This is a genomic window from Pseudomonas sp. Seg1 (assembly GCF_018326005.1).
Taxonomy (GTDB): domain Bacteria; phylum Pseudomonadota; class Gammaproteobacteria; order Pseudomonadales; family Pseudomonadaceae; genus Aquipseudomonas.
In genome coordinates this window covers 2,947,501-3,870,246 of record NZ_AP021903.1, presented here as the reverse complement: position 1 = coordinate 3,870,246, position 922,746 = coordinate 2,947,501, and the positions used below count along the sequence as shown (strand labels likewise).

Genomic DNA, 922,746 nt, shown 5'->3' with positions numbered 1-922,746 from the left:
GTCGTTTCTGCTACTGCCTGGCCTACGTGCCGCGCGACATCTATTCCACCGAAGTTCGCCAGAAGATCCAGCAAGTGCTGATGGAGCGCCTGAAGGCTTCCGATTGCGAATTCTGGACGTTCTTCTCCGAATCGGTTCTGGCGCGCGTGCAGTTGATTCTGCGTGTCGACCCGAAAAACCGTCTCGACATCGATCCGGTGCTGCTGGAAAAAGAAGTCGTGCAAGCCTGCCGCAGCTGGCAGGACGACTATGCTGCACTGACCGTCGAAAGCTTCGGCGAAGCCCACGGCACCAACGTGCTGGCCGACTTCCCGAAAGGCTTCCCGGCCGGTTACCGCGAGCGCTTTGCAGCGCATTCGGCCGTGGTCGACATGCAGCACCTGCTGAGCCTGAACGAAAAAAATCCGCTGGTGATGAGCTTCTATCAGCCGCTCGGTCAGGTCTCCGGCCAACGCGAGCTGCATTGCAAGCTGTACCACGCCGACACCCCGCTGGCGCTGTCCGACGTCTTGCCGATTCTGGAAAACCTCGGCCTGCGCGTGCTGGGCGAGTTCCCGTACCGTCTGCGTCACACCAATGGCCGCGAGTTCTGGATTCACGACTTCGCGTTCACCGCCGCTGAAGGCCTGGACCTCGACATCCAGCAACTCAACGACACCCTGCAGGACGCGTTCGTCCACATCGTTCGTGGCGACGCCGAAAACGATGCGTTCAACCGTCTGGTGCTGACCGCCGGTCTGCCATGGCGCGACGTGGCGCTGCTGCGTGCCTACGCCCGCTACCTGAAGCAGATTCGTCTGGGCTTCGATCTGGGCTACATCGCCAGCACCCTGAACAACCACACCGACATCGCTCGCGAACTGACCCGGTTGTTCAAGACACGCTTCTATCTGGCGCGCAAACTCAGCGACGACGATCTGGAAGACAAGCAACTGCGTCTGGAACAAGCGATTCTGACCGCACTGGACGACGTCCAGGTGCTCAACGAAGACCGCATCCTGCGTCGTTACCTCGACCTGATCAAAGCCACCCTGCGGACCAACTTCTACCAGACTGACGCCAACGGCCAGAACAAGTCGTACTTCAGCTTCAAGTTCAACCCGCACGCGATTCCTGAGCTGCCGAAGCCAGTGCCGAAGTTCGAAATCTTCGTCTACTCGCCACGCGTTGAAGGTGTGCACCTGCGCTTCGGTAACGTCGCTCGTGGTGGTCTGCGCTGGTCCGACCGTGAAGAAGATTTCCGTACCGAAGTCCTCGGCCTGGTTAAAGCCCAGCAAGTGAAGAACTCGGTCATCGTGCCGGTGGGTGCGAAGGGCGGCTTCCTGCCGCGTCGCCTGCCACTGGGCGGCAGCCGTGACGAGATCGCGGCCGAGGGCATCGCCTGCTACCGCATCTTCATTTCGGGTCTGTTGGACATTACCGACAACCTGAAAGACGGCGCACTGGTGCCGCCATTGAACGTGGTTCGCCACGACGATGACGACCCGTACCTGGTAGTAGCGGCGGACAAGGGCACTGCAACCTTCTCCGATATCGCCAACGGCATCGCCATCGACTATGGCTTCTGGCTGGGTGACGCGTTTGCGTCCGGTGGTTCCGCCGGTTACGACCACAAGAAAATGGGCATTACCGCCAAAGGCGCGTGGGTTGGCGTACAGCGTCACTTCCGCGAGCGCGGCATCAATGTTCAGGAAGACAGCATCACTGTCGTGGGCGTCGGCGACATGGCCGGTGACGTGTTTGGTAACGGCCTGTTGATGTCCGACAAGCTGCAACTGGTCGCTGCCTTCAACCACCTGCACATCTTCATCGACCCGAACCCGAACCCGGCCACCAGTTTCGTCGAGCGTCAACGCATGTTTGACCTGCCGCGTTCGGCCTGGACCGACTACGACACCAGCATCATGTCCGAAGGTGGCGGTATCTTCTCGCGTAGCGCGAAGAGCATCGCGATCTCCCCGCAGATGCAGGAACGCTTCGACATCAAGGCTGACAAGCTAACCCCGACCGAACTGCTGAATGCCTTGCTCAAGGCACCGGTGGATCTGCTGTGGAACGGCGGTATCGGTACTTACGTCAAGGCCAGCACTGAAAGCCACGCCGACGTCGGCGACAAGGCCAACGATGCACTGCGCGTGAACGGCAACGAGTTGCGCTGCAAAGTCGTGGGCGAGGGCGGTAACCTCGGCATGACCCAACTGGGTCGTGTGGAATTCGGTCTGAATGGCGGCGGCTCCAACACCGACTTCATCGACAACGCCGGTGGCGTGGACTGCTCCGACCACGAAGTGAACATCAAGATCCTGCTGAACGAAGTGGTTCAGGCCGGTGACATGACCGACAAGCAACGCAACCAGTTGCTGGCGAGCATGACCGACGAAGTCGGCAATCTGGTGCTGGGCAACAACTACAAGCAGACTCAGGCCCTGTCCCTGGCAGCGCGTCGTGCCTACGAGCGCATTGCTGAGTACAAGCGTCTGATGGGTGATCTGGAAGGCCGTGGCAAGCTGGACCGCGCCATCGAGTTCCTGCCGACCGAAGAGCAGATCAACGAGCGTATCGCTGAAGGCCACGGCCTGACCCGTCCTGAGCTGTCGGTACTGATCTCCTACAGCAAGATCGACCTCAAAGAGCAGCTGTTGGGCTCTTTGGTGCCGGACGACGACTACCTGACCCGCGACATGGAAACGGCGTTCCCGCCGACCCTGGTCAGCAAGTTCTCCGAAGCCATGCGTCGTCACCGTCTGAAGCGCGAGATCGTCAGCACCCAGATCGCCAACGACCTGGTCAACCACATGGGCATCACCTTCGTTCAACGACTCAAAGAGTCGACCGGCATGAGCCCGGCGAACGTGGCTGGCGCCTATGTGATCGTGCGCGACATCTTCCACCTCCCGCACTGGTTCCGTCAGATCGAAGCGCTGGACTACCAAGTCAGCGCTGACGTACAGCTGGAACTGATGGATGAGCTGATGCGTCTAGGCCGCCGTGCCACGCGCTGGTTCCTGCGTGCTCGCCGCAACGAGCAGAACGCTGCCCGTGACGTCGCGCATTTCGGTCCGCACCTGAAAGAGCTGGGTCTGAAACTCGACGAGCTGCTGAGCGGCGAAATCCGTGAAAACTGGCAGGCGCGTTATCAGGCGTATGTCGAAGCCGGCGTACCGGAACTGCTGGCGCGTATGGTTGCGGGCACCTCGCACCTGTACACGCTGCTGCCGATCATCGAAGCCTCCGACGTCACTGGCCAGAACCCGGCCGAAGTGGCCAAGGCCTACTTCGCTGTGGGCAGTGCGCTGGACATCACCTGGTACCTGCAACAGATCAGCGCGCTGCCGGTTGAAAACAACTGGCAAGCCCTGGCCCGTGAAGCGTTCCGCGATGACGTCGACTGGCAGCAACGTGCGATCACCATCTCCGTCCTGCAACAGGGCGACGGCACTCAGGACGTGGAAGCACGCCTGGCGCTGTGGATGGAACAGCACGAAAGCATGATCTCGCGCTGGCGCGCCATGCTGGTGGAAATCCGTGCGGCGAGCGGCACGGACTACGCCATGTATGCGGTGGCCAACCGTGAACTGCTGGATCTGGCGTTGAGTGGGCAAGCGGTAGTGCCTGCGGTTGCTGCGAATGCCGAGCTTGAACTGGCGTAAGTAGTGGCTGAATGAAAAAACCCCGGTGTCGTGAGATGCCGGGGCTTTTTTATGTCTGAGGGTTTTGTGGTGGCTGTTCTGGCCTCATCGCTGGCAAGCCAGCTCCCACAATGATTTTGTGAACGACACAAGTGCCCTGTGGGAGCTGGCTTGCCAGCGATGAGGCCCTTACATTCAATACAACTTATGTGATTGTTTGTTATCAAGCATCGACACTTTATCTGTCGCCTTGGTCAATAAATTACTGAGCGACTGGTCAAACTTCTGCAACGCCCTTACTTGCACATCTTGCTGCTGATTAATATCCGCCACTATCTCTTCCGAGCGCTTGAAGTCCGCCCACACCGGCGTCAATTCCCGTGCATCCGAACCCTTCGCCGTACCGATATAGTTCAACCGCGCATCATAAAAATCGGCACTGACATCCGCCTTGATGTCGGAACTGCGCGAAGTAATCAACTGGCTATGAGTGTCGATAATCGCCACCACATCCGGTCTGGCCGCACGCAGACTCTGCATGTCCGGATACACCGTCACCGAGCCGAACTGACGCTGCAGTGAGGCGTTGACCCAATCCACCGCCATGTCCGGTTTCGAGCTGGCGACGTAGGCGTCGTGAATCGGTTGCACCAGCAGGCTCTGGCCGAAACCGGTGCCGGCGTTGGCCTGATAGTCGCGCAGGTATTCGCGGTTGGTCTGGGTGCTCGGGCTGTAGACCACGCCAAGCGATACGCCGGGACCGCTTTTCACCTGGGCGGCGCTGCTGCGGCCAACCGGTTGCGTGAACAGCGTGTCGAGGGATGAGACTGCTTTCGGTGCGGTAGGCACCGAGCAGGCGGAAAGTGCTAGAACCGATATCGCCAAGGTGCTGGCAAACGCAAGTTTCATGGTGTTTCTCCCGTGAAACAACATCAGTCGGAAAGTTTGAGTTGTCGTCGTTGACGACCGTTAATTGAGACTAAACCCGCTACGCTGTAAGCAACCTGACAATTTGCTGTCTGGTTTGCTGTTGAATAGTTTTATTTGCTGTAACGCGGGGCGGTTAATTGCGCCGGGAAATAAAAAGGCGCAAATCGATGATTTGCGCCTTTTTATTTATGGCTGATTAAACATCCATCAGTTTTTCAGCGGGATCAGCACTTGCTCATCCGGCGACAGCACCATGAACACCAACAACTTGGCCGGTTTGGTTTTGCTGGCATTTTTCGACACCAGATGTTCGGAGCCGGCAGGCTCGTACCAGAATTGGCCCTTCTTGTAGGTGATCGCCTGTTCGCCTTTCACTTGGGAAATGACTTCGCCTTCGAGTACGTAGGCCATGGCGGTGCCGTCGTGTTTGTGGGCGATGGAGGACTGGCCGGGTTTGTAGTCCACTTCGATCATCATGGCTTTTTTGTTGGGGGCGTTTTTCAGCATCTGGTCTTGCAGCACGGTGACTTTTTCGGACGGGTCGTGGGCGAAAGCGGCCGAGGCGCAAAGGCTCAGGGCAAGGGCAGAGGCGAAGAGGTGCAGGGCTTTCATGGCGGGTTACCTGTGAGGTTGGGGGTGCAATCACAGTAGTCCGCAGGGCGGGGCATTCAAACGGCCAATATTCGGGAAGATCAGGTGACCAATCTGTGGATCTTCAGTGCTTTCAAATAAGCCATCGCTGGCAAGCCAGGCTCCCACAGGTTTTGTGTTGTTCGTATGATTAATGAACGACACAAAACCCTGTGGGAGCCTGGCTTGCCAGCGATGGCGTCCGTAAGTCAAACGATGGGAAAGCTGTTGAAGTCGACGCTATTGGCCAGCCGGCTATCGATCAGGTCAATAAACCCCTGCGCTTCGGGCCGGTTGAAATGCGCCTGCATCGCCGCCTCCGACTGCCAGCGCGCACTGACCGTCCAGCGGTGACTGTCCTCGGGGCAACGGTCGACCAGGTAGGAATCGCAGCCCGGGGTTTCGCGCAGGGTTTCGACGATCTTCTGCAGTTGCCTGCCCAGTTCCTCCGAGCGGCCGGCGGCAGCCTGCACCTGGACCGTATTGATCACTTCGTTGGACATTGCTCACACTCCTGAATCAGGCCGGACGAATCCTGCTCATTGAGGGATAACGCCTGTGCAGAATAGGCCTGCACCTGTCGATCACCAATAACCAATCGGCGGTTAATCGCCCAGACCAATCATTCAGGCAACTTGTTGCAGAATGTCGCGCAGGCGATCCAGAGCGATATCAATGTCGAGGGTTTCGATGGCGCCGAAGCCGAAGTACAGACCGTTTTTCGCGGGTTGCTGATGATAGAAACCGTTGATTGAGTACAAACCGACTTCGACCTTTTTCGCCAGTTCGATCACCAACGACAAGTCGATCGGCTTCTTGCAGAACACCGCCATGTGAAAGCCCGCGCTGGCCGGCACCGCGTCCAGCCATGGCGCCAGATCGGTGGCCATGCGCGCCAGAATCCGCTCGCGACGCTGGGCATAAATGGTGTGGCAGCGGCGGATATGCTTGAGCAGGCAACCCTCAGCGATGAACTTCGCCAACGCCCATTGCGGGAGGGTCGAGGCGTGCAGGTCGGTGAGCTGTTTGGCACGGATCACCGCTTCGAGAATGGCCGGCGGCAGAATTGCGTAACCCAGACGCAGCTCCGGCAACAGGGTTTTCGAGAAGGTGCCGACGTAAGCGATGATGCCACGCTGGTCGAGATTGAATAGCGAATCGGTGGGCCGGCCTTCATAGCGGAACTCACTGTCATAGTCGTCCTCGATGATGATTGCGCCCAGTTCATGGGCGCGAGCCAGCAAGGCTTCGCGGCGTGCCTGACTCATCGGCATGCCCAGCGGGAACTGGTGCGACGGCGTTACATAAATCAGCCGCGTACCGTCGGGAATCTGCTCGACGACAATCCCTTCAGCATCCACCGGCACACCGACCACCTCGGCGCCATGGGTACCAAACAACAGGCGTGCCGGCGGATAGCCGGGGTCTTCCATCGCCACCAGACTGCCGGGGCGGATCAACACGCGAGTGATCAAGTCCAGCGCCTGTTGCGCGCCGTTGCACACGACGATGTCTTCATCCTGACAGTTGATCCCACGGGAAAACGCGATGTGCCGGGCAATCGCATTGCGCAGCGCCGGCAGGCCCTCGGCGACACTGTAGAAACCCTTGGACTGGCCCATCTGGCGCATCGCATGGGCGACGCAGCGGCGCCAGTCATCCTGCGGAAACTGGCCTTTGCTGGTGGCGCCGCCGATGAAGTCATAACGCAGCGAGCCTTCCAGCGTCGGGTGGCGCAGAAACACCGGCAGATTGCGCCAGCTCTCGATCACTTCGGCACTGGCCAGCTCGGTGTGGCTTTGCTTGCGCTGGATCTGCGCCGGGCGTGCGTTGACGTAGGTGCCTTTGCCGATCACCCCGGTGAGGAAGTTTTCGTAGGTCAGTTGTGCGTAGGTGTCGGAAATGGTCTTGCGCGAGATGCCCAGTTGCTCGGCGAGCAGGCGGCTGGGCGGCAATTGCGTGCCAGCGGCCAAGCGCCCGGACTCGATGGCCCCGCGCAGTTGCTGATACAACTGACCGGCGAGATCCTTGCGGCCGTTGATCACGACGTGAAGTTCCATACCGACGAGGCTCCCGAGGCTATTTGGCGTGCTCGCCAGATTACTCCCGTTTGTTTGCGGGGCAGTAGTTGCGTGGAGTAAAAAACTCGAATTGGTCACGTACCTTGTGGGAGCTGGCTTGCCAGCGATGAGGCCTTCGGATCCAGCATTAGTGTCAGCAGATATACCGCCATCGCTGGCAAGCCAGCTCCCACAGGGTCAGTGTGTGTCCGGGTTCAGTGGTGTAGCGGTTTTCCGTGCAATTGGGGCTGTAATGCATCGCTGTCGGCGGTTACGGTGAAGTCATTATTCCGTCTACCGAGACCTGCCCATGTCCCTGCGCCTGGATTACTACAACGCTTCGCCCAAGGCGATGAAAGCGATGATTGCCATGGAGGCGCTGACTGCCAACCTCAGTATCGAACAGCCACTGCTGCAACTGATCCGGGTCCGCGCCTCACAACTCAACGGCTGTGCGTTCTGCACCGACATGCACTCGGTGGATGCGCGGCGGGCGGGGGAGAGTGATCGGCGTTTGTATGCGATCGCGGTGTGGCGCGACAGCAACTTCTTCAACCCGCGCGAGCGTGCGGCGTTGGCCTGGGCCGAGGCGGTGACGTTGTTGGCGGAAAGTCATGTGCCTGACGATATTTATCAGCAGGCCCGCGAGCAATTCAGCGAAGGGGAACTGGTCGACCTGACCATGGCCGTGACTACCATCAACAGCTGGAATCGTCTGGCCGTCAGCTTCCGCCAAACCCCAAGCGATTGAACACCACATGATCGTTCCCACGCTCTGCGTGGGAATGCCGCAACGGACGCTCTGCGTTCGGCTCTGAATGGGACGCGGAGCGTCCCGGGCTGCGTGCCCACGCGGAGCGTGGGAACGATCGGTAAACCCCAAGCGATTGAACACCACATGATCGTTCCCACGCTCTGCGTGGGAATGCCTCAACGGACGCTCTGCGTTCGGCTCTGGATGGGACGCAGAGCGTCCCGGGCTGCGTGCCCACGCGGAGCGTGGGAACGATCAAGATCAAAATCATTGCGGTGGGCGTTGTGGTTTTACTGAGGTGCCGAAGGTGTTGCCCATTCTTGTACTGGTCGCCGCCGGCGTCGCGAGACCAACCTGATTCGGCGGCCGTTTATTCACCGGCACATTCAGTGCTTCCTGATTCTTCTCCGCCGCCGCAGCGCCTTCCGGGTTGTTGCCCATCTGCTGGCTCAAGCAGTCGTAATTCGGCGCCTTGTAACCGCCGACCGTCACTTCCACACAACCCAACGGCTGCTCGGCATAAGCGCTCGACAGCGCCATCAACAGCAGCCCGCCAAGGCTCAATCGCCACAGTGTATTCATGCTCGCCTCCTGGCCGGCCCGGAGGGGCCGCGCTATGGCTTGAGTCTAGTGCAAGCCATGCGCAATTCCCGTGATGGTTTTTTTGCACCGCCCGTCACACCAGATTCATAAACAGCCCTCAGGATGACGATTTTCAAGGATTCGTCAGCCGTGCAGCGAGGCAGTTCCGGAGACGGTTTTCAGCGTTCAACGAGGCTTGTGCGCCGGATGTGTCTGGGGTGGCTGCTTGGCTGTGCGGCGGGCCACGCGATGGCCGACGCGGTGCCGGCGGACTTGCGCATGACGCTGCATATTCCGGCACAGGATCTGGCCCGAGCGCTGGATCAGTACAGCCACGCCACTGGCGTTGCGGTGCTGGTCGACAGTCAGTTGAGTCGCGGTCGTCGCTCGCTGGCGGTGGACGGTGAATACACCGCCGCCGATGCCCTGCGTCGATTGCTCGGCGGCAGTGGTTTGATGGCGCGGTATGCCCGGGACGATGCATTTACGTTGCAAGTGGCGCAGGTCGAAGACGTGCCGGCGCCGCCACAAAAACAGACGCCCGAGAGCGTCGCGGTCAACCGCAGTTACGCCACGGCGGTGCAGGCTGCCATCGAGCGCAACCTGTGCCGTTCGCCGCTGACCCGTCCGGGCAGTTATCGCGCGGTGTTGCAGGTGTGGGTCGGCCGCGACGGCGTGGTGCAGCACAACCGGTTGGTCACTTCGACCGGTGATGTACGGCGCGACAACGCGCTGGTGGAGAGTTTTCGCAATCTCAGGATCGACCGGCCGACGCCCAGCGCTTTGCGTCAGCCGGTCACATTGCTGTTGTTACCGGAGTCGTCAGGGAAACGCATGGAATGCACCAAATGGGAAGGAGTTTCCGGGGGATGAAAGACACCGGACAAGGTTCGATGGTCCAACTGTTCCTGACGTCCTACGAGGACTTTCGGGTGCGCCTGCGCAGGCGTCTCGGTTCGGAAGATCTGGCCAACGACGTGCTGCACGAAACCTACCTGCGGGTCGACCGCATGGAGACGCCGCCGAACGTCCTGCGACCCAATGCCTACCTCTATCGCATGGCCCTGAACATCGCCGCCGACCGCCGTCAGGCCGATGCGCGGCTACTCACTGGCGAGGAAGTCGAGGAGCTGCTGCAAATGGGTGACGAAGCGCTGGACCCGGCGCGGGTAGTGGGCGGGCAAAAGGAAATCCAGTCGTTGCTCAGCGCCCTCTACGAACTGCCCGCACGCCGTCGCAAGATCTTCATTGCGGCGCGTCTGGAAGAGGCGCCGCACCTGGAAATTTCCCAGCGTTTCGGCATTTCTACGCGCATGGTTGAAAAGGAAATCAAAGCCGCATTGGGCTTCTGCGCCGCGAAACTGGAAAGAAAAGTGTTTCAGCGGTTCGGTCGCGGGGCCGGAAAACCGTCTTCTGAATAGTGCCCGATCAATTCGTTGAGAATCTGCGCGTTTGAACATCTTTCGACTGACACCTGCCGAGCCATCGGCGGCCGACAATCTGCACAGCGAAGCCCGCGACTGGCTGGTCCTGCTGACCTCCGGCCGCGCCACCGTGGCCGACGCCCGCGCCCTGCGCGAATGGTGCGCACAGAGCGCCGAGCATGCGCAGGCTTTCGAGCAGGCCAAGGTGTTGTGGCACAACCTGCAGCCCGCCGCCGAAGGATTGCAGGCACCGCGTGGGTTTGGTCGTCGTGCCTTTCTCGGTGGGGCGATTGCCGCGTCGGCGGCGTTTTTGCTGGTGCGCGGGACGATTCCTGGTGGCTTCGAAGGGCTGGGTGCGGACTTCATTACTGAAGTCGGCCAGCAGCGGCGTTTCGAACCGGCGCAGGGGGTGAGTCTGGAGTTGAACACGCAGACGCGGATCAATCAGCGTGCAGTGTCTGACGGTGTGCAGGGTTTTGAGTTGGTCAGTGGTGAAGTTGAAGTGCAGACGGCGCGGTTGCCGCTGGCGATGCAGGCTGGGGGAGGGTGGTTGCGTGCCAGTCAGGGGCGTTTCAACCTGCGTAATACCGATCAGCAAGTCTGCGTGACCTGCCTCGATGGCGCGGTTGAAGTGGATGTTGAAGGTCGTAGTCTGCGTCTTGAGCCGGGTCAGCAGGTGACTTATGACGCGGGGCAGGTTGGCAGTGTGCAGAGTGTCGATACGGCGGCGGTGATGAACTGGCGGCAGCAAGTGTTGGTGTTTAACGGCGCTACGCTGAGTCAGATGATTGATGAGATCAACCGGTATCGACCGGGGATGTTGTTGCTGCTCAACCGTGAGCTTGGGCAGCGGCGGGTGCAGGCGCGGTTCAGCCTTGACCAACTTGCTGGCGTTGCATTGCTGATTCGGGATGCCTACGGGGTCAAATGCACCGAGTTGCCGGGTGGCGTTGTGGTTTTGAGCTAGTGGGTTTGACTGGGTACATATCCGTTGCTGCGGTAACGGCTGCTTAGGGTTCCGCCCTTACGGCGGGTCACCTTTTCCAAACGCCGAAAAGGTAACCCAAAAGGCTTGCTCCTACGTGCGGCCCGCTCGCTGAGGCTCGGGGTTCCTTCGCTCCGGGATCCATCCGGGGGCATCGCCTCCGGTTTGCTTCGCTGCACCTCCTCTCGATGCATTTGGCTGCGCCAAACGGTCGCTGCGCTCCCACCCCCGGATGAATCCCTCCACTCAGCCTTCCGACGTCGCCCGTGGATCAAGATCAAAAGCTGCAGCCGAGCTAACGCTCATCCTTTGAGTGGTGCGGCATTCGCCGCGTGCGGGTGGTACATATCACCCCTGTAGGAGCTGCCGAAGGCTGCGATCTTTTGATCTTGCTGTTGCTTTTGTGTGGGAGCGAGCCTGCTCGCGAAGGCGGCCATCCAGCCAACCAATCTCTTGCTGATGTACCCGATCCAACTGTAGGAGCGAGCCTGCTCGCGATGACGACCTCACAGCCAACCAATCCCCCAACTGACTTCACCCAATCCCTGTGGGAGCTGGCTTGCCAGCGATGACGGCCTGCCAGCCAACCAATCTCTTGCTGATGCACCCGATCCAACTGTAGGAGCGAGCCTGCTCGCGATGACGACCTCACAGCCAACCATTCCCCAACTGACCTCACCCAATCCCTGTGGGATCTGGCTTGCCAGCGATGACGGCCAGCCAGCCAGCCAATCTCTTGCTGATGCACCCGATCCAACTGTAGGAGTGAGCCTGCTCGCGATGACGACCTCACAGCCAACCAATCCCCACTGAACTCACCCAATCCCTGTGGAGCTGGCTTGCCAGCGATGACGGCCTGCCAGCCAACCAATCTCTTGCTGATGTACCCGATCCAACTGTAGGAGTGAGCCTGCTCGCGATGACGACCTCACAGCCAACCAATCCCACTGACCTCACCCAATCCCTGTGGGAGCTGGCTTGCCAGCGATGACGGCCTACCAGCCAACCAATCCACAACTGACTCCACCCATTCCCACATTTTATTCATGGCCCGCAAATCACTCCAACGGCCCAATCACCTGCCGATACTTCTCCACCCCCTGCGCCGTCCCCCGACTCAACCGAATCTCCAACCCCAACGGATCCTCCCGCCGATTCCCACTCAACTGCCGCCACCCCTTATCCACCTCCCAAAGCCGCACCTGCACATCACTGACCTCCTGCAACACCGCCACCCCATTCCCAGGCGCCGGCAACGGATACCGACTCCGCGCCTCAGCCACCGCCCGATACAACGTGTCGCCCTTGACCCACCACCGCACCCGCTGCAAAGCCCCCGGCTGATCCGCCGCCGTGCGAATAATGTCCATCCGAAAACCCTTACTGTCGCTACTGCGCACAGTCAGAGCGGCCGGCGCGCTCGGCGGCTCATCATCCACCCCAACCTTCTTCGGCTCAGTCAACTCAACCCCCGCCCGCATCTCCACATCCCGCTGCAACTGATTCAGCGCCCGCAACAAACCGTCACTCTGCTCACTGCTGGCCTGCAAATGACTGTCCGCCCGCGTCACACTGTCCAGCCCCCGCCAGGCAATCAAACTCACCACCGCCATCAACAAAATCGCGACCATCACCTCAATCAACGTAAACCCTTGCTGGCGCTTCATTGCAGGCTGATCCTTCCACTGCCATCACGCAACACACTCAAGCGATTCATCCCATCCGACAACGTCAATTGCAGCGGCGGATTGATCCACTCAGCGTTCAGCACAACCCGCTGTTTCGGCTCCACCCGCACCTCCACCTTCGGACTCTGCCAGGCACGCGGCCGCAACTGCGGATCCTGCGCGAAATGATCAAACCCCTTGCCACTGTCACTGTGCCGACTAAACCGAAACCCCTTGGCATCACTCACCCACACGATCGGCCGACCATCCGCGCGCGCCTCCGCCTGCGCCACCTGCAGCAACTGCGCCACACGCTCGGCATCCTTGCGCAGCAACTGCAACGGATCAGGCTTGATACTCAAGCTGATCGCCGCACTGGCGATGCCGATGATCACCAGCACCACCATCAACTCGATCAGCGTAAAACCCTCTTGCCTGTTCATCGCGCGCGCGCTCCTTTGCGTCCTGCGCCATCGTGCACGGCCAACATGTAAGGCGTGTGAAATAAAACGGAGAGAATTGCCGCGTAGGCTGACAGCAGGGACAAAAAGGAGATTCAACCCATGACCTTCACCGCACGCTTTTCCCCACCCCAAATGGTCCAGGCACTCGCGCTGCTCGCAGCGCTGGTCGGCGTGGCGACATGGTCGTCGCTGCTGCTGACCACCGCCGAATCCCACACCCCGCCGGCAGCCCCGCAATTGCTCGCGGCGCGCAGTGATAGCCCGGCGTTGCAATGGTTTTCCAATCAAACGGCGCCGGTGGATATCAAGGTGAGCGGGGTGATGGCGGGGAGTCGGGGCGCGGTGGCGATACTGAGCCTGAACGATGGGCCGCCGAGGAGTTTTTTGCAGGGGGAGAAGGTTGGGCCTGGGGTGAAGCTGGTGGCGGTGGAGGGGGATGGGGTGGTGATTGAGCAGGGGGGGAGAGGGTGCGGTTGGGGGTTGAGAGGTTGGGGGAGGGGGTGGTGTTGCCGAAACTGACTCGGCCATGATTTTTTAGTTGAAATTAATTGCGGTTGGACAGGTAATAATTCGGGTCGATTCAGCCTGCTTGCCGATTTTCTATTTCTTTGTTCATATGGCTACGTATTTCGACCAACAACGTTGCCGCTGAAATCACAAGGAAGAGCATGGCCCTCTATCAACTCGCAGTGCTTGGCTCACCCACGTCCACCCAGATTTCTGAGCTTGAAGAAATCGTCGCATCTGCTGTCGGCATGTTCAATCTACGACTAGGGCAGGAAGTTGGATGGGAGATATGCCCGGATGCGTTCAATACTGACCAACAGTGTTCATCTGCAGCGGTCTTTTTCGGTGGCTCGAATCCTCCCCTCGGCAATATTGCGAAGCTGCTGGAACGAGGCATCCCGATTCTCCCAATAGCGTCCAACGTTGAGCGAGTGAGCGCTGAGATTCCTGAGTTACTGCGTCCCATCAACTGTTTAGCCTATAACCCAAACGGGTTACAACGGATCGCCACCGCATTACTTGAGTGTGCGGGGTTACTACCTCGTCAGCGCCGAGTATTTGTAAGCTACCGCCGTAACGAGGCCCGTGAGGCAGCATTACAACTTTTCGATGCACTGTCCGCTCGATTATTCGATGTATTTCTCGATACGCATGGTATTGCACCAGCTGAGGACTTTCAGACGATGCTATGGCATCGACTTTGCGATTCCGACGTTCTGGTGATGCTTGACACACCTGGCTATTTTGAAAGCCGATGGACTAGCGCAGAGTTTGGACGCGCTCTGGCTAAAGGTATTAGCGTTTTAAGGGTAGGTTGGCCCGATTGCACGCCATCTTTGCGAACATCCACTGCCAGTCGCACAGAGTTGTTAGCTGAAGAAGTTGATGATGCTACAGGACGCCTCGCAGAAAGTGCTGTGGAGCGAATCTGCTTACAGATTGAAGAGGTTCGCAGTCAGAGCCATGCCGTGCGCTCCGTAAATCTAGTGAGCAATTTGCGTAACGCTATTCAAACGATTGGCGGACAGTTCATCGGAGTTGGCCCTAATAAGGCGGTCTATATCAAACTTCCAGACGGACGAAATGTTGTCGTTTACCCTACAGTAGGTGTTCCAACGTCGACTACGTTGCACGACGCGTCCAGTAATTCCCCAGATCAATCAGTTGCCGTTGTATACGATCATGTTGGTTTACACCCCCGATGGCAGGGGCATTTAGACTGGCTTGGACAGCACATTCGCTCTGCGCGATGGGTCAAAGCTAGCGAATCCGGGTGGCAATTTGCGGACTGGGAGGTCTAAACCGTGGGCGCAATTTTTCTTTCAGCCAGCGTTCCACTTGTGGACCGCGGCTCGTATCACGAAACCGCCAATCCATTCTTAATCCAATGTGCTGTAAGAGAACTCGTTATTTCAGTAATACGTCAACATAAGATTGTTTGGGGAGGGCATCCCGCTATTACTCCCATGATTTGGAGCATATGCGAAGATTTGGGCGTTGATTATTCTGATACGGTGATCCTGTATCAGAGTAGATTCTTTGAAGATCGCTATCCGGAAGAAAATGATCACTTTCAAAATGTTGTTTTTACCGACGCAAAACCCGAGGGGATAGATGCGAGTCTTCTGCTAATGCGAGAAAAAATGCTGTCGCGCGATGACCTAGTTGCGGCTGTCTTTATTGGCGGCATGGAAGGAGTGGAAAGTGAGTTTGAACTCTTCAGAAAATTCCATCCTACAGCTAAAGTTTTACCCATACCATCCCCTGGCGGGGCTGCTTTGGATTTAGCAAAGAATCACGGTTATTTTTCAGGTGCTGATCTTAATAATGTGGACTTTGCGCAAATTTTTCACACGCATTTGGATAAAGTTCAAAGCGATGCGGATTGAAGTTTTAAAAAAGATTGGGAGGATGGTGGAAAACCGTCCTCCAATTTGCGCATCAAAAATTCGGCAGAGATCTTTGAATATAGAGATTCACGACCAAAAATTTTGGGCAAAGTAAATAGCTGTTTTAAATAATCAAACTTCATCAAAACAATGAGCCGTTACTCCTCATGGATGGCCCGTAAAGTTCTGAAATTTGTTTCTGGAATTGCGTTTGCCCTCCATAGCTGGGATGCCTCACGCAGATCACCGGTACCGAATCAGTAATGCGATTTGCCGCAGCTGCAGCATCGTTGCCTATCGCCACAATCCGAGAAGGCCGAAGCAATTTGATGAGCTGCTGGAGAAGCTCTTCGCCTGCTCGCCTTTCACGAGCGTTGTGCTGTCTGTTTGTGAACGGATCTCCTGCTTTATGCGGATGAAGAGGAAAGACATTCCATAGAAAGATGCGAGCGTCAATCTGTTCAAGCATGCCCCATATGACTGCAGCTGTCCGTTCGGCCACAGCATTGCCTATAGTCGGTCGCTCAGGAAGCAGTTCAAGATTCCAGCGTCGGGCGTGTTCACTAATGTGAACATCGTCAGTTAGGGCTAATCCGGTACGGCGCCCTCCGCGATATCCGAGGTCTCTTCCGATCCATATGGCGTCAACGGGTTCCTCAACTGCACGACTCAATACCGCGGACAGCGTGATAGCACGGCGACGTGGTGCATCACGTCTATCATGAATTTCACAACGATCCGAATACGGATTGAAGCAATCTTCAAACTGCAGAGACGCAACTGCACCTACAAATGGGTGGATCTTCATTTTTCAGACTCAAGCGGCATGTATGTGATGGTGCGTTCATTTCGGTTTCCAATGATCCAACCACCTTGGTTCGCCTTAAGCTGGCGAAACACAGTATAACCATCCAGAATTGCCCTTTCCCAGAGCTTCAGCGGGCATTTCTCCACTTCATAACCAGTCACGAATTCGCCAATTGTCTTGAGAAGACCAAGTGATACCTTGTCTTGTTCGGCAAAAAAATTCAGTTCCTTCGCTCTAGAGAATATCCATGCTGAAACACCTTCTTCCACCACGATGGCTCGACCATTGTCCTGCTCTTCATCATACTTCGGATTACTCTTTCGTTTGTGCTTGATCAGTGCTCGGGTTACAGGTGACCAGTGCAGGATTGCAGCATAAGCAAAGTGAAAGACATCATGGAAGCGGTAACCGTCACGATCAGCAATGTTGTCACTTAGAGGATCTCCAATGAATACCTCCTTCCATTGGAGGTAACTTTTTCCACTTCCTCGCTGATTCACTCGTATTTTGAAGTTTCTAGGAAGTTGTTCTTCGATTCCAAAATCGCAGTCGAAATCAAGGTCAACTAAATCTAGTGCGTCGGGTTCTAAAAATGCACCGCGAGCCTTCCTGAGATTGCCGCGAGCGACCTCCGAAAATGCAAGTTTGGCCGCGTGCATAGAGTCTAGAAAGGCCCGCGCGAAAGTAGTCAAGTCGTGACGGGTAGGAGTACCTCCCAGTAACGCCGCAGCCGATTGCCCAAGGCAAATCAATGTGTCATCGAGAGAAATAGCAGAATCAACAGGCACAGCTATATAGGCCAACGCACCTTCAGCTACATCACTTGCGGCCCCTACATTCCGGAAATGTCCATGATTCGCTGCTTCCGAAAATATATCTTCAAGAGGAATCTGCAGGCGCCTGCAGAGCGCAGCTAAATACCAAAGCGTATCGCCAAACTCTTCTTCTGCTGCCTTTTTGAAACCAGGGTAAGCCGTCCCCTCTCGAACACTTTTTTTGGCCGTAGCCATTATTCCACCGACTTCCCCGTATAGACCCTGAAGAATAGGATTAAAGTCGCTTGGGTCAAGCACGTCTGTATCTGCAATTTCTGCAGCGTAATCCGAGAGCAATAGAGATCCTTCTTTTTTCATCGGTTACCTGCGAATAGTCAGCCATTCGAATGGAGCGCCCTGATAACCATGGACGCCAAAACTACGAACCCATTTTTCAAGATTTGCAATTAGTTGTACATCATCAAAAGTGGTAAGCCCGATGCCTTGTTTACACAACTCGCGACCTTGTTGGTCTTTCAGGTTGTTGGGAAACTCAGGGCCACTTCCTCCAAAGTATACAAAGTCCTCACTAATTAGCACTCTGTTGACACCCGAGTCACGGGCCACGTGATCCGGGTTGACCGAACCATCTGGCAGGGAGTGAAATGAATCTCGCTGCTGCCAATCGGTCCCAACCGCTGCCCGGAAATATATGTTGTCTCCGCAGCTTTGTTTTCGACTGCCATTGCGGAAGGGCTTTTTTGATTCAAATCGAGGGTCTAAACAATATTCATCAAATGTCATTGCCTCAGTTACACGCATTGCGTAAACGAGATGCCCACCAAGTCGGACATTTCGATCATTACTGCCGCTACCGATTACCCAATCACCAATTTGAGCTCCTTGACGGATTTTTGGCTTGCAGGTTGCGAGTGTGCAGTAGTTGTAGAATGGATTGGGAGCGAATCCACTGTCATATCGCACAACATAAGAATAAATACGAGGCATCAGCATGGATGCCTCTTCAATGGCACTGGCTCGCACGCATTCCCATCAGGTTTTTCCCAAGAATCCTTCCCGTTGATAGCATCAATGATGGCATCTCCATTCCATCCAACTAGTGCGTCGGCATACTCTGTAAGAGCGCTAGGGAGGTCGCACTCTTTTTCGCCATGCTCCCAAATACCTACAATACGCTTGCCTTGTTTGGCAGCATATTCGATTTCCCAGTTAACCCAATCACTGTTCTTTGTCTGGGGGGAAACGTAGCAAATAAATATACCCGCCCAGTTGATAGCGGGAGCAAGGATCTGCGTCTTTATATAGTGCTCGTCCGTAGCATTATTGAATTTCCCTGTATGGATGGAGGAGTCTCTTACCTCCATTCCTTTTGGAGCTAGCAAATCCTTGAGTTTCTGTAGTCCATGATCGTCCTTGTGAACATGGCTGATAAAAACGTTCCTTTTCTCCACCACCGGTCACCTCTATTCGCTTCGCATAGTTTGTGCGCCTATTGGTTCCAATCCTCGTCCGTGGCGCCACGAAAGAAATGTAGCGCTAATAATGCCATTTGGCCATAGCGCAGATGCATAGAGCTTTGGAAACGTGACAGACCGATATTTTTACCGTGTAGGTCAATCGATATGTGGTTCTCCCGCCACGCAGCAATAGCGTTGTTTCGAGGTTTAGCTGGGGGTTAAGGGGATGAATCTATTAAGGAGGCGTGATGCAATGAGGCCTCGATAAACACCAATGTTTAAAAAGACATCTCCAAACACTCTTCCAGGCTACACATCCTTGCGCCATTGCCTACAGCTACGCCAGAATCCGCCGGCTTGTGCGCTCTTGGGTCGGATTCTATTGTGGTCCGCTCGCTGACGAATCAGCGATCGGGTTTGGTAGCCCGGTTTTGACTTGGCGCAGAGCGTCACCCGATACAGGCCTTTTTGGGGCTGTGTATTTATGGTGGCCATGCGCAGGGCGTCTTCGGGCGCGCCGGTTCTCCAAGTCACCGGTCTACCAACCTTCGTATGGCCACCACCCCTTCGTTTGGTAGCGAAAGATGATGGCTCCTTTTCTATGATTTGGAGATTCACTCATGATCAAACCAACACCCAACCCGCCCGAAACCGACTCGGTTTCTCCCTACGAATCCCTCGACTCAAAAAAACTCCACGAAGCCGCCGACCGCGCTCTCGACCATTACCTCTGTCCACCCGGTTCCACGCCGCCCCCACGTAGAATCCGCGGGATGTATGCCGTGACTGCGGACAACAAAAACGAAGAGCTGCTGATCGATGCCAGTGAAACACTTGCTTCGGCCAAAACCATCGCGCAGGACTGCGCCAGTCTGTTGCCAGCGGCGCAGCGTCGGGCGTTGTTGGGGATTGCGCAGTTGATCATGCTCGGGGAGCTGGCGGTGAATCGGGCGCTGGATAATCTGCAATTGGCGGATTGATGCGGGTGTCAGGATCACCTGGTGATTGATCAGGTGTCCATTCTTGCGCTTTCGCGAGCAGGCTCACTCCTACAGGGTTTTATGTCGATCACAGATATTGTGTAGGGTGCTGATACCTGTGGGAGTTGGGCTAGCAGTGAAAAATGGCGACTGATTCATTTTCTGAAAAAACAATTAGCCTTCTTTCCTGCCAAGACCCAACTACTTCTACCTCCGGCGCCGCAAGAATGAAAAAGCTTTTAATCGCAGTAATCCTCGCCGTGATAACGATGCTCTACGTCGGTTACTACGAAGCCCTTGAGGATGGTGACATCGAGACGATTGTCTTCATCAAGAGGCACCCCGCGTTTCAGATGAAGTTCTACAACATCCACGCAAACGACGGTGAGATCAGGAAGGTAGAGCGCCTGACGGCAGAGGAGCGGGGGAGGATTATCGACTACTGCCGGTACCGCTTGGGAATTGATACAGACCTGAAAACCCAGGATGACGTTGAGATGTGCCGGAAAAAATAGAGCTGTTCATTTGGCCGAGGTTGTCAGTTACGACTGGCAATCTCGGCCATTTTCTTTTGTCTGTTGGGACAACGGAACGAATCTGTTGAGGGATCCGAGACGGAATGAGGGGCCCCCATAAACACCAATGTTTAAAAGACATCTTCAAACACTCTCTCAGGCTACAAATCCTTGCGCCTTTGCCTACAGCTACGCCAGAATCCGCCGGCTTGTGCGCCTTGGAGGCGGGTTCTATTGTGGTGCGGTCGCTGGTGAATCAGCGATCGGGTTTAGCGACTCGACTTATAAATAGGTGCATCAGCGTTCCATGCTTTGTCGCAGATTCAATGTCTGCAACTCCGCTATGGTGGCTGTATGCGGGAGACCCTTGGGTCTGCCGGGTGCCTATAACCGGTTCGCTAACCTGCGTACAGCCGCCACCTTTCTGTTTAGCGACAGTTATGGCGGCTCCACTCTAATAGGAGCTTCACCATGATCAAACCAACACCCAACCCGCCCGAAACCGACTCGGTTTCGCCGTACGAATCCCTCGATTCCAGAAAACTCCACGAAGCCGCCGACCGCGCGCTCGACCATTACCTCTGCCCACCCGGCTCCACGCCGCCGCCTCGGAAAACCCGTGGGATGTATGCCGTGACTGCGGACAACAAAAACGAAGAGCTGCTGATCGATGCCAGTGAAACACTCGCTTCGGCCAAAACCATTGCGCAGGACTGCGCCAGTCTGTTGCCGGCGGCGCAGCGTCGGGCGTTGTTGGGGATTGCGCAGTTGATCATGCTTGGCGAGCTGGCGGTGAATCGGGCGCTGGATAATCTGCAATTGGCGGATTGATGCAGGTGTCGGGTACATCTGGTGATTGATTGGGTGTCCGTTCTGGCGCCTTCGCGAGCAGGCTCACTCCTACAGGGTTTTGGGTTGGTCACGGATAGTGTGTCTGGGTGCTGAAACCTGTGGGAGTTGGCTTGAGCGCGATGGCGGCCCGACAGCCTGGATATTTGCCTTTAAGCAGAGGGACGCTCGCCCATGCTAAATTTCGCGAAATCAAATAGTTGAAAATAGAGTTCGAACGCTATGTTGACCCTTCTCAAGGGAGAGAATCAGGGCTTGAAGGTCAAACCTCGCTGGCCATCCTCTGAAGTACTGATTGAACAAAATGTCTTCCTTAAATTGATTGAAGCTCAGTCGAAGCTTCCCCCGTCAGTTCAACTACTGCTCGTTCGGGGTTATGAAAATAAAAGCAGTCAGCTGGGGTTGTTCAGGTTCCTGTCGAGGTGGCTGGGCATCCGGTTGTTTTGCGCTTGCTACCCAGGCCGAAAAGACGAAGTGAGCGATATATTCGGCTCCAATGGGCATGACGTGGATGGCTCTCATGTGGATGTTTCGATCATTCTGAATGGAAAGAGACTGCGATTTTTGCCGTTGGGAGTATTTACATCGCCGAGCCTTCAACACAGCAGGGCGGCTGAACATCTCGGCGTTCTCAACGAGGTCAAGGCTGCGCTGATGCAGTGCGGCTTCAAGATTCACCGCAACCCGACAGAGAGCATGCAGATACATTGCGACTTTGCAGGATAGTTGCTGGTTCTGTTGCTGATCTTTTCCGAGAAGAGGTAGCTCAGATGGGCTGGCATCCTGCAATTAAAACGTCCCGCCTGGTCAACTCAAGGTCTTCAAACATGACTAGATTGCAATGCGCCGCGCTGGCGATCTTGCTCAGTATTGCGGCCATATCCCATGCCGAACCAAGCGTGCAGGTCGGTTTTTCCCCGGAAGGTTCGGCGCGAAAGCTGGTTTTGGAAACCATCGGGTCTGCGCAGCACAGCATTCAAATGCTCGCCTATGCGTTCCAGGCTCCCGATATCGTGCAGGCTTTGATTGATGCGAAGAAGCGTGGGGTGGAGGTGCGCATAGTGGTCGATAAAAAGCGAAATCTGGGCAAGTCCAGTAAGACGGCGATGGACCTTGTGGTTTTGAACGGCGTGCAGCTGCGTACCAATGAACATTTCCATCTTCATCACGACAAAACCATCATCGTCGACGGTAATACGGTCGAAACAGGTTCGTTCAATTTCGCTCCGTCCGCCGAAAAGGCTAACTCGGAAAATGTGGTTGTGATTCGAGATATGGCGGAGGTTTCGCGTCAATACATCGCGCATTGGCAATCACGCTGGGAGCTTGGTGTACCTTATCCGCAACGCTGACGGGCATATGAATGTCTGGCAGGGATGGCAGGTTAGTCAGTCATCGGGCGGAAGCCGATATTCGACCGATTGCCGTGTTCGGTTATAGGGAGTGCTGGCGGTGAATCGGGTGTTAGATAATTTGTAATTGACGGGGTGATGCGCGTGTCGGGGTCACCTGGTGATTGATGGGTGTCTGTTCTGGCGCCTTCGAGGGCAAGCCCGCTCCCACAGCGTTCTTTGGTGAGTGCAAAATCTGCAAACACCACAAAACCTGCGGCAGCTCCTACAGGGGGCGGTTTAGTAGGGTTTCGAGTTTTGCCAGGGGCGGCGCATCCTGGCTGCGGTCGAATACTTGAATGCCGATCTTCAGCAACCGCCCATTCTCTGCCGCTGCGATTACCTGTTCGCAGCGCAACAACAACCGCCCCTGATCGCAATCCAGCGCTTTCATACCCATCGGCAACTTGCCTTCCAGTCGCAACTCCGCCATCCGACTCTGCGCCGCAATCATCGCCACCGACCGATCCCGCAGAATCCCGCTGCTCTGCGTCATCAACCCCGCCACGCGCACAGCCGCCGACATCGCCACAGCAATAATCGCCAGCGCCACCAGCACCTCAATCAACGTGAAACCTTCTTCCCGCGAACGCGCACGCATAACTGGCCCAAAACCCAAACCCAGCACTCGACGCTAACCCGCGTCCTTGACGGCTTGACGACGAAAACACCCGAGGATTTTCAACATCCCTGACATATCTTCTTGCAACACTGCGCGTCGAATCGAATCAAGCCAGGGAATGTCGAGATGGATATCGCACCTTTCAAATCGCTTCAGCAACCGATGCGCACGCCGCGTGGGCAGCAGGGTTTTACCCTGATCGAGATCATGGTGGTCGTGGTGATTCTGGGGATTCTCGCGGCGATGGTGGTGCCCAAGGTGCTCGACCGGCCGGATCAGGCGCGGGCGACGGCGGCGAAGCAGGACATTGGTGGGTTGATGCAGGCGTTGAAGTTGTATCGCCTCGACCACGGCACTTATCCGAGCATGAACCAGGGCCTGAAGGTGTTGGTGGAGCGGCCGGCGGATGCGAAGAACAGCAATTGGCGCTCGTACCTGGAGCGCTTGCCGAACGATCCTTGGGGGCGTCCTTATCAGTACCTCAACCCCGGCGCCAATGGCGAGATCGACATCTTTTCCCTCGGTGCCGACGGTCAGCCTGACGGCGACGGCGTGAATGCCGATATCGGTTCCTGGCAGTTGTAAGGCCGGCCATGAACAGCCGCTCGCCTGAGGGGGCGAAGCAACAGGGCATGGCGATTATCAGCGCGTTGTTGATTGCCGCCGTGGTGGCGGTGATTGCGGCGGGCATGTTGACGCGCCAGAGCGTGTCGACCCGTGCGCTGGAGGCGGATCAGCAGCGTGTGCAGGGGCGTTGGGTGGTGCAGGGCGGGTTGGAGATCAGCCGGCAATTGCTCTGGGATGAACGTCAGCGCGACCCGTTGACCCGGCTCGATCAGCCGTGGGCGCAGCGTCTCTCCGCGCAAGGTTTTGAGGGGCGACTGGAGGATGAGCAGGGCAAGTTCAACTTGCGCAATCTGGTGGCCAACGAGCGGGTCGATGAAGCGCAGGTCGCGGCGTTTCAGCGCTTGTGCGAGTTGATCGGGGTCAGTGCCGGGTTGAGTCAGCGCATCAGTCAGCGGGTGATTGCTTCGTACCCGCGACTGTTGAATCCGCAGATTGCCGAGGCGCCGAAAAGTGGTTTCGACAGTGGTCGCGCGACCTCTCCAAACGCTTCACGCAAACCGCAGAATCCGACGTTGCCAATGCTGCGCAGCATCGATGATTTGCGCAGTGTCGACGGCGTTAATGAGGCGCTGATCGGCAAACTGGCGCCGTACCTGACGGTGATTCCCGCGACGACTTGGCTCAATGGCAACACTGCCACTGCGCCGGTTTTAGCTGCTTATGTGCCGGGGCTGTCGTTGGAGCGTGCGCAGGCATTGATCAATGAGCGTGATGCCGGACGCTGGTTTATCAACCGGGGCGATTTCGTTAACCGTTTGCGCATGCCGCAACTGGAGCTGACCAGCGTCAAGGTTGGCATCACCAGTGACTGGTTTCGCCTGCGTGGCGAGGCGCGGCGCGATCAGCGGCGGGTCAGTCTTGAGGCGTTGCTGCATCGCAGCCAGGACCGCTTGCCGCAAGTGATCTGGTCGCGGGTGGGCGTATGAGCCAGTTGAAGGTGGCGTTGCCGCCCTTGGCGGAACTGGATCTGCACAGTCAATTGCACTGCGCCTGGCTGGATCGTCAGGGCCAGGTCACGCGGGAGGAACGCCACAGTTTGAGCCAGTTGAGTCAGCAGTCGAAAGTGCCGCCGCTGGTGTGTTTTCTGCACCCGGCCGACAGCCTGTTGGCGAGTCTCGATTTGCCGCCGCTGCCTGCGAACAAGATCGTCGCGGCGGTACAGTGTGCGGCGCAGGCCTTGATGCTGGGCGACAGCAGCGAGATGCACATTGCGCACAGCGCGCGGGACGAGGCCGGGCAGGTGCAGATCGCCTGGGCGCCTCGGCAGCACTTGTTGCGTTTTGGCCAGTTGCTCAAAAGCGCTGGGCTGAACCTGCGCGGTCTCTACCCGGCGCCTTACAGTTTGCCGGTGCTGCCCGGCACGGTGGCGTGCGTGCAGGATGGGCATTTGTTGCTGCGCGACAGCGTGCAAGTGGCGCGGGTGCAGCCGTTGTTCGATGACGGCCTCGACGGTGTCGTATGGGAACCGGGCGTCACTTTGCATTGGATCGGCGATCAACCGCCGCCGGGCGCCGAATTGCCGATGGCCGATGCGCAGCGCTGGACCGGGCCGCTACCCGGTTGGGGATTGCATGGCGCAGTCCAGCAGCAACAAACCGAGCATCGTGGCTGGGGCAGGGCGATCGCTCTGTCAGCGTTGGCCGTGGCGGTGTGGGTGATCGGTTTGAACCTGTATGCCGCCCGCGAAGCCGGGCAGGGTCAGCAATTGAAAAGCCAGATGAACCTGCGGGTAAAGCAGGCGTTCCCTGAGTTGCCGGTGATCCTCAACCCGTTGCAACAGGCCCGTCAGCAACTGGCGGCGCGGCAGAAGAGCACGGCGGATGATCCGGCGCAGACTTTCAATCGTCTGGTGTTGCAGGCCGGCAGCGGCATGCCGTCGATGGCGGGCAGTGTCGAGCGGCTGACATTTGTCGACGGCACCTTGCAACTGAGTCTGCTCAGTGAAGCCCGTCGTGGCGGCAATGATCAGGACTGGCAAAGCACCTTGGCCCAGGCCGGTATCAGCGTGACGGCAGATGAGGAGGGTTGGACCTTGCGTCCGGCCACTGAAGCCACCCCAAGCGACAGCGATGACAGCGGCGGAGCAGAAGAAGATGAATAGGGCCTCGCTCGCGCTGTACCGCGCCAAGTGGCAGCGCGTTAACACTCAGTTGCAGGCCCGTTGGCAGCCGTTGGCGTTGCGCGAAAAAAGCATGGTTGCCGGCATGGCCATAGCGCTGCTCGGCCTGCTGCTATGGGTCGCGCTGATCCAGCCGCCGCTGAAGAAAATCACTTATTGGGAAACCGAAACGCCAAAGCTGCGCGCCCAGACCGAAGCGCTGGAAGTGCTGCTGCGCGAAGTCAGCGTGCGCCCGGACGGGCAAACCGTGGCGCAGTCGCTGGAGCAGACCCTGCAGGCCAGCGGCCTCGCCGGGCACTATCAATTGCAGGCCGGGGAGGCCGGTGCCTGGCTGCTGACCTTCGACGCGGCACCGGCCGACGCCGTGCTCGACTGGCTGTTGAGCAACCCGGCACAACTTTCTCTGCAAGTGGTCGAGGCCCGTTTGCAACGCGCAGACAACCCCTCGACCGAAGTCACTGCCGGCACTTTGTCAGGCACCGTTCGCATGGATCAGGCGCTGGGCGCTAAGGAAGCTTCATGAAGGGGTCAGGATCCAAACCGGCACGTCTGGCGTTGCCGATGTTGCTGATGGCGTTGAGCGCGTGCAGCAACACCACCACACCACAGAATCAGCCGCCGTTGCTGGTCGACAGTGAGCTGGGCCGGCCGCTGGCCAACACCCAGCGCAGCGGCGACGCGGTGCTCGACCGCGAGCGCGCACAGGCGCAGGCGCGACCTGTGCCGAAGCAATTGCACAACATCAGCAAGCGTGCGCGCAGCGGCGCGGCGGCGTCGGGTATTGCGTTGCCGAGCAATCCTTTGGGCGATCAACCGGTGACGCTGAATTTTGTCGACGCCGATATTCAAGCGGTGGTGCGGGCGCTGTCGCGTTCGACCGGGCAGCAGTTTCTGGTCGACCCTCGGGTCAAGGGCACGTTGACGCTGGTCTCGGAAGGTCAGGTGCCGGCGCGGCAGGCTTACGACATGCTGCTAGCGGCGTTGCGTATGCAGGGTTTCAGCGTCGTTGATGTCGGCGGCGTGGCGCAGGTGGTGCCGGAGGCGGATGCGAAGTTGTTGGGTGGGCCAATTTACAGCGCTGACAAACCGGCGGGTAACGGCATGCTCACCCGTACGTTTCGTTTGCAATACGAGAACGCGGTGAACCTTATTCCGGTGCTGCGCCCGATTGTTTCGCCGAACAATCCGATCAACGCCTATCCGGGCAATAACACCATCGTCATCACCGATTACGCGGACAACCTGACCCGCGTGGCGCAGTTGATTGCGAGCATTGATTCGCCGAGTGCGATTGACACGGATGTGGTGCAGATCCAGAACGGTATCGCTGCCGACATTGCGCCGATGGTGGCGGATTTGCTCGATGCGCCGGGCAATGATCCGACGCAGAAAATCGCGGTGATTGGTGATCCACGTTCCAACACCATCATCATTCGCGCCGGCAGTCCGGAGCGTACCGAGTTGGCGCGTAACCTGATCTACAAACTCGACAATGCGCAGAGCAATCCAAGCAATTTGCATGTGGTTTATTTGCGCAACGCGCAAGCGGCGAAACTGGCGCAGGCATTGCGCGGTTTGCTCACGGGCGAGAGCGACAGCGGCACCAGCGACAGTGCGCGTTCGGTGCTCAGTGCCATGGGTGCGAGCACTGGCGGCAATGCTGGGCAGAACGGCCAGAGTGGTGCGCAAAGCAGCGGCACGACATCGACCAGCAATAGCAGCGGAAGTACCGGTGGCAGTTACGCCCAAGGCAGTGGCGGCACCAGCAGCGGCGCTAATCAGGCCAGCGAGCAGAACGTCGCCTTCAGTGCCGGTGGCGTGACCATTCAGGCCGACGCCACCACCAACACTTTGTTGATTTCCGCGCCGGAACCGCTGTATCGCAACCTGCGCGAAGTCATCGATCTGCTTGACCAACGGCGTGCGCAAGTGGTGATCGAAAGCCTGATCGTCGAAGTCGGCGAGGACGATGCCAGTGAGTTCGGCGTGCAATGGCAGACCGGCAACCTCGGCGGTAATGGCGTGATCGGTGGCGCGAATCTGGGGGGTTCGGGGATCAATCTCAGTGGCAAAACCAGCCTCGACGTGCTGCCGCAAGGCTTGAACCTCGGTTACGTCAACGGCACGGTGGATATCCCCGGCATCGGCAAGATTCTTGACCTGAAAGTGCTGGCCCGGGCTTTGAAGAGCAAGGGCGGCACCAACGTGCTGTCGACGCCGAACCTGCTGACGCTGGACAACGAAGCGGCGAGTATTTTTGTTGGCCAGACCATTCCGTTTGTCAGCGGCAGTTATGTTACGGGCGGCGGGGGCACCAGCAATAACCCGTTCCAGACGGTGACCCGTGAAGAGGTTGGCTTGAAGCTCAATGTGCGCCCGCAGATCTCCGAGGGCGGCACGGTGAAGCTCGATATCTACCAGGAAGTCAGCAGCATTGATGAGCGTGCCTCCAGCAGCGCAAAAGCTGCGGGCATCGTCACCAACAAACGCGCAATCGATACCAGCATCCTGCTCGATGACGGCCAGATCATGGTGCTCGGCGGCTTGCTCCAGGACGGTTACAGCCAGAGCAATGACGCGGTGCCATGGTTATCGACGATCCCCGGCTTCGGCGCATTGTTTCGCAATGAACGCCGGGCGATCACCAAGACCAACCTGATGGTGTTCCTGCGCCCGTACATCATTCGCGACAGCGAGGCGGGGCGCAGCATCACCCTAAATCGCTACGACTTCATGCGCCGGGCGCAGGGTGGTTTGCAGCCGGAACGCAGCTGGGCGATGCCGGACATGCAGGCGCCGCAGTTGCCGGCGGCGGCGCAGGGTGTGCCGGCGGTGGGGCCGAGTTCGGGGCCGCGAGCAACCATCAAAGCCGTGCCTATTGAAGGGAGCACACGCTTTTGAAACCTGCCCTCAATGTGAGTGATGCCTTTGTGGTGAGGGGATTTATCCCCGATGGGTTGCGCAGCAGCCCCAAAACCAGTCACCCGGATTTTACTGATGAACCGCGTGTGCAGGATTTACGACTGCTGCGCAGCCGATCGGGGATAAATCCCCTCGCCACAGGGGATCCCAGTGCTCCAAGGGATTGCATTGCCACCGGGGAGATCATTCGGGTTGCGGAGGGGCGGCGATGAGTGTGTTGCCTTACGCCTGGGCCAAGGCACAGCGGATTCTTTTGTGCGATGGCGTACTGACGGTGTGCCCGTCGACGCCGGGTTGGTCGATCAGCGAGGCGCGGCGGCAGTTTGGTGCGACCACGATTCAGCGCGTGCGCGATGACGAACTGGATGGCTTGCTTGCCAGTGCGTATGCCGACACGGGTAGTGCGGCAGCAGTGGTTGGGGCCGCGGAAAACGAAGTCGACCTCGACCGCTTGATGCAAGACATGCCGGAAATCACCGACCTGCTCGACACCCAGGACGGCGCGCCGGTGATTCGCATGATCAACGCTTTGCTCACCCAAGCCGCGCGCGATGAGGCCAGTGACATTCACATTGAGCCGTTTGAAACCCATTCGGTGGTGCGCTATCGCGTCGACGGCACCCTGCGCGACGTGGTCTCGCCGCGCAAGGCATTGCACGGTGCGTTGGTATCGCGGATCAAGATCATGGCGCAGCTCGATATCGCCGAAAAACGCCTGCCGCAGGATGGACGCATCGCTTTGCGCGTGGCCGGGCGACCAATCGATATCCGCGTTTCAACGGTGCCGACTGGACATGGCGAAAGGGTGGTGATGCGCTTGCTCGACAAGCAGGCCGGGCGTCTGCACCTGGAAACCCTCGGCATGGACGCGCAAGTGCTGGCCAAACTCGATCACCTGATCCGCCAGCCCCACGGCATCGTGCTGGTTACCGGGCCGACCGGCAGCGGCAAGACCACCAGCCTGTACGCCGCCCTGGCGCGACTCGATGCGAGTACCAGCAATATCCTCACCGTTGAAGACCCGGTGGAATACGACCTGCCGGGCATCAGCCAGATTCAGGTCAACGCCAAGATCGACATGACCTTCGCGCTGGCGCTGCGAGCGATCCTGCGCCAGGACCCGGACATCATCATGATCGGCGAGATCCGCGATCTGGAAACCGCACAAATCGCCGTGCAGGCGTCGCTGACCGGGCATTTGGTGCTGGCAACGTTGCACACCAACGACGCGGTGTCGGCGGTCAACCGCTTGATCGACATGGGCGTCGAGCCGTTTCTGCTGGCCTCGTCGATGCTCGGCGTACTCGCGCAACGCTTGGTGCGACGCCTGTGCAATCAGTGCAAGCAGGAAGACCCGGCGACACCGGGGACATGGCGCCCGGTCGGTTGTGCGGCGTGCAATCACACCGGTTACAGCGGCCGCACCGGCATTCACGAATTGTTCTGCATCGACGACGACATCCGCACCCTGATTCACCAAGGGGCAGGGGAGCAGGCTCTGCGTGCATCGGCAGCCAAGGCCGGGATGTTCAGCCTGCGCGAGGACGGTGAGCGCTGGATCCGCAGTGGCGCCACCGCCCCTGAAGAAATCTTGCGTGTGACACGGGACGCCTGATGAATCGCTATCGTTTTGAAGCCGCCGATGCGACCGGCAAGATCGAATCCGGGCACCTTGAGGCGGACAGTCAGGGCGCCGCTTTCAGTGTGTTACGCGGGCGCGGGTTGACCGCGTTGTCGGTACACAAGGAAAGCAATGTCGCCAGCCATGGCGGTGGCGGATTGTTCAGCGCCAAGCTCTCGGACAACGATCTGGCCTGGGCCACGCGGCAATTGGCGAGTCTGTTGGGCGCCAGTCTGCCGCTGGAGGCCGCGCTGAGTGCCACGGTCGAGCAGGCCGAGAAAAAACACATCGCCCACACCCTCAGCGCCGTGCGCGCCGATGTGCGCAGCGGCATGCGTCTGGCGGAATCGCTGGCGGCGCGGCCACGGGATTTTCCGGAGATCTATCGTGCGCTGATTGCCGCGGGCGAGGAATCCGGCGACCTCGCGCAGGTGATGGAACGGCTGGCGGATTACATCGAGGAGCGCAACAACCTGCGCGGCAAGATTCTCACCGCGTTTATCTATCCGGGCGTGGTCGGGCTGGTGTCGATCGGCATTGTGATTTTCCTGCTCAGCTACGTGGTGCCGCAGGTGGTCAGTGCATTTTCCCAGGCACGGCAGGATCTGCCGGGATTGACCCTGGCGATGCTCAACGCGAGTGATTTCATCCGCAGTTGGGGCTGGCTGTGTGCAGGGATCATGGCCGCAAGTTTTTGGAGCTGGCGTTTGTATCTGCGCAATCCAGCGGCGCGTTTGAGTTGGCATCATCGGGTGCTGAAGTTGCCGCTGTTCGGGCGGTTCATTCTGGGGCTGAACACCGCACGTTTCGCTTCGACCCTGGCGATTCTCGGCGGCGCCGGGGTGCCGTTGTTGCGCGCATTGGAAGCAGCGCGGCAGACACTGTCCAACGATCGCTTGAGCCTAAGTGTCACTGAGGCGACGGCCAAGGTGCGCGAAGGCGTCAACCTCGCCGCAGCATTGCGAGTGGAAAATGTCTTCCCGCCGGTGCTGATTCACCTGATCGCCAGTGGTGAGAAAACCGGTTCGCTGCCGCCTATGCTGGAGCGGGCGGCGCAGACGTTGTCCCGCGATATCGAGCGGCGGGCGATGGGCATGACGGCGTTGCTCGAACCGCTGATGATTGTGGTGATGGGCGGGGTGGTGCTGGTGATTGTGATGGCGGTGTTGTTGCCGATCATCGAGATCAACCAACTGGTCCAGTAGTGGTGTGTCTGAAATATTGATGGTGACCGGGTCGGCCTCATCGCTGGCAAGCCAGCTCCCACAGGTTTTTGTGTTGTGTCGCAGATCGCATTGACGACATGGCTCCTTGTGGGAGCTGGCTTGCCAGCGATGAGGCCAGTCAGGTCAATAGAAAATTCAAAGTTTTTGCAAAAGATTCTCCATCACCCGAGCCATGTTTCCCCCATCCTCGGGTTCTCCTTTCTGTCATCTGCAACCACCCGCCAACGGCTCCAGCCCGATTCAGCCAAACCCGCGATCCAGACGCTGCGCAGCATCCGACAAACACCCGAGAAAATCCCTTCAGAAACACCCCGCAGCTCCCGAGGTTTTTTCCTTTATCTGTCACCGGAAACTGCGAATTTCTCAGTGCGACTCAACCAAGGCCAGCGCTAGCGAGGGCCCGGTGAGTCCTCCCAGTGTCATGCAAGCCATCCGAAACCCTGTGTTCACAACCCAGTTGAAAAGGAGATTCTTCATGTTCAAGCGCACTCTGATCGCAGCCTCACTGACTGTCGCCGCATTGGCCTCTGCCCAGGCCATGGCCGTAACCGGTGGTGGCGCTTCACTGCCTGCCGCTCTGTACAAAGGCTCTGCCAACAGCATCCTGCCTGCCAACTTCAGCTACGCCGTGACCGGTAGCGGCGTTGGCAAAAGTGCTTTCCTGACCAACAACTCTGCACAGTTCAGCACCACCGGCACTGTGCACTTCGCCGGTAGCGATTCGATTCTCAGCGCTTCGGAACTCAGCACCTACACCACCAACTTCGGTACTTCATACGGCCCGCTGATCCAGTTGCCATCGGTGGCCACTTCGGTTGCCATTCCGTACAAAAAAGCCGGCCAGACCGCGCTTAACCTGACCAGCACTCAGCTGTGCAACGCGCTTTCGGGCAGCGTGACCGATTGGGGTACCCTGTTGGGCACTTCCGACACCACCCCGATCCGTGTGGTTTACCGCAACGTTTCCAGTGGCACCACTGAAATCCTCAGCCGCCACTTGAATGCTGTTTGCCCAGGCAAATTCGCCGTCAACTCCACCTTCAGCAACGCTCGTCTGCCAGCCGGTTCTGCTCTGCCTTCGACTTGGGTCGGCGTAGCCAACACCGCTGACGTGGCGACTGCCGTGAACGCCGTAGACGGTTCCATCGGTTACGTCGGTCCGGACGGCGTGAACGCAACCAGCAACGCCGTGGTTGCCCGCGTCAATGGCGTACAGCCAACCAACGCCAACGTGACCCTGGCACTCAGCACTGCTGCCTTGCCAACCGCGCCGGCCAACCCGGCACAGTGGGCGCCAGTCGTGCCTAACCCGGCCACCGGTTATCCGATCGTGGCTTACACCAACTTCATCTTCGGCCAGTGCTACAAGGACGCAGCCGTGGCCGCTGATGTCAAAGCCTTCCTGACTACTCACTACAGCAACCCGGGCAACAACGTTGCCACCGTTGCCCACAGCTTCACGCCGGTTCCAAACAACTGGAAAACCGCCGTGACCGCCAACTTCATCACCAACAGCTCGGGCAACAACCTGGACATCAACAACGCCAACGCCTGCAACGGTGTCGGTCGTCCTTAAGCAAGCCTCGTTTCACGCGCAATGAAATGGCAGCTGCCTTCGGGCTGCTGCCATTTTTTTTGCCGATTTACACCTCGAACATGAAATTTGTGTGACATCCGTTCGGTCGTGATGCTCGCCAACTGCCTATGTCGTAACAGCAGGGCTGAACCGGCCTGCAATCAAAAAGGATCTGTAGTGATGCTTGCTCGCACCTCCCGTCGCAGTACCCGTGTCCAGCCTGCAAACCGTGGCGCTGGCGATCCGGCCCAGTGGTTGCTCAAGCCGCTGGCCCAGGCGATGGCGTTGTGTCTGGTGGCGGGCAGTGCCGAGGCCGCAACCGCGTTCAGCTCGAGCTGGTTTGCCGCTAAAGGTGTTGCGCAGCAAGCAGCGGCGGCGAGACCTGGCGTGGGTGGTTTGCCGGGGATGACGCCACCGCTGGCCCAGCAGCAGCGGGCCGATCAGCAGTTACAGCGTTCGTTGCAGACACTCAACAACACCGTGGCGGCGATCGCCGCCCAGCAGGCGGCACAAGCGGCCGGACGCGCCGCCGCACTGGGCAGCGTGCAAGTGGTGCCCGATGGACTGGGCGAGGGCGGTCTGAAAGTCGACAACAGCCTGGCCCAGGGCTGGATGAATGCCAAAGGCCCGCAACAAACCCAGGCCGACGGCAAGACCTCGGTGAAGATCGAGCAGACTGCCGACAAGGCGATTCTCAATTGGGAAACCTTCAACGTCGGGCGCAATACCACGATGGAATTTGCCCAGCAGTCCAACTGGGCGGTGCTCAACCGGGTCAATGATCCGAGCGCGCGGCCCAGCCAGATTCAAGGACAGATCAAGGCGGACGGTACCGTCATGCTGATTAACCGCAACGGCATCGTGTTCAGCGGCAGCAGTCAGGTCAATGTGCGTAACCTGGTGGCGGCAGCGGCGGATATCAGCGATGTGCAGTTCCGCGACCGTGGTCTGTATTTCGACAGCAAGGGCAGCCAGCCAACCTTCACCGACGCTGCCGGCAAAGTCCTTGTGGAACGTGGTGCCGCGATTGAAACACGCAAACCTGCGCTTTCCACCGATTCCGGCGGCTACACCCTGTTGCTCGGCAAGGAAGTGCAGAACGACGGCTCTATCAGCACGGCCAAAGGTCAGACTGTCCTCGGCGCGGGTGACCGCTTCTACATTCGTAAAGGTTCGGGCACCGAGGGTAATGGTTATTCCACGACCTTTGGCAGCGAGGTCATTCCCGGTTTCAAGGCTGACAGCACCGGCAAGGTCAGCAACACCGGCCTGATTCAGGCCGCGACGGGCGACATCACTCTGACTGGCCGCGACGTCGTGCAAAACGGCGTGCTGCTGGCGAGCACTTCGGTCGCGACGCGTGGCACCGTGCATTTGCTCAATCCGGCCACTGACACTCGGGGCCGTGTGACATTGGGCGAAGGCAGCGTCAGTGCAATCCTGCTCGACAGCAGCGACCTGACCGCCCTCGACAGTCAGCGCGAGTCGGCGCTGATCGGTGTGAATGCCGACAACCGGATTCGCAGTGACCAGTCACGCATCGATATCGGCAGCGGGGGTACCGTCGAGTTTCAACGAGGCTCGATCACCCTCGCTACTGGCGGTCAGGTCGCCGTGGCTGCCGGCCAGCGCAGTCTGGTGCGCGACGGGGCGGTGATTGATGTCTCCGGCGCCCTGGGCGTGAAAGTGGCCATGGAAGCCAACAACATCAAGATCAACGTGCAGGGTAACGAGCAGCGCGATGCCTCGGTCAATCGCCAGAGCGGTGCGCTGAACAGTAACGATGTCTGGGTCGATGTTCGCGAATTGGTCTTCGTGCCGGTGGGCACCAACGGTTACGCCACTGACCGCTGGTACACCGCCGGCGGGCTGCTGGAAGTGGGCGGTTACCTTGGCACCCAGGGCCACGGTATCGGTGAATGGATGGCTCAGGGCGGTGAAGTGAGATTTTCCGGCAATGATGTGATCAGCGAAAAAGGTTCGCTGATCAATTTGTCCGGCGGCACGCTCGATGTGCAAAGCGGCGAGATTCGCCAGAGCTGGCTGCGCGGTGCCGACGGGCGCTTATACGAAGTCTCCCGTGCGCCGGGCGACATTCTCTACAGCGGTCTTTACAAAGGTTACGAAAGTAGCAGTGAGCGCTGGGGGCAGACTGAATATTTCTATAGCCCATTGATCGCGCCGACGCGTCGTCTGGAAGCCGGGTATACCGTGGGTCGTGACGCCGGGCAATTGGTGATTGCCACGGGCAACGCCGTGCTGGACGGTCAACTGTTGGGCGAGGTGTTTCAGGGCGAACGGCAAACCCGGCCCCCCGGGCCGGTCTCGACGGATATGAGCAGGCGCAGACCTCCCGGGCACGGCGTGGGCAGTTGATCGTGGGTGGCTACGATGCCGCCTATGTCGCTGCCAGTTCGGGCTTGCTTTATCAGCTCAGCCCGCTGCTGGATCAAGTGCAGGTCGGGGGCGTGCGTGACACCGGTACTGATTCAGGATTGGCTGGCGCGGTCGCTGAAGAGCGTCGGGGCAAACTGTTTCTCGATGCCGGGCTGCTTAATGGATTCAAGCTGGGGGCGCTGAAGATTTCCGCCAAAAACAGCATTGAGGTCAATGACCGCGTGGCGCTGGACAATGGCGGTGACATCACGCTGTTCAGCCCTGAGGTACAGGTCAACGCTGACCTGGTAGCGCAAGGTGGCAGCCTGCGTCTTGGCAACGTGTTGAACCAGCTCGCCACGAATCGACGCGACGACGTCAGCCTCCCGGTGCCAGCGGCTAAACAGGCGCGGGTGGCCGTTGCACAGGGTGTGCATTTGCAGACTCAAGGTCTCTGGAGCAACCTGTCGAGCAACCCGGACGACGCTGGCGGACTGGCGTACATCGACGGCGGGACGGTGTCGATCCGCAGCAGCGGCGACATCCTTCTGGCCAGTGGCAGTCAAGTCGATGTCTCGTCGGGCGGCGCGATACTGGCCAACGGCAAGACCCGTGGCGGCAAGGGGGGCGACGTGACCCTTGAATCCAGCACCAACAGCGCGCCCGGCCAGTCACACATGGTGCTTGATGGTGACATTCAAGGTTACGGCGTGAGCGGCGGCGGTACGCTGACCCTGCAGGCCAATAAGGTGCTGATCGGCTCTGCCAGCGAGGGCCTCGATGGACAGACGTTGCGTCTGGCGCCGGGACTGTTCCGCTCGGGCTTCAGCGCCTACAACATCATCGGTTTGAAGGGCCTGGAACTGGCTGATGACACCGCCCTCGATGTGCTGATGCCGGTCTATCGTTTCGCCGAATCAGCCTCGAACGTGCCGTCCGGTACGACACCAGGCAATGCCCTTGAGCTTTGGACGCCGACGCTGTTCCAGGAAAATCCGCTCAAGGGCGTACTGACGCAAAGAGCTGGTGCCTCCGTTGCATTGCAGGCCGGCGCAACGTTCCCCGGTTTGATTGACCCCGCCGACAGCCCGTTGTCCATCGGCCAGGGCTCACGGATCAACGTCGATCCCGGTCAGCGCATCAGCTTGCGCGGGGCAGGTCAGATCACGGTGGACGGTGAGCTCAACGCGTGGGGCGGCAGCATTGATATCCGTCAGCAGCAATTCGGCTCGATTGATGTGGCAACGTCGTTGCAAGAGGCGGATCCGACGGCGCACAACCGTTCGATCTGGCTCGGTGAGCATGCCGTGCTCGATGTCGCCGGTCGGGCCGCGACAGCAGTGGATGCGTTGGGCAGAGTCTACGGTCAGGTCGGCAAGGGCGGCTCGATCATCCTCGGTGGCGAAATTGATGCGAAGAAGGCCACCGCGACCGCCGCCGACGCTTACGTCATCGTCCGTCAAGGTGCGCGTCTGGAGGCTTCCGGCACGCAAGCGGTGCTGGACAATACCGGGCAAGGACCGGTTCGCGTGGCCACCGATGGCGGACGCATTGCCTTGAGCTCCTACAATGGCCTGTTTATCGAAGGCAGTCTGCAGGCCGGCGCCGGTGGTGCAGGCGCGGCGGGCGGACGTCTGGAAATCGCGCTGGACACGCCAGCCTACGGTGCCGCGGTCATGACCAATGCGGTGCGGGTGCCACGGGAATTGATCATCGGCCAAGGGCCGACGGAGGCACTGCCGCAGACGCTGCAAGCGGGCGAAGCCGCGGCACTTTTACGTTATGGACGGACGCGTCTGAGTGCTGATCAATTAACCAGTGGCGGTTTCGATAACGTCAGTCTGCTGAGCAACGGCCTGATGTCGTTCGAGGGCGATGTCGACCTGAACATGGGGCAGAGTCTGAGTCTGTTCGCCGGTTCCATTTCCCTGGCCGAGTCGGCGAAGGACAGCACTCGGGTCAACCTCAGTGCGCCTTATCTGCGCCTGTCCGGGGTGGGCACTTACCTGAGTTCGGACAGCAAGATTCGTCCACGGGTCATGAGCAACCCGACCGCGCTGTTGTCCACTGCGCAGTTCAACGCCTCTGCGAACCTGCTGGACCTTGGGAGTTCGCTGTCTTTTGGCACCGAAGGGACTGTTTTGCAAGCAGGAGCACCGGAGCTCAAGGTCAGTCGGCGTGGCTTTGCTGAGGTGACGCTCGACAGCGCAGGCGACATGAGATTTCTCGCGCCGAGCGATGAGCAACAGCGAAGCCGTCTGTGGACACCCGGTGACATGCACTTGCGTGCAGCGCAAATCTATCCGGCCAGTGGTGTCCAGGCTGAAGTGCGCGTGGGTTATCAGAGCCAGGCCGGATCGGTGCCGGAGCATACGTTGCGTATCAGCAGTCACGGGGCGGCGCCGACGACACTGCCTTACTCGGTGTTCGGCAGCCTCACATTGAGCGCTGGCCACATTGAGCAGGGGGGCGTGATTCGTGCGCCGTTGGGTCTCATTGCGCTGGGTGAGGACGTTTTTGTCAAAACCCGTGAATTGCACCTGCTGCCCGGGAGCGTGACGTCTGTCAGTGCCGCCGGACTGGTCATGCCTTATGGCGGAACCACCGACGGGATCGACTATCGATACAACGGCAAGTCGGTGATCCTCAATGGCATTGCCGGTGCGACATCCGGGGTGATACTCGACGCGCAATACACCGATGTACAGGCCGGCGCGCTGATCGATCTTGCGGGGGGCGGCGATTTGCGCGGGGCCGGTTTTGTTTCCGGGCGAGGCGGCTCTACCGACGCACGTTTCAATCCGCTGGTACGCAATGCCACCGATGGCACCTTCAGCCTGCCGGGACTGGCCAGCAACCCCGTTTATGCCATTGTCGCGGGTGACCAGAGCCGTTATGCGCCGATGCTCGCCGAGGCCGGCGCCGTCGATCCGCGTATCGGCCAGCAGATCACGCTCCAGGCCGGTATTCCCGGGCTGGCGCCGGGCACCTACACTTTGCTGCCGTCAACCTTCGCCTTGTTACCGGGTGCCTTCCGGGTCGAAATCAATGGTCAGGCGATGGCCGGCCCGATGGGCAGCGCGTTGCCGTTGCGCAACGGTTCCTGGACCAGTTCCGGGCAGATGTCGATTGCCAATACCGGCATTCGTGACAGCCTGCCCAGCCAGGTGATTGTGACGTCTGCCGATGTCCTGCGGCGTTATTCGCAGTACAACGAAACCGGCTACACCCAATTTGTTCTCAACGATGCCGCACGGCGCGGCCTGCCACGTGCTCGCACGCCGCTGGACGGCAACACGCTGCACCTGCGCATGGTCAGCGGCGGCGAACATGACAACGCTCTCGACTTCAATGGGCGGGTGCTGTTCAAGCCCGCCGATGGCGGGGTGATGGGCACCACTGTCGTCCAGGGCGGTTATACCGGCGGTGAGTTCGAGATTCTCGGCGCCGGGCGGACGCGCACGGCGGGGTTTACCGGTGTATCGCTGTATGCCGACACCCTCAATGCGCTGAATGCCGGACGACTGACCATCGGTGGCACCCCGACCGTGTATTACGGCGCGGAAGGCAGCTCCATAAAAATGATCGGCAGCACCTCCGCCATCACGCTGAGAGAGGGAGCCATCCTCTCGGCGCCGGAGGTCGTGCTAAGCACCACCAGCGCCAATGGCGGCATCACGATTGATGCGGGAGCGGGCATCAATACCTTGGGGCGCGGCGCCGTTGCGTACGATGCGGCGGCCGGTTTCATCTATGTACCGGAGCGCAACAGCCTGCTGGTGGTCTCCAATGGCTGGACGCCAGTGCTTGCGCCTTCTCCGGGCGGAGGCGGGAGCATCCGTATTGGCGCCTGTCCGACCGCCGAGTGCACGGCGCCGGCGTTGCTGTACTCCAATGGCAGCATCATCGCCGCCACCGACAAAGACTTCGAAATGGGCGAGAGCGTTCGTTTCGGCACCCGCCAGTTGGGACTGTCGGTCGGCGTGGTGAATGCCGGCAGTGCGCAAGCACTGGCAGCGGCCACCGGTCGTCTGCCCGCAGGCCTGACGCTGAACCAGAACGTGCTTGATCGTTTGTTGCAGGGCGACACGCAATTCGGCGCGCCAGCCCTGGAAACCCTGAGTCTGGTGGCCCGCGATGCATTCAACTTTTTCGGCGATGTCACCCTCGACACGCTCGACCCACAGACCGGCGAGAGCCGATTGCAGAATCTGGTGCTGGGCACCCCGGCCATCTATGGCTCGGGAGGTGTCCGCGACGTGGCGACGATTCGCACCCGGAATCTGATCTGGAACGGTGCCACGCAAGCGCCGGGCACGGTGGTCAAGGATGGCGCTGGCAACGGCCACGGCACGCTGGATATTCAGGCGCAACGGATCGAACTGGGTTATGGCCCGAATCCACAACCCAATGGTCTGGATCTCAACAACCGACTCACTCTGGGTTTTGCCAACGTCAACCTCAATGCCAGCGAACGCATCACCGCCAACCACAAGGGCAGCCTGGCGGTGTACGAATCGCAAGGGGCTTACGACGCGGTCACGGGGTTCAGCTACAGCGGTGGCAATCTCAACCTGCGCACGCCATTGTTGACCGGCGAAGCCGCCTCGGTCAGCGAGCTCAAGGCCGGCAACAACCTGAGCCTGAGCGGCACCGCCACCACGGCGGTGGCGGATGCCCTCGGCGCGCAACTGAGTCTGTCGGCACGCAGCGTTGTGCTCGACAGTCGCATCGTGCTTGCCAGCGGCAAACTGCTGGTCAATGCCGAGGACGATCTGACGCTTGGCAGCGGCGCGCAGGTGGACATGGCAGGTCGCGTCCTGCCGTTCAACGATGTGAAGAAATACAGCTGGGGCGGCGATGTGTCGTTGCACAGCAGCGCAGGCAATATTCATCAGGCGGCGGGTTCGCGGATCGATCTGTCGGCAGTCAACAATCAGGCCGGCCAACTCAGTGTCGTGGCCCTGGCCGTCGACGCCGGACAGGTTGACCTGCAAGGGCAGATCGTCGGCAGCAGCAGCGGCTACTACGATGCGGGCGGCACCTGGGTGCCGTACAAGGCCGCCGGTGTGGACATTCGCGCTCAGCGTCTGCAGGGTGATTTGAGCCAGGCCTTCGCCAGCCTCAACCAGCGCCTGAATGAGGGCGCAGTGACTGGAAGCCGCAGCTTCCAGTTCAAGCAAGGTGATCTGGTCATCGGTGACGGGCTCAAGGCCGGCGAGGTCAATGTCTCGGTGGACAGCGGCAGCCTCACCGTGGCCGGGCTGATCGATGCCAGTGGCGAACGGGTCGGCAGCATTCGTCTGGCCGGCAAAAACGGCTTGAGCCTGACCGGTGACGCGGTGCTGGATGCTCATGGCCGCGTGCTGCGAGTCGACAGCTACGGCCAGATCATCGACGCGCCGAACCGCGCCATGGTCGAGCTCAATTCCGCTGACGGTGTACTGACGTTGGCCGCCGGTGCACGGATCGATCTGAGTCACGGCACGGATGCAGTGGCTGGAAACCTGGCGGGACAACGCGATGGTCTGGCGCGTGGGACGCTGGAGCTGAATGCACCGCGCCTGGGCGGCAATGACATTGCGATTGATGCCAGCGGCGCGGTGAATATTCAAGGTGCCCGCTCCATTGGGCTGAACGCCGTGCGCCGCTACAGCGATGCCGTCGACGGCACCGATCCGGCGGCCAGCGGTCGCCCGTATCAGGTGATCGATCAGGGCTACCTGGACCGCATTCACACTGAGAGCGACGGCTTTATCAACGCGGCACTGAACAACAGTGATCTGCTGCAACGTAAACTGGCCGGCCTCAACAATGCGACCTACGCGGATGTATTTCACCTGCGCCCGGGTGTCGAAATCGTCAGTAAATCTGCCGACGGTGATCTGGTTGTACAGGGCGATCTCGATCTGTCCGGCTACCGTTATGCAAGCCTCAACCCGAACGCTCGCCGAACCTCGGTGTATGGCAGCGGTGAGGCGGGCAGCCTGTTGATCCGGGCGGGTGGCAATCTCGATATCTACGGCAGCATCAACGACGGTTTTGCGCCGCCGCCGGAAACTGCCGACGATGCTGGCTGGAAACTGGTACCGGGCATTCAGCCGTACGGTGGCGACCTGATTGTGCCGGGCGCCGGGGTGAGCCTTGCCGAAGGTACGCTTTTCCCGGTCGGTGCAACATTGAACTACGACTTGCCGATTCAGGCCGCCACGCTGGCCGCGGGTACTGTGTTGCCGGTTCAGGGCACGCTGGCCGCACCCTATACGCTTGAGGCCGGAACCGTGCTGGCTGGCGATGTGCATGACTCGGTGGGCAATCTGCTGTATGCCGCCGGCACATTGCTCGAAAACGCTGTGACCCTGCCGGCAGGCAGTCGTTTGGGCGCAGGCATTCGTTTGAACAACGCCACTGCGTTACAGACCCTGCTCTGGCCCAAAGGTGTGCCGCTGCCGGGTGCTGTCGATGGCGACAATAAAACGGTCGGCGTCTTGCTGAGCACTACGCTGGAGCTGTTACGTGGTTCGCTGATTCCATCCATGACCAATGTGAAGCTGGCGGACGGCACCGTGTTCCTCGATCTGCGTCCGTCCAATGGCACACAACAAGGTCGCAACTGGGCGATTGCCAGCATGCTGCCGGCAGGCAGTGCGTCGTGGTCGATGCGCATGGTGGCAGGCGCCGATCTGGCCGCAGCCGACAGCCGTGCAGTGAAACCTCAGGCCAGCGCCGGCAACTTGCAGCTGGCGGACACCCACTATGGTGTGACCATGATCGAGGTGGCCGGCAAACTGGTCTGGGCCGTAGGTAACGAGTATGGCTTTACTCCGTACGAACCGGTTCCAGAGGAATACCTGCTGCTTTGCGAGATCGCGCCCGACGCCTGTGCGCCGATGGCGCGCACGGTGTGGGCGCCGGGTAACTGGATGGGCATGCCGGATTACACGCCGATGAACGATGACGAATTGTTCTGGTGCAGCATCGATCCGGCGCTGTGCATCGAAAACAATCCCCGCAAGAGCGCCGAAGCCCATTCGCAAATGTTCAGCGTGTTGCGCACCGGCACCGGTGACCTGGACCTGATGGCTGCCGGTAACGTGAGCATGGCTTCACCGTTTGGCGTGTACACCGCCGGCACTCAATCGAGCAACGTCGATGCGCGTTACAACCAGGCACGAGGGCGTCTGTCGGCCGATGGTTCGGTGTTGGGCAGCGCGGGCAGCGATGCCGAAAAATGGGTCGATGGCGGCAGTGCCAGTCTTTATCAGGCCTGGTATCCGCAGATGGGCGGTAACCTGACGATCAATGCCGGCGGGTCGGTGTCGGGTGACGTGCTCGGCCGTCGTACCACTGCCGTTGCCGACGGCACGCGTGACCAGCTTCCAAGTGTCGCGGTGGGCAATTGGCTGTGGCGCCAGGGGACGGGAAACGACGATGTGCCGACGGCCTGGTGGATCAACTTTGGCAGCTACGCTGCGCAGCCTCTACCAATGCAGGGTGTGGAAAGCAAACCCTATCTGGTGGGCTTCACCGGTTTCGGTACGTTGGGCGGCGGCAACATCAGTTTGAGCGCCACCGGGGATGCCGGCATGCTCAAGGCCATGGGCGATGAAAAGTATGCGGCTTACCCACGCAGTCAGGGCCTGATCGTGGCGGTCGGCAGCACCGGCCGCGTCGGTAGCGACGGCAACCTGCAACTGACCGGGGGCGGAGACCTGGATATTCGTCTCGGTGGCACCCTCAATCCGTCTCTGCAAGCACGCGCGGGCCTGTCGGGTACAGGCACGCCGACGCACGATTTGCAGGGCGCGATCATCAACCTGCGTGGTGCTGCGCAACTGACGGGCGCCGCGTTGGGCGGGGTCAATCTGCAGTACGGCGCGTCTTCGCTGTTTCACGACCCAAGGGAAACGCGCGCCTTCGATCCGTTCAATTCGACGGCCAGCAATGCCAGCGGCGGGGTGGTGCTGATTCCCGGCGACTCGGGTATGCGCCTCAATACCCGAGGCGATCTGGTACTCGGTGGCGCTGCGGACCCAGGCCGCGTGCGTCTGCAGAACTCGACACCGTTTACCACGGCCGATGGCGTTTACCACGCCGGTGGCGGTTTGACGGGGTTTTCGCTGTGGACCGATCACACGGCCATCGATTTATTCTCGGCAGGCGGCAATCTGACGCCGAACACCCAACTGATGGAAACCACCGTCCAAGGGAAAATCGACGGGCTCAATACGTCGCCCACCGATGATCGCTACGTGATCCCGTCGATACTGCGCGCCGTCGCGGGCCAGGGTTCGATTTATGTCGGGCCGTCAGCGGCTTACGGTGTAGGCAACGCTGCACCGGCCCTGAACTATTCGCTGCTGCTGGCGCCTTCGAACGCGGGGCAGCTTGAGCTGATCGCAGGCGATTCGATCTATGCCGGTGGCTACGCCATCAACCAGTCAGGTGCCAGCCCATCGGCCATCGCGACACCCTTTGCACCTGCATTCAATGGCTACGGCAACAACGTCTACAGCCGACCGATCATGAGCAACGCCGGCAGCGACGGTGTGCTGGCGGAGACCAATACGCGCTACCCACTCTTTGCTTTTGGTCCTGATAGTTACTCGGGGTTGAGCCGTGTCCAGGGGCCGGCGCGTTTCTATGCATTGACCGGTGATCTGGTGGGGATTCGTACGGGCGAGACATTGTTCTTCGAGACCACGAAACGCACCTGGTATGAAGCCGCGGGTCCGGTGTGGATGGTGGCGGGGCGCGACATCGTCGCTTCCGGTACGAACCTGGGACAACAGACGTATTCGGCCAGCGAGGGCAGGGGCCGCAGTAACGAGCAGATCGCCTCTAGCGGCAATCTGTTCGTGCACAGCCAGCCGGGCGATGTCTCTCGGGTCTCGGCCGGGCGCGACATCCTCTATAGCAGTTTCGACATCGCCGGACCGGGTGTTCTGGACGTGAATGCCGGGCGCAACATCCTCATGGAGGATCGCGCCAGCATCAACAGCATAGGGCCGTTGGTGGCCGGGGATAACCGGTCTGGCGCGAGCGTGGTGTTGCAGGCTGGCGCAGGGGCACAGGGGCCGGATTATTTGCGGTTCATCGCGCGGTATCTGAACACGCTGAATGTTGCCAATCCGGATACCTCGCTCAGCGCGCAACCGGGCAAGGTGGTCAAAACCTATCTCGACGAACTACAGAGCTGGTTGACCCTCGGTTACGGCTTCAGCGGCAGCGCCGAACAGGCGCAAGCGTTCTACGCCGCGTTGCCGAGTGCCGAGCAGGCGATCTTCGCCCGTCAGGTGTACTTCGCCGAACTGCGTGCCGGTGGCCTGGAATACAACGATGTCGACGGCCCGCGCAAAGGCAGTTACCTGCGCGGTCGCAATGCCATTGCCGCGCTGTTCCCGACCACCGATGTGGCCGGCAATCCGATCCGCTACGACGGCGACATCACGCTGTACGGCGGCGCCGGGGTCAAGACCCTGTTCGGCGGCGACATCCAGATGCTTACGCCGGGCGGTGGTCAGGTATTCGGCATCGAAGGCGCAGCGCCACCGTCGACGGCGGGGATCATCACCCAGGGCTCGGGCAACATTCAGCTCTATTCGCAGGGCAGCATCCTGCTCGGTCAGAGCCGGATCATGACCACCTTCGGCGGCTCGATTCTCGGCTGGTCGGCCGAGGGTGATATCAACGCCGGTCGTGGCTCGAAAACCACTGTGGTCTACACCCCGCCGAAACGCGTCTACGACAACTGGGGCAACGTGACCCTGTCGCCATCGGTACCGAGCACCGGCGCCGGTATCGCCACGCTCAATCCGATTGCCGAAGTGAAGCCCGGCGACATCGACCTGATCGCACCGTTGGGCACGATTGATGCGGGCGAGGCGGGGATTCGTGTGTCGGGCAACGTCAACATCGCCGCGCTGACGGTGGTCAACGCCGCCAACATCTCGGTGCAGGGCAAGTCGACTGGCGTCCCGGTGGTGTCGGCGGTGAATACCGGGGCAATTACTTCGGCCAGTTCCGCCGCATCGTCCGCCACCCAGGCGGCGGAAGACGTCGCCCGTCAGCAGCAGGCGGCAGCGCGACAGAATCAGGCATCGGTGTTTACCGTGCAGGTGCTGAGTTTCGGCAACGAACAACTCGCGCCGTCCCGCGATGGCGCCAGCCGCGCGCCGGCTCCGGGTTACAACCCGAACAGCCCGGTGCAGGTGCTGGGCGCGGGGGCGCTGGATGAACAGGCGAAACAGCAGTTGACCGAGGAGGAGCGTGGACAACTGACGTTGTAAAAGACTCTCGTGTAGTACGTTTGGGCGGCCATTTGGCCGCCCTTTTTTTCTGCTAAAAACTTCGGAACTGGCCACAACCCTTGTAGGAGTGAGCCTGCTCGCGATAGCGGTGTGTCAGACAGCACATCAGTAACTGATACACCGCTATCGCGAGCAGGCTCACTCCCACAGGGGATTGCGGTGGGGTCAGAAAGCGTAAGGAATGCTGACTTTCGCCCACAACATTTCCCCTTCCGGCCGGTTCTCCACATCAAATTCCTTGGCCCAGCGAATCTCCGCACTGGCGTACTTGAGGAAGGTGAAGTGCAGCGCCGGACCAATCGCGAAGACCTTGCCACGCACGCCGTCATCGACGTCCTGCCCGGCAAACTGCACGGTGTGGCCGAACTGTTTGTCGTCGGTGGTCTGCTTGAGGTAGTAGCCGTTGATGCCGAGCATCAGATCGTCGGTGATCTTGTAGCTGGCGGAATAATCGAAGTGGAAGATCTGCCCCGATTTGTAATCGGTGTCCTTGTTCTTCTCGTTGAAGCTGTAAGTGGTCTTCATCGAGACTTCGGTCTTGTCCGTCGGCAGCCAAGTGAAGGAGAACAGCGGTTTGTAGGTGTAAAAATTGTTGCTGGTGTTGGCCAGCCGATCGACGCTGTATTCGCCGGTCGGCACGGTGATTTCCACGGCGGCACCGAGGGTCAGGTTCTTGCCCATGTCCCACAGAATGATCGGCGCGATGGTGGTGTCGCCCATGCCTTCGCGGGTGTCGCTGAGGCCGAACACCGAGACTTCCTGCTTCAACCACGGCTGGGCAATGTAGCCGGCCAGACGTCCGCCGAATATCCGCACGGGGCTCAGATAATCGAGGCGTGGAATGACGGCGGTGGATTCGATCTCGACATTCGGCACTTTGCCGCCAAACGAGCTGATATTGAGTTTTCGCGCCTTGTAATGGTTGTAGTAGAGGTTGAACGCGACCATGTTCTCCGGAAGGCTGTCGACTTCCAGCGGCAGCATGAAGAAGCCGTCGGTGCCGGTGCCGATGTTGTCGACGCCGGCTTCGGTGGCCAGGGCCGGCAGGGTCGCGGTGCCGGCCAGTAATGTCAGGGCCAGGCGGCAACGGTAAGTCGCGCGGTTCGGGTTCATATCCGTCCTCATTATTATTGTGATTGGGCGCAACGCCGGCACGCAGAACGCCCGGCACTATAGAAATAAGCGCTTGGCGCCCGACAGGGCAGGGTATTGGCGGACAGTTAGGGGGACTTCTGCGGACAGTGCGCCAACCCTGTGCTAACTTCTTTCGACATAACCGGTTACAAAAATAACAATCAAGCGTGCTCCGGAATGTCTCGCCCTCATGAACGTAAAAGTCCAAGACCCGACCTTTGAACTGGCGTTGGTATCGCCATTTCTCCTGCAAACCCTCGCCGAAGTCGCGCAGAACAAAGGCGTCGACCCTGAAAGCCTGTGCCGTGGGCTGGGTTTTACCCTCGAAGATTTGCAGGATCCAGCGCAGCGGATTTCCTATCGTCAGGCCGTGGCGATGATTCAGCGCGCGCTCAAGGTGCTGCCCAATCAGGGCCTGGGCCTGTGGGTCGGCGCGCAGAATGTACTGGGCACGCTGGGGCTGCTCGGTCATGTGCTCTCGCTGTGCAAGACCTTGCGCGATGCCTTTGCCCTGGGGATTCGCCATCAGCACACGTCGGGCGGGATTGTGGTGTCCAGCGTCGATGTGGTCGGTGAGCAGGTCCATCTCGATGCCGAATGCCGCTTGCCGTTCGCCGATGTGCAGGTGTTCGCGGTCGAGGAGTTTTTCGCCAGTCTGCTGGTGTATGGCCGGGCGCTGGCGGGGGCCGATTTCCAGGCAATTGCCGTGGAGTTCATGCATGCTGCCCCGGATTACCTGAGCGAATATCACCGCCTGCTCGGGCCGCAGGTGCGTTTCGGTTGCCTGCACAATCGCATGTTGATCGACGTGCAATGGCTTGATGTGAATCTACCGAATCACCACTCGCTGGCGTTGCGTCAGGCAGTGGCGTTGCTGGAGCTGGAGGCGGCGCAGGTGCATCAGAAACTTGATCTGATTCAGGCGGTGGAGCGGGCGATTGCCCGGGACCTGAGCCGGGGCAGCCATATCGAAAAGATTGCCGGTGACCTGAACATGAGCAGCCGCACTTTGCGTCGGCGCCTGACCGAACATTCGCTGACTTTTGAAGCACTGCTGGAGCAAGTACGGCAGGCGCGGACGATGAGTTTGCTGGCCAATCCGGACATGCCGATCGAGCGGATTACCGAGGAGGTCGGATACAGCGATGTGCGCAGTTTTCGCCGGGCGTTCAAGCGCTGGACGGGGATGAGCCCGAGTGCGTGGCGGGTTGAGAGCATCGCAACGGTTTAGATGAACCCTGTGGCGAGGGGATTTATCCCCGATGGGCTGCGAAGCGGCCCCAAAACCTCAATACGCGGTGAATCAGGCTGACCAGTGGTGGCTGAATTGGGGCCGCTGCGCAGCCCATCGGGGATAAATCCCCTCGCCACAAGGGAACTTCGTGCTTAGTACATCAGCGTTTCAACCCCACAAACCCTCCGGCCACAGGTAAACTCCCGCGCACTTTCCAAGGAGTTCACATGAGTTACTACCAGCCGGGCATTCTCGCCACCCCTGTTCCGCCACAAGCACGTCATCTGTTTTTCGCCCTCGAATCGGTTGAAGCACTGCCGCAGGCGATCGACAACCTGATGAACCTGGTGGACGGCAAATCGGCAGTGGTCGGTTTCGGCGAGTCCCTGGCCAAGGCCCTCAACGTGGAAATCGACGGCCTGCGCAGCTTCCCGGCCATGACCGGCGTCGGCGTGGAAAACCCGTCGACCCAGCATGCGTTGTGGGTCTGGCTGCACGGCGTTGACCGTGGCGAGTTGCTCAACCGCTGCAATGCCTTCGAAGCCGCACTGGCGCCGGCACTGCGTCTGGCAGATGTGCAGGAAGCCTTCCGCCACAAGGACGGCCACGACCTGACTGGCTACGAGGACGGCACGGAAAACCCGCACGATGACGCGGCCGTCGCCGCTGCATTGCTGGGTGACGGCGCCGAAGGCCTGGTCGGCGGCAGCTTCGCCGCGATCCAGCAATGGCAGCACGATCTCAAGGGATTCCATAAGCTGTCCGCCGAAGACAAGGACAACATCATGGGCCGGCGCCTGAGCGACAACGAAGAGATCGACGACGCGCCGGTCTCCGCCCACGTCAAACGCACCGCGCAGGAAAGTTTTGCGCCGGAAGCGTTCGTCGTGCGCCGCTCAATGCCGTGGATCGAGGGTGATCGCGCCGGCCTGATGTTCCTCGCGTTCGGTTTTTCGCTGGATGCGTTCGAAGCGCAACTGCGCCGCATGAGCGGTCTGGAAGACGGCATCACCGACGGTCTGTATCGCATCAGCCGTCCGATCACCGGCGGCTATTACTGGTGCCCGCCACTCAAGGACGGGCATCTGGATCTGCGCGCTTTGCGCATCGGCTAAGGCCTTCAAATACAGGGAGTAGACATGAACGTGGTGCGTTGGGGCATGATCGGTTGCGGCAGCGTCGCTGAACGCAAAAGCGGACCGGCCTTCTACAAGGCCCCAGGTTCGGCGTTGGTGGCGGTGATGGGGCGACGCCTTGAAGCGGTGAGCGATTACGCCACGCGCCACGGCATCGCCCGGGTCTATACCGATGTCGATGCGCTGATCAACGACCCCGAGGTGGATGCGGTGTACATCGCCACGCCCCCCGACAGTCACCACGCCTACAGCCTCAAAGTCGCTGCCGCCGGCAAACATTGCTGTGTGGAAAAGCCCATGGCGCTCAACGCCGGGCAAAGCCGCGAGATGCAGCAGACGTTTGCCGACGCAGGCCTGCACCTGTTCGTTTCCTACTATCGCCGTTCGTTGCCGCGTTTTGCGCAGGTGCGTCAGTGGCTGGAGCTGGGGCGTATTGGTGACGTGCGGCATTTGAGCTGGACGCTGACCAAGGCGCCATCAGCAACGGATCTGGAAGGTCGCGATAACTGGCGCACCGATCCGGCGGTGGCCGGCGGCGGTTACTTCGCCGATCTGGCCAGCCATGGTTTTGATCTGTTCCAGTATCTGCTTGGCGACATTGTTGAAGTCGCCGGATTCACCGCACGGCAAGCCGGGTTGTATGCGGCTGAGGACGCCGTCAGCGCCAGTTGGCGGTTTGCTTCAGGGGCGCTGGGCATGGGCTGCTGGAGCTTTGTCGCGGATCGGCGCGAGGATCGCGTCGAGATCATTGGCAGCCTCGGGCGGATCAGTTTTTCCGTATTCGATGAGCACCCGGTCCAGCTATTTGCCGACGAACAGATCAGTCTGGAAATCCCCCATCACGATCACATTCAGTGGCATCACGTCCTCGGCATGAACGCGCACATCCGTGGCGACTCGCAACACCCGGCCATGGCAGAACAAGCCCTCAAAACCGACTGGGTCATGGACCAGATCCTCAAGCGCCACTGACCACCAGTCTTACACCATCCCCCTGTGGGAGCTGGCTTGCCAGCGATAGCGGTGCTTCAGATAGCCAATCCGTTGGCTGACAGGACGCCATCGCTGGCAAGCCAGCTCCCACAGGTGACAGCGTGTGCCATGCATCTAAGGTTATGCCCATTCGGTATTTCTCAAGCATGTCATAACAACTCTAAGATCACGTCATAACTCGTTATAACAAGTGATCCCGTGATGACCGATAACGTTCTATCTCTTTCCAGCGTGCCGCTGCACACCCAACTGCGCGATGTCCTCCGTGCGCGCATTCTCGACGGCGAATACCCGCAAGACAGCCAGATGCCTTCCGAAAGCGAACTCGGTGCGCTGTTCAAAGTCAGCCGCATCACCGTGCGCCAGGCCTTGGGCGATCTGCAGAAGGAAGGGCTGATCTTCAAGATTCACGGCAAAGGCACTTTCGTTGCCAAACCGAAAACCTTTCAGAACGTCAGCAGCCTGCAAGGCCTCGCCGAGTCCATGACCGGTCGTGGTTACGAGGTGATCAACCGCCTGCGCAGTTTCAAATTCATCCCGGCCGACAAGCGCGTCGCCGAGCGTTTGCAGGTCGCCGAAGGCGAAACCGTGGCGCAGATCAAGCGCGTGCGGCTGATCAACCGCGAGCCCATCTCGCTGGAAATCACCTACCTGCCCAAAGGCGTCGGCGAACGTCTGGAGAAGGCTGATCTGGTCACCCGCGACATCTTCCTGATTCTCGAAAACGACTGCGGCATCGCCCTCGGCCACGCCGATCTGGCCATTGACGCGGTGCTCGCTGACAGCGATCTGACCCAGGCCCTCAACGTCGAGGCCGGCTCGCCGATCATGCGCATCGAACGCCTGACCCACGACGCCAACGGCCAGCCGCTGGACTTCGAACACCTTTACTACCGTGGCGATGCGTTCCAGTACCGCCTGCGGATCGACCGGCAAAAAGGGGAGCAGGCATGACCCGCAACGTTCTCGAACAGGAATACGACATCGTCGTCATCGGCGGCGGCACCGCAGGTCCGATGGCGGCCATCAAGGCCAAGGAAAAGAACCGTGACTTGCGTGTGCTGCTGGTCGACAAGGCCAACGTCAAACGCAGCGGCGCGATCAGCATGGGCATGGACGGCCTGAACAACGCGATCATCCCCGGTCACTCGACGCCCGAGCAGTACACCAAGGAAATCACCATCGCCAACGACGGCATCGTCAATCAGGCAGCGGTGTACGCCTACGCGACGCACAGTTTCGAAACCATCGAGCAGCTCGACCGCTGGGGTGTGAAGTTCGAAAAGGACGAAACCGGCGATTACGCGGTGAAAAAAGTCCATCACATGGGCGCCTATGTGCTGCCGATGCCGGAAGGGCACGACATCAAGAAAGTCCTTTATCGCCAGTTGAAACGCGCACGGGTGAGCATCACCAATCGCCTGGTGTGCACGCGTTTGCTGACCGACGAGGAGGGCGCCGTCAATGGCGTGATGGGCTTCGATTGCCGCACCGCCGACTTCCATGTGATCAAGGCCAAAGCAGTGATCCTCGCGTGCGGCGCGGCGGGGCGCCTCGGCTTGCCATCATCGGGTTACCTGATGGGCACCTACGAAAACCCGACCAACGCCGGCGACGGTTACGCGATGGCCTATCACGCCGGGGCCGAACTGGCCAACCTCGAGTGCTTCCAGATCAACCCGTTGATCAAGGATTACAACGGCCCGGCCTGCGCTTACGTCACCGGTCCCTTGGGCGGCTACACCGCCAACAACAAGGGTGAACGTTTCATCGAGTGCGACTACTGGAGCGGGCAGATGATGTGGGAGTTTCACCAGGAACTGGAAAGCGGCAACGGCCCGGTGTTTCTCAAGCTCGATCACCTGGCCGAGGAAACCATCCAGAACATCGAGGAAATCCTGCACAGCAACGAGCGTCCGAGTCGCGGCCAGTTCCACGCCAATCGCGGCACTGACTACCGTACGCAGATGGTCGAGATGCACATCTCGGAAATCGGCTTTTGCAGCGGCCATTCGGCGTCGGGCGTGTGGGTCAACGAGCGCGCCGAGACGTCGGTGAAAGGCTTGTACTCGGCCGGTGACATGGCCGCCGTGCCGCACAACTACATGCTCGGCGCGTTTACCTACGGCTGGTTTGCCGGGCACAACGCGGCGGATTTCGTCGCCGGGCGTGAGTTTTCCGCGCTGGATGCCGGGCAAATCGAGAAAGAGAAAGCGCGGGTCTACGCACCGCTGGATCGCGAACACGGTCTGCCGCCGGCACAGGTCGAGTACAAGCTGCGGCGCTTCGTCAACGATTACCTGCAACCGCCGAAAGTGACCAAGAAGATGCAGATTGGTCTGCAACGTTTCAGCGATATCGAGCGCGATCTCGAGCAGATGAAGGCCAACAACGCCCATGAACTGATGCGCGCGATGGAAACCAGCGTGATCCGCGACTGCGCCGAAATGGCCGCGCGCGCCTCGTTGTTCCGCGCCGAAAGCCGTTGGGGCCTGTACCACTATCGCGTCGATCACCCGCAGCGCAACGACAGTGAATGGTTCTGCCATTGCCATCTGAAGAAGGGCGAGGACGGGCAGATGACCAGCTTCAAGAAAGCCGTCGAGCCCTACATCATCCCCCTCGATGCTGAAGAAATGCAGGCTTACGACCGCTTGCGGGTGGGCGCTTTTGCCGCTTGATACATCAATACATCAAAGAGTCCGAACCATGGCCTATCAAGCTCAGGAAATCTTCTTCCGCTCCAACGCCCCCGTCACCGTGGACGAGGACAAATGCATCGCCGAAAAGGGCTGCACCGTGTGCGTGGATGTCTGCCCGATGGACTTGCTGGCGATCAACCCGGCCACGCAAAAGGCCTATATGGCGTTCGATGAATGCTGGTACTGCATGCCGTGCGAAAAGGATTGCCCGACCGGGGCCGTGAAAGTCGACATTCCTTATTTATTGCGTTGACTGATAGGGCCTCATCGCTGGCAAGCCAGCTCCCACAGGGATTTTTGTTCGGACATAGATCTTGCAAACACCCGAAAACCCTGTGGGAGCTGGCTTGCCAGCGATGAGGCCAGCAAGGACAACACAAAAAGCCATCCGGTCACCCCCGGACGCCTGATTCAAAAACACCCCTCGTTTCCCACCGCGCCCTGATCGCGGCGGAGACGAACATCCAATAAATGATTCGAGGGGAAACAACCATGTTGCGTGCAGCAATCGCCGGTCTGGTACTGGCTTCGTTCACCTTGTCGGCCTCGGCCGAAACCATCCGCATTGCCATCGGCACCCAGGACACCACCATCAACTGCGCCGCCGGCGGCTTGTTGATTCGTGAGCTCGGTCTGCTCGACAAATACCTGCCCCACGACGGCGCCTACAAAGACGCCAAGTACGAGGTGCAGTGGAAAAACTTCACCAGCGGCGCACCGCTGACCAACGAGATGGTCGCCGGCAAACTCGACTTCGGCGCCATGGCCGATTTCCCCGGTGCGTTCAACGGTGTCGCGTTCGAAACCGCCGGCAAACACAGCCTGTTCATCAGCGTGCTGTCGGGCAGTATCAAGGGCAGCGGCAACGGCATCGTCGTGCCGAGCGCGTCCGGCGTGCAGTCGCTGAGCGAACTCAAGGGCAAGACCATTTCCGTGCCATTCGCCTCGACCGCCCACGGCATGTTGTTGCGCGCGGTGGCGGAGCAGGGCTGGGATCCGCTCAAGGATGTGAACATCATCGCTCAGCCGCCGGAAGTTGCCGGCTCCGCGTTGCAAGCCGGCAAGATCGACGCCCACGCTGATTTTGTGCCGTTCGCCGAGCTGTTTCCCAGCCGTGGTTTCGCTCGCAAGATTTACGACGGCGCCCAGGCCAATGCGCCGACTTTCCACGGCGCATTGGTGGATCAGGCCTACGCGAAACAGTACCCGGAGATCGTCGTCGCTTACCTGCGTGCGAGCATTGAGGCCAATCAACTGCTCGCGGCTGAACCTGAAAAGTACAGCGAGCTGATCGCCAAAGTCACCGGCGTCGATGCCGAGGTCAATTACCTGTTCCACGGCCCGCTCGGCGTGCAGACCCGCGACCTGAGCTGGAAGCCGGAATATCGCCAGGCTGTCGGAACCGCCATTGAAACGTTGAAGTTGCTGAAGAAGGCCGATCGTGGCCTCGATCTCAACACCTTCATCGATGATCAATACATCCGTGCGGCGTTCAAGGCATCGAATCTCGATTACACCGCGCAGTTGGCCAACTACGCGCAGACGCCGCTGAAGGCCACGGATGCGGCGACCGGTAAAGCGATCACCGACTTCAGCCACGTCGCCGAAATCTGGGTGCGCGGTGAGGACAAGGTGCGCCAATACGCCTCCGCCGAATCAGCGTTCACCGCGCTCGCTGCACTGAAGCAGGAAGGCAAAAACATCCGTGCGGTGTATGCGCAGGCCAGCGACAGCGGGATCAAGTTGCTCGCCGATCAGGCGTGGTTCGCCAGTGATGCCAAGGGTCGCTTGAGTGCGTTTCTGCTCAAGGGCCAGGCGCAGCAATATGCGGCGGCGCAGGGTGGCAAGGTTTTCGACTTTACCGATGCCACGACCCAAGCCGTTGCCATCCGCTGATTTCATGCACACCACATTCACCTGTGGGAGCGGGCTTGCCCGCGATGAGGCCGGTACAGCCAACATATTTGCTGAATGTAAGTCCGCCATCGCGGGCAAGCCCGCTCCCACAGGGTGCGTTGTACTGAGGAAGAGCTATGTTCATATCCATCACACGCTGGGTTCCGAGGGCCGCATCTCTGCTGCTCTGCCTTCTATTCTGGCAACTCGCCGCCAGCCACCACTGGAACCTCGGCCTGGTCACCTTCGCCAACGTGCCAACTCCCTTGGCCGTGATCGAAGCCGCACTCGGCCTCGGCGATTCCGGCAAGCTCCTGCAACACCTGACCGCCAGCCTTAGCCGCGTCTTCGCCGGTTACCTCGCCGCATTGCTCATCGGCATCGCCCTGGGCCTGGCCATCGGCCGCTCGAAATGGGCCGAAGATTTGTTACTGCCGCCACTCGAAGTCCTGCGCCCGATCCCCGCCGTGGCATGGATTCCACTGGCCATCCTGATGTTCCCATCCTCCGAGCTATCGATGGTCTTCATCACCTTCACCGGCGCCCTGTTCCCGATTCTGCTCAACACCGTGCACGGCGTCGAAGGCGTCGATCCGCGCCTGATCGCTTCAGCGAAAAGTCTTGGGGCCGGGCGCCGGGCGATCCTGCTGGAAGTGATCCTGCCCGGCGCTGCGCCAAGCATCATCACCGGCCTCGCCATCGGCATGGGCACGTCGTGGTTCTGCCTGGTGACAGCGGAAATGATCTCCGGCCAGTTCGGTATCGGTTACTACACCTGGGAGTCCTACACCATTCAGAACTACGCCGATATCGTCGTCGGCATGCTCTTGATTGGCGTATTGGGCATGGGCAGCAGTCTGCTGATCAAACGCCTCGGTGGGTTGTTCACGCCCTGGCATCGACCGCGAGGAAAAGCCTGATGAGTGTGATGCAAACCCCGGAAGGGCGGATCGATATTCGCCAATTGTCGATTGTCCTTGGCGAAGGCCGTGAAGCGTTCGAAGCGGTGCAGGGCCTCGATTGCCAGATCGAACCGGGCCAGTTCGTGTGCATTCTCGGCCCGTCCGGTTGCGGCAAATCGACCTTGCTCGGCGCGCTGGCCGGGCATCTGAGCGCTCATGCCGGCAGCCTGAAAGTCGATGGCGGCGAAGTGTCCGGGCCGTCGCCGCAGCGCGGCATGGTGTTCCAGCATCACACGCTGTTCCCGTGGCGCACGGTGCGCGACAACGTCGCCTTCGGTTTGAAAATGCGTGGCATCGGCAAGGCTGAGCGCCATCGCGCGGCGGACGAAATTCTCAACCTGGTCGGCCTCGACGGCTTTGCCGAACGCTGGCCCGATCAACTCTCCGGCGGCATGCAGCAGCGCGTCGAGATTGCCCGAGTGCTGGTCAACCGCCCGCGCCTGTTGCTGATGGACGAACCGTTCGGCGCACTGGATGCACTGACGCGGTTGAACATGCAGGAACTGCTGCTGGACATCTGGACGCGCATCCGCACCACCGTGGTCTTCGTCACCCATGACATCGACGAGGCGCTGTTTCTCGCCGACCGCTTGCTGGTAATGAGCGCACGGCCGGGGCGCATCATCGAAGACTTGCGTCTCGACTTCGCCCGGCCACGCACCAGCGAACTGGTCACCAGCCCCGAGTTCTCCCGACTCAAGCGCCACTGCCTCGACCTGCTGCGTCACGACGACAACCGACCGCTGCCACGCCTTAATCCGCTCGGCCTGCCTCCCGAAAACCCTTTGCCGCGATTTGCCTTATGACCTCTATTTTTGCTGTGACCGTTAACGAAGACATCCTCGCCCTGCAACCGCGCCTGACCGCCGACGACGCCGCTGTGCGGCGCATTGCCCTGATCGATCTGGCCGATCTGGAGGAGCCGGATGGCTTGCTCTGGCTGGTCGATCGCCTCGCTCAGGATCCCGCCGAAGAAGTCCGCGCTGAAGCCGCGCGGTTGCTGGAGGCCTGGGAAGATCAGCCTGTTGTGCAAGCCTTGTGCGAAGCGTTGACCGACCCGTCGCCTGCCGTGCAAGCCGCCGCAGCCCAAAGTTTGAGCCTGCTCAAGACCGAGGCGGCGAGGCGGGTGATTCTGCCGTGGACCGATCATGCCGACGTCAGCGTACGCATCGCCGCGTTCCGTGCCCTGCGTGAATTGCGTTGCGCCGATGCCGCGCCGGCCGCTCTCGCGGCACTTAATGATGCCGACGCCAATGTGCGCCGCGAAGCCGTGGGCGTACTCGGCTGGCTCAAGCAACTCGATGCATTACCGGCATTGGCACGACTGGCCAGCGACGATCCGGACACCGAAGTCCGCCGCGCTGCCACCGGTGCCCTTGGTCTGGCCTCTGGTGCTGAAGTCCTTCCGGCCCTGCGTCAGGCCTTGCAGGACGACGCCTGGCAGGTGCGCGAAGAAGCTGCGACGACTTTGGGCAAGGTCGGCCACAGCGACGCCGGCCCGGCACTGGTCGACGCCTTGGGTGACGATTATTGGCAAGTGCGTTTACGCGCCACTCGCAGCCTCGGCCGCTTGCGTTTCGCTCCGGCGCTGGACGCGCTGATCGAAACCCTCGGCCATCGCATCAGCAACCTGCGCAAGGAAGCCGCACTGGCCTTGGGTGAACTGAATGATCGCGGCGCCGTGGCCGCATTGCAGGCGGCGCAGGATGATGGCGACCCGGAAGTGCGCAAAGCCGTGCGCATTGCCTTGAGTCAGTTGCAATGAACCCGCTGTCAGTGGGGAACTCGCAGAGCCAGCAGATGCTGCGGTTGAGCTGGCCGGACGGCCGCGAACAGCATCTCAACCACGCCGAATTGCGCCGCCAGTGCCCGTGCTCGCAATGCCGCGCATTTCGCCTCAAAGGCATGGTGCCGCTGGTCGATGACCGTGTGCGCCTGATCGAACTCAATCCCCAGGGCTACGGCGTGCAACTGGTGTTCAGCGACGGCCACCAACGCGGGATCTATCCGTGGGCCTACCTCGCAAACCTCACCCCCTGAGAACACTGAAGATCCCTGTGGGAGCTGGCTTGCCAGCGATGAGGTCGGCACATCCGGCATCTGTAGTGACTGACAAACCGCCATCGCTGGCAAGCCAGCTCCCACAGGGATCTTCAGTGCCTGAACTATTGCGCAGCCGTCATGGAAGGCCGGCATCCGTGGAATATGTCCAGCCCCGGTTGATACAGCGAAGTCTTGACTTCAAACAGACCCAACACCGAATGAAACAGGTTGTCATGGCTCAAATCAGCCTGCCCGGTCTTGCCTTGCAGGCAACCGCGGTCAATGCCTTCGTGGGCCAGGGTGTTGTCGCCAAACCACATCACCATCGGCACATGGGTCTGTGCCTCCGGTGCGAGCGCATACGGCGCCGCGTGCAGGTACAAGCCGTTCTCGCCCAGCGACTCGCCATGATCGGAGACATAGATCATCGATGTATCCAGGGTCTGCTGATTGCGCTTGAGCAGCTCAATCACCTTGGCGAGGAAATGGTCGGTGTACAAAATCGTGTTGTCGTACACGTTGACCAGTTCATCGCGGCTGCAACTGCCCAACTGGTTGGTGTGGCAGATCGGTTTGAAACGCTCCATCTCTTTCGGATAGCGCTCGTAATACTCGGGGCCGTGGCTGCCATCGGCGTGCAGGACGATGATCGCGTGGCCCTTGAGGCTGTCGATGTAGCTTTGCAGATCCGCCAGCAAGGCCTCATCCAGGCAGTTGTTGCCGTCGCAGAACGGCCCTGGCTGGTTCTTGGAAATATCGCGATTGGGCACGCGCAGGCAGGTGCCTTTGCAATCGCTGTTGTTGTCCAGCCACAGCACTTGCACGCCGACCCGTTGCAGGATATCCAGCAGGCCCTCGTAGGTTTTGCCTTTCTTGTCGCTGTAATCCTCACGCGGGAACATCGAAAACATGCACGGCACCGACACCGCGGTGGACGTGCCGCAGGAATGCACTTGGGTGAAGTTGAGGATGTCCAGCTTGCTCAGCTCGGGGTTGGTCTCGCGCTCGTAACCGTTCAGGGAAAAATGATCGGCGCGGGCGGTTTCGCCGACCACGAAGACCATCAGCGATTTCCTCTCGCGGCTGGCAGCCTTGGCGCTCATCACCGCGTCTTCGCCGATGGTCTGCACCACGAAGTGCTTTTTGATCCCCAGACGCTGCTTGGTGTATTTGCTGATCGCGTAGATGTAGTTGGTCGGGTTGATGAAGTGAGTGAGCTTGTCTTCTTCACGAAAGATCGGCGCATAGGTCGAATAGAACGCACCCACCGAGACGGCGATGACCAGTACGCAGGCGACGATCACCAGGATCTTGTTGAGCAAACCGCGAAAGAACGGCCGGTAACTCACCGGCCAACGCCAGATCAACGCCGCCGGCAGCACGCCGAGCAGCAGCACATAGGTCAGCAGTTTGCCGTTGAACAGTGCAGTGGCTTCGGCGGGATTGGTTTCGAAGACGTTCTGGATCATCACCGTGTCGATGGTGATTCCGTATTCGTTCATGAAATACGCGGCGCAGGCCGAGAGCAGGGCGACCACCGTGAGCACCGGTTTCAGCGTCCAGCGAAACGACACCAGGGTCAGCAGCAGGGTGATGGCCGCCCACAGAAACACCCCGAAAGAGGCGAAGAACGCCAGTTTGTGCGCGCCCTGCAGGGTAATCAGCGTGCCCAGCGCCTTCCAGGTCGCCAGGTTGTACAACGCCACCAGCGCCAGGGAAAACAGCAGCACCAGTCGGGTAGGAGTGATGGACGGTAAACGCAGTCCGTTGCCCAAAGCCATGTCAAACATTCCTCTACATGAATAGAAAACCCACGCGGTTGCGCGGGTAACTGTAGAAGAACATTAGTAAAAAATTCGTAAACATCCCGTAACAAACGCCGAACGCACAGCGAAACCCTGTAGGAGTGAGCCTGCTCGCGATAGCGATGTGTCAGGTGTCGATGTGTTATCTGACACAGCGCTATCGCGAGCAGGCTCACTCCTACAGGTGATTTCGCTGGTCAGAAGGATTTGCTGACGCTGGCGACGACGGTGGCCGTGCACACATCCTTGAAGCCCCAATTACTCAGGCATTGCGCCTGCGACAGATCGGTGTCGATATAGCTCAAGCCCAGTACCACACCGGCCAGATTGTGAGTGACTTTGACTTCCCATTCCCGGTACGACTCTTCGCCATGCCCCGACGTGGAGTACAGGTGCGGGTCCTTGAAATCCATATTGCCGTAACGCAATTTCAGGCCTGAATCGAATGGCAACCCGGTTTCATAACTGACATAGCTGTAAAGCGAACTCTGCTTGCTGTCGATCCCCGGCGCATCGCTGGAGTAATACGCCGCCACTTTCACCCCGTAAGCGCCGAAAATCCCGTAGACCTCACTCTGATTGAACTGACTTTCCTTGGGATAGGCGTACTTGAGATAGCCCAGATCCAGGCTGACCTCATCAGTGGCCTGCCACAGCCAACCGGCGTAGTAATCGACTTCCTGACGGGTTTTCAGACCGCCGCCGAAATCGACGTTTGAACTCCAGGCGCCGAGGTACAAGCCACTGCTGTGAGCGAGGGTCAGACCGGCCTGAAGCGCCGGGTCATTCTGGGTCTGCGAGATACCGCGGGTGCGGTAATCGCTGGCCAGGGTCAGATCCACCAGCACGGCGAAGTCGTCGTTCAAGGGGATCGCAAAGCTGCTCAAGGGCAGCACGCTCAAGAAACTCAGGGCGAACAGAGGCAAGGCTTTCATGTGAAGTCCCGATGTTGTGATTTTTATTGGGCAGTACGAAAACTGTGGGGGATGCAATCTCAGCCACCCTCACAGACCTTGTGGGAGCGAGCCTGCTCGCGAAAGCGGTGGTTCATTCAGCGCGGATGGTGACTGACACACCGCTATCGCGAGCAGGCTCACTCCTACAGGGGGATTTTTGGTGTTATTGGGCGGCGGTGTAGACCTGACGGCCGCCGAACCAGGTTTGCAAAACCTGGGTGTCATGCAGGGCTTTGGCGTCGACGCTGAACACATCGCGGTCGAGCACGATGAAGTCGGCCTGTTTGCCCGGTGTCAGCGAACCGATCTGCTGGTCCAGGCCGATGGTGCGTGCCGCGTTGGCGGTGTAGGCGTAGAACATGGTTTCGCGGTCCAGACGCTCGTCGGCGTTGAGCACGCCCAGCGGGCCGACGCGGGTGATCGCCTGGGCCATGGCGTTGAACGGGTTCGGCGACGACACCGGCCAGTCACTGGCGCCGGCAATCGTCGCGCCCTGTTTCAGCAGCGAATGCGCCGGGTATTGATAGCGAAAGGCGAGGGCGCTGACGTAGGGCTTGATCATGTCGGTGGTGTAATCGTCGGCGCTGGCCCAGAGCAATTGCATCGAGGCGATCACGTTCAGCGGCTTGAAGCGGGCGAACTCTTTTGGATTGACCATTTGCAGGTGGGTGATCGAGTGCGTCACGCCACTCTGGCGATCCTTGCGCGCCTGGGCGATGCCGTTCAGCGATTCGCGCACCGCGCGGTCGCCGATGGCATGAATGTGCACCAGCCAGCCGCGCTGGTCGATGGCGCTGACCAGTTCGCCGAAATGCTGCGGGTCGATCAGTAGTTCGCCCTGTTTGTGCGAGTTGCTGTAGGGATCGATCATCGCTGCGCTTTGCGCCGGGTATTCGATCACGCCGTCGGCGAAGATCTTGATGCCGGGCAGGGTCAGGTTGGGGATGCCCTGGAATTGCTGGCGCACCTTTTCCAGCGTATCGAGGTCGGCCGGCACGCTTTTTGGATTGGCCACTAACAATGCGGCGACGTGGACGCTCATGTCGCCGCTTTCCGACAAGGCCTTATAGGCCGGCAGCACGCCGACGGTTTTCTCGGTGGGCTTGAGGGCGAAAACCGCTTCGCCCGGTGCGGCGTTGGCGGCGGGGTCCATCCACGCCGTGATGCCGAGGCTGTTATTGAAACGTACGGCGGACTGTGCGGCTTTGAGCATGTCGGCGGCACTCGGCACCGGCATTTTCGAGGCGACCCGATCCCAACCGGCATCGACCACAAAGCCGTTGGGTTCGCCGCTGACCAGTTTGCCGATGGTGTCTTTTTCCGCGTCGGGCAGGGTTTTCAGCATTGCGGCGTCGATGCCGGCGCGCTTGAGCATGACGTTGTTGGCCCACGCGGTGTGGTGGTCACTGCCAATGAACACCACCGGCACGTTGGCCCATTCGCCACTGTTGAAGGTTTTGCCCAAGGCTTCGGCTTGTGCCCAGTACTTCGAACTCATGCCCGCGATGCTCAAGACATCGCCGTGTCTGGCCGTACCGTCGTCACGCCAGGTGCGCAGGTTGTTTTCCAGCTCATCGAGGGCGACGACTTCGTCTTCCATGTTCGCCGAGACCATTTCCAGTCCACCGAAAATCGCGTGGGAATGGCTGTCGATCAGGCCGGGCATCAGTGCTTTGCCTTTGAGGTCGATCACTTGGGTACCGGGTTCGATCAGCGCTTTGATCTGCGCATCGCTGCCGACTTTCAGCACCTTGCCATTCTCTACGGCCAGTGCCTGAACCTTGGGTTGAGTGCGGTCAGCAGTGAAAATCTTGCCGTTGAGCAGCACCAGATCGGTAGCGGCCATGGCTTCCATCGAGGCAAAACTTACGGCGGCAGCCAACAGGCTCGGGATGAATCTTTTCATTGAAGATTTCCTTGTTATTGCGTCTGATGGCCAGATTAGTGGCTGGCAACGGCCAACAGAACGCCTCCCTCACGAAAAACGTTTTTGCCTGAATGGAAAAAGCATGGACAAGTTGGGTGCATTGAAAATGTTTGTGGTCACGGCCCAGCTCGGCAGTTTCAGTCGCGCTGCCGAGCAACTCGGCAAGACCCCGTCAGCCCTGACCAAAGCGGTCAATCACCTCGAAACGGAACTCGGCGCGCGGCTGTTCGAACGCAGCACGCGGCGGATTTTGCTGACCGAGATCGGCCGGGTGTATCTGGAAACCGCACGGTTGGTGTTGCAGCGGCTGGAGGAGGCCAGCGAGGAAATCGAACAGCTGCAACATGGTTTGCGCGGCAGCTTGAAAATCACTGCGCCGCTGGCGTATGGACGGGCGTTTCTCGATCAGGTGTGCGACGGTTTCTTGCAGCAATATCCGCAGATCAGCCTGCAAGTGGACCTGTGCGACGCGTTCGTCAATCTGCTCGAAAGCGGTTATGACCTGGCCTTGCGCGAAGGCCATGATGACCTGCCGGGGCTGATTGCGCGGGTGGTCGGCAGCAATCGCCTGGCCCTTTGCGGCAGCCCGGAATATCTGGCGCGCAAGGGTTTGCCGGTGAACCCGCAAACCCTCGATCAGCATGAATGGCTGCTGTACCGGCATCCGTTGCTCAGCCGTGAATTCTGGTGGGCCGAGCGCGATGGCCAGCGCTTGAGCCTGGCACAACCTGCAACACCGTTATTACGCAGTGACAATTACGACCTGTTGCTGGCCAGCGCCCTGGCCGGGCGCGGTTTGCTGCACACGCCGCTGTGGAGCGCCGCGCCGTACATTGCCGACGGGCGTCTGGTGCGGGTCATGGCCGACTACGACATCGACCCGGATACCTTCGGCCCGCACATTCTGGCGGTGTACCCGAGCCATCGGCGGGCCACGGCGAAAGTCGTGGCGTTCATCGATTACATCGGCGCATTCCTCGCTGAACGCGGCCTCAACTGACACCCAGTCCTTGATCGTTTCCACGCTCTGCGTGGGAATGCCTCTGGGGACGCTCTGCGTCCAGTGACGCGGAGCGTCACGGGCTGCATTCCCACGCGGAGCGTGGGAACGATCAAGGTGTAGGCCGACCTGTGGCGCTTGTCAGGAAAATCCTACAGGAGTACAAATGTACTCCATGACGAATCTGACTCCCCGCCGTACCGCCATCCTGACCTTTATCCGCGAACGCATCGCCGAACACGGTCAGCCCCCAAGCCTCGCTGAAATCAGCGAGGCTTTTGGTTTTGCCTCCCGTAGCGTGGCGCGCAAGCATGTGCTGGCGCTCACCGAAGCCGGGTTTATCGAGGTCAATCCGCATCAGGCCCGGGGCATTCGTTTGCTCGGGCAACCGCCACGTCCGGAATTGCTCGACATCCCGGTGCTCGGTCGGGTGGCCGCCGGTGCACCGATTGGCGCCGATGCCGATATCCATAGCCGCTTGATGCTCGACCCGGCGCTGTTCTCCCGCACACCCGATTACATGCTGCGGGTGCAGGGCGACTCGATGATCGAGGACGGCATTCTCGACGGCGATCTGGTCGGCGTGCGGCGTAATCCCGAGGCGTTGAATGGCCAGATCGTCGTGGCGCGGCTCGACGGAGAAGTCACCATCAAACGTTTTGAACGTGTCGGCGACACGGTGCGGCTGTTGCCGCGCAACCCGGCGTATCAGCCGATTGTCGTGGGCGATGATCAGGATCTGGCCATCGAAGGGGTGTTCTGCGGTCTGGTGAGGCAAGGCTGATGGGCGCCGTCGTTGCGTTGGATACGCTGTTCAATGGCGGCCAGGTCTGGAAGGGCCGGCCTGCGCCTCCGGCGGCCAGTCCACAACCCACCGGCCATGCCGCGCTGGACGCGGCATTGCCCGGCGGTGGCTGGCCGGAGGCGGCACTGAGCGAAATTCTGCTGGCCGGCCCCGGTGTCGGCGAACTGCAACTGGTCTGGCCGACGCTGGCGCGACTCTCGGCGGCAGGCGAGCGCATCGTGCTGGTGGCGCCACCGTTTGTGCCGTATCCGCAGGCATGGGAAAACGCCGGGGTCGATCTGCGCCAGTTGTCGGTGATCCAGGCCAGTGAACGCGATGCCTTGTGGGCCGCGGAACAATGCCTGCGCTCGGGCAGTTGCGGCGCGGTGCTGTGCTGGCCGCACAAGGCTGACGACCGCGCATTGCGGCGCTTGCAGGTGGCGGCGGAAACCGGCCAGACCCTGGCATTCGCCTGGCGACCGTTGAGCGAAGCGGTCAACCCGTCGCCGGCAGCGCTGCGCATTGCCATCGATGCCAAACCTGCGCAACTGCGCGTGCTCAAGTGCCGTGGCGGACTGGCGCGTACAGCGCCGATTGCCTTTGCCGTGGGGCATTGAGGTCGTCATGCGCTGGGTGTGTATTGTTTTTCCGCAATTGGCCCTCGACGCCGTGCTGCGTCAGCGGCCCGATCCTGCTGAGCCGTTGGTGCTGCTGAGCGGTCCGGCCCAGCGTCGGGTGTTGCAAGCGGTCAACCCGGCGGCACGCCAGCTCGGCTTGCGCCCCGGCCAGTCGATGACGGCCGCGCAGGCCATGAGCAAAGGTTTCGCCACCGCCGATTACGAGGTGGCCGAGGTTGAACACTGGCAGCGGTTTCTCGCCGCGTGGGCCTACGGTTTCAGTGCGCAAGTCAGCGTGCATTACCCACGCACCGTGGTGTTCGAGATCGAATCCAGCCTGGGTCTGTTCGGTTCCTGGGCGCAGTTCGAAGCACGACTGCGCAAGGAACTGACCGATCTGGGTTTCCGTCATCGCATTGTCGCGGCGCCCAACCCCGCGGCCGCGCGCATTCTGGCCAACGCTTATGACGGGCTGGTGGTGCCGGACGGCGAGGCCTTGCAGCATCACCTCGGCCAGTTGCCGATCGACCGCGTCGGTCTGGAGCCGGGCGTGGCCACGGCGTTGTCGCGCATGGGCCTGCGCAATCTGAGTCAGGTGCAGAGCCTGCCCCGCCAGGCGCTGGCCCGGCGTTTCGAGGCGCCGATGCTCAAACACCTCGACACCTTGTTCGGTGCGCGGCCATTGGCGCTGGAGTTTTACTTGCCGCCGGATCGTTTCGATGTGCGCATCGAACTGAATTTCGACGTGCAATCCCATCAGGCCTTGTTATTCCCGTTACGGCGTCTGACCGGTGATCTGTCGGCGTTCCTGTGCGGGCGTGACAGCGGCGTGCAGCGCTTTGGTCTGCATCTGGAACACGCCGGGCTGCCGGACACCGTGATCAAGGTCGGTCTGCTCAGCGCCGAACGCGATCCGGCGATGCTCTTCGAACTGGCCCGTGGTCGGCTGGAGCAGGTGCAGGTCGAGGCACCGGTGCGTGGCTTCCGTTTGCGCGCCGAAGATCTGCCGAGTTTTGTGCCGCAGTTTCAGGAGCTGTTCGACGACCGTCCGCAGCAGACCTTGCCCTGGGAGCAATTGCGCGAACGCCTGCGCGCTCGGCTGGGGGATGACGCGGTACAAGGGCTGCGCTTTCAGGCGGATCACCGGCCAGAGTGCGCCTGGCAAAACGGCGTCGATAAACAACCGTGCTCAGGCTTGCCCAGTGTCCACCGCCCGGGCTGGTTGCTCGGCGAGCCGCAGAGCGTGCCGCAAGGTTCGGCGCGGATCCTCATGGGCCCCGAGCGCATCGAATCCGGCTGGTGGGATGGTGACGATGTGCGTCGCGATTACTACCTGATCCAGAACCGCGCCGGTCAGCAAGGCTGGGCCTATCGGGCGGTGGGCGAGGACGGTCCGTTGTGGCTGCAGGGCTGGTTTGCATGAACGCTGGCTACGCCGAACTGCACTGCCTGTCGAACTTCAGTTTTCAGCGCGGTGCGTCCAGTGCGCTGGAACTGTTTCAGCGGGCGAAAAAGCACGGCTATCAGGCGCTGGCGATCACCGACGAATGCACCCTGGCCGGGATCGTTCGCGCCTGGCAAGCGGCGAAATCCGTTGAGCTGCCGCTGATCATCGGCAGCGAGATCCGTATCGACAACGGCCCGAAACTGGTGCTGCTGGTGGAGAACCTTGAGGGTTATCAGGCGCTGTGCGGTTTGATCACCCGTGCCCGGCGTCGTACGCAGAAAGGCCAGTATCAAGTGCTGCGCGAGGACTTCAGCGAAGCGCTGCCCGGGTTGTTGGTGTTGTGGGTGCCGGACACTGTGGAGGATGTGGAGGAGGGCCGTTGGCTGAAACAGACCTTCGGTGAACGGCTGTGGCTGGCGGTACAACTGCATCGCGGGCAGGACGATCAGCGACGGTTGGCGATGCTGCTGAGTCTGGCCGCCGAGTTGCAGATTCCCGCCGTGGCCAGTGGCGATGTGCATATGCACGCCCGGGGCCGGCGTGCCTTGCAGGACACCATGACCGCGATCCGCCATCACATGCCGGTGGCCGAGGCCGGATTGCGTTTACATCCCAATGGCGAGCGGCATTTGCGTAGCGTTGAGATAGTGCGCGAGCTGTATCCGTCGGCATTGCTGGAGGCATCAGTGAAGCTGGCCCGACGCTGCACCTTCGATCTCGGCCAGTTGCGTTATCAATACCCCAAGGAGTTGGTGCCGGAGGGGCATACCGGCAGTTCCTGGTTGCGGCATTTGACCGAAGAAGGCATCGCCTGGCGCTGGCCGCAAGGACCGCAGGCCAAAGTGCTCAAGCAGATCGACGCTGAGCTGGAACTGATCGCCGAACTCGGCTACGAAAGCTACTTTCTCACCGTACACGACGTGGTGAGCTTCGCTCGCAAGCAGCACATCCTCTGTCAGGGGCGGGGTTCGGCGGCCAACTCGGCGGTGTGTTTTGCCTTGGGTATTACCGAGATCGATCCGGATCGCACGACGTTGCTGTTCGAGCGATTCATGTCGAAAGAGCGCAACGAGCCACCGGACATCGATGTCGACTTCGAACACGAACGCCGCGAAGAAGTCCTGCAATACGTGTTCCGTCGTTATGGCCGTCATCGCGCGGCGCTGACGGCGGTGGTCAGCACCTATCACGCCGCCGGGGCCGTGCGCGATGTGGCCAAGGCGCTGGGGTTGCCGCCGGATCAGATCAACGCATTGGCCGATTGCTGCGGCCACTGGAGCGATGAAACGCCGCCAGTGGCGCGCTTGCTCGAAGGCGGGTTTGACCCCGACAGCCCGGTGCTGCGCCGGGTTTTGAGCCTGACCGGGCAACTGATCGGCTTCCCCCGGCACCTGTCGCAACACCCCGGCGGTTTCGTGATTTCCGAGCAGCCGCTGGACACACTGGTGCCGGTGGAGAACGCGGCAATGGCCGACCGCACGATCATTCAGTGGGACAAGGATGACCTCGACGCGGTGGGGCTGCTCAAGGTCGATATCCTCGCGCTGGGCATGCTCAGCGCGATCCGCCGCTGTTTCGACTTGCTGCGCCGCCATCGCAATATGGATCTGAGCCTGGCGAACATCCCGGCCGAAGACAAACCGACCTACGAGATGATCAGCCGCGCCGACACCATCGGCGTGTTCCAGATCGAATCGCGAGCGCAGATGTCGATGCTGCCGCGCCTGAAACCGGCGAAGTTCTATGATCTGGTGATCGAAGTGGCCATCGTCCGGCCGGGGCCGATTCAGGGCGGGATGGTGCATCCGTATCTGCGCCGGCGGAACAAGGAAGAAGAGGAAACCTATCCGTCGCCAGAACTCAAGGTGGTGCTGGAAAGAACCCTCGGCGTACCGCTGTTTCAGGAACAGGTGATGCAGATCGCCATTGTCGCCGCCGACTACAGCCCCGGTGAGGCCGATCAGTTGCGCCGCTCCATGGCCGCGTGGAAACGTCACGGCGGTCTGGAGCCGCACAAGGCACGTCTGGCCGCCGGCATGAAGAAAAACGGCTACACGGAAGAATTCGCCGCGCAGATCTTCGAGCAGATCAAGGGTTTCGGCAGCTACGGTTTCCCCGAATCCCACGCCGCCAGTTTCGCCTTGTTGACCTACGCCAGTTGCTGGCTCAAGTGCCACGAACCGGCGGCCTTCGCCTGTGCGCTGATCAACAGTTGGCCGATGGGTTTCTACAGCCCCGATCAGATTCTCCAGGACGCCCGGCGGCATCAGTTGCAGATTCGTCCAGTGGACGTGCGCGCCAGTGACTGGGATTGCAGCCTGGAACCGATCAGCGGCGCGCAACCGGCGATTCGCATGGGCCTGCGCATGATCAAGGGTTTTCGCGAAGACGATGCCCAGCGCATTGAAGCGGCGCGTGCGCGTGGGGCGTTTGCCGACGTTGCCGATCTGGGCGAGCGGGCTGCGCTCGACAGTCGGGCGCAGGCGTTGCTGGCGGATTCCGGAGCATTACGCGGCCTGGCCGGGCATCGTCACCGGGCGCGCTGGGAAGTCGCCGGGGTGCAGAAACAACTTGGGTTGTTTGCCGGATTGCCGAGCCAGGAAGAGCCTGATGTGGTGCTGCCAAAACCCAGCGTCGGCGAGGATCTGCACGCCGATTACACGACGGTGGGCACCACGCTGGGGCCGCATCCGCTGGCGCTGTTGCGGGGCGAATTGAAGGCGCTGCGCTGCCGCAGTTCGCAAGAGTTGCTCGATGTTGAACACGGGCGGCCGGTGAGCATTGCCGGTCTGGTCACGGGCCGGCAACGACCGGGCACCGCCAGCGGCGTGACCTTTGTCACCCTGGAAGACGAGTTCGGCAACGTCAATGTGGTGGTCTGGCGCGATCTGGCCGAGCGTCAGCGCCAGGTGCTGGTCGGCTCGCAACTGCTCAGGGTCGATGGCCGCTGGGAACGTCAAGGCGAAGTGCGCCACCTGATCGCCGGGCGTCTGAGCGACCTGAGCCCGCTGCTCAACGGCATCCGCGTGCAGAGCCGCGACTTCCACTGATTCTTCCACCTCAGGCCAAACACAAAACCCCCTGTCTGATCGTTCCCACGCTCTGCGTGGTAACGCCTCCCGTGACGTTCCGCGTCACAGCGGACGCGGAGCGTCCGTGGCTGCATTCCCACGCAGAGCGTGGGAACGATCAATACACCGCTTTCGCGAGCAGGCTCGCTCCCACAGTGGATTTGTGTAGGACCAAGTCAAGCCAATTAACTGACGTCAAAAAAATCTGTCTTCAGTGATGGCACTTTGTCATAATGCCGGCCCTTTTCCGCTGCCCAGCGCTTTATCACGCCGGGACATACCGTTTTTCAAGAAGGAAATACCCAGTGAGAATGATCTCCCGGATGTTGGTCTCGGGCGTTGCCATCGCCGTGCTTGGCACGCTGGCCACCACGCTCTCCGGCTGCGCCACCGAAAGCTCCCGCGCGTTGCCAGTGGCTAAAGTTGAAAGCGCCACGCAAGTCTGGACCGGTGTTCGCGTGCCAATGGCGGTGGGCAAGTTCGATAACCGCTCCAGCTACATGCGCGGGATCTTCTCCGATGGCGTCGATCGTCTAGGCGGTCAGGCCAAGACCATCCTGATCACCCACTTGCAGCAGACCAATCGCTTCAGCGTGCTGGATCGCGACAACATGGGCGAAATCCAACAGGAAGCGGCGATCAAGGGCCAGGCCCAGCGTCTCAAAGGCGCCGATTACGTGGTCACCGGTGACGTCACCGAGTTCGGCCGCAAAGAGACGGGCGATCACCAGTTGTTCGGCATTCTCGGTCGCGGCAAGACCCAGGTTGCCTACGCCAAGGTCAACCTGAATATCGTCAATATCAGCACGTCCGAAGTGGTGTATTCGACCCAGGGCGCCGGCGAGTACGCCTTGTCCAACCGCGAAATCGTCGGCTTCGGCGGCACCGCTGCCTACGACTCGACCCTCAACGGCAAAGTTCTCGATCTGGCCATGCGCGAGGCGATCAATCGTCTGGTCGATGGCATGAACGCCGGTGCCTGGAAACCGGGCAACTGAAAGCCCCCATTTGCAAGGAGCAACACCCCATGAATTCGATTCTGTCGCGGCCGCTGATGGCCCTGACGCTGGCCGCCAGCGCCTTGCTGGCCGGTTGCAGCAGTCCGCAAACCCTGTACCAGTGGGAAGGCTACCAGCCGCAGGTCTACGAATACTTCAAAAGCGAAACGCCGAAAGAAGCCCAGGCCGAAGCGCTGGAAACCGATCTGCAAAAGATCCGCGCCAGTGGCAAAGCCGTTCCGCCGGGTTACCACGCACATCTCGGTCTGCTGTACCTGAGCATGGGCAAGGACGATCAGATGGTGCAGCAGTTGCGCACCGAGAAGACCCTGTTTCCCGAGTCCGGGACTTACATGGACTTTCTGCTAAAAAACGCCAAGACCGGTGAAGCCCAATGATCTCGCGCGTAGTAAAACTGTTGGGCGCAGCGCTGGCGCTGACCGTGCTCGGTGGCTGCGTCGCTCCCAAGTCCGTGGACTATTCGGCGTACAAGCAAGCCCGGCCGAAAAGCATTCTGGTGCTGCCGCCGCTGAACACCTCGCCGGACGTCAAGGCGTCGTACAGCCTGCTGTCGCAGGTGACGTTCCCGCTGGCCGAGGCCGGTTACTACGTGTTGCCCATCACGTTGGTCGACGAGACGTTCCGCCAGAACGGCCTGACCACCCCGGATGACATCCATCAGGCACCACCGGCCAAGCTGAAGGAAATCTTCGGCGCCGACGCGGCGCTGTACATCACCGTGACCGAGTACGGTACGCGTTACATGGTGATCAGCAGCGAAACGGCGGTGACGGCGACAGCGAAACTGGTTGATCTGAAAACCGGCACGACGCTGTGGACCGGCTCGGCGCGGGCGTCGAGCGAAGAGGGCGGCAACAACAGTGGCGGCGGTCTGATCGGCATGCTGATCACGGCGGCGGTGAAGCAGATCATCAACAGCTCCACCGATGCCGGTTATCCGATTGCCGGTGTGGCGAGCAATCGCCTGCTGTCGGCCGGGCATCCGGCGGGCCTGCTGTACGGGCCGCGTTCGCCGAAATACGGCACCGACTAAGCCTTGAAACACTGATGCCTTTGTGGCGAGGGAGCAATCTTCCTCGCCACATCTGTTGACCCCTCGCACTGGACTCCTCTGTCCAGGTCGCCCCCCGCACTCGCACGACCGCGCTCTCATTCAACTCTTGATCAAGAACCTGCATCTTCACGCTGAAGGCGATATTCTGCGCGGCAGTTAATGCGCCCGGCTGCGCTGCCAGCATTGAAGGAGCTTTCGAATGACCGAAAAGAAACCGGAAACCACGGTCGACCGCGTCTACCAAGGGGTTTACGAGGCGATCAGCAAGCGCTCGTTGCGCCCTGGCATGAAGCTGGGCGAGGCCTCGTTGGCGGAGTTATTCAATGTCAGCCGCACGTCGGTGCGTGCCGCGCTCAAGCAATTGGAGGCCGATGGACTGGTCACCACCGAGCCCAATAAGGGTGCATTGGTGTCGTTACCGAGCAACGAAGAGATCCGTTCGCTGTTCGAAACCCGGCGCCTGATCGAGATCGGCATCGTCACCGAACTGTGCCGGCGCAAGGACACGGCAGCGATGCAGGATCTGCGCGAGCACCTGCTCCTGGAAGACCAAGCGCACGCGGCGGGGGATCACCAACGGCTGATTCACCTGCTCGGCGAGTTCCACATCAAACTGGCGCGCAGCCTCAATAATCCGGTGTTGCTCGACTGGTTCCAGAAGCTGATTTCCCGCGCATCACTGTACGCCGCCGCGCTGGATGACGACAGCCACGAAGCCTGCCGCGACGATGAACACTTGCGCCTGATCGAGTACATCGAGGCCGGTAATCAGAGCGCCGCCATCGAGTTGACCTGCGTGCATCTCAATGGCATCGAGAAGGCGATTCTGGACGTCGCCGCGAAGATGAAAACTGGCTACCATCCGCTCAAGCACTTGATCGGGGTCTGAGTTCCGGGTAGAGCGAAATCGGCTATACCTCTAATGAAACCAATGCGTTCGGCGACGCTCGAAACACACGGGCGTTGCGTTGTATTGGGCGTCGCGGTTTATCGGGCAACCACCACAGGACACTGAGTCAGTCGATGCAGTTTTTATCGGATAGCCACGGCTGTGGCGGCTGGAAAGGCGAAATGGCCGGACGCATTTGTGCGTTTGACTGGAGCGCCACTGAACTAGGTCCGTTGCAGGACTGGCCGGCCAGCCTGTGCAGCACGGTGCAGATGATGCTCGCTTCGCCGCTGCCGATGGTGATGCTCTGGGGGCATGCCGGTTACATGATCTACAACGATGCCTACTCCGAATTCGCCGGTGGCCGCCATCCGTACCTGCTGGGCTCTCCGGTGGAGCTGGGCTGGCCGGAGGTCGCCGAGTTCAACCGGCATGTGGTGGACACCTGTCTGGCCGGCGGCACCTTGTCGTATCGCAACAAGGAACTGGTGCTGCTGCGCAACGGCGTGCCCGAAGATGTCTGGATGGATCTCTATTACAGCCCCGTGGCTGACGACGAAGGACGCCCGTCCGGGGTGATGGCGATGGTGGTGGAAACCACCGAATTCATTCGTTCCGAGCGTTTGCGCCAGGCCGCCGAGGAAGCCTATCGCGCTGACAACGAGCGGGTGCGGTTGGCGCTGAATGCCGGGGCCTTGCTCGGTTCTTTCGTCTGGGACGTGAAGAACAATGTGCTGTCGGCCGATGAGCGTTTTGCCCGCACGTTTTCCTATCCGCCGAAGCATGACCTGAGCAATCTGGCGCAGCACATTGCCGAATCACGTATTCACCCCGATGACCGTGCCTGGGTACAGGAACGCGTCGCCCATTGCGTGCAGACCGGCGAGCCATATAACGCCGAATACCGGGTGTTGCGCAGCGATGGCAGTTACCTGTGGGTTCTGGCCAGCGGCGGCTGCGAGTTCAACGAGCGCGGCCAGGCCTTGCGTTTCCCCGGCGTCCTGATCGATATCCATGAACGCAAGACCGCCGAAGAATCGCTGCTGAAATTCACCCGTAACCTTGAGCAGCGTGTGGCCGATGAAGTCGAGGCGCGCCTGACCGCCGAAGAACAATTGCGTCAGTCGCAGAAGCTCGAAGCGATTGGCGGACTCACCGGTGGCGTCGCCCATGACTTCAATAACCTGTTGCAAGTGATCGCCGGCAACCTGCATTTGCTGGCGCGCCATGAGCCGGACAACGCCAACGTACAACGGCGGGTCAGCGCCTCGCTGGCAGCGGTCGAGCGTGGCGCCAAGCTGTCGTCGCAATTGCTCGCGTTCGCCCGCCGTCAACCGCTGTCACCCGCAGTGTGCAATCCGCGGAAAATTTTCGAAGGGGTGGGTGAGTTACTGCAACGGGCATTGGGCGAAACCATCCAGATCGACGTGCAGTTGCCGCACGAGCCGTGGCACATCAACGTCGACCGCAATCAACTGGAAAACGCCATTCTCAACCTGGCCATCAATGCCCGCGATGCGATGAAGGGCGAGGGCACCATTGAACTCAGCGCTTCCAACGTAAAGCTCAACCGCGAGTTCTGCATCGGTAAAGGCATTCTCCCGGGGGAGTTTGTCCGCGTAGCGGTCAGCGATACCGGCGTGGGCATCCCGCCGCAGATGCTCGAGCAGGTCTTCGAGCCGTTCTTCACCACCAAGGCCGACGGCCAGGGCACCGGGCTCGGCCTGAGCATGGTGTTCGGCTTCGTCAAGCAGAGCGGCGGGCATGTCGAGATCGACAGCACCGTGGGCGAGGGAACGCGGGTGCAGTTGTACTTTCCGCGCAGCCTGCGCACGATCGTTGATGAGTCGCCGAGCATAGACCCGCAGCAGCACGGGGGGCACGAGACGATTCTGGTGGTCGAGGACAACGACGCGGTGCGCGCCTCGGCGATGGAATTGCTGCGCGAGGAAGGCTATCGCGTGCTGACTGCCGCCAATGGCGATGTTGCGATGCAAATGCTGCTGGAGGGCGCCGACATCGACCTGATTTTCACCGACGTGGTCATGCCGGGGCTGATCAAGAGCTCCGACCTGGCGGCGTGGGCCAAGGTGCAGTCGCCACCGGTGGCGGTGCTGTTCACCTCCGGGCACACCCGCGACATCATTTCGCGCAATCACCAACTCAGCCCCGACACACATTTGTTAGGCAAACCTTATGGCCCCGAAGCGCTGTTGCAGATGATTCGTTCGGTGTTGGGTGCCTGACCTGCGACAGAAGTGTTTTCAGGGGCAGGTGATTATTTGTGGTGAGGGGATTTATCCCCGATGGAGTGCGCAGCGCTCCCAAGCAGTTTTCCAGGTGAACTTATTATCAGTATCTGTGACTGCTGCGCAGCCAATCGGGGATAAATCCCCTCACCACAAAGGTTTCACTTGCCACAAAGATCTCGGCAATTACGGAGATTGCAACTTTTCAGAAAAGGCCCGCCAATGACTTCCAAACGTTCTTCCAAAGCACCCGACGGCATGGTTCGGGTGCGCGGCGCCCGTGAGCACAACCTGAAGAATGTCGACGTCGACATCCCCCGCGATGCCCTGGTGGTGTTCACCGGGGTGTCCGGGTCGGGCAAGTCGTCGCTGGCGTTCTCGACCTTGTATGCCGAAGCGCAACGGCGCTATTTCGAATCGGTGGCGCCGTATGCGCGACGGCTGATCGATCAGGTCGGTGTGCCGGATGTCGATTCCATCGAAGGCCTGCCGCCAGCCGTGGCGCTGCAACAGCAACGCGGGACACCGAGCACGCGCTCGTCGGTGGGTAGCGTCACCACGCTGTCGAGCCTGATCCGCATGCTTTATTCCCGCGCCGGCAGTTACCCGCCGGGGCAGGCGATGTTGTACGCCGAGGATTTTTCGCCGAACACGCCACAGGGCGCCTGCCCCCAATGTCATGGTCTGGGCCGGGTGTATGAAGTCACCGAAGCGCTGATGGTGCCCGATCCGAACCTGACCATTCGCCAACGCGCCGTCGCCTCCTGGCCGCTGGCATGGCAGGGGCAGAACCTGCGCGACATCCTCGTGACCATGGGCATCGACGTCGACATCCCGTGGCGCAAGTTGCCGAAGAAACAGCGCGACTGGATTCTCTTCACCGAAGAAACCCCGACCGTGCCGGTGTACGCCGGGCTGACCCCGGAAGAAACCCGCGTGGCCCTCAAGCGCAAGATGGAGCCGAGTTATCAGGGCACTTTCACTGGCGCGCGCCGCTACATCCTGCACACGTTCACGCATTCGCAAAGTGCGCTGATGAAGAAGCGCGTTGCGCAGTTCATGCTTGGCAGCCCTTGCCCGTTGTGCGGGGGCAAACGTCTGAAGCGTGAGGCGTTGTCGGTGACGTTTGCCGGGTACGACATTGGCGAGCTGTCGCAAATGCCGCTGCTGCAAGTCGCCGAAGTGTTGCGGCCGGTGGCGGCGACGAGTTACCTGGATCATGCCGAGGAAACCGGCGAGACCTTGAGCCATGCGCAGACCCGTGCAGCGCGTCAGCAACGTGTCGCCCAGGGTGCCAGTGGCCACGCCAGCGCGCCGGATGTGCGCCACACGCCGAACCTGTCACTGGAAAAGCGTCTGGCCGCGCAACGGATTGCCGAGGATCTGCTGGAGCGGGTCAGTACCCTGACCGATCTGGGTCTGGGCTATCTGGCACTGGAGCGCAGCACGCCGACATTATCGTCCGGTGAGTTGCAGCGGTTGCGTCTGGCCACGCAATTGGGCTCGCAGTTGTTCGGGGTGATCTACGTGCTCGACGAGCCTTCTGCCGGTCTGCATCCCGCCGATGGCGAGGCGCTGTTCGAGGCTTTGCAGCGCTTGAAGGCCGAGGGCAATACGCTGTTTGTGGTCGAGCATGATCTGGAAACCATGCGCCGCGCCGACTGGCTGATCGATGTCGGGCCAGCGGCGGGCGAGAAGGGCGGGCGGGTGTTGTACAGCGGCCCGCCTGCCGGGCTGGCCGAGGTTGAAGAGTCGCAGACCCGCGCCTATCTGTTCGCCGACCAGCAGCGCCCGACACGGGCGGCGCGCAAGCCCTCGGGCTGGCTGAAACTGGCGGGCATCAGCCGCAATAACCTGAGCAACCTCAGCGCCGAATTTCCCTTGGGCTGTTTCACTTCGGTGACGGGTGTGTCCGGTTCCGGCAAGTCGAGTCTGGTCAGTCAGGCGTTGCTGGAACTGGTCGGTGCGCAACTGGGACGTCCGCCTGTCGAGACTGAAACTGAAGAACCCAGTCTTGAAGACGATGCGCCGCAAGTCAGCAGCGGTCAGGTCATTGCCGGTCTGGAGTCGATCAAACGGCTGGTGCAGGTCGATCAGAAACCTATCGGCCGCACCCCACGTTCCAATCTGGCGACGTACACCGGGCTGTTCGACAACGTGCGCAAGCTGTTCGCCGCGACGCCCGAAGCGCGGGCGGCGGGGTATGACGCCGGACAGTTTTCCTTCAACGTCGCCAAGGGCCGTTGCGCGACGTGCGAAGGTGAAGGGTTTGTCAGTGTCGAGTTGCTGTTCATGCCCAGCGTGTATGCACCTTGCACGACCTGCCATGGCGCACGGTACAACCCGCAGACTTTGGCAGTTTTATGGGAAGGCTTGAGCATCGCGCAGGTGTTGCAACTGACCGTCGATGAAGCGCTGGCGGTGTTTGCCGGGCAGCCGGGTATTCGCCGTTCGCTGGAGGTGTTGCACGATATCGGCCTGGGTTATCTGCGGCTCGGCCAACCGGCTACGGAATTGTCCGGGGGCGAGGCGCAACGGATCAAACTGGCCACCGAGTTGCAGCGCAATCAGCGTGGCGCAACCTTGTATGTACTGGATGAACCGACCACCGGCCTGCATCCGCGCGATGTCGATCGGCTGTTGGAGCAACTGGATACGCTGGTGACAGCGGGGCACACGGTGATTGTGGTCGAGCATGAAATGCGTGTGGTGGCGCAGAGTGACTGGGTGATCGACATCGGCCCGGGGGCAGGGGATCAGGGTGGCAAGATCGTTGTCGCCGGCACTCCACAGAAAGTCGCCGCCAGCAAGAAGAGCCGGACTGCGCCGTTCCTCACCCGCGCCTTGAGCCGATAACAGCGCCGACCGTTCTGCCCTCATCGCTGGCAAGCCAGCTCCCACAGTGACCGGTGTGTACTGGTATTCCAGGTACACCCAAACTGTGGGATCTGGTGTGTAGTGATATTTCAGGTACACCCCAAACTGTGGGTCTGGTGTGTACTGATATTCCAGGTACACCGCAAAACCTGTGGGATCTGGTGTGTATTGATATTCCAGGTACACCGCAAAACCTGTGGGATCTGGTGTGTACTGGTATTCCAGGTACACCACAAAACCTGTGGGAGCTGGCTTGCCAGCGATAGCGGTGGGTCAGGCGCCGTCGATCGTGCGGCGAACCTTGTCGAGCAGTTCGCTGATCTGGAACGGTTTGATCAGCAGCTCCATGCCCTCGCCGAGGAATACCTGGCGATTGATCGCCGTTTCGGTGTAGCCGGTCATGAACAGGATCGGCAATCCCTCGCGCCAGCCCCGGGCAATGTCTGCCAGTTCGCGGCCGCTCATGCGCGGCAAGCCGACGTCGCTCAGCAGCAGGTTGATCGACGGGTCATTTTGCAGACGCTCCAGCGCGGTTTCGATGTCAGCCGCCTGGGTGCAGCGATAGCCGGCATCCTCCAGCACTTCAGTGACGAACATGCGCACCGACGGCATGTCTTCGACAATCAACACGTGCTCGCCGGTGCCTTGCGGATTGACCGTCACCGCTGGAATATCGACTCCGGTCGGATCGCTGGTGGCCGGCAGCATGATCGTCACTTCGGTGCCGCGTCGGGCCACGCTGCGGATGTGCGCGTCGCCGCCGGACTGCCGGGCAAAACCATAAATCGTCGACAACCCCAATCCGGTGCCCTGACCCAGGGGTTTGGTGGTGAAGAACGGATCGAACACCTTGTCGATCACGTTGTGGTCAATGCCGGTGCCGTCATCGCGCACCGACAACGCCACATAGGCGCCATCGGCCAGATTCGGATCGCCGTGGGAATACGCCGCGTAAGTGCTGACCCAGATGTTGCCGCCCTGAGGCAGCGCGTCGCGGGCATTGATCACCAGGTTCAGCATTGCGCTTTCCAACTGACTCGGATCGACCAGGGCAATTGCCGGTTTGTTGGTCAGCTCAAGCTTGAGGGCAATCCGTTCACCGATGGTGCGCACCAACAGTTCTTCAAGTGAACGCACGTGTTCGTTGATATCCACTGGCCGCGTGTCCAGCGGTTGCTGGCGAGCGAACGCCAGCAGACGATGGGTGAGGGCGGCCGCGCTCATCGCTGAATTCAGCGCCGCCTCAGCGTACAGCTTGACCTTGTCCGGTCGGTCATCGGCGATGCGTTTCTGGATCAACTCAAGGCTGGTGATGATGCCGGTCAGCAGGTTGTTGAAGTCGTGGGCGATGCCGCCGGTGAGCTTGCCCAGCGCATCCATTTTCTGCACTTGCAGCAGCTGCGATTCGGCACGCGCCAGTTGCGTGGTGGTGTCGTCCAGCCGGGCCAGATGCGAACGTTCGCGATGGCGGTGTTCGGTGACGTCCTCGACGAACACCAGGCTCAGTTGTGGCGTGCGATATGGCGAAATCTGCCACTCGGTTTCGCGAATTTCACCCTGCACGCGCATGTTCAGCGTGCCTTTCCAGCGCTCGCCATCAACCAGGCGCAAACGCAGTTCATTGAGAATGGCGCCTTGTTCGTCGGCAAAACATTCGCTCAGGGTTTGTGAACCCTGGTTATCCAGAATCAGTTGGTTGAATGCGTGGTTGCACTCATGCACCTTGAGATTGGCGTCGAGCACCGCAATCGGCGCGGAAACATTGGCGAAAATCTCGCGAAACCGCGCCTCGCTTTCGCGCAGGGCATTTTCCGTGTCGCGCACCCGCAGCAGCGTGCGCAAGGTCGCCAGCAGCACGTCCGGGTCGACCGGATGAATCAGGTAGGCATCGGCCCCGGCGTTGAGGCCGGTGATGATGTCGCCGGTCTGGATCGACGCGGCCGAGACATGGATTACCGGCAGCAACGCGGTGCGCGTGTCGGCCCGCAGGATACGGACAATGTCGAAGCCGCTCATGTCCGGCAGGTTGACGTCGAGAATCAGCGCATCGAGCGGTTCGCGCTCGATCAACGCCAGGCCGTCGGTACCGGTGCCAGCCTCCAGCACCTCATAGCCGTGGCGTTCCAGACGCTTGCGCAAGGCGTAGCGGGTGGCGACGTTGTCATCGACGATCAACAGGCGCATGTCACGTTTCATCGACGTTCTCCTGAGCGATCGCCAACGGAATGATCACGAAAAAGGTCGAACCGACCCCCGGTGCGCTGTCCATGCCGACCTCGCCACCCAACAGGGCGGCGAAGCGTTTGCACAACGACAGGCCCAGACCGGTGCCGCGCAGGCGTTTCTGCAACGGCGAGTCGACCTGGGAAAAGTCCTCGAACAATGCGCCATGCAACTCGGCGGCGATACCTATTCCAGTGTCGCTGACGGCAAAGCGCACCTTATCTGCACCTTCAAGCCGCGCCGAGACCCGCACTTCGCCACGGGTGGTGAACTTCAGCGAGTTGGAAATGAAATTGCGCAGGATCTGCGCGAGTTTCTTGTCGTCGGTGTACAGGCGCGGCAGGCCGACCGGTTCTTCAAAGATCAGGTCCACTGCCGTCGCATCGACAATCGGCCGGAACATTCCCCGCAGGGCGGAGAACAGGTCAAACATGTCGAACCACGCAGGGGAGATGCTGATGCGCCCGGCTTCGATTTTCGCCAGATCGAGCAAGTCATCGACCATGTCGCTGAGTTCACGGGCAGCGCTGCTGACGAACGCCACCTGTTTGTGCTGTTCGGGGCTCAGCGGCCCGTCCAGCTCGTCGGCCAGCAAGCTGTTGACGCTGAGGATCGAACCCAGCGGGGTGCGAAATTCGTGGCTCATGTACGACAGAAAGCGGCTTTTCAGATCCGAGGCCTGACGCAGTTCTTCGGCCTGAGTGTCGAGTTCGGCGTACAGCGCCAGCACGCCCTGGTTGGTTTCGTCGAGTTCTTCACGCAGGGCCGCCGTTTCGCTTTGCAGTTGCGCGATCAGCGCGGCCTGTTCGGCATTGCTCAAGTTGAGCGACTCAGCCATGGGCGGCCTCCAGGGCAACGACCAGTACCGTTACATCGTCGCGCCCGCGACAGAAATCGCGGTGCAGGACGCTGGCTATCACGGCGGGATGGCGGTGCACCAGACCGGGGTAGTCTTGAAGATTCCAACGGGACTGCAAGCCGTCGCTGTACATGATCAATAAATGTCCGTTCACGTGAGCATAGTCAAAGGGCTGGGCTTTTCGGTATTGGCCGCCAACGATGCCGGGATGTGAGGCCAGGCCGCGCGATTTGTCAGCGGCAATCAGACTGGCGCCGATGTTGCCGACCCCGGCAAACGTCAGGCTGGCGCGGTCGGCGCGAAACTGTGCAAACGCCACGGCGCCGCCACGGGTGCCGATCATCTCGCGGTGCATATCTTCCATCAGCACCACAGGGGAGCTGAACGGCGCGTCAACGAAGGCTTGCTCTCCGGCCCGACCGGCACGCTCGGCGTCCTCGCCGTGACCGAGACCGTCAACGATCAGTGCACTGATGTCGTCACCGTGATACGCCAGATGCCAGACATCGCCGCAGGCTGGATCATTATGCAGTGAGTGCTGGCTGACGCCGTACAGCAGATCCGCCTGGCGGTCGCTGCGCGGATACAACCGGGCGAGAAGCACGGCGCCGCGATGGTCGGCATACACGTCAAACACGTCGGCCTGGCGTGACACCGCACCCAGGCCAATGCCCTGAGTGCCGCCAGTGGAAAAACCGTCGGCCAGACACGCCTGCAGATCGAAACCCTTGGCTCGGTCTACCGCGATCAACTCGATACCGGCGTCGCCCTGTCGCGGCAACAACCGCAGGTGCAGTTCGCCGTGACCGGCATGCTTGAGCAGGTTGCTCGCAAGCTCGGTGGCTATGAGTGCCACGCGCCCCGCATCGCTTTCACCAAAACCATGTTGTTCGGCGAGGTGTTGTGCGCTACGGCGGGCATGGCCGATCTGGCTGTTGTCTTCGATCAGTAATACCTGGGTCAGTGACCCGCTGATGTTCATGTCCATCGGGTAATCGTTATGCGAGTGCCTTTACCAGGCTCGGTGTCCAGTTCGAACTCTTCGACCAGGCGTTTGGCGCCGGTCAGGCCCAGGCCCATGCCGCTGCCGGAGGTCCAGCCATCGGTCATGGCCAGTTTGATGTCGGCAATGCCCGGACCCTCGTCGCGAAAGGTCAGGCGCAAACCGACCTTGTGATCGTCATCGAGGATCTGCCAGTCCATGTCGCCGCCGCCACCGTAAACCATGGTGTTGCGCGCCAGTTCACTGACCGCCGTGACCATTTTGGTCAGGTCGATCAGGCGCATGCCGCACTCGGTCGCCAGTTTGCGTGCAGTCTGGCGCGCCAGCACCACGTCCTGCTCGATATGGATGGGTTGAGTTCCGCTGCTGCGCACGATCATTGCGCAAGTACTCGTTCTCGCAGCAGTTTCATCCCCCGCTCGACGTTCAGCGCCGTGCTGACGCCGGGCAGGGTCAGGCCGAGTTCGACCAGGGTGATCGCTACCGCCGGTTGCATGCCGACCAGCATGGTTTCGGCGTCCATGATTTTCGACAGCCCGGAGATCGTACTGATCATCCGGCCAATGAACGAATCGACCATGTCCAGCGCCGAGATGTCGATCAACACCCCGCGCGCCGAGGTTTTGCTGATGCGTTCGGACAGATCGTCCTGCAGGGTCAGGGCGAGTTGGTCATGCATGTCGACCTGGATGGTCACCAGCAGGAAGTCGCCCATTTGAAGAATCGGAATACGTTCCATGCTTAACCCGTCTTGACGAGGCTGACACCCAGGCGGGTCAGGGCCAGTTTCAGCGCGTCGGCCAGATTGGCCTTGGTGACCACACCTTGCAGGTCGAGGCCGAGGTGAACGATGGTTTGCGCGATCTGCGGGCGCACGCCACTTATGATGCAATCGGCCCCCATCAGGCGGATCGCCGTCACGGTTTTCAGCAGATGCTGGGCGACCAGGGTGTCGACGGTCGGCACGCCGGTGATGTCGATGATGGCGATTTCCGAACCGGTGTCGACGATGCGTTGCAGCAGCGATTCCATCACCACCTGAGTGCGTTGCGAATCAAGGGTGCCGATCATCGGCAGGGCCAGCACGCCGTCCCACAGCTTGACCACGGGGGTGGACAGCTCCAGCAGTTCTTCCTGCTGACGCTTGATCACCGCTTCACGGGATTTCTGGAAGGTGCGGATGGTGTGCAGGCCGAACGCGTCGAGCAGCTCGGAGACTTCCCACAGCTGTTCGGCGAGCAGGGCCGGTTGTTCTTTGTAGTGATTCTGCAGCAGGGCAAACAGCGGTCCCTTGAGCGAGAAAATGAAACTGGCGGTCTGTTGCGAATCCTGACCGAGCAGGGCGCGGCTATGCGAAAGCTTTTCGAGGAACTGCCGAGTGGCGTCCCAGCCCGGCGCATTGATGTTGGTGCCGTTGTCGCTCTCAAGACCGCTGACCACCAATTGCAGGAATTCGCTGGTCTGTTGCTGCAGGTCCTGACCTTTCAGATTGCGCGTGCCGCCGCTGGATTCCAGGCTATTGATCCATTCGCCCAGCAGCTGTGCCTGTTTGTTTTTCATCGCATCGAGTGTGCTGTTCTGCAGTGCTGCCATGTGCCTGTTGCTCCGTAGCGAATGAGGGGCCGATTTCGCAAAATTGATCGGCGCGAAGTCAATGACCGTTGCCGTTCGAAATAGTTGTTCGGTCTTGCGAGGATATTTTTGCCCGGGCGCAAGAAACGTCCCGGTAACTCTAGTCGGCATGCCAGCAAGGCGCGATGTTTTGAACGATGGCGCGGTGCCGGATTCGAATCTTCAAGGCCCGGCTGGTTTCAGTCGTGCTGGCCAAGACCTACGAGGTGCTTATGAACGAGCAACAGCAAAATCAGGCCGGGGAGCCGATCAATCGCAATGATCCGGCGATCGACCCGCAGGTGCCGGGTCAACCGGCGCCGACACAACCTGCGCAAAAGCAGGGCGAAACCGACCAGGCGCAAAGTGCTGATCCGGCAGTGGATCAGAAGAATCAGCATACCGATAACGACAATGAGTTCAGTCCGGGTTTCAAGCCAAAGCCGGATCGCCCGCACCCGGGGGAGGAGACGGATGCGGATATTGATACTGATGGGGGTTAGTCGGGGTTGAAATGCCAAATGCCGCATTTTTGGATGCGGCATTTTTTTGTTCGGGTTTTGTAGTGCCTATCAGAACCAGCCCCTCACCCCAGCCCTCTCCCAATGGGAGAGGGGGAAAGGGAGCCGATCGGGGGCTTTTCAAAAATGGATTCACCTCGGTGGTTCACTTTAGTGCGCCCGCAGGAACAACGCGGTCAGTTCCCTCTCCCATTGGGAGAGGGGGAAAGGGAGCCGATTGGGGGCTTTTCAAACCGGATTCACCTCGGTGGTTCACGTCGGTGTATTTCGAAAATACAACCCGGTCAGTCCCCTCTACCTCTGGGAGAGGGTTAGGGTGAGGGCAGGCTTTTTACTTGCTCGGATGCTTGGCCTGCAGCTCTTTCGCCGCGGCCAGGTGTTTTTCCAGCGCCGGCAACATTTTCTGCGCGAACGCCTTCAATTCAGGGGCACCCTTGACCTTGTCGTCAGTCACGGTATTGGCTTCTTTCTTGAACAGCTCGATGGTTTCTTCGTGGGCCTTGACCTGGTTGTTGGCGTAGGCCGCATCGAAGGATTCATCACGCACTTCGAGAATTTTCTCTTTGGCCTGTTTGACCAATGTGGTGGTGTCCGGTACTTCGATGTCGTGAGCCTTGGCAATCGTCGCCAGTTCGTCATTCGCCTTGCTGTGATCGGTGATCATCATTTCGGCAAACTTCTTGATGTCGGCCGACTGGCTTTTTTCCAGGGCGAGGCGGCTGGTTTCGATTTCGGCGATGCCACCGGCAGCGGCGTTATCGACGAAGTCATTGTCGGTGGCCGCGAAGGCGCTGCCCATGCCGGTGCTTAAAGCGACAGCCAGTGCCAGGTGACGCAGGTTGAATCCGTCCATTGTGTTTCTCCACGCAGTTTGTTGTGAGCGTTATGCAATGGAGGCGAGGCGACGGACAAAGGTTTTATCGCATTTGCGACAGGGCGACGAACGGACACCGCTGGTCTGACAGGTGGTCGACAGAACGGCCCGACCGAGGCCATTCTGATAACTGGTCAGCGCAATCGGTCGCGCTGGCCACCCGATCAACTGACGGAGGTGTTCCATGCCGGTTCCCCATGACCTGTTTCAGGACTTGAGCTGCACGAAGGAAGAGATCCAGCAAAAACGCACCCAGGATCCGCGACTGGATTCACTGATCAACAAGTATTCCCAGGCTGATGCCGATGTGGTCAAGGCCGAAACCGCCACCTCGGATGCTCCCAGCGACGACACCCTGAAGAAACTCAAAGAGAAACGTCTGAAGGTCAAGGACGAAATCGTCAGCCATTTGCAGACCCCGACCTGACCCCATTCTGATCCGCCGACCTACGGTTGCGGATTGACTGGAACGACAGGCCCGACCGGCACCTCGAATGTTCAGAGTCCTCAATCATCGACTCTTTGCGAGGTGCCTTATGAACGATCCCAAATTTCCCAGTGAAGAGCAGGGCGCATTTGACCCCGTGCCCACCCATCCTGAACCCAACAGCCCGGCGCATACCACCGCCAATCCTGAAGAACCGGACAAGGATCTTCCCGAAGACGAAGACCCCGAAAAGTTCGACAAGTCCAGCAACTGACAGACCGCTATCGCTGGCAAGCCAGCTCCCACAAGGATCGCTGTCGTTAACATATATTGCGAACGATCCGGTACCTGTGGGAGCTGGCTTGCCAGCGATAGCGTCAGCCAGACCAGCACATATCCGGCGGACTCACTTCAGTGCTTCAACCAACGGCAACCGCGCCATATGCGTCGCCTTCAACGAGCCGAAATACAACCAGTCCCCGTACTCGCGAACCGTGGTAATCGGCGAATAATTGCCGCTGCTGGCGTCCTGCAAATTGGCAATCACCTTGCCCTGCAGATCCAGCCCCAGTACAAACCCGCGCTTCTCCACCGGTTTCGGCAGTACGGTCAGCGCGCGCACAATCATCTTGCGGACGAACGGATGCCCGGCTGTGCCATCTAGCAAGGCGTTGCGCGGCGCATACAGCGCTACCCAGAAGCGGTCGCGACCGTTGAATGCGAGGTTGTCCGGCAGTCCCGGCAGGTTGTCGATGAACAGTTCGTGGGTGCCTGCCTTGGGCCCGGTCAGCCAGAAGCGGCTGATGCGATAGGCACCGGTTTCGTTGACCAGCACATAGGCGTCATCGGGGCCGAGGGTCACGCCGTTGGCGAACTCCAGTTTGTCCAGCAATACGCTGGTCTTGCCGGTCTGGAAGTCGTAGCGCAACAAGCGTCCGTCACCGCCATGTTCGATGATCGCCTCGCCATCATGGCCATAGCCCCAACGGCTGGAGGCATCGCTGAAGTAGGCGTAGTGCCCGGATTTGTCGATTGCCACGTCATCGGTAAAGCCGAACGTCAGACCATTGGCAGCGGTGGTCAGGGCAATCAACTGGCCCTGAGCATCGAGTGACAGCAAGCCCTTGACCCCGTCAGCAATCACCAGCAATCCGTTGGGATGCCGCGCCAGGCCCAGCGGCCGCCCACCGGTATCGGCCAGCACTTTGCGTTGCTGGCCATCGAGGCTGCTGCGGATCAGTCGGCCGTCATGCAGTCCGGTGATCAAAAAGTCATTTTCCAACAGCAACGCTTCCGGTCCCTCGATGTCGCTCGGTCCGACCTGCGCTGTGTTCTTCAGACGTTGGTTTTCTGCATAAACGCCTTCCTTGAGCGAGGGCGCCGGTGACGGTTGCCAGGCGACCGGCTCAATCCGGGTGGGCATCAGCAGTAAAAACGCGATGACCACGGCAATCAGCAGCAACAGCACCCGCTGCCACCTCATGCGCTGGCCCTCACTGACGCCAGATACTGCGCAGCCCTGTCCCGTAACGCGAGCATGGATGCGCAGGATTCGCGCTCGATGCGCCGTTTCAGCAACAGTCGATTGGCGATGCGCATGCCCAGACCGTCGAAGCGATAGTCCAGGGTGCGCACGAATCTTGTGCCGCCACCTTCGGCCGCGCATTCATACGTCAGCTCAAGCGACAAGCCGTGATCACCCCGAGCCCGTGCGCACCAGCGCCGGCCCGGCAGGTACTCGGTCACTTGCCAACGGAGATGACCTGCCCGGCCGCCGGCATGAATGTCTTCTTCAAAACCCGAGCCCGCATGCAGCGGCCCCTGCGGGCCGTCGATTTTCAGCGACGACGGGTGCCACTCGGGCCAACGGCTGACCGTGGCGGCATAGGCGAGTACGGCAATCGGTTCGCCGGCGATATCGATCGTGTGCTGTTGACGGGTCATGGGCATTCTCGAATAACTCAAAGGGGCGACTTCCGGCTCCCAGTACAGGGTGCCGAACAGGTAGTCCATCAGCGGCAGAACGATGTTGAAATTGCGCTCCTGCATGCGCTCGCGGCGGTGATGCAGTTCGTGCAGACGGCGCATCTGCCGGATCCACGGCAGGCGCGTGAGGGGATTGGCCGGTGGCAGGTGTTCGGCGGCGTGAAACACTTCGTAGGTCAGATAGCCGAGGACCATACAGCCACCGAACAGTCCGGCGACGTTGGCGTTGACCTGTGCGATCAGCCACCACAAGGGCAGGGTGATCAGTAGCGTATGGATTACGATCAACCACGCCGGAAACAGAATCACCCGCCAGTCGCGGGCGCTGTCGTAGGTCATGTGGCCGGGGGTGAAGAAGCTGTGATGGTCGCCGGCGTGGCGGGCGTAGAACAGTTTCGCAAAGGCTTTTTTATGGTGGCCGAGATGGCGATGGACCATGTACACGCCAAAGTTGAAGAACAACAGCGTCAGTGGCACGGTCAGCCATTCCAGCCAATGGGCCTGGTCGACGCTGCTCCAGAATGCGCCGATGGCCAGCACACCGAACAGCAGCACGAAGGCGCCGTGCAGCCACGGGTTGTAGAACGGATGGATCGCCGCACGATAGCGGCTGCGAAATGCCTCGGTGGTCTGCCTCACTGCGTTCACCCGTAGGTATTGTTGTTATACCCGGCAGATTAGCCGATCCGGCCATTTGTGCAGGCCGGACCTTGAGGTCACATGCGCCATGATCCGGTGTAAAACGGCGGATTCAGCTCAATGGATTCCAGCGTTGCGACCAGTCGTCATCGGCCTCGATCACTTTGCGCAGCAGGTCGAAGGCCTGTTGCAGCGTCGCCGAGTCGCGGTCGCGGGAGTACACCAGATAGGTCGGATAGCTGAATTCAGGGGCTTTGGTCACCGGTTCCAGGGCACCGCTTTCCAGATACGTGCGCACCACGCGGGTGCGGAAATAACCGCTGCCGCCGTGTTCGAGGATGTATTGCAGAGCCAGCGGGCCGAGGTTGAAGCTCAGCGCGGCTTTGGCTTTTTCCGGCAGGGCGGCATCGTGCTGGCGACGGAAGTCCGGGCCCCAGTCAATGTAGACGTAAGGGTCGGCGCGCTCCGGTGTGCGCACCAGAATCAGCTTTTCCTCCAGCACTTGCTCGACTTGCAGGCCGGGCCAGTATTCCGGCTGATAGACCAGCGCCGCGTCGAGCACACCGAGTTCGAGTTGGCGCAGCAGGTTTTCGCCGTCGCGGATTTCCATGCGCAGGGCATGCCCGGGAATTTTCTCGCGCAGTTCCGCAGCCCAACTGAGCATCAACGGATTGCACAGGCTGACTTCGCCACCGATGTGCAGCACATTGTGATAGCCCTCGGGCAACGGCAAGTCGCGACGCGCGGCCTCCCACGTCTGCACCAGTTGATTGGCGTAGACCACGAACGCTTCGCCGTTCGGCGTCAATTTCGCCCCGGCGCGGTTGCGCACGAACAGGGTGCTGCCTAGTTGGCTTTCGAGTTTCTGGACGCGGGCGGTGATCGCTGTTTGCGTGACGAAGAGCTTTTGCGCGGCGGCGGCGAGACTGCCGTGGCGGACAATTTCGAGGAAGGTGCGGGCGAGATCGATGTCCATGGGCGGGCCGGTGTTTGAGGTACACGCATTGTAAGTGCTGCCCTGACACCGCGTCATCGTTCATCGCTGGCAAGCCAGGCTCCCACAGGTTTTGCGGTGTACATAGAGTCTGGGTACGCCACGGACACTGTGGGAGCTGGCTTGCCAGCGATGGGGCCCTCGTAGACGCTGAAGATCAGTCGGTCAGTTCAATCTCTTGCACCCGCGCCCAATCCTCGACCAACCGCGCCGGCGTGCCACACGCCTTGCGCTTGTACACAAAGTGCCGGCACTTCTCGGCGAAGCCGTTGCGGTTGTAAAGCATGTCTTCCTGCATTTCCTGCAACTCGTTTTCGCGGCATTGCTGGATCAGCACCTGATCAACCCGCAACTTGCGTTCACGCACCGCCGCATAGGTCGGGTCACTCAAAACGCTGTTGGCCCGTTGCAACAACCACAGGGAAAACTCATCCGGGCAGCGCGGGCCGATTTCCTGAACCATACCCAGTTGCCACGCCTGCACCGCGCTCACCGGCAGACACGCCTGAGTCAATTGCTCGGCCATCGCCGGGCCGACGGCGCGGGGCAGGCTGTAGGTCCAGTATTCCGAGCCATACAGGCCCATGCTCTTGTAATGCGGGTTGAGCACGATATCGGCCCGGGCAAACACGATATCGGCTGCCAGGGCGAGCATCACACCACCAGCGCCGGCATTGCCGGTGACGCCGCTGACCACCAGTTGCCGCGCCGTCAGCAGCTCTTCACAGACATCGTCGATCGCCTGAATATTCGCCCAGGCTTCAGCGCCCGGATCCTGCGCTGCCTGAATCACATTCAAATGCACGCCGTTGGAAAAACTGCCGCGCCCGCCCTTGATCAACAGCACCTGAGTGTCGCGGGACTTGGCCCAGCGCAGTGCATCGACCATGCGCTGACATTGCTCGGTGCTCATCGCGCCGTTGTAGAACTCGAAGGTCAGCTCGCCGACATGCCCGGATTCGCGGTAACGAATCGGCTGATACGCCTCGTCACTGAACGGCTGGCTGGCCACCGACCAGTCCAGCCTCGGCACATCGGCCAATTGATCGGCCAGGACATGCCGCGCCGGTTGCTTGAAGGTTTCTTCGCCGGGCTGCGGTTTGCGCCGCAACGAACCGATCCACACGCTGTGGTCTCCCGCCGCGACCAGTACCGCATCGTCATGCACCGCGAGAATCTCGCCGGGCAGGCCGCTGCGCGAATCCAGATGGGCGTCGTACACGTAATACTGACCGCCGGCGAGACTCGCCAGGACCCCGGGCTGGCCGTCCGCCGCATCGATGCAGCGTTTGATGAAGCGGGCGCAATCGTGCCAGCTGAAACTGCGGTCGACCTGTTTCATGTTCGGCTGCAAACGTCCGCGCACAGCGGAATTGGTGTAATCCAGCGGCACCGGTTGGAAGCCTTCGATGAATTTTTCCACCACTTCGCGAATGCAAACAATGGCCGCGTCGCTGACCCGACCGTTATACAGCTCGGACTTGCGCAGGCCCGTCGGCAGATTGAACTCGCAAGTCGCCCAGACCGGACCGGCGTCCATTTCCTCGACCGCTTGCAGCGCGGTCACGCCCCAGCTCGACAGCTCATTGGTGATCGCCCAATCCAGAGCACTGGCACCACGATCGCCGACGATGCCCGGATGAATGATCACCACCGGGCGCTCGGAGTTACTCCAGAGTGCTTGCGGTACGCGGTCCTTGAGGAACGGGCAGATCACCAGATCGGCGCCGCTGTGCTCGATCTGTTCGCACACCGAGGCCTCGTCGGTAAACACCACGACGCTGGGCGAATGCCCGGCCTCACGCAGTTCCAGCCAGGCACGCTGGGTCAGGCCGTTGAACGCTGACGACAGCAGAATGATCTTGAGTGGTCGCATGAAAGTTCTTCCTTGAGTGGGATCAGCCGCAGGCTCCCGGTGAGCCTTCCCTGGCCTTCGATGGAGCCGGAAGAGTAATGAGTGGCCACCCGCACACCAGTGATCGAGGTCAACGTTGTGTCAGCCAATGTTTCTGGGGCGATGAAGCGTCATATGTCAAATAGTTCGCTTATGTATATTTTTTATTACTTCAAATGTATGAAGCGCTATTGCACAGTCGCGCCTGATCAGAGCCGGACGATCCCGGCAGAACGATGGTTTTTCGCAGCGGGTGGAGCCCGTTTCAGGGAGCAAGACATGGGTGGGCATAACCCGCATTACCAGATCATCGGGCAGATGTTCCAAAAGGACTATCGCTGGCTGTGCGCTGCCGTCGGCCGCACGCTGGGCTGCCCGCACAGTGCGCAGGACATCGCTTCGGAAACCTTTTTGCGGGTTTTGGCATTGCCGGACCCGACGGCGATCCGCGAGCCGCGTGCGTTGTTGACCACCATCGCCCGGCGTCTGGTGTACGAGGGCTGGCGCCGTCAGGACCTGGAGCGCGCCTATCTGGAAAGCCTGGCGCTGGCACCGGAACCGGTGCATCCCTCGCCGGAAGAACGCGCGCTGGTGATCGAGGCATTGCTGGCGGTCGATCGTTTGCTCAACGGCCTATCGGCGAAAGCCAAAGCGGCGTTTCTCTACCACCAGCTCGACGGTCTGACCTACAGCGAAATCGGCGAACGCCTTGGGGTTTCCACCAGTCGCGTGCAGCAGTACATGGTCGAGGCGTTCAAACGTTGCTATCAGGCGATGCAGGCATGAGGGCCGACGAAGCGGTGATCGATGAAGCGGCGCAATGGATGGCGTTGTTGCAATCGGGCGAAGTCAGCCTGGGCGAGCGCGCCGCGTTCGACGCCTGGCGCACGGCCGATCCACGACACCAACAGATCATCGAGCAAATGGGCGGCGGTCTGAACCTGCTGCGTAATCCGAGCCTGCGCGGGCTGCCGCGCAACAGTCTGCTGCACAGCCTTAACGCACCATCGAGCCGCCGCCGCTTTATCAGCGGCAGCTTGAGCGTGCTCGGTGTTGCGCTGCTGGCCGGGTTGCTCGGACGGCGCTATGGCTGGTTGCCGGAGGTGGGCGAATTGGCAACTGGCACCGGTGAGCGGCGTGATTTCACCCTGGAAGACGGCAGTGCATTGACGCTCAATGCGCGCAGTCGTGTGCTGCCTGTGTTCGATGCTCATCAACGCTTGCTCGCGTTGCGCAGCGGGGAGTTGCTGGTGGACGTGGCCAAGGACCCGGCGCGGCCGTTTGTGGTCGAGACCGAGCACGGTCGGATGCGCGCAATGGGGACGAAATTTCTCGTCGAGCAGGGCGAGGATGCCACGCGTTTGGTGATGCTCCATTCACAGGTCGAAGTGGTCACCTCGGGCGGTGCGCGACAAGTGGTGGAGGCGGGGGAGAACCTGCTGTTCAACAGCCAGAACATCCTTAGTCTGCAACGCAACAAAGGCCATGAAAGTGCGTGGGTGCAAGGACGGCTGGAAGTTCGTGACCGTCCCTTGAGCGAAGTCATCGACAGCTTGCGCCGTTACCGTCGTGGCATCTTGCATGTGAGCCCAGAGGTTGCCGACTTGCGCTTGAGCGGCCTCTATCCGCTGGACGACAGTGACCAGACGCTGCAGTTGCTGGAGCATTCACTGCCGATCCGCGTCACCTGGCACAACCCTTACTGGGTCAGCATCGAACCGCGCTCGTAAATACACCGCCCGGCTGTGTAGTAGCTGCCGAGGGGGAGGTGAGTCCAGATAAAGGGATGCATCAAATTCGGTTATAGGGATATGACTTCTTGGCCTAATTGCCGACCTATAAAAAGTGCCGGCCCGCTGCTCATTCCCTGCAGACGCCTTCAACAGGGAAGCCCCTCGATGTTCTCATTCAAACAACAATTACCTCGACTGACCCTCGCCGCTGCGTTGGCGATGGGCATCAGTCCATTGAATGTTTTCGCCCAGCAACCGACTGCGGCCGTGTTCACCTTCGACATTGCCAGCGGCCCGCTCGACGAGGTGCTGCTGGATATCTCGCGGCAGACCGGTGTGCCGATTTCCTTCAGCCAGAATCTGGTGCAGGGCAAACGCAGCAGCGCCGTACGCGGGGCATTGGGTGGTCGCCAAGCGGTGGAGAAGGCATTGCTCGGCAGCGGTCTGCAAGTCGAGCAAAGCGCTCAGGGGCTGAGCATCCGCGAAGGCGAAGCCGTGACTTCCGTACCGGCAAAAGTCACCACTGTGGCACCCACCACCAGCGCCGATTACCGCATGGAGAAAGTCACCGTCACCGGCTCGCGCATTGCCCGCGCACAGAGCGACGGTGCGACACCCGTGAACGTCATCACCCACGAGGAAATGGAAGCGCGCGGCTATAAAAACGTCTACGACGCCTTGGCGACCCAGACGCAAAACACCGGCATGACCCAGGGCGAGGATTACGGCAACACCTGGCAGCCGGCGGCGAGTGCGCTGAACCTGCGCGGCCTCGGCCCCAATCACACGCTGGTGCTGATCAACGGGCGGCGCGTCGCCGATTACCCGACGCCGTACGACGGCAAGGTCAATTTCACCAACCTTGCGAACATTCCGTCGGCGGTCATCGAACGCATCGAAATCCTCAGCAGCGGCGCCTCGGCGATCTACGGCTCGGATGCGATTGCCGGGGTTGTCAACATCATCCTCAAGAAGCAAATCAACGGTGTCGACGTCAACCTCAAGGGCGGCACGACAGAGCGTGGCGGTGGCGATAATCAGCGCTTGCAGATCAGTGGCGGTGGCAGCTGGGGCGATTTCGACGGTCTGTTCGGCCTGGAGCTGACCCACCGCGACCCGATCTGGGCTGACGACCGTGGCTTCATGCAAAGCGGCCCGCTGGCGGACGTCGGTTATCGCCGCGACCTGACTAATAGCCGTTATCTGGGGCCGGGGTGCGGTGCCTATCAGGGCACCTTCGACAACAAACTGGTCAACAGTGGTGGCCGCTGCCGCACCGATCAGATGTACAACGATTACTGGACTATCCAGACGCAAAAGGAAAACTACGACGGCTACAGCCGCGGCACCTGGCACTTCAGCGACAGCGGAGAGGTGTTTGCCGACTTGATGTACGGCCTCGACCACATCCAGAACAACACCCGCGGCCCGACCTTCACTTCGCCGGATTTCATCAACCAGAACAGCGGCAATCTGGAGCGCTGGTATCGACGCTACGGCGAAGAGGAAATCGGTGGGCGCACCAGCAATAACAGCAAGTGGCGCGACACTTCGTGGACCGGCACCCTCGGTCTTTCCGACAAGATTGCCGACACTGGCTGGCGCTACGATCTGGCGGCCAACCGCTCGGAATATCGCAGCGTACGGACAACCCGCTACACGCCGCTGTCATCGATTCAGGATTTCTACCTCGGCCCGCAACTGGGTACCAGCGGCGGTTACCCGGTATTCGCCCCGGACGCATCGCGCCTTGACCGGCCGCTGACGCCGCAGGAGTGGCAGCAGTTTCGCAGCAACCTGACCCAGAGCAGCAAATCGGTGTCGACCAGTTACAACGCCTCGGTCAATGGCGATCTGTTTGATCTGCCGGCAGGCCCGGTGGGATTTGCCGGCGTGCTGGAGGCGGGCAAGCAGGAGTACCGCGTCGACCCGGATGACGGCCTTAACGATGGCACGTTCTATGGCGTGTCTCCCGCGCAAAGCTCCGGCGGTTCGCGCAAGCGTTATGCGGCGGGCGGCGAGTTCAGCATTCCACTCACCGACACGATTCTGGCGACCGCAGCGGGGCGCTGGGACCAATACAAATTCAGCGGCCGCACCGAGCAACAGAAGACCTACAACCTCGGGCTGGAATGGCGGCCCGTCACCAGCCTGTTGTTGCGCGGCAGTTATGGCACCAGTTTCCGCGCGCCGGACCTTAACTACATCTATCAATCGGACAGCAACGGTTACTACCCGGCACAGGTCGACTACTACGGTTGCAGCCAAGGCTTGGAGGGCGCCTGTGATCGCGGGCGGGTCGACTACACGCAAAGTGGCACCGCCGACCTTGAATCCGAACGCGGAAAATCGTGGACCTATGGTTTTGTCTGGTCGCCGTCGCGCAATTTCGATTTCTCCACGGATTTCTGGCGTGTGGAGATCGATGACCTGCTGACCACGGTCGACGAGAACCGCTTGTTGCAGCAGGAGAACGAATGCCGCAACGGCACCCAGGACATCAACTCGGCCAACTGCCAGTCGACGCTGGCGCGTATCGACCGCAATGCTGGCAACGCCGCCGTCGATCCGAACCAATTGCAGCGCGTGCGGGTGAATGCGATCAACGCTGCCAGCGAGCGGGTCAGCGGTCTGGACTTCAAGAGCAACATTCGCTGGGGCGCCGGCCAGTACGGTGCGTTCAGCTCGACGCTGGGCTACACCCTGGTGCTGTCGCATTACTACAAGGAATCCGATGAGGCCCCAACCCAGGATTGGCGCACCTCGCGCACCAACTACGACTGGCGCAGCAAGGTCAACGCCAGCCTGACCTGGGACTATCAGCAAGCCACGGCAACGCTGATGGGCATTCGCTACGGCTCCGTCACCAATGGCGCGGGGGATGGGCGTCTGTCGCCGTGGACAGTGTTCAACGCCAGTGCGCGCTACAAGCTCAATGACCGGGCGAGTGTCGGTCTGACCGTGAACAACGTGCTCAATCAGATCAAACACGACGATTCCGCAGGCTGGCCTTATTACCCGACCGGCAACTACGACCCGTACGGGCGTCAGTGGTGGCTGGATGTGAGTTATCACTTCGGCAGCTGATGGCAGGATGCCTCGCGTTTACGTCCTACGGAAAAGGCAGGGTTTTGCGACGGGTAGGGGATATTTCCGACGACTTTTTCAGGTTGGTCGTCGGAAGCGCGATCTATAGCATCAGTCATGACATTGAAGTCGCTGAGCGGCTCGAACGCTCAGACCCCAGACAAAGGATGAATGATGCGAACCCCACACATCGAGATCGAAACCCCAACGTATTCCCCTCGCCATTACTGGCGCGACGATCGCGCCCGATGCCCCATGGAGGATGTCGCGATGCCCGCAGTGAAAACGCCTCGACTCACGGGGCTGAAAAAAGTCGAAGGCAAACCTGTCGACATACTCGTGCATGGTCAGAACGTCGGTGACGATGCCACTTTGATCGTCGAGCTGACAGAACAGGGCTTTGAGCTCAGCGACGTCGTCAACATGCTGTCCACTTCCGAGCTGTACCAGCAAGGCGAGATGGTCAAACGCATCACCGGCAAATCTGTCCGAACCGTGCGCCGGCTCATGAAGGAAGGCTTGTCGGTACGGCTTGACCCGCATCAGAGTGTCGTCGCCTACCAGTATGCCTTGGTGTTGCAGATGGCTATTCGGGCATTTGGGCGTCAATCAAAGGCAGAAGAGTGGCTGCAGCAGCCCACCCCCTATTTGAACGGTTACGTGCCGTCGGAACTGACCCGGCATTCACTGGGTTTCCAGATGGTGGAGCAGTACCTTGGGCAGATCATCTACGGAGTCCACCAATGAATCCATTGCCGTGGGACGGGCAGTGGTATGCCTGGCGGCTGGACCCGGAAGTCTACGGATGCACCTGGGACAGCGGGATTGGTTCAAAGCTGAACGGGGGACGATGGAATGCCCCCGGTCGGCGAGTGGTTTATGCATCGGTCGACCCGTCGTCGGCCATTCTGGAAGTGGCAGCCAATCACAGTTTTGATGTGCTGGACAGTGAGCCTTATGTACTGACCTGTTTCGAGGTCATCAGCGACGCCAAGGTCAGAGTGGTGCAGCCAGAGGAAGTGCCGAATCCTTACTGGTTGAGCCCTGCGCGGCCTTCACCCAATCAACGGGATTTTGCCGACGCTTTACTGGCTGAACATCCGTTTGTGCTGATCCCCTCCGCGGCAACCCGGCACTCGTGGAATCTACTGGTGAGCTGCGAACTGGCGGAGGGGCAGTTCAAAATGGTCTCTCAAGAGCGGTTTGGACTGGATACCCGGTTACTCAGGGAGATGGCATCGGCATGATCTGTGCGGATTTCGTTTTTTGCATAACCTCATCACCCAACGGTCTAACACCAACCCTATAAAACCTTATTCGTCATCGCACATCCCTGCATAAACCAAAACGCAGGGATGGCTGTTCATGATCCATTTTTCACCCGTTAAATCCCCTTTGAGCCTGGCCTTGCTGCTGGCAATCAACACGCTGCCGGCGATTGCCGCCGAGAGCACTGTGACCGAGCCGACCACACAGCTGCAGCGTGTCGAAGTCACCGGCACGGCGATTCGTCGGGTCGATGCAGAAACTGCAGTGCCAGTGACGATTCTGCGCGTCGAAGAGTTGCGCGAGCAGGGCGTCACCACCACGGAAGAGCTGGTCAGTCGCATTTCCGCCAACCAGTCTTCGGTCGGCTCCGGGCGCTCGGTGGGGTCGAGCAGTGGCGGGGCGTCTTACGCGGATCTGCGCGGGATCGGCCCGAACAAGACGCTGGTGCTGCTCAACGGTCGGCGCCTGAGTAACAACGCCACCAACGCGATCAACGGATCTGGCGTTGATCTCAATACCATTCCGTTCGCCGCGATCGACCGGGTGGAAGTGCTGCGCGACGGCGCGTCGGCTTTGTACGGCACCGATGCGATTGGCGGGGTGATCAACTTCATCACCAAGACCAGTCTCACCGAAGGCCAGATCAGCACCAATTACGACACACCGACACATTCCGGTGGTGGAGAAAGCCGTAACTTCAGCGGCAGCTGGGGTTTTGGTGATTTGCAGGATGATCGCTTCAACGTGTTCGGCGTGGTCAGTTACGACAAACAGCAGCGGCTGGCCGCCGAGGACCGTGGTTACACCTACAACTACCAGCCCAACCGCGGCCTCGATTACACCTCCGGCACCGCCTCGCCGGCCAACTGGAGTCAGGGCAGCAACGCCACCAACCCGTTGGCCGGTTCCGGTTGCAACGCGCCTGGTTTGCTCTCGCGCAACGGTATTTGCCGCCAGAGCCTGTGGAACTATCTCGATCTGGTGCCGGAAACCGAAAAGACCTCGGCCTTCGCCAAAGCCACCGGCAAGCTGTCGGACGATCACAACGTCAGCCTCGAATACTTCTGGGCGCGCAATGAAAATCGCACGCAGATTGGTCCGGGTACGTTGATGGGCAATCAGGTCAATCCCGGTACCACGTTCTATCCAGGTAACGGCATCACTCCGGGGCCGAACGGTTTTGCCCTCGACCCGACACAACCGGTCGATGTGAATTGGCGAGAAACCGCAGTGGGGGCGCGTCAGCATGAGGACGACAACACCGGTCAGCGTTTGCTGCTGAGTTTTGACGGCACGCTGGTGGGCTGGGACTACAACGTCGGTGCCTCGTACAACCAGAACAAAGTGGTCAACACCATTCAAAGCGGCTACGTGAATGACCGCGCTGTCAGCGCCGGTATTGCCAATGGCGTGATCAACCCGTTCGGTCCACAGACCGCCGCCGGTTCCGCGCTGTTGGCGGCCAATGCGGTGGACGGCGATTACGCCACGGCGGTCGGGCGTGTAAAGGCAATCGACGGGCGGATCAGCCGCGAAATTGGCGACTGGTTTGGTGCCGGTCCCTCAGCTCTGGCCTTGGGAGGTGAGTACCGCAAGGAAGACTTCCATCAGGATTTCGCCCAATTCGCCGGTGATGTGCAAAGCCTCGGTGTCGACCCGAACGGCAGCGTGGCCGGGGATCGCAGCGTCTCGGCCGAGTACGCCGAGGTCAACGTGCCGGTGCTCGACAGCCTGGAGCTGTCTGCCGCCGTGCGCCACGACAAGTACAGCGATTTCGGCAGCACCACCAACCCGAAATATTCGTTCCGCTTCCAGCCGTTCAAGGAACTGGTGGTGCGCGGTGCCTACAGCGAAGGTTTCCGTGCGCCGTCGCTGTATGAACTGTACAACCCCAACTTCACGACGTTCACCAACGCCAACTACAACGACCCGCGCCTGTGCGCTGGCGGCAACCCGAGCAACGGCGGCATCGCCAACCGCGACTGCGCGCAGCAGTTCAACCGTACCAGCGGTGGCAACACCGACCTGAGCCCGGAGACTGCGCGTAACGTCACCCTCGGTTTTGTCTATCAGCCGTTCGAACGCCTGACGGCCGGGCTGGATTTCTGGTGGATCGACATCGCCAATCAGATCGCCGAGTTTCCCGAGTCGGCGGTGTTTGAAAATCCCGAGCTGTACCCGGATCGCCTGATCCGCAAGCCTGACGGTTCCATAGACCACGTCGTCACCGGTCTGGCCAACCTTGGCAAGATCAAGACCAACGGCGTCGACGTCAGTTTCGACTATCGCCTGCCGACTACCCCGTACGGCAATTTCGGCATCGGTCTGCAAGGCACTTACGTCACCCGCTATGACTATCAGCAACAGCTCAAGGGCGATTACATCGACAAGCTGGGTGATTTCCGTGGCGGTGACTTCGCCTCGGCCGGCGCCGTGGCCCGCTGGCGGCACAGCCTGACCGGCAGCTGGAATTACGGCCCGTACGGGGTGGCGCTGACCAACCGTTACACCAGCGGTTATCACGATTCGGATCGCGAGTCCCACGACTACGTTGGCTCATACAACGTCTGGGACCTCGCCGGCACCTACACCTGGCGCAAGACCCTGAGCGTAACCCTCGGCGCGAAAAACCTGTTCGACCGCGAGCCGCCGTTCAGTAACCAGACCTACACCTTCCAGAGCGGCTACGACCCGAAATATGGCGACCCGTTCGGGCGGACGCTGTACACGCGGGTCAGTTACAAGTTTTAAAAATGGTCAGTGTTAGCGGGTTTTAGTCACTGATTGATCTAAAGCCTGCCCTATAAAAATCGCCGGCCTGTTGCACATCACAGGTAGGCAGGTTGTGTAGTGATTGCCAGGGCCTCATCGCTGGCAAGCCAGCTTGCACAGGAATTCGCGAGCAGCAGAAAACCTGTGGGAGCTGGCTTGCCAGCGATGAGGCCATTAGCAGCACCGTAAAAAGGGATCTGCCAATGTTCTCCAGACTCATTTTATTCAGCGCCTGTGTGCTTTTAACGCCGTTCGGTTGGGCGACCCCACAACCGGCGCTCACCGTCTACGGCGAAGCCCCCAAGTACGCCGCCGACTTCCAGCACCTGGCCTACGCCAATCCCGACGCACCCAAGGGCGGCACACTGCGTCGGTCTTCGCTGGAAAGCGGACCGTTCGATCATCTGATTCCCTACATCGACAAAGGCACCGGCGTGGCGGATGTCGACGGCTGGCTTTACGCGCCGCTGGCCTATCGCAGCAAGGATGAGCCCTACAGCGTTTATGGTCTGGTGGCGCAGCAGATGGAGCTGGACGCCGATCGGCGCTGGCTGCGTTTCTATCTGAACCCTCACGCACGTTTTGAAGACGGCTCGCCGATCACCGCCGAAGACGTGCGCTACACCTTCGAGTTGCTGACCACCCAGGGCAGCCTCAAATACCGCCAGCAGTTTCGTGACGTCGCTGAAGTGCAGGTGGAGTCGCCGACTCAGGTGCGTTTCATTTTCAAGAACAATGACAGCCGCACCTTGCCGCTGGATCTGGCGACGCTGCCGGTGCTACCCGAGCATTGGTGGCGCACCCGTAACTTCGCCGACGGTGGCGGTTTCGAGATTCCGCCGGGCAGTGGCCCCTATCGAATCAGTGCGGTGGATGCCGGACGCAGCGTGAAATTTCAACGGATCACGGACTGGTGGGCCAAGGATCTGCCGATCACTCGCGGTCTGTATAACTTCGATCATTTGAGCGTGGAATTCTTCGCCGACACCGACGTCGCGCGTCAGGTGCTGAAGGCCGGCGGCTTCGACTACAACCGTGAGTTCTCGGCGACCAGTTTCACCATCGGCTATGCCGGCGCGGCGCTGGAACAGGGCAGATTGCGCCGTGAGCACCTCGCACCCGGCGCGGCCCAAGGCACGCAGGGTTTTGTGTTCAATCTGCAAAAGCCGCAGTTTCAGGACCGCCGGGTACGGCAGGCAATCGCCATGCTCTGGGATTTCGAATGGACCAACCGGCAGATGATGCGCAGCATGTACTTGCGTCAGCGCAGCTACTTTTCACACAGCGCCTTGTCGGCCACCGAACTGCCTGATGCCGAGGAACTGAAAATCCTTGAGCCGTTGCGCGGCAAGATTCCCGACGAGGTTTTCACCCAGGTCTTCGAGGCGCCGAAAACCGATGGCAGCGGCAACATCCGCGCCGAACAACTGCAAGCGTTGAAACTGCTGGAGGCGGCTGGCTGGAAACCCCAGGGTGATCAGTTGGTCAACGCCAAAGGCGAACCCCTGCAGTTCACTTTTCTCAATGGCCAGAAGGGCTTCGAACGCTTGTTGCTGCCGTTCAAGCGCAATCTGGCGCAGATCGGCATCGGCTTCGATATCCGTCAGGTCGACACTGCGCAGTACACCAACCGCGTGCGCAATCGCGACTACGACATGATCGTCGTCGGTTACCCGGTGAGTCAGGCGCCGGGGCGCGAGATGTTCAATTTCTTTGGCGCCGACGGGGCCGACGATCCGGGTTCGAACAACTACATGACGCTGCGCGATCCGGCAGTCGACGCGCTGCTTGAAGGGCTGGTACAGGCCGATAACCGCGAAAGCCTGCTGCGTCACGCCCGTGCCCTGGATCGGGTGTTGCAGTGGGGGTATTACTGGGTGCCCAACTATTACCCGCCGGGCCTTTCCACCGTTTGGTGGAACCGTTTCGGTCGCCCGGCGATTGCGCCGCTGTACGACGCCGGCCTCGACACCTGGTGGGAAATCAGTCCCACGGCGCTGACCTCGACCCAGATGCAAAACCAGCAAAAGGAGTACGCCCATGTGGGGTTATAGCCTGCGACGCCTGCTGCTGATCGTGCCGACGTTACTGGCGATTCTGCTGGTCAATTTCGTCATCGTTCAAGCCGCACCGGGTGGCCCGGTGGAGCAAGCCATTGCGCGGTTACAGGGGATTGGCGTCGGGGCTGCAGTCGGCTCCAGCCATGTCGAGAGCGTCGGCGGCGAATCCCGCGCGACTCGCGGCCTTGATCCGCAACTGGTGGCCGACATCGAGCGCCAGTATGGCTTTGACAAGCCTGCCAGCGAGCGTTTGTGGCTGCTGCTCAAGAACTACGCGCAACTGGATTTCGGACAAAGTTTTTTTCACGGCGCCAGCGTCACCGAGTTGATCTGGCAGAAGCTGCCGGTGACCCTGTCGCTGGGCTTGTGGGCGACCTTGATCACTTATCTTGTGTCGATTCCGCTCGGCATTCGCAAGGCCGTGCACAACGGCTCGGCGTTCGATGTCTGGAGCAGTGCGGCGATCATTATCGGTTACGCGATGCCGGGGTTTCTGTTTGCGCTGCTGCTGATCGTGGTGTTTGCCGGCGGCACGGCGCTGGACTGGTTTCCGGTGCGCGGGCTGGTCTCGGACAACTTCGCCGAGCTGTCGCTGTGGGGCAAGATTGCCGATTACTTCTGGCATCTGGTGCTTCCGGTGACAGCACTGGTGATCGGCGGTTTTGCCACGCTGACAATCCTCACCAAGAACAGCTTTCTCAATGAAATCTCACGGCTGTATGTGGTCACCGCGCGGGCCAAGGGTTTGAGTGAGCGGCAGGTGTTGTACGGCCATGTGTTTCGCAATGCGATGCTGCTGGTGGTTGCCGGATTGCCTCAGGCCTTGGTCACTGTGTTCTTTGGCGGTTCGCTGCTGATCGAAGTGATCTTCTCCCTCGATGGCCTTGGCCGTCTCAGCTACGAAGCGGCGGTGTCGCGCGACTATCCGGTGGTGTTCGGTTCGCTGTTCATCTTCACCCTGTTCGGCCTGCTGATAAAGCTGCTCGGCGACCTGTGCTACACGCTGGTCGACCCGCGCATAGACTTCACTGCGAGGGCTGCCTGATGCTGACGTTATCTCCTATCGGCCAGCGTCGCTGGGCGCGGTTCAGGGCGCATCGGCGCGGCTGGTGGTCGTTGTGGCTGTTTCTCGCGCTGTTCGGCCTGAGCCTGGGCGGCGAACTGGTCGCCAATGACAAGCCGCTGTTGGTGAGCTATCAGGGCGACTGGTACTTCCCGGCGTTCAAGCGCTACACCGAGCAGGACTTTGCCGGCGAACTGCCGTTTCAGCCGGACTATCGCAGCGCGCAGGTGCGTCAGTTGATCGAGGGGCAGGGCGGGCGGATGTGGTTCGCGCCGATCCCGTTCGGTTTCGACACGGTCAATTACGACCTCACGGAACCGGCGCCGAGCCCGCCAAGTGGCGAGAACTGGCTGGGCACCGACGATCAGGCGCGGGATGTGCTGGCACGGGTGATCTTCGGTGCGCGGGTGTCGCTGTTGTTTGCCTTGGCTCTGACCGTCGCCAGCGCGCTGATCGGCATCGCGGCCGGTGCGTTGCAGGGCTACTACGGTGGTTGGGTCGACCTCATCGGGCAACGCTTGCTGGAGGTGTGGTCGGGGCTGCCGGTGTTGTATCTGCTGATCATTCTGTCTGGGTTCGTCGAGCCGAATTTCTGGTGGTTGCTGGGGATCATGGCGCTGTTTTCCTGGCTCAGTCTGGTTGATGTGGTGCGCGCCGAATTCCTTCGCAGCCGCGGGCTTGAGTACGTGAAAGCCGCACGGGCACTGGGGGTGGGTGATGCGCAGGTGATCGTCCGGCACATCTTGCCCAATGCCATGAGCGCGACGTTGACCTACCTGCCGTTCATTCTTACCGGCGCGATTGCGACGTTGTCAGCACTGGATTTTCTCGGTTTTGGCATGCCGGCCGGCAGCGCCTCACTGGGGGAACTGATTGGCCAGGGCAAAAACAATCTGCAAGCGCCATGGCTTGGCTTGACCGCGTTTTTCGCGCTGGCGCTGATCCTTTCCCTGCTTGTTTTTATCGGCGAAGCCTGTCGCGACGCGTTTGATCCAAGGACCTGAAAATGAGCGATAACCTGATCGAAATACGCGACCTGCGAGTGGCCTTCAATGGCCAGAAAGTGGTGCACGGCATCGACCTCGACATCCGTCCCGGTGAATGCCTGGCACTGGTGGGCGAGTCCGGTTCCGGCAAATCGGTGACGGCACACAGCATCCTGCAACTGCTCGACCCGGCCATCACGCGGATCGACGGCAGCATTCGTTATGCCGGTGAAGAGTTGTTGGGCGTGCATGAGCGGTATCTGCGGCAACTGCGCGGCAATCGCATCGCGATGATTTTTCAGGAGCCGATGAGCTCGTTGAACCCGCTGCACACCATCGAACGGCAACTCGGTGAAAGCCTTGCCCTGCACAAGGGCCTGGCCGGCGCGGCTGCCCGCGCACGTATTCTTGAACTGCTGGAACTGGTCGGCATTCAGCGCCCACGCGAACGGCTGAAGGCGTATCCGCATCAACTTTCCGGTGGCCAGCGGCAACGGGTGATGATCGCGATGGCGCTGGCGTGCGAACCGCAGTTGCTGATCGCCGACGAGCCGACCACAGCGCTGGACGTGACTGTGCAGCGCAAGATTCTGCTGCTGTTGAAGCAGTTGCAGACGCGTCTGGGCATGGCGCTGTTGATCATCAGCCATGACCTTAATCTGGTGCGCACTATCGCTCAGCGCGTGGCAGTGATGCGCGGTGGTCTGATTGTCGAGCAGGCGCCTTGCGAACAATTGTTCAGTGCACCGCAGCATCCTTACAGCATTGAATTGCTCAATGCCGAACCGGGGGGTACGGCGCTTTGTCGCGATGCGGCAGAAGATCTGTTGCAGGTGAGTGATCTCAATGTGCGCTTTCGGCTGGGCGGCGGCTGGCTGCGGCCCAGGACTTATCTGGAGGCGGTGAAGGGGATTGGCCTGACGCTGCAGCGGGGCAAGACCCTGGGGATTGTCGGCGAGTCAGGTTCCGGCAAATCCACTCTGGGGCAGGCGATCCTGCGTCTGATCGATGCCGAGGGCCAGATTCGCTTTCAGGGCGAGGCGCTGGAGCAACTGAGCGGCAAGCAACTGCGGCCCCTGCGCAAACGTCTGCAAGTGGTGTTTCAGGATCCGTTCGGCAGTCTCAGCCCGCGTCTTTGCGTGGAGCAGATCATCGCCGAAGGATTGCGCGTGCACAGTGATTTGAACGCTGGCGAGCGCGAGCAGGCGGTGATCGATGTGCTCCGCGAAGTCGGCCTCGACCCTGCAACGCGTCATCGCTATCCCCATGAGTTTTCCGGCGGTCAGCGACAACGCATCGCCATCGCCCGCGCACTGGTGCTCAAACCGGACCTGATCCTGCTGGATGAACCGACCTCGGCGCTCGATCGTACGGTGCAAAAGCAGATCGTTGGGTTGTTGCGGCGATTGCAGGAGGAACACGGCTTGACCTACCTGTTTATCAGCCACGATCTGGCGGTGGTGCGGGCGCTGGCGCATGACTTGATTGTGATGAAGGACGGCGGGGTGGTGGAGCGTGGCGCGACGGATGAACTGTTTCGCGAGGCGCGCCATCCTTATACGCGAGAGTTGCTGGCAGCCTCGTTCGCTGCGCCGGATTTGCCCCTTGCAGCCAAGGACAGACTTTTATCCCTGGTCTAGATCCGGTACATTCCGCGGCTTGGCTCTCACAAGGATGTAGATGATGGCAAAACCTGCCGCCCGACTCAGTGATCTCAACGCCTGCCCGGTAACCGGCCACGGCACCAATGCAAGCACCGCCGGTTCACCCAATGTGAACATCAACGGCATGCCGGTGCTGCGCGTCGGCGACGCCACGGCCTGCGGCGATGCGGTCAGCGAAGGCATCGGCAATATCCTGATCAATGGCCAACCCATTGCATTTCTCGGCAGTGCCACCGCCCACGGCGGCATGATCATCACCGGCTCTGGCGACGTCTTCGTCGGCACTCAGGCCGGCGCCGCGCCGTTCACTCCGATAGTGACGGTCCCCAAACACAGCGAACGCTTCCAACTGGTGGACGAAACCACCGGCGAAGCCATTCCCGACATGCTCTTTTGCATCGAAACCGGTGATGGCCAACGCCTTGTCGGCCATACCGACAACCACGGCAACGCCGCACGAGTGTTCACCGCCGACCCGACGTCCATTGTCGTGCAATGGGGCAAGGAAGCCGCCGCTCACCTGGATGCACTGGGCATCGCTTACTAAGGAAGGTTCAACGTGGCGACACCGGACAAGAAACAGGGCGAGACAAGCGATCAACACGCGACGACGCAGGTCAAGGGCACACTGGCGCAGGACTATGTGACTGTAGTGGGGGCATCCTACATGTCGCTATACGAGAAGGTTCGCGGCCAGAAAGGCAACAAGATGCGCTTTATCAATCAGGGCATCCGTCAACTCACCAAGTACCCGGCAGGTACTCCTAACTTCTCTGTCCAGCGTGTATTTCTGGTGTTCAAGAATGATTACCCGGATAACTTGCTGGCGGCTTTGAAAGACGTCGTGGAGAACCAACACGGTGCGCAGTATCGGGAGATGGATTCCATCTCTGGTGTTGTCGACTTCATTGCCACCCGGCAACGTCGGGGCCGGGAAATCAAACAACTGGATTTTTTCTCCCACGGTGTAGTGGGCAGTATTGAACTGGGCTACGAACTGGATAAAAACGACAGTTATCGGCTGCGTGATGCGCAGGCCCAGATGTTCAAGCCCGAGGCATTTGCTTACGGTGCCAAGATTTACTCGTATGCCTGCCGTACCGGTTTGGGTATCGACGCCGATTTCAAAGTGAATGAGGGCGAAGATCCTCATTACGAACGCAGTCTGGCCCAGATTCTGGCCAACTCGACTCAGACCACTGTTTGGGCGTTTCCACGACGCAGCAATTACGACACCACCTACGGCACGTCGGCCGAACGCGAGTCCGTGCCGGGGATTCGTAAGCAGGCGAGTAGTGATGCCCAGGCAATGGAGGCATACAGAGGTCAGAAGACTGCCTATCAGCGAAAATTGGCAGCGCATCGCAAGCAGGCGAATGATCCCACTGCGCAAATTCCTGGAGAACAGGCACCGCAGGCACCAAAACCCACGATCACTGATGAACAGCGTGATTTGATGGCGCACGACGACAGTCGGGCGTTTTATGAAAAAAAGGTTGGCTTCCCCCTTGATGCTTTAGGTGCACATCGTGATGTTCGCTCAGGTAACACGCCTGATGGTGTTCCCAAGCAACTCTGTGCCTATAAACCCATATGAAAACAAGGCTGTTATCGGGTAAACAGCGCCTTTTATGCATACTGTTGGCCGTCGTCAGCGCTGCAACACTATTTATTTACGCCAAGGAAGATCATATGTCCGCCAAAGTGATGATGTATTACGGCGCCTGGAGTCCCGAAGAAGTCCGCTTTGACGCCACTCGGTGGTTCAGCTCTGGCATGTACCGCCCGCGTTTGATGGAGACGCCGCCGCAGGCGAGTCCGTTGACAATGCTGCGTAACAAGCCGGAAAGCTTGCAGTCGATTGAAAACGACGTTCTTTTGACCAAGGTTCTGGTGGCGATCGAACAGAAATATCCGAAGGTCGACACAGAAGATCTTGTCCTGAATACCCCGGATTTGCGCCGTCAAATACGCTATGCCTACAGCGCATTCGCTGAACCGGACAAGCCAGTGGATTCCTATTGGCTGTTTGTAACGCTTCAGCACAATACCTACGTCGTCACTCTGGATTGGGACGTCAACGACAAGCAGCTGCTGACCGGAGCCATGGCTTCGCACTTGGTGAAAGGGAGTGATGAAGAAGTCGCATACCTGCAAGTACAGCGCGAGCTTGAAAAAGCGGCTGACGCAAAGCGTTGAACTGCAGAGTTTGAAAAACTCCGCAGGCGAAATTCAAATATTGAACGTAAGTCGTCGACGCAGACGTTCGCAGGTCATCGAGTGAAAAGTCATTTTTTCAGGACCAGGGTCGTTCAAGCGCTCGTGCTGCTTGCTGTCATTCTTCCGTTGAGTGTTTATCTCTACCCTTCAAGGGTTGATATGTATTACGGCGACTGGAGCCCTGAAGAGAACCGCTTTGATGCTTCCAGGTGGTTTAGCAACGGTATGTACCGTCGGGATGTTGTGAATGGCAAGGTCAGTCTCATCACCATGCAACGCACACAGCCACTAATTCTGACCTCGGCAAATAACGATGAATTGGTCGCGACGGCGATTGTTGCTCTGGAGTCTGCGGATCCCGAAGTGAGTGGCGAGTTGCTACAAAAGCACTGGCCAATGCTGGTGCCACGGACCCGCTATCGCTACAGCGCTTTTGCAGCGCCGGATCAGCCGCAGGATTATTACAACATTTACCTGAAGTATCAGGGTGAGCGGTATGTCATCACCTTCGCCCGTGATGCGCAAACCGGTGAAATCATCCCCGGTGGCAGCGTCCAGTTGATGTACCCCGACAGTCAGACCCAGATCGCCGATCGGCAGGTCTTCAAGGAGCTGGACGCCGACGGCATCCAGTGACCCTGAAACGACAAATCCCGCCAAACAGGCGGGATTTGTTTGTAAGCGAACGGCAGTCTTACGAAGGGAACAGCTCGGACAGTTTCATCGCCAGCATCATGTCGCCTTCAGCGCGCAGTTTGCCGCCCATGAACGCCTGCATGCCGTCGGTCGAACCGTCGACGATGCCTTCCAGGGTTTCGCCGTCCATCACCAGAGTGACCTGGGCGTCCGGGTTCTCGCCTTCTTGCAGCTCGCAGGTGCTGTCCTTGACGATCAGCGAGAAGTTCTTGGTGTCGTCGATGCGGAAACCGAAGACCAGATCCAGACCGGCAGCAGCGGCTGGGTTGAACTTGGCTTTCATTGCTTGTACGGCGTCAGCTACGGAGGTCATGGTTCAATCCTTATTTGGTTGATACAGCAAGGTTCACGGTAATCCGGACTCAACGAAAAGTGATGAGTTCCGGGGCCTTCAACAGTTGCAGATGTGCATGACTGTTGAAGGAGGCCAAAGCCACCTCGCGACCGCGGAACTTCAGCTGGTTGAGCGAGGTGTTGACGATTTGCCAGTTCAATTCAAAGGCCTGTCTGGCAGGCATTTGCGTAATGAGGTGGAGCAGGGCGGTGATGGTGCCGCCCGAGGTAAACACGGCGATTTTCTGGTTTTTTTCCGCCTGCTCAAGGATGCGATGCAACCCGCCCCGGACTCGCTCGACGAAGCCCAGCCAGCTCTCCAGCCCCGGAGTATCGTAGGTTCCCGTCAGCCAGCGCTCGATGATCAAGGCGAAGATGCGCTGGAACTCACCACGGTTTTGCGCGGCGTTGCGCAGGATCTCGAGGGCCTCCGGTTCTTCCGGCAGCATCGCCGGCAGCAGAGCGCGAATCACCGCGTCGGCATCGAATTCGTTGAAGGCAGAATCGGTTTCCAGCGTTGGTACCGACAGGCCTTGGGCAGTGAACTGTTCCAGCGCGCTGGTGGCCGTGTGTTGCTGGCGCCGCAGGTCACCCGACAGGCAGCGATCGAAGCGAATCCCCAGTTCGGCCAGGTGTTGGCCGAGGATTTCTGCCTGGCGCACACCGGTCGGCGACAGGACGTCATAGTCGTCTGCACCAAAGGAGGCCTGGCCATGTCGAATCAGATAGATGCTGCCCACGTCCGCGTCATCCCGGTACGTTGAAGGTTTGGCGAGGTTATGAGGATGATGCTGAGCTGTCAATGAAAAAACATACGCTTGTTTGAAATGCCCGTTACAGGCGTGTTGCCAGAGTTTTCACGGCTGGCCGACGAGCCGGCGCATGGGTATGCTGGAACCATTCCGCGTGTGCCGTACATCCACGCATCGTTTTAAGGAGTCTCTGTGGAGTTTTTCACCGAATACGCCAGTTTCCTGGCCAAGACCGTCACCCTGGTGATCGCCATCCTGGTGGTGCTTGCCAGTTTTGCCGCGCTGCGCAGCAAGGGGCGGCGCAAGTCGGCGGGGCAGCTGCAGGTCAGCAAGCTCAATGATTTCTATAAGGGCCTGCGTGAGCGTCTGGAGCAGACGCTGCTCGACAAGGACCAGCTCAAGGCGTTGCGCAAGGGCGAGGCCAAGTCCGAGAAAAGCGCGAAGAAGCAAAAGAACAAGCCCGAGGCCAAATCTCGCGTGTTCGTGCTCGATTTCGATGGCGACATCAAGGCCTCGGCCACCGAGAGCCTGCGCCACGAAATCACCGCATTGCTGACCCTCGCCACACCCAAGGATGAAGTCGTCCTGCGTCTGGAAAGTGGCGGCGGCATGGTGCACAGCTACGGTCTGGCGTCGTCGCAACTGGCGCGTATCCGCGAAGCCGGTGTGCCGCTGACGGTTTGCATCGACAAGGTCGCGGCGAGCGGCGGCTACATGATGGCGTGCATCGGCGAGAAGATCATCAGTGCGCCGTTTGCGATTCTGGGCTCGATCGGTGTGGTTGCGCAGTTGCCTAACGTCAATCGCTTGCTGAAGAAGCACGATATCGATTTTGAAGTGCTGACCGCCGGTGAGTACAAACGCACTTTGACCGTGTTCGGCGAAAACACCGAAAAGGGCCGCGAGAAGTTCCAGGAAGACCTGGACATCACCCACCAACTGTTCAAGAACTTCGTTGCCCGCTACCGCCCGCAACTGGCCATCGACGAAGTGGCGACCGGCGAAGTCTGGCTCGGCGTCGCGGCGCTGGACATGCAACTGGTCGATGAACTCAAGACCAGTGATGAATACCTCGCCCAGAAAGCCAAACAGGCCGAGGTCTATCACTTGCATTACGCCGAACGCAAAAGTCTGCAAGAGCGCATCGGCATGGCGGCCAGCGGTTCGGTGGATCGCGTGCTGTTGAGCTGGTGGAGTCGTTTGACGCAGCAACGTTTCTGGTAAAACAGGCAGGCATAAAAAACGCCGGTCATTGACCGGCGTTTTTTTGTCCGCAGCTTTTTGTCAGCAGGGAAGGCCGAAAGCCTAGCGACGCCGGAACAGCGGCAGCGGTTCGTCAGTGGCGGCCTGATAGGTCACCGAGAAGTCCTTGAGACCTTCCAGGGCTTCGTAGGGATCTTTGTCCGCACGCACGGCAAAGGCGTCGAAGCCACAGCGGTGCATGTAGAACAACTGGTCGCGCAACACGTCGCCGATTGCCCGCAGCTCGCCTTTGAAACCGTAACGGTCACGCAAAAGGCGTGCATTGGAGTAGTTGCGGCCGTCGGTGAACGCCGGGAAGTTCAACGCAATGACCTGAAACTCGGCGACGTCGTCACCGATTTCCTCGGCTTCTTCGTCGGCGTCCAGCCATACGCCCAAGCCACCGTCGCGGGCCTTGAGCATGCGACTGTGCTCGCGCCACAGTTGCAGTGGAACGATCAGATCGTCGCAATTGCTGATTTCGTCGATGTTGAAATCCTTGGGCAGCAAGTGCCAGGTTTCGTCGACGACTTCGTTGTTCTTAATGATTCGCTGCATAGACGCGTTCCTTGAAGAGGTCGATGCCAATACGCTGATAGGTGTCGATGAAGCGCTCGTCTTCGGTACGTTGTTCCACGTACACGTCGATCAGCTTCGAAATGACGTCAGGCATGGCTTCCTGAGCGAAGGACGGGCCGAGGATCTTGCCCAGGCTCGCGTCACGGCTGGCGCTGCCGCCGAGGGAGACCTGATAGAACTCTTCGCCTTTCTTGTCCACGCCGAGAATGCCGATGTGGCCCACATGGTGGTGACCACAGGCGTTCATGCATCCGGAGATGTTCAGGTCCAGCTCACCGATGTCGAACAGGTAATCGAGGTCATCGAAACGGCGCTGGATCGATTCGGCAATCGGGATCGACTTGGCGTTGGCCAGCGAGCAGAAATCACCGCCCGGGCAGCAGATGATGTCGGTCAGCAGGCCGATGTTCGGCGTCGCGAAACCGCCTTCACGCAGCTCGCCCCACAGGGTGAACAACTGGCTCTGCTCGACGTCGGCAAGAATGATGTTCTGCTCGTGGGAGGTGCGCAGTTGGCCGAAGCTGTAGCGGTCGGCCAGATCGGCAACGGCGTCGAGCTGCTTGTCGGTGATGTCGCCCGGCGCGACGCCGGTCGGTTTCAGCGACAGGGTCACGGCCACATAACCCGGCTTTTTGTGCGCCAGGGTGTTACGGGTGCGCCAGCGGGCGAAGCCTGGATGTTCCTTGTCGAGTGCGGCCAGCTCGGCGGTCTGGTTGTCCAGCGCCTTGTAGTCCGGATCAACGAAGTGCTTGGCGACGCGATGCAGCTCCGCTTCGGTCAATGTAGTCTGGCCACCGCGCAGGTGTTCCATTTCCGCATCGACTTTCTGTGCGAACACTTCAGGCGTGAGGGCTTTGACGAGGATCTTGATCCGCGCCTTGTATTTGTTGTCGCGACGGCCGTAGCGGTTGTAGACCCGCAGGATGGCGTCGAGATAGCTCAACAGATCCTGCCATGGCAGGAACTCGTTGATGAACGCACCGACGACCGGAGTACGACCCAGGCCACCGCCCACCAGCACGCGGAAACCCAGTTCGCCGGCTTCGTTATGCACGGGTTCAAGACCGATGTCGTGAACTTCGATGGCGGCGCGGTCAGCGGTCGAACCGTTGACGGCGATCTTGAATTTACGCGGCAGGTAGGCGAATTCCGGGTGGAAGGTGGTCCACTGACGGACGATTTCGCACCATGGGCGCGGGTCGATCAATTCGTCGGCGGCGACACCGGCGAACTGGTCGGTGGTGACGTTGCGCAGGCAGTTGCCGCTGGTCTGGATCGCGTGCATCTGCACGGTGGCCAGTTCGGCGAGGATGTCCGGGATGTCTTCCACCGCCGGCCAGTTGAACTGCACGTTCTGCCGGGTACTGATGTGGGCGTAGCCCTTGTCGTAGTCGCGGGCAATCTTGGCCATCATGCGCGTCTGACGCGAAGTCAGTTGGCCGTAAGGCACCGCAACACGCAACATCGGCGCAAAACGCTGGATGTACAGGCCATTTTGCAGGCGCAGGGGGCGGAATTCTTCTTCGCTCAGCTCACCTGCCAGATAGCGTCGGGTCTGATCACGGAACTGCTTGACGCGGTCCTCGATGATCCGCTGATCGTACTCGTCGTATACGTACATATAAGTCCTGTTCTCAGGCTTTGGGCTACTCGGAAAACGCTGCGTTTTCGCTTGCTGGAGTCCGATGGTGCCTCTGCAATTCTGCGCGCACGGCCGCGCACTCCCTAACGGAGCCGGGGCAATATACCCGTTTGCAGTTATGCGCAAAAGTGATGTTTGAGTATATGTAAAGAACCAAATCGCCTAACGAGAACAGTTATTAGCTATTCCACATTTGTCGTGCGGACAATCATCGTCTTAACTGTGGACGAGTCTTTCTGCAATCACCGATAAAACCGATAAGAGGCGATGCAATGAGCAATCCGACCAAGGCAAGGAAAAGCGATAGCAGCGTTGATGCATGGGCCATTTTGTTCCTGATCATTCTGGTCGTGGGGACAGCGGTATTCTGGGTCAGTCATCAGTAAACGACCCATCCGGGTCCGCGCCCGACGATTGTCGGACAAAAAACGGGATCAGGCGTCAATAGCCGGTGTCTGGATGGCTATAATGCGCGGCCATTTTTCCTTGGGCCCGGATGATTAATGTTCAAGTTTCTCCACGTCAGCTTTCTGCTCTTCGGTGCGGTGTTTTCCACCTGCGCACGGGCGGAGTCGGTGCTGTTTCTTAACCCGGGCTCGACGCAGGAAGCCTTTTGGCTCAACTATTCACAATTCATGCAGGCGGCCGCCCGGGACTTGGGGATCGATCTGCAAATCCTCTATTCCCAACGCCAGCCTGAACTCACCTTGGCACAGGCGCGTCTGGCGTTGCAGGGCTCGAATCGGCCCGATTATCTGATATTCGCCAACGAACAATACGTTGCCCCGCAGATCCTGCGACTTGCGCAAAACAGCGGGGTAAAGCTGTTTATCGTGAATGCCGCACTGACCCCCAATCAGCAGGCCTTGGTCGGCGAGCGCACCGACCGCATCGGCAGTCTGGTGCCGAACGACGAGGAGGGCGGTTATCTGATGATGAAGGAACTGATTCGTCTGCACCCGCCCGTTGCCGCGAATGAGCCGATTGAAGTGCTGGCGTTCTCCGGTCTGAAGATCACCCCGTCGGCGCAGTTGCGCGAACACGGCATGCAGCGCGCTTTGGCCGAGCATCCGCAGGTACGCCTGCGTCAACTGGTCTACAGCGGCTGGACGCAGCAACGTGCCTACGAACAGGCGAAACAACTGTTCGCCCGCTATCCGAAGGTGTCGCTGGTGTGGTCGGCCAATGATGAGATGGCGTTCGGCGCAATGCGCGCGTTTTCCGAGGCCGGCAAGGTCCCGGGCAAAGACGCCCTGTTCAGCGCGGTCAATACTTCACCGGCGGCTTTGCAGGCGATGGTCGACGGGCGTCTGAGTGCATTGTTGGGCGGGCACTTCACCCTGGGCGGCTGGGCCCTGGTGGAAGTGCATGACTATCAGCAAGGCGTCGATCTGAATCAGTTCGGCGGGCGTGACCGGCAGTTGCCCTTGTTGCAACTGATCGACAAAAGGCAGGCCCGGCAAATGCTGGCCATGGGTGAGTCGCCAGACTACGGCGTGAGTTTTCGCAAACTCTCGGCCAAGGGCCGCCCGGCTTCCTACCGTTATCCGTTCACCTTGCAGACCCTGATGCGCTGAAACTCGTCAAACCCCGGCGAAATGCAGCACCAGTTTGACGATGGCAAACAGCGTCAGGGCGAACACCGCCGTGAACAGAATGCCCAGCAGCACGAAATGGCTGGGCTTGCCGTGGGTGAAGTCCCTTGCCCGGTTTTTGCCGCTCTGCACCCCGAACGCTGCCGCCATCACGCTGTGCAACATTTGCCAGAAGCTCGGCGGTTTGTTGTCGACTGGATCGTCCATAAATCCCTCGTAGCGTCAGTTGTCCAGAAGAGCATAGCCAACTTGCCACTCGATGGCCTGCCCGCGCGCGCCCATACAGTCGATTGGTTTCCACTCACCGTGCGATATCTATCTACCGCAGATGCGAATGTTCGAGATGGTCTGCTCTTGGCTCCACCAAAAAGGAGCGACCATGACCGTCATCCCATCCATTGCGCCAACAGTCCGGCCAGCGGCAACCCAAAGCCTGCACGGCGACTTCCTCGAACAATCCATCCCCCAATGGCTGACCGACGCTTCGACGCAAAGACGCCAGGCATTCAAGGACATTCATACAACGCTGCCACCGTGGTACCGCAACGCCGCACCTGACCAGCGCGAGGCCTTGAATGTGAGCTTCGTCGCCAGTCTTGAGGCGCAGAACCGTCTGGACCAAAGCATGGCGACGTTTCAGGACGTTGAAGCATTCGCCCGGCCCCTGTTGATCAAGGCCCTGAAGGACCGATTCCAGCTGCAAGTGGATGTCGACAAGATCCTGCTGTGCCTGCGACGCCCACTGGAAATCAGCATTTTCGAGATCGAACTGTCATCGTTCGAAGTGCTCAAGCTGTCGATGCTCGACGCCGCACTGCACAATTTCGAAGATTACGAATGCAAACCGGGGGCCTATCACAAGACTTCCGGGTTCGTTAAGCAAACCGCTACAACGGACACTTACGAAGCGGTGCCGGTCAACCTCAGCGTCAGCCAGTTTCTGACGTTGTGCCGCAGCCTGGACATCGGCAAGCAATACCAGGCGTATCTGAAGGGCTTCTTTTATCCGGCCGCCACGACTGCACCCACCGCACTTCGCGAGCCGTTCATCGCCAGTCAGAAGGCAGCTCTGCGCGCCGCCGCTGAACTGGCGCTGTTGAAAAAGGACATTGAACCGGCGGACTACACGATGATCGTTTCGGTGATCAACGGCGAGAGGCATCCGTGGATGGGCCGCAAGCAGGTCTGGTTCGAAGACCTGGGCCTGATGAGAAAGCGCATGACTGGCTGCGTGGCGTTCTCGATCTGCGAAAAATATCGCTACAGCGACGAAGTGATTCTCTACGTTCCCAACGATCCCGAACATCCGCTCAAGCGCTACAGCGGCGCGCAGATGAAGCAAGAGTTCAAGAGCCTGTTCACTGCAGGAAGCGCCGCGGTCACCGGCGCAGAGCCGACCCCGTACCAACGCTTTTTCAGCCAGTTCGTCCCCTACGACCAGCGACCGTACTATTTCAGCCAGTTCACGCAAAAGGCCGCCGACTCCCCCAGCGATCCGTGGCGCTCGCCCTGGCGCACGATTGTCAACGCGTTTACTCACACCGCAGCATTTACCCATATCAGGGAGCTGCCGCCCGAACGTCCGGCGAAACTTGCGCCGGCAGCGGATCCGTATCTCGCACCCTCTACCCTCACGCGCAAGGGGCGAGGCATCTGGGCGGAAAACGAGGATCTCTGGGAATACCTCTACCAGCAACATTGCGCCAAAGTGCTGGCCGATGCGCGCAGTCATGCGGTGCCGACCCAAGAGGTCGACGCCAAGGCCCGAGAGGCGAAGCTGGCCCACCTGATGGAGGTCGGTCTGCTGGGCCTGAACCTGGTGTCGATGTTCGTGCCAGTCCTGGGCGAAGTAATGATGGTAGTGATGGCCGGCCAGTTGTTGTACGAAACCCTTGAAGGTGCGGTCGAGTGGGGGGAGGGCGATCGCCGGGCAGCCAAGGATCATCTGGTGGATGTGGCAGAAAACCTCGTGCAGATTGCGTTGATGGCCGGGGTGGGCGCCGGGGTACGCAAGTTTCAGGCGGCCGAAGCACCCGCAGTGCTCGAAGATCTGCGCCCGGTGACATTGCCCAATGGCAAAACCCGGCTGTGGAAACCGGATCTGCGTGCTTATGCTTCCCCGGTGGCACTGGAGGCCAGCGGCGGTCCGAATCTGTCAGGGCAGCATCGGGTCGATGGAACAACCTACATGCGCCAGGGCGGTCAGGCTTACCAACAGTTCTTTGATGAATCACTGGGCAAATGGCGCATCAGGCATCCCTCCGATCCTGACGCTTACCAGCCATTGCTTGAACACAATGGCCGCGGTGCCTGGCGGCATACCCTGGAACGTCCTCTGCAGTGGGACCGGTTGACCCTGTTGCGGCGTATGGGCCATGCCGCCGAAGAATTTTCCGATGCGCAGTTGCTCAAGGTGGCCGATATCAGCGGCGTCAGCGATAACGCGCTGCGCAAGATGCATCTGGATAACGCGCCGCCCCCACCCGAGTTACAGGACGCCATGCGTCTGTTCCGGGCCGATGCGGATTCGGCACGGGTCATCGCGCAACTGCGCGGCAGCCAAGCGGTTGATTCGCTGTATCTGTACGCATTGCCGCTGGTGACGGAAATGCCGCGCTGGCCGGCCAGCCGCGTGCTGCAGGTGTTCGATGGGGATCGATTGACCGGCGAGTCGCTCACCTATGGCGCCAGCCCCAAGATTCGCGGCGCGGTCGTCAGGGCGCCGATCAGGGTGAGCCGCGCCGACATCCTGCGCGGCGACCTGACGGCACGCATTCTCGCCCAGCTCGATGAGCCTGAAATCATTCGACTGCTCGGTGAGGGCGGGGCGCGCTTGCGCTATGCCCGTGCCGAAGAATTCAGTCAGCAGATTGCCGATTACGCCCGGACTCGCCAGCCGGCGATTTTCGACAGCATTTATCGCGGCACTTCGCCGGCAGACGCGCGCGTCCGATTGCTACGGAGGACCTGTCCGGGACTCGGCGATGCCGCGGCCGAGGAAATCCTCGCGCATGCCCGGCCTGAAGAAATCGAGCGGCTCAACGCCAACCGAGGAGTGCCCCTGCGTCTGCTGGAGGAGGCGCGCTGGTTTCAGCAACAGGGACGCCAGACTCGCGCTTACGCGGGGCTGCGCAGTGAAAATATCGCCACCGCCGATAGCCGGCGTCTGGCTTTGCACACCTTGCAAAACCTGCCGGGCTGGCCGGACACCGTGCGCCTCGAAGTCCGCGAGGGCAGCCAGCGCGGCGCGCTGCTCGACAGCGTCGGCAGCGAGAGCGCCCACGACAAAAAATACCTGGTCAAAAAAGGCCAACGCTTTCAGGCCTTCGATGAGCGTGGCGAAGCGCTCAACAGCCAGCCAGACGCCGGCGACAATTTCTATGTCTCGATCATGCACGCCTTGCCCGATGACGCCCGTCGCAGCCTTGCGGTGCCTGAGGTCAGCCAGAGTGCCGAGTTACGCCGCAGGATCATCGAGCATGCCGTTCAGCATCGCACTGAGGCCGTGACTCTGCTGGAACCGCAGGCCGCCTGGTTCAAACCGCCAACACGGATCAACGAACGACTGTTGGGCTACTACGCCAGTGGTCGCGGCCCTGGCTTGAACCCGCACCTGACCGTGCGCGTGCGCGATGTGTATCCGCAGTTGACCGATCAGCAGGCCAACGGCTTCGTCCTCCGGCAGTTGCAGGCGGGGAAAACCGACAAGGATATTTTCAACCTGTTGCAGCACCGGCAGCGCGATTGGGACGGGCTGAATGCCGCGCTTGACCGATGGCTGGGGCCCGCGCCGGAGCAGCCGTTGCGCGATGCGCCGGCACGCTCCGACGCACAGGCAACGTATGAGCGCAAAACCCTGACCGCACAAGCGCTCAAGGCCTGTTGGCGCCAGGCGCCGTTGGCCGCAGAGCTACCCGGTGCGGATCGCTTGGTGATCAGCAGTCTCGAGCCGTTGCCGGGGTTGACCACCGATTTCAGCCACATCCGCGAGTTGTCCGTGGGCGGGCGCGGGCTGACGGATGCCAATGCCGATGATTTTCTGGCGCGCTTTCCCGACGTGGAAAAACTCTCGCTGGGCGAACGCGGCAACTTTCTCGACACCTACACGGCCGGTGCGCAGCCGCTGACGACCGTACCGCATTCGCTCAGTGCGATGCGCTCGCTGAAGAACCTGCGATTCAGATCCCATGCGTTCAAGCTGGCCGCCGATTTTCCCACACGATTACAGGGACTGACGTCACTTGAAACGCTGCACATTGAGTGCGAGGGAGTCGATCCTGCCGCCATGCACAACCTCGATCTGGCGCCGCTCACGCAGTTGAAGAGCCTCACGATCGATGCGCCGGCCATGACGCAATGGCCTGCCTTTGCGCAGCACCTCCCGCAACTGGAGCGCCTGGATCTGGCCAACACCTCGATCAATGTCATTCCGCAGGCGCTGTACAGCGGACATGAAAAACTCTGGGCGGGGCTGTCGCTGGATTGGTCGAAGTTCACCCATGAAGCTTTCAAACCCGCGTACGAATACGTCAGGAATTACGCCGGGCCGTTGGGGCATCTGGTTGACCTGCCTCTGATGGTTCGCGGTTTCTGCTACGGGGAACTGGCGTTTCTGACCGGTGAGCCCGGTGTCATCAACCCCTTGCCTGAGCGGATCCTCACCCTCTGGGATACGCCCGCGACGAGGCTCGCCGCCGTAGAAGCGTTACGCGCCGAACACGCCGGGATCTTTCGCCAGTTCTATGAGCCCGGCACGTCGGCAGAACTACGCACCGCCCGGCGAGCGTTGCGCTGGACCGAGGAACCCAATGCCAGCGTTCTGCGCGCACTGGAGATCAACTGGCGCGCCGTGGTGCGAGCCCGCTATGGCTTGAATGAAAAAGTGACCCTGTTCGAATTGCCCGCATCGGGCGCGCAAATGTCGCAATTGCTGGGCTATGAAAAGATCAGCGAACTGCCGCCATTGCCGGCCGGGATTTTCGCCGATGTGACCACCTTGCGGCTGGGCTGGCTGGATGCGCCGGTCGAGCAGGTGCGCGGTTTCATTCGGGCTTTCGGCGGCACGCAAACCCTGGAAATCAGCGGCAATGGCTTGAGTGAACTGCCCATCGGACCGGGCGATCTGCCGCAACTTAGCCGTCTCGATATCTCCTACAACAGCGTAGTCGTCACGCCGCACGTGCAGAGCCAGTTCAGCCGCATGTCCAGCCTTGAATACCTGAATGCCAGCCAGAATCCGCTGACTGCCCTGGACGTCAGCGCGCTGACGAAGCTCAAGGCGCTGAACCTGCGCGCCACTGAACTCGAGGCATGGCCCGCAGGTGCCGAGCATTTGCCGCAGCTTGATTGGGCCGACCTGCGCGACAATGCCATCGAGTCGTTGCCGCCAGCGGTTCTGGCCGACGATGAGGCGCTGCTCAAAACCAGCCTGACCGGGAATGCCTTCAGTCCCGAAGGCCAAGCCGCGTTGAACGCAGCGCAGCAACGCGTGGAGAACGTCAGGGGGTTGCCGGTAGGGGCGCTGCAGCGATTTGCGCTGGAACCCGTACCGGCAGATTTTCCTCCCGGCGAGACGGCCAGGTCCATCGTCGAGTACCTGTTGCCGCTGCCCCGCAGGGCAAATACCGGCACGCAGGCCTCAGGATTCGCTGAACGTCTGCAGAATCTGAATCCAGTGATCTCGCCCGCGGAAGCCGAGCAATGCATTTCGCGACTGCGCAGCGCGGGGATGAGCGACGACCAGATCAGCAACCGTCTCGGCGAATGGCAGCAGACCAACGAGTCACTGACGCGCCAGCTCAATGGCTGGATCTTTACCCGCGAGACCCGTTCGCCCCATGCGGTGGTCAGCGCCGATGGGCGCGGATTCGCCGCCCTGAGCATTCGCGAATGCTGGCAGGACGGGGTGACAGCCCTGACCCCCGACGCCGGCCAGGAGCTCAGCCTGATGGGGCCGCGCACCGGCGACCTGCCTTCGCTGACAGCCGAATTCGACCACGTGCGGACGCTGAATCTGACGGGGTCGCGAATCACCGCGCAGGGGTCCAATGGCTTTTTGCAGGCTTTCCCGCAGTTGAGCACTTTGGTGCTCAACGGCAACGAACTGAGTGCGCTGCCGCAAGCGGTGCTCAGCATGAGCCGGCTGCAACGCCTGGAGCTCAACGGCAACCAGTTCGCTGATGCGCAATCGTTGTACCGGCTGCCCGGTCGTGATCAATTGCGCTGGCTGGACGTGGGTCATAACCACCTCAATCAATTCGATGCCCGCACCTTCAATCGTCTGGAGACGCTGAATCTGGCCTACAACGGTCTGGTGCGGTGGCCGGAAGGGACGCTGGAGGCGCCGAACCTGCGGACCCTGAACCTGAGCGGCAACGATTTCAGGGTCATTCCGGATCGACTGTTGGACGGCACCCATGAGCCACTGGTTGGCGGCACGCAGCTCGCCGACACTTATCAGTTGTCGCTGATGAGCCTTGAGCAAATGCGCAATTACAGCGCTGCACACGGCGACGTTGCGGTGATGGGTATTTCGCGTCAGGAACTCGATTTGCGCATCAGCGCGATTATCAGCGACTCGGACAGCGATTTCGATTCCGACATCGATTCTCCGGGCGACAGCGACAGTGATGGCGACGATACCCATGCCAATGTGCAACCCATCGAAACCCTGCTCAATCCGTCATTCGAGGTGTCTGACTCAGCCTTGCAGCCGTGGCTCGTCGATACCCGCGCTGAAGTGCGATCCGGCCGAACCAGCCTGTGGGTGCAGCTCGCCCAGGAAGATGACCGCCAGGCGTTTTTTCACTTGCTGTCGACGCTGCGCGATACCAGTGATTTCCGCCTGTCGCGCGCCGACCTGACGCATCGCGTATGGCGTGTCATACAAGCCGCCACGGAAAACACCGAACTGCGGCAACTGTTGTTCATCAATGCCGAGACCCACGGCGCCTGTTCCGACGGGCGCATCCTGTCCTTCAGCGAACTGGAAAGCCGGGTCTATGAGTACAACGCATTGCGCGATATTCCGCGCCAGCGCCCGGAGCAGCGCGGACGCGCCTTGCTGGATCTGTCGCGCCGGCTCTTTCGTCTGGGCCGCGTCGACCGTCTGGCAGAGCGCGCCGGGCGCGGACAGGACAGGGCAGAAGTGCGTCTGGAATATCGAATCGGCATGACCTCGGGCTGGCCCGATGGGCTGGAGCTGCCGGGGCAACCCGAGCACATGATGTTCGGCAGACCGATTCGTGGGCAGCAACTGGCCCGCGCACGTGCCTCGGTGCTCGCCGACGAGGCCTCCGATGTGTTTATCGAGGATCTGATTTCGCGTGATTACTGGGAGCGGTATCTGCGCGAGCGCCATCCGGACGCATTCGATGCGGTTGAGCGTAACGCCTCTAAACGCCAGGATGAGGTCGAGGATGCGCATCCCGACAGAACCGAGGGGCCCGCTCTGGAGCAATACACGAAGGCGCTGCATGAGCTGGAGGTTGAGTTGGCCAGTGCCCGCACCGCTAATCTGATGGAGCTGTCGCGTGCAGAAATGCAGGCGCTGGCCTCGATAGGGGACGCGGTGCCACCCACGCCGCCGTCACCCCAGCCAGGCCCGTCACATCGCCAATGATTGCGCGGTTGCCCGGGCATGAGCGCGATTTGCGCTCATGCCCGGGCCGGGTCTCAGTTGTCGTAACCCAGATTCGGTGCCAGCCAGCGCTCGGTCACACTCAGTTCCTGACCCTTGCGCGAGGTATAGCTCTGCACCTGATCCTTGTCGATCTTGCCCACCGCGAAGTACTGCGCTTGCGGGTGGGCGAAGTACCAGCCGCTGACCGCTGCCGCCGGGAACATAGCGTAGTGTTCGGTGAGGAACACGCCGCTACGGCCAGCACGCATTTCTTCGGCTTCGGGGTCGAGCAAGGCAAACAGCGCCGCTTTCTCGGTGTGATCCGGGCAGGCCGGATAACCCGGGGCAGGGCGGATACCGCTGTATTGCTCTTTGATCAGCGCGTCGTTGTCGAGCACTTCGTCCTTGGCATAACCCCAGTGTTCTTTGCGCACCTGCTGGTGCAGCCACTCGGCGCAAGCTTCGGCCAGGCGGTCGGCGAGGGCCTTGACCATGATCGAGTTGTAATCGTCACCAGCGTCCTGATAAGCCTTGGCCACTTCTTCGGCGCCGATGCCGGCGGTGGTGATAAAACCACCGACGTAGTCGGTCACTTCGCTGTCCTTAGGTGCCACGAAGTCGGCGAGGGAGAAGTTCGGTTTGCCGTCGGTCTTGATGATTTGCTGGCGCAGATGATGCAGCTTGGCCATTGGCTTGCCGTCATCGCCGTACAGCTCGATGTCATCGTCATGCACCTGATTGGCCGGCCAGAACCCGAACACCGCACGGGCACTGATCAGCTTCTCGTCGATCAGTTTGGCGAGCATTTCCTGCGCGTCCTTGTACAGCGCGGTGGCGGCTTCACCGACCACTTCGTCTTCGAGGATGCGCGGGAACTTGCCGGCCAGATCCCAAGAGATGAAGAAAGGCGTCCAGTCGATGTATTCGGCCAATACCTTCAAATCGATGTTGTCCAGCACCTTGCTGCCGGTGAACGTCGGTTTGACCGGCTCGTAGGTGGCCCAGTCGAACTGCGGCTTCTTGGCGACAGCAGCGGCGTAGCTCAGGCGTTCGGTGCGAGCGCTGCGATTGGAAGTGCGTTCGCGCACATCGATGTATTCCAGACGGGTCTTCTCGACGAAACCGGCCTTCAATTCTTTCGACAGCAGCTGTGTGGCCACGCCCACCGCGCGCGAGGCGTCGGTGACATAGACCACGGCGTCGTTGCTGTACTTCGGCTCGATCTTCACCGCGGTGTGCGCTTTGGACGTGGTCGCGCCACCGATCATCAGCGGCAGGTGGAAGTCCTGACGCTGCATCTCGCGGGCCACATGGACCATCTCATCCAGCGACGGTGTGATCAGGCCGGAGAGGCCGATGATGTCGCACTTCTGCTCCTTGGCCACTTGCAGAATCTTCTCTGCCGGGACCATCACGCCGAGGTCGACGATGTCATAGCCGTTGCAACCGAGCACCACGCCAACGATGTTCTTGCCGATGTCGTGCACGTCACCCTTCACCGTGGCCATGAGAATCTTGCCCTTGGCTTCCGGCTTGTCGCCTTTTTCCAGTTCGATGAACGGGATCAAGTGCGCTACGGCCTGCTTCATTACGCGGGCGGATTTCACCACCTGCGGCAGGAACATTTTGCCGGCGCCGAACAGGTCGCCGACGATGTTCATGCCGGACATCAGCGGGCCTTCGATCACTTCGATCGGACGGGCGAACGACTGGCGCGATTCTTCGGTGTCTTCAACGATGTGCGTGGTGATGCCTTTGACCAGCGCATGCTCCAGACGCTTGTTGACCTCCCAACTGCGCCACTCTTCGGTCTCGGCTTCCTTGACACTGCCGTCGCCCTTGAACTTGTCAGCGATGGCGAGGAGGGCGTCGGTGCCTTCTGGCGTGCGGTTGAGGATCACGTCTTCAACGGCGTCGCGCAGCTCGACCGGGATCTGATCGTAAATCTCCAGTTGACCGGCGTTGACGATGCCCATGGTCAGGCCGGCGCGGATCGCATACAGCAGGAACACCGAGTGAATCGCCTCGCGCACCGGGTTGTTGCCACGGAACGAGAACGACACGTTGGACACGCCGCCCGAGGTCAGCGCATACGGCAGTTCGTCGCGGATGTAGGCACAGGCATTGATGAAGTCCACAGCGTAGTTGTTGTGTTCTTCGATACCGGTGGCGACGGCGAAGATGTTCGGGTCGAAGATGATGTCTTCCGGCGGGAAGCCGACTTCGTTGACCAGAATGTCGTAGGAACGTTTGCAGATTTCTTTCTTGCGCGCTTCGGTGTCGGCTTGGCCGGCTTCGTCAAACGCCATCACCACCACGGCAGCACCGTAGCGTTTGCACAGTTTGGCGTGATGGATGAACTGCTCGACGCCTTCTTTCATGCTGATCGAGTTGACGATGCCTTTGCCCTGAATGCACTTGAGGCCTGCTTCGATCACTTCCCATTTCGACGAGTCGATCATGATCGGTACGCGCGAGATGTCCGGTTCACCGGCGATCAGATTGAGGAAGGTCACCATGGCCTTCTTCGAATCGAGCATCCCTTCGTCCATGTTGATGTCGATCACCTGCGCACCGGCCTCGACCTGTTGCAGGGCGACTTCCAGCGCTTCGGTGTAGTTGTCTTCACGGATCAGCCGGGCGAATTTCGCCGAGCCGGTGATGTTGGTGCGCTCGCCGACGTTGACGAACAACGAGCTGCGATCAATGGTGAACGGCTCCAGACCCGAGAGACGGCAGGCCTTGGGAATGTCCGGAATCTGACGCGGCGCGTAACCGGCGACGGCTTTGGCGATGGCTTCGATATGCCCCGGCGTGGTGCCGCAGCAACCGCCGACGATGTTGAGGAAACCGCTTTGGGCGAACTCCTCGATGACTTTTGCGGTTTCCGACGGCAGTTCGTCGTACTCGCCGAATTCGTTCGGCAGGCCGGCGTTCGGGTGTGCAGAAACGTGGGTGCTGGCCTTGTTCGACAGCTCTTCCAGGTACGGGCGCAGCTCACTGGCGCCGAGTGCGCAGTTGAGGCCGACCGAGATTGGCTTGGCGTGCGCCACTGAGTTCCAGAACGCTTCGGTGGTCTGGCCCGACAGGGTACGACCGGAGGCATCGGTGATGGTCCCGGAAATCATGATCGGCAGTTCGATATGCAGCTCTTCGAACACACCTTGCACGGCGAAGATCGCTGCTTTGGCGTTGAGGGTGTCGAAAATGGTTTCGATCAGGATCAGGTCGGCGCCGCCCTCGATCAGACCTTTGGTGGCTTCGGTGTAGTTCTCCACCAGCTCATCAAAGGTGACGTTGCGGTAGCCCGGGTTGTTGACGTCAGGCGACAGCGAACAGGTACGGCTGGTCGGGCCGAGCACGCCGGCGACGAAGCGCGGCTTGGCCGGGTTCTCGGCGGTCTTGGCATCGGCGACCTTGCGGGCCAGGCGGGCGCCTTCTACGTTTAGTTCGTAGGCCAGCTCTTCCATGCCGTAATCGGCCATGGAAATGCGCGTGGCGTTGAAGGTGTTGGTTTCGAGAATGTCGGCGCCGGCATCCAGATAGGCTTTCTCGATGCCACCGATCACGTCCGGACGAGTGATCACCAGCAAGTCGTTGTTGCCTTTGACGTCACTCGGCCAGTCAGCGAAGCGCTTGCCGCGATAATCCTGCTCTTCGAGCTTGTAGCTCTGGATCATCGTGCCCATACCGCCGTCGAGTATCAGGATGCGCTCTTTGAGGGCTTGCTTGAGAGCTTGAAGGCGGACGCTGCGATCGGACATTTGGACTACTCGGAAAGACCATTACGAAGGAGCGGGATCATAACAAACCTGTGCGGTTTTGGAGCATGTGAGGCTTTTGCATGAATATCGCTCATGTTGGTACGAGCGTCATACTGTAGAATCGTGGCGTTTTTTTCAGGATCGGGATCAAGGGCATGTCGTACCGCGTCATCAGCACTGTGTTGCTGTTCTTAAGCTTTGGTGCGGCGGCGCAAGAGCCTTCGATCTCGCCTTCCATTTCCTACACCCGCGACATCCAGCCAATCTTCACCGAGAAGTGCGTGGCCTGCCATGCGTGCTATGACTCTGCCTGCCAGCTCAATCTGGGCAGTGGCGAAGGCGCGGGCCGGGGCGCGAGCAAGATGCCGGTCTATGACGGCGAACGCACACAAGCGGCACCGACCACGCGCTTGTTCTACGACGCCTTCGGCAAACGCGCCTGGCAGCAGAAGGGCTTCTATTCGGTGCTTGATGCCCAGGGAAGTCAGGCCGCGTTGATGGCGCGCATGCTTGAGCTGGGGCACAAAACCCCGTTGACGCCGAACGCCAAACTCCCGGAAGACATCGTGCTCGGTCTCAATCGCGAGAACATGTGTGCGATGCCCGCCGAATTCGAGGGCTATGCCGGGGCGCATCCGAAGGAAGGCATGCCGTTGGCGGTGACCGGCCTCACCGATCAGCAGTATCAGACGTTGCAGCGTTGGCTGGCCTCAGGTGCGCCGATTGACGAGCAAGGGCTGGCGCCGAGTGCCAAAGAGGCGATGCAGATCGTTCAGTGGGAAAACCTGCTCAATGCGCCGGGCGCTCGCCAGAGTCTGGTCGGGCGCTGGTTGTTCGAGCACTTGTTTCTGGCGCACATCTATTTCAAGGATGGCGAGCCGGGGCACTACTTTCAGTGGGTGCGCTCGCGCACCCCGACAGGTCAGCCGATCGACCTGATTGCCACCCGTCGCCCCAACGATGATCCGGGCACCCAGGTGTATTACCGCTTGTGGCCGGTGCAAGGGGTGATCGTGCATAAAACCCACATCACCTATCCGCTCAGCGCGGCGAAGATGGCTCGGGTCAAAAGCCTGTTCTACAACGGCAACTGGCAAGTCAGCGCGTTGCCCGGCTACGGCCCGCAAAGTCGCGCCAACCCGTTTGCCACGTTTGAAGCGATTCCGGCGCAGGCGCGTTATCAGTTCATGCTCGATAACGCCGAATACTTCGTCCGCACCTTTATTCGCGGTCCGGTGTGCCGTGGGCAGATCGCGACTGACGTGATCCGCGACAACTTCTGGGCGCTGTTCCAGGCGCCGGAACATGACCTGTACATCACCGACCCCAACTATCGCGGCCAGGCCACGCCGCTGTTGGCCATGCCGGGGCAGAACGACGATGTCGGCAGCGTTTTGAGCCTGTGGCATAACTACCGCAACAAACGAAACGAGTACGAGGCTTTGCGCCGCGACAGCTACGCCGATATTCCCGCGCCGAGCTGGTCGACGTTGTGGGCCGGCAACGACAACGCGCTGTTGAGCATCTTCCGCCACTTCGACAGCGCTTCGGTGACCAAAGGCCTGATCGGTGAAGTGCCGCAGACCCTGTGGCTGTTCGACTATCCGTTGCTGGAACGCACGTATTACCAGTTGGCGGTCAACTTCGATGTATTCGGTAACGTCTCCCATCAGGCGCAAACCCGTTTGTATTTCGACTTGATCCGCAACGGCGCCGAACAGAATTTCCTGCGCCTGATGCCGGCCGATTCCCGCGAGGACTACCTCAACGATTGGTACCAGAGCAGCGGCCAGTTCAAGATGTGGCTCGACTATGAAGCCATCGACGACGACAAGCCGACCGCGCTCAAGCTCGACGAGAAAGACCCGAAATACGACTTCGCCATGCAATTGCTCGCACGTTATGGCGACCTCAATGCGCGGCCCGATCCGATCAACCGCTGTGATGGCGCGTATTGCTCGCGGCCGAACATTGATCCGGCGCTGCAAAATGCCGAACAGGCCCTCAGTCGCCTGGCTTCGCGTCCGGCCGCTGGCCTGAAAGTCATCGATCAATTGCCGGAAGCAACCATGTTGCGCATCGCAACGGCCAGCGGCAAACGCGAGGTCTACAGCCTGTTGCGCAACCGTGCCCACAGCAACGTGGCGTTTTTGCTCGGTGAGTCGCTGCGTTATCAACCGGGGCTGGATACGCTGACCATTTATCCGGGCGTGCTCAGCAGTTATCCGAACTTCATCTTCAACATCCCGGCCGATCAGGTTCCGGCGTTTGTCGATGCGATGGAAAACGCCAAGGATGCCAATCGTTTCGAGAAAATCGTCGAACGCTGGGGCATTCGCCGCAGTCATCCGCAATTCTGGTTCTATTTCCACGATCTGAGCCAGTACCTCCACGAAACCGATCCGGTGGAAGAGGGCGTGCTGGACATGAACCGCTACGAGAATCTTTGATCGTTTGAGAGTGATCTGCTGTCCCAATTTCTAACTAGATCCAAATTCCCTGTGGGAGCTGGCTTGCCAGCGATGAGGGCGGCGCATTCAACATTTATGTGGCCTGGCACTCCGCCATCGCGGGCAAGCCCGCTCCCACAGGGTTTAGTGGCACTTCAGCAATTGCGGACGGGAGCGGTCGATGTTGATTTCAGTGCAGGCCCTGCGTGCGCTCGCCGCGTGGACGGTGGTCTGCCATCACTTCATGCAGATTTTCTTCGACTTTGAAGCGCGAGGTCCGGTGGGCCAGTGGTTCATCGACAAGGGAGCAGTGGGCGTCGACATTTTCTTCGTCATCAGCGGTCTGGTGATTTTCCTCTCGACCGAAGACAAAACCCTGCGGCCGGGGCAATTCCTGCTGTATCGATTGTTTCGCATCGTCCCGGCGTATTGGCTGTACACGTTGCTGATGGCGTTGCTGGTGGTGTTTGCCCAGCCGTTGCTGCCGGATCAAACGCTGGACTGGAGCCATCTGCTGCTGTCGCTGCTGTTCATTCCAACCGAGAATCCCGGCGGTTACGGCATCTATCCGACACTGAATGTCGGCTGGACCCTCAATTACGAAATGCTGTTTTACGTGCTGTTCGCCTGTGCCCTGGTATTTCGCTGGCAGGTTCGCTTGCTGGTGGTGGCGGCGCTGCTGTTTAGTGCCTGCCAGGCATTCGGCTGGGTCAACGAGTTCTACCGGGCGGACATCGTCTACGAATTTTTGCTGGGGATCGGCATTGGCGTGCTCTACCGTCGTGGGTGGATCGGCGCGGGATTGTGGCTACCGTTGCTGGGCATCGTCGGCGCCTTGTTGGCGATTTATCATCTGGCTCCGGCACCGCGGCTGCTGAACTGGGGCGTGCCGAGTGCGGTGCTGGTGATGGCCTGTATCGCACTGGAGCGCTATGTCGAGCGCAATCGAGTGCTGAAATTGCTCGGTGATTGTTCCTATTCGGTTTATCTGATGCATGTATTGGTGCTGTCGGCGGGGGGATTTATCGCTCGACGCTACGGGATCAATCCCTATCTGATGTTCGCCGTGTGTGCGCTGGCGATCGGCGTCGGTTCGTGGTTGAGCTACGAATGGGTGGAAAAACGCAGTTACCGTTGGCTCAAGGCACGGATTGACGACGCGCCTGTCGAGAATCTTTCCCGACAAAAATACTAGGACTTTGTCCGGCGCAACGATTGGCGTAAACTCCGCCACAAGCCTGCGAGGAGTTTCCATGACCGCTATTACCATCACCGACGCCGCCCACGATTACTTGGCCGATCTGCTGTCCAAGCAGAACACCCCGGGCATCGGTATCCGCGTCTTTATCACCCAGCCTGGCACCCAGTACGCCGAAACCTGCATTGCCTACTGCAAGCCGGGCGAAGAAAAACCCGAAGATACAGCGCTGGGGCTGAAAAGCTTCACCGCGTATATCGATTCGTTCAGCGAAGCGTTTCTCGATGACGCCGTCGTCGACTACGCCACCGATCGCATGGGTGGCCAACTGACCATCAAGGCGCCAAACGCCAAAGTGCCGATGGTCAACGCCGACAGCCCGGTCAACGAGCGCATCAACTATTACCTGCAAACCGAAATAAACCCGGGGCTGGCCAGCCACGGCGGTCAGGTCAGCCTGATCGATGTGGTTGAAGACGGCATCGCCGTGTTGCAGTTCGGTGGCGGTTGCCAGGGCTGCGGCCAGGCCGACGTGACCTTGAAGGAAGGTATCGAGCGCACGCTGCTTGAGCGCATTCCGGAACTTAAAGGCGTTCGCGACGTGACCGACCACACGCAGAAAGAAAACGCCTACTACTAAGGTGTTCGCTGCGGACATGAAAAACGGCGCCCCGTGAGCGCCGTTTTTTTATGCCTGTTTCTGCATGCACCAGAGTGATCATTGTCTGGCTACTTTGTGGCGAGGGGATTTATCCCCGATGAACTGCGCAGCAGTTCCTCTTTTTGGGGCTGCTTCGCAACCCGTCGGGGATAAATCCCCTCACCACAGGTTTTGTACCCAGCCACAAAAGTCATTCAATTCACGGTCTGTAAAGGTGAGCATGCCCAGCGCGATACAACGATGACTCGCTAAACACCTCACTCCCCAGCACCCGTCCAACCAGAATCAACGCCGTGCGCCGAAACCCTTTGGCCGCAACCTTCCCGGCAATATCCGCCAGCGTCCCCACCACCCAATCCTGATCCGGCCATGTCGCCCGGTGAATCACCGCGATCGGACAATCTGCGCCGTAATGCGGCAACAGTTCGGCGATGATCTTCTCCAGGTGATTGACCCCCAGATGAATCGCCATGGTCGCGCCATGTTGCGCCAGATTTCCGAGTTCTTCGCCGGCCGGCATCGCGGTCTTATCGGCATAACGGGTCAGAATCACGCTTTGCGACACGTCCGGCAGCGTCAGTTCGGCGCCGAGCAACGCCGCGCAGGCGGCGGTGGCGGTGACGCCGGGGATGATTTCGAATGGAATATTCAACTCGCGCAGATAGCGAATCTGCTCGCCAATCGCGCCATAAAGGCTCGGATCACCCGAGTGAACCCGCGCCACATCCTGACCTTTGGCATGGGCGGTTTTGATCAATTCGATGATCTGCTCCAGGTGCAACTCCGCGCTGTTGACCACGGTTTCAGCCTGATGACCGTCAAGCACTGCCGCCGGCACCAGCGAACCTGCGTAGATGATCACCGGGCAACTGCGGATCAGCCGCTGGCCTTTGACGGTGATCAATTCCGGGTCGCCGGGGCCGGCGCCGATGAAGTAAACAGTCATCGTTGAATCCTTTGAAAAAGAGGCACGGCAACGCTTCAGATGAAGATTGCTCATGATCGATGGCGGGGATTATCGGGATTTTACGCAGCGCCGGCCAATGCCAACGTTGCCTGTGCGTATTTTTGTCGGGAAATCAGCAGTTTTGCCGGGGCCTGAATCAGTTGCTCGGCGAGGGCCAGTGCCGCGCTTTCCGCCACGCCGTAGCAACCCGTGCGTTCGTAGGCGATTTGCGAATGGTGGCTCAGTCGCTGTTGGTAGCTGGCCAGTTCTTCACTGCTGAAGTACAGCAGGGGCAGGGCCAGTTGCGCGGCGAGTTCCTGTAAACCGGGCTCATCGCGCTTCAAGTCGATGCTGGCCAGTGCCTTGACCGCGACGAGGTCGATGCGATGGGCCTGCAAGGCTTGATCGAATAACGCGCGCAACGTGCTGGCGGGGCAGCCGCGCTGGCAGCCCAGGCCGACCACAAAGGTCGGCGCTGCGCTGTCATTGCTCATGCGTGGTATTGACCATCGCTATTGCGGCGGAACAGCCAGGCGCTGATCAGGCCGAGAGCCAGCCAGAACGCGACGTTGGTCAGCTGCGAAGCGATTTTGAACTGGGCTTCGAGGGCTTCCGGAGCCAGCATCGAATGCACTTCCGGTTGTGGTGCGCCGATCACATGTGGCACGGCGAGAATTGCCACGCCGAGGACTTTCATCAGCCAGTGCCGTCTGAACGCAATCAGCGCCAGACCGGCAGCGGTGGAGGCGGCGGTGCTGATCCACCAGATCTGCCGCGAAGCCAGATCCGCTGCGGCAGTGCCTGGCAGTTCAGGCGGCAAGCCCAGCGTCGGCGCCAGTACGAAAGTGGCGTAACCAGCGAGGCCCCAAAGCAGACCTTGCGAGGTCTTGGTCGGCGCGCGCAGGGTGTAGAGACCGGCGAGCATCAAAGCGAAACCAACGGCCACTACCAGATTGCCGCCAGTGGTCGAGACGACGCGCTGCCAGCCGTTTTCCGGCTCCCAGGCTTCGGCATCGTGGGTGTGTGCGGCGGTGCCGGCGGCGTGTTCGTGAACTTCCGCCACAGGTTCGGCTTTCTCGAAGGTTTCGGCCTGCAGAATCAGCGGCGACACCCAGAAACTTTGCAGCAGCGTGAGGAGCAGGGCGGCCAGAAGGCCAGTGAAACCTGCGGTTTGTGCAATTCGCTTGATCATGTCGGCGGGTCTCAGTGGCACGGGAACGCGGCGCTGTGGCGGGTATCGTGGGCAGCGTTATGGACCGCTTCGATGTGCGAGAAACCGGCGAAATAGACGAGGCTGGCGCCGAGAATCGACGCGAAGATGGCGGCGGTCAGACGTTGGCTCAGTGTGCTGCTGCTGGCGATTTTGTCTGTGTTGCTGCCGGTGCTGCTGATGATCGACATGGCGCTTCCCTCTGGAGTGTCAGCGGGTGAATAGAGCGCATGAAAACCCCTGCGAGTCGGGCACGCAGAGGTTCGAACAGCGCCCGCCCACCGCGGGTTTGTTATGTTCAGCAACGCACAAATGCGCGGCTGTGTGTTATGGGCCGGTCTCCGGGCTCACGAGGGGTTGGCGTCAGGCCGACCTGCAAGCGTCACCTTCCCATGCCTTGCGGGCACAGTGGTTTTGACGCTTCGCTCGCTTACCGTTGCGGGGGCAGCACCGGACTGACATGGCTTAAGAGTAAAGCACATGATTCACCGGTTTCCCGTTTCACCCTGTGAAGGGCACCCGTAACAAGTTGTGTAGGAGAGCATGGGGGTGGGTTTTTAGTCAATTTTTTGCGGGGGTGGATCCGTTGCTGCGGTAACGGCTGCCTATGGTTCCGCCCTTACGGCGGGTCACTTTTTCCAGACGCCGAAAAAGTAACCAAAAAGGCTTTACCCTGACGTACGGCCCTCGCTGTGGCTCGGGTTCCTTCGCTGCGGGATTGATCCGGGGGGCATCGCCTCCGGTTTGCTTCGCTGCACCTCCTCTCGATGTGTTTGGCTGCGCCAAACGGTCGCTGCGCTCCCACCCCGGATCAACCCCTCCGCTCAGCCTTCCGACGGGCGCTTGAGATCAAGAGCGGTACTCGAGCTAACGCTCATTGTGTTGAGTGGTGAAGATCAAGGGCGGTACTTGAGCTAACGCTCATTGTGTTGAGTGGTGGAGATCAAAAGCAGTACTCGAGCTAACGCTCATTGTGTTGATTGGTGAAGGTCAAGAGCGGTACTTGAGCTGACGCTCATTGTGTTGAGTGTTGAGTGTTGAGTGTTGAGAAGCGTGCGGTCGGCTTTGGTTTTGTGTTGGATTTGCCCCTCACCCCAGCCCTCTCCCCAAGGAGAGGGAGCTGATTTTTGAGCCTTTCAGAATCTGAGTTCGACTCGGTATTTCGAGTCGGTGTACCTCTCCCAAACACCTCGGTCAGTCCCCTCTCCCTCCGGGAGAGGGCTAGGGTGAGGGGCTCTTGATCTGGCTCTTGATCTGGCTCTTGATCTGGCTCTTGATCTGGCTCTTGATCTGGCTGTTGATCCTGCTCTTGATCTTCAGGCCCATCGGCAGGCCGAGCGGAGGTGTTCATCCGGGGTAGGCGCGCAGCGCCGTTTGGCGAAGCCAAACACATCGAGAGGAGGTGCAGCGCAGCAAACCGGAGGCGATGCCCCCGGATGGACGCCGTAGCGAGGGAACACTGAGCCTAAGCGAAGTGCCGTACGTCAGGGAGCAGCCCTTTTGGTTACTTTTGGGGCGTTTGCCAAAAGTGACCCGCCGTAAGGGCGGAACCCTAATCAGCAACACCCGCAGCAACGGATATGCCCCCAAACCTAAAACCCAACCCCATTGACCCGCCACCACACCATGCGTAGCCTTGCGCTTTCGAGGTTCTCCGGCACAAACCGGAGCTAAGAAGGGAACGCGGTCCAAGCCGCGGCTGCCCCCGCAACTGTGAACGGTGAAATTCACTGCCACGCCACTGCCAGCTCAACCCATGAGCCAGCGGGAAGGCGCAGCGAATACCAGGCCCAAGGCCTGAACACCGTCAGCCAGGAGACCTGCCTCGTCAAAGATTCTCACTACAACCGGGCGGGGTGATCCGGTGGCGAATTCTTCCGCGCGCGTCTGCGCCGCGGATTTCGTCCCGTTTGCCCGCCACCTTGCCAAAGGGCATCCGATGAAAACACTGGCCAAACTCCCCGTCACCATCGTCACCGGCTTCCTCGGCTCGGGCAAAACCACACTGCTGCGGCACATGCTCGACAACGCCCAAGGCCGCCGTATCGCGGTGATCGTCAACGAGTTCGGCGAGTTGGGCATCGACGGTGAAATCCTCAAGCAATGCACCATCGGCTGCACCGAAGAAGAAGCCACCGGTCGCGTCTACGAACTGGCAAACGGCTGCCTGTGCTGCACCGTTCAGGAAGAATTCTTCCCGGTGATGCGCGAACTGGTTGCCCGTCGTGGCGACCTCGATCACATCCTCATCGAAACTTCCGGCCTGGCCCTGCCGAAGCCATTGGTTCAAGCCTTCCAGTGGCCGGAAATCCGCAGCGCCTGCACCGTGGATGCGGTGATCACCGTGGTCGACAGTCCGGCCGTGGCCGCTGGCACTTTCGCTGCGTTCCCTGATCAGGTCGATGCCCAGCGCAAACTCGACCCGAACCTCGACCACGAGTCGCCGCTGCACGAACTGTTTGCCGACCAACTGGCCAGCGCCGACCTCGTAATCCTCAACAAGGCCGACCAGACCAGCCCGGAAGATCTCGCTCGCGTCCGCGCTGAAGTCGCCGAAGAGTTGCCGCCAGCGGTGAAAATCATCGAAGCCAGCAACGGTCGCCTGCCGCTGGACGTGCTGATCGGCCTCGGTGCCGGTTCTGAAGAACACATCGACAGCCGCCACAGCCATCACGATCACCACCACGGTGAAGGCGATGACGAACACGATGACCACGATCACGACGCCTTCGATTCGATCTCCATCGAACTGCCGCAAGCCGACGAGAGCCTGCTGCTCGACGCGCTGACGCAACTGGTGGTCAAGCATGGCATCCTGCGCGTGAAGGGCTTCGCGGCCATTCCGAACAAGCCAATGCGCCTGCTGATTCAGGGTGTGGGTACGCGTTTCGACAAGCACTTCGACCGTCAGTGGGGCGCCGATGAATCGCGCGTTACGCGCCTGGTGTTGATCGGTCAGGAGCTCGACGCGGCGCAACTCGAAGCGCAACTGCGCGCCGCGCTCAGCGTTTAAACCATGCACCTGCTCAGGACCCAGCCCGGCGGTTTCGTGTCGGATGACAACATTGCCGACCTTGGACAAACCCCCGCCGAGCTGGTGATCCTGTGCAGCGGCGACTCCAGTCTGGCGCTGCTCGCCGAAGCCGTGCAGCAGTTGCCCGAGGATTATCCGAGCCTGCGTCTGGCCAACCCGATGCAGGTGCAAAATCATGCTTCGGTCGATTTGTACGTCGATGAAGTGCTGCGTCACGCCAAGGTCATTCTGATTTCGCTGCACGGCGGCATTGCCTATTGGCGCTACGGCGTCGAGCGTTTGATCGAACTGTCCGAGCGTGGTGTACAGGTGATTCTGGTGCCGGGTGATGATCGCCCCGATCCGGAACTCAGCGACTTGAGCACCGTCGGCGCCGAGGATCGCGACCGGCTCTGGCAATTCTTGCGTCAGGGCGGCATGGGCAACGCGCTGGATTTCTTCCGCTGCCTGGGCAACCGTTGGCTCGGCCGCGATTACGCCTGGGGTGAGCCGCAGACCCTGCCGCGCACGGCGATTTACCACCCGAACAAAAACACCGCTGCGCTGAGTGACTGGCAAGCCGATTGGCTGCCTGATCAACCGGTCGCGGCGCTGCTGTTTTACCGTTCGCACCTGCAAGCGGCGAACACCGCCTTCATCGATGTTTTCTGTAAGCGCTTGCAAGCGGCGGGGCTTAATCCGTTGCCGATTGCCGTGGCCAGTCTGAAAGAGCCCGGCTGTCTGTCGGTCGTCGAAGATTGGCTGGATGAGGTCGAGGCAGGGGTGATTCTTAATACCACCGGTTTCGCCCAGTCCAGCCCTGAAGCGCCGCATTTACGGCCGTTTCGTCGCAATATTCCGGTGATCCAGGCCATCTGTGCCCAGGACAACGAGCCCGGCTGGCGTGACAGCGAGCAGGGCCTCGGTCCACGGGATCTGGCGATGCACATTGCCTTGCCGGAACTCGACGGGCGCATCATCAGCCGCCCGATCAGCTTCAAGGATCTGGCCTGGCGCAGTGAGCGCAGCCAGTCCGACGTGGTCTGTTATCGCGCGCAACCCGAGCGGATGGATTTCGTCGCCGAACTGGCGCGACGCTGGATCGATCTGGCGCGGGTGCCGAATGCCGGGAAACGCATTGCGCTGATTCTCGCCAACTACCCGACTCGTGACGGACGCATCGGCAACGGTGTCGGTCTGGATACGCCGGCGGCGGCGCTGAATATCCTGCGCGCCTTGCAGGCCGAAGGTTATCCGCTCACGGCGCAGTTGCCGGAGAGCGGCACCGAGTTGATCCAGCAGTTGCTCGGTGGCGTCAGCAATGACCTCGATACGCTTGACCTGCGCCCATGCCAGCAAAGCCTGGCGATGGATGATTACCTGACCATGTTCAACGCGCTGCCTGAGGCCAATCGCGCTGCCGTGATCGAGCGGTGGGGGCCGCCGCAAAACGATCCGATGTGTCGCGACGGGCGCATGATGATCGCTGGCCTGCGCTTTGGCCTGACCTTCGTCGGCATTCAACCTGCGCGGGGGTATCAGGTCGATCCGAGCGCGGTGTATCACGATCCGGATCTGGTGCCGCCCCACGGATATCTCGCCTTCTACTTCTGGCTGCGCAGTAACTACGGTGCCCACGGCGTGATCCACGTCGGCAAACACGGCAACCTCGAATGGCTGCCGGGCAAAGGCGTCGGGCTTTCCGAGAACTGCTGGCCGGATGCATTGCTCGGGCCGCTGCCGAATATCTATCCATTTATCGTCAACGACCCGGGCGAGGGCGCCCAGGCCAAACGGCGTACGCAAGCGGTGATCATCGATCACCTGATGCCGCCGCTGACGCGCGCCGAAACCTACGGCCCGCTGCGTAATCTGGAACTGCTGGCCGACGAATATTACGAGGCGCAACTGCTCGATCCGCGCCGCGCCCGTGAACTGCAGCGGGACATTCTGCAACTGGTGCGTGACACGCAAATCGACCGCGAGCTGCAACTCGATGCGGCGCTGGACAGCGATGCCGATGCGGCGATCTGGCTGCCGCGTCTCGATACCTATTTGTGCGACTTGAAGGAATCGCAGATCCGCGATGGGTTGCATATTTTCGGTGAGTCACCGACCGGGCGTTTGCGTATCGATACGCTACTGGCGCTGCTGCGCATTCCGCGCGGCGATGGCAAGGGTGCGCAGTCGAGTTTGCTGCGGGCGTTGGCGAAGGCGTTTGAATTGGGTTTCGATCCACTCGATTGTGCACTGGCCGATTCGTGGCTTGGCCCGCGGCCGGAGGAACTGGTATCGGTCAGCGACGAGGTTTGGCGCACCGCCGGCGATACCCGAGAACGCCTCGAATTGTTCGCCGCCGAACTGATCTCCCAGACATTGCACAACCCCTGTAGGAGTGAGCCTGCTCGCGATAGCGGTGTGTCATTCAAAACTGAATTGTCCGACCTGACACCATCGCGAGCAGGCTCGCTCCTACAGGGTCCGCGTGGGGCTGAAGTCGACGCGATCCTCGAAAACCTGCGCGAAGTCGTCGCCCCACGCCTCGACGCCTGCGGCCCCGCCGAAATGCGCGGCCTGCTCGACGCCTTGAGCGGGCGTTTCGTCCCCGCTGGCCCGAGCGGCGCTCCTAGCCGTGGCCGTCTCGATGTGCTGCCAACCGGACGCAACTTCTACTCGGTGGACGTGCGCAACCTGCCGACCACCACTGCCTGGCGCATCGGTTTTCAGTCGGCCACGCTGATTCTTGAACGGCACTTGCAGGATCACGGCGATCACCTGCGCCAGCTCGGCCTGTCGGTCTGGGGCACCGCGACCATGCGCACGGGCGGCGATGACATTGCCCAGGCCATGGCGCTGATGGGTGTGCGTCCGGTGTGGGCCACCGGCAGCCAACGGGTCGATGACTTCGAGATTCTGCCGCTGAGCCTGCTCGACCGTCCGCGTGTCGATGTGACCTTGCGGGTTTCGGGTTTCTTCCGCGACGCGTTCGCCAACCTGATTCGCCTGTTCGATGCTGCAGTGCAAGCAGTCGCTGCACTGGACGAGCCGGACGATCTCAATCCGCTGGCCGCCAAAGTCCGCGCCGAACGCGAGGCACTGCTGCAATCGGGCCTCGATGAAGACGCTGCACGGCGTCAGGCCGGATGGCGGATCTTCGGCGCCAAACCGGGTGCCTATGGCGCAGGCGTGCAGGGCGCCATCGACGGTCGGCTGTGGCAGAGCCGCGAGGATCTGGCCGAGGTTTACCTGAACTGGGGCGCCTACGCTTATGGCGGTGCGGACGAAGGCACCGCCGCTCGCGAACAGTTCGTCCAGCGTTTGAGTCAAGTGCAAGCGGTGCTGCAGAATCAGGACAACCGCGAGCACGACTTGCTCGACTCCAACGACTATTACCAGTTCCAGGGCGGCATGCTCGCCGCCGTGGAAACCCTGCGCGGCGAAGCGGCGGCCAGTTATCACGGCGATCACAGCCAGCCGGATCTGCCGAAGATCCGCACCTTGAAAGAAGAGCTGAACCGGGTGATCCGTTCGCGGGCGGCGAACCCGAAATGGATCGACGGGGTCAAGCGGCACGGCTATAAAGGCGCGTTCGAACTGGCGGCGACGGTCGATAATCTGTTTGCGTTCGATGCGACGACGCAGTTGATCGACGATCACCAGTACGCATTGTTGGCCGATGCGTATCTGCTGGATCCGGCGACCCGGGAATTTGTCCGCGAGCATAATCCGCATGCATTGCGCGACATGACCGAACGCATGCTGGAAGCGCAGCAGCGGGGGATGTGGCAGGAACCTGGTGCTTATAAAGAGGCGCTGGAGAATCTGTTGCTCGATATAGAAGAAGAGATGTAACGCACTCAAGAACGCCACCCCCTCACCCCAGCCCTCTCCCCCAAGGGGGAGAGGGGGAAAGGGAGCCGATCTGTGTGCTGTTCAAAACTGGAGTTCGACTGGATAGTTCAGTCGTTGGACCTCAAAAGAGCACCACGGGAAAGGGAGCCGATCTGTGTGCTGTTCAAAATTTGAGTTCGACTGGATAGCTCAAGTCGGTGGACCTCAAAAGAGCACCACGGTCAGTTCCCTCTCCCTCTGGGAGAGGGCTAGGGTGAGGGCATTTCTACCTGACACCCGGCAACCCTCAAGCACACCAAAGACCACGAAAGAGAAAAGCCCAAATGACTGACACCCCACATTTCCCGCTCTCCGCCGTGGTCGGCGCCGATGACCTGAAACTCGCCCTGTGCCTCACCGCCATCGACCCGAAAATCGGCGGTGTGCTGATCGAAGGCCCGCGTGGCATGGCCAAATCCACCCTGGCCCGAGGCCTCGCAGATCTGCTCGCCAGCGGCCAGTTCGTCACTTTGCCGCTGGGCGCGACCGAGGAGCGCCTGGTCGGCACGCTCGATCTCGATGCCGCCCTCAGCGACGGCCGCGCGCAGTTTTCCCCCGGCGTGTTGGCCAAGGCTGACGGTGGCGTGCTCTATGTCGATGAAGTCAATCTGCTGCCCGATCATCTGGTCGATCTGTTGCTCGACGTCGCTGCCAGCGGCACCAACCTGATCGAGCGCGACGGTATTTCCCACCGGCATTCGGCGAAGTTTGTACTGATCGGCACCATGAACCCGGAAGAGGGCGAGTTGCGCCCGCAGTTGCTTGATCGCTTCGGCATCAACGTCGCGCTCAGTGGCCATACCGCACCGACCGAGCGCGGGCAGATCATTCGCCGGCGGCTGGATTTCGACAGCGATCCACAAGGATTCTGTGCCCAGTGGGAAAGCGCACAACAGGCCCTGCGCGAGCGTTGCGAAAACGCCCGCAGCGCGTTGGCCGGCATTCCTCTGGACGATGTCGCGCTGGCGCACATCACCGAGCGTTGTTTCGCGGCCAGCGTCGATGGCTTGCGCGCTGATCTGGTGTGGTTGCGCGCGGCTCGCGCTCACGCGGCATGGCGTGGCGCCACGGCCATCGCCGAAGAGGATATCGACGCTGTCGCCGAATTTGCCCTGCGCCATCGTCGTCGCGAACAAATGCCTTCCACTCCTCAACAACCCGCGCAATCCCCGGCAAACGCGGCGGCCAGTCCGAACCCGAGCGAAGGGCAGGGCCAGTGGGGCGACATGCCGGCCCCGGCACTTGCCACCGGTGCCCGCCGCGAAGTGCCGAGCTGGCCGCTGGAAAAAAAGCCCTAGGCATTCGCCCCCGGTCTGACGCGGGGGCGAATGCCAGACCCCGCGCCGGACGGTTGGATAACGGACGCCAGGGCAAACGTCATGCGGCTCGCAGTGGCGCGGTGAACTGGCCGGGAACGCTGCTTAACGGCCGCCCGCAAAGCCGGGAAGATCTGTTGTTTCAACTGCGCACTCGTTCGCCCCATGAGTTGTGGCTGGTGATCGTCGATGCTTCTGCCTCGACGCGCCGCCATCAGGCGCTGCGCGATGCCAAAGGCCTGCTCGCGCAACTGTTTGATGACGCCTATCGCCAGCGTGCGCGGCTGGCGTTACTGACCGCCAGTGGCGCGGCGCCGAAGTGGCAGGTGCAGGGCTTGAAGGCGTCCAGCGGTTTGCGTGTCTGGCTCGATGCTTTGGGCGCGGGGGGCGGAACGCCGTTGCTCGCGGCACTGGCGCAGGCGCAGCAATGGCTGACGGTGCGGCGCAAGCGTTTTCCGGCCGAGCAGCAACGCTTGCTGGTGGTCACGGACGGGCGTTTGAAAGCCTGGTCAGGCTTGCCGACGCTGGATTGTCCGGGTCTGTTGATCGATATCGAACGCGGGCCGATTCGCTTGGGCCGAGCGCGGGATCTGGCGGGGGCGTTAGCAGCGGATTATCGGCACATCGACGACCTCTGATTCAGGTGTCGTCTGACCGGGACTCAGCGCGGGCAAGCCCGCTCCCACAGGTTTTTCTGTTGACCCCAGGCATTGTGTCCGCCTCGGGAACTGTGGGAGCCGGGCTTGCCCGCGATGGCCTCCACTCGGATTCGGATCTGTTGACCACAATTCGCAGCACTGCTCTATGCTGCACCCCAGCCGCAATCACAAGGAGTGAGCGATGCGCATTCTGGTCAAGAACCCTCAGGACGACTTCCGCGTCAAAGCCTACGCCGGTACCAACGGCGTGCTGCTGGCGATGGATCTGGCCGAACCCCGGCGCAAAGGCCTGCTCGGATTCGCCATCGAAAAACAGCAAGGCGACAAGCCTTGGCTGTTTCTCTTCAACAGCCTGACCTTCCCCGGTAAACCCCACACGTTCCCGCAGTTTCACGCCACCCCCAGCGATAAGGCCCCGCTACAGAAATTCCGCTGGGCCGATTACGCGGTGAATCCGGGGATGACCATTCACTATCGCGTCCACCTCGCTTATGGCACGCCGGAGGCTCCCCAACTGGGTGAGTTTCTGGAACTGACCGTCATCAGCGACGACGGTCATCCAGCCGATCAAAGCGTGATTTTCAATCGTGCCGTGGCCGCCAGTCAGGCGTTCCAGCGCAAGTTTCCCGACCTCGATGCGCAGATCAGCGCCAACAAAAACATACCCATCGAAGCCTGGCCTGATGCGGCGCGACAATGGCTGGAGAACGGCTTGCTCGCACGTTTGCTGGGGTTTATCGAGCGCGCGGTCGATGGGCAGTGGGCACTGGACATCGCCATTTACGAATATCAATTGCAAGCCATCCTCGACGCCGTGAATGCAGCCTTCGAGCGTGGTGTACGGATTCGCGTTCTGTATCACGCCCGACCCGATGACGAAGACACCACAATCAACGAAGCGAGCCTGGCCAAACTGCCCGCGTCGAGCAAACGCGGGCGCGTCACGCACAACATCTTCCACAACAAATACATCGTTCTCAGCCAACTCGATGCGGCCGGTCAACGCCAGCCCCAAGCCGTGTTGTGCGGCAGTACCAACTTCACTGCGAACGGCGTTTACCGCCAGGCCAACGTCGTGCATGTACTGGACGAGAAGGCGATGGGGGCCAGTTACCTGCAAGTCTTCGAGCAGATCTGGGCGCTGCCAGACGACGTCGGCAAGACCCGCGACTGGATCACCGAGCACAACCCGATGGACCGTGCGCAGCCACTGTTTGCCGGGTTCTCGCCGCGTACCGGCGGTGGCGATCTGCGCGAGTTCGTCAGAATCATTGAAGCGGCCCGCAAGGACGTCTTGTTTGTCACTGCGTTTACGTTGCCCGATGCGATCCTCAACGCCTTGCTCGGCCGGCCGCATGACGACATTTTGCGTTATGGCCTGCAAAACACGGTCAGCCGCATCACCGGATTCCACGCCGACCGCACGGCCGAGTTCGCCGCAACGGCGTTGCTCAACACCGGTCTGGAAGGTTGGCTGCGTGAAAACATGAAAGGCCAGAAAGGTAATTTGCTGGTGCACACCAAAGCGGTGGTCACCGACTTCACCACGGACGCTCCGACCATCATCAGTGGCAGTCACAACCTCAGTGCTTCGGCCAGCAATGGCAACGACGAGAACTACCTGATCATTCGCGGTGATACCGATCTGGCCGATCGTTATGGCCTGGAGCTGTTGCGGTTTTATGAGCATTACCGCTTTCGATATTTCGCGAAAAAACTGGCGTTGAAGCAGGTCAGTCCGTTGGCGGTGGATGACCGTTGGACCAATGACTATTACGTCGAAGGCGATTTGCGCGAGCTGTCCCGATTGCGCTTTGCCGGACGTTAGTCGTTTTCTCTCTGGCCCCTTCGCGAGCAGGCTCGCTCCCACGGGTGACCGCGTTCCCATGTGGGATCGGGCTTGCTCGCGAAGAGGTCATCAGTAACCCCCCACCTTTACGGCGTACAGATTTTGAAATGATTTCGCACTGTAGGAAAAGTCACTCCTGCCTGTACGCTTCAAGGCCTTTTTTCATTCAGGATCTACATGAACACCCTCTTGGAGCCTCCCAGTCGTACCTTCCCTTCGCGCCACGGCGCGGTCTTGACGCACTCGCAGCATCCAGTTTTCCGACACCTGACTATCGTTGATAACGCGGCTTCACAGCCTTCGCGTTGCGCTTTGCCGTGTCCGGCAGCCTGAATTCACTGAAGAGAGATAGAGACATTTTATGGAATGGTTAGCGGATCCCACGGCCTGGTTAGGCTTGTTGACCTTGATCGTGCTGGAACTGGTGCTGGGTATCGACAACCTGGTGTTCATTGCAATTCTTGCCGACAAACTGCCACCGCATCAGCGCGACCGAGCCCGAATCATCGGCCTGTCGCTGGCGCTGATCATGCGCTTGGGCCTGTTGGCGAGTATTTCCTGGCTGGTCACCCTTACGCAGCCGTTGTTCGAGGTGTTCGACAAGAGCTTCTCCGGGCGTGACTTGATCATGCTGTTCGGTGGCGTGTTCCTGCTGTTCAAAGCCACCATGGAATTGCACGAACGGCTGGAAGGCCATGTCGGCGAGCGCTCGACCAACACCGCTTATGCGCTGTTCTGGCCGATTGTCGCGCAGATCGTGGTGCTCGACGCGGTGTTCTCGCTGGACGCGGTGATTACCGCCGTGGGCATGGTCGATGAACTGGCGGTGATGATGATCGCCGTGATCATCTCCATTGGCCTGATGATTGTCGCGAGCAAGCCGCTGACCCGCTTCGTCAACGCACACCCGACGGTGATCATGCTGTGTCTGGGCTTCTTGATGATGATCGGTTTCGCCCTGACCGCCGAAGGTCTGGGTTTCCACATCCCGAAAGGCTATCTGTACGCGGCCATCGGTTTCTCGATCCTGATCGAGGTGTTCAACCAGATCGCCCGGGCCCGACGCAAACGTTCGATGCAGGGCTTGCGGCCGATACGTGAACGTACGGCCCATGCGGTGATGCGTTTGCTGGGCGGTCGCAAGCTGGCGGTGGAGGAGGTCGGCGAAGAGATTTCCGACCTGCTGGACGATGGTGACGCGCCGAGCGCCGAGCTGTTCGACCGCCGTGAGCGCGTGATGATCAGCGGCGTGCTGCAACTGGCCGAGCGGCCGATCCGCAGCCTGATGACCGTGCGCGCCGACGTCGACACCATCGATCTGGCGGACGATGCCGAGGCGATTCGCACGAAGTTGATGCACTCGTCCTACTCGCGTCTGCCGCTGATCCGCGACGGTGTGGTGGATGAACCATTGGGCTTCGTGCACAAGAAAGAGTTGCTCAAGGAATACCTGGCTGGCGCCGAGCCCAACCTGGAGCATCTGGCACGTAAGACCATCAACCTGCTCGACAGCTTTTCGATCCTCAACGCACTGGAGCAGATGCGCGCGGCGTCGACCCACATTGCTTTCGTGGTCAACGAATTCGGTGACTTCGTCGGCGTGCTGACCATGACCGACATTCTGGAGTCGATTGCCGGTGAGCTGCCTGATGCCAGCGAAGTAGAAGGCCCGGATGTGCTCGAGGCGCAGGGCGGGTTTCTCGTCAGTGGTGCGTTGAATCTGTCGCGAGTGCGTCAACGCACCGGATTTGGTGCCGAGGCGACCGAGGACTATCAGACGGTCGCGGGGTTGGTGATGAGCCTCCTGGATCGATTGCCGATTAAAGGTGACCGTCTGGAGCATGCGGGCTGGTACATGACTGTGGTGGCGGTTGAAGAGCGTCGTGTGACGCAGGTGTTGTTGGTGCGAGAGGCCGCGTAATGCCGAAGCTTTTTACCGACTTTTATGGACTTTTATGAGCTCTTCGCGAGCAGGCTCGCTGCCACAGGGAAATGCATTCCAATGCGGGAGCGAGCCTGAACGCGAATGCGCTTGTTTGGAGACGCTGGCAACACAGTCCATGTGCTCGACCACCAAAAAGAGATCGCCACCACGCGGACAATTCAGGCCGGTACGTTTTTCGGCTTTTTCTTGTTTAGACTCAGAAGCACCAGACTGCCAAATTGCGAGGCGGCTACTCCGGTTGCTCCGTCTGCCTGAAGCGTGACCGTGGCTCTGGTCGTTCCTGGTGGCGCGATGATCCAGTCAGTCAACACTTGCCAGTTCGAAGCGTCTTTTAGCGTCAGCTCAAGCTCGTCGCCAGCAGGATGTAGGGTCAATAAAACGCGAGTCGTGAAGCCGGGCGCAGTCTTCATTCTGGCGGACAGCGCATACTCTTCGACTTCAGAATGAAAAGCGACCTCCTGGCTGATGGAGCCGGGGGAAGCGATCGTGCACTCACCGTCGCTGATACGCACATGCTCTGGATGGGTAACTGACCAATTATCTTCGCCTTCGGTGAACTCGCCATTCTTGATTAAATTCGTCATATCCAATCCCTTGTTGATGTCTGGTTGTTACCGCTGCTTCAAGTCTGTTCATTCAGGCGGCACGTTCATTACAGAACCCGCAGGCGCGCACGTGGAACAGTGCGCAGAGTGCTAAGTATCTGGCGTAACCAGGGCAGGTCATGCAGTCGTTTAAGGGGCGCAGCGGGGGCTTTGGTTTTGCCGATATGCTCGGCGAAATCCCGTGCGAGGGTTTCTTCAGTGCCGATGCCTTTGAGGTTTTTAACCAGCCTGCCGTCCTTGTAGAACAGTACCGTTGGCGTGCCCGTCACCTGCGGATGGCGCGGCGATTCGCTGGTGTTGAGCATGTAGATATTGGCGCGATGCCGATAAGGCTCGGCGATCTGCCGGAACACCGGCCCGGCCCATTCGCACGCGGGGCAGTGTTCGTTGGCGAAGTAGAGGATCACCGGGCGCCAGGTTTTCAGGGCTTTGCGGTAGGTCGGCGGCAGCATTGAGTGAAGGCCTGTCGAACTCATTGGAAACTCCTTTTCTCACTACGTCGGCAATGCATACCCAGGATGAAGAAACGAGTCACCGCAGGCCGATGACCCCTTTTGTCAGACTTCAGTGTCAGAGCAGTTTCGAGAGCGTCACATCGCCAAAATAAGAGCCTGGGACACCAAACTCGCCATCACTGGCTTCCAGTGTGACCCTGAAAGCGATTGTCGAGATCTGTACCTCGAATTTCGCCGACAGCACGTCCCACTCCGCACCGCCATGAAGGTCAAGGTGAACTGGCTCGCCTGTGGGAAGCGGCTGCACAGTGATACGAGCACCATGGCCAGAAAGTGTTTTCACTCTGGCGAAAAGCATGAATTGTCCTCCGCCGCCAGCGCCAGTGGGAACGTCCTGACTGATTGAGTCTGGTGCAGCAATAATGCAATGACCGGTTACAAATCTCACATTCTCTGGATCGGTCGCCGTCCAATGCGCGCCTTGCTGAGAAAAATCGCCGTTCTTAACGAGATTAGCCATTACGAATATCCTTATCGGGAGTGGTTTCAAGCCATGTTTGGCCTGCGAAGTAGGCTCGTAAAACCGGCACTCGACAACTGTCAACTCTGACAGGTGCAGCCGTAAATCCGATGAACGGCTGTCGCTGCTCGGACGTCTTTTAATTCCCGAGTTGGGTTTGGTCGTGGACTCAATCGAGCAATCAGATGCACACAAATGTGACGTTACTTCCCATCGGGTTGCCTTCGGTAGCGCGAACCCGGGAAATGTGTCGGCTGCTTTTTCATTCCCGGATTTTTCTAACCGTTTGAACTGATTGGTTTTTCGATTCGCCGAGGATTTTGAATCAATCCTGTGGCACACTTTCTGCTGTCTATTCCGTAGTAACAAACCGTGTTCCGGTATAGCGGAATAAACACCATCCTGGAGTGCTTGCCATGCATCGCCGTCCTTCGTTGTTCAAAGCGTGTGTTTTTGTTCTTGCGGCTTCGTCCGCTGCCATGGGTATGGCCCAGGCAGCCGACAGCAAGCTCGATGCGGTTCTGGCCCGTGGGAAATTGATTGTGGGCACCGGCAGCACCAATGCGCCGTGGCACTTTCAGGGCGCGGACGGCAAGTTGCAGGGTTTTGATATCGACATCGCCAGGATGGTGGCCAAAGGTCTGTTCAACGATCCGAGCAAAGTCGAGTTTGTCGTGCAGTCGTCCGATGCGCGGATTCCCAATCTGCTCACCGACAAAGTCGACATGAGCTGCCAGTTCATCACTGTTACTGCCAGCCGTGCGCAGCAAGTTGCGTTCACCCTGCCGTACTACCGCGAAGGCGTTGGCCTACTGCTGCCGAACAACAGCAAGTACAAGGAAATCGAAGATTTGCAGGCCGGCGGCGACAGCGTCACCGTAGCGGTGCTGCAAAACGTCTATGCCGAAGAACTGGTGCATCAGGCACTGCCCAAGGCCAAGGTCGATCAGTACGACAGCGTCGACCTGATGTATCAGGCGGTTAACTCCGGCCGTGCCGATGCCGCCGCCACCGACCAGTCTTCGGTCAAATACCTGATGGTGCAGAACCCTGGCCGCTATCGCAGCCCGACTTACGCCTGGAGCCCGCAGACCTACGCTTGCGCGGTCAAACGCGGCGATCAGGACTGGCTGAACTTCGTCAACACCGCGCTGCATGAAGCCATGACCGGCGTTGAATTCCCGACCTATGCGGCATCGTTCAAACAGTGGTTCGGCGTTGATCTGCCGTCGCCCGCAATCGGTTTCCCTGTCGAATTCAAATGATCCCGTGAGAGTGGGGCGAGCCCATCGCCCCGCTCAAGGTACTGCTGACCATGAACTATCAGTTGAACTTTGCCGCCGTGTGGCGCGATTTCGACAGCTTGCTGGCGGGGCTCGGTCTGGGTCTTGAACTGGCGCTGGTGTCGATCGCCATCGGCTGCGTGATTGGCCTGCTGATGGCGTTTGCCTTGCTGTCAAAGCATCGCGCCCTGCGGGTGCTGGCCTCGGTGTACGTCACGGTGATCCGTAACACGCCGATTCTGGTGTTGATTCTTTTGATCTACTTTGCGTTGCCGAGCCTGGGGATCCGGCTGGACAAGATTCCGTCGTTCATCATCACCCTGTCGCTGTATGCCGGGGCGTACCTGACGGAGGTGTTTCGTGGCGGTTTGCTCAGCATTCCCAAGGGCCAGCGTGAAGCCGGGTTGGCTATCGGTCTCGGCGAATGGCAGGTCAAGGCTTATGTCACGGTGCCGGTGATGCTGCGCAACGTGTTGCCGGCGTTGTCGAACAACTTCATTTCGCTGTTCAAGGACACCTCGCTGGCCGCCGCGATTGCGGTGCCGGAGCTGACCTATTACGCGCGCAAGATCAATGTCGAGAGCTACCGGGTGATCGAAACCTGGCTGGTGACCACGGCGCTCTATGTCGCGGCCTGTTACCTCATTGCCATGCTGCTGCGTTACCTCGAGCAGCGACTGGCGATCCGCCGATAGGAGGCTGCGATGTACCAATCGCCTAGTTGGTTGCATGAGTTGTGGGTGGCGCGGGAAACCCTGCTGCAAGGTTTTCTGACCAGTGTGCAGGTGTCGGCGCTGGCGATTCTGTTTGGCACGCTGCTCGGTGTCGTCACCGGTCTGGTGCTGACTTACGGCAGGTTCTGGATGCGCGCGCCGTTTCGCTTTTACGTTGACCTGATTCGCGGCACCCCGGTGTTTGTACTGGTGCTCGCGTGCTTCTATATGGCGCCGGCGCTGGGCTGGCAGATCAGCGCGTTTCAGGCCGGCGCTTTGGGTCTGACGCTGTTCTGCGGCTCGCACGTTGCCGAGATTGTGCGCGGGGCTTTGCAAGCCTTGCCTCGTGGGCAAATGGAAGCCAGCAAGGCCATCGGCCTGACGTTTTATCAATCCCTTGGCTACGTGCTGTTGCCTCAGGCACTGCGGCAGATCCTGCCAACGTGGGTCAACTCGTCCACCGAGATCGTCAAGGCCTCGACCTTGCTTTCGGTGATCGGCGTCGCCGAATTGCTCCTCAGCACCCAACAGATCATCGCTCGAACCTTCATGACCCTGGAGTTCTATCTGTTCGCCGGTTTTCTGTTTTTCGTCATCAACTACGGCATCGAGTTACTCGGCCGGCACATTGAAAAGCGGGTGGCCTTGCCATGACTGAAGCTCAAGTTTCCAACGTTCCAAACGGCCAGCCACTGCTGGACATTCGTGGCCTGCACAAACAGTACGGCGCGGTCGAAGTGCTCAAGGGTGTCGACCTCAGCATGCAACGCGGCAATGTGGTGACGCTGATCGGTTCCAGTGGCTCCGGCAAGACCACGCTGTTGCGCTGCGTGAACATGCTTGAAGAGTTCCAGGGCGGGCAGATCCTGCTCGACGGCGAGTCCATCGGCTACGACGAGGTCAACGGCAAACGCGTACGCCATGGCGAAAAAGTCATCGCCCGCCATCGTGCGATGACCGGCATGGCGTTTCAGCAATTCAACCTGTTCCCGCATTTGACGGCGTTGCAGAACGTCACGTTGGGCCTGCTCAAGGTGAAGAAAATGCACAAGGACGAAGCCGTGGTACTGGCCGAGAAATGGCTGGAGCGGGTTGGTCTGCTGGAACGCCGTAATCATTTTCCCGGCCAGCTGTCCGGTGGTCAGCAACAGCGCGTGGCGATTGCCCGGGCGATTGCGATGAACCCGAGCCTGATGCTGTTCGACGAAGTGACCTCAGCCCTCGACCCGGAACTGGTGGGCGAAGTGCTCAACGTGATCAAGGGCCTCGCCGAAGACGGCATGACCATGCTGCTGGTGACCCACGAAATGCGTTTCGCCTTCGAGGTTTCGGACAAGATCGTATTCATGAATCAGGGGCGCATCGAAGAGCAGGGGCCTCCCAAGGAACTGTTCGAGCGCCCGCAATCGCCGCGTCTGGCTGAGTTTCTGAAAAGCACGCGGTTTTAATTTTTCGTTTTGTAATCAGGAGAAGTACCCATGAGCATTACGCGTTACGGCACCGGCAGCACCGCCGCTGGTGGTCAGCCACGTCCTTTCGCCCGCGCTGTTGAAGCGGATGGCTGGCTGCATGTGTCCGGGCAGGTGCCGGCGGTGGATGGCGAGATCATTATTGGCGGCATCGTCGAGCAGACCCACCAGACCATGAAGAACCTCATCGCGATTCTCGAAGAGGCCGGTTATGGCCTGGAAGACGTGGTGCGTGCCGGAGTGTGGCTGGATGATCCGCGGGATTTCAGCAGCTTCAACAAGGTGTTTGGCGAATACTTCAAACCGGAACATGCCCCGGCGCGGGCCTGTGTGCAGGCGAGCATGATGGTCGACTGCAAGGTCGAGATTGATTGCATTGCGTACAAGAAGAAGGCTTGAGTCAAAGGCTCTCCCTCACCCTAACCCTCTCCCGGAGGGAGAGGGGACTGATCTCTATCGATGCAGACTCCAGCGTTTGTCAGCTAGTCATGCATTGATACGGTCAGGCTCCCTCTCCCCCTGGGAGAGGGCGGGGGGTGAGGGTGACGATCCAACTGACACAACTTCACGAGCCCGTTACCATCCCGGCAACTTTTATGGGAACCACTGACATGACCGAAGACACCATCAAGCGCCGGGCCCGTGGTCTGGACCGGGCGTTCGATATCCTCGATTTCCTCAAGGAAATCGGCCAGCCGCTGCGTCCCAACGACATCGCCAACGGTATCGGCAGCCCGAAATCCACGGTCTACGAACTGGTCGCGTCCTTGCTGGAACGGCGGATTCTGGAACCGGTGGGCAAGGACGGTCACGTCTATCTCGGCCGTCAGTTGTATTTCCTCGGGCAGGCGCATTTGCGTCATTTCGACCTCAGTCGCGAGGCCGATCACGCTTTGCAGGAGATCGTCAGCCAGACCCGCGAGACCGCGCAGATGTGCCTGCTCAACGGGCGCAAATACACGGTGGCATTGATGAAGGAGGGCGAGCGGCATTTCCGCATTTCTTCCGACATCGGCGAAAACGCGCCGATCCCGTGGACCGCCTCCGGGCGCCTGTTGCTGGCGCATTTGAGCGACCAGCAGATCATCGACCTGATCGACGAAGACGACTACATCCTGCCCGACGGCGAACGCTTGCCGCTGGAACGCTTTCTGGCGGAAATCCGTCAGGCCGGCATCGACGGATTCTTTTCTTTCGACAGCGTCGCCGACACCTTCACTCATTGCTTCGCCGCCCCGGTCAAAGACCTTTACGGCGTGGCCATCTGCACCCTGTGCATCGTCGCTCCACGGGCCGATGCGAAGAACAATTACAACGACTATCGCCGGGTACTGATCGAGAGCGCCAACAGCCTCGCCCGGCGGATCAACGAATAATCGCGACTGCCTGCGGCCGCGAATGAACGCGAGGAGTTTGACCATGACGACTGCCATCAATACTGCTGTGGAAAAGGGCGACGCCGCCATCGGCGCGCACCTGGTGCGTGACGTCAGCCTGCCGGCGCTGGTGCTGCACCGCGAAGCACTGGAGCACAACATTCGCTGGATGCAGAAGTTCGTCAGCGACAGCGGCGCCGAACTCGCGCCTCACGGCAAGACCAGCATGACCCCGGCGCTGTTCAAGCGTCAGCTCGACGCCGGCGCGTGGGGCATCACCCTCGCCAGCGCCACCCAGACCCGCGCTGCTTACGCCCACGGTGTACGGCGGGTGCTGATGGCCAACCAACTGGTTGGCACACCGAATATGGCGCTGATTGCCGATCTGCTCGCCGACCCGACGTTTGATTTCTATTGCATGGTCGATCACCCGGACAACGTCGCCGATCTTGGCGCTTACTTCGCCTCGCGCGGCGTGAAGCTCAACGTGATGATCGAGTACGGCGTAGTCGGCGGCCGTTGCGGTTGCCGCAGCGAGCAGGAAGTCATCGAGCTGGCCAAGGCGATCAACGCGCAACCGGCGCTGGCCCTGACCGGTATCGAAGGTTATGAAGGCGTGATTCATGGTGATCACGCGGTCAGCGGCATTCGCGAATTCGCCGCGTCACTGGTGCGTCTGGCCGTGCAGTTGCAGGACAGCGGCGCGTTTGCCATCGCCAAACCGATCATCACTGCTTCCGGTTCGGCGTGGTACGACCTGATTGCCGAATCGTTCGAAGCGCAGAATGCCGGCGGCCGCTTCCTCAGCGTGTTGCGTCCGGGCAGCTACGTGGCGCACGACCATGGTATCTACAAAGAAGCGCAATGCTGCGTGCTCGACCGTCGCAGCGATCTGCACGAAGGCCTGCGTCCGGCGCTGGAAGTCTGGGCGCACGTGCAATCGCTTCCGGAGCCTGGGTTTGCGGTGATTGCCTTGGGCAAACGTGATGTCGCATTCGATGCCGGTCTGCCGGTGCCGTTGTTGCGTTACAAGGCCGGATTGGTGCCGGCGGTGGGTGAGGACGTTGGCGCGTGCAAGGTCACGGCGGTGATGGATCAGCATGCATTCATGACTGTAGCGCCGGGGGTTGAACTGCGCGTGGGCGACATCATTTCCTTCGGCACTTCGCACCCGTGCCTGACCTTCGACAAGTGGCGTGTGGGATTGCTGGTGGACGAGCAGTTGTCGGTGATCGAGAGCATGCAAACCTGTTTCTAAGTCTCGAAACCGTGTAACGGCCATCGCTGGCAAGCCAGCTCCCACAGTTTTTTGGTGTACACAACATTTGTGAACGACCGAAAACCCTGTGGGAGCTGGCTTGCCAGCGATGAGGCCAGACCAGACACCATCGATCAACCAGAGACACCACAAGATGACCAGCCTGAGCCCATTGGGCCCCAACACCCCGCGCATCGCCCTGATCGGCGAATGCATGATCGAACTCCAGCAGCGTGCCGACGGCAGCCTGCAGCAAAGCTTTGGCGGCGATACCCTCAACACCGCCGTCTACCTGTCCCGCGCCTTGGGCGACAAGGCCCAGGTCGACTACGTCACGGCGCTGGGCGATGACAGTTTCAGCGACGCCATGTGCGCCAGTTGGGCCGACGAAGGCATCGGCCTGCAAAGGGTGCAACGCCTGCCCGGACGGCTGCCCGGCCTGTATTGCATCCAGACCGATGCCAATGGCGAACGGCGTTTTCTCTACTGGCGCAACGAAGCCGCCGTGCGCGATTGCTTCACCACGCCGGCCGCCGAACCGATTCTGGCCGCGCTGGCGGATTACGATGTGCTGTATTTCAGCGGCATCACCCTGGCCGTTCTTGGTGCCCAGGGCCGCGACCGTTTGATCCAGACCCTGATCGAAGCCCGCCAACGCGATGCGCGGATCGTCTTCGACAACAACTACCGGCCCCGTTTGTGGGCGTCACCGGAAGAGGCACGGGCGGCTTACCGCAGCGTTCTTCCGCACATAGACCTGGCGTTATTGACGGTGGATGACGAGCAGGCACTGTTCGGTTTTGCCGATTGCGCTGCGGTATTCGAGGCTTACGCGCAGATCGGCACGCCGGAAGTGGTGCTCAAGCGCGGCGCCGAAGCATGCCTGATCCGCTGTGATGGCGAAGCGTTTGAAGTGCCGGCGCAGAAGGTTGAAAAGGTGGTGGACACCACGGCGGCGGGGGACTCGTTCAGTGCGGCGTATCTGGCCAGCCGTCTGATGGGTGGCAGTCCGGCCGAGGCGGCAGAGGCAGGGCATCAGTTGGCCAGTCGGGTGATTCAAGTGCCGGGGGCATTGATTCCGAAATAGGCGGTGAATGGCCGCTTGCTGCGCAATCGGTTCGCGAGCAGGCTCGCTCCCACATTGGACTACGTTCTCCTGTGGGAGCGGGCTTGCCCGCGATGGGGTCCTAAAGACAACCCTAATCCCGGTAAAACACCTGCACCAGGTGATAACCAAACTTGCTCTTGATCGGCCCATGCACCGTGCGTAAGGGCTTCTTGAAGATCACCGCATCAATCGCACCGACCATCTGCCCCGGCCGCACTTCACCCAGATCACCGCCGCGCTTGCCGGACGGGCAGGTCGAGTATTTCTTCGCCAGCACATCAAACGCTTCGCCCTTGGCAATGCGTTGTTTGAGCTGTTCGGCCTCTTCGGCGGTTTTCACCAGAATGTGGCGGGCTTGGGCTTTCATCTTGCGGTACCTGATAACGGGGTGACGGCGGGGCGCGGATTATGCCTCAACTCAAGGCGTTTGGCTGATCATCGTGCGGATCTTGCTGGCCAGCAGTTCAATCGAAAACGGTTTGGCCACCATGTCCATGCCATCCTCCAGGAAGCCCTGACGCTCGGCGGCATTCTGCGCATACCCGGTCATGAACAGCACTTTGAGCGTCGGGCGACGCTGGCGGGCGATCTCTGCCAGTTGCCGACCATTCATGCCCGGCAGGCCAACGTCGGTGACCAGCAGATCCACGCGCAAATCCGACTCCAGCAGCGGCAGGGCGGTCTTGGCGTCTTCCGCTTCATGAGCCTGGTAACCCAGGCTCTTCAACAGATCGGTGACCAGCATGCGCACCGCCGGGTCATCTTCGACCACCACCACGGTTTCACCTGTTGCAGTGGGCGACGTCTGCTCGATCGGCTCGACAGACGGGAATTCAGGCTCGATGCCATGCAAGCGCGGCAAGTACAGGCGCACGCAAGTGCCCTGGCCCGGCAAACTGTCGAGGCTGACATGGCCGCCGGATTGCTGGGCAAAACCATAAATCATCGACAACCCGAGGCCGGTGCCCTGGCCGATGGGTTTGGTGGTGAAAAACGGATCGAAGGCCTTGGAGCGCACCGAAGGCGTCATGCCGGTGCCGTTGTCGCTGACCGCCAACATCAAGTAGTCGCCAGCCTTGACCGGTTCCAGCGTCGTAAGGTCACTGCCATCGAGATAGACGTTGGCCGTCTCGATCAGCAGCTCACCGCCCTCGGGCATGGCGTCGCGGGCGTTGATCACCAGATTGAGCAGGGCATTTTCCAGTTGGCTGACATCCGTGCTGACCGGCCACACGTCTTCGGCCAGACGCAAGGTGAGTTCGATCGGATCGCCCTTGGTGCGACGGATCAGATCCTCCAGCGAATGGATCAGCTCGTTGACGTTCAGGGTCTTGCGATCCAGCGACTGGCGCCGCGAAAACGCCAGTAAACGGTGGGTGAGGGCGGCTGCACGGTTGGCCGAGGACACCGCTGCTTCGGTGAAACGGCCGATCTCGTCGGCCCGACCATTGGCGATATAGCGTTGCATCAGGTCGAGGCTGCCGATGATCCCGGTGAGCATGTTGTTGAAGTCATGGGCGATGCCGCCAGTGAGCTGGCCGACCGCTTCCATCTTCTGCGCATGGCGCAACGCATCTTCGGCGCGCTCACGCTCGAACATCTCGTTCTGCAAACGTTGATTGGCCTGCGCCAGTTGATCCGTGCGGGCACTGACTCGCTCCTCAAGGGTCTCGTTGAGATTGCGCAGTGCTTCTTCGGTCTTTTTACGTTCGGTTTCGTCGATCACGAAAATGTAGAAACCGTTGACCGCGCCATCGGGGCCGTGACGCGGCAAGTAATTCATCAGCGCATGCCGGGCGCTGCCGTCACGGTGATGGGTATAGAGGCTGAACGAGCAGGGGCGGCCAGCCAGCGCTTCGGCGATATACGCTGCGCGCAGAAAATAGGCCTCTTCGCCGATCACTTCGCGAATCGTGCGGCCGTACAACTCCTGCGGAGTCAGCCCGTACCAGTCGAGATACGCCGCGTTGTTCAGACGAAAACGTTCTTCGTGGTCGACGTAACTAATCAGGATCGGCATGGCGTTGATGATCAACTGCAGCTCGGTCTGGCTTTGGCGCAACGCCTGTTCGGTATGTTTGCGTTCGGTCAGATCCAGGGCAGCACCGAGGAAGCGCATCGGGCGGCCATGGTGATCCTTGTAGCAGCGCCCGCGGGCAAACACCCAACGCTGTTCGCCACCAGGCAGCAACAAGCGGTATTCCTCCGCATATTCAGTGCCGTGAGTGATGCAATGCTTGATGCTGCGGGCGACCAGCGCGCGGTCTTCGGGATGCACGCCGTGCAGGTAATCGCTGATGGGCAACTGCGCGGCGCGCGCCGGATCGATGCCGTGCAACTGGGCGAAATGGGCGTCGGCAATGAAGCGATCTTCGCCGATGTCCCAGTCCCAGGTGCCCACTGCATCAGTTGCGGCAAGCGCCAGTTGCAGGCGCTCTTCGGTTTCGCGCTGGGCCTTGAGGCTGTCATCGGAGCGCTGTTGCAGTTCCAGCGCGATGCGCCGGCGCTCGTTGGTTTCGATGGCGGTCACCAGAATCCCGGCCACTTGCGCGCTCTCATCGCGGATTGGACTGTAAGTCAGATCAAGCCAGAAATCCGATTCCTTGCCCTCACGCTGCAAGGTGAAACGCCGCTCACTGTAGGTGCGCACCTGGCCTTGTAGGACGGCGCTGTAAATCGGGTCAGTAAAGTCTCGAAGTTCTGGCCATATCTGGTGCGCAGGTTGTCCGAAAGCGTGCGGATGCTTGCTTCCGGCGAGCAGGGCAAAGCCGTTGTTGTAGATCTGCGTCAGCTCCGCACCCCACAGCAGCAACATCGGCATCGGCGAATGAATCACGATGTCCACCGCGGTTCGCAAGCTCTGCGGCCAGGTGCCAGACGCGCCCAACGGAGTACGACTCCAATCCGTTCGGGCGATCAATACTTGGGCATCGTCAGTGGTCGGTACAGCGTTCATTACATCAGTCCTGAGCATCAGTCGGTGAGACGGCGTCTACTATCCTAGTTCGGTAGACGCGGTTTGGCCCCTTGCGTCACGGCGCGGGCCCTCTCTGTTCATTGCAAGCTTCACGGGTGCTTTTTGTCATGGAAATCGACGCACTGCTTAAACAACTGGCAAGCCGGCACGGTTCGGATCTGTTTCTGTCCACGGGCGCGCCACCCAGTGCAAGGTTCGACGGCGTGCTCACGCCGCTAAGCGAGCAACCCTTCAAACCCGGCGAGTTGGCGACTGTCGCCACCTCACTGATGGACGCCGAGCAGCGCCGGGAGTTCGACCGGGATCTGGAAATGAACCTGGCGATCTCGCGTACCGGGATTGGCCGCTTCCGGGTCAACATTTTCAAACAGCGCAATGATGTGTCGATCGTGATCCGTAACGTCAAACTCGACATCCCGCGTTTCGAAGATTTGAAGCTGCCGGCCATACTGCTTGAAACCGTGATGCTCAAACAGGGCCTGATCCTGTTTGTCGGCGCCACCGATTCCGGTAAGTCGACGTCATTGGCAGCGCTTATCGACCACCGCAATCGCCATAGTAGCGGGCACATCGTCACCATCGAAGACCCGATCGAGTACATCCACCGGCATCAACGCTCAATCATCAACCAGCGAGAAGTCGGCGTCGACACCCGCAGTTTTCACGCTGCGCTGAAAAACACTCTGCGCCAGGCGCCGGACGTGGTGCTGATCGGCGAAATTCGTGACCGCGAAACCATGGAGCATGCGCTGGCGTTTGCCGAGACCGGGCATCTGGTGCTTTCAACCCTGCATGCAAATAACGCCAATCAGGCGCTGGACCGGATCACCAACATGTTCACCGAAGAGCGTCGCCCGCAGTTGTTGCATGCGCTGGGCAACAACCTGAGGGCCTTTGTCTCACAGCGGTTGGTGCGCACGCTGGACGGACAGCGCAGGGCCGCGGTCGAGGTCATGCTGGGTACACCGACAGTGACGGATCTGATTCGTCGAAACGAATTCACCGAGTTGAAGGGCATCATGGAGAAGTCTGCCGAGCTTGGCATGCAGACGTTTGATGCCGCACTGTTTGCGCTGGTGGTGGAGAAAGTGATCAGTGAGGAGGAGGCGCTCAAACATGCGGACTCGGTAAACAACCTGCGGTTGCGTTTGAAATTGCATGACGATGCCGGCCCCGGGTTGCCGCCATCCTCCTCGGGTGAGTGGGGATTGATGGACTAGAGGATCAACAGCTCAATTCACTTCTGTCGCGAAATTGTTCTAATGCTTGCGGGTTGGCCAGTGCATCGGTGTTTTTCACCGGCTCCCCGTGCACCACGTTTCTCACGGCAAGTTCCACGACTTTGCCGCTGATGGTGCGCGGAATATCCGTGACCTGAACAATCTTCGCCGGTACATGACGGGGTGTGGTGTTCGCGCGGATCACCTGACGGATCTGCTCCTGCAGGGGTTCATCCAGTGCAACGCCATCCTGCAACCGCACAAACAGCACCACGCGCACGTCATCCTGCCACTGCTGCCCGATTGCCACGCTGTCGAGCACTTGCGGGACTTTTTCCACCTGCCGATAGATCTCCGCTGTACCAATGCGCACGCCGCCGGGATTGAGCACGGCGTCGGATCGACCGTGAATCATCATCGCGCCGTGGGGCAGTTGTTCGGCGTAATCGCCTTGCGCCCAGACGCCGGGGAACAGGCTGAAATAGGATTTGCGCAGTTTTTCTCCGTCGGCATCGTTCCACAAGCCGATCGGTATCGCCGGGAAATGCCGGGTGCAAACCGGTTCGCCTTTCTCGCCGATCAGCGGTTGGCCGGCGTCATTCCACACCTCAACCGCCATGCCCAGACTTTTGCCCATGATTTCGCCGCGACGTACCGCCGACAGCGGATTGCCGTTGACGAAGCAGGAAACGATATCGGTGCCGCCGGACATCGAGGCCAGGCAGACGTCGGATTTGAAATCGCGGTAGACGAAGTCGTAGCTCTGTGGTGACAGCGCCGAACCCGTGCAAAGCAAGGTTTTCAGGTGGCTCAGATCGTGGCTTTCGCGAGGCTTGAGGCCGCTGCTCTCCAGCGTCGCGAGAAATTTCGGGCTGGTGCCGAAGACGCTGACACGTTCGTCCTGAAGCAGATCCGGCAAGCGCTGTTCGTCCGGATGAAACGGCGAGCCGTCGTACAACACCACAGCACTGCCGACCGCAAGCGCCGAGACCAGCCAGTTCCACATCATCCAGCCGCAAGTGGTGTAGTAGAACAGGCGATCGCCGGGGCCGAGGTCGACATGCAGACCGTGTTCCTTGACGTGTTGCAGCAGGACACCGCCGGTGCTGTGCACGATGCATTTCGGCACGCCGGTGGTGCCGCTGGAATACAGCACGTACAGCGGATGCGCGAACGGCACCGGCACGAAACGCGGCTCACCGCCGGGGTGGTAAAACTCTTCCCACAGCGTGACATCCGCCTGCGTCCGGTAATCCTGCACGCGAGCCTGCGGGCGCGCGTAGGGCACGATGATCAACTGTTGCAGCGTCGGCAGTTGCGCCAGAATTTCATTGAGCTTGGTTGTCTGGTCGATCTCTTTGCCAGCGTAACGATAACCGGCGCAGGTGATCAGCACCTTCGGCTCGATCTGGCCGAAGCGGTCGATCACCCCGTGGGTGCCGAAGTCCGGAGAGGAACACGACCAGATCGCTCCGAGGCTGGTGGTCGCCAGCATCCCCACCAGCGTCTGCCAGGTATTGGGCATGCATGCCGCCACCCGGTCGCCGAGGCCAACGCCCGCTGCTTGCAGACTGGCTTGGAATCCTGCGACCTGACTGGCCAGTTCGGCCCAGGTCAATTGCTCGCGCTGACCGTTCTCCGCCACGCTGATGACCGCAACGGCATCGTCGCGCCGCCGCAACAGGTGTTCGGCGAAGTTCAGGGTGGCGCCGGGAAACCATTCGGCACTGGGCATTTTCGTGCCCTCACGCAGGACCGCGTCGGGTTGGGTATGGAAGCTGATGCCGAAAAAATCGACGATGGCCTGCCAGAACGCTTCACGCTGATCGATGCTCCACTGGTGCAGGGCAGGGTAGTCGTCAAGGTCCAGCGAATGGCGCTGATTGACCAAGCGCCGGAACGTGTCCATGCGCGAATGGGCGATACGGTTGGCGTCGGGTTGCCAGAGGATGTCGGACATTGTTTGCCTCTTGTTATCTGATTCACGCACAAGGTCAGGATCACACCGGGTCAGTTGAAGATTTACTGCGCCAGCCATCCCCCATCAATATTCCACGCCGCCCCGCGCACCTGGCTACCAGCCTCGCTGCACAGGAACAACACCAGTTCACCCAGATGCTGCGGCGTGACGAACGCCAGTGACGGCTGCTTCTCGGCCAGCAAATCGTGTTGCGCCTGCTGCGGATCGACACCCGTGGCAGCACGGTCGTCGATCTGCTTCTGCACCAGCGGCGTCAGAACCCAGCCCGGGCAGATCGCGTTGCAGGTGACGTTGCTGGTCGCGGTTTCCAGACCGACCACTTTGGTCAGGCCGATCACCCCGTGTTTCGCCGCAACGTAGGCAGCCTTGCCGGTTGAGCCGACCTGACCGTGCACGGAGGCGATATTGATGATTCGGCCCCAACCCTTGGCGCGCATGCCCGGCAAACTCAGGCGCGTGCTGTGAAACACCGACGAGAGGTTGATGGCGATGATCGAGTCCCAGCGCTCGATCGGGAACTCTTCAACGGCGGCGACATGCTGGATGCCGGCGTTGTTGACCAGAATGTCGACGCCGCCAAATTCGCGCTCGGCGTAGTCGACCATGTCGGCGATCTGCGCCGGATCGCTGACGTCGGCCGGGTGATGGCCGACCTTGCCGCCGAACTGCGCGACCTCGGCAATCACCGGGGCAGCATCGCCGAAACCATTGAGAATCACGTTGGCCCCGGCCTTTGCCAGCACGAGGGCAATGCCCAGACCGATGCCGCTGGTGGAGCCGGTGACCAATGCAGTCTTGCCAGAAAGAGTCGTCATGAATGCCTCACACAATGCCAGTGGCGTAGAAAGTGCCGATCACTACAAAAACCGCCAGGGTCTTGATCAGCGTAATACAGAAAATGTCTTTATAAGCTTCGCGATGGGTCAGTCCGGTGACCGCCAGCAGCGTGATTACCGCGCCGTTGTGCGGCAGGGTGTCCATGCCGCCGCTGGCCATCGCGGCCACGCGGTGCAGCACTTCCAGGGGAATGTTCGCTGCGTGTGCCGCGCTGATGAACTGCTCGGACATCGCCGCCAGCGCAATGCTCATACCGCCCGAGGCAGAGCCGGTGATACCGGCCAGCAACGTCACGGTAATGGCCTCGTTGACCAGCGGATTGGGGATTTGCTTGAGCCAGTCGGCCAGCACCAGAAAGCCCGGCAGTGACGCAATCACCGCGCCGAAGCCGTATTCCGAAGCGGTGTTCATCGCCGCCAGCAGCGCACCGCTGACCGCACTTTTGCTGCCCTCGGCGAGTTTGCTGCGAATCGCCTGAAAGCCGAACGCCAGTACCATCAGAATCCCGACCAGCAATGCCGCCTGCACCGCCCAGATCGCCGTCAGTTTGGCGATTTCGGTGGTGACCGGTGTGGCCATGCCCGGCAGTGCGAGGCTGTGGGTCTTGCCGTACCACTGTGGAATCCACTGGGTGAACAACAGGTTCATGATGCCCACCGCCAGCAGGGGCGACAGCGCAATCCATGGGTTCGGCAGCTTCAGGTCTTCGGCGGTTTCCGGTTCGTTGCGCAGCTCGGTGCCATAGCCTTCACCGGCGCGCTGGGCCTTGTTGCGTTGGCGCTGGAGAAACAGCATACCGGCGCAGAACACGAAGATCGTGCCGATCACCCCCAGCCACGGCGCCGCCCATGCAGTGGTGTTGAAGAAGGTGCTGGGGATGATGTTCTGGATTTGCGGCGTGCCGGGCAGGGCGTCCATGGTGAACGAAAACGCGCCGAGGGCGATGGTGGCCGGGATCAGGCGTTTGGGGATATTGCTCTGGCGAAACATCTCTGCCGCAAACGGGTAGACCGCGAACACCACCACAAACAGCGAAACGCCGCCGTAGGTGAGCAGGGCGCAGACCAGCACGATCACCAGCATCGCCTGCTTGGTGCCCAAGAGGCGAATCGCTGCCGCAACGATCGAACGCGAGAACCCCGAGAGCTCGATCAACTTGCCGAACACGGCGCCGAGCAGGAACACGGGAAAGTACAGCTTGATGAAACCGACCATTTTTTCCATGAACACCCCGGTGAAGGCAGGGGCGACGGCGGAAGGGTCGGTGAGCAGGACCGCGCCGAGGGCGGCGATCGGGGCGAAAAGGATGACGCTATAGCCACGGTAGGCCGCCAGCATCAGCAGCGCGAGGGCTGCCAGGGCAATGATCACACTCATGGTGTGTCTCTCCGGAATTGTTATTTTTGTGGTTGAAACGGGTGTAGGAGAGCGCTTAGCGAGTTTTGTGCCAGATAGGTAAGCTATTGAAATATATGGATTTAATGAGGTTTCTGGAAGGCGGGAAAATTAAATTGTCTCTGTCTAGAGATTTTTGTTGGACTTGCTGACGTCATCGCTGGCAAGCCAGCTCCCACAGGAACTGTGATTAACCTGTGGGAGCTGGCTTGCCAGCGATGCTTTTGATGGTGTCTTTTTTTTGAGAGAAAAGTCTCTTTATTGAGACTCGGCGATTCCCAGCGCCACCATTTTTTTGTACAGGGTCGAGCGTCCAAGCCCCAGTCGAGCCGCTGTCTCCGGCACCTTGCCTGCGCATTGCGCGAGAGCAGATTGAATCAACTGCCGGTCAAATCGTTCCCGCGCCTGAGCGAAGGTTTCTTCGGTCAGCGCTTCAACCATCGGTGCCGAAGTTCGCTCCACCGGGGAAAACGTGCCAATGGCCGCGCGTATGTCATTTTCCGTCAGCATCAGGTCGTCACTGAGCAGCGCCGCCCGTTCCAGCACATTGCGCAACTCGCGAATATTGCCCGGCCAGGCATGCTGGCCAAGCAGGGCCAGCGCTTCGCGGTTCAGTTCATGCTGGCTGCGCAGCTCTTCAAGAATGGCTTCGCTGAGCGCTGGCAGGTCATCCAGTCTGTCCCGTAACGGCGGCACGTTGATCGGCAGCACGTTGAGTCGGTAATACAAGTCGGCGCGGAACTCGCCGCGTTTGATCGCCGCTTGCAGATCCGTTGACGTGGCGGCGATTACCCGCACATCGCTCTGAATCACTTCGTTGGAGCCCACAGGCTCGAACTCCTTTTCCTGCAACACACGCAGCAGTTTGCTTTGCAGCGGCAGCGGCATGTCGCCAATTTCGTCGAGGAACAACGTGCCGCCCTGAGCGATTTGCAGTTTGCCGGTGCGGCCCTTGCGATCGGCCCCGGTGAAAGCGCCTGGCGCTGTGCCAAAAAACTCGGCTTCCAGCAGGGCTTCGGGAATCGCCGCGCTGTTGATGCTGACAAAGGCTTTGTGCGCCCGGGGCGAGGCGCTGTGGATGGCCTGGGCCAGCAGCTCTTTGCCGGTGCCGGTTTCGCCGAGCAGCAACACCGGGGACTCGGCGCTGGCACTGCGCCGAGCACGGCGTTTGACTTCGAGGCTGGCGGCGCTGGTGCCGATGAAATGCGCAAAGTTGTACTTGGTCTGTCGCGCCCGCAGCAATGAACGAGTCGACGCCAGTTCTTCCTGCATGCTCAGATAACGCTTGAGCATCGGCGAGAGGGTGCGCAACTCATCGAACAAGGCAAAACCGATGGCGCCGATCACGCTGCCGGCGTCGTCGTGAATCGGCAGACGCATGACCACCAACGGCTCTTTTGGCGTGTCCTGCATGTCGAGCAAGATCGGCCGGCCGGTGCGCACCACTTCGCGCAAGAGACTGCCGGGGATCACACTTTCACACGGCTTGCCGATGGCGCCTGCGGCGGATTCCAGACCAAACCGGCGGGCATAGCGCTCGTTCATCCAGACGATGTTGGCATCGCGATCGACAATCACCGTGCCTTCGCTCGATTGCTCGATGATCTCGAACAACGAGCGGATCGCCAGGGTGCGAACCCGTTGGTAGTCCTTGAGGCTTTCGGTGGTGTTCATGAAGGCTGATCCGCAGTTTTGGTTGACAGTGCCGACGCCATCGCTGGCAAGCCAGCTCCCACAGTTTTTCTGGTGAGCACAGTATCTGTGAACGACCGAAAATCCTGTGGGAGCTGGCTTGCCAGCGATGGCCGCGACTCGGTTTCAAATCGAGTGCCGATTATGCCTACCCCGGATGCGCCGCCGCCAACAGCTCTTTGGTGTACGGATGCTGCGGCGAATCAAACACCTCGTGACTGGCCCCGCGCTCGACCACTTTGCCGTCCTTGATCACGATCATGTCGTGGGCGAGGGCGCGGACCACCGCCAGGTCGTGGCTGATGAACAAGTAGGTCAGACCGTGTTTTTCCTGGAGCTGGCGGAGCAGGGCGACCACTTGTTTTTGTACCGTGCGGTCGAGTGCCGAAGTCGGTTCGTCCAGCAGGATCAGCGCCGGTTTCAATACCAGTGCGCGGGCGATGGCGATGCGTTGGCGCTGACCGCCGGAAAACTCGTGGGGGTAGCGATGACGGCTCTGCGGATCCAGGCCCACTTCCTTAAGTACGCGGATCACTTGCTCATCGCATTCATCGGCGGTCGATTCGCAATGCACTTCCAGGCCTTCGCTGATGATTTGCGCCACCGACATTCGCGGGCTGAGGCTGCCGAACGGATCCTGAAACACCACCTGCATCTGCCGCCGCCACGGGCGTAGCTGTTTCTGGTTGAGGCCATCGAGCGCTTCGCCCTGGAAGCGGATGCTGCCTTTGGAATCGAGCAGCCGCAGGATCGCCTGGCCCAGCGTCGACTTGCCTGAACCGGATTCACCGACAATGCCCAGGGTCTTGCCGCGCTGGATGTTCAGGCTGATGCCATCCACCGCGCGCAGGTATTGTTTGCGCTGAAACAGCCCGCCGCCGACGACGAAATCAACCCGCAGATCATCGACTTCCAATACGTTTTCACGCTCATCCCGGGGCAGGGCTTCACCCTCGGGCTCGGCGTTGAGCAGAACGCAGCTGTAAGGATGTTTCGGTTCGGTGAACAGGGTTTCGCAGGGCGCTTGCTCGACGATCTCACCGGCCTTCATCACACAGACGCGCTGAGCAATGCTGCGCACCAGATTGAGGTCGTGGCTGATCAACAGCAGCGACATGCCCAAGCGTTGTTGCAAGGATTTGAGCAGCAGCAGGATCTTGCGTTGCACGGTGACGTCGAGGGCGGTGGTCGGCTCGTCGGCGATCAATAGCTCCGGTTCGCAGGCCAGTGCCATGGCGATCATCACCCGTTGCCGTTGTCCGCCAGACAGTTGATGCGGATACGCCTTGAGCCGTTCCTCGGGTTTCTGGATGCCGACGAGGCCGAGCAGTTCAACAATCCGTTGTTGCGCCGCTTTGCCACCGAGGCCCCGGTGCAGCAACAGGGTTTCACCGATCTGCTTTTCGATGGTGTGCAGCGGATTGAGCGAGGTCATCGGCTCCTGAAAGATCATGGCGATGCGATTACCGCGCAGCTCGCGCAAGACCTTGGGGTCAGCCCCGACCAGTTCCTGCCCGCGATAGCGAATACTGCCGGTGGTTTGCGCTTCCGATTCGGGGAGCAATTGCAGAATCGAATGGGCCGTTACCGATTTGCCCGAACCGGATTCGCCGACCAGGGCCAGGCACTCGCCGGCGCGAATATCCAGGCACAGGTCGCGCACCACGGTCTGGCCATGGAAGGCGACATTGAGATTTCGGATTTCAATCAGGTTGTCAGTCATGGCCACGCTTCAGGATCGAGGGTCGAAGGCGTCACGCAACGCTTCGCCGATGAACACCAGTAAAGAAAGAATCAGCGCCAGAGTGAAAAACGCTGTCAGCCCCAGCCAGGGTGCCTGCAGGTTCTGTTTGCCCTGGCCGATCAGTTCGCCCAGTGAAGCACTGCCGGCTGGCATGCCGAAGCCGAGGAAGTCCAGCGCCGTGAGCGTGGAAATGGCTCCGGTCAAAATGAACGGCAAATAACTCAACGTCGCGTTCATGGCGTTTGGCAGGATGTGCCGGACAATCACTTTGCGGTCAGTCAGGCCCAAGGCGCGCGCGGCTTTGACGTATTCCAGATTGCGCCCGCGCAGGAACTCGGCGCGCACCACGTCGACCAGTGCCAGCCAGGAAAACAACGCCATGATCCCCAGCAGCCACCAGAAATTCGGCTCGACGAAACCGGAGAGGATGATCAGCAGATAGAGCACCGGCAATCCCGACCAGACTTCCAGCAGGCGTTGCCCGAGCAGGTCGACCCAGCCCCCGTAATAACCCTGCAAGGCACCGGCCGCGATACCGATCAAGGCGCTGACAAACGTCAGCATCAACGCAAACAGAATCGATACCCGCGCACCGAAAATCACCCGGGCCAGCACGTCCCGCGACTGATCGTCGGTGCCCAGCCAGTTGACTGCAGTCGGCGGGCTCGGTGCCGGTTTGTTGAGGTCATAGTTCGGCGTGTCGTCGCTGAACGGAATCGGCGGAAACAGCAGCCAGCCACCGTCCTTGCGGATCAGGTTCTGCACATAGTCGCTGCGGTAATCGGCCTGGAACGGCAGTTGCCCGCCGAACTCCTGCTCGGTGTGGCGTTTGAAGACCGGGAAATACCATTGGCCCTGATAGCTGACCACCAACGGCTTGTCGTTGGCGATCAACTCGCCCCCCAGCGTGACGACAAACAGTCCGATGAACAGCCACAACGACCACCAGCCACGGCGGTTTTTCTTGAAATTCTCGAAGCGGCGACGACCCAACGGCGAGAGCTTGAACATCAGGCATTCCTCGCGGCGAAGTCGATGCGCGGATCGACGAGGGTGTAACACAGGTCGCCGATCAGTTTTATCAGCAGGCCGAACAGGGTAAAGATGAACAGCGAGCCGAACACCACCGGATAATCGCGCGACACTGCCGCTTCGTAGCTCATGCGGCCGAGGCCGTCGAGGGAGAAAATCACTTCGATGAGCAAGGAGCCGGCGAAGAACACGCTGATGAACGCCTGGGGAATACCCGACACCACCAGCAGCATGGCGTTACGGAATACGTGGCCGTAAAGCACGCGACGCTCGCTCAAGCCTTTCGCCCGGGCAGTGACGACGTATTGGCGGGTGATTTCATTGAGAAACGAGTTCTTGGTGAGGATGGTCAACGTCGCAAAACCACCGATGACCAGTGCCGTCACCGGCAAGACCAGATGCCAGAAGTAGTCGGCGATCTTGCCCAGGGTCGACAGCGATTCAAAGTTGTCCGAGACCAGGCCGCGCACCGGGAACCAGTTCAGCGAAGTGCCACCGGCAAACACCACGATCAGAAACATCGCGAACAGGAACGCCGGCATTGCGTAGCCGATGATGATCGCCGTGCTGCTCCAGATATCGAAATGACTGCCGTGATGTACAGCCTTGCGGATGCCCAGCGGGATTGAAACCAGATAGGTAATCAGCGTCGCCCAGAGACCGAGGGAAATGGTAACCGGCATTTTTTCCAGGATCAGGTCGGTGACCGTTGCGCCACGGAAGAAGCTCTTGCCGAAGTCCAGTTGCGCATAGTTCTTGAGCATCAGCCACAGGCGTTCATGGGCCGGTTTGTCGAAGCCGTACTGTTTTTCGATGTCCTTGATCAGTTGCGGATCAAGGCCACGGCTGGCGCGCGATGTGCCGCTCATGGTTTCGCTCGAACCGCCGCCGACATTGCTTGCGCCAATGCCTTGCAGGTGCGCGATCGCCTGCTCGACCGGGCCACCGGGCGCCGCTTGAATGATGACGAAATTGACCAGCAGAATAATCACCAGCGTCGGAATGATCAGCAGCAGGCGCCGCAGTATGTAACCCCACATCAGCGTGGTCCTCCGGGTCTGCCACGGGCGATTTTTTCAGCCGTCATCTGTTGATTGGTCAGCGGCGTGCTGCTGATTTCCCACCAGCTCTCGATGGCTTCGTCGTTGCTGGCCTGCACCGACGGAATGCCGAAACGGTTCCACCAGACTGTCGAGGTGCCCGGCGGGTAGTAATTGGGGATCCAGTAGTAGTTCCATTGCAGCACCCGGTCCAGCGCGTGGGCGTAGTGCAGCATGTCGGATTGGGTCGAGGCGCGGATCAGGCCATTGATCAATGTGTCGACCGCAGGGTTTTTCAGCACCATGTAATTGTTGGCGCCCGGATCGTTGGCTGACGCCGATCCGAAGTAATTGAGCAATTCGCCGCCCGGAGAGGTGGTGACGGGGTAGCCGGTGACGATCATGTCGTAGTCGCGGCTCATCAAGCGGTTGACGTACTGCGAGGAGTCGATGCGGCGGATATTGAGGTCGATGCCGATCTGTTTCAGTGTGCGTTTGTATGGCAGCAACAGGCGGTCCATGCCGTTCTGACTGACCAGGAAGGTGAAGCTCAGCGGTTCGCCCTCGGCATTCACCAGTTGATCGCCATCCGGTGTCCACCCGGCCTGCTCAAGCAGTTCAAGAGCCTGCAATTGTTTGTCACGGATCAGGCCGCTGCCATCGGTTTTCGGCGCCTCGAAGACTTTTGTGAAAACTTCGTCGGGAACCTGTCCGCGCAGCGGCTCAAGGATTTTCAGTTCTTGCGCATCGGGCAGTTCTCGCGCCGCAAGGTCGGTATTGGAAAAGTAGCTTTGCTGGCGGATGTACAGGTTGCGCATCATCTGCCGGTTGCTCCACTCGAAATCCCAGAGCATCGCCAGTGCCTGACGCACGCGACGATCCTGGAACATCGGTTTTTGCAGGTTGAACACAAAGCCTTGCGCCGATTGCGGTGCTTCGGTGGCCAGATGCGCCTTTTGCAGGCGGCCGTCGCTCAGGGCGGGGCTGTCATAGCCGATCGAATAACCGGTGGCGGAGAACTCGCGGTTGTAGTCATAGGCACCGCCGCGCAGCACTTGTCGCGCAACATCGGTGTCGCCGAAATACTCGATGCTGAAGTGGTCGAAATTGTACAGGCCGCGGCTTACGGGCAAATCCTTGCCCCACCAATCTGGATTGCGTTCGAAGGTGATGCTGCGCCCCGAGTCGACTTTGCCGACGCGATAGGGGCCACTGCCCAGTGGCGGTTCGTATCCGCCACCGCCAGCGAAATCGCGACTCTTCCACCAGTGTTCGGGGAATACCGGCAGGGTCGCGATATCAAGTGGCAGGGTGCGGTTTTCGTTGCTTTTGAAATCGAAGCGCACGGTCAGCGGCGCTTCCACTTCGACACCTTTGACGTCGGCAAACTGAGTGCGATAACGCAGGCTGCCCTGGGTCATCAACAGGTCGTAGCTGTAGCGCACATCTTCGGCGGTGATCGGTTTGCCGTCAGCGAAGCGGGCCTTGGGATTGATGAAGAAGCGCAACGACAGACCGTCGTCCGAGCGCTCCATCTTCTGTGCGACCAGACCGTAAACGGTGTAAGGCTCGTCCATCGAGCGCTGGGCCAGCGGCGAATACAGCAGGCCGTCGATCTGGGTGACACCGATGCCCTTGTCTATATAAGGAAGCACATGATCGAAGTGACCGATTTCGATCGCCGAGCGGCGCATCGTCCCGCCTTTGGGGGCTTGCGGATTGGTGTAGTCGAAGTGACTGAAGCCTGCGGGGTACTTGGCAGGTTCGCCATACACGGTCAACGCATGTTGCGGTGCAGCGTTCACACCGGCGGCGCCCGACAGCAGGGCGAGGGCGGTGAGCATCAATGTGGGGAAAACCAGTCGCATTGTCAGCCTTGGAACGGGTAGTCGATATGCGCAAGTTGTACGCGAGAGGCGCGCCAGTCGCCAGTCGTATGTGTTGCTGAAATACAACGGCCCACCAAAAGGCGGGCCGTTGGCACAGCAATCAGGCGATGGATCAGTCCTGACGGCTAGTGACTTCCAGCAGGTGATAACCGAACTGGGTCTTCACCGGGCCTTGCACGACGTTGATTGGCGCGCTGAACACGACGGTGTCGAATTCCTTGACCATCTGGCCAGGACCGAACGAGCCCAGATCACCGCCCTGACGGCTGGACGGGCAGGTGGAGTTGGCCTTGGCAACTTCGGCGAAATCAGCGCCGCCTTCGATCTGGGCCTTGAGTTCGTTGCACTTGTCTTCGCTGGAAACCAGGATGTGGCGGGCAGTGGCTTTAGCCATGGGAAAACTCTCCAATCTATTTCAGTAAAGTGCGGAGCCTACCGGATTCAGTGGGCGAATTCTCGGCAAAGTTCCGTTCGTTTGTCAGCAGCCTGTTCAGAGATTCACTGCTCGCAGGCGCGCGGCATGTTCGACGTAAAGCGCAATGGGGTCGAGCAGGCTGGCGACGGTGCCGGCACTGCGGCGCAGAGTGCTCAAGTGGTCCAGCGGATAGTCGGAACGGATAACCTGGCCCAAATGCGAGCTGAAGCGCCCGACGAAGCCGTCATTCTGATCCCCTTCGGTCATGAAATATTGCGAGAGCGCCTGACAGGCGCCTTGAATCGGGTCGAATGATGGCAGGCCTGTTGCAGGCAGGACGCCGCTCCAGGAGTAATAGCGCACACCATTGACCTGTGCGGCACCTTGCCCGCCCCACGTGTGGGGCAGGCCTTGCGGAAACCTGTCGTTGAAGGCACCCACGCCCTCGGTTGTCAGTGCATTGAGTGCCGCCAAGGCGTTCTGCGGCAGGGTGGGGCTACCACTGACCAGCGAAATGAAATCAGCGAACAGTGTCGCCACGTTTTGCGCCACAACTTCCGGCAGTCGGCCCGGCACCAGCGCCTTGCGCAGGAAGTCAGCCAGTTCCGAGCCGTGGTTCGGGCCACTGACCGATGTCACCGAGGCCACGCTGTGTGGCGCAAGCGCCGCAGCATAGCGAGCGGCCAATGCTCCCTGACTGTGTCCGATGAGGTTGACTTTGGCGGCTCCTGTGCCTCTCAGGACGCTTTCGATTTGCTTCAGTAGTTGCTCACCTCTTACTTCGTTGTCGTGAGTGGCGGAGAGGTGGGGAACAAACACTCGGCTGCCTGCTGTTTTCAGAGCGTCCTTGACCTCATGAAACAGCTCGAAATGGCCGATACGCTCGAATCCGAACAGGCCGTGTACCAAAAGCACGGGATAACGAGTTGTAGCATTCCGTTGCATGTTCTTACCTTTTTCGCAGAAGTTCATTGGGGAAATCTGTGGGTCACTCTAAAACACCCGTCCCGCTGAGGAAGTACGAAGAGGCTTCACTTGGCCGTTGAATATGGACTAGGGGCTGTACGACGTTTCGGATACATGTGAAGTCCGAATCGGAAGTTCTGGCCGTCTTACGCCTGCAGTGAGTCGATTTTGCGTAGGTTGCCTACTGCGCTCGTAGCCTTTGCGTCATGTATGCGGCGTATTGGGCTGATATCGGTTGCATCAGCAATCTCGTTCAATGTGGGCTGTCGACGCCGTCATGAAGGCAGCGTTTTGTCCAAGGAGTCGAGCCACGAATGAACACCCATGAAATCGAGTTTTGCTACCGGATGCGCCACCCCGTCAGCCCCTGCACAACAAATCAGCTATTGCCTGCCGCAACACTCGACTCACTGGAGGGCGATGTGCTCGACCCTTCGCTGAGTCAGGTCGTCGTTCGTATTGCTCCTTATACAAATATGGCGTGTGGAGATCGGTTGCTGCTGAGCTGGGAGGGTCTGGATATCGAGGGCTTTGTTTACCAGCATGAAAAGGTTCGCTATGTCAGCGCGGCGCAAGTTGGCAAAGACGTCATTTTCGTGATCAAAGGCATGCACGTTGCCGCTTTGGATGGCGGCGCTCTGGATATCTACTGGACGCTTGCCAGCGCGGGTCTGCCCGAGCCCGCATTGTCTGCGCCCCTGCAATTGACTGTGGGAGATACGCGTGCGCAGTTGCTTGCTCCGCAGATCGAGGGAGCAATAAGCGGGACACTGGATCCGGCACGGGTGGTGGAAGGTGTACTCGTCACTCTCCAGCCGTACGGCAAAATGGCGGTAGGTGACCAGGTGTCGTTGATGTGGTCTGGGGACGCCTCGCCGTTGGCGTTCAGCGATCGATTGAAGGTCGAGGCCTTTGCTGTCGCAGAAACCCTTTCCTTCTGGGTACCTGCCGAGTACATCGCAGCGCACCTCGGTGGCGAGGTGACGGTTCGTTACCGAGTCGAGCAGGCGAATGGTGCGGTTCGCGAGTCCGATACTGCGAGAGTTCTCGTCACCCCGTTCTTGCAAAGCGAGCTGGACGCGCCCGATGTGCTTGAGGCAGAAGATGGCGTGCTGTTGGCAGAGGATTCAACTGATGGCGTCACCGTGGTGATCGGCAATGCCCGGACCCAGGAGGGTGAACTGGTCTATCTCAAGTGTGACGGTGATTTTTTCAGTCACAGGGATGATCGCGACATCACTCGGGAAACCGCAGGGAAACCGCTGATTTTTATCGTTCCACAGCGCTTCTGGCGCGAACACCAGGGATCGACTGTACGTGTTTCCTACACGGTAGAGCGATTGGACGATGTCAGTCAGCCTTCCGCGGCGACACAGGTGCGGGTAGAGGCGTAGGTTGAACCTGGCCCACCCTCCGATTCTCTGCTGAACCGGAAGGTGGGCCGTGCGATCAGCCTCTGGTGCACGCGCCAAGACGTCGAGCTGCCTGGAGCAGAAGTTGCTCCGTTGCGCTGAAACCCAGGCAACCATCGGTAATCGAAACGCCGTAACGCAGCGATGCACTCAGCGGCTGACAGCCCTCGAAAAGATGAGACTCCAGCATCATGCCGATCAGTGAGCGATCACCCTGCAAGCGTTGCTCCAGGACCTCGTTGAAGACTCCCGGCTGGCGCAATGGATCCTTGCCGCTGTTGGCGTGGCTGCAATCGACCATGATGCGGCTGGGGATTTTCAATCGGTTCAAGTCAGCGTGGATTCTGGCCACGCTCTCACGATCATGGTTGGGTCCGTGGTGCCCGCCGCGCAACACCAGGTGAGTATCCGGGTTGCCTGGCGTTTGAATAATCGCCGGGTGTCCCTGACTATCGACCCCGAAATGCCGATGTGGATGGGCTGCCGAGCGCATGGCGTCAACCGCAACGGTCGCTCCGCCGTCGGTGCCGTTCTTGAAGCCTACCGGCATGCTCAGGCCGCTGGCCATTTCACGATGTATTTGTGATTCGGTGGTACGTGCACCAATGGCCACCCAACTGAGCAGGTCATCGAAGTAACCCGCAGCCATGGGTTGCAACAGTTCGGTGGCCACTGGCAAACCGAGGCGGATCATTTCCAGCATCAGCTCGCGGGACAGTGTCAGGCCGCCGGCCATGTCGTCACTGCCATCCAGGTGCGGGTCGTAGGCCAGACCTTTCCAGCCGACGGTGGTGCGCGGTTTTTCGACATAGGCACGCATCACCAGCAGCATCTCGCCGCTGACGGCTTCAGCCAGTCGGGCGAGCTTGCCAGCGTATTCAAGGGCGGACTGAGGATCGTGGATGGAGCAAGGGCCGACGATTACCAGCAGGCGCTGGTCTTCACCATTGAGAATTGCGCGGACCGCTTGGCGGTGGGCGGCGACTTGTTGGCTCAAGGCGTTGCTCAATGGCAACTGCTGTTTGAGTTGCAACGAGCTGGGCAGACGCAGGGTCAGTGCTTCGTTGGCGGAATTGAGGGTGGACAGCGGCAGAGCAGAAACGGACGAGTTCATATTCGGTCTTCCTGGGCAGGCGGCGGGTTGTTCCCGCTCGCTCAGCCCTACTGGGGTGTTCGACAATTGGCCGTATTGGCTACATGGGTGTGTTTGCCACCTGTGGGTGACCGATCGGAGGCGGCAGGCTGTCCCGAGCGGAGGCTGGTAAATCGCCAGGCGCTAAAGCTGTCGTAACGGTAATAAGTGGCGTAGTTCATTTTGTGAATCCTCAAAAGTGTCTGGTGTGTTGCGGAAAAAGTCTGGGCCTGAAAAAACAAAACCCCCGATCGGGAAGCCGACCGGGGGTTGAGAAATCTCTGGTAGGCGACCCGTCTTCATGGGCGCCGTGTGGGTATCAGGCGCGCCAGTGGCTAAACCAATACCCAAAATAAAAGCTGACCGAAGCGCAAACGTCATTCACCCAGACAGCCGCAACCGAGCGCATGGCGCTGACGGCAAGAAGCTGTGAAAGGGCGTTGAACATGGTCTGTCTCCGATGAATGCGCCGAGCTTACTAGAGCCCGATATGCCTCAGCAATCAGAAATTGCTATCGCGTGAGCAACAAAACGCCTATTGCTTGAGCGCAGCGTCAGTTGTGCCACACTCGGCACTTTGCCTGATGACCATGGAAGAATCATGTCGACACTGACCATTGCCGCTGCCCAGGCAACCTCCATTGCCGGTGATCTTGCCGCCAACATTGCTCGCCATATGCGCTTCATCGAAGCTGCAGCGGGGCAGGGCGTGCAACTGCTGGTTTTTCCGGAGTTGTCCCTGACGGGCTATGAAGGCGAGGAGGCTGCAGCATTGGCCGTCGACCCGCAAGACGCAGTCCTTCAGCCGTTGCGCGAAGTTGCTCGTGAGCTTGGCATAACGACGGTCGTCGGTATGCCTGTCCGATTGGAAAATCATCCTGGAGTGTTGATTGGTGCTCTGATTCTGGGTGCTGATGGCTCGCTCGTGGTGTACAGCAAACAGCATTTGCACCCGGGCGAAGAGCTTGTTTTCGCCCCTGGGTTCGGAGGGCCTGCCCTGGACATCGGCAACCACAAGGTTGCGCTGGCGGTCTGCGCCGATTTTTCCCACGCCAGTCACGCGGCTGCGGCGGCTGAACAAGGGGCTGACCTGTACGCAGCAGGCGTATTGATCAGCGAAAAAGGTTACGCGGCAGACACCGCGCTGCTTCAGGGTTATGCACGGCAACACGCGATGGCCGTGTTGATGGCCAACCACGGTGGCCTTACTGGCGGATGGCAGTCGGCAGGGCGCAGCGCGATATGGTCCGAAAACGGTTCATTGGTCGCTTCCGCGCCGGGAGTGGGTGACCTTTTGCTGGTTGCCCAACGAGACGCCGGAACCTGGCAGGGGCGGGTCGTTCCTGTGATGGCGGGCTGAATGACATTCCAGTTGCGGAAAGCGGCGCCAGAGGATCTGGCATTTTCACGCAATCTCACTTGCCAGAACATGCTGCCTTACTACATTCATCATGATCTGTTGTGGCAGGACGAAGCATTCGACGTAGCCTGGTCGGGACGCGAGAACTGGCTGATATTGCGTGATGATGTGGCGATAGGTTTTTTCAGTCTCAGCCGGGACAGGCGGGCGTTATATATTCGTGAACTGCAGATTGCTCAAGCCTTTCACCGCCAGGGCGCGGGTTCCTGGGCGATTGATCAGGTTATCGGCATGGCCCAGGAAGAGCAGCGGCCGGCTTTGCGCCTGACAGTCTTCGAAAACAATCCGGCGAAACATTTGTATGAAAGAAAAGGACTACACGTACAAGGCGAGGACGAGTGTTTTCTGCGAATGCAGCTGGATATCAGTACACCTGTGCTCTGAAACCCACGGCCGGCAAGCCTTCGATGATGAATTGAAACTTTTTAAATGCTGCTTGCCGCTAGGTCTGTCGGGCACTTTTTGCTAAGGTGTCCGGCATCCCAATAAGACCATATCGCGAGGTGTCTGCTTGATTAGGGTGCTAGTGGTCGATGACCATGATCTCGTTCGTACAGGCATTACACGGATGCTGGCCGATATTGATGGCTTGCAGGTAGTGGGCCAGGCCGAGTCCGGGGAAGAATCCCTGATCAAGGCCCGAGAGTTGAAACCCGATGTGGTCCTGATGGACGTCAAGATGCCTGGCATCGGCGGCCTGGAAGCCACGCGTAAACTGCTGCGCAGTCACCCTGACATCAAGGTGGTCGCGGTTACTGTATGTGAGGAGGACCCTTTTCCTACTCGCTTGCTGCAAGCCGGCGCTGCGGGTTATCTCACCAAGGGTGCCGGGTTGCCGGAAATGGTGCAGGCCATTCGGCTGGTGTTTGCCGGGCAGCGCTACATCAGCCCGCAGATTGCTCAGCAGTTGGCGATCAAGTCCTTTCAACCGTCCAATGATTCTCCGTTCGATGCGTTGTCCGAGCGAGAAATCCAGATCGCGTTGATGATTGTCGGCTGCCAGAAGGTACAGATCATTTCCGACAAGTTGTGTTTGTCGCCGAAAACCGTGAACACCTATCGCTACCGTATTTTCGAGAAGCTTTCGATCAGCAGCGACGTCGAGTTGACGCTGTTGGCGGTTCGTCACGGCATGGTTGATGCCAGCCTCTGACCATGACTGAAGCATTCGATTCCAGCGCCTTCCTGTCGACCGTCAGCGGGCGCCCCGGCGTGTATCGCATGTTCGACAGCGATGCGCGTCTCTTGTATGTCGGCAAGGCCAAGAACCTCAAGAAACGCTTGGCGAGTTACTTTCGCAAGACCGGTCTGGCGCCGAAAACCGCTGCGTTGGTCGGTCGCATTGCGCAGGTCGAAACGACCATTACCGCCAACGAAACCGAAGCGCTGTTGCTTGAGCAGACGCTGATCAAGGAATGGCGGCCGCCGTACAACATCCTGTTGCGCGACGACAAATCCTATCCTTACGTGTTTCTCTCGGACGGACAGTTTCCGCGCCTCAGCATCCATCGCGGGGCGAAAAAAGCCAAAGGCAAATATTTCGGGCCTTATCCGAGCGCGGGTGCCATTCGCGAAAGTCTGAGCCTGCTGCAAAAGACGTTTTTCGTCCGACAGTGTGAAGACAGCTATTACAAGAATCGAACCCGCCCGTGCCTGCAATATCAGATCAAGCGTTGCAAGGCGCCTTGCGTCGGTCTGGTCGAGCCTGAGGTTTATGCCGAAGACGTGCGTCACTCGGTGATGTTTCTCGAAGGGCGCAGTCACGCACTGACCAATGAGCTGTCCACGGCGATGGAAGAGGCAGCGATCAACCTGGAGTTCGAACGCGCCGCTGAGTTGCGCGATCAGATTGCATTGTTGCGCCGCGTTCAGGATCAACAGAGCATGGAGGGCGGCACTGGCGATATCGATGTCATCGCTGCATTCGTCAACCCGGGTGGTGCCTGCGTCCATTTGATCAGTGTCCGTGGCGGACGCGTATTAGGTAGCAAAAACTTCTTTCCGCAGGTCGGTATCGAAGAGGACGTATCGGAAGTCATGGCCGCGTTCCTTGGCCAATACTTCATCAGCAGTCCGGAACGCGACTTGCCGAGTGAACTGATTGTCAACGTCGTACACGAGGATTTCCCGACGCTGATCGAAGCGATTCATGAATTGCGTGGCCGGGAACTGGCCATCAGTCATCGGGTGCGGGGCACGCGAGCGCGTTGGCAGCAACTGGCTGTCACCAATGCGGAGCAGGCGTTGGGCGCGCGGCTGGCCAATCGTCAGCACACCGCGGCACGCTTTGAGGCCTTGGCTGAAGTGTTGAAGCTGGATGAGCCTCCGCAGCGCTTGGAATGCTATGACATCAGTCACTCCAGTGGTGAGGCGACGGTCGCGTCCTGCGTGGTGTTTGGTCCGGAAGGTGCAATCAAGTCGGACTACCGTCGCTATAACATCGAGGGTGTCACGGCGGGGGATGACTATGCCGCCATGCATCAGGCCTTGACGCGGCGTTTCAGCAAACTCAAGGACGGCGAGGGCAAGTTGCCGGATATCTTGCTGGTCGACGGCGGCAAGGGGCAGCTATCGATGGCCCGTGATGTTCTCAACGAACTGGCCGTGCCGGACCTGATCTTGCTGGGTGTCGCCAAGGGCGCGACCCGCAAAGCTGGTTTTGAAACTTTGTATCTGAATGATGCGGCGCACGAGTTCACGTTGCGCGGTGACTCCCCGGCGCTGCATCTGATCCAGCAGATTCGCGATGAGGCCCACCGTTTTGCAATTACCGGACACCGAGCCCGTCGCGGCAAAACCCGCCGGACGTCAACGCTGGAGGGCGTTGCCGGCGTCGGCCCAACCCGTCGTCGCGACTTGTTGAAACATTTCGGTGGATTGCAGGAGCTGTCTCGTGCAAGCATCGAAGAGATCGCCAAAGCCCCGGGGATCAGTAAAAAGCTCGCAGAGTCGATTTATGCAAACCTGCATAGCGAGTAGAATGCCCCTTCACCTCGTAGCCAGTTGTGCCGATGAATATCCCTAATCTGATTACCGTTCTACGCGTTCTGCTCATCCCGATCTTCATTTTGCTGTTCTATCTGCCTTATCAGTGGAGCTACATGGCCTCCGCCTCGGTGTTTGCCTTTGCGGCAGCCACGGATTGGCTGGATGGTTATCTCGCCCGCCGTCTCGAACAAAGCACTCCTTTCGGAGCGTTCCTTGATCCGGTCGCCGACAAGCTCATGGTTGCGGTTGCGCTGGTACTGCTGGTGCAAGAGCACGGCAATCTCTGGCTTACGTTGCCAGCTGCCGTCATCATCGGTCGCGAGATTGTCGTATCGGCATTGCGCGAGTGGATGGCCGAGCTCGGCGCTCGTGCTCATGTGGCCGTTTCAAATCTCGGAAAGTGGAAAACCGCTGCGCAGATGCTCGCGCTGGTGATTCTCTTGGCCAATCCAAGGGATTTCAGCTTCTGGGTTGTGTTGGGTTATGCCTTGCTGATGGTGTCGGCCGGCCTGACTTTGTGGTCGATGGTTCAATACCTTCGTGCCGCCTGGCCACATCTGAAAACCGATGTTGAAAAGAAATAAAACTTTTTTGAATCAAAGGGTTGACGGGGCTTCTGAAATCTATAGAATGCGCCACACCAAGCGGGAATAGCTCAGTTGGTAGAGCACGACCTTGCCAAGGTCGGGGTCGCGAGTTCGAGTCTCGTTTCCCGCTCCAATTTGTACAGTGTTTGTTGTTGTGCTACTGACAGCAAATGCTTTGAGGCCGAGTAGCAAAATGGTTATGCAGTGGATTGCAAATCCACCTACGCCGGTTCGATTCCGACCTCGGCCTCCACTATAAACAAGCTCCGTAGATCCATGATTTACGGAGCTTTTTTATTTACAGTGTGCTGCAAGATTTAGTCTTGAAAATCGGCCATTGCGAACTTGCTTCACTGGGGAGTGATGTATATATTTCCCGCACTGCCGCTAGAGCCTGATCCTGTAGGATTGCGACTCGGCAGTTGAACAGAGCAACACCGCGCTACCGCCCGAATGGCGAAACTGGTAGACGCATGGGACTTAAAATCCCCCGCTCGTAAGGGCGTGCCGGTTCGATTCCGGCTTCGGGCACCATCTTAAATCAAGGGTTTGCGGGCGAAAGCTGATGCAAGCCCTTGTTTGTTTCCGGTTCCCAATTTTGGCCATGGTTCGCTATTCGCCTTGTAGGCATGACTTTTTTGCCATTACGATTGCGGATGTACTGCTCAAGCGTGTTCGCATCTCTTTGTTCGGTTAAATGCGCAACATCCATCGAGGCCTGCAGCCCTGAGTCCGGTTTGTCGTCTCACCGTGCCGCGCGTGCTGGCAGGAGGTGTGATGGCATTCGGTAATTTTCCCGATAGCGTCTTCAAGGCAGTCAATTTAAAAGTAATAAGGAAATTATGTGCTACGGAAGCTCATGCTGATTTTCGCCGCGTCTCAAATCGGTGGATGTGCCTTCCTCATTGCGGATTCTTACGGGGGCTATAGCTGCTTCGAGGGGACGAAAGTGGAGTTCACAAGCTTGATGCCTTTGGTGGGGCCTCTCATCATTCTTGATCTGCCCTTCACACTGATAGCAGACACTATCGCTTTTCCAACGTGCTTGTAACTTCCAGGGCTTTGGCATCCAGACGACCTGCGGCCAAGCCGTGACAAAAACCGGAGGATAGATGAAAGGAAGCTGCGCCTGTGGGGCCGTAGGTTATGAGATCGACAGCATTGATATGCCGATCAGCCATTGTCATTGCGTGACTTGCCGCAAGACCCATGCAGCGGCGTATGTCTCTACGGCTGGAGTTCGAAGGGAGCATTTCAGATGGACTCAGGGCCTGGCGGCACTGAGGGCTTTCGAATCGTCTCCGGGGAAGATCCGACACTTCTGCTGCCACTGCGGATCGCATCTCGCGGCTGAGCGAATCGGCTCAGCCGCTATGATCGTGCGAGTTGCCACGTTGGACGAAGACCCTGGCAGCCAAGCTGAGTATCACATCTGGACCGAGCATGACGCCGCCTGGCTGGAAGGAGAAGGTCTCCCCAGGTATTCACAATGGCAGCCTGATCGGTGAGGGCGATTTTTCCGGGGCCGGGCAACGTGGTCTCCGTCATTTCTTGCCAAAACCAAAGATCGAACGCCACTTGCTCACTTGTTTGCGTTCGTAGAAAGGCGTCGTTTGTTCAAGGAAATAGTCGCTAAGCCCTGACTCGCTTTCAGACACGCGATAGAGGTCTACGGGCTCACCGTCGGGAGCCGTATCTCCCGCGACATTGCCCGCTTCGCGCATGACCAGTTCAATATCGCCATCGGCCTCGATACCGACGATCAGATGCGGTTTCTCGTCCACCGAGGTGTCGTGCATCAGCGCAAGAAATGCACGCTTCACGTTGCGGTGGCTGGCCAGTAGTTGCGTCAGCGACTGCACCATCTTCGACGGGTACTGGGCCGGTTGCCCGAGCAGCACTTTGGTTTCTTTTTCTACCTTGCGGACTGTCGCCTTTTGGCCGACTTGGTCAGATAGCAGATTGCGTACCTCTTCCGGGAAGAACTCTTTTCCATAAGGCGATTTCGGATTCAGGAAGAGGTGGGTGCCTTGCGTCATCTCGAACAAGGATCTGGCCGGGAGCTCGAGGTAGGACTCCTCGCTGTCTATCGATTTCTGTAGCGTTTGCAGCGAGGAAAAAAACGGGATGACAGAAGTACCGTCCGGTTTTTCCCAATGCGCGATGCTGACTTTGCTGCCGGCCTCCAGATCCACTGTGCCGTCCTCAGCGTCCGTCGAACCGAGAACATAGACAGTGGAGTTCAGCAAAATCCGGAAGAACTCGGGCCGATGGGCAGGCTCGTCGGCGGCCAGTCTGAGCGATTGCTCCAGTGAGTTCTCTTGCGGGTGATTCGTGATGTCCATTCGACTACTCCCTGAAATCAGACATGAACGGGAAGGCAACAAGGGCGCTTCATTCTGCCTGTCATCGCTCACAAAAAAAACGTACCGTCATCGGCTGGACAAAGATATTACTAGTTGTTGCCGCAACGCATAGTTGTTTGTTAGATTGCGCGCCTCAAAAATTAACAGGGACGCGTTATGTTTCTTATCTGGCAAGGCTGGGGCATTCTTTCTATTCTGATTCCATTGGTGGGTCTGATTTCTTTCGCCGGACTTCCAAATGGGCTAGGTGTCGGTGTTGGCTTACTGGTTGCCGCTGCAGCTAATGCCTTTATTGGTCACAAGCTGAATAACGCACCGGGCAAAACCTACATTGACCCCGCCACTGGCGGCGAAGTCGTTTTCCGCAAAAAGCACACGTTGTTCTTCGTGCCGATGCAGTACATGTCGGTGCTGATGGTTATCGTTGGGCTGTTCGCCTTGCTCAACCTGCACTAAGTACAAAAGGTAAACAGGATGCGCGTGGTCTTTCATGACGGCCACGCGCTCTTTTGCGATCGTCCCTGTCAGGGTTTCCCTGATCGCTTAATGAACTCAGCGGTGGCAGAGTTTCTCCCCGTGACCCTGATCTATCGGGCGCCGCGACCTTGAAAGCGGGTCTGATCCATGAATTCCTCTCATTGCGTTAGTGTCTTCTTGATGCTGCTCTGCGCCGGGTGCGCCAAAACACCTGTCATACCTCCAGCCGAACTTGCGCTGTTGTCTTTCGAGAAAAGCGCCAATAATTCTTTTATTGTGAATTTCAGCTCGACCGTGAATTTGTTGATTGCTTTCAATCATTACGAAAGATCCAATCAACTCAATCCGACATTGATCTGTTCATTAGACGGAGATATGGAGTTCTCATCAGAACACGCTATCAACGTAAAAGCCGAAGGTCGTGTCGAGGAAAACAGCGAGAATCCATCCGGCTATGAATTCACCACTGAGCTTCTTTTCTATAATGTCAGACCCGACGGAACTCAACACGATCTGAATGACTACGAAGCCATCAGGCCTTTACTGATCAAGCAGTCTTTTATTCCGTGCAAAGTGCGTATTACGGCGTATGGCTACAAGGCTTATTACACCCAGACGCTGCTGATCCCGAGCACGCTGATGCAGGAACGAATGTTTCGCTGAGTTAAACGTTTCTGGGCGACTGCGATCTTCTCAAAAATCGCAGCGTCGGCATGGATACCGCGCCGAGCAGTGCCCTCAGAGCAAACTCCACGACACCCCGACATACACCCCCATTCCCTCACCCGGCGTAGACCGCGCGGCATCCAGCCCTTTGTCGTCATACCCCGGCGTCACCGTTGCTGCGTAGTGCTTGTTGGTCAGGTTGCGCAGGTCCAGCCAGGTCTGCCAGTCGCCCTTCGGTGCGTTGTAACCCAGCGTCGCGCCAAATAGCGCGTACGGATCGGCGTAGTAACTATTGGCGTAATCCACGGCAACTTTCGACACCAATTGGGTATTCATCGCCGCAAAGAATCCTTGCGGCCAGTCGTAGCGTAATTCCCCCTGGTAGTAGTGCATCGGCAATCCCGGCAGGCGGTTATCACTGAAGCGATCATCATCGCGGTAGTGGAAATCGCTGAAGGTATACGCCTGACGCAGGCTCAGTTGGCGGCCGTCATCGGCTGACCAGAGTTTGCTGTTCAAACTGGCTTCGACGCCTTGATGTACGGTGGGGCTGGCGTTGAGCTCATAAGGCGTGACCGCGTTGGCGTCGGGCAGCACGGAAAGCAATTCGTGACGCACTTGTGCGTAATACCAGGCCAGGCTCCATTCGCCGAAGGCGCTGTCGCCGCGACCGCCGAGTTCGAGGGTGGTGGCGGTCTGGTTTTGCAGTTTGATCGGGTCGCGCTGGGTGCCGGTCGCCGCACCGCTGTCTTTCGGGAAGCGAACGTTGGAGCTGTAGATCAGCGACCACGGGTGCGGAGCTTCGACCGAACGGCTGAGGTTGCCGAATACTTGCAGATCAGGCGTTACCTGATAACGCAGGCCCAGGCGGGGGGCGTAGTCCCAGTCGTTCATGCTGGTTTTGCCGCCGCTTTGCGGGTAGGTGACGGCACTTTCGCGACGGGTGTAGATGGCGGCGAGGCCGGTGGTCAGCCACAGGTCGTCAGCGATTTCCAGATCGTTGCCAAAATGCAGGACAGTGTCCGAGCCCTGATAAGTGAAGTTGCGCATATGCGTGCCCGGTGCATAGCCAGATGTGTTGGGCGCGGTAGGAATGCGCACCAGCTCGCTCGCGCCGTCATTGGGCAAGTGCTTGGTCACGCGCAGGCCCACATTGCTATGGCTTTCCATGCCCCACAAGGTGTCGCGGCGCTTGTAATCGAAGGTGCCGCTGACATCGGTGTAGGCCACCTTCAAGCGGTTCGGGCCTTCGCGCAGGTCCATCGGATAGTCGTGGTAGACGAGGCCGGTCTGGATGCTCGAGTCGTCGTCGATGTAGAACGTGGTTTTGTTGCCGATGAAGGTGCTGCCCGGTTGTTTGCGGCTGTCGTCGCGGGATACATAAGCCGGGTTGGCCGCGCGCGGGTCGTGTTCGATGGAATGCTTGGTCACGCGCCCGGCGAGGTCGTTGTCGGTCTGGCGATAACGAATGTAGAAGCGCGTTTCCAGGTTCGGGTTGAAGCGATAATCGAAGTTGGCGATCACACCCTGGCTCTCGCTGGCGGTGTGATCCTGATAGCCGTCGGCGTTCGAATCGGTCAGCGACACGTAGTAATCGAAGTCGCCCAGCACCTGCCCGGAACTCACCTGACGCTGCTGATAACCATGGCTGCCGGTGGCGTAACGCACTTGCAGCTTCGGCGCTTCGTAGCCCGTGTGGCTGACGTAATCGATAGCGCCGCCCAAGGCCAGCGAGCCACGATCAAAGCCGTTGGCACCGCGCAGCACTTCCACATGGTCGACCCACAGTGGTTCAAGCAATTCGTAAGGCGTGCCGCCGGGGCCGGTCAGCGGCAAGCCGTCGAGCATCGTGTACAGCCCCGAAGCATGCGCGCCCGGTGCACGGTTGATGCCCGAGCCGCGAATCGAAATCTTCACCCCTTCGTTGCCCGCCGATTGCGCATAGACCCCCGGCTGATAGGCCAAGACATCCTGATTGCTCGCCACGCGGCCCTGTAACGGCTGGCGCATATCGACCACGTTGGTGCCCCCGGGCACTTGCGCGAGCCGGGACTTGGCGTCCTCGACTGCCGCGTCCGAGCCGCTGCGATCCTCGGCCGAAATCAGCACTTGTCCCAGTTCCAGACCTTGAGTCTCAGCCATCGCCGGACAGGCGAGGGCCAGGCCCAGCAGGGCAGTGGGCAGGGATTTGGTCGCGGACATCGAGAAAACTCCAGGCAGACAGGGGCAGGCAATGAACATTGCGACGTAAGAAAGAACGAAGTAAACACATGGGAATTTGCTTTCTGCCGGTAAATCCGACACGCGCAGCCAGCTCACTGCGCGGTGGCAACAACGCTACTGCGGGCCAGCGACGCGCCGGGTCACACCACGCTGGCACGATCAAGACGGCTGATATGCCCGACACCGGCTTCCTTCAGGCGGGCAACCAGATCATCCCGCGCGCTTTGCCCACCCGTACGTATGTATTCGAGCTCGGCAGCGGTGATCAATGTCACGCAGACCAGTCTGACCGGCGACAAAGGCATGTCATCGATGCGGGTGGAGAAATCCGGCTCGGGAGCGCCAATCACCATGCCGGTCATGTCGTCGTCGGTGACGAAATGCGCGGGCAGTTGCTCGCTCATGTAATCCGATTTGCTGAAGCCCGGAATTTCATACGACATCGAACCGTATTTCTCCAGCCGATGGACCAGCCCGCCAGCGTGCGCCACTTCGGCCGCGAGGTGTTTCAACAGCTCGAATGCCCAACTGCGCTGGAAGGGGTCGACGTCACCCGGCGCGCCGAGCGCATGCTCGGGAATGTCCGATGTTTCGATGAACAACTCCATCTCGAAACCATTGCCCATGCCTTCGGCGCCATCGAACGGGTCTGACATGCCTTCGGTCGTGAGGATGATCGAGTCACCACGACGCACCACGCGGTAGGCTTGCCGGGTTGATGGCCAGTCGGGGCCGCCCATGAAACTCGGGCTGATCATGTAACCAAGGACGTCTTTTTCGCTGGTGCCGATAGCATTCCAATGCCGATCCAGGGCTTTCTGGCTGGCTTCACGCTCGGCGAAGTTGGCTTTTTCAGCCTCGCTCAGGTCGTCATAACCGAACGACTCGATGTGCTCTTCGGCGTGTTCCGGGGCCTGTATGGCAGGTTTTTTCGATGAGGTGAACAGCTTTTTGAAGAAGTTCATGCGCGTTCCTTGCGGGCTTGGCGTGCAGCGTCGGGGGAGGGGGCGAATGATACAGAGCGCCGGATATGTGAGGAAGATCACAGGTGCGGTAATCCGCCCGTCGACTGCGCTGAACCTCCGGGAGGAGGTTTCTTTCTACCGAGTGAGTCCTTCACGAGAAAAACCTATGTTCGATCAGCGCAAGAAAGAATTACTGGCGGCATGGCGCAAACTGGCGACGCAGTCGCAACTGCGGATGGACCCGGAGGAGCAGTACGACGAGTTGCTCAAGGCAGCCGATGAAATGGAGGAGCAGGGACTGATCACCAGCGCCGAATGGCGGCAACTGGTGCGGGATGCGGGCAGCGTGTTCCGGGGCGATGCGGATCAGACACCCGGCTGAAACGGCCCATGCGAATACCGGTTGATCGGCGCTATAAACCCTCCAGATTAAGGCCGCTGCGAGAGCGGTCTTTTTTTGCTTTCGGTTTAGCCGGCTGTGCGCTTCTCGACGTTTGCAACAGGCGTGCGAACGCCGCTTTGTCGATCGGGCGGCTCATGAAATACCCCTGCACTTCATTGCACTGATCCACGCCAAGAATATCCAGTTGCTCTTCGGTTTCGACGCCCTCAGCTGTGACCGTCAGGCCCATGGCTTTGCCCAGACCAATGATGGCTTGCACCACCGCCCGGTCATTGGCGCCGCTGCTGATCGAGGCGATAAAACGCTTGTCGATCTTGATCCCGTCGAACGGATATGCGCGCAGGTAACCCAGTGACGAGTAACCGGTGCCAAAGTCGTCCATGTTCAGGCGCACGCCCAGTTCTTTCAGCGCATTCATGGTGGTCAGCGCGCCGTCGGTATCGTTGAGCATGACGTTTTCGGTGATTTCCAGCTCCAGGCGACTCGCCGGAAAACGTGTGGCAACCAGCACTTCGCGGACATCCTCAACCACGTCGGTCACGGCAAACTGCGCCGGGGAAAGGTTGACCGACAGCAGAATGTCTTCCGGCCAGCTCAACGCCGTCTCGCAGGCTTCGCGCAACACCCAGCGACCGAGCGGGACGATCAGATCGGTCTGCTCCGCCAGCGGGATAAACAGGTCCGGCCCAAGCAGGCCCTTGGTTGGATGTTGCCAGCGCACCAGTGCCTCGACTGAGACAATCTGCTTGCCGTCGACCTTGTAGCGCGGTTGATAGTGCAGGACGAATTCGTTGTGCTTGAGCGCATGGCGCATATCGTCCTCCAGTTGCCGGCGCGTCTGGATCTGGTCGCTCATGTGCGCTTCGAAATAACACCAGGTGTTCTTGCCCTCGGATTTGGCCTGATACAGCGCGATGTCGGCGTAGCGGATCAGCTCGCCGGGGGCGAAACCGTGGCGGCGACTGAGGGCGATGCCGATGCTGGCGCCGATGTGCAGCGGATGATCTTCGAAGATCACCGGTTGATGCAGGCTGCCGATCAGGCGTGTGCAGAACTTGTCGATTTCGTGGCGGCTGTCCATACCGTTGAGCACCACGACGAATTCGTCGCCGCCGAGGCGGGCGACAATGTCGTCGTCGCGGGTGCATTCACGCAGGCGGGCGGCGACTTCTTGCAGCACTGCATCACCGGCAGGGTGGCCGAGTGAGTCGTTGATCGGTTTGAAGTTGTCCAGATCGATCATCAACAATGACAGCGCTGGCGCGTGCTCGCGAAGCATCAGTGCCTCATCCAGATAACGCGCCAGTTTGTTGCGGTTGGGCAGGCCGGTCAGGGCATCATGCATGGACAGGTGCTGGATCTGTGCATGGGCGGCGACTTCGTCGGTGATGTCGCTGGCGGTGCCGCGATAACCGATGACGGCATGCTTGTCGAAGATCGGGCGCGCGGAGAGGCGACAGTGACGTTGCTGGCCGGAATGGTCGCGGTAGGTGCAACGCAAGTCGCTGGCATGGCCTTCTTCAGTGAGTTTTTTCAGCCACAGTTCCAGCGGCGTGGTGTCGCAGAACAACAGTTGGCTGATGCCTTGACCTAGCCAGAAGGTTTGCGGATAACCGGTCACTTCACTGAACCGTGCCGATAAATAGGTCAGCGACAGATCCCGATCAACTTCCCAGATCCAGTCCGAAGCGGCTTCTGCCACCGCACGAAAACGTTCTTCACTGGCTTCAAGTCCACGGTTGGCACTTTCCAGCGCCAGATTCGAGCTCTGCATCACTGCAAAACTTTTGTCGACGTATTGCGATGAGCGCAAGGCGTGGCGAAAGAAGTACGCGGTCAGCAACATCAGCACCACCATTGTTGCGCCGAGGGTAGGCAGCAATGACCACAATAACTGGCGCCCCGGGCGTTCCAGATCTGCAATCAGGCTGTAACCCGTGTTGTCCAGCGATACCCGAGGTCGGGCCGGATCAAGGGTTTCATCCAGTGCCAGAGTCAGGTTGTTCAAGCCATAACCGCTGCCGATCTTGCGCAGCTTGGTCGGGGTGAGCTTCTCGACGAACACCAGCACCGAGGCTTTCTGCGCGGGGTCCAGTGGCCGTTCATCGTTGGGCAAGATCGCCGCCGCCGAGACCAGTGCCGGCCAGCCCTCGAACAGTGAATAGCTGCTGACGGCCTGGGTCAGGTCGCTTTGACTTTGCACCTGATCCAGCAGCGACGCGGCACTGGCCCCGAGAAACGCGGAGATGTCCGAGTCGAGCATTTGTCCGCGAACCACGGCGTATTTGGTCCGCTCGCGATCCAGCACAAACACGCCGTCATAGCCGTCCGTGGTGAACAGGGTTTTGCCGACATTTTGCTCGGTATAGGCCCAGTTCGTGTCGACCTGATCGCCGAGGTGCTCATACGCTGTGGTCCAGTTGGCGTAACTGGTGATGTAGTTTTTTGACGCAGTGATGCGGTTTTCCACGGCGCGAGCGGAATAGAACCGGGTTTTGTTGATTTCTTCGCTGTCGAGCCGGTTGGCGATGCCGAGCAGGGCAACGATCGCTGCGATCACACCGGTGATGAACAGCGCGCCAACGGCGACCGCCAGGCGACGGGTGACGGCACTTTGCCGGGGTGGAGCAGGCGCCGCATAACTGGAAATATCCATTCGCTCGTCCTTGATCCGCAGTCTTCTGAATCTGGAACAGTGGCGCGTGCACAATGTTCAGATTCTTTTTCGCGATTGCATTGATCCGAATCTGTAGAAGCGTAGTGAACCCGACGAGTCTTTGCCTTGGCGTGTTTGCAACAATTGACGACTGACCCGCAAAACTCGCTGCGGGCATGCATCTGCGGCCCGTAAACCGCGTTGCGCCGGTCAGCGGCGATTCCCGAAAGCACAAGACTTCCCGCTCAAAAACCGGATAATGGCCGCCATTCGTTTAGCCGTATTCTGGTAATCCCGCATGGAAATCAAGGTCAACTTTCTCGACAACCTTCGACTTGAAGCCAAGTTCGACGACTTCACGGTGATCGCCGATCAGCCCATTCGTTACAAGGGCGATGGCTCGGCACCGGGACCGTTCGATTACTTCCTGGCGTCGTCGGCCTTGTGCGCGGCTTACTTTGTGAAGTTGTACTGCGACACGCGCAACATTCCCACTGAAAACATTCGCCTGTCGCAGAACAACATCGTCGACCCGGAAAACCGCTACAACCAGATCTTCAAGATCCAGGTCGAGCTGCCGGCTGACATCTCGGAAAAGGATCGCCTGGGCATCCTGCGCTCCATCGACCGTTGCACCGTGAAGAAGGTCGTGCAGACCGGTCCCGAGTTCATCATTGAAGAGGTGGAAAATCTCGACGCCGATGCTCAGGCGCTGTTGATGCCGCATTCCACTTCAGAAGCGGGCACTTACATCGCCGGCAAGGATCTGCCGCTGGAGCAGACCATCGCCAACATGTCGGGGATTCTCGCCGACCTGGGCATGAAGATCGAAATCGCTTCGTGGCGCAACATCGTGCCGAACGTCTGGTCGCTGCATATCCGCGACGCGCACTCGCCAATGTGCTTCACCAACGGCAAGGGCGCGACCAAAGAGGGCGCGCTGGCCTCGGCGCTGGGCGAGTTCATCGAGCGGCTGAACTGCAACTTTTTCTACAACGATCAGTTCTGGGGCGAAGAGATCGCCAATGCCGAGTTCGTGCATTACCCGGACGAGCGCTGGTTCAAGCCCGGGCCGAAAGATGCGCTGCCAACCGAAATCCTCGACGAATACTGCCTCGGCATTTACAACCGCGATGGCGAGCTGCTCGGTTCGCACCTCTACGACACCAACTCCGGCAACACCCAGCGCGGCATCTGCTCGCTGCCGTTCGTGCGCCAGTCCGACAATGAAGTGGTGTACTTCCCGTCCAACCTGATCGAAAACCTGTTCCTCAGCAACGGCATGAGCGCTGGCAACACGCTGGCCGAAGCGCAGGTGCAGTGCCTATCGGAAATCTTTGAACGCGCGGTCAAACGCGAAATCCTCGAAGGTGAAATGGCCCTGCCGGATGTGCCGCAGGCAGTGCTCGAGAAGTACCCGAGCATTCTGGCCGGTATCAAGGGTCTGGAAGAACAGGGCTTTCCGGTGCTGGTCAAGGACGCGTCGCTGGGCGGTGAATTCCCGGTGATGTGCGTGACCCTGATGAACCCGCGCACCGGCGGTGTGTTTGCCTCGTTTGGCGCGCACCCAAGCCTGGAAGTGGCGCTGGAGCGCAGCCTGACCGAATTGTTGCAGGGTCGTAGCTTCGAGGGTCTGAACGACTTGCCGCAGCCGACTTTCTCGGGTCAGGCTGTAACCGAGCCGAACAACTTCGTCGAGCACTTCATCGACTCCAGCGGTGTGGTGTCGTGGCGCTTCTTCAGTGCCAAGCCAGACTTCGAATTCGTCGAGTGGGACTTCTCCGGTCAAGGCGAAGACTCCAACGCCGAAGAAGCCGCAACACTGTTCGGCATCCTCGAAGACATGGGCAAAGAAGTCTACATGGCGGTCTATGAGCACATCGGTGCCAAGGCCTGCCGGATTCTGGTGCCAGACTACTCGGAGATCTACCCGGTCGAAGACCTGATCTGGGACAACACCAACAAAGCCCTGCAATTCCGTGCCGACATCCTCAACCTGCACAGCCTGAGCAAAGTCGGCCTGCGTAACCTCGCCCAGGGCCTGGAAAACAGCGAGCTGGACGATTACACCGAAATCACTACGCTGATCGGCGTCGAGTTCGATGACAACACGCCGTGGGGCAAGTTGACCATCCTCGAACTGCGCCTGCTGATCTACCTCGCCTTGCAGAAGTACGATCAAGCGAAAGACCTGGTCGAAGCCTTCCTGCAATACAACGACAACACCGTCGAACGCGGCTTGTTCTATCAAGCGGTGAACGTGGTGCTGGAGATGGAACTGGACGAGGACCTGGTGCTGGCTGACTACGAAACCAACTTCCGCCGCATGTTCGGCGACGAGCGCATGGACGCGGCCATTGGTTCGGTAAACGGTAGCGTGCGCTTCTATGGTTTGACGCCGACGAGCATGAAGCTGGAAGGACTGGACCGGCATCTGCGCTTGATCGAGAGCTACAAGAAGCTGCATTCGGCGCGGGCCAACGTGGCGGTTTTGTCTAAGTAGTCGGTGGGCCCATGGTGAGGGATTCTCTCACCACGGGTTTCTCAAAAAATCTGCCTCTCAGGCATCTTTTTTAGAAGGGATTACTGCGGCAATGAAAGATTTTGTTGCCTTGCCAAGTGCGTACATTGACTTGTCAAATTCATACATCTGATCCGCTCGGGCATCGAAGGGGATAGCTTCGATCAGACCTCGAACCCACTCTGTATAAAGTTTAACTTCTCCCACCGTTACTGTTTCGAGCGTGTGTCGGCCATCGCACAGGTCTTGGCCGAGCAGATACCTGAACGCACGCAAACTATGTTGGTCGACGATTGGTTGAGAGGCTGGCTCAGACAGATGACGGCCAAATTGCTTGAATACCGGTGCTTTCTTGTCTATTGGGTCATTGGCGGAGTTTTTATTGCTCTCAACAATACCCGCTGCGATGTGGCCGATTTTTCCCAGATCGTCTTGTTTCCATATCGTTGCGATCATCAGACGCTCCAGCGGAGTTGTCGCACTGGCCAAAAGTGCTTCCTTGCTCATCGTTGCGTAGTCGGCCAACGTCTCGCAATCTTCAGGCGAGAACAACATCTCCAGTCGAGGATAGGTTTCCAAGTTGAAATGAAATTTCTTTGTCAACTCGTCGGGCTCAATGAAGCTGCCAAACGGTCTTTTGCCTTTGACGATTTCTTCGAGCCGTCCATAAAGTAGAACAAGTGTCTCGCGAAGTTTTTGTTGTTGGGGCGTGCAATCTACGGTTTTTAATGAAGGTCTCAGCCGTTTTTCCATGATGATCGTGCGCTCAATGCCATGAAATTCGTCTCGAACTTTTTCGAACCCCAGCGAAGTGTAGAAATCTTCGGCGGTGATAGAGGAGGGTACACGAAGGCTCTGGGCGCCCTCCTTGGTGGCGACTGTCTCGAGAGTCGCCATCAGCAGCTTCCCGATTCCGGCGCCTTGGTGAGATGGTGTAACAAATACGCTTCGAACCACGTCACCATCAAGGCTTGCCGTTGCAATGACTTGCTGATCGATTGTCGCCACAAACATCCGACGTTGATTCAACAACTGCAGGATCGCCGCAGGAGAGAAGCTTTTCTCCACCTGATCAATGATTTCTGGCGAGTAGTGTTGGGCGTTGGATTCACGCAAAGCAGCGACAATGACTTGGCTTATGGCTTGGGCATCGAAGTGGGATGCGAGGCGAATCTGTTGACTCATTGAGATGGCTCCATGGTTTACGCTACCTTCCGTGGCTCTATACGGGGCAATGCCCGAGTGAAAATAGCAAAAAGGGAACGATATGGCAGGTGAGGGGCTTGAGGACATTCTTGTGAATGATCTTTCGGTGATCTTTTGCGGCATCAATCCCGGCCTGCTGGCCGCCGCACAAGGGCATCACTTCGCCGGCCGTGGCAACCGGTTCTGGCGCACGCTGCATCTGGCCGGGTTCACGCCTGAAGAGATTCGCCCGGAAAATGACCGGACGATCCTGCAGTATCACTGCGGATTGACCGCTGTCGTGGATCGCCCGACGGCGCGAGCGGATCAGCTGTCCCTGGATGAATTCAATGCCGCTGCCGCCAACTTCGAGCTAAAGATCAGGCGTTACGCCCCCGGGTTTGTCGCGTTTCTGGGCAAAGCGGCGTTTGCCGCGTTGTCCGGTCAGCGTGAGGTGCAGTGGGGGCGTCAGGACAGCACCTTTGGTGGGGCAGCGGTGTGGATATTGCCCAATCCGAGCGGGCGCAATCTGGCGTTCACGCAGGAGCAATTGGTGACGGCGTATCGAGCACTTCGTCTGGCCGTCAGGCCTTAGCGTCCCTGCGCCGACGCTGCCAACTGCGCGGTGTCGACCCGCACAAACACCGAGTCGCCCACCGCTGTCAGCACGTCCCCTGCAAACACCTCGCAGATCACCCGGGTCTTGCGCCCGACTTCACCTTCGACTTTCGCCTTCAGGGTCAGCGCTACGCCCATCGGCGTCGGTTTGATGAACTTGATGCCAAGGTTGCCGGTGACGCAGTCGATGCGCGGCAGGGTCCCAGGATCGCGGTTTTCTGCGCGGTAGTGATAAGCCATTGCGGTCCAGTTGGAGTGGCAATCGACCAGCATCGCGATCAGCCCGCCGTAAACCAGTTCCGGCCAGCCACAGTATTGGGCGTCAGGCAAATGTTCAGCGACAACGTGGATGCCGTCTTCGTGCCAGTGGCTTTTGATGTGCAGGCCGTGCGGATTGCGGCCGCCGCAGCCATAGCAAACGCCCTCGGGGGCGGCGCTGTCTTGCAGTGAGGTGTCGAGGCTGGACATGGGGGTGGTCATCCTGGAGTGGTGCGCCCGGTCAGGCGGATGCGGTTACGCCCGCCGCGTTTGGATTCGTAGAGCGCGGCGTCGCCTTGTTCGATCAGTGCGGCGAGACTGGCGGGCGGTGTGTCGAAAATCGTGGCACCGATGCTCAACGTTACGGCGTCAGGCGTCGGGAATGTCTGTGAAGAGGTTGTCAGGAACTGCTCGCGCAAGGCGTCGCCGAGTTCAACTATGCGTTCATTGGAGGCGTGGGCCAACAGGATCACGAACTCGTCACCGCCCAGACGCGCCGTCAGCGCTTCGCGGGGCAGGAGCGCGCGGATCAACTCGCTCAAGGCGATCAGCAAGCGGTCGCCGGCGGTGTGGCCGTACTGGTCGTTGACCAGTTTGAAATTGTCGATATCGATCAGCAACAGAGCGCCGGGACGTTGCGGCGAGGTGTCCTGCAACAAGCGCGGTGCGCGCATTTCGAGGGCGCGGCGGTTGTACAGGGCCGTCAGCGGATCGCGGGCCGCGAGGCGGGCGATCTCTTTTTCGCGGCGGTAGCGTTCGGTGCCGGTCATCGACAGCGCAATCAGCATGATCGCCATGGTGCCTTCGACCAGCGAGATCTGAATGATCTCGCCACGAAACGCCGCCAGATCGATGAGCGTGCCGGGAATCATCACGGTCAGCGCTTTGAGAACATAGAAAATCCCGTGGGCCAGCAAGACGTAGCGCAGTTGCACCGCACCGACGCTTAGCGACTTGCCGTGGGGGCGCAGCAGAAAACTCGCCTTGAGCGTCGACAGCGCCACCAGCAGCGAGTTGGCCGCCAGCATCACCTTCGACCACAGCGGTCCTTCCGGCAACACCAGCATGACCAGCCAAATGACAAAGATCAGCGACCAGCCGCGAGACAGGCGTGTCTGGGTGAAGCGTGCAACACCCAGCAGAAACAGAAAGTGGGCGGTCACCAACAGGCCGTTGGCGAACCAGATGCCGATCAACACAAAGCCACTGCTGCGCAGCAGGGCAAGGGTTGAACCCACGGTAATCGTGGCGAAACCAGCGCTCCAGAACAGTAGCGAGGGCTCACGAATACTGCGCCACTCGATCGCCAGATACAGCGCCGCGGCGGCGGCGAGGGCGATCGAGATAGTCAACATCGTAGGAGGGTCGAGCGGCATTTCTGGCAGAGCCTGTCTGATTGGCAGTTAGACGGGCGATTGTAAGCGTTCGGGGCTGTTTTGGCAGGAGGGGCGGCGCGTCCGGCAATGGCCGACGCGCCGTTGTTTTATTGACTGGCGTCCAGCACCACGCGGTAGCGCGCCTTGCCGCTACGCAGATGCTCGACCGCCTCGTTGACTTTGCTCATGGGAAACATCTCAACTTGCGGCAGGATCTGGTGCCGCGCACAGAATTCCAGCATGGTCGCCATGGTGCCCGGCGAGCCTACCGGCGAGGCGGAGAGCGACTTTTGCTGCGGAATCAGATCGAACACATGCACCGGGATGGCGCTGGGCACAATGCCGACAAAGTGCAACCGGCCATTGCCGCGCAGGGTGGCCAGCATGGCCGGCCAGTCAAGGTCGGCGTTGGCGCTGATCAGCAGGAAGTCCAGAGTGCCGGCAATCGCCTTCAACGCTTTGCTGTCGGTTGAGGCGACGACGTTATGCGCGCCAAGACGTTTGGCTTCGTCCTGCTTGTTCAGCGATGAGGTGAATGCGCTGACTTCGCAGCCCCAGGCATTGAGAAAGCGCAGCGCCAGATGACCGAGGCCACCGATGCCGACCACGCCGACCCGGTCGGTGGGTTTGACGCCGAATTGCAGCAGCGGGTTGAACACCGTCGAGCCTGCACAGAACAGTGGCCCGACCAGCGCCGGATCAAGCTTTTCGGGTACCGGAATCGCCCACGCCCAGTGCGCGCGCAAACGGTCGGCGAACCCGCCGTTGCTGCCGATGATGGTCGGTTGCGCAGTGCCGCACAGTTGTTGTGAGCCAGAGATACAGGACGAGCAGTGCATGCAACTGCCCTTGTACCAACCGATCCCGACCCGCTGACCCAGTTCGAGACCGCGCACCTGTGACCCCATGCGCACGATCTTGCCCACCACTTCGTGGCCCGGGACGAACGGATAGCGGCTGATGCCCCAGTCATTGTCGATCAGTGACTGGTCGGAGTGGCAGACACCGCAATATTCCACAGCGACTTCGACATCGTCTTCGCCCAATGCACCGGGGTCATAGCTGTAACGCTCCAGTGGCGCGCCGGCAGCGGTCGCGGCCCAGCCGTTGAACGTTGTGGGTTCGGTGTTGCTCATGGGACACCTCCGGGTGAACAGACAGGGACATTGGCAGCCCGGAAAGTCTAGTCGGTCATTCGTCCGGCGCGAGCCACGTATCGACGACCCGTCGATCCAGCTCCTCCCAGTACGCCATACCCAATACCCGTGTGGTGTTGAGGCCGCGCAAGTAACCGCGCAACTCATGGGCGGTGTCCCGAATGAGTTGCGGGTCGGCGTCGTTTCTATTGAGCAATACACTTTCGTACTGGACCAGGTATTCAGCCACCCGCTCGCGAAAATCGGGCAGAACGGCGTCTCGGATCAGGTCAAACGTTCTCAAGGAGGGTTCCTCATTCATGTTTTTCTAGTTGTGTTTGAGTGTGTATCAGTCTGCACGTCGCGCAACTATCGCTAGAAGTAATAGTGACCATCACGAAACGCAAGTTCTGCTTTCGCGGCAATGGGCGGAAAATCGCCTCCATCGAAACGCAGCTCAAGGAATTTGCGCGATGAACATTCTGACTCGACTGGCGCTGGCCGCACTGCTGATGGGCGCTGCCGCTGCACCGACCTACGCAGACGATGCCCGGTCGTGTCATTTTCAAACCATCACGGGCAGCAGTGCCACGTTGCAGCACTCGCAGACCGTCGGTGTGCTGTACAGCGAAAACACCCTGGACAACCTGCAATACCTTGAGCGTTACCACGACATGGCGGTCAACGGCGCGAAAGATGCGCTCGACTCGCGGATTCGCGAAGCCTTCGTCGAAAGCTCCGATCCGGAATTGGCCATCGACTGGCTGGTGAGTTCGCTGCAGCAACAGTTCTTGTCCGTGACCGTTTACGACAGCCTTGATGCGTTGATTCAGGCCCATCCGGATGTGGTGGTGAAGCTCGACACTTTCAATCGCCTGTTGACCCAACGCAACAGCCTGGTTGAAGCGCGTTTCACTGCACGTTTCTACGATGCCGACCTGCAATACATCGGCAAGGCCGAAGGGGCGGTGGAAAAACAGCTGCCATCGGTCTGGGTCCACAATCAGGCCGCGCCGCAAATCGCTGCGCAGATCGAGAAACAACGGGACTTGCAACTCAACGCACTGAAGCAGTTCGACAGCTCACTCAAGGCGTTGGTGTCCGCAAGCTGAACACTTAAAACATAAAAGGCAGCGGCGGCGCCGTGAAGCTGGACCGTTGCCGGTAGAACCGAACCTTTATTTTCAGGATTACACCGATGCGTCCTTTATTCGTGCCTGCCATGACAGTTGCTTCTTTGTTGCTTGCCGGTTGCGCCTCCGCGCCGAACGACCCGACCCTGACCTTGCAGACCCGCAAGACGCCGGCTCAGTACGCCGATTGCGTGGTGCCGAAGTTGCAGGGCAGCGCACTGAACCCGACTGTGTCGCAGACCCAGCGCAGCTACCGGATCGTCGTTCCGAGCAAGGTGGCGGCGGACAACGTGCTGGAAGCCTACAAGGCCGGCAGTGGCGGCAAGGTGTTTCTCTATGAGCGTCACCTGTTGGCCTCGAACTTCCTGCCGTCGAGTTTTGAGCGGGCGGCTCAGGACTGCATCTGATTTCACCCGTTCACCGTATCTGACAGAGCTCCTTTGGTTGGCCGCAACCAACCAATTTTTTGCCCCGTGCCTTCATTCGGTCGCGGGGCTTTTTTTTGCCTGCAATCGTTGATGTTCAGACGATATCGATCACCACTTTGCCGACGCCCGTGCCTTGCTCCACCGCATCATGAGCCTGACGCGCCTCACTCAGGGTAAAACGCTGCGAATGCAGCAATGGCTTGACCTTGCCTTCCTCGATCAATCGCGTGGCATAACCGAGAATCTCGGCGTGGTGCTTGCGTCCGGTACCGGTAAGCATCGGCAGCAACACAAAAATCCCCGACAGCGTTGCACTGCGCAGCGAACCGGTAGCCAGGTTGTGGGTGCCGAACGCCGCGCAACTGGTGACGTGGCCATACAGGCGAATCGCAGCAAAAGCGTCATCGAGGCTCTTGCCGCCGACTGTGTCATAGATCACATCGAAACCTTTGCCGGCGGTGTACTGATTCACGTATTGCTCGACCGGCACGTCGCGGTAGTCGATGGCTGTGGCGCCGTAGCCTTCGACAATCGAACGCTTGCCCGGCGAGACCGTGGCGAACACCTCGGCGCCGAGTGCCTTGGCAATCTGCACCGCCATGTGACCGACACCGCCGGCACCGCCATGCACCAGCACTTTCTGCCCGGCCTGGACATGGGCGCGATCCACCAGACCTTCCCAGGCCGTCAGGAACACCAGCGGGATCGCTGCCGCTTCGCGAAAGTCCAGATTCTTGGGTTTGCGCGACACCAGATCGGCATCCACCGCGATGTATTCGGCAAGTGAGCCGGGCAAGCCGCGCACGCCTCCGACCATCCCGTAAACCTCATCACCCACGGCCAGATGCTGGATGTCGGCGCCTACGGCTTCGATGACACCCGCCATGTCCGTGCCGAGAATCGCCGGCAGTTCCGGCATGGCGTACGGCGCATTGCCGGAACGAATCTTGTAGTCGATCGGGTTCACACCGCTGGCGACGACACGCACCAGCACTTCATGGGCTTGCGGCTGCGGGCGGCTGATCTGCGCTTCACGAAAGGCGTTATTGGCGTAGTCATCCAGGATCAACGCACGAATAGTCGGTTGGCTCATTACACGCCTCGCTGTCATTTTTAAGGAGAGGGCAATGGTGGTAGCTGAGCGGAGGTTTGTCGACCCCCCGAAGGTGGACGCGGCCTGTAGGCAGATTCTGCGGGTTCGAAACGATTACGCGTGTCCATGCGGATAGCGCTCTCCTCGGCAGCCAATCGTGGCTCAGAGGAAGTTATAGCCGTTGAAAAGCAAGCAGCCGGGCCTGACAGCGCGCCCGGCTCCTGTAATATGCAGCCCACCACTTACCACGAGCATTGAAAATGGATTCTCACTCGATTCTGGCGTTTACCCTGGTTGCTGCGATCGCCATCGCCAGCCCCGGCCCCGCCACGCTGATGGCGATCAACAACAGTCTGGCCCACGGGCAACGCAGCACGATCTGGTCGTCACTGGGCAATGCCAGTGGTCTGTTTTGCCTGTCAGCCGCGGCCATGCTCGGCTTGGGCGCTGTATTGGCGAGTTCCGAGTGGCTGTTCAATGCAGTGAAGATCATCGGCGCCGGCTACCTGTTCTACCTCGGGGTCAAGCAGTTGTTCAAAAAGGGCCCGATGCTCCCGGACGCTCTCGAGGGCGACGCGAACAAGCCGCGCCCGACTCGCGGCAAGCTCTACAAATCAGCCTTTCTGACCGCCGTAACCAATCCCAAGGCAACGATGTTTTTCACCGCGCTGTTCCCGCAGTTCATCGATCAGGGCGCGGCGTTGCTGCCGCAATTTCTGATCCTTACCGCGATCTTCATGGCGTTATCGGTGTCGTCGTTGAGCGTCTATGCCGCGATCGCATCGCGGGCCAAAGGCGTATTGACCCGGCCCGCGCTGTCGCGCTGGGTCAGTCGAGTCGTGGGGACGACCTTTATCGGCTTTGGCGCGGCCATCCTGACGATGCGCCGGCAGACGGCGTAAGGGCGGGGCGGGGGATCAGACCCATTTGAACTGTGCCGGGAACCGCGCCACAAATCGCGTTCCCGATTCAACGTCCGAGGTCACGCTCAACGTGCCGTTGTGTGCCGCCGCAATCTGCGAGGCGATGTAAAGCCCCAGGCCCAGGCCTTCACAGCGCTGACCGGCTTCTGACCGGGAAAAAGGCTCGAACAGCAGTGGCATCAATTGCGCTGGGATCGGCGTGCCTTGGTTGGTTAGCGAAATGACAATCTCGTCGTTCTCGGCGTAGGCCTTGAGGACGATCGGCGCATCGGTTGAACCATGGGTGACCGCGTTGCCCAACAGGTTGGACAGCAACTGGCTGATGCGCAACGCGTCGCAGTAAACCCCCGCTGGTACATCCAGTGCATGGCTGATGATTGCCTGTGGATGGCTCACTTTGATTTCTTCAAGGGTCAGCAGCAGCGTGCGCTGCAAGTCGTCCACCAGTTTGCGCTGCACCGGAATCCCGCCACCGAGGCGACCCCGGGCAAAGTCGAGGATGTTTTCGATCAGCACCCCCATGCGCACCGAACTGTTGCGGATTGCCGCAATGAAATTCAGCGAGCGTTTGTCTTCGGTCTTGCTTTCCAGCAGGTCGGCGCTCATGCGAATGGCGCTCAGCGGTGTGCGCAGGTCATGCCCGAGCACTGCGATGAACTGCTCGCGCAGCCGGCCCAGCTCATTGGCGCTATCCAACTCTGTTTTGGTGGCCAGCAGACGACTTTGCGTGTCGAGGCTCATGGCAATCAGTTGGGCGAACAGCGTCAGCGTCTTGGCAATGGCCGGTTCGTCCAGATTGGCCGGTACGGAATCGATCGCACAGAGCGTGCCGAAAAAATCGCCGTTGGCTTTGACGATGGGAATGGATATGTAGCTCTCCAGCCCATAGGTTCTCGGCGTGTGATGTTGCGAAAACAGCGGATGCAGGCTGGCATGGCCGAAGATCACGGGTTGTTTGTGTTGGCGGATTTCGTGACAGATGGTCGATTCGAGTACCAGTTCGCCACCGGGTTTGAGCCCGAAATCAATGGAGTCGTCGACCGCGCAGGCCACCCAGTTCCTTTCGGTGACCCGAGCCACAGCGGCGAAGCGCATGCCGGTGAGGTGCTTGACCATGCTCAGGATCACGGGCACCGCATCAATGCTGCGGATGGCTTCAATGTCTGGTGTGAACTCTGGGTTGGTCATGGGGGCGCTTCGCGATGATGTCGGGCAGAGACTATCGCTTCTTGTCGCCTATTGCTAATGGGCCAGGTGCAGGAACGCCAAGGGCGCCGCGGATTTTCCGGGGCGCCCTTGGCCAGTGTCGTCGCCGGCGTGCGCGACTCAGAACTTGTATTTGGCGGTCAGCATGTAACTGCGCGGATTGCCGTAGTTGTCGTTGGAACCCCACGTGATGTTGCTGCCGATGGCGGAATAGTAGACGCGGTCAAAGATATTGTTCGCGTTGACTTGCAGGTCGAGGTGCTTGGTGAGTTCGTATCCGGCCATCAGGTCGGTGGTCGCGTAGCCGCCTTGTTCGAGTCGATAGTTGCCGCCATTGGCAAGCGCGACGTCGTTGTACATGCGGCTTTGCCAGTAGACGTTGCCACCGACGCGGAGTTTTTGTAGCGGGCCCTGGAAGCGGTACACCGTCGAGACCTTGAACAGGTGCTCGGGTGTGTCGGTTTTGAATTTCTGATTATTGTTGGCCGGGTTTTCATCCTTGATGTAATGCGCGCGGGTGTAGGTGTAGCCAGCGCCCAGCTGCCAGTTTTCGGTCAGCGCGCCTTGCAGTTCCATGTCGATGCCTTGGCTGCGCACTTTGCCTGAGCCGTTGTAGCAGGTCATGACCGGGCAACCGAACTGATTTTCCGCCAGGGTTGCGCGGTTGGTCTGGTCCATCTGGAACACGGCCAGACTGGCGTTGAGGGCGCCGTTGAAATATTCGCCCTTGATGCCGACTTCGTAGTTTTCACCGACGATCGGATCCAGCACTTTGCCGGAAAGATCCTTCGAGGTTTGCGGGGTGAAGATGTCGGTGTAGCTGGCGTAGACGGAATGATGCTCGTCCAGCTTGTAGATCAGGCCGGCATAACGCGTCAGGTTGCGGGTGACCTTGTAGTCGCCGTCGCCGGTGCGGTCATCGTAGTCATACCAGTCCAGGCGACTGCCGAGGATCAGCGTCAGCGGATCGGCCAGGCTCAAACGGGTGGTCAGGTAAACGGCGTCCTGAGTGGCAACGCTGCGCGTTTTACCGTCACGCACGAAGTCCGGCTTTGGCGCACCGATCGGCCAGGCCGTGGTGTACGGATCGTACTCCTTGGAGGTCGCATCGTAGACGCGATGGCTGGAGCCGACGACCAGTTCGTGGGTGCGGCCGAAGGCTTCGAACGGGCCGCTGGCAAAACCGTCGAAAGCGTTTTGCTTGTCGGTGTTGTGCGATTGGTAAGCCGTGGTTTCCAGCGGGCCGTTGTAGCGCGACAGGTAAGTGCCGGAGAACTCGCCGTTGAGCGTCGAGGAAGAACCGGCGACGTGGAGTTTCCAGTCGTTGTCGAAGCGATGCTCGACTTCGCCGAAGACCGTGTCGATCTGCAGTTTCTTGTTTTCCCAGTCGGTGCCGGGGTAAGTGGAGCGGGGCAGATCAAGGTGGTGGCCGTTGGTGCCGATCGGCAACCCGCCCCAGAAGTAGTTGGTCTGTTCATTTTGCCGGGAGAAACCCAGAGTCGCGGTGGTGCTTTCGCTCAGGTCGGCTTCACCGATGGCGTAGAACAGGCCGTGATCGTTTTGTTCCTTGTCGCGGAAACTGTCGGCGCCCTGATAGGAGCCCACTACACGGCCACGCAACGTACCGCTGTCGTTCAAAGGGCCGGAAGCGTCGATCTCGCCGCGATAATCATCCCAACTGCCAGCTGCACCGGTGAGTGTCACTTGAGGCGTGGCCGTCGGGCGTTTACGCACCATGTTGATGGCGGCTGACGGGTTGCCGGCACCCGTGACCAGACCGGTAGCACCGCGAACGATTTCAACCCGGTCGAACATCGCCAGGTTCGGTTGCACCGCCATCGAGTACGGCTGATAGGAGCTGGGCAGGCCGTCGTACATGATGTTGTCGATGTCGAACCCGCGCGCGCTGTAAGCCTGTCGGCCCGGACCGCTGGACTGGTTGAGGAACAAGCCCGGCGTGCCGCGCACCACGTCGTTGATGCTGGTCATGCCCTGATCGTCCATGCGTTGACGGGTGATGACGGTGACGGCTTGAGGCGTTTCGCGCATGGTCAGCGACAGCTTGGTCGCGGTTTGCATGGGGCCAGTCGTGTAAGACTGCGAACCCTCGGTGGTGCTGCTCATCTGGGTAGCACCGATCTCGGTCGCGCCGAGTTCCAGTGTGGCGGGAGGGGCAGCATTTTCCGGCGATGGCGGTGGAGCTTCATCAGCTGAAACGGATGAGAGGCTGACCATGCCAATGGCGAGTGCCAGCAGGTTGGGTGAGAGGTTCGAACGGCGGTGGCGGGTGTGAAACGACATCAATCTGCTTCCCCAAAAATTACCAAAACGAATCTGATGCACATGCATGTAAGAAGTATTCGCATTAGCATGTCAGATTGATTCGGTTGGAGAAAGGTACTGACTTCAATTGGTTAACAAATTTTTCACATTTGCGGCGTAGGGAAACGATCACCGCCACGGCGCAAATCAAAGCCACTGGTGGAAATCAGTAGATCCAGGAGAGGGTGCAGAACGGCCAAGTTGCGTGACCGCGCCCGATCAACATGAAGTTTGATCGGGCGCGGTCAGAGGGAGGGGAACGCTTTGATCAGCTCAGGTCTTCAGCGTCATGGCGCTCAGGCACCTGGCTCGCTTCATCACCCCACGTGCGGTTGACGCGCTGCCCACGGATGACCGCCGGACGCTGGGCGATTGCCTCTGCCCAGCGCTGCACATGGGTGTACTCATCGGCTGCGAGAAACTCCGCCGCCGAATAAACATTGTTGCGCACCAACTGCCCGTACCAGGGCCAGACCGCGATATCGGCGATGCTGTAGTGCTCGCCGGCCAGGTAGGGGCTTTCGGCCAGACGTCGATCCAGCACATCCAGTTGGCGCTTGGCTTCCATGGTGAAGCGATTGATCGGGTATTCCATTTTCTCCGGCGCATAGGCATAGAAATGCCCGAACCCGCCGCCCAGGTAAGGCGCAGCGCCCATCTGCCAGAACAACCAGTTGAGGGTTTCGGTGCGTCCTGCCGGATCCTTGGGCAGGAATGCGCCGAACTTCTCCGCGAGATACAGCAGGATCGAGCCTGACTCGAACACCCGAATCGGCGGCTCGACGCTGCGGTCCAGCAGTGCAGGGATTTTCGAGTTCGGATTGATCTCGACGAAACCGCTGGAGAATTGATCGCCCTCACCAATGCGGATCAGCCAAGCGTCGTACTCGGCGGCGCTGTGCCCCAGCGCCAGCAGCTCTTCGAGGAGGATGGTGACCTTCACCCCGTTGGGCGTGGCCAGCGAGTAGAGTTGCAACGGATGCTTGCCCACCGGCAGCGTTTTCTCATGGGTCGGCCCGGCAATCGGGCGGTTGATACTGGCGAACTGACCACCGGATGGCGCTTCATTTTTCCAGACCTTGGGCGGAACGTAGGGCGCTTTGCTCATGAAACGGACCTCATCGTGACTGGCTGAGAACAGATGAACACCGTAGGGAAAAATCCCGATGGATGCCAGCTCGATTTATCGTTACATCACGATATGCACAGGCATTGGGCCGCTTCTGTATGGCTATAAGGGAAATGCCCTGTGTGGCGTGTTCCCTTATTGGTGATAAATACCCGACCTATTTCAATCCGCAGCAAAGCGCGCCAGAAACTCGCTGATCAGCGAAATCGTCTGTTGCTGGATTTCCGTGCGCGCGCGTCCGCCGTCGCCATCGGTGCAGATGATGCCGTCGCCGGGTGCGTCTTCTTCCAGCATTGCCATCGCGCCAGGCTTGCATGGCGACATGAAACTGAAGTGGCTGGCGTCGCTGATCTCGACGTATTGGCTCAATGTTTTCGGCAATCGCTTGACCAGATCGGCGGACTCAAGTTGAGCGGGAAGGTCTTGCGACGGCACACCGGCTGCGATGACCAGTACCGGAACAGGCAGTGCCGCAAGGCTGGCATCGGTGAAACCACGTGAGAAACCGAGGTCCAGTGAAACCACGGCAGAGACGCGTTTGTCGCGCAAGTCGGCGGCCAGTCGTGTCTTCGAATCCGCTCTGCTGGCGGGATTCATCTGCTGATAAACAGAGCAACTGGCCAATTGCGAATGGACTTTGCAGTCTTCGCCGAAACGCTCGGTGTCGAAACGCGCGCCGGCGATTTCCAGGCTGGTCCAGCCGCCGAGAGAGTGGCCCACGACGGCAATGCGCGGTTTCGCGACCGTACCGAACTTTTTCGGCTGAGCCGTCACCGCATCGATGGCTCTACTGACATCCGCAGGACGCAGCCATAACTGCGCCGCCGCCTGAGGGCTGCGGTCATGCGTGGTGCTGCCGGGATGATTGACCGCCGCGACGATATAACCCTGGTGCGCGAGCGCGCTGGCCAGCCATGCCTGGTTGCTCCAATTGCCGCGGTAACCATGTGAGAGCACTACCAACGGGTGTTCACCGGCAGCAGGTGGCGCATTTTTCGCGACCATTACACCGACAAACGCCGGGTTGTCGGCGACCAGTTCCGGCGCGGCAGTGGTTGCACTGGCCGGGTACCAGACGACCATTTCCAACGGACGCTCATTGTTCGCGTCCGCCAGGGTCGAGAGCTGGAAACCGATAGGGTTGTCGTCAGCGAATACGTGGGTGGTCAGGCAGAAAAGAAGCAGAGCGCCGAAAGCACGTTTCATTGTTTTTATCTTCCGTGATGAGCCTCGATTGGCGAGGTGGACTTTGCCTTAATCGGCGCGCTTCAGCGAGTCCGGACTGAAAATCAGATTGGCGATTTCGCTGGCGTCCGGTTCTTGCTGCCATTCGCCAGAAGCGTTGGCAGTTTCGCGCACAATCCATTGCTGCGAGCCGGTCCAGGACAGCTCGATGCAGGGTCCCGTCAGCTCTGCGTTGTCGATCAGCAAACCGACTTCATCCGCTGGGCCGGGACACATGCCGCCAACCGAAAAAGGTACACGCGCACGTATCAGGTCTTTGAGCATGCCCAGCAGTTCGTCGTGAGAGCAGAAGGGTACGTGTCGGTCCCCGGAAACACCGCCAGCAAAAACCAGATGGCCTGCCGCCGAGCCCTCTGTATTTATCGAGGCCAGATGCACGGGAGGCCGGCCGGAGCCCTTGGCATAACGCGATGTGTTCACAGCAACTCCTTGTCAGTGGATGCTTGAAACGGTGCGGTCAAAGCATCTTCTTGCGGCCAACGCATCTTCAAGTGTTCGATCAGATAGTCCATGAATGCCTTGACCTTCGGCGTCATCGCCGCACGCTCCTGCACACAGGCATAAATGTCCATTCGCTCGACAAAGCCGTGACCTGCTCCGTCCTGGTTCTGAAACAGCGGCAGCAGTTGGCCGCTTGCGATGTACGGTGCCGCCACGAACTCGGCCAGTCGCGTGATGCCCGCACCGTTGACCGCCATCTGCGCCAGTGCATCGATGTCATCGCTGATGGTCGTGGCATTGATATTGGCCTCGTAACTCTGGCCGTCTCGCGAGAAAGTCCAACGAAGAAAGCGCCCGTCCAATGGGTAACGGAACGCCAGGCACGCATGGTTTTGCAGATCGTCCGGCGATTGCGGCGCGCCTGCGCGCTCCAGATAGGCTGGGGCGGCGCACATGATGAAGGGCAGCGAAACGATCTTGCGCGCAACAATGCCATCTTCCAGTTGCGGTTTGATCCGCAGGCTCAAGTCGATGCCGTCCTGGATGTGATTGATCTTGCGGTTGGTGGTCGACAGCTCCAGCAGAAGGCGCGGGTGCAGCGCCGCGAACCCGGCGATCAATGGTGCGAGCACATGCCGTCCGAATGCAGAAGTGGAGGCAATGCTCAGCCGTCCTTGCAGTTCGGTCTGTTCGTTGCTGATTGAGCTTTGCGCCGACTCCAGATCTGCCGCGATGCGCTTGACCTTGTCGTAGTACACCGCGCCGTTTTCAGTCAGCGCCATGCTCCGCGTGGTGCGCTGCAGAAGTCTCACGCCGAGATGCGTCTCCAGACGATTTATCGTCTGGCTCACCGCTGCCGCACTGACGCCCAGGGCTTTGGCGGCGCCGACAATGGAGCCCGATTCCACCACTTTGATAAAACTGGCAATTGCCGCTAATAGATTCATCCATGGCCTGCCGAGAACGGTTTGATTCGTAAGTTGTGCTTTATAAAGTACCTGCGATTAGCCGTCTAGTTGAGGGGAGTCGCGCTTGTTAAGGTGCCCGCTCCCTGTCAATGGATGGAAACGCCATATGAATCAAACAACCAGCACCGATGCTTTGATTGTCAGCCGTCGCAAGCTGTCACCGCGTGCCACACCCTATGTGTTTGCCTTGTACATGGCGACGATCATGGCGTTTCTGATGTCACTGGTGATCACCGCCGCCAACTCCGGCATTGATAACGACTACCTGAGTAATGCGCTGCACGCGTACAAGTTGGCGATGCCGGTGGCATTCCTGTGCATCCTTGTTGTTCGGCCCGTCGTGATCAAACTGGTGGCGTGGACGGTGCATCCGCATCGTTGAGTGCTGAACGCTTCCGGCGCCTCAGAAAAACTCGTCAAGCAACTGATAAAAGGCAATCCGTTGCAGATCAGGCTCTACGCCATAGGCCTCGAAAAACACTGGCACCCACTGCTCGCCGAGGTTGTAGGTAATGCTGTTGGCGGCCAACGCCAAGTCCTGATAACGGTCAGAGACGCCAAGTCGCCCGCAGTCGACAAACCCGCTGAACTTGCCATTGTCAGCGAGCAGGTTGGGCAGACACGCATCGCCGTGTGTCACCACCAGATCCTCGTGATCAGGACGCTCGGCGAGCATTTGCTGGAACACCGCTTCAGCACTGCGACCCAGACGTGAATCGTCGAAGTCTTCCTCGTCAATCAGGCCCGCCAGCAGATGCTCGCGGGCGAGGGCGATTTTTGCGTCGAGGCGGTGATCGAACGGGCAGCTGGCGATGGCGACCGCGTGCAGTGATCGCAAGGCTGTGGCCGCGAGCGTCACGATCTGCTCCGGCGCCAGGTGCGCGCTGCTGGCCAGATCGCGACCGGGCACAGCCGTCATCAGCAACCAGTTGCGCTCATTTTCAGTGGTGGTATCGAGCACCCGAGGCGCCGGGAGATCCTGCTCTGCCAGCCAGCGCAACCGCTGCACTTCACCGGGCAGTTCGCCCCAGGTCATCACCTGTTCAGACTTCACAAACAGCGGCGCTGAACCCGCCGGCGTAATCCGCAGTACATCGGCGCGGGACTCACCGATGGTTTGTTGTTCGATCTGTGCGTCAGCGAATCGCGGGTGCCATATCGCGGGTAAGTCCATGTCGATTCGTCCCTTGTAAATCTGTTGATGAGGCGCATTGTGCCGCGCCGGTGATTTTGCGCGCAAACACCGGGGCAGGGCGTTGCCCTGGCAAATCAATCGAAACTTCGTCGCCAGCCCGACTGTCCAGACCCTTACACCTCTCGGCGGATGCACTGCCGGGAATGCTCCATGCACCGGTGAAAGGCGAGGAACACGATGACGATGACAGTTGGAGATTTTCTGGTTGAGCGGCTCAGCCAATGGGGCGTCACGCGGATTTTTGGTTATCCGGGTGACGGCATCAATGGCGTGTTCGGCGCGCTCGACCGGGCCAAGGGAAAGATCGAATTCATTCAGGCGCGCCATGAAGAAATGGCCGCGTTCATGGCCTCGGCCCACGCCAAGTTCACCGGGGAGTTGGGTGTGTGCATCGCGACTTCAGGGCCGGGCGCATCGCACCTGATTACCGGGCTCTACGATGCGCGGATGGACCACATGCCGGTGCTGGCGATTGTCGGTCAGCAGGCGCGCACTGCACTGGGCAGCCACTACCAGCAGGAGCTGGATCTGGTCTCGATGTTCAAGGACGTCGCTGGCGCCTTTGTGCAGCAGGCTTCGGCACCGTCGCAAGTGCGCCACTTGCTCGACCGCGCGGTGCGCACGGCCGTCGGCGAACGCCGCGTCACGGCGATTATCCTGCCCAATGATTTGCAGGATCTTCCCTACGAAGCGCCGGCCCGCGCCCACGGCACCGCACATTCCGGTGTCGGGTACAGCAAGCCGAGAGTGCTGCCGTACGAGGCGGATTTGCAGCGTGCCGCCGAGGTTTTGAATGCCGGTGAAAAAGTCGCAATTCTGGTCGGTGCCGGTGCTCTGCAAGCCACGGATGAAGTGATCGCCGTCGCCGAAAAACTCGGCGCCGGAGTCGCCAAAGCCTTGCTCGGTAAAGCCGTGCTGCCCGACGATCTGCCGTGGGTCACCGGCAGCATCGGCTTGCTCGGCACTGAGCCCAGCTACAAACTGATGACCGAGTGCGACACGTTGCTGATGATCGGCTCGGGTTTCCCGTATTCGGAATTTTTGCCCAAGGAAGGTCAGGCGCGGGGCGTGCAGATCGACTTGCAGCCGGACATGCTCAGTCTGCGCTACCCGATGGAGGTCAATCTGCAGGGCGACGCGGCTGAAACACTCGCCGCGTTGCTGCCGCTGCTGGAACAGAAAACCTCGGGCAAATGGCGCAAGAAGGTCGAAGGCTGGCGCGGCACCTGGGAGAAGACCCTGGAAAAACGCGCCATGGCCAAGGCCAGACCGATCAATCCGCAACGGGTGGTGTACGAGTTGTCACCGCGCCTGCCGGACGAGGCGATCATCACCAGCGATTCGGGTTCGTGCGCCAACTGGTATGCCCGCGACCTGAAAATCCGCCGTGGCATGAAGTGCTCGCTGTCCGGCGGTCTGGCCTCGATGGGCGCCGCGGTGCCGTATGCGATTGCGGCGAAATTCGCCTACCCCGAGCGTTCGGTGATTGCCCTGGTGGGCGACGGCGCCATGCAAATGAACAACATGGCCGAGCTGATCACCGTCGCCAAATACTGGCGGCAGTGGCAAAGCCCGAAATGGATCTGTGCGGTGTTCAACAACGAAGATCTCAATCAGGTCACCTGGGAGCAGCGGGTGATGGAAGGCGATCCCAAGTTCGAAGCGTCGCAGAGTATTCCGGATGTGCCGTATCACCTGTTCGCCATTTCCATCGGCCTGAAGGGCATTTTTGTTGATCGCGAAGAGGACGTCGCCGCGGCCTGGGAGCAGGCATTGGCCTCGGACGTTCCGGTGTTGATCGAATTCAAGACCGATCCGAACGTGCCGCCGCTGCCACCGCACATCAAGCTTGAGCAGGCGAAGAAATTCGCCACGACCTTGCTCAAGGGCGATCCGGATGAGGCCGGAATCATCGTCCAAGCCGCCAAACAAGTGCTGAGCTCGGTACTGCCCGGCAAAAAATAACCCGAATTTCCTCGCGAAACCTGTAGGAGTTGCCGACGGCTGCGATCTTTTGATCTTCAAAAACAACATCAAAAGATCGCAGCCTGCGGCAGCTCCTACATTGGAATGGAGGCAGGCAATTGATTTTCATCGGCTGTGCAGGCTGGAGTCTTGCGCGTGAACATTGGCCGGCATTCCCGGCTGACGGCACGCATTTGCAGCGCTATGCCGCGCAATTCAACAGCGTCGAAATCAACAGCTCGTTCTATCGCCCGCATCGCCGACAGACCTACGAACGTTGGGCGGATTCGGTGCCGGAGGGTTTTGCTTTTTCAGTGAAGATCCCCAAACACATCACCCATGAACTGCGCCTGATCGGCTGTGAGGCTGCGCTGGAAGAATTCCTTGGGCAATGCAGCGGATCAGGCGATCGCCTGGGCTGCCTGCTGGTGCAGTTACCGCCGTCGCTGGCGTTTGATGCGGCCGTTGCCGAAGGGTTTTTCAGCGCACTGCGCCAGCGTTTCTCCGGGCCTGTGGTGCTGGAGCCGCGCCACGAATCATGGGTCGGCGGCGAAGCGCTTTTGATCAAGTACCAAATCAGCCAAGCGGCGGTAGACCCCTCGCGTATCAGCAATGACGCTTCACCGAGAGGCTGGCAGGGCACGAAGTATTGGCGCTTGCACGGTTCGCCGCGCATCTACCACAGCGCCTACGATTTGCCGTACCTGCAACAAATTGCGCGAGCGTTGCAGATCGCCTCAGAGGAGGGCGCCGCAACCTGGTGCATCTTCGACAACACCGCCAGCGGCGCCGCGATAGGCAACGCTTTGAGCCTGGTGAAAGCGCTGCTTATTCCGGCGCCAGATCGCCGTACCAGTACGCCGCTGTAACGCCGCCATCCATCAGGAAATCGCTGCCGGTGACCAACGCCTGAATGGATTCGCGAGAGCCCACGTCAACGATGCAAGTGGTCACTTTGAAACCGGCATCCAGCAGGACGCGGGCCGCAGCGTCAGCGTTGTCCTGTTTCAAATCCGCCAGCACGACGTGTTTGCCGACACTGACGCGACGGGCAACGGCCTGACCGATCGAACCGGCGCCAATGACGACAATAACGTTGGTCGGGGTGGGCATGGCGTCTCTCCTCAAAGTGATGCGCCAACCTATATAGCGGGTGTTCGCTCAACAATACGGTGATTGCTGCATAAGCTGATGAGCGAGGCTCATGAATGCGCGCTGTCGCGTGGTAACTCGACCACTGTCTGATCACCGTCTAGAGTTTTTGCACCCGAAGACGTTGAGGACACGTCATGAAGAACGAAGAAGCAATCGCAGCATCAGTGCAGATTGATCAGCGCATCAAGGACCTGAGTGACTGGCGCGGTGAAACCCTGGCACAGATCCGCGCGATCATGCACAAGGCTGATCCCGAGATAGTCGAAGAGTGGAAATGGCGCGTGCCGACGTGGTCGCATGGCGGGATTATCTGCACCGGGGAGACTTACAAGTCAGTGGTGAAAATGACTTTTGCAAAAGGTGCGTCCCTGGAGGATCCGACGGGATTGTTCAATTCAAGCCTTGAAGGCAATACGCGACGGGCGATTGATGTGCATGAGGGCGAGGAGATTGATGAAAAGGCCTTGGTGGCACTGATTCGAGAGGCGGTGAAACTGAATACGTCGAAGCCCTCACCCTAACCCTCTCCCTGTATGTACCGGAGACATGGTGGACAGGTGTTCGGAGACATGGTGGACACTTTTTAATAGACACATTGCTCATCACCAAGGAGATGACCTGTGTCCTGGGAAGAGGTGTCCACCGTGCAGCTTCGTTCAGAGTTCGTGCATTTGGCTCGGCAAGAAGGAGCCAATGTCCGGCAGCTTTGCCGCCGATTCAATATCAGCCCAAGCACTGCCTACAAATGGCTCAACAGGTTTGAAACTTCAGGTGCAGAGGGCTTGATCGATCAGTCTCGACGACCGAAGACGTCACCCAAACGCTGCGCTGACGAGGTTGAGCAGCAGATTCTGACCGTGAGTGAGGAATACGCGGCTTGGGGCGCTCGCAAGCTCAAACGTGTGCTGGAAGACAGCGGCGCAGTAATGCCTTCGGTCAGTACCGTGCATGCGGTTTTACAGCGTCATTCACGCGTTGATTCAAAGGCCGCTGAGATTAAACCGTTTATCCGCTTCGAGCATGAAGCGCCCAACGATCTTTGGCAGATGGACTTCAAGGGCCATATCAGCCTGGCTCAGGGACGTTGCCATCCGTTGACGATACTGGACGATCATTCGCGGTTTTCGCTGTGTATCGCGGCCTGCCTCGATGAGCGACGTGAAACCGTTCAGGAGCATCTAATCAGGGTCTTTCGGCGTCATGGTCTGCCTTTGCGCATGACGATGGACAACGGTTCACCCTGGGGTGACCAGACTGGCGTTTATACCGCGCTGGAGGTCTGGCTGATGAGTCAGGGCATCAAGGTCGGGCACTCTCGACCTTATCATCCGCAAACCCAAGGAAAGCTGGAACGCTTCCACCGCAGCCTGAAAAATGAAGTCCTGCGAGACCGACATTTTATTGATCTCAACGGTGCACAACGGGCGTTTGATATCTGGCGTGATATCTACAACCAGAAGCGTCCACATCAAGCGTTGGACATGCAGGTGCCTGCTACTCGCTACAGCAGCAGCCCACGGGAATATCAGGAGCAGCCCGCGGCGCCGGAGTACGACGATGGGGATGTGGTCAGGAAGGTTCAGGTGAAGGGCGAGATCTACTGGCGGAACCGTGAATACACAGTCGGAAAAGCTTTTTATGGGAGGTCAGTAGCTATCAGGGAAACGACGGAAGATGGCATCCGCGATGTCTACTGGAGTAGACATCGTATTGCCCGAATCGACTTGAACTTGCAGATCGTTACGGCAGGTAAGAAGATCTAAAACCGTCCACCATGTCTCCGAACATGTGTCCACCATGTCTCCGGTACATACACTCCCAGAGGGAGAGGGGACTGATCGCGTTGTTCTTTCGTGATACACCGACCTGAACTGTCGCGCCGAACTCAGGTTTGATCCCACTAGAGATCGGCTCACTTTCCCCTCTCCTAGATTGAGAGGGGACTGACCATGGTGTTCTGTTCTTTCGAGGTACCCGAACTGAGATTTAGAGTCGAACTCAGGTTCTGAACTGTACCCGGTCGGCTCCCTTTCCCCCTCGCCCCCTTGGGGGAGAGGGCTGGGGTGAGGGGGTGAATCCAACAATCACCATGAATCTCAATTCCCATCCGCGACCTTGCGCTCAATCTCATCGACCTTGCGCTGCAGCTCTTCAGCATCCTGCTCTTTGACGCGGGTGGAGGAAGGCGTGATGACCTCGTCCACAGCACGGGTGTCATCGTCCCGGTCCTGCAAATCGCGCTCGACCACGTTCACGGGTTTGCCCGATGTATCGGTAGGTGGGGCGTTCGGGGTTTTGTCGTCGTTGCTGTTCATATCGTTGACCTCCATGGGTGTAAACGTTGGAGGTAGCACTGCGACGAGCGTTCGATTTTTTTTCGACTGCGAACCGACGGTGAAAACGCCAGTTCCGCGTTAACACCAACCCCCTGTGGGAGCGAGCAAGCCCACTCCCACAGGTTGGCCGCATTCGAGCGGCCTGAGGTCAGTTCAATCCTTGAGGATGTCGCGATCCTTGGTTTCCGGCAGGAAGAACGTGCCGAGTATCGCCGTCATCACCGCAATCACGATCGGGTACCACAGCCCGTAGTAGATATCCCCGGTGGCCGCCACCATCGCGAATGCCACCGTCGGCAGGAAACCGCCAAACCAGCCGTTGCCGATGTGATAGGGCAGTGACATTGAGGTGTAGCGGATGCGGGTCGGGAACAGCTCGACCAGCCACGCCGCAATGGGCCCGTACACCATGGTCACGTAGATCACCAGGATGGTCAGCAGGAGCAACACCATCGGATAGTTGGTTTTTGCAGGGTCAGCCTTTTCCGGATAACCCGCTTCTTTCAGTGCAGTGCCGAGGGTCGCGGTGAAGGCGTCGTTGCGGGTCTTGAAGTCGGCGGCGGGCAGGGCGCTGCCCTCGAAGCTCTCGACGACTTTGTCACCGATGCGCACTTGCGCGACGGTGCCCGGTTCGGCGATCACGTTCTCATAAGGGATCGCCCGTTTCGCCAGCAGGGTCTTGGCCAGGTCGCAGGAACTGGTGAATTTGGCCTTGCCCACCGGGTCGAACTGGAACGAACACTGATCGGGATTGGCGATCACCTTGACCGGGTTTTTCTCCTGGGCGATGAACACGTCGGGGTTACCGTACTGGGTCAACGCATGGAAGATCGGAAAGTAGGTCAGCGCCGCCAGCATGCACCCGACCATGATGATCGGCTTGCGCCCGATGCGGTCGGAGAGGCTGCCGAAGATCACGAAGAACGGCGTACCGATCAGCAGCGAACCGGCGATCAGCAGGTTGGCGGTCTGCGGGTCGATTTTCAGCGTCTGCAACAGGAAAAACAGCGCATAAAATTGCCCGGTGTACCAGACCACTGCTTGCCCGGCCGTACCGCCAAGCAGCGACATGATCACCACTTTGAGGTTGTCCCAGCGGGCGAAGGATTCGGTCAGCGGCGCCTTCGACGCCTTGCCTTCGGCCTTCATTTTCTGGAACACCGGCGACTCGCTCAGTTGCAGGCGGATGTACACCGAGACGATCAGCAGCAGGATCGACAGTAGAAACGGAATCCGCCAGCCCCAGGCTTCGAACGCTTCGGTGCCCAGCGCGGTGCGGCAAGCGAGGATCACCAGCAGCGACAGAAACAGGCCAAGGGTCGCGGTGGTTTGAATCCATGAGGTGAAGAAACCGCGTTTATTGCGTGGCGCATGTTCAGCGACGTAAGTGGCCGCGCCGCCATATTCACCGCCCAGTGCCAGACCTTGCAGCAAGCGCAGGGTGATCAGAATGACTGGCGCGGCGACGCCGATGGTCGCGTAGCCGGGCAGCAAACCGACGATCGCCGTCGAGACCCCCATGATCACGATGGTGATCAGGAACGTGTGCTTGCGCCCGATCATGTCGCCGAGCCGGCCAAACACGATCGCGCCGAACGGCCGCACCGCGAACCCCGCTGCAAACGCCAACAGGGCAAAAATGAACGCGGTGGTTTCGTTGACGCCGGCGAAGAAGTGCTTGGCGATGATCGCCGCCAGTGAGCCGTAGAGGTAAAAGTCGTACCACTCGAACACCGTGCCGAGGGACGAAGCGAAGATGACCTTGCGCTCCTCCTTGGTGATGCCGCCGCTGCGGGGTGGACTGCCGGTGGATGCTGTGTCGATTGTAGCCATGGGTGCTCTCCGTCGTGCTTATTGTCGTAGGCCGGAGTCCCCCGTTACCGCTATCGCACTCTGGCCTTGTGGCGTATGCCGCATTGCTCTCGCGTGAAACCTGCACAGTCTGACGGCCGCGCATTGCTGCACGGTTTCCTGAAGCATAATCAGCTTCTGGCAGATATCCACTCGCCAAAGGCGTCGATTAAAGATCAACTGCCGGCGGCCGATAGCAGCCGGTCAGCCACCCATCAAAAAACCACTTTCAGGGAAGATGTCCATGAACGCTTCATTGCAGAGCGCTGCCGCGCAAATCCGTCAGGCCGTGCGGGTCGCCACCGAGGGGCTGGTGGGGCGCGAGCAATTGGCCGAGCTGATTGTGCTGGCCGCTGTAGCGCAGGAGCACATTCTGGTCATCGGCCCACCCGGTACGGCGAAAAGTGCGGTGGTGCGGCGCGTGGCGCAATCGATGGGCGGGCGCTATTTCGAATACCTGCTGGGGCGTTTCACCGAACCCTCGGAGCTGTTTGGCGCAGTCGACCTGAAAAAGCTGCGCGAAGGCACGGTGGAAACCGACGTCAGCGGCATGCTGCCGGAAGCCGATATCGTCTTTCTCGACGAGGTTTTCCTCGGTTCGACGGCGATCCTCAATACTTTGCTCGGCGTGCTCAACGAACGCCGCTTCCGCCGTGGCCACACGCAGATCCAGTGCCCGTTGCGGGTGTGTGTCGGCGCCTCCAATGGTCTGCCGGATGATGAAGCGTTGGCGGCATTCGGTGACCGCTTCCTGCTGCACCTGTTTGTCGAATCGGTGCCAGACAATCAGCTCGAAGCGATGCTCGCCGGTGGCTGGCAGTCCGAGCAGCGCCCGGTGCAGCAACTGCTGGGCCTGAGCCAACTCGACACCCTTGGCCAGGCTTTGAAAAACGTCGATCTGACTGCCGTGCGCCCGGCACTGGCTCAGGCCATTCGGCGTCTGCGCGAGGCTGGCATTCAGTTGTCGGATCGGCGCATCGTCAAATCCCAGCGCTTGATCGCCGCTGCGGCGTTGCTTGGCGGGCGACTTGAAGCCAGCGAGGCGGACCTGTGGCCGCTGCTGTATGTACTGCCGACCAAGGAAACCCAACAACATGGCCGCGAAGTGCTGCGCGAGATCTTCGCGCAGTCGAGCAACAGCCATTTGTTCAGCGCGGTGGAAGAGGCGACCTTGCAACCGCTGTCGCGGCTCAGTCGCTTGCTGGAAACCGGCGAGGAGTATCTGGCCCGCAGCGAACCACCGGCCAGTGCCTTGCTTGAAGGCCTGCTGCGTGAGATTGATGCCAACTTCAATGATCAGACCATTCCGTCGTCGTTGCAGGACGTGCGCGGTCAGGTGGCGCGTCTGCTGACGTCTGCGGCATGACGATCAAACCGCTGAGTTGGGCCTGGCAGTCACGGCAGACTCCGGTCGAGCCCCAGGCCGCCGTGGCGTGGGGCGACGTAGCACGGCGTTTGCACGCACGCTTGTTGCTGATCCCCGAGGAACAGGCCGGGCGCCTGCAGGCCACGGCCAATCGCGACGTGTTGGTGGTGACCGGTGCCGCGGCGGATCTGCCGTGGGTCGACGGCGTGGCGTATGCGGCGATGGACGATCGCGCACCGGGACTGTGGCTGCCGACCAGTTGGGAACCCGACCGCCCGACAGACCTGCTGGGGCAGGCGCTGTCCAGCCGATTCGCCCGGGCGCCGCTGCTGCTCTGGCGCGAGCCCGCCGCCGTGGTGCCGCTGGATCGTTTGTTGCCGGTGACGACGCAGCATTTGCAGCGCATTGGCGCTTACTGGGCGGGCTGCTGATGCAATTACCTGAATCGCTGCAACCCTGGCGCGACTGGCTGCAATGGTTTGCTCCGGCACAACTGCCGCTGTTTGCCGACCTGTTCGGGCGTCTGGATCCGCTGCTCGGTCCGCTGCGTGGCCAACAGCAGGGCGGCGTGCCCGAGCCCGATGGCTTGGCCGATCTGCAACGTCGCGGCCCTTATGAGCGTTTGTTGTCGAGTGAATGGCTGTTGGCCGATGAAGTGCCTGATGAGTTTTTGCGCAGGGCCGTGGTGGGCGAGCATCTGTTTCTCGCGCCGCAATATCGCTCGCATCAGGCCAGCCGCTTGATGGTGGTGTTGTTCGATGCCGGGCCGTTGCAACTGGGCGCTGCGCGTCTGGTGCACATGGCCTTGCTGATCCTCCTTGCGCGTCGCGCCAAAGACGCCGGCGCCGAGCTGCGCTGGGGCATTTTGCAGCAGGCGCCGCAGCTGCATGCGCTCGACAGCGCTGCACAGCTCAAACGCTTGCTCAGCGCCCGTACCTTTAAAACCGTTGACGCCGGGCACTGGCAGGCCTGGCGTGACGGCTTGAATGCGCAACCGGAGCCCGTCGGCGAATGCTGGCTGGTGGGGCAGCGCTTGCCCGCGACCGAGGGTTTGCCCTGCAGCCATCGCGTGCAGGTCTCGCGCAGCCTCGACGGACGCAGTCTGTCGGTGGCTCTGCACGCGGAGGGCGCTCGTCGAGTGTCGCTGCCGCTTCCCGACGAGCGCCTGGCCTTGCAGTTGCTCAAAGGCCATTTCGAAGGTGAAGTGGTCGCAGCCGCACCGACCGCGAAGGGCCGCGTCCCGCGAGTGTCGCTGACCTTGCAGCCGGTGATTTCCAGCGCGGGTACGCATGTCGCCCTGAAACTGCTCGGTGAGCCCGGCATGGTGGTGATCAAGCTACCGGTGCACAACCAGAAGAAACCCCTCGAAATCCGCAAAAGTCTATGGTCTGCGCAGCAAACGGCACTGGCGGCGACCTTCAACGGCAAGGCCTTGGGCGCCGTTTTGAGTGATCAGTGGCAATTGACGTTCTGGAGCATGCCCGGGCTGAAACCGGTCGACAAACCGGGCCTTGAAGAACTCAAGCTGCCGCCAGGCACCGCGTCGCTCCTGCCGGTAGCCGGGTTGCGCAATAAGTCGACGGGCCGATTGTTTCTGCTCGACGGCCAGGGGCATCTGGCGTTCTGGGTAGTGGAAACCGGCCGTACGCCGGCCAAACCCAAAACCCGGCGCACCCACCGCTTAGCGGCGGACGTGTTGAGCATGGCCAAGGTTGACAGTGACGTCGTGGTGTATGCACGTCGTGAGGGTGATCGATTGCACACGCACTCGGTCAACGCTGACGGCGATGTCACGGCGGCGCATGTGGTGGGTCTCGCCAATCAAGTCGATCAGGTGCTGTTCGCCGCCAGTCCTTTATGGCGCAGGGGCTTTGGCGGTTGCGCGGTGCTGAGGATAAGCGACGGGTGCGAGAGTTGGGGCGTGGTGTCAGCCAAGGGCGCGGCCTCGGAAATCGAACGCATCGTGCTGGCTCCCGGCTGGAAGGGCATCGGCCTGCTGCAAGAGGACAACGAGCGTTATTCACTGTTGTTGCTTGCCCCCAACCAGCACGCTATCGCTGTGTACTGCGAAGGCGGTCAGCGCGTGTTGTTTACCACCGCCGCCCCCATCGTCAAATACAGCTTTTGCCCGCTGAGCGGCGTGATCGCCGTGCTGACCAAGGCCCGCGAACTGCTGGTGTACGCGGTCCCGCAACGCCTTCTGCGTTTGCAGATCATTTGTAATGAACATCCGGAAAACAAGGACGGCAGCGATGCTTGAGCATAACGCAGCGTTGATCCGCCGCCCGGTGTTGACCGGTCATCAACACATTGAAGGCCTGTGGTTCGCCGCCGAGCGTTTCAGCGAGGCCGAACGCGTCCGGCAGCTCCTCGAACACTGGCAAACCGAGGCCCGGGCCTACCGTTTCGCCGACGGTGATCTGCTGCGTTTTCGCCAGCCCATCGCCGTGCAATGCGAGGCATTGACCGGTTGGCCGCTGATTCGCCAAGGCAACACACTGTGTTCGGCGCTGCTCGACCCACAGGAAATCCGCAGCCTGCCGGCCGCCGATATCTGGCTGGTGCGCGGCAGTCACGTCAGTGCCCAATATTTGCGCGATGCCGAGGCCCTGGCACCGGGTGACTGGCTTGATATCAATGGCCTCACTTTGCTCGACACCTATGACTGCCGAAACGTGCTACCGGAGCCAGTGCTTGAACCCGTGGCCGTGGTCACCGACGTTCGGGAAATTCTCGGCGACGCGTTGCGTCCGGTCAGTCCCGAGCAGGAACAGGTCATGCAGGCCTTGCTTGATCGCCAGCAAAAAGCTGCGAAAGGGCCGGTCTATCAAGCCGTCACGGCGAAAGAAACCGGCTGGACGCAATCGGCCGATACGCCTTTGCCGTGGCTGAAGCTCAGCGTGACCCTGGTGATTCTGATAGCGATTTTCTGGATGGGGTCGCAGGGGCAAAATCCTGGCCTGCAAGGCTTGCCGGCGAAGACAGCGACGCCGGTATCGGTGCAAATCAGCGGCATCGTGGTCGGCACATTGATCGGTGGTATTGCCCTGACCTTGATATTGGCCGGGTTGCGCCACGTGTTGCGCCGGCCGGTGCCGGTGCAGCCTGCGGCACCCCGCGCCGCCGAACCAGGTATTGAACCCCGCGCCACACCGGCCAAAGCCAAGCCCTCGCGCTGGCGGCGCTGGGTGACGCGCCTGACTGAAAATTTGCGCCTCTCGGCCCTGTATGGCAAGCGCCAGGCCGCTTACATGCGGCGCATGCTCGAGATGTTCGAGGACGGCGATTTCGCAGAGGCGCTGCGTCACGCGATTCCATTGGGCAGCGAGCAAAGCAGCGGCGAGCAATCGTTCGGTACGCCGCAGCGACGTCAGGATCTGATGATTGACCACGGCCGTGGGCCCACGCGCTCGATCAGGTTCGAACACGACATGGAAGCGCATCTGCGGCAGGTCTACCGGCAGACCTTTGAGCGCCTCGACCGCGCGGGCCGCATTGAAGAAGCCGTCTTCGTGCTCGCTGAACTGCTCAAGGTGCGTCAGGAGTCGCTCGACTATCTGGAGAAGCACGGCCGCTTGCAGCAAGCCGCCGACCTCGCGCTGGCCTGGGATATGCCGTCCGCGATGATCGTACGGTTGTTGTGTCTGGCCGATAACTGGCAGCGCGCCTTGCTGGTCGCCCGACGTGACAATGCGTTTGCCGCCGCCGTGACATTGCTGCAAGGCAAGTGGCCAGAGAGCGCCGACCGTTTGCGTCTGGAATGGGCCGAATCGCTGACCCGCAAGGGCCTGTGGCTGCAAGCCGTCGAAGTGATCTGGCCGCTGAGCGCGGAGCGTAAACGCGCCGCCCAGTGGCTGCTGGATGCCGAAGCGGCGGGAGGCGCGCTGGCGTTGGGCGCATTGGTCAAACGGGCGGCGCTGTTGCCCGATACCTTGCAGACGTATGCCGAATGGGTCGAGAAACTGCGCGATGATCCGGAGCGTCACGCCGAGCGCGCGGCATTGGCCGAGATTTTGTTGCAGCACAAGACGCACGTGAATGCACTGGCATGGCTGGCCGGTGCCATCGTGCACGCGGTGCTGGCCGACCAGATCGACGGCCATGGGCGCTTGTCGCATCAGCAATTGCAGGCACTGGTCAGCATGAGCAAGGACAAGTTGTTGCAGGCCGATCTGCCGGGGGCGTTGCCGACCCTCGCCGCAAGCGTCCCGCTGTCGAAGGTGAGTGAGCCACTTGAATGGACAGCCCCGTTCATGGGCAACCGCAAGATTCTCGACGCGGTGCCGCTGGAGGATGGGCGTTACTTACTCGCGTTGGGCGAGGCGGGGGCGGTGGTTATCGATGCGCACGGCCAGACCCTGTGTCATTTTTCGGTGCCGGCACACAACATCGTGCTGGCCCATGACCGTCAGGTCGTGCTGGTGCTGGCCCGCCGCGATGATGTCTGGCGCATCAGCAAGCTCGATCTGGTCACCCGCAGCGCGACGGACCTGGGCGTGCAAATGTTCGATGTGTTCGCCCGATCATTCGACGGTTTGACCTGGACCCTCGGCCGGGGGCGGCAGGTGCGGGTGGTGGATGTCGATCATGGCTTCGAAACGCTGTGGCATGTCAGCGATTTGCCGGGGCAGGTCTGCGGCATGAAAGATGATGCGCAAAACGAACTGCTGTGGCTGACTCACCCGGACCACGGCTTGTATCTGTGGCACTACCGCTTGCCCGAACGTCGATTGATCACTCGGGATTTGATGCCGGCCGTGCCTGTAGGCAGTTTCCAGCTGCTCGATACGGATGGTCGGGTACTCAGCGCACAACTCAAACTGGCCGACAATGAAGATCCTGTGCTGGTAGTGGAGTGGATCGGCGGGCGCAAGGGCTATCGGCTACCGGGGCTGCATGGCGAAGAAACCGATCTGCTTGAGGTGTATCTGCATGGCCAATGGATGCTGATCCGCTACTTGATCAACGATCAGGAGATGCGCTGGCATTTCATTCATCGTGGCAGCGACCAACTCTGCGCCACGCTGCAATGGCCTTTGCACGGTGCGCAGGTACGCTGTTTCGGCGCCGATTACTTGCTGTTCGATCTCCACGGGCGTTTGAGCCATATCAACGTCGATACGGCCACTCAACACAACATTTCACTGAACTGATCCGACCGGGCCGCCTACGCCTTGACCCAGCGCTGGCGGCTCCACGCGCTCAACCAGTCCACCGCAAACACCAGCACCAGCATCGCCAGGATCACCGTGCTCGCCTGTGCTTCCTGAAACAAGCTCAGGCTCACATACAACATCTGCCCAAGTCCGCCAGCACCGACGAATCCCAATACGCTGGCCATGCGGATGTTGTTTTCCCAGCGATACAGAACGTAGGCGAGCAGTTGCGGGGCAAGGTTGGGCAGGGTGCCGTAGCAGAACGCGAGCATCGGGTTGCCGCCCTGCAAGCGGATCGCCTCGGCCGGTTGCGGCGGTGTGTTTTCCAGCGCTTCGGCGAACAACCGGCCAAGCACGCCAGTGGTATGCAGGGCGAGGGCGAGGGTGCCGGCGTTGGGGCCGAGGCCAGCGGCGAGCACCATCAGCGCCGCCCAGACCAGTTCCGGAATCGCCCGCAGGCCGTTGAGCAACAGGCGCGCAGCACTGCGCAACGGCCAGCCGAAACGCCCGGCGGCGGGCAGGGCGAGGACGATGCCGAACAGCGCCGCGAGCAAAGTTCCCAAGGCTGACATGGCTAACGTTTCCAGCGAACCGTGGAAAATCGCTTTCAGGTAATCGGCGCTCAAGTCCGGGCTGAGAAAGCGCTGCACATACGCGCCCATCTGCTTCAGGCTGGTGGCACTGCCCAACTCGCCGAGATCGAGGCTCAGATAAGCGAACGAAGCAACAACCGCCAAAGCGATGCCGGCGATCAGCAACAGATTGATCAGACGATTCATGCCAGCCTCCAGCGCAACAAACGGCTGAGTTGATCGGCCGCCAATACCAACAGCAGGAAAGTCAGCAGAATGCTCGCGACTTCACCACCGGCAAACATGCGGATCGACAGGTCGATCTGCTGGCCCAGCCCACCGGCGCCGACAAAGCCCATCACCACCGAAGCGCGGATCGCACACTCCCAGCGATAGACCGTGTACGACAGCAGTTCTGCGGCGACGTTGGGCAGGATGCCGTAAGCAAAACTGGCCAGCCGACCACTGCCCGATTGCAGCAAGGCATGCGCCGGACGCTGGTCGGTGGATTCGAAAATTTCCGCGTAGACCTTGCCGAGCATGCCGCTGTAAGTGATGGCAATCGCCAGCACACCCGCCGCCGGCCCGAGGCCTACCGCGCGCACGAACAACAGCGCCCAGACGATCTCCGGCACGCTGCGCAGGAAGATCAACAAACCGCGCACCGGCCAGCGCAACAAGCGGCCGAGGCGGCTCGGCACCCCGCCGCGTGAAGCAGCGGACAGCGACAAGGCACGGCTCGCCAACAGGCCGGCGGGAACGGCCAACAGCAGCGCCAACGCCATGCCGGCGGTGGCGATTGCCAAAGTCTGCAAGGTGGCTTTGAACAGCAACTGCAGGAAAGCTTCATCGTGCGCAGGCGGCCAGAATTGCGCGACAAACCGGCCCATTTCATTCTGGCTGTCGGGCAGCAATACGCGCAGATCCAGTTCGCTGAGCTGGATTCCCGGCCACAGTAAAGCAATCGCCAACAGCGTCAGCAGCAAACGTGGCCAAGCGGCGGGATCGCGTGAATCGGCTCTCAGCATCGTGGGATCTGCACAGTCAAAGGCGCGAGCGCAACGGCTGGCGATTGCAATTGTTCGTTGGCGTACAGCGCGTCGAGCATCGCTCGGCTGACTTGATCGGCAGGGCTGTCGAAGAGGATCTGTCCGTCACGCAAGCCGATGATGCGCGGGAAGTGCGACAGCGCCAGATCTACCGCGTGCAGGCTCGCCACCAGCGTGACGTTGTGTTCGCGGGCATGGCGCGACAGGATCGACAGGGTGTGCCCGGCCATCACCGGGTCCATCGCTGATACCGGCTCATCCGCCAGCAGAATTTCCGGCGCCTGATACAGCACGCGGGCAATGCCGACTCGCTGCAACTGACCGCCGGACAATTGCTGGCAATGGGCGAACAGTTTGTCGCCGAGGTCCAGACGCGCCAACGCCGCACGGGCACCGGGCACGTCCAGCGGATGCAGCAGGTTCAGCAGACTTTTGCCCAGACTCCATTGCCCGAGTTTGCCGGCCAGCACCGCCGTTACCACGCGCTGACGCAACGGCAGGGGCGGCGCCTGGTGCACCAGGCCGATCCGCGCACGCAGGCGTTGCCGCTTTTGAGCCGACAAGTGCCAGGCGCGCTCGCCCAGCACTTCCACCTCACCGCTGCTCGGCCGCAGAGCGGTGGCCAGCAGATTGAGCAATGTCGATTTACCGGCCCCGGACGGGCCGATGATAGCGACCTGTTCGCCAACGCCAATCTGCAAGTCGATACCGCGAAGCGCATCGACCCCATTGGCGTGGCGCAGGCTGCATTGGTTAAGGCGAAGCGTCATTTCAGCAGGTCGGCAGCGCGGGCGGCTTCCTCGATGCCCTTGTAGTTGTCAGGCTTGGTGTCGATGAAGCGGGTCGCCGCTTGCAGATCGAGGATCTTCTTCTGCTCGAGGTTGGCCGGGTCGAGATCGAGGAAGGCTTTTTTAATCTTCGCCGCCAGTGCCGGATCGAGCGTGCCACGCACCGTCCAGTTGTAATCGAAGTAGGGCGGGGTGGTGGCGAAGACTTTGACCTTGTTGGTGTCGACCTTGCCGGCATCCACCAGTTTCTGCCAGACACTGGCGTTCAACACACCGGCATCGACCTTGCCGGCCTGCACCCAGGCCACGGTGGCGTCATGGGCGCCGGAGTAGGCGACGCGGCTGAAATACGCTTCAGGCTTGATGCCGTCATTTTTCAGCATGAAATAACGCGGCATCAGGCTGCCGGAAGTCGAGGAGACGGAACCAAAGGCGAAGGTCTTGCCTTTCAGGTCGGCAAGGCTTTTGACATTAGGGTCGGCGGTGATGAACTTGCTGGTGAACTGCGCATCCTGTTCACGCTGCACCAGCGGAATCACCGGGGTGGTGGCGTCAGTCTTCAAGCGTGCCTGAACAAAGGTGAAACCGCCCAGCCAGGCCATGTCGAGACGGTCGGTGGCCAGCGCTTCAACCACTGCCGGGTAATCGGCCACCGGCACGAATTGCACTTTCATGCCCAATTGCTGCTCCAGATAAGCACCCAACGGCTCGAACTTGCGCAGCAATTCGGTCGGGGCTTCATCGGGAATTGCGCTGACTTTCAACACGTCAGCGGCGTGCGTCACCAGTGCGGATAGAGACAGGGCCAGACCGGCCGTCAGTGCCAGGGTTCGCTTGAGCATGGAGATCTCCGTTTCATGAGCGTCAATGTCGGTGCGCCTGTGCTGAGCAATCGGCGCAGGCGCAAAGTCAGGGTAGACGAAACGGCGAGGTTATACGCAGCCGGTGGCTCAAAGACCAGCTACGACGGCCGGTGATGTTTTACGCCACGTTTCTCCTGCGGGAGAGGTCAGTGTGTTTCGGGGACCCTGGCTATCACCTTGATCTCGAAATCGAAGCCGTACAACCACGTCACGCCGACGGCGGTCACGATCGGATGTGGCGCATCGCCTCAGGCCTGCGAGAGCAGTGTTTATCGATTGGGTGGTGAAGTTAATGGCGTAGAGAGTGACTGGTGCAGTTTTTGCTAGCTCGCTCCGAAGCCGTCAAATAACCAACACTGCTGGCGTCCCGCAGACCTGAGGCGTTGACCAGAAAAGCTCTGGGTTCAAGGAATTTCACATGAATATGTACATCGATATCGTCGGCGCCTGCAATCTGAGCTGCCCCTCTTGTCCGATGGGTAACTCGGAAAACCTCAACTACAAAAAAGCCATGCAGCTCGACATGTTCCGGGCGATCGTCGAGAAAGCCAAGCGTGAAGGCGTCAGCTCTATCTTTCTCTACAACTGGACTGAGCCTCTGGTGCATCCAAAGATCGGCGAGTTCATCGAGATCATCAATGCGGCGGGCATCAACAGTGGCGTCAGCACTAACCTGAACCTGGCCAAAAACATGGAAAAAGCCTTGTTGGCCGAGCCGGGTTTCTTTCGTATCTCGCTGTCAGGGTTTTACCAGGAGACCTACTCGAAGGGGCATGTCGGGGGGGATATCGAAGTTGTAAAACAGAACATGATCACCCTCAGTGAACTCGTGCAGCAGCATGGTCTGAATACCCGGATCGACGTTTATTACCATCGTTATCTGGACAACCTCGAAGAAGAAATGCTTATGCGCGAGTTCAGTGAGCGTCTCGGCTTCACATTCGGCACGGGTTATTCCGTGATGATGCCGCTGGAAAAAGTGCTGGCCATTGTCGAACACGATCCTTCGGTGACTGAAACCGACCACGAGACCCTGAAAAGGCTGGCATTGCCGCCTTACGATGATCTGGTCAATGTTGTGCAGAACTTCCACAAACAAGCGTGCACGCTCAAGGACAATTGGCTGGTGATCGACTGCAACGGCAATACAGTGCTGTGTTGCACGATCTTCAATCAAAGCGAATACCAGGTCGGCAAGTATCTCGACATCGCTGTCGACGAGTTGATGCAGCGTAAAAACACCCAGAAAAACTGCGTCGACATGTGTGATCGGTGCGTCAACAAAGGGATGCACATCTACGCGATGTATCCCGGCAAGGGCGCGCTTGAAAGTCATGCAATCAATCGCATGATCGATTTCCAGCAGCGCAGCATTGCGGGTTTGCCGATTGATAGCGAACAACTTGGCCGGGCCGGTGAAGTCAGTGCCGAAAACTTCGATGAAGCCCGATACCTTCAATTGAATGACGACGTCCGACAGGCCGTCCACAACGGCTCCTTCTCCAGTGGCTATCAGCACTACGTGCTGTTTGGACGCCTAGAAGAAAGAGTCGGTGCCGGTGCCTTTTCAGTCGTTTGATCGCCAGTCAGGCTGACTGCAGATGATCCGATAGCCACGCGGTAAAACGCTGGGCCATCGGGTCATTTTCACTGTCACGGTGAGTCAGCAGTGCCCAGTTAGGCCCGCGAATGGTGTCCTCGACCAAGGGCTGCAACACGCCGTCAGCCCTTGCCTGCCGGCTGAGCAACTGACTCACCAGCGCGATACCGAGACCTGAACAAGCGGCATCGAGCAGCAAGCCCGGATCGGAAAAATTCAGGCCCTGATCCTGCTGGCCGACATCGATTCCGGCCTCTACTGCCCAATGGCTCCAGTCCATTTCCCGCTCACCATGCAATGTGGTGCGTTGCGCGGCAGGCAGCTCGAACACGCTTGGATGGCACGCCGGATAAAGACGATCGGCATACAGCACTTTGAAGCTGCACTCCGCCTGCGAACTGATGTCGTCGCGCACCGCCAGATCGATGGTCTGCGTGGTCATGTCCGGCACTTCATCGGTACTGAAGATCCACAGATCGACCTGCGGATGCTCCCGGCGAAACGCCCCCAGTCGCGGCAACAGCCAATGCCGGGCGAACGCCGGTGTGGTGTTGAGCACCAGTTGATTGGGCTTCTGATACTGCCCGAGACGACGAATCCCGACCGCCAATTGCTGCAGCATCGCCTGCGTGGTGCTGAGCAAATCATTACCGGCATCGGTGAGCGCCACGCTGCGACCGTTGCGGAAAAACAGCGGTTGTTCCAGATACGTCTCCAGGCTGCGGATCTGCTGGCTGATCGCCGACTGCGTGAGGTGCAACTCGTCGGCAGCCTTGTGAAAACTGCCCAGCCGGGCGGCGGCTTCAAAGCCGCGCAGCGAGCTGAGTGGGGGCCAGTGCTTGAGCATGATCGATAAGTTCCTCTAATCAGTTGTGCGCTAAATCCATCGTTTGTTCGCTGTTTTTATGGCCCGTAGCATAGGCGCCATTGAACACAACAGCTTAACTGACGAGGCTTATCATGCAGCACAACGATATTAAAAACAGCGGTTGGATGATGCCGGCCGAATGGGTGCCGCACGCGGCGACGTGGATGGTCTGGCCACATAACGAGGCCCTTTGGCAATCCGCTTGGGGTGTGACCTTGCCGCTGGTACAGCAGGATTTTGCCGGCGTGGCCAATGCCATCGCCCGCTTCGAACCGGTAAAAATGGTCGTCGATCCCTCGGCTATCGCCAGCGCCAAAGCCTTGTGCGGGCCGAACGTCGAGTTGATCCCGTTGGCGGTCAACGACAGCTGGTTCCGTGATTCCGGTCCAAGCTTTATCTGCCACCCGCAACTTGGGCTTGCCGGAGTCAGCTGGCGCTTCAATGCCTGGGGCGGCAAGTCGGCGCATGATCTGGATGAAAGCGTGGCGCGTCGTGCGCTCAATCACTTGGGCCTGGAGTGCTTCGGCACGCCGCTGAGCAACGAGGGCGGGGCGATTCATGTCGACGGCGAAGGCACGCTGATCACCACCGAATCGGTGCTGCTCAACCCCAATCGCAACCCGGGCATGAGCAAAGCCGAGATGGAAGAAATCTTCAGCCGCCTGCTCGGCGTGAAGAAAACCATCTGGCTGCCGGGCGATCCGGATTATGTCACTGGCGACGTCACGGATGGCCACGTCGATGGCGTGTGCGCCTTCGCTCGTCCGGGTGTGCTGCTGGTGGATGCGACCCATGACCAAAGCTCGGTGTATGCCGAAGTGGCCCGGGAAAACCGCCGCGCACTGGAACTGGCGACTGATGCCCAGGGCCGTAAATTCGAGCTGATCGAACTGTTCGAAGCCTCCGAGGCGGTCGACACCGAGGCCAAAGTCTTTTGCGCGTCGTACACCAATTTCTACATCGCCAACGGCGCGATCATCATGCCGGCCTACGGTATCGAGGCCGACCACGTTGCGGCGAAAATACTGAAGCAAGCCTTCCCCGGTCGTGAAGTGGTGCCGGTGCGGATCAATAATCTGGCCCATGGCGGCGGCGGTGTGCATTGCATCACCCAGCAGCAGCCAGCCTGGCCTCTGGAGGCGTGAACGATGACGCTACTGACCATCGCCACAACCCAGATGCCGTGCACCTGGGATTTACCCGGCAATCTTGATCAGGCGGAACGTCTGGTGCGGGAAGCTGCGGGGAAGGGCGCGCAAGTCATCCTGTTGCAGGAACTGTTCGCCACGCCGTACTTCTGCATCGAACAAAACCATAAACACATGGCGCTGGCCGAGGAGTATCGCGACAGCCGCGTGCTGGATCGCTTCGCCGCACTGGCCCGGGAGCTGGGCGTGGTGTTGCCGCTGAGCTGGTTCGAGAAGGCCGGTAATGCCTACTTCAATTCGCTAAGCGTGGCCGATGCTGACGGGCGCCTGTTGGGGGTGTATCGCAAGACCCACATCCCCAACGCCATCGGCTATCAGGAAAAGGAATATTTCAGCCCCGGCGACACCGGTTTCAGAGTCTGGGACACCGCGTTTGGCCGCCTCGGCGTCGGCATCTGTTGGGATCAGTGGTTCCCGGAAACGGCGCGGTGCCTGGCGTTGATGGGTGCGGAAGTCTTGCTCTACCCGACGGCTATCGGCTCTGAACCGGGCTGCGCGACGCTGGATTCCCGCGACCATTGGCAGATGACCATGCGCGGCCACGCCGCCGCCAATCTACTGCCGGTGGTGGCATCGAATCGAGTTGGCCGAGAAGTCGCGACTACCGATCCGAGCCTGCAAATGAGCTTCTACGGCTCATCGTTCATCAGCGATCACAAGGGCCAATTGCTCGCCGCAGCCGACCGCGACAGCACCGGCGTGCTGCTGCACAGCCTCGATCTGGCCGCCATGCGCGAAGAGCGTTTGAACTGGGGCATCTACCGCGATCGTCGCCCGGACATGTACGGGCCGCTGCTGAGTCAGGACGGTCGTCACCTCCATGCACGCTGGAACACTCAAGGGGTTTGATTATGGTTACCCACCACAAACGCTGGCTCGGCGCGATAGGCCTGGCACTGACCTGCTTCATGCCGTCACTGCATGCCGAAGACAAGACCCTGCGGCTGTACAACTGGGCCGATTATTTTGCCGAAGACACCCTGAGCCGTTTCACCGCCGAAACCGGGATCAAGGTGATCTACGACGTTCTCGATGGCAGCGAAACGCTAGAGGCGAAGATGCTGTCCGGCGGCAGCGGTTACGACCTGATCTTCCCCGGCGACACCGTGGCCGAGCGCCTCGTGCGCGCCGGCAGCCTGATGCCGCTGGATCAAGCGAAGCTGACGGCAATGGATGACATCGAGCCCGGTTTGCAGAAATTGCGCAGCCACTACGAGCACTCGCAAAAAGCCACGGTGCCGTACACCTGGGGCACCATCGGCCTGACCTACAACGAGGAGCAGATCAAACAGCGCATGGCCGATGCGCCGGTCAACAGCCTGGACATGCTGTTCAAACCAGAACTGGCGGCTAAATTCGCCAACTGCGGGATCTCGGTGATCGACTCGCCGGACGAAGTGCTCGCCGTCGTGCTCAATTACCTCGGCCGCGATCCGCGCAGCGCCAAACCGGCGGATCTGGCGGCAGCGAGTGATTTGCTGATGAAACTGCGGCCGTACATTCGCAAGTTCCAGTCGCAACCGGTGACCGATCTGGTCAATGGCAATCTGTGCCTGTCCCTCGGTTACAGCGGCGACATGACCCAGGCGCAACGCACCTCGGACAGCGCCGGCAAGCACACCAAATTTCAGTATCGAGTGCCGCGTGAGGGCACGACGATCTGGATGGACACCATGGCCATTCCCGTGGACGCCCGACACCCGGAATACGCCTATGCGTTCATCAACTTCGTCATGCGCCCGGAGAACATGGCGGCGATTAGCAATGCCACCGGTTACCCGACATCCAGCGCCAAGGCGCGGGCAAGTGTCGATGCGGTGATGCGCGACAACCCGGACATCTACCTCGACGAAGCGACCTATGCTCGGTTGATTACCGGCAAGGACATTTCCCAGGCCGACATGCGAGCGCGTATGCGCACCTGGACCAAATTCAAAACCGCCACCCGCCAATGATTCACGGCCGGCGAGCAAGCGCCGGCCTTCACCGATATTCAGGAAATGTACACATGACGACTCGTCGCGATTTCATCAAACAGGCCTCGGTGGTTGCCGGTGTCAGTGCAGCGGTGATGGGCCTCGGCCTGTCGCCGCGCACAGTGTTCGCCGCTGCGCAGGGCCGCTGGTTCATGCCCGACGAGGGCGATAAACACGAGCGCGCCTACATCGCCTTCGGCGCACAGGATGCAATCTGGGAGGACTTCACCGAGGATGCCCAGGAAGCGCTCGGCCGCATTGCCCGCGCCATCGCCCGGTTTGAACCGGTCACCGTGTTCTGCCGCCAGAACGAGCGCAGCATCGCCGAAGAATTCTGCGGCACACGCAACATCACTTATGTCACCGCTGCACTCGATGACATCTGGATGCGCGACATCAGCGCCAATTTCGTCATCGACGACAGGGGCGGCCTCGGTGCCGTGGACTTCAACTTCAGCGGCTGGGGCAACAAACAGCAGCACAGCAAAGACGCGAAAATCGCCCGACTTGTGGCCGCCGATGCGCAAGCGACCTATCAGCGCAGCGAACTGGTGGGCGAGGGCGGCGGCATCGAAGTCGATGGCCATGGCACCGGGATAATGACCGAGAGCAGCTGGATCAACAGCAACCGTAACCCGGACTGGAGCAAGGCTGATGTCGAGGCCGAATTGAAGGAACGTCTGGGCCTGCGCAAAATCATCTGGCTGCCGGGGATCAAGAACAAAGACATCACCGATGCCCACGTCGATTTCTATGCGCGCTTCATCAAGCCCGGCGTGGTGCTCGCCAACCTCGACACCGACCCTGAGTCCTACGATCACAAGGTCACGCTGGCGCACCTGGAAATTCTCAAGAACGCCACCGATGCCGACGGGCGTAAATTGCAGATCCACACGATTTCGCCGCCACTGAAGCCGCGCAAGAGCAAGTTCAACAAGGACAACGCTGACTTTGCCGCCGGGTACATCAATTACTTCGTGATCAATGGCGCGATCATCGCGCCGGAATTCGGCGACAAAGCGGCGGACAAAAAGGCGTTTGACCTGTTGTCCGAGCTGTACCCGGATCGTGAAATCGTCCAGCTCAACATTGATGCGATTGCGGCCGGAGGCGGCGGTATTCACTGCGTCACGAGCCATCAGCCACAGGCGTGATTGACTCTGAGGCGGATCAGGCCAACTATCGGCGGATAACAACATGACCGATGGACCTGACCTTGATCGAACGACGCCAATTCAGCGGAGGCATGAAGGGGAAAAACCTCCGCTATCTGAATGAGCAATCCGCTGACACCCGCATGACCCGCACCGGTTTCCTGCTGCTCGAACACTTTTCGCTGCCGGCCTTTACTCAGGCGCTGGACACGATCATCACCGCCAATCTGTTGCGGGCAGAGCTGTTTGCTTCGCGTACGTTCGGATTGGGTGAGGGTGAGGTGGTCAGTGATCTGGGCTTGGTCATTCGCCCGGACGCACGGATTGATCTGGCCGCGCTGGCTGATCTGGATCTGCTGGTGGTGTGCGGCGGGTATCGAACCGAGCTGAAGGCAACGGATGAACTGACCAGCCTGTTGCGAGCGGCGGCGGAGCGGGGCGTGTCCCTCGCCGGTTTGTGGAACGGCGCGTGGTTTCTCGGACGCGCCGGATTGCTTGACGGTTACCGCTGCGCGATTCACCCGGAACATCGCCCGGCCCTGACTGAAATTGCCAAGTCCACTCAGGTCAGCAGCGAGCCTTACGTGATCGATCGCGACCGGCTCACGGCCTCGAGTCCGTCCGGGGCGTTCCACATGGCGCTCGACTGGATCAAGAGCTTGCACGGCAAGGCGTTGGTCGAAGGTATCGAAGACATTCTGGCGTTTGAAGAGTCGCGGTATCGGCGGATCAAACCGGATGAAAACATCTGCGTCAGTGCGCCGTTGCGTGAAGTGGTGAAGTTGATGGATGCCAACCTTGAGGAGCCGCTGGAGCTGGAGCAACTGGCGGTTTACGCCGGCCGATCCCGCCGGCAGTTGGAGCGTCTGTTCAAGGAGCAACTCGGCACTACACCGCAGCGCTATTACCTGGAGCTGCGCATCACTGAAGCGCGGCGGTTGCTGCAACACACTGAGCTTTCACAAGTGGAAGTGCTAGTAGCGTGCGGCTTTGTTTCTCCAAGCCATTTCAGCAAATGCTACAGCTCATATTTCGGCTACCGACCCTCCAAAGAAAAACGACTAGTAAAATAACACCAGCGCGTCGTTGAAGGCGATTGCGTACGCGAAAACAAGACCCGAATATCAAAAGAGAAAGCCATTATGAAAGTCAAAGATCTGATCCTTCCCGAGGCTTACAGCGCCTTCGCTTCCAAGTATCAAGCGTTAGACGGCTTTTGTAATCTCAGACTGATAAACGAGCAAGACGCGTTCGACGAAACGCTGGAGACCGAGCTCGCGCAGGTATATGTGAGCGAGTCACAGTTGCGGGAAAAGTCCGAGGCGCTCAAGCAAGACTTTGTCTGTGATGGTTATTACGGTGAACCCGGCGATGTCAGTGATGAGCCGGGTGCCATTGCCGACATCACCGACTTCTCGAACATTATCTGTTTTGGCATGGCGGGTGACGGTAGCCCGTTTTGTTTCGACTACAGAGACGATCGCAAGCATCCGAGCGTCATCTGGTGGGAGGATGATCATTGGCGAAAAATCGCCGACAGTTTCGAAGATTTTATCGCCCTGTTTTCGTGATTCGAAGTTGAGCAACTGAAAAAGCGCAACGGCTGTCTCGCTGCCTGTCGGGGTCGAAGTCGAGAGCGGCGCCCCGTCGGACCGTCAAAGGAGTGACACCATGAAAGACGCAATTCGCCTCGGCGACTCCACCACCCACGGTGGCAAAGTCCTCGAAGCCTTCTCCCGGACCGACCTCAACGGCAAGCCGATTGCCGGGGTTGGTCACAAGGTCAGTTGCCCGTTGTGCAAAGGGATATTCCCGATTGCCGAGGGCAGCAGCACCTACACCGTCGATGGCACGCCCATCGCCCTCGACGGCATGAAAACCGCCTGCGGGGCCGCGTTGATTGCCAGTGGCCCGAAAGGGGCTGTCGTCAGCTAATCCGGATTTTTTCTTTGATGCGTGCCTCAGAGAGGCGGCTTTTTGTCGCCGTCTCGTTGAAGCCTTGACCTTGTTTCCTCCAGACCCGGGCCTTTTTGGCGGGTGAGATGCTGTGAATGACCACTGAAACTGCTGTCGCAAAACGTGAGCCCCAAGTTGCCATCGTTCCACTCAATGCCATCGATATTCAGGACGTCGCCAGCAGTGCGGCGACCTTCGATGCCTGGCTGCAATCGGCCACGGATGGCGTGGTCACGCTTGATCGGATCAGTATGAGTAACCTTATTGGTTGACGTTGTGCCGCCCACTTCATAGATGCCGACGAAAACAAACGACAAGCCATGAATGACCAAGTGTGCAAAATGTGGCGAGACAAACTGGTTTCATTGAATCGATACGAGAACCTGGAAGACGCTCGCCAGTTCTCGGCACTCGTGAGCAGTGTTCAAGATGAGCTCGATGAAAAAACGATTGATGTATTGCTACACAAGAACCAATAGAACGAAGAGACGCTAGATATGAGTCAGCATTACAACTTCTTTGTCGCCCATCTGAAAAAAGAGGCGTTGGTACAACTGTCAGCGGTCAGCCCGTTTCTCAAGGCATGGTTTGCGCAAGCGGGCATGGATATTGATCGCTTTGGCAGCAAATCCGGGAAGGTTGTCAAATTTTCCGAGAAGAACTATGAAAAAACTCTACAGGCGCCCGAGAGCGAAGCGATAGAGTTTTTTTCCGAGCGAATCTGGCCAAAGGATGAATGCGACGAACTGATGAACTGTAATGTCAGTGCAATTTTTTCGCGCAGAAACGGTTTGCTCTTGAGCGTCGCAGACGAGGTCATGAGCCTCGATCAACTGATCGAATCGTTCTGGCGACTGGAGGGCTTTGCCGAGCTCTTTGAATACCTGTATGCCTATCAGGAAACCCAGGGTTACGGAACCGGGTTTGGCCTGGGTTTTTACACCCCGGACGAGTCGCATCCTTTGATGTGGAAGGGACGCAGCCAGGTCGGCAAATGGGCAGCGGCCACTCGAAACGCAGTCGATGTTCACTACATCAGGGATGTTTTTGAATACAACGCGTTCAGTGAGGAAAAACTCAATGCCTTGCCGGCGCAAAAGCAAAGCGCACTGGAATCGGTGATGGATCGATTCGGTGAGCGCCAACTGCAAAACGGTTGGAATGTGTGGCGCGTGACTGGCGCCGATCAGCAAGACGCCAGAAATGAGCTGATTGCCAGCGATGTACTTGCCGCCTTCGTTTCTTGATGTTGATGTCGCAGTAGCGGCAACCAGCTTGCCCGTCAAAGGAGTGACACCATGAAAGACGCAATTCGCCTCGGCGACTCCACCACCCACGGTGGCAAAGTCCTCGAAGCCTTCTCCCGGACCGACCTCAACGGCAAGCCGATTGCCGGGGTCGGTCACAAGGTCAGTTGCCCGTTGTGCAAAGGGATATTCCCGATTGCCGAGGGCAGCAGCACCTACACCGTCGATGGCACGCCCATCGCCCTCGACGGCATGAAAACCGCCTGCGGGGCCGCGTTGATTGCCAGTGGCCCGAAAGGGGCTGTCGTCAGCTAATCCGGATTTTTTCTTTGATGCGTGCCTCAGAGAGGCGGCTTTGTGTCGCCTCTCGTTGAAGTCTTGACCTTGTTTCCTCCAGACCCGGGCCTTTTTGGCGGGTGAGATGCTGTGAATGACCACTGAAACTGCTGTCGCAAAACGTGAGCCCCAAGTTGCCATCGTTCCACTCAATGCCATCGATATTCAGGACGTCGCCAGCAGTGCGGCGACCTTCGATGCCTGGCTGCAATCGGCCACGGATGGTGTGGTCACGCTTGACCGAATCAAAAATTACGCGGGCTTCGTGCCGGTGGTGGGCAACATCATGGCGCTGGTCGATGCGCTGGGTGACATCGTCACCTTGTCGAACGCCAAGCAACGCGACTTGCTCGCGTGGGCCAGCCTTGGCATCAACCTGATCGGCGTTTTGCCGTTGCCGCCGGCGATGGCAGCGGCGCGCATGACCCTGCGCCCGACGCTGTTTCTGGTACGCCAGGAGATGAAGGCCGGCAGCAAATTGTTGCTCAGCACCTCCGTGATCGAAGTGTTGGTCGGGCACCTGAACGCTTCGATTGTCGGCACTCTGGATGATTTTGTTGAACAGGCCAAAGGTAAATTGCCCGGCATCCTCGCGGACGCTGGCAAGCTCGGCGAAGAGGTCATCAACGAGATAGCCAAAGGCATCGAAGCGGTGGCTTTCGGCAATCTGGATGCCAAAGGTGATTTGAATGCGGCGAGCGCTCAGGCGAGCGCTGCAGTCGACCAATTCAAGAATGATCCGCTGGCCTCATTCAGCAATGTATTCGGGGCTGCCGCGAGTGCTTATAAAGCGGCTGGCAAGGGCCTGGCCAACAGCGTGGCGCAGAACCTGGTGCCCGACGACTTCAAAAAAACCGTTTCCGACGAAACCAAAAAACTGCGTGCGATGGGGCCTGAGCTGCGCACCCAACTGAGCAAGCTCGACGATGAATCGGTGCAGAACTCCATCGGCTGGCTGCTGCTGATCCTCTCCAGTGCCGTGACCCTGTGGCGCAAGCGCAATGCTCATGGCCAGAGCACCGCGGTCCATCCAGATAAAACCGGTCAGGCAAAGCACACGGCGTCCGATGGTCAATTGGGATCCAGCGGCCAACAAGCTCCGGCGAAAGGCGCGCCCGAGCCGAAGAAAAACTGCGCCTGTTCCAGTACCGATCACAGCATTGATTTTGCCTTGGGTTCGGAAAGCCTCAGCCATACCGATTTCAGCCTGCCCGGCCCATTTCCGGTCGAGTGGACACGCACTTACAACTCACGCCTCGACGCCTACGATCACAGCGAACTCGGCGCTCGCTGGATCAACGAATTCACCACGCGTTTTGACTGCGCGGACGATGGCCTGACGTTCTACGGCGCCGATGGCCGCGACCACAGCTATCCGCTGCCAAAGGTCGGTCTGTTTCACTACGACGCCATCGAAAACATCACGCTGGTCCGCAACAATGAAGATCAGTTGTTGCTGTGCCGTGGCTTCGAACGCAAAGAAACCTACGTCCGCCATGGCCAGCGCTTCGTGCTGACCAATATTTCTCTGCGCAATGGCGCCGGGATCATGCTGCATTACGAGCATCGCCACGGCGAACAATCAGTCCTCTCCGACCTGATCACCTACCAGGAAAACGACTTCAGCAAAGTGCATCTGCACCTCGGCACGATGATCGACGATCACGGCCGGCTGATCGGCCTCTGGCAAATCGTTGACGGTGCTCCACTGCGGCAACTCTGCGCCTACCGCTACGACGCCTATGGCGACCTGATTCAGGCGCAGGACGAGAACGGTTCAGTCTGGTCGTATCAGTACCAACATCACCTGATCACCCGTTACACCGACCGCACCGGCCGAGGCATGAATCTGCAGTGGGACGGTTCGGGCGCCAAGGCCAAAGCCATCCGCGAATGGGCCGATGACGGCAGCTTCGACACGCGCCTGGAGTGGGACGAAAACATCCGTCTGACCTATGTCACCGATGCGCTCGGCAACGAGACCTGGCACTACTACGACATCCTTGGCTACACGTACCGCATTCGCTACGCCGATGAACGTTCGGAATGGTTCTTCCGCGACGATGCGAAAAACATCGTGCGCCGCGTCAATGCCGACGGCAGCACCGATCGCTACAGCTACGACGAGCGCAGCAACCTCCTCGAGCACATCCGCGCCGATCACACGGTGATGCACTACGCCTACGACGATCAGGATCTGCTGATCAAAATCCGCGATGCCGAGGGTGGCCAGTGGCAGCGCGCCTATGACGATCAGGGCAACCTGGTCGAAGCGCTCGACCCGCTCGGCAACAAAACCGAATACGCTTACAACAAGTCCGGCCAGCCCACCGCGATCAAGGACGCCAACGGCAACGAAAAAACGCTGGACTACAACGACGCTGGGCAATTGGTCGAGTACATCGATTGCTCGGGCAAAACCAGCGCCTGGGAATACAACGAACTGGGGCAGATGATCTGCTTCACCGACGCCGCCGGCAACGCCACCGAATACGAATACAAGGCCGGCCAATTGGTGCTGATCAAGCACCCGGACAAGACCGAAGAGCGCTTTGATCGTGACGCCGAAGGTCGCTTGTTGGCCCATGTCGATGGTCTTGATCGCTGCACCACGTGGAGCTATAGCGCGGCCGGTTTGATCGCCGAGCGCGTCGATGCCGCCGAGCAAACCCTGCGCTATCGCTGGGACCGTCTCGGACGGCTAACGGCGCTGGAAAACGAAAACGAACAACGCGCGCACTTTCACTACGACCCGGTCGGACGCCTGCTGGAAGAAAGCGGCTTCGATGGTCGCAGCACACGTTATCAGTACGACCCTTTAACGGGTCGCTTGGCCCAATCGATCAATGGCCAGCGCGTCATCTCGGTAAGTTTCGACCCGATGGGCCGCTTGACCGAACGTCGCGCCACCCTCGGCGACCAGTCGCAAAGCGAAACCTTCGCCTACGACGGCAACGGCAACATGGTGCTCGCTGACAACGCCGATAGCCGCCTGCAATGGTTCCACGACCCGGCCGGCAATCTGCTGCGCGAACACCAACATTACCTCGGACTGGAAAAACCCACCGTCGCGATCTGGCAGCACGAGTACGACGTGCTCAACCAGCGAGTGGCCACCGTGCGCCCGGACGGCCACCGCGTCAGCTGGCTGACGTACGGCAGCGGCCACCTGCTCGGTCTGCGCCTGGACGACCACGAACTGATCGGTTACGAACGCGACGACCTTCACCGCGAGGTCGCCCGCCATCAAGGCAACCACCTGCTGCAAATCCAGAGCTGGGATCCTGCCGGGCGCCTGCAAGAGCAACTGCTGGGCCGCAGCGACGACAAATCCACACTGCTCAAACGCGAATACACCTACGACGCCGCGGGCCAACTCACCGACATCAACGACAGCCGTCGCGGGCCGCTCGCCTATCGCTACGACCCCGTCGGCCGACTGCTCAGCGCTTCAACGCGCCAAGGCGTGGAAACCTTCGCCTTCGACCCGGCCGGTAACCTGCTCGACGACAAGGCAACGGAAATTCGCCGCCCACTGGACCTGACCCCACCGCGCAGCAAACTCGTTGATAACCTGCTGCGCGAATACGCCGGCACGCATTACGACTACGACGAACGCGGCAATCAGATCCAGCGCTGGCACAACGGCCAACGCAGCGATCTGCGTTGGGACCTGTTTGATCGACTGGTGCATTTCGAAGACCCGCGCCTGAGCGTGGATTTCGCCTACGACGCACTGGGACGCCGCCTGCACAAAAACTCCCGTGCGCACTACAAACAGCGGCCTGAAGCAGGTTCCCTCTGGAACAGAAACGAACACGCGCGCAAACAGCGGGAGCTGGGCTGCGGCTTCACCTTATACGGCTGGGATGGCGATAACCTCGCCTGGGAAAGCAGCCCGGCGCAGAGCGATGGCGAGCCGGGCCGCACGGTGCACTACGTCTTCGAACCGGGGACTTTTGTCCCAGTAGCGCAGGCTGTACGGCATGCGCCGATCGATCTGATTGGCCTGCCGGATTATAGCGGTGAGTACAGTCTGGATGAGGACCCGTTGTGGAATCACCAGGCAACGGCATTACCGTTTGACGCGTTGGCCTGGTATCAGTGCGATCACCTCGGCACCCCGCAGGAACTTACGGATTCACAAGGCAATATGGCCTGGACCGCACAGTACAAGGCGTGGGGGCGGGTGACTGAACAGCGTTCGGAATGGGCACGGCAGCACGGCGTGATGAACCCGATCAGGTTCCAGGGGCAGTATCACGATCATGAGACGGGGCTGCATTACAACCGGTATCGGTACTATGATCCGGGGGTTGGGCGGTTTATTAGTAAGGACCCTATCAGCTACGCGGGTGGCATCAACCTTTATACCTATGCGCCAAACCCGGTACTGTGGACAGATCCATGGGGCCTAAGTAACGAACCCCTAGGTGGCGAAAATAATCCCCTTGGTACATCTAGAGCAGCTCGGCGTGAAGCTATGAGGCAAGCCGGTATACCCACAAGCCAGCAACCCAGTGGCCAATCCAAAAATAAATCAGGATGGGAGTATCGTTACGACTCACCACAACCAGGTGGAGGTAAAGGACAATCATCCGTGCAGCAGCAAACAATGGACGTAAGTCATCCAGATAAACCACATTGGGAGGCAGGTAAAGTAAAGCTTGAGGATAACGGAAGCCCAAGGATGAGTAAGCATGGTCGCCCTCAGTTGCGCAACGGTAAAGGAAAGGCCTTCTATAAACAAGGGTGCTGCAAATGAACATAGATCCTTATAAAAGACAAATTCTTTATAGAAAGGCTCAAGGGAAAAAGGTGCTGAGTCAGTATCAAATGAAGATGGCTTCTCTTGTCGGGTTATCTTTTGATGAGTCGCTGCTTCTAAGTTTGCCGGAAACAGATAGTATAATTGCAGTATTGATGGCTGCGCGCGAAATTTCTTGCGTGCGCAAAGAGTATTCGTTATCCGTTGAAGCGCTTAGCTTTGCTTTTTCGGCAATCGAAAATCAAAAATACTATTTGCTTGTAGATGAGGATTGGAAATACTGCGGAGCATACGTGGTCGAGAGCGGAGTTTTGCTTTGTACGGGGTTTGACTTTGATAAAACCAGAAGCGACGAAATTAGATTAATTAGTGATGATTTTTCTACGCAGGTCTCTATTGATTATAGTGAAACTTGCGGCGAGAAAATTTTCGAGTGCTGTATAAAGAAATATGAGCAACCCTAGATTTTTAACCAGTCACCACTGAAAATGAAATTCCTTCTGGGATAAGCCACTTCTACTCGCTTCATCTTTAAAGGAATATATATGAAAAAGCTGCTTTGAAGATAGCGATGAAAATGGAGTCGCTAAGATCGCCGGCATTCCTGCATGGATTCAAGATGATGAGAGTCGAGATAGCTTGACTTATGTTCTTCAGATCAATAATTCTCGGCTTAATAAAGCGGCACTTAGCCATAAGAGTATTTTTGTCGGTGATATGGGGTATATTTTATTGAAAAGCAATATTGTCGGTGAAGATTTGTTGGCGGGAGAGTTTGTAATTCAAACCTCGTGAAAGGACTGTCTCTGTTAGCTTTTAAATGGCGTCGTATTTATTGTTGACGTTATTAGTGGATTAGGCTTTTCAGGTTCTGTCTTGAGTTCGGATGGTCCGCTGATGGTCATGGGCTTACCATTCCGAACTTTTAATATAATGGATTTCCCGGACGGCGCGAGTCGAAAAGAGGTTCTCGACAATTATTCGGCGGGCGTCATTCTAAAATGCGCATCCTGCAACCGCAGAGAAGGAAATCGAAAGTGAGCGTTATTGAACACATCGAGAAAAATTTTGGAAAAATTTCAAAAGGATGGAGTTTTTCTGAAGATGCGCATCCCTATCAAATCGTTGAGTGTCGGGATGGGAGTGTAGAGGGTGTCGTATCATTCTGCACATTAGGACTTTCGAATGTAGGACTTAAGTCCGCCGTTTCCCCACAAATAATATTTCATGAGCTATTGCTATCTGTTGATCAGCATGAGGTTCCAAAGAACGCGGTAGCAATAGTGAAACAGTTTGCAGACGATGCACTTGCTTCGAATTATGCATTATTGAATAATCAATTGGTCCAAAGGGAAGGAGTTGTTTTTGAGAATCACCTTTTTTCCGCCGTATGGGTCAAGCCCCCAGTTTTTTTTGGAGATGAATCTTTTTCTCATGAAGGTGTTGGCAGGGATGATGTCAGCTGTATTTTTGCGTGGCTTGTTCCGATATTTGATTCTGAGCTTAGTTATATAAAAGATAACGGAGCTGATGCCTTTGAGGCGCTACTTGAGAATTCGTCTGTCGATGTGTTTTCTCTAAGTCGAAAAAGTGTTGTGGATTAGCTCTGCGAGGGAGGTGTGAATGCTTTATCAGTTGTTATCAACACCAGGAACGCTCGGCTCCTATGTGTTCAGCAGGTCGCTAAATGAATTTTGATCACGTTATATTTATTGCAAGCACGGACTGTTTTTCTGGAAAACTGCTTGGTGAACGGTTTGCTGCAAATCTAGATGATATAAAATATGCCGCAAGAGCAGAAGCCCTTGAGATAATGAAGGGAGGGTCAAATTATTATTATGATGCAGACTTTTCTGAAGTTAGAGTCGCCAAGACGCAAAACGATTTTTTTCAGAGGCTTGCAGCTCTGAAAGATTCCGGTTTTATCATCAGTAAATTTTCCGAGCTTTACGAAGTTATCAGTAAACAAATATTAAACGAAAACGCCAATTCGATTAGGCTTATAACGAATGTATCTATTCGGCTGTATTGGTTGGACGTCGATGAATTTCAGATTGAAGTTTCTGACGCTCTGATCGAAGCAGTGATGCAGGTCCAAAATCTGGAGTTGCCTCTCGAGGCAGAAACAGATCTTGATTGGGACGATATTGATGAGTTGTGGAAGGAGGCTTCAACTGATTGGGATAAGTATATGAAGGGCATAATGTCGGATGTTCCTGATGCGCTTTGTGGGAGTTTCAATGAGCTTTATAACTCTCCGCTGTCTTTAAGTCATTTATATCTGTGGAGGGATAAATTGCCGTCAAATCAATTCTTGACCTTGATTCAGGCTATTGAAGATGAAGCTTTTCTGGAAATGGAGAAAATAAACAAGGATTACGCACTGCTGGTCAGGCCTGCCATGAAGCAATTTTACGAATGATGTATCTGGTGGAGTTTTTAAGGGGCAGATCACGTTTTTAATACTATTTAAATCCAGTCTGTCTTTGATAGATTCCAGTATTCCACATGTTCATGCAAAGAACAGAAAAAGTGAGTTGAGAATATTCATTTGTCCGGGGGGGAGTGTGAAGAACTACAAAATTATTTGTTATCGGGCAAAATTCGATACTTTCAAAAAGTTCACTAGCAGTCGTATTAGGAGTATCCCGGCAGGAATTGATGACGATTTCGCACTGCTAGCCTCTGGAGATCAAAATGGTTCCATTGGTTTCGATAGAACTACACAGGGCTTCGCGGCGATTAAGTCGTTAATTGCTAGGTGTTACTACATTGATATTAATGGAAAACTGCAATCGCCATCAAATAAAGAACTTCGTTATATGCCGCTCTTTATGTTTAGAGATAAAGAAGGGGAGTTCGAGCGCGCAGTGAATGCGCATAGACGATACGAAATAGATGTCAAAAAATATGAAATACTCTCAAGGCATCGAAGCGTGGAAAAAACTACGCCTCCCATACTGACTGTTTTTTTGCAGAGTGATGAGTTGTTCATATGCCAAGATGTATACAGTTTTTTCAAAAATACCTGCCAATATGTCGCGATCGCGAAAATTTCAGGCGAATATGGACATGGCGCGTTTGATGTTTTTTCTGGTGACTTAAGTTGTTTTTTTGACGAGTTTGGCGGTATTGCTGGAGAGTTCGCAGAGTGGATAATGGTTGATGATCCATCTAAACTTCCAATTTATTAACTTGAAAAAAATCTTTTTCTCGAAGTCGCCTTCTGAAATTCGGGCAAGTAGTCGCAGAATACGATTTTTGCTTCCTGTACTTTTTATTTTTGCATCATTTTTCATTATATAAATCTGTCACCTTTAACGAAGTGGAAGAGCTGGAGTGAAGGTAAAAACAGACGGCGCAGGACATATATGTCATGAGTAAGAATAAATATCAAATAGATGAAGATGTCTATCCGATCGCCTGGCGGTTCAATGCTCTGGACTGCCTATTATCTGATAGTGATAAGAAAAGAATAGTCTTATTTGGAACTCTGGAATCACAACGACTGTGGGATACGTTCATTCCAGTTAAAGACTTGATGGGGCTGGATAACAATGCTTTCAAACTGCAAGAGAAGGTTGCTTTGGACTTTGAATGTAAGTCTGAGCCTTTAAAATTCTTTGTGGAACGACTGAGCTTTCCTGATTTCATATGGTTTTTTTGGGGGCGGTCCTCGGCAGGAATTGTCCCACGTGAAGTTTTTTTAAAATCTTGGAATGATTTTTTTTACCCTTCTGATGAAAATTCATTACTGCTAATTCCCAAGAGTTCGAAAGTCATTTTCTCATTTGATGATATGTTTTTTTACGGTGACCTACTCAAAATCTGATCAGCTATGGTGCTGCCCCTCGGGTAGATCTAGCCGAGCCTACAGTTCCAAAGTCATGCAAGGGAAAAGGAGAAAAGGTTGATCCCGACTCTAAACTGAAAGAGTGGGCGAGTACCAGAGAGAATCCCCCACTGACCAATGGCGTACTGAAATCGATTATCCACAGGGTGACAAAATAATGAGTGAGCGACAGGAAATACTTGACGTTCTTGATAAGTTTTTAGGCGATATTCACGAAGAGGCTTCGAGACGTCTAGGCATAGTACTAAAAAGAAATTATGGTCACTACGAGTATTCGGGCGATAAATTCAGCGCCTATGTCACATTTCTTCCTGGTGAAGTAGAACTTGTATTCGATGGAGAGGAAATTGATGCCGGGAATTTTATTGTTTACTTGGATTTGTGTACTTCCGGTGGAGAAGTGCTTGGTAGGGGCATAGTGTCTGCTAGTGGAAGTTCTGCCGAGATTAGGGTGGTATTGGCCTCTTCTGGTGAATCCGTGATTACACAGTTACTAACATTCTTGGATAACTGACGTTAATGCTGCAACGGATAAACCCTCTAAACGGCAAATGGACGTTTGGCAACGAGCCGTCCGTCAGTCTCGAATGTCGGCTTCGCAGGCCAGGCGCCTGCGCAAACGCTCTGGCCAATATGTAAATTCGCTTAACTGCTGCTGTGACCAATAAATTACCGGAGAGATACAGATGTTTAATGAGTTGGTTTTTACCCAAGAAGTGCCTACGAAAGCCGACGCCTATGCTGGCGGAGGAGTCTATCTGCCGAGCGATGTAGTTTGGCCTCACTCGACAGATGGACAGCCACTTACACATCTAATCTCCTTTCCTGGTTCATGGTTTGCAGATGCGCTAATGAATGAAGATTATTGGATCTCGATTTTTATACCGTACCTGCCGGGAGAGGTAGTCCATTACAGGAAGCTAAGAGCTCTGAATGGAGTGTCTGAAGCTGTTGTTATAGGATATGTCCGATCCAGCGAAGAACGAATAGGAGCGTCCAATAATTTATTGGATTGTGGAAGAGTTCTACTTTCGTCGAATCCTGACTCTGATGATGATGAAAATTTGGCGTCTAAACTTGATGGCATAGACGCGTGGTTGCAGCCATCCATGTCATCAAATATAGGACGCAGACGGTTGTCTATTTATGGTGGGGATATAGACATCTCTCTGCCCAATAACAAAGGTATATTGTCCGATGGTATGGGATATCTTTTTCTGGATGATAATTTTTCAGATAAGAAAGGAACCGGGTGTGGTGCGTTTTTTCTCCAGTTAGGTTAGTTGAAAAGTTTTTAATACAACCATAACGGGTAGCCGTTGCTGCACAACGAGTAACCCGGACTCGGTGAAGCAGGCTGATGATAGCCTGAGCGAGTTGTCGCAGGTGGCAGTGTTGGTTGCATGCGGGTTCGTTTCGCCAAGCCATTTCAGCAAATGCCACAGCTCTTACTTCGGCTATCGCCCATCAAAAGAAAAACGCCTCGTCAAATAACCCTCGCCGTTGCCAGCCCGAGCTCACTTCGGTATTTCCAGGCGGTCGACTGATCTGATGCGAATTGGGTGGCTTGCCTGACATTCGGTAAAGAAATAGTCCAAACTTGACGCCTTCCAAGGGAAGATAATCCCGGGCTCAGATCCCCCCCAAAAATGGTTGTAAGAATTCATGCTGACCGCTTTTTTGCAGTACCCGGTTTCATTTGGTGACCCAGCCGCAAATTTCAATAAAATTCGCGATGCGGTTGGCTCGGCACAATTTGATCTCTTGGTAATGCCCGAGCTTTGCACCATCGGCTACTTTCACGACTCGCGTGAGGCATTGTCTCTTCATGCTGAATCGCCGCTCGATGGGCCGACGGCGCAATTCTTACTGCAACTTTCGGCGGAGAAGAATGCAACGCTGATTGCGGGTATCGCCGAGCGTGACGGCGATCAAATCTACAATACGGCGATTGTCGTATCGCGAGGACGCTGGCTGGGCAAGCAACGCAAGTGCCACCTGTCTCGTATAGAAAAGCTGATCTTCACCCCAGGCGATTCATTGGAGTGTTTCGATGACGGATTCTGCCGTTTCGGTGTTCTGACCTGTTTCGACCTTTGGATGCCAGAAGCCGCTCGCCTGTTGGTGCGCGAAGGTGCGCAGTTACTGTGTTGTCCAGCCAACTATGGTGGGCCTTGGACAACCCAGCTTGCGCGCATTCGCGCAATGGAAAACGCCACTCCGCTTATCTGTGCCAATCGTACGGGTGTGGAAATGTATGAAGGGGAAGAGGCGACATTCCGAGGTGAAAGCCAGATTGTCGGGCCTATGGGAGAAGTCTGGACTTGCGCCACAGAAGAGACGTCGCTGGGTTTGTCGATAATCGACCCGGCTGCACACGTCCTCAAGGCGAATCCTATGTGCGATGACTTGATGGCAGAGGCAAGCCGCTACGCTTTATCTGGCCCACACTTAAAATGAACCGATGGCAATAACGCGATCTGGCCCAACTCTGCCAAGGCATCCCAGCACCAGGGCATGCAGGCTGCTTAAACACCATTTCGCGCACACGTTTAACTTACACGCACTGTTACGCCATAACGGCTACAACACCTTGCGCCGTTGCCTACGCGTACGCCAGAATCCGCCGGCTTACGCGCCTTGAGGCGGGCTGTATCGTTTCCCTGTCACTGCAAAACAGTGATCGGGTTTGGTAGCCCGTTTTCTAAGCGTTATGCGCCGCTATATGCAGTCTCTTTTCGGGGCTCGGTGTTATATGGTGGCCATGCGTGGGGCTCCTTCGGGAGCGCCGGGGTTTACTCGCTTAGACCGGTCTACCAACCTGCGTAATGGTCACCACCCTCGTTTGGTAGCGTGAGTGATGGCTCCTTATTTTTGCTAAGCGAGTGTCATCTATGTTCAAAATTACGCCGAATCCGCCAGAAACCGACCCAATCCCCTACGACGCCGCGCTCGAACCTCAGAACATCAAAGAGGCCACTGAACGCGCCATCAACTTTTATCTCAATCCCTCAGCACTGAAGACCTCAATCCCCACCCGCAAAACCGGCAGGATCTACCTCATCGACCCGACGGTGGATAACGAAACACTGCTCGTCGAGGCGACTGAAACCTTGTCTTCCGCCAGTGACATGGCCCGTGAACTTGCCGACTTGATCGACAGTTCGCAACGCCGAAAGATGCTGATCCTGCAACAGGTGATCATGCTCAGCGAGTTGGTGATCGGTCGAGTCCTGGATAACCAGCGCTTGCCGAACTAGTCGCAACGCAGATGGGTGAGGGGGCTTGCCCCCTCATTGCACAGAAGCGTCCGCGATCGCGACGCTTCACGCCTTCTATCAAAGAACCTCAAACGGTTCTTGTCTGGAGTTTCAGCTGATGTCCCAGCCACCCGAACCAACGGCCACAGACCTGGTGTCCCCGTACGCATCGCCCAATTCAAGAAAGCTCCACGAAGCGGCCGAGCGGGCGCTTGATCATTACCTGTTGCCTGCCGCGATCATGGCCACACCTTACACACCCAACGCTCTGTTCATGACCAACCCGCAAGCAGACACTGAGTCGTTGCTGACCAACGCTTGCGGGTCCCTGGCGTCCGCCTCGGTCATGCTCGGCAATTTTGCCGGGGTGCTAGAGGGATCAAATCGCCATACGCTGCTGGGCATTGCGCAAGTGGTCATGTTGGGAGAGTTGGCGGTGAACAAGGCGTTGGATCTTGTTGTGCCAACCGATTGATCGCGCACGTTAGTCGGGGTTGATGGTGTCTGGTCGGGCGTCATCGCGAGCAGGCTCACTCCTACAGGGGGAACGCATTTCAAATGTAGGCCTTCGCCTGCTCGCGATAACGCCAGTACAGGCAAAGAATCTGCAAAACGTGACCATCCCTCAATCCTCAATCCCACCCTCAAATAATCAAGCAGTCAGCCTTTGCGACTGACTGCTTTTTTTCTACAGGTGATCGGCGTCGATCACCGCTTGCGCAAACGCCTGCGGGTCTTCCTGCGGCAAGTTGTGGCCAATCCCGCCGTTGATCAAGCGGAACTGATATTTGCCAGTAAAACGCTTGGCGTAATCCTCGGGCGCCGGGTGCGGTGCGCCGTTGGCGTCGCCTTCAAGGGTGATGGTCGGCACGCTGATCGACGGCGCGGTGGCCAGTTTTTGTTCCAGTGCTGCGTATTTCGCTTCGCCCTGCACCAGGCCCAGACGCCAGCGATAGTTGAACACGGTGATGTCGACGTGATCCGGGTTCTGCAGCGCTTTGGCGGAACTGTCGAAGGTGGCGTCGTCGAATTTCCACTGCGGTGACGCCAGTTGCCAGATCAGCTTGGCGAAGTCGTGGGTGTTTTTCTGGTAGCCGTCGCGACCACGGTCGGTGGCGAAGTAGAACTGATACCACCACTGCAATTCAGCCTTGGGCGGCAGCGGATCCTGCCCGGCGGCCTGGTTGCCGATCAGATAGCCGCTGACCGAGACCAGCGCCTTGACCCTTTCCGGCCACAGCGCCGAGACGATGTCCGCCGAACGTGCGCCCCAGTCATAGCCGCCGAGCACCGCTTGCTTGATCTTCAGTGCGTCCATGAAATCGATGACGTCACTGGCCAGCGCCGCCGGTTGGCCGTTGCGCAGGGTGTCCTTGGAGAGGAATTGCGTATCGCCATAACCCCGCGCATATGGCATCAGCACGCGGTAACCCTTGGCTGCCAGCAACGGCGCGACCTCGTCGTAGCTGTGAATGTCGTAGGGCCAGCCGTGCAGCAGAATCACCACCGGGCCATCGGCCGGGCCGGTTTCGGCGTAGGCCACATCCAGCACACCCGCCTGCACATGTTTCAGCGGGCCGAAGAGCGAGGGCGCCGAATAGCTGACCGCAGCAGGTTCAGTGGTTTGTGCCTGAGCCGTGCCAAAAGCGCCGAACAGCGACAGCGCCAGCATCGAAAGTCCGAAAGCGGTTTTGCGGGTGTGCAGTGCCATCTTCATGGTGACGTCTCCTGTGCGAGCCTTTGGCCAAGGGTTCTGAATGAATCCTTCAAACCTTGGGTGCATTTCAGCGTGGGGACGTATCTGGCCTGTGTCGAAGAGGGTCGTAGTTGAGTGGCGATGTATCGCGGCGGGGTTCGTACACAGTGTGATACACAGCGCCAAACGGGCAGATCAGTGGCCAGAATCCAGCCAAAATAATAAGTCGCTGTTTTAAAACAAAAAATATTTCATTTCGCGCTTCACAAAGCGGAAAAACCTTGGTAAATTGCGCCCCGTTCTCACAGCGAACCTCAACGAGGCGCTGGAAAGAGCAGTAGGGGCGTCGCCAAGCGGTAAGGCAGCAGGTTTTGATCCTGCCATGCGTTGGTTCGAATCCAGCCGCCCCTGCCATATTCGAAAAAACGCCAACTTCGCAAGAAGTTGGCGTTTTTTTATGCCTGCGATTTGTCCCGCCGCGAAGCAGGGCAGGCGAGTACGGCGCCTAAGCACCGTACCCGCCAAGCACTCAGTGCGGTGCGCGCGGGATGGTTTTCATCAGGTCTTCGGGGCTGATGTGGCCGACCACGCTGCCCGGTTGCGGCAGGTTGAGGATGTGGCCTTTCATCTTGCCGATGATGTGCATCTCGCACGGCTTGCAATCGAACTTCAGCGTCAGCACTTCATCGCCGTGGATCAACTGCATTGGCGCGACTTTGGTGCGCACACCGGTCACGCCTTTGGCCTGTTTCGGGCACAGGTTGAAGGAGAAACGCAGGCAGTGCTTGGTGATCATCACCGGCACTTCGCCTGGCTCTTCGTGCGCCTCGTACGCCGCATCGATCAGCTTCACGCCGTGACGGTGGTAGAAGTCGCGCGCCTTCTGGTTGTACACGTTGGCGAGGAACGTCAGGTGCGAATCCGGGTACACCGGCGGCGGGCTGGTTTCGGCTTTGCGGCTGCCACGCGGATGCGCGGCGACACGGGCGGCAGTCAGGGCTTCGATCACTTCACGGCGCAGGGATTTAAGCTGCGAGTTGGGGATGAAGAAGGCCTGTGGCGCATCGAGTTTGATGTCGGTGGCGTGGTACTGCGTGGTGCCGAGCTGGCCGAGCAGATCGCGCAATTGCTCCAGCGCTTGCTCAGGCTTGTTGGCCACACCGAACGGACCGGCGAGGGTGACGCTGACGCTGATGCCTTCTTCGCTGGTAGCGGTGATTTCCAGCTGTTCTTCACGCAGACGGGCGAACCAGCTCAGGGCCACACGACGCTCGGAAGAGGTCTTTTGCAGCGCCTGTTGCCAGTTGTGGTCGAGGTTGCGATTGAGCGGGTGGCTCGGGCGCAGCTTGAACAGGCCTTCGGGCATTTCGTTCGGCTCGACGCGGTAGCGATAGCGCTTCTCGCCGTCTTCCTCGAACTCGCCTTTTGGCTCGGCGATGTTGGCGCGGAAACCGACCACTTCACGCTTGACCAGCACGTTCAGGCCATCGCCGTTGGACAGCGGTTCGTGGGTCACGACCTGCATGTCACGCTTGCCGACTTTCTCGACGGTGCCCACCGGCAGACCGGTGAAGGTCGGTGAGTCGAAGGCGCCGATGTCGATCTTGCGATCAGTGACGAAGTAGTCGGTGCTGCCACGGTGGAACGTCTTTTCCGGGTCCGGCAGGAAGAAGTGTGCGGTGCGGCCGCTGGAGGCGCGGGCCAGGTCCGGACGATCTTCGAGCACGTCGTCGAGGCGCTGGCGGTAATAGGCCGTGATGTTCTTCACATAGCCCATGTCTTTGTAGCGACCTTCGATCTTGAACGAGCGCACACCGGCTTCGACCAGGGCACGGATGTTGGCGCTCTGGTTGTTGTCTTTCATCGACAGCAGGTGTTTTTCGTAGGCGATCACGCCACCCTTTTCGTCTTTGAGGGTGTACGGCAAACGGCAGGCCTGCGAGCAGTCGCCACGGTTGGCGCTGCGCCCGGTCTGCGCGTGGGAAATGTTGCACTGGCCGGAGAACGCCACGCACAACGCGCCATGAATGAAGAATTCGATGGCGGCGTCGGTTTCGTCGGCGATCGCGCGGATTTCTTGCAGGTTCAGCTCACGGGCCAGCACCAGTTGCGAGAAACCGGCCTGGTCGAGGAACTTCGCCCGCTCCAGCGTGCGGATGTCGGTCTGGGTCGAGGCGTGCAGCTCGATCGGCGGAATGTCCAGCTCCATCACGCCCAGATCCTGAACGATCAGCGCGTCGACCCCGGCGTCGTACAACTGATGGATCAGCTTGCGCGCCGGCTCCAGTTCGTTGTCGTGCAGGATGGTATTGATGGTGGTGAAGATGCGCGCGTGATACTTGCGGGCGAATTCCACCAGACCGGCTATCTCGCTCACTTCGTTGCAGGCGTTGTGGCGGGCGCCGAAGCTCGGGCCACCGATGTACACGGCGTCGGCGCCGTGCAGGATCGCCTCACGGGCGATGGCGACATCGCGGGCAGGGCTGAGCAATTCCAGATGATGCTTGGGCAAGGACATAGTTTTTTTAGTCAGGCTGTCACGGTTAGGCGCGCATTGTAGCCGCGAAACGCGCGCCCGGCACGCCTGCGCTGCCCGATGGCACAGATGCAATGGTCGACACCAAAACCTGTGGGAGCTGGCTTGCCAGCGATAGCGGAGTATCAGGCGACTTTAATGTGTGATGTGCCGACGCCATCGCTGGCAAGCCAGCTCCCACAATGTTTGTACCGCCACAAAACCTTGCGTACGACACCAAAACCTGTGGGAGCTGGCTTGCCAGCGAAAGCGGAGTATCAGGCGACATCAATGTGTGATGTGCCGACGCCATCGCTGGCAAGCCAGCTCCCACGATGATTTGTACCGCCACAAAACCTTGCGTACGACACCAAAACCTGTGGGAGCAAGCCCCCTCCCACAGTGGTTTACAACATCGAGTCGGATCAGGCCTTTGCAGCCATCGCAGTCACTTCCACACGCATGCCTTCAACGGCCAGCGAGGCAACGCCGACCGCCGCACGCACAGGCCACGGCTTGGCGAAGAAGCGCTTGTACACCTCGTTGAATGCTGCGCGGTCAGCCATGTCGGTCAGGTAGATGGTCAGATGCATCACCCGATCCATCGAACTGCCGGCGCGTTCCAGCGCAACCTTCAGTGCTTGCAGGGTGCATTCGCTTTGTTCGGTGATGCCGCCCAGTTCCAGGCTGCCATCGGCACGGGTCGGGATCTGGGTGGAGACCATGATCCCACCGAAGGTCGCGACGTCGGAGGAAATGGAGTCGGCGTCCGGATCCGGGGTAAAGGTGATGTCTTGGTTGGCCATGCTGATCTCTTGTTCGAGTGAGTAAGGATCGCGCCAGTTTACAGATTCACGGGCGACATGGCCCGTTAAGGCAAACGGCACAGATCAGATCGGCAGTGTGGCTTCTTCTGCTGCAATGGCCGCGCGCACGCTCGGGCGTTCGGCAATGCGCTTGATGTAGGCAGCGAGCGTCGGCCACTGCTCGATGTTGATCTTGAACACCGGCAGCCATTGCAGCACGGTAAACAGATAAGCATCGGCGACACCGAATGTGCCCATCAGGTAATCCTGCGTCGCAAGCATCTGGCTCAGGAAGTCCAGCCGCTTGAACAGGGTGTGTTTGAAGATCGCCTTGACCGCCTGCGGGATCTCGCTGTTAAACAGCGGCGCGCTGCCGCCATGGATTTCACTGCTGATGAAATTCAGGTGTTCCTGTAACCGCGTGCGCTCCCAAGTGCCCTGAGCCGGCGCCAATGCGTTCCCGGGAACCTGGTCAGCGAGAAACTGCACAATCGCCGGCCCCTCCGTCAGCACCTCACCGTTATCCAGCACCAGCGCAGCAACATAGCCCTTGGGATTGATCTCCCGAAAGTCACGGCCGTCGGCTGTGCGTTTGGTCTGGTTGTTCACGCGAACCAGTTCAAAGGGCAGGTCGAGTTCCCGCAGCACAATGTGCGGTGACAACGAGCAGGTCATCGGCGCGAAATACAGTTTCATGGCGGTTCCTTGCTGAAAGAAGGCGCTAGAATCCACCGTCGCCGAAGCTTTCGCAAAGGTCATTTCGAGTGATAGCGTATGACAAAATCTCATGGGCATGGAGTGTCACATGGTGGTCAGGTTGCCTTCTCTCAATGGCTTGAGAGCCTTCGAATGTGCCGCTCGCCACATGAGCTTTACCAAGGCTGCGCAAGAGCTGAACGTCACCCAGACCGCCATCAGTCACCAGATCCGCCGCCTCGAAGAAGAGCTGGGTGTGCCGCTGTTTCTGCGACTCAAGGACGGCCTGGCGCTGACGGAAAGCGGGCACGCCTACTTGCCGGGTGTACGCTCGGCATTCCATGAATTGCGCTATTCGACGGAGCAGTTGCTGGCGTCGCGCAACAACGATGTGCTGACCATCAGCACGTTGGTGTCAGTGGCGTCCAAGTGGCTATTGCCGCGCCTGCCGGCGTTTCAAAAAGCCTTTCCGGATATCGATGTGCGGGTCAGTGCATCCACCGATCTGGTGGATTTTCATCACGGCGGTATTGATGCGGCGATTCGCTATGGTCGAGGTGACTGGAAGGACTTGCGCGCTGATTTCCTGATGTCCGATGAGGTCTTTCCGGTGTGCAGTCCGGCATTGCTCAGCGGCACGAAGGCACTGAACACACCCGCCGACTTGATCAACAACACGATGCTGCAAGTCAGTGGCATGACCGCCGGCGACTGGAACCTCTGGTTGCGCGCGGCAGGGCAGCCACCTCGACTGGCCGAAGCACCACGGCTGACCTTCGATCTGGCAATGATGGCGGTGCAGGCCGCCGTCGACGGGCAGGGCTTATGCATCGGGCGCTCAACCTATGTGGATGATGATCTGCGGGCGGGCCGACTGGTGGCGCCGTTTGATCTGCGTCTGCAAGACGATCTGGGTTTCTATCTGGTGACGCCGCATGAAACAGCGGACTCGAAGAAAATCGTCGCCCTGAGAACATGGCTGATGCAGCAAAGCAGCGAAACGTTTGTATAAGCGTGTATCAATCTCGGCCGGGGACACACGCCAATAACAAACGGCAGGTTTACGACACATAACCCTTACATGCCTTGCGCAAAGTAGCGGTCACACCACCACTACGTTCGAGAGGTCAACATCATGCGCCGTCCATTGTTTCTGGCTACCGCTGCAATACTCGCGTCCCTGGCCGGCGCCGCACATGCCGCTGACGCAACACCCAAGAGTTGGCAGCAAGGTCTGAGCCGTACCGATCTGGTACGCCAGGACCTCGGCGCCGCCGATCGCGAAGTGATTCAGGCACGGGTCGATTTCGAACCGGGCGTGACCTCGCCACGGCATGCGCATCCCGGTGTCGAGGTGGCGTTCGTGATCAACGGCACCTTCGAATATCAACTGGAGGGCAGGGCGCCCGTGACGCTGAAGGCTGGGGATTCGCTGTTTATCCCGGAGGGTGTTGCGCATATCGCCAGCAACATCGGCACTGACAAGGGCTCAGAGTTGGCGACGTATATTGTGAAGAAAGGCGATCCGTTATTGATTCTCAAGCCGTAGCACTGCGCTTTTGCGGCGTTTCAATGGAGTGTCGCTGCTCGGCGGCTTTCGCCAATTCTGATCCGGTCCAGCGCCCGGTTTAACGCATCAAGCGCGTCGAGCAGCGCTTTGGCTTCCGCTTCTCGACCATCGCCCCACAGGCGTTCGGCCATTTTGTTCAAGGCCTGGATAGAACGCTCGATGTCAGCGGCGCTTGCGGCCTCTCGGGTGGCTGGCTGTTTCTTGGGCATTCAGAGACTTTCCTGTACGACTGGAGGCTGGCGTTTTAGCACGATGGCGGATTGCGGTGCAGTTGAAAGCATAGTTGCACCATCCGCTATTTAACTTTTTCAACGCTATTTTTAACAAAGGTTTACTTCAGTCTTACAGGGCGCCGCATATAGTTTGTTGTAACGAATGTCCTGTAGAGAATCGCCAATGCCGTCGACTTGTAATCGGGTAGACCCTCAACTGATAAAGATTCGTCGACTGTTCACAACGCCGCTGGCAAGTATTCAGTATCCGGATGCAGAAAAGCTCAACGACGAGCTGAAAACCCTGATTACCCGGCGAATGGCCAAAGATCGCAACGGTGCACAGCGCAGCAATGACGGCGGCTGGCAATCCTCGAGTGATTTCCCGGCGTGGGGAGGGGATGCTTGCAATGCTCTGGTCAGATTTGCCACAGAGTTCGCCGTTCAACTGACAGCGGTGCACAGCGATCAATACGGACTGACCGAGCCCGCTTTCGAATGGAAGCTCAATGCCTGGGCCAACGTCAACGAAGCGGGTCACAGCAATGCACTCCACGGTCACCCCGGTGCGTTCTGGTCAGGGGTGTACTGGGTCGATGATGGCGGCCGCGAGGATGACCCGGACGTTGGCGGTGATCTTGAGTTTATAGATCCACGCGGCATGGTTGCATCGACCTACAATCCGGCTCTGCGCATGAGAGTTGAAGATTGCCTGACGGCCGGATTCAGCTGTACGTGCGCCGCCAGAAGTGGAACTTTTCTCATGTTTCCGTCGTGGCTGATGCATTCAGTAAAACGTTATGAGGGGACGAGGCCGCGAATTTCCATCGCCTTCAACTTTGGCGCTTGATGAAGGTCTTTGCGCTGGTTGCCCCGGCTCCGGCCCGCGCCTTTGAGCCCATGATTCCCTGTCATGTAATGGATTCGCCCGGAGGTCGTGTGCATTGACGATATCGCTATAATCGTGTTTTTTCCAAGGATCGGCAGATGAAAAGCCCGCAAGAGCTGATAGATCACTACAACCCCGCGTTGCCCTTCATAGAAAAAATGCTCGAAGACGCTGCTCTGGACTTCCTGCTGTTGCCGCCGTCCTCCAGAAACGTCGAGGTGCTGTACGGCCTTCAAGTATCGACCCGATCAACCTTGGGTTCGATTGCCTACGACACGGGCGGGCTTGTCATCGACCACGGCTGGCTGCGTGTACTCGGTTCAGGCGACCCACAGTTGTCGCGAAATCTGATCGACTGGAATGAGGGCCGTGGGGTGGGTTATCTGCTGGTCGCCGACGATGCTGTGGGCGGATTCTTTGCCATCAATAGCGGCGCCTTGGGTGATGACATGGGGGCGATGTATTACTGGGCTCCCGATACATTGCGTTGGGAACCGTTGGAAATTGGTTACACCGATTTTCTGGGTTGGGCAGTAAGCGAACGCCTGGCAATGTTTTACGACGGTCTGCGCTGGAACGGATGGCAGCACGATCTGGAGACACTGAAAACCGATCAGTGCTTTTCGTTCTTTCCGTTTCTGTGGACCCGTGAAGGGTCAGTTGAAGGCAGTAAGCGGACGATGATTGGGATTGGTGAGCAATTCGAGATGAATGTCGAGTTAGCCGCGACGCTCGACAATCGGGCGTAGCTGCCAAGGGTAATGGGCGTTCGAGCGTGCAGGTCGTTCGTCTGATGGTTTGAACCTGAATCCAGATCGCTCGCTCAACCGGGAAATATCAGGGGTGAGTGAAATGAATGCCTTCAAGAATCAACTGACGCTAGCGCAGGCGTCGCGATTGCTCGCCCTCGATGCCTGGCATCGTGCATTGGAGAATAGACAGCTGCGCATGGATTGCCCTGACGCCTATCACGACGAACTGTTGCGTCAGTCGGATGAGATGGATCGGCTGGGCATGGTGAGTTGGGCTGAATGGCGCGATCTGCGCAGGGAGGCCGATGATGCCTACCAGCGCGCAGTCGCCGGAGAGGATTACCACTGATGCATGTTCATCTGGCCACCTCGATCCCTTGGATTTTCAGTGGTTTCTACTGCGGCTGACCCGAAAAGTACCGACTCGGCACCTCGCCCAGCACCTGTTTGAAAACCGTCGCAAAAGCACTTGAGCTGCTGTAACCCAAGACCATGGCGACCTCTGTGATCGACTGACCTTGTCCCAACAAAATGATCGCCGCGAGCAGGCACGCCTGTTGGCGCCATTCGACGTAACTGATACCGGTGTGCAGCCGAAAATGGCGGGTGAAGCTGCGGCGGCTCATTCCCGTGCGTCGCGCCATATCATCGATCCCCACTTCCAGCGAAGGCCGGGCGAGGAACTCGCGGCAGACCAACGCCAGACGTGGCTCGGCCGGGAGCGGGGCATTGAGTGACAGGGCCGGCATGGCGGCAATTTCATGCAGCAACAATCCCATCAGAAAGCCATCGCGGCCCTCGGCGGAGTATCCCGCAGGCACTTCGATTGCCTTCCACAGCAACTGTCGCAGCAATGGCGACACCTCCACGACCTGACATTGCTCGGACAACCCGAGTCGCTGCGCGGCAGCGGGGTCGATATAGGTATTGTGCAGGGTCACCGGGCCACGCATTTGCATCGCATGTGACAGTTGCGCCGGAACCCACACGCCGCGCTGGGGCGGTACCACCCAGTTGCCCTGCTCGGTGAACACGGTGATGACACCCTTAGCTGCGTACGCGAACTGCCCACGCGGATGATCGTGGGTCGGGAACAGCGTTCCGTCGGCATAATCCCGCGCTGTCACGACAGCGTCGTGCGATGTGTTTTCGTAAGGAGGCAGGGTTATTTCGTGCATGGCCCGATTCTAATGAAGTCTGGCCTGCAGTTGAAAGCGGGCCAGACTGATTGTCGGCATATTTCTTCCGGCACGAGCACTGACGCTCGACTCTGGAAATGCCTGACCATGCAGAAGAAACATCTTTTACTCGCCGTGCTGGTGACGGCCGTTTGGGGAATTAACTTCCCCGTGACCCGCCTCGGTCTTGCCGACATCGACCCACTGTTGCTGACGGCATTGCGTTTCGCACTGGCTGCCTTGCCTTGGGTTTTTATCGTCGAGCGACCCCGTGTAGCCTTTCGTTGGGTGGCCGCTTACGGACTGATTTTTGGCGTCGCCATGTGGGCCATGATCAACCAGGGGATTGCATGGGGCGTGCCGCCCGGTACGGCATCGCTGCTGATCCAGCTCAGTGCATTTTTCACTCTGGGCTGGGGTGTGCTGTTGTTCGGCGAGCGCGTGGGACGACTGCAATGGCTGGCGAGTGGGCTGGCTGCCGCAGGGTTGATGGGGATTGTGCTGTGCAGGCCCGGTGACGCATCGACGGCAGGTTTTGCGCTGGTCATTGGCAGCGCCGTGGCATGGAGCATCGGCAACATCATTATCAAAGTGTCGAAGGTGCGTGAGATCTTCGCCTTCGTGGTCTGGGCGAGTCTGTTTCCACCCATTCCCCTGTTGCTGATGACATGGCTGTTACATGGCTCGGCGCCGTTTACCGCGTTACCCGCGCAGCTCAATGCGATGACGCTGTTTTCACTGGCGTTCCAGGTCTATGCCGCGACGCACTTCAGTTACTGGGGCTGGAATCTGTTGTTGCGGGAATATCCGGTGTCACGGGTGGCACCGCTGTCATTGTTGATTCCGGTATTTGGCATCGCCAGTTCAATGGTCATTCTTGGTCAAAAACCGAGTCCGTCCAATTGGGCCTTGATCTGGCTGGTTCTGCTGGCACTTGCCTTGGGTTCCGGCAGCGCTCAGGCAGTGTGGGGACGTCTTCGCACACACGGGCGCACGTTGAACGATCAGATCAGGGGCGTTCACGAATAGGCAAAATCACCCGGAAGATCGTGCCTTGCTCCAATCGTGTCCATAGTCGAAGCGAAACCCAATGACTAGAGTGTTTAGAACCCTTATTCAGGAGCCGGGCGAACTTTTTGGTTATCACTCGATTTCAGAATCATTGGTTCGTGTCGACCTTTGAAGGTTGGTCTTCGTGATTGGATATGTGCGGCGTGATGTCAAATTGGTTACACTTCGGTTACAACGGAAATGTTTTAATTTTTTCGGTTAAAACGGACTCAATCGGAGCTGACGCAGTGGAATTCATGCAGGACCCTAGTTACTTTCTTCGTAACATCTCAACCGTTAACAGGGATTGGACTCGTGCTTCCGCTCATATCCTTGATCAGGTTGGGCATTGGCAAGATTTGTCGACTCATCATTTTATGGGCATGACTTCTGTCATTGCGAAAGAACGCAGCATCGAGGGTGAGGTGCTGGGCAAACAGTTTTCGATTGAGCTCAATCCGATTTCTTCCGAGAAAGCCGGGCTGGCGGAAGCTGTTTTGTTTTTGTGTCAAGGAGGAGAAAGATCGCAGCTTGGAAGATTCAGCATTCGTCATGACGGGGCAGTATTGAACGCTGACGGGGCGGTTCTCGTCAGTCCGGAGGAAGATCGTTACAGCTATAAGATTTTCGCAACGATCTTGCAGTCCGTCATTGATGCGCCTACTCCGAAGCGCGCAGTTTAAGCATCAGTTGTCATCACTGCATCCTCTTCACTCTTCGTGCGCTAAATGAAACTTTTGCGGTATCCCGTAATTGTGGTGCGCTGGAGTGAATGAGGGCAGGGGCGGACAGGGCGAGGCTCATGTAGTTTCCTGAGTTATGAGCGTTGCCGCTCCGCCCTGATTCTCGATTCCACCGAAAAATCCATTCCCCCCTGTTATCTTCCGTCGACGGAGGATTACGCGACCAAGTCGCTGCTCGGTCGCGACACTATCAATCTCAGTCTGCGCTTGTCAGAAACCGTACCAGTTCAGTTGCTGGAACAAAACCGAATCCAACTGTCAGTTCCTGACCTTAGTGAAAGAAAGCCCTTTCCGAGAGCTGGCGCAATGTCGGATCGCTGCGTCGAAAAGATCGACCGCTCGTTCATCCAGGAAATTGCCACCGACTGTCACGATGCAGCGATCGACCAAGGCATTATTGCCATGGCCCATCACCTCAGTCTGACGGTGGTCGCCGAAGGTGCCGAAGCCACGTCTCAAGCGGATTTCCTCAACGGTTGCTACATACCATCAAGCGTGCAGGGGAGTGTGGGTAAACTCAGTCTTGAAGATGGATTTGATCCGGTGTCACTGTGCAGCCAGAAGTCGCCTTACAGTGGCAAGGATCGAATCGATGTTGAATGGCTTTTCCAGGACAGCATCGAACAGATCAGACCTCTCCATGCCCAGGTGCGCTTGCGCGCCGCTAATCAGAATGATCGGCAAGAGGTTGGCCGACGGCAAGGCGCGAACGGCCTTGGCAAATTCGAGTCCGTCCATGACAGGCATCATGAAGTCGGTAATGATCAGGTCAGGCCGCTCTCGCTCAAGCACCTCGAGCCCTTTTTTGCCATTGCTGGCTTTCACTACCATGAAGCCGTCATCCTCCAGCGCAAAGCCGAGAATATCAGCAATCAAATATTCGTCGTCGACGACCAAGATGGTGGTCATGGGAATTCAGCCTGAATCAAAAACCTAGGAAGATGAACCTGGCAGCGCTGTAGGAATAGAAACTGGCGGTTCATTTCTTGAAGCCTTTTTCAGATCAACGTCTTGGTCACGGATGACCACTTCAAATCGCGAAGGGTCATAAGAGCTATCTCTTACTTTCAGAATGGAAATAGTCCTGCTTAGTTCAGAATGATTCTCGTAGAAGCGCATCAGCATCAGATTATCGACGATGCTGGAAAGATCAGAGTTCGGCGCGCTGACCTCGGACCCGAACAGATCACGCATTTCCCAGGAAGCAAAAACTGTCACGCCCCTGGAGCGCAGTTCGTTCATGAGTGCACTGTAGAAGTCAGTAATTCGGGCCGGATTCGTCGAGACCCGTGTCATACCGCTCAGGCTGTCGATGAATAACCGCTTGATGCCCTTTTCTTCAACGAGGCTCAACAGTCTTGCGCCCAGGCCGTCCAGGAGACCTTCGGTGGTTGGTTGCCAGGCGATGCTCAACGCACCGCTTTCTTCCATGCTTTTGATGTCGATCCCGAGTGATTGACCCTTCAGGCGTAACCGCTCCGGGCTTTCATAAAAACCAAAATGCAGGCCCGGTGCCTCCACCGTCGACTCACTCAGGAACTTGAGACCCAGCGTCGTCTTGCCGATTCCTGACGGGCCTATGACCAAGGTCACACTGGAACTGTGCAACCCGCCACCCAATATGGCATCGAGTGAACGAATGCCACTGGGGATACGCGTCATGTTGGCGCTATCGGGCGAAGTAGGGTGGCTGTAGAGGCTTTCCAGGCGCGGATAAACCACCAGACCGTTCTCGGTGATCTCGCACTCGTGCAGTCCGGTCAGTGCTGGACTACCACGAGTTTTACGCAGTTGAATACGACGCACCGAGCGTGTGCCATAAAGCTCTTCTCCCATTTCGATCACACCATCAACCATGGTGTGTTCGGGGCTGCCGTCATCCAGTCGGGAACTGGTGAGAAACAATACGGTGCACCCGGCAAATGCGGCGTGGCCTTGCAGTTCAGAGATGAACTTCTTGGTGTCGATTGGCGAGTCGGCTTTGGAACGCGCGTTGAGCAAGCCGTCCACGACCATGACCGTGGCCTTCTGTCGGCTGATCTCACGCCTCAGCAGTTTAACCACTTCATCCAGGCCTTCGTTTTCCAGGGTATCGAATGCGCTGACGAACTGGATTTCAGCGCCAACTTTAGACGAGTCGAAAAAACTCAAGGTGGACAGAAATTGAAAAAGTCGGTCATGGGATTCGGCAAGGAGTGTCGCTACCAGAACACGGCCGCCGTTGCGCGCATGATGGAATCCAAGTTGGTTGGCGAGGATGGTTTTGCCAGACCCTGGGCGCCCCTGAATAATGTAGGAAGCACCTGAGACCAGCCCCCCCTTGAGCAGAGCATCCAGGCCTTCGATTCCACTCTGAAGGCGATTCAACTTTTCCACAATGCGACCCTGATCTGAAAAACATGCTGTTAAACCGAATGCGTAGGATGCTAACGCCATTTCTGCGCTGGGGCTATCGACACTTCACTGACGTTTCACGCAGCAGTGCCGGTAAAGCTATTCATTCTCTTAAATCTGCAGCCCAAAAACCTCAATATGGTCGATAAATTACAGGAATTGAAAGTAAAGAAGGCTCTCTGGCCAATTGAGTCTCTGCGATGCGATATAGGGTGTACTATCGAGACCTGCCCATCAGAAATCAGCTAGCCATGTCCGCGCTAAACGAAGAGAGCCGCCAGATCGTAGCTGCTCTGGCGCACCGGGTTGGCCCCAATGCTGATACTGCGTGCATCGCGCTAGCGACTGTCTCGATTTTGGAGGCTATCCACACAGCACTTACCCCCATCATTGGTCAGCAGGGGGTTGCAGCTCTGTATCGACGCAGCCTTCATCTCTGCGCCTCACGTCAGCCGCGCTTGGCCAACATATCTGAACGTGTGCAAACAGCGTTGGATCTGAGCGCTCTTAATTCTGAACTCGTTACAGAAAGCGAAGCAGATGCCTTGTTGTTTGGTGAAGTGATTCTGACCACCTTCTACGAACTGCTCACTACCCTGATCGGGCCCTCGCTCACCGCACGCTTGCTTCGTGACGTGTGGAAACCTTCTTTGAGCGACACATCTGCGCAGGAAAACTCGCCATGAACACCAAAGTGACTATCAAGCGCTTGGCCACCGGAGTGCCAGGACTGGACGAGGTGCTGGGCGGGGGGTTGCCGGAGTTCTCGTTCAACCTGATCGCCGGCCCGCCTGGCTGTGGCAAAACAACCCTGGCGCATCAAATGATGTTCGCCCTGGCGACTCCCGAGCGCCCGGCATTGTTCTTCACCGTGCTTGGCGAACCGCCGTTGAAAATGCTGCGGTATCAACAGCAATTCGACTTTTTCGACGACGAAGCCATCAATCAGTCGATCCGTTACATCAACCTGGCCAGTGACACCCTGGCAGGGGATTTGGATGAGGTGTTACGCCGAATCGTCGCTGAGGTCGAGGCACACTCTCCGGCGCTGGTGTTCGTCGACTCGTTTCGTTCAGTTGTGCTTGCGAGCCAGACACAGGACAACCCGAACAACAATCTGCCGCAGTTCGTTCAGCAACTGGGCATGCTGATGACCACTTGGCAGGCAACAACCTTCCTGATTGGCGAGTACTTCAGCGAAACCGACACCAATCCGATTTTCACTGTCGCCGATGGCCTTATCTGGTTGCGTCAGAGCGTTCAGCGCAATTCCATGGTGCGCAAGATGGAAATCATGAAGATGCGCGGCCAGCCGACGCTGCCGGGGCTGCACACCTTCCGCATCGCAACGTCGGGCATCAAGGTTTTTGCGCCTGCCCAACTCAACCCGATCGAAGCCCCTCTGACCTTTCCGGTCCAGCGCCTGAAAATGGGTGTGCCCAAACTCGATGAGATGCTCGGCGGCGGCTTGCCCCGTGGTTATTCCTTACTGGTGGCCGGGCCATCGGGCTCGGGCAAAAGCATTCTTGCTGCGACCTTTCTCGCAGAGGGTGCGCGCAATGGCGAGACTGGCGTGATCGCGGTATTTGAGCAGCGCCCCAATCACTCTCAGAACGCCACCCTCGCCGGGTTGATTGAGAGCGGGAAGGTCGGTTTGGTCGATAGCCGCGCGCCGGACTTATCCATCGACGAAATCGTCCATTTGCTATTGAGTGAGATCAATCGGCTGAAGGCTACACGGGTAGTGATTGACTCCCTGTCAGGCTTCGAACTGGCGTTGGCCCCGACATTTCGAGAAGACTTTCGTGAGTCGCTGTCTCGCATGGTGACCGCTCTTACTAGTGCAGGTGTCAGTGTATTGATGACCTCCGAGTTGGAGGATCGCTACACCGATCTGCGTTTCAGTCCTTACGGCACGGCGTTTCTCACCGACGCCATCATCGTCCAGCGCTACATAGAAGTGCAGAGCCGCTTGTTGCGCATCATGGCCGTGGTCAAGGTTCGGGCCAGCGCTCATTCTGATGAGCTGAGGTTGTACCAGATAGATGATGATGGCTTGCAGATCGGCGAAATGTTGCCGGACAGGGAAGGCTTGTTAGGGGGGCGACCTACCCAGCAGCGTACGGTCACATTCGAAGGATGAGCGAAATATCATGAGCGAGGGTCACGGCAAGAATGAGCAAGCCATAGCGACTGCAGCACGCGAACTGTTCCTTCTCGGCCAGAAAACGGTCGCGGCGCGTGCGGTGCTGGCAGCGGTTCATAAGGAACTCAACCAGGCCAATGCCCAACTCGTCGATAGTCACCATGTTGAGCAATTGATTGAAGCCAATCAGCAGTTGGTGCTGTCAATTCTGTCGGCGCAGTCGGATGCGGAAAATCCGACAATGGCCCAGGCAGAGCAGCAAATGTACCTCGAGATGCGCGAGGCAAACGAGCAGTTGGTGATAGCCGCACTGAGTGCCCAGGAACTGCAGGCGGCCGCTGAACATGCGCTGGAACAGCAACGCAACTTCCTCAACCTGGTTGCACACGAACTTCGCAACCCTCTGACCCCCATCAGCATGATTGCTGGCCGGCTGGTACGTGTACCTAGTGAAGAATTGCCGCGCATGCAGTTGTTGATAGAGGGGCAGGTGAAGCAGATGTCCCGGTTGGTCGAAGACTTGCTCGACATCGCCCGCGCCAGCACCGGCAAGTTTCGCCTTGATTGCCAACGTGTCGATATGGCTCAAATCATTCATGAGGCGATAGATGCCTGTGCCCCGGTCATGGTTGCTCACGGTTTGACTTTCAGCTCGGAACTGCCGGAACGCGCATTGATGGTTAATGGCGATCCAGCGCGCCTCGCTCAAATTCTTGGCAATCTACTGGGTAACGCCGCCAAATATACGCCTGCTGATGGCACGGTCTCCCTTACTGCGACGATTGAAGTCGAACATCTGGAGATACGCATTCGTGATACCGGGATAGGTATAACTCCGAAAGCACTGCCGTTCATTTTCGAGCCATTTGTACAGGATGTTCACGCGGTTGGTTTCAATGGGGCAGGGCTGGGTATTGGTTTGACCGTAGTGCGTGAGTTGATCGAAGCCCACGGCGGAACGGTGATTGGTACTAGTGCGGGAGAGGGGCAGGGAAGTGAGTTCGTAATGAGACTCCCCCGAGTGAACCACTGACGGCGTCTAGGAGAAAGAGGGTTTCCAGAGGTCTTACACGGCTGGATGCATCTGCACCAACAGCTATCCGTCTGGCTGACTTCGCTTTCTCGACTTGTGGCAATTTCACCCCCCTTTTACGGCCCTTCACGGCACCGCAGGTGGCCAGATTGAACGCTGCGATTTTCAAGCCCGATTGTTTACCCATAGCTACGACGCGGGTGATGCCAAGCCGATCCTGTCTTTTTTGTTGGATCTGAGTCTGTTTTTAACGGGTCTGAAGAGCGGACGAATCGAGAGTCTTCAGGAATCACCATGAATACTCGTCCAGGCTTTCAAAGCAAGACCTTCCCCCAATCGCAACGAGCGTTCTTGGTGGGCGCTTCGGATCTTTTGCTGGGTCCAGAAGCGTTTGGGGAACTGAGCGCTTTAGACCCAAGCTCCGCTCAACACGCCTGGCCGTGGCCGCATTACCGATCCTGATGTGGGATGAGGGTCATTGCCATGGCCGCTGAAGGCAATGCAGGACAAGTGTTGAGTGTCGTCACTTCGCTTGCCGCCGCCGTGGTGGCAGTGCCTTTGCTCAAACGCATGGGTCTCGGCTCAGTGGTCGGCTACCTGGCGGCGGAGGGGGGACGCAGCGGTGGCAGAAGAGCAGGGTTGCGGAAATGACCGAAAAGATGCGGAAACGATCCATAAAGAGAGGAGCAAAATTCCTGAACGCCAGAAACGACAAAGCCCTGAAAAATCAGGGCTTTGTCGTACATAAGATGGCGGAGGCGATGGGATTCGAACTCATGGACCTGTTACAGTCGACGGTTTTCAAGACCGATATGCAAAGCCAATGAAACCGGGGCCTGTAGCCGCTTTTCGTTACGATACGTTTATTTTTTGACACCTCTACAGCCCGCATTCTACAAGGGGCGGATTTTGAGTTTTGTAACGGTTTTTGGGGCTATTTCGATGGCTTGGCAATGGCGCCAATTCGTCGATAGACGCGCTCGGTAATGTCTCCTTTGGTGTGCCCCAAGAGTAGGCTCGCATCGCCGACGTCGAGGATTTCCGACGCCGCTTTCGGCCTGATGTCTCTGAACTGGAAGCCTCCGATTTTCTCAGCCAGCTGAACATTGCCTTTTTCTTCAGCTTCTTTCTTGGCCCTTTCTCTGGCGTCGTCCCATCGATCGCGAAGCATCTTCGCTGTCATCCGCTTGCCGCGTGCGCTCACGATCAAATAGCTGCAAATGTGCTGAGCATTGCGCTCGGCCATTTTCCCGATCAACAGGCCCAGACTGTTTGGCTCATCACCGTCAGTCATCTGGATACGCAGCTTTTTATGTGTCTTGTTCTGCTGCACACCCAAGTAATTTCCATCGACATCGTCCTTCCGCATGACCAGGACATCTGCTGGTCTTTGCCCGGTCAGATATGCCAAGTCCATCGCGTCTTTCAGCTCTTGAGCTGCCTTTACGTAAACAGCATCCCAAACAACATCATTCGCGTAATAGTCCCTCGGTGTTTCCTTGTTTTTTCGCACGCCCTGGCAGGGATTTTCTTTGGTCGTAAGTCCCCATTCTCGAGCAATGTTGAAAACGTGGGAGAGGGTGGCAATCTCGCGATTCGCCCGAACCTTGGCGGTTCGAGCGTCGCGGTACCCCGCGATAGTTGCAGGGGTTATAGAGTCGATGGGAGCGCTATCGAACATTGGACGGAGCTGCTTGATTTCCGAAAGGTTGTCTTTCTGCGTACGCGGTGCTTTCTTCGATACTATGTCGCGTATATATCGGTCAAAGATGCCCTTCATGGTACGCAAATCGAGCGGCTTTTCCTTCGCCTCCAGGTCCGCCCATTTGATCCTGGCCAAATCCAGATCCTTGCCCAGCGGGATCGCCTTGCCTGTCATGTCCAGGTAGTAATAGGCGACCCACACCTTTCCGCTCTTTCTTATTCTTGTCCACTGATACATCCGGGGAGGCAAATTGCGGGTTTCGGTCTTGCGGGGGCGCATATTAATTCACCTGCGAGAAGTCGGGTGTCCATACCGGTGCAGCCGGCGGCGGGCTCGGATCGGCAATCGTAGGGCTGATCATGCCCAGCTTCATGCGAGCATACATGCGGCCCACCAGCGGGCGCTTGCCGCGGCTTTCGACGAACACCCACTGGCGATCAATCAGCCAGCGGCGCTGGTAGGCACGGGCCTTGTAGCCGGTGAGTTCGGCCAGTTCCTCGTCGGAGAGGATTTCGGTTTCCATGAGGTATTGCTCCATGCCGCGCGTGGCGGCAGAAGGTGGTGATGGGTTAGCTGGTCGGAGTTGCCGTGAAGTCCTGGCCAAGTTTCCAAGCGATATAGCAGCGGGTCAGCGCAGCAGAAGGCGTTCCCGTAAATCCGACGTGTCCGAATCCTTGACCCTCGAACTGCGCGCCATGCCCGAACAGGGTCAAGATTCCTGCCTGCGTCATCTCTTGAATCAAAATCGCTGAGTCCCCGAGGTTCGAGTCGGGTCGGAAAGGGAAGGGTTCACCGCCGGGGCCTGTATCGCGGTAAAGGCAAGGGCCGGAGGCGTACAGCTTGATTCCCTTCCTTTCTTCGACGCCCTGGGCTCGGGCAGCCCAAAGAGCCAGATCTGCGCCTTCCAGGTCTTGGATGGATACTTTTTCGCGCATACGAATTCCTCGCCCGCCGTACACCGGCAGGCTGTTGAGTAGGGGGGACGGGTTATGCGGTGCCGAATAGATCGAGCTGATCAGATTCGGCTTGCAGTTCTTGCTGTCGGGTTATTTCGTGATCGATACGCGCCCGGGCGATCGCCGCGTATTGCTCGTCGATCTCGCACCCGATGAACTGGAAACCTTCGCGCATAGCGGCCTTGCCGGTGCTTCCGCTGCCCATGAATGGATCGAGAGCAACGCCTCCGGACGGTGTCACCAGGCGCAGCAGGTAGGCCATCAGGTCAGTCGGCTTCACCGTGGGATGGCTGTTGCCGTTGCGAGTACTCCACTCGGCGGTTTCGCAGTCGCGCATGGTTGCTTCCTTGGCGACAGCTGGAGCGTCCGAGCTGAGCAGGCCTTCGTTTCGATCTTTTCGGCTGGTCTTGGCGCAGTAGAAGAACCGGGCAGCACTCCCACTGTCAGAGTGGAAAGCGCCGGGCACCCGCTCGCGCATCCCGCTGTACTTGACCGGGCCGCTGAAGCCGTTGGCCGTCGGTTCGTTGCCTGTCACCGGTGCCGCTGCGCCCGCCTGAGCGGGGAACAGCGCGACTACCTCGGCGCTGCCGTCGTGGATTAGATTGGCGGGCCAGCGTCCATCTGAATGTCCGCCGGCGATCGGGCCGGGCGCAGATCCACCCGCGGCGAAGTTTCCGCCCTTGATTGCTCCGTTACTGATCCGAGCCGTGTCGTCTCCGGTTGTTACCCGGCATCGATCAATATTCAGGGCGCCGGTTCCATGCGCTATGACGTTGGCAGCGACCGTGCTGGAAAATGGTTTCCGAGCGACAGTGATTGGCTCGAGTGCTGGTTTGAGAGCGGTGCCCCAGCCTTCCCATTTTCTGGCAGCCTGCGTAGCAGGGGTAGTGATATCGTATTCGTTGCATTCTGCTTCGCCGCCAATATCAGCAGTGTGGTATGTCGGGCGCGGTTTGAACCCCTTGCCCACTACGATTCTCTCAATGGCTTGGCGCTGCTCTTTAGAGAGACCGGGTAGCCAATTCTCGAACTCAGCCCACCATTGTTCGCCTGGGGCATGCTCACCAACAGTCCAGTCGTGTCGGGAGTTGCCCGGCAGCTTCAGACCAGCTTCTTGAACCGCTGCCACCCACGCGCGTCGATGAGAGGCTTGCAGCTTGTAGTCTTCGGCTTTATCGATCGCCTTGCTCACGTCCATCGATTTCGGAAAACCCGACCCATATACCCAAGCGATCATGTCGCGGATCTCGAAGCCGGCATCCTCGATGCGCACAGCCATACGGTGCTGCGTGCGAGTGCCGGCGAAAGCCAACAGGTGGCCGCCCGGCTTGAGTACTCGCAAGCATTCGATCCACACCTCCGTCGCCGGCACGTCGTAGTCCCATTTTTTGCCCATGAAGGACAGTCCGTACGGCGGGTCGGTGACGACGCTGTCGACGCTGCAATCGGGCATCCGCCGCAGCAGCTCCAAACAGTCGCCAATCAGGATCTGGTAACTATTCATCGCCACGGCCCCTTGTAGATGAGGTAGGCCATGTAGAGCGGGGCGAAGATCATAGTAGGTGCGCTCCTGCTTCAAGTAGGCCGTCACGGTCTGCGCGCAGGTTGTCTCGCTCATCCCTGAGCTCGTCGCGCTCCCTGACCAAAGCCTTGATGGCTGTTGAGATATTCCGGTGACCGAGCGTGATGGTGACGGCTTGAGCTTCATCGAAAAGCTTGACCTTCTGGTCTCGATCGTCCGCCGCCAACGCTGCCAGCTCTTTTTCGTGGATCTTGAGGCAACGCTTGCAGGTGACGCGCCGCCAGTCATTGGTGAGCTGTTCGTCGGTCATTACGCCATCGGTGCCGCAGTAAACGTGTTCTGGCGGATCTTGGTCGGCCTCGGTGCCTCCGTCCCACGGGTAAAGGTGAATCGCTCGTTTGCTCATCCGATCACCGCCTTTATGGTCAGTACCAATGGAAGCCAGAAGAAGAGGGTGCAGCCGAGTACGCACTTGGTGATCATGGCGTCACTCCCACGCGAATGAGTTTTGGATGTAATCGCTCGGGATAACGGCCTCGCTAGGCGGATCCGTCACTCTGACAGTCGAGTCGCCGAAGTACCCGATGGCGGACTTGGCGCGCTCCAGCGAGAGCGTGGCGTGCCGGATTTGCCATTCCTTTCGGCACTTGTACGAGTTAAGGGCCCGCTCCTTTTCCTGGTAGGCGAAGCACCGTGAGCTGAAGTACTGGTGCTTGAGCACGCGCTTTCGTGCTTTTTTCGCACCTGCTTCGCTCAGCCAGCCGCGCATTAAGCGGTCGTGGTCGTGCTCGCTCAGCAGATACCAGCACATTGGGGTTTCGGCGTATGCCACCCAGGTCTGCATCGTTACGGTAAGGCCATCCGGCCCAATCGAATCGACGTAGCGGTAGTGGTCAGGGCCAGCCTTTTTGATTTCCATGGGCGAGCTCGTCCTTGCCGCTATAGCGGCTATCAAATTCATAGAGGGGAGAGGTATCTTTCCCACCTCAGATAGGGAGGTGCGATGTGGTCGTACACGGAGTCGAATATCGGTTTTGCTGCGCTTCAAGCGTTGTTGAAGGACACGATGGCCTTGCGCTTGAGTGTTGGAGAGGTAACAACGGACTGTTATTTGAGATCTTTCGAAATGACGAGACACTCCGCTTTGAAGTGACCCTGTTCGTAGAGAATGTACCGCTGGAGCTGCTTGAATACGCCGTACCAATCGCCAGAGAACGCTTAGGGGATTTTGTTTCTTACCTCTGACACTCGTCCTTGCCGCTATAGCGGCTGACTTTGAAGGGGCGAGGTAGGGTTGTTCGTAGCGGTCGAAGCAGGTTACTGCAAAGTTCTTGATTTACGACTCACAGGTCAGTGGTGATAGTATTTATAAGGAAATTTTGGACTTATGATTGCCTATTGAAATTGATGGCTGATGAATTTTTAGGGGAAGTGTTTTGGGCGAAGAATGGAGTCATAAATTTTCTGTTGATAGCAAAAGCGGAAAAAAGTACAGGATTTACAAGTATAAGGGCCGTCCCTGTAAGAGAGTTATATTGGATTCAAAAATCTGCGATCAAATGGCAGGTTATGCACTTATTCAAAAGGATTTGAAGAGTGCGATTGTATGGATGAAAGAGATTGATAGGATTCGGTCTTCATTGCCAAAGGTTGATGGCGAATTCCACTTCGGGCAGGAAAGAGAATCCTACGATATTGTGAAAGGATTGTTTGTTGCCTCGCTCACTTTTTATGGGAAGTGTTTTTCTAAATGTGATGGCAGACCCGTTAAACTAGAAAGAAGGCAGCTCGATGAAAGGTATCATGAACTTCATGATATCGGCATTTCATATAGACACAATTTCGCGGCACATAGCGGGGCTGAAAAGCTCGAAACAGCTCGAGTGGTTTTGATCGCGCCAGAAGAAATAAGGGAAGGAGCTCGCACACCATACATGATGCTTTCAGAAATAGAACAGCCTGATTTGGTTTGGAATAACGGTGATGAAGGAGTTTCGTGGATTGAGTTGTTTGACTACGTACGAAATATTGTATTGAAAAAAGGTCAGTTGTTGAACGATAAAGTGGTTAAAGATGTGGTCGAAGCGAACGGAGTGGAGACCATGTTCAAGTAGTAATTCCTATGCCGGGCACACCCGGTCGGTGGAGGGTGGTGAGGAAGAGCGAAAATTTGCGCTGGCTTTCGATGCCCAGGCCTACCTTGTTAAGGCTCGTTTTCGTTCGAGCAAAATGCTTCGGGCTGCTGCCCGCCAGCTTCGTACTAAACCTACCGCTAAGGGCAAGTGCTTTTTAAGAATCGCCTGATGCCCAAGACCATTCAGCATGGCTAACGTACGCCACTCATTGACCGATACGTAGTGCCCTCTCCATGAAGCGTTTCAAATTCCATCGCCCTGTCCCGCTAACGAAAGCGATTCATACGCTATGTCTGACGCTGCTCTTCGCTTCAAACTACGCGGTCGCGGCAACTTGCTCCTTCTACCCCAATCATCATCAAACAACTATCACTATGCAAGTACCCGCTACACTTTCGATTCCTCGTGATACACCCAACGGCACCGTAGTATATGAAAGCCCTCCACTCACAATGGGACCAACGCCCAGCTCGTATAAATGTACTAACGAGTTTTCATATGGTGTTCAGAACAATGTCGGTGTGTCTAAATCGGGTGACCTTGTTTACGCAATCGGAAATACCGGGCTCGCATGGCAGTGGTCCTACAAAGACAATGTAACCATACCCATTTATCCGGGTATTCGTCGAGAGGCGGGCGGATACGGATGGGACACCACAAGACACGTGCTACGACTAATCAAAATAGCGGATGTATTCGATGCACAGAAAATCCCGGCAGGAACACTCGGGGTTTTCCATGCAGACGGTGTATCACCACTAGCAATGGCGACCAATGGCACAACGATTGTGCCTCAATCCTGTGAAACGCCTGACATCAGAGTCGACATGGGTTCGCATGACATAAGTATCTTTGCCAATAACGGATCGTATTCCGAGCCCGTCAAATTTGACATCAGTCTCAACAATTGCCCGGCAGGCATAAAAAAAGTGACTTACACCCTCAAGCCCACATCAGATTCCCCCTCTCAAAACTCCACGCGGGGTATCGTGAAGCTGAGTGCCGATTCGACTGCTCAGGGTGTGGCCTTGCAAATACTCAACAGTGACGGAAACCCGATCGTTTTACATCAAAGCTATGTATTCACGGACTATTCTTCGGCTGGAGGCAACTTAAAAATCCCTCTGAGCGCTCGGTACTTTCGCACTGCTACAACAGGTGGAAATGGTGGGTTTGACAAGGGAATGCGCGCCGGATCAGCTAACGCAAATATCGCGTTTGTCATGAGTTACCTTTGAATCCATTGATGCGCTGGCATAGCCAGCTGCCTGCGCACACTCTTTAATAGTTGTCTGATTTTCGCCACCCCCGGCCGCCTCTACCGTGCGGGCATTCGATTGAAGAATTACCTGCGTCAGATCGGCCCTTTCCTGTCCACACCCCATGCGGCGCGACACCTGTTGCGCATTTTTGCGTGGGTGCTGCTGGTGGGCATCCTCGGCGCTGTGTACAGCTTTCTGCTGTTCACCTTCAAGAATGAAATTTCTCAACGGCGCCAAGGGCGGCGCAACACACGACCTGTGCGATATCGCGCAGCGAGCGTGGCGTTATTGGATTGATTACCGCCATGAAAGGTAAAGCAAACTAAGGTGCCTCCCTCCGTGACCGGTGGTGGCATAATTTGATAACGATGGTGTCTGCGGTGTAAGATCGCGACCACTACAGTGATCGCTTAGCGGCGATTTCTCATGAGCACGGGCTAACAGCTCGCGTGAAAGAAAAACTCTTAAGCTATTTTTTTATTGCATCGAGCCTAGTGACGTTGTGCGGTTTTCCATTACCTGATGGAATTCCACTCATTTACCATATCGATCTAGGAGTAATTTTGATGGCTATAACAGCAGCATTTGGATGGGGCGGGGCGGCGCTGGGAGCGATCGATATTCAATTGTTAAGAGTCGGACGAGTAATGCAGCTGCCGGACAGTTCCGCAGAGGGTTAAAATCCTTCCGCTCCCTCCAAATTTAAATCCGGCGTGATGACTTCGTCGCCCGGATCAGGCTTCAGTCCCACCAAGCTTTGATTGCGAAAGTCACGCGCCACGTTTTCGCTAATTACGATTTCGTGGCGCGCTTTCAAAGCATCCCGCGCACCATCTGGCCCAAGCGAATGTACATAGCGTAGACAGCCTTCAATCACCGAAGCTTGTTCGGTATCCTCGTTCCAGGCCATGAGCTCTTCCAGCTTCTGCCGCGTGCCGAGCCTGCAACGGTGCCGCAAGTCCTTCTCGTCGAACTCGATCCGCTTCAGCACGGCCTTCGCCGATCGCTCTTGCCCAGTCTTGGCCATGGCCTACCTCTTCAATTTCGCTGGCCGGCAAGTCACCAGATGTTGTATCTATTCTCCCAGCTCACACTGGCAGGAGGCCGACATGAGGTTGAAGAGCGATGTAGATGCGCTGGCGGCGATTGAAGAGGACGCCAAGGCTATGCTGAAACGGATAGGGCTGCCGGACGACGCGGTGAAGCTGGAGGTGGTCGTGTTCCTTCGGGAGGTGATCGACCTGGCCAGCTACATGGATTCGGCGCATCGAGTCGTTGAGCCGCCGAATTTCGTCTGAACTGGCGCATTGCCCGCCGTTGCGGTATTTGTGTTTGGCCCGGCATGGAGCCGGATCAAGGAGCGCTGGATGAGCACAGAAGAAGTTTTTTCTTTCGCTAAGCAGATGACTGATTCGATAACCTGCTTGCGCGATGGGGGGCATCACCTGCAGGCGGTGATGCTGACCTATGTTGCGATTGAGCAAATGGCCTGGCTGTCCGTGGAGCCTTTGAGGTCTGGACCTGCTGACTTTCAGAAGTGGGTGGACTCGTACATGCAACCTTATGATCCATTGCCGTGCACTGCTCGCGAAATCTGGGAGGCAAGAAACGGCCTGCTTCACATGGGTACCGCAGAGTCTTCTGCGAACCGTGATAGCGATGAGATCAGGCTCGTCTGTTATGTCTACGGGTCCACGCCAAAGCTGTCTAACAAGTCAGAAGGGGTCGTCTTCGTAAGAGTTGAAGATCTTGTGACGAGCTACCTCACCGGAGTGCTGTGGTTCCTAACATATCTGCACGAAAACCCGAATGCACTGCGCGTTGCTCAGGGAAAAATTGCTCGGATGCTTACTCAGCGCCCGCTGCAGCTTTAGCCTTCGCGGCCGATTCGCATCGCTTCCCGCTGATAGGCAAGTTTCAATTTCCGCGACACGTTTTCGGGAATCACGTATTCGTGTCGCGGCGGGGTGAGCATGGGAAGTGCACCGCCGGGGCCAAGTCCATGCAGGTGGTGAATCATCAGCGTGATCGCCTCGCCCTGTTCCTCGATGCCGCTCCAGGCCATCAGCTCAGCAAGTGCTTGGCGCGTGCCGGGCAGGCAGTGCAGCCTGATTTCCTCTTCGCCGCGCTCCTTCCTCTTTGCCGCGGCTTTCGCTGAGCGATCTGCATTGCTCTTGGCCATGGCCTAACCTCTTCAATTCCGCTGGCCGGCAAGTGCAGCCAGGTCTGTCGGCGGCGCGTGGCCGCCCGGTTGGTGGTTCGTCTCACGCTGCGACCTTCACCTGATGCCAGGCGCCGACCGACGCCAGCAGCGCCGATAACCGTGCTTCGGGCACCGGCGTGTCACCGGGCACGGCCAGCCAGCCCATGCCGACGCGGTGATTTGAGTTGCAGTCGGCCTTCACCTCTTCGTAGAAATGCTCAAGGACATCCGAGAGCCTTTCCACCAGGTGTACGCCGTAGGGCTTGATGTCGATCGACTTGATGTATTGGGCGCCGTCCTGACGGACGCAGATGCCCGCGATGTAGATCGTCCAGCGGTGCGCGACATCGCAGAGCGCGTCGGAAACCGCTCTCGACAGGATCTGCTTGCCGTTCTTCCAGTTGATCATGACCTGAAGGCCGCTTGGATCGATGTTGATCACAGCTGCGTGGTGGGTGTTGACTAGGGCGCGCATGCTGCGCTCGATCTGCACCCGACGATTGCATGGTTTGCGCTTGCTCATATCGAGTCCGCCATTTTTCGCAGGGCCTTGCGGTCAGAGGCCGATATCGGCTTCGGGCGACGTTTGAGGACCGTTTCAGGGTCTACCCAGTCCCGCCGCGCAGGTCTGGGCTTTATCCGGGGCGCCGGCAACTCTTTGAAGCTGGCGCCGGGCCGTGTCCAGAAGTCTGCCATCGCAGCGGCAATTTCATCCGACTCAGTTTGCTTTGCTCGAACTGCGTTGAGGTTGAGGCTGATCATGATTCACCATCAGCGCGAAAGCGCTTTTCGAACAAATGGGTCGAGGTCCGGCTGATTCAACAGCCAGCGCCGATAGTCGCTCGGCAAGTCAGCAAAGGCGGTGCCTTTGTGTTTGCCGAAGCCGATGATCGTAGGGATGCGGGCGTCTTCGGAAATCTGCCACAGCTCTTCCCAGTCATTGACCGGCCGGCCGAGCTCAGCCGCAAGCTGATCGAGAATCTTCACCAGCAGCAGGCGGCAGTTCTTCACGTCGTCGAGCGCTGCGTGGGCGTTGCGGAGTAGGCCGGTCGCTTCGGCGCGGTAGTGCAGGTAGATCATTGCCGACTGTGTGTGACTGCCTGCGCTTGGCCACAGCTTTGAGCTCAGGGCCTGGGTGCAGATGCGTTTCACATCTGGCTCCCCTATCACGCGCCAGTCGTAGTCGACGTTATGTCCGATCAGATAAACGACGTCTCCCGGCAAAGCAAAATCGGTGTGTGGTGGGCAATCAGCCAATTCCTCGTCGAGGATGTGGCTGGTGGCGAGCGCGCTCAACTCAATCGGCTTGCCCGGCTTGTAGCGGTGCAGGAACGAGTCGGTTACAGCGAGACTGCTCAAGTTGTTGAGTTTCAGCCACGCAGCCTCTACCAGGTGCGGTTCGTTCAAGCCGGTTGTTTCGCTGTCGAAGATGTATGCGGTCATGCTGATTGCCTTTGTGGGGAGAGTTCGTTTTTGCGCTTGTCTTTGGCGGCCACGACCTGCTGAACGAGATCATCGAAGCCGACGGCAATCGCCTTGGCCGCGTTGAATGCCGATTGCAAAGAGGCCATGTCCTTGGCTGAGGCGATATCAGCCAGGGCATCCACCAACAGCTCCTTGGCGCGCTCTTCAGGGCTCACACCAGAGTTCAGCCAGGCCAGCAACCGCCGGCCGGTCTCAGCAGTGATCAGCTCAGGTTCTTCGAAAAGCTTCGTCCGATCCTTGCTTGCCATGGCGGTATGACCGTCGTGGGTCAGGTCCAGAACCACCGTGAACTCGTAATCGGTGCCGTCGCGCTGCTCGGACTTCATGCCCAGCTGAGGATCTTTTTCCCTTCACCCTGGACCGTTTCCGTCTTGCTCCGCATGGTGCAGATGATGTGCAGCGAACTGGTCAGGATCTTGTCGGTCAGCCGCCGGTGGCGCGGCGTCGTCTCGTTCCACGCCGCCCAGGTGTTGCCTTTGAATTTCTGGTGGGCAAGCTTCTCGTTCGCCTCGAGGCATCCGCCGGAGCCGGTCCACTCATGGGAGTAGCTGTCGATGATCAGGACGTTGTAACCGGCTTGCTCGGCGGCGATGATGGCTTCGACGTAGCGCTCGGGCGAGTAGGGCGCATGCAGTTCAACCGTGTCGAAGTCTGCGATGTCCGCGTACAGCGATGCGCTGCCATGTTCGGTGTCGATCACCGCGATTCGCCCGCCAATCCCCTGTGCGAGCAGAAGGGCGGAGTAGGTTTTGCCTGATCCAGATGGCCCGGCAAGTGCCAGCCGTAGCTTGGCCTGCTTGCGTTCGGCTTTCTTGAACATCGCGAGTTTCCTCAGTTCGGTTGGTTGTCCCACTGCTGTTCGATGCGGCGGGCTTCGTCTTCGTATTCTTTGCGCTGCTCGCCGTTGAACTGCTCGGGCGAGAAGGCGCCGACCGTCCTCCAGTCGAACTGGGCGGCCAAGCGAGGAGAGTTGTTCATGGTGACCTACTGTGTGATGCGGTCGGCCAGGGCGCTGAGCAGCATCAGGAAGGTAAAAACGCCGATGGCCGAGAACGAACCGCGCCGGATCAGAACGCGGCGTGCCCGCTGAAGGCTGGTCATCGAAACACCCGGTAGGTGGTCGAGTGCGGCACCTGGCACACGCCCGACGAATCTCGCGAAACGGTGTACGCAGCTAATGCGGCGAGAAGGACGGTGGTCAGAGCCCAGTAGGCAAGCTTCATGACTTGGACCTCACGGCGATTCGGCCCGACTTGATCGCCGCCACCAGCTTCGGTGGAAGCGCTGCAACAGGCAGGTCCCGTGGGATGCCCGCACCGATAACAGCTAGGCTGCGTTCGATGTCGGCCAACTGGTCATCAATCAACGATTTAACCGGTGCGGTAGTCATGCTGCAGCTCCTTGCGTGATCGAATCGTTATAGGAGGCGTAGATCTGGTCGATGCGCGCGCGATAGTGGCGATGCTCATTGGTATCGATGGCACGGAGCAGATAAGCGAGGGTGATTGCCGAAGTAGCTGCCGCGCTGGCGTTGGGCTTGCCGAGGTCGCGAATCATGTTTTCGATCTCGCCTTCGATCCAGGTACAAGCTGTTTGGTGGTCACGCTGTTGGACGTTCATTTCAACCCCCAAAACTCACCGTAAGCGACCACTGCTGCCGCGACTCGCTTGGCCCGCGCCTTACGGTCTACGAGTTCCTGAGCGGCCATCAGCGCTTGACGCTGTGTGCGTTGCTGCTCAGCGGCTTCGTAGTCGTGGAAGTCTTCAACCTTCGGCGCTTTCGGGCGCCCCCAGTCGTCGTAGCGCCTGTCCCACTCTCGGGCCTGCGCACTGTCTGCATAGCTGGTTGCCATGGTCGCCTCCGTGGTGGCGGGTGTTGATCCAACAAAACTCGGATGCACTCATCCGCTCCGCTGGTTGCCGTTGGGCGCGGAGGGGAGTGCATTCGGGTGGTGTCGGGTGAAAGTGGAAGCCGCTTACGGCGGCAAGTCGGCTTGCTTTGGCTCACTGCAAGCGGGTGATTGAGAGCCCTGTTACAGCAGGGATGCCTTTCCTTGCTGCCGATACCCGGCAAGGCAGGTGTGGAGATACCGGCCAGCGCTACCAAACTGGCTTCGCAGATCGGCTCTGCGCGTTGATGCAGGTGGGCGGTTATAGGCCGCAGTTTCGTCCGCATCGGGGTGTGATCTGGCCGGGGCTCAACCGGCATTGAGCAGATGGGGCAACCCTTAAGGCTACCTGTTGGCACATCCGCCGCCCGAGGCTTGGCCTCAGATCACACCCCGATGCGCTCTCATAGAGAGGATCGGGCAGTTAACGACAGGCTGTCGTGGTACCTGTTTTTATAGGGACAGGCTCCCTGTTTCCTCGCTTTCCACAGTCGAGGGAAAACCATATGCTTCGACCTCCACGGTCGATACAAGGAGTGGCAGTTATGGCGGAATATATGGCTCGAGTTGAGTTGTTCAGGGCCGATGGCGAGGACTACGCCGACCTTCACGAAAAGATGGAGGCGCTAGGCCTGAAGAGAACGGTTAGATTTGATGACGGGAAAACTTACAGCATGCCGATAGGCACGTACTTCGGAACAAGCGCCCTAAGCACGTCCTTATTGAGAGATAGGGTCAAATCCATTTCTGACCCACTGACCTCAAGACAGTCAGCATCTATCTTTCTCTGTCGCGTACAGGATCAGGAATGGTCTGCATTTCTTTACGAGGCCTGACTCGATCCGCCGCTGGATGATGCCTCTCTTCCTTTTGGCATCTCACTGACCCAGTAGGCCAAGTAGTTCGATGCGATCGCGAAAGCCTCATCAAAACTGACGCTCTCGTCGGTCGCAATCTCTTGAACAATTTGGCGAAAGCGTTCTATCTGTTCGTCGTTCATTTCCTTCCTCCGGTTGTTTTCCCAATGCACCCGTCACCAGGTGCATCAGTGAAAAATTCCGTGTTGCTCGCGCCTCCTACCAGGTCATTCGCCAGTTCGGTCAACACCTCGTCCGCCGTCGCAGTTCTGCGCGTTGGTAGCCTTTCGGGGCTATCGGATCGCCGGTCGCCAGTAGTGGCAGCGCGATTTTGTTCACCTGACTTCATCTCGCCCCACAGGTGTGGCCGGGGCTGACCTCCCAGCGTGAGCCGGGTAATCGTTTATGGCGCGGGTTGTTAAAGAGCGGCGGGTCTCTTGAGGCCCTTCGCAGTGGCTGTGTGTCGCTGCGATGGATGAATATTGCCTGGGGAATTAATTGCCGTCAATGCCTGAGGAAATAATAATTTCTTCGGTCGTAAAAAAGCCCGCTCATGGCGGGCTTCCGGGAGGGCGAGGAGCAGTCAGTCCTCAGTGATCATCTTGTACGTAACTATCTCGCGGTCTTCCGAAGCAACATAGCGCACGTATTTCATAACCTTGATGGAGATAGGCATTCCGAGGCTTAGCTTCTGTATCTCGGGAAATTGTTGTCGGTTGTAAGACACCTTCTGCTTTGTGTCACCGCTTCGGATATAAATGGTTCCGTTTTCCTTCAGGTCTGCTACCACTCCAAACAGCGTTGTGGGCTCCGGCTTAATGTCCTGATGTGCGGAGAGCCTCTCATGCGTTAGGCGTACCGCCTCAAGAGTTCCGCCCCAGTGATAAATCTTTGAGTTGGGGGCTGGCCAGGATAACTCTGCACCGATCTTGCTGGCCTCAAGTGCTCCGAGCATGTCACTTAGCGCCTTCGTCGCTGGAATCCCTATGACAGACACAAGCTCTTTTATTCGATCAGTTGTAGGGGCCTTGAGGACGTCAAATATCTGCTCAAGCGCGCCTTCCATTATTGACTCGCCAGTCATATCCGGGGATACATTTCCAGCAAATATTAGGCGGGTAGAGCCAAATGCGAGATCGGAAAGCCTCAAATCCATTTCCCTAGCCAAGCTCTCTGGTATGCCCCTCTTAGGATTAGAACCATGGCGAAGGTGATAGGCCGCATATGACAGCGCGCGATTGAAGCAGTCTGAGAGCTTACTAAGTAACTTCAGCGGAATGCTCCCATCCATGCGCATACCTATCAACCTAAGCTGGACTACCTCCAGCTGAAGGTCTGCCTTCGCTTGGCGCAACTCCTGGTGCAGCCCGTCCTGATGTGAGCGCCACGAGTTCAGAGCGATTTGGAGCGAATATTTTCCCGGCGTTGACTCGAGAGCTCGAGTGTCACGATCGATGAATTGGTTGACCTGAGCAAGCTGTCGCTCAAGCCAATCGATACGATTTGCCTGCTCAGTCATAGGTTAACTCCAAGTGAGGCTAAACCCTTAGGGGTCACCTCGTCGCGTTGAGTTCCAAATTGCCTTTTCCAATATTCAAGACCAGCCTCATCTTCGACCCGGACTTGGAATACGTGCAACTTGAATCGACTCAGAATGGTAAGCGTATCGAAAAGTCCATTCAGGACTGGGCGCGCAGATTCCGAAATGTTATCGATTACCTCGGAATCAAAAACGAGGACTAGATCGATATCATCAGGCTCTTCTTTTTCGCACATGAACGATCCGTCGATCCACGCAAAGCCTTTGAAACCGGTGCTTTCGAGTAGCTCTAAGTATATACCAAGAGCGCCGAACAGGCTCTGCCTTCGGACAGAGTTCGGGAAATTATCGACGGTTATAGACCGGAGAGATTCAAGCGTAAAGGCATGAATTCCACCAGGGAGGAGGGGAGGGTAATCAATTTTTTCTTGGGTCATTACTAGGCATCAATAGGTCCATTGCCTGCTTGAGCTTCAGAGCTTGCTCCTCTGTCATCCCCAGCATCCTGCTTGCCATTTCGTCTACAGCCATCCGGTGCTCAGGGCTGGCTTGGGCATACAGATCATTCTTTTGGTAGTCGTTATCTGTGTAGATCTTTGCCACATCAGCAATCTCTTCAGCCAGTCGCTTGCTGTACAGCTCTGCTGGAATGCCGAAGAGCTTGTAGATGCCTACCGCTATGTCCTTGTTCAGAGCTAATCGACCATTCAAGTAATTGCTGAACGAGCCCTGATTCATGCCGAGGGCTGCCCCAGCCATTTCTTGGGTAATCCGCTTTTCTTTTGGGCGCGAGAAATTCTCCTGGAGTACCAGGGCCTTTAGGGCTGCGCATTCTGCGAGCTCCCAATCTTCAAGCTTTCTCTTCTCTTTACTCATAGCGGGCGAGTGTATTTCCGCAGGTATTAGCTAACAAATTCCTCAGGCATTGATTTATTTCAATTCCCGAGGCAATAATTGGCGCATGAACCACGGAGGAATGGCCATGAGCCGAATCCCGCTATGCCAATTCGCGGAAAAAAACGGGCAAACCAAGACCGCAATCCTTCTCGGAATGACTCAGGGGGCTCTTAACAAAGCTCTTCGAGTCGGTCGGGATGTGTACGTCATTGCCCATGAAAACGGGACCTACACGGCTGAAGAGCTGCGTCCATTCCCGGTTCAATCCGCAAAGCGCTCTGCAGCCTAATCACTTCATAAGCCACAAAGGAGCAACCCATGTACGCCGATCAGTCACACAAGCGCGACACGCCAAGGAAGGTGCGCTTCAACAAGACACTCGACAGGATTCTGAGTCGAGCAGCAGAGCGCGCGGAGGAGCAGCACGCCACGTATCTGTATTTGATGATCGAGTGGGCCGTAGAAAACGGTGCAATCGAAGCTCTCAGCAAGGACGACAAGCAGTCTAGCGCCGCATAGAGGCCCTTTGGAGGTCACGTGCCTGAAATCGACTATGAGCACCTGAGCGATGGCGCAAAGCGGCAGGTTTCCGCATTTGCCCTGAGTAAGGGTATGAGCATCGCCGAAGCACTTGAGGCAATTGCCATCGAGTTTTTGGCAATGGGTGGGCCGTCTCGAATGAGGCGACCTACAGCCAGGCTGTACCAATTAGCCCCTAAAGAGGGACTCAAAAGTGACAGCTGACAAATCGCAGACACAAAAAAGCCGGGGCGCAATCCCGGCTCTTTCAACTGCATACAACGAAACGTTCTGGAGCTGATTATGCACAGTTCACCTCATGCCAGCAATACCCCTACGACACGTTTTCTCAATTCGGAAAATGTGTCGCGCACGGTAACCATGAGTAGTTCGGAGATCGCCGAGCTGACTGGAAAGCTGCACAAAAACGTCATCCGCGATATTCGCGAGATGCTCGACGAGTTGCAAAAAGATGGCTCAGATCTGAGCCACGTCCAAGAAACCAAGGACAGTCGTGGTTACACCACGCTTTTCGAGTTGGACAAGGAGCTGACAGAGACCTTGTTGACCGGCTACAGCATTCCTCTGCGCCACAAGGTGATTCGGCGCCTCAATGAACTGCAGGCACAGCTCGACGGGCCACGGGTTCTCGCCAGGCTCCCAGACTTCTCCAATCCTGCCGCAGCCGCCCGCGCGTGGGCTGAGCAGTTCGAGCTTCAGCAGGCTGCCAATCAGGCCCTGATTGAGGCCGCGCCGAAGATTGCCTTCGTTGAGCGCTACGTGGAGTCAACCGGGCTGAAGGGGTTCCGCCAAGTGGCGAAGCTCCTGAAGGCCAACGAATCGCGCCTTCGTGAGTTCCTGCTCGACAAAAAGATCATGTATCGCATGGGCGGCGAGTGGCAGGCCTATCAGCCTCACATCGACGCTGGTCGCTTTGAAGTCAAAGCCGGCACCAGCGACAGCGGCCACGCCTACAACCAATCCAAATTCACCCCCAAGGGCGTCAACTGGATTGCCGGCCTGTGGGCTCAGCACAATCTCAAGGGGGTCGAATGATGGCCGCGCTTCCGTACATGCAGTTCTACGTCGCCGACTACTTGGCCGACACCACGCACCTGACTGCGGAGGAGCATGGCGCGTACATGCTCCTGCTGTTCAGCTACTGGCAGACAGGCAAGCCTTTGCGCATCGATCGCCTCGCAACCGTCGCACGGATTCCCAACGAACGTTGGCCTTCCGTTGCCGATACGTTGAGTGAGTTCTTCCACGTCACGGAAACGCACTGGGTGCAGTTCCGCGTCGAAGCAGATCTCGAGGCCGTAAACAGCAAAGTCGTCACTGCCTCCAACGCGGGTAAGGCGTCCGCACGGGCAAAAGCCCTCAAAAAACAACTAGAACTCAACGAACGTTCAACGACCGTTGAAGATTCGTTGCAACGAAATGGCAACCATAAAGATACAGATACATATACAGATAAGAATACAAACAACACTCCACCGATGGTGGATGACCTCTTCCCGAAGTTCTGGAAGATGTACCCGAACAAGAAGGGTAAGGCCGCAGCTGAAAAAGCCTGGAAGAAGCTCAAGGTCACTGCTGACCTGTTCGGCCAGATTGCTGAAGGCTTGGCTGCGCAAGTCGTTTGCGAGGCATGGGTCAAGGATGGCGGGCAGTTCATTCCCCACCCAGCGACATGGCTGAATGGCAAGCGCTGGGAAGACGAAGTGAAAGTCGCCAGCAATGTGCACCCGTTCCCGCAGTCCCGCCACACCGGCTTCGCTGACCGCGATTACACCTCCGGCCTGAAAATGCGGGAGGACGGCAGCTATGCGCTCTGAGCCAGTTCAAACCACTCCAGAACTGCCGCCGGGCACTCGTATCCAGCCAGCTGAGTGCGAAACCCACGGCGCCTACGACCAGAAGGTCTACTCCGTGCTGGGCCGTGAGCTGAAGAGCAATTGCCCGGAGTGCACTCGGATCGCCCGCGAGAAGTCCGAAGCCGCCGAGCAGGCCAACAAGGCGATGGAACTGCGCATTTCCCTCGCTGGGAAGCTGGGCGATGCGTTGATCCCGAAACGTTTCACCACTCGCACCCTGGGCAACTACCAGGCCGAGAACGAGGGCCAGCGTAAAGCCCTCCGGTTCTGCCAGCACTACGTGCAGATCTTTGACGAGATCCTGAAGACCGGTCGCTGCATGGTGCTGATCGGCAAGCCGGGTACCGGGAAAACGCACCTCGGCGCCGGCATGGCCAACGAGCTGCTGCACAACACGTCACGCACGGCCGTGTACCGCACTGTCGGCGCAATCCTTCAGGCGATCCGATCCACGTACGACAAGCACAGCGAACGCAGCGAGGCCGAGATTCTGTCGAGCCTGATCGATCCTGATCTGCTGGTGCTGGACGAGGTAGGCGTGAGCAAGGAGCAGCCGAGCGACTTCGAGCTGACGACCCTGTTCGCAATCATCAACGGCCGCTACGAGCAGGAGCGCCCAACGGTGGTGATCTCCAACCTCGAAGCCAGCCAGTTGCCGGCCGCATTGGGCGACCGCTGCGTCGACCGTCTGCGCGAGGGCGGAATGATCGTGGTGCCGTTCGATTGGGAATCTCAGCGCGGCAAGGAGGGTTTCTGAAATGGCCAATCCACAAGCAAAAACAGCGGCAACTGAAGACTTGGTGCGCCTTCGCGATGAGATCGCCATGCAGGCATTGAACGCAATGATCATCGCTGGTGGCTGGGGTTATACCGACGCCGAAGGCAAACGACATAACTGGACATCGATGCCTGAGTACTCCGCTGCCGCTTACCACTTCGCAGACGAAATGCTGGCTGCACGGGAGCGCAAGTGATGACCATCGACAAACAAAAACTCCAGAAGCTGCTGTGGGCCGAGGCGGCGTCGTACCGTGCCGACTGCGCTGACTGGAAGCGCAACACCGAGGCGCTGCAGGAATTCCTCGGGGAGAAGACCGTGGAGGAGGTGGCGCTTGAGTTGCTGGTAGAGAACGAGGCGCTGCGCCTTCGTTGCGATCACTTGGACGAGGACAAGGCGGCCATGACCGAAACCCACGTTCTCTACACTTGGCTGCGCAAGAAATGCGATCAGCCGAGCAATGACTTTGTGGCGGTGCAAATGAACATCGGCCACGACTGGGTGCCCGTGCACGACCTCGATCGCGACCTGCGATCCATGATCGAGCGGGAGGAGCCATGAACGAATTCGCAATCCGCAGCCAGCGCGATATCAGCCGCCTCATGGGCGTCCTGCACGCAACCGACTTCACCAAACCCAAGATCGTGGTCATCAAGGATGAGAAACGCCCAGACGTCTGCAACCGCAAGATGTGGGCAATGCTCAAGGACGTGTCCAAGCAAGTGGTCTGGCACGGCAAGAAGCTGACCAGCGAAGACTGGAAGTGCCTTTTCAGTGCCTCGCTGGAGAAGCAGCGCGCGGAGCCAGGTCTCGACGGTGGCTTCGTCGTGATGGCCGTATCGACCCGCAAGCAGTCGCAGAAGTGGTTCAGTGATCTGTTCGAACTGATGCATGCCTTCGGCGCCGAGCATGGCGTGAAGTGGAGCGCAACTGACCACTGGGATGGCCGCTATGACCAATAACTTCAAGCCGGGCGATCTGGCGTTGACGCTTATCAGCTTACCCATTCTTCCTACTGGGAGCGTCGTTGAGCTCTACAAGGCGATAAACCCTGGCGACAACCTCAATTGCGCGCGCCACCCGATTCCCGCAATGCGCAAAGGCTGGTGGTGTGCTCACGGCGTAATTGGCGATCGCCTGCCATTTGCAGAAACGAGTCTGATGCCTCTCCGTGGCGACTTCGCCCCTGAGCAGCAGAAAGCCAAGGAGGCCGAACCATGCGCGTAGCCCTCAAGGAGATGAAGGCGCCCAAGCCGAAGAAGTGCAAGAACCCAGCTTGCGGGGACCCATTCGTTCCGCAGCGACTCGGGCAGGTGGTATGTGGATACAAGTGCGGTCTGGCCATCAAGGACGTCAATCAGGCGAAGGCCGGCAAGGCGTTGGCGCAAGTAGGGCGCCGCGAGATCAAGGTCCGCAAAGAGAAGTTAAAGACCCGGGCTGACCACCTGCGCGAAGCCCAGGCCGCCGTGAACGAGTACGTCCGCCTGCGTGACGCACACCTGCCTTGCATCAGCTGCGACTCGATGCCGAACGACAACGACCTGATGACCGGCAGCCGTTGGGACGCCGGGCACTACCGATCCGTCGGCGCCTGTCCGGAGCTGCGTTTCGAGCCGCTGAACATTCATCGCCAGTGCGTGAAGTGCAACCGCAACCTGTCCGGCAACGCGGTCGAGTACCGCATCCGGTTGGTGCTGCGCATCGGCGCCGACAAAGTGATTTGGTTGGAAGGGCCTCATGAGCCCCGCAAGTACACCGTCGACGAAATCAAAACCATCAAGGCCGAATACCGGGCCAAGACCCGAGAACTGAAAAAGGGGCAGGCAGCATGAAAATCAACTCAGCGCGCCAGGCTTGGCACGACTGCAAATACAACCCGGCCCCCGGCCAGACCTCCGACGTCGTCCAGCTCGGCGTGGTGGTGCAGAACACTGAACGCGGGCCAACGGCAAACCATGCTGTGCACGGCGCACTGGCTGGGCACATCCAATCAGCGATCGAGCGACTGCACCCGCAGATCCGCGTATTCGGTGACTTCATGTACGCGGCCGAGCAGAGCGACGATATCCGCGAGGCGGCGGAAGAGGTTGTTTTTCTGCTGGTGCAAAACCGATCGCCGCGAATGACTGCGGCGAAGCGGGAAAAGCTGGAGTTCGTGGTGAAGGGGATCATGCGCCGGTACCGGTACATGCACCAAGGTGGCCAATCGTCAAACGAGGACCCGCTGGCCAACGCCGAAAAGTTCCGGGCGTGGATGTGGCAGGTGTACGAGGTGCGACTGGAATCGTGCAACTGGGAGCGGGATTGGGGCGGTGTAATCCAGCTGATTTTCGAGTGCTGCGAGGATTTGGATCGCCGCGCTTTGAGCCCGGTTGCCGCCGTGATTTACGAAATGCGCGAGGCCGCTTGAGGGCCTATTGCGTTCCCGTGCGGCTCATGGCATGATTTCGCCACTGTTAGAGTTTTGCCTCCGGCAACTTACTCTCGAAAAACCGAAACCCGGCCACCGCGCCGGGTTTTTTATTGCCTAAAAATCATCGCAGCCAGAGCGGTCTTCGGGAGGTCTGGACACTGATAAGCCGGCAAGTGCAGTGCTACGGATAAACACCGGCAGCCCGCGCGCCCTGACCTCACAATGCTGCAGGGTGGCGCGAGACTGGATCAGCGAGATCGATGCAAAGGGGCGTCGACGTTGAGAAGGTCTTTGGCCGACAGCTCGGAAAGACGAGCGCACCTATTCAGGGCCTCTGCATTCGCAGGGGCTTTTTAGTTTGAGGAGCAGGGAAATGTCCGAGGCAGAGAAGCAGGCGGTTCAGTGTGTAGTTGATGCAGTGGTCGGTGGCGATCTCGGTCGACTGAAATCGGGTCTGGCTCGGCTTTCGGAGTTACCAGGCTACGAGTTCTCCATGGTTACTGGGCAGCTGATGAAAACCGACCAGCGTGAAAAGTTTTCGCTGCTCGAGATCGGCTACGAAAGCCCGTTCTACTACCGTGAAGGCCATGTGTTCGGAGCTGTGTACACGCCATCCGAGTTCATGTGCAAAAAAGCCAGTCCATCTGGCGAAGGCCTGCCGTTCGAGCAGGTTCATGAAGCAGTCCTGAAGGCGCGCGGCGAACACGACGAGAAGGTCCTGAAGAAAGCGCTTGGCTTGAGGGCCGCTCTCGAAGAAATGGAAGACTTGCTTAAGCGACACTCGTTCGCGGATTCGAAGCTGACCAGCCTCGCCCATGTTGAGTTGCACAAAGGTCAGGCGCTGCTCTTGGCTGCGCTAAACCCAGTAAACGCTCACTAATTTTGGCCCCGCGATTGGGGCCTTTTGTTTTCGGCTCCCCACACCCATTGCCCCGAGCTGGGAGTGCAGCGGACGCCGGATTTATCAATCTCCCCAAGGGGGAGGCAACCCGGATGCCAAACATGCCAGACAAACCAGACACATGGGCGATAGCGCTTGCGTGGTTGAGCCAGCATTCGCCAATCCTCTATGCGGCTGCGCTGTCGTGCGCCATGGCCGTCTTGAGGATCACCTACGGTGGCGGCACGCGTCGCCAGATGCTAGTCGAAGGCGCGATCTGCGGCGGCCTGACCTTGACTATCATCAGCGGCCTGGACTTCTTCGGCCTGCCCCAGAGCATGGCCACCTTCGCCGGCGGCTGGGTTGGATTTTTGGGGGTGGAGAAGATCCGGAACATTGCGGATCGGGTGACTGATTTCAAGCTACCAGCGCGCAAGGCTGAGTAGATCGCGGGTTCACGGGTGCAGGGCGATCCACGACTGGCAAGCAGCTTCGAGTTCGGATGACAGCTCGCTCAATTGATCCTGGTTGATCGCGCCTGAGAGTAGTAGTGACTGGTTATATCCGATCGCGCCGGTTTTCAGGCGATTGAGCTGACTCGAGTCTTTGGCTTCCGAAATGTGCCTTAAGTTGGCACGTGCGTGGGCCATCGCTGTAATCGCATCAATTGGCATGAGGTTCTCAATAGGTAAATTCAACTTAAGTCTTTCACCTCTGTACTTACTGACCAAGCTTTTTTTGCCAATCACTTTGTTCGCGACACCTTTCGCGTACAGCAAATTGTGTCGCGACACGCGACGAGGAGAGCAGCATGGATAACCAGCACAAGAAGATCACCGGCTACCGCGACCTGACCCAGTCCGAAATCGACGGCATGAACTCGATCAAGGCTCTGGAAGCCGACGCCGGCGAACTGTTCAAGCAGATCGGCCAGATTGAAGGTGTTGACCCTCGGCTGTTGGCGTTGGCCAAGACCAATCTTCAGCAGGGCTTCATGTGGTTCGTTCGCTCGATCGCCAAACCGGCGGATCCATTCAGCTGAGGCCCACATGACAACCATTGCCTACAAGGACGGTGTTATCGCCTATGACTCGCGGCAGACCAGATCGGGCGCGATCGTCTCAGATGATTGCTTGAAGTGCGCGACCGTTGATGGAGTCAGTTTCTTCCTGGCTGGAGCTGTATGCGACGAGAAGGCTTTGATTGCCGCCTACTTCGGAACCCCCTCGCTTGTTCCTGTGGAGTGTTCGGGCTATGTCGTCGATGGTGGCAAGCTGATGATGGTCGGCCACGACGACAAGACAGGTGTTTGGAAGCAGGAGCTCGACCCATCGAACCCTGACGCTATTGGCAGTGGCTCCGCTTATGCCTTAGCAGCGATGGATATGGGTGCAAGCGCAGTGGACGCGGTTCGCGCCGCAATGAAGCGAGACATCTACACCGGCGGCACCATCCGCACGATGACCATCAAGCAAGACTAAGGATTTCCAATGACAACCAAGCAACCCGACTGGGAGGCGATCGAACGAGCCTACCGGGCCGGTTCGCTTTCCATCAGAACCATCGCCGAGCGCCACGGCGTGAGCGACACCGCAATCAGGAAGAAGGCCAAGGCCCTTGGATGGGCAAGAGACCTGTCTGATCAGGTGCGGAAAGAGGTTCGCAGCAAGCTGGTTCGCGGCGAGGTTCGCAACGACCAAGGCGCGAACTGCGAACTTGACGCCGAGATCATCGAAGAGGCGGCAGAGGAAGGCGTCCGGGTGGTTCGCAGCCACCGGCGAGACATTCGCAAGGCGACGATCCTTGCGAACCTGCTGATGGATGATCTCATGACGACCATCCAGCGCCGCGAAGAGATCGAAGACGCGATCGAGGATGAAACTTCAGAAGACAACAACGGCATGCGCCGGGCCTCGATGCTGGCAGCCGTGGCGTTACCCAGTAATTCCAAAACACTGTTCCAGCTTTCCTCTGCAATGAAAAACTTGCAGGTGCTGGAGCGTCAGGCATACAGCCTGGACGAGAAGGAGAAGACGGACGAAACCGACGAGCTCTCGAGGATGATGGACGAACTATCGAAGGACGCCTGACATGAAGCCCGAGCACATGAAGCTGCTCCGGGACAAGCGTTGGAGGCTCAATAATCTCTACTTCATAACTGACAAAGGCGGGAAGAAAGTCCGCTTCAGGATGACGGACGAGCAGATTGAATACTTCGACGGGATGCACACCCGGAACATCATCCTGAAGGCTCGTCAGCTCGGCTTCACCACTGAGTGCTGCATCATCCAGCTCGACGCGGCTTTGTTCGAGTCGGCCAAGTGCGCACTGATCGCCCACACCCTGAACGACGCCAAGCGCCTGTTCAGGGAGAAGGTGAAGTACGCCTACGACAACCTGCCGAAAGAGATCCGCGCTGCAAACCCTGCGAGCAACGACGCTGCCGGTGAGCTGGTGTTCAGCAAGGGCGGTTCGCTCTACGTCAGTACCTCGTTTCGGGGCGGCACGCTGCGTTACCTGCACGTCTCCGAGTTCGGGAAGATCTGCGCCAAGTTTCCGCACAAGGCCCGCGAGATCGTCACCGGTGCCTTTGAGGCGGTGGCCACTGACTGTTTTGTCACGATCGAATCCACGGCGGAAGGCCGGGCGGGCTACTTCTTCGACTACTCACAGAGCGCCGAGAAGCAACTGCTGTCCGGCACGCCGCTGGGCAAGCTGGACTGGAAGTTCTTTTTCTTCAGCTGGTGGAAGAACCAGGCCTACTGGCTTGACCCGGCCGAGGCGGTCATCCCGCAGCGCCTGACCGACTACTTCAACGAGCTGTTCGCCAAGCACGGCATCGACACGAACCCGGGCCAGCGCGCCTGGTACGCCGCCAAGGAGAAGACCCTCGGCGACGACATGAAGCGGGAATACCCGTCGATCCCTGCCGAAGCCTTCCAGCAGTCGATCGAGGGCGCCTACTACGCCCAGCAGTTCACCAAGCTTTACGCCGCTCAGCGCATCGGCACGCTGCCAGACAACAGCCACCTGCCGGTGATGACCTTCTGGGACATCGGCGTCGGCGACTCCACGGCCATCTGGTTCGTGCGTCAGGTCGGCAACGAATACCACGTCATCGACTTCTACCAGAACAGCGGGGAAGGCTTGCGGCACTACATGAAGGTGCTCAAGGACAGGGGCTACACCTACTCCGAGCACTGGGGGCCGCACGACATCGACAACCGCGAGTTTGGCAGCGATGCCAAGACCCGCCGGGAAATGGCGCGCGAAGGCTACGAGATCGACGGCCAGCACTACCGCATGACGTTCCAGGTCGTGCCGAAGATCGGCGTCGACGACGGTATCGATCAGGCGCGAGAGATCCTCGCCCACTGCGCCTTTGACGAGGCGAAGTGCGAAGAGGGCATCACCGCGCTGGAGAACTACCGCAAAGAGTGGGACGACAAGAAGGGCTGCTGGAAAGACCGGCCGCTTCACGACTGGGCGTCTCACCCTGCTGACGCATGGCGCTACTTCGCTGTAGCCAAAACCAAGCGCGCCACCATGACCCACATACCTGTCACATTCAGCTTCTGAGGCCATCCATGGCGAATTTCAGCACTCCCCGGGCAGAGTACGCACAAGCCCTGCCTGGCTGGCAGTTGGTGAAACGCTGCGTAGCCGGTGCGCGAGAGGTGCGCAAGCACGACGAGTATTTGCCGATGCCAGACCCGGAAAACAAAACCCCGGAGAACCTGGCTCGCTACAAGCAGTACAAGAAGCGGGCGATGTTTCTCAACATCACCGGTCGCACTCGCACCGGTCTGATGGGGGCGGTGTTTCGCAAGACGGCGGAGCTGTCACTGCCAACCGCGGTGGAGTATCTGAAGGAGAACGCCAGCGGAGACGGCACCAGTCTTGAACAGTTGTCGAAGGAATCGGTCGGCGAGTGCCTGGACAGCGGGAGAGGTGGCTTTCTGGCCGATTTTCCGACAGTTGCTACAGAAAGCGGTGTTAGCTCTATGGCTGATCTGGCCACCAAGCGCGCCCTGATACATCACTACGATGCTCTATCGATTATCGACTGGGATGAGCAGGTGATCGACGGTGTAAAGCGTCTGGTGTACGTGAACCTGCGGGAATGCGTGTCTGAGTTCAACGCTACCGATCTGTCCCGCGAGACATACACACAGAACCGGGTCCTGCTGCTGGTCGATGGGACATATGTACAGCGCGTCTACAAGGAAGGCCAAGAAAGCGTCGAGGAGACGCAGCCTACCGACAAATCTGGGCAGCCATTCGATCACATCCCGTTCAGCTTCTACGGCGCCCAGAACAACGACGCCAGTATCGACAAGTCGCCGCTGGAAGACCTGGCCGACGTCAACATCCTCCACTACGGCAACAGCGCCACGGTGGAGGAGAGCGGCTTCATCAGCAGCCAACCGACACTGTTCATCACCACCAGCATTGACGCCGACGAGTTCGCGAAACTCAACCCGAACGGGATGCACATCGGCTCTCGGCGCGGCCACAACCTCGGGAAGTCGGGGTCGGCAGTCATGCTGCAGGCCACGGAGACCCAGCTGGCCCGCGAGCTGATGAAGGACAAGGAAGAGCAGATGCTGATGATCGGCGCCCGCGTCGTCCAAAAGGGCAGCGGCGCCGAAACGGCAGAGGCTGTTCGAATCCGGTACAGCTCGGACAACAGCGTGCTGGGCACCATCGCCGGCAACGTATCCGAGGCCCTGAAGCGAGCCATCCTCGACACCGAGCGCTTCATGATGGACGCGCCGGACGAGAAGGGCACGGTGTTCTGGCTCAATCAGTCGTTCTTCGACGAGACGATGACTGCGCAAGACATACTTGCCCAGGTACAGCTCTGGCAACAGGGCTTCATTGCCAAGTCCGATGTCCGAGTGAACCTGCGTCAGGGCGGCGTTCTTGAAGCTGATCGTACCGACGAGAAGATTGATGAAGAGCTGGCCAGCGCGCCACCGGTAGGCGGAAACGATGAGTAACGAAGGCTACCTGACGGACGCCACCACTCGGCATCAGGTCTATGTCCAGCGATATGCCGGCGGGAACATGAAGCGGCTGGCTGTATTCATCAGCAAGGCCATCAGGACAGCCAAGGCGCGCGTAGCGGAGGGGCTAAGTTCATACGGTACCCGCCGGTACATTTCGCAGATTAAAACGCTTCAGGGTGATCTGCGGAGCATCTACGACGACATGAAAGGCCGTACGCAGCTCGATCTTGGCGAGTTTGCCGTCTATGAGGCCGCCTTCAATGCCAAGCTGCTCGGCACTGCTATCAAAGCCGTTGTGCAGCTCAATGCACCTGCCGCGGAGATGGTCGCCGCATCAGCACTGGCCGATCCAATGCTGCTAGAGGCAAGGAAGGGCGTGCAGCGCATCAGCATCGCCGGCGCTCTGGACCAGTTCGGAACGAAGAAGGCGGCCGAGATCATCAGCGAGATTCAGATTGGTTCGTCAATTGGCGAAACCAGTCAGCAGATTGCGAAACGCCTCACCAGCATTCACCAACTGCACCGCGATCAGGCCGACTCGCTGGTCCGAACGATCACGAACCATGTGGCCAGCTCGGCGCGAATGGCAACGCTCAATGCTAACGCGGACATCATCGAGGGCAAGCGTCGAATTGCCACGCTCGATGGGCGCACATCACCGTTCTGCCGCTCGGTCGATAACCAGATCGTGCCTCTCGATGCGCCGTCGCCGCCCTTCCACTGGCGGTGTAGGACTTCGGAGATTCCGGTGATCAAAGCTGAGTACCGACGGGAGATATCAGACTCGACCAGGCCCTCTGTGGGAGCAGAAGGTGTTCAGCAGGTATCCAGCAATGTCACGTATCAAGAATGGTTGTCCCGTCAGCCCGGGTCTTTCCAGCGTGAAGTTCTCGGCCCGAGCCGGTACGCACTCTTTTCCAAAGGAGAGCTGAACCTTGACAAGTTCGTCGACGACAATGGCAAGACGCTGTCCCTACAGCAGTTGCGTAACCGTGAAACGGTGGCGTTCGGGTACGCAGGATTGTAGGATCTTTCCTAATTTAATAAATAGGAATAGATCGATGCCAATGACTGGTACCCATAACGACTTCAGGGAGCAACTTGATTTGTCGTTAGCTACATATTTGAAAAATAATAGAGATCCAGAGTTCACTCCTTCAATTCTCAAATTTCAGATCCGAAGCATTTATGATGCTGAATTTTCTCTTGTGGTTGCGAATGTAATTAGTTTTGGAGAGTTGATTCATGCAGTGACAGTCGTTGCTAGCAGTGATGGCGGATGTAAATATGCTGGCGGAAAGTTGGGGTCAGCGTTTTTTCTGGTTAATCTGATCATGCATTGGATTAAGCTCGGAAAGCCTATCGAAGAGTACATAAAGTGGTTTGATCATTTATCTTTGGCTAGTTCGATAATTGCAACTTTTGATGTTGTTTCAGCAGTTAAGGAGATGGACAATATGCAAATGTCTTTCCCTCCTCAACAAAGTCACATCGATCTATTGGAAATGATTCAGATCTGAGCTTGTTGATACCACTATTGCACCCGCTTCGGCGGGTTTTTTTATGCCCGCAGGCAGGGCCTGCACTACGTCTCTGGGAGACAGTAATGACCTTGAAATTCCAACTGGACAGCCTTGATGGCGTCGACGAATCCGTTCAATCCATGTACGTCGAAAAGGACGGCAAGTTCGTCTTGAACATCGAGGGGCTGCCTCAGCCTGAAGACGTATCCGGGCTGAAAAACCAGCTCAGCACACTCCTCAACGAGGCCAAAGAGGCGAAGCGCTTGAAGCGCGAAGCTGAAGAGCAAGCGCAGCGTGATCGTGAAGAAGCTGCGCGCAAATCCGGCAACGTGGAAGAACTCGAACAAAGCTGGTCCGAAAAATACAACCGCCGAGAAGCTGAGCTGACCGGTGCGTTGGAGTCGGAGCGCAACACTCTGCAAGGCCAAATCCGGGATCTGACTGTGGGCCGCACTGCTACCGAGATCGCGACCACTCTGGCCATCCCTGGCAGCGCCAAGGCATTGCTTCCCCACATCGAACGCCGACTCAGCGTTGAGCAGCGCGACGGAAAACCTACCGTCGTCGTGCTGGACGCGGCCGGCAAGCTCTCCGCGGCAACGCTGGACGAGCTGAAAGCAGAATTCACCAACGATCCGGCCTTTGGTCCGCTGATCGCTGGTAGCAAGGCATCGGGCGGCGGGGCCGGCGGTGCTGGGAAAGGCGGCGGGGCCGCAAAAGGAAACATCGGCGGCACCAAAGAGGAACGACAGGCCGCAATCGCGAGCCGGTTCCCAGACCTCCCTCAGAAATAAGGAAAATCACTCATGTCCCTGTCGCAAATGCAGGTCTTCAACGAATACGTAATGCCGGCGACCATCGAAACTCTGGATCAGATGCTGGTCGCGTTCAACGCTGCCAGCCGCGGTGCCATCCTGCTGTCGCCTGACGGCTTCACCGGCGACTTCCTCCAGGAGTCGTTCTTCCAGACCCTGGCTGCCGCCCAGCGCCGCGTTGATCGCTACGCCGCCAACGGTGCCGCGCCGATCACCGACCTGACGGAACTGAAGAACTCCTCGGTGAAAGTGGCTGGCGGTTTCGGCCCGATCCGCTACGAGCCATCGCAAATGACCTGGCTGGAGCGCCCAACCGCGCAGGGCATCGAAGTCGCATCGCGCGCGTTTGCCGAGATTCTGCTGAAGGATCAGTTGAACACTGCGATCGCTGCTCTGGTGGCGGCCATCACCGCTCAGGCAGCTGCCGTGAACGACGTGTCTGCAACCGCCGGTATCAGCCAGGCTGCACTGAACAACGCTCACGCGAAGTTCGGCGATGCGAGCCAGTCGCTGGTCACCCAGATCATGCAGGGCACCACCTACCACAAGCTGGTCGGTCAGGCGCTCACCAACAGCGAGCAGCTGTTCCAAGCGGGCAACGTCCGCGTAGTGGACATCCTCGGCAAGATCTCGGTGGTTACCGACGCTCCGGCGCTCATGCAGACCGGTACGCCGAACAAGGAAATCGTCCTGTCGCTGGTGCAAGGCGCGGCGATGGTGCACGACGGCCGCGACATCATCAGCAACGTTCAGACCACCAACGGCAAGGAACGCATCGAGACCACGCTGCAGACCGATTACACCTTCGGCCTGGGTCTGAAGGGTTACACCTGGGACACCACCGCCGGCGGCAAGTCTCCGACCGACGCCGAACTGGCGACCGGCACCAACTGGGACAAGACCGCCACCAGCATCAAGCACACCGCCGGTGTTGCTCTGATCGGTGATGCCTCCAAGTAACCCCTGACTGTTGAGCCGGGCTTTGTGCCCGGCTCCGCGAGGACATGATCATGAGCGACAAAATCTGGTATCTGCCCGGTCCGTTCCACCAGTACCGGGAAAACGTAAAGGCGCTGGCCAAGGAGCGCGGATTGCGCATCGTCGACGCAAACGTCACCGAAGACCGCGAGGGTGAAGCCTTCGATGTGCCTGAAGTGACACTGCGACAGGCTGCTCCCGCGACGGTTCTGGTGATCGATGGCCAAAGCGGCGGGGAAGGCGCAGCACTGCAGGAGCTGATCAGCAAGTTGAATGCAGAGCGCGACGGCATCGTGCTGCTGATCGAAGCGGCCGAGGGTCTCGCTCCACTGGAACATCCTGGCGCCGGCGAACTGCCGATTCGCCTGTTCGATGCATTGACCTCTATTCACGAAGGCATCGCCTCACTGAAGAGCAAGCGCGATGAACTGCTGGGTGAAGTTGATTCGCTCCGCGCAGAAGTCGCGCGGCTGACTCCTGGACCGCAGAACAACGGCTCAGCTCTCGATGATCTGACCGTCGTGCAGATCAAGGAACAGCTCGACGCCAAGGGTGTGACCTACAAGGTCAACGACTCGAAACCTGAGCTGCTCGCTCTGCTAAAGGCCAACCAGTAGCACCCGGGGTTTCGGCCCCACTCATTCAAGCGGAGGCCTGATGGCTACCTACATCACCGTGGCGGACGTGGACGCCGAGCTCGGGCCTTCATGGGCACCAGACGACAAGAAGGCCCGCGCCGTGCTGCAGGCGAACGCCTATCTGACTTCGCTCAACCTGGTCGGCATCGACATGGACGCGATTCCCGACGAGGTGAAACAGGCCGGCGCCGAGCTGGCGGTCGTCGCCTCTGAGGGCAAGCTGTACCAGCAGCACACCGAGGGATCACTGGAGGCCAAGACGGTAAAGGCCGGATCGGTGACTACCAGTAAGACGTTCGCCTCGATCGACACTACCAAATCCACCGCGCTGCCCGACGGCGTCCAGTTCGCGCTGGGGCTTCTCGCGCAGTGGCGTGCCAGCAGCTTCAGCTTCAACGTGTACAGGTGATCCATGGGCCTACGTGAAGAGATCCAAGCGGACTTGGCCGAGGCCTTCGACACTGACCTGGCCGATGCGGTGCAGTCTTTCACCGGCGAGTACCTCGGCCCCGGCGTATATGACCCGGTGACCGAAGAGACGACCGCCCAGTCCGTGACCTACACCGGGCGCGGCGTTCTGGACAATTACGACAGCCGGCGCATCGATAACGTGAATATCAAGGTCGGCGACGTGATGCTGATCTGCCTGGTCAACGAGACGACGGATATACCTGCTGTCGGGCACAAGATAACCGCAGAGGATTTGCTGACTGGTGATCAAACGGTCTATCAGGTCGTCAGTCCTGGCACTGACCCTGCGAAAGCACACTACGAAATCCAGTTGAGGAAATGACCATGGCGGGAGGATGGAGTACTTCGCCTGTGCTGTTCGCTGATGTCGTCGAGGAGAACATCACTCGACGCGTGCGCGTGATCGCCTTGGCCATGCTGAGCGAGGTGGTTCTGCGATCGCCAGTGGACACTGGTCGGTTTCGCGGTAGCCATGTGATCAGCATCGGTGCGCCGGTATACGTGCAGCCAGCCAAGTTTGACCGCAACGGCGGAGGCACGATTAACGCAGGGGCTTCGGCGCTGACTGGTCTTGAGCCGTTCACCCAAGTATTCCTACAAACCAATCTCCCTTACGCCGAGAAGCTGGAGCAGGGCCATTCAAAGCAGGCGCCCGCCGGTGTCTACAGCGTGGCGTTTCATGGCGTCTCGCAGGCTTACAGATCATGACCTTCGAACAGATCCGCAGCATCGTCATCGGTCGCATGACGCAGTGGGCGGGCATTCCCGCCGCCGATGTCGATTATCCGAACGCTCCAGTGCCCTTTGACCCAGCAGGGCGACCGATCTGGGCGCGACTTGCCGACGTGCCAGGCCTTTCAAGTACGCCAGAAATTGGGCTGGGCCCATCTGTAAGGCGCACAGGCATTCTTGTCATTCAGCTTTTTGTGCCGTCCTACAAAGGCACCCTGGCGATCACGAAGGCAGCGGACACACTGGTTCAGCACTTCGAGTACTACAGCGACCCGACCGGGCCATTTGACTGCTTTGCCGCATCCGCTCAGGTGATCGGCGACGATGGCCTAGGCTGGTATCAGGTCAACTTGCAGATTCCATACCGGGCCTACTGAGCCCACCACACCCACCGCCACATGGCGGTTTTTTTACGCCTTTTGATAGGAGAAACACCCCATGTCCAGTGGTGCCAAGGTCTCAACCGCGTGGAAGCGCGAGATCACCCCCGGAATCACCCCGCCCGGCGACTGGAATGTCCTGACCCGGGTCAGCTTCGGCCTGGTGCCGACTTACAACTCGGAAGAGAACAACGAGATTGGTGCCGACCGAATGGCGCAGGGCACCGCCCAGACCACCGTGGACGTCGGCGGCGACGTGGAAACCAAGCTGCGCTACGGCGCGCTTGATGACTTCATGGCGTCCTGCTTCGGTCGTGACTGGGTCGGCAACGTGCTAACCATGGGTAACGATCGCATTTCGTTCTCGATCGGCTCCTACGCAAGTGACGTTGGTATTGCTGCTGTCGCTCGCGGCGCTCAAGTGGCGACGATGAATTTCGATGTCCCGAACGACAACGAGATCAACGTAACCACCACTTTCGCCGCCATTGCCTGGGACGACAAGGCCGACAACACCTCGTTCATCGTCAATCCGCAATCCGAAGCGCACCAGCGCCGGTACGGCTTCAAGGACGTCAACGGTCTGAAGATCAACGGCATCCAGCTCGGCGAGGACAATGCCTGCATCGACAGTTTCAATCTGCAGTTCGACAACGCCGTGCAGACGCAGCGCTGCATCGGTAATGGCAATCCATTCCCGGGCAACATCATCCCCACCACATTTACGCCATCCGGCTCGATCACCATGAGCTGGTCGAAAGCGGCCTACAACTTCTGGAAGTCGCAGCAGACTGGGGATGCGCTCAGCTTTGAGTTCACCCTTAACAACGGCGACGGTGGCTATACCTTCCTGCTGCCGGAGATGGAAGTGAGCGGTGACTGGCCGGATGGCGGATCGACCGACATCATTCAGGTCGAGCTGAGCTATACCGGGCGCCGCGTACCGCCGACCATCACTCGCCTGCCTGCGCCGATTGTCATTGCTGCAGTGAGCGTCACTCCGGCCACGGCCAGCATTGCAGAAGACGAGACCGTTGACCTCGAAGCCGTAGTCACGCCAGTTGGCTCCAGTCAGCTTGTCACCTGGACATCTTCGGCACCGGCCGTTGCCAGCGTAAGCGCAACAGGGCTTGTAACTGGCCTTTCGGCGGGCAGCGCAACTATCACGGCGACCAGCAAAGCAGACGGCACCAAGACCGACACTGCTGCGATCACCGTCACTGTTTAACCCTTTGCCTGGTGCGCACTGCGGTGCGCGCCGGGCCTTCTACCGCAGAGGATTCTATGGCTCTCGTCATTACTCAGGCCCCAAAGCTGGATCTGGACGGCACGCGCTGGGTCGATATCGACAAAGGAGTGCGGCTCAAGATTGGATCGGCCGGCAATCCGAAATTTAAATCCCACCACGCACTGATTTTGCGTCATCAGGCAGCCGTGGATTCGCGCTATGGCGTCGGCACGGAAGGCTTCGATCCGTCGAACACCGAGATTGCAGAGATCGAAAGCATGGACGACATGCTGGTCGACCTGGTCTGCAAGCATCTGATCCTCGACTGGGAAGGGGTGGAAGAGGCGGGCGCACCTGGTGTCGATGCTGAATACACGCAAGAGCGGGGCAAGCTGCTCATCGCTGTGCGTCCTGATGTCTATTTCCTCGCCCTGAAAACCGGCAGCGATATCGCCATGCGAGCCGAGGAGAAAACCAAGGAAACGGTGGGAAAGCCATCGCGGCGTACCAATGGAGCAGGGACTGGGCAGGCGCGGAAAACGAGAAAAAGCGCTGGAAGCACGAACGCCTAGGGAAAGGCGTTCCGCCGGTGCCTTTGGTTGATGGCATAACCGCCGAAATACTTCAGGCCTACTCGATGATTGGCCGCTCGCGCCAGTATGTCGGAATGATGGGCGCGCCGGCGCCGATAACGCTTGGCATCATCACGGATTACTTGGCGATTTATCCCACCTCGCTGGGTAGGGCAGAATTTGACGCCGCGATCTTCGCCCTTGATGACGAGTTCCGCACCAATTGGGCCGAGCAGCAGGAAAATGTGTCTCCGAGAAAACATAGCTAGGCCGGGGTTGCTTTCTTTAATAGCTCGCGAGCTTTTTTTAATCTCGCAAGAATTGCTACTGAACGAGGGCCCTTATGAACGAGGGCGGCGCTCCGTCTTTTGACGATTGGTTGCGACTTGTAGTCATCTGTGATGGTTTGCCATTGTTCGCAAATAGCAATTTCCCCAACATAGTTTCTGGACTTTCTGTGCAAGATCGCTAAGCGCTCGAAATAAAATGGGGCGGCACATACTCGATTCCCCTCCGCTTGGGACCAATAGTTATTGGCTTCAGCATCACAGCAAGCTTGCATTATCTCTGGATCATCTTTGCCCGACTGAGCAAGATCATAAGTCGCGACCCCCGCAACCTTTGCCTGCAAACCAAGATCATCGATTGTTATCTTCATGGCGTGAAAATCTCCCTTTCCGGCCTTAAAGCTGCGGATTCTCCATCGTTTAGGCAGCGCGCGCAGCTTAATCTTGACCTGATGCAAGTCGGTCCATGCTAGGTGTGATTTTGGTTCATCCCGATGATGGTGGTAGATTGCTGCCATCAACAGGGAGGGTTTATGCAAATAATTATTGCTGTCCTACTTTTTTTGATCGCTATCTACATAGTCCCATGGCTGCTAAGTGTTGTACTGCTGGCTCTTGGGGCTTACGCGTTTGTAGTGGTGGTGATTGGTGGCGTGCTCCTCTTTCTTCTTGTGGCATTTGGTATATGGCACGGGGTATATCTTTTGAGGCAGAGAGCGGCAGGAAAGAGAGTCGCTCTGGCACTGCAAATGGACATTGAGCAGTCCGACGCTATTCATGCTCGCGCTGCCGAAGAGCGAGAAAGAAGAGCTCAGATCAAGGTTGCCGAACAAGCGGCAGAAGCCGAGAGACTGAATAGCGAGCGCACCAAACGGTCGGTCCCTTGTCCAAACTGCTCAAGCATGATTTTGCGAGGAAGTATGTTCTGCCCCGCATGTGGCAAACCGCCAATCCGCGCATAGCCAGCAACAGATAAAAATTTAACAACCCGCTCTGGCGGGTTTTTTTTCGCCTGGAGAAAGCTATGGCGCAAGAATCACGACTCGCGATAATCATTGACTCGCGGAATGCGCGCCAACAGGTTGATGACCTGAGGAATAGCCTGAATGGCCTCCAGAGTGCAGGAGGTCAGGCTACGGTAAGTGTAAATGGCCTGGGCAATGCTGCGCGGGCAGCGGCAGGGGTTTTGGCAGGGCTTGGGGTTGGGCGTCTCGCAAGTGGGCTGCTGGAAATGACGGATCGTTTCAAAACAATGGCCGGCCAGATCAACCTTGTGAGCAGCTCTACTGCAGAGGCATCCAGAACGTTTGAAACTCTCAAGGCTATGGCCAACTCCACCGGATCGAGTCTTGAGAGCACGGTTACCTTGTTCACACGCATGTCTAACGCCACTCGGGGGGCGGGCTTTTCGCAAGAGCAACTCCTGAAAGCCACCGATGCTGTAAACAAGGCTTTTTTGGTATCGAGCGCAACCCAGCAGGAGGCGACCTCCGCAAGCATACAGCTCTCGCAGGCAATGGCTTCAGGTGTGCTGCGCGGTGAGGAGCTCAACAGCGTCATGGAGCAAGCCCCACGCATCACGCGCGCGTTGTCCGAATACCTGGGAGTTACCAACGGCCAGATCCGAGCCATGGCCGCCGAGGGTAAAATCACTTCTGAAATTGTCATGAACGCCTTGCTGCGATCCCTTACTTCGCTGAACAAAGAAGTGGAAACCATGCCGCCTTTGTTTGAGCGTGCAGCTCAGGTGCTGAAAAACAACTTTTTAGCCGCGATCGGACAAGTCAACACACAACCAGCAATCGATTCAGTGAAAGCCCTCGGCGAGGCTTTTGCCTCTCCCGAGATCATCGGAAACATCAAAACGCTTTCGTCCTCGTTGTCGAGCATTGCTAGTGTCGGCGTGCAAGGCTTTCAAGGATTGGTGTCAAACATTGATGCTCTTATCGCTATTACTGGCGCATACGCAGCCAAGACCGGAACCGGCTTGGTCATATCGCTGGCTGCATCAGCCAAAGCACGATATGACTCGATCACCGCCACCCAAGCTCAAATAGTCGCAGAAAGACAGGCGGAGGTGGTCTCAACTGCTGCTGCGGCACAAACAACGCGGAAGGCGGTCACTGACGAAGCTGCGGCACTTGCTGCTTCTCAACGAGCGCTTGTGGAGGTAGCAGCTACGAGGTCAATGCAAGCGAACTCTGTGGCGCAACTGCAGAGCGTACAGCAGCAACTTGCGGCAGATAGAGCTCTCGAGACGCAGCGCCTTAAATCGCAAATTACAGACGTCGGAAGGCAGCAATCGCTTGCTCGGCTTGCCGAAATTCGTAGGGCAGAAGCAGCGGTAACCATTCAGCAAGCGCAGGCCCAAACAGCGCTGAATCAAACTCTGGGTAGAGAAGCAATTGCTCAAAGCCAAGTAACTGCCGGAAATGCGCGCCTGTCTGCATCAAGAGAGGCTGACACCATTGCAACCAATCAGCAGAACGCGGCGCAGTTACGTCTCAATGCCTCTCAAGGGGCGGGATCGAGGCTGTCTGCAGGCTTGCTAGGCCTTGCCGGCGGCCCAATTGGTGCAATTACTACTGCCTTGGCGCTTCTTGCTGGTACCGCTCTCTATTTCGCTACCAGCAGCAAGTCAGCAACCCAAGCGTTGATCGATCAGAACCTGACAATTGACGATTCGATCGCAAAGTTTAAGGCTCTCAACGATGAGCAGCGCCAATACCAGTCATCGAACTGGATGGCCAAACAAAAAGAAGAGACGGATTCTGCTGCAAAGGCTCTTGAACAATACCGAGACAAAGCCACTCAGGCCTTGATCTACTCAGGGCAGTTTGCCGGTTCTACTAGAGAAGAGTTCGAAAAGTTCTTTTCACAGGTGCAATCCGGGCAGCAAAGTCTTGGATCGCTAACCCGGTGGCTGTCTTCGAATACCCAGATCACCAATGAGTACAAAACGTCGCTCATTGGATTGGCCAATACATATTCGTCGAGTAGCGAGGACGCGGCCCGATATGGTGAGTTGCTCGCGCGAAGCCAGCAGGCATCAGATGGCGCATCTGCTTCTACGAAAAATCTCGCTGGTGCTCATGGCGCTTCCGTTACAGCAGTGTCCGGCGGCTCTCAGGCCTGGGAAAAATACATTTCCCAGCTCACGCAGACTCGCGACCTCATTGGTGCAAATGCGGCGCAGGAGGCGGCTTACAGCGCGGCAAAGGCCGGGTTCACTGCGCAGCAGATTCAATATGCACGCCTGACCGGTGAGCAAACCGACCTGTTGAAGAAGTACGAGCAGGCGGTGAAGGACCGTAACAAGGTGGAGATGGAAAGCCTCCGGTCCCAAATCACGGCATCTTATGCTGCGATACAGGCTGCTGAGGATGTTGTCGCAGCGAAAAAGAAGGCCGACCTTGAGGCTGCGAAGTCTGCAGAGGAAAGCGCCAAGAGACAGATCACAGCTCTCGAAAAAGTTGCTGCTGCCTCTTATGCTGCCCTTATCACAAAGCCTCAGGAACAGCAGAATCTTGCCGGTTATGGCCTGCTGACCAACGGGAAGACCGAGCCAGTCAAGCCTCGTAAAACACCGGAGCAGCAAGCACAGGAGGCAATGGACCGGATAACCTCAGGCGTAACTCCGAACAAGGCGCCGAAAGGCAAAAGCGATACATCGAAGATCAGCGCAGCAAAAACGGCTTTCGATGAGCTCTACAAGGCCGCCCAACCTGCGAAGTTCGCGCTTCAGGACTACGTTGAGAAACAAGGTCAGTTGTCCCTGCTGCTGTCTAAAGGGAAGATCACCCAGGACGAATACAACGAGGCGCTGGCGCAGGTTTCGATCAACTACGCCGCAGCGATCAAGGGTGCGCAAGGTCTGACCCAGGCCGAGCAGTACCGGGCGCAGCTGGAAAAGCAGCTTTCCACCCAGCGCACGCAGTACGACCTTGAGGCCGGCGCTGTCGGCATGGGAGATAAGGAGGCCGCTCGACTCGAACAACGTGTCCAGCTTGAGCAGCAAACAAACGATCGCATCCTTCAGTTGCGCACCGAACTGGCCAACGCAACAACAGAGAAGCAGCGCCAAGACCTGCAGGCTCAGATCGACCTGACCAACGAATACCTGCCGAAGCAGGTGGCCGCCATGGAAGATGGATTCAGGAAGATCGACGCCGCCCAGGGCGATTGGACAAACGGGGCGCGATCGGCCTTTCAAAACTACGCCGATCAGGCCGCCGATGTGGCTGGCCAGACCCGAACGCTGTTCACCAACGCCTTCAGCAACATGGAAGACGGCATCATCCAGTTCGTGAAAACCGGGAAGCTTTCCTTCAAGGATTTGGCCGACGGGATCATCGCGGACCTGATCCGGATTCAAATCCGCCAGGCTGCGGTGGGTATTTTCGGATCGCTGTTCAGTGATTTTGCGGGGGCGGGTGCGTCGGCGGCAGGTAACGGCTTCGCTGCCGGATCTTCTGCTGCAACCTCGTCGAGCCTCGGCGCGTCGGCGGCAGGGTACACCTCGAAGTTCGGCTTCTCCGATGGCGGCTACACCGGCGACGGTGGGAAGTACGAGCCGAAGGGCGTGGTGCACGGCGGCGAGTTCGTAGTCCGAAAGGACGTGGTCGCGCAACCTGGTGCCCGGGAATTCCTCGAGCGCATGAACGCATCCACTAAAGGATACGCAGACGGCGGTTTCGTCGGTTCAACCTCGGGCGCTAAAGCCTCCAACGCTGCGCCGGCTTCTTCAACCTCCGGTGCCGGTCCTGTCATCGAGCAACACTTCAGCTTTCAAGGAACGCCTGACGACGCAACCATCAGCATGGTCAAGGAGGCAGCGATGCAGGGTGCGAAAGGTGGCTATGAGCTGGTCGTCCGCGACTTGAAACAGAACGGAACCATCCGCCAGCTGATCGCGCGGCGCTAAGCCTTTAAGGAGTACTACATGGCTCTCACGTGGCCGGCTTCGCTGTGCCCGTCAGAAATGACGTGGGGCATCGTCAATAACAATAGGGCGTTCACCTCGACGCTCTCAAATGCCCAACAGATCGTGGGCTACCCGGGCGCCTACTGGCAATGCACGGTGACCTTTGGCGTGTTGAGCAGGGCCCAAGAGCGCGAGCTGTCGTCGTTTCTTGGGCGCCTTGATGGAATGTTTGGAACGTTCAACCTGCCGGCGTTTACTCGCCGTCGTACCAACAATGTCGGCGCTCTATCCGTGGTCACCGGCAACGCGCAGGCGCGATCGATGGTCATCGGCGGCGCCCCGGCGAATGCTGCTGTGTTCACAGCCGGCGACTACATCACCATCGCGGGCGAGATGTTTGAGGTTACCGATCCGGCATCGGCGAATGCGCAGGGGAGGGTGACGGTGTCGCTCAACAAGCGCATCCGCAAGACGCTCACGGCCGGCACCGCTGTCGAGTACCTCAATCCGTACTCGGAAATGCGCATGACTTCCGATACCTGGGCCATGTCGATCAAGCCGGTCGTTTCCAACGGCTCATACCAATTCAGGGAGGCTTTCTGATGCCCTCAGCATTTCCGTTCAGCCAAAGCGTGGTGAACATCATAGCCACCGGGCGGTTCATGCCGGTCTATGCCGTGCAGCTCGACTTCGTCGACGGCATGGTCTTCGCGCACACCGGTACCGGAGACTTGGTCGTCGACGGCATCACTTATCTGGGTGTGGGCAATTTCGGCCAAGTGAGCCAGTCGCAGGAAAGCGACAACTCTGGCTCGCCGATGTCGGTTGAGCTAACGCTCAGCGGCTTGGATGCCTACATCTTGTCCGAGACCAACGTGCGCGGCTGTCGCGGTCGAATGGCGAAAGTGTTGTTCATCGTGTTCGACGAGGCCGGCAACTACGCGGCGGACATTCTTTTCTCTGGTCGCATGGACGCGGCGAAGTTCTCGTTCGCTGGCAATGGCGAGGACGGCAACAGCATCACTGTCCCGGTCATCGATCGTATGGCCGAGTGGAGCCGTACCGGCACCGAACGATTCACCGATGAAAACCACCGCGCGCGCCATCAGGGCGACCGGTTCTTCTACGCCATCGCCCAGATGTCCGAGTGGCCCATTTACTGGGGCTCGAAGAAGGACGCACCAACATTCACCTATGGAAGCTAGCCATGCGCTACCGAGACTGGACAACCCGTCTGAACGAAACGATCAAGGCCGCCCAAGAGCGGCCTTTTTCATGGGGTGAATTTGACTGCTGCCTGTTCGCTGCCGACTGCACAGCCTCGGTTTGTGGTGTCGACCCGGCGGAGAACTACCGCGGTAAGTACACGACGGAAACCGGTGCGAAGCGGCAGCTGAAGAAACAGCACGGCAGCCTTGAGGCCGCTTGGGATGCCCACTTCGCCAGGGTGCCGCTGGGCTTCATACAGCGCGGCGACGTCGTGCTGTACGACGCGCCTGGCGGCCGAAGCATGGCTGTTTTCTGGGCTGGCGATTATTGGGCAACAACCGATGACGGCGTAGCCCGTGTCGTATGCGAGCCACTGGCCGCGTGGAGGGTTGAATGAGCGGCGGCGTCAGAAAACTTGCCTCGGTTGTTGTCGGTGCGGTTGTTGGTTTTGCCCAAGGCGGGCCGTGGGGCGCCGTTGCCGGTGCAGCACTGGCCTTCTATGCGTCTGAGCAGCAGGAAAAGCTCAACACCAAGTCGCCGTTGCGCGACAACGAGCCGTCGGCGCAGACCGTGCGCTCATCAAAGGCACCGGTGCGCTACATCCTTGGACGCGTTTCCACTGGTGGCGTGCTTGTGTGGGCGCAGGAGCAGGCTGGCGCTCAGGGGGAGGGCGAATGGCTGCACCTGGTGTACGTGCTTTGCGAAGGGGCGATCGATGCCCTCGAAAACATCTACCTCGGCGAGGAAGAAATCGGCTCGTTCGGCGCCTATGCCACCTACGAGCTGGTCGTCGATCCGACTCAGGTGAATGCATTCCTCAAGGCCAACTGTCCGGACTGGAAGGACTCACAGATCGGTCGTGGTTTGTCCTTTGTCCGCATCTCTCTTTTTTACAGCGCCGAAAAATTCCCGTCCGGCATCCCCGACACTCGTTTCGTCGTGCGCGGTCGCAACGATATTTACGACCCGCGTAGCAACACGGCGGGCTACAGCGCAAACACTGCGCTGCATCTGCTGTGGTATCTCCGCGCCCGCTGCGGTGTGCCTGACGACGAAATCGTTTTCGAAACTTTCGCGAGTGGTGCGAACGTCTGCGACGAGGCCGTCACCAATGCGGACGGCTCTACCAGCCAGCGCTACCGCAGCGGTTGCGTGATCGGTGCAGACGAGCAGCGCACTGGCGTCTTGCAGAAGCTCGAGGCCGCTGCTGGTGGCCACCTGATCCGAGTTGGTGGTCGCTGGATGTTCCAGGCCGGCGCCTACTACGGGCCGTACGACTTCGAAATCACTGAAGACATGGTGATCGGCACCGTCACCGGCAGCACCGAGCCGACCAACGACTCGGCAATCAACACCGTTCGAGGTACGTTCATTGACCCGTCCCAATCGTGGACAGAGACCGATTACCCCGAGGTCAGTGTTGCCGAATGGATTGTCGAAGACGGTGGCGAGGCAGCGGAAACGCTGACCTACTCCTATGTCACTGACCCCTATCAGGCCCAGCGGCTGGCGAACATGGAGCTGCGCCGGCGCCGTGCGGGTGGTGCGATCAGCATTCCGATGAACTTTGCCGGCTATAACTGCCGTCCGGGCCGCGTTGTGCGGGTCAACCTGCCGTCGCTGAACATCCTGGGCGAGTTCATCGTTTCGGACTGGTCTATGGGCGATAGCGAAGGCTGCACCGTCCAGGTCAAGCAATACGAGCCGGCAATCTTTGATGATGCGGTGGGGCAGCCATATAACCCTATCGGGTTTATCAACCTGCCTTCCGGCGGGCTTGGCAGCCCTACCAATCTCACGTGGACACAGGACACCACCGCCGAGGTAAATCAGGGTGTCCTGTCCTGGCTGCCGCCTAGCGGCATCGTGAAGGAATACATCGTAATCGTGCGCCAGGGCACGACAGCGATTCAGTCGCACAACGTGCCGGCCACCTCGACGGAGATCGCCATCAATGGCCTGCCGTCTGGCAATTACACGATGAACGTGGCGGCTGTCGGGCCAATGGCGCGATCGGGTGAGGTGACGATCACCGTCAGCATCAATGGCCCTCCGATCCCGGAAAGCTGCGTGGTGCAGTCGTCTATCGACAACATCGTGCTGATCCCGAGTAACTCGCAAAACGGCTTGAATGGCGGGACGTACGAGTACTTCTTTAGCACCTCGCCGACGGCAACGTCTGCTGATGCCGAATATCTTGGGCAGGGCTTGACGTTTACGCACACTGGGCTGGGGTTCTGGAAGAACTATTACTACTTCATCCGCTCATCAAACGCTTATGGCAAGAGCGCGTTCCTCTACGTTCCGGCACAGACCTCAAATGACGTTTCTGCATATCTTGCAGCGATGGCAGGACAAGTCGGCCGTACCGAACTGGGGCAAGATATTGTCAGTGAAATCGACAAGATCCCTGGACTTCAGGATCAGATCGACAATATTGCCGACGCACTCGAGTACGACCCTGCGTCAACCTATCTGAAAGGCGACACGGTGCGAGTGGGTCGGCGCCTGTATCAGGCTTCTCAGGCGGTACCGATCAACACGCCTCCGCCGAACCCTATGTATTGGGAAGACATCGGCCAGGTCTTGGAGGAGGCCAATGCGCTGGCGGCACAGGTCTCTAAAAACACACTGGATATCGAGCATCAGGGAGACCAGCTGACTGCGCAGGCGTCAAAGCTTGATGGCGTCTACGTGCAGGTGAATCCCGCGCTCGCCGGCGACACTGGCGGCTTCGCCGGCTCAGATCAGGTTTATGTAGGGGTTTGGTCGGAACAGTCAGCGCGGCTTGAGGACGGAATTGCCACTGCCAAGAGCATCGAAACCGTAAAGGCAGAGGTGAATAAGAACAGCGCCACAGTGCAGACGGTCAGCCAGGCTGTGGCCACGCTGGACGGCAAGGCCTCAACGATGTGGTCCGTGAAGATGCAGGTGACTGCTGGCGGGCAATACGTCGCCGCCGGTGTTGGCCTCGGTATCGAAAACACAGGCGCCGGTCTGCAGAGCCAGTTCCTGGTCAGTGCTGATCGCTTTGCCATCGTCAACACCATCGCCGGCGGCGCTATATCTGTGCCGTTTGCGGTGCAGGGCGGCCAGGTGTTCATGAACTCAGCATTTATCCAGGACGGCAGCATCACGATGCTGAAGATCGGCCAAGCGTTGCAGTCGGACAACTACATACCCGGCGTGCAAGGTTGGCGCCTTGATAAGGCCGGCAACCTTGAGTTCAACGGCCCGGCGCCGGGAGGCGGACGACTGACGATGACCAACCGGGCAATCAAGGTCTTTGATCAAAACGGTATTAAGCGAGTCCAGTTGGGAGACCTAACCGCATGAGTTTCGGGATAAATGTGTGGAATGAAAATGGATCGCTTACTTTGGATATGGGGGACTTCACATTACAAAAGCTTGCGGTCATGGTTCTGCCGGCCAACCCCTCCGGGGGAGGTGCCAGGCCCGCGCCGCGAAGCGATTACATATTGATGGATGTGATCGGCTACGACCCGTCTACATGTTTTGTGACGATAACACCTCGTAACTATAGTACGGGGGCGGCGTTCGGTAGGTCTGTTATTCCGACTTATAAGGATTTGGGCGGGACGCAGATTGCAATATATACATACGCGAATTACAGGGCGCCAAACGGCACTGGTAAATGGTTAGAGCGGTGGGTAGAAAGCACTGTGGAATGCGTTATTGAAGTGGTTAAGGTGATTTAATGACTGATTTCGGATTGTCTGTCGCCAATGATTATGGATCCGTCATAATTTCGAGTGACTATAAAATAATGGTATTCTCAGAAAGAGGCACCTTTAAAATCACGTCTAAATACACGGATGTGGAAGGCAACGGTTCTGTGATGTTCAATAAGCCCATCAGAACCCAGGAGCCACCTCAGATATTCGTGCGGCTTGTCTCGGGCGTGCACAACGATCTTTCCATCTACACGGGCCTTTTCGGTGGCCCGGGTAATTGGACCGGCTTTCTGGTGGTGTCAGCTGTAAGGGGTAATCCCAATCTACAAAACTATACACTTGAATATGTCTCATGCATGTATTCCAACCTGAAGAGCACATCGGATTATGGTTTGGAGCTTTTTGACTATCAAGGCAACACCATCTACACATCCAGCGATAACGTCGTCAAGTTTAGCAAGTTCAGTAAAAACTGGAAGCTGACGCAAGGTGACTGGGTTGATTACTATGATAGTGGCTTAACCATTGATGCGGATGATTTTGTATCCATTTCAAGCATTGATAGGGGAGTGAATTGGTTTACAGGTCATGCTCAGTATGCCGGCTTAACTTTACTATCGGATGGTGTAAGGATGCTGAGGATAAACAATAATGTCGCTAGGGGAGATTGGTACTATCAGGGAACAAATAATACGTGTCTGGCTATACCGGTTTGTAAGTTCCCGGCCTCGCGATATTTGAATACTTAAAGTTCTGTGGCGAACTGTCGCCCGGCCTTTCCTCACCCCGTAACGATTTGGTGGCACGACGACCCGGAGATCCGGGTTTTTTATTGACCAGAATTTGAGTAATCGCATGGCCAAACAAACGATCAATCTTGGCACCGCCCCAACTGGTGTCGGCGGCGATACGCCGCGTAGCGCGTTTACCAAAGCGCAAAGCAACTTCGACGAGCTTTATGCAGCCGATGCCGTCAATTACAAGCGAGCGAACATCATTGGCACCGTCTCTCAGGCGTCCGGTGTTCCTACCGGCGCGATACTCGAAAGGGGCGCGAACGCGCAAGGCAGCTACATCAAATACGCTGACGGAACTCTTCATTGCTGGACGCGTATGTCAACCACTGCCGTGAGTAACTTGAACGGCAGTGTTTTCAACAGTGCGGCGATTTACCCGGGAAACTTCCCGGCAGCCTTTGTCGGCCTGCCTGTAGTCATCGCAGCGGCGAGCGGCGTAGCTTTTTCGTGGGCTGGCAATTACGTGGAGCAGACGCAGAGCGCGTGGGGCGGATGGGTAGCATTCTCCCCGACGGCTACTGGCGGTTTTGCATGGCTTAATTTTTTTGCGTCCGGACGGTGGTACTAATGATCATTAACCTGTCTCCTTGCCGTATGGACGGTACGCTCGAGGTATCCAAGGCTGGCGATACGCTGACCATCAACGGCGAACAATTCAACTTTTCGCGAATGTCTGACGGGGACACGCTGCCCGTTGGGGCGTTCAGTTGCATTTGGATCGCCGGCGATGTCGACAAGCAGAACGGCGAGCTGACGCTAAACCTGCTTCTTCCTCTTCCACAGAACTACAGCCAAGCTCAGGCTTTTCCCCTGCCGCTCGTGAATGTTGCCGACGGGCCCGTGGTCTTGCCTGAGCCGCTCCCGAGCGATGAGCCGCCATCTGCGCAAGTACCCTGGCCTGCGCGGGAAGGCGTTATCGATTGGGGAAAATTGATAACCCTTGCCCAGAAGGACGCGCAAGCCGCTGCCGCGCGCTTGGCCGCTGCAAGGGCGGAGCTTGCCACCCGCAACTCTTCCGCCGTCGTGCAGATTGATCGGATCGCTGATCGAGTCGCCACTCTGGGGTACGGCATGGAGGCTGGAGAGGCCACTCCGGAAGACGAGGCAGAGCACGCCACACTGACGCTCAGCCTGAAAGCGTGGAAAGCCTACAAGTACGCACTGGGAAAGGTCACCACCAAAGAGGGCTGGTTTGAGTCCCCGGCCTGGCCAGTCGAGCCTGCTACGCCCGAAATCATTGCCGCCCCAATGCTGGCCGCCGAATAAACGGTCTGACGCCGACTGAACGAGAACATCCCGCCATCGAGCGGGTATTTTTTTGCCTGGAGAAAAGTGATGACTGCAACCGAAAAAGACCGCGACATCCTCGCCCGCACACTGTGGGGCGAGGCGCGCGGCGAAGGTACCGCCGGCCAGGTCGCCGTGGCCTGGGCGATCCGCAACCGTGTGAATGACGGCAAGACAAATTCGTGGTGGGGGGAGGGTTACGCAGGTGTGTGCCAGAAGCCATACCAGTTCAGTTGCTGGAACAAGGCCGACCCGAACTATCAGTTCTTGATCGGCGTGAAGCAGATCCCGTTCCGCGAACTGGCGCAATGTCGGATCGCTGCTGACCAGGTGATCGACGGCAAGGTGTCTGACCCTACCGGCGGAGCCACGCACTACTACGCCGCGAGCATCAAGGCGCCGGCCTGGGCGGCGAAGGCGAAACAGACACTGAAGCTGGGCGGGCACGTTTTCTTCAAGGATGTCCCGTGATGGTCGCGCCTGGGAAATTGGTCGGCGTGCTGGCGCTGGTGCTGATCGGCGCCGGCAGCGCCTGGCAGTTTCAGGACTGGCGCTACGGCAGGCAGTTGGCCGAGCAGGCGCGACTGCACGCCGACGCCATGAATCAACTGACCCAGGCCGCCGCCACCGCGCAGCAGGCCGAGCAGGACAAGCGACTTGCGCTCGAGCAGCGCCTGGCAGCCAGCGAGCAAACCCACTTCAGGAAAATGAGTGATGCCCAACGTGATCAGGATCGCCTGCGCGATCGCCTTGCCACTGCTGATGTGCGGTTGTCAGTTCTCCTCGACGCTACCGACGTTGCCAAAGGCTGTGGGGTGCCAGCTACCCCCGGCGCCGGCGGCGTGGATCATGCAGCCGTACGAGCCCGACTTGACCCGGCGCATGCTCAACGAATTATCGCCATCACCGATACCGGTGACCGAGGACTGATCGCTCTGCAGGCGTGCCAGGCGTATGTGCGGAACCTGGTGCAGTGATGGCGCCGAGCCATTCTTGCGATGCCACCGGTCGTAAACCATCATTCAGATTCGAACTGGAGGACTGGTGGAATGGACAAACAAATGGCTGGTTACTCAATCGTGATGACGATTATCTGGGTTTCAGTAGTTCTTGCAGTCATTTATTGGATGTCGTAGTGAAGGTAATGGGGGATGACGTGGAAGGCGTGGTGCTAAGCCAGAAGATGCAGCGAGAGGCGGATCGCCTACTGGCGCAGATTGTCCGGGCTGATTCGATGATCATCGCTGTGAAGGCGGGAGCACGGGCAGATGGCTTCGTGCTTGGCTTGGAAACCGGCGGTGCTTTGCGTGCCGGAGATGCTGAAAATCTCTACATCATTTTTGAAGCCGCACTGGTGGAGCGCCTGAAAACGCTGACGAAGGGCTGATTCAGTCGACTGGTTTTATCAGCTCCGGGCCCTGATTCCGAACATTCCCCACGGCCCGGTCAACCTTGAACCACTCGAAAACCTCTGTCGGCTCACCCTGGTGCAGAACCATTTGTTCGGCGCGCTCTTTCGGCGTTGCCGGGTCCAGCCATTCGCGGGCGAGTTCAGGCGATAACGCCACCGGTCGCCGATCGTGGATGTCGACCATGCCACCGGCGCTGTCGGCGGTGATAATCACGAAGCCATCATGCTCGCCGGGGCCATGCTCTTCATTTGGGTATTGGCCGATGGCGGCGCACAGTATCGGCGACTGATCCCGGTGTCTGATCAGGTAGGGCTGCTTCTTCGGACCGCCTTCGTCGACCCATTCAAACCAGTTGTTGATTGCGATGATCGCTCTGTGTGGCCAGATCGCGCGGAAGAATGGGCCGTGGGCAACTTTCTCTACCCTGGCATTGATCGGTGCAGAGCGATCCTTGGCCCAGTGCGGCCGCCACCCCCAACGAACCATGTCGGCGTGCAGGAACTGGCCTTCCTGGTGGAAGAGGGCGAGTTGAGCGGTCGGCGCGGCGTTGTACCGATCGAAAGATTGCTCGCCGGTCGAATTGACCAGCGCGTTCGGCATGCTGAGCGCCGCCACGAAATCGTGAATGCCGCTGTACTGGGAGAGTCGTCCGCACATTGCCCGTTCCTCGCATGGTTCCTTCAGCGTAGACCCGCTGGCGCCGGCTTCATCACAAAACCTTTTCCGGTGCATGTGGTGCAGTCGTCACGCGTACCAAAGCGATCGAGGCAGGCAGGGCAGATGCAGAAGGCGGCTGACTCGATGTGAGGTCGCACCTTTTCAATGACGCGCAGATCCCGGTCCTCTTGGGCAATCTGAGCCGCATCAACCAGCGCTCGGTAAGTATCCGGGTCGTCGATGGGGGTGTGGCAAATGCCGCGGATCATCCGCTGCGTCTCGATCAATTGGTACCGCCGCCCGTGCATCTCCAAAATCAGCCCCGTGATCGTGCCGACATTCCGGGAAAGTCCTAGATTCAGGTGTATCCCCTCGGGGCCCGAGTAAACCTTGCCGTCATAAGAAGATGAAGCGCCGCGCGGTTCGGTCGTTGCGAAGTCGAAGATTGAGCGGCTGATCGTGCCAAACAACTCTCCGTTGTCGATCCGCACGACGTCATAGGTCGACGCTCCGCGGTACTGGGGCGGCGAGTTCTGCAACTCCTCGACTGCGTGCCAGTAAGCGGCGTCTGCCATTTCGCCCATGTCGAACTGCTCAAGCTGATCAATCAGTCCTTCGCCATGCAGCGCCGCAGCCATCGCATGGAGTGTTTCCCGGTGGCCTTCAGGATTTTGCATGCGGAAGTCCTGGTCGTCGAGTGTGGCGCGCCATTGCTTGAGCCGGAGGGTTTTCGCTTGGTCGAAATTCATGCTGCGTGGTTCGCTGTACAAAAGCTGTATGCATGTACAGTAATCGAGGCGCAGCGAGGAGGCGAGGATGGGGCGACGAACTGTAGGGAGGAGGCAGCTTTCTGCTGAATCGTTCGGTTTCGCTAAACTTCGCCGGGGCATCGGGCCGCCTTGACGTCACCAACTGGTCAGCAGTTTTCGTCGCCCATATTTGCGATTCGAGAGTTCGAATCTCTCCTTCACCGCCATATTCAGTAAACGCAAACCCCTGATTTTCCTAGAGAAAGTCGGGGGTTTGTGGTTTTTGGCGTCTGAAAAAAGGCCATATGGGACTGAGATGGGACTGGCGCGCTATTTTGATGCGAAAAATGGAGTGTCGCGATTGATTGGCTGAGCACTGTCCGGCTGCAATGGACTAGTCTCTGCACATGCCTCGATCAAGGATGAATCCATGCCAAACAACTCAGACGCCAACATCGCCACGGCAGACGCTCTGACATTGCTTCTGCACAACCAGCATGCCCTGGGTGCTGCAATAGAAGAGGTCACTAAATGGCTTTCAGAGAAGGGCGCAGAGGCCGTCGCAGACAACGCAGTGACGGCGATGGAAACCTTAGACACAAATGCAAAAGCAATCAGTGATGCAATCACGCGATTACGCCACTTATAGCAAGTGGCTCAGAGATTCTGGCAACACTATCGACTGACAGCTATAAGTCCATAGCGGCTTTCACGGCTGATTGCTTCCACCCCTCATTCGAATGATTTCATGCCGCCAATACTGTCCACTTAAAATCCGAAAGAGGGCTGAGATGTTCATTGCCGTAATTCATATAGTTGGCGCTGTGCTAGCGACTGTTGCCTTTGGTGTAGTCGTACTGCTCCTCGCCTCATGGGAAATCAATAGAAGCGGTAAACAGGAACTTCAAGGTTTTGCTTTCAAATTGGGCGTAGCGGAGGAAGATTTAATGGTGGAGGGCTTTACTCCACGATTGCTGGAAATGACCGCCGATTATTACAGTTACGATCGCCTCAACAATCGATTGTCAGACCTTTGTGGCTTGATCCGCACTGCTTGGGGCTATCTCTCAACGGTGGTACAGATAGCATTCCTGGTGATGGTGATCTGGTTAACGGTTACCGAGTCGGCCGCCAATGGGGTTTATGCTTGGTGGCTCGTTGTGATCAGTTTTATGTTTTGGATCACTGGGGTTCTTTTTGCTTTGTTATGCCGTCTTTTAACTGGTCGCAGTCCAGGGCAAGCAAAGAGAGCGAGGAAAGCCATATCCGAATATCTAGCAGCGCAGCGGAACAAAGTTTCCTCGACTGAATTTGACACCTAAGGAAGGGGCGCCAACCGCGTCGATCGCTTTGCCTATACTGGGCCATCATCACAAGGAGCAACATCAATGCAGATGAGTGACGCGGTAGAAGTGGTGCAGGTGGCTGGCGCGAGCCAGGCCAACAAAAAACTGGCCGAGGGTTGGACGTTGCTAGCCGTAGTTCCAAGTGCGAATAATTCGGGCTTGGCCCATGTGGCCTATGTGCTCGGTAAAACGAAGCCTAGTGGTAGTGCACGGAGTGAGCCGTTGCGCATGTGATTTTTTCCAGATGCGCATAATTCCAACCTATGTTCAATCGGCCCCCACACCAGACCCCGGTGTGGGGGCCTTTTTTCGCACTGTGGAAACCAGTCCCCCCTCGACTGGTCTACCATCCCTTGACGTTCTGGCTGATATCTCCCGAACACCATGCATGTCTGATGTTTATGAGGGCTTGGCCACCGTGGTGGTGATCGCCCGTTATCTGGGGCAGGTGCCCATTGAGCGGACCACCTTCGAGTGTCCGGTGCGCTTGAGCGTTGCAGGGACCGGACGTGTGCGCATCGGACTGCAGCAATACCTGCACGGGCCCAAGGCTGCCAACCTGCTACGGCTCACGCTGCCCGACGGACGCATGCTGCAGGGCCAGATCATCGACGGCTGCAACCAACCAGGCGGCGGCTGGTTGCTGATCCACGACGGGCACTTCGAGCTGACGCTGGTGCCGTCGGCCAACCGCTGGCAATGGGAGTAGGGATGAACGATGCATTTTCCGCACTGAGCCTGCCGGCGGCGATTCGCGCCTAGGCGTCTCAATTACTGGCCGCCATCAAGGGCGCCAGCGGTCTGGGCGAACTGCTGCGCGACGCCGGCCGCGCCGAAGGGTTTGTCTTGGGCATCGAAACCGCCCACGCACTGAGCGCAATCGACATCGAAAACCTCTATGCGGTCATGGAGTCCGCCGCGCAAAAGCGCCATGCGGAGCTGGGTGGATGATCGGCGCCGGCATCCATGAAGAGGTGTTGCGCGCCCTGGTCGAACAACATGCGGTGCGCGAATGCCTGGTGGCCAGGATCGATGGCGGCCCCGACTGGGGGGTGTCGATTCGCCTGGGCGGCAGCGGCGCCCGCTGGGTGCCGGTACGCTCGCGGCGTGAGCAGCTGCGCACCTGGTCGAGCCTGACCGCGGTGTGGCGCTTTGCCGATAGCGTGGGCATGAAAGGGTTCAGTGTAGAGTTGTAAGCGGTGACAGCTTCGCTACGGGCTGTATGTATCAGTCGGGCGTCATCAAAACCGCAAGCGTCATCTTGATGAACTCCTCATTTTTGTCGATTGCCCAGAGGGCGCCGCGGACGTTCTCGGCGACGTCGGCCGATCCGCACTGCTCGACCCAGTTCGTCAGCTCCATGATGGCGGCTTCGAGAGCGAGTTGGTTCTCATTGATTTTGTAAAGCAGGGAAGGGAGCAGATCGGAATTTGGCATGGGCGTTCCTCCGTGAAAGAGCCCAGCGTAGCACCGTGTTACATGAAGAGTGTTTTACGTTTGGCAGGACGCCAGAGAAGGGAGAAAAGCCAGAAAGTTTTGTAACGCGTATCAAAAAGTTTTGTAACGCTTCCTTGAGCTCAGCGAAAATCTCAACAGCCAGAAACGACAAAGCCCTGAAAAGTCAGGGCTTTGTCGTACATAAGATGGCGGAGGCGATGGGATTCGAACTCATGGACCTGTTACAGTCGACGGTTTTCAAGACCGTTGCCTTAAACCACTCGGCCACACCTCCGTTGCGTTGCGGGCGCCATAATACCTGAATGAAACACACTGTCAAACTCTCTGCATGGCTTGTTACAGAGCGTCTGTTATGATCTTTGCGACTGAACGTTTCAAACCAACAGGAGTGTCGCCATGCGCGAACAGGATTACGCAGTTAATAACAGCGTGCAGGCTGAGCAGCTAGAGGTTAGCCGCGTCCTGCGCAACACTTACGGCCTACTGGCTCTGACCCTCGCATTCAGCGGCGTCATGGCTTTCGTCGCACAGCAGATGCGTGTTGGCTACCCGAATATTTTCGTGGTGCTGATCGGCTTCTACGGGCTGTTCTTCCTCACCAACAAACTCCGTGATTCCGCGTGGGGCCTGGTGTCCGCGTTTGCGTTGACCGGTTTCATGGGTTTCCTGCTCGGCCCGATTCTCAATCGTTATCTGGGCATGCAGGGCGGCGCTGAAGTGGTCAGCTCCACATTCGCCATGACTGCACTGGTGTTTGGTGGTCTGTCGGCTTACGTGCTGATCACCCGCAAGGACATGAGTTTCCTCGGTGGTTTCATCACCGCAGGTTTCTTCGTCCTGCTGGGTGCAACGCTGGCAAGCTTCTTCTTCCAGATCAGCGGTCTGCAACTGGCGATCAGCGCAGGTTTCGTGCTGTTCTCGTCGGTCTGCATTCTGTTCCAGACCAGCGCCATCATTCATGGCGGCGAGCGGAACTACATCATGGCGACCATCAGCCTGTATGTATCGATCTACAACCTGTTCATCAGCTTGTTGCAGATCTTCGGCATCATGAGCCGCGACGACTGATTCAGGTCTGCGTTTCAACAAAAAACCCGCTTCGGCGGGTTTTTTGTTGCCTGCAGAAAAGCCACATGCGGAGGCTTTTGATCAGTTGATCACGATGCTGCCATCGGCCTGTTGCTTGTAGATCGTGTAAGGCAACAGCAACGTGTCGAGTACCCCCGAGGCCACGGCATCAATCGCCCAGCCCGGAAGTGCCGCGTTGTAAGCGTTACCTTCGCCTATCGGCGCATGCAGCGTACAAAAATCGTACATCACACCGCTGTAGATCCGAGGGACCGCCCCGCAATAGGATTTGCTCCGCTTTAAATCGTCCACGGCCACCTGATCGCTACGCGCGACGGTCTGCACCGTCCCGCATCCGCCCAGCATCGCCGCCATCAGCATCATTGCCAGAACTTTCATACCGCCAATCCTTCGCCGGAAAACCCTCAATTTACGCCGAACGTCAGGAAAAAGCACTTAAGCCATCGGCGGCAAACGGCGCTTGACCGGAGTTTTCTTGACGATCGCCGTGTTGGTCTCGGCCAGCGTATTGAGACGATCTAGCAGGGTGTCCAGCTGCTCCATCGAGCGCACGTGCAGACGGGCGATAAAGCAGTCCTCGCCGGTGACCTTGTCGCACTCGGTGAATTCCGGGATCGACAGAATCTGCCGCTCAACCTCCTGCAACTGCCCCGGCAACGGCCGTACCCGCACGATCGCCTGCAATTGATAACCAAAGCATTTGGGGTCGATTTCGACGGTGTAGCCCTTGAGCACGCCGCGCTCCTCCAACCTACGCAACCGCTCGGCCACGCTGGGTGAAGACAGGCCGCTGATCTGCGCCAGTGCCTTGAGCGAACGTCGCGAATCGGCCATCAAGGCACTGATAAGAACTTGGTCGATGTCATCGGTCATGGCGAATTCCCGTATTAGGCGATTGATGAAAATCACCCTCGATAAAAAAGGCAGAAAGCCAGTTTAGCCTGCTTTTTACGCTGGAGCGCTCCTGCGTTGGCTTGGCATACTTTTGCCATGCTTTCGACAAATGCAGAGGAGATTGATGATGGACAAAACACTCCGTCGCGGCTCATTTGAAATGACCGCTGCGATGCTGATATCCGGGACGATCGGCTGGTTCGTGCTGGTTTCCGGGCAACCGGTGCTGGACGTGGTGTTCTGGCGCTGTGTGTTCGGCGCTGGCACCTTGCTGTTGATCTGCGCAGCATTCGGCTTTCTGCGGCCGGCCATTCTGACCCGCACGACATTCCTGCTCGCCGTGCTCAGCGGCGTGGCGATTGTCGGCAACTGGGTACTGTTGTTCGCCTCGTATTCCCGGGCTTCCATTGCCATTGGTACGGCGGTGTACAACGTGCAGCCTTTCATGCTGGTCGGTTTGGCGGCGCTGTTTCTCGGCGAAAAAATCACCCTGCAGAAAATGTTCTGGCTGGCGATTTCCTTCATGGGGATGCTGGCGATCGTCAGTGCCCATGGCCAGCAAGGCGAGGGCGGTAGCGACTATCTGGTGGGCATCGCACTGGCGCTGGGTGCGGCGTTTCTTTACGCGATTGCAGCATTGATCATCAAGCATCTGACCGGCACGCCACCGCACTTGATTGCACTGATTCAAGTGTGCACTGGGGTGCTGTTACTCGCACCGTTCGCACACTTTTCCGCAATGCCGCAAGCACCGAGCGCGTGGGCCAGTCTGATTACATTGGGCATCGTGCACACCGGCCTGATGTACGTGCTGTTGTACGGTGCGATTCAGAAATTGCCGACCGCTCTGACCGGCGCACTGTCATTCATCTACCCGATTGCCGCGATCTTCGTTGACTGGTTCGCGTTCGGCCATCGCCTGGAAACCCTGCAATGGGTGGGTGTGGCGGCGATACTGCTGGCCGCTGCCGGCATGCAACAAGGCTGGGGCTTCAAGGCTCGGCGACTGGCTGCGCAGTAACCGTCAGATGTTCCAGCGCGGTGCGGTTTTCGCCAGGCGCTGGCGCATCTCGGCGATGTTCGCCGCCAGTTGCCGGGTCAACAATCGATAGCCATCGAGGGCGCTGTAGACCGGCGCATCGGGACTGGCGTCCGGCAATTCCAGCGGCCGCTCCAGCCGTTGCGTCGCGCCGGACTTCAACGCGCGCGCCATGCCGATCAGTTGCACGCGAATGACTCTGTGCTCAGCCTTCAACGCTGATTGCAGATGGGTCATGGCCTGCGGGTCGTTGGCATCGGGGCGGGTGTTGCCGAGGATTTCCAGGGTGCTGATGCACATGCGCAGGTTGCGCTGGATCGCATCAAGTTCGGTCATGGAAATCTTCACCTCCTTGGACACCGACGGCATCAGCGAACGCAATTGCACCATCACCGCGCTCAGGCGGCTCATCAGTTTCAGGTGCTCGTCAGCACTGACCGGCTGACCGTTGATGATCCGTCCGTACACCGTGGCGCAGTCGCGCAAGGCATCTGCCAGGTTGTAGCGCCACGAGTACACCGCGTACAGCGGCAGGGCGAAAGAGAAAGCCAGGGCGAGGGCAATGCCGATCAGAATATCGACTCCACGCCACAAGCCATCAGTGATCGGGTTGTCGCCATGCCCGGCGACAATAAACACGGTGATCGCCGAGAGCAGGGCGGTATAACCACCCTTGCCAATGGCGTGATAGGAGAAAAAGCCGCAAACCACGGCCATGGCGAAGTAGGTGAGCCACGGCATGCCCAGCCACGCCTGCTGCGCCACCAGCAACAAACCGACGCCGGCACCGATCAGCGTGCCGGTGGCGCGTTCGGCGGCTTTCTTGCCGATGTTGCCGTGGTGCTGCAAACCGCCGATCACCACCAGCATGGTCACCGACGCCCATTCACCGTGGGGCAGGTTGATGCCGGTGGTCAGCAGAATCGTCGCCAGCAACCCCAATGCCACCCGCACCGCGTGGATCAATCGGGCGTGTCGGTAGCGCCGGTACGGGTCCAGCAGCGGACGCAGGATTCGGCGCAACAGCGGTGGCAGTCGGTGGGTGCTGAACGTACTCAGTGCAAGGCCCTCGTCAGAAAATGTAGTCGGTGGTCAGAAAGCTCGAATCACGTCCGCGAATGATCTCGCTGATCAGGTCCTTGTTGCTGTCCTGGAACTTGGTTGCCACCAGCGTGCGGATCGAGAAGACCCGTAGTGCATCGTGTACCGACAGCGTGCCCTCGGCGGAGTTCTTGCGGCCGTTGAACGGGTAAGTATCCGGGCCACGCTGGCACTGCGCGTTGAGATTAATCCGCCCGACCTGGTTGGCAAAGGTGTCGACCAGCCGGCCGACCGCCCCCGGGTTGGTGCCGAAGATGCTCAACTGCTGGCCGAAATCCGACTCCAGTACGTAGTCGATCACCGTATCGAGGTGACGGTACGGCACGATTGGTACCACCGGCCCGAACTGTTCTTCCTGGTACACGCGCATCTGCGGGTTCACCGGGTACAGCACCGCCGGGTAGAAGAACGACTCGCGGGATTCGCCGCCATTCGGGTTGACCACTTCAGCGCCCTTGCTGCGCGCATCCGCCACCAGGCCGTGCAGATAATCGACTTTGCCTGACTCCGGCAGCGGCGTCAGCGACACACCGCTGTCCCACGGCATGCCCGGTTTCAGGGTGGCCAGTTTCGCGTTGAATTTCTCGATGAAACTGTCGACCACATCTTCATGCACAAAGAGAATTTTCAGCGCGGTGCAGCGCTGGCCGTTGAACGACAGCGAGCCGGTAACCGCTTCGCTGACGGCGTTGTCGAGATCGACTTCCGGCAAGACGATGCCGGGGTTCTTCGCATCGAGACCTAGCGCGGCACGCAAGCGGTGCGGTTTCGGGTGCAGCTTTTTCAGGTCGCTGGCGGCTTTGTTGGTGCCGATGAAGGCGAAGATGTCGATCTTGCCACTGGCCATAAGCGCGCTGACGGTTTCGCGGCCGCTGCCGTAGATGACGTTGATCACCCCGGTCGGGAAGCTGTCGCGGAACGCTTCCAGCAGCGGACGAATCAGCAGCACGCCGAGCTTGGCCGGTTTGAACACCACGGTGTTGCCCATGATCAACGCCGGGATCAGCGTGGTGAAGGTTTCGTTCAGCGGATAGTTGTAAGGCCCCATGCACAGCGCGACGCCGAGCGGCACGCGGCGGATCTGCCCGAGCGTGTCCTGCTCCAGCTCGAAACGGCTGGAGCGGCGGTCGAGTTCTTTAAGCGCATTGATGGTGTCGACGATGTAGTCGCAGGTGCGATCGAACTCTTTTTCCGAGTCCTTGAGGTTCTTGCCGATTTCCCACATCAACAACTTCACCACAGCATCGCGTTGCTGGCGCATGCGGCCGAGGAAGGCTTCGACATGCTGGATACGTTCGGCCACGCGCATGGTCGGCCACAGGCCCTGACCACGGTCGTAGGCACGCACGGCGGCGTCGAGGGCGGTGAGGGCGGTCTCGGCATCGAGCAGCGGCGTGCTGCCGAGGATGACTTGTTCGTCGCCATTCTCACCTTTTAGATAGACCGGGCTGCGCACGGTGGCGAGCGGGCCGTCCCAGCGGCGCAACTGGCCGTCGACCAGATATTCGCGTTGCTCGACCTGAGCGTCGAGGCGGTATTTTTCCGGGATGTCGCTGACAGAAGGGAACAGGTTGCCAAGGATGTTTGCTGTGGTCATGTCGCTACCCCGTGTTGATGTCTGCGTGCAGATCAAAAGTCTCTACAGGTTATACGCCTGAATGCGCCGAAATTTAAACCCGCAAATGTCACCCGAATGTCACGCAAAGGCGCACAACAGAGCGGGCTGGCTTGAAGATCGTTCCCACGCGGAGCGTGGGAACGATCTTCATCATCGGGGGAGAGGGCTGGCCCCGTTTGCCCCCCTCGATGTCCCGCAATGCCCTCAACCGTTGTCTGCCGCTGTCTTAAGGTGTGATCACAACAATAAGCGAGGCCGTTATGCGGGCAATCCAACTCACTGTACTGCTGGCGTTGGCCATGGCGTTGCCTGGCTGCGGCGATGACGCCAGACCGACGACCACTTCCAGCATCGCCGGCAACGCCATTCCCAAAGACCCGGCACTGGCACAGATCTACGCCAACAGCTGCCAGCTCTGCCACGCCAACCCTGCCGCCAACGCGCCGCTCACCGGTGATCGCCAGGCCTGGGAGCCGCGTATCCAGCAGGGCGCCGACACGCTGCTCGACCATGCGATCAACGGCTACAACGGCATGCCGCCGATGGGCCAGTGCGTCGAGTGCTCGGAAGAGCAATTTCTGCAATTGATCGGCTTCATGGCCGACCAGCCTCTCCCACAATAAGGGTGCGCGCATGACCATGGATCTGACACGGCGTCAGTTGTTGCAACGGGCAAGTATCGTCGGCGCGTTCAGCGCGTTGGCCAGCACCCCGGCATTGGGCCAATTGCTGCGCGCGCCTCGCTTGATTCCGTGGCGCAACTGGTCGGGCGGGCAGAGTTGTCTGCCGGCAGCGCGACTGGCGCCAAAGAGCCTCGATGAGCTGACAACCGTCATCAGGCAGGCGCAAGGCAAGATCCGTCCGGTCGGTTCGGCGCATTCCTTCAGCGCACTGGTGCCTACCGACGGCACACTGTTGTCGCTGAGCTATTTCAACGGTCTGCTCGATCACGATGCGAAAACCCTGCAAGCCGAATTCGCCGCCGGCACGCCGATGTCACGTATGGGCGCGCCACTGAAAGACATCGGCCAGGCCCTGCAGAACATGGCCGACATCGATTACCAGACGCTTGCCGGGGCGATCTCGACCTCGACCCATGGCACCGGGAAAAACTTCCAGTCCTATTCCGCTCACGTCTGCGGCATGCAATTGGTGACCGCCAGCGGCGAGGTGCTCGACTGCGATAGCCAGCGCCATCCCGAAGTGTTCAACGCTGCGCGCGTGTCCCTTGGTGCCCTCGGCGTGGCGACAAAAATCCGCCTGCAAAACCGCCCGGCCTATCGCCTGCGCGAACGCCAGTGGATCGCCAAGACCGAAGAGCTGCTGGAAGACCTCGACAAGAACACCCGTGAAAACCAGCACTGGGAAATGCTCGTCGTCACCCATTCCGATTACGCCTTGTCCATCGCCCTCAACGAAACCGATGACCCGGCCACACCACCGATTCCGCCCGAAGAGGAGGGCGGCAACGAGTTCGTCACCCTGATCGAGAAGATCGACAAGTACGGCAGCGACTTCCCCGACCTGCGCCGTACGCTGCTTAACAGCTTGCGCCATCTGGCGAGTTTCGATGACCGCGTCGGCGATTCGTTCGACATCTACGCCAACGTGCGCACTGTGCGCTTCAACGAGATGGAATACTCCGTGCCCGCCGAACACGGCCCGGCGTGCCTGCGCGAAATTCTCAAGTTGATTCAGGACAAGGACCTGCGCACCTGGTTTCCCATCGAGTACCGCTACGTCAAGGCTGACGATATTCCGTTGAGCATGTTCGAGGGCCGCGACAGCTGTTCAATCTCGGTGCACCAGCATTATCAGATGGACCATCACAACTTTTTCGCCGCCGTCGAGCCAATCTTCTGGAAGTACAACGGCCGGCCGCATTGGGGCAAGTTGCACACGCTCAACGCGAAAAACCTGCAACCGCTGTACCCGCGCTGGCGCGAATTTATCGATGTGCGCCAGGCGCTGGACCCCAGTGGCCGGTTTCTCAACGCGCATCTGTCGTCAATTCTGGGGGTGAGCTGATGGCGGTCAATCGACGTGATTTTCTGCTCGGCACACTGGGTGTCGGCGCTTTGTTGATCGGTGTAGGCGCCTGGTTGCGTCCGGGCGACCGGGGCGCGCCGTACAGCGAATATTTCCGTGCGCTGAATCAAGAGTTGAAGGACAAAGGCCCGATGCGCCCGGTGTTGCTGATCGATCTGGATCGCCTCGATCACAACATCGATGTGGTCATGCAGTCGGTCAAGCGCGGCGGCAAGCAACTGCGGCTGGTGGAGAAATCCCTGCCGGCACCGGGGCTGTTGAACTACATCGGCCAGCGTGCCGGGACGCAGCGCCTGATGTCGTTTCATCAGCCGTTTCTCAATCACGATGCGATCGCGTTCCCGCGGTCGGACATTCTGCTCGGCAAGCCACTGCCGGTGCGCTCGGCCGAATTGTTCTATCAGAATCACAAAGGTTCATTCGAACCGAGCAAGCAACTGCAATGGCTGCTCGACGGCCCTGAACGTTTGCAGCAGTACCTTGCGCTGGCTCAGGGTTTGGGCACGCGACTGCGCATCAACATCGAGCTGGACGTCGGTCTGCATCGCGGCGGGGTCAGTGATGTGAATGTGCTGGGGCAGATGCTCACGCTGATCAGCGCCAACCCGCAGCATCTGGAATTCGCCGGGTTCATGGGCTACGACCCGTTCGTGGGCATGGGTGTGCCGGGGATTCTGGGTTCGCCAGAAGAGCTGTTCGCCAAGGTCATGGTGATTTATCAGCGCTGCGTGGATTTCACTCGCCAGCAATTTCCGGCGTTGTGGCACGACGGCTTGTGCCTGAACACCGCTGGCAGCCCGAGTTATCGCATCCATGAAAACGAAAAGCTCAGCAGCGAAGTGTCCGTCGGCACGGCGATGCTCAAACCGACGCACTACGACTTGCCGTCATTGGTCGAGCACGTGCCGGCAGCCTACATCGCCACGCCGGTGTTGAAGAGCACGGGCGCGGTGAATATTCCGGCGCTGGATGACAAGTCGAAACTGTTCTCGTGGTGGGATCAGAACCAGCGCCAGACCTTTTTCATTTACGGCGGTAACTGGATGGCCGAGTTCGAATCGCCGTCCGGATTGCAAAGCAACAGTGTCTACGGCCGCAGCTCGAATCAGGAGATGGTCAATGGCTCGAATGCCGTCGGCCTGACGGTCGAAGATCAAGTCTTCCTGCGCCCGACCCAGACTGAAGCGGTGCTCCTGCAATTCGGTGATCTGCTGGCGGTGCGTGGCGGCAGAATCGTCGATAGCTGGTCAGTTTATTCCTGAGTTAAGGGTTGTTGATTGTTGTCGGATAGCGATTTTAGTGTTTTGTCTACTGTCAGGTTTGACAGTAGACACTCTTTTTCTCGCGGTTTATTACTAAAGCCAGACGACGTTCTTCTCTGTGAACTGGAAGATCAGTCAGTCGAATTTTTAAACTTGATACAGTGAGAAATTAATCATGAGCACGACAGGGACATTTGAAGTAGTAACGGATTCTCCTTTTGGGGCGCTTAAACCCTCTGAAATTGAGTTGTCTCCTTCTGAGGAGGCCTACAAGGTGAGAGTGCGTGAGACAATTGGCAACGCCGGAAGGGCTTGGACAGACATGGAGCTGATGTTTCCAAAATTCGATAAGTTCGCAGTGTTTGATGTCGCCAAGTTGTCTTCAGTGAAGTTTTCAAGTTTGTCGGATTCTTACCTGGTGCATTATTTGCCGTTGTCGGGGAAGCTGACTGTTTGGTACGCAAAAAATGGGGAAATTAATGGCGTGTTTACTTTTGAAATGGGACAGAATGAACAAGGTTATCCCACTAAAATAACGGTTATTGGATTGTTTTCTCTCATTAACAAATGATTGTTTTATTCGCGAAAAAGTATAAGGGTGAGGCAGTTTGGCTCGCGAATTGAGCTGTTCACGCAAAAGATCAAAAGATCGCAGCCTTCGGCAACTCCTACAGAGATCAAGCATCCCTGTAGGAGTTGCCGAAGGCTGCGATCTTTTGCTTTTGGCTCCTCCCCTGAAATGAAGCTTTTATGACAAAAGTTCGGTAGCACATCGCCAGTCCGGTCATGCCTATGTAACGCGCTTGAGGGGCCCAACGGGGCGCTTTTCACAAGCCGAGGCGGGACGCCGGGAGTGAGGCAATGGGGACTATGGAACGCTACTCGAAAGTGGGCATGCAGGAACTCGATCAACGCTTGTCGAAGATCGTCGAAGCCGCGCGCAAGAAGCCGGTTTCGGTGTATCGCTACGGCGCGCCGTGGGTCTGGATTGTTTCGCAGGATGACTGGCAGGGCGCTTTGAAAGAAGTGTCCAGCTACATTCCGCCGGGCCATTCGCTGGTTCTGTTGCGCCCACAGATCGACGATTTGCTCGACACCCATCGCGAACTCTTGCACGACCTCAATGCCGAGCCCGGCATGTTGATCCCCGCGCAAACGGTCATGCACATCCTGCTGCTGCAACTGCTGTATTCGGTGCCCAGCGAGCAGCAGCTGTATGAACAGCTCAATTACAACCTGCTGTTCCGCTGGTTCGTCGGCCTCGGCCTGAACCAGAAAGTCTGGAGTTTCAACGTCCTCAGTCGCGACATCGCCACGTTGCTCAACAACCCGCAGGCGGTGCAACTCATTCAGAAAATCATTGGCGAAGTGTTCTGCGGTGCCTTGCTGCAAATGCCCGAGTTCTCGTTGAACTTCGCGCTGCTGCACACCTGGCTCGGCAAGCACGCCTGCGCCCCGCACGTCAGCAATTGACAGCGGCAACACACAAGGCGCTGAGGCGCCAACAGGTCATCGCGAATTCAGGGGGTAGTGTGGAACCGATTTTCAAGTCACGGCTGGCGCTGTGGGGCTGGCTGCTGGTGACGGCGGGCGTGCAGCCGGCATTGGCCGAGGAGGCTGTCGAAAACGCAGCGCCGCAGCGTCTGGTCGACGTCAACGAATATTTCGTGCGCGGTAATACTGTGCTCGATGCGCGGGCGATTGAAGAAGCGGTGTACCCGTTTCTCGGCCCGCAGAAAGGCATGAACGATATCGAAGGCGCGCGGGATGCCTTGCAGAAGGCTTATCAGGAGCGCGGCTATCAATCGGTGTTCGTCGAGCTGCCGGAGCAAGCTGTCGCCGACGGCATCGTCTATCTGCAAGTCAGCGAAACCAAGGTCGGCCGGGTCCGCGTGGTCGGCGCCAAACATTATTCGCCACTGGACATCCGCGACAATGTCCCTGCGCTGAAGGAGGGTGAGGTGCCGGACTTCGCCAAGGTCCAGGGCGAACTGGCGCAGCTCAACAAGACGCCGGGCCGGCAGGTCATGCCAATGGTTCGCGAAGGCCAGCGCCCGGGCACCATGGACGTCGATTTGCAGGTCGAAGACCAGAACCCGTGGACCGCCAGCGTCGGCCTCAATAACGATTACAGCGCCGACACTGAAAAGCTGCGCACCGTCACCAGCCTCGGCTACAACAACCTTTGGCAACTCGGCCATAGCGTCAACCTGACGTTCTTCACGGCGCCACAGGAAACCGACAACGCCAAGGTCTGGTCTGGGTCCTACACCGCGCCGCTGACCGAGCGCTGGAGCGTGCAGTTCTCCGGATATCAGTCCGACAGCAACGTCGCCACCATCGGCGGCAGCAACGTGCTCGGCAAGGGCCATTCCTATGGCGTCTCGGCGATTTACACGCTGCCCTCCAGTGGCAACTGGTCGAACTCGTTGTCGGCCGGCATCGACTTCAAGGACTTCGACGAACGCCTGACCCTGTCCGGCGAGAGCGACAAAGTCCCGCTGCAATACGCGCCGTTCACCTTCGCCTACAACGGCTATCGCTACAGCGAAAAGAGCCAGCTCGGCCTCGGCCTGAGCCTGGTCGCCGCCACCCGCAGCATTTTCGGTTACGGCAGTTCCGACGAAGACTTCGACTACAAACGCTATCGCGCCAAGCCGAGTTTCGCCGTGCTCAAGGGCGATACCAATTACACCTGGACCTTCGACAGCGACTGGCAGAGCGCGAGCAAAGCCGCGTTCCAGTTGGCGTCCGGGCCACTGGTTTCCAACGAACAATTTTCTGCCGGCGGCGCCACTTCGGTACGCGGCTATCTGGCGGCCGAACGCACCGGTGATGACGGCTTGCTGCTCAGTCAGGAAGTCCGCACGCCATCACTCGCCAAGTACGCCGGCACGTGGATGCAGGACTGGCGTTTCTACGCCTTTGCCGAAGGCGCACAACTTTACCTGCGCGATGAGCTACCGGATCAGGACGCCAATTACGCCCTGGCCAGCGTCGGCCTCGGCACCCGCGCCAGCCTGAGCAAATGGCTGTCCGGCAGCCTCGACTGGGGCTACCCGCTACTCGAAGGGCCGAACACCTCGAAACAGGAATCGCGCCTGCACTTCAACCTTCAAGCCACTTTTTAAAGGAGCACGTTCATGCAGCGCCTCATTCTTTCGTTGTTGATCTGCCTGGGCTTCGTGCTCCCGGCCACGGCTCAGGCCTGGTGGCAGGACGACTGGCATTACCGCAAACAGATCGCCGTCGACACCACGCCGCAGGGCGCGGCGATCAATCAGGCCCTCGGCCGCACCGCGCTGCTGGTGCGCCTGCACACCGGCAACTTCACCTTTGACGGGGTGAAAGAGGACGGTTCGGATCTGCGCTTCGTCGCGGCTGACGACAAGACTGTGCTCAATCACCAGATCGAAAGCTTCGATGCGCTGATGGGCATGGCGTTGATCTGGGTCGACGTGCCGAATGTCGAGGGCGGCCAGCGCCAGGACATCTGGATGTATTACGGCAATCAGAAGGCCCCGGCGACGGGCAACGGCCAACTGACCTTCGATCCGAATTACACCGCGCTTTATCACTTCGATGGCGCCACCGGTACTCCGGCCAAAGACACCACCGCCTACGGCAACACCGCGCAAAGCGCGACTGGCGCGGCGATTGACGGCGTAGTAGGGCGGGCCTTGCAGTTCAGCGGACAGCCGTTGTTGCTGCCGGCCAGTCCTTCGTTGCAGCACAACGCTGGCAGCGCGTTCACCTTTAGTGCCTGGCTGCGTCTGGATCAGGCCAGTGGCGAGCAACTGATTCTGGCCCGTCGTGAAGGCGCCAACAGTCTGCTGATCGGTGCCAACCAAGGCGTACCGTTTGTGGAGATCGACGGCCAACGTGCGGTCGCTACCCAAGCGCTGAATCCGGGCCAATGGCAGCACGTCGCGCTGACCACTGAAGGCTCGAAAGTCACCCTGTACATCAACGGCCGCGAAGGTGCGACCTTGGCGTTGGCGATGCCGGCATTCAACTCGGTCATGGCCATCGGCGCTGATCTTTCAGCGAGTGCCTTCCAGCCGTTCGTAGGCGCCATCGACGAACTACGCCTGTCGAAAGTCGCGCGTCCGGCACCATTGCTACTGGCCGACGCCAACTCGCAAGGCGCCGAATCGAAACTGGTCGCTTACGGCGTCGATGAAGAGCAATCCGGTTTTGGTTTCGGCAGCCTCGGCTTCCTGCTCAACGCGGTGCCAGTCGACGCCTGGGTGATCATCGCCGTGCTGGTGCTGATGATGTTCCAGTCGTGGATCATCATGCTGCGCAAGAACCGCACCCTGAGCCGCGTGACCGCTGCCAACGAAGACTTCCGCGTGCAATTCGCCAAGGTCGGCACGCGTCTGGAGATGTTTGCCGACGACGCGCAACTCGCTCAGCGTTTGCAGTATTCGCCGCTATGGCGCCTCTACCAAGTCGCGGTCAAAGAGATCCGCACCCGCCGCGAGCAGGGCGCCGATACCTCGTCGGTTTCCGCTGCGACCATCGAAGCGATCCGCTGCTCCATGGACGGCGTGCGTACTCGTGAAAACCAGCAACTCAGCTCGAAACTCTCGACCCTGTCCAACGCCATCGCCGGCGGCCCGTACATCGGCCTGCTCGGCACCGTGCTGGGGATTATGGTGGTGTTCCTCGGTACGGCAATGGCCGGCGACGTCAACATCAATGCGATCGCCCCGGGCATGGCGGCGGCATTGCTCGCCACAGCGATGGGTCTGTTCGTCGCGATCCCGGCGCTGTTTGGCTACAACCGCCTGATCACCCGCAACAAGGAAGTCAGCGCCGACATGCGCGTGTTCGTCGACGAGTTCATCACCCGTCTGGCCGAGATGCACGGCGAGAGCCAGTTCAGTGAGGCATCGCATCAGCGCGGCCATCACGCCAACCACTCCGTACCGGCCTGAGGAGCACTGACATGGCGTCTGTAAATGCCTCCCACGACGATGACGAAGATGCAGCGGTGGACAGCATCAACATCACTCCGCTGGTCGACGTGCTGATGGTGGTGCTGGTGATGTTCATCCTCACCGCCACGGCGCAGGTCTCGGGGATTCAGATCAACCTGCCCAAGGCCAGCGCTTCGGTGTCGTTGTCCGAGGCCAAGACCAAGGCGATTTCGGTCAACGACGGCGGTCAGGTGTTCCTCGATGCCTACCCGGTGACCCTGGCTGAGCTGGAAGAGCGCCTGCGCATCGAGAAGGCGCAGAGCCCGGACTTCCCGGTGATCGTGCGCGGCGACGCGACGGTGCAATACCAGAAAGTCATCGAAGTGCTGGATCTGCTGCGCCGGCTCGAACTGTCCCAGGTCGGTCTTGTGACCGGCAAACCGAGTCAGGGCTGAGTCATGACTGCACAAATGCCCTTCGAGCCGCTGCCCGTGAAACGGTCGCCGTTGCGTTTTGTGAAATGGGGCGCCGGGCTGCTGCTCGGCGCCATCGCCGCGTATCTGCTGTGGCAATGGGCCAACGACATGAGCGGCATCCGCCGCGAAGCGCCGAAGGTGCCGACGATCATTCCGTTGCCGCCACCGCCACCTCCGCCGCCGGAGAAACCACCAGAGCCGGAAACTCCGGTGGAAGAAAAAGTCGTCGAGCCTGAGCCAACGCCTGAACCGGAAGAGGTCAAGCCCGAGGAAGAAGCACCGCCATCGCCGGCGGACGATCTGGCCAATCCGATGCAAATGGACGGCGATGCGCAGTCCGGCAACGACGCGTTCAACATCGGCGCGGGCAAGGGCGGCGGCATGGCCGGTGCCGGTGGCGGACGACTGGGCAACGGCACTTACAGCCAGTTCCTCGCGTTCACCTTCCAGAAGCTACTGCGCGAGAACCCTGACCTGCGCAACCTCGCGTTCACGTTGCAGGCCGATGTGTGGTTGAGCAGCGTCGGTGAGATCACCCGGGTCGAGCTGATCAAGTCCAGCGGCAACCCCGAAATCGACACTCAGGTGTTGGCGGCACTGCGTAACGCGCCGCACCTGAGCGAACGGCCGCCGGCCTCCATCACCCTGCCTGTGCGCATGTCCCTGCAAGGGCGGCGTCCGGGTTAACCGAATTCATAAAGCTGTATGAAAAGGAGTTGTGTGCAGATGATTTCCAACGTGAATCGATTGTCCCTGGCGGTCGGCATGGTCATCGCGACCCTGGTCGGTCAGGCCGCAGCGGCGCCTGCGCCCTCGGAGAACGCCACGATCAATCTGATCCGCTTGCTGGTCGAGCAGGGCATTCTGAAACAGGACAAGGCCGATGCGCTGATCGCTCAGGCGCAGAACGAAGCGGCGCAGGCCAAACAGGCTGCCGCGTCCAGCGCCGTAGTGGCCGCCGGACCCGTCGCCGCGCCGGGCGATGTGCGGGTGCAATACGTACCAGCCGCCGTGCGCGACCAGATCCGCGATCAGGTCAAGGCCGAAGTCATGGCCACCGCCAAACAGGAAAACTGGGCGGCGCCCAACAGCTTCCCGGAATGGGCTGCGCGCATCAGCTTCGACGGCGACATTCGTCTGCGTGACGAATCGCGCTACTCCTCCGACAGCAACAGCAACGAGATCGTCGACTTCGCCAAGCTCAACAACAACGGCCCGTACGATGTGAACCCGAACAGCAGCACCAATCTGCCGCCGCTGCTCAACACCCGCGAAGACCGCACCAACCAGTTCCGCATTCGTGCACGTCTGGGCATGAAAGCGGAGATCTCGCCGCAATGGACTGCCGGCATCCGCATCGGCACCGGCTCTGACAACAACCCGGTGTCGACCACGCAAAGCCTCGGCGGCGGTTTCGCCAAGAAAGACATCTGGCTCGATCAGGGTTACCTGAACTGGAAGCCTACGGATGAATTGACCCTGACCGGCGGGCGCTTCGCCAACCCGTTCATGTCCACCGACATGCTCTATTCCAACGACTTGAACTTCGACGGTGTGGCGGCGATTTTCGATCACAAGCTCAGTCGCGACTGGGGCGTGTTCGGCACCGTCGGCGCGTTCCCGGTGGATTACACCAACGACACCGCCAGCAGCAACGGCTTCGACAAGGAAGAAAGCGACAACAAGTGGCTGTACGGCGCGCAGATCGGCGCCAAATGGGCGATCAACAGCAACAACCGCTTGAAAGGCGCACTGGCTTACTACCGTTTCGACGACATTCAGGGCCAGCGCTCCAGCCCTTGCGAACCGTGGGCCGGCGCCCCGGGTTGCGACAGCGACGGCAGCCGCGCGGCGTTCATGCAGAAGGGCAACAGCGTATTCCTGCTGCGTGACATCACGCCGAACCCGCTCAACCCGACCACCACGCCGCAGCCGCAATTCGTTGGCCTCGCGTCCGAATTCAACCTGCTCGATCTGAACCTGGTCTGGGATGCCGACCTGCCAGAAGATTTCAAACTGCGTAGCCAGGGCAACTACATCCACAACCTCGCTTACGACGAAGGCGACATGCGTAAGCGCTCGGCCGGACAGATCGTCAACAACCTCGACAGCAATGGCGACATCGAAAGCGGCGCCAATGCGTGGATGGTGCAGTTCACCCTCGGCAGTGCGCTGGACCTGAAGAAACAGGGCGACTGGAACATGTTCGCCGGCTACAAGTACATCCAGCCGGATGCCTTGCCGGACGGTTTCAACGACTCGTCGTTCCACCTCGGCGGCACCAACGCCAAGGGCTATTTCATCGGCGGTAACTACGGTCTGGCGAAGAACGTTTACGCGACAGGTCGCTGGATGAGCACCGAAGCGGTATACGGCGCGCCGTTCGACATCGACGTCTTGCAGCTTGAGATCAACACGCGCTTCTAAGGCGCCGGGAGAGGGTGATGAAAATCCGCTTTTTATGGCTGGGGCTCGGCATGTTGATTGCCACCGGGGCAACTGCTGAAGGCCTGGAAGAACGCCTGCGCACGCAATTGCGCAGCACCACGCAGCAGTTGCAGGCCCTGCAAAGTCAGCAGGCCCAGGCCAGCGCCGCGCAACTGGCGGCGCAGAACGAGGCCAAGGCTGCGCAGGCGCAAATCAGGCAATTGAGCGCTGAACTGGCCAAGGCCAAAGGCGTTGCCGAGCAACTGGCCGGGCAGCAGCAGAGCCTGCACAGCCAGGCGCAGGCACAAGTGGCGGCCAGCAATGAGCAGACCGGCAAGTTCAAAAAGGCCTATGACGAGTTGCTGGTCATGGCCCGTGCCAAAGAGGCAGAACGGTCTAAGCTTCAAGCGCAATTGGCTGAACGTGACACACAAGTGCAGCAATGTTCAGTCAAGAATCAGCAGATGTACGGCGTCGCCAAGCAGATCCTCAGCGCCTACGAAAACATCGATGTGGCCGAGGTGATGAAGATTCGCCAGCCCTTCGCGGGCAGTGCCCGGGTCAAGTTCGATGAATTGGCCCAGGGGTTCGGTGACGACCTTTACAAGACTCAATTCGACGCGCCGCAAGCCGCGCTCGCACACTGATTTAAAAGACTGATAAACAAGGAAGAAACAATGACTCAATTGATCAGCCACGTATCGCCAAAATCCCTGACCGAAGTTCTGCAAGCAGCCGGTTATCGCGTCAACGAAACCGAACAGAACGGCATCGTTCAGTTGCTCAGCGCCAGCCAAGGCATTGGTTACGCTGTGCGTTTCGGCAACCCGGCAGTGGAGCAGGGCAGCTTTGTCGATTTCACTTTCAGTTGCGCGCTGCGCGTGCAGGGTGAGTTGCCGCAGGGTGTGGCAGAGCAGTGGAACGCGACCCGTCGTTTTGCGCGGTTGTCGTTGCAGGGCGAGTTTCTGGTGATGGAAATGGACGTGGTGGTCGCGGCAGGCGTGAGCAACGATCACCTGCGCGGCAATCTGGAACTGTGGGATCGTCTGTTGCAGGAATTCATCGTCTATCTGCGTGATTTCACCCAGAACGGCGCCGCCGCGCAGACCGCCAAAGTGGCCGTGGCCGTGGCCGAGCAAGAGGAAGTCGCGCTGTGAAAAAGCCTGCCATGGTGATCAGCGCCGCTGCGGTGGCGCTGTTGGTGGTGGCCGTGGCGTTGGCCGTGCGACCGGGCAGTGACCCGGTCGCCGCTCAGCAATCGGCGCCGGTGGCGGCGGTTGCCGGGGGGCCGGCGGTGGCAAGGTTGGGCAATCAGCAGGTGTCGCCGGCCGAATTGCAGGCACTGCTGGCGACTGTCCCGGCCGAAACCCGCGAGCAACTGCGCGGCAATCGTGAGGCGCTGGAGCGCTGGATTCGTACGCGCCTGGCCGAGAAAGCGGTGCTGGAGCAGGCCGATGCCCAAGGTTGGGCGCAGCGGCCCGACGTCGCACGGCAGACGCGTGCGGCGACTGAACAGATTGTCTTCCGCGATTATTTGCGTTCGGTCAGCCAAGTGCCGGCCGATTATCCCAGTGCGGCCGAGTTGCAGCAGGCGTATGACGCCGGCAAAGCCAATTGGCAGACGCCGGCGCTGTATCGGGTCAGTCAGATTTTCCTGAGTGTGAATGAGCCGCAGAGCCTTGAGGCAGTGCGCAAACAGGCGGGGGAATTGAGCAAGAAAGCTCAGGCCGCACCGGGGGAATTTGCCGCACTGGCGACGCAATATTCGCAGGATCGCGTCACCGCCGAACACGGCGGCGACACCGGGCTGCAACCGTTGCAGCAACTGGTGCCGGAAGTGCGCGGCGCGGTGGCACGGCTCAAGGTCGGCGCAGTGTCTGACCCTGTGCAAAGCGCGGCCGGGTTTCATGTGATCAAACTCACCGAACAGCAACCGGCCCGTACGGCGACGCTGGATGAATTGCGCGATCAACTGACCCAGGCCTTGCGTGCACAACGGCAGGAGCAGATTGCCCAGGCGTACCTGGACGGCATGCTCAACACCGCGACCCTGAGTATCGACGGCGCTGAACTCAACAAGGTCCTTGAGGAAAAACTCTGATTTCACTTTCACCACAACCCCTGTGGGAGCTGGCTTGCCAGCGATAGCGGAATGTCAGTCTAGCGATGTTGAATGTGCCGACCTCATCGCTGGCAAGCCAGCTCCCACAGGTCCCTCATAGGGTTCAGATGTTTATCAAGTGCTGGAAGCCATCAAACAACAAAGATCGACAGGGAGTCATCGATGTCATTCACCGAACCCGCAGGACGACAGGGCAGCGCCGAATTTCGCTGGGCGCAGGACGCCAGCGAATCCTGGCTGGCGCAAGCCGCGACGATCGACGCCGAAGTCGCGCAATACTTTCTGGTCAGCGCCCGCTGCGGTTGCTTCATGCAAGCCGCGCGCAGTCTCAATGTGCGTTCGACCTTGTTGCGCAAGCAACTGGCGCAGCTTGAGCAAACCCTGCAACACACCTTGTTCAGCTTTCAGGGCAGCGCCCTGAGCCTGACCCGCGAAGGCCAGCAACTGCAGGCCAAACTGGTCGCCCTGGCCAACGAACGCAAACTGCCGGTGGTCGAGCAGCCGTTGATACGTCTGGCCGTCGCCGAATCGATCCTGCATGACATCCTCGGCCGTGACTTGATCGCCCTGCTACGGCGCAACGCCAGCGTACGTCTGGAGATCATCGCCCTCGACAGCGAATTGTCCCTGCGTGCGGTCAGCGCCGACATCGTGCTGTGGCTCGCCCACGGCGACACCGCGCATCCCGGCCCGACCTTTGCCACCAGCGAACCGCAGCGTCTTGCGAGCCTGGCCTATCTGCCGCACATCGCCAAACGCTACTCCCGCGTTACCGCGCGCCCGGACAGCGCTGACGACCTCGCCGATTTCATGCTGGTGCAATGGCAGCACGATCGTCAGATCGACAGCTTCCGCCCATGGAACAACCTCGTCGAGCAACGCCTGGCCGGGGTGGTGCAGATGCAGTCTTACGAGCTGATGCTGGAAATGATCCGGTGCAGCGCTTGCATCGGCCTGCTGCCCATTTACATGAGCCGCTACGACCGTGGGTTGGTGGCATTGCCGGGGTTGTTCGAGGAGTCGATGCAGTTGCAGGCGTGGCTGGCGGTGAATGCCGAGTCGCAACATATCGCCGAAGTGCAGACGCTGGTGGAACTGATCCACCACACCTTCAACGAACGCCAGGAATGGTTCCAGAGCTGACCTTATTCCCTCTACGCCGACATTCCCTTGTAGGAGTGAGCCTGCTCGCGATAGCGGTGTGTCAGATTAATCAATTTCGACTGATACACCGCTATCGCGAGCAGGCTCGCTCCTACAAATATGTACCTATGGCAGACAACGTGTTGATCGGTTTAGAGTGGGCGGCCACACATCGATCACGGACCGATCCGCCATGCCCGAGCACACCCCCGCCATTCATATCGAGCGCTTCAACGAATCCCACGTCGAGGGCATCACCGCGCTGTACAACGATCCGGCGGTGACCCGGCAGGTGTTGCAAATGCCGTTTCAAGCCACCGAAATCTGGCGCAAGCGACTGATGCCGGACAACGAGCGCGTGGTGCAACTGGTGGCGCTGCACCAGGGCGTGGTGATCGGCAATCTGGGGCTGGAAAACTATTCGCGGATTCGCCGCAGCCACGCCGGCAACGTCGGCATGGCCGTTGCGGTGGCGTGGCAAGGCAAGGGTGTGGGCTCGGCCTTGCTGGCAGCGGCGCTGGACGTCGCCGACAACTGGATGAATCTGCACCGCGTCGAGCTGTCGGTGTACGCCGATAACGAGGCGGCCATCGGTCTCTATCGCAAGTTCGGTTTCGAGACCGAAGGTCTGTTTCGCGACTACGCGGTGCGCGACGGGCATTGGGTCGACACCCTGAGCATGGCCCGTCTGCGCAACCGTCCCAAAGCCTGAGTCAGTCGCCCAGCGCGAACGCCACCGCCGACTGCGCGTGCAGCTCGGTGGTGTCGAGCAAGGGCAGGGCGCTGTGTTCGGGTTTGATCAGCAGGCCGATTTCCGTGCAGCCGAGAATGATCGCCTGGGCGCCACGCGCCGTCAGCGACTCGATCACCTGTTGGTAGATCTTGCGGGATGCCTCGCTGATCACCCCGACACACAGCTCGTCGTAGATGATCCGGTGCACCTGCTGGCGTTCAGCATCATCGGGCACCAATACCGTCAAACCCTGGGCAATCAGGCGCTGCTTGAGAAAGTCTTGTTCCATGGTAAATGCCGTACCGAGCAAGCCGACCGTTCGCGCGTCAATTGCAATCGCAGCGTGCGCGGCCGGTTCAGCAATGTGCAGGAACGGAATGCTGATCGCAGCCTGAATCTGCTCGGCGACCTTGTGCATGGTGTTGGTACACAGCACGACGCATTCGGCGCCGCCGGCCTCAAGCCTGCGCGCGGCATCCACCAGAATCGCCGCCGCGTCTTCCCAGCGCCCGGCATGCTGGGCTTGTTCGACCGGGCCGAAATCGACGCTGTACATCAGCACTTGTGCCGAGCGCAATGGGCCGAGACGATCACGGACCTGTTGATTGATGAGTCGATAGTATTCGGCGCTGGACTCCCAGCTCATGCCGCCGATCATGCCGATGGTGCGCATTGGACTTCCCTTGGTGATGAAGGTTGGGCTTGGGCAGAGTGTCCATTTGTTCGCAAGCGCATGCCAGTGCCAGGCAAACTGTACCGTTGATCCTTTTGCAAAGTGTCCCGGTGCCGGGTTCTGAGGTTTAACGTACGCCGGCGCTTCGATCTGTCACTATCGGAGAACGCAGGCTCACCGAGGAACGTACCGATGAACGACGTACAACAGCTGGGCGAAATGCTTCGTCACTATGCCGAGAGTGAAGCGCACAAGAAGCAATTGTTCGAAACGCAGTCACAGACCTGGGCAACCCGCATCAGCGAACTGTTCAGCCATATCCAGCAATGGCTGGAGCCGGTGCAGGCACCGAATCTGCTGGAAGTGAGCCGCGAGGCGTATGTCGCTTTCGGCCCGAGCACCCCGGTAGAGACTTCGACCTTCAAGACTGAAAAGCTGAGCATCGTGATCGCCGGCAAACCGGTGGAGTTCGTGCCCGACGTGATGGGCAGCGCGGGCCAGATTTCGCTGGCGGTGATGGGCCTGACGGCGGCGCGCTACGGCAGTATTTCGCTGGTGGGGTTGCCGAACGGCGAGTGGCAGTGGCGCAAGACCAATGGGCTGAAGGATCCGGATACCTTTGTGTTTGATGCGGATTTTCTGGCGCAGCAACTGCAGAGCCTGATTCCTCGCGACCGTAATTAAGATCAAGAACTTACCCCCTCACCCCAACCCTCTCCCCCAAGGGGGAGAGGGGGAAAGGGAGCTGATCTTCGTGGTTTTCAAAGCCTGAGTCTGGCTCGAAATTCAAGGGAGCAGACCTTCGTGATTTCCAGAACCTGAACCCGACTCGGTTTCTCGGGTCGGTGTACCTCGAAAGTACACCACGGTCAGTGCCCTCTCCCTCTGGGAGAGGGCTAGAGTGAGGGCCACTCAACTGACACCCCTCACATATCCAGGTTGACCCACCCCGGTTTCGCCACCTCCGGCGCCACAGCCTTCACGGTTTTACCCGTGGCCAGCTCAACCCGCCGCGCCACCTCCGGATCATCGGCAAACGGCACCATGCTCGCATCCTCCAGACTCTGCGCGGTCTCCCGCCGCAGGCAGTACTCCACCGCCAGCCACAGAAAAACCACCCCCAACACATTGAAGAAAATATCCATATTAACCGGCTCCCTGTCTCAGGCGATCTGCGCTTCACGGTGGGCGATGGCCACATCCGCGACGCGCACTGTGCGCCAGACGTTGTAAGCCATCAGCAACATGCCGCTGAGGAAGAACACCCCGCCGGCAAAACGCACGATGAACCCCGGATGACTGGCCTGCAGTGCCTCGACAAACGAGTAAGTCAGCGTGCCGTCTTCGTTGATCGCCCGCCACATCAGGCCTTGGGTGATGCCGTTGACCCACATCGAGGCGATGTAGAGCACCGTGCCAATGGTCGCCAGCCAGAAGTGCAGGTTGATCAGCGGCGTGCTGTACATCTGCTCGCGGCCAAAGACCTTGGGCACCATGTGATAGGTCGCGCCGAAGGTGATCATCGCCACCCAGCCGAGCGCGCCGGCGTGGACGTGGCCGATGGTCCAGTCGGTGTAGTGGGAGAGGGCGTTGACGGTCTTGATCGCCATCATCGGCCCCTCGAACGTAGACATGCCGTAGAACGCCAGCGACAGCACGAGGAAGCGCAGGATCGGGTCGGTGCGCAATTTATGCCAGGCGCCGGACAAGGTCATCATGCCGTTGATCATGCCGCCCCAGCTCGGCGCCAGCAGGATCAGCGACATCGCCATGCCCAGCGATTGCGCCCAGTCCGGCAGCGCGGTGTAGTGCAAATGGTGCGGGCCGGCCCAGATGTACAGGGTGATCAGCGCCCAGAAATGCACGATCGACAACCGGTACGAATACACCGGCCGGTTCACCTGTTTCGGCACGAAGTAATACATCATCCCGAGGAACCCGGTGGTCAGGAAGAAGCCCACCGCGTTATGTCCGTACCACCACTGCACCATGGCGTCGGTGGCGCCGGAATACACCGGATACGACTTGAACCAGTCCACCGGAATCGATAGGTGATTGACCACGTGCAACATGGCGATCACCAGAATGAACGCGCCGAAAAACCAGTTGCCGACGTAGATGTGTTTGGTCTTGCGCTGCACCACGGTGGTGAAAAACACGATGGCGTAAGCGACCCAGACCACAGCCATCCACACGGCGCCGGAGAATTCGATCTCGGCGTATTCCTTGGTGGTGGTGTAGCCCATCGGCAGGGTGATCAGCATGATCACGATCACCGATTGCCAGCCCCAGAAGGTGAACGCGGCAAGTTTGTCCGAGTACAGCCGCACCTGGCAGGTGCGCTGCACCGCGTAGTAACTGGCGGCGAATTGCGCGCTGCCGGCAAAGCCGAAAATCACCAGGCTGGTGTGCAAGGGCCGCAAGCGACCGAAGGTGGTCCACGGCAAGTCCAGATTCATCTCCGGCCATACCAGTTGCGAGGCGATCCATACCCCCATCGCCATGCCCACGACACCCCAGAAAACCGTCGCGATAACGAATTGGCGGACGACCTTGTAGTTATAAGCCTGTCCGATTGTTGCTGTGCTCATGGTCAGTTCATCCACGGTTGCAAAGTCTTGCCAGGCCACCCGGTCTGGCATGGGTTGCACTGTAGAAACCCCACCGGAAACAAAACAGGCTCAGGAATCTTTCATTTATGCGGATCAGATTGAGGTGCTGCCTGCGGCGTTCTGCCGCGTCCTGATACGGTTTTTATCGTTTCAGGTGAATCTGTTGCGTGCTGCGCCGTAGTGCCATAGTCCTCGCAAAATCTGTAGGAGTGAGCCTGCTCGCGATTGCGGTGTGTCAGACAACAGAGATGTCGACTGACACACCGCAATCGCGAGCAGGCTCACTCCTACAGGAATTGTGTGCGTCCTGATGAGGTGGCAGTTGCATGTACCAATACGATGATTACGACCGCGCACTGGTGTTTGAGCGCGTTGCGCAGTTTCGCGATCAGGTCGAGCGTTTCATGGCCGGGGAATTGAGCGAAGAAGAGTTTCTGCCGCTGCGTCTGCAAAACGGCCTGTACATGCAAAAGCATGCGTACATGCTGCGCGTAGCGATTCCCTACGGCACGCTAAGCGCCGAACAGATGCGCACCCTTGCGAGCATCGCCGCTGATTACGACCGTGGCTACGGCCACTTCACCACGCGGCAGAACATGCAGTTCAACTGGATCGAACTCGCGGAGGTGCCGGACATTCTCGAACGTCTGGCCCAGGTCAACATGCATGCGATCCAGACCTCCGGCAACTGCGTGCGCAATATCACCACCGAAGCGTTTGCCGGCGTCGCGGCGGACGAGATGATCGACCCGCGACCGCTGGCGGAGATCCTGCGGCAGTGGTCGACGATCAACCCGGAATTCCTCTTCCTGCCACGCAAATTCAAGATCGCCATCTGCTCGGCGAAGCAGGATCGCGCGGCGATCATGATGCACGACATTGGCCTGTACCTTTACCCCGGCCGCGACGGCCAGATGCTCCTGCGAGTGATCGTCGGTGGCGGATTGGGGCGCACGCCGATCCTCGGTTTGCAGATTCGCGAAGGGCTGCCGTGGCAGCATCTGTTGTCGTATGTCGAAGCGGTGCTGCGGGTCTACAACCGCCACGGCCGGCGCGACAACAAGTACAAGGCGCGGATCAAGATTCTGGTCAAGGCGTTGGGCATTGAGGCGTTTGCCAAAGAAGTGGAAGAAGAATGGCAGCACCTCAAGGACGGTCCGGCGCAGCTCACCGATGGCGAATATCAGCGGGTTGCCAGCGCCTTCGTTCCGCCGACCTATCGGACGTTGCCGGATACCGATCTGGACTTCGGCACGCGCCTCGCCGAGAGCCCGGCGTTCGCCCGTTGGGTGGCGCGCAACGTGCAGCCGCACAAGGTGCCGGGTTACACCAGCGTGGTCCTGTCGACCAAGCCGGGCGGGGTATCGCCGCCGGGCGACGTCACCGGGTTGCAGATGCTGGCAGTCGCCGACTGGTCGGAGCGTTTCGGCTTCGGCGAGATCCGCATTGCCCATGAACAGAACATCGTCCTGCCGGATGTGCCGAAAGCCGATCTGTATGCCTTGTGGCAACTGGCGTGCGAGCGAAATCTGGGCAGCGCCAACGTTGGCTTGCTGACCGACATCATTGCCTGCCCTGGCGGCGACTTCTGCGCGCTGGCCAATGCCAAATCGATCCCGATTGCCCAAGCGATTCAGGCGCGTTTCGACAACCTCGACTATCTGCACGATCTGGGCGACATCAGCCTGAACATCTCCGGCTGCATGAATGCCTGCGGCCATCACCACATCGGCAATATCGGCATCCTTGGCGTCGACAAGAACGGCAGCGAGTGGTACCAGATCACCCTCGGCGGCGCGCAGGGCAAGCACAGCGCACTGGGCAAAGTCATTGGTCCGTCGTTCAGCGCGGCCGAAGTACCGCAGGTCATCGAGCGGATCATCGGCACCTTTGTGCGCTACCGCGAGAGTGAGGAGTTGTTTGTCGATACCTTGGCGCGGATTGGCCTGGAACCGTTCAAGGAGCGGGTGTATCCGAAAGCACTGGAGGTCTCGGCATGAATAATCTGCTGCGGCTGGAGCAGGGCGTAGCGCGGATGGTGGCGGATGATCCGTGGACATTGATTCGTGAACCATCAACGCCGCGCCCCGCAGGACTTTTGATTCTGCCGCTGGCTCACTGGCTGGAAGCGCCGTCGACCCACGCTGTGTGGTTGGGGCCGGACGATGAAGTCGAAAGCCTTATTCCGTGGTTGGCCTCGCTGCCCCTGATTGCCCTCGACTTCCCGAGTTTTCGCGACGGCCGCGCTTACAGTCAGGCGTATTTGCTGCGCAGTCGTTTCGGCTGGACAGGGGAGTTGCGCGCGATTGGCGATGTGCTGCGCGATCAACTCAGCCACATGCGCCAGTGTGGCTTCGACAGTTTTGCCGTGCGCGAGGACAAATCGGCTGAGGATGCGCTGAAGGGGTTGGCGGGAATGAGCGTGCTGTACGGCCGCTCAGTCATCGAACCACGTCCGCTATTCCGCCGACGCTGAGTACGGGATTTACTCCCTCTGGTGTGTAACGTTGTGGTGAGGGGATTTAGCGAAACGTCGCACCGCCCCGATGGGCTGCGCAGCGGCCCCTGAACATGCCAATTGGCTCTCGCAGCTCAACCGCGTCCGCCGGGTTTGCGACTGCTGCGCAGCCGATCGGGGATAAATCCCCTCGCCACAGGGTGTTACGCATGCAGGGGAAACCCTTACAACCTTCGCCGATCAGGCATTTTCCCTTGGGTCGATGATGGCCTTTTGTTAGAGTCGCCGTCGCCAGCGGGTTTTCGGCTGGACGATGGAACCGAAGAAGGGAGTCTGATCAGTGAGTCCGGGCAAGAAAATCCTCGGCCTCACAGCGTTTCTTTTGCTGCTGACGCTGTGGGCCAGTTACTTTTATGTATTCAAGGAAAACCGCGACGGCCAACTCGGCGGTGCGGGCGAAAGCACAGCGTGGTGCGGCACTCCGCCGACCAACGAAGCGGCGTTGCTGGGCAAGGATCAGTTGACCTTGCGCGTCACCAACAACCTGCGCGGCGAGTTCATGCTCAGCGGTTCGCTGGTGGTTTCCGAACGCACGTTCAACCGTTATGACCTGAGCCGCAACGAACTGCGCCTGCGTCTGGAACCGTTGCAGTGGACCTACGGCGCCACGCCGATCTTCCTTGAACAGGTCAAGGTGCAGCCACTGAGCCGCAACCTCTCGGCCACCAACAAAAGTGCTTACGCGGAACTGGAGCCACGCCCGATCGGCGTTCAGGGCCAGGTCAGCGAATTCCCGTTCGATACCTACCGTTATGGCTATAAACCGGTGCTCTATTACCTCAAGGGCAGCGAACGCATCGACCTGCGCTTCAAGAACATCACCACGCTGATGGAGATGTCCAATACCTTCACACCGATCCAGAAGTACAACCGCGTCGACTACATCAACGAAAAAACCTCGATGATCCGCGACGAAGACTACAAGGCCTACGGCCCGCACGAATGCGCGTTCAGCGTCGAGCGCAAAGGTTCGTTCAAGGTGGTCGTGCTGATGCTTCTGCTGGTGCTGTGCCTGCCGTTGATGCTGGTGTTCTATCGTGACGCGCCTGGGATCGACTTCCTGGCCACGCTGGTCGGCGTTGCCGTGGTGCGAGGGTTGTTGATCGGGCCGGTGCAGGACTTCCAGCTATACAACATCGACTTCCTGTTTGGCGCGGCGATTCTGATGGTCGGGACGGTGTCGCTGATCAAGGCGATGCGCATCCACAGCCGACGCGAAATCGCCCTGCGCAGCGGCGAATCTTCCTGGTAAAACCTGAACCCTATAGGAGCTGCCGCAGGCTGCGGCAGCTCCTATAGGGGGTAGTGGATTACTTCAGGGCGGGATCGCCCATGTTCATTTTCTTCCAGCCCTGCAGCAGCACTTGCGCCTTCGGCTCCTTGCCGTTCTCAAGGTAATACTGCATCAACGACAGCCGCGCATTGCGATTCGCCGGTTGCACCTTGAGCAGTCCCTCCAGCACCTCACACGCCTCATCAACCTTGCCACTGTCGTGCAGCGCCACCGCCAGCACATACCCGTATTGCGCGTTCTGCGGCTCCAGTTGCGCAGCTTTGTGCAGGGCAGTCATGGCCTCGGCGGTTTTGCCGGCGCGGATCAGCGACAGGCCGCGGGTGTGCTGCAACAGGGCCGCGTCCGGATGCTGCTTGAGACTGTCGTTGAGCAGCTGTTGTGCTTCCTGACCACGCCCATTGGCCTCCAGCCATTGCACCAGCGTCACCAGCGCCGGGTAGAAATCCGGGTCGCGTTTCAGGGCGCTGCGCAGCAGACCTTCAACCTCCGAACTGCGACCACTGGCCTGATAGAGCATCGCCAGGTTCAGATTGGCCTCGGCGCGTTCCGCCAGACTCTTCTGCACCGTTTCGTACTCGGCGATCGCCGTGTCCCAGTTGGCTTGCGCTGCACCCAACGTATTGTTGTGCGCGACACTCAGCAGATCTCTGGCCGCGACAATGCGCACGGCTTTCACCGGGTCAGCCAACAGCGGCGACAACAACAGCGCCCGCTCCGGCGGTGGCAGAAACGCGCTGATCGCTCGCACAGCACTTTCTCGTACCTGCGGCGCCGGGTTCTTCAGGTCCTGGGTTGCCAGTTTCAGCGCTTGTTCACTGGGGTACAGCGGCAGTTCCGCGAGCAACGTGGCGCGCTGAATCGCTGGCAGATTGCTGCGCTGCAATTGCGCGTACAACGCGTCGGCAGCGCCGGGATGGCCGTTGCGGATCAGCCACAGGCTTTCGTCATAACGCGGGGCTTGCGGGGCAGTGGAGGCGTTCCACAACTTGAACTGCGCGGTGACCTTATCGCCAGCCTTGCCCTGATGACAGGTCAGACAGGCGTCCGGCGTGCCAAGCTTTTGCGCACGTTCCGGATCGGGAATGCTGAAACTGTGGTCATGCCGGAAGTCATTGCCCATGTAGAACTTGCCGGGCATGTGGCAATCGACACATTGCGAACCGGGTTGGCCCATGGTGTGACGGGTGTGTTCGATGGAGTCGTAGTTCTTCGCTTGCAAGCCTTTGCCGTCGACCCCTTCGACCGCGGTCTTGCCGGCGGTGTTATGACATTGCAGGCACACCGCGTTGCCCGGTGCTTTCAGTTCGGTGCTGTGCGGGTTGTGGCAATTGCTGCAACGCACACCCTTGTCGAACATCTTGCTTTGCAGGAATGAACCGTGTTCGAACACTTCATCCTTGATCTTGCCGTCCAGTGCATACAGCTCGCGGGTGAGGGTGCTCGGCAGGTAATCGTCCATCAGGCGTTTGCCGACGGTGTAGCCATCGCCCAGCGGCGCACGGCGCGCGTGGCAACGGGCGCAGGTTTCGATTTCTACGGTGGCGTTCTTGTCCTTGAGGTTGACATCGAAACCGGCGTGGATCAGGTCGGTTTTTTTCTGCGTCCATTCCAGATGATTTGATGCCGGGCCATGGCAGGCCTGACAGCCAACGCCGAGGCTGTTCCACTGACTGTTGAACGTGTTGCTGGCCGCATCGAAATTGCGCTTGTAACCGGTGGTGTGGCACTCGACGCACATGAAGTTGGCGTTCTGGCTTGGCTTGCTCCAGTGCAGCGGATTCTTGAAGTTGACGCCTTGGCCAGCATACAGATGAAACCAGCGGTTCTTCTCGGTATCCCAGGCAACGCCGAGCGCTTGCAGGCGTCCTTCGCCGACTTCGATCAGGTATTGCTGCAGCGGGGCGATGCCGAAGGTGTAGGCGACTTTGAAGTCGGCATTCTTGCCGTCGATGCCGGGCGTGTTGACCCAGAACTCATCGCCCTTGCGCGTAAACCGCGTGGTTTCCTTTTCAGCGTTGAACGTCACGTTACTGAAGTCGCCGAGCATCGTTTCGGCCGTCGCCGGTTGCATCGCCAACTGGTGGTGCGAGCCTTGCCAGTCCTTGACCTGTTCGGTGTGGCAGCCCTGGCACTGTTGCTCATCGACCATCGTTGCCGGTTGGCTCGCAATCACCGTCTGCGGTTTCGCGGGCGGGGCGACGGGCGTGCTGAGCGGGACTGGTTTTATCGGCGGCGGAGCTGGGCTGAACAGAAACCAGCCGATGCCCGCCACGGCGGCCAAGAGGACGCCGATGGTGATGGGGAACAAGTAGCGGGAAAGTGCGGATGGAGACGAATCAGGGTCAGGTTGTACGGTTTTATTTTTATGCTTGGGCATTGCGACTTCCGTAGTCCAGGTGCATTTGCCGTCTGGCGTGCGTTCAAGCTCGGTGCAGCTTTGCCGGATGCCCGGCGTCTGTCAAATGACACGTGTGAGGCGCCGCGCAGTCTTGCATGAATTTTGTGATTTCGAATCGCAATTGCCGAGGTTTTGGCTATACCTGTAGCACCCCCTCAAGCAATACATTCAGGCCTTCTGACAGGAGTTACAGCATGAAGCTAGCAGTAATGATGGGCACGCTCTGCATCGCCACCCTCGGCGTGGTCGGCTGCTCGAGCAAAACCGTTGCTCCCGATGAATACTCCGGGTTTCTCAAGGACTACAGCCAGCTCAAGGAGGCCAAGTCGCCGTCCGGCGCCGAAGTGATGCGCTGGATCGATCCGAAAGTCGATATCAACAAATTCACCAGCGTCTATATCGAACCGACCCAGCTCTATCCAAAACCGCAACCGACCACGAAGATTCCGCAGCAGACCCTCAACGGCATCACCAGCTATTACGATCAGGCACTCAAACGCGAAATCGGCAAGTCGCTGCCACTGGCCGCCGGTCCTGGCCCAGGGGTGATCGTGGTGCGTGCGGCAATCACTGCGGTGAGCAGCAAGACCGAAGGCCTCAAGCCTTACGAAGTCATTCCGATTGCGCTGGTGGCAGCAGCGGTCAGTACCGCTAGCGGCATCCGCGATCAGGAAACCACCCTGGCCACCGAAGCGGTATTCCTCGACGGCGGCAACAACAAAGTCGTCGCCCAGGTGGTGCGCAAAGGTACCGGTAAACCACTGGAAAACGATTCGCAAGTGATGAAAGCCAATGACGTCAAAGGCGTGATCGATGGCTGGGCTTCGGACTTGCATCAGTCCTACCTCAAACTCAAGGCGAAGTAAGATCCGGCAGCGGGATCGTTCAGGGTGAGCGATCCCGCGTGCGGCCTCAGAACTCGGCTCTGGCCCTGCGGTTGTAGTAGCTGAGCAGCCCATCGTAACTGCGGCCGACCGTGTAGAAGTCGTCGCGCAGGCGCTGCGGTGGGGCGTGTTCCTGCCAGTCCTTGTGCAGAGTGTTCAACGCCTGTAGATAGACGGTCGACGGCTTGCCGATGTACAACCACAGATCCCGTGCCGCGTCAGTCTTGGTCTGGAAACCGCCACTCGTTTGCGCGACAAGAAAGGGTTCCCGACGATCCCAGGCTTGTTGCAGTTTTGCCGTGGTGTCGGCCAGCAGTTGCGGAGTCAGCGTGCGGTTTTTCATGGCTGCATCGAGCAAATCGATGGTCTCTCGCGCCTGGATCATATAGGCCAGCAAATACCAGTGGATGTCCTTGCCCACGCGTTCTTCCAGGCGCTTCAACTGTTCGGGTCGCTGCGCGGCATCGAGGGGCAACAGGCTTTCTCTCAGTGCGATTGAAGCGCTGTTGTAACTGTCTGCCACGGGCGGAATAAAAACATTTTCGACAATGAGGGCCGCGGCATTCTGTGTCCCGGTGACAAAGCTCGCTTCCCGGTCAAACCGGCCGCTTGGTATCGTCATCGCCACCTGGTCCAGCGCGCGAGCGTAGGCATTTGCCGTTTGTGCCAGTTCCGGCTGATACGCCAACAGCTCGAGCTTTTCAGCGAGACGCCTGGAGCACAGGTCACGCTGGATGTCGCGCACATTGTGCGCATCGCTGTCTTCAAAATCGCTGAGGCTGCGCAACCATTGCTCGGTGATCTGCCGAGGTGGCTGTGGGGTCTTGTAGAGGTCATAAGCCACGCGCCATTGCACGTCGACCCGATTAATGCAGGCAATCAGCGGGCTCAAGGCATTGGCTTGGGCGGTGACCGGCGCATCGCGTTGATCGAGCCAGAGGTCGAGTTGGGAGAAGGGGCGACTGGCGCCGGTCAAACCCATGACGACGATACCGATCACCAGACCGATCGGGAACAGCAGTTTGGTATTCATGGGTGCGCCTCCTTGCCGTACCACTGTTCAACGGTTGCCGGTGCGCTGCATTCAGCGGTGGTCGCCGGCATGCGACTGCACAAGCGTTCGGTCCAGGGTTGCAGCCCCTGGTTGCGCTTGACCGTGCCTTGGCTGCCGATCACATTGATCACGCCGAGCACAACGATCAACAGCATGGTCGCGAGGGTCGTCAGACAGACTTTCAGCAGCGGGTTGGTCTGTTCCCAGGAAACGTGTGGCTTGACCTGCCGCCGACGTATCAGCCCGAAAGTCGCCAACGTCGTGGCGTACACTACGCCGGCGATCGGGCCGAAAAACCAGCTCAACCCGGCCACCATCAGTGCACAGGGAATCAGATCGCGCAGGACCCCGAACGGCGGTGACTCAGCGGCGAAACCCAGGCAAAGCCGCGCACTGAGCCGGTCATCCAGCACCCACCAGCGATGGGCAAAATTATGCACCAGCCAATTGAGCCCGGCGCCGATCACTGCAAACACCACCGTTGTGATCATGACGATATTGATCAGCCCGCTGAGACGCAGACCCTGCGGGATGAAGTGGGTAAATGCGCCGATCAGGCAGGCCAGCACGACGCCCACGTAGGTTGGCCAGTCGTTGAAACGGGTTTCCCAATCGCGCCAGAAGAACGCGGTGCCGCCGGGCATGTCCGCCCAGATCTCGGGCGTGTTGGCGTACAGCGCTGAACTCAACTGTCGGCACTGAGCCCAGTCCTCCTCGTGCAGGCGCCGGGCCAGGGCGCGGCGCTGACTGAACGGGCCGCTGCCGAGCAACAGGCGTGCGGCGCGGTGTTGCGGCGTGGCGAGCGGTTCCTGGGCGAGCTGGCGCTGTCGCGCCAGAAAAATCGGCGCCTCATGGCGCGCGACCAGTCGTTTCCATTCGCTTTCGGGGCAGCGGTTCGACGGGCCTGCGTGCCAGCCCTGGCCGGCGCAAACCTGCTCGAAAATGTGCGCAGACCAGTAACGGCTGTCCAGCAGCAACTGACTCAAAAAGCGGTTGAACCATTGTCGGTGCACTTCGCCTTCAAGCCAGAGGACGTTGACGCGATCCTGGTAAGCCTGCAAAAAAGCTTCACTGTCTTGCTGCTCAAGTGCATCGCACAGGGGCTGGGTGACGCGCTCACGCTGTTGAGCCAGCAGCAGTTCAACGGATTCTTCGTCCAGCTCAAGGCGTTGCCAGGCACTGAACCAGTGATACTGCTGCACCGCCCAATCCACCAGCGGCCCGGACGATTGCGGTTGTTCGATGCAATGCTGCAACAGGGTTTCTTCGAGGATGTGCGCACACCCTTGCTCGACGGCGAGTGCGTGACGCTGGCGCAGTTCTTCGAGGCTGATACCGTCCAGCGAGCGCGTGACCAGTTGCAGGGCATCGGCTTCGACCACGGTCAGGCCGGTCAAGTCCCATTGGCTGGCGTCAGGCTCGGGGGCTTCACGGTCTGCGTGGAACTGTGCCCATTCCTTGTCATTGAGGGCTTGTTCATACGCATCGCGCAGGCGCTGAAACCCCTCCGGATCTTCGTCCGGACGGGTTTTTTTGAGCAGGGCGGCGTATTGGCGTTTGATACTGCGCGTATCGGCGTCGGCCGAAAGGCCAAGGACGGTCCAGCAACTCATTGCGTGTACAACTCCATGAAAACCTGCGACGCGGTCCAGTGGTGGCAATTTGATTTTGCGCACCCTACCTGTTTCGCGTCGAAAAGTCCTCAGTCGCCGTTCAGTTACCGATAAACCAGCGGAAATACGGATTGCCGCCGTCACCGCGCATCACTTCGCGGATATCACGACCCCAGGCATCACGATCGCCGTCATAGGCATGCAGACTCGCCCGATAGAACTGCATCAGACGCTGCCGATGCGCTGCCATCCGCTCATTGAAACCGGCGTCGGCGTTCAACAGTGGCGGCGCCTGATACAGATCGAGCAGCGCTGGCAGTACACGGGTGATTTCCTTGGCTCGCACCCACGGCGCGTACTCGATGCGCGGTTGATCGTCGGTGACCGCCGCAGCGCTGGCGGCGAAACGTTCCAGACCTTTACGGTCAGTGACCCAGGTCGAAAGCAGGGCGGCGGCCGAGCCGATGCCGACATCCTGCAAAGTGCCGCGCACGCTGTCCTGCTGGAAGCGCGCGGTAATTTTCGCCACGTCCAGTTCAATCGGCTGCATCGAACCGACCAGCAACATTTCGTGGAATTCGCTGGTCCAGAGGTTCGCGTAGGGGAAGACGTCGAGGAAACTGCGCACCAGCGAGCGCGAGTCATCGATGTTCTGCGTCGGCAGCGGCAGCCATTGCGCGACCAGGCCTTGGGATTGCAAGCGACTGGCGGCCAACTGGTAGAAATCCCGCGAATACAGGTTGACCACACCGGCCGCCGACGGCGGTGGCGGTTCGAGGGTGATCAGATCGTAAGTCTGTTCGCTGCGCAGCAGTTCCTGGCGCCCGTCGCGCAGACGCACTTCGACGCCGGGATCACTGGCCGCATTGAAATTGCCGTTGAACAGCGGCGCAGCATTGACCACCGCCGGCAGCAACTCGGCGACCACGCGATGCTCCAGCCCCGGATAACGCAGCATGGCGCCGGCGGTAATACCGGTGCCGAAGCCGATCACCAGTGTCGAACGCGGTTCGCCGTTATGAATCAACAGCGGCAGCAGCGCTTGAATGCGCATGTAGCGCAGCGACGGCATGGCATCGCCGGTGTTGGAAACCCCCTGGATGTATAAACGGTGGAAGGTGTTCTCGCCTTTGCCTTGGGCGACCACTGCCACGGTTCCGCCGCGACCTTCTTGATAAAACGCCAGCGTACCGCTGCGTGCGCCGGGTAATAGATTGGCGATCTTGTTGACCGGTGTCAGCACAGCGAACAGCACCGAGACCAGACCCAGCGCCACTACCGCCTGCCGCCGGCCTTTCTTCACACCGTGGCCCTTGCGCACCGCGAAGTAACCGACCGCCGCCGCGATGATCGCCAACAGGCCCAGGGTGCGCACCAGCCCCAGCAGCGGGATCAGCACAAAGCCGCAGAGCATCACGCCGATAATTCCGCCCAGCGTGTTGAACGCCACCACGGCGCCGACGCCACGGCCGATCCGCTCGTGGCCGACACTCAGGCGCAAGGCCAGCGGAAATGCCGCGCCGAGCAGCAGCGTCGGCACAAACACGATGCTCAACGCCGCGACGGCAAAACGCGCACTCATGCCCGCCAGTTCGCTGGCGCCCAGACTTAGCAACCACGTCTCGGCCTGGGTCTGTGCCAGTACCAGCCAGCGGCCTAGCAGGGCGATTTCCACCAGCGCGATCAGTCCGGCACCGGCAATCAACAAACCGAACACGCCCCACGGATCACGAATGCGCTCGACGCGACGGGCGAGCAGGGCGCTGCCGATAAACAGCCCGGTCAGGTAAGTCGCCAGCACCACGGCGAAGGCATAGGTGCGGGTGCTCATGAACTGCACGATTGATTGCGACCAGACCACTTCATACCCGAGCGCCACGCCACCGGCGATGGAGTACAGCCACAACGCGGTGCGGTCGGCGGCTTTCTCGCTGTGATGTTTGACCGGCGCTTCAACCGCTGTCGGCTGGCGGCGCTGCCAGGCCAGTGCAGCGGCTGCAGCGAGCAGATTGAGCATCGCCGCAAACAACGCACTGCCGCGCACGCCAAGAGTGGCGATCAGCACGAACGCGGCGAGCAACGTGCCGACTATCGCTCCAAGGGTATTGGCCGCATACAACTGCCCACCGGCCTTGCCCGCATCAGTCGCCAGCGCGCGCACCAGCACCGGGAGGGTGCCGCCCATCAATACGGCGGGGATGTCGACCAGTGCAAACGGCAAAAGCCAGGCCAGCAAGCCGACGTGACCCTGTAGCCAGGCAAACGGACTGGCCGCCAGGCTCATGGCCACGGTCGCGCCGACACCCAATATCGCTACCAACACTTCCAGCCCGGCATACAGCAGCACCGGTTGTTGCAGGCGATCGGCCCAACGCCCGAATAACCAGCCACCGATGGCCAGCCCGGCGAAAAACGCGCTGATGCCAGTGGTGATCGCGTATACCTCGACACCGACCACCAGCGACAGCTGCTTGATCCACAGCACCTGATAGACCAGCGCGGCGGCGCCGGAAATGCACAGCAGCAGAGCAGGAATCAACAGCGCCGGCGAAGCGGTATGCGAAGCGGGTATGGCCGACGGCTTGCTGGCGATACGTGAGGACATTGCGGTTGCCTTGTTCCAGTTCAAAAATAACTGCGACTGTACCGGCCAATCGCTGGCAAGCCAGCTCCCACAGGGATCTTTGGTGAACACATCTTTTGTGAACAACCACAATACCTGTGGGAGCTGGCTTGCCAAAGGGACCTTTGGTGAACACATCTTTTGTGAACAGCCACAATACCTGTGGGAGCTGGCTTGCCAGCGATTGGGGCCAATACGGTCCCAGATCAAAAACAGGTCCGCCCGCCGGTGAGGGCGGGCGGCGGTCGAGCGTCTTACTGTGCAGTCGGTGCCGCTTTCATTTTTTCAGCGATTTTCGCGTCAACCGCAGCACGGATCTGGTCGATGCTGAAGCTGGCCGGTTTCTGGCTCGGTGGATATTCAATGAAGGTTTGCAGGAACGCTGCCGATTTCTGGACCGCTTGCGCAGCGAGGTAAACGTTCTTGGTCTGCCAATCGTAGTACTGATCGGAAACCACGTCGGCACGCTCGTACGGGTCCATTCTCAGGTTGAGGATTTTCGGTACGCGCAGGCACACGAACGGTTCACTCCAGACGCGGAAACCACCTGGTTCGCGTTGCTCGCAGAACACCACTTTCCAGTTGTCGAAGCGCATCGATACCAGCACGCCGTCGTCGTTGAAGTAGTAGAACTCCTTGCGCTCGCCTTTAGGCTGTTGGCCGGTCAGGTATGGCAATTGGTTGAACCCGTCCAGGTGCACCTTGAAGTTGGTCCCGCCAGCCGTTGGCGCCCAGCCCTTGAGCAGCTTGCCTTTGACGTCGGCATCACCCGCCGCCGCGAGCAGGGTCGGGAACCAGTCCATCCCCGAAAACAGCTCGTTGGACACTTCAGCCGGTTTGATCTTGCCCGGCCAGCGAATCATCGCCGGCACCCGATACGCACCTTCCCAGTTGGAGTTCTTCTCGTTGCGGAACGGCGTGGTCGCCGCGTCCGGCCAGGAGAACTGGTTCGGGCCGTTGTCGGTGGTGTAGACGACGATGGTGTTGTCGGCGATTTTCAGGTCATCGATGGTTTTCAGCAGTTTGCCGACGTCGGCGTCGTGCTCAAGCATGCCATCGGCGTATTCGTTGCCGGGCATGCCGCTCTGGCCCTTCATCGAATCACGTACGTGGGTGAACACGTGCATGCGCGTCGTGTTCATCCAGACGAAGAACGGCTTGTCCGCCTTGGCCTGTTTCTCGATGAACGCCTGAGCGGCGGCGGTGGTTTCGTCGTCGATGGTTTCCATGCGCTTGGTGGTCAGCGCACCGGTGTCTTCGATCTTGCCATCGGCGAAGCTGTGGATCACGCCACGCGGGGTGTTGGCCTTGACGAACTCGGCATCGTCTTTTGGCCAATACGGACGTTCAGGCTCTTCCTCGGCGTTGAGGTGATACAGGTTGCCGAAGAACTCGTCGAAACCGTGGTTGGTCGGCAGGTATTCATCCTTGTCGCCCAAGTGGTTCTTGCCGAATTGCCCGGTGGCGTAACCCAGGCCCTTGAGCGCCTGGGCGATGGTGATGTCACGTTTTTGCAGGCCCACCGGTGCGCCCGGAATGCCGACTTTCGACAGACCGGTACGCAATGGCGTTTGTCCGGTAATGAAAGAAGAACGGCCGGCGGTGCAGCTGTTCTCCGCATAGTAGTCGGTGAACATCATGCCTTCTTTGGCGATGCGGTCGATGTTCGGCGTCTTGTAGCCGACCACACCCATCGAATAGGCACTGATGTTGGTCTGGCCGATGTCGTCGCCGAAGATCACCAGAATGTTGGGTTTTTCAGCCGCTGTGGCGGTTGCCGACAGCGCCATCACCGAGGTTGCCACCAGGGCGAGTTTCGGTAGCCACTTGCGTATGCGAGTCATCTGACTTGCTCCTTTTGCGCGGGGGTGTCGCTTGCTGCGACTTACGTTTACTGCGGTCCTGCGTCACGTTTTTTCTTATTGCACTTGCTCGGTTGCCGGTGGATCGAACGGGTAGATGCGGCGCCATTCGCTCGCCATGTCCACCACGGTCCAGCCACGGGAATTCGCTTCATCGAGGGCCTTGTCGAGCCGGCCTATATCGGATTTACGGTCGTAGGCCCATTCGCGTTTCGCGTCAGTGTGATGCACCAGGCCCATGAAACGTTTGCCCGGCCCTGCCGCCGTCCACTGGAGCATTTGCAGGTCACCGTCGGAATTGCCGAAGGCCAGAATCGGGCGTTTGCCGATCACCGCGTCGATGCTTTCCGGTTTGCCGGGACCGTCGTCGTTGTGCGCCAGTTTTTGTGTGCGCACGATGGAGGCCTTGCCGTCCTTGAACTGGAACGCAGTGACGAACGTAGTGCCGATCACCTGTTCCGGCGGGATGCCGTAGACCTTCTCGGCGAAGGCGCGCATGAACGCGGTGTCGCCGCCGGAGACGATGTAGGTCTTGAAGTCCTGGCTGCGCAGGTAGTCGAGCATTTCCAGCATCGGCTGGAAGATCATTTCGGTGTACGGCTTACCGGTTTTCGGATGGCGCGCCTGGCTCAGCCAGGTCTTGGCGTAATCATCGAAGGCCTCCGTGGTCATGCCAGTGTGGGTGGCGCCGAAGATCTTCAGGATGCCGTCCATGCCCGCCGCAGCGAGCGCCTTGTGGTCGTTTTCGATCACGGCCTTGAACGGTTGGGTGGTTTTCCATTCCGGGTGTTGCGGTGCATTGCGCTTGACCTCGTCGAGGGCGAACAGCAGCTCGAAATACATCGGCTGCTCGCTCCACAGGGTGCCGTCGTTATCGAACACGGCAATTCGCTCGGCGGGTTTGACGAAGTCCTTGCTTGATTGGTCGGTCACGGTCTGAACGAACTCGATGATGCTCTTCTTCGCCGGGCCATCGTTCCACGACGGCAGCGGTTCGTTGGCCTGAGCCAGCAGCGGTAAAGCGAGGCCGAACAACAGGGCCAGGCCGAAACGTTGGCGGTGCAGCATCGGGTTGATCATGAGAAGTCCTTGTCGTGAACGGGGTTGAGCGGGCGCAGGGCCGAGGTGGATTTCTGTGGCTGTGGTTCGACCTGAGCGTGAAGCGTAGTCAACGATTGGCGCAGTTGAACCAGGGTTTTTTCAGTGGCCGGATCGCGACCGTAAAGTCCGCGCAGCAACCCTTGCAGGCGCGGCCCGGCATCGACCAGCTTCAGACCCAGGTGACTGCGCCGCAGCCACAGATACAACGCGCTTAACTGGGCAGGCCTGGCTTCGAGTTGCGGATTGATTTGTTGCCAGGCGTAGTCCGGCGATTGCAGCCACTCGGCGTGCCGTGCCTGTTTGCGCACTTGCATGGCGCGCCAGGCGTGAGTGAGCGGCTCACGGCTCAGATAACCGAGCGCTACGATTGCCATGAGAGCGAATAGCCACAGCAGCCAAGGCGTGGAGAAGTGCACGCGGTTCTGGCTCAGTTGTTTGAGATCTTCAGTGATCGAGAACACTGGTTTGTAGGCGCTGTTCGCCGCTGCGTCGAAAGTCACTGCGGGTACTTGTGCGGTACGCAATTGACGAGTGCCTGCATCCCACCATTTCACTTCGATGGCCGGCAGAGAGTAAGAACCCGCGCTGTCGATGCGATAGGTCGCACTGTCGATACGCTGACCGCCGAGGATGTCGCCGCGACCGTCATCAAGGCTGGTGACCTGCGGCGCTTTCGCATAACGATTGAGGCCGGCGACATCGCCCAGCGTGGGGATCGGCAGGGCCATCGCCAGTGTGCCGTCGGCTTGCAGGGTCAGTTGGCGGGTGATGCTGTCACCCATTTTCAGCGGCGTGGCCGATTTGATGGTGGTTTGGCTGAAGCGCACGGCGGTTGCCACCAACGGCACTTCACCGGGTTTGAAGCCGGGCGGCTGGGCGGCGCTGAATTGCAACGGTTGGGTCTGAGCGCTGATTTCGCTGGTCGCCTGAGCGGGTGTGGCGCGCACGGTCAGCGCTGGAATGTCGAAGCGGCGGGCGACGTTCGGGGTGAGCAGGTAGCTGTAGCGCATGCCGTTGAAGGCTTGGCCGTCGATGGTTTGATTGAGGTGCTGCGCCTGGCCATCGGGTGGCATCACCAGTACGCCGTCGAGTTTGAGGTCGGGCAGGGTGGCGGCACTGGTGAACCAGGTGTCGGTGAGGACGTCGACTTGCAGTTCGATCAGGCCACCGACCATGGCGCCTGCGGCGGGTTGCAGGTGGGCCTGGACTTTGAGTTGGGGTTCGGCGGCAAAAGCATTGAGGCTGAACAGGCTGATCAGCAACAGGATGCAGAGTTTTCTGGCGACTGACCTGGTCTCATCGCTGGCAAGCCAGCTCCCACAGGGTTTTGCAGTGTGAACAAGATATTTAAATCCACAGGAGATCCCTGTGGGAGCTGGCTTGCCAGCGATGGCCGCGACCGGGTTCATGGCCTGGCCCCCGCCTGATCCTGCAAGCTGAACTTCTGCTTGAGAAACTTCGCCGGGGAGGTCGTGAGATTCTGCAACCACAGCGCATCCGATGTCGCCTGCTCGGTCTCGACCGCTTTGCTCTGGCCCTTGCCCGGGGCCTTGTCGAATTTCACCTCATCCGGCTTGGTCTCTGGCGCATTCTTTTCGGCGCTGTCGGTGTCTTTCAGCAGCGCTCGCGCCAAGGCCAGGTTGGCCGTGGCTTCGTGGAGCTGCGGTTGCAGTTTCAACGCCTGCGTGTAGGCGGCAATCGCCTGATCGAACTTGAAGCGCCGCACGTAAATGTTGCCCAGATAGAAATACGCCTGCGGCGTGTCCAGCCGCGCGAACGTCGCCAGTGCGAGGTCATAATCCGCCGCGTGGTAAGCCGCAACGCCTTTCCAGTACGGGTCGACAAACAGTGCAGCGGCCTGCGGCAAATGCCCATGCTCGAACGCCCAGCGACCCTGCTGATCACGGGTGAAAAACGCATCGGTCAGCCCATTGGCTTGCGCCGGGGCTGCCGGCCAGCCGAGGCCCACGGCGAGCGCCACCGCCGGCATCCAGTTGACGCTCCAGCCCTTGCGCACGCTGAATAGCGCCAACAACAGCAGCGGCCAGCACAGCCAGTAACCGGCGTCTTTCCAGTGCAGTTCGCGCTGTTCGGCCCTGGCGCTCTGGAAGTGCTGTTGCGCGTGCAGTTCGATCCAGTCCAGATCATCGTTGTTGAGGGTCAGGCTGCCGAGCGGTGCATCCAGTGTCGACGCCAGTTTTTTCAGTGCTGCAGGGTCGAAACCGCCCAGCGCCGGACGTCCGTTGGCATCGGTGCGCGGCTGGCCATTGGTGTCGCGAATGATGCCGCCATCCTCGTTGCCCACCGCGAGTACCAGTACTTGCAAGTCGCTGCCGTCGAGGTGTTTGGCGAGGCCATCCAGTTGCGCGGTATCGGCGCCGTCAGTGATCAGCAGCAGACTGCCCGGAGTTTTTTCGGCATCGAGCAGGCGTTTGGCCTGATCGATCACCGCGCCGACGTCCTTGCCCGGTTTGTCGATCAATCCCGTGCTCAACGCCTCAATGAAGGTCTCGAGCAGTGCCGGATCATCGGTCGGCGGCAAGACCAGATGCGCACTGCCGGCGTAAGCGATCAGCGCGGTGCGCGCCCCGGCGCGGCGCTGGATCAGGTCGTGCAGCTTGTGCTTGGCCGCTTCCAGTCGAGTCGGCTGCACATCGCTGGCATCCATCGACGGCGACAGATCCACTCCAACAATCAGCGGCGCGCGGTTTTCCAGAAAATCCGGACGATCCTGCTCCCACGTCGGCCCGGCGGCGGCGATCGCGCCGAGTATCAACACCGCACACAACAGATGCACCGGGCGCAGGCGTTGATTGTCCTGCGGAGTGACCAACAAATGCGGCAACAAATGCTCGGCGATATTGCTGCGCAGGCGTCGTTGCAGGTCGCGGGTACGGCGCCAGATCAGCGGCAGCAACGCGCCGAACAAAGCGAGCAGCAGCCACAGCGGGCGCAGGAAGTGGAAGTCACTGAGATTGATCTCCATCTCAGGCCTCCTGCCGCTGACGTGCGAGTGAAAGCCGCGGCAACAGCATTGCGCCGAGGTGATAAAAGGCCAGCAACAGCATCGCCATGCCCAGCGGCCAATAGAACAACTCGCGCTGGGGCTGGTGGCTGAGGGTTTTCACCTGATGCGGGGTGAGGCGGTCGAGGGTGCTGTAGACCTGATCCAACGCGGTGCGATCCTCGGCGCGGAAGAACTGGCCACCGGTGGTTTTGGCAATCTGCTCAAGGCCCGGCAGATTGACTTTGGCCTCACCCGACGCACTCGGATCACCGATGCCGATGGTGTGGATGACCACGCCTTTGTTGGCGGCCATTTCTGCGGCGTGATCCGGGGTGATCGCGCTGCTGGTGTCGTTGCCGTCGGTGAGCAGGATCAGCACTTTTTCCTGTTCGTGGGCCTGATCCAACAGCTTCAGGCTGAGGCCGATGGCATCGCCGATGGCGGTGTTGGGGCCGGCCATGCCGATACCAGTGTCGGCCAGCAACAGCGACAGGCTGGCGTGATCAAGGGTCAGCGGCGCCTGCGGATAGGCGCCGCTGCCGAACACGATCAGGCCGAGGCGGTCGTCCTTGCGCTTGTCGATAAAGCCTTGCACGACGTCTTTTACTGCCGCCAGCCGATTGATTTTCTGGCCACTGGCGTTGGTGAAGTCTTCAGTCTCCATGGACTGCGAAATGTCGATGGCGAGCATCAGGTCGCGCACCGGTTGCTGGCGTTCGATGGGCTTTTCGACGAACACCGGGCGCGCCGCCGCCAAAAGAATCAGCGCCCACACCGCGAGGTTCAGCAGCAATTGCCACCCATTGCGCCGCGTACCGGCGTTGGCTGGCGCTTCACCGACCGCGCGGCTCATGGCGCCGAAAAACGGTACGCGCACGGCGCTGCGCGCTTCGTTGTAGGCCGGCAAATAGCGGTAAGCCAGCCAGGGCAGCGGCAGCAGAAGCAACAGCCACGGGTAATCAAGCTGCCACATGGTGATGCTCCACCCAGTATTGGCAGGTGTCGAACAGCGCCTGGCGTTGCGACTCGGGGAGGGCGCGCAGGGTGTCGTCGGGGGCGTAGGCCAACTGAGCGAGTTGCTCGCTGAAATCGGCGGGTAGCGGTTTCTTGCAGTGCCGCTGCAAAAAACTTTGCCAATCCTCGCGACCCAGCGCTGCAACCCCCTGTAGGAGTGAGCCTGCTCGCGATACTGATCGATCAGTTGATGAATGCGTTGAATGTGATGACCCTTTCGCGAGCAGGCTCACTCCTACAGGGATCGGGTTTCGATCAAGAGATTGTGTGGGCATCGAGAGGGCCACGCGTTTCAGCAGCTCAGGCAGTTCGCGCAGTGCATTGAGGTCAGTGCTGCGATCACGCAACTGCGCCAGCCGTTCCAAACCCTCGCGGCGATACTGATCGCGCTGCCATTGCCAATGGCGGCGCACGCCGATGATCAACGCCATCAGGATCAACACCGCGAGCAACACCCACCAACCCCACGTCTGCGGCGCATAGCTCACCGGCGCGGGCAAGCCCAGCTCCTTGAGCTGATCGATACTCGGGATATTCGGATTCATCGCCGCGAGCCGGCAGTCTTGCCAAGTTCGGCACGCAGTTGCGCGTGCGCCTCTTCGGCCGTGCTGAACATCATCAGCGGTACCTGACTGCGCCGCAGCAAGGTGGCGACGTCCTTGAGGCGCCCCCCCAGGTAATCGCCCAACGGTTGATGCACGCTGCGTTTCTCGACCGCCAGTTCTACCTGCAATTGTCCTTGCGTCACCAGCAGCCGGCCGTTGCTCGGCAGTTTCAACGCCAGCGGATCATAGACTTGCAAAGCGATCACATCGTTGTGCGTGCGCAGTTGCCGCATCAATTGCAAGGTGCGCTCCCCGGCGCCGGCAAAGTCGCTGACGATGCAGATCAAATGATCATGCCCGGCCAATGCCAGGCAGCGTTGTAAGGCCTTGTCGAGTTGATCTTCGTCTTCAGCATCGGGGTTGGCGGCGTTCAGTGCCTGATTCTGTTCGGCGACCCGGCTGAGCAAAGCTTCCACGCGTTTACGGCTGCGCAGCGGCGCCACGCTGTCGATGCTTTGATCGTTGAACACCAGCCCGCCGACCCGGTCGCCTGCGTTGAACACCATCCATGCCGCCAGCGCGGCCAACTCAGCGGCGAGGGCAGATTTGAAGCTGCGTTGCGAGCCAAAGAACATCGACATGCGCTGATCGACCACGACCAGCGCCGGGCGGTCGCGCTCTTCGGTAAACGTGCGCACCACCGGTTTGCCGGTGCGCAACGAGGCACGCCAGTCGAGGTGGCGCAAGTCGTCACCCGGCTGATAGCGGCGCAACTCATCGAAATTCAAGCCACGGCCACGCAAGCGCGAGGCATGGTTGCCGGCGAGGATGCTGCCCTGCGGCTGACGCGCCAGAAAACTCAGGTCACGGGCCTTGAACTCCAGCGCCATCAATTGCGCCAGAGAGACGTAGACCAGACCGTCAGCGTTCACGCCGGAATCGCCACTTTGTCGAGAATCCGGTCGAGCACCTGATCGGCCGTCACGCCATCGGCCACCGCGTCATAACTCAATTGCAAACGATGACGCAGCACCGGATGCACTACCGCACGCACGTTGTCCGGCGAAACAAAATCCTGACCCTGCAACCACGCATCGGCGCGTGCGCAACGATCCAGGCCAATGCCGCCACGTGGACTCGCACCAATGTTGATCCAACGGCCGAGGTCTTCGTCGTAATCGGCCGGATGGCGCGTGGCGTTGATCAGGTCGATCAGATAGGTGTCGATGGCCGGCGAAACATGCACCGCGCTGACTTCCTTGCGCGCAGCGAAAATCACTTCCTGCGACAGGCTGAAACCCTTGGCTGGCGCGGTGTTCGCGCCTTGGGCGAACTCCTCGGCGCGCAATAAACGCAAGACCTGGCTTTCGTTGTCGGCGCTCGGATAATCCAACAGGACTTTCATCAGAAACCGGTCCATCTGCGCTTCCGGCAGCGGATAGGTGCCTTCCTGTTCGATAGGGTTTTGCGTGGCCACCACGATGAACAGTTCCGGCAGCGGATGACTGTTGCCGGCCACGGTGATCTGGCGTTCTTCCATGGCTTCGAGCAGCGCCGCCTGGACTTTCGCCGGGGCGCGGTTGATCTCGTCGGCGAGGATCAGGTTGCCGAACAACGGCCCTTGCTGGAAACGGATTTCATTCTGCCCGGCGACCTGATGCAGCACCTCCGCGCCGGTGATGTCCGAGGGCAGCAAGTCCGGGGTGAACTGGATGCGGCTCATCTTGGCGTCGAGGTGCTTGGCCAATGCCTTTACCGTGCGCGTCTTGGCCAACCCCGGCAGGCTTTCCAGCAGCAAATGCCCGTTCGCCAACAGGCCAAGGAGGATCTGGCGGATCACCTGATCCTGGCCGAGCACGGATTCGGCAATGCTCGCTTGCAGGGCGTTGAGGTCGCTGAGTGCTGTCATGACTTGTGCTTCCTTCTCAAAACATGAACGTCGGAATGACCGGAATGAACGACAGCCGGAAATTCCAGCGGCTACTGATCAGGTCGTCAGGGTGGATTGCCGAGTATTGAATCTCGCCGGAGATACGCACCGGCAATTTGCCGAAGTTGAAAATCCGCCCGGCACCGATGCCGATGGGGAAGGTGACTTTGTTGCCATCCTCGGCCTTCCAGTTGACCGTGACGTTGGGGGTCATGCCGATGCGCCATTGCTCCGGCCCCGGAATCGCCCGTTGAATGAAGTACTGCACGTTGGTCAGGCTGACGTCCTTGCGTTTGCTGTCGCCGCCGACCGACCACCAGTGTTGCGGGAACACGCCAAGCGTCCAGTCCGGGCCGAGATAGGCAGCGACGAACGCCGGGCCCAGCGAGTATTTGCCAGTGCCGAGTACGTCTTCTTCGGCGGTGGGGAACATTGCCGTCGGGCCGAAGCCCCAGACCATTTTGCCGCCGCTACTGAAACGAATAGGCTCCTTGGGCGAGAACACGCCTACGTAGGCCAGATCGCCGAAGCCGCTGGTACGGTCGAACGGGTCTTGAATCACTGAGGCGAAGTCGCCGCGATCGTGCAGCAATTCGTTCGGCCCCATGCCGATCAGGTTGCCGGCCTTGTGATTGACCGGCGCGCTGACGTAGCTGATCGGCAGGCGGTTGATCAGGTTCCAGTCTTCGCCAAGGGAAATCGGAAAGGTCGGCATGAAACTGTATTTGCCGAGCATGCGCGTACCGTTGCTGTGCGGGCCTTTGAGCGCGGTGTAGTCGTATTGATTGAACAGCAGCACGAGGTTGCCGACCGGGTTATCCATCAGTTTGGCGATTTGTTCGGTGGAGGGATCGCAACCGGCGGCGACGACTTTTTTCAGGTCGATGTCGAAGTCTTGCTGCAGACGCTGGCAGGTTTCCGGATCGCCTTTGGCAGTGCTCGGCGTCGTTGCGTTGCCGAGGGACGGCAAGTCGCCCGCCGCGCAGGCGAGGCCGCTGAACATTACTGTGTAGAGGGCCAGACCCGGTCGCTTCCATGCTGTCGTCATCGTGATGCGGCTCCGCTACCAGGCGTACTGCAGGCGTAATGTCCAGGTGTTTACATCCGGTGAGCCGGTGCGTTCGGAGACCGTGTCGGAGTAGGCGATCAACCCACCAAACTGAGGTGACAGCATGAAGCCGACACTGGCGCCCAAAAGGCCGTTTTCCTGTTTGTTGTCTTGCCAGTCGCCGTTGATTTTTGTTTCGCCGCCACGACTGTAAGTCGCATCGAGCGAGGCCCACAACGCACGGTTGATGGTGTAGCTGTAGTGACCCTCAACGGCATAAAGCGCTTTCTGTTCGAGCTTGCCATCGCCGTGATAGTCGTCGTTGTCACCGTACAACGACACATAGGTATTGAATTCGAGCCAGGTAGGGCCAATCGGGGTACCAAAGGCGACCTCCGGTTTGAATGCCCAGCGGTTCGAGCCGATGTTGATGATCCGGTCTTTGTCGTAATCGCCTGTAGGAGCCGTCACCCAAAGCGCGCCAGTGAGGAACGTCTCGGGCGTCCAGTTGGCGAACTCTTCCTTGGTCAGCGCCGGGCCGCCAAAGATGTTATGCACCAGCACCACTTGGGTATCGGCCATACCGCCATTGTGTTTGGTACCGTCGAAAAACTGCGCATTGTCGAAGGACGCCGAAATATCGGCATAAGGCTGCAAGATCTGAATCGCGCTGTTACGGCCGTCAATTGCAAACGATCGGGCAAAACGGGCGATGTAAAGGTTGGCGTCCAGAGACAAGCCTTCGATGGGCAGCGCCGTATCGATCGGTGTGTTGGTATCGATGCGGTTGTAATAACCAAACACCATGTTCAGATCGGTGGGCAGGTTCTGCCAGTCGCGCGCGTTATCCGCCACGCTCAACAGTGGCGCCATGGTCAGGCCAAGCGCTGTCAATGCGACTTTTCTGGATGTCTTCGGGCCCATTACAGTGCTCCAGCGATTTGTCGAAAGGGGGCTCATGGTTTAACGATCACGGGCGTCAACAGCGGCATCTTCCACTCGCCGCTGGCCACTTCCGGTTTTGGCAGGTACAGACGCAGCACCCCGTAGAACGGCCCGTTCGGCGCCGGCAGCCAGTTGGCCTGTTTGTCCTTGCCTGGATTTTTGTGTTGCACGTAAAGCGTCAGACCGCCGTCAGCATCGAGCTTCAGATCCGGCAACATTCGCGAGTTGATCAGGTAGCGGTTGAGCGGATTGGCGACCAGCAATTTGCTTTTGCCGTCGTACATGGTCAGCGACCAGAAAGCATCCGCCGGGGGCAGGGCGCCCCTGTCGAAATGCAGGGTGTAGTCGTGTTTCGCGGCGTCCGCGGGTTGGCCATCCTTGTCAACGAAGTAGCCGATGTAATTCGCCTCTTCGGCAGAGTTGCCGAAGATCCCCATGTTGGCGCCGGCGTAGCGATACAGGTAATTGCCCTTGAGGTGATCGCGAGTGCCGAACAGATCTCCGCTGCTGACCTGATGGGCATCGACCTTGTCTTTCTTGAACGCGGCGAATTCGGCCTTGGCGTCACTGATGCCGTCTTCCAATGCCTTGCGTTGTTCGGCGCTGAGTTTGTTTACGTCGAACGGTTCGCCGGCACCAATGCCGATTTTCGCGAAGCGCGCGAGCAGGTCTTTCTCCACGTCTTGTGGTGGGGTGAACGCGAGCATGAAGTTCAGGTAACGAAACAGATCCGGGGTTTCGCTCATGGTCGCGGTTGGCTTGGGCCAACTGACCTTCGACGCCGGCGCCGGGGCTTTCTGTTTGAGGTAATGGCTGAGGGTTTCGACCTTGTAGCCCTTCTGGATCTGCTTGACCTTGCCCAGGTCCTTTTCATCAAACAACTGCGTGCGGTACAGCGCATAAGTGATGTTGCTTTCGCTGCGCAGCAGACGGTCGATATTCACCGGTTGCTGACCCTGCCAGTCCGGCCCGGCGATCATGAAGTGGCCGCCATTGTTGCCGGTGCTGCGGGTCCCCAGATACGCGAAGTTCTGCGTGTAGGCGTCGATCAATTGCACCGAGTAATAGCGGTGTTCCTCGATGGCCGGCAGGGTCAGGATCAGCGGTTCGGCACGCAGGTCCATCCAGACGAACGAGTAGGGCGTGTCGGCGTTCGGTGTGACGAACGCGGTGTCCTTGGCAGTGAAGGCCTTGGCGGTGTTGCCGATCTGGTTGAACGGTGCCTTGAAGTTCGGGCTTTTAGTGTCGACGGCCTGGGTGTAGAGGGTCTTGTACATCTCAACCACCGGGAACCCGTACAGATAGGCTTCCTTGGCGATACCGCGGGTCTCTTCAGGGCTTGCGCTGAAGTCGGCCCAGGCGTTGCAACTCAACGCGAGGGTCAGGCCGGTGAGCAACAGATGGCGTGTGTTCATGGATGTCCTTAATCACTGCACGACAGTGATGTCGTCGAGTTTCCAGCTCTTGTCGAAATAGGCTTCGGTCGGCGCATACAGGCGGAAATAGCTGAACCAGTGTTTGCCGGGCAGGGTTTGTACCCAGTTGTTCTCGAAACCCTTTGGCGCGGTCGGGCCGAAGTACAGGTCGACCGAACCGTCGGGGTTTTTCTTCAGGTCCTGACGCGACGACAAATCGGCCTTGCGCTGCGGATTGTCGATCAGGCAGCGGCTGTCGATGTCGTAAACGGTCATCGACCAGAACTGCTTGGCGGGTGGCGGGGTGCCGACGTGCAGGCGATAGTTCTTGCCGCCGTCCAGCCATTCGCCCTTGGCATCGGTGTAGGCGCCGAGGTAGGTCTGGCCCAGCCCCGGCGTCTTGGAAACCATGCCTTTGGTGTTGGTGACCGCTTCGTAGAACCATGCGCTGCGTTCCCACAACTGGTCGTAATAGGCCACGCGTTGCGACGGCTCGGCGATGTTCAGCACGGTGTCCCAATGCCGGTCCGGCCAATATTGGGCATCAGGGAAACGCTTGGCGAAGGTGTTGGCCTTGGCGATCAGTTCACCGACCTGCGCGCCTTGCTCCAGCGCTTGACGCTGATGAGTGTTGGGGTTGAAAGGTTTGTCTTTCTCGATGCCGAGGCTGGCGAGCATGGCCATGTAGAAACGGTCGCGTTCGTTGACCGGTTCTTTCTGGATGATCTGATGCAGGCTTTGCCAGTAAGCGATACCACGCGGCTGCGTGCCCGACCAGGCTTTGCCGCCGGGGGAGAGCAAACGGGTTTTGCTCGGCTCACTGCGTTTGGCGTACGGGTACATCTTGAACTGCTCGACCAGAGCCTTGCCCTTGGCGGGGTCCGGATCGAGCACGCGGAAACCCACCAGCACGTTCATGGTTTCCGATTTCGCCAAGTAGTACTGATCGGCATCCGCTGGCGGCTCTGCGCCCGGTGGCAGCACCAGGTATTTGCCACCCTGACCTTTGTCCGGCCCGGTCTGGCCCATGTCGATGATCGCCCGTTGCCAGAAATCACCGATGCCGCCAGCGGTCGGCCCCGGCGGCAGTTCGATCACCAGCGGCCCGGTTTCGCTTAGGTCGACGAAGCCGAGAATGTACGGCGTGGTGGCGTTGGCGGTGATCACGCCGAGTTTGTCTTCGTAGCTGTTAAGGACCATCAGGTCGCCGCTGTGGGCGCCGAGCTTGTCGCGAAACTCTTCCTGCCACTGCGCGTAGGAGACCAGCGGCAACGCCCACAGATAACTCTGGGTGGCCTGCTGGAAATCCAGTTCGGCATAGAGTTTGGCAATTGATTCATGGGCCGGCAGTTCGCCCTGCATGGCGATCTTGCCGATCGGCGTATCGAGATCCTGAGCGCCGACACCGCAACTGACAAACATGGTCATCAGGCTGAAGCCGGCGGCGCGAAGTGCACTGTGCATGGCGAAGTCCTTATTTGCCGAAGGTGACATTGATGCCAGCGAACAGAGTGAATTGCGGCAGCCCATCGCCTTTGCGTTCTACCGTCCATTGCGGCTCGACAAAGGCGTTGAGAATGTTGCTGCCGGACTTCCACACCTTGCCCGCGCCGAGGCCGATCGGGATGTAGTGGGTGTCGTTCTTCAGATCGAACGTCCAGGTGCCGGTGGAGCGCAGATACCAGCCTTTTTCCAGGTTATGGATGATGAACGGCTGCATCGTTGCCGTTTCGACGTGGGGGCGATCGTGATCGCCGGCGAACGAACTCTGGTACTGCACCAGTGCGCCAAGCAGCCCGCGTGGCGAAGAATCAATGGCTATCGCGGCAAGGCCGGCCTGCCACTTACCGGTGCCCAGCTCATCTTCGGCAGCGGTCGGCGCGGTGATCTGCGGGCCGATGCCCAATTGCACACCGTCAGTCTTGAGCAGGAAGATGTCGAACAGATTGAGGTCGCCGATGCCGGTGCTGTAACCACCGTGCGGGTCGGGGCGGGTGCTGATCGGCATGGTGGCCCGGAGCAATTGCGGCACCCCGATGAAATCGTTCGGGGCGATTGGCAAGGTGCCGCGCAAAAGGGCGTCATTGGTATGGACGTTGGTGTCGTACAGCTTGGGGGTGTAGTAGTCCTGAAGATTGGCGCCGGGGGCCAGGTTCAGCGGGTTGTTGCTCTTGTTGGCTTCCTCGGCGTTATTCGCCCAGACACAACCCATGGGCGTCAGCGAACTCGCCAACAGCAAGGCGTAGCATCCCCATTTATTCAACATCATTCCCCGATTCCCTGGTGGCTGACTGGATAACTCGGCACTTGGCGGCCGTTAATGGCGTAATCCCTTTCTTATCAAGCCTGTAGGACACGTCTGAATGACGCTAGCAGCTAAACCGAAGATAGCCAGTCGAATGGATTAATTCTTTGGTTTTGTGCGCAAGATCACAGAGGATTTGTGTACTGAATAGTTAGTGATCTGCAGAGGGCTGTGGATATTCACACCCTGTAAGGTTTGACAGTTGTCGGGATATGGGGAAGGGCGTTTGATGAGCAGGTGTCGCGCCGGATGGGGGCGGTGAAGATCTTTTTGCGCATTTCTCTGCGATTCAAAGCACAGGTCATAAAACCTTTACAGAGAATCAGAGCTTTCGTACGAAGTCGTAGTGGGACCCAAAGGAAACCAGGCATCAAATATTCAACCGATTTAAGTACTCCGCTTTCTTTAGGAACTACCGCAGGCTGCGATCTTTTGACCTTGATCTATCAAAGCAGAATCAAAAGATCGCAGCCTGCGACAGCTCATACACGGGCGATTCGGTTTAGCCGTTTTTCTTGGCTTGTTCGCGGATGCGCTCTTCTTGCTCGCGCGCTTCGGGGGTGAATTCGGCACCGAAGTCTTCGGCGGAGAAGATCTGGCGGATTTCAATATCGGACTCGCCGGGCATCGGGTTGGGGCAGCGCTTGACCCATTCGATGGCTTCCTCTTTTGATTTCACTTCCCAGATCCAGTAGCCCGCCACCAATTCTTTGGTCTCGATGAACGGCCCGTCGATGACCGTACGTTTGTCGCCGGAGAAGTGCACGCGGGCACCTTTGCTGCTGGGGTGCAGGCCATCGCAATCGACCAGAATGCCGGCCTTGACCAGCTCTTCATTGAAGTTGCCCATCGCGGTGATCAGTTCTTCGCTGGGCATGATGCCAGCTTCAGAGGCGGCGTTGGCTTTTACAAGGATCATGAATCGCATGGCGGTTACTCCGTGGATTGTGGGGGATTCACTGCTTGGTCGAACGGGCAGGGCATGAATCGACAGGTCCACTGAATAAAGATGCAGTCCGGCGTTTTAACAAGCAGCAAAAGCACTGCTGACCAGATCTCCTGTAGGAGTGAGCCTGCTCGCGATGGCGTCGTGTCAGTTAATAAATAGCTGCCTGATTCACCGCCATCGCGAGCAGGCTCACTCCTACAGAGGATCGGTTGCGCGGTTGTATACAATTTTTCGCGCACGCACCCAACAATTTCCAGACAGGGCATAGGTCGTCGGACAATTTCGTGGTTAACTTCGGCCTCTTGCATGCTTTCCAATCAAAACATCAGAAGGACTCAAGTCATGGCTCAAGTCACCCTTAAAGGCAATCCGGTTCAAGTCAACGGCCAGTTGCCACAAGCCGGTTCCAAGGCGCCAGCCTTTTCTCTGGTTGCCGGCAATCTGTCCGACGTCACCCTGAAAGACTTCGCCGGCAAGCGCAAAGTGCTGAACATCTTCCCAAGCGTTGACACCCCGACCTGCGCTACTTCCGTACGCAAGTTCAACGCTCAGGCCAACGAAGTGGCCAACACCGTGGTGCTGTGCATCTCGGCTGACCTGCCGTTCGCTCAGGCCCGTTTCTGCGGTGCCGAAGGTCTGGAAAACGTGCAGAACCTGTCGACCCTGCGCGGTGCCGAGTTCATCGAGAACTACGGTGTGGCCATCGCTGACGGCCCGCTGAAAGGCCTGACCGCTCGCGCCGTCGTGGTTCTGGACGAAAACGACAACGTCCTGCACAGCGAACTGGTCAAGGAAATCGCGGAAGAGCCTAATTACGAAGCGGCTTTGGCCGTTCTGAAATAAGTGTTCTGAAACAAGCGGTTTACAATTGTTAACGGCCTGGCCCTGTCCAGGCCGTTTTCATTTGTGTATCAGTGTTTTGCCTCACACCTTGAAACGTAAGTTGAAGGTAAATTGCCGGTAAAGCTGCTTTGCTTTACCCCCACCAGTGCTTATCGTTCAGCCTCCTGTAAAAGAAGCCCACGCGCCCAATGGTTAATCACTCCATGCAATCGTCCCCCCGTCACTCCCGTCGCTGGCTGATCAGCCTGCTGGTCTTGTTGGTTATCGCCGTCCTGTGCTGGAAATTCTGGCCAGCCGGTTCAGCCCACAAGGAGGGCGCAGACAAGGCTGCGGCCGGGCACACCGGGCGTTCGGGGATGATGCGCCCAGGCTTCGGCGGTGGCTCCGGACCGATTCCGGTGCGCGTCGCGCCGGCGGTCACGGGTGACTTCCCGCTGTATTACAAGGCGCTGGGCACAGTGACTGCGTTGAACACCATTAACGTGCGCAGCCGGGTCGGCGGTGAGCTGGTGAAGATCAACTTCGAAGAAGGCCAGATGGTCAAGGCCGGCGACCTGCTGGCTGAGATCGATCCGCGTTCTTACCAGAACGCCTTGCTCCAGGCCGAAGGCACCTTGCTGCAGAATCAGGCGCAGCTGAAAAACGCACAGGTCGATGTCGAGCGCTATCGCGGCCTGTTCAAAGAAGACAGCATCGCCAAACAGACCCTCGACACCGCCGAAGCGCTGGTCGGTCAGTATCTGGGCACGGTCAAGACCAATCAGGCAGCCGTCAACGACGCAAAGCTTAATCTCGAATTCACCAAAATCCGCGCGCCAATTGCCGGTCGCGTCGGCCTGCGTCAGGTCGACGTCGGCAACCTCGTTACGGCGAACGACACCACGTTCCTCGCGGTGATCACCCAGACCCAGCCAATCAGTGTTGCCTTCACACTCCCGGAAAACAGCCTGGACACCGTGCTCTCGCGCTATCGCAGCGGCGCCAAACTGCCGGCCGAAGCCTGGGATCGCGGCGACACCAAATTGCAAGCCACCGGCGTGCTGCAAAGCCTCGACAACCAGATCGACGTCGCCACCGGCACGCTGAAATTCAAGGCCCGTTACGAGAACCGCGATCAGTCGCTGTTCCCCAATCAGTTCGTCAACGTGCACCTGCTCGCCGATACGCTCAAAGGCGTGGTTCTGGCACCGTCCGCCGCCATCCAGTTCGGCACCAACGGCACCTTCGTCTATGCGCTGGACGGTGACAGGAAAGTCACCATCCGCCAGTTGAAAATCGGCGCCAGTGACGGTGAAAACACGGTCATCACCGAAGGCCTGGCAGCGGGTGATCGCGTGGTGCTGGAAGGTACCGACCGCCTGAAGGAGGGCAGCGAAGTGGAGGTGGTCAACGACAGCAACCAAGTGCCGACCACGCCGACTGAACACTTGCAAGGCAAGTCTGCCGCGACCCCGACTGACGCCGCCGTCACTGACAAGGCCAAGAAGGGCGCATGAACATTTCGCGGCTGTTCATCCTCCGTCCGGTAGCCACAACGCTGAGCATGCTGGCCATCGTGCTGGCCGGCCTGATCGCGTATCGCTTGTTGCCCGTGTCGGCGCTGCCTCAGGTCGATTACCCGACCATTCGCGTCATGACCCTGTACCCCGGCGCCAGCCCGGACGTGATGACCAGTGCTGTCACCGCGCCGCTTGAACGTCAGTTCGGGCAGATGCCGGGCCTGACGCAAATGGCCTCGACCAGTTCCGGCGGCGCCTCGGTGCTGACCCTGCGTTTCAGCCTCGACATCAACATGGACGTCGCCGAACAACAGGTGCAAGCCGCGATCAACGCCGCGACCAACCTGCTGCCGACCGACTTGCCGGCGCCGCCGGTGTACAACAAGGTCAACCCGGCGGACACCCCGGTGCTGACCCTGGCCATCACCTCGAAAACCATGCTTCTGCCCAAACTCAATGACCTGGTCGATACGCGCATGGCGCAGAAAATCGCCCAGATCAGCGGCGTCGGCATGGTCAGCATTGCCGGCGGTCAGCGTCAGGCGGTGCGGATCAAGGTCAACCCGGAGGCGCTGGCCGCCAATAGCCTGAACCTGTCGGACGTGCGCACACTGATCAGCGCCTCCAACGTCAACCAGCCGAAAGGTAACTTCGACGGCCCGACCCGGGTGTCGATGCTTGATGCCAACGATCAACTGACGTCGCCCAAGGATTACGCCAACCTGATCCTCGCCTACAAGAATGGCGCGCCGCTGCGGCTCAAGGACGTCGCTGAAATCGTCGACGGTGCCGAGAACGAGCGTCTTGCCGCGTGGGCCAACCTGAATCAGGCCGTATTGCTGAACATCCAGCGCCAGCCGGGCGCCAACGTGATTGAAGTGGTCGACCGGATCAAGGCCTTGCTGCCGAGCATCACCGACAACCTGCCGGCCGGTCTCGAAGTCACGGTGCTGACCGACCGCACTCAGACCATCCGCGCCTCCGTCACTGACGTGCAGCACGAACTGCTGATCGCTATCGCCTTGGTGGTGATGGTGACGTTCCTGTTTCTGCGCCGTTTCAGCGCGACGATCATTCCGTCTGTGGCCGTGCCGCTGTCGCTGATCGGCACCTTCGGCGTGATGTACCTGGCCGGGTTCTCGGTCAACAACCTGACCCTGATGGCCCTGACCATCGCCACCGGTTTTGTGGTCGACGATGCGATCGTGATGCTGGAAAACATCGCGCGCTTCATCGAAGAGGGCGACAGTCCGATGCAAGCTGCGCTCAAGGGCGCCAAGCAGATCGGCTTCACCCTGATTTCCCTGACGCTGTCGTTGATTGCGGTGTTGATTCCGTTGCTGTTCATGGCCGACGTGGTCGGACGGCTGTTCCGCGAATTCGCCATCACTCTGGCGGTGGCAATCCTGATTTCCCTCGTGGTCTCGCTGACTTTGACGCCGATGATGTGCGCGCGTCTGCTCAAGCGCGAGCCGCAAGAGCATGAGCAGGGCCGATTCTACCGGGCCAGTGGCGCCTGCATCGACTGGATGATCGCCGCTTACGGGCGCAAGTTGCAGTGGGTGCTCAAGCATCAACCGCTGACGTTGCTGGTGGCCATCGGCACACTGGCGCTGACCGTGTTCCTTTATATGGTCGTACCCAAAGGTTTCTTCCCGGTGCAGGACACCGGGGTGATTCAGGGTATTTCCGAAGCCCCGCAGTCAATTTCCTTCGCCGCGATGGGCGCGCGTCAGCAGGAACTGGCCAAGGTCATTCTTCAAGACCCGGCGGTGCAAAGCCTGTCGTCCTACATCGGCGTCGATGGCGACAACGCCACGCTCAACAGTGGTCGCTTGCTGATCAACCTCAAGCCGCACGGCGAGCGTGATCTGACCGCTACCGAAGTGATTGCACGCCTGCAACCGCAACTGGACAGACTGGTCGGTATCCGTCTGTTCATGCAGCCGGTGCAGGACCTGACCATCGAAGATCGCGTCAGTCGCACGCAGTACCAGTTCAGCATGTCTTCGCCTGACTCTGAGTTGCTCAGCCAATGGAGTGGGCGACTGGTCGAGGCATTGGCGCAGCGTCCGGAACTGACCGACGTTGCCAGCGATTTGCAGGACAAAGGGTTGCAGGTCTATCTGGTGATCGACCGCGATGCCGCTTCGCGCCTCGGCGTTTCGGTGGCGAACATTACCGATGCGCTGTACGACGCCTTCGGTCAGCGGCAGATTTCGACTATTTATACGCAGGCCAGTCAGTACCGCGTGGTCCTGCAAGCGCAGGCCGGAGAGAAGATCGGCCCGCAGGCTCTGGATCAGATTCACGTCAAAACCACCGACGGTGCGCAAGTACGCCTGTCGAGTCTGGCCCACGTCGAAGAGCGTCAGGCGCAACTGGCGATCACTCACATCGGCCAGTTCCCGGCGGTGATGATGTCGTTCAACCTCGCACCGGGTGTGGCGCTGGGGCATGCAGTGGACGTTATCGAACAGGTGCAGAAAGACATTGGCATGCCGATTGGCGTACAGACCCAGTTCCAGGGCGCGGCCGAAGCCTTCCAAGCGTCGCTGTCGAGCACCTTGCTGCTGATTCTGGCGGCAGTGGTGACCATGTACATCGTGCTCGGTGTGCTCTACGAGAGCTACATCCACCCGATCACCATTCTCTCGACCCTGCCGTCGGCGGCGGTCGGCGCCTTGCTGGCGTTGCTGCTCAGCGGCAACGACCTGGGCATGATCGCGATCATCGGCATCATTCTGCTGATTGGCATCGTCAAAAAGAACGCGATCATGATGATCGACTTCGCCCTCGATGCCGAACGCAACCAGGGCATGGCGCCCGAGGAGGCGATCTATCAGGCGGCGCTGTTGCGTTTCCGGCCGATTCTGATGACCACGCTGGCGGCGTTGTTTGGCGCCGTGCCGTTGATGCTGGCCACCGGCTCCGGGGCTGAATTGCGCCAACCGTTGGGTCTGGTAATGGTCGGTGGATTGCTGGTGAGCCAGGTGCTGACCTTGTTCACCACACCGGTGATCTACCTGTACTTCGACCGTCTCGGCCGTCGTTTTGGCAAAACCGATGCCGACACCGAAGAGGTGGCGGTATGACCCAGTACAAAACCTGTAGGAGTGAGCCTGCTCGCGATGAGGCCGCCGAATCCGACATCAGTGTCGGCAGACACACCGCTATCGCGAGCAGGCTCGCTCCTACAATGGAGCGGTGTGAAGTTGGGGATCGCGGTCAATGAATCTGTCCGGTCCTTTCATCAAGCGCCCGGTCGCGACAATGCTCCTGAGCCTGGCGATCATGTTGCTCGGCGGTGTGAGTTTCGGCTTGTTGCCGGTTTCGCCGTTGCCGCAGATGGATTTCCCGGTGATTGTCGTCCAGGCGAGCCTGCCCGGCGCCAGTCCGGAGGTCATGGCGTCCACCGTGGCCACGCCGCTGGAACGCTCGTTCGGCGCGATTGCCGGCGTCAATACCATGAGCAGTCGATCCAGTCAGGGCTCGACGCGGGTGATTCTGCAGTTTGACCTCGACCGCGACATCAACGGCGCGGCGCGGGAAGTGCAAGCGGCGATCAACGCTTCGCGTAATCTGCTGCCGAGCGGGATGCGCAGCATGCCGACCTACAAGAAGGTCAATCCGTCGCAGGCGCCGATCATGGTGCTGTCGCTGACCTCGGACGTGCTGGAAAAAGGCCAGCTCTACGATTTGGCCTCGACCATTCTTTCGCAGAGCCTGTCGCAGGTTCAGGGCGTCGGCGAAGTGCAGATCGGCGGCAGCTCCTTGCCCGCCGTGCGCATCGAACTCGAACCGCAGGCACTCAACCAATACGGCGTAGCGCTCGACGATGTGCGCAAGACCATCGCCGACGCCAACGTGCGTAGGCCCAAAGGTTCGGTCGAGGACGGTCAACGGTTGTGGCAGATTCAGGCCAACGACCAACTGGAGAAAGCCAAGGATTACGAATCGCTGATCATCCATTACGCCGACGGTGCTGCGTTGCGCCTCAAGGACGTGGCCAAGGTCAGCGACGGCGTCGAAGACCGCTACAACAGCGGTTTCTTCAACGACGACGCGGCGGTGTTGCTGGTGATCAACCGCCAGGCCGGGGCCAACATCATCGAGACGGTCAACGAGATCAAGGCGCAACTCCCTGCCCTGCAAGCGGTGCTGCCGGCCAGCGTGAAGCTGAATCTGGCGATGGACCGCTCGCCGGTGATCAAGGCGACATTGCACGAAGCCGAGATGACTTTGCTGATTGCCGTGGCACTGGTGATTCTGGTGGTGTTCCTGTTCCTCGGTAACTTCCGCGCCTCGTTGATTCCGACGTTGGCGGTGCCGGTGTCGCTGGTCGGTACCTTCGCGGTGATGTACCTGTACGGTTTTTCGCTGAACAACCTGTCGCTGATGGCGCTGATTCTTGCCACTGGCCTGGTGGTGGACGACGCCATTGTGGTGCTGGAGAACATTTCCCGGCACATCGACGAGGGCGTCAAACCGATGCAGGCCGCGTACCTCGGGGCCAAGGAAGTCGGCTTCACGCTCCTGTCGATGAACGTCTCGCTGGTGGCGGTGTTCCTGTCGATCCTGTTCATGGGCGGGATTGTCGAAAGCCTGTTTCGCGAGTTTTCCATCACCCTGGCAGCGGCCATTGTGGTCTCGCTGGTGGTGTCCCTGACACTCACGCCGATGCTCTGCGCCCGCTGGCTCAAGCCGCACACGCCGGGGCAGGAAAACCGCTTGCAGCGCTGGAGCCGCAAGACCAACGACTGGATGGTCGGCAAATACGCCACCAGCCTTGATTGGGTGCTGCGCCATCGGCGCCTGACGCTGCTCAGCCTGATCATCACTGTTGGCGTCAACGTGGCGCTCTACGTGGTGGTGCCGAAAACCTTCATGCCGCAGCAGGACACCGGGCAGTTGATCGGTTTTGTTCGCGGTGACGACGGTCTGTCGTTCAGTGTGATGCAGCCAAAGATGGAAACCTTCCGCCGTGCGGTGCTCAAGGATGACGCGGTAGAGAGTGTCGCCGGGTTCATCGGCGGCACCAACGGCACCAACAACGCGTTCATGCTGGTCCGCTTGAAGCCGATCAAGGAGCGCCAGTTGTCGGCGCAGAAAGTCATCGAGCGCCTGCGCAAGGAAATGCCCAAGGTGGCCGGTGCGCAATTGATGCTCATGGCGGATCAGGACCTGCAATTCGGCGGTGGCCGCGAACAGACCACTTCGCAGTACAGCTATATCCTGCAGAGCGGTGATCTGGGCGAGTTGCGCAAGTGGTATCCAAAGGTCGTCGCGGCATTGCGAGCGTTGCCGGAACTGACTGCGATTGATGCCCGTGAAGGCGCGGGCGCGCAGCAGGTGACGTTGATTGTCGACCGCGATCAGGCCAAACGCCTGGGCGTCGACATGAACATGGTCACGGCAGTGCTGAACAACGCTTACAGCCAGCGGCAGATTTCGACGATCTACGACAGCCTCAACCAGTATCAAGTGGTGATGGAGGTCAATCCGAAATACGCCCAGGACCCGGTGACGCTCAAACAGGTGCAGGTGATCACGGCTGACGGTGCGCGGATTCCGCTGTCGACCATCGCTCACTACGAGAGCAGCCTGGAAGACGACCGGGTCAGCCACGAAGGCCAGTTTGCCTCCGAGGACATTTCCTTCGACATGGCCGAAGGCGTGACGGTGGAGCAGGGCAGCGCTGCCATCGAGCGGGCGATTGCCAAACTCGGTTTGCCGGAAGATGTGATCGCGAAAATGGCCGGTACCGCCGACGCCTTTGCCGCGACCCAGAAGAGCCAGCCGTTCATGATCCTTGGCGCGCTGTTGGCGGTGTATCTGGTGCTGGGCGTGCTGTATGAAAGCTACATTCACCCACTGACGATTCTGTCGACGCTGCCTTCGGCCGGGGTCGGCGCATTGCTGTCGATCTATGCGCTGGGCGGCGAGTTCAGCCTGATCTCGCTGCTCGGGTTGTTCCTGCTGATCGGCGTGGTAAAGAAAAACGCGATCCTGATGATCGATCTCGCGCTGCAACTGGAGCGTCATCAGGGCATGACGCCGCTGGAATCGATTCGCAGCGCTTGTCTGCAACGTCTGCGGCCGATTCTGATGACGACGCTGGCGGCGATTCTGGGTGCCTTGCCGCTGCTGCTCAGCCGTGCCGAAGGTGCGGAAATGCGCCAGCCATTGGGCTTGACCATCATCGGCGGGCTTATTTTCAGCCAGGTGCTGACGCTTTACACCACCCCGGTGGTTTACCTCTATCTCGACAAGCTGCGCCATCGCTTCAACAAATGGCGTGGCGTGCGTACTGATGCCGCTCTGGAAACTCCGCTATGACTGACCGTTCGCTTATCCATCTGGCCACTGTTCGCGGCTCGCGTCTGTTGAGCCTGTCGCTGTGCGTGGCGATGCTCAGTGCGTGCGCTGTCGGCCCGGATTACCAGCGCCCGCAGACTGCCGAAATCGCTCAATACAAGGAAGCCGAAGGCTGGCGTCAGGCCAACCCGAGCGATTCGCTGGCCCGTGGCGCCTGGTGGGAACTGTATGGCGATCAGCAGCTCAACGGCCTGGTCGAAAAGCTCAACAGTTCCAACCAGACGGTCGCTCAATCGGAAGCGCAATACCGTCAGGCCCAGGCTCTGGTACGCAGCGCACGTGGGGCGTTTTATCCGAATGTCGATCTGAGCCTGGGCAAAACCCGCTCAAGCCAGGGTACTGGCAGTAGCAGTTCGAGTCTGAGCAGTTCTTCCAGCGGTATCCGCGACACCTACAACGCGCAGTTGGGTGTCAGTTGGGAAGCCGATATCTGGGGCAAGCTGCGTCGCGGGCTTGAAGCCGACAAGGCCAGTGCGCAGGCCAGCTTTGCCGATCTGGCGGCAATGCGTCTGAGCCAACAGTCGGAACTGGTGCAGAACTACCTGCAACTGCGGGTGATCGACCAGCAGAAACGCCTGCTTGAATCGACGGTGGCAGCTCACGAAAAATCGTTGAGAATGACCCAGAACCAGTACCGTGCGGGCGTTTCCGGGCGGGACGCGGTGGCTCAGGCGCAAACACAGTTGAAGAGCACCCAGGCCGATCTGGTCGATCTGATCTGGCAGCGGGCGCAATTCGAGAATGCCATCGCCGTGCTGACCGGGCAGGCCCCGGCGGATTTCAACATTGCGGAAACGCAGAGCATTCCGAACTTGCCGCAGGTGCCGTTGAGTCTGCCGTCGCAGTTGCTCGAGCGGCGCCCGGACATCGCCTCGGCCGAGCGCTCGGTGATTGCTGCCAACGCCAATATCGGCGTGGCGAAAGCAGCGTACTACCCGGACCTGTCCCTGAGCCTGAGTGGCGGTTATAGCAGCAGCACCTCAAAAGACCTGATCAGTCTGCCGAACCGGTTCTGGTCGGTCGGGCCGAAACTCGACCTGCCGCTGTTCGACGGTGGCATACGTTCGGCGGAAGTCGACCGCACTGAGGCGGTGTATGACCAGACAGTGGCCAAATACCGGCAGACCGTGCTCGATGGTTTCCGCGAAGTGGAAAACTATCTGGTGCAGTTGAAGGTTTATGAAGACGAAGCGGCGGTGCGCCAGGAAGCCCTCGATGCCGCGCGTGATTCTTTGCGTCTGACGGAAAACCAGTACAAGGCCGGGCTGATTGCCTATATCGATGTGGTGGTGGTGCAAGCCACGGCGCTGAGCAACGAGCGTACTGTGCTGAACATTCTGCAGAGCCGATTGATTGCCAGCGTGCAATTGATAGCCGCGCTGGGCGGTGGTTGGGATGGCCAGCTTGATGTGAGCGATAACACCCGCTGAAGGCTGGCTTTGATCGTTCCCACGCAGAGCGTGGGAACGATCGGGTAAAGCCGTGAACACCGGGCTAGAGCCTTTTAGGGCAATGGAACAAGCGTTTCATCGGGTTGATGGCAAATTGCTCACTTTGTCAGTGCGTTCTTCTGCGCAATCAGTACAATCGCCGCATTTGCCCGACCGAGAATGGACGCTATCGGGGTTGGGTGGCCACGAGAATTCGCATGCTCATCGGTACTTATTCCTCCACGCTGGTTTTCATTTCGCTGTGCGTAGCAATCCTCGCTTCGTACACCGCGCTCGACCTCACCGGGCGCATCGCTACGGCAAAAGGGCGGGCAGTGCATTTCTGGACGGCCGGTGGCGCGTTCGCTATGGGTGTCGGCGTCTGGTCGATGCACTTCATCGGCATGCTTGCCTTCAAACTGCCAATCAGCCTCGGTTATGACGTCACGATCACAGCACTGTCGCTGCTGATCGCGATGCTGTCCTGCGGGTTCGCCTTGTGGCTGGTCAGCCAGCCGAAACTGCCGGTCCTGCAATTGGCGTTTGGTGCATTGATCATGGGCACCGGCATCAGTGCCATGCATTACACCGGCATGGCGGCCATGCGCATGACCCCGGGATCGACTACGACCCGACGCTGTTTGGCGCATCATTGCTGATCGCCGTCGGCGCTTCCGCCGCCGCGTTGTGGATCGCTTTTCGTCTGCGCCAGCATTCACCCTATGTTCGGCTGATTCGCGCTGGTGCTGCTGTGATCATGGGCATCGCGATTGTGGGCATGCACTACACCGGCATGGCGGCCGCGCAGTTTCCCGACGGCAGTTTCTGCGGTGCGACGCTCAACGGTTTGAAGGGCAATGGCCTCGACAGCCTGGTGCTGATCACCACGTTGGCGGTGTTGTCGATTGCCTTGCTGACTTCGATTCTCGACGCACGCCTCGAAGCGCGCACGGCCGATCTGGCGCACTCGCTGACGGTGGCCAATCGCGAACTGACGCAACTGGCGCTGCACGACACCTTGACCGGTCTGCCCAATCGCATGCTGCTGGATGACCGGATCAATCAGGCGATGAAAAAGGTCAACGAGCAGGGCGGTTGCTTTGCGCTGATGTTCATCGATCTGGACGGTTTCAAACCGGTCAACGATGCCTTCGGCCATCACATGGGCGATCAACTGTTGCGCGAAGTCGGTGTGCGTCTGCGCGAAGACTTGCGCAGCCTGGACACGCTGGCGCGAATCGGTGGTGATGAGTTCGTTTTGCTGGTGCGCCTGAGCGAACCCAACGATGCATTGGGGCTGGCCGCGCGTCAGGTCGGCCTGATCGCCCAGTCGTTCCGCGTGGCTGAACATGATTTGCAGATCTCCGCCAGCGTTGGCATCGCCCTGTATCCGGGCAATGGCCAAACCGCCCAGGAACTGTTGATGAACGCCGACGCCGCGATGTATCACGCCAAGGGTGGCGGCAAGAATGGTTACAGCTTCTTCGACGCCTCGATGAACAACAACGCGCGCAAACAACTGCAATTGTTGCAGGACTTGCGCGCCGCGCTGGAACACAGCCAGTTCAGCCTGCATTACCAGCCCAAGTTCAACGCCGCCAACGGGCATCCGGTCGGCGCCGAAGCGTTGCTGCGCTGGCAGCACCCGAGCCACGGCATGTTGATGCCGGACAAATTCATTGATCTGGCGGAGAAATCCGGCCTGATCATCCCGATCGGCGAATGGGTGCTCAATGAAGCCTGCCGTCAGATGCGCGAGTGGTACGTGCTGGGCTACACCGACTGGCGCATCGCGGTGAACCTCTCGGCCTTGCAGTTCTGCCATGCCGGGCTGGTGCAAAGTGTTGCCAAGGCGCTGGCGACGCACCATTTGCCGGCCAACAGCCTGACCCTGGAAATCACCGAAACCACGGCCATGAGCGACGCCGATGCGAGCATGACGGTGTTGCAGGAGTTGTCGGACATGGGCGTCGACCTGTCCATCGATGACTTTGGCACCGGCTATTCGAGCCTGATGTACCTCAAGCGCCTGCCAGCCAATGAGCTGAAGATCGACCGCGGTTTTGTCCGCGATCTGGAGCACGACAGCGACGATGCCGCCATTGTTTCGGCGATTGTCGCGCTGGGCCAGGCGTTGGGGTTACGGATTGTCGCGGAAGGGGTAGAGACGGGCTCGCAGCAGGATTTTCTGACGCAATTGGGCTGTGACTCGTTGCAGGGTTATCTGCTCGGGCATCCGATGCCGGCAGATCAGTTCATGCAGGGTATTGCTCGGGGCGAGAAGCACACGACTGCTTGATCGCCACAATTCATATCCGATGAGGAAAACTCTGTGGTGAGGGGATTTAGCGAAACGTCGCACCGCCCCGATGAGTTGCAGAGCACCCCCAAAACATCCGGCACGGTTTGTCAGCAATGTTTGCTTCGCAGGGTTGGGGGCTGCTGCGCAACCCATCGGGGATGAATTCCCTCACCACAAGTGTTCAGCTCAGGTTTCGCTTCGCACACACCTCATGCAAAACCCGCCAATGGCGGTTATTCTTCCCCCCGACTGTTACGTGTGCATTGGGGGGAAAGGCCAGCATGGATAAAGTCATTGTGATCACCGGCGGCGGGCGCGGGATTGGCGCCGCGACGGCGTTGTTGGCGGCCGAGCAGGGCTATCGGATCTGCATCAATTACCAGTCAGACGAACAGGCCGCGCATAGCGTGCTGGAGCAAGTCCGGGCGCTGGGCGCACAGGCTATCGCGGTGCGTGCCGACGTCAGTATCGAAGACGAAGTGGTCGCGATGTTCCATCGGGTCGACACCGAGCTGGGCCGGGTCACCGCACTGGTGAACAACGCCGGCACTGTCGGGCACAAATCGCGAGTCGATGAAATGTCCGAATTCCGTATTCTGAAAATCATGAAAACCAATGTCCTGGCGCCGATCCTCTGCGCCAAGCACGCGATCCTGCGCATGTCGCCCAAGCATGGCGGGCAGGGTGGCAGTATCGTCAACGTCTCTTCAGTGGCTGCGCGTCTGGGGTCACCCAATGAATACGTCGATTACGCGGCGTCCAAAGGTGCGCTCGACACCTTTACCATCGGTCTGTCCAAAGAAGTGGCGGGCGAGGGGATTCGGGTCAACGCGGTGCGCCCGGGTTACATCTACACCGATTTCCATGCGTTGAGCGGTGATCCGGATCGGGTCAGCAAGCTGGAATCGGCAATCCCGATGGCCCGGGGCGGGCGACCGGATGAGGTGGCAGAGGCGATTGTCTGGTTGCTGTCGGACAAGGCTTCTTATGCGACGGGGACGTTTGTTGATCTGGGTGGTGGGCGTTGATCTTCAGGATTTTTATTGCTTGTTAGGGCCCCATCGCTGGCAAGCCAGCTCCCACAGTGTTTTGTATTGAACACAAATTTTGTGATCGACTTCGAAACCTTTGGGAGCTGGCTTGCCAGCTCCCAGAACAATCGATGCCAGTCGCAAATATTGTGTACGACACTCAAACCTGTGGGAGCTGGCTTGCCAGCGATAGGGCCAGTGCAAACAGCCTCAGCCTGTCAGAACGACCGCACAATCCGCCCCAGCGTCTCCATGGCTTTCTCCGAATCCTCGGTCCACGGGCTGCCATAGTTCAGTCGAATGCAATTGCGAAACCGCTGCGTCGGCGAAAAGATCGGCCCCGGCGCGATGCTGATGCCTTGCGCCAGCGCCATCTGAAACAACTTCAACGAATCCATCTGTGGCGGTAGTTCCAGCCAAAGAAAATAGCCGCCCGCCGGTTGACTGACCCGCGTCTGCGCCGGGAAATATCGGGCAATCGCCGCCAGCATCGCGCTTTGCTGCTCTTCCAGCGCATAACGCAGTTTGCGCAGATGCCGATCGTAACCGCCGTGTTGCAGGTAATCGGCAATTGCCGCTTGCGCCGGCATCGACGCGCACAACGACGTCATCAGTTTCAACCGTTCGATCTTCTGCGCGTAACGCCCGGCAGCGACCCAGCCGATGCGGTAGCCGGGGGCCAGGCTCTTGGCGAACGAGCCGCAATGCATCACCAGTCCTTCGGTGTCGAACGCCTTGGCCGGTTTCGGGGCCTGTTGGCCGTAATAGAGTTCGGCGTAGACGTCGTCTTCGATCAACGGCACCTGATGGCGACGCAACAGTTCGACCAGTTCCTGCTTCTTGGCCTCCGGCATGGTCGCGCCCATCGGGTTCTGGAAACTGGTCATGCACCAGCAAGCCTTGATCGGGTGGCGTTCCAGCGTCTGCGCGAGTACGCCGAGGTCGATGCCGTCGCGCGGGTGCACGGGGATTTCCACGGCTTTTAGCTTGAGGCGCTCCAGCACTTGCAGGCTGGCGTAGAACGCCGGGGCTTCGATAGCCACCAGATCGCCCGGTTCGGTGACGGCTTGCAGGCACAGGTTGAGTGCTTCGAGGGCGCCGTTGGTGATCAGCAGTTCTTCCATCGGCAGCATCAGCCCGCCAACCATGTAGCGCAGGGCGATTTGTCGACGCAGTTGCGGATTGCCCGGCGACATGTCGGTGACGACCATGCGCGGGTCCATTTCCCTGGCGGCGCTGGCCAGCGAACGCGACAGGCGTTGCAGCGGAAACAGCGTCGGGCTGGGGAACGCCGAGCCGAACGGCACGGTGCTCGGGTCCTTGATCGACTCCAGCACCGAGAACACCAGTTCGCTGACGTCGACTTCGGTGGAGTCGTTGACGTGGCTGCTGATCACCGGCTCCGAGAACGGACTCGGAGCGTGGGTGTTGACGAAATAACCGGAGCGCGGCCGGGCGCGGATCAGGCCACGGCGTTCGAGCAGGTAATAGGCCTGGAACACCGTGGACGGGCTGACGCCGTAGGTCTGGCTGGCGTAGCGCACCGACGGCACGCGCTGACCGGGGCCGAGGACTCCGGAGCGGATCAGTTCAGCGATGTCGTCGGCGAATTTTTCGTAGCGTTTCATCGGGGCCCTTGGTGTTTGTTGGTTGTGCGGGGTGTCAGGGAACTGCCCCTCACCCTAACCCTCTCCCAGAGGGAGAGGGGACTGATTGGGAGATGCTCGCGAAACACACCGACCTGAAATTGCTTTGCTGAATCCATAATCGACTCGGTCTGTCAGGTCTATGTACCGCGCCAGACACCTCGAACGGCCCCCTCTCCCTCGGGGAGAGGGCTGGGGTGAGGGGGAGGATTCTAGCGGCTCAGCGATTCATCGGCGCCACAAACCTGCTTTTCGCCACGCTGTAAATCTCAGGCTCATCACTGTCGGCGATCTTGAAACTCAAGGTCTGCGAGCTGCTGCTCGGGCGTTCCGTGGTCATCGCCACCGACACCGGCACATCGACAATCTCGCCCGGCGCCAGGCTCAGCTCGGTCTTGCCTTGCAGCTGGAAGCCGTCGCCGTCGACCAGGCTCAGGCTGTAGTCCTGGCGCTGCTGGGTCTTGTTGATGACTTTGAGGGTGTAGATGTTTTCGATCTGGCCCTGACCGTTTTCACGGAACAGCCCGCGATCCTTGGTCACGTCCAGCGAGACCATTGGTCGCTCGACCAGTGCCAGGGCCAGTGCGCCGATCATCACCAGCAGCACCGCGACATAACCGATCAGTCGTGGCCGCAACAGATGCGTCTTGCCACCCTGCAATTCGCGCTCGGAACTGTAGCGGATCAAACCGCGTGGGTAGTTCATTTTGTCCATGATCGAATCACAGGCGTCGATGCACGCCGCGCAACCGATGCATTCCATCTGCAAGCCATCGCGGATGTCGATGCCGGTCGGGCACACCTGCACACACAACTGGCAATCGATGCAATCGCCGAGCCCGGCCTCGACCGGTTTCACATCGCGTTTGCGCGGGCCACGGTTTTCACCACGGGCCACGTCGTAGGAAATCGCCAGGGTGTCCTTGTCGAACATCACGCTCTGGAATCGCGCATACGGGCACATGTGCATGCACACCGCTTCGCGCAGCCAACCGGCGTTGATGTAGGTGGCAGCGGTGAAGAACAACACCCAGAACAGACTGACGCCGCCGATCTGCAGGGTCAGCAGTTCTTCGGCCAGCGGGCGGATTGGCGTGAAGTAACCGACGAAGGTCAGGCCGGTCATTACGCTGATCGCCAGCCACAGCGTGTGCTTGGCCGCACGCCGGGCCAGTTTGTTCAGGCCCCACGGCGCCGCTTGCAGTTTGATCCGCTGGTTGCGTTCGCCCTCGGTGATCTTCTCGCACCACATGAAGATCCACGTCCACGAACTCTGCGGGCAGGTGTAGCCACACCAGACGCGTCCGGCGAACACGGTGATGGCGAACAGGCCGAACGCGGCAATGATCAGCAGCGCCGAGAGCAGGATGAAATCCTGCGGCCAGAAGGTCGCGCCGAAGATGTGGAATTTGCTTTCCGACAAATCCCACAACACAGCCTGACGACCGCCCCAGTTCAGCCACACCGTGCCGAAAAACAGCACAAACAGAAAACCCGCACCGCTCATGCGCAAGGTGCGGAACAGGCCGGTGAAGCTGCGGGTGTGGATCTGGTTGTCGCTGGATTTGGCCGTCGCCTTCATTGGGCGTGCGGGCACACTTTTAATAGTTGGAGATGCTTCTACGGTTCGGACGGGGATTTGTTCGCTCATGGTCGTTCGCTCATCAGCCTCCATCAGGCCGATGCACTATGAGCGCCGATCTGTTTGCATAACAGACTCAGCTATTTCAATAAAAAGCGGATCAGATGGCGTTCAACACTAGTCCTGCGACAACTTGAAGCAGCCCGCAGGCAAAGGTGCAAACGCCTGACCCAGACGTTTGCGCGGGGTGTTGACCCAGGTCAGTCAAATCACCGAATCACTCTCGTCGGCCTTCAGGTGTTTGCGACCATCCTTGGCGCCGGCAACGGTCAGAGCATCGGCTTCTGCTTCGGTGATGTAGACGCGCCGGGATTCGATTTCCACAAACGACATGGCTTTGTCGCTATCGGTTCTGACTTCCAACTCATCGCAAATACGAATTTCCTCGCCATTCTCAACGGTGAAAAAACAGACTTTTTTCTCGGGATTGGACTCATCGACTCGCAGGGTCATGGTGGCTGTCCTTTTTATGGGGATGTCTAAAGCGTTAGGGCACACGCTTTGCCGTTCGTTCTGCGCAACCGATTAATGGTCGCCGTTGTCCATCGTCTATCGAACCAATAACAAGGACTGCACGATGAACGCGTGGTGGCATGAAGTGTGGGGAACCCTGCAAGCGGAGTTCGCCGACGTTGGCGATGCTTCGCAACTGACGCGCATTACCGTGCGCCTGCTGATGGCGGCCATTCTGGGTGGCATTCTCGGCTTCGAGCGCGAGCACAAGGGCAAGGCTGCCGGAGTGCGTACACATATGCTGGTGGCGCTCGGCGCGGCGCTGTTTGTGCTGGTGCCGCAAACCTCAGGCGCCGAGTCCGATGCGATGAGTCGAGTGCTGCAAGGCGTGATCGCCGGGATTGGTTTCCTCGGCGCCGGGACCATTCTGAAAAAACCCGAAGGTGATGAGGGCCACGTCAAGGGCCTGACCACGGCTGCCGGGCTGTGGATGACTGCGGCGATTGGTGTGGCGACCGGGTTGGGCAAGGAAGCGACGGCGTTGCTCAGTACCTTGCTGGCGCTGGGGATTTTCAGCGTGATGCCGCGCATCGTAAAACTCTTCGAAAAAGAAGAGCAGAAGACGGATGACCACTGACTGATGTTGATCATTCCCACGCGCTGCGTGGGAATGCCTCAATGGACGCTCCGCGTCCCGGGCTGCATTCCCACGCAGAGCGTGGGAACGATCAATCACGATCAATCAATTCACTGACGGTTCAGAGGATCACCGGCGGCATGGTCGTTGGCGGCTCTTCTTTCGGCGGTGGCGTGGTGCCTGGCGGTTCCTGCTCGGGGACCGGTTGCGGTTCGGTTTCGGGAATAGTCGGGTTGTCGATGTTCGGATCGGGCGTTTCCGCCGGGAATGGGTTGTTCATCGGTAGACCTCCGTGTGGCACATGGCGTGAGAAGTGCTTAAGTGGATTGACCACCTCGTGGCGAATTCGATCCGCTTTTCGTGTCGGGCAATTTGCTCTGAACTTTTCCCGGTGCCGGTCGCTCGGAACCTAAGCGAGTTCATGACGGGGCCGGTGTCTTGTTGTGAACACTGATCCGGCACAAGAGCGTCCTTGGGGCGTTAAGGAGAGATGCTCAATGACTGCTGAAAGACCTTCGGAAGTGAGCTACAACCCGCACATGCCGCTGTCGCAGGCATTACTGCTGCCGCGCATCGTGATCGAAAACACCATGCCGACCCTCGATGGCGGGCAGTTCGCCGTGAAGTCGATTGCCGGCCGCGACGTGGTGGTCACCAGCAAAGTGTTTGCCGATGGCCACGACAAACTTGCGGTGCGCATTCGCTGGCGCGAGGAGGGCGAAGAGAACTGGCATAGCGAGGTCATGTCCGACCAGGGCAACAACGGCTGGCGAGGCCAGTTCCGCCCCGAGCATCAGGGCCGCTTTCTGTATTGCATCGAGGCGTGGATCGATCACTTCGCCAGTTTCCAGTACGAACTGGAGAAGAAGCACAACGCCGCCGTGCCGGTTTCCCTTGAGCTGCAAGAAGGCCGGACGATGGTGCAGCAGGCCGCCGAGCGCAGCGAAGGCCAGCTTAGCGAACAGCTCGCGGCGTTGCACCACGAACTGTCCGGACTGCTCGAAACCGAGCAGGTCGCGCTGTTTCTGCACTCGCACAGTGCGCAACTGATGACCGAGGCCGATCACCGTGCCTATCTGAGCGTCAGTGCCGAATTCCCCATGGACGTCGAGCGTGAACTCGCCGAGTTCGCCAGTTGGTATGAGCTGTTTCCGCGCTCGATCACCGACGATCCCAACCGCCATGGCACTTTTAATGATGTGCACTCGCGGTTGCCGATGATTCAGGACATGGGTTTCGACGTGCTGTACTTCACGCCGATCCACCCGATTGGTCGTGCGCATCGCAAGGGCCGCAACAATTCCCTGACCGCCGGCCCGGACGATCCCGGCAGCCCGTATGCGATCGGCAGCGAGGAGGGTGGTCACGAGGCGATCCATTCGCAACTTGGCACCCGTGAAGATTTCCGCCGGCTAGTGGCCGCTGCGGCTGAGCATGGCCTGGAAATAGCCCTCGATTTCGCCATCCAGTGTTCCCAGGATCACCCGTGGCTCAAGCAGCATCCGGGCTGGTTCAACTGGCGGCCGGACGGCACGATCAAATACGCGGAAAACCCGCCGAAGAAATATCAGGACATCGTCAACGTCGACTTCTATGCGCCGGACGCGATTCCGAGTCTGTGGGTCGAGTTGCGCGACATCGTCGTTGGCTGGGTCGAGGAGGGCGTGAAGATCTTTCGCGTCGACAATCCCCACACCAAACCGCTGCCGTTCTGGCAATGGCTGATTGCCGATGTGCGGGCGCTGCATCCGGAAGTGATCTTCCTCGCCGAGGCATTCACCACACCGGCGATGATGGCGCGTCTGGGCAAGGTTGGTTACACCCAGAGCTACACCTATTTCACCTGGCGCAACACCAAGGCCGAACTGGCGACCTATTTCACCGAACTGAATGAGTCGCCGTGGCGCGAATGCTACCGGCCGAATTTCTTCGTCAACACGCCGGACATCAACCCAGCGTTCCTGCATGAGTCCGGGCGCCCCGGTTTCCTCATCCGCGCGGCGCTCGCGACCATGGGCTCGGGCCTGTGGGGCATGTATTCGGGCTATGAACTCTGCGAAGCGGCACCCGTGCCAGGCAAGGAGGAATATCTCGACTCGGAGAAATACGAGATCCGCGTCCGCGACTTCAATGCGCCGGGCAACATCATTGCCGAGATTGCCCAGCTCAACCGCATCCGCCGGCAGAACCCGGCGCTGCACACGCACCTGGGCCTGAAAATCTACAACGCCTGGAACGACAACATTCTGTACTTCGGCAAGCGCAGTTTTGACGGCAGCAACTTCATTCTGGTGGCCGTCAACCTCGATCCAAATAACGTGCAGGAAGCGAATTTCGAATTGCCACTGTGGGAAATGGGCCTGCCCGACGATGCGACAACCCATGGTGAGGATTTGATGAACGGGCATCGCTGGGACTGGCATGGCAAGTATCAGTTCATGCGTTTAGACCCGGCCTATCAGCCGTTCGGCATTTGGCGGATTACTGCCTCTTAAGGCTCGCGACATTTGAATGTGGGAGCTGGCTTGCCAGCGATTGCGGTCTGTCAGCTTGCATCTTCGGTGCTGAACCACCGCTATCGCCGGCAAGCCAGCTCCCACATGGACCGTATTTCTTCAGTTAAGACATCTTCAGAATTTTTCAGGAGTTTCACATGGCGAAGAAACCCAAGGCAGCCACCTTTATCAAAGACCCGCTCTGGTACAAGGATGCGGTGATTTATCAAGTTCACGTCAAATCGTTTTTCGACTCCAACAACGACGGGATCGGCGACTTTCCAGGCCTGATCGCCAAACTCGATTACATCGCCGAACTGGGCGTCAACACCATCTGGCTGTTGCCGTTCTACCCCTCGCCACGTCGCGACGATGGCTACGACATCGCCGAATACCGTGGCGTGCACAGCGATTACGGCACCATGGCCGACGCCAAGCGCTTTATCGCCGAGGCGCACAAGCGCGGTTTGCGGGTGATTACCGAACTGGTCATCAACCACACCTCCGACCAGCACCCGTGGTTCCAGCGCGCACGCAAGGCCAAACCCGGTTCGGCGGCGCGGGATTTTTACGTGTGGTCGGATGACGATCAGAAATACGACGGCACGCGGATCATTTTTCTCGACACCGAAAAGTCCAACTGGACCTGGGACCCGGTCGCCGGCCAGTACTTCTGGCACCGTTTCTATTCGCACCAGCCCGACCTGAACTTCGACAACCCGCAAGTGATGAAAGCGGTGCTCTCGGTCATGCGCTACTGGCTGGACATGGGCATCGACGGTCTGCGTCTCGACGCGATTCCGTACCTGATCGAACGAGACGGCACCAACAACGAAAACCTCCCGGAAACCCACGACGTCCTCAAGCAGATCCGCGCCGAAATCGACGCCAATTATCCCGATCGCATGTTGCTCGCCGAGGCCAACCAATGGCCAGAAGACACTCAACTGTATTTCGGCGACACCGATGCGCACGGCCTCAATGGCGACGAATGCCACATGGCGTTTCACTTCCCGCTGATGCCGCGCATGTACATGGCGCTGGCGCAGGAAGATCGCTTCCCGATCACCGACATTTTGCGCCAGACGCCGGAAATTCCCGCCAATTGCCAGTGGGCGATTTTCCTGCGTAACCACGATGAGCTGACACTGGAGATGGTTACCGACAAAGAACGTGACTATCTGTGGAATTACTACGCTGCTGACCGTCGGGCGCGGATCAACCTCGGTATCCGACGTCGCTTGGCGCCGTTGATGGAACGCGATCGCCGCCGTGTCGAATTGCTCAACAGCTTGTTGCTGTCGATGCCGGGCACGCCGACGCTGTATTACGGCGACGAGATCGGCATGGGCGACAACATCTACCTCGGCGACCGTGACGGCGTGCGTACACCGATGCAATGGTCGATTGACCGCAACGGTGGCTTCTCCCGCGCCGACCCGGCCAGCCTGGTGCTGCCGCCGATCATGGACCCGCAATACGGCTATCTGTCGGTCAACGTCGAAACCCAGGCCGGCGATCCGCATTCGCTGCTCAACTGGACGCGGCGCATGCTCGCCGTGCGCAAGCAATCCAAGGCATTTGGCCGTGGCACGCTGAAAATGCTCTCGCCGAGCAACCGGCGAATTCTGGCCTACACCCGCGAATTCACCGACGCCGATGGCAAACACGAAATCATCCTCTGCGTGGCCAACGTCTCGCGCAGTGCGCAGGCGGCGGAACTGGACCTGTCGGCTTACGTCGGCATGGTCCCGGTGGAGATGCTTGGCGGTAATGCGTTCCCACCGATTGGCCAACTGCCTTTCCTACTGACCCTGGCGCCGTACGGCTTCTATTGGTTCGCCCTGGCCACCGAAAACCAGATGCCAAGCTGGCACGTGGAGCCGGCGCAGAGCCTGCCGGACTTCACCACGCTGGTGCTGAAAAAACGCATGGAAGAACTGCTCGAAGCGCCGTCTCGGGCGACGCTGGAGCAGGGCATTCTGCCGAGCTGGCTGCAGAACCGTCGCTGGTTTGCCGGCAAGGATGCGGCTATCGACAAGGTCAACCTGGCCTACGGTGTGCGTTTTGGCGATGCCGAACACCCGGTGCTGCTTAGCGAGATCGAAGTCACCAGCGGCGGCCAGACCAGCCGTTATCAACTGCCGTTCGGCTTCATTTCTGAGGATCAGGTCGGTCCGGCGCTGCCACAGCAATTGGCACTGGCCCGTGTGCGTCGAGTGCGTCAGGTTGGTTTGATCACTGACGCCTTCAGTCTTGAAGCGTTTATTCGCGCCGTCCTGCAAGGCATGCAGAACAACACCGTGCTGGAATCCAGCGATGGCGAAATCCGTTTTGCGCCAACCCCGCACCTGGAAAAACTCAACCTCGGTGGCGAATCCGAAGTGCGCTATCTGTCGGCCGAGCAATCGAACAGTTCGGTGGTAATCGGCAACAGCCTGGTGCTTAAGCTGATCCGTAAAGTCGCGTCCGGCGTACACCCGGAACTGGAGATGAGCGCTTACCTGACCGCTGCCGGATTTGCCAATATCTCTCCGCTGCTCGGCTCGGTGATTCGCCGCGACGCGCAGGGTGAAGACAATCTGTTGATGATTGCGCAGGGCTATCTGAGCAATCAGGGCGACGCCTGGGAATGGACGCAAAACAACCTCGAACGGGCGTTGCGCGATGAACTGGCCGATGCCATGTCCGAGCAGGAACAGCACTACAACGCCTTGGGCGAATTGAAGGACTTCGCCGCGATGCTCGGTCAGCGTCTGGGCGAAATGCACCAAGTGCTCGCCGCGCCGACCGAGAATGCCGATTTCGCGCCGCAAGTCAGTACGGCCAAGGATGCACAGGCCAGCGGCAAGGACGTTGCTGCGCAGGTCGAGCATGCGTTGAAACTGCTCAAGCAGCATCAGGGCGAACTCAACGCGGCGGATCAGAAACTGGTCAAGCGCCTGCTCGACGAGAAAAAGACCATCCTTGCTCATGTGCAGGATCTGGCGAAAAAGTCCGTCGGTGGTCTGCGTATTCGCGTGCATGGCGACTTGCACTTGGGCCAGGTGCTGGTGATCAAGGGCGACGCCTATCTGATCGACTTCGAGGGCGAACCGGCGCGGCCATTGAGTGAGCGTCGTGGCAAACACAGTCCGTACAAAGATGTCAGCGGCGTGCTGCGTTCGTTCGATTACGCGGCGGCGATGACCATCAACGTGCACAACGTCGATCACAGTGCGGAGTCAGAAGCGGCCCGTCGCCGCGTCGCCGAACGCTATCTGCGTGAAGCACGCGAGGCATTTGTTCAGGCATATCGCCGAGCGGCAGCTAGTCTTGATCATGCTTGGCAAGATCCTGAGGGTGCCGACGCCGCGCTGGCGTTGTTCGGTCTGGAGAAGGCGGCCTATGAAGTGGCCTATGAAGCCGAAAATCGCCCGACGTGGCTGCCCGTGCCGTTGCACGGTTTGTATGGGTTATTGACAGGGCTTAAACCCTTTTCCGATCTTGGTGGAGAGTAGTCATGAGTTTCTCGAACAAGGAACAGGGTCAGGTCAAAGAGGCATTGCTGCCGTCGGCGAAAGACATCGATGCGCTGGTACGTGCCGAGCATCACGATCCGTTTTCCATTCTCGGTCCGCACGGCGACGGTGCCGGCGGGCAATTCATTCGCGCCTATTTACCTGGTGCGCTGAGCGTTGTGGTGATCGATAAGGATTCTGGCGAAGAGCGCGGCCCCTTGGAGCCGAGCGAAACGCCGGGGCTGTTTGTCGGCCATTTCGATCAGGCGCGGCCTTATCGACTGCGTACCCGTTGGGCCGGTGGTGAACAGGAAGCGGAAGATCCCTACAGCTTCGGTCAGTTGCTCGGTGAAATGGATTTGTATCTGTTTGCCGAAGGTAATCACCGCGACCTCAGCGCCTGCCTCGGCGCGCAACTGATGACCGTCGATGGCGTTGATGGCGTGCGTTTCGCCGTGTGGGCGCCGAATGCGCGGCGGGTTTCCGTGGTCGGCGATTTCAACGTCTGGGACGGCCGTCGCCATCCGATGCGCCTGCGTCATCCGTCCGGGGTCTGGGAATTGTTCATCCCGCGCCTGCAAGCGGGGGAGTTGTACAAATACGAAATCCTCGGCAGCCACGGCATTCTGCCGCTCAAGGCTGACCCGATGGCGCTGGCCACCAGTCTGCCGCCGGACACTGCGTCGAAAGTCGCCGCGCCGCTGCGAGTCGACTGGCAGGATCAGGAATGGATGAGCGCTCGCCGCGAACACCAGAAGCATTCGGCGCCGCTGTCGATCTACGAGTTGCACGTCGGCTCCTGGCAATGCGAGCTGGATGATCTGGGTGAGGTTGCACGCCAATACACCTGGCCGGAACTGGCCGAACGCTTGATTCCGTACGTGAAAGAGTTGGGTTTCACCCACATTGAACTGATGCCGATCATGGAACACCCGTTCGGTGGTTCGTGGGGCTATCAGTTGCTCTCGCAATTCGCCCCGAGTGCGCGTTACGGCACACCGGAGCAGTTTGGTGAGTTCGTCAACGCCTGCCATAAAGCCGATATCGGCGTGATCCTCGACTGGGTGCCGGCGCATTTTCCTACCGATACCCACGGCCTCGCGCAGTTCGACGGCACCGCGCTGTACGAGTACGGCAATCCGCTGGAAGGCTTTCACCAGGATTGGGACACGCTGATCTACAACCTCGGCCGCACCGAAGTGCATGGCTACATGCTCGCTTCGGCGTTGCACTGGTTGAAGCATTTCCACATCGATGGCCTGCGCGTGGATGCGGTGGCTTCGATGCTTTATCGCGACTATTCGCGCAAGGCCGGCGAGTGGGTACCGAACCGTCATGGCGGTCGGGAAAACCTGGAGGCCATCGACTTCCTCCGCCACTTGAACGACGTGGTTGAACTGGAAGCACCGGGGGCGCTGGTGATCGCCGAAGAGTCCACCGCGTGGCCCGGCGTCAGCCAGAGTACGCAGCAGGGCGGCCTCGGTTTTGCCTATAAATGGAACATGGGCTGGATGCACGATTCGCTGCATTACATCCAGCAGGACCCGGTGTACCGCGCCCATCATCACAACGAGTTGAGCTTTGGCCTGGTCTACGCCTGGTCCGAACGTTTCATCCTGCCGATCTCCCACGACGAAGTGGTACACGGCAAGCACTCGCTGATCGACAAGATGCCCGGCGATCGCTGGCAGAAATTTGCCAACCTGCGCGCCTACCTGAGTTTCATGTGGACGCATCCGGGCAAGAAACTGCTGTTTATGGGCTGCGAGTTCGGCCAGTGGCGCGAGTGGAACCACGATCAGCAGCTCGACTGGTATCTGCTGCAATACTCCGAGCACAAAGGCGTACAGAAACTGGTCGGCGACCTTAACCGGCTGTACCGCGAGCTGCCGGCACTGCACGATCAGGACGATGCACCGCAAGGCTTTCAGTGGCTGATCGGCGACGATGCGATCAACAGCGTTTATGCCTGGCTGCGCTGGAGCAAGGACGGCGAACCGGTGCTGGTAGTGGCCAACTTCACGCCCGTGCCGCGTCAGTCGTATCGGGTCGGCGTGCCGTTCGCCGGGCGCTGGAGCGAGTTGCTCAACAGCGACGCCGATACTTACGCCGGCTCCAACTATGGCAACGGCGGCGGGGCGTTTACCGAGGAAGTGCCGAGCCATGGCCAGGCGCTGTCGCTGGAACTGAATCTGCCGCCGCTGGCGGTGTTGATCCTCAGACCGGGGGGCTGATCCGATACCGCGTCGCGCCCATCGCGGGCATGACATTCAACATTTCTGTTGGCTGATCCACCGCCATCGCGGGCAAGCCCGCTCCCACAGGGAATTGCATTCCAGGCTGTTCTCACTGGAGAAATGCGATCCATTGTGGGAGCGGGCTTGCCCGCGATGAGGGCCGGACATTCAATAGTTGTATTGGCTGATCCACCGCCATCGCGAGCAGGCTCGCTCCCACAGGGAATTGCATTTCAGGCTGTTCTCCCTGGAGAAATGCGATCCATTGTGGGAGCGGGCTTGCCCGCGATGAGGGTCGGACATTCAATAGTTGTATCGGCTGATCCACTGCCATCGCGAGCAGGCTCGCTCCCACAGGGAATTGCATTTCAGGCTGTTCTCACTGGAGAAATGCGATCCATTGTGGGAGCGGGCTTGCCCGCGATGAGGGCATGACATTCAACATTTCTGTTGGCTGATCCACCGCCTTCGCGGGCAAGCCCGCTCCCACAGGGATACTCATTCCAAATGTGGGAGCGAGCCTGCTCGCGAAGGCGCCAGCCCAGACACTCTGAAAATCCCGTTTCACCAGCGCATCCGCACACCCAGACTGCCGATCAACCCGTTCAGATCATTGTCATCGACATCACTGCTGTAATCGGCGCTGACATACAAACTCACCGCCGGCGTCACCCGCGCCACCAGACCCAAGCCCAGTTCGACGGTCGATGACTTGCGACTGCTGCTGATCTTGTCGACCTGATCCAGCGTCACCGTATTACCCGTATACACCGTGTGCCAGAGGTTGGTGCGCACGTACGGCTCGACCGGCAGGCCGCTCAAGTCATAACTGCCTTTCAAACGCGCACCGACGCGACCGCTCCATGCCGTCAGATCGGTTGACGAGGCATTGCCCGAGCCTGCATAGGGTGTATCGAGGGTGATGCGCTGATTGATCAATTGCGCCTGGGGTTCGACCACCCAGTTTTCGCTCAAGCCAATCGGAAAACCGCCCTCCACCGAGAAGGTCATCGCGCTGCCTTCAGTGGCCTGCCGCGCACCTTGTTCATTGCGGCTGAACCCGCTGACCCGGCCGCCGCTGGCCGACACATCGACGTGCCAACCCTGCGCACCGATCAGACTGTAATAGGCCCCCAGGCTCTGACCCTGCAGATTGAGGGTGTCGGTGTTCGGATCGGCGAGGGCGCGGCTGGTGATCAGCCCATTGCCATTGGCCTGAATCTGGTTTTCGCCGCCGATCAGGCCGATCTTCTGGGTGTGGCCGTTGCCGCTTTGCAAGGTCAGCACGGCGGGGCCTTTGAAGTCACCGCTGCCGGGCGTTGCGAAACCCGAGGACAACACGTCGGTTTGCGCCTGGCGGGCGCTACGTCCATACAATTGGTCCCAGGCACCCGGCGCCAGCTCTTCGGTGAGCAGGTTGGCGCCGCGCAGGTCAGGCCGGGGGCTGAAACGCTGCGGGTCGGGAGTGATGACCGTCGCGGGCAGGTTCATGACCGGTACGTTCTCTCGGTACCAGGGCGTGGTTTCATCCGCCGCAGGGCGGGCCTGCGCCTCCATGGATGAGCACAGCAAGATAGAACTCGACACTGTGCAAAAAGTGATTTTGATCTCGTGTGGTGTGAGTGAAATTTTCATGGAGGTCTACCTTGCAGGCGCATGCGGCATCTCGATGTGGCGTCTCTCCTACCCCGAACGAGGGGCGACCGAATGGAGCGAGGCGAACCGTGGGCGCTCGCTTTCGCGAGAGTCCGGAGGCTCGCCCCGGGTAGTGATTCCGGGGGTAGTAAGGTAGAGATAAGAAGAGTCAGGCCTGTGCGTCAAGAAATTGAACGATGAGCGGTAATGCCGAATCGCGTTACGCAAGCGTTTGTTTTTCTGCACATAACTAAGTGATTGTTTGTATGGAAAATCACTGCGCAGGCCCCGCGCCAGAGGTGTTTTATTGCCGACGGAAGGTCTGTTCGCGGATCGTGATATGCCAACGACCAGCCAAACTGCACAGCGTGTTGCTGTCAATACTACGGCTGGTCGCGATGCCGTCGATGGCGATCAAAGATGCACTTCCACCGCCAATGGCAGGTGATCCGACAGGTGCGTCCACGGCTTGTTGCCGAGGATCTGCGGGTCATGACTGCTGGCGTTGCGCAGGTAAATCCTGTCCAGGCGCAGCAACGGAAAGCGTGCCGGATAAGTCTTCGCCGGGCGGCCATGATGGCGCTCGAACGCTTCGTGCAGATAATCGCGCCGGGCGAGGGCGGTGTTGCCTTGCAACTGCCAGTCATTGAAGTCGCCGGCGATGATCACCGGAGCATCGTCCGGCAACGATTCGAGCAACTGGCAAAGCAGCTGCAACTGCAATTGGCGATGGCTTTCGAGCAGACTCAAATGCACGCAAATCGCGTGGACTTCGGCATGGCCCGGTACATCCAGCACACAGTGCAACAAGCCTCGTCGTTCGGGGCCGGTGATCGACACGTCGAGATTGCGGTATTCGCGGATCGGGTATTTCGACAACAGTGCATTGCCATGATGGCCGTCGGGATAGACCGCGTTGCGCCCATAGGCGAAATCACTCCACATGCTGTCGGCGAGAAATTCGTATTGCGAGGTTTGCGGCCATTCGTTGTAACGGCTCGAATGCCGCTCGTGCTCACCCACTACTTCTTGCAGAAACACCAGATCGGCCGAGGTACTGCGTACCGCCTCGCGCAACTCCGGGAGAATGAAACGCCGGTTGAGCGCGGTGAAACCCTTGTGGGTATTGACCGTCAACACACGCAGGCGATGAATGACGGGGGCGTCGACGGCATGACGCTTGGGATCGCTGGACACGGTTACTCCTCTGAATCCTGAGTGCCTGTTCATGCGACTGATGGGTGAGGGCGGCAGTTCCGTCTGAAAACACCACACCCACTTGGAGGAGCTGCCGAAGGCTGCGATCTTTTGACTTTGCATCTCAAGATCAAAAGATCGCAGCCACCGGCAGTTTTTACAAAATCATTGTGCTGAGGGGATTTAGCGAGACATCGCACCGCCCCAAAACCTGGAATTCAAACCTACAGGAATACCGCGTACTCAGGATTTACGACTGCTGCGCAGCCGATCGGGGCGGTGCGACGGTTCTCTGAATCCCCTCGCCACAGGGGGCAGGTGTCAGTCCGGAATCTGCAAATTATCCAACACCCGATTCACCGCCAGCTCCCCGAACATGATCAGCCGCGAACGGTGGCAGCTGTCAAACAAACAGGGTGGCAGCTGTACGCGGGTTGACCGACCGGACATCAAGGAATCCGGCACACCCGAAGGTGTCCCACGCACAGCCACCGCGACATGACTTCAGAAAATGCCTGAGCAAGTGCGAAACACTGATGCGCCTTGATGTTGGACGGACGGTCAAATCCGATCGCTGATTCGTCAGCGACCGAACCACAATTGAACCCGCCCCAAGGCGCACAAGCCGGCGGATTCTGGCGTAGCTGTAGGCAATTACGCAAGGTCGTGTAGCCTGATTACGTGTCTTGGAGTTTCATTTAAACGCGAGTGTTTAAAAGCAAAAATCGCAACGTTCGGCAGCGCCTACATCGATCCAACGTTGCCGCCCCAAAGCCTTACGCGAACTGCGAGCGCGGCGGCTTATTTCAGGATCACACTCAATGAATTCCTTTGGCGTGCTCGGTCAGCCCTCTACTGTGCGGCTTCTACTTATACCGTTTGGTTGTGGACTTGATGTGGCCAGATTTGTTCTGTTTGCGCTATATGGAGACGTGCTGGTATTAGCCCCGACACTGCATAAATGCGTCAAGCGGTGCGTGTGATCAATGACCTGTTTTTGATGAGCTCGATTTGAAAAAGCTTCCTGACAAAAATCATGTAGGACGTATCGAATGGGGCTTCACTTTCCTGGGAAAGCGTTACCCCGTCCAATAGCTGCTTATGTTAGTTACTGTTCAGCGAAAGAACGCCAGCTTTAGCAGCAAGTCCCCTCCACAGCCCTTTGTTGGACAGTGGAAGGGGAATTAACGTTTTTTCGTATTGTAGCGATCAGTGGCACTGATGCAGTGAGGGTTCATTTCATGCGTAGACCATGACAGAGGTTGGAAGTATTGAATCCCATGTGGATGAACTCATCCTGATCGTATGGTGGTCTGTGGCTCAAAAATATAGTAGCGACGGGGGTGTCTGCGTTACGAGAAACTGTAATCCAGAAATGCCTGCTGGTGTCCCTGTCGTGGCGGTATTTGGTGTTTAAAACAGCTATGTGCTTGGGGTGATCTTCACTGATGATGTCGGCTCCGCCGACTGAGTTAGCCCATAGTCTGTAATTTTCATGATTAAACTTCTGGTCACCGGAATAGATATATCGGACGACGTTGAATGTAGCGACGAGGAATTGCTTACTCTGGCCGACACTGTCTCGCACGGTGATGGTGGCTGTTCCATTTCCTTCACTTCTGACGATGCCGTTCAAATCTACAGAGGCGACGAGAGGGTCGGAGGACGTGTAGGTGTAGGGCGGGACTCCACCCCGGACATCACGTTTGCGTGCTGTATTAACGGGGTCTATTCCAGTAGATGGCCAAGGTAGCCCCGAACCTGCGATCGAGATATTGAAACCGGTGAGGGTGATCGGGGACGTGTCCACGATGAGTTCGGGATGCGTGGGAGGATTCAGGTTCACCACGGTGAGGGTGGTGTCTTGGGTGTCGGCGGGCAGCACGCCGTCGACCACCCCGACCACCACTGGTTCGTGCAGTTCCAGGCGCGGTTCGCCGATTTGCAGCGGGCCGGTGCGACCGGGGATGTCGAGTTCCTTGATAATCAGGGTGCTGTTTTCGGGCAGATCGTTGGTGGACATGGTGCGTACTCCGTTCGGGAAGGTGACGGAGTGATTGAATATGGGATCGGGGAATTGCGCACCTGTCAGATCTGACAGGTGCGCAGGGGTTTTCGACGAACGGTCATTAGGAGAGAGTGGAGAGCAATCGCTGCCTTCGGCAGCTCATAGCCATTGTGGCGAGGGAGCTTGTCGAATCGTCGCACCGTCCCGCTGGGCTGCGCAGCAGCCCCAAAACCTGAGAATTCAATTCCTCATAAAACCGCATGCTTCTGAGCTGCCGCACACTGCGATCTTTTGATTTATCCCTCAGACCCGCAACTGAATCTGCCGCCCCACCACACCCATCACATCGCGCAGCAACATCGCCGCCGCATGGGCCAGTTGCTGCACATCGGCGCCTTTGGCTGAGGTGATGTCGAGACTGGCCAGGCTCTCCATCATCTGCGTCACCGCCAGAAACCGACTCGCCGTACTGGCGTGCAACACATCCAGCGGTGCTTCGGTGGAGACCAGCAACACGGGGATGCTGTCTTCGTTATGCGTCATCGAAAGGTGTTGATTTGACGAGAACGATTTGAAATAGCTTCCTGACAAAAGTCATGTAGGTCGTATCGAATGGGGCTTCACTTTCCTGGGAAAGCGTTACCCCGTCCAATAGCTGCTTATGTTAGTTACTGTTCAGCGAAAGAACGCCAGCTTTAGGAGCAAGCCCCCTCCACTGCCCTTTGTTAGGCAGTGGAAGGGGAATTAACGTTTTTTCGTATTGTCGCGATCAGTGGCACTGATGCAGTGAAGGTTCATCTCATGCGTAGACCATGACAGAGTTTGGATGTATTCCATCCCAAGCTGATGAACTCATCCCGATCGTATAGTGGTGTGCGGCTCAAAAATATGCTGGAGACGGGGGTGTCTGGGTTAGTAGAAAATGTAATCCAGAAATTTCTGCTGGCGTCCCTGTCGTGGCGGTATTTGGTGTTTAAAACAGCTATGTGCTTGGGGCGATCTTCACTGATGATGTCGGCTCCGCCGACTGAGTTAGCCCATAGTTTGTAATTTTCATGATTGAACTGCTGGTTACCGGAATAAATATAGCGGACGACGTTGAATGTAGCGACGAGGAATTGCTTACTCTGGCCGACACTGTCTCGCACGGTGATGGTGGCTGTTCCATTTCCTTCACTTCTGACGGTGCCGTTCAAATCTACAGAGGCGACGAGAGGGTCGGAGGACGTGTAGGTGTAGGGCGGGACTCCACCCCGGACATCACGTTTGCGTGCTGTATTAACGGGGTCTATTCCGGTAGATGGCCAAGGTAGCCCCGAGCCTGCGATCGAGATATTGAAACCGTTGAGGGTAAGCGGTGACGGATCCACTACCAGTTCTGGATACGCTGGGGTCACGGTCAAGATTCTTGCATTTGAATAAACCGGACTCACAGCATAAAGCGCCTCGGCAAACAAACGTCGTGCACCAACAACAACGGTGATCACTTTCTCCCACTCGCCCGTGGTTACATGAGCAGTCGCTTTGCCTTTGGAAACCGCCCCCGATCCGCTGCCATCAAAAATTTCTACTTGCTGGCCGCGGGTTGCCTTGCCTTTGAGTGTCAGTGTTGTGCTTGAGGTGCTGGTGCCTTCTGGCACCTCCTTGTTGCCGGCATCAAGTACATTGACCAGTGTCGGCGCCACGTTGGCTATAACGGTCAGCGTTCTGGCGCCGGAGCTGGAGCCTGGCGCGTACATCGCCTTGGCGGTAAAACTGTGCGCCGCAACGCTCAGGCCGGTGACAGTCAAGGTCCAGATGCCTGATGTCGCATCGGCGGTGGCTTGGCCCTTGCTGGTCGCGCCGACGAAGATTTCGACTTTCTGGCCTTTGGCGGCGTTGCCGCTCAGGGTTACGGCCGTTTCGATGGTCAAGCCGGCGTTGGGAATTTCAATCCCGCTTGGGCTGCCTTTGACCGACGTCAGCGTGGGGGCAGTGGCCTCCGTCACTATCAGCGTCCTGACGGCGGATTCCTCACCCGAGCCATACAAGGCCTTGGCTTTGAAACTGTGCGTCGCGACGCTCAGGCCGGTAACGACCTGGGTCCATACGCCGGAGCCATTGGCGGTGGGTTCATGCAGTGCGGTGCTGCCATCGAGCAAGCGGACTTTCTGGTTGGGGCTGGCTGTGCCGGTGACGGTGACGGTACGGTCAAAGGTAATGCCACCGGGTGCGACCGTGCCTTTGGAGTCGGTGATGTTGGTGATGGTTGGCGTCACTGCTTGGGCGACGGTGAAAGTACGTGGCGGAGTCGACACCGGGCCATCGCCATACAAGGCGAGTGCGGTGAGGCTGTAAGCCTTGACGGTCAACGCACTGACGACCTGGGTCCATACGCCGGAGCCGTTGGCGGTGGGTTCATGCAGAGTGTTGTTGCCATCGCGCAAACGGACTTTCTGGTTGGGACTGGCCGTGCCGGTGACGGTGACAGAGCGGTCGAAGGTAGTGCCTCCTTGCACGACCGGGCCTTTGGAATCGGTGACGTTGTCGATGCTGGGCGCCCCCGCTTGGGCAACGTTGAACGTGCGCGGCGGAGCCGACACCGGGCCATCGCCATATAAGGCGAGTGCGGTGAGGCTGTAAGCCCTGACGGTCAACGCACTGACGACTTGGGTCCAAACGCCGGAGGCATTGGCAGTGGGTTCATGCACTGTATTGGTGCCATCGCGCAAGCGGACTTTCTGGTTGGGGCTGGCCTTGCCAGTGACGGTAACGGAGCGGTCGAAGGTAATGCCTCCTTGCCAGACCGGGCCTTTGGAATCGGTGACGTTGTCGATGCTGGGTGTGACTTGCGCCACCACCTGCAATTCTCTGATGGCTGATTCCACGCCTGAACCGTACAGGGCCTTGGCTTTGAAACCGTCCGGTGGGTCAGCCTCCTCGACTTTCGGCACCGGCAGTGTGGCGTGCAGGTGGGCCACGTTGACCAGCAGCCGCTCTGACTCGATGACGCCGTAGAGCGCGACCTTATCGTTGGACACCCGGTATGAAAGGTCGAGACGGCCCTGATCCAGCACCCGGATGTGCTCATTGGTTACATAAAGCGTCACCAGTCCCTGCCTGGCTTCGTTGTCGCTGACAGTATGTTGCGCTTCGTGCCGATAAGATTGGCCGCCGGCGCGTGTCCCTGCCCATATCAGATTGATCAGGTCGCCATTGGCGATGTCCGGGTAGCTAACATCCACGGTGGCCTGGGCCTCGTCCGGCTCAAGCGTGTCGCCAAACAGTTCGCGAATGGTCGGCTCGGGCAGCATCGAAACGTCACCGATCACCTCGGCAAAGGCGCGTTTTGATGACAGGGGAGGGGCGCCATTTTTTTTCGTCAGCACATACGAAGCATCGCCCAACCCCATGGCAATGGCTCTGATCTGCGCATAAGGCACCTTAAACTCCAGAATGCTTGGAATGCTGACAACCGATTTGGACTCGGTATGAATCAAAGGCTTGCCGTTCAGGGGCGTGCCAATCCAGGACATCGTCACGGTGTCACCAAGCTCGAAGTCCGCGGACTCGAGCTTGACCTGGACGGTGATGTCCAGTTTGTTCAGATCCTTGATGGTGATGACGCCGTTGATCGCCTCTTTGATGATGGGCATTCCCAGACGCCAGGCACCGGCTTCTACCCGCACGCGAGCGCTTTGTGAATGGCGGACGGTCCAGTTCCACACCTCGTCATGAATGTCGTAGCGCAACACCAGCGCGTCGTTGTCGCCACCGGCCAGAATCGCGGCCTGATCGGCAATGATCACGATTGGCGTCTTGTGATCCACCTCGTCCTGCGTCACGGTGTGGGGCGCAAGAGCGGTGCTGCCCCATTTCACCAGCACCGTGTCGCGCACTGCCATGTCCGGGTAGAAAGGCACGGTCACGGGCACGCCTTTTTTGGCCCACTCGGCATCAATGCCCTGTTGCACGACCTCAGGGGGCAGAGAGACCGGAAACAGTTTGCCATGGCCGTCAGGATCATTCGGGTGATCATCTCGCCCGCCGGGACGGGTGAGCTTGACCAGCAAACGCTGTGATACAGCAGGGTCATCCGGCGCGGTGCCACCGAAACGGGTCAACTGGTAATGACACTCCTCAGCCCAGCCCGGTCGGGCGATCGCTACAGGCAGGTAAAAGAACAGCGGAAAGTCGACTTCATCGGCCTCTACTTCTTTGGTGAAAACAGATTGTTTGTCCCAGTAGATAACGTGTTTATCTCCCACGTGCATGCCTATGTACGCAGGGATCACACACAGTATGCCGGCATCGCTGTCTTCGACCACTTTGAGATTGATACCGCCATCACCGTCCTGGATGGGATCCACCATCCCCGGAATAACAAGCGGGCGCAGCGCCAGTGTTGCGTTATCGAAATCAATATCGGGGAATAGAAAGGGGCTTTTGGAAGACATCTCGGAACTCCTGTTGTGCGCGATGCCAACAACTGCAGGCATGAAAGGGTTCGTTTGATTGGGCGCTAACAGAGGCGGATTGGCTACTGTCAGATCTGACAGGTGTGCGCGGTTTTCCGATGAACGGTATTTAGTCATCAATTGAAGCCAGTATCGGCGTGCGAGCGATGCAGGGGGTTGGCATTCCATGGCGGAGTTGCCGAAGGCCGTGATCTTTTGATGTAGAACTTCAAAATCAACAGATCGCGGCCTTGGGCAGTCCCTACATAGTCATAGTGGCGAGGGAGCCGTTATCAGTCCGGCACTTGCAAATTATCCAGCACCCGATTCACCGCCAGCTCCCCGAGCATGATCAGCTGCGCAATCCCCGACAACGTTCTGCGTTGCGACGCTGGCAAGAGGTGGGCGAAGTCACTGGCGATAGTTCTTGCCGAAGCAAGGGTCTCGAAGGCATCGGCCAGCATCTCCTCGTTTTTTTGAAGTCGGCGGTAACGGCGTACATCCTGCGGGTTCTGCGGGGCGGTGGCGTGGACCCGGGCGGACAGAGATAGTGATCGAGGGCGCGGTCGGCGGCGTCGTTGAGCTTCTTCGAATCGAGGGATTCGTAGGGGGAGGTGAGGTCGGTTTCGGGCGGGTTAGGTGTTGGTTTTCAGAGAATTCAGCGCGGGAAAGTACAACTGCTTGAGGGCTTGCGGATGTTGGGACGTGGTCATGGCGGCGGACTCCGGTCGGTAGTTGGGGCGACGGAGTGATTGAACGCGGGATCGGGGAATAGCGCACCTGTCAGATCTGACAGGTGCGCAGGGGTTCTCGACGAACGGTCATTAGGAAAAAGCGGAGTTTAAAGGGGCGCAGCCTCCGCATTTCCTACACAGGGCGGGCCTGAAGTCGTTCAGACGAAGACAATTTCATACGGCAAACGCATCCGCTCAAGGATCACCGGCGGCAGCATCGGCGCGATGCCGATGGCCGGTTCGCCTTTGAGCTGGCTGGCGTAGGCGTGGGTGGCGTGGCTTTTGCGCGCGACGGTCCAGGTATCGAGGCGCAGTTTGCGTGCGCGTTCCCAGGGGATCAGTTTTTGGTCGCGCTCCGGCCAGTGCCATGCCCAGACCGGCACGTCGTGGAAGGTCGCACCGGCCAGTTCGGCGGCTTCGGCGCTGGCGCGACCGACCGCTTCATGATCGTCATTGCGGTCTCCGCGCCAGGTGCTGAACACCACGTCGCCGGGGCGCAGGTAGCGGCCGATGAACTCGGTGAGCTGGCTGTGCTGATCGTTCAGGGCGTTGTCGGTGAAACCGCCGCGCACCCATTTCAGGCTGTGCATTGGCAGACCGAGACGGCGCAGGGCTTCGACACTTTCCTGCGGGCGAAACACGCTCAGGCGTTTTTCCGACCATTGCCGGGAACCGGGGTGACTGGCGCTGCCGTCGGTGATGGACAGCAACTGCAATGGATGGCCGAGGCTTGAAAGTAATTGCAGCAATCCGCCGCAGGTCACGACTTCATCGCCGGGGTGCGGGGCGATCACCACGGCGCGGGCGCCGGGTGGCACGAGGCTGCGGGTGTTGATGACAGGAATGTTGTCCAGTTGCGGGGCGCTGTTCCAGATTTGCGCCGACGGACTGTTTTCGGTGAGCGATAACGGTTTCATGGGTGCGACGTCCTTGTGTGGTCTCGCCCTCAGTCGTGCCCGTGGCCATGAATATCTGGCGCGGCCGACCCGTGAAGGCTGGTTGATTGCGGTGCGACGCTCCGAACCCTGGATTGCCGCGCAGCAGAGTATTGCTCATGAAGTGACGTTCGTCGCGTCACAGATCAATCTGATCCGTATTTTTTTGCTCTATCTGTGCCAGTTTTCGCAAATAGTCACCAAATCCGCCTCGCGCACGGCTGTCGAAACGAGCGCTGGTGTGAACTTGCGGGCGATAACTCCAGGCGATGTTTGCGCCAACCAGTTCCAGCTCGCGCACCAGTTGCACATCTTCATCGCACGCCAGTGGCTTAAAGCCGCCGGCCCAGCGATAGGCATCAGCGCTGACGCCCAGGTTAGCGCCGTGGATATGCCGATGGCCATCGCAGGCGCGGTAGTGGCGGTGGTAGCGGATTTGCGCCGCGGCATCGAATGACTCGTGCCAGCGCTCGACCGTGACGGTGCCGCACACCGCGTCGGCGCCCAGTCCGAGCTGGGCCACCAGCCAGTCATCGGCGACGCGGCTGTCGGCGTCCGAGCAGGAAATCCAGCGGGCGCCGCGCTCCAACAGCACCTGAGCGCCGGCAGCGCGGGCCTGGCCGACATTGCGCGCGTCGATGTGCAGGCTCAGCACCGGGTAGTTATCTACAATCTGTGCCGAGCGGTCGGTGCAGCTGTCGAGCACCACCAGCACTTCAACCGGTTCGCCCGCGAGCAAACCGTGGCGGCTCGCACGCATGGCGGCGCTCAGGCACTCATCGAGCAGGTCCTCTTCGTTGTGCGCCGGAATCAGAATGCCAATCATCGCAAACCCTCCAGCGCGGCCACCGAACGGGGCTCACGGCTCCAGACTTCAAGGATGAAATCCGCCTCTTGATGCAGCACCAGACGCGGCAACTTGAGTTGCTCGTGGATCAAGTCGTGAACCTGCCGTGCGTTCAGCGGGCAATCATCAATGGGCGGGCGCCAATGGCAGGCGAGCAATTGCCCGTCGGCCGTCAGGGAATCAGTGATCCGGCGGATCACGTCTGTCAGATCCTTACTGTCGAGGTAGTAGCCGATTTCGCTAAATACAATCAGGTCGAATTTTTCTTCCGGCCAATCACTTGGCAAGCGACTTTGCCGCACCTGAGCGTGGTCAAACAGGCTCAGTCGGGTGGTCGCCAGTTTGACCGCGGTGCTCGCCGTGTCACAGCACAGCAAGCGGTCGCAGCGCGTGGCCAGTTCAGCGCTCAACTCACCGTTGGCGCAGCCCGGTTCGAAAATCGAGCGGTAATGCGGGCGCGGCAATGCGGCGAGAGTGATTGCGCGTTTGCGTTGCTCGTACCAGCGCTCGCGAAAGGCCCACGGGTCGTCGTTGCCGGCGAACAGGCCATCGAAGTAGCGATCTTCGACGCTCATAGAAACACCACCTCGAATGGCTGCAGCAGGCGATCTAGCACATAGGGCGCCAGCACCGGACCAAGCCCTGCTTCGGGATCGCCTTCGAGCTGACTGGCGAAGGCATGTACAGCATGGCGTTTGCGCGCCACCTGCGCCGGCGACAACAGAATCTTGCGCGCCCGTTGCCACGGCACAGCGGCGTCTTCGGGCGTTGCCCAGTGCCAAGTCCACACGGGCAACTCGTGACAAGTCGCACCGACTCTTTGCGCCGCCTCGGCACTGGCGCGGCCGACAGCCTCGTGATCGCAATGGCCGTCCTCGCACCACGTGGTGAAGACCACATCATCGGGGCGCAGGTGGCGTTCGATAAACTCGCTCAGTGCCTGTTCTTGAGAGGCCACTTGCGTATCGCTGAAGCCGCCGCGCAACCATTTCAGGCGATGCATGGGCACACCTAGCCGGCGCAATGCTTCGGCGGACTCCTGTGGGCGAATCATGCTGAGGCGTTCGACGGGCCAGCGTTCGGAACCGGGATGACTGGCGCTGCCGTCAGTCACGGAGATCAACTGCAACGGACGGCCAGCGGCGGCGAGCAGTTGCAGCAAGCCGCCGCAGCCGAGCACTTCGTCATCGGGATGCGGGGCGATGACCACCGCACGCGAGCCCGGTGGCACCAGATCAAGAATGTCGATGCGTTGCAGTTGCGCCAGATGTCGGGAGCCCTGCCATTGCTGCAGGGTCGTGCCTTGGCCGACGATTGGATTATCTTTTTTGACGGCGTTCATAGCGTCCATGCCTCTTTCGGTTGCGCGGCGACGATATGGCCGAGGGCCGCGAGGTCGCGTTCGGCGTGGCTCTGGCGCAGGAAGACCGGCAGGTCGGCGAGCAGTCGGGCGAAATGCCGATCCTTGCAGTAAGGCCCGGCACCCAGTGCGCGACCGACATCACGGATGACTTGCTCGGCAGACTGTTCAACCACTGCGCGGGCGCGCCGAGCCAGCAGTTCGGCGTTGGCTTGGGGGTGCGCATCAATGTGCAAAGCGCTGAAGCGCAGGACATCGGCCGCCGCCTGCAACGCCGCGTCGACCGCGCCGAGATGGGCAAGGGCGTGCGGCTCTTCATGTTGCGCGCAGTGTTGGCGCAGCGCCTCGGCAATCTGCCGCGCGGCGCCGTACCAGCAGGAGGCAATGCCGATCCCGCCCTGCCAGAAACCCGGGCGTTGCAGGTAGTCGCCGGGGTTGCCGATGGCTTGGCCCTCGGCGCCCTCGAACACTACTTCGACGCTGCCGGTGGCGCCCATGCCCACCGCTTGCCAGCCTTGATCGGTAATGCTCACGCCCGGTTGATCGAGCGCCACCGCCACCAGTTGCTGCTGATCATCGGCATCCCACGCGGTGAGCAGCGCATGGCTGAGCACCGCCGCGCCGGAACACCAGGCCTTGCGCCCGTGCAGCGCGACCATGTGCCCGGCGGGGCGCACTTGTACCCGCGCCTGCGGTGGTTCCGCGGCCCACATGCCCCAGGTGCTACCCGGCGTTGGCGAACCACCCAGTTGCTCGATGATCGACAGCGCGTCGGTGTGACCTTCATAGAGTTTGCACAGCCCCAGATCATGTCCGCCGACATCGGCCAGATGCCGGAAGCGCTCCAGCGTGTGGCCACTGCCCGGCAGCGGTAAACGATCCAGCCCGGCCTCGACCATCGCCCGCAGGCAACCGCCGAGGGCTACGATGTTGGCGTAGTCCGGTGGCCGGCGCGCGAGATAGTTCTGCAGTTCCATATCAATCTTCTTCTTCGCGTTGCAGTTCAAACAGCAGCAACGAACGGCCGGTGACTGAATATTCGTGACCGAAGTCGAAGCGTTCCTGACCGCGAATCGACGGCTGATTGGTGTCGATCATGCAGGTCCAGAAACTGCCTTCAGGCACTTCCGGCAAGGTGAAGTTGACGATGTCGTGATGGGCGTTGACCACCAGCAGCAGGGTCGCGTCGGCGCCCTTGCGGCGAATGCCGGTTTCCTGTGCACGGCCATCGAGGAGCATGCCCAGGCACCGGTTGTGCGCGTCATGCCAATGTTCGGTGGTCATCTCGGTGGCATCGGGGGCGAGCCAGGTCACGTCCTTTACGCCGATGTCCTCGTTGTATTCGCCGACCAGAAAGCGGCCGCGACGCAGGATCGGGTAAGCCAGGCGCAACTTGATCAGGCGTTTGACGAATTTCAGCAGGGCTTTGCCGTCCTCGCTCAGGTCCCAGTTGACCCAACCGATTTCACTGTCCTGACAGTACGCGTTGTTGTTGCCGTCCTGAGTTCGGGCGAATTCGTCGCCGGCAACGATCATCGGTGTGCCTTGTGACAGCAGCAGGGTGGCGAAGAAATTGCGCATCTGCCGATGGCGCAGCGCATTGATTTCGGGATCGTCGGTTGGCCCTTCGACACCGTGGTTCCACGACAGGTTGTTGTTGCTGCCGTCCTGATTGTTCTCGTCGTTGGCTTCGTTGTGCTTGTCGTTGTACGACACCAGATCGTTGAGGGTGAAGCCGTCGTGGGCGGTGATGAAGTTCACCGACGAATACGGCCGCCGTCCGCGCTGGTTGAACATCTCGCCCGACGCGGTCATGCGGCTGGCGAAGTCGGCGACCTGGCCGTCATCGCCTTTCCAGAAGGCGCGCACGGTGTCGCGGAATTTGTCGTTCCACTCAACCCAGCCCGGCGGGAAGTTGCCGACCTGATAGCCGCCGGGGCCGCAGTCCCAAGGTTCGGCAATCATTTTCACCTGACGCAGCACCGGGTCCTGACGGCAGGCGACGAGGAAGCTGTGGCGCTCATCAAAACCGTCGTGATAACGACCGAGAATGGTCGCCAGATCGAAGCGGAAGCCGTCGACATGCATCTCGCTGGCCCAATAGCGCAGCGAGTCGGTGACCATTTGCAGCACGCACGGGTGGCTCAGGTCCAACGTGTTGCCGGTGCCGGAATCGTTGATGTAGAAGCGTTTGTCATCCGGCATCAGTCGGTAGTACGAGGCGTTGTCGATGCCGCGCATCGACAGGGTCGGGCCTTGTTCGTTGCCCTCGGCGGTGTGGTTGTAGACCACGTCGAGGATCACTTCCAGATTGGCCTCGTGCAGGTGCGCGACCATTTCCTTGAACTCGGCGATCTTGCCGCTGGCGAGATAGCGCGGGTCCGGGGCGAAGAACGCGATGCTGTTGTAACCCCAGTAGTTGGTCATGCCTTTGTGCAGCAAATGCTGATCGTTGACGAAGGCATGGATCGGTAGCAACTCGACCGTGGACACGCCAAGTTTGCGGATGTGTTCCAGCACGTCATCGACCATCAGCCCGGCGAAGGTGCCGCGCACGTTCTCCGGCACCGACGGGTGACGCATGCTGATGCCGCGCACGTGGGTCTCATAAATGATCGTTTTGTCCCAAGGAATGCTGACGCGGTGGTCGTTGCCCCAGGTGTGCGCCGGGTCGATGACCTTGCACTTGGGCACGAACGGCGCGCTGTCGCGTTCGTCGAAACTGAGGTCGGCGTCGGGATGGCCGATGGTGTAGCCGAACAGCGCTTCCGACCATTTCAGCTCGCCGACCAGTTGTTTGGCGTACGGGTCGATAAGCAATTTGTTGTGGTTGAAGCGATGACCGTTGGCCGGGTCATACGGGCCGTAAACGCGATAGCCGTAGATCAGCCCGGGATGCGCGTCGGGCAAATAACCGTGGAAAATCTCGTCGGTGTATTCTGGCAGTTCGATGCGTTCGAGTTCGACCTCGCCTGCGTCGTCGAAGATGCACAGTTCGACCTTGGTGGCGTTGGCGGAGAACAGGGCAAAGTTCACCCCCAGGCCATCCCAGGTCGCACCGAGCGGGAAGGGCAGGCCTTCGCGGATTCTCGAGGGTTCGGCGTGCGTGACGGGCTCGGCTTTGTTTGGTCGGGTCATGATTGCTCCTGCAAAAATCGGGGGTCGTTCGGTTAAACCTGAACCTGTGGCAGAGTGATTTTGTGGTGAGGGGATTTATCCCCGATCGGCTGCGTAGCAGTCGCAAAACCATTGGATGCGGTGTGGCAGATGCTCCGCATTTGTTGTTTTTGGGGTCGCTTCGCAACCCATCGGGGATAAATCTCCTCACCACAGAGGTCTTCACCCACATGGCGGTTAGTATTTTTTGAGGACGAGTTGGCCCTCTGTGGCGAGCAAGCCCGCCACACGGTTGTTCAGTTCAATAAAACGGGTAGCGTCAGTTCGCCGGGGGCTTGCGCGCAGCTCGCGGCTTTTTCTCGACGGCTTTCTCGCCCGGGGGAATCACTTTCGCAGCACTTGCTGGCTTGGCTTTGGCCGGGGTTTTGGGTTTGGCGGCGGGTGCTTTCACCTCGGCGGTTTTGCCGGCAGCCTTGCTGCCCGCCGCCTTCGGCGATTTTTTCGGCGCCAGGGCTTCGGCTTCGGCCAGCTTGCGCGCCATTTCCCAGTGGCGATCTTCCTGGCCTTCGGGTTTACCCTCCGACTCCCAGATCTGATAGGCGAATTCGCGGATGCGTTTATCGTCGGTGCTCATCGCAATGCTCCTGAACTGAACTCATGCTTTACGTTAAGTGTTGGATAAAGAGATTGACCGGGACATCCCCAGCGCGTCGCTGATATTCAGCTCCCTGTTTTTTGTGACTGCGCCGCTCGAAAAAAGTCCCTTCAGGTTTGTGTCGGAGGCGGCGAACGGTAAAACCACCCACGTATCGCCCCAGCGCAGCGCATCGACCTGAGGTACAGCACTGTTTTCCAGCAGGGTTGCGCAACGGACCGGCACGATCACGATGGCTTGCATTCCCTCATGTTCACGGGCAAACGCGAGCACGTTGTGCGCCCGGCTGCCCAGTACCTCAAGGGCCTGATACGAACCCCGCCGGAACAACTCGGCGTGCTCGACACGCAGGTTCAGCACCTGGGCAATCAAGGCTTGCTTGATGCGCCCGTCACGCCAGTTCGACAGCATTTCCCCGACCGGCACGGGTGCCTGCAAGGCTTGCTCGCGAGCGGCGTAATCCACCGGCCGGCGGTTGTCCGGATCAACCAGGCTGAAGTCCCAGAACTCGTTGCCCTGATACAGATCCGGTACCCCCGGCACGGTCATGCGCAGCAAGGTTTGCGCCAAGCCATTCAGCGCACCCGCCGCCGCGATGCTGTTGACGGTTTTACTCAGCGCCGCGCGTAGCAGTTCACCTTCATCACCGGTCAGGAGTTTTTCGGTGAACGATTGCGCGGCGTTTTCATAGGCCTCGTTCGGTGCGCTCCAACTGCTTTGCAACTTGGCTTCGCGCAACGCTTTCTGCTGCCATTGCCAGATCCGTTTGGCGTAGTCGGCAAATCCGGCCTGATCATCGTCGCGCAGCTCCAGCGGCCAACTGCCGATCAGGGCCTGATACAAAATCAGCTCGTCGCCGGTAGACGGCATCTGCTCGTCACTGCGCACCGGCCGGGCGAGGGCACGCCACAATTCGATTTGCTCGGCATACCAATGGCTGCGCTCGCTGAGCACGGCCAGACGCGCCCGGGTGTCTTCGCCGCGTTTGTGATCGTGGGTGGCGGTGGCTAACAGGTTGTCGGGGAACGCCTCAAGGCGTTGCTGATTGAGGGCGTGGAAGTCGCTGAGCGGTGCGCTGAATTGCTCGGTGTTGTAGCCGACGTCATTGCGCGACAGCAGCACGGCGGAGCGATACAGCGCGGTGTCTTCCACGGCTTTGGCGGCCGCCGGCGACGTCAGTTGCTGGAAACGCACGCATGCATGTTTGAGGATTTTTCGTGAACGGCCTCGGGGCTTGTGTCGCCACGGCGTGCCACCGAGCCAGGCTGCCAGACAATCGAGCACCGGCCAGTCGCCTTCGCCCAGCGTCTGCCGCGCACCGTCCATGGCCTGCTGAAAGAATTCTTCATCCTGGGCCGAGCGACCCATCGCGCTGATGTAAGTGCGGTACACCGGGAAATGCACGATCAGCGCCTGCAACGCCCGACGGATCGCGCCGAGGGTCAGGTCACGGGTCATCAGGTCATCGCGGGCGACCTGCAGCAAGGCTTGAGCAACGCTTTCGAAATCGCTGGCCAGCGAGCCATTGAGGATCTGCTGACGCGCCAATTGCGCTTCTTCGATAAACGCCGCAGGGCGCTCGGTGCGGCGTTGCCACAAGTCACCGAGGATGTGTTCGCCGTCCGGATCGTGTTGCAGCAACGACAGCTGATTCATGAATTCGTAACCGGTGGTGCCGTCCACCGCCCAGTCGCGGCGCGGCGTTTCACCGTCGCCGAGGATCTTCTCGATGTAGATCGGCAGATGCCGCCCCGGTGCGAGCAGATCGACACGGCGACGCAATTTGCGACAGTAGCCGCGTGGATCGGCGAGGCCGTCGATGTGGTCGATGCGCAAACCATCGACCAGGCCTTCGGCGATCAACTGGAAGATCTTGCCGTGAGTCGCTTCGAACACCGCCGGGCGTTCGACGCGCAGACCGCCGAGCTCATTGATATCGAAGAAGCGCCGCCAGTTGATGTCGTCGGCAGCAGTGCGCCAACTGGCGAGGCGGTAACTCTGCCGTTCCAGCAATTGATGCAGCTTGTGGAAGCCTTCATCGGTAGTGGAATCGTAGGCCGTGAGGTTGCGCTGGATGGCGTCGAGCGCCGACCGATCGCTCGCCAATTGCCGCAGTTCTTCCTTTAAAGGAACGGCCAGTGAATGCGCGTCGTTCTGGTCGCTGAGCGCGCTGAAGCGCTCAGCCAGTGACCTCAGCGCATCGTCACCGTTAAGCAAATCAGCGTAATCGTTCGGGCAGATCGGGAAGTGATGGTCGTAGTGCTCGACATAAAAGCTGCCGCGCTGCGCATCAAACTGCAGTTTCAGCGTGCCTTCCTGCAACGCCACGCCGTAGTCACTGCCGAGAAACGGCAGCAACAACTGGCCTTCCATCAACGGGTCCGGCGAGTGCCATTGAATGTCGAAGAACTCGCCGTAGGGGCTCAAGCGCCCCCATTCGAGGAGGTCGAGCCACCACGGATTGTCATTGCCGCCGACCGCCATGTGGTTGGAGACGATGTCTAGAATCAGGCCCATGTCGTGGTCGCGCAGGGTGTTGACCAGCCGCCGCAGCGCCGGTTCGCCGCCCAGTTCCGGGTTGACTTGCGTCGGGTCGACCACGTCGTAGCCGTGCATCGAACCGGCGCGTGCGGCGAGCAACGGCGAGGCATAAATGTGGCTGATGCCGAGCCGGGCGAAATACGGCACCAGCGGCACCGCGTGTTCGAGGGTGAAGCCTTTATGAAATTGCAGGCGCAAGGTGGCGCGCAATGGTTGGATAAGCGATTGATTCATTGGTCACGCTCGGCAGCCTGCAGGCGCGCGCACGCCAGAAGTTCCAGACGTCGCGCGGCATCCGCGCCGTCGAGCAACGCCTCACTGGTGCCCGGCAAACGCCGCGACCAGTTCGGGTGCGTGTCGATGGTCCCCGGCAGATTGGCCTGCTCGTCAATGCCTAGCGCATCTTCAAGCGGCAGCAGCACTAGCGGCGCTCGGGTATGGCCAAGGAAACGCACGCTGGCGTCGACCACTTGATCGGCCTCGTGGGACTCTTCGCGGAAGTTCTGCGGGTCCTGACTCAGCGCACCGCGCAGACCTTCGCGCTCACGCTGGCGGTGGCGTCGCCATTCGATTTCACCGTTGGCATCGACAAAACCCAGGCGTGCATTCCAGTCGATGTCGCGGCCATGCCACCAGCCGTTGAGCGTCGGCAGATCGTGGGTGCTGGTAGTGGCTAGCGCATTGTCGGGCCAGTCGAGAATCGGTTTGAAATGGGTGTTGTCCTGTTCGAACAACAGTACGCGCATGCCGAGCATTGAACGGGCGATGAGCTTTTCCTGGAGACCGTCGGGCACGGTGCCGAGGTCTTCACCGAGCACGATGGCTTGATGACGATGGGATTCGAGGGTCAACAAACGCAGCAGATCATCCACCGGGTAATACAGATACGCACCGTCGGCGGGCGCCGCGCCGTTGGGAATCACCCACAACCGTTGCAGGCCCATCACATGGTCGATGCGCAGGCCACCGGCGTGGGCGAAGTTGGCGCGGAGCATTTCGATGAATGCGCGAAAGCCATTGCGGATCAGGCCTTCCGGGGAAAACGCGGAAATACCCCAGCCCTGACCCGAGCGATTGAGGATGTCCGGCGGTGCGCCAACGGTCAGCGAGGCGAGCAGTTCGTCCTGAAAGCTCCAGGCCTGACTGCCGGCGCCATCGGCACCGACCGCGAGGTCGGCGATCAGGCCGATGCCCATGCCGGCGCTGCGTGCGGTGGTTTGCGCGCGTTCCAGGCACCGGTGGATCAGCCACTGGCAAAAGGCGAAGTAACCGATGCGCTCGGCGTACTCCTCGGCAAACGCTCCAAGGGCTGCGCCGCGTGGGTCATGCCAATGCTCGGGCCATTCGCGCCAGTCGAGGCTTTCGCCGCGGGCGGCGCGCATCTCTTGAATGGCCTCGAAGCGGCAATGGTTCTCCAGTGCTTCACCACCGGCGTGACGGAAACTGGCGAAGTCGGGGTGGAGCGGGTGATCGCCGGCGACAAAACCCTCGTACAAGGCTTGCAGAAGTTTCTGCTTGGCTTCGGCGGCGGCGGGCCAGTCGATGAGTTTCAGGCTTTCCAGTTGGGCAAGTTGCTCCTCCAGACCGGTGGCCTCGATGGCATCGCGCAAGGCGCGCTCGCCAAGAATCGCGCCCGGCGCGGCATACAGCGGGTTGAGGAACAGACGGCTGGACGGCGAATACGGGCTGTAACGTCCGGTGTCGGCGCTGAACATTGCATGCAACGGGCTGATCGCGAGGGCGTCGGCGCCGCGCTCACCGGCCACGCGAGCCAGTTCTTCCAAGGCCTGGGTGTCGCCAAAACCGCCATCGCCGGGGCGACGCAGGCCATACAACTGCACGCTCAGGCCCCAGGCGCGGGGGATCGGATTGTCAACCGCGTCGCCGACGCTGAAGCAGCGCTCCGGCGCTACGGCGAGCGTGAAGTATTGATCGTCAATGTGAACCTGCTGATAGCCGACCGGGATCAGGCCGGGCAGTATCGCCTCGGCGTCGAGTTTCAGGTTCATTCGCGAACCGTCCTCAAGGTGGATCTCACACGGCGTCTCAGGTTTGAAATAGCGCGCCAGATCGACGCCGATACCGACGTCACTGGTCAGCAGCGGCGGCAAATGGCGATCTTGTTGGACTTGTTGCAGTTCAAGCAGGCTGGCGTCGATTTCCTGGGCAGTGCTGGCGGGGTGGCCCAAGCCGATCAGGACATTGCGCAATACCGCCGGGGCGACTTTTTGCGGGCGGCCGTTGGCGTCGATCCAGTCGACCGCGAGGCCGGCCCGGCTGGCCAGAATTTCCAGTTGCGCATCGCTCATAGGCGCTCTCCATTCAGAGGTTGCAGAGGGGTTGCGGCCGTGAGGCTGACGAGCGCGCAATACGGGGGCAACAGGCCCTCATCCGACATTTCGATCGCAGGTGGCTTTTGAAACAGCCACACCGCGCCGGTCCGTGGAGGGTTGACCACTGCCGTATCGCTGAGGTTCAGGTCGATTCGCAGCTCACTGCCATCGCCCAGTCGCCAGCGTGCGCTGACGGCGGCGTGGCCGAGCATGTGCGCGCCCAGCGCCTGCGTGCCGGAAAGATTGGGGATGATGTAGCGATGGCGCAATTGCAGCAGTTCCCGGTACAGCGCAAGGGTTTCCTGTTGCTGCGGCGTGCCGTTGCCGAGCAGTTCGGGGCGCGACGTCTGGAAGGTTCGTTCGTCGTTGGGATCGGGGATTTGCTCGCGTTTGTGTGGATCGGTGAAGGCGCTGAACCCGGCGAATTCGTTGCGCCGGCCTTCGCGCACCAACTCGGCCAGTTCGCCGTGATGGCTGGTAAAAAACAGGAACGGCTGTTCGGCGGCAAACTCGTCGCCCATGAACATCAGCGGAATCATCGGCGACAGTAGCAACAACACCGTCGCCGCTTGCAAGGCGCGCGGATCGGCCAGTTGATGCAGACGTTCACCGAAAGCGCGGTTGCCGATCTGGTCGTGGTTCTGCAGAAACAGGACGAACGCGGTCGACGGCAGATGTTCGCTCGGCTCGCCCCGTGGTTCGCCGTGACGGGTGATATGGCCTTGAAACACGAAGCCCTGGCTCAGGCAACGGACCAACTGTTCGGTGGGTTGCAGCGCATAGTCGGCGTAATAGGCGTCGGTTTCCCCGGTCAGCAACACGTGCAGGGCGTTATGGCCGTCGTCGTTCCACTGCGCGTCGTAGTCTTCTTCCAGCAAGCTCGACTGGTTGAGCTCATTCTCGACGGTCAGCCAGACATGGCGGCCGGGATCAACCTGTTGGCGAATGCGCTGCGCCAGTTTTCGTAGAAAACGCGGGTCCTCAATGGCGTGTACGGCGTCCAGACGCAAGCCGTCGAAGCGATACTCCAGCAACCACATCAGTGCGTTTTCGATGAAAAACTCGCGAACTTCACGACGCCGAAAATCGATCCCGGCGCCCCATGGCGTGTGCTTGTCCTCGCGGAAAAAGCCTTTGGCGTAGCGGCTCAGGTAGTTGCCGTCGGGGCCGAAGTGGTTGTAGACCACGTCAAGAATCACCGCCAGACCGTGGCCGTGGGCGGTGTCGATCAAGTGTTTGAGCTGTTCCGGCGTGCCGTAGGACGCTTGCGGTGCGTAGTGCAGGACGCCGTCGTAGCCCCAGTTGCGGTCACCGGGGAATTGTGCGATCGGCATCAGTTCGATGGCGGTGATACCCAACTCTGCGAGCCGCGCCAGATGCTGTTCAACTGCCGCAAAGCCGCCCAGCGCGCCGACATGCAACTCATAGATGACCGCTTCGTTCCACGGCCGCCCGTGCCAGGTAGTGTGTTGCCATTGATAAGCGTCAGGGTCGACCACCACGCTGTAGCGGTCGATGTCGCCATCCTGGGCGCGGGAGGCGGGGTCAGGCACCTCCATTTCACCATCGATGTTGTAGCGGTAACGCGTGCCCGCCGGACAGCGGGCCTTGATCATGAACCAGCCGTTTGCCTGGGGCAGCATCGGCAGCGACTGGCCATCTTGCAGTTCGACGCTTACGGAAAACGCGTCAGGTGCCCACAGTGCAAATTGTGTGTGTTCGGCGTCCAGCTTGATCGCGCCGTGGGGCCAGTTCTCTTGGGTCCGTAACGGCATCGTGGAAAACTCCCTGATTATTTGTGGTGTGCTTTACCCAGCGCCTTGGCGACCAGTTGTTCGTAAAGTTCAGCGTACGGTTCGACGGCTTTGCACCAATTGAACGGTGCGGCCATTGCGCGGCAACGCATGGCGTTGAGCAGTTCGGGAAAGGCGAACACCTTGAACGCGCGGCTCAGGGCTTCGCGGTAACTCTCGACGGTGGATTCGTCGAAGAGGAAACCGGTCACGCCGTTTTCGATGGTGTCGGCCAGGCCGCCGGTATTGCGCGCCACCGGCAACGAGCCGAAACGCTGGGCGTACATCTGACTCAAGCCACACGGTTCGTAACGCGAAGGCATCAACAGGAAATCGCTGCCGGCAAACATGCGGCGGGCGTCGGTTTCGTTGAAGCCGATGCGCACGCCGACCTGACCGGGGAAGCGCAATGCCAGTTCGCGCATGGCTTGCTCTTCTTCCGGTTCGCCACGGCCGATGATCGCGATCTGGCCGCCGTTCTGCACGATGTACTCGGAGACCGCTTCGGTCAGATCCAGACCTTTCTGGTAGACGAGCCGCGAAACCACGGCAAACAATGGGCCTTCGGAGTCTTTCAAGCCGAACAATTCGCGAACGTGAGCGGCGTTGACCGCTTTGCCTTCCCAGTCGCCGATGTGGAACGGCGCGAACAGGTGTGGATCGGTGGCCGCGTCCCAGCTTTCGTCAATGCCGTTGGGGATGCCGCTGAGCAAGCCTTGCTGGGTCTTGGCGGCAAGAAAGCCGTCGAGGCCGCAGCCGAAATCCGGGGTGGTGATTTCCTGTGCGTAGGTGGCGCTGACCGTGGTGATGTGGCTCGAATAGGCCATGCCGGCCTTGAGGAACGACATCTTGCCGTAGAACTCCATGCCTTCCTGTTGCAGCGCGTGGGTCGGAATGCCCAGCTCCGGGCAAGAGCCGAGGCTGGTCACGCCTTGGTAGGCGAGGTTGTGAATGGTGAACAGCGTCGGGGTGCGTTGACCGCGCCAGTGCATATAAGCAGGCGCCAGGCCAGCCGGCCAGTCATGGGCGTGCACCAGATCCGGGCACCAGTGGATTTGCGCGAGGTTGGCGGCGATATCGGCGGCGGCCAGGCCCAGACGGGCGAAACGAATGTGGTTGTCCGGCCAGTCGCGGCCGTTGTTGGCGCCGTAGGGCGAGCCTTCCCGCTCGTACAGTTCGGGGCAGATCAGCACGTAGATCACCAGCCCGTCCGGCATGTCCATGCGCCCGATCTTGCACGGCGGCAGCGCTGCATGGCCGCCCAGTTCGCCGATGATATGAATAGGGTTTTCGCTGTGCATCACTTGCGGATAACCGGGGATCAACACCCGTACGTCATGCAGATGCGCCATGGCACGGGGCAGGGCGGCGGAAACGTCACCGAGGCCGCCGGTCTTCACCAGATCGGCAATTTCCGAGGTGACGAACAACACTTTTTTCTTGTTGGGATTCTGACTCGCTACCGGAGTCAGCGTCTTGGTGCCGGGGATGTTGATCGATCGGCTGCCGGGAACGCTGACGGTGCTCGCTTCGCCTACTGACTGCTGAGCACGTTCTCCCTGAATATCCAATGCCGCACTGATCATATGAATCTCCCGTGTCGTTGATCTGATTCTTGTCTTGAACAAACCCTGTCCATGACCACGTCCTGTGGCCGGGCGCAAACGCGCCGCGCATCGGTAAGCAAACGCTACCCAACACGCGCAAGCAGAATGGGTGAAGAGGCCATTGCAAGGATTGCACCAGTCGCTTTGGCCCTGCCTTTCAGATGACCCGGCGCGATCAGCAAAAGTTTCGATAATTTTTCCAGTTTGCGACCGGCCGGTTTTGCCCCGCGAAAATCAGTCTAGGCCAGATCCTAGAGCGGGCCAGAGCAAATGGGTAAATTGTTCGACAATCGGTTGGGGGGCCACGGAAATCGCGGTGTGAGGGTGCAAACGCACCGACGAAGTGCAGGTTTTTTGGCAGGCGCGGATCAAAACGGTGACTGATTAGTCACAATTTCGTGCTAGCGGGGAGGGCGGTCGCACTGTTGTGGTGCGAACAGTTTGTTGATTTGTTGCTTCTGAAGACTCTGCGCGAGCAAGCCCGCTCCCACAGCGGATTTCTGTTGTTACACAAATCTTGTGGCCAGCACAGATCCCTGTGGGAGCGGCCTTGCGAGCGAAGGCGTCGGTGAATCCACCCACAGCCATCGGGCAGGCGTCAGTTCAGTTGGCGAAGCGGATTGCCGGCCGCCCAGGCTTGAATATCCTCGATCATCTGCGAAAAGAACTGCTCATAGTTCTGCCGACTGACATAGCCCACGTGGGGCGTCGCCAGCACATTGCCCAGTGTGCGAAACGGGTGCAGTGCCGGCAAAGGCTCCTGCTCGAATACATCTAGCGCTGCACCGGCAATGCGCTGTTTTTGTAATGCCTTGATCAGTGCCGCTTCATCGACAATCGGCCCACGGGCAGTGTTGACCAGCAGTGCCGTCGGCTTCATCCAGTCCAGTGCCTGCGCATCGACCAGCCCGCGACTGCGTTCGCTGAGCACCAGATGCACCGACAGCACATCGGCCTGTTCGAACAATTGCTGCTTGCTCACATAGGTCACGCCGACCTGCTGTGCGCGTTCAGCGGTAAGGTTTTCGCTCCAGGCAATCACGCGCATACCGAACACCTGTCCGAACTGCGCTACACGCTGGCCGATACTGCCCAGCCCGAGGATACCCAAAGTCTTGCCATGCAGATCGCCACCCAGGCCCTGCTGCCAGCGGCCTGCACGCAATGAGTTGGCTTCATTCAGCAGATTGCGCGTGGCGGCCATGATCAGCGCCCAAGTCAGTTCCGGCGCGGCATGTTTGTAGCTGTCGGTGCCGCAGACCTTGATGCCCAGTGCCGCCGCAGCCGCCATGTCGAGTGCGGCATTGCGCATGCCTCCGGTGACCAGCAGCTTGAGATTGGGCAAGCGCTTGAGCAGGTCTTCGTCGAACCGTGTGCGTTCGCGCATCACACAGATCACCTGGTATTGGCCGAGGCGCTCGGCCAGGGTCGCGTTGTCGGCCGGGTAATCGTGTTCGAACGTCACCTCACCGAGGCTATCGAGTACCGACCAGTCGACCACGTCGCGAGCCACGTCCTGCCAGTCATCGATCACTGCAATCTGCACCGCCATCAGCCTTACCTCATCAACGAACGGGATTGATTTTGTCCAGCCAGCCGAGCAGCGCCTGATGGAACTGCGTCGGTTCTTCCATTTGCGGCGCGTGGCCCATGCCGGGGAATTCCACCAGTGTCGACTGCGGGATCAGCTTCGCCACTTGTTTGCCGAGCACGTCATAGTGACCGATTTTCGCTTTCACCTCGGGTGGCGCGAGGTCTTTGCCGATGGCGGTGGTGTCCGACGTACCGATCAGCAGCAGTGTCGGCATTTTCAGGTCTTTGAACTCGTAATACACCGGCTGGGTGAAAATCATGTCGTAGATCAGCGCCGAGTTCCATGCCACCTGGGTTTTGCCCGGGCCCTTGCTCAGGCCGGCGAGCATGTCGACCCAGCGGTCGAATTCCGGTTTCCAGCGGCCATCGTAGTAGGTGGTGCGCTCGTATTCACGAATGCCTTGGGCGCTGACTTTCAGCTCGCGCTGGTACCACTGATCCACGGTGCGGTACGGCACGCCGAGGGCTTTCCAGTCTTCCAGACCGATCGGGTTGACTAGTGCCAGTTGATCGACCTGCTCTGGGAACAACAGCGCATAACGCGTAGCGAGCATGCCGCCGGTGGAGTGACCTAAAAGGGTGGCCTTCTGAATGCCCAACGCCTTGAGCAATTGCTGGGTGTTGGTCGCCAGTTGCTGGAAGCTGTACTGATAATTGTCCGGTTTGCTGGAGGTGCAAAAGCCGATCTGATCCGGTGCGATGACCCGGTATCCAGCCTCGCTCAGTGCCTTGATCGAACTGTCCCAGGTGGCGGCGCAAAAGTTTTTGCCGTGCATCAGCACCACTGTGCGGCCGTTGGCCTTGCCGTGGGCGGCGACGTCCATGTAACCCATTTGCAGGGATTTGCCCTGGGACTGGAAAGCGAAATGTTTAAGCGTGTAGGGATATTCGAAGCCTTGCAGCTCCGGGCCGTACGCCGGGCCTTCGGCTGATGCGGCGGCGTGGGCGAACAGGGGGAGGGCAGCGGTAAGGAGCAGGCCCGGCAACCAACGGGAAATCGTGACAGACATAAGGTCAAACTCCGTTTGAAATCGGCCGATGCTGGAATGACCGGATTAGGGCGACGTTAAACACAGGCAACGCCTGGCACTGATCGTTCACCCCAGCCAGCCCAGCGTCAGCATCGCCAACACGGCATAACGCGCGCCTTTGGCGAGGGTGACGATAAAGAGAAAGCGCCCAAGTGGCTCGCGCATGACGCCGGCAATCAGTGTCAGCGGATCACCGATGACGGGCAGCCAACTGAGCAACAGCGACCAATGCCCGTAACGTTCATAGTGTCGGCGTGCCGTGGCCATGTGTCTGGCGCTGACCGGAAACCAGCGCCGATCCTGAAAACGTTCCAGCCCACGGCCCAGCCACCAGTTGACCAGCGAGCCGAGTACATTGCCCACGGTCGCCACCGCCAGCAAACCCCAGAGCCAGTACCGGTCGCTGACAATCAGCCCGACCAGCAACGCCTCGGATTGCAGCGGTAACAGAGTCGCTGCGCCAAAAGCGGCAAAGAACAATCCGAGGTACGCGGCGCCCATCAATGGGCCGGGTAGTCCGCCACCACTACGTCAGATCCATCCTTTTTCAGGCCGATCACTTGATAGGCATCGCTCATGCCGTCCATTTCCATGCCCGGCGAGCCCATCGGCATGCCCGGCGCGGCAACACCGAGCAGATCGTCGCGCTTGCTCAGGGCCAGCACCTGTTCTGCCGGCACGTGGCCTTCGACGAATTTGCCATTGATGATTGCGGTGTGGCACGAAGCCAGGCGCGGTGGCACGCCATGTTGTTGCTTGAAGCTGCTCATGTCGCTTTCGACGTGATCTTCAACCTTGAAACCATTGGCTTCCAGGTGGCTGATCCATTTTTTGCAGCAGCCGCAGTTGGCGTCGCGATGCACTTCGATAGGGATCAAATCGGCGGCCTGGGCCAGGGAGGAGATGAACAGGGCGCTCAGGGCGAGCAGACGCAGATGGGTTCGCATAACGGATTCTCGGCTCGGGTGACGATCGGAAAGCACGCATTTTGAACGGTTTTTTCCGCCGGGCATCAACGCAATGTTTCCAGTTGTTGCAACGCGGACAGGCAGGATGATCGTAGATCACGGCTGACAGCTTGCTGAGCGCGAGATGACAATGTTGTCAGGTGGCCACGAATGACTATTGCGTGAACGAAGTAGAACCCTGTGGGAGCGGGCTTGCCCGCGATGGCGCAGAGTCAGTCAATGAATGTCTGACTGACCGGGCCCCATCGCTGGCAAGCCAGCTCCCACAGGGGTTATCTGATTGGCGAAAATCCCTGCACGAATCAGCGGACCTTGAAGCGCCCCATGATCGCACTCACCCGGCCATTGGCTTCCAGCAACTGACGGGTGTTGAGTTCGCTGGCCTGGCCGCTCTGCACCAGTTCATCAACCATGTGGCGGATCTGCACCATGCTGCGATTGATTTCTTCGGTCACTGCACTTTGCTGTTCGGCGGCGGTGGCAATCTGCGTGCTGAGGCTGTTGATGTGGCTGACCGAGCCGGCCATTTCATCCAGCCCGGAGTTGACCCGGGCGGTGGCGTCGGCGGCCGACTGACAGCTGGCCTGGGTGTTTTCCATGGCACTGACCGACGAACTCACGCCTTGCGTCAGACGCGTCAACATCTCGTTGATTTCCGAAGTGCTGGCCTGGGTGCGGGCGGCGAGGGCGCGGACTTCGTCGGCGACCACGGCAAACCCGCGGCCCTGTTCACCGGCACGGGCCGCTTCAATGGCGGCGTTGAGGGCCAGCAGATTGGTCTGGCCGGCAATCGCGCCGATCACGCCGAGAATCTCGGTGATGCGCTGGGCGTCCTGTTGCATGTTTTCAACTTTATGGGTGGCGCTGGCCACCTCGTCGATCAGTGCCACCACGCTGTTGGTTGCCTCGCCGACGACCACCCGCGAACGGTCGGCGTTTTCGTTGGCACGTTGGGTAAACGCTGCGGTTTCAGCGGCGTTCTGCGCCACGCTTTCGGCGGTCGAACTCATCTCGGTAATGGCGGTGACGGTCTGATCGGTTTCCGAGGCGTGACGCAGGAGAATCTGGCTGGTGTGCGTCGACGTGCGTTGCAGGTTGTCGAGGCTCGACGCCATGGCGCCGGTGGCCTGAGTGACTTCGCCGATCATGTTTTGCAGGTAGGCGATAAAGGTGTTGACCGAGTGACCGATGGCGCCGAGTTCGTCTTCGGCGCGGATGGTGATGCGTCGGGTCAGGTCGGCATCGCCGCTGGACAGTAAATCGATGTTGGCTTTCAGCGCTTTCATGCGCTGCACCAACTGGCGAATCGCATAGATCTGCAGCAATACCAACAGGATCACCAGCGGTATCTGCAACAGGCTCAGGGTGCTGAGCACGTCGTCACGCTGGGCGGTGAGCATTTGGGTCGGCAGGGCGGTGGCGAGGAACCACGGTGTGCCTTCGATCGGGCGCATGAAGAAAGTGCTGTCCTGGCCGTTGTTGTCGAACTCGACGCGCTGCGCCTGATCGCGATTTTGCAGGCCGGCCTTGACCTGGCTGGCGAAGGTTGAGTTGGTGGCCAGTTCGCTGATGTTCTTCAGCACGATCGGGCCGCTGATGCGCGAACTGTTGCTGATGATCTTGCCGTCGGCCTCGACGATGAGCATTTCGGCGTTGAGGTCTTTTTCCTTGCGGGCCACCAGGTCATTGAAAAAGCCCAGGGTCACGTCAATGGTCGAGACGCCCCAGGCGTTGCCGTTTTTCTGGATAGCCATGGCGCAGTTGGTGCGCGGCTCGGCACTGGCGTCATCTTTATAGGCCGCCGCCCAGGCGCACTGACCGCGAGGTGTGGCCATGCCGCCCTTGTACCAGCTCTGGTCGTAATAGTTGGGCGCCGCATCGCTGTTCCAGAACGTGTTTACGGCCAGTTTGCCCGAGGCATCGCGGTGCCAGAAGGTGCTGAACTTGTTGCGTCCGGCTTCACGCTGGCCCGGCAAAGGCCAGATCCCGCCGCCAAACACTTTCAATTCGCCGTACTGATCCACCAATCCCGGCAATACCGTGTCGATGGCTGCACTGTCGAGCAACGGAATAGTCTGGGTGATGCTGCGTTGCTGGGCCTGAACCTTGTTCAGTTCGCCCTGAATCTGCTCGGCGACTTCAGCGATGCGGTTGAGCACTACCTGTTCTTCGGTATGCCGCAGTTTGGGCGCAACCAGTTGGCTGATGCCCGCGACGGTCAGTACCGACAGCAGCAGAATGAACAGAACCAGAAACAGCGTGTAGCGAGCCTGAATAGTGCGGAATGCGGGCATGGAGACCGGTCCTTGAGCTGCAATTCTTATTAGGGGCGGGGGATAAAACAGTGCGGGTATCCCTAACGTATCGTCGCCGCTGCGAGAAGCTTTAGGTACAGCCGTCCTAAAAAGCCCTGTGGCGATGACCGGTTAGTATCGAGTCTGATACAGGCAACCTCAGGAACCTGTCCGTTAGAGCAAAAGATCTATTGAAAGCTTTTCAAGCGAGGGCGTGCAGGCCAGCATTTATGGGCGTTTGCTGGTTTGTATCGAGAATGTACAAGAATTGTAAAAAGGCGCACTAAAAGGGTTGGTGCTATCAGTTAGCCGGTAGATACTCCCCGGCATTCGAATGGTTCAACAAGGACATTTCATGTTTATTGCACAGGGAGTTTTCTCATGACGATCGGCATAGTCGGCGGTTGGGAGAGCAAGGCTGGCGTGATGGTGCGTAACACTGGCGCGAAGAAACAGGTGGCTCAAAGCGTCAAGGTGCAGCAAATGCTCACCATGGTGGGGAATGATCCCAACGCTATCAATACCGCCGAAATGGACAAGCAAGGCCTGCGCAAGAACATCAAGGGCTTCGATCCTGCGAACGTTTCGGTCAAACAGATGGGCAACCTTGCCGCCATGCTGCGTAGCCGCGGGCTGATTTCCGAGATCACATCTTTTACGCTGATGAACGCCGGCGACAAGTTTGACCGTTTCGGCGTGACCAAAGACATTGATGTCAAATTCAACGCACTGGAATATTTCGCGACTCAGCTTGATGCGATCCAGAACAATGGCCTCAATGGCAACGCTTACGGCAAAGCGCTGATCCCTGAGTACAAAAAAGCCATCTACGTCCTGCAGAATCTCAAGACGTATGGTGAAGGCAACGCGCCGAAGCCGATCGACCAAGGCGTTAAAGCCAAGGCTTGAGACGTTAATGTGGCCCGCCCGACATCGAGCGGGCCTTGGTCGAAAACCGGCACCGCGTTCAAACCTGCGGTGGCGGGCTCTCGCTCAAGTGAGCGGCGAGTTCCTGTTGGGCCTGATCATGCAGGTGCTGCATGTGCGGACAGGGCAATGTCAGCTGCCGTGACCGGAACCCCCGGTGAAACAGCGCCAGCCATCCCCCCCCTTTACCTTCCATGGGCGCCAGCCCGGTAAAGAAAAAGCCAATCGCGTTCAGCCGGGTCAGGTCCCAGGCAAAGTGCCGCGACAGTCGCAGTTGAAGCGAAATCAGCCATTGCCGAGGCAGTTCGCGTAATTGTTTGAGCAGCCCGGGCCGCAGTTTTTTCAGGCGCATGTCATAACGATTAGCGTGCTTTTCCAGCTGAACGGCCGCGCCGTGCCATCGAAATGTTTGCTTCTTCGTACCGAACACCCGACCTAACTGCTGCATGAAATCCCGGTAACCGGCAGGCCAGGTTTGCCGGGGCAAGGGGCGTCGGTAGCCGTCGATGGCATAACATCCCAGGACAATTGATTCCGGCACCGGGCTATCGAACGGTGAAGGGACGTAGTCCGGCAATAATCCGGTGTTATGAAAGCCGAGGTTGATTGCCATCCGCTGCGTGTACGGATGGTGGGTGACCTGTTTGATCACGACGTTCTGACAGCCCAATGCCTGTGCGTGGGTCAATAAATGCTGGCCCAGACGTGTGGCGATATTTTGTCCCCGGGTATCCGGGTGAACCACACACAGGGCCAGTTCGGCCGTGCTGGCGTTTGGCTCGCGGAACAGCGTGGCGTGCCCGCAAATTTCCTCACCGACCACTGCAACCAGCGAGTGCCAGCGCTTGTCGGCGTGGTTCTGACTGATCATGTGCGGCAGATACACATGGGGCTGCACATAAAGGTCGCCGTACACCTTGCGAAACAATTGGCTGACGGCCGTTGCATCGGTGTCACGGTAGTTACGCAGAATCAGCGGTGGCATAGGGCACCTCCTTGTGCCTGTGTTCATAGCAGCGCAGATCTACCACGCGCATGCATTTGCCCGAGCGGGCGTGGCGTGACAGATCCCCATGGGGGCAGCACTCGATTCGCAGATTCAGCAGATGGTCTGCCCGCAGTTGCGCAATCAGCGGGTACTGTTCAACCAATCCCGCCTCCAGATCCCGGTTGACGTCGGCCACGGCGGGGGATTGCGCGGTCGCCACCCATTTCAGGCTCAGCACATCCGTGTGCCCGACCTGTTCGATCAGCAGTTGCCAGTCGTCACTGTTGGCGGTGTGCTGGATCAGCGCACCGATTTCCTGCGGCATCAGCGACAAAATCCCCAGCCGAACCCGTTGGCTGTCAGCGCTGCGGCCCTTGAGCGCGAACTTGCGCCGGGCGCTGCCTGCGGGCTCTCGCCAGCAGGCGCGGTCGCCGACCGGGTAGCGAATCAGCGGCATCAACCGACGGTGCAGACTGGTGATCACCAGCAAACCGGTGTGATCACAGGCATCGATCACGGCACCGGAATGTTCGTCGATGATTTCCACCAAGGTGTGCTCGGCATGCATTCGATGCTCGCCTTCGGCGCAGTCGCGCTGACTGCTACCGATGAAACCGGCATCGACACTGGCATAGCCGACAGAGGCAATGCGCGCGTTGGGAAATGCCAGTTCGAGTTGTTGGCGTTGCGACGCGAACAGACTTTCCCCGCCGTAAAGCAGGGTGTCGACCTCAGGCAGGGTCTGTTCCTGACGATTGAGCCACGCCGCGAAGGTCAGCAGATGTGCCGGCACGCCCGCCAGTACATTGATCTCATGCTGCACGATGGATTGCGCCAGAACGGCGGAGTCGACATTGCCGGTAAAGGGGAACTCGGTAATCTCTACGTCAACATGGGCCAGTGCGTCGTGGACGAACAGGAAGCTGGCATACAGGTCACCGGCAAAGAATAGATTGGCGACGCGATCACCGGGCTGGAATTGTGAACTCAGACTTTTGCCGAATTCACTGACCAATAAACGCCATTCATTTTGCGTATAAACAGAGAGCTTCCCGGCGCTGGTTGAACCGCCGGTTTTAAATATCAGAGCCTGTGCCACAGCGCCGGTGAGTACCGGCCATTTATTTAGCGTCTGACTGTTTTGCCAATATTCAGCAGGTTCAATCAGCGGCAGTTCGGTCAATGTTGATGTTTGTTTCGAGACGCCAGAAAAGTGTGCGCGGTAATAGCGCGAATGTTGACGAGCGTAGTTGATCAACTCGTTCAGTTGTTCGGAAGTTTTCATAATGTTCACCATTCTTGTTGTGGTCTGATCGAACTCACGGCATCAACTACGTGAATCAATCAGGATCGGCGTCTTGCCGCTGTGTCTGTTGCGGGTGAAGTGCTCGACGGCACAGACGTCAACGTCCAGATGCAATAGTCCGGTTTCGATCAGCGTCGCCAGAGTCGGGTACCGGGACAACCGCAATCGTGCGTCTGCCGCGTCAATCCCGATTCGCAGGCACATGCGTTCCAGTCCATCGGGGGCATGGCCGAGCAGCAACTGGAACGGCACCTGCAGGTGTTCCTCCAGTTCGCTCAACGAGATGAAGTCAGAGCCGATGCGAATCAGCTTGCCGTGCCGTTGCAACAGTTCGAAGCGCGGCGACGTGAGTCCGCAGGCGCAGGGGCCGGAAATCCAGCGTCCCGTGTCGCCCACCTCGTAACGCCGAACGTTTTGCGCCTCGCGTGCGATCGACGTGAACAGCAAGCGGCCGACTTGATTGCCCGTGACGGGTTCATCGACGTCGAGGCCGACAATTTCCAGGTGCTGGGTGTCACTCAGCAAATGGAAGACGCCATCGTCGGTGGCTTGGCAAGCATGGCCAAGCGGGCCTGCGTCGACACTGCCGTAAATCGCCGAGCGGATGCTTGGCACGCCACAGCTGTGCAGCAGCTCGCGACTTTGTGTACTGAGGTGTTCGCCGCCGAGAAAAACCTTGTCGATCCCGCCATAGGCCTGCAACCGTTGTCGTTCGTTGAGGAACAGGCGATGCACGGTGCTCGGCATGCCAATCAACACGGTCACGCGCTGACTGACGATCATTTCGGCGATTTCGCGGTAATCGTCATCGGCCGGAGCGCCCATCGGCAGGTGCGGGATGTCCAGCAACTCAAGCACTTTGGCAAAACTGAGGAAGCCGCCGTACAAGCCGCCGCAGAAGAACAGGTTCATCACTCGATCCCGAGCCGGGTCGAGGCCGGCGGCGAACAGTCCGTCGGCGGTAGCACGCATTTGTCGATGGAAATCGGCATAGCTGTAAGCCGATAACGCCGGAGTACCGCTGCTGCCTCCGGAACGGAAATATAGCCGCGCAGCGGCGTTGAATGGTTGGGTGACGAAAGCAGCCTTGTCCATGAGCGGCTGCCCGGATTGCGTCGCGGGCAATGACGTGCGATCAAGCGTGGCATGGTTCGGCAGGACATCGGCGGGCAGGCTGACGGACACACGTCGGCTCAGCCGTTGCAAGGCGTAGACGCCGTCATGTGGCTCACCGTCATAGCCGTCATGAATGCTGCTGACCGGGGCGATTCGCGTGACGCCCGCACCGATCAGCGTGCGTGCCAGCTCGCCGGTCTGCGCTGCGCCACACAGCAGCGCGCAACTTTGCAGGACATTGCGCCACGGCAACAGCGTCTCGGTGATCAGGGCGCGGGGCACGGGATGCAGCAGTACGCTGCGAAACAGCGGCGAAGGCGTCAGTTGACGGTTGTGCGCCCAGATGATTCGCCAGCCCGGTGCACTCCAGATATGTCCGGTTTGTTCAGCGAAACTCTGCGCCAGCCGCGCCATTTGTGTGTGCGTAGTGATTTGCGCGGCTTCTTGCGACGTAGGCAACAACGCCGGCCATTGTCCGGCGCGGCGTTCGAAGGCGGCCGTCAGCCGTTCGCCGATGTCCCGCAGAACCTGCGGATCGTCGCTGTCGACCAGTAACCATTGCGGACTGGAGCAGGCTTGCTGATCCAGCCGGCAGACTTCATCCGCCACGGCATCCAGCCCTTGTGGGGTGGCGGCGTCAGGCGTCAGATAAACGAAACTGATGCGGTGGCCCCAATCGATCCAGCGGCAGCCGGTCGGGATCTGTTGGCGAATGGCTTGCAGGGCCGCTTCACCGCCCCAGGCTGCGACCCCGTTGGCCCGTTTGCACAGGCGCGCGATCTGCGCAGTGCTGACCGGCAGTACGGCAACGTAACGGGCGAGTTGACCGCTCGGGTCGCATTGCAGCAAAGCGCCAAGCAGGCTCGCGGTCAGACCCTGATCGCTGCTGCTGGGCCGCAACCAGTTGACGTTGCCGGCCAGCAGACTTTCCAGCACCGCGCAAAATGCCAGCAAGGGCGCGTTGCCCGGCGTGATATGCACCACCAGGCCAAGCGGGCTCCAGCATTCGAATCGGGCCTGACGATAATCGAATCGCCGCAATGAGCCGGGTTGCGTGCCGAGTTCGCGCTGCATCTTGCGGCGCAACGCCTGCGGTTCGCAGAAGTCGATCAACGCCTGCCGTTGCTCGATAGTGAGTGGCAGCGTTATGTCAGCGCTGCGCAGGTTTAGCGAAAAATGCGCGGCGGCTTCAATGACCGTGTGGCTGTCCAGCGGCGTACTCAACTGTTGCGCCAGCTGCGCCTCAAGGTTTTCGAGTGCATTGTCGAAGTTGCAGACGTCGTGTTGCTGTCCGTTGATCAAGTACATGTCATCGACCTCCGAGCAGTTCGGAAGCTGCCATCGCACAGCTTCTGCCCGGCGTGGTGCCCGCGCGGCCATGCAGTTCAAACCAGTCGCTGGCCAATCCACAACCGCAGCTTGCGCCAGGGTGCAGCGTCGCCAGATCACTCATCACCACCGCATGCCCGGGACTCGACGAGATATATGGCGAGACAAAACCGAGCAGGCCTTGCTGGCCATAAGGCTGCAGGGAAAAGTCCGCCGGATTGCGCACCAGTACCTTTGAATAAACCGGGACATGGAAGTGATGGTGGTCACATTCGATATAAGGCACCGCGTGCTCGACAGCGCCGTAGCCATCGCGACAACGGACCTTTTCAATGCCCAGTTGCCGGTGGATGCGTGCGTATAACTGCTGTCGGGGAATTTCTTGTGCGGCCTGGGTTTTCCAGCCACCACCAAAAAAAGCCAGCGAGCCGGCGGGCAACTGAAGATCCGCAGCGCCGGTGGCCTGCATTAGTTGCAGGGTCTGCCAGAGAAATGCCGGGAAGCCGAGGATGCGCACGGGCAGCCCTTCTTCGGCGAATGCCTGCAAGGCCTGGATCACGCCGAACACATCGAATTGGTGACCGCCACCGGTATTGCGCAGGGCATACACCACGCGGTTGGCGGGGGCAAAACCACAGAGAAACTGGTCAGTGAATGAGGTGCCCAGGGTGATCCGGCCTTGCGGCTCGTAACTCAGCAGCAAGTAGTTGCAGGGCGTGTCCGGGGTGTCCCAGCCGTAGTGCCGGAATATCTGCGCGACCATGAACTGCGCCGCTGCCAGACTGCGCGCGTCATAGCGCATGCGGCTTTGCTGACCGCTGGTGCCGGAAGAGGTCAGTTCCAGCGCGTCTTCGCCGGTGGTGCTGAGCAGCAGTCGCTGCTTGAAAAAATTGGCGAAGATTGGCGGCAGGCGTGACCAGTCATCGAGGCTGTCCAGATCGTCTACCGTGAGGCCGTTGGCGTTCAGCCAGCCTTCATAACCGGGTGTGTGCCGGCAGTGAAACCGGCTGATTTCGGCCATGGCCTGGTCAAACAGACCACAGGGCACGGAATCCGGGCAATAAGGCCTTGGCAACGCGCAGAGCGCGTCGCTCGCGGGTAAGTGAGTCATCAATATTCCTTTATTGAAGTGAGGTGGAATTGTTGTTCCCGTCCTGCAGGATTCCGTGCAGAAAGGGCAGGCACATCAGGCCGCCGAAGGCGGACAAGAGCGCGAAAAGTTCAAGGTGTGTGCCGCCGCTGAGGGTGGCAATGAGTGTTCCACCGACGCCCATCACGGCAATCGAAATCATGCCGATCATGGCCGAGACCAGGCCTTTACTGTCATCGGTGCAAAACAGGGCCACTCGATACAGTGCGGCATTGCTCATGCCCAGCCCGACGGCGTAAAGCGCCAGGCTGGCGACCACGGGTTCCAGGCCTGTCCTCAGTAGCGCGCAGCCAATCAGCCCCATCAGGCCCAGGCAAAATGGCCACTGCCCCAGTTGAATCAACTGGGGCAACGAATGCGTGACCAGCAAGCGGTCGAAGATCAGATTGCCGGCGATGACGGCCGAGAAAATCGGGATCTGCCACAGCCCGTACTCCAGCGGCGTCAGGCCCAGCAACTGGATCAGCAATAGCGGTGCCAGGCCGATCCAGGCAATCAGCGGCAGGCTCATCAGCCCCAATGCGAGGCACGCCCAAAGGAACCGCCGATTGCCAAACAATGCCAGGTAGCGCTGCCACGTCTGCCGCAGGGAAAAACGCACTTGCGCCTGTTGCCGGCCATCATGGCGCACAACGCCCACGGTCTCTGGCATGCAAGCGTAGAGCCCCAGCCACACCGCCGCTGCAGCGAGACCGAGAGCCAGAAACAACTCGCGCCAGGTCAGCCATTCCAGCAGCAGGCTGCCGAGCAATGGACCGAGCAATGGCGATAACAGAGCGACGTTGCCCAGCAGGGCCATCAGTCGCACGGCATCGGCCTCGCGGAACACTTCCTGCAGGGCCGGATAACTGACGGCAACGACGAACCCCAGGCCTGCGCCTTGAATCAGTCGCAGCAGATTGAACAGTTCAATGCTGTGAGTGACGAATGTGGCAGCACAAGCCACACCGAACACTGCGCAACCGATCAATAACATCGGTCGTCGGCCCCAATGATCGGACAGCGGCCCCATCAACCATTGCAGGCAGACGCCCCCCAGCAAATAAAGATTGAACGCATTGGGGACATGGCGGATATCGGCTTGTAAATCAGTAGTGACATTCAACATCGCCGGCATGATCAAGTCGCTGGCCATATAAGTCAGCAGCTCGAAAGCGGTCAGGGCCAAACAGAATCCGATCAGTTTACGAGGGCCGATAGTTATAAGTGTTCTCTGCATAAAACATCCTTGTCAGTTAGTTTTCAGGAAGCTTGCAGAGACTAGGGGGTGTGGTGTGGGTGACCTAGTTGTTTGCTACGACATTAAATTTCAAATGCTTGCATCGTGTTTATTGGATCCAGGATGCGTCGTGGGCAAGTTGCGCAAAAAACAATGCCCGCTGTAAGCGGGCATTGTTGGAAGTGGGGTGGGCTGTGAATGTCCCTGCGCATTTATCGGTCAGTGAGCAGGGCGAACAATCCTGTTCTAACGATGTTGATAATAACCAGGACCGCCCTGGTAATAGCGATGGTGATCGTCATGCCAGCCGCCGTGGGGGAAGATGATGCAACCGCTCAGGGTCAGCAGGGCGAGAAGGGGAATCAGCCAGGTGATTCGACGCAGCATTTCAAAAGTCCTCATGGTGATGCCGTCATGAAGCCAAAACTCTTCATCGGCTGTAACATGAGACCCCGTTTGCGTCGGTGCATCCCCGAAACACGGTAAGTGCATGGCATGCGAACGGATACAAACCGGATACATTTCAAAGATTCAGGAAGCCGCAATGACCCAGAAGCAACGCTTGATTTATTCGATTCTGATCGCCGTGTCCGTACTGGCGATCATGCTCGGCCTGTCCTGGCTGCAAAACGCCGGAAAAATCGATGAAAAGACGTTCCAGTACATCGCCATCGGTGTGGCGGTGGTTGTGGTGGTGATCAACGGCGTGATGCGCCGCAAGGTCAAGCCCTGACGGCGATCGCTCTACGCTTCAGTCGTTGTTGAGCACGGCAGCAGCCTGTGGATGCAGGCTGTAGCTCTTGTCCGCATTGAAGGTGATCACGCCTTCGGCGCACAGACGCTTGAGGACTTCGCGCACACTGAGGAAGGACAGCGGAATATCCAGGTCGAGCAATTGGCTGTGGACGCCACGCACGCCCAGACGGCGCTCGCTTTGTGCTGCGACCAGCAGCGCGTCGATGACTTTCAGGCGAATCAGGCTGGTGCGCAGACCGAAACTTTTCAGCAACAGCCGGATGCGTTCGTTACCGTGACGCTCGACGCGTTGCCCGAAATCGCTCGCGTGGGGGCTCATGGAAACTCCTTGTGGGGCCTGGCTACCGTCCGTTGGTAGTTGCGAGTTGTACATGCGATTACTCCTTTTCAGAGCCTGATCGGGAAAGGTTTTTTTGCGTTCTCTAAACAAGACGTATCAGCTCGACAAATCATGAAAGAAAAAATGTAGAAAATTTGTCGGAAATTCGTCCTCACCTTGTAATGCCGGGCAAAAAACGCCCTGCGCCGCACTAAATATTTTTTCTTCGGGTTCGTTTTCAGGACAGGCTCATTGCGCGTGGACGCGTGGGTGTTTCCAGAGCGGATCCATTGCCCGTCATATCGTCTTCGTGTGGCAGCGCCAGATCCGCTCTTCGGCATTTCGATCAGGAGCGAGCGTGATTATTTCCAGGCAATTAACCGGGCTGACCCTTGCCGGTCTGTTTTTCGGGCTGAGCCCGTCGGCTCATGCATTGACCTCGGCCGTTGATGCCAGCGCCGAGATTCGTCGTACCGGTTTTGGTGTGCCGCATATCCGCGCCGAAGATGAGCGCGGCCTGGGTTTCGGCATCGGTTATGCGTACGCACAGGACAACCTGTGCCTGTTGGCCAACGAGATTGTTACAGTCAATGGCCAGCGCTCACGTTACTTCGGTCCGGATCAATTGACCGTGGAAGAACGCGAAAACCGCGTCAGCGACGTCTTCTTCAACTGGCTCAATACGCCTGAAGCGGTCAATGCGTTCTGGCAAGCCCAGCCGGCACAGGTGCGGGATCTGGTCGAAGGTTACGCCGCTGGCTACAACCGTTATCTCGCCGAGCGTCGTCCGCAGGGGTTGCCGCAGCAATGTCAGGGCGAGTGGGTACGCGACATTGCGCCGGAAGATCTGGTCAAACTGACCCGCCGTCTGCTGGTCGAGGGCGGTGTCGGCCAATTCGCCGAAGCACTGGCGGGTGCGACACCTCCGCAGGCTACGGCTCGCGTCGAACACGATAAGCACGCCTACCAGATGGCCGACGCCCGTCAGCAGCGTTTTGCCCTGGATCGTGGCAGCAATGCGGTGGCGGTGGGCAGCGAACGCTCGTTCAACGGTCGCGGCATGCTCTTGGCCAACCCGCACTTTCCGTGGGTCGGCGGCATGCGCTTCTATCAAATGCACCTGACCATCCCGGGCAAACTCGACGTGATGGGCGCGGCCTTGCCGGGCCTGCCGATGATCAACATCGGCTTCAACCAGCATCTGGCCTGGACGCACACGGTCGACTCATCGAAGCACTTCACCCTGTATCGCCTGCAACTCGATCCGAAAGACCCGACGCATTATCTGCTCGACGGTCAATCCGTGCCCATGAACAAGCAGACCGTTACCGTGCAGGTCAAACAGGCTGACGGGCAAGTGGTGCCGGTGGCCCGCGACGTTTACAGCTCTAAGTTCGGCCCGATCGTGCAATGGCCGGGCAAGCTCGACTGGGACAATCAGTTCGCCTACAGCCTGCGCGATGCCAACCTCGACAACGATCGCGTCCTCACGCAGTGGTATGCGATGAATCAGGCCCCGACGCTTCAGGCGCTGCAGGATTCGGTGCACAAGATCCAGGGCATTCCATGGGTCAACACGCTCGCCGTCGATGACAAGGGGCAGACGCTGTACATGAACCTGTCGGTGGTGCCGAACGTCAGCCGCGAAAAACTTGCCCGGTGCAGCGACCCGCGCATCGGCACACAGATGATCGTGCTGGACGGCTCCAACAGCGCCTGCGCCTGGGACATTGATCCGCAAGCGGCGCAGAAGGGCATCTATGCGTCCAGCCAATTGCCGCAACTGTTGCGCAAGGACTTCGTCCAGCACTCCAACGATTCCGCATGGCTGGCCAACCCGGCGCAACCGCTGACCGGTTTCTCGCCAGTGATCAGTCAGGACGGTCAACCGTTGGGCCTGCGTTCGCGCTTTGCCCTCGATCGTCTGGCGGGCCTGAGCAAAAAAGGTCCGCTGGCGGTGAAAGATTTGCAGCAGATGGTGATGGATGATCAGGTGTATCTGGCGACTCAGGTCGTACCGGATCTGTTGAAGTTCTGCGCCGCCGATCTGGGGGCTGATGCGCAAGCACTGAAACCGGTATGCGCGAGCCTCAAGGCGTGGGACGGTCGGGCCAATCTGGATTCGGGCGCAGGCCTGGTGCACTTCCAGAACATCATGCAGGCCATGCAGGGCTCCGCCGATGTCTGGCGCGTTGCCTTCGATGCAAAAGATCCGCAACACACGCCGCGTGGTCTGGCGATCGAGCAGCCAGAGGTGGCCAAGGCATTGCGCGCGGCGATGCTGGCATCGGCTGAACTGGCCGGCAAGATGGGGCTTACGCCGAAAACCCGTTGGGGCGATATCCAGGTGGTCAGCAGCGGCGGGCAGCAGACGCCGATTCATGGCGGGCCGGGCACGCTGGGGATCTACAACGCCATCCAGAGCGTGCCACGCGAAGACGGCAAACTTGAAGTGGTCAGCGGCACCAGCTACCTGCAAGTGGTGACGTTCGATGAAAAGGGCCCGCACGCGCAGGGGCTGTTGGCATTCTCGCTGTCCAGCGATCCAGCATCGAAGTATGCGCGGGATCAGACCGAGGCCTTCTCGAAGAAGCAGTGGAGTGTGATGCCATTCACCGAGCAGCAGATCCAGGCGGATCCGCACTATCAGGTGCAGACCATTCGCGGGGCGTTGGACAAGGCGGGGAAAGTCGCCGCGCAGTAAAACCGAACGTCAGTTGAGCAAACGTTGAAGGCCGCATCCCGCAAGGGGCGCGGCCTTCAGTTTTTTGGCGGCTGTTGCGGCATCGGGTTGATTACCGGGTTGCCTTCCTTGTTGCGCGTCAGGTAGACGGGCAACACCTTGGGCAGGGAGTTGGCCAGATTGTGCAGTTCTTTGACGTTGTAAATGCCGCCCACGCGAATCGAGCCAGTGCTGCTGTCGGCGAGCATCAACGGCTTGTCCAGGTAACGATTGATCAGTGGCAGGGCGTCATTGAGTGCCAGGTTGTCCAGCACCAGTTTGCCGCTGCGCCAGGTCAGCGAAGTGTCGCCGGGATAGGTCTGGCTGATCTGCGGCATGTAATCGCCGTGTTTATAGCGTGCCTGCATGGCCGGCCCCAGGCGCAACCCGTCGCCCGGTAATGCACTGTTGCTGGTCACCAGCACTGAACCTTCGATCAGGTTCACTCGCACTTGATCTTCATACATCCAGACGTTGAAGCGCGTGCCGGTCACGCGGATTTTGCCTTCACCGGCGCGCACGACAAACGGGTGCGAGGTGTCATGACTGACGGTGAAGAACGCCTCGCCTTTTTTCAGCGTGACCCGCCGCTCGTCCTTGTAGTTGCTGAAGGTCAGATCAGTATTGAGGTTCAACTCAAGCTGACTGCCATCACTCAGGGTGACCTGACGGACGTTGTCGGTGGCGCTGAAATGCTGATAGCTGTCGGGCAGCCAGCCGAGGTTCCAGCCGGTGAAAGCCGCCAGCGGCAACGCCAGTGCGCAGACACTGGCGGCTACAGTGTATTGACGCCAGGAGCGAGGGGCTTGCCGGATCGGCGTGGCCAGCGCTGGTTCGGGGCGCGGCAAATGCTCGGCCACGTCCCAGATTTCCAGCATGGCTTCGTACTCGAACGCATGCAGAGGATGGGCTTCGTGCCAATGTTCGAATGCGCGACGCTCGTCGTCCGTGCAGTCGGCGGCGTGCAGACGCATGCACCAGTGCGCGGCGGCATCGGTGATCGCGTCGTATTCGGCTTCCGAGAGGGTGTCTTGGGTCATTGACTCGTCCTGATTTCGCACATTCTAACCTTGACGGGAAGTTACCGAGAACAACCGTCATGGCATTTACCCATCAAAGTGGAACTTATTTTTCCCACAGGCGCCCAAAAAGCAGGACGCCAATGACCACTATCCATAAATGGAGTGAAAAAATGATCAAAAAGACTTTCGCCGCCCTGATTGCCACTGCCACTTTGCTCAGCGCGGGTGCCGCGTTGGCTGACAAGCCAGGCGCAGGCTGGATCACTATCGAAAAAGCCATCGAAACCGCTAAAACCAAGGCCGGTTATGTAGAAATCTACAAAATCGAGGCCGACAACGACGGTTACTGGGAAGGCGAAGGACGCAAGGCCGATGGCATCGTCTACGAATTCCGCATCGACGGCGCATCGGGCAATGTGCTGCGTGATCAGAAAGACTGATCCGGCTTGACCCGAAAAAGGCGCAGGTTACGACCTGCGCCTTTTTCATGTCCGGTTTTCAGCGCACGGGCACCGGATCAAGCCGTCGGCCCATCTCGCAAATCAGCCGTGCGATCGAGTCGGCGTTGCGCAGGATGACATCGGCACGTACATCCGATGACGTTCGATCATAAAATTTGTTGCGTGCCTCATCGATGGTCGAACTCTGGGTCAACTTGAGAATATTCTGGGTCAATACTTCCCCTCCGCGAATCTTGTCCAGACTGACAAACGCGCCCTTTTTGGCGCTCCAATGTGCAAACAGCTCGTCGCGGGGGGTAAGCAGTGACAGCGCCTTGCTCTGGAAAGACTCCAGGTCATCGCGCATCTCCTGTCCGTAGTGGGTCAGAGGATCAATCAAATCGAAAAACGGTCGGCGCGCTTCCAGTGAGGCGATGTCCTCGGCCTTGGAAAATTGATGGGCGAATTCGTGGATCAGGGTCGCAGCTTGCGCGTGTCCGTTGACATCGAAGGACTCGGACAAGAAACCTTCGTACAAGTCCAACTGTTGATTGAAGAAGTGCTCGGTGAAATGCACATTTTTTTGCTTGTCGTTGATCAACACGAACGCAATGAGCGATGACTTGAAAACATTTGAGCCGACAATGAAGCGATCGGTGTTCATCAGGTCTTCGTCAGGATCGACCAGGGCATTGCAGATAGGCACGATGGCGTTGTTGATTTTGCCCAACAGCACCTTATCAATCTGTGAGACCCCGAAAAAACTCTTCAGAAAGCCATTCAGACGACTACCAGATACGTTGTTTTTCAGTTGAACCAGATTGTGCAGGCTGTTGAACGCATAGAACCGCGCCATATCGACTGCATGCTGAATGGCGTGGGCTTTATCGGGATGATGGCGACGGATATTCTCCATGCCCTTGGCTTCGATGTTCAGCACAGTCCGCCGACTTTGCTCGACGACGAAGCGATTGTGCAGTCTGGAAATGGCTTTGCCGTAATGGACCGTGTGTGGATCCGGCGCCAGTAACAGCCGCTTATCCTGTTCTTTTAGCGACGGCCCCTGGATTTGATCAGTGACGATGCGCCAGACAATTCCAGGTTTTTCGACGCGATAAACCTTGCCGGCAATAACGTTGTAAATCCGCTTGCTGAGCGACTGCTCGTAGGTGCCATTCTTCGCATTGCGCTTGAGACCCTCAAGTGCCACGTTTACCGCTTCAAATACTTGCAGCACCGTGCGCAATGGCGACGTGAGCCTGATGGTTGACCAGCGTGGAACAGGCAGCGTGAGTGGTTTTGTCAGGTCGACCGCTTTGGTTGTCACTTCAGTGATGGTCGCCAAAGTGGTTGGCGTCTGACGGCTGACCCTTGCCGTCGCAACCGCCACCTCGGGTGCCTGCGCCGAGGCTTCCGATCCCTCAAGTGCTATCCGGCCAAGACTGATCATCTGCATCCCTCCGTCGATAAAAGCTTTCAAGGCTATTGCCCAGTGGTGATCCTGCAGCGCTTCGGCCGAGACCTTGAAGTCCTTGTAGGCCTGCCAGAGAAACGTCAGATAGGACAATTTACCCGGCAGCAGACCGGAGAGCAGTTTGATCCCGTGGCTGAACAGGTTTTTCGCGTTTTCCCAATCACCCTGCGCCGTGCTTTGCCCCTGGCAGCCCAAAAATTGCGTCAACAGTTGTAGGTTGTCCTTGAACAACCGGTGCAACAGATTGCCGGTAATGGCGGCGCCTGACAGGGTCATTTCACTGGTTTCGCCGACACTCGACTTCAGCAATGCGCGAAAGACCGCCTGATGCTCGGCCGGCAACCGGCGAATCAGCAAATCCTGCAGAGGCCCCGGCGAATTCAGTGCCGCGATCAGTTGCGTCTGGCCTTCGAATTCGTGAAACACCTGGTCGGCATAGGGTGTGTAAAGCACCGACGGGCCTTTGTGCCCCGTGCCCGGGCCGATCACATACAACCCCAACGCTTCCACCGCGTCGGCGCCAGCTGTTTTGATCAGCGACAACGGCGAGACCAGAGCATGAGCGCCCTCGACCGTCGCGCGGGCGATGCCGTCAGGCATGTCCAGCACCTGGCAGATCTGGTCGAACGCCGTGCCGGACAATCGCTGTTGCAGTTTCATGGCGTGGGCATGCTGCAACAGTTGCCAGGGGATCTGCCGATAAAAACGTTGTTTGCGTTTCTGCACCTCGGTCGAATCCCCCGTCAGGGCCTCGGTCACCTGCGCGGCAAAAGTCGAGGGTATTTCCAGCGACAGCAACAGTTGATTGACCGCCGCCTGGTCAAACCCTTTCGGTAATTTCTGCGTGGTTTTTGACGCGACCTTGAAGCCAGTGCCTTGAGCGATATTTACATGGTTCAGGGCAAATTCGCCCAGGGTGAGGGCAGGGCCGGCGAGGGTCAGGTTCGGGGTGATCTCGATGTCTTTCGGCGCGAGCTTGCTATCGGCAAACCGGCTGTCGAGCAGTGACTGCAATGTCTTGTCCACGTAATCCTGCAGAGTCGGGACACCGCTGAGGTAATCCTTGTTGTCGACGACGCTGCTGTGCCACTGCTCCAGCAATTCCAGGTGCAGTTGTTGCTCAGCGACCGGTGCCATGCCCAGCCATGCCGGTAGCGTCTGTTGCTGATTGATGGCTTTCGCAAGGTGAATGGCGCGAGGCAGGTTGGTGTCGATCAGCGTCCTCTTCAGCTTGTCGAGGGCGGCGGGCAGGCCGGTTTTATCTTTCATGTGCTCACGTACTTGATCACAGCGGGCAAGAAAGTGCTCGATGCCCGATTGCGCGCGGTTGGGCAGCACATCGTCCTCGATCAAGCGCAAGGCGCCCAGGGTGTAGCGCTGATGGGGCTGGCGCTTTTGCGGGGCAAGGTTTTCCAGCAGGGTCAGGCTGTCAACCGGGTCCTTGAGCCGTCGCGCCAGCGCTTGGCGTGCAATGCCGATGCCTGCGAACACTTCCAGCCCGAGGGCGGGCGTCCACAGCACCGCGCGCCCGGAGTGCGCATCGTCGAGCCCGCCGCGTTCGGTCAGCAACACACAGTGGGCCAAGGGCAATAGTGCCTGGATGCCCTCACGTTCAACGCTCAGTGACCAGGCATCCGGCCGAAAGCCGTTGAGCGAACGTCGCTCGCGGCGGCTCGGTTGATCGGAATGGAACACGGTATCGACAATGGCCCGTTCGGCAGCCTTCAGCGACCCGCTGAGTTCGCGCAATTGGGCTTCACCGCGTACCCCGACATACAGTGAATGCCCCAATCGTGACTGCATGCCCTCAAGGTAGCTGCGCTGTGCCGCCGCTGTAGCAATGGGCTGGCCGCGAAACGACCCGGTGAGCAACGCTTCGATGCCCGTGCAGGAGCGCGCCAGGTTATCGGCCTTCTCTGCGAGGACCGCGGACGGTTGTTGCACTCCCACCAGTACCGGTCGCGTGGTCCAGCGCTCGCCGGCATCAAGTTCCAGCAAGCGTTCCTGGATCATGGCGCGTATGTCGAGGGCCTTGTCGAACAGCGCATGGATATCCACGGCACCATCACTGAGGCGGAACACCTGCAAGGCGTATTCGATGTTCTGCCGCTGTTTGGTGATGATGGCTTCGAACAGCACCTCGAAAATCTCGCCGCCGATCGACACACCCGTCACGTGGGGCTTGTCGAAGCCTACAAAGCGTTTTCGTTCTTCGAGGCTCAGCAGGCCATACAACTCGTCTTCATGGCCGGCCGCGAGGAATTTGCTCTGCACGGTGTCTTTCAGGTCCTGGTAATCCTTGAGCACTTGCAGACCCAGGGTTGGCGTGTCGAGACAGGCCTCGCTGAAACTGATCATCAACGAGCCGGCCAGTTCGACGTAGTTGGGCTCGTATTCCCACAGCCGTACGTTTTCGATGGTCGCGCGGCGGGTCGGCAAAGCGGCGGGGCGAATCATCTGGTGCAGGGTGGCGAATTGGGCGGCATCGATGATGCCGGTTTCGCGTTTGATCATCAGCTCGGTACGCGCCTGTTCGAGCAGGGCCTTGGCGAAAAATACGCGGCGAGTCGAGCCCTCTGCGCTGGCGCCATCCCAATAGCTTTCCATCGCGTGAAACAGCAGTACCAACAACTTGCCCGACGCGGCTTTGAGGGCGTTGTCCCACAGCGCCTGATCACCGGGGATCGGGGTGTGGCGCGGGTTGGAAAACTCATGCAGTTGCCCGGCAGGCCAGTTCTGCTGGCGGTAACGCATCAGCACCGCTTCACTCAGGCTGGTCGAGTCGTGCCAGTGCCGGGCGGATGTCTCCTTGACGCTCGGGTCTGCCAGCGTATAGAAACTGGTGCGGGTCTGCCCTTGCTGCAGGTTCGGAAAATGTTCCTTCAGCAACTCGTCGAGGCTGGTCTCCAGCAGGGCCGTGAGCGATGGCAGTTGTTTCAACTCGCTCAGCATGGCCTCGGCATTCAACTGTCGAGACGCCAGAATGGCCGCCTTCTGATCATCAAACACATCGCCCTCGATGGTCTCGTAGGTCAACGCAATGCTGGGTTGCTCGACAAGTTGTTGGCGTTGAAGCGAACCGAGAAACGCCAGCAACTCATCTTCCTCGGCAGCTTTTTTCACCCGCTCTTCAAGTGCCGTTTGCAGCGACGCCAGGCTGTCGTATTTCTTGATGCCGTCGTATGGCGTGTAGAGGATCGCGCCGTTGTCATCGGGAGTGGCACTGAGGATGAAACTTCCCGCCAGGGTGACGGGTGATTGCGTGCCCGCCGTGATACGAATGCGCTGGGCGAGCATGGGCGGCTTCTGCTCATTGCGCAGTGTGTGCGAGGCCAGCTTCACATGGGCCAGCCAGTCAAAATCGTTTTGATTCAGCAGATGAGTCTTGGCCAGCGCTTTCCACAAACCGGGCGAGTTCAAGGTTTCGGGAAACAGGAGGGGAGAAACGGAGGTGGTCATCATCGAGGCTCTTTTCGGGGCGCATGGATCAGCGCCAGCAGACGGAGCCGCCAGACTAGGACCGCACGCTGCTGCGCAGGCGGTAGATAGTTAGGTCACGGTGCACAGGTAAAAGTGTCAGGCTGACGGGTTATCCATGACACGCTCGGTATTGAAGGTTGACACGCGGCCGCCCGGGCATGGTTAATCGGTCGGCAAGTTGTTCGTACGCTGTTGTTCCCTCCAATAATTATTCTGGAGCTTCAGATGTCTGCGCCACACGATCACGTCTCAAACGCCGAATCCTCCGTGTTATCGCTTGAAGCGCTGACACAACTGCTCGAAACGATTTTTCTGCGTCACGGCACTTCTGCCGAGGTCGCCCGAGTCCTGGCCGCCAACTGCGCCAACGCCGAGCGCGACGGTGCCCACAGCCATGGCGTGTTCCGCATTCCCGGTTACGTCTCGACCCTGAGCAGCGGCTGGGTCAATGGACATGCCGTGCCTCAGGTCGAAGATATCGCCCCCGGATTTGTCCGCGTCGATGCCGGTAACGGTTTCGCCCAACCGGCATTGGCCGCCGCCAGACCATTGCTGGTAGAGAAGGCGCGGCATGCCGGCATCGCGGTGTTGGCGATTCGCAATTCCCATCACTTTGCGGCGCTGTGGCCGGATGTCGAACCCTTCGCCGACGAAGGTCTGGTGGCGCTCAGCGTGGTCAACAGCATGACCTGCGTGGTACCGCACGGCGCCGATCGGCCGTTGTTCGGCACCAATCCGATAGCCTTTGCCGCACCACGTGCCGGCGCTGCACCGATCGTCTTCGATCTGGCCACCAGCGCAATCGCCCATGGCGACGTACAAATCGCTGCACGCAAAGGTGAGAAGTTACCGGCAGGCATGGGCGTCGACAGCCTCGGTCAGCCCACCCAGGACCCCAAGGCGATTCTCGAAGGTGGAGCGTTGTTGCCGTTTGGCGGGCACAAGGGCTCGGCGCTGTCGATGATGGTGGAATTGTTGGCGGCGGCGCTGACTGGCGGCAACTTCTCCTTCGAGTTCGACTGGTCGAATCATCCCGGGGCGAAAACCCCATGGACCGGGCAGTTGCTGATCGTTATCGACCCGAGCAAGGCTGCCGGGCAGAGTTTTGCCGAGCGCAGTGAAGAGCTGGTGCGGCAGATGCACGGGGTCGGGCTCAAGCGTTTGCCGGGCGATCGTCGGCATTTGCAGCGGGCGAAGTCGTTGGCTGAGGGAATCGTGCTGGATCAGCAGGCGCTGGCGCAGTTGCGGGAACTGGCTGCTGATTGAGTTGACTGGTAATACATATGTAGCGAGGGGATTTATCCCCGATGGCCTGCACAGCAGGCCCGGCTTTTAATTTAAAAGCGGGGGCCACTTCGTGCCCCATCGGGGATAAATCCCCTCACCACAATGAGTTCAAACTCAGGTGCGAGTTTCTGCTCAAAATTATTTTGCTTAACGACGGCCGAGCAACAAGCCAACCACCAGACCGAAACCGGCGGAAATCGCCACGGTCTGCCATGGATGGCCGCCAATGTAGCTTTCGGTCGCATCGACGGCAGGTTTGGTGCGGTCGCGTACGCTGGAAACCGAATCCAGCGCCTGTTGCAGTTTCAGGGCGATTTGCCCGCGCAGGGTCTCCGCTTCTTCACCGACCAGTGAGGCGCTGCTCTTGAGCAGTTTGTCGGACTCTTCGATCAGAGCCTGAAGTTCGCTGAAGGCTTGATCCTTGATTTGGTCTTCGGCGGCTTGCACGGCGGATTTCCGGGCCATTGGGTGACTCCTTGCAGTTGAATGGACAGTGATCAATGGAGTGTGGCGCTTTGTAAAAAGTTGCACTGAATTTAGCCCGTGAACAAAAACCTGCACGGGAGATTTCCGTCGAGCGTGTAAGATGTCGCCATTTTACGCAGCAGGATAATTCCCCATGAGTTTCAATCTGGCCGACAAATCCCTCGCAGAGCGCGCCGCGCTGGAAGATGAGAAATCCCGTCTGTTCGAACTCTGGCAGAACAATCTGGGCAAAGCCAAAGGCGAAGCCGCGCGTTTGTTCGGCGAGCGCGCCAAGCGCAAGGGCAAGTGGGCCGAGTGGGTCCGCGCGGAACTGGACGGCATGTCGCCACCCGAGTTCGCCAACATGGTGCGCAGTGAAGTCAATCGCCTGATGGCGGCGAACAAGTAACGCCGCCTCAGTCGGGGGCGAAACACGCGACAATCGCCTCGCGGACCTTCACCACCACCGGGTCGATCTGCGTGCTGGTGCGCCAGCCCAGTTCGATCGGGTAACGCGGCAAGGCCAGCGGGCAGGGCAACAACGCCAGACCGGTAAGCGCGGCGATACTTTCGGCGGCATGTGCCGGGATCGTCGCCACGGCCTGACTGCCCTTGAGCAGATGAGGCAGTGCAGCAAAATGCGTGGTCGACGCGCATACCCGGCGACTCATCCCCACCGCTGCCAGCCCCTCATCGGTAATCCCGATAAAACCGCCGGACGACACCAGAATGTGCTCGCGGTCGACGAACTCGTGCAGAGTGATCTGCTGCTGGCCGGGCGCAAGGCTCGCCGAATCCACCAGACAGGCGTAACCCCCTTCACCCAAGACCTGACGGCTGAGCAGGCGTTCGGCAAAGCCACCGGCGGTTATCGCCAGATCGATACTGCGTTCCATCAGGGCGCGGGCGACGATCTGGCTATGCGTCTGGCGGAAAATCAGCCGCAGTTTCGGCGCGCTTCGGGCGATTTCCTCGATCAAGCGACGGCCATAGGCGATTTCAAAGTCGTCCGACAAGCCAACGGTCACCGAACGCCCGTCGTATTGATTGGCCGCCGGGTCGACCATCGCCAGGCTTTGTCGGCATTTGTTCAGGGCCTCGCTGACCACCGGTTTGAGCTGATTGGCCCTGAGCGTCGGCGCGAGTCCCCGGCCGGTGCGCACAAACAGTTGATCGCCATACACCTCACGCAAGCGCCGCAACGCCGCGCTGACGGCCGATTGCGTCACGCCCAGGCGCAACGCTGCACGGCTGGCACTGGATTCCTCATGCAGCGCTTCGAAGACTTTCAGCAGGTTGAGGTCGACATTGGCGATATTCATCTGGCTCATATCATTCAGCAGTGATCGGGGCTTTATTCATGATCCCGTGGCGCCGGAGAATCAGCAACACTTGAATCGGATGGAGTGACCGCGATGCCAAAGTCAATTGTTGCTGCCCTGCAAATCGGCTCTCTGCCCGGTGGCAAGGGCGAAACCCTGGAGCAGATTCTGGGCTGGGAGGCGGCGATCATCGAGTCCGGCGCGGCGTTGGTGGTGATGCCGGAAGCGTTGCTCGGTGGTTATCCGAAAGGCGAAGGCTTCGGCACGCAGCTGGGTTATCGGTTGCCGGAAGGTCGCGAGGCGTATGCGCGTTATTTCGCCAATGCGATTGATGTACCCGGGGCAGAAACCGAAGCCTTGGCCGGTCTGTCGGCGCGTACCGGCGCCAATCTGGTGATCGGCGTGATCGAGCGCGCCGGCAGCACCTTGTATTGCACGGTGCTGTATTTCGATCCGCAGACCGGACTGGTAGCCAGGCACCGCAAACTGATGCCCACGGGCACCGAACGGCTGATCTGGGGCAAGGGCGATGGCTCGACATTGCCTGTGCTCGACACGCAGGTCGGCAAACTCGGCGCGGTGGTGTGCTGGGAAAACATGATGCCGCTGCTGCGCACAGCGATGTACGCCAAGGGCATTGAAGTCTGGTGCGCGCCGACCGTGGATGAGCGTGAAATGTGGCAGGTGAGCATGCGCCACATCGCCCATGAGGGCCGTTGCTTTGTGGTCAGTGCCTGTCAGGTGCAGGCGTCGCCGAATCAACTGGGCGTGGAGATTGCCAACTGGCCGGCGGATCGTCCGTTGATTGCCGGTGGCAGTGTGATCGTCGGGCCGATGGGCGACGTACTCGCAGGGCCGTTGCGTGGGGAGGCGGGGTTGCTGACGGCCGAAATCGATACGGCAGACCTGGTTCGCGCCCGGTATGACTACGACGTGGTCGGCCATTACGCCCGGCCCGATATCTTCGAGCTGAGCGTCGACGAACGCGCCAAACCGGGGGTGCGCTTCAACACATGACGTTCGGGCTTGACACATAACATGTGGGAGCTGGCTTGCCAGCGATGGCGGCAGGTCAAACAACAGTGATGTTGGCAGATAAGCCCCCATCGCTGGCAAGCCAGCTCCCACAGGGTTCAGAGATCCAGGGTTCAGGGATCACTTCTGTTGCAGCCATTCCTCGCGGGTGATTTCCCAGAGATCCCGAGCAAAGCGCCCTCCGACAAAATTGTCTTCGTCGCTGCGAATCAGGCGCATGCCGGCGCGTTCGGAGAGGCGGCGCGAGCCGATATTCGGCGCCGCTTTCGGCACTCGCATCACCGGGCGAGCAAGGGTTCCAAACCAGTGGTCAGTCACGGCCACACAGGCCTCGGTCATCAGCCCCTGACCTTGCCAGGCCGGTGCCAGCCAAAGTCCACGGTTGTTGTCTGCTTGATCCATCAGGCTGATATTGCCGATCAACTGTTGCGGCGCGGTCTTCGGGCGAATCGACCAATGCCATTCCTTGCCGGCGGCCATCGCCGGTAGCGCGATGTCACGCAGGTAGGTGAGGGCGCCATCCTCCGGGTACGGCCACGGCACGGCGGCGTTCAGGTAGCGCACCACTTCCCAGTGGGCAAACTGCTGTTGTACAGCGTGGGCATCCGCCAGCTCCAGCGGACGCAGGACCAGCCGTTCGGTGTACAACGTCGGTGTGTCTTCCATAAACCTGCGGCCTCCATGTGTGTCTGTGTTGAACGACGCAGACTACCGCATCTTTACCAGGTCGCGGCGCTGGCTTTGGGCAGGCTCAGTTTGCCGCTGTCGGTAAAGCGCATGGTGCCGAACAGCCCGCCGGCGAGCTTGCCGCGCAGCACGTAAGGCAGGTTGTCGAGGGTTTGTGTCTGGCTCAGACCGAGGGTCTGGCGTAGCACCGAGAATGCGGAAACGCTGACCGGCACACTGACCACGGTTTCAGAGAAGCGCGCGATCGTACCGCTCTGGTCACTGACGCCTGAGGCCAGCGGGTGGCCGTTGACTTCAAGATCCAGGGCAATGCCGTTGTAATCGATGGCGGTTTCGTTGGGGTTTTGCACGCGCAGTTTGATGGCGAAGCGCACTTCCAGATCCTGGCTGGTCAGTGGCTCGATGCCGACCACGTTGATATTGACCGGATCACGATTGGGAAACAGCGCGCAGGCACTGAGCGACAACAGCAGTAGCAACAGGATGACGGCGTGCAAACGGCGCATAAAAATCTCTCAATAAAAAAGGGCTGAACCGTTGCCGGCTCAGCCCTTTTTATTGGCGAAGCTTTTAGCGGTTCAACTGTGCGACAGCCGCAGCCGAGGCAGGTTCACCCTTGGCCGGGACGTCCGGGTTTTCCATGACCTGAAGAATAGAGGCTTCCGGATCGAAGTCGTCTTCTTCCAGCTCGATGAATTCCTCCGGCAGGAAAATGTTCAGCACGATAGCGCACAAGGCACCGACGGTGATCGGCGATTCAAAGATGTTGCGCAAAGCCTGCGGCAGTTCGCGCAGCACTTCCGGAACAGCGGCGATGCCCAGGCCCATCCCCAGGGAAATCGCCACGATGAGCATGTTGCGTCGATGCAGGCCGGCCTCGGCGAGAATCTTGATCCCGGCCACGGCGACGGTGCCGAACATCACCAGTTCCGCACCGCCGAGCACCGGTTTCGGCATCAGTTGCAGAACAGCGCCAATCATCGGGAACAGCCCCAACACCACCAGCAGGCCGGCGATAAAGAACGCCACGTAACGGCTGGCCACGCCGGTGAGCTGAATCACCCCGTTGTTCTGTGCGAAGGTCACCATCGGCATGCTGTTGAACACAGCGGCCATGGCCGAGTTGAGGCCGTCGGCGAGCAGGCCGGACTTGATCCGGCGGATGTACAGCGGGCCTTTCACCGGTTGCCGGGAGATCATCGAGTTGGCGGTCAGGTCGCCGGCGGCTTCCAGCGGCGACACGAGGAAAATTACCGCCACGGGCACGAACGCCACCCAGTCGAAGTTGAAACCGTACTTGAACGGTACGGGCACGCTGACCAGCGGCACCTCGGGCATCGTCGCGAAATCCACGGTACCCATCAGCCACGCCACCACGTAGCCGAGGGTCAGGCCGATGACGATGGCACCCAGACGCAGAAACGGTACGTCGACGCGGTTCAGCACAACGATGGTGCCGATCACCAGCGCCGCGAGGAAGATGTGGCTGGCGGCGCCCAGGTCAGGCGCGCCGAAACCGCCGGCAATGTCGGTCATTGCCACTTTGATCAGCGACAAGCCCATCAGGGTGATGATCGTGCCCGTCACCACCGGGGTGATCAGCATGCGCAGTTTGCCGATGAACTGGCTCAGGACCACCTCGATGAACGCGGCGAAGAAGCACACGCCAAAGATCGTCGAGAGGATTTCATCGGTGCCGCCGCCGCGCGCCTTGACCATGAAACCGGCGCTGAGAATCACGCTGATAAAGGAAAAACTCGTCCCTTGCAGGCACAGCAGCCCCGAACCGACCGGGCCGAAGCGCTTGGCTTGCACGAAGGTGCCGAGGCCGGAGACGAACAGCGCCATGCTGATCAAATACGGAATTTCGCTTTGCAGGCCGAGGGCACCGCCCATGATCAGGGTCGGGGTGATGATGCCGACGAAACTGGCGAGCACATGCTGCAGTGCGGCAAATACGGTCGCGGTGAGGTGCGGGCGGTCGTTGAGGCCGTAGATCAGATCGTTGTTGCGCGGGACTTTTTCAGAGACGGTCATGGTGTTTTGCGCGCCGTGAGGCGAGGCCGGGTCAAAAAATGGAGGCGCAGAATGCCGGAAGAGGGCGGCGAGGGCAACGCATTAAAACTGCCTGAAAGGTCAGGTTTTATTGGGGCAAGCGGGTTTGAACATAGCCATCAGACCAACAGAGAACTTTGTGGCGAGGGGATTTATCTGTGGTGAGGGGATTTATCCCCGATGGACTGCGCAGCAGGCCCATTCTTTCAGGGCACAGAGCTGGGGGCGCTGCGCACCCCATCGGGGATAAATCCCCTCGCCACAGGGGGGTATTCTCAAAGGTTGTTCAAGCAAACGCCGCGAGCAAATCCTCTTCAAAGGCCTTCTGCGCGTCCCCCGGCACCTGCGCGCGATGGCGGGCCAGATGAAATGCCACCTCGAAACTCAATTCGCCCTCACGCACCGGCCGCAACAAGCCTTTGGCCTGCCAGTCACGCGCATAGTGATCCGGCAGATAACCGACATGCTTGCCCGACAAGATAAACGCCAGCGTCCCCTCGACCTGCTCCGAGCGCGCCGAACAGTGCTTGCCCTGAAACGGCTCATCCGAACGCAAAAACCGATACGGGTGATCGACCCGGTCACAAGCCTCTATTGCCGCATCGCTGGGCGCCTCATCCGTGAACAACGGATGCCCGGGCGCGCAATACAAATGCTGGGTTTCACTGAACAACTGGCGGTAGTCGAAGGCACTCTGTACCTGCGAGAAGTAGCCGATCGCCAGATCCAGCCGCTGTTGCAGCAGCAAGCGCTCCATCTCGCCTGGCATTGCGCTGATCAACTCGATACGCACCGATTGATCGCGCTCACGAAAACGGCGTATCGCCTCGGCGACGCGTTGCAGCACCGATTGATCGACGGCCTCGGAAATACCCAACCGCACTTCACCGATCAATCGCCCGGCGACGCCGTTGGATTGATGGCGGAAGGTTTCAATCGACTCAAACAGGCTGCGCACAGCGATCAGTAACTGCTCACCTTTGGGGGTGACACTGAAACCGCCCTTGCCACGGCTGCACAGCCGATAGCCGAGACGGGTTTCCAGTTTGGCCATCTGCTGGCTGATGCTCGATTGGCTCAGGCCCAGTTCGCCTTGCGCGGCACTGAAGCCCCCGCACTCGACCACCCGCACGAACAGGCGCAACAGCTGCAGATCGACGTCGTGAAGCTGTCCGAGCATCACATTACTCCGCGATAAAGTCAGGTTAACAAACTTGGAATTTTGCCAATGTATCCGAGCGCGCATCCTGTCACCACTTCCTCCGGTCAGGTGTTCGTCATGGCTCCCATGTTCAAGCTGTGTTTCCCCGCGCTGTTGTTGTCCGTGGCCATCAGTGCCCAGGCCGAGGACCAAACCCTCAATCTCTACAGCTGGGCCGATTACGTGCCGCCGCAGACTCTGCAGCGTTTCGAACAGCAAACCGGGATCCACGTGCGCTACGACACGTTCGATACCTCGGAAGTGCTGGAAACCAAATTGCTTACCGGCGGCAGTGGGTACGACGTTGTGGTGCCGTCCTCCAGCGTGCTGGCCCGTGGGCTGGCAGCCGGGGCGCTGAAAGAGATTCCCCACGACGGGCTCAAGGGCTACGCCAATCTTGATGCCGATCTGCTGGAGAAACTTGCCGCCGTCGACCCGGGTAATCGCTACGGCGTTCCGTACACCTGGGGCACGCTCGGCTTGGGCATGAACGTCGAAGCGGTCAAGCAACGTCTTCCGAACGTGCCGCTGAACAGTCTCGACTTGCTGTTCAAACCCGAATACGCCAGCAAGCTCAAGGACTGCGGCATCGCGATTCTCGATTCGCCGCAGGAAGTGATCGGTCTGGCGCTGCACTACCTCGGCAAAGATCCCTACAGCACCGACAAGCAGGATCTGGCCGCCGCCGAAGCGTTGTTGCAAAAGCTTCAGCCGTCGGTGCTGTACGTCGCCACCGGCCGGCAGATCAACGATCTGGCCAGCGGTAACGTGTGCCTGGCCCTGACCTACAACGGTGACGCGAGCATGGCCGCCGATCAGGCGCGCAAGGCCAACAAGCCGTATGAAGTCGCTTATCGCATTCCCAAGGAAGGCACGTTGATCTGGCAGGACAACCTGGCGATCCCCAAGGACGCGCCGCACCCCGAAGCGGCGCGGGCGTTTATCGAGTTCATGTTGCGTCCCGACTCGGTGGCGGAACTGACCAACACGCTGTTTTTCGCCACCGCCAACCAGGCCGCGACGCCGCTGGTGGATGAAGCGGTGCGCAACGACCCTGACATCTACCCGCCGAACGCAGTGCGCGAACGCCTGTACGCCGACCGCAGCATGAGTCTCAAGGACATGCGTCAGCGCACGCGTCTGTGGACCACGTTCCGTAGCCATCAATAACTCAACAATGACAACCAGGAGCACACCGATGGATCAGCCCATGCTCAACGACCAGGCTTTGACCCGTGACAGCCTGTACGGCACTGCCGCCGAAAGCACCTACGCCGGCATCACCAGTTTCATGCGCCGCCGCTACAGCCGCGACCTACGCGGTGTCGACGTAGCGGTCAGCGGCGTGCCGTTCGACACCGCCACCAGCAACCGGCCGGGCGCCCGTTTCGGGCCACGGGGGATACGCGCTGCGTCCACCGGGATTGCCTGGGAGCGCCATTGGCCATGGGCGTTTGACCCGTTCGATCAGCTGGCGGTGATCGATTACGGCGACTGTGATTTCGATTACGGCTCGCCCCACAGCATCCCGGAAAGCATCGAGGCCCACGCCGAACATATTCTCAATGCCGGCAGCGCCATGCTGACCTTCGGTGGCGACCACTTCATCAGTTATCCACTGCTCAAGGCGCATGCCCGCAAGCACGGCACGCTGTCGCTGATCCACTTCGATGCGCACAGCGACACATGGCCGGACGAGGAGGGCAAGCGTGTCGATCACGGCACCATGTTCTGGCATGCGGCGCGCGAAGGTCTGGTCGATCCGGCGCGTTCGGTGCAGATCGGCTTGCGTACCACCAATGACGATCATCAGGGTTTTCAGGTGCTCGACGCCCGGCAAGTGCATCGGCGTGGCTGCGAGGCAATCGTCGAAGCGATTCGCGCACGCGTCGGCGATAACCCGGTGTATCTGACGTTCGACATCGATTGCCTCGATCCGGCGTTCGCTCCCGGCACCGGCACCCCGGTGTGCGGCGGTTTGAGCACGGTGCAGGCGCTGGAGATACTGGGTGGTTTGCGCGGGATCAATCTGGTGGGCATGGACGTGGTGGAAGTGGCGCCGGCTTACGATCATGCAGAAGTCACTTCGTTAGCCGCCGCTACATTGGCTATGGAAATGCTCTGTCTCTATGCCGCCCGGCACAAAGTCGACCTCTAAAACGCCCAGCTCCTACAGGGGCGACGCGAGGCGGGGGATGTGTTGCCCGGGGAGCATCGTGCATACTGCCGCGCATGACTTTCGACTCTCCGCTAAGCGCCTGGCAGCACGCCATCGAACACACGGGTTTCATCCAGGATGAAGCTCAGGAACATGCTGTCTGGGCGTTGCAAAAATGCCACGAAGCCTTGCACGCCGGTGCCCGTTCGGTCACCGGCGTTTATCTGTGGGGCCCGGTGGGGCGCGGCAAGACCTGGCTAATGGATCAGTTTTATCAGAGCCTGCGAGTGCCGGCGCGGCGTCAGCATTTCCATCATTTCATGGGCTGGGTGCATCAGCGTTCGTTCCAGTTGACCGGGATCGCCGATCCACTGCGCGCACTGGCCAAAGAGCTGGCAGCCGAAGTGCGGGTGTTGTGCTTCGATGAACTGTTCGTCAACGACATTGGCGATGCGATCATTCTCGGCCGGCTGTTTCAGGTGATGTTTGACGAAGGTGTGGTGGTGGTCTGTACCTCGAACCTGCCACCGGATGACCTGTATGCCGATGGCTTCAATCGCGACCGTTTTGTTCCGGCGATCGCTGCGATCAAGGCGCATATGCAGGTGGTCGCGGTAAATGGCGCCGAGGATCATCGGCTGCATCCGGGCACTATCGAACAGCGCTACTTTATTGCTGCGCCGGGAGCCGCCAGTGCATTGGCAGAGGTTTTTCGAGTGCTGACCTCAGGGCAGTCGAGCAGCGCGGAACCGGTGCCGGTCGGGCATCGTGTGCTCAATGTGGTGCAGGCCAGTGAAAGCGTTATCTGGTGTCGCTACGCTGACCTCTGCGAGCAGCCATTCGCCGCCATGGATTTCATCGCGCTGTGCGACCGCTACCGGGCTATCCTGTTGAGCGAAGTGCCGAACCTCAGCGCACAGAAACGCGAAGGGCGCATCGCGCGCGGCACCGAAGACGGTGCGCAGCGGGTGGTGGCGGGTGACCGCGAGTTGCCGCAATTGTCGGTTCACGACGATGGCGTGCGGCGTTTCATCGCGTTGGTCGACGAGTGCTACGACCGCAAGGTGCCGTTGTACATCGAGGCTCAAGTGTCAATGGATGCGCTGTACACCGAGGGTTATCTGGAATTCCCGTTCCGCCGCACCCTCAGCCGTTTGCAGGAGATGCAGCTACAGCGCTTTGCCGAAGCTTGAGTGAAGAGGGCGCCGACATGAGCCAACCGTTATCACATCATCTGTTGACCATGGCTTACCAGAATGCGTGGGCCAATCACCGCTTGGCCAAGGCCTGGACGCAACTCGATGAGCATGATCTGGTAGCGCCGCGAGTGAGTTTTTTCCCGAGCATCCGCCTGACCCTCAATCACATTCTTGCCTGTGACTGGTTCTACGTGGACGCGCTTGAACGCGAGCTGCGCGGGGCCGAGCCGCACCCCGACTGCTATGTGTTTTTCAGCGTGGACGAGCCGTTTACCGACGGCCCGCAACTGCGCGAAGAGCAGGCCCATGTCGATAGACGGCTAATCGCCTATTGCGAGCAACTGCGCGATGCCGATCTGGCCCGGATCGTGACCATTGCCCGCGATACACCGCAGCATGACAGCCGCCTGCGCATGCTTTCGCACCTGTTCGAACACCAGATCCATCATCGTGGGCAAGTGCATGCGATGCTCAGCGACACCTCGGTAAAACCGCCGCAACTGGACGAATTTTTCTGCGTCGGTGAAGCGGCATTACGCGCAGAAGACTTCGCCGAACTGGGCTGGACCGAAGAACTGATCTGGGGTCACTGAGAAACCCCTGCCTGAAATCTGCCTGTGGTGAGGGGATTTATCCCCGATGGCGTGCGCAGCAGGCCCACTTTTGATTTAAAAAAGGGCTGCTTCGCACCCCCATCGGGGCGGTGCGACGTTTCGCTAAATCCCCTCACTACAGGGTTGTTTGCTGTACCACGCTCGCGCTAAGGTCGGGACAGCCTTTCAGCAAGCACTTTGCGCGCCGGGGCTTTTGTGTGTTTGAGGATGGAAATGGATTCCACAGAAATTCTTGTGCTTCAAGCCAGCTACAGCAATCCAACGCACGCCGAAGCCATCGGTATCGTGCTCAATCATTACGCCGAAGACCCTATGGGCGGTGGCCATTCTCTCGACCCTGATCTGCTGCGTCGTCTGCCCGAAGAACTGGCTTGCCGGCCGCATGCGTTCAGTGTGCTGGCCTTTGTCGGTGGTGAACCGGCGGGGCTGGTTAACTGCTTTGAAGGGTTTTCCACATTTGCCTGCAAACCGTTGGTCAACGTCCATGACGTGATGGTGGTGAACGAGTTTCGCGGTCTCGGTCTGAGCCAGACAATGCTGCAGAAAGTCGAGGAAATCGCCCGCCAGCGCGGCTGCTGCAAGATCACCCTCGAAGTGTTGGAAGGCAATACTGTGGCCCAGAATTCCTATAGCAAATTCGGCTTCGCGCCCGGTATGTTCAATCCGGATCACGGACGCATGCTGTTCTGGATCAAAAACCTTTAGCCATAAAAAAAGGCGCCCGAAAAGGGCGCCCAACTGTCTTCTCCCAGGCCAGAGCGGAGCCATGAGAGGTCCATCGGTTGCTCGGTCAATCTCAGTCGCGATAGGACTCGGTCACTTGCGCCGTCTGATCGGCGGGAACGCGAATTTCTTTCGCGTTGTCGTCGCTCTTCTGCTCGCTCTGGGCCTGGTGGACAGGGAAGTTGTCGTAGTAATAACGCATGCGCTCAGCGCCACCTTCGGCGAAGACGCTGGCAGAACCGAGGGCAAACACCCCGGCAAGGATTACGGTAGTGATTTTCATGGTGCCTCCTACTGAACAAGTGGGAGCCGTTCGTCCATGAAGCAGATCTCGGAAGCGAGTCTGGGTGGCCTGAATTAACACCGGGTTAACGCCCCCTCAGTGTGGTTTTTGCAGCATGTTGCCGGGCGCTGTCTGACAGACGCGGCGCACATCAGGCCAAGGTGCACCGCGCCAGAGGTGAAGGGGTCAAAGCTTCCAGTCGAGACTCAGCGTCACTGTGCGCGGATCGCCCCAGTACACGCCGTTATAGAAGCCGACGTTGTCGTAATACTTCTTGTCGAACAGGTTGTTGACGTTCAGCGACGCCGACAGGTGCCGATCAAGTTCGTACCGCGACATCAGATTGACCACTGTGTAGGCGCTCTGGTTGATTCGTGCCTCTTCAGTGTCGAGGCCGACCGGCCGGCTTGAGGTGCCATATACATCGCTTTGCCAGTTCACCGCACCGCCCACGGTCAGGGCCTGCCATTCGCCCGGCAAACGGTACGCCGTGGAGACGCGTAACAGGTTCATCGGCTGATTGGTGTTGGTGCGCTCGCTCTCGCCGTTCACCGAGTGGGTATAGGTGTAACCGGCGGTCATGTTCCAGCCCTGGAGGACTTCCCCGGACACTTCGGCCTCAAAACCGTTGACCTTGTTGCCCTTGCCGCCGGATTTATAGAACTGTTCGCGGGTAACCGGATCCGCCGGTACCGAGTTATCGAGTTCGGCGACGTTGTCCTGTTTGCTCCAGAACACCGCCGTTGAAAGGTTCAGGCGCTCCTCCAGCAAACTGCCCTTGATGCCCACTTCATAGTTTTTGCCAACCACCGGGTCGATGTACTTGCGATTCTTGTCGCGGTTGCCCTGGGGTTTGAAGATGTCGGTGTAGCTCACGTACGCGGTGTATTCCGGGGTCAGGTCATACAACAGGCCAGCGTAAGGCGTCCATACGTCGTTCTGTTTCTGACGGGTGTAATCGACTTTGCTCAGTTGCCGATTGGCGTCGTAACGGTTGCTGGTGCTGGAGGCTTCCCAACTGCCGTATCGGCTGCCCAGCACCGCGTGCAACTCATCAGTCAGGCTCAGGCGCGTGGCGATGTATCCGGCCTTTTGTCGGGTATTGTCCTTCGAGCTGGTGAGGTCGGTGACGGTGTCGCTGAATTTTGCGATGTCACCCATGTATTTCCAGTCGCGGATGGTTGCGTAATCCTTGGGGCGCGCACCGGCAATGGTGTAAGGGGAGTTTGAGCGGCGCTCCGCCTCACCGTAGCCGAACATCATTTCGTGCTCACGCCCCAGCAGCGAGTAAGGACCGGAGACGTTGAAGTCATACGCCTGCATTTTCTGCGTGCCGATCATGTGCGAGGTGTAGGCGTTCATGCCGCTGCGGTCGGCCTCGGGGAAACCGCCTCCGCCGTAATAGACCTTGCCGTCACTGTTGCTGTCGCGATGGGTGTACGCCGCTTTCAGGTGCCAGCCGCCGGCCAGTTGCTGATCGAGGGTGGCGAATGCGGTTTTGTCTTGCAGCGGCCAGGAGCTCCAGGACGTCGCCATGTTGGTCGAACGCCCCAGACCGGCCTTGCCGCCATCGGCATTCCAGTAGGGTACGGTGCCCCATGATGAGCCTTGCACGTGCTTGTTCTGATAGTCGTAACCGACCGCCAGCACCGTGGAGTCGGTCAAGTCGGCCTCCAGCACGCCGTAACCGACTTCGCGTTGCAGCGCGTATTTGTCTTTGATCGACTGGTTGTCGCGATAGGCCAACACCGTCCGCCCGCGCAAGCGCCCGTCGAAAGCCAACGGCCCGCCGACGTCGACGTAGCTGTAGTAATTGTCGTAGCTGCCGCCACTGACTCCGGCCAGCGCCTGCCATTGCGCGGTCGGACGCTTGCGCACCATGTTGATGGTCGCCGAAGGATCGCCCGCACCCGTCGTCAGCCCGGTGGCGCCGCGTACCACCTCGATGCGGTCGTAAATGATGGTGTCGGCATCGGTCTTCATGCGATCGAAGGTGTTGAGCATTCCGTCGATCTGGAAGTTTTCGATCGAATAACCGCGCGCCGAATAGTCGACCCGGTCGGAGTCCATGTGCTGCACAACCACGCCCGTGGTCTGGCGCATGGCCTCGGACAATGTACCGAGCTTGAAATCATCCATTTGCTGACGCGTCACCACGGACACCGATTGCGGGGTTTCCTTGATCGACAGGTTCATCCGCGTCGCGGTGCTCATGGCGCCGGTGGTATAGGCGCTGGTATTTTCAGTGGTGGTGCCCAAACCTTGTGCGGTGACGCTGGTCGATGCCAGCTCCAGCGCCGTGGCGGCGGGTTCCGGCGGCTTTTCCGTTTCGGATTCAGCCAGCAGATCGGGGCTCAGGGCGGCTCCACAGAGGCCGAGCGTGAGGGTCATGGAACGGGTGATGGGCGCGAACATCGCAGCCGACTCCTTGTCTTCGAGGGAAAAAATCCGTTTGCTCAAAGACGAAGCGCCAGCCTGAGATTTAGTATCAAACGCGAAACATTATTGTTTGGAGGTGTGGCGGGCAAGAAAAAGGGGCCGGTTTCGGCCCCTTCACAGTGTTACTTTTGCGCGACGTCTGCGGGTGCGGTGTCGGGCTTTTTCGGCTTCATCAGACTGAAGTCGATCAGTGCACGCTGCTCGGTCTGGTACGGATCACCGATCAGCAACGGACGTTGCTTGAAGCTGTCGCTGACCACGCTCTTGCTGCGGTCCAGCTCATCGAAACTCAAACCGGCCATGTCCGCCCAGGTGTGTATCAGGTGCGAGCTGCTGTACGGACGGTCAAGGTCGCCGGCGAAGTTCCAGTCATGGTTAGCCTTCCATTTCGGCGACGCCCAAGCCATGAACGGGATGGTGTACATCGGCGCCGTCGGCTTGTTTTCGTTACGCCCCAGGGTGCTGTGACCGGCAGAGTCGAACACGTCTTCACCGTGGTCCGAGAGATACAGCAGGAACCCGTTCGGATCGGACTTGGCGTAATCCTTGATCAGGCTCGACACCACGAAGTCGTTGTACAGCACCGCGTTGTCGTAGCTGTTGTAGGTTGGCACCTGATCGTCACGTACGCCGGCCGGGACGCCATTGCGATCCTGGAACTTGTCGAAGGTCGGCGGATAGCGGTACTGGTAGCTCATGTGCGTGCCGAGCAGATGAACAACGATCAATTTGCGCGGTGCAGCATCGGCCAGGGCTTTGTTGAATGGTTCGATCACGTCACCGTCGTATTGGGCGGCGTTCTGGTTGCGGTTGTTGTTCAGGTAGACCTGCTCGTCAGCCTGCTCGGAGAACGTCGTGAGCATGGTGTTGCGCTTGGTCATGGTCTGCTGGTTGGTGATCCAGAAGGTCTTGTAGCCTGCCTGTTTCATCATGCTGACCAGCGACGGCGTCGACAGGTACAGGTCGGGATTTTCTTCGTCAGCGAAGGTCAGCACCTGCTGCAACGCCTCGATGGTGTACGGGCGAGGGGTGACGACGTTGTCGAAGACAGCCAGTTGATCCTTGAGTTTGTCCAGCTCAGGCGTGGTGTTGCGTTGATAACCGTAGAGGCTCATGCGCTGGCGGTTGGTCGATTCGCCGATCACCAGCACCAGCGTGGACGGCTGATCGGCGCCCGCTGTCTTGAGGTTATGCAGCGGCGGGATCTTGCTCGCGCTGTGCAGCATGCCTTGCATGTCGGCCAGCGTATCGAGATAACGGTGGTAGGCCACGGCCATTTGCCACGGCACGGCCGGCTCGATGCGGGTCTCGAATTTCTCGAAGCCTTGAGCGAAGGTGCCCATGCGCAGGGTCTGTTTGACCAGCGGATAACCGACCACGGCAATCACGATGGCGGCGGCGGCGACCATGGCACGGCCGCGCGGCATGTACACCGGGCGCAGGCGCGTCCACAGGAAGTAGGCGAATGCGGTATGCGCGAGGAACGCCGGCACCATCCACCAGGCAAAGTACTGGGTCATGTACTCGCCGGCTTCGGACACGTTCGACTCGAACATGATGAAGATGACGCTCTGGGAGAATTCCTGCTGATAAATGAAGAAGTAACCCAGACTGGCCATCGAGCAAGCCCACAGCACGATGCCGATCACGGCGGCCAGCAGTTTGGTGCGCTTGGGGAACAGCAGCATCGGCGCCAGCCAGAGTGCGCTCATGAAGAACGCCTGGCGGAACCCGCTGAAACCGGAGGTGCCGGTGATCTGAATCAGCAGTTGGGTAATGCCGGAAAAGTACCAGAAGAACACAAAAAGCCAGAGTAGACCGGCCCAGTCGAAACCTGCCGCAGTCGTTGTGCTGCGTTTGAACAATGCCATTCGGCGCTCCAGCTGTCTCGTTACAACCACCGCCGGAACATCCATGAAGCCGACGAACAAAGGCCGCACGCGCAGGTACGGCCAGAATGGAGGCGGAGTATTACGAAGCGAATGTGAAAGTTTTGTTAATTACCGCGCCAGTAGACGTGGCAACGGTCAGAAGTACAGCGTGTCGGGAACCGCGAGTGCCGTTCCCGAATCAGGCGGGGGAGATCAGGCGTGCGGGTGGCGCTGAACAACCGGCAGCGGCTTGGGCTGAGCACCCAGTGTCATCGCGCGCAGTTGCGCCAACTCCTGTTTCAGTTGGTCGCGCTCGTCTTTCAACTGGCGCAATTCATCGCGACGGATTGTCACGTACAGGGTTTGTGGCGGCATTGCTGTGTGTACTGTGCCCATTGCTCACCTCGCAAATGGTGTGTCTCAACTGTAAATCGCCCCCGATTTCGGGTGACTGACTTACTATCGGCGCCAATTTTGATTTCTTTTGCCAGTGAATGGAACTTTTTTATTTTTCATGGTCGGTGTGTCTTCGGCACGATTCAGGGCGTTATCTGTCTGAATCGGGCACAATGCCCGGAAACTTCATCCCGACGCTCTGGACTAACCTCCATTAGTCGCGTTGGGCTATAACCTTTGACACACATTTATTTGTAGTAAGGAGCATCAGCACATGCAACTCGGGATTATTGGACTGGGCCGCATGGGCGGTAATATTGCGCGGCGCCTGATGCTCAGCGGTCACACCACCGTTGTTTACGACCGCAATACCGCTTTCATCGACAACCTGGTCGCCGAGGGATCCACCGGCGTTGCCGACTTGCCGGCACTGGTTGCAGGCCTGGCCAAGCCGCGTGCCGTTTGGGTCATGCTGCCGGCCGGCGCGCCGACCGAAGACACCATCAACACCCTGAGCACTCTGCTGGAAGCCGGTGACACCATCATCGACGGCGGCAACACCAACTATAAGGATGACATCCGCCGCGCCAAAACCCTGGCCGAGAAAGGCCTGCACTACATCGACGTCGGCACCTCTGGCGGCGTCTGGGGCCTGGAACGCGGCTACTGCATGATGATCGGCGGCGATACCGAGACCGTTAAGCGTCTTGATCCGCTGTTCGCCGCACTGGCGCCAGGCATGGGCGACATCCCGCGCACCAAGGATCGCAAGTCCGATGACCCGCGCGCCGAGCACGGCTACATTCACGCCGGTCCTGCCGGCGCCGGTCACTTCGTCAAGATGATCCACAACGGCATCGAGTACGGCATGATGGCCGCGTTCGCCGAAGGCTTCGACATCCTCAAGACCAAGTCCAGCGAGCGCCTGCCGGAAGATCAGCGTTTCGATCTGAACGTGGCCGACATTGCTGAAGTGTGGCGTCGTGGCAGCGTGGTGTCATCGTGGTTGCTCGACCTGACGGCTGACGCGCTGGCCAGCGACCCGAAACTTGACGGTTTCTCCGGTTCGGTTGCCGACAGCGGTGAAGGTCAATGGACCATCGAAGCCGCCATGGAGCAAGCGGTGCCGGTACCGGTGCTGTCCAACTCGCTGTTCTCGCGCTACCGCTCACGTGGCCAAGGCACCTTTGGCGACAAGATTCTTTCGGCCCAGCGCTTCGGCTTCGGCGGCCATGTGGAGACACCGAAGAAATGACCCATACGATCCGCAGAAAATCCAAGGCAGAACCGGCACCACCGACCACGCTGTTTCTGTTCGGTGCCCACGGCGACCTGGTCAAGCGCTTGCTGATGCCGGCGCTGTACAACCTCAGTCGCGACGGCCTGCTTGATGAGAACCTGCGGATCGTTGGCGTTGACCACAACGCCATTACCGATGAAGCCTTCGCGCAAAAGCTCGAGGACTTCATTCGTACCGAAGTGGCGGCGAAGGTCGGCAAGGGCGATCAGATGCTTGATCCGGCCTTGTGGGCCAAGCTCGCCAAAGGTATCAGCTACGTCCAGGGCGACTTCCTCGACGACAGCACTTATTCAGCGCTGGCGGCGAAAATCGCCGACAGCGGCACCGGCAATGCGGTGTTCTACCTAGCCACCGCGCCGCGTTTCTTCAGTGAAGTGGTGCGTCGACTCGGCAGCGCCGGTTTGCTAGAAGAAACCCCCGAAGCGTTCAGAAGGGTGGTGATCGAGAAGCCGTTCGGCTCCGATCTGCAGACCGCCGAAGCACTGAACGCCTGCCTGCTCAAGGTGATGTCCGAGAAACAGATCTATCGGATCGACCATTACCTGGGCAAGGAGACCGTGCAGAACATTCTGGTCAGCCGGTTCTCCAACAGCCTGTTCGAGGCGTTCTGGAACAACCATTACATCGACCACGTACAGATCACCGCCGCCGAAACCGTCGGCGTCGAAACCCGTGGCAGTTTTTACGAGCACACCGGTGCGTTGCGCGACATGGTGCCCAATCACCTGTTCCAGTTGCTGGCCATGGTTGCCATGGAACCGCCGGCGGCGTTCGGCGCCGATGCGGTACGTGGCGAGAAAGCCAAAGTGGTCGGCGCGATCCGTCCATGGACGGTTGAAGAAGCTCGGGCCAACTCGGTGCGTGGCCAGTACAGCGCCGGTGAAGTCGGCGGCAAGGCACTGGCCGGTTATCGCCAGGAGGCCAACGTCTCGCCCGACAGCACCACGGAAACCTATGTGGCGCTGAAGGTGATGATCGACAACTGGCGTTGGGTCGGCGTGCCGTTCTACCTGCGTACCGGCAAGCGCATGAGTGTGCGCGACACCGAGATCGTCATCTGCTTCAAACCGGCGCCTTATGCGCAATTTCGCGACACCGAAGTCGACGAGCTACAACCGACCTATCTGCGTATCCAGATCCAGCCCAATGAAGGCATGTGGTTCGACCTGCTGGCCAAGCGCCCGGGGCCGGCGCTGAACATGGCCAACATCGAATTGGGGTTTGCCTACAAAGACTTCTTCGAAATGCAGCCATCGACCGGTTACGAAACCCTGATTTACGACTGCCTGACCGGCGATCAGACGCTGTTCCAGCGTGCCGACAACATCGAGAACGGCTGGCGTGCGGTGCAACCGTTCCTCGACGCCTGGCAGCAGGACGCGAGTGTGCAAACCTATGCCGCCGGTGAAGATGGCCCGCAAGCCGCCGAAGACCTGCTGACTCGCGATGGCCGCGTCTGGCATGGCCTCGGATGAGCAAGCCGATCCGTTTTCTGCTGAGCGACATGGACGGCACGCTGTTGCTGCCCGATCACAGGCTGAGCCAGCGTACTATCGACGCCGTGCGGTCGTTACGCGAGGCGGGCGTCCTGTTCAGTCTCGCCACCGGGCGTCCGCCGAAAGCCATGTTGCAGCAGATCGAAGCCTTGGGCGTCGATCTGCCGACGGCGGCGTTCAACGGCGGCACAATCGTCAATCCGGACGGTAGTATGCTCGTCGCGCATTACCTGCCGGCGACAACGGCGCTGATTGCTCTCGCGACGTTTGCCGATCAACCGGATGTCGAAATCTGGGTGTTCAGCGGCGGCGACTGGCTGCTCAAGGATCCGCACGGGCCGATGGTGCCGCGCGAGCAGCATGGCCTCGGCTATCCGCCGGTGGTGGTCGAGAGTTTCGAACCGTATCTTGAGCGCATCGACAAGATCGTCGCGACCAGCAACAACACTGAGCTGTTGATCGAACTGGAGGCGCGTTTACTGTCCAAGGTCAACGGCATGGCGCAAGTCTCGCGCTCGCAATCGGTGTACCTCGACGTCACGGCGCTGGAGGCCAACAAAGGCACCGCACTGGCGACCATTGCCGCGCACTTGGGCATCCCGCTGGAGCAGACGGCCGCGATTGGCGATGGCGGCAACGACCCGGCGATGTTTCATTGCGCGGGACTGTCGATTGCCATGGGACAGGCGGAGGAGGCGGTGAAGCGTCAGGCCGACGTGATCACCGCGCCGAACACCGAAGACGGCGTGGCTCAGGCGATCGAAAAGTACATCCTTCCTCACTGAATTCACCCCAAAACAAATGTAGGAGTGAGCCTGCTCGCGATAGCAATGTTTCAGTCACCATTTTCTGGGCTGACACACCGCTATCGCGAGCAGGCTCACTCCTACACTTTATTCGGTGTAACTACAGCCAGTAGCTGACCGCGTACCAGCCCAGCAGGCCCATGACGAAGGTGTACGGTAATGCCATCCACACCATGCGCCCGTACGACAGGCGTACCAGCGGCGCAATTGCCGACGTCAGCAGAAACAGAAACGCTGCCTGGCCATTTGGCGTCGCCACGCTTGGCAGGTTAGTACCAGTGTTGATCGCAATTGCCAGCGTCTCGAAGTGCTCGCGGCTCATGTGCCCGGCCAGGAACGCCTGTTTCACTTCGGTGATGTAAATCGTCGCAACGAAGACGTTGTCGCTGATCGCCGAGAGCAGACCGTTGGCAATAAACAGCATGCCCGGTTGTTGATCGATCGGCAGAGCCAGCACCCACTCGATCAGCGGCACAAACAGCTGTTGATCGTGAATCACCGCGACCACGGCAAAGAACACCACCAGCAGCGCGGTAAACGGCATGGCATCCTTGAATGCGCTGCCCAGACGATGCTCGTCGGTGATGCCGGTAAACGCGGTGATCAGCACAATCACCATCAAGCCGATCAGGCCGACCTCGGCGACGTGAAACGCCAGGCAGCCGATCAGGATCAGTGCCGCAGTGCCTTGCACCAGCAGCGCCGCACGTTGGCGCGGGGTGCGTTCGGCGTTGTCTTCGGCGGCGTAATTGGCCAACACGGCGCGGACGTTGTCCGGCAGCAGCGTGCCGTAGCCGAACCAGCGCAGCTTCTCCAGCAGAACGCAGGTGATCAGGCCCGCAGCCAGGACCGGCAAGGACACGGGGGCGACTTTCTGAAAGAACTCCGCGAAGTGCCAGCCCATTTCATGGCCGATCAGCAGATTCTGCGGTTCGCCCACCAGCGTACACACGCCACCGAGCGCCGTGCCGACCGCGCCGTGCATCAACAGGCTGCGCAGGAATGCGCGAAACTGATTCAGATCATCGTGATGAAGTGTCGGCAGGTGTTGGTCGTCGCTGAACCCGCTGTCCTGACGCGGATCGTTACCCGACGCCACCCGATGGTAGACCGAGTAAAAGCCGACCGCCGCGCTGATGATCACCGCAGTAACCGTCAACGCATCGAGAAATGCCGACAGAAACGCCGATAGAAAGCAGAACATCAGGGCCAGTGCCGTTTTCGAGCGCACGCCCAATAACAACCGCGAGAACAGAAACAGCAGCAGATCCTTCATAAAGTAAATCCCGGCCACCATAAACATCAGCAGCAGGATCACCGGGAAGTTGTGTACCAGTTCATCGTAGAGCGCCTGCGGCGTGGTCATCTTCAACAGCAGAGCTTCGATCAATAGCAAACCGCCGGGCATCAACGGATAGCACTTGAGCGCCATGGCCAAGGTGAAGATGAACTCGATCACCAGCAACCAGCCAGCCGCGACCGGCCCCACCGTGAACAGCACGACAGCGTTAAGGATCAGAAATCCGACGATGGTCGCCTTGTACCAGCGTGGCGAGTGCCCGAGAAAATTTTGCGCGAACGCCTGGGCCATTGAACCGGACATCGGTTGCTCCTTGTTTTTAAGAAGCGCGCAAGTTGCCGGATGTGTCAGACAAGTTCAAGTTGTTCCTGACTTGAACACGATTCCATGTAGGTGCTGCCGAAGGCTGTTATTGATTGAGATACCGCGCGACCATCGCCCGGTAGTTGCCATCCAGCGAATAGCCACCGACCAGAATGGCGTCATCCGATTGCACGGCAAGTGAATTCGCCGTGTCGAGGCTGCGTCCCAGGCGCGTACGCAACCAGCCGCGGCCCTGACCGAAACTCTGGTCAAGGCGCCCGTCTGCGCAGTAACGCGCGACGATGAAGTCGGCCTCGACCCCGCCAAGGGTGGCGCCCACCGCGATGATGCGGCCGTCTGCCATGCACTGGGCGGCGCTCCACTGACAGCCGCTGGGGCCGATTTCCAGCAAATGGGGCTGGCCGTTATTGCTGCGCAGGTTCGGCCGGCCATTGAGGTGCAGGCTGAATGCCATGCATCGGATCGGGTCGCGGCTGCTGCCGAAGCAGTGCAGGGTGTCCGCCGATTCAAGGATCTGACTGACCAGAGCGCTTTTGCCGTGGGCCTTGAATGCCATGAAACCATCTACCGCAAAACGTTCGTCCAGCCGGCCATCGGGCAGGTAACGCGCCAACAGGCCTTCCTGAGGAAAATCGATCGAGCCGCCCACCAAAATTCGCCCATCCTTCTGCAGCATCAGCCGGCTGAGCCAGGTGTTGAGCAGCAGATGGCGGATCATCACGAAACCGCGCCCGTTGAACGTGTCATCCAGGCTGCCGTCAGGCTTGAGGCGGATGAGCATGCCGGCGTGGTCGGCCAGTTCGAAGTGATGGTTGGCGATCAGTAGAATATGTCCGTCATCCTGCACCGCAAAATCGCAGGCCTCTGCGCCCGGCACTCCGGGCGGTAGCCAGCTGTCGCGGGTGCCCATGGACAAGTCGCCCGGTAGGCGCACCACTTGGTAACCGTTGTCACCGAAAGATTGATCCGGTTGGCCCTGCGCGTCGAACAGGGCAAGCGCGGGCAGGGTGCGGTGACTGTTTTCATAATGCAGGCCCGCCAGCAGGATCCGTCCATCGGGCAGCGCCTGCACTTTGCCGGCCATGGCTTCGAAGCCTGGGGCAAATGTATCGATCACGCTGCCTTGCTCACCAAAGGACAGATCGGCCGAGCCATCCGCCAGCAGGCGTGCCAAACCGAAACGGCTGCCCTCGGTGATGCCGACTTTGGCGGCAACCAGAATCCGCCCCTGCGCGTCGAGTGCGACATCCTGGGTCAGGCTGGACAGGCTGCCGGCGAAATACACCTGAGCCACGCCGGTGCTGGCAAACGATTTGTCGAGTTGACCGGCATTATTCAATAACGTCGGGAGCGCAACGGCGTTCAGGGTGGACATGCACGCATCTCCTTGCAAGTTGACCATGACCGGGGAACCGGTGGCTAACTGCATGAGCGGAACATTCAAAACCTGAACTAGAAGAAGTACAACTGTAAGAACTAACAGGTGGAGGGTCACACTGTGCCAGAACAGTGTCTTTTTGAACCAATAGCAAGCCTGCCAAGCAGTTACGCGAGAACGCGCTGCCAGAAGTTGTACAAAAGTATCAGGGGATAATCAGAAAGAGTAACTAGCAAGAGGAGGGCGGATGACGTCGACGTCATCCGCAGCGCCCGGCTGGTCAGTGTGACATCGACCAGGATTGCAGCGCATAACCTTCTTTGCTCAGTTCAGCGCGGGCCTGTTGCAACAGTTGCTCCAGCTGCGCAGGATCGGAGTAGGTGCTGCATGGAATCTGTTTGCGGCCGATGTGCGAATTAGTGCGATCGATGACGGTCAGGTTCAGTTCGCCATTGCCGTCTTGTGGGGCCCAGGCCACGCATTGGAAAGGTTGGAACGCGCGGTTGGCAATCAAAAGAGCTTCGTTGATACGGAGCGGGGCGGTCATGGGGTCTTCTCTCTTTAGTGCCCAATCAAGTGATGTGCCGTCGGTTGGGCTTACCGTTCGGCTGGTTACTTGTACTGATGCACGCAACCCGGGAGCGGGTCACACTCGAAACAAAGAAATTTCAACTTTCTTTCATTCACTCGGTTTTTCGAGCGCTTTTGGAAGGTTCTTGAAAGGTATTCGGCAGGGATTAAGTCGATAGCCAACTAATCAAGCGGATACTTATAACGAATTTGCTTGTACACCTATAAGCAATTGATACAAGGCGCTGTCAAAATCTTGCTAACGTTACAGTCGGGTCTGCCAAATGACTGTTTTTACAATCATTTCTAATATTTGGCGCCAAGGAACAGTCATGAGCGAAGCGCCAGCGTTAAGACGTTTATTGGTAGTCGACCCCTGCGACGACTGTCACCGCTTATTGCCCGGTTTGCGAGCGGTAGGGTGGGATGTCGACAGTTGTACTCTGGAAAACGCCGCCGACCGCAGCTGTGATGTCGGCTTGCTGCGTTTGCAGCCTTTTCACCTCGAACGGCCTGAGGCCGTCAAAGAGCTGATCAGCCGCAGCGGCACCGAATGGATCGCTGTGCTCAATCAGGAAGTCCTGCGTTTACAGAACGTCGGTGACTTCGTCTGCGAGTGGTTTTTCGATTTCCATACCTTGCCGTTCGATGTGTCGCGAGTGCAGGTCACCCTCGGCCGGGCGTTCGGCATGGCGCGACTGCGCGGGCAGGGCACGATTCACGTCGATCAGCCCGAGCATGAACTGCTGGGTGACAGCAAGCCGATCCGCGAACTGCGCAAGCTGCTGAGTAAACTGGCGCCCACCGAATCGCCGGTGCTGATCCGTGGCGAAAGCGGCACCGGCAAAGAACTGGTTGCGCGCACGCTGCACCGTCAGTCCCAGCGCCACAGCAAACCTTTTGTCGCGATCAACTGCGGGGCAATTCCCGAACACTTGATCCAGTCCGAGCTGTTTGGTCATGAAAAAGGCGCGTTCACCGGCGCTCATCAGCGCAAGGTCGGGCGTATTGAAGCGGCCAACGGTGGCACGTTGTTTCTCGATGAAATCGGTGATCTACCGCTGGAATTGCAAGCCAACCTGCTGCGCTTCCTGCAGGAAAAACACATCGAGCGCGTGGGCGGCAGTCAGCCTATCCCGGTTGATGTTCGGGTATTGGCGGCGACTCACGTCGATCTTGAGGCCGCCATCGAGAAAAAACGTTTTCGTGAAGACCTGTATTACCGGCTCAACGTGCTGCAAGTCGTGACGGCACCGTTGCGAGAACGTCACGGCGATCTGTCGATGCTGGCCAACCACTTCTCGCATTTCTACAGTCATGAAACCGGGCGTCGTCCGCGCAGTTTCAGTGAGGATGCGCTGATTGCGATGGGCAAACACGATTGGCCAGGGAACGTGCGCGAACTGGCCAACCGGGTGCGTCGCGGCCTGGTCCTGGCTGAAGGTCGGCAGATTGAGGCGCGTGATCTTGGCCTGATCAGTCAGCAGTCGATCGCCACGCCCATGGGGACGCTGGAGGACTACAAGACCCGCGCTGAACGTCAGGCGTTGTGCGATGTGTTGAACCGGCACAGCGATAATCTCAGCGTGGCCGCCAAGGTACTCGGGGTTTCAAGGCCGACGTTTTATCGGCTGTTGCACAAGCATCAGATTCGGTAGAAACCATAGATCAAAAGATCGCAGCCTGTGCCAGCGCCTACATTTAAATCCTGTAGGCGCTGGCGCAGGCTGCGATCTTTTGCTTGTGCGTGGTTTAGAAGTAGTACGGGAATTTCAGGCTGAAGGAAAAGTCCGGGGCATCATCCGTAAGGCCGATGGACAGGTTAGGCACAATGGTCAGGTTGTCGGTGGCCGCAATGGTCATGCCGACGTTGAAGTAACCGGCGTTGGCGTCGCTGGACACCACCGATTGCCAATCTCCGCCATCCTGTTTCAGCTTGCTCTTGCGTTGCACCAGGTCAGACATCGAGAACGACATACTCATCTTCTCGTTCAGTGCAAAGGCGATACCGGCACCGATCTGGAAGCTGTCGCCGATCTTCACCTTGCCCGGGTTTTTCTGGTTGACGGTGGAGCTGATGTCGTCGAACGACTCTTCCAGGTTGTGGGTGTAGGACAGGCTACCGAACAGCACCGCCGGGTCGAACGTCTTGACCAGCGAGATGCCGGGCGTGACCGACCAGACGCCGTTGCCGGTCGGCAGGGTGTCAGGCACGAACAGGTTGGAGTTGGCATCGGTCTGACGCAACTTGATGCCGAAGGGGTCTTTGCCGGTAGGCGCCTTGACGCGCAAGGTGACCACTGCGTCCGGGGTGTTGACCGACTCGTCGAGGAACTTGTAGGCGATGCCGAAGTTGACGTCACCGATGGTCGGGTCGCGGTCGACATCCTGCTCGGTGGTGACGTTGGACGCACCGCCGTTGCCGCCGCCGGACTGATAGGTCGAATCGCGGTAGACCACTGGCACGTTCAGGTCGAACTGCCAACGATTGTCGAAGTTGTAGCGACCGGTGAGATCGAGAGTCCAGGTATCCGCCTTGATCCGGTCAAGGTTGATATTGCCGAGGAAGATCGAGTCCAGCGCCAGGAAGCCGTTGAGAATCAACTGGCGAGTGTCATAACGCGAATAGGTGATGCCGGTTTCAAAGCTGAATTTGCCCCCGCCGAAGAAGCCGCTGGCCTCGTCGTACAGATTGGACACACTCTGCGCCGGTTGCGAATCGTCGGCCAGCGATTGCCCGTAGGAAGCGCCACTGCCCCCGGCGGCGCCCCCCGACGCTGCTGCGGCCCCGGTGCCGGTGGCCACTTTCGGATTGCCTTTCATGTCGGATGGCGATTTGGCCAGGCGTTTGGGTTGCGGAGCGGCGGGTTGATCTTCGACCTGGCGGACCCGTTGTTCGAGTACCGCCAGGGCCTTTTGTTGTACTTCGTATCGTTGCTTCAGCTCCAGAAGTTCCTGTTTCAGCGTTTCCACGTCAGCGTCGGGTGCTGCTTGCAGCATCGCGGCCGGTAGAAGCGTACTCAGACATACAGCGGCACGCAGTGATACTGATCGATACATGAATAAGCCGTCCCTTTAAGCCCAATGATCGAGACTCAGCGTAGTTCAATATCCGATATTGCGTAGTGCCCTGAGTTGAGTCAGGTTGCAGTCCAGTGCACCGGCACTCATGCCGTTATTGTTCAACACAACGTTGAGTTGGGTCATGTTATTGACCACGTTGGCACTGCCGAGCAGACGGGTGTTCTGCAGCAAACCGCCCTGGGCAACTTGTTGCAGGGCCGTGCCCTGATTACCTGAAGCCTGAATGGCCATTTGTACGCCACCACCGTTGGCCGAAACGGCCACGCTGCCCGCGGCATTACTGCCGCCGATGGTTTGTCCGGCCATCAGGGCCTGTCCTTGCGCGGGCACCAGTGCCGGTGCCTGACTGGCTTCCGAAACGTTAATGGCAACGTTGTTATAGGCCGTATTGCTGTCGCCAGCGGCACGCACGCTTTGCGTCACGCCCTGGCTGCTGTCGAGGCCGGCGCCACCGGTGATTGTCCCGGTGCCCGTTGGCAGCGTGCTGCCGTTGCCGTGCTCCTTGATGGTTTGCACATAGAATTCGGGTTTGACCGTTGCTGCCTGAAGTTGCATCGAGGTCGCAGCCCCGATCAGATCACCACTGGCGTTGCGCCAGGTACTGCTCATGACAATGCCGAAGCTGATAATCCGCCCCGGCATGACATAACGACCACGTAGCTCGGACAATTCCTTATCCTGTATTTCTATAGGTTTGAATCCTGCATTGGCATAGCCTGACGCGCTCGCTGCCAGGCAGGCGGCGGCCAGCCAGTATGAGGTTTTCATCTGCTGCTCCCGGGACATCCAGCCCCATTCTTTATAATCGGCGATTAAAAGAAGTCGCTCTGTATGAACCCGAAGTCCATCAATTCAGCATCTTTGACAGGGTTGAAGTTATCCAGCTTGTTCTTGGCCGTCAGCGGTGTCGGCGGGCTGCGCAAGGCGTTGGCCTTGTCATATCCGGGGCCGACGATGGCGAAGACGATGCCGTTCCAACCTTTGACAAAGTCATCATGGGAGTAACGTTTGTGGCCCAGAACCGGGTCTCCGATGTAAACCCAATCCTTGTCCGCACGTTGCAACACCACGAAATGCTTGTAGCCGCGAATTTCCATCAGTACCACCACCGGGATTGTTACAGCGTCGAGTTTTTCCGGCGGAATCTTGTAGCCTCTGGCGCGCATGCCGATGCTTTCTATGTAGCGCTTCATGTCGAGCATGGAAAAACCCTGAGTACGAACAAGGTCCTGGTCAGCGTTGACCAGCATGCCTTTGATGATGTGCTCCTCATCGACGTCGAGCCAATAGCCTTGGCGTAACACCGTGGCCAGTGCAGCAGCGCCGCAGCTGAAATCGGTTTTCTGTTCGACAATGTCGGCAAACTTGCGCTCACGAATGCTTTGCACGTTCTTGTAGATGAGTGTGCCGCCGGGAAGGGCAGCCACGGGCATCTGCGCCGCCTGGGTCAGGCCAGACAGACAAAGCAGAGCGATGAGGGCAGTCTTACGCATGATCGATACGCCTTTGCGGACTGAGGAAAAGCCCCGTTTCCGGGGCTTTCGTTTCGATCGCGATTACATGCAGGCTTTGCAACCTGCAGCGATGGACAGCGAGTTGCTTTGTTGGTTGCCAACACCTGCGGCGTTGTTGAAGCCAGCGTTGCCGGAGAAGTTGTTGCCAACGTTGCTGACTGCAGCATTGTTGGTTACAGGGTTTTTCCAGCCGTCTGGAGTCATCACTTGTTGAGTGGTTACGCCAGCCAGACCGAAGACACCCACAGCTTCGAAGGTAGCTTTCTGATCTTTGCTACCGCCATGCCCACCGTTACCGCCACGGTCGTTGTTGCCGTAGCCGCCACCGCCGTGACCATGATCGTCATCTTTGATGGTAGCTTCGCCAACGGCGCCGAACACGCCGACGGCGGCAACAGTGCCAGTGAGGGTATCTTTTTTGTAGGTTTGAGTGCCGTAGTTGCCTACGTTCAGACCTGTGGAGCTTTGGTTCGCAGCGGCAGCAGCCTGGGCCACACGGCCACCGGATACGGCGATTGCGAGGTTGTTTTTCTGTTGGTTGAAGTTGCCGGCACTGTTGTTCACGCCAATGTTGCCGGAACCGCCGTTACCCACATTGTTCAAGCCTGCGGTGTTGGTGGTGGAGTAGTTGGCAACGGAGTTGCTGGCGTTGACCTGAGTAGCGCTGGATGCAGCGACTGCGGTGCCGAAAATGAAGCTTTCGTCAGCAGTGGCCAGTGCGGCGGCGTTGTCTTGTTGGTTGCCGTCGCCAGCGGTGTTGTTCATGCCCAGGTTGCCGTTGGAACCGTTGGCCGAGTTTTCGATACCGGCACTATTTTTTGTGCCTTGGTTGCCGACTACGTTGCCTTGGCTGTTCTGCACATCGAGCACTGCGGCACCGGCGCCAGCGCCGATTTGCAGCAGTTCTTCGAGGGTAGGGCCTTTCGGATCATGGTTGTTGCCATGACCGTTGCCGTGCCCGTTACCATTACCATGATCGTCATCACGACCGCCTGCCTGTGCTGCGATTGCCATCACTGCTGCAAGTGCGAAAACCAGTGGTTTGAGAGCCATTGTAGGTTTCATGGTGTTTCTCCATCGTGCTTATTAGTTGGTTAAGTGTTGGTACTTTCTAATTGCACTGCTTTTGTTATTTGGGTCAGTCAGCGACCCGGATGCTCAGGGTGTTAGCCATTCGGTTCCCCACCCCGGCACTCTGGTTCACCTGAATCACCCCTCGGCTGCCGGTGAAGGCCTGATCACTTGTCGTGATCTGGCGACTGCCGGATGAGGTGCCAGTTGCTCCTGAGCTCGGTAAAAGCGCCACGTTCTGTTGCGACAGGGCGCTGTCGTCAACGCTCTGCGGCGCAGCACTGATGCTGACGCGCGTCACGTTGGCCATCTGGTTGTTGGCACCGGCGCCCTGGTTCACACCGAGGATCCCGTTGCCGTTACTGAAAGAGTTGCCGCCAATGGTTGCGCTGGCATTCATCGACGGATCGGCCGGTGTATCGAGCTTCTGCCTGACGATGGTGGTGGCGCTGGCCGAGGTGCCAATGGCGATGGCTTTGGTGTTGGTCTGTTGCATCTGGTCGCCGGCGGCCTGGTTGATGTTGTAGTTGCCGCGGTACTGGATGCCGGTGTCTTGAATGTTCGCGTCGTTCACTGAGCTGGGGTCCGCCATCGCGCTGGCGCAGCCGAAGAGGGCAAGCAGGAGCAGGTAGCGATTCATCTTATTGGCCTCCAGCCATGCGGGTCAGCGGGGCCAGGCCGGCGCCCATTGCGCGGTTGACGGTGTTGGAGATCGAGCCGCCACCGCCGCCGCCATGACCGGAGCTCATCCCTGGCAGGCCGTTGGGATTGCTCAGCACGTTCATGCCAGGCATGTTCGAAGTTGGGGTGGTGATGTTGCCGCGAATCGAAGAGCCGCTGGCGATACTGGCAAAGTCACCGTCATTGAGTTCGGTGCTGGTCATCGCTTGATTGATGCGCGCCGAAGGGTTGGCGTTGACGGTGGTCGGGTAGGGGTCTTTGCCCCCGCTGCGACCGATAGGGATCGGCTGGACATCGCGGTTGAGGACGATCACGCCATTGCCTTCGGCCTGAACGTTGAAACTGATGAACGCACTGGCTGCTGATCCGATCAGCAGGAGGCAGGTAAAGGTTTTATTGAAGTTCCCCACGGCTGCAATTCCTTCTTCAGTGGGCTGCCCTTGTCAGCGTTGTGAAGGAGAGAGCGAAAGCTGTGCCGCTTTTTAATTGCTTAGGATTTTCAATGAGTTACGCAGAAAGAGCGCGCACTTGATACGCAAGCTGTTTCAGCGGTGAAACAGGCACTGCCGCGTTGAGCTGTCTATTGGCTGAACAATGCTCTGGGACAAGGGTTTGCGGCGCAGTGTTTCAGCAAAGTAACAACGGCAGTGTCAAACTGATCAATCCGCTGAAACGGGCCGTTTGCACGCGAGGAAGTGTTTCAGGAACGGACACTTTGCCCCCGAAACCGGGTAAACGGACCCACAAAGACGGGTTATTGCGCGAGCAGTTCCTCGACCGCTGCGAAGGCTCGAGTCTGGCGTTCAGCCCAATTGCCCTCTATGACCTTGAATGGCTGGTCATGGCGTTCCAGCCACTCGCGGGTGGCCTGGTAGAACGCCAGGCGCTGATCCAGACCCGGCTGGCAGCGCTGACCGTCATCGGTCCAGTCGATCTGCTCGGGAGACAGGAGAAGGTGCAGGTCGTAATGCCGCGCCAGCAATTGCGGCTCAAGCCAGGCCGGACAGTCGCCGAACAGCGTCTGGCTCCAGAGCATGTTGCTCAGCAGATGAGTGTCGAGAATCAGCAGCGGCGGCCGTTGCGCCCGAGCCTGATCTTCCCATTGCAGTTGCCCGCGAGCGATCTCGGGAATGTCGGCCAGACGGGTGTCGCGAGGGTTCTGCTCGATAAACCAGCGCACGTACTCGTCTACCCGCAGCCCGCCGAAACGTTGTTGCAGGCCGGCCGCCAGCCAGCTCTTGCCGGTGGACTCGGGGCCGGTCAGCACCACGACCTTCATGTGCGCAACGCCGGATCGGCGCGCCATTCGCGCCAGCCCTGAATCGCAATAAGCGTGAACAAGGCATACAGGGCGGCGGTGAGGTACAGGCCCTTATAAAGAAACAATCCGACGAAAATCACATCCAGCACGAACCAAAGCGCCCAGCATTGCAGGCGTTTCTGCGCCATCCACAACTGCGCCACCAGGCTGAAACCGGTCAGCGCCGCGTCCAGCCAGGGTTGCGCGGCGTCAGTCCAGTGCGCCATGGCGGCGCCCAGCAACACGCTGCCGATGGCGCCCACGCTCAGCCCCAGCATTATCGAGCGAGCATCCAGGTGCGTGACCTGACGTCCGTCGTGCATCGTCCCGGCGCGAGTCCATTGCCACCAGCCATAGACTTGCAGCGCGGCATAGATCACTTGCAGCAACATGTCCGAATAGAGCTTCACTTCAAAGAAGACCCAGCTATAGAGCAGCACCATGACCAGCCCGATCGGCCAGCACCACGGATTCTGTTTAACCGTCAGCCACACGGCAATCACACCGAGAGCGGCGGCAAACAGTTCAAGCCCGGACATGTGGGTTCCTTGGAGGGAGTTGAGGAGGGGGCGGATTGTACCCAGAAAAGCTGTAGGAGTGAGCCTGCTCGCGATGGCTTCGGCGGCGTCAACAATGATGTTGAATGTTCCGCCTTCATCGCTGGCAAGCCAGCTCCCACAGGGTTTTGAGTAATGCCCAAGATGGGTGGGCATGGCATAAATCCTTGTGGGAGCTGGCTTGCCAGCGATGGCGGTATGTCAGCACGGTAGATATTGGCTGACATAAACCTGTCTCCAGCAGGCTCACTCCTATAGTGGGGCGGTGCTAGACGCGGAACTGACGCAGCAGGCTGTTCAACTGTTCGCTCAACTGGCCGAGCCGCACGCTGGCGGCACTCGACTGCTCGGCTGCGATGGCCGTGCTGTGCGACAGCCCGGCAGCCTGGGTCACGTTCTGATTGATGTCCTCGACCACATGCGCCTGTTGCAACGTGGCGCTGGCAATCGATGCATTCAGGCCATTGAGATTACGCAGCGCCTGGCCGATAGCGTTCAGGCTGGCGCCGGCCAGTCCGGCTTGTTCAATGGTCAGTTGCGAAGCTTTGCTGCTGTCACCAATCACCTTGACCGCTGCCTCGGAGTGATTTTGCAGGCGCTCGATCATCGACTGGATTTCCGCTGTCGACTTCTGTGTACGCTGCGCGAGCAAGCGCACTTCATCTGCCACCACGGCAAAACCACGCCCCTGTTCACCGGCCCGGGCCGCTTCGATGGCCGCATTCAGTGCGAGCAGATTGGTCTGCTCGGCAATCGAGCGAATCACTTCCAGGACGCTGCCGATCTGCGTGCTTTCGGCGGCAAGGGTGCGAATCACCTCTACCGCTTGATCGATAGTGCCGGACAGCTTGTCGATCTGTTGCAGGCTACCGTCAATGTTGATCTGGCCTTGCTGCGCCTGGGCCTCGGCATCACGCATTTCGGCGGCAGCATGCTCGGCGTTTTTCGCCACATCCTGCACACCGTAGGTCACCTCGTTGATCGCGGTGGCCACCAGTTCCATCTGCTGCGATTGCTGCTGGCTGCGCTGCTGGGCCTGCGACGCATCGTTGCCCAGTTCGCTGGACGACTGGCCCAGCGCGCTGGCCGAGACCTGCAAGTCGCCGATCACCCGGCGCAGTTTGGCCGTAAACGCGTTGAAATGATGAGCCAGCTCAGTCACTTCATCCTTGCCATGGGTATCGAGGCTGCGGGTCAGGTCGCTTTCACCGCTGGCGATGTTGGCCATGGCGTTCACGGTTTCCTGCAGCGGACGGACGATGCTGCGCGCAATCAGGATCACCAGCAATGCCATGATCACGGCGATGGCCAGGCCAATCACCGTGGCCTTGATCACCTGTCCCTGGAACTCGGCCTGCACATCGTCCACATACACGCCAGAACCGAGCACCCAGCCCCACGGCTCGAACAGTTTTACGTACGAAGTTTTTGCCACGGGCTCACTGGCGCCGGGCTTCGGCCACCGGTAATCGACCATGCCGGCGCCCTTGGACCTGGCAATGGCAACCATCTCGTTGAACACCGCGAAACCATCCGGATCGCGAATTGCCGAGAGATTCTGGCCCTCGAGTTTGGGGTTGGTCGGGTGCATGACCATCACGGGGGTGAGGTCGTTGATCCAGAAATAGTCGCTCTGGTCATAACGCAGACCACGGATGGCGGTGAGCGCCTGCTTTTGCGCAGCCTCTTTGCTCAGAGTGCCGGCGGTTTCCAGATCGTGGTAGTAGGTCAGCAAACCGCTGGCGGTCTGCACCACATGCTGGGTTTTCTGGGCTTTGGCGCGATACAGGTCATCGTGGATCTGCTTGAGCATCAACACGCCCAAGGTCAGCAACATGACCACTGCCACCACCAAAATGAGCCACAAGCGTCGGCTGATCGACACACTGCGCAAGCTGTTCATAACGCTGTCACTCCGGATTCTTTTTCTTGTAATAAACGACCGCCAGCATCCAACCACGATTTCGCGGTCTGGCATACGCGACCCAAGTCGTATAACGCGGCAGCGCTATTAAGGCTTGTCTGTTAGGATTTCGGCCCCGCGCGTGAAAACCTGAATCCAAGTTGATATTTCACGGAATTTTGACCCTTTCGTGTGGATCCTGTGCGCGCGGAATCGGTACAGCAACAACCAGCTACGCTGATCGCAGTGAACGTAAAAAAATACTATCGGGGCATGCCTGCGTGCATCGCTCTTTGGGGGATTGATGGATCTTTGGACCGCCTTGCAGGCACTGATACTAGGAGTTGTAGAAGGGCTGACGGAGTTTTTGCCCATTTCCAGTACCGGACACCAGATCATTGTTGCCGACTTGCTCGACTTCGGCGGCGAGAGGGCCATGGCGTTCAACATCATTATTCAGCTCGGCGCGATCCTCGCGGTGGTCTGGGAGTTTCGCCGCAAGATTCTGGATGTGGTGGTCGGTTTGCCAACACAGCCAAGCGCACGGCGTTTCACCGCCAACCTGCTGATCGCGTTTTTGCCCGCCGTCGTGCTGGGCGTGATCTTTGCCGACCTGATCCACAAATACCTGTTCAACCCGATCACCGTTGCGGCGGCGTTGGTCGTCGGCGGGATCATCATGTTGTGGGCTGAACAACGTCAGCATGAAGTGCACGCAGAAACGGTTGATGAGATTCGCTGGACCGATGCGCTGAAAATCGGTTTCGCCCAATGCCTGGCCATGATCCCCGGCACATCGCGTTCTGGCTCGACCATCATTGGCGGCTTGCTGTTCGGTCTGTCGCGCAAGACGGCCACCGAGTTCTCGTTCTTCCTTGCCATGCCAACCATGGTCAGTGCTGCGGTGTACTCGGGCTTCAAATACCGCCATCTGTTTGTCCCGGCGGATTTCCCGGTGTTCGCCATCGGTTTCGTCACCGCGTTTATCTTCGCGATGATCGCAGTGCGTGGCCTGCTCAAGTTTATCGGCAGCCACAGCTATGCGGCATTCGCCTGGTATCGGATCGTCTTTGGCCTGTTCATTCTGGCGACGTGGCAGTTCGGCTGGGTGGACTGGGCGGCGGCCAAGCCATGAGCGATTCCCGCGCACGCCGTCCTGAAGGTCGCCCCTCTGGCGGCCATGTTCAGCATCTGAAATTGAAACTGGTGGTGCTGGTAATCGTCTGCGCGCTGCCGTTGTTCGGCTCGCTGTCGATGTGGCTGCGCGGGATTTCACTGGTGCCGTTGGCCGCGTATGGAATCGTCAGCGTGCTGGCGTTCTTCATGTACTGGGCCGACAAACGCAAGGCCCGGACGGATGCGTGGCGCACGCCGGAGAATATCCTGCACGCGGTGGAACTGGCCGGCGGCTGGCCAGGCGCGTTGATTGCTCAGCAGGTGTTTCGGCACAAGACGCGCAAGGTGTCGTTTCAGGTTCTGTTCTGGGTCATCGTCCTGTTGCACCAGGTGTTCTGGATCGACCAGTTGTTCCTCCGTTTGAACCTGCTCAATCTGTTCTAAAGACCTGCAAAAAACCAATGTAGGAGCGAGCCTGCTCGCGAAAAGGCCGTGTCAGACAACATCATTGTTGAATGAAAGTCCGCTTTCGCGAGCAGGCTCGCTCCCACAGGGGATTAGAGTTAAAGCAGTAATCCCACCTGAGTTTTCTTCGGCAACTTGCTCACCACCAACTGATGCGAACGCTGCAATAACCCCTGTAATTCCTCGGCGCCCAGCGGGTAGGGCGGGTGCATGATGATCCACTGGGCCCGGGCCAGATACGGCGCGGGGTGGATGCCCGGCCGGTCGCAATGGCCGAGAAACAGATCCTTGTCGACCTTGAATGCCAGCGAGTCGCCGCGCAGCCCCTGCAAGGCAAACATCTTGTTGCCGGCAATCGAAAACACTCGCACGCCACCCCACTTGTAGTCTTCCCGCGCACCGGGCAACGCCAGACAGAACGCCGCAACGTCCGCTTCGCTCATTTTTCCCTTCTTCATAACAACCGCTCCCCACAGGCATTGAACGATTCGACCAGGTGATCGATCCACGCGCGCACGGCTGGCATCACGCCGCGCCGATGCGGATACACCGCTTGCAGCCAGCCGCCGGGTAGCGACCATTCGGGCAGCAACTGCACCAGCGCGCCGCTTTGCAGCTCCGCTTCGCAATACATCATCGGCAACATCGTGAAGCCCTGGCCGGCCAGCACACAGGTCTTGCGCACGATAAAGTCGTCGATGCCCAACCGTGCTTCCATGTTCAGTTCGAAGCTTTCGCCTTGTTGATCGAGCAGGCGTACGTGGACCATGCGATCGGCCTCCAATGCACCCAGCACCGGCAGATTCTTCAGGTCTTGCGGATGATTGATCGACTGGCCTTGAATAAACTCCGGGCTGGCCACCACGACCATTTGCGCCTGACGCAAACGTCGCGTCACCAGCAGCGGATCTTCGTCGCCCAGTTCTCGCACGCGCAAGGCCACATCGAAACCTTCTGCAACCAGATCCACCCGACGGTTGAGCAGCACGACTTCCAGTTGCACCTGAGGGAATTTGCCGAGGAAATCGCTGATCACCCACGGCAGCATTTCCCGAGCCAGCCCCGTCGGGCATGACACGCGCAGGCGCCCACGTGGCTCGGTGGACATACTGGCGACGGCTTCGTCGGCCATTTCCGCTTCCAGCAACATGGCCTGGCAGTGGCGCAAATAACGCTCACCCACGGCGGTGAGATTGAGTTGGCGGGTGGTGCGTTGCAACAGGCGCGCGCCGAGACGCTCTTCCAGTTCGGCGATACGTCGCGACAGCCGCGATTTGGGAATACCCAGCAATCGGCCGGCAGCTGCAAAGCCGCCAGCTTCGACGACTTTGGCGAAGTAGTAGAGATCGTTGAGGTCTTGCATGGTTTAAATCCGACTGTTCTATCAGTGGGACAAACTATCGCATTGTCGCCGTCTAATCATCCATTGGTTTCTTGCGTAGGATTCTCTCCATTCCGTCGCCACCGGCGATTCATTCCAGGAGATTCCACATGAAACTGCTGCATATCGATTCGAGCATTCTGGGCGACAACTCGGCTTCCCGTCAGTTGAGCAGCCAAGTCGTCAAAGCCTGGCAAGCTGCTGAGCCAGGCGCCGTGGTGACTTACCGCGATCTGGCGGCTGACGCCATCAGTCACTTCTCTTCGACCACGCTGGTCGCCGCCGGCACCACCGCTGAGCTGCGTAACGCCGCGCAACAGCACGAAGCCGAGCTGAGCGCGTCGACCCTGGCCGAGTTCATCGCTGCTGACGCTGTGGTGATTGCTGCGCCGATGTACAACTTCACTGTACCGACCCAACTCAAGGCGTGGATCGACCGTGTGGCCGTTGCCGGTCAGACCTTCCGTTACACCGAAGCCGGCCCTGAAGGCCTGTGCGGTGGCAAGAAAGTGGTGATCGTTTCCACCTCCGGCGGTATCCACGCCGGTCAGGCCAGCGGCATCGCCCACGAAGAATACTTGAAGCTGGTATTGGGCTTCCTCGGCATCACCGACATCGAAATCGTCCGTGCCGAAGGTCTGGCGTATGGTGACGAAGTGCGCAACAACGCCATGACCGCAGCTCAAGCGAAGATCAGCGAGCAATTGTTCGCCGCCGCGTAAGGCTTGCGTAAAGAACAGCTGAGGTTCAGGTAATACCCAAAAAACTCTGTATTCTGGTTCTGCAAGGGCCGAATACGGAGTTTTTTGTTTCTGACTGTTACATAATCTGGCCCGGGTTATGCAGTCAAACGATCAACGTCTGAGTGCAGTGTCGTAACGGAGCGCTGAATCCTCGGCGTTCCGGCCTGACAACGCAACGGATCTTTCGATTGAGTAACAACAGGGTGGGGCATCCCATGATGCGTCTTTGTGCAACGTTACTGATTTGCCTGCTCGGCAGCCTGAATTCAGTGCAGGCTGCGCCGGGGCGACACCCTGTCTGGAGCGTCGGTTATCACGAGATGACCTTCCTCGATCCGCTCGACCTGCAACCGATGCGCGCCATCGCGTTCTACCCCTCCAGCGACCGCGAGCACATGAGCCTGCTCGAAGGCTATTCGGTCGAAGCCGGTGAAGACACCAAAGTCGCCATGGGCCGCTTTCCAATGCTGATGCTGTCCCATGGCAACACCGGCACACCGCTGGCGCTGCACGACCTCGCCACATCGCTGGCGCGCAAAGGTTTTGTCGTGGTGGCCGTGATTCACCCCGGCGATAACTCCAAAGACCACAGCCGTCTCGGCACCCTGAGCAATCTCTACGGCCGGCCCATCCAGATTTCCGAAGCGATCACCGCGACCCTCGGCGATCGCATGCTGGCGCCGTTCGTCAATGCTGATCAGGTTGGCGTGATCGGCTATTCGGCGGGTGGCGAGACGGCGCTGATTCTGTCCGGCGCGCAACCGGATCTGGATCGCCTGCGCCGCTATTGCCAGGAACGTCCGGACGACCGCGACGCCTGCAACACCCAGGGCGAACTGATCGTTGATCGCGATGACCTGCAGCCGGTGGCCGATCCGCGCGTGCACGCGTTGTTGCTGATGGCGCCGTTGAGCCTGAAATTTGGTCGTCACACCCTGGCCGATGTGCATGTGCCGGTGCTGCTCTACAGCGGCGATGGCGACAAACTCGTCGCGTTCGACAAAAATGCTGCCGCACTGGCGCGCAAACTGCCCACAGCACCAGACTTCAAGTTACTGGCCGGGGCAGGGCACTTCGTGTTCATGGCGCCGTGCACCGAAGAGCAGATTCTTGCGATGCCGGCACTGTGCACCGACGCCGATGGCGTCGATCGCGAAGACATCCATCGCAATCTGATTTCCGAAGCGGGGCGGTTCTTTGCACATGCACTGGGCAAACCGACGCGGGCGGGCATGCAGACGGCCGATCAATAACCTGATCCCACCGCAGAACCCTTGTGGGAGCGAGCCTGCTCGCGAAGGCGGTGAATCAGTCAGCACGTGTATCGACTGAAGCTACGCCTTCGCGAGCAGGCTCGCTCCCACAGGTTTTAGACCGAAGATTCAAGCCATCGCGCGGCGCTTGAGCAGCAAGGTCAGCCCCAGCCCGGTGACCGAAAGCATCGCCGCGCAAAAGAAAATCCACGAATAGCCCAGGTTCAACGCCACTGCGCCCATCAACGGGCCGGCCACCGCCAGCGCCAGATCGAAGAACACGGCATAAGCGCTCAACCCCGCGCCACGGCTGGAGCTGGGCACTTGCTTGATCGCTTCGACGCCCAGCGCCGGATACACCAGCGACAGGCCAAATCCGGCCAGACCCGCACCGATCAGCGCATACGCGGTGGAAGGCGCCAGCCACAACATTGTCAGCCCGACGGTTTCGACGGTCATGCAGGCAATTGCCGAGCTGAACCCGCCGAATCGCGCAATCGCAGAAATGAACATCAGGCGTGAAAGGATGAAGCACACGCCGAACACCGTCAGGCAGTACGCCGCGCCGGTCCAGCCGCGATTGAGGTAATACAGGGTGATGAACGTGGTCAGCGTGCCGTAACCGATCGACGCCAGGCTCAGACTGGCGCCAAACGGTGCGATCCGGCCGAACACCGCCCAAAACGGCAAGCGTTCACCGCGCACCACGGGTACTGACGGTTTATTGCGGATGAGCACCAACGCCATGGTCGCCAATGCTGTCAGCGCAACCCCCAGACTGGCAAAACCGTAGTCGGCGACCATCACCACGCCCAGCGGCGCACCAATCGCAATCGCGCCATACGAGGCGATGCCATTCCAGCCGATGGAGCGCGCCGTGTGTTCAGCGCCGACCTGGCCCATGCACCAACTGATGGTGCCGACACCGATCAGGCCCTGAGCGATGCCAAGCAGCAAACGCCCGGCGATCAGTATCAACAGGCTGGTCAGCGGGAAGCTTTGCAACAGCGTGGAAATCAGCGTCAGCACACCGCTAAGCACGATCCCCAGCAAGCCATAAACAATCGCCCGTTTGGTGCCGATGGTGTCCGACATGCGCCCGGCCATCGGTCGGCTGAGCAGGGTGGCCAGATACTGCGAGCCGATGACCAGCCCGGCAATGATCGCGCTGAAACCCAACTGTTCATGCACGTAACCGGGCAACACGGCAATCGGCAGGCCGATGCAGAGGAAGGCTATAAAGGTATAAAAAACGATGGAGACGATCTGCAGGGTGATCGCCATGGAGCTTTGCGGTGGCTGTTGCTGCGCAGACATGAGAACTCGTTCGCGGGCGGCGGTAGGAGAGCTCGCATCATGGCTTGGGTCTGAATCAAAAGAAAGCAGGCTAACTATTTTCCTGAAAAGTGACCGAACGTTCCCACGCTCTGCGTGGTAACGCCGCCACGGACGCTCCGCGTCCCGCTCGTGTGACGCAGAGCGTCACGGGATGCATTCCCACGCAGAGCGTGGGAACGATCAGCGCTTTAAAATGCAAAAGCCCCGTCACGTGGACAGGGCTTTCAGATTGCAGCAGCGTTTTAGAACACTACGCCTTGGCTACGCAGGTAGTCGTCGTAGGTGCCGCTGAAGTCGGTCACGCCGTTCGGGCTCAGCTCGATGATGCGCGTGGCCAGGGACGATACGAACTCACGGTCGTGGCTGACGAAGATCAGCGTGCCCGGGTAGTTTTCCAGCGCCAGGTTCAGCGCCTCGATCGATTCCATGTCCAAGTGGTTGGTCGGTTCGTCCATGATCAGGACGTTCGGCTTTTGCAGGATCAGCTTGCCGAACAGCATGCGACCTTGCTCACCACCGGAAATCACCTTGACCGACTTGAGGATCTCGTCGTTGGAGAACAGCATGCGCCCCAAAGTACCGCGAATCATCTGCTCGCCCTGAGTCCACTGACCCATCCAGTCAAACAGGGTGACGTCGTCTTCGAAGTCGTGCGCGTGGTCCTGAGCGTAGTAGCCCAGTTCCGCGGCGTCGGTCCACTTGACGGTGCCGGCGTCCGGGGTCAGTTCGTTGACCAGAGTGCGCAGCAGGGTAGTCTTGCCGATACCGTTCGGGCCGATGATCGCTACGCGCTCGCCCGCTTCAACCTGGAAGCTGAAGTCCTTGAACAGCGGCTTGCCGTCGAAACCTTTGGCCATTTTTTCGACCATGACAGCCTGGCGGTGCAGCTTCTTGTTCTGATCGAAACGGATGAACGGGCTGACACGGCTCGAAGGCTTGACCTCAGCCAACTGGATCTTGTCGATCGCCTTGGCGCGGGAAGTGGCCTGCTTGGCTTTCGAGGCGTTGGCCGAGAAGCGGCTGACGAACGATTGCAGCTCGGAAATCTGTGCTTTCTTCTTGGCGTTGTCCGACAGCAGTTGCTCGCGGGACTGGGTCGCCACGGTCATGTACTCGTCGTAGTTGCCCGGGAACAGACGCAGCTCGCCGTAATCCAGGTCAGCCATGTGCGTGCACACGCTGTTCAGGAAGTGACGGTCGTGAGAGATGATGATCATCAGGCTGTTACGCTGGGTCAGAACGTTTTCCAGCCAGCGAATGGTGTTGATGTCCAGGTGGTTGGTCGGTTCGTCGAGCAACAGCACTTCCGGATCGGAGAACAGTGCCTGTGCCAGCAACACACGGAGCTTCCAGCCTGGCGAGACTTCGCTCATCGGGCCGAAGTGTTGCTCGATACCGATACCCAGACCCAGCAGCAACTCACCGGCACGGGATTCGGCGGTGTAGCCGTCCATTTCGGCGAATTCGGTTTCCAGCTCGGCAACGGCCATGCCGTCTTCTTCGCTCATTTCCGGCAGCGAGTAGATGCGGTCGCGTTCAGCCTTGACCTTCCACAGCTCTTCGTGACCCATGATCACGGTGTCGATCACGGTGAATTCTTCGTAAGCGAACTGATCCTGGCGCAATTTACCCAGGCGCACGTTCGGCTCAAGCATGACCTGGCCAGCGGACGGGTCGAGGTCACCGCCGAGGATTTTCATGAAGGTCGACTTGCCGCAACCGTTGGCGCCGATCAGGCCATAACGGTTGCCCGCGCCGAATTTGACCGAAACGTTTTCGAAGAGCGGCTTGGCGCCGAACTGCATCGTGATGTTAGCTGTAGAAATCAAGAGTTTTTCCTGCGAAGCATTCTGAGTAGCGAGGGTGCGGCTGGAGCGCTTGGCCCGAGTCAAAGTGCGCTGAAGCGGGGAGGTTCCCGTCATCAACCAAGGGGTGCGCGTAAAGTTTGGCGGCGATTGTACTGGTCTGGCTCTTTAAACGATAGGGCGATGACGCTGTGAGCGCCGATTGGCGCAATCGCGGGACAGATTTTCACAGATGAAGGCTCACTATCAGTTACAAACTGTGGCTAAAATGCCATCCATTCACCCAACGCCCTACAGCGGCGCGGGCTCAAGGACGTGCCATTTTGTACTCAGACCACTGCATCAGACGCTGGGCTTCTAGCCATCAGGCGCGCAGTTTGTTCACTTTCTGACGTGTGACGATTTCCGTGAAACTCATCATTGCTGCTATTTATGTCATTTCAATTGCATACGTTCACTTGCGTGGCCGTGTGCGCCACAAACTGGGTCGTCAGTTAAGCGACCATTCGACGTTTCTGGCGCCGATCAACTGCTTTCTGTACCTGTTTTCGAAAAAGCCCAATACGCCGTATCTGAATCCCGCAGAATTTCCTGATCTCAGCCCATTGCAGGCACATTGGCAGGAGATTCGCGAAGAAGGCCAGAACTTGCTGCGTGCCGGTGAGATCAAACGCTCGAACCAGTATGACGATGTCGGCTTTAATTCATTCTTCAAAAGCGGCTGGAAGCGTTTTTACCTCAAGTGGTACGGCGAGAGTCATCCGTCGGCAATGAAGCTGTGCCCGCGTACCACTGAACTGGTGCAGAGCATCGGTTCGATCAAGGCCGCTATGTTTGCCGAACTGCCACCCGGCTCGAAACTGGTGCGTCACCGCGATCCGTATGCCGGTTCCTATCGCTATCACCTGGGCCTGGAAACGCCGAATGATGCCGGTTGCTACATCAATGTCGACGGCGAGAACTATCACTGGCGTGATGGTGAAGCGGTGATGTTCGATGAAACTTTCATTCATTACGCAGAAAACACCACGGACAAGAACCGCATCATCCTGTTCTGTGACATTGAGCGGCCGATGAAGTACCGCTGGGCCGCCGCGTTTAATGGCTGGTTCAGCCGCACCGTGATGTCCGCCGCCGGCGCGCCGAACGATGCCGGTGACCGTACTGGTGGGATCAACCGGTTGTTTACCAAAATCTACAAGATCCGTTTGCGCGGTAAAGAGCTGAAAAAGCGCAATCGCAAGCGCTATTACATAGAAAAGTGGGCGATCTTCGGTGGCTTGCTGGCGATCTTCATTCTGATCTGAATATTCCTGTGAGCCAGCTCCCACAGGGTTCGAAGTGTGCGCATCACACCGACCACTGTGGGAGCTGGCTTGCCAGCGATGACTGTCGCAAAAGCAACCTGTCAGTTGCCTGACAAACCTTCAGTTGTCATGCTCAGGACGCTTTCTTCGTCTTCTTCGCCGGCGCCGCTTTAGTCGCTGTTTTAGGCTTTGATTTGGCGGGCGCCTTGCCACCCAGGCTGCGTTTAAGCAGCTCGGTCAAATCGATAACATCGGCAGACTTGCGCTCTTCCTCGCCACCCACCGACTCGACATCCTCGATCTTGCCTTCATGGGCCTTTTTCTCCACCAGCGCCATGATCTTGTCTTCGAACTCGTCCTTGTAATCCTCAGGACTCCAGTCCCCGCTCATGTCCTCAACCAGTCGTTTGGCCATGTCCAGTTCGCCCTTGGCCAACTGTGGTTTGGTCACTTCGCTGCCCAGTTCCAGTTGATCGAGGCCGCGAACCTCCTGCGGCCAGCGCAGTTTTACCAGCACCAGCGCCGACTCCAGCGGCATCAATGCCGCCAGGTATTGCCGCGTATGCAAGACGACACGGGCGAGGGCGACTTTATTGGTCTTGCTCAGGGTTTCGCGCAGCAACGCGTAAACCTTGCCACCGCGCTTGTCCGGCGCCAGGTAGTAAGGCGTATCGATGTTCTGCAACGGGATTTGCTCGGCGTCGACGAATGAGAAAATGTCGATCGTCTGGGTTGATACCGGGTGCGCCGAGCGAATTTCCTCTTCGCTGAGCACCACGTAGCGGCCCTTTTCATACGCTACGCCTTTGACGATGTTTTCCTTGGTGACTTCCTTGCCGGTGACCTTGTTGACCCGTTTGTAGCCCACCGGGTCCATGCTGCGGCTGTCGAGCCAGTCGAAGTCCACGCCTTGGGACGATGTCGCCGAAACCAGTGCGACAGGGATGTGAACCAGTCCGAAACTGATCGCGCCTTTCCAGATTGCCCGAGCCATGGTGAGTTCTCCGAGTGATGTTCAGGTGACCTGTGCGCTTGCGCGAAAGTTTCCAGTGAATGCACGGGTTTCAGACGACTTGGTCAAGCCGTGTTACATGTTGTTTAAGCGGCGCGGGTTAACAAATCCGAACCCACGGCGTAGCGTGGACTCGAAGGCTCTACTCCCTGCACATCGAGAGGCAATCCCATGAACCGCTTAATGATTGGCATCGCCGTCCTCACGCTCAGTGGCGGTCTGGTTCATGCGGACGCAGTGCTGGCACAAAGTCCGACCGGCAACAGCAACAACCCATACAACAGCCCGATTCGCCGGGCCAACCCCAACAGCATGCAGGGCACCCAGCCCAGCGCTCCGCCACTTCGCGGGCCGAACACCGTGCCGACGCCGCGTCAGCCCACCGTCGAAAATCGCGGTATTGGCAATGGCCAGCCGATTCGTTCGGTGCCGAGTACACCGCCGACCTTCATTCCCAACCCACCTTCACGAAGCACTGACACCCGTTGAACGGCGGTACTGCGGTGCTGCCGGCTTTTGAAACCAACAAAAGGAATCGTGCATGTTGCGTAAAACCCTTCTAGCCAGCCTGTGCGCCGGCGCTCTGATCAGCGCGCCGGCATTCGCTGCCGCCCCCAAAGAGCTGCAAAGCGAGCAAGGCACCCTCGAAGTCACCACAATCGCCCAAGGCCTTGAACATCCATGGGCACTGGCTTTCCTGCCGGATCGCCAGGGCATGCTGGTGACCGAACGACCGGGTAATTTGCGCGTGGTCGGTACGGACGGCAAACTTTCGGCGCCGATCAGCGGGGTGCCGAAGGTCTGGGCCAAGGGGCAGGGCGGCCTACTCGATGTCGTGCTGTCGCCGGAGTTCAAACAGGACCGGCTGGTGTATCTGTCTTACGCCGAAGGTGGCGGTGCGGGCGACAAGGCCGGGACGGCGGTAGGGCGCGGGTATCTGTCGGATGACCTGAAAACGCTGAAGGATTTCAAAGTGATCTTCCGTCAGGAGCCGAAACTCTCGACCGGCAACCATTTCGGATCGCGGCTGGTGTTTGATCGAGACGGCTATCTGTTCATCACCCTGGGCGAAAACAACGACCGGCCAACCGCGCAGGATCTCGACAAACTGCAAGGCAAGATCGTGCGGATCTTTGCGGACGGTAAAGTACCGGACGACAATCCGTTCGTAGGTCAATCCGGCGTACGCCCGGAGATCTGGGCCTACGGCATTCGCAACCCGCAGGGCGCTGCGCTCAATCCGTGGAACGGCACCATTTGGGAAAACGAACACGGCCCGCGCGGCGGCGATGAGGTCAACATCATCGAACGCGGGAAGAACTATGGCTGGCCGCTGGCGACCCATGGCATCAACTACTCGCTGCAGCCAATCCCCGAAGCACAAGGCAAAAGCATTGAAGGTGGTGTAGATCCTCGCCACGTCTGGGAAAAATCGCCAGGCGTGACGGGTATGGCGTTTTACGATGCCGACCGCTTCAAGCCTTGGCAGCAAAACCTGTTTATCGGCGCGCTGGTGAGTCAGGAGTTGATTCGCTTGCAGTTCGATGGCGACAAGGTTGTGCATGAGGAGCGCTTGCTGGGCGAGCTGAAGCAGCGCATTCGCGATGTACGCCAGGGGCCGGATGGATATCTGTATGTGTTGACGGATGAGGACAATGGCGCGCTGTACAAGATCGGTCTGAAGTAAATTTGTAATTCACACACAACCTGTGGCGAGGGAGAGCTTGCTCGCGCTTGAGTGCGCAGCGCTCACACGTTTCCTGGGGCTGCTGCGCAACCCAGCGGGAGCAAGCTCCCTCGCCACAAAAGCACTAATGCCTGACTTACTCATTGCGCGAGTACAAAACCACCGCAGCCCTGAGCTTCCCGCGCCCAAACCGGCACATCTTCTCGAACTCGCCATGACTTACCGGCACATGCTGGCAGTCCATGGGCTGACGATGCTGGCTGTGATCAACATCCGGATCATGCAGATACACAAAATCCGCATCGCAATCCGTCACCACCACCCAGTGCGGTGACTTGGATCGGGTCAGGCGATAGCTGCTGATCAACACCAGTGGCTGTCCACCCGCGTCCAGCAAACGCGGCAAATCCAGTGGCGCACCGATCACACACTCAACGTCGCTCTGGTCCAGTTGCTCAGTGAACTCCTCATGCACCAGACGCATGACGTCTTTTTTATGCTCATCGCGTACACCATCGAGAAACAACGGCCCCGCCAGACTCAGTTGCAGACGTACCCGAAAACCCCGCCGCCATGCCGCGAGTGCCAATCCCTGCGGACTGCATCCGCCATGGCCGGAGGTCATGAACACCGTGGTCGCTTCGCGCCAGATTTGCAGTTCTTCGCGGCGCTCCAGTAAGCGCGAAGGCTGCAACGCACCCATGGCCATCAACAGACAGGCCGGGCCACAGGTGAAGTCGGTGGTCTGCGCATACCACGGCACCTTGATGCTGCGAGAGTCCCGATGCTGAAGAATGCGTTTCTCCAGACGCAGTGCATCGGCGTGGTCTTCGTAGTAATCATGAATCAGCGCAAAACGCCGGTAACCGTTGCGTTCGTACAGGGCGATAGCGGCAGGGTTGTCAGTACGCACCTCCAGGCGCAGATAGGCACAATCGTGTTCGAGTGCGCAGGTTTCCATGTGCTGCAGTAATTGCTTGCCCAACCCTGTGCCGCGCGCCTGGGCAGCAATGGCGATGGAATACAACCGCGCCAGGGACGTGCCGCGATGAAACAACACCAGCGCGTACCCCAGCAATTGACCATCCCGTTCGGCGACCAGTAACTGCGCATGCGCCCGAGTGATCATCCACTGGAAACTGCGAGGGGTGAGTCGATCTGTGGTGAAACATTGCATTTCCAATGCCAGCAATGCCGGCAAGTCTTCAACTACCGCCAAACGAAAAACAGCACTCATATGACCACCGTAAAAGTTGCGTAACGAAACGGGACTTTCGAAAAACTTCGTGCTTAATAGAAATGGTCTTGTTCTCCAACGGATCAATCTCTATGTCAGCGGTACAGGGTCATTGGCGCGAAGTATCCGAGCAAAGTTTGCCGGCGGCAACTTATTTAAATTCAGCGGTCAGAACTTCCAGTCAAGTGCTGATCATTGTCGAACGCAAGGAAGACTGGGCGTCGTATTTTCCCAGCGAGGACATCGTCACGGCGCAGGAATACCTTGAGCAAACCCGTGACAACGAGTCGGGCAAGCGCGTGCAGGTGATCAACCTGTGCCGCAGCTACAAGTACCTGGGCCACGGTTATTACTGCTCGCTGCTGGCCGAAGCCCGAGGGCACAAGGTGATTCCATCGGTGCGCACCATCAGCGAACTGACCAAGAAATCACTCTACGGACTGGCGCTGGACGATCTCGATAAAACATTGGAAAAAGCCCTCAGTCATCACCTCTACAGTGATACCGAAGGATTCACCCTGACACTTTATTTCGGCAGAACGCACATCGAGCCATTACAGGATTTGGCCCGTCAATTGTTTGAAGTGTTCCCTTGTCCGATTTTGTTAGTTGAGTTTCGCCGAACTAACGGTTGGCACATCGAAGGAATAAAATCCGGCGCGTTGCACAAGTTGCGCGACGATCAGGAGGACCAGTTCGCCAATGCACTGGACGGCTTCAGCCGTAAAGTCTGGCGCATGCCACGCTCCCGGCAAGTGGCGCGCTACGACCTGGCGATTCTGCACGATCCGCAAGAGGCGTTGCCGCCGTCAAACAGCAAGGCTCTGGAGAATTTCGTCAGGGTCGGCAAGACCATGGGCATCGATGTCGAACTGATCGAGCGCAAGGATTATGCGCGGCTGGCCGAGTACGACGGCCTGTTGATCCGCGAAACCACCAGCGTCGACAACCACACCTACCGCTTCGCCAAGAAGGCCGAAAGCGAAGGCTTGGTGGTGATGGACGACCCGGCCTCGATTCTGCGCTGCACCAACAAGGTCTACCTCACCGACCTGCTCAACAGCCATCAACTGGGCATGCCCGCCACCGAAATCCTCTACAAAGAGCGACCCGAAGACTTCGAGCGGGTCGGCGAACGCCTGGGGTTTCCTTTGGTGCTGAAGATTCCCGATGGCTGTTTTTCGCGCGGTGTGATCAAGGTGGAAAGCCAGCAGGCGCTGCTCGAAGCCACAGCGCAGTTGTTCGAACATTCGGTGCTGTTGCTGGCCCAGGAGTTTTTCTACACCGAGTACGACTGGCGCATCGGCGTGCTCAACCGCAAACCGATCTTCGCGTGCCAGTACTTCATGTCCAAGGGTCACTGGCAGATCTACAACCACAAAGCCAAGGGCCAGGACGTCAACGGCGAATGCCGGACACTGGCGATCCACGAGGCACCACGCGCGGTGGTGGAACTGGCCGTGAAGACCGCCAATCTGATCGGCGACGGTCTCTATGGCGTCGACCTGAAACAGGCCGGCGATAAAGTGGTGGTGATCGAGGTCAACGACAACCCCAACCTCGACGCCGGGATCGAAGACGCTTATTTGCAGGACGATCTGTATTCACTGGTGCTGGAAGAGTTTGTGCGGCGGCTGGAGCTGAAACGTCGCGGCCAGGCCTGGTGACACGCCGATGATCAGCAGTTTTGCCCTGAGCCACGGCGCCTTGCAGCGGGTCGAACGGCTGGACGCCGAGGTGATGCTGTTCAGCAACCCTGACGCCGCCGAGCGCGACTTGCTGCGCAGTCATTTCAAAGTCGATGAACACGCATTGGCCTCGGCGCTGGACCCGGACGAGGTGTCGCGGATCGAGTTTCATCCGGATCATTTGTTCCTGATCTGGAAACGCCCGGAAAACTATTCCGGTGGCGGCAGTCTGGCCTTCGAAGTGTCATCCTGCGGTTTGCTGTTCGCGCCGGGGCAATTGCTGGTGATCGCCACCGACGATACGCCGCTGCACGGCCTTGGCACGCGGCAGCCGCTAAACACGCCGCTGGATGTGTTGCTGGATTTGCTCTTCAACAATATCCATCACTACCTCGGGCACTTGAAGGTGATCAAACTGGTCGCCCGCGAGTTGCAGCAAAAATTCAACGCCTCGATGCAAAACCAGCATCTGGTGCAGATGTTCAACCTCAGTGAAAGCCTGATCTATTACATCAATGCCCTGCACAGCAACGGCGCCGTGTTGACGCGCTTGCGTAACCACGCCGAGAAACAGCACTTCGGCAGCGAAGCGATCGGATTGATCGACGACCTGATCATCGAAAACAACCAGTGCTACAAACAGGCGGAGATTTACTCGACGGTGTTTTCCGGGCTGATCGATGCGCGTGGCAACCTGATGAACAACAGCATGAACAACCTGCTGCGCAAGCTGACGTTGATCAACGTGGTGTTTCTACCGTTGAACCTGATCGCGAGCATTGGCGGCATGTCGGAGTTCAGCATGATGACGGCGGGGACGCCGTGGTGGGTTTCCTATCCGCTGTTTTTGGCGGTGATGCTGTTGGGGGCAGGGGGGATGTTGTTTGGGCTTCGGCGTCTGGCTCGATGATAGGTGGTGATTGAGCCGACGCCATCGCGGGCAAGCCCGCCCCCACAAAGGGAATGCATTTCAACGTGTGGGAGCGAGCCTGCTCGCGAAGAGGCCGGCATTGGCAAAGCAAAACTCAAGACAGTCCCGCATTTGGCCGAACCGCCGCCGTGATGCCTTGTTATAGTTCGGGCCTCATTTTCAGCCCGGTAAAGGATCACTGCCATGACTCAATACACCGCCTTCAGTGTCGAACTGGCCGACAACATCGCCCATGTTCAGATCAATCGTCCGGAAAAGATCAACTCGATGAACGCCGCGTTCTGGAGCGAGATCGTCGAGATTTTCCAATGGATCGATGACACTGACGAAGTCCGTGTGGTGGTCCTGAGCGGTAACGGCAAACATTTCTCCTCGGGTATCGACCTGATGATGCTCGCCGGCGTCGCCAATGAGCTGGGCAAGGACGTCGGTCGCAACGCGCGCCTGCTGCGCAAAAAGATTCTGACCCTGCAAGCTTCGTTCAATGCCGTCGATAACTGCCGCAAACCGGTGCTGGCGGCGATTCAAGGTTACTGCCTGGGCGGCGCAATCGATCTGATCGCCGCGTGCGACATGCGTTACGCCGCCGAAGACGCGCAATTCTCGATCAAGGAAATCGACATCGGCATGGCCGCCGATGTTGGCACATTGCAACGGTTGCCACGGATCATCGGTGACGGCATGCTGCGTGAACTGGCTTACACCGGTCGCACCTTTGGTGCGGAAGAGGCGCGCAGCATCGGCCTGGTCAATCGCGTGTACAGCGACAAGGACGTGCTGCTCGAAGGCGTCTTTGATATCGCTCGCGACATCGCCGGCAAATCGCCGATTGCGGTCACCGGCACCAAGGAAATGATCAGCTACATGCGCGACCATCGCATTGACGACGGCCTCGAATACGTTGCCACCTGGAACGCCGCCATGTTGCAATCCACCGACCTGCGCGTGGCCATGGCCGCCCATATGAGCAAACAGAAACCCGAATTTCTGGATTGAGAAACCATGACATCTCGCTGGACCACTGCAGTACTGGACACCGATCAACCGGGCGGCTGGGCCGTGGCGCGCAGCCCCGAAGGTTTTCTGTTCGATGACAACGGCGCGCTATTCCCACGGGAATGGCTCAAGCGTCAGGACTTGTCGATTCTTGCCGAACACGGCATCGGCCATCTCGATGGCGAGCCGGTGTATCTGCTGGAACTGCGCAGTGCCAGCGAGGTGCCGGGCTGCAATTGGAAAGGCCTGCGAGCGTTCATGCTCGATGGCGATCACACGATTTACAAAGTGCTCGGCTACGCCGCGCAAATTGGCACCTGGGCGCGTGAGCATCGCTTTTGCGGCAACTGCGGGCAGGCCATGACCCAGGTGCCGCGCGAGCGGGCGATGTATTGCCAGCCGTGTGATTTGCGCAGTTATCCGCGTATCTCGCCAAGCATGATTGTGTTGGTGACCCGTGGTGACGAGATTCTGTTGGCGCGTTCGCCGCGCTTCGTCACTGGTGTCTACAGCACGCTGGCCGGGTTCGCCGAGCCGGGCGAATCGGCGGAAGACTGCCTGATTCGTGAAGTGCGCGAAGAAGTGCAGATCGAGGTGAAGAACATTCAATACCTGGGCAGCCAGTGCTGGCCGTTCCCGCATTCGATGATGCTCGGTTTCCATGCCGAGTACGCTGGTGGCGAGATTGTCTGTCAGGAAGACGAGATCGAAGACGCCCAGTGGTTCAACGTGCACGACCTGCCGCCGTTGCCGGCGTCCAAGTCGATTGCCCGTTATCTGATCGACGTCTACGTGGCGCGGCGCTTAGGCCACGCTGAACCAGTGCTGCCAGGCTAGGCGCACGGTCAGGCCCAGCACCACGGTGATGAACACTGGACGAATGAACTTGGCGCCACCGCTGATCGCGGTGCGCGCGCCGAAGAACGCGCCGACCATCACCGACAGGCCCATGCTCAGGCCGATGATCCAGTCTACCTGCCCGGAAAACACGAACACCGACAGCGCCGCAATGTTGCTGACGAAGTTCATGCTGCGCGCCACACCGCTGGCCTTGACCAGGTCGATCGGGTAGAGCAACAGGCTGCTGACCGTCCAGAACGCGCCTGTGCCGGGGCCGGCCACGCCATCATAAAAACCAAGGCTGAAGCCTTGGGTCGATTGCCATTTCTTTTTGATCGGCGCGTCGCTGTCCAGCGGCGCTTTTGGCGTGCCGCCGAACAGCAGATACAGGCCACAGGCGAAGACGATCACCGGGAGCATTTTGTTCAGCCATTCTGCTGGCAGGTAATGCGCAACGATGGCGCCGGTCAGTGCGCCAACCAGTGTGCCGACAATCGCGTGGACCCATTGCCGTGGATGGAACAGCTTGCGTCGGTAGAACGTGAAACTGGCGGTGGCCGAGCCGAAGGTCGAGCTCAGTTTGTTGGTGCCCAGCACCAGGTGCGGCGGCAGGCCGGCCGTCAGCAGCGCCGGCGTGGTCAACAAACCACCACCGCCAGCGATGGCGTCAATGAAACCGGCAATGAAAGCGACAAGGGCCAGAATGGCCAGGGTGGTCAGGTCAACGCTGAGTTCGAAAGGCATGGAATCGACTGGCATGGCAGGACGGGAAGGGGCGCCATCATAGCCCGTAACACCTGTCCTAGCGACTCGGATCAGCACAACGCATGGCACCCGGGGAGAACTTACGCCGCCATCAAAAACTGCACATTATCAATGAAGTAAGGGCCTTTGTTGCCGAATGGATCATTGGGAATCCCGAAGTGAACATCCACCTGAGCAAAACCCGGCGGGATAACGCCTTCAAGATTGATCCGCTGTTTTTTTGGATCGACGTAGGCCTGTTCGAACCAGACCTCAGCGGTGCCGTCATTGCCGTGGGTGGCCCAAACCGTATAAGTCAGGAATGCATTAAGCAGGGGGTTATCGACTTTTTCGCGGCCCTCGATGTGGAACCGGCGATGCGCGCTGTTCTCCAGCGGGACGGCGTCGGGAGCCTGCACATCGAAACTGAAGATGAATCGTCCGGGCGAGACCGTAAATGTTTCGCTCGCCAGATTCTGCCCCGAGCTTCTGCCTCCGACCATCCGCGCGGCATGACTGGATTGCCATAGCTCTACCGACATTGGCGTGTCGTAGGCTTTGGCTATCCAGTGTGTGAAGTCTCCGCTACTGAAATCGCCATTGTGAATGTGATTGTGCATTGCCATGTTGAAACCTCGATGCCATGGGATGGAAGCTGTTCGTCGCGCGGACGGCGCGACGTACAAGCCCATGGTTCGACAAATCCGCGTGGGTGCCAACTGTCATAAATGACAGTTTTTAATCACCATTGGCGATAGCGGTGGCACGAAACCAAGAATTCGCGCATATGGCAAAGGACTTCAACCGATGCGGCTGGCCAACGCCCGTTCCATCCGCGCAATGCCTTCCTCCAGCAGTGAGCGCGGGCAACCAAAGTTCAGGCGCACGAATTGCTGACTCTGATCGCCGAAATCGCTACCGGCGCTCAAACCGACTTTGGCCTGCTCAAGGAAAAACTGCTGCGGATTACCCAGGTCCAGCGCCGAACAATCGAGCCAGGCCAAGTAAGTCCCCTGTGGCACCTGGATGCTCACGCCGGGCAAGCGACTGCGCACCGCTTCAACCAGATAGTCGCGGTTGGCTTGCAGATAGGTTTTCAGTTCGGCCAGCCACGGTCCTGCTTCGCTGTAAGCCACGCGGGTGGCTTCCATGCCCAACGGATTGACGCTGTCGACCATGCCGCAACGAGCATGGTTGACGCGCTCGCGCAGGGCGGCGTCCTGGATGATCATGAACGAAGTCTTGAGGCCCGCGATGTTGTACGCCTTGCTCGCCGACATCAGGGTGATGGTGCGCCGGGCGATTTCCGGGCTCAGGGACGCCGTGGGAATATGCACGCGACCGTCGAAGCACAGCTCGGCATGGATTTCGTCGGAGATGATCCACGCGTCTTGCGCCACGCAGATATCGGCCACGGCTTGCAACTCCTCACGGCCGAACACTTTGCCGATCGGGTTGTGCGGGTTGCTCAGCAGCAGCGCGCCACCGCCGTTCAGCGAGTCGCGCAACACGTCCAGCGGCGTGGCGTAGGTGCCGTCAGCCTGCGCGACGAATTCCAGTTCGACTTTGTTCAAGCCCCAGTGGCCCGGCGCGTGACGCAGCGGCGGATAGTTCGGCACCTGCACCACAACATTCTGCTGTGGCTGCACCAAGGCTTTGAGCGCCATGTTGAAGCCCGACTCGACACCCGGCAGGAAGATCAGCTCCTGCGGTTTGACCTTCCAGGCGAACTTGTTCCAGAGGTCGGCGACGATGGCCTCACGCAGATTTTCCTGAGGCACGCTGTAACCCACCAGCGGATGCAGCAGGCGCTGTTGCAAAGCCTCGATCACCACCGGTGGCGCAGCGAAATCCATATCAGCGACCCACATCGGCAACACATCGGCCGGGTAACGGCTCCACTTGGTGCTGCCGGTGTTGTGGCGGTCGAATACCTGATCAAAATCGAAAGTCATGCGCGGTCTCGTGAAGGCGGGATTGGTCCTGCCGGGCATTCTAAGCCCACGGCCCGGTGGGAGCACACAAAACCTGTGGGAGCTGGCTTGCCAGCGAAAGCTTCGGCACATCCAACAATGAAGGTGACTGGCCCACCGCTATCGCTGGCAAGCCAGCTCCCACAGGGGGGCGCGGTTGTCCGTGAGAGTGCCGACAAACGGCCGACGGTCGGTTTTCACACGGATTGTGGGGTCTTTGTCTACAGTGAAAAAGTCGGCACTCGTCTGCCGCAACCATGATTGTCCAGAAAAAGCCCGGCCCCAGTACCGGGTTCCACCTGATCAGGAGTGCACGATGGATCTCAGCCGTCGTCAGTTCTTCAAGGTCGCCGGTATCGGCCTTGCAGGCTCTAGCCTGGGCGCGTTGGGCATGGCCCCGACGCTGGCCTTCGCCGAGCAGGTGCGCCACTTCAAGCTTGCCCACACCCATGAAACCCGCAACACCTGCCCGTATTGCTCGGTCGGGTGCGGCTTGATCATGTACAGCCAGGGCGATACCGCGAAGAACGTAGCGCAAAGCATCATTCACATCGAGGGCGACGCCGACCACCCGGTCAACCGCGGGACCCTCTGCCCGAAAGGCGCAGGTCTGCTCGACTTCATTCACAGCCCGGGCCGTTTGCTCTACCCGCAAACGCGCAAGCCCGGCAGCAGCGAATGGACGCGGATCAGTTGGGACGAAGCGCTCGACCGCATCGTCGATCTGATGAAAACCGACCGCGACGCCAACTTCATCGAGAAAAATGCCAACGGGCAAACGGTGAATCGCTGGGTTTCCAGTGGATTCCTCGCGGCGTCGGCAGCGTCCAACGAAGCCGGATACATCACCCAGAAGGTGATTCGCAGTCTCGGCATGCTGGGGTTCGATAACCAGGCGCGTGTCTGACACGGCCCGACGGTGGCAAGTCTTGCCCCGACGTACGGCCGTGGTGCCATGACCAATACCTGGACCGATATCGCCAACGCGAATCTGATCCTGGTGATGGGTGGCAACGCAGCAGAAGCGCATCCGTGCGGCTTCAAATGGGTTACCGAGGCCAAGGCGCACAACGCCGCGCGGCTGATCGTGGTCGATCCGCGTTTTACCCGGACCGCGTCCGTGGCCGACTATTACGCGCCGATCCGCACCGGTACCGACATCGCCTTCATGGGCGGTTTGATCAATTACCTGCTGACCGAGGACAAGATCCAGCACGAGTACGTGCGCAATTACACCGACGTGTCGTTCATCGTCAAAGAAGGCTATGGCTTCGAAGACGGCATCTTCAGCGGCTACGACGCGGCCAAGCGCAGCTACACCGACAAATCCGGCTGGGGTTACGAGTTGGGCGAGGACGGCTTCGCCACTGTCGACCCGACGCTGCAACACCCGCGCTGCGTCTATCAACTGATGAAGCAGCATTACAGCCGCTACAACATCGAACTGGCGAGCCAGATATGCGGCATGCCGGTCGATGCCATGCAAAAAATCTGGGACGAAATCGCCACTTGCTCGACACCGGGCAAAACCATGACGATTCTCTACGCGCTGGGCTGGACGCAGCATTCGATCGGCGCGCAGATCATTCGCAGTGCGGCGATGGTGCAACTGTTGCTGGGCAACGTCGGCATGCCGGGCGGGGGCGTGAATGCCTTGCGCGGGCATTCGAACATTCAGGGCCTGACCGACCTTGGCCTGCTGTCCAACGCACTGCCGGGCTACCTGACACTGGCCAGCGACAATGAGCAGGATTACCACGCCTTTATTACCAAACGCACGCAAGTGCCGCTGCGTCCGGGACAACTCTCTTACTGGCAGAACTACAGCAAATTCCACGTCAGCCTGATGAAGTCGTGGTACGGCGCCAACGCCACCGTCGAGAACAATTGGTGCTACGACCATTTGCCGAAACTCGACATCCCCAACTACGACGTCCTGAAGATGTTCGACCTGATGAGCCAGGGCAAGGTCAACGGCTACTTCTGCCAAGGCTTCAACCCGATTGCTGCGTTACCGGACAAGAACCGCGTGATGGGCGCTCTGGCCAAACTCAAATGGCTGGTGGTGATGGATCCGCTGGCCACCGAAACCTCGGAGTTCTGGCACAACGTCGGGCCATACAACGATGTGAAAAGCGAGGAGATCCAGACCGAAGTCATTCGCCTGCCGACCACTTGCTTTGCCGAGGAAGACGGTTCGCTGGTCAACAGCAGCCGCTGGTTGCAATGGCACTGGAAAGGCGCAGATGGCCCGGGCGAAGCACAAACCGACATCCGCATCATGGCCGAACTGTTCCTGCGCCTGCGCAAGCGTTATCAGGCCGAGGGCGGCAAGTTCCCCGATCCGCTGCTGAAACTGTCATGGCCGTACAAAGTCCCGGACGAGCCTTCGCCCGAGGAGCTGGCCAAGGAACTCAATGGCAACGCCACCAGCGATTTCACCGACGCCAGCGGCGCGGTGATCAAGGGCGGTTCACAACTGGCCGGGTTCGCCCAGCTCAAGGACGACGGCAGCACCGCGTCAGGATGCTGGATATTTGCCGGCAGTTGGACCGAGGCCGGCAATCAGATGGCCCGACGCGATAATTCCGATCCGTACAACATGCACCAGCATCAAGGCTGGGCATGGGCCTGGCCGGCCAACCGGCGGATTCTCTACAACCGCGCTTCGGCGGACGCCGCGGGTAAACCATGGGATCCGAAAAAGCGCCTCGTATGGTGGAACGGCAAGGCCTGGGGCGGCACCGACGTGCCGGACTACAAGGCCGACGTGCCGCCGGAAGCCGGGATGAACCCGTTCATCATGAACCCCGAAGGCGTGGCGCGCTTCTTCGCCGTCGACAAGATGAACGAGGGGCCATTCCCCGAGCACTACGAGCCGTTCGAAACGCCGATCGGCATCAACCCGCTGCACCCGCAAAACAAGAAAGCCACCAGCAACCCGGCGGCGCGGATCTTCGATTCGGTCTGGGAAACCCTCGGCGAGGCCAAGGACTTCCCGTATGCGGGCACCAGTTACCGGCTGACCGAGCATTTCCACTTCTGGAGCAAGCACTGCAAGTTGAACGCGATTGCTCAGCCCGAGCAGTTTGTCGAGATCGGCGAAGTGCTGGCGAAAGAGAAGGGCATCGCCGCCGGTGATCGTGTGCGCGTCACTTGCAAGCGCGGCTTTATCGAAGCAGTGGCGGTGGTGACCAAACGGATTCGGCCACTGCAGGTCAACGGCCAGGTCGTGCATCAGATCGGCATCCCGCTGCACTGGGGCTTCACCGGCCTGACGCGTCACGGCTATCTGACCAACACCCTGGTGCCGTTCCTCGGCGATGGCAATACACAGACCCCGGAATCCAAGTCATTCCTGGTCAACGTGGAGAAACTATAAATGGCCAGCCAAGACATCATTGCCCGCTCGGCCACCACCACGGTGCCGCCATCGGTGAGGAATCAGGAGGCGGTGGCCAAGCTGATCGACACCACCAAATGCATTGGCTGCAAGGCCTGCCAGGTCGCCTGTTCGGAATGGAACGAGTTGCGCGACGAGGTCGGCCACAACCACGGCACCTACGACAATCCGCAGGATTTGAGCGCAGAAACCTGGACGCTGATGCGCTTTACCGAGCACGAAACCGACGCCGGCAACCTCGAATGGCTGATCCGCAAGGACGGCTGCATGCACTGCGCCGAGCCCGGCTGCCTGGCGGCGTGCCCGAGCCCTGGCGCGATCATCAAGCACGCCAACGGCATCGTCGATTTCGATCAGGATCACTGCATCGGCTGCGGCTATTGCATCACTGGGTGCCCGTTCAACATTCCGCGCATTTCGCAGAAAGACCACAAGGCCTACAAATGCACCTTGTGTTCAGATCGCGTCGCGGTGGGGCTGGAGCCGGCCTGCGTGAAAACCTGCCCGACCGGCGCCATCGTTTTCGGCACCAAGGAAGACATGAAGGAACACGCCGCCGAACGCATCGTCGACCTAAAAAGCCGTGGCTTTGAAAACGCCGGTTTGTACGATCCTGCAGGTGTCGGCGGCACGCATGTGATGTACGTGCTGCACCACGCCGACACGCCGAAAATCTACGCCAATCTGCCGCAGGACCCGGCCATCAGTCCGCTGGTGGGCTTGTGGAAAGGCATCAGCAAACCCTTGGGCCTGCTGGCCATGGGCGCGGCGGTGCTGGCCGGGTTCTTCCATTACGTGCGCATCGGGCCCAATCGCGTCGAGGAAGATGAGCACCCGACGCCGCCCGACACTTCGGTGCAGGTCGTCGATCCGGCGGTGCACACCTTCGATCCACGCGGGGAGGACCGGCCATGAGCAACAAGACAATCCTGCGTTACACCGCCAACCAGCGCACCAATCACTGGCTGGTGGCGATCCTGTTTTTCATGGCCGGGCTGTCGGGGCTGGCGTTGTTTCACCCGTCGATGTTCTGGCTGACCCACCTGTTCGGTGGCGGGCCGTGGACGCGGATTCTGCATCCGTTCATGGGCGTGGTGATGTTTGTGTTGTTCCTCGGCCTGGTGTTCAGGTTCTGGCGCTCGAACTTCTTTATCGGTAATGACTGGAAGTGGCTGCGGCGCATCGACCGGGTGCTGGTCAACGACGAGGAAACCGTGCCGCCGGTAGGCAAATACAACGCCGGGCAAAAGCTGCTGTTCTGGACTTTACTGCTGTGCACGCTCGGTTTGCTGTTCACCGGGCTGGTGATCTGGCGCGCCTATTTCAGTGCGTACTTCGGTATCACCGTGATCCGCTGGGCGATGCTGCTGCATGCACTGGCCGGGTTTGTGCTGATCCTCAGCATCATCATCCATATCTACGCCGGGCTGTGGATCAAGGGTTCGGTGGACGCGATGTTGCATGGCTGGGTCAGCCGCGCCTGGGCGAAAAAACACCACGAACTCTGGTACCGCGACATCACCCGCGACGAACGCAATCCGGACGTGCCGGAGCGACCGATCACCAAAAAGGGCTGACCTTTGGCGACTATTCTTGAACCCGGAGAAATCGAGGCGGCGGCCAGTTCGCCGCCGTTTCTGCATCTGCCACCGCATAATTTGTTCACCTTGCGCGCGCAACGCCTCGAGCAACTGGCCGACGGGCATCCGCTGGCCGAGTATCTGCGCTTGATTGCCGGGTTGTGTCGGGTTCAGCAGCAAGTGCTGGACGATCCGCCGTCAACAGAAGCTGTCGATCAACAACGGCTTGAGTTGTGCCAGCAACACGGTTTGCCGCCGTTCGCTGCCGATACTCTGATCCGCGAAGATGACTGGCAAGCCTGGCTGGAGGCTTTGCTGCAACGCTACTCACCGCCCGAGCAACCCGCCGTGGTGGATGCGATTACCACTTTGAGCACCGCCAGTGCCGGACAATTGCGCGCCTGGGCCGTGGCGCTGGTCAGTGGTCAATACTCGCTGGTGCCGGCGGCGCTGGTGCCGTTTCTTGGCGCGGCGCTGCAAACAGCCTGGAGTCATTGGTTACTGAGTACGCCGAACCTGCAACTGACGCCCGGCAACAGCCTCAGCCAATGCCCGGCCTGCGGTTCGCCGGCCATGGCCGGGGTCATTCGCCATCGCGGCAAACACAACGGCTTGCGTTATCTGGTGTGTTCGCTGTGCGCCTGCGAATGGCATGTAGTGCGGGTCAAATGCGTGTATTGCGAATCGAGCAAAGGTCTTGATTACCTGAGCCTTGAGGACGATCGCCACGCGGCTAATCAGGCGCCGTTGCGCGCCGAGGTCTGTCCGGGCTGTAACAGCTACCTGAAATTGGTCTATCTGGAAAACGATGCCGACGCCGAGGCATTGTCGGCGGATCTCGGCAGTTTGCTGCTCGACATGCGCCTTGCTCAGGACGGTTATCAGCGCCTGGCGCCGAACTTGTTGCTGGCGCCGGGAGACGAATGACCAGAGCGTCTACACTCCCACAGGTTTGACGGTGTGCTGGGTCTGGACACCGGACAGTCTTTTGATTTCGGGAGTGGCTGATGTCTGCGAGCGGTGCCCTGCGGTTACCTTCCATTGATGGTTTGTTGCGTCATCCGGCGTGTCTGCCCTTACTCGAACGCCACGGGCGAGAATCGCTGCTGGCCGGTTTGCGCCAGTTGCTGGATGAACTGCGTTCCAGCGTATTGAGCGGGCAATTATCCGCCGTCGAAATCAGCCCCGAAGTCCTCGCCGGCCGCGTCGGTGAACGCCTCGCGCAGCAACGGCGCAGTCACGTGCGGCGGGTGTTCAACCTGACCGGCACGGTGCTGCACACCAATCTGGGCCGTGCCTTGCTGCCGGACGAAGCCATTGAAGCGGTACACATGGCCGCCCGTTACCCGCTCAATCTGGAATTCGATCTGGCCAGCGGCAAACGCGGTGATCGCGATGATTTGATCGAAGGCCTGATCCGCGAACTGACCGGCGCCGAAGCCGTCACCGTGGTCAACAACAATGCCGCCGCCGTGCTGCTGACGCTCAACAGCCTCGGCGTCCGCAAGGAAGGCATCATTTCCCGTGGCGAACTGATCGAGATCGGCGGCGCCTTTCGCATCCCCGACATCATGGCCCGCGCCGGTGTACGTCTGCATGAGGTCGGCACCACCAACCGCACCCATGCCCGAGATTACGAAGCGGCGATCAGCCCGCGCAGCGGTTTGATCATGCGCGTGCATGCGAGCAATTACAGCATCGAAGGGTTTACCGCGCGCGTGCCGACAGCGGAACTGGCCGAGTTGGCCCACCGTCATGACTTGCCGCTGTTGGAGGATCTGGGCAGTGGCAGTTTGCTGGACTTGACCCGTTGGGGTTTGCCGGCGGAGCCGACGGTGCGGCAGGCGCTGCTCGATGGCGCGGACATCGTCACCTTCAGCGGCGACAAACTGCTCGGCGGGCCGCAAGCCGGGTTGATCGTTGGGCGCAAAGAGCTGATCGCGAAGATCAAGAAGAATCCGCTGAAACGGGCGTTGCGGGTGGACAAGCTGACCTTGGCAGCGTTGGAAGCGGTGCTCGGTCTGTACCGCGATCCGGATCGACTGGCCGAGCGTTTGCCGAGTTTGCGCCTGCTGACCCGACCGCAAGCCGACATCTTCGCCCAGGCTTCGCGGTTGCAACCGGCGCTGACTGAAGTGTTGGGCTCGGTTTGGCAGGTCAGCGCAGTCGAGGCCTTGGGCATGATCGGCAGCGGCAGCCAACCCGTGGCGCGCTTGCCGAGCGCAGCACTGTGTTGTCGCCCGCAAGTCTCGAAACGCTTGCGCGGGCGTTATTTGCTGAGTCTGGAAGCAGCGCTGCGTGCCTTGCCGATCCCGGTACTCGGACGCATTGATGACGATGCGCTGTGGCTGGATCTGCGCCAACTCGACGATGAACCGGCGTGGCTCGGGCAATTGCCCCACTTGCAGGTCAATCCGTGATCGTCGGTACCGCCGGGCACATCGACCACGGCAAGACCTCGCTGCTGCAAGCCCTGACCGGGCAAACCGGCGACCGCCGCCCACAGGAACGTGAGCGCGGGATGACCATCGATCTCGGTTATCTCTACGCCGAACTTGAACCGGGCGTGGGCCTCACCGGGTTTATCGACGTCCCCGGCCACGAGAAATTCACCCACAACATGCTCGCCGGTGCGCAAGGCATCGATCTGGTGTTGCTGGTGGTCGCGGCGGATGACGGCGTGATGCCGCAAACCCGTGAGCATCTGGCGATTGTCGAACTGCTGGGCATTCCTCGTGCATTGGTCGCGATCACCAAGTGTGATCGGGTCGAGGCGGGCAGGGTGATGGCGGTGCGCGAGCAGATCACCGATTTACTGGCGCCGGGGCCATTCGCCAAAGCACCGATAGTGGCGGTGTCGAGTGTCAGCGGGCAGGGCATCGATGAGCTGCGTGCGGCGTTGTCGCACACGCAAAACCAAGTGCATGAGCGCAGTCGCGCAGGGGGCTTTCGTCTGGCCATCGACCGCGCCTTCAGCGTGGCCGGTGCGGGGATTGTGGTCACCGGCACGGCACTGTCCGGCGTGGTCACGGTGGGCGACAAACTGGCACTCGGGCCGTCGGGGAAAACGGTGCGGGTGCGCGGCCTGCATGCGCAGAATCAAACTGCTGAACAAGCCTGCGCCGGGCAACGCGTGGCCCTCAATCTCAGTGGTGAACGTCTTGAGTTGGCACAGATCCATCGCGGCCAATGGCTGTTGTCGGAATGGCTGCATGCGCCGACGCAACGAATCGACATCGACTTTCAATTGTTGCCCGGCGAACGCGCCTTCGAACACTTTCACCCGGTGCACCTGCATCTCGGCACGCAGGACGTGATCGCCCGCGTCGCGTTGCTCGAAGGTTCACGCCTGCACCCTGGCGAGCGCATGTTCGCGCAACTGCTGATCAACGCCCCGGTGCACGCGGTGAAGGGGGATCGGCTAATCCTGCGCGACCAGAGCGCGCAACGCACGCTCGGCGGCGGACAGGTGCTCGACCCGTTCGCTCCGGCCAGGCATCGGCGCAGCCCTGAACGTCTGGCGCAACTGCAAGCGCTGGCGCTCAATCAGACGTTCGAGCACGCCTTGCCGCTGCTGCTCAACCACAGCGCGGCGGGGCTCGGTCCGTTGCGCCTGGAACGCCAGTTCAATCACCCGCGCGTCGATTGGTCATTGCCGCAAAACGTACGGCTAATCGACACCCGCCAAGGCCCGCTGCTGTTCAACGTGCAGCGTTGGGGCATGCTCAAATTCACTTTGCTGGAACAACTGGCGCGCCTGCATGAACTGGAGCCCGACCAAATGGGCCCGGACCGCGACCGCCTGCGGCGTTTCAGTGCGCTGCCGCTGGAGCGCTCGACGTTCATCAGCCTGCTCGATGAGTTGCTCGCCGCCGGCTCGATCAACGCCAGTGGGCCGTGGCTGCACCTTCCGGATCACCAGGTACGCTTGAGCGCTGCTGACGAAATCCTCTGGCAACAACTGCAACCGCTGTTCGAACAGGCCGGCTTCGACCCGCCATGGGTTCGCGATCTGGCTAAAGCTGTCGGGGAAGAAGACGCCAATGTGCGTCTGCTGCTGCGCAAACTGGCGCGTCTGGGCCTGACCCACCAAGTGGTGCGCGATCTGTTTGTCACCGACATCGTCCTGCGGCAAATGGCTGCGATGCTCCTGCAACTGGCGCAGGAAAATCCGCAGATCCAGGTGACAAGCGTGCGCGATGCGCTAGGCTTGGGACGCAAACGCTGTATTCAGTTCCTCGAATACTTCGACCGCCTCGGCCTGACCCGACGCCTCGGCGAACACCGACTGATTCGTCCCGACAGCGCGCTGGCCAACCCAGGCGCCCATTGAGTTAAAGGAAGGCAATCGCGCCCGGTGGCGCGGCCGGGCTTCAAACCCGGTTGGGGACGGCATCCGTTCCCGGGCAGGTTCGACTCCGGCTGCCTTCCGCCACATCAAAAGCGAAAGATGCCAGTTCCTTGCCGGGAGCCTGTGCGTAATAACGGGCGGTCAGAGGTTGCGCTGCGTGTCCATACGATCATGCAGTATGCGAATGATCGCAATTCCGTACGCCGTGATTCGGAAGTAAATCGTGTGTCGTTCAATACTGTAGCGTCGATAACCGGGACGTATAGCGTCACAGGCTGGCGCTGTTTTTGGGCGCTCGGTTAACTGCGCAAATGCGGTGGTAATGATATCAATGTAGCGACTGGCCTGATCTTGACCCCACTGACGTGCGGTATAACCCCAGATTGCTTCAAGGTCGCCTTCAGCCGCAGGCGTCAGTCGGTATTCAGCCATGCGCCGTCAACATTCGTTGCTTGAACGCAGCGGGATCGAATGGGCGAGGTTTTCCGCTGGATTCACCTTCCCGAAGAGCGGCCCGTACCGTCTCTAGCTCAGCATTGCGCTCTTGCTCACGACGAATCAAATCACGGATGTATTCACTGTCGTTGGTGTAGTGGCCCGCTTCTATCTGCGCTTTGATCCAGTTGTCTTGCTGGTCAGTCACGGTAATGGTTTTTCGCACGGTCCCCATGATCGGGCCTCCAGGAGAATGATCGACTGGCGTGGAAGCTATCATACTATTGGTGCTGTATCGAGCATTCAGCCTGCCTTCCGCCACATCAAAAGCAGAAGATTACTACCTTCTGCTGTGCCAGCCCGAAGGATGAACCGTCAGTCTTCCTTGCGTACGGTGGCCACTTCGTCGGCGCGTACTTTCACCTTGGCGCCGGAAATGTCTTCGAACTCATAGAAGCCATCCTTGGTTTTGGTCTCTGGCATGTCCTTGGTCAGGTACTGGGTGCCGTTCTGCAAGGTCACCACGGTCTGGGTCGAGCAACCACCCAATGCCAGCAGCGCGGCGACGGCCAAAGGAATACCCAATGTCTTGATTTTCATACCCACCTCAAATTCCTCTTTCCATGTGATACCGAGCATTGTCGGTGTTCTAACGCGATTGGTGCCATTGTGCCGGGAAAAGTTCGATGGCTCGGTGAAAAAATGCCATTGATCTTTTTCTGTTTGCGCCGGGTGGGGAAGAGCTGTTATCTGTACGCATAACCAGTACTCGCTCGCCATGGCCCTGAATTCCCGTGACTGCCAAACCCCTCGACGATCCGTTCTATTACCTTAACAACTTCCTGCAAGTCATTGATTGGCTTGAACTTCGTTATGCCGATGTGATGAACGAAACGGAGCAGGCGTTTATTGGCGACTTCAAAGCATTGCCTAAACCCTCGCAAGGTTTGCTGGTGCGGATGGTGATGCGCAAGGGCCTGCATTTTCGTGCGGGCAAGCTCATTTACCCGGAAATCGGCGATATCCCCCAGGCGGCACAGCCGTTGCTGGAACTCGGCTGGATCGACGAACACGCCCCCTTGGTGATCGCAGAGCTGTTCGACGTGTTGCTCAAGGCTGAAATCCTGCAAGCGTTCGGTGCCTTTATCGAGCAACCCAAGGGCCGCAAGGACGATTGGCTGCCAGTGCTGGCCGAAGCGTTTCCCCAGGCAAAAAGCCTGCGCGACTGGGCACCGCTGCTGCCCGATCGCCTGTTCAGCCTGACCATCATGGACCTGTGCGACCGTTTGCGTCTGATGTTCTTCGGTAATCTGTATCAGGACTGGTCGGAGTTCGTGCTCGCCGATCTCGGCATTTTCACCTACGAAAAAGTCGAGTTCTGTGCCGATTCCCGGGGCCTGCGCAGCCGTGAGGACGTCGACGCCTGCCTGTTCCTGCACCAATGCCAAATGCGCTTCGAGGCCGGCGAGCCGCTGGAAAGCATCGTTGAGCAAGTGAGCGCCTTGCATTTCGACAACCCGTGGCTGCAACGTCGACGCGGCAAGGTGTTGTTCCAGATCGGCCAATACTGCGAGCGTATCACCGAGTTTGCCCTGGCCCTGAGCATTTACCGGACCTGCGCCTATCCCGGCGCACGATTGCGGATGATCCGCGTGCTGGAGCGTTGCGGCGAATACAGCCTGGCACTGGAACTCGGCACGCTCGCCGAACAGGCACCGGAAAGCGCCACCGAACAGCAAGGCCTGCAACGCATCGTGCCCCGGCTGCGGCGCAAGCTCGGTGGCCCGCCGCTCAAGCGCGCGGTGGCAAAACCGGTCGAGCGACTGGATCTGCACCTGCCGCGCACCGATCCGGCGCTGTCGGTGGAGTTTCATGTGCAGGCACATCTGCACGCCGATGATGGCCCGGTGCATTACGTCGAAAACAGCCTGATCAATTCGTTGTTCGGTCTGTTGTGCTGGCCGGCTATTTTCGCGCCGTTGCCGGGGGCGTTCTTTCACCCGTTCCAGCGCGGTCCGGTGGATCTGCTCAACGAAGACTTCCAGCAACGCCGCGCCGAACGCTTCCAGGCTTGCCTCGGCGAGCTCGACGACGGCCGTTATGCCGACACCATCCGTGGCCGATTCGTCGAAAAATGGGGGGTGCAATCGCCGTTCGTGTTCTGGGGCGCGTTGAATGAAGACTTGTTGGAGCAAGCGCTGGCGTGCCTGCCCGCCGCACACCTCAAGCATTGGTTCAACCGCCTGCTGCTCGACATCAAGGCCAACCGCGCCGGGATGCCCGACCTGATCCAGTTCTGGCCGCAGCACAAAACCTACCGGATGATCGAAGTCAAAGGCCCGGGCGACCGCTTGCAGGACAACCAACTGCGCTGGCTGGAGTTCTGCCATCAGCATCAGATGCCAGTAGCCGTGTGCTATGTGCAATGGGCGGAGCAGAGCGCTTGAGCTACAGCATTGCAGTGCGAGCGTTGTGTGAGTTCACCGCCAAGACCGGTGACCTCGACTTGCGCTTCACGCCGTCCCCCACGGCAATTGAAGGCATTGCCGGCCATCGCACCGTGGCCTCGCGGCGCAATGACCAGTATCAGAGCGAAGTGGCGCTGGACGGCGAGTTCCGCCAATTGAAGGTCAAGGGCAGGGCGGATGGCTACGATCCGGCGCAGAACTGCCTTGAAGAAGTCAAAACCTACCGTGGCGATCTGAGCAAGCAGCCGGTCAATCACCGCCAGTTGCATTGGGCACAGGCGAAAGTCTACGGCTGGCTGATGTGCCGCAAACTCGATCTTCAGCAGATCAACGTGGCGCTGGTGTATTTCGATATCGTCAGCGAAAAGGAAACCTGTCTGGTCGAAGCGTTCAGCGTCGAGACCTTGCAGGTGTTTTTCGAGGCGCAATGCTCGTTGTTCCTGTATTGGGCCGAGCAGGAAATGGCCCATCGCGAGGCGCGCAATCGCGCCTCGCAGCAACTGACGTTCCCCCATGCAGACTTTCGTCCCGGCCAGCGCCATCTGGCCGAATCGGTGTTCAAGGCGGTGAGCACCGGGCGTTGCCTGATGGCGCAGGCGCCGACCGGCATCGGCAAGACCCTTGGCACGCTGTTCCCGATGCTCAAGGCCTTGGCGCCGCAGCAACTGGACAAGGTGTTCTTTCTCACCGCCAAGACCCCCGGGCGCAAACTGGCGCTGGATGCCAGTCAGGTGTTGTTCGATCAAGCGACCACGCTGCCCTTGCGGGTACTGGAGATGGTCGCCCGGGACAAGGCCTGCGAACACCCGGACAAGGCGTGCCACGGCGAGTCCTGTCCGTTGGCCCAAGGCTTCTATGATCGCCTGCCCGCCGCCCGTGAAGCGGCCAGCCGCGTCAACCTGCTCGATCAGGCGGCGATGCGTGACGTCGCCGCACAACACTCGGTGTGTCCGTATTACCTGAGTCAGGAAATGGCCCGCTGGGCAGACGTGGTGATCGCCGACTACAACTATTATTTCGACTTCAGCGCCTTGCTGTTCGGGCTCGCGCAGCTCAACCAGTGGAAGGTCGCGGTGTTGGCGGACGAAGCGCACAACCTGGTGGAACGCGGTCGGCAGATGTACAGCGCCAGCCTTGATCAGGCCACCCTCGGCGGCGTGCGCAAAACCGCGCCGCAAGCGCTGAAAAATTCGCTGCAACGGGTCAACCGGGAATGGAATGCACTACATGCACCGCAACTGGCGGCGTATCAGGCGTATGACAAGGCGCCGGAAAAACTGCTCCAGGCGATTTCCCTGTGTTGCGCCGCGATCGGCGATTACCTCAACGACCATCCGCAAGGCCTCGACAGTGGCCTGCAGAATTTCTATTTCGACCTGCTGCAATTCGGTCGGGTGGCGGAGCTGTACGACGAGCACTATCTGTTCGACATCAGCAAACGCGACCTCGACCGCAAGCGTCCGCTGTCGCAACTGTGCCTGCGCAATGTGGTACCGGCCGCGTTCATTGGCCCGCGTCTGAAAGCTGCGCGCAGCAGCGTGCTGTTTTCCGCGACACTCAGCCCGCGCCACTATTACGCTGACTTGCTGGGCACGCCGGCCGACACGGTGTGGATCGACGTTGAATCGCCGTTCAGTGCCGAGCAGTTACAAGTGCAGATCGTCAGCCGCATTTCGACGCGTTTCAACCATCGACAGGCGTCGCTCGAACCTATCGTCGAGTTGATCGCCCGTCAGTTCAGCGAACGGCCGGGCAACTATCTGGCGTTCTTCAGCAGTTTCGATTACTTGCAGCAAGTGGCGACTTTGCTGGCCGAGCGCCATCCGCACATCACCCTGTGGCAGCAATCACGGGGCATGCTCGAAGGGGCGCGGCAGGCGTTTCTCGATCAGTTCACCGCCGACAGCCAGGGCGTCGGCTTCGCAGTGTTGGGCGGAGCGTTCGGTGAAGGTATCGATTTGCCCGGCGCACGCTTGATCGGCGCCTTCATCGCCACGCTGGGGCTGGCGCAACTCAACCCGGTCAACGAACAGCTGAAGCGACGCATGGCGGCGATATTCGGCGCCGGTTACGACTACACCTATCTGTATCCCGGTGTGCAGAAAGTGGTGCAGGCCGCCGGGCGGGTGATCCGCACCCGCGAAGATCGCGGCGTGGTCATGCTGATCGATGACCGCTTTGCCGAGAGCCGGATAAAACAATTGCTGCCGCGCTGGTGGGCAATCAATAACGAAGCAGCTTCCCAATTGGCCGGATTGCCGCATACTTCTGCTCATGACAACGGCTGGTGAGAGTGATGAGCGAAAACAACAAGACCGCAGCGATCGAGAACATGCGTTTCAGGCTGTTGATCGATGCGGTTGTCGACTATGCGATCTACATGATCGACCCCGACGGCATCATCACCAGTTGGAACTCCGGCGCCAAGCGCTTCAAGGGGTATGAAGAGGCGGAAATTCTCGGCGAGCATTTTTCGCGCTTTTATACCGCTGACGATCGTGCGGCGGGGCTGCCGCAACGGGCGCTCGACACGGCGATCCGCGAGGGTCGATTCGAAGGCGAGGGCTGGCGGGTACGTAAGGACGGCACCAATTTCTGGTCGCATGTGGTGATCGATCCGATCATCGACCCCGACGGCAAGTTGCTGGGTTTCGCCAAGATCACCCGCGACCTCACCGATCGCAAGATGGCCGAAGAAACCCTCAAGCAAAGCGAGCAGCAGTTCCGCCTGCTGGTGCAGGGCGTTACCGACTACGCAATCTACATGCTCAGCCCCGAAGGCCGCGTCAGTAACTGGAATCAGGGCGCACAACGGATCAAGGGCTATCTGCCAGAAGAGATCATCGGCCAGCATTTTTCGGTGTTCTACACCCCCGAGGACCGTGAACTCGGCGAGCCGCAACGGGCCTTGGCGATCGCCACCAAAGAGGGCCGTTTCGAGAACAGGAGCTGGCGTGTACGCAAGGACGGCACACGGTTTCTCGCGCACGTGGTGGTTGATGCGATTCGCGGAGAGACCGGCACCTTGCTCGGTTTTGCCAAGATCACCCGCGACGTGACCGAAGCCCATCAAGCCCAACTGGCCCTGGAAAAGACCCGCGAGGCATTGGCCCAGGCGCAGAAGATGCAGGCCATCGGTCAGCTCAGCGGCGGGATCGCCCATGACTTCAACAATCTGCTGACGGTGATTCTCGGCAACTTGGAGATTGTGCAGAAGCGCGTTGGCGACGACCCGAAAATCACCCGTCTGCTGGAAAACGCCACCCAAGGCGCAATGCGCGGCGTTTCGCTGACCCAGCGTATGCTGGCGTTCGCCCGCCGCCAGGAGCTCAAGACCGAATCGGTCGATATCCCGCAACTGGTGCAAGGCATCACCGGGCTGTTGCGCAGTTCAATGGGTCCGGGGGTTCGTATCGACACGCACTTTCCTGCCGACCTTGAACCGGTACTGGCAGATACCAACCAACTGGAACTGGCGTTGCTCAACCTCGCCACCAACGCCCGCGATGCGATGCCCGAGGGTGGCACGGTGACGATCACCGCTCAGCCGGAGGTCGTGCTTGAGCTGGGTCATTCGGAACTGGCGGCGGGGCGTTACGTCTGCCTGAGCCTGACTGACAGCGGGGAGGGCATGGACGCGCAAACACTGGCCTCGGCCCGTGATCCGTTTTTTACCACCAAAGGTGTGGGCAAAGGCACCGGGCTAGGGTTGTCGATGGTCCATGGTTTCATCGAACAACTGGGTGGTCGCTTCATCCTCAAAAGCGAAAAAGGTCACGGCACCACGGCAGAACTGTGGATACCGGTGGCCGTCGAGGGCGCCGCCGTCAAACCTTTCTACCCACCTGCCGCACCGATTGCGGTGCCACGCCTCAGCGTGCTGGTGGTGGACGACGACTCGCTGGTGATGACCAGCACCAGTCTGCTGCTCGAAGACCTCGGCCATCGTGTAATCGGTGCGACGTCGGGCACCCAGGCGCTGGCATTGTTCGATCAGGGCGAGGTCATCGACCTGATGATTACCGACATGGCCATGCCGCACATGAGCGGCGCGCAACTGGCGCACGCGGTGCGCCTGCTTAAACCGGACCTGCCGATCATCCTCGCCACCGGTTACGCCGAACGTCTGGAAGGCTTTGGCGCGCAACTGCCGCGACTGCCCAAACCGTTCACGCAGTTGAACCTGGTGGAGATCATTGCCCACGCGATGAAATGACGGTGTGCACATCCGGCTGAACTAGTGCGCAGCAGGGGGCTTCTAAACGTTTTTCCTGCCCCGGAGCGTGCGTCTCGTGCCTCGCATATTGACCCAGCCAACCGCTGAAGAAATACAGACCGAACATGACGCGAAGATGTTCGGTTCGCCCAAGGAACGACTGGATTTCTATCGCCGGGAGATCCAGTACGAAACCAGCATCCTCGCCAATCGCACCGACGCCTATCTGGCGGCGCAGTCGTTTCTGGTGATCGCATTCGCGTCATGCATGTCCAACCTCAACCCCGAATGGGGCAAGCTGTTTACGCTGGTGGTGCCACCGTTTCTGGCGCTGCTCGGGCTGCTCAGCTCGCTCAATGCCTGGCCGGGCATTCGTGCGGCGTATGACATCATCGATCACTGGCACTTCAAGCAGAGTCATTTGCTCCTCAGCGAGCCATTGATGGGCCTGGCCTATGACGAGTCGCCGCTGTTCAGCGAGATGGAATCGAGCCACAAGGGTTATCGCAAGTCGCTGCTGTTTTCGGTGCGCACGCCTTGGATCTTTGCGACGTTCTGGGTGTTGCTGGGGAGTTATGCGGTGTTTATTCAGGTGACCAATCCGGGCGGATGAACACCCGACGAAAAAGCCAAAAATCAAAAGCCCCTCACCCCAGCCCTCTGGGAGAGGGCTAGGGTGAGGGGCTCTTCTGCTCTTAATCTGCAGTCTCAAGCTGCCGCCGCAAGCCCTGCGAGTTCTGCACCGACATCGGGATCGGCGGAAAATCCTCGTTCAGCACACACAAATGCTCGATCGCGTCGGCAAATTTCACATCGGCCTTACCACGTAATGCGCGGTAGTGCTCAAACTGTTCGTGATCCAGTTGCCCGGATTCGAGCAGCTCATGTGCCGCTCGATTCAGCGCCTGCGCTTCTTCGAACAATTGACGATTGCGTTCCAGGGCCAAAGCCCTGCAAGCCTTGATTTGCGCAGGAGTCGAGCATTCTTTCATGACCGTGACCTTACTGTTCAAGGATTCCTTTTCATGGGCGAAACGCCGCAGGGGAACCGAACCTGCCGGGCCCCGCCGGCTGTATCTGGCGAGGGTTATGCTTGTGACCGCTGGCCATCGCTGAGAGATCCATTTTTTTGCTGAAGATTTTCATTCCCCGGAAACCCGTTTGGGTGATTTGTTCTTGCGTTGTTCGTAGCGCGCCAGGATCGGCTGGGTGCTGATGCCGTGCAGCAAGATGCTCAAGGCCACGACCGACAGGGTCAGGTCGGTACACAGCGCGGCCACTGAATCGCTCAGACCGTGGTTCAAGGCATAAAACAGATAGAAAAGACTGCCGATACCACGAATGCCAAACCAGCCGATCAACAGCCGTTGCCGTCCTTCGAGCAGCGAGCCCCAGGGCATCAACGCCACGCACAGCGGGCGAATCACGCCGAACAACACCGCGCCGACCAGCAGCGCCCGCCAGTCCCAATGCGTCACCAGCACCACGCCTAGCAGCGTCACCAAAAACACTTCCATGGCCCGTTCAACGAGGCCGCCGAAGGACAGCATGTCGCCCATCATGATCCCGGCGGCGACCTGGCTGTCTTCCAGTTGTTCAGTATCGCCGTGCACCGCGTGCTGGGGCTCGACGTTCTGGTGACCCACCACGGGTTGCACCAGATGTTCAGCGGGCGGTTGACCGGCGCCGGTGGATTTCACTTCTTCCTGACGCAGACCGAGCCCAGCGGCAAACACCGAGAGAAACCCGTAGCCACCGATTGCTTCGGCCACCACGTAGGCCAGGGCGATCAGTGCCAGCGCCAGGTAATCGTTGGGGCTCAGCGTGCTGTCGTCGTTGTGAATACGCATGGACAAGGTCAAGCGTCCGATGCCCCGGCCCATCCAGTAGCCGGTCAACAGCCCGGCGGGCACGGCCCACAGCAGGCTGCGCAACACCCAGTCCGGCCATGCACTGGATTGCCCGGAGCCATCCAACAGCAAAAGGCCAAGCAGGACAAAGGGGAAAGCGACACCATCATTGAGTCCGGCCTCGCCAGACAGGCCAAAGCGCACGCTGTCGACGTCCCGCGCATCGTTGACCTGCACCAGCGCTGCCAGCACCGGATCGGTAGGGGCCAGAATCGCGCCGATCAGCAGCGACGGCCCCCACGGCAGTTGCAATCCCCAGTGCAGCAGCAGGCAGACGCCAGCGATGGTCAACACCATCACTGGGCCCGCCAGGCCAAATGCGATCCGCCAACGCTTGTCGCGCAGTGGAAGACGCAACTTTAGCCCGCAGACAAACAGCGAAAAGAGCACCGCGACTTCCGTCAGGTGCTCCATCCACAGCGAGGCGTTTTCCAGCGACAGTTTCAACAGGTCGAGACCACTGGGGCCGATGCCGATCCCAAGCAGCAAGCACACAGCGGAGGTGGTCACGGGCATCCAGCGCAGATACGAAGAGGTCAGCGCCAGGGTCAGCAACACCGCGCCGAGCACCGCGACCCACACGACAAAGCTCATGACGCGCCGCCCCCGCAGGTTTTTACTGACGGCACAGACACCCCGTCAGCCCACGGTCGCGCGCAGGTACTCAGGGGTGAGCACGTTGAACCACAGCAGAATCATCGACACCAGTATCGTCACCATGACCAGCAGACCCACGCCCCAGACACAGGCCGAGTTCAACAAACCCTGTTCCTTGCGCTCGTGCATGAAGGTCGGCAGGCCGACGAAGAGCAGAAAGGTCGAGTACACCGAGGCTGCACCGAGCACCAGAATTGCCAGCCAGCGACTCGGATACAGCCCGGCGATCCCGGCGACGAAGAACGGTGTCACGGTGTAAGCCGCAAAACCGATGCACTGGTTAAGCGTCGGCCGCGTGTCGAAGGAGCGCGACATCCAACGGATAAACCCGCCAATCACCGCAACGCCTGCCACGATGGCCACATACAACAGAATGCTCAACTGCAAGGCGCTGGCACTGCTCAGTCGTACCGTTTCACCGGCCGCCAGACTCCAGCCGACATAAGTGGTGCCGATGAACAGGCAAACGGGAGGAATCAGCGCCAACAACAGCAAATGCGCAAGGTAATGGCGAGGATGGGCCTCTTCTTCGCGGCGGATATCGGTCCACGCGAAGTTGGGTTGGGTGAAGAGCTTGATGATAGGCGCGGACATGACGACCTCTTGATCCTGTGGACCGGTTGGGGCTCTTAAAGGTATGGAGAGTCGTCGGATAGCCGGGTTCATTTTATTTAACGGACCCCGGTAAACCATGTAAGGACGGCTGACCCGTCAATCGCCGCAGTCCTTGCAGAATGACCACAAATGACTGTGGGAATGGGCTTGCTCACGAAAGCGTTGTATCAGGCACCCATGATGTTGAATGACCCAGCGCTTTCGCGAGCAAGCCCGCTCCCACAGGTTGATCGTATTGCCTGGCTGACGCTGCGACAGTGATCGGGCGATCAGCAGAGCCGGGGGTCAGAGCATCGGTTTGCCACCGGTCACGCCATAGCGCTGACCCGTGATGTAACTAGCCTCGTCCGACGCCAGCAGCACATAGATCGGCGCCACTTCCACCGGTTGGCCGGGACGGCCGAGCGGGGTTTGCGCGCCGAAGTTCTGCACCTCTTCATCGGGCATGGTCGAAACGATCAGCGGCGTCCAGATCGGTCCCGGCGCCACGCAGTTCACGCGAATTTCCTTGGGCCCGAGCATTTGCGCCAAACCGCCGGTGAAGTTGGCGATCGCGCCTTTGGTGGTGGCGTAGGCGAGCAGGGTGGGTTTGGGCATGTCCGAGTTGATCGAGCTGGTGTTGATGATCGAAGACCCCGGGCGCATATGTTTGAGGGCTGCCTGGCACAAGCGAAAGATCGCGGTGATGTTGACGTCGAAGGTCATCACCCATTCGTCATCGGGAATCTCTTCGAAGTTTTCGTGGGTCATCTGGAACGCGGCATTGTTGACCAGCACGTCGATGCGCCCGAAGCGTTCGACGGTCTTGTCGACCAAGGCCTGGCACTGCGCTTTTTGCGCGATATCACCCGGCAGCAACAGGCACTGGCGTCCGGCCTGTTCGACCCAGCGTGCGGTTTCCTCGGCGTCTTCGTGTTCGTTGAGGTAGGCCACGGCAACATCCGCGCCTTCGCGGGCGAACGCGATGGCGACCGCGCGGCCGATGCCGCTGTCTGCGCCGGTGATCAGGGCAATCTTGCCGGCGAGTCGGCCGGAGCCCACGTAACTTTGCTCGCCGCAATCGGGGTATGGCTCCATTTTGCGTTGCGAGCCGGGAACGGATTGCGCCTGGGCGGGGAAGGGTGGTTTTGGATAATCGGTCATCGTCGGTCTCCGGGAGCTCATGGCAGGTATGGGCGGTTGACCCGGGTCGTTTGCCGTGAGTTCGATCGGATTTGCGATGGCCAACAGGAGTAGAAAAATCGATGGGTGCGCGAACGGGAGGCTAAAGCGCAATGCCACAGTGGGCTGAACACCCCGAACACTGTGGGAGCGGGCTTGCCCGCGAAGGCGCCACGTCAGTTGCTATCTACTGCGCTGACACAGCACTTTCGCGAACAAGCCCGCTCCCGCCTTTTGCATCTGTAAGAGATTACAGACCCAAGTCGGACAGCCCCGGGTGATCATCCGGGCGTCGGCCCAGCGGCCAGTGGAACTTGCGTTCGCTTTCCTTGATCGGCATGTCGTTGATGCAGGCGTAGCGCTGGAACATCAGACCGTTGTCGTCGAAGTCCCAGTTTTCGTTGCCATAAGAGCGAAACCAGTTACCCGAATCGTCGTGCCATTCATACGCATAACGCACGGCGATACGGGTATCGGAGTAAGCCCAGAGTTCCTTGATCAAGCGGTAATCCAGCTCCTTGGCCCACTTGCGGGTCAGGAAGGCTTTGGCTTCTTCTCGGTTGTTGGCGAACTCGGCGCGGTTGCGCCATTTGGTGTCGAGGGTGTAGGCCAGCGATACCCTTTCCGGATCGCGGGAGTTCCAGCCGTCCTCGGCCAGCCGAACTTTCTCGATGGCGGATTCACGGTTGAAGGGGGGTAATGGCGGACGTACCTGGGCTGCAGTAGACATATTCAGTCTCCCGAAAGATTTAACGTTTAAACAACGGGTCAGGCTTACTTAGGCGTTACAGGTCCAATAACTTTCGCGCCATGCATTGCGCATTATCGGCGGCACTGTGATCACCCATCACAAGCGCTACGGTAATGGCACCGTCAATCAGGATCAGCAATTGCTTGGCCAGCAGTTGCGGATCCTCGGCACCATGTTCGGTACACAGCTCGCACACGTAGTCGAGCAGCTTCTGTTTATGGTCTTTGGCGACCTGGCGCACCGGGTCCTGGGGATCACCGGTTTCGCCGCTGGTGTTGATGAAGGCACAGCCACGGAAACCTTCCGAGGCAAACCAGCCCTTGAGTACAGTGAACAGGTTGAGCAGGCGATCGGCCGGGGTTTCGGCCTGACCGACAGCGCTTCGGTACCAGTGCATCCAGCGTACGTCGCGGCGTTGCAGGGCGGCGACGGTCAGCTCCTCCTTGTTGGCGAAGTAGCGGTAGATGCTTTTTCTGGAGACGCCGGCGGTTTTCACCAGAAGATCCATGCCGGTGGCCGCGATGCCACTTTTGTAGATCAACTTTTCGGTGACATCCAGAATGATGTCGCGGGTCGAGGTGTCAGTGATTTCGTTCATGTGGCGAACAGTAGAACGATCGTTCTCCTTGGTCAAGCGTTGATTTTGAAATGGCTTTCGCGAGCAGGCTCGCTCCCAAAGGGGAACGCATTTCAAATGTGCGAGCGAGCCTGCCCGCGAATAGCTCATTACAGACACTAACAAGACCCGAAGGAAGCGATGGTGTAAGCTCTCGGGTTCTCCGGATTCGACCCATTGCGAGCCCTATGCCGTTGCTTTTCAAACGTTCTCTGCTGCCTAAACTGCGCAGCTTTCCGCTGACCGCCGAGGCCGTGACCATTCTGTCCGGCGCCGCCGAGTTCCGTCGTTGCCTGCTGGAGAAAATCGCCACGGCGACCCAGCGCATCTACATCGTCGCGCTGTATCTGCAGCAAGACGAAGCCGGTCAGGAAATCCTCGATGCCTTGCACGCCGCCAAACTCAAGCGTCCCGAGCTGGAAATCGCTGTGGTGGTCGATTGGTTGCGCGCACAGCGCGGGCTGATCGGTGCCGGCAAGCAACCGGGCAATTCGGCGTGGTATCAGGAAATGACCCGCACTCACCAGAGTGAGGTGCCGGTCTACGGCGTGCCGGTGCAGACCCGCGAACTGTTCGGCGTGCTGCATTTGAAGGGCTTCGTGATCGACGATTGCGTGGTGTACAGCGGCGCGAGCCTGAACAACGTCTACCTGCACAAGTTCGACAAGTACCGTTTCGACCGCTATCACGTCCTGCAAAGCCGCGAACTGGCGGATTCGATGCATCACCTGGTCAAGCACGGCCTGATCGAATCGAAAGCCGTGCATCGCCTCGACCTGCCCAATCTGCCGACCACGCGCAGCCTGCGTAACGACATCGGCGATCTGCGCAGCCGCCTCAAATACGCGACTTACGACACCGCCAACGGCAGCACGGCCAGAGACGGCCTGTCGGTCAGCCCATTGCTCGGCGTGGGCAAGAACAACCCGTTGAACCGGGCGATTCTCGAACTGATCGCCAGCGCGCAAAAACAACTGACCATTTGCACACCGTACTTCAACCTGCCGCTGGGTGTGATCCGCGAGGTCAACCGCGCCCTGGCCCGTGGCGTGAAGATCGACATCGTGGTCGGCGACAAGACCGCCAACGATTTCTACATTCCGCCGAGCGAGCCGTTCAAGGTGATCGCGGCGTTGCCGTACCTGTACGAGATCAGCCTGCGCCGCTTCGCCAAACGGCATCAGCGCAACATCGACAGCGGCCAGTTGAATCTGCACCTGTGGCGTGATGGCGACAACACCTATCACCTCAAGGGCATGTGGATCGATCAGCGCTACACGCTGCTGACCGGCAATAACCTCAATCCACGGGCATTCCGCCTGGATCTGGAAAACGCGCTACTGATTGATGACCCGAAAGGGGAATGGCTGGAACCGCGGGCGAAGGAGCTGGAGGAGATTTTCCGCCATACCACGCGGATCGAGAGTTTTAATACTCTGGAGACGTTGCCTGAATACCCGGCGGGCGTGGCCAAGTTTCTCAAGCGCGTGAGTCGGGTGCGGATCGAGCGGCTGCTCTACCGGATTTTGTAAGAAGGCTGAAAATGCCATCGCTGGCAAGCCAGCTCCCACAGGGTTTTCGGTCGTTCACATATGTTGTGTACACCAAAAAACTGTGGGAGCTGGCTTGCCAGCGATGGGGCCTTAACAGACGCTAAAAAACCTTAATTCAGACCCAACTTGCCACGCAACGTGGACAAGTCTTCCGCCAGTGTATTGACCGGGCCAACCAGCGCCTTGCGGTCGTTATCCTTGACCTTGTCATACGTCTCGAAACCCCCGTCCTTGGTCTTGTACTTGGCCAGAATCTTGTCGACGGTGGCAAAGTTCTTGTCCACTTTCGCTACGAAAGCCTTGTCCTGCTTCTCGATCTGCGGACGGAACAGGTCGACGATTTTCTTCGCGCCGTCGATGTTGCCCTGGAAGTCGTACAGGTCGGTGTGGCTGTAACGGTCTTCTTCACCGGAAATCTTGGTCGCGGCGACTTCTTCCAGCAGCGCAGCCGCACCGCCGACGACTTTCTCGGGCGGGAAGGTCAGGCCGGCCACGCGGGTTTGCAGGTCCTTGACGTCTTTGTTCAAACCGTCCGCCAGTGTGTCCAGACCCTGGGTGCTTTTCTCCGAGAACAGCGAATATTCGATGCGGTGGAAGCCAGTGAAGTCGTCTGCTTTCACGCCTTTCTCGTGGTCGTCGACACGGGAGTCGATGGACGCATCGAGGTCACTGAACAGTTCGGCAATCGGCTCGATCGACTCGTAATACACGCGGGTCGGTGCGTAGAGTTTTTGTGCGGTGGCCAGATCACCTTTCTTCACCGCGTCGGTGAATTGCTGGGTGTGGCTGGCCAGTTCATCGAGCTGTTCGGTGACGTAAATCTTGTAGTCCGAAACCGGCCCGACCAGATCCAGCGGTGCTGTCGCGGCGAACGCTGACAGCGGGGTGTTGAGCAAACCAAAGGTCAGCAATAACGCGAGTGGCGTTTTTTTCATGGGGGCGGCTCCAGTGTCGGGATTGTTTTATGCAGCTGTTTTCGGTTGTGTGGCATTGAGCAGCGAGCGACCGATGAAGTCCTTGTCGCCCGTGACACCCGGCAGGGTGAAGAAGTACCCGCCGCCGACCGGCTTGAGGTATTCCTCAAGCGGCTCGCCGTTGAGGCGGGTCTGCACGGTGATGAAGCCTTTTTCCAGGTCAGCCTGGTAGCAGATGAACAGCAGCCCCATGTCGAGCTGGCCGTTCTTGTTGACGCCGTTGGAGTAGTTGAATGGCCGACGCAGGATCATATTGGCCTGAGTCTCGGCGGTGCGCGGGTTGGCCAGGCGAATATGCGCGTCGAGCTTGGTCAGCTTGCCGGCCGGGTCTTTGCTGTAGTCCGGGACTTCACTTTCATGGCTTCCGCCGATTGGCGCGCCAGTGGTCTTGACCCGGCCGAGGATGCTTTCCTGTTCCTGCAACGGCGTGCGGTCCCAGCGTTCGACGAAATTGCGGATGATCCGCACCGCTTGATAACTGCCGTGCGCCGCCCAGGCCGGTTCGTCGCTGCCGGGTTGTACCCAGACGAGGCGATCCATGGCTTTGGCGTCGTTGGAGTCGGGGTTGGCCGAGCCATCACGGAAACCGAGAAAGTTGCGTGCAGACTGCGCCGGCACACCGGGTTTGGCCGGGGCTTGCGGCGGCACACTGCCTTCCTGTTTCCAGCGCACCAGCAGCAGGTCCGGCAGGTTCTTGACGATGTCGCGCAGGGCGTGAATGTTGGTGTCGGCAGTGTTGGAGCAGAACTGCAAGCTCAAGTCACCGTGGCAGCAATCGGCTTCCAGCGCATCGTTGGGAAAACCGACCATGCGTTGCAGGCGTTTCGGTTTGGCCTCGGCCAGGCCGAAGCGCTCGTCGAACAGCGATTCGCCCACCGACACGGTGATCGTCAGGTTGTCCGGGGTGACCACCGGGCCGAGGATGCCGGAATCCGGCGGTGGCAGTTTCGGATCGATCTGCGCCACCGGGCCGCCCTTCATCAGGAAGGCGATGCGTTCGTTCAGCGTGCGGAACAGCCGCTCAAGGTCTTCGCGATCACTGGCCAGCACGTCGAAGGACACGAACATCCCGGAGGCCGGGCGCGGGGTGACGATGCCGGTCTGATGCAAACCGTGGTAATCGTGGCGGTCTTCGGTCTTGTCGCTGCTCGGCGCTTCAGTGACTTGCGCAGGTGCAGCCGCCATGGCCGGGCAGCTCAGAGCCGAACCGGCGAGGGCGACGCCGGCAGCGCCCATGCCCAGCAGGACGCGGCGACGTTGCAGGTTGAGTTGTTCGGAATCTTTCATCGGTACTCGTCTTCTGCTTACAGGCCGGAGAGGCCGAGGGCTGGATCGATGCCATCAAGTGCGTCGGCGAGGGCCTGAGCCTTGTCGGCGATCTGCTTGCGTTGTTCGCCACTGACAGTGTCGTAAGTGGCGTAGCCGTCCTTGACCTTGAAGCTGTTCAGTTGGGTGTCGAAGTCGGCCAATGCCTGATCGATTTTCGGCAACAGGTCGGCGGCGGATTTGCTCAGCATCGGCCGCAGCAAATCGACGACTTTGTGTGCGGTTTCCAGGTTGGCGGCGAAACCATTGAGGTCGCCGTGGCTGTAGCGTTCTTCTTCACCGCTGGCGGCGCGGACGTCGGCCAGGGTGTTGAGGTTGCGCACGATAATGTTGACCAGTTGCTCCGGTGGCAGCGTCTGCGCGAGCAGTTGCTGTTTGAGCGTGGTGACGTCGCTCAGCAAACGCTGGGAAACGGGGGCAAGTTCGTCGAGTTTGCGTTGCTGGAACAACGCGTACTCGAGGCGGTGGAAGCCGACAAAGGCTGGATCCTGCTCGCGCTTCTCGAAGTAATCGGCACGGGCGTTGATGCTGTTGTCCAGTTCCGCCAGACGTTGCGCGGCCGGGGCCAGACGTTGATAGGCAGCACGCGCCGGCAGGTACAACGCCTGCGCCTGACTGAGGTCGCCGCTGGCAATTGCCTGATCCAGTGCGGTCACGGCTTTGATCAGCGCGCTGCCCTGACTGGCCAGATACACGCGGAACTCCGACAACGGCCCGACAAAGGCAACCATCGACGGCTTGGCCTTGGCAGCCGCATCGGACGCGGCCGTCGGCGTCACATGCAAGGTGCCACGCGGGTTGCTCAGCAGGCCGCAGGTGATCGCGTAGTCGCCGGGTTGCAGGTTGGCGTTGATCACCTGGCTCAGGCCCGGCGCAATGTTTTCGCGTTCTTCGACCACCAGCACGCCGTCGAGGATTTCCCATTCCACGGCGCGGTCGGAGCGGTTGACGATGCGGAAACTGGCGCGGCCGGCCGGCACCGTCAGCGCGTTTGGCTCGCAACTGCCCGGATGAATGTTGACCACTACTTCGTCATGGTTGAGCTGACGCTTGGCCGCGGCCATTTTCGAGGCGTAGTAGAACAGGCCACCGGCGGCGATCATCACGACCACCGAACCGGCCACCGCCCAGCGCAAGGCGCGGGGAGGGGAGGCCTGAGGGGTATTAGGCTTTGACATGGGTGCCCTTATTGGCTGGAAACGGAAGACGATTGCGCGGCTGGTTTGGGCGCCGGGTAGAAAAACATCCCCAGCGCCACCAGCAGATAAATCAGATACGCCCCGAGGGTGCTGACGGTCGGCGCGTCCTGATAACCGAACATGCCGGCCAGCACCGAGCCGAGCGGGCCATCCATCGGCAGCGTCGCACTGAAGTCGAACAGCACGGTTTGCAGGTGATTCCACAGGCCGGCTTCATGCAGGGCCTGCACCGAGTTGGCGAGAATCCCGGCGGCCACCACCAGAATGAACAGCCCGGTCCACTTGAAGAACGCCGAAAGATTGAGGCGCATGCTGCCGGTGTAGATCAGGAAACCCACGATGATCGCCAGAATCAGGCCGAGCAGGGCACCGATCGGCGCGCCCGGGCCTTCGCTTTGCTGGAACACCGCGAGCAGGAAGAACACCGTTTCCAGTCCTTCGCGAGCGACGGCGAAGAAGACCATGGCGATCAAGGCAATCACTTGGTGTTTCGAAGAGGTCAGCGCCTGATCCAGCGAAGCTTGCAGCGAATGCTTGATCGAGCGCGCCACCTTGCGCATCCAGAACACCATCGAGCTGAGAATGCCCACGGCCACCAGCCCGACCACGCCTTCGAACAGCTCCTGCTGCTTTTGCGGGAATTCGGCGCTGACCAGTTCCAGGCCACCACCGACCAGCAGGGCCAGCGCAGCGGCGAGAAACACGCCGATCCACACGGCGGGCATCCATTGGCCACGGCCGGTCTGTTGCAGGTAGCTGGCGATGATGCCAACGATCAGCGCGGCTTCAATGCCTTCGCGCAGCATGATCAGAAAGGGGACGAGCATTCGGCATCCAATAAGTCATTCGAATAGGTTACAAGTTGTAACATAATGACACTCATTCTCACATGACAATCATTGACATAAACCTGAACGCAAGCTGAACAACCTCAATTTTTGCCTCACATAGATCCCTGTAGGAGTGAGCCTGCTCGCGATGGCGTCGTGTCAGTCAGCGCATATTTTTCTGACCCGCCGCCATCGCGAGCAGGCTCACTCCTACAGGGGGTTCGTGTTGAATTCATGTCCTGCGGTAAGATGCCGGTCATTCAAAAACAACAAGGTTCAGCGAGTTCCATGTCGGAAAAAGACACCATCGCCGTGCAACTGGTGCGTGAAGCGCTGCTGCAAAGTTGTGCCCCGGGCGTGGCCACGGAAGAAGCCTTGAACAAGGTCGGCATCGATCCGGCGCTGTTGCAACGTGAGGATGGCCGGGTGCCGGCCTCGCAGTACGCCAGACTCTGGCGTTTGCTGGCCCGGCGTGGCGATGACGAGTTCTTCGGCATGGACCCGCGCAGGCTCAAGTCGGGGAGTCTGGCGTTCCTCTGCCGTAGCGCGATGGCGCAATCGACGCTGGCCGACGGCCTGAACACGGGGCTGACGTTCCTCTCGCTGATGCTGGAAAAAATGCCCGCACAACTGGTGCACCAGCAGAGCCTGGCGGAAATCGTCCTGCTTGAAGACGATCCGCAGCCACGCCGCGCTTTCACCTATTTCACCTACTGGATGATCGTTCACGGCGTGGCCTGTTGGCTGGCGGGGCGGCGGATTCCGATTCTCGCCATCGAGCTGCGTTGCCCGGCGCCGGACTTCACCGATGACTATCGGGTGATGTTCTCGGAGAACCTGCGCTTTGATCGCCCGCGTACGCGGATGATTTTCTCCGCCGAGTGTCTCGATCTGCCGATCAAGCGCAGCGCCGAAGAGCTCAAGCGCTTTCTGGCCCACGCGCCGGCGAACATTCTGGTGAAGTACCGCGATCCGGAAAGCCTCGCCAGCCGGATCAAACAGGACTTGCGCCAGTTGCCCGCCGAGCGGTGGCCGGAAACCGAAACACTGGCGCAACAACTGTGCATGTCCGCCTCGACGTTGCGCCGACGTCTGGCGGAGGAAGGGCAGACGTATCAAGGACTCAAGGACAGCGTGCGCAAGGAACTGGCGATTGTCTGGCTGGCGGAGCCTTCGATCAGTTTTGTCGAGATTGCGGCGCGGCTGGGGTTTGCCGATGCCAGTTCGTTCTACAAGGCGTTTCGCAAATGGTCGGGATCGAATCCCGGGCATTACCGCACATTGATCCTGAATGAAGCGGTCTGATCGGGAAATGTATTGGCTGTTCCGGCCTCATCGCTGGCAAGCCAGCTCCCACAGGGTCAGCGCAAATCCTGTGGGAGCTGGCTTGCCAGCGATGGCGGCCTGACAGGCGCTACATAACCTGAACCCTGGCCAAACCAGTCAGCCACTTTGATGGCTTTGACCATTGCCCCAAGTCCGCCGCAGCGCGACTATCCCTCTGTTGTTTACGGTTCCCCAACCTAATAAAAAACACAGAGGGATTCTGGCAATGCGCGATTACTTGTCTGCCACCGCACAGTTCAACTATCAGCACACCGTGGATGCCGCACTCAGCGGTTCGCTTGAGGCGCTCAACGCCTGCGTCGAATGCTGCGACCGCCATGCCTTGCCGGGGCGTATCGCGCTGTTCTGGGAGGGTCGCGACGGCGCCAGTGCGACGTACACCTTCAGCGACTTGCAGGACAAAGCCGCGCGTTTTGCCAATTTCCTCCTCGCCCAAGGCGTGCAGAAGGGTGACAAGGTCGCCGGTCTGCTGCCGCGCAATATCGAATTGCTGATCACCGTGTTCGCCACCTGGCGCATTGGCGCGGTGTATCAACCGCTGTTCACCGCGTTCGGCCCCAAAGCCCTTGAACATCGCCTCAACAGTTCCGGCGCCAAAGTGGTGGTGACCGATGCGGTCAACCGGCCGAAACTCTCGGAAGTTGCCGACTGCCCGACCCTGGTCACCGTCGGCGGCGCCAAGGGCCAGGGCATTGTCCGTGGCGATTTCAGTTTCTGGGCCGAGCTGCCCAACCATTCCAATGTCTGCGAACCGGCGATGCTCACGGGCGAAGACCCGTTCCTGCTGATGTTCACCTCGGGCACCACCGGTCCGTCGAAAGCGCTTTCCGTCCCGCTCAAAGCCATCGTCGCGTTTCAGAGCTACACCCGCGACGCGGTTGATCTGCGTCCGGAAGATGCGTTCTGGAACGTCGCCGATCCGGGTTGGGCCTACGGCATTTATTTCGGCGTGACCGGGCCGTTGTCGATGGGCCATCCGATTACCTTTTACGATGGTCCGTTCACCCTCGAAAGCACCTGTCGGGTGATCAACAAGTACGGCATCACCAACCTCACCGGTTCGCCGACCGCATATCGCCTGTTGATTGCCGGCGGCGACGAGTTCGCCAAGTCGATCAAGGGCAAGCTGCGCATTGTCAGCAGCGCCGGCGAGCCGCTGAACCCGGAAGTGATCCGCTGGTTCGCCGACAACCTCGGCGTGGTCATTCACGACCATTACGGCCAGACCGAACTGGGCATGGTCCTGTGCAACCACCACGGCCTCGACCATCCGGTGCATGTCGGCGCCGCCGGTTTCGCCTCGCCGGGCCATCGCATCGTGGTGCTCGACGATCAGTACAACGAACTGGGCGTCGGCCAGCCCGGCATTCTCGCCATCGACCGTCCGCAGTCGCCGATGTGCTGGTTCGGCGGCTATCAGGGCGCGCCGACCAAGGCTTTCGTCGGTAACTACTACCTGAGTGGTGACACTGTGGAGTGGAACCCGGACGGCAGCATCAGCTTCGTCGGCCGCAGCGATGACGTGATCACCACCTCCGGCTACCGCGTCGGCCCGTTCGACGTCGAGAGCGCGCTGATCGAACATCCGGCTGTGGTCGAAGCGGCCGTGGTCGGCAAACCCGATCCGGAGCGCACCGAGCTGGTCAAAGCCTTTGTCGTGCTCAGCGCGCAATACCGTGCGGCGCCGGAGTTGGCCGAGGAATTGCGCCAACACGTGCGCAAGCGTCTGGCCGCGCATTCTTACCCGCGTGAAATCGAATTTGTCAGCGAATTGCCCAAGACCCCGAGTGGCAAATTGCAGCGCTTTATCTTGCGCAACCAGGAAATCGCCAAGGCTCAAGAGGCCGCGGCGAAGAACGTTTCAGCTTGAATCAGGAAGTACAGTCATGCAGATCGAGAACAAGGTTTTTATCGTCACCGGCGGCGCATCCGGCCTCGGTGCCGCCACCGCTGAACTGCTGGTCAGTGCCGGCGCCAAAGTGATGCTGGTGGACATGAATGCCGAAGCCGTGGCGGCTCAGGCCCAGCGTCTGGGCGCGCAAAGCGTGGTTGCCGACATCAGCAACGAAGCCGCGGCCGAAGCTGCGGTGCAGGCGACCGTCAATGCCTTTGGCAGCCTCAATGGCCTGGTCAACTGCGCCGGCATCGTGCGTGGCGAGAAAATCCTCGGCAAGAACGGCCCGCATGCGCTGAGCAGTTTTGCGCAAGTGATCAACGTCAATCTGATCGGCAGCTTCAATATGCTGCGTCTGGCCGCTGCCGCCATCGCCGAAAGCGAGGCCAATGCCGACGGCGAACGCGGTGTGATCATCAACACCGCTTCGGTGGCGGCGTTCGACGGCCAGATCGGTCAGGCGGCGTACTCGGCATCCAAAGGCGCCATCGCCAGCCTGACCCTGCCGGCCGCCCGTGAACTGGCGCGTTTCGGCATCCGCGTGATGACCATCGCCCCGGGCATTTTCGAAACACCGATGATGGCCGGCATGACCCCGGAAGTACGCGACTCGCTGGCCGCCGGCGTGCCGTTCCCGCCGCGTCTGGGCAAGCCTGCCGAGTACGCCGCACTGGTTCGGCATATCATCGAAAACAGCATGCTCAACGGCGAGGTGATCCGTCTCGACGGTGCCTTGCGCATGGCCGCCAAGTAAGGAGGATTTGTCATGACCCTTTCCAACGATCCGATTGTCATCGTCAGCGCCGTCCGCACCCCGATGGGCGGTTTTCAAGGCGAACTGAAAAGCCTCACCGCGCCACAACTCGGCGCCGCTGCGATCAAGGCTGCGGTTGAACGTGCCGGAGTCGCCAGCGATGCGGTCGACGAAGTGTTGTTCGGTTGCGTACTGCCCGCCGGCCTCGGCCAGGCACCTGCGCGGCAAGCGGCATTGGGCGCCGGGCTGGATAAATCGACCCGTTGCACCACCGTCAACAAGATGTGCGGCTCGGGCATGGAAACCACCATTCTGGCCCACGACATGCTGGTCGCCGGCAGTGCCGACGTGGTGATTGCCGGCGGCATGGAAAGCATGTCCAACTCGCCGTATCTGCTGGATCGTGCCCGCGCCGGTTATCGCATGGGCCATGGCCGCGTGCTCGACTCGATGTTCCTCGACGGCCTCGAAGACGCCTACGACAAGGGCCGTCTGATGGGCACCTTCGCTGAAGACTGCGCTGAAACCAATGACTTCAGCCGCGAAGCGCAGGACGCTTTTGCCATCGCCTCGACCACCCGTGCGCAGCAGGCGATCAAGGACGGCAGCTTCAAGGACGAAATCGTCCCGCTGACCGTGACCGTCGGCAAAGAACAGGTGCTGATCAGCAACGATGAGCAGCCACCGAAAGCCAAACTGGACAAGATCGCTTCGCTGAAACCGGCCTTCCGCGAAGGCGGCACGGTGACAGCGGCCAATTCCAGCTCAATTTCTGATGGCGCGGCGGCGTTGGTGTTGATGCGTCAATCCCAGGCGCAGAAACTCGGTCTGAAACCGCTGGCCGTCATCCATGGCCATGCCGCGTTTGCCGATACTCCGGGGCTGTTCCCGGTGGCGCCGATCGGCGCGATCAAGAAACTGATCAAGAAAACCGGTTGGTCGCTGGGCGACGTTGATCTGTTCGAGGTCAACGAAGCGTTTGCGGTGGTGGGGATGGCGGCGATGACTCACCTGGAAATTCCCCATGACAAGCTCAACGTGCATGGCGGCGCTTGTGCCTTGGGCCATCCGATCGGTGCGTCCGGCGCGCGCATTCTGGTGACCTTGCTCTCGGCGCTGCGCCAGCGAAACCTCAAGCGCGGGATCGCAGCCATCTGCATCGGCGGCGGTGAAGCGACGGCGATGGCCGTGGAATGCGTTTACTGAAGTTGATGGCTGACCTTGTGGGAGCGGGCTTGCCCGCGATAGCGGTGGGTCATGTAGCAGATATGTTTGCTGACACGACCCCATCGCGGGCAAGCCCGCTCCCACAGGGTTTTGTGTTGTCACCCGGATTTAAGGATTCACCATGATTCCCAACGAAGACCAAACCCAGATCCGCGACATGGCCCGGCAGTTTGCCGAGGAACGGCTCAAGCCGTTCGCCGCCGAGTGGGATCGCGAGCACCGTTTCCCCAAGGAGGCCATCGGCGAGATGGCCGAACTGGGCTTCTTCGGCATGCTCGTGCCGGAGCAGTGGGGCGGATGTGACACCGGTTATCTGGCCTACGCCATGGCCCTGGAAGAAATCGCTGCCGGTGATGGCGCCTGCTCGACCATCATGAGCGTGCACAACTCGGTGGGTTGCGTGCCGATTCTCAAGTTCGGCAACGACGACCAGCGCGAACGCTTCCTCAAGCCATTGGCCAGTGGCGCGATGCTCGGCGCGTTCGCCCTGACCGAACCGCAGGCCGGTTCCGACGCCAGCAGCCTGAAAACCCGTGCGCGTCTTGAAGGCGATCACTACGTGCTCAACGGCTGCAAACAGTTCATCACTTCCGGGCAGAACGCCGGGATCGTGATCGTGTTTGCGGTGACCGATCCGAGTGCCGGCAAGCGCGGCATCACTGCGTTTATCGTGCCGACCGATTCGCCGGGCTACAAAGTCGCCCGCGTCGAAGACAAGCTCGGCCAGCACGCCTCGGACACCTGCCAGATCCTCTTTGAAGACCTCAAAGTCCCGGTCGCCAACCGACTGGGTGAGGAGGGCGAAGGCTACAAAATCGCCTTGGCCAACCTTGAAGGCGGCCGCGTCGGCATCGCCTCGCAATCGGTGGGCATGGCCCGCGCCGCGTTTGAAGCAGCGCGTGATTACGCCCGTGAGCGCGACACCTTCGGCAAACCGATCATCGAGCATCAAGCCGTGGCGTTCCGCCTCGCCGACATGGCCACGCAAATCGCCGTCGCCCGGCAAATGGTGCATTACGCCGCCGCCCTGCGCGACAGCGGCCAACCGGCGCTGGTCGAAGCCTCCATGGCCAAACTGTTCGCTTCGGAAATGGCCGAAAAGGTTTGCTCGATGGCGTTGCAAACCCTCGGCGGTTACGGTTATCTCAACGACTTCCCGCTGGAGCGCATCTACCGCGACGTGCGCGTCTGCCAGATCTACGAAGGTACCAGTGACATTCAGCGCATGGTCATTTCGCGCAATCTTTGAGAAGGAATCTGCATTCATGACTTACGAAACCATTCTGCTGGAAACCCACGGCCGCGTTGGCCTGATCACCTTGAACCGGCCGCAGGCGCTGAATGCCCTGAACGCGCAACTGGTCAGCGAAGTGAATCATGCCCTCGATGGCCTGGAAGCCGATGCGAACATCGGTTGCATCGTCCTCACCGGATCGAAAAAAGCCTTCGCCGCCGGTGCCGACATCAAGGAAATGGCCGAGCTGACCTACCCGCAGATCTACATGGACGATCTGTTCAGTGACAGCGACCGCGTGGCCAACCGGCGCAAGCCGATCATCGCGGCGGTCAACGGTTTTGCCCTGGGGGGCGGCTGTGAGCTTGCGCTGATGTGCGACTTCATTCTGGCCGGCGACAACGCCAAATTCGGTCAGCCGGAAATCAACCTCGGCGTGCTGCCGGGCATGGGCGGCACCCAGCGCCTGACCCGCGCCGTGGGCAAGGCCAAGGCCATGGAAATGTGCCTGAGCGGGCGCATGATCGATGCGGTGGAAGCCGAACGCTGCGGCATCGTTGCGCGGATCGTGCCAAGCGATGAGTTGCTGGAAGAAGCGCTGAAGGTGGCGGCGGTGATCGCCAGCAAGTCGCTGCCGATTGCGATGATGGTCAAGGAAAGCGTCAACCGTGCTTTCGAGGTCAATCTGACTGAAGGCGTGCGTTTCGAGCGCCGGGTGTTCCATGCGGCGTTTGCAACGCAGGATCAAAAGGAAGGGATGGCGGCGTTTGTGGCCAAGCGGACGCCGGATTTTCAGGGCAAATAATGCTGCAGTCTTACTGACGTCATCGCTGGCAAGCCAGCTCCCACACAATCTTCGGTGTACACAACATCTGTGATCGACCGAGAACCCTGTGGGAGCTGGCTTGCCAGCGATGCTTTTGCTTTTAGATCTGGTAGTTCTTCAGCTCCCGAGCAATCACCATCCGCTGAATCTCGCTCGACCCTTCATAGATCTGGGTAATCCGCGCATCGCGGTAGTACTTCTCGACCGGATAGTCCTCCAGATACCCATACCCGCCATGAATCTGAATCGCCGACGAGCAGACCTTCTCGGCCATTTCCGACGCAAACAGTTTTGCCTGCGAAGCCTCTGACAAACATGGTTTGCCCGCCGTGCGCAGCCGCGCCGCGTGCAGAATCATCAGGCGTGCCGCGTTCAGTTGCATGTGCATGTCGGCCAGCAGATTGGCGATGCTTTGGTGCTCATTGATCGGCTTGCCGAACTGGATACGATCACGCGAATAAACCAGCGCCGCTTCAAACGCCGCACGGGCGATGCCCAGCGCTTGCGCGGCGATGCCGATGCGGCCGCCTTCAAGGTTGGACAGGGCAATCGCCAAACCCTTGCCACGCTCGCCGAGCAGATTGGCCTCGGGAATGCTGCAGTTGTTCAGCGTTACCGCACAGGTGTCGGAGGCGCGGATGCCCATTTTGTGTTCGGTACGGTCGACGATGAAACCCGCCGTGTCGGTCGGGACCAGAAACGCCGAAATGCCTTTTTTGCCCAGCTCCGGATCGGTCACCGCAAACACAATCGCCAGTTTCGCCCGTTTGCCGTTGCTGACAAATTGCTTGGCGCCGTTGATCACCCATTGGCCGTCACGCAATTCGGCACGGGTGCGCAGGTTGTGCGCTTCGGAACCGGCCTGCGGTTCGGTCAGGCAGAAGCAACCGATGGTTTGCCCACTGGCGAGATCCGCCAGCCAGGTCTGTTTCTGAGCTTCGCTGCCGTAGTTGAGCACCGGGCCGCAACCGACCGAGTTGTGAATGCTCATGAACGCGCCAGTCGCGCCGTCGCCGGCAGAAATCTCTTCGACCGCCAGTGCGTACGCCACGTAGTCGACGTAAGTGCCACCCCATTCTTCCGGCACGACCATGCCGAGCAGGCCCAGTTCGCCCATCTTCGCTACCAGCGCGTCGTCGATCCAGCCAGCCTTTTCCCAGGCTTGTGCATGGGGCGCGATTTCGCCACGGGCAAAGTCCCGGGCCATGTCGCGGATCATCACTTGTTCTTCAGTCAGTTCGAGATCGTGCATGGCTCAGCTCCCGCTCTCATCAAAACCGTGGAAGAAACTCGCAACATGCGCCGCGTCCAGCGCGGCGAGGGTCGGCGGGTTCCAGCGAGGTGTCTTGTCTTTGTCGATCAGCAGGGCGCGCACGCCTTCGATCAGATCGCCGCGTTCGAACCACTGACGATCCAGATGCAGTTCCAGGGCGAAGCAACGTTCCAGGCTCAGATGACGGCCGCGACGGAGCATTTCCAAAGTCACGGCCATGGCCAGCGGTGAACGGGTTTCCAGCAGGTTGGCGGTGGTAGTCGCCCATTCGTGGCTGTCGGCCACGGTCACTGCGCGCAGTTGCTCGACCATGCTCGGTACATCGGGCAGAGCAAAGAAATGGTCGATGGCCGGGCGCAAGGCTTCCAGTGGCGCATCGGGCAGGGTTTGCACGGCGTGTTTGGCCAGCAGGTTTTGCAGGGCCTTGAGCGGCTTGTCCTGCCATTCCATCTGATCAAGTTTCTCGTCAAGCAGCGCCAGTTGACTGCTGTCCAGATACCAGTCGGCGAGGCCGCAATACAGCGCGTCGGCAGCACGGATCTGCACGCCGCTGACCCCCAGATAAATGCCTAACTCACCGGGAATACGCGGCAGGAAGTAACTGCCGCCGACATCCGGGAAATAACCGATGGCCACTTCCGGCATCGCCAGTCGGCTCTTCTCGGTGACCACGCGCAGATCCGCGCCTTGCACCAGGCCCATACCACCGCCGAGGACAAATCCGTCCATCAACGCCAGCACCGGTTTGCGGTAATGATGAATCGTCAGGTCGAGGGCGTATTCCTCGACGAAGAAATCTTCGTGCAGCGTGTCGCCGCTTTTGAAACTGTCATACAGGGAACGAATATCGCCACCGGCGCAGAAGGCTTTTTCACCGGCACCGCGCAGCACGACTGCGTGAACATTGGCATCGCTCGCCCAGGCGTCGAGCTGCTGTTGCAGCAGGCGCACCATGTCGAGGGTAATGGCGTTGAGGCCGGCGGGGCGGTTGAGGGTAAGGTGACCGATGTGGTTGCGAACCTCGGCCAGCACTTCGTTTTGCGTGGCATCCATGGACACAGTCCGCGGGGATGAAGCCTGAGCAGTCATCACTAACTCCCTGCTTTTATTGTCTTTATTCGAGAAGCTCGCGCGCGAGCGTTAGCGGATCGTAACAGTGCAAATTTGCCCTGTACAACGGGGATATGTGCAGGGTCTGTCTGCGTTTTTACCTTAGACACAAGATCGCCTTTGTGGCGAGGGAGCATGCTCACGCGCAGGCGCGCAGCAGTCGTAAACCGGGTTATGCGATTTGTCTTGAAGAATGCAGGGGACCGCTTCGCGCTCCAGCGGGAGCAAGCTGCCTCGCCACAGGGATCTCAGCGGCTAACGTGTGAAGACTTCACCGATGCTGCGCCGTTTGGCGTGCTGTTCGCTGCTGTGGATCAGTTGTTCCAGGTCTTCGGGGGTGATGTCGATGAACGCTTCCATGTCCGCCAGTGCCAGTTTCAAGTCTTCAGCGGTGATCGCCTGACTGTCGACCGGTGCCACCGTTGGTGCGGGATCGGCAGCACGTTTCGGATAACGAATCCGCGTCAGGTTGTTGTAAGCGAGGGCGCTGAGCAGCATGCACGCAGCGCCGAGCATCACCGGCCCCATGGCTGTCCAGTCCATGGCGACGGTCGCCGGATCTGCCAGCACGAGCGTCAACGCCAAGGCACCGGCCGGTGGATGCAGGCAACGCAGCCAGCACATCAGAATCAACGCCATGCCCGCCGCCAGACACGCGCTGCCAAGGGTTCGCCCGAGCACGTGGGCCACCAACAATGCGACGACACCGGCACACAAGTAACCGCCGAGAATCGACCAAGGCTGGGCGAGCGCACCGGACGACACGGCGAACAGCAACACCGCCGAGGCGCCCAACGGGCCGATCAGGTGATAGGCCACGTCATGACCGAATACCTGCGCGCACAGCCACACACTGAACAGCGTGCCCAAGGCCATGCCGATGGCGGCGCGGCTCCATTCGGTGGGGCGGGTGTTGATGGCGGCGGGTAACCAGCGAGCGAGCATGTGAATCCGATCCTGTAAAAAAATGCGGGCAAAAAAAAGGACTGTCCGGCAATCCGGAAAGCCCTCGAAGTGTTCCAACATTGGGGGAGGAACGTGCACAGTGTGCCGATCATTCACGATGCTGACAAATTCATATTAATGCAGTTTCAGTGCACTATTTTTGAGCTGAAGCCACTCTTCGGCCGCTGACGAAACACAGATAACCACCCAACGCCGCCAACGCGCTCAGCGCGTAGAACATGCTCGGCGCCGGCGTGTGCATCAGCAGGAATCCACACATCACCGGACTCGCCGCACCGCCGAGTGCCGCCAGGTTCTGCGCGCCGTAGTAGCTGCCACGCAACTCCTCTGGGGCCAGCGTATCAACGAAGAGGAAATCCGCCGGGTAGATGATCATTTCGCCCAAGGTGAAGATGAACATCGCCACGCACCAGCCTACGAGGCTGTCGGCCAGGCTGAAACCGATCAGACCGACAATGAACAACGCCGTGCCACCGGCAATCCACTGGCGCAAGTACTCGCGTTTGAGCAAGCGGCCGATCTGGTATTGCAACAGGATCACCGTGATCGCGTTGCAGGCGAGCAGGGCGGCCATGGTGTCCAGCGTCTGTTGCTGGGTGTGGGTCACCAGCAGGTATTGCGACAGGTACAACGTGAAGCGCCCGTGCACCAACGTGCTGAGCAGGCAACCGAGGGTAAACAGGATCATCGTTCGGTCGTTCTTGAGGATGATCAGCGTATTCAAAAAGCTTTGTGGCTGGCCGACTGGCGAGATCGGGCTGGCCTCTTTCGCGGCGCCGAGCAGCAGGAAAATACTGCCAATGGCAATTGCGCCGGCAACGATGAAGGGCGCGGCGGGCTGGATGCCGGCAATCACCACGCCGATCATCGGCCCAACCGCATAGCCGATATTGGTCAGCGTGTAATTCAGCGAGAACGCCTTGACCCGCTGGCCGACCGGCAGGTTTTCACTGAGGATCGCCTTGGAGCAGATCAGGAACAGCGCCGACGCGGTCTCGCTGATGATCAGCACTAGGGTGACCAGATACAGGTTCTGCGCGAAGGTCAGCAGCATCAGGCCGATACCGCTGGAGAGCATTGTCACAATCAGCAACTGACGCTTGTCGAGTTTGTCGATGATGTAGCCGCCGTACAGCGACAACAGCGTCGCGCTGAACACTGCGACGCCCAGCAGCAGGCCGACGTCCTGCGGGTTGAGGCCGAGTTTGTTGCTGAGGAACAGGGTCAGCAGCGGACTGATCAGGGCACGGCTGACGACGACGGTCAGCGAGCTGATCATCAGTCGGCGAATGAGGCGCGAGTAGGTGGCCACGAAGAGGTCAACGTCCTTATTTCAAATGCGAGAGGCGCGCCGTCATCCTCCCCGGCTCTCGCCCGGCGGTCAACCTGACACACCGACATGCCCATGTAGGAGCTGGTTTTGAGTGTTGTCAGGGAAGTGGCAGGCGCATCGCGCAACGTCTTTCGCCGGGGAAACCGTGGTTGATTTCGGTTTGCAGGGCGGTCAGCAGATGCGGTGGCGTGTCTTCAGCGCCGAGCACGATAAACCCGAGGCGCTGATAGAACGGCGCATTCCACGGCAGGTCGCGAAAGGTGGTCAGGGTCACGGCCTGCAATTGCATCTGACGCGCGTGCTCAATGGCCGCTGATACCAACGCACGCCCCATGCCTTGCCCCTGAAAATCCTGACTCACCGACAGCTCTTCGATGTGCAATTGACTGTCGATTTCCAGTGCCCGAAGAAACCCCGCCAGTGACTGGTCAGCACTTTCAACCACCCAAACGCACAGCTGCTCGATGGCCTGCACATGCTGCGCACTATCTGGCACTTCGGCGTCGGCGAGCCAGGCGAGGGCAGGGTCGAGACGAAACAGCCCGGCAGCCGAGCGTTCGATGGCGGGGAGGGCGGCCGCGTCAGCAGGGCTGGCGCGGCGGACGATGAAAGTCATATCGGGACGAATCCTGTCGAGCAAAGCCCGACAGATTACGGTTTCAGCCACAGCAGAACATAGTCGTTTTTATCGAAACGCCCACTCAACACCGGTTCCAGCGTTTGCAGCGGCGTACCCGCGAGTGCCTTGAAGTCATTGCGATCCATCATCAGCCACGCCGGGCGTTTGAGTGCTTCCAGATCCTGCACGGTTTCGCTGAACTGCGGTTGCAGATCCTGTTCGAGGTTGACCATGAACTTGATCGCTTTGGCATCTTTGCCCATGCCGTGCAGCACCAGTGGCGCCGGGTATTGTTGAACCTGGGCAAATACTTCACGGCTGAAGGTGCGGGTGTCGTACATCTGCCGTTCAACCGGCTCGAACACCATGACATACACCGCCCACAACGCCAGCACCGCACTGAACGCCATGACCTCGGCACGCCAGCGCGGCTGCAACAGGCGCGACAATGCAAACACTTGCAGCACGCCAAGCACGATCAACACGCCTGCCAACCCAATTTGCAACTCCGGAACCCGCCGCCGCGCAACCAGCAACACCACCATCAACAACCCCGGCGTCAGCAGCCATAGCCCTTGAATCACGCCGCGCAACCAGACGAACACGCGACCGTGCGCCACCTGAAACGGATACGCCGCGATGATTGCCGCCATCGGCAACATTGGCAGCAGATACCGTGCCTTCTTCGCCTGCGGGATCGACAGCCCGACCATCACGATCAACCCCGCCCCCGCGCAATATTGCACCAGCCGCAAGGCCGGCCCGCGCTGTTGCGGTTTGCTCAGCCATGCGCAGGCCAACGCCAACAAAGCCAAGGGATACGCCAGCGCATAGTTGCCGAACGACGAAGTGAAGTAATACAACGAACCGCTGACACCCTCGCTACCGTCCATGCGCCCCATGAACTGCATGCGGATCACGTCTTGCACGAAACCCGGACCACCGCTGAGCTGCGCCAGCCACAACAACAGCCCGACGCACGCCACCAGCAACAGCGTCGCGAGACCACCAAACAGCAGCAATCGCGACCATTGCCGATTGAGCAGGTAGTAACTGCACAGCATCCCGGTCGGCACCACCAACCCGATCGGCCCGCGAATACCGAAACCGAGCAGCAGCAACACAAAGATCAGCGACCAGCGCCGTCCACCACCGAAATGATCATGGGCATAACCGAGATAGAACACGGCAAACGCCACAGCGGCAAGCATCAGGTCCTGCGACACCGCACGCACTTCAGTGACGAAGGTGCCGGTGAGCATCAGCAAGGCAATGCTGATCAGCGCCCAACGCCGCGAATACGGCGCGAGCAGGCGATACATCAACGTCACCATCACGGCCCCGGCGACAGCGCTCGGCGCCCAGGCGGTTAAGGCGTTGACCGTGCCGAACGGCAGCGACAGCAGCCAGACAAACCACGTCGACAGCGCCGAGTAGTCCGCGTACGGCTCACCGTAAGTGGTGGGAAACACTGTCGGCCCGTGGCGCAGCATTTCCTGCGCGAACAGCACAAAACGTGAATCAAAACCGATAGGGGCCTGCCCGTAGACCCCGGCGATGAACAATAAAAACGCCAGCAGCCCTGCGATCAGGGACTGCCGGCGAATGGCAGGCGTCAGCGTGATCAAGCGACGTCGGACGCGTGCGGCCACTGTTGCAGCGGGATCGGCAACTTGCGCGATTCGCCACGGCCCATCGGGAAATACTGGAAGCCGTTGCGCGCCAGGCGCTCGGCGTCATACAGGTTGCGACCGTCGAAGATTACCGGTGTGTTGAGACGCTGCTTGATCAGGTCGAAATCCGGAGCTTTGAACTGCTGCCATTCAGTGCAGATGATCAGCGCATCGGCGCCGGGCAATACCGATTCAGGCGTACCCATCAGCATCAGTTTCGACTCATCCGGGTAGAGACTCTGGGTTTCCTGCATGGCTTCCGGATCGAATGCGCGCACGCTGGCACCGGCCGCCCACAATTCTTCCAGCAACACCCGGCTCGGTGCATCGCGCATGTCATCGGTGTTGGGCTTGAACGCCAAGCCCCACAGGGCGAAGGTCTTGCCCCGCAGGTCACCCTTGTAGAACGCGTTGATGCGCTCGAACAGCTTGTGTTTCTGCCGTTGGTTGATCGCCTCGACCGCTTGCAGCAGATCGCTGGAGCAGTGCGCCTCTTCGGCGCTGTGGATCAGGGCGCGCATGTCTTTGGGGAAGCACGAACCGCCATAGCCGCAGCCCGGATAGATGAAGTGGTAGCCGATGCGTGTGTCGGCACCGATGCCCTGACGCACCGACTCAATGTCGGCTCCGAGATGTTCGGCCAGTTCGGCGATCTGGTTGATGAAGCTGATCTTGGTCGCCAGCATGCAGTTGGCCGCGTACTTGGTCAGCTCGGCGCTGCGCAGGTCCATGAACATGATGCGGTCATGGTTGCGGTTGAACGGCGAATACAAGTCGCGCATGACATCGCGCACTTCATCGCCTTCGCAGCCGATAACAATGCGATCCGGCCGGCGGCAATCCGCGACGGCGGAGCCTTCCTTGAGAAACTCCGGGTTGGAGACGATATCGAATTGCAGCAGGCGACCGACCTTGATCAGGGCCTTTTCGATGTGCGTGCGCAGGGTGTCGCCGGTGCCCACTGGCACCGTGGATTTCTCCACGATGATCAACGGCTGTTCACGATGCCGGGCAATTGCGTCGCCGACTGAAAGCACATAACGCAGATCCGCCGAACCGTCTTCACGGGACGGTGTGCCGACTGCGATAAATGCGACCCGACCGTGCTGCACGGCGAGTTTTTCATCGGTGGTGAACAGCAGGCGTTTCGAATCCAGGCCCTCACGTACCAGACTGGCCAGCCCCGGTTCGAAGATGCTGACGTGGCCCTGGCGCAACAGGTCGATTTTTTTTTGATCGACGTCCATGCACACGACGTCATGGCCGACCTCGGCCAGTACTGCGGCCTGCACCAGGCCGACATATCCGCTACCAAATACTGTGATTTTCATGGAGCACTCCTGAATTCGGGCGCACGAGCCGGACGAGTGTTGATAGTGATGACCCCGAGCATGACCAGCGCCACGCCCAGTGATTTAGTGAAACTGAAGGATTCGTTGAACAGCGGCAGGCTGGCCGCCAACAGGTACACCAGCGCATAGCTGATGCTCAGCAGCGAATAGGCGCGGCCCAGCGGCAGATCGCGCAGGGCGGCGAGCCAGCAGAGCATCGACAGTGCGTAGGCGACGATCGCCGCGACAACAACCGCCAGCGCACGCAGGTCGATACTGTCCAGCGCAAGCCAATGGTCCGGCGCCGGCAGGCGCGTCATGCTCCAGCGCATGCCCAGTTGTGCGGCGCTGACCAACAACACGCTGCCCATGGCGAAGGTGATTCCACGACGCTGGTTCATGATTGTTGCCCCAGCAAAACCACGCCGCCGATCACCAGCGCCACGCCAAGCCAATGCTGACGGTCGATGGGTTCACGGAAAACGAAGCGCGCGATCAGGGTGATAAAAACGAAGTTGAGGCTGAGCATCGGGTAGGCGATGCCGACTTCCAGACGCTGCAGCACCAGCAGCCAGACCAGCAGGCCCGAGCCCAGCGCGAGCAACGCCAGCCACAACCACGGCGAGCGCAGTTTGTCGGCCCAGGACGACTCGACACCGCGCCAACTTTCCACGGCGTACTTTTGCGCGACCTGCCCGAGGCAGGTCAGCAGGCAGGCGAGCAACACCAGCAACAGGCTCATGACGCCTCCTTGGGCAGAATCATGATCACCAGGTTGCCCTGCTCATAACGCACGCCGTCCTTTGGCAGTCTGTCGATTTCGTCCAGTTCGTCTTGCCCCTTGACGCGCATCACCACGCCGACCGAACCGCTGCGGCGCGCCTCGCGCATCCACTGTTGAACCTGTTCGGGATCGACCCGCTGTTGAATGCCGTCAGGATAGGCAAGGCCATATTTCAATTCGCCTATCGTGTTGTACAACGCCACTTGCGGGCGTTTCAGCCGCCAGGCCAGGGCCGACGCGGCGCCCAGATCGTTGCTCAACAGATGCTCGGCCTGCGCCAGTTCGCTGACGTGATGCTTGATGAACTGATCAGGTGTCTTGTTGGCGATCACCGATTTGGGCAATGCCGCCGGCAATAGCGCGATCAGCAACAGACTGCCGAAGGCCGGCGCCGCCCAGCACTGCAAGGGCAGGAAGGCTTGCAACAGGTTGGCGATGATCCAGCCGATCAGCGCGATGAACACCAGCACCAGGCTGTGCAGTTCATGGTCATAAATCGGCCGCGTCAGCTGCACATACACCAGCGCAATCAGCACGGCGATTCCGAGCAACAGATTCAGCAAACCATTAATGCCCAACGCCCGGCCTTGCTCCAGTCGCAAGCGATCGGCCAGCGCATGGCCCAGCAACAACGCCATCGGCAACAGGCACGGCAGGATGTACGTCGGCAGTTTGCCGTTGCTCAGGCTGAAGAACGCCAGCGGCATCAGCAACCACAGCAACAGAAACACCACTTTGGGCTGAGTACGGCTCTGCCATGCCTGCTTGAAAGCAGTCGGCAACAACCCCACCCACGGCAGACTGAACGCCACCAGCAGCGGCAGGTAGAACCACCACGGCGCATCGTGCTGGGCATCGTCCCCGGCGAACCGGCGAATGTGTTCATGCCAGAAGAAGAACCGCCAGTAGTCCGGTTCCTGCGCATGCACCGCCAGCGCCCACGGCAAGCTGACAATGATCGCCACAGCAATCGCCACCGGGCCGTACAGCAGCAATTCGCGCCAGCGTTTTTGCCAAAGCATCCACGGCAAGGCGATCAGCACCGGCAACACCCAGGCGAGAAAGCCCTTGGTCATGAAGCCCATGCCGCAGGCGAATCCCAGCACAGCCCACGCGGCCGTGCGTTTACCGCTGGTATGGCTGTCGACGGCAAACCACAGCGCCACCAGGCTCAGGTTGACCCAAAAGGTGAATTGCGGATCGAGGTTGGCGTAGCCCGATTGCCCGGCAACCACGGTGAAACTCATGTAGAGCAGGGCGCAGACGAAGCTTTTGCGCGGCTCGTTCCACAGGCGCCGGGCGATCAGGTAGCAGAGCAACACGCTCAAACCCGTGCTCAGCGCCGAAGCGAAGCGCACGCCAAACAGGTTCTGCCCGAACAATTCCTGCCCCAGCGCGATCATCCAGTAGCCGGCAATCGGCTTCTCGAAATAGCGCAGGCTCATGAAATGCGGCGACACCCAGTTGCCGCTCAGCAGCATGTCCTGACTGATCTGTGCGTAGCGGGTCTCGTCGGGAATCCACAAGCCATGGCTGCCCAGCGGCAGCAGGTAGGCCAGCAGACAGATCGCCAACAACAGCAGCGGCAGTGTCCAGCGTTTAGTCATGCGCCTTGCACTCCCAGCCAGCCTTCGCGGCCGTCGAGGGCGCCGCGCTGAACACGACCCACGGGCAAGGTGTTGAAGAACTCGGGCAACAAGTCGCCCAGCGGGGTGAAGTCGATGTTGCGCTGGCGCGCATCGGCCAGCAGTTGACGAAAGTCCTCAGCCATCAGAATCCCTTCCACTTCGGCATGAATGGTGTAGACGTTGAGTTGTCGCGGCAGAAAGTGATCGAGGATGAACCGGTTGAAATCCCGCGCCGCAACGATGGGGCCGACGACTTCGTCGAAGGTCGGCAGATCCACCGGAATCTGCGGCGTGCCCGGTGTGCCGTCAGCCAGCAGCGGACGGAATACTCGCGTGCCTCGGCAATCGCTGTTGTAGCGAAAGCCGAACGCCTGCTTGGCTTCAATCACGCGCTCGTCGGCACGCCAACCGGCAGCGGCCGAACAGGTGACCTTCTCGCCAAGAATGTCGCTCAAGGTGTCGACGCCCTGACGGATCTGCTCGATCAGTTGCTGATCGCTCCAGCGCCCGGCATTGGCTTGCCAGCCGTGGTGATCCCAGGCGTGCAGGCCGACCTCATGCCCGGCATCGCGGGCCTGACGCATCAGGTGCCCGAGTTCGCGGCCAATCGGTTTGCCCGGCCACGCGGTACCGGCCAGCAAAATGTCCCAGCCGTACAGGCCGGCCGCGTTGGAACGGAGCATCTTCCAGAGGAACTGCGGGCGGATCAGGCGCCACAGATGCCGGCCCATATTGTCCGGGCCGACACTGAAGAAGAACGTTGCCTTGATCTGCGCTTCGTCGAGCATTTCCAGCAGACGCGGCACACCCTCACGGGTGCCGCGAAAGGTATCGACGTCGATGCGTAGACCGGCCTGCATCAATGCTTGTCCGCGATTTCGAGCATGGCTTCACGCAAGAAGAAGTCCAGCGTATTGCCAATGGTCTCGCGCATTTCCACGGTCGGCGTCCAGTCCAGCAGGCGCTTGGCGTTGGCGATGCTCGGTTTGCGGTGTTCGACGTCCTGGTAACCGGCGCCGTAGAACGCCTTGCTCTCGACGTCGCGGAAACCGGCGAACGGCGGGAAGTTGTGGCGCAGCGGATGCGCTTCGAACTGCCGCAGCAACTCTTCGCCCAACTGGCGGATGCTCGCTTCATTGTCCGGGTTGCCAATGTTGATGATCTGGCCGTTGCAGACGTCGTTGTCGTTATCGATGATCCGCGCCAGTGCTTCGACGCCGTCGGCGATGTCGGTAAAGCAGCGTTTTTGCTCCCCGCCGTCGAACAGGCGAATCGGCGTGCCTTCCACCAGATTGAGGATCAGTTGGGTGATTGCCCGGGAGCTGCCGATACGCGCCGAATCCAGACGATCAAGACGCGGGCCCATCCAGTTGAAAGGTCGGAACAGGGTGAAATTCAGGCCTTTGGCGCCATAGGCCCAGATCACCCGGTCGAGCAGTTGCTTGGACACCGAGTAGATCCAGCGCTGCTTGTTGATCGGCCCGACGATCAGGTTGGAGGTGTCTTCGTCGAAGTTCTTGTCCTGGCACATGCCATAGACTTCCGAGGTCGACGGGAAGATCACGCGCTTGTTGTACTTGACGCAGTAGCGCACCAGCTTGAGGTTTTCTTCGAAGTCGAGTTCGAACACCCGCAGCGGATTGCGCGTGTATTCGATCGGCGTGGCGATGGCCACCAGCGGCAGGACCACGTCGCATTTCTTGATGTGGTACTCGATCCACTCGGAGTGAATGCTGATGTCGCCTTCGACGAAGTGGAAACGCGGATGGCTGCGCAGACGCTCGATGGCGTCGGAGCCGATATCCAGACCGTAGACTTCATAGCGATCATCACGCAGCAGACGCTCGGACAAGTGATTGCCAATGAAGCCGTTGACGCCGAGGATCAGCACGCGAGTGCGACGCGGGCCACGGCCGGACTCGGCGCCGCGCAGCAGCGAGCCGTCGACCAGACCGAGTTCGTTGGCCAGTTGCGGGCCGCTCAGGTACAGACCGTTGTCGTTGCGCTGCCCCGAGAGAATCACCAACGAATCTTCGCCACAAGCAATGCGCAGCGGATCGACGCTGATCACCCGGCCCGGCGCCTGGCCTTCGTTGCCTTTGGCAACTTCGGCGCTCCAGACAATCAGTTTGTGCTCGCCCACGGCGCAAAAGGCGCCCGGGTACGGTTGAGTCACGGCTCGGACCAGGTTGAACAGCTGCTCGGCGGGTTGCGCCCAGACCAGTTTGCCGTCCGCTGCGGTACGGCGACCAAACACCGTGGCTTGGCTTTCGTCCTGCACGGTTTCGCTGATCTTGCCTTGCAGCATCGCCGGCAGCGTGTCGCGCAGCAGATCGCTGGCGGCGACACGCAGTTTGCCGTGCAGGCTCAACGCCGTGTCGCTGCGCTCGATGGCCACGCGCTGCTGAGCGACGATAGCGCCGGCATCGGCACGTTTGACCATGCGGTGCAGGGTCACGCCGGTTTCGGTTTCACCGTTGACCAGCACCCAGTTGGCCGGCGCGCGGCCACGGTAGCGTGGCAGCAACGAGCCGTGCAGGTTGAACGCGCCTTTTTTTGCGGTGGCCAGCAGCGGCTCGCTCAGCAGGTTGCGGTAGTAGAAGGAGAAAATGTAATCCGGGTCGAGCTTGGCGATGCGCTCGATCCACAGTGGGTGATTGGCGTCCTCCGGCGCGTGCACCGGGATGCCTTTGTTGGCGCACAGTTGCGCGACCGAGGCGTAGAAAGCGTTCTCTTTCGGATCATCGGCGTGAGTGAACACCGCGGCGATATCGAAGCCGCTGTCGAGCAGAGCTTGAATGCCGGCGCAGCCAATATCGTGGTAAGCGAAGACAACAGTTTTTGCACTCATGAGAGAACCTGACCGGTAGTAGAAGTTGTAGAAGGAGTAGAAGAAAGACCATCAACGGTGACGGCCGGCGCCGGCGTAGCGGGGTGGCTGCGCAGCACCTTTTCAATGAAGAAACGCGGGCGGGCGCGCACGTCGCTGTACATGCGTCCCAGGTATTCGCCGAGCAGGCCCATGCCGATGAACTGGCCACCGGTAAACACGAACAGCACCGCGAACAGCACGAACATGCCGTCACCGGCCCAGCCGGAACCGAAGGCCAGACGCATGACGATCAACGCCACCGCAAACAGCACGCCGAGCCCGGCCATGGCGAAGCCAACAATGCTCAGCAAACGCAACGGCGTGGTGGTCATGCAGGTGATCAGGTCGAACATCAGGTTGATCAGACGCATCGGGCTGTACTTCGAATCGCCATGCTCACGCTCGGCGTGGGCGACGACGATTTCGGTGGTGTGGCGGGCGAAGCTGTTGGCCAGAATCGGAATGAAAGTGCTGCGCTCACGGCAGGCGAGCATCGCGTCGATGATCGTGCGGCGGTAAGCGCGGAGCATGCAGCCGTAGTCGCTCATCGCAACGCCGGTTGAGCGTTGCACGGCGAGGTTGATCAGTTTCGACGGGTAGCGGCGCAGCGCCGAATCCTGGCGATTGCCGCGTACGGTGCCGACCACGTCGTAGCCTTTTTCGGCTTCGGCAACCAGGCGCGGAATTTCTTCCGGCGGGTTCTGCAAGTCAGCGTCGAGGGTGATCACCACGTCGCCCTTGCATTGCTCGAATCCGGCCATGATCGCCGCGTGCTGGCCGTAGTTGCGGTTGAGGATCACCGCCACAAACGGGCTGTCTTCGCGGCTCGCGGCTTCCTCAAGCAAATTGGCGGACTCGTCACGGCTGCCGTCGTCGACGAGGACGATTTCGTAGTCGTGACGCAGCATCCGGCACGCCGCTTCAGTGCGGCGCAACAGTTCCGGCAGGCTGTCCTGTTCGTTGTAGACCGGGATGACGATCGACACACAACGGATTGGGTAAGGTTTCACGGGCGTTTGTCCATAAGAGTGGCGATGGCGCCGACCACGCGATCAAGGTCCTGATCGGTCATGTCGGGGAACAACGGAATCGAGCACAGCCGCGCCGAGTTCCATTCGGTGTTGGGCAGATACAGATCGGGGTCACGCTGGCGGTACCAGGTGTGCAGGTGGGTGGCGATGAAATGGATGCCGGTGCCGATGCCCTGATCCTGCAAACCCTTCATGAAGGCTTCGCGGTCCATGCCGCAGCGCTCGCTGTCGATGCGCAGGATGAACAGATGCCAGGCGTGGGTTTGCGCGTAGTCGGGCAGGGCCAGCGGTTGCACCGGCAAGCCTTCGAGCTTTTGCCGGTAAGCAGCGGCCAACTCGGTGCGGCGGGCGTTGATCGCGTCCAGACGCTCCAGTTGCACCAGCGCAATCGCCGCGTTGATGTCGGCCAGGTTGTATTTGAAACCCGGCTCCATGACCTGCGCCTGCGGCTTGCGGCCGCCGGTGAGGCGGTCGTAGGCATCAACGCCCAGGCCATGGAATTTGAGCATGCGCACGCGACGGGCCAGCGCTTCGTCGTCGGTGACGAACATCGCGCCTTCGGCACAGGTCATGTTCTTGATCGCGTGAAAAGAAAAGATCGCCGTGCCTTGGGCGCCGACGTGGCGGCCTTTGTAGCGAGTACCGGCGGCGTGGGCAGCGTCTTCGATCACCGCGATGCCGTGTTTGTCGGCCAGGGCGTACAGCGGATCGAGATCGAATGCCGCGCCGGCGTAATGCACCGGAATAATCGCTTTGGTACGCAGGGTGATGGCGGCTTCGATGCGGGCAGCGTCGGTCATCAGCGTGTCGCGGTCGACGTCGACGAACACCGGCGTGGCGCCGATCAGCGAGATCATGTTGGCGGTCGAGACCCAGGTCTGCGATGGCGTGATCACCTCGTCGCCCGGACCAATACCCAACGCCAGCAGGGTGATGTGCATGCCGCCGGTGGCCGAAGACAAGGCCACCGCATGCCGGCAGCCAACGTACTGCGCAAATTGTTCTTCGAGGGCCTGGTTTTTCGGTCCGGTGGTAATCCAGCCGGAACGCAATACTTGCTCTACGGCTGCAATTTCTTCATCACCGATACTGGGGCGAGAGAAGGGGAGAAACGCCTGACTCATGAACACCTCATCACAAACAATCAGAAGAAAACCAACTCGAAAAATCGGATCCAACTTCAGCGTAGACGCAAAAAATACCTTCGCATCAATAAGTTGCTGAAATGACTTACCGTCGGGGTCAGGTTGACTTTTCGGGCGTTGCGCGGCAGTTTGGGCACCGCCGCCGCGGGTTCTATTGGAATTAAGGTTATGCCCGTTTTTGTGAAAGGAACATGAAAAAGCGGTTGGCGAATCGTTTATATGAAACTCATACAGCCACTGTTCAGACTTCTACCGTTTATCGTCATTTTTAGTAGAAAAGTCCTACAGAAGTGTTCCCCTTATACTGGGAATGTTGCAGTTGTTAGTTGGTGTGTTGAATTGTTTTTACTCAAGGCCTTTACGTTTGACTGACTTGTCCGCTGTCCCGTTGGAAACCCGCCAAACCAATCCGATGACCGTGTATCTGGCGCGTCTGGCGCCCTCCAGCCAACTGACCATGCGTTATGTTTTGCAGGACGCTGCTGACCGCCTCGGTTTTGAAGACATGAATGTCGAGGACATTCCCTGGCACGCCTTGCAGCCTGAAGATGTTGTCGCCTTAGTCGCCGCGTTGCGCGAAGACAACTATGCGCCGAACACTTCTTCGCTCTATGTAAATGCCGTGCGCGGCGTGATGAATGAAGCGTGGCGGATGAGCCTGATCACGCAGGATCATTTATTGAAGATGCGTTCGGTCAAAGGCATTGCCGGCACGCGTTTGTCGCAGGGGCGCAACTTGAAGCGCACGCTGATTCACGAATTGATGGAGGTGTGCGCCGCCGATCCACGCCCGCAAGGCCTGCGCGACGCCGCCGTGATTGCCTTGCTGTACGGCACCGGCATGCGCAAGTCGGAATCGGTGGATCTGGACCTGAATCAGGTCGACTTCAGCGAACGCAGCCTGACCGTCACCGGCAAGGGCAACAAACAACTGATCAAGTACGCACCGGCCTGGGCGTTTGCCAAGCTCAATGCCTGGCTGGAATTTCGCCGCTCGCAACTCAAGGAGGGCGAAAGCGACGATGCCTTTCTGTTCAACCGCATCCGTCGCGGCAGCCACATCACCCGCGAGCGCATCACCAAACACGCGATCTACTACATCGCCCGCCAGCGCGGCACCCAGGTCGGCGTGAAAATCATGCCCCACGATTTCCGCCGCTCGTTCATCACCCGGGTGATTGAAGAGCACGATCTGTCGATTGCGCAGAAGCTCGCGCACCACAGCAACATCCAGACCACGGCCAACTACGACGTGCGCGACGACAACGAGCGGCGCCGTGCGGTGGATCGCTTCGACCTCTGATCAGGACGCGGCGAACACATGGGCGGCGCCGAGTATCGACAACTGCACCGCGCTGCCGGCCGGTGGCGCGTGCATGCCGGAGCTGCGCACCAACAGCGAACGGCCCGGGTCCTGAGTGGTTTGCGAACGCAGTTCGACGGTAAGCGTGCAGGTGTTGCCGGCGAAATCGCGCTCGGTGACCACGGCATTGCAGGCCAGCGCGTCGTTTACCCCGTCGGCCACCTGCAACTGCTCCGGGCGCAACATGATCTGTGCGGTGCCGATGATGCCGTTGCTGTTGACCGGCACCGGGCCGAGATCGCAGTGCGCCCAACCGGATTCGATCCGCGCCGGCATCACCACCGCTTCGCCGAGAAAATGCGCGGTCTGCTCATCGTTCGGGTAGCGGTAGAGGTCCATCGGGTGCCCCGATTGCACCAGCCGCCCGCCACGCATGACCGCCAACTGATCGGCGAATGACAGCGCCTCACCCTGATCGTGAGTCACCAGAATGGTGGTGACGCCGGTCTCTTCAAGCAGGCGCGCGACCATTTTGCGCATGGCGCTGCGCAGTCCAGTATCGAGGGCGGAAAACGGCTCATCGAGCAGCATCAAACGCGGTTGCTGGGCCAACGCCCGGGCGAGGGACACTCGTTGCTGCTGGCCGCCGGATAATTCGTGTGGCCAGCGGCTGGCCATGTGGGCGTCAAGCGCCACGCTGTCCATCAATTGCGCGATGCGCTCGGTTCTGGCCGCACCGGTCAGGGCCACGCCGAAGCCGATGTTGGCGGCCACGGTCATGTGCGGAAACAGCGCACCATCCTGCGGCACGTAGCCGATCTGGCGTTGGTAGGCCGGCACGGCGTGGCTGCTGTCGACCAGCGTCTGGCCGTTGAGGGTGAGGCTGCCGGCATCGGGAAATTCGAATCCGGCGATCATCCGCAACAGCGTGGTTTTGCCGGAACCGGAAGGGCCGACGATGACCGTGCGGCTGCCGGTCGCGACGGACAGACAGATGTCATCCAGCGCTTTCTGTGCGCTAAAGGCTTTGCTCAGGGAGATCAGTTCGAGTGCGTTCATCGGCCAGCGGTGCGCCTGGATTGGTGATAGAGAATGGCTGTCAGCGGCAGTGAAAGCAGGACCATCAGCAGCGCGTAAGGCGCAGCGGCGGCGTAGTCGATTTCACTGGTCATGGCCCAGAAACCGGTGGCCAGGGTCCGTGTGCCGTTAGGTGCGAGCAGTAGCGTGGCGGTCAGCTCGTTGGTGATCGCCAGAAAAACCAGCGCCGCACCAGCGGCTGCACCGGGCGCGGCGAGGCGCAGGGTGATCAGCCACAAGGCGCGCAGTGGCGAGCGGCCGAGGCTTTGCGCGATGTTTTCCAGCTCAACCGGTGCCTGAGCGAAACCGGCGCGCAGGCTGACCAGCGCACGCGGCAAAAACATCAGCAGGTAAGCGAGCAGCACGGTAATGGTGGTCTGGTAGATCGGCCGGGCGAAATGGATGGTCACGGTGACCAAGGCCAGCGCCACGACGATCCCCGGCAACGCACTGGTGATGTAGTTGCAGCCTTCGAGCAAGCGCTGCAATTTGCCCGGCGCGCGAATCGACAGCCAGGCAATCGGAATCGCCGCCAGACTGGTCAGCAAGGCCCCGGCCACACCGAACGACAGGGTTTGCAGGAGGGCGGGCAGCAGCTCGCCACTTTCCCAGACCTCGGCACCGCCAGCGATCAACCAGCGACCCAATGTCAGCAACGGCACGCCGAGCGCGAGCAGGCAGGTCAGGCTTTGCAGGGCAAGTCCTGCGACCACTGCGCTGCGTTTCAAACGAATGGTGCGCTGCTCGCGGGCACTACCAGCGCCGACTCGCGCATAGCGCGCCTGGCCACGGGCGGCGGATTCGACGGTGAGCATCGCCAGACAACACAGGGCCAGCACCCCGGCGAGCATGTTCGCCGCCGGGCCGTTAAAGGTCGATTTGAACTGATCGAAAATCGCCGTGGTGAAGGTATCGAAACGGATCATCGCGTAGAGACCGTATTCGGCCAGCAGATGCAGGCCGACCAGCAGCGCACCGCCACAGATCGCCAGCCGCAACTGAGGCAATACCACCCGGAAAAACACCGCCCAGGGCTTGAGGCCGAGGGATTCGGCAACGTCCTCAATGGCCGGATCGAGGCGGCGCAAGGTCGCTGCAATCGGCAAATACAGAAACGGGAAATAAGCGACCACCGACACCAGTACGCCGGCGGGCAAGCCATGAATCGATGGAATCAGGCTGACCCACGCGTAGCTGTGCACGAACGCCGGCACCGCCAGCGGTGCCACCGCGAGCAGCGACCACAGACGCCGACCCGGCAGGTTGGTGCGTTCGGTCAGCCAGGCCAGCGTGGTACCCAGCACGATGCACAGCGGCAGGGTGATCAACACCAGCAGCACGGTGTTGACCAGCAGCTCACCCACACGGGGGCGGAACACCAAGGCTTGAATGGTCGCCCAACCGGTGGTCCACGACACGCCGATCACAAAAGCGATTGGCAGCAGCGACAACAACGACACGCCGATCGCCAACGCCACCACCCACGATCCCCCGCGACCGGAAAGGGCGCGGGCTTTCAGTGGACGATGGGCGGAGGAGGCTGCCGCCACCTCTGCCGGTAAGGTTTCGGGCATCACTTACAGCAGTCCGGCCTGGGTCATCAGCTCGACGGCTTTCTGGCTGTCGAGTTTCGACGCATCGACTTTTGGCGCATCGAGATCCTTCAGCGGCGTCAGTTTCGGGTTGGACGGCGCGTCTTTGCCGACCGCGTATTCAAAGGAATTACCGCTGTGAAGAATCTCCTGGCCCTGTTTGCCAGTGATGTACTTGAGGAACTGCTGAGCTTCATCCTGGTGTTTGCTGGAGGCCAGCACACCAGCGCCGGAGATGCTCACGAAAGCACCCGGGTCCTGATGTTTGAAGTAGTGGAGTTGGGTGTTCTTGCTGTTTTCGCCGGTCTTGGACTGATCGACAAAACTGTAATAGTGGTAGATCACGCCGCTGTCGATCTGCCCGGCATTCACCGCTTTGAGCACAGCGCTGTTACCACGGTAGACAGTGGCGTTGGTTTTCATGCCTTTGAGCCAGTCGAGTGTGGCCGCTTCACCTTTCTGTTCCAGCACGGCGGCGACGATCGCCTGGAAGTCCGCGCCGGCCGGGGATGCAGCCCAGCGACCCTTCCAGTCAGGTTTGGCCAGATCGAGCAGGGATTTTGGCAGGTCTTTTTCCGCCAGTTTGCTCGGGTTGTAGACAAATACGGTGGAGCGCGCGGCGATGCCGATCCACTGACCGTGGGCTGGGCGATAGGCCGAATCCACTTGTTCCAGCGTCGCCGGCGCTACCGGGGCAAACAGTTTGGCGTGGTCCACCAGCACCATCGCCGGGGAGTTCTCGGTCAAAAACACATCCGCCGGAGAAGCCGAACCTTCCTGCACCAACTGATTGCCCATCTCGGTGTCATCGCCATTGCGAATCGTCACCGGAATCCCGGTTTCTTCGGTAAACCCGGCCACCCAGGCCTTGGTCAGGCTTTCGTGCTGTGCGTTGTAGACCACCAGGCCAATGCTGTCGGCAGCAAACGCCTGACCTGCGCCGAGCAGGGCGGTGGCCAGCAAAGCGCGTTTCAGAAAGGCAGGAAACTGTGGATTCATGACGAGAACGCTCCTGATTTTTTAGACGTTATGGGCAGGCATTCGCGGGCAGGTTTCAATGCGAATGATTTGCAGATATTGGGCCGCCGGCAATGTAGAGAAGCAAATGAGAAAAAAACGTCAAAGAAACCGTTAATACATGTCATTGCCATTCAGATTAGCAGCGACTGGCAGACGCACGATTGCCGTGCGTCATTCAGCGTCATTCAAGGCAGGAGGAAATAGAGGCTGCCAGGCGCCGGGCGCCTGGTCTTTGAGGTTATGGCCGGGTTTTGCTGAAGAGGTAGATATGCAGATTGCCGCGCTGGAAGTGCTGGCCATCGATTGGCAACCGCTCGATTTCCTGAACTTCCTGAACACTGTTGACGCGCATCACCACGCCTACCGTGCCTTTTTTACGCGCCTCGATCATCCATTGGCCGACATCATCCAGACCGACCTTGCGCGAAGCCATGGCCGGATCGTCGAGACCGTATTTCAACTCGCCGACGGTGTTGAAGAGGTCAACCTGCGGGCGTCTCAGGCGCCACGACAAGGCTGATGCGGCGCCGAGGTCGTTGCTCAGCAGTGAAGTTGTTTCGCTCAATGCCTGTTGATGCTCGGCAATAAACTGATCGGGCATCTTGCTATCGACGATCTGTGCAGGCATTGCCGCTGGTAACAGCGCAATCAGCAGACCGATGCCCAGCGCCGGCATCGCCCACAGCGTAAGCGGCCGCATGATTTGCAGGGCGTTGGCGATGATCCAGCCGATAAGCACGATAAACACCAGCGACAGGCTGAACATCTCGGTGTTTTCATAAATCTCTCTGGTGGCCTGCAAGTAGATCAGGGCAATCAGCGCGACACTGGCCAGCACGGTGTTGACCACGCCGTTCAGACGCAGCACTCGCGCGTTGCCGTGGTCCAGCCAGTTCACCACGGTGTGGCCCATCAACAAGGCCAGCGGCATCAGGCACGGCATGATGTAAGTCGGCAACTTGCCGCTGCTCAGACTGAAGAACGCGAGCGGCAGCAAGAACCATAGGGCGAGGAAGGCGATTTTCGGCTGGGACTTTTCGCGCCAGGTGCGGATCAGCGTCGATGGTAACAACAGCGCCCATGGCAACGTGGCAGCAAACAGCAGCGGCAGGTAGAACCACCATGGCCGCGCGTGCTGGGCGTCATCGCCCGCAGCGAAACGGCGGATGTGTTCATGCCAGAAGAAGAATCGCCAGAAGTCCGGTTCCCGGTAATGCACAGCCAACGCCCACGGCACGCTGACAACGACGGCCACCAGCACCGCCACCGGGCCGAAGCGCAGCAATTCGCCAAAACGGCGTTGCCAGATCATGTAGGGCAGGGCGATCAACACCGGCAGCAGCAACGCTAGAAAACCCTTGGTCATCAGGCCCATGCCACACGCTGCGCCCAACAGTGCCCAACTGCTGATCCGCGCCGTCGTGGTGCGACTGTCGATGGCAAACCAGACCGCCACCAGACTCAGGTTGACCCACAAGGTGAACTGCGGATCGAGGTTGGCATAACCGGCCTGACCGGCAATCAAACCAAAACTCATGAACAGCAACGCGCACGCCGCACTGATACGCGGATTGTCCCAGAGTCGCCGGGCCAGCAGGTAGGTGAGCCAGACACTGGCGCCGGTGCTCAACGCCGAGGCGATGCGCACACCGAACAGATTGTCACCAAAAATCGCCTGACCGATGGCAATCATCCAGTAACCGGCGATGGGTTTTTCGAAGTAGCGAATGCCCATGAAATGCGGCGCGACCCAGTTACCGCTCAGGAGCATTTCCTGGCTGATCTGGCCGTAACGGGTTTCGTCGGGGATCCATAAGCCGTGGGTCATCAGCGGCAACAGGTAAAACAACACAAAAGCGAGGATCAGACCGGGAATCGCCCAGCGCTCAAATGTTCGTGCTGTTGGCGTCTGCGGTAAATGCCGGACGGCGTGGCGCAACGGTTTGTTATCAGACGTCATCACTGGACCTTGGCGCGGATATAAGTATCGGGTGCGAAACGTTGAATTGAATGGGCGTTAGTTCTGTGCATCAGCAATGTTCAGGGTTTTCCAGAACGGCACATTAATAATGCCCAGTACGTTTAGTTGTTTATGACTGTCAATGCGAACCAGCAATACACTGCCGTATTCAGCGGCAATCGCGTGGGGGAAGCCGGTTTGCTTTTCAAAGTCGCTGATGCAACCGCTGTGGGTCACCAGCACCAGATTCTGCCCGGCTGTTTTGTGGGCGATCACTTCATCGCGCAGCACAGGGCCGCAGGTGGCCAGCCAGTCTTGCGTGCTGGCGTCCTGACCGAACATGTACTGCGCGGTTTGTGCGGTTCGGGTCAACGGACTGCTCAGCACTTGAGCCTGCTGCATGCCCAATTGCTGAAAGCCCTGACCAACGGCGGTCGCCGCCACGCTACCGACCTGAGTGATCCCGTCGGCCGGCCCCAGGCAAGTGTTGCCGGAGCGATCACAACGTTCGGTATGGCGCACCAGTGCGACCACTTCGCCGGCTTGCCAGGCCTGCATCCATTCGGCAGTGACGCGGCGGCTTGCATGATCCAGATCGTTCGGTGAGCGTGGCCAGAACACGAAACCGCTGACCAGAATGGCCACGAACACTACGCAAACCAGTGCCAGCAACAGGCGCAAACGCAGGGTTTGCGGCGACCTGAATAACGTTTTCAGTTGAAATAACGGCGCCACAATCCTGCCCCTTTGAATGTTCGGTATTTCATTCAGCGCAACGTAAGGCTCAGGCTGCGAGCGACTTTACGACGACTGAGTTGAATGCAGGCTGAACACTACGTTCGAGGGCGTGGCGGGGCAGTGAAGAACATGTGAAAAAATTGCCGGAAGTTACCGGGCACAACTAAAGCAGACATTTGATAAATAAACTCAAATGCAGTTTTGTTTGCGCCCGGGTTTAACCAACATCGAGTATCGAGGTAAAGCGGCGTGACTGATCAAGGACCTGGCGGACATCCTCGCGCGTTGCCAGCCGCCTGACTGATCAACGCAGCGAGACGTTTGACGTTGTTCTGCTGAGCCGTCACCAAGTCATCGATGCTCGGTCCGGACGGGGTCTGTAACGTCGAGCGGCATGTCACCAGACTGCTGTCAGTCTCACCGAGTGGACGCAGGCGCCATTTTGCATCGATCAAACCATACTGGCCGGGAATCGAGTCGAAACGCTGCACCTCGATACGCACCGAGACGTTGCGGCGCCCGCTGCTGTTGCTCAGTTGATCGCTCAACGCACCGCGCAACTCATCGGCAAGTGTTGCGCCCCACCAATCAGTTTCCAGAATCGCCAGGCCGCTGTTGCCTTGACGGATGACGATTTGTGCACGGTCGACCTGCGGCGGCACACTGAGGCTTTCGATCGGGATCTGTGTGCCGCTGCCCTTATTGCTCATTTGCACCGGCGTCAGCGTATGAAAGCTGATCGGGTCGCTGCGGCAGGCGCCCAGTAGCAGGAACGCAGCGAGCAGGGTGATCTTCAGCGGTACAGCCATCGGTTTGACTCCTGTGCTCAATTGCGTGGCGGTCCTTTCAGATCCAGTGGCGCCGCGTTGTCCGGGCGCCCGCGAATCAGCGATTCCGGATGACGACCGAGGTAATCCGACAACTCACGCAACGAGCGCGACATGCGCCCGAGTTCGTCGAGGGTCTCGGTGAGTTTTTCGCGTTGCGGCGAATCTTCGGCCAGGGTCGAGCTGGCGGACTGCAGGGTCTTGCTGACATCGGCGAGCGTGCTCTGCACCCCCGGCAAGGTCTTGGCGTTGAACTGGGTCAGGCCTTTGCGCAGTTCGACCAGATTGCTGTCGAGGTTGTTGGCGATGCGATCGACCGGCACTTTGTTGAGCTTGTCGACCACGGCTTCGAGTTTTTCCTGCAACTGTTCGAGGCTGCCCGGCACAGTCGGAATGACCACCGGGCGCAAGGTTGGATCGAAGGCGACTTTTTCGGCTTTCGGGAAGAAATCCAGCGCTATGTACAACTGGCCGGTCAGCAAATTACCGCTGCGGGCCTGGGCGCGCAGGCCGTTGTCGATAAAGGTGCCGATCAGGCGAATGCCGGCGGCTTCGTCATTGGGGTCGTGCTTGAACGCCGTGAGCATTTTGCCGTAGGCCATACCGAGGCGTTGCGGGTAGATAACGATGCCGACATTCAGCGGGAAGCTGCGTTTTTTCGCGTCGAAATCCAGGTTGATCGCCACCACCCGGCCGATCTCCATGCCGAGGAATTCCACCGGTGCATCGACCTTGAGTCCGCGCAGGGACTGGTCGAAACGCAGGCTCAGGTATTGCGCCTTGCCGTTGGGCGGGGCGAGGGCGGTTTGCTGATCGGCGAACAGTTCGAAGTCTTTGTCATCGGCCGCCACCACGTCGTTGGGGCTGTAGTCCGGGGCGCGGAAAGCGATGCCGCCGACCAGCATGGACGACAACGATTCGGTTTTGACCTGGAAGCCGTTGGCGCCGACGCTGACGTCAATACCGCTGGCGTTCCAGAAACGGGTGTTTTCGGTGACAAAGGCGTCGTTGGGCGAATGAATGAACACTTCGATGTTCACGCCTTTGCCGCCTTCATCGAGGGCATAGGTGACGACTTGACCGACCGGAATCTTGCGGTAGTAAACCGGCGAACCGATGTCCAGCGAGCCGAGGTCCTGGGTATGCAGCATGAAACGCTTGCCCGGTTCGCCGTAGGTGATCGGCGGCGGATTCTCCAGGCCCTTGAATTGTTTGGCGCGGTTGTTGGCCTGGCCAATGTCGGCGCCGATATAGTCGCCGGAGAGCAGGGTATCGATGCCCGATACGCCACCGGCGCCAATGCGTGGGCGCACGACCCAGTACTGGGAGTCTTCGCGGGTGAAGCTTTCGGCCTGTTTGGCCAGTTTGATGGTGGCGTTGACGCTCTTCTGGTCATCGCTCAATTCGACATCGGTGACGTGCCCGACCACCACGTTGCGGTATTTGACTTCGGTCTTGTTGGCCACCAGACCGCTGCCGGTCTTGAAGTTGACGATGATGGTCGGCCCTTCCTGCATCAGGTTGTGCACCACCAGCGAAATGCCCACCAGCACCGCCACGATCGGCACGATCCATACCAGCGATATGCCGAAGCGACGGGTCTTGATGGGGGCCTGGCCTGGTGCTCGCGGCTCGTCGGTGGCTGACGACTTCATCCGTGTCCTCCTTCAATGATTGGGCACTGAGCGTCAGGAACGCAAAAGCACTTCATCAATATAGAAGTGCTTGGCGATAGAGCAAATGTGTATAGCTCGCCAGGTAAGAAAACAGAATTGATCGTTGCCACGCAGAGCGGGGGAACGATCAGATCGCGACAGCGCTGTTTGTTCTGCTAGCCGAGCATTTCGCGCAGGCGATACCAGAACATGCCCAGTGCCAGCAGGGGCGAACGCAGCGCCGGGCCGCCGGGGAAGGTCATGTGCGGCACGCCGCTGAACACGTCCATGCCCTGACTGTGGCCGGCATGGATCGCCTCGCCGAGTAACTTCGCGCACCAGTGGGTGACGTTCAGGCCATGGCCGGAATAGCCTTGGGCGTAGAACACGTTCGGGTGCTGCTTGAGACGCCCGACTTGCGGGAAACGGTTGGCGGTAATGCCGATCTTGCCGCCCCACTGGTAATCGATGCGCACGTCTGCCAGTTGCGGGAAGACCTTGAGCATCTTCGGCCGCATGTAGGCAGCGATATCCGCCGGATCACGCCCGGAATAATGGCAGGCACCGCCGAACAGCAAGCGCCGGTCGGCCGAGAGCCGGTAATAATCGAGGCCGACTTTCTGATCGCAAACCGCGAGATTCTGCGGAATCAGCTGCGCGGCGCGTTCTTCGGACAACGGCTCGGTGGCGATGATGTAACTGCCGGCCGGCAGCACCTTGCCACTGAGTTGTTGTTCGAGTTCGTCCAGATGCGCGTTGCAACCGAGGACCAGGCTGCCGGCACGTACGGTGCCGGTGGCGCAGCGCACCTGTACGGTCGCGCCGTGAATGATTTCCAGCACCGGACTCTGCTCGAAGATGCGCACGCCCAGTGAGGCCGCCAGCCGTGCTTCGCCTTGCACCAGATCCAGCGGGTGCAGATGCCCCGAGCCCATGTCCAGCAGGCCGCCGGCATAAATCCCGGAGTCCACCACCTGCTGGCGGACTTGCTCGGGGCCGATCATGCGGGTTTCGTGGGCATAACCGAGTTCGGCGAGATCGACCAGTTCATCCTTGAAAGCGTCGAACTGCGCAGTGGTGTTGGCCAGGTCACAGAAGCCCCAGCGCAGGTCGCACTCGATGGCGTTGGCCTCGATGCGCTGGCGCACCAGTTCTACCGAGTCGATCCCGGCGCGCTGCAAATAGCGCACGCCTTCTTGCCCGACATACTTGGCGAAGCCTTCGACTTCATGGCCGATGCCGCGAATCAACTGACCGCCATTGCGACCGCTGGCGCCCCAGCCTATCCGGCGCGCCTCGATCAAAATCACTGACAACCCGCGCTGCGCCAGATCGATGGCCGTGTTGACCCCGGTGAACCCGCCGCCGATCACACACACATCGGCGTTCAGATCACCGTCGATGACCGGGTAAGGTGTGGACGCCCGAGCCGAGGCTGCGTAGTAGGAGCGGGCGTGTTCTGTTGTGTACTGATTCATTTGTTGGACTTCACTTTGCTCCAGGACCGGGTCATCAGACGCATGATCGCCTGGGGCGGGGTAGAGGAGATGTAGAGTTTGTCGAGCACGGCCTGGGAGGGATAAACCTCTGGGTTATTGACCAGGTCCTGATCCATGTACTGTTTCGCGGCCGGGTTCGGGTTGGCGTAACCGACCGATGCGCTGACCTTGGCGATCACTTGTGGATCGAGCAGATAATTGATGAAGGTGTGCGCTTCTTTTTCGTTGCTGGCGTCGGCGGGAATGGCCAGCAGGTCGAACCACAGGTTGGCGCCTTCTTTGGGAATGGCGTAAGCGATGTTCACGCCGTTCTTGGCTTCCTTGGCGCGGTTGGCGGCCTGGAACACGTCACCGGAATAGCCGAAGGCCACGCAAATATCGCCGTTGGCCAGGTCCGACACGTATTTCGAGGAGTGGAAATAGGTGATGTACGGACGAATGCTCAGCAGTTTGGCTTCGGCCTTTTTAAAGTCTTCCGGGTTCTCACTGCGCGGGTCCATGCCCATGTAGTTGAGGATGGCCGGGAACACTTCGTCCGCCGAGTCCATCATCGACACGCCGCACTGCGACAGTTTCTTGATGTTTTCCGGCTCGAACAGCACGGCCCAGGAATCGATGTGATCGATGCCCAGCACTTGCTTGACCTTGTCGACGTTATAGCCGATGCCGTTGGTGCCCCACAGGTACGGCACCGAATGCTGGTTGCCCGGATCGTTTTTCTCCAGCAGCTCAAGCAGTTTCGGGTCGAGGTTTTTCCAGTTCGGCAGCTGCGCACGATCCAGTTTGAGGAACGCGCCGGCCTTGACCTGACGGGCGAGGAAGTGGTTGGACGGCACGACCACGTCATAACCGGTACGCCCGGCGAGCAGCTTGCCTTCGAGGGTTTCGTTGGAGTCGAAAACGTCGTAGATCACCTTGATCCCGGTTTTGCTCTGGAAGTCGGCGAGGGTGGTTTCGCCGATGTAATCGGTCCAGTTGTAGACGCTGACCTGGGGCTGGGCGTGGGCTACGGCGCTGAACAGAACACTTAGCGCGACCGGAAGTACGGATTTCAACAGACGCATTTCGACACCTCTTTTTCGAATGATCGTTCCCACGCTCTGCGTGGGAATGCCTCAACGGACGCTCCGCGTTCGGCTTTGGATGGGACGCAGAGCGTCCCGGGCTGCATTCCCACGCAGAGCGTGGGAACGATCGACACAGGGGATCTTTTGGCTTTGATCAGACGCTCAGCATCAGGAACTCGCGCTCCCACGAGCTGATCACGCGTTTGAAGTTTTCGTGCTCGGCGCGCTTCACCGCGACGTAGCCGCGAACAAACTTGTCGCCGAGGTACTGCGCGACGGTCTCGCACTCTTCCATCTGCGTCAGCGCTTCTTCAATGGTGATCGGCAGGCGCAGGTTGCGGCGCTCGTAAGCGCGGCCTTGTACCGCAGCGCTCGGTTCGATGCCTTCGACCATGCCGATGTAACCGCAGAGCAGACTCGCGGCAATCGCCAGGTACGGGTTGGCATCGGCGCCCGGCAAACGGTTTTCCACGCGCATGGCTTCGGGGCTTGAGGTCGGCACACGCAAACCGACGGTGCGGTTTTCTTCGCCCCATTCGACGTTGACCGGCGCCGAAGTGTCCGGCAGGAAGCGGCGGAACGAGTTGACGTTCGGCGCGAACATCGGCAGCACTTTCGGGATGTACTTCTGCAAGCCGCCGATGTAGTGCAGGAACAACTCGCTCATTTGCCCGTCGGCGTTGGCGAAGATCGGCTTGCCCGTGGCGATGTCCACCACGCTCTGGTGGATGTGCATGGCGCTGCCCGGCTCGTCGCCAATCGGCTTGGCCATGAACGTCGCCGCGACGTTGTGCTTGAGCGCAGCCTCGCGCATGGTCCGTTTGAACACGGTGATCTGGTCGGCCAGATCCAGCGCGTCGCCGTGACGGAAGTTGATTTCCATCTGCGCCGGGCCGTCTTCGTGGATCAGCGTGTCGAGGTCCAGGCCTTGCAGCTCGCACCAGTCATAGACGTCTTCGAACAGCGGATCAAATTCGTTGGCGGCGTCGATGGAGAACGACTGCCGACCACTTTCGGCACGGCCCGAACGGCCCAGCGGAGCCTTGAGCGGCAAGTCAGGGTCTTCGCAGCGTTGGGTCAGGTAGAACTCCATTTCCGGCGCGACAATCGGCTTCCAGCCCTTGTCGGTATACAGCTGCAAGACTTTCTTCAGCACGTTGCGCGGCGACAGTTCGATCGGGTTGCCGAACTTGTCGAGGGTGTCGTGGATGACGATGGCGGTTGGCTCGATCGCCCATGGAATCACGTACACGGCGTCGGCCACTGGCTTGCAGACCATGTCGATGTCGGCAGGATCGAGCAGGTCGTAGTAGATGTCGTCGTCGACAAAATCCCCGGTTACCGTTTGCAGCAGCACACTTTCCGGCAGGCGCATGCCTCGCTCATGCAGGAACTTGTTGGTCGGTGCGATCTTGCCGCGGGCAATGCCGGTCAGGTCGCTGACCACACATTCGACTTCGGTAATCTTGTGATCTTTCAGCCAAGTGAGCAGCTGATCGAAAGGGGCATTCATAAAGACCTCGTTATTGGTTTTATAGACGCCGGGGAGGGCGGGTTTCATCTTCCGCCCCTTCCCCTGTGGCGCGTTGACGACTATCTTGGGCGCGCCTTGCAGTTCCATCTATCCACTTTAAGCAGCACCAAAGCGCACCAAAAGAGTGCGCAAGGTCACCCCATGACAACGTGCAATCCGTTACAGGTTCAAGCGTTCAACACCGCTGATGTCTCCGAGCAAATCCGCGCCACACCGGGTTGGGTCCAGCATTACCAGCAGATGTCGCCGGGGCATTTCGCCGGGCAAATCAGGTATCTGGACCTGCAAGGTGTCGAGGTTTATGAAGAGCAGATGAACACCCGGGTCGAGCAGAATTTCAGCGCGCCGTCGGGTGCCCTCGCGTTCTGTTTCGATCGCAGCGACAACGCGCTGTATCTGCTCAATGAAGACAGCCGCAACATCTGGATCACCCCGGAGAACTATCAGGAAATCGCCGTGGTATTCGGCCCCGAATTCGTCCGTCAGCACGGTCTGGATGTGGCGAAACTCGAAGGCTTGTTCATGGCGCCACTCAATGGCGGGCAGAACGCCTTGTTTAGTCGCTGGTTAAGCTCGACTCTCACGAAGTTGTCGCAAGCTGTTGATATGCCTAGCAAAGATGCATTGACGAAACAGCTGCTGGAGGACTGTCTGTTCATCCTCGATAACGCCAGGGTCAACCTTGACCGTAGCGGCTTGCAGCGCCGCACCGAAGAGCGAACGATCATGAAGCGCGTCGGCGAGTGGGCCGCCGACTCGCCCGAAGAAACCCTCAATCTGCTTGAGCTTTCAAACGTGGCGGGCGTTTCGTTGCGTCAACTGCAGCAAGCCTTCAAGGATTACACCGGGATGACGCCAAGCCACTGGTTGCGCTTGCGCCGGTTGAACAGTGCCCATCGCGAACTGCTCAGCCGCCGGCCAACGGAAACCACGGTGGCCGAAGTGGCAATGAATTGGTCGTTCTGGCACCTGGGGCGGTTTTCCAGCAGTTATCGGGCGCTGTTCAACGAGTTGCCCAGCGAGACGCTTAAACGCCTGCACAAATAATCCGCTCCGAGCATCAAGGGGAGGGCGCGGTCAATTGGATTGGGCGCGCCAGTCTCGTCTGCGCGTGAGAAAGACCTTTGTATCGCGAATGAACTTAATTAGAATCAGTCTCATTTGAATTCTTCTTCGCGCAGGGTCTCTTGACATGATTGAAGCCGCCGCACCCTCGGAGCAGAGCCTGCAGCAACTGTATCGCGACCATCGAGGCTGGCTGGAAACCTGGTTGCGTCGTCGCATGGGCAACGCCTGGGATGCGGCGGATCTGAGTCAGGACACCTTCTTGCGCGTGCTGTGCAGCGCTCAGCCGATTGCCGATATGCGCGAACCCCGGGCGTATTTGCTGACCGTGGGCAAGCGTCTGCTGAGCAATTTCTACACCCGCCGCAGCCTGGAAAAAGCCTACCTCGAAGCCCTCGCGCAGTTGCCGGAGGAGAGCGTGCCTTCGCCGGAGCACCGCTGGTTGCTGCTGGAAACCTTGCAGGCGCTGGATGAATTGCTCGATGGTTTGCCACGGCCGGTGCGTCGGGCGTTTTTGTGGAGTCAGCTCGAAGGCCTCGGGTATCGCGAGATCGCCGAGCGTTTGCAGGTCTCGGAACGCACGGTCAAACGCTATATGGCGCAAGCCTATGAGCATTGCTTGCTGGTGGATTTCTGATGCGTGTCGCACCCAGCGCCGACGCGCGGGAAGTCGCCCGTGCCGCCGCGCAATGGTTGGCGTTGCTGGAATCCGGCGAGGCCACGGAGGACGATCAGGCGCGCCTGCAACACTGGCGCAGCAGCGATGGCCGGCATGAACACGCCTGGCAGAAGATTCAACTGTTGCGCCAACGCTTTTCCGATTTGCCCTCGGCACTGGCCATGGCGACGCTGGACCGTCCGGATCCGGCACGTCGGGCGGCGCTGAAACGCGCGCTCGGCCTGGCGGCGCTGGTGCCCACAGCGTGGCTGATCAGTCGGCAGTTGCCGCTGGACGTCTGGCGCGCCGATTTGCACACCAGCACCGGCGAACATAAACGGCTGGCGTTGGCCGATGGCAGTTCGTTGCAGCTCAACACCGCGAGTGCGGTGAATGTGGATCTTGCTGCGCGTCAGTTGACGCTGGTACGCGGCGAAATGGCGCTCAACGTTTCCGGCAGCTCACCACTGATGATCAATGCGCCTTACGGCCGGATCAGCGTCAGTCGCAGTGAAGTCTGCGTGCGTCTCAATGAGCGCGACTGCAACGTCTCGGTGGTTCGCGGCGTGGTGCAACTGCAGCCGCTGCACGGGCCGGCGCTGACCTTGCAGCAAGGACAGCAAGTCACTCTGCAAGCCTCCGGGGCCGGGCCTGTTACGCCATTCGACGCGTTGATGCCGGGCTGGCGCGAAGGCGTGTTGATGGCGCAGAACCAGCCGCTGGGGGACTTCCTGCGCGAGTTGAGTCGCTACCGTTCCGGGTTGTTGCGCTGGGATCCGGCGCTGGAAAACCTGCGCATCACCGGCAGTTTCCGTCTCGACAACACCGATCAAGTGTTGTCTTTGCTGGCCGCCAGTCTGCCCATCGAGATTCATACGCGCACCCGCTTCTGGGTGTCGCTCGTTCCTCGAAACATTCCCCCCACAGAAAAAACTGGCTGAAGCCTGTCCCTTTTTTTCGTCTCGCTGGTCATTCCAGGCAAGTGAACAAAATCGAGAGCTTCTTCCAATGCCCGCCGTATTCCCCAGTCGTTTGCGTCCGTTGTTGCAGTTGAGTTTGCTGTTGAGCCTGAGTGCCAGTCCGCTGCTGATCCAGTCCAGTTGGGCCGACGAATCGGCCCGGCGCAGTTATCAGGTGCCGGCCGGCAGCCTGAGTTCCACGCTAACCCGATTTGCCGGTCTGGCCGGTGTCAATCTGTCGGTGGACCCGGCACTGGTCAGCGGGCGCAACAGCAATGGTTTGTCTGGTGAATTCGGTGTGGAGGAGGGCTTCACCCGGTTGTTGCTGGGCTCCGGCCTGCAACTGCAACCGGTGGGCGAGCAGGCTTACACGCTGATTCCGGCGGCGCAGGGCAGTAGCCTGCAGTTGGCGCCGACCTCGATCCTCGGCGCCACCGACTCGTCGGACGCGGACGTGTTTGCGGGCGGCCAGGTCGCACGCCGAGGCTCGCAAGGGTTGCTGGGGTCGAAAGACTTCATGGAAACCCCGTTCAGCATGACCACCTACACCAGCGAGACGGTCAAGAACCAGCAGGCCCGAACCCTGGGCGACCTGATCGCCAATGACCCGTCCGTGCGCGCGACCAACCCGGCGGGCGGGCGCTATGAACAATTCACCATCCGAGGCTTCAGCCTGTTCAACAGTGATGTGGCGTACAACGGCCTCTACGGCGTATTGCCGACGTACACGATCGACATGGAAATGGCCGATCGCGTCGACATCCTCAAAGGCCCGAGCCAGCTCATCAACGGTATTTCGCCGCGAGGCAGCGTCGGCGGCGGGATCAACGTCGTGCCGAAACGTGCGACGGACAAACCCATCACCTCGCTGACCGCCAATTACGCTTCCAACAATCAAATCGGCGGCGCGGTGGATGTCGGCCGGCGTTTTGGTGAGGACAACCAGTTCGGCCTGCGTTTCAACGGCGTAAAACAGTCCGGCGACACGGAGTGGGATCACCAGAGTGTCGACCGCGACATGGCCGTGTTGGGCCTGGATTTTCGCGGTGAGCGGCTGCGGATTTCCACCGATGTGGGTCACACCGAGCGCGATACCGACGCACCGCAAGAACGCGTGCAAGTCGCCGCCAATGCCAAGGTGCCCAACGCCAACGATGTGCGTGATAACTACGCGCAACCGTGGAGCCAGGCGCGGACCAAGGACACCTTCGGCACGCTCAACGCTGAGTTTGATGTCGGTGATTCGGTGATGGTCTACGGCGGTGTTGGTGCTCGCAAAAGCAATCACGACTTCCTTCGACATGCGGTTTCCGTGACCAACGATGCCGGCGACTTCAGCGTACAGCCACGGGATTTCACCCGTGACGAGAATGTTCGCACTGCCACGGCGGGCGTGCGCAACTGGTTCCACACAGGTCCAGTCAGTCATGAGGTCAACCTGGCTGCCAGCTATTTTTATATGGACTTTGAAAACGGCGGCGCCCGTTATGCGGCGGGCCGCAGCAACCTGTATGACCCGGTGGAAACCGCAAAACCCGCTCGGCCAACGCGCTATGACGCCAAGGTCTACACCGAGAACCGCTTCAGTGGCGTAGCGTTGTCCGACACTCTCGGCTTCTTTGATGATCGCCTGTTGCTGACCCTTGGCGCCCGTTGGCAACGGGTCAAGGTCGACGACTGGAGCGATGATGTAAAAGGCGATACCGCCTACGACGAGGAAAAGGTTTCGCCCTCGGGTGGCATTCTGTTCAAGGCAACGGACAAGTTGTCGCTGTACGCCAACTACATGGAAGGCTTGAGCCAGGGCAAGATCGCGCCTTCGACGTCGATAAACGAGGACGAGATCTTCCCGCCGTTCATCAGCCGCCAGGTCGAAGTCGGCGCCAAGTACGATGCCGGTTCATATGCCCTCACTGCCGCGGTGTTCCGCATCAAACAGCCGGCGTACGAAACCAACGCCACGACGCGGGTGTTCGGCCCGAACGGCAAACGGCAGAACGACGGGGTTGAGTTGAGCGTGTTCGGTGAGCCGCTGAAAGGCTTTCGCTTGCTCGGCGGCGTGATGTACATCGACAGTGAGTTGACCCGGACCACCAACGGCACATTCGATGGCAACCGCGCGCCGGCGACGCCGAAGTACAACGTCAATCTGGGGGCGGAATGGGATGTGCCGAACGTACAGGGCCTGACGTTGACCGGACGCGGCCTCTATTCCAGCTCGCAATATCTGGATCAGTCGAACGACAAGGAAATCGATTCCTGGGAGCGCTTTGACGTGGGTACGCGATACGCCTTCAAGGTCGATGAGAAAACCATCACCCTGCGCGCCAATGTCGAGAACGTGCTGGACAAGCGCTATTGGAGTTCTGCCGGCGCTTCGGACGACAGTGAGCCGGGGCTGACGTTGTCGACACCGAGAACCTATCTGCTTTCAGCGACGGTTGATTTCTGATTCCACTCGCCAAATCGAAAGCCATCGGGAGCGCTATCAGCGAACTGACTCACTCTCATAGTGATGTCCTGACCACCAGTGGACAGTCAACTCGCTGAGTTCCCGACAGCTCAAGGGTCTCGATCAGATGTCGTGCAGCGTTGCGACCAATCTCGTAGTACGGCAGTTGCACGGTGGTCAGCGGCGGGATGAACAACTCGGCAATGCCGATCATGTTGTCATAGCCGAGGACGGCGACATCGTCGGGAATTTTCAGGCCACGCCCCAACAGCAACTGATAGGCACAAAAGGCAATGCGGTCGTTGCCACAGATCAAAATATCGAATTGGGGACGACCATCGATGACATGCCGGTCGAGGATAGCGGCTGTTTCACTGTAGGCATCATGATCGGAAAGGTCGTACTGCAGGAGCGTTTCAGGCGCCAGGCCGAATGCCTGACAGGCACGCTGCAGACCTTTTTGTCGCAGCCCCCATGCCAGACTCTGTTTCGGCAGATTGATACACAGAGGACGCTTATAGCCGAGGCTCAACGCGTGGTGTACGGCGCGGTACTGGCCCATTTCGTCGTCCGGCACATAGCTGACGAGGCGGCTGTCATCTGCCAGACAATTGGCGAGCACCAGAGGCTTGCTCTTCAATCGCTCGGGAATACATACCTGGCGAAACCCCATGGCGCTGAAGATCAAGCCGTCCGGACGGTGCGACAGCATCAGGTCGATGTTCTGGTCGGTGGGCGGATTGCTCAGCAGGTTGAGGATAAAGACATTCCAGCCGGCTTGCTGCGCGGTCTGCTCAATGGACAGCAGCAACTCGACCGCGAAGGGTGTGGTCGCGGTGTCCAGCGCGAACACACCGATGGTTCGCGACTGGAGGTTGTCACCGCGCATCTTGCGCGCTGACAGGCTGGGTACGAATTGCAGTTCATCAATGGCGCGACGCACCCGTAGGAGGGTTTCGGGGCTCAGCTTTTCCGGAGTATTGAGCGCTCGAGAAACCGTCATCAGGGACACGCCGGCCAGCTGTGCAACGTCTTTCACTGAAGTCATGCGAAGTGCGGCCGGTCAGGTTGACGCAGGATCATGACACAGGGCCCGGGCTTCTCGCGACCCGAATGACGACCCTCATGACCATCCTGAACCGAGCGGCCATGCCCTGGGGATCGAAACACGCCCGCCACTTCCGCTTGCCACAAGTTTCACGCCGAGACTGTCGGAGCGCGGATAGAGGCGACTGCTGAGACTGAAGCGACCGTTTTCATCGAACACTTCGATGGATGACCGGTCGAGAAACACGCGCAGTTCCAGTCGCTCTTGTGTCGGGTCTATCGAGACGCTGCGCTGGCCTGTGACTTGCGTACCCGAGCGGTTGCGGTCAAGCACCAGGCGCTGCAGTGACGCATCATAGTAGAGCAGGGTTTCTTCACGGCCATCATCGCTGCACCGCAAGGCGACTCCCAAGTGGCCGTCAGTGCAGCCGAGCAGATCCAGATGCACATGGATTTCGAGCATATCGCCATTCACTTCCGGTACCCAGCGGGCTCCCGACTCTCCCCACCACGGCGTACCCGGCAATAGCGTCATTCGCAGTGCGCTGAGCTCCCGTGCCGGATACACGCAAAGGCGATCGGCGCACAGTTCAAGTTCGCGTGGCAATCCGAGCATGCCGCACCAGTGATGGGCCTGGCTCGGCATCAGGCTTTCCCACATGTCCAGCCATGCCCATACGAGGCGCCGACCATCGGCGGCCAACAGCGTCTGCGCGGCATAGAAATCATGGCCGTTATCCAGCTCGATAAAAGGCCCGCCAGTGAAATTCCATTGGTTGTCCAGTCGACCCACACGGTAACCCGTCTGGTACTTGTTGAGCCGTTCGTAACCTTGGGATGGCATGCCTTGAGGAGAGTACAGCAGCACATCGCGTCCGTTCAGTCGGAACAGATCCGGGCACTCCCACATATAGCCATCGCCCTCCCTGCCGCCAGACACATAGTTCAGGAACTCCCAGGCGTGCAGATCCGTGGAACGGTACAGCGGGAGCAGCGGCAGATCGCCCAGACGTGCGCCGGCAATCAGGTACCAATAGTCATCCGCCTGCCAGACCTTTGGGTCACGGAAGTGCATGATGGTGTCTTGCGGCGCGCTGTCGATCACCGCGCCGTGTTTGACGAAGCGGATGCCATCGGTACTGGTCGCCAGGCACTGCACTTGACGGATGAAACGCTCGTCACCCACTTCCCCCAGCCAAGTGTGCCCGGTGTAGATCAGGGCCAGGGTATCGCCACACACCACCGCGCTACCGGAAAAACAGCCGTCACGGTCGCAGTCATCGCCGGGTGCCAGCGCAATGGGCAGGTGCTGCCAATGAACCAGGTCGGCACTCTTGGCGTGGCCCCAATACATCGGCCCCCATTTCGCGTCGAAGGGGTGATGCTGATAGAACACGTGGTACTCGCCACGAAAGTACACGACCCCGTTCGGGTCGTTCATCCAGCCTGCCGGCGGAGAAATATGATAACCGGGTCGATAGTCCTCGATGACGCGAGCTTGGCTGGCAGCCAGTGCGCGCTGCGCAAGGTCAAGGGTCGAAGACATGGGATCGCTCGGGGTATTCAAAGACAAGGTCATAGGGCGTTTGCTCGGATTGAGCGTAGAGAAAGGTCATCGGGCACGGATTCAATGGCTTGCGGGTGGCGCTGCAATGCCGTGCCGTCGCTGTCGAACAGGTGGATCTTGTCGATGTCCAGTTGCAGTTCGACCCGATCGCCTGTCTGCCATCCGGCGTTGACTTCACAGCGACAGATCAGTGGCTCGTCCTGCCCGCTATCCAGGTGCACATAGGTTTCACTGCCCAGGTATTCGACCCCGGTCACGACGACGCCAGCCGTTCCCTGCGCCGCTTTGAGCGACAGGTGTTCCGGGCGAACGCCGAGACTCAGCAGAGCGTCCGCCGCCAGGTTCGAGCTGTCGAAGGGCAGGGTGGTCATCCGCAAAACGGGAGCATCAACCAGGCTGGTTTCGCCCGGCGCATGCAGGCGGGCCGGGAGGAAATTCATTCTCGGCGAACCGAGAAAACCGGCGACAAAACGGCTGGCCGGGCGCTCATAGAGTTCGCGCGGTGAGCCGACTTGCTCTACACAGCCGCCGTTGAGCACAACAATTTTGTCGGCCAGGGTCATCGCTTCCACCTGATCGTGGGTGACGTAGATCATGGTTGAGCGCAGCCGGGCATGCAGCCGGGCGATTTCGTTGCGCATCTGTACCCGCAAGGAGGCATCCAGATTGGAGAGCGGCTCATCGAACAACAGAATGTCCGGTTCCCGCGCCATGGCTCTGCCCATGGCCACGCGCTGACGTTGCCCCCCAGACAGTTCCTTTGGCTTGCGTTGCAGCAGTTTGTCCAATTGCAGGATTTGCGCAGTTTTCAGCACTCGCTCGCGCAGGCTGCTCTTTTCAGTCCTGGCCAGTTTGAGACCAAAACTGATGTTGTCGTAGACGCTCATGTGCGGGTACAGCGCATATGACTGAAACACCATGCCGACGCCGCGCTCGCGCGGTTCCAGGTCGTTGACCCGCTGCCCGTCGATTAGCAGATCGCCAGCACAGATCGAATCCAGTCCGGCGATCAGTCGCAGCAGGGTCGACTTTCCGCAGCCCGAAGGCCCCACGAACACGACGAATTCACCCGCCGCGATCTCCAGGTTGATGTCGCGAAGAATCCGCGCGCCGCCCAATTGTTTGTTCACATTGTCCAGTTTCAATTTGATCACGATGCTGTTCCTTGTCTTTATTGGGCATCAACCCTTTAACGCGCCGGCAGTGAGACCGGAAACGATTCGGCGCTGGAAGATCAGCACCAGAATCACCAGTGGGACGGTGACCAGCACCGAGGCAGCCATCAACAAGCCCCAAGGCAACTCATGGGGGCTGCCGCCGGAAATCAAGGCGATGGCAACCGGCACCGTGCGTTGGCTGTCGGTGAGGGTGAAAGTCAGGGCAAACAGGAACTCGTTCCACGCCGCGATGAAGGCCAACAAACCGGTGGTGACCAGTGCAGGCCAGAGCAGCGGCAACAGCACGCGGGTGAGCGTCACCCAGGGTGACGCACCATCCATGATTGCCGCTTCCTCCAGTTCGTGGGGCAGTTGCCCCATGAACGTGGTCAGCACCCAGACGGTGAAGGGCAGGGTGAAAATCGTGTAGCTGAGGATCAACGCCCAGGACGTGTTGTACAGACCCAAGGCACGGATCACTTCGAACAGCCCTGACAGCACCGCAACCTGGGGAAACATCGACACGCCAAGGACCATCATCAATACCGTGCCACGTCCACGGAATTTCACCCGGCCCAGGGCGTAGGCGGCGGTCAGGCTGAGGAACAGCGCCAGCGTCACCACGCACAGCGCAACCACCAGCGAATTGCCAATCGCCCGCAGGAATGAGGCCTGGTGGAGTACCGCCGAGTAATTGGAGAAGTCTGGATTTTCGATCCAGTAGCTCACCTCGAACAGGGCGCTGGAGGGCTTCAGTGAGGTCACGATGGCGTAGTAGAACGGGAAAACCGCATACAGCAGCAAAACCCCGATCAGGCACCAGAACCCGAGGCGCAACAGTGCTTTTTTCAGCAGGCGCGGGCTCATGCGCGGACCTCCAGTTGACGGCGTCCGAGGTAGAGATAAAGCATGGCGATCACCGCGACCAGCAGAAACAACAGCGTCGACGCCGCGCTGCCGTACCCGACGTCCTGGAACTCCACCAGGTGCTGGCGGGCATACACCGACATGCTCATGGTGCTCGACGAGTTCGAGGTCAGCACGTAGATCACGTCGAATACCCGCAGGGAATCGAGGATACGGAAGATCGCCGCCACCAGCAGTGCAGGCATCAACAGTGGCAGCGTGACGCGCCAGAACACCTTCAGCGGATGAATGCCATCGACCCTGGCCGCTTCGTAGCAATCGCTCGGCAACATCTGCAGGGCCGCCAGCATCAGCAGCGTGACGAAGGGGACGGTCTTCCAGACGTCAACGATGATCACCGCCCACATCGACAGGTCTGCATCTGCCGTCCAGGCCAGGGGGGTGTCAATCAGGCCGAGGCTGAGCATCAGGTGATTGATGATGCCGAACTGGTCGTTGAGCATCCATGACCAGATCTTCGCCGAGACAATCGTCGGAATCGCCCACGGAATCAGAATCAACGCACGCACCAGAGAACGGCCGGTGAACTTGATGTTCAGCAGCAACGCCACCAACAGCCCCAGAATGACTTCCAGTCCCACCGACAGCACCGTGAAATACAACGTGTTGCGCACCGCGTTCCACCATTGCGGGTCGACGAGGATGCCTGACCAGCCGGAACCGCTGAACAAGAGATAGTTGCTCAAGCCGATGAAGGTTGCGCCACCGGTGTCCGCCAGGCTGGCGTCGGTCAGGCTGAACCAGAACGTGCGCAGCAACGGCCAGGCGGCCACAAGGGCCAGACAGACCAGCATTGGCGTCAGAAACAGCCAGGCAGCGCACACCCGGCGACGTTGTACGGGTGTTTCCCTCGTGGGCAGGAGCTCGTCGAAGGGGGCATGGGCAGTAGAGACAGACATGGTGATTTCCTTCCTTGTGGCTTACCAGTTCTGGCGTTTGATACGCGTGAGTTCGCTTTCCAGTTCGGCCAGTGCCTGATCGACGGGCAACTCGCCCGCCAGCACGCCATGCACCCGATCGAAGAACGCATTGGAGACCCGTGGATAACGGTCGGCGGTGATTGCGGCGGGGCGCATGACCCCGTCGTTGAGAATGCTGTGTAGCTGAGCGTAATAAGGCATGGCCGCGAGCAACTCGGGATCTTGATACAGCGACTCGATCACCGGGTTATAGGCGCCTGTCAGGGCACGATGTTTTTGCTCTTGGGCACTGGTCAGGTAGCTCACCAGCTCGGCGGCAAGTTTGGGATGAGCGCTGTAGCGCGATACCGCCAGGCCCCAGCCACCGAGGGTGGAAGCATGCTCGCCGTTCTCGCCGCCGCGGGGCAGGGGAGCGACGCCGACCTTGTCTTTTACGGCACTGTCCTGGCTTTGCACCAGGCCCCAGACATAAGGCCAGTTACGCATGAACAGCGCATTACCCGACTGGAATACGCCGCGTCCTTCTTCCTCGGTGTAATTGAGCACGCCGCGCGGAGAGATGTCTCCTACCCAGCTTTTCGCCAGCGTCAACGCGGCTCTTGAGGCCGGACTGTTAACCACGATGTCTCCGCGTTGATTGATCAGTCCGCCTTGTGGTTGGCTGCTGATCCACTCCAGCGCATTACACGTCAGGCCCTCGTAGGCACGTCCCTGAAAGATGTAACCCCAGAGATTGGCGTTCCCGGCGTTGCGCTCCGCCTGTTGCACATCCCTGGCGGTAGCGGTCATTTCCTCCCACGTCTGAGGAACCTGCTTTGCGTATTTATCGAGCAAGTCTTTGCGGTAATACAGCAGCCCCGAGTCGGTGAACCACGGCATCGTCACCAGCCGTCCGTTGACCGTGGCGTTATCGACTTGTGCCTGGAAGTAGCCTTGGGTCGCGTTGGCGGGAAGTACCTCACGCAGATCCATCAGGTGTTTGGCCAGCATCCCCGGCCACACCATGTCGATTTGAATGATGTCGATGTCGGTGGACTGCGCACTGAGGATCTGCTGGTAGAACGACAACCTCTCGGTCGCCGAGTTAGGCGTGGAGACCACCTCGACGTTGTTGCCAGTCTGTTTCGACCATGTCTCGACGGCCTCTTTGCACAGTTGCAATTCCGCCCCCACCGCACCGCACGAGATCGTCAGATCGGTTGCGCTCGAGACGGATGGAAGTGCGGCAGACAGGGTGATCAATGCAACGGGCAGGAGCGATTTCAGGTGTTTCATCGAGCGTCCTTTATTTTTGTTTTTAGAAAAGTTAACGTTAACATCGCCAAATGTAGCAGCGTATTTGCGATGAGGCACCCTTTTTTTCGTTGATTGCGACAACTCGCAGCGCAAGAAAAAAACGGCCGTTTGCGTCAACCAACAATAAAAACAAAACAGGGATTTCATATGCACAAAGCATCAGGCTGGCTATTGGCAGGTGTGCTCGGCACATCCGCGGCAACCGCACAGGCCGCAACACTGGAAGAGCGCATGGCCGCACTTGAAGCTCGCGCCAGCGCAGCGGAAAAGCGCGCAGCCACGGCCGAACAGCAGACCCAAGTACTTGCCCGGGAATTGCAGCAAATCAAACTCGCGGCGCCGCCCTTGCAGCCCGTCGCGTCTAACGCAACAGCCATTTCCGCGCCTGCACTGGATACCCGACTGGCAAAACTCGAAGCCCGTCAGCAAAGTCTGGATAAAGACAGCACTACCGGACACCTCTCCGATGGGTTCAGCTTCAACGGCTATGCGCGCTCCGGATTGTTGGTCGACGAGGGGCTGGGTGGCGGCCGTGGCGGCCCTTACACAACGCCGGCCGGCTCGGTGGGCGGTGCAGTCGGGCGACTCGGTAACGAAGACGACACCTACATGCGCATCGACCTGTCGAAAGAGGTCCATGCGCAAAACGGCACCCGTTCCAAATTCACGGTTTCCATCGCCGACGGTGTGGAAAGCTCCAATGACTGGACGGCGGACGAAAGCAAACTCAACGTACGCCAGGTATTCGCCACGCTCGACCATGTCGCTGCGTTCAAAGGCAATTCAGTGTTCGAGAACGCGACGCTGTGGGCAGGCAAGCGGTTCGATAGAGATAACTTCGATATCCACTGGCTGGACTCCGACGTCGTTTACCTGGCCGGCACCGGCGGCGGAATTTACGATGTGCAGATGAACAAGCACTGGCGTTCGAATTACTCCTTGATTGGGCGTAGCTACGGGGATTTCAGTCAGGGCGGTATTGATGCCGATGTGGAAAGTTACATTCTGACCTCGAACCAGTTCTTCGAGGATGGCCAGTGGCAGTGGATGTACAACGCCATCGGCGCAAAGAAAAACGATTTCGGCACCCGCACCAATAAAGCCGGTTTGACGCCTGCGGATAGCGGTTTGCACAGCATGCTGGCCAATCACCAGAAAACCTTTTTCGGCAGGGAAGGGTTCTTCAAAACGGCGCTGCTCTATGGGCAAGGCCTGGGGGCAGAGGTCAAGAACGTTGGCTCGGATGGTGAACTGATCGACGAGGCCCGCGCGCTGCGTCTGGCACTTTACGGTGAAACCCCTCTGAGCTCTGACTGGCGCATCGGCCCCAGCCTGCTGGCCGAACAGAGCAAGGATAGGTACGTCAAAGGTGACGACTACCGCTGGCTGACCCTGAACGTGCGATTGGCCAACACAATCAACAGCAACTTCGAAATGGCCTACGAAATGAGCTGGCAAACCATGAACCTCGACCCTAAAGGCTATCTACAACGTAATGCGGTCGATGGTAACTTCTGGAAATTCACTGTCGCCCCGACGTTCAAACTTGACGTTGGCGATCTTCTCACGCGGCCGGAGTTGCGAGTGTTCGCAAGCTACATGAACTGGTCTTCGGATCTGGACAAATTCAGTACTGCGGACTCCTTTGGCATGTCCGACTTCCAGGCGGGAGGGGTATGGCAATACGGTATACAGATGGAAACCTGGTTTTAATGGTTGAACGCAATTGCGATAGTGCAGTGCTGGAGCGGCGAAGGATGCTCCAGGCTAATGATGTCGTTTCTTCCCAGGATGGATGATTACCCAATGCTCAAGTTCAATGCTCATCTCGGTTTCCAATTCAATGAATTGCCTTTTCTGCAGCGCATCGAAGCCGCCGCAGCCGCCGGTTTCCGGGCGGTGGAGTTTCCGTCGCCGTATGAATTCGACGCAAGTCTGCTTGCCGACCATCTAGCCCAATACAGTTTGCCGTTGATTCAGTTCGCCGCCCCGGCTGGCGTGACCAAAGGCATCGCCGCGTTACCGGGCATGGAAGTGGAGTTTCGCGATGGGTTGCGCCAGGCCGCCCGCTACGCAAAGACGTTGGCGTGTTCGGATGTCCACATCATGTCGGGCGTTACAACGCAGAATGACGCTGAGCGTATCTACGCGGGCAACCTGGAATATGCGGTCAAGTACTTCGAAGACCAGGGGCTGCGGCCGCTTATCGAAGTGATCAGCGCGGAGGCGATGCCGGGCTACTACATGTCTGACTTCAGCAAGGCGCAACAGATTCTGGAAACCTTCCCGAGTGTTGGGCTGATTCTTGATCTTTACCATGCCCAGCTTTTGACTGGAGACGCAGCCGCTTTGCTGGCGCGGTTTTATGACAGAACCGTCCATGTGCAGATTGCCGATTGCCCGGGGCGTCACGAGCCGGGAACGGGGAATATCGAATTTGCTGCGTTGTTCGCGGCGCTGGAGCAACGCGGCTACGCGGGATGGATCGGGTGTGAGTACCGTCCTTCTGGATCTACTGTTGCGAGTCTTGACTGGATCAAGCAGCTAAGTGCTTAGGCTCTGGATTCAACTTGGAGGCGCGCCTGCAAACCGCGATCGAGGCCGGTGAACTGGCGCCCGATAGGGATCTGTCAGCGTTGGCTGTGCTTGTGTCATCGCGGCTGCACAGCCTCTCGCTTCGCGCGCGTGCAGGGAAATCCCGAAAAGAACTGACGGGGCTGGTGCGCAAATAACGCTGTCAGCGTTATTTGCGCTTGAGCACATTCGGGTCGTTGCAGCGCTGCTGCAGTCGCGTCGCCCGCGGGGGCAGACCCGCTCCAAGCGTGCGTTTATCAAGCGGGCACAGATGCAACAACTCTTCTTCGACGATGCGATTGCTCAGGCCCAACTCCAGTTCCGGGCAATCGAGATCGAGCCAGTCACCGTGTTGCAGTGGGGGTTCGCTGTCAGGGTGGCCCAGGCCATGAAACACGTAGTGGACCATGCCTGGCTGCACGAACTGTTCGTGCTGTTCGAGGAATGCCTGGGTGTATTTGCGCAGTGAGTGCCATTCCTTCAGATCGATATCGTACTCGCGATAGGAGATTTGCCTGTCCTGACGCTCGATACGAGCGTTGATCGACAATCGACACTGCAACTCTCCAAGAATCATTGCCGGAGCCAGTGCGCATTCGCGAAGACACGCCTGGTTGGCGTCCGGCGAGTCGAGGTTGCCGAGCAGTGGATCGTGCACTTCATTACCGATGGTGAATCCGACAAAGTGCAGTTTGCCGAAGGAGTCGACCATATAAATGCAGACGATTCCCGGTTCACTGGCAATGCTCAGCGCCTGATAAGGGATGTTGAGCGCCTCGCCTTGCGTCTTGAGCAGACTGCCGTTGCCTTTGTAACTCCACGCCTGCTTTTTCGACAGCGTCAGGTTGACCGTACTGACCTGGGCGAGCAAATTATTGCCGGGTTTGAGTGGTGGCTGCAGGTCGATGTCCTGGGTGCTGTCACTGGCGGGCAGATGCTTGAGATGCTCGGCCCAGCCGCGATGCCAGCGACTGCAATACTGCAATGTTTCATACAGCCCGCCCTGTTCGGGAAACATGCGCAGGCTCTGGCCTGTCTGGAAGTCGAACACACCGATGCCTCGGTGTTCATGCTGGCAAAGGTCGAGCAGCATCAAATAATATCCCATGATCTCTAATCCTTGAGGGGTAGGCTGATCGGCAACGCGTTCGCGGCTGACAGGGCAGGGAGGGGTTGCAGATTGTCGCGCAGACCCAGCGACAACAGCAGGCCGCCGATGCTCCCGGCCAGTGCGACATACAAAATCGATGGCAGGCCGAAATGCATCGCGGCGTAACCGGCGACGGCGGGTGACACGCCACCGCCAAGGATCTCGCCGAACCCGACGACAATGCCGGTGGCAGTGGGAAGCAGTGCAGGTGGCACCGACTCGCTGGTCAACGGCCCGACAGTCATGCAGATCAGGCTGAAGTTGAAGAAAGACAAAAGGAACAGCAGGAGAAATAACAACCCGGTAATGGCCGGGCTGATGATTAACAGCCCCACCAACGTTGCGCTGGTCATGAAGGAAACAATGACCACCGGTTTGCGTCCCAGTCGGTCCGACATTGCCGGAATGATCAACTGACCGATAAAACCACCAACACCAAGGGCGGATATCACGACGGCCATCGACAGCGTTTCAAGGTGCATGTAGTCCGTGAGGTAGCTGGGCAACATGGCACACAGGACGAACTGGCAAGTAAGAATGCAAAACATGATCAGGATGTTCAGGCTGACATTGCCGCTTTTGAAGGCACTCAACCAGTTCGCCCAACCCCTGCCTGATGCGGGTTGCTGATGTGCCGGCAAGGGCGCGGGTCTATAGATTTTCCACAAATAGCCGGCCAGCAGGAGACCGGGCAACGAGATAATCGCGAAAACTATACGCCACGAGTCGAATAGCTCCAACAGACTGGCAGCCAGCAATGGCCCCAGGCACAGTCCGAGAATCGGGAATAATGCCTGTTGGAAACCCAGATTCTGTCCGCGGCGCTGCGGATGCGAAACCTCATCGGTGACGATGATACTGGTCGGTGTGAACGCGCCTTCGCAGAGCCCCATCAGCCCGCGGATAACGACCAGCCCGAAAAGTCCCCCGGCCAGAGCCGACATCCCCGAGAGCAGCGACAGCACTGCAATTGACAGGACCAGCGCGTTCTTGCGACCCAATCGATCGATCACGTAGCCCGCGCCCAGGGCTGAAAAGCCCCAGGCGAAGGCCAGTGCTGCCGACAGCATGCCGAGGTCCTGATAATCCAGCTGCAAGTCACGCATGATCACGGGAAACAGCGGCAGAATGATAAAGCGATCAAGCCCGACGAGGCCGAAACTCAGGGACAGCAGCAAAACCATCCGTTGTTCATATTGCCGCTTGGGCGGCGCAGCGAGATTGTCTCTGATCATCGTTCATCCTCCATGTGAAACCATTAATCAGGTGCAATGAAGGGTTTGCGAAAGAGGCCGAGAAACCTTGGCGTCCTACAGACCGCCAAGATTTCTTGCAGACTCAAACGTAGCCCCGGCAAAACGTGGGAATCAGGCTACCCATTCACCCACGGCCATTTCGGCGGTGAAGCCTGGGCCGAAAGCTGCCAGCATGCCGACATCGCCGGAGTTAAGACCCGACTCAAACTGTCGCTTGAGCACGTCGAAAACCACAACGCTGGCAATGTTGCCGGCTTCGGCGAGGCTGTTGCGCGACTGCGAAACCCGGTTCGAGGCAAGGTCCAGTTGCAGGACCAATTCGTCAAGAATCTTGCGGCCGCCAGTGTGGAAGATGAAGAAGTCGTTCTGCGCACAGTTCTGTTCAAGAGTGTCGTAGTTGAGTTTCTCCATAATCGGCGCGACATCTTTAATAGAGTTCATGACGGCTTTGTCCAGGGTAAAGTGGAAGCCGGTGTCCTTTACATCGTATTTGATGTAGTGCTCGCTCTTCGGCAGGAAGAAAGAGTTGGTGGAACGGATTTTGAACCCTGACGCCTGATCATCAGCGCGCAATACGCAGGCAGAAACAGCATCGCCAAAAAGTGCAGCGGAAATGAACGCATGCAACTTGGTATCGTCAGGCTGATAACACAGCGACGAGAACTCCAGCGAGACAATCAACACGTGATTACGCGAATCCAGTTTGGCGAAGTCATTGGCCCGGTTTATTGCTGCAGCGCCGGCGACGCAACCGAGCTGAGCGATCGGCAACTGCACGGTAGAAGTCGGCAGGTCCAGATCGTTGATCAGGTGTGCGGTGAGCGATGGCATCATGAAGCCGGTGCACGAGGTGACCACCACCATACGGATGTCATTGGTCGTTAAGCCAGCGTTTTCAATGGCTTGACGGGCAGCGGCGGAAGACATCTGGCGGGCTTCACGCTCATAGACGATGCTGCGGTGAGTGAAGCCGGTGTGCACCGCCAGCTCGTCGATCGGCAGGATCAAATGCCGCTCGTTGACTTCGGTATTCTGGATCATACGCTTGGCCAGGGCCATGCGCGGATGGTCGGCGTGCAGGCTCTCCAGATGTTCAATCATCTGTTGTTGAGTGATCTTGTTTTTCGGGAACATTACGTGCGGGAGACAAAGAGTCGACATGATGAGTCCTCGGCCATATAAAGCCAATAAATGGTTTTTGGGATAATTCCCGATTTAAAATAACGGCAGTTTGCTATCCCCGGAGGAACAAGGATTAAAAGCTTTTGGCGAGTAAGTTTTTTTTATAAGTAGCGCAATTCTTGTTTTGATATTCAAACGGTCGAGCGTCAGAAACTAACGCTCGACGGTTTTATTTATACGTCCAATACAAACTTGTAGGCGTATTGCCAGGCCAGATTGCTTTCGCGCACATGTTTGCGTACGACCATGCGTACCGGCGCGCCGGTTTTCAGTTGTTCCGGGTGAGTGACGTCAACGATTTCCGACGCGATCACCAAGCCATCGTCCAGACGAACCATCGCCATGCAGCGAGGCACTGTTTCGCCGTAGCCCATGGCGGCAAGGATCGGATTCTCGGCGTGAGCCATGACTTCGATCTTGCCGCTGCGTGCGCAGCGGTACGGTTTTACGTTGAGCGAATTGCAGGCGCCACAAACTGTACGACGTGGGAAAAAGATTTCCTTGCAGTCTTCGCATTGACTGCCTTCCAGACGATATTTGCCGCCGTGTTCTCGCCATTCGCGAAGCATGCTGGCAGTGGTCATCCGATGAATCTGTTCGGGGTACATAGACATGGTCCGGCTCCTTAGTCGTTGGAAAGAACGATCACTGAGTTGTGGGCGGCATAACCTCCCAGGTTTTGCGACACGCCGATGCGCGCTCCCTTGACCTGGTTGTCGGATTCACCGCGCAACTGACGGAACAGTTCGGTGATGTGCAGAATGCCGTCACAACCGGACGCGTGACCGCGCCCAATGTTGCCGCCGTCGGTGTTCAATGGCAGCGGACCGTCAATGCCGATGCCGCCTTCCAGAACAAAATCACCGGCCTGACCCTGCTTGCAGACCCCCATGGATTCCATCTGGATCAGACCCGCGCCGAGCAAGTCGTAGACCTGCGCGACATCGATATCCTTCGCGGTGATTCCGGCCTTTTTATAGGCGATTTCAGCGCAAGCGATGGAGTTGGCCGACACCGCCATGCCGACATTTTTTGGCAGGCCCGGGTGATGCAGGGTCGGGTTGTGAAAACGCGTGCCGAAGTAATGGGAAACGCCTGTATAGGCACATCCGCGAACGAATACTGGTTTGTCCGTGTATTTGTGAGCCAGATGTTCGGCGACCAGAATCGCGCAACCGCTTGCTTCACCCCAAGCCAGCATCGAGCCAAAGGCTTCGCTGTTTTTCAGGGTATCGATAGATGGAATCGGATGGCCGAAGCGCGTGGCATTCGGGGTGTTGTGCGCATAAATACGCATCTGCCGGCCAAAGGTCGCCAACACATCAGCTTCACGCCCGGCATAACCGAACTTTTCAAAGTATTCCGCCGTCGCCAGGGCAAAAGCATCGGTGTGGGAAATACCCAGGAAGTAGTCGTACTCACATTCGGTACTGGAACCGATGTATTCGGCATAGTTGAAGTGGTCGGTCATCTTCTCGAAGCCGCCGACCAGAACAATATCGTATTCCCCGGAGGCAATCATTTGATGGCCCATCTGGAACGACACGGAACTGCTGGTGCAGTTGGCGGTGCTCATGAACGTCGGCGCCGGGCTTATGCCCAAAGTGTCGGAGATGGTCGGGCCGAGACCGCCATATTCCGAAATGCCCTCGCCGTGATAACCGTAGGCCACACCCTGGATTTCCCGAGGATGCATCCTGGCGTCTTTGATAGCTTTATAAGCCGACTCGACGATCATTTCCTTGAACGTCTGCCGGACCCTGGAACTTCCCGGTTTCGGCGTATAGGCGGCCGAAACGATTGCAACACGACGTGCGCACATGTACATGCTCCTTGCGTAGACAGGCGAAATCAGAGGTAGGCGGTGAGGGCGTAGTCAGCTCGCAAATACTTGAACTCGTATTTGATGGACGTGCCGTAATCTACGTACAGCTTGTTTTCGAGCGATTCGCGCAGTGGACTGTTGCGCTTTTGGTAGGCCTCAATGGCCGGGGTGACCGTCAAGGCAATTGCGTCGCTGCCGGCACCGAAACCGTAAGACACCAGCAGGATTTTTTGACCGGGACGCGCCTGGTCGAGCACGTTAATCAAACCGAGGAGCGGGCTGGCAGCACCGGTGTCACCAACGCTGCTCGCGTAGATGCCGGGCTCAACCTGTTTCGGATTGAATCCCAGATGCTTGGCGAGGGAGTAGGGCGTGGACACCAGATTCTGCTGGAACACGACGTAATCGTAGTCCTGCGGGCAGGTGCGCAATTTGGCCATTAAGCCTTCCGCCGCCCGGCGAGTCTGGTCTTCCAGACCGATGCTGTTTTTGTCCGAGCCAAGCCCCATCCCGGAGCGAATATAACGATCGCCTTGCGGGCGAATGTTGTCGGCGACATCGGCTGCACAAGAGAAATTGCCATCGAATTCTGCGATGACATTCTCCGTGCCCACCAATAATGCTGCCGCACCGGCACCCGCATAGGATTCGGTCAGATCACCTGGGGCGGTGTTGCGATTGATAGTGTCGGCGCCGATTGCAAGGGCGCTGCCGGTCATGCCGGAAGCGACCAGTGCCTGGCAAATCTGCAGCGCAGAAGTGCCGGATTTGCCCGCGAACTGGACGTCGGCGCAATAGGCGTCATAGCCGGAACCGAGCATTTCGAGGATGACAGAGGCCGAGGCGCGGGAGTCATAGGGGTTGGTGCAAGTGCCCAGATACAAAGCCTCGACGCTACTGCCGGGGGCCATATCCAGTGCACGCTGGGCGGCCAATACACCGAGAGTGATCACATCTTCATCAGGTTGAAGAACGGCTCTTTCGACCACCCCCAACTGGTTTTGCACGAGATGCAGATCGGTGTTCTTCCAGACGTTAATCACTTCTTCGACTTTCAAGCGACAAACGGGAACGCCAGTGCCATAGCTCACTATTCCTGCTTTTTTCACGTTCATTTTCCTTTTGATTCCATTCGCTGTCAGAAAACAAGGGTGTCGCGTCGCCGTATATCGTGAAACATACGGAAAACTATCTTTAAAGCCCCCGATATCGGAGTTTTGTCGTTTAGCCAGCAAAATCAGCCGCTTGGAGTTTCCGGACGGTTACTCAAAAAAGGGCGCTGATACTGCCACTTTGCCTCTCTCACTGCTATGATACGGTACGTATCGTTTCAGAATTAAATCTGCAGACTCGATAGTGCAAGAGGACGCTTACTTGCTCACACACCATGCTCGAGGAGTCGGAAACCCCTAAAGTAACCAGAAAAACCCGAAGCGAACTGATTGGAGTCAATGTTCAGTGCGTTTACTCAACTCGAAACGAAACGGACCGTTTCGTTGCGATTTTCGGAAATCCTATACCTTGCATTGTATTTGTCAAGCACCCTGCCTGGAGAATTTACTGTGGCTCGTACACCCTCTCGCAGCTCCATCGGATCCCTACGGAATCCCCACACGCACAAGGCGATCATCAGTTCGACGATTGAGATCCTCAAGGAATGCGGTTATTCGGGACTCAGTATTGAGTCGGTTGCCCGACGGGCGGGAGCGAGTAAACCGACGATTTACCGTTGGTGGAGCAACAAGGCCGCATTGATCGCAGAAGTCTACGAGAACGAAAGTGAGCAGGTCAGAAAGCATCCTGATCTCGGCTCATTAAAAGCGGATCTCGACTTTTTGCTGCACAATCTCTGGAAAGTCTGGCGTGAAACGATTTGCGGAGAAGCATTTCGCTGCGTCATCGCCGAGGCTCAGTTGGACCCTGTGACACTGGTTCAGTTGAAGAACCAATTCATGGAGCGCAGAAGGGAAATGCCGAAAAAATTGGTGGAAAATGCCATCAGCCGTGGTGAGTTACCGAAGGACACCAATCGAGAACTTTTGCTGGATATGATCTTTGGATTTTGCTGGTACCGGTTGCTGACCGAGCAGTTGGAGATGGAGAAAGATATCGAGGAATTTACGACTCTTTTACTGAACGGTATCAGTTCGAAGGGATAATTCTGGTTTTCGAGATGTTCCCCTTAGCCTTGTCGCTGGGGGAACATTTTTTTTGCGGGGTCAGGCAGCGCCGAACTCTCGATACAGTTCTGGCAGGAAACTGGCCAGATGGTTGAATTCGCACAGGTCATGAACGGCGAATTCATAGGCGAGGGTTTCCAGTTCCGCTTCGCCGAAACCGTTAGCCTCCATCAGTGCGGCAGCCTTTTCGGCACCAGGAAAACGCGACATCGACGGATGACTGCCGACCCAGTAGCGGCTGGTGAGATAGAGGCCTTCCGGAGTTTCTTTGAATAGGTGCACCATCAGCGACACCGGCACCTCGGGTTGTTCCGCCAGGCTCATCAACGCGCTGACGCTTCCGTCGATTTTCGCTTCGCGGTACAGATCGGCACGCAAGCCCAGTTTTTCCGGGTCCTGGAAGTGGATATGCAGGTGCATCAGGCGATCACCGACATATTCCGAGGCGCAGAAGGTGTTGCCGTACAAGCGCTGTTCGAAACTCAGGGACGTCTGCTTGAGGCGTTCGTGATTGACGCAGGGATTGCTGACATGGGCATAAGGAAACCACAGGGTATAGCGTTCGGCTTCCAGCGGGTGCCACATGAACCACCATTTCAGCATCGCTGCGGTCGAGCGCGGGAAAAACTTGCGGCTCTGGACATACGCCATTGGCCCGGGCAGCAGGGCGTATCCCGATTCCTCGCTGACGAAGTCTGCCTCCAGCAACCGATTGATGTCCTCGATGCTCGGCGTCAGGGTCTGTTCCAGCGGCAGTGGTCCTTGCTGGATCTTGCACACGGCGGACAGGGGGACATTCATCTGCGCAGAGAAATACTTGGCGTAGGGTTTGTCCTTGATCGCCTCGCGATTGCGCAGGAATTGCTTCTGCATCGGCAGAGAGAAGTAGGTGAACGGGGTCATTACGCGCGCATCCATTGCGATGTTTTCCTTTGGCTAAATGGCCTTGGACCTGACAACATTCGTCGCCAATATCCATGCCTATCGAGGTATGTAGGTGATTTGAAGCTAAGCTTCATAAAAATAAAAGTCAAATTTGAATTTGAGTTAATAGGAGTTCATGCTCGTGTACGGTCCGAATCAGGCAGCCTCTCTACGTGCTCAGCGACAAGATGGCCGGGTGACCCGCCAGCATATTCTGGAGACAGCAGGGCAGTTGTTTGCCGATCTGGGGTATGCCAACACCACCAGCAAACAGGTCTGCGAGAACTCCAACTCGAACGTGGCGTCGGTCAATTATCACTTCGAGAACAAGGAGGGCCTGTACCGTGCCGTGCTGCTCGAAGCCCATGAACGCCTGCTCAGCATCGATATATTGTTCAGCTTGAGCCAGAGCCCTGCCTCTCCTGAGGACAAATTGCGTTTGATCATCACCGTCCTGATCGAGCGTGTGCGCAATCATCGAGATGCCTGGGCGCTCAAGGTGTTGAGCCGGGAATTGCTGTCGCCTTCGAGTCTGCTGCCCTCGGTGCTGGAGCAGCAGGCCTATCCGAAAGCGAAGGTCTTTCGCGGCATTCTGGGGCAAATCCTGGGCATGCCGGACGATCACCCGACCACGCTGCACTGTGCGCTGGGCGTATTTGCGCCTTGTCTTTTCCTGCTATTGGCCCACGAAGCGTTGAGCGAGAACGTGCTGCCGGGTCTGAAAATGGAACCCGCCGTGCTGATCGAGCACATGATGACTTACGCGCTCGCGGGCCTCAAAGCCGTGTCGGCGCAATAGCGAACGCGATCAGCTATACCCATCGATAACGCCCGCGTCACGGCGCGGGTCAGGTTTGATCAGCGCCGTGTCAAGCAAGCGGATGCGCGGTTCCGAGTGATACGCGCCCGCGTCGTTGAACCGCAGAAATGCGCGCGAGCACTGGGTGCAGCCCCAGACGCTGGCAATGTTGTAGGGGAAAAATTTGAAGCAGATGGGCGCGTCTTCCGACCAGAAGTGCGTTCCGTGCGGGTGGTATTCATCGAGCGTCTGCTCGTCTTCCTGATCGTCCGTCACATGGCCAATGAGCCGCAATAACGTGCCCGACGCCAGTGCGGCGGGCAAACTCTCCCAGCCCCGCGACAGCCCCCGGATACACGAACAGGTTTTGGTTTCCGTGGATGAGTGCACGGCGAGCTGCTGAAGGTTTTCCGGTGTGAGTGTCATTGTCATCAGGTTCCAGACGGTTAGCGCTCGGGTTCAGCTTGGGGTGACAGCGGGCTTTTTCAAAAAGCTTGCGATTCTTGGCAATGCAAATTGCAGTATTTTCGGCATGGTGTGAATAGGCAATTGGCAGCAGGCGAAATACAACGCCATGGTCGGGGACAGGCTGACGCCAAGCGCCGACCACAAGAGCCCGACATTTCTGTTGCCACCGTTCAATCCCATGGTGAATTTCGCGATCAGCGTTCCGGGGTACAAGCTGCCCAGGAGCAGTTGCATGGCGAAATTCACGCCGTAGGCCAGCGCGATCATCGAAAGGGCCAGTGACGGTTCATTCAAGATGATCTGCTGCATGCCGGCCATTGTTCCGATCGCAAACAGAAACAGCGCCATCACCACGACGCCGTCGATCGCCAGGCCATGGTGAGCGACGAAACCGTGGGAAAACCGTCGTATCAGGATCGCCACGCCCTCGGCCCCGCCGATCAATATGGCCAGCCTGATCGCCAGATCAGCAGGATCGATGGACAGGGACAGGCCGTCTGCGAACAGGTGGAGGATGAGCGGGGCGGTGATCGGAATAATGGCCATCGAGCACAGCGCAGTGACCAGCGACATCGACGGATCCAGCCCGAGCATTCTGGCGACGGCGGCATTGCCACTGGCCGGCGGTGCGGCAACGGCAATGGCAATGGCCAGCGACAGTTCCTGATTGCCACTGAGATACAGCGCCGCCATGCCGAACACGTACGGACACGCTACTACCATCAGCGCTGGAAATATCAGCGATATCTTCAGGTTTTTTGCTGCTTTGATCACTTCAGCGTTGTTGATGCGCAGCAGCGTACCCAACACAAAGATAAACACCATGACCGGCAGTAGCGGTCTCGCCAGATCTGCCAGATAAGGGATTGCCAATCCGATTGCGCACCCGGAAGCAAGGACCGTGGGGCCTCTGCGGGTAATTTCGGCGAGGATTCGATGCATGCAGGGGGTCTCAAGAATGCGTCCCGTGAGGGGACGCTTCTCTTTAGGCGTTATGGGTAATGACCGGTGACACGGACGGTGGTGGCGAGTTTTTCGACTGCTGCACGACCAGGCGCCCATCAATCAGAATCGCGGTGATGCTCGGCAGGTCGCCGCTGCTGAAACTGCCCAGTACGCTGGGTTCGGCGCCGCCGAGGGGGCCGCAGGCAACCAGAATGTCGGCCTCTCTGCCGACGCTGAGAACGCCGCGGTTGAGCTTCCTGACCTTGGCGGTATTACCGGTGGCAAAGCACACAGCCTTTTCCGGCGGCACGTCGCCAAAACTGCTGAGCAGGGCAATGGCGCGGAGCATGCCAAGCGCAGGGACACCGCAGCCGGCGGGCGAATCGGTGCCGATCACGATGCGATCGAGCTGGTTCAGTTCACGCGCATAGTTGAGGGTGGTCACCGCAGCGAATTCATTGCCGTTGTGGACGATTTCCAAAGCGCCGAGACAGCCCTCACACAGGCACCGGATCTGCCGGGGAGCGAGTGCGGTGTAACCGCCGTTGATGTGGCCAATGATGTCGGGGGCAATTTCAAGGATCTCCTCGGCGCCCATGCTCTGCGAGGCGGAAATCGACGGGCCGCCGGTATGGGTAATCGAGGTCATGCCGTGTTTGCGCGCCATCTTCACCAACTCGGCGGCGCGACTGACGGATTTGACCGGGCCAATGCCGACTTCACCCAGTTGGTTGATGCCTTGGGCGGCCATTTCAGCGAAGTCCTGATCGGAAAACTCATCATTGAGCAGGGGCGCGCCGGCCTCCATTTTTATTCCGGAAGGACGCGCGCTGGAGAACGAACGTTGTGCGGCAATCGCCATTGCCATCATGCCGACTCTGTCCGTCGGCAAGCCCGGAACATGCACCTCGCCGGCGGAAATCATCGTCGTGACGCCGCCCTGCAACGAATGCCAGATCCAGTTGTGGTTGCCGGAGCGCGGGCTGTATTCACCGAGCGTCGGGTGCGTGTGGTTGTCGATCAGCCCCGGCATGACCGTGGTCCGCTTCGCGTCGATCAGCAGGTCTGCTTCCGAGAAATCGACGTCTGCGGCGCGACCGATGAAAGTGATGACGCCGTCAACGCTGACAAGGGTGTCGGCATCTATAAGAGGGCGTTCGAGGTCGCCGGTCAGGAAAGTGCCAATGTTATGGATAATCGAGGTGTAACTGTTTGCGGCCAACATTTGATTTACCTTTTGAAGTCATCAGGCAACGGGCGAAAAGATGCGTGCGCCGTCTTTTTTGAATGAACGGAAGTTCCACAGGTTATTGGTCAGAAACAGCCGTTGAACCCAGCGCCAGGCATGTCCATTGGCATCGAAACCGGGAGTGAACTTGTCGCGGGAATGAAGTGTGAAACGATTGTTGACGTAAACGAGACGGCCCGGCTGTATGTCTGTGCCGTGGGCAACTTGTTTAAGAGCGTCATAAAACTTCGCATAGGCTTTTTTCGCTGCGTCATCCACAGGAATAACCATGTCCGGATAAAACGCTGCGGTGACACGAGGAAGCGTTATCGGCCCGGACAGTATGGGGAACAGCCGGGTTTCACTGGATTGTTCGTCGGTATTTCTCCAGCGGTAAGGCTGGCGAATGATGAAGTGCTTGCCATATAGCAGCTTTATTTCACTGTCAGTCAGCGCCTTCAGTGCTTCGCGGGCATCAGCGACCCAGGTTTTCGGACCTTCCGTGTGCGGATCGGACCGCACGCCCAGCAGCAACAGCGCCAAGGGCGAGGTGTCACCCCGCGAATCATAGGTCTGAAAGGCGTTTTCGGTGTGCAAGTCCAACTCGACTTCCGAGCCGTTACCGGTGTATTCCGTGGCCGCTTCAGGGTGGGGCACCAGGTCGTTGACCAGTTTTGGCCCTTCGTGACCAATGGAATAAGGCTCCGCAATCAAACTGCCGAACGCCACCAGAACGTTTTCCGACACATAACCGTTTTTGAACCCCAGGCAGTCCGCATCATGTTGCGGACTGCCGAATGTTTCATCGACCGGCAAGTTTTCAAATACACAAAAAGAGGCGTCATCGCTTTTCAATGACTCGAGTTTTTCCAGTAAACGCTCGGAGAACACTCGATACGCTGTTGTGCGGATCGTCTGTATGTAATTGCGTCCACCCGTAGGCTCATAACATATATCGACGAATGCATTACGTATTGCCTCGTGTTCGGCAGACGTCAGCCGAAAGACGTGGGCATCCCTACATGACGCTTCCATGAATTCACCACCGCGATTGAGTGTTGTGTTAGTTGTTGTGTTTTAGTTAGGCAGATAGAGACGACAGTGGCGGCGTGTTGAAATTATTCTTCGCGACCACGGCATCAGGTGCCGAGGGCTCGGCACCTGACTTCGCACACAAGTCATGCAAAAGGGTTATTGCGCAGAAACCCTTGGCGCACCGTTGACCGCGTGGGTTCTTCTGTTGCGCAGATGCACCAGTTGCAAAAGCGCGGCGACAACGGATACCGCACCTGCACTGATTGCCAAAGTCCAGCCCGGCATCTGCAACAGCAATATGAAGCCACCGGCGGCGGCGCCCATGGCGCTGCCCAGATACAGTGCCGACTCGTTGAGCGCCACGGCCAGATTGCCGTCGCCCTTGTGATCACGCGCGGCGATCAACTCGTTGTTTTGCGGCACTTGCAGCGCCCAGCCGACGGCGCCCCAGACGGCGATCGGAATCATCGCCAGCCACGGTGTCACGGCAGCAGCAGCCGGCAGCGCAAGCAACGAGACGCTGAGGATGACCAGAATCAGGAACGTGAGCATCGGTCCCTTGATGCGATCCACCAGCGGCCCGACGAGGAAACTGCCCGCCACACCACCCAGCCCCCAGACCCACAGATACGGCGTGATGTTGTTGACACCGCCATAGGCCGGGTCCGCCATCAACGGCACCATGAAGGTGTACATGCCGAGACTCGCGACCGCCGCCAGCAGCGAAACCAGGAGAATGGTCATCACGTTACGGTCGCCCAGCAGGGCCAGTTTGCGGCTGATCGGCATCGCCGGTCCGGCAGAGATCGCCGGCAGTTTGATCAGCAGGCCCAGCCATGAAATCAGGCCGAGGAAAGCCACCAGCCACAGGGCCATCTGCCAACCGAACTGCTCGGCGAGCAGCAGACTGACAGGCACCCCAAGTACCGTGCCGCTGGCCATACCGCCCATGATCACGGCAATCGCCTTGCCTCTCAGTTCCGGAGCTGAAACCGCCGCCGATGCGGCGATGCCGGTGGCCAGATAGACGCCGGCGCCGATGCCTGCAACGGCTCGACACACCAACAGGGCGACAAAATCGTCGACCAGGGCACTGGCGACGTTGGCCGCAACGAACAACGCCAATGCGACCAACAAACCAAATCGCTGGCGCTGTGCAGGCAACATCGCCACGAAGACTGGCGAACCAATGCCGTAAGCAAGGGTGAACGCCGTGACCAGTTGTGCTGCGACGGCGACCTGTACATCAAAGGCCTGTTCGATCATCGGGATCAGGCCAGCGGTGACGTAAGACGCCATCCCCAGCGCAAAAGCGCCGATCGCGATGAGGTAAACGGGGGCCGGTATTGTTTTGGACATAAGTTACTCCTTGTGCAAGGCAGGGGGCTGACTCCGCAGCCCCGGGTGTGATCAGATCACCAGGTTGACGTCGTACTCGGTGAGCCACGCGTTGAGTCCAACCGCCAACTCCATGCCCATGCGATCGTACATAGGCGAGTTGTCGCCCAGATGACGGGCAAGGGTGGCGCCGACTTGCTGGTTGTCGAGCAGGGCTCGAACCGGCGCATTCGGATCAGCCATGATGGCGGCGAGGTCTGCGCGCAACACGGCTTCATAGGCTGGATCCTGGGTCGACGGGTACGGACTTTTCACCCGATCAGAAATCGAGGCCGGGAGCAGGTCGCGGGTCGCTGCGCGCAAAATGCTTTTCTCGCGGCCGTCGAACGCCTTGATTTCCCAAGGAATGTTGAAGGCGTACTCGACCAGGCGGTGATCACAGAACGGCACGCGGACTTCGAGGCCGACGGCCATGCTCATGCGATCCTTGCGGTCCAGCAGGGTTTGCACGAAACGTGTCAGGTTCACGTACGTCATCTCGCGCATCCGCCGATCCGTCGCGCTTTCACCCGGCAGCACCGGTACGTCACGCAGCGCTTGCTGATAGGAGTCGGCGACGAACTCGTTCATCGACAGTTTTTCCATCAGCCCTTTGGCGAACAGCGGTTTGCCGTCGAAATACTTGCCGGTTACCGACGTCAGCCAAGGGAAGGTGTCTGCCTGGATCGCATCCGGATCATGGAACCAGCGATAGCCACCGAAGACTTCGTCGGCGGACTCGCCGGACAGCGCAACGGTCGAGTGCCGACGGACTTCTTCGAAGAGGCGATAGAGCGAAGGCCACATGTCGCCCCAGAACGCCGGCGGCAAGTCGAGTGCCTGAATGATCTTGGTACGAAGCTCCGGGTCGGCCATGTCGCGGCTGTCGAGGAGGATCTCACCGTGAGTGGAACGGATCTTCTGGACCAGGTCTTTGACGAAAGGCGCATCCGGTGTACCGCGCACCGCATCACTGGTGAAACCGCCGCCGTGATCGATGAAATCAAGCGAGAACGAGCGAATGTTTTCCTTGCCGGCCGCCAGCAGCTTTTTCGAGGCCAGTGCGGTGATGATGGAGGAGTCGAGGCCACCCGACAGCAGGCTGCACAAAGGCACGTCCGCGACGATCTGGCGGTCGACGATGTCTTCGAGCAAATCGCGGGTGTGCTTGATGGTTTGTTGGAGGCTGTCGGTGTGTTCTTTCGCCTCCAGTTTCCAGTAGCAATGACGTTTAAGGCCATTGCGATTGATGGAAACAAACTCACCGGGCAGCACTTCGCGCATGCCTTCAAAGATCGCCTGGCCGGGGGTTTTGACCATTTCGAAAATTTCGCGCAGGCCGTCTGCACCGACATTGCGCGGCACCAGCGGATTGGCGAGCAGCGCCTTGGGCTCGGAGCCGAAAATCACCCCGTCTGCGGTCTCGAAGTAATACAGCGGTTTGACACCCATCCGGTCACGGATCAGATGCAGGGTTTGCGTGTGCATATCCCAGATTGCAAAGGCATACATGCCGTTAAGGTGTTCGGTAAACGCCACGCCCCATTCAACGTACGCTCGCAACACGACTTCGGTGTCGCTCTGGGTTTCGAACTGATGCCCACGGCTGAGCAGTTCGTTACGCAATTCGCGGAAGTTGTACACCTCACCGCTGTAAGTGATGGCCGCTGCAACTGTGCCGGCGTTACGCGCAAGCATCGGTTGGCGACCGCCTTCCAGGTCGATGATAGACAGGCGACGATGGCCCAGGCCCACAGGGCCATCGATCCAGATGCCACCCGCGTCCGGCCCACGGTTGGCCATGGTCATAGTCATGCGTTCGAGCGTCGGTTGTTGGTGAATCAGGTCCTGGCCAAAAGAAAGCCATCCGGCAATACCACACATATTAAAACTCCTTGTTCAATTCTTTAGCCGAGACTTTCTAGGTCAGCGTCTTCTGGTATGAGGGTGCGCATGCCCGACTGGACATACTGGACCGCGCTGGCGGTCAATGACTGGGTGTCGATTTCATTGAGCAGCGTTTGCAGTTCTATCGTCGTCCCCAGGCCCGCGAAGGGTTGCAGGGGCTGCTCGCTGTCGGCGACAAAACGCAAGACATCCCGGCACAGACGGCTGAGTTTGAGGATCGTCGCGGTCGATGGGTCGGATGCGCTCTGATAGCTGCGTTGCTCGATCTCGACAATTGCCCCGCGCTCATCTCGCGTCCAGATGCGCAGGTGGTCGCTGTCCCAATCCGGTTCGTCGAACTCAAGCCTTGAGTGGATGATCTGCCCGGCTGGATCGGCGAATGTGAAATCCACCGTGCGTTGCCGGTGAATGTTCACAAAGCTCGCGTAGCCTGCCACTGCTGCACCGCCGAGGTCGGCGGTGAACATCACCGTGTCGAGTACATCGTTGCCGGAAATCGAGAAGTCCGACCTGACACCTATGGCATGTTGCAGTTTGAGCGGGGAGGGCGAAGGGCAGATCCAGCTGACGAGATCCAGCGCATGGATGACCTCACTGACCACACCGCAGGTCGGGCGGTAGTCGTTGATGCGGTCTTTGCCCCAATGAAAACTTGAGCGCAACAACTGCCAGTCATTACTTTCAGCCAGTTGCTTGAGGCGCGCAGTCGCTTCTGAATAGCGCTCAACCAGGTCCAGCGCAAAACCACTGACGTGACGCAGGCCTTTGCTGATGGTCAAGAGGTCGTCCCGGGAGGTCAGCATCGGCTTTTCACAGATGATGAAACCGGTGTAGCCGGCCAGATCGGTCAAGACTTCGGCATGGTTGATGTCGTTGGCACTGACCACGACGATCTCCGGCTGCAGTTCACGCAGTGCATCTTGAAGATTGGCGTAGTAGGGCAGACGGCTGTTCTTTTCTCGCCGCGAGCAATAGGAGAGCTTGACTTCGTAGTCTTGGCTCAATCGCTCAAATGCCCGCTGAAAGCGTTTGCCCGCATAGCCCAATCCGATAATCAGGATGTTCATGCGCATTGCTCCCGTGCCTGCCAGGCCCAGACGTATTCCGAGCTGCGGCGATAACCCATTCGCTGGTAAAGGGGTTCCGCTGCCGGGGTCGCCTGCAGCACGACCTTGCCGACTTGCATCGAGTCGAACCAGTTCATGAGTGACGCCATCAACATCCGCGAAAGTCCCTGAGAACGGAACGCCGGCAGCACGACCATCGATTGCACCCAGCCGCACAAACCATTGATGCAGTCAGGCCCGGGCGCTCGACGATCAACAAAACCGGTGACGCAGCCGACCACCTGGTCACCGTTGAGCGCGACCAGCAGACGGGTTGACGGCGAACTGCCGAGCACGTCGTGCAGCCAGGCTTTATAGGTCGCTCGCCAGAGTTTCTTTTCTTCGACGGAGGTGCAGGCATAGCTGGCCTCCGAGCCTTCAAGCAACAGCGCTCTGAGCTCAATGACCGCGTCGAAATGTTCGCTCGTTGCTTGGCGAACGACAATTGGCTCGCTACGGCTCACGCGACACCTCTGAGTTCGAAGCCGGGCGCCAGCGGAATATTGAAATGCAGGAATGTCTCTTGCAGCGCGGCAGCCAAATGTTCGATCTGCGCCTCAGAGTGATTCGGCGTCACGTTCACTCGAAAGCGCTCTGTACCAATCGGTACGGAAGGCGAATTGATCGGCTGCAAATACACGGAGTGCGAATACAGCAGACGTTCGGCAGCCGCCTTGCACAACGCGCCTTGACCGATCAGCACTGGCAGTACGTGCGTGGTCGAGCAGGGCATGACCGGGATACCGCGCATCTGCAATTGATCGCGCAGGTAGCGGGTTTTGGCGTGCAGTGCCTCTCGCTCGGTGTTGCTGGCCTTGAGGTGTTCGACGCTCGCAATGCAACCCGCGACCACGGCGGGTGGCAGGGCCGTGGTGAATATGAAACCGGTACAGAGCGAGCGAATGGCATCGATCATCGTCCGGCTTGACGCTACGTAGCCACCGATGATGCCGATGGCTTTGGCCATGGTGCCCTGAATGATGTCCAACTGGTCTTCGACACCCAGTTCAGCCGCCAATCCTGCGCCTCGAGGGCCATACATGCCGACCGCATGCACTTCATCCAGGTAGGTCAGTGCATTGTGCTTTTTCGCAACGGCTGCGATTTCGGCAATGGGCGCGCGGTCGCCGTCCATTGAGTAGATCGATTCGAACACGACGATTTTCGGACGATCGAGCGGATACCGCGAAAGCAGCTCTTCCAGATGAGCGACGTCGTTGTGACGAAACACCTGACGTTCTGCGGTGACTGCGCGAATTCCATTGACGATGGACGCGTGATTCAGTTCATCACTGAACACCACGCAGTCAGGGAGTTGCCGGAGCAGACATTGAAGCGTGGCATCGTTTGAGCCAAAACCGGTCGGGAAAACCAGCGCAGCCTCTTTGCCATGCCAGTCGGCAATGCTCGCTTCAAGACGGCTGAAAAGATTATGCGTACCACCGATATTTCGCGATCCACCGGCACCGGCACCGTAGCTGTCAACGGCATGATGCATCGCCGCTCTGACATCCTGATGCTGGGACATGCCGAGATAATCGTTGCTGCACCAAACTACAACTTCGCTGTCATTATTGTCAGTGAGATGAGCCAGAGGATAACGGCCGCAAATCCTGTTAAGCGTTGTAAATTGCCGGTATTGGCCAGAGGTATGCAAGGCCTCGAGCTTATCCTGCAGCAGTGCTTGATACATTCTTTCTACTCCTTGGCATCAAATCCCGCGATAATCCTTCGCGGATGCAATTGGCCGCTTGTTTCCGGGCCGAGCGGATTCTTTAGCAACCTAATAGTTAGTACAATGGCTACTGTTTATAGTGTTACTAGGAGTAACTGGATAATGGAAAGGAATCTTGAGCGCACTCGACAGGACCTGGCTGAGTTTTTACGCAGCCGCCGAGAGCGCATATCTCTTGCAGAAGCAGGGTTACCCCCGACTGGCAGACGCCGTACACCCGGGCTGCGTCGAGAAGAAGTAGCGGCACTGGCGGGTGTCGGATTGTCTTGGTACACATGGCTCGAACAGGGACGCGATATTGGTGTGTCACCTGCCTTCCTGGACAATCTGTGCCGGGTCCTCAAGCTCGATGCGGTCGAGCGTCGCCATCTCTATCTGCTTTCACACCAGCGACCGCCGGCCGAGGAGGGCAAAACCTGGTGCGTCGTTCCCCAGATCGTTCATCGCCTGATGGCGGATCTGCCGTTGCGACCCGCTTATGTGCTGAACCTTCGCTGGGATGTCCTGGCCTGGAACCCCGCAGCTGACAAGATTTTCAAGTTCTCCGAGAAAACACCTGAGCAACGCAACTTTTTATCGATGTTGTTTACCGACGAGCGCACGAAATCTCTTTTCCAGCCTTGGGACGACCAGGCAATCCAGATGCTCTCCAGTTTCCGCCGGGATTATGTTCACGCCTCAAATGAAAGTGATGTTGCTTCACTGGTGCGTGAACTTGAGAGTGTCAGTGCGGAATTCAAAGGCTGGTGGTCTCGGCAGGATATTCATGGTCCCTGTCAGGGTATTCGGCACCTGACGATCGATTCATTTGGCGACGTCACTCTGGAACACACCACGCTGACAATCGATGTCGAACGGCATCTGCGCCTTGTGTACTACGCGCCAATGGAGCAAGGGGTCGCCCTGTTCAAGTTTGAGAAATGGCTGGAGGAGGGTGTTGTAGAAGTTAAGCAAGATCAATTTGAGACCTCATAACTGTTAAGTTTTATTAGTGTAAGCGCTCCTGCAAAAGTGCAAGTTTTATGTCTTTACAATGCACTTTTGCGGGCACTTTGTTCTCAAGTTCAAGTTATAACTGCAGGAGGCAAATATTTAACTACACTAAATGCTCGTTTAATAGAGCTAACGAAAAACCAGAGTCAAACCAATGGAGCAGGCCATGGTCGAGCGCAAAACAACTGCAACAGATGTTATTGATACGCTGGGCCTGGAACCTCACGTTGAAGGCGGCTACTTTCGCCGAACCTATCAATCCGATCACCGCGACATGCTTACAACCGCCGGCGGTCCACGTTACCTGATGACGTCGATCTACTATCTGCTGACCGAGCAATCACCGGTCGGCCAGTTCCATTTCAACCAGTCCGACATCCTGCATTTTTTCCACTTAGGCGACGCCATCGAGTACAGCCTGATCCTGGCTGACGGCTCATTGCAGACCCTAGTCATGGGCAGCGATATTTTGTCAGGACAACATCTGCAATTACATGTACCGGGTGGCCTGTGGAAAGCTTCGAGGCTTTTGCATGGCTCAAACGGTTTCGGTTTGATCAGTGAAGCGGTTTCACCGGGTTTTGATTTCGCCGACATGAAAATGGGGAATCGCCAAAAACTCACAGCACAATTTCCTCAACATCGAATGCTGATAGAAAAGCTGACGCGGGATGATGATTGACCACGCTGAATTTGAAGCACCAAAGGACAGGGCTTTTGAAGCTGTGCTGGAGACTGAAATCTCGTAGGCAGTCCGCGTGAACCTGAAACATCTTGTTACGTGTAATGTATATTATGTTAAACGACAGGTCATGTCATAGATGTTCATGAGCTGCCTAAGCCACTGATTCGACAAATCCGTTTCTGACGTCCAATCTCTCAACGTGAGGCAATCGCGAAATAAAGAGACGTTGCTTCGAAAAGCGCTTAACAGATTGATTTTACTGGGCATTACGAAAAATGTAGTGCAGGCCTCACCAACTGTAGCAACGTAATTATGAGACTACCGTGTAGCCGGCAGTTGGCCTGTAAGCCTTTATTTTCGAGGGTTTCAGCCTATTCCATCATTTTGTTACTAGCTCAGAGTCTATCAATCAATCGTGAGACAACGTCGCGTATCCACGTTTGCGCAATTAAGATGAATTCCAATAAAAACAATCAGTTAGCTATATTTCGAAGAAATCGCGAGACATAACCCGCAGCGCTTTTGGTGAAGATTTGACGAGACACTTCTGGGCCCGAACGCTCTGGCGGCATAGGCAGAATTCCGCGCCAATCCACCGCTCGGATTGTTGAAGATCAAGCCTGACGCGAGTTTTCCTAAAATATTTTTTGGAAAAGCTGGGCTGAGAACTGCTCTGCACTAGACTCATCCTAGAGCTATGGTTTTGGCTTCCCAGCACGAAATCGTGAGATATCACCAGTGGACTTACACCCCTGGCTACCCGCCACCCAGAAATTCCGGGTATCGGCGTGAGTGTGAAGTTTCCACGATATTTACCCGTGCCAACGACGGGGAACGGAATTATGAGACTAAAACGAATTTTTTAACGCAATTACGAGGAATAACCAGGAGGTGCGCGCAGTAATGACGAGACAGCATGGCGGGCTCATACGTACATCAGTGCCTCCGGCTCGATACCTGAAGAATAATTGGGAGACAAGTACTGTCCATTTAACGAAATCTTGAGATAAGCCCAGAAGGTTTGGGAGGTAATGAGTCATAGTTGCACGATAGATGCGCGCGAGATACCATCGGGCTTTCTTAAGCCAAAGTTGTATGAGAGGAAGACTGATTATGGATAATAGGTCTCCAACTTCCGATTACTGTCATAACTGGAAGTCTCTTAATGGCACTAACTAACGTATCTGGTGGTCATGAATGTCCCGCTCGCCGAAGCCCTTATTCAATACATACGAGTCGTTCCTTGATCAGGATTTCAGTTGCAGTGGGCCTACTACACCATGCGTCAAAGCTTACCTTGCCTCATTTTCCCATGCGCTAGAGGCTCCGCGCGGCTACCTGGCCGTGCGCTCGTTCCTGCGGGCTTTTTCCGATAATGCTCAGACCTTCAGCTCGTATCGCATTCATATTGAGCGGCTGCTGCTGTGGTCATTGATGATTAGCCAGAAGCCGCTGAATCAACTTAAGCGTCAGGACGCCCAGGATTATTTGATTTTTTGCCGTAATCCACCTCGAGACTGGATCGGGCCTGTGACTCGTAGCCGTTTTTTGAATAATAATGATGCGCAGAGTGCGCTTGTAGACCCTGTTATTCCTAATCCTAACTGGCGTCCTTTCAATATTAAATCGTCGAAGCCGCTGATTGGTTCCGAGGATCAAGAACAAGGAATAACCGAGAATAAATACAGCGCAACCAACAGCACCATAAATCAAGTTTTCTCGATTTGCAGTCGCTTTTTCGAATTTATGGTTGAAGATGGTTATGCGGCGGCAAACCCCTTCCGAATGATCAAGAAGTCAGGTCGCTATACCGATGATGTTCAAGACGAGGGTGTTACGCGTGCATTGACGCCGCTGCAATGGAACTACGTGCTTGAAACGGCTGAAAAGCTGGCGGAGTCCGAACCTGCTCGGCATGAGCGTACACTGTTTATACTTTCAACATTGTTTTCCATGTATCTACGCGTGTCTGATGTTGTCGGGCGACAAAACTGGAAGCCCTCTATGGGGGACTTCCGCCAAGACCCTGAGGGCAACTGGTGGTATCACGCCGTAGGCAAAGGCAACAAGATCGGAAAGATTGCCGTCAGGGATGAATATATCAATCTCTATTTAAAGCGCTATTGTCGGTTCTTGGGTCTGCCCGAACTTCCTGAGATCGGCGAGACCACTCCTTTGATCAAGACCCTCAGAGGACGTTCTGGTCTGTCGGATCGACAGGTACGCGCCCTCCTCCAGGTAGTCTTCGACAAGGCTCTTGAAAGTATGCGTATCGAGGGTCGTGCGGTGCACGAGATGGAAAGCTTAAAGGTCGCTTCTCTGCACTGGCTACGCCATACCTCTGCGACCTTCGACGCGCCCTTGCGGAATGCCAAAGACCTGCAGGTCGATCTGCGTCATAGCAATCTCAGTACTACTCAGAACACGTACTACCACTCACATGATCAAGAGCGTGCGCACTCGGTCAAGCGCTTGGGCTTACGTGACCGAGGTTGAGCGCAGCCTCAGTAAGATCGTACGAGTGAGGGGCAGAACAATTTTCCGTTGGGATGAGAGCTGAAAATTTTTTAGAGCCAGTCCAATCACTCGCTCTTCAAGTGCAGAAATGTCTTCAGTCTTGGAGAAAGATGCTCCACCCAGGTCTTTGGAAACCGCTTCGGCTATCTGCCGATAGCTTACGCTTACATATCGAGCTCATTGATCACCCACCCCTGCGCCTCCAGCGCTGCCTTTCGCACAGCTCTCGCCTCCCTCTCGCCCAGCGCGCTGCTTCGAATAGCCAGGCACAGCAGATGCGTTGGCCTAGTCATACCTACGTACATGAGCATCCTGTTCTTCCGGTAAGTCACTTTGTGCTCTTTCTTCACCAGAGGCTTACCCTCCAGCCAGGGCAGCATCATTTCCAGGAAGCGCTGTCCACTGAATGTTTCCACAATCAGGGTCGCCGTATGAGTCTTGCCCTTTACAGAGTGCATGGACGCCAGCTGAACGTCGACGGGGTCGTCTCCGCCCTCCTCGGATCGGTAGGTGTTGATGGCTTTATGTGGTACCTCGGACTCGACATCGACCGTTTCCCCTGGTTCTGTCCACGCCAAGTAGGCTTCTACCTCGGAGCTGTTTGATATGGCCTCCCCAGGATGCAGTTCTGCGATCAGGCGTCGAAGCAGCACGACATGCGTATGAACCCACCGCTCCTCTCTTAGCGGATGCGAGTAGAACAAATAGAGGTAGATACATCGTTGGTAGGCTTTCAGAAGGTTCGTGTTAGACGCCAAGCTTCGCTCTATATAGCGGTGAAGCCTCGTCCTGATCTGGACAGGTTTTCTTAACCCACTACGTTCGGCGAGATGAAGCAGACACTTGGCAATCATCTCGACGCTTTCGTGAGCATGACCGGTATTGGCTAGGTGTGCCCTTGCCCTACGAACACCTTCAACGAACGTCTTAGGAGCGTATCTAGAGGTACTAGCATCAGAGCGGTAGGCGCTCCAATAATGCTCCAGGGCCTTTGGATATTGCTCGATCTTGTAGTCCTTCAGCCGATGCACTGCGCCGATTGCATGCACCCCATCCTTGCGCTCCGCAACGGGTAGACACCGGGACACCAAATTCGCAAATGCGCCGAGGACACCCCTTGCATTGTCGTCAGGGAAGACAAATATTGTGTTTGGACAGCCAACTCCCGTTCTGCCCCGACCTATCAACCCCCCGGTAATTGGAGCTACCGCAAAGCTGTTCGCCTGAGAGGCAATGGCCTGGTTGAATCGGAAGCTCGTGGAGATATCAATCGTCTCTCCATGAGGGAAGGCCCCATCGGACTCGCCGTCGCCCTCAAAGATCTGCTGATTGGGATCCCCCACCCTCACCACGACTGTATTTGCAGTATCGCGCGGAAAGACGTGGTTCAAGAGGCGACTCTGCTTCACATCGGTGTCTTGCATCTCGTCGACGAGCACGCAGGGGAACCGAGCTTGCAGCGACTGAGCAATATTCGGTTCTTGCTCGATCATGGCCTGGCCGAGCGTGAATACCTCGTCGTAGCAAAAGTAGCCTTCCGACGCAGCAGCGCCCATGGCTCTGCCTAGCTTTCCGTGTGACGGAGCTTTAGGTGAACAAATGTAGTGCGCGCCCCCAAGCGGATCAGAAAAGTCAGCGGTTTGAAGACGAAGATCAGCAAGCGTTTTGTCCTTGTTGCCAAGGAAGATCTCCATATTTCTTCGCTCACCACCCAACGCCCTTCCCCTGGCACGTCCAGTCGCCTCGTCATCAATCATAACCAACGGGTGGCCATTCGAGCGCAGCCAAGGCGACGCGAGAAACCGCATGACAAAACCATGGATGGTGTCGATGAAGTGCGGGTATCGCAGTAGTCTCTGGCCAACCTCTGTGGCGCCCAGCCGGCTCTCGATTTCCTCACGTGCCGCATTGGTGTGCGACAGCACGCAGATCCCCTGCGTTCGACTACGCCAGTGGCGCCCAAGTATGGCGAGCTTGGCAACTATCAAGGTGGTCTTGCCGCTACCCGGGCATGCCGCCACATCGAGCGTATCGAGGCGCTTGAGAAACTCCCTCCGTCGCTCATCCAGGTCGCGCAGCGACATAAGGGCGCTCACCCATTCGATGTCTGCATCCGTGACTGGCGGAACAAGATCTTGGAGCCGCATTACACAAATTCCCCCGCTTCAGTTGTCTGGGGAGGGGCCGTAGTGGCGGGCTCGGCAGGTGGTTCTGGTGTCTGAGAAAGAATTGGACTTCCAGTTGCAAACTCTATCGCTTCAACCAGGTATATCGGTAGCGCTGCACGCAAGCTCGCCTGGTCGAGTTCACCCTCATCAAATGCCATTTGCAGCAGGTCGACCAAGTGTTGAGCAGTGATCGACTTGGAGCCGGAATCCACAAGACGGTAAATCTCAGTGGCTCGCTCTTGATCGGTGGGATAGCGATCCTTGAGTACCGTCAGCGCCTTGCTCGCCTTCTCAAGGACTTTCTCGCGTGTCAGTTTGCGCTCATTCAGCTTCACGTCATGTACGGCCAACGTGGCAGCGCGATGCACCCATTCCATGAGTCCCTCGACAGCCAGATCGTATTCGAGCGTCCAATGAGTGGCCACGAAGGTTTTTACATTCTGACCATCACCACGTGAACGTTTTTCTCTATGAGCCGCTAGCCTCCGCGCTCGTTCCGCATCTGTAGCACCAAAGTCGCTCAACATCCGCCATCGACGAGGGGCCCGTTTGCCGCTAGCCGTGAGCTTGTTCGGGTTCAGTCCCATGATTGCCGGCGCGCAATCAGGCATTACATCCATATCGGTGATGCAGGCGGTTGGGATCTGGATTTCGCCTTCGGAGATATCAGCGCGCTGCATGATGTGCGCATAGCGACGCAAGCCAACTCCACCCACGTTGACGATCGACACGCCGTGCTTTGTCAGGTCGCGTTCTAGCAGCCGAGCCAACGCCGGCATAAGTATCGCCTCGGCATCCCCTTCTACGATGAGCAGCCCCTTCGCAAAGAACAGACTGGCTTTTGTGGCATCCAGAAAACGGCTTAGGAAGCGATAGTCATCAGCGGAGAGCTTGGTGCGCTCCTGCGCCATGGAGAACGCGCGCTGGCCTTGAATGAGTACCAGGTTTTCCAGAGCAATCTTAGAGCTCAGGTTGGGGCTGTGCGTGGTAAGAATCACCTGCACGGGGCGTGTCTGCGCTGGCTCTTGCTGTTGCCTCTGCGCCTGGGCTACAGGCTGGGATGCGCTCACCAGAAACTCCATCAGTCTGAGCTGGCGCTGCGGGTGAAGATGCGCTTCAGGCTCTTCGATCAACAGTAGCGGCAGCCCGTCCGGCTCCTTCCCAAGCAGGAGGAGCTCGCAGGCCATGAACAGCAGATTGTTTGAACCCAGGCCATAACTGCCCTTCGCAAGACCTGAACTCTTGTCCAGCAGCCCCAATTCGAGCCGCTCAAGGATTAGCTTGAGCTTTGCGGTCTCACTTTCGGAATTGCCGAAGCCAAGATGGCTATGAAGCGGGTGCCCAGCCAGTGAGAGAGGCTCCAGGTATCGGTCATTGATCGTCGCCTGGGCGACCTTGATGGCTTCATGTCCTCTAACGAGTTCACGCATGTAATCGCCCATGCCGGCAATACTCAGATCAGAGGCCTCAGCTGTTGACGCCGGCGGTGCGGTATCGACATAGGACTCACCGGTTTCAATCCCCGGAAAGCTGGACAGAACTTGAGACAATCGAGAGTTACGGCCCGGTGACATCTCCCGCTCAGCATCACGCAAAGGCTTCAAGTAAGCGGTCGCCAGCAACTGGCGCACACCGACGTCCAGTAAGGGCCCTTCTCCGCGCTCGCCACAACGAACTTGGATGTCTACCCAGCGACGAGATGCTGTCGGAATTGCGAGTCGACGTGCTGACCAGTGCACATGGAGCACCCCTTCCCCGCGAGAGAATGTTACGTACTCAGCAAAGGCACCGAGCTCTAACGAGGATAGCCCCGACAGTGTGCAAATCAAGGTGATGTCGGTCGCAGGCTCGCCGTTGCTCGTGACGTGGAAGTCTTCGAGCTCCAATCGCAGAAAGTCGCAGTCACGGGTCTGCAGGACATGCCGGATGGCGTCGATTACCGCTGTCTTGCCGGCATCATTCTCCCCTACAAGCGCAGTGACGCCCTCATTGAAGTGAATGAAAAAGCCTGGAGTCAGATCGCCAAACTGGCGGAAATTCCGGATCGAGAGCGCTGAAAGGTACATCCACTTCTCCCTAAGCTTGGCGTCTGTTGGCCTCTTGGCTTCCTGGCCGAGCGCAATGTTACTGGCTATATGCCACAGACTGAGGCGAGACGCTATCTCTAGCACCATCATCTGTAACGGGGGGCAATCAATTAATTTTCCGACTCAAATTCTTAGTGGCAACATTAGTCTCGAGATCGCGCACCGAATCCGGCATGCTTTCCCGCAAGAGTCAGAAGAAAATCGCGGCAGACCAGTCCCCTGAAGGAAACAGTGACCTCACTGTGAATTAATCGAGAAGAACAACTTGAAACTTAGCATTGATGGCTTAACACTAAGCACCTACGAGACGAAACTTGTTAGAATCTGCTCTGACTGCAGCAGAGCCTACAGCATATTAGATTATGCGGGGGGGGGGCGTGATCATTACTTCTATAGACCCACCAACTACAAAAATGGTTGCGAGCGGCACTGCTTAGAATGCTGGCTTGGTGTTTCTGAGCCTCTAGATACGCCTCCCGAAACGAACGAGTCTATAGGGGTGGAAACCCCTTGCCCTGAAATTCATCAACACTGGTATGACGAAAAAAACTATAGAAGCATTGACCAAGGTGATCTTTGTAAAGCATACAAAAAATATTTCCAAGAAGACTGCCATCTAGCAATACTCCCACTCTCTCGATTAGTTACTGATCGCTCAGTATTTCTCCCATATGGAGTTATGATCTATCCACAAGGAAGATTAAATCTAGCGAGCATACACGTTGACAACAAGCAGTTAACGAAGGTTGCATATTCTCAGATAAGCGCATCCAATGTGCGTTTAGGACAGCTGGATAAACATCCTTTGCTTGTGATACCTCTAAAGTTTTCTTGGGAGGAACTTAAGCGTGGCAGTCACAGCGCTCATCTGGAAATGATAGCCAGAATATCCGAAATAACTGACAGTCTGTGTTTTGACGTAATCAACTACCAAAACTGCAAGCTGGAACACCTTGCATGCGAAACCAAGCCAGCAAATGCTGGACAATTAATGTCCAATTCAATGATGTCGGCAGCGCTTTTGGTGAAATCGGATGCGATGAACTCCGTTTTGCTGGCCGGCGCAGCCTTCACACATGTAACTACGAAAGGTCTTGGCCTCGACTTACGTCAACCGGAGTGGGATCGGTTCCCACAGTACGGAGAGGTCGGCAAGATCGCTGCTCATGGGCTTTCGCTCTATTCTCAAATGCTTCAGACCCAATCAGCCACGTCAAAATTCGTACAAGCGTTAAGCTTGATTGAGTTCCTAGCATGTCCAGATGATTTTATGAAATTTCAGGATATAAAAAAGGTGGTCTCAAAATATGTGACCAACTGTCCCAAGGAGCACGAACGATTAATGGACAGATTTCGAGAGCTCACTGGAAAGAAAGACGAGACGACGAAGCAAGAGGTTGGGCTCAGAACCAATATTGTTCACATAGGGGCACGGCTCGAGCAACTGATCAAAAGCAGAAGTGAACGGGAGAATCTTTTTAGAGAGCTTGACGGCTATGTTCGCGCAATGCTAGATCACATGATTGAACACGACTACATGTCGAGCGAAGAGTATGAAACGCTGAAAAAAAGCATGTGATTCAGAACAGCCAAGTGCAAGGCACATCAGCTTCAACACTTCAACGGCTTAAAGGTTTTCTAAGGACAGAGTTTTTATGAGCACCCTGCTTCAACATGCCCCAACCAACCCAAAATTCTTGGCTGATATTACTCGCTCTATAATTGAGCTTGAAGACAGGATTAAGCAATTCCCATTCTTTCAATCTGCAAAAGCTGCGGGCACGCTGACCGCCCGTGAGAGCGGTGAGTTCTTCACTCAAGCGATCCAGGCCATGGAAGAGGCATATTCACGCGATCTGAACGCCTATTCAGCAATGCGCTGGATGTACTACTTTCGACGCACACCCAACACTGTTTTCGCCGGAAACTTGATTTCAACCTGCCCTAATGCACGTGCATTAGCTGAGGTCTACGCAAACCGTAGTGTCAAGCTGGAGTCAGCTGGGTACGGCAGCAAAGGTTTTGTCTTTCCTGTCAACGAAAGCACACTGAGGCATATTGCTCGCTTCATAGCCTTCATCAACATCATTTACGACTTGCAGGTTGGGTTCAAGTTAGCGAGTAAGGAATACCGCTTTACCTTCCCAACTGAAGGTAACCGCGCCCCCGGAAGGCTTACAAAAGGAGCGCTCGCCTTCAGACCGATGGCGAGCCCAGCACCAACGAGACTCCCGAGTCGCGTTTCAGATCCGGTATTGGAGAATGCGGTTCGGATATATGACCAGCGCCATGATTCCCATAGTCGTACATTTCATGGTGCCGCCTTGAACCAGGCAGGCTTGGCCCATGATGAGTCCGCTGACAAGATCATCAATACAGAGGTGAATTTTGCACAAGCGTATTGGGGCCTATTAAGCGACGAGATCGCGGTTGCGCCCCAAGAGTTCCTGAAAGGACACCCACGAGCCGCTGCTTACGGAAGCGCAGGAAAGGTTTTGATTCGGTTCCGCCCAAGCACTCTTGATCTCGCGAGAATCTTTGAACTGCATCGAGCGCCAGCACTGGAAAAACAAGCCATTGAGCCCAACGCCTCGCTTTGCCTCTTGGTACTTTTGATCGCTGGACGCTACTTACAGCGAAGCCGCTACTCGATCCTGCGGACTATGGAGCTCGGCTATTTCATCATGCCGTTCAACGAGTGGAACATGCTCGGGGAGAAAGTGTATGACGCCGTCTGCGATGACGTACGTCAGCACCTACCTCAGTTCCAGGCGCCGGAAAGCTTCGAAGCATTCAGCTCTAGCTGCTTGAGCTTTTTGGGAGAAGTTTGGCCTGCCGCTCATGGCGCTCCTGCCAGAAAAACGAATGACTACATGTGTGTCGACATGTGGGCGGCCTCTATGGGTTTTTTGGCGTGGTTCAACATCCCGAAGACACAAGGCAAAGTCGCCAACGAGCGGGCAACAAAATTCGAAGATGTCGTTCAACAAAGGATTGATCGAACCCGCTGGGCCGACGACAACATTCGCGAGCTTAGGCAACGGACGCTCAAAGTCGCTGGCCAAGCCGTGACCGATATAGATGCAATTGGCTCGTTTGAAGGCACCCTCCTCCTCGTGTCCTGCAAAAGCATCCCGTACACTCGGGAGTACGATCAAGGAGTCCATTCTGTTATCCGTAACGCTGCGTCGACCGTAAACAACGGTGTGAACACCTGGGTAAATATCGTGAATCGACTTTCAGAAAACCCAGTGGGTGACAACTTCGATTTCACCAAATACGAGAGAATCGTCGGTGTTGTTTGCACCCCCTTCGCGGTCTATACGAGCGATGAGCAGTCACTCTCAATTTCCGTGGGTACGCTGCGCTGGGCATGCTCACTTGATGAGGTGATTGCATTCCTTGAGGGTTAGCCTCTTAAGGTTGCAATTGCCACTCTCTAGGCCTGGGAGAACCTCAGTGCCGCGTCTACACGCGCGGCCAAAAATCACGAGTGCACAGCACCGCAAAACATGGATCGGCGAGACGGTTTGATTAGAAGTGGTACTTGTCAAAACGACGCCTGAACGCCTCCTCTGACCCCTCCATGATGTCCAGCACAGCTAAGGCGGTCTCTCGCCTGTCCAGACCCTCTTGTGCCAATACCCCTCCTCTTCCGTTGACAGATTCAAGTGCAAAAACGAATTCGGCGTCAGCATTCACAGGTAGGTTGGCGTTGTGCGTGGCCAAGATGATTTGGCGACAGGATTTTGCCTGCCGAAGCAACGGCACCAAGTCTTTGTAGATGAAGCTTGCATCTACTTCGTCCTCTGGCTGATCGATGATAATTGGGCCGTCGCCTTTCACCAGCAGCATGTGGAGTATCGCCGCATTACGCTGCCCTTCGGATAGCTGGCCGCCTTCCAGATTGCTCACCAATGACCGGTCGTTGCGATAGAGTTCGATGTCCACAACATCTGGGATGCGTGTCACACGAAAATTGCGCCAAGCGTCTGTCTGAGATGCGACGTAATCCTGTATTTCCTTCCCGAATTGCCACAGGATTTTTGGGCTCTTCGCGGGATCATTTAGCACTTCATAAGTGTGCTCCCAAGGAGATGCTGGCGGTATTTCCGCCGCGCTAAAGCTTTGGAAAAAAGTTTCGCCTAGTACCTGCCACTCGCGCCCTACCCGGGTACGCCTATCAGGCTCAATTTTCATCCGGAGCTTCTCGAAATGGGGTTGGTACGCCATGGGCTTTATCGATACGCGAATGGAGTTGCCAGTCTTTTTGGTGACTTCTGCTGCAACGCTTGTGCGGCACGCGGTTTGGCTGGCCCACATAGCAAAGAGCCGACTTAGCCTTCCCGAGGTGAGAAAATTGATCATGGCCACCGAAGTCTAGATACTCGTGGCCATCGGCAAGGAAATTAGGACTGGATTAATGGATGTGGTCGCTGGCAATTTCGATTTCAAAAGCTCGACCTACTCAGAGGTCGCTCAGTTGGTGGATGTGGCTGAACGCGTTATCCGCGAGAGGGGTATTAGATTCACCTCCCAAAGCGTACTGCACAAGCTGTTTGCCGATGCTCGGAAGCTAGAAAGGGAGTGGAGTGACTCAAGCAAATCACCAGGCCTAGTTACTGGCATAAATGCGGTTTACGCAGAGAAAATTGCCAGGGTTGTCATTGATCTGATCGATGCTCCTGGAGTCGAGGAGGCCATGCAGCGAATCGCAGGCAGCGACATAAACCTATCCAACCGCTTCAAATCCCAGGGCAAGGATGCCCTCTGGGAACTCAGCTTGCTGACGACTCTTCTGCGAAAGCAGATAAAGGCAGAGCTCGTGGATCCACCAGATATTGTTGTGGAGCTCCGCACAGGCTCTTACTCAATTGCCTGCAAGAAAATCTATGAGCTCAAAAGCCTGTCTTCTAGACTGCGGGATGGCGCTAAGCAGATCAGCAAATCGGGCAGCCCTGGAATCATTGCATTGAATATCGACGACCTGCTGCCTGGTGACCACATACTGACCTCCCAAAGCCCAAAGGTTGCTCTTGATATCCTGTCGACAGCAACCAAGCGTTTCTTCGAGAAAAACCACAACGCTTTCGACAAGCTCAGGACGAAAAGCTGCCTTGACGGGGTGCTTATCTCTGCCTCAACGATTTCTGACATAACCGCGACAAGTACGCGCTTGAATATGACAACTTCGTTTAATTTTTACCCGTTCCGGAGTGACGGGCTGGGGTACGATCGATCCTTTGAGCTTATCAGAAAACTTTCACCGAACGGACTAGCTGGAGTGTCCCCCTATCGAGTCTTCTCTTATCGTTGACGCAGGCTAAGATGAGCAGTGGCTACTCCCTTCTCGGATATCACCACTGCCCGTCTGTAACCATGCAAAAAAGACCATATGATTCAGCGCTTAAGAAATCCAAACTGGACGCACGTATCTCGCGTGGGGTGCGCTCTAGAGTTTCGATATCTCAAACTCTAGGCTTGCATTTGGAATGGTTGTCATCTCAAGCCTCGACGCCCATCCGGACTGGGCAATTGTACAGCTGCCACCGATAGATCCGATATTATTTAAGATAAGAGGCATCACATTCTTCTTGATAACGTGTATACGTTTTGTCAAGAAGTCTTGGGGGTTTTCTTTCCGTTCTTCACCGAACAGCATGCCTGTTTTCTTCCTTACGGAAACTGGAATAACAAACTCAGAATCCTCTTCGATGGCAGTCACGGTTTTAGGAATTACACTGGCATCTCCAATGCAGACAAGGCTCCAAGGGATAGCGGAAAAACGCTGTATTGCAGGCAGTTCCTCGACAATTTCCTTGCATTTGATTACTTGCGCACCTTTACTTCTTCGATACCCAACTAACTGTTCGCCAAACAAGATCAGCTCTACGTCTGGGTTTTGCATTGCATTCCGGCAAAAATCCTGAGCGCAGGACTTAACAACACGCTCCAAAATGTTCGCTAGAAAATTAATTGTGACAGGAACGAGCTCGCCGTCAGAAAAATTGTAGTCATCCCAGTAAGAACCGCCACGAAGCCCATCGCCTTCGTCGCTTCGTTGGTACACCGTCGGCTTTCCACTGGATTTGTCACGACCGAGTACCAGTTTTCGTGAGACTATCGAGGTGAACTCATTGAAGATATTTGATATTAAAGTGTAGTTTCCTGCATAAGCTAAATAAAAATCCCCGCCAAGGTACTCAGAAAACCCGTTGAGCCTGCCTAGCGCGACCTTGGGAATTTTGTAGCAAGCTTTAAATGGAAGGATTTTCTTAGTGTCTTCCGTAACACGCGCGGGGCCTCTACTGATCAACCCATCTGAGATCGCAAAGAAGCTGTCATTGGTGTAATGGAAAGCGACTATCGTCATGGTCAGCCCTTAATTCAATAAATACAAACAGCTCGCAAATTTCCGCACAATACCAGCACGTGATCAGAAATCATATTAATCCTGTCGACCAAGAATAACTGAGTGCCAGTCATCAGGAAAAGAGGAGCAGCACCTAACTTTCACTGCAGTCCGCTTGCAAGTTTCCATCACTCCTGCATAGTACCATCCGATGCTCTTATTAGAATTATGTTCTTTATACTTTACCGAGTCCGGGACTTGGCTTCCCCAGACAAAAAATCGGAGGCTAGGCCTTAGTCCGTCATCATCATTTTCGGAAGAAAATGAATGACGGATAGGTGTATGCGTCTGCGTGCTCATTGTCCCGACCTTCACACAGCCATTACCCCACAAACGGCTGTGGGCCCGCGACGATAAGGGCATTCTCAGGATTTTTCACAGCTTCGCCCACCGGACGCATTCCGCCCGGCATAAAGCCTACGAGGTTAGCCTCCGGCGTGTTCTCCACAAGCAGCTTCCCTTCTTCTGTCAGGCATCCCCGAAGAATGCCTAGTCCGGTGTTATGTACCACCAATGGCTCCCACTTCACGCCCATGCAAATCTCCTGATTTTTCGTGAGTTACTGCTTAAGAAAATACGCTGACCTTACGAAAGGAACACCAAGCATTCAGGTTGGTAAGCTCGGAGATCATCCGATACTCGTTAGGCGCAAGCATGACCTTGTAGACCGGGATGTCGATTTCACTGCAGATCTTCAAAATCGTGAGTGCATCAGGATCCGAGATCCTAGCCCCAAGATGGACAGCCTTCAGGGGCGCAGCGACACTGAAGCCTCGACCTCTCTATCGTCGTCTGGAAACACTAAACGCCACTCTCGTTCGTACTGCCAGTCGACAGCCTTAGACAGAGAGGCGGCAATCCCCTGATGGGAGTTCAGGGTAAGCATGGCTTGGCCTATCGCTTGGGAGTGGCGATCCCTTCGCCTCACGGTGCGAAAGGATCATGAGGCCCTAAAAAATGTCGATTACATTGGCCTGATCCCATGACTCTGAGCGAAGCATAAACCGGACACTACCGCTTATGAGGCTCGTAGGTACTTTACTGACTCAAAGCGTGACTTGATGGGTTTGGTATATTTCAAACCAATTTTCTTGAAGATTTCAGGATGCAACAGAAGCTCTATTACACGGTAGAACTCTTCCCGGTTTTCAGCCGTTTTGAATCTGATTGCAATCGACCAATTTCTAAAACGGGCATCCGTTAACCCTTTAGTAGCAGCGAACCCATGCTCGTTTATTACCCCCGTGCGGATTAGGCAAGTCAGTGACTTAAACTCCTTACTCCAAATCTTGGTGCTCCTGAGATCTACAGTGACGCTAAAACGGTGCTTTATCATCGGAGTGGCTCCACGGTTGTTTTTCAGATTGACCTAAGGGGCTTACGTTTCTTTCTTACTCTTCCCACTTCCACTCATTTTCGAGCTTGGTCAGGAGCCGGGCTGGAACATTTCTCCAGGCGACCATTTTTTTGGTCTCCATCACCGTATAGATCCCATGGTATTTGAGTCTGGTGATCATCAGCCCATCCTCGGCACAAGCTGCCTTAATGTCCTCAAATGTGTTGTCCAGAAGCCTTGAACGGCCTGAAATAGCCCTCATTAGCTCGTCGTCGAGCTTGAAGCGTCCACGTGTTTTGCCAGCGAAAGTAGCCTCGTGGAGATACCTAATTTTTGCTGCAATTTCTGCCGCTGAAGGGCAAGCGTTAGCCATTTTTATTAACCATGAAGAATCCTAGGTGAATCTATAGATAATACGGTTTTATCGCAAGTGCCGTTTCCAGGATGACCGTATCATCCTATCTATGACGAGCGAGGGTGACCACCTGACGCTGTGCGCGCCCTACGGGACGGCTGTCTTAAACCGAGTCGCACGCAAGGCGGCGTCTCCCCGTTGGGTTTCCACCCTCGCGCCTCGCCCTCTCGGCCTGCGCGCTCCGCTTGCTGTCAGAGTCAGAACCGGAGGCCCCAGACGGGGATGAGAAATACCCCAACAAACGCCTTCGCGGAAAGCGCGTTGCGGTGAAGTCCCTACCTGGCCGACCTTTGCTCCTTGGCTTGACTCCGCTTCACCTTCCTCTTGGCACCTGCCTAGATCTCGATCGCCATTGGGTGGCTACCCGTCCCGACAAAAACGCCCTCCGTGCGATGCTGGAGTCGCAAGTTCAAGAAAAGCTGCAGCACGACCCAGACGCGTTAACGACTTATGCAGCCAAGCCTGAACCAGAGCGCAAACCGTACACCAGCAAACCCACGGTTCAGGACAAGGCTTTTCACAAAGAGCTCGAGCAAATGCGTGCGGATGCTGAAGCTGAAGCTGGAGTGATACATACTCCTAAGCGTGAGCCGGAGGAAGAGGCTGCCCTGAGCTTAGGCTTGATGATTATCCGGGTCTGTAAAATGTGCTGCTGAGAATCTACCGGTAGGATCGGCTTCACAAAGTAGGTGCATGCACGAGCCGATTTATCTTGAACAGATTAAAGTTAGGACACTCACGTGATGAGCATCGAAGCAAAACTCCTTCACCTTCAATCCATCCAAAACTTGCTCGCACCATACCGCTATCTGTAATTGCGTAGACATTGAGGCAACCTGTGATGAGGTTGGAGTACACGAATCTCCAAGGTCGCTCCTGGTCAGATGAAAACGATTGAGATTGGCCTGGTGGTGATCGACCTTGAAACGCTTGAAACCGTCGATGAGTTCCAGCGTTTCGTACGCCCCCAGATCAACCCTAGACTTACTGATTTCTGCAAGCAGCTCACATCCATTCAGCAAGCGGACGTGGACAGCGCGGGAACCTATGTGGAGGTAGGTCTGGAGCTAGGAGCTTTCATAGAGCGTTATCCAGACGCGGCCTGGGCGTCTTGGGGTGACTACGATGCGAGGCAGCTTGAGCGTGACGCCGGATTCGCTGCGTGCCCTTCCCTGCTCGCCGGCCTGCAGCACTTCAACGTCAGAAAGTGGCATAAAGGCCTATACGACGATCAGCCGAAAAGTCTTAAGCAAACAGTAGAGTCGTTGGCCCTGGTTTGGCAGGGTACCTATCACCGGGGGATAGACGATGCCAGGAATATCGCGTCCATCATTAAGGAGATGCTCGTCTGATTAGGTAAGCCGGGGCTCGTGGCCCCGAAGGAACGACCTGAAAAGATGCGTCATAGGCATCAATAGCTTCGGCCTGCGTTTTGTTTAAAGAGATGTCTGAATTAGTAGTTGAAACGCATGCGCTCCAGCTTCCCCGTCACCAACAGGAAACCTAAATTAGGGGAGATCCTTCACCCTCGTGTAGGTCTTCCCACTAATAATGCTCCGGATCTGGTCGACTTTCGCCCCAGTTCTCTCTGCAATTTCATCCAAAGCATGACCGGTGGCTAAATCACGTATAGCCGTAATCTGAGATACCGAGAGGCGGTCTGAGCGGCTACATATTTGGGCCGCAGCCCACGCCTCATCTTGCCACCTCTCGGAGAGAGTGACTGGAGGAAGGCTTTCTCCTTGATGATCACTCAACCACGCATCTAGGAAACCGTCTCTTTCATCCGGCGCAGCGACCACTCCCTTACTAAGTATCGAGTGTTCCCTGAGGTATCGAAGGCCCGCCCTACCGCCAGGGATCATGTTGAGGCGTCGCTCATCGTCCCAATGGCCATCAATCAAAAATTTTTCGGTGTTGTAGAGTTTATCGAGGTCGTCAGTGATCGCCATCACCTTGTGATGGATGTAGGTAATTCTGCCCGCCTCCCTCTCTTCTCTGAATTTGCGATGAAAATGCAAATTACTGCCCTTCTCCACTGCTCGAAGATGTTCAGCCCACCTAGTCTGCCATCGCCGCTTTGTGATCCCAACGTAGAAGAAACCATCATCGGGATAAGAGTTACCCATTCCGAAGATATGCTGATAAAGCGCATACGCCTTATCAGGCCATCGCTCCGGCGACAGTAGGTAATGTGCGGGGATGGTAAACACGATGCTTGGAGTCTTGACCCCGAGGATATGTCCCCCGAACTGCAATCTCCTGGCAGCATTGATGAGCGCCTCATCGGTCACTACATCCAGCCGGATCAATGGCCCTATTGCAACTTCGGTCTCAGCGAGTGGACGCCCCGACGCAAACTCCCTTGTACCTACGAATCTATGTCCAACCCTTACCGGACTCTGGGGGACAATAAAAATCGGCTGATTACCAAGAGCAACGAGGTGCACAACCGGAATAATTTGGCCGGGAAGAAGCCTTATTGCTTGCCCAGGCTTTCGGGCGACGCTCAACCAGTGCTGCCCATAATCGGTCAAGCACCAGCGCGACAACTGCTGCTCCACTTCTCTTAATCGACGATGCATCGACTTGGGAGCAAGGTGCTCCCACCACAGGCGATTCAATCTTACCATCGAGCTATGACCCTCTGAGTTTTCACTGGCCGCTCATACGCAACGCGACGAGGCAACATGAAACATTCCAACAATTCGATCGTTTCCCGCACCGAGTTGAGTCGCATTGCTCCGCGAGTAAATGCATTCTAGTAAAGGAGCCCTATCACAAAGGAAAAACCATATGCTCAAAGCGGTAGCGCAATTCGTTTTAGGAGCGATCAAAGAAGAATTTGGACACCCCTCCTCCTTAATAAAACTGATCGCCAATGAACCGGGCCTCAACAAGCCATTGGTCGAATACGAAAAAGGTATTTCCAGCGAAGAAGTCGTGAAATGGCATGAGTTCGGCAACCTTTCTTATGAACGGAGCCGGCCATGTAAGGGCAGCCTCAACGGATTTGGCTATTGTCCTGGCGCTCGTCGTAATTATGGAGGCGTGTCAGTACGTCGTGATGACTTACTCAATCTCGGCACGACGCGAGAGGTGGACGGATGGCAATGCGACATTCAGGACGTTGATGGCTTTTCGGCGTCCAAGTCAGAGCTCCACTTGTTCAAAAGCATGGATGCAATGGTGGAGAGAAATTCGAAAGAGATGATTAATGAGATCACTCCAGAGAAGCTAGCTGAGAACTTGGCTTGGGATGAGATCCGAATCATCAGCCGTGTGGATCATGATTTTTTTCAGACGTGGTCTTGGGATGGACGAGTTTTCCTGATGAACAGCGGTGGCTCCCATCATTTTGCGGCATCCAAGTACATCGCAAAACGCCTCGACATCAAGGTGCCGTTGAGCGGTAGATATAGAGTTAACAGTATCAATCAGCTTGCTTTGGAGAGCCTCACGCAAGACTTCGATATCTTCGTGATGTCGTCTCATCACAGGCATCAAATGGGCTTTCACAGAGCGATGCAGAGCTTTAAGGCAACCTACTACTGGAAAGATCTGCCACGTCCATATGCTGATCAATGTGCGGTTTTCCTGCCAAAATCTGAGAAAAGGTCAGCCAACGTCGCCAAAATTTTACACGCGTCGGATTTCCAAGACCTTGGCCGCTATTTGAAAAACTTAAGCAAACGCTGATTCGGAAATAGTCTGGGACTCCCGGCCACCTGCGGAAGTCCTTTTCGCGAATTCACAGCCGTCTTGCGACCCTTTTCTTCAACGCATCCAGTCTTCGCTTTACCCCTATTTTTGGGTTCAAAATGATTGCATCCTCATAAGCCTTGATCGCCTCATACGGTTCGTCCAACGCCTCGTGCGCGAGACCTTGCACTTTCAAAGCGTTTGGCCTCCAAGCAGGATTGGCATCAGCTCCAAGTGAGCGAGCTCGAATCACTGCATCAAGAGCTTCTCGAGCACGCGCTGCGGAAAGTCCTGGCTCGTCCAGTACTTCTTCAGCTGCACGAATAACCCGACTGTAATCTGATGACCCAAGATTGGCCTTGTTCAGGTTGCCGGCATCGACAAAGTTACCGTCCCTGTCATACCTGAATTTACCAACCCCCTTCACGTCCGCAATCAGTAGCTTCTTATCCTCGTCGAATGCGTAACTTTCCATCCCTCCGGTTTGAGGGGTAACGCAAAACAGTTCCTCACCGGTTTCTAGGTCAAATAGGAAGATCTTGTAGCCGTGTTCTGTCTTGCTATTGGCTGTCGCACAATAGGCAAGCCTGCCATTCCTGGAAATGCCGCTTTCGAGGATGTTCGCCGTTAACTCTTTGCTTATGATGGGCGTGCCTTTGCTGTCGAAGACGCTGAAGGTTCCAGACAGAGTATTTCCAAAATGCCAGTCTTCAAGACTGAAGGAGCCGTTGTCTGCAACAGAGCCATTGTTAGGTCTTTGCATCTTTCCGTGCGTAGATACGACATCACTCGCCAAGTCAGCCAGGACAAATTCGCCAAGCCCGCTTTCACGATGACCTCCCCTACCAGCACTGGGGCCTGAGTCCCGCCATGAAATGGCCCATTTTTTTGATTTGGAAAGACTGTAGAGGCCGCCGTAATCCATGGTGCTGACATGCAGAAAAGGCTTCTCTAGCTCTACCATCTGAGATCTGGCTTTGACGAGCCCCATCTCTGGCTTGCCTGCATTTCTCTTTTTGAACAACCAGTCGAAAATCCCCATCCTTGCTGCCTCCAATATCTTTGTAATTCAAAGATTATAGAAACCTCTGTAGAGCTCCTAGCTGATCACGAACCATCTCGCACTCGGAAAAACGCGTTTGCATATCCAGCCACGAGTCAGAAGTAATCACTCGGAGCCTCCCCGGCGTAGGATGCAGCCATTACTCGTTAACGGCCAAGAAGGTATGGGTCGTCTTCAACGCTGTAATTTTCGAGTGTTAGCAATTCGAATTGAATGCCATCCGCCTTCAGGGCGGTCTCAGCCGACTGCATCTCCTCTTCGAACCGACCTCCTTTTTCCATGACCGCCAAAATAGCCCGATCCGGCCTAAGTCGCTTCGCAAGGTGAACGAAGTCCTCGATGTGAGCGGCCCGCAGACTGCGCCACGCCGACTTCACCTCGCAGAGAATGGATTCGCCATCAACGACAGCAAGCAGATCCGCTTCCACATCGGGATTTCTGGAATCGGGCGAATAGCCAAAACAAGTCGGCCCAAGATACATGAACGACGAATTCGCTCGATCACAAAGAGCTGACAGGAGCCAAACGAGTGACAAAACACTACGAGAGCGAAGGCTTTCAATGAGAAATTCGTTCGGTCGAAAATACCAAGGTATACCGACGGGCAGCTCTTTTTCAGTTCGACAAACGTCGCACACAAGGGCAGGCGATAACGCCTGATAATCAGTCCAATTGCGATGTTGACAGGTGTCGCAGATCCAAGGGTATCCTTGAAAGAGCATTCGACGCGTCCTCATTTCAGCAAGTCGATCATCGATCGCCTGCTGTTCCATACCTTCCCAATCTATATCGTCTTGTTCACTGTCTAATTTAGGCAATGGGTGCTGAGCCCAATACTTCGCTCTGTGTGCCTTCCAGCGGTCTCGTAAATTGTCGAGTGAGACGTGCATTCGAGGGGTTTTGATTGACTGCGCGGCTTTCACGATCAACGCGGCGAGAGCTTCAAGCTCACCGTCCAGCTGAAGATCGAACACCGGTCGTCCTTTGGCACGCTTAGCGAGTGCGTTTACAGTGGATTTGACGTCTACATCCGCAAGATTGGGTGCGCCGCCTAAGCTAGCAAAAAGATCTTGCAGGAACGGATGCAAAAGCAAGCTTTTAGAGCTGGCAAGACCTCCTGCCATTCCAAGAATGCCTGTTAGATGGGGGCTTTCGTTTGAGGCTTTCATCCATGTCGCTTTCTTTTGCGGCCAAGGTGGATCGCCAGGGCCGACATGCCTCGACGCAGATTCGAGGCACATCGCGCTCCTGAAAGCCTGATCAATATTAGGAACGGTTACTGACTCAAGCTCTCGGTTGAAGCCAGCAAATAGGGTCAGGTTACCGTTTCTGCTCGTACGACACCTAGGTGAAGGATTGTTCTGTGCGAAGCCTTTGGTTATGAATTTCGTGACAAAGGCACCCGCCATGCGCCACCTCTTCGGCAGCATCCACACGTTGTCTTGGGCGAGCCTCGGCTTATCCCGCTCATACTCAAAACTTAAATCGAGCGCCCAGAGGCCTAGCGTGAACACTTGGCCCGATGGCGCATCCCTAAGATGCTCCGGTTCCTTTGCCGGTGGGTAAGCAACCGGTGGGTTCCAGCGAAATGCATGCCGCTCTCCAGATCTAAATCCGTCTGAGAACTCAGCCACCTCACGAGCTTGTTTGAGCGAATCTTCGCTCGGAATGACATGCCCACCGACAATGACAGCAGCTGGCCCATGAGCACTCCATGCTTTTGCTGCTTGGAGCCGTTCAAGTACTTCGTTAAGCTCATCGATAGTATGGGACGCCGAGCGTATTCGAAGCTGCGACTGTCCACCTCCCCCGCCGTTTACGTGATTGCGCGTGTTAAGCAATTGAACGAGCTGGTTGAGCATATCCTCATCTTTCAGCTGATCGAGCGTTATCCGGAAACAACATAAGTCGCTGTCGAGCCATGTGGGGATTAGCAGCCTCGCATTCCAGAACATCAGCCTGTCCTCGAATGAGTCACCGATCACCAAGTTGAATGCATCACTCCATCGATAGTCACGTATTTCAAGGCGTGTAGCGTACAACGACGACAACATACTCAGGCTCGTGACACGCCTAGCTACAAACTCAAGAAAGGCCATTTCTTCGGATGCAACGCGGTCAAGGTCACGTGGTACTCCGTATCCATGCTTTTCATAATGATCATCCGAGACGATTGTTAGCAGTCCAGCTGTTGACCTAGCGTCGTTTGGATATACGCCCGTAGCCGCGCTCGTGTGGTAGGTACCAAAGTTGTCTGTCAAAAATCGACTCGGCTTTTCCGTATGCCAATTGTCGATGATCTTGATTTTTGGCATAGCTACCATTGGACTATGCCGAGCAAGACGAAAGACTGTGGAAAGGGAGGAAAGAGCTGCGGGATACTGTGGCCGAAATCCATTCAGATCTAGCCTCGGTTCATCGTCCAAGAGGTGAAGGATGTAGTCGCCTGGGACTAGGCGCTCATGAATTTCAAGAACTCGTTCTGCGGCTAAATTGACGTACGCGTAAACAATGTCGGGATCAAAAGCCTCCAACCATTGCCAGTACTCAGCGACAATTTGACCGTCCGCACAAGGTACGATGAGACTGAATCGCCCACCCCACCGCGAATAGCAGTCAGCAAATATTCCATCGAGCACTAAGCCTGCGTGCTCTGTTGACTCGACGAGAAAGGCTATTCTTAAAGGCCGGGATCTCACTCGTCCCGCTAGTTCTGAGCCAAGCTCATCTGACATTCCCCTCTCCTCATATGCTCATCAATATGACCCAGAGCGTAGTTCCACACGCCTGTCTATGCGACCGCGCTTCACCAACTATGGTGGTTATGAAACCGACACCACTTAGGCGATGAGTGCTCGTCAGCAAAAAGGTGCCTGGTGACCAAGCAACGTCACTCCCGTTCCGTTGAATTCAAACGCGAGGCTGCAGCTCTCGTGCTCCATCAAGGCTGTAGACATTATCGAGACCTGCTGCTCGCTCGGGCGTGGTCGAAGGTGTTCCCTACTAGCTATTACCCGCAATCTAGCCCATTACTACTCTGTCGTTTCCCAACATGGAGTTGAAAAATGCACGGTGAATATTCGTTATCAGATGTGCTGGAAAGGATGTACCAAAACCAACTCGCCCTCGAAGCAGCGCTCATGGAGCTTACCCTCTAGGTAGAGGCTCAAGGATTGTCAGAAGGGAGAAATAACATTCGTGGCGCGTTTTATACCATCGGTGACAACGCTGGCCACATCAAACGAGGCCTATCTCGCCTTAGAAAATAGCCATGACTCAATTACTATTTGATCTGGATCTGAAATGCGTATCGCGCGAGCACTACATCACCGGGAAAGCAGCGATCAACTTTCCCCATCCGGGTAGCACAACTGGTGGATGGCATTTTCTGTCCTACTTCGACAGAGAGTCGGGTGTGACGAAGGTATCTCTTGCAGGTATCCATTATCCGGATACCACTGCCTTTTTTAGCGATGCAGGAGTCTTGGACGTTACCGAGCGAATCGCTAAGCGCGGCTGGACATTAAGTGGTAAGCACATCTTCATGGCTGATCACTACAGGGCCGCTGCGGACATGATCGTCAGATGGGCCTTGAGTGAGTCCAGCCACTGTAACGTCGAGATCGCCGAATGGTTTCCTGATGAGATGGACAGACAACGACTGCCATCTCTTTTCGTACAGATCCTAGCCATATAGCCTTTTTACGTTGACTAAAAACACCTCTCCACGAACAGCTTGAGGACAGATCAATATCGGGTGCCCTTTCTCATCATCAACATGTGTGTCTTGGCCAAGGGCAATCGCTCCCGGCTGGCTAACTCCGTGATCAATCACGCCAGGCTTGGCGTACATGTACGAGCGGTTCAGGTTATGGTGAATGAGATTGAGCCTCGACGCCAGGTCGGGCCAGTGGTTTGCGGCGTCGATAGCGATGAATGACCCTTCTCCCTTTGAGCCAGATAACTGGATCTGGGTGTGGGACGTAAGCTCCCACCTCATCGCGCCTAGATAATCGGGATGGGCTACAAATGCGATGGGAGTGTCGAAGGGATGAGGGCCAAATACCACATTGCCCTGGCTGTCTGTGCGACCACTAAAGGTCGCTGCATTTCCGTTGACGAGACAGACATGAGCTCCAACAACGGCAACGCCATCAGAGTCGATGACATTGACAGCATAGCTATCCAGCGATGAGGCTGAGCCCGATGCCAGCGTCATGATGAAAGCCTGCTCGACTGCCTTCTGAAGCTGCTCAATAGCTTGACTCTGGAGCCGTTGAAGCGCGTGCCGTTCCTCACTGCCAGCGGACAAAAATTGCAGACTCTCTTTCCACACGAGCAGTTGGGCCTCAGGCTTGTCAGCCCACTCCAGCAAAATACGTCCTGTCACCTTGAGGTTAGGGGATTGAAGGTCGTCCACAACGATCTGGAGCACCAATGCACACGGTGACACACCGGGAATGCGGCCTCGTATCGTCAGAGTCCGATCCGCCTTGGCCCACCGGTGACCGACGTCATTGAGCCTCGCGTCTTTAAGTCCTGCAACAACCTCGTCTGCAAAAGAAGTGTGCGCCTGCCAGACCCTCTCCGCGGCTTCAGCAAGCTGTGATTGCCTGGCCGCCTCTCTGGCCGCCTCCATGTCCATAGCACGTTGGTGCTGGTCGATCTGCGCACCGAACTTGCTGATGTCAAACTTAATTGCCAAGTTAGATTCCTCGTGGGGCAGCAGCCATGCCTGCAAATCGGTTCGCACTTGAGCCATAGTCGGGCGGCGTTCAGGGGCAAACGCCGTCGCGCTTGCTATCAGATTGTCCAACTGAGCCGTTCGCTCTGCGGCAGGGAGGTACGTTCCGATTCGGAATGCTTCATGGTTCAAATCGTATGCTCCAGGTAAAGCAAAGCGCTGACCGGTCGCAAGTACCCATAAGGTTTTTGCGAGGGAAAACACGTCAGCCGGCCTACCGTCTGCTTCTATCGCATCATTGAGCATTTCCGGGGCGTTGTAGTAGATAGGGCCAATGCGTTCGTTTGGTTGCGTTTTCCCTTGCTTACCCTCAAAGCTCACCAAGCCAAAATCACCCACTGTCCAACGTTCTTCGTAGAAAAAGAGGTTGTCAGGCTTGATGTCACGGTGGGAAAACCCACGCCCATGCATCGTTTCAAGCACCTGTGCGATGTCGTGGATCGCCTGGACGACGTCAGGAAGGAAGGGCAACTTCCCAAGCTGTTTTGATAAAGGCTTAGCGAGCCCCATTACAAACCAAGGTCGTTGGTTCGGATCTGTGCCTATGTCAACGTCAAGCACAGGGATGACACCTGGGATATCCGCACATTGTTTAAGTGCGACCACTTCATCGCGAAAACGGGCTATCTGCTTTTTGACATGCGCCTTGTCACGTTTTCTGATGTCAATTCTGAGTTCTTTGAGGGCTCCGTCCCGCCCTTCCTTCTTTGCGAGAAAGACGTCACCGTTGCCACCATCGCCGAGTTTTTTGCTGGTGTTGTAAGACCATCCATTCACAACCTTCGGCTTGTTCTTCACCACTGTCGACCTGTTCTCCCCAGTCATACCACTCCCTCGATTTTCTAAAACGTTGGCAACAATCAGACCTCAGCCTGAGACTTACGACGAGCTTTGAGCGATTTCAAAAGCGCGGCGGAGCCCACGATGATCAACACCAAAACTGCCGCTCAGATCGCGATGTAGGTTGGCCAACGATCAGTTGCGTTGGTGGCACCCAAGATCAACGAGGCCACGACGATTAACACAGGCTGTAAGGACTTTGCTCATCGCGAAGATGCGGGTTTCGAAGCGGTGAATCAAGCTCGGCCAGCGGATGTCCTTGCCACTCTCGTAGGCTGAAAGTGCTCCAAGCGCAGCCGAATGCATCTCATCTCGCGATAGCAGAGCTAGCTATGTAGTGGTCAACTAATCCCGGACACGACGTTAAGTTTTTTCTCGGCCTGAGCTGGGGCCAGCCCACCGTTGAACTGATGTGGTCGAATCCAGTTGTACCGATGCATCAAATAATGGCTGATGTATCGGTGCGCTTCTTGAGCCGTCATGTAGCCCACGGTCGGTATCCACTCAGTTTTCAAGCTCCGGAACACGCGCTCCACGGCGCGTTGTCCCAACAGTTTCCACGACGACTCATGCTCTGGCGCATGCGGTAACGCCAGAGACATTGGCGAAACTGACGGCTGCCATATTGCGACCCCTGATCCGAGTGGAACAGCAGTCCTTGAGGTCTACCTCGCTTTTCATAAGCCATGTCCAACGCCTTGATCACCAATCCGCGTCCGGTTTGCTCGACAGCGCCCAGCCCGCATCTTCTGGACAGGACGATGTAGAGGTAGGTAACGAGCCCGAGGAAGCGATTCGACAGCAGGCCTCAGTTGATACGCTCGGCCAGACGGAGTCGCGTGTGACGACAACCGAGGTGGATAGGCAATAGTGAATGCTGGTGGCCACCGCACAGTTGTTCTGGAGATCGAGAGGCACTTTCAATGCCTGGTCTGGTCTACGCTTGCCGCATTCCGCAACTGTTAGCCGATGAATCAGCCAAAAGCTGAAATCCTGGGTAAGCCTCGCACTTTCACTCAGGATGGACAGAGAGATGTCACTTCGCTACCTTCAGCTCTCCGATAGCCACTCTTCAAGGATCGAAATGAACGTCACAACCGTGGAATGCGAAAGCTGGGCTGATTTCAAAAGCCGGATTATCAGTGACCTTTTTCCGACTGGCAGCTTTCAAAAAGGCCGATTTCTCTTTCGAGGTCAAGGCGGTGAGTCCTGGAAGCTGGCATCAACATTTGACCGCTGGTATGCGGACTACGAAGGCACGCCCGCTAATAAGATTGCGGTAGCTAACAGTCTCCTGAAAGGTTTCATACGTGAGTGTGAACAGGAAGACCTGCCTCCTAACGTCCGGGACGACCCGATGATGATGCTGAGCCTAGGGCAGCATAACGGGTTGCCCACTCGATTACTGGACTGGAGCGAAAGCCCCTACGTAGCTGCGTTTTTTGCGTTTAGCGGGCACATCCGACACGGTAATCGAACAGAGTCCAATGTGGCTATTTGGGTGCTGGACTCAACCCACTATATCTGGAATGACGATTCAGGTTGCTCGATTGTTAATGTCCCAAGTTTCGGTAACGAACGCATCCGAAACCAGCATGGGAAGTTTACATACCTGCAGAACCACGCTCGTTCAATCGAAGACTACGTCGCGCAGCGTGAGGGAAATGAGTGTGCCCTAAAAAAATACCTTGTTCCAGTTGATGAAACTGGCTCTGCAATGGCTGATCTTGATGCTATGGGCCTCAGTCATTCAAGGATCTACCCTGGGCTCGCTGGCAATGCCAAATCCTCGGAGGTGAGGGCAATTCTTGCCATGCGTGCAGAAAATCGCTAGGGCGGGCTTCGGTGTTGACTGGTATGTACTTGTTTAGCGCCGTGCAGTTACGAATTCGTTGAAGCTAACTTCACTCGGACGAAATTGTTCAACAGAATCGATGGTACGTTGAGACGCGTTAGCACCGCGTCGGTGGGGGGGGGGTAGGATGAGGTGCAATTGTCAGCCGTCTCCCCTGGGATCGAATTTGTCCCCATATCTGAGGTGTAAGGCGCGATTGCGTTCGATCCTACTGATCCAAGGATCGTAGTCCTCGGGCAACGCGGCGAGCTCAGCGCTGATGATCATTTGCACCTTCTCGTCACGGAGTAACCTGCTGGTCAGCTCGAGGTATTCGCCAAACGTAACCACGCCATAAATAGCGTGATTGTCTTTCACATAGAGATCAGTCATACCCACCCGCATATGGCCGTACTTTTCTACGTCATCGGGGTAGATGTCCTCTAGGCTGAGGTGCCCCATATCGAACTCCAGGTTTCAAAGGCTCCATCGAAAGCCTGCGCCATCATTGAAATCGTTCCTTCGCGCCAGCGCCTACTGAAGCCAGCCAACAGCAAGCCATTAAATATGCGCATGATAGCCTCCGCACAGACATCACTGCTCTGAGAGTCCGCTTTGAACACACCCCACGCACATGCCGATTACAACACCCTGGTCAACGCACCAAAATTTTCGGACGACCCAGTTGGGCAGCACCAAAAGAGACGTTGGAGACTGCTGGCTGAAGACATTTACCAAAGCACCACAATCGAGGCACTGCTGGAAGCAAGAGGCAAAGCTGAAGGCTACATCCATGGCCTTGTAGATGCCGGACACCTCTCGACCAAGGACTACGAGCGTGATTACCTAATTCTGTGTATCGCTCAAAGGCGGCGTGAATTCCTGCGCAAATTGCTGAACGAATGCGGTTACTGAGGCAGCAAACTCGTGCCTTAGCAGCAATTTCAAAGCGTTTCGGTGGGATGTTTTTATGTCTCCACCAAGGCTCTCAGCTTGAATCGTAGCTCCTCCTGGGTATGCACGGAGCTAAGGCCCAGATCAGAATCAGTGCGTATCAACCGTCGATCGTGATCTGGCCAACTTTCAAAAGGATCATCATCCAGGGCGATCCAATTCGTCAGGCCTGCCCTAGTTACTGCAGCACGGATCTGCTGATAGCGACTGTACATGTCATAGCCTTCAAGAGGTGCCTTGGGCATCCTTGAATGCCATGTACTGCTCACGGTGAGATCCTGCAACTCTGGCGGTAAGGCAGCGCGTGCACGGCGATAACCGAGGATGCGCACCCAACTTGTCGATAAGCTGATTTTGACGTGAGGAAATTCTCTCAGTATCGCTATCAGGATTCCGGCATGCATCATGAGTTGCCCGGGCGCACGCAATTCCAAACCACGCCGGGTACGGTATACGTCGTCCGGGTGCAGCACCCCGTCAAAATCGAGAAATAGCACTCGATCATTCGGCTTCAGCCGGCTGCTTGTCGGGCAGTTCGAATCAAGCATGGTAAAGATCTCTCAAAGCCGGCCTTCCTGGCAGTTAGCTGCTTACCCTGGGGGAGCACTGCCGTATGCACTCAATCAACTCCTTCAGTAGCTCGTCAAGACTGACCAGGCCATCCGCATATCGCTGCAGCTCAGCAAGGTGCGTAGAGGAAGGCCTCACACCATCGAGCAGCTGACAAGCAAGAACCTCCGCCACTGCTTTGCGACGTCGTTCGCGCTCGAGATCATCGGTCTGCACGTGCAACCTCTCCTTCGCTCAGAAAGCCTCCATCAAAGGGGAAGCCTGGTATGAAGCACTTATTTGAACGCCTTGCTGAAGCGCTGTGAAAGTGGCACAGGATCGATTACTGCCCAGCTTTCCGGTTGGCTACTTTTTCGAATAAAGTTGATCGCACATCCAACCATGAACACGCCAGCAGCGACTCCTTCCCAAGCCGCAGCCTTAAACGTCGCCGGAACGAGATAACTCGGGTTGACGCTACCCGTTATGAGGTGGATCGGATAAGGCGAAATGAAGCAACCAGCAACGGCCACCGCAATCATCAAGGGTACCGCTGCAACTAGCATCAGAACCGGTACTTTGATCTGGTACTGCTTCGCCGCGACAAGCTTGCCGCTCGAACCCTTTACTGCGTAGATGATGGCTTTGTTTTCAGTCTTGTCCTTTTTCTTCGTGAAGATGCCGTACAGGGTCACTCGCTCCCCCGCCTCAATCTCTTCAAAAATCTTTCCTGGCAGCAAAACATTTGGCAATACCTGCCCATCGATAACGATGCGCGCGGTCACAGTCCCCTGCTCAGTAGCAATCACTCTTGGCTTCTCGATCACTCCAGTGACCTGCCGGCAATCAAATCGAATCAAAATGTGCTCCTGCAATTTTTAAAAGGCGTAGCCAATCGCACTGCCTGAATGCCAGCGTGGGTGAAAGTGTTGAGTCGGTTACGCTCGAAACGAAAAAACGGTACTAAGTCCTGCTGGCTTCCTTAACCCATCACCAAGCAACAGGTAGACCGTGCTTTTGGTTTCAAACAAGCACGGGTGATCATGCGAAATTCCGAAATTGGTGCGCACCCAGTGGCCGGGAGAAAAACGTCGGCGGCTGTCCAGGACGACCTCATGGGAGTAGACAGCATTTGGTAGCAGCCCCATTGATGCGAGTCGATCCTGCTCCGCCTGAGTGAGCTGGAGATCAGCGATGATCCATTGCTTCACTAGGCAGAAAGGTTTCCCCGGAAAAGTCTTTTCGGCGAGCCCTATTATTTCTTCTTGCGCGCCATGCCACCCATGAACGACTTCCCCACTTCCGTAAAAAAACTGACCAATCTCATCAAGTGTTACTGACATGGCGCCTCCAGTGTTTGAACCATCATGTGCGTGCACTGGTGTAGATATGGCCCGTTCCGGTGATGAACTCGTAGACAGGGTTTTCCTCGGTGCCAGGCTGGATGCGAATTTCAGAAAGAAGCTCCATTGCGTATGACCCCTGCTCACGCTTAGTGGGTGGAAGTATGAGATGGATGTTCGTCACGATCAGGAATTCGCCCTGCTCCGCTGCACGCATCATCTGAACGGTTTCCACATCCGTAACTAGGTGAGCAACCGGACTAAAGCCACCATCCTCTAATCCCATTCCCTCAATCAGAAACGAGTACTGGCACCGACTGATATCGACCGACTTCCAGAACATTCGAGTGCTGTCCGGACTTCTAAATTGCCTCTGCAAATTGCTGCTATTGGTTACAAACACTGCGGATAAACCCTATTTCAAATCCTGCCAAGCTCTGAAGAAGCTCAGCGTAGGCAGCCTTCGATTGACCCTGCTCATGCTTCTGGCAACCGGTTAGGGATGCTGCCGAAAGGCACGCGATTCCTTGGCGCTATGCATCCTGTTGAATGGCCATCATAAGCAAATATCCCACCATTAACAATTAGAGATATTTGGTGGGTCAACGCGAGTATGGCTCTATCCTTTATTTTGAGAAATTGAACGTGAAGGAAGAGCTAGCCGTCACGCTGCGCGCCATCCGGCAAATGAAAGGATTGGGTTATGAGGCCCTGGCGGGAACCATCAGCCAGAGCAACCTTAGCTTGCTCGAACAAGGGAAAATCCAGGCGACGCTACCGACCCTCGTCAAGATCGCCGAAACGCTCGATATCAACCTTCTGACTCTGTTGGCGTTGTGCTTGGCGATCCGTGACAAAGAGGCTCCTGAACATTTGATAAAAAATGCGCAGAAAGAGCTTCAAGGCTTCATCGAATCTGGTGGCCTTAAAATCATGGAGGATCAGATTCAAGACGGCGCATTGAAAAAACGATCTCGAGGAACTCGAGCGGATGCTCAGAGGGTTAGTGCCGTTGTTGAACTGAAAAAGCAGGGTTTGACACAAGCCGAAGCTGCGCGCGCACTAGGTTTGCCCACATCGACTGTTCAACGGTACTGGCAAAAGGAGTAAGCCTTTTAAGGCAGAACCTCCACCACGACGCGCCTCATCACCACACTATTTATCCACTACACTCGCCCAGCCGGTTATCTAAGGCAAGACTGAGTGTATGAGGAAAACCTAATGCTGCGCTCATGCTAACGCGTGGATCACTTCGGACGTCTGGCGTTGCATTGGGAAGAAAATGGCGTTCTTGCTTAATGCAAGGCCAACGATACTGGACAGCCACAACCTATACTGTGCCCATTAGCCTGTGAAAGGGTAAGCAATCCAGGCTCTATAGCCGGCTGCTGTCCAGAGATCTAGTGACAGGATTCCTGTCGACCTTTGCGTAATCTATGAACGTCTATCGTGTATGGTTCATTCGCGTCACCGTTGCCGAAAGGATCCTGAAGAGTGCTTCCAAACTGATCCTATAGGGGTCGTTGATCAAAGCTAGCTCATCGCATCCCCAATCAAAAAGGCAACGTAGCAGGCGGTTTTTAAACACCTGTTCGTCGATCAAATTCAACTTTCGTTTGTACCTCCAGTTTAGGGAGGCACATAGCCGATCTGGATCTGGATACCGAGTCGAGAAGTCTGGTTCTACCGGCATTACGCCGGAGAACTGGCTGACCATCGGGTTTATAGTTGAAGGCCATGAACACTTCCCTGACTCCTGCGCTCTAAGGGCGAGCAATGCTCGTTGGTAGAGATCCACGCCCGGATAGCCGAATGAGGACGAGTAAGTGAGGATCTGCCCGGTTCGCGCGCTTCCTACAAAGCACAAGGTCACTTGGCGTGATTCGAAGCTCCTCGGTAAGCTGACACGAATGGATGTCGTCAGATAAACAGGAAACAGATAAGTCAGCATCATTTCCTTACACATAGCGCTTAAACGCCTATGTTCGATAGTGAAAGGAGACTGCTCTCGTACAACTCCAACTGATTATGCACCCATCTACCTAACTGCGAATTTATATCAATAGTCCGCCATATTTGCGCGCGATCAGTGGCCCTATAGTAGTCCCTACCCCTAGCTGCTTGAGCATCGCTGGGTTCGATCCAGCCGAGCAATAGCCCACTCAAATAAAGCGCCCTCGCTCTCGCACTGCACGACACTCTGTAAACCTCGAAAAAGAATGTCACATAGAAGCTTAGGCCATGCTTTGGAAAACAATCGGGGCCTCCGCATCCCGACATATCCACATTGCGGTATGAAGCGCTGAGGCAAGGTAGAAGCATCGTTCTCATTAGAGTAAGCATAAAATTGTCCATCTGCTGAGCCACATCGCTATGGGGCGCCCTTAGCCGGAGATCCATGTACCGCTGCTGCACATCCAAAGACAGCCTCAGCAACTCTGAATCAGCTTCACATGCAAGATCATATCGGTCGAAAACCCTGTCTCTATTGTGGTGCCACATGAAAAGCCGGAACCCATAATCTTCGTTGGTACTGTATTTTACGGGTGCGTCTCGCAAAAGAACCTGGTGCGCAGCGCAAAAGGGTTGAAGAAGATATCGCCACTCCAATTTGCATACAAATGAGCGGGTGGTCTTGAGACCTTCTTCCAAACATGCATAGCAATAAGAGCGCCGATATTTAATCGGAACTAACGGCTGCTTACACGGGCCGAACTTCTCGGCAAAACGCTCTCTCGCAACACCATGCTGCTTGATGAAAGATGGCAGCTTCACGTTAGTTTCCATAAAATCAGGATCACTTACCGATGAATGCGTTGCATGAGCCCACATCTCGCCAGCCTCAAACTCCCCAATGTGACTCGCGTCAAAATATCTATTACACATTCCCTGCAAAGCAATCCTGTACATCCAGGACGAAAGGCTTTCTCCCTCCGAAATCTCAGGAATAAACATTTGATTGCACCTCAAATTTGATTTCCTCCCTCGACATGCATCTATCCGTTATTTTTTGCGCCCCCTTCCCAAACAAAACCCTAAGCACATAAATATCTTGAAGGATATCGATTACTCGATCGATCTCAAAGTCAGCCTCTTTACAGAGGCTAAAAATACATTTACTCATAGGGATGTCTAATCGAAAGGCACTATTATTCCAACGCCAAAAAGACTCGATAATCTCAGTGCAACTAGAAATATTAAGCTGCCGCTTAAGCCCTATCCGAAAAAAATTTGAGCTACTAGTTTCTATATGCTGCTGCAACGATGTCGAGCGTGTTGAAATAATAAAGCAGAATCGCGCACGACTCTCCGTCATTTTTCTTATCTGTTCCGCGACATGTAGGGATTCCACCTTATTTCGCACAATCACATCCAAATCGTCGACCGCGATCATCGTCTGGGCAGTGAGAAATGAAAACTCCGCTAAGTAAGCGGGCACGTCTTGCAGGGAAACGGAAGGTTCTAGAAGTGAAAATGCAGCACAAACTCTATCTATAAAAGTGATGTCGTAATCATATAAATTATTCATCACGGTAATCCCAGAGAAGACAGGGTCAGCCACAATAGCTCTAAAAAAAGTCGTAATACCGCTTCCCGCAGGGCCGTCAACCAGAATCACTTGGCCGCCCTCTTCGTTCTGAATATACTTTAGCATTTGGGAAAAAGCGTTACGCCAAGACTCGCTAACATACTGGAAGCCGTGACGGCCTTCCAGTACAGTGCGAGCAACTTGCAGGGAGTGCTCTTGATTCAAGACATGTTCCTATTATGCTGTAGCATCGGCATCTTCGGCTCGCAGGGCGAAGCTGAAGTCTTCCATGATTGATTCGATGTTATCGATATGGGAATGCGTAATGTGCTCGCTGCCGTCAATGACTGCTGCCATCGCGGCACTCTGCAGGATTTTCACAATGTTGTCAGTTAAACCCAAGCTTTTGTCCAAAATCTTCAAATACAGGATCTGGTCTTTCAAATTGGTCGCTTTCTTCAAAGGCAACCGATGGATGTAGCTTGCGACAAAACTTCTAAACTCAGCGCCGTTCTCCCAACTGGCCAAATGTTTTACCGCGTAGCGACGCTCCAATTGCTGATCTCGGCGAAGAACATCTGCAGCATCTTCTACACCAAATGCGAAGACCGAAAGCCCATAAATATCACTAGAAAGATTCTTCAAAAGTGACAAATTCACGCTTTGCTGTGCAGCCGTCAACGTCAATGCGTCGTGCACCTCATCGATGACAATGCCTCTGATATTCTGCGATTTGATTCTACTTTGAAGTTGTGGGGTAAGATTTCCGCCTTGACGCGCAAGCTTACCGACTCCAAGGCCCATCGCAACAAGAATCAGGTCGCGCAAACTATAGTTATTTGGATTCTGATGCATGGTCACAAATATCAACTTGTCATCAGCGTACAGATTACGCTCCTTGAGTTGGTTCACCATTGCAGACTTGCCCGCGCCGCCTGCTGCTGCAACGATCATGCAAGGCGCTACAATCCTGTTTTTCATTTTCATAGAGAAATGAATCTGACTGATAACTCGTTCTGCTGCAGGATGCGGCACCCAGAAATCGTCAGAGCACGAGATCATTCTATTTTCATCGGAAAGCTCAAAATGGTGCTGAGCAGCCTGATGCACATGCGGATAAAGATTTTCGCTCACAGTAAATTTCCAATTTAAATATTTACATATAACTTATTCAAGGCCAAGGACTCAACTTGCATATCATTCACTATGACAGAGCCTGCGGAAGTGGCATCAAACCTATTGACACCTTTCCCGTTGATTAAGTTTTTTCAGGCAACGAACAAGGCGTGCGCAAAATTTTACTTCTGAGAATTTATAATATTGCGATACGCCTTATTCCAATTTTCAGACAATAAAATCCGTACTCGCGCTACTGAATCACGCAAGTGGATTACGTTTTATTTGATCCATTAACGGCGTCTTTATGCATTAGCTTTTGCTAAGATTTTAGCCTGCTGTCCAACTCGGGCTACTCAAACTGGGCTGTTGCTTCACCATCGAATAGGGGCGCTGTCGTAGATAACCGGAAACTCGTCGTCGCGAGCAACCTGCTCCTTACGCTGCAAGAATGCAATGACATCAAAAACATTCGATGTAACTTCCCTAGCGACCTTGCCCAGCTTAGGCTTCGTCTTGGGATTAATGGACGTATGGAGTTTTTTCGATTCAGTTGCGTTGTCTGAATTGGCTGCAACAGAGCCAGATTTAGCGTTCTGTGTTCTGTAGTCCTCCATACCTTTCTCGCGTTTCTTCCTCTGTTTCTCCTGGCGCGTAAGCTTTGATTCCTCTTCAGCAGCTTGGTGAAATTTCCCAGCCGACTGCGCCCCTGAAGTGCTCATGGTTCCGTCCCGGTCTCCTTTTTGTTGACGCTGCCAACGATAAATCTCTAGGTCGCTGCTTCTGTTAAATTTGTTCCTTACACACGGAATCTTTTCCCATTTACCGTCAAACTTAACCATTACATAGCTCATATCATAAGGGTCATATTTTACTAGAACCTTCTGTCGAACCTTACTCTTCAAGGCTGATGAGAAGTATTGCCTACGAAACATACCTATCCCGTCAGGGGTGATTTCCTTACCTGAGACTTCAGGATAAAAGGTGTACTTGAAGTGCTCATGCTGAACCACTGGCAGGAGCCGATAAGCTGGATGCTTTTCATAATGCTTGTTCCAAGCTTGGCTAGGACTTTTACCTAACGCTGAGTGCTTCGTCTCATGATAAGCATGTATGGCATATACCATCATCTGACGCAGCCTTGTTAGGGTAATGCTGGCGGTCTTCTCACTGCGAAGTGACTTGCGTTGAACTGTGTTCGAACCAGTACTACCAGGTAGTTGGTGGATCAAATGGATCATCTGTTTGCCAATCAGGCTTTCAATGTGCCCACCCTGATGCTTCTTTCCAATCATCCGATGCTCAACCGTGATACCGAAGCCTTTTGCATTAAGAACGAAAACGTCCGACGTGAATTCCTTCGCGTTGTCGGTATGGATCGTCTCCGGCAAACCGTGCATAGGCCACAAATACGTCGGTAATCCCCACCTTTCCAGCATCTCGTCCTTCGGCAGGGCGCAGTTCTCCAATAACATAGCGACTGTCACTGCGCTGGGAGGGAGGAAGGACAGGTAGAACCCGAGAATTACTCTAGTATGAATACAGATTGCCAAACTGATGTAGGGACGACCGATAATTTTTGTCCTATCGTCCTCATCGACTAACAGCATATCCACAACCGTGTGGTCAATCTGCACCCACTCCAAAGGGCGGTTCGTTACTTTGTAGCCTGGACGAAGTTCAAAACGCTGAACCGCTGCTTCCTTCCCGTGTTTCATCTTGTAGAGAAGTTCTGACGGTTGCTTTTTAATCCATCGTTTGACCGTGTGATAGCTCGGTCTCAGAATTTGACGGCTGTCACCCTCGGTCTGACAAGCTCTCCAGACCGCCCCATAGGTTCTCGCCTGAGGGTAGTGCTTAAGGAACATGTCCTCGATGAGCCGCTCCACGTCATTCTGAATCGCATTTGCGCCGAACTTTCTTCCGCTACGATCGCCTACGATGGCGCGGTAGCTCAGAGACCCTCTCGACCGTTTGAGCAACTTGTAGAATTGTGACCGGCTGATCGATAGGATTTCTAGAGCCTGCTGGAATTCTAATGCGCCCGAATTGAAATCTTGAATGACCGTGTAACGCTTGTTCGCCAGCTCATGTCGTGTTATCTCTGAGTCTAGGCTTTGTGAGTCCAGAACAGTTTTTTCATGCAGCATTACGCTTTGGGATATTTCTTCCATTGAACCTTCCGTTCACTATCTGCTCGATGTGCCACGCCATTAGATCCGAAGAGCCGCAAGCGAGCGCACACTGAGTTTGTGCTTAGTTTTTAAAGAGCGGGTGTTGCATACTTAAGGAAATACATTTTTCAGAGCAGCTCTGATGTTTTTGGTTTTGTGCATCGATCTATTCTCATGTGGTGAAAACCAATCTAGTAAAACTTTCAATGGTTGAACTTGTCAACTTTGACGCGCTCGACAAAATCTGACCGCCACCATTATTTTATATATGCCATATATTGACTGATTGGCAATTTATGATATTTGTTTTTTTGACCGAAAGCCCCGTAATACGGGGCCTCTAGAGCTGGCTGATTAATATTTGGCTCGAATAAATCTCATCTTTCGCGAGATCCGATTATGACTTCCATTTTGAAAATCTGCGCAATTAGACATCCTAATATGGCAAACCAATCGAAAATTTCTATGTAAGTTTCCTTTCGCGATTTTTTTCAAGCGCGCCAGGAACAATTGCATATATATTGACAATTTTTTAATGCAGGCGGCGGAAGTGACGCGCACATTTGGCACTAAATGACAGAGTTCAATTGTTATATATTGACAGCGAGACCATTGAAATCATGTACAACAATCGTGAGATTTTTTTGTAGTGCGAAGAAATAATAGCGATAATTCTCCGAAGAATTGGCTCTCTTCGTGAGATAAAACCAGAAAAAGTCTCAACATTAGCGCACTGGGGGGCTGCGCCCCCGGAAATCATGGCTTTGGCAATGTCTCATGATTTTGCGACTGCCTCACAACGGGCCATGTCCTTCGTGTTCATGGCGAGTCATTGAATGAGGTGGCTGCCGATGAAGCTGATTCAATGCCGTTTCTCTTCAGGTCAGCGTGTACCGCTGCTCGTGCAGACTGGAGATGCGGAGCCTTTGCCCATACTTGTCCCGTTCATCTACGTTCAACTCAAGCTAAGGTACCGCGCTTACAACACTACTGCGGCACATCTGCGCGCGATCCAAGCTTTCTACATCTATGCCAAAAGCCGTGACCTCAATATTGATGACGCCATCTTGGCCTGCCACTTCGAGTCGATTCTGGCTTTACTGGATGGTTACGCCATCTGGCTCCAAAGCGGCCGTCAAGCCGACAACCTGGTCGCCCGAATCGGCAAAGCTGCAACGGCACCTTTTCCGCAGATCGATCCGCGTACCCGTGACCAGTACCTGCGGTTGCTGAAGCAGTACCTGTCCTGGTGCGTGACTCGTTACATTCCGCGCGCCCGTCAGAACTCAACCACCCTGGCTAACATCGAAGTTGTATTTGCCGATGTCGCCGACGTCATTGAACGGCGCTTTGAGAGCCATATCATCAATCTTCGTCCCGACCGCACTCGTTACCGCAGCCTGACAGATATGCAACTTCAGATCGTTCGTACACTGATTCGCCCGGGTGCCGCGGAGAATCCGTTCCCGGAACGATTGCAGTTGCGCAATTGGCTAATGATTGAATTGCTACTGGAGACTGGTATCCGTCGCGGAGAGCTTCTGAAGCTCTACACCACGGATATTAACCAGGGTTCTCAGCATGCCTATGTCAGCATCAATGACCGCGAACATGATCCAGGCGACCCACGCGCTGAAGAGCCTGCACTGAAAACACATGGGCGGACCGTAGGCATCTCCACTCAGTTGTATGAGGTCTACGAGCGATATATCCAGAGCGAACGGCGCCCTCTGCGTCACGGCAAGCCGATGAAATTGATGTACCGCTATTTGTTCATCTCGGATCGAGGCCGTCCGCTGTCCATCCGCGCGTTGTCTAACGTTCTTGATCGGCTGTTTCTGACCATTGAACTGGCTCGTCCGGGATTGTTGCCTACACTTTCCGCGCATGACTTCCGCCACACCTTTGCCGACCGGTTTTTGTCTTTCTTGATCGAGACGCGTGGGTACCTGCAACGCTCGCAATGCGTAAAGCCGAGACTTCCCTAGCAGGGCCTCCGCCGAGATTGCTGATGGCACTTCCTTGCGCAGCTTTTTTACGTCACTTCCTGTGTTAGCCATGGTTGCCTTTCTCCATTACGGTGACCCTAAGGAGTTTCCGCTCAGTGCTTCCCTGTGCGGATCCGCGGCGATGTAGAAAACGCCAGTTATCAAGCAGCAAGAATTTCCCGGCCTGCCAAGTGATTGCCTGTTCGTCTGAGGGCTCAAAGAGATCGATCGCGCGCACGATTTCCTGAGCGCCGGCATCCACGGGCGTCATGCAGCCAGGGTCGAACCTGTAGTAACGGTCAGAACTTCCTCGAGCCGCAGCGTAAAAGCTGTTGCCGCCATTGGTAATCCTGAAAACCGATGACCGAGCGCCATCTACATTCAATGGATCGAATGTGCTCCCCTCGCAGAAGAGCGTTTGAGCAGTGCAAGGGGCGGTCTCCAAGCAACCCATAACGATGTACCGTGGCGGCGTACTCCAGTGGGCCCCGTCGGTATGCCATGGGAATGGGCTCAACCCATAGCGGACGCTGAGAGAGCGCCGGTTCGCAGATTGCCTATCAGTAGGAATCAGCACATCGACCAAAGGTCCCCGGCGTCGCGTTGCCTTGGGCTGCCCGAGGAGACAGGCAATATCGAGCGCAGCTTGCTGGATTACGGCAGCGCCATCATCCGGCAATTGAAAGATCGCCCATCCGTTTGAGCTCAAAGCTGATAGGGCATTCTTGATGAGATTCAGATCCTCGTTTTCTTCAACGCCAAGGTGCTGAACAAACCAGAGGTGATGATCAGTCAGCTCGCTAGCAAGGTGGATGTGGAGTCCAATACCATCACTGACCTCGCGACCATTGAGGTGATCGGCGCCCAGCTACGTGCGCTTGCTGGCATGGCTCGAGAATACTAAAGCCGGGCTACCCAACCGAATTTTCCCCGCGCAAATCACGGGCGCCTGACCGATCGAGCGATGCCTGAGCATCTGTTAGGATTGATCACGGCGACGCCAATCTCGACTTGGCGGCACTGGGCAAGAACGCAGTGCGGCGAGGCGGAATAGACTGAGTCCCTTGCTGCTTGAGAAAACGTCCCGCCCCGCCCCCATTCAGTAAAAGTGACCTCGAATTGAATACTAAGCCCTCCGCAGATTCCTACAGCCTCCAAAAGATCTTCAAAGAAGAAACGGAACAGTATGAATGGTCATCTCTGTTCGACTTCTCAAGGCTTACGGCTACCGATGCCGTCATCACCGAAAGGCCGGATGGGGACGACAGCTTTTCAACAACGCTTTGGAACTATTGTTTTCCACCCATAGCCTCGACCTCCCGGTGGCATTACACAAAACTCTCAACACTGAGAAGCATTGCCCAAACCAGATCAATTCGATTGCATGCCGTAGAGAAGCGCATGGGTGAAGGTGAACTCACCTCATTCGCAGGCCAGTTCGGACTCCTCGGCTACCTCACCCCTAAATCTGACGGTAGACGCGTGATTGATAACCTTGCGCGGGATCTGTTTTACCTGTCGCTGGCCTCAGGGGACGAGCCGGGCCCGCTCTGGTCGTTTGGAGAGGTGCGACTGCGACTGTTGATCGAGCCCGTCCTGCAGCGAGCGGAAATTCGACAAATCAGGTACAGCGAGATCGAATTGAGTCATCCATTTCGGGTGTTCAAAAAGATTGCGTCCGATCGATTTGATCGCTTTTTCACACCGAAGGGGGTATCGCGCATCGGAGCGTTCGCCTTACCTTTTTACTTGGATGAAGAAGCTGAAGTACGGTTATTGGTCAAGAAATTTGGCGATGAGGACACCACAGAAGTAAACATCAGTGGCCAAGATCGGTACATTTGCGTACCGCTCAACAAGGAGCATGATCGGGTGAAGATAAAATTGCTGGAGGTTCAGTGCAGCGATCCCACTGCCAATTCTGAGGTCGCTCAAATAGTGGCTTCGATGGCCGACCTGGGTGTGCAATTGACCGAATTCACTGAACATCAACGCTAGCGGTATCTAGGAGCCGCGTAGTTATAGCCGCCCTGCGTGAGTCAAATTCACAGGACTATCCGCCTGATGTGATCGCTCAGGTTGAGCAGAGCTTTTCTCCTGAACGCGGCCGCACAACTGAGTGATGGCAACTCTCCTCGAGCACCTCAGATCAGCTACCTACCTGGAAACAGGTGACTGCACTATAGAGAAAGCCCCCGAGAGTGGCTTTAGCTAACTGCCGGGGCGTCGTGGTACTCGGCGAGCCCGGATGCCATCTCTAGGGAGTCAATGATGTCAGCTCTCGTTTGGAGAATTTTGTATCCCTTGGACGTGCTCGTGATGATGGCATCAGCGTCTCTTCGCTATGCAACGCCACTCGACATCACTCGCTGCTTAGAGAGATCGCCCAAGCACCTCTCGCCCAAATGCGCAAAGATGTCGACAAACGGGATGTAATCCTTGGTCACGAGCTCACTCTGGATTCTGAGGTAATCCAGAGTGCTGAGCTGCAGACGCTCGTCCTTGTCCTGCTCTCGGACGACCTGATGTGCGTCCTAGAACGGCTTGTGCTCTCGACGCAACTGGATCGAAATCATCTTGGCGCAGCCCGTTTGAGCGAAAACCACAGCGACGCTCGCTACGTATGGAGCCCTCTGCTGCAGAGTAGGATGAAATTTGATGTGCCAGGATTTGAGATAATCGCGGGCTTTCCAAAACAAACTCAGTGATTGCATAGCGCGCTTCGCCATGCCATTCCTCAAGCCTATAATTGCAGTCGTAGCTCGCATGCCCCGCCGAGGGCCAGCGCATTAACGATCTGCAAGAGGTTCTGAAATTGGCATTCACCCGCCCCCACTCCAACGAAGCGCTAAGCACCGCTGACGCGATACGATGCCGCATAACTGGAGCCTACGACGAGAAATACGGCCCCGATGGCTATTATTTTGAAGACCTGCTAGGCGTAGACAGAGACCTCTTTGAAATTGCTTACAAGCCAGGTAAGTGGACACTGCTTCATCGGTTCACCCTGAGCCATCTGTGGGATCAGTGGAACTACCATCGGAAGAAGTCGGGCGAGGAATTTATAAAGGACGCCCACCGGCTGTTATTTCACCACAAGACTTCATTCAGCATTCGGGGTTATCCCGACCTCTCAGCTCACAAGGATTACCTCTTCGAGCAGCTCCTGCAGCCCTTGAAGCAGATTGCTCACGAGGTCTTCTGCATCCTCTTCAGCGACAAAGAGTTGATGCGAACTTTTTCGATCAAGGTGTCTGAGGCTATCGCTAATGCCTGCCCATCAGAATACCCAGATTACCTGGAGGACATTGGCATAATGAAGCGCTCTAGCTTCTGGCCAACCTGGCTAAGAGAGGCGCTTTTCTACAGAGAAAATGGTCGCTGCGCGAAGTGCTCATCGAGTCTGACAGGGGTGTTTGACCCAACCCTGAAGCCACAGGTTGACCACATTGTGCCCATCAGCAATGGTGGTACCACTGACCCGACCAACCTCCAGTACCTCTGTGAGCCTTGCAACAAGAAAAAAGGCAACCGCAGCAACGAAGCTGGCGGGTTCATCTATGTTCCCTGGGAATACAGCCACAGCAAGCTTTCAAGAATCAGAATAGATTAGGGGCAAATGCAGTACGAGGGATGCTAGGCTGGGGAGCTCTTGGTAGGGCAGCCTGGACGCCACTTCAAGCGCCAGGTCAACCAGCTTGTCTTACTAAAAACCGCCTGGCCCGAAAGGCATGACAGCTCCGATTCAACAGCGATCGCGCTTGGTCGAAACCACCGAGAGGTGAACCACGATATCCAGTGACAAAGCCGGCAGTGTTGAGCCCGGCAGCCAGGTCTTTCTGACGCTGCATCATGGGTAATCGAAGCAACGCCTGAGTTCCGGACATCAGCACTTTGCCGGTATCCAGGGTGTACTTGTCGTCCAGCAACGGAACAGGAGCGCCGTCGCGTCAGCATTCCAGCAGTTTCTGACTTCGGCGAACGAGCTCTAGCCTTGGGGCAGCGCTACTGAGCTGTCATCACACCAATGCCTGCAAAAAGTCCAGGAAGCTTTGGGTGGTAGCGCTGCGCATTTCCCGTGGGTGGGCTACTACGTGAAACTGCCGGCTTGCCCACGCATCCTTCAAAGGGATTCTGACGAGGGCTGGCCCTTCTGGCGACTCGCAGACAGCACGATTAGGAATGACAGCGATGCCTAGCCCGCCCTGAATGGGTCTATCTGGACTTCCCAAGGAGCGCAAGGATCCAGTCCTTGCTGTATTCCGTGGCATGAGCGATGCCATGTTCAGAGTGACGTCCATCGTGATGGCCTACTCGCCAATCGGCGTTTTCGGCATGATATCGGTGACGGTAGCCACTTTCTGTTTCTCCTCACTGCATGACTGAGGTGACGAGCGTCTCTGTCCCGGGTCACGTATACGCCACTCGCTTGAATATCGCTCCAACCCCATCACGGCTTTGGAGTATCACCTGGTCACTGGATGTCATTTTTCCGTCTCCGGAGCTCGTCGCATTGTCAGGCGATTGGTTCAGTATCGGCGGGGTCTCAGCAACTGCCGGGGCATTATCTGTGAGGAGGTTTTCAAAGGCCTCCTCCAGTACGTCGAGCCTACAGAACGGCTGCATTGTCCACGCACCTTGACCGCCCAAATCTACAATTCGGCGTCCGCCTGCGTACACGGCGCCAAAATCATCGATGTCTACTGCACTTAGACGAGCATCATCCATCTCAGCTCTCGCCAACCCCAGAGGCCCGCCAATGAAGTGGCTTGCCATTGAGTTCAACCCTAAGAGGTAGAAAGCATTGGTGAAATTGATTTTCTGAACAGCTTTTATCGCTTTGCTGGTGGTGCTCACTCGGGTCGAACCCCCAGTACCCGGCGGAAGAGTGGAGCCTGGAAATCGTCCGTGGGCGGTTACTAGGCCGACACCATTCGGATTTGCCAGCGAGGCCGCGATAATACGCCCCTCGGTAGCCATGCCCCCGCCAGCTAGCTTGACCAGTCTGTTTGAGTAGATTTGACGCTTCCACTCATTTTTGGCGATGAGTCGGACTTCCTTCATCGTTCGAGCAGACCCCTTAGCATCGACTAAACATATGTTGCTCGAGGAAGCAAACACAAAGTCAGGCGCAGGGGCTTTAGCTGGGGCTGAACCAGAAGCTTTAGGCGCCGACGCTGAGGTGCTTGTGGTCGAAACTCCGGGAGACGTGCAGTCTTCCCAATGACCGCACCACGCATAGCCAAGATCTTGCATTTCCAAGTAAGCTAAAGATGCACCGATTGTTCCTTTGATGCTTGAACCAATGAAGTCTTTCGCATGATAAAAGTTATGATGAAGGAAAATATTATTAATGGGCTTCACACTCGCGCTGTGAAAATTCGGTGTAAGGTAGCATAGAGCAGCGGCGCCCAACCCTTGCCCTGCTAACTGCCCTCTTAGCCCAATTTTTTGCCCGAGTATTGAAGAGCGGGTGGACGCATAAATAAAACGCAGTGGATCAACCACTAGTGGTGGCCCAGGTGGAACAACTGGTTTATCCCATGAGGCTTTCTTTCGAACTTGTTTCAATCTGTGAAGTTCGTAACGTGGAATATCCTTGATTCCGTGGAACCACATTGGGCCGTCTCCAGTCGTCTGTACATGGTGATGTAATGAATATTGATGATATCATGGCGCCACCTCGGAGTACTCCGAGACAGAAGCCGTGCCACCAATTCGTTAGAATACAGCCCCACGTTTGGACGGCCAGCCGAGGTTCAGCTGGGCAACCCTGCACACCTCTTCATTTCGGCGACCTCAAACGCGATTTCCTCTTTGACGCCCATTAAAGGGATCTGTATTGCAGGCAGCTCTTGGAAGCTTTTGAGCATGGCCCATGCCGCGAAGTCATGGAAAGGGTTAAGCCCCATCACATTGCCTAACGTTTCATCCGCCTGCAGCTTACTGGAGGCAATTTGCGCAAAGCCGCTGACCGCAGCGTCCAGGTGCCAGTCGGAAACGAACAATAGCAGCGCCGAAAACGCCAACAGCGGTTTGACATTTTTCAGCCCATTTAAGGGGTAGTGAGCTTTCGACAATCGTCTCAACGGGCTATGGTTTGAGCACATGAACGCTGCAAGCCGGTTAGTAAGCTGGAAGTGGTTTTGCAGAACGGTGGGGTCATAGACCGATTTTCCATGGTAGTCAGTGGCCAGCTTTTCGAGGCGCTCAACCATTGCACCTGGGTACAGGCGTTTCTCCCGGATGATGCCTAGCGTAGCGCGATGGCGCTGAGAAACCTCTCGCGTTGCTGCTGCCTCGAAATTAAAACCGGGAATGCCCAGCACCTCTGTCGTCAGCTCAATAGGCACAGCATCCAAATCTTGTGACCATGAGGCATGACGATGCAGTCCGTCCACCCATCCAGGCACTTTGGGATCCAGGGTAATGGTGAACTGCGACTGTAGCTTGGTCTGGAAGAACCACTCGCGCATCCGCCGAATATCCCACTGCGTGAATATCTCTAGCTGAATGCCTTTGCATACGAGCTCCCGCACAACCCTGGAGACGCCATCCTTCGCAGAAGAAAACTGGACAAGGTTTTCCGGGATGAACGCAGCTGAGACATTGCCCGAAAAGTCACAGAATGGATGGTGTCCTGCTGAACTATCGCTTTGAGGGAACCGGAAGTAGGCCTGCCGCACATCGTGACCATCGACCTTGGACTTGCTCGCCCTTACAACCTCCGCACCTGTGCAGAAGCACGAGGGGCACTCGAGATCCGTCGAACAATGCACCTTCCAGCTTTCCGGAATGGGCGTACTCTTCGACGGCATGACATAACCAGTCTCAGCCCCTAGCTGTGTTAATAGCTGCTGAACGTCCAATTCCATCCGGCGGGATGCGGAAAAAACGGTTGAGGGCATGGCGACTCCATTCACGCGAGGGTTGATCCATCATGCTCGAGCTTAACCACATTTTGCCTAGTGCGCTAAGGGCGGAGCTGGCTCACTCGCACTGCTGATGATCACAGGTCAATAAAACCTTTCGTAGTCACCTCGGAAATCACCGAGCTCCACCAAACCCTCCAGCACAGCTGCACTCGATGTGAGGAGAGACTGCGTACGCTGAGGGCTATCCCAGCCAGCGGCGCCATGCTTGCCACCATGGAATAGATTGTTGCGAACTGTTTTCACCGTTCGGACAACCTTTGCTAGGTCAGATCTACAGTCTTGAAATCCAACTGGTGCCCACTCCAAAACCAACCCGGCCCCAACCACTTGCCGATCAGGTGGAGCGGCAAGCAGCTCTGCCGCTTCAGCGGTCAGCACGTAGGTTTCGGCATGCTGCTCTACAAATTTGTCCCAACCTGGTTCAGCTTTCTGCCCAGGGATTTCGGATTTTAGGTAACCGTTTTCTTTGAGACAGAACTCAAATCGTGAAAACCAGTAGAAGAAGTCAAACGCGAGCAATGAGAGCTCGGTCGGTATCTCACCTTTACGCATAGCACCCTCTCGAACGGCCTGAGCACAAGGTTGAAGAATAACTCTACGAGCTTGGGCGCGCAGTCACTGGCTGAGCACACAGGAACAAGCCACGCGCCACTTCAGCCTTCGAACCCTTTGGAGGTCAAAGCAGCGAAGCCGCCCGAGGGACGAAACGCCGAACTGATTGGTGGAATACACCACCCGATGACGTATTGGCTTGCGACCACTCAACCAACTCGCGTGGCCGGCCTTGAACAAAGTGAGGCGTTACCAGGACGTACATCTATGGGTATCAAGATGAGCCAGGCACGAGACCAAAATGGCCATTTTTGGGATGCGGAGACCTATCAGAAGGGCTAGGTGCAGAACCGCTGGCTGTGGGCATCAACCTCTGCTGGTGTTGATACCTGTAACAAACTCAAGCAGGTCACAAAAGCGACCCGCCCCACTACGATCCAGATGGTAATCTTCGATGCTGGCTACTCGGGGGCCATCAGCATCACATCGCCGGGAGTCTCCGATCATCAAGACGTGAGGCGATCCTGGTAGTTGGCTGGGTGCAACATTGAGCTGGGTGCAGATGTGTTGGTACATGGCCACATCAGGCTTCATCAGCCCAACCTCGGCACTGAGCGCATAGCCATCGAGCCCCGGCAGCAAATTCCGGGCTACCGGGCAATACGGGCCACCCAAATTCGAGCAAACGCCAATTTTTATTTGGTGGTGTCGCAGCAGAGCGAGCGCCGGCAGCGCATCCTCAAAGAGTGTGATCGATTCAAGTTCGAGCTCTAGGCAGCTCTGGAGCTCAGTGAGTTGAGTGGAGGAAAGTTTGATTCCAAAAAAATCAGCAGCCTCCTGCAACCCACAGGCGTTGGTCATAATCCAGCGCAGATCTCCAGGGGAAGCGGCGCGTCCCTGCTGTGAGCCTAGGCGGAGGAGCCGTCGAAAGGGGTTCTGCCGGTTTCGAATCTCCAAAAGCGTACCGAAGAGATCAAAAATTACTGCTGTCATTTATTGCTCCTCATCGACACGCGGCCTTGGCTCTGCATCGCAGCAGTCCAGCTTGACAGCTACTGTACAATCACTCCATGCGCGGCGAGCTCGTTTACCAGCGTATCCCGGCGCAGCATCCGGGGGATTTTAAAGAGACTTCTGTATGCATAGAAGAGGCACACAGGCGTAAACAGCAGCCCGATACCAAAGTCGCTGTTGCGATGATCAAACCCGCAGGAATTGCCGCTACCGCGAAAACAATCCCTTTAAGAATGCTGGATTTAGCAACCTGTCTCAGGTGACCAAGGTCATACTCAACCTTTCCATCTGCCTTTTGGAGCGCCACTAGAACGATGGTTTTCTTGTTCAAATGCTTGTAGTACCACGTACGAGGCTTGTCAGTAACAATCGCCCCGTGCCTTTTCAAGTAGTCCAACATGCAAACCTCTTTGAAATAGAAAGTTTTTCCTTCACTGTCTTCGCACCGAACTTGGCTATAGAGCGTATCAATGTCAGCAGAGTTTTTAATATTGTAGTTCTTGACAGTGAGCTCAATTTTTTTCAGATCAGACATGCATTTTCCTTAGTGCACTTTGAAGTGCTACGTGAATATGAGCGCACACGAAGTCGTCCAGCGGATTGGTCAGCGGGATATATAAAGCTCTAAATCCAAGGTGCTCGCCGCGCCTTGCCAAGTACTGCAGCTTGAAAGCGGCCTTTAGGCTGAGTGAGTCAACCCAATTGGATGCTCACCGCGGCTCGCTGAGCTCGCTAGCGATAACGTAGTAGTCTTTGCCACTTAGGCTGCGCATTAGCTTGAACCCCGCCCTTGTCTCAACCAGCTGAAGTGGAGGGGTAGCAACCGTCATTCCATTCGAGCTCACGTTTGACTGATCGTTGTAAACGAGCGCCGCATAGCTCTGCCCTACCCTTGCTGCGTTGACAAGGTAAGCGTCGACCACCATACCCCAGGAAATGCCCCGCGCCTGAATGACCTCCGAGGGAAGATCCCGATCGAGCTCTATCGGCTCGACGGCGTGGTCAAAAAAGTGCTTCATCGCCGAAGTGGCCATTAGATTTGGATCTCGAAATAAGGGTCAAAACCAGTGCTCTCTCCAGGGTAGCCACCTGGGTTCGAGACCACCCTGCAGCCGGCTAGCTCAACGTCTGTAGCCTCATGCGTGTGACCGAACACCCACACATGGGCCTTCTCGATCAAACGCGGCCAGTCGTTGGTGTATGCTGCAGTAAGATGCCCGTCATGCTGCTCACCAATCACCACAGGGGATGGTGAGTGATGGGTCACTACTACCGTTTTGCCGTCAAACGGTCGAGCAAGCTCTTGGGTGAGCCAGTCCCGGGCGATGTGATTCCGGGTAACCAAGTCGTCCAGTCTCAATCGCCTGTAGTTCGAGTCTGCCCTGATGTACTTGAAGTCGTTCATGCCTTGCCTGGCAGCGTTGCTGGCCGCTAACAAATCCCCTGTGACGCTGTAGTCAGTCCACGCAGTAGTACCCAAGATCCTGACGTCACCCAGTATGAGTGCTTCATTCTCTAGCACGTGGACATGGCCGGCCGCAGCGCCCTTCATTTTTTGCAGGGTGCGATCGATGTGACCGTCGTAGTACTCATGGTTCCCTGCGATATACGCGACGTGGCAGGCGAAGGTATCGTTGGCCCACTGGACGCCCCTGGCCTTCTTGTTGATGTCGCCGGCGAGGATCACCAGGTCAACCCCCGCATCGAGGGATGGGGGGGCGAAACGGTGGAACTCGGCGTGGAGGTCTGAATAAATTCTGATTCGCAAACGCTGGCCTTGAGGATTTAGCGGTAAATTGACTGAGGCCGGATCTATAAGCGCGGCAAGCACTAGCGCACTCCAACGTAATGAGCGAGGGCGCCCCATCTTGCCCAGCATGAATGGTTAGGCGACTCCAGTTGCTTTGTACGCACTATATTGCATGGAGAACAACTGCGCAATATGGCTTTATCCTCGGCTTTGGGTGCTCCAAATGTCGCTGAGAGAACCGTTAGCCGCAGTCTTGAGGCTGTCACGCGCAGCTCGGAACCTGTCCCAAGAAGATTTCCATGGTCGAGTCGAGGCTCGGCAAATGAGTAACATTGAGCACGCCAAGAGCAATCCCACCCTGTCAACGATGGAAGAATTTTCCTCAGTACTCGACATTGATCTTGTCGCTCTACTGGCGGTTGCTTCGTCCTATACGCGTCACCAAACACCCAAGGAATTCCTGAAAGGAGTGGCAGTCGAGATCGCGAAGCTCGAAAAGCTGGGCGTGCTCGATAAGCTCCATCATGAGTTCGAGGACGGCAAGCTTCACTCCGTGCATCCCCGTATCCGATCTGGGGAGGCCAATCGACAGGCAGTGCTTAAGTACAAGGCTGAAGGAAAAAGTCAGAAAGAGACGGCGGAACTGTTGGGGCTCGACAAGTCGAGGGTTAGCAGATTGTGGAAAGAAGACCATTAAGCGTCCACACGCTTGGAGTAGGTACGCGTGATCATCTGGGCAGCACTAGCAACTACGCAGGATGCTACCTTTTATGGCCCCGTCGGCAGCGGCTCACCGGCTAAAACTTGCGCTACCTCAAGCAGCAACTCACGCACGCGATTCGGCGCTTTCTGACCCAGAACACGATCGATGGAACGAAATCCGTAATCGCCTCGGAGACTATGAGCGCGTTCGGTTAAGCGACCAGCCACTCGTTGAAGTATTTCTTGAGAAGGAGCTCCCTCGCTGGCGAGCATCGCGCAGAACTCGACCTTTAGTTTGATCAAACTGCCCTCGGCTTCATCGACGAGTGCCAAAGCTGTCAGCCCTTTCACAACAGACTCCAGAATCTCCCACCCGGTTTCGTGCCTACCACCTTTTTCCCCCACCCTAACAAGAGTCTGCTGGACTTGGTATGGAGGTCATCATCGCCACGCCTTAGGCTTTCCAACGCTGCCTCGAACAGGCATTCGGTTAGCGCGAAGTTCTCAACAAAGGTCACAGAATTCTTGTCTTCTGGAATCCATGAAAACGTATCGATGAGCCAACCCGCGTGACGTTTCAGTCTATCTTCAGAGACCTGCTTCTCATTGTAGTGGTCAACTATTCTCGGATCGGACACGACTCTAAATTTTTCCTCGGCCTGAGCTGGGGCTTGTCCGTGGTTGAATTGGTACGGTCTGCACCAGTAGATCTATCTAGAGCCGAAGCTCGATCCGTGCAGCTGACACCGACAAAGACAGAGTCCATAGCCGCAGTATCGTGGCGCGCCGAGTGGAAGGCTTGGCGCTGTCGAAAAAGTCGAGTGGGGATCTGGTTATCAAGGCATTGGGCATGGCTTACGAATAGCGTGGCAGGCTAAAGGGCTGCTGTTCCACTCGGATCAAGGGTCGCAATATGACAGCCATCAGTTTTGCCAACGTCTCTGGCGTTACCGTATACGCCAAAGCATGAGCCGTCGTGGCAACTGTTGGAACAATGCGCCGATGGAGCGTGTGTTTCACAGCTTGAAGCTCTAAGACCGTGCCACTCACGGAAGTAGGAAACGCAGTACGTACCACATAAAGCACTAGAACGCCGATCGGTTACAGAGTATATGACTATCGGCTATTGCATACACCCGCAAAGGATTACACGTGACATTTCTCTCCAGATTATTTTGGCAAAAAACCACCCAAGCAACTGGCTACGAGCAGGAATTTAATGCCAGCCTACTTCGCACAAAGAAATGGAAGCTAAACCCACCAGTCTTTACAGCTCTGCCGGGGCGGCTCCTGACCGAAGATGTGATGCCCCTGATTCAAGAGTGTTGGATTTCTGAGCTAGACGGCTGTGGCTATGAGGACTTCTCCCAGAAGTGCTTCCAGGTCACAAGTAGCCTGCAGGAGCCTCTCCAAGAACTGCTTGGTGTTCCTTTGTTCTACACACTGGGATATGTGCAAGAAGACGGAAAAGGGCCTATCTTTCACACGGAGGTGGCGGAACTAAAACGGTTGGCTAGGAACAAGCAGCCACTCGCACATATTAATCTACATGCCTGGCTTACGCTGCCCACTTATGAAGTATTGGATTTCACACTGCTAACAACGCTTGGCACCTTGCTAGACATGCCTGATCTCAAAGGTCGAGCGGTCGCAGGACACCCTGCCGACTTTCCGGGGCACCCGAGCTATCATCCGCAACTTGTAGGAGATGAGTATCTGATCCAGAGTGGGCTCTCGCAACGGGTCATATTTTTCACTTGAAGACGTTGGAACTGGGGGCTCCATCTCTCGTGTGTACTTCGCAGTCACCACGCAGGTGCTTGCCATTTCTCAACGTAGCCAAGAAACTCTTCATGTGGCCTACGCACGGTTTTCCAACTGCTTATGTCGGCAAGCTTGTCTCTTGTCTTAGCCGTTGTGACCACAAGACGCCTCTTGGCGCGGGAAATACCCACGAAGAAAGTGCATCGAACTTCATGGGTGTCATTGCCCCAATAGGCCTCTTTCTCCAGACCTAGCAATATGACCGAATCAAACTCAAGGCCCTTGCTCTTGTGAACGGTCAAGATGCGGATTGACTGGTCATCAGACAGCTGGGCAAGGGCCTTGAGCAGGTCAGGCTCCTGGTCTAGTGCAGCATCAATATGTTTCTTGAGATCACGGATGACCTCCTTCAAACGATCACGCGACTCGTAATCATGGGAAAGGCCCGTCAGCAGGCTCACACCCACCATGGACAGAAACTCTTTTAGTAGCGTCCACCTCTGGGCATAGTTTTTTGCGGCGAGATCTTCGGCAGCAGTCTTGCGTGCTTCCTTAATAAACCTGTGCCAATCGTTTCGCACTGAGCCCCCATGGTCGTCGTCATCGGCTGGAATGATCCGCCTCAACAACCGCGTCCAGGCTTTCGGCTCCCGCGAACCATAAAGGCACAGCAGGAAGTCCACGACGACCAAGGCAATGGGCTCGGTGGTGATATCCTGCATCTGATTTTCGTTGCGATAGGTGATACCAAGCACTTCAAGCGCAGAGGTCAACCGGACGGTGTAGGCCTCAGGATAACTCCTGACCAAGACCGCAATTTCGGAGGGCGCCACACCCTCGACGTTGATCCAAGTGTTGATCTGATCGGCAAGACTGAAGGCCTCATCGGTGCAGTCTTTGAAAGAATGAAGCAGGATCTCGCCGCCCTCACCGCCCAAGAGCCCTGCGGGCATTTCAGAACCAGGATCGAGCACTTTGATGAGGTCATTCTGCAGCCTGAGAAGCTGAGGTTGCGAGCGAAAATTGCGGTAGATGTTGAGATGATTGGCTGCAAAATCCGCTTCAAACTTTCCGAATACGCCGTCGAGCGCGCCGGCCCAGCCCATGATTTTCTGTTTCACATCCCCTACCGCAGTGATACGGCGCGCCGAACCACCAAAAATCTTGTTGACCAGCGCGTACTGCTCCTCCGTGCTGTCCTGAAACTCATCGAGAAACACATCACTGTAGGTTTGCCTGATGGCATTCACTGCCATGGGATAGACGTCGAGGATCTTCAGAGCCAACAGAATCAGCAGACCGAATTCAGTCTGGTCAGGGTGGGCCTTCCCCCTGGGTACCACTCGAAAGCCGGCATCCAACGCATCGTCGCCGGTGAGAACAGGCCGAAATCGCTCGATAATTCGCTTCGCGAAGCCATGGAACGTGTAGCTGTCGAACCGGCTGGCGTAGTCGGGCCCACATCGCCGCCACACCCGCTCTTTGAGGTTATTGCTCGCATCCACCTTGAAGGCAATGGCCAATATCCTCCTCGGATAACGGCATGCCCCCGTGGTCAGCAGGAAGTCAGCGCGCTGGGCAAGCAGTTCAGACTTACCGGCGCCCGGGCCAGCAGTCAGCGCCACGCACCGTCTGACCTCCCTTACGGCTGCCTCCGCATTTGGCTCTAAAACAATGCCTTCGGAGGGCTTCCAATCCTCCGGCGAAATCATTCCGATAGCCCTTCGATCTTGGCGATGACAAAGTCTGCTAGTCGATCTAAGGAAGCTGGCATAGCCGCGCGCAGTTGGTCATCTGTCAGTCTTGAAAGCGCTTCAATATGCGATTTGGGCTTGCTGTCGAGCTTGAAAAGCTTGTGGTAAGCGATGAAGTGCTTACGCTCCTTGAGGGAGTATTGAAGGCGATCATGGTGGCTATCTCCGAGCACTGATTTGACCTGAGGCAGTTTCGGGACAACTAGGGCTTCAGGGGGCAAACCATAGGCGTGCGGATAAGCCTTTAGCATCGAAAAATCCAGATCCATCGGCGCTGAGAAAAACACCCCTAGAGGCTCTAGCTCGGCGATGTAGGATACGTATCCGTGTTTCTTTTCGATTTCCAGAATCTTGATATCGGGATCGTTCCAATTTGGCAGGCCTTTGACTTCATCATCTGACAAGTACAGATCACTTGGGCGATGCTTATTCAGCTCCGTCGCGACGTATTTGATACGGCCCCATCCCCCGCCGAAGCGCGCCACATCCAGATCTAACAATGTGACGTAAGGGATCTTGAGGCCACTGAGCAGCCTCCAGAAGTGATTGATATGGCGACCACCCAGCGGCGCGATGGTAATGGCTGCTTCGTCGACTTGCAGATTCTTCGCTGCGAGCAGCCGGGGCAGGACTATCTCCTCACTGTCGCCCTCCCCCAAGATGACCAGGCGGGAAAAATAGACCTCTGGATAGGCCTGAACGGCCTCCCTCACAAACTTGTAGGCCTCCCCCTTCTTATTAGGTGGCATTCGAATCTTCTTCACCACCGTGCAGCGTGACTCGTCCAACCTGGAGATGGTGAACCTTGTCGACGCCGGCGAGATCGACATGGCCGTCATCATTCGCCCGCCCTTCTCCCTTCAAAGTGACCTGCGCTGGACGACGTTGGCGCGAGAGCCCTACCGACTGATCGTGCCACGTGACCTAGAGGGCGAAGACTGGTCGGAACTGCTGTCCAGCCAGCCATTCATTCGCTATGACCGATCATCCTTCGGCGGCAGGCAGGTCGATCGTTTCCTGCGGCAAATGCATTTCACCTTGCAGGAAGTTTGCGAACTGGATGAACTGGAGGCCATCATCAAGCTGGTGGGAAATGGTGTAGGCATAGCCCTGGTGCCACAGACGGAAGCCCATCAGGAATGGCCCGCGGGTGTACGAGCGCTCGATCTGGGACAGCATACCTTTCACCGTGATATCGGACTGATACATCGGTCTCGGCGGAGTTTTACGGAGCCCGTGCGAATTTTGGCTCAGCTTATAAGTGACCAGGTAACAACGGCTTCTGAATAACAGCTTCTAAGCATAATGGACCCAATAGGTCCTTTGATCACCCGCACTTCTTGAACTACTCAGTTCCCTTCCAGACGCCGTCAATCGCTCACCAGAGGTAGGTGGATGTGAGTACACGAACAGGGCGCCGTTGAGCCACAGGAATTACGCTGCGGGGGTGGTCACGGCCGTCGGGCTGAGAATTTCCATCAGGAAATCGATAAACACATTGATCCTGCTGGACCCTCGGTGATTGGGTAAATACAACGCGTTGATGCAGGTGCTGGCGCTGCCGGGATTGACCTCGTAATGCTCAAGCAACCGGGTCAGCCGGCCGGCTGCGACGTCGTCGCGTACCAGCCAGTCAGCCAGCAGCGTCACCCCGCCACCGCCGATGGCTGCTTCGCGCAGGATGTCGGCGTTATTGCTTTGCAGGCGCCCGTGGACGTTGAGCTGAATGGGCGCATCTTCATTCTGAAAGGTCCAGTGCTGGTGTGTGGCGCCGTAATCGAAACGCAGGCATTGATGCTCCAGCAAATCCCGTGGGTGACAAAGCGCTGCGCTACGCGCCAGATACTCCGGACTGGCCACCACCCAGCGTTCGAAATGCCCCACGCGTTTGCTGACGATGTCATCACTGACCACGGACGACCCCAGGCGCACCGAAACATCAATCTGCTCGCTGAGCAGGTCACTGACCTGATCGCTCAGCGACAGACTGATCTCCAGACCCGGATGCCGCTCGAGCAAGCGGCTCAGGTGCGGCGCGATCAGGCGTCGCCCAAACTCCACCGGCACGCTGATGCGCAGACGGCCCTGCGCTTCGCTGCCACGATCCGCAACCACGGCATCGGCTTCGTCGATCGCGTCGAGAATCGCCACGGCTTTTTCGAAATAGGTCTGGCCGGCAACAGTCACGCTGGTGTTGCGCGTGGTGCGATTGAGCAGGCTCGCGCCCAGCTCGTGTTCCAGCCCTGCCACTTGCCGTGTCACTGACGACGTTGATATCCCGAGTTTGCGCGCTGCCGAGGAATAGCCCCCGCAGCGCACGGTTTCCACAAACATCTTCAGTGCCAGCAACTTGTCCATAAGCGGGGTCCGGTCGATAGGGAACGCGGATGATTGTGCATCACTGTGCCCCCGTCGTCTTGTACCGCCGTGCTTGCCCGCACTCGCCGGCTGTTCAGACATCGGCCTTGCGGCTCAGGAATAATCCGAGCGCCAGCGCTGGCAGCAGCGCCACCGCGACGGCGGACAGGTTCCAGCCAAAATGCTCGTACAGCGGGCTCGCCACCAGAGACCCCACCGCACCGCCGACGAAAATGCTGGTCATGTACACGGCGTTCAGGCGCGCACGGCTGTGGGGATCGAGGGCGTACACCTCACGCTGGCCGAGCACCATGTTCAATTGCACGGCGAAATCCAGCAGCACCGCGCACACCACCAGCCAGACATAGCCGCTGCCCGGGAGCGCAGCGATCAACAGCGCCACCGGCGCCAGCAACAACGCGACCAGTGTGCCGCGACGACCATGCCCGGCATCGGCCAGACGCCCGGCAATCGGCGCTGCAATGGCACCCACCGCACCGACCAGCGCGAAGATCGCCACGTGTGCCTGGGTGAAGCCGTGATGACGTATCAATTCAATCGGTGCGAGGGTCCAGAACAGGCTGAAGCTGGCAAACAGCAGCCCTTGATACAGCGAACGCTGACGCAACACCGGATAACGCCGAGCCAAGGCAAACACCGAACCGATCAGCGCAGCATACGTGGCCTTATGCGTCGGCAGCCGACGCGGCAGTGCCACGGCGGTAATCAGAGCGATGACGGCCATCAGACCCGCTGCGCTGTAAAACACCCCACGCCAGCCGAACACGTCGACCAACAGGCTCGACAGTGGCCGCGACAACAGAATCCCCAGCAGCAGACCGCTCATGATATTGCCGACGACGCGGCCACGGCTGGCCTCCGGCGCCAGGTGCGCCGCCAGCGGCACTAGAATCTGCACGGCCACCGAGGTCAGGCCGATCAGCAAAGACAACACCAGGAACATCGACGGTGAATGGGTCAGCCCGGCGCACAACAGCGTGACACTCGCCGCGAGGGTGAAGCCGACCACCAGCCGACGGTTCTCCATCAGGTCGGCCAGCGGCACCAGCAGCAACAGGCCCAGCGCGTAACCAAACTGCGTCAGCGAAACGATCAGGCTGGCATTGGCGCTGGACAGACCGATCTGCGGTGCAATCAGTTCGACGATCGGCTGTGCGTAATAAAGATTGGCCACAACCGCTCCGCAGCAGAATGCCAGGAACGCGACCATCAGGCCGGAAAGCCCTGCCGGCTGTTCGGCGTTGGTCGCAACGACCGGGTTGCCCGTGAGCATGATGACACCTCATTGAGTTCAGGAAAGTGCGGCCAAGGCTACGGCCCTGTGGCGATGCGCAGAATCCACGCGGCGGGCAACGCAGTGATGCGTCCGGCGCAACGGCGCAGGCGTTGCTTCTCGCGCAACGCGCTGTTGCGTGCGCCGATGATTCTCCCGCGCCGGCGGTATCTCTACGCTTTGACCCATGGCGCCGCCGCCCTCAGCGGCGCCCTTCCCCGGCGGTCACAAGGAGCGTTGTCATGACCCGTATCCCATCCGTTCTGCCATTGCCCACCGCGTTTTTCTCTGTCCCATGAACCGCCACTTCCTGAAGTCCAGAACGCTTTGGATCAGCGTGGCAGTGGTCGCCGTGCTCGGCCTGATCGGTGCCGTTTGGCTGATGTGGCGCCCGGCAATTGCGCCGATCGAGCGCCCGACGATGTTCGATACTGCGCAGTTGCAACGCGGGGCGCGGGTGGTCGAGGCCGGCGATTGTGCGGTCTGCCATACCCGCCCCGGTGGTGAATATCTGGCCGGCGGGCTGCCGTTGGTAACGCCCTTCGGCACGCTGTACAGCACCAACATCACCCCGGACGCCGAGACCGGTATCGGCCAATGGTCACTGCCAGCCTTTGAGCGGGCGATGCGTCAGGGCATTGCTCGCGATGGTCACTTCCTCTATCCGGCGTTCCCCTACGTGCACTACCGGCGCATGAGCCCAGCAGACATCGCCGACGCCTATGCCTACTTGATGAGCGGCCCCGCCGTGCACGCGCCGGCTGAGCAGAACCGGATGAATTTTCCGATGAACATTCGGCCATTGGTGGCGTTCTGGAACCTGCTGTTTCTGCACGGTGAGCCACTGACGCCGCTGGCGCAGCGCAGCGAGGCGTGGAATCGCGGGCATTATCTGGTTGACGGTCCGGGCCATTGCGCCGGCTGCCATTCGCCGCTGAACCTGATCGGCGCGGAAAAATCCGCGGAATATCTGCAGGGCGGCAGCGTCGATGGCTGGCAGGCGCCCGCGCTGGTCGGTATGGGCCAACGCAGCAACCCGTGGAGTCGCGAGCAACTGGTGGGCTATCTGCGCGCCGAGATCGTCGATGGCCACGGCACACCCGCCGGCCCGATGCGTCCGGTCAGCTTGAGTCTGGCCCGCTTGCCCGCTAGTGAGGCCGAGGCGATTGCCGAGTATCTGCTCAGCCTGGAAAACCCGCGTTCGGTGACAGAGACGACACCGAAGACGCCTGCCAGTGAACCGGCAACCCCTTCGAACGGCGCCCTGCTCTTCAGCAGCGCCTGCGCCGGTTGCCATGGCCCGGTGGCGCCGATGCGCACCATCGATGGTCGCCCGGGCCTGCAAAACACCTCGGCGCTGCAAGCGGCCAGTTCGCGCAACTTCCTCAAAACCGTGCTTGAAGGTCTGCCCGCCACACCCGGATCGCCCGGCCCGATCATGCCTGCATTCGCCGCCAGCCTGGACAACGCACAACTCGCCGCACTGGCCGCGTATCTGCGTCAGCAAGCCAGCCCCGATCAGCCGTGGGCCGACCTCTCTTCCACTATTGAAGCGTTACGTCAGGAGACGAAATGAGCCAGATCACCCTCAACGTCAACGGAGCCGCGCAACCGCTTGAGCTGGAGCCAGACATGCCGCTGCTGTATGCGCTGCGCAATCACTTGAACCTCAACGGCGCCAAATACGGATGCGGTCTCGGCCAATGCGGCGCCTGCACGGTGATCGTCGATGATCAACCGGTGTTCGCCTGCCTGACGCCCTGCGCCGGCCTCGAAGGCAAAAAAATCCGCACCGTGGAAAGCCTCGGCAGCGCGGAACAACCCGGCCCCCTGCAAGCCGCATTCATCGAGAAACAGGCCGCGCAATGCGGCTACTGCATTGCCGGCATGCTGATGCGCGCGCAGGCGTTGCTTGAGCGTAATCGACACCCTGATGAGGCCACCATTCGTGAGCACATGGCCGGTAACCTGTGCCGCTGCGGAACGCACTTGCGGATTATCGAGGCGATCAAACAGGTGGCAGGGCACAACGGGAGCCTGACATGAGTGAGTCGAATGAATTGAACCCAAGTCGGCGCGCCTTCCTGCGTGGCGGTGCTCTGCTGATGGCGTTCACCCTGATGCCGGTGGCGCGACGTGTGTTGGCCGATACGGAAGTCGATACGCTCGGCACCGTGGTCCTCGCCCCCGACCTTCCCGGAAGCCTGCGCACCAACCCGTGGCTCGACGCCTGGATCCGCATCGGCGCCGACGGCATTACCGTCTACACCGGCAAGGTCGAATTGGGCACCGGCGTGAAAACCGCGCTGCTGCAAATCGCCGCCGAGCGTTTGCAGGTACCGGCAACCTCCATCAACCTGCTCACCGCCGACACCGCGCTGACGCCCAACGAAGGCTACACCGCCGGCAGCCACAGCATTTTCGACAGCGGTACCGCGTTGTATAACGCCGCCGCGCAGGTCCGCGAACTGCTCGTCGATGCCGCCGCGCGCAGTTGGCAGGTCGATGCAGCGCTGCTGAGCACCCGCGACGGGGTGATCGAAGGCCCGGCCGCTCAGCGGATGAGTTACGCCGACGCGGTCAGACATGTCAATGTGCATCAATATGCCAAGGCTCAGTCACCGGCGATGGCCGCCGCTGACTTCAAACTCATCGGCCATTCGTTGCCGCGCCTCGACATCCCGGCAAAGGTCAGCGGTGGCGCAGCATTCGTCCAGGACATGCGCCTGCCGGGCATGCTGCATGCGCGGGTGATCCGCCCGCCCCGTCCGGGCTGCGCGCTGCAAGCGTTCGATGCGGCGTCCATCGAAACGCTGTCTGGCGTGGCCAAGGTGATCCGCGACGGCAACTATCTGGCGGTGGTCGCCCGTGATGAGTGGCAAGCGATCAAAGCCATGCGCCGTGCCAACGAGGTGACGCAATGGAACGAGGGCGAGGCGATTCCCGAGGCGGCCGAGATTCATGGTCTGCTCAAACGCCTGCCCTCACGACGCTATCCGATCAGCAACAACGGCACGCCGAGCGGCGCGGCCGACACACGTTTTCAGGCGCGGGTCACCAAGCAGTATCTGATGCACGGCTCGATCGGCCCGTCTTGCGCAGTGGCCTGGTTCAAGGACGGCGCTCTCACCGTCTGGACCCACACCCAGGGCGTTTACCCGCTGCGCGCCGGCATTGCCGAAATGCTCGGTCTGCCACTTGAGCGGGTGCGCTGTATTCATGCCGAAGGCTCAGGGTGTTACGGGCACAACGGCGCCGATGATGCCGCCGCCGATGCAGCATTGATCGCCATGCGCATGCCCGGTACGCCGGTGCGCGTGCAATGGATGCGCGAGCAGGAAAATCTATGGGAGCCGTATAGCTCGGCGATGGTCACCGAAGTCGACGCCGGCCTCGCTCAGGGCCGCCTGCAGGACTGGGCCTACGAACTGTGGACCACGCCGCACAACGAACGCATCGTCAACGCCGGGCGTCTGTTGCCGGCACGCTTGCTCGCGCGGCCCTTCGCTTCGGCGCCCTCCGTGCCGATCGCCCAGCCCGAAGGCGATGGTGATCGCAACGCGGTGCCGCTGTACGACCTCAACTCGACGCGCATCAACATGACCTTCGTCACCCAGATGCCCTTTCGCACCTCGGCCATGCGTTCGCTGGGTGCGCACATCAACATCTTCGCCATCGAGGCGAGTATCGACGAACTGGCGATCCGGGCCGGGATCGACGCGGTCGCGTTGCGTCTGGCCCATCTCAGCGACCCGCGTGCTCGCGCGGTCGTAGAACGTGTGCGTGATGAGATCGGTTGGCCGCAGAAAAGCGGCGAGCCCGGCGCCGGTATCGGTTTCGCTTTTGCCCGCTACAAAAACATCATGGGTTACTGCGCCATCGCGGTGAAGCTGCGGGTGCATCCGCAGACCGGCGAGATCCGCGTCGATCACGTGGTGACGGCGGTGGACGTCGGCCAGATCGTCAGCCCCGATGGCCTGCGCAATCAGGTCGAGGGCGGCATCGTCCAGTCCGCGAGCTGGACCCTGTATGAAAAAGTCGCCTACGAAGCGGGCGGCATTCGCAGCTACGACTGGAGCGGTTATCCGATTCTGCGTTTCACGCAACTGCCGAAAAAAGTCGATGTACATTTGCTCGACCAGCCGGGAGAACCCTTCCTCGGTGCCGCTGAAATCGTCCAGGGGCCGATGGCTGCCGCCCTTGGCAACGCTGTCGCCAACGCCACCGGCCGGCGCTGGCTGAATCTGCCGCTGACCCGCTCCAACCCACCCGCCTGAGCCACGCCCGTGTTCATCGCCGATGAGCACGGGTGCCGTTGCGCCCTGCGCAAAACAGCGTAGCGCCGGCCACCGATTATCAGCCCCGCTACACCCGGTTAAGTTAGCTCCACTGGTTCGCGGCACCGCTGCCGCGCTTGAATTCCCTTTATTGATATCTGGAGCTACCCATGACCCGTCGCCTGTTCCAACCCCTCGCACTCGGTCCTTACACCCTCGCCCATCGCGTGGCGATGGCGCCGTTGACGCGCTCACGCGCCGGCCAACCGGGGGATGTGCCAACGTCCATGAACGCCGAGTATTACCGCCAACGGGCCAGCGCCGCACTGATCATCACCGAGGCCACGCAAATCTCCCGGCAGGCTCAGGGTTACGCCTGGACGCCGGGCATCTACAGCCCTGAGCAGGTCCAGGCGTGGCGTGACGTCAGCGCGGCGGTGCACGAGGCCGGCGGTCTGATCTTCATGCAACTGTGGCACGTCGGCCGGGTGTCCCACCCCAGCTTTCAACCCGACGCCGGCCTGCCGGTTGCGCCTAGCGCGCTGCCGGTGCCTGGCAAGACGTTTATCGTCGACGAAAACGGTAACGGTGTCTGGGGAGATGTGCCGGTGCCGCGCGCGTTGGAAACGGCGGAAATCGCCGGCATCGTCGAGGACTACCGCGTGGCCGCGCGCAACGCGCTGAAAGCGGGCATGGACGGTGTAGAGATTCATGCCGGCAACGGTTACCTGCTCGATCAGTTTCTTAACAGCAACAGCAACCAGCGTGACGATGCCTATGGCGGCAGTGTGGAAAACCGCGCGCGGTTTCTGTTGGAAGTGGTCGCGGCCGTGGCTGAAGAAGTCGGCGCCGAGCGAGTCGGCGTACGCCTGACGCCGATGGGCCGCTTCATGGGCATGGGCGATGACACTCCGGAGGCAACCTTCGGCCACCTCGTCGAAGCGCTCAATCAATGGAATCTGGCGTATCTGCACTTGGTCGAGCCGGCGATGGTCGGCACAGTCAAGGATGAAAATTTCGACCCGCGCTGGGACGCGATCATTGCCCAATTGCGCAAGACCTGGAACGGCGTGCTGATCCTGGCGGGCGGCTACGATGCGCAATCTGCCGAACAGGCGCTGATCGCCGATCGTGCCGACATCATTGCATTCGGCCGCCCGTTCCTGGCCAACCCGGACCTGCCGCGTCGGCTTCACGATGGCCTGCCACTCAACGCGCCGGACCCGAGTAGCTTTTTTGGCGGGGATCAGCGTGGGTACATTGATTATCCATTTCATGCTTGAGGCAGGAGAGCCTGTCCGGATTGAGCGACCCAGAGAATAAATTGCGGTTTGAACTACAGCATTGCGAATGGACGGCAGACGCTGCGAAGCGCTCTGCCTTTTTTTTTGCCAAATTGGGCAAGAGCCTTGAAGGCTTCGGGCTCGCTGCCGTGAGCGACATCAACCGACGTTAGAACTTTGCAGTGTCATTGATCAACTGCAGTGGGGGCCTCAAGGCTTTTCACCTGCGTCCAACCGCCGCAGCCAACAGCCATTGGCAAATTCCGTACAAGCCTTAGAATCCCGCGCGTTCTTGCAGTCACCGAAACCGGTGACTGACGTCCACCTGAATGCCTGGGCACACCTCGCTGATGGGTGTCCGGCCCTACAGCCCTGCCCGTTCGGCAGGCACTCGCCCCACACATTTTTTCGGCTTGGCAATCACCTGCGCAGAGGCGCACGTTGTGCTGTTCGATCTCCAGAGGTTTTTATGTCTCCGCGTTTGCTGGCCATGGCGCTGGCGCCCCTGCTCGGGCTGTTCATTGTTGCCCTGGGTAACGGTTTTCTGTCTTCGCTGACCACCCTTCGACTGGACGCCGCCGGTGCCTCGGCGACGATGATCGGTGTGGTTTCATCGGCCTACTTTATCGGTCTCACGCTAGGCGCCGTGTTCAATGACCGCTTGATTCTGCGCATCGGCCATATCCGCGCCTACGGCAGCTTTGCTTCGCTGATCGCCGTGACCATCCTGCTGCAGGGATTGTTCTATGACACTTGGGGCTGGTTCGCCCTGCGCCTGATCAACGGCTGGGCCACGGTCGGCGTATTTCTGGTGATCGAAAGCTGGCTGCTGCTGGCGGGCGACGCGAAGATCCGCGGCCGCTTGCTCGCGCTGTACATGATCGTCTTGTATGGCGCCGGTGTGCTTGGGCAGGCAACGTTGGGCAAAATTACTGGATTGAGCGACAGCGCACCGTTCATGGTCGCCGGCATGCTCGCCTCACTGTCGGTGTTGCCGATCGTGATCCTGCCGCGCGTGTCGCCCCTGCTCGATCAGGTGGAACCGCTCAAACCACGGCAACTGCTGGGCGTGACACCGACCGGGCTGGTCGGCTGTTTCGGCTCGGGTGTCAGCATCGCGGCGATTTACACCTTGCTGCCGTTGTATCTGCAGCGCAGCGGCCTGAATGTCGGTGAGGTCGGCAGCATGATGGCCTGGACAATCCTCGGCGCCATGCTTCTGCAATACCCGGTCGGACGCTGGTCCGACCGCAAGGATCGTTTGCAGGTGCTGACCCTGCTGACGGGGGCGTGCTCGGTGTTATCGCTGGTGATCGTCCTGCTTCCTTTGTCCCCAACCCTGCTCGCCGCGATGTTGTTTCTGCTCGGCGGCGGTGTATTCGCGCTTTATCCGGTTGCCGTCAGCCACGCCGCCGACCGCGCCCCTGCCGAAGCGTTGGTGCCGATGATTCAGGGTTTGCTGCTGATTAACTCACTGGGGTCGGCGATCAGTCCGATGATGATTTCGCCGGTGATGAACTCGTTCGGCGCCAATGGCCTGTTCTGGGTATTTGCGCTGGTCAATCTGTGCATGGTCACCTTCTTCTTGTGGCGACGCGGCAAACGCCCGGTTCCGGCCAATCCCGCACCTTTTGCGGCGGCAGCGACTTTTTCGCCGACAGGGGCGGAACTGCGTGTGACCGAAGATCTGCGTCAGGCCGTGCAAGAGCATCCGCCGATGGTGGATGCGTTGAGCGGCGAGCCTGCGCCGCAGTGTGATGCGCGATAAGCGTCACGGCAGTTACCGTCCATAGGCGATGCCCGCCGCTCGACGGAAGTCGCCATTCACTGCCAGGCGACCTTGAATAAGCGCCTCATCGGCTCGCAGCACGTAACCTGGGTTTGAGCGTCAGGAAGGCGAATAGAACCCCTCCTGGCAAGAAGGGTCTGCTCTCTATGCCCTTTCAGGAATACACCCATGTCCGCGCAACACAGCCTTGTCATACTCGCCCGGGGAGGATATGCCGCTCGGGGAGTGTTGTATTTGATCATCGGTATCTTCGCATTGCTGGCAGCCCAGGACTCGACCAGAGCCAAAGACAGCCACAAGAGCCTTGAAGCTTTGCTCGGCCAGCCATTCGGCTATTTTTTAGTCGGACTTGTGGTGGCGGGTCTGCTCGCATTTGCGGCCTGGCGTGTCCTGCAAGCCACGCGCGATGTTGATCATCACGGCAAACAACTCAAAGGTCTGGTGATTCGCGCGGGTCTGTTGGCGGGAGGTCTGGTCAACGGGGCGCTGGCGTTTTTTGCGTTGGGCCTGCTCGTCAGCGGCATCCAGAGCTCGGGCGATGGCGGGGGGCAAACCAAAGACTGGCTGGCGCATCTCTTGTCGTGGAAACACTCGAACTTGTTGGTGTACCTGATCGCTCTCATTCCGCTTGGGGTGGGCATTGCTCACATCATCAAGGGCTGGAAAGCGTCGTTCGAACAATATTTCGAGGCCGACGAAGATGTCATGCGCTATGTCCGTCCGTTATCCCGGTTCGGTCTGATAGCTCGCGGAGTGGTGTTCATCGAGATTGCCGTGCTGCTGGCAATCAGTGGTTCCGCTTATCAGGCCATGGATCCACCGGGGATGAAGGAAGCACTTGATGCGCTGCAGAATCTACCCGCAGGTTGGCTGATTTTGATGGTGATGGCGCTGGGGCTGATTGCCTTCTCGGTCTACAGTTTTTCTGAAGCGTTCTGGCGCAAGATCAATATGGATGTGCCAGGCGTGTCCGGTCATTAACGTGTGGCACCAGGCAATCAATTTCTCGGATCAGGATAATTACGTTTTTCCCCTGCGGTTGGCGATCATCAGCGTCGGCCCTTCATTCATTTGATTGAAGGGCCATCCCATGGATCGACCTGCGAATCACCAGGAGCAAGAACGCGGCGCGGGGATAACGACTTCCTGCACGTTGCGCATCATGACCAGAACCCTTTGTGCGGTTCAGCCGCCTCCCCCTCCAGCATCGGCCCCAATACACTGACCTTGCGTTGCCCCTTGGCGAACACCTCGCGGCAAGGTAAGGAGAACGTCGGATTCTCCGGATGATCCCCCGTCAACCCCAGCAAGGCATGTTCCGACAAGGCATACACCACCCGCCCGATCCCCGTCCAATACACGGCGCCGGCGCACATGCAGCAAGGTTCGGCGCTGGTGTACAGCGTGCACAGTTCCAGCTCCTGCGGCGACAGCAGTTTTGCCGCTGCCGCCGCTGCCACCAACTCCGCATGCTGAGTGGGATCGCCTTGCGGCGGCATCGAGTTATTCTCCGCCTCGACAATCACCTTGCCGTCGCGGTCGGCCACCAATGCCGCGAACGGATGACGACCGCGCTGTTTCGATGCCTCGGACAAGGCGATGGTTTGGCGCAGTAACGTCAGATCAAGCTCGCTGACGCCGGCCGGGATGAGTTGAGTGAATTGATTCATGGGTAACTCCTGGGCAGTGGAAAACAAACAATCATTCGGCCAGTTCAGCGCCGATGGTTTCGGTCGATTTTTTTTCGTTGTTGAGCAGGATGTTGAGGACGATGGCGGTGATCGCACCGAGGAAAATCCCGCTGTCGAGCACCAGTTTCAGGGTCGGGCCGACGTGTTCGAACAGCGCCGGACAGGACATCGGTAGCACCCCGACACTCACCGACACGGCGACGATAATGCCGTTGCGCGTCCCCTCGAATTGCACCCGCGACAGTTCCTGAATCCCCGCCACCGTGGTCATGCCGAACATCACGATCGCGCAGCCACCGAGCACCGGCGTCGGCACTGCGGCGATCAACGCGCCGAGTTTCGGGAACAGGCCCATCAGCACCATGATTGCCCCGGCAGCGGCCACGACGAAACGGCTTTTAACGTTGGAAAGCGCGATCAAACCGGTGTTCTGGGTGAAGGCGTTGTAGGGAAAACTGTTGAACAGGCCGCCAAGCATGGTCGACAAGCCGTCGGCGCGAAACGCGTTGCCAAGGGTCTGTTGCGTGGTCGGTTTGCCGGTCAATTTGCCAATCGCCAGACAGTTGCCGGTTGTCTCGGCCATGATCACCAGCATCGCCAAAGTCATGATCAGAATCGGCACAGGCGCGAACTCCGGTGCGCCAAATGCCATCGGCGCACTCAGTTCAAACCACGCCGCTTCGCTGACCCGGTTGAAGTGAGTCATGCCGCAAGCCGCTGCGATCAGACTGCCGACGAACAGGCCAATCAGCACGCTGAGGTTGCCGATGAAGCCCTTGAATTTGGCGTAAATCACCAACGTCACGCTGACCGTGGCCAAGCCCAGCAACAGGTTGGCGGGATTACCGAAATCCGCCGCATCGGGATTGCCACCGCCCAGCCAGATCGCCGCCGCCGGCATCAGCGAGATGCCGATAATGGTGATCAGACTGCCAATCACCACCGGCGGGAAAAACCGCAGCAAGCGGCTGAACACCGGTGCCAGCGCGATGGTGATAAAGCCCGCGGCGATCACCGCGCCGAAAATCTGACTGAGGCCGAACTCCTTGCCGATCATGATCATCGGCGCCAAGGCAATGAACGAGCAGCCTTGAATCAACGGCAGACGCGCGCCGAACTTCCAGAAACCGAGGGTTTGAATCAATGTCGCCACACCAGAGGTCAACAGGTTGGCGTTGATCAGTAACACCACCTGCGCCGAAGTCAGCCCCATCGCACTGCCAAGAATCAGCGGCACCGCCAGCGCTCCCGCGTACATCACCAGCACATGCTGCAAGCCAAACGTGAACAACTGTCGCAGTGGCAAAACCTCGTCCACCGGATGAATGCGTTGTGTGGTCATTTCACACGCTCCTGAAGGTGCGGCATCTGTTGAGATCGCGGGCATGCTCAGGGGCGTTTGAAAGTCAGATCCGCCCCGGAGATCGTTTGACGCGGGGCCATAGTTGAACGTTTATTACGATGAAACAAATTAGCAACCATCGCTTCTTTCGATGGCGCACACACGGCACAATCAACCATTCGCTCGCTGCCAAAAAAACATTGCCTTCGACCCGGGAGTCCTCCGCTTGCGCTTCTCACTCGATCAACTGTTGATGTTCGTCCAGGTGGTCAAAAGCGGATCGTTTTCCGCCGCCGGGCGCAAACTGGGCAAGACCCAATCGACCATCAGCGCGGCGATTGCCAACCTCGAAACCGACCTTGGCGTCGACCTGTTCGACCGCACCAACCGCAGCCCCGCCCTGACCGTCAGCGGCCACAAATTGCTGGTGCAGGCCGAAGCCGTGCTCGAACGCTGCATGGCCTTCGAAGCCCACGCCGACTGCCTTTCGGACAACGTCGAACCCAGCCTGACATTGGCGATTGAAACGCCTTACGGCCCGATCATGCCGGTGCTCAAAGCCTTCGAAGCCGCGTTCCCCTTTGTCGACCTGATCATCCGCCACCCGGTCTACGGCGACGTCAGCGAACTGGTCAGCAGCGGCGAAGCGGTACTCGGCGTGGCGTTCTCACAGCCCGGCTACCCCAAGGAGCTGGCGTTCCAGCAGCTGGGCAAACTGATCATGCTGCACGTCTGCCATCCCGATCACCCATTGGCGCAACTCGACAACGTCACGTTCGACGACCTGCACGTCCATCGTCGCCTGGCCTTCAGCGCCCACGCGAGCAAACTGCCGAGCAGCGAATACCTGCGCTCGACCCAGTTGTGGCAAGCGGAAAGCTATCTGGCGTTACTGGAAATGGTCCGTGCCGGACTCGGCTGGGCCACCCTGCCCCGCCAGCTCATTCAGCGCGAACTGGCCAAGGGTGAGCTGGTGGAACTGCAGCTCTCGGCGTATCCGCATACTGACTGGCAGATTGGTGTCGATTTGCTGTGGGCGCGGCAGCGGCCGCTGGGTAAAGCCGAACGTTGGTTGAAGGAGAAATTGCAGGGCAACAAGGTGTATGAACTGGATCGCAATGGGCAGATCACGACGCTTTGATTAGGCTGTTCACGGCGGCGAAAAAGAGGCCCGCCAAAGCGGGCCTCGATCAAGGGCTTTTGTCACTACGCCAGCTCGGCTGTTTCAGGCTGACCGGAGCTTGTCACACCACTGCTGCTTCAACCGTTCTGGAGCGCCACGCAAACGCCAAGACCATCAGCAGCCCCAGGCCCGCCATTGCCGCGCCGGCCAGGGAGATCGCCGGATAACCCAGCCCGCTGCTGATCACCGCACCGCCCAGCGCTGCGCCAATCGCGTTGCCGAAATTGAAGGCGCCGATGTTCACCGCCGAGGCCAGATTGGGCGCGTCCTTGGCCGCTTCCATGACGCGCATCTGTAGCGGCGGCACCAAAGCAAAGCTGGCGATACCCCAGATCAGGATGGCCACGGCGGCCGGCAGCGGCCAGCGCATCAGTACGGTGAACGCCAGCAAGACCAGAATCAGTACGCTCAGCGAGACGATCAGGGTGCGATCGATCGAGCGGTCAGCAGCCTTGCCGCCCCACATGTTGCCCAGCGTCAACCCGACACCGTAAAGCATCAGCATGGCAGTGATGTAAGCGGTGGACGCATGGGGCTCGCTGCTGAGGATTGGTGCGATGTAGGTGAAGACTGTGAACATGGCGCTCGAGCCGACCACGGTCAGGGCCAACGCGGCCAGCACCGGGCCGCGCCCCAGCACTCGAATTTCTGCCATGACACCGACACTTTGCGGCGCCCGCACGTTGGGCAAGGCGAACCACAACGAGGCCATCGTCACCACGCCCAGGCCGGTAATGCCCCAGAAAGCGGTGCGCCAACCAAACATTTCGCCAAACCAGGCGGCCAGCGGCACACCGCCGATGGTCGCCAGCGTCAGGCCCATGAACATCGCCGCGACCGCCCCGGCACGTTTCTCCGGAGCGACCAGGGTGGCGGCGACGACGGAGCCAACGCCAAAGAAGGCTCCGTGGTTCAGTGAGGTTACGACCCTGGCGATCATGAGGCTGTAGTAATCGGTGGCCAACGCTGACATCAGATTACCGAGGGTGAAAATCGCCATGAGCCCGATCAGCAGAGAGCGCCGGGGAATCTTGCCGGTGGTCAGGGTCATCAGCGGTGCGCCGAGCAATACGCCCAGCGCATAAGCGCTGACGAGCAAACCGGCAGCGGGAATGGAAACGCCCAGATCCGCGGCCATACCCGGCAACATGCCCATGGGGGCGAATTCTGTGACACCGATGCCGAAGGCACCGATGGCGAGTGCAACAAGTGGTGGATTGATACGCATGGAAAACTCCTTATCTATGCCGCCAATGCTACGATCCCGTCTTTTCAGGCGGTAGATAGCATTTTTGGCAATCACCTTTGCGTAGGAGGCACAAGTGGATTTCAACGGCAGGTCAGGTGAAATGAGCGTGTTCACCACCGTGGCGCAGGAAGGCAGCCTGTCGGCCGCCGCGCGTGCACTGGGCCTGACACCCTCGGCTGTCAGTCGGATCATCGCGCGCACCGAGCAACGGCTTGGCACCCGCCTGCTGTTGCGCACCACTCGAGCGATCACCTTCACCGCCGAGGGCGAAGCGTTCCTGCGCGGCGCCCGGCGGATCCTCGCCGACATGGATGAGGTCGAAGAAGCCATTGCCGACCAAGGTGTGCCCAAGGGGCGATTGCGGGTCAGTGCCGCCCTTGTCCATGGACGCCTGGCCATAGTTCCCTTGGTCGCAGCCTTCAGCGCGCGTTACCCGAACATCGTTGTCGACCTCACCCTCGGCGACGAAGTGGTCGATATTCTCGCCGGACAAGCCGACGTCGCAGTGCGCTTCGGCCACCTGCCCGACAGCCCGCTGAGCGCACGCAGGATCGGCACCACCGGCCAGGTTGTGGTGGCATCGCCGGAGTATCTGCAGCGCCACGGCATCCCGCAGGAACCGGAAGACCTGCTCCAGCACAACTGCCTGCGCTTCAATTTCAAGCGTGCCGAACCCAACTGGCCGTTCATCCGCGATGGCAAAGAGTTTTCCCTGAAGGTCAGCGGCAACATCGAATGCAGTAGCGGTGAAGCGCTGGCACAACTCGCGCGAGTGGGCGCTGGCATTGCCCGTATCGGAGAGTTCAGCGTGAGTGAGGATCTGCAGCGCGGCGACCTGATTGCGCTGTTGGAAGCGTGGAACCCGGGGGATCAGGAACCGATTCATGCGGTGTTCGTCGGTGGCGCGGCGATGCCGGCGCGGGTGCGGTTGTTCGTGGACTTCTTGCTGGAGCATCACCGGATGTCAGCGCAGGTATAAGCTGATATTTGCGCAGCCGCATTGCGGATAATTCGGCGCGTGCGAATGACATCCCAAACAACAAGGTGCGGGGCAAGGAAGTCACCCCTTTCGTACATTTCGAAAGTATCTTTGCCTGGACTTGTTACTTTGGATCTACCTCGGTTGCTGGAATATCACGCTACCGCTGATCATCGTGCAGCGAGGAAGCCTGCTGGAGTTGGCCGCCTACGAAACAGCGCTCGCACTCGCGGCGATCATTTCGATGTTGTGTCTGGCGCCGCGTGTTGAGTCGATGCGCCGCAGTACGGCGCTCAAGGTGGGCTGTTTTGCGATCTTGATGGCCAGCGTATTGCGATACTTTTTTGCCGCAAACTGGTATTCGCTTGATGCGCTGATACTGATCGATGTGATCGCTGAATCAGCATTTGGAATGATCCAGCCTCTTTTGGGCATCTATCCTGCGGAAACCGTTGATAAACATCGTGCGGAGGCTGCATTTCGCGTCCGACGCATCGTTGTTACTGTTGGCCGGGTTGCTGGGCCTTTGTCGGCGGGTATTGTGATTACGGTTTCCTCACTGGAGGTCTCACTGCTATCTGTGTCGATAGTCCATGCGTTCAAAAAAAGATATGGCACTTTAAAAAGTTCACACCTGTAAGCCTACAGGTTGTTCTGGCCGGCTTATGGTGAAAGTGGTCGTTTGGCAATGCTCTTTGGCAAAGGTGGCCGGTTAGTGCCTCTCGTGAGGATTAGAAATCCACTCAAGCCTGACCTTCGCCAAAGGCAGCAGTCGGCCAAGAGCCGACAGTCTCTGTCGTTGCGAGCAGCTCATCGGTCGACAATGCCCAGGTCGAAGTCACCCCTTGGTCAGATCAACCAACGGCGTCTCCCGCACCTCCGTCTCGCGCCCACCCTGAATCTCGCTCACCTGCTTCAAGGCCTTATCCACTGCCGCCTTATCCGCCAACAAGCTGTAGCTGATGCGGAACTGCTTGTGTTCCTTCGGCCCAATTGTCGGCACTAGGTTCAGTGGCCGCTGATAACGGCGGTTGTAGGAAAAACTTGTCCCCGGCTCCAGCCCCGTAACATAGCCCTGGCCTTGGGTATCGGTGTTTTTCCACAGGGAAAACACCGGCAGTGTCTGCGTATTGAAACCGACCGAAACGCCCAGGCTGCCGGCCTTGTTATGCAACACGGTCAACGTATCGCCCTTCGCATCGGCATACGGCACCACGTTGTAAACCGTTTCGTCGTAGTCCTTGGTCGGCGCGCGGTAGGTTTGCCATTCGGGCAGATCGCCCTTGGCCTTGTCGTTGAACGGCGACACTTGCTTCACCGGCGCGGCGAAACGAGCGCCCTGCTCCAGGAACGGGGTGCTGAAGTTACTGTGATACAGCGCCTGGTATTCCTTCGGATAGTCGCCGTTGTTGGTCAGGGTGTCGTTGAGGGCGAACACTACGCTGCCGGGTTCGGTGACCAGTTCCGTCGCGACGGAGAAGTCGACCTTCTTGAACGCCTGCTCTTTCAGTTCGCCGCGCAGGGTGATGGCGTACGGTGGTATTTCATCGATGTGCAGGGTGACTTTGTTTGCGGGAATGTTGGCGGCTCGACCGTGCAGGGTCAGCAGTTCGCCGTTGTCGACGCCGGGGTGGCCGACCCATTCGTATCCGCAGCGGGTGACCAGCTCATTGAAACCTTCCAACCAGCCCAAACCACCGCGGCCATTGAGTTCGATGAAGGACGGATTGACCACTTCCCTGACCGGCGAATCCCAGCCCATGCGCACATTGCCGACCGAGGCCTGCAAGACATTCATTCCCCGTGTCGGCACTACCGAGAGTTTCATCGTACCGTTATCGATGTCGACAATGCTGACGCCTTCCTGCCGACCGCCATGCAAGGTGCGCAGGCTAACGCTGAAGGGTTTATCGGTTTTTATGCCGAGTTGCTGGCTGGTGATCTGCCAGTTCTGGGCGGCTTTGTCGGTGTCGAGTAGAACGTAATCCCAGGCCATGGCGTGGGAGGCAGCGGACAGTGCGCTGAGGGCAACAACGAGTTTGAGCGGGGTCATGGCAGCAGCCTTTCTTGGAGTTGTGCGCTTTTTATAAACGTGATGAAACGTTTCAGCAAGCTTAAATGGCGATGCCACGCTGGTGTATGCCGAGAAAGATATCGATAACCCGGAAATCGAGTCGACACCCTGTCGCAAATCTGCCGCTAGCTTCTTCCGCTCTCTGGCAGCCACCGCCACGGGCCCATTCGCCTAATGTCAGCAGACAGTGGCCGCTAAGGAACGTCCGCTTTCGGCCAGAAGCTGACCGTCAGCATGCTCCCCTCGAAGGACTCCTGATCTATAGTCACTGAAGAATCCACAGGAAGCGGTGAAATTCAACTTGCAGGGAGCGTATGAATGACTCGATTGCAAACACTCAAGTTGATTCAGATAGCCATTGCCCTTCCAGCCTATACCGTACCTTCAAGCACTACATTCGTCTTCACTCTTTGGTTCACCATCACCTCGACGATTAACCTGTTCACCTCACAATCCTTTTCAGGTTGGGGGGTGATCATGTTGTGGCTTCTGCTGTCGCTGTTCTCGCAATGGGCATGCTGGAGCATTTTTTCCGACTCGCTGGAGGACAGCCCCTCTGTGCAACACCTGCCACTACTTTTACTTGGGGTTTTGTTAACACTGATTCTAGGTTTGAGTGCCTGGGTCCTTTTTCACATAGGCCTAATCTGGCTTATGTGCGGAACACAAGGCATTGCAGCCGGCGTGCTTTTGACGATCAATTGTGTAAGGAAAAGACGTCAAACTGGCGACATGCTCAGTGAATGAGTTCATCAGGGGGCGGCCCTTTGCTGAGAGTGGAGGCGTAAAGCAGGTGTTCTCTATCAGCCCATGCAACCGTTCTTCCACTGGATACAACAAAGCCCTGACTATTCAGGGCTTTGTCGTTTCTGGGGGACGCGCGACCTGCTCCACATGGGTGGATCGCTTGCGCAGCCCTCATGTAACCCGAAAACACGCCGATACCGTCCAGCAGCACGGAAGCACCGCAGCAGCACTGACTCCCTAGAAGGCAGGAACCCAAACAATGTTGGAACACCTCTGGCGCAAAATCCATTCCCCGGACTACTTGCCCAACGTACTGGAGTGGATGCTCCATATTCTCCTCAGCCCGTTCATGGTGATCATGTGCCTGATGGTCGGCGCGCTGGCCGGCAAATGGTGGAGAGCACTGCCCTACGGCAGTCTGACTTGTTATGTGGTCTTTCTGAGCCGGTCTTCTTTCTATCGGTGGGAAAGCATTTTCCCCATAGCCGGCCTGCCTGCGCTGGCGATAGATGGCGCACTGCTTGCGCTGCTCGGCTTTTATTTGAAAGGCGTACTCAGAACCCGCGCAGAAGCAAAACCTGAAGGCCATTGGCTGCGCAGGCTTTATCAAGGCCTTAAGGTCGTCATGCGGACAATCATGGTGATGTTCTGGGCAGTCGTCGTGCTGTTTGTTGTGATCTTCACTGTCTCGGTCGCTACCCAGCCGTCATTGGCGCATTGAGCAGCTTCCTGCTTGATCAGACAAATCGGGAACCAGCTTCGCCGGACACAGCGCTCGAATGAGCTGCCGACTCAACAAGATGAACTTCAGTGGCATTGCGACCCGCCAGCCAGGCCAGCACAGACGCGGCGACCAACACCGCAGCACTGAGCTCGAATGTGGCTTTGTAACCACTCAGATCAAAAGCCAGACCGCCAATGATTGCCCCTCCCGCGATCGCCAGTTGAACAATGGCCACGAGCAAGCCGCCTCCGGCTTCGGCATCATCCGGCAGCGTTTGCGCCAGCCATGTCCACCAGCCGACCGGCGCGGCGGTAGCAACCAGTCCCCAGAGCCCGAGCAACACGGCAGTCAGCACCGGTGAATGGCCGAAGCTGACCAACGCTAGCGCGATGGCCGCCATGATCAGCGGGATGACGGTCAACGTGCGGTAGAGGCCGCGCCCCATAAACCGTTCGATCAGAAAGGTGCCGATAAAACCGGCCAGTCCCAACCCCAGCAGCATCAAGGACAACGTTGAAACACTGACGCCCGTCACGCCTTCAAGAAAGGGCCGCAGGTAGGTGAACAGCATGAACTGGCCCATGAAAAACACGCTGACGGCGACCATGCCCAAGGCGACTGGCAATTGCTTCATCAGCCGCAGGACATTGCCGCTACCGGCCTGGCGCTCGACCTTGAACGACGGAAGACTGATCAGCAGCCAGACGGCGGCCAGCACGGCGACCGGAACGACGCAGAAGAATGCCCCGCGCCAGCCGATCAGCGAGCCGAGAAAGCTGCCCGCCGGAGCGGCGATGACCGTGGCCAGCGCGTTACCGCCATTGACGATGGCCAGCGCTCGGGAAACCTGTTCAGGCTTCACCAGGCGCATAGCGGTCGCCGCCGACAGCGACCAGAAACCACCAATCGCTATTCCGATCAACGCGCGTCCAAACATGAACGACGGATAACCCGGCGCGACCGCGACAACCGTACCGGAGACGATCATCAGCAAGGTCAGGCCCAGCAGCAATTTTTTGCGTTCGACGCGAGCAGCGACCGACGCAATCAGCAGGCTGGTGATCAAGGCAAAGGCACCGGACACGGAAATCCCCTGGCCTGCCTGGCCTTCGGTGATGTGCAGGTCTGCGGCGATGGGGGTCAGCAAGCTGACGGGCATGAACTCTGAAGCGACCAGGGCGAATGCGGCCAGCGACATGGCCAGCACGGCGCTCCAGCCGCCTGTTCTTTTAGAAGGATCTGTAGAAGGAAACGTCATGAGAACTACCTGTGGTGCGAAAAACCTGTGGATGTGATGCGCAGGGGCAAGCAGTCAATCGCCCTGGCGGGCACTGTCCCTGTAACAGATAGACACATTCTCCCGGTCAATCCGGCCCTTCCCTAGTGCATTCCTCTTGAATGCTTGCCTGATCCTCTGGCGATGCAGGGTGATGGATAGGAAACGTCTCGCGCGCGGATTAGAGTTCGGTCAACAGGAGTGACCCGACATGATCCCTACCCCTCTGCCCCAGGAATCGCCTCTGGCGTTGCACATCGATCCGCGCGTGAGCGTACCGGGTGACTTCGCCACGGCCATACCCGGGTTATCGCTGTTTCGTCGCGACCAACCGGCGCCGCCCGTGGTGTGCATGATCGAACCGAGCCTGATTCTCGTCGGTCGCGGCGAAAAGCGTTTGTGGGTCGGTGGTGAGGGTTACAGCTATGACCCTTCGCGGTTTCTGGTGACGTCGCTGGACCTGCCCGCCAACTCCGAAGTGATGCTTGCCAGTCCCGAGCAGCCCTGTGTCGGCCTGGTGCTGAAACTGGATGTCGGCATGCTCGCCGAAGTCATCACCAAGAGTGGCTTGCCGGCCAAGCGGCAGCCAGCAACGGGCACGGGCGCCGCGATTGGCAGCCTGTCCTCTGCGCTGGAGGGCGCGCTCGATCGCCTGCTGGCATTGCTCGATGAACCCGAAGCGATCCCGGTGCTGGCGCCGCTGATTCTGCGCGAAATCCACTATCGGTTGCTGCACACCGACCAAGGTGCGCGGCTGCGGCAGATCACTGCCGTCGATGGTCAGGGTTACCGCATCGCCAAGGCGATTGACTGGCTCAAGGTCAATTACACCGATGCCCTGCGCATCGACGATCTGGCCGCGCGGGTGCAGATGAGCGCGCCGACCTTTCACCATCATTTCCGCCAGCTCACCGGCATGAGCCCGCTGCAGTACCAGAAATGGCTGCGACTGAATGAGGCCCGCCGTCTGATGCTGGTCGAGCGCCTCGACGTTTCACGGGCGGCGTTTGCGGTCGGCTATGAAAGTCCTTCGCAGTTCAGCCGCGAATATGCCCGGCTGTTCGGCACCGCGCCGAGTCGTGACATCGCTCTCCTGCGCGGGCAGCCATTTGAGGCAGAAGCGCTCGGCACAGTAGCGAAATGAACGAAAACCGGTGATGCGCCTCGCCGCGTGTCGCCGCCAATAACAATGCACGTCAACCGATGATCAAGCGGGTGAACCATGGAACTACGAATCAACCAGAAGACCTATCAGGTCGATGCCGACGCCGATACACCCTTGCTGTGGGTGATCCGCGATGATCTGGGCATGACCGGAACCAAGTACGGCTGCGGACTGGCGCAATGCGGCGCCTGCTCGGTGCTGGTGGACGGCAATGTGGTGCGCTCGTGCGTTACGCCGGTGGCCGGTGTGGTAGGTCGCGAGGTCACGACGATTGAGGCCATCGAAAGCGATGAAGTGGGCAAACGGGTGGTCTCGACCTGGGTCGATCTGCAGGTCGCACAGTGCGGTTACTGCCAGTCCGGGCAGGTGATGGCCGCCACCGCGTTGCTCAAGCAGAACCCCACGCCGAGTGATGCGCAGATCGACGCGGCGATGGTCAATCTGTGCCGCTGCGGGACTTACAACGCCATTCATGCCGCCGTGCATGAGCTTGCCGGCAAAGGAGACGCCTGATGACCGTTCGCATCGACCCTTCAATGCAAGCCTCGGTACTGGATCTGCACGAACCGATCAATGTATCCCGCAGGCGTTTTCTGACCGGGACTGCCGTCGGCGCGCTGGTCCTCGGTTTCGGCCTGCCGCTCGGTACAACACGCGTGCAAGCGGCTGCGGCAACTACGACGGCCGAGCGCGGCACGCAGGTCCCGGCGTTTCTCGAAATCCGTCCGGACAACCGCGTGCGTCTGCTCTGCCCGTTCATGGAGGGCGGACAAGGTACGTTTACGGCGATGGCGCAGATTGTCGGCGAAGAGCTAGATGCTGATCCGTCGACCTTTCTGGTCGAGGCCGCCCCGCCCGGCGAAGCCTATGTGGTGTTGGAAAACGGCATGCGCATCACCGGCGGCAGCATGTCGGTGCGCCTGAGTTACCCGGTCATGCGCCGCCTCGGCGCCCTCGCCCGCGCCATGCTGCTGCAGGCGGGCGCGCAGCAACTCGGGGTGCCTGTGAGCGAGTTGAGCACCGAGCCTGGCAAAGTCGTGCATACCAAGTCCGGTCGCTCGCTGGCCTACGGTGAATTGGCCGAGCGCGCGATGGATCTGCCGGTTCCCGATCCGGCCTCCGTGCAACTGCGTGATCCGAGTCAGTTCCGCTGGATCGGCAAACCGGTGAAGCGTCTCGATGCTTACGACAAGTCCACCGGCAAAGCGCTGTACAGCATCGATCTGAAAGTCGACGACATGCTCCATGCCGCCGTGCAACATGCCCCGCGCCTGGGCATGACTGTCGGCAACCTGCGCAACGAAGACCAGGTCAAGGCAATGAAAGGCGTGCATTCCGTGCATCGTCTGCCGGGCGCCGTGGCGGTTGTCGCCGAGCGCTGGTGGCACGCCAAACGTGCGGTCGAGGCGATTCAGGTCGACTGGCAAGAACCAACGGCCGAGAGCAAAGTGCGGCCGATGCCCGCCGACTTTTCCAGCGATGCTTGGTTCAAGCGCCTCGCTGAAGATAAGGGCCCTGCCAAGGATGATGAACATGAAGGTGATGTGGCTGCGATTCTCAAAGAGACCAAGACCCGGATCGACGCCACTTACCACAACCAATACCTGAACCACGGCCAACTGGAGCCGCCTTCAGCCCTTGCCCGATTCAATCCGGACGGTTCGCTGGAAGTCTGGCTGCCGAATCAGGCGCCGGACATGTTCCGCGCCGACGTCGCCAAACGCACGGGCCTCGATCCGTCGCGCATCATCTTGCATTCACCGCTGCTGGGTGGATTCTTCGGTCGGCATTTCCTCTACGATTCGGCCAGTCCCTACCCTCAGGCGATCGCGCTGGCGAAAGCGGTTGGCCGCCCGGTCAAACTCATCTGGAGTCGCGAGGAAGAGTTCCTGCGTGATGTGCTCCGCCCGGTTGCAGCGGTGAATTTCCGTGCCGCGCTGGACAACGACGGCTGGCCGCTGGCAATCGAAGCGATCAGTGCCACCGAAGGTCCGACCGAGGCCCTCGCCGGCAAGCAAGGTGAAAAGCTCGACCCGACGGCGCTTGAAGGCTTGTCGGGCAAGTCTTATGCGATCCCCAACAAGCGCATCGCGCAGATCTACGTCAAAGGCCCGGCCATGCTCGGCTACTGGCGTTCGGTGGGCAATTCCCTTAACGACTTCTTCTATGAATCGTTTCTTGATGAACTGGCCGACAAGGGCGGCAAAGACCCGTTCGACCTGCGCCTGCATTTGCTGCGTGACAACAAACGGCTGACCACCTTGCTGCAAGCAGTGGGTGAACTGTCGGGCGGCTGGAAACGCGGTCCGTTTACCGCCGAGGATGGCAGCCGACGTGCGCGCGGCGTGGCCATGGCTTCGCCGTTCGGTACAGAGACTGCGGTAATCGCCGAGGTGTCCATCGAAAACGGCCAGGTCAAGGTGCATGACATCTGGCAAGCGATTGACCCGGGCAGCATCGTCAACCCGGCGATTGTCGAGGCTCAGGTCAATGGCGCCGTGGCGCTGGGACTGTCGCAAACCCTGGTGGAAGAAGCCGTGTGGGTGGATGGCAAACCGCGGGCGCGCAACTACGACTTGTATCCGATCCTGCCGCCTGCGCGGATGGCACGGGTACACGTGCGTGTGGTCGAGAGCGGGGAAAAAATGGGTGGCATCGGTGAACCGCCGTTGCCAGCGGTCGCCCCCGCCGTCGCCAACGCGGTGGCGACGCTAACCGGTCAGCGGGTGCGCAGCCTGCCCATGAGCCGACACACCTTCAGTTGATCAGCGCCGGAGCGTCCATGAATAACAGCCGATTCGCAAGAACCGTAAGCTGGCTGGCAGTGCCGTGCCTGGTCGCGGCAGGCCTGCTGGCCTGGTATGTCACCCGCGAGCCTGTCTCGCGCCTGGAAAACCATCAGATCGCCGTGGCCGACATCGACCCGGCGCTGGTAGCGCGTGGCGAATACGTCGCCCGGCTCAGCGATTGCGTGGCCTGTCACAGCGTGCCGGGCGGTGCGCCGTTCGCCGGAGGACTGGAAATGGCCACGCCGCTGGGCGCGATCCATGCGACCAATATCACCCCGGACACGGAAACCGGGATTGGCCACTACAGCCTCGCGGACTTCGACCGAGCGGTGCGCCACGGCGTGGCACCCGACGGTCGCCGGTTATACCCGGCGATGCCCTACCCGTCCTACGCCAAGCTCAGTGACGATGACGTGCGTGCGCTGTATGCGTTCTTCATGAAGGGCGTGGCGCCGGTCAAACAGGCGAATGTCCCGAGTTCGATTCCGTTTCCGCTGAACCTGCGCTGGCCGATTGCACTGTGGAACGGCGTGTTTGTCGACGCCGAGTCTTACGTGGCCAAACCGTCGCAGGATGAACGATGGAACCGTGGCGCTTACCTCGTTCAGGGCGCCGGACACTGTGGCAGTTGCCATACGCCGCGTGGTCTGGCGTTCAACGAGAAGGCACTGGATGAATCCGGTAAACCGTACCTCGCCGGGGCCTTGCTCGATGGCTGGTATGCGCCGAGCTTGCGTGACGATCACAACACCGGGCTGGGCCGCTGGAGCGAGCCGGAGGTCGTGCAGTTCCTCAAGACCGGTCGCAATAAACATGCAGTGGTCTACGGCTCGATGACCGAAGCGTTCAACAACTCCACGCAGTTCATGAGCGATGATGACTTGGCCGCGATTGCCCACTACCTGAAGTCGCTTCCCGGCGATCGCGAACGAGATGGCGCGCCTTGGCAGTATCAAGCGGTTTCGGCAGCGGAACGACTGGACTCGCCCGGTGCTCATACCTACGTAACGCGCTGCGCTTCGTGCCATGGTCTGGACGGCAAGGGCCAGTCCGAATGGATGCCGCCGCTGGCGGGCGCCACCTCGGCGCTGGCCAAGGAAAGTGCCTCGGCGATCAACATCACCCTGAATGGCTCTCAACGAGTGGTCGCGGCCGGCGTGCCCGACGCCTATCGCATGCCAGCCTTCCGTGAACAGTTGTCGGATCAGCAGATCGCCGAAGTACTGACCTTCATGCGCAGCACCTGGGGCAATCAGGGCAGTGCTGTCGATACGCAGACGGTTGGAGAGTTACGTGAACGCACCGATCCGGCCAGCAGTAGCCCGATCATTCTGCAGATGCGCTAAGAGGAGTTTCTGATGGAAAGCATCGACTTGCTGGTCCTGCGCACGGCGCGGGACTGGCTCGCTGCCGGCGAGCGTGTACTGCTAGCCACCGTGGCGCGCACTTGGGGTTCATCACCACGGCCGACAGGTTCGATGATGGCCTTGCGTGACGACGGTCGCGTGGTGGGCAGCGTGTCCGGCGGCTGCATTGAGGACGATCTGATCCATCGCTACACCACGGCTCATGGCGGCAGCGCTTTTAGTGACAGCGCGCCAGAAATGGTGCGCTATGGCGTCAGCGCCGATGAGGCGCATCGCTTCGGTTTGCCCTGTGGCGGCACGCTTGAACTGATCCTTGAGTTCAACCCGGCGTGGCAGTCTCTTGATGAGTTGCTGACGCAACTGGACGCCGGGCAACTGGTTCGTCGTTGCCTGACGCTGGAGTCCGGTCAGGTCATGCTCGAACCGACTGCGACGCCAGAACAGTTCAGCTTCGATGGCGCGCAAATGCTCAATACCTTGGGGCCGGGCTATCGGATGCTGATGATCGGTGGCGGCGCGCTGGCCGAGTATCTGGCGACCATGGCGTTATTCAACGGGTTCAAGGTGGCGGTGTGCGACCCGCGTCCCGAATACATCGAGACCTGGGCGGTAGACGGTGTGGAGTGCATCGTCGGCATGCCGGATGATGTGGTGCGCGACTTCGCGGTGGATCTGCGCACCTGCATCGTCGCCTTGAGTCATGACCCCAAACTCGATGATCTGGCCTTGCTTGAAGCGCTGCACAGCCCGGCGTTCTACATCGGTGCCATCGGCTCACGGCGCAACAGCCAACTGCGCCGCGAACGCCTGATCGAGCATTTTGGCGAGACCGAGGCCTCGCTTGAGCGCCTGCACGGGCCAATCGGCCTCTACATTGGCAGCAAGACGCCTGCGGAAATCGCCGTCAGCGTGATGGCCGAGATTCTTGCAGCGAAGAATGGCGCCCGCCTGCCGCAAGCGTTTTCAATTGCCAGGGCCAAAGCGCTGGCGGAGTGAGCCGCGCTTCTATTGCACATCGACGTTATCGGTCGGCAACGACGCCAACATCTCAGCGCGGCACACCTCAAGGATTTCGTCCGCCAGTGCAGAGTCATCCGGGCAGGCACGCGACAGGATAATCGCGCCGACGGCACGCGACAGCAGGTCGATCATCTTCTTGCGCCCCGCCCCCGCATCCGCGTCCGGCCCAGTCGGGTATCTCTCTCCCAAAGTTTGCACGATGTGTTCAATACCCTCGGCAAACGTCGCTTTCACATCGTCCGACTGACGCGCGGCGTCGCCGCCCAGCGCGGCCATGGTGCAACCCTCGCTACGTCCGTCGCGATGTTCTCTGTTCACGTAGACGTTGATGAAGCCGGGAACATCCAGCGCCTGTGCGCCTGTCAGCGATTTGCCCAGACTGCACGCCGAGGCTTCGGCCATAAGGTCGGCCTTCGACCCGAAGTGTTTATAGAAACCGCCATGGGTGAAACCGGCGGCCGCCATGAGATCCGCCACACCGACGCCATCAAAGCCGCGCTCTCGGAACAGCGTTGAAGCCGTTTCAACGATGTGTTCTCGGTTGGCCTGCGCCTGGGCCTTGGTCACTCTCACGTGCAATACCTCGTGTTTACCGGGAAATCCTGCGTCCAATCATACATAGATGCCGACCATAATCAAAACCGTTGACAGTTTAGATTTCGATCATCATCCTAATTGCACACACACCGTGCTTCATCTGAGAGAGATACCCATGACAACTCGCCCTACTGTTTTGATCACTGGTGCCTCCACCGGCATTGGCGCCATCTACGCCGAGCGCTTCGCGCAACGCGGCCACGATCTGGTGCTGGTCGCCCGTGATCAGGCGCGCCTGGACGCACTGGCGGCGCGCTTGCGTAGCGGATACGACGTCGCCGTCGATGTCATCCCGGCGGACTTGACCCAACTTGGCGATCTACGCACCGTGGAGAGCCGCCTGCGCGACGACGAGCGCATTGGCATCCTCGTCAATAATGCCGGCGCGGGATTGTCCGGCAATTTTGTCGAGCAAAGCACCGACAGCATTGCGCAACTGGTCGCCCTCAACACCACGGCGCTGGTGCGTCTGGCCAGCGCCATCGCTCCACGTCTGGCCAAGGCCGGTGACGGCGCGATCATCAACATCGGTTCGGTGGTCGGCCTGGCGCCAGAGTTAGGCATGACGGTCTACGGCGCGACCAAGGCATTCGTGCTGTTCCTGTCCCAAGGACTGAGCCTGGAACTCTCGCCTCGGGGCGTCTACGTACAGGCCGTGCTGCCCGCCGCCACCCGCACCGAGATCTGGGATCGCTCCGGCATCGACATCAACACGTTGAGCGAAATCATGGAAGTCGACGATCTGGTCGATGCCGCGCTGGTCGGTTTCGATCGCCGCGAACCGGTAACCATCCCGCCGCTGCACGAAGCGGAGCGCTGGGATGTCCTGCAGGGCGCACGTCAGGGGCTGATCGGGCAGATCCGCCAGTCTGCGGTTGCCGAGCGCTACCAGACGCCACAGTGATTTTTTGCTGGCAAGTATCGGCACCGGATTCGATGCAGGCGCAAGGCCGTGCATCGAATCCGTCCTGCTATTCAGCGCCGTCAGGCAACGGTGCCCCTCCTTACAACTGACAAGAGCTGCGTCACGATGAAAGCATTTTTGATCGATCGCTATGGCAAGCACACCGGGCGCATCGGCGAGGTTCCTGCCCCCGCAGTGGGGGCCCACGACGTGCTGATCGAGGTACAGGCCAGCAGCGTCAATGTGCTGGACTCCAAGATCAGAAAAGGCGAATTCAAACTGATCCTGCCCTATTCGTTTCCATTGGTACTGGGCAATGACCTCGCGGGCGTCGTGGTGGAGGTCGGTTCGCAGGTGAAACGCTTCAAACCGGGAGACGAGGTGTACGCACGCCCGCCAGAAGCGCGGATCGGCACGTTTGCCGAATTGATCGCGGTGCATGAAAACGCCATCGCCCTGAAACCCGGCAACGTCAACATGGCACAAGCCGCGTCCCTGCCCTTGGTCGCACTGACCGCCTGGCAAGTGCTTGTCGAGACCGCTCGCCTGAAGAAAGACCAGAAAGTGCTGATCCATGCGGGCTCCGGCGGTGTCGGCAGCATCGCCATCCAGCTCGCCAAACACCTCGGTGCCTATGTCGCCGCCACCACCAGCACCGCAAATGTCGAATGGGTGACGGCACTGGGTGCCGATCTGGTCATCGACTACACCAAGCAAGACTTCGCCAGCGTCTTGCACGGCTACGACGTGGTGTTAAACAGCCTCGGTGCCGATGTCCTGGAGACGTCACTCAAGGTGCTCAAGCCCGGTGGCCAGCTCATTTCCATCTCAGGGCCGCCCACGGCAGCGTTCGCGCAGGAGCAAGGGCTGTCCTGGCCTTTGCAGCAAGTCATGCGCCTGCTGAGCCTTGGCATTCGGCGCAAGGCACGCAAGCAGGACGTCAGCTACGCGTTCGTATTCATGCGGGCCAATGGCATCCAACTGCAACAAATCACCGCGCTGGTTGAGGCCGGCATCATCAAACCGGTGATTGACCGCGCCTTCAGCTTTGCATCAACGGCAGAGGCACTGAAGTACGTCGAGCAGGGACGCGCCAAAGGCAAGGTCGTTATCAGGATCAAATGAGCATGGCGCCCCTTGATGAGCCGACCGAAGAGCGGCAAGCGCTGAATGCGCCTGGAAGTCACCTAAGCACTTTATAAATCTCGTTCATCACCTGCATCGATGCCGCTTCGACTGTCCCTTCGTTACGGCATAAAACCCAGCCGTGATCGGCAACCGCTTGCTCGAACATCTCGGTACACGCTACATGCTCCGCGTGCTTGCGGATCACAGTGCCGCCCAGTCCCCGCGAGCGTGTCGTTGCTCTTGCCCATGAAATATCCGGTGCGGTGACAACCCCGACATGCAGATCCGGCACACGCACCTCCCGCTCAATGTTCAACTTGAGAATCTCGGCAAACGGCACGGTATGGCGGAACGCGGCGTCCGACGGATACCAGCGATCAATCAGGATAATGCTGCCCAACGGCTGTTCAGGCATCACATGCCGGGAGATCCAGCGACGGCTATCAGCGAAACGCTGACACACCGCCCACTCCAGATCCCGCGAAGGATTTCTGGCGAGTTCGTTAACCAGAGCCATGGTTTCGCCCCGGTAAGGATCGCTTTTCCTCTCGCAAAGTCGGATGACTTTGTGGTTGTCAGCCCGCAGTCCTGCCGTAACGGCCTCCAACAGCGTGGTTTTGCCGGTGCCCTTGGGCCCATCCAGAGAAACAAACAGCGGAGGATTCATTGTTCACGCAACGATTGAGACATTGATGAACACTCTAACCTCATTTCTGCCATTCAATGAGCTCACCCCTGCCATCGCCAACACTTCCTTCCCAGTTTCATCATGATCAGACACGTTTTCCAACGAAGCCTCTCAGCGCGTGGCCTGGATCCCGCTTATGCCGCTGGCTACGCAGATTGACCGTGTCAATCTCCCAACAGCTTCTTCAAATCCAGGCGAAACAGGCAACAAGTTGTTTCACTTATCTGGCAAAAGCCGCATGCATGCGCGTCGCGCGGGATACAGAGGAGCAGAACGTGAGCTGGGGGCCTTCAGCCAGTTGTTTCCCAAGCGGGCCGACATCAGCCACCGAACCTTTACCCAGAAACCACCGTCCGAGCTAAGGCATCAATGCTTACCGCTCGCCACGAGGTTTCCGTTTGAAAGCTGCCATCGTCAAAAAATACCGTCTGATCATCAAGACCATGGGCTACGTGGGCTGGTCGCTGTTCTGGCTGTTGCTCTGGGACATTGCCGTCACCGTGGACTTCATGCTGTTTCTCAACGCCAAGATCAACCTGCCGCTGATGCCGCTGACCTTGCTCGGTTCGGCGCTGGTGGTGCTGATCAGTTTTCGCAACAGCAGCGCCTACAACCGTTGGTGGGAGGCGCGGACGCTGTGGGGCATGATGATCAACAGTTCTCGCAGCTTCGCCCGTCAGGTCCTGACGCTGCTGGATGACCCCGGCAGCGAGGTGAATCCGGTCAAGTCGACATTGCTGCGCCGCCACGTGGCGTATGTCAATTGCCTTGCGGCACATCTGCGGGGCCAGCCTTGTCCGGAGGAAGTGCGGGCGTTTATTCCCGCCGATGAATTCGCCCGCAGTGGCACCACCAACAACTTTGCCAACGACATACTCACCGGTTCCGCGACCCTGCTCGCCCGGGAATACAAGGCCGGGCGCCTGGACAGCATTCGCCTGGCGCGGCTGGAGTCGACGCTGGTGGATTTGTCCAACAGTCAGGGCGGCATGGAGCGGATCGCCAACACTCCACTGCCCTACCCTTACGTGTATTTTCCGCGTCTGTTTATCTCGCTGTTTTGCCTGATCGTGCCCGTGGGGTTGGTGGAATCACTGGGCTGGTTCACCCCGCTGGCCTCGACCGTGGTGGGTTTCATGCTGCTGGCCATCGAACGCATCGGCACCGATCTGCAAAGCCCGTTTCGCCACAGCGAACACCAGATCCAGATGGAAGCCCTGTGCGAAACCATCGAGAAAAACCTGCAATCGATGCAGCGTGATTCTTTGGGTGATGTGCGCAGGCAAGTAGAGAACGCTTAACCGGTACGCTGCGCCTCGGCCCATTGCGCGCGGCTCAGTCCGTAGCACTTGCAGGGTTTGCACACATTGCCCATGGTCAGTTCGGCGTCGTACAGGTGCACGGCGCCCAGCTTCAACGTGGCTTTTTGTGATCGAACGTTGGTGGGCGCGATGTGCAGGTACACGGTGTCATGCGTCTTGAATGCGTGTTCCAGCATCAGCCGCTTCAGCTCGTGATTACTGGTGCCGCCCCATTTTTCCCGCACCAGAAAGGTGTATCCGATAGCAATACCCTCGGGCCGATCGGGTGGCGCGTAATAGCTCGACGTACCGACGATTTTTCCCGATTTTGTATCGATTACGGTGAGCGCCGTTTTCGTCGCCAATAGCGAGGAAAAATAGCTTTCGAATACCCCACGCTTATAGCGATCGGTGGCGGGATGGCCAGCCCAGACCAGCGGATCACTCGCTGCCTGATACAAGCCTTCAAGGTCATTTTCGGCCAACGGTTGAAGCCTCAGCGTGGGGCCACACAATGTGGGTTGGCAGTCGAAAACGCTTGCGGACATGGAGTCTATTCCAAGGGGGTCAATGAGCATGTCGCGAGTCTAAACAGGCCGGGTGCCAAGGAAAGATCCATTAACGAGGATATTGATGGGACCATCCGGCAATTCACTTCAATGTCCGGCAAACCCGACCTCGGAGCGGGACATAATTTTTATGCCTTAAAAGAATTGCGCGCCCAGCCTTCGTCCGCCGCACATATGCCACAAACGTATAAACAGCTTTTTTTTTAGTATTTTATTTCCTCATTTCTACATCGTTATAAGTGCGCCTTCGATCCAGTACCCCGCTGGAATTTGCAGGAGCATCCGTGTGAACCGAACGACTTCGCCAAGCAGAATCTCCCTTCCGAAAATTGCGCTGACCCTGGCCGCAGTGCTGGTGTCCAGTCTGACGCTGGCGGATACGGTCAAGGAAATCCGTATCGCCGTGCCGGACATCAGCGCCGGCCCGATCAGTTGAAAATCATGCCGGGGATTTCGCCAGTGATCGGCCGCACACAGAGCGAAGCGGAAGACAAATACCAGCAACTGCAAGACCTGGTCGAACCCCGGGTCGGGCTCGCGATGCTCGCGGGCATGGCCGGTGGCTTCGACCTTTCCGAATACGATCTCGACGGTCCCTTGCCGGAACTGCCACTGAGCAACTCGATGCAAAGCCGTCAGGCCCTGTTCATCGATCTGGCCCGTCGGGAGAACCTGAGCATTCGTCAGCTGTATTTGAAAGTCGCCGGGGCACGCGGACACCACACCGTGATCGGTACGCCGAAAACCGTGGCCGATACCCTGGAGCAATGGTTCGTCGAACAGGCCGCCGACGGTTTCAACATCATGCCGCCGTTCCTGCCTGAGGGGCTGGATGACTTCGTCGAGGGTGTGGTGCCGTTGCTGCAACAGCGCGGACTGTTCCGCCACGAATACAGCGGCTCGACCCTGCGCGAGCATTTGGGACTCGAGCGACCGACCAATCGTCACGCTCGCTGACTATTTACGCGGTGCGGTGTTGGAATTGCTCAGCATGCCCTCATAACCATGGCTATACCCAATGTTCCCCCCGAGAGGAAGGACACACCATGACCGCACCAACCGAAACTGCCATTCTTGCCGGCGGCTGCTTCTGGGGCATGCAGGATCTGCTGCGGCGCTACCCCGGCGTGCTACACACGCGCGTCGGTTACACCGGCGGCGATGTGCCTAACGCCACTTACCGCAACCATGGCAATCACGCCGAGGCCATCGAAATCGAGTTCGACCCTGCCGTGATCAGCTATCGGCAGATTCTCGAATTCTTCTTCCAGATTCACGACCCGAGCACGCCCAACCGCCAGGGCAACGACCTCGGCCCCAGCTACCGTTCGGCGATCTACTACCTGAGCGAACAGCAACGCGACATCGCCGAAGACACCGCCGCCGACGTTGACGCGTCAAAATTGTGGCCAGGTCGGGTGGTCACCGAAATCGAACCGGCGGGACCTTTCTGGGAAGCGGAACCAGAGCATCAGGATTATCTGGAGCGCATCCCCAATGGCTACACCTGCCATTTCATTCGCCCGAACTGGAAACTGCCAAAGCGTGCCTGAGCGGGTGGGCGCCTGATTCGCAAGAGATTACGTCAGAGCTTGCGCGGGAACAAAAGTGTTGGCTTTGAAAGTGCACTAGCGGACGATCAATCCCGACTGCCTAGCAACACGGTCAAGTCAGCCAGGGCGTAAAGCCCTGGCAGACAGCGGATATCACTTTTTCTTTTTCGCAGGCTTTTCAGCCTTTTTCGAGTCCTTGGCCTTGTCTGGCTTGCTGTCAGCTTTCTTTGCAGACTTCTTCGGTTCGGCGTCTTTTTTCTTGTCTTTCTTGTTGGAAGATTTTGAAAGCGCCGAGGCCGCTGCGGATTTCTTTTCAGGTGATGACTTTTTGTCCTTCAAATCCTTGCTGGCTTTCGAAGCTTCACCTTTGCCTTTCTTTTCGTCTTTAGCCACGCTGATCACCTCTCGGAGTATGCCGGTATTGGCACAACGCCTGTGCAATTGACCACAAGCTGATCATTAGGGTGAGCGCGCTGGGGGGCGGTTCAAATTATTTTGCTGCGGGATAGGCATTGTGGGTCGATCAAGGGAACCGCCAACCTCTGCGACGGTTCCCGACTGAATCAGAACGCCGGCACAACGTCGCCGTGATAGCGCTCAAGAATAAATTGCTTCACTTGTGGCGAATTGAGCAAGGCACCGAGCTTTTGCACCGCCGGGGCGTTGGCCTTGTCGCGGCGCACGTAGAGGTAATTGGCATACGGTGACTCCGAGCTTTCGATAAACAGAGCATCCTTGTGCGGCTCCAGTTTCGCCTCCAGCGCGTAATTGGCGTTGATCAGTGCCAGGTCAACCTGGTTCAGCACTCGCGGCAGCATCGCGGCTTCCAGTTCCTGAAACTTCAGGTGTTTGGGGTTGCTGACGATGTCCAGGCGGGTCGCCATGATGTTGTCCGGATCCTTGAGGGTGATCAGTCCTTGCCTGGCGATCAGCAGCAGCGCGCGGCCGGAGTTGGTCGGGTCGTTGGGGATGGCAATGGTCGCACCATCCTTGAGCTCGCTGATGAATTTGATCTTCTTCGAGTAGGCACCGAACGGTTCGATGTGCACCGCCACGATCGGCACCTGATCGCTGCTTGGCCGATCCTTTTTGTAAGCGTCGTAGTAAGGCTTGCTCTGGAAGTAGTTGGCGTCGAGCAGACCTTCGTCGGTCTGCCGGTCCGGCTGGATGTAGTCAGAGAACACTTTGACGTCCAGCGTCACGCCCTCTTTCGCCAGCTCAGGTTTGAGGAACTCGAGAATTTCGGCATGCGGCACCGGCACCACGGCGATTTTCAGGGTTTCGGCAGAGGCCGAGCCCATGGCGGCGAGCAGCAGTGCAACGGAAAAAGCGGCGCGTTTCACGATAGTTTTCCTTCGAAGCGTTTCAGGGAGAAAGAGGACAGATCCAGGTCGGTCGAGCCACGCATGCACCACTGCGCAAATGCCTCACCGAGTGCGGCGGAGTGCTTGAAACCGTGGCCGGAACAGGCTGACACGAACAAGGTGTGCTGCAGGGACGGATGTTCGTCGATGATGAAATGGCGGTCCGGCGTCACTGTGTAGGCGCAGACCGCAGACTTGAGCACCGTCGAAGTCACGCCAGCGATTCGGCCGCGCACCTGATGCTCGTACATCGCCTGCTCTTCGGCCGCCGAGACGGTGCGGTCGATGTCTTGCGGCAACGTCGCGGTGTGGTATTGCGCCGTGGCGATTTTCAGACTGCCTTCGCCGGGCAACGCGGGAAAGCCGTAATTGACTTTATCGTCGCCGCGACCGTGGGTGAGGATAAAGGTCGGAGAATGGCCGACCAGTTCGGCGTTTTCTTCCAGCTCGAACCAGAACAATTTCTGCCGGTAGACGCTGAGCAGGTTTTCGAACGGTTTGCCGAGTAGCTCGCCACTCCAGTTGCCCGCGCTGATCACCAGTTTGTTGGCAGACAGCGTGCGACGGTCTGTCGTGACGGTGACGCCCTGCTCGTCAGAGCTGATATCGGTGACCGTTTCACCTTTGTGCAGAATCGCCCCATGCTGCTCGGCGAGTCTGAGCTGTACGTCGATGCAGCGTTCCGGGCGGACGAAACCGCCGCCCGGCTCGAAGTAGCCGATGGCCGTGTCGTGCACGTTGGCGAATTGCGCAAAACGCTGGCGAATCTGCGCGGCGCTCAGGACTTCGTGCTCAATGCCATAGGTCTGCGCCAGACCGATGGTGCGCAAGGTGAAGTCGGTTTTGTCATCGGGATCGAACTCGGGGCTCGACGTCAGCACCAACAGCCCGGACTGTTCGAACAGCGACTCGCCCGTCAGCGCCTCCAGTTCGCGCCAGATGCGATGGGAGTTGCGCACGATCGGCACATATTGCGCGCCCTCACCCACCGACAATCGAGTGATACGCGTATCGCCATGGCTCGATCCAAGGTTGTGCGGAGGATGATGGCGGTCGATGCCGACAACATTCACGCCTGCTTTCGCCAACTGATACACCGTCGCGGCGCCCATGGCACCCAGCCCCAGAACGACTACCTCGCAGCGCTCGGACATCAATAGCTCCCTATCAAAAAGGCGCCAGTTGAGCGGGAAACCGGTCGGGAATCAAAGACTAAAAGGGCATATGCATATGTCTGATTGTGTGGAGGGAAAGCTCTGACTCCTGCCGTATGTCGGTTAATCGCCGAATTATTGGAGAAATTTTAGAGCTGTCATAAGTACCAGACCTTCTGACATAAACAGCGCTTTCCACGACCTTTGGATAATTGCGTCGAGCTATAGCCATTGCACCGCTTCCCCTGTTGGCACGGGTTTGAGCAGCGAACTACGCTTCCCTCAGAAATAGTGATTTAACTAGGTAGTTACCTATCTATATAATGCACGCCTCATTTCAACGGGACATTCAACGTGAAGCAGAGTCAACGCCTCTCGGGCATATCAAAATTCATTCTGGTCGGGCTGGGCGTGGTCATCGCCCTGCTCGGTCTGGCACTCGCTGCTGGTGGCGTGAAATTGGTCAGCCTGGGAGGCTCGTGGTACTTCCTGTTGGGTGGCCTGGTGATGGCTGTTTCCGGCCTGCTGATCGCCCGCTTCAAACCGGCCGGCGCGTGGTTGTTTGCGGCGTTCCTGGTCGGAACAGCGATCTGGGCGGTGAGCGATGCCGGGCTGGTGTTCTGGCCGGTGTTCTCGCGTCTGTTCATGTTCAGCGCCATCGGCGTGGTCGTGGCGCTGGTGTATCCACTGCTCAAACGTGCCAACGGCGGTGTTCCAGGGCGCGGCGCTTATGCGCTGGCCGCTGTACTCGCCATCGGTGTGGCTGTCGCGGCCGGCAACATGTTCGTTGCGCACCCGACTGTCGTTGCCACTGGCACTGGCCCGGGCCTGACCCCGGTCGAGCCGGACAAGGCGCAGAAAGACTGGGCGCACTACGGTAATACCGAGGGCGGCAGCCGCTTCGCTGCGCTGGATCAGATCAACCGTAACAACGTCGACAAATTGAAAGTGGCGTGGACTTACCACACTGGTGATGTCGCCCTGAGCGATGGCAACGGTGCCGAAGACCAACTCACCCCGCTGCAGGTCGGCAACAAGGTGTTCATCTGCACCCCGCATAACAACCTGATCGCGCTGGATGCCGACACCGGCAAGGAACTCTGGAAAAACGCCATCAACGCCCAGTCGAAAGTCTGGCAGCGTTGCCGTGGCATGGCGTATTTCGACGCCACTGCCGCCGTCGCCAAACCGAGCAGCTCGCCAGTCACTCCCGAGGCGGCACCCGCCCCCGCTGCCAACTGCCAGCGCCGCTTGCTGACCAACACCATCGACGCCCGTCTGATCGCGGTCGATGCTGACACCGGCGAGTTCTGCCAGGGTTTTGGCAACAACGGTCAGGTCGATCTGAAGGCCGGTCTGGGTGATGTCCCGGACAGCTACTACCAATTGTCCTCCGCCCCGCTGATGGCCGGCACCACCGTGGTGGTTGGCGGTCGCGTCGCCGACAACGTGCAGACCGACATGCCGGGCGGCGTGATCCGTGGTTTCGACGTGATGACCGGCGCCATGCGTTGGGCTTTCGACCCGGGCAATCCGCAGGATAAAAAGGCACCGGCCGACGGCAGCACCTATGTGCGCAGCACGCCAAACAGCTGGGCGCCGATGTCCTACGACGCGGCGACCAACACCGTGTTCCTGCCGATGGGCAGTTCCTCCACCGACATCTACGGTGTCGAGCGCAGCAAACTCGATCACACCTACGGCGCTTCGATCCTCGCGCTGGACGCCAATAGCGGCGAAGAAAAGTGGGTGTTCCAGACCGTGCACAACGATCTGTGGGACTTTGACCTGCCGATGCAGCCAAGCCTGATCGACTTCACCAAGGACGGTAAATCCGTACCGGCGCTGGTGATCGGTACCAAGGCCGGGCAGATCTACGTGCTCGACCGTGCCACCGGCAAACCGCTGACCGACGTCAAAGAAGTGCCGGTCAAAGCGGCGAACATTCCGAACGAGCCTTACTCGCCAACCCAGCCAAAATCGGTGGGCATGCCGCAGATCGGTGCTCAGCACCTGACCGAATCGGACATGTGGGGCGCGACCCCTTACGATCAATTGCTCTGCCGCATCGACTTCAAAGGCATGCGCTACGACGGCTTGTACACCGCGCCGGGCACCGACAAATCTCTGAGCTTTCCGGGCTCGTTGGGCGGCATGAACTGGGGCAGTATCTCCACTGACCCGGTGCACGGTTTCATCTTCGTCAACGACATGCGTCTGGGCTTGTGGATTCAGATGATCCCGTCGCAGAACAAGGCGCAGGCGGCTTCCGGTGGCGAAGCGCTGAACACCGGCATGGGCGCTGTGCCGCTGAAAGGCACGCCGTATGCGGTGAACAAGAACCGCTTCCTGTCGGTCGCCGGCATTCCTTGCCAGGCACCGCCGTTCGGCACTCTGACCGCCATCGACATGAAAACCCAGAAAGTCGCCTGGCAGGTTCCGGTTGGCACCGTCGAAGACACCGGTCCGCTGGGCATCCGCATGCACTTGCCAATCAAGATCGGCCTGCCGACCCTCGGCGGCACCCTGTCGACCCAAGGTGGCTTGATTTTCATCGCCGGTACTCAGGACTTCTACCTGCGCGCCTTCAACAGCGGCAACGGTGAAGAAGTCTGGAAAGCCCGCCTGCCAGTGGGCAGCCAGGGCGGCCCGATGACCTACGTTTCGCCGAAAACCGGCAAACAATACATCGTCATCACCGCCGGTGGCGCGCGTCAGTCGACCGATCGCGGCGACTACGTGATGGCTTACGCCTTGCCGTAAGCGGCTGCTCCCGTGTTGTCCACGGGCGCTTTCTTTTCAGTGCGGCACCTGCGGGTGCCGCACTGCTTTGCGCAATCGATAAAGATTTCAGCAGGAAGATTGTCATGTTTCGTTTTACTCATACCGGCTGGCTCAACGGCGTGCTGTTGGGCCTGACCTGCAGCGCCGCCCTGCCCGCCTTCGCCTCCGATGATTCGAACCTTTTGACCCGCAATACCCTGACCGGCGACTGGGGCGGTTTGCGCCACCAGATGGACGAGGACGGCGTCAAGTTCACCGGCGACTACAGTGGCGAGACGGCCTATAACGCCGACGGCGGTCTGCACCGTTCGGCCCGTTACTCGCAGAACATCAAGCTCGGCGTGCAATTCGACCTGAGCAAACTGTACGGCGTCGACAATGCCGGCAAGGTCCAACTGAGCATCAATGACCGCCGCGGCAACAGCGCTTCCGAAGATCTGGTCGGCAACCGTCTGCCGATCCAGGAAAACTACGGTGGGCTCTATACGCGCCTGACCGAACTGAGCTACGAGCGCAGCCTGTTTACTCCGGCACTGAACGTGAAGCTGGGTTACATGGCCATGGGCAATGACCTCGGTGGCCTCGACAGCGGCATCCTCTGCAACTTCATGAACGCTGGTTTCTGCGGGCATCCGCTGAACATGTCCGGCGGCAGCGGCTGGACCAACTACCCCAACGCCCGCCTCGGCGTGCGGGTGAAATACGATCTGTCGCCTGAATGGCAACTGCGTGTGGCCGCGTTCAATGTCGATCCCGATAGCAACGGCAATTCCAGCCGCGCCTGGCACCTTGGGCCGAAACACACCACAGGCACCGTGGTGCCGATCGAACTGGTGTACAAGCACGCGGGTCAATTGCCGGGTGAATACAAGGTCGGCTACTACTACGACAGCTCTGATGTGAAGCGCATTGGCAGCGATAAGGAAGTGTCCGGTCGTGGTGGTCATTATTTGCTGATCGATCAGGCGGTGTGGCGTTCCGAGACGTCCGAGGGCCGCAGTCTGCATGCCTTCGGTCAATACTCGGCGGCCAGTGAAGCCGCTTCGCCGTTCAGCAAGTGGTACGGCACCGGCGTCGTTCTGTACAAACCATTTGAAGGCCGCCCGCGTGACACCGTCGCTCTGGGCTACGGCCGTGCGGTGCCCAATCCGCGCAGTCGTGATGTGCAGCAAGATGCCGCGCTGAACAACGGCACGGCGTTCCCGAATCTGGACAGCGCCGAACAATTGATCGAACTCGGCTACGGGTATCAGGCAACGCCCTGGCTGACCCTGCGCCCGAATCTGCAGTACATCATCGAGCCGGGGGCGTTTTCCGGGCAGAACATCGACAATGCGTTGGTGGTGGGTTTACAGGTGAAAGCAGCCCTCTGAAGGGATGCTCTTCCAAGCCTGAAAAGTTGCCCTCAAGACCGCCACAAATTCAATGTGGGAGCGGGCTTGCTCGCGAAGGGGCCGTCTCAGTCCACATTGCTTCAGCTGATACACCGCCTTCGCGAGCAAGCCCGCTCCCACAAGGGCATTGCGGTTATGCCGGCATTGAAGGCAAAAAAAAACACCCCGCAGGAATACCTGGGGGTGTTTTTTTGCCAACTATCTCGGCTCGGGATGCTCACTCGACACCGAGTTATTGGCCTCCACGTCGCTCATGTCTTCTTCGACCGGCGCTTCGTCGTCCGCTGGCAGCGGCACCTCAGGTTCATCGCGCCGTGGGTCGTGCCCGGTTTCATTGTCCGTGGTGCGTGTCACTTCCTGCTGAGACGTGTTGCCTGGCGCTTTCTCATCAATGTCCATGCTGGCTCTCCTAACAAGGCGCGGGAAGTCCGTGCTTGAAGTTCAGAGGCGATCAACCCATGGGAGTGCCGAGTTCTGGACGGACGGGCTTGCGTGCCAGCCCGGTGAGCCAGCGCACCTTGTTACATCCCTCCCCTCACAAACTGATTACGTCCCAATGCCTTGGCGTTGTACAGAGCCTGATCTGCCACTTCGATCAACCCCTGTAAATTGTCCAGCCGGGTGCCGCTAGCGGTAGCAATCCCGATGCTCACACTCAGCCGACCGAGCGGGCTGGTGTTGTGCGCAATGTTCTCTTGCTGCAAACGGTCGAGGATGAGTTGCGCCACCACTGCGGCCCCGTCAGCGTCGGTGTCAGGCATGATGATGCCGATCTCCTCTCCGCCATAACGTGCCACCAGATCCGACGGTCGCCTTACGCAGCCCTCGAAGATTTTGCCCACCGTCTGCAAACACGCGTCTCCCGCCACATGCCCGAGGGAATCGTTAAAGCGCTTGAAGTAGTCGATATCAATCATCAGCAATGCCAGCGTCGTGCCGTTACGCTGTGCTCGCCGCGCCTCAATGGCAAGGCTTTCATCAAAGCAACGCCGATTGGCCAGACCGGTCAGGGCATCCCTCATTGCCAGCAACTCAAGTTGCCGGTTCGATGAAAGCAACTGCTGCTGAGCCCCGCGCAACTGATCTTCTGCCTCGGTACGCCGACGGATATCCAGAATCAGAAACCAGCCGATGAGCCCTGTCAGCCCCAGCAAACCCGTTACCACCACCGCCGAGAGCAATGCCTCCGTTCGCCACGCGGCGAGGGCTTCGCGTTTGCCCAGAGCAACAGTCGTTATCAGCGGCAGCCGGTCACTTTTGCGGAAGGCATAGAGGCGCTCCACGCCGTCCAGACTGGAGGTAAATGAGGCGGTGCCGACAGATCGATCGACGAGATACTTGGCATAGATGGGCGAATTGGAAAAATTGCGCCCCATGTCTTGCTCACGGAATGGATAGCGAACGAGCAACGTTCCGTCGGTATAGGACAGACCGATAGCCCCCTCCTGCCCCACGTCGATCTTCCCGAACAATCGCAGGAAGTTTTCGATCCCCAGGGTAACCGCCACCACGCCGGCGAACTCGCCGCCAGGACCATTGAAACGCCGGCTGACGGTGATCACCCATTCCTGGTTGGAACGGCTCTGGATGGGCGGACCGATAAAGGTCTCGCGGGAAGGATCGTCGCGGTGATGAATGAAATACACCCGATCACTGCTGTTCGCACCTGCTGGAATAGGCCGGTTGGAGGACATCAACCAACGCCCCTGATTATCGTAGATGGTGATACCACTGAGCTGTGGCATCAGCGGCTCCTGGCGGTCGACCAAAGCACGCAGCCGCTGAATCTGTGCAGGACCGCTGCCTTCAGTTTCCAGACGCTCGACGAGCCCGAGCAAAAGCAGCGAGCTCTGACGGACAATGCCTTCGGAGTAAGTCGCCAGGGCCTGGGTAAGGTTCAAACCATGGACGTCCACCTCCGCCAGTGCTCGCTCTCGAGAGGCCAATACCTTCCAGACCGTCAAAGACGCCAGGGAACAACCGATGACCAGCAGCAAAAGCACAACCAGGTGGGAATCACGCTTCACGTTACTACCTTTTGGAAAGTCCGGTTTTCCGCTCCAGCAACATGGGGTCAAGGCAATGGCGGCAGTCATTCATCCTATTCGGGAAGCAAGGATACAAGCAGTGCTGAATCGATGCAGTAACTGAAGAGTACATTTTGCTGAGAAACCAATTCTCCCCCTCCATTCTCGGTCGGGGCAAAAGACACTGGCCTGCGCGGTGATTGCCATCGGTACGCTCATCATTGGCTGACGGCGGGGGCGCAAAAACGCTGGTCAGCTATATTGGGTCGGTTGCTGCCCCTCTTGAACGCTTGGGGCAGGGTCGATACCACTGAAATCTCTGCCAAAGGAGTCATCTATGTCAAAGCTCTATCCCAGTATCGATCCCGAGGGGCTGATCGAGTACTCGGTGGTCTACACCGACCGCTCGCTCAACCACATGTCGCAGTCGTTTCAGGACGTGATGAAGAACATTTCCAGGACCCTGAAACAGGTCTATAACGCCGAGGCTGTAGCGGTGGTTCCGGGCAGTGGCACATTCGGCATGGAAGCGGTGGCGCGACAGTTTGCCACCGACCAGCAATGCCTGGTGATTCGCAACGGCTGGTTCAGTTATCGCTGGAGCCAGATCCTTGAAACGGGCAAGATCCCGGCGGCCACCACGGTGCTGAAAGCCCGACCGATTGAAGCAGGTCGTCAGGCTGCCTACGCCCCGCCTCCTCTGGACGAAGTGCTGGCAGCCATCGCGGCGCAGAAGCCGCAGATTGTCTTCGCTCCCCACGTTGAAACCTCCTCAGGGATTATCCTGCCCGACGATTACATGCGAGCCGTCGGCGATGCCGTGCATGCGGTCGGTGGTCTGTTCGTGCTGGACTGCATCGCCTCAGGCGCGCTGTGGGTGGATATGCACAAATGCGCGGTCGACCTGCTGATCAGCGCACCGCAAAAAGGCTGGAGCGCCTCACCTTGCTGCGCCTTGGTGATGTTCAGTGCCTTGGCCCTCGAACGCATCGAGCAAACGCAAAGCAGCAGCTTCGCCTGCGACCTGAAAAAGTGGCTGCAGATCATGCAGGCCTACGAACAGGGCGGACATGCCTACCATGCGACCATGCCCAGCGATTCCCTCGCACGTTTCAACGAAGTGATGAAAGAGACGCAAGCCTACGGCTTCGACAAGGTCCGCGACGAACAGCAGGCGCTGGGCGATCAGGTGCGCGCGATGTTGACCGGCAAAGGCATCAAAAGCGTGGCCGCCCCGGGCTTTCAGGCGCCTGGCGTGGTGGTGAGCTACACCGATGACGCCGACATCAAGAACGGCAAGAAATTTGCCAGCCACGGCCTGCAGATCGCCGCCGGAGTACCGTTGCAATGCGACGAACCGGCCGATTTCCAGACTTTTCGCATCGGTCTGTTCGGACTGGAAAAGCTGCACAATATCGAGCGCACGGTGAGTACGCTTGAGCAGGCGCTGGACGAGGTGATGGTTGGCTGAGCCCACGCCTTGCTCGCTGCACATAGCGAACCGGGCGCTGTCTGCCGATGGCGCTGATCTGCGAGGAATATGTCACTTGCCAAGAGCATCCATCGCCTGGTGCCAGTTTTGGGTCGATTGCGGCCTCAAGGGGCAGATAGATAGAACGGCATTTACGTTAAATTGCCGACACAAAAAAAGCCCACTTTGCGGGCTTTTTTGTACGCGAGGTATAAGTGCTAATTACTTGTTCCGCAACAGCACATAAGCTTCACCGCCGTTTCGGTCATGCTGAAGAATAAAGTTGTTGTCCTGGATACGCACCTTCGATGGCACACGATCTGCTACCGGCGTTTGCGAGTAAGCCTGCGCGGCACTCAGCAGTTGGCGGGTCAGGCTGTCGTCGGGTTGCTCCGGAGTGGTAACGACGCATTCCTTTTCGGAAAGTTGCACTGAGAGGTTTTTGTCCGCGGTGAAGCCGATGCGCGTGAAACCCATGTCCTGTAGGTCGTTGATGCCGAACCGCTTGGCCGCTTCAGCAGAGCCGGCGAATGAGGGGGCGGTCTTCAGACAGATGTCGACGAAGGCTTCGATGGCCTTGGAGGTAACAGGCGTCGATACGGTTGTCGTTGCAGTGGTGCAGCTGGCGAGGACTAACAGGCTGGGCAAGGCGAGTGCGCGGAACCAAGTAGTGGACATGAAGCGGGGATCCTTCCATTTGAAATTCGGAATGCAGGGGTGGGCTGAGCGGCGCCGGAACGGACCGCCTGCGAATGGTAAATTAAAATGGAAACGGGGTTCACGACTTTGTGAACGCCGGCGCCTTCTGGCAGTGCGCTCGCGACGTGAACCGGTGAGCACCTGGGCCTGCCTGCCGGCGGTCGAGCAGATTGCATAACAGCGATAGGCAATAGCCTCTCGATTTCCGTGAATGCTGACCGGCCGCTATGGGTTAATTAGCAGGCGAGTCGCACGGCTGCTATTGGCCGAAAGCGGTCACTCGTGAGCGGCAGCAATCGGCCAAAAGCCGCCCTTTACAAGAAGCTGCTTTCGTCCCAATGCTGCCGGTTAGATCCCCATGGGTTTCGGGCAAATAGCCCAAACGCCTACGGCCTTCCCAGGTCGGTATTTGAGAGGGTACCCTGAACACCTTTTAATCTGTGTGGCACCCATATGGGCATCAACTTACTGACCGAATCCATGCTTGGCCACTGGCGTGCTGCATCGGGTGTCTGGCAATGCGAATACCAATTCGGCAGCCGATTGATTTACGTCCAACATCGCGATGACGAGCCACCTCGCGCCAGGGTCGCCGCCGCGCAACGCGCGGTCAATGCTGCGTGGGATGATTTACCCCAAGTACTGAAGTTCGCCGAACAGCACTGTAAAGCACAGATGCCCGAACTGATGCGGTTGTACGAAACCTACATGCCGGGGGAATCTCCGTTTTTCGTTTACTCGATCCACTTCGATCTCGACAAACCTTACCCTAGTTACGCCATTTCCACGAACCCTGACTTCGACTGGGATCGTATCCTGATCGACGAAGATGAACTGCGCCAGGTTCACAGGGTATGCATGGAGCAGTATGAGCCAAGACATGACTTTTGGGTTTACGTCAGGCGTGTAGGGTTTCAGCAATTCGAGCTTGGGGATTAGCTTTGCCTCAACTCAACTCAACTCAACTCAACTCAACCCCAGCCCTGAATCTCCGCTGATAAAGTCAATACTCGGGAGCGTCCGCTTCTGGCCGATACCAGTCACTCAACTCTTGGGCGGCACTGACCTGTCCCCCCTCAGGCACTCACGGACAATGCCGAACGATCACCAATCCCTCCACCTCTTCCGGAATCTGAAAGTAGCCAGTGATCAAATCAAACTCCGCATCAGTTGCCGCAAAGTCATGCCCTCCCCGCTCATTGCGAGCATGCAATCTGGCTCGGCAAGTGTCGTCATCAACATCCAGATAATGCAGGCAATGCGGCGATCCAGCAGCGTCCGCCAGACCTCGTAGCCACTCGCGATCCGCCACAGTATTCGCCGGAAAGTCCAAAACCACATCAAGCCCTGCACCTGACAAATCGATAACCAAAGGCCCCAATACATGGCGAATGCGTTTTGCACAGCGCACGTAGTCCTGCACCGTTTTCACTTCGCCTGGGTAAAGCTGCGAGATCCACTGATCCTCACTCAAAAGAATCGCGCTATGCCGAGTAGCCAGCGATTTTGCTAGTGTTGATTTGCCAGAGGCGATCTTGCCGCACATCAGGTGCAAAGTTGGTTTGGGCATGCAGACCTTCCTTATCTTTGAACATGTCTACCGGCAGTCAGATGCCAGCACTTTCGGCGAATAGCGGGCGCATGCTCGAATTCCCTACGCGCCCTCCTCATTCAGGCTTGAACCACAGCCTCCATCACGCCCTTGTCCTCACCCAGAAACCCGCCGCTCTGATGCTGCCACAACCGCGCATAAACGCCGTTCTTCGCAAGCAATTCGCTGTGAGTGCCCTGTTCAATAATGCGGCCTTCGTCCATGACGATCAGTCGGTCCATGGCCGCGATCGTCGACAACCGATGGGCAATGGCGATCACGGTTTTGCCCTGCATCATGTCATCGAGGCTTTCCTGAATCGCCACTTCGACTTCCGAGTCCAGGGCGCTGGTGGCTTCGTCCAGCAGCAGGATCGGCGCGTTCTTGAGCATTACCCGAGCAATCGCCACGCGTTGACGCTGACCGCCCGACAACTTGATGCCGCGCTCACCCACCAGCGTGTCGTAACCGCTATGCCCCTGGCGGTCGCTGAGTTGGCTGATGAACTCATCGGCCTGCGCGCTGGCCGCGGCGCTGCGCACTTGCGCGTCGGTGGCATCGGGACGGCCGTAGGCGATGTTGTCGCGAATGGAACGGTGCAGCAACGAAGTGTCTTGCGTGACCATACCGATCGCACTTCGCAAGCTATCTTGCGTTACGTGGGCAATGTTTTGGCCGTCGATTCGAATCTCGCCGCTGTCGATGTCATAGAAGCGCAACAGCAAGTTGATCAGCGTGGATTTACCGGCGCCAGAGCGACCGACCAGACCGATTTTTTCGCCCGGACGAATACTCAGGCTCAGGCCATCGAGCACCTGACGCTCGCCGTTGTAGTTGAAACGCACCTTGTCGAAAGTCACCGCGCCGCCGGAGGTCACCAGCACGCCGGCATCCGGCGCGTCCTGGACCTTGGCGCCCTGGGTCAGTGTCGCCATGCCGTCCTGCACCGTGCCGATGCTTTCGAACAACGAAGTCATTTGCCACATGATCCAGTTCGACATGCCATTGATCCGCAACGCCATGGCGGTGATTGCCGCCACTGCACCGGCGCCAACGTCGCCCTGATGCCACAACCACAAGGCATAACCGCCCGCCGACATGATCAAACCCACCACTAGAGCCTGATTGACGATTTCGAACAGACTGACCAGACGCATCTGGCGAAAACCGGTGAGTTTGAAATCTTCCATCGCCGCACGGGCAAAGTGCGCTTCACGGTTGGAATGGGAGAACAGCTTTACCGTGGTGATGTTGGTGTAGGCGTCGGAGATACGCCCGGTCATCATCGACCGCGCATTCGCCTGCTCCTGACCGACTTTCCCCAGGCGCGGCACGAAGTACCACATGGCCAACGCGAACAACACGGCCCAGCCAATGAACGGCAACATCAGTTTCAAGGCGAAGCCGCCGGCCAACGCGATGATCGCGATGAAATACACGCCAATCCCGGGGAGGATCTCGATAAGAGTGAAGAGCACGTCGCGCACCGCGAGCGCCGTCTGCATCACCTTGGTTGTGACGCGGCCGGAAAACTCATCGGAAAAAAACGAAAGGCTTTGCCGCAACATCAGCCGATGGAAGTCCCAGCGCAGCCGCAGCGGCAGGTTGATCGCCAAGATCTGGTGCTGCACCATCGTACGCAAAGCCACCAGCCCGACACTGGTAACCATGACAATGCCCATGCCCCACAACACCCGACTCTCCTGCGCCGCCGCTTCACCGCCCGCCTGCCAAGTCGACAGTAGATCGACGACCTGCCCGAGGAAGGAAAACAGCCAGGCCTCGTAGATCGACACAGCGGCACTCAGCAGCGCCAGCACCAGAATGTAACCGCGAGCGCCCCGCGTACAGGCCCAGAGAAAACGTGCCAAACCGTTGGGTGGTGGTGGCACCTCGTCAGGAGGAAAAGGGTCGAGTCTTCGTTCAAACACACGAAGCATGGTGATCTCCAAAACTTTCAAGTTGAGGGGATTCTGCCATTGAATGGTTGCGAGGAGGTCTTTGTGAAAAAGTGTGTATTGATCAGGAGCGTTTTCGACCACTCGCCCCCACCCCGATGATCAACCGTTATCGGTAAACACGAAGTCCACTTCGTAAATACCCCGCGCCGCCCGGATGTTCACAGGGTGCGTGATCGGCCTGACATGACTCAATTCCCATGCGAGCCAACCCTCCTCAAAGTAATTCGCACAGGCCGCTTGCATGTCCGCGAGGACAAACGGGCGAACAGCCTTCACCCGCACGATAGCGACAGCAATGCCGTCGGCATCCTCGTCACCCTCGGTGTGCAGAAAGCGTCCGTTTTCAACAATCAGAAGATCTTCGCAAGGATCCAGGTCTGGATGCCACCGGCGAATTTCGAGGGTTTTCTCCCCTGAAGCGATACGACCGCCACTGGGCCGCACAATCGATAACGTCTTGATGGTTCTCTCCAAAGATCATTCGAGCTATTGCGCTGTCCGCTATAAAACATCAACGACATTCGCCGCTATTTTTCAGCACTGCAACTGACCGGTATTATGCAGCGATCATCGCTTACAGCGGCGCATCGGGAGGTGGTCTGGTACGCGGCACACTGGGCGCGGCGTTGATGATGTTGTTTTAGCTCAAGGTCAAGCCCAGTGAGCGAGAGCGGTATACCCCGGGTGTTATTCCTACCCACGATTTGAAGGCGCGGTGGAAAGTATTTCCGTCATTGAAACCCAGTAGATACCCTACCTCGGGGAAGCTGATATGTGAGTGACTCAGGTAGTGCTCGGCAAGGCTGCGTCGCGTCTCCACAAGCACCTCCTGATAGCTGCAACCCTCAACTTCCAGATGGCGTTGCAATGAACGCCTGCTGATCGCCAACCGCCCAGCCACAGCATCGATACTCACTTGGCCACTGGGCAAAAGCTCCAGTAAAAGGCCGCGCACGCGCTTGCGCATGCTCGCATTGACGTCCAGTTCGCTCAGGCGCTTGTCGAGGAGAGGTCGAAAGAACTCCCACATGGCCTGGTTCGCCGTCAGGAATGGCCTCCTCGAATCGCTATCGCTGAACCGAATGGCGATCTCCTGCCCCGAGACCACCGGGCAGCCGAAGAACTCCAGGTATGGATGAAGGTTATCGGGTGGATTCGGTAGTTGCACGCGCAGAGGGCAGATCCGCTTGCGGGTTGCCAGACGTGCCAGTTGGGTAAAAAATACGAGATCGGTCATCGCGCAACTGGAAGGCCATGACGGTACAGTCAGCGGGAATTCGACACGCACCTCAAGATAGCCAGGCTGCTGGTCAATGTGCAGCAGCAAAGGTCCAATCAGCGCTTTGTAGCCCGCAAGGCGTCGCAGTGCGACCTCCAGGTTCGGACTGCACAGGCTTGCAAAAATAGGCGGATCGAACGCTTCGGCGGTAATCGCTCTGCCGATGATCAAGGGCAGTTCTTCCCCTTGGGTCAGTTGCTCCAGTGCCAGCCAGAACCGACAGTACTCGACCGGCTCAAGGCTCGCATCCTGTCGGGCAAAAAGATCATCCGGCAGGCCGGCAAGCTTCAGAACGTCGGCAACATTCACGCCGAGATCATCGATGAGCAAGGCCCAGCCGGGATGTACTGAAAATCGCGTGGCCCGTCTCACTCTGTTATCTCCATTACCGCATCGTAGACATTATTATCTTGTCGTAAACGCGGTCACCCAGCCACTTGCGAATAGTCATCAGCACACGCGCATACTTGCCCCCCACATAGCGGGTTTTGGGATTAGAGCTACGCACAGCTTTCAACACAAGATCGACGATGACCTGAGGCGTGGAAAGCGTTCCTGGTTTTAAAGACTGCCCGGTGGCGGCGGCTACTTTCTTTGCCAGATCCTGATAAGCGCCGTTTTTCGAACGCCGGAGCATCGGCTCCAGCAATACGCCCCCAAATTCAGTCTCGATGGCCCCAGGCTCTATCACGACCACGTTGATCCCGAATGGGTGAAGCTCCAGACGCAGACAATCAGACCACCCCTCCAGCGCATGCTTGGTCGCGTGGTACCAACTGCCTAATGGTGTGTACACCTTGCCACCCATGGAGGAGATATTGATGATTGTGCCTTTGCGTTGTTCGCGCATATCGGGCAGCAGTGACTGCGTCAGTCTTGCCAGCCCGAATAAATTGACCTCGAACTGATAGCGGGCTTCGTTAATATCGGTGTCTTCCATCGCACCATACAATCCGAAACCTGCGTTGTTCAAAAGCACGTCCACGCCACCATGATCCTTTTTGATGTGAGCCACCACACGCTGGATATCCTGTTCGACGGTGATGTCCATTGCCAGGGTAATCGCTCCCTGGCGGCGTAGCTCAGACATCTGATCGACTCGTCTGGCAACCGCATAAACCACCATCCCCTCGTCCAACAGAGCCTGCGCGAAAGCCTTGCCCATCCCGGACGAAGCGCCGGTTACCAGCGCCACACGATTTGTTTGCCTCATGAAAACCCCTTCCGATTGATTCAAGCCAAGGGAAGGTTATCTCCAACTGTGGTGGGGAGCATTGGCAAGGCGCGCCAGTTGGTATGCGTTTGATGCCAGGAAAAAATGAGGCCGGATTTATTTCAGGGGATAAATTCGACGCCTTTGGGTGCAAAGTCTGCGATTGGTCGGAAGCGAAAGGTGCAATCGGCAGCAACCGGCCAAAAGCTACCGTTCGAGAAATGCAGCTTCTGACCCATTACAGACATGAAATCACGGGGCACTGGTATAGACGAGCACAGCTATGACTGCTGCAAACGGAGATAGCAGAATCAGTCCACCGACGACAACTGCCCAGCCCCAGGCAAAACCACTCTCACCCTTGAAACGGCCGCCACTCAGCAAACCCAGCACAAACACGCCGATGCGATGAGCTATCAAATCGATAATGAAGTCCATTGGCCCTTTCTCCTTGCCGGATTTACCTGAAACGCCAAAATATCCACTATCGGCCACGAGCTGCCGTCCACGCATGGCCTTTTCCAGCCCAAAACGATAATAATCGGAGCGGAGACGGCCTATTGAAAATTGGCTACATGGCTGAATCCGTCTCTTCTTCAGCATTCCATTATCGAAATCAGAGTAAGACTCATGGGCGCGCCCATCATTATCGGCAGCAGCTATGACCTCTGGGTCAGCAACAGCATGAAAGATACTTTTTGCGATGTACTAACCGCTGTCGCGACCTTGGAAGGCCATGATGTGAAGGCCATATATGAGGAGGCACCAGGTGTGGCCGGCACCTATGGTGTTCCAGGTGTGGGTATCCTTCTCGACGAGTTCTATCTCTATCTTGGCGGATTTTCCGGGGTTCGACGCCACCTCGATGTTTGCCGAGTACGGCTAGACGAAGTCAGAGAATCTTGCGGACTGTCGCCAGTTGCTGCCGAACGCATGGCACACCTACTGGCATGGGCCGCATACCATATGGATGGCAACCCGATCCCTGTAGGCGGCTCTTTCTATGAGAGCTGGCCTCCTGACGCAGCTGAAACAAGGTAATACCCGCCTGCTTTCAGCCAGAAGGGGACGTTCGGTTCCTGCGTTAACCCCCAAATGAAAGCGGGCCGCAATACATCAGGGTGTTGCACACAACCATCTGGGCGACCATGAATCCCAGGGCAGTTCCCAGAAAGCCAATGCCCGCGACGATCCACGGCAAACTTGCTTTCACGCAGTATCTCAACAGCCAGGCCGACGCTGATGCGCCAACCAACATGCCGGGCATTGAGAACACATGCCCGAGCCCAAACAACCCTTCGGGGTGGTCGAGGCTGGTGATGATGTTCATGTAGATCAACAGTGTGGCCACCGCCGCGGCTGTCGTACCAGTCAGAAACAGGGCAGGCGTTCGAAAAATCAAGCCCAGTACGAACACGGCCGCGGGGACTGCGACAAGGTAACCACTGCCTGTATACAGCGGGTTCGCACCTATGCTGGGGAAAGGAGAACCGGAGTGATTAACAGGACGGAGTAGGCTAGATCATCTCTGCGGCCAACTGTCATTCCAATCCTCGCTTTCAGTATCGTGCTTGGTGGAATAGCGTAGCTGACGCAAACATTCTTGCTTGGAGGCTCCGTTTTGGGCCGATTACGGCCCTCACGACAGGCAGAGATTGGCCAAGAGCGGCCTCTCATTTCTTCGTTGAGAGCCGTAGTCGCTGCCATTCATTCCAGCAGTCCTCAGCTACCAGATCCCGGAAACCACGTTCTTTCTCCATATCAAGGGCGACGTCGAATGGAACTGCAACACACGTCGCGTTATCACGGATTTTGAGTGTTTCGGACTCTGTAAGTGGGGAGCCTTTGTTCGTTTCGGCGCTTTGCAAAGCGTCCGAAAGCGCCGGAATGAATACAACGCAGAGCCGTCCAGACATGTGTTGCCTACCTCAATTGAACGAGAAGGCCAAAAGATTACGCTCGTTGCTTAATCAAAGCTATTTGGCCAAGAGCATCCATCGCTTGATGCCAGTTTTGGGTCGTAAGCAGCCGCCCGCGAGCGACTGCTATTAGCCGGATGCGGACGTTCAGGAACGACTGTTTCCGGCCAAAAGGAGTCACTCATAGCATCTACTAAACTGGGGCGATTGATGTATCAATCAAAGGACGCCAAGGTTAGATGTTGATTTATTTCAGTAGACTTTGACCCTCTGGGAGGGTTGGCAGCTGGAATGGAAGTCAAAATGTATATACCCATAGTTCATTAAATACATAATCAGGGTCAAGGATATCGCTGAGGCTTTCAAAGTCATCAAGCTCTTCGGGAAGAGATAACCCAATTCCGCGAAGCTGGTCTATTTGAACAAAACCCGACCACGCTATTTGTGCTTTTGAATTGGCCAGTACTTCTGAAGCGGTAATTCCAGGCCATAATTTATCCATGTACCTTCCTTGGAATTTTTCATTGCATGATACTGCCGAAATTATACCTTCGCTGTCATGGTATGCGGTTATTAATCCATTATTTATGACTAATGCATTCGTTGTTTTTTCAATAAGGTATTCGCTTTTTAATATTGCTCTGGCTATGTTCTCTATCTGCTCGCCAATAGATATTCCCCCAATAGATACTCCGGGGATGATAATGTTGTTTATTTTCATGGTTGCCCTCTATTTTGGCGAGTTAGCCAAGATTTCATTAATGAATACGGGGCTATCTACTATTTTCTCGTATCTTACAAAACCCTCAGGGGTTATGCGTCCTTGTACTTCATTGTTTCTATACACCTTCCAATAGCTTGATTCGTGCACGCCTCCTCCTGGATGATAGTCCAGTACGTCAGTATTTCCGCTTTTTGTTACTCTGGTGAATTGAGTGTGTTGGGTTTTGTTTGTATTTAAGTTTGTTGTGCTTCTGGTGTAACCTTTCTTTTTCAGTAGAATTTCAACTTGATCAGGGCTCTTTCCAGAAAGTTTTCCTACCCATTTTTTCGAGATGTTGTGCCGTTTGTTAAATATTTTGGTACACGTCAGGCCAAAGGGATCTACCCAGCTTGTTGGATTTGAAGCGTATGTATAAAGATTATCCCCCCCATCAGTCCAATCGGATCCTGAGTGGTAAACCTCCCCACCGCAGGATCGTAGTACCTGAACGTGTTGTAGTACAGTCCGCTTTCCCGGTCGTGGTACTGCCCCTGAAAGCGTAAATTTTGATCAACCAGATTCGGTGACAACGCCTCCAGTCCACCCCACGCCTTGTAATAGGCGCGCCACACCACGTGCCCCTCGGCGTTGGTCATTTCCTGCGGCGTACCGATCTGGTCGGTGTGGAAGTAGTAGTGTCGAGCTTCCTGTTCCGGCAGTTCGGGGTCGCTGTCGATACGGGCCAGCGGTGCATAGCTATCCGGTTCGTAGAGGTACAGGCTATGTAAGTGCGACTGTTGTTCCTGGAGCAGACGCAAGCCTTGCCAGAGGAACTTTGTTTCTTGAGTCTGGCCGTCTTGCGTGACCTGTTTACCTATGCGCCGGCCCAGGGCGTCGTAGTGGTAACGAGCCTCGCTGCTCAAGGTTGTACCCTGCCAGGTTTGCGCGCGGATCAGACGGTTTTCGCTGTCGTAGTGAAAGCGTTGCATGCCTCCGGCCGCACTGCTTTTCTCGCTGAGGTTGCCCCAGGTGTCGTAGCTGAAGCGCAAGTCCTTGAAGGCCACGAGGCGATTGTCCGGCAGACTTTCAAATTGCCAGCGACCGCTGCCACTGAGGTTTCCGGCGGGATCGTAGGAGAAGTCTTCCGTCTGCAACTGCGGATGATCGGGTTGACGACTGCGCAGTTGGCCGCTGGCGTCATAAGTGAAGTTTGTCACCCCACGCTGTTTGTCCGTCACGCGCTGCACTTCGCCCCCCGGACTGTAGTGGTAGCGACGGTGCAGGGCTGTGGCTGGATGCTGCGGATGGCCGAGCAGGTTGTCGGTTTTTTCCTGAAGTTGGCTGAGTTGCTCGTGAGGCAAATGGATAGCTGCCTGCCACAACTTGCGCCCCTTGGTGTCGTAACCGTAGCGACTGGTCAGCAAGCCTTGAGTACGCAGCGTCTCGCGGTGCAAGGCGTCACGCTCGAAGTCGCTGATCAACTGACCGTCAAGGTTGATCTGGTGCAGGTGGCCGCTGCCGTAGTAAAGGTGATTGACCTTACGCCCGTCAGGCAATTCCAAACGGGTGAGATTACCCAGTTCGTCGTAGCTGAAAACGAGATTGCCGGTGCTGCTGTCTTCGCTCAGCAGTTGGCCGGCGACGTCGTAGCTGAACGTCAGATGGTCACTGCTGATTCCCAGAGCCTTGCCTGCTGCACTGGGCTGACGGTCGACGGCAATCAGGCGATCGACATCGTCATACAGGTAGTCCAGACGCGCGTCGTCGGTGATGCGACTGACCAAGCGCCCTGCGGCGTCGTGCTCGAAGTATTGCTGGCGCGAAACCTCGCTGAAGCCCTGCCGGGCCAGCTCTTCCAACTGCGTGAGGGTACCGCTGAGGTTATAGCTAAAACGCCGGCGCAGACCATCGACTCGGACTTCTTCTTTCAGACGATCGCTGGCGTCATAGCTGAAGCGATAGGCTACCTTGTTCTCGTTGAGCAAACCGATCAGGCGTTGGCATTGATCGTATTCATAATGAACGTACTGACCGCGTGGGTCTTGGCGTTTGCTGAGCAAGCCACGGGGGGTACGGGTCACGTAGGTGGTGCGATCATCAGCATCCGTGTGGCTGAGCAATTGACCAAGAACGTTGTAGCTATAACTGTCTTGGCTACCATCAGGATGCTCGATACGAGTTACTTCACCGCTGGACTTGCGGGTCAATCGAGTCGTGCGTTCCAGGGCATCCGTAATGCTGACCAGATGCAGCCTTTCATCGTAGGCATAGTGACTGCGATGACCAGAACAATCCTGATACTGCTCAATTTGGCCTAGCCCGTTCCACCACAGGCGGGTGGTATTCCCCTTTGGGTCGGTACAGCTGTGGGGCAGGCCATCATTGTTGTTGAAGTACTGGGTGATCTGACCCAACGGGTCAATACTGTCAAGCAACGTACCGCTGCGGTCGTAGACCCAGCTTTGGCTGCTGCCGTCAGGGCGCTGGATGCTGGCTATCAGGCTGGTGTTGAGGTGGTAGCTGTAGCAGGTGCTGCGACCCAGCGGATCGATCTCCTCAACCAGGCGAGAATAGTCGTCGTAGGCCAATGCCAGTTTGTTGCCATCGGGCAACTCCAGGCCAGTCATATTGCCCGAGGCGTCCAACTCGAAGCCGTATTGCTCGCCACCGAAATCACGACTGGCAACCACCCGACGGCCTTCGTTGTAGTGGATCCGGGCGACTCGGTCGATTACGTCACGGATTTCAGTTTGCCGCTGGGCAAGGTCGTACTGGAAATGGTAACGCTCGCCGTCGCTGGTCCACTGCTCGACTACACGAGGCTGATGATCGTCGAAGCGTGTTGACCAACGGTAATTACAAACCAGTCCCAGCGAATTTTCGTGAGCAACCATTAACCCGTGTTCGTAGGCGAAATTACGCACCCGGTCGCCGTTGCGATTGATGACTTTCTGGAGTTGTCCCGCGGCGTCGTAGTGGTATTGAACCAGGGTTTCCACTGACCGGTTGTCCACCACCCGTTCAACTCGACTCAGGCGTCGTGCATGGTGGTCGTAACACAAGTGAAGGCGAATGCCGCCGGAAGCACAGACATCGCTCAGACGATCTTGTGTGTCGTAGTGGAACGTGAGGAAGTGACCCAGTGCATTCTCGATGCGGCGCAGCGGCGAGGATTGGCCGCTTTCGGATAACTCACCGAAATAGAAGAAGGTATTGTCGAGCGTCTGAATAAGGTAGTGCCCGCCTTCGGAGCGCACCAGAAACATCTGCTCGCTGGCCAGAAAAAACCGCTCCCCAGGCTCAAGGCCTGGCAGGTTCAGATCTCTCCCCTGGTTGTCGCGCAGGTAAAGCTGGTCATCTTCCAGGCGCAGGCTTTGCTCCCACGGCAGGGTCCAGCCACGCCCTAGCAGGCCTTCGTGACTGATGTCGCTCGCATAGAAACGCGACCAGACAATAGGCATGAGGCCTGGAAGAGCAAAGTCTGTTTCGCTCTCTTCCAGGAGCAATTTGCGCCCGCTGATTGCATCCACCGGGTTACCAAACAAGCCGCCGGCCACTCGGCTAATAGCCGGGCCGATGACAAACCGAGAAGCCAATTCACCCGCCACAAAACCAGCGGCGAATTGCAGTGCGCAGGGGGCCGCTTTTTTAAGACCCACCTGGCCAGCTTTGAGCGCTAACTGCCCAAGGCTGCCGGCAAGGCCGGCTACGATCATGAGGATATCAACCGTATTGCGCAGCCATTCGGGTACCTCATCGTCGATCGGTAGGTACTGTTCCTTTTCAGCACCGATGAAGACGTTCTCTGAACCGCTGTCGATCACACTGCCACAGGTCAGCTTGTCGCCCTTACGGGCAGCTGGCAGACCGTTGATAAATACCTTGCCAGAACCCTCCGCCACCATCGGTGGCGCCGGGTGTTTTTTGCAGATACCGAAACTGCCTTGCACGTAGGCTGCCTTGAGGCCATTGATACGGACGTTACTGGAACCACTCGTGATCCCTCCGGCGGGCGCCTTGCACATTCGCCCTATGGCTTCACCCGCCATCACCAGCCCGGAACCTCCCAGGCCCGCCAAAATCCCGACCAATAACCCGGCACCGAATCCACAGGTTGCAACAACAAAGATCGATGCAACCGCGACAAGTGCCAAGCCCAAGGCGGCGCCTACCAAAAAACCCAAGAGAGCGTTGGTATGAGCAACCTCATCATCAAACCGTGCTGCTTCAAACATCGGAAACTTCCATGTCTTGCCGACCTTTTATGTCGGGAGTCCTTAGGGTGTTGCGGTGACAGGAGATTGCTGCTCAAAGCTTGCCAGAACGTTCACCCATAGCTGATTCAACTGATCGTCGAATGGCACCTGACTGGTGGCGGTAAAAATCAGCGCCCGGTCAGGTCCGACAAAGAAAGCGGCCTGGCGCTGGTAAACCGGGCGACCATCGCTTTGGTAGTGCGCATCGACTTGCAGGCCGGGTATCGGCGATTGCGCAGAAAGTTCGACATGGACGGTGCTCTGGCGTTGGTATTTGCGCAGCTTCGCCGCAATCAGACTGACCTGACGTTCGACGTAGTCGGGCAAGGCTTCGCTCGGAAGTGTGTTATCACGTGACACGGTCAGGCTGAATGGCGCCGGCAGGGTGACACCCGGCACAAACATATTGACGCTGCGGTCCTGAAAGCCTGTTGGCAAAGTGAGTTTGCCTTCCTGAATAAAATAATCCATTTACTCGACTCTATTTTGTTGGGTTGCGGGTTCAAAAGGCTGGTTGTGGCGGATTGGAGAAAACACTTTCGACCCTGCCATCGATGGTACCTTTTGCGCCATCAGCACCAGGGTCCGTAGCGGCAGCCCCGCCAGGCATGTTGATATCGAGATTGCCCCCGGTATTGATCTGTGCGTCGCCCGTTACCGAGAAGTTGAACTTCGTGCCATACAGGTTGATCTCTCCACTGGCATTCATCTCGAAAACACTCTGGCCGCAGACCAGACGCAGTTGTATCCCCGCCTCCATCAGGTATTGAGTGCCGGCGCTGTCCTGTTTGGCGCCGCCAACTTGTAGCGTGTCATTGACCTTGACGAATCTGACGCGGTTTTGGCCGATGGTGATGGTTTCGTCCTGACCAACCGAATGAACTCGATTGACTCCGACCCAATGGCTTTCATTGTTTTCGACGGTGCAGTCCTGATCGCGCTGGGCATGGATGTAGATCTGTTCCTGTCCCTTGCGGTCCTCTACACGAACCTCGTTGGAGCCACCGCCCCCAAGACTGCTGTTGGTTTTGAAAACGCTCCGGGTTTTGTTTGCCGGTAGCGGATATGGCACAGGTGTGATTTTGTTCGGGACACAACCCGTAATTAACGGCTTGTCAGGATCGCCTTCCACGAAGGTGATGAATACTTCCATGCCGATGCGCGGAATCACCACCTGACCATATCCGGGCCCCGCCCAACTGGAAGCCACACGTACCCAGCAACTGCTGTTTTCGTCGAAGCGGCCTTCGCGGTCCCAATGAAACTGCACCTTGACCCTACCGTATTGATCGCAATGTATTTCCTCCCCCTCAGGCCCCGTTACTCTCGCCGTTTGGCTGGCCAGAACCGGTTTTCTGAGCGTCATGGAGGGGCGGAACAACGTGTCCCAGGGAGTGGCAGAGAACGTGTTGCGATAGCCCTGCACAAAACCATCCGCAGGCTGCGCATTACTGGTGATCGACTCCTCGAGCACTTGTGGTTGCAGACCTTCGTGGCAGACCTCGGTCAGCAGCCAGAGATCGTTCCACGCGGTACGTGGATGGTTAGCCAGTGTCAGGAAGTGACCGCTGACCAGAGCCGGCTCGTCGCTGTTACCTCTCACCAGACGGTAATCCGTGCGATGACGCTCCAGTGCACGCTGACTCAGTAACTTGCCACGTTCACGACTGATGAATTGACCTGGGTAGTCATAGTCTTCAAGGTCTGGCTGCTGCGCCTGACCTTCAGTCTGGTGCTTTGCCTCCAGCAGCATGCTCGGTTTTTCAAAGTCATAGTCACGCCGCGTAGTACGGCTGGTACGAGCCTCCACCCGCAAATCAAACCCCTTGACCACTGGCTTGTCCGCGACCATACCGGTGCCGGCCTGATACTCGGTTGGCTGACTTAACTTGGGAAACACAGTCTGATCATCACCAAACACCAACAGGTGGCCCGTTTGATTGTGCTGATGGTGATAGTGAATTCCTTCCTCACTGCACAGGCGCTGGACAAACTGCAGGTCTGACTCGTCGTACTGCACGCAGTAGTCGCGTTCGGGGTAAACCGTACTTAATTGGAACTGGTAGGCATTGCTCAGAATGCCGTGCTCCTCCAGTACCTGCGAGATGATCTTGTTGACCGGCAGGTGTTGAAAAATGCGCTGGTTGATTCGGTGACTCAAATAAGCAAGTTGCGGAACCAACGTCAGGCTGTAGCGGGCCAGACGTTTGCCGCTGGCCCCTTGTTCTACTCGATGGATGATCCCGTGAACTCCGTCCCCTCTATCACTGAAAGCGAGAAAAGCGGGCTTGTGGAGCAAGCTTTCAAGGTCCAGTTCGTGTCGCTCGCTGACCAGCTCCACATCGAAGGTATAGGGTGCGCTGATAGCCTCCTTGCCGGAAAAGGAGAGCACCTGGAGATCACTCTGAACCCCTTCGATAGTCAGGCTGAAGTGAGTCTGATTGGCTGAACTGAACATCCGTTGTTCCTCGTGCAGTGCTGCGGCGCGAGCCTCATCAGCAGATCAAATATTCTTGAAGGGCAAAGCAACATCGACCAGCAGAGCTGGCCGATGTGTGAAGCGATCAGCCGTAATTAAACGACTGGAGCACGCCAGTCATCGGAACCCGAAGTACCGGATACTTCGTGGGTCCAGGTGATTTTGCGGTAGGTGAACTGCACTTCTTCCAGGTGGGTGAAGTGCGAGTTACCCGGATCCTGGCAGTTGTGCATTTTGTTGTTGATGGCGACGATGATCGCGTCTTCCAGTTTGGTGGTGTAGTAGTGCTCTTGAGTACCTTGAGCCGAAGTACGGAACCACTGGATAACGATTTCGCTCATGCGCTCGCCCGAAGTCAGAGCGGCTTGCAGCAGAGGCGAAGCCTTGTCGTAGACCTTGGTGATCACCACTGGCTTGTGTACGCGCTGACCGGTTGGCTGACCGGATTGCGGGTCACGCGGGATGATCACGTCGTGGCTGAAAGCCTGAACCATGACCTGGTCTTCGTGGCCTTCCTGGTAGGTGTTGCCAACGGAGTCGGCGGTGAAAGCGCCTGCAGTGATCAGACCTTGTTTTTCGCCGGTAACCGACATGTACGCTGGTGTTGCCATGGGGTGCTCTCCTTGCGGATAAATTTAAGGTGCCCGGGAGGCGGAATCGCCCGGTGGGTGCCTGACTGTTATCAAGGAGCGTGCCAGGTTTTGTGAAGTGCCCGGCCGGCGGGAGCAGAGCGATAGTTGGGGATCATTCGGGGCGATTTTCAGCATTGAAATCAGAAGAAAGTGCGCAAGAAGTTGCGCAGTACTGCGCAACTTCTTGCGCACTTGACTGGAGAGCTTGTACTGATTGGGCTACAGAGGATTTACCCCTGAAATATTACGACATACTGCGCAACTTCTTGCGCAGTATGTTGATAGGCCACGCGAAGCATTTTATGGTTTATGGGCCGTGAAAATGTGAAGGCGAAATGACTGCTATCGGCTGTGGATTCAACCGGTGGACGCAACAGATTGGCTAAATCGTTCAGCGGGCGTTTCGTAGTTTAGTGTTTTTCGAGGGCGCTTATTTAGCTGCCTTGCTACTTCATTGAGTGTGGCTTGCGAGTGATCTGCAAGGTCAGTCCCTTTCGGGAAGTACTGCCTTAACAACCCGTTGGTGTTCTCATTCGATCCCCGTTGCCAAGGACGATGAGGATCGCAGAAGTAGACCTTTATGTCGGTAGCCACCGTAAAGCGCTTATGGTCAGCCATCTCTTTGCCACGATCCCACGTCAGCGATTTGTAGAGTTCTTGGGGTAAGTCGCGGGCGTTTTCGATCAGGGCGCTGATGACCGTCTCGCTATCCTTACCGACCAACTTCACCAGCATTACGTTTTATTCGTTCGTTGCCTTTCACGAAAGGCTGCTTCTGGCCGATAGCAGCCAGTCACGAATGGCAGGTTTCGGCCCAGCTTTTCAAGACAGACAGAAGCCAGTATTCAGCTTACCGTCTGTGAGGTGCAACCCGCAGCAGTCGGCCGCTGAGGCGCAGGCCGTCACGCATATTCAGCCCCATTAACGCGAGATTGGTGGCCCCTGCGATCAGTTCGATTACCTGTACGAAGTAAAAACGCGTATCGAAGCTTCCCGCCGACGCCCATTGGTTGAGCACAATGGCGCACGGCATCAGAACCAACAGTCCATTGGCGGCAATGAATGGCATGCGTTTCTTCTTCAAAGCGACCAGTCGTCCTTGTCGTTTTCGACTCATTAACACCCCACTTGCACCGGTCGCAATCATTGCCGGCACCAATATCCAAAGCCCGGGACTCACGATCAGGTGCTTGAGTGAGGCTATCGAGTGTCGGGATCCGATGAGCTCGACAAAAATGGTCGACAGAAAGAAGGTGGCGATGCACAGCAGTGCCAGCGTGCTGGAGACCAAATGTAATCGTCTTAGCATTTATCTAATACCGTCAGACAGTTGGTTAATACTCAGGCCGTGCAGATATTCGACACAGCTACTTTGGTGAACAGATGTGGCATGGCCAAGGCACTTGAGGGATACCGCGCCAACGCGTTGGCGAACTCTGGATGATTGAAAGCCTCGCGAAACCGCTCTACCGATTCCCATACGGCGTAATTCAAGAACATGTTGCTGCCACCGATGGCCTGATGGAGCTGCGTGGAGATGAAGCCGGCACGTTGTTTCATCCAGTTGGCATCCAGCTCCCATGCGCAAAGGAGATCAGGTACATCGTCTGCGTCGACAGTGAAAAGGTTGATCAATACCACTGGAGCTTCGCTGCACTGCAGCTGTTGAGTGATGGGGACGATCGGATCAAGGGGGCGAATAGAAAGCATGGCGACCTCTAACTTGTAATCATGATGACAGTTTGGGTTTCACGATCCAAACCTACTGCGATTGACATCATGGTGTCAACGTGGAAGGATTCGCGCCATGAAAAAGATAAACTACACCCCCGCAGGAAGTGCCACGAGCGATCTGGTTCTTGAGATCTTTCGTGCAAGTGCGCGTCTGCTTACTGCAGGCGATCGACTCGTCGCAGAGCTAGGTCTGACAAGCGCCCGCTGGCAACTACTGGGTACGATTGTGTACGCCGAACGAGCACAACCGGTTTCATGGATTGCTCGCGACATGGGGGCGAATCGGCAAAACGTTCAGCGGATCGTCAACGATCTGGTGAAGGATGGACTGCTGGAGTTTCAGCCGAACCCACACCACCGCAGGGCGCAGTTGGTTGTCCTGACTGAAGCTGGAAGAGAAGCATTCGATCTGGCGATGAAGCTTCAGATGCCCTGGGTTAATGAGCTGGCGGAAGGATTGGACATCGATGCTATCCAGACTACCCATCAGGTTCTGAACCACCTGCGCAATAGGCTTGAAGAAGACCAGGCCGAATGACCCGGCCAGCGTCAGCATCATCCAGCTCGTCAAAAGCTCAGGCAAAAAAAAGACCGGGTCAGCTTGTAAACGGTGGTTCATGGACGTCCGCTTCTGGCCGAAAACAGGCATTCACGAAAGGCCGTCCATGGCGTAACCCATGCCCACATCGGCCAGTGTTGCCAATACACCGCCATGCAACGTGCCGCGGCCATTGGCATGTCGCGAGTCGCGAGTCGCGAGTCGCGAGTCGGTCAATAATCCCAATTCCAGTTGCAGCCCGTTGCCCCTCGCGTAAATCGGGCCAAGCAAATCCAGCAACGGGCTGCTGCGGGTAAACGGGGTGAAACCCTCGGGAATCGCAGTGGCGTTCATAGTCCCTCCTTGTGCCGGCTACTGACCGGTGTCATTGACTTTAATAAGTCGACTCACTCGAGGGTTTATGAGTAATCGCGCCTTGGGACAAGCACTATACGTCTGCGGAATTGGCGGTGATAAACCGTGCTCCCTGAGGGGCTCCCATCACAAATACCAGCGATACTCCCGCGCACTGATCTCCTGCATGAACGCCAGATGATCCTGGCGTTTGTTCTCGCAATACACGTCGACAAACTCCGCACCCAGGCCTTCACGCAACTGCGCTTGATGCTGCATCGCCCTCACCGCTTCGAACATCTCCGTCGGGAATCCAATCCCGCTGTTGCGATCGTCATTGAGCGGCGCGATCGGCTCCTTGCCTGAAGCAAGTCCATGCTCCAACCCCACCAGAATCGCCGCCAACACCAGATACGGATTGGCATCCGCCCCGGCCAGTCGGTACTCGATGCGCAGGTTCTTTTCGTCCGACTCGGGAATGCGCAAACACGCATCGCGATCCTCAAACCCCCAACTCGCCTTGGTCGCCGTATTCACCGTGCCGCCCAAACGCCGCATCGCATTCTGGTTCGGGGCGAAGATCGGCATGCTGTGCGGCAACAATTCCAGGCACCCGGCGATGGCATGGCGCAGCGGCTGTTGCTGATTCGCCGCCAGTAAGTTATTGCCCTGCGCATCGTAAAGACTGACGTGCACGTGCATGCCACTGCCCGGATGCTGCAAGTACGGCTTGGCCATGAAACTGGCACGATAGCCGTGTTTGAGCGCAACGCCTCGGGTGCTGCGACAGAACAGCGCCGCCCAGTCGGCTGCGCGCAAACCGTCGTCGAGATGGCCGAAATTGATTTCGAATTGGCCGGGGCCCAACTCTGCGGTGATCACGGTGGCGTCGATGCCTTGAGCGCGGCTGGCCTCGACCATTTCATCCAGCACCGGCGCGAAGCGTGACAGGCGTTCGATGTGCAGGTTGGGCTGATCATCGGCATCGTCGGTCAGGTCGTCGCGGGGGAATTGCGGCAGGCCGTCGCGCAGTTTTTTGTCGAACAGGTAGAACTCCAGTTCAAAGGCCACGACCGGGTGAATGCCTTTGCGCGCCAGTCGGCTCAGCACTTGTGAGAGGACCTCGCGGGGTTCGAATTCGATGGGGTTTTCGGTGCCGTCGGAGGTGATCAGCATCTGCCCCAGCGGCTGGGCTTCCCAGGTCACCGGTTTCAGGGTGCCGGGCACCAGGCGGCGCACGGCGTCCGGATCGCCATCGTTGAAGCAGTAGTCGCCGATCTTGAACAAACCGCCCTGCACACCGAGCAATACGCAGTTTTGCGGCAGTTTGAGCACGCTGCCGGCGGCGACTTTTTCGAGCATGTCCACGGGGTAGCGCTTGCCGTAGAAGTGCCCCGGAATGTCCAGGCAAATCAGGTCGACATAACGCACCTCAGGGTAGCGTTGGCGAAACGCCCGTACTTCAGCGAGCAGGTCAGCGCAGACAGCGTCCATCGTGTTCATCCTTTGATTGTTATCAGGTGTAGACCCACAGCACGCGGGTGAGCTGGTCGGTGAGATTGCCGTAGCGGCAGCGGGTGTGGCTGTCGAACTGGAAGCTATCGCCAGCCTTGAGCGTCGCCGGTTCTTCGTCATCGCCCAGCCACAGGGTCAGTTCGCCTTCGAGCACGTAACCGCCCTGCTCCGAGCTGTCACTGATGTGCCGGTCACCGCTGCTCGCGCCTGCTTCCAGATGACTTTCGAGCATGGAAAACGAGGCGCGCATCTGCGGCGATACCAGGATGTCAGTGATGCCGTTGGCGTAATACAGCGTGCGACGCTCGTCCGGGCGCGTGACAAACGGCAATTCCTTGGCTTTGGGCAAACTGTAGAAATAGGTGGTCGGCACGCCGAAGGTTTCGCTGATCGCCGTCAGGTCGGCCACGGTGGGCCGCGACAAGCCGCGCTCGACTTGCGAGAGAAAACCCACCGAGCGACCGATCTTGTCGGCTAGCTCCTTGAGGGTCCACTTCTTATGCTTGCGCAGATCGTGGATCAGGATCGCCAGCGCAGCGATTTCTTCTTGCTTGTTCATGGCCGGGGTTCCGGAAAAGAATTCATCAGATGCTGTCTCGCAGGCGATACCAGGCTTTGCCGATGGCTTCGAGTGGTGCGGCGAGGTATTTGCCGCCGGGGAAGCTGCCATTACTCAGGCCCTGATACAACGCCAACTCATCGGCATTGCCGAGAATCGCATCGGACACGGCGCGAGCGGCGGCCAGTGTCGGCAGCACACCGTGGCCCGAGTAACCTTGCAGCCAGTAACGGTTGCCCGCGCCGCCGACATCCGGCGTGCGGTTCAGTGTCAGGTCGATGTGCCCGCCCCACGCAAACTGCACCTCGACGCCTTTGAGCTGCGGGAACACCCGTTCGAGAAACGGCCGGGTCGCCGCCACGATGTCCTTGGGCATGCCGCCCAGATAAGTGCAGCCACCGCCGAACAACAAACGGTTGTCCGGCGTGCGGCGGAAGTAATCGAGGACGAACTGGTTGTCGGTCACGCAGACATTGCTCGGCAACAGTGCGGTGGCTTGCTCTGAGGTGAGCGGCGCGGTGGCGACTTGATAGGTGCCCACCGGCAGAATGCAGCTGGACAGTTGCGGATCGAGTTCATCGAGATAGGCGTTGCAGGCGAGCACCAATACATCGGCCTTGATCGAACCGCGCTCGGTGTTGACCCGAAAACCTGCGCCCTCCTCCTGATAACTCAGTGCTTTGCTTTGCTCAAAGATGCAGCCACCGGCCCGTTCGATGGCAGCCGCCAGACCCAGTGCCAGTTTCAACGGATTGAGGTGCGCGCCTTCCGGGTCGTAAAGCCCTGCCTGATAGCGCTCGCTGGCGACCCATCGCGGCAGTTCTTCGCGCGGGATGAATTGCAACGCATCGTGGCCCCATTTGTGGCTCGCTTCGTGTTGCCATTCGGTCAGCAGACTGACTCGGCGCGGCATCACCGACGTCCATAGATGCCCCGGGCGATAGTCGCAGTCGAAAGCATGCCGCCCCGGCAGTTCACGCAGTTCGCGAGCCGCCCAGCGCATGCCGTCCCACAGCCGTTTAGCCCGCTCATGACCAAGCGCGGCTTCCAGCGGCGGCATATCACACGACCAGCCCAGAATCGCCTGCCCGCCATTGCGCCCCGAGGCCGCCCACGCCACCCGGCTGGCTTCCAGCAACGTTACCCGCTTGCCGGCCAACGCCAGGCGCAGCGCGGTGTGCAGCCCACTGAAACCGGCGCCAATGATCACCACGTCGGTATCGTGGTCACCGCTCAATGCAGGTCGATCGCGGAGGATGGCGGCGCAACTGTGGGCGTAATAGCTGTCGACATGGCGCTGGGATTGCTGAAACATTCGCGGCCTCATGAAATTTATTTCTTATAATTTCATGAAAATCTACAGAACAAATTTCATGCGGGCAACCCCCATGGGGGATTGTCATTCGTCATGCAGGAGTGGTCGGTGCTTCTGGGTTGCGGTGTGGCGTGGGACGGATTAGAGGTGAGATTACTTTCGTGAGAACCAGCGCCTTGGCTCTTCTCTACCTGGAAGAAAAAAGGCTTGAACAATGGCACTTACAAATGCGACCCACCGAATTATATAATCATTTTCGAAAATCTCTTTGGACGGCCTATATAAAAATAAATAACCATTGTGAGCCACGCTCATTTGGTTTATCACCCAAAGCATGAGCAATGCAAAAAACACCCAAAACCTTCCAACCGTAAGGTTGCGCCCTGAAATCCTTATCGAGATAGTGCGCAAACACCAGAAGCCTGCTATAGACACAAGTAAATACAGCACTAATATTAATCGATCAATTATCATTGTTTTTGACCTTGTGATGCAGGGTGTCCAATATTGCCGTAAATGTGAATCTACTTTCGGGGACGCCCGCCCCCGGGCTTTTCCTTGCTTGGAAGACAAAAGACCTGGAGGATAGAGCTTATAAATGCGACCCATCGAATTACGTAGTTATCCTCAATAATATTTTTGGAGGCTGGAACGAACAGAATATAACCATTCCGAGCCACATCTAACTGGATCATCCCCCAAAGCATGACCCATATAAGAAAAAACCAAAACCATCCAGCACTAAAATTTACTCCCGAAATATTTCTAGAGATTTTAAAAAAAATCACAAAGACAATCAGCGAAACCAGAAAATACAACACCGCTAGAAGTAGTGCGTTACTCATCGCGCTCCCGGACATCTAAATGCACGGATCTTATCGTTATGCCGTCCGAAATAACTTCAGTCGCCAATACCTTTTTGCTCACATTCTCATAACCGCGAACATAATCAGAATGCACATACCTAAACAACCGCCACGCATCCGGCTTCAATACCAGCCTGTCGAGGCCATATACCGAAAGCCCCAAGTCAACGGCCCCATAAGCCATATTCCCTTCAAATGCTCCGCCCCCAATCAATTTAGCGGTCTCTTGATAACCTTTTCTAACGGGCCCCTGTATATCCGACCGCCCCTCCCACAAGTTCCGCCCATTCTCATAAGTATTATTGGCCCCGTGAGCCATCAAAGGCGCGCCGACAAAAAGGCACAATGCACCGGCCGAGCCGTAGCAAATCCCCGCACCTGCTACGAATTGAAGTGCACCTGCAATTGCACCGACGCCTTTTCTAGCAATCTCCACCGACTGGCTTAACAGGCTGTTCTGCTCGTCTTTTATGGCTTTGAGGCCCTGCTCAGGACTTCTTTTTCCCTGCGCAACGTCATTGACAATGCCTCTGGCGTAATAAGAAACCTCGCGATTGAACTGGATGCGCAACGTGCCATCCTTAATGTGACGCGCACTTAACGTACAAGCTTGATTAGCCAGATTGGCAGCAGCATTACTGACCATCCAATAATCGCAACTCCCTGGCTTGCAGCTACTCTTCAGTGGGCTCATGGGTTATTCCCACCATGAACTGTAACCACTGGTTCCTGCCAGGTGATGAGTCCATATGATGTCTTGATATCGAATAGCAACGTGCTCTTGCGGTTCGACGTCATTCTGTAAAACCACATGGGGCATATCGAGTGTCAGGTCCGTGACCATGCCGCCCCTGATTTCTACCGTGTAAAACTTTTCCTGCAGGCCAAACGGCGATATTCGGTAGAAGTTGATAATGCAGTTTATTTCTTCTCTGCTTGAAAGCGCTTGAGCCAGTAAAGGCGATGACTTATCAACGTTTTTTGTGATGATGACGGGATTGTGCGTCGGCTTGTTAGCGTTTCCGATATTGGCCATGTTGTGGCTGTAAGACAGCACCATGATTTCGTCTTTATGTGCAGTCTGACACTTGTTGCCAATGGAGTCCTGGGTTGAACAACCCGATGAAATCAATCCTTGAGCCTTGCCTGTGATCTTCATATAACCGTGATTAGCCATACGTACCACTCCCTTTTATTTGCCGAACATCCTACACCAACGTTTTTTAGGCAAGTTGTAGGACGCTTCTGAAACAGCAAACAAAATATGTCACGACTAAGTTCTACGGAAAGTGAAAGATCCGACAGGCTATTGCTTAGTTACTGACGGAAGTTACGCACCTGCACTTCGACCCTGGCGGACTTTCTGCCCGGCAAGACCACCCGGGCACGTCATTCGATGCCCCGCCACAGCGCAGCATCGAATGACGTGCTCGGGTGTTTTCGCCGATCAGGGCGAACGACAATCAGAAGTCGTATCGCGCCGTCATGCCCAACGTTCGCGGCGTGCCGAGTACGCCGGTGTAGGCGCCGTTCGGTGAATTCCAGAGGGTGGTGTAGTAGGTTTTGTCGAAGGCGTTTTTCAGCCACAACGACACGTCCCACTGCCCCCGGCCCCAGTCGCCGCGCACACCGGTGGAAAGGTTCACCAGGCCGTAACCCGGTAACTGCGCCTCACGGGAATCATCCACGGTGCCGACCGCGTGCGAGCGCCACGCGTAGTTGCCGTTGACGTAGGGTTGCAGGCCATCGTCCAGATTCCACTGGTAACTGGCGCTGCTGTTGAAGATCCATTTCGACGCGCCCACCACCGCATGACCACTGAGGTCGCAAGATGCCGGCGCACCCGGACGCAACGCTACTTCGGCCGGGCAAGGTGCATCCTCGTAAGACAGATAACGCACGTCGTTCCACGAGCCGTTGAGGTTCAGAGTCAACCCTCGCAGCGGACGCCAACTGCTATCCACTTCCAGCCCGCGACTGCGCACCGAACCGGCGTTGGTCAGATAGCTGGTAAGGTTGACGTCATCGTAGGCGTTGGTCTGGTAACCATGTACTTCGGTCCAGAACAGGTTGGCATTGAGCACCAGGCGCTGGTCGAGCAGCGTGGTCTTGATCCCCAGTTCCATGTCGTTGGCCCGTTCGCTGCCAATCAACAAGGAATCGGCACCCGCGACCGGCGCACTGGCCACGCTGAGATTAACCCCGCCGGACTTTTCGCCGTGGGACAGCGAGGCATACGCCAGCACCTGATCGTTGACATGCCAGGCCAGGCTGGCCAGCGCCGAAGGGCTGAAGCTGTACAGGCTCAAATCACCGGAGTCGTAAGCACCGATCCGCCCCGCCCTCGCCGCCGCTGCGGCACCGCTGCCCGCCGCACCACCGACCGGTGCATTGCGCGTCACCTCGGCGAGTTTGCGTTCATAGGTGCCGCGCAGGCCCAGGCTGAAATCCAGTCGCGGGGTCAGGTGCCAGGTGCCTTGGGCGAATGTGGCGAAACTGTCGGTATCGACTTCACCGTGGCCGACGCTGGTGACGTTGTTCAGCGCACCTTGCGGCGTGCCATTCCAGGTATCGGCCAACGGGCCGTAGTCGGTGAACACGGTATTGCGCATTTCCTGACGGAAGTAATACCCGCCCAGGACGTAATCGAAACGCTCACCGATCGGCGAAGCCAGGCGAATCTCCTGAGAGTACTGCTTGTCCCGCGCCGACTGCCCGACGTTGTGCATGACATCGACGTTCAGCTCATCGTCGTTACGCGGGGTGAAATCCCACCAACGGTAGGCGCTGATCGAGGTCAGCGTGTAGTCACCGGGCAAATTCCAATTGGCTTCCAGCGACGTGCCGCCCTGAAACACTTTGACGCTCTGGTCGGCGTCCAGATTGACATGGCGCCCCTTCGCCAGCGTCGCGCCCACCGCCGCTGCGCGCTGCTCGTAACGGTTGACGCCATTGATCGTCGGCCCGGTGCTGAACAGTGAGCGAGTGCCGGCGCTCGAGTCTTCTTCGTGATAGTCGGCCAGCCAGCGCAGGTTGAAATCCTCGTTGGGCTGGAACAGCAGTTGCCCGCGTGCGCCCTGCCGCACGCCACCACCCAGCGTGTGGCCGTCGAAGTCGTTTTCCACGTAGCCATTTTCACGGGTTCGATAGGCGGCAATGCGTCCGGCCAGCGTGTCGTTGAGCGGGCCGGAAAAACTCGCCTGGGTTTGCGTGTAGCCATCCTCACCCACCGAAGTGGAGAGACTGCCCTGAGGGGTAAACGAAGGTCGCCGAGTGGTGATGTTCAACACGCCAGCAGTGGTGTTCTTGCCGAACAGCGTGCCTTGCGGGCCGCGCAGCAACTCGATCTGCTCGACATCCAGCAGATCGAACACAGCCATGCCGGGGCGACCGAGGTAGACGTTATCCAGATAGATCCCGGCGCTGCCCTCCAGTCCGTCACTGGCCGGGTTATTGCCCAGACCGCGAATCGACAGGCTCGATTGCCGTGCATGCATGAATGCGACGTTGACGCTGGGCATCGCCTGCTGCAAATCCTGCAGGCGATACAAGCGTTGTTCTTCAAGGGTTTGCGCGCCGAGCACGCTCATGGCCGTGGGTACTTGCTGGGCATCTTCGCTGCGACGGCGGGCCTCGACCGTCACCGGTTGCAGGACATCGGAATTGCTCGGCAGATTATTGGCCGCTGCGGGCAACATGGGCATCAGCGAACACAAGCCCAGTGCGCCCACTGAAAAATTGCGCGAATAAAGAAGAGTCATCGGTGGTTCCTGGAGCGGCTTCACGCCGCTCTTTGAAAGGAGTCGATACTTCGCTGCGCGTGGCTTGCGTGAGCGGAATCGTTGCGGTGGAAGTCGGCGCGTGATCAGTCACGCAGCCATGGCAGGTCTTCGCGCTGGTAGCGATGCGCGCGGAAGATCGCGTTGTTTTCGCCCGGCAAGTAATTGCGCGAAGGCGCATCGGGGTAGCTGGCGAAGAACGGATTGACGTATTCCCAGACCACTTCGCCTTGGTGTGTCACTTCGAATAAACGGCCGAAGTTGGCTTCAGTGATCAGCGTGTTGCCGTTTTGCAACCGCTGCGCGCCACCCATGAACGGGGTGTAAAAGGCATAACCCGGCGTGTCGGCGTACTGCCATTCGATGCGTTGCGTCGTCGGGTTGATTTCGACGATGCGCGAGTGCGGCATGCTGATGTGCGGGCGAAAGATGCCGTTGTCGAAAACCAGCACGTTGCCGTTGTCCAGCTCACTCGGGCAATGCTGCTGCGCGACCAGATCGTGGCCCAGACGCCACAGCACTTCACCGCTGCCACGTTGCACGGCGATCACCGAAGAAACGCTGCGCAGACTCAGGATCACCTTGCCGTCGCGGCCCGGCGTCACCGCATTGGTCATCGGCCAGTGGTGGCGCTCGAAGCACTCGTGCAGCGGATAGTCTTCAGGGCGCAGATGCTCCCAGCTGCGCCATTCCCAGACCACGTTGCCCTGGCGATCGACTTCCTTGACCACGTCGGCATAAATCACCCCGCCCGGCGCCTCGCTGCCGGGAATGCCGCCGACTACACGACGGGCCAATTCGGCACTCAACGGCTCAGCGGTGGTGTACAGCAGGTTGCCGTTGTCCAGCCATTGCGCGTCGTGGTGATGGAGCAGATCGGTGTGTTCCCAGACCACCTCGCCTTCAGGCGTAACTTCGCTGAACGCGCCGCCATGCCATACCGACCAGCCCGGGAACAGGTCCGGTGAATCAGGATGGTTGCCGTTGTAACCGAGGTTGCCGTTGCGCAGGATCACCGCGTCGCGGCCGGGGCGTTGCGGCAGTTTCCAGCGATGGACGATCTCGCCGTCAAGGTCGATCAAAAACACGTTGCCGTCCGCCGTTTGCGGGGCGAACAGCGTGTAGCCACCAGCGCTGCGGGCATGATCGACAGCGATCAGACCGGTTTTCTGGCGTTTGAGCGTGGTGCGTTCGAGGTTGGGCATGGTTTTTCTCCAGGCGTGTGAATCCCGGCCGACAGTCAAGCGGCAAGGTGAAGTCGTGGGGTTATTGCGGTGTTGGCAGCAAGGCGTTGAAACGGTCGTCGAAGATCTGCTCGACTTGCAGGGGTTTTGGAATCAGGCGCTCGGCAGCAAACATGTCCGCCAGTCGTTGTTGCGAGTTGATCACTGTCGGCTGAATCGGCACGTAGCGAAGGTCTTGATGCGCGAGCATCTCCTGCACCAGTTCGACAGGCAGGCGGGTGGTCTGGGCGAACACCTTGGCCCAGGCCTCAGGATGCGCGGTGGCCCAGGCTTGGGCGCGGGCCAGTCGAGCCAACAGATCGCCGACCTGCCCTGCTCGTTCAGGATCTGCCAGTGCGCGCTTGCTGGCGACGGTGAAATTCAGACCGGTTTCCGGCCAGCCACTGCCATCGACCAGAATCCGCGCACCACGCGAAGTGGCCTGGCCGACAAAGGGATACCACACCGCCCAAGCGTCGAGTTTGCCGCTGGCGAACGCATTTTGCGCATCCACCGGGCTGACGTAGGCGATGTTCACATCACGCGGGGTCAGGCCTGCCTGATGCAGCGCCGCCAGCAATAAATAATGGCCACTGCTGCCTTTGGCCACGGCGATGCGCAGGCCTTTGAGATCGGCCACGCTATGAACTTGAGAATCCTGCGGAACCAGCAGCGCGTTGTTGTTTTGCGCACCACTGGCCACGCCGATGATGCGCACATCGAAACCGCCCGCTTGGGCGAACACCGGCGGCGCATTGCCGACCACACCGGCGTCGATCGCTCCGGCACTCAGCGCTTCCAGCATCGTCGTTCCGGCCAGAAAGGGATGCCACGACAGCGGATACGCCAAATCCTTGTCCTCACCCGCCGCATGCAGCAACGCCTGAATCAGACCGCTCTGGTCGCCCATTTTCAATGGTTCGCTGGCAGCCGACACCGGATGCGCCAGTACCAACGCGGCGCAGCACAGCAACGCTTTGAACCGCGTCAGCAGTGGGTGCTTGGCAGCAGGAAGTTTTAGCGGCATTGTCGTGCCCTCATTTATGCATTGATTTCAGTATGTCGAGGCCCGCCGTGCCGCTCCATGCCAAACACCCCTCCTTTGCTGCCATCTCTGACACGCCGCCGTTGCCTGCGCGCACGGTGGTAGTGTTGGCGTTCGACGATCTGTTGCTGCTGAATGCGGCCGGGCCGCTTGAGGTGTTTGCCGCGTTACCGCGCGTGTTGGCCGGCGACTTTGCAACGAATCCGCCGTATCGGTTGCTGGTGGCCTCGCCGCAGGGTGGTCAGGTGATGTCGGTCTCGGGCATCACCGTCACCACCTGTTCGCTGGAGCAGGTCGATCAGATAGCGCCAGTGATCGATACGCTGATCGTCGCCGGTGGACCGGGCATGGCCGCCCTCGAGGCCGACCAACATGCCTGCGACTGGCTACGCAGCCGCGCCCCGCAAATCCGCCGTCTCTGCTCGATTGGCACCGGCACTTTTGCCCTCGCCGCTGCGGGCCTGCTCGATGGGCGCAAAGTGGTGACGCACTGGAAATTCGCCGATGAATTACAGGCGCGCTACCCGGCGCTGCACTGTCAGACCGAAGCGCTGTACCTGCACGACGGCAATCTCTGGACGTGCGGCGGTGCCACGGCGGGTATCGATCTGGCGCTCGGGCTGGTCGAACAGGATCTCGGCGCCCACGCCGCATTGGCGCTGGCTCGCTACTTCACCGTGTTCCTCTGGCGCAGCGCCGAACAGCCGCAGCTCAGCGCCTCGCTCAATGCGCAATCGAAGGCCTTGCGCACCGATCAGGATGTGCGTCTGGCCCGTCTGCACGGGTGGATTGCTGGAAATCTGAACGGTGATCTGCGGGTCGATCGGCTCGCCGAGCAGTTCGGCATGAGCCCGCGCCACTTTGCCCGCGCTTACGTCGCCGCCACCGGGGAAACGCCTGCTCAAGCGGTAGAGAACTTGCGCATGGAGGCGGCGAGCCGGCTGCTGAAAACCACCGATGAACCGATCAAGAGGATTGCCGAAACCGTGGGCTTTGGTCGCGAAGAGCGCATGCGCCGAGCGTTTCAAAAGCATTTCGGCATCAGTGCGCAGAGTTACCGCAACCAGGTCAAATCCACTGCGGTGCCTGCCCCGGGCATCACATTAGAGCGACTGGCCCAGTAATCAGTGCGCCAACGCATACCGGCGACAATGCTCCAGATACCCGCGCTCATGATTGCCGACCAACTGCACCACACTCGTCCAAAGCCACGACGGCGCGTCCAGGGTTTTCGAGCGGCAAGCTTGCAATTCGCCTATCCATGAGGCCCTCGTCGCCAAGTCCATCTGCCGTGCATGGGCCAGCCCCACGACCCGCGCCAGATAACCGGCCGCGAGCATCGCATCGCGTTGGCTCAACTGATCCAGTTCAAGCTTCATGTCCTGCGGCAGCAACTCGCGGACGAAAAATCCGTGATCGAGCATGCGTGTCGCGAGCATCCGATTGCCGAGCCCCGGTGATAACGAACGCGCACCTTCGACCACGCGTTTGCCGTTGTCCCTGGGCATGGTGACGCGGGCTGCACGTGGAGCGGCGGCACCGACGGCCTCTTTGACATCCAGCAGGCAATACTCCTGATCGTCACCCTCGCCCACACCGAGCAACACCGCATAACGCTGCAATCCCAGCGAGCTGCAACCTTTGACCCAATACGCCGAGTCGAGCATTTTTACCCGGTCGTCCTTCGACCGGCCCTTCAGTGAAGTCACCAGCGTGTGGATTTCCGGTGTGGCACACAGCGCCTTCAGCGCCGCACGCTCAGGCCGGGACAGTGTCCAGAATTGCTTGCCCAGCGGGATGGTCGGTTTGCTGTTCTCGATCCGTTCCGCAGCCAGATGCTTCCAGGTGCGCTGCACCGCACTGCGCATCCCGGCCTTGATCTGAGTCGGGCGCGGCGGCTCTTCATCCAGATCGCCTTCAAAGGCCTGCTCGTAGCCGCGCATCATCTCTTCAAGCATTCGTGCGGTCGCCACGCCGGGCAAATCCGAGCCGCGGGCGGCTGTGGCGAGCGACAGGGCCAAACGCACCAGATCATGCGCGGGATTGCCGATGACGGTCTGATCGAGGTCGCGGATATGAATGTCGATTTTCCCCTTCAGATCCCCTGTCGGCCCCAGATTGCCGGCATGGCAATCGCCACAGATCCACACCGCCGGACCTTTTGGCAGGCTGCGCCCCGGCTGGCTGTGCAGCCACTCGTAAAACTGCACGGTGCTGCCACGTACATAAGCGTGCGCCGAGCGGGCCATTTTCAGATTGCGCAGTTGCGACAGCGGTTCAAGGCGTGCGGAGGGCCGTGGGATTTTCATGGACGCTTCTTATCAGGAATGTGACCTGTTGACCGCCCGCCGCGCACAAATGTTTCAAAGTATTACAAGATCACTCACAGGCCGAATCTGCAGCAAGAAACTCTAGGAATCTTCTGACGGCCTCTGAATAACGCGCCTATCACTATCAGACGATTACTTATGAGTAAGGGAGCGATGACGCCAAAACGCCCTACTCATTGCCAGAAAACCCGAAGACTGGATTTCACCGTGAACAGAACCTACCGAATCATCACAACATTACTGCTCTTCCACTCTGCCGGGGCGGTCGCCAACTGCTATATCGATGACAATGGGCAGGCCGGCGACGGCAAGCCTCGCGTCATAAATTTCAGTGCGCCATCAACCCTGAATATTCCCGCCGATAGCAGCAGTCTGACCGTCCTTGATGTGACCACTTCGGGGTTGAACAAGCATATCCGACCGGTGTGTATCCCTGAGGAAAATTCCGGTTTCCAGTTGAATCCCGCATTGGGCTCTCAGCCCGCCACGGGCACAGTATTCACTTTGAGAAATACCGGACTGGACCTGAGGCTGAGAATAGAAGGCTTTAGCGCGTTCTTCTCCAAACTGGATCCGCAGCCGAGCTTCATCGCAAAGACCGGCATGCTGATAAAGGACGGGCCGTACCGCTTGTTTCTGATCAAAAACCGCACCATCGAACCGGGCACCACCATTCCCGCTGGCTTGCTCGGCACCTGGGTCACCAGCAGTGGCTATGTCATCGCCTCCTTCAATTTGCTCAATCCGATCAATGTCGTCGCCGCGTCCTGCACGGTGAACGACGTGAACGTCGCGATGGGCTATGACTACCAACTGCACCAACTGGAAAACGTCGGTGATACCACACCACCGGTCGCCTTCAAGATTCCTGTCGTCGGCTGCGACAAGAGCATCAATAAAATTCAGATTAGACTCAACGCCACCACCCCCATCGTCGACAAAGACACCGGCACCGTGGAGCTTGACCAATACTCCACCGCCAGAGGTATTGGCCTGAGAATCACCAACGGCTTGATGGGCAATATCCTGATGGATGAAACCTACCAGCTTGGCCGCTTCACCAGCGGCGCGGAAACCGCCGAGGCGAATTTCTTTGCGGCATACACCCGAATCCCGGGCGCGGAGTTTCGCGCCGGCAGCGCCAACACCAGTATCAATTTCGTCATGTCGTATTTATAGAACGGCACACTTTAGGAATCGTCTGATGTGGCCTCCGGCGACGCCCCGCTAGGGTGGCCGGATGAAACTGAAGAACTACCTTCACCAGATCAATCCCCTGCTCTCTACGCCCAACGCCGCCCGGCGGTTGCTGCGGATTTTTGGCCTGGTTTTGCTGATTGGCATCCTCAGCGGCGTGTACAGCTTTCTCTTGCTGACCTTCAATACCGAAGTGTCGCGCCGACGCAGCCACATGAGCAGCGCCATTGCCGAGGCGCACACCTTTTTCACCACCCGCGAGGCCTTGCTGGAAAGCCTCAGTCTTTCGGCCATCCGCAAGCCTCAAGGGGTCAAACCGCAGGTCTCACCCGAGGAAGTTCACCTGCTGCTGGGCAACACGCGAGGCAAACAGTGGAGCATCTGGCTGACGGAGCGCATCAAGCAGTATCTGGTGAGCAAACAGGTCAATCTGCTCTACGTCAGCAGTGGCAACGACGTGCGCGTCAAAAGGCTTTACACGGCGACGCCGATAGTCGCCGACTTCCCCCCGGCGATGCTTGATCGGTTGCAGGCGCTCAAACGCGACAACACAGCTGCGCTGGAAGAACTCTGGTTGACCAATCAGTCGGCCAGTCATTCCCGGCTGTATATGTTCATTCGCCTGGATGAGCGCGACGTCGACTCCGGTTGGCTCGGCCTGGAAATGGACGGCCGCGAAGTCTCCCATGTACTGGATGATCAAAGTGCCGGGCAGTTCATGATGTTCAACTCCGACGGCATGCTGGTGTTCAGCAACAGCCAGCCTGCACAACTCAGCCAGAACCTGCTGCAGATCCAGCGGCAGAACTTCTTCGGTTTCGTTGGCGAAGGCTGGTTGCCGGATCATCTGGTGATGCGCAAACAACTGAAGTCCTCGGACTGGCAACTGGTTTATTCGATCAACCTGCGGGATGTCGTCGTCGCCCTGTGGCCGCGCCTCGCCGGCGCGCTGCTGTTCTGCCTGTTCAGTATCAGCCTCGTGTGGATCCTGATCCGCCGCCTCGAATACCGCTTTATCGCGCCGACCATCAGCCGTATTCAGGCGCTGGTGGAGAGTGAACTGTTCAGCAGTGACGTGATTCAAACCGCACCCGTGGCCCTGTGCGTGTTGCGCCGCACCAATGGTCAGGTGGTACTGGAAAATACCCTGTCACAACAATGGCTGGGCCAGAGCGGCGAAAGGGAAAGGCTCAGCCATCGCTGGATCTATCAGGCGTTCGATGCGCTGGACCCGCAAGTCACTGACTACTTCGAAACCGCCGACGGCCGCCATCTCTATCTCAGCTGCGCACCGACTCGCTACAAGGGCGAGGACGTGTTGCTCTGTGCCTTCAGCGATATCAGCACGCGCACGCAAATTGAAGAGGCGCTGGAACAGGCGCGGCAATTGGCCGATGCCGCCAATGAAGCGAAAACCCTGTTTCTGGCAACCATGAGCCACGAGATCCGCACGCCGTTGTATGGCGTATTGGGCACCCTGGAGTTGTTGGCGCGAACAGAACTGGACGCGCAGCAAACCGACTATCTGCACACCATCGAAGGCTCGTCGGCGACGCTGCTGCAGTTGATCTGCGATGTACTCGACGTGTCCAAGATCGAAGCCGGGCAACTGGCACTTGAACTCAGCGAATTCTGCGTCCACGAGCTGATCCACGAAGTGATTCAAGGCTACGCGGCGGCGGCGCATGGCAAGGGCCTTGATCTGTACGCAGTGATTGATCCGAAGCTGCCGGAACGGGTGATTGGCGATGTGTCGAGAATTCGTCAGATCCTCTACAACCTGCTGAACAATGCCGTCAAATTCACCGATACCGGGCGCATCGTGCTGCGGGTGAAGCTGCTTGGGCGTGACGCTGAGCGGGTGAACCTGTTCTGGCAAGTGTCGGACACGGGCAAAGGCATCACCCAGGAAGATCAGGCGCGGATTTTCGAACCGTTCTATCAGTCCCGGGGCCACACCAACGTGATCGCCGGCACCGGGTTGGGGTTGCCGATCTGTCAACGCCTGACCCACTTGATGAACGGCCATATTCGCGTGGTCAGCGAGCCGGGCCTGGGCAGCAGCTTTTCTCTGACCCTGTCGCTCGAGCAGCCCTCAACGCCGAGGTTGCCGAGCAGCTTTACGCCGCTGTTGCCGGCGACGGTCTACGTGGTGTCGCCCATCCGCGAACTGGCCGAAGCGATGAATGGCTGGTTGCGCCGCTGGGGCGCACGGCCACAACTCGATCGGCCTTCGCGGGGCGCCTGCAACGCTGACCATGTGCTGCTGGAGCTGCATCCCGGCTCATTCGAACAGCGTCTGGACGCCGAGTGGACCGGCTCGCGAGTGATCGCCACGGGCGATGGCTACAACGAACCGCAATGGAGCGACGACGGCTGGGTGGTGAACATCAATCACCTGCACGCCATTCATCAAGCGGTCAGCCACGCTCAAGGATTGTCGGCGAGAAAACCCACAATCGATGCGCCACAGCGGCAACTGAAAACCCTGCATCTGCATGTACTGGTCGCCGAAGACAACGTCATCAACCAGTTGATCCTGCATGACCAGTTGCAGGAGCTGGGTTGTACCGCCGAGCTGGCGAGCAACGGTGAGGAAGCCCTGGCGCTGTGGCGCAAGGGGCATTTCGACGTGATCCTGAGCGACGTCAACATGCCGCAGAAGAACGGCTATGAACTGGCCCGCGAGCTGCGCCGCCTCGGTTGCACGGTACCGATTATCGGCGCGACCGCCAATGCCATGCGCGGCGAAGAAGCGCTGTGTCTGGCGGCCGGGATGAACGACTGCCTGATCAAACCTTTCACGCTACAGGCCCTGCATAACCAGTTGGCGTCCTACGAAAGAACATTCCATGAAACCGATTAGTATCCTGGTCGTTGAAGACCATCCGTTCCAGCAACTGTACCTGCAAAACCTGTTCAGCGAGATCGGCCAGTTTCATCTGCAATTTGCCGAAGAAGGCAGCGCCGCGCTGGACTGCCTGAAACGCCACGACTTCGATCTGGTGTTGACCGATTTGTTGATGCCCGGCATGGACGGCGTGCAGTTCATCCAGGGGCTTGCCGCCTCGGGTTCGCGCCCCGCGCTGGCGATCATGAGCGCCGCCTCGCGCCGCATGCTGACCAGTGCCAGCCTCGCCGCGCGCAATCTGGGCGTGAAAGTCATCGGCCTGATTTCCAAACCGGTCAAGACCGCAGCCCTGCGCAATCTCACCGACCAATTGGGCAACTTGCGTCAGGCCACCCTGCCCCTGCCCGGCCCGCAGATTGATCATCTGGCCATTCTCGATGCGCTGGATAACGGTGAATTGCAGGCCTGGTTCCAACCAAAGAAATCACTGGCCAACGGCCGCATCGTCGCCGCCGAAGCACTGGTGCGCTGGCTTCACCCTGAGCAAGGGCTTTTGCTGCCGGGGGTATTTCTACCGGCCTTCAAAGCCTTCAATCTGGAAGAGCGTTTGCTGTGGCTGATTCTGGGACAAGCAATCAAGGCGCAGGAACAATGGCAGGTGCAAGGTTACGCGATCCCGGTGTCGATCAACCTGCCGACGCATCTGCTCAACAGCCCCGATCTGGCTGACCGGATTCTTGCCTTTGTGCTTCAGCGCCAGGGGGTTCCAGCGATGATCTGTTTCGAATTGATGGAATGCTCGATGCCCGAGGACATCAGTAACTTCTACGCCGGTGCATGCCGATTGCGCATGAAGGGCTTTGGCCTGTCGCAGGATGATTTCGGTCAGGGTTACAGTTCTTATATGAACCTGGTCTCGACGCCGTTTACCGAGTTGAAAATCGACCGGGCCCTGGTCCAGGGCTGCAATGACAATGAAGAGTTGGCGCAGGCCCTGACAAGTATTGTCGCCCTCGGCCGACAACTGGGTTTGACGGTCGTGGCCGAAGGCGTCGAGACGGCGCAAGAACTGGCGGTGTTGCGTAAAATCAACTGCACTCAGGTTCAGGGTTTCATCATTTCCCACGCCGTGTCGTCACAGGATTTTCAGCAACTGCTGACGCAGGACGGTCCCGCGTTGATGGATTGACCCGATGTTTTCTACAGAGGTAGCGGTGACCTACGCTTATCCCGGCATTTTCAACAGGCTTGCGCAATGACCCACCCGACTGTCCATCTGGAAAAACTGACCAATAGCTCATTGCGAATGAACACTGGTCTGGTGGTGCTCTGCGGCCTCGCCTCGCTGTTGGTGGGCCTCAGTGGCTGGGGGCTTTATCGGATGGTCGAGGAACAGCGCGACACGGTGCGGTTTCATTTCGCCCGGCTGATGGAGAACATCGGCGAACAGGAAGTGTTCCTCAGCGCCATTGTTCAGCAAGCCGACAAAGGCCTGCCGTTGAATACACACGTGCAAATCTTCAAGCAGACGCCATTGCCCTATGAGGGAGTCGGGATCTATAAGGCGCAGGAGCTCTCCTCTTCCCTGCCGTACAGCGTGAAAATCAATCCGGCAGCGATTGAAACCAGTGAGCGCGCACGAGTCTTTGCCCTGGGTGCCCATCTGGCCAGTTACTACAGTGCTTTCTGGTCGGCCTCGCACTATCAATCACCGCAGGTATTCCTGTTCAACGTGCCCGATAATTTCGACATCGCCGTCCCCGCTGCCGGGCAGTTGCGCACTGCCGGGCAGCTTCAGGGCGGATCTTTCGTTGACGTCATGAAGCAAGTGGTGCAACAGCTGCATGATGCCAACCCCAAGCCGCTGGACAGTGAAGTTCACTGGGTCCGCTACGACGCCCGATCGGATAGCAAAGGCCCGCCTGCGCTGCTGGCCTACGTCAATGTCAACATGCCCGCCGCGCAACTGAATATCGAGGGCGCCAGTTCATGGGTGGTTGTGGCGTCGTTGTTGAATCTGGCGCAGATCAACAACATCGAACGAATCATGAAGTGGTCGATCTACGACAGCTTCAACCTCACCGCTCCCAACGGCACTTTGGTGATCGGTGCAGAGCATGCCAGTCAGGATTTAAAGGACGGGCTGAATGTTCGTCTGGACGGTCTGGTGTTCAAGATTTCCAGTGCCGGGCCACAACCGTGGACGGCCGTCTATGTGGTCGGTTTCAAGCGATTCATCGACTATGCCTGGTGGCCGCTGCTTGGCTTGTTGACGTTGATGCTGACCAGTATCGGCGGTGGCTGGGCGTTCAATCGCTGGTACAAAATCCGCGTGGTGATTCCTGCACATCAGGCCCATGAAAGCATCGCTGAAAGCGAAGCCTTCAGCCGCGCGATCATCGACACCGCCCCAACAGGCCTGTGTGTCGTACGCCGCAGTGACCACCGGATTCTCTTGGAAAACCGCTGCATTCAGGAATGGCAACAAAGTGATCAACTGATCGCGGCGCTAATCCGCGAACACGCGCTGAACGCTGCGGGCCAGACCGATCTGGAAGTGGCAGGACGGCATTATCACGTCGGGTTCGTGCCTGCGCGCTACCACGGAGAACATGTGTGGATCTGCGCATTTCACGACGTGACCCGGCACATCGATGACGCCGCCGCACTGGAAAATGCCCTGCGTGAAGCCGATTCGGCCAATGAAGCGAAAACCCGTTTTCTCGCGACCATGAGCCACGAAATCCGCACACCACTGTATGGCGTTCTCGGCACTCTGGAGTTGCTGGGGCTGACCGAACTTGGCCCTCGGCAGCAAGAATATCTGCGGACGATCCAGCGCTCATCCACGACGTTGTTCCAATTGATCAGCGACGTACTGGATGTGTCGAAAATCGAGTCCGGGCAAATGACCATCGAAGCGCAGGACTTCTGCCCGCTCGAACTGACCGAGGATTCGCTGCGGGCCTACAGTGCATTTGCTCAGGCCAAAGGTTTGCAGCTTTACGCCTGCATCGACCCGGCGATCCCCGACCGGGTGCGCGGCGATCCCCTGCGCATCCGGCAGATCCTCAATAACCTGCTGAGCAATGCGATCAAGTTCACTGATAACGGCCGGGTGGTATTGCGCGCCAGAGTTGTGCAGGAATCCGCCGAAAATGTCAGCCTGCTGTGGCAGGTCAGCGACTCGGGGATCGGCATTTCCCAGGCCCAGCAAGTTCAGCTGTTCGACCCGTTTTATCAGGTACGTGATGCGTCCAGCGAAGCCGGTGCAGGTTTGGGGCTGGCGATTTGCTGGTGGTTGTGTGAGTTGATGGAGGGGCAACTGAAAGTGGTCAGCGAGCCCGGTCTGGGCAGCAGCTTTTCGTTGCAACTGGAACTCGCTCGTGTGGAGGGTTCGCTGAATGACTGCCCGGTATTCACCGCGCATATGCCAACCTTGTTCGTTCAGGCTTACGCGCCGGAGTTGGCGCAACATTTCTGCGGCTGGCTTGAGCGACTGGGGCTGGACACTCAGATCATCGGCCCCGAGACCAAACACCTGGCCGCCTCATCATCACTGTTGCTCGACGTACTGCCGTGCGCCGAGCCATCCGGCTGGCCAGGTCTGCGCGTCATCGCCACGGCCGCCGGCGCCAATCCGCCGCAATACACGGGCGAAGGCTGGACGGTCGATGCCCACGATATTCGCGCGGTGGCCTGGGCTGTCCACTTCGCGCAACAAGGCGCCGACCCGCAAGCTCGCCCGGCGATCAAAGCGCCGGCGCGACGCCTTGATCTGAACATCCTGATTGCCGAAGACAACCCGATCAATCGAGCGATTATCAAAGAACAGCTGGAAGCCCTGGGCTGCTCGGTGGTCGCCGCCGCCGATGGTGAACAGGCGCTGCATCAATGGCTGCCGGGGGTGTTTGATCTGGTGCTGACCGACGTCAACATGCCGGTCATGAATGGCTATGAACTGGCCAAGGCGTTGCGCAGCAACGATGCGGATCTGCCGATCATTGGCGTGACGGCCAATGCCCTGCGCGATGAAGGTGAGCGCTGCGCCGCGGTGGGCATGAATGCCTGGCTGGTGAAACCGCTCAACCTGCACACGTTGCGAACGCAGTTGCTCAAGCATTGCCAACTCGTTGAGCCGGCGCTGGCCGATGACGCGGTTGTCACACAAGACACCCCACCACCGCTGGATCAGCCACAGCTTTCACCGAAAATGCGCGTGCTGTTTTTCAGTACCCTGCAACAAGACATCGAGAAAGTCAGCGCCCTGCTCCAGAGCAATGACGCCCCCGCGCTGGCCCAACACCTGCACAGCATGGCCGGGGCCCTTGGCGCGGTGCAGGCCACTGGTCTGGCGGAAGCGTGCGTGCGTCTGGAAAGCCAGCTGCAAGGTCGCGTCATCACGCCCGCTCTGGTCCGCGAGATCAGCGCTATGCTTGAGCGATTGACCGCGATGCTCGATGCTCTGGCGTAACCCGATTGAATTCAACAACACACTAGGGATAGCCGAACATGGCAATACTCAACGTCGTGATCGCCGATGATCACCCCATCGTTTTATTGGGCGTACGTGAGCTGATAGAGCGTGATGAGCGCTTTCGTGTGGTGGGCGAAGCGGTCTGTTCGAACGAGCTGATCGAGTTGCTGCACACCCAGTCGGTTGATCTGGTGATCACCGACTTCAACATGCCGGCGGATTCGCCCTACGGTGACGGCCTGAAACTGGTGGAGTACCTGGGCCGACATTTTGCCCAGGTGAAAGTGCTGGTGCTGACCATGATCTCCAGCCCGTTGATTCTGACCCGTCTGCATGAACTGGGGGTGGTGGGGGTGATTCAGAAAAACCAGTTGCACGACGATATTCAACTGGCACTCTCGTCAATCGCCAAAGGCCGCACCTTCAAAAGTGCCAAACCCGAGCCTGTCAGCGTCCTGGAGCCTAACGTGGCGCTGGACGAAAGACTGTCGCGGCTGTCGCCCAAGGAATTTGAAATTCTGCGCATGTTTGTCTCCGGGCAAAGCGTCACCACGATTGCACGCAGCCAGTCCAGAAGTGCGAAAACCATCAGCACGCAAAAGATTTCGGCGATGCGCAAACTTGAAGTGTCCAGCGATCAGGATCTGTTGACATATTGCCTGGAGAATAACGTCTTTCAATGAATGCACTTATCAGACGAAGTGCAAATAACATCCCCACCTTATAGGAATCGTCTGATGGTCTGAGCACTGCACTCAGACCTATATTCTGGATCGTGTTTTCCAACACAACTTAATCACGATCTAATGGATATCGACATGAAAAAGCTTTCGCTGACACTGCTGACACTTTCCATGCTTTCGGTGGCGGGCCAATCGTTTGCAGCAGACGAACCGGTAACACCCACTAAAGCGGGCAGCGGCACCATTAACTTCACCGGCATCATCAACAACGATGCTTGCTCTATCGAAGATGCAGGTCTGAATAAAACCATTTCCGTACCGATGGGCGAAGTGTCAATCAAAGACATGGGTACCGCTGCAGCGCCTAAGGGCAATGGCAAACTGAGTGCCGAGAACTTCGACATGAAGATCAACTGCAACGCCGGTACCAAAGTTTCGATGATCTTCGAACCGACCAAAGGCGCTGGTTCGGGTATCGTCACTGGCACCAAGGTCCTGAAGTTGACCGACGGTGTGGGCGCCGCGAAAAACATCGGTATCGCCCTGCTCGACGCCAATGGCGATCAGATCGACCTGAGTTCGCCTGCCGCCGCCAAAATTCAAAATACCCTGCAAGACGGCAGCACCACCCTGAAATTCTCCGCCGCCTATGTGACCACTGCCGACCCGAAAACTGCGGTCGCCGGTCGTGGTGACGCGACTCTGCCGTTCACTCTGCAATACGAGTAAACCGCACTCGGGGCTGACACTGTGCGGGACGCAATCGTCCCGCCTTTTTTCAATTTCAGGCAGTTTTCCATGTTTAATCGACACATTCTTTCCCTGTGCTTGGGTTTGCACTGCGCGCTGCTGGCGACGCAGGCACACGCGGGTATCTCGCTGAGCGCGACCCGTCTGGTGTTTGATGGCGAGCACAAAGAAGTCAGCATCAAGGTCCGCAACAATGGCGATGACCTGTTGATCCAGTCATGGATCGACAGCGATGAGCCCGGCATTGCTTCGGTGCCTTTCGCCGTCACGCCGCCGCTGGCGAGGATTCTCGGCAAGGAACAGCAATTGCTGCGGGTGATTTACGAAGGCACTGGCATGCCGTCTGACAAGGAATCCGTGGTCTGGCTGAACGTTCAGGAAATCCCCCAGACCGCCAAAACGGAAAACACCCTGCAACTGGCCGTGCGCCAGCGCATCAAGGTGTTTTTCCGCCCTGCCGGACTGGCCAGCCAGGCTTACCTCGCACCGACTCAGCTGTTATGGCAGATCGACCAGCAAGGTGGGCATGCCGCATTGAAAATCACCAATCCAAGTCTCTTTCATGTTTCGTTGTCAGAAGTCTCCGTGCAATCGGGTGCCACAACGGAAAAACCAGTCGATTCGATGATGATTGCTCCGGGCCAGAGCAAGACCATCGCACTAAAAGGAACAAACAACTCGACTTATTCCAACCTCAACTTTTCAAGCATTAACGATTACGGCGCACAGGATCGTTACAGCGCAACTTTCTCGGGTAATGCCGCCGTGAATGCAAAAGCAGTGCAATAGCACCTGCACCGAAAGTTCGGCCCCTCTCTTGATTCTAATAATGAATTAACTCTTCGTTCTCTGTAGCAATATAGGGCTGGGTATGTCTTTACTCCCGCGCAGCAACTTCAATTCGCCGACTGAACAATCCTGCCCGAAACTCTCGGGATTCAATGCGCTGTATCTGGCCATGTTAGTGAGTCTTCCTTACTTGGCGAATGCCAGTGATGCCGTCGCTGCACCGGAGCAAGAGCAACTCGCCCAGTTCAACACTTCGTTTCTGCAGGGAGTCGGGTCGTCGGTGGATTTGAATCTGTTGCTCTCGGCCAACAGCGTTTTGCCGGGCAATTACCGAGTCGACGTTTACAGCAACGAAGTGTTGGTCGGGCGGCGCGATATCGATTTTCGTCGCGCCGAGAAAACCGGCAAGGTCGAGGCGTGCCTGACCCTGGACATGCTGCAGCAGTTGGGCATCAACATGAGTACGCTGGAAGCGGCAGGCCTGCTCAAGCCTGAGGCGCCCGACACGTGCTACGACTTGCCAACCCTGATTGACCAGGCCACCGTCAGCTACGACGCTACCCGCCTGCGACTGTTGATCAGCGTGCCGCAAATCGCCATGCAGCGCGGCATGCGTGGCTATGTCGATCCTGCGCTGTGGGATGCCGGCGTCCCGGCGGCGTTCATTAATTACCAGTTGAGCAGCAACCGCAACAGCACCGACTCCGCCACGACGATCTCCAACAACCTCGGTTTGCGTAACGGCATCAACCTCGGCGCCTGGCGGCTGCGTAACGAATCGAACTTCAGCAGCCGTACCGGCGAGCGCAACACGTTCACCAGCAACCGCAGCTATGTGCAGCACGATGTCACAGCGCTGAAGGGACAATTCAGCGCCGGCGATATTTTCTCCGACTCGCAGCTCTTCGACAGCGTGCGTTACCGTGGGCTCAAGTTGAGTTCCGACGAAGGCATGCGCGCCGACAGCGAACGCGGCTACGCGCCGGTCATCCGCGGCGTGGCGCAAAGCAACGCCACCGTGGAAATCCGCCAGAACGACTACGTCCTCTACAGCACCAACGTGCCACCCGGCCCGTTCGAGATCAGCGACATTTATCCGAGTGGCTCGAACGGCGACTTGCGGGTGATCGTCATCGAGGCCGACGGCACGCGGCATGAAACCCAGCAGGCGTTTTCCAGCCTGCCGATCATGGTGCGCAAGGGCCAGGTCAACTACAGCCTCTCGGCGGGGCAATACAAAAGCAACACCGAGGGTCTGGCCGAGCCGAAGTTTGTCAGCGGCACGCTGGCTTATGGCATGACCAGCAACATGACCGGGATTCTTGGTGTGCAGGCGACAGACAGCTTCAAGGCGATGTCTCTGGGCATGGGCCGCAACACGGCGTTTGGCGCGGTGTCGTTCGACCTGACGCACTCGTCCAGTCAGGCGCACGGGCAGACCACCGAAGGGAATAGCCTGCGGATGCTCTATGCCAAAACCTTCACCGGCACCGACACCAATTTCACCCTCGCCGCCTATCGTTACTCCACCGAGGGCTATCGCACCCTGACCGATCACATCGAGGATCAAAGCACCGGGGAGCAGCGCCGTGGCAACTCCAAGACCCGCACCGACCTGACCGTCAGCCAGAGTCTGGGGCGCAACCAGCAATTCGGCAGCCTGTACCTCAACGCAACCGATCAGCGGTACTGGGGACGTGGCGGCTCGCAAAGCCTGTCTGCCGGCTACAGCAACAACTGGGGCGACGTCACTTACAACCTTGGCGTAACGCATACCCAGGACGTGGGCAATGCCGGCCCGGCGAACAACGACACGCAGATGAACCTTTCGCTGTCATTTCCGCTGGGTTCCAAACCGCGCGCGCCAAGGGCGTTTGTCTCGACCAATCGACAGAAATCCAGCGACAGCACGCAGTTGGGCGTGAACGGCTATCTGTCGGAAAACAGCGACACCTATTATTCGGTACAGGCCGGCAACAGCAGCACCGGCGGCAATTCAGGCTCGGCGAGCATCAGTTCGCGCACCTCGTTCGTCGACGTCAACGCCGGTTACAGCCAGGGGCGCGGCTACACGTCGCAGAACTTGAGCCTTGCCGGTTCGGTGGTAGCGCACGCGGGCGGTATCAATCTGGGGCAAACCTTGGGTGAAACCTTTGCCTTGGCCGAAGTGCCGGGGGTACCGGGCGGGGTCAAGATCAGCAGCTTCAGCGGCACTGAAACCGGTCGCAATGGCTTCGCCGTGATTCCCAACACCCAGCCCTATCGGGTGAACTGGATCAGTCTCGACACTCGAGATCTGGGTGCCGATGTAGAAATTGAAAACGCCACCCAGCAAGTCGTGCCACGACGCGGTGCCGCCGTATTGGTGCGCTACCCGTCGCAGACCGGTCGCCGAGTGCAGTTCGAGTTGTTTGATTCGCAGCACAACCGCTTGCCGTTTGGCGCGGTGCTCGAAGATGCGGCCGGCAAGCAGATTGCGATCGCCGATCCTTCCGGCAAGGCGTTGGCACTGGTTCAGGAACAGCGTGCCACGCTGACGATCAAGTGGGCGGGCAAGCAATGTCAGGCCAGCTATTCACTGCCTGAGCGCGACAAGGCCCTCAACTATGAGCGGGTGTCGCTGACTTGCGCGCCTTGAGCACGTGGTCAATGGACCGGCAACTCGACCCGCGCCAACAGCCCGCCGCCGCTGCGATTGCTCAAGGTCAGTTCGCCGCCCTGCTCGCGCACGATGGCCCGCGCTGCCGAGAGCCCGAGGCCAACGCCGCCGGTGTGGCGGTTGCGTGAGGCTTCGAGGCGAAAGAACGGATCGAATACACGCTGCAGCGACTCCTCAGGAATGCCCGGCCCCTCGTCGCTGACGTCGATACGGATCAAGCGCTCATTACCGCTCAATTCGATACGCGGGCGCTGCGCATACTTCGACGCGTTTTCCAGCAGGTTGACGATCACCCGTTTGAGCGCCAGCGGCCGGCCTTCATACACCCGATGCGCCGGGCCGTTGTAGTCGACGGCAATGTTCTGATCGCGATAGTCATCGACGATGGTATGCAACAGTTCCGAGAGGTCGAACGCCGTAGTTTGTTCGGGCTGAGTGTCTTCACGAAAGAACGCCAATGCGGCGTTGATCATCGATTGCATCTCTTCGATATCGCGAATCTGTTTGCTTTGGTATTCAAGATCCTCGATGAACTCGCTGCGCAGGCGCATGCGGGTCAGCGGTGCGCGCAAGTCGTGGGAAATCGACGCGAGCATGTGCGTGCGCTCGTCAATGAAATGCTGAATCTGTGCCTGCATGGTGTTGAAAGCCACAATCACCTGACGTATCTCGTCGGGGCCTTCCAGTTTGATCGGCGGTGCACGCAAGTCGGTGCCGAAACGCCGCGCTGCGCGGGCAAAACGCTGCAAGGGATTGGCCAGTTGGCGCGTGGCGATCCAGGCCACCAGCAACGTGGCAATCAACCCCAACGTGATGATGATCGCGATCCGCGTGCCCAGCTCCAAACCCCAGCTGCGTTCAGGCGGGATAAATGACAACCAGCTGCCATCGACCAATTGCACGAGTGCAGCGTAATGCGCCTGGGGATTGTCGTTCGGCCAGTCGCCGGGGTTGAACGCTTCGATTTTTCGATCAGCACCCAGCAACTGTTGCAGCACCGGCACCCTGCTCGCTTCAATGCGCAGGCCGTCATTGGGCAGATCGAATTCAGCGCGTTGCGCTTTCCACGACACTTGCAGCATGGCGCTGCTCGCTGCGGCAGCCAGTTGCGGGCGCAGGTTGGCCGGTGCAGCCTCGATCACGCGCGATGTCGCGGCAATCTGCTCCAGCAGGCCGGTGCGTTCGATCGGTGGCCTCGCCCAGATCCCCGCCGCCTGAAAAAACAGTGCATTGAGCGCCAGCGAGGCAAACATCGCCGCAATGATGGTCAGGGCGATGCGCCGGCTCAGTGTGTCGCCACGCAGCAATCGGCGCATCACGAGCGATTGACCTTGGCAGTGAACATATAACCGCCATTTCGCACGGTGCGGATCAGATCCGGGCGTTTGCAGTCCGGCTCGATCTTGCGCCGCAGGCGGCTGACCTGCACGTCGATGCTGCGGTCGAAAGCGTCGTGGCCCTGGCCGTGGGTCAGGTCGATCAACTGTTCACGGGTAAGGATGCGTTGCGGGTGATCAAGGAACACCACGAGCAAATCGAACTCGCCTCCGGACAGCGGAATCATCACGTTGTCCGGTGAGCGCAACTCGCGGCAAGTGATATCCAGATGCCAACCGGCGAAGCCGATCACCGGCCGCGACGGTTCAACCGGGCTCCGTTGTTCACCGGCGCGACGCTGCAAGGCGCGCACCCGTGCGAGCAACTCCTGTGGGGCGAACGGCTTGGTCAGGTAGTCATCCGCACCGAGTTCCAGCCCGACAATCCGGTCACTCAGCTCGGCCATGGCCGTGAGCATGATGATCGGAATGCCCAGCTGCGCGCGCACCTTCTGGCACAGACTCAAGCCGCTTTCGCCGGGCATCATCAGGTCAAGAATGATCGTGTCCGGGCGCTGCCGCGCGATCGCCGCCCACATCGCCTCGCCATCCACGGCGACGTCGACGTCATAGGCGTGCTGGACGAAGAACTTTTTCAGCAAGGAGAGGATTTCCACGTCGTCGTCGACGAACAGCAGTCTGCTCACGGTTACAGGATCCATGGACCAAAAGAGGCTATCTAAAGCCATTTCGCCGCCCGGGTCATTTATTTCAATCGAGTAACATTCCTGCATGACAGACATCAACCGGACATCGTCCGGCAAAACCCCTCGGGCACTCTGTTGCCATTCCAATCCAGGGGGTTCGCATGATGAAGGTATTGAACAACAGCCATTGCACCGAGGGACATCACAGCAATCGTCCCTTGATCCTCAGCCAGCGGACCGCCGCACTTGGCCCCGACACGCCGGTTGTGTTCCAGGAATCCTGCCTGGGCGTGTCCGGCGATCAGAGCCGGATCTTCCTGCGTCGTTACTTCGAGCAATTCAGCCCGACCAGTGCGCACTGGGTCGAGTACGTCCACAGCATCGCCGCCGCCGACCTCATCGAATGGATCATGCGCCACGGCCAGTTGCACATCGAGTGCGCGGACAGCATCACGACGCAACCTCACAAGGGAACCCGTTGATGAGAAGCCATTGCCTGATGACGCTGCTCTGTACGGCGTCAATGAGTCTGTCCGGTTGCAGCAGCAATAGCGTCGAAACGACGGGATTTCTGCATGATTACAGCGTTCTGAAAGAGCACAAATCGCCGTCGGGTCACGACGTAATGAGTTGGGTCAGCCCGGCATTGGCCAGGGGCCGCTATACCAAAGCCTATCTGGCGCCGAGCCAGTTTTATCCCGGCGTAGAACCGACCGGGCGTATTCCGTTGAGCACGATTTCCGGCGTCACCGAGTATTACGATGCCGCCCTCCGGCAGGAATTGGGCAAAGTCCTGCAACTGGTGTCCATGCCCGGCCCGGATACGCTGATCGTCAGGCCGGCCATTACCCGGGTCGCCGCGAGCACTCAAGGGTTGCGCTTTTATGAATGGTTGCCGGTCACTTTAGTGGCTGCCGGGGTCAGCACCGCTGCCGGCATCCGCGATCAGGACAGTGAAATCGCCACCGAAGTGTCGTTCGAGGACGGCTCGACCGGCGAAGTGGTTGCCGAGGTCGTGCGCAAGGGCACCGGCGTGGCGCTGGAAAACGACAAACAAGTGCTGACGGCGGATGACGTCAAAGGGGTGCTGGATGGCTGGGCCAGTGATCTGGGGCAATCCTATGTAGCGATTCGTCGGTAGTACGGCCGTTTTCTCGTCTAACGTGAAACGCAGGTATTGGCAGCACACGGGACACGGCCATTGATGAGTAATTTCTCCATCGTTGCGACAGTTCTTTCGATGATTCTGGGGCTGTCGGTCACTCGGCTGCTGCTCGGCGCGTTGACGGTATTCCGCATCCGCCGGGCGGCGGCGCCGGATTGGGTGGCGCTGGTCTGGGCCGTCACGCTGTTCGCCACGCAACTGGATTTCTGGTGGGCGGTCAACTCGCTGCCGCAGATCAAATCGACATTTTCCTTCCCGGAGTTTTTGTTGCTGGTGCTGCTGGCGCTGTCGCTGTTTGTCTCTTCGGCGTTGTTGCTGCCGAGTCGAAGCGAAGATGAACAGAACGGCTTGCGGGTCTATTTCGAACAGGACGGCCGCTACGCCTTGCTGTCGTTGTCGACTTATCTGCTTCTCGGGCTGATCGTCAATGTCTTCCTGTTTCAAGCCTCGCCGATCGCACTGTGGGGTGTGCTGGATGTGTTGATGATCATTCTTCCGCTGTGCGCCTTCGCGGCGAAATCACGCAAGGCTTACACGACTGTCACGCTGATTTACCTGCCGATCAATGCGCTGGATATCGTTGTTTCGCTGACGAATTAGGCGTTGTGTCGGAAAAAAGATCAAAAGATCGCAGCCTTCGGCAGCTCCTGAATGTTCACAAGTCTCCGCCACACCACCGAACCTGTGGGAGCGGGCTTGCCCGCGATGACTGACTCACTGGCAACACATCTCTTCGGGAGAAAAAACCCGCCACTCCCGTTCAATCGGGATGGCGGGTTTTGTCGTTTCGCAAGGCTGCGATCTTTGGCTTTAAACACCCTCCGTTTAAATGACACACCAAGACATGTAATCCGGCTACACGACCTTGCGTAATTGCCTACAGCTACGCCAGAATCCGCCGGCTTGTGCGCCTAGGGGGCGGGTTCTATTGTGGTGCGGTCGCTGAAATTTCAGTGATCGGGTTTAGCAGCTCGGCAATTCTCAAGGCACGCGAGTCCCGCCATTACGTTATGGCGGCTTTGCGTGGGGCACTTCGGTGCGCCGGGATCCTTGAGCCTGGTCTGCTAACCCGCGTACAGCCGCCACCCCTTCGTTTAGCAGCGATGGTTGACGGCTCCGTTTTTCTCAAGGAGTTTCACCATGATCAAACCAACGCCAAACCCGCCCGAAACCGACCCCACCTCTCCCTACGAATCCCTCGAGTCGAAAAAGCTCAACGAAGCCGCCGACCGCACCCTCGATCACTACCTCTGTCCACCCGGGTCCACGCCACCTCCCCGTAGAACCCGCAGAATGTACGCCGTCACCGCCGACTTCAAAAACGAAGAGCTGCTGGTCGATGCCTGCGAAACACTGGCATCGGCAAGAACCATCACCAATGATTTCGCCAACCTCATACCCGCGTCACAGCGCCGAACGCTGCAGGGCATTGCGCAACTGATCATGCTCGGGGAGCTGGCGGTGAATCGGGTGCTGAATAATCTGGAGTTGCCGTAGTCGCAGCCTCTTTGACCAGGCTTGATTGATGTGTCGTAACCACTGACGTCTTCGCGGGCAAGCCCGCTCCCACAGGTTTGGCGGTGTGGCGGAGGTTTTGTGGTCGACACAGATCCCTGTGGGAGCGGGCTTGCCCGCGAAGGCTGACTCACTGGCAACACATCTCTTCGGCAGAAAAAACCCGCCACTCCCGTTCAATCGGGATGGCGGGTTTTGTCGTTTTCGCAAGGCTGCGATCTTTGGCTTTAAACACCCCCCGTTTAAATGACACGCCAAGACATGTAATCCGGCTACACGACCTTGCGTAATTGCCTACAGCTACGCCAGAATTCGCCGGCTTGTGCGCCTAGGGGGCGGGTTCTATTGTGGTGCGGTCGCTGACGAATCAGCGATCGGGTCTCGCAGCCCGCTGATTTCTAGACGCACAACATCCGTCCTCATTTTATGGCGGCTGTACGTGGGAGACCTTCGGGTCTGCCGGTTCTAGAGTCCCGGTCTGCGACCCGCGTATAGCTGCCACCTCCCTTTCGTATCGCAGCGAAATGTGGCGGCTCCAATGACTCTAGGAGCTTCACTATGATCAAACCAACGCCAAACCCGCCCGAAACCGACCCCACCTCTCCCTACGAATCCCTCGAGTCGAAAAAGCTCAACGAAGCCGCCGACCGTGCGCTCGATCACTACCTCTGTCCGCCCGGATCCACGCCACCTCCCCGTAGGACCCGCAGAATGTACGCCGTCACCGCCGACTTCAAAAACGAAGAGCTGCTGGTCGATGCCTGCGAAACACTGGCATCGGCAAGAACCATCACCAATGATTTCGCCAACCTCATACCCGCGTCACAGCGCCGAACGCTGCAGGGGATTGCGCAACTGATCATGCTCGGGGAGCTGGCGGTGAATCGGGTGCTGAATAATCTGGAGTTGCCGTAGTCGCAGCCTCTTTGACCAGGCTTGATTGATGTGTCGTAACCACTGACGTCTTCTCGGGCAAGCCCGCTCCCACAGGTTTGGCGGTGTGGCGCAGGTTTGTGGTGGACACAGATCCCTGTGGGAGCGGGCTTGCCCGCGATGGCTGACTCACTGGCAACACATCTGTTTCGGGAGAAAAAACCCGCCACTCCCGTTCAATCGGGATGGCGGGTTTTGTCGTTTTCGCAAGGCAAGATCATCAGATCGCAGTCTTCAGCAGCGCCTACGGGGAAAAAAAGCGGTTAGCGGTGAATTATTTCGTGTCCTCATGTATCTGACCCAAAGAGCACGCGCCATCAAAAAGATGGCATCTACGCGGCAAGATGGATCAGTAAAGAGAATACGCGGATGAAATCACGTAAAAACAGCGTCAAACCGATCGGCCTGAAAGACATCACCATCGTCGACGACGCCAAGATGCGCAAAGCCATTACGGCCGCCGCGCTCGGCAATGCCATGGAATGGTTCGACTTCGGGGTCTATGGCTTTGTGGCCTATGTGCTCGGCAAGGTGTTTTTCCCGGGCGCCGATCCGGGCACGCAAATGATCGCCGCGCTGGCGACGTTCTCCGTGCCGTTCCTGATTAGGCCGTTGGGCGGGCTGTTCTTCGGCGCACTGGGCGACAAGTACGGGCGACAGAAAGTCCTCGCCGCGACCATCGTGATCATGTCGCTCAGCACGTTTGCCATCGGCCTGATTCCGTCCTATGCCTCGATCGGCATCTGGGCGCCGATCCTGCTGTTGCTGGCGAAAATGGCTCAAGGCTTCTCGGTCGGCGGTGAGTACACCGGCGCCTCGATCTTCGTTGCCGAATATGCGCCAGATCGCAAGCGTGGGTTCCTCGGCAGTTGGCTGGACTTTGGCTCGATTGCCGGTTTTGTGCTGGGTGCCGGTGTGGTGGTGCTGATTTCCACGACGCTGGGCGAAGCCAAATTCGAGGAATGGGGCTGGCGTCTGCCGTTCTTCCTCGCGTTGCCGCTGGGCATGATCGGCCTGTATCTGCGTCACGCCCTCGAAGAGACGCCAGCCTTTCAACAGCATGTCGAGAAGCTGGAACAAGGCGACCGCGAAGGCCTGGCCGGCGGGCCGAAAGTGTCGTTCAAGGAAGTTGCGACCAAGCACTGGCGCAGCCTGATGACTTGCATCGGCGTGGTGGCGGTGACCAACGTCACCTATTACATGCTGCTCACGTACATGCCGAGTTACCTGTCGCACAACCTGCATTACAGCGAAAACCGTGGCGTGCTGATCATCATCGCGATCATGGTCGGCATGCTGTTCGTGCAGCCGGCGATTGGCTTTATCAGCGACAAGATTGGCCGCAAGCCTTTCATCGTCGTCGGCAGCATCGGCCTGTTCATCCTTGCCATTCCGGCATTCATGCTGATCAACAGCGGCAAGATCGGCCTGATCTTCGGCGGCCTGCTGATGCTGGCGGTGCTGCTGAACTTCTTCATCGGCGTGATGGCTTCGACCCTGCCCGCGATGTTCCCCACGCACATTCGCTACAGCGCATTGGCGGCAGCGTTCAACGTTTCTGTGCTGATTGCAGGTCTGACCCCGACTGTCGTGGCCTGGCTGGTGGAAAGCACCAACAACCTGTACATGCCGGCGTATTACCTGATGGTGATTGCCGTGGTCGGCCTGGCCACCGGCGTGACCATGAAAGAAACCGCCAACAAACCACTGCGAGGCGCGGCGCCGGCGGCTTCCGATCTTGAAGAGGCCAAGGAGTTGTTGCAGGAGCATCACGACAACATCGAGCAGAAGATCGAAGACATCGACGCTGAAATTGCTGAGCTGGAGGCCAAACGCAAGAATCTGGTGCAGCAACATCCGCGGATCAACGAGTAAACAATCCACCACCTTGTGGCGAGGGAGCTTGCTCCCGCTGGAGTGCGCAGCAGTCCCAATCTTTTGGGGCCGCTGCGCGCCCAGCGGGACGGTGCGACGATTCGACAAGCTCCCTCGCCACAAAGTTACTCGGCGTTTTCTAGTCTGTACGTCCACTCATGATCTGGATGCAGTAGAGCAAGGTGTCGAGCCAACCAATGCCGATCTTCGCAGGATAGATTCGGCAATGACTGGTTGAAGTCGTTTTGATCCTTGGACCGGGTGTGTTTGGCCTTGAACAGCAGAATGGCCGCAGGTTTTAAATACGGAATCCCTGCGTCACTGAGAGCGACCATTTCGGCGCGTGGATAGACAAGCGAAGTGTCTCTTTTATAGACCCAAGTGTCCGCAGTGCCGAACTCCAGCATCACATCCACTCGCCAGACATTGGCAACCGCATCAAAACCCCAAACCTGAAATATCTCCTCGCCGGGCACCCGGTCTGCCGAAAGAAACGCAAACGTGCCGTCTTTGACGGTGTAGAACTGCAATGGCTCCAGCGCTTGCCTGAACAGCATGAAATCATCACGCAGGACGGTGAACTCCAGATCACCGTGATCGCGGGTCTGTCTGCCCAGCCACAGATCCAGCGCCCATCCGCCCACCACGCTCCAGGGGCGTGAAACCTGTCTCAGACGTTGCGATAACTCCTCCGGCGTCCACGCTTGCCATGCTTGCTGATCCGATACGTTCATGTGCCCTGCTCCTTGTTAAGCGCATCCGGCCGCCATGGTGCCATGAGTTTCATCGCGCGCCTGCCCCGGGATTTTTATCAGCTAGCCTTGATTTCTGATCGTCATCAAGGAGCTGTCATGTTCAAGTTCATCAAAACCACCGTGATCGGCGGACTGCTGTTTATTCTGCCGTTGGTGCTGATCTTCATCCTGATCGAAAAAGCCATTCATCTGCTGCGTGGGCCGATGCAAAAGCTGCTGCCGATGTTTGAAGGTCATGATGTGGCGGGCGTGACCGTGGTGACGTTGGCCACGTTGGTTGGCTTGATCGTGCTGTGTTTTCTTGCCGGCCTTCTGGCCAGGACCTCGGCGGCGGCCCGGGCGATTGAGGCGACCGAAGACAAAGTGCTGAGCAATCTGCCGGGTTATCAGTTGCTCAAGGACACCACGGCGCGGTTTGCCGGTATGGAGCACGCCGATGGGACCAAGGTCGGCATGATTGCCGAGGAGCAAGGCTGGCGCTTGTGTCTGGTGGTGGACAGTGTCGGCGATTGGCTGACGGTGTTCATGCCGGACGGAGGGACCTCTGGTGGCACGGCTGGCGAAGTTCGCTTGCTGCGCGCCTCTGAGGTGATCATGACTGACCTTTCATGGCTGGGACTGGCAGCAGGATTGCGTCGGGGCGGACGAGGCTTGCTGGAGCAGATGCAGCCGTGGTTGCCGAAAGCCTGATCTTCAGGACGGCGAAAAACCTTGTGGCGAGGGAGCTTGCTCCCGCTGGGTCGCGAAGCGGCCCCTGTTTTTAAAAGAAGGCCTGCTGCGCAGTCCAGCGGGAGCAAGCTCCCTCGCCACAGTTGATCACCCCAGGCTCAGAATTCCATGACAGATCAGCCCCAGCACACTGCGCATATGCCGCGCATGCGCTTCTCGATCTGGCGCCGCTTCGGTCGCCAGTCGAATAAACGCCATGTTCGCGTACTGGTTGAACAGCGTCGCCGCCACGTCGATATCGACGGACTCGCGGACTTTGCCCAGCGCCTGAAAATGCGTCAGCAACGCCTTGGTTTCCTCGATCACCGCCGCATTCCACGGGCTCAACGCCTGAGCCAGTTCGCCCGTGAGCAGAAACGGCGCCAACTCGCGCCATAGTGAAGCCGGCATGGCTTGCAGTTGGTAGTCGGTCATCAGCCCTTCGAACTCGCACAACGCCTCCAGCGGATCGCTGTCGTCATCGAGATTGGCTCGGGCCTCGCGCATGGCCTGCTCGTCCGGTTGCTTGAGCAATGCCAGCAAAATCTCCTGTTTGCCGCCGAAGTAGTTGGTCACTGTCGGCGCGGAAACCGCCGCTGCATTGGCGATTTGCTCCAGCGTGGTCGCGCCGAAGCCGTTGCTGATAAATAGCTCGAGGGCTGCCTGCGCGATGACTTCCCTGCGCTGTTCCTTTTGCCGTTCTCTGAGTCCGCTCATGTCGTGCCTGCTGTGCCTTGCCAATGCGCCTCAGCCTACGGACATCTTTTTCCACAGACAAATATTTTCTTTACAAAATTATTTTTAAGTGACAAATATTAGCTGTGCACCGCTGGAATGAACGCACTCACTTGCCCAATTCTTTTGGAGATCAGTCATGTCCGCCGAACTCGATCCGACTCGCAGCACCCGTGATTTTCAAGCCGCCGACGCCGCCCACCACATTCACGCGTTTGTCGATCAGAAGGCGCTCAACGAGGAAGGCCCACGGGTGATGGTCAGCGGCGATCGCCTGGCGTTGTGGGACAACGACGGCAATCGTTATGTGGATGGCATGTCCGGCCTGTGGTGCACCAACCTTGGTTACGGCCGCAAGGATCTGGCCGCCGCCGCGACCGCGCAACTGGAGCAGCTGCCCTACTACAACATGTTCTTCCACACCACTCACCCGGCCGTGATCGAACTGTCCGAGCTGTTGTTCAGCCTGCTGCCCAAGCACTACAGCCACGCGATCTACACCAACTCCGGTTCCGAAGCCAACGAAGTGCTGATCCGCACGGTGCGCAAGTTCTGGCAAGTGATGGGCAAACCCGAGAAGAAAATCATGATCGGCCGCTGGAACGGTTACCACGGCTCGACCCTCGCAGCGACGGCGCTGGGCGGCATGAAGTTCATGCACGAAATGGGCGGCACCATTCCCGACGTGGCGCACATTGATGAACCGTACTGGTTCGCCCACGAAGGCAACCTCAGCCCGGAAGAGTTCGGCCTGCGTGCGGCGCGGCAACTGGAAGACAAGATTCTTGAATTGGGCGCCGACAAGGTGGCAGCCTTCGTCGCCGAACCGTTCCAGGGTGCTGGCGGGATGATCATTCCGCCCGCCACTTACTGGCCGGAAATCCAGCGCATCTGCCGCCAATACGACGTGCTGCTGTGTGCTGACGAAGTGATCGGTGGGTTCGGTCGTACCGGCGAGTGGTTCGCTCACCAGACTTTCGGGTTCGAGCCCGACACGCTGTCGATCGCCAAGGGCCTGACCTCCGGTTACATCCCCATGGGCGGCTTGATCCTGTCGCGGCGCATGGCTGAGGCACTGGTGGAAAAGGGTGGCGTGTTTGCTCACGGTCTCACCTATTCCGGGCACCCGGTCGCGGCTGCCGTGGCGATTGCCAACCTCAAAGCCTTGCGTGATGAAGGTGTGGTCACGCAGGTGAAAACCGATACCGGGCCTTACCTGCAAAACTGTCTGCGCGAAGTGTTTGGCAATCACCCGTTGGTCGGTGAGATTCAGGGTGTTGGTCTGGTGGCGGCGTTGCAATTCGCTGAGGACAAGGCGACTCGCAAGCGGTTTTCCAACGAGAACGACATCGCCTGGCGCTGCCGTACGATCGGGTTTGAGGAAGGGTTGATCATTCGTTCGACGTTGGGTCGGATGATCATGGCGCCGGCGCTGATTGCCAGCCGCGCGGAGCTTGATGAGCTGATCGACAAGACGCGGATTGCGGTGGATCGTACGGCTCGGGAGTTTGGTGTCCTGTGATCAACTGAGCATCCCCCGTCCTTGTGGGAGCTGGCTTGCCAGCGAAGAGGCCAGCACAATCGATATTGAGTTGACTGACCCACCGCCATCGCTGGCAAGCCAGCTCCCACAGGGGATTGCATTTCACCCACAAAAAATTTGGCGGGGTATCAATCCCGCCGATTACTCGGCGCCCGGCATGGTGTTAAATAGGCGCCAGTCTTAACCTTGTCGCTTAAAGCCGTGCCACGAGAACCGCTATGAACACCCATTCCAAAAAGAACGTCGCCCCACTGCAAACGGCGGTGACAGCATGATCGAAGTCACTGAAGTTTCCATTGCGCAACTGCGCGCCGCGCTTGAATCCGGCCAGACCACCTCGGTTGAGCTGGTGCAGGCCTATCTCGCCCGCATCGATGCCTACGACGGCGCCGACACGCCGACCGCACTCAACGCGGTGGTCGTACGCAATCCCGAAGCGCTCAACGAAGCACGGGCCTCCGACGCTCGCCGCGCCAAAGGCGAAACCCTGAGCCCGCTCGACGGCATCCCCTACACCGCCAAGGACAGTTATCTGGTCAAGGGCCTGACCGCAGCGTCCGGCAGCCCGGCCTTCGCTGATCTGGTTGCCTATCGCGACGCGTTCACCATTGAGCGCCTGCGCGCCGCCGGGGCAATCTGCCTGGGCAAAACCAATATGCCGCCGATGGCCAATGGCGGAATGCAGCGCGGGGTGTATGGCCGCGCTGAAAGCCCGTACAACGCCGACTACCTCACCGCGCCGTTCGCCTCCGGCTCATCGAATGGCGCCGGCACCGCCACGGCGGCCAGTTTTGCCGCGTTCGGTCTGGCTGAAGAAACCTGGTCGAGCGGTCGCGGCCCGGCGTCGAACAACGGCTTGTGCGCCTACACCCCTTCGCGTGGGGTGATTTCGGTGCGCGGCAACTGGCCGCTGACGCCGACCATGGACGTGGTCGTGCCGTACGCTCGCACCATGGCCGACCTGCTCGAAGTCCTCGACATTGTTGTTGCCGAAGATCCGGATACCCGTGGCGACCTGTGGCGCCTGCAACCGTGGGTACCGATCCCGAGCGTCAGCTCCGTGCGCCCCGCCGCTTACGCTGAATTGGCTGCCGACCGCACTGCACTGGCCGGCAAGCGTTTTGCCGTCCCGCGCATGTTTATCAACGCCGATCCTGAGGCGGGCACCAGCGAAGCGCCGGGTATTGGTGGCCCGACCGGCCAACGCATCAACACCCGCGCTTCGGTAATCGATTTGTGGAAACAGGCGCGTCAGGCCCTCGAAGCCGCTGGCGCTGAAGTGATCGAGACGGACTTCCCGCTGGTGTCCAATTGCGAAGGCGATCGCCCCGGCGCGCCGACCGTGTTCACCCGTGGGCTGGTGTCGAAAGAGTTCCTCCACCATGAACTGTGGGATCTGACGGCTTGGGCGTTCGACGACTTCCTGCAAGCCAACGGCGATCCGAAGCTCAATCGTCTGGTCGACGTCGATGGGCCGAAGATTTTCCCACACGACCCGGGCACTCTGCCGAACCGGGAAGGCGACCTCGCCGCTGGCATGGATGAATACGTGCGCATGGCCGAGCGCGGCATCACGCCGTGGAATGAAATCTCCACCGTGCCCGATGGCCTGCGCGGCCTCGAACAGACGCGGCGTATCGATCTTGAAGACTGGATGGACAAGCTGGGCCTCGACGCCGTGTTGTTCCCGACCGTCGCCGACGTCGGCCCAGCGGACGCGGACGTGAACCCGGTGTCAGCCGATATCGCTTGGAGCAACGGCATCTGGGTCGCCAACGGCAACCTCGCGATCCGTCACCTCGGCGTACCGACCGTCACCGTGCCGATGGGCGTGATGGCCGACATCGGCATGCCGGTCGGTCTGACCTTCGCCGGTCGTGCCTATGACGACTCGAGCTTGCTGCGCCTGGCTGCAGCATTTGAATCGACAGGCAGCAAACGCCTGATCCCGCCCCGCACCCCGCCGCTGTCGTAACGCGATCAAACCTGGAGGGGCAGCCGACAGAAATGTTGCCTGACCCACCGTAATCGCTGGCAAGCCAGCTCCCACAGGGATCCAGGGTGTGTCCACCATTGATGGCAGCACACAAAAAACCTGTGGGAGCTGGCTTGCCAGTGTGTATCCATGATTGATGGCAACACACAAAACCTGTGGGAGCTGGCTTGCCAGTGTGTATCCATGGTTGATGGCAACACACAAAACCTGTGGGAGCTGGCTTGCCAGTGTGTATCCATGATTGATGGCAACACACAAACCTGTGGGAGCTGGCTTGCCAGCGATGGCGTCAGCGCATTCACATCCTGAATGTCTGACCCACCACTCCAGCCCCGCCAACTGAGCACATACGCTCAATCCACTCGCCCACAATCAATCGATCATCAGAGCCACTTTTTTCTTGTTGGCCACCGACCATGATCGAATCCGCGCCATCGCGTATCACCCTGTTATTACTACTGTGCGGACTGACCGAAACAGCTGTCGCCGACGGCTTTTTCGACGATGCCAAGTCCGAAGTGCTCAGCCGCAACTTCTTTCTAAGCAACGACTACCGCTCACCCTCTCCCACCGGTAAAAACTACAAACAGGAATGGGCACAAGGGTTTATCGGCACTTTCTCATCCGGTTTCACAGACGGCACGATTGGATTTGGCATCGACGCTCACGCCTTTGCCGGCCTGAAACTGGATGGCGGCAAAGGTCACTCCGGCACTGGCTTGCTGCCGGTAGAAAGCGACGGTCGCAGCGAAAACGATTATTCCAGTGCCGGTGGCGCATTGAAGTTGAAAGCCTCGCGCAGCACGTTGGCGTTTGGCGAAATGACCGTGGAAACCCCAGTATTCGACACCGCCGACAAACGCCTGCAACCGGAGTACGCCACGGGTTTTCTGCTCACCAGCCGGGAGATCGACAACATCAATCTGCAGGCCGGGCATTTCACGGCGTTCAAGAATCAGGACAGCGCTTCCGGCAAAGGCGATTTCTACGGCTACGGCGCCAACACCGAACACGGCTCAATCAGCTTTCTCGGTGCCGATCTGTTCGGCGACAGTCCTGTGGGCGGTGCTGTGTATGCGTCCGAGCTGACGGACACTTGGCATCAGTACTACGGCAACCTGCACTTCAAGCAGGCCGGCATATTCCTCGACGCCAACCTCTACCACACCCGCGATACGGGCCGGGCGCTGGCCGGTGCGATCGATAACACCGCGTTCAGCCTGTCGGGCAAGTACACCGTTGGCCCACACGCGGTAATGCTCGGCTGGCAGCGGATCGACGGCGACACGCCCTTCGATTTCGTCGGCGGCGACTCGATCTACCTCGCCAACTCGATCAAATACGCCGACTTCAACGGCGCCGGTGAACGTTCGTGGCAAGCGCGCTACGACCTCGACCTCGGTGCGTTCGGGATTCCCGGTCTCAATTTCATGACCCGCTACGTCAGCGGCAATCACATCGACGGCACCCACGCGCCCAAGGGCGGCGCCTACAACCCGTTCGCTGCCGACAGCGCCGAATTCCAGCCGCTGCAAGGGGATGGCGGCAAACACTGGGAGCGCGACATCGATTTGAAATACATCGTGCAGTCGGGGGCAGCGAAGGATTTGTCCGTGCAGCTGTCGCACGTTTCGCATCGGGCGAATAGCGCTCAGGCGGGGGATGACATTGACCGGATCTACGTGGTGGTTCAGTACCCGCTGGGGTTCTGATTGCAGTCAGCCTTTTACTTTGGCATCGACTGGATGATCTCGGTCAGATCGTCTTTGGTTATTTCGTTGGCCTTGATCGCCGCGGCGATATCGCTTCTGGACAAGGGAAACCGCTTGAAGACCTCTTTCAGCGTCTCGGCGTCGATGTTTTCCAGCCACAGCGGATCAATCAGAGAGCCGCCGTACTTGGGCTCCATCGTGACTGTCTGGTAATCGATCGGACCTTTGTGATTGAAGTACACCAGGTAACGGGTAAATCCCTCCGGGTAGCTTCGATCTTCATAGAGGGTGGTGCCCATTGGCAGCACATAGCTGTTTTCATCACCGCCAGGCCCGCCGATCAGCAGCGGCTCCGTGGTTCTGATCATGGGCATTCCACGCGTCACTGAGGCGTAAGTGACCACGTAGTACAGCCAAGCCAATGCGGCTGCATTCGCGCCTGTCAGCAAAGTGCAGCAGAGCACGACAAGTCGAGTGGTCTTTCTCAAGTGGGTCACCGCCAGTCCATTGTCAGGGTGAGCGGATATTACAGGGCTGAAGGCTGTTGCAGATCAAAAGATCACAGCCTTCAGCAATTCCTACCCTCGATTGGAGTGGGTTATTGGTCCAGGGTCATGCCCGGGATGGTGTTGTCGCAGCTCAGGTATTGCCCGCCACGCCGGGCTACTTCGCCCTGCAGGCGCTGGCAACGTTCATAGTCCTGTTGCGCCATGCGGTCGATGCTCAAGTTGCCGGTGGTTTGCGGTTGTTTGCCGTCACCCAGGCGAATCGTCACGAACGGTTGTTCGGGCTGGATCTGAAAGCGGCTTTTTTCTTCAACCGGTTCGATCACTTCGCTTTTGGTCGGGCTCGGCAATTGCTCAGGGGTGATTCCGTAGCGGCTCAGAATCGAGCTTTGAGGCAGATCGGCACTGGCATTGGCTGATAACAGCGCCAACCCTGCAAACCCGATAAACCTCTTGAAACCTTTCACGTTTGAATCTCCTGTACTCATTGGCGGCTAGCTATAGAACGTGCGCGCACGTGCTGGCTTTAGGCCGCATTTCCTGTTTGCACAGGCTTTGAGTCAGGGAATGGCTGCTGAGTCACTTTTGATACCGCGTTATCGTTCTTCGGGAGCAGGCCCCCTCCCACATTGGATCGGTGTCGATCACAAATCCAATGTGGGAGGGGGCTTGCTCCCGAAGAGGCCCTTACAGGCGCCACATAAACATCAGGCGATCACAATTCCATCGCCACTCAAACTCCCCAGCGACACACCAACCAACGTCACCGAATCGCCGCCGAACTTCAGCACGGTATCCTGCCCGACCGCCGTGGCATGGGCGCGGAAGTCATCGCCAGGCAACACACCCTGCACCCCCAGAAACACCAGTTTGTCGTTAGAGTTGAACCCCACCACCCGATCCTGCCCGAACGCGCCGTTGAACAGGAACGTATCCGCCCCGCCCCCCGACTCCATCAGGTCATTACCGGCGCCGCCGACAAACACATCGTTGCCCGCGCCACCTATCAAGTGGTCATTGCCATCGAGCCCGAACAACCAGTCACCACTGGCCTGCGCCTTCAGCGTATCGACGCCATTGCTGCCTTTGACGCTGGATTCGTAAGCGGTGAGATTGTTGCCAACCTTCAAGCCGCTGGCCGTGACGCTGTGGGTCACGTCGTCCTTGAACAGCCCCCAGAGGAAGCCCGGCTCCTTGGTGACGATGCTGCCGATGTCGCGAGTGATGCTGATCCCGCCGTTGGCATCGCGGATGTACAGGTTGCCCGCGCCGTCATTGGCGAAGTCGAAGGTGTTCACCGATTTCTGCAGGTCGAGGGTATTGCTGCCCTGCCCGCCAAGGATGATGTTGTAACCGCCGCCATCACGGAACGTGTCGTTGCCGGCGCGGCCTTCCAGGTAGTCGTTGCCGCTGCCGCCCTGAATCAGGTCATTGGCGTCGCTGCCGATGATGAAGGTGCTGCCCTTGTGGGTTTCGGCGTTGCGGTTGAGGTCCTGCACCCAGGTGTTGGCGCGCGCGGGGTCCGACAGGTTGGCGACGATGATCGTCGAGTCCTTGCTGGTCAGGTCGTAGAACTTCGACTCGATCACCCGGTTCATGCCGTCACCATAGGCAGTCGGTAAATGCGAGATCCAGGTCGGAATGTTGAGGATCGAGTACGGCAGCAGATTCCACGCGGTTGATGCGTAGTGGTCGTTGAAACTGACGATGTTGTCGGTGGCCGATTCCTTCGGCGCATCGTGTACGCCGATCGAGGCGCCGGTGAAAGTCGAGCCATCGAGGGCGCGGAACACCGGGTCGTTTTCGTAGCCGACGTTGAGCACCTTGTCGGTGCTGCTCTGGGTCGGTGAGGCGTAGGCGATGTAGTTGGAGTCTTTGAAGAAGCCGCCCCACTTACCGCCGCTCAAATCCGCCATGCTGTTGACCGCCAGCCCGCCGAGGCTGTGGCCGCTGACCAGCACGTCCTTGCCGGTGAGGCCGTTGGCCTTGGCGAACGCGACCACGTCATTGAGCAGATTGCCGAACGCTTCACCGACGTAGTTCTTGGCGTAGTCCTTGGGGCCGAACGCGGCGAGCAAGTCGTTGATCACGTCGCCGATGGAGTCGAGGATCAGGTTCTCACGCGGGCCGCTGGTGCCGCGAAAGGCAACGCCGATTTCCGTGAGATGACCCTGGGCGTCGTACTTGCCGAGAATCTCGACCTGAGCCGTGGTGTAACCGGCCTTCTCGCCAAAGAAGGTTCCCCGGGCGTCGGTCTTGCCTTCGTAACCCAGTTGCGAAGCAGTGATCGGCGTCCAGCCAGCCTTTTTCACGGCTTCGAGCGCGAGTTTTTCAGAATCGGGGTTCCACGGAACGCCGGGGATGACGCCTTGGGAATCAGTCCCTCCGAGCAACGCCGTGACCAGCGTAGCGGGCAGACCAATGCCGAAGCCGTTGTGCTGATAACCGGCGGCAAAGCCGTTATCGAGGTTGTGGTAGGAATACAGCGTGATCGCCATGGCATCGCTGAACAGCGCCTTGGAATCGGCTGTACTGAAGTTTTTGTAGTCATACACACCCATTGCCATTGCCTCTCTTTTGTTGGAATTGTCAGAGATAGCTCACAGCCAGGGCGCCCCACGGGGACGCCCCGGAGCATTTCAAAACTACTTGCTTTGCTTTTTAACTGTAGGAGTGAGCCTGCTCGCGATGAGGTTGTGTCAGGCAACATGGATGGAGACTGACTCACCGCTATCGCGAGCAGGCTCACTCCTACAGGGTTTGCATTAAGGAGTGACTAAGCGAAAACGAAACTCGAGTCCGACAGGTTAGCCACGCCAACCCCGACCAGCGTCACGGCATACTCGCCAATCTTCAGCACGGTGTCGCTGCCGGCCTGCGACGTGTGCTGCTTGTAGTCGTAGCCCTGCCCCGCGCCTTCGACGCCCATGAACACCAGTTTGTCGCTGCCCTGATAACCGTTGATGGCATCGAAACCGAAGGCGCCGCTGAACAGGAAGGTGTTGTTGCCACCCACCGCCGTCATCACGTCGTTGCCGGCGCCACCGACAAAGGTCACATGGCTCTTGTCACTGATCAGCTTGTCGTCGCCACCCAGACCGAACAGCCAGTCACCGTCGGCCGTGGCGTGCAGTGCGTTGCCGTAGCCATCGCCGCTCAGCGAATGGTTGTACTGGGTCAGTTCGCTGCCATTGGTCAAACCCTTGGCCGTGACGCCCCAGGTGATTTCCTTGCTGCCCCACCACGAACCCGACTCCTTGCTCACCAGCGCGCCGATGTCGCGGGTCATGCTGATGCCGCCGTAGGCGTCGCGCACATACAGCGTGCCGTCACCGTCGTTGGCGAAGCTGAAGTTCTGCAGTGGTTTCTGCAATTCGAAGGTGTTGTGGCCCTGACCGCCGAGGAGGATGTTGTAACCGCCGTCATCGCGGAAACGGTCATCGCCGCCCAGGCCTTCGAGGAAGTCGTTGCCCGCCCCGCCCTTGAGCCAGTCGCTGCTTTGCGTGCCGATGATGAAGGTGCTGCCGGTGTGCGGCTCGCCGCTGCGGCCCAGGTCCTCGACCCAGGTTTTACCCCGCGACGCTTCTTCAAGGTTGGAGACGATGATTGTCGAATCCTTGTGAGTCAGGCCGTAGAACTTCGAATCGATCACCCGATTCAAACCGTCGGCATAACCCAGCGAGCTGTGCGCCGACCAGTTCAGCGGGTTGACGATGCTGAACGGCACGAGGTTCTGCGCAGTCGACGCATAGTTGTCGTTGAAATTGACGATGTTGTCAGTGCTCGAATCGTGCGGCTTGTCGTGCTTGCCCATCGAAGCGGTGCTGAACGTGGTGCCGTCGAGCACTCGGAACACCGGATCGTTCTCGTAACCGATGTTCAGCACGTTGTTGCCGGTGCTGCTCTGGGTCGGCGAGGCAAAGGACACGTAGTTGGCATCCTTGAAGAAGCCGCCCCAGTTGCTCGCGCTCAACTCGGCCACGCTGTTGACCCCGAGCCCGCCGAGGCTGTGGCCGCTGATCAACACGTCTTTGGCCGCGATGCCGTGCGCGAGGGAAAACGCCGCGACTGCCTTGAGCAGATTGTCGAAGGCGTTTTTCGCGTATTGAGTCGCGTAATCCGACGGCCCGATGGCCGCCAGCAAATTGTTCTTCATGTCACCGAAAGTGTCGCTGTAACCCAGCCCACCCGTGCCACGAAAGGCTACGCCAATACCGATCAACTTACCGGCAGCGTCGTACTTGCCGAGCACTTCGGCCTCGGCGCTGGTGAAGCCGTCCTTTTCACCGAAGAACGTGCCCTGCGTACCGACCTTGCCCTGATAACCCAGCGCCGTCGCACTGACCGGTTTCCACGCGGTGCCCGGCAAGGCTTGCCCGGTCGGCGTGTAGGCATACAGCGTCAGGGCGATGGCATCGCTGTACAACGCTTTGCCATCGGCATTTTTGTAATCGAACAGTCCCATGTTGTGCTCTCTCTTCCTTCAAATCAGTGCTGGCAGTCCCTTCTGGAACTGCCAGCACCCTCCTTTAGAACTGCCAGTCGAGGGTCAGACCCACACCGTGGTCCTTCTCGTTGTTACCGATCAGTCCGTTGTAATCCAGGTTGACCCGGACATCGCGATTGAGCGCCAGCCCGGCGCGCACGCCGACCACCGCCGCATCACGATCCATCGACACACTCTGCACAGTGAACGCGCTGTTGCCATTGGCGAACGCCAGGTGGCTGTCAGCATCGACGCTGCTCAGGTTGTGCTGCCAGCCCAGGCTTGCGCCCAGTTCCAGCTGATGTTTTTCCGACAGTGCAAAGGTGCGCTTGGCGCGTACGCCAAGGGTCGACAGCACCACATCGCGGTTGTCTTCGCCGCCCTTGAGCGCCGCCGCATCACCCTTTTCGGTGAAGCTTTCGGTGTTCAAATGCACGTACGACAAGTTGGCGAACGGTTCCAGATTCATCGGTTGCAGGCGCAGATCGTAAGCCGCTTCGGTGAACACTTGGGTCGTCGCTGCATCGTGTTTGGTCTTTTGTTTACTGCCGATGTCCCCAATCTGCAGGTCACGTTTCACATCCACGCGATGCCAGCTGTACGCGGCACCGGCAGTCAGGCGCAGGGCATCGATTTCATGCCCCAGGTACGCACCCAAGTGGTAACTGTCGACGGACGCCGACGAATGCGTGCCACTGCCCATGCTCAACGAGCTGTCGCTATAACCGGTAACGAAACCCAGACGCGTATCTTCAGCAATCAAGCCGTCGACACCGGCCAGCAAGCCACCGATTGAGCTGTTGGAGTCGGCATTGTCATGCCCGCCATCGCTCTTGCCCCAGGCGCCCAGCACCTTGACCCAAGCGTTGCTGCGATCATCGGTCGGCGCACCGGCGTCGAACAGATCACGCTCACGCAGGCGCTCGCCCACCGCTTCACGCAGGTAACGGCTGTCGTTGATCAGCATTGTGCCGATGGCCGGATGAATCTCGCCGGACAGTTGCTGGAAGGCTTGTTGCGCCGACGCCGCGTTTGGCGACAGCAGCAGGGTTTCGAACAGCGCATTGCCGGCGCCGAGACGCTCGGCAGCGGCACCGACGGCACGCTGGTTCGGGGTCAGGCCGACGCTGGCGAACGAGGCGTCGTTACGACCCACCGCCAGTTGAATGCCGTTTGCCGAGTACGCCAGCGTACCGCCGAGGAACGCGTAATCCGGCAACACCTGCCCGAAGCGCCCTTCAATACCGCCCGCCGCTTGCAGAATGTTGTACTGGGTGCCGAGCAGGCTTTGCACTTCGTTGGTGGTCAGCAGCGTCGGGCTGTTTTCCAGCGACATGGTGACTGTCGCGCCTTCAATCACAGCCTTACCGGTAGCGATGATCTGGTCGCTGCTGGTCGGCGACAGCTCCACCGCGTAGGTCGAACCCGGCGCGAAGGTCACGTCACCGGCGACGTTCATCGTGCCGATCGAATTGCCCGGGGCCACGGTGCCGCCCTTGCTCACCGACAGCGCGCCGATGTGGCCGTTGCCGCCGAGGATACCGCCATCATTCACGGTGACGGCCGAGGCCAGCGAACCGTTGATGGCCAGGCGTCCCTGATTGACCAGGGTCGGGCCGCTATAGGTGTTGTTGCCGGTCAGCACCAGGGTGCCGATGCCTTGTTTGGTCAGGCCACCGTGACCGGAAATGTCGTTGCGCCAAGTGTCGAGGCCGCAAGTGATGTCGGTGCACACGCGCTCGGTCGGTTTGCCCTGATCGATGATCGCGCCGATGCCCGGCAGATCGGCGACAAATTGCCCGGAACCATAGGCACCCTGCACACGGAATTCCTCGGGAATATCCTGCTCGGTGACGAACATCGACGGGCCATCAATGCCCTTGCGCAGATTGATCATGCCCCAGCCGTACAAAGCGTCGATGCCCGGTGCGCCGAGGTCGGTCGCGGTGGTGCGCAACACGGTGGCGACCTGCTCGCCAGTCATGTACGGGAAGCGCTCCATCAGCACCGCCATCGAACCGGCCACATGCGGCGCGGCCATGGACGTGCCGTTGTAATTTTTGTAGCCGGTGGTCAGGTTGTCGGCGTTGGTGCCTTCGATGATCGAGCTGAAGATTTTCGTACCCGGTGCCGAGACGCAGAAGCTCGCGGTGTAGCCGCAGCGCGAGGAAAACGTACTCATGATGTAAGGGTTGGCACTGGCCAGATCCGGGTTCTTCTGCAACGCGGCGACGGTGATCCAGTTCGGCGCGATTTCCGGAACGAAATAGCCGAGGCCGGCGATGGCGTCCGGGTTGTTGAGGTTGTAGTCGTTGCCGGCGGCAAAGATCGTGACGATACCGCTGCGTGCGGCGGCGATCGCCCCGTCATAGGCTCCACCGGGTTTGGTGCCCAGCAGCGTGCGGATCTCGTTGAACTGTACCTGCGCGTCGTTGACGGTGAAGTGCGGGTACGCCGGGTCGCGACCGCCAAGGTCGAAACGGTCGGTGATGCCGATACCCCAGCTGTTGTTGATGATCCGCGCGCCACTGGCGATCAGTGCATCCCAACCGGCCTTGTACACCGCGCCGTCGTTACCGCGCACGATGCCGTCCTCCGGGCCCGGGTCGCCGTTGTCGGCGCTGATGATTTGCGCACCGAACGCGACGCCGTGCATCGGCCCGCCGTCACGACTGCCCGCCGCAATACCGCCGACGTGGGTGCCGTGGGCGCCGAGTTTGCCGTCGGAACCGACCGAGGGCGAACCGTCATAACGGAACGCGTCCCCGGCTTTGACCGGGATGTACGGGTCGGTGTATTCGCGGATCCCGCTGGTGACCAGGGTGATGACCTTGTTGCTGCCGGAGAACTCCGGGTGTGCGGCGTAAACCGGCTGGTCGAAAATCCCCAGCTTCACGCCTTTGCCGGTGTAACCAGCGGCGTAAGCGTGATCGGCACCAATGGCGCCCAGGCCCCAGTCAGCCTGGAACTCGGCGCTGCGCCAGCTTGACGGATCGCCCGTACGACCGTTTTCCACGTAAGGCGCGGCGTGTGCCGTGCCCCAGGTGGTGAGCGCGTACAACACGGCGCAAGTCAGTGTTTTGAGGGCAAAGCGGCCACCCGTTTGCGCGGGGGTTTTATTGTTATTCATCCAGCGACCTTCCTTAGTTATGTTGCGAAAAATCCTGATCGTTCCCACGCTCCGCGTGGGAATACCTCCAGGGACGCTCTGCGTTCAGTGACGCGGAGCGTCACGGGCTGCGTTCCCACGCAGAGCGTGGGAACGATCAATCAACTCGGTATTTTGAGAGACCGCAGGGGGCCGCTTCGCGCCCCATCGGGGATAAATCCCCTCGCCACAGCTATGTGAGCAGCCGTGAATCCGTGGTTCAGAACTGCCAGTTCAGGCTCAACCCAACGCCATGGCTCTTCTCGCGACTGGCCAGTTGTCCGTTGTAATCAAGGTTCACCCGCACGTCTTTGCTCAAGGCCAGGCTGGCCTGCACGCCGACCAGCGCGGCATCGCGCACCAGCGCCGAACTCTCCACGCTGTAAGGCGCGCCGCCGCTGGCGAAACGCAGATGCTGTTCAGATTCGATGTCGCTCAAGCTGTGCTGCCAGCCGAGGTGGCCGCTGACATCCAGCGACTGCTGATTCGCCAGGTTGAACGTCTTGATCGCCCGCACGCCGAGGGTGCTCAGCACCGCGTCACGTTGATCGCCGGAGCTTTTCAGCGCCGCCGCGTCGCCCTTCTCGGTCAAGCCTTCAGTGTCCACATGCACGTAAGCGAGATTGGCGAACGGCTCCAGCACCAATGGTTGCAGGTGCAGTCGATAGGCCGCTTCGCCGAACACTTGGGTCGTGGCGGCATCGACCTTGGCTTTCTGTTTGGCGCTGACGTTGGCGTATTGCAGATCACGCTTCACATCGGCGCGGTGCCAGCTGTAAGCCGCGCCGGTGCTCAAGCGCCAGGCACCGATTTCATGCCCGGCATAAGCGCCGAGGTGATAACTGTCGACCTTGGCCGACGAGTGCGTGCCCGAGCCCATGCTCAGTGAACTGTCGCTGTAACCGGTAACCAGACCGATGCGCGTCTGCTCGTCCAGAGCGCCGTCGACACCGGCCAGCAAGCCGCCAAGCGAGGTGCTGTAACCCGCCGTGTCGTGGCTTGAATCAGTCGTGCCCCAGGCGCCCAGTGCCTTGATCCAGCCGTTGTTTTGCGTTGCCGAGGCATCGTGCAGGCGTTCGCCCACGGCATCGCGCAATTGACGGCTGTCGTTGATCAGCATCGAACCCAGGGCCGGGTAAATCTCGCCACTCAGTTGCTGGAACGCTTGTTGCGCGGAGGCGGCGTCTGCCGACAGCAGCACGCTTTCGTAGACTGCGTTGCCGGCGCCCAGGCCCTCGACCGCAGCAGCGACCGAGCGCTGATTCGGGGTCTGGCCGACGCTGGCAAACGTACTCGCGTTACGTTCGATATCGAGTTGGATGCCGTTGGCGGTGTAGTCGAGGTTGCCGCCGATGAACAGATAGTTCGGCAGCACGGCAGCGAACTGGCCCTGAATGCCTCCGGCCGCTTGCAGGATGTTGTACTGACGACTGAGCAGGCTTTGCGTCTCGGCGGTGCTGAGCAAGGTCGGGCTGTTTTCCAGCGACAGACTGACGGTGGCGCCGCTGACGCTGGCGCTGCCGCCGGCAACGATGCGGTCACTGCTGGTAGGCGACAGCTCAACGGCGTAAGTCGAACCCGGCGCGAAGTGAACGTCGCCCGCCACGTTCAAGGTGCCGATGGAATTGCCCGGCGCCACGCGACCGCCAGTGTTGGCCGTCAGCGCAGCGATCCGCCCGGAACCACCCAGCGTGCCGCCGTCATTGACAGTGACCGCCGAAGCCAGCGCACCGTTGACGCTCAGCAAGCCGCCATTGACCGTGGTCGGACCACGGAAGGTGTTATCCCCGGTGAGGTACAGGCGTCCGGCGCCGGATTTGATCAGGCTGCCCTGATAAACCCGCGTCGCCGCTGCCGCATCACGCGCCGTGCCGATGGCGTAATCGGTCTGATCCTGCTGACTGGCGCCGGCCGCAACGCCGTTTTGCCAGCCCTTGTCTTGCAAGGTCTGCTGCCACGCTGAGTGTTCGGCGAGGTCTTCACTCTGGCGCTGAAGCAGTGCCTTGTCGGAGATGTCATTGCTCCAGACATCGCTCTGCCTGGCCGCCAGATTGGCGTCAAACGCGCCGAGCAATTGGCCCGGCCCGCGCATCGCCCGGTTCAGGTTGGCCACGCCCCAGCCGACCCGCTCGGTGGGCGCGTCAGTGACTGATCCGTCGAGTTGCGTGGCCGTGGTCAGCAGGGTTTCCAGCGCCTGCTGGTTGTTCATGTACGGGTAACGCTCCATCACCAGCGCCAGCGCGCCGGTGGCGTGCGGCGCCGACATCGAGGTGCCGGACTTGATCGCGTAGCCACCGTCGGGGATGGTGCTGTCGATCTTCGCCCCCGGCGTGGTGATGCACCAGTATTTGGCGAGGCCGCACTGGTTGTACTTCTGTTGATTGCTCTGATCGAGCCCGGACACGGCCAGCCAGTGACCTTCAAGATCCGGCTGAAAGTACGGCAGTGCCGAGCGCACGCTGGCATTCGGGTAGCCACTGTTGCCGGCGCTGAACACGTTGATCACGCCGCGTCGCGACACGTCGGCAGCGGCGTCGAGCCAGGTGCCTTTGTTCCAGTGCTGGGCGTAAGCGGCGTGCAGATCGGCCAGTGTGCGATAGCTGACATCCGGCGGTTGACTGCCCCAGCTGTTGTTGATGGCGCGGACGCCGGCATCAGCCAGTGCGTCGTAGGCCGCTTTGAAATAGCGCGGGTCGGGATTGGGGCCGAACAGGAAACTGTCGCTCTTATTGGTGTTGCCGACGTAGATCTGCGCGTTGTACGCCACGCCATGCATGCCCGTGCCATCGCGGGAGGCGCCCATGGTGCCGACGACGTGGGTGCCGTGGGAATCGTTGTTGGCGTTGAGGGTGCCGTCGACGTTGAACGGTGATCCATCGACGTAACTTCCGCTGGTCAACACCGGGTGATAGCGGTCAGTGGCGAACTCGGGATGGGCTGCGTAAAAGCCGGAATCGAGGGCGCCGATTTTCACGCCTTTGCCGGTGATGCCGGCAGCGTAGGCCTGGTCGGCCTGCATGCGCTCAAGACCCCAGTCACGCAGGAACTCGGCGCTGCGCCAACTGGCGGGATCGCCGGGTTTGCCGACTTCCAGGTACTGTGCCTGGGCCTGGGAAACGGAGACTGCGAGCAACAGGGTGCCGACCGAAATCGACTTGATGCGTACTTCCATGTTCACCACTCTCTTTTATTGTTTTATGCAGGTTTTTCTACGGTGTTGCCTGAAGCCCTCACCCCAGCCCTCTCCCAGAGGGAGAGGGAGCCGACCGCGCTGTCTTGAGCTATACATCGACCTGAAATACCGAATCGATTATGGATTCAGCACCACGTTCAGGACCGTGTAACTCTTCCTATTCATTCCTTCACCGACCGCGCTGTCATGCGTTTTTCGCCGACCTGAACATTCCGGTCGATTATGGATTCAGCACCGTACGTTCAGGTCGGTGCATCTCTCAAGCATCCCCCAATCAGTCCCCTCTCCCTCCGGGAGAGGGTTAGGGTGAGGGGCGGTCTCAAGGCCTGCCCATCAACGATGAGCAACGCCAAACGCCTCATCCACCCGCGCCAGATCCTGTTCATTCAAGGTCCCGGCGTAGTAATGCAATTTGGTCCACGCCATCAGATAGTCGTACCGCGCCTGCGCCAGATCGCGGCGGGTGGTGAACAGTTGTTGCTCGGCGTTCAACGCGTCGAGGTTAGTCCGTTCGCCGCCGAGAATGCTTTGCCTGGTCGACACCACCAGCGCTTCCGCCGAGGTCAGCGCCTTTTGGTAAGCGCGCAATTTGTTTACCCCGGACAAACAGGCGCTGAACTGACGACGCAGTTCAATCAGCGTCTCGCGGGTCTTGCCGTCCAGTTCATACTCCGCCTGTTCCATGGTGCGGCTGGCTTGCCGCGTCGAAGCCGACACCCCGCCACCGGCGTACAACGGCACGCTCACTTCGAGGCCGATGGTGTTGGTTTCGTAACGCTGGTTGTAGGTGTTACCGCTTTCCGATTCGTTCTGGCGCATCGAGGCGTAGGCGTTGATTTTCGGTAGATGCCCGGCACGGTTGCGCTCGACTTCGTAACGCGCCACTTCCACGGCCTGACGTTGCGAGGCCAGATTCGGGTTATTGCTGATCGCCATTTCGTGCCACGTGTCGTAGTTGGCCGGCATCAGCGCGAAGGTCTGGAAGTTTTGATCCAGCGGCGCCAGATCAGCGATATCCACCGCTGGCACACCCACCAGCGCGCCCAATTCCCGCAGCGCCGCGTCTTGTTCATTGCGCGCCTCGATTTCCTCGGCCGTCGCCAACTCATAGCGCGATTCGGCTTCGAGGATATCGGTGCGCGTGCCCTCGCCCTGCTTGAACATGTGCTCGTTCTGCTGGAACTGCTGCTCGTAGGCTTTCTTCTTCGCCTGGGCGATGTCGATCTGGTCCTGGGCAAACAAGGCTTTGGTGTAGTTGTCCAGCACCCGCACCAGCAGTTCCTGGCTCTTGCCGCGAAAGTTCTCGTCGGCGAACAACGACTGCGCCACACCCTTGCGATACGCCGCGTAGGCTTCGTAATCGAGCAAGGGTTGTTGCAGGGTCAACGCCGAGCCATAACTGCTGTAATTGCGGTCTTCAGTGCGATTGCGCGCGCGGTCATCAAGGGAAGTCGCTTTCGACGTGTTGCGGCCCTTGTTGTAGGTGTAACCGATGCGCGGCAACAGCCCGGCGCGGCCGATGGCACGGTTTTCCAGGCCAGCGTCGCGTTCCTTGATTGCGCCGAGGAACACCGGGTCATTGCGCAACGCCTGTTCGTAAATCTCGAACGGCCCCATGGCCGCCACTACCGAGTGACTCGCGAGCAGCATCAATGCCGCCCCGAGCATGGAAAGCTTATTCATACAGCCGAACATCCTTATTCTTCGGTCAGCGCAGAGCCGGCCCGGTCGAGCAGCGGTTTGAACAGATAGTTGAGGAGTGAACGTTCGCCCGTGCGCACGAACATTTCTGCGGGCATGCCGGGCTTGATCACCAGACCGTTGAGTTTTTCCATAGCCTGATCGCTAACGCTGCTGCGCAACACGTAATACGGCACGCCGGTTTTCTCATCGACCATCTGGTCGGCGGAGATCAGGCTGACTTCACCCGGTACACGCGGGGTTTTGCTCTGGTTGAACGCGGTAAACAGGATGTCCACCGGCAAGTGCGGACCGACCTTGTCGATCAGGTTGATCGGCAAATGCCCCTCGACTTCCAGGGTGGTGCCTTGCGGAACGATCTCCAACAAGGTTTCGCCCTGACGCACCACGGCGCCTTCGGTGTGCACGCCGAGGTTGACCGCGACACCGTCAGCAGTGGCGACGATCTCACTGTGTTGCAGGTCGAAACCGGCGGAGGTCAGTTGCTCGGACAGGGTGACGCTCTTCAGCTGCGCGTCGGCCAGTTGCGTGCGCACTTCCTTCTGATATTCCTCGCCGTGCTGTTGCAGCTTCAGGCGCGACTCAAGAATGCCTTGCTCCACTCGACCGCTTTCACCGGTGTTTTCCGCCAACTGCTGCTGCACTTGCGAGAGTTGGCGCTGGTATTCCATCAAGCGGTTGCGCGGGATGTAGCCGTTGTCAGCCAGCGGTTGCAGGTTGCTCAACTGTTGTTGCAGCGAGTCTGCCTGGGCATTGAGGTCGGTGCGTGCGCGGCGCATGCCGGCCAGTTGCGCGGTGGCGCCTTCGATGCTGGCACGCAATCCGGCCTGCTCGCGGTAATACGCTTCGCGGCGGCTGCTGAACAACTGCCGTTGACCTTCCAGGACCAGCGCCAGACGCGGGTCCGGGTCATTGCTCAACTCGGCGGGAAAGGTCACTTGCTTGAGGTTGTCGCGCTCGGCCTGCCAGCGCGCCAGGCTCGCCCACGCCATGCGGTACTGCGCCTGCAGCGATTGCACATCGGCGGCGACTTGGGTCTGATCGAGCCGGAACAGTGGCTGCCCCTGCTTCACGATCTCGCCATCGCGCACCAGAATCCGGCTGACCACACCGCTGCTCATCGACTGCACGGCTTTGCGTTTGCCCGTGACCACCACGGTGCCCTGCACCGGAATACCCTGATCCAGCGGCGCCAACGCGGCCCAAGTAAAGAAACTGCCGGCGCCGACAATCGCCAGAATCCAGCCCATGCGGGCGAAGAATTTCGCATCACGCTCGGGGCGTTCGGCGACGTAGGCGTGTTCCATGCTCGCTTCGTTTTCAGTGTTCATGCTTGCGCTGCTCATACACCCGAATTCCTTGTCGTGGGCTGGTACTGCCGGCTCATGCTGAGCCCGCCCGGTGCTTGCGCAGGTTTCTCGCGTTGTTGCTCGTTGGCGGCGCCGGACAGCGCCTTGAGCACGTCCTGACTGGCACCGAAGGCTTGCAAACGGCCGTCGTTGAGCACCAGCAATTTATCGGCCTGGGCCAGCACCGAAGAGCGGTGCGTCACTAACACCACCGTGGTGCCTTGGGCCTTGAGCTGCGCGATGGCGCTGGCCAGTGCCGCTTCGCCGACGGTGTCGAGGTTGGAGTTGGGTTCATCCAGCACCACCAGGCTTGGCGTGCCGTACATGGCCCGCGCCAGTGCCACGCGCTGCTTCTGGCCGCCGGACAGACCGCTGCCGTCCTCGCCCAATTGCGTGTCGTAACCTTGCGGCAGGCGCAGGATCATTTCGTGGACGCCGGCCTGTTGCGCGGCGGCCACGACTTTCTGCGGATCGGCTTCACTGAAACGCGCAATGTTCTCGGCGATGCTGCCGCTGAACAGCTCGATGTCTTGGGGCAGGTAGCCGATGTACGGCCCGAGCTGATCACGGTTCCAGCGGTGAATATCTGCACCGTCCAGTCGCACCGTGCCACCGAGGGTCGGCCACACGCCGACCAACACACGGGCGAGGGTCGATTTACCCGAACCGGAAGCACCGAGTACGCCCAGCACTTCACCTGCGCCCAGATTGAAATTGACCATGTGCAAGGTCGCCGCGCGTTGCCCCGGCGGGCCGGCGCTGACCTGTTCAAAGGTGATCTGGCCTTTCGGCGCCGGCAGCGCCATGGCGTCATCGCTTGGCGGGAAGGCTTGCAGCAGCGCATCGAGACGACGGTAAGCGAGTTTCGCCCCGCTCCACTGTTTCCACACGGCAATCAACTGATCGATCGGGCTCAACACGCGGCCCATCAGAATCGAACCGGCGATCATCATCCCGGCGGTCATGTCGCCCTTGATCACCAGCAACGCACCGAGCCCCAGCACCAGTGATTGCAGGCACAGGCGCAAGGTTTTGCTCAGCGAACTGATCACCGCCCCCGTATCACTGGCCTGATTCTGCAGACCCAGAAAGCGTGAATGCACCTGGAACCAGCGCTTGCGCAACGAACCCAGCATGCCCATCGCCTGAATGGTTTCGGCGTTATGCAGATGGCTGGTGGCCAACTGGCTGGATTTCTGCGAGAAACCGGCGGCTTCGCCCAGCGGCTGCTTGGTCATGTATTCGTTGAGGCAGGCCAAGGCGATCAACAACGCCGCGCCGGCCGTGGCGAGGACGCCAAGCCAGACGTTGAACAGGTAAATCACGAACAGATAAACCGGGAACCATGGCGCATCGAAAAAGGCGAACAACGCAGGCCCGGTGACGAATTGGCGAATGTGGGTCAAGTCGCCCAGCGATTGCCCGGCGTTGCCCTCGCCCTTGAACAGGTTGCGTTCGAATGCAGCCTGATAGACCCGCAGGTTGAAACGGCGCTCCAGTTGGCTGCCGATACGGATCACGATAAAGCTGCGCACCACTTCCAGCAGGCCGATGAAGGCAAAGAAACCGACGACCATCAGCGACAGCATCGCCAGGGTGGTTTCGTTCTGCGAGGACAGTACCCGGTCGTAGACTTGCAGCATATAAATCGACGGCACCAGCATCAGCACGTTTATCAGTGCAGTAAAGCAGCCGACGCTGATCAGAATGCTTTTATAGTCGCCCAATGCCTTGAATAAGGGAGCGGTGGCTGGGGCCTTCGCCATCTTCATCGATTCGTCCTGAAAGATATCTCCCGTCGATCATTGACGAGACTTCAAATTAGTTATCCGGACAATCCCGGAATTTGCTTTTTTTGTGGGTACTTACAATTTCATAACAACTTCCGCGATTTAATGCGGCGCAGTTGTTTTGAAGACAGCTGCTTATAACCACACAGCAGCGCCTTATATAAAAACCTGTCGCCTACTTGGTAATTACAACTATGGCGTCTTGCGCTCCAGGGTAATGACCAGGCCCGACTTCAGAGTAGCCAGATAATGCCCGTCACGTTGTCGGCTGAAAAACTGGATTCTTGAACCTTCCTTGCCGGTGATGGAAATGCCGTCCGGGTCGGGAAACCAACCGATGGGCGTTTCTTCCAGCCAGGCCGCGAGGCATTCGGCGCCCTCCCCGACAGTCTGGTTCAGTGCCAGTTCTACAGCGCAGGTATTGGAGGGTTTGTCTTGCAGCTTTTGCGCTTCAGCGGTGTCTTCGCGAGTGCTCAGCGTCGCCTGCCACTGACCGGCAAATACCGAGGGTTCTTCGAGTCTGAGGCTGCTTGCCATGCTTGCTTCTCCGGTAATCATCATCAGCGTCGCCATCAGCCACGTCTGTGTCATGTAGGTAAAAACGTTTCGACTCATAGGAAATTTCACTCCGGCGCTTAGCCTTGCCCACCGGGCTGAACGATGCAAGCGAAGAAAGCGGCGCATCACGCGCCGCTTCCCTGTTTCACATCAAGCCACGATGTCGCTGGTCGCTGCCTGGCCAACGGTGCTGACCTGGAAGTCGGCCACGCCGTGCCCGGAGAAGTCCACCGAGAGCAGGCTGTTGCCGCCCGACGAAGTCAGAATCGCATCGCCGGCTGCACCGGTGAAGCTGCTGACAAAGTGCAGGCCGGCGCCGTTGGTGATGCCGGTCAGATCGATTTTGTCCAGACCGCTGACGAAATCGAGGATCTGATCGATCGCACCCGGCTTGGAGTCGGAGCTGGCTGCGAACACGAACGTGTCCGAACCCGCGCCGCCCCACAGCTTGTCGGCACCGCCAGCCCCGTAGAGGATGTCGTTGCCGGCACCGCCCTTCAGTTCGTTGGCCACGCTGTTGCCGATCAGCAGATCGTTGCCCGAACCGCCGATGGCGTTCTCGATAATGGCGCCCTTAGCGATGGACACGTTGCCCACCAGGCCGCCAACGTCGGAGAACGAGGCGTCATTGAGGTTGATCTTCTGGTTCTGGGTGAAGCCCGAGAAGTCCAGAGTATCCTTGCCGCCCGCATCCCACACCGAGAACACCAGCTTGTCTGCCGACGACGAGGCGCTGAGGTGATCACGACCGGTGTTGGAGTTGAAACCGTAGGTAGTGTCACCGGTACGGGTGGTGGTGTTGGCACCGTAAAGCTTCTGGATGGCAGCGATATCGTCCATCAGCGGGCCGGAGGCATAAGCTTCTACGCCGCCCTTGCTGAAGTTCTGATTGGTGTTGCTCTCGCTCCAGTAACTCATAAGGCTGTAACCGCGGGTGTCTTGCCCGTAGGAAGCATCCTTGTAAGTCGGATTGCCTTCGCCGGCGTTGTAGTCGCCAGGGTGAGACAGGCCCAGGGTGTGGCCGATTTCGTGGGTCAAGGTCTGACGCCCGTAGTTGCTCAGGCCTGGGGTCTTGTTGACGTCGTAGCCACTGCCGGTCAGGTACCAGGACTGGCCGTCATAACCTGGCTCGGTGCCCGGCAGGAATGCAAACGCTGCCGCGCCTTCCTGGCCACCGCTGTAGTTACCGAAGGTCATGTGACCATCGCCGCCTCGGGCAGCTTCGGTGAACGTCACATTGGCAACATCGGCCCAGGATTGCATGGCGAGCACGGCCTGGGCTTTCTGCAGGGCGCTGAACTGACTGAAACCGGTGACCCCGAGGCCGCTGAAGTTAGCGGTTTTGGCGGTCAGAAAGGTGTAGGTCAGTTCGATCTTGCCGCTGTGATCCAGGTCGTTCCAGTGGGCACCATCACGCAGCAACTGAGTCGCAGCCTGATCCACGGAGAACGACGGTTTGCCATTGACCGTGAGGTTGCCGCCACGATCGTATTGGTGGCTGAAGCTATTGATCTGGTTCCAGGCAGAGCTGGTTGCAGCCAGAGGTTGCGGCGCTACCGACAGCAGAAGAGCCTGTTCGGCAGTATCAATAGCGTTAGCTTTAACTTTCGACATAAACACACTTCCTTGTTTAGCAATGGAACAGTTTTTGTCCGATAGCGACAACCCCTGGCGAGATTGTCCTATCACTCGCCCAATGAAGGCGTAAGAAACCTGACACAATTTGAAATCTGTCGTAAAGGATTTTTTTGAGATCAAATTGAACTGTTCCGGGAAACTCCCGTAAACAAAGCGTGCGCTGTGGGAAGAATGTTTTAGACGGTGATTTTTTGCCTAATTGTCTGACGATTTTCTATTTAATTATTAAATATGGGTAAGTTGTTTTTTGTTAGGCGCGTCTCACTTCGCTGCACTTTATTAGTGCGTGCCAGCGCATTGATATCAACTATTTCAATACTCGAAAACCAATGTGGGAGCGGGCTTGCTCGCGAAGGCGTCAGGTCAGTCAACATTGAAGTCGAATGACCCTCCGCTTTCGCGAGCAAGCCCGCTCCCACAGGGATTTATCAGCGATACGGTTATCAACTACCGGTGCGAATCTTGTTCCATACCCGCGTACGAATCCGGTCGATATTCAGCGGCATCGCTTCCAGCGCGAACAGCTTGCCCATCATCTCCGGGCTCGGGTACACCTTGGTGTCGTTCTTGATCGCCGGGTCGATCAGGCTGTCGGCTTGTTCGTTGCCGTTGGCGTAGTGCACGTAGTTACTGATGCCCGCCATCACGTCCGGGCGCAGCAGGTAGTTCATGAACGCATAGCCGGCCTTTTCGTCCGGTGCATCAGCGGGCATGGCAACCATGTCGAACCAGATAGCCGCGCCTTCCCTGGGAATCGCGTAGCCGATGTCGACGCCGTTTTTTGCTTCCTTGGCGCGGTTCTCGGCTTGCAGGATGTCGCCGGAGAAGCCGACCGCCACGCAGATGTCGCCATTGGCCAGGTCACTGGTGTATTTCGAGGAATGGAAGTAGCTGACGTACGGCCGGACTTTCATCAGCAGTGCTTCAGCCTTTTTATAATCCTCGGGATTCTTGCTGTGATGCGGCAGGCCCAGGTAATTGAGCGCTGCGGGGAGCAATTCCGGACCATTGTCGAGGATCGCCACGCCGCACTTCTGCAGCTTTTCCATGTATTCGGGTTTGAAGATCAGGTCCCAGGAGTCGACCGGCGCGTCATCGCCCAGCACCGCTTTGACCTTGGCGATGTTGTAGCCGATGCCGGTGCTGCCCCACAGATACGGGAAGCCGTGTTCGTTGCCCGGATCGTTGGTTTGCAAGGCTTTGAGCAGCACCGGGTTGAGGTTCTTCCAGTTCGGCAACTGGCTCTTGTCGAGCTTTTTCAGCGCCCCGCCCTGAATCTGCCGGGCCATGAAGTGGTTGGACGGGAACACCACGTCGTAACCGGATTTACCGGTCATCAACTTGCCGTCGAGAGTTTCGTTGCTGTCGTACACGTCATAGGTGACACCGACGCCGGTTTCTTTCTCGAAGTTCTTGGTGGTGTCCGGCGCGATGTAGTCGGACCAGTTGTAAACCTTGACCGTTTCCGCGGCCTGAGCAAGGGAAACGGCGAGCATCAGCGGTGCCAGAGCGAGGGTCTTGCGGATCATGGATCGATTCCTGTGTGGGTTTTCTTTTTTGTTGGCAGGCAATCAAAGGATCAAACAATCAGAAAATCAGCACGTAGCTCTTGCGCACGGTTTCCTGGATATCCCAGATACCGAGCGTGTTGGCCGGCAACATCAGTGCGTCGCCACCTTGTATGTGCAGGGTTTCGCCACCACCGTCGGGGGTGAACGTGCAGCGTCCGGAGATGAAATGGCAGAACTCCTGCGCGGTAATCTGCCGACGCCAGCGGCCGGGGGTGCATTCCCAGACGCCGGTTTCTACGCCGTCGTCGCGCTCGACGCTGGTGGTCGAGGCAATGGCGACAGGTTCGCCGAGGGGCACGGCGACCGGATTGGACTCGTCGAGCTGGAGCGTGGCGGTGTTTTTGAACTGGGTGATGCTCATGGCGTTACCTGTCTTGGGGCTTTGTTGATGGCTTTTTTGGGAGTGCATCGACGTTCAATGCATGAAACCTTCCATGAAACCGGCCACTTGGCTGGCGAGTTTGCGCCGCCATGGCGCGGTCGCCGGGTTGGCCAGGGTCTGGTCTTCATGGACGAAGCTTTTGATGATCGCGTTGTAACCGAGCCAGCGACACGGCTCCGGCTCCCAGGCGCGCAGAGCGTGAATGCCGCCGTCGGGCAGCACCCAGGGCTGGTTAACCAATTCGCTGTCGCGTTCAAGAATCAGATCCGCCAGGGTGCGGCCGCCGAGGTTGCTGGCACCGACACCCTCCCCGCCATAACCGCCGGACAACGCGATGCCATTGGCACGGTCGCAGAGCATGTGCGGCTTGAAGTGTCGGGACATGCCGAGGTTGCCGCCCCAGGCGTGAGTGATCTGCACATTTTTCAGTTGCGGAAACAGTTCGCCGAACAGATAGCGGCGTAGCTCGACCTCATCACGGGTCAGGTCGAAGTTGTGGCGCAACTGGCCGGCAAACTGATAACCGCCACGTGCGCCGAAGATCAAACGGTTGTCGGCGCTGCGCTGGCCGTAAGTGACCTGGCGGCTGAATTCACTGAAGGCCTGGCCGCGATTGAGGCCGATCTCATCCCAAGTGGCGGCAGACAGTGGCTCGGTGGCGACGATCAGGCTTTGCACCGGCAACTGATAGCGACCCAAGGGCGGCAATGTCACCGAATACCCTTCAACTGCCGGAACGATCCAGCGACTGCGCACACTGGCCTTGGCCGTACGCAAGCTACCCGACTGCCAATGGGTGACCGGGCTGTTTTCGTAGATTTTCACGCCCATGCCTTGCACGGTGCGCGCCAGAGCACGTACCAGTTTGGCCGGGTGAATGGTCGCCACATGCGGCGCATAGATGCCGCCGTAGGGTTTGGCGACGCGGATCTGCTGCGCCAGCTGCTCGGGGCTGAGCCAGCGGTAATCGTCGTCGGTCAGGCCTTGGGCATGCAGCTTGGCCAGGTATTCACGCAGGCTGGCTTCTTGCTCCGGGTAACGTGCCGCGCAGTACAGGACGCCGCCCTTGCGGTAGTCGCAGTCAATGCCTTCGCGCTCGAGGACGACTTCCACTTCATCGGGGATGCTGTGCAGCAGGTCAAACGAAGCGCGGCGCTGTTCCGGAGACAACCCGGCAAGCAAACGATCCTCGCCGAGCAGGTTGCCCATCAGCCAACCGCCGTTACGACCTGAGGCGCCGAACCCGGCGGTTTGCGCCTCGATGATGGCGATATCCAGGCCTGGGGCATGTTTCTTCAGGTAGTACGCCGTCCACAGCCCGGTGTAACCGGCGCCGATGATCGCCACATCGACGTCCAGATCCCGCTCAAGCGCGGGCCGCGCGATCAGCGGCTCGTCGAGTTGGTCCATCCATAAACTGATAGTGCGCCATGCTGGCATGCAAGACTCCGCCACTGAAAACCTTCGATGGCGTCGATCCTAGTGCGCGGGCTCAGGGAATGTCTTGCGCGCGTGTCCGCAAAGAAATTTGTTTGACGTAGGCCTTCGGCGACTGCCCGGTGTGCTGACGGAAACAGCTGTAAAACGCCGACAGCGAATTGAACCCGGCCGCGAAGGCCAGCTCATCGATACGCACGGGCGGCGTCGCCGCGTCGAGGGATTTGAGCAAATGCTGCAGGCGCGCCTGATTGACGTAGCGATAGAAGCTCTGCCCCAGCACCTGATTGAGCAGGTAGGAAATCTGATTGCGGCTGTACCCACACTCCTTCGCCACCCGTTGCAGGTCGAGCTCGGGATCGAGATACGGTTGCTGTCGTTCGAAATATTGCTGCAAGTCCTCGGCCATAAAGCTCAATTGGCGCGGCGACAGGCCCAGACGACTGACCGCCGGGCGCTGGCTGGCTTTCTCGTTGTCGCCACTTTGCGCGCGAACCAGCGAGGCGTATTCGTTAACTCGCCAGATCAGCCCGTCCTTGACGGTGATTGCCTCACTGGAGCGGAACGACACCAGCCCGTCACCACCGCGTAGCGTCACTTCGTATTGAATGAACGCGGTGTTGCCGTCCACGCGGATCCGGTCGCAATGCTCGAGCGCTTCGTCGGATTCCCTCGGCATGCTGACCCGCACGTACTCGCGCAACTCGTCGAGACCGAGCACGCGGTTCTGGAAGAAATCGTTGTACTGGATATCCGGGTGGTACAGCGCCATGACGCTGTCGAGGTCGCGGTGTTTCCAGCTCAAGTGATAGCGCATGACCGTGGCAGCCGTGGCCTGGGTCTGGTCTGGGCCGTCATCGTCGGCGTGCATAAAGGGCTCGGCGAAAAAGAATCGAGCTTGCCCAAGTTCGCCACGGGCAGCAATGATTAATCCGTAGTGGCCTTTTGGCGACGATTACGTAGTCCGTGACTTACATCAAAAAATGCGAAGCAATCGCAAAACGAACTGAAAAATCGCACAGAAATTTCACATCCAGATGCTATTTTTAATGGCAGTCACCGGTTGAGCCAATGAAGGCTCTTCCCACCTAACGTGAGCAAAAGGAAGCGCTCGATGAAGAAGGCGGGCAACACATGAACAAAGGGTCAAGCAAAGTCACGTTCCCCAATGCATGCCAGCTGATGCGTTGGCATTTTCATCCCATGGGTTTCGAAGCAACGATGGACGCACCGGGCAGCATGATCGCCCGCCTGTTTGATCGCGCCAGTGGCGAAACCATGATCGCCATCGCCGGCATCCCGTGCGCCACGGTGATGAATGCAGCGGACGTCGAGCGAATTATCGAGGCTGTGGAGGATGAGCTGGAAGCATTCATTCCTCCAATCTCTCTTAGAAGTTACGCATAAACATTTGATTTACAACAAAAAAACCCGCAGATATGCGGGCTTTTTTTGGCTCATGCCATCTTCTTTTCGGGTCGGTGATCGGCGAAGAACGGCTTGCCCCTTGGCACCCGATCGGACGCCCGAGGCATGTTCACCGCCTGCACATCCTGCGGCTCGACGTACCAGTAACAATGACTGACTGCGCGGGTAATGCCGACGTAGGCCAGGCGCAGAATTTCATCCTTCTGGGCGCTATCGTAGGGCTCGCTGTCGCCGCTTTTACCCAACCCGGCCATGCGATAGACCTGATTCTTGTACGGCGAACTGGTCAGGTGCTGGCAGTCACCGAGGAGAAACACCGCGTCAGCCTGCAAGCCCTTGGCGCTGTGATAGGTCAACTGTTTGATGCGTCGGGCTTCGTACGGCAAGCTCGAATCAACATTAACTACAGACTGAATATGCTCTTCAATCAATGACTTATCGCTGCTTTTTCGATAAAGCATCAAGATTGAGTGGCCCCGTCGGTAGTGATCGGCGAGACGCTGCCCCAAGGCTTGGTCGTCACGCTCCAGCACGTTGACGGGCTGTAACGTTTTCGGTTCGCCGCTGGCTTTGGCCTTCTTCCCGGGAATCGCCGGTGCTGCCCGCACTATATGTTCGGCCGCGTCGATAATGTGTTGATGACTGCGATAGTTGTCGCTGAGCATGACCCGCGTAGTGCTCGGCGACGGGAATTCCTTGGTGAACTCCATGAAATAACTCGGCGAACTGCCGCGCCAGCCATAAATCGACTGCCAGTCATCGCCCACGCACAGCAGCGACGAACGCTGCGCACCCCGGCCGACATGCATGGCCGGCCCACGACTACGAATTTCGATGAGACTGGCGCGAATCCACGAGACGATCTGTGGCGAAACGTCCTGGAATTCATCGATCATCAGGTGCGACATCGGTCGCAGCAGCTCATCGCTGAGCAACTTGAGGTTTTCCGGTGAATGCTCGCTGAACAGCGCAAACATGCGGTTATAGGTCATTACCGGTGGTTTCTGGTCGAGCAGATGATCTTCCAGTGCGCGCCAGAACAGACTTAAGGCCTCGAAGAAAAACCGGTCTGGGTCATCCTTGGCGAAGCTCATACGGCCGACGGCGTCGGGTACATCCAGACCCAGGTTCTCGATGAAGCCAGCGGCGGCAACAAAACAGTCGAGCAAAGGCGCTGACGCCAGTTCGCCTTTGACCTTGTAATCGAAGCCCGGGCCTGCACTGGCATCACCCGCCAGAGTGGCCAGTACGCGTTTTGAAGAATCGTAACTATCCAGCCATATCAAAGGCTTACGACAGAAAGCTTGAAACAGGGTGCGCTTTACGGCCCACTCCGCGCGTACGGAAAGCTTGGCATTGGGCCGATTGAGCTGCGGGTTTTCTCGTGGATCGAAACCGAGCACCACCCAAGCGTCGAGGCTGGGAATGTAACCATGACCGTGGAATTTCGCGCCATTGATCTCGAAAGTCTGCCGGTTCGGCTCAATGCCCTTGATCGGCCAGGCACCGGCGCGAAACCACAGATCTTCGATGACGTCGCAGAGTTCTTCGTCGCGCTTGGCAGCGAGTTCGGTGACTGCCATGCGCTTTTGCACATCCGGGTGATCACGCTCCAGCTCCTTGAGCTGCAAGGCTGCCTTGGACAGCGGCTGAATCAACTGGCGGAAGCGCTCGTCCTGAGTGAATAAACGGTGATAGCAGGCGTTGAGCTGTTGGCGTTGAGCGTCATTGATGCGCAGATCGAACGGATTGCTATCGACCTCCTCGTCAGCACCCGGCGCGCGATGGCTGAGGTTTTCAAACGCCTGCAAACGTTCGAAACCCGGCAGGCTGCGGACCATCGGCAGGATGCGCGAGTGAAAGGTCCGCACCAGCTCGCGCGCCTGTTTCAAGCTCAACGCATGGCCCCAGAGCGCGAACAGCTCGATCAGTTTATTGATGAAATCCTTGCGCGACTCGCGGGTAAATGTCACCACGGTCATCGAATCAAGCTCAAAACCCAGATAATGGGTCAGCAACAGAATCCGCAACACCAGCGTGGTCGACTTGCCCGCTCCGGCACCGGCCACTACAGAGGTCGAAGGTGTCTCGCTGAAAATCATCTTCCACTGCGCGGTGCTCGGCTGAGCCTGTGCGGGCAGTAAACGGGCGACATCGGCTTTTATGCGTTTCTTCAATTCAGGCGTCAGCGGCAGACGCCAGTCATCGAACAAGTGATTATCGATGCTCGGCGGACGATGCTCGGTGCTGCGGCTGTCGCGAATCAACAATACCTGCCGGCCTTCTTCCAGACCTTCGAGCTTGCCCTCTTTGTAGCCGTACTCGACACCTGCCGTGTGCCCGCTGCGAAAGCCGTCAGCCTGACCATGCAGCCAGGACGCGCGATGCTGAGCACGCAAACGAGTCAAACCGTGGCCGAAGAAGCGTGCGGCCAGGCGCTTGAACCATGGCATTTCGGCCAGAGGGCGAAGTTCGGGAGGAAGTTCGGGGTGTGTTGCGCCACGCTGACGGGCTCCAGTGTGTAAGGCTGTTGAGGGCTATGGTGTCTGTATTTGCCGTCGAGTTCTAGCGAAATGCTTACAGGTCATTGGTTTAGGCGATGAATTGAAGGTGGGACAAGAGTGTTTCGACGCCACTTTCTATCAAGTTATTCGATGCTGATACCGCAGTTTTTACGCTTTTTATCGATACTTGCCTGATAGATGATCGACGCCATACACCACCGGACTTGCGCCAGATGCGGCCATCGCATCCTCGCGACGAGCCTTTTGAGGAGACGAACATGCTTGAACTCAGACCTTTCAGCTCGCTGGGCGGCGCCCATCATGGCTGGTTGGATGCCCATCACCATTTTTCGTTCGCCGAGTATTACGACCCGCAACGCATGAACTGGGGCAACCTGCGGGTCTGGAATGACGATGTGATTGCCCCCGGCACCGGTTTCCCGCAGCACCCGCATCGCGACATGGAGATCATCACATATGTGCGTGAAGGCGCGATTACCCATCAGGACAATCTCGGCAACAAGGGCCGTACCGAAGCGGGCGACGTACAAGTGATGAGCGCCGGCACCGGCATTGCTCACAGCGAATACAACCTGGAGGCGCAGGACACGAGGATTTTCCAGATATGGATTCTACCGACCGAAACCGGCGCCCCGCCGTCATGGGGTGCGAAACCCTTTCCGAAAGGTCAGCGCGAAGGCTTTGTGACCCTCGCCAGCGGCAAGGACGGCGACGATCAAAGCCTGCGGATCCGCGCCGATGCACGCTTGGTCGCGGCGAACATCAAGGCTGGAGAAACAGCCGAATACCAACTGGAGCCGGGCCGTCGTGCGTATCTGGTGCCGGCGACAGGTGTCATTGAAGTCAACGGCTTGCAGGCACAAGCTCGAGACGGCGTGGCGATTGCGCATGAACAGGTATTGACGGTCACGGCGCTTGAAGACAGTGAGATTGTCCTGGTGGATCTCGCCTGATTTCATCAGTGTTTGAATAAAAAGGGGCAACCGTAATGGTTGCCCCTTTTTATTCAAACACTGATGTCGTTGCGGCTTATTTAGTGCTGATAGCACCATCCACCAGGGTTTGCGCTTCGGCCACCAGTTGCTTGAGGTGGTCGTCGCTGATGAAGCTTTCGGCGTAAATCTTGTAAATGTCTTCGGTGCCCGAAGGACGTGCTGCAAACCAGCCGTTTTCGGTCATCACTTTCAAACCGCCAATCGCTTGGTCATTGCCCGGTGCATGGCTGAGAATGGTCTGAATCTTCTCGCCTGCCAGTTCGGTCGAGGTGACCTGCGCCGGCGACAGCTTGCTCAGCAGCGCTTTCTGTTCCGGGTTGGCCTTGGCATCAACACGCACCGAGAACGGCTCGCCCAGTTCGTCCGTCAGGGCGCGATAGGCCTGGCTTGGGTCGCGACCGGTGCGCGCGGTCATTTCAGCAGCGAGCAATGCCGGGATCAGTCCGTCCTTGTCGGTGCTCCATACGCCGCCATCCTTGCGCAGGAACGATGCGCCAGCGCTCTCCTCGCCACCAAAACCCAACGAGCCGTCGAACAGACCGTCAGCAAACCATTTGAAGCCGACCGGCACTTCATACAGGCGACGCCCCAGACGCTTGGCAACGCGATCGATCAAGCCACTGCTGACCACGGTTTTACCCACGGCCGCATCGGCACGCCATTGCGGACGGTTCTGGAACAGGTAGTCGATGGACACCGCCAGATAGTTGTTCGGCGCGAGCAAGCCACCGGATGGCGTGACGATGCCATGGCGATCGTGATCCGGGTCGCAGGCAAACGCGACATCGAAACGCTCTTTCAGGCCGATCAAGCCTTGCATTGCATGGCTGGACGATGGGTCCATGCGAATCTGACCATCCCAATCAACGGTCATGAAGCGGAAAGTCGAATCGACTTCCTTGTTCACCACGTCCAGGTCCAGACGATAGTGCTCAGCGATAGCCGACCAGTAACGCACCCCTGCTCCACCCAACGGGTCAACGCCCAGATGCAGTTTGGCATCACGAATGGCATCGAAATCGATCACGTTGATCAGATCGGCAACGTAAGAATTCACGTAGTCGTGGCGATGAGTCGTGCTGGCCTTGAGCGCTTGCTCGTAGCTGATGCGTTTAACACCCGCCAGTTTGTTGGCCAGCAGCTCGTTGGCCTTGGCTTCGATCCACTTGGTGATGTGGGTGTCGGCGGGGCCGCCATTGGTCGGGTTGTATTTGTAGCCGCCACTTTGCGGCGGGTTGTGCGACGGCGTGATGACGATGCCATCGGCCAGGCCCGAGGTACGGCCGCGGTTGTAGCAGAGAATGGCATGGGAAATAGCAGGTGTCGGCGTGTATTCATCACCTTCAGCGATCATCACGGTCACGCCGTTGGCCGCCAGGACTTCCAGAGCGCTGGCTCCGGCCGGCGTCGACAGCGCGTGGGTGTCGATGCCGACGAACAGTGGGCCGGTAATTCCCTGGGCTTCACGGTACAGGCAAATTGCCTGGCTGATGGCCAGAACGTGCCATTCATTGAAACTCAAGTCGAAGGAACTGCCGCGGTGACCGGAAGTGCCGAACGCCACGCGCTGCGTGGAAATGGAAGCGTCGGGCTGGCCGGTGTAATAAGCCGTTACCAGTCGCGGGATATCGACCAACAATTCTGCCGGTGCCGGTTTGCCCGCAAAAGGACTGAGAGTCATGCAAAACCTCTGAAATAGAGTGGTTCAGGAATAGAGCGCAGTTTACTGGCAGTTTGACCGCAGCGCGATGGGATCTATCCGAGACTCTCCCGATGTTTTTTAACGTTAATCATCGGGCGCCAGACGCAACGCGTCACCCAATAGCCCGACGACATCGGCCAGATCGTGCTCACCATGGGTCAGCGAACTCAATCGCAGATGGTGCCCATGCAGGCCCTGCAGACTGAACAGCTCCCCAGGTGCAATGACGATCTGCTGCTGGAGCAAACGGTGAAACACGTTGCCCATATTCACCGGTCGCAACGAGCGCACCCATATGGTCGCCCCACCCTGCGATTCGTCGATCGCCAACGCTTCACCCAGTCGCTCGCGCAATAACTCGATTAATTGCGTGCGACGCTCCTTGAGCATTCGGCGCAGCACGGACAAGTGCTGATCCAGCCTGCCGCCGCCCAGCAACCTGGCAATCGCCTTCTGGCGGATCGGCGACAAACGGAACGCACGCAACAGGAAATGGCGTTGCAACTCACTCCGCCAATGGTGAGACAGCACAAAACCGAAAGGCGCCTCTGTACCGACGAACTTCTCGAACGTGGAAAACACCAGCAAGCGATCAGGATCCAGCCAGTCGCGCAAGCGCTGGGAGTCGTTGCCTTCATCGAGTTCGCTATAACAGTCGTTTTCCAGCACCCACGTACCATGGCATCCGAGCAGATGCGCGATCGCCTGTCGATTGGTCCGGGACAGCGGGCTGCCCTGAGGCATGCTCAACGCCGAAGACAACAGGATCAAGCGCACCGGCTCACTCTTGAGCAATGACTCCAGCCGCTGGGGATCAATCACTCCTCCCGTCAGCAGCGGCAGCTCGATGACACGAACTTCAGCAGCATCCAACAGGCGCAAGATCACCCAGTCGCATGGAGATTCGACCACTACGGTGGCCCCACGCAGCTCAAGCACGGAGATCAGTATTTCCAGCACCCCACGCAGATCTGCACCGATATAGACGTCATCGGCATGCCAGCAATTCACCGTTGACGAGGTATAGCGCGCGGCAAGCACCGTACGCAGTTCCAGCTCGCCGCAAGGCTGCGCCAGTAGCTGCGGCTGTCGCGGATATTGGCGCAGCAGTTCGCGTTCAAGTGTCAGTAGCGGACTGTCCAACGGTTGCAGTGAGGCCGGGTCGTCGGCGCTCAACACACACATACCAGGGCGCCTGGCGTTGACATACACAGTTTCAAGCAAGTCACTGCCGCAACCGGGCGACTCCAGAGCGTTCTGCGCTTGCGCGTAGTAACCGGACTTGGCGATTGAATAGACGCGACCTTCTTTTTCCAGCAACGAATAGGCGTACTGGACGGTCGATATAGACACATTGAGTCGATCAGCCAATTGCCGCAACGAGGGCAAGCGCACTGCCGGGCCACCCCCCGCCTCGTCGATTAACAGCGTCAGATAGCGATACACCGCCTGATATACGAAGTCGTTTTCCCGTGACGCTTTCACAAGCCCGCCCCCGTGGGCAAGTATTCATGCTCTGGCAAGTGGCTCACGATCAGCCTTCCGCCGACCGATCGACGTGCTTTCCAGCACCCGCCTCGCCTGAACTTGCAATTTCACCAGGGACGGGCATGCGGATCGGGCCCATGGCGTAAAGACGCACAATCAACTTGACCGGCAAGCCACTGACATCCGTCATCCATTTCAATACCTGATCCGAGGCATGCAGGCCCTGCATCGCCCGATGCAGATCCGGCATGGCCACCAACATGCCTGGATGACAATTGCGCAGAAACCGTTCCAGCCCCGCACCGGCGTCAATAAACGGTGCAAACATCAGGCACGCCAACTGGATCTCGTTGAGTTCAAAATTTTCCAACAGGCAGCCTTCCGCTTGCTGGCGGAGGAGATCGGGGTCCTGCAGATTGCCGAAACTGGCGAGCAATTGTTCACACACCGTTTCAGGCACCTGCTTGCGGCGCATCTTCAGCAAACAGCTTTGCAGGTAATCGCTGATTCCGGCCTCATAGGTTCGCCCCTCGATGAAGCACGCCTGCAATCCTCGCAAATGTGCAGCCACCATTGGCTCTGCGAATTCGTCGTCGCCCTGAGAGAGCGTCAGCTCATCTGCCTGGAAGCCAAGAAAGTCACTGAGCAAAGGCCAGCGTTCTTCGAGCCTGCCGACAATCATGTCGTTGATGTTGATGAAGCCAGTGCGGCGACAAGCTTCGAATTGACCTTCGGGGCGCCACGTCACCCGCTCTTCGTCCGTATAGAACTCGCGGTAATAATCCCCCCCTAGCCCGTCGAGCAACGGAAACAGCGCTTCGTAGCCTGCGGCAGTCACTAACGAATCGGCAATAGCCGCTTTCTGTACGGCGCGACTCAAGCCCTCGAGGAAATGAATCTGGCGGCTCGGACTTTCACTGCCGATCATTGCATCGACGCCGTTGTTCCAGCGGGCGACCTGACCGTAGAACTCTGCGGTGGCCAGATAGGCGTCATCCCACAATTCGAGCGCTTCACTGAAGCTGCGACGATGACCAATGAGCAGCAGGTTGATCCGGTTGGCTTCACGCCCCTCGTCGCAGGCCGGCGCCTGATGGTCGAATGGCAGGACCTGACGATGATCCACCATCACCAGCTCGACACGGGGATCGTCGTAAAGGAACAGTGCGCCGTAGCTACGGTGCATGTTTTGCAGTGCCATTGGGCTGTTGCCGTTCCAGCGCAAATTGGCCACCCGCAATTGGAAGGTGGCGGGGGCACGTCCGGCGATGCTCAACTGCGCCGCCCGGAGCAGCGCCAGCGTGTAACAGCTGTCGCGCGAACCGGTCTGGTTCACCAACACCTTGAAATGACCGATGTTCTCCATGCCGCCCGCGGCCACGGCCAGCCGCTGGATCAATAACTGCAATGCCGTGCGTTCCGCGCGGGAGAAGAAACTCAGCAATCGCTGCAATACTTGTTGGTAGACATAATTCATTGCCTGATCATGGATCGTGCTCATCGGTATTTACCCGGTATAAAAAGTTTCATGACGCGCAGACCGAAATCTCGATCGCACGACAATTCATCAATAAGTAATAGACGCTCAGATGCTAACACTTACAAATCTGTAGTTATTTGAAACACTTGAGCTTTGAAAAGCCCTGAAGTCACTGACAGACAGCCTCAAGCACCTGTAAATGCTGGTATTTTTCTAGAAAATATTATTCCTAGGAAACTTCCCACAACGTCCCACGACAAGTGAGTACAAGAAAAAGAGAAGCAGTTTGCGAATAGCCCTACAACAATTAAACAGAAGTTTTCTCGACAAGCAGATCCAGCCGCTTGATGTTGCGCGGGACAAATTGAATGCACAGCCATGACTCATTCCTTGAGATGAAAGTAATCATTCAATTATCAGGGCTTACATTGCGATTAGAAGATACAGATCGAAGGCAAAAACCAGTTCAGTTGCTGAACAGATTCGGATGCAGGCAGTGAGATCGGCTTTTCGCAGGGGGAAAAACGCAGAAGAGTCCGTGGGGCCACGGACTCTGATGGAGGTCTATTTTCAGGCGGGCTCGACTTGCAGAGCGACCCGTTCGCGGCATGGGCATTCGTCCATGTAGCGATGCGCTTCGACGAACTCGTTGAACGGGAATACACGAGTCTTGAGCGGCACCAACACACGATCAGCGGTCAACTGGTTGATGTCGCGCAAGGCACGTTGCAGGGCGACGTGATCCTGGGTGATGCCCAGTTCCGGTTTGCCGGTGAAGTTACCGATGCAGTGCACGAAGAACTGGATATTCTTCTGGAACGCTGCGCAGGCCGGGAACGGCGTCTGGTTGCCACCTTGCAAACCGTACAACACCAGGCTGCCACGCGGCGCGAGCACATCGCCAAGCAGCGACATCTGCGGGCCACCGAGACCGTCAAAAACCACGTCGACGCCCCGGTTGTCGGTGATCTTGTTGATTCGCATCAACAGATCTTCCTCTTCGGTGACAATCACCTTCTCCGCGCCCAGCGACAGCAGGTATTCGCGCTCCTCCGCGTCCTTGGTAGCGGCAATCACCCGCACCCCCATGGCCTTGCCCAGTTGGACAAAGGAAGGGCCGGCACAATGACTGGCATCCGTGACCAGCGCAAACTGCCCGGGTTTTACCCGTGCCAGATCGGCATAAGCGAAATAGGCGATCAACAGCGGTGTGTAATGCACGCTGGCTTCGATCGGACTCAGCACATCCGGATAACGGGTCAGCGCTGTACGCGGCAGTACAATCGACTCGCCATAGACCGGATAGTCGTTTGGACTTTCGGCCGGGAAACTGGCGACCTTGTCACCCACGGACAGATCTTCGACATCGGCACCGACCGCCGTGACCACACCGGCCATTTCATGGCCAAGGCCTGACGGCAGGCGTGCCTGGGACGAGGCCAGATTCTGACGCCAGAGCGTGTCGTACCAGCTGATGCCGATTGCCTCGACACGCACCTGCACTTCGCCAGGACCTGGCTGAGCGGCCGCATGCTCTTCGCATTTGAGCACCTCGGCCGGACCAAACTTGTGAAAACGGATCGTGCGGGACATCGCAAACCTCGTCAAAGTAACCTCTAATGCCCTGAACTCTATCTGGGCTTTTGACCCAAGACTATCAGTGGCTATTAATAGTCGACATGCCTGTCATTGATTCCGCAGTATGGACGGCATTGGCAAAATCCATGAAAAACTGCTGCGCCCGTGTGAGTAAAGCTGAATTTTCCGGTGCAGAGTACCAGCCTTTCCCCGTAAGATTCATGCCGGCCATTGTTCTCATATGGCCGCCCTCGTCAAGCTTGATGACTCTGCCAGGACTCCAGATGAATCGTAATGACCTGCGTCGTGTCGACCTGAACCTGTTGATCGTATTCGAAACATTGATGCACGAACGCAGCGTGACCCGTGCCGCCGAGAAACTTTTCCTTGGCCAGCCGGCAATCAGTGCGGCGCTCTCGCGTCTGCGCAGCCTGTTCGATGATCCTTTGTTCGTGCGCACCGGCCGGAGCATGGAACCGTCCGCCCGTGCGGTGGAAATATTCGCCCTGCTCTCGCCCGCCCTCGACTCGATTTCGACCGCCGTCAGCCGTGCCGCAGAATTCGACCCCGCTACCAGCACCTCGGTGTTTCGCATCGGTTTGTCCGATGACGTCGAATTCGCACTGCTGCCAATGCTGCTAAAACGCCTGCGCGCCGAATCGCCTGGGATCGTGCTGGTGGTGCGCCGAGTCAATTACATCCTGATGCCAAGCCTGCTGGCTTCCGGTGAGATTTCGATCGGCGTCAGCTACACCACCGACCTGCCGGCCAATGCCAAGCGCAAAGTCTTGCGCCGCAGCCAGCCGAAACTGTTGCGCGCCGACACGGTCCCTGGCCCGTTGAGCCTCGACGATTACTGCGCGCGACCGCATGCACTGGTTTCGTTTGCGGGCGACCTCAGTGGCTTTATTGATGAGGAACTGGAGAAACTCGGGCGCAAACGCCATGTGGTGCTGGCTGTGCCGCAGTTCAACGGTTTGAGTACGTTGCTGGCGGGCACTGACATTGTTGCAACCGTACCGGATTACACGGCGGATGCGCTGACGGCGGCTGGCGGTGTGAGGGCGGAAGATCCGCCGTTGCCGACGCGGACGTTTGAACTGCACATGGCCTGGCGTGGGTCGCAGGATAACGATCCGGGTGAGCGTTGGTTGAGATCGCGGATTCAGATGTTCTTCGGGGATCCGGATAGCCTTGAGCTTCCGTCGCATTGAGCAGCCTGACAACGCCAGGCGCCCTCTGCTCACCGGGCGATCTCACGTCATCGACTTCGGGCCCGGGCTTCGGGCGCTGGTGAGGCGATAGATCGTCAGGCTGTAAATCATCAGCGCCAGACCTGCCAGCACGCCTCCAGCAATTCCAATGTAAGCGAACCCGATCTGGCCACCAACCCAACTCCCCAACAGTGCCCCACCACCAATACCGATGTTGTAGATACCCGAGAAAAGCGCCATCGCCACATCGGTAGCGTCCGGTGCCAACACCAGAACCCTGGACTGCAACGCCAGCCCAAATCCCATGATCGCCATTCCCCAGAAAACACTCAGCGTCCCCAAATAGGAGACTTTGCCGTTCAACGGCAAGAGGAACGCCAGGCACACCACGAGCAGCATCACACAGATGACCAGAAAACGATGCGGGTTATACCGGTGCAGCCAACTGAACAGCAGCGATCCGAAAATACCTGCGCCACCGAACAACAGCAGGATGAGCGTCACCGCATCGCTACTCATGCCCGCTACCACTTCAACGAAGGGTTCGATGTAGCTGTAAGCCGTGAAGTGAGCCGTCACCACCATGGCCGTCAGAATATAAAGCGCCACCAGTGCAGGCCGTTTGAACAACAACGGCAGGCTTCTCAGGGAGCCAGAGTTCTGACTGGGCAACAACGGTAGAACCCTGGCAAGGCACATTACCAGCGCAGCCGCCAATCCGCCGATCACCATGAACGTGGTACGCCAACCCATGGCCTCGCCCAACAATCGGCCGAGAGGAATACCCAGCACCATCGCCAGGGAGGTACCCGTTGCCAACAGGCCCAAGGCCTGCACCTGCTTGCCCTGTGGCGCGAGCCGCACTGCCAGAGAAGCCGTGATCGACCAGAACAGCGCATGCGCCAGCGCCACGCCGATGCGGCTCACCATCAGAACAGCGAAACTGCTCGCCAGGCTCGACAGGACATGACTTGCGATGAACATCGTAAACAATACGATCAATAGCCTGCGCCGCTCGATGTTGCGCGTCAGCAACATGATGGGAAGCGAGGTCAACGACACCACCCACGCATAGATTGTCAGCATCAGGCCAACCTGCGCCGTCGACATATCGAAGCTGCTACCGATCGAACTCAACAGCCCCACCGGAACAAACTCGGTGGTGTTGAACACAAACGCAGCCAGTGCCAAGGCAATCACTGCGTACCAGTTGCCGTTGGTTGTAGTTCTAGAATCGCTCATTGAAGGGGTGTATTACTCAGTCGAAGATCGCGCGCGGTTTTGCTTACCCGTTGCCGAAAAACTCAGGTGGCAGGTGGTCCGCTGGGGCCTGCACTATAAAGAAAAAGTGAAATGCTCGTCGACGACCCGCGAAGACATCGGTGGCTGAGCCAGGATCACTTTCGATTGTGCGTCGCTTTTGCATTTCTGTGCGACAGTTCCCGTTTCAGGCCTCCCGCAATGCTCTGGCACGGTGTTAGTTTGTAAGTGCATGTGTCTCAACGCTGAGACACCCCTTACTCACTGCCCTGCAAAGGAATGCCCTTCGTAATGAATTTCCCTTTCAAAAAACTGGCTGCAACGACCTTGATGCTGGCTGGACTGTCGGCTTTCACCGCGCCGGCTCACGCCAACATTACTCCACAGCAGAGCGCTGAAATCCTTAAAACCTTCAAGGCCGAGTCGACTACGGATTTCCGTCAATTCCTTGGTAGCCTCTCCAAGAGCGATCTGGCGAAAACTGCCGACATTGGCCCGACCATCAGCGCATTCCTTGACAACAAGACCCTGACCGCTGAGCAGCAGAACGAGATCTATCGTCTGCTCGGTATTTATGCCCGGGTGAAATACAGCGCCGCTGCCACCGAGACACTGCGCGAGCTGGTCGAGATCCCAACCTATCGCAAGGACGGCGTAGCCCAGCACGACAATCCGGAATTCATCAAGATCGGCGAAAAGATCAAGAGCCTGGCCGAGTCCTTCCACCTGAATTTCCGCAACATCGACAACCGCGTTTATGAGATTTCGCTCGAAGGCAGCGGCGATGAAGTCGTTGGTATTCATGCCCACGCCGACGTGGTGCCGGTGACGCCGGAAAACTGGGTATTGAAGGATGGCACCCGCCTCGACCCCTTCAAGATCACTCTGATCGGTGACCGCATGTACGGCCGTGGCACCGAGGATGACAAGAACGGCATCGTCGTAACGCTCTATGCGATGAAAGTCATCAAGGATGAAAAGCTGCCGCTCGCACGCAATTTCAAACTGTTGGTGGACACCACTGAAGAAACCACCGGCGATGCGATCCCCTACTACTTCGAACGTAATCCGACGCCCAACTACAACCTGGCACTGGATGGTGGCTACCCGGTGGTGATTGCCGAGAAAGGTTACGGCACGGTCATGGCCAACTTCGCCAAGCGCAAAGGTGAAGGCAAAGGTGCGGAAATCATCTCGATGACCGGTGGCCTGGCGACCAACCAGATTCCTTCGGTTTCAGTCGCCACCCTGATTACCGACAAACCTGCGGAGCTGGCTGCCAGTCTGCAGAAGGCCGGGGACGAGTTTGCCAAGCGCAGTGGCGGCGATTTCCAGGTGAGCGCCAAGGTTGACGGTAAAGACGTCAAACTGACGGTGACGGGCGTATCCGCGCACTCCTCCGAACCCGAGTCAGGGGTTAATCCGGTCGCGCGAATGTTGGTCTTTATTAACAGCCTTGATGGCAAGGTCGCCTTCAAGCACAACCACATTACCGATGCCGCGCGTTACGCCGCTGATAACTGGGGCCTGGATTATTTGGGCAACAAACTCGGCGTCGGTTTCTCCGACTCCTTCATGGGGCCACTGACCACGTCGCTGACCTATGTCGGCATGGATGACAAAGCCTTCAAACTCGCGGTCAACCTGCGCGTGCCGAAGGGCAAATCGCCTGAGAAGCTCAAGGCTGAGATCGCTGAAAAACTCGCGGCGTGGAGCAAGAAGAGCCATGTTGCCGTTGCTTTCGACTACTCGATCGCCGAGCCGATGTACCGCAACCCAGAAGGTGAATGGGTGAAAGCGCTGCTGGCAGTGGCAACGGAAAACCTCGGCATGAAACACGAGTTCGGCACTTCTGCCGGCGCAACTTCAGTGCATGAATTACCGAACGGCGTGCAGTTCGGTTTGGCCAAGCCGGACGTGAAATACACCGGGCACACCGACGGTGAATTCAAGACCGTGGAGCAATTCCAGCTGGATCTGCAGATCGTCACGGAAATGATTGGCCGCATTGGCCAGTTGCCGAAACTCTGATGTCACTGGGGCGAGGGAGCAAGCTCCCTCGCCCCAGTTTTTTAATCGTCACGTAATCCCCGCCGCGCAGCCTCGCTCCTGACTTTTGCACACGGGGCAACACAGAATTGCCTCCAGAGAGATTGATAGCCCCCTAACGAAAGGTGCATGCTAGAGGGCTCGCTCGGGTCTTATATCATTCCGAATGATAGTTACCTTTGCTTCATTCGATTCGTGCCATCACACCCCGCCGAGCATCATCCGCCCATCTTCAATACATTGGCGGATGCATCCATGGAACAGTCACTCAAACATTTGCGCTTCCCGTTGGCCATGTTGGCCGTACTGGTGATGAGCGCCTGCGGCAAGACTCCGGAGACTGCCGCCACTATGCCCGCTGCCAAAGTCAGCGTGGCCAAAGTGCTGGAACAACCGGTCAACGAGTGGGACGAATTCACCGGGCGCCTCGAAGCACCGGAAACCGTTGAAATCCGTCCACGGGTCTCCGGCCAGATCGACGAAGTCGCCTTCACTGAAGGTGCGCTGGTCAAGAAAGGCGACCTGCTGTTCCAGATCGACCCTCGTCCGTTCCAGGCTGAGGTGCGCCGCCTCGAAGCTCTGGTAGCCCAGTCCCGCGCCAACGCCACCCGCAGTGAAAACGAAGCCGGCCGTGGCGAACGTCTGCGTGCCAGTAACGCGATCTCCGCCGAATTGGCCGACTCGCGCACCAGCGCTGCACAAGAAGCCCGCGCCGCCGTCGGTGCCCTGCAAGCGCAACTGGACCTGGCCAAACTGAACCTGAGCTTCACCCGCGTGACCGCGCCGATCAGCGGCCGTGTCAGCCGTGCCGAGATCACCGCCGGCAACCTGGTCACCGCCGACACCACGCCGCTGACCAGCGTGGTTTCCACCGACAAGGTCTACGCCTACTTCGACGCCGACGAGCGTGTGTTCCTCAAATACACTCAACTCGCCCGTCAGGGTCAGCGCGGCGCCACCACGCCGGTGTACATGGGCCTGTCCAACGAAGACGGTAACCCGCACCAGGGCCAGATGAACTTCGTCGACAATCAGGTCAATCCGAAAACCGGCACCATCCGTGGTCGCGCGGTGTTCGACAACAGCGACGGCACCTACACCCCGGGTCTGTATGCACGCCTGAAGCTGGTGGGCAGCGGCACCTACAACGCCATGCTGATCAACGACGAAGCGGTCGGCACCGACCTCGGCAAGAAGTTCGTACTGGTGATGGACGCGGACAACAAAACCGCTTACCGCGCCGTCGAACTCGGTCCGAAAATCGAAGGTCTGCGCATCGTCCGTACCGGCCTGAACAAGGACGACACAATCATCGTCAAGGGTCTGCAACGGGTACGTCCTGGCTCACCGGTCACTCCTGAAGTGGTGCCGATGGCCAGCGAGCAAACCATTGCGGCACTCGCTCAACAACGTCAAGCGCTGGAAGCCAGCAACCTGCCTAAAGTCGCCCCTGCCAAAGGCGCGTCCGGTGCGGTTGTGAAGCTGGCTGCTACGACCCCACGCGGTTAAGGGACGACAACTCCGATGAACTTTTCCCAATTCTTCATTTCACGGCCGATCTTCGCAGCGGTGCTGTCGCTGTTGATCCTGATCGCCGGTGCGATCTCGCTGTTCCAGCTACCGATCAGCGAATACCCGGAAGTCGTGCCGCCCACCGTGGTGGTACGTGCCAACTTCCCGGGTGCCAACCCTAAAGTCATCGGTGAAACCGTGGCAGCTCCATTGGAGCAGGCCATCACCGGCGTCGAGAACATGCTGTACATGTCCTCGCAATCCACCGCTGACGGCAAGATCACCCTGACCATCACCTTCGCTCTGGGCACTGACCTGGACAACGCGCAGGTGCAGGTGCAAAACCGCGTGACTCGTACCGAGCCGAAGCTTCCCGAGGAAGTGACGCGTATCGGTATCACCGTCGACAAGGCGTCGCCTGACCTGACCATGGTTGTGCACTTGACCTCGCCAGACAAGCGCTACGACATGCTCTACCTGTCCAACTACGCGATCCTCAACATCAAGGATGAGCTCGCTCGCCTCGGTGGTGTCGGTGATGTGCAACTGTTCGGCATGGGCGACTACTCGTTGCGTGTCTGGCTCGATCCGAACAAGACCGCTTCGCGCAATCTGACAGCCACTGACGTGGTCACCGCGATTCGTGAACAGAACCGTCAAGTGGCCGCCGGCCAGTTGGGCGCGCCCCCTGCCCCGAATGCGCAGAGCTTCCAGCTGTCGGTCAACACTCAGGGCCGTCTGGTGACTGAGGAAGAGTTTGAAAACATCATTATTCGCGCAGGCGATAACGGTGAAATCACTCGCCTGAAAGACATCGCTCGCGTCGAACTGGGCTCCAGCCAATACGCCCTGCGTTCGTTGCTGAACAATCAGCCGGCGGTGGCGATCCCGATCTTCCAGCGTCCTGGCTCCAACGCCATCGACATCTCGAACGAAGTTCGCGGCAAGATGGAAGAGCTAAAGAAAGGCTTCCCGCAAGGCATGGACTACAGCATCGTCTATGACCCGACGATCTTCGTGCGCGGCTCGATCGAAGCGGTGGTTCACACCCTCTTCGAAGCGCTGATCCTCGTGGTGCTGGTGGTGATCCTGTTCCTGCAAACCTGGCGCGCCTCGATCATTCCATTGGTGGCGGTGCCGGTATCGTTGATCGGTACGTTTGCGGTGATGCACTTGTTCGGTTTCTCGCTCAACGCCCTGTCGCTGTTCGGCCTGGTACTGGCCATCGGTATTGTGGTGGACGACGCCATCGTGGTGGTGGAGAACGTCGAACGGAACATCGAACTGGGGCTTAACCCTTTCGATGCGACCAAAAAAGCCATGGGTGAAGTGACGGGCCCGATCATTGCCACGGCGCTGGTGCTGTGCGCGGTGTTTATTCCAGCAGCGTTCATCTCCGGCCTTACCGGACAGTTCTACAAACAGTTCGCCCTGACCATTGCGATCTCGACCGTGATCTCGGCGTTCAACTCGCTGACTTTGTCGCCAGCACTGGCCGCTGTATTGCTGAAAAGCCATGACGCACCGAAAGACCGTTTCTCCAAGGTGCTCGACAAGATCTTCGGTGGCTGGTTGTTCCGTCCGTTCAACCGCTTTTTCGACCGTGCCAGCCATGGCTACGTCGGCACCGTGCGCCGGGTTATCCGTGGCAGCGGCATCGCTCTGTTCCTCTACGCGGGCCTGATGGTGCTGACCTTCTTCGGTTTCTCCAACACGCCGACCGGTTTCGTACCCGGCCAGGACAAGCAATACTTGGTGGCTTTCGCGCAACTGCCGGACGCCGCGAGCCTGGATCGCACCGAAGACGTGATCAAGCGCATGTCCGACCTGGCCTTGAAACAGCCAGGCGTGGAAAGCGCCGTAGCGTTCCCGGGTCTGTCGATCAACGGCTTCACCAACAGCCCGAACGCCGGCATCGTGTTCGTGACCCTGAAACCGTTCGACGAACGTAAAGACCCGAGCATGTCGGCCGGTGCAATCGCCGGTGCCTTGAACGGCCAGTACGCGAACATTCAGGAAGCCTACATGGCGATCTTCCCGCCACCGCCGGTACAAGGTCTGGGCACCATTGGTGGTTTCCGCCTGCAAATCGAAGACCGGGGCAACCTGGGTTACGACGAGCTGTACAAAGAAACCATGAACATCATCAACAAGAGCCACAACGTGCCGGAATTGGCTGGCCTGTTCACCAGTTACACCGTGAACGTGCCGCAGGTCGATGCCGCCATCGACCGGGAAAAAGCCAAAACCCACGGCGTGGCCGTCAGCGACATCTTCGACACCCTGCAGATCTACCTGGGTTCGCTGTATGCCAACGACTTCAACCGTTTCGGCCGCACCTATCAGGTCAACGTTCAGGCCGAGCAACAGTTCCGCCTCGAATCCGACCAGATCGGCCAGCTGAAAGTGCGTAACAACAAAGGCGAAATGATCCCGTTGGCGACCTTCATCAAGGTCAGCGACACCTCGGGTCCGGATCGCGTGATGCACTACAACGGCTTCATCACCGCAGAAATCAACGGCGCCGCAGCCCCCGGCTACAGCTCGGGTCAAGCAGAAAAAGCCATCGAGAAACTGCTCAAGGATGAACTGCCGAACGGCATGACCTACGAGTGGACCGACCTGACCTACCAGCAGATTCTGTCCGGCAACACCGCGCTGTTCGTGTTCCCGCTCTGCGTACTGCTGGCGTTCCTGGTGCTCGCTGCTCAATACGAAAGCTGGAGCCTGCCACTGGCGGTGATCCTGATCGTACCGATGACCCTGCTGTCGGCCATCACCGGCGTGATCATCTCGGGCGGTGACAACAACATCTTCACCCAGATCGGTTTGATCGTACTGGTGGGACTTGCCTGTAAGAACGCGATTCTGATCGTCGAGTTTGCCAAGGACAAACAGGAAGAAGGTCTCGACCCGCTTGCTGCGGTACTGGAAGCCTGCCGTCTGCGTCTGCGGCCGATCCTGATGACTTCCTTTGCATTCATCATGGGTGTGGTGCCACTGGTGTTCTCCAGCGGTGCGGGTGCCGAGATGCGTCACGCCATGGGTGTGGCGGTGTTCTCCGGGATGCTCGGCGTGACCTTCTTCGGTCTGCTGCTGACACCAGTGTTCTACGTACTGATCCGTAACTTCGTCGAACGCAGCGAGCAGCGTAAAGCGGCCAAGGCGCCCACTCTTCAAAAGCCACTGGAGGCGCACCAATGAGTCTGAAAGTCTTCCTGCCGAGTCTGCTGGTGCTGGCCCTCAGCGCCTGCGCCGTCGGCCCCGACTACAAGACCCCAGCCACGGAGGCGGCCAACATCACGACCGCCACCGACGGCGCCGCCGGGCAAAAGAACTTCGACCGTTCGAAATTCGAAGGCATCTGGTGGCAGCAGTTTGACGATCCGACCCTCAACCAGTTGGTGACTCAGTCACTGCAAGGCAACCGTGAACTGCGCGTGGCGTTCGCTCGCTGGAAAGCCGCCCGGGCGATCCGCGACGACGTCAGCAACGATGCGATGCCGACCATCACCAGCCGCGCCAGCAGCGATCTGGCCAAGGGGCAAATCCCTGGCCAGACCACCAAACGGGTCAATAGCGAGCGCTATGACCTCGGTCTGGACATGGCCTGGGAACTGGACTTGTTCGGTCGCATCCAGCGCAATCTGGAAGCCAGCGACGCCGACCAGCAAGCGGCCGAAGCCGATCTGTACCAACTGCAAGTCACCATGATTGCCGAACTGGTCGACGCTTATGGCCAACTGCGCGGCGCGCAACTACGCGAAAAAATCGCCGTGGCCAACCTGAGCAACCAGCAGGAGTCGCGCAAGATCACCATCAGCCTGCGTGATGCCGGCGTTGGCGATCAGCTCGATGTCGAACGTGCCGATGCGCGTCTGGCCTCAGTCGAAGCCAGCGTGCCGCAGTTGCAGGCGGAACAGGTCCGACAGAAAAACCGCATCGCCACCCTCTTGGGGGAGCGTCCGGACAAACTGACCGTCGACCTGAGTCCAAAGGAGCTACCAGCAATCGCCAAGGCCTTGCCAATCGGTAACCCGGGCGAACTGCTGCAACGTCGTCCGGACATCCTCAGCGCTGAACGCAAACTGGCTTCCGCCACGGCGCGCATCGGTGTGGCCAAGGCCGATCTGTTCCCACGGGTCAGCCTCAGCGGTTTCCTCGGCTGGACGGCCGGACGCGGTTCGCAGATCGGTTCCTCGGCGGCCAACGCATGGGCGCTCGGCCCGAGCATTACCTGGGCAGCGTTCGACCTTGGCAGCGTCCGTGCCCGTTTACGCGGCGCCGATGCCGATGCCGAAGGCGCACTGGCGACCTATGAGCAACAAGTGCTGCTGGCCCTGGAAGAATCGGAAAACGCCTTCAGCGACTACGGCAAACGTCAGCAACGGCTGATCTCGCTGATCCGCCAGAGCGAATCGAGCCGCAAGGCTGCCGATCTGGCAGAGATTCGCTATCGCGAAGGCACCACTGACTTCCTCGTGCTGCTCGATGCACAGCGTGAGCGTCTGAATGCCGAAGACAGCCAGGCCCAGGCCGAAGTCGATCTGTATCGCGGCATTGTCGCGATCTACAAGGCCCTTGGCGGTGGCTGGCAACCAGAGACCGTCGCCAGCAAGTAACTTCCAGTTTTTAAAGAGCTCCTTTGGTTGGCCGCAACCAACCAATTTTTTGCCCCGCGTATCATTCGGTCGCGGGGCTTTTTTGTGCCTGGTGACTTACCCCTGGAGCTGCCTTATTCAAGGATAGTGACGGTGGCGGTCGTGCCGGCGCGCAAGCGGTTCTTGCCGGCATAGTCGCTATCGATGTCGATCCGCACCGGTACCCGTTGTGCCAGTTTCACCCAGGTGTAACTCGGGTTGATATTCGCCAGCAGACGACTGCCCGGGGCGTTTTCCCTGTCCGCAATGGCGAAGGCAATGCTTTGCACGCGACCGCCGAAGGTTTCCCCGCTCATCAACTGAATCCGCACTCGGTCGCCCTCCTCGATCCGTGGCAATTTGGTTTCCTCGAAGTACCCGCTGACGTAGAACGAGTCGCTGTCTACCAATGCCAACAGTGCGCCGCCAGCGACTGCGTAATCGCCCTCGCGGGTCAGCAGATTGGTGACATAGCCGCTGACCGGCGACTCGACACGGGTACGCTGCAAATCCAGTTCGGCCTGAGTCAGTGCCGCAATCGCCAATTGCACATTCGCCTCCGCCAGTCCGAGATTGGCCTGATTACGCAACTGATCAGCCTGAGCCACAGCCACATCGGTACTGGATTTTTCCCACTCTTCTCCGGAGATCGCGAAACCCTGCTTGAGCGTACGGCGCCGGCGCTCTTCGCTTTGACGCTGTTTGAGCAGTGCTTCACTGGCGACGATGGCCGCTTGCGACTGCCCCAGAGTTGCTTTTGCCACTTCAACCGAGCGCCGCGAGTGTTCTACCGCCAACCGGTAGCGTGCCGGATCGATCTCCATCAGCAGTTGCCCCTTGTCAACGTGCTGGTTGTCTTGCACAGCCAGGCTGACGATACGTCCGGAAACGTCGGCCGACAGCGTCACCACGTCCGCCCTCACCCGGGCATCCCGGGTCCATGGCGCACGGGTGTAATGCTCCCAGGCAAACCAGCCGAGCACGATGGCCAGTGCCACCACGGCCAACGTCATTGATCGAGCGAGTAACACTTTCAAGGCATCAGGCTCCCATCAGCAAAAGCAGCGTGGCACAGACGCAGGCATACAGTGCCCCTTCGAACAGCGCCTCATGCCAGACCAGACGCAATACGCCCAAGCGGCGCAAGCCCCAGTCAAGCAGCATGAATATCGGTATGGCCAGCAACAGGGCCTGAGCAATGGGTGGCAGATAAACGCCGCCAATCTCGAAATCAATGGGCAAGGGCCGGTTCTCCTTCCGGGGCATTACGTTGCAGGTACTCGCCGTGGCGCTGCAGAAATGACACAACGATCAGCAACGCCACGCGCATGCGGAACACCGACCAAAGATGTTCATGACTGGCGACGTGCAGATCATCCAGCTCATCGCCCAGTGCATGCAGCGTGGACAGCAACGGCGTCAGTTGCGCATCCTGTCGCCCGGCGACAAAGCGCCCGGTCTTGCGCAAGGCCGAGGACAAGCGCTGACTGAACACGTCGGTGAGCAATGCATTGTTCTGCGCCTGCTGCCTGAGCTGATGCATCGCCACACCCAGCGCCACGCTGGCCAGGCTGATTTCGTAAAGTTGCTGCATGGCGCGGTCATTCGCCGCCGGCAGCAAGCCAAGCATGCTGGTCAAGCGATCGACCATGCGGCTTTCGAAGGCGAATTGCTGCTCATCGGTGGCTGGTTTTTTAGTCAGCTCATACACCTGTTCACGCGCTTCGTTGTACAAGCGACGAAGGCGCCAGACCGGGCGGAACGGAAAAATCCACGCGTAGACGATCAGGGCGAGCATTGCCGCGCTGACATAGGCTCCAGCAAATTCGAACCATTGGATCGCCGTGTTCTGCCCGGTGCCGACATTCTGCGGGCCCAGCATGAGGAAACTCGACAGCCCCAACCCCATGCCGATTCCCGCCGTCGCCGGGCTCGCCAGACCGACCGCGATCACATAAAGCAGCGGTGCCAGCAACAACGCCAGCCACTCAAAGTCACTGATCGCCGGCACCAGCATGAATTGATAAAGCGCCGATACCATCAGCGCCAATCCCAACCCTCGGGCATAACTTTGCGCCGCCATCAACGGACGCGGAAACGTCGCCATGAGCGAACAGAGAATCCCCACCAGAATCATCCCGCCCCGTGCGCCGTCCCAGGCGGTTTCGATCCAGATCAACCCGGCAACCAGCAGCGCGGTAAAGGCGCGAATGGCGTTCATCGAAGCGAGAGTGAAATCCAGATGCAAGGGGCTGGCCTGACCGCGATAAAGGCAACTGGCTTCGCGCCCCTCCTGAATGGCATCGCTCAGTTCCAGGATCTGTTCCAGTTGCTGTAACAGACGCGCCTGCTCCCAGCGCAATGCCCACGCGAGTGAGCGCAGGGTGGCGCTCATGTCTTCGGTCAACTGTTCGGCCTCATAAGCCAAGGCTTCGAACTGCTGTTGCAGCGTAATGAAGTGATGCCGTTTCTCGGCGGGGAGCGAGCGGCCCTGCTCCGCCAACTGGTCGAGAAGCGCCAGCTCATCGGCACGCAGGCGCTGGACGTCGGGCGGCAAATCGCCCTCCCAGCGCTCGGTCAGCAGTTCGCGTTGATGCCTCAGCGCGGTCAGGCGCGAAGTCAAAAGCATCAACTGATTACCCAGTAACAGCACCAGGTTATTGGCGCTGCGCAACCGTGGCGCATCGAAATACAGGTGACGGCGCAGCCCTTCGAGGGCACTGATTTCACCAAGCAATTGCATTTGCCGACGTTGAAAGTCGGCTTCGCTCTCTTGTGTGCGGATGACCGCAGCGGAATGGCTGGCGACCAGTTTGATCACCTGATCGACCTTGGCGAAATAGCCTTTGGCGACGGCTTCCGGACGCGCCGTGAGCAGGCTGACCACGCAGACACAGGCCACGGCCAGCAACGTTTCGGTGACGCGGGTGACAGCCAGCAGAAAAGTGCCGTCCTGATCGGGAATGGCCAGTAGTGCCACCACCACGGCGGTGTAACCACTGAGCACAAACGCCTGGGAACTGGTGTAGCGCAGCAATGTGCCGCCCGCCGTACAGAGCGCCAGCCACAGGGCCAGCGTCGTGATGAACGGCAGCGGCGCCTGCGGAAAGATGGCCATGATCAAGACCGCTACCGCTGCACCGAGCGTGGTGCCGATCACCTGGCCAAAACTGCGTGCCAGCGCCATGCCGGCCAGCGGCTGACTGACAATGACCACGGCCATGATCGACCACTTCGGCTGATCGAGATCGAACAGGAACGCCAGATACAGGGTCAGCAACCCGGCCGCGATGGTGCGCAGGGCAAACAGCAGGACGGCCTGACCGGGATGGATCACCACCTTGAAATAATTCAACAGGGCTTGCATGGGCACACTCGTTTAAGCGACTCCTGCAAGCGTAGACACTGCTGCGAAAGCCTGACGGGTTACGCAGTCGACAGGACTTGTAGGGCGATTCGCATGCTCAGGGTTTGACTCACGGTCCGAGCTGACCGAAGCTTGCCGCTCTGCTCAAGTACACCTGTTTTCGGAAACCTGCATGCCTCAGTCTCGCCGCTATCTGCTTATCAGCCTTGGTCTTGTGCTTATTGTCGTCGTGGCATGGCTGTCTCTGCGCAGTACCACACCGGTCATTCCCGACGCGATAAAGCATGGCTACAGCGAAGCGCTGGGCGCCGCGCGGACCGGGCAGCCCGGTGCCGCGCGGCAGTTGTATCAACAGCTGGGGCGTCCGGACCTGTCGGTCAAGCGCCGCGTCTGGCTTCACGGCGAGCTGCCGAATTACCCAAGTCCGCTGGCGTTGAAACTCGCCGACGCCGACCTGCAGAACGAAGCGCCCGAAGTGCGGCTGGCAGCGATCAAAAGTGTGGTGGGGCTGGTGCCGGGCGGACAACGCAGCCTGCTGTTGGGGCCGATGCTCGAAGATGAGGATCAGACCGTTCGTTTTGCGGCAATCAACGCCCTGCTCGGCTTGAGCCCGGACGAGCTGGGGCTGTATTTCGGACCGCTGCAACAAGCGATCGATGGCTGGGAGCAAGCACTTAAGGACCAACCGGAAAGCGCCGCGACTTACGCCCAACTGGCGCGTCTTTATATCCACAACGCCGAGTTGAAACAGGCGCAGCAGGCACTGGACAACACACTGCGCCTGGAACCGGGCAACTTGCAGGCGCTGGTGATGCAGATCGATGTGCTCGACCGCCAGGGCCAGAATGATGCGGCCCGGCAGTTGCTCGCCCAACAGCTTAAAGCCCAACCTGACTCGGCGTATCTGCAACATGCCCTCGGCCTGTGGCTGTTGCACCACGGCCAGCGTGAGTACGCCCTGCTCGGCTTGTCCAAAGCGGTCGAACTGGAGCCTGACAACAAGGATTACCGCTACGACCTCGCCACCACTCTGCACAGTGCAGAGGAACTCGAGGCGGCGCAGAAGCAACTGCAGGAAATCGTCCAGCGCCACCCGGCCGATCGCAAGGCGCGGGTGTTGCTGATCAACTATTGGAAAGAAAGCGGTCAGTTGCAGAACGTGCAGATTCTGCTGGCTCAGCTGGAGCAGTTGAATCCGGATGATCCGGCGTTGCAGCAGGGTCTCTGAATCGGATAGATGTGACCTGTGGCGAGGTGATTTATCCCCGATGGAGCGCGAAGCGGCCCCTCCTCAGCCAAGGACCTGCTTCGCAGGCCAGCGAGGATAAATCCCCTCGCCAGCAAGAAAAAGTGGAACTGCCATCACTGCAACGGGTCAAGTAAATCAGGTCGCCGCCAATTCAGTCGGCGGCCTCGCTTCCCCTAGTCATGAGAGGGCATTTTTTGTCTACATCTAACGAGTTGATCAGTGCGAAAGCCGCTACCGGCATTGTGGGTCTGGATGACATCCTGGCCGGTGGCTTGTCTCGCGGTCATGTTTTCTTGCTGGAGGGCGAACCCGGAACCGGCAAAACCACGGCCGCTTTGCATTTTCTTCTGGCCGGCGCGAAGGCCGGCGAGCGCTCGTTGTACATCACGCTATCGGAAACCGAGCGTGAACTGCGCCAAGGCGCGCTGTCCCATGGCTGGGAGCTTGACGACAACATCAAGATCTTCGAACTGACGCCGCCGGAGAGCCTGCTCAATGCCGAGCATCAGCAGAGCCTGCTGTACTCCTCCGACCTCGAACTGGGCGAAGCCACCAAGCAGATATTCGAAGCGGTCGAACGCTTCAAGCCAACCCGGGTGGTGCTCGACAGCCTGTCGGAGATCCGCCTGCTCGCGCAAAGCTCCTTGCGTTATCGTCGGCAGATCCTCGCCATCAAGCATTACTTCGTGCGCTATAACGCCACGGTTCTGCTGCTCGATGACCTGACCACCGAATCCCTCGATAAAACCGTGCACAGTGTTGCCCACGGGGTGATTCGGCTTGAAGAACTCACACCCAACTACGGCGCCGAGCGTCGACGCGTGCGGGTGGTCAAGTACCGTGGGCAAAAGTACCGCGGCGGGTATCACGACTTCACCATCATGGGCGATGGTGTCCATGTCTTTCCACGGCTGGTGGCCGCGGAACATCGCGGCGATTACCCGCGTTTGCAATTGACTAGCGGCATCAAGGAGTTGGACTCGCTGCTGGGCGGTGGGATCGAAACCGGCTCCAGCACGCTGATTCTCGGCCCTGCCGGTACCGGTAAATCGCTGATCTCGATGATCTTCGCCGCCGCCGCAGTGGCACGCGGCGAAAAAGCCGCCCTGTTCATCTTCGACGAAGAACTGGAACTGCTCTTCGAACGGATGAGAAACATCGGCATCGACCTCAAGGCCCTGCGCGCCACCGGCAATCTGCTGATCGAGCAAGTGGACGCCGCCGAGCTTTCACCGGGCGAGTTTTCCCACCGAGTGCGCCGCTGCGTCGATGACGGCGAGATCAAAACTGTGGTCATCGACAGCATCAATGGCTATCAGGCCGCGATGCCGGAAGAAAACGCCCTCGTGCTGCACATGCACGAACTGTTGCTGTACCTGAACCGCAAAGGCGCAGCCACCTTCATGACGGTGGCCCAGCACGGTCTGGTCGGCGACATGCAAGCGCCGGTCGATATCACTTACTTGGCTGACACGGTGATTCTGTTGCGTTACTTCGAAGCCATCGGCAAGGTCCGCCGCGCCATTTCCATCATCAAGAAACGCACCGGCAGCCACGAATCGACCATTCGCGAATACCGTATCTCGAAGCAAGGCATGACCATCGGCGAGCCGCTGGAAGCCTTTCAGGGTGTGCTTCGTGGCGTACCGACCTATCTCGGCGCGAGCAAACCGCTGTTGCAGGAAGGGAGCTCGTGACCGTTTCTGTACCGCTGGCCGAGCGCGCGCTGATTCTGGCGCCGATGGGTCGCGACAGCCAGATTGCGCTGATGATTCTCAACGAGGCGGGTTACGGCGGCCTGATTACCCCGGACCTTGCCACGCTGTGTGCGCAGCTGGAGCCCGGCGCCGGGCTGTTGCTGATCGCCGCCGAAGCGTTGCGCGGCCCGGAGCTGGAGGCGTTGTTCCTGCACCTGGAACAACAGCCGGCGTGGTCGGACCTGCCGATTGTTGTGCTCACTCATCATGGCGGACAGGAACAAGGGCCGTCCTCGCGCCTCAGCGATCTGTTGGGCAATGTCACGTTTCTTGAGCGCCCGTTTCATCCGGCGACCCTGATCAGTCTGGTGTCCGCTGCCCTGCGCGGTCGACGACGACAGTACGAAGCCCGCGATCGCCTGATCGACCTGAGCGAAAGCGAACGACGCCTGCAATCAACGCTGGAAACCCTCGAGCAGCAGGTCGAAGAGCGCACCGCACAGTTACGGCACAACGAAGAAGCGTTGCGTCAGTCGCAGAAAATGGAAGCGGTCGGCCAGCTCACCGGCGGCATCGCCCACGACTTCAACAACATGCTCACCGGCATCATCGGTAGCCTTGAACTGCTGCGCCGGCGTCTGGCCCGAGGACGCACTGAAGACCTCGACAGCCTGATCGATCTGGGCGTGACCTCGGCTAACCGCGCCGCCGGCCTGACTCATCGTCTGCTGGCGTTTTCCCGGCGGCAGTCGCTCGATTCCAAAGCCGTGCAGATGAATACCCTGGTGCTGTCGATGGGCGAGCTGTTGCAGCGCAGCCTCAACGAAAGCATTCAACTGGACATGCGTCTGGACGAAAAACTCTGGGTCGCCGAGGCGGATCCCAACCAACTGGAAAGTGCCCTGCTCAACCTGGTGATCAACGCCCGAGACGCCATGCCCGAGGGCGGCCGTTTGGTGGTGGAGACCAGTAATCAGGTGCTAGACCGTGACTTCACCGAGGCTTACCCCAACCTCGAGCCCGGTGATTATGTGATGTTGAGTGTCACCGACAACGGCAGCGGCATGCCGCAAAGTGTGATCAGCCGAGCGTTCGATCCGTTTTTCACCACCAAACCAATCGGCCAGGGCACCGGGCTGGGCCTGTCGATGATCTACGGCTTCAGTAAACAGTCGCGCGGCCACGTGTCGATTGACAGCGAGATCGATCAAGGCACGACGGTCAAACTCTATCTGCCGCGTTTCCGTGGCGAAGAACTGGAGCAACCGACCAGCAATTGCGAGCAAGCCCCGCAAGCCATCCATGGCGAAACCGTACTGATCGTCGAAGACGATCCGGCCGTGCGCTTGCTGGTCAGTTCGGTGCTGAGTGAATTGGGTTATGCGTTTGTCGAGGCCGGAGATGCCGATGGCGCCGTGCCGATTCTCAACTCGGCGCAGCGCATTGATCTGCTGATCAGCGACGTCGGCTTGCCGGGCATGAACGGTCGGCAACTCGCGGAGATCGGTCGGCAATACCGGCCTGGCTTGAAGGTGTTGTTCATCACAGGGTATGCCGAACATGCGGCGGTGCGTGGCGGCTTCCTCGACTCGGGGATGCAGATGATCACCAAACCGTTCACCTTCGATCTACTCACCGCCAAGGTGCGGGAGATGATCCGCGGCTGACCCCGCAAAAAACCTGTAGGAGCTGTCGGAGGCTGCGATCTTTTGATCTTGTTTTTAAGATCAAAAGATCGCAGCCTCCGACAGCTCCTACAGGGAGATATTCAGGTCAGGCGCTGTAAATCAGGCCAACAGTTCTTGAATCTTTTCCTGCAACACGTCCAGGTCGAACGGCTTTTCCAGAATCGGCGCCTTGCGCGTGATCGGGCTGCCGGTTTCGCGGATTTCCTGCGGGTAACCGCTGATGAATATCACCTTGAGATCCGGTCGCAGCTTCACGGCAGGTTCGGCGATCTGTACGCCAGAGATGCCGCCGGGCAAACGGAAGTCGGTGATCAACATGTCCAGATGTGGCTTGCTCGCGAGAATTTCGAATGCCTGCTCGCCGTTTTCGGCCTGCAGCACACGATAGCCCTGGCCTGACAGATAGTCCGTCAGGATCATCAAGATAACCGGTTCGTCCTCGACGACGAGTACTACATCTTGTGCATCTACGCTCATGGGAAGCCTTTGTTCGGTCAATAGCTGCTGATACGACCGTGTGGTCACTCAGAGGTTGCGTCGGATTTGCCGTTTTCCTCGATCGGCAGACAAACGCGAAACAGGGCGCCCTCGTTGATTTGACTCTCGACGACGATAGAACCGCCATGGGCGGCGACGATCTGCTCGGAAATGAACAGACCCAACCCGAGCCCGGCGACTACCGTCTTGGCGGAAACCCGTTCGAATTGTTGAAAAATGCGTTTCTGGTTCTCTTCGCTGATGCCGATGCCATGATCCTGAACCTCGACCCGCGCCTGATTGCCCTGACGGTAGACGCGGACTTGAATCGGGCTTCTGCCGCCGTAACGCAGGGCGTTGGTCAGCAGGTTGGAGATCACCTGTTCGATGCGGAATTCATCCCAGCAACCCTCCACCGGACTCTCGGCTTCGAACGTGACGGTGGTTTCCGCCACTTCGATCTGCTGCGCGAAGTTTTGCAGCAGGTTACTGACCAACTGCACCAGATCAAAACGGTTCGGCCGGATCGACAGCTTGCCGGTGCGAATCCGCGAGACGTCGAGCATATCTTCGATCAGGCGGATCAGGCTTTTGATCTGGCGCTCGTCGCGATCAACCATGGCGTGCATCTTGTCCAGGGTAAACGCAGCGGCGTTGTCCCGCGCCAGGTGCATCTTGCGCAATTGCGTTTCGAGTATCAGGCCATTGAGCGGCGTGCGCACTTCGTGAGCGACGATTGACATGAAGTCATCGCGCATCCGCACTGCCTGCTCGAGTTCCGACTGCGTCCTCTGCAACTGCTGCAGCAGCGCTTCCTGCTCGCGGCGCGCCTGCTCCAGCGCTTCGACCTGTTGCTTCATGGCCTTGCTCTGGCGATACAGATCAACGAAGACGTTGACCTTGCTCTTGACCGCATGGATATCCAGCGGTTTGTGCAGAAAGTCCACCGCCCCGCTCTCGTAGCCCTTGAACGCGTAGTTCAGTTCACGGCCGGCAGCGCTGACAAAAATGATCGGGATGTTCTTGGTTTTTTCGGTACCGCGCATCAACTCCGCCAGTTCGAAGCCGTTCATGCCGGGCATCTGCACGTCAAGAATGGCCATGGCGAATTCGTGTTGCAGCAGCAGCGACAGTGCTTCGTCCGCCGACAGCGCCTTGTAGACGGTGCGGTCTTCGCGTTTGATCAGCGCTTCGAGCGCCAGCAGGTTCTCGGGCAGATCGTCGACGATCAGCAGTTTTGCCTGGATATTACTCAGCATGCGATTCGTTCCAGCTCGACAAGCAGACGGCCGATGCCGTGAATGGGTAAGACATGATCCGGCTGCTGGATTTTCAGCGCAGCCAGAGGCATGGTGGCGACCTGGGCGTCGTCGGGATCCTGCACGATGGTCAGCCCGCCGTGGCGTTTGACCTTGGCCAGCCCGCGCGCGCCATCGTGATTGGCGCCGGTCAGTAACACAGCGGCCAACCCGGGGCCGTAGACGTCGGCGGCGGACTCAAAAAGATAGTCAATCGATGGCCGGGAATGATGGACGCGTTCCTCAAGGCTCAAGGACAGGCTGCGATCCTGTTCCACCGACAAGTGATAACCGGGTGTGGCGAAATACACCGTGCCCGCTTCGATATCCTGCTTGTCCGTGGCCTCTGCCACCGGCAGCAGCAGACGCCGGGAGAACACCTCGGCCAGATGACTGCGGCGCTCTTCCGGCAGGTGCAGGACGATGATGATCGGCAGCACGAATCCACGTCGTAATGACCCAAGCATGTTCATCAATGCCTCGACGCCACCGGCGGAAGCACCGACCACAATAGCCTCGATTCGAGGCAGATCCGCTGTATCGTTCATGATTTGCGGTAGATCCGTTCCTGTTTCACCAGCGCTTCGAACTGGTTGGCATAACTGGAAAAATCCAGCGTCTCTTTGCTGCCAAGCACTAGAAAACCACGATGACACAGCGACTCGTGAAACAGCCCGAACGCTCGATCCTGCAGTTTCTTGTTGAAATAGATCAGCACGTTGCGACAGGAAATCAACTGGGTTTCAGAGAACACACTGTCGGTGGCCAGACTGTGATCGGCGAACGTCACGTTCTCGCACAGGCTCTTGTCGAAAATCGCGTAACCATAAGCGGCCGTGTAGTAGTCGGCAAATGAACGCTGACCACCGGCCTGCTGGTAGTTGGCGGTGTAGGCACGGACGTTTTCCATCGAGAAAATCCCCTGCTTGGCCTTGTCCAGCGAGCGCGGGTTGATGTCAGTGGCGTAAATAATCGTGCGATCGAGCAGGCCCTCTTCGCGCAGCAGAATCGCCATCGAATAGACCTCCTCGCCCGTGCTGCACCCGGCGATCCAGATCTTGATCGACGGATAGGTTCTGAGCAGCGGCACCACTTCCCTGCGAATGGCAAGAAAGTGCGACGGATCGCGAAACATCTCACTGACCGGGATCGTCAGCAATTGCAGCAGCTGCATGAACGCGGTCGGGTCATGCAGGACTTTTTCCTGCAAGGCCGAAATGGTCGCGCACTCGAACTGGTTCAACGCGTGCAGTACTCGACGCTTGATCGAAGCGCCGGAGTAATCGCGGAAGTCGTAGCTGTACTTGAGGTAAATGGCCTCGATCAACAGCCGCAATTCGATCTCGCTGTTCCGTTCCACTGAATCACTGCACTCCACTAAATACGTTCCATCTTCGGTAACCACACGCGAATCAGCGAGAACAGGCGATCCAGATCGATGGGCTTGGCCAGGTAATCGTTGGCGCCCGCTTGCAGGCAGCGCTCCTGATCGTCCTTCATGGCTTTGGCCGTAACCGCAATGATCGGCAGTTTGCGCCAGCGCGGATCCTTGCGGATTTCAATGGTGGCTTCGAAACCATCCATTTCCGGCATCATCACGTCCATCAGCACCAGGTCGATGTCCTCGACTTCATTCAATTTATCAATCGCCTCACGGCCGTTACGACCGATCACCACGACTGCGCCTTTGGTTTCCAGCGCGCTGGTCAGGGCGAAGATGTTGCGCACATCGTCGTCCACCAGCAGAACTTTGCGCCCCTCAAAGACCTTGTCGCGACTGCGCGCGGTCTTGAGCATCTTCTGCCGCTCATGGGACAACTGCGATTCGACTTTGTGCAAAAAGAGTGTCACTTCATCAAGCAGGCGTTCCGGCGAGCGCGCACCCTTGATGATGATCGAGCGCGAATACTTGCGCAGATCGGCCTCTTCATCGCGGGTCAGGTTACGACCGGTGTAAACGATCACCGGCGGGAACGAGCAGATGTCTTCAGTGGACATGCGCTTGAGCAATTCGTTGCCGAGCATGTCCGGCAACTTCAGGTCGATGACCATGCAATCGAAAATCGTCGTGCGCAGCAGATCCAGCGCGTCTTGCGCCAGGCCCACGGCGGTGATTTCGATGTCTTCGTCGCCGATCAGCCGTGCGATGCTTTCGCGCTGCAAATCGTCGTCTTCCACCAACAGCACGCGTTTGACCTTCTGGGTCAGCTTCGCTTCAAGACGGGCAAACACGTCCTTGAGCTCTTCGCGGGTGGTCGGTTTGACCGCATAGCCGATGGCGCCCATGTGCATCGCCGCTTCGACCCGATCCTCGACCGAAATCACGTGCACCGGGATGTGCCGGGTTTCGGCGTGTTCTTTCAGGCGTTGCAGCACAGTCAGGCCGGAGTGGTCCGGCAGGCGCATGTCGAGCAGGATTGCGTCCGGCACGAACTCGCGCGCCAGGTCATACCCCTCGTCCGCACCGTGCGCAACCAGGCACTGATAGCCGAGTTCATGCGCCAAATCGTAGAGGATGTGCGCAAAGTTCGGCTCGTCTTCCACCACCAGAATGCAGCGGGTGGCAAACGGCGCCTTGTCACGGTCATCGGCAAAGCGCGGGATGTGCACCGGCGCCAGAGGTGAAACCGAAATCGCCGGCGCAGCGGCCGCCGTCACGATCTGCGCCGGCGGGGTGAAGGTCAGCGGTGCCGTCGACACTTCAGATGTTTCACTGTACTGCTGAGGCAATACCAGCGTGAACACACTGCCCTGCCCCGGTGCGCTGCTGACGCTGATCGAACCGCCCAGCAACGTCGCCAGATCCCGCGAGATGGACAGGCCCAGGCCAGTGCCGCCGTATTTGCGGTTGGTGGTGCCGTCGGCCTGACGGAAGGCTTCGAAAATGCTTTCCTGCTGATCCGCGGCAATGCCAATACCCGAATCGCGCACGATAAAGGCAATGCGCTGGTTCGGCTGGCCGCTGATGGTCAGGCTGACTGTACCCTGCTCGGTAAACTTCACGGCGTTGGACAACAGATTTTTGATCACCTGTTCAAGACGCTGGCGGTCGGTAAACAGGGTGACCGGTGCGTCCGGGAGCAGATCGACGCTGAAGGTCAGGCGCTTGTCGGCCGCCAGCGGTTCGAACACGCTGCGCAGACCATCGGCCAGACGCGCGACGCTGGTGTTTTCCGGGATCACCTCGAGCTTGCCGGCCTCAACCTTGGAAATGTCGAGGATGTCATTGATCAGGTTCAGCAGATCGTTGCCGGCGGAGTAGATCGACTCGGCGAACTTGACCTGCTCGGCGCTGAGATTGTCTTGCGGGTTTTCCGCGAGCAACTTGGCCAGAATCAACGAACTGTTCAACGGCGTGCGCAGTTCGTGGGACATGTTGGCGAGGAATTCGGATTTGTACTTGCTCGAACGCTGCAGCTCTTCGGCGCGTTCTTCAAGTTGCACCTGGGCCTGATTCAGCTCGGTGTTCTTCTGGTCCATTGCATCGCGCTGCTCGGCCAGAGTCTGCGCCTGTTCGGCGAGTTGCTCGTTGGTCTGTTCCAGTTCGACTTGCTGGGTTTCCAGATGCGCCTGGGATTCCTTGAGGATCCGCGACTGCTCTTCCAACTCTTCGTTGGCGGTTTTCAGTTCTTCCTGTTGCACCTGCAACTCTTCGTTGAGCTGCTGGGTTTCAGCGAGCACTTCCTGCAAACGCTGACGGTAGCGTGCGGCTTCGATAGACGTGCCGACGTTGCTGGCAATCAGTTCCAGCAACTCGACGTCGCGGTCGTTGAGCGGACGCAAGAAGCCCAGTTCGATCACGCCGTTGACCCGGTCGTCATCGGTAGTCGGCACCACCATCACGCTGCGCGGCAGGCCTTCGCCCAGACCGGAGCTGACTTTGAAGTAATCGCCTGGCACCGAATCCAGTCGAGTCAGCCGCGCCTGTTGCGCCACCTGACCGACAATGCCCTCGCCGCTGTAAATCAATTGATCCTGTTCTTCCTGCTCGCGCGCGAAGCCATATGTAGCCACGCGCTTGAGGCCGCCGTGCTCTTCACGGACATACAGCGCCGCCACGGCCGTGCCGAGGTACTGCGCGCAGAACTGCAGAATGTTGCGCCCCAACAGATTGAGCGTGAGTTGCCCCAGCACCTGCTCGGCCAGTTCGGTCTGACCATTACGCAACCACGCCTGACGCTCCAGACGCTCGGCACTGGCCTGCTGCGCCGCCAGTGTGGCGCCGTAGCTGTCAGACAGATTGACCAGATCACGCCGGCCGATGTACGCCAGCAGCCCACTGATACCGGCCACGAACAACAGATAAAGGGTGATGCTCCAGATCGTGGTGCGGCGCACTTCTTCGTTGCGCGTGGTGCGCAACTGCTGCTCCATGTCGATCACGTCTTCGAACTGTTTGCGAATCTCGTCGGTCAGGCGTTTGCCGCGCCCGGCCTTGACCGCCGCTTTATAGTCGCCACTGGAACGCTGCAGATCGATCATCGACTGCGCATAGTTCGCCCATTCGGTTTGCAGGGCTTGCAAACGACGCAGACGATCGGTCTGCACCGGGTTGTCGGCGGTCAGTTCGAGCAAGGTATTGAGCGCCACATTGATGCGGGGCTTGGCCGTTTCGTACGGATCGAGGAAGTGCTCGTCGCCGCTGAGCAGAAAACCGCGCATGCCGGTTTCCAGGTCCACGGTGAGCTTCACCGCTTCGTTGGCGTTATTGATCACCCGGTCGGTGTGTTCAACCCACTGGATGACCGACAGCAGATAAGTGATCAGCGAAACGAAGAAGACGGCACTGAGCACACCAACGCCCAGGGGCAGGCTGATGTTGCGACTCAGGATTTTACGAAACCGTTGCTCATCAACCGAAGACGGAGAGGACATGGGGCAGCCTTGTCGAACTGTTGAAAACCCGAGAGTTTGCCCCAAAACAGCCGCGCGGATCCATTTTTCTCACAACTTTGGACGCAAATTCCTACATTTGCCTGCGCCCTTGGACCCGCCAACAGTTATCCTTGCGCGCCCATTTGCAGCTAATCTTTTTTGTGTCCTGCCGGGAACTTGTGGCTATGCGCCACTTACTCATGCAGGAGCCCGGCATTTTTGATCGACCGGCGCCCCAAAATTCCATCCTTGAGAGCTTTTATTATGTCCGCCACCGCTTCCACCATCCTTGTCGTAGAAGACGATGACATCGTGCGCATGCTGATCGTCGATGTGCTGGAGGAATTGGAATTTACAGTGCTGGAGGCGGATGGCAGCGAGCAGGCGCTGGAAATTCTCGAAGATCCGGAGAAGCACATTGATCTGATGATGACCGATGTCGGCTTGCCGGGGATGGATGGCCGTGAACTGGCTAACGAAGCACGCAAGCTGCGCCCTGCTCTGCCGATTCTGTTTGCCAGCGGTTATGCGGAAAGTCTTGATGTGCCAGAAGGCATGCACATTATCGGCAAACCCTTTTCGATTGACCAATTGAGGGACAAGGTCCAAAGCATTCTGGACTGAAAAACGACGCTGCCGGTTTGGTTCCTGAACGCCTTTGAAGCCTCTCTGTTGCGTTTATCCGAGGTACCAGAATGAACGCCCCTTCTGGTTGCTCAAGTCTTTACCATTCATGCAATCGAGCTTGGCTTTTTGCCGCTCTCTAAAGTCGATAATGTCATCGACTGACCCTTTCGCTGGCTCTGATTGGGCCGGCGTTTGGCCAGAATCCTGAGCAGCCGCGCTATGCTCCGGGGCACTTACCGATTCGTTACCGAAATCGAGGCTGGAGAATAATTCACCACTGTCCAGTGGCTGGCGGGTAAACCCCTTCTCGAAGATGATCAACGGATCACGCCTGTCTCGCCGAAAGACAAATCCCTGATAAACGAAGCCTTTTTCCGGGCCTGACAATCGTACTGCGTGGCTATTCGTGGCGGGAGATCGGCGTCGCTTGCAACACACTTGCCGCGTGCATCGTGACCGGCGGGAAACTCAAATTCAGCACTGTTTTCACTGAGAAAGAAAAGAATGTCTCGGTCTAAACTGCTTCGCCCGATAAAAACAACATTATCGACATTTAAGTCCGGGTAACTGTGCAAGTTCACCAAACGGGGCGAAATTCGGATTTTGATAATTCGATATTCCTAAAACCTCCTGCACATGAGTAAAAATGCAAGTCGCATGATTGCATTCCAGGCCAGAGGCAAACTATCAAACTCGCAACCAACGCAATAACTTAGTTGTTAGCATCTGCTACTTGCGCACATAACACCAAACATCTAAGCCACCTCCTGCAACAACAAACAAACCGTAAAGAATTCGGACTTCCAACGCACTTACTCGCTCTCTACTCTGAGGTTGCTCGCTATTACACGTTAATGCTGATCAGCATCTCGTACTAACGGCCAGAAGTAAGCAATTCCACCCACTCAATGCAGGATGCACAATTAATGAAACCCACCTTTGCTACTGACACTGCTTCCAACACCGACATAGCTGACCAGTACGAAAAAAATCTGGTCATTCAGTCACTCAACAAATTAATTAAAGATCGCACCAGCACCGTTGCTGTTGCCGATGTAGTTGTCAGTGGAATATCCGATACGCCCCTGGTAGAACTGAAAGACCGGTTTATCCCGCGAGTGACAGGCAGTGCTTTCGATGAAGTGTGTGATCCTGCACGCACTGCCCTGCAAAAAATGGTCGCAAGCCCAGCGTTCGCCAGGCTCCTCAAACAAGAGGCCCTTCCCGCCGACGTGCAGATTTGCGTCGATGAAAAAGCGTGCGTGTTCGCGCTCGTCGCGACTACTCAGGTTCAGTTGTTCATAGAGTTTGAACCCACGTTGGCCGAGGAACTGGCCATGCTGGGCGAGTTCGCCGGCATTACCGGTGGCCATATTTATTCGGGCGATCACTTCAGCGTGGAACAATGGTTGCGCTTTGAAGATTTCATACTTCCGACCACCGTCGCCGACATCCACAATCTGATCGCTTATCTGTCCTTCAAGCTTCCGGAAAGTCCCGCACTGGGTGACTTTCAGGAATTGCTGGACGCCCATGAAGACTCCCCGTTTCATCTGTCGGACAATGTGCGACAGATCATCAAGGATGTAACTCGGGACATAACCCAGGGTCAAACCAGTCTTCTGCAAAAACTTGCCTTTCTTAATTTCAATCTGATTCCAGCGTCTGAAAAACGCGAACACTCGGAAAAATTTTTAACAAGTTGCCTGAGAAGTAAAACCGCCAAAGCGCTGGGCCGAGCCATTCATGAACGGCTTGAATGGCATCTCGATCTCGATGATGCACAGCTGGGCGACGAGCAGCTCATGCACATGGCAGCCGTCGCGCTGGCGCTCGATCTGGGCGCCAGCGATCAACCGGTGATCGCCGGTTATGACGTATACCGGCCAGCCAATGCGCCGCTGAACGCGGCGCAGGTTCGGGAGGAACTGGAAGCGCATTTGGTTACCCACGCACTGATCGAAGAAAACGTCGCGCCGCTGGCTGCCCATCTGTTGCTGGCGAAAGTGGCGCCGGAGTTGCTGGTGCAGGGCGCGCCCCTGGACTTGACGCTGGATAAACCGGGTTGGGTCCTGATCGCACAAACGGTAGCGATGCTCGAACACGTCGCGCCAGGCACATCGCGCGTGATGGATTATGCGCAGATCAAGGCATTCTCCGACCTGGCGCCGGTGACGTACGAACAGAATGAATTGCAGGAAATCACTGGCGTCATCCCCGTCATCAACTGGGCTGTGCTCAACGGCGTCATTGCCTATCAGGTTGGCAGAGACTATGGCAGCGCTTCGCTGACCAAGGCGTCGTCTTATTTCAACCGTTATATGGATGCATTGCGCCAATCTGAAACAGGCCTGCTGGCCGCGCCGCCTGACCGACGCAAACTCGGACTCCAGTCACTGAAAAAGGTGATGCCAGAGGGCAATTACCTGGAGCACAAGTCGCTGCAGTTCACCTTCAACGGCTCGCGCACGGAAACCAATTTTCTGGATGCTTTGAGGTATTCATCCCCGACCGGTGTGCTCGCTGATTTATACAATCTCGCCGCCAATGCGGCCGATCTCAATGAATATTCGTTGTCCGAGCTTTTGCGCCTGCGTCTCTCTGTGCTCGATTTGTACCTTTCCGGCGACCTGGTTGAAGAAGGACGCCTCACCAGCAGATTCAAGCTCAAGAGTGGCTTCCAACCTCCAGCCAATGCGTTTGCCCGCCTGGCTGAGCTGGAGAACGCCGACACGTTGTACGATCAAGCCTTCGACATGTATTACACGGGTGTTCAGGAAGGTCTTGCAGCCGTGATCAAAATGGCCATCTGCTGCCTGCCGAAAGACGATCGGGACGCGCTGATGAATGGATACATTTCGCTCTACACCGTTCGCACATCAACGCTGCGAAAAATCTCCGGCAACCTCCTCAATCTGGAAGCGGAGAAAGAGTCGCAATTGCAGCGTGATGCCGAGAAAGGCCGTTACGGGCTCCTTCTCTGTCGCCAATACAACGGCGAGACCCGCTGTTATGAAATGTTCACCATGCGTGGTTTGTGTCGTGAACGTCCGGATCTGGCGAACAAACTGCAAAGCAGTGAAGTCATCAATGGTTTTCCCACTAAAGCCTATGTTGGCTCCAAACATGACCTTCAGCTCAGAATCGAAGCACAGGACTGGCCGCTGGACTTCGCGGCATACAGAGACGGCAGCGAACCACGAAGTGGCCAGTCGTCCAGCGTTGTGGTGGAAAAACTCTGGCATTTCCACACGAGCACCGAGAACCTGCATCCCGTTTCGCTGTTTTTCTCCCCTTCGCTGGAAAAGCTCACCAAGTCGATCATGTCCAGCCATCCGGTGGCAACTCGTGACGAACTTTATGCTGCCTTCAAGCCCCAGACAGATCTGGAACACATGCGTATCCGTCGGGACCTGACACAAATCAATTTCGCCAATGTCGCCGTGCCGTTTTTCAAGTGTGTCAACGATATTCGATCGGGCGAGGAGCACCGGGTACGCGAGGGTATTGGCGGTTGCATTGTCGATGGTCTGTCAGTCCTTGGGCTGGTAGTCGGCCTCAGCGTGGCCTCGGCAAAAGTCATCGCCGCAACGGCTTCGAACACATTGAGGGTTTTGGGCGTTGCCAAGGCAACCGTGCGTGCTGCGTTGGCCTTCATAAACCCGATTGATGGCCTGCCGAAACTGGCGCGCAAGGGCTATCGGCTGGCCCATCGCAACTTGGTATTACTGGGGGAAAACAGTGCAAGCACGGTCGAATCGGTCGCTCGACAGCTCAGAAAACTTACCGGTCATACGGACGCTCGAGATCTGGTCAAAGCCCTGCAACGCTCCGACCTCCAGCATGGCAGCTGGCGCGCGGCCGAGAATGCCGGGGATGTCGTAGACCTCGCAGTAATCAAACGCCACCAATCGATTCATGTCTTCCACAAGAGCGTGGGCGGAGCCTGGGGACCGGCGCTGAAGAACGTGCAACTGCTGCCATACCGGGTGCATAGACTTTTTGGAAAGCTCAAGCCCACCGCCTACACCCGGCACTATGTGGGGAAGGCACTTGCCCCTGCCAAGAGCAGACTGGATACAGCGATCAAACTCTTGGAAAGCGCAGACGACAACACGCGTCTGGTCGTCAAATACATGCTGGGCGAAGGCTCAGACGATGCCATCAGGTACTTGTTAAAATCGCTACGCACAATGCGTAGCGAACTGGATGCCATTTCCGTTGCCAATATGTCTTTCCGGCACGTCGGCCCGAATGCATTGGCAGCGATATCCACACATGACTACAAAAAATTGAAGGCCGCCAAAAAGAGCGGCCTCCTAGTCAGCGATTCCATGAAAAGGTTTATAAAAATCTACCCGAAACACCTCGATGCCTACTATAAAAAAGAAAAATATGCAGTCTCGAAAATCGCTGACGTTTTGATTCATGAAATGTCCCACGGCAGTAGCGGCACACTGGATCTGTTCTACGCAAAAGAAGGGGATAAACTAACGGATGTAGCCGTCCTGGTAGATCTCGCGAGAAAGCCGGACATGGTCCATCCAGCCCTCTCCCACCTTCACAGGACCTATGAGGCTACTGAACTGGCTCAGTTAAATAATTTTGATGCAGTCCGTCATAGTTTGGCGAAAATTATTCAGGACAATCCCGCCCTCTACAACGCCAACAGCATAGAAGTCACCGTTTCGCTGCTGAATCAGAGAACAACAGATCCTGCGAAGTTTGCATCGAACATCACACTCGTACAAAAAACAGTGGACGAATATAACCCGAGTGCCTTCATCTCCAAGCTCGAGATCGATCTCTCCGTGTAATGGATGCTTCTGCAGGCTGAGTCCGCCCACCTTCAACGGCCGCTGTGGTTTAATTGCGGCCGTTTTTTGTTCCCCCTCGCCTGCTGCAAAGGATTTCTGTTCATGTCTCAGCCAGTCACCACCAAAGTTCTGGTCATCGGATACGTTTGGCCCGAGCCCCAATCCTCGGCGGCCAGCGGGCATGTCATGCAGATCCTCGACACCTTCTTGCAGCAGGGTTGGGACATTACCTTCAGCAGCCCCGCCGGCCCGGGTGAGCACAAGGCTGACCTGAGCGCGCTGGGCATTCGCGAAGTGCCCATTGAACTCAACAACAGCAGTTTCGACGTATTCATCAGCGAACTGGCCCCGGATATCGTGCTGTTCGATCAGTTCATGATGGAGGAGCAGTTCGGCTGGCGTGTCGAGAAGTACTGCCCCGATGCCTTGCGGGTACTGGAAACCTCCGATCTGCAAAGCCTGCGTCACGCCCGCCATCAACGCCTCAAGGATCACCTGAAAGCCAGTCCCGATCAGGACGACTTCAGCGCTTTGTTCGCCCCGGCACTGCGCGAAGAGTTTGAACTGATGGCCGACACCGACCTGGCCAAACGGGAAATCGCCGCGCTGTACCGCTGTGACTTGAATCTGATGATCTCCGAGGTGGAAATCGAGCTGCTCGTCGAGCAATTCGGCTTGCCGCGCCAGTTGCTGCATTGGTGCCCGCTGATGATTGCCCCTCCCACCACTGCCACAAAAGCATTCGAGGAGCGGGCGCATTTCCTCAGCATCGGTAACTTCCGCCATGCGCCAAACTGGGACGCAGTGCTGTGGATGAAATCCACGATCTGGCCGTTGATTCGCCAGCAACTTCCTCAGGCACAACTGCACATTTATGGCGCCTACACCCCGCCGAAAGCCACGGCGCTGCACAACGCGGCGCAGGGTTTTCATGTGATGAACTGGGCAGAAGATGCGTTGCAGGTCATGTCCGATGCGCGCATTTGCCTGGCACCGTTGCGATTCGGCGCGGGCATCAAAGGCAAGCTGGTTGACGCGATGCTGTGCGGTACGCCGAGTGTCACGACACCGATTGGCGCTGAGGGCATGCACGGCGATCTGCCCTGGCCCGGAGCTGTCACGCACACGGCGACGGAGTTCGCAAACCAAGCCGTTCAGCTTTATAAGGACAAGGCACGTTGGCAAGCGGCGCAAAAGGCAGGAGACCATTTGCTCGGGGAACGTTACCAACACATCGTCCATGGCCCGGCTCTTATTGAAAAACTGCGCTATTGCCAAGAGCATTTAACAGTACTTAGAAACAATAACTTTACTGGCAGCATGCTGCGTCACCACATGCATAAAAGCACTCAGTACATGTCTCAATGGATTGAGGCAAAAAATCGCACCTTATAACTCAACCCAGCAAAATAATAACTACACAACTTGCATCAGAACAAACATTGGCCACACAACGCCAAGCTTGTATAAACATCCTGCGCGCACACTTACAACAACTTTAATGCAGGATTAATTATATGAGCGATTTCAAACCCGATTACATCCCTCTGCACGAATGGATGACGATACCGCAATTCGACAACTTGTCTCTGTACGAAATGACCTTGCCAGGCACGCATAATGCGGGTTGTGACTGGCAAGCTTCCTACGCGCCTACCGTTAAAAACTGGGTAGCCTGCCAGGATATTTCCTTCTACTCACAACTCTATCGTGGCTCCCGAGTTCTGGATGTCCGACTGAGTTATCGAGGCTCCGCCCAAGGATTCAATCGCTTTCGCTTTCAACACAATGGATATCTCTCCTCGCGAACCCTTGAAGACCTCATACGCGATCTGAAAACGTTTCTTGTGGAGCGCCCCGGCGAATTCATCATTCTGGACTTTCACAAACTGGACAAAGGCGACGGTGATTTTAACTTCACCGAGTTCAGTGACCTGATGCTGCAACATCTCGGTGAGCGGATGATTCCTACCGCCAACCGGTACATGACACTTGGGCAACTCAGGCAAGCAAGTCCTCTGCAAAGAATCCTCGTAGCAGGAAGCTTGCCTTATAACTCGGGAAACCGTTTTTTTCATTCATCGATAGGTCACAAGTGGATCAACCAAAAAGTGGTTTCCACGACCGCTCTGCATAAATACATAACACAGGTCATGAGCGAACCTATGAGTAGAGACCGCCTGTGGTCGCTATCGGCTACAAGTTTTACCGTGGGAGGTCCGCAACGCATTCTCGAAGATCTGGACGTATGGTTCGACCCTGCCAAAACGAACTGGGCTAAAAAGTGCAACATCATCAATTTCGACTTTATTAAAGACTCGAAGATCGTGCTTTTCTGCCATGCCGCCAATGTTGAGAAAGCCAAAGAGAAATCGCTGTTAACAGCTCGCGCGCAGACTGTTTGATCGCTCTCCACAGATGACTGTCACAGCGAACTGGCATCAGTCATGGCAAACGAGGCATGATCGTCCAGCGATAACAAAAAAGCGCTCAGCCATGACTCGAACCGCACGCGTGACCGACCCTTCCTACGAATTGATGGATGACCACAACGGGTTGTCCATCATCTACCGCCAGCACGGTTTCCCCTGCCCGCTGGTGCGCTGGCATTTCCACAAGGAATACGAGCTGCACCTGATCGTCGCCAGTTCCGGCAAAGTGTTCATCGGTGACTACATCGGCAACTTCTACCCTGAAACCCTGTTTCTGACCGGTCCGAACCTGCCGCACAACTGGATCAGTCAGGTGGCCGAAGACGAAGTGGTGGAAAAACGCGACATGCTCGTCAATTTCACCGATGAACTGTTCGAGAGCGGTCACCAGATATTCGCCGAACTGAAAACGCTGGCGCCGTTGCTGGAACGGGCGCAGTACGGCATCGAATTCCGCTGCAAACAGACAATCCGCGAGGCCATGACGCTGATGCAGCGAATCGCCGACACCCGTGGCATCACCCGGCTCGGACACTTTTTCATTCTGATGGAGTTGCTTGCGGCCAGTGACGACTATCAGTTGCTGTCCGGTGCCACCACCCCGCAACTGGCCGATGAGCACAATATCGATCGCACCAACCGCGCCGTCGATTACATCTTCAGCCACTACGCCCGGGATATTTCGCTGGAGGAAGTTGCCGAGCACCTGGGCATGACGCCAACCTATTTCAGCCGTGTATTCAAACAAGCCACAGGGCGCAATTTCATCGAGTTCGTCAATCGCTTGCGCATCAGCAAATCCTGCGAGTTGCTGGCGGACGGCGATAAACCGGTGACCGATGTGTGCTTTGAGTCAGGCTTCAACAATATTTCCAACTTCAATCGGCGGTTTCAGCAGCTCAAGGGCATGACGCCTTCGCACTATCGGCGGCTCGCGGTGCAGCGCCTGACTGAACAGAACGTCTGAAATCCCGCCCCCCTGTGGGAGCTGGCTTGCCAGCGATGAGGCCAGCACAACCAACCTCTGCGTCGACTGATCCAACGCCATCGCTGGCAAGCCAGCTCCCACAGGTTTTGACCTTGCTTTGCGTCGAAAACCTGTACGTATCCGATACCCTCCGTTCGCTGCAACCCCCTACCCTGCGTTCGCCCGCACCAACACCAGTGCAAAAAAGTATCAGTCGAAGTGCTACGGATGATTTGTCAGCCCGGCAATTGAAGGCTGTAATCGGTGCACATTCTTCCTGCATTCGGAAGACACAAAAACAATAACCGTCCTTCTGCCACCCGCCGGGTGCAGAAAAGGAGTGCACGATGCAACCCACTGCAAAAGCTCTGCTTGCCCTCACCTGCATGACCCTCAGCAGCGTCAGCCTTGGCGCCCAGACCCTGACCATCGCCACCGTCAACAACAGCGACATGATCCGCATGCAAAAACTCTCGAAAACCTTCGAGACCGAGCACCCGGACATCAAGCTCAATTGGGTGGTACTGGAAGAAAACGTCCTGCGCCAGCGTCTGACCACCGATATTGCCACTCAGGGCGGCCAGTTCGACGTGTTGACCATCGGCATGTACGAAGCAGCACTGTGGGGCGCCAAGGGCTGGCTCGAACCGATGAAGGATCTGCCAGCCAGTTACGCCCTCGATGACGTGTTCCCGTCGGTGCGCGAAGGCCTTTCGGTCAAGGGCTCGCTGTATGCCCTGCCGTTCTACGCCGAAAGCTCGATCACTTATTACCGCACCGACCTGTTCAAGGACGCCGGCCTGACCATGCCGGAACGTCCGACCTGGGAAGAGATCGCCGGGTTCGCCGAAAAACTCACCAACAAGGATAAAGAGCAGTACGGGATCTGCCTGCGTGGCAAGGCCGGTTGGGGCGAGAACATGGCGCTGATCACCACCGTCGCCAATGCCTATGGCGCGCGCTGGTTCGATGAAAAATGGCAGCCGGAATTCAGCGGCCCCGAGTGGAAAAATGCACTGAATTTCTACGTCGACACCATGAAGAAATCCGGCCCGCCCGGTGCGTCCAGCAACGGTTTCAACGAAAACCTTGCGCTATTCAACAGCGGCAAGTGCGCGATCTGGGTCGACGCCAGCGTTGCCGGTTCGTTCGTCACCGACAAGACCCAGAGCAAGGTTGCCGATCACGTTGGTTTCACCTTCGCGCCGCATCAGGTTACTGACAAAGGTTCGGCGTGGCTGTATTCGTGGGCGCTGGCGATTCCGACCAGTTCCAAGGCCAAAGACGCGGCGAAAACGTTCAGCGCCTGGGCCACCTCCAGGGAATACGGCGAGCTGGTGGCCAAAACCGACGGCATCGCCAACGTACCGCCGGGCACTCGCGCCTCGACCTACAGCGACGCCTACATGAGCGCCGCGCCGTTTGCCAAGGTGACGCTGGAGTCGTTGAAAGCGGCGGACCCGAGCAAACCGACGTTGAAACCGGTGCCTTACATCGGCATACAACTGGTGACCATTCCTGAGTTCCAGGGCGTCGGCACCCAGGTCGGCAAGCTGTTCTCGGCAGCGCTGATTGGCCAGACCACGGTGGACCAGGCCCTGGCAGCAGCCCAGCAAACCACTGAACGCGAGATGAAGCGCGCCGGTTATCCCAAGTAAACGCCACTAAACCTGTGGGAGCTGGCTTGCCAGCGATGAGGCCGGCACATTCAAAATTGATGTCGACTGTTCAATCGCCATCGCTGGCAAGCCAGCTCCCACAGGGTTCGCGTCGATGTCAGGAAGGGTTTCTCTCCTGAGCATGTATCTGCACCCAACTGGTTGTGATCACCATGAATACTTCAACTGCCAAAGCCCACATCGACCTGTCGCAACCTGCGCGCAAAATCCGCGTACGCAATCCCGGCTGGTTTCTGGTCAGCCCTTCGGTGGCCCTGTTGCTGCTGTGGATGATCGTGCCGCTGGGCATGACCATTTACTTCTCGATGATTCGTTACAACCTGCTCGACCCGGGCGTGAACGAATTCGTCGGGCTGGAGAACTTTACTTACTTTTTGACCGACTCGGGCTTCCTGCCCGGTGCCACCAACACCCTGCTGCTGGTTGGCAGCGTGTTGCTGATCAGCGTGGTGTTCGGTGTGCTGATCAGTGCGTTGCTGGAGGCCAGCGAGTTCCTCGGTCGCGGCATCGTGCGGGTCATGTTGATCTCGCCGTTTTTCATCATGCCCACGGTCGGCGCGCTGATCTGGAAGAACCTGATCTTCCACCCGGTGTCCGGGATTCTCGCCTACCTCTGGAAGCTGTTCGGCGCGCAACCGGTGGACTGGCTGGCGCACTACCCGCTGCTGTCGATCATCATCATTGTTTCGTGGCAATGGCTGCCCTTCGCCATCCTGATCCTGATGACTGCCATGCAGTCCCTCGACCAGGAACAAAAGGAAGCCGCCCGCCTCGACGGCGCCGGCCCGATAGCGATTTTCTGGCACCTGACCCTGCCGCATCTGGCCCGGCCAATCGCGGTGGTGGTGATGATTGAGACGATCTTCCTGCTGTCGGTGTTCGCCGAGATTTTCACTACCACCAATGGCGGCCCCGGCTACGCCTCGACCAACCTCGCCTACCTGATCTATAACCAGGCGCTGGTGCAGTTCGACGTCGGCATGGCCTCGGCGGGCGGCTTGATTGCCGTGGTCATCGCCAACATCGCCGCGATCATTCTGGTGCGGATGATCGGCAAAAACCTGACTGACAAAGCCTGAGGCCTGCCATGACTCTTCAACAATCCCGCCGGCTGCAAAGCCTGTTGCTCGGCACCCTGGCCTGGGCCATCGCGATCGTGATTTTCTTCCCGATCTTCTGGATGGTGATGACCAGTTTCAAGACCGAAATCGATGCGTTCGCCACGCCGCCGCAGTTCATCTTCACGCCGACGCTGGAGAACTATCTGCACATCAATGAGCGCAGCGACTACTTCAGTTTTGCCTGGAACTCTGTGGTGATTTCCTTCAGCGCCACCGCGCTGTGCCTGCTGATCGCAGTGCCGGCGGCATATTCGATGGCGTTCTACGAAACCCAGCGCACCAAAGGTACCCTGCTGTGGATGCTCTCCACCAAGATGCTGCCGCCGGTGGGCGTGCTGATGCCGATCTACCTGCTGGCGAAGAGTTTCGGCCTGCTCGACACGCGCATCGCGCTGATCGTGATCTACACGCTGATCAACCTGCCGATCGTGGTCTGGATGATTTACACCTACTTCAAGGACATCCCCAAAGACATCCTCGAAGCCGCTCGCCTCGACGGCGCCACGTTGTGGCAGGAAATGGTTCGGGTGCTGCTGCCCATCGCCAAGGGCGGCCTCGCCTCGACGGTATTGCTGTCGCTGATCCTGTGCTGGAACGAGGCCTTCTGGTCGCTGAACCTGACCTCATCGAAAGCCGCACCACTGACCGCGCTGATCGCATCGTATTCAAGTCCCGAAGGATTGTTCTGGGCCAAGTTGTCGGCGGTCTCGACCCTGGCGTGTGCGCCGATCCTGATCTTCGGCTGGATCAGCCAGAAGCAACTGGTGCGCGGCCTGTCGTTTGGCGCTGTGAAATGAACATGCCGAACCTAATGCGATTCCCTGTACGAGCGAGCCTGCTCGCGAAAGCGGAGTGTCATTCAACGATGAAGGCGACTGGCACGGCCCCTTCGCGGGCAGGCTCGCTCCCACATAAAAACCAATTCAGCTCAAACGAATAATAAATTGCGGAGGCCCATCATCATGGCCAACCTGAAAATCAAGAATCTGCAAAAAGGCTTCGAAGGTTTTTCCATCATCAAGGGCATCGACCTGGAAGTGAACGACAAGGAATTCGTGGTTTTCGTCGGCCCCTCCGGCTGCGGCAAATCCACCTTGCTGCGGCTGATCGCCGGCCTCGAAGAAGTCAGCGGCGGCACCATCGAACTCGATGGCCGCGACATCACCGAAGTCAGCCCGGCCAAGCGCGATCTGGCGATGGTGTTCCAGACCTACGCGCTGTACCCGCACATGACCGTGAAAAAGAACATGTCTTTCGCCCTCGATCTGGCCGGCGTGGCCAAGGCTGATGTCGAGAAAAAAGTCGGCGAAGCGGCGCGGATTCTCGAACTCGGCCCTATGCTTGAGCGCAAGCCAAAACAGCTTTCCGGTGGCCAGCGTCAGCGCGTGGCGATCGGCCGTGCCATCGTGCGCAACCCGAAGATCTTCCTGTTCGACGAGCCGCTGTCCAACCTCGACGCCGCACTGCGCGTGCAGATGCGTCTGGAACTGCTGCGCCTGCACAAGGACCTGCAAGCGACGATGATTTACGTGACCCACGACCAGGTCGAAGCGATGACCATGGCCGACAAAGTCGTGGTGCTCAATGGCGGCAAGATCGAGCAGGTCGGTTCACCACTGGACCTCTATCACAACCCCGCCAACCTGTTCGTTGCCGGGTTTCTGGGCACGCCGAAAATGGGCTTCCTCAAAGGCCAGATCGCCCGGATCGACGCTCAGGTCTGTGAAGTGTCACTGGATGCCGGCACGCGCATCACCCTGCCGTTCAACGCCGCCCACCTGAGCGTCGGCAGCGCCGTAACCCTGGGTATTCGCCCGGAACATCTGGAACTGGCCCAACCGGGCGACTGCACCCTGCAAGTCACCGCCGATGTCAGCGAGCGGCTGGGCAGCGACACCTTCTGCCACGTCAAGACCAACGCCGGGGAAGCGCTGACCATGCGCGTACGTGGTGATCTGGCGAGCCGTTATGGCGAACAACTGAGCCTCTATCTGGACGCCGCCCATTGCCATTTATTCGATGCAGAAGGCGTGGCGCTGACCCGTCCGCTGCGCGCTGCCGCCTGATTTTTCGAGACTTGCCGAATGAAACTCAACAGACAAAACCTCAATCGCCTCGCCGCCGAAGTGCAACTGCCGACCTATAGCCTCAGTGATACCCGTCAGGGCATTGCACACATTGGCGTCGGCGGTTTCCACCGGGCCCATCAGGCGTATTACACCGACGCGCTGATGAACACCGGCGAAGCACGCGACTGGGCGATTTGCGGGGTCGGCCTGCGCGCCGAAGACCGCCGCGCCCGCGACGATCTCAAGGAGCAGGATTACCTGTTCACGCTTTTCGAACTCGGCGACAGCGATGACACTGAAGTGCGAGTGATCGGCGCGATCCGCGACATGTTGCTGGCCGAAGACAGCGCCCAGGCCTTGATCGACAAACTCGCCCATCCACAGATCCGCATCGTCTCGCTGACCATCACCGAGGGCGGCTACTGCATCGACGACAGCAACGGCGAATTCATGGCGCACCTACCGCAGATCCAGCACGATCTGAACAACCCTGATTCGCCGAAAACCGTGTTCGGGTTCTTGTGCGCGGCGCTGGAAAAACGCCGGGCGGCGGGTATTCCCGCCTTCACCGTGATGTCCTGCGATAACCTGCCGCACAACGGCGCGGTCACCCGCAAGGCGTTGCTGGCGTTTGCCACCCTGCGCAACAGCAATCTGTGCAGCTGGATCGACGCCAACGTCAGTTTCCCTAATGCGATGGTCGACCGCATCACGCCGATGACCAGCACCGCGCATCGTCTGCAACTGGCCGACAAACATGCGGTGGACGACGCCTGGCCGGTGGTTTGCGAACCGTTTGTGCAGTGGGTACTGGAAGACAAATTCGTCAACGGCCGCCCGGCCTGGGAAAAGGTCGGCGTGCAGTTCACCGACGATGTTTCGCCTTACGAAGAGATGAAAATCAAACTGCTCAACGGCAGTCATCTGGCGCTGACCTATCTGGGCTTTTTGAAGGGCTATCGCTTTGTCCACGAGACCATGAATGACCCGCTGTTCGTGCGCTACATGCGTGCGTACATGGATCTGGATGTCACGCCGCAACTGGCGCCGGTGCCGGGTATCGACCTGACCGATTACAAGAACACGCTGGTGGCGCGGTTCTCCAATCAGGCGATTGCCGATCAGTTGGAGCGGGTGTGTTCGGACGGTTCGTCGAAGTTTCCCAAGTTCACCATCCCGACGATCAACCGGCTGATTGCCGATGGGCGCGAGACCAAGCGTGCGGCGTTGGTGGTGGCGGCCTGGGCGTTGTATCTGAAGGGGGTGGATGAGAACGGCGATACCTATTCGATTCCTGATCCACGGGCGACTTTTTGTCAGGCGTTGGTGGCGGATGATGGGTTGATGACCCAGCGATTGCTGGGAATTGAAGAGATTTTTGGCACGGCGATTCCGCAGTCGGCGGCGTTTGTGGCGGCGTTTGAATGGTGCTGCGACAGTTTGCGTGAGGTGGGCGTTTCGCGGACTTTGGAGCGGGTGCTGGCCTGAAAAAGCCCCTCACCCTAGCCCTCTCCCAAAGGGAGAGGGAACTGACCGAGTGGTTGGTGCAACTTACATCGACCTGAAAGTCCGATGTCGAACTGAGATTTTGAATAGCACCCAGGTCGGCTCCCTTTCCCCCTCGCCCCCTTGGGGGAGAGGGCTGTGGTGAGGGGGTAGCTCTTGATCTTTAGCCCAACTGACTGGTTCACACATGACAACCCGACAACTCTTCCTCGGCATCGATTGCGGCACCCAAGGCAGCAAAGCGATCATCCTCGATGCCGCCAGCGGCGAAGTCCTCGGCCACGGCGCTGCCGCTCACACCATGATCAGTGGCGCCAACGGCCGTCGCGAGCAAGACACTCGCCAATGGCTGGAAGCCTTCGCCCTCGCCACCCGCCGTGCGTTGTTGGCGGCGGAAGTCGATGGCCAGGCGATCCTCGGCATCGGCGTTTCCGGCCAGCAACACGGGCTGGTGCTGCTCGACGATCAAGGCGAAGTCCTGCGCCCGGCCAAGCTCTGGTGCGACACCGAAACCAGCGCTGAGAACGACCGGCTGCTCAGCCATCTGGGCGGTGAAAAAGGCTCGCTCGAACGCCTCGGCGTGGTCATTGCTCCTGGCTACACAGTATCGAAACTGCTGTGGACCAAAGAGCAGCATCCGCTCGTGTTCGCACGCATCGCCCGCATTCTGCTGCCCCACGACTACCTCAATTTCTGGCTCACCGGCCGTGCCTGCAGCGAATACGGCGACGCCTCCGGCACCGGCTATTTCAACGTGCGCACCCGCCAGTGGGATTTGCAGCTGCTGCGCGACATCGACGCCAGCGGACGTCTGCAAGCGGCGCTGCCTGAGCTGATCGATGCGCACCAAGCCGTCGGCACAATCCTGCCGGCCATCGCCGAACACCTTGGCATCAACCCCAACGCGCTGGTCTCAAGCGGCGGCGGCGACAACATGATGGGCGCGATCGGCACCGGCAATATTCAGCCCGGCGCAATCACCATGAGCCTCGGCTCCTCCGGCACGGTGTACGCCTACGCCGAAACCCCGAAAGTCAGCCCGGATGCCAGCGTCGCCACGTTCTGTTCATCCAGCGGCGGCTGGTTGCCGCTGATCTGCACCATGAACCTGACCAATGCCACCGGCGCGATTCGCGAACTTTTTGACCTCGATCTGCCCCGGTTCAACGAACTTGTCGCTCAAGCGCCCATCGGCGCCGAAGGCGTCAGCCTGTTGCCGTTTTTCAACGGCGAGCGCGTCCCCGCCCTGCCCCACGCCACTGGTAGCCTGCACGGTTTGACGCTGGATAATCTGACCCAGGCCAATCTGTGCCGCGCCGCCGTCGAAGGCACGACGTTCGGCTTGCGTTATGGACTGGATTTGCTCCGCCAGAATGGTTTACAAAGCCGCAGCATTTGCCTGATCGGCGGCGGTTCGAACAGCGCGGTGTGGCGGCAGATCGTCGCCGACATCATGAACACCCCGGTGATCTGCACCGAGCAAAGTGAAGCTGCGGCCCTCGGTGCCGCGATTCAGGCGGCGTGGTGCAAATCCTGGTCGAACGGCCACGAAGACACGTTGGCCGACTTGTGCCAGCGCTGCGTGAAACTCGACCTGAGCAGTGAAACCCTGCCGATCGCCGCCAATGTCGCGGCGTTTCAGCAGGCTTATGAACGCTATCAACAGCATGTCGCAACCCTATAAAGAGCAAACAATTATGTATTTGGTGTGTGGCGAAGCCCTGTTTGATTTCTTCAGCGAAGACGATGCCAGCGGACTGGCCTCGAAAGTGAATTTCAAGGCGATTGCCGGCGGCTCGCCGTTCAACGTCGCGGTTGGTTTGCGTCGTTTGGGCGTGGACTCGGCCTTGTTCGGTGGTCTGTCCACCGACTACCTCGGCCGGCGCTTGCAGCAGGTCTTGCAGGAGGAAGGTGTACGGCCGGACTATCTGCTGGACTTCGCCGCGCCGACCACGTTGGCGATGGTGGCGGTCGGTGCCAACGGCTCGCCGCACTACAGTTTTCGCGGTGAAGGCTGCGCAGATCGGCAACTGAAGCTGAGCCATTTACCGTCGCTGGGTCCTGAGGTGCGCGGTTTGCACATTGGCTCGTTTTCGCTGGTGGTGCAGCCGATTGCCGACACCCTGCTCGCGCTGGTTCAGCGTGAAAGTGGCAAACGCCTGATCACCCTCGACCCCAACGTACGCCTTAATCCCGAGCCGAATATCGAACTGTGGCGCGAACGGATTGCCACGCTGGTGCAACTGGCGGATCTGATTAAGGTCAGCGATGAAGACTTGAGCCTGCTCTACCCCGAGCAGGATCCGCAGCACGTCATCGAAGGCTGGCTGGAGCATCGCTGCCAGGTCGTCTTCCTCACCCGTGGCGGCGAAGGCGCCAGCGTGTTCAGCCGCGCCCATGGTTCATGGTCGGCACCCGCCTGCACGGTGAAGATCGCCGATACCGTCGGCGCCGGCGACACCTTCCAGGCCGCGCTGATTACCTGGCTGACCGAACAAGGTCTGGACTCGGTCGAAGGTGTGCAGCAACTTGCTCGCGAACAGATCGACGCCATGCTCAAGTTCGCCGTGCAAGCGGCGGCGCTGACCTGTAGCAAGACGGGTCCGGATCTGCCCTATCGTCACCAATTGACCTGAGCGCGTAGACTGTCGCCCTTTTTATGCGCATGACGGGATAACGGCTTTTGAATTCAGGGCAGACGGTTGGACTACTGGTACTCGCGGCACTGTTGACGGGTTGCGGCACCTCGCCGCCCCGTTCGCCGGAAAACATCTGCGAGATCTTCCGCGAAAAAAGCGATTGGTACGACGCCGCGCAAGTCACGCAAAAGCGCTGGGGCGTGCCGATCCAGGTGCCGTTCGCGATCATGTATCAGGAATCCGGCTACCGCTACGACGCCAAAACCCCACGCAAATACCTGCTCTGGGTAATTCCGTGGGGCCGCGTGTCGACCGCGTCGGGCTATGCGCAAGCCAAGGATGAAGTCTGGTCCGACTACCAGAAGAGCACCGGCCGCAACTGGGCCGACCGCGAAGACTTCGATGACGCCATCGACTTTGTCGGTTGGTACATGGACAAGACCACCAGCATCAACGGCGTGTACAAATACGACGCCTACGGCCAGTACCTCAACTACCACGAAGGCTGGGGTGGTTATCGCAACAAGACTTACGCGAGCAAGGCGTGGCTGATGCCGACGGCGCGCAAGGTGCAGAATCGCTCTGACATGTATGCCCAGCAATATGCCGGCTGCAAAGAGGATTTGAATCGGGGGTTCTGGAGCCGGTTCTGGCATTGGTTGTAACAGGCACAATTTCGTTGACCTTCAGGACGCCATCGCGGGCAAGCCCGCTCCCACAAGGATCTCCGGTGAACACAGATTTTGTGACCACCGAAGAAACCTGTGGGAGCGGGCTTGCCCACGATGACGGCGGGTCAGACGCCGAAAACCCGGCGGTTACAACACCGAAAAGTTGTAACTCACAATCAACCGGGTCTCATCCACATCCCGGGCGAACTTCTCGTAGTTGGTGCGGTAAGTCGCATTACGCAAACGCAGACTCACATCCTTGAACGTGCCGCTCTGAATCACGTACTTCAACTCGCTGTCACGTTCCCACTCTTTACCTTCCTGATCGCTGCCCAACACCTTGATGTGATCACCGTTCACATAACGCGTCAGGAAACTCAGGCCGTTAATACCGATTGCCTTGAAGTCATAGTCATAACGCAACTGCCAGGAACGCTCCTGTGCAGCGGCGAAGTCGTTGACCTGCACGTAGTTGACCAGATACGGGTTGCTGCCATCGAGATACGGCATCGAGTTGTCGCCGTTCATGCGCTGCCAGCCGCCACTGAAGGTGTGGCCACTTATGGCGTAGGACAGCATGCCGCTCAACGCACGGTTATCGATGGAACCAGCCTTGGCATCACCGCTGTCGGCACTTTTCAGCAAGCGTAAATCCGCTTTCAACACACCGTTGCCCAGCGGCTGATTGGCCAACAGGCCGACGAAGTGCTGGCGATAGATGTCTTCAAGTTCAGCGTAGTGATACTGCGCGGTCAGGCGATCGTTGATCTTGTAGTCGAAGCCGTACATGTCGAAATGGTCGGCGGTGGTGTTGCACGCGTAGCGCTTGTTCTTGCAGTGCACGCGGATGTCTTGCGAGTCGGTGGAATCGCGCGCGGTGTATTTGTCCAGACGCGCCGCCATGAAGGTCAGGTCCTTCACTTCTTTTGAAGTCAGCATCGCACCGTTGAACATTGTTGGCAGCAGACGGCCATCGTTGTACTTGAGCAACGGCAGATCCGGCAGCAGCGCGCCGTACTTCAGCACCGTGTCCGAGACCTTCACTTTTGCGGTCAGGCCCATTTTTGAGTACTGATCTTTCGAGCCGCGTGGGTCCTGCCCGCTCGACGGCAGCAAACCGCTATTGCTGCTGTCGGCGCTGGAGTCGAGTTTGAAGCCGAGCATGCCCAGCGCATCGATACCGAAACCCACCGTGCCTTCGGTGTAACCCGATTGCAGGTTGAGAATGAACCCCTGCGCCGACTCTTCACGTTTCGATGCGCCTTGATCGTTGGACGTGTGCCCATCACGGAAATCGCGATTGAAGTACACCGTGCGCGATTCGATTTTCGCCGTGGTGTCTTCGAGAAATCCGCTGGCCTGAACCTGTGCGGCAAAACCGGCGCACAGCACAACGGCTCCGAAGCCAAACGACTGGCGCGGGGTGATGAGGGGAAATGGGGGACGCATGAAAAACTCCAACAATGCAGCGTTTGCGCGAGGCGCAATAAGCCAGAAAAATAGCTCCCGTCCCGGATCAAGGCTGAGCCGGGAGAAAGTGAACACGCAGGGGTGAAGCGCAATGATGGCAGATGGCTTTAACGTGCCACAGGCGACTTTAGTCTGAAACTGACCGGCTATTCTGCAACGCCCGGCTGGATTGATAGCGGCAACCGACCCGCGCTGCCACCCGCGAATCGCCCGGTTTCATTGGCGAAAACCCGCTATCTAAGGGTTTGCCCTATGCCCCGCCAGTGCCGTGCGTACGGCATTTGCGTCTTGAACGAGGCGGTCTAATCCTCCATCATCCGTCCCCTGCTTATTCAACGGACGGAATTCAAGGCATGCTGGACGCCAACGCTACCCACATCACCCTCACGCTCGAAGGCGCCAACGCCGACCTGCAAGTCCTCAGCTTCACCGGTCGCGAAGCCCTCAACGAACCGTTCCGTTTCGACCTCGAACTGGTCAGCGCCCGCCCCGACCTGAAACTCGAAGAGCTGCTGCACAAGCCCGGCGTACTGACCTTCGGCGCCACTGGCGAAGGCAAGATTCACGGCCTGGTGTACCGCATCGAGCAAGGCGATTCCGGCAAGACCCTGACCCGTTACAGCATCAGCCTGGTGCCGCAACTCGCCTACCTGCGCCACAACCACGACCAGCAGATCTTCCAGCAGCTCACGGTGCCGAAGATCATCGCCCAGGTTCTCGAAGATCGCGGCATCCTCGCCGACGCCTACAGCTTCCAGCTCAGCGCCGAATACCCGCAACGCGAGTACTGCGTGCAGTACGACGAGTCAGATCTGCACTTCATCCAGCGCCTGTGCGAAGAGGAAGGCATCCACTTCCACTTCCAGCACAGCAGCAGCGGCCACAAACTGGTGTTCGGCGACGACCAGACCGTGTTCCGCAAACTCAAAGCCGTGAGCTACCAGCAAGACTCCGGCATGGCCGCCGACAAACCGGTGATCAAGCGCTTCAACCTGCGCCTGGAAACCCGCACCACCCGCGTCAGCCGCCGCGATTACGACTTCGAAAAACCGCAGATCCTGCCCGAAGGCACGGCGACCAGCCCCTTCGCCCCGGACCTCGAAGACTACGATTACCCCGGCCGCTTCACCACCCGCGAGCGCGGCAAGCACCTCTCGACCCGCGCACTGGAACGCCACCGCAGCGACTTCAAACTCGCCGAAGGCAAAGGTGACGAACCGACCCTCACCAGCGGCCACTTCCTAACCCTCGCCGAGCATCCGCGCGCCGAGTGGAACGACCTGTGGCTGCTGCTGGAAGTCTTCCACGAAGGCAAACAACCGCAAGTGCTCGGCGAAAACGTCACCAGCGACGTCACCGACAACAAAAGCGATTTCCACCAGGGCTACCGCAACAGCTTCCTCGCCACCCCGTGGGACGCGCACTACCGCCCTGCCCTCGAACACCCGAAACCGAAAGTCCTCGGCAGCCAGACCGCCATCGTCACCGGCCCGTCCGGCGAAGAAATTCACTGCGATCAATACGGCCGCATCAAGGTGCAATTCCACTGGGACCGCGACGGCCAGGCCGACGACAAAACCACCTGTTGGATGCGCGTCGCCAGCGGCTGGGCCGGCAGCGCCTACGGCGGCCTCGCCATCCCGCGCATCGGCATGGAAGTCCTCGTCACCTTCCTCGAAGGCGACCCCGACCAGCCACTCGTCACCGGTTGCCTGTACCACAAGGAAAACGTCGTCCCCTACGACCTGCCGGCAAACAAGACCCGCAGCACCTTCAAAACCCTCAGCTCACCGGGCGGCAAGGGCTACAACGAATTCCGCATCGAAGACAAAAAAGGCATCGAGCAGATCTACATCCACGCCCAGCGCGACTGGGACGAAAACATCGAGCACGACCAGAAAGTCCGCGTCGGCAACGAACGGCATGACACCGTCGAAGCCAACACCCTGAGCGAGTTCAAGGTTGAAGAACACCGGATCACCCATCTCGACCGTGTCAGCGAAATGCGCGCGGATGACCACCTGACGGTTGGCGTGACCCAGCATGTGAAAGTGGGTACGGCGCAGTTTGTCGAGGCCGGGACGGAGATTCACTATCACGCTGGCGAGAAGGTTGTGGTTGAGGGGGGATGGAGCTCACGGCCAAGGCTGGCGGGAGTTTTGTGAAGGTTGATGCGGGTGGTGTGACGATTAGTGGCGCGGAGGTGAAGGCTAATACCGGGGGCGCGCCTGGGGTTGGGACCGGGATCGGAATCCTCGAACCGGTCATCCCGTGGGCGGCCGCGAAAGACAAGGCAGGCGCCCTGCTCGTTCCGGCAGCAATACAAATGGCCCTGGCCAAAGCTGCTCGCAAATCCGGAGACATCCGCTGCCCGATCTGTGAAGCCTGCCGAGAAGGCAAATGCGATCTGGGAGCCACCGCATGAGTGATGCACTCAATAACTGGCTAGACGAACAATCCCGTCTCAACCGTGTACTGATCCTCGCGTTGGACAGCCTCGCCGAGCCAAACCCCGTGACGCCACTGTACAGCGCAGGCGTCATGCAGCGCTCCGTACAACTCTATCGCCGCACCGAATTCGCCAAATTCGCCGCGATCAGCCCATGGCTGACCGAGTTGCAAAACCCGAACGACGAAGCTTTCCGCAAGTTACTGGACGACCCACAAAGCAACTGGGGATGGATCGGCAGCATGGACAAAGCCGATCTGGACAGCCTGACCCAACACTGGATCGCGCGCATGGTTATCGAGGAAGACGGCGACCGCTCGTTGTTCCGTTTTCAGGACAATCGCGTTCTTGCCCGCTGCCTCGGTAACCTGAAAGACGCCGAATGGCCGCTGTTGCTCGGCCCGATCAGCAGCGTGCTGTATTGGGCTGAAGATCAGTGGAAAAGCGCGGACAACACCAGACCGGGAATGTATCCAGTGCCAAATCCCGCACCTTGGTTGCAAGTCCGTACCCCACCGGAACGGACACGCGAAATTTTGCGTGAGAATCTGAAACGCTGGTTGCTTGTGCACCACGCAGAAGCTGCCGCGCAGCTCTCGGAAACACGCAGCATCCTTGAATGGCTCGAAGAGCAAATGGACCTGCTTGAAGCCTGGCAGTGGAATACGCCGCAGCAACGCGAGTTCATGCTGACTTTGCGGCTGGATCCCCAACACGCGAAAGACGTCGCCTGGGCTCCCTTGTCGGGGGAGACACCGGATCAACACTTCGCCAGGTGTGAACGTTTTTTTGCGACACAACCGGGCGACCTAGAACGTAGCTGAGAGCAAAGCTTCTCGAGCGCAAAGCGCTCGGAGCAATGACTCTCGAAGAAAGGACGATCACATGCTTCATCGCAAAGTTTTTTACAGATTTGTTCGCAGCTTGGTGATCGGTTTGGGGGGGATTGGCGTGACGGCCTGTTCAGTTGCCCAACAAGACAGTTTTACTTTGGTCACTGAACTTCCACCTGGATTCAAAATAAGAGGTGAGGCGCAGTACGTTCCTCGCTTTGGAGAAACGTGCAGTGTTCCAGTGAAAAAAGGAAGGGAGCACCCCGGATTCAAGTTTTTTGAGCAAGACCTCAGCCAGAAACCACAAACAGCGCGTTTTGAAATTCCGCTTTCAAGCGTTGAAGGTGGCTGCCCATTGGTCTTGGACAGCTTCGATTATGAGGTAGATGCCAAATATGCATCCGGATTTAATGATGTTGGAAGGGACCACACCGGAATTGAGTTTCAGGAAGGGTTGACTGACAACACGCAACTTCCTGCTCCGACTACTTTGCAACGAGAATGCGAATGGTCGTTTCGTACGATGGGACCTGACCGGATTATCGCCAAAATCCTGAAGTGCTCCGCGATAGCAACACCGGAGCAGGCAAGTAACGCTGTAGCAAAGGGGCCTCTGCAACGCTCGCAGCTCGCGGGAAAGACATTGAAAGTTTCTTTCTCACTTTCCAAAGAGGAAAAACCGGCCGTAGCAGATAATTGGGTCAAATTCCCCAACGGATGGAAACGGTGTAAGGGCAAGAGTCTCGAAGATCCCTATGCATTCTGTCGCGGTAACACAACCGATTTCAAACCGTTCAAAATGCCAGACGGGCGCGATTGCAATATCTATCCGACTTGTAACGAATAAGGACATTCATTAATGACGGTCAAAAACGTAGAGCAACCATTGTGCAAAGACAACAAAGTTCCTTGTCCGGCCAGAGGCACTAAAGTTAGTTTTCGCCTGGTTGACGAGACGGGAGATGGCAATCCATACGCCGGTTTGAAATATGTGGTGACCGACAGTGCGGAACAACGCTACGAAGGCACGCTCGATGCCACCGGATTTGGTGAAGTACTGAACCATTATGAGGGACCTGTAGTACTTACTGTGGATCAGCCTTACGCGGGAGCGGAAGACGCTTATACCTGGTTGATGTCACGGCCAAATTACCCTGTAAAAATCAGTGAACTACAGGTGCGGGCTGAAAAAACTCGCTTCGTCCGCGACGATGGAATGCGGGTTGAAAACAACCCTGCAAAAGCAAAGGCAGACCAGTTTTTTCATGTAGAAGTACGCCATCTGGTTGAAAAGGTCTCGCATCTTCCTCGGGAGTCGAAATCCAAATATCCTCCCAACCAGAATCTCTTGAAAGTCATGGGCGATCTCGGCTTCGGCCCTGAGCAGTCAAACCTCTGGGGAGTTGCACTGCTTCCGAACAAGCTCACCGTTCTTGAAGTCAGGCCTCTGCGCGCTTTCCGCCCAATGCTTTCGAAAGATAACAAGTTCAGTGCATTGAACCTGTATCAATTGTCGTTATTTGCAACTTTGAGCTACTGCGACTTCGGTCAGTCTCCCGCGGAGCAGCCAACCGATACCGTGAACTTCCCACTGGACCCTAGCGTGGGGAACATGTTTGGTGAAGGCATGGCTTGCTATAAGGAAAGCTGGAAATTAGGTGCAAAACAGTCAGCGGCTTTTTATCCGCTTTACGAAGACATCGCTTATTCAAAACGTTTTGAAATACTGCCGTTCGATCCAACGTTGTACGATCAAAACAAACCAGAGCTAGGCGTGAAACAAGAACACCCCGCCAAGTTACATTTTTTTGACGACAGTAAATCGCCTAATGGGACCAATACCCAGGGTTTTATCACCCATCACGACGAAATCATCCTTGTTTCCATACGTGGAACATTAGAATTTGTTGACTTTCTGCGAGATGGTGATGCGGAGCAGACCCCTGTAAAGGTCGGCGTAGGTAAAGCGCACCAAGGCTTTTACAAAGCTTATGAAGCAATTAATACGTTTATTCAAACCTATCTCACCAAATTCTACGTTAATCAGAAAATCATTATCTGCGGGCATAGTCTTGGAGGCGCCATTGCAACCTTGCTCGCCGAAGCGCTCAGAAATGACGAGAAAAGATACGACATTCTGCTCTATACATACGGGTCTCCAAGAGCCGGAGACGCAGACTTTGTAAAAGGCGCAGCGGCTTTGGCGCACCATCGCATGGTCAATGATAACGATCCAATTCCAAGTGTGCCTGCACCCTGGATGAACACTCGACAACGCATTTGGATGCCAGGCGCTGTCCTCAGTTTCATCAGCGGCCCAACAGGCGCATTGATTTTTGCGTTGGGTTTGACCCGATTCGGTGGTTCACCGTATGAACACCACGGTGATCTACACCATTTCATGCCAGTGCATTTCAAGGGATTAGAACAATCTTCCGTACTGTGGAACCCGGGTTGCGAATCCATCGAAGAAGCCGCATGCACCCGAGCGATCAAAAAGTTCGGTGACCTACCAGACCGAGCGATGTTCATCCAGCAATTGTTCCAGATGCCTCATCACTTTATGTTGGACTCCTACATTCCTAACGCTTGGGCAACGTTGCGCCGCTGGCAGCAAACCGAGAACCTTGGTGGCACAGTAGTGACAGAGACCGAAAGCCAGCAGGTACGGATTCAGTTAAAAGACATGCGAGATCGTTTGGCGGCCAAAGAGGCGGAGTTGAACAGCCCTTATCAATCCGATCGCCGGACTGCCTTGCAACAAGCGAGTGTGCTCAGAGCAGAAATAGGTCGGCTGGATACATCCTGGCAACGTCTTGGCACCTTGAGCAACCAGAAAGTCACGCCTGAGGATATCTACGGTTCTACTACTCAGGCCCCCGAGCATGATCAGAACCTGAAGCGCTGGCTGGCGAAAAAAGAGAACAACGTTGAAGTCAGGCTCGCGATGATTCCTCAAGCGGGCAGTGTTCAGCTCAGGACTGCTTGATGCGATTTTAACCTTGGCGTTAATCGAGAAAAATTGTGGTAATGAGGTAATAAATTCGAAGAGGCTCTCAACTGGACTGATGAACAGTTGAGAGCGCATCGGAAAAATAAAGCGCTACTCTTTGAGAAGCTAGTAACTAATGCACAAACCATAACATTCTCTATTTGATTGAGTACAACACGTAACTTATCAGTAAGCCAATCGATAATCTGCTGCACATGGTACCCCCCGAATGAGTAAATACTTAACACCTATATTTGCTGCATTACTGCTTGCGGGATGCATTCAATTTTACAGTGGGGCTTTACCATACGATAGGTGGCATCTTGGATTTTCTGCTCCCGACTATATGGAAGTCTGGATCGAAACGGCAGATGTAATAGATATTCGAGGCGAAGTGTTCAGGCGCGCGATGAGCGGCGTCGCGTCATTGCAGACGCCTCCAAACAATTCCGGAGATCCACGAGGCTGGCCTAAAAAAGCTGGCATTGGAGGCGGTAAATACGTTACAGGAGCCGACCTTCCAAAAAAAATATATGTACGTTGGCAGTCTCTAGTTGAGCCGCAAACCTACAAGATGGAAATTGATATCTCTGACTCGACCAGGGAACTCATGCGTCAGGGTGAAAAGGTATTTTGTGCGGCGGACGGAAAATGGTTCACCGGATATCGTCAATCAATTACAGTCCACCTCGTTCCCGGAGGAATTGCTAAAGTTTGGGTCGCAGGCCCCTGCATGACCTCCGTCGAAGTGGCAAAGATTAAAGCTGAGATAGACCCTCGAGGCCCCTACGAGGGTAAGTCTGGAGGAGAATATGACTCTCTCTCCAAGGAATCCAAATCCTATGTTGAAAAATTCGGCGTGCCATACAACTCATGGGAGCGCTGAAAGGCACCGGAGGGTCGAGAACCATCGTGAGTAAAGTAGGAAAAACCTTGAACATCGCGCCGAAAATTTGTCATTTGAGCTTTCGGGCGTTTTGATAAAAAACTTGGCACATTAGATCTGCATAAGTTGAATCGTAAAAATGAAAAATAGACAAAAATTCTTTAATGAGGCCCACTACAACAACTTCTTAAAAGAGCATGCCGATGCTGTCGAGCTTTTAAATACGACTAAATTCAAGTCCGACAACCCCGAAGGTGAAGCGACACTTCGCTCAAGATTCGCTCAACGTTTAGCACTTCGAAAGCTAACAGCCATGTATACAGCAGGCGAAGAAATTTCTTCGCTGATTCCACAATTGGAATACCTGATTGAAAAATATGAAATCCGGCAGGCGGCACTAGCGGTATCGGAACAATCCCCAGAAATTTCACCGTTAGCAATAGACGACTGGCCACACGAATATGAAGAGTGCGTACAAATCGTAGGTCTCTGCATCCTATTGCATCGCACAGACCTGCTAACTCGCTTTGTTAAGTTGATAGACAATGCAGGATATGCTGGCGACGACACGCTATACGAAGATTTACTCTGCAAAATACTGCCTTGCAGAACTGACGTAGACCAATGGTATCACGATGTTTATTCACCGCTAGTACAAGCCATATATGCAAAAACAAGAGAAGAGGCTACAAATTTTCTGCAAAGATACTGCAATCAATGGTATTCGGCCTTTGAACAAGCACCTTGGCATGATACTCACCTGCAGGGTGAAGAAGGAAACTACGTTGGATACTGGGCATTCGAGGCTGGAGCGATCGCCTTTTTGTATGACATAGATGACAGCAAAATCGATCATATGGTTTATCCAAAAGACCTCGTCACATACGCCCGAAACCAGCAAAACACGAAAAAATCGCGGGTTGGTGCTTGAAAGATGCATAGAAGACAACAGTATTTGAGCGAAAACCGCTATCAAAATTTCTTCAAGAACAAAGAAAAAACAACAGCATTTTTTGAGAAAAACACATTTCAAGCAGACTCGGAAGATCAAGAAAAATCTCTTCGAGCCCGACACTTCCAAAAACTAATATTTAAAGAAATACTCATTTGCTATACCGCGGGAGACGAAATAAACAATCTCATCCCACTGATGGAAAGCCTCATAAACAGCTACGAACTACTACAGAAGAAATTAGCAATCTATGAAGGGATCCCCAACATAACACCATTGACAATTGATGATTGGCTAGACCAATACGAGGAGTGCGTCCAGGTTTTTAGTCTATGCATACTCCTTCACCGAACCGACTTGCTAAGGCGTTTTGTTGCGCTAATCGACCCCGCAGGCTATGGCGGTGATGACACACTGTATGAAGACCTACTTTGCAAACTATTACCTGACCGATACGATGTTGACCGTTGGTATCACGACGTCTATACACCTCTAGTCCTCGCTATTTACGAAGAGGATAAAAGCGAAGCCTCAAATCTGTTAAAAAAATACTGCGAAAGATGGTATCCAGCGTTCAAACAAGCACCTTGGCATGACTCTCACAAACAAGGCGATGAAAGTAGCTACTGTGGATATTGGGCATTGGAAGCAGGAGCAGTAGCGTTTCTTTACGGCATTGATGATCGCGATATAGACCACATGGTTTATCCGAAAGAACTGGTTGAATACGCAAGAAATCATCAAGTATCCAATAAATTTCAGGTTGCTCGCATAGACGCTGGTCAACCATGCAGTAAAGCAGGATTCTGGTTTACTCCGGCTGAGGCAGATTCTCGCCGTTACTTTAACCAAGGCGAAATCATGCAGAAGTATAAAGACTTAGCTTGGGAAGACACTATCTGGTATTGGTCAGGAGATGAATAAGCGGATCTCCGATTCGCTTAGGTCTGTTTTCATGCTTTGAGCAAAGCACACAGGCATTATCTTGCGGACAAAAGAGAAATCCTATGAACTCACTGGAAAAATTGACCGAGCGTGCATCCGACCTGACATTTGAATTACCGGATAGTACACCGGTTATCAGATTGGGACTGATTGCGACTTTTTACTTTAAAGAAGGCTATTTACGGCAGAGCAAAGAAGCTGTCATGCAGTGTTTCGCACGTTTCAAGGAAGAGTTTGGCCAACACTTAAAAGGTCAGTTCGATAACCGTTACAAAAGACTAAATGGTACAAATTTCAATAACAAAAACCTCAAAAATTCTCGACACGGGCCCAAATGAACAATACGAATGGCACATCAGTAGTGCCACTAACGCCAACGAAGCCGCCGAGTATAGTCTAACCGCACTGAATTCTTTTGAAGTACATGGTGATCAAAGACGCTCATTTCTAAAAATGACGCTACCATGGAGTATATTAAAAGAACCCGATGGTGCGGCACGTTATAACAACTGGCTTGTTTACTTAGCTGATCAAGTTAAGGCTGAGCATGGGTATGGCGGACTTTCCAGCATCCTACCGTTTGACTTCGATAGCTACATGCCCATGGAGTTCCAATTGGCCCAGCAGTTCACCGGTCTTGAAGTTGACTCTTTGGTAACTAATTTCAAACGAGAACTCCTCGATCATATTAAAGGTGTGAACTGGTATACCGTCGTAGGCGATCAATTTTCTGAACATTTGGGTGGCGTAGATGCAATCAGTCATGCGTTTAGCGGTCGCGGCGATATAGAGGTAATGAAATACCAATACGGTTTGATAGTTCGCGCCGGTGAGTTTCCGGACTTGGGCCCCATAAATGAACCATTGCCGGCTGCGTATGTGGCAGTGAATCGCGTTTTTAAACCGCTGCGGATCCCTGCACCAAATCAATTGCATACATACTCGCCTTACGGTAACTGCTTCGAAGAAGACAGCACCGCACGCTGGTATGCTCGCTTTGATCAAGATGATAACGACTCGAAATGAAGCATCGAAAACCATCGTGAGTTAAATAATGAAAAATCTTGAACAACACGCCGCAGATTTGTCCTTCGAACTTCCCGATGGAACGCCCGTTGCAAAACTGGGTATCATCATCACTTTATACTTTAAAGAAGGCTACACAGCAGGAAAAAAACTGAAGATTATTGATTGCTTTGGAAAATTCAATGACGAATTTCGAGCACACCTTAACGGCTTACTTCAGGATAGCTACAAACAACTGACCTCGGAGTCACTAGAAAAAGCATTCACCAAAATTCGCTCATCATCTGGTAATGAACGGTGCGAATTGCACCTAACGAGTGCATCGAGCACTAAAGAAGCTGCGGATTATGAGATATCCGTGCTTAACTCTCGCGAAGTTCATGAAGACAGCGACCGCTCGTATATAAAACTAGTTCTCCCCTGGGACTTCATTGCATCAGACGAGGGGCTGACCACGTACAGGACCTGGGTAAAATACCTGTGCAACCAAGTCGAAGCAGAGCATGGTTACGGTGGATTATCCACGGCACTTCCGTTCGACTATGATAGTTATATGCCTATCGAGTATGAACTTGCACAAAAATACACCGGCCTGGATGTTGATTCAATGCCTCACAGTTTGGCCTCCGAGCTTATCGATCATATAAAAGGCGTTAACTGGCAAACCATAATCGGGAATTCGTTTATTGCGAGCCTTGGCGGGGAACCCGTTTTGCGCCAGAAGCTAAGTAGCCGTAGTGACATTGATTTTGTCAGCTATGACAATGGACTGATAATTCAAGCAGGTGAGTACCCGCAACTCGGCGCCGAAGGAAGAGATAAGCTCGATGCTTACATTGCAGTAAACAAAATATTAAAGCCAGTGCGTATTCCAGAACCGGATCAAATTCACCATTACTCTCCTCATGGAAATTGCTTCGAGGAAGAAAGTACCAAGCGATGGTACGCCCGCTTTGATCAGGAATAAACCATCAACTACCCATCTCACACAAAGTCAACTTAATAAGATATTGACTAATAACATGAAACAGAGACAAAAATTTTACAGTGAAAATCACTTCTGCATTTTTATAAGTGCGCATGACCAAGCTAACGATTTTTATCGCACAAGAAAATTTAAATCAGACTCGTTCGAAGAAGAGGAAATGCTTCGTTCCAGGTTTTTCCAACGCCAGGCCTTGAATGAGCTGATAGCGACGTACACGGCGGGAAGAGAGATATCCGAACTACCTCCACTGCTCGAGGATGTGATCGAAAAATACGAAATATATCAGGACAAACTGGCAAAGAACGAACAGATTCCTGAAATATCACCGTTGGCGATTGGCGACTACCCCTACCAATATGAAGAATGCGTTCAAGTTATAGGGTTTTGTATTTTATTACATCGCACAGACCTCCTAAAACGATTTGTAGTGCTAATAGACAACGCGGGCTATAAAGGCACAGATACGCTCTATGAGGATTTGCTTTGCAAGGTTTTACCCGGCAGGCACGACATCGACCAGTGGTATCACGACGTTTACTCCCCACTGGTACAGGCGATTTATTCGGAAACTGCAAAAGAGGCTACCCAACATCTTAAAAAATATTGCAGTCAGTGGTACCCAGCCTTCAAACAAGCTCCTTGGCACGATACTCATCATCAAGGGGAAGACGGTAACTATGTAGGTTATTGGGCTATCGAAGCAGGAGCTATCGCCTTTTTGTACGGCATAGACGACAGCAAAATAGATCATATGGTTTATCCGAAAGACTTGGTTCAGTACGCACGAGACAATCGAGCGAGTGACGAGTCTCAGGTTGTTAACTGAGCGCGAAAAGAAATAACATATTCAAAATTTAAGACCAAGGAAGAAACATGAACATAAGGCAAGAATACTACAGCGAAAGCCACTATAGATCGTTCTTGAAAGAGTGCGACGAAGCTATTGAATTCTCTAAAACCAACACATTTGAATCGGACTCTCCTGAAGAAGAGGCGTCGCTTCGAGCAAGCCATTTTCAAAGCCTTCTGCTTGACAAAATCTTCGCCTGCTACACTGCGGGCGAGAAAATAGACACACTCATTCCATTGCTTGAGGAATTGATTGAAAAATACGAGACACTGCAATATAAGTTATCAATCCTTGAACAGTCACCGAAGATATCCCCGCTTGCAATAGATGACTGGCCGGATCAGTACGAAGAATGTGTTCAGGTAATAGGCTTGTGTATTCTGCTGAATCGAACCGATTTATTGAAGCGATTTGTAGTTTTGATAGATCAGGCAGGGTATGTCGGAGATGACACTCTATATGAAGACTTATTGAAGAAAGCACTACCAAATAGACATGATGTTGATCAGTGGTATCACGACGTCTACACACCCTTGGTACAAGCTATCTACGTGGACTCTAAAGAAAAATCCTCAGAACTGCTTGGGGAGTATTGTAATCAATGGTATGACGCTTTCATACAAGCCCCCTGGCATGACAATCATTTGCAAGGTGAGAGAGGTAACTATGTGGGCTATTGGGCTATCGAAGCAGGAGCAATTGCTTTCCTGTACGACATAGACGACAGCAAAATCGACCATATGGTTTATCCAAGGGACTTGGTCGAGTATGCACGAAACAATAAATCGACTGCCTGACATATCAAGCTACTCACTGAGTGCATAAGATTCCAGACAGGCTTGGAATTTTATAACCAAGGAAGAAACGTGAATAAAAGGCAAAAATACTATAGCGAAAGTCACTATAGAATCTTCTTGAAGGAGTACGACGAAGTTATTGAGTTTTGCAAAACCAATAAATTTAAATCAGATTCTCCTGAACAAGAAGCGTCGCTTCGAGCACGCCATCTTCAAGATCTTCTGCTTGACAAAATCTTCGCCTGCTATACGGCGGGAGAGGAAATAGAAATCCTCATTCCGTTGCTTGAGGAGTTGATAGAAAAATACGAAATACGGCAGCACACACTATCTATTTATGAACAGGAACCTCAAATATCTCCGCTTGCTATAGATGACTGGCCGGATCAGTACGAAGAGTGTGTTCAGGTCATAGGCTTGTGTATTCTCCTGGACCGCACCGATTTACTGAAGCGACTCGTAGTTTTGATTGATCAGGCGGGGTATGTCGGAGATGACACGCTATACGAAGACCTATTAAGAAAAGTGCTGCCAAACAGACATGATGTTGACCAGTGGTATCACGACGTCTACACCCCTCTGATACAAGCCATCTACGTGGACTCTAAAGAGCAGTCCTCAGAGCGACTGAGAGAGTATTGCAACCAATGGTATGAAGCTTTCATTCAAGCCCCTTGGCACGACACGCATTTGCAAGGCGAGGATGGCAGCCATGTGGGTTACTGGGCTATCGAAGCAGGAGCAATTGCTTTCCTGTACGGCATAGACGACAGCCAGATCGATCATATGGTCTATCCAAAAGATCTGGTGGAATACGCCAGACGCAAGGCAAACACGTAAACTCTGCCCTCCCCCAGAAAACGGATTTCGGATTCAGCACCATGGAATTGCAATACACCATCACCCCCGAACACACAGAGTCCAGAATCGGCAAACTGGTTGAGCAGGAAATACTCAAGGATGATCAACTGAGGGCCCGGCTACTTGGCAAACTGGCTCGCATTGAGGATCGTCTGCTCGCGCCGGTCTTGTTTTTGCTTGGGCTGGTTGGCGGCATGCTGGGCGCCTATTTCCCGGCGCGCGAGTTGAGCCCAGAGAAGCTCATCGCCTTGGTGTTCTTCACCGTGGCATACGTGTTGTGCTGGCGGTTCTTCTCCGAACGCTTTCTAAGTCGCTTGCGCAAGCGGATTGCCGCCAACCGTGCGAAACCTCGCAAGCCTTTTCATAAGGTAAACCTGCGCCTGATCGAATCAACGGTACGTGCCCGACTCAAGGCTGCTGAAGGCGCTTATCGCCTGGAATTCGATGAAGATGGTTTTACCTTGTTCTTTACCAAGGGCAAAGGCGCCAAAGGCGGACTTGCGTGGGGTCATATTGTGCGGCTCAAGGTCACACTCGACTTCTACTCCGTTGCGTGCGCAAAACTGGACAGCACGGGCAAGGCCTATCACATCCCCAGACACAGCGATGTGATGGACGCGGACGCGTATCAGCAGGGTTTGGAACTGTTTTTGAGCCGGGTACCTGTTTCCGCATTTGAAGACCAAACTTCAATGGTGCGAAATATGGGTACTTCCCTTGACTCAACTGGGAAAGCTCAGCAGTGAACATACGCCAACATCTTTTCACTAAAACCCATTACGAAAACTTCAAGAGAGAACATGACGAGGTAATTGTTTTTTTTGAAACAAACACTTTTCAGTCTGACTCAGCAGAGGAAGAGGCGTCGCTGCGCGCCACATACTTCAAGCAACTAGCATTTGACAGGCTTTTGGCAGCATATACTGCGGGGGAAGAAATCTACTCCCTTATACCGCTGCTTGAAGATCTGATAGCAAAACATGAACTTAGGCAAGCCAAACTCGCTGAATACCAGCGAACACCTGATATATCTCCACTTGCAATAAACGATTGGCTTGACGAATACGAAGAGTGCGTTCAGATCATTGGCTTTTGCATCCTACTGCATCGTACCGATCTGCTTAAGCGCTTTGTACAACTAATCGACAGGGCGGGCTATGCTGGGGACGATACGTTATACGAAGATCTGCTCGTCAAATTACTTCCTGATAGACACGATGTAGATCAATGGTTCCACGAGACATATTCACCATTGATTCTGGCTATTTATGCAGAAAGTAAAGGGGAAGCATCAGAGTATCTAAAAAACTATTGCGCCCAATGGTACGCCGCATTTCAGCAAGCCCCTTGGCACGACTCGCATTTAAAGGGCGAAAATGGAAATTACGTAGGATATTGGGCTATTGAAGCCGGGGCGATAGCCTATTTGTATGGCATTGATGACAACCAAATAGACCATATGGTTTACCCGAAGGATCTGGTTGAATACGCTAGATCGCACGCTCCAAGCGCATAAACTTCAAACGCACTTTCGTCACGGACTTGACACTTGAAAAGCAGACAAAAACATTTCACTACGGCTCGATACGAAAGTTTCAAATCCTACTTCGAGGAAGAGTTTGAATTCTGGAAAGACAAGCTGTTCACGGCTGACTCTCCGGAGCAGGAGAAGTCTCTGCGAGCCAGAAACTTTCAGAGCTTGCACCTCAAGCACATTTTGATGCTGTACACCGCCGGAGAGGACATACAAAGCCTGATCCTTCCTTTGGAAACCCTGATTGCCAGTTACGAAGAACTGCAAAAATATCTGGCCATTTACGAGCAAATCCCCAATATCACACCGCTCATCATCGACGACTGGCCTGACGAATACGAGGAATGCCTGCAAGTCATCAGCCTGTGTATCCTGCTGCACCGCACTGACTTGTTAAAACGCTTTGTCTCTTTGATCGACAATGCGGGATACGCCTGCATAGACACGCTGTATGAAGATTTGCTGAGCAAAGTTCTGCCTGGGCGAGTGGATATCGATCAGTGGTATCACGACGTCTCCACGCCGCTTATTCAGGCGATTTACGCTGAAGACAAGAGCGAAGCGTCGCGTTTTCTCAGTGAATACTGCAACAACTGGTACTGCACCTTTGAACAGGCGCCATGGCACGACACGCACCTTGACGGTGAAGAAGGTAGTTATGTGGGCTATTGGGCTCTGGAAGCGGGGGCAATTGCTTACCTGTACGGCATAGACGACAGCCAGATGGACCATATGGTCTATCCGAAAGACCTGGTTGAGTACGCAAGAAGCCATAAGTCGACCACTCGCAATAACGTCTATGAAATCGGCCCCAAATGAACAAAGTGTTTTTCCTTTTACTGATCACGCTGATGTGTCGCCCGGCGTGGGCAGACTCGCAGCAAACGCTGTTGGCCTGCCCTCTTTCGGACGGAACCAAAATAGCGTTGCTCGCTACCTCCAGTGCAGACGGGCAGCGCCTGTTTGTGAAATTCGACGGCAAAATCGAAACAGCCTTTACGGACATGCCCGACCAGGATTTTGTCGGTGACGTAATGTTGGCAAAGTGCACAGGCGCCACTTTGATTTTTGCGTTGAACTACGGATCGCCTTATACCAAAGGGGTCGTCTTGCGCAAAAGTCCAGTAAGCAGCGTGCTGGAGCGTATTGATTTTGCCGAGAAGGCCTTGCCGCGTTTCTTGTACTTGAGCGCTGAACAGATGCGTCTGGTCATTCCCAACGAAGGATACGAGGTGCCCGAGAAGTACATCGTCTATGACTCTTTCGCAAAGAATGGCCAAACAGATGAGCCGCAAGGGTTTGATGTCTTGCCCGATCCGGGTGAATTCACAGTGATCGATCTGAAGTAGTTTGCATGGACAAGGAAGATCCCCGCATGCGTAAGCGCCAAGCGTTCCTGACTGACTCTTACTATCAAAAATCCATCCGGCTTTATGACGAAACCGAGTCCCGCTGGATGGGCCAAACCATGCAGGCTGACAGCCCCGAGGAGGAACAGGCGCTGCGTACGGCTTATTTCAAGGAAGCCGCGTTTAATGCTTTGCTGATCAGCTATACCGCAGGTGAGCCGATTGCCGCTTTGCTGCCGCGACTGGAGAAGCTGGTGGATTGCTATGAAATCCATCAGCGGGCGCTGGCTCTGGACGATGGTGCCAATGTTTCGCCTTTGGCCATTGATGACTGGTCGGATCAATACGAGGAATGCGTTCAGGTCATCAGCTTGTGCATTCTGCTGCGGCGCACCGATTTGCTGGCGAGGTTCTGCACCCTGATGGATCGGGCCGGCTACGCTGGCGAGGACACGTTGTATGAAGATCTGTTGCGCAAGGATTTACCCGGGCGGGCAGACCTTGATGAGTGGTACCACGATTTGTACACCCCACTGATCAGGGCGATTTACGCATCGGACGCCTCAGAGTCCAGTGAGCTGCTTCGGCAATATTGCGAAGGTTGGTACGCCGGGTTTGAAGAGGAGCAAACCAACTGGCATGACAGTCATCTCGACATTGAAGACGATGACGGTAATTACGTCGGTTACTGGGCGTTCGAGGCCGCCGCCGTTGCTTTTCTGTATGAGATTGATGATCGCCAGAACGATCATTGGGCTTACCCGAAGGACTTGGTCGAATATGCGCGGCACCTGCAATCGACTGAAGTGACTCCCCGCTGAAGTGGCCTCACAAATAACTCAGCCTACCCTCTTTCGACGGCAGGCTTTTTTGAGCGAAAAATTCAGGCTGGCGCCTTCCAGTTCAACATCAGCTGTTGCGCGACCTGCAGCAAGTCGTTGCCATCCTGCGTCAGCAGGTACAGCGCGTGGGTGATGTGCGGAATGTCTTGCACGTCAGCGTGTTTGAAGCAGAGGCAATGCAGGGTTTCGAGCAGATCGGCCGAGGCGCGGACGCGCTGGACGGCGGCTTCGAGGATGTCTTTGGGATTGGCTTCGGTGTCGATGACCAGGGGCGCGCTTTCGGTGACGCCGCTGTTGAGGGGGATGTAGCGTTTGGGAGACAGAATAATAACTGGCATAGATGATTACTCAACTGTATTGAAGGTAACCGCCAGCACTGTGACCAAACAGTAGGGAGGCGGCCATGTACAGGCTTGGTCAACCGAGAACAGTTCAAACTCAGCTCGCCCGAAGGCGTCCTGCACACAGCCGCCACAGCAATGCACTACACGGACATAGATGTCCGCGGCGCAAATGATGGCACATATGCAATGAACTCTTCTCAGGTGACCAAACCCGAATCGCTGATTTTGCAGCGACGCCAAACCATAACCGCCACACTCCAGCCACCGAAAGCAGACAAGGCATCTGCCCTTGTAGGAATACGCCACCCGTCCCGCAGAAATCACCCTGCCCGCTGACAGCCGGCGTTCAGGTGGGTTAACCATCGCTTAACGCCGCGGTCAAAGACTCTACCTGACCGCACGCCCTCAGCCGTTGGCTGACGCCCAGTGCGGCAAGTTCGGCCAGATCCGCGCCGAACTCTCTTTGCGTCGCACGGGAGTCCTTTCATGAACATTCGTCCTTTCCTGCTCACCACCGCCCTCGCCTGCACCGCGTTCGCCGGGCTGGCCCAGGCCAACGACACGTCCACCACGTCCAATGCCGTGCCGTACCAGTACGGCATGCCGCTGCATGTGGCGAAGGTGGTTTCGATGACCGAGCCTTCCACGATGCAGTGCAAGGTCATTACCGCCGACATGAAGTACATCGACAACACCGGTAAACCCGAGGAGATCAGCTACAGGAAAATGTCTGACGCGTGCAACTTCCAGAACTGACAGAAACGTCTGATTTGCGGCTTTGCGGTAGGCGTGAAGGGTTTTGCGGAGTTATGCTCGGGGCCCCTCCTCACTGCCGCAAGGATTCGCCATGCAGTTGTCGTTTCGCACGTTGTCGACTTTCACTTCTTCGTTGTGTTTTCTGCTGGCGCTGGTCTGGGGCTTGGTGCCGGACATGTTGTTGGCGATCTGGAGTATCGAATATTCCGAGGGGGCCGGATTTGTTGCACGGCGCAGCGCGGTTCTGTTTGCGGCGCTGGGTGTGATGTTTTATCTGGTGCGCAGAGCGCCGGTGTCGATCGCGCGCAATGCGTTGAGCAACGGCTTTATCGTCGGTTGTTTTGGATTGGCGGTGCTGGGCTTTGTGGAATGGCTGAACGGCCACGCCGGCCCCGGGATTTTGCTCGCGGTGCTGGTCGAGTTCGCGCTGGGCCTTGGTTTTGTGCAGGCCCGGCGCGTGACGGTCGAACTGGGTGAAGCGGTTGGTTAAACGGCTCGGGAGCGCGGAGTGTAGTGGTGTGGCGTAGCTTGTTGCGCCAGATCCGAGCGCAGCCCGGCGATCAGTTCGTTGATTTCGCGACAGCCATTGAGGTGGCTGGCGTCGATGCCGCTGACGTGCAGATCAACTTGATCGGTCTGGTGATCGCCGAAGACCTTGACGGTCATCGACAAGTCCGGCGACAGCGTGCATTGGCAACGTTTAGGCAGAAAACTGCTTTCAATGATATTGCGTAGTTCCAAGGCAGACAGAAACATGATGAACCTCTCCTTATTGATGAAACTGCCAATCAACTTTTCACGTTGACCGCTTTTGCTGCCCCTGCACGGGTGTGTCCCCGCTGTTTCCCTGGTGCAACAAACGGTTGTACTGCGAAATGCCCATTGGAGTGTAGGCGCCCGAATCCGGTGCGCTGCACCATAGAGACGCATAAACCATGCCTTTCATCGGATCGTTTTGGCCCTCGTGAAATCAAGCACTTGGCGAACTGGCCAGTATTGGGCCAGTTGCAAATTGCAAGAAACGCCGGTCCGGGCCCTGCAATTTGCAATTCGTCGTCGGTTTGCATTCACCGCCAGTGACGGTAAGAATGCCCGTCAATCACACTACACCCGCAAGGAGGCTTCCATGGGTTCTTTCCGTGCTTACGCGACCACCGGCCTGATTATCGCCAGCCTTTCCACTGTCGCCCACGCAGCGAAACTGGAAGATGTCGCGCCGTATCCCAAGGCTGAAGCGGGCTTCACGCGCCAGGTCATTCATCTGCCCAAGCAGGATCAGGAAGAGAACTTCCAGGTCGAGATTCTCGCGGGCAAAACTCTCGAAGTGGATTGCAATCGCCAGCGTCTGGGCGGGGTTCTGGACGAGAAAAACCTCGAAGGCTGGGGTTACTCGTTCTACCGACTGGAAAAGGTTATCGGCCCGATGAGCACAATGATGGCCTGCCCGCCCGGCTCGCAGAAGAAACGCGCGTTCGTGCCGGTCGTCGGCGACGGTTTCATGCTGCGGTACAACAGCAAGTTGCCGGTAGTGGTGTATGCCCCGTCGGACGTCGAAGTGCGTTTTCGCATCTGGTCCGCCTCGGACAAAGTCGGCACCGCCATTCAGGAATAATCTGAGCAAGGAGCGTCATCGGTGATTACCTGCCACGTCAGATACGTGATCGACCCTTATCAACTGGCCGAATTCGAGGCCTACGCCAAGGCCTGGCTCGGCATTGTCGAACGCTTGGGCGGCACTCATCACGGCTACTTTCTGCCGTCCGAGGGTGCGAGCAACATCGCCTATTGCCTGTTCAGTTTTCCGTCGCTGGCGGATTACGAAAGCTACCGGCACATCGCACTGACCGATCCGGAAAGTACTGCGCTGGTGCAATCACTGGTCGAGAAGAAGTTCATCGTCAGCTACGAGCGCAGCTTCCTGCGCCCGATGCTGCCCTGATCGCCATCACGCGGGGGCGCCGCACACAGCGGCGCGCTCGGCAACGTGTCGCAAACTGTCGAAGTTGATGTTGGCACCGGAGTCGATTGCCACGAAGGTCTGACCGCGCACAGCGGTTCGCGCCACGTATTGCTTGATACCGGCCACGGCCAGGGCGCCGGAAGGTTCGGTGATCGAGCGGGTATCGTCGTAGATGTTCTTGATCGCGGCGCAGAGGTCGTCGTTGCTGACGGTGATCACCTCATCCACGCAAAAGCGACACACTTCAAATCCGTACTCGCCGATCTGCGCCACGGCCACGCCGTCAGCGAATGTGCCAACCGTGGGCAGCACCACCCGTTCGCCCGCTTGCAGGGCCGCTTTCAGGCAAGCTGAGTGCTCGGATTCGACGCCGATGATGCGCACCTCCGGGCGCAGATATTTGACGTACGCCGCGATCCCGGCGATCAAACCGCCACCACCCACCGGGACGAAGATCGCGTCCAGCGCGCCTTGATGCTGGCGCAGGATCTCCATCGCGACGGTGCCTTGGCCGGCGATCACGTCAAGGTCATCGAAGGGGGAAACGAAGGTGCGGCCGGTCTCTTCGGCCAGTTGCAGCGCATGGGCGAGTGCGAATGGAAAGCTCTCGCCGTGCAGCAGCGCTTCGGCGCCGCGACTGCGCACACCGAGGACTTTGAGTTCAGGCGTTGTCGAGGGCATGACGATGGTTGCCGAGATGCCCAGTTCACGTGCCGCCAGCGCCACACCTTGAGCATGATTGCCGGCGGATGCGGTGATCACCCCGCGTGCTTTCTGTTCAACACTCAACTGCACCAGTTTGTTGTAGGCGCCACGGATCTTGAAGGAGAACGTCGGTTGCAGGTCTTCGCGTTTGAGCAGGATGCGATTGCCCAATGCTTCGGACAAGGCTGGCGCAGCCTGCAGCGGCGTACGCACCGCGATGTCGTAAACCGGCGCGGCGAGGATCTTCTTCACGTAGTGCTCAAGCAGGGTTTGCGGGTCGTTCATCATCGTCTCCTGACTCACCTCCACTGCCGCGACTCCGACAGGGGAAGGTGTTTTTCGTTAAAACCCGGGAGACAGAAAGTAAAAACCCGCCTCTAGGGCGGGTTGGGTGCTGCAGTCGTGAGCTAGCCCGCCAAATGAGGAATGGCGGTAATAATGCTTGGCTGGCAGCGCAATACGGTGGAAGTCATGGACTGGAAATTAGCCCGAGCCCAGCCGGCAAGTCAATGGTCAATTGTGCGTGGCGACTGTAGGCTGGCGGTTCTACTCATCACTTCAAGGAATGAACGCATGATGTCGATCGCCCTACCCCTCACGGCGCTGCTCGCTTTTACCGGTTACACCATTTCGGTGATGCTCCAGGCTGAGCAGTCGCTGATCGACTTCGGCATCAGCCTGATGTCGCGACCGGATACCGCGCAGGTGGTGATCGATCTGTACCTGCTGGCGACGCTGGCCGGGGTGTGGATGGTCAAAGACGCCCGGTCGCTTGGCCGGTCGGTTTGGTCGGTGGTGCCTTATCTGTTACTGACAGCGGTTTTTGTGTCGATCGGGCCGTTGTTGTATCTGGTGGTGCGTGGGGTTCGGGAGCGCAGGAAAGTTGTTGATACACCTCAGTTGAGCTGATCCGGATTGTGGGTTGAAGCTGAATCAGTCTTCGGGAGCAAGCCCCCTCCCACAGGGAATAGAGTTGCGCCGGTAAGTCGTTGGGTTAATGAAGCTGTCAAGCTGTGAGTACCTGTCAACTCTGACAGTTATGCCGCCAGTCCTGATGCAGTAGTTTGAACATTCACCGGGAGTTCACTCCCGCTTGTTCATGCATCAGGAGCGTTGACGATGACCGGATCAAACTCAAAAACTGACAATAGGTTTACTGCTGAGGTGAATGGGGGTGGACGCCCGCTGTTCAGTGCGGACAAGACGGAACTGTCCCTCAAGTGGCGACCAGATCTGGGTTCCTATTGGCACGGCCACGGCGGACAGCTCATCTCGCAGCCAATTGATAATCAAAATGCATACCTGAATGTGTACGTCCCAGAGGATGTCACGATTGGCACCCACGAGATAACCAAGGATGGCAAGGATTATCGAGCAAGCTATGCCCTCGGCAACCCGGGTGATATTGACGAGTACCCAGCAGTATCAGGTGAACTGATCCTGAGCGTTGTGCCGACTGCTGGCGATGATCGGCTAGAGGGTACTTTCTGGTTCAAGGGCGTTCATGAAGATGGACGGCAGAAAGTCGATGTCACGAGTGGCGAGTTCAAATTGACTGCTCAGACCGCTTCCACACCTTCAACCTCAAAATCTGAGTAACACCGTCATTGAGGCAACCGTGTGCCCATCGCGGCCCGTTTGCCTCAGCCATGTTTCACCGCAACAAATGCGGCGGTTTCGTACGGGACCGTTACCACGTCTCTACCGCGGAGTGCCGGTTCCGAGGTGATCAGGGCGCGAATCTGTTCGTCGACCTTCGCCCGCTGTGCCTCCGGCAGCGCGGCAATGAAACTGGTAGAGCGCACACGATTGAAAATCACGTCTTCCGGCGAGCCGGTGTGCCCGTGGTGAAACTGCTGCAATTGCAGTGGTCCGAACGCTGGATGCGGAAACGCCGTACGCCAGGCACCGGTGTAATAGCGCGGCGTATCGCCTTCCAGGGCATTGACGATGGCGTCGAGTTTCGGCACCCAACTGGCTTGTGGGTCGCGCAAGTTCCAGATCAGTCCCAACTTGCCGCCGGGCTTGAGCACGCGGGCGATTTCCGCCAGCGCCTCGGCACTGGCAAACCAGTGAAACGCCTGAGCGCAAACCACCGCGTCAACCGAGGCGTCCGGCAGTGGCAAGTCCGTCGCCGTGCCACTGACCGCCAATACCTGAGGCCAGGCTTCAGAGAGTTTTTCCAGCATCTGCGCCACCGGTTCCACGGCGATCACTTGCGCCCCGGTCGCCGCTAGACGTCCGGTGAACTTGCCGGTGCCGGCGCCCAGATCTATCACTGTTTTATGTCCATCAAGGTTCAGCGTGGTTGCCAACCAATCGCTGACCTGCGGCGGATAATCCGGCCGCCCTTTGACGTAGGTGTCGGCAGCGGTTTTGTAGCCGGCGGCGGAGTGATGGAGCTGATCTTTCATGGCAATTCCCCTTGCGGCAAAGCTTCGGATCAACGGCGGACGCTGACGAGCATAGCGTTTGAATTTACGCCTGCCCTGAACAGTCACTGACAATGCAATGAATAAAATTTCACCCTGTGGTGTTCAAAGTCAGACATAACCCTCTGTGGAGCCTTGCCCATGACTATCCGTTCCGTTATGTTCGCCGCCCCGTTGCTGCTGGTCGCTGCCCTGTCCAGCCATTTGGCGTTTGCCAATGGCGATGAGGACGAGCCGGTCAAGAAGCCCGAATGCCCCAAAGGTCAGGTCTGGGACAGCAAAACCCAGAAATGCGTGTTGCAAACCAGCCGCCTGCTGCCCGACGCCGACCGCACCGATTATGCCTACCGCCTCGCCAAGGACGGTCGCTACGAGGAGGCACTGGCGCTGCTCGACACCCTGCAACAACCGAACACCGCCAAGGCTCTCAACTATCGCGGCTACGCCACGCGCAAACTGGGGCGCACCGACGAAGGCATCGGCTATTACCTGCAATCGGTAAAACTTGATCCGCAGTACGCGCAAGTCCGTGAATACCTGGGCGAGGCTTATGTAATCAAGGGTCGCGTCGACCTCGCGCAGGAGCAGTTGCAACAGATCAAATCGATTTGCGGCACATCTTGCGAGGAGTACCAGGATTTGGCGGAAGCCATCAACGATTCATCGAAAACCTGAGCATTTATAAAGGACAGCCATCATCGTCAGCGATCAGGCATTCAGAGCAGAACTCGGACAGCACCTGGCGCGACTGTGGCGCTACGGTTTGTTGCTGTCGCGCAATCGGCATGTGGCCGAGGATCTGGTGCAGGCGACATGCGTGCGGGCGCTGGAGCGTTCGGCGCAATACGTCGCCGGCACGCGCATGGATCGCTGGCTGCTGAGCATTCTGCATTCGATCTGGCTCAACGAAGTGCGCGCCCGCCGCGTGCGCCAAGGTGCCGGACAGGTCGATGCCGACGGGCAACTGGCGTTCGACGGTGAATACGCGGCGCAGACCCACGTCATGGCGGCGCAAGTGATTCGCCGGGTCGATGCATTGCCGGAAACCCAACGCGAAACGGTGTATCTGGCCTACGTCGAGGGCCTGTCGTATCGCGAAGTCGCGGAGATTCTGCAGGTGCCGATCGGCACGGTAATGAGTCGTCTGGCCACCGCTCGGCTGAAACTCGCCGAATACCCGCCGTTGCAAGCGGTGCCGAAGACCACCGGAGGAGACCACTGATGAACCCACCTTCGGATGAGCAATTGGTGGCGTATCTGGATGACGAACTCGACCCGGACTATCGCCATCGGCTCGACGCCGCCATCGCCGAGGATCCGCTGCTCAACTTGCGCGTGCAGTGGCTGAGCCGCAGCAGCCTGCCGTACAAAAATGCTTACGACGAGCTGGCGCAGCAAGCGCCGCTGGATCGCCTGCAAGCTCGGCTCGATGCAATCCCCTCACCTGAAACGCCGGGATTGAGCCGGCGCTGGTTTATCGGTGCGGCGGCGGCAACATTGGTCGCCGCGGGTGTGCTGGCTGACCGCTTGGTGTTGGGTTGGCAGGCGCAACAAGCGCATAACTGGCGCGGTTTGGTCGGCGACTATATGGCGTTGTACGTGCCGCAGACCCTCGACCATCTGCCAACGGATGAGGCAACACTGCGTTCGCAGTTGCGTGCTGTCGATGCACGCCTTGGCCTGAATCTTTCAGCGGACGGATTGAAACTGCCAGGCGCCGAATTCAAACGTGCACAAGTGCTCGAGTACGACGGCGTGCCGATCGCGCAGATCGTCTATCTGGATGCCAGGCACGGGCCATTGGCGTTATGCGTGACACGCTCGAACAGCGGCAGTCAGCCCTTGGCGCACGAGCGTCGGCATGAGATGAACGTGGTGTATTGGACCGAGCGTGAACATGCCTGGATGCTGATCGGGCATCACCCGTCGGCGGCACTGGTGCAGATGGCAACGCTGTTGAAATCGCGCGCCATCGGCTAGTGCCTCGACAGGCAAGTTCCAGCCAACGGAACTCGCCTCAGGGGATCAGACATCCACTTTAAAGGTGTCGAGGGTGAACCAGTCGGGTGTTGGGCTATGGAATTCAAGTCGTGAGATCCCCGGCGCATCAAAAGCAACATTGACCGGTGTTCCAAACGACGAGCCTAACGCCTGACGGCCCAGCAGTGACCCGTTGCTGGCGTAGTAAGCCACCGTGCTGTCCTCATAATTCACGCTGAGATGGAAGAAACTGATTCGCGAACAGGCGTTCTTCAATTTGATTTCCACCACTTGCGCAGCCTGGCCGAACGCATCGCGGCCGATGCTCAGAACCTGCCCCTCGATCTGGCCCGGGAAAGATTGGCCGATCTCGGAGCGAGGCATGATCGCGCACTCGCCATCACCGGATTTGAAGGTGATCTGCATAGTCGGCGTTTCCATGATCTCGCCCCGTCTTGCCGTCTGGTCGGGTACACCGGTGAAATCTTCCAGTAACCTCGCAGGCGAATTCAGCACGGTGAAAGCCGGCGACTCGAACGCCACTGCAGCCGATTCGTCGTTGAGCCCGTCAAAGGCTACTTTCAACTCCATGCGCAAGCTTGATCCCGGTTTAAGCTTCGCGAGTTCGCTGCGGGGCAGCGCGTTGTCCAGCCCGCTGGCTATTTCAGGCTCTGTCACTTGAGCAGCCTGGGCAATGATAATCGGGTAATCATTTCCGTTGCGATCGGTGCCGTGCAAGCGAAACCAGCGTAACTGCCCCACCGCCATGGACGGCCAGACCGCACATTGCGCTTGCGCACCGGCGGGGAAATCACCCAGATCGAGCACGCCGTTCCTGGCTTGAGGAATGGTGGGTATCGGCAGCCGTGGATCCCGATCCTCGATCCGCTTGATTGTCACGTCACGATGCGCGGAGGGTTGAGTGGTCGCGCCACGGAGCAACTGCCACGCAAGTTGCACTGTCTTGCCATGACTGGCCGCGAACACCGGAGACGCAATCAGGAAGTTGGCCCGGTGATTCTTGTTGAAAGCGCTCGCCGCAAATGCCGGCGAACCCAGCCCGGCGGCACCCTGGATCACCAGCCGTGCCTTGTCCCCGGGTTTGTCTTCGAGGTATTCCACTCGCGCTGTTACGCCGTCAGGCACAGCCAGAGGATCAATCACGTAACCGGAGCCCACAAGCACAGGCGCCAGAAGGTCCGCAGCGGGTTCACCGATAATGTCGACTTTTTGCACGTATGACCGGTCGAGCTCGCTCCCTTGGCTCACGCGCTGATAGCTGAACACTGCGTGCCCCTTCGCGGCACCGGCAAACGCTGCGTAAGGCAAAGGAATCGAGTAGGAGAACGGCGCGTTCTTCACCAGTTCCTTAAATGTCAGGTGCTCCAGCAACGCTCCGTCCTCACCATAGAAACGCCCCGTCAAGCGGATCTCATCGTCTCTGAGCCAGCTCCGCGATACATAGATTTGTGCGGTTGCCGGTTTGCCGGCCAGTTTTTCCAGCTCGATGATGCTGGCGTCATCGTCAGGATCATTGGGATCTTCAGTGATGATCGGCGGGTCGTACCAAGTGCCATCGAGGTTGACGTACAGGTACTGGCTGGCCGAATTCGGGCTGTTGACATCCGGGCTGTTCCCGACACGATCGAGCACCGTGTAACGCAACTCGAAGCGCGGGTTGTCCCCTCCAGCGCGAAATGTCGCCTCATCAATGGTCATCTGGATGGGCTGCTGTCGATCCGCTTCATCCGCACTGACCGCATGGCTCAGGGTTTTACCATTGCAATACAACACAACGGTGTCGAACGCTTTCATCAACGGGTAGGCGACTCTGACATTGACACCTGCACGCGCCCGGTCGGGATCGACACCTTCATCCAGTGCATCCGGCGGCACTTCAAGCATCAGCTCCGAATGGCCCTCCTCCTCAGGAAACCGATCAACATTCCCCGGACGCTTGTCGTGATAAATAACGGTCAATGGCGCTGACGCCTCAACCTCCAGTCCCCCTCGCTCCAACGCGTATTCGAGGACATTCAGTGGGGTCTTCCACTTGCCCAGCGCCACATACACGATCACACGTAGCGTCGCCTCGCCGGCGGCGATGATTGCCGACGTCACCCGCTCACCGTTCAGTCGAACCACGTAGACGTCACCGTCCTGGGCGGTGGACGCTGGTTCGATGAAAACCTTTACCCCTTGCGGGTAAAGATAAGTCAGTGCCAGCGGCAGTCCGGCGTCGGCATTCTCAGGCCCGAGGACCGGCTGAGTCATGCCGGGAATACGTGGTTTAACAAGGGTCTTGGCGTCCATAGCGGTTATCCTTTCTGGAACAGGACTCCAATGCGATGTCGGAACAGGAGTCGTGATATGCGCATGAGACACGCATTGCCCGTGTTCGCCTACTGTCAGATCTGACAGGTAAACCGCATAATTCAGCGCAAAATGCTACCGCTGGTCGGAATGCGCGGAAACATCCCGCCCGAATTTGCTGAACAGCCATTTGGCTGTATAGGAAAACCACTTCTATGCTGAACACGTGATTTCCAAGGAGGATCCACCGATGTCCGTTTCTTCTCGCACTGCATTATTGGTGATCGACGTTCAAAACGATTTCGTCCCCGGCGGCCGACTGCCGGTGCCTGAGGGTGATCAGATCGTACCGCTGATCAACAAGCTCTCGCGCCAGTTCAAACAGGTCGTCATCGCCCAGGATTGGCATCCGGAGGGGCACGCTTCTTTCGCCTCCAGCCACCCCGGCCGCAAACCCTACGATGTGATTCAACTGCCATACGGCGAGCAGACGCTCTGGCCTGAGCATTGCGTGCAAGCAACCGGCGGTGCCGAGTTCCACTCGGGCCTGGACCTGCCCCACGCACAACTGGTCATCCGCAAGGGCTGCAACCCTGACATCGACAGTTATTCGGCATTTCTTGAGGCCGATCGGCGCACCACCACAGGGCTGTCCGGTTATCTGAAAGAGCGCGGAATCGACACGGTCTACATGGTCGGTCTGGCGCTGGATTTTTGCGTGATGTTCTCGGCGCTGGATGCGCGGGCGGCGGGGTTCAATGCCTTTGTGGTGCTGGACGCCTGCCGGGCGATTGATATGGACGGTTCATTGGCGGCAGCGATGGACCGGATGCAGAGCGCAGGAGTCCACTTGATTCAATCCACCGAAATTTCCTGACACCCACCCTTTCCCTGTGGCGAGGGAGCTTGCTCCCGCTGGGTTGCGAAGCAGCCCCCTGCGTTCTTGCAATCAAATCGCGGGGGCTGGTTTTACGACGGCTGCGCCGCCGAGCGGGAGCAAGCTCCCTCGCCACGATCAGACGGGCGTCGGCAACCACAATCTGAACCGTGCGCCACCCAACGGCGAGGACTCGACTGTCAACGTCCCGCCCTGCGCTTCCAGGGCCCGGCGGCTTATGGCCAAGCCGAGGCCGAAACCACCGGTGGCGCGGTCACGGCTGCGGTCCAGTCGATAGAACGGCTCGAAAATCCGCTCACGCTCATCGTTGGGAATGCCGATGCCGTCGTCGTCCACCCAGATTTCACAACCGCCCGCATTGACCTGCACGCCGATCTGGATACGCCTTTCGCAATAGCGCATGGCGTTGCGCAGCAGGTTCTGGATCGCCCGCGCGGTCAGACGCGGGTCGAGGGAAAAGCGTTCGAGCTGACCGTGCAGCAGCACGTCAATCACGATGTCCGGCGACTCCAGTTCTTCATCGACACTGCCCAGAATGCTGTCGATGAACTCATCCAGTGACACGTCAACCTGTTCCGGCAACTGCGCCGGATTCTGCAAGCGACTGTACGAGAGCAGCTCCAGCACCAGTTCATCCAGCTCGCGGATATGCGCGACCAGGCCCTGCAAGCGTTCGCGGCTGGCGGCCGGCAAGTCGTCGGACAGCGCCAGCGCCAGGCCGAAGTCCAGACGCGTCAAGGGCGTGCGCAGTTCGTGGGATACCGCGTTGAGCAGGTCGCGTTGCTGGTTGAGCAGGTTCTCGATGTCACCGGCCATGGTGTCGAACACATTGGCCAGACTGCCAATGTTCGAACTCGGGGCGATTTTCGTGCGTTCGCTCAAATGGCCTTTACCGAAGCGCTCGGCAGTGCCTTTGAGGCGTTCCAGATCACGCCAGTGCGGGCGTAACCAGATCAACAGGCAGGCGAGCAGCGTTGCGCCGATCAATACGTTGATGCTCCAGTACAACAGATTGACGTCCATCGGGTCCGGCGGCACGACCATTTGCACCACGGTGGTGTCGTCCAGCGGTGTGACCGCCAGCGTGCGCCAGCCCCAGTCGCCGATGCGCACGATGTTCTCGCCACGACGCAGACGCTCACCTTCTATAGCGCTGAAGTCAGCATCGTCGATACGCGCAAGGACGATGTGCAGCGGCTGGAAGTCCCTGTCCATCGACGCCGCCAGCGCTGGCCACTGGTCGTGCGGCACCGCGCGGAACTGCTTGGCGATGAGCGATTGCAGGCCACGGGAATAATCAAGGTTGTAGGTGACAAAACGATCGCGGAACGCCATGACCACCAGATCCGGCACCAGATAGATCGCGGCGCTGTACGACACAATCGTCACCAGATACAGGCGAAACAGAATGCGAAACATCAGCTCAGCATTCCCATTCGGAGCGGCTGAACAGGTAGCCCTTGCCCCACACCGTCTTGATCTTGCGAGCTTCGCCAGCGTGGTCGTCGAACTTGCGCCGCAGCTTGGAAATCGCCACGTCCACCGAACGGTCGGTGCCGTTGAATTCGATGCCGCGCAGGCGTTGCAGAATCTGGTCGCGGCTGAGCACTTCGCCGGCGTGTCGTGCCAGCACCACCAATAAGTTGTACTCACCGCTGGACAGTTCGACCGGCTGATCTCGCCAGGTCACCGTGCGCTCGGACAGGTCGATACACAGATTGCCCATGACGATACGGTCATTGACCGTCAGCGGTTCGCCGAGGCTGCTGCGGCGCAACAGGGTGCGCACCCGGGCCAGCAGCACGCGCGGCTCGCAGGGTTTGGTGACGTAATCATCGGCGCCCATTTCCAGGCCCAGCACCTGATCGTGGCTGTCATCACGGGCGGTGAGCATCAGGATCGGCAGCGTCGCTGAATCGGCGCGCAGCAGACGGCAGACTTGCAGTCCGTCGAGACCGGGCAGCATCAAGTCGAGGATCACCAGATCCGGTGGACTGACCCGCGCCCGTTCACGCACATGGTCGCCACGGCCGATGACGCTGACGGAATAACCGTTGCGCTCCAGGTAGCTGGAAATCAGTTCGGCGAGGGCGGTGTCGTCTTCGACCAAGAGGATGTTGGGCATGGGTGATCCAGAAAGTGCTGTGGCGACGGGTCGGGCCTCATCGCAGGCAAGCCCGCCCTCACAGAGACTTTGATGTGAACACCACCAATCACTGTGGGAGCGGGCTTGCCCGCGATAGCGATATATCTGTCGCAATAAATTTCAAGGGCTTAAGGATATACGCCCTCGCCCGTCCCTGAGTAAAACCCTTACACAATTTCACACAGCGCCTACAAAGCTTCACCGCTACTCTCGGCGACTGCCCGTAGGATGCGGGCATCAATATTGGGGGTAGTAAATGTCGAACAAACTGCTGGCCGGGCTCGGCCTGATTGCCATGGCGCTGACGCTGAGCGCCTGTGACTCTTCTTCGAACGCCGAAGAGCAGGCACCGCCAGCCACTGTGCGCACCGAGACCATCGAAGCCCGCCCCCTGTCGATCAGCAGTGAACTCAGCGGCCGCATCGCCGCGCCGCGCATCGCCGAAGTGCGCGCTCGGGTTGCCGGTGTGGTGTTGCAACGCACCTATCGCGAAGGCAGCGACGTAAAAAAGGGCGACGTGCTGTTTCGCATCGACCCGGCACCGTTCAAGGCTGACCTGGACAGCGCCGAAGCGGCGTTGCGCAAGGCCGAAGCCAATGCGTTCCAGGCAAAGCTGCAAGAGCAGCGCTACGCCCAGTTGATCGACGACAAGGCGATCAGCGCTCAGGACTACGACAACGCCCGCGCCAATGCCCGGCAAACGGCGGCCGATGTCGCCGCCAACAAGGCCGCCGTGGAGCGGGCGAAGCTGAATCTGGGTTACGCCACCGTCACTGCGCCGATTTCCGGGCGCATCGGTCGCGCGCTGGTCACCGAAGGTGCGCTGGTCGGGCAGAACGAAACCACGCCGCTGGCGCTGATTCAGCAACTCAACCCGATTCATGCTGACCTCACCCAATCGACCCGCGAACTCAATGAACTGCGCCGCGCCTTCCGTTCCGGGCAGTTGCAGGAAGTCGGGCAGGATCAGGTCAAGGCCACGCTGATTCAGGATGACGGCAGCCTCTATCCGTTGCCGGGCAAATTGTTGTTCAGCGACATCACCGTCGACCCGGGCACCGGCCAGATCATTCTGCGCAGCGAATTCCCCAACCCCGATCTCGACCTGTTGCCCGGCAGCTTCATCCGCGTGCGTCTGGAACAGGCCACGATTGCGCACGGGATCACCGTGCCGCAACGCGCCGTGCAACGAGACAGCGCCGGCGTCGCCCAGGTGCTGACTGTCGACGAGCAAATGCGCGTTGCCGAGCAGCCGGTGCAACTGGGCGCGGTGCAGAACAATCGCTGGATCGTCACCGGCGGCCTGAAACCGGGCGACCGCATTGTGATTGAAGGCCTGCAACACGCCCGCCCCGGCGAGAAAGTCCAGATTGACGACACCCCTCTTCCACTTGCCCAGACCTCTGGTCAGTAAGCAGGACGCTTTTATATGCCGCAGTTCTTTATCGACCGCCCGGTGTTTGCCTGGGTGGTCGCGCTGTTCATCCTCTTGGCCGGTGCGCTGGCCATCCCGCAATTGCCGGTGGCGCAGTACCCCGATGTCGCCCCGCCACAAATCGAAATCTATGCCGTGTACCCCGGCGCTTCAGCGCAGACCGTCGATGAAAGCGTGGTCAGCCTGATCGAGGAAGAACTCAACGGCGCCGATCACCTGTTGTATTTCGAATCGCAAAGCAGCCTGGGCAGCGCCACGATCAAGGCCACGTTCCAGCCGGGCACCAACCCGGAACTGGCGCAGGTCGATGTGCAAAACCGCCTCAAGGTGGTCGAGTCGCGTCTGCCACAAGCGGTGAATCAGCAGGGTTTGCAGGTAGAAAAGGTTTCCTCCGGCTTCCTCTTGCTGATCAGCCTGACGTCCAGTGACGGCAAGCTCGACGACGTCGCGCTCAGTGATTATCTGGCGCGGAACGTGATGAACGAGATCAAGCGTCTCGACGGTGTCGGCAAGGCTCAGTTATATGGTGCCGAGCGGGCCATGCGCATCTGGATCGACCCGCAGAAACTCATCGGCTTCAACCTGACCCCGGCTGACGTCAACGCCGCCATCGTCGCACAGAATGCGCAGGTTTCGGCCGGCAGCATCGGCGATCTGCCGAACCCGTCCAGCCAGGAAATCACCGCGACCATTCTGGTCAAAGGCCAGTTGTCGACACCGGAAGAGTTCGCCGACATTGTGCTCAAGGCCAACCCCGACGGCTCTACCGTGCGCGTCAGCGATGTGGCGCGGGTCGAGATCGGCAGCCAGGAATATCAGTTCGGCACCCGCCTCAACGGCAAACCGTCCACCGCTGTTGGTGTGCAGTTGTCGCCGGGCGCCAACGCGCTGAGCACCGCGACACTGGTGCGGGCGAAGATGGACGAACTGTCGCGCTACTTCCCGGCCGGCGTGGAGTACAAGATTCCCTACGACACTTCGCCCTTCGTGAAGGTCTCGATCACCAAAGTGGTTTACACCTTGGGCGAGGCGATGTTGCTGGTGTTTGCGGTGATGTTCCTGTTCCTGCAAAACGTCCGCTACACGCTGATCCCGACGCTGGCAGTGCCCGTGGCGTTGATGGGCACGTTCGCGACCATGCTGGCACTGGGTTTCTCGATCAACGTGCTGACCATGTTCGGCATGGTGCTGGCCATCGGTATTCTGGTGGACGACGCGATTGTCGTGGTGGAGAACGTCGAGCGGATCATGGCCACCGAAGGCCTGTCGCCCAAGGAAGCCACGCGCAAGGCGATGACGCAGATCACCGGTGCGATCATCGGCATTACGCTGGTGCTGGTGGCGGTGTTCATTCCGATGGCCTTCATGCAGGGTTCGGTCGGGGTGATCTACCAGCAGTTCTCGCTGTCGATGGCGACGTCGATTCTGTTCTCGGCCTTCCTCGCCCTGACCTTGACTCCAGCGTTGTGCGCAACACTGCTCAAGCCGATCGGCAAGGGTGAGCATCACGAGAAATCCGGATTCTTCGGCTGGTTCAACCGCCGCTTCGAGCAACTGACCAATCGCTATCAGGGCTGGGTCGGTTACGCGCTGAAGCGTACCGGGCGCTATCTGCTGATCTACGTCGTGTTGCTGGTCGGCCTGGGCCTGTGCTTTGCGCGTCTGCCCTCCTCGTTCCTGCCGGTGGAAGATCAGGGTTACACCATCACCGATATTCAGCTGCCGCCGGGCGCGACCAAGAACCGTACGGTGGCCGTGGCTGAACAGCTTGAGGCGCATAACGCCAGCGAGCCGGGAATCAGCGACAGTGTGGTGATTCTCGGTTTCAGCTTCTCTGGCAGCGGGCAGAACGCAGCGTTGGCATTTTCGACGCTGAAGGATTGGTCGCAGCGCAGCAGCGATGATTCGGCCAGCTCGATTGCCGACCGCGCCAATATCGCACTGAGCGAGATAAAGGACGCCATGGCGTTCTCGGTTCTGCCGCCGCCCGTGGACGGCCTCGGCACGTCGAGCGGTTTCGAGTTCCGTTTGCAGGATCGCGGCGGCCTCGGTCACGCGACGTTGATGCAGGCACGCACGGAATTGCTCGCGGCCGCCGAGAAAAGCCCGGTGCTGATGAATGTCCGCGAAAGCGCACTGGCCGAAGCACCGCAGGTGCAACTGGAAGTGGACCGCAAACAGGCCAATGCCTTGGGTGTGTCGTTTGCCGAGATTGGCAATGTGCTGTCCACCGCTGTGGGCTCGGCGTACATCAACGACTTCCCCAATCAGGGCCGGATGCAGCGTGTGGTGGTGCAGGCTGAAGGCGATCAGCGCAGTCAGGTCGATGACTTGCTGAAAATGCACGTGCGCAACAACGCCGGAAAAATGGTGCCGCTGTCGGCATTCGTCCAGGCCAAATGGATTCAGGGCCCGGCGCAATTGACCCGTTACAACGGTTATCCGGCGATTGCGATCTCCGGCGAGCCAACGCCGGGCCATAGCACCGGCGAGGCCATGGCCGAGATTGAACGTCTGGTCGCGCAGGGCCCGAAAGGTCTCGGGCAGGAATGGACGGGCCTGTCGTTGCAGGAGCGTTTGTCCGGCAGCCAGGCGCCGATACTGCTCGGCCTGTCCCTGCTGATCGTGTTCCTGTGTCTGGCCGCGTTGTACGAGAGCTGGTCGATTCCGACTTCGGTGTTGCTGGTGGTGCCGCTGGGTGTGCTCGGTGCGGTGCTGGCGGTGACGCTACGCGGGATGCCCAACGATGTGTTCTTCAAGGTCGGGTTGATTACCATCATTGGTCTGTCGGCGAAGAACGCGATCCTGATCATCGAATTCGCCAAGAGCCTATATGACGAAGGCCACGACCTGATCGACGCCACGCTGCAAGCGGCACGCCTGCGTTTGCGGCCGATCGTGATGACTTCGCTGGCGTTCATCCTCGGTGTGGTGCCGTTGGCCATCGCCACCGGCGCCAGCTCGGCGAGCCAGCAGGCCATCGGCACCGGGGTTATCGGCGGGATGATCACCGCGACGCTGGCGGTGATCTTCGTGCCGGTGTTCTTCGTCGTGGTCATGAAACTCGTAAAACGCTTCACCAAGCACCACTAATCCCTGTGGGAGCTGGCTTGCCAGCGATAGCGATGGGTCAGCCAACATCAATGTTGACTGTGCCGCCGTCATCGCTGGCAAGCCAGCTCCCACATGGCTAAGGTGTCTGAACCATCCTGGCCCCTCGAGTCCCCATGCGCTTCCTCGCCCGCACCCATCCTCGCCTTTCCGCCGCTGCCCTGCTCGGCCTTGCCACAGGTCTTCTGGCCCCCGCCGACTCCATCGTCAGCAAAATCCTCATCGGCTGGAACGCAGGCGTCTGGACTTACCTGATCCTGATGCTCTGGCTTACTGCGCGTTCCAAGGCACCGGACGTCAAACGCATCGCCGAAGTCGAAGATGAAAACGCCGGTCTGGTGTTGTTCGTGGTGTGCATCGCCGCGCTGGCCAGTCTCGCCACCATCACCTTCGAACTCGCCGGCAGCAAGGATCTGGAAGCCTCTAGCAAACTGCTGCACTACGGTTTCACCGCACTGACCGTGATCGGCTCATGGTTATTGATCGGGGTGATCTTTTGCGTGCATTACGCCCGCCTGTATTACACATGGGATGGCAAGGAACCCGCGTTGCGTTTTTCCGAAGGCCTGACCACGCCCAACTACTGGGACTTCCTGTATTTCTCGTTCACCATCGGCGTTGCGGTGCAAACGGCCGATGTCGGCGTGGCAACGCGGGACATGCGCAAAATCGTGTTGGCACAATCGTTGATCGGCTTCGTGTTCAACACGGCCATTCTGGGTTTTTCAATCAATATCGCGGCCGGCTTGTTCGGCTGACGAGCGCCTGATCCCGTTGCCGCCCGTCGGCACTTGGGTCGAGCGGAACGATCATTCACTTGACGAAAGATTTGATTCTGGTGTTTCCTGAAACCGGTTTCAGTCACATGTAACGACTGACGCCCTATAAATCCAATAACAAGGTTTCACACCGTGAACGACTTTTCCGCCGCCCAGCGCAGCCGCGTGACCATGCTCGATGTCGCCGAACGCGCCGGTGTTTCCAAGGCCAGCGTCTCGCGTTTCATCGGCGATGACCGCGCCCTGCTCTCCGATGCCATTGCCTTGCGCATCGAGCAGGCGATTGCCGAACTGGGCTATCGCCCAAACCAGATGGCCCGCGGCCTCAAACGCGGGCGTACTCGCTTGATCGGCATGCTGGTGGCCGACATCCGTAACCCTTATTCGATTGCCGTGATGCACGGGGTGGAAACCGCCTGCCGTGCGCACGGCTACAGCCTGGTGGTGTGCAACACCGACCGCGATGACGAGCAAGAGCGTCAGCATCTGGCCCTCCTGCGCTCGTACAACATCGAAGGCCTGATCGTGAACACCCTAGGCCATCACCGTGACGAATTGCATGAATTGCACCGCGAAATGCCGCTGGTACTGGTGGATCGCAAGGTCGACGGGCTCGACAGCGACATGGTCGGGTTGAACAACCCGCAGGCCGTGGCAATGGCCCTCGCCCATCTTGAGCAGCGTGGCTATCGCGATGTGCTGCTGGTCACCGAACCATTTGACGGCACCAGCTCGCGGATCGAGCGGGTCAGCAGTTTTCAGACGCAGGTTGCGCAGCGTTCCGGGTTGACCGGGGCGGTGCTGGAAACGGGCGACGATCTGGCCATTCACCTGCAAACTTTTTTAAACACTCCAGGGCCGGGGCCGAAAGCGCTGTTTTGCGCCAACGGTGTGGCGGCGCTGGCCGCGACTCATGCCTTGCGCAAGATCGGCTCGCAGTTGTTTGAGGATGTCGGGCTGATTGCCCTGGATGACCTGGACTGGTATCCGTTGGTGGGCAGCGGGATTACGGCGCTGGCCCAGCCGACGCAAGAGATTGGCGCGCGGGCGTTCGAGTGTTTGCTCAGGCGACTGCGGGGAGATGATAAGGCGGCGCGGGTGCTGGATTTTGCGCCGGTGCTGGTTGAGCGTGGGTCGACCTTGAGATTTTTCGCTGATTGATCTGACGTCATCGCTGGCAAGCCAGCTCCCACAGTGTCCGTGGCGCACACAAAACCTGTGGGAGCTGGCTTGCCAGCGATGAGGCCCAAAAGAACACCATAGAAACATCTAAAAAAATTTGAACAAAAATGAAACCGGTTTCAGAGGTACACAACAATGAATAAACCTGCCGTTTCCATCAGCCTGTCCAGCTACGGCGCCGAGCTTGTGCGCCAGCGCGGGCAAGACTTTTTTATCGATGTGCTCGCCGCTGCCGGCGCCGATCGCATTGAATGGCGCGAAGAATTGCTTACCCGGGAAAACCCCGCGCAATTGAGCGAAGCCACCGCCGCGCTGGGCCTGCAAAGCATCTATTCGTCGCCGACCGAACTGTGGCTCGCCGGCCAGTCACGCGCTAATCCCGAACTGATCACCGCCCTGCAACACGCCGAGGTGTTCGGTTCAAAGTGGCTGAAAGTCTCGCTCGGCTATTTCACCGACAACTGTGATCTGACAGCTCTGAAACAACTTCTCGACAGCAGCCCGGTGCAACTGCTGGTGGAAAACGACCAGACCTTGCACGGCGGCCGCATCGAACCGTTCCAGCGCTTCTTCACGGCGGTAGAACAGCACAGCCTGCCGATCAAGATGACATTCGACATCGGCAACTGGCAGTGGCAAGACCAGTCCGCCGCCAACGCCGCCCGCCTGCTCGGTCGCCATGTTGGCTACGTGCACTGCAAGGCTGTGGCCCGGCGTGCCGACGGCAAACTGGTGGCGGTGCCGCCGGAAGTCAGCGACCTGCATCTGTGGGAACAACTGCTGCGGCACATGGCCCAAGGCGTTATGCGTGCGGCCGAGTATCCGTTGCAAGGTGATGATCTGGTCGCGTTGACCCGCGAACACGTCGCCACCCTCGCCCGTCTCGGCCAATCCCGTCTGGAGCCTGCCCATGTCTGAGATCGATATTCTGTCGTTTGGCGAAACCATGGCGATGCTGGTGGCCGAGCAATGCGGCGATCTGGCGCGGGTCGAGCAATTCCACAAGCGCATTGCCGGTGCCGACAGCAACGTGGCGATCGGCCTTTCACGCCTGGGTTTCGATGTCGCGTGGCTGAGCCGGGTGGGTAACGATTCGCTAGGCCGTTTTGTCGTCGACACCTTGACCCGCGAAGGGCTGGATTGCTGGCACGTTGAGGTCGACAACCAACACCCGACCGGTTTCCAGTTCAAATCCCGCACCGACGATGGCAGCGATCCGCAGGTCGAGTATTTCCGCCGCGGTTCGGCGGCCAGTCATCTGTCGCCGCAGTCGATCAATGAAAGCCTGCTGAGCGCCCGGCATTTGCACGCCACCGGGATTCCGCCAGCGCTGTCGGCCTCGGCGCGGGAGATGTCGCTGGAGCTGATGACGCGCATGCGCCATGCCGGACGCAGCGTGTCGTTCGACCCTAATCTGCGCCCGAGCCTGTGGGCCAGCGAGCGCGAAATGATCAGCGAGATCAACCGTCTCGCCGCCCTCGCCCACTGGGTCTTGCCGGGCTTGAGTGAAGGTCGTTTGCTCACGGGTTTCGAAGACCCGGCGGACATCGCCGCGTTCTATCTCGATCAGGGGGCCGAAGCGGTGGCGATCAAGCTTGGGCCGCAGGGCGCCTATTACCGCACGCAACTGGATCAGGGCTTTGTCGCCGGCGTGCCGGTAGCCCATGTCGTCGATACGGTGGGCGCGGGTGACGGCTTTGCGGTGGGGATGATCAGTGCCCTGCTGGAACAGCAGAGTTTTGCCGAGGCGGTGCAACGGGCGAACTGGATTGGCAGTCGGGCGGTGCAGAGTCGCGGGGATATGGAGGGGTTGCCGACCCGATCCGAACTCGTTGCTGAATTTGAACACGCCATCGCTGGCAAGCCAGCTCCCACATTGACCGTGGTGCAGACAAAACCTGTGGGAGCTGGCTTGCCAGCGATGAGGCCCTGACAGACCACCGTTTTATTGAACCTGCTGCGACAAAAACAACAAGCTCAGGAGCAACACCATGACAACTGCAACCCTCGCCGCCCGCCGCTGGTGGTACATCATGCCGATCGTGTTCATCACCTACAGCCTGGCGTATCTCGATCGCGCCAACTACGGCTTCGCCGCCGCATCGGGCATGGCCGCCGACCTGATGATCACGCCGGGGCTGTCCTCATTGCTCGGTGCGCTGTTCTTCCTCGGCTACTTTTTCTTCCAGGTGCCGGGCGCGATCTACGCGCAAAAACACAGCGTGAAGAAGCTGATTTTCGTCAGCCTGATCCTCTGGGGTGGCCTGGCCACATTGACTGGCGTGGTCTCCAACGCCTATTGGCTGATCGTCATCCGCTTCATGCTCGGCGTGGTCGAAGCGGCGGTGATGCCGGCGATGCTGGTCTACCTGTGTCACTGGTTCACCCGTGCCGAACGCTCGCGGGCCAACACCTTTCTGATCCTCGGCAACCCGGTGACCATGCTGTGGATGTCGGTGGTTTCGGGTTATCTGGTGCAGCATTTCAGCTGGCGCTGGATGTTCATCATCGAAGGTCTGCCGGCGGTGCTTTGGGCGTTTATCTGGTGGAAACTCGCCGATGATCGTCCGGCCCAGGCCAAGTGGCTCAGCGAGCAGGAAAAGCACGATCTGGAAAGTGCCCTCGCCGCCGAACAGGTGGGCATCAAAGCGGTGAAGAACTACGCCGAGGCGTTTCGTTCGCCGAAGGTGATCATTCTGGCGTTGCAGTTTTTTTGCTGGAGCATCGGCGTTTACGGCTTCGTGCTGTGGCTGCCGTCGATTCTCAAAGCCGGCGCGCAAATGGACATGATCGAGGCCGGCTGGCTGTCGGCGCTGCCCTATCTGGCGGCGGTAATCGGCATGCTCCTGGTCTCGTGGGGCTCGGACAAACTGCAAAAGCGCAAACGCTTTGTCTGGCCGCCGCTGTTGATTGCCTCGATTGCCTTTTACGGCTCCTACGCGCTTGGTGCCGAGCATTTCTGGTGGTCGTACACGCTGCTGGTGATCGCCGGCGCCTGCATGTATGCGCCTTACGGGCCGTTCTTCGCCATCGTTCCGGAGATCCTCCCGTCCAACGTCGCCGGTGGCGCGATGGCGCTGATCAACAGCATGGGTGCGCTCGGTTCGTTCGGCGGCTCGTATCTGGTCGGCTACCTGAACAGCTCCACCGGATCGCCGGGTGCTTCGTACCTGCTGATGAGCGGCGCGCTGCTGCTGTCGGTGGTGCTGACCATTTTCCTCAAGCCCGGCGCCAGTGATCGCGTCGTGGCCAAAGCCGTTGCCACGCGTGCCGTGCCGGCGCATTCCTGAAGAGACTTTTGCCATGAAAAAACACGTCGTGCTGTACAAGAAACTCTCGCCCGCGCTGATGGCGCGGCTGCAAGCACAGTTTGATGTAACGCTGATCGACAGCCTCGACGCTCAAGGCCTGATGCAACTGCGCGATGCCCTGCCCCGCGCCCACGGCTTGCTCGGTGCCAGCCTGAAACTCGACGCCGCGTTGCTCGATCTGGCGCCGCAGCTGGAAGCGATTGCCAGCGTCTCGGTGGGCGTCGATAACTACGACATCGACTATCTGACCCGGCGCAAGATCCTCCTGACCAACACCCCCGACGTGCTCACCGAGACCACTGCCGACACCGGTTTCGCCTTGATTCTGGCCACGGCCCGGCGTGTGGTGGAATTGGCCAACATGGTGCGCAGCGGTCAATGGCAGCGCAATATCGGCCCGGCCCATTTCGGCACCGATGTGCATGGCAAGACACTGGGGATTATCGGCATGGGCCGGATTGGCGAGGCGTTGGCCCAGCGCGGACATTTCGGTTTCGGCATGCCGGTGCTATATCACAGCCAGTCGCGCAAACCGGCGGTCGAAGAGCGGTTTGCTGCGCAGTACCGCAGCCTTGAGGAGCTGTTGCAGCAAGCCGATTTCATCTGTCTGACCTTGCCGCTGACCGCACAGACCGAAGGCTTGATCGGCGCTGAGCAGTTTGCGCTGATGCGCCCGGAGAGCATTTTCATCAACATCTCGCGGGGCAAGGTGGTGGATGAGGCAGCACTGATCGACGCGCTGAGCCAGCAACGGATTCGTGCGGCTGGGCTGGATGTGTTCGAACGTGAGCCGTTGAATCACGACTCGCCGTTGTTGCAGTTCGACAATGTGGTGGCGACGCCGCATATGGGCTCGGCGACCCATGAGACGCGGGAGGCGATGGCGCGCTGTGCGGTGGAGAATCTGCTGGTGGCTTTGGCTGGGGAGAAGCCTTTGAATCTGGTGAACTCATCGGCCTGGCGGGGCTGAGATCTGCATGGCCTGATCTGGCCCCATCGCTGGCAAGCCAGCTCCCACAGATGCTTCAGTGTTCATCAAATCGGTGAGCGACACAAAACTCTGTGGGAGCTGCCTGCCTGGCAGGGCTGAGATCTGCATTGCCTGATCTGGCCCCATCGCTGGCAAGCCAGCTCCCAAAGATTCTTCAGTGTTCATCAAATCGGTGAACGACACAAAACCCTGTGGGAGCTGCCTGCCTGGCAGGGCTGAGATCTGCATGGCCTGATCTGGCCCCATCGCTGGCAAGCCAGCTCCCACAGATGCTTCAGTGTTCATCAAAACCCTGTGGGAGCTGGCTTGCCAGCGATGGGGCCAGTGAACACGCTGCAAAACCATCAGGCACTGCGCGCCTGCAACAGCTGCGCCGCGCACAGGGCAATCCGCGCACAGGCATCCGCCAGTTTCACCCGGTCCAGCACCAGCCCGAGGCGGATATGCCCCGCCGCACTCGGCCCGAACGCCTCTCCGGCCAGCACCGACACGCCGTAACCTTCGAGCAACCGCTCGGCAAACGCCTGCGCGCCCAATCCGGTCTGGCGCACATCGACCATGACGAACATCCCGCCATCCGGTCGTATCGGCTGCAATCCCGGGCACCCGCGCAAGCGTTCGCACACCAGGTCCCGGCGCAGGCGATATTCCTCGCGCATCTGCGACACTTCCGGCAGGTCTGAAGCCAGCGCGACTTCCGCGGCTTTCTGGACAAAGTCCGGCAAGCCGAACAGCATGCTCAACGACAGATTGACCAGATGTTCGGCCAACGATTTCGGGCCGATCGTCCAGCCGATACGCCACCCGGTCATGGCGTGGGATTTCGACAGGCTGTTGATCGTCGCCGTGCGCTCGGCCATCCCCGGCAGGCTCGCCGGGCTGATGTGTTGGCCTTCGTAAAGGAGTTCGCTGTAGACCTCATCGCTGATCAGCCACAGGTCATGATGAATGCACAGCGCCGCCAGTTCCTGCCAGATCAGCAGCGGCAGGCTCGCGCCGCAAGGGTTGTTGGGACTGTTGAGCAGCATGGCGCGGGTCTTCGGCGTGATCCGCGCGGCGACATCGGCGGGGTCGACGCGAAAGCCGTTTTCCGGACGCACCGGCACCGGCACAACGGTCGCGCCGCAAGCGCCGAACACCCCTTCATAGGTGACGTACATCGGCTCGGCGACGATCACCTCGTCGCCCGGGTCGAGCAAGCATTGCGCCACCGAATACACCGCGCACTGCGCGCCGGGCATGACAATCACATGATCGGCGTCGACTGCCTGACCACTGCGTTGCCGGTGGCGTGCGGCAATCAACTGACGCAGCGCCAGCCGGCCACGGACTTCGGAATAATGCGTATCGCCCGCCAGCAGGCTGTCGATGGCGCCGTGGACGATCGGCAGTGGTGTATCAAAATCCGGGTCGCCCACGCTCAGCAGCAATATGTCGACACCCTCGGCGCGCAACTCCAGCGCTCGGTCGTGAATCTGCCAGGCCGCTGCTCCCTCCCCGGCGATTCGTTGGGTCAAGGCTGAATAGCGCATGTACGTCTCCTGATTGCGCAGTCTCCAGCCTTCACCGTATCTCAAATCACGAAACGCGCCACCATGGCGTTCAAATCCACCGCCAGGCGCGACAGTTCGTGAGTCGCGGCGCTGGTCTGGTTGGCGCCGGCGGCCGATTGCGTGGCCAGATCGCGGATGTTGACCAGGTTGCGGTCGACTTCACGCGAGACTTGCGCCTGCTCCTCCGAAGCGCTGGCGATGACCAGGTTGCGTTCGTTGATCTGGTGGATCGACTGGGTGATCTGCTCCAGGGCAACGCCGGCAGCGCGGGCCATTTCCAGGGTGGACTGGGTGCGTTGATTGCTTTGCTGCATCGACGAAACCGCTTCACCGGTGCCGTTCTGGATGCCGGCGACCATTTTTTCGATTTCCTGAGTCGACTGCGCGGTGCGATGGGCCAGTGCGCGCACTTCGTCCGCGACCACGGCAAAACCGCGCCCGGCCTCACCGGCACGTGCCGCTTCGATGGCCGCGTTCAGCGCCAGCAGGTTGGTCTGTTCGGCAATGGCGCGAATCACGTCGAGCACTTTGCCGATATCACGACCTTGCGCGGCCAGGCCTTCGATCATTTGCGCGGTGTTCTGCACGTCGTGGGTCATGGTCTGGATCGCGTCGACGGTTTTCACCACTTGATCGCGACCTTCACGAGCGGCGTGGGTCGACTGGTTCGAGGCTTCGGACGTCGACACGGCGTTGCGTGCAACCTCCTCGACCGCCGCGGTCATCTCGTTGACGGCGGTGGCGGCTTGTTCGATTTCGTCGTTTTGCTGTTGCAGGCCGCGAGACGCTTCTTCAGTCACGGCGCTGAGTTCTTCGGCGGCGGCGCCCAGTTGCGTGGCGGAACCAGCGATCTGCTCAATGGTTTTGCGCAGGTTGGTCTGCATCGCGGCGAGGGCGGCGAGCAGGCGCGCCGGTTCGTCCTTGCCATCGACTTCGATGAGTTTGGTCAGGTTGCCACCGGCGATGGTTTGCGCCGCCTCAACGGCACGGTTCAGCGGAGTGACAATGCTGCGCGTCAGCAACAACGCCAGCAACACTGTAGCGAGCGCAGCGACAACCGCAACGATGACGATGCCAGTGATGGCGCTGTCGTAATGCTCGCCCGCCTGCATGGACGCGGTTTTGGCGTCAGCGGCGTTGATCGCGATCAGCTTGTTGAGCTGCTCGCCCATCTGGTCGGTGCCGTCCTTGATCCGCGTGTTGATCAGGGTGCGCATCTCGTCGAGCTTGTCCTGGCGCGACAGGTCCATCATCTGGTTTTGCGCTTGCAGGTAGTTGTCCAGGGTCGTCGCGAAAGACTGATACAGCGCACGCTCTTCCGGGCCTGCCGGTAGCGCGGCGTAAGCGGCCTGGGCACTGCGCACTTTATCGACCAATACGCCGATGCGAGTCTGCGCCTCCTGCAAACCGGCGGCCTCGCGATTGACCAGCACGCGGAACGACAAAATCCGCAGGCGCAGGACGTTTTCCGTCACCACGCTGAGCTGCGTCACGCTGGGCAGTTGCGTCGAGTCCATTTCGACAGAGGCCTGGCGGATGACCGACATGCGGTTGACGGCGAACACGCCAAGCACGATCACCAGCAAGGCAATAAAGGCAAAACCGAGGAAGGCACGGGGCGCGATATTGAGGTTACGCAAGGACATAGTTGGACTCTCGGAAGATAGAAACTACGAGCATCCATGCCGTGATCACTGACCCGTGGGGCGGGCTTCGGTCCGGCGTCACTGTTATTAGGGAGTTTTGTGCGCGCCTGATAGCTGTATCGGCCAGGCTTTAGGAAGATTGTGGGTCAAGAGCAAATATTTTTCAGGGTGTTACGACAATGAAACATCTTGAAGCTTCTCCGGCTCCTGTGGCGAGGGGATTTATCCCCGTTGGGCTGCGAAGCGGCCCCTTACAATCCTTCAGGCACTTCGCATACAGGATTGGCGACTGCTGCGCAGCCGATCGGGGATAAATCCCCTCGCCACAAGGTTCTCGGTGCCGTTCAGGACGGGTGTCTGGCCAGCTGCCAGACGCGGGCGATGTCGGTGGCGCGTTCGCGCAGCAAGCGTGGCGCTTCGGCGCAAGCCTTTTCCAGTGTCATCGGACCGCTGGTCACGGCGAATGCGGCATCGATGCCGTGCGCGTAGAGTTCCTGATAGCCCTCCCCCAGGGTCCCGGCGATCACGATCACTGGAACCTGCGCCTGCTTGGCAATCCGCGCGACGCCGAACGGGGTTTTACCGCGCAAGGTCTGGGCATCGAAGCGCCCTTCGCCCGTGATCACCAGATCTGCGCCGTTGACCGCCTCAGCCAATCCGACCAGCTCGGCAACCACTTCGACACCGGCCTGAAACTGCGCGCCAAGAAACGCCTTGGCCGCGAAACCCAAACCACCTGCCGCGCCGCTGCCCGGCTCATCGCGCACGTCTTTGTCCAACGCTTGCGCGCACAGCTCGGCGAAGTGGCCGAGGGCCTGATCGAGTTGTTGGACCTGCACGGGCGACGCCCCTTTCTGCGGGCCGAAAATCGCCGAAGCACCGTGGGGTCCGCACAGCGGATTGTTGACGTCGGCGGCGATGTCGAAACGCACCTGCGCCAGGCGTGGGTCCAGCTCGCCCAGATCCAGTCGCGCCAATTGCGCCAATGCCAAACCACCCGGCACCAGCGCTTGCCCTTGAGCGTCGAGCAATTTCACCCCCAGTGCCTGCATCGCCCCGGCGCCGCCATCGTTGGTTGCGCTGCCGCCAATCGCCAGAATCACCCGCTGCGCACCGGCATCCAGCGCCGCACGAATCAGTTCGCCGGTGCCGAAGGTGCTGCTGATGCACGCATCGCGCTGACCCAGCGGCACCAATTGCAGACCGCTGGCCTCGGCCATTTCGATGATTGCCGTGTGGTTGTGCGGCAACCAGCCCCATGCGGCGTCAACCGGTACGCCCAACGGGCCGCGCACGCGGGTGCGGCGCAGTTCGCCTTCACACGCGGCGAGAATCGATTCGACGGTGCCTTCCCCGCCATCGGCCATTGGGCATTTGACCAGTGTGGCGTGCGGCCAGACTTGCGCCAGGCCCAGCGCAATGGCCTCGGCAACGCCTTGGGCACTCAGGCTGTCCTTGAATGAATCGGGGGCGATGACGATTTTCATGCGAATTCTCCTGTTCGAATGCCCTCATGCTGCCAGTCGGCATGCGCATTGACGCCTGTCCGCTGCACAAATGGCGCGGGGGTTTATTGTTCATTTCTACAAAAAACCTGAAATGGATGGCGAATGTCCCGGCCTCATCGCTGGCAAGCCAGCTCCCACAGGTTCAAAGGCGTGCCCAGCATCGAGGGCAACACATAAACCCCTGTGGGAGCTGGCTTGCCGGCGATGGCGTCAGTGACATCACCCGCTTAATTCGGATCAGTCTGCGGTAGCAGTTGCACACCAAGATAAAGGGCCAACATCCCCTCCAGCCGTAACGGATCAACCCCGCTGATCTCGGCAATCCGCTCCCACAGGTTCAAAGGCGTGCCCAGCATCGAGGGCAACACATAAACCCCTGTGGGAGCTGGCTTGCCGGCGATGGCGTCAGTGACATCACCCGCTTAATTCGGGTCAGTCTGCGGTAGCAGTTGCACGCCAAGGTAGAGGGCCAACATCCCCTCCAGCCGTAACGGATCAACCCCGCTGATCTCGGCAATCCGCTCCATCCGGTAACGCAGGCTGTTGCGGTGAATCCCCAGCGCATCGGCACACGCCTGACTCTGTCCATCGTGGTCACACCAACTGCGCAGCGTCGCCAGCAATTGGCCGTTGCCATCCTTGGCGATCACTTTGCGCAGGGGTTTGAGCAATTCGTCCAGCGCATCATCGTTGCGATGACGCCACAACATTACGGGCAATCGGTATCGATTGAGGATCAGCAAACGCGAGTGCGGCAACACTTCGCGGCCATAGGCGAGCAAATCCGCCACGCGCCTATAACACCGACGCAACCCGGCCAGCCCATCCGCTTGCCCGCCCACGGCGATGCGCAGAATGTTCCAGCCCAAGGCGTCGAGCTTTTCCAGCAACCGATCATGTTCGATGGTCAGACTCGCCGGCCGGCACCACAACAACGACGACTTCGCCGACGTCACGCACCAACTGTCCGGGAAGCGCGACGTCAGCCAGGCACTCAGGGCATCGACGGTTTGCCCTGGCCCGTGTTCTGGCCCCAATTCGAACAGATACAGCACTCGGGTCATTTGCGGTTTGAGCCCGAGTTGCTGCGCTTCATCGAGCAAACGTGGCGAGTCCCCCGCTTCACTCAACAGCAACGCCAGCAAATCATCGCAACGCTGCCGTCGCCACTGCTGTTCGGCTTGCTGATTGCGCTGGCCGACCAACATCTCCGCCGTCATCCGCACCAGTTCGGCGTAAGTGCGCAGTTGTTCCGGCTCGCCGGTAATACCGAGTACGCCGATCAAGCGCTGATCGAGCAGCAGCGGCAGGTTGATCCCGGGCTGCACGCCTTTCAGGTGCTGGGCGGTCGGCCCGTCGATCTCCACGACCCGACCGTTGGCCAGCACCAGTTGCGCGCCTTCGTGGCGAGTGTTGATGCGCTCCGGTTCGCCGCTGCCGAGGATCAGCCCCTGGCTGTCCATGACGTTGACGTTGTACGGCAAAATGGCCATGGCCCGGTCGACGATGTCCTGCGCGAGGTCGTGATCGAGTTCGAACATAACGGAGAAAATCCTTATAGACAGGCACGGACGGTTGTTCACCCGCACAGGGCTTGGCGCAAAACCCTGTGCTCAGGCACAAAGACAATCCGGCCAAAGGTGGCCGAGACTCTCAGGGCGATCAACGTTACCCTTTGCATCGCAAAAAATCATAATAAAGAGAGAGCCGCTATGTCGCTGAGCGCCGCAGCTACCCAGACCATCGAAGACGATAAAAACGCCGTTTATAAACGCATCACCCTGCGTTTAATCCCCTTCATCTTCATCTGCTACCTGTTCAACTACCTCGACCGGGTCAACGTTGGATTCGCCAAACTGCAGATGCTTGATGCGCTGAAATTCAGCGAAACCGTCTACGGCCTCGGGGCCGGTATTTTCTTCATCGGCTACGTGCTGTGCGGCGTACCGAGCAACCTGGCGTTGACCAAGTTCGGTCCACGGCGCTGGATTGCCGTAATGATGATCACTTGGGGCACGCTGTCGACCTGCCTGTTGTTCGTCACCACGCCGACCGAGTTCTACACCCTGCGCCTGTTCACCGGTGCGGCCGAAGCCGGGTTCTTCCCGGGCGTCGTGCTCTATCTCTCGCAGTGGTTCCCGACGTTCCGCCGTGGCCGGATCATGGCGCTGTTCATGTCGGCGATCCCGGTCTCGGGTTTGCTCGGCAGCCCGTTTTCCGGGTGGATTCTCAATCACTTCGCTGCGGGCCAGGGCGGCCTCGCCGGCTGGCAATGGATGTTTCTGCTGCAAGGTATTCCGACCGTTGTCTTGGGCGCACTGGCGTATTTCCTGCTCAGCGACAACTTCGCCAATGCCAAATGGCTGACCACGCATGAGCGCGCGGTACTGGAGGCCGATCAGGCCGAAGACTTGGCGAACAAGCCGAAAACCACCTCCGACTCGCTGATTGCTGTGTTCAAGAACCCGGCGATCTGGGCGTTTGGCCTGATTTATTTCTGCATCCAGAGTGGCGTGTACGCGATCAATTTCTGGCTGCCGTCGATCATCAAGAGCCTCGGCTTCAGCGACAACCTGGTGATCGGCTGGTTGAGCGCCATTCCGTATCTGCTGGCAGCGGTGTTCATGCTGCTGGTCGGGCGCTCGGCGGACCTGCGCAAAGAGCGGCGCTGGCATCTGGTGGTGCCGATGCTGATGGGCGCGATCGGCCTGATCATCGCGGTGAATTTCGCGGCCAATCCGGCGATTGCCATTCTCGGTCTGACCCTTGCAACCATGGGGGCGCTGACCGGTCTGCCGATGTTCTGGCCAGTGCCGACCGCCATGTTGAGTGCAGGCGCTGCCGCCGGTGGTCTGGCGCTGATCAACTCGATGGGGCAGATGGCCGGGTTCCTTAGCCCGTACCTGGTGGGTTGGGTCAAGGACAGCACCGGTTCGACCGATGCGGCGTTGTACCTGCTGGCCGGGGTGATTGTCGGCGGCAGCTTGCTGGCGTTGCGCATGACGCGGACATTGCGGGCTTGAGTTGATGCAAGGAAGAGCGGCCCTTTTCAGGGCCGTTTTTTATTGGGGTTTCGGCTTGGTTTTTTGTGGTGTTCTGAGGATCTTTTCCCCCTCACCCCAGCCCTCCCGAAACGTCGGACCGCCCCCAAGGGGGCGAGGGGGAAAGGGAGCCGATCTGCGGGCTTTTCAGCACCTGCGTTCAACTCGGTATTGCACGTCGGCGTACCTCGCTCAAACACCTCGGTCAGTCCCCTCTCCCTCTGGGAGAGGGTTAGGGTTAGGGCTGTGCTTTGGCATCCAGTTCAATCACCAGACCACCCGGCATTTGCACGAAAATCTGCGCGATCCCCTCACCCGGCACCTGTGCCAACTGGTACGGCAAACCACTTTCGCGCACCCGCCGCAACACTGTTTCGGCCAACTCATCGGTACGAAAAGCAATGTGGCTCAATTCAGTGTTTTCCGGCAGCGGCTGCTCGATCACATGCACCAGCGCGTGTGCATCCTGATACAGCCAGCGTCCGGGAAACGGAAACGGCGGCCGACGCCCCGGTGTGAGCCCGAGCAACGCCGCGAAATTGTCCTGCAAACTCTGGCCGTCAGCGGTGTTGAACGCCAGATGATCGAATGTCCAGGTCATGCGTGTCTCCCGTGGTAATTCATTGATTGCAGTGTCTACCCTTGCCAATCACGGAAAAATCCCGCTAAAACGCAAAGATCTTTAAAGGATTTTTACCAATGAGCTCGATTCTCGATCTGGAGATCTTCGTCCGCGTGGCCGACTCCGGGAGCATTTCCGCCGCTGCCCGCGCCCTGGAACTGACGCCGGCCGCCGCCAGCATTGCCTTGAAGCGTCTGGAAACCCGACTCGGTATCCGCCTGCTCGCCCGCTCCACCCGCAGCATGCGGTTGACCGAAGAAGGTCGGCGCTATCTGGAAAGCGTGCGCTTGGCGCTGGCCACACTGGCCGATGGCGAACAGGCGCTCAAGCAGCAGACCGAAGGCCTTAGCGGCGTGCTACAACTGGCGGCACCGTCGGATTTCGGACGCAATGTATTGCTGCCGTGGCTGGACGAGTTCAAGCGCGAACACCCGAACATCCAATTGCAATTGCTGCTCAACGACCGCCATTCCGATCTGTTTCGCGAGACCGTGGACGTGGCACTGCGCTTCGGAGTGCCGAGCGATTCGACGCTGGTGGCATTACCGATTCTGCCGCAACACCGCCGCGTGGCCTGCGCCAGTGCAGACTATCTGGCACGGCATGGCACCCCCCGACACCCCGCCGAATTGTGCGAACACAGCGCCCTGCTCTATCTGCGCAATGGTCGGCCATACAACACCTGGCAGTTCATTCGTGCGGATGAGGTGCTGGAAGTCGAAGTCCACGGCGACTACCTCAGCGACGACGGCGAAGTGGCCCGCCGCTGGGCGTTGGCCGGCCATGGCATCGCCTACAAGGCCTGGCTCGACGTTGCCGAAGACGTGCGCGCCGGACGCCTGGTGACACTGTTTGATGACTGGCGAGGTGAGCACGCGCCGTTCAACCTGTTTTGCCCGCATCGGGTGCAAGTGTCGGAGCGGGTCAAGGTGTTGCAGGCGTTTTTGCAGGAGCGCTGCCAGGCGTTGAGCCGATAATTCACTTTGCCACGTCGCACGCTTCTGGTATTTGATCAGGGTTTCCCACAGGCAAAAGGATTTCGGCATGAGCTATCGCACACTGGGTCACTCAGGGTTGCAGGTGTCCACCCTGACACTCGGCACGATGATGTTTGGCGAACAGACCAGCACCGAGGAATCGCTGCGCATCATCGACAAGGCCTGGGATCAAGGCATCAACTTCATCGACACCGCCGACGTCTACACCAATGGCCGCTCTGAAGAGATCGTCGGCGAAGCGATTGCCGGTAATCGTCATGAATGGGTGCTGGCGACCAAGGTCGGTTTCGGCCCGGTGGACGGTGTGCCGAACCGCAGCGGTTTGAGCCGTAAACACATCTTCAATGGCCTCGATGCCAGTCTGACCCGTTTGGGCACCGACTATCTCGACATCTATTACCTGCACCGCGAAGACCACAACACGCCGCTGGAAGTCACGGTGTCGGCGATCGGTGACCTGATCCGTCAGGGCAAGATTCGTTATTGGGGACTGTCGAACTACCGCGGTTGGCGGATTGCCGAGGTGATTCGTATTGCCGACCAACTGGGTGTCGATCGCCCGGTGATCAGCCAGCCGCTGTACAACATCGTCAACCGTCAGGCCGAAACCGAGCAGATTACCGCTGCGCAGACTTATGGCCTGGGCGTCGTGCCTTACAGCCCGCTGGCCCGTGGCGTGCTGAGTGGCAAATACGCACCGGACGTGACACCGGATGCCAACAGCCGCGCCGGGCGTCAGGACAAGCGCATTCTGGAAACCGAATGGCGCGTAGAATCGCTGCGCATTGCCCAGCAGATCCAGCAATACACCGAGGGACGAGGCGTTGGCATTGTCGAGTTTGCGATTGCCTGGGTGCTGAACAACAGCGCCGTGACTTCGGCGATTGTCGGGCCGCGCACCGAGGCGCAGTGGGATGCGTATACCAAGGCGCAGGCTGTGAAGATCACGGCGGAGGATGAGGCGTTTATTGATTCGCTGGTCACGCCGGGGCATGCCTCGACGCCAGGCTTCAACGATGTAAGCCATTTTGTGTCGGGTCGCAAACCCCATCTGGCCTGATGTTTCCTCCTGCGCACAGCCCTCTTGCGGATTAGAGGGCCTCGAATGGAAGAAGTCTGGCGATATTGCTTCAGCCCCTGTAATCAGCCGCTTGAATGGACAAGAGTGCGATCAGCCGCGAGCCACCGGTTGAACACTCGATCAAGGCCAAGGATAGATAAATGCTCAGTCGCACTTTGGAGTTCGCGTGGAAGCCTTTGCGCGCGATGTGGTTCAACATACTCGGCGATAAAAAGGGCTTGGGCCAACACCCTTTAGCCACTGCGATTCCGGCTCGCGGATATGGCGCACCTGCCATTGAATACCGCGCGGATGTTGACGGACTTCGGGCAATTGCCGTTCTGCTGGTGTTGATTTTTCACGGTGGTTTTTCGTTATTCCCTTCCGGTTTTATTGGCGTCGATATTTTCTTTGTCATCTCGGGGTATCTGACGACCTCGATCATCATGAAATCGCTGGATAACGGCACGTTCAGCTTCACCGGGTTTTACACCCGACGTATCTGGCGATTACAACCGGCGATAATTGCGTTGTTGATAGCAACGCTGATCATCACAACGTTGCTGTACTTGCCCGATGACTATGTCGACTTTCTGAAAAGTGCCAAGTACACGTCTTTACTTCTCTCAAACCAGTACTTTGCCAATGCGACATCCGGGTACGCCACGCCCGATGCGGCGAACTTGCCTCTGCTGCACACCTGGTCGCTGGCAATCGAATGGCAGTGGTATCTGGTCCTGCCGCTGGGTCTATGGTTGCTCCATCGCCATGTGGCGAAACAGGCTTTCAAGGCGAGCGTCCTCGGCCTGACCGTGGCTGCCATCGCACTCGCGTCATATCTGTCGGAAACGCTTGCCGATAAAAATTACTACTTCTTCGCCGCTCGAGTTTTCGAATTGATGATCGGCTCCTGCGCCGTCATCTTCAGTACGGACAAGTTCAAACTTGATCGCCTGAGCGCCTCTCTGATTTGCCTGTTGTCGCTGGCCACGATTGCCTACTGCGCCACTCGCGAAAATATCCTCGCCGGTTTTCCGAACTACTACGCCATCGCGGTGTGTATCGCCACTGCTGCCCTGCTTTTTCGCGGGATAGGCGATGCCAGCATCACCTCAAGACTATTGGCGCTGAAACCGTTGGTATTTGTCGGCACTCTCTCCTACTCCTTGTATTTGTGGCATTGGCCGATCCTCGCCGTCATCAGTTACATGGGCATACCCCTCACCCCGATGGTGAAGGTCGTCTACTTCGCTGTCACTTTTGTGGCTGCCTGGGGTTGCTTCGTATTGATCGAAAACAGATTTCGCAAGGCAAGGACCGGCTTCACCAAAACCCTGGTGCTGCTGATGATTCTGCCCGCGCTCGGACTGTCGCTACTTCACTCTAACGCCAAGAAGCACGATGGGTGGCCTGAGCGTTTTGGCGAGGATTCGAGTTACGTCTTCAGTGGTTTGAAAGCTTCTGTACCCGCCCACCGGGAGAAATGCCTGGGTGTGAGTGATGAAGCTGATCCAGGCTGTGTAATGGGCGCTGTGCAGCCAACCGCAAAAGCCTTTCTTTTGGGCGATTCATTTTCGAACCACTACTGGGGGTTTGTTGAAACGCTGGCCAAAGACGCCAACCTTTCGGTGCTCTCACAGGGTTATCCGGCATGTCTGGCGTTGCCCAAGGTCTATCTCTACGACTCGAAAAAATATAAAAACGGGCTGTATCAAAAATGCCACGACGCCACACAGCGCTACTACGACCTCATCACGAAGAGCCATTTTCAGTATGTAATCATTGGTCAATTCTGGGAGGCCTATCTCAGCGCGGATATCGTCACTGAAGTGGATGATCCGCGCAGCCTGGAACTATCCCAACAACGCCTTGGCGCAGCAATCCGCGATGCCCTGGATATCATCGTAGCGTCGGGCGCCACTCCCATCTTCCTGATGAACACGCTGCCAATGCCGGCGGGTATCAATGAATGCCTGTTGAGACAGGTGAAGTTGCGGGGCTGGATGGGCAGTGACGAACAAAGCAGTCTTTGCGCCTCGTCGACATGGTCGGGCAGTGAAGACCCGGTATTGGCGAAGTTGTTCAGCGATCTGCAGGCTGAATATCCCACGTTGATCCTGATTGACCCGAAAGGAGTGCAATGCGAGGACGGCACTTGTGTAACAACCATCGACGGATTGCCGGTCTATCGTGACATTGGTCACGTAACCGACTATGCCTCTTATAAGCTTGGCGAAATGTACCTCAAGCGTTTCGGCAATCCGTTGAAAGGCACTCAGTGATGTTGTAAATAATGAGCATCCGAACAATATTCAGCACAAAAACCACGTATCCTTCGCGCCCCGTTTGATCACCCACCCGCGAGGACAGTTTGTCTAAAGGTATCGCTTTATCGGTCTCAGCCTCGGTGCTGTTTGCCGTCATGTATTACTACACCTCGCTGCTCACCCCGTTGAGCGGCGTGGAAATCTTTGGCTGGCGGATGCTGCTGACCGTGCCGTGCATGACCGTGTTCATGCTGGTATCCGGTGAATGGCGGCGGGTGCTGGAGCTGGTGCGCCTGATGGTGGCGAAGCCGAAATTGATCGGCGGATTGATCGTCTCGGCAGCCTTGCTCGGCGTGCAGTTGTGGCTGTTCATGTGGGCGCCGCTCAACGGTTACAGCCTCGACGTTTCACTGGGCTACTTCCTGTTGCCACTGGCCATGGTGCTGACCGGGCGCATTGCCTACGGCGAGAGCCTGTCGTACCTGCAAAAGGTCGCAGTGTTCTTCGCAAGTCTGGGCGTGTTGAACGAGTTGTATCAGGTCGGCGGGTTTTCCTGGGCGACCCTGGTGGTCGTGATCGGCTATCCGCTGTATTTCGTGCTGCGCAACTATCTGAAGACCGACCACCTCGGCGGCTTGTGGGTCGACATGACCTTGATGCTGCCGATCGCCTACTGGTTTGTGCACGGTGGCGAGCAAGGCTTCGGCGTGTTCGATCAATACCCCGGGCTGATGTGGCTGATTCCGTTGCTCGGTCTGATCAGTGCCTCGGCGCTGGTGGTTTACATCATTGCCAGCCGCTTGCTGCCGTTCAGTCTGTTTGGTTTGTTGAGTTATGTTGAGCCGGTGTTGCTGCTCGGTGTGGCGTTGTTGCTCGGTGAGAGCATCAAGTCCGGAGAATGGCTGACCTACATTCCGATCTGGCTGGCGGTTGTGGTGTTGGTGTTTGAAGGGTTTAAACATTTGATGCGTCAACGCAGACCTTAAGGCTGCGATATTTTGATCTAAAAAAATCCCGGCGCTGCATCACTGCAGGCCGGGATTTTTCATTTCAGTTGCGGATTACTCGGTGGCAAGCACACCACGGCGCACCTGGTCACGCTCGATCGACTCGAACAGTGCCTTGAAGTTGCCCTCGCCGAAACCATCGTCGCCTTTGCGCTGGATGAATTCGAAGAATACCGGGCCCATCAGGGTTTCCGAGAAGATCTGCAACAGCAGACGCTTGTCGCCCTGCTCCGAAGCGCCATCGAGCAGGATGCCGCGCGATTGCAGTTGATCAACCGGCTCGCCATGGTTTGGCAGGCGGCCTTCGAGCATTTCGTAGTAGGTGTCCGGCGGCGCGGTCATGAAGCGCATGCCGATTTTCTTCAGTTGATCCCAGGTCTTGATCAGGTCATCAGTGAGGAACGCAACGTGCTGGATGCCCTCACCGTTGAACTGCATCAGGAACTCTTCGATCTGGCCCGCGCCTTTGGACGACTCTTCGTTCAACGGGATGCGGATCATGCCGTCCGGTGCGGTCATGGCTTTCGAGGTCAGGCCGGTGTACTCGCCCTTGATGTCGAAGTAACGGATCTCGCGGAAGTTGAACAGCTTCTCGTAGAAGTTCGCCCAGTAGGCCATGCGACCGCGATACACGTTGTGTGTCAGGTGGTCGATGATCTTCAGGCCGGCACCGACCGGATTGCGGTCAACGCCTTCGATAAACACGAAGTCGATGTCATAGATCGAGCTGCCTTCGCCGAAACGGTCGATCAGGTACAGCGGCGCGCCGCCAATGCCTTTGATCGCCGGCAGATTCAGTTCCATTGGACCGGTTTCGATGTGAATCGGCTGGGCGCCGAGTTCCAGTGCGCGGTTATAGGCCTTTTGCGAATCCTTGACCCGGAACGCCATGCCGCACACCGACGGGCCGTGCTCGGCCGCGAAGTACGAAGCGACGCTGTTCGGTTCATTGTTGAGGATCAGGTTGATCGCGCCCTGACGATACAGGTGCACGTTCTTGGAGCGGTGGGTCGCGACTTTGGTGAAGCCCATGATCTCGAAGATCGGCTCCAGGGTGCCAGGGACCGGCGAAGCGAGCTCGATGAATTCAAAGCCCATCAGGCCCATTGGGTTTTCGTATAAATCTGCCATGGTGGCGCCTCATCATTTCTTATCAATTAACCAGGGTTATTTGTCAGTAAATGCTGAGACCGGAGGGTGGCGCACAGGAGATGCCGCGCACACTGCGGGCGAGGAAGTCACCGTAGATCAGTTGAAACCCGAATATCTTCATTGTCGACCCAAGGCTCTTGCGGGCGAGGCTTCTGCTGCCAGAAGACGATTATTATTGTATGCGTAACCCGATTCTACACAGCGTAAATAGGGTTGTCTGCCCTCTCTATAAAATCCGCTTTTCTGGCGAGGGTGCAAGGGGTTTGTTGCACACCGTTCATCACGCATCGCTGACAATGTCCAGAGCTTCAATGAGCCGATCAGCAGCGCAAGCCACTTGCGCCATCTATCATCTCGTCTGGCTCGCCTGCTATTCAGCGGCATGCCGGTGCCCGGCTGCATTCGAGAGCCACACTTTTTCGCGACAGGATGCGCCCATGCCGTTAACCATCAGACCCCGCCGCAAACACAGCGCCCGCATTACCGTAACTCTGCTCAGCGGCCTGCTGCCGGTGTTACTGGGCAGCATGATTCTCTACATGCAGGCCGAACGCACGCTCCAGCAGAGTTCACAACTCACCGCCGAAGAAGCGTTGCGCCAATTCGAGTTGATGCTCGATAACACCGCGCAAGCCGCCCGGGAGCTGTTGCCGCTGGCCGGACAAACGTGCGAAGACGTCAAACTGGCGCTGCGCGAGCAAGTGACTCGCCGCCCTTTCGTGCGCTCGACCAATCTGGTGTGGGACGACAATCTCTATTGCAGCTCGTTGTTCGGCGTCTATAAGGAAGCCGTTAACGCGGGCGACTATACCCAGGGCAAGTTGTGGCTGATGAACGGCAATCCGGTAACCCCAAATACCGCGCTGCTGGTCTACCGGCTCAGCGAAGGTCGCGGCGGTGCACTGACAACGCTGGACGGCTATCACCTGAGCAACGTGCTGCGCTTGATCGGCCGGCAGACGCTGCTGTTGCTGCAAGTGGGCGATAACTGGCTGTCCGCTGATGGCAAAGTCCATCAAGGTGCCCTGCCCGCCCTGCCAGTCGCGCAAAGCATGCTCAACTCGTCGCGCTATGCGTTCAGCGTATCGGCCGGTTTTCCCAAGGGCGAGACTTGGCGCTACATGGCCGACGCCTACCCGCCGCTGTTCAGCTTGTTGATCTTTTTTGGTGTGATTTCGGGCGCGATCGGCCATGTCTTGCAAAAGCGTTCCACCTCGCCGAGCCATGAAATGCTCCGTGCGCTGGAGGCCGGCGAGTTCATTCCATACTTCCAGCCCGTGGTTCATGGCGACACCAAACAATGGTCGGGCGCCGAGGTCTTGATGCGCTGGAATCATCCCAAGGAGGGTCTGGTGCGCCCGGATCTGTTTATTCCGTTTGCCGAACATTCGGGATTGATCGTGCCGATGACCCGCGCCTTGATGCAGCAGACCGCAGCGTTGCTCGGACCTCAATCATCGAGCTTCACCACGCCCTTTCACATCGGCATCAATATCACCGCCAACCATTGCCAGGATCTGGAACTGGTGAAGGACTGCCGTGAGTTTCTCGCAGCCTTTGCACCCGGCAGCATCAATCTCGTGCTGGAGTTGACCGAGCGCGAGCTGATCGAGCCGACCGACACGACGCGGCAACTGTTTGAACAATTGCACGCCCTAGGGGTGATGATCGCCATCGACGACTTCGGTACCGGCCATTCAAGCCTGGGTTACTTGCGCAAATTCAATGTGGATTTCCTCAAGATCGACCAGAGTTTCGTCGCCATGATCGGCATCGATGCGCTTTCACGGCATATTCTGGACACCATCATCGAACTCTCGGCCAAGCTTGATCTGGGCATTGTTGCCGAAGGTGTCGAAACTCAGGCACAGGCCGATTATCTGACCGCGCATAACGTCAACTTTCTGCAGGGCTATCTCTTCGGCAAACCCATGCCAGCGGCAGACTTCATTAGTGCATTAAGTCACCATTAACTAAATGGAATTAAGCGCAGACCGGCTGGCAAGCCGCACCAAATTGATACAAAAGACCACTGTTGTTACATGAAGACAACTTCAGGATTTACTCCAGACGCATTAACAACTACAATTTTTCTTGCCTGCGCAAAGATTGGCAGGTGAGCCAATTATCACCGAGTCGCTACAAGGCTCTTGGCTTATAGCTTTGTTTGCGGTTGGTATCAGCCAAATACACTATTGGAGTAAAGATATTGTCCAGACTCGCTGAATTTCGTGCAGCTGAAAAGGCCCTCCAGGAACAGCTCAAGCAGCTGGAATCGCTGAAGAACGATGCCGGGCTCAAGAAAGAAATCGAATTCGAAGAAAAGCTCCAGGGGCTGATGAAAAACTACGGCAAAGGCCTGAAAGATATCATCGCCATTCTCGATCCGAATCCGGCTAAATCCGCTCTGCAGACGTCTGCAGCGCCTAAAACCCGCCGCGCTCGCGTGGTCAAGGTCTATCAGAACCCGCACACCGGCGAACTGATCGAGACCAAGGGCGGCAACCACCGTGGCCTGAAAGCCTGGAAGGAACAATACGGTGCCGCTACCGTTGATTCCTGGTTGCGCGGTTAATCCCTCGCCAACATGAAGCCCTGCATGATGCAGGGCTTTTTTATTGACAATATCTAACAAATGAAATGAATTTCATCGAGCAAGTTGCGATTTTTCTGTAACGTCTCTGAGCCAGATACCTAAACATTTTGCTGCATCCTGTTGCGACTGCAGCCCAACCTTAAACTTTGTGCTTAATCCCTTCGGGTATCTAACCGGGGCGCGAAGAGTACAGACGCTTAAAGTTTCAAGCTGTTTCTAGCCGCCGTTATTTCCTCGGTGCTTGCCTTATACACCTCGGCCTGACCGGCATAGGAAAGAACATAAGCCTTATCCGCCTCGACTGCCGCTACGAGCGTTTGCGATAACACGTGCCGGCCATTCTCGGTCACCGTACAAGTCGTTTCCAGCGCGGGCAAAGAACCAAGCGTCGCTGCGTGCACCTTGTTGCAGACACTTTGATAGCCGCCCTGAAAAAAGTCCTTCTGGATTGACTTACGCATCTCCAGCAGCACGCCTTGCAAGTTGACCTGATGATCACTTTCGACCCGGGTCATGGTCAATTCCATCACCATGACCTGATTGCCATCGGCATCGTTCTTGACCGCGCGTTGCCTGGAAACTTGTGCAGACGTATCGGGCAACGCCTCGACCTCCCAGCCAGCGGGCCAAGTGATGCCCGGCGCATCGGCCAGCACCGCAGCCGAGACAAGCCACAAAGCAAAGAAAACTAACGGGGTTTTGCACAGTCGGATCATTGCCGGACACACTCGCGGATTGAGTCATAAAGTCTGAACCCCCGCCCGGGCGCAGGGCAAGCCCGCCCTTTCATTTGGCGATGCCGGCAGGCATGCGTATCATTGCGCCCATTCACTCGCCCATAGTTATTGGAGGGCCCATGAGCCTGCACGAACTGAACACTTTCCCCGGCGTCACCGCCACGCCAGACAGCGCAACCCGCAACTTCGTTTTCAACCACACCATGCTGCGTGTGAAAGACATCACCAAGTCCCTGGATTTCTACACCCGCGTACTGGGCTTCTCGCTGGTCGAGAAGCGCGACTTCCCGGAAGCCGAGTTCAGCCTGTACTTCCTCGCCCTGGTCGACAAAGCGCAGATCCCGGCCGATGCCGCTGCCCGCACCGAGTGGATGAAGTCGATCCCGGGCATTCTGGAGCTGACGCATAACCACGGCACCGAAAACGATGCTGATTTTGCCTATCACAATGGCAATACGGATCCGCGTGGTTTCGGCCACATCTGCATCTCGGTACCGGATATTGTCGCGGCCTGCGCACGCTTTGAAGAGTTGGGCTGCGACTTCCAGAAGCGCCTGACCGATGGCCGCATGAAGAGCCTGGCGTTTATCAAGGATCCGGATGGTTATTGGGTCGAAATCATCCAGCCAACGCCGTTGTAACTGACAGCACAATCCCACTGTAGGAGCGAGCCTGCTCGCGAAGGCGTCCGTTCAGCCAACATGATCGCTGAATGACACACCACTTTCGCGAGCAGGCTCGCTCCTACATTTGGATTTGTGTCAGGCACAAAAAACCCGTGATCGCTCACGGGTTTTTCATTTCAACGGCTGACGCTTACGCCGGAGCCGAAGTGCGGATCAGGTGATCGAAAGCACTCAGCGAAGCCTTGGCGCCCTCGCCCACTGCGATCACGATTTGCTTGTACGGTACGGTGGTCACATCGCCGGCCGCGAAGATCCCCGGGATCGACGTCTCGCCACGGTTATCGACAATGATCTCGCCACGCGGCGACAGCTCGATGGTGTCTTTGAGCCAGTCAGTGTTAGGCAGCAGACCGATCTGCACAAAGATCCCTTCCAGCTCGACCGTACGCAGTTCGTCAGTGTTGCGATCCTTGTAACGCAGGCCGTTGACCTTCTCACCGTTACCGGTGACTTCAGTGGTTTGCGCACTGGTGATCACGGTCACGTTCGGCAGGCTGTGCAACTTGCGCTGCAACACGGCGTCGGCACGCAACTGCACATCAAACTCCAGCAGCGTCACGTGCGACACAATACCGGCCAGATCGATGGCCGCTTCAACGCCGGAGTTACCGCCGCCGATCACCGCCACACGCTTGCCTTTGAACAAAGGGCCGTCGCAGTGCGGGCAGTACGCCACACCTTTGTTGCGGTATTCCTGTTCGCCCGGCACGTTCATTTCACGCCAGCGCGCACCGGTCGCCAGAATCACACTCTTGGCTTTGAGGGTCGCGCCACTGGCGAAACGGACTTCGTGCAGCTCGCCATTTTTGCCGGGGATCAGCTTATCGGCGCGTTGCAGGTTCATGATGTCGACGTCGTACTGTTTGACGTGTTCTTCCAGCGCGGTGGCCAGTTTCGGGCCTTCGGTTTCCTGCACGGAAATGAAGTTCTCGATGGCCATGGTGTCGAGCACCTGACCGCCGAAACGCTCGGCGGCGACGCCAGTGCGAATCCCTTTACGCGCCGCGTAGATGGCTGCCGACGCACCGGCCGGGCCACCGCCGACCACCAGCACATCAAACGCTTCTTTAGCGCTGATTTTCTCGGCCTGACGCTCGATGGCGCCGGTGTCGAGTTTGGCGAGGATTTCTTCAAGGCCCATGCGGCCCTGACCGAAGTTTTCACCGTTGAGGTAGATACTCGGCACGGCCATGATCTTGCGATCGTTGACTTCATCCTGGAACAGCGCGCCGTCGATGGCGACGTGGCGGATGTTCGGGTTGAGCACGGCCATCAGGTTCAGTGCCTGAACCACGTCCGGGCAGTTCTGGCAGGACAGCGAGAAGTAAGTCTCGAAGCTGAACTCGCCTTTGAGCGAGCGGATCTGCTCGATCACTTCAACACTGGCCTTCGATGGGTGGCCACCGACTTGCAGCAGGGCCAGCACCAGCGAGGTGAATTCGTGGCCCATCGGGATGCCGGCGAAACGCAGGCTGATGTCCGCACCCGGGCGATTGATCGAGAACGATGGTTTGCGGGCATCGTCACCGCTGTCGATCAAGGTAATTTGGCTCGAAAGACTGGCAACGTCTTTCAGCAGTTCCAGCATTTCACGGGATTTCGCACCGTCGTCGAGGGAGGCAACGATCTCGATCGGCTGGGTGACCCGTTCCAGGTACGATTTCAACTGGGCTTTAAGATTGGCGTCCAACATACGGGCGATCTCCTGAATAAATTTGAGGCGAAAAAAAACGCCCGGGCGAATCTCGCCCGGGCGTTTTTATTGGGCGGTGCAGCGTACTTAAGTAGGTGCGGAGTCCCGCCCTGAGTTGCGTGTCACGGACTTAGATCTTGCCGACCAGGTCCAGCGAAGGAGCCAGAGTGGCCTCGCCTTCTTTCCACTTGGCTGGGCAAACTTCGCCTGGGTGAGCAGCAACGTACTGAGCGGCCTTGATCTTGCGCAGCAGCTCGGAAGCGTCACGGCCAACGCCGCCATCGTTCAATTCAACGATTTTGATCTGGCCTTCAGGGTTGATCACGAAAGTACCACGGTCAGCCAGACCAGCTTCTTCGATCAGTACGTCGAAGTTGCGGGAGATGACGTGGGTCGGGTCGCCGATCATGGTGTATTCGATTTTGCCGATGGCTGGCGAAGTGTTGTGCCAGGCAGCGTGGGCAAAGTGGGTATCGGTGGAAACGCTGTAGATCTCTACGCCGAGTTTCTGGAAAGCAGCGTAGTTGTCAGCCAGGTCTTCCAGTTCGGTTGGGCAAACGAAGGTGAAGTCGGCTGGGTAGAAGAACACGACCGACCACTTGCCTTTCAGGTCAGCGTCCGAGACTTGAACGAAGTCGCCGTTTTTGAATGCGGTAGCTTTGAACGGTTTTACTTGGCTGTTGATGATAGGCATTGATGACTCTCCGTCAGGGTTGTGAAGTTGATGGGGTGAATCCTACCCACTCACTCGACGGATGGCTCATTGGCAAACCTGATGCTGCTGATTTGTTTTCGCTATTAGCTGACTGTATTAATAGAAGAAAACGATATCTAGGGCGAAGCCGGTTTATCCGTAATCCGAGCCATCCCTTGAAAGGGGCTGGCTTCAACATAGCGCATGGCTGACTTCATGTCCTTCCAGCCGACGTAACTCATCAACGATTTCAGATCCCAGCCGCTTTGATGGGCCCACGTCGCAAAGCCGCGGCGCAAGGAGTGGCTGGTGTAATTTTCGGCGGCAATGCCGGCGCGCTGCAACGCCTGGCGCAGCAGCGGGATGATGCTGTTGGCGTGCAACCCCTCCTCGTTTAGATTGCCCCAGCGGTCAATGCTGCGAAAAACCGGGCCGCGCACCAGTGCCGCTTCGGTAATCCAGTCGATGTAGGCCTGCACCGGGCAGAGTTTGAGCAGCGCCGGGGCTTGATAAGTCTGCCCGAGGTTTTCCCGATCACCCTTGCTGCGTGGCAAATACAAAGTAATGCCTTTGCCGGCGTGCGCTTGCACGTGTTCGATTTGCAGACGACACAACTCATCGCTGCGAAAGCCACGCCAGAATCCCAGAAGAATCAATGCACGATCACGGTAAGCCTTGAGCAGTAACGGGCGGTCCTGCTGCTCTCTGGCGGTTTGCGCTTCATGCTCAAGCCAGTCAATCACTCGTTGCAGATCCTGTAACTGCAAAGGTTCGGCCTGCTTCTCCTGCGCCGGATGCAATGCGCGAATGCCTTTGAACACCTTGCGCACCACCGGCGCTTTGGTCGGATCGGCGAAACCCTGACTGTTGTGCCATTGCGCCAACGCCGACAGACGCAACTTCAGCGTATTGATTGAAAGCTCTCCGGCGTGCGCCACCAGATACCTCGCGACGCTATCGGCCGTCGCCGGCAGGAAACCTCCCCACTTCACTTCGAAATGCTCGATGGCGGCGCGATAGCTACGGCGGGTGTTGTCACGGGTGGCGGCTTGCAGATAGCGATCCAGATCGCTCATGGGCAGTTTTCTCGCAGGCGTACTGATTCAAGGATGCAGAAGCGCATTTTGCCGCATGACACTGGGTAATACCAGTATATCCCGCGTCTTTGATATCAAAGATTTAACTTTATTTTCAGCGTGGTACACTGCGTACTTTAGTGGCATGTACCACAGTACGTAAACGTAGGAGTTCACATGGCCCGTGGCGGCATTACCAAAGCCCTGGTGCAGATCGCGCGCACCGCGATCCTCGCCCGCGGCGAACACCCGAGCATCGATGCAGTACGCATTGAAATGGGCAATACCGGCTCGAAAACCACGATCCATCGTTATCTGAAGGAGCTGGATGACGGCGCTCAGCCCATAGAAGCTTCGGCAGAGCCCATCGATGATGAATTGACCGCCCTCGTCTCTCGCCTCGCTCAGCGCTTGAAAGAGCAGGCACAAGAACCCATCGAACAGGCTCGTGAACAGTTTGAGGAGCAGCGCGAGGCTCTGGAGTTGGAGCTGAAGCAGACTCGTCAGGCGCTGGAAAAGCTCGAACACGAGCACGACATTCAAGGTGCCGCACTGGAGCGCGAGTCCGAAGCGCTGAGCAACACCCGTTCGATGCTGCAGACCGAACAGACCCGCAATGCTGGTCTGAATCAGGCATTGGCAGACTTTGAATTGCGCTTGCAGGACAAGGACGAGCAGATCCGGTCGCTGGAAGAAAAGCACCTGCATGCCCGCGATGCGCTGGAGCATTACCGCAACGCCACCAAAGAACAGCGCGAGCAGGAACAGAGCCGCCACGAAGCACAAGTGCAGCAGATTCAGGCCGAACTGCGTCAGGCACAACAAAGTGCACTGGTACGCCAGGACGAAATCACTCAACTGCACCGCGACAACGAACGCCTGCTCACGGAAAACCGTGGCACCCAGCGCGAACTGAACCTGATGCAGGACCAGCTCAAACACAGCAATCAGCGTCAGGATCAACTGCTCGAACAAGCGGCCCGCGTCGATAGCGAACGCACCCTCCTCCAGGAACGGCTGCGCGTGGCGACACTGGAAAGCCAGACACTCAAACAGAGCGTCGACGAACAAACGCTGCTGAATCAGTCACTGAAAAAGGAATTGAGCAACACTCAGGCGAGCCTGGAAGAAAGCCAGCGCCTGGCAGCTACCATCGCGGCAGCGCCAGACTCGGCCAAACCGAAAGACGCTTAAGCGCCGGCCGGTGTACGCATGGTGACAAACTCTTCGGCGGCCGTCGGATGCACCCCGATTGTGTCGTCGAAGTCACGCTTGGTCGCGCCAGCCTTCAGCGCAATCGCCAGTCCCTGGACGATTTCGCCGGCATCCGGACCGACCATGTGGCAACCGAGGACTTTATCGGTCTTGCCGTCGACTACCAGTTTCATCAGGGTTTTTTCCTGACATTCGGTCAGGGTCAGCTTCATCGGCCGGAAGCGGCTTTCGAAGATCACCACGTCGTGGCCGGCTTCGCGCGCTTCCTCTTCGGTCAAGCCGACCGTGCCGATGTTCGGCAGACTGAACACTGCGGTCGGGATCATCTTGTAATCCACCGGACGATATTGCTCCGGTTTGAACAAGCGTCGTGCCACCGCCATGCCTTCGGCGAGAGCCACTGGCGTCAATTGCACGCGACCGATCACATCACCCAGCGCCAGAATCGATGGCTCGCTGGTCTGGTATTGCTCGTCGACTTTGATGAAGCCCTTGTCGGTGAGCTGCACATCGGTGTTTTCCAACCCCAGATTGTCCAGCATCGGACGGCGACCGGTGGCGTAGAAGATGCAATCCGCTTCCAGCTCGCGACCATCCTTGAGCGTGGCTTTCAGACTGCCATCGGCCTGCTTGTCGATTCGCGCGATGTCAGCATTGAACTGCAGATCCAGGCCGCGCTTGGTCAGCTCTTCCTGCAAATGCTTGCGTACCGAACCATCGAAGCCCCGCAAGAACAAATCACCGCGATACAGCAGTGTGGTGTTTGCGCCAAGACCATGGAAGATCCCGGCAAATTCGACCGCGATGTAACCACCACCCACGACCAATACCCGCTTAGGCAGTTCTTTCAGGAAAAACGCTTCGTTCGAACCGATCGCATGCTCGCGCCCCGGAATTTCCGGAATCTGCGGCCAACCACCGGTGGCGATCAGAATGTTTTTCGCGGTGAAGCGCTCGCCATTCACCTCAACCTCGTGCGGGCCGGTGATCTTCGCGTGCGCTTCATGCAAGGTCACGCCGCTGTTGACCAACAGGTTGCGGTAAATGCCGTTGAGGCGATTGATCTCGCGATCCTTGTTGGCAATCAGCGTCGCCCAATCGAAATTGGCTTCGCCCAGGCTCCAGCCGAAACCGGATGCCTGCTCAAAATCTTCAGCAAAGTGCGCGCCGTAGACCAACAATTTTTTCGGCACGCAGCCGACATTGACACAAGTACCACCCAGATAACGGCTCTCAGCCACCGCCACTTTCGCGCCAAAACCGGCCGCAAACCGTGCAGCCCGCACACCGCCGGAACCGGCACCAATCACATAAAGGTCAAAATCGTAGGCCATTTCTATCTCCTCGGCAGGCGATCAGCATACCCGCCGTCATCCATTGGGCAAGCACTGCTATCCATATAGGGGCGGAAAATGAAAAAGCCACCCGAAGGTGGCTTTTCATTACAACCGGATCAAGCGCTCTTAGTAAGCCTTGCCAGTCTTGTAGAAGTTCTCGAAGCAGAAGTTGGTCGCTTCGATGTAGCCTTCAGCACCACCGCAGTCGAAACGCTTGCCTTTGAACTTGTAGGCCATGACGCAGCCGTTCTGGGCTTGTTTCATCAGGGCGTCGGTGATCTGGATTTCGCCACCCTTGCCTGGCTCGGTCTGTTCGATCAGGTCAAAGATGTCCGGGGTCAGGATGTAACGACCGATGATCGCCAGGTTCGACGGCGCGTCTTCCGGCTTTGGCTTCTCGACCATGCTATGTACGCGGTAGATGTCGTCACGGATCATCTCGCCGGCGATGACGCCGTACTTGCTGGTTTCCTGTGGATCGACTTCCTGGATGGCGATGATCGAGCAGCGGAACTGCTTGTACAGCTTGACCATCTGGGTCAGCACGCCGTCGCCTTCGAGGTTGACGCACAAGTCGTCGGCCAGCACCACGGCGAACGGTTCGTCACCGATCAGCGGACGACCGGTCAGGATCGCGTGGCCCAGACCTTTCATTTCGGTCTGACGGGTGTAGGAGAACGAGCACTCGTCCAGCAGCTTGCGGATGCCGACCAGGTATTTCTCTTTGTCGGTACCTTTGATCTGGTTTTCCAGCTCGTAGCTGATGTCGAAGTGGTCTTCCAGGGCACGCTTGCCACGACCGGTAACGATGGAGATTTCAGTCAGGCCAGCGTCCAGAGCTTCTTCAACGCCGTACTGGATCAGTGGCTTGTTTACCACCGGCAGCATTTCTTTAGGCATGGCTTTAGTCGCTGGCAGGAAGCGAGTACCGTAACCGGCTGCTGGGAACAAGCATTTCTTGATCATATAAGTCCTTGAAAGGGCTGTGTGTACGAGTTTCGGCGCAGTCTAATCAGGCGGCGCGCACCTTACAATGCCCCGCACTGGCTAACCGATGCCAACATAGAGAAATATTCTCGCCGATAGTTCCATCGGCGAAGGTGAACCGCGAAATCAGCGTAGCTCAAAGATGCCGCTTGACCGGTTCACCATACGCTCATCGCCCCCCAATGCGAGCATTTGCCGGTATCATGGCGCCTTTGAACCAGTGAACGAGACAAATAGATGGCCGCAGTTAAAATCGTCAACGGGTATGTGATCGACAAGAAGGACGGCAAGTGGACGCTGACCACTACCAATGGCGAACACATCGCAGGGCCTTTCGACAGCGAGCAGATGGCGACTGATGTAGCAGCGGTGTTCACCGACACCCCGGCATCAGCAAAACGCCGTGGCAAAGATCAAGACTGATCGGCTGCACATGCTCAAGCCCTGCCCTTGCGCAGGGCTTTTTTGTGCTCATGTGCAAACAAGTGGCCAATCGCTATAACCTTTTCACACTGGCGCTGTCAGAGCGTCTAGTCCCCCACGCTGAAGACGACAAACCATGAACATGAACAAATTTTTGCCACTGATTGCGGTACTGGCACTGAGTGGCTGTGCCACCTCCCAGCCGACCACCCTGAACAACGGCGAACAGGGCCTGAGCATCGATTGCTCCGGCGAAGCCAATTCCTGGGCCACCTGTTATGAAAAGGCGGATGCCTCATGTGCCGGCACCGGCTATCGCATCGTCGGCACTGACGGCACGCCGGCCTCAAAGGAAAGCGACAAGACCCTGGGCGTCGATGTCGGCAACTACAAGAACCGCAGCGTGGTGGTGGTCTGCAAATAGACGCTACATGTGGATTTCAGCGAACTTGATCCCGAGCCCGCGCACGACTTCGATCAGATCGTCGAGCCGATTGAATGACTCGACTTCGTCGTTATCGTCCACCAGGAAATAACTGCGCCCGGCGCTTTTCTTGAAAAACACGATCCACTCCCCCGAATTCGCCGGGTTCTGGATGACATGGGTGGCAGAGATCAGGCCCTCTACATGGCGCTCTCGTACTTGCTCTCGCTTCATCGCGACTCCAGAAATAAAAATGCCGTCGCAGCATGACTGTGACGGCACTGATGCTGATGACCTGTAGTCTATCAGCCGGAAATGCAGGCGTTGGCGGCGTTACGCACATCACGCGGGCGCACTGGCACATTGGACATGCGCTCATGCAGCTTGATCGCGCTGCCACCGGAGCGATCTTCGATATCAAACACGGCGGCCGGGCCTGACGACAGTTTGCCCGGGACAATCACGCGAACGCCGTCCTTGTGCGGCTGCATTTGCAGCGCGCCGCGGCTGTTGGCGAGCTTTTCAGTCAGGCACTGCGCATACTCTTGGGGTTTTTTGCCGGAGATCACGCTCATGGTGGGTAGCGTTTCATTGATCTCGGAAACACTCGCACAACCACCCACTGCTAAAACCAACGGCAGACACACCACACCCCACTTCATACAAAACCTCCGTTAAAGACCGTCCGACAGCACAAATGCCGTTTTTCTCCGGGGCCTTCTGCATTTAACCCGCATCCAATTGCGAATATCTGTTCAAAATTGTCAAACCGACGCCCGACGGCCAGATAATAACCCGTGCGGGCTGATAAACTGCGCGCAATTACAAGCTATCGTTTTGATTTTGTAGAAAAAGCCCTTCTGGAGGCGCCCATGAAATTCATTCACCAGCGCGAGCACCTCAACGAAGACGACATCGTCGTCATCCAATGCTCGCAAATGTGCAACATCCGTCTGATGAACGACGCCAACTTCCGCAGCTTCAAAAATGGTGGTCGTCACACCTACCACGGCGGCGCTTTCGACACGTTCCCGGCCCGTATCACTGCGCCGAGTACCGGTTTCTGGAACATCACCATCGACACCGTCAACCGCCGAGCGATCAGCGTGACGCGCAAACCGACGCTGACGCATTCGATCAAGATCATCCGCCGCTCCAGCACCAAACTCAGCTGAGCCGCCCCGCCCATTTACACAGGTGAACATGACCGTGGCCCAAACGACCAAATACGTCATCAAGTACAAACTCAACGGTGAGCGCCGTTTCGAGTTCGCGCAACTGGAAAATGGCACCGCAGAAGAAGCCAAGGCTGCTCTCGACGCCATTCACGGCCAGAGCGACGACGTGATCACCGATATCGCCGTCAGCAAAGCGCTGTAACGCACCGAAACGAGTTCGACCGCAAGCGGCGGAGTGTTCTGCCGCAAGGGCCCGCATAGACTGACTGCCTCGACCTTGAGTCAACGGAGTCAGCATGTCGATGTCACCCTCCCGGCTGGATTCGCTCGATTGGGCGAGCCTGGAACAGCAGCTGGATCAGGACGGCTGCGCCATCATTCGCAATCTGCTGCTGGCCGAGAGCTGTGATCGCCTGAGCGCGCTGTACCCACAGGCCGAACCGTTTCGATCGCAGGTCATCATGGCCCGCCACGGGTTCGGTCGCGGCGAGTACAAGTATTTTAGCTATCCCCTCCCGACCGCCGTGGAACGCCTGCGTACCGCGCTGTATCCGCGCTTGGTGGCAGTAGCCAACCGCTGGTATGAACGGATGCACCTGGCCACTCGTTTCCCGCCGAGCCATGACGAATTTCTTCGGTGCTGTCATGCCGCCGGCCAGGTACGCCCTACTCCACTGCTATTGCAATACGGTCCACAGGACTACAACTGCCTGCATCAGGATCTGTACGGCGAACTGGTGTTTCCGCTGCAAGTAGCGATTCTTCTGTCAGAACCGGGGGAAGACTTTACCGGTGGCGAGTTCGTGCTGACCGAGCAACGTCCGCGCATGCAATCCCGGCCGCAGGTGCTGGACCTGAGGAAAGGCGACGCAGTGATTTTTGCCGTGAATCAGCGCCCGATTCAGGGCGGGCGTGGCGACTACCGGGTGACGCTGCGTCATGGCGTCAGTCGCCTGCACAGTGGAAAAAGGCATACCCTAGGCATCATCTTCCACGACGCCCAATGACCGCCATGTACCCGCACACTTTCGATCTGTTCGCCGGCAACGAACCTGTACAGCAGCCCCGCGCCGAGCAAATTGGCGAACAATCGTGGGTGCTGCGCGGGTTTGCGCTGCCGCTGATCGATCAATTGCTGCCAGCGCTGGACAGCATTCTCATCGCGGCCCCGCTCCGCCACATGGTCACACCGGGCGGATTCAGTATGTCCGTGGGCACCAGCAGTTGCGGGGAACTGGGCTGGATCACTGATCGCAGCGGCTATCGTTACTCGCGCGTTGATCCGCTCAGCGGACAGCCCTGGCCGCAGATGCCTCTGGTGTTTGCCGATTTGGCGCACTCGGCGGCGCAGGAAGCCGGGTTTGCAGGTTTCAAGGCTGATTCCTGCCTGATCAACCGCTATGTCCCCGGCGCCAAGATGTCATTGCATCAGGACAAAGACGAAAATGCCTACGCAGCGCCGATCGTTTCGCTGTCGCTGGGCTTGCCGGCCATGTTCCTGTTCGGCGGTTTCGCTCGCAGCGACAAGACCCGGCGGATCCCGTTGTTGCATGGCGATATGGTGATCTGGGGCGGCGTTGATCGCTTGCGCTTTCATGGTGTGTTGCCGATCCGCCAGGGCCGGCACCCGCGCCTCGGCGAACAACGGATCAATCTGACGTTTCGTGTCGCTGGATGAACCTGGAAAGTTTGACCGCAAGGCCCGGAGTGTTGCGCCCAGCAGCGCGGATTAACCTGACTCAAACAGGTCAACGGATTAACGCTCATGAAAACGCTGTCGATCACTCTCAACACCGAAGACGATCCACGCTGGGCCGCCGTGTTGGCGCGCGACCCGCGGGCGGACGGGCAGTTTGTCTACGCGGTGAAAACCACTGGTATCTACTGCCGTCCGAGCAGCCTTGCGCGCTTGCCAAAACCACAGAATGTGGAGTTTTTCGACACCGCCCTTGAGGCAGAAGCCGCCGGGTATCGCCCGAGCAAACGGGCCAGCAAGGATCAAACGGATGTCGCGGCGCAGCACGCCGCCACGGTGGCAACAGCCTGCCGCCAGATCGAGTCTGCCGAAACGTTGCCCGCACTCAATGTGTTGGCTGAAACAGCAGGTCTGAGCCCGTTTCATTTTCATCGGGTGTTCAAAGCCGCGACGGGGCTGACGCCCAAAGGTTACGCAGCGGCTCATCGCTCACGCCGAGTGCGTGAACGTCTGGCGGACGGCGGTTCAGTGACCGACGCGTTGTACGATGCCGGCTTCAATTCCAACAGCCGCTTCTATGAGGCCGCCGATCAGTTGCTGGGCATGAAGCCCGGCGATTACCGCGCTGCCGGGCAGAACAACGACATTCGTTTCGCCGTCGGGCAATGCTCGCTCGGGGCCATTCTGGTAGCACGAAGCGAACGCGGGGTTTGTGCGATCCTGCTGGGTGACGATCCGCACCAACTGGTGTGCGACCTGCAGGACCAATTCCGCAAAGCCAATCTGATTGGTGCCGATTCCGGGTTTGAGCAGTTGATCGCCAAAGTCGTAGGGTTTATCGAGGCCCCGGCCATTGGCCTGGACCTGCCGCTGGACGTACGCGGCACGGCGTTCCAAGAACGGGTGTGGCAGGCGCTGCGGGAAATCCCGGTTGGCAGCACCGCCAGTTATGCCGAGATTGCCCAACGCATCGGCGCACCGACGTCGATGCGCGCCGTGGCTCAGGCCTGCGGCGCGAACCGCTTGGCCGTGGCGATCCCTTGCCACCGCGTGGTTCGCAGCGATGGCAATCTTTCCGGGTATCGCTGGGGCGTCGAGCGTAAACGGCAACTGCTTGAGCGCGAGACGCAGCCTTAGTGCACGCCGATGTAGACCGACACTGATTCGGGGCCGGTGTAGGCCTCGAAGTCAGTGACGAATCGGCGCTGGATCTGCGGATTGGATTCGAAGAAGCTCCAGACTTTGCCCCACGTCGAGATCACTGCGTCAGGCAATGGCCCCTGCGCTTCGAAGACCAGGTAGTCGCCGTCTTCGATGACTATCGACTCAAATCCCTCGGCCGGATTATTGACCGCGACGCCGGCCGTGACATCGAATTGTCCCGAAGCATCCGACTCGTAAGCCGAGTACACGCCATAAACCGGCGAACCGGTTTGTTTGCCGGGAATTTCTTCGGCCAGACCTTTACTGAAAAACTCACCCCACATCGGGCCGATTTTCGCTGTATCGGGTGTGTGTTCGGCTGCGTTGGTCGTGCGTACGCGCACGCCTGAAACCGTGAACGATTCGATCTGTTGCCGTTTCAAATCCATTGAAAGTGCCACTCCCTCTATAGAAGTGCGGCCGCACAGAGCCGCAATGGCGCTCACTTTGTCAGCGATTGACGTCAACCACAACCCGTCCGCGAAGTTGCCCGGCGAGCAATTTCGGTGCGGCATCGATGACATCGCTCAGAGCGATCTCATGGCTGATCAATGGCAACAAGGCGAAGTTCAGATCGCTGGCCAACCGATCCCATGCTTGCAGGCGGCGCGCCTTGGGCTGGGTCACGCTGTTGATGCCGGCCAAGGTGACACCGCGCAAAATGAACGGTGCAACCGATGCGGGGAAATCCATGCCCTGAGCCAGGCCGCACGCAGCCACCGTGCCTTCCGCGCGCGTACTGGCACAGGCGTTGGCCAGCGTGTGGCTGCCGACCGAGTCGATCACCGCCGCCCAGCGCTCCTTGGCCAGCGGTTTGCCCGGCTCGGACAGGGTTGCGCGATCAATGATTTCAGCGGCGCCCAATTGCTTCAGATATTCGTGCTCGGACACCCTGCCCGTGGACGCCACCACGCGATAGCCGAGCTTGCTCAACAGGGCGATGGCGAAGCTGCCGACACCGCCATTCGCGCCGGTCACCAGCACCTCGCCCTGCTCCGGCGTCACGCCGTTACGTTCCAGCGCCAGAATGCACAACATGGCGGTGTAACCGGCCGTGCCGATAGCCATGGCCTGTGCGGGAGAGAATGCCTTGGGCAGCGGAATCAGCCAGTCGCCGTTGAGCCGGGCTTTTTGCGCCAGACCGCCCCAATGACTCTCGCCCACGCCCCAGCCGTTGAGCAGCACCTGATCGCCGACCTTATAGTCAGGGTGCGAACTGACCTCGACAGTGCCTGCCAGATCGATCCCCGGCACCAATGGAAACTTGCGCACCACCGGGCTGCTGCCGGTAATCGCCAGCCCATCCTTGAAATTCAGCGTGCTGTAGGCGACGCGCACCGTCACATCGCCTTCGGGCAACTGTTCTTCGTTGATCTGTTGCAGAGTGGCGCGATAACCGCTGTCGTCTTTATTGATCAAAATACCGTTGAACATGATGGGCTCTCGTGGATGGATTGCAGGGGGCATGCCATTCAAATATCACATCGCAACACGTTGCCACACTCGACTTTCCGCCAATCCCGGAATTCACCGAGTGTTTCCCGTGGTCTCGGCCATTCCTTTGGCGGCGGCGGAGTTGGCCTCCATCGGCGCTGACAGCCAGCACCGCGCGGTGTTCTGAATTTCAGAGTGGCCCTGAGTCCGGTTTTACTGTTAAAAAACCGGCTCTGCCTCCCTGCCCCCGCTTCATCGTTCGGAGTACCGCTTCAATGAGCCAATGGCCAGACACCCGCATTCTCGATCTGCTCGGTATTGAACTGCCGATCATCCAGGGCCCGATGGCCGGTGCCACGAATTCTTCCATGGTAATCGCCGTGTGCAACGCCGGTGGCCTGGGTTCGATGCCGGCGGCGATGCTGAGCATTGAACAACTGCGTGAAGAGCTGAAGACGATTCGCGCCCACACCGACAAGCCCTTCAACGTGAACTTCTTCTGCCATCAGCCACCCGCCGCCGATGAGCAACGCGCGATTGAGTGGAAGAACCTGCTCGAGCCGTACTATCGCGAATTGGGCGTCGACTTCGATGCACCGACTCCGGTGTCCAATCGGGCGCCATTTGATGCGGCAGCGTGCGAGTTACTGGAAGAGTTTCGGCCAGAGGTGGTGAGCTTCCATTTCGGTCTGCCGGAAAAATCCCTGCTTGATCGAGTCAAGGCGACCGGCGCGAAAATCCTTTCATCTGCTACCACCGTCGATGAGGCTATCTGGCTGGAACAGAACGGCTGCGACGCGATTATCGCCATGGGCTATGAGGCTGGCGGCCATCGAGGAATGTTTCTCAGTGATGATTTGAGCCGCCAGGTCGGCACGTTTGCGCTGGTGCCGCAGATCGTCGACGCGGTCAACGTACCGGTAATTGCCGCTGGCGCGATTGCCGATGCTCGAGGCGTAGCCGCGGCATTCATGCTGGGCGCCTCGGCGGTACAGGTCGGTACCGCGTACCTGTTCACCCCGGAAGCGAAAATCAGCGCGTCGCATCACAAGGCGCTGCGCACGGCCAAGGACAGTGAAACAGCCGTCACCAATATTTTCACCGGACGCCCGGCGCGGGGTATTCTCAACCGCGTGATGCGCGAACTCGGCCCGATGTCGCCGAAAGCGCCGGCATTTCCTTTGGCCGGTGGTGCGCTGATGCCGCTGCGAGCGAAAGATGATGCGCAATTTGCCAACCTTTGGGCCGGCCAGGCTTTCACGCTGGGCCGGGATCTGAGCAGCGCCGAACTGACTCGGCAGTTGGCCGACGGGGCGTTGGCGAAGCTGACGCGCCGTTGAAATCGAACAGGGTGAGGACAAAATGCCTCACCCTATTTTTTGCCAGCACTTCCTGTTTGGCGGCATTTCGCTATATATTTCTCTATATAGCGATTTCACCCCTCGCATAGGCAGCCCACCTCCAACAATAACTGCCGCCTGCACCTGCCAACAACGGAGCCGTTACATGACCATTCGTGCCTCACGTTTTGCCCCTACCTGCCTGGCCTCTTTGCTCGCCGTATTCGCGATCGGCGCTGCCCAGGCCGATGAAGTGCAGGTGGCTGTTGCTGCCAACTTCACCGCACCGATCCAGGCCATTGCCGCCGACTTCGAGAAAGACACCGGTCACAAACTGGTCGCAGCCTTCGGCGCCACCGGCCAGTTCTACACCCAGATCAAGAACGGCGCACCGTTCGAAGTGTTCCTCTCGGCTGACGACACCACCCCGGAAAAACTCGAAAAAGAAGGCGATACCGTCAAGGGCTCGCGCTTCACTTACGCCATCGGCACCCTCGCGCTGTGGTCGGCCAAGGACGGTTACGTCGATGCCAAAGGTGAAGTTTTGAAGAAGAACGAGTACCAGCACCTGTCCATTGCCAACCCGAAAGCCGCGCCTTATGGCCTGGCCGCCACGCAAGTGCTGGAAAAACTGAAGCTGACCGAAGCCACCAAAGCGAAGATCGTTGAAGGCCAGAACATCACTCAGGCCTACCAGTTCGTCTCCACCGGCAACGCCGAGCTGGGTTTCGTGGCGCTGTCGCAGATCTACAAGGACGGCAAAGTCACCAGCGGTTCGGCGTGGATCGTGCCAGCCAGCATGCACGACCCGATCAAACAGGACGCGGTCATCCTCAACAAAGGCAAGGACAACGCTGCAGCCAAGGCGCTGGTTGAATACCTCAAAGGCCCGAAAGCCGCTGCGGTGATCAAGTCTTACGGTTACCAACTCTAAATGTCGCTGACGAGTGCCGATTTCGCGGCGATCTGGCTGACCCTGAAACTGGCGTCTCTGACCACTGCGATCCTGTTGGTTGTCGGCACTCCGATTGCCCTGTGGCTGTCGCGCGCCCGCTCATGGTTGCGCGGCCCGATCGGGGCCATCGTCGCCCTCCCCCTTGTGTTGCCACCAACCGTCATCGGCTTTTATCTATTGCTGATGATGGGGCCGCACGGTTTCCTCGGCCAGTTCACTCAGTGGCTGGGCCTTGGCACCTTGACGTTCAGTTTCACCGGACTGGTGATCGGTTCGGTGATCTATTCCATGCCGTTCGTGGTGCAACCGTTGCAAAACGCGTTCTCGGCGATCGGTACTCGCCCACTGGAAGTGGCCGCGACATTACGCGCCAATCCGTGGGACACCTTTTTCAGCGTGATTCTGCCGCTGGCTCGCCCCGGTTTTATCACCGCGGCCATTCTCGGCTTCGCGCACACCGTCGGTGAGTTCGGCGTGGTGCTGATGATCGGCGGCAATATTCCCGACAAGACCCGTGTCGTCTCTGTACAAATCTACGACCACGTCGAAGCGATGGAATATGCCCAGGCTCACTGGCTGGCTGGCGCGATGCTGGTGTTTTCGTTTCTGGTGTTGCTGGCGCTGTACTCCAGCCGCAAGACCCGCACGAGCTGGAGCTGATTGATGATCGATGCACGTCTGCAACTTGCTTATTCAGGCTTCAGCCTGGATGTTGACCTGCATGTGCCGGGGCGTGGCGTCACCGCGCTGTTCGGCCACTCTGGCTCCGGCAAAACCACTTGCCTGCGCTGCATTGCCGGTCTTGAACGTGCCGAACATGGCTTTATCCGGATCAACGATGAAGTCTGGCAAGACAGCGACAAGGGCATTTTTGTCCCGCCGCACAAACGCGCACTGGGCTACGTGTTTCAAGAAGCCAGTTTGTTTGCACATTTGTCGGTCCTCGCCAATCTGCAGTTCGGCCTCAAGCGCATCGCCAGATCCGAGCGGCGGGTCGACCTGGCGCAAGCCACCGAACTGTTGGGCATCGGCCATTTGCTTGAGCGTCATCCGCAACATCTGTCCGGCGGCGAGCGTCAGCGCGTCGGCATCGCTCGGGCACTGCTGACCAGCCCGAAACTGCTGTTGATGGACGAGCCACTGGCGGCGCTCGACAGTCAGCGCAAAAACGAAATCCTGCCGTATCTGCAACGTCTGCATGACGAACTGGATATTCCGGTGTTGTATGTCAGCCATGCGCAGGATGAAGTCGCGCGCCTGGCCGATCATCTGGTGTTACTGAGCGATGGCAAGGCTTTGGCCAGTGGCCCGATCGGCGAAACCCTCGCCCGTCTCGATCTGCCAATGGCGATGGGGGATGACGCCGGCGTGATCATCGAGGGCCAGGTCAGTGCCTACGATGCGGATTACCAGTTGTTGAGCCTGCAACTGCCGGCCACCGAAATGAACATCCGCGTGACCCACGAACCCATGTCGGTCGGCCAGGCCTTGCGTTGCAAGGTACACGCGCGAGATATCAGCCTGAGCCTGCAAAACAGCGAGTTCAGCAGCATCCTCAATCGTCTGCCGGTCACGGTGGTCAGCGAGCAGGCGGCAGACAATGCCGCCCATGTGCTGATCCGCCTCGACGCTGGCGGCACGCCGCTGCTGGCGCGCATCACGCGGTTCTCCCGCGATCAACTGGGCGTGCATCCGGGCCAGCAACTCTGGGCGCAAATCAAGGCTGTGGCGGTACTCGCTTAAATTATTCGGCACGACGGCGTGGGTGTGCGGTCAATCGTTTTACAGACTGCCGCCATCCAAGGAAGCTGCCATGCCCGACACCGAGCTGACCGACGCCCTGCCATCCGATCTGCATTACGTCGATGACACGCAGCCCGGTATCACCCGCAAAAAGCTGCGCGGCAAATTCAACTATTTTGAACCGTCGGGTCAGCGCATTACCGATGCGGACGAAATCAAACGCATCAACGCCCTCGCGGTGCCACCGGCCTATACCGATGTGTGGATTTGCCCGGACCCGCGCGGTCATCTGCAAGCCACCGGGCGCGATGCTCGCGGTCGCAAGCAATATCGCTATCACGCGCGCTGGCGTGAAGTGCGCGATGCCGATAAATACTCGCGGCTGCGCGAGTTCGGCCTCGCGTTACCGAAGCTGCGCAAGCAATTGGAAGCGCTGCTGGCGGCGCCCGGTTTCAGTCGCGACAAAGTCATGGCCACGGTGATTACCCTGCTCGACGCCACTCTGATCCGGGTCGGCAATACGCAGTATGCGCGGGACAACCGTTCTTACGGCCTGACCACCCTGCGCAGTCGCCATGTCGAGGTCAACGGCAGCGCGATTCTGTTCCAGTTCCGCGGCAAGAGTGGCATCGAACACCAGATCACCGTGAAGGATCGCCGTCTGGCACGCATCATCAAGCGCTGCCTGGAGCTTCCCGGTCAGAACCTGTTTCAGTATCTGGATGAACATGGCGAACGGCACACCGTCAGCTCTTCCGACGTCAACACGTACCTGCAAACCCTGACCGGCGCCGACTTTACCGCCAAGGACTATCGCACCTGGGCCGGAAGTGCCCTGGCATTGGCGGTTTTACGCGAACTCAAACATGAGTCCGAGACCGAAGCCAAACGGCATGTCGTGGAAATGGTCAAAAGCGTGGCCAAGCAGCTGGGCAACACGCCGGCGGTATGTCGCAAGTGCTACATCCACCCGGCCGTGGTGGAAAAATTCATGCTCGGTGCCCTCGCCGAATTACCACGCCCCCGCATGCGCAAAGGCCTGCGCGCTGAGGAAGTGGCACTGGCGATGTTTCTTGAACGAATGAGTGAAGTGACCGACGCGACTTGATCGACAGCGCTTCGTCCTCTAGGCTAGCAACCTTTCCCTCCTCAGGATGATCGCAGAAGTGAACAACCCGGCTCTCTGAAAATGTAATCGCGACAAGCCGCTCAATGGCACTTGTCAGTTTTCACGACATTTTTCCGGAGGTGCCGATGACTCACGTCTCGCGTACGCCTGCACTCGTCTCCCTGAATCAAACGGGTTTTCAATTCGCCAACGGCCAGACGATTTTCAATGCACTGAATCTGAACTTCGATTATCTGCCAACCGCCATCGTCGGTCGCAACGGCATCGGCAAAAGCGTGCTCGCACGACTGATAGCCGGAAAGTTGCAGCCTACCGCCGGCACAGTGGTGAATTCGGCTTCGGTGAGTTACGTATCGCAAGCCTTCGTGACCACACCCGGGCAAACGGTGGCAGAGGCAATAGGCGCGGCGCCGATACTCGCGGCGTTGGAGCGACTTAACCTGGGCTGCGCCAGTGCCGATGATTTTGACCTTATTGGTGAGCGCTGGGATTTGCCGGATCGCTTGCGGCAGTTACTGGATGACGCCGGGCTACCCCACATCGCGGCTACCGATCTGACCTTGGCGCTCAGCGGCGGCCAGCAGGCCAGGATCGCTCTGATCGGCGCGTTGTTGAGTCAAGCGCAGTTACTGGTGCTGGATGAGCCGACCAATCATCTCGACAGCGATGGTCGCCAATGGCTGATGAGCACGCTTGCAGCATGGCGCGGTGGACTGATCGTCGTCAGCCATGATCGGCAGTTGCTGGAACGAATGCAGCGAATCGTCGAGCTCACACCTTTGGGCGCGACGGTTTTCACCGGGAGCTATTCAGAATTCACGCAGCAGCGCCGAACCCACCGGGCAGCGGCGCAAGCACAACTTGATCAAGCCCGCGCCGAACGCCAACGCGAACGTTCACGGCTGCAGCGCGAGCACGATACGATCCAGCGCCATGCCGCCGGCAGCCGACGTAATGCGCAAACTGCTAATGTTGCCGGCTTTGAGCGGGCGGCGATGAAAGCCGCCGCGAGGGAGATCATGGGGCACGTTCGCCTCGGCCATCAGGCACGCAAAACCGATCTGGACGCCCGCGTGCGTGACGCCTACGCACACGTCGAGCCTGACAACGAGGTCTTGATCAACCTGCCGGGCAGCGTTGTCCCGAGTGCCCGGCAAATCTGCACGCTGCTCGATGCCTGCCTGCCGTGGCTACCGCACGACGCACCCTCGACCCGGCTGAACCTCGCCATCCACGGGCCGATGCGCATTGCCGTCAGCGGCCCCAATGGTTGCGGCAAATCAACCCTGCTGAACATGCTCGCCGGTGAGCTGACGCCGGTGTCAGGTGAGTGCATGACTCACGTGCCGTTTGCTTTTCTCGATCAGCAACTAACGCTACTGGATGATCGGACATCCATCGTTGAACAACTACAAGCGCAGCAAACGCCGTTGGACGAAGGCACCTTGCGCAGTTATCTCGCACACCTGCAACTGAACGCGCAGCGCGTCACCCTGCCCTGCGCATTGCTCAGTGGCGGTGAACGCTTGAAAGCCGCTCTAGCCTTGGCGTTGTGGCGTCAGGTGCCGGCGCAATTGTTACTGCTTGATGAGCCGACCAATCATCTTGACCTGGCATCGGTAGAAGCTTTCGAACAGGCCTTGCAGACATTTCCCGGCGCAATTGTCGCGGTTTCCCACGACCAGGCGTTTCTACGCGCGTTAAACCCGACCCATGATTTGCATTGGCATGCCGGAGGCTGGAACTTGCAACCGACGAGTTGACCTGTCTATTTTTTGCACGATTGCAGAGGGCTTCTATAGTTGATGTGACACGAATCAGTTGCGGTGACGCCATGGAAGACATTTTCGTCGTGAAGCGTTGCAACAAGATCATCATTCACGGTCGACGCGCCAGTGACAGCCAGCATGATCCCGCTGAAGCCATTGGCTGGTTCCGCATTTGCGATACACGCACAAATGGTTTCATCGGTGATGGCTACGACGCCGAAGAGGATGCGCGATGCGAATGCAATCGGCTCAACGCAGTCAGTTCACCCATACCGGCCCGCGAGTCTTCCGGCTGATGCCAAACAGAAGCGGGTCTATACTGAAACCAGCTGAAGGAGCAGCGCCCCAACGGCAGAAGGCTCGCAACTCGCGGGCTTTTTGCTGCCGCTCAGCGGTTTCATTGAACGGAGGTGTTCCATGTCCGAAAAAGAGTCCATCACCACCCTCCTCACCCTGCTCGACGCCCGGCAGGCGCGACTCGCAGCTGCCTGCAAAGAGATCGCCGACTGGGTTGACCACCAAGGCGGGCACCCGACCGCCCTGCGCATCCGTGATCGCCTGAATGACATCGAGAAGGATGCCCCGCTGATTCGCAACACACTGTCGGCGCTTAAACCTGTCGATCGGCCGTTGCCTCGATTCAGATAACGCCGGTCTCGGAAGTTATGAGCGGTGGCACAAGCGTCACCGCGATGTTGCCTGTGCGGCATTTTCTTGTTCTGGCTGCAATGACGGATTTCCTTTCACATAACCATCACATCTGTGCGCATACATTGGAATGACTCCTTTGCGCATTACCTCTCTAACCCGCCCGCATGCGGGTGTTTTTTTGTGTGCCTGACCAGTCGCAGAACGGTGCTGTAACCGAACTGTCAAACGTTTACATGTCGCGAAGGAGACATTTCATGGTTACCCACTTCAGCGTCGATGGGCATCTGGCCTGCGGCCATAAAGGCAAACAACTCACGTCGAGCAAAGAACTCAATCGCGTGAAATGCCGCAGTTGCCGTAATACCGACGCCTTCAATCAGGCAAGAAAAGATCAACGCAATGCGGCTCGACGCATCGCACGGCAAGCAAAAACCTCTCACGGCCCAGCGAACTGGCGGAATGAATGGATCGAGCGATTGAGTGCAATGGCAGGGCTCCAGCGCTTGCCTCGAGGCTTTTCCGGGCAGGCGTTTGTTTGAATCTGCTTGAAGAAACTTTCCTGCGGGCAAAACAAAACCCCAACTGCTTTCGCAATTGGGGTTTCGGAATTTAATCTTGACGATGACCTACTCTCACATGGGGAAACCCCACACTACCATCGGCGATGCATCGTTTCACTGCTGAGTTCGGGATGGGATCAGGTGGTTCCAACGCTCTATGGTCGTCAAGAAATTCGGGTACTGAGTCGTGGCCAGATGGCCTCGCTTCAGCAAATTGGGTATGTGACAGCTGTCGGTGTTTGTGAACATCGAACTTTCGGTTCGTTTCGTCTTCACACACCGCAATCTGGTGCTCTTTCGCCTTTCAGCTCGAAGCAAGCAAATTGCTTGGGTGTTATATGGTCAAGACTCACGGGCAATTAGTATTGGTTAGCTCAACGCCTCACAGCGCTTACACACCCAACCTATCAACGTCGTAGTCTTCGACGGCCCTTCAGGGAACTCAAGGTTCCAGTGAGATCTCATCTTGAGGCAAGTTTCCCGCTTAGATGCTTTCAGCGGTTATCTTTCCCGAACATAGCTACCCGGCAATGCCACTGGCGTGACAACCGGAACACCAGAGGTTCGTCCACTCCGGTCCTCTCGTACTAGGAGCAGCCCCTCTCAAATCTCAAACGTCCACGGCAGATAGGGACCGAACTGTCTCACGACGTTCTAAACCCAGCTCGCGTACCACTTTAAATGGCGAACAGCCATACCCTTGGGACCGGCTTCAGCCCCAGGATGTGATGAGCCGACATCGAGGTGCCAAACACCGCCGTCGATATGAACTCTTGGGCGGTATCAGCCTGTTATCCCCGGAGTACCTTTTATCCGTTGAGCGATGGCCCTTCCATACAGAACCACCGGATCACTAAGACCTACTTTCGTACCTGCTCGACGTGTCTGTCTCGCAGTCAAGCGCGCTTTTGCCTTTATACTCTACGACCGATTTCCGACCGGTCTGAGCGCACCTTCGTACTCCTCCGTTACTCTTTAGGAGGAGACCGCCCCAGTCAAACTACCCACCATACACTGTCCTCGATCCGGATAACGGACCTGAGTTAGAACCTCAAAGTTGCCAGGGTGGTATTTCAAGGATGGCTCCACGCGAACTGGCGTCCACGCTTCAAAGCCTCCCACCTATCCTACACAAGCAAATTCAAAGTCCAGTGCAAAGCTATAGTAAAGGTTCACGGGGTCTTTCCGTCTAGCCGCGGATACACTGCATCTTCACAGCGATTTCAATTTCACTGAGTCTCGGGTGGAGACAGCGCCGCCATCGTTACGCCATTCGTGCAGGTCGGAACTTACCCGACAAGGAATTTCGCTACCTTAGGACCGTTATAGTTACGGCCGCCGTTTACCGGGGCTTCGATCAAGAGCTTCGCGTTAGCTAACCCCATCAATTAACCTTCCGGCACCGGGCAGGCGTCACACCCTATACGTCCACTTTCGTGTTTGCAGAGTGCTGTGTTTTTAATAAACAGTCGCAGCGGCCTGGTATCTTCGACCGGCATGAGCTTACGGAGCAAGTCCTTCACCCTCACCGGCGCACCTTCTCCCGAAGTTACGGTGCCATTTTGCCTAGTTCCTTCACCCGAGTTCTCTCAAGCGCCTTGGTATTCTCTA

The 922,746-nt window shown here is 58.5% G+C and carries 814 protein-coding genes, 6 tRNA genes, 2 rRNA genes, 23 pseudogenes and 2 riboswitches (2 of these 847 cut by a window edge); of the genes and pseudogenes, 446 read left to right on the top strand and 399 right to left on the bottom strand.

Going from position 1 to position 922,746, the window contains the following annotated elements; all coding sequences use genetic code 11:
* Positions 1-3,650, top strand: the 3' portion of a protein-coding gene (locus tag KI231_RS17235) for an NAD-glutamate dehydrogenase (protein WP_103305777.1). 1,246 nt of this gene lie to the left of the window's left edge; the window shows 3,650 of its 4,896 coding nt (coding positions 1,247-4,896); the start codon falls outside the window, past its left edge; its stop codon occupies positions 3,648-3,650.
* 174 nt (positions 3,651-3,824) lie between these two features.
* On the opposite strand, the gene KI231_RS17230 is transcribed toward KI231_RS17235, so the two are convergent.
* The 4 genes from KI231_RS17230 to pdxR form a co-directional block, all read right to left on the bottom strand.
* A complete protein-coding gene (locus KI231_RS17230; RefSeq protein WP_212809208.1) occupies positions 3,825-4,538 on the bottom strand; it encodes an ATPase in 714 nt (237 codons plus the stop codon).
* A gap of 228 nt (positions 4,539-4,766) precedes the next feature.
* Positions 4,767-5,171, bottom strand: a complete 405-nt coding sequence (locus KI231_RS17225; RefSeq protein WP_212809207.1) for a cupin domain-containing protein — start codon at positions 5,169-5,171, stop codon at positions 4,767-4,769.
* 227 nt (positions 5,172-5,398) lie between these two features.
* Positions 5,399-5,692: a putative quinol monooxygenase gene (locus KI231_RS17220; RefSeq protein ID WP_103307409.1), complete on the bottom strand. Its 294-nt coding sequence runs from the start codon at positions 5,690-5,692 to the stop codon at positions 5,399-5,401.
* A gap of 123 nt (positions 5,693-5,815) precedes the next feature.
* Positions 5,816-7,249 carry a MocR-like pyridoxine biosynthesis transcription factor PdxR gene (pdxR, locus tag KI231_RS17215; RefSeq protein WP_212809206.1) on the bottom strand — a complete coding sequence of 478 codons (1,434 nt, stop codon included), beginning with the start codon at positions 7,247-7,249 and terminating at the stop codon, positions 5,816-5,818.
* Positions 7,250-7,559: 310 nt separating this feature from the next.
* On the opposite strand from pdxR, the gene KI231_RS17210 reads away from it, so the two are divergent.
* On the top strand, positions 7,560-8,000 hold the full coding sequence (locus KI231_RS17210) for a carboxymuconolactone decarboxylase family protein (RefSeq protein WP_212809205.1): 441 nt from the start codon (positions 7,560-7,562) through the stop codon (positions 7,998-8,000).
* A 270-nt stretch (positions 8,001-8,270) separates the two neighbouring features.
* Here the strand turns inward: KI231_RS17210 and KI231_RS17205 are convergent, their stop codons facing one another.
* Positions 8,271-8,585, bottom strand: coding sequence for a hypothetical protein (locus tag KI231_RS17205; RefSeq protein ID WP_102902194.1), 315 nt, complete (start codon positions 8,583-8,585; stop codon positions 8,271-8,273).
* 207 nt (positions 8,586-8,792) lie between these two features.
* Between KI231_RS17205 and KI231_RS17200 the strand changes: the two genes are divergently transcribed.
* The 3 genes from KI231_RS17200 to KI231_RS17190 are packed head-to-tail and all read left to right on the top strand — an operon-like array spanning position 8,793 to position 10,976.
* On the top strand, positions 8,793-9,458 hold the full coding sequence (locus KI231_RS17200) for a secretin and TonB N-terminal domain-containing protein (RefSeq protein ID WP_212809204.1): 666 nt from the start codon (positions 8,793-8,795) through the stop codon (positions 9,456-9,458).
* Entirely contained in the window at positions 9,455-10,006 is a 552-nt protein-coding gene (locus KI231_RS17195; protein WP_103307404.1) for an RNA polymerase sigma factor, read from the top strand. Before KI231_RS17200 ends, KI231_RS17195 begins: the two co-directional genes overlap by 4 nt.
* A gap of 31 nt (positions 10,007-10,037) precedes the next feature.
* A complete protein-coding gene (locus tag KI231_RS17190) occupies positions 10,038-10,976 on the top strand; it encodes a FecR family protein (RefSeq protein ID WP_103307403.1) in 939 nt (312 codons plus the stop codon).
* Positions 10,977-12,052: 1,076 nt separating this feature from the next.
* Here the strand turns inward: KI231_RS17190 and KI231_RS17185 are convergent.
* Both KI231_RS17185 and KI231_RS17180 read right to left on the bottom strand, forming a co-directional pair.
* Entirely contained in the window at positions 12,053-12,661 is a 609-nt protein-coding gene (locus KI231_RS17185; protein WP_212809203.1) for a type II secretion system protein GspJ, read from the bottom strand.
* Complete coding sequence (locus tag KI231_RS17180; RefSeq protein ID WP_212809202.1) at positions 12,658-13,104, bottom strand: GspH/FimT family pseudopilin; 447 nt, start codon at positions 13,102-13,104, stop codon at positions 12,658-12,660. Before KI231_RS17180 ends, KI231_RS17185 begins: the two co-directional genes overlap by 4 nt.
* 120 nt (positions 13,105-13,224) lie before the next feature.
* On the opposite strand from KI231_RS17180, the pseudogene KI231_RS17175 reads away from it, so the two are divergent.
* The 3 genes and pseudogenes from KI231_RS17175 to thcA all read left to right on the top strand — a co-directional run bounded on the left by KI231_RS17175 (position 13,225) and on the right by thcA (position 15,521).
* A pseudogene (locus tag KI231_RS17175) lies at positions 13,225-13,655 on the top strand (type II secretion system protein N).
* Positions 13,656-13,793: 138 nt separating this feature from the next.
* The gene (gene thcB4, locus KI231_RS17170; RefSeq protein WP_212809201.1) at positions 13,794-14,933 is read left to right on the top strand and encodes a Thoeris type III anti-phage system protein ThcB4; all 1,140 of its coding nucleotides are present in this window, start codon (positions 13,794-13,796) and stop codon (positions 14,931-14,933) included.
* A gap of 3 nt (positions 14,934-14,936) precedes the next feature.
* Positions 14,937-15,521: a Thoeris type III anti-phage system protein ThcA gene (thcA, locus tag KI231_RS17165; RefSeq protein ID WP_212809200.1), complete on the top strand. Its 585-nt coding sequence runs from the start codon at positions 14,937-14,939 to the stop codon at positions 15,519-15,521.
* 142 nt (positions 15,522-15,663) lie between these two features.
* Here the strand turns inward: thcA and KI231_RS17160 are convergent, their stop codons facing one another.
* The 4 genes from KI231_RS17160 to KI231_RS17145 are packed head-to-tail and all read right to left on the bottom strand — an operon-like array spanning position 15,664 to position 18,556.
* On the bottom strand, positions 15,664-16,329 hold the full coding sequence (locus KI231_RS17160; protein ID WP_212809199.1) for a uracil-DNA glycosylase: 666 nt from the start codon (positions 16,327-16,329) through the stop codon (positions 15,664-15,666).
* A complete protein-coding gene (locus KI231_RS17155; protein ID WP_212809198.1) occupies positions 16,326-17,462 on the bottom strand; it encodes a nucleoside triphosphate pyrophosphohydrolase family protein in 1,137 nt (378 codons plus the stop codon). The genes KI231_RS17160 and KI231_RS17155 overlap by 4 nt, the downstream gene beginning before the upstream one ends.
* Positions 17,463-17,465: 3 nt before the next feature.
* Entirely contained in the window at positions 17,466-18,098 is a 633-nt protein-coding gene (locus tag KI231_RS17150) for an Nmad2 family putative nucleotide modification protein (protein WP_249412048.1), read from the bottom strand.
* Positions 18,092-18,556, bottom strand: coding sequence for a TIR domain-containing protein (locus KI231_RS17145; protein WP_249412047.1), 465 nt, complete (start codon positions 18,554-18,556; stop codon positions 18,092-18,094). The genes KI231_RS17150 and KI231_RS17145 overlap by 7 nt, the downstream gene beginning before the upstream one ends.
* A gap of 626 nt (positions 18,557-19,182) precedes the next feature.
* Between KI231_RS17145 and KI231_RS17140 the strand changes: the two genes are divergently transcribed.
* The 5 genes from KI231_RS17140 (at position 19,183) to KI231_RS17120 (ending at position 22,258) form a co-directional block, all read left to right on the top strand.
* Positions 19,183-19,542 (top strand): DUF6124 family protein, encoded by a 360-nt coding sequence (locus tag KI231_RS17140; RefSeq protein WP_103302434.1) that lies wholly within the window; start codon positions 19,183-19,185, stop codon positions 19,540-19,542.
* A 227-nt stretch (positions 19,543-19,769) separates the two neighbouring features.
* Positions 19,770-20,057 (top strand): hypothetical protein, encoded by a 288-nt coding sequence (locus tag KI231_RS17135; protein WP_212809196.1) that lies wholly within the window; start codon positions 19,770-19,772, stop codon positions 20,055-20,057.
* 471 nt (positions 20,058-20,528) lie between these two features.
* Complete coding sequence (locus KI231_RS17130; RefSeq protein ID WP_103302429.1) at positions 20,529-20,888, top strand: DUF6124 family protein; 360 nt, start codon at positions 20,529-20,531, stop codon at positions 20,886-20,888.
* 240 nt (positions 20,889-21,128) lie between these two features.
* Positions 21,129-21,632, top strand: a complete 504-nt coding sequence (locus tag KI231_RS17125) for a hypothetical protein (RefSeq protein ID WP_212809195.1) — start codon at positions 21,129-21,131, stop codon at positions 21,630-21,632.
* 101 nt (positions 21,633-21,733) lie between these two features.
* Positions 21,734-22,258: a phospholipase D family nuclease gene (locus tag KI231_RS17120; protein WP_212809194.1), complete on the top strand. Its 525-nt coding sequence runs from the start codon at positions 21,734-21,736 to the stop codon at positions 22,256-22,258.
* 265 nt (positions 22,259-22,523) lie between these two features.
* Here KI231_RS17120 and gspI read toward each other — a convergent pair whose 3' ends face one another.
* Positions 22,524-22,898, bottom strand: coding sequence for a type II secretion system minor pseudopilin GspI (gene gspI / locus KI231_RS17115; protein ID WP_212809193.1), 375 nt, complete (start codon positions 22,896-22,898; stop codon positions 22,524-22,526).
* A gap of 147 nt (positions 22,899-23,045) precedes the next feature.
* Between gspI and gspG the strand changes: the two genes are divergently transcribed.
* From gspG to KI231_RS17070, 10 genes are all read left to right on the top strand, one after another.
* Positions 23,046-23,504: a type II secretion system major pseudopilin GspG gene (gspG, locus tag KI231_RS17110; RefSeq protein ID WP_038368790.1), complete on the top strand. Its 459-nt coding sequence runs from the start codon at positions 23,046-23,048 to the stop codon at positions 23,502-23,504.
* Positions 23,505-23,512: 8 nt separating this feature from the next.
* Entirely contained in the window at positions 23,513-24,472 is a 960-nt protein-coding gene (gene gspK, locus KI231_RS17105) for a type II secretion system minor pseudopilin GspK (RefSeq protein ID WP_212809192.1), read from the top strand.
* On the top strand, positions 24,469-25,647 hold the full coding sequence (gene gspL, locus KI231_RS17100) for a type II secretion system protein GspL (protein ID WP_212809191.1): 1,179 nt from the start codon (positions 24,469-24,471) through the stop codon (positions 25,645-25,647). Before gspK ends, gspL begins: the two co-directional genes overlap by 4 nt.
* Entirely contained in the window at positions 25,640-26,188 is a 549-nt protein-coding gene (gene gspM, locus KI231_RS17095; protein WP_212809190.1) for a type II secretion system protein GspM, read from the top strand. The genes gspL and gspM overlap by 8 nt, the downstream gene beginning before the upstream one ends.
* Positions 26,185-28,566 carry a type II secretion system secretin GspD gene (gene gspD / locus KI231_RS17090; protein WP_212809189.1) on the top strand — a complete coding sequence of 794 codons (2,382 nt, stop codon included), beginning with the start codon at positions 26,185-26,187 and terminating at the stop codon, positions 28,564-28,566. Before gspM ends, gspD begins: the two co-directional genes overlap by 4 nt.
* A gap of 229 nt (positions 28,567-28,795) precedes the next feature.
* The gene (gene gspE, locus KI231_RS17085) at positions 28,796-30,202 is read left to right on the top strand and encodes a type II secretion system ATPase GspE (protein WP_212809188.1); all 1,407 of its coding nucleotides are present in this window, start codon (positions 28,796-28,798) and stop codon (positions 30,200-30,202) included.
* Positions 30,202-31,413, top strand: coding sequence for a type II secretion system inner membrane protein GspF (gene gspF, locus KI231_RS17080; RefSeq protein WP_212809187.1), 1,212 nt, complete (start codon positions 30,202-30,204; stop codon positions 31,411-31,413). Before gspE ends, gspF begins: the two co-directional genes overlap by 1 nt.
* A gap of 496 nt (positions 31,414-31,909) precedes the next feature.
* Complete coding sequence (locus KI231_RS17075; protein ID WP_103302418.1) at positions 31,910-33,010, top strand: substrate-binding domain-containing protein; 1,101 nt, start codon at positions 31,910-31,912, stop codon at positions 33,008-33,010.
* A 180-nt stretch (positions 33,011-33,190) separates the two neighbouring features.
* Positions 33,191-35,386 (top strand): two-partner secretion domain-containing protein, encoded by a 2,196-nt coding sequence (locus KI231_RS30350; RefSeq protein ID WP_502937182.1) that lies wholly within the window; start codon positions 33,191-33,193, stop codon positions 35,384-35,386.
* A 2-nt stretch (positions 35,387-35,388) separates the two neighbouring features.
* Positions 35,389-45,675: a filamentous hemagglutinin family protein gene (locus KI231_RS17070; RefSeq protein ID WP_502937181.1), complete on the top strand. Its 10,287-nt coding sequence runs from the start codon at positions 35,389-35,391 to the stop codon at positions 45,673-45,675.
* A 186-nt stretch (positions 45,676-45,861) separates the two neighbouring features.
* On the opposite strand, the gene KI231_RS17065 is transcribed toward KI231_RS17070, so the two are convergent.
* Positions 45,862-46,809, bottom strand: coding sequence for a SphA family protein (locus KI231_RS17065; RefSeq protein ID WP_103302416.1), 948 nt, complete (start codon positions 46,807-46,809; stop codon positions 45,862-45,864).
* Positions 46,810-47,020: 211 nt separating this feature from the next.
* Here KI231_RS17065 and KI231_RS17060 point away from each other — a divergent pair, with 211 nt between their 5' ends.
* From KI231_RS17060 to KI231_RS17010, 11 genes are all read left to right on the top strand, one after another.
* Positions 47,021-48,061 (top strand): AraC family transcriptional regulator, encoded by a 1,041-nt coding sequence (locus KI231_RS17060; RefSeq protein ID WP_212809186.1) that lies wholly within the window; start codon positions 47,021-47,023, stop codon positions 48,059-48,061.
* Between the two features lie 230 nt (positions 48,062-48,291).
* Positions 48,292-49,179 (top strand): Dyp-type peroxidase, encoded by an 888-nt coding sequence (locus KI231_RS17055; RefSeq protein WP_212809185.1) that lies wholly within the window; start codon positions 48,292-48,294, stop codon positions 49,177-49,179.
* A 24-nt stretch (positions 49,180-49,203) separates the two neighbouring features.
* Positions 49,204-50,172 carry a Gfo/Idh/MocA family protein gene (locus tag KI231_RS17050; RefSeq protein ID WP_212809184.1) on the top strand — a complete coding sequence of 323 codons (969 nt, stop codon included), beginning with the start codon at positions 49,204-49,206 and terminating at the stop codon, positions 50,170-50,172.
* 222 nt (positions 50,173-50,394) lie between these two features.
* The gene (locus KI231_RS17045; RefSeq protein ID WP_212809183.1) at positions 50,395-51,147 is read left to right on the top strand and encodes a GntR family transcriptional regulator; all 753 of its coding nucleotides are present in this window, start codon (positions 50,395-50,397) and stop codon (positions 51,145-51,147) included.
* Complete coding sequence (locus KI231_RS17040; protein ID WP_212809182.1) at positions 51,144-52,874, top strand: fumarate reductase/succinate dehydrogenase flavoprotein subunit; 1,731 nt, start codon at positions 51,144-51,146, stop codon at positions 52,872-52,874. The genes KI231_RS17045 and KI231_RS17040 overlap by 4 nt, the downstream gene beginning before the upstream one ends.
* A 28-nt stretch (positions 52,875-52,902) precedes the next feature.
* Positions 52,903-53,148: a 4Fe-4S dicluster domain-containing protein gene (locus tag KI231_RS17035; RefSeq protein ID WP_003225615.1), complete on the top strand. Its 246-nt coding sequence runs from the start codon at positions 52,903-52,905 to the stop codon at positions 53,146-53,148.
* A gap of 239 nt (positions 53,149-53,387) precedes the next feature.
* Positions 53,388-54,791 carry an ABC transporter substrate-binding protein gene (locus KI231_RS17030; RefSeq protein WP_212809181.1) on the top strand — a complete coding sequence of 468 codons (1,404 nt, stop codon included), beginning with the start codon at positions 53,388-53,390 and terminating at the stop codon, positions 54,789-54,791.
* A 137-nt stretch (positions 54,792-54,928) separates the two neighbouring features.
* Positions 54,929-55,711 carry an ABC transporter permease gene (locus tag KI231_RS17025; RefSeq protein WP_103302408.1) on the top strand — a complete coding sequence of 261 codons (783 nt, stop codon included), beginning with the start codon at positions 54,929-54,931 and terminating at the stop codon, positions 55,709-55,711.
* Positions 55,711-56,559: an ABC transporter ATP-binding protein gene (locus tag KI231_RS17020; RefSeq protein WP_103302407.1), complete on the top strand. Its 849-nt coding sequence runs from the start codon at positions 55,711-55,713 to the stop codon at positions 56,557-56,559. Before KI231_RS17025 ends, KI231_RS17020 begins: the two co-directional genes overlap by 1 nt.
* Positions 56,556-57,518: a HEAT repeat domain-containing protein gene (locus KI231_RS17015; protein WP_212809180.1), complete on the top strand. Its 963-nt coding sequence runs from the start codon at positions 56,556-56,558 to the stop codon at positions 57,516-57,518. Before KI231_RS17020 ends, KI231_RS17015 begins: the two co-directional genes overlap by 4 nt.
* The gene (locus KI231_RS17010; RefSeq protein WP_212809179.1) at positions 57,515-57,793 is read left to right on the top strand and encodes a DUF971 domain-containing protein; all 279 of its coding nucleotides are present in this window, start codon (positions 57,515-57,517) and stop codon (positions 57,791-57,793) included. The genes KI231_RS17015 and KI231_RS17010 overlap by 4 nt, the downstream gene beginning before the upstream one ends.
* Positions 57,794-57,918: 125 nt before the next feature.
* On the opposite strand, the gene KI231_RS17005 is transcribed toward KI231_RS17010, so the two are convergent.
* The 3 genes from KI231_RS17005 to KI231_RS16995 all read right to left on the bottom strand — a co-directional run bounded on the left by KI231_RS17005 (position 57,919) and on the right by KI231_RS16995 (position 62,463).
* Positions 57,919-59,577, bottom strand: coding sequence for a phosphoethanolamine transferase (locus KI231_RS17005; RefSeq protein ID WP_103302404.1), 1,659 nt, complete (start codon positions 59,575-59,577; stop codon positions 57,919-57,921).
* Between the two features lie 221 nt (positions 59,578-59,798).
* Positions 59,799-60,536 carry a TorF family putative porin gene (locus KI231_RS17000; protein ID WP_212809178.1) on the bottom strand — a complete coding sequence of 246 codons (738 nt, stop codon included), beginning with the start codon at positions 60,534-60,536 and terminating at the stop codon, positions 59,799-59,801.
* A 184-nt stretch (positions 60,537-60,720) separates the two neighbouring features.
* Entirely contained in the window at positions 60,721-62,463 is a 1,743-nt protein-coding gene (locus tag KI231_RS16995) for an amidohydrolase (protein WP_212809177.1), read from the bottom strand.
* A 103-nt stretch (positions 62,464-62,566) separates the two neighbouring features.
* Here KI231_RS16995 and KI231_RS16990 point away from each other — a divergent pair, with 103 nt between their 5' ends.
* The 11 genes from KI231_RS16990 (at position 62,567) to KI231_RS16940 (ending at position 77,470) form a co-directional block, all read left to right on the top strand.
* A complete protein-coding gene (locus KI231_RS16990; RefSeq protein WP_103302400.1) occupies positions 62,567-63,484 on the top strand; it encodes a LysR family transcriptional regulator in 918 nt (305 codons plus the stop codon).
* Positions 63,485-63,650: 166 nt separating this feature from the next.
* Positions 63,651-64,268, top strand: coding sequence for a transcriptional repressor LexA (gene lexA / locus KI231_RS16985; RefSeq protein ID WP_103302399.1), 618 nt, complete (start codon positions 63,651-63,653; stop codon positions 64,266-64,268).
* On the top strand, positions 64,268-64,885 hold the full coding sequence (imuA, locus tag KI231_RS16980; protein ID WP_212809176.1) for a translesion DNA synthesis-associated protein ImuA: 618 nt from the start codon (positions 64,268-64,270) through the stop codon (positions 64,883-64,885). The genes lexA and imuA overlap by 1 nt, the downstream gene beginning before the upstream one ends.
* Before the next feature lie 7 nt (positions 64,886-64,892).
* Entirely contained in the window at positions 64,893-66,308 is a 1,416-nt protein-coding gene (locus KI231_RS16975) for a Y-family DNA polymerase (protein ID WP_212809175.1), read from the top strand.
* Positions 66,305-69,382, top strand: coding sequence for an error-prone DNA polymerase (locus tag KI231_RS16970; RefSeq protein WP_212809174.1), 3,078 nt, complete (start codon positions 66,305-66,307; stop codon positions 69,380-69,382). Before KI231_RS16975 ends, KI231_RS16970 begins: the two co-directional genes overlap by 4 nt.
* A 332-nt stretch (positions 69,383-69,714) precedes the next feature.
* Entirely contained in the window at positions 69,715-70,401 is a 687-nt protein-coding gene (locus KI231_RS16965; RefSeq protein ID WP_177431358.1) for a CsgG/HfaB family protein, read from the top strand.
* Positions 70,402-70,430: 29 nt separating this feature from the next.
* Positions 70,431-70,799 carry a DUF4810 domain-containing protein gene (locus tag KI231_RS16960; RefSeq protein WP_212809173.1) on the top strand — a complete coding sequence of 123 codons (369 nt, stop codon included), beginning with the start codon at positions 70,431-70,433 and terminating at the stop codon, positions 70,797-70,799.
* Positions 70,796-71,455 (top strand): DUF799 domain-containing protein, encoded by a 660-nt coding sequence (locus KI231_RS16955; RefSeq protein ID WP_103302394.1) that lies wholly within the window; start codon positions 70,796-70,798, stop codon positions 71,453-71,455. Before KI231_RS16960 ends, KI231_RS16955 begins: the two co-directional genes overlap by 4 nt.
* Before the next feature lie 220 nt (positions 71,456-71,675).
* Positions 71,676-72,365, top strand: coding sequence for a GntR family transcriptional regulator (locus KI231_RS16950; protein ID WP_212809172.1), 690 nt, complete (start codon positions 71,676-71,678; stop codon positions 72,363-72,365).
* 134 nt (positions 72,366-72,499) lie between these two features.
* Entirely contained in the window at positions 72,500-74,611 is a 2,112-nt protein-coding gene (locus tag KI231_RS16945; RefSeq protein ID WP_212809171.1) for a hybrid sensor histidine kinase/response regulator, read from the top strand.
* Positions 74,612-74,836: 225 nt separating this feature from the next.
* Complete coding sequence (locus tag KI231_RS16940) at positions 74,837-77,470, top strand: excinuclease ABC subunit UvrA (RefSeq protein WP_212809170.1); 2,634 nt, start codon at positions 74,837-74,839, stop codon at positions 77,468-77,470.
* A 294-nt stretch (positions 77,471-77,764) separates the two neighbouring features.
* On the opposite strand, the gene KI231_RS16935 is transcribed toward KI231_RS16940, so the two are convergent.
* Genes KI231_RS16935 through KI231_RS16910 form a run of 6 tightly spaced genes read right to left on the bottom strand, consistent with a single transcriptional unit; the run spans position 77,765 to position 83,169 of the window.
* Complete coding sequence (locus tag KI231_RS16935) at positions 77,765-79,687, bottom strand: PAS domain-containing hybrid sensor histidine kinase/response regulator (protein WP_212809169.1); 1,923 nt, start codon at positions 79,685-79,687, stop codon at positions 77,765-77,767.
* Positions 79,677-80,552, bottom strand: a complete 876-nt coding sequence (locus KI231_RS16930) for a sensor histidine kinase (RefSeq protein WP_103302389.1) — start codon at positions 80,550-80,552, stop codon at positions 79,677-79,679. The genes KI231_RS16935 and KI231_RS16930 overlap by 11 nt, the downstream gene beginning before the upstream one ends.
* Positions 80,545-81,555, bottom strand: a complete 1,011-nt coding sequence (locus KI231_RS16925; protein ID WP_213028810.1) for an ATP-binding protein — start codon at positions 81,553-81,555, stop codon at positions 80,545-80,547. Before KI231_RS16925 ends, KI231_RS16930 begins: the two co-directional genes overlap by 8 nt.
* Positions 81,552-81,956, bottom strand: a complete 405-nt coding sequence (locus KI231_RS16920) for an anti-sigma regulatory factor (RefSeq protein WP_103302388.1) — start codon at positions 81,954-81,956, stop codon at positions 81,552-81,554. Before KI231_RS16920 ends, KI231_RS16925 begins: the two co-directional genes overlap by 4 nt.
* Positions 81,953-82,315, bottom strand: coding sequence for an STAS domain-containing protein (locus tag KI231_RS16915; protein WP_103302387.1), 363 nt, complete (start codon positions 82,313-82,315; stop codon positions 81,953-81,955). Before KI231_RS16915 ends, KI231_RS16920 begins: the two co-directional genes overlap by 4 nt.
* Positions 82,316-82,317: 2 nt before the next feature.
* Positions 82,318-83,169, bottom strand: coding sequence for an STAS domain-containing protein (locus KI231_RS16910; protein ID WP_212809168.1), 852 nt, complete (start codon positions 83,167-83,169; stop codon positions 82,318-82,320).
* A gap of 251 nt (positions 83,170-83,420) precedes the next feature.
* Between KI231_RS16910 and KI231_RS16905 the strand changes: the two genes are divergently transcribed.
* Entirely contained in the window at positions 83,421-83,690 is a 270-nt protein-coding gene (locus KI231_RS16905; protein ID WP_213028809.1) for a hypothetical protein, read from the top strand.
* Between the two features lie 349 nt (positions 83,691-84,039).
* Here KI231_RS16905 and KI231_RS16900 read toward each other — a convergent pair whose 3' ends face one another.
* A complete protein-coding gene (locus KI231_RS16900) occupies positions 84,040-84,561 on the bottom strand; it encodes a DUF4142 domain-containing protein (protein WP_103302385.1) in 522 nt (173 codons plus the stop codon).
* Between the two features lie 205 nt (positions 84,562-84,766).
* On the opposite strand from KI231_RS16900, the gene KI231_RS16895 reads away from it, so the two are divergent.
* The gene (locus tag KI231_RS16895; RefSeq protein ID WP_212809167.1) at positions 84,767-85,009 is read left to right on the top strand and encodes a DUF465 domain-containing protein; all 243 of its coding nucleotides are present in this window, start codon (positions 84,767-84,769) and stop codon (positions 85,007-85,009) included.
* A 109-nt stretch (positions 85,010-85,118) separates the two neighbouring features.
* Entirely contained in the window at positions 85,119-85,283 is a 165-nt protein-coding gene (locus KI231_RS16890) for a hypothetical protein (protein ID WP_177431347.1), read from the top strand.
* A 132-nt stretch (positions 85,284-85,415) separates the two neighbouring features.
* On the opposite strand, the gene KI231_RS16885 is transcribed toward KI231_RS16890, so the two are convergent.
* From KI231_RS16885 to KI231_RS16870, 4 genes are all read right to left on the bottom strand, one after another.
* Entirely contained in the window at positions 85,416-86,492 is a 1,077-nt protein-coding gene (locus KI231_RS16885) for an SMP-30/gluconolactonase/LRE family protein (protein WP_212809166.1), read from the bottom strand.
* A complete protein-coding gene (locus tag KI231_RS16880) occupies positions 86,489-87,634 on the bottom strand; it encodes a sterol desaturase/SRPBCC family protein (RefSeq protein ID WP_212809165.1) in 1,146 nt (381 codons plus the stop codon). Before KI231_RS16880 ends, KI231_RS16885 begins: the two co-directional genes overlap by 4 nt.
* Before the next feature lie 112 nt (positions 87,635-87,746).
* Positions 87,747-88,610, bottom strand: a complete 864-nt coding sequence (locus tag KI231_RS16875; protein ID WP_103302381.1) for a LysR family transcriptional regulator — start codon at positions 88,608-88,610, stop codon at positions 87,747-87,749.
* A gap of 175 nt (positions 88,611-88,785) precedes the next feature.
* The gene (locus tag KI231_RS16870; protein ID WP_212809164.1) at positions 88,786-90,504 is read right to left on the bottom strand and encodes a hydrogenase maturation protein; all 1,719 of its coding nucleotides are present in this window, start codon (positions 90,502-90,504) and stop codon (positions 88,786-88,788) included.
* Positions 90,505-90,801: 297 nt separating this feature from the next.
* Between KI231_RS16870 and KI231_RS16865 the strand changes: the two genes are divergently transcribed.
* The 14 genes from KI231_RS16865 (at position 90,802) to KI231_RS16800 (ending at position 108,012) form a co-directional block, all read left to right on the top strand.
* Positions 90,802-91,308 carry a sigma-70 family RNA polymerase sigma factor gene (locus KI231_RS16865; RefSeq protein ID WP_064120628.1) on the top strand — a complete coding sequence of 169 codons (507 nt, stop codon included), beginning with the start codon at positions 90,802-90,804 and terminating at the stop codon, positions 91,306-91,308.
* Positions 91,305-92,252, top strand: coding sequence for a FecR domain-containing protein (locus KI231_RS16860; RefSeq protein WP_212809163.1), 948 nt, complete (start codon positions 91,305-91,307; stop codon positions 92,250-92,252). The genes KI231_RS16865 and KI231_RS16860 overlap by 4 nt, the downstream gene beginning before the upstream one ends.
* Positions 92,253-92,420: 168 nt before the next feature.
* A complete protein-coding gene (locus KI231_RS16855) occupies positions 92,421-95,342 on the top strand; it encodes a TonB-dependent receptor (protein ID WP_212809162.1) in 2,922 nt (973 codons plus the stop codon).
* 270 nt (positions 95,343-95,612) lie between these two features.
* Complete coding sequence (locus KI231_RS16850; protein WP_177431357.1) at positions 95,613-96,089, top strand: antitoxin Xre/MbcA/ParS toxin-binding domain-containing protein; 477 nt, start codon at positions 95,613-95,615, stop codon at positions 96,087-96,089.
* On the top strand, positions 96,086-96,589 hold the full coding sequence (locus KI231_RS16845; RefSeq protein ID WP_103302377.1) for an RES family NAD+ phosphorylase: 504 nt from the start codon (positions 96,086-96,088) through the stop codon (positions 96,587-96,589). The genes KI231_RS16850 and KI231_RS16845 overlap by 4 nt, the downstream gene beginning before the upstream one ends.
* Positions 96,590-96,707: 118 nt before the next feature.
* On the top strand, positions 96,708-99,362 hold the full coding sequence (locus tag KI231_RS16840) for a TonB-dependent receptor (protein ID WP_212809161.1): 2,655 nt from the start codon (positions 96,708-96,710) through the stop codon (positions 99,360-99,362).
* A 224-nt stretch (positions 99,363-99,586) separates the two neighbouring features.
* Positions 99,587-101,437 carry an extracellular solute-binding protein gene (locus KI231_RS16835; protein WP_212809160.1) on the top strand — a complete coding sequence of 617 codons (1,851 nt, stop codon included), beginning with the start codon at positions 99,587-99,589 and terminating at the stop codon, positions 101,435-101,437.
* Positions 101,424-102,488 (top strand): microcin C ABC transporter permease YejB, encoded by a 1,065-nt coding sequence (locus KI231_RS16830; RefSeq protein ID WP_212809159.1) that lies wholly within the window; start codon positions 101,424-101,426, stop codon positions 102,486-102,488. Before KI231_RS16835 ends, KI231_RS16830 begins: the two co-directional genes overlap by 14 nt.
* The gene (locus tag KI231_RS16825) at positions 102,488-103,510 is read left to right on the top strand and encodes an ABC transporter permease (RefSeq protein WP_212809158.1); all 1,023 of its coding nucleotides are present in this window, start codon (positions 102,488-102,490) and stop codon (positions 103,508-103,510) included. Before KI231_RS16830 ends, KI231_RS16825 begins: the two co-directional genes overlap by 1 nt.
* A gap of 2 nt (positions 103,511-103,512) precedes the next feature.
* Positions 103,513-105,132 carry an ABC transporter ATP-binding protein gene (locus KI231_RS16820; RefSeq protein ID WP_212809157.1) on the top strand — a complete coding sequence of 540 codons (1,620 nt, stop codon included), beginning with the start codon at positions 103,513-103,515 and terminating at the stop codon, positions 105,130-105,132.
* A gap of 43 nt (positions 105,133-105,175) precedes the next feature.
* Positions 105,176-105,703 (top strand): PAAR domain-containing protein, encoded by a 528-nt coding sequence (locus KI231_RS16815; RefSeq protein WP_103302371.1) that lies wholly within the window; start codon positions 105,176-105,178, stop codon positions 105,701-105,703.
* Between the two features lie 12 nt (positions 105,704-105,715).
* Complete coding sequence (locus tag KI231_RS16810; RefSeq protein ID WP_212809156.1) at positions 105,716-106,753, top strand: hypothetical protein; 1,038 nt, start codon at positions 105,716-105,718, stop codon at positions 106,751-106,753.
* Positions 106,754-106,848: 95 nt separating this feature from the next.
* Entirely contained in the window at positions 106,849-107,355 is a 507-nt protein-coding gene (locus KI231_RS16805; protein WP_212809155.1) for a hypothetical protein, read from the top strand.
* A gap of 81 nt (positions 107,356-107,436) precedes the next feature.
* The gene (locus KI231_RS16800; protein WP_212809154.1) at positions 107,437-108,012 is read left to right on the top strand and encodes a hypothetical protein; all 576 of its coding nucleotides are present in this window, start codon (positions 107,437-107,439) and stop codon (positions 108,010-108,012) included.
* Between the two features lie 58 nt (positions 108,013-108,070).
* On the opposite strand, the gene KI231_RS16795 is transcribed toward KI231_RS16800, so the two are convergent.
* Together KI231_RS16795 and KI231_RS16790 are read right to left on the bottom strand one after the other, a co-directional pair.
* A complete protein-coding gene (locus tag KI231_RS16795; protein ID WP_008015934.1) occupies positions 108,071-108,385 on the bottom strand; it encodes an SCP2 sterol-binding domain-containing protein in 315 nt (104 codons plus the stop codon).
* Between the two features lie 49 nt (positions 108,386-108,434).
* The gene (locus KI231_RS16790) at positions 108,435-109,145 is read right to left on the bottom strand and encodes a histidine phosphatase family protein (protein ID WP_212809153.1); all 711 of its coding nucleotides are present in this window, start codon (positions 109,143-109,145) and stop codon (positions 108,435-108,437) included.
* Between the two features lie 204 nt (positions 109,146-109,349).
* On the opposite strand from KI231_RS16790, the gene sohB reads away from it, so the two are divergent.
* Positions 109,350-110,381 carry a protease SohB gene (gene sohB / locus KI231_RS16785; protein ID WP_212809152.1) on the top strand — a complete coding sequence of 344 codons (1,032 nt, stop codon included), beginning with the start codon at positions 109,350-109,352 and terminating at the stop codon, positions 110,379-110,381.
* Between the two features lie 81 nt (positions 110,382-110,462).
* Here sohB and KI231_RS16780 read toward each other — a convergent pair whose 3' ends face one another.
* Positions 110,463-110,957, bottom strand: coding sequence for a DUF934 domain-containing protein (locus KI231_RS16780; protein ID WP_095189786.1), 495 nt, complete (start codon positions 110,955-110,957; stop codon positions 110,463-110,465).
* Complete coding sequence (locus KI231_RS16775) at positions 110,941-112,599, bottom strand: nitrite/sulfite reductase (protein ID WP_103302364.1); 1,659 nt, start codon at positions 112,597-112,599, stop codon at positions 110,941-110,943. The genes KI231_RS16780 and KI231_RS16775 overlap by 17 nt, the downstream gene beginning before the upstream one ends.
* 524 nt (positions 112,600-113,123) lie before the next feature.
* Between KI231_RS16775 and KI231_RS16770 the strand changes: the two genes are divergently transcribed.
* On the top strand, positions 113,124-114,197 hold the full coding sequence (locus tag KI231_RS16770; RefSeq protein WP_212809151.1) for an ABC transporter substrate-binding protein: 1,074 nt from the start codon (positions 113,124-113,126) through the stop codon (positions 114,195-114,197).
* 6 nt (positions 114,198-114,203) lie between these two features.
* On the opposite strand, the gene KI231_RS16765 is transcribed toward KI231_RS16770, so the two are convergent.
* Positions 114,204-114,422 carry a DUF2970 domain-containing protein gene (locus KI231_RS16765; RefSeq protein ID WP_042559414.1) on the bottom strand — a complete coding sequence of 73 codons (219 nt, stop codon included), beginning with the start codon at positions 114,420-114,422 and terminating at the stop codon, positions 114,204-114,206.
* Between the two features lie 172 nt (positions 114,423-114,594).
* Between KI231_RS16765 and KI231_RS16760 the strand changes: the two genes are divergently transcribed.
* Positions 114,595-121,836, top strand: a complete 7,242-nt coding sequence (locus KI231_RS16760; RefSeq protein ID WP_212809150.1) for an NEL-type E3 ubiquitin ligase domain-containing protein — start codon at positions 114,595-114,597, stop codon at positions 121,834-121,836.
* Between the two features lie 53 nt (positions 121,837-121,889).
* Here the strand turns inward: KI231_RS16760 and metH are convergent, their stop codons facing one another.
* Positions 121,890-125,600, bottom strand: coding sequence for a methionine synthase (gene metH / locus KI231_RS16755; RefSeq protein ID WP_212809149.1), 3,711 nt, complete (start codon positions 125,598-125,600; stop codon positions 121,890-121,892).
* 155 nt (positions 125,601-125,755) lie between these two features.
* On the opposite strand from metH, the gene KI231_RS16750 reads away from it, so the two are divergent.
* The 3 genes from KI231_RS16750 (at position 125,756) to nfuA (ending at position 129,888) form a co-directional block, all read left to right on the top strand.
* On the top strand, positions 125,756-128,050 hold the full coding sequence (locus KI231_RS16750; RefSeq protein WP_212809148.1) for a fatty acid cis/trans isomerase: 2,295 nt from the start codon (positions 125,756-125,758) through the stop codon (positions 128,048-128,050).
* Positions 128,051-128,231: 181 nt separating this feature from the next.
* Entirely contained in the window at positions 128,232-129,245 is a 1,014-nt protein-coding gene (locus tag KI231_RS16745; RefSeq protein WP_212809147.1) for an acyltransferase family protein, read from the top strand.
* Positions 129,246-129,303: 58 nt separating this feature from the next.
* Positions 129,304-129,888, top strand: coding sequence for a Fe-S biogenesis protein NfuA (gene nfuA / locus KI231_RS16740; RefSeq protein WP_003225494.1), 585 nt, complete (start codon positions 129,304-129,306; stop codon positions 129,886-129,888).
* A 220-nt stretch (positions 129,889-130,108) separates the two neighbouring features.
* Here the strand turns inward: nfuA and cobM are convergent, their stop codons facing one another.
* From cobM to KI231_RS16720, 4 genes are all read right to left on the bottom strand, one after another.
* A complete protein-coding gene (gene cobM, locus KI231_RS16735; RefSeq protein ID WP_103302358.1) occupies positions 130,109-130,855 on the bottom strand; it encodes a precorrin-4 C(11)-methyltransferase in 747 nt (248 codons plus the stop codon).
* Positions 130,856-130,935: 80 nt separating this feature from the next.
* Positions 130,936-131,349 carry a cobalamin biosynthesis protein gene (locus KI231_RS16730; protein WP_103302357.1) on the bottom strand — a complete coding sequence of 138 codons (414 nt, stop codon included), beginning with the start codon at positions 131,347-131,349 and terminating at the stop codon, positions 130,936-130,938.
* Entirely contained in the window at positions 131,346-132,047 is a 702-nt protein-coding gene (locus KI231_RS16725) for a CbtA family protein (RefSeq protein ID WP_212809146.1), read from the bottom strand. Before KI231_RS16725 ends, KI231_RS16730 begins: the two co-directional genes overlap by 4 nt.
* Before the next feature lie 11 nt (positions 132,048-132,058).
* The gene (locus KI231_RS16720) at positions 132,059-132,256 is read right to left on the bottom strand and encodes a CbtB domain-containing protein (protein ID WP_103302355.1); all 198 of its coding nucleotides are present in this window, start codon (positions 132,254-132,256) and stop codon (positions 132,059-132,061) included.
* Between the two features lie 124 nt (positions 132,257-132,380).
* A riboswitch (cobalamin riboswitch) is annotated at positions 132,381-132,603 on the bottom strand.
* 1,092 nt (positions 132,604-133,695) lie between these two features.
* Positions 133,696-133,907: riboswitch (cobalamin riboswitch) on the top strand.
* A 97-nt stretch (positions 133,908-134,004) separates the two neighbouring features.
* Between KI231_RS16720 and cobW the strand changes: the two genes are divergently transcribed.
* From cobW to KI231_RS16690, 6 genes are all read left to right on the top strand, one after another.
* Entirely contained in the window at positions 134,005-135,078 is a 1,074-nt protein-coding gene (cobW, locus tag KI231_RS16715) for a cobalamin biosynthesis protein CobW (protein WP_103302471.1), read from the top strand.
* Positions 135,079-135,081: 3 nt separating this feature from the next.
* Positions 135,082-138,930 (top strand): cobaltochelatase subunit CobN, encoded by a 3,849-nt coding sequence (gene cobN, locus KI231_RS16710; protein ID WP_212809145.1) that lies wholly within the window; start codon positions 135,082-135,084, stop codon positions 138,928-138,930.
* Positions 138,931-139,253: 323 nt separating this feature from the next.
* Positions 139,254-140,267, top strand: a complete 1,014-nt coding sequence (locus KI231_RS16705) for a magnesium chelatase ATPase subunit I (protein ID WP_212809144.1) — start codon at positions 139,254-139,256, stop codon at positions 140,265-140,267.
* Between the two features lie 53 nt (positions 140,268-140,320).
* On the top strand, positions 140,321-140,923 hold the full coding sequence (locus KI231_RS16700) for a vWA domain-containing protein (RefSeq protein ID WP_249412045.1): 603 nt from the start codon (positions 140,321-140,323) through the stop codon (positions 140,921-140,923).
* Between the two features lie 202 nt (positions 140,924-141,125).
* Entirely contained in the window at positions 141,126-142,772 is a 1,647-nt protein-coding gene (locus tag KI231_RS16695; RefSeq protein ID WP_212809143.1) for a phospholipase D-like domain-containing protein, read from the top strand.
* Positions 142,773-143,154: 382 nt separating this feature from the next.
* Entirely contained in the window at positions 143,155-144,714 is a 1,560-nt protein-coding gene (locus tag KI231_RS16690) for a TerC family protein (RefSeq protein WP_103302351.1), read from the top strand.
* A gap of 182 nt (positions 144,715-144,896) precedes the next feature.
* Here KI231_RS16690 and KI231_RS16685 read toward each other — a convergent pair whose 3' ends face one another.
* From KI231_RS16685 to KI231_RS16675, 3 genes are all read right to left on the bottom strand, one after another.
* Complete coding sequence (locus KI231_RS16685; protein WP_103302350.1) at positions 144,897-145,322, bottom strand: hypothetical protein; 426 nt, start codon at positions 145,320-145,322, stop codon at positions 144,897-144,899.
* Positions 145,323-145,390: 68 nt separating this feature from the next.
* Positions 145,391-145,819, bottom strand: coding sequence for a thioredoxin family protein (locus tag KI231_RS16680; RefSeq protein ID WP_212809142.1), 429 nt, complete (start codon positions 145,817-145,819; stop codon positions 145,391-145,393).
* 94 nt (positions 145,820-145,913) lie between these two features.
* Positions 145,914-146,318: a hypothetical protein gene (locus tag KI231_RS16675; protein ID WP_212809141.1), complete on the bottom strand. Its 405-nt coding sequence runs from the start codon at positions 146,316-146,318 to the stop codon at positions 145,914-145,916.
* Positions 146,319-146,734: 416 nt separating this feature from the next.
* Between KI231_RS16675 and KI231_RS16670 the strand changes: the two genes are divergently transcribed.
* The 8 genes from KI231_RS16670 (at position 146,735) to kdgK (ending at position 153,504) form a co-directional block, all read left to right on the top strand.
* Positions 146,735-147,583: a transporter substrate-binding protein gene (locus KI231_RS16670; protein ID WP_212809140.1), complete on the top strand. Its 849-nt coding sequence runs from the start codon at positions 146,735-146,737 to the stop codon at positions 147,581-147,583.
* 50 nt (positions 147,584-147,633) lie between these two features.
* Positions 147,634-148,296 carry an amino acid ABC transporter permease gene (locus tag KI231_RS16665; protein WP_212809139.1) on the top strand — a complete coding sequence of 221 codons (663 nt, stop codon included), beginning with the start codon at positions 147,634-147,636 and terminating at the stop codon, positions 148,294-148,296.
* A gap of 9 nt (positions 148,297-148,305) precedes the next feature.
* Positions 148,306-148,968: an amino acid ABC transporter permease gene (locus KI231_RS16660; RefSeq protein WP_103302346.1), complete on the top strand. Its 663-nt coding sequence runs from the start codon at positions 148,306-148,308 to the stop codon at positions 148,966-148,968.
* Positions 148,965-149,762, top strand: coding sequence for an amino acid ABC transporter ATP-binding protein (locus tag KI231_RS16655; protein WP_103302345.1), 798 nt, complete (start codon positions 148,965-148,967; stop codon positions 149,760-149,762). Before KI231_RS16660 ends, KI231_RS16655 begins: the two co-directional genes overlap by 4 nt.
* A 30-nt stretch (positions 149,763-149,792) precedes the next feature.
* Positions 149,793-150,182 (top strand): RidA family protein, encoded by a 390-nt coding sequence (locus tag KI231_RS16650; RefSeq protein ID WP_103302344.1) that lies wholly within the window; start codon positions 149,793-149,795, stop codon positions 150,180-150,182.
* Between the two features lie 212 nt (positions 150,183-150,394).
* Positions 150,395-151,159, top strand: a complete 765-nt coding sequence (locus KI231_RS16645) for an IclR family transcriptional regulator (RefSeq protein WP_103302343.1) — start codon at positions 150,395-150,397, stop codon at positions 151,157-151,159.
* Positions 151,160-151,202: 43 nt separating this feature from the next.
* Positions 151,203-152,417 (top strand): amino acid deaminase, encoded by a 1,215-nt coding sequence (locus KI231_RS16640; RefSeq protein WP_212809138.1) that lies wholly within the window; start codon positions 151,203-151,205, stop codon positions 152,415-152,417.
* Between the two features lie 154 nt (positions 152,418-152,571).
* The gene (gene kdgK / locus KI231_RS16635) at positions 152,572-153,504 is read left to right on the top strand and encodes a 2-dehydro-3-deoxygluconokinase (RefSeq protein WP_212809137.1); all 933 of its coding nucleotides are present in this window, start codon (positions 152,572-152,574) and stop codon (positions 153,502-153,504) included.
* A 112-nt stretch (positions 153,505-153,616) separates the two neighbouring features.
* Here kdgK and KI231_RS16630 read toward each other — a convergent pair whose 3' ends face one another.
* A complete protein-coding gene (locus tag KI231_RS16630; RefSeq protein ID WP_025112520.1) occupies positions 153,617-153,892 on the bottom strand; it encodes a peptidylprolyl isomerase in 276 nt (91 codons plus the stop codon).
* 51 nt (positions 153,893-153,943) lie between these two features.
* The gene (locus KI231_RS16625) at positions 153,944-156,481 is read right to left on the bottom strand and encodes a PAS domain-containing hybrid sensor histidine kinase/response regulator (RefSeq protein ID WP_212809136.1); all 2,538 of its coding nucleotides are present in this window, start codon (positions 156,479-156,481) and stop codon (positions 153,944-153,946) included.
* 128 nt (positions 156,482-156,609) lie between these two features.
* Here KI231_RS16625 and KI231_RS16620 point away from each other — a divergent pair, with 128 nt between their 5' ends.
* Positions 156,610-157,722 carry a PilT/PilU family type 4a pilus ATPase gene (locus KI231_RS16620; RefSeq protein WP_212809135.1) on the top strand — a complete coding sequence of 371 codons (1,113 nt, stop codon included), beginning with the start codon at positions 156,610-156,612 and terminating at the stop codon, positions 157,720-157,722.
* Between the two features lie 4 nt (positions 157,723-157,726).
* Here KI231_RS16620 and KI231_RS16615 read toward each other — a convergent pair whose 3' ends face one another.
* The 10 genes from KI231_RS16615 to KI231_RS16570 all read right to left on the bottom strand — a co-directional run bounded on the left by KI231_RS16615 (position 157,727) and on the right by KI231_RS16570 (position 170,692).
* Positions 157,727-159,682 carry an acetoacetate--CoA ligase gene (locus KI231_RS16615; RefSeq protein ID WP_212809134.1) on the bottom strand — a complete coding sequence of 652 codons (1,956 nt, stop codon included), beginning with the start codon at positions 159,680-159,682 and terminating at the stop codon, positions 157,727-157,729.
* A gap of 62 nt (positions 159,683-159,744) precedes the next feature.
* Positions 159,745-160,518: a 3-hydroxybutyrate dehydrogenase gene (hbdH, locus tag KI231_RS16610; protein WP_103302337.1), complete on the bottom strand. Its 774-nt coding sequence runs from the start codon at positions 160,516-160,518 to the stop codon at positions 159,745-159,747.
* A 7-nt stretch (positions 160,519-160,525) separates the two neighbouring features.
* Positions 160,526-161,917, bottom strand: coding sequence for a GntP family permease (locus KI231_RS16605; RefSeq protein ID WP_077573126.1), 1,392 nt, complete (start codon positions 161,915-161,917; stop codon positions 160,526-160,528).
* A 276-nt stretch (positions 161,918-162,193) separates the two neighbouring features.
* Positions 162,194-163,609, bottom strand: a complete 1,416-nt coding sequence (locus KI231_RS16600) for a sigma-54 interaction domain-containing protein (protein ID WP_212809133.1) — start codon at positions 163,607-163,609, stop codon at positions 162,194-162,196.
* Between the two features lie 166 nt (positions 163,610-163,775).
* Positions 163,776-165,350, bottom strand: coding sequence for an ABC transporter ATP-binding protein (locus KI231_RS16595; protein ID WP_212809132.1), 1,575 nt, complete (start codon positions 165,348-165,350; stop codon positions 163,776-163,778).
* 9 nt (positions 165,351-165,359) lie between these two features.
* Complete coding sequence (locus KI231_RS16590) at positions 165,360-166,382, bottom strand: ABC transporter permease (RefSeq protein ID WP_212809131.1); 1,023 nt, start codon at positions 166,380-166,382, stop codon at positions 165,360-165,362.
* A complete protein-coding gene (locus KI231_RS16585; RefSeq protein ID WP_212809130.1) occupies positions 166,382-167,443 on the bottom strand; it encodes a microcin C ABC transporter permease YejB in 1,062 nt (353 codons plus the stop codon). Before KI231_RS16585 ends, KI231_RS16590 begins: the two co-directional genes overlap by 1 nt.
* The gene (locus KI231_RS16580; RefSeq protein WP_212809129.1) at positions 167,443-169,311 is read right to left on the bottom strand and encodes an extracellular solute-binding protein; all 1,869 of its coding nucleotides are present in this window, start codon (positions 169,309-169,311) and stop codon (positions 167,443-167,445) included. The genes KI231_RS16585 and KI231_RS16580 overlap by 1 nt, the downstream gene beginning before the upstream one ends.
* A 133-nt stretch (positions 169,312-169,444) precedes the next feature.
* On the bottom strand, positions 169,445-169,726 hold the full coding sequence (locus KI231_RS16575; RefSeq protein WP_007912303.1) for a peptidylprolyl isomerase: 282 nt from the start codon (positions 169,724-169,726) through the stop codon (positions 169,445-169,447).
* Positions 169,727-169,822: 96 nt separating this feature from the next.
* Complete coding sequence (locus tag KI231_RS16570) at positions 169,823-170,692, bottom strand: esterase/lipase family protein (RefSeq protein ID WP_103302469.1); 870 nt, start codon at positions 170,690-170,692, stop codon at positions 169,823-169,825.
* 335 nt (positions 170,693-171,027) lie between these two features.
* On the opposite strand from KI231_RS16570, the gene KI231_RS16565 reads away from it, so the two are divergent.
* Entirely contained in the window at positions 171,028-172,107 is a 1,080-nt protein-coding gene (locus KI231_RS16565; protein WP_212809128.1) for a hypothetical protein, read from the top strand.
* A gap of 55 nt (positions 172,108-172,162) precedes the next feature.
* Here KI231_RS16565 and KI231_RS16560 read toward each other — a convergent pair whose 3' ends face one another.
* Positions 172,163-173,239, bottom strand: a complete 1,077-nt coding sequence (locus tag KI231_RS16560) for a 3-deoxy-7-phosphoheptulonate synthase (RefSeq protein WP_103302330.1) — start codon at positions 173,237-173,239, stop codon at positions 172,163-172,165.
* Between the two features lie 337 nt (positions 173,240-173,576).
* A complete protein-coding gene (locus KI231_RS30160) occupies positions 173,577-173,705 on the bottom strand; it encodes a hypothetical protein (protein WP_283246330.1) in 129 nt (42 codons plus the stop codon).
* 153 nt (positions 173,706-173,858) lie between these two features.
* Here KI231_RS30160 and KI231_RS16555 point away from each other — a divergent pair, with 153 nt between their 5' ends.
* From KI231_RS16555 to KI231_RS16510, 10 genes are all read left to right on the top strand, one after another.
* Positions 173,859-174,617 carry a carbon-nitrogen hydrolase family protein gene (locus KI231_RS16555; protein ID WP_212809127.1) on the top strand — a complete coding sequence of 253 codons (759 nt, stop codon included), beginning with the start codon at positions 173,859-173,861 and terminating at the stop codon, positions 174,615-174,617.
* The gene (locus KI231_RS16550; protein ID WP_212809126.1) at positions 174,618-175,061 is read left to right on the top strand and encodes a GNAT family N-acetyltransferase; all 444 of its coding nucleotides are present in this window, start codon (positions 174,618-174,620) and stop codon (positions 175,059-175,061) included.
* Positions 175,062-175,188: 127 nt separating this feature from the next.
* Positions 175,189-175,830: a response regulator transcription factor GacA gene (gacA, locus tag KI231_RS16545; RefSeq protein ID WP_016984198.1), complete on the top strand. Its 642-nt coding sequence runs from the start codon at positions 175,189-175,191 to the stop codon at positions 175,828-175,830.
* Positions 175,831-175,832: 2 nt separating this feature from the next.
* Complete coding sequence (gene uvrC, locus KI231_RS16540) at positions 175,833-177,656, top strand: excinuclease ABC subunit UvrC (protein WP_212809125.1); 1,824 nt, start codon at positions 175,833-175,835, stop codon at positions 177,654-177,656.
* A 32-nt stretch (positions 177,657-177,688) separates the two neighbouring features.
* Positions 177,689-178,249 (top strand): CDP-diacylglycerol--glycerol-3-phosphate 3-phosphatidyltransferase, encoded by a 561-nt coding sequence (gene pgsA / locus KI231_RS16535; protein WP_008080159.1) that lies wholly within the window; start codon positions 177,689-177,691, stop codon positions 178,247-178,249.
* A gap of 60 nt (positions 178,250-178,309) precedes the next feature.
* A tRNA-Gly gene (locus KI231_RS16530) sits at positions 178,310-178,385 on the top strand.
* 46 nt (positions 178,386-178,431) lie between these two features.
* A tRNA-Cys gene (locus tag KI231_RS16525) sits at positions 178,432-178,505 on the top strand.
* 194 nt (positions 178,506-178,699) lie between these two features.
* A tRNA-Leu gene (locus KI231_RS16520) sits at positions 178,700-178,786 on the top strand.
* A 325-nt stretch (positions 178,787-179,111) separates the two neighbouring features.
* Positions 179,112-179,303, top strand: a complete 192-nt coding sequence (locus KI231_RS30195) for a YceK/YidQ family lipoprotein (protein ID WP_212809124.1) — start codon at positions 179,112-179,114, stop codon at positions 179,301-179,303.
* A gap of 61 nt (positions 179,304-179,364) precedes the next feature.
* Positions 179,365-179,760, top strand: a complete 396-nt coding sequence (locus KI231_RS16510; RefSeq protein WP_212809123.1) for a GFA family protein — start codon at positions 179,365-179,367, stop codon at positions 179,758-179,760.
* A gap of 36 nt (positions 179,761-179,796) precedes the next feature.
* On the opposite strand, the gene sseB is transcribed toward KI231_RS16510, so the two are convergent.
* Positions 179,797-180,597, bottom strand: a complete 801-nt coding sequence (sseB, locus tag KI231_RS16505; RefSeq protein WP_212809122.1) for an enhanced serine sensitivity protein SseB — start codon at positions 180,595-180,597, stop codon at positions 179,797-179,799.
* 177 nt (positions 180,598-180,774) lie between these two features.
* Here sseB and KI231_RS16500 point away from each other — a divergent pair, with 177 nt between their 5' ends.
* Together KI231_RS16500 and KI231_RS16495 are read left to right on the top strand one after the other, a co-directional pair.
* Positions 180,775-181,074, top strand: coding sequence for a hypothetical protein (locus KI231_RS16500; RefSeq protein WP_212809121.1), 300 nt, complete (start codon positions 180,775-180,777; stop codon positions 181,072-181,074).
* 168 nt (positions 181,075-181,242) lie between these two features.
* Positions 181,243-181,758: a hypothetical protein gene (locus tag KI231_RS16495; RefSeq protein WP_212809120.1), complete on the top strand. Its 516-nt coding sequence runs from the start codon at positions 181,243-181,245 to the stop codon at positions 181,756-181,758.
* A 75-nt stretch (positions 181,759-181,833) separates the two neighbouring features.
* Here the strand turns inward: KI231_RS16495 and KI231_RS16490 are convergent, their stop codons facing one another.
* Positions 181,834-183,963, bottom strand: a complete 2,130-nt coding sequence (locus tag KI231_RS16490) for a TonB-dependent receptor family protein (protein ID WP_212809119.1) — start codon at positions 183,961-183,963, stop codon at positions 181,834-181,836.
* Positions 183,964-184,124: 161 nt separating this feature from the next.
* A complete protein-coding gene (locus KI231_RS16485; protein ID WP_103302321.1) occupies positions 184,125-184,949 on the bottom strand; it encodes a suppressor of fused domain protein in 825 nt (274 codons plus the stop codon).
* 166 nt (positions 184,950-185,115) lie between these two features.
* Between KI231_RS16485 and KI231_RS16480 the strand changes: the two genes are divergently transcribed.
* A complete protein-coding gene (locus KI231_RS16480; RefSeq protein ID WP_103302320.1) occupies positions 185,116-185,331 on the top strand; it encodes a hypothetical protein in 216 nt (71 codons plus the stop codon).
* A gap of 31 nt (positions 185,332-185,362) precedes the next feature.
* Here the strand turns inward: KI231_RS16480 and KI231_RS16475 are convergent, their stop codons facing one another.
* Positions 185,363-188,008, bottom strand: a complete 2,646-nt coding sequence (locus KI231_RS16475; protein ID WP_212809118.1) for a bifunctional diguanylate cyclase/phosphodiesterase — start codon at positions 188,006-188,008, stop codon at positions 185,363-185,365.
* Positions 188,009-188,306: 298 nt separating this feature from the next.
* Here KI231_RS16475 and KI231_RS16470 point away from each other — a divergent pair, with 298 nt between their 5' ends.
* Positions 188,307-190,511, top strand: a complete 2,205-nt coding sequence (locus KI231_RS16470; protein WP_212809117.1) for an OsmC domain/YcaO domain-containing protein — start codon at positions 188,307-188,309, stop codon at positions 190,509-190,511.
* Positions 190,512-191,264: 753 nt separating this feature from the next.
* Here the strand turns inward: KI231_RS16470 and KI231_RS30065 are convergent.
* Positions 191,265-191,714, bottom strand: a pseudogene (locus KI231_RS30065) (GNAT family N-acetyltransferase); the annotation flags it as partial.
* 82 nt (positions 191,715-191,796) lie between these two features.
* Here KI231_RS30065 and mug point away from each other — a divergent pair.
* The gene (gene mug / locus KI231_RS16460) at positions 191,797-192,309 is read left to right on the top strand and encodes a G/U mismatch-specific DNA glycosylase (protein WP_212809115.1); all 513 of its coding nucleotides are present in this window, start codon (positions 191,797-191,799) and stop codon (positions 192,307-192,309) included.
* Here mug and KI231_RS16455 read toward each other — a convergent pair.
* The 4 genes from KI231_RS16455 to KI231_RS16440 all read right to left on the bottom strand — a co-directional run bounded on the left by KI231_RS16455 (position 192,306) and on the right by KI231_RS16440 (position 195,406).
* Positions 192,306-192,800, bottom strand: a complete 495-nt coding sequence (locus KI231_RS16455; RefSeq protein WP_212809114.1) for a PaaI family thioesterase — start codon at positions 192,798-192,800, stop codon at positions 192,306-192,308. The two genes, mug and KI231_RS16455, sit on opposite strands and share 4 nt — an antisense overlap.
* An 8-nt stretch (positions 192,801-192,808) precedes the next feature.
* The gene (locus KI231_RS16450) at positions 192,809-193,966 is read right to left on the bottom strand and encodes a GGDEF domain-containing protein (protein WP_212809113.1); all 1,158 of its coding nucleotides are present in this window, start codon (positions 193,964-193,966) and stop codon (positions 192,809-192,811) included.
* Positions 193,967-194,073: 107 nt separating this feature from the next.
* Positions 194,074-195,102 carry an NADPH-dependent aldehyde reductase Ahr gene (gene ahr, locus KI231_RS16445; protein WP_212809112.1) on the bottom strand — a complete coding sequence of 343 codons (1,029 nt, stop codon included), beginning with the start codon at positions 195,100-195,102 and terminating at the stop codon, positions 194,074-194,076.
* Positions 195,103-195,157: 55 nt separating this feature from the next.
* Positions 195,158-195,406, bottom strand: a complete 249-nt coding sequence (locus KI231_RS16440; protein ID WP_103302467.1) for a hypothetical protein — start codon at positions 195,404-195,406, stop codon at positions 195,158-195,160.
* Positions 195,407-195,575: 169 nt separating this feature from the next.
* On the opposite strand from KI231_RS16440, the gene KI231_RS16435 reads away from it, so the two are divergent.
* Positions 195,576-196,214: an ATPase gene (locus KI231_RS16435; protein WP_103302311.1), complete on the top strand. Its 639-nt coding sequence runs from the start codon at positions 195,576-195,578 to the stop codon at positions 196,212-196,214.
* An 86-nt stretch (positions 196,215-196,300) separates the two neighbouring features.
* A complete protein-coding gene (locus tag KI231_RS16430; protein ID WP_103302310.1) occupies positions 196,301-196,642 on the top strand; it encodes a YajG family lipoprotein in 342 nt (113 codons plus the stop codon).
* A gap of 115 nt (positions 196,643-196,757) precedes the next feature.
* On the opposite strand, the gene KI231_RS16425 is transcribed toward KI231_RS16430, so the two are convergent.
* Positions 196,758-197,756: a zinc-dependent alcohol dehydrogenase family protein gene (locus KI231_RS16425; protein WP_103302309.1), complete on the bottom strand. Its 999-nt coding sequence runs from the start codon at positions 197,754-197,756 to the stop codon at positions 196,758-196,760.
* A gap of 260 nt (positions 197,757-198,016) precedes the next feature.
* Between KI231_RS16425 and KI231_RS16420 the strand changes: the two genes are divergently transcribed.
* The gene (locus KI231_RS16420) at positions 198,017-198,658 is read left to right on the top strand and encodes a LysE family translocator (RefSeq protein WP_212809111.1); all 642 of its coding nucleotides are present in this window, start codon (positions 198,017-198,019) and stop codon (positions 198,656-198,658) included.
* Positions 198,659-198,673: 15 nt separating this feature from the next.
* Here KI231_RS16420 and KI231_RS16415 read toward each other — a convergent pair whose 3' ends face one another.
* From KI231_RS16415 to KI231_RS16390, 6 genes are all read right to left on the bottom strand, one after another.
* Positions 198,674-199,867: a GAF domain-containing sensor histidine kinase gene (locus tag KI231_RS16415; RefSeq protein ID WP_212809110.1), complete on the bottom strand. Its 1,194-nt coding sequence runs from the start codon at positions 199,865-199,867 to the stop codon at positions 198,674-198,676.
* Positions 199,868-200,005: 138 nt separating this feature from the next.
* Complete coding sequence (locus KI231_RS16410; RefSeq protein ID WP_212809109.1) at positions 200,006-202,186, bottom strand: TonB-dependent siderophore receptor; 2,181 nt, start codon at positions 202,184-202,186, stop codon at positions 200,006-200,008.
* A 289-nt stretch (positions 202,187-202,475) separates the two neighbouring features.
* Positions 202,476-203,315, bottom strand: coding sequence for a glutathione-dependent disulfide-bond oxidoreductase (gene yghU / locus KI231_RS16405; RefSeq protein ID WP_212809108.1), 840 nt, complete (start codon positions 203,313-203,315; stop codon positions 202,476-202,478).
* Between the two features lie 183 nt (positions 203,316-203,498).
* Positions 203,499-204,542: an alpha/beta hydrolase family protein gene (locus tag KI231_RS16400; RefSeq protein ID WP_212809107.1), complete on the bottom strand. Its 1,044-nt coding sequence runs from the start codon at positions 204,540-204,542 to the stop codon at positions 203,499-203,501.
* Between the two features lie 48 nt (positions 204,543-204,590).
* Entirely contained in the window at positions 204,591-205,001 is a 411-nt protein-coding gene (locus KI231_RS16395; RefSeq protein WP_212809106.1) for a hypothetical protein, read from the bottom strand.
* Positions 204,998-205,969, bottom strand: coding sequence for a LysR family transcriptional regulator (locus KI231_RS16390; RefSeq protein WP_212809105.1), 972 nt, complete (start codon positions 205,967-205,969; stop codon positions 204,998-205,000). The genes KI231_RS16395 and KI231_RS16390 overlap by 4 nt, the downstream gene beginning before the upstream one ends.
* Before the next feature lie 127 nt (positions 205,970-206,096).
* Between KI231_RS16390 and KI231_RS16385 the strand changes: the two genes are divergently transcribed.
* Positions 206,097-206,372: a DUF2798 domain-containing protein gene (locus KI231_RS16385; RefSeq protein ID WP_103302300.1), complete on the top strand. Its 276-nt coding sequence runs from the start codon at positions 206,097-206,099 to the stop codon at positions 206,370-206,372.
* 21 nt (positions 206,373-206,393) lie between these two features.
* Here the strand turns inward: KI231_RS16385 and KI231_RS16380 are convergent, their stop codons facing one another.
* On the bottom strand, positions 206,394-207,164 hold the full coding sequence (locus KI231_RS16380) for an APH(3')-II family aminoglycoside O-phosphotransferase (RefSeq protein WP_212809104.1): 771 nt from the start codon (positions 207,162-207,164) through the stop codon (positions 206,394-206,396).
* Positions 207,165-207,362: 198 nt separating this feature from the next.
* Here KI231_RS16380 and KI231_RS16375 point away from each other — a divergent pair, with 198 nt between their 5' ends.
* Together KI231_RS16375 and KI231_RS16370 are read left to right on the top strand one after the other, a co-directional pair.
* Complete coding sequence (locus tag KI231_RS16375; RefSeq protein WP_103302298.1) at positions 207,363-209,150, top strand: thiamine pyrophosphate-requiring protein; 1,788 nt, start codon at positions 207,363-207,365, stop codon at positions 209,148-209,150.
* Positions 209,151-209,269: 119 nt separating this feature from the next.
* A complete protein-coding gene (locus tag KI231_RS16370) occupies positions 209,270-210,019 on the top strand; it encodes a DUF72 domain-containing protein (RefSeq protein WP_212809103.1) in 750 nt (249 codons plus the stop codon).
* Here the strand turns inward: KI231_RS16370 and KI231_RS16365 are convergent.
* Positions 209,985-210,263, bottom strand: a pseudogene (locus KI231_RS16365) (SDR family NAD(P)-dependent oxidoreductase); the annotation flags it as partial. The gene KI231_RS16370 and the pseudogene KI231_RS16365 sit on opposite strands and share 35 nt — an antisense overlap.
* 176 nt (positions 210,264-210,439) lie before the next feature.
* On the opposite strand from KI231_RS16365, the gene KI231_RS16360 reads away from it, so the two are divergent.
* Together KI231_RS16360 and KI231_RS16355 are read left to right on the top strand one after the other, a co-directional pair.
* Positions 210,440-210,826, top strand: coding sequence for a DUF1801 domain-containing protein (locus KI231_RS16360; RefSeq protein ID WP_212809101.1), 387 nt, complete (start codon positions 210,440-210,442; stop codon positions 210,824-210,826).
* Positions 210,827-210,925: 99 nt separating this feature from the next.
* Positions 210,926-212,068: an IS481 family transposase gene (locus KI231_RS16355; protein ID WP_212809100.1), complete on the top strand. Its 1,143-nt coding sequence runs from the start codon at positions 210,926-210,928 to the stop codon at positions 212,066-212,068.
* Positions 212,069-212,401: 333 nt separating this feature from the next.
* On the opposite strand, the gene KI231_RS16350 is transcribed toward KI231_RS16355, so the two are convergent.
* On the bottom strand, positions 212,402-212,620 hold the full coding sequence (locus tag KI231_RS16350) for a hypothetical protein (protein WP_103302295.1): 219 nt from the start codon (positions 212,618-212,620) through the stop codon (positions 212,402-212,404).
* Between the two features lie 174 nt (positions 212,621-212,794).
* The gene (locus tag KI231_RS16345; protein ID WP_103302294.1) at positions 212,795-214,474 is read right to left on the bottom strand and encodes an MFS transporter; all 1,680 of its coding nucleotides are present in this window, start codon (positions 214,472-214,474) and stop codon (positions 212,795-212,797) included.
* A gap of 262 nt (positions 214,475-214,736) precedes the next feature.
* Here KI231_RS16345 and KI231_RS16340 point away from each other — a divergent pair, with 262 nt between their 5' ends.
* The 4 genes from KI231_RS16340 to KI231_RS16325 are packed head-to-tail and all read left to right on the top strand — an operon-like array spanning position 214,737 to position 221,011.
* Entirely contained in the window at positions 214,737-215,858 is a 1,122-nt protein-coding gene (locus KI231_RS16340) for an AAA family ATPase (protein WP_103302293.1), read from the top strand.
* Complete coding sequence (locus KI231_RS16335) at positions 215,855-216,289, top strand: bpX5 domain-containing protein (RefSeq protein WP_212809099.1); 435 nt, start codon at positions 215,855-215,857, stop codon at positions 216,287-216,289. Before KI231_RS16340 ends, KI231_RS16335 begins: the two co-directional genes overlap by 4 nt.
* Entirely contained in the window at positions 216,289-218,118 is a 1,830-nt protein-coding gene (locus KI231_RS16330; RefSeq protein ID WP_212809098.1) for a hypothetical protein, read from the top strand. The genes KI231_RS16335 and KI231_RS16330 overlap by 1 nt, the downstream gene beginning before the upstream one ends.
* Positions 218,111-221,011, top strand: a complete 2,901-nt coding sequence (locus KI231_RS16325) for a bpX6 domain-containing protein (protein WP_212809097.1) — start codon at positions 218,111-218,113, stop codon at positions 221,009-221,011. The genes KI231_RS16330 and KI231_RS16325 overlap by 8 nt, the downstream gene beginning before the upstream one ends.
* A 14-nt stretch (positions 221,012-221,025) precedes the next feature.
* On the opposite strand, the gene phnE is transcribed toward KI231_RS16325, so the two are convergent.
* The 5 genes and pseudogenes from phnE to KI231_RS16300 form a co-directional block, all read right to left on the bottom strand.
* Positions 221,026-221,793 carry a phosphonate ABC transporter, permease protein PhnE gene (gene phnE, locus KI231_RS16320; protein WP_212809096.1) on the bottom strand — a complete coding sequence of 256 codons (768 nt, stop codon included), beginning with the start codon at positions 221,791-221,793 and terminating at the stop codon, positions 221,026-221,028.
* Positions 221,790-222,614, bottom strand: coding sequence for a PhnE/PtxC family ABC transporter permease (locus KI231_RS16315; protein WP_212809095.1), 825 nt, complete (start codon positions 222,612-222,614; stop codon positions 221,790-221,792). Before KI231_RS16315 ends, phnE begins: the two co-directional genes overlap by 4 nt.
* A complete protein-coding gene (locus tag KI231_RS16310; RefSeq protein WP_212809094.1) occupies positions 222,608-223,405 on the bottom strand; it encodes a phosphonate ABC transporter ATP-binding protein in 798 nt (265 codons plus the stop codon). The genes KI231_RS16315 and KI231_RS16310 overlap by 7 nt, the downstream gene beginning before the upstream one ends.
* Entirely contained in the window at positions 223,402-224,265 is an 864-nt protein-coding gene (locus KI231_RS16305) for a putative selenate ABC transporter substrate-binding protein (protein WP_212809093.1), read from the bottom strand. The genes KI231_RS16310 and KI231_RS16305 overlap by 4 nt, the downstream gene beginning before the upstream one ends.
* Positions 224,266-224,432: 167 nt before the next feature.
* Positions 224,433-224,534: pseudogene (locus KI231_RS16300) on the bottom strand (RidA family protein); the annotation flags it as partial.
* A 170-nt stretch (positions 224,535-224,704) separates the two neighbouring features.
* Between KI231_RS16300 and KI231_RS16295 the strand changes: the two are divergent.
* Positions 224,705-225,865, top strand: coding sequence for a radical SAM/SPASM domain-containing protein (locus tag KI231_RS16295; protein ID WP_212809092.1), 1,161 nt, complete (start codon positions 224,705-224,707; stop codon positions 225,863-225,865).
* A gap of 7 nt (positions 225,866-225,872) precedes the next feature.
* Here the strand turns inward: KI231_RS16295 and KI231_RS16290 are convergent, their stop codons facing one another.
* On the bottom strand, positions 225,873-226,733 hold the full coding sequence (locus KI231_RS16290; RefSeq protein WP_212809091.1) for a LysR substrate-binding domain-containing protein: 861 nt from the start codon (positions 226,731-226,733) through the stop codon (positions 225,873-225,875).
* A gap of 113 nt (positions 226,734-226,846) precedes the next feature.
* Here KI231_RS16290 and KI231_RS16285 point away from each other — a divergent pair, with 113 nt between their 5' ends.
* From KI231_RS16285 to KI231_RS16175, 23 genes and pseudogenes are all read left to right on the top strand, one after another.
* Positions 226,847-227,899: an agmatine deiminase family protein gene (locus KI231_RS16285; protein ID WP_212809090.1), complete on the top strand. Its 1,053-nt coding sequence runs from the start codon at positions 226,847-226,849 to the stop codon at positions 227,897-227,899.
* A gap of 3 nt (positions 227,900-227,902) precedes the next feature.
* On the top strand, positions 227,903-228,811 hold the full coding sequence (gene aguB, locus KI231_RS16280) for an N-carbamoylputrescine amidase (RefSeq protein WP_212809089.1): 909 nt from the start codon (positions 227,903-227,905) through the stop codon (positions 228,809-228,811).
* 2 nt (positions 228,812-228,813) lie between these two features.
* Entirely contained in the window at positions 228,814-229,917 is a 1,104-nt protein-coding gene (locus KI231_RS16275; RefSeq protein ID WP_212809088.1) for an extracellular solute-binding protein, read from the top strand.
* Between the two features lie 53 nt (positions 229,918-229,970).
* Positions 229,971-231,092 (top strand): agmatine deiminase family protein, encoded by a 1,122-nt coding sequence (locus KI231_RS16270; RefSeq protein WP_212809087.1) that lies wholly within the window; start codon positions 229,971-229,973, stop codon positions 231,090-231,092.
* Positions 231,093-231,142: 50 nt separating this feature from the next.
* The gene (gene souR / locus KI231_RS16265) at positions 231,143-232,165 is read left to right on the top strand and encodes a transcriptional regulator SouR (RefSeq protein ID WP_212809086.1); all 1,023 of its coding nucleotides are present in this window, start codon (positions 231,143-231,145) and stop codon (positions 232,163-232,165) included.
* 69 nt (positions 232,166-232,234) lie between these two features.
* A complete protein-coding gene (locus KI231_RS16260; protein WP_212809085.1) occupies positions 232,235-232,663 on the top strand; it encodes an SMI1/KNR4 family protein in 429 nt (142 codons plus the stop codon).
* Between the two features lie 100 nt (positions 232,664-232,763).
* Complete coding sequence (locus tag KI231_RS16255; RefSeq protein WP_011333757.1) at positions 232,764-233,027, top strand: PAAR domain-containing protein; 264 nt, start codon at positions 232,764-232,766, stop codon at positions 233,025-233,027.
* A gap of 116 nt (positions 233,028-233,143) precedes the next feature.
* Positions 233,144-233,320, top strand: a complete 177-nt coding sequence (locus KI231_RS16250) for a hypothetical protein (protein ID WP_212809084.1) — start codon at positions 233,144-233,146, stop codon at positions 233,318-233,320.
* Between the two features lie 330 nt (positions 233,321-233,650).
* Positions 233,651-234,295 (top strand): hypothetical protein, encoded by a 645-nt coding sequence (locus KI231_RS16245; protein WP_212809083.1) that lies wholly within the window; start codon positions 233,651-233,653, stop codon positions 234,293-234,295.
* Positions 234,296-234,346: 51 nt separating this feature from the next.
* Positions 234,347-234,610, top strand: coding sequence for a PAAR domain-containing protein (locus KI231_RS16240; RefSeq protein ID WP_011333757.1), 264 nt, complete (start codon positions 234,347-234,349; stop codon positions 234,608-234,610).
* 115 nt (positions 234,611-234,725) lie between these two features.
* Positions 234,726-239,396, top strand: coding sequence for an RHS repeat-associated core domain-containing protein (locus tag KI231_RS16235; protein ID WP_249412044.1), 4,671 nt, complete (start codon positions 234,726-234,728; stop codon positions 239,394-239,396).
* Entirely contained in the window at positions 239,393-239,863 is a 471-nt protein-coding gene (locus KI231_RS16230) for a hypothetical protein (protein WP_212809082.1), read from the top strand. Before KI231_RS16235 ends, KI231_RS16230 begins: the two co-directional genes overlap by 4 nt.
* A gap of 175 nt (positions 239,864-240,038) precedes the next feature.
* Entirely contained in the window at positions 240,039-240,194 is a 156-nt protein-coding gene (locus KI231_RS16225) for a hypothetical protein (protein WP_212809081.1), read from the top strand.
* Between the two features lie 242 nt (positions 240,195-240,436).
* Positions 240,437-241,003, top strand: coding sequence for a suppressor of fused domain protein (locus tag KI231_RS16220; RefSeq protein WP_212809080.1), 567 nt, complete (start codon positions 240,437-240,439; stop codon positions 241,001-241,003).
* An 83-nt stretch (positions 241,004-241,086) separates the two neighbouring features.
* Complete coding sequence (locus KI231_RS16215) at positions 241,087-241,821, top strand: hypothetical protein (protein ID WP_212809079.1); 735 nt, start codon at positions 241,087-241,089, stop codon at positions 241,819-241,821.
* A gap of 145 nt (positions 241,822-241,966) precedes the next feature.
* The gene (locus KI231_RS16210) at positions 241,967-242,593 is read left to right on the top strand and encodes a hypothetical protein (RefSeq protein WP_212809078.1); all 627 of its coding nucleotides are present in this window, start codon (positions 241,967-241,969) and stop codon (positions 242,591-242,593) included.
* Between the two features lie 182 nt (positions 242,594-242,775).
* On the top strand, positions 242,776-243,231 hold the full coding sequence (locus tag KI231_RS16205) for a hypothetical protein (RefSeq protein WP_103302270.1): 456 nt from the start codon (positions 242,776-242,778) through the stop codon (positions 243,229-243,231).
* 178 nt (positions 243,232-243,409) lie between these two features.
* Positions 243,410-243,766 (top strand): hypothetical protein, encoded by a 357-nt coding sequence (locus tag KI231_RS16200; RefSeq protein ID WP_212809077.1) that lies wholly within the window; start codon positions 243,410-243,412, stop codon positions 243,764-243,766.
* Positions 243,767-243,938: 172 nt separating this feature from the next.
* A complete protein-coding gene (locus tag KI231_RS16195; RefSeq protein ID WP_212809076.1) occupies positions 243,939-244,535 on the top strand; it encodes a hypothetical protein in 597 nt (198 codons plus the stop codon).
* A gap of 88 nt (positions 244,536-244,623) precedes the next feature.
* Positions 244,624-244,746 (top strand): annotated as a pseudogene (locus KI231_RS16190) (GlxA family transcriptional regulator); the annotation flags it as partial.
* 171 nt (positions 244,747-244,917) lie between these two features.
* Positions 244,918-245,712 carry a nitrilase-related carbon-nitrogen hydrolase gene (locus KI231_RS16185; RefSeq protein ID WP_212809075.1) on the top strand — a complete coding sequence of 265 codons (795 nt, stop codon included), beginning with the start codon at positions 244,918-244,920 and terminating at the stop codon, positions 245,710-245,712.
* A gap of 434 nt (positions 245,713-246,146) precedes the next feature.
* Positions 246,147-246,512: a DUF6124 family protein gene (locus tag KI231_RS16180; protein ID WP_212809074.1), complete on the top strand. Its 366-nt coding sequence runs from the start codon at positions 246,147-246,149 to the stop codon at positions 246,510-246,512.
* Positions 246,513-246,630: 118 nt separating this feature from the next.
* Entirely contained in the window at positions 246,631-246,987 is a 357-nt protein-coding gene (locus KI231_RS16175) for a DUF6124 family protein (protein WP_212809073.1), read from the top strand.
* A 213-nt stretch (positions 246,988-247,200) separates the two neighbouring features.
* On the opposite strand, the gene KI231_RS16170 is transcribed toward KI231_RS16175, so the two are convergent.
* Positions 247,201-248,229 carry an alpha/beta fold hydrolase gene (locus tag KI231_RS16170; protein WP_212809072.1) on the bottom strand — a complete coding sequence of 343 codons (1,029 nt, stop codon included), beginning with the start codon at positions 248,227-248,229 and terminating at the stop codon, positions 247,201-247,203.
* 318 nt (positions 248,230-248,547) lie between these two features.
* Here KI231_RS16170 and KI231_RS16165 point away from each other — a divergent pair.
* A tRNA-Gln gene (locus KI231_RS16165) sits at positions 248,548-248,622 on the top strand.
* A 115-nt stretch (positions 248,623-248,737) separates the two neighbouring features.
* Here the strand turns inward: KI231_RS16165 and KI231_RS16160 are convergent.
* The 3 genes from KI231_RS16160 to gstA form a co-directional block, all read right to left on the bottom strand.
* A complete protein-coding gene (locus KI231_RS16160) occupies positions 248,738-250,726 on the bottom strand; it encodes a peptidase U32 family protein (RefSeq protein WP_212809071.1) in 1,989 nt (662 codons plus the stop codon).
* Between the two features lie 422 nt (positions 250,727-251,148).
* On the bottom strand, positions 251,149-251,529 hold the full coding sequence (locus KI231_RS16155; protein ID WP_123464338.1) for a RidA family protein: 381 nt from the start codon (positions 251,527-251,529) through the stop codon (positions 251,149-251,151).
* 84 nt (positions 251,530-251,613) lie between these two features.
* Complete coding sequence (gene gstA / locus KI231_RS16150) at positions 251,614-252,225, bottom strand: glutathione transferase GstA (RefSeq protein WP_212809070.1); 612 nt, start codon at positions 252,223-252,225, stop codon at positions 251,614-251,616.
* A gap of 109 nt (positions 252,226-252,334) precedes the next feature.
* Between gstA and KI231_RS16145 the strand changes: the two genes are divergently transcribed.
* Both KI231_RS16145 and KI231_RS16140 read left to right on the top strand, forming a co-directional pair.
* Entirely contained in the window at positions 252,335-253,237 is a 903-nt protein-coding gene (locus tag KI231_RS16145) for a transcriptional regulator GcvA (protein WP_212809069.1), read from the top strand.
* 123 nt (positions 253,238-253,360) lie between these two features.
* Positions 253,361-253,774 (top strand): cupin domain-containing protein, encoded by a 414-nt coding sequence (locus tag KI231_RS16140; RefSeq protein WP_212809068.1) that lies wholly within the window; start codon positions 253,361-253,363, stop codon positions 253,772-253,774.
* A 20-nt stretch (positions 253,775-253,794) separates the two neighbouring features.
* Here KI231_RS16140 and KI231_RS16135 read toward each other — a convergent pair whose 3' ends face one another.
* Complete coding sequence (locus KI231_RS16135; RefSeq protein WP_103302260.1) at positions 253,795-254,004, bottom strand: hypothetical protein; 210 nt, start codon at positions 254,002-254,004, stop codon at positions 253,795-253,797.
* A 187-nt stretch (positions 254,005-254,191) separates the two neighbouring features.
* Here KI231_RS16135 and KI231_RS16130 point away from each other — a divergent pair, with 187 nt between their 5' ends.
* The 3 genes from KI231_RS16130 (at position 254,192) to KI231_RS16120 (ending at position 255,997) form a co-directional block, all read left to right on the top strand.
* Positions 254,192-254,857, top strand: coding sequence for a TIGR02466 family protein (locus KI231_RS16130; RefSeq protein ID WP_212809067.1), 666 nt, complete (start codon positions 254,192-254,194; stop codon positions 254,855-254,857).
* 137 nt (positions 254,858-254,994) lie between these two features.
* Complete coding sequence (locus KI231_RS16125) at positions 254,995-255,645, top strand: DUF2625 domain-containing protein (RefSeq protein WP_212809066.1); 651 nt, start codon at positions 254,995-254,997, stop codon at positions 255,643-255,645.
* Between the two features lie 103 nt (positions 255,646-255,748).
* Positions 255,749-255,997, top strand: a complete 249-nt coding sequence (locus KI231_RS16120; protein WP_212809065.1) for a hypothetical protein — start codon at positions 255,749-255,751, stop codon at positions 255,995-255,997.
* Between the two features lie 46 nt (positions 255,998-256,043).
* Here the strand turns inward: KI231_RS16120 and KI231_RS16115 are convergent, their stop codons facing one another.
* Positions 256,044-256,826, bottom strand: coding sequence for an AraC family transcriptional regulator (locus tag KI231_RS16115; protein WP_212809064.1), 783 nt, complete (start codon positions 256,824-256,826; stop codon positions 256,044-256,046).
* Between the two features lie 108 nt (positions 256,827-256,934).
* Between KI231_RS16115 and KI231_RS16110 the strand changes: the two genes are divergently transcribed.
* The 3 genes and pseudogenes from KI231_RS16110 to KI231_RS30345 form a co-directional block, all read left to right on the top strand.
* Positions 256,935-257,855 (top strand): EamA family transporter, encoded by a 921-nt coding sequence (locus tag KI231_RS16110; RefSeq protein ID WP_212809063.1) that lies wholly within the window; start codon positions 256,935-256,937, stop codon positions 257,853-257,855.
* 269 nt (positions 257,856-258,124) lie between these two features.
* Positions 258,125-258,559 carry a hypothetical protein gene (locus KI231_RS16105; protein ID WP_212809062.1) on the top strand — a complete coding sequence of 145 codons (435 nt, stop codon included), beginning with the start codon at positions 258,125-258,127 and terminating at the stop codon, positions 258,557-258,559.
* A 387-nt stretch (positions 258,560-258,946) separates the two neighbouring features.
* Positions 258,947-259,096, top strand: a pseudogene (locus KI231_RS30345) (EAL domain-containing protein); the annotation flags it as partial.
* Positions 259,097-259,165: 69 nt separating this feature from the next.
* Here the strand turns inward: KI231_RS30345 and KI231_RS16100 are convergent.
* Together KI231_RS16100 and KI231_RS16095 are read right to left on the bottom strand one after the other, a co-directional pair.
* Positions 259,166-259,528: a response regulator gene (locus KI231_RS16100; RefSeq protein WP_103302255.1), complete on the bottom strand. Its 363-nt coding sequence runs from the start codon at positions 259,526-259,528 to the stop codon at positions 259,166-259,168.
* A 24-nt stretch (positions 259,529-259,552) separates the two neighbouring features.
* A complete protein-coding gene (locus KI231_RS16095) occupies positions 259,553-260,998 on the bottom strand; it encodes an ATPase domain-containing protein (RefSeq protein ID WP_177431356.1) in 1,446 nt (481 codons plus the stop codon).
* Positions 260,999-261,264: 266 nt separating this feature from the next.
* Here KI231_RS16095 and KI231_RS16090 point away from each other — a divergent pair, with 266 nt between their 5' ends.
* The 5 genes from KI231_RS16090 to KI231_RS16070 all read left to right on the top strand — a co-directional run bounded on the left by KI231_RS16090 (position 261,265) and on the right by KI231_RS16070 (position 265,019).
* Positions 261,265-261,699 carry a hypothetical protein gene (locus KI231_RS16090; RefSeq protein WP_212809061.1) on the top strand — a complete coding sequence of 145 codons (435 nt, stop codon included), beginning with the start codon at positions 261,265-261,267 and terminating at the stop codon, positions 261,697-261,699.
* Positions 261,696-263,156 (top strand): ATPase domain-containing protein, encoded by a 1,461-nt coding sequence (locus tag KI231_RS16085; protein WP_103302253.1) that lies wholly within the window; start codon positions 261,696-261,698, stop codon positions 263,154-263,156. The genes KI231_RS16090 and KI231_RS16085 overlap by 4 nt, the downstream gene beginning before the upstream one ends.
* Positions 263,157-263,166: 10 nt before the next feature.
* Positions 263,167-264,192 carry a sensor histidine kinase gene (locus KI231_RS16080; protein WP_212809060.1) on the top strand — a complete coding sequence of 342 codons (1,026 nt, stop codon included), beginning with the start codon at positions 263,167-263,169 and terminating at the stop codon, positions 264,190-264,192.
* Positions 264,193-264,660: 468 nt separating this feature from the next.
* A complete protein-coding gene (locus tag KI231_RS16075) occupies positions 264,661-264,843 on the top strand; it encodes a hypothetical protein (protein ID WP_213028859.1) in 183 nt (60 codons plus the stop codon).
* The gene (locus KI231_RS16070) at positions 264,840-265,019 is read left to right on the top strand and encodes a hypothetical protein (protein ID WP_212809059.1); all 180 of its coding nucleotides are present in this window, start codon (positions 264,840-264,842) and stop codon (positions 265,017-265,019) included. The genes KI231_RS16075 and KI231_RS16070 overlap by 4 nt, the downstream gene beginning before the upstream one ends.
* Positions 265,020-265,126: 107 nt before the next feature.
* Here the strand turns inward: KI231_RS16070 and KI231_RS16065 are convergent, their stop codons facing one another.
* From KI231_RS16065 to KI231_RS16040, 6 genes are all read right to left on the bottom strand, one after another.
* Positions 265,127-266,176: a tyrosine-type recombinase/integrase gene (locus KI231_RS16065; protein ID WP_212809058.1), complete on the bottom strand. Its 1,050-nt coding sequence runs from the start codon at positions 266,174-266,176 to the stop codon at positions 265,127-265,129.
* 1 nt (position 266,177) lies between these two features.
* On the bottom strand, positions 266,178-266,420 hold the full coding sequence (locus tag KI231_RS16060) for a DUF4224 domain-containing protein (RefSeq protein ID WP_212809057.1): 243 nt from the start codon (positions 266,418-266,420) through the stop codon (positions 266,178-266,180).
* Positions 266,421-266,466: 46 nt separating this feature from the next.
* Positions 266,467-266,832: a hypothetical protein gene (locus tag KI231_RS16055; RefSeq protein ID WP_212809056.1), complete on the bottom strand. Its 366-nt coding sequence runs from the start codon at positions 266,830-266,832 to the stop codon at positions 266,467-266,469.
* A gap of 52 nt (positions 266,833-266,884) precedes the next feature.
* Entirely contained in the window at positions 266,885-268,471 is a 1,587-nt protein-coding gene (locus KI231_RS16050) for a DNA methyltransferase (RefSeq protein WP_502937180.1), read from the bottom strand.
* Positions 268,407-268,781, bottom strand: a complete 375-nt coding sequence (locus KI231_RS16045; protein WP_212809055.1) for a hypothetical protein — start codon at positions 268,779-268,781, stop codon at positions 268,407-268,409. Before KI231_RS16045 ends, KI231_RS16050 begins: the two co-directional genes overlap by 65 nt.
* Positions 268,782-268,862: 81 nt before the next feature.
* The gene (locus KI231_RS16040) at positions 268,863-269,294 is read right to left on the bottom strand and encodes a hypothetical protein (protein ID WP_212809054.1); all 432 of its coding nucleotides are present in this window, start codon (positions 269,292-269,294) and stop codon (positions 268,863-268,865) included.
* 517 nt (positions 269,295-269,811) lie between these two features.
* Between KI231_RS16040 and KI231_RS16035 the strand changes: the two genes are divergently transcribed.
* From KI231_RS16035 to KI231_RS16020, 4 genes are all read left to right on the top strand, one after another.
* On the top strand, positions 269,812-270,489 hold the full coding sequence (locus KI231_RS16035) for a hypothetical protein (RefSeq protein WP_212809053.1): 678 nt from the start codon (positions 269,812-269,814) through the stop codon (positions 270,487-270,489).
* A gap of 254 nt (positions 270,490-270,743) precedes the next feature.
* Positions 270,744-271,748 carry a fimbrial protein gene (locus KI231_RS30060; RefSeq protein ID WP_249412043.1) on the top strand — a complete coding sequence of 335 codons (1,005 nt, stop codon included), beginning with the start codon at positions 270,744-270,746 and terminating at the stop codon, positions 271,746-271,748.
* A gap of 99 nt (positions 271,749-271,847) precedes the next feature.
* Entirely contained in the window at positions 271,848-272,069 is a 222-nt protein-coding gene (locus tag KI231_RS16025; protein ID WP_177431343.1) for a hypothetical protein, read from the top strand.
* Positions 272,070-272,221: 152 nt separating this feature from the next.
* The gene (locus KI231_RS16020; protein WP_146041210.1) at positions 272,222-272,452 is read left to right on the top strand and encodes a hypothetical protein; all 231 of its coding nucleotides are present in this window, start codon (positions 272,222-272,224) and stop codon (positions 272,450-272,452) included.
* Here KI231_RS16020 and KI231_RS16015 read toward each other — a convergent pair.
* A complete protein-coding gene (locus KI231_RS16015) occupies positions 272,449-272,799 on the bottom strand; it encodes a hypothetical protein (RefSeq protein ID WP_212809052.1) in 351 nt (116 codons plus the stop codon). The two genes, KI231_RS16020 and KI231_RS16015, sit on opposite strands and share 4 nt — an antisense overlap.
* Positions 272,800-272,881: 82 nt before the next feature.
* Between KI231_RS16015 and KI231_RS16010 the strand changes: the two genes are divergently transcribed.
* Together KI231_RS16010 and KI231_RS16005 are read left to right on the top strand one after the other, a co-directional pair.
* Entirely contained in the window at positions 272,882-273,070 is a 189-nt protein-coding gene (locus KI231_RS16010) for a hypothetical protein (protein WP_212809051.1), read from the top strand.
* Positions 273,071-273,139: 69 nt separating this feature from the next.
* Positions 273,140-273,646 carry a hypothetical protein gene (locus KI231_RS16005; protein ID WP_212809050.1) on the top strand — a complete coding sequence of 169 codons (507 nt, stop codon included), beginning with the start codon at positions 273,140-273,142 and terminating at the stop codon, positions 273,644-273,646.
* Here KI231_RS16005 and KI231_RS16000 read toward each other — a convergent pair.
* From KI231_RS16000 to KI231_RS15940, 14 genes are all read right to left on the bottom strand, one after another.
* Positions 273,643-273,954 (bottom strand): hypothetical protein, encoded by a 312-nt coding sequence (locus tag KI231_RS16000; protein ID WP_212809049.1) that lies wholly within the window; start codon positions 273,952-273,954, stop codon positions 273,643-273,645. The two genes, KI231_RS16005 and KI231_RS16000, sit on opposite strands and share 4 nt — an antisense overlap.
* Positions 273,955-274,036: 82 nt before the next feature.
* Positions 274,037-274,498, bottom strand: coding sequence for a hypothetical protein (locus KI231_RS15995; RefSeq protein ID WP_212809048.1), 462 nt, complete (start codon positions 274,496-274,498; stop codon positions 274,037-274,039).
* A complete protein-coding gene (locus tag KI231_RS15990; RefSeq protein WP_212809047.1) occupies positions 274,495-274,737 on the bottom strand; it encodes a hypothetical protein in 243 nt (80 codons plus the stop codon). Before KI231_RS15990 ends, KI231_RS15995 begins: the two co-directional genes overlap by 4 nt.
* A gap of 9 nt (positions 274,738-274,746) precedes the next feature.
* Positions 274,747-275,382 carry a 3'-5' exonuclease gene (locus KI231_RS15985; protein WP_249412042.1) on the bottom strand — a complete coding sequence of 212 codons (636 nt, stop codon included), beginning with the start codon at positions 275,380-275,382 and terminating at the stop codon, positions 274,747-274,749.
* 32 nt (positions 275,383-275,414) lie between these two features.
* The gene (locus KI231_RS30055; protein ID WP_249412041.1) at positions 275,415-275,786 is read right to left on the bottom strand and encodes a hypothetical protein; all 372 of its coding nucleotides are present in this window, start codon (positions 275,784-275,786) and stop codon (positions 275,415-275,417) included.
* Positions 275,783-276,280, bottom strand: coding sequence for an ATP-binding protein (locus KI231_RS30050; RefSeq protein ID WP_249412040.1), 498 nt, complete (start codon positions 276,278-276,280; stop codon positions 275,783-275,785). The genes KI231_RS30055 and KI231_RS30050 overlap by 4 nt, the downstream gene beginning before the upstream one ends.
* An 11-nt stretch (positions 276,281-276,291) precedes the next feature.
* The gene (locus tag KI231_RS15975; RefSeq protein WP_213028858.1) at positions 276,292-276,438 is read right to left on the bottom strand and encodes a hypothetical protein; all 147 of its coding nucleotides are present in this window, start codon (positions 276,436-276,438) and stop codon (positions 276,292-276,294) included.
* Between the two features lie 241 nt (positions 276,439-276,679).
* Entirely contained in the window at positions 276,680-276,850 is a 171-nt protein-coding gene (locus KI231_RS15970; protein WP_212809045.1) for a hypothetical protein, read from the bottom strand.
* Positions 276,847-277,080, bottom strand: coding sequence for a hypothetical protein (locus KI231_RS15965; RefSeq protein WP_212809044.1), 234 nt, complete (start codon positions 277,078-277,080; stop codon positions 276,847-276,849). Before KI231_RS15965 ends, KI231_RS15970 begins: the two co-directional genes overlap by 4 nt.
* A complete protein-coding gene (locus KI231_RS15960; RefSeq protein WP_212809043.1) occupies positions 277,077-277,313 on the bottom strand; it encodes a hypothetical protein in 237 nt (78 codons plus the stop codon). Before KI231_RS15960 ends, KI231_RS15965 begins: the two co-directional genes overlap by 4 nt.
* 859 nt (positions 277,314-278,172) lie before the next feature.
* Entirely contained in the window at positions 278,173-278,349 is a 177-nt protein-coding gene (locus KI231_RS15955; protein ID WP_212809042.1) for a hypothetical protein, read from the bottom strand.
* A gap of 440 nt (positions 278,350-278,789) precedes the next feature.
* Positions 278,790-279,725 carry a hypothetical protein gene (locus KI231_RS15950; RefSeq protein ID WP_212809041.1) on the bottom strand — a complete coding sequence of 312 codons (936 nt, stop codon included), beginning with the start codon at positions 279,723-279,725 and terminating at the stop codon, positions 278,790-278,792.
* Entirely contained in the window at positions 279,722-280,183 is a 462-nt protein-coding gene (locus KI231_RS15945; RefSeq protein WP_212809040.1) for a DUF6932 family protein, read from the bottom strand. The genes KI231_RS15950 and KI231_RS15945 overlap by 4 nt, the downstream gene beginning before the upstream one ends.
* On the bottom strand, positions 280,164-280,622 hold the full coding sequence (locus KI231_RS15940; protein ID WP_212809039.1) for a helix-turn-helix domain-containing protein: 459 nt from the start codon (positions 280,620-280,622) through the stop codon (positions 280,164-280,166). The genes KI231_RS15945 and KI231_RS15940 overlap by 20 nt, the downstream gene beginning before the upstream one ends.
* 85 nt (positions 280,623-280,707) lie before the next feature.
* Between KI231_RS15940 and KI231_RS15935 the strand changes: the two genes are divergently transcribed.
* From KI231_RS15935 to KI231_RS15870, 14 genes are all read left to right on the top strand, one after another.
* On the top strand, positions 280,708-280,932 hold the full coding sequence (locus KI231_RS15935; protein ID WP_446927732.1) for a Cro/CI family transcriptional regulator: 225 nt from the start codon (positions 280,708-280,710) through the stop codon (positions 280,930-280,932).
* Positions 280,933-280,961: 29 nt separating this feature from the next.
* Positions 280,962-281,162: a hypothetical protein gene (locus KI231_RS15930; RefSeq protein ID WP_212809037.1), complete on the top strand. Its 201-nt coding sequence runs from the start codon at positions 280,962-280,964 to the stop codon at positions 281,160-281,162.
* 18 nt (positions 281,163-281,180) lie between these two features.
* Entirely contained in the window at positions 281,181-281,387 is a 207-nt protein-coding gene (locus KI231_RS15925) for a hypothetical protein (protein WP_212809036.1), read from the top strand.
* Between the two features lie 78 nt (positions 281,388-281,465).
* Entirely contained in the window at positions 281,466-282,218 is a 753-nt protein-coding gene (locus tag KI231_RS15920; protein WP_212809035.1) for a phage antirepressor KilAC domain-containing protein, read from the top strand.
* Positions 282,215-283,000: a YdaU family protein gene (locus tag KI231_RS15915; protein ID WP_212809034.1), complete on the top strand. Its 786-nt coding sequence runs from the start codon at positions 282,215-282,217 to the stop codon at positions 282,998-283,000. The genes KI231_RS15920 and KI231_RS15915 overlap by 4 nt, the downstream gene beginning before the upstream one ends.
* Positions 282,990-283,796 (top strand): ATP-binding protein, encoded by an 807-nt coding sequence (locus KI231_RS15910; RefSeq protein WP_212809033.1) that lies wholly within the window; start codon positions 282,990-282,992, stop codon positions 283,794-283,796. The genes KI231_RS15915 and KI231_RS15910 overlap by 11 nt, the downstream gene beginning before the upstream one ends.
* Before the next feature lies 1 nt (position 283,797).
* On the top strand, positions 283,798-284,013 hold the full coding sequence (locus tag KI231_RS15905; protein ID WP_212809032.1) for a hypothetical protein: 216 nt from the start codon (positions 283,798-283,800) through the stop codon (positions 284,011-284,013).
* Positions 284,013-284,378: a hypothetical protein gene (locus KI231_RS15900; protein WP_212809031.1), complete on the top strand. Its 366-nt coding sequence runs from the start codon at positions 284,013-284,015 to the stop codon at positions 284,376-284,378. The genes KI231_RS15905 and KI231_RS15900 overlap by 1 nt, the downstream gene beginning before the upstream one ends.
* Complete coding sequence (locus tag KI231_RS15895) at positions 284,375-284,779, top strand: recombination protein NinB (RefSeq protein WP_212809030.1); 405 nt, start codon at positions 284,375-284,377, stop codon at positions 284,777-284,779. The genes KI231_RS15900 and KI231_RS15895 overlap by 4 nt, the downstream gene beginning before the upstream one ends.
* Positions 284,769-285,044, top strand: coding sequence for a hypothetical protein (locus KI231_RS15890; RefSeq protein ID WP_212809029.1), 276 nt, complete (start codon positions 284,769-284,771; stop codon positions 285,042-285,044). The genes KI231_RS15895 and KI231_RS15890 overlap by 11 nt, the downstream gene beginning before the upstream one ends.
* Positions 285,035-285,649, top strand: a complete 615-nt coding sequence (locus tag KI231_RS15885; RefSeq protein WP_212809028.1) for a recombination protein NinG — start codon at positions 285,035-285,037, stop codon at positions 285,647-285,649. Before KI231_RS15890 ends, KI231_RS15885 begins: the two co-directional genes overlap by 10 nt.
* Positions 285,646-286,227, top strand: coding sequence for a hypothetical protein (locus KI231_RS15880; RefSeq protein WP_212809027.1), 582 nt, complete (start codon positions 285,646-285,648; stop codon positions 286,225-286,227). The genes KI231_RS15885 and KI231_RS15880 overlap by 4 nt, the downstream gene beginning before the upstream one ends.
* A gap of 376 nt (positions 286,228-286,603) precedes the next feature.
* Positions 286,604-287,110, top strand: a complete 507-nt coding sequence (locus tag KI231_RS15875) for a hypothetical protein (RefSeq protein ID WP_212809026.1) — start codon at positions 286,604-286,606, stop codon at positions 287,108-287,110.
* 113 nt (positions 287,111-287,223) lie between these two features.
* Positions 287,224-287,556, top strand: coding sequence for a phage holin, lambda family (locus tag KI231_RS15870; protein WP_103302216.1), 333 nt, complete (start codon positions 287,224-287,226; stop codon positions 287,554-287,556).
* 9 nt (positions 287,557-287,565) lie between these two features.
* Here KI231_RS15870 and KI231_RS15865 read toward each other — a convergent pair whose 3' ends face one another.
* On the bottom strand, positions 287,566-287,784 hold the full coding sequence (locus KI231_RS15865) for a hypothetical protein (protein ID WP_103302215.1): 219 nt from the start codon (positions 287,782-287,784) through the stop codon (positions 287,566-287,568).
* A 137-nt stretch (positions 287,785-287,921) separates the two neighbouring features.
* Here KI231_RS15865 and KI231_RS15860 point away from each other — a divergent pair, with 137 nt between their 5' ends.
* The 17 genes from KI231_RS15860 (at position 287,922) to KI231_RS15780 (ending at position 299,728) form a co-directional block, all read left to right on the top strand.
* Complete coding sequence (locus KI231_RS15860) at positions 287,922-288,152, top strand: Acb2/Tad1 domain-containing protein (protein WP_004573849.1); 231 nt, start codon at positions 287,922-287,924, stop codon at positions 288,150-288,152.
* A gap of 7 nt (positions 288,153-288,159) precedes the next feature.
* The gene (locus KI231_RS15855) at positions 288,160-288,591 is read left to right on the top strand and encodes an Ntn hydrolase family protein (protein ID WP_212809025.1); all 432 of its coding nucleotides are present in this window, start codon (positions 288,160-288,162) and stop codon (positions 288,589-288,591) included.
* 9 nt (positions 288,592-288,600) lie between these two features.
* Complete coding sequence (locus tag KI231_RS15850; protein ID WP_212809024.1) at positions 288,601-289,200, top strand: hypothetical protein; 600 nt, start codon at positions 288,601-288,603, stop codon at positions 289,198-289,200.
* Between the two features lies 1 nt (position 289,201).
* On the top strand, positions 289,202-290,689 hold the full coding sequence (locus KI231_RS15845) for a terminase large subunit (RefSeq protein ID WP_103302208.1): 1,488 nt from the start codon (positions 289,202-289,204) through the stop codon (positions 290,687-290,689).
* 8 nt (positions 290,690-290,697) lie between these two features.
* Entirely contained in the window at positions 290,698-292,113 is a 1,416-nt protein-coding gene (locus tag KI231_RS15840; protein ID WP_212809023.1) for a DUF4055 domain-containing protein, read from the top strand.
* On the top strand, positions 292,106-293,149 hold the full coding sequence (locus KI231_RS15835; protein WP_212809022.1) for a phage minor head protein: 1,044 nt from the start codon (positions 292,106-292,108) through the stop codon (positions 293,147-293,149). Before KI231_RS15840 ends, KI231_RS15835 begins: the two co-directional genes overlap by 8 nt.
* 34 nt (positions 293,150-293,183) lie before the next feature.
* A complete protein-coding gene (locus KI231_RS15830) occupies positions 293,184-293,642 on the top strand; it encodes a hypothetical protein (RefSeq protein WP_212809021.1) in 459 nt (152 codons plus the stop codon).
* A gap of 86 nt (positions 293,643-293,728) precedes the next feature.
* A complete protein-coding gene (locus KI231_RS15825; RefSeq protein ID WP_212809020.1) occupies positions 293,729-294,439 on the top strand; it encodes a hypothetical protein in 711 nt (236 codons plus the stop codon).
* 12 nt (positions 294,440-294,451) lie between these two features.
* Entirely contained in the window at positions 294,452-295,420 is a 969-nt protein-coding gene (locus KI231_RS15820) for a major capsid protein (RefSeq protein ID WP_047297589.1), read from the top strand.
* Between the two features lie 50 nt (positions 295,421-295,470).
* Complete coding sequence (locus tag KI231_RS15815; RefSeq protein WP_212809019.1) at positions 295,471-296,055, top strand: hypothetical protein; 585 nt, start codon at positions 295,471-295,473, stop codon at positions 296,053-296,055.
* 40 nt (positions 296,056-296,095) lie between these two features.
* Positions 296,096-296,485 carry a DnaT-like ssDNA-binding protein gene (locus KI231_RS15810; protein ID WP_212809018.1) on the top strand — a complete coding sequence of 130 codons (390 nt, stop codon included), beginning with the start codon at positions 296,096-296,098 and terminating at the stop codon, positions 296,483-296,485.
* Between the two features lie 3 nt (positions 296,486-296,488).
* Entirely contained in the window at positions 296,489-296,869 is a 381-nt protein-coding gene (locus tag KI231_RS15805; RefSeq protein WP_212809017.1) for a glutamate 5-kinase, read from the top strand.
* Positions 296,866-297,255: a hypothetical protein gene (locus KI231_RS15800; RefSeq protein ID WP_103302201.1), complete on the top strand. Its 390-nt coding sequence runs from the start codon at positions 296,866-296,868 to the stop codon at positions 297,253-297,255. Before KI231_RS15805 ends, KI231_RS15800 begins: the two co-directional genes overlap by 4 nt.
* Positions 297,252-297,656, top strand: a complete 405-nt coding sequence (locus tag KI231_RS15795; protein WP_103302200.1) for a phage tail terminator-like protein — start codon at positions 297,252-297,254, stop codon at positions 297,654-297,656. The genes KI231_RS15800 and KI231_RS15795 overlap by 4 nt, the downstream gene beginning before the upstream one ends.
* A 61-nt stretch (positions 297,657-297,717) precedes the next feature.
* Positions 297,718-298,887 (top strand): phage tail tube protein, encoded by a 1,170-nt coding sequence (locus tag KI231_RS15790; protein WP_103302199.1) that lies wholly within the window; start codon positions 297,718-297,720, stop codon positions 298,885-298,887.
* Between the two features lie 56 nt (positions 298,888-298,943).
* A complete protein-coding gene (locus KI231_RS15785; RefSeq protein WP_212809016.1) occupies positions 298,944-299,459 on the top strand; it encodes a phage-derived protein YdaY family protein in 516 nt (171 codons plus the stop codon).
* A 17-nt stretch (positions 299,460-299,476) separates the two neighbouring features.
* A complete protein-coding gene (locus KI231_RS15780) occupies positions 299,477-299,728 on the top strand; it encodes a hypothetical protein (RefSeq protein ID WP_249412039.1) in 252 nt (83 codons plus the stop codon).
* On the opposite strand, the gene KI231_RS15775 is transcribed toward KI231_RS15780, so the two are convergent.
* Complete coding sequence (locus KI231_RS15775) at positions 299,725-300,117, bottom strand: hypothetical protein (RefSeq protein ID WP_212809015.1); 393 nt, start codon at positions 300,115-300,117, stop codon at positions 299,725-299,727. The two genes, KI231_RS15780 and KI231_RS15775, sit on opposite strands and share 4 nt — an antisense overlap.
* 162 nt (positions 300,118-300,279) lie before the next feature.
* On the opposite strand from KI231_RS15775, the gene KI231_RS15770 reads away from it, so the two are divergent.
* The 12 genes from KI231_RS15770 (at position 300,280) to KI231_RS30035 (ending at position 313,045) form a co-directional block, all read left to right on the top strand.
* Positions 300,280-300,708: a zinc ribbon domain-containing protein gene (locus KI231_RS15770; RefSeq protein ID WP_212809014.1), complete on the top strand. Its 429-nt coding sequence runs from the start codon at positions 300,280-300,282 to the stop codon at positions 300,706-300,708.
* A 62-nt stretch (positions 300,709-300,770) separates the two neighbouring features.
* On the top strand, positions 300,771-304,670 hold the full coding sequence (locus tag KI231_RS15765) for a phage tail tape measure protein (protein WP_212809013.1): 3,900 nt from the start codon (positions 300,771-300,773) through the stop codon (positions 304,668-304,670).
* 18 nt (positions 304,671-304,688) lie between these two features.
* Complete coding sequence (locus KI231_RS15760; protein ID WP_212809012.1) at positions 304,689-305,273, top strand: hypothetical protein; 585 nt, start codon at positions 304,689-304,691, stop codon at positions 305,271-305,273.
* Complete coding sequence (locus KI231_RS15755) at positions 305,273-305,875, top strand: hypothetical protein (protein WP_103302194.1); 603 nt, start codon at positions 305,273-305,275, stop codon at positions 305,873-305,875. The genes KI231_RS15760 and KI231_RS15755 overlap by 1 nt, the downstream gene beginning before the upstream one ends.
* Before the next feature lie 2 nt (positions 305,876-305,877).
* The gene (locus KI231_RS15750) at positions 305,878-306,276 is read left to right on the top strand and encodes a DUF6950 family protein (protein WP_212809011.1); all 399 of its coding nucleotides are present in this window, start codon (positions 305,878-305,880) and stop codon (positions 306,274-306,276) included.
* Positions 306,273-309,215 carry a phage tail tip fiber protein gene (locus KI231_RS15745; protein WP_212809010.1) on the top strand — a complete coding sequence of 981 codons (2,943 nt, stop codon included), beginning with the start codon at positions 306,273-306,275 and terminating at the stop codon, positions 309,213-309,215. The genes KI231_RS15750 and KI231_RS15745 overlap by 4 nt, the downstream gene beginning before the upstream one ends.
* Before the next feature lie 382 nt (positions 309,216-309,597).
* Positions 309,598-310,323: a hypothetical protein gene (locus tag KI231_RS15740; protein ID WP_212809009.1), complete on the top strand. Its 726-nt coding sequence runs from the start codon at positions 309,598-309,600 to the stop codon at positions 310,321-310,323.
* A gap of 106 nt (positions 310,324-310,429) precedes the next feature.
* Complete coding sequence (locus tag KI231_RS30045; RefSeq protein WP_249412038.1) at positions 310,430-310,939, top strand: hypothetical protein; 510 nt, start codon at positions 310,430-310,432, stop codon at positions 310,937-310,939.
* A 347-nt stretch (positions 310,940-311,286) separates the two neighbouring features.
* On the top strand, positions 311,287-311,637 hold the full coding sequence (locus KI231_RS30040) for a phage tail protein (protein ID WP_249412161.1): 351 nt from the start codon (positions 311,287-311,289) through the stop codon (positions 311,635-311,637).
* Positions 311,638-311,706: 69 nt separating this feature from the next.
* Positions 311,707-312,129 (top strand): cell wall hydrolase, encoded by a 423-nt coding sequence (locus KI231_RS15725; RefSeq protein ID WP_212809007.1) that lies wholly within the window; start codon positions 311,707-311,709, stop codon positions 312,127-312,129.
* Positions 312,129-312,635, top strand: a complete 507-nt coding sequence (locus KI231_RS15720; protein ID WP_212809006.1) for a lysis system i-spanin subunit Rz — start codon at positions 312,129-312,131, stop codon at positions 312,633-312,635. Before KI231_RS15725 ends, KI231_RS15720 begins: the two co-directional genes overlap by 1 nt.
* Entirely contained in the window at positions 312,635-313,045 is a 411-nt protein-coding gene (locus KI231_RS30035) for a hypothetical protein (protein ID WP_249412037.1), read from the top strand. Before KI231_RS15720 ends, KI231_RS30035 begins: the two co-directional genes overlap by 1 nt.
* Position 313,046: 1 nt before the next feature.
* Here KI231_RS30035 and KI231_RS15710 read toward each other — a convergent pair whose 3' ends face one another.
* Together KI231_RS15710 and KI231_RS15705 are read right to left on the bottom strand one after the other, a co-directional pair.
* Positions 313,047-313,727 carry an SOS response-associated peptidase family protein gene (locus tag KI231_RS15710; protein ID WP_212809005.1) on the bottom strand — a complete coding sequence of 227 codons (681 nt, stop codon included), beginning with the start codon at positions 313,725-313,727 and terminating at the stop codon, positions 313,047-313,049.
* A gap of 23 nt (positions 313,728-313,750) precedes the next feature.
* On the bottom strand, positions 313,751-314,476 hold the full coding sequence (locus tag KI231_RS15705; protein WP_212809004.1) for a hypothetical protein: 726 nt from the start codon (positions 314,474-314,476) through the stop codon (positions 313,751-313,753).
* A 430-nt stretch (positions 314,477-314,906) separates the two neighbouring features.
* Here KI231_RS15705 and KI231_RS15700 point away from each other — a divergent pair, with 430 nt between their 5' ends.
* The 5 genes from KI231_RS15700 (at position 314,907) to KI231_RS15675 (ending at position 317,018) form a co-directional block, all read left to right on the top strand.
* Positions 314,907-315,125, top strand: a complete 219-nt coding sequence (locus KI231_RS15700) for a hypothetical protein (RefSeq protein ID WP_212809003.1) — start codon at positions 314,907-314,909, stop codon at positions 315,123-315,125.
* 142 nt (positions 315,126-315,267) lie between these two features.
* Positions 315,268-315,798 (top strand): hypothetical protein, encoded by a 531-nt coding sequence (locus tag KI231_RS15695; RefSeq protein ID WP_212809002.1) that lies wholly within the window; start codon positions 315,268-315,270, stop codon positions 315,796-315,798.
* Positions 315,799-315,864: 66 nt separating this feature from the next.
* Positions 315,865-316,056, top strand: a complete 192-nt coding sequence (locus KI231_RS15690; protein ID WP_212809001.1) for a hypothetical protein — start codon at positions 315,865-315,867, stop codon at positions 316,054-316,056.
* A 154-nt stretch (positions 316,057-316,210) separates the two neighbouring features.
* Positions 316,211-316,531 (top strand): hypothetical protein, encoded by a 321-nt coding sequence (locus KI231_RS15685; RefSeq protein WP_212809000.1) that lies wholly within the window; start codon positions 316,211-316,213, stop codon positions 316,529-316,531.
* A 238-nt stretch (positions 316,532-316,769) separates the two neighbouring features.
* Positions 316,770-317,018 carry a hypothetical protein gene (locus KI231_RS15675; RefSeq protein ID WP_212808999.1) on the top strand — a complete coding sequence of 83 codons (249 nt, stop codon included), beginning with the start codon at positions 316,770-316,772 and terminating at the stop codon, positions 317,016-317,018.
* A gap of 31 nt (positions 317,019-317,049) precedes the next feature.
* Here the strand turns inward: KI231_RS15675 and KI231_RS15670 are convergent, their stop codons facing one another.
* Together KI231_RS15670 and KI231_RS15665 are read right to left on the bottom strand one after the other, a co-directional pair.
* Complete coding sequence (locus tag KI231_RS15670) at positions 317,050-317,259, bottom strand: hypothetical protein (protein ID WP_212808998.1); 210 nt, start codon at positions 317,257-317,259, stop codon at positions 317,050-317,052.
* A 207-nt stretch (positions 317,260-317,466) separates the two neighbouring features.
* A tRNA-Ser gene (locus KI231_RS15665) sits at positions 317,467-317,554 on the bottom strand.
* A gap of 122 nt (positions 317,555-317,676) precedes the next feature.
* Between KI231_RS15665 and KI231_RS15660 the strand changes: the two genes are divergently transcribed.
* Complete coding sequence (locus KI231_RS15660) at positions 317,677-318,348, top strand: Bax inhibitor-1/YccA family protein (RefSeq protein ID WP_212808997.1); 672 nt, start codon at positions 317,677-317,679, stop codon at positions 318,346-318,348.
* Positions 318,349-318,429: 81 nt separating this feature from the next.
* On the opposite strand, the gene KI231_RS15655 is transcribed toward KI231_RS15660, so the two are convergent.
* On the bottom strand, positions 318,430-318,747 hold the full coding sequence (locus tag KI231_RS15655) for a YceK/YidQ family lipoprotein (RefSeq protein WP_212808996.1): 318 nt from the start codon (positions 318,745-318,747) through the stop codon (positions 318,430-318,432).
* A 57-nt stretch (positions 318,748-318,804) separates the two neighbouring features.
* Positions 318,805-319,242, bottom strand: coding sequence for an Lrp/AsnC family transcriptional regulator (locus KI231_RS15650; protein WP_212808995.1), 438 nt, complete (start codon positions 319,240-319,242; stop codon positions 318,805-318,807).
* Between the two features lie 148 nt (positions 319,243-319,390).
* Between KI231_RS15650 and KI231_RS15645 the strand changes: the two genes are divergently transcribed.
* On the top strand, positions 319,391-320,284 hold the full coding sequence (locus tag KI231_RS15645; protein WP_212808994.1) for a DMT family transporter: 894 nt from the start codon (positions 319,391-319,393) through the stop codon (positions 320,282-320,284).
* 3 nt (positions 320,285-320,287) lie between these two features.
* On the opposite strand, the gene KI231_RS15640 is transcribed toward KI231_RS15645, so the two are convergent.
* Both KI231_RS15640 and KI231_RS15635 read right to left on the bottom strand, forming a co-directional pair.
* Complete coding sequence (locus KI231_RS15640; protein WP_213028803.1) at positions 320,288-321,328, bottom strand: FUSC family protein; 1,041 nt, start codon at positions 321,326-321,328, stop codon at positions 320,288-320,290.
* Positions 321,329-321,374: 46 nt separating this feature from the next.
* Positions 321,375-323,000, bottom strand: a complete 1,626-nt coding sequence (locus KI231_RS15635) for an NADP-dependent glyceraldehyde-3-phosphate dehydrogenase (RefSeq protein ID WP_212808993.1) — start codon at positions 322,998-323,000, stop codon at positions 321,375-321,377.
* A gap of 281 nt (positions 323,001-323,281) precedes the next feature.
* On the opposite strand from KI231_RS15635, the gene KI231_RS15630 reads away from it, so the two are divergent.
* The 15 genes from KI231_RS15630 (at position 323,282) to KI231_RS15560 (ending at position 338,137) form a co-directional block, all read left to right on the top strand.
* Complete coding sequence (locus KI231_RS15630; RefSeq protein ID WP_103302178.1) at positions 323,282-323,644, top strand: c-type cytochrome; 363 nt, start codon at positions 323,282-323,284, stop codon at positions 323,642-323,644.
* A gap of 76 nt (positions 323,645-323,720) precedes the next feature.
* Positions 323,721-325,049 (top strand): D-arabinono-1,4-lactone oxidase, encoded by a 1,329-nt coding sequence (locus tag KI231_RS15625; RefSeq protein WP_213028802.1) that lies wholly within the window; start codon positions 323,721-323,723, stop codon positions 325,047-325,049.
* Positions 325,050-325,123: 74 nt separating this feature from the next.
* A complete protein-coding gene (locus tag KI231_RS15620; RefSeq protein WP_213028801.1) occupies positions 325,124-326,332 on the top strand; it encodes a DSD1 family PLP-dependent enzyme in 1,209 nt (402 codons plus the stop codon).
* Positions 326,333-326,507: 175 nt separating this feature from the next.
* Positions 326,508-326,903 carry a hypothetical protein gene (locus KI231_RS15615; protein WP_212808992.1) on the top strand — a complete coding sequence of 132 codons (396 nt, stop codon included), beginning with the start codon at positions 326,508-326,510 and terminating at the stop codon, positions 326,901-326,903.
* A 290-nt stretch (positions 326,904-327,193) separates the two neighbouring features.
* Positions 327,194-327,805, top strand: a complete 612-nt coding sequence (locus tag KI231_RS15610) for a transposase (protein WP_103302175.1) — start codon at positions 327,194-327,196, stop codon at positions 327,803-327,805.
* Positions 327,806-327,864: 59 nt separating this feature from the next.
* Positions 327,865-329,463: a ShlB/FhaC/HecB family hemolysin secretion/activation protein gene (locus tag KI231_RS15605; protein ID WP_212808991.1), complete on the top strand. Its 1,599-nt coding sequence runs from the start codon at positions 327,865-327,867 to the stop codon at positions 329,461-329,463.
* Positions 329,464-329,475: 12 nt separating this feature from the next.
* The gene (locus KI231_RS15600; protein ID WP_212808990.1) at positions 329,476-331,275 is read left to right on the top strand and encodes a DUF2341 domain-containing protein; all 1,800 of its coding nucleotides are present in this window, start codon (positions 329,476-329,478) and stop codon (positions 331,273-331,275) included.
* An 11-nt stretch (positions 331,276-331,286) separates the two neighbouring features.
* Complete coding sequence (locus tag KI231_RS15595) at positions 331,287-331,712, top strand: ExbD/TolR family protein (RefSeq protein ID WP_007915482.1); 426 nt, start codon at positions 331,287-331,289, stop codon at positions 331,710-331,712.
* Between the two features lie 3 nt (positions 331,713-331,715).
* On the top strand, positions 331,716-332,420 hold the full coding sequence (locus tag KI231_RS15590) for an energy transducer TonB family protein (protein ID WP_103302172.1): 705 nt from the start codon (positions 331,716-331,718) through the stop codon (positions 332,418-332,420).
* Between the two features lie 39 nt (positions 332,421-332,459).
* A complete protein-coding gene (locus KI231_RS15585; protein WP_212808989.1) occupies positions 332,460-334,160 on the top strand; it encodes a putative porin in 1,701 nt (566 codons plus the stop codon).
* A gap of 17 nt (positions 334,161-334,177) precedes the next feature.
* On the top strand, positions 334,178-334,807 hold the full coding sequence (locus KI231_RS15580; protein ID WP_212808988.1) for a DNA repair protein: 630 nt from the start codon (positions 334,178-334,180) through the stop codon (positions 334,805-334,807).
* Positions 334,808-334,837: 30 nt separating this feature from the next.
* The gene (locus KI231_RS15575; protein ID WP_212808987.1) at positions 334,838-335,317 is read left to right on the top strand and encodes a YbjN domain-containing protein; all 480 of its coding nucleotides are present in this window, start codon (positions 334,838-334,840) and stop codon (positions 335,315-335,317) included.
* On the top strand, positions 335,314-336,261 hold the full coding sequence (locus KI231_RS15570; RefSeq protein ID WP_212808986.1) for a peptidylprolyl isomerase: 948 nt from the start codon (positions 335,314-335,316) through the stop codon (positions 336,259-336,261). The genes KI231_RS15575 and KI231_RS15570 overlap by 4 nt, the downstream gene beginning before the upstream one ends.
* Before the next feature lie 183 nt (positions 336,262-336,444).
* Positions 336,445-337,425, top strand: a complete 981-nt coding sequence (locus KI231_RS15565) for a LysR family transcriptional regulator (RefSeq protein ID WP_103302167.1) — start codon at positions 336,445-336,447, stop codon at positions 337,423-337,425.
* Positions 337,426-337,618: 193 nt separating this feature from the next.
* On the top strand, positions 337,619-338,137 hold the full coding sequence (locus KI231_RS15560; RefSeq protein ID WP_212808985.1) for a GNAT family N-acetyltransferase: 519 nt from the start codon (positions 337,619-337,621) through the stop codon (positions 338,135-338,137).
* Position 338,138: 1 nt separating this feature from the next.
* Here KI231_RS15560 and KI231_RS15555 read toward each other — a convergent pair whose 3' ends face one another.
* Entirely contained in the window at positions 338,139-338,831 is a 693-nt protein-coding gene (locus tag KI231_RS15555; RefSeq protein ID WP_212808984.1) for an aspartate/glutamate racemase family protein, read from the bottom strand.
* A gap of 192 nt (positions 338,832-339,023) precedes the next feature.
* On the opposite strand from KI231_RS15555, the gene KI231_RS15550 reads away from it, so the two are divergent.
* Positions 339,024-339,515 (top strand): hypothetical protein, encoded by a 492-nt coding sequence (locus tag KI231_RS15550; protein ID WP_212808983.1) that lies wholly within the window; start codon positions 339,024-339,026, stop codon positions 339,513-339,515.
* Positions 339,516-339,757: 242 nt separating this feature from the next.
* Here the strand turns inward: KI231_RS15550 and KI231_RS15545 are convergent, their stop codons facing one another.
* Both KI231_RS15545 and ccoN read right to left on the bottom strand, forming a co-directional pair.
* The gene (locus KI231_RS15545) at positions 339,758-339,976 is read right to left on the bottom strand and encodes a cbb3-type cytochrome c oxidase subunit 3 (protein ID WP_212808982.1); all 219 of its coding nucleotides are present in this window, start codon (positions 339,974-339,976) and stop codon (positions 339,758-339,760) included.
* Positions 339,977-339,994: 18 nt separating this feature from the next.
* Positions 339,995-341,422 carry a cytochrome-c oxidase, cbb3-type subunit I gene (gene ccoN, locus KI231_RS15540; protein ID WP_212808981.1) on the bottom strand — a complete coding sequence of 476 codons (1,428 nt, stop codon included), beginning with the start codon at positions 341,420-341,422 and terminating at the stop codon, positions 339,995-339,997.
* Positions 341,423-341,769: 347 nt separating this feature from the next.
* On the opposite strand from ccoN, the gene nirA reads away from it, so the two are divergent.
* From nirA to KI231_RS15525, 3 genes are all read left to right on the top strand, one after another.
* Positions 341,770-343,443 (top strand): nitrite reductase NirA, encoded by a 1,674-nt coding sequence (nirA, locus tag KI231_RS15535; RefSeq protein ID WP_212808980.1) that lies wholly within the window; start codon positions 341,770-341,772, stop codon positions 343,441-343,443.
* The gene (locus KI231_RS15530) at positions 343,440-343,919 is read left to right on the top strand and encodes a DUF934 domain-containing protein (RefSeq protein WP_212808979.1); all 480 of its coding nucleotides are present in this window, start codon (positions 343,440-343,442) and stop codon (positions 343,917-343,919) included. The genes nirA and KI231_RS15530 overlap by 4 nt, the downstream gene beginning before the upstream one ends.
* 322 nt (positions 343,920-344,241) lie before the next feature.
* Positions 344,242-345,213, top strand: coding sequence for a hypothetical protein (locus KI231_RS15525; RefSeq protein WP_212808978.1), 972 nt, complete (start codon positions 344,242-344,244; stop codon positions 345,211-345,213).
* Positions 345,214-345,271: 58 nt separating this feature from the next.
* Here KI231_RS15525 and KI231_RS15520 read toward each other — a convergent pair whose 3' ends face one another.
* Positions 345,272-347,632, bottom strand: coding sequence for a tetratricopeptide repeat protein (locus KI231_RS15520; RefSeq protein WP_212808977.1), 2,361 nt, complete (start codon positions 347,630-347,632; stop codon positions 345,272-345,274).
* A 215-nt stretch (positions 347,633-347,847) separates the two neighbouring features.
* On the opposite strand from KI231_RS15520, the gene KI231_RS15515 reads away from it, so the two are divergent.
* Positions 347,848-348,519, top strand: coding sequence for a DUF3313 domain-containing protein (locus KI231_RS15515; protein WP_103302159.1), 672 nt, complete (start codon positions 347,848-347,850; stop codon positions 348,517-348,519).
* Positions 348,520-348,565: 46 nt separating this feature from the next.
* On the opposite strand, the gene KI231_RS15510 is transcribed toward KI231_RS15515, so the two are convergent.
* The 16 genes from KI231_RS15510 to KI231_RS15435 form a co-directional block, all read right to left on the bottom strand.
* Positions 348,566-349,570, bottom strand: a complete 1,005-nt coding sequence (locus KI231_RS15510) for a DUF3829 domain-containing protein (protein WP_212808976.1) — start codon at positions 349,568-349,570, stop codon at positions 348,566-348,568.
* Positions 349,567-351,204 carry a J domain-containing protein gene (locus tag KI231_RS15505; RefSeq protein ID WP_212808975.1) on the bottom strand — a complete coding sequence of 546 codons (1,638 nt, stop codon included), beginning with the start codon at positions 351,202-351,204 and terminating at the stop codon, positions 349,567-349,569. The genes KI231_RS15510 and KI231_RS15505 overlap by 4 nt, the downstream gene beginning before the upstream one ends.
* Before the next feature lie 100 nt (positions 351,205-351,304).
* On the bottom strand, positions 351,305-353,809 hold the full coding sequence (locus KI231_RS15500; RefSeq protein WP_212808974.1) for a fused MFS/spermidine synthase: 2,505 nt from the start codon (positions 353,807-353,809) through the stop codon (positions 351,305-351,307).
* A gap of 272 nt (positions 353,810-354,081) precedes the next feature.
* The gene (locus tag KI231_RS15495) at positions 354,082-355,671 is read right to left on the bottom strand and encodes an arylsulfatase (protein ID WP_212808973.1); all 1,590 of its coding nucleotides are present in this window, start codon (positions 355,669-355,671) and stop codon (positions 354,082-354,084) included.
* A 75-nt stretch (positions 355,672-355,746) separates the two neighbouring features.
* Positions 355,747-356,769 (bottom strand): HAD family hydrolase, encoded by a 1,023-nt coding sequence (locus tag KI231_RS15490; protein WP_212808972.1) that lies wholly within the window; start codon positions 356,767-356,769, stop codon positions 355,747-355,749.
* On the bottom strand, positions 356,766-358,199 hold the full coding sequence (locus tag KI231_RS15485; RefSeq protein ID WP_212808971.1) for a BatD family protein: 1,434 nt from the start codon (positions 358,197-358,199) through the stop codon (positions 356,766-356,768). The genes KI231_RS15490 and KI231_RS15485 overlap by 4 nt, the downstream gene beginning before the upstream one ends.
* Positions 358,196-359,776, bottom strand: coding sequence for a VWA domain-containing protein (locus KI231_RS15480; RefSeq protein ID WP_212808970.1), 1,581 nt, complete (start codon positions 359,774-359,776; stop codon positions 358,196-358,198). Before KI231_RS15480 ends, KI231_RS15485 begins: the two co-directional genes overlap by 4 nt.
* Before the next feature lies 1 nt (position 359,777).
* On the bottom strand, positions 359,778-360,770 hold the full coding sequence (locus KI231_RS15475) for a vWA domain-containing protein (RefSeq protein ID WP_212808969.1): 993 nt from the start codon (positions 360,768-360,770) through the stop codon (positions 359,778-359,780).
* Positions 360,757-361,356, bottom strand: a complete 600-nt coding sequence (locus KI231_RS15470; protein WP_212808968.1) for a DUF4381 domain-containing protein — start codon at positions 361,354-361,356, stop codon at positions 360,757-360,759. Before KI231_RS15470 ends, KI231_RS15475 begins: the two co-directional genes overlap by 14 nt.
* Positions 361,353-362,288: a DUF58 domain-containing protein gene (locus KI231_RS15465; protein ID WP_212808967.1), complete on the bottom strand. Its 936-nt coding sequence runs from the start codon at positions 362,286-362,288 to the stop codon at positions 361,353-361,355. Before KI231_RS15465 ends, KI231_RS15470 begins: the two co-directional genes overlap by 4 nt.
* A complete protein-coding gene (locus KI231_RS15460) occupies positions 362,285-363,265 on the bottom strand; it encodes an AAA family ATPase (protein WP_212808966.1) in 981 nt (326 codons plus the stop codon). Before KI231_RS15460 ends, KI231_RS15465 begins: the two co-directional genes overlap by 4 nt.
* A 16-nt stretch (positions 363,266-363,281) precedes the next feature.
* The gene (locus tag KI231_RS15455; protein ID WP_213028800.1) at positions 363,282-364,289 is read right to left on the bottom strand and encodes a hypothetical protein; all 1,008 of its coding nucleotides are present in this window, start codon (positions 364,287-364,289) and stop codon (positions 363,282-363,284) included.
* A 60-nt stretch (positions 364,290-364,349) separates the two neighbouring features.
* The gene (locus KI231_RS15450) at positions 364,350-365,207 is read right to left on the bottom strand and encodes a transporter (protein WP_249412160.1); all 858 of its coding nucleotides are present in this window, start codon (positions 365,205-365,207) and stop codon (positions 364,350-364,352) included.
* 83 nt (positions 365,208-365,290) lie between these two features.
* On the bottom strand, positions 365,291-366,694 hold the full coding sequence (locus tag KI231_RS15445; RefSeq protein WP_212808964.1) for a DUF1254 domain-containing protein: 1,404 nt from the start codon (positions 366,692-366,694) through the stop codon (positions 365,291-365,293).
* A 12-nt stretch (positions 366,695-366,706) separates the two neighbouring features.
* A complete protein-coding gene (locus KI231_RS15440; protein ID WP_212808963.1) occupies positions 366,707-368,158 on the bottom strand; it encodes a DUF1254 domain-containing protein in 1,452 nt (483 codons plus the stop codon).
* 10 nt (positions 368,159-368,168) lie between these two features.
* Positions 368,169-368,960, bottom strand: a complete 792-nt coding sequence (locus KI231_RS15435; RefSeq protein WP_213028799.1) for a hypothetical protein — start codon at positions 368,958-368,960, stop codon at positions 368,169-368,171.
* Positions 368,961-369,280: 320 nt separating this feature from the next.
* Here KI231_RS15435 and KI231_RS30190 point away from each other — a divergent pair.
* Positions 369,281-369,346, top strand: a pseudogene (locus KI231_RS30190) (hypothetical protein); the annotation flags it as partial.
* 155 nt (positions 369,347-369,501) lie between these two features.
* Here the strand turns inward: KI231_RS30190 and KI231_RS15425 are convergent.
* The gene (locus KI231_RS15425; protein ID WP_212808962.1) at positions 369,502-369,927 is read right to left on the bottom strand and encodes a YciI family protein; all 426 of its coding nucleotides are present in this window, start codon (positions 369,925-369,927) and stop codon (positions 369,502-369,504) included.
* A 363-nt stretch (positions 369,928-370,290) separates the two neighbouring features.
* On the opposite strand from KI231_RS15425, the gene tpx reads away from it, so the two are divergent.
* The 7 genes and pseudogenes from tpx (at position 370,291) to KI231_RS15390 (ending at position 383,428) form a co-directional block, all read left to right on the top strand.
* Positions 370,291-370,791: a thiol peroxidase gene (tpx, locus tag KI231_RS15420; RefSeq protein WP_103302155.1), complete on the top strand. Its 501-nt coding sequence runs from the start codon at positions 370,291-370,293 to the stop codon at positions 370,789-370,791.
* 188 nt (positions 370,792-370,979) lie between these two features.
* A complete protein-coding gene (locus tag KI231_RS15415) occupies positions 370,980-372,287 on the top strand; it encodes an MdtA/MuxA family multidrug efflux RND transporter periplasmic adaptor subunit (RefSeq protein ID WP_212808961.1) in 1,308 nt (435 codons plus the stop codon).
* Positions 372,284-375,385 (top strand): MdtB/MuxB family multidrug efflux RND transporter permease subunit, encoded by a 3,102-nt coding sequence (locus tag KI231_RS15410; RefSeq protein ID WP_212808960.1) that lies wholly within the window; start codon positions 372,284-372,286, stop codon positions 375,383-375,385. The genes KI231_RS15415 and KI231_RS15410 overlap by 4 nt, the downstream gene beginning before the upstream one ends.
* Before the next feature lie 136 nt (positions 375,386-375,521).
* Positions 375,522-378,629: an efflux RND transporter permease subunit gene (locus tag KI231_RS15405; RefSeq protein WP_212808959.1), complete on the top strand. Its 3,108-nt coding sequence runs from the start codon at positions 375,522-375,524 to the stop codon at positions 378,627-378,629.
* On the top strand, positions 378,626-380,098 hold the full coding sequence (locus KI231_RS15400) for an efflux transporter outer membrane subunit (RefSeq protein ID WP_212808958.1): 1,473 nt from the start codon (positions 378,626-378,628) through the stop codon (positions 380,096-380,098). The genes KI231_RS15405 and KI231_RS15400 overlap by 4 nt, the downstream gene beginning before the upstream one ends.
* 218 nt (positions 380,099-380,316) lie before the next feature.
* Positions 380,317-382,397 (top strand): annotated as a pseudogene (locus KI231_RS15395) (putative bifunctional diguanylate cyclase/phosphodiesterase).
* Positions 382,398-382,681: 284 nt separating this feature from the next.
* Positions 382,682-383,428, top strand: coding sequence for an SDR family oxidoreductase (locus KI231_RS15390; RefSeq protein ID WP_103302149.1), 747 nt, complete (start codon positions 382,682-382,684; stop codon positions 383,426-383,428).
* A 221-nt stretch (positions 383,429-383,649) separates the two neighbouring features.
* Here KI231_RS15390 and mapR read toward each other — a convergent pair whose 3' ends face one another.
* The 3 genes from mapR to KI231_RS15375 form a co-directional block, all read right to left on the bottom strand.
* Positions 383,650-385,059 carry a GntR family transcriptional regulator MpaR gene (gene mapR, locus KI231_RS15385; RefSeq protein ID WP_008087199.1) on the bottom strand — a complete coding sequence of 470 codons (1,410 nt, stop codon included), beginning with the start codon at positions 385,057-385,059 and terminating at the stop codon, positions 383,650-383,652.
* Positions 385,060-385,297: 238 nt separating this feature from the next.
* On the bottom strand, positions 385,298-386,728 hold the full coding sequence (ccoG, locus tag KI231_RS15380; protein WP_212808957.1) for a cytochrome c oxidase accessory protein CcoG: 1,431 nt from the start codon (positions 386,726-386,728) through the stop codon (positions 385,298-385,300).
* Positions 386,729-386,923: 195 nt separating this feature from the next.
* On the bottom strand, positions 386,924-387,172 hold the full coding sequence (locus KI231_RS15375; protein ID WP_103302147.1) for a DUF3203 family protein: 249 nt from the start codon (positions 387,170-387,172) through the stop codon (positions 386,924-386,926).
* Positions 387,173-387,296: 124 nt separating this feature from the next.
* Here KI231_RS15375 and KI231_RS15370 point away from each other — a divergent pair, with 124 nt between their 5' ends.
* On the top strand, positions 387,297-387,809 hold the full coding sequence (locus KI231_RS15370) for an MgtC/SapB family protein (protein ID WP_103302146.1): 513 nt from the start codon (positions 387,297-387,299) through the stop codon (positions 387,807-387,809).
* Positions 387,810-387,930: 121 nt separating this feature from the next.
* On the opposite strand, the gene KI231_RS15365 is transcribed toward KI231_RS15370, so the two are convergent.
* A complete protein-coding gene (locus KI231_RS15365; RefSeq protein ID WP_212808956.1) occupies positions 387,931-388,089 on the bottom strand; it encodes a hypothetical protein in 159 nt (52 codons plus the stop codon).
* A gap of 217 nt (positions 388,090-388,306) precedes the next feature.
* Between KI231_RS15365 and KI231_RS15360 the strand changes: the two genes are divergently transcribed.
* The 3 genes from KI231_RS15360 (at position 388,307) to glgB (ending at position 396,038) form a co-directional block, all read left to right on the top strand.
* Entirely contained in the window at positions 388,307-390,304 is a 1,998-nt protein-coding gene (locus tag KI231_RS15360) for an alpha-1,4-glucan--maltose-1-phosphate maltosyltransferase (protein ID WP_212808955.1), read from the top strand.
* 158 nt (positions 390,305-390,462) lie between these two features.
* Entirely contained in the window at positions 390,463-393,804 is a 3,342-nt protein-coding gene (gene treS / locus KI231_RS15355; protein WP_212808954.1) for a maltose alpha-D-glucosyltransferase, read from the top strand.
* A 2-nt stretch (positions 393,805-393,806) separates the two neighbouring features.
* Positions 393,807-396,038: a 1,4-alpha-glucan branching protein GlgB gene (gene glgB, locus KI231_RS15350; RefSeq protein ID WP_103302143.1), complete on the top strand. Its 2,232-nt coding sequence runs from the start codon at positions 393,807-393,809 to the stop codon at positions 396,036-396,038.
* A 567-nt stretch (positions 396,039-396,605) separates the two neighbouring features.
* On the opposite strand, the gene KI231_RS15345 is transcribed toward glgB, so the two are convergent.
* The 23 genes and pseudogenes from KI231_RS15345 to KI231_RS30335 form a co-directional block, all read right to left on the bottom strand.
* A complete protein-coding gene (locus tag KI231_RS15345) occupies positions 396,606-397,676 on the bottom strand; it encodes an autotransporter domain-containing protein (RefSeq protein ID WP_212808953.1) in 1,071 nt (356 codons plus the stop codon).
* Between the two features lie 414 nt (positions 397,677-398,090).
* Complete coding sequence (locus tag KI231_RS15340; RefSeq protein ID WP_103302141.1) at positions 398,091-398,873, bottom strand: endonuclease/exonuclease/phosphatase family protein; 783 nt, start codon at positions 398,871-398,873, stop codon at positions 398,091-398,093.
* 1,234 nt (positions 398,874-400,107) lie between these two features.
* A complete protein-coding gene (locus KI231_RS15335; RefSeq protein ID WP_212808952.1) occupies positions 400,108-400,896 on the bottom strand; it encodes an immunoglobulin-like domain-containing protein in 789 nt (262 codons plus the stop codon).
* Positions 400,897-401,184: 288 nt separating this feature from the next.
* Positions 401,185-401,424 (bottom strand): short-chain dehydrogenase, encoded by a 240-nt coding sequence (locus KI231_RS15330; protein WP_212808951.1) that lies wholly within the window; start codon positions 401,422-401,424, stop codon positions 401,185-401,187.
* A gap of 251 nt (positions 401,425-401,675) precedes the next feature.
* Complete coding sequence (locus KI231_RS15325) at positions 401,676-405,317, bottom strand: immunoglobulin-like domain-containing protein (protein WP_212808950.1); 3,642 nt, start codon at positions 405,315-405,317, stop codon at positions 401,676-401,678.
* A 293-nt stretch (positions 405,318-405,610) separates the two neighbouring features.
* Positions 405,611-405,966: pseudogene (locus KI231_RS15320) on the bottom strand (DUF6124 family protein); the annotation flags it as partial.
* 243 nt (positions 405,967-406,209) lie between these two features.
* Complete coding sequence (locus KI231_RS15315; protein WP_103302139.1) at positions 406,210-406,968, bottom strand: PIG-L deacetylase family protein; 759 nt, start codon at positions 406,966-406,968, stop codon at positions 406,210-406,212.
* A gap of 157 nt (positions 406,969-407,125) precedes the next feature.
* Entirely contained in the window at positions 407,126-407,812 is a 687-nt protein-coding gene (locus tag KI231_RS15310) for a glycosyltransferase family 2 protein (protein WP_212808949.1), read from the bottom strand.
* Entirely contained in the window at positions 407,809-408,408 is a 600-nt protein-coding gene (locus KI231_RS15305; RefSeq protein ID WP_212808948.1) for a class I SAM-dependent methyltransferase, read from the bottom strand. Before KI231_RS15305 ends, KI231_RS15310 begins: the two co-directional genes overlap by 4 nt.
* Positions 408,405-409,175 (bottom strand): PIG-L deacetylase family protein, encoded by a 771-nt coding sequence (locus KI231_RS15300; RefSeq protein WP_212808947.1) that lies wholly within the window; start codon positions 409,173-409,175, stop codon positions 408,405-408,407. The genes KI231_RS15305 and KI231_RS15300 overlap by 4 nt, the downstream gene beginning before the upstream one ends.
* Positions 409,172-410,170 carry an acyl-CoA dehydrogenase family protein gene (locus KI231_RS15295; RefSeq protein WP_212808946.1) on the bottom strand — a complete coding sequence of 333 codons (999 nt, stop codon included), beginning with the start codon at positions 410,168-410,170 and terminating at the stop codon, positions 409,172-409,174. Before KI231_RS15295 ends, KI231_RS15300 begins: the two co-directional genes overlap by 4 nt.
* Before the next feature lies 1 nt (position 410,171).
* Complete coding sequence (gene glgX / locus KI231_RS15290) at positions 410,172-412,331, bottom strand: glycogen debranching protein GlgX (protein ID WP_103302134.1); 2,160 nt, start codon at positions 412,329-412,331, stop codon at positions 410,172-410,174.
* Between the two features lie 298 nt (positions 412,332-412,629).
* Positions 412,630-412,944, bottom strand: coding sequence for a DUF2934 domain-containing protein (locus KI231_RS15285; RefSeq protein ID WP_212808945.1), 315 nt, complete (start codon positions 412,942-412,944; stop codon positions 412,630-412,632).
* 28 nt (positions 412,945-412,972) lie between these two features.
* A pseudogene (locus KI231_RS15280) lies at positions 412,973-415,740 on the bottom strand (malto-oligosyltrehalose synthase).
* Positions 415,737-417,815 carry a 4-alpha-glucanotransferase gene (gene malQ, locus KI231_RS15275; RefSeq protein WP_212808944.1) on the bottom strand — a complete coding sequence of 693 codons (2,079 nt, stop codon included), beginning with the start codon at positions 417,813-417,815 and terminating at the stop codon, positions 415,737-415,739. Before malQ ends, KI231_RS15280 begins: the two are co-directional and overlap by 4 nt.
* On the bottom strand, positions 417,812-419,614 hold the full coding sequence (treZ, locus tag KI231_RS15270) for a malto-oligosyltrehalose trehalohydrolase (protein ID WP_212808943.1): 1,803 nt from the start codon (positions 419,612-419,614) through the stop codon (positions 417,812-417,814). The genes malQ and treZ overlap by 4 nt, the downstream gene beginning before the upstream one ends.
* Positions 419,615-419,631: 17 nt before the next feature.
* Positions 419,632-421,218, bottom strand: a complete 1,587-nt coding sequence (gene glgA, locus KI231_RS15265; RefSeq protein ID WP_103302129.1) for a glycogen synthase GlgA — start codon at positions 421,216-421,218, stop codon at positions 419,632-419,634.
* Positions 421,219-421,837: 619 nt separating this feature from the next.
* Complete coding sequence (locus KI231_RS15260) at positions 421,838-422,791, bottom strand: D-2-hydroxyacid dehydrogenase family protein (protein WP_212808942.1); 954 nt, start codon at positions 422,789-422,791, stop codon at positions 421,838-421,840.
* Positions 422,792-422,804: 13 nt separating this feature from the next.
* A complete protein-coding gene (locus KI231_RS15255) occupies positions 422,805-423,842 on the bottom strand; it encodes an alpha/beta fold hydrolase (protein WP_212808941.1) in 1,038 nt (345 codons plus the stop codon).
* An 87-nt stretch (positions 423,843-423,929) separates the two neighbouring features.
* Positions 423,930-424,364, bottom strand: a complete 435-nt coding sequence (locus KI231_RS15250) for a YqaA family protein (protein WP_103302126.1) — start codon at positions 424,362-424,364, stop codon at positions 423,930-423,932.
* Positions 424,364-424,810: a DUF411 domain-containing protein gene (locus tag KI231_RS15245; protein WP_103302125.1), complete on the bottom strand. Its 447-nt coding sequence runs from the start codon at positions 424,808-424,810 to the stop codon at positions 424,364-424,366. Before KI231_RS15245 ends, KI231_RS15250 begins: the two co-directional genes overlap by 1 nt.
* A 323-nt stretch (positions 424,811-425,133) precedes the next feature.
* Positions 425,134-425,661 (bottom strand): annotated as a pseudogene (locus KI231_RS30340) (methyl-accepting chemotaxis protein); the annotation flags it as partial.
* Between the two features lie 333 nt (positions 425,662-425,994).
* Positions 425,995-427,125: pseudogene (locus KI231_RS30335) on the bottom strand (HAMP domain-containing protein); the annotation flags it as partial.
* Positions 427,126-427,506: 381 nt separating this feature from the next.
* Between KI231_RS30335 and KI231_RS15235 the strand changes: the two are divergent.
* A complete protein-coding gene (locus tag KI231_RS15235; RefSeq protein ID WP_103302123.1) occupies positions 427,507-428,034 on the top strand; it encodes a hypothetical protein in 528 nt (175 codons plus the stop codon).
* 58 nt (positions 428,035-428,092) lie between these two features.
* Here the strand turns inward: KI231_RS15235 and KI231_RS15230 are convergent, their stop codons facing one another.
* From KI231_RS15230 to KI231_RS15205, 6 genes are all read right to left on the bottom strand, one after another.
* Positions 428,093-429,037: a GNAT family N-acetyltransferase gene (locus KI231_RS15230; RefSeq protein ID WP_212808939.1), complete on the bottom strand. Its 945-nt coding sequence runs from the start codon at positions 429,035-429,037 to the stop codon at positions 428,093-428,095.
* On the bottom strand, positions 429,015-430,325 hold the full coding sequence (locus KI231_RS15225; protein WP_212808938.1) for a phenylacetate--CoA ligase family protein: 1,311 nt from the start codon (positions 430,323-430,325) through the stop codon (positions 429,015-429,017). The genes KI231_RS15230 and KI231_RS15225 overlap by 23 nt, the downstream gene beginning before the upstream one ends.
* A gap of 42 nt (positions 430,326-430,367) precedes the next feature.
* On the bottom strand, positions 430,368-432,770 hold the full coding sequence (locus tag KI231_RS15220) for an acyl-CoA reductase (RefSeq protein ID WP_212808937.1): 2,403 nt from the start codon (positions 432,768-432,770) through the stop codon (positions 430,368-430,370).
* Between the two features lies 1 nt (position 432,771).
* Positions 432,772-433,902: a LuxE/PaaK family acyltransferase gene (locus tag KI231_RS15215; RefSeq protein ID WP_212808936.1), complete on the bottom strand. Its 1,131-nt coding sequence runs from the start codon at positions 433,900-433,902 to the stop codon at positions 432,772-432,774.
* Positions 433,903-433,912: 10 nt separating this feature from the next.
* A complete protein-coding gene (locus KI231_RS15210; protein WP_212808935.1) occupies positions 433,913-435,160 on the bottom strand; it encodes an MFS transporter in 1,248 nt (415 codons plus the stop codon).
* Positions 435,161-435,406: 246 nt separating this feature from the next.
* Positions 435,407-435,547: a hypothetical protein gene (locus tag KI231_RS15205; RefSeq protein WP_177431341.1), complete on the bottom strand. Its 141-nt coding sequence runs from the start codon at positions 435,545-435,547 to the stop codon at positions 435,407-435,409.
* Between the two features lie 157 nt (positions 435,548-435,704).
* On the opposite strand from KI231_RS15205, the gene KI231_RS15200 reads away from it, so the two are divergent.
* Positions 435,705-435,893 carry a hypothetical protein gene (locus KI231_RS15200; RefSeq protein ID WP_103302117.1) on the top strand — a complete coding sequence of 63 codons (189 nt, stop codon included), beginning with the start codon at positions 435,705-435,707 and terminating at the stop codon, positions 435,891-435,893.
* Positions 435,894-435,911: 18 nt separating this feature from the next.
* Here KI231_RS15200 and KI231_RS15195 read toward each other — a convergent pair whose 3' ends face one another.
* Entirely contained in the window at positions 435,912-436,289 is a 378-nt protein-coding gene (locus KI231_RS15195; RefSeq protein ID WP_103302116.1) for a fe2+ zn2+ uptake regulation protein, read from the bottom strand.
* A 304-nt stretch (positions 436,290-436,593) separates the two neighbouring features.
* Between KI231_RS15195 and pvdQ the strand changes: the two genes are divergently transcribed.
* Positions 436,594-438,939 (top strand): bifunctional acylase PvdQ, encoded by a 2,346-nt coding sequence (gene pvdQ / locus KI231_RS15190; RefSeq protein WP_212808934.1) that lies wholly within the window; start codon positions 436,594-436,596, stop codon positions 438,937-438,939.
* Positions 438,940-438,995: 56 nt separating this feature from the next.
* Here pvdQ and KI231_RS15185 read toward each other — a convergent pair whose 3' ends face one another.
* Entirely contained in the window at positions 438,996-439,997 is a 1,002-nt protein-coding gene (locus KI231_RS15185) for a FecR family protein (protein WP_103302114.1), read from the bottom strand.
* A gap of 152 nt (positions 439,998-440,149) precedes the next feature.
* Here KI231_RS15185 and KI231_RS15180 point away from each other — a divergent pair, with 152 nt between their 5' ends.
* Positions 440,150-440,419, top strand: a complete 270-nt coding sequence (locus KI231_RS15180; protein ID WP_103302113.1) for a PepSY domain-containing protein — start codon at positions 440,150-440,152, stop codon at positions 440,417-440,419.
* 58 nt (positions 440,420-440,477) lie between these two features.
* Here KI231_RS15180 and KI231_RS15175 read toward each other — a convergent pair whose 3' ends face one another.
* The gene (locus KI231_RS15175; RefSeq protein ID WP_212808933.1) at positions 440,478-445,352 is read right to left on the bottom strand and encodes a dermonecrotic toxin domain-containing protein; all 4,875 of its coding nucleotides are present in this window, start codon (positions 445,350-445,352) and stop codon (positions 440,478-440,480) included.
* A gap of 246 nt (positions 445,353-445,598) precedes the next feature.
* Here KI231_RS15175 and KI231_RS15170 point away from each other — a divergent pair, with 246 nt between their 5' ends.
* Complete coding sequence (locus KI231_RS15170) at positions 445,599-446,639, top strand: Ldh family oxidoreductase (RefSeq protein ID WP_212808932.1); 1,041 nt, start codon at positions 445,599-445,601, stop codon at positions 446,637-446,639.
* A 168-nt stretch (positions 446,640-446,807) separates the two neighbouring features.
* Here KI231_RS15170 and KI231_RS15165 read toward each other — a convergent pair whose 3' ends face one another.
* Entirely contained in the window at positions 446,808-447,125 is a 318-nt protein-coding gene (locus KI231_RS15165; protein ID WP_016982860.1) for an ElaB/YgaM/YqjD family protein, read from the bottom strand.
* Positions 447,126-447,279: 154 nt separating this feature from the next.
* Here KI231_RS15165 and KI231_RS15160 point away from each other — a divergent pair, with 154 nt between their 5' ends.
* The gene (locus KI231_RS15160) at positions 447,280-447,534 is read left to right on the top strand and encodes a hypothetical protein (RefSeq protein WP_038363082.1); all 255 of its coding nucleotides are present in this window, start codon (positions 447,280-447,282) and stop codon (positions 447,532-447,534) included.
* 7 nt (positions 447,535-447,541) lie between these two features.
* Here the strand turns inward: KI231_RS15160 and KI231_RS15155 are convergent, their stop codons facing one another.
* Positions 447,542-448,456: a LysR family transcriptional regulator gene (locus tag KI231_RS15155; protein ID WP_212808931.1), complete on the bottom strand. Its 915-nt coding sequence runs from the start codon at positions 448,454-448,456 to the stop codon at positions 447,542-447,544.
* 84 nt (positions 448,457-448,540) lie between these two features.
* Between KI231_RS15155 and KI231_RS15150 the strand changes: the two genes are divergently transcribed.
* Positions 448,541-449,464 (top strand): carbon-nitrogen hydrolase family protein, encoded by a 924-nt coding sequence (locus KI231_RS15150; protein WP_212808930.1) that lies wholly within the window; start codon positions 448,541-448,543, stop codon positions 449,462-449,464.
* Positions 449,465-449,602: 138 nt separating this feature from the next.
* On the opposite strand, the gene KI231_RS15145 is transcribed toward KI231_RS15150, so the two are convergent.
* From KI231_RS15145 to KI231_RS15130, 4 genes are all read right to left on the bottom strand, one after another.
* The gene (locus KI231_RS15145; protein WP_212808929.1) at positions 449,603-450,148 is read right to left on the bottom strand and encodes a GNAT family N-acetyltransferase; all 546 of its coding nucleotides are present in this window, start codon (positions 450,146-450,148) and stop codon (positions 449,603-449,605) included.
* Between the two features lie 53 nt (positions 450,149-450,201).
* On the bottom strand, positions 450,202-450,675 hold the full coding sequence (locus KI231_RS15140; RefSeq protein ID WP_212808928.1) for an LEA/WHy family protein: 474 nt from the start codon (positions 450,673-450,675) through the stop codon (positions 450,202-450,204).
* A gap of 64 nt (positions 450,676-450,739) precedes the next feature.
* Positions 450,740-452,206 (bottom strand): nucleobase:cation symporter-2 family protein, encoded by a 1,467-nt coding sequence (locus tag KI231_RS15135; protein ID WP_103302107.1) that lies wholly within the window; start codon positions 452,204-452,206, stop codon positions 450,740-450,742.
* 304 nt (positions 452,207-452,510) lie between these two features.
* Positions 452,511-453,404 carry a LysR family transcriptional regulator gene (locus tag KI231_RS15130; RefSeq protein WP_212808927.1) on the bottom strand — a complete coding sequence of 298 codons (894 nt, stop codon included), beginning with the start codon at positions 453,402-453,404 and terminating at the stop codon, positions 452,511-452,513.
* 99 nt (positions 453,405-453,503) lie between these two features.
* Between KI231_RS15130 and KI231_RS15125 the strand changes: the two genes are divergently transcribed.
* The 5 genes from KI231_RS15125 to KI231_RS15105 all read left to right on the top strand — a co-directional run bounded on the left by KI231_RS15125 (position 453,504) and on the right by KI231_RS15105 (position 458,101).
* Entirely contained in the window at positions 453,504-454,595 is a 1,092-nt protein-coding gene (locus KI231_RS15125) for a polyamine ABC transporter substrate-binding protein (RefSeq protein ID WP_212808926.1), read from the top strand.
* Between the two features lie 28 nt (positions 454,596-454,623).
* Complete coding sequence (speB, locus tag KI231_RS15120) at positions 454,624-455,583, top strand: agmatinase (protein WP_212808925.1); 960 nt, start codon at positions 454,624-454,626, stop codon at positions 455,581-455,583.
* Between the two features lie 74 nt (positions 455,584-455,657).
* The gene (gene zapE, locus KI231_RS15115) at positions 455,658-456,776 is read left to right on the top strand and encodes a cell division protein ZapE (protein WP_212808924.1); all 1,119 of its coding nucleotides are present in this window, start codon (positions 455,658-455,660) and stop codon (positions 456,774-456,776) included.
* A 17-nt stretch (positions 456,777-456,793) separates the two neighbouring features.
* Complete coding sequence (locus tag KI231_RS15110; protein ID WP_212808923.1) at positions 456,794-457,375, top strand: DinB family protein; 582 nt, start codon at positions 456,794-456,796, stop codon at positions 457,373-457,375.
* 234 nt (positions 457,376-457,609) lie between these two features.
* The gene (locus KI231_RS15105) at positions 457,610-458,101 is read left to right on the top strand and encodes a GNAT family N-acetyltransferase (RefSeq protein WP_212808922.1); all 492 of its coding nucleotides are present in this window, start codon (positions 457,610-457,612) and stop codon (positions 458,099-458,101) included.
* Positions 458,102-458,192: 91 nt separating this feature from the next.
* Here the strand turns inward: KI231_RS15105 and KI231_RS15100 are convergent, their stop codons facing one another.
* From KI231_RS15100 to KI231_RS15085, 4 genes are all read right to left on the bottom strand, one after another.
* On the bottom strand, positions 458,193-458,402 hold the full coding sequence (locus KI231_RS15100; protein ID WP_212808921.1) for a hypothetical protein: 210 nt from the start codon (positions 458,400-458,402) through the stop codon (positions 458,193-458,195).
* Positions 458,403-458,588: 186 nt separating this feature from the next.
* Entirely contained in the window at positions 458,589-460,817 is a 2,229-nt protein-coding gene (locus KI231_RS15095; protein WP_212808920.1) for a TonB-dependent siderophore receptor, read from the bottom strand.
* A gap of 146 nt (positions 460,818-460,963) precedes the next feature.
* Positions 460,964-462,712 (bottom strand): phosphoethanolamine transferase CptA, encoded by a 1,749-nt coding sequence (locus KI231_RS15090; RefSeq protein WP_103302100.1) that lies wholly within the window; start codon positions 462,710-462,712, stop codon positions 460,964-460,966.
* A 213-nt stretch (positions 462,713-462,925) separates the two neighbouring features.
* The gene (locus KI231_RS15085; protein ID WP_103302099.1) at positions 462,926-463,108 is read right to left on the bottom strand and encodes a DUF6026 family protein; all 183 of its coding nucleotides are present in this window, start codon (positions 463,106-463,108) and stop codon (positions 462,926-462,928) included.
* 274 nt (positions 463,109-463,382) lie between these two features.
* Here KI231_RS15085 and gnd point away from each other — a divergent pair, with 274 nt between their 5' ends.
* Genes gnd through KI231_RS15070 form a run of 3 tightly spaced genes read left to right on the top strand, consistent with a single transcriptional unit; the run spans position 463,383 to position 466,689 of the window.
* Entirely contained in the window at positions 463,383-464,363 is a 981-nt protein-coding gene (gene gnd, locus KI231_RS15080; protein WP_212808919.1) for a phosphogluconate dehydrogenase (NAD(+)-dependent, decarboxylating), read from the top strand.
* The gene (gene zwf, locus KI231_RS15075) at positions 464,360-465,883 is read left to right on the top strand and encodes a glucose-6-phosphate dehydrogenase (RefSeq protein WP_103302097.1); all 1,524 of its coding nucleotides are present in this window, start codon (positions 464,360-464,362) and stop codon (positions 465,881-465,883) included. Before gnd ends, zwf begins: the two co-directional genes overlap by 4 nt.
* Positions 465,880-466,689 (top strand): HAD family hydrolase, encoded by an 810-nt coding sequence (locus tag KI231_RS15070; RefSeq protein WP_212808918.1) that lies wholly within the window; start codon positions 465,880-465,882, stop codon positions 466,687-466,689. Before zwf ends, KI231_RS15070 begins: the two co-directional genes overlap by 4 nt.
* Before the next feature lie 121 nt (positions 466,690-466,810).
* Here the strand turns inward: KI231_RS15070 and nhaB are convergent, their stop codons facing one another.
* The 3 genes from nhaB to KI231_RS15055 form a co-directional block, all read right to left on the bottom strand.
* On the bottom strand, positions 466,811-468,313 hold the full coding sequence (nhaB, locus tag KI231_RS15065; RefSeq protein WP_212808917.1) for a sodium/proton antiporter NhaB: 1,503 nt from the start codon (positions 468,311-468,313) through the stop codon (positions 466,811-466,813).
* A gap of 106 nt (positions 468,314-468,419) precedes the next feature.
* Positions 468,420-469,709, bottom strand: coding sequence for a delta-60 repeat domain-containing protein (locus tag KI231_RS15060; protein WP_212808916.1), 1,290 nt, complete (start codon positions 469,707-469,709; stop codon positions 468,420-468,422).
* 283 nt (positions 469,710-469,992) lie between these two features.
* Complete coding sequence (locus KI231_RS15055) at positions 469,993-470,259, bottom strand: DUF1652 domain-containing protein (RefSeq protein ID WP_103302093.1); 267 nt, start codon at positions 470,257-470,259, stop codon at positions 469,993-469,995.
* A 355-nt stretch (positions 470,260-470,614) separates the two neighbouring features.
* Between KI231_RS15055 and KI231_RS15050 the strand changes: the two genes are divergently transcribed.
* On the top strand, positions 470,615-471,940 hold the full coding sequence (locus KI231_RS15050) for a sigma-54 dependent transcriptional regulator (protein ID WP_103302092.1): 1,326 nt from the start codon (positions 470,615-470,617) through the stop codon (positions 471,938-471,940).
* A gap of 94 nt (positions 471,941-472,034) precedes the next feature.
* Here KI231_RS15050 and fapF read toward each other — a convergent pair whose 3' ends face one another.
* The 9 genes from fapF to KI231_RS15005 all read right to left on the bottom strand — a co-directional run bounded on the left by fapF (position 472,035) and on the right by KI231_RS15005 (position 480,392).
* Positions 472,035-473,342, bottom strand: coding sequence for a fibril amyloid transporter FapF (gene fapF / locus KI231_RS15045; protein ID WP_103302091.1), 1,308 nt, complete (start codon positions 473,340-473,342; stop codon positions 472,035-472,037).
* Between the two features lie 45 nt (positions 473,343-473,387).
* On the bottom strand, positions 473,388-474,134 hold the full coding sequence (fapE, locus tag KI231_RS15040) for a fibril amyloid subunit FapE (RefSeq protein WP_103302090.1): 747 nt from the start codon (positions 474,132-474,134) through the stop codon (positions 473,388-473,390).
* 44 nt (positions 474,135-474,178) lie between these two features.
* Entirely contained in the window at positions 474,179-474,859 is a 681-nt protein-coding gene (fapD, locus tag KI231_RS15035; protein WP_103302089.1) for a fibril amyloid maturation endopeptidase FapD, read from the bottom strand.
* A gap of 63 nt (positions 474,860-474,922) precedes the next feature.
* Positions 474,923-475,945, bottom strand: coding sequence for an amyloid-like fimbrin subunit FapC (fapC, locus tag KI231_RS15030; RefSeq protein WP_212808915.1), 1,023 nt, complete (start codon positions 475,943-475,945; stop codon positions 474,923-474,925).
* 73 nt (positions 475,946-476,018) lie between these two features.
* Entirely contained in the window at positions 476,019-476,591 is a 573-nt protein-coding gene (fapB, locus tag KI231_RS15025; RefSeq protein ID WP_212808914.1) for a fibril amyloid subunit FapB, read from the bottom strand.
* Between the two features lies 1 nt (position 476,592).
* Entirely contained in the window at positions 476,593-477,042 is a 450-nt protein-coding gene (gene fapA, locus KI231_RS15020; protein ID WP_103302086.1) for a functional amyloid chaperone FapA, read from the bottom strand.
* A gap of 344 nt (positions 477,043-477,386) precedes the next feature.
* Complete coding sequence (locus KI231_RS15015; protein WP_213028798.1) at positions 477,387-477,911, bottom strand: AAA family ATPase; 525 nt, start codon at positions 477,909-477,911, stop codon at positions 477,387-477,389.
* Positions 477,908-478,471 (bottom strand): nicotinamide riboside transporter PnuC, encoded by a 564-nt coding sequence (pnuC, locus tag KI231_RS15010; protein WP_212808913.1) that lies wholly within the window; start codon positions 478,469-478,471, stop codon positions 477,908-477,910. Before pnuC ends, KI231_RS15015 begins: the two co-directional genes overlap by 4 nt.
* Positions 478,472-478,757: 286 nt before the next feature.
* Positions 478,758-480,392 (bottom strand): methyl-accepting chemotaxis protein, encoded by a 1,635-nt coding sequence (locus KI231_RS15005; protein WP_212808912.1) that lies wholly within the window; start codon positions 480,390-480,392, stop codon positions 478,758-478,760.
* A 304-nt stretch (positions 480,393-480,696) separates the two neighbouring features.
* Here KI231_RS15005 and KI231_RS15000 point away from each other — a divergent pair, with 304 nt between their 5' ends.
* On the top strand, positions 480,697-481,527 hold the full coding sequence (locus KI231_RS15000) for an undecaprenyl-diphosphate phosphatase (RefSeq protein ID WP_212808911.1): 831 nt from the start codon (positions 480,697-480,699) through the stop codon (positions 481,525-481,527).
* The gene (locus tag KI231_RS14995; protein WP_103302081.1) at positions 481,524-481,952 is read left to right on the top strand and encodes a DUF1294 domain-containing protein; all 429 of its coding nucleotides are present in this window, start codon (positions 481,524-481,526) and stop codon (positions 481,950-481,952) included. The genes KI231_RS15000 and KI231_RS14995 overlap by 4 nt, the downstream gene beginning before the upstream one ends.
* Positions 481,953-482,071: 119 nt before the next feature.
* On the opposite strand, the gene KI231_RS14990 is transcribed toward KI231_RS14995, so the two are convergent.
* Together KI231_RS14990 and KI231_RS14985 are read right to left on the bottom strand one after the other, a co-directional pair.
* On the bottom strand, positions 482,072-482,431 hold the full coding sequence (locus KI231_RS14990) for an MmcQ/YjbR family DNA-binding protein (protein ID WP_103302080.1): 360 nt from the start codon (positions 482,429-482,431) through the stop codon (positions 482,072-482,074).
* Entirely contained in the window at positions 482,428-483,336 is a 909-nt protein-coding gene (locus KI231_RS14985; protein ID WP_103302079.1) for a LysR substrate-binding domain-containing protein, read from the bottom strand. Before KI231_RS14985 ends, KI231_RS14990 begins: the two co-directional genes overlap by 4 nt.
* A 128-nt stretch (positions 483,337-483,464) precedes the next feature.
* Here KI231_RS14985 and KI231_RS14980 point away from each other — a divergent pair, with 128 nt between their 5' ends.
* On the top strand, positions 483,465-484,076 hold the full coding sequence (locus tag KI231_RS14980; RefSeq protein WP_201238228.1) for an FMN-dependent NADH-azoreductase: 612 nt from the start codon (positions 483,465-483,467) through the stop codon (positions 484,074-484,076).
* 236 nt (positions 484,077-484,312) lie between these two features.
* Positions 484,313-485,350, top strand: a complete 1,038-nt coding sequence (locus KI231_RS14975; protein ID WP_103302077.1) for an alpha/beta hydrolase family protein — start codon at positions 484,313-484,315, stop codon at positions 485,348-485,350.
* A 129-nt stretch (positions 485,351-485,479) separates the two neighbouring features.
* Here KI231_RS14975 and KI231_RS14970 read toward each other — a convergent pair whose 3' ends face one another.
* The gene (locus tag KI231_RS14970) at positions 485,480-486,667 is read right to left on the bottom strand and encodes an MFS transporter (protein ID WP_212808910.1); all 1,188 of its coding nucleotides are present in this window, start codon (positions 486,665-486,667) and stop codon (positions 485,480-485,482) included.
* Positions 486,668-486,930: 263 nt separating this feature from the next.
* Positions 486,931-488,517 carry an ABC-F family ATPase gene (locus KI231_RS14965; RefSeq protein ID WP_103302075.1) on the bottom strand — a complete coding sequence of 529 codons (1,587 nt, stop codon included), beginning with the start codon at positions 488,515-488,517 and terminating at the stop codon, positions 486,931-486,933.
* Between the two features lie 383 nt (positions 488,518-488,900).
* Here KI231_RS14965 and lpxO point away from each other — a divergent pair, with 383 nt between their 5' ends.
* On the top strand, positions 488,901-489,800 hold the full coding sequence (gene lpxO, locus KI231_RS14960) for a lipid A hydroxylase LpxO (RefSeq protein WP_212808909.1): 900 nt from the start codon (positions 488,901-488,903) through the stop codon (positions 489,798-489,800).
* A gap of 133 nt (positions 489,801-489,933) precedes the next feature.
* Here the strand turns inward: lpxO and ku are convergent, their stop codons facing one another.
* Positions 489,934-490,794 (bottom strand): non-homologous end joining protein Ku, encoded by an 861-nt coding sequence (gene ku / locus KI231_RS14955; RefSeq protein ID WP_103302074.1) that lies wholly within the window; start codon positions 490,792-490,794, stop codon positions 489,934-489,936.
* 189 nt (positions 490,795-490,983) lie between these two features.
* On the opposite strand from ku, the gene KI231_RS14950 reads away from it, so the two are divergent.
* Positions 490,984-491,301, top strand: a complete 318-nt coding sequence (locus KI231_RS14950) for a hypothetical protein (protein WP_212808908.1) — start codon at positions 490,984-490,986, stop codon at positions 491,299-491,301.
* Between the two features lie 52 nt (positions 491,302-491,353).
* Positions 491,354-492,499, top strand: a complete 1,146-nt coding sequence (locus KI231_RS14945; protein WP_212808907.1) for a PQQ-dependent sugar dehydrogenase — start codon at positions 491,354-491,356, stop codon at positions 492,497-492,499.
* A gap of 136 nt (positions 492,500-492,635) precedes the next feature.
* On the opposite strand, the gene rimI is transcribed toward KI231_RS14945, so the two are convergent.
* Positions 492,636-493,736: a ribosomal protein S18-alanine N-acetyltransferase gene (gene rimI, locus KI231_RS14940; protein WP_212808906.1), complete on the bottom strand. Its 1,101-nt coding sequence runs from the start codon at positions 493,734-493,736 to the stop codon at positions 492,636-492,638.
* A 92-nt stretch (positions 493,737-493,828) separates the two neighbouring features.
* Between rimI and KI231_RS14935 the strand changes: the two genes are divergently transcribed.
* The 4 genes from KI231_RS14935 to nudC all read left to right on the top strand — a co-directional run bounded on the left by KI231_RS14935 (position 493,829) and on the right by nudC (position 498,188).
* Positions 493,829-495,403 (top strand): RimK family ATP-grasp domain-containing protein, encoded by a 1,575-nt coding sequence (locus KI231_RS14935; protein WP_249412033.1) that lies wholly within the window; start codon positions 493,829-493,831, stop codon positions 495,401-495,403.
* Between the two features lie 7 nt (positions 495,404-495,410).
* A complete protein-coding gene (locus tag KI231_RS14930) occupies positions 495,411-496,334 on the top strand; it encodes a magnesium transporter CorA family protein (RefSeq protein ID WP_212808905.1) in 924 nt (307 codons plus the stop codon).
* A 204-nt stretch (positions 496,335-496,538) separates the two neighbouring features.
* On the top strand, positions 496,539-497,351 hold the full coding sequence (locus KI231_RS14925; RefSeq protein ID WP_212808904.1) for a crotonase/enoyl-CoA hydratase family protein: 813 nt from the start codon (positions 496,539-496,541) through the stop codon (positions 497,349-497,351).
* Positions 497,352-497,357: 6 nt separating this feature from the next.
* Positions 497,358-498,188 (top strand): NAD(+) diphosphatase, encoded by an 831-nt coding sequence (gene nudC / locus KI231_RS14920; protein WP_212808903.1) that lies wholly within the window; start codon positions 497,358-497,360, stop codon positions 498,186-498,188.
* Here the strand turns inward: nudC and KI231_RS14915 are convergent.
* The 3 genes from KI231_RS14915 to KI231_RS14905 all read right to left on the bottom strand — a co-directional run bounded on the left by KI231_RS14915 (position 498,156) and on the right by KI231_RS14905 (position 500,890).
* Entirely contained in the window at positions 498,156-498,935 is a 780-nt protein-coding gene (locus tag KI231_RS14915; RefSeq protein ID WP_103302453.1) for a TSUP family transporter, read from the bottom strand. The genes nudC and KI231_RS14915 overlap by 33 nt on opposite strands.
* Positions 498,936-499,036: 101 nt before the next feature.
* Positions 499,037-499,561 carry a carbohydrate binding domain-containing protein gene (locus tag KI231_RS14910; RefSeq protein WP_212808902.1) on the bottom strand — a complete coding sequence of 175 codons (525 nt, stop codon included), beginning with the start codon at positions 499,559-499,561 and terminating at the stop codon, positions 499,037-499,039.
* A 174-nt stretch (positions 499,562-499,735) separates the two neighbouring features.
* Positions 499,736-500,890, bottom strand: a complete 1,155-nt coding sequence (locus KI231_RS14905) for a MalY/PatB family protein (RefSeq protein ID WP_212808901.1) — start codon at positions 500,888-500,890, stop codon at positions 499,736-499,738.
* A gap of 334 nt (positions 500,891-501,224) precedes the next feature.
* Between KI231_RS14905 and fdnG the strand changes: the two genes are divergently transcribed.
* The 7 genes from fdnG to KI231_RS14870 all read left to right on the top strand — a co-directional run bounded on the left by fdnG (position 501,225) and on the right by KI231_RS14870 (position 510,326).
* Positions 501,225-504,290, top strand: a complete 3,066-nt coding sequence (fdnG, locus tag KI231_RS14900) for a formate dehydrogenase-N subunit alpha (RefSeq protein WP_212808900.1) — start codon at positions 501,225-501,227, stop codon at positions 504,288-504,290.
* Positions 504,291-505,226: a formate dehydrogenase subunit beta gene (gene fdxH / locus KI231_RS14895; RefSeq protein WP_212808899.1), complete on the top strand. Its 936-nt coding sequence runs from the start codon at positions 504,291-504,293 to the stop codon at positions 505,224-505,226.
* Positions 505,223-505,888 carry a formate dehydrogenase subunit gamma gene (locus KI231_RS14890; protein ID WP_212808898.1) on the top strand — a complete coding sequence of 222 codons (666 nt, stop codon included), beginning with the start codon at positions 505,223-505,225 and terminating at the stop codon, positions 505,886-505,888. The genes fdxH and KI231_RS14890 overlap by 4 nt, the downstream gene beginning before the upstream one ends.
* A gap of 3 nt (positions 505,889-505,891) precedes the next feature.
* Positions 505,892-506,818 (top strand): formate dehydrogenase accessory protein FdhE, encoded by a 927-nt coding sequence (fdhE, locus tag KI231_RS14885; protein ID WP_212808897.1) that lies wholly within the window; start codon positions 505,892-505,894, stop codon positions 506,816-506,818.
* 80 nt (positions 506,819-506,898) lie between these two features.
* A complete protein-coding gene (gene selA, locus KI231_RS14880; RefSeq protein WP_212808896.1) occupies positions 506,899-508,311 on the top strand; it encodes an L-seryl-tRNA(Sec) selenium transferase in 1,413 nt (470 codons plus the stop codon).
* Positions 508,308-510,224, top strand: a complete 1,917-nt coding sequence (gene selB, locus KI231_RS14875; protein ID WP_212808895.1) for a selenocysteine-specific translation elongation factor — start codon at positions 508,308-508,310, stop codon at positions 510,222-510,224. The genes selA and selB overlap by 4 nt, the downstream gene beginning before the upstream one ends.
* A gap of 6 nt (positions 510,225-510,230) precedes the next feature.
* Positions 510,231-510,326: transfer RNA gene (locus KI231_RS14870), tRNA-Sec, on the top strand.
* Positions 510,327-510,383: 57 nt separating this feature from the next.
* Here KI231_RS14870 and KI231_RS14865 read toward each other — a convergent pair.
* From KI231_RS14865 to KI231_RS14855, 3 genes are all read right to left on the bottom strand, one after another.
* Positions 510,384-510,674 (bottom strand): type II toxin-antitoxin system RelE/ParE family toxin, encoded by a 291-nt coding sequence (locus KI231_RS14865; protein WP_212808894.1) that lies wholly within the window; start codon positions 510,672-510,674, stop codon positions 510,384-510,386.
* Complete coding sequence (locus KI231_RS14860) at positions 510,667-510,912, bottom strand: type II toxin-antitoxin system ParD family antitoxin (RefSeq protein WP_212808893.1); 246 nt, start codon at positions 510,910-510,912, stop codon at positions 510,667-510,669. The genes KI231_RS14865 and KI231_RS14860 overlap by 8 nt, the downstream gene beginning before the upstream one ends.
* Positions 510,913-511,052: 140 nt before the next feature.
* Positions 511,053-511,277 carry a YgdI/YgdR family lipoprotein gene (locus KI231_RS14855; protein ID WP_103302452.1) on the bottom strand — a complete coding sequence of 75 codons (225 nt, stop codon included), beginning with the start codon at positions 511,275-511,277 and terminating at the stop codon, positions 511,053-511,055.
* Between the two features lie 194 nt (positions 511,278-511,471).
* On the opposite strand from KI231_RS14855, the gene KI231_RS14850 reads away from it, so the two are divergent.
* The 4 genes from KI231_RS14850 to KI231_RS14835 all read left to right on the top strand — a co-directional run bounded on the left by KI231_RS14850 (position 511,472) and on the right by KI231_RS14835 (position 517,974).
* Positions 511,472-513,124, top strand: coding sequence for a VRR-NUC domain-containing protein (locus KI231_RS14850; RefSeq protein WP_212808892.1), 1,653 nt, complete (start codon positions 511,472-511,474; stop codon positions 513,122-513,124).
* On the top strand, positions 513,121-515,436 hold the full coding sequence (locus KI231_RS14845) for an ATP-dependent DNA helicase (protein ID WP_212808891.1): 2,316 nt from the start codon (positions 513,121-513,123) through the stop codon (positions 515,434-515,436). Before KI231_RS14850 ends, KI231_RS14845 begins: the two co-directional genes overlap by 4 nt.
* Before the next feature lie 5 nt (positions 515,437-515,441).
* Positions 515,442-517,361 carry a hybrid sensor histidine kinase/response regulator gene (locus KI231_RS14840; RefSeq protein WP_212808890.1) on the top strand — a complete coding sequence of 640 codons (1,920 nt, stop codon included), beginning with the start codon at positions 515,442-515,444 and terminating at the stop codon, positions 517,359-517,361.
* A 76-nt stretch (positions 517,362-517,437) separates the two neighbouring features.
* Positions 517,438-517,974, top strand: coding sequence for a hypothetical protein (locus tag KI231_RS14835; RefSeq protein ID WP_212808889.1), 537 nt, complete (start codon positions 517,438-517,440; stop codon positions 517,972-517,974).
* A gap of 82 nt (positions 517,975-518,056) precedes the next feature.
* Here KI231_RS14835 and KI231_RS14830 read toward each other — a convergent pair whose 3' ends face one another.
* The 6 genes from KI231_RS14830 to KI231_RS14805 all read right to left on the bottom strand — a co-directional run bounded on the left by KI231_RS14830 (position 518,057) and on the right by KI231_RS14805 (position 523,053).
* A complete protein-coding gene (locus tag KI231_RS14830; RefSeq protein WP_103302050.1) occupies positions 518,057-518,353 on the bottom strand; it encodes a hypothetical protein in 297 nt (98 codons plus the stop codon).
* Positions 518,354-518,503: 150 nt separating this feature from the next.
* Positions 518,504-519,865, bottom strand: a complete 1,362-nt coding sequence (locus KI231_RS14825; RefSeq protein ID WP_103302049.1) for a cation:proton antiporter — start codon at positions 519,863-519,865, stop codon at positions 518,504-518,506.
* 45 nt (positions 519,866-519,910) lie between these two features.
* The gene (locus KI231_RS14820) at positions 519,911-520,522 is read right to left on the bottom strand and encodes a Yip1 family protein (RefSeq protein ID WP_103302048.1); all 612 of its coding nucleotides are present in this window, start codon (positions 520,520-520,522) and stop codon (positions 519,911-519,913) included.
* A gap of 306 nt (positions 520,523-520,828) precedes the next feature.
* Positions 520,829-521,686 (bottom strand): glucose 1-dehydrogenase, encoded by an 858-nt coding sequence (locus KI231_RS14815; protein ID WP_103302047.1) that lies wholly within the window; start codon positions 521,684-521,686, stop codon positions 520,829-520,831.
* A gap of 268 nt (positions 521,687-521,954) precedes the next feature.
* Positions 521,955-522,434: a nuclear transport factor 2 family protein gene (locus KI231_RS14810; protein WP_212808888.1), complete on the bottom strand. Its 480-nt coding sequence runs from the start codon at positions 522,432-522,434 to the stop codon at positions 521,955-521,957.
* 55 nt (positions 522,435-522,489) lie between these two features.
* Complete coding sequence (locus KI231_RS14805) at positions 522,490-523,053, bottom strand: TetR/AcrR family transcriptional regulator (protein WP_212808887.1); 564 nt, start codon at positions 523,051-523,053, stop codon at positions 522,490-522,492.
* Positions 523,054-523,259: 206 nt separating this feature from the next.
* On the opposite strand from KI231_RS14805, the gene pssA reads away from it, so the two are divergent.
* Positions 523,260-524,603, top strand: a complete 1,344-nt coding sequence (gene pssA, locus KI231_RS14800) for a CDP-diacylglycerol--serine O-phosphatidyltransferase (RefSeq protein WP_212808886.1) — start codon at positions 523,260-523,262, stop codon at positions 524,601-524,603.
* 131 nt (positions 524,604-524,734) lie between these two features.
* Here the strand turns inward: pssA and efeO (KI231_RS14795) are convergent, their stop codons facing one another.
* From efeO (KI231_RS14795) to efeU, 4 genes are read right to left on the bottom strand one after another with little or no spacing between them, the layout of a single operon-like run.
* Positions 524,735-525,559 carry an iron uptake system protein EfeO gene (gene efeO, locus KI231_RS14795; protein WP_212808885.1) on the bottom strand — a complete coding sequence of 275 codons (825 nt, stop codon included), beginning with the start codon at positions 525,557-525,559 and terminating at the stop codon, positions 524,735-524,737.
* A 27-nt stretch (positions 525,560-525,586) separates the two neighbouring features.
* Positions 525,587-526,885: an iron uptake transporter deferrochelatase/peroxidase subunit gene (gene efeB / locus KI231_RS14790; RefSeq protein WP_212808884.1), complete on the bottom strand. Its 1,299-nt coding sequence runs from the start codon at positions 526,883-526,885 to the stop codon at positions 525,587-525,589.
* A 17-nt stretch (positions 526,886-526,902) separates the two neighbouring features.
* Entirely contained in the window at positions 526,903-528,102 is a 1,200-nt protein-coding gene (efeO, locus tag KI231_RS14785; RefSeq protein ID WP_212808883.1) for an iron uptake system protein EfeO, read from the bottom strand.
* 8 nt (positions 528,103-528,110) lie between these two features.
* Positions 528,111-528,950, bottom strand: coding sequence for an iron uptake transporter permease EfeU (gene efeU, locus KI231_RS14780; protein WP_212808882.1), 840 nt, complete (start codon positions 528,948-528,950; stop codon positions 528,111-528,113).
* A 291-nt stretch (positions 528,951-529,241) separates the two neighbouring features.
* Here efeU and KI231_RS14775 point away from each other — a divergent pair, with 291 nt between their 5' ends.
* The 6 genes from KI231_RS14775 to KI231_RS14750 all read left to right on the top strand — a co-directional run bounded on the left by KI231_RS14775 (position 529,242) and on the right by KI231_RS14750 (position 536,214).
* On the top strand, positions 529,242-530,258 hold the full coding sequence (locus tag KI231_RS14775) for an AraC family transcriptional regulator (RefSeq protein ID WP_212808881.1): 1,017 nt from the start codon (positions 529,242-529,244) through the stop codon (positions 530,256-530,258).
* A gap of 247 nt (positions 530,259-530,505) precedes the next feature.
* Positions 530,506-532,170, top strand: coding sequence for an AMP-binding protein (locus KI231_RS14770; protein WP_212808880.1), 1,665 nt, complete (start codon positions 530,506-530,508; stop codon positions 532,168-532,170).
* Positions 532,171-532,186: 16 nt separating this feature from the next.
* Positions 532,187-532,948, top strand: a complete 762-nt coding sequence (locus tag KI231_RS14765) for an SDR family NAD(P)-dependent oxidoreductase (RefSeq protein WP_103302037.1) — start codon at positions 532,187-532,189, stop codon at positions 532,946-532,948.
* A gap of 12 nt (positions 532,949-532,960) precedes the next feature.
* Complete coding sequence (locus KI231_RS14760) at positions 532,961-534,154, top strand: acetyl-CoA C-acyltransferase (RefSeq protein WP_103302036.1); 1,194 nt, start codon at positions 532,961-532,963, stop codon at positions 534,152-534,154.
* 142 nt (positions 534,155-534,296) lie between these two features.
* Positions 534,297-535,424, top strand: a complete 1,128-nt coding sequence (locus KI231_RS14755; RefSeq protein WP_212808879.1) for an acyl-CoA dehydrogenase — start codon at positions 534,297-534,299, stop codon at positions 535,422-535,424.
* 16 nt (positions 535,425-535,440) lie between these two features.
* Positions 535,441-536,214 carry an enoyl-CoA hydratase gene (locus KI231_RS14750; protein ID WP_212808878.1) on the top strand — a complete coding sequence of 258 codons (774 nt, stop codon included), beginning with the start codon at positions 535,441-535,443 and terminating at the stop codon, positions 536,212-536,214.
* Positions 536,215-536,335: 121 nt separating this feature from the next.
* Here the strand turns inward: KI231_RS14750 and KI231_RS14745 are convergent, their stop codons facing one another.
* The 14 genes from KI231_RS14745 to arnB form a co-directional block, all read right to left on the bottom strand.
* Positions 536,336-537,487 (bottom strand): acyl-CoA dehydrogenase family protein, encoded by a 1,152-nt coding sequence (locus KI231_RS14745; RefSeq protein ID WP_212808877.1) that lies wholly within the window; start codon positions 537,485-537,487, stop codon positions 536,336-536,338.
* A gap of 3 nt (positions 537,488-537,490) precedes the next feature.
* Positions 537,491-538,597, bottom strand: coding sequence for an enoyl-CoA hydratase/isomerase family protein (locus KI231_RS14740; RefSeq protein ID WP_212808876.1), 1,107 nt, complete (start codon positions 538,595-538,597; stop codon positions 537,491-537,493).
* 276 nt (positions 538,598-538,873) lie between these two features.
* Positions 538,874-539,563 carry an HPP family protein gene (locus tag KI231_RS14735; RefSeq protein WP_212808875.1) on the bottom strand — a complete coding sequence of 230 codons (690 nt, stop codon included), beginning with the start codon at positions 539,561-539,563 and terminating at the stop codon, positions 538,874-538,876.
* 154 nt (positions 539,564-539,717) lie between these two features.
* Positions 539,718-540,896 carry an MFS transporter gene (locus KI231_RS14730; protein WP_212808874.1) on the bottom strand — a complete coding sequence of 393 codons (1,179 nt, stop codon included), beginning with the start codon at positions 540,894-540,896 and terminating at the stop codon, positions 539,718-539,720.
* A 118-nt stretch (positions 540,897-541,014) separates the two neighbouring features.
* The gene (locus KI231_RS14725; RefSeq protein ID WP_212808873.1) at positions 541,015-541,533 is read right to left on the bottom strand and encodes a GNAT family N-acetyltransferase; all 519 of its coding nucleotides are present in this window, start codon (positions 541,531-541,533) and stop codon (positions 541,015-541,017) included.
* 35 nt (positions 541,534-541,568) lie between these two features.
* Entirely contained in the window at positions 541,569-543,164 is a 1,596-nt protein-coding gene (locus KI231_RS14720) for an ArnT family glycosyltransferase (RefSeq protein ID WP_213028796.1), read from the bottom strand.
* Positions 543,161-544,540: a UDP-glucose dehydrogenase family protein gene (locus KI231_RS14715; protein WP_212808872.1), complete on the bottom strand. Its 1,380-nt coding sequence runs from the start codon at positions 544,538-544,540 to the stop codon at positions 543,161-543,163. The genes KI231_RS14720 and KI231_RS14715 overlap by 4 nt, the downstream gene beginning before the upstream one ends.
* Positions 544,537-544,941 carry a 4-amino-4-deoxy-L-arabinose-phosphoundecaprenol flippase subunit ArnF gene (gene arnF / locus KI231_RS14710; protein ID WP_103302027.1) on the bottom strand — a complete coding sequence of 135 codons (405 nt, stop codon included), beginning with the start codon at positions 544,939-544,941 and terminating at the stop codon, positions 544,537-544,539. The genes KI231_RS14715 and arnF overlap by 4 nt, the downstream gene beginning before the upstream one ends.
* Positions 544,938-545,282 (bottom strand): 4-amino-4-deoxy-L-arabinose-phosphoundecaprenol flippase subunit ArnE, encoded by a 345-nt coding sequence (arnE, locus tag KI231_RS14705; RefSeq protein WP_212808871.1) that lies wholly within the window; start codon positions 545,280-545,282, stop codon positions 544,938-544,940. The genes arnF and arnE overlap by 4 nt, the downstream gene beginning before the upstream one ends.
* Positions 545,279-546,931 (bottom strand): lipid IV(A) 4-amino-4-deoxy-L-arabinosyltransferase, encoded by a 1,653-nt coding sequence (gene arnT, locus KI231_RS14700; protein WP_212808870.1) that lies wholly within the window; start codon positions 546,929-546,931, stop codon positions 545,279-545,281. Before arnT (KI231_RS14700) ends, arnE begins: the two co-directional genes overlap by 4 nt.
* Entirely contained in the window at positions 546,928-547,812 is an 885-nt protein-coding gene (gene arnD / locus KI231_RS14695) for a 4-deoxy-4-formamido-L-arabinose-phosphoundecaprenol deformylase (protein ID WP_103302024.1), read from the bottom strand. The genes arnT (KI231_RS14700) and arnD overlap by 4 nt, the downstream gene beginning before the upstream one ends.
* Complete coding sequence (gene arnA / locus KI231_RS14690) at positions 547,812-549,803, bottom strand: bifunctional UDP-4-amino-4-deoxy-L-arabinose formyltransferase/UDP-glucuronic acid oxidase ArnA (protein WP_212808869.1); 1,992 nt, start codon at positions 549,801-549,803, stop codon at positions 547,812-547,814. Before arnA ends, arnD begins: the two co-directional genes overlap by 1 nt.
* Positions 549,800-550,834, bottom strand: coding sequence for an undecaprenyl-phosphate 4-deoxy-4-formamido-L-arabinose transferase (arnC, locus tag KI231_RS14685; protein ID WP_212808868.1), 1,035 nt, complete (start codon positions 550,832-550,834; stop codon positions 549,800-549,802). The genes arnA and arnC overlap by 4 nt, the downstream gene beginning before the upstream one ends.
* Positions 550,831-551,979, bottom strand: a complete 1,149-nt coding sequence (arnB, locus tag KI231_RS14680; protein ID WP_212808867.1) for a UDP-4-amino-4-deoxy-L-arabinose aminotransferase — start codon at positions 551,977-551,979, stop codon at positions 550,831-550,833. Before arnB ends, arnC begins: the two co-directional genes overlap by 4 nt.
* Before the next feature lie 433 nt (positions 551,980-552,412).
* Here arnB and KI231_RS14675 point away from each other — a divergent pair, with 433 nt between their 5' ends.
* Positions 552,413-553,303, top strand: a complete 891-nt coding sequence (locus tag KI231_RS14675; protein WP_213028795.1) for a site-specific integrase — start codon at positions 552,413-552,415, stop codon at positions 553,301-553,303.
* On the opposite strand, the gene KI231_RS14670 is transcribed toward KI231_RS14675, so the two are convergent.
* From KI231_RS14670 to KI231_RS14625, 10 genes are all read right to left on the bottom strand, one after another.
* Positions 553,304-554,362 carry an ABC transporter ATP-binding protein gene (locus KI231_RS14670; protein ID WP_212808866.1) on the bottom strand — a complete coding sequence of 353 codons (1,059 nt, stop codon included), beginning with the start codon at positions 554,360-554,362 and terminating at the stop codon, positions 553,304-553,306.
* A complete protein-coding gene (locus tag KI231_RS14665) occupies positions 554,359-555,954 on the bottom strand; it encodes an ABC transporter permease (RefSeq protein WP_212808865.1) in 1,596 nt (531 codons plus the stop codon). The genes KI231_RS14670 and KI231_RS14665 overlap by 4 nt, the downstream gene beginning before the upstream one ends.
* Before the next feature lie 3 nt (positions 555,955-555,957).
* Positions 555,958-556,971, bottom strand: coding sequence for an iron ABC transporter substrate-binding protein (locus KI231_RS14660; RefSeq protein WP_212808864.1), 1,014 nt, complete (start codon positions 556,969-556,971; stop codon positions 555,958-555,960).
* Positions 556,972-557,230: 259 nt separating this feature from the next.
* A complete protein-coding gene (gene arnT / locus KI231_RS14655; protein ID WP_213028722.1) occupies positions 557,231-558,952 on the bottom strand; it encodes a lipid IV(A) 4-amino-4-deoxy-L-arabinosyltransferase in 1,722 nt (573 codons plus the stop codon).
* A 57-nt stretch (positions 558,953-559,009) separates the two neighbouring features.
* Positions 559,010-559,687, bottom strand: a complete 678-nt coding sequence (gene pmrG / locus KI231_RS14650) for a lipopolysaccharide core heptose(II)-phosphate phosphatase PmrG (RefSeq protein WP_502937316.1) — start codon at positions 559,685-559,687, stop codon at positions 559,010-559,012.
* A gap of 260 nt (positions 559,688-559,947) precedes the next feature.
* A complete protein-coding gene (locus KI231_RS14645) occupies positions 559,948-560,499 on the bottom strand; it encodes a PqiC family protein (RefSeq protein ID WP_213028721.1) in 552 nt (183 codons plus the stop codon).
* A 17-nt stretch (positions 560,500-560,516) separates the two neighbouring features.
* The gene (locus KI231_RS14640) at positions 560,517-562,172 is read right to left on the bottom strand and encodes a PqiB family protein (protein WP_213028720.1); all 1,656 of its coding nucleotides are present in this window, start codon (positions 562,170-562,172) and stop codon (positions 560,517-560,519) included.
* Between the two features lie 176 nt (positions 562,173-562,348).
* Positions 562,349-563,650: an NAD(P)/FAD-dependent oxidoreductase gene (locus KI231_RS14635; RefSeq protein ID WP_213028719.1), complete on the bottom strand. Its 1,302-nt coding sequence runs from the start codon at positions 563,648-563,650 to the stop codon at positions 562,349-562,351.
* Positions 563,647-564,735, bottom strand: a complete 1,089-nt coding sequence (locus tag KI231_RS14630; RefSeq protein WP_213028718.1) for a polyamine ABC transporter substrate-binding protein — start codon at positions 564,733-564,735, stop codon at positions 563,647-563,649. Before KI231_RS14630 ends, KI231_RS14635 begins: the two co-directional genes overlap by 4 nt.
* A 157-nt stretch (positions 564,736-564,892) precedes the next feature.
* Positions 564,893-566,251, bottom strand: coding sequence for a glutamine synthetase family protein (locus KI231_RS14625; RefSeq protein ID WP_213028717.1), 1,359 nt, complete (start codon positions 566,249-566,251; stop codon positions 564,893-564,895).
* 162 nt (positions 566,252-566,413) lie between these two features.
* Between KI231_RS14625 and KI231_RS14620 the strand changes: the two genes are divergently transcribed.
* The 4 genes from KI231_RS14620 (at position 566,414) to KI231_RS14605 (ending at position 571,406) form a co-directional block, all read left to right on the top strand.
* Complete coding sequence (locus KI231_RS14620; protein WP_213028716.1) at positions 566,414-567,319, top strand: helix-turn-helix domain-containing protein; 906 nt, start codon at positions 566,414-566,416, stop codon at positions 567,317-567,319.
* Positions 567,320-567,464: 145 nt separating this feature from the next.
* Positions 567,465-567,974, top strand: a complete 510-nt coding sequence (locus tag KI231_RS14615; protein WP_201238169.1) for a sigma-70 family RNA polymerase sigma factor — start codon at positions 567,465-567,467, stop codon at positions 567,972-567,974.
* A complete protein-coding gene (locus tag KI231_RS14610; protein WP_213028715.1) occupies positions 567,974-568,936 on the top strand; it encodes a FecR domain-containing protein in 963 nt (320 codons plus the stop codon). Before KI231_RS14615 ends, KI231_RS14610 begins: the two co-directional genes overlap by 1 nt.
* 67 nt (positions 568,937-569,003) lie before the next feature.
* On the top strand, positions 569,004-571,406 hold the full coding sequence (locus KI231_RS14605) for a TonB-dependent receptor (protein ID WP_213028714.1): 2,403 nt from the start codon (positions 569,004-569,006) through the stop codon (positions 571,404-571,406).
* A gap of 55 nt (positions 571,407-571,461) precedes the next feature.
* Here the strand turns inward: KI231_RS14605 and KI231_RS14600 are convergent, their stop codons facing one another.
* The 6 genes from KI231_RS14600 to KI231_RS14575 form a co-directional block, all read right to left on the bottom strand.
* A complete protein-coding gene (locus KI231_RS14600; protein WP_213028713.1) occupies positions 571,462-572,454 on the bottom strand; it encodes a LacI family DNA-binding transcriptional regulator in 993 nt (330 codons plus the stop codon).
* Between the two features lie 75 nt (positions 572,455-572,529).
* On the bottom strand, positions 572,530-574,032 hold the full coding sequence (locus KI231_RS14595) for a glycoside hydrolase family 32 protein (protein WP_213028712.1): 1,503 nt from the start codon (positions 574,030-574,032) through the stop codon (positions 572,530-572,532).
* Complete coding sequence (locus KI231_RS14590) at positions 574,029-575,174, bottom strand: ABC transporter ATP-binding protein (protein WP_213028711.1); 1,146 nt, start codon at positions 575,172-575,174, stop codon at positions 574,029-574,031. Before KI231_RS14590 ends, KI231_RS14595 begins: the two co-directional genes overlap by 4 nt.
* 27 nt (positions 575,175-575,201) lie before the next feature.
* The gene (locus KI231_RS14585) at positions 575,202-576,044 is read right to left on the bottom strand and encodes a carbohydrate ABC transporter permease (RefSeq protein WP_213028710.1); all 843 of its coding nucleotides are present in this window, start codon (positions 576,042-576,044) and stop codon (positions 575,202-575,204) included.
* Positions 576,041-577,003, bottom strand: coding sequence for a carbohydrate ABC transporter permease (locus tag KI231_RS14580; protein ID WP_213028709.1), 963 nt, complete (start codon positions 577,001-577,003; stop codon positions 576,041-576,043). Before KI231_RS14580 ends, KI231_RS14585 begins: the two co-directional genes overlap by 4 nt.
* Before the next feature lie 21 nt (positions 577,004-577,024).
* Positions 577,025-578,299 (bottom strand): ABC transporter substrate-binding protein, encoded by a 1,275-nt coding sequence (locus KI231_RS14575; RefSeq protein WP_213028708.1) that lies wholly within the window; start codon positions 578,297-578,299, stop codon positions 577,025-577,027.
* Between the two features lie 168 nt (positions 578,300-578,467).
* Here KI231_RS14575 and KI231_RS14570 point away from each other — a divergent pair, with 168 nt between their 5' ends.
* Complete coding sequence (locus KI231_RS14570; protein WP_213028707.1) at positions 578,468-580,033, top strand: carbohydrate porin; 1,566 nt, start codon at positions 578,468-578,470, stop codon at positions 580,031-580,033.
* 93 nt (positions 580,034-580,126) lie between these two features.
* Entirely contained in the window at positions 580,127-580,876 is a 750-nt protein-coding gene (locus tag KI231_RS14565) for a hydroxypyruvate isomerase family protein (RefSeq protein WP_213028706.1), read from the top strand.
* A gap of 187 nt (positions 580,877-581,063) precedes the next feature.
* Here the strand turns inward: KI231_RS14565 and KI231_RS14560 are convergent, their stop codons facing one another.
* From KI231_RS14560 to KI231_RS14535, 6 genes are all read right to left on the bottom strand, one after another.
* Positions 581,064-582,002: a fumarylacetoacetate hydrolase gene (locus tag KI231_RS14560; protein WP_249412147.1), complete on the bottom strand. Its 939-nt coding sequence runs from the start codon at positions 582,000-582,002 to the stop codon at positions 581,064-581,066.
* A 5-nt stretch (positions 582,003-582,007) separates the two neighbouring features.
* Entirely contained in the window at positions 582,008-583,228 is a 1,221-nt protein-coding gene (locus KI231_RS14555) for an MFS transporter (RefSeq protein WP_249412146.1), read from the bottom strand.
* A 183-nt stretch (positions 583,229-583,411) separates the two neighbouring features.
* Positions 583,412-584,461, bottom strand: coding sequence for a type III polyketide synthase (locus KI231_RS14550; RefSeq protein ID WP_213028793.1), 1,050 nt, complete (start codon positions 584,459-584,461; stop codon positions 583,412-583,414).
* Positions 584,462-584,655: 194 nt separating this feature from the next.
* The gene (locus KI231_RS14545) at positions 584,656-585,096 is read right to left on the bottom strand and encodes a Zn-ribbon domain-containing OB-fold protein (protein WP_103301999.1); all 441 of its coding nucleotides are present in this window, start codon (positions 585,094-585,096) and stop codon (positions 584,656-584,658) included.
* An 11-nt stretch (positions 585,097-585,107) separates the two neighbouring features.
* On the bottom strand, positions 585,108-586,304 hold the full coding sequence (locus KI231_RS14540; RefSeq protein WP_213028704.1) for a thiolase family protein: 1,197 nt from the start codon (positions 586,302-586,304) through the stop codon (positions 585,108-585,110).
* A 29-nt stretch (positions 586,305-586,333) separates the two neighbouring features.
* On the bottom strand, positions 586,334-587,422 hold the full coding sequence (locus tag KI231_RS14535; protein WP_103301997.1) for a hydroxymethylglutaryl-CoA synthase: 1,089 nt from the start codon (positions 587,420-587,422) through the stop codon (positions 586,334-586,336).
* A gap of 447 nt (positions 587,423-587,869) precedes the next feature.
* On the opposite strand from KI231_RS14535, the gene KI231_RS14530 reads away from it, so the two are divergent.
* Positions 587,870-588,466, top strand: a complete 597-nt coding sequence (locus KI231_RS14530; RefSeq protein ID WP_103302446.1) for a TetR/AcrR family transcriptional regulator — start codon at positions 587,870-587,872, stop codon at positions 588,464-588,466.
* Positions 588,467-588,526: 60 nt separating this feature from the next.
* Here the strand turns inward: KI231_RS14530 and phlG are convergent, their stop codons facing one another.
* Positions 588,527-589,405: a 2,4-diacetylphloroglucinol hydrolase gene (gene phlG / locus KI231_RS14525; protein WP_103301996.1), complete on the bottom strand. Its 879-nt coding sequence runs from the start codon at positions 589,403-589,405 to the stop codon at positions 588,527-588,529.
* 202 nt (positions 589,406-589,607) lie between these two features.
* On the opposite strand from phlG, the gene KI231_RS14520 reads away from it, so the two are divergent.
* Positions 589,608-590,210, top strand: coding sequence for a TetR/AcrR family transcriptional regulator (locus KI231_RS14520; RefSeq protein ID WP_249412144.1), 603 nt, complete (start codon positions 589,608-589,610; stop codon positions 590,208-590,210).
* Between the two features lie 9 nt (positions 590,211-590,219).
* Here KI231_RS14520 and KI231_RS14515 read toward each other — a convergent pair whose 3' ends face one another.
* The 9 genes from KI231_RS14515 to hemA all read right to left on the bottom strand — a co-directional run bounded on the left by KI231_RS14515 (position 590,220) and on the right by hemA (position 599,970).
* Positions 590,220-590,642: a hypothetical protein gene (locus tag KI231_RS14515; protein ID WP_213028703.1), complete on the bottom strand. Its 423-nt coding sequence runs from the start codon at positions 590,640-590,642 to the stop codon at positions 590,220-590,222.
* Positions 590,643-590,669: 27 nt separating this feature from the next.
* Positions 590,670-591,620, bottom strand: a complete 951-nt coding sequence (locus KI231_RS14510; RefSeq protein WP_213028702.1) for a hypothetical protein — start codon at positions 591,618-591,620, stop codon at positions 590,670-590,672.
* A gap of 43 nt (positions 591,621-591,663) precedes the next feature.
* Positions 591,664-592,848 carry an amidohydrolase family protein gene (locus KI231_RS14505; RefSeq protein ID WP_213028701.1) on the bottom strand — a complete coding sequence of 395 codons (1,185 nt, stop codon included), beginning with the start codon at positions 592,846-592,848 and terminating at the stop codon, positions 591,664-591,666.
* A gap of 21 nt (positions 592,849-592,869) precedes the next feature.
* Positions 592,870-593,886: a TauD/TfdA family dioxygenase gene (locus KI231_RS14500; RefSeq protein ID WP_213028700.1), complete on the bottom strand. Its 1,017-nt coding sequence runs from the start codon at positions 593,884-593,886 to the stop codon at positions 592,870-592,872.
* 156 nt (positions 593,887-594,042) lie between these two features.
* Positions 594,043-595,245, bottom strand: coding sequence for an MFS transporter (locus KI231_RS14495; protein WP_213028699.1), 1,203 nt, complete (start codon positions 595,243-595,245; stop codon positions 594,043-594,045).
* 51 nt (positions 595,246-595,296) lie between these two features.
* The gene (gene asnB / locus KI231_RS14490) at positions 595,297-597,147 is read right to left on the bottom strand and encodes an asparagine synthase (glutamine-hydrolyzing) (protein WP_213028698.1); all 1,851 of its coding nucleotides are present in this window, start codon (positions 597,145-597,147) and stop codon (positions 595,297-595,299) included.
* Between the two features lie 23 nt (positions 597,148-597,170).
* The gene (locus KI231_RS14485; RefSeq protein ID WP_213028697.1) at positions 597,171-598,238 is read right to left on the bottom strand and encodes a Gfo/Idh/MocA family oxidoreductase; all 1,068 of its coding nucleotides are present in this window, start codon (positions 598,236-598,238) and stop codon (positions 597,171-597,173) included.
* Positions 598,235-598,741 (bottom strand): GNAT family N-acetyltransferase, encoded by a 507-nt coding sequence (locus KI231_RS14480; protein WP_249412143.1) that lies wholly within the window; start codon positions 598,739-598,741, stop codon positions 598,235-598,237. The genes KI231_RS14485 and KI231_RS14480 overlap by 4 nt, the downstream gene beginning before the upstream one ends.
* Positions 598,738-599,970: a 5-aminolevulinate synthase gene (hemA, locus tag KI231_RS14475; RefSeq protein ID WP_103301987.1), complete on the bottom strand. Its 1,233-nt coding sequence runs from the start codon at positions 599,968-599,970 to the stop codon at positions 598,738-598,740. The genes KI231_RS14480 and hemA overlap by 4 nt, the downstream gene beginning before the upstream one ends.
* A 144-nt stretch (positions 599,971-600,114) precedes the next feature.
* On the opposite strand from hemA, the gene KI231_RS14470 reads away from it, so the two are divergent.
* The 3 genes from KI231_RS14470 (at position 600,115) to KI231_RS14460 (ending at position 604,186) form a co-directional block, all read left to right on the top strand.
* Positions 600,115-600,987, top strand: coding sequence for a helix-turn-helix transcriptional regulator (locus tag KI231_RS14470; RefSeq protein ID WP_213028696.1), 873 nt, complete (start codon positions 600,115-600,117; stop codon positions 600,985-600,987).
* Positions 600,988-601,171: 184 nt separating this feature from the next.
* Positions 601,172-601,687 carry a cupin domain-containing protein gene (locus tag KI231_RS14465; protein WP_213028695.1) on the top strand — a complete coding sequence of 172 codons (516 nt, stop codon included), beginning with the start codon at positions 601,172-601,174 and terminating at the stop codon, positions 601,685-601,687.
* A gap of 1,200 nt (positions 601,688-602,887) precedes the next feature.
* Positions 602,888-604,186, top strand: coding sequence for a tyrosine-type recombinase/integrase (locus KI231_RS14460; protein WP_213028694.1), 1,299 nt, complete (start codon positions 602,888-602,890; stop codon positions 604,184-604,186).
* Between the two features lie 185 nt (positions 604,187-604,371).
* Here KI231_RS14460 and KI231_RS14455 read toward each other — a convergent pair whose 3' ends face one another.
* Positions 604,372-606,291 (bottom strand): UvrD-helicase domain-containing protein, encoded by a 1,920-nt coding sequence (locus tag KI231_RS14455; RefSeq protein WP_249412142.1) that lies wholly within the window; start codon positions 606,289-606,291, stop codon positions 604,372-604,374.
* 62 nt (positions 606,292-606,353) lie between these two features.
* On the bottom strand, positions 606,354-608,441 hold the full coding sequence (locus KI231_RS14450; protein ID WP_213028692.1) for an ATP-dependent nuclease: 2,088 nt from the start codon (positions 608,439-608,441) through the stop codon (positions 606,354-606,356).
* Between the two features lie 286 nt (positions 608,442-608,727).
* Between KI231_RS14450 and KI231_RS14445 the strand changes: the two genes are divergently transcribed.
* On the top strand, positions 608,728-610,041 hold the full coding sequence (locus KI231_RS14445) for a hypothetical protein (protein WP_213028691.1): 1,314 nt from the start codon (positions 608,728-608,730) through the stop codon (positions 610,039-610,041).
* A gap of 76 nt (positions 610,042-610,117) precedes the next feature.
* A complete protein-coding gene (locus KI231_RS14440) occupies positions 610,118-611,875 on the top strand; it encodes a hypothetical protein (RefSeq protein WP_213028690.1) in 1,758 nt (585 codons plus the stop codon).
* A gap of 121 nt (positions 611,876-611,996) precedes the next feature.
* Here the strand turns inward: KI231_RS14440 and KI231_RS14435 are convergent, their stop codons facing one another.
* Entirely contained in the window at positions 611,997-612,830 is an 834-nt protein-coding gene (locus tag KI231_RS14435) for an ATP-binding protein (RefSeq protein ID WP_213028689.1), read from the bottom strand.
* Between the two features lie 55 nt (positions 612,831-612,885).
* Between KI231_RS14435 and KI231_RS14430 the strand changes: the two genes are divergently transcribed.
* Positions 612,886-613,779, top strand: coding sequence for a hypothetical protein (locus KI231_RS14430; RefSeq protein WP_213028688.1), 894 nt, complete (start codon positions 612,886-612,888; stop codon positions 613,777-613,779).
* A gap of 135 nt (positions 613,780-613,914) precedes the next feature.
* On the opposite strand, the gene KI231_RS14425 is transcribed toward KI231_RS14430, so the two are convergent.
* The 3 genes from KI231_RS14425 to KI231_RS14415 form a co-directional block, all read right to left on the bottom strand.
* Positions 613,915-614,835, bottom strand: coding sequence for a hypothetical protein (locus tag KI231_RS14425; RefSeq protein WP_213028687.1), 921 nt, complete (start codon positions 614,833-614,835; stop codon positions 613,915-613,917).
* Between the two features lie 361 nt (positions 614,836-615,196).
* The gene (locus KI231_RS14420) at positions 615,197-615,409 is read right to left on the bottom strand and encodes a hypothetical protein (protein WP_213028686.1); all 213 of its coding nucleotides are present in this window, start codon (positions 615,407-615,409) and stop codon (positions 615,197-615,199) included.
* 856 nt (positions 615,410-616,265) lie between these two features.
* Positions 616,266-616,583, bottom strand: coding sequence for a hypothetical protein (locus tag KI231_RS14415; protein WP_213028685.1), 318 nt, complete (start codon positions 616,581-616,583; stop codon positions 616,266-616,268).
* 398 nt (positions 616,584-616,981) lie between these two features.
* Here KI231_RS14415 and KI231_RS14410 point away from each other — a divergent pair, with 398 nt between their 5' ends.
* Together KI231_RS14410 and KI231_RS14405 are read left to right on the top strand one after the other, a co-directional pair.
* Positions 616,982-617,281 (top strand): hypothetical protein, encoded by a 300-nt coding sequence (locus KI231_RS14410; protein WP_249412141.1) that lies wholly within the window; start codon positions 616,982-616,984, stop codon positions 617,279-617,281.
* 228 nt (positions 617,282-617,509) lie between these two features.
* Positions 617,510-617,977, top strand: a complete 468-nt coding sequence (locus KI231_RS14405; RefSeq protein WP_249412140.1) for a 3'-5' exonuclease — start codon at positions 617,510-617,512, stop codon at positions 617,975-617,977.
* Between the two features lie 156 nt (positions 617,978-618,133).
* Here KI231_RS14405 and KI231_RS14400 read toward each other — a convergent pair whose 3' ends face one another.
* The gene (locus tag KI231_RS14400) at positions 618,134-619,138 is read right to left on the bottom strand and encodes a GIY-YIG nuclease family protein (RefSeq protein WP_213028684.1); all 1,005 of its coding nucleotides are present in this window, start codon (positions 619,136-619,138) and stop codon (positions 618,134-618,136) included.
* A gap of 283 nt (positions 619,139-619,421) precedes the next feature.
* Between KI231_RS14400 and KI231_RS14395 the strand changes: the two genes are divergently transcribed.
* Positions 619,422-620,324: a DUF6685 family protein gene (locus KI231_RS14395; RefSeq protein ID WP_249412139.1), complete on the top strand. Its 903-nt coding sequence runs from the start codon at positions 619,422-619,424 to the stop codon at positions 620,322-620,324.
* 52 nt (positions 620,325-620,376) lie between these two features.
* Here the strand turns inward: KI231_RS14395 and KI231_RS30020 are convergent, their stop codons facing one another.
* Positions 620,377-621,369 (bottom strand): tetratricopeptide repeat protein, encoded by a 993-nt coding sequence (locus KI231_RS30020; protein ID WP_249412138.1) that lies wholly within the window; start codon positions 621,367-621,369, stop codon positions 620,377-620,379.
* Positions 621,370-621,536: 167 nt separating this feature from the next.
* The gene (locus KI231_RS14385) at positions 621,537-624,125 is read right to left on the bottom strand and encodes a hypothetical protein (protein WP_213028683.1); all 2,589 of its coding nucleotides are present in this window, start codon (positions 624,123-624,125) and stop codon (positions 621,537-621,539) included.
* A gap of 330 nt (positions 624,126-624,455) precedes the next feature.
* Here KI231_RS14385 and KI231_RS30015 point away from each other — a divergent pair.
* A pseudogene (locus KI231_RS30015) lies at positions 624,456-624,659 on the top strand (hypothetical protein).
* Between the two features lie 2 nt (positions 624,660-624,661).
* Complete coding sequence (locus KI231_RS14380) at positions 624,662-625,087, top strand: hypothetical protein (RefSeq protein WP_213028682.1); 426 nt, start codon at positions 624,662-624,664, stop codon at positions 625,085-625,087.
* On the opposite strand, the gene KI231_RS14375 is transcribed toward KI231_RS14380, so the two are convergent.
* Together KI231_RS14375 and KI231_RS14370 are read right to left on the bottom strand one after the other, a co-directional pair.
* Positions 625,076-626,932, bottom strand: a complete 1,857-nt coding sequence (locus KI231_RS14375; RefSeq protein ID WP_213028681.1) for a serine/threonine-protein kinase — start codon at positions 626,930-626,932, stop codon at positions 625,076-625,078. The genes KI231_RS14380 and KI231_RS14375 overlap by 12 nt on opposite strands.
* Before the next feature lie 383 nt (positions 626,933-627,315).
* A pseudogene (locus KI231_RS14370) lies at positions 627,316-627,715 on the bottom strand (DDE-type integrase/transposase/recombinase); the annotation flags it as partial.
* A gap of 343 nt (positions 627,716-628,058) precedes the next feature.
* Between KI231_RS14370 and KI231_RS14365 the strand changes: the two are divergent.
* Complete coding sequence (locus KI231_RS14365; RefSeq protein ID WP_213028680.1) at positions 628,059-628,808, top strand: FRG domain-containing protein; 750 nt, start codon at positions 628,059-628,061, stop codon at positions 628,806-628,808.
* Positions 628,809-628,970: 162 nt separating this feature from the next.
* Here KI231_RS14365 and KI231_RS14360 read toward each other — a convergent pair whose 3' ends face one another.
* A complete protein-coding gene (locus KI231_RS14360) occupies positions 628,971-629,270 on the bottom strand; it encodes a hypothetical protein (protein WP_213028679.1) in 300 nt (99 codons plus the stop codon).
* Between the two features lie 153 nt (positions 629,271-629,423).
* Here KI231_RS14360 and KI231_RS14355 point away from each other — a divergent pair, with 153 nt between their 5' ends.
* Positions 629,424-629,723, top strand: a complete 300-nt coding sequence (locus KI231_RS14355) for a hypothetical protein (protein ID WP_213028678.1) — start codon at positions 629,424-629,426, stop codon at positions 629,721-629,723.
* A gap of 53 nt (positions 629,724-629,776) precedes the next feature.
* Here the strand turns inward: KI231_RS14355 and KI231_RS14350 are convergent, their stop codons facing one another.
* The 5 genes from KI231_RS14350 to KI231_RS14330 all read right to left on the bottom strand — a co-directional run bounded on the left by KI231_RS14350 (position 629,777) and on the right by KI231_RS14330 (position 631,997).
* Positions 629,777-630,310 (bottom strand): HAD domain-containing protein, encoded by a 534-nt coding sequence (locus KI231_RS14350; RefSeq protein ID WP_213028677.1) that lies wholly within the window; start codon positions 630,308-630,310, stop codon positions 629,777-629,779.
* A 34-nt stretch (positions 630,311-630,344) separates the two neighbouring features.
* Complete coding sequence (locus KI231_RS30330) at positions 630,345-630,506, bottom strand: antitoxin VbhA family protein (RefSeq protein ID WP_502937321.1); 162 nt, start codon at positions 630,504-630,506, stop codon at positions 630,345-630,347.
* Between the two features lie 101 nt (positions 630,507-630,607).
* Entirely contained in the window at positions 630,608-631,171 is a 564-nt protein-coding gene (locus KI231_RS14340; RefSeq protein WP_213028675.1) for a hypothetical protein, read from the bottom strand.
* 78 nt (positions 631,172-631,249) lie between these two features.
* Positions 631,250-631,654, bottom strand: a complete 405-nt coding sequence (locus KI231_RS14335) for a DUF6957 family protein (protein WP_213028674.1) — start codon at positions 631,652-631,654, stop codon at positions 631,250-631,252.
* A gap of 22 nt (positions 631,655-631,676) precedes the next feature.
* Positions 631,677-631,997, bottom strand: a complete 321-nt coding sequence (locus KI231_RS14330; RefSeq protein ID WP_048401981.1) for a hypothetical protein — start codon at positions 631,995-631,997, stop codon at positions 631,677-631,679.
* 254 nt (positions 631,998-632,251) lie between these two features.
* On the opposite strand from KI231_RS14330, the gene KI231_RS14325 reads away from it, so the two are divergent.
* Positions 632,252-632,764 (top strand): helix-turn-helix domain-containing protein, encoded by a 513-nt coding sequence (locus KI231_RS14325; RefSeq protein ID WP_241485744.1) that lies wholly within the window; start codon positions 632,252-632,254, stop codon positions 632,762-632,764.
* Between the two features lie 1,831 nt (positions 632,765-634,595).
* Here the strand turns inward: KI231_RS14325 and KI231_RS14320 are convergent.
* The 3 genes from KI231_RS14320 to KI231_RS14310 form a co-directional block, all read right to left on the bottom strand.
* Positions 634,596-635,408 (bottom strand): hypothetical protein, encoded by an 813-nt coding sequence (locus KI231_RS14320; RefSeq protein ID WP_213028673.1) that lies wholly within the window; start codon positions 635,406-635,408, stop codon positions 634,596-634,598.
* 12 nt (positions 635,409-635,420) lie between these two features.
* Positions 635,421-636,317: a TniB family NTP-binding protein gene (locus KI231_RS14315; RefSeq protein ID WP_249412137.1), complete on the bottom strand. Its 897-nt coding sequence runs from the start codon at positions 636,315-636,317 to the stop codon at positions 635,421-635,423.
* A gap of 356 nt (positions 636,318-636,673) precedes the next feature.
* Positions 636,674-638,473, bottom strand: coding sequence for a TnsB C-terminal domain-containing protein (locus KI231_RS14310; RefSeq protein ID WP_213028672.1), 1,800 nt, complete (start codon positions 638,471-638,473; stop codon positions 636,674-636,676).
* A gap of 851 nt (positions 638,474-639,324) precedes the next feature.
* On the opposite strand from KI231_RS14310, the gene KI231_RS14305 reads away from it, so the two are divergent.
* The 4 genes and pseudogenes from KI231_RS14305 (at position 639,325) to KI231_RS30005 (ending at position 644,074) form a co-directional block, all read left to right on the top strand.
* Positions 639,325-640,461: a tyrosine-type recombinase/integrase gene (locus KI231_RS14305; RefSeq protein ID WP_213028671.1), complete on the top strand. Its 1,137-nt coding sequence runs from the start codon at positions 639,325-639,327 to the stop codon at positions 640,459-640,461.
* Positions 640,462-641,580: 1,119 nt separating this feature from the next.
* The gene (locus KI231_RS14295; RefSeq protein WP_213028669.1) at positions 641,581-642,459 is read left to right on the top strand and encodes a hypothetical protein; all 879 of its coding nucleotides are present in this window, start codon (positions 641,581-641,583) and stop codon (positions 642,457-642,459) included.
* A gap of 23 nt (positions 642,460-642,482) precedes the next feature.
* Positions 642,483-642,563, top strand: a pseudogene (locus tag KI231_RS30010) (GNAT family N-acetyltransferase); the annotation flags it as partial.
* 713 nt (positions 642,564-643,276) lie between these two features.
* Positions 643,277-644,074, top strand: a complete 798-nt coding sequence (locus KI231_RS30005) for an HNH endonuclease (protein WP_249412136.1) — start codon at positions 643,277-643,279, stop codon at positions 644,072-644,074.
* 406 nt (positions 644,075-644,480) lie between these two features.
* On the opposite strand, the gene KI231_RS30325 is transcribed toward KI231_RS30005, so the two are convergent.
* Positions 644,481-644,732: a LysR substrate-binding domain-containing protein gene (locus KI231_RS30325; protein ID WP_502937315.1), complete on the bottom strand. Its 252-nt coding sequence runs from the start codon at positions 644,730-644,732 to the stop codon at positions 644,481-644,483.
* On the opposite strand from KI231_RS30325, the pseudogene KI231_RS14280 reads away from it, so the two are divergent.
* Positions 644,671-644,838 (top strand): annotated as a pseudogene (locus KI231_RS14280) (cation:dicarboxylate symporter family transporter); the annotation flags it as partial. The gene KI231_RS30325 and the pseudogene KI231_RS14280 overlap by 62 nt on opposite strands.
* 33 nt (positions 644,839-644,871) lie before the next feature.
* Here KI231_RS14280 and KI231_RS14275 read toward each other — a convergent pair.
* The 6 genes and pseudogenes from KI231_RS14275 to KI231_RS14250 form a co-directional block, all read right to left on the bottom strand.
* Positions 644,872-646,080, bottom strand: a complete 1,209-nt coding sequence (locus KI231_RS14275; protein WP_213028666.1) for a hypothetical protein — start codon at positions 646,078-646,080, stop codon at positions 644,872-644,874.
* A 140-nt stretch (positions 646,081-646,220) separates the two neighbouring features.
* Positions 646,221-647,369, bottom strand: a complete 1,149-nt coding sequence (locus KI231_RS14270; protein WP_213028665.1) for a hypothetical protein — start codon at positions 647,367-647,369, stop codon at positions 646,221-646,223.
* A gap of 108 nt (positions 647,370-647,477) precedes the next feature.
* Positions 647,478-647,948: a hypothetical protein gene (locus tag KI231_RS14265; protein ID WP_213028664.1), complete on the bottom strand. Its 471-nt coding sequence runs from the start codon at positions 647,946-647,948 to the stop codon at positions 647,478-647,480.
* A 366-nt stretch (positions 647,949-648,314) separates the two neighbouring features.
* Positions 648,315-648,941, bottom strand: a complete 627-nt coding sequence (locus KI231_RS14260) for an HAD family hydrolase (RefSeq protein ID WP_213028663.1) — start codon at positions 648,939-648,941, stop codon at positions 648,315-648,317.
* Between the two features lie 59 nt (positions 648,942-649,000).
* Positions 649,001-649,497: pseudogene (locus tag KI231_RS14255) on the bottom strand (hypothetical protein).
* Positions 649,498-649,995: 498 nt separating this feature from the next.
* Positions 649,996-650,730: a metallophosphoesterase family protein gene (locus tag KI231_RS14250; RefSeq protein ID WP_146476495.1), complete on the bottom strand. Its 735-nt coding sequence runs from the start codon at positions 650,728-650,730 to the stop codon at positions 649,996-649,998.
* Between the two features lie 304 nt (positions 650,731-651,034).
* Here KI231_RS14250 and KI231_RS14245 point away from each other — a divergent pair, with 304 nt between their 5' ends.
* The gene (locus tag KI231_RS14245; RefSeq protein WP_249412134.1) at positions 651,035-651,409 is read left to right on the top strand and encodes a helix-turn-helix domain-containing protein; all 375 of its coding nucleotides are present in this window, start codon (positions 651,035-651,037) and stop codon (positions 651,407-651,409) included.
* A 71-nt stretch (positions 651,410-651,480) separates the two neighbouring features.
* On the opposite strand, the gene KI231_RS14240 is transcribed toward KI231_RS14245, so the two are convergent.
* Positions 651,481-651,765, bottom strand: coding sequence for a hypothetical protein (locus KI231_RS14240; RefSeq protein ID WP_213028661.1), 285 nt, complete (start codon positions 651,763-651,765; stop codon positions 651,481-651,483).
* Between the two features lie 433 nt (positions 651,766-652,198).
* Between KI231_RS14240 and KI231_RS14235 the strand changes: the two are divergent.
* Both KI231_RS14235 and KI231_RS14230 read left to right on the top strand, forming a co-directional pair.
* Positions 652,199-652,443, top strand: a pseudogene (locus tag KI231_RS14235) (DDE-type integrase/transposase/recombinase); the annotation flags it as partial.
* A 123-nt stretch (positions 652,444-652,566) separates the two neighbouring features.
* Positions 652,567-653,175: a hypothetical protein gene (locus KI231_RS14230; protein WP_213028660.1), complete on the top strand. Its 609-nt coding sequence runs from the start codon at positions 652,567-652,569 to the stop codon at positions 653,173-653,175.
* 44 nt (positions 653,176-653,219) lie between these two features.
* Here KI231_RS14230 and KI231_RS14225 read toward each other — a convergent pair whose 3' ends face one another.
* Positions 653,220-654,890, bottom strand: coding sequence for a UvrD-helicase domain-containing protein (locus tag KI231_RS14225; protein WP_213028659.1), 1,671 nt, complete (start codon positions 654,888-654,890; stop codon positions 653,220-653,222).
* The gene (locus KI231_RS14220) at positions 654,887-655,681 is read right to left on the bottom strand and encodes an ATP-dependent endonuclease (protein WP_349306219.1); all 795 of its coding nucleotides are present in this window, start codon (positions 655,679-655,681) and stop codon (positions 654,887-654,889) included. The genes KI231_RS14225 and KI231_RS14220 overlap by 4 nt, the downstream gene beginning before the upstream one ends.
* 37 nt (positions 655,682-655,718) lie before the next feature.
* On the opposite strand from KI231_RS14220, the pseudogene KI231_RS14215 reads away from it, so the two are divergent.
* Positions 655,719-656,222 (top strand): annotated as a pseudogene (locus tag KI231_RS14215) (LysR substrate-binding domain-containing protein); the annotation flags it as partial.
* 144 nt (positions 656,223-656,366) lie between these two features.
* Here KI231_RS14215 and KI231_RS14210 read toward each other — a convergent pair.
* Positions 656,367-657,290 carry a LysR family transcriptional regulator gene (locus KI231_RS14210; RefSeq protein WP_103301981.1) on the bottom strand — a complete coding sequence of 308 codons (924 nt, stop codon included), beginning with the start codon at positions 657,288-657,290 and terminating at the stop codon, positions 656,367-656,369.
* A 94-nt stretch (positions 657,291-657,384) separates the two neighbouring features.
* Positions 657,385-658,584: an MFS transporter gene (locus KI231_RS14205; protein ID WP_213028658.1), complete on the bottom strand. Its 1,200-nt coding sequence runs from the start codon at positions 658,582-658,584 to the stop codon at positions 657,385-657,387.
* Positions 658,585-658,879: 295 nt separating this feature from the next.
* On the opposite strand from KI231_RS14205, the gene KI231_RS14200 reads away from it, so the two are divergent.
* From KI231_RS14200 to KI231_RS14175, 6 genes are all read left to right on the top strand, one after another.
* Positions 658,880-660,160, top strand: coding sequence for a cytochrome c (locus KI231_RS14200; protein ID WP_213028657.1), 1,281 nt, complete (start codon positions 658,880-658,882; stop codon positions 660,158-660,160).
* Positions 660,157-660,630, top strand: a complete 474-nt coding sequence (locus KI231_RS14195) for a (2Fe-2S)-binding protein (RefSeq protein WP_016986077.1) — start codon at positions 660,157-660,159, stop codon at positions 660,628-660,630. Before KI231_RS14200 ends, KI231_RS14195 begins: the two co-directional genes overlap by 4 nt.
* Positions 660,627-662,861, top strand: coding sequence for a xanthine dehydrogenase family protein molybdopterin-binding subunit (locus KI231_RS14190; RefSeq protein WP_213028656.1), 2,235 nt, complete (start codon positions 660,627-660,629; stop codon positions 662,859-662,861). The genes KI231_RS14195 and KI231_RS14190 overlap by 4 nt, the downstream gene beginning before the upstream one ends.
* Positions 662,862-663,031: 170 nt before the next feature.
* Positions 663,032-664,144, top strand: coding sequence for an alkene reductase (locus KI231_RS14185; protein ID WP_213028655.1), 1,113 nt, complete (start codon positions 663,032-663,034; stop codon positions 664,142-664,144).
* Between the two features lie 469 nt (positions 664,145-664,613).
* Positions 664,614-665,912: an MFS transporter gene (locus KI231_RS14180; protein WP_103301975.1), complete on the top strand. Its 1,299-nt coding sequence runs from the start codon at positions 664,614-664,616 to the stop codon at positions 665,910-665,912.
* A 189-nt stretch (positions 665,913-666,101) separates the two neighbouring features.
* Positions 666,102-666,914: a DUF1206 domain-containing protein gene (locus KI231_RS14175; RefSeq protein WP_213028654.1), complete on the top strand. Its 813-nt coding sequence runs from the start codon at positions 666,102-666,104 to the stop codon at positions 666,912-666,914.
* 179 nt (positions 666,915-667,093) lie between these two features.
* On the opposite strand, the gene KI231_RS14170 is transcribed toward KI231_RS14175, so the two are convergent.
* The gene (locus KI231_RS14170) at positions 667,094-667,603 is read right to left on the bottom strand and encodes a nucleoside deaminase (RefSeq protein ID WP_213028653.1); all 510 of its coding nucleotides are present in this window, start codon (positions 667,601-667,603) and stop codon (positions 667,094-667,096) included.
* Positions 667,604-667,634: 31 nt separating this feature from the next.
* Complete coding sequence (locus KI231_RS14165; protein ID WP_213028652.1) at positions 667,635-668,966, bottom strand: nucleobase:cation symporter-2 family protein; 1,332 nt, start codon at positions 668,964-668,966, stop codon at positions 667,635-667,637.
* Between the two features lie 226 nt (positions 668,967-669,192).
* On the opposite strand from KI231_RS14165, the gene KI231_RS14160 reads away from it, so the two are divergent.
* Positions 669,193-670,107: a LysR family transcriptional regulator gene (locus KI231_RS14160; RefSeq protein ID WP_213028651.1), complete on the top strand. Its 915-nt coding sequence runs from the start codon at positions 669,193-669,195 to the stop codon at positions 670,105-670,107.
* Between the two features lie 103 nt (positions 670,108-670,210).
* Here the strand turns inward: KI231_RS14160 and KI231_RS14155 are convergent, their stop codons facing one another.
* Positions 670,211-671,377: an MFS transporter gene (locus KI231_RS14155; RefSeq protein ID WP_213028650.1), complete on the bottom strand. Its 1,167-nt coding sequence runs from the start codon at positions 671,375-671,377 to the stop codon at positions 670,211-670,213.
* Between the two features lie 94 nt (positions 671,378-671,471).
* Between KI231_RS14155 and KI231_RS14150 the strand changes: the two genes are divergently transcribed.
* Positions 671,472-672,377, top strand: coding sequence for a LysR family transcriptional regulator (locus tag KI231_RS14150; protein ID WP_213028649.1), 906 nt, complete (start codon positions 671,472-671,474; stop codon positions 672,375-672,377).
* Between the two features lie 199 nt (positions 672,378-672,576).
* A complete protein-coding gene (locus tag KI231_RS14145) occupies positions 672,577-673,017 on the top strand; it encodes a hypothetical protein (protein ID WP_249412133.1) in 441 nt (146 codons plus the stop codon).
* A gap of 198 nt (positions 673,018-673,215) precedes the next feature.
* Here the strand turns inward: KI231_RS14145 and KI231_RS14140 are convergent, their stop codons facing one another.
* Positions 673,216-674,430: an aldose 1-epimerase family protein gene (locus KI231_RS14140; protein ID WP_213028648.1), complete on the bottom strand. Its 1,215-nt coding sequence runs from the start codon at positions 674,428-674,430 to the stop codon at positions 673,216-673,218.
* A 339-nt stretch (positions 674,431-674,769) separates the two neighbouring features.
* On the opposite strand from KI231_RS14140, the gene KI231_RS14135 reads away from it, so the two are divergent.
* Positions 674,770-675,198 (top strand): hypothetical protein, encoded by a 429-nt coding sequence (locus KI231_RS14135; protein WP_213028647.1) that lies wholly within the window; start codon positions 674,770-674,772, stop codon positions 675,196-675,198.
* 259 nt (positions 675,199-675,457) lie between these two features.
* Complete coding sequence (locus KI231_RS14130) at positions 675,458-675,919, top strand: hypothetical protein (protein ID WP_213028646.1); 462 nt, start codon at positions 675,458-675,460, stop codon at positions 675,917-675,919.
* A 16-nt stretch (positions 675,920-675,935) separates the two neighbouring features.
* Here the strand turns inward: KI231_RS14130 and KI231_RS14125 are convergent, their stop codons facing one another.
* On the bottom strand, positions 675,936-677,180 hold the full coding sequence (locus KI231_RS14125; protein WP_213028645.1) for an MFS transporter: 1,245 nt from the start codon (positions 677,178-677,180) through the stop codon (positions 675,936-675,938).
* Positions 677,181-677,409: 229 nt separating this feature from the next.
* Between KI231_RS14125 and KI231_RS14120 the strand changes: the two genes are divergently transcribed.
* The 5 genes from KI231_RS14120 to KI231_RS14100 all read left to right on the top strand — a co-directional run bounded on the left by KI231_RS14120 (position 677,410) and on the right by KI231_RS14100 (position 683,515).
* Positions 677,410-678,342: an AraC family transcriptional regulator gene (locus KI231_RS14120; protein ID WP_213028644.1), complete on the top strand. Its 933-nt coding sequence runs from the start codon at positions 677,410-677,412 to the stop codon at positions 678,340-678,342.
* A gap of 78 nt (positions 678,343-678,420) precedes the next feature.
* On the top strand, positions 678,421-678,876 hold the full coding sequence (locus KI231_RS14115) for a (2Fe-2S)-binding protein (protein ID WP_213028643.1): 456 nt from the start codon (positions 678,421-678,423) through the stop codon (positions 678,874-678,876).
* The gene (locus KI231_RS14110) at positions 678,876-681,128 is read left to right on the top strand and encodes a xanthine dehydrogenase family protein molybdopterin-binding subunit (protein WP_213028642.1); all 2,253 of its coding nucleotides are present in this window, start codon (positions 678,876-678,878) and stop codon (positions 681,126-681,128) included. The genes KI231_RS14115 and KI231_RS14110 overlap by 1 nt, the downstream gene beginning before the upstream one ends.
* Before the next feature lie 17 nt (positions 681,129-681,145).
* The gene (locus KI231_RS14105) at positions 681,146-682,498 is read left to right on the top strand and encodes a c-type cytochrome (RefSeq protein ID WP_213028641.1); all 1,353 of its coding nucleotides are present in this window, start codon (positions 681,146-681,148) and stop codon (positions 682,496-682,498) included.
* Between the two features lie 12 nt (positions 682,499-682,510).
* A complete protein-coding gene (locus KI231_RS14100) occupies positions 682,511-683,515 on the top strand; it encodes an XdhC family protein (protein ID WP_213028640.1) in 1,005 nt (334 codons plus the stop codon).
* A gap of 9 nt (positions 683,516-683,524) precedes the next feature.
* Here the strand turns inward: KI231_RS14100 and KI231_RS14095 are convergent, their stop codons facing one another.
* On the bottom strand, positions 683,525-684,112 hold the full coding sequence (locus KI231_RS14095) for a TetR/AcrR family transcriptional regulator (RefSeq protein ID WP_213028639.1): 588 nt from the start codon (positions 684,110-684,112) through the stop codon (positions 683,525-683,527).
* 139 nt (positions 684,113-684,251) lie between these two features.
* On the opposite strand from KI231_RS14095, the gene KI231_RS14090 reads away from it, so the two are divergent.
* Positions 684,252-685,040 carry an SDR family NAD(P)-dependent oxidoreductase gene (locus KI231_RS14090; protein WP_213028638.1) on the top strand — a complete coding sequence of 263 codons (789 nt, stop codon included), beginning with the start codon at positions 684,252-684,254 and terminating at the stop codon, positions 685,038-685,040.
* Between the two features lie 126 nt (positions 685,041-685,166).
* Entirely contained in the window at positions 685,167-686,165 is a 999-nt protein-coding gene (locus tag KI231_RS14085; protein ID WP_213028789.1) for an NADP-dependent oxidoreductase, read from the top strand.
* A gap of 58 nt (positions 686,166-686,223) precedes the next feature.
* On the opposite strand, the gene KI231_RS14080 is transcribed toward KI231_RS14085, so the two are convergent.
* The gene (locus KI231_RS14080; RefSeq protein ID WP_213028637.1) at positions 686,224-686,835 is read right to left on the bottom strand and encodes a dTMP kinase; all 612 of its coding nucleotides are present in this window, start codon (positions 686,833-686,835) and stop codon (positions 686,224-686,226) included.
* 419 nt (positions 686,836-687,254) lie between these two features.
* On the opposite strand from KI231_RS14080, the gene KI231_RS14075 reads away from it, so the two are divergent.
* Positions 687,255-688,157, top strand: a complete 903-nt coding sequence (locus KI231_RS14075) for a bestrophin family protein (protein WP_103301954.1) — start codon at positions 687,255-687,257, stop codon at positions 688,155-688,157.
* On the opposite strand, the gene KI231_RS14070 is transcribed toward KI231_RS14075, so the two are convergent.
* Positions 688,154-688,735 (bottom strand): GNAT family N-acetyltransferase, encoded by a 582-nt coding sequence (locus tag KI231_RS14070; protein WP_249412132.1) that lies wholly within the window; start codon positions 688,733-688,735, stop codon positions 688,154-688,156. The two genes, KI231_RS14075 and KI231_RS14070, sit on opposite strands and share 4 nt — an antisense overlap.
* A 277-nt stretch (positions 688,736-689,012) precedes the next feature.
* Here KI231_RS14070 and KI231_RS14065 point away from each other — a divergent pair, with 277 nt between their 5' ends.
* From KI231_RS14065 to msrA, 3 genes are all read left to right on the top strand, one after another.
* Entirely contained in the window at positions 689,013-689,162 is a 150-nt protein-coding gene (locus KI231_RS14065; protein WP_177431335.1) for a hypothetical protein, read from the top strand.
* 23 nt (positions 689,163-689,185) lie between these two features.
* Positions 689,186-689,683, top strand: coding sequence for an LLM class oxidoreductase (locus KI231_RS14060; protein ID WP_249412131.1), 498 nt, complete (start codon positions 689,186-689,188; stop codon positions 689,681-689,683).
* An 89-nt stretch (positions 689,684-689,772) separates the two neighbouring features.
* Positions 689,773-690,279, top strand: coding sequence for a peptide-methionine (S)-S-oxide reductase MsrA (msrA, locus tag KI231_RS14055; protein WP_103301952.1), 507 nt, complete (start codon positions 689,773-689,775; stop codon positions 690,277-690,279).
* Between the two features lie 153 nt (positions 690,280-690,432).
* On the opposite strand, the gene KI231_RS14050 is transcribed toward msrA, so the two are convergent.
* From KI231_RS14050 to solA, 3 genes are all read right to left on the bottom strand, one after another.
* Positions 690,433-690,681, bottom strand: coding sequence for a hypothetical protein (locus KI231_RS14050; RefSeq protein ID WP_213028636.1), 249 nt, complete (start codon positions 690,679-690,681; stop codon positions 690,433-690,435).
* Between the two features lie 161 nt (positions 690,682-690,842).
* On the bottom strand, positions 690,843-691,580 hold the full coding sequence (locus KI231_RS14045; protein ID WP_249412157.1) for a MetQ/NlpA family ABC transporter substrate-binding protein: 738 nt from the start codon (positions 691,578-691,580) through the stop codon (positions 690,843-690,845).
* A 38-nt stretch (positions 691,581-691,618) separates the two neighbouring features.
* Complete coding sequence (solA, locus tag KI231_RS14040; protein ID WP_213028634.1) at positions 691,619-692,797, bottom strand: N-methyl-L-tryptophan oxidase; 1,179 nt, start codon at positions 692,795-692,797, stop codon at positions 691,619-691,621.
* A gap of 354 nt (positions 692,798-693,151) precedes the next feature.
* Here solA and KI231_RS14035 point away from each other — a divergent pair, with 354 nt between their 5' ends.
* A complete protein-coding gene (locus KI231_RS14035; RefSeq protein ID WP_213028633.1) occupies positions 693,152-695,560 on the top strand; it encodes a glucose/quinate/shikimate family membrane-bound PQQ-dependent dehydrogenase in 2,409 nt (802 codons plus the stop codon).
* Between the two features lie 104 nt (positions 695,561-695,664).
* A complete protein-coding gene (locus KI231_RS14030) occupies positions 695,665-696,954 on the top strand; it encodes a carbohydrate porin (RefSeq protein WP_213028632.1) in 1,290 nt (429 codons plus the stop codon).
* A gap of 219 nt (positions 696,955-697,173) precedes the next feature.
* Here the strand turns inward: KI231_RS14030 and KI231_RS14025 are convergent, their stop codons facing one another.
* Positions 697,174-697,374 carry a hypothetical protein gene (locus KI231_RS14025; RefSeq protein WP_213028631.1) on the bottom strand — a complete coding sequence of 67 codons (201 nt, stop codon included), beginning with the start codon at positions 697,372-697,374 and terminating at the stop codon, positions 697,174-697,176.
* Between the two features lie 122 nt (positions 697,375-697,496).
* Positions 697,497-699,002: a sensor domain-containing diguanylate cyclase gene (locus KI231_RS14020; RefSeq protein ID WP_213028630.1), complete on the bottom strand. Its 1,506-nt coding sequence runs from the start codon at positions 699,000-699,002 to the stop codon at positions 697,497-697,499.
* A gap of 337 nt (positions 699,003-699,339) precedes the next feature.
* Between KI231_RS14020 and KI231_RS14015 the strand changes: the two genes are divergently transcribed.
* The gene (locus tag KI231_RS14015; RefSeq protein ID WP_213028629.1) at positions 699,340-700,473 is read left to right on the top strand and encodes an aminotransferase class V-fold PLP-dependent enzyme; all 1,134 of its coding nucleotides are present in this window, start codon (positions 699,340-699,342) and stop codon (positions 700,471-700,473) included.
* A 222-nt stretch (positions 700,474-700,695) separates the two neighbouring features.
* On the opposite strand, the gene KI231_RS14010 is transcribed toward KI231_RS14015, so the two are convergent.
* Positions 700,696-701,151 (bottom strand): hypothetical protein, encoded by a 456-nt coding sequence (locus tag KI231_RS14010; protein WP_103301944.1) that lies wholly within the window; start codon positions 701,149-701,151, stop codon positions 700,696-700,698.
* Between the two features lie 474 nt (positions 701,152-701,625).
* Between KI231_RS14010 and KI231_RS14005 the strand changes: the two genes are divergently transcribed.
* Entirely contained in the window at positions 701,626-702,111 is a 486-nt protein-coding gene (locus tag KI231_RS14005; RefSeq protein WP_213028628.1) for a hypothetical protein, read from the top strand.
* A 145-nt stretch (positions 702,112-702,256) separates the two neighbouring features.
* On the opposite strand, the gene KI231_RS14000 is transcribed toward KI231_RS14005, so the two are convergent.
* The 6 genes from KI231_RS14000 to KI231_RS29995 all read right to left on the bottom strand — a co-directional run bounded on the left by KI231_RS14000 (position 702,257) and on the right by KI231_RS29995 (position 707,819).
* Positions 702,257-702,742 (bottom strand): P-loop nucleotide/nucleoside kinase family protein, encoded by a 486-nt coding sequence (locus tag KI231_RS14000; protein WP_213028627.1) that lies wholly within the window; start codon positions 702,740-702,742, stop codon positions 702,257-702,259.
* Positions 702,743-702,843: 101 nt separating this feature from the next.
* Entirely contained in the window at positions 702,844-704,703 is a 1,860-nt protein-coding gene (locus KI231_RS13995) for an ABC transporter ATP-binding protein (protein ID WP_213028626.1), read from the bottom strand.
* 120 nt (positions 704,704-704,823) lie between these two features.
* The gene (locus KI231_RS13990) at positions 704,824-705,198 is read right to left on the bottom strand and encodes an ASCH domain-containing protein (RefSeq protein ID WP_213028625.1); all 375 of its coding nucleotides are present in this window, start codon (positions 705,196-705,198) and stop codon (positions 704,824-704,826) included.
* Positions 705,199-705,364: 166 nt separating this feature from the next.
* Positions 705,365-706,333 carry an AraC family transcriptional regulator gene (locus KI231_RS13985; RefSeq protein ID WP_213028624.1) on the bottom strand — a complete coding sequence of 323 codons (969 nt, stop codon included), beginning with the start codon at positions 706,331-706,333 and terminating at the stop codon, positions 705,365-705,367.
* A 55-nt stretch (positions 706,334-706,388) separates the two neighbouring features.
* Entirely contained in the window at positions 706,389-707,216 is an 828-nt protein-coding gene (locus KI231_RS13980) for an oxidoreductase (protein WP_103301940.1), read from the bottom strand.
* A 252-nt stretch (positions 707,217-707,468) separates the two neighbouring features.
* Entirely contained in the window at positions 707,469-707,819 is a 351-nt protein-coding gene (locus KI231_RS29995; RefSeq protein ID WP_249412130.1) for a hypothetical protein, read from the bottom strand.
* A 27-nt stretch (positions 707,820-707,846) separates the two neighbouring features.
* Here KI231_RS29995 and KI231_RS13970 point away from each other — a divergent pair, with 27 nt between their 5' ends.
* Positions 707,847-708,257, top strand: a complete 411-nt coding sequence (locus tag KI231_RS13970; protein ID WP_103301938.1) for a hypothetical protein — start codon at positions 707,847-707,849, stop codon at positions 708,255-708,257.
* 43 nt (positions 708,258-708,300) lie between these two features.
* On the opposite strand, the gene KI231_RS13965 is transcribed toward KI231_RS13970, so the two are convergent.
* The 10 genes and pseudogenes from KI231_RS13965 to KI231_RS13925 all read right to left on the bottom strand — a co-directional run bounded on the left by KI231_RS13965 (position 708,301) and on the right by KI231_RS13925 (position 718,915).
* Positions 708,301-708,546, bottom strand: coding sequence for a hypothetical protein (locus KI231_RS13965; RefSeq protein ID WP_213028623.1), 246 nt, complete (start codon positions 708,544-708,546; stop codon positions 708,301-708,303).
* A gap of 343 nt (positions 708,547-708,889) precedes the next feature.
* Positions 708,890-709,132 carry a hypothetical protein gene (locus KI231_RS29990; RefSeq protein WP_249412129.1) on the bottom strand — a complete coding sequence of 81 codons (243 nt, stop codon included), beginning with the start codon at positions 709,130-709,132 and terminating at the stop codon, positions 708,890-708,892.
* A gap of 301 nt (positions 709,133-709,433) precedes the next feature.
* Positions 709,434-709,856, bottom strand: coding sequence for a hypothetical protein (locus KI231_RS13960; protein ID WP_213028622.1), 423 nt, complete (start codon positions 709,854-709,856; stop codon positions 709,434-709,436).
* A 383-nt stretch (positions 709,857-710,239) separates the two neighbouring features.
* Positions 710,240-714,073 (bottom strand): DUF6531 domain-containing protein, encoded by a 3,834-nt coding sequence (locus tag KI231_RS13955; protein ID WP_213028621.1) that lies wholly within the window; start codon positions 714,071-714,073, stop codon positions 710,240-710,242.
* A gap of 42 nt (positions 714,074-714,115) precedes the next feature.
* Positions 714,116-714,565, bottom strand: coding sequence for a DcrB-related protein (locus KI231_RS13950; RefSeq protein WP_213028620.1), 450 nt, complete (start codon positions 714,563-714,565; stop codon positions 714,116-714,118).
* A gap of 31 nt (positions 714,566-714,596) precedes the next feature.
* Entirely contained in the window at positions 714,597-716,552 is a 1,956-nt protein-coding gene (locus tag KI231_RS13945) for a type VI secretion system Vgr family protein (RefSeq protein WP_213028619.1), read from the bottom strand.
* Between the two features lie 116 nt (positions 716,553-716,668).
* A complete protein-coding gene (locus KI231_RS13940; RefSeq protein WP_007919523.1) occupies positions 716,669-717,184 on the bottom strand; it encodes an Hcp family type VI secretion system effector in 516 nt (171 codons plus the stop codon).
* 378 nt (positions 717,185-717,562) lie between these two features.
* Positions 717,563-717,943 (bottom strand): annotated as a pseudogene (locus tag KI231_RS13935) (IS30 family transposase); the annotation flags it as partial.
* Positions 717,944-718,055: 112 nt separating this feature from the next.
* The gene (locus KI231_RS13930) at positions 718,056-718,496 is read right to left on the bottom strand and encodes a hypothetical protein (protein ID WP_249412128.1); all 441 of its coding nucleotides are present in this window, start codon (positions 718,494-718,496) and stop codon (positions 718,056-718,058) included.
* A gap of 50 nt (positions 718,497-718,546) precedes the next feature.
* Positions 718,547-718,915: an antibiotic biosynthesis monooxygenase family protein gene (locus KI231_RS13925; RefSeq protein WP_213028617.1), complete on the bottom strand. Its 369-nt coding sequence runs from the start codon at positions 718,913-718,915 to the stop codon at positions 718,547-718,549.
* Between the two features lie 97 nt (positions 718,916-719,012).
* Between KI231_RS13925 and KI231_RS13920 the strand changes: the two genes are divergently transcribed.
* Positions 719,013-719,477 (top strand): MarR family winged helix-turn-helix transcriptional regulator, encoded by a 465-nt coding sequence (locus KI231_RS13920; protein ID WP_213028616.1) that lies wholly within the window; start codon positions 719,013-719,015, stop codon positions 719,475-719,477.
* A gap of 126 nt (positions 719,478-719,603) precedes the next feature.
* Here the strand turns inward: KI231_RS13920 and KI231_RS13915 are convergent.
* The 9 genes and pseudogenes from KI231_RS13915 to KI231_RS13875 form a co-directional block, all read right to left on the bottom strand.
* Positions 719,604-719,831, bottom strand: a pseudogene (locus tag KI231_RS13915) (hotdog fold domain-containing protein); the annotation flags it as partial.
* 147 nt (positions 719,832-719,978) lie between these two features.
* Positions 719,979-721,325, bottom strand: a complete 1,347-nt coding sequence (locus tag KI231_RS13910) for a glutamine synthetase family protein (protein WP_213028615.1) — start codon at positions 721,323-721,325, stop codon at positions 719,979-719,981.
* A 22-nt stretch (positions 721,326-721,347) separates the two neighbouring features.
* Positions 721,348-721,905, bottom strand: coding sequence for a helix-turn-helix domain-containing protein (locus KI231_RS13905; protein WP_213028614.1), 558 nt, complete (start codon positions 721,903-721,905; stop codon positions 721,348-721,350).
* Positions 721,906-721,930: 25 nt separating this feature from the next.
* On the bottom strand, positions 721,931-723,220 hold the full coding sequence (locus tag KI231_RS13900) for an NAD(P)/FAD-dependent oxidoreductase (RefSeq protein WP_213028613.1): 1,290 nt from the start codon (positions 723,218-723,220) through the stop codon (positions 721,931-721,933).
* Positions 723,221-724,057: 837 nt separating this feature from the next.
* On the bottom strand, positions 724,058-724,780 hold the full coding sequence (locus KI231_RS13895; protein WP_249412127.1) for a DUF4225 domain-containing protein: 723 nt from the start codon (positions 724,778-724,780) through the stop codon (positions 724,058-724,060).
* 3 nt (positions 724,781-724,783) lie between these two features.
* Positions 724,784-725,263, bottom strand: coding sequence for an Hcp family type VI secretion system effector (locus KI231_RS13890; protein ID WP_213028612.1), 480 nt, complete (start codon positions 725,261-725,263; stop codon positions 724,784-724,786).
* 286 nt (positions 725,264-725,549) lie between these two features.
* The gene (locus tag KI231_RS13885; protein ID WP_213028611.1) at positions 725,550-727,847 is read right to left on the bottom strand and encodes a TonB-dependent receptor; all 2,298 of its coding nucleotides are present in this window, start codon (positions 727,845-727,847) and stop codon (positions 725,550-725,552) included.
* Positions 727,848-727,951: 104 nt separating this feature from the next.
* A complete protein-coding gene (locus KI231_RS13880) occupies positions 727,952-729,070 on the bottom strand; it encodes an aryl-sulfate sulfotransferase (protein WP_213028610.1) in 1,119 nt (372 codons plus the stop codon).
* A 61-nt stretch (positions 729,071-729,131) separates the two neighbouring features.
* Positions 729,132-730,115, bottom strand: coding sequence for an ABC transporter substrate-binding protein (locus KI231_RS13875; RefSeq protein WP_213028609.1), 984 nt, complete (start codon positions 730,113-730,115; stop codon positions 729,132-729,134).
* Positions 730,116-730,147: 32 nt separating this feature from the next.
* Between KI231_RS13875 and KI231_RS13870 the strand changes: the two genes are divergently transcribed.
* Complete coding sequence (locus KI231_RS13870; protein WP_213028608.1) at positions 730,148-731,257, top strand: GlxA family transcriptional regulator; 1,110 nt, start codon at positions 730,148-730,150, stop codon at positions 731,255-731,257.
* On the opposite strand, the gene KI231_RS13865 is transcribed toward KI231_RS13870, so the two are convergent.
* Positions 731,258-732,442 (bottom strand): DUF2252 family protein, encoded by a 1,185-nt coding sequence (locus KI231_RS13865; RefSeq protein WP_213028607.1) that lies wholly within the window; start codon positions 732,440-732,442, stop codon positions 731,258-731,260. It lies immediately after the preceding gene.
* Positions 732,443-732,670: 228 nt separating this feature from the next.
* Between KI231_RS13865 and KI231_RS13860 the strand changes: the two genes are divergently transcribed.
* The 8 genes from KI231_RS13860 (at position 732,671) to KI231_RS13825 (ending at position 745,848) form a co-directional block, all read left to right on the top strand.
* Positions 732,671-733,642 (top strand): fimbrial protein, encoded by a 972-nt coding sequence (locus KI231_RS13860; RefSeq protein ID WP_213028606.1) that lies wholly within the window; start codon positions 732,671-732,673, stop codon positions 733,640-733,642.
* Between the two features lie 61 nt (positions 733,643-733,703).
* A complete protein-coding gene (locus KI231_RS13855) occupies positions 733,704-736,526 on the top strand; it encodes an ATP-binding protein (RefSeq protein WP_213028605.1) in 2,823 nt (940 codons plus the stop codon).
* Positions 736,513-737,700: a response regulator cyclic di-GMP phosphodiesterase PvrR gene (gene pvrR / locus KI231_RS13850; protein WP_213028604.1), complete on the top strand. Its 1,188-nt coding sequence runs from the start codon at positions 736,513-736,515 to the stop codon at positions 737,698-737,700. Before KI231_RS13855 ends, pvrR begins: the two co-directional genes overlap by 14 nt.
* A 66-nt stretch (positions 737,701-737,766) precedes the next feature.
* On the top strand, positions 737,767-740,985 hold the full coding sequence (locus KI231_RS13845; RefSeq protein ID WP_213028603.1) for a hybrid sensor histidine kinase/response regulator: 3,219 nt from the start codon (positions 737,767-737,769) through the stop codon (positions 740,983-740,985).
* 38 nt (positions 740,986-741,023) lie between these two features.
* Positions 741,024-741,671 (top strand): response regulator, encoded by a 648-nt coding sequence (locus KI231_RS13840; RefSeq protein WP_103301918.1) that lies wholly within the window; start codon positions 741,024-741,026, stop codon positions 741,669-741,671.
* A 135-nt stretch (positions 741,672-741,806) separates the two neighbouring features.
* Positions 741,807-742,400 (top strand): fimbrial protein, encoded by a 594-nt coding sequence (locus KI231_RS13835; protein WP_103301917.1) that lies wholly within the window; start codon positions 741,807-741,809, stop codon positions 742,398-742,400.
* 69 nt (positions 742,401-742,469) lie between these two features.
* Positions 742,470-743,210: a fimbrial biogenesis chaperone gene (locus KI231_RS13830; protein ID WP_213028602.1), complete on the top strand. Its 741-nt coding sequence runs from the start codon at positions 742,470-742,472 to the stop codon at positions 743,208-743,210.
* Between the two features lie 169 nt (positions 743,211-743,379).
* On the top strand, positions 743,380-745,848 hold the full coding sequence (locus KI231_RS13825; protein ID WP_249412155.1) for a fimbria/pilus outer membrane usher protein: 2,469 nt from the start codon (positions 743,380-743,382) through the stop codon (positions 745,846-745,848).
* A gap of 8 nt (positions 745,849-745,856) precedes the next feature.
* Here the strand turns inward: KI231_RS13825 and KI231_RS13820 are convergent, their stop codons facing one another.
* On the bottom strand, positions 745,857-747,188 hold the full coding sequence (locus tag KI231_RS13820) for an ATP-binding protein (RefSeq protein WP_213028600.1): 1,332 nt from the start codon (positions 747,186-747,188) through the stop codon (positions 745,857-745,859).
* The gene (locus KI231_RS13815; RefSeq protein ID WP_502937314.1) at positions 747,185-747,892 is read right to left on the bottom strand and encodes a response regulator; all 708 of its coding nucleotides are present in this window, start codon (positions 747,890-747,892) and stop codon (positions 747,185-747,187) included. The genes KI231_RS13820 and KI231_RS13815 overlap by 4 nt, the downstream gene beginning before the upstream one ends.
* Positions 747,893-748,056: 164 nt before the next feature.
* Between KI231_RS13815 and KI231_RS13810 the strand changes: the two genes are divergently transcribed.
* The 6 genes from KI231_RS13810 (at position 748,057) to proP (ending at position 753,380) form a co-directional block, all read left to right on the top strand.
* Positions 748,057-748,374, top strand: a complete 318-nt coding sequence (locus tag KI231_RS13810) for a hypothetical protein (RefSeq protein ID WP_213028786.1) — start codon at positions 748,057-748,059, stop codon at positions 748,372-748,374.
* Entirely contained in the window at positions 748,374-749,033 is a 660-nt protein-coding gene (locus KI231_RS13805; RefSeq protein ID WP_177431337.1) for a DUF3313 domain-containing protein, read from the top strand. Before KI231_RS13810 ends, KI231_RS13805 begins: the two co-directional genes overlap by 1 nt.
* A gap of 63 nt (positions 749,034-749,096) precedes the next feature.
* Positions 749,097-749,657, top strand: coding sequence for a hypothetical protein (locus KI231_RS13800; protein WP_103301913.1), 561 nt, complete (start codon positions 749,097-749,099; stop codon positions 749,655-749,657).
* 540 nt (positions 749,658-750,197) lie between these two features.
* On the top strand, positions 750,198-750,554 hold the full coding sequence (locus KI231_RS13795) for a DUF6124 family protein (RefSeq protein ID WP_213028598.1): 357 nt from the start codon (positions 750,198-750,200) through the stop codon (positions 750,552-750,554).
* 576 nt (positions 750,555-751,130) lie between these two features.
* Positions 751,131-751,487: a DUF6124 family protein gene (locus KI231_RS13790; RefSeq protein ID WP_213028597.1), complete on the top strand. Its 357-nt coding sequence runs from the start codon at positions 751,131-751,133 to the stop codon at positions 751,485-751,487.
* A 387-nt stretch (positions 751,488-751,874) separates the two neighbouring features.
* The gene (gene proP / locus KI231_RS13785; protein WP_103304942.1) at positions 751,875-753,380 is read left to right on the top strand and encodes a glycine betaine/L-proline transporter ProP; all 1,506 of its coding nucleotides are present in this window, start codon (positions 751,875-751,877) and stop codon (positions 753,378-753,380) included.
* Between the two features lie 125 nt (positions 753,381-753,505).
* Here proP and KI231_RS13780 read toward each other — a convergent pair whose 3' ends face one another.
* The gene (locus KI231_RS13780) at positions 753,506-754,114 is read right to left on the bottom strand and encodes a nucleotidyltransferase domain-containing protein (protein ID WP_213028596.1); all 609 of its coding nucleotides are present in this window, start codon (positions 754,112-754,114) and stop codon (positions 753,506-753,508) included.
* Between the two features lie 117 nt (positions 754,115-754,231).
* On the opposite strand from KI231_RS13780, the gene KI231_RS13775 reads away from it, so the two are divergent.
* The gene (locus KI231_RS13775) at positions 754,232-754,825 is read left to right on the top strand and encodes a DUF502 domain-containing protein (protein ID WP_213028595.1); all 594 of its coding nucleotides are present in this window, start codon (positions 754,232-754,234) and stop codon (positions 754,823-754,825) included.
* Positions 754,826-754,951: 126 nt separating this feature from the next.
* On the opposite strand, the gene KI231_RS13770 is transcribed toward KI231_RS13775, so the two are convergent.
* A complete protein-coding gene (locus KI231_RS13770; protein WP_103304945.1) occupies positions 754,952-755,560 on the bottom strand; it encodes a TetR/AcrR family transcriptional regulator in 609 nt (202 codons plus the stop codon).
* Between the two features lie 157 nt (positions 755,561-755,717).
* Between KI231_RS13770 and KI231_RS13765 the strand changes: the two genes are divergently transcribed.
* The 3 genes from KI231_RS13765 (at position 755,718) to KI231_RS13755 (ending at position 760,829) form a co-directional block, all read left to right on the top strand.
* Positions 755,718-757,100 (top strand): aspartate aminotransferase family protein, encoded by a 1,383-nt coding sequence (locus KI231_RS13765; RefSeq protein WP_213028594.1) that lies wholly within the window; start codon positions 755,718-755,720, stop codon positions 757,098-757,100.
* A 292-nt stretch (positions 757,101-757,392) separates the two neighbouring features.
* Positions 757,393-759,096: an amidase gene (locus KI231_RS13760; protein WP_213028593.1), complete on the top strand. Its 1,704-nt coding sequence runs from the start codon at positions 757,393-757,395 to the stop codon at positions 759,094-759,096.
* Between the two features lie 437 nt (positions 759,097-759,533).
* On the top strand, positions 759,534-760,829 hold the full coding sequence (locus tag KI231_RS13755) for an OprD family porin (protein WP_213028592.1): 1,296 nt from the start codon (positions 759,534-759,536) through the stop codon (positions 760,827-760,829).
* Positions 760,830-760,843: 14 nt separating this feature from the next.
* On the opposite strand, the gene KI231_RS13750 is transcribed toward KI231_RS13755, so the two are convergent.
* From KI231_RS13750 to KI231_RS13680, 15 genes are all read right to left on the bottom strand, one after another.
* Positions 760,844-761,197 carry a hypothetical protein gene (locus KI231_RS13750; protein ID WP_249412126.1) on the bottom strand — a complete coding sequence of 118 codons (354 nt, stop codon included), beginning with the start codon at positions 761,195-761,197 and terminating at the stop codon, positions 760,844-760,846.
* A 230-nt stretch (positions 761,198-761,427) separates the two neighbouring features.
* Complete coding sequence (locus KI231_RS13745) at positions 761,428-761,802, bottom strand: hypothetical protein (RefSeq protein ID WP_213028591.1); 375 nt, start codon at positions 761,800-761,802, stop codon at positions 761,428-761,430.
* A 240-nt stretch (positions 761,803-762,042) separates the two neighbouring features.
* Complete coding sequence (locus KI231_RS13740; RefSeq protein ID WP_213028785.1) at positions 762,043-763,896, bottom strand: polyurethane esterase; 1,854 nt, start codon at positions 763,894-763,896, stop codon at positions 762,043-762,045.
* Positions 763,897-764,111: 215 nt separating this feature from the next.
* A complete protein-coding gene (locus KI231_RS13735) occupies positions 764,112-765,800 on the bottom strand; it encodes a polyurethane esterase (protein ID WP_213028590.1) in 1,689 nt (562 codons plus the stop codon).
* A 64-nt stretch (positions 765,801-765,864) separates the two neighbouring features.
* Positions 765,865-768,951, bottom strand: coding sequence for an autotransporter serine protease (locus KI231_RS13730; RefSeq protein WP_213028589.1), 3,087 nt, complete (start codon positions 768,949-768,951; stop codon positions 765,865-765,867).
* A 238-nt stretch (positions 768,952-769,189) separates the two neighbouring features.
* Complete coding sequence (gene eprS, locus KI231_RS13725) at positions 769,190-772,141, bottom strand: autotransporter serine peptidase EprS (RefSeq protein ID WP_213028588.1); 2,952 nt, start codon at positions 772,139-772,141, stop codon at positions 769,190-769,192.
* Positions 772,142-772,495: 354 nt separating this feature from the next.
* On the bottom strand, positions 772,496-773,857 hold the full coding sequence (locus KI231_RS13720) for a TolC family outer membrane protein (protein WP_103304954.1): 1,362 nt from the start codon (positions 773,855-773,857) through the stop codon (positions 772,496-772,498).
* 2 nt (positions 773,858-773,859) lie between these two features.
* Positions 773,860-775,209 carry an HlyD family type I secretion periplasmic adaptor subunit gene (locus tag KI231_RS13715; RefSeq protein WP_213028587.1) on the bottom strand — a complete coding sequence of 450 codons (1,350 nt, stop codon included), beginning with the start codon at positions 775,207-775,209 and terminating at the stop codon, positions 773,860-773,862.
* Positions 775,206-776,984, bottom strand: a complete 1,779-nt coding sequence (locus tag KI231_RS13710) for a type I secretion system permease/ATPase (RefSeq protein WP_213028586.1) — start codon at positions 776,982-776,984, stop codon at positions 775,206-775,208. Before KI231_RS13710 ends, KI231_RS13715 begins: the two co-directional genes overlap by 4 nt.
* A gap of 210 nt (positions 776,985-777,194) precedes the next feature.
* Positions 777,195-777,617, bottom strand: coding sequence for an AprI/Inh family metalloprotease inhibitor (locus KI231_RS13705; protein ID WP_213028585.1), 423 nt, complete (start codon positions 777,615-777,617; stop codon positions 777,195-777,197).
* A 93-nt stretch (positions 777,618-777,710) separates the two neighbouring features.
* Positions 777,711-779,174 carry a serralysin family metalloprotease gene (locus tag KI231_RS13700; protein ID WP_213028584.1) on the bottom strand — a complete coding sequence of 488 codons (1,464 nt, stop codon included), beginning with the start codon at positions 779,172-779,174 and terminating at the stop codon, positions 777,711-777,713.
* A gap of 467 nt (positions 779,175-779,641) precedes the next feature.
* On the bottom strand, positions 779,642-780,727 hold the full coding sequence (locus KI231_RS13695) for a polyamine ABC transporter substrate-binding protein (protein WP_103304961.1): 1,086 nt from the start codon (positions 780,725-780,727) through the stop codon (positions 779,642-779,644).
* 58 nt (positions 780,728-780,785) lie between these two features.
* Entirely contained in the window at positions 780,786-781,130 is a 345-nt protein-coding gene (locus KI231_RS13690) for a cupin domain-containing protein (RefSeq protein WP_093431317.1), read from the bottom strand.
* Between the two features lie 54 nt (positions 781,131-781,184).
* Entirely contained in the window at positions 781,185-782,591 is a 1,407-nt protein-coding gene (locus KI231_RS13685) for an NAD(P)/FAD-dependent oxidoreductase (RefSeq protein ID WP_103304962.1), read from the bottom strand.
* Positions 782,592-782,643: 52 nt separating this feature from the next.
* Positions 782,644-783,459, bottom strand: a complete 816-nt coding sequence (locus tag KI231_RS13680; RefSeq protein ID WP_103304963.1) for an AraC family transcriptional regulator — start codon at positions 783,457-783,459, stop codon at positions 782,644-782,646.
* Between the two features lie 263 nt (positions 783,460-783,722).
* Between KI231_RS13680 and KI231_RS13675 the strand changes: the two genes are divergently transcribed.
* A complete protein-coding gene (locus tag KI231_RS13675) occupies positions 783,723-783,995 on the top strand; it encodes a DUF1652 domain-containing protein (protein WP_103305046.1) in 273 nt (90 codons plus the stop codon).
* Positions 783,996-784,045: 50 nt separating this feature from the next.
* Here the strand turns inward: KI231_RS13675 and KI231_RS13670 are convergent, their stop codons facing one another.
* Complete coding sequence (locus tag KI231_RS13670) at positions 784,046-786,469, bottom strand: UvrD-helicase domain-containing protein (protein WP_213028583.1); 2,424 nt, start codon at positions 786,467-786,469, stop codon at positions 784,046-784,048.
* Positions 786,470-786,798: 329 nt separating this feature from the next.
* Between KI231_RS13670 and KI231_RS13665 the strand changes: the two genes are divergently transcribed.
* The gene (locus tag KI231_RS13665) at positions 786,799-787,494 is read left to right on the top strand and encodes a pirin family protein (RefSeq protein ID WP_213028582.1); all 696 of its coding nucleotides are present in this window, start codon (positions 786,799-786,801) and stop codon (positions 787,492-787,494) included.
* 76 nt (positions 787,495-787,570) lie between these two features.
* On the opposite strand, the gene pgm is transcribed toward KI231_RS13665, so the two are convergent.
* The 4 genes from pgm to KI231_RS13645 form a co-directional block, all read right to left on the bottom strand.
* A complete protein-coding gene (gene pgm / locus KI231_RS13660) occupies positions 787,571-789,217 on the bottom strand; it encodes a phosphoglucomutase (alpha-D-glucose-1,6-bisphosphate-dependent) (protein ID WP_103304966.1) in 1,647 nt (548 codons plus the stop codon).
* A 105-nt stretch (positions 789,218-789,322) separates the two neighbouring features.
* Entirely contained in the window at positions 789,323-790,723 is a 1,401-nt protein-coding gene (locus KI231_RS13655; protein WP_103304967.1) for an aminotransferase-like domain-containing protein, read from the bottom strand.
* A 49-nt stretch (positions 790,724-790,772) separates the two neighbouring features.
* Positions 790,773-792,227, bottom strand: a complete 1,455-nt coding sequence (locus tag KI231_RS13650; protein WP_213028581.1) for a hypothetical protein — start codon at positions 792,225-792,227, stop codon at positions 790,773-790,775.
* A 549-nt stretch (positions 792,228-792,776) separates the two neighbouring features.
* Positions 792,777-793,799: a zinc-dependent alcohol dehydrogenase family protein gene (locus tag KI231_RS13645; RefSeq protein ID WP_103304969.1), complete on the bottom strand. Its 1,023-nt coding sequence runs from the start codon at positions 793,797-793,799 to the stop codon at positions 792,777-792,779.
* 269 nt (positions 793,800-794,068) lie between these two features.
* Here KI231_RS13645 and KI231_RS13640 point away from each other — a divergent pair, with 269 nt between their 5' ends.
* A complete protein-coding gene (locus tag KI231_RS13640; RefSeq protein ID WP_103304970.1) occupies positions 794,069-794,998 on the top strand; it encodes a LysR family transcriptional regulator in 930 nt (309 codons plus the stop codon).
* A gap of 42 nt (positions 794,999-795,040) precedes the next feature.
* Here the strand turns inward: KI231_RS13640 and KI231_RS13635 are convergent, their stop codons facing one another.
* Positions 795,041-796,240 carry a sugar transporter gene (locus tag KI231_RS13635; protein ID WP_213028580.1) on the bottom strand — a complete coding sequence of 400 codons (1,200 nt, stop codon included), beginning with the start codon at positions 796,238-796,240 and terminating at the stop codon, positions 795,041-795,043.
* A 309-nt stretch (positions 796,241-796,549) separates the two neighbouring features.
* Here KI231_RS13635 and KI231_RS13630 point away from each other — a divergent pair, with 309 nt between their 5' ends.
* The 4 genes from KI231_RS13630 to KI231_RS13615 all read left to right on the top strand — a co-directional run bounded on the left by KI231_RS13630 (position 796,550) and on the right by KI231_RS13615 (position 804,441).
* Complete coding sequence (locus KI231_RS13630; protein ID WP_213028579.1) at positions 796,550-798,289, top strand: dipeptidase; 1,740 nt, start codon at positions 796,550-796,552, stop codon at positions 798,287-798,289.
* Positions 798,290-798,562: 273 nt separating this feature from the next.
* Positions 798,563-799,816: a multidrug efflux RND transporter periplasmic adaptor subunit MexE gene (gene mexE / locus KI231_RS13625; protein WP_103304973.1), complete on the top strand. Its 1,254-nt coding sequence runs from the start codon at positions 798,563-798,565 to the stop codon at positions 799,814-799,816.
* A 15-nt stretch (positions 799,817-799,831) separates the two neighbouring features.
* Positions 799,832-803,023, top strand: coding sequence for an efflux RND transporter permease subunit (locus KI231_RS13620; RefSeq protein ID WP_213028578.1), 3,192 nt, complete (start codon positions 799,832-799,834; stop codon positions 803,021-803,023).
* Positions 803,020-804,441, top strand: coding sequence for an efflux transporter outer membrane subunit (locus KI231_RS13615; protein WP_213028577.1), 1,422 nt, complete (start codon positions 803,020-803,022; stop codon positions 804,439-804,441). Before KI231_RS13620 ends, KI231_RS13615 begins: the two co-directional genes overlap by 4 nt.
* A gap of 113 nt (positions 804,442-804,554) precedes the next feature.
* Here the strand turns inward: KI231_RS13615 and KI231_RS13610 are convergent, their stop codons facing one another.
* The 3 genes from KI231_RS13610 to KI231_RS13600 are packed head-to-tail and all read right to left on the bottom strand — an operon-like array spanning position 804,555 to position 807,826.
* Positions 804,555-805,496, bottom strand: coding sequence for an HlyD family secretion protein (locus KI231_RS13610; RefSeq protein WP_213028576.1), 942 nt, complete (start codon positions 805,494-805,496; stop codon positions 804,555-804,557).
* 4 nt (positions 805,497-805,500) lie between these two features.
* Positions 805,501-805,701: a DUF1656 domain-containing protein gene (locus tag KI231_RS13605; protein WP_103304977.1), complete on the bottom strand. Its 201-nt coding sequence runs from the start codon at positions 805,699-805,701 to the stop codon at positions 805,501-805,503.
* Positions 805,691-807,826, bottom strand: coding sequence for an FUSC family protein (locus tag KI231_RS13600; RefSeq protein WP_213028575.1), 2,136 nt, complete (start codon positions 807,824-807,826; stop codon positions 805,691-805,693). Before KI231_RS13600 ends, KI231_RS13605 begins: the two co-directional genes overlap by 11 nt.
* Before the next feature lie 172 nt (positions 807,827-807,998).
* Between KI231_RS13600 and KI231_RS13595 the strand changes: the two genes are divergently transcribed.
* From KI231_RS13595 to KI231_RS13585, 3 genes are all read left to right on the top strand, one after another.
* Positions 807,999-809,054, top strand: a complete 1,056-nt coding sequence (locus KI231_RS13595; RefSeq protein ID WP_213028574.1) for a tetratricopeptide repeat protein — start codon at positions 807,999-808,001, stop codon at positions 809,052-809,054.
* Positions 809,055-809,269: 215 nt separating this feature from the next.
* Positions 809,270-810,772, top strand: coding sequence for an ATPase domain-containing protein (locus KI231_RS13590; RefSeq protein WP_103304980.1), 1,503 nt, complete (start codon positions 809,270-809,272; stop codon positions 810,770-810,772).
* Positions 810,769-812,439, top strand: coding sequence for an ATP-binding protein (locus tag KI231_RS13585; RefSeq protein WP_213028573.1), 1,671 nt, complete (start codon positions 810,769-810,771; stop codon positions 812,437-812,439). The genes KI231_RS13590 and KI231_RS13585 overlap by 4 nt, the downstream gene beginning before the upstream one ends.
* 120 nt (positions 812,440-812,559) lie before the next feature.
* Here KI231_RS13585 and KI231_RS13580 read toward each other — a convergent pair whose 3' ends face one another.
* Genes KI231_RS13580 through KI231_RS13560 form a run of 5 tightly spaced genes read right to left on the bottom strand, consistent with a single transcriptional unit; the run spans position 812,560 to position 819,110 of the window.
* The gene (locus tag KI231_RS13580) at positions 812,560-812,937 is read right to left on the bottom strand and encodes a response regulator (RefSeq protein WP_103304982.1); all 378 of its coding nucleotides are present in this window, start codon (positions 812,935-812,937) and stop codon (positions 812,560-812,562) included.
* A 44-nt stretch (positions 812,938-812,981) separates the two neighbouring features.
* Positions 812,982-814,196 (bottom strand): hybrid sensor histidine kinase/response regulator, encoded by a 1,215-nt coding sequence (locus tag KI231_RS13575; RefSeq protein WP_103304983.1) that lies wholly within the window; start codon positions 814,194-814,196, stop codon positions 812,982-812,984.
* The gene (locus KI231_RS13570) at positions 814,190-814,783 is read right to left on the bottom strand and encodes a chemotaxis protein CheB (RefSeq protein ID WP_213028572.1); all 594 of its coding nucleotides are present in this window, start codon (positions 814,781-814,783) and stop codon (positions 814,190-814,192) included. Before KI231_RS13570 ends, KI231_RS13575 begins: the two co-directional genes overlap by 7 nt.
* Positions 814,780-815,613 (bottom strand): CheR family methyltransferase, encoded by an 834-nt coding sequence (locus KI231_RS13565; RefSeq protein WP_103304985.1) that lies wholly within the window; start codon positions 815,611-815,613, stop codon positions 814,780-814,782. The genes KI231_RS13570 and KI231_RS13565 overlap by 4 nt, the downstream gene beginning before the upstream one ends.
* Positions 815,613-819,110 (bottom strand): response regulator, encoded by a 3,498-nt coding sequence (locus KI231_RS13560; RefSeq protein ID WP_213028571.1) that lies wholly within the window; start codon positions 819,108-819,110, stop codon positions 815,613-815,615. Before KI231_RS13560 ends, KI231_RS13565 begins: the two co-directional genes overlap by 1 nt.
* A 264-nt stretch (positions 819,111-819,374) precedes the next feature.
* Between KI231_RS13560 and KI231_RS13555 the strand changes: the two genes are divergently transcribed.
* A complete protein-coding gene (locus tag KI231_RS13555; RefSeq protein WP_213028784.1) occupies positions 819,375-819,734 on the top strand; it encodes a response regulator in 360 nt (119 codons plus the stop codon).
* A 54-nt stretch (positions 819,735-819,788) separates the two neighbouring features.
* Here the strand turns inward: KI231_RS13555 and KI231_RS13550 are convergent, their stop codons facing one another.
* Positions 819,789-820,058 (bottom strand): hypothetical protein, encoded by a 270-nt coding sequence (locus tag KI231_RS13550; RefSeq protein ID WP_213028570.1) that lies wholly within the window; start codon positions 820,056-820,058, stop codon positions 819,789-819,791.
* 605 nt (positions 820,059-820,663) lie between these two features.
* Here KI231_RS13550 and KI231_RS13545 point away from each other — a divergent pair.
* The 12 genes from KI231_RS13545 to KI231_RS13490 all read left to right on the top strand — a co-directional run bounded on the left by KI231_RS13545 (position 820,664) and on the right by KI231_RS13490 (position 837,632).
* Positions 820,664-824,554 (top strand): hypothetical protein, encoded by a 3,891-nt coding sequence (locus KI231_RS13545; RefSeq protein WP_213028569.1) that lies wholly within the window; start codon positions 820,664-820,666, stop codon positions 824,552-824,554.
* 102 nt (positions 824,555-824,656) lie between these two features.
* Entirely contained in the window at positions 824,657-825,949 is a 1,293-nt protein-coding gene (locus tag KI231_RS13540; RefSeq protein WP_213028568.1) for a glycosyltransferase, read from the top strand.
* A gap of 122 nt (positions 825,950-826,071) precedes the next feature.
* Positions 826,072-826,959 (top strand): phosphatidylinositol-specific phospholipase C domain-containing protein, encoded by an 888-nt coding sequence (locus KI231_RS13535; RefSeq protein ID WP_213028567.1) that lies wholly within the window; start codon positions 826,072-826,074, stop codon positions 826,957-826,959.
* Positions 826,960-827,050: 91 nt separating this feature from the next.
* On the top strand, positions 827,051-827,953 hold the full coding sequence (locus KI231_RS13530) for an AraC family transcriptional regulator (RefSeq protein WP_103304993.1): 903 nt from the start codon (positions 827,051-827,053) through the stop codon (positions 827,951-827,953).
* A gap of 347 nt (positions 827,954-828,300) precedes the next feature.
* Positions 828,301-829,611: an ABC transporter substrate-binding protein gene (locus tag KI231_RS13525; protein ID WP_213028566.1), complete on the top strand. Its 1,311-nt coding sequence runs from the start codon at positions 828,301-828,303 to the stop codon at positions 829,609-829,611.
* 173 nt (positions 829,612-829,784) lie between these two features.
* Positions 829,785-830,711: a carbohydrate ABC transporter permease gene (locus KI231_RS13520; protein WP_103304995.1), complete on the top strand. Its 927-nt coding sequence runs from the start codon at positions 829,785-829,787 to the stop codon at positions 830,709-830,711.
* Between the two features lie 8 nt (positions 830,712-830,719).
* Positions 830,720-831,550, top strand: a complete 831-nt coding sequence (locus tag KI231_RS13515) for a carbohydrate ABC transporter permease (RefSeq protein ID WP_003225143.1) — start codon at positions 830,720-830,722, stop codon at positions 831,548-831,550.
* 165 nt (positions 831,551-831,715) lie between these two features.
* Positions 831,716-832,819, top strand: a complete 1,104-nt coding sequence (locus tag KI231_RS13510; protein ID WP_213028565.1) for an ABC transporter ATP-binding protein — start codon at positions 831,716-831,718, stop codon at positions 832,817-832,819.
* An 18-nt stretch (positions 832,820-832,837) separates the two neighbouring features.
* Positions 832,838-834,310 carry a mannitol dehydrogenase family protein gene (locus KI231_RS13505; protein WP_213028564.1) on the top strand — a complete coding sequence of 491 codons (1,473 nt, stop codon included), beginning with the start codon at positions 832,838-832,840 and terminating at the stop codon, positions 834,308-834,310.
* A 205-nt stretch (positions 834,311-834,515) separates the two neighbouring features.
* Positions 834,516-836,012: a xylulokinase gene (gene xylB, locus KI231_RS13500; protein WP_213028563.1), complete on the top strand. Its 1,497-nt coding sequence runs from the start codon at positions 834,516-834,518 to the stop codon at positions 836,010-836,012.
* 13 nt (positions 836,013-836,025) lie between these two features.
* Positions 836,026-836,964, top strand: a complete 939-nt coding sequence (locus KI231_RS13495) for a carbohydrate kinase family protein (protein WP_213028562.1) — start codon at positions 836,026-836,028, stop codon at positions 836,962-836,964.
* A 47-nt stretch (positions 836,965-837,011) separates the two neighbouring features.
* A complete protein-coding gene (locus tag KI231_RS13490; RefSeq protein WP_103305000.1) occupies positions 837,012-837,632 on the top strand; it encodes a transglycosylase SLT domain-containing protein in 621 nt (206 codons plus the stop codon).
* 153 nt (positions 837,633-837,785) lie between these two features.
* On the opposite strand, the gene KI231_RS13485 is transcribed toward KI231_RS13490, so the two are convergent.
* Positions 837,786-839,087: an OprD family porin gene (locus KI231_RS13485; protein WP_213028561.1), complete on the bottom strand. Its 1,302-nt coding sequence runs from the start codon at positions 839,085-839,087 to the stop codon at positions 837,786-837,788.
* 374 nt (positions 839,088-839,461) lie between these two features.
* Between KI231_RS13485 and KI231_RS13480 the strand changes: the two are divergent.
* The 18 genes and pseudogenes from KI231_RS13480 to KI231_RS13400 all read left to right on the top strand — a co-directional run bounded on the left by KI231_RS13480 (position 839,462) and on the right by KI231_RS13400 (position 856,391).
* Positions 839,462-841,533, top strand: a pseudogene (locus tag KI231_RS13480) (type VI secretion system Vgr family protein).
* Positions 841,530-842,381 (top strand): DUF4123 domain-containing protein, encoded by an 852-nt coding sequence (locus KI231_RS13475; RefSeq protein ID WP_213028560.1) that lies wholly within the window; start codon positions 841,530-841,532, stop codon positions 842,379-842,381. Before KI231_RS13480 ends, KI231_RS13475 begins: the two are co-directional and overlap by 4 nt.
* 61 nt (positions 842,382-842,442) lie before the next feature.
* A complete protein-coding gene (locus KI231_RS13470; RefSeq protein ID WP_213028559.1) occupies positions 842,443-843,237 on the top strand; it encodes a hypothetical protein in 795 nt (264 codons plus the stop codon).
* A 12-nt stretch (positions 843,238-843,249) separates the two neighbouring features.
* On the top strand, positions 843,250-845,379 hold the full coding sequence (locus tag KI231_RS13465) for a lipase family protein (RefSeq protein WP_213028558.1): 2,130 nt from the start codon (positions 843,250-843,252) through the stop codon (positions 845,377-845,379).
* Between the two features lie 232 nt (positions 845,380-845,611).
* A complete protein-coding gene (locus tag KI231_RS13460) occupies positions 845,612-846,268 on the top strand; it encodes a DUF2931 family protein (protein WP_213028557.1) in 657 nt (218 codons plus the stop codon).
* A gap of 139 nt (positions 846,269-846,407) precedes the next feature.
* On the top strand, positions 846,408-847,199 hold the full coding sequence (locus tag KI231_RS13455) for a PoNe immunity protein domain-containing protein (protein ID WP_213028556.1): 792 nt from the start codon (positions 846,408-846,410) through the stop codon (positions 847,197-847,199).
* 3 nt (positions 847,200-847,202) lie between these two features.
* Entirely contained in the window at positions 847,203-848,144 is a 942-nt protein-coding gene (locus KI231_RS13450) for a PoNe immunity protein domain-containing protein (RefSeq protein WP_213028555.1), read from the top strand.
* Between the two features lie 83 nt (positions 848,145-848,227).
* Entirely contained in the window at positions 848,228-848,503 is a 276-nt protein-coding gene (locus KI231_RS29985; RefSeq protein ID WP_249412125.1) for a hypothetical protein, read from the top strand.
* Complete coding sequence (locus tag KI231_RS13445; protein ID WP_249412124.1) at positions 848,448-849,191, top strand: type VI immunity family protein; 744 nt, start codon at positions 848,448-848,450, stop codon at positions 849,189-849,191. The genes KI231_RS29985 and KI231_RS13445 overlap by 56 nt, the downstream gene beginning before the upstream one ends.
* 28 nt (positions 849,192-849,219) lie before the next feature.
* Entirely contained in the window at positions 849,220-850,158 is a 939-nt protein-coding gene (locus KI231_RS13440; protein ID WP_213028554.1) for a type VI immunity family protein, read from the top strand.
* Between the two features lie 55 nt (positions 850,159-850,213).
* A complete protein-coding gene (locus tag KI231_RS13435) occupies positions 850,214-851,005 on the top strand; it encodes a PoNe immunity protein domain-containing protein (RefSeq protein ID WP_213028553.1) in 792 nt (263 codons plus the stop codon).
* 47 nt (positions 851,006-851,052) lie between these two features.
* Positions 851,053-851,826: a PoNe immunity protein domain-containing protein gene (locus KI231_RS13430; RefSeq protein WP_213028552.1), complete on the top strand. Its 774-nt coding sequence runs from the start codon at positions 851,053-851,055 to the stop codon at positions 851,824-851,826.
* Positions 851,827-851,895: 69 nt separating this feature from the next.
* On the top strand, positions 851,896-852,666 hold the full coding sequence (locus KI231_RS13425) for a PoNe immunity protein domain-containing protein (protein ID WP_213028551.1): 771 nt from the start codon (positions 851,896-851,898) through the stop codon (positions 852,664-852,666).
* Positions 852,667-852,707: 41 nt separating this feature from the next.
* Entirely contained in the window at positions 852,708-853,433 is a 726-nt protein-coding gene (locus tag KI231_RS13420; RefSeq protein ID WP_213028550.1) for a hypothetical protein, read from the top strand.
* Positions 853,430-854,203 carry a PoNe immunity protein domain-containing protein gene (locus KI231_RS13415; protein WP_213028549.1) on the top strand — a complete coding sequence of 258 codons (774 nt, stop codon included), beginning with the start codon at positions 853,430-853,432 and terminating at the stop codon, positions 854,201-854,203. Before KI231_RS13420 ends, KI231_RS13415 begins: the two co-directional genes overlap by 4 nt.
* 33 nt (positions 854,204-854,236) lie before the next feature.
* A complete protein-coding gene (locus tag KI231_RS13410) occupies positions 854,237-855,040 on the top strand; it encodes a PoNe immunity protein domain-containing protein (protein ID WP_213028548.1) in 804 nt (267 codons plus the stop codon).
* The gene (locus KI231_RS13405; RefSeq protein ID WP_213028547.1) at positions 855,037-855,570 is read left to right on the top strand and encodes a hypothetical protein; all 534 of its coding nucleotides are present in this window, start codon (positions 855,037-855,039) and stop codon (positions 855,568-855,570) included. The genes KI231_RS13410 and KI231_RS13405 overlap by 4 nt, the downstream gene beginning before the upstream one ends.
* A gap of 26 nt (positions 855,571-855,596) precedes the next feature.
* Positions 855,597-856,391: a PoNe immunity protein domain-containing protein gene (locus tag KI231_RS13400; RefSeq protein WP_213028546.1), complete on the top strand. Its 795-nt coding sequence runs from the start codon at positions 855,597-855,599 to the stop codon at positions 856,389-856,391.
* A 62-nt stretch (positions 856,392-856,453) separates the two neighbouring features.
* On the opposite strand, the gene KI231_RS13395 is transcribed toward KI231_RS13400, so the two are convergent.
* Entirely contained in the window at positions 856,454-856,750 is a 297-nt protein-coding gene (locus KI231_RS13395) for a hypothetical protein (protein WP_213028545.1), read from the bottom strand.
* A 492-nt stretch (positions 856,751-857,242) separates the two neighbouring features.
* Here KI231_RS13395 and KI231_RS13390 point away from each other — a divergent pair, with 492 nt between their 5' ends.
* Complete coding sequence (locus KI231_RS13390; RefSeq protein WP_103305020.1) at positions 857,243-857,512, top strand: DUF2790 domain-containing protein; 270 nt, start codon at positions 857,243-857,245, stop codon at positions 857,510-857,512.
* Between the two features lie 91 nt (positions 857,513-857,603).
* Positions 857,604-858,002: a hypothetical protein gene (locus tag KI231_RS13385; RefSeq protein WP_213028544.1), complete on the top strand. Its 399-nt coding sequence runs from the start codon at positions 857,604-857,606 to the stop codon at positions 858,000-858,002.
* On the opposite strand, the gene KI231_RS13380 is transcribed toward KI231_RS13385, so the two are convergent.
* On the bottom strand, positions 857,999-858,268 hold the full coding sequence (locus KI231_RS13380; RefSeq protein WP_213028543.1) for a DUF1652 domain-containing protein: 270 nt from the start codon (positions 858,266-858,268) through the stop codon (positions 857,999-858,001). The genes KI231_RS13385 and KI231_RS13380 overlap by 4 nt on opposite strands.
* A gap of 370 nt (positions 858,269-858,638) precedes the next feature.
* Here KI231_RS13380 and eco point away from each other — a divergent pair, with 370 nt between their 5' ends.
* Positions 858,639-859,124: a serine protease inhibitor ecotin gene (gene eco, locus KI231_RS13375; RefSeq protein WP_213028542.1), complete on the top strand. Its 486-nt coding sequence runs from the start codon at positions 858,639-858,641 to the stop codon at positions 859,122-859,124.
* Positions 859,125-859,145: 21 nt separating this feature from the next.
* Entirely contained in the window at positions 859,146-859,451 is a 306-nt protein-coding gene (locus KI231_RS13370; RefSeq protein ID WP_103305024.1) for an NIPSNAP family protein, read from the top strand.
* 30 nt (positions 859,452-859,481) lie between these two features.
* Here the strand turns inward: KI231_RS13370 and ilvA are convergent.
* A pseudogene (gene ilvA, locus KI231_RS13365) lies at positions 859,482-860,465 on the bottom strand (threonine ammonia-lyase, biosynthetic); the annotation flags it as partial.
* Positions 860,466-860,750: 285 nt separating this feature from the next.
* Between ilvA and KI231_RS13360 the strand changes: the two are divergent.
* Both KI231_RS13360 and KI231_RS13355 read left to right on the top strand, forming a co-directional pair.
* Positions 860,751-861,086, top strand: coding sequence for a DUF2834 domain-containing protein (locus KI231_RS13360; protein WP_213028541.1), 336 nt, complete (start codon positions 860,751-860,753; stop codon positions 861,084-861,086).
* Positions 861,087-861,296: 210 nt separating this feature from the next.
* Positions 861,297-861,776, top strand: a complete 480-nt coding sequence (locus KI231_RS13355) for a hypothetical protein (RefSeq protein ID WP_213028540.1) — start codon at positions 861,297-861,299, stop codon at positions 861,774-861,776.
* A 44-nt stretch (positions 861,777-861,820) separates the two neighbouring features.
* On the opposite strand, the gene KI231_RS13350 is transcribed toward KI231_RS13355, so the two are convergent.
* Complete coding sequence (locus tag KI231_RS13350; protein WP_213028539.1) at positions 861,821-862,591, bottom strand: class I SAM-dependent methyltransferase; 771 nt, start codon at positions 862,589-862,591, stop codon at positions 861,821-861,823.
* 159 nt (positions 862,592-862,750) lie between these two features.
* On the opposite strand from KI231_RS13350, the gene KI231_RS13345 reads away from it, so the two are divergent.
* Genes KI231_RS13345 through KI231_RS13335 form a run of 3 tightly spaced genes read left to right on the top strand, consistent with a single transcriptional unit; the run spans position 862,751 to position 864,589 of the window.
* Positions 862,751-863,284: a tetratricopeptide repeat protein gene (locus KI231_RS13345; RefSeq protein WP_103305029.1), complete on the top strand. Its 534-nt coding sequence runs from the start codon at positions 862,751-862,753 to the stop codon at positions 863,282-863,284.
* 19 nt (positions 863,285-863,303) lie between these two features.
* Positions 863,304-863,831: an RNA polymerase sigma factor gene (locus tag KI231_RS13340; protein WP_475231166.1), complete on the top strand. Its 528-nt coding sequence runs from the start codon at positions 863,304-863,306 to the stop codon at positions 863,829-863,831.
* Entirely contained in the window at positions 863,831-864,589 is a 759-nt protein-coding gene (locus KI231_RS13335; RefSeq protein ID WP_213028538.1) for an anti-sigma factor, read from the top strand. The genes KI231_RS13340 and KI231_RS13335 overlap by 1 nt, the downstream gene beginning before the upstream one ends.
* Positions 864,590-864,634: 45 nt before the next feature.
* Here KI231_RS13335 and KI231_RS13330 read toward each other — a convergent pair whose 3' ends face one another.
* Positions 864,635-866,902 carry a hypothetical protein gene (locus KI231_RS13330; protein ID WP_213028537.1) on the bottom strand — a complete coding sequence of 756 codons (2,268 nt, stop codon included), beginning with the start codon at positions 866,900-866,902 and terminating at the stop codon, positions 864,635-864,637.
* Between the two features lie 250 nt (positions 866,903-867,152).
* On the opposite strand from KI231_RS13330, the gene pncA reads away from it, so the two are divergent.
* Positions 867,153-867,779, top strand: a complete 627-nt coding sequence (gene pncA / locus KI231_RS13325; RefSeq protein WP_103305033.1) for a bifunctional nicotinamidase/pyrazinamidase — start codon at positions 867,153-867,155, stop codon at positions 867,777-867,779.
* 138 nt (positions 867,780-867,917) lie between these two features.
* On the opposite strand, the gene KI231_RS13320 is transcribed toward pncA, so the two are convergent.
* Both KI231_RS13320 and KI231_RS13315 read right to left on the bottom strand, forming a co-directional pair.
* Positions 867,918-869,219 (bottom strand): ATP-binding protein, encoded by a 1,302-nt coding sequence (locus KI231_RS13320; protein ID WP_213028536.1) that lies wholly within the window; start codon positions 869,217-869,219, stop codon positions 867,918-867,920.
* Between the two features lie 4 nt (positions 869,220-869,223).
* Positions 869,224-869,925, bottom strand: coding sequence for a response regulator (locus KI231_RS13315; protein ID WP_103305035.1), 702 nt, complete (start codon positions 869,923-869,925; stop codon positions 869,224-869,226).
* A 277-nt stretch (positions 869,926-870,202) separates the two neighbouring features.
* Between KI231_RS13315 and KI231_RS13310 the strand changes: the two genes are divergently transcribed.
* The 8 genes from KI231_RS13310 to KI231_RS13275 all read left to right on the top strand — a co-directional run bounded on the left by KI231_RS13310 (position 870,203) and on the right by KI231_RS13275 (position 880,734).
* Positions 870,203-871,360 (top strand): efflux RND transporter periplasmic adaptor subunit, encoded by a 1,158-nt coding sequence (locus KI231_RS13310; protein WP_103305036.1) that lies wholly within the window; start codon positions 870,203-870,205, stop codon positions 871,358-871,360.
* A 15-nt stretch (positions 871,361-871,375) separates the two neighbouring features.
* Complete coding sequence (locus KI231_RS13305; RefSeq protein WP_213028535.1) at positions 871,376-874,474, top strand: multidrug efflux RND transporter permease subunit; 3,099 nt, start codon at positions 871,376-871,378, stop codon at positions 874,472-874,474.
* A 134-nt stretch (positions 874,475-874,608) separates the two neighbouring features.
* Positions 874,609-875,250, top strand: a complete 642-nt coding sequence (locus KI231_RS13300; RefSeq protein WP_103305038.1) for a DUF1345 domain-containing protein — start codon at positions 874,609-874,611, stop codon at positions 875,248-875,250.
* A gap of 153 nt (positions 875,251-875,403) precedes the next feature.
* Positions 875,404-876,432 (top strand): LacI family DNA-binding transcriptional regulator, encoded by a 1,029-nt coding sequence (locus tag KI231_RS13295; RefSeq protein ID WP_283246372.1) that lies wholly within the window; start codon positions 875,404-875,406, stop codon positions 876,430-876,432.
* 156 nt (positions 876,433-876,588) lie between these two features.
* Positions 876,589-877,371: a sugar phosphate isomerase/epimerase family protein gene (locus KI231_RS13290; RefSeq protein WP_213028534.1), complete on the top strand. Its 783-nt coding sequence runs from the start codon at positions 876,589-876,591 to the stop codon at positions 877,369-877,371.
* Complete coding sequence (locus KI231_RS13285) at positions 877,364-878,386, top strand: sugar kinase (protein ID WP_213028533.1); 1,023 nt, start codon at positions 877,364-877,366, stop codon at positions 878,384-878,386. The genes KI231_RS13290 and KI231_RS13285 overlap by 8 nt, the downstream gene beginning before the upstream one ends.
* Before the next feature lie 58 nt (positions 878,387-878,444).
* Positions 878,445-879,743, top strand: a complete 1,299-nt coding sequence (locus tag KI231_RS13280) for an MFS transporter (protein ID WP_213028532.1) — start codon at positions 878,445-878,447, stop codon at positions 879,741-879,743.
* Positions 879,744-879,756: 13 nt separating this feature from the next.
* Entirely contained in the window at positions 879,757-880,734 is a 978-nt protein-coding gene (locus tag KI231_RS13275; RefSeq protein ID WP_213028531.1) for a 2-hydroxyacid dehydrogenase, read from the top strand.
* Between the two features lie 365 nt (positions 880,735-881,099).
* Here the strand turns inward: KI231_RS13275 and KI231_RS13270 are convergent, their stop codons facing one another.
* From KI231_RS13270 to KI231_RS13250, 5 genes are all read right to left on the bottom strand, one after another.
* On the bottom strand, positions 881,100-882,287 hold the full coding sequence (locus KI231_RS13270) for a pyridoxal phosphate-dependent aminotransferase (RefSeq protein WP_103307419.1): 1,188 nt from the start codon (positions 882,285-882,287) through the stop codon (positions 881,100-881,102).
* 41 nt (positions 882,288-882,328) lie between these two features.
* Complete coding sequence (locus KI231_RS13265) at positions 882,329-883,954, bottom strand: methyl-accepting chemotaxis protein (RefSeq protein ID WP_213028530.1); 1,626 nt, start codon at positions 883,952-883,954, stop codon at positions 882,329-882,331.
* A 344-nt stretch (positions 883,955-884,298) separates the two neighbouring features.
* Positions 884,299-885,441, bottom strand: coding sequence for a glycerate kinase (locus tag KI231_RS13260; RefSeq protein WP_213028529.1), 1,143 nt, complete (start codon positions 885,439-885,441; stop codon positions 884,299-884,301).
* 248 nt (positions 885,442-885,689) lie between these two features.
* Entirely contained in the window at positions 885,690-885,827 is a 138-nt protein-coding gene (locus KI231_RS13255; protein ID WP_213028528.1) for a hypothetical protein, read from the bottom strand.
* Between the two features lie 57 nt (positions 885,828-885,884).
* Positions 885,885-887,003: a sugar diacid recognition domain-containing protein gene (locus KI231_RS13250; RefSeq protein WP_213028527.1), complete on the bottom strand. Its 1,119-nt coding sequence runs from the start codon at positions 887,001-887,003 to the stop codon at positions 885,885-885,887.
* Positions 887,004-887,174: 171 nt separating this feature from the next.
* On the opposite strand from KI231_RS13250, the gene KI231_RS13245 reads away from it, so the two are divergent.
* The gene (locus KI231_RS13245) at positions 887,175-888,485 is read left to right on the top strand and encodes an MFS transporter (RefSeq protein WP_213028526.1); all 1,311 of its coding nucleotides are present in this window, start codon (positions 887,175-887,177) and stop codon (positions 888,483-888,485) included.
* 256 nt (positions 888,486-888,741) lie between these two features.
* Here the strand turns inward: KI231_RS13245 and KI231_RS13240 are convergent, their stop codons facing one another.
* The gene (locus KI231_RS13240; protein ID WP_213028525.1) at positions 888,742-889,104 is read right to left on the bottom strand and encodes a VOC family protein; all 363 of its coding nucleotides are present in this window, start codon (positions 889,102-889,104) and stop codon (positions 888,742-888,744) included.
* A 98-nt stretch (positions 889,105-889,202) separates the two neighbouring features.
* Here KI231_RS13240 and KI231_RS13235 point away from each other — a divergent pair, with 98 nt between their 5' ends.
* The 4 genes from KI231_RS13235 to rarD all read left to right on the top strand — a co-directional run bounded on the left by KI231_RS13235 (position 889,203) and on the right by rarD (position 894,436).
* Positions 889,203-890,102 (top strand): LysR family transcriptional regulator, encoded by a 900-nt coding sequence (locus tag KI231_RS13235; protein ID WP_213028524.1) that lies wholly within the window; start codon positions 889,203-889,205, stop codon positions 890,100-890,102.
* A gap of 67 nt (positions 890,103-890,169) precedes the next feature.
* Positions 890,170-891,183, top strand: a complete 1,014-nt coding sequence (locus KI231_RS13230; protein ID WP_213028523.1) for an aldo/keto reductase — start codon at positions 890,170-890,172, stop codon at positions 891,181-891,183.
* A 161-nt stretch (positions 891,184-891,344) separates the two neighbouring features.
* Entirely contained in the window at positions 891,345-893,465 is a 2,121-nt protein-coding gene (locus tag KI231_RS13225) for an acyltransferase family protein (protein ID WP_213028522.1), read from the top strand.
* 89 nt (positions 893,466-893,554) lie between these two features.
* The gene (gene rarD / locus KI231_RS13220) at positions 893,555-894,436 is read left to right on the top strand and encodes an EamA family transporter RarD (protein WP_213028521.1); all 882 of its coding nucleotides are present in this window, start codon (positions 893,555-893,557) and stop codon (positions 894,434-894,436) included.
* Positions 894,437-894,511: 75 nt separating this feature from the next.
* Here the strand turns inward: rarD and hppD are convergent, their stop codons facing one another.
* On the bottom strand, positions 894,512-895,588 hold the full coding sequence (hppD, locus tag KI231_RS13215) for a 4-hydroxyphenylpyruvate dioxygenase (RefSeq protein WP_007912211.1): 1,077 nt from the start codon (positions 895,586-895,588) through the stop codon (positions 894,512-894,514).
* Between the two features lie 458 nt (positions 895,589-896,046).
* On the opposite strand from hppD, the gene KI231_RS13210 reads away from it, so the two are divergent.
* Both KI231_RS13210 and KI231_RS13205 read left to right on the top strand, forming a co-directional pair.
* Entirely contained in the window at positions 896,047-897,582 is a 1,536-nt protein-coding gene (locus KI231_RS13210; protein ID WP_213028520.1) for an EAL domain-containing protein, read from the top strand.
* A 236-nt stretch (positions 897,583-897,818) separates the two neighbouring features.
* On the top strand, positions 897,819-898,184 hold the full coding sequence (locus KI231_RS13205) for a histone-like nucleoid-structuring protein, MvaT/MvaU family (RefSeq protein WP_103307159.1): 366 nt from the start codon (positions 897,819-897,821) through the stop codon (positions 898,182-898,184).
* Between the two features lie 218 nt (positions 898,185-898,402).
* On the opposite strand, the gene KI231_RS13200 is transcribed toward KI231_RS13205, so the two are convergent.
* Positions 898,403-898,921, bottom strand: coding sequence for a DUF4946 domain-containing protein (locus KI231_RS13200; protein ID WP_213028519.1), 519 nt, complete (start codon positions 898,919-898,921; stop codon positions 898,403-898,405).
* A gap of 140 nt (positions 898,922-899,061) precedes the next feature.
* On the opposite strand from KI231_RS13200, the gene gloA reads away from it, so the two are divergent.
* Entirely contained in the window at positions 899,062-899,583 is a 522-nt protein-coding gene (gene gloA / locus KI231_RS13195) for a lactoylglutathione lyase (RefSeq protein WP_103307162.1), read from the top strand.
* A gap of 175 nt (positions 899,584-899,758) precedes the next feature.
* On the opposite strand, the gene ahpF is transcribed toward gloA, so the two are convergent.
* From ahpF to KI231_RS13180, 3 genes are all read right to left on the bottom strand, one after another.
* Positions 899,759-901,321, bottom strand: a complete 1,563-nt coding sequence (ahpF, locus tag KI231_RS13190; RefSeq protein ID WP_213028518.1) for an alkyl hydroperoxide reductase subunit F — start codon at positions 901,319-901,321, stop codon at positions 899,759-899,761.
* 130 nt (positions 901,322-901,451) lie between these two features.
* Positions 901,452-902,015 (bottom strand): alkyl hydroperoxide reductase subunit C, encoded by a 564-nt coding sequence (gene ahpC / locus KI231_RS13185; RefSeq protein ID WP_003224621.1) that lies wholly within the window; start codon positions 902,013-902,015, stop codon positions 901,452-901,454.
* 137 nt (positions 902,016-902,152) lie between these two features.
* A complete protein-coding gene (locus KI231_RS13180; RefSeq protein WP_213028517.1) occupies positions 902,153-903,091 on the bottom strand; it encodes a site-specific integrase in 939 nt (312 codons plus the stop codon).
* Between the two features lie 177 nt (positions 903,092-903,268).
* On the opposite strand from KI231_RS13180, the gene KI231_RS13175 reads away from it, so the two are divergent.
* The gene (locus tag KI231_RS13175) at positions 903,269-904,285 is read left to right on the top strand and encodes a DNA-binding protein (RefSeq protein ID WP_213028516.1); all 1,017 of its coding nucleotides are present in this window, start codon (positions 903,269-903,271) and stop codon (positions 904,283-904,285) included.
* Here the strand turns inward: KI231_RS13175 and gorA are convergent.
* Entirely contained in the window at positions 904,282-905,640 is a 1,359-nt protein-coding gene (gene gorA, locus KI231_RS13170; RefSeq protein ID WP_213028515.1) for a glutathione-disulfide reductase, read from the bottom strand. The genes KI231_RS13175 and gorA overlap by 4 nt on opposite strands.
* Before the next feature lie 129 nt (positions 905,641-905,769).
* The gene (gene galU / locus KI231_RS13165; RefSeq protein ID WP_007912230.1) at positions 905,770-906,609 is read right to left on the bottom strand and encodes a UTP--glucose-1-phosphate uridylyltransferase GalU; all 840 of its coding nucleotides are present in this window, start codon (positions 906,607-906,609) and stop codon (positions 905,770-905,772) included.
* Positions 906,610-906,867: 258 nt separating this feature from the next.
* Between galU and KI231_RS13160 the strand changes: the two genes are divergently transcribed.
* Entirely contained in the window at positions 906,868-907,053 is a 186-nt protein-coding gene (locus tag KI231_RS13160; protein WP_090283267.1) for a hypothetical protein, read from the top strand.
* 142 nt (positions 907,054-907,195) lie between these two features.
* Entirely contained in the window at positions 907,196-907,477 is a 282-nt protein-coding gene (locus KI231_RS13155) for a hypothetical protein (RefSeq protein WP_177431471.1), read from the top strand.
* A 3-nt stretch (positions 907,478-907,480) separates the two neighbouring features.
* On the opposite strand, the gene KI231_RS13150 is transcribed toward KI231_RS13155, so the two are convergent.
* Both KI231_RS13150 and KI231_RS13145 read right to left on the bottom strand, forming a co-directional pair.
* Positions 907,481-907,711: a hypothetical protein gene (locus tag KI231_RS13150; RefSeq protein ID WP_103307170.1), complete on the bottom strand. Its 231-nt coding sequence runs from the start codon at positions 907,709-907,711 to the stop codon at positions 907,481-907,483.
* Positions 907,712-907,782: 71 nt separating this feature from the next.
* Positions 907,783-908,139 (bottom strand): hypothetical protein, encoded by a 357-nt coding sequence (locus tag KI231_RS13145; RefSeq protein WP_103307171.1) that lies wholly within the window; start codon positions 908,137-908,139, stop codon positions 907,783-907,785.
* A 210-nt stretch (positions 908,140-908,349) separates the two neighbouring features.
* On the opposite strand from KI231_RS13145, the gene KI231_RS13140 reads away from it, so the two are divergent.
* The 5 genes from KI231_RS13140 (at position 908,350) to ada (ending at position 911,488) form a co-directional block, all read left to right on the top strand.
* The gene (locus KI231_RS13140) at positions 908,350-908,652 is read left to right on the top strand and encodes a DUF1883 domain-containing protein (RefSeq protein WP_007912251.1); all 303 of its coding nucleotides are present in this window, start codon (positions 908,350-908,352) and stop codon (positions 908,650-908,652) included.
* A gap of 34 nt (positions 908,653-908,686) precedes the next feature.
* Complete coding sequence (locus KI231_RS13135) at positions 908,687-908,857, top strand: hypothetical protein (protein ID WP_213028862.1); 171 nt, start codon at positions 908,687-908,689, stop codon at positions 908,855-908,857.
* A gap of 94 nt (positions 908,858-908,951) precedes the next feature.
* Entirely contained in the window at positions 908,952-909,662 is a 711-nt protein-coding gene (locus KI231_RS13130) for a 2OG-Fe(II) oxygenase (RefSeq protein ID WP_213028514.1), read from the top strand.
* A 5-nt stretch (positions 909,663-909,667) separates the two neighbouring features.
* Positions 909,668-910,333, top strand: coding sequence for a DNA oxidative demethylase AlkB (gene alkB / locus KI231_RS13125; protein WP_103307193.1), 666 nt, complete (start codon positions 909,668-909,670; stop codon positions 910,331-910,333).
* Positions 910,334-910,420: 87 nt separating this feature from the next.
* Positions 910,421-911,488 carry a bifunctional DNA-binding transcriptional regulator/O6-methylguanine-DNA methyltransferase Ada gene (gene ada / locus KI231_RS13120; protein WP_103307173.1) on the top strand — a complete coding sequence of 356 codons (1,068 nt, stop codon included), beginning with the start codon at positions 910,421-910,423 and terminating at the stop codon, positions 911,486-911,488.
* Here ada and KI231_RS13115 read toward each other — a convergent pair.
* Positions 911,485-911,943 (bottom strand): GyrI-like domain-containing protein, encoded by a 459-nt coding sequence (locus KI231_RS13115; protein ID WP_213028513.1) that lies wholly within the window; start codon positions 911,941-911,943, stop codon positions 911,485-911,487. The genes ada and KI231_RS13115 overlap by 4 nt on opposite strands.
* A 61-nt stretch (positions 911,944-912,004) precedes the next feature.
* Positions 912,005-912,988 (bottom strand): acrylyl-CoA reductase (NADPH), encoded by a 984-nt coding sequence (acuI, locus tag KI231_RS13110; RefSeq protein WP_213028512.1) that lies wholly within the window; start codon positions 912,986-912,988, stop codon positions 912,005-912,007.
* A gap of 31 nt (positions 912,989-913,019) precedes the next feature.
* On the opposite strand from acuI, the gene KI231_RS13105 reads away from it, so the two are divergent.
* The 10 genes from KI231_RS13105 (at position 913,020) to KI231_RS13060 (ending at position 921,114) form a co-directional block, all read left to right on the top strand.
* Positions 913,020-913,175, top strand: coding sequence for a hypothetical protein (locus KI231_RS13105; RefSeq protein WP_213028511.1), 156 nt, complete (start codon positions 913,020-913,022; stop codon positions 913,173-913,175).
* An 88-nt stretch (positions 913,176-913,263) separates the two neighbouring features.
* Positions 913,264-914,328 carry an NAD(P)H-dependent flavin oxidoreductase gene (locus KI231_RS13100; protein ID WP_213028510.1) on the top strand — a complete coding sequence of 355 codons (1,065 nt, stop codon included), beginning with the start codon at positions 913,264-913,266 and terminating at the stop codon, positions 914,326-914,328.
* A 166-nt stretch (positions 914,329-914,494) separates the two neighbouring features.
* A complete protein-coding gene (modA, locus tag KI231_RS13095) occupies positions 914,495-915,262 on the top strand; it encodes a molybdate ABC transporter substrate-binding protein (protein WP_249412123.1) in 768 nt (255 codons plus the stop codon).
* On the top strand, positions 915,263-915,943 hold the full coding sequence (modB, locus tag KI231_RS13090) for a molybdate ABC transporter permease subunit (protein ID WP_213028509.1): 681 nt from the start codon (positions 915,263-915,265) through the stop codon (positions 915,941-915,943). It abuts the gene before it with no gap.
* 3 nt (positions 915,944-915,946) lie between these two features.
* Positions 915,947-917,026 carry a molybdenum ABC transporter ATP-binding protein gene (gene modC, locus KI231_RS13085; RefSeq protein ID WP_213028508.1) on the top strand — a complete coding sequence of 360 codons (1,080 nt, stop codon included), beginning with the start codon at positions 915,947-915,949 and terminating at the stop codon, positions 917,024-917,026.
* Positions 917,027-917,096: 70 nt separating this feature from the next.
* Positions 917,097-918,134 carry a DNA topoisomerase IB gene (locus KI231_RS13080; RefSeq protein ID WP_213028507.1) on the top strand — a complete coding sequence of 346 codons (1,038 nt, stop codon included), beginning with the start codon at positions 917,097-917,099 and terminating at the stop codon, positions 918,132-918,134.
* 146 nt (positions 918,135-918,280) lie between these two features.
* Complete coding sequence (locus KI231_RS13075; RefSeq protein ID WP_213028506.1) at positions 918,281-919,918, top strand: ABC-F family ATP-binding cassette domain-containing protein; 1,638 nt, start codon at positions 918,281-918,283, stop codon at positions 919,916-919,918.
* Between the two features lie 71 nt (positions 919,919-919,989).
* The gene (locus KI231_RS13070; protein ID WP_103307189.1) at positions 919,990-920,220 is read left to right on the top strand and encodes a hypothetical protein; all 231 of its coding nucleotides are present in this window, start codon (positions 919,990-919,992) and stop codon (positions 920,218-920,220) included.
* 121 nt (positions 920,221-920,341) lie between these two features.
* Positions 920,342-920,572 (top strand): hypothetical protein, encoded by a 231-nt coding sequence (locus KI231_RS13065; RefSeq protein ID WP_008082703.1) that lies wholly within the window; start codon positions 920,342-920,344, stop codon positions 920,570-920,572.
* 257 nt (positions 920,573-920,829) lie between these two features.
* Positions 920,830-921,114: a hypothetical protein gene (locus KI231_RS13060; protein WP_213028505.1), complete on the top strand. Its 285-nt coding sequence runs from the start codon at positions 920,830-920,832 to the stop codon at positions 921,112-921,114.
* A gap of 74 nt (positions 921,115-921,188) precedes the next feature.
* On the opposite strand, the gene rrf is transcribed toward KI231_RS13060, so the two are convergent.
* Positions 921,189-921,304: ribosomal RNA gene (gene rrf / locus KI231_RS13055) — 5S ribosomal RNA — on the bottom strand.
* A gap of 169 nt (positions 921,305-921,473) precedes the next feature.
* Positions 921,474-922,746, bottom strand: a 23S ribosomal RNA gene (locus KI231_RS13050); it runs 1,621 nt beyond the window's last position.

Coding starts and splice junctions, on each gene's coding strand:
- KI231_RS17230 (WP_212809208.1), bottom strand. CDS start 4,538: ATGAAACTTGCGTTTGCCAGCACCTTGGCGATATCGGTTCTAGCACTT.
- KI231_RS17225 (WP_212809207.1), bottom strand. CDS start 5,171: ATGAAAGCCCTGCACCTCTTCGCCTCTGCCCTTGCCCTGAGCCTTTGC.
- KI231_RS17220 (WP_103307409.1), bottom strand. CDS start 5,692: ATGTCCAACGAAGTGATCAATACGGTCCAGGTGCAGGCTGCCGCCGGC.
- pdxR (WP_212809206.1), bottom strand. CDS start 7,249: ATGGAACTTCACGTCGTGATCAACGGCCGCAAGGATCTCGCCGGTCAG.
- KI231_RS17210 (WP_212809205.1), top strand. CDS start 7,560: ATGTCCCTGCGCCTGGATTACTACAACGCTTCGCCCAAGGCGATGAAA.
- KI231_RS17205 (WP_102902194.1), bottom strand. CDS start 8,585: ATGAATACACTGTGGCGATTGAGCCTTGGCGGGCTGCTGTTGATGGCG.
- KI231_RS17200 (WP_212809204.1), top strand. CDS start 8,793: ATGTGTCTGGGGTGGCTGCTTGGCTGTGCGGCGGGCCACGCGATGGCC.
- KI231_RS17195 (WP_103307404.1), top strand. CDS start 9,455: ATGAAAGACACCGGACAAGGTTCGATGGTCCAACTGTTCCTGACGTCC.
- KI231_RS17185 (WP_212809203.1), bottom strand. CDS start 12,661: ATGAAGCGCCAGCAAGGGTTTACGTTGATTGAGGTGATGGTCGCGATT.
- KI231_RS17180 (WP_212809202.1), bottom strand. CDS start 13,104: ATGAACAGGCAAGAGGGTTTTACGCTGATCGAGTTGATGGTGGTGCTG.
- thcB4 (WP_212809201.1), top strand. CDS start 13,794: ATGGCCCTCTATCAACTCGCAGTGCTTGGCTCACCCACGTCCACCCAG.
- KI231_RS17160 (WP_212809199.1), bottom strand. CDS start 16,329: ATGAAGATCCACCCATTTGTAGGTGCAGTTGCGTCTCTGCAGTTTGAA.
- KI231_RS17155 (WP_212809198.1), bottom strand. CDS start 17,462: ATGAAAAAAGAAGGATCTCTATTGCTCTCGGATTACGCTGCAGAAATT.
- KI231_RS17150 (WP_249412048.1), bottom strand. CDS start 18,098: ATGCTGATGCCTCGTATTTATTCTTATGTTGTGCGATATGACAGTGGA.
- KI231_RS17140 (WP_103302434.1), top strand. CDS start 19,183: ATGATCAAACCAACACCCAACCCGCCCGAAACCGACTCGGTTTCTCCC.
- KI231_RS17135 (WP_212809196.1), top strand. CDS start 19,770: ATGAAAAAGCTTTTAATCGCAGTAATCCTCGCCGTGATAACGATGCTC.
- KI231_RS17130 (WP_103302429.1), top strand. CDS start 20,529: ATGATCAAACCAACACCCAACCCGCCCGAAACCGACTCGGTTTCGCCG.
- KI231_RS17125 (WP_212809195.1), top strand. CDS start 21,129: ATGTTGACCCTTCTCAAGGGAGAGAATCAGGGCTTGAAGGTCAAACCT.
- KI231_RS17120 (WP_212809194.1), top strand. CDS start 21,734: ATGACTAGATTGCAATGCGCCGCGCTGGCGATCTTGCTCAGTATTGCG.
- gspI (WP_212809193.1), bottom strand. CDS start 22,898: ATGCGTGCGCGTTCGCGGGAAGAAGGTTTCACGTTGATTGAGGTGCTG.
- gspG (WP_038368790.1), top strand. CDS start 23,046: ATGGATATCGCACCTTTCAAATCGCTTCAGCAACCGATGCGCACGCCG.
- gspK (WP_212809192.1), top strand. CDS start 23,513: ATGAACAGCCGCTCGCCTGAGGGGGCGAAGCAACAGGGCATGGCGATT.
- gspL (WP_212809191.1), top strand. CDS start 24,469: ATGAGCCAGTTGAAGGTGGCGTTGCCGCCCTTGGCGGAACTGGATCTG.
- gspM (WP_212809190.1), top strand. CDS start 25,640: ATGAATAGGGCCTCGCTCGCGCTGTACCGCGCCAAGTGGCAGCGCGTT.
- gspD (WP_212809189.1), top strand. CDS start 26,185: ATGAAGGGGTCAGGATCCAAACCGGCACGTCTGGCGTTGCCGATGTTG.
- gspE (WP_212809188.1), top strand. CDS start 28,796: ATGAGTGTGTTGCCTTACGCCTGGGCCAAGGCACAGCGGATTCTTTTG.
- gspF (WP_212809187.1), top strand. CDS start 30,202: ATGAATCGCTATCGTTTTGAAGCCGCCGATGCGACCGGCAAGATCGAA.
- KI231_RS17075 (WP_103302418.1), top strand. CDS start 31,910: ATGTTCAAGCGCACTCTGATCGCAGCCTCACTGACTGTCGCCGCATTG.
- KI231_RS30350 (WP_502937182.1), top strand. CDS start 33,191: ATGCTTGCTCGCACCTCCCGTCGCAGTACCCGTGTCCAGCCTGCAAAC.
- KI231_RS17065 (WP_103302416.1), bottom strand. CDS start 46,809: ATGAACCCGAACCGCGCGACTTACCGTTGCCGCCTGGCCCTGACATTA.
- KI231_RS17060 (WP_212809186.1), top strand. CDS start 47,021: ATGAACGTAAAAGTCCAAGACCCGACCTTTGAACTGGCGTTGGTATCG.
- KI231_RS17055 (WP_212809185.1), top strand. CDS start 48,292: ATGAGTTACTACCAGCCGGGCATTCTCGCCACCCCTGTTCCGCCACAA.
- KI231_RS17050 (WP_212809184.1), top strand. CDS start 49,204: ATGAACGTGGTGCGTTGGGGCATGATCGGTTGCGGCAGCGTCGCTGAA.
- KI231_RS17045 (WP_212809183.1), top strand. CDS start 50,395: ATGACCGATAACGTTCTATCTCTTTCCAGCGTGCCGCTGCACACCCAA.
- KI231_RS17040 (WP_212809182.1), top strand. CDS start 51,144: ATGACCCGCAACGTTCTCGAACAGGAATACGACATCGTCGTCATCGGC.
- KI231_RS17035 (WP_003225615.1), top strand. CDS start 52,903: ATGGCCTATCAAGCTCAGGAAATCTTCTTCCGCTCCAACGCCCCCGTC.
- KI231_RS17030 (WP_212809181.1), top strand. CDS start 53,388: ATGTTGCGTGCAGCAATCGCCGGTCTGGTACTGGCTTCGTTCACCTTG.
- KI231_RS17025 (WP_103302408.1), top strand. CDS start 54,929: ATGTTCATATCCATCACACGCTGGGTTCCGAGGGCCGCATCTCTGCTG.
- KI231_RS17020 (WP_103302407.1), top strand. CDS start 55,711: ATGAGTGTGATGCAAACCCCGGAAGGGCGGATCGATATTCGCCAATTG.
- KI231_RS17015 (WP_212809180.1), top strand. CDS start 56,556: ATGACCTCTATTTTTGCTGTGACCGTTAACGAAGACATCCTCGCCCTG.
- KI231_RS17010 (WP_212809179.1), top strand. CDS start 57,515: ATGAACCCGCTGTCAGTGGGGAACTCGCAGAGCCAGCAGATGCTGCGG.
- KI231_RS17005 (WP_103302404.1), bottom strand. CDS start 59,577: ATGGCTTTGGGCAACGGACTGCGTTTACCGTCCATCACTCCTACCCGA.
- KI231_RS17000 (WP_212809178.1), bottom strand. CDS start 60,536: ATGAAAGCCTTGCCTCTGTTCGCCCTGAGTTTCTTGAGCGTGCTGCCC.
- KI231_RS16995 (WP_212809177.1), bottom strand. CDS start 62,463: ATGAAAAGATTCATCCCGAGCCTGTTGGCTGCCGCCGTAAGTTTTGCC.
- KI231_RS16990 (WP_103302400.1), top strand. CDS start 62,567: ATGGACAAGTTGGGTGCATTGAAAATGTTTGTGGTCACGGCCCAGCTC.
- lexA (WP_103302399.1), top strand. CDS start 63,651: ATGTACTCCATGACGAATCTGACTCCCCGCCGTACCGCCATCCTGACC.
- imuA (WP_212809176.1), top strand. CDS start 64,268: ATGGGCGCCGTCGTTGCGTTGGATACGCTGTTCAATGGCGGCCAGGTC.
- KI231_RS16975 (WP_212809175.1), top strand. CDS start 64,893: ATGCGCTGGGTGTGTATTGTTTTTCCGCAATTGGCCCTCGACGCCGTG.
- KI231_RS16970 (WP_212809174.1), top strand. CDS start 66,305: ATGAACGCTGGCTACGCCGAACTGCACTGCCTGTCGAACTTCAGTTTT.
- KI231_RS16965 (WP_177431358.1), top strand. CDS start 69,715: ATGATCTCCCGGATGTTGGTCTCGGGCGTTGCCATCGCCGTGCTTGGC.
- KI231_RS16960 (WP_212809173.1), top strand. CDS start 70,431: ATGAATTCGATTCTGTCGCGGCCGCTGATGGCCCTGACGCTGGCCGCC.
- KI231_RS16955 (WP_103302394.1), top strand. CDS start 70,796: ATGATCTCGCGCGTAGTAAAACTGTTGGGCGCAGCGCTGGCGCTGACC.
- KI231_RS16950 (WP_212809172.1), top strand. CDS start 71,676: ATGACCGAAAAGAAACCGGAAACCACGGTCGACCGCGTCTACCAAGGG.
- KI231_RS16945 (WP_212809171.1), top strand. CDS start 72,500: ATGCAGTTTTTATCGGATAGCCACGGCTGTGGCGGCTGGAAAGGCGAA.
- KI231_RS16940 (WP_212809170.1), top strand. CDS start 74,837: ATGACTTCCAAACGTTCTTCCAAAGCACCCGACGGCATGGTTCGGGTG.
- KI231_RS16935 (WP_212809169.1), bottom strand. CDS start 79,687: ATGAAACGTGACATGCGCCTGTTGATCGTCGATGACAACGTCGCCACC.
- KI231_RS16930 (WP_103302389.1), bottom strand. CDS start 80,552: ATGGCTGAGTCGCTCAACTTGAGCAATGCCGAACAGGCCGCGCTGATC.
- KI231_RS16925 (WP_213028810.1), bottom strand. CDS start 81,555: ATGAACATCAGCGGGTCACTGACCCAGGTATTACTGATCGAAGACAAC.
- KI231_RS16920 (WP_103302388.1), bottom strand. CDS start 81,956: ATGATCGTGCGCAGCAGCGGAACTCAACCCATCCATATCGAGCAGGAC.
- KI231_RS16915 (WP_103302387.1), bottom strand. CDS start 82,315: ATGGAACGTATTCCGATTCTTCAAATGGGCGACTTCCTGCTGGTGACC.
- KI231_RS16910 (WP_212809168.1), bottom strand. CDS start 83,169: ATGGCAGCACTGCAGAACAGCACACTCGATGCGATGAAAAACAAACAG.
- KI231_RS16905 (WP_213028809.1), top strand. CDS start 83,421: ATGAACGAGCAACAGCAAAATCAGGCCGGGGAGCCGATCAATCGCAAT.
- KI231_RS16900 (WP_103302385.1), bottom strand. CDS start 84,561: ATGGACGGATTCAACCTGCGTCACCTGGCACTGGCTGTCGCTTTAAGC.
- KI231_RS16895 (WP_212809167.1), top strand. CDS start 84,767: ATGCCGGTTCCCCATGACCTGTTTCAGGACTTGAGCTGCACGAAGGAA.
- KI231_RS16890 (WP_177431347.1), top strand. CDS start 85,119: ATGAACGATCCCAAATTTCCCAGTGAAGAGCAGGGCGCATTTGACCCC.
- KI231_RS16885 (WP_212809166.1), bottom strand. CDS start 86,492: ATGAGGTGGCAGCGGGTGCTGTTGCTGCTGATTGCCGTGGTCATCGCG.
- KI231_RS16875 (WP_103302381.1), bottom strand. CDS start 88,610: ATGGACATCGATCTCGCCCGCACCTTCCTCGAAATTGTCCGCCACGGC.
- KI231_RS16870 (WP_212809164.1), bottom strand. CDS start 90,504: ATGCGACCACTCAAGATCATTCTGCTGTCGTCAGCGTTCAACGGCCTG.
- KI231_RS16865 (WP_064120628.1), top strand. CDS start 90,802: ATGGGTGGGCATAACCCGCATTACCAGATCATCGGGCAGATGTTCCAA.
- KI231_RS16860 (WP_212809163.1), top strand. CDS start 91,305: ATGAGGGCCGACGAAGCGGTGATCGATGAAGCGGCGCAATGGATGGCG.
- KI231_RS16855 (WP_212809162.1), top strand. CDS start 92,421: ATGTTCTCATTCAAACAACAATTACCTCGACTGACCCTCGCCGCTGCG.
- KI231_RS16850 (WP_177431357.1), top strand. CDS start 95,613: ATGCCCGCAGTGAAAACGCCTCGACTCACGGGGCTGAAAAAAGTCGAA.
- KI231_RS16845 (WP_103302377.1), top strand. CDS start 96,086: ATGAATCCATTGCCGTGGGACGGGCAGTGGTATGCCTGGCGGCTGGAC.
- KI231_RS16840 (WP_212809161.1), top strand. CDS start 96,708: ATGATCCATTTTTCACCCGTTAAATCCCCTTTGAGCCTGGCCTTGCTG.
- KI231_RS16835 (WP_212809160.1), top strand. CDS start 99,587: ATGTTCTCCAGACTCATTTTATTCAGCGCCTGTGTGCTTTTAACGCCG.
- KI231_RS16830 (WP_212809159.1), top strand. CDS start 101,424: ATGTGGGGTTATAGCCTGCGACGCCTGCTGCTGATCGTGCCGACGTTA.
- KI231_RS16825 (WP_212809158.1), top strand. CDS start 102,488: ATGCTGACGTTATCTCCTATCGGCCAGCGTCGCTGGGCGCGGTTCAGG.
- KI231_RS16820 (WP_212809157.1), top strand. CDS start 103,513: ATGAGCGATAACCTGATCGAAATACGCGACCTGCGAGTGGCCTTCAAT.
- KI231_RS16815 (WP_103302371.1), top strand. CDS start 105,176: ATGGCAAAACCTGCCGCCCGACTCAGTGATCTCAACGCCTGCCCGGTA.
- KI231_RS16805 (WP_212809155.1), top strand. CDS start 106,849: ATGTCCGCCAAAGTGATGATGTATTACGGCGCCTGGAGTCCCGAAGAA.
- KI231_RS16795 (WP_008015934.1), bottom strand. CDS start 108,385: ATGACCTCCGTAGCTGACGCCGTACAAGCAATGAAAGCCAAGTTCAAC.
- KI231_RS16780 (WP_095189786.1), bottom strand. CDS start 110,957: ATGCAGCGAATCATTAAGAACAACGAAGTCGTCGACGAAACCTGGCAC.
- KI231_RS16775 (WP_103302364.1), bottom strand. CDS start 112,599: ATGTACGTATACGACGAGTACGATCAGCGGATCATCGAGGACCGCGTC.
- KI231_RS16770 (WP_212809151.1), top strand. CDS start 113,124: ATGTTCAAGTTTCTCCACGTCAGCTTTCTGCTCTTCGGTGCGGTGTTT.
- KI231_RS16765 (WP_042559414.1), bottom strand. CDS start 114,422: ATGGACGATCCAGTCGACAACAAACCGCCGAGCTTCTGGCAAATGTTG.
- KI231_RS16760 (WP_212809150.1), top strand. CDS start 114,595: ATGACCGTCATCCCATCCATTGCGCCAACAGTCCGGCCAGCGGCAACC.
- metH (WP_212809149.1), bottom strand. CDS start 125,600: ATGTCCGATCGCAGCGTCCGCCTTCAAGCTCTCAAGCAAGCCCTCAAA.
- KI231_RS16750 (WP_212809148.1), top strand. CDS start 125,756: ATGTCGTACCGCGTCATCAGCACTGTGTTGCTGTTCTTAAGCTTTGGT.
- KI231_RS16745 (WP_212809147.1), top strand. CDS start 128,232: ATGTTGATTTCAGTGCAGGCCCTGCGTGCGCTCGCCGCGTGGACGGTG.
- nfuA (WP_003225494.1), top strand. CDS start 129,304: ATGACCGCTATTACCATCACCGACGCCGCCCACGATTACTTGGCCGAT.
- cobM (WP_103302358.1), bottom strand. CDS start 130,855: ATGACTGTTTACTTCATCGGCGCCGGCCCCGGCGACCCGGAATTGATC.
- KI231_RS16730 (WP_103302357.1), bottom strand. CDS start 131,349: ATGAGCAATGACAGCGCAGCGCCGACCTTTGTGGTCGGCCTGGGCTGC.
- KI231_RS16725 (WP_212809146.1), bottom strand. CDS start 132,047: ATGATCAAGCGAATTGCACAAACCGCAGGTTTCACTGGCCTTCTGGCC.
- KI231_RS16720 (WP_103302355.1), bottom strand. CDS start 132,256: ATGTCGATCATCAGCAGCACCGGCAGCAACACAGACAAAATCGCCAGC.
- cobW (WP_103302471.1), top strand. CDS start 134,005: ATGAAAACACTGGCCAAACTCCCCGTCACCATCGTCACCGGCTTCCTC.
- cobN (WP_212809145.1), top strand. CDS start 135,082: ATGCACCTGCTCAGGACCCAGCCCGGCGGTTTCGTGTCGGATGACAAC.
- KI231_RS16705 (WP_212809144.1), top strand. CDS start 139,254: ATGACTGACACCCCACATTTCCCGCTCTCCGCCGTGGTCGGCGCCGAT.
- KI231_RS16695 (WP_212809143.1), top strand. CDS start 141,126: ATGCGCATTCTGGTCAAGAACCCTCAGGACGACTTCCGCGTCAAAGCC.
- KI231_RS16690 (WP_103302351.1), top strand. CDS start 143,155: ATGGAATGGTTAGCGGATCCCACGGCCTGGTTAGGCTTGTTGACCTTG.
- KI231_RS16685 (WP_103302350.1), bottom strand. CDS start 145,322: ATGACGAATTTAATCAAGAATGGCGAGTTCACCGAAGGCGAAGATAAT.
- KI231_RS16680 (WP_212809142.1), bottom strand. CDS start 145,819: ATGAGTTCGACAGGCCTTCACTCAATGCTGCCGCCGACCTACCGCAAA.
- KI231_RS16675 (WP_212809141.1), bottom strand. CDS start 146,318: ATGGCTAATCTCGTTAAGAACGGCGATTTTTCTCAGCAAGGCGCGCAT.
- KI231_RS16670 (WP_212809140.1), top strand. CDS start 146,735: ATGCATCGCCGTCCTTCGTTGTTCAAAGCGTGTGTTTTTGTTCTTGCG.
- KI231_RS16665 (WP_212809139.1), top strand. CDS start 147,634: ATGAACTATCAGTTGAACTTTGCCGCCGTGTGGCGCGATTTCGACAGC.
- KI231_RS16660 (WP_103302346.1), top strand. CDS start 148,306: ATGTACCAATCGCCTAGTTGGTTGCATGAGTTGTGGGTGGCGCGGGAA.
- KI231_RS16655 (WP_103302345.1), top strand. CDS start 148,965: ATGACTGAAGCTCAAGTTTCCAACGTTCCAAACGGCCAGCCACTGCTG.
- KI231_RS16650 (WP_103302344.1), top strand. CDS start 149,793: ATGAGCATTACGCGTTACGGCACCGGCAGCACCGCCGCTGGTGGTCAG.
- KI231_RS16645 (WP_103302343.1), top strand. CDS start 150,395: ATGACCGAAGACACCATCAAGCGCCGGGCCCGTGGTCTGGACCGGGCG.
- KI231_RS16640 (WP_212809138.1), top strand. CDS start 151,203: ATGACGACTGCCATCAATACTGCTGTGGAAAAGGGCGACGCCGCCATC.
- kdgK (WP_212809137.1), top strand. CDS start 152,572: ATGACCAGCCTGAGCCCATTGGGCCCCAACACCCCGCGCATCGCCCTG.
- KI231_RS16630 (WP_025112520.1), bottom strand. CDS start 153,892: ATGAAAGCCCAAGCCCGCCACATTCTGGTGAAAACCGCCGAAGAGGCC.
- KI231_RS16625 (WP_212809136.1), bottom strand. CDS start 156,481: ATGAACGCTGTACCGACCACTGACGATGCCCAAGTATTGATCGCCCGA.
- KI231_RS16620 (WP_212809135.1), top strand. CDS start 156,610: ATGGAAATCGACGCACTGCTTAAACAACTGGCAAGCCGGCACGGTTCG.
- KI231_RS16615 (WP_212809134.1), bottom strand. CDS start 159,682: ATGTCCGACATCCTCTGGCAACCCGACGCCAACCGTATCGCCCATTCG.
- hbdH (WP_103302337.1), bottom strand. CDS start 160,518: ATGACGACTCTTTCTGGCAAGACTGCATTGGTCACCGGCTCCACCAGC.
- KI231_RS16605 (WP_077573126.1), bottom strand. CDS start 161,917: ATGAGTGTGATCATTGCCCTGGCAGCCCTCGCGCTGCTGATGCTGGCG.
- KI231_RS16600 (WP_212809133.1), bottom strand. CDS start 163,609: ATGAACACCACCGAAAGCCTCAAGGACTACCAACGGGTTCGCACCCTG.
- KI231_RS16595 (WP_212809132.1), bottom strand. CDS start 165,350: ATGACTGACAACCTGATTGAAATCCGAAATCTCAATGTCGCCTTCCAT.
- KI231_RS16590 (WP_212809131.1), bottom strand. CDS start 166,382: ATGTTCAAGCTCTCGCCGTTGGGTCGTCGCCGCTTCGAGAATTTCAAG.
- KI231_RS16585 (WP_212809130.1), bottom strand. CDS start 167,443: ATGTGGGGTTACATACTGCGGCGCCTGCTGCTGATCATTCCGACGCTG.
- KI231_RS16580 (WP_212809129.1), bottom strand. CDS start 169,311: ATGCGACTGGTTTTCCCCACATTGATGCTCACCGCCCTCGCCCTGCTG.
- KI231_RS16575 (WP_007912303.1), bottom strand. CDS start 169,726: ATGGCTAAAGCCACTGCCCGCCACATCCTGGTTTCCAGCGAAGACAAG.
- KI231_RS16570 (WP_103302469.1), bottom strand. CDS start 170,692: ATGCAACGGAATGCTACAACTCGTTATCCCGTGCTTTTGGTACACGGC.
- KI231_RS16565 (WP_212809128.1), top strand. CDS start 171,028: ATGAACACCCATGAAATCGAGTTTTGCTACCGGATGCGCCACCCCGTC.
- KI231_RS16560 (WP_103302330.1), bottom strand. CDS start 173,239: ATGAACTCGTCCGTTTCTGCTCTGCCGCTGTCCACCCTCAATTCCGCC.
- KI231_RS30160 (WP_283246330.1), bottom strand. CDS start 173,705: ATGTTCAACGCCCTTTCACAGCTTCTTGCCGTCAGCGCCATGCGCTCG.
- KI231_RS16555 (WP_212809127.1), top strand. CDS start 173,859: ATGTCGACACTGACCATTGCCGCTGCCCAGGCAACCTCCATTGCCGGT.
- KI231_RS16550 (WP_212809126.1), top strand. CDS start 174,618: ATGACATTCCAGTTGCGGAAAGCGGCGCCAGAGGATCTGGCATTTTCA.
- uvrC (WP_212809125.1), top strand. CDS start 175,833: ATGACTGAAGCATTCGATTCCAGCGCCTTCCTGTCGACCGTCAGCGGG.
- pgsA (WP_008080159.1), top strand. CDS start 177,689: ATGAATATCCCTAATCTGATTACCGTTCTACGCGTTCTGCTCATCCCG.
- KI231_RS30195 (WP_212809124.1), top strand. CDS start 179,112: ATGCTGATTTTCGCCGCGTCTCAAATCGGTGGATGTGCCTTCCTCATT.
- KI231_RS16510 (WP_212809123.1), top strand. CDS start 179,365: ATGAAAGGAAGCTGCGCCTGTGGGGCCGTAGGTTATGAGATCGACAGC.
- sseB (WP_212809122.1), bottom strand. CDS start 180,597: ATGGACATCACGAATCACCCGCAAGAGAACTCACTGGAGCAATCGCTC.
- KI231_RS16500 (WP_212809121.1), top strand. CDS start 180,775: ATGTTTCTTATCTGGCAAGGCTGGGGCATTCTTTCTATTCTGATTCCA.
- KI231_RS16495 (WP_212809120.1), top strand. CDS start 181,243: ATGAATTCCTCTCATTGCGTTAGTGTCTTCTTGATGCTGCTCTGCGCC.
- KI231_RS16490 (WP_212809119.1), bottom strand. CDS start 183,963: ATGTCCGCGACCAAATCCCTGCCCACTGCCCTGCTGGGCCTGGCCCTC.
- KI231_RS16485 (WP_103302321.1), bottom strand. CDS start 184,949: ATGAACTTCTTCAAAAAGCTGTTCACCTCATCGAAAAAACCTGCCATA.
- KI231_RS16480 (WP_103302320.1), top strand. CDS start 185,116: ATGTTCGATCAGCGCAAGAAAGAATTACTGGCGGCATGGCGCAAACTG.
- KI231_RS16475 (WP_212809118.1), bottom strand. CDS start 188,008: ATGGATATTTCCAGTTATGCGGCGCCTGCTCCACCCCGGCAAAGTGCC.
- KI231_RS16470 (WP_212809117.1), top strand. CDS start 188,307: ATGGAAATCAAGGTCAACTTTCTCGACAACCTTCGACTTGAAGCCAAG.
- mug (WP_212809115.1), top strand. CDS start 191,797: ATGGCAGGTGAGGGGCTTGAGGACATTCTTGTGAATGATCTTTCGGTG.
- KI231_RS16455 (WP_212809114.1), bottom strand. CDS start 192,800: ATGTCCAGCCTCGACACCTCACTGCAAGACAGCGCCGCCCCCGAGGGC.
- KI231_RS16450 (WP_212809113.1), bottom strand. CDS start 193,966: ATGCCGCTCGACCCTCCTACGATGTTGACTATCTCGATCGCCCTCGCC.
- ahr (WP_212809112.1), bottom strand. CDS start 195,102: ATGAGCAACACCGAACCCACAACGTTCAACGGCTGGGCCGCGACCGCT.
- KI231_RS16435 (WP_103302311.1), top strand. CDS start 195,576: ATGAACATTCTGACTCGACTGGCGCTGGCCGCACTGCTGATGGGCGCT.
- KI231_RS16430 (WP_103302310.1), top strand. CDS start 196,301: ATGCGTCCTTTATTCGTGCCTGCCATGACAGTTGCTTCTTTGTTGCTT.
- KI231_RS16425 (WP_103302309.1), bottom strand. CDS start 197,756: ATGAGCCAACCGACTATTCGTGCGTTGATCCTGGATGACTACGCCAAT.
- KI231_RS16420 (WP_212809111.1), top strand. CDS start 198,017: ATGGATTCTCACTCGATTCTGGCGTTTACCCTGGTTGCTGCGATCGCC.
- KI231_RS16415 (WP_212809110.1), bottom strand. CDS start 199,867: ATGACCAACCCAGAGTTCACACCAGACATTGAAGCCATCCGCAGCATT.
- KI231_RS16410 (WP_212809109.1), bottom strand. CDS start 202,186: ATGTCGTTTCACACCCGCCACCGCCGTTCGAACCTCTCACCCAACCTG.
- yghU (WP_212809108.1), bottom strand. CDS start 203,315: ATGAGCAAAGCGCCCTACGTTCCGCCCAAGGTCTGGAAAAATGAAGCG.
- KI231_RS16400 (WP_212809107.1), bottom strand. CDS start 204,542: ATGAAACGTGCTTTCGGCGCTCTGCTTCTTTTCTGCCTGACCACCCAC.
- KI231_RS16390 (WP_212809105.1), bottom strand. CDS start 205,969: ATGAATCTATTAGCGGCAATTGCCAGTTTTATCAAAGTGGTGGAATCG.
- KI231_RS16385 (WP_103302300.1), top strand. CDS start 206,097: ATGAATCAAACAACCAGCACCGATGCTTTGATTGTCAGCCGTCGCAAG.
- KI231_RS16380 (WP_212809104.1), bottom strand. CDS start 207,164: ATGGACTTACCCGCGATATGGCACCCGCGATTCGCTGACGCACAGATC.
- KI231_RS16375 (WP_103302298.1), top strand. CDS start 207,363: ATGACGATGACAGTTGGAGATTTTCTGGTTGAGCGGCTCAGCCAATGG.
- KI231_RS16360 (WP_212809101.1), top strand. CDS start 210,440: ATGAAGAACGAAGAAGCAATCGCAGCATCAGTGCAGATTGATCAGCGC.
- KI231_RS16350 (WP_103302295.1), bottom strand. CDS start 212,620: ATGAACAGCAACGACGACAAAACCCCGAACGCCCCACCTACCGATACA.
- KI231_RS16345 (WP_103302294.1), bottom strand. CDS start 214,474: ATGGCTACAATCGACACAGCATCCACCGGCAGTCCACCCCGCAGCGGC.
- KI231_RS16340 (WP_103302293.1), top strand. CDS start 214,737: ATGAACGCTTCATTGCAGAGCGCTGCCGCGCAAATCCGTCAGGCCGTG.
- KI231_RS16335 (WP_212809099.1), top strand. CDS start 215,855: ATGACGATCAAACCGCTGAGTTGGGCCTGGCAGTCACGGCAGACTCCG.
- KI231_RS16330 (WP_212809098.1), top strand. CDS start 216,289: ATGCAATTACCTGAATCGCTGCAACCCTGGCGCGACTGGCTGCAATGG.
- KI231_RS16325 (WP_212809097.1), top strand. CDS start 218,111: ATGCTTGAGCATAACGCAGCGTTGATCCGCCGCCCGGTGTTGACCGGT.
- phnE (WP_212809096.1), bottom strand. CDS start 221,793: ATGAATCGTCTGATCAATCTGTTGCTGATCGCCGGCATCGCTTTGGCG.
- KI231_RS16315 (WP_212809095.1), bottom strand. CDS start 222,614: ATGCTGAGAGCCGATTCACGCGATCCCGCCGCTTGGCCACGTTTGCTG.
- KI231_RS16310 (WP_212809094.1), bottom strand. CDS start 223,405: ATGACGCTTCGCCTTAACCAATGCAGCCTGCGCCACGCCAATGGGGTC.
- KI231_RS16305 (WP_212809093.1), bottom strand. CDS start 224,265: ATGCTCAAGCGAACCCTGGCACTGACGGCCGGTCTGGCCCTGTCTCTA.
- KI231_RS16295 (WP_212809092.1), top strand. CDS start 224,705: ATGAATATGTACATCGATATCGTCGGCGCCTGCAATCTGAGCTGCCCC.
- KI231_RS16290 (WP_212809091.1), bottom strand. CDS start 226,733: ATGCTCAAGCACTGGCCCCCACTCAGCTCGCTGCGCGGCTTTGAAGCC.
- KI231_RS16285 (WP_212809090.1), top strand. CDS start 226,847: ATGCAGCACAACGATATTAAAAACAGCGGTTGGATGATGCCGGCCGAA.
- aguB (WP_212809089.1), top strand. CDS start 227,903: ATGACGCTACTGACCATCGCCACAACCCAGATGCCGTGCACCTGGGAT.
- KI231_RS16275 (WP_212809088.1), top strand. CDS start 228,814: ATGGTTACCCACCACAAACGCTGGCTCGGCGCGATAGGCCTGGCACTG.
- KI231_RS16270 (WP_212809087.1), top strand. CDS start 229,971: ATGACGACTCGTCGCGATTTCATCAAACAGGCCTCGGTGGTTGCCGGT.
- souR (WP_212809086.1), top strand. CDS start 231,143: ATGGACCTGACCTTGATCGAACGACGCCAATTCAGCGGAGGCATGAAG.
- KI231_RS16260 (WP_212809085.1), top strand. CDS start 232,235: ATGAAAGTCAAAGATCTGATCCTTCCCGAGGCTTACAGCGCCTTCGCT.
- KI231_RS16255 (WP_011333757.1), top strand. CDS start 232,764: ATGAAAGACGCAATTCGCCTCGGCGACTCCACCACCCACGGTGGCAAA.
- KI231_RS16250 (WP_212809084.1), top strand. CDS start 233,144: ATGACCACTGAAACTGCTGTCGCAAAACGTGAGCCCCAAGTTGCCATC.
- KI231_RS16245 (WP_212809083.1), top strand. CDS start 233,651: ATGGATATTGATCGCTTTGGCAGCAAATCCGGGAAGGTTGTCAAATTT.
- KI231_RS16240 (WP_011333757.1), top strand. CDS start 234,347: ATGAAAGACGCAATTCGCCTCGGCGACTCCACCACCCACGGTGGCAAA.
- KI231_RS16235 (WP_249412044.1), top strand. CDS start 234,726: ATGACCACTGAAACTGCTGTCGCAAAACGTGAGCCCCAAGTTGCCATC.
- KI231_RS16230 (WP_212809082.1), top strand. CDS start 239,393: ATGAACATAGATCCTTATAAAAGACAAATTCTTTATAGAAAGGCTCAA.
- KI231_RS16215 (WP_212809079.1), top strand. CDS start 241,087: ATGAATTTTGATCACGTTATATTTATTGCAAGCACGGACTGTTTTTCT.
- KI231_RS16205 (WP_103302270.1), top strand. CDS start 242,776: ATGAGTAAGAATAAATATCAAATAGATGAAGATGTCTATCCGATCGCC.
- KI231_RS16200 (WP_212809077.1), top strand. CDS start 243,410: ATGAGTGAGCGACAGGAAATACTTGACGTTCTTGATAAGTTTTTAGGC.
- KI231_RS16195 (WP_212809076.1), top strand. CDS start 243,939: ATGTTTAATGAGTTGGTTTTTACCCAAGAAGTGCCTACGAAAGCCGAC.
- KI231_RS16185 (WP_212809075.1), top strand. CDS start 244,918: ATGCTGACCGCTTTTTTGCAGTACCCGGTTTCATTTGGTGACCCAGCC.
- KI231_RS16180 (WP_212809074.1), top strand. CDS start 246,147: ATGTTCAAAATTACGCCGAATCCGCCAGAAACCGACCCAATCCCCTAC.
- KI231_RS16175 (WP_212809073.1), top strand. CDS start 246,631: ATGTCCCAGCCACCCGAACCAACGGCCACAGACCTGGTGTCCCCGTAC.
- KI231_RS16170 (WP_212809072.1), bottom strand. CDS start 248,229: ATGAAGATGGCACTGCACACCCGCAAAACCGCTTTCGGACTTTCGATG.
- KI231_RS16160 (WP_212809071.1), bottom strand. CDS start 250,726: ATGTCCTTGCCCAAGCATCATCTGGAATTGCTCAGCCCTGCCCGCGAT.
- KI231_RS16155 (WP_123464338.1), bottom strand. CDS start 251,529: ATGGCCAACCAAGACATCACCTTTACCCCGGATCCGGACGCCGACTCC.
- gstA (WP_212809070.1), bottom strand. CDS start 252,225: ATGAAACTGTATTTCGCGCCGATGACCTGCTCGTTGTCACCGCACATT.
- KI231_RS16145 (WP_212809069.1), top strand. CDS start 252,335: ATGGTGGTCAGGTTGCCTTCTCTCAATGGCTTGAGAGCCTTCGAATGT.
- KI231_RS16140 (WP_212809068.1), top strand. CDS start 253,361: ATGCGCCGTCCATTGTTTCTGGCTACCGCTGCAATACTCGCGTCCCTG.
- KI231_RS16135 (WP_103302260.1), bottom strand. CDS start 254,004: ATGCCCAAGAAACAGCCAGCCACCCGAGAGGCCGCAAGCGCCGCTGAC.
- KI231_RS16130 (WP_212809067.1), top strand. CDS start 254,192: ATGCCGTCGACTTGTAATCGGGTAGACCCTCAACTGATAAAGATTCGT.
- KI231_RS16125 (WP_212809066.1), top strand. CDS start 254,995: ATGAAAAGCCCGCAAGAGCTGATAGATCACTACAACCCCGCGTTGCCC.
- KI231_RS16120 (WP_212809065.1), top strand. CDS start 255,749: ATGAATGCCTTCAAGAATCAACTGACGCTAGCGCAGGCGTCGCGATTG.
- KI231_RS16115 (WP_212809064.1), bottom strand. CDS start 256,826: ATGCACGAAATAACCCTGCCTCCTTACGAAAACACATCGCACGACGCT.
- KI231_RS16110 (WP_212809063.1), top strand. CDS start 256,935: ATGCAGAAGAAACATCTTTTACTCGCCGTGCTGGTGACGGCCGTTTGG.
- KI231_RS16100 (WP_103302255.1), bottom strand. CDS start 259,528: ATGACCACCATCTTGGTCGTCGACGACGAATATTTGATTGCTGATATT.
- KI231_RS16090 (WP_212809061.1), top strand. CDS start 261,265: ATGTCCGCGCTAAACGAAGAGAGCCGCCAGATCGTAGCTGCTCTGGCG.
- KI231_RS16085 (WP_103302253.1), top strand. CDS start 261,696: ATGAACACCAAAGTGACTATCAAGCGCTTGGCCACCGGAGTGCCAGGA.
- KI231_RS16080 (WP_212809060.1), top strand. CDS start 263,167: ATGAGCGAGGGTCACGGCAAGAATGAGCAAGCCATAGCGACTGCAGCA.
- KI231_RS16075 (WP_213028859.1), top strand. CDS start 264,661: ATGAGGGTCATTGCCATGGCCGCTGAAGGCAATGCAGGACAAGTGTTG.
- KI231_RS16070 (WP_212809059.1), top strand. CDS start 264,840: ATGACCGAAAAGATGCGGAAACGATCCATAAAGAGAGGAGCAAAATTC.
- KI231_RS16065 (WP_212809058.1), bottom strand. CDS start 266,176: ATGCGCCCCCGCAAGACCGAAACCCGCAATTTGCCTCCCCGGATGTAT.
- KI231_RS16060 (WP_212809057.1), bottom strand. CDS start 266,420: ATGGAAACCGAAATCCTCTCCGACGAGGAACTGGCCGAACTCACCGGC.
- KI231_RS16055 (WP_212809056.1), bottom strand. CDS start 266,832: ATGCGCGAAAAAGTATCCATCCAAGACCTGGAAGGCGCAGATCTGGCT.
- KI231_RS16050 (WP_502937180.1), bottom strand. CDS start 268,471: ATGAGCGAGACAACCTGCGCGCAGACCGTGACGGCCTACTTGAAGCAG.
- KI231_RS16045 (WP_212809055.1), bottom strand. CDS start 268,781: ATGAGCAAACGAGCGATTCACCTTTACCCGTGGGACGGAGGCACCGAG.
- KI231_RS16040 (WP_212809054.1), bottom strand. CDS start 269,294: ATGGAAATCAAAAAGGCTGGCCCTGACCACTACCGCTACGTCGATTCG.
- KI231_RS30060 (WP_249412043.1), top strand. CDS start 270,744: ATGAAGCGTTTCAAATTCCATCGCCCTGTCCCGCTAACGAAAGCGATT.
- KI231_RS16015 (WP_212809052.1), bottom strand. CDS start 272,799: ATGGCCAAGACTGGGCAAGAGCGATCGGCGAAGGCCGTGCTGAAGCGG.
- KI231_RS16010 (WP_212809051.1), top strand. CDS start 272,882: ATGAGGTTGAAGAGCGATGTAGATGCGCTGGCGGCGATTGAAGAGGAC.
- KI231_RS16005 (WP_212809050.1), top strand. CDS start 273,140: ATGAGCACAGAAGAAGTTTTTTCTTTCGCTAAGCAGATGACTGATTCG.
- KI231_RS16000 (WP_212809049.1), bottom strand. CDS start 273,954: ATGGCCAAGAGCAATGCAGATCGCTCAGCGAAAGCCGCGGCAAAGAGG.
- KI231_RS15995 (WP_212809048.1), bottom strand. CDS start 274,498: ATGAGCAAGCGCAAACCATGCAATCGTCGGGTGCAGATCGAGCGCAGC.
- KI231_RS15990 (WP_212809047.1), bottom strand. CDS start 274,737: ATGATCAGCCTCAACCTCAACGCAGTTCGAGCAAAGCAAACTGAGTCG.
- KI231_RS30055 (WP_249412041.1), bottom strand. CDS start 275,786: ATGAAGTCCGAGCAGCGCGACGGCACCGATTACGAGTTCACGGTGGTT.
- KI231_RS30050 (WP_249412040.1), bottom strand. CDS start 276,280: ATGTTCAAGAAAGCCGAACGCAAGCAGGCCAAGCTACGGCTGGCACTT.
- KI231_RS15975 (WP_213028858.1), bottom strand. CDS start 276,438: ATGAACAACTCTCCTCGCTTGGCCGCCCAGTTCGACTGGAGGACGGTC.
- KI231_RS15970 (WP_212809045.1), bottom strand. CDS start 276,850: ATGACTACCGCACCGGTTAAATCGTTGATTGATGACCAGTTGGCCGAC.
- KI231_RS15965 (WP_212809044.1), bottom strand. CDS start 277,080: ATGAACGTCCAACAGCGTGACCACCAAACAGCTTGTACCTGGATCGAA.
- KI231_RS15960 (WP_212809043.1), bottom strand. CDS start 277,313: ATGGCAACCAGCTATGCAGACAGTGCGCAGGCCCGAGAGTGGGACAGG.
- KI231_RS15955 (WP_212809042.1), bottom strand. CDS start 278,349: ATGAACGACGAACAGATAGAACGCTTTCGCCAAATTGTTCAAGAGATT.
- KI231_RS15950 (WP_212809041.1), bottom strand. CDS start 279,725: ATGACTGAGCAGGCAAATCGTATCGATTGGCTTGAGCGACAGCTTGCT.
- KI231_RS15945 (WP_212809040.1), bottom strand. CDS start 280,183: ATGACCCAAGAAAAAATTGATTACCCTCCCCTCCTCCCTGGTGGAATT.
- KI231_RS15940 (WP_212809039.1), bottom strand. CDS start 280,622: ATGAGTAAAGAGAAGAGAAAGCTTGAAGATTGGGAGCTCGCAGAATGC.
- KI231_RS15935 (WP_446927732.1), top strand. CDS start 280,708: ATGAACCACGGAGGAATGGCCATGAGCCGAATCCCGCTATGCCAATTC.
- KI231_RS15930 (WP_212809037.1), top strand. CDS start 280,962: ATGTACGCCGATCAGTCACACAAGCGCGACACGCCAAGGAAGGTGCGC.
- KI231_RS15920 (WP_212809035.1), top strand. CDS start 281,466: ATGCACAGTTCACCTCATGCCAGCAATACCCCTACGACACGTTTTCTC.
- KI231_RS15915 (WP_212809034.1), top strand. CDS start 282,215: ATGATGGCCGCGCTTCCGTACATGCAGTTCTACGTCGCCGACTACTTG.
- KI231_RS15910 (WP_212809033.1), top strand. CDS start 282,990: ATGCGCTCTGAGCCAGTTCAAACCACTCCAGAACTGCCGCCGGGCACT.
- KI231_RS15905 (WP_212809032.1), top strand. CDS start 283,798: ATGGCCAATCCACAAGCAAAAACAGCGGCAACTGAAGACTTGGTGCGC.
- KI231_RS15900 (WP_212809031.1), top strand. CDS start 284,013: ATGACCATCGACAAACAAAAACTCCAGAAGCTGCTGTGGGCCGAGGCG.
- KI231_RS15895 (WP_212809030.1), top strand. CDS start 284,375: ATGAACGAATTCGCAATCCGCAGCCAGCGCGATATCAGCCGCCTCATG.
- KI231_RS15890 (WP_212809029.1), top strand. CDS start 284,769: ATGACCAATAACTTCAAGCCGGGCGATCTGGCGTTGACGCTTATCAGC.
- KI231_RS15885 (WP_212809028.1), top strand. CDS start 285,035: ATGCGCGTAGCCCTCAAGGAGATGAAGGCGCCCAAGCCGAAGAAGTGC.
- KI231_RS15880 (WP_212809027.1), top strand. CDS start 285,646: ATGAAAATCAACTCAGCGCGCCAGGCTTGGCACGACTGCAAATACAAC.
- KI231_RS15875 (WP_212809026.1), top strand. CDS start 286,604: ATGTCCGAGGCAGAGAAGCAGGCGGTTCAGTGTGTAGTTGATGCAGTG.
- KI231_RS15870 (WP_103302216.1), top strand. CDS start 287,224: ATGCCAAACATGCCAGACAAACCAGACACATGGGCGATAGCGCTTGCG.
- KI231_RS15865 (WP_103302215.1), bottom strand. CDS start 287,784: ATGCCAATTGATGCGATTACAGCGATGGCCCACGCACGTGCCAACTTA.
- KI231_RS15860 (WP_004573849.1), top strand. CDS start 287,922: ATGGATAACCAGCACAAGAAGATCACCGGCTACCGCGACCTGACCCAG.
- KI231_RS15855 (WP_212809025.1), top strand. CDS start 288,160: ATGACAACCATTGCCTACAAGGACGGTGTTATCGCCTATGACTCGCGG.
- KI231_RS15850 (WP_212809024.1), top strand. CDS start 288,601: ATGACAACCAAGCAACCCGACTGGGAGGCGATCGAACGAGCCTACCGG.
- KI231_RS15845 (WP_103302208.1), top strand. CDS start 289,202: ATGAAGCCCGAGCACATGAAGCTGCTCCGGGACAAGCGTTGGAGGCTC.
- KI231_RS15840 (WP_212809023.1), top strand. CDS start 290,698: ATGGCGAATTTCAGCACTCCCCGGGCAGAGTACGCACAAGCCCTGCCT.
- KI231_RS15835 (WP_212809022.1), top strand. CDS start 292,106: ATGAGTAACGAAGGCTACCTGACGGACGCCACCACTCGGCATCAGGTC.
- KI231_RS15830 (WP_212809021.1), top strand. CDS start 293,184: ATGCCAATGACTGGTACCCATAACGACTTCAGGGAGCAACTTGATTTG.
- KI231_RS15825 (WP_212809020.1), top strand. CDS start 293,729: ATGACCTTGAAATTCCAACTGGACAGCCTTGATGGCGTCGACGAATCC.
- KI231_RS15820 (WP_047297589.1), top strand. CDS start 294,452: ATGTCCCTGTCGCAAATGCAGGTCTTCAACGAATACGTAATGCCGGCG.
- KI231_RS15815 (WP_212809019.1), top strand. CDS start 295,471: ATGAGCGACAAAATCTGGTATCTGCCCGGTCCGTTCCACCAGTACCGG.
- KI231_RS15810 (WP_212809018.1), top strand. CDS start 296,096: ATGGCTACCTACATCACCGTGGCGGACGTGGACGCCGAGCTCGGGCCT.
- KI231_RS15805 (WP_212809017.1), top strand. CDS start 296,489: ATGGGCCTACGTGAAGAGATCCAAGCGGACTTGGCCGAGGCCTTCGAC.
- KI231_RS15800 (WP_103302201.1), top strand. CDS start 296,866: ATGACCATGGCGGGAGGATGGAGTACTTCGCCTGTGCTGTTCGCTGAT.
- KI231_RS15795 (WP_103302200.1), top strand. CDS start 297,252: ATGACCTTCGAACAGATCCGCAGCATCGTCATCGGTCGCATGACGCAG.
- KI231_RS15790 (WP_103302199.1), top strand. CDS start 297,718: ATGTCCAGTGGTGCCAAGGTCTCAACCGCGTGGAAGCGCGAGATCACC.
- KI231_RS15785 (WP_212809016.1), top strand. CDS start 298,944: ATGGCTCTCGTCATTACTCAGGCCCCAAAGCTGGATCTGGACGGCACG.
- KI231_RS15775 (WP_212809015.1), bottom strand. CDS start 300,117: ATGAAGATAACAATCGATGATCTTGGTTTGCAGGCAAAGGTTGCGGGG.
- KI231_RS15770 (WP_212809014.1), top strand. CDS start 300,280: ATGCAAATAATTATTGCTGTCCTACTTTTTTTGATCGCTATCTACATA.
- KI231_RS15765 (WP_212809013.1), top strand. CDS start 300,771: ATGGCGCAAGAATCACGACTCGCGATAATCATTGACTCGCGGAATGCG.
- KI231_RS15760 (WP_212809012.1), top strand. CDS start 304,689: ATGGCTCTCACGTGGCCGGCTTCGCTGTGCCCGTCAGAAATGACGTGG.
- KI231_RS15755 (WP_103302194.1), top strand. CDS start 305,273: ATGCCCTCAGCATTTCCGTTCAGCCAAAGCGTGGTGAACATCATAGCC.
- KI231_RS15750 (WP_212809011.1), top strand. CDS start 305,878: ATGCGCTACCGAGACTGGACAACCCGTCTGAACGAAACGATCAAGGCC.
- KI231_RS15745 (WP_212809010.1), top strand. CDS start 306,273: ATGAGCGGCGGCGTCAGAAAACTTGCCTCGGTTGTTGTCGGTGCGGTT.
- KI231_RS15740 (WP_212809009.1), top strand. CDS start 309,598: ATGACTGATTTCGGATTGTCTGTCGCCAATGATTATGGATCCGTCATA.
- KI231_RS30045 (WP_249412038.1), top strand. CDS start 310,430: ATGGCCAAACAAACGATCAATCTTGGCACCGCCCCAACTGGTGTCGGC.
- KI231_RS15725 (WP_212809007.1), top strand. CDS start 311,707: ATGACTGCAACCGAAAAAGACCGCGACATCCTCGCCCGCACACTGTGG.
- KI231_RS15720 (WP_212809006.1), top strand. CDS start 312,129: ATGGTCGCGCCTGGGAAATTGGTCGGCGTGCTGGCGCTGGTGCTGATC.
- KI231_RS30035 (WP_249412037.1), top strand. CDS start 312,635: ATGGCGCCGAGCCATTCTTGCGATGCCACCGGTCGTAAACCATCATTC.
- KI231_RS15710 (WP_212809005.1), bottom strand. CDS start 313,727: ATGTGCGGACGACTCTCCCAGTACAGCGGCATTCACGATTTCGTGGCG.
- KI231_RS15705 (WP_212809004.1), bottom strand. CDS start 314,476: ATGAATTTCGACCAAGCGAAAACCCTCCGGCTCAAGCAATGGCGCGCC.
- KI231_RS15700 (WP_212809003.1), top strand. CDS start 314,907: ATGCCAAACAACTCAGACGCCAACATCGCCACGGCAGACGCTCTGACA.
- KI231_RS15695 (WP_212809002.1), top strand. CDS start 315,268: ATGTTCATTGCCGTAATTCATATAGTTGGCGCTGTGCTAGCGACTGTT.
- KI231_RS15690 (WP_212809001.1), top strand. CDS start 315,865: ATGCAGATGAGTGACGCGGTAGAAGTGGTGCAGGTGGCTGGCGCGAGC.
- KI231_RS15685 (WP_212809000.1), top strand. CDS start 316,211: ATGTCTGATGTTTATGAGGGCTTGGCCACCGTGGTGGTGATCGCCCGT.
- KI231_RS15675 (WP_212808999.1), top strand. CDS start 316,770: ATGATCGGCGCCGGCATCCATGAAGAGGTGTTGCGCGCCCTGGTCGAA.
- KI231_RS15670 (WP_212808998.1), bottom strand. CDS start 317,259: ATGCCAAATTCCGATCTGCTCCCTTCCCTGCTTTACAAAATCAATGAG.
- KI231_RS15660 (WP_212808997.1), top strand. CDS start 317,677: ATGCGCGAACAGGATTACGCAGTTAATAACAGCGTGCAGGCTGAGCAG.
- KI231_RS15655 (WP_212808996.1), bottom strand. CDS start 318,747: ATGAAAGTTCTGGCAATGATGCTGATGGCGGCGATGCTGGGCGGATGC.
- KI231_RS15650 (WP_212808995.1), bottom strand. CDS start 319,242: ATGACCGATGACATCGACCAAGTTCTTATCAGTGCCTTGATGGCCGAT.
- KI231_RS15645 (WP_212808994.1), top strand. CDS start 319,391: ATGGACAAAACACTCCGTCGCGGCTCATTTGAAATGACCGCTGCGATG.
- KI231_RS15635 (WP_212808993.1), bottom strand. CDS start 323,000: ATGACCACAGCAAACATCCTTGGCAACCTGTTCCCTTCTGTCAGCGAC.
- KI231_RS15630 (WP_103302178.1), top strand. CDS start 323,282: ATGCGGGCAATCCAACTCACTGTACTGCTGGCGTTGGCCATGGCGTTG.
- KI231_RS15615 (WP_212808992.1), top strand. CDS start 326,508: ATGAGCACGACAGGGACATTTGAAGTAGTAACGGATTCTCCTTTTGGG.
- KI231_RS15610 (WP_103302175.1), top strand. CDS start 327,194: ATGGGGACTATGGAACGCTACTCGAAAGTGGGCATGCAGGAACTCGAT.
- KI231_RS15600 (WP_212808990.1), top strand. CDS start 329,476: ATGCAGCGCCTCATTCTTTCGTTGTTGATCTGCCTGGGCTTCGTGCTC.
- KI231_RS15595 (WP_007915482.1), top strand. CDS start 331,287: ATGGCGTCTGTAAATGCCTCCCACGACGATGACGAAGATGCAGCGGTG.
- KI231_RS15590 (WP_103302172.1), top strand. CDS start 331,716: ATGACTGCACAAATGCCCTTCGAGCCGCTGCCCGTGAAACGGTCGCCG.
- KI231_RS15585 (WP_212808989.1), top strand. CDS start 332,460: ATGATTTCCAACGTGAATCGATTGTCCCTGGCGGTCGGCATGGTCATC.
- KI231_RS15580 (WP_212808988.1), top strand. CDS start 334,178: ATGAAAATCCGCTTTTTATGGCTGGGGCTCGGCATGTTGATTGCCACC.
- KI231_RS15575 (WP_212808987.1), top strand. CDS start 334,838: ATGACTCAATTGATCAGCCACGTATCGCCAAAATCCCTGACCGAAGTT.
- KI231_RS15565 (WP_103302167.1), top strand. CDS start 336,445: ATGTCATTCACCGAACCCGCAGGACGACAGGGCAGCGCCGAATTTCGC.
- KI231_RS15560 (WP_212808985.1), top strand. CDS start 337,619: ATGCCCGAGCACACCCCCGCCATTCATATCGAGCGCTTCAACGAATCC.
- KI231_RS15555 (WP_212808984.1), bottom strand. CDS start 338,831: ATGCGCACCATCGGCATGATCGGCGGCATGAGCTGGGAGTCCAGCGCC.
- KI231_RS15550 (WP_212808983.1), top strand. CDS start 339,024: ATGAACGACGTACAACAGCTGGGCGAAATGCTTCGTCACTATGCCGAG.
- KI231_RS15545 (WP_212808982.1), bottom strand. CDS start 339,976: ATGGATATTTTCTTCAATGTGTTGGGGGTGGTTTTTCTGTGGCTGGCG.
- ccoN (WP_212808981.1), bottom strand. CDS start 341,422: ATGAGCACAGCAACAATCGGACAGGCTTATAACTACAAGGTCGTCCGC.
- nirA (WP_212808980.1), top strand. CDS start 341,770: ATGTACCAATACGATGATTACGACCGCGCACTGGTGTTTGAGCGCGTT.
- KI231_RS15530 (WP_212808979.1), top strand. CDS start 343,440: ATGAATAATCTGCTGCGGCTGGAGCAGGGCGTAGCGCGGATGGTGGCG.
- KI231_RS15520 (WP_212808977.1), bottom strand. CDS start 347,632: ATGCCCAAGCATAAAAATAAAACCGTACAACCTGACCCTGATTCGTCT.
- KI231_RS15515 (WP_103302159.1), top strand. CDS start 347,848: ATGAAGCTAGCAGTAATGATGGGCACGCTCTGCATCGCCACCCTCGGC.
- KI231_RS15510 (WP_212808976.1), bottom strand. CDS start 349,570: ATGAATACCAAACTGCTGTTCCCGATCGGTCTGGTGATCGGTATCGTC.
- KI231_RS15505 (WP_212808975.1), bottom strand. CDS start 351,204: ATGAGTTGCTGGACCGTCCTTGGCCTTTCGGCCGACGCCGATACGCGC.
- KI231_RS15500 (WP_212808974.1), bottom strand. CDS start 353,809: ATGTCCTCACGTATCGCCAGCAAGCCGTCGGCCATACCCGCTTCGCAT.
- KI231_RS15495 (WP_212808973.1), bottom strand. CDS start 355,671: ATGACTCGCATACGCAAGTGGCTACCGAAACTCGCCCTGGTGGCAACC.
- KI231_RS15490 (WP_212808972.1), bottom strand. CDS start 356,769: ATGATCAACCCGATGCTGCACCGCCAACGTTTCGGCCTGGCCCTGTTG.
- KI231_RS15485 (WP_212808971.1), bottom strand. CDS start 358,199: ATGAACCCGGTCGCGGCCATCGCTGGCAAGCCAGCTCCCACAGGGATC.
- KI231_RS15480 (WP_212808970.1), bottom strand. CDS start 359,776: ATGGAGATCAATCTCAGTGACTTCCACTTCCTGCGCCCGCTGTGGCTG.
- KI231_RS15475 (WP_212808969.1), bottom strand. CDS start 360,770: ATGTGGCAGCTTGATTACCCGTGGCTGTTGCTTCTGCTGCCGCTGCCC.
- KI231_RS15470 (WP_212808968.1), bottom strand. CDS start 361,356: ATGAATCCGAATATCCCGAGTATCGATCAGCTCAAGGAGCTGGGCTTG.
- KI231_RS15460 (WP_212808966.1), bottom strand. CDS start 363,265: ATGACAGCACTCAGCGACCTCAACGCCCTGCAAGCGAGCATTGCCGAA.
- KI231_RS15455 (WP_213028800.1), bottom strand. CDS start 364,289: ATGTTCAGCGGCCTCGCCTGCGCGGCGGGCGACTTGCCGTCCCTCGGC.
- KI231_RS15450 (WP_249412160.1), bottom strand. CDS start 365,207: ATGGCGCCACTGTTGAGCGTGGCGGATAACGCGCGCGACTGGCAGAAC.
- KI231_RS15445 (WP_212808964.1), bottom strand. CDS start 366,694: ATGAACACACGCCATCTGTTGCTCACCGGCCTGACCCTCGCGTTGAGT.
- KI231_RS15440 (WP_212808963.1), bottom strand. CDS start 368,158: ATGCACAGTGCACTTCGCGCCGCCGGCTTCAGCCTGATGACCATGTTT.
- KI231_RS15435 (WP_213028799.1), bottom strand. CDS start 368,960: ATGTTGAATAAATGGGGATGCTACGCCTTGCTGTTGGCGAGTTCGCTG.
- KI231_RS15425 (WP_212808962.1), bottom strand. CDS start 369,927: ATGCGATTCATGATCCTTGTAAAAGCCAACGCCGCCTCTGAAGCTGGC.
- tpx (WP_103302155.1), top strand. CDS start 370,291: ATGGCTCAAGTCACCCTTAAAGGCAATCCGGTTCAAGTCAACGGCCAG.
- KI231_RS15415 (WP_212808961.1), top strand. CDS start 370,980: ATGGTTAATCACTCCATGCAATCGTCCCCCCGTCACTCCCGTCGCTGG.
- KI231_RS15410 (WP_212808960.1), top strand. CDS start 372,284: ATGAACATTTCGCGGCTGTTCATCCTCCGTCCGGTAGCCACAACGCTG.
- KI231_RS15405 (WP_212808959.1), top strand. CDS start 375,522: ATGAATCTGTCCGGTCCTTTCATCAAGCGCCCGGTCGCGACAATGCTC.
- KI231_RS15400 (WP_212808958.1), top strand. CDS start 378,626: ATGACTGACCGTTCGCTTATCCATCTGGCCACTGTTCGCGGCTCGCGT.
- KI231_RS15390 (WP_103302149.1), top strand. CDS start 382,682: ATGGATAAAGTCATTGTGATCACCGGCGGCGGGCGCGGGATTGGCGCC.
- mapR (WP_008087199.1), bottom strand. CDS start 385,059: ATGAAACGCTACGAAAAATTCGCCGACGACATCGCTGAACTGATCCGC.
- ccoG (WP_212808957.1), bottom strand. CDS start 386,728: ATGAGCGAACAAATCCCCGTCCGAACCGTAGAAGCATCTCCAACTATT.
- KI231_RS15375 (WP_103302147.1), bottom strand. CDS start 387,172: ATGACCCTGCGAGTCGATGAGTCCAATCCCGAGAAAAAAGTCTGTTTT.
- KI231_RS15370 (WP_103302146.1), top strand. CDS start 387,297: ATGAACGCGTGGTGGCATGAAGTGTGGGGAACCCTGCAAGCGGAGTTC.
- KI231_RS15365 (WP_212808956.1), bottom strand. CDS start 388,089: ATGAACAACCCATTCCCGGCGGAAACGCCCGATCCGAACATCGACAAC.
- KI231_RS15360 (WP_212808955.1), top strand. CDS start 388,307: ATGACTGCTGAAAGACCTTCGGAAGTGAGCTACAACCCGCACATGCCG.
- treS (WP_212808954.1), top strand. CDS start 390,463: ATGGCGAAGAAACCCAAGGCAGCCACCTTTATCAAAGACCCGCTCTGG.
- glgB (WP_103302143.1), top strand. CDS start 393,807: ATGAGTTTCTCGAACAAGGAACAGGGTCAGGTCAAAGAGGCATTGCTG.
- KI231_RS15345 (WP_212808953.1), bottom strand. CDS start 397,676: ATGAAAATTTCACTCACACCACACGAGATCAAAATCACTTTTTGCACA.
- KI231_RS15335 (WP_212808952.1), bottom strand. CDS start 400,896: ATGTCCACCAACGATCTGCCCGAAAACAGCACCCTGATTATCAAGGAA.
- KI231_RS15330 (WP_212808951.1), bottom strand. CDS start 401,424: ATGACGCATAACGAAGACAGCATCCCCGTGTTGCTGGTCTCCACCGAA.
- KI231_RS15325 (WP_212808950.1), bottom strand. CDS start 405,317: ATGTCTTCCAAAAGCCCCTTTCTATTCCCCGATATTGATTTCGATAAC.
- KI231_RS15315 (WP_103302139.1), bottom strand. CDS start 406,968: ATGAAACCGTTATCGCTCACCGAAAACAGTCCGTCGGCGCAAATCTGG.
- KI231_RS15310 (WP_212808949.1), bottom strand. CDS start 407,812: ATGATTGGCATTCTGATTCCGGCGCACAACGAAGAGGACCTGCTCGAT.
- KI231_RS15305 (WP_212808948.1), bottom strand. CDS start 408,408: ATGAGCGTCGAAGATCGCTACTTCGATGGCCTGTTCGCCGGCAACGAC.
- KI231_RS15300 (WP_212808947.1), bottom strand. CDS start 409,175: ATGAACGCCGTCAAAAAAGATAATCCAATCGTCGGCCAAGGCACGACC.
- KI231_RS15295 (WP_212808946.1), bottom strand. CDS start 410,170: ATGGAACTGCAGAACTATCTCGCGCGCCGGCCACCGGACTACGCCAAC.
- glgX (WP_103302134.1), bottom strand. CDS start 412,331: ATGACCCGACCAAACAAAGCCGAGCCCGTCACGCACGCCGAACCCTCG.
- KI231_RS15285 (WP_212808945.1), bottom strand. CDS start 412,944: ATGAGCACCGACGATAAACGCATCCGCGAATTCGCCTATCAGATCTGG.
- malQ (WP_212808944.1), bottom strand. CDS start 417,815: ATGAGCGATGCGCAACTGGAAATTCTGGCCAGCCGGGCCGGCCTCGCG.
- treZ (WP_212808943.1), bottom strand. CDS start 419,614: ATGCCGTTACGGACCCAAGAGAACTGGCCCCACGGCGCGATCAAGCTG.
- glgA (WP_103302129.1), bottom strand. CDS start 421,218: ATGATCAGTGCGGCATTGGATATTCAGGGAGAACGTGCTCAGCAGTCA.
- KI231_RS15260 (WP_212808942.1), bottom strand. CDS start 422,791: ATGGCGGTGCAGATTGCAGTGATCGATGACTGGCAGGACGTGGCTCGC.
- KI231_RS15255 (WP_212808941.1), bottom strand. CDS start 423,842: ATGTCTGTCACGATTTCCCGTTGGTTGCCGGGCCTGCTCCTTACCGCT.
- KI231_RS15250 (WP_103302126.1), bottom strand. CDS start 424,364: ATGGGCGCCGCGTACCTCGGATTGTTCTTTGCCGCTTTTGGCGCAGCG.
- KI231_RS15245 (WP_103302125.1), bottom strand. CDS start 424,810: ATGCGAACCCATCTGCGTCTGCTCGCCCTGAGCGCCCTGTTCATCTCC.
- KI231_RS15235 (WP_103302123.1), top strand. CDS start 427,507: ATGACGATCGGCATAGTCGGCGGTTGGGAGAGCAAGGCTGGCGTGATG.
- KI231_RS15230 (WP_212808939.1), bottom strand. CDS start 429,037: ATGCCACCGCTGATTCTGCGTAACTACCGTGACACCGATGCAACGGCC.
- KI231_RS15225 (WP_212808938.1), bottom strand. CDS start 430,325: ATGAAAACTTCCGAACAACTGAACGAGTTGATCAACTACGCTCGTCAA.
- KI231_RS15220 (WP_212808937.1), bottom strand. CDS start 432,770: ATGTACTTGATCAACGGACAGCAACACGACGTCTGCAACTTCGACAAT.
- KI231_RS15215 (WP_212808936.1), bottom strand. CDS start 433,902: ATGACTCACTTACCCGCGAGCGACGCGCTCTGCGCGTTGCCAAGGCCT.
- KI231_RS15210 (WP_212808935.1), bottom strand. CDS start 435,160: ATGCAGAGAACACTTATAACTATCGGCCCTCGTAAACTGATCGGATTC.
- KI231_RS15205 (WP_177431341.1), bottom strand. CDS start 435,547: ATGCTGCGTCGAATCACCTGGCTGATTCCCCTTCTCGCCCTGCTGACC.
- KI231_RS15200 (WP_103302117.1), top strand. CDS start 435,705: ATGACCCAGAAGCAACGCTTGATTTATTCGATTCTGATCGCCGTGTCC.
- KI231_RS15195 (WP_103302116.1), bottom strand. CDS start 436,289: ATGTACAACTCGCAACTACCAACGGACGGTAGCCAGGCCCCACAAGGA.
- KI231_RS15185 (WP_103302114.1), bottom strand. CDS start 439,997: ATGACCCAAGACACCCTCTCGGAAGCCGAATACGACGCGATCACCGAT.
- KI231_RS15180 (WP_103302113.1), top strand. CDS start 440,150: ATGATCAAAAAGACTTTCGCCGCCCTGATTGCCACTGCCACTTTGCTC.
- KI231_RS15175 (WP_212808933.1), bottom strand. CDS start 445,352: ATGACCACCTCCGTTTCTCCCCTCCTGTTTCCCGAAACCTTGAACTCG.
- KI231_RS15170 (WP_212808932.1), top strand. CDS start 445,599: ATGTCTGCGCCACACGATCACGTCTCAAACGCCGAATCCTCCGTGTTA.
- KI231_RS15165 (WP_016982860.1), bottom strand. CDS start 447,125: ATGGCCCGGAAATCCGCCGTGCAAGCCGCCGAAGACCAAATCAAGGAT.
- KI231_RS15160 (WP_038363082.1), top strand. CDS start 447,280: ATGAGTTTCAATCTGGCCGACAAATCCCTCGCAGAGCGCGCCGCGCTG.
- KI231_RS15155 (WP_212808931.1), bottom strand. CDS start 448,456: ATGAGCCAGATGAATATCGCCAATGTCGACCTCAACCTGCTGAAAGTC.
- KI231_RS15150 (WP_212808930.1), top strand. CDS start 448,541: ATGCCAAAGTCAATTGTTGCTGCCCTGCAAATCGGCTCTCTGCCCGGT.
- KI231_RS15145 (WP_212808929.1), bottom strand. CDS start 450,148: ATGGAAGACACACCGACGTTGTACACCGAACGGCTGGTCCTGCGTCCG.
- KI231_RS15140 (WP_212808928.1), bottom strand. CDS start 450,675: ATGCGCCGTTTGCACGCCGTCATCCTGTTGCTACTGCTGTTGTCGCTC.
- KI231_RS15135 (WP_103302107.1), bottom strand. CDS start 452,206: ATGACCGTCTCTGAAAAAGTCCCGCGCAACAACGATCTGATCTACGGC.
- KI231_RS15130 (WP_212808927.1), bottom strand. CDS start 453,404: ATGCTCGGACAGCTTCACGACGTCGATCTGCAGCTGTTGCGCCTGTTC.
- KI231_RS15125 (WP_212808926.1), top strand. CDS start 453,504: ATGGCTCCCATGTTCAAGCTGTGTTTCCCCGCGCTGTTGTTGTCCGTG.
- speB (WP_212808925.1), top strand. CDS start 454,624: ATGGATCAGCCCATGCTCAACGACCAGGCTTTGACCCGTGACAGCCTG.
- zapE (WP_212808924.1), top strand. CDS start 455,658: ATGACTTTCGACTCTCCGCTAAGCGCCTGGCAGCACGCCATCGAACAC.
- KI231_RS15110 (WP_212808923.1), top strand. CDS start 456,794: ATGAGCCAACCGTTATCACATCATCTGTTGACCATGGCTTACCAGAAT.
- KI231_RS15105 (WP_212808922.1), top strand. CDS start 457,610: ATGGATTCCACAGAAATTCTTGTGCTTCAAGCCAGCTACAGCAATCCA.
- KI231_RS15100 (WP_212808921.1), bottom strand. CDS start 458,402: ATGAAAATCACTACCGTAATCCTTGCCGGGGTGTTTGCCCTCGGTTCT.
- KI231_RS15095 (WP_212808920.1), bottom strand. CDS start 460,817: ATGTTCGCGCCCATCACCCGTTCCATGACCCTCACGCTCGGCCTCTGT.
- KI231_RS15090 (WP_103302100.1), bottom strand. CDS start 462,712: ATGGCATTGTTCAAACGCAGCACAACGACTGCGGCAGGTTTCGACTGG.
- KI231_RS15085 (WP_103302099.1), bottom strand. CDS start 463,108: ATGGGCACAGTACACACAGCAATGCCGCCACAAACCCTGTACGTGACA.
- gnd (WP_212808919.1), top strand. CDS start 463,383: ATGCAACTCGGGATTATTGGACTGGGCCGCATGGGCGGTAATATTGCG.
- zwf (WP_103302097.1), top strand. CDS start 464,360: ATGACCCATACGATCCGCAGAAAATCCAAGGCAGAACCGGCACCACCG.
- KI231_RS15070 (WP_212808918.1), top strand. CDS start 465,880: ATGAGCAAGCCGATCCGTTTTCTGCTGAGCGACATGGACGGCACGCTG.
- nhaB (WP_212808917.1), bottom strand. CDS start 468,313: ATGTCCGGTTCAATGGCCCAGGCGTTCGCGCAAAATTTTCTCGGGCAC.
- KI231_RS15060 (WP_212808916.1), bottom strand. CDS start 469,709: ATGTCCACCCTGAACGCCGTTGCGCTCCCGACGTTATTGAATAATGCC.
- KI231_RS15055 (WP_103302093.1), bottom strand. CDS start 470,259: ATGACCGCCCCGCTCCGTATCAACGAAGCTCTTTTGATTGCCAACCGC.
- KI231_RS15050 (WP_103302092.1), top strand. CDS start 470,615: ATGAGCGAAGCGCCAGCGTTAAGACGTTTATTGGTAGTCGACCCCTGC.
- fapF (WP_103302091.1), bottom strand. CDS start 473,342: ATGTATCGATCAGTATCACTGCGTGCCGCTGTATGTCTGAGTACGCTT.
- fapE (WP_103302090.1), bottom strand. CDS start 474,134: ATGAAAACCTCATACTGGCTGGCCGCCGCCTGCCTGGCAGCGAGCGCG.
- fapD (WP_103302089.1), bottom strand. CDS start 474,859: ATGCGTAAGACTGCCCTCATCGCTCTGCTTTGTCTGTCTGGCCTGACC.
- fapC (WP_212808915.1), bottom strand. CDS start 475,945: ATGAAACCTACAATGGCTCTCAAACCACTGGTTTTCGCACTTGCAGCA.
- fapB (WP_212808914.1), bottom strand. CDS start 476,591: ATGAATCGCTACCTGCTCCTGCTTGCCCTCTTCGGCTGCGCCAGCGCG.
- KI231_RS15015 (WP_213028798.1), bottom strand. CDS start 477,911: ATGAAGGTCGTGGTGCTGACCGGCCCCGAGTCCACCGGCAAGAGCTGG.
- pnuC (WP_212808913.1), bottom strand. CDS start 478,471: ATGTCCGGGCTTGAACTGTTTGCCGCCGCTCTCGGTGTGATTGCCGTG.
- KI231_RS15005 (WP_212808912.1), bottom strand. CDS start 480,392: ATGAACAGCTTGCGCAGTGTGTCGATCAGCCGACGCTTGTGGCTCATT.
- KI231_RS15000 (WP_212808911.1), top strand. CDS start 480,697: ATGGATCTTTGGACCGCCTTGCAGGCACTGATACTAGGAGTTGTAGAA.
- KI231_RS14995 (WP_103302081.1), top strand. CDS start 481,524: ATGAGCGATTCCCGCGCACGCCGTCCTGAAGGTCGCCCCTCTGGCGGC.
- KI231_RS14990 (WP_103302080.1), bottom strand. CDS start 482,431: ATGAAGAAGGGAAAAATGAGCGAAGCGGACGTTGCGGCGTTCTGTCTG.
- KI231_RS14985 (WP_103302079.1), bottom strand. CDS start 483,336: ATGCAAGACCTCAACGATCTCTACTACTTCGCCAAAGTCGTCGAAGCT.
- KI231_RS14980 (WP_201238228.1), top strand. CDS start 483,465: ATGAAACTGCTGCATATCGATTCGAGCATTCTGGGCGACAACTCGGCT.
- KI231_RS14975 (WP_103302077.1), top strand. CDS start 484,313: ATGATGCGTCTTTGTGCAACGTTACTGATTTGCCTGCTCGGCAGCCTG.
- KI231_RS14970 (WP_212808910.1), bottom strand. CDS start 486,667: ATGTCTGCGCAGCAACAGCCACCGCAAAGCTCCATGGCGATCACCCTG.
- ku (WP_103302074.1), bottom strand. CDS start 490,794: ATGGCTCGGGCAATCTGGAAAGGCGCGATCAGTTTCGGACTGGTTCAC.
- KI231_RS14950 (WP_212808908.1), top strand. CDS start 490,984: ATGAACCGCTTAATGATTGGCATCGCCGTCCTCACGCTCAGTGGCGGT.
- KI231_RS14945 (WP_212808907.1), top strand. CDS start 491,354: ATGTTGCGTAAAACCCTTCTAGCCAGCCTGTGCGCCGGCGCTCTGATC.
- rimI (WP_212808906.1), bottom strand. CDS start 493,736: ATGAGTGCTGTTTTTCGTTTGGCGGTAGTTGAAGACTTGCCGGCATTG.
- KI231_RS14935 (WP_249412033.1), top strand. CDS start 493,829: ATGTCAGCGGTACAGGGTCATTGGCGCGAAGTATCCGAGCAAAGTTTG.
- KI231_RS14930 (WP_212808905.1), top strand. CDS start 495,411: ATGATCAGCAGTTTTGCCCTGAGCCACGGCGCCTTGCAGCGGGTCGAA.
- KI231_RS14925 (WP_212808904.1), top strand. CDS start 496,539: ATGACTCAATACACCGCCTTCAGTGTCGAACTGGCCGACAACATCGCC.
- nudC (WP_212808903.1), top strand. CDS start 497,358: ATGACATCTCGCTGGACCACTGCAGTACTGGACACCGATCAACCGGGC.
- KI231_RS14915 (WP_103302453.1), bottom strand. CDS start 498,935: ATGCCTTTCGAACTCAGCGTTGACCTGACCACCCTGGCCATTCTGGCC.
- KI231_RS14910 (WP_212808902.1), bottom strand. CDS start 499,561: ATGGCAATGCACAATCACATTCACAATGGCGATTTCAGTAGCGGAGAC.
- KI231_RS14905 (WP_212808901.1), bottom strand. CDS start 500,890: ATGACTTTCGATTTTGATCAGGTATTCGACCGCCACAACACCGGCAGC.
- fdxH (WP_212808899.1), top strand. CDS start 504,291: ATGGCCAGCCAAGACATCATTGCCCGCTCGGCCACCACCACGGTGCCG.
- KI231_RS14890 (WP_212808898.1), top strand. CDS start 505,223: ATGAGCAACAAGACAATCCTGCGTTACACCGCCAACCAGCGCACCAAT.
- selA (WP_212808896.1), top strand. CDS start 506,899: ATGTCTGCGAGCGGTGCCCTGCGGTTACCTTCCATTGATGGTTTGTTG.
- KI231_RS14865 (WP_212808894.1), bottom strand. CDS start 510,674: ATGGCTGAATACCGACTGACGCCTGCGGCTGAAGGCGACCTTGAAGCA.
- KI231_RS14860 (WP_212808893.1), bottom strand. CDS start 510,912: ATGGGGACCGTGCGAAAAACCATTACCGTGACTGACCAGCAAGACAAC.
- KI231_RS14855 (WP_103302452.1), bottom strand. CDS start 511,277: ATGAAAATCAAGACATTGGGTATTCCTTTGGCCGTCGCCGCGCTGCTG.
- KI231_RS14840 (WP_212808890.1), top strand. CDS start 515,442: ATGAGCGAAAACAACAAGACCGCAGCGATCGAGAACATGCGTTTCAGG.
- KI231_RS14830 (WP_103302050.1), bottom strand. CDS start 518,353: ATGAAAGAATGCTCGACTCCTGCGCAAATCAAGGCTTGCAGGGCTTTG.
- KI231_RS14825 (WP_103302049.1), bottom strand. CDS start 519,865: ATGAGCTTTGTCGTGTGGGTCGCGGTGCTCGGCGCGGTGTTGCTGACC.
- KI231_RS14820 (WP_103302048.1), bottom strand. CDS start 520,522: ATGTCCGCGCCTATCATCAAGCTCTTCACCCAACCCAACTTCGCGTGG.
- KI231_RS14815 (WP_103302047.1), bottom strand. CDS start 521,686: ATGACCGATTATCCAAAACCACCCTTCCCCGCCCAGGCGCAATCCGTT.
- KI231_RS14810 (WP_212808888.1), bottom strand. CDS start 522,434: ATGTCTACTGCAGCCCAGGTACGTCCGCCATTACCCCCCTTCAACCGT.
- KI231_RS14805 (WP_212808887.1), bottom strand. CDS start 523,053: ATGAACGAAATCACTGACACCTCGACCCGCGACATCATTCTGGATGTC.
- pssA (WP_212808886.1), top strand. CDS start 523,260: ATGCCGTTGCTTTTCAAACGTTCTCTGCTGCCTAAACTGCGCAGCTTT.
- efeO (WP_212808885.1), bottom strand. CDS start 525,559: ATGAAAAAAACGCCACTCGCGTTATTGCTGACCTTTGGTTTGCTCAAC.
- efeB (WP_212808884.1), bottom strand. CDS start 526,885: ATGAAAGATTCCGAACAACTCAACCTGCAACGTCGCCGCGTCCTGCTG.
- efeO (WP_212808883.1), bottom strand. CDS start 528,102: ATGTCAAAGCCTAATACCCCTCAGGCCTCCCCTCCCCGCGCCTTGCGC.
- efeU (WP_212808882.1), bottom strand. CDS start 528,950: ATGCTCGTCCCCTTTCTGATCATGCTGCGCGAAGGCATTGAAGCCGCG.
- KI231_RS14775 (WP_212808881.1), top strand. CDS start 529,242: ATGTCGGAAAAAGACACCATCGCCGTGCAACTGGTGCGTGAAGCGCTG.
- KI231_RS14770 (WP_212808880.1), top strand. CDS start 530,506: ATGCGCGATTACTTGTCTGCCACCGCACAGTTCAACTATCAGCACACC.
- KI231_RS14765 (WP_103302037.1), top strand. CDS start 532,187: ATGCAGATCGAGAACAAGGTTTTTATCGTCACCGGCGGCGCATCCGGC.
- KI231_RS14760 (WP_103302036.1), top strand. CDS start 532,961: ATGACCCTTTCCAACGATCCGATTGTCATCGTCAGCGCCGTCCGCACC.
- KI231_RS14755 (WP_212808879.1), top strand. CDS start 534,297: ATGATTCCCAACGAAGACCAAACCCAGATCCGCGACATGGCCCGGCAG.
- KI231_RS14750 (WP_212808878.1), top strand. CDS start 535,441: ATGACTTACGAAACCATTCTGCTGGAAACCCACGGCCGCGTTGGCCTG.
- KI231_RS14745 (WP_212808877.1), bottom strand. CDS start 537,487: ATGCACGATCTCGAACTGACTGAAGAACAAGTGATGATCCGCGACATG.
- KI231_RS14740 (WP_212808876.1), bottom strand. CDS start 538,597: ATGACTGCTCAGGCTTCATCCCCGCGGACTGTGTCCATGGATGCCACG.
- KI231_RS14735 (WP_212808875.1), bottom strand. CDS start 539,563: ATGCTCGCTCGCTGGTTACCCGCCGCCATCAACACCCGCCCCACCGAA.
- KI231_RS14725 (WP_212808873.1), bottom strand. CDS start 541,533: ATGACTTTCATCGTCCGCCGCGCCAGCCCTGCTGACGCGGCCGCCCTC.
- KI231_RS14715 (WP_212808872.1), bottom strand. CDS start 544,540: ATGAAAATCACAGTATTTGGTAGCGGATATGTCGGCCTGGTGCAGGCC.
- arnF (WP_103302027.1), bottom strand. CDS start 544,941: ATGAACCAGCGTCGTGGAATCACCTTCGCCATGGGCAGCGTGTTGTTG.
- arnE (WP_212808871.1), bottom strand. CDS start 545,282: ATGAGCCTGTTGCTGGTGTTGCTCGCCTGCCTGCTGACCTGCCTCGGG.
- arnT (WP_212808870.1), bottom strand. CDS start 546,931: ATGACTAAACGCTGGACACTGCCGCTGCTGTTGTTGGCGATCTGTCTG.
- arnD (WP_103302024.1), bottom strand. CDS start 547,812: ATGCAGGCCGGTCTACGCATCGACGTCGATACCTTTCGCGGCACCCGT.
- arnA (WP_212808869.1), bottom strand. CDS start 549,803: ATGAGTGCAAAAACTGTTGTCTTCGCTTACCACGATATTGGCTGCGCC.
- arnB (WP_212808867.1), bottom strand. CDS start 551,979: ATGAGTCAGGCGTTTCTCCCCTTCTCTCGCCCCAGTATCGGTGATGAA.
- KI231_RS14675 (WP_213028795.1), top strand. CDS start 552,413: ATGACCGTGTATCTGGCGCGTCTGGCGCCCTCCAGCCAACTGACCATG.
- KI231_RS14670 (WP_212808866.1), bottom strand. CDS start 554,362: ATGAACGCACTCGAACTGATCTCCCTGAGCAAAGCCTTTAGCGCACAG.
- KI231_RS14665 (WP_212808865.1), bottom strand. CDS start 555,954: ATGCCCGAAACCTTACCGGCAGAGGTGGCGGCAGCCTCCTCCGCCCAT.
- KI231_RS14660 (WP_212808864.1), bottom strand. CDS start 556,971: ATGAATCCACAGTTTCCTGCCTTTCTGAAACGCGCTTTGCTGGCCACC.
- arnT (WP_213028722.1), bottom strand. CDS start 558,952: ATGACGTCTGATAACAAACCGTTGCGCCACGCCGTCCGGCATTTACCG.
- KI231_RS14645 (WP_213028721.1), bottom strand. CDS start 560,499: ATGGCTGTACCGCTGAAGATCACCCTGCTCGCTGCGTTCCTGCTACTG.
- KI231_RS14640 (WP_213028720.1), bottom strand. CDS start 562,172: ATGAAGTCGTCAGCCACCGACGAGCCGCGAGCACCAGGCCAGGCCCCC.
- KI231_RS14635 (WP_213028719.1), bottom strand. CDS start 563,650: ATGAATCAGTACACAACAGAACACGCCCGCTCCTACTACGCAGCCTCG.
- KI231_RS14630 (WP_213028718.1), bottom strand. CDS start 564,735: ATGCGTCTGTTGAAATCCGTACTTCCGGTCGCGCTAAGTGTTCTGTTC.
- KI231_RS14625 (WP_213028717.1), bottom strand. CDS start 566,251: ATGAATGCCCCTTTCGATCAGCTGCTCACTTGGCTGAAAGATCACAAG.
- KI231_RS14620 (WP_213028716.1), top strand. CDS start 566,414: ATGACAACGTGCAATCCGTTACAGGTTCAAGCGTTCAACACCGCTGAT.
- KI231_RS14615 (WP_201238169.1), top strand. CDS start 567,465: ATGATTGAAGCCGCCGCACCCTCGGAGCAGAGCCTGCAGCAACTGTAT.
- KI231_RS14610 (WP_213028715.1), top strand. CDS start 567,974: ATGCGTGTCGCACCCAGCGCCGACGCGCGGGAAGTCGCCCGTGCCGCC.
- KI231_RS14605 (WP_213028714.1), top strand. CDS start 569,004: ATGCCCGCCGTATTCCCCAGTCGTTTGCGTCCGTTGTTGCAGTTGAGT.
- KI231_RS14600 (WP_213028713.1), bottom strand. CDS start 572,454: ATGACTTCAGTGAAAGACGTTGCACAGCTGGCCGGCGTGTCCCTGATG.
- KI231_RS14595 (WP_213028712.1), bottom strand. CDS start 574,032: ATGACCTTGTCTTTGAATACCCCGAGCGATCCCATGTCTTCGACCCTT.
- KI231_RS14585 (WP_213028710.1), bottom strand. CDS start 576,044: ATGAGCCCGCGCCTGCTGAAAAAAGCACTGTTGCGCCTCGGGTTCTGG.
- KI231_RS14580 (WP_213028709.1), bottom strand. CDS start 577,003: ATGTCTGTCTCTACTGCCCATGCCCCCTTCGACGAGCTCCTGCCCACG.
- KI231_RS14575 (WP_213028708.1), bottom strand. CDS start 578,299: ATGAAACACCTGAAATCGCTCCTGCCCGTTGCATTGATCACCCTGTCT.
- KI231_RS14570 (WP_213028707.1), top strand. CDS start 578,468: ATGCACAAAGCATCAGGCTGGCTATTGGCAGGTGTGCTCGGCACATCC.
- KI231_RS14565 (WP_213028706.1), top strand. CDS start 580,127: ATGCTCAAGTTCAATGCTCATCTCGGTTTCCAATTCAATGAATTGCCT.
- KI231_RS14560 (WP_249412147.1), bottom strand. CDS start 582,002: ATGGGATATTATTTGATGCTGCTCGACCTTTGCCAGCATGAACACCGA.
- KI231_RS14555 (WP_249412146.1), bottom strand. CDS start 583,228: ATGGTTTTGCTGCTGTCCCTGAGTTTCGGCCTCGTCGGGCTTGATCGC.
- KI231_RS14550 (WP_213028793.1), bottom strand. CDS start 584,461: ATGTCGACTCTTTGTCTCCCGCACGTAATGTTCCCGAAAAACAAGATC.
- KI231_RS14545 (WP_103301999.1), bottom strand. CDS start 585,096: ATGTCTATGTACCCCGAACAGATTCATCGGATGACCACTGCCAGCATG.
- KI231_RS14540 (WP_213028704.1), bottom strand. CDS start 586,304: ATGTGCGCACGTCGTGTTGCAATCGTTTCGGCCGCCTATACGCCGAAA.
- KI231_RS14535 (WP_103301997.1), bottom strand. CDS start 587,422: ATGAACGTGAAAAAAGCAGGAATAGTGAGCTATGGCACTGGCGTTCCC.
- phlG (WP_103301996.1), bottom strand. CDS start 589,405: ATGGATGCGCGCGTAATGACCCCGTTCACCTACTTCTCTCTGCCGATG.
- KI231_RS14515 (WP_213028703.1), bottom strand. CDS start 590,642: ATGACAATGACACTCACACCGGAAAACCTTCAGCAGCTCGCCGTGCAC.
- KI231_RS14510 (WP_213028702.1), bottom strand. CDS start 591,620: ATGCATCGAATCCTCGCCGAAATTACCCGCAGAGGCCCCACGGTCCTT.
- KI231_RS14505 (WP_213028701.1), bottom strand. CDS start 592,848: ATGTTGGCCGCAAACAGTTACACCTCGATTATCCATAACATTGGCACT.
- KI231_RS14500 (WP_213028700.1), bottom strand. CDS start 593,886: ATGGAAGCGTCATGTAGGGATGCCCACGTCTTTCGGCTGACGTCTGCC.
- KI231_RS14495 (WP_213028699.1), bottom strand. CDS start 595,245: ATGTCCAAAACAATACCGGCCCCCGTTTACCTCATCGCGATCGGCGCT.
- asnB (WP_213028698.1), bottom strand. CDS start 597,147: ATGTGTGGTATTGCCGGATGGCTTTCTTTTGGCCAGGACCTGATTCAC.
- KI231_RS14485 (WP_213028697.1), bottom strand. CDS start 598,238: ATGAACATCCTGATTATCGGATTGGGCTATGCGGGCAAACGCTTTCAG.
- hemA (WP_103301987.1), bottom strand. CDS start 599,970: ATGTATCAAGCACTGCTGCAGGATAAGCTCGAGGCCTTGCATACCTCT.
- KI231_RS14470 (WP_213028696.1), top strand. CDS start 600,115: ATGGAAAGGAATCTTGAGCGCACTCGACAGGACCTGGCTGAGTTTTTA.
- KI231_RS14465 (WP_213028695.1), top strand. CDS start 601,172: ATGGTCGAGCGCAAAACAACTGCAACAGATGTTATTGATACGCTGGGC.
- KI231_RS14460 (WP_213028694.1), top strand. CDS start 602,888: ATGTCCCGCTCGCCGAAGCCCTTATTCAATACATACGAGTCGTTCCTT.
- KI231_RS14455 (WP_249412142.1), bottom strand. CDS start 606,291: ATGTCGCTGCGCGACCTGGATGAGCGACGGAGGGAGTTTCTCAAGCGC.
- KI231_RS14450 (WP_213028692.1), bottom strand. CDS start 608,441: ATGTACCTTTCAGCGCTCTCGATCCGGAATTTCCGCCAGTTTGGCGAT.
- KI231_RS14440 (WP_213028690.1), top strand. CDS start 610,118: ATGAGCACCCTGCTTCAACATGCCCCAACCAACCCAAAATTCTTGGCT.
- KI231_RS14435 (WP_213028689.1), bottom strand. CDS start 612,830: ATGATCAATTTTCTCACCTCGGGAAGGCTAAGTCGGCTCTTTGCTATG.
- KI231_RS14430 (WP_213028688.1), top strand. CDS start 612,886: ATGGATGTGGTCGCTGGCAATTTCGATTTCAAAAGCTCGACCTACTCA.
- KI231_RS14425 (WP_213028687.1), bottom strand. CDS start 614,835: ATGACGATAGTCGCTTTCCATTACACCAATGACAGCTTCTTTGCGATC.
- KI231_RS14420 (WP_213028686.1), bottom strand. CDS start 615,409: ATGGGCGTGAAGTGGGAGCCATTGGTGGTACATAACACCGGACTAGGC.
- KI231_RS14415 (WP_213028685.1), bottom strand. CDS start 616,583: ATGGCTAACGCTTGCCCTTCAGCGGCAGAAATTGCAGCAAAAATTAGG.
- KI231_RS14405 (WP_249412140.1), top strand. CDS start 617,510: ATGAAAACGATTGAGATTGGCCTGGTGGTGATCGACCTTGAAACGCTT.
- KI231_RS14395 (WP_249412139.1), top strand. CDS start 619,422: ATGCTCAAAGCGGTAGCGCAATTCGTTTTAGGAGCGATCAAAGAAGAA.
- KI231_RS30020 (WP_249412138.1), bottom strand. CDS start 621,369: ATGGGGATTTTCGACTGGTTGTTCAAAAAGAGAAATGCAGGCAAGCCA.
- KI231_RS14385 (WP_213028683.1), bottom strand. CDS start 624,125: ATGTCAGATGAGCTTGGCTCAGAACTAGCGGGACGAGTGAGATCCCGG.
- KI231_RS14380 (WP_213028682.1), top strand. CDS start 624,662: ATGACTCAATTACTATTTGATCTGGATCTGAAATGCGTATCGCGCGAG.
- KI231_RS14365 (WP_213028680.1), top strand. CDS start 628,059: ATGAACGTCACAACCGTGGAATGCGAAAGCTGGGCTGATTTCAAAAGC.
- KI231_RS14360 (WP_213028679.1), bottom strand. CDS start 629,270: ATGGGGCACCTCAGCCTAGAGGACATCTACCCCGATGACGTAGAAAAG.
- KI231_RS14350 (WP_213028677.1), bottom strand. CDS start 630,310: ATGCTTGATTCGAACTGCCCGACAAGCAGCCGGCTGAAGCCGAATGAT.
- KI231_RS14335 (WP_213028674.1), bottom strand. CDS start 631,654: ATGTCAGTAACACTTGATGAGATTGGTCAGTTTTTTTACGGAAGTGGG.
- KI231_RS14330 (WP_048401981.1), bottom strand. CDS start 631,997: ATGTTCTGGAAGTCGGTCGATATCAGTCGGTGCCAGTACTCGTTTCTG.
- KI231_RS14310 (WP_213028672.1), bottom strand. CDS start 638,473: ATGGAAGAAATATCCCAAAGCGTAATGCTGCATGAAAAAACTGTTCTG.
- KI231_RS14305 (WP_213028671.1), top strand. CDS start 639,325: ATGAAGCTGATTCAATGCCGTTTCTCTTCAGGTCAGCGTGTACCGCTG.
- KI231_RS30325 (WP_502937315.1), bottom strand. CDS start 644,732: ATGCCACGGAATACAGCAAGGACTGGATCCTTGCGCTCCTTGGGAAGT.
- KI231_RS14275 (WP_213028666.1), bottom strand. CDS start 646,080: ATGTGGTTCCACGGAATCAAGGATATTCCACGTTACGAACTTCACAGA.
- KI231_RS14270 (WP_213028665.1), bottom strand. CDS start 647,369: ATGCCCTCAACCGTTTTTTCCGCATCCCGCCGGATGGAATTGGACGTT.
- KI231_RS14265 (WP_213028664.1), bottom strand. CDS start 647,948: ATGCGTAAAGGTGAGATACCGACCGAGCTCTCATTGCTCGCGTTTGAC.
- KI231_RS14260 (WP_213028663.1), bottom strand. CDS start 648,941: ATGACAGCAGTAATTTTTGATCTCTTCGGTACGCTTTTGGAGATTCGA.
- KI231_RS14245 (WP_249412134.1), top strand. CDS start 651,035: ATGAGTAACATTGAGCACGCCAAGAGCAATCCCACCCTGTCAACGATG.
- KI231_RS14225 (WP_213028659.1), bottom strand. CDS start 654,890: ATGATTTCGCCGGAGGATTGGAAGCCCTCCGAAGGCATTGTTTTAGAG.
- KI231_RS14220 (WP_349306219.1), bottom strand. CDS start 655,681: ATGCCACCTAATAAGAAGGGGGAGGCCTACAAGTTTGTGAGGGAGGCC.
- KI231_RS14210 (WP_103301981.1), bottom strand. CDS start 657,290: ATGGACAAGTTGCTGGCACTGAAGATGTTTGTGGAAACCGTGCGCTGC.
- KI231_RS14205 (WP_213028658.1), bottom strand. CDS start 658,584: ATGCTCACGGGCAACCCGGTCGTTGCGACCAACGCCGAACAGCCGGCA.
- KI231_RS14200 (WP_213028657.1), top strand. CDS start 658,880: ATGAACCGCCACTTCCTGAAGTCCAGAACGCTTTGGATCAGCGTGGCA.
- KI231_RS14195 (WP_016986077.1), top strand. CDS start 660,157: ATGAGCCAGATCACCCTCAACGTCAACGGAGCCGCGCAACCGCTTGAG.
- KI231_RS14190 (WP_213028656.1), top strand. CDS start 660,627: ATGAGTGAGTCGAATGAATTGAACCCAAGTCGGCGCGCCTTCCTGCGT.
- KI231_RS14185 (WP_213028655.1), top strand. CDS start 663,032: ATGACCCGTCGCCTGTTCCAACCCCTCGCACTCGGTCCTTACACCCTC.
- KI231_RS14180 (WP_103301975.1), top strand. CDS start 664,614: ATGTCTCCGCGTTTGCTGGCCATGGCGCTGGCGCCCCTGCTCGGGCTG.
- KI231_RS14175 (WP_213028654.1), top strand. CDS start 666,102: ATGTCCGCGCAACACAGCCTTGTCATACTCGCCCGGGGAGGATATGCC.
- KI231_RS14170 (WP_213028653.1), bottom strand. CDS start 667,603: ATGAATCAATTCACTCAACTCATCCCGGCCGGCGTCAGCGAGCTTGAT.
- KI231_RS14165 (WP_213028652.1), bottom strand. CDS start 668,966: ATGACCACACAACGCATTCATCCGGTGGACGAGGTTTTGCCACTGCGA.
- KI231_RS14155 (WP_213028650.1), bottom strand. CDS start 671,377: ATGCGTATCAATCCACCACTTGTTGCACTCGCCATCGGTGCCTTCGGC.
- KI231_RS14140 (WP_213028648.1), bottom strand. CDS start 674,430: ATGACCCCGCTCAAACTCGTTGTTGCCCTCAGCGCACTGTCCGCTGCC.
- KI231_RS14135 (WP_213028647.1), top strand. CDS start 674,770: ATGACTCGATTGCAAACACTCAAGTTGATTCAGATAGCCATTGCCCTT.
- KI231_RS14130 (WP_213028646.1), top strand. CDS start 675,458: ATGTTGGAACACCTCTGGCGCAAAATCCATTCCCCGGACTACTTGCCC.
- KI231_RS14125 (WP_213028645.1), bottom strand. CDS start 677,180: ATGACGTTTCCTTCTACAGATCCTTCTAAAAGAACAGGCGGCTGGAGC.
- KI231_RS14120 (WP_213028644.1), top strand. CDS start 677,410: ATGATCCCTACCCCTCTGCCCCAGGAATCGCCTCTGGCGTTGCACATC.
- KI231_RS14115 (WP_213028643.1), top strand. CDS start 678,421: ATGGAACTACGAATCAACCAGAAGACCTATCAGGTCGATGCCGACGCC.
- KI231_RS14110 (WP_213028642.1), top strand. CDS start 678,876: ATGACCGTTCGCATCGACCCTTCAATGCAAGCCTCGGTACTGGATCTG.
- KI231_RS14105 (WP_213028641.1), top strand. CDS start 681,146: ATGAATAACAGCCGATTCGCAAGAACCGTAAGCTGGCTGGCAGTGCCG.
- KI231_RS14100 (WP_213028640.1), top strand. CDS start 682,511: ATGGAAAGCATCGACTTGCTGGTCCTGCGCACGGCGCGGGACTGGCTC.
- KI231_RS14090 (WP_213028638.1), top strand. CDS start 684,252: ATGACAACTCGCCCTACTGTTTTGATCACTGGTGCCTCCACCGGCATT.
- KI231_RS14085 (WP_213028789.1), top strand. CDS start 685,167: ATGAAAGCATTTTTGATCGATCGCTATGGCAAGCACACCGGGCGCATC.
- KI231_RS14080 (WP_213028637.1), bottom strand. CDS start 686,835: ATGAATCCTCCGCTGTTTGTTTCTCTGGATGGGCCCAAGGGCACCGGC.
- KI231_RS14070 (WP_249412132.1), bottom strand. CDS start 688,735: ATGCTCATTGACCCCCTTGGAATAGACTCCATGTCCGCAAGCGTTTTC.
- msrA (WP_103301952.1), top strand. CDS start 689,773: ATGACCGCACCAACCGAAACTGCCATTCTTGCCGGCGGCTGCTTCTGG.
- KI231_RS14045 (WP_249412157.1), bottom strand. CDS start 691,580: ATGGGCTCGGCCTCTGCCGAAACCCTGAAAATCGCCGTGGTGCCGGTG.
- solA (WP_213028634.1), bottom strand. CDS start 692,797: ATGTCCGAGCGCTGCGAGGTAGTCGTTCTGGGGCTGGGTGCCATGGGC.
- KI231_RS14030 (WP_213028632.1), top strand. CDS start 695,665: ATGTTTCGTTTTACTCATACCGGCTGGCTCAACGGCGTGCTGTTGGGC.
- KI231_RS14025 (WP_213028631.1), bottom strand. CDS start 697,374: ATGGACATTGATGAGAAAGCGCCAGGCAACACGTCTCAGCAGGAAGTG.
- KI231_RS14015 (WP_213028629.1), top strand. CDS start 699,340: ATGTCAAAGCTCTATCCCAGTATCGATCCCGAGGGGCTGATCGAGTAC.
- KI231_RS14010 (WP_103301944.1), bottom strand. CDS start 701,151: ATGTCCACTACTTGGTTCCGCGCACTCGCCTTGCCCAGCCTGTTAGTC.
- KI231_RS14005 (WP_213028628.1), top strand. CDS start 701,626: ATGGGCATCAACTTACTGACCGAATCCATGCTTGGCCACTGGCGTGCT.
- KI231_RS14000 (WP_213028627.1), bottom strand. CDS start 702,742: ATGCCCAAACCAACTTTGCACCTGATGTGCGGCAAGATCGCCTCTGGC.
- KI231_RS13995 (WP_213028626.1), bottom strand. CDS start 704,703: ATGCTTCGTGTGTTTGAACGAAGACTCGACCCTTTTCCTCCTGACGAG.
- KI231_RS13980 (WP_103301940.1), bottom strand. CDS start 707,216: ATGAGGCAAACAAATCGTGTGGCGCTGGTAACCGGCGCTTCGTCCGGG.
- KI231_RS29995 (WP_249412130.1), bottom strand. CDS start 707,819: ATGCTGAAGAAGAGACGGATTCAGCCATGTAGCCAATTTTCAATAGGC.
- KI231_RS13970 (WP_103301938.1), top strand. CDS start 707,847: ATGGGCGCGCCCATCATTATCGGCAGCAGCTATGACCTCTGGGTCAGC.
- KI231_RS13965 (WP_213028623.1), bottom strand. CDS start 708,546: ATGAACATCATCACCAGCCTCGACCACCCCGAAGGGTTGTTTGGGCTC.
- KI231_RS29990 (WP_249412129.1), bottom strand. CDS start 709,132: ATGTCTGGACGGCTCTGCGTTGTATTCATTCCGGCGCTTTCGGACGCT.
- KI231_RS13960 (WP_213028622.1), bottom strand. CDS start 709,856: ATGAAAATAAACAACATTATCATCCCCGGAGTATCTATTGGGGGAATA.
- KI231_RS13955 (WP_213028621.1), bottom strand. CDS start 714,073: ATGTTTGAAGCAGCACGGTTTGATGATGAGGTTGCTCATACCAACGCT.
- KI231_RS13950 (WP_213028620.1), bottom strand. CDS start 714,565: ATGGATTATTTTATTCAGGAAGGCAAACTCACTTTGCCAACAGGCTTT.
- KI231_RS13945 (WP_213028619.1), bottom strand. CDS start 716,552: ATGTTCAGTTCAGCCAATCAGACTCACTTCAGCCTGACTATCGAAGGG.
- KI231_RS13940 (WP_007919523.1), bottom strand. CDS start 717,184: ATGGCAACACCAGCGTACATGTCGGTTACCGGCGAAAAACAAGGTCTG.
- KI231_RS13925 (WP_213028617.1), bottom strand. CDS start 718,915: ATGCTTTCTATTCGCCCCCTTGATCCGATCGTCCCCATCACTCAACAG.
- KI231_RS13920 (WP_213028616.1), top strand. CDS start 719,013: ATGAAAAAGATAAACTACACCCCCGCAGGAAGTGCCACGAGCGATCTG.
- KI231_RS13910 (WP_213028615.1), bottom strand. CDS start 721,325: ATGGACGCTGTCTGCGCTGACCTGCTCGCTGAAGTACGGGCGTTTCGC.
- KI231_RS13905 (WP_213028614.1), bottom strand. CDS start 721,905: ATGAACAAGCAAGAAGAAATCGCTGCGCTGGCGATCCTGATCCACGAT.
- KI231_RS13900 (WP_213028613.1), bottom strand. CDS start 723,220: ATGTTTCAGCAATCCCAGCGCCATGTCGACAGCTATTACGCCCACAGT.
- KI231_RS13895 (WP_249412127.1), bottom strand. CDS start 724,780: ATGAGCCCACTGAAGAGTAGCTGCAAGCCAGGGAGTTGCGATTATTGG.
- KI231_RS13890 (WP_213028612.1), bottom strand. CDS start 725,263: ATGGCTAATCACGGTTATATGAAGATCACAGGCAAGGCTCAAGGATTG.
- KI231_RS13885 (WP_213028611.1), bottom strand. CDS start 727,847: ATGACTCTTCTTTATTCGCGCAATTTTTCAGTGGGCGCACTGGGCTTG.
- KI231_RS13880 (WP_213028610.1), bottom strand. CDS start 729,070: ATGCCCAACCTCGAACGCACCACGCTCAAACGCCAGAAAACCGGTCTG.
- KI231_RS13875 (WP_213028609.1), bottom strand. CDS start 730,115: ATGCCGCTAAAACTTCCTGCTGCCAAGCACCCACTGCTGACGCGGTTC.
- KI231_RS13870 (WP_213028608.1), top strand. CDS start 730,148: ATGTCGAGGCCCGCCGTGCCGCTCCATGCCAAACACCCCTCCTTTGCT.
- KI231_RS13865 (WP_213028607.1), bottom strand. CDS start 732,442: ATGAAAATCCCACGGCCCTCCGCACGCCTTGAACCGCTGTCGCAACTG.
- KI231_RS13855 (WP_213028605.1), top strand. CDS start 733,704: ATGAAACTGAAGAACTACCTTCACCAGATCAATCCCCTGCTCTCTACG.
- pvrR (WP_213028604.1), top strand. CDS start 736,513: ATGAAACCGATTAGTATCCTGGTCGTTGAAGACCATCCGTTCCAGCAA.
- KI231_RS13845 (WP_213028603.1), top strand. CDS start 737,767: ATGACCCACCCGACTGTCCATCTGGAAAAACTGACCAATAGCTCATTG.
- KI231_RS13840 (WP_103301918.1), top strand. CDS start 741,024: ATGGCAATACTCAACGTCGTGATCGCCGATGATCACCCCATCGTTTTA.
- KI231_RS13835 (WP_103301917.1), top strand. CDS start 741,807: ATGAAAAAGCTTTCGCTGACACTGCTGACACTTTCCATGCTTTCGGTG.
- KI231_RS13830 (WP_213028602.1), top strand. CDS start 742,470: ATGTTTAATCGACACATTCTTTCCCTGTGCTTGGGTTTGCACTGCGCG.
- KI231_RS13825 (WP_249412155.1), top strand. CDS start 743,380: ATGTTAGTGAGTCTTCCTTACTTGGCGAATGCCAGTGATGCCGTCGCT.
- KI231_RS13810 (WP_213028786.1), top strand. CDS start 748,057: ATGAAGGTATTGAACAACAGCCATTGCACCGAGGGACATCACAGCAAT.
- KI231_RS13805 (WP_177431337.1), top strand. CDS start 748,374: ATGAGAAGCCATTGCCTGATGACGCTGCTCTGTACGGCGTCAATGAGT.
- KI231_RS13800 (WP_103301913.1), top strand. CDS start 749,097: ATGAGTAATTTCTCCATCGTTGCGACAGTTCTTTCGATGATTCTGGGG.
- KI231_RS13795 (WP_213028598.1), top strand. CDS start 750,198: ATGATCAAACCAACGCCAAACCCGCCCGAAACCGACCCCACCTCTCCC.
- KI231_RS13790 (WP_213028597.1), top strand. CDS start 751,131: ATGATCAAACCAACGCCAAACCCGCCCGAAACCGACCCCACCTCTCCC.
- proP (WP_103304942.1), top strand. CDS start 751,875: ATGAAATCACGTAAAAACAGCGTCAAACCGATCGGCCTGAAAGACATC.
- KI231_RS13780 (WP_213028596.1), bottom strand. CDS start 754,114: ATGAACGTATCGGATCAGCAAGCATGGCAAGCGTGGACGCCGGAGGAG.
- KI231_RS13775 (WP_213028595.1), top strand. CDS start 754,232: ATGTTCAAGTTCATCAAAACCACCGTGATCGGCGGACTGCTGTTTATT.
- KI231_RS13770 (WP_103304945.1), bottom strand. CDS start 755,560: ATGAGCGGACTCAGAGAACGGCAAAAGGAACAGCGCAGGGAAGTCATC.
- KI231_RS13765 (WP_213028594.1), top strand. CDS start 755,718: ATGTCCGCCGAACTCGATCCGACTCGCAGCACCCGTGATTTTCAAGCC.
- KI231_RS13760 (WP_213028593.1), top strand. CDS start 757,393: ATGATCGAAGTCACTGAAGTTTCCATTGCGCAACTGCGCGCCGCGCTT.
- KI231_RS13755 (WP_213028592.1), top strand. CDS start 759,534: ATGATCGAATCCGCGCCATCGCGTATCACCCTGTTATTACTACTGTGC.
- KI231_RS13750 (WP_249412126.1), bottom strand. CDS start 761,197: ATGATCAGAACCACGGAGCCGCTGCTGATCGGCGGGCCTGGCGGTGAT.
- KI231_RS13740 (WP_213028785.1), bottom strand. CDS start 763,896: ATGGGTGTGTATGACTACAAAAACTTCAGTACAGCCGATTCCAAGGCG.
- KI231_RS13735 (WP_213028590.1), bottom strand. CDS start 765,800: ATGGGACTGTTCGATTACAAAAATGCCGATGGCAAAGCGTTGTACAGC.
- KI231_RS13730 (WP_213028589.1), bottom strand. CDS start 768,951: ATGAATAACAATAAAACCCCCGCGCAAACGGGTGGCCGCTTTGCCCTC.
- eprS (WP_213028588.1), bottom strand. CDS start 772,141: ATGGAAGTACGCATCAAGTCGATTTCGGTCGGCACCCTGTTGCTCGCA.
- KI231_RS13720 (WP_103304954.1), bottom strand. CDS start 773,857: ATGTTCGGCTGTATGAATAAGCTTTCCATGCTCGGGGCGGCATTGATG.
- KI231_RS13715 (WP_213028587.1), bottom strand. CDS start 775,209: ATGAGCAGCGCAAGCATGAACACTGAAAACGAAGCGAGCATGGAACAC.
- KI231_RS13710 (WP_213028586.1), bottom strand. CDS start 776,984: ATGAAGATGGCGAAGGCCCCAGCCACCGCTCCCTTATTCAAGGCATTG.
- KI231_RS13705 (WP_213028585.1), bottom strand. CDS start 777,617: ATGAGTCGAAACGTTTTTACCTACATGACACAGACGTGGCTGATGGCG.
- KI231_RS13700 (WP_213028584.1), bottom strand. CDS start 779,174: ATGTCGAAAGTTAAAGCTAACGCTATTGATACTGCCGAACAGGCTCTT.
- KI231_RS13695 (WP_103304961.1), bottom strand. CDS start 780,727: ATGATCCGCAAGACCCTCGCTCTGGCACCGCTGATGCTCGCCGTTTCC.
- KI231_RS13690 (WP_093431317.1), bottom strand. CDS start 781,130: ATGAGCATCACCCAGTTCAAAAACACCGCCACGCTCCAGCTCGACGAG.
- KI231_RS13685 (WP_103304962.1), bottom strand. CDS start 782,591: ATGCCAGCATGGCGCACTATCAGTTTATGGATGGACCAACTCGACGAG.
- KI231_RS13680 (WP_103304963.1), bottom strand. CDS start 783,459: ATGCACGCCGACGATGACGGCCCAGACCAGACCCAGGCCACGGCTGCC.
- KI231_RS13675 (WP_103305046.1), top strand. CDS start 783,723: ATGAACAAAGGGTCAAGCAAAGTCACGTTCCCCAATGCATGCCAGCTG.
- KI231_RS13670 (WP_213028583.1), bottom strand. CDS start 786,469: ATGCCATGGTTCAAGCGCCTGGCCGCACGCTTCTTCGGCCACGGTTTG.
- KI231_RS13665 (WP_213028582.1), top strand. CDS start 786,799: ATGCTTGAACTCAGACCTTTCAGCTCGCTGGGCGGCGCCCATCATGGC.
- pgm (WP_103304966.1), bottom strand. CDS start 789,217: ATGACTCTCAGTCCTTTTGCGGGCAAACCGGCACCGGCAGAATTGTTG.
- KI231_RS13650 (WP_213028581.1), bottom strand. CDS start 792,227: ATGAGCACGATCCATGATCAGGCAATGAATTATGTCTACCAACAAGTA.
- KI231_RS13645 (WP_103304969.1), bottom strand. CDS start 793,799: ATGTCCCGCACGATCCGTTTTCACAAGTTTGGTCCGGCCGAGGTGCTC.
- KI231_RS13640 (WP_103304970.1), top strand. CDS start 794,069: ATGAATCGTAATGACCTGCGTCGTGTCGACCTGAACCTGTTGATCGTA.
- KI231_RS13635 (WP_213028580.1), bottom strand. CDS start 796,240: ATGAGCGATTCTAGAACTACAACCAACGGCAACTGGTACGCAGTGATT.
- KI231_RS13630 (WP_213028579.1), top strand. CDS start 796,550: ATGAATTTCCCTTTCAAAAAACTGGCTGCAACGACCTTGATGCTGGCT.
- mexE (WP_103304973.1), top strand. CDS start 798,563: ATGGAACAGTCACTCAAACATTTGCGCTTCCCGTTGGCCATGTTGGCC.
- KI231_RS13620 (WP_213028578.1), top strand. CDS start 799,832: ATGAACTTTTCCCAATTCTTCATTTCACGGCCGATCTTCGCAGCGGTG.
- KI231_RS13615 (WP_213028577.1), top strand. CDS start 803,020: ATGAGTCTGAAAGTCTTCCTGCCGAGTCTGCTGGTGCTGGCCCTCAGC.
- KI231_RS13600 (WP_213028575.1), bottom strand. CDS start 807,826: ATGCAAGCCCTGTTGAATTATTTCAAGGTGGTGATCCATCCCGGTCAG.
- KI231_RS13595 (WP_213028574.1), top strand. CDS start 807,999: ATGCCTCAGTCTCGCCGCTATCTGCTTATCAGCCTTGGTCTTGTGCTT.
- KI231_RS13580 (WP_103304982.1), bottom strand. CDS start 812,937: ATGAGCGTAGATGCACAAGATGTAGTACTCGTCGTCGAGGACGAACCG.
- KI231_RS13575 (WP_103304983.1), bottom strand. CDS start 814,196: ATGCTGAGTAATATCCAGGCAAAACTGCTGATCGTCGACGATCTGCCC.
- KI231_RS13570 (WP_213028572.1), bottom strand. CDS start 814,783: ATGAACGATACAGCGGATCTGCCTCGAATCGAGGCTATTGTGGTCGGT.
- KI231_RS13560 (WP_213028571.1), bottom strand. CDS start 819,110: ATGTCCTCTCCGTCTTCGGTTGATGAGCAACGGTTTCGTAAAATCCTG.
- KI231_RS13555 (WP_213028784.1), top strand. CDS start 819,375: ATGTCCGCCACCGCTTCCACCATCCTTGTCGTAGAAGACGATGACATC.
- KI231_RS13545 (WP_213028569.1), top strand. CDS start 820,664: ATGAAACCCACCTTTGCTACTGACACTGCTTCCAACACCGACATAGCT.
- KI231_RS13540 (WP_213028568.1), top strand. CDS start 824,657: ATGTCTCAGCCAGTCACCACCAAAGTTCTGGTCATCGGATACGTTTGG.
- KI231_RS13535 (WP_213028567.1), top strand. CDS start 826,072: ATGAGCGATTTCAAACCCGATTACATCCCTCTGCACGAATGGATGACG.
- KI231_RS13530 (WP_103304993.1), top strand. CDS start 827,051: ATGACTCGAACCGCACGCGTGACCGACCCTTCCTACGAATTGATGGAT.
- KI231_RS13525 (WP_213028566.1), top strand. CDS start 828,301: ATGCAACCCACTGCAAAAGCTCTGCTTGCCCTCACCTGCATGACCCTC.
- KI231_RS13520 (WP_103304995.1), top strand. CDS start 829,785: ATGAATACTTCAACTGCCAAAGCCCACATCGACCTGTCGCAACCTGCG.
- KI231_RS13515 (WP_003225143.1), top strand. CDS start 830,720: ATGACTCTTCAACAATCCCGCCGGCTGCAAAGCCTGTTGCTCGGCACC.
- KI231_RS13510 (WP_213028565.1), top strand. CDS start 831,716: ATGGCCAACCTGAAAATCAAGAATCTGCAAAAAGGCTTCGAAGGTTTT.
- KI231_RS13505 (WP_213028564.1), top strand. CDS start 832,838: ATGAAACTCAACAGACAAAACCTCAATCGCCTCGCCGCCGAAGTGCAA.
- xylB (WP_213028563.1), top strand. CDS start 834,516: ATGACAACCCGACAACTCTTCCTCGGCATCGATTGCGGCACCCAAGGC.
- KI231_RS13495 (WP_213028562.1), top strand. CDS start 836,026: ATGTATTTGGTGTGTGGCGAAGCCCTGTTTGATTTCTTCAGCGAAGAC.
- KI231_RS13485 (WP_213028561.1), bottom strand. CDS start 839,087: ATGCGTCCCCCATTTCCCCTCATCACCCCGCGCCAGTCGTTTGGCTTC.
- KI231_RS13475 (WP_213028560.1), top strand. CDS start 841,530: ATGAGTGATGCACTCAATAACTGGCTAGACGAACAATCCCGTCTCAAC.
- KI231_RS13470 (WP_213028559.1), top strand. CDS start 842,443: ATGCTTCATCGCAAAGTTTTTTACAGATTTGTTCGCAGCTTGGTGATC.
- KI231_RS13465 (WP_213028558.1), top strand. CDS start 843,250: ATGACGGTCAAAAACGTAGAGCAACCATTGTGCAAAGACAACAAAGTT.
- KI231_RS13460 (WP_213028557.1), top strand. CDS start 845,612: ATGAGTAAATACTTAACACCTATATTTGCTGCATTACTGCTTGCGGGA.
- KI231_RS13455 (WP_213028556.1), top strand. CDS start 846,408: ATGAAAAATAGACAAAAATTCTTTAATGAGGCCCACTACAACAACTTC.
- KI231_RS13450 (WP_213028555.1), top strand. CDS start 847,203: ATGCATAGAAGACAACAGTATTTGAGCGAAAACCGCTATCAAAATTTC.
- KI231_RS29985 (WP_249412125.1), top strand. CDS start 848,228: ATGAACTCACTGGAAAAATTGACCGAGCGTGCATCCGACCTGACATTT.
- KI231_RS13445 (WP_249412124.1), top strand. CDS start 848,448: ATGGTACAAATTTCAATAACAAAAACCTCAAAAATTCTCGACACGGGC.
- KI231_RS13440 (WP_213028554.1), top strand. CDS start 849,220: ATGAAAAATCTTGAACAACACGCCGCAGATTTGTCCTTCGAACTTCCC.
- KI231_RS13435 (WP_213028553.1), top strand. CDS start 850,214: ATGAAACAGAGACAAAAATTTTACAGTGAAAATCACTTCTGCATTTTT.
- KI231_RS13430 (WP_213028552.1), top strand. CDS start 851,053: ATGAACATAAGGCAAGAATACTACAGCGAAAGCCACTATAGATCGTTC.
- KI231_RS13420 (WP_213028550.1), top strand. CDS start 852,708: ATGGAATTGCAATACACCATCACCCCCGAACACACAGAGTCCAGAATC.
- KI231_RS13405 (WP_213028547.1), top strand. CDS start 855,037: ATGAACAAAGTGTTTTTCCTTTTACTGATCACGCTGATGTGTCGCCCG.
- KI231_RS13400 (WP_213028546.1), top strand. CDS start 855,597: ATGCGTAAGCGCCAAGCGTTCCTGACTGACTCTTACTATCAAAAATCC.
- KI231_RS13395 (WP_213028545.1), bottom strand. CDS start 856,750: ATGCCAGTTATTATTCTGTCTCCCAAACGCTACATCCCCCTCAACAGC.
- KI231_RS13390 (WP_103305020.1), top strand. CDS start 857,243: ATGAACATTCGTCCTTTCCTGCTCACCACCGCCCTCGCCTGCACCGCG.
- KI231_RS13385 (WP_213028544.1), top strand. CDS start 857,604: ATGCAGTTGTCGTTTCGCACGTTGTCGACTTTCACTTCTTCGTTGTGT.
- KI231_RS13380 (WP_213028543.1), bottom strand. CDS start 858,268: ATGTTTCTGTCTGCCTTGGAACTACGCAATATCATTGAAAGCAGTTTT.
- eco (WP_213028542.1), top strand. CDS start 858,639: ATGGGTTCTTTCCGTGCTTACGCGACCACCGGCCTGATTATCGCCAGC.
- KI231_RS13360 (WP_213028541.1), top strand. CDS start 860,751: ATGATGTCGATCGCCCTACCCCTCACGGCGCTGCTCGCTTTTACCGGT.
- KI231_RS13355 (WP_213028540.1), top strand. CDS start 861,297: ATGACCGGATCAAACTCAAAAACTGACAATAGGTTTACTGCTGAGGTG.
- KI231_RS13350 (WP_213028539.1), bottom strand. CDS start 862,591: ATGAAAGATCAGCTCCATCACTCCGCCGCCGGCTACAAAACCGCTGCC.
- KI231_RS13345 (WP_103305029.1), top strand. CDS start 862,751: ATGACTATCCGTTCCGTTATGTTCGCCGCCCCGTTGCTGCTGGTCGCT.
- KI231_RS13335 (WP_213028538.1), top strand. CDS start 863,831: ATGAACCCACCTTCGGATGAGCAATTGGTGGCGTATCTGGATGACGAA.
- KI231_RS13330 (WP_213028537.1), bottom strand. CDS start 866,902: ATGGACGCCAAGACCCTTGTTAAACCACGTATTCCCGGCATGACTCAG.
- pncA (WP_103305033.1), top strand. CDS start 867,153: ATGTCCGTTTCTTCTCGCACTGCATTATTGGTGATCGACGTTCAAAAC.
- KI231_RS13320 (WP_213028536.1), bottom strand. CDS start 869,219: ATGTTTCGCATTCTGTTTCGCCTGTATCTGGTGACGATTGTGTCGTAC.
- KI231_RS13315 (WP_103305035.1), bottom strand. CDS start 869,925: ATGCCCAACATCCTCTTGGTCGAAGACGACACCGCCCTCGCCGAACTG.
- KI231_RS13310 (WP_103305036.1), top strand. CDS start 870,203: ATGTCGAACAAACTGCTGGCCGGGCTCGGCCTGATTGCCATGGCGCTG.
- KI231_RS13305 (WP_213028535.1), top strand. CDS start 871,376: ATGCCGCAGTTCTTTATCGACCGCCCGGTGTTTGCCTGGGTGGTCGCG.
- KI231_RS13300 (WP_103305038.1), top strand. CDS start 874,609: ATGCGCTTCCTCGCCCGCACCCATCCTCGCCTTTCCGCCGCTGCCCTG.
- KI231_RS13290 (WP_213028534.1), top strand. CDS start 876,589: ATGAATAAACCTGCCGTTTCCATCAGCCTGTCCAGCTACGGCGCCGAG.
- KI231_RS13285 (WP_213028533.1), top strand. CDS start 877,364: ATGTCTGAGATCGATATTCTGTCGTTTGGCGAAACCATGGCGATGCTG.
- KI231_RS13280 (WP_213028532.1), top strand. CDS start 878,445: ATGACAACTGCAACCCTCGCCGCCCGCCGCTGGTGGTACATCATGCCG.
- KI231_RS13275 (WP_213028531.1), top strand. CDS start 879,757: ATGAAAAAACACGTCGTGCTGTACAAGAAACTCTCGCCCGCGCTGATG.
- KI231_RS13270 (WP_103307419.1), bottom strand. CDS start 882,287: ATGCGCTATTCAGCCTTGACCCAACGAATCGCCGGGGAGGGAGCAGCG.
- KI231_RS13265 (WP_213028530.1), bottom strand. CDS start 883,954: ATGTCCTTGCGTAACCTCAATATCGCGCCCCGTGCCTTCCTCGGTTTT.
- KI231_RS13260 (WP_213028529.1), bottom strand. CDS start 885,441: ATGAAAATCGTCATCGCCCCCGATTCATTCAAGGACAGCCTGAGTGCC.
- KI231_RS13250 (WP_213028527.1), bottom strand. CDS start 887,003: ATGTTCGAACTCGATCACGACCTCGCGCAGGACATCGTCGACCGGGCC.
- KI231_RS13245 (WP_213028526.1), top strand. CDS start 887,175: ATGTCGCTGAGCGCCGCAGCTACCCAGACCATCGAAGACGATAAAAAC.
- KI231_RS13240 (WP_213028525.1), bottom strand. CDS start 889,104: ATGACCTGGACATTCGATCATCTGGCGTTCAACACCGCTGACGGCCAG.
- KI231_RS13235 (WP_213028524.1), top strand. CDS start 889,203: ATGAGCTCGATTCTCGATCTGGAGATCTTCGTCCGCGTGGCCGACTCC.
- KI231_RS13230 (WP_213028523.1), top strand. CDS start 890,170: ATGAGCTATCGCACACTGGGTCACTCAGGGTTGCAGGTGTCCACCCTG.
- KI231_RS13225 (WP_213028522.1), top strand. CDS start 891,345: ATGCTCAGTCGCACTTTGGAGTTCGCGTGGAAGCCTTTGCGCGCGATG.
- hppD (WP_007912211.1), bottom strand. CDS start 895,588: ATGGCAGATTTATACGAAAACCCAATGGGCCTGATGGGCTTTGAATTC.
- KI231_RS13210 (WP_213028520.1), top strand. CDS start 896,047: ATGCCGTTAACCATCAGACCCCGCCGCAAACACAGCGCCCGCATTACC.
- KI231_RS13200 (WP_213028519.1), bottom strand. CDS start 898,921: ATGATCCGACTGTGCAAAACCCCGTTAGTTTTCTTTGCTTTGTGGCTT.
- gloA (WP_103307162.1), top strand. CDS start 899,062: ATGAGCCTGCACGAACTGAACACTTTCCCCGGCGTCACCGCCACGCCA.
- ahpF (WP_213028518.1), bottom strand. CDS start 901,321: ATGTTGGACGCCAATCTTAAAGCCCAGTTGAAATCGTACCTGGAACGG.
- ahpC (WP_003224621.1), bottom strand. CDS start 902,015: ATGCCTATCATCAACAGCCAAGTAAAACCGTTCAAAGCTACCGCATTC.
- KI231_RS13180 (WP_213028517.1), bottom strand. CDS start 903,091: ATGAGCGATCTGGATCGCTATCTGCAAGCCGCCACCCGTGACAACACC.
- KI231_RS13175 (WP_213028516.1), top strand. CDS start 903,269: ATGGCCCGTGGCGGCATTACCAAAGCCCTGGTGCAGATCGCGCGCACC.
- gorA (WP_213028515.1), bottom strand. CDS start 905,640: ATGGCCTACGATTTTGACCTTTATGTGATTGGTGCCGGTTCCGGCGGT.
- galU (WP_007912230.1), bottom strand. CDS start 906,609: ATGATCAAGAAATGCTTGTTCCCAGCAGCCGGTTACGGTACTCGCTTC.
- KI231_RS13160 (WP_090283267.1), top strand. CDS start 906,868: ATGGCCGCAGTTAAAATCGTCAACGGGTATGTGATCGACAAGAAGGAC.
- KI231_RS13155 (WP_177431471.1), top strand. CDS start 907,196: ATGAACAAATTTTTGCCACTGATTGCGGTACTGGCACTGAGTGGCTGT.
- KI231_RS13150 (WP_103307170.1), bottom strand. CDS start 907,711: ATGAAGCGAGAGCAAGTACGAGAGCGCCATGTAGAGGGCCTGATCTCT.
- KI231_RS13145 (WP_103307171.1), bottom strand. CDS start 908,139: ATGAAGTGGGGTGTGGTGTGTCTGCCGTTGGTTTTAGCAGTGGGTGGT.
- KI231_RS13140 (WP_007912251.1), top strand. CDS start 908,350: ATGAAATTCATTCACCAGCGCGAGCACCTCAACGAAGACGACATCGTC.
- KI231_RS13130 (WP_213028514.1), top strand. CDS start 908,952: ATGTCGATGTCACCCTCCCGGCTGGATTCGCTCGATTGGGCGAGCCTG.
- alkB (WP_103307193.1), top strand. CDS start 909,668: ATGTACCCGCACACTTTCGATCTGTTCGCCGGCAACGAACCTGTACAG.
- ada (WP_103307173.1), top strand. CDS start 910,421: ATGAAAACGCTGTCGATCACTCTCAACACCGAAGACGATCCACGCTGG.
- KI231_RS13115 (WP_213028513.1), bottom strand. CDS start 911,943: ATGGATTTGAAACGGCAACAGATCGAATCGTTCACGGTTTCAGGCGTG.
- acuI (WP_213028512.1), bottom strand. CDS start 912,988: ATGTTCAACGGTATTTTGATCAATAAAGACGACAGCGGTTATCGCGCC.
- KI231_RS13105 (WP_213028511.1), top strand. CDS start 913,020: ATGCCATTCAAATATCACATCGCAACACGTTGCCACACTCGACTTTCC.
- KI231_RS13100 (WP_213028510.1), top strand. CDS start 913,264: ATGAGCCAATGGCCAGACACCCGCATTCTCGATCTGCTCGGTATTGAA.
- modA (WP_249412123.1), top strand. CDS start 914,495: ATGACCATTCGTGCCTCACGTTTTGCCCCTACCTGCCTGGCCTCTTTG.
- modB (WP_213028509.1), top strand. CDS start 915,263: ATGTCGCTGACGAGTGCCGATTTCGCGGCGATCTGGCTGACCCTGAAA.
- modC (WP_213028508.1), top strand. CDS start 915,947: ATGATCGATGCACGTCTGCAACTTGCTTATTCAGGCTTCAGCCTGGAT.
- KI231_RS13080 (WP_213028507.1), top strand. CDS start 917,097: ATGCCCGACACCGAGCTGACCGACGCCCTGCCATCCGATCTGCATTAC.
- KI231_RS13075 (WP_213028506.1), top strand. CDS start 918,281: ATGACTCACGTCTCGCGTACGCCTGCACTCGTCTCCCTGAATCAAACG.
- KI231_RS13070 (WP_103307189.1), top strand. CDS start 919,990: ATGGAAGACATTTTCGTCGTGAAGCGTTGCAACAAGATCATCATTCAC.
- KI231_RS13065 (WP_008082703.1), top strand. CDS start 920,342: ATGTCCGAAAAAGAGTCCATCACCACCCTCCTCACCCTGCTCGACGCC.
- KI231_RS13060 (WP_213028505.1), top strand. CDS start 920,830: ATGGTTACCCACTTCAGCGTCGATGGGCATCTGGCCTGCGGCCATAAA.